The 893,129-nt window shown below is 64.0% G+C and carries 830 protein-coding genes, 2 tRNA genes, 2 other RNA genes and 3 pseudogenes (2 of these 837 only partly in view); 413 read left to right on the top strand and 424 right to left on the bottom strand.

Going from position 1 to position 893,129, the window contains the following annotated elements; all coding sequences use genetic code 11:
* From ACIGJE_RS25255 to ACIGJE_RS25185, 15 genes are all read left to right on the top strand, one after another.
* On the top strand, nt 1–1,411 hold the 3' portion of the coding sequence (locus ACIGJE_RS25255) for an FUSC family protein (protein WP_415086583.1). The gene continues 647 nt to the left of window position 1, outside the view; only the last 1,411 of its 2,058 coding nucleotides appear in the window; its start codon lies off the left edge, out of view; the stop codon is at nt 1,409–1,411.
* Between the two features lie 77 nt (nt 1,412–1,488).
* The gene (locus tag ACIGJE_RS25250) at nt 1,489–2,184 is read left to right on the top strand and encodes an acid phosphatase (RefSeq protein WP_311932993.1); all 696 of its coding nucleotides are present in this window, start codon (nt 1,489–1,491) and stop codon (nt 2,182–2,184) included.
* Between the two features lie 59 nt (nt 2,185–2,243).
* The gene (locus ACIGJE_RS25245; RefSeq protein ID WP_415086586.1) at nt 2,244–3,182 is read left to right on the top strand and encodes a site-specific tyrosine recombinase XerD; all 939 of its coding nucleotides are present in this window, start codon (nt 2,244–2,246) and stop codon (nt 3,180–3,182) included.
* 842 nt (nt 3,183–4,024) lie between these two features.
* Nucleotides 4,025–4,606: a dTDP-4-dehydrorhamnose 3,5-epimerase gene (rfbC, locus tag ACIGJE_RS25240; protein WP_311933048.1), complete on the top strand. Its 582-nt coding sequence runs from the start codon at nt 4,025–4,027 to the stop codon at nt 4,604–4,606.
* Nucleotides 4,606–5,658, top strand: coding sequence for a dTDP-glucose 4,6-dehydratase (gene rfbB, locus ACIGJE_RS25235; protein WP_311933049.1), 1,053 nt, complete (start codon nt 4,606–4,608; stop codon nt 5,656–5,658). Before rfbC ends, rfbB begins: the two co-directional genes overlap by 1 nt.
* Before the next feature lie 34 nt (nt 5,659–5,692).
* Entirely contained in the window at nt 5,693–6,628 is a 936-nt protein-coding gene (gene rfbD, locus ACIGJE_RS25230; protein WP_415086591.1) for a dTDP-4-dehydrorhamnose reductase, read from the top strand.
* A 53-nt stretch (nt 6,629–6,681) separates the two neighbouring features.
* Complete coding sequence (rfbA, locus tag ACIGJE_RS25225) at nt 6,682–7,563, top strand: glucose-1-phosphate thymidylyltransferase RfbA (protein WP_311932997.1); 882 nt, start codon at nt 6,682–6,684, stop codon at nt 7,561–7,563.
* A 43-nt stretch (nt 7,564–7,606) separates the two neighbouring features.
* Entirely contained in the window at nt 7,607–8,641 is a 1,035-nt protein-coding gene (locus ACIGJE_RS25220; protein WP_311933000.1) for a hypothetical protein, read from the top strand.
* Nucleotides 8,642–8,816: 175 nt separating this feature from the next.
* Nucleotides 8,817–10,637 (top strand): Hint domain-containing protein, encoded by a 1,821-nt coding sequence (locus ACIGJE_RS25215; protein ID WP_483678959.1) that lies wholly within the window; start codon nt 8,817–8,819, stop codon nt 10,635–10,637.
* A gap of 102 nt (nt 10,638–10,739) precedes the next feature.
* The gene (locus ACIGJE_RS25210) at nt 10,740–11,276 is read left to right on the top strand and encodes a helix-turn-helix domain-containing protein (protein WP_483678958.1); all 537 of its coding nucleotides are present in this window, start codon (nt 10,740–10,742) and stop codon (nt 11,274–11,276) included.
* 371 nt (nt 11,277–11,647) lie between these two features.
* Nucleotides 11,648–12,148, top strand: coding sequence for a hypothetical protein (locus ACIGJE_RS25205; protein WP_415085504.1), 501 nt, complete (start codon nt 11,648–11,650; stop codon nt 12,146–12,148).
* A 547-nt stretch (nt 12,149–12,695) separates the two neighbouring features.
* Nucleotides 12,696–16,571, top strand: coding sequence for a glycosyltransferase (locus tag ACIGJE_RS25200; protein WP_415085506.1), 3,876 nt, complete (start codon nt 12,696–12,698; stop codon nt 16,569–16,571).
* A 140-nt stretch (nt 16,572–16,711) separates the two neighbouring features.
* Nucleotides 16,712–19,687 (top strand): glycosyltransferase, encoded by a 2,976-nt coding sequence (locus ACIGJE_RS25195; protein WP_415085591.1) that lies wholly within the window; start codon nt 16,712–16,714, stop codon nt 19,685–19,687.
* A 106-nt stretch (nt 19,688–19,793) separates the two neighbouring features.
* Nucleotides 19,794–20,447 (top strand): ABC transporter ATP-binding protein, encoded by a 654-nt coding sequence (locus ACIGJE_RS25190; protein WP_415085508.1) that lies wholly within the window; start codon nt 19,794–19,796, stop codon nt 20,445–20,447.
* Nucleotides 20,448–20,454: 7 nt separating this feature from the next.
* Nucleotides 20,455–21,711, top strand: coding sequence for a KpsE/RkpR family capsule polysaccharide export protein (locus ACIGJE_RS25185; RefSeq protein WP_311933012.1), 1,257 nt, complete (start codon nt 20,455–20,457; stop codon nt 21,709–21,711).
* Between the two features lie 20 nt (nt 21,712–21,731).
* Here ACIGJE_RS25185 and ACIGJE_RS25180 read toward each other — a convergent pair whose 3' ends face one another.
* The 5 genes from ACIGJE_RS25180 to ACIGJE_RS25160 form a co-directional block, all read right to left on the bottom strand.
* Nucleotides 21,732–25,346, bottom strand: a complete 3,615-nt coding sequence (locus ACIGJE_RS25180; protein WP_415085510.1) for a glycosyltransferase — start codon at nt 25,344–25,346, stop codon at nt 21,732–21,734.
* A gap of 52 nt (nt 25,347–25,398) precedes the next feature.
* Nucleotides 25,399–26,709 (bottom strand): KpsE/RkpR family capsule polysaccharide export protein, encoded by a 1,311-nt coding sequence (locus ACIGJE_RS25175; RefSeq protein ID WP_415085512.1) that lies wholly within the window; start codon nt 26,707–26,709, stop codon nt 25,399–25,401.
* A gap of 90 nt (nt 26,710–26,799) precedes the next feature.
* Entirely contained in the window at nt 26,800–27,540 is a 741-nt protein-coding gene (locus ACIGJE_RS25170; RefSeq protein ID WP_311933018.1) for a class I SAM-dependent methyltransferase, read from the bottom strand.
* Nucleotides 27,541–27,811: 271 nt separating this feature from the next.
* A complete protein-coding gene (locus ACIGJE_RS25165) occupies nt 27,812–29,716 on the bottom strand; it encodes a glycosyltransferase family 2 protein (protein WP_415085515.1) in 1,905 nt (634 codons plus the stop codon).
* Nucleotides 29,717–29,759: 43 nt separating this feature from the next.
* Complete coding sequence (locus tag ACIGJE_RS25160) at nt 29,760–31,997, bottom strand: glycosyltransferase family 2 protein (RefSeq protein WP_415085517.1); 2,238 nt, start codon at nt 31,995–31,997, stop codon at nt 29,760–29,762.
* A 415-nt stretch (nt 31,998–32,412) separates the two neighbouring features.
* Here ACIGJE_RS25160 and ACIGJE_RS25155 point away from each other — a divergent pair, with 415 nt between their 5' ends.
* From ACIGJE_RS25155 to ACIGJE_RS25135, 5 genes are all read left to right on the top strand, one after another.
* Entirely contained in the window at nt 32,413–33,882 is a 1,470-nt protein-coding gene (locus ACIGJE_RS25155; protein ID WP_311933024.1) for an ABC transporter substrate-binding protein, read from the top strand.
* Between the two features lie 243 nt (nt 33,883–34,125).
* Entirely contained in the window at nt 34,126–35,262 is a 1,137-nt protein-coding gene (locus ACIGJE_RS25150; protein ID WP_367625363.1) for a carbohydrate ABC transporter permease, read from the top strand.
* Complete coding sequence (locus tag ACIGJE_RS25145) at nt 35,259–36,311, top strand: carbohydrate ABC transporter permease (protein WP_483678957.1); 1,053 nt, start codon at nt 35,259–35,261, stop codon at nt 36,309–36,311. The genes ACIGJE_RS25150 and ACIGJE_RS25145 overlap by 4 nt, the downstream gene beginning before the upstream one ends.
* A gap of 2 nt (nt 36,312–36,313) precedes the next feature.
* Complete coding sequence (locus ACIGJE_RS25140; RefSeq protein ID WP_394314920.1) at nt 36,314–37,363, top strand: ABC transporter ATP-binding protein; 1,050 nt, start codon at nt 36,314–36,316, stop codon at nt 37,361–37,363.
* A 222-nt stretch (nt 37,364–37,585) separates the two neighbouring features.
* A complete protein-coding gene (locus ACIGJE_RS25135; RefSeq protein WP_068293269.1) occupies nt 37,586–37,996 on the top strand; it encodes a carboxymuconolactone decarboxylase family protein in 411 nt (136 codons plus the stop codon).
* A gap of 156 nt (nt 37,997–38,152) precedes the next feature.
* Here the strand turns inward: ACIGJE_RS25135 and ACIGJE_RS25130 are convergent, their stop codons facing one another.
* On the bottom strand, nt 38,153–38,392 hold the full coding sequence (locus tag ACIGJE_RS25130) for a BrnA antitoxin family protein (RefSeq protein ID WP_367625366.1): 240 nt from the start codon (nt 38,390–38,392) through the stop codon (nt 38,153–38,155).
* A gap of 203 nt (nt 38,393–38,595) precedes the next feature.
* On the opposite strand from ACIGJE_RS25130, the gene ACIGJE_RS25125 reads away from it, so the two are divergent.
* Complete coding sequence (locus ACIGJE_RS25125) at nt 38,596–39,594, top strand: Gfo/Idh/MocA family protein (protein WP_311933033.1); 999 nt, start codon at nt 38,596–38,598, stop codon at nt 39,592–39,594.
* An 87-nt stretch (nt 39,595–39,681) separates the two neighbouring features.
* On the opposite strand, the gene ACIGJE_RS25120 is transcribed toward ACIGJE_RS25125, so the two are convergent.
* Together ACIGJE_RS25120 and gabT are read right to left on the bottom strand one after the other, a co-directional pair.
* The gene (locus tag ACIGJE_RS25120) at nt 39,682–39,966 is read right to left on the bottom strand and encodes a hypothetical protein (RefSeq protein ID WP_415085530.1); all 285 of its coding nucleotides are present in this window, start codon (nt 39,964–39,966) and stop codon (nt 39,682–39,684) included.
* A 10-nt stretch (nt 39,967–39,976) separates the two neighbouring features.
* Nucleotides 39,977–41,296 carry a 4-aminobutyrate--2-oxoglutarate transaminase gene (gene gabT, locus ACIGJE_RS25115; protein ID WP_311933036.1) on the bottom strand — a complete coding sequence of 440 codons (1,320 nt, stop codon included), beginning with the start codon at nt 41,294–41,296 and terminating at the stop codon, nt 39,977–39,979.
* A 322-nt stretch (nt 41,297–41,618) separates the two neighbouring features.
* Here gabT and ACIGJE_RS25110 point away from each other — a divergent pair, with 322 nt between their 5' ends.
* Both ACIGJE_RS25110 and ACIGJE_RS25105 read left to right on the top strand, forming a co-directional pair.
* Nucleotides 41,619–42,635 carry a LysR substrate-binding domain-containing protein gene (locus ACIGJE_RS25110; RefSeq protein ID WP_483678956.1) on the top strand — a complete coding sequence of 339 codons (1,017 nt, stop codon included), beginning with the start codon at nt 41,619–41,621 and terminating at the stop codon, nt 42,633–42,635.
* A gap of 146 nt (nt 42,636–42,781) precedes the next feature.
* A complete protein-coding gene (locus ACIGJE_RS25105; protein ID WP_376717606.1) occupies nt 42,782–43,870 on the top strand; it encodes a cell wall hydrolase in 1,089 nt (362 codons plus the stop codon).
* Between the two features lie 116 nt (nt 43,871–43,986).
* On the opposite strand, the gene ACIGJE_RS25100 is transcribed toward ACIGJE_RS25105, so the two are convergent.
* Entirely contained in the window at nt 43,987–44,802 is an 816-nt protein-coding gene (locus ACIGJE_RS25100; protein ID WP_311933039.1) for a phosphate/phosphite/phosphonate ABC transporter substrate-binding protein, read from the bottom strand.
* 123 nt (nt 44,803–44,925) lie between these two features.
* Nucleotides 44,926–45,564 carry a nitrile hydratase subunit alpha gene (nthA, locus tag ACIGJE_RS25095; RefSeq protein WP_367625372.1) on the bottom strand — a complete coding sequence of 213 codons (639 nt, stop codon included), beginning with the start codon at nt 45,562–45,564 and terminating at the stop codon, nt 44,926–44,928.
* Nucleotides 45,565–45,786: 222 nt separating this feature from the next.
* Between nthA and ACIGJE_RS25090 the strand changes: the two genes are divergently transcribed.
* The 3 genes from ACIGJE_RS25090 to ACIGJE_RS25080 all read left to right on the top strand — a co-directional run bounded on the left by ACIGJE_RS25090 (nt 45,787) and on the right by ACIGJE_RS25080 (nt 46,808).
* The gene (locus tag ACIGJE_RS25090) at nt 45,787–46,077 is read left to right on the top strand and encodes a YggT family protein (protein ID WP_068293246.1); all 291 of its coding nucleotides are present in this window, start codon (nt 45,787–45,789) and stop codon (nt 46,075–46,077) included.
* A gap of 56 nt (nt 46,078–46,133) precedes the next feature.
* Nucleotides 46,134–46,403, top strand: coding sequence for a DUF167 family protein (locus ACIGJE_RS25085; RefSeq protein WP_415085593.1), 270 nt, complete (start codon nt 46,134–46,136; stop codon nt 46,401–46,403).
* A gap of 72 nt (nt 46,404–46,475) precedes the next feature.
* A complete protein-coding gene (locus tag ACIGJE_RS25080) occupies nt 46,476–46,808 on the top strand; it encodes a hypothetical protein (protein ID WP_415085535.1) in 333 nt (110 codons plus the stop codon).
* A gap of 34 nt (nt 46,809–46,842) precedes the next feature.
* Here the strand turns inward: ACIGJE_RS25080 and tesB are convergent, their stop codons facing one another.
* Nucleotides 46,843–47,715: an acyl-CoA thioesterase II gene (gene tesB, locus ACIGJE_RS25075; protein WP_415085537.1), complete on the bottom strand. Its 873-nt coding sequence runs from the start codon at nt 47,713–47,715 to the stop codon at nt 46,843–46,845.
* Nucleotides 47,716–47,880: 165 nt separating this feature from the next.
* Here tesB and ACIGJE_RS25070 point away from each other — a divergent pair, with 165 nt between their 5' ends.
* From ACIGJE_RS25070 to ACIGJE_RS25060, 3 genes are all read left to right on the top strand, one after another.
* Nucleotides 47,881–49,095: a ubiquinone biosynthesis hydroxylase gene (locus tag ACIGJE_RS25070; RefSeq protein ID WP_415085539.1), complete on the top strand. Its 1,215-nt coding sequence runs from the start codon at nt 47,881–47,883 to the stop codon at nt 49,093–49,095.
* Nucleotides 49,096–49,201: 106 nt separating this feature from the next.
* A complete protein-coding gene (locus ACIGJE_RS25065; protein WP_311944407.1) occupies nt 49,202–49,813 on the top strand; it encodes an SDR family NAD(P)-dependent oxidoreductase in 612 nt (203 codons plus the stop codon).
* A gap of 310 nt (nt 49,814–50,123) precedes the next feature.
* The gene (locus ACIGJE_RS25060) at nt 50,124–50,456 is read left to right on the top strand and encodes a hypothetical protein (protein ID WP_367625377.1); all 333 of its coding nucleotides are present in this window, start codon (nt 50,124–50,126) and stop codon (nt 50,454–50,456) included.
* Between the two features lie 120 nt (nt 50,457–50,576).
* Here the strand turns inward: ACIGJE_RS25060 and ACIGJE_RS25055 are convergent, their stop codons facing one another.
* Complete coding sequence (locus tag ACIGJE_RS25055; protein WP_149252110.1) at nt 50,577–51,443, bottom strand: LysR substrate-binding domain-containing protein; 867 nt, start codon at nt 51,441–51,443, stop codon at nt 50,577–50,579.
* Between the two features lie 210 nt (nt 51,444–51,653).
* Here ACIGJE_RS25055 and ACIGJE_RS25050 point away from each other — a divergent pair, with 210 nt between their 5' ends.
* Nucleotides 51,654–52,571 (top strand): DMT family transporter, encoded by a 918-nt coding sequence (locus ACIGJE_RS25050; protein WP_483678955.1) that lies wholly within the window; start codon nt 51,654–51,656, stop codon nt 52,569–52,571.
* Between the two features lie 156 nt (nt 52,572–52,727).
* Complete coding sequence (locus ACIGJE_RS25045) at nt 52,728–54,050, top strand: alpha/beta fold hydrolase (RefSeq protein WP_483678954.1); 1,323 nt, start codon at nt 52,728–52,730, stop codon at nt 54,048–54,050.
* Between the two features lie 234 nt (nt 54,051–54,284).
* On the opposite strand, the gene ACIGJE_RS25040 is transcribed toward ACIGJE_RS25045, so the two are convergent.
* Nucleotides 54,285–55,835 carry a bifunctional metallophosphatase/5'-nucleotidase gene (locus tag ACIGJE_RS25040; protein WP_483678953.1) on the bottom strand — a complete coding sequence of 517 codons (1,551 nt, stop codon included), beginning with the start codon at nt 55,833–55,835 and terminating at the stop codon, nt 54,285–54,287.
* Between the two features lie 601 nt (nt 55,836–56,436).
* Between ACIGJE_RS25040 and ACIGJE_RS25035 the strand changes: the two genes are divergently transcribed.
* Together ACIGJE_RS25035 and ACIGJE_RS25030 are read left to right on the top strand one after the other, a co-directional pair.
* Nucleotides 56,437–58,074: an adenylosuccinate synthetase gene (locus ACIGJE_RS25035; protein WP_415085546.1), complete on the top strand. Its 1,638-nt coding sequence runs from the start codon at nt 56,437–56,439 to the stop codon at nt 58,072–58,074.
* Nucleotides 58,071–58,772: a DUF7002 family protein gene (locus ACIGJE_RS25030; RefSeq protein ID WP_415085548.1), complete on the top strand. Its 702-nt coding sequence runs from the start codon at nt 58,071–58,073 to the stop codon at nt 58,770–58,772. The genes ACIGJE_RS25035 and ACIGJE_RS25030 overlap by 4 nt, the downstream gene beginning before the upstream one ends.
* A 5-nt stretch (nt 58,773–58,777) precedes the next feature.
* Here the strand turns inward: ACIGJE_RS25030 and ACIGJE_RS25025 are convergent, their stop codons facing one another.
* The 7 genes from ACIGJE_RS25025 to ACIGJE_RS24995 form a co-directional block, all read right to left on the bottom strand.
* The gene (locus ACIGJE_RS25025) at nt 58,778–60,199 is read right to left on the bottom strand and encodes a hypothetical protein (RefSeq protein ID WP_415085550.1); all 1,422 of its coding nucleotides are present in this window, start codon (nt 60,197–60,199) and stop codon (nt 58,778–58,780) included.
* Between the two features lie 10 nt (nt 60,200–60,209).
* Nucleotides 60,210–60,818, bottom strand: coding sequence for a hypothetical protein (locus ACIGJE_RS25020; protein WP_415085552.1), 609 nt, complete (start codon nt 60,816–60,818; stop codon nt 60,210–60,212).
* A gap of 337 nt (nt 60,819–61,155) precedes the next feature.
* Nucleotides 61,156–61,965 (bottom strand): MBL fold metallo-hydrolase, encoded by an 810-nt coding sequence (locus ACIGJE_RS25015; RefSeq protein ID WP_415085554.1) that lies wholly within the window; start codon nt 61,963–61,965, stop codon nt 61,156–61,158.
* 117 nt (nt 61,966–62,082) lie between these two features.
* Nucleotides 62,083–63,432, bottom strand: coding sequence for a virulence factor family protein (locus tag ACIGJE_RS25010; RefSeq protein ID WP_483678952.1), 1,350 nt, complete (start codon nt 63,430–63,432; stop codon nt 62,083–62,085).
* Entirely contained in the window at nt 63,432–66,101 is a 2,670-nt protein-coding gene (mprF, locus tag ACIGJE_RS25005) for a bifunctional lysylphosphatidylglycerol flippase/synthetase MprF (protein ID WP_483678951.1), read from the bottom strand. Before mprF ends, ACIGJE_RS25010 begins: the two co-directional genes overlap by 1 nt.
* A gap of 200 nt (nt 66,102–66,301) precedes the next feature.
* The gene (locus ACIGJE_RS25000; protein WP_483678950.1) at nt 66,302–67,213 is read right to left on the bottom strand and encodes a sugar kinase; all 912 of its coding nucleotides are present in this window, start codon (nt 67,211–67,213) and stop codon (nt 66,302–66,304) included.
* A gap of 282 nt (nt 67,214–67,495) precedes the next feature.
* Nucleotides 67,496–68,698, bottom strand: coding sequence for a pyridoxal phosphate-dependent aminotransferase (locus ACIGJE_RS24995; protein ID WP_415085562.1), 1,203 nt, complete (start codon nt 68,696–68,698; stop codon nt 67,496–67,498).
* A gap of 291 nt (nt 68,699–68,989) precedes the next feature.
* On the opposite strand from ACIGJE_RS24995, the gene ACIGJE_RS24990 reads away from it, so the two are divergent.
* The 4 genes from ACIGJE_RS24990 to ACIGJE_RS24975 all read left to right on the top strand — a co-directional run bounded on the left by ACIGJE_RS24990 (nt 68,990) and on the right by ACIGJE_RS24975 (nt 73,720).
* Nucleotides 68,990–70,099: an acyltransferase family protein gene (locus ACIGJE_RS24990; protein ID WP_415085564.1), complete on the top strand. Its 1,110-nt coding sequence runs from the start codon at nt 68,990–68,992 to the stop codon at nt 70,097–70,099.
* A 317-nt stretch (nt 70,100–70,416) separates the two neighbouring features.
* Nucleotides 70,417–72,219, top strand: coding sequence for an IlvD/Edd family dehydratase (locus ACIGJE_RS24985; protein ID WP_415085566.1), 1,803 nt, complete (start codon nt 70,417–70,419; stop codon nt 72,217–72,219).
* 99 nt (nt 72,220–72,318) lie between these two features.
* Nucleotides 72,319–73,020 carry a DUF2865 domain-containing protein gene (locus tag ACIGJE_RS24980; RefSeq protein ID WP_311944431.1) on the top strand — a complete coding sequence of 234 codons (702 nt, stop codon included), beginning with the start codon at nt 72,319–72,321 and terminating at the stop codon, nt 73,018–73,020.
* Nucleotides 73,021–73,057: 37 nt separating this feature from the next.
* Nucleotides 73,058–73,720 (top strand): GNAT family N-acetyltransferase, encoded by a 663-nt coding sequence (locus tag ACIGJE_RS24975; RefSeq protein WP_415085568.1) that lies wholly within the window; start codon nt 73,058–73,060, stop codon nt 73,718–73,720.
* A gap of 11 nt (nt 73,721–73,731) precedes the next feature.
* Here the strand turns inward: ACIGJE_RS24975 and ACIGJE_RS24970 are convergent, their stop codons facing one another.
* On the bottom strand, nt 73,732–74,181 hold the full coding sequence (locus ACIGJE_RS24970) for a group II truncated hemoglobin (RefSeq protein WP_415085570.1): 450 nt from the start codon (nt 74,179–74,181) through the stop codon (nt 73,732–73,734).
* A 214-nt stretch (nt 74,182–74,395) separates the two neighbouring features.
* Nucleotides 74,396–75,061 carry an O-methyltransferase gene (locus tag ACIGJE_RS24965; protein ID WP_415085572.1) on the bottom strand — a complete coding sequence of 222 codons (666 nt, stop codon included), beginning with the start codon at nt 75,059–75,061 and terminating at the stop codon, nt 74,396–74,398.
* Nucleotides 75,062–75,154: 93 nt separating this feature from the next.
* On the opposite strand from ACIGJE_RS24965, the gene ACIGJE_RS24960 reads away from it, so the two are divergent.
* Entirely contained in the window at nt 75,155–75,787 is a 633-nt protein-coding gene (locus ACIGJE_RS24960; RefSeq protein WP_415085574.1) for a TetR/AcrR family transcriptional regulator, read from the top strand.
* On the opposite strand, the gene ACIGJE_RS24955 is transcribed toward ACIGJE_RS24960, so the two are convergent.
* Both ACIGJE_RS24955 and soxR read right to left on the bottom strand, forming a co-directional pair.
* Nucleotides 75,760–76,206 carry a DoxX family protein gene (locus ACIGJE_RS24955; protein WP_415085576.1) on the bottom strand — a complete coding sequence of 149 codons (447 nt, stop codon included), beginning with the start codon at nt 76,204–76,206 and terminating at the stop codon, nt 75,760–75,762. The two genes, ACIGJE_RS24960 and ACIGJE_RS24955, sit on opposite strands and share 28 nt — an antisense overlap.
* Nucleotides 76,207–76,461: 255 nt before the next feature.
* Nucleotides 76,462–76,917 carry a redox-sensitive transcriptional activator SoxR gene (soxR, locus tag ACIGJE_RS24950; RefSeq protein WP_311944439.1) on the bottom strand — a complete coding sequence of 152 codons (456 nt, stop codon included), beginning with the start codon at nt 76,915–76,917 and terminating at the stop codon, nt 76,462–76,464.
* 204 nt (nt 76,918–77,121) lie between these two features.
* On the opposite strand from soxR, the gene ACIGJE_RS24945 reads away from it, so the two are divergent.
* On the top strand, nt 77,122–77,580 hold the full coding sequence (locus ACIGJE_RS24945) for a GNAT family N-acetyltransferase (RefSeq protein WP_415085578.1): 459 nt from the start codon (nt 77,122–77,124) through the stop codon (nt 77,578–77,580).
* Between the two features lie 7 nt (nt 77,581–77,587).
* Here ACIGJE_RS24945 and msrA read toward each other — a convergent pair whose 3' ends face one another.
* Together msrA and ACIGJE_RS24935 are read right to left on the bottom strand one after the other, a co-directional pair.
* Nucleotides 77,588–78,286 (bottom strand): peptide-methionine (S)-S-oxide reductase MsrA, encoded by a 699-nt coding sequence (gene msrA, locus ACIGJE_RS24940; protein ID WP_415085595.1) that lies wholly within the window; start codon nt 78,284–78,286, stop codon nt 77,588–77,590.
* A gap of 111 nt (nt 78,287–78,397) precedes the next feature.
* On the bottom strand, nt 78,398–78,811 hold the full coding sequence (locus ACIGJE_RS24935; protein WP_311944442.1) for a MarR family winged helix-turn-helix transcriptional regulator: 414 nt from the start codon (nt 78,809–78,811) through the stop codon (nt 78,398–78,400).
* A gap of 120 nt (nt 78,812–78,931) precedes the next feature.
* Between ACIGJE_RS24935 and ACIGJE_RS24930 the strand changes: the two genes are divergently transcribed.
* On the top strand, nt 78,932–80,767 hold the full coding sequence (locus ACIGJE_RS24930; RefSeq protein ID WP_483678949.1) for a chloride channel protein: 1,836 nt from the start codon (nt 78,932–78,934) through the stop codon (nt 80,765–80,767).
* A gap of 188 nt (nt 80,768–80,955) precedes the next feature.
* On the opposite strand, the gene ACIGJE_RS24925 is transcribed toward ACIGJE_RS24930, so the two are convergent.
* The 4 genes from ACIGJE_RS24925 to ACIGJE_RS24910 form a co-directional block, all read right to left on the bottom strand.
* Nucleotides 80,956–82,326, bottom strand: a complete 1,371-nt coding sequence (locus tag ACIGJE_RS24925; RefSeq protein ID WP_311944444.1) for a glutamine synthetase family protein — start codon at nt 82,324–82,326, stop codon at nt 80,956–80,958.
* Between the two features lie 59 nt (nt 82,327–82,385).
* Nucleotides 82,386–83,249, bottom strand: coding sequence for an FkbM family methyltransferase (locus tag ACIGJE_RS24920; protein WP_311944445.1), 864 nt, complete (start codon nt 83,247–83,249; stop codon nt 82,386–82,388).
* Between the two features lie 42 nt (nt 83,250–83,291).
* Nucleotides 83,292–84,071, bottom strand: coding sequence for a hypothetical protein (locus tag ACIGJE_RS24915; protein WP_311944447.1), 780 nt, complete (start codon nt 84,069–84,071; stop codon nt 83,292–83,294).
* A 144-nt stretch (nt 84,072–84,215) separates the two neighbouring features.
* Nucleotides 84,216–84,986 (bottom strand): hypothetical protein, encoded by a 771-nt coding sequence (locus tag ACIGJE_RS24910; protein ID WP_483678948.1) that lies wholly within the window; start codon nt 84,984–84,986, stop codon nt 84,216–84,218.
* Between the two features lie 239 nt (nt 84,987–85,225).
* Between ACIGJE_RS24910 and ACIGJE_RS24905 the strand changes: the two genes are divergently transcribed.
* Nucleotides 85,226–85,912, top strand: coding sequence for a hypothetical protein (locus tag ACIGJE_RS24905; RefSeq protein ID WP_367625478.1), 687 nt, complete (start codon nt 85,226–85,228; stop codon nt 85,910–85,912).
* An 878-nt stretch (nt 85,913–86,790) separates the two neighbouring features.
* Nucleotides 86,791–96,360, top strand: a complete 9,570-nt coding sequence (locus ACIGJE_RS24900) for a hypothetical protein (RefSeq protein WP_483678947.1) — start codon at nt 86,791–86,793, stop codon at nt 96,358–96,360.
* A 73-nt stretch (nt 96,361–96,433) separates the two neighbouring features.
* Here ACIGJE_RS24900 and ACIGJE_RS24895 read toward each other — a convergent pair whose 3' ends face one another.
* The gene (locus tag ACIGJE_RS24895) at nt 96,434–96,955 is read right to left on the bottom strand and encodes a MarR family winged helix-turn-helix transcriptional regulator (protein ID WP_415084584.1); all 522 of its coding nucleotides are present in this window, start codon (nt 96,953–96,955) and stop codon (nt 96,434–96,436) included.
* 80 nt (nt 96,956–97,035) lie between these two features.
* Between ACIGJE_RS24895 and ACIGJE_RS24890 the strand changes: the two genes are divergently transcribed.
* The 7 genes from ACIGJE_RS24890 to ACIGJE_RS24860 all read left to right on the top strand — a co-directional run bounded on the left by ACIGJE_RS24890 (nt 97,036) and on the right by ACIGJE_RS24860 (nt 104,627).
* Nucleotides 97,036–97,767, top strand: coding sequence for a DUF899 domain-containing protein (locus tag ACIGJE_RS24890; RefSeq protein ID WP_415084586.1), 732 nt, complete (start codon nt 97,036–97,038; stop codon nt 97,765–97,767).
* A 123-nt stretch (nt 97,768–97,890) separates the two neighbouring features.
* Nucleotides 97,891–98,661: a VOC family protein gene (locus tag ACIGJE_RS24885; protein WP_367625400.1), complete on the top strand. Its 771-nt coding sequence runs from the start codon at nt 97,891–97,893 to the stop codon at nt 98,659–98,661.
* A gap of 280 nt (nt 98,662–98,941) precedes the next feature.
* On the top strand, nt 98,942–99,946 hold the full coding sequence (gene denD, locus ACIGJE_RS24880; RefSeq protein WP_367625401.1) for a D-erythronate dehydrogenase: 1,005 nt from the start codon (nt 98,942–98,944) through the stop codon (nt 99,944–99,946).
* 247 nt (nt 99,947–100,193) lie between these two features.
* Nucleotides 100,194–101,165, top strand: a complete 972-nt coding sequence (locus tag ACIGJE_RS24875; RefSeq protein ID WP_311944458.1) for a 2-hydroxyacid dehydrogenase — start codon at nt 100,194–100,196, stop codon at nt 101,163–101,165.
* 621 nt (nt 101,166–101,786) lie between these two features.
* Nucleotides 101,787–103,181: a porin gene (locus ACIGJE_RS24870; protein ID WP_415084589.1), complete on the top strand. Its 1,395-nt coding sequence runs from the start codon at nt 101,787–101,789 to the stop codon at nt 103,179–103,181.
* Between the two features lie 321 nt (nt 103,182–103,502).
* Entirely contained in the window at nt 103,503–103,805 is a 303-nt protein-coding gene (locus ACIGJE_RS24865; protein ID WP_311940138.1) for a helix-turn-helix domain-containing protein, read from the top strand.
* 93 nt (nt 103,806–103,898) lie between these two features.
* Nucleotides 103,899–104,627 carry a GntR family transcriptional regulator gene (locus ACIGJE_RS24860; protein WP_311940136.1) on the top strand — a complete coding sequence of 243 codons (729 nt, stop codon included), beginning with the start codon at nt 103,899–103,901 and terminating at the stop codon, nt 104,625–104,627.
* Nucleotides 104,628–104,635: 8 nt separating this feature from the next.
* Here the strand turns inward: ACIGJE_RS24860 and tkt (ACIGJE_RS24855) are convergent, their stop codons facing one another.
* The 7 genes from tkt (ACIGJE_RS24855) to ACIGJE_RS24825 form a co-directional block, all read right to left on the bottom strand.
* Nucleotides 104,636–106,660 (bottom strand): transketolase, encoded by a 2,025-nt coding sequence (gene tkt, locus ACIGJE_RS24855; RefSeq protein ID WP_311940135.1) that lies wholly within the window; start codon nt 106,658–106,660, stop codon nt 104,636–104,638.
* A 277-nt stretch (nt 106,661–106,937) separates the two neighbouring features.
* Nucleotides 106,938–107,834 carry an NAD-dependent epimerase/dehydratase family protein gene (locus ACIGJE_RS24850; protein ID WP_415084592.1) on the bottom strand — a complete coding sequence of 299 codons (897 nt, stop codon included), beginning with the start codon at nt 107,832–107,834 and terminating at the stop codon, nt 106,938–106,940.
* A 145-nt stretch (nt 107,835–107,979) separates the two neighbouring features.
* A complete protein-coding gene (locus tag ACIGJE_RS24845; protein ID WP_311940131.1) occupies nt 107,980–108,213 on the bottom strand; it encodes a DUF2160 family membrane protein in 234 nt (77 codons plus the stop codon).
* Nucleotides 108,214–108,217: 4 nt separating this feature from the next.
* Entirely contained in the window at nt 108,218–109,054 is an 837-nt protein-coding gene (locus ACIGJE_RS24840) for a carbohydrate ABC transporter permease (protein ID WP_068295726.1), read from the bottom strand.
* Nucleotides 109,054–109,935, bottom strand: a complete 882-nt coding sequence (locus tag ACIGJE_RS24835) for a carbohydrate ABC transporter permease (RefSeq protein ID WP_311940129.1) — start codon at nt 109,933–109,935, stop codon at nt 109,054–109,056. The genes ACIGJE_RS24840 and ACIGJE_RS24835 overlap by 1 nt, the downstream gene beginning before the upstream one ends.
* Nucleotides 109,936–110,220: 285 nt before the next feature.
* On the bottom strand, nt 110,221–111,654 hold the full coding sequence (locus tag ACIGJE_RS24830) for an ABC transporter substrate-binding protein (RefSeq protein WP_068295730.1): 1,434 nt from the start codon (nt 111,652–111,654) through the stop codon (nt 110,221–110,223).
* 258 nt (nt 111,655–111,912) lie between these two features.
* Complete coding sequence (locus tag ACIGJE_RS24825; RefSeq protein WP_483678946.1) at nt 111,913–112,848, bottom strand: pirin family protein; 936 nt, start codon at nt 112,846–112,848, stop codon at nt 111,913–111,915.
* Nucleotides 112,849–113,067: 219 nt separating this feature from the next.
* Between ACIGJE_RS24825 and ACIGJE_RS24820 the strand changes: the two genes are divergently transcribed.
* From ACIGJE_RS24820 to ACIGJE_RS24810, 3 genes are all read left to right on the top strand, one after another.
* A complete protein-coding gene (locus ACIGJE_RS24820) occupies nt 113,068–114,627 on the top strand; it encodes a VOC family protein (protein WP_483678945.1) in 1,560 nt (519 codons plus the stop codon).
* The gene (locus tag ACIGJE_RS24815) at nt 114,620–114,949 is read left to right on the top strand and encodes a GNAT family N-acetyltransferase (protein WP_394312944.1); all 330 of its coding nucleotides are present in this window, start codon (nt 114,620–114,622) and stop codon (nt 114,947–114,949) included. The genes ACIGJE_RS24820 and ACIGJE_RS24815 overlap by 8 nt, the downstream gene beginning before the upstream one ends.
* Before the next feature lie 126 nt (nt 114,950–115,075).
* Nucleotides 115,076–116,098, top strand: coding sequence for a hypothetical protein (locus ACIGJE_RS24810; protein WP_483678944.1), 1,023 nt, complete (start codon nt 115,076–115,078; stop codon nt 116,096–116,098).
* Nucleotides 116,099–116,119: 21 nt separating this feature from the next.
* On the opposite strand, the gene ACIGJE_RS24805 is transcribed toward ACIGJE_RS24810, so the two are convergent.
* Entirely contained in the window at nt 116,120–116,491 is a 372-nt protein-coding gene (locus ACIGJE_RS24805) for a cupin domain-containing protein (RefSeq protein ID WP_483678943.1), read from the bottom strand.
* Nucleotides 116,492–116,665: 174 nt separating this feature from the next.
* Nucleotides 116,666–117,610 (bottom strand): ring-cleaving dioxygenase, encoded by a 945-nt coding sequence (locus ACIGJE_RS24800; RefSeq protein WP_311940116.1) that lies wholly within the window; start codon nt 117,608–117,610, stop codon nt 116,666–116,668.
* Between the two features lie 168 nt (nt 117,611–117,778).
* Here ACIGJE_RS24800 and ACIGJE_RS24795 point away from each other — a divergent pair, with 168 nt between their 5' ends.
* From ACIGJE_RS24795 to ACIGJE_RS24775, 5 genes are all read left to right on the top strand, one after another.
* Entirely contained in the window at nt 117,779–118,699 is a 921-nt protein-coding gene (locus ACIGJE_RS24795; RefSeq protein WP_483678942.1) for a LysR family transcriptional regulator, read from the top strand.
* 28 nt (nt 118,700–118,727) lie between these two features.
* Nucleotides 118,728–119,195: a GNAT family N-acetyltransferase gene (locus tag ACIGJE_RS24790; protein WP_311940113.1), complete on the top strand. Its 468-nt coding sequence runs from the start codon at nt 118,728–118,730 to the stop codon at nt 119,193–119,195.
* Between the two features lie 81 nt (nt 119,196–119,276).
* Nucleotides 119,277–120,359 (top strand): helix-turn-helix transcriptional regulator, encoded by a 1,083-nt coding sequence (locus ACIGJE_RS24785; protein ID WP_311940111.1) that lies wholly within the window; start codon nt 119,277–119,279, stop codon nt 120,357–120,359.
* A 468-nt stretch (nt 120,360–120,827) separates the two neighbouring features.
* Nucleotides 120,828–121,613 carry a winged helix-turn-helix domain-containing protein gene (locus tag ACIGJE_RS24780; RefSeq protein ID WP_415084603.1) on the top strand — a complete coding sequence of 262 codons (786 nt, stop codon included), beginning with the start codon at nt 120,828–120,830 and terminating at the stop codon, nt 121,611–121,613.
* 227 nt (nt 121,614–121,840) lie between these two features.
* Nucleotides 121,841–124,852, top strand: coding sequence for an ABC transporter transmembrane domain-containing protein (locus ACIGJE_RS24775; protein WP_483678941.1), 3,012 nt, complete (start codon nt 121,841–121,843; stop codon nt 124,850–124,852).
* A 303-nt stretch (nt 124,853–125,155) separates the two neighbouring features.
* On the opposite strand, the gene ACIGJE_RS24770 is transcribed toward ACIGJE_RS24775, so the two are convergent.
* The 9 genes from ACIGJE_RS24770 to ACIGJE_RS24730 all read right to left on the bottom strand — a co-directional run bounded on the left by ACIGJE_RS24770 (nt 125,156) and on the right by ACIGJE_RS24730 (nt 137,500).
* Nucleotides 125,156–127,552 carry an aldehyde dehydrogenase family protein gene (locus ACIGJE_RS24770; protein WP_415084607.1) on the bottom strand — a complete coding sequence of 799 codons (2,397 nt, stop codon included), beginning with the start codon at nt 127,550–127,552 and terminating at the stop codon, nt 125,156–125,158.
* A gap of 188 nt (nt 127,553–127,740) precedes the next feature.
* A complete protein-coding gene (gene deoC / locus ACIGJE_RS24765) occupies nt 127,741–128,817 on the bottom strand; it encodes a deoxyribose-phosphate aldolase (protein ID WP_415084609.1) in 1,077 nt (358 codons plus the stop codon).
* Nucleotides 128,810–129,808 carry a sugar-binding transcriptional regulator gene (locus ACIGJE_RS24760; protein ID WP_367625414.1) on the bottom strand — a complete coding sequence of 333 codons (999 nt, stop codon included), beginning with the start codon at nt 129,806–129,808 and terminating at the stop codon, nt 128,810–128,812. Before ACIGJE_RS24760 ends, deoC begins: the two co-directional genes overlap by 8 nt.
* Complete coding sequence (locus tag ACIGJE_RS24755) at nt 129,808–131,325, bottom strand: FGGY-family carbohydrate kinase (RefSeq protein WP_415084611.1); 1,518 nt, start codon at nt 131,323–131,325, stop codon at nt 129,808–129,810. The genes ACIGJE_RS24760 and ACIGJE_RS24755 overlap by 1 nt, the downstream gene beginning before the upstream one ends.
* 157 nt (nt 131,326–131,482) lie before the next feature.
* Nucleotides 131,483–132,499: a galactitol-1-phosphate 5-dehydrogenase gene (locus ACIGJE_RS24750; protein ID WP_415084613.1), complete on the bottom strand. Its 1,017-nt coding sequence runs from the start codon at nt 132,497–132,499 to the stop codon at nt 131,483–131,485.
* A gap of 56 nt (nt 132,500–132,555) precedes the next feature.
* Nucleotides 132,556–133,704 (bottom strand): glycerol dehydrogenase, encoded by a 1,149-nt coding sequence (locus ACIGJE_RS24745; protein WP_415084615.1) that lies wholly within the window; start codon nt 133,702–133,704, stop codon nt 132,556–132,558.
* Between the two features lie 140 nt (nt 133,705–133,844).
* The gene (locus tag ACIGJE_RS24740; RefSeq protein ID WP_311940095.1) at nt 133,845–134,834 is read right to left on the bottom strand and encodes an ABC transporter permease; all 990 of its coding nucleotides are present in this window, start codon (nt 134,832–134,834) and stop codon (nt 133,845–133,847) included.
* Between the two features lie 4 nt (nt 134,835–134,838).
* Nucleotides 134,839–136,356 carry a sugar ABC transporter ATP-binding protein gene (locus tag ACIGJE_RS24735; protein WP_311940093.1) on the bottom strand — a complete coding sequence of 506 codons (1,518 nt, stop codon included), beginning with the start codon at nt 136,354–136,356 and terminating at the stop codon, nt 134,839–134,841.
* 175 nt (nt 136,357–136,531) lie between these two features.
* On the bottom strand, nt 136,532–137,500 hold the full coding sequence (locus ACIGJE_RS24730) for a substrate-binding domain-containing protein (RefSeq protein WP_209432877.1): 969 nt from the start codon (nt 137,498–137,500) through the stop codon (nt 136,532–136,534).
* 272 nt (nt 137,501–137,772) lie between these two features.
* Between ACIGJE_RS24730 and ACIGJE_RS24725 the strand changes: the two genes are divergently transcribed.
* Entirely contained in the window at nt 137,773–138,393 is a 621-nt protein-coding gene (locus tag ACIGJE_RS24725) for a glucose-6-phosphate isomerase (protein ID WP_311940157.1), read from the top strand.
* A 207-nt stretch (nt 138,394–138,600) separates the two neighbouring features.
* Here ACIGJE_RS24725 and ACIGJE_RS24720 read toward each other — a convergent pair whose 3' ends face one another.
* From ACIGJE_RS24720 to ACIGJE_RS24685, 8 genes are all read right to left on the bottom strand, one after another.
* Nucleotides 138,601–139,086: a MarR family winged helix-turn-helix transcriptional regulator gene (locus ACIGJE_RS24720; protein WP_311940089.1), complete on the bottom strand. Its 486-nt coding sequence runs from the start codon at nt 139,084–139,086 to the stop codon at nt 138,601–138,603.
* Between the two features lie 125 nt (nt 139,087–139,211).
* Nucleotides 139,212–139,793, bottom strand: a complete 582-nt coding sequence (locus tag ACIGJE_RS24715; protein WP_415084619.1) for an NAD(P)H-dependent oxidoreductase — start codon at nt 139,791–139,793, stop codon at nt 139,212–139,214.
* Entirely contained in the window at nt 139,793–140,101 is a 309-nt protein-coding gene (locus tag ACIGJE_RS24710; RefSeq protein WP_311940085.1) for a cupin domain-containing protein, read from the bottom strand. The genes ACIGJE_RS24715 and ACIGJE_RS24710 overlap by 1 nt, the downstream gene beginning before the upstream one ends.
* 2 nt (nt 140,102–140,103) lie before the next feature.
* Entirely contained in the window at nt 140,104–141,513 is a 1,410-nt protein-coding gene (locus tag ACIGJE_RS24705) for an FAD-binding oxidoreductase (RefSeq protein ID WP_415084621.1), read from the bottom strand.
* A 60-nt stretch (nt 141,514–141,573) separates the two neighbouring features.
* On the bottom strand, nt 141,574–142,911 hold the full coding sequence (locus ACIGJE_RS24700; RefSeq protein WP_415084623.1) for a cytosine deaminase: 1,338 nt from the start codon (nt 142,909–142,911) through the stop codon (nt 141,574–141,576).
* 2 nt (nt 142,912–142,913) lie between these two features.
* Entirely contained in the window at nt 142,914–143,753 is an 840-nt protein-coding gene (locus tag ACIGJE_RS24695; protein WP_394312970.1) for an ABC transporter permease, read from the bottom strand.
* A 35-nt stretch (nt 143,754–143,788) separates the two neighbouring features.
* The gene (locus ACIGJE_RS24690) at nt 143,789–144,583 is read right to left on the bottom strand and encodes an ABC transporter ATP-binding protein (protein WP_415084626.1); all 795 of its coding nucleotides are present in this window, start codon (nt 144,581–144,583) and stop codon (nt 143,789–143,791) included.
* 124 nt (nt 144,584–144,707) lie between these two features.
* Nucleotides 144,708–145,724, bottom strand: a complete 1,017-nt coding sequence (locus tag ACIGJE_RS24685) for an ABC transporter substrate-binding protein (RefSeq protein WP_311940074.1) — start codon at nt 145,722–145,724, stop codon at nt 144,708–144,710.
* A 147-nt stretch (nt 145,725–145,871) separates the two neighbouring features.
* On the opposite strand from ACIGJE_RS24685, the gene ACIGJE_RS24680 reads away from it, so the two are divergent.
* From ACIGJE_RS24680 to ACIGJE_RS24640, 9 genes are all read left to right on the top strand, one after another.
* Nucleotides 145,872–146,258, top strand: a complete 387-nt coding sequence (locus ACIGJE_RS24680) for a RidA family protein (protein ID WP_415084628.1) — start codon at nt 145,872–145,874, stop codon at nt 146,256–146,258.
* Nucleotides 146,259–146,480: 222 nt separating this feature from the next.
* Nucleotides 146,481–147,338, top strand: coding sequence for a LysR substrate-binding domain-containing protein (locus ACIGJE_RS24675; protein ID WP_311940155.1), 858 nt, complete (start codon nt 146,481–146,483; stop codon nt 147,336–147,338).
* A gap of 415 nt (nt 147,339–147,753) precedes the next feature.
* Complete coding sequence (locus ACIGJE_RS24670) at nt 147,754–148,788, top strand: ABC transporter substrate-binding protein (RefSeq protein ID WP_394313160.1); 1,035 nt, start codon at nt 147,754–147,756, stop codon at nt 148,786–148,788.
* Nucleotides 148,789–149,085: 297 nt separating this feature from the next.
* On the top strand, nt 149,086–149,976 hold the full coding sequence (locus tag ACIGJE_RS24665) for an ABC transporter permease (RefSeq protein ID WP_415084630.1): 891 nt from the start codon (nt 149,086–149,088) through the stop codon (nt 149,974–149,976).
* Nucleotides 149,973–150,809: an ABC transporter permease gene (locus tag ACIGJE_RS24660; RefSeq protein ID WP_415084632.1), complete on the top strand. Its 837-nt coding sequence runs from the start codon at nt 149,973–149,975 to the stop codon at nt 150,807–150,809. Before ACIGJE_RS24665 ends, ACIGJE_RS24660 begins: the two co-directional genes overlap by 4 nt.
* A gap of 12 nt (nt 150,810–150,821) precedes the next feature.
* Nucleotides 150,822–151,913: an ABC transporter ATP-binding protein gene (locus ACIGJE_RS24655; protein WP_149252044.1), complete on the top strand. Its 1,092-nt coding sequence runs from the start codon at nt 150,822–150,824 to the stop codon at nt 151,911–151,913.
* 48 nt (nt 151,914–151,961) lie between these two features.
* Nucleotides 151,962–152,753, top strand: a complete 792-nt coding sequence (locus tag ACIGJE_RS24650) for a transporter substrate-binding domain-containing protein (protein ID WP_149252043.1) — start codon at nt 151,962–151,964, stop codon at nt 152,751–152,753.
* Between the two features lie 198 nt (nt 152,754–152,951).
* Nucleotides 152,952–153,620, top strand: a complete 669-nt coding sequence (locus ACIGJE_RS24645) for an amino acid ABC transporter permease (RefSeq protein WP_311940064.1) — start codon at nt 152,952–152,954, stop codon at nt 153,618–153,620.
* Nucleotides 153,617–154,258, top strand: a complete 642-nt coding sequence (locus ACIGJE_RS24640) for an amino acid ABC transporter permease (RefSeq protein WP_311940062.1) — start codon at nt 153,617–153,619, stop codon at nt 154,256–154,258. Before ACIGJE_RS24645 ends, ACIGJE_RS24640 begins: the two co-directional genes overlap by 4 nt.
* A gap of 27 nt (nt 154,259–154,285) precedes the next feature.
* Here the strand turns inward: ACIGJE_RS24640 and ACIGJE_RS24635 are convergent, their stop codons facing one another.
* Both ACIGJE_RS24635 and ACIGJE_RS24630 read right to left on the bottom strand, forming a co-directional pair.
* Nucleotides 154,286–155,059, bottom strand: a complete 774-nt coding sequence (locus ACIGJE_RS24635) for a siderophore-interacting protein (RefSeq protein WP_367625426.1) — start codon at nt 155,057–155,059, stop codon at nt 154,286–154,288.
* A 24-nt stretch (nt 155,060–155,083) separates the two neighbouring features.
* The gene (locus tag ACIGJE_RS24630) at nt 155,084–156,523 is read right to left on the bottom strand and encodes an MFS transporter (RefSeq protein ID WP_311940059.1); all 1,440 of its coding nucleotides are present in this window, start codon (nt 156,521–156,523) and stop codon (nt 155,084–155,086) included.
* Nucleotides 156,524–156,676: 153 nt separating this feature from the next.
* Between ACIGJE_RS24630 and ACIGJE_RS24625 the strand changes: the two genes are divergently transcribed.
* A complete protein-coding gene (locus ACIGJE_RS24625) occupies nt 156,677–157,588 on the top strand; it encodes a LysR family transcriptional regulator (RefSeq protein ID WP_367625427.1) in 912 nt (303 codons plus the stop codon).
* A 60-nt stretch (nt 157,589–157,648) separates the two neighbouring features.
* Here ACIGJE_RS24625 and ACIGJE_RS24620 read toward each other — a convergent pair whose 3' ends face one another.
* From ACIGJE_RS24620 to ACIGJE_RS24610, 3 genes are all read right to left on the bottom strand, one after another.
* Nucleotides 157,649–157,912 carry a hypothetical protein gene (locus ACIGJE_RS24620; protein ID WP_311940055.1) on the bottom strand — a complete coding sequence of 88 codons (264 nt, stop codon included), beginning with the start codon at nt 157,910–157,912 and terminating at the stop codon, nt 157,649–157,651.
* A gap of 1 nt (nt 157,913) precedes the next feature.
* Nucleotides 157,914–158,924, bottom strand: a complete 1,011-nt coding sequence (locus ACIGJE_RS24615; RefSeq protein WP_376717723.1) for a WD40 repeat domain-containing protein — start codon at nt 158,922–158,924, stop codon at nt 157,914–157,916.
* Nucleotides 158,925–159,112: 188 nt separating this feature from the next.
* Nucleotides 159,113–160,174 carry a CobW family GTP-binding protein gene (locus tag ACIGJE_RS24610; RefSeq protein ID WP_311940052.1) on the bottom strand — a complete coding sequence of 354 codons (1,062 nt, stop codon included), beginning with the start codon at nt 160,172–160,174 and terminating at the stop codon, nt 159,113–159,115.
* Nucleotides 160,175–160,533: 359 nt separating this feature from the next.
* Between ACIGJE_RS24610 and ACIGJE_RS24605 the strand changes: the two genes are divergently transcribed.
* Nucleotides 160,534–161,943 (top strand): hypothetical protein, encoded by a 1,410-nt coding sequence (locus tag ACIGJE_RS24605; RefSeq protein ID WP_483678935.1) that lies wholly within the window; start codon nt 160,534–160,536, stop codon nt 161,941–161,943.
* 170 nt (nt 161,944–162,113) lie between these two features.
* Here the strand turns inward: ACIGJE_RS24605 and ACIGJE_RS24600 are convergent, their stop codons facing one another.
* The 8 genes from ACIGJE_RS24600 to ACIGJE_RS24565 all read right to left on the bottom strand — a co-directional run bounded on the left by ACIGJE_RS24600 (nt 162,114) and on the right by ACIGJE_RS24565 (nt 169,208).
* Nucleotides 162,114–162,983: a tetratricopeptide repeat protein gene (locus ACIGJE_RS24600; protein WP_311940048.1), complete on the bottom strand. Its 870-nt coding sequence runs from the start codon at nt 162,981–162,983 to the stop codon at nt 162,114–162,116.
* Nucleotides 162,984–163,435: 452 nt separating this feature from the next.
* On the bottom strand, nt 163,436–163,669 hold the full coding sequence (gene rpsU, locus ACIGJE_RS24595; protein WP_068285423.1) for a 30S ribosomal protein S21: 234 nt from the start codon (nt 163,667–163,669) through the stop codon (nt 163,436–163,438).
* A 150-nt stretch (nt 163,670–163,819) separates the two neighbouring features.
* The gene (locus tag ACIGJE_RS24590) at nt 163,820–164,902 is read right to left on the bottom strand and encodes a 5-(carboxyamino)imidazole ribonucleotide synthase (protein WP_415084651.1); all 1,083 of its coding nucleotides are present in this window, start codon (nt 164,900–164,902) and stop codon (nt 163,820–163,822) included.
* Nucleotides 164,899–165,423 (bottom strand): 5-(carboxyamino)imidazole ribonucleotide mutase, encoded by a 525-nt coding sequence (gene purE, locus ACIGJE_RS24585; protein ID WP_311940044.1) that lies wholly within the window; start codon nt 165,421–165,423, stop codon nt 164,899–164,901. The genes ACIGJE_RS24590 and purE overlap by 4 nt, the downstream gene beginning before the upstream one ends.
* Nucleotides 165,424–165,508: 85 nt before the next feature.
* Nucleotides 165,509–166,693: an AAA family ATPase gene (locus tag ACIGJE_RS24580; RefSeq protein WP_394312992.1), complete on the bottom strand. Its 1,185-nt coding sequence runs from the start codon at nt 166,691–166,693 to the stop codon at nt 165,509–165,511.
* Nucleotides 166,694–166,832: 139 nt separating this feature from the next.
* Nucleotides 166,833–167,324, bottom strand: coding sequence for a hypothetical protein (locus ACIGJE_RS24575; protein ID WP_394312993.1), 492 nt, complete (start codon nt 167,322–167,324; stop codon nt 166,833–166,835).
* Nucleotides 167,321–167,536: a GrpB family protein gene (locus tag ACIGJE_RS24570; protein WP_415084654.1), complete on the bottom strand. Its 216-nt coding sequence runs from the start codon at nt 167,534–167,536 to the stop codon at nt 167,321–167,323. The genes ACIGJE_RS24575 and ACIGJE_RS24570 overlap by 4 nt, the downstream gene beginning before the upstream one ends.
* 76 nt (nt 167,537–167,612) lie before the next feature.
* Complete coding sequence (locus ACIGJE_RS24565) at nt 167,613–169,208, bottom strand: OpgD/OpgG family glucan biosynthesis protein (protein ID WP_415084656.1); 1,596 nt, start codon at nt 169,206–169,208, stop codon at nt 167,613–167,615.
* A 166-nt stretch (nt 169,209–169,374) separates the two neighbouring features.
* Here ACIGJE_RS24565 and ACIGJE_RS24560 point away from each other — a divergent pair, with 166 nt between their 5' ends.
* The gene (locus ACIGJE_RS24560; RefSeq protein ID WP_311940040.1) at nt 169,375–169,950 is read left to right on the top strand and encodes a DNA-3-methyladenine glycosylase; all 576 of its coding nucleotides are present in this window, start codon (nt 169,375–169,377) and stop codon (nt 169,948–169,950) included.
* An 84-nt stretch (nt 169,951–170,034) separates the two neighbouring features.
* Here ACIGJE_RS24560 and ACIGJE_RS24555 read toward each other — a convergent pair whose 3' ends face one another.
* Nucleotides 170,035–170,703 (bottom strand): FecR family protein, encoded by a 669-nt coding sequence (locus ACIGJE_RS24555; protein ID WP_415084658.1) that lies wholly within the window; start codon nt 170,701–170,703, stop codon nt 170,035–170,037.
* 624 nt (nt 170,704–171,327) lie between these two features.
* Here ACIGJE_RS24555 and ACIGJE_RS24550 point away from each other — a divergent pair.
* Nucleotides 171,328–171,627 carry a hypothetical protein gene (locus tag ACIGJE_RS24550; protein WP_068285434.1) on the top strand — a complete coding sequence of 100 codons (300 nt, stop codon included), beginning with the start codon at nt 171,328–171,330 and terminating at the stop codon, nt 171,625–171,627.
* A 161-nt stretch (nt 171,628–171,788) separates the two neighbouring features.
* On the opposite strand, the gene ACIGJE_RS24545 is transcribed toward ACIGJE_RS24550, so the two are convergent.
* Nucleotides 171,789–171,864, bottom strand: a tRNA-Glu gene (locus ACIGJE_RS24545).
* 221 nt (nt 171,865–172,085) lie between these two features.
* Between ACIGJE_RS24545 and ACIGJE_RS24540 the strand changes: the two genes are divergently transcribed.
* Nucleotides 172,086–173,132, top strand: coding sequence for an RluA family pseudouridine synthase (locus ACIGJE_RS24540; protein WP_311940036.1), 1,047 nt, complete (start codon nt 172,086–172,088; stop codon nt 173,130–173,132).
* Nucleotides 173,133–173,139: 7 nt separating this feature from the next.
* Here the strand turns inward: ACIGJE_RS24540 and ACIGJE_RS24535 are convergent, their stop codons facing one another.
* On the bottom strand, nt 173,140–173,538 hold the full coding sequence (locus ACIGJE_RS24535; protein WP_311940034.1) for a hypothetical protein: 399 nt from the start codon (nt 173,536–173,538) through the stop codon (nt 173,140–173,142).
* The gene (locus tag ACIGJE_RS24530) at nt 173,535–173,900 is read right to left on the bottom strand and encodes an ElaB/YgaM/YqjD family protein (protein WP_311940032.1); all 366 of its coding nucleotides are present in this window, start codon (nt 173,898–173,900) and stop codon (nt 173,535–173,537) included. Before ACIGJE_RS24530 ends, ACIGJE_RS24535 begins: the two co-directional genes overlap by 4 nt.
* A gap of 536 nt (nt 173,901–174,436) precedes the next feature.
* Here ACIGJE_RS24530 and rpoH point away from each other — a divergent pair.
* Both rpoH and rnk read left to right on the top strand, forming a co-directional pair.
* On the top strand, nt 174,437–175,324 hold the full coding sequence (gene rpoH / locus ACIGJE_RS24525; protein WP_311940031.1) for an RNA polymerase sigma factor RpoH: 888 nt from the start codon (nt 174,437–174,439) through the stop codon (nt 175,322–175,324).
* A gap of 506 nt (nt 175,325–175,830) precedes the next feature.
* The gene (gene rnk, locus ACIGJE_RS24520) at nt 175,831–176,232 is read left to right on the top strand and encodes a nucleoside diphosphate kinase regulator (protein ID WP_367625431.1); all 402 of its coding nucleotides are present in this window, start codon (nt 175,831–175,833) and stop codon (nt 176,230–176,232) included.
* Between the two features lie 16 nt (nt 176,233–176,248).
* Here rnk and ACIGJE_RS24515 read toward each other — a convergent pair whose 3' ends face one another.
* Complete coding sequence (locus tag ACIGJE_RS24515; protein WP_311940027.1) at nt 176,249–177,559, bottom strand: hypothetical protein; 1,311 nt, start codon at nt 177,557–177,559, stop codon at nt 176,249–176,251.
* A gap of 306 nt (nt 177,560–177,865) precedes the next feature.
* Nucleotides 177,866–179,155: an adenylosuccinate synthase gene (locus tag ACIGJE_RS24510; protein ID WP_068285624.1), complete on the bottom strand. Its 1,290-nt coding sequence runs from the start codon at nt 179,153–179,155 to the stop codon at nt 177,866–177,868.
* Between the two features lie 451 nt (nt 179,156–179,606).
* Here ACIGJE_RS24510 and ACIGJE_RS24505 point away from each other — a divergent pair, with 451 nt between their 5' ends.
* The 4 genes from ACIGJE_RS24505 (at nt 179,607) to ACIGJE_RS24490 (ending at nt 183,503) form a co-directional block, all read left to right on the top strand.
* Nucleotides 179,607–180,650: an ABC transporter substrate-binding protein gene (locus ACIGJE_RS24505; protein WP_311940152.1), complete on the top strand. Its 1,044-nt coding sequence runs from the start codon at nt 179,607–179,609 to the stop codon at nt 180,648–180,650.
* 71 nt (nt 180,651–180,721) lie between these two features.
* Nucleotides 180,722–181,621, top strand: coding sequence for an ABC transporter permease (locus ACIGJE_RS24500; protein ID WP_376717722.1), 900 nt, complete (start codon nt 180,722–180,724; stop codon nt 181,619–181,621).
* The gene (locus tag ACIGJE_RS24495) at nt 181,618–182,403 is read left to right on the top strand and encodes an ABC transporter permease (RefSeq protein WP_311940024.1); all 786 of its coding nucleotides are present in this window, start codon (nt 181,618–181,620) and stop codon (nt 182,401–182,403) included. Before ACIGJE_RS24500 ends, ACIGJE_RS24495 begins: the two co-directional genes overlap by 4 nt.
* Before the next feature lie 20 nt (nt 182,404–182,423).
* Complete coding sequence (locus tag ACIGJE_RS24490; RefSeq protein WP_311940023.1) at nt 182,424–183,503, top strand: ABC transporter ATP-binding protein; 1,080 nt, start codon at nt 182,424–182,426, stop codon at nt 183,501–183,503.
* Nucleotides 183,504–183,647: 144 nt separating this feature from the next.
* On the opposite strand, the gene ACIGJE_RS24485 is transcribed toward ACIGJE_RS24490, so the two are convergent.
* The 3 genes from ACIGJE_RS24485 to ACIGJE_RS24475 form a co-directional block, all read right to left on the bottom strand.
* Nucleotides 183,648–184,472 carry a creatininase family protein gene (locus tag ACIGJE_RS24485; protein ID WP_415084664.1) on the bottom strand — a complete coding sequence of 275 codons (825 nt, stop codon included), beginning with the start codon at nt 184,470–184,472 and terminating at the stop codon, nt 183,648–183,650.
* Nucleotides 184,473–184,553: 81 nt separating this feature from the next.
* Nucleotides 184,554–185,729 carry a DUF6600 domain-containing protein gene (locus tag ACIGJE_RS24480; RefSeq protein WP_415084666.1) on the bottom strand — a complete coding sequence of 392 codons (1,176 nt, stop codon included), beginning with the start codon at nt 185,727–185,729 and terminating at the stop codon, nt 184,554–184,556.
* Between the two features lie 172 nt (nt 185,730–185,901).
* Complete coding sequence (locus ACIGJE_RS24475) at nt 185,902–186,081, bottom strand: YdcH family protein (RefSeq protein ID WP_068285636.1); 180 nt, start codon at nt 186,079–186,081, stop codon at nt 185,902–185,904.
* Nucleotides 186,082–186,448: 367 nt separating this feature from the next.
* On the opposite strand from ACIGJE_RS24475, the gene ACIGJE_RS24470 reads away from it, so the two are divergent.
* Entirely contained in the window at nt 186,449–186,673 is a 225-nt protein-coding gene (locus ACIGJE_RS24470) for a YdcH family protein (RefSeq protein WP_068285637.1), read from the top strand.
* Between the two features lie 79 nt (nt 186,674–186,752).
* On the opposite strand, the gene gcvA is transcribed toward ACIGJE_RS24470, so the two are convergent.
* A complete protein-coding gene (gene gcvA, locus ACIGJE_RS24465) occupies nt 186,753–187,673 on the bottom strand; it encodes a transcriptional regulator GcvA (RefSeq protein WP_311940016.1) in 921 nt (306 codons plus the stop codon).
* Nucleotides 187,674–187,803: 130 nt separating this feature from the next.
* Here gcvA and ACIGJE_RS24460 point away from each other — a divergent pair, with 130 nt between their 5' ends.
* Nucleotides 187,804–188,094 carry a hypothetical protein gene (locus ACIGJE_RS24460; protein ID WP_415084669.1) on the top strand — a complete coding sequence of 97 codons (291 nt, stop codon included), beginning with the start codon at nt 187,804–187,806 and terminating at the stop codon, nt 188,092–188,094.
* Between the two features lie 220 nt (nt 188,095–188,314).
* Here the strand turns inward: ACIGJE_RS24460 and ACIGJE_RS24455 are convergent, their stop codons facing one another.
* A complete protein-coding gene (locus ACIGJE_RS24455; protein WP_322434799.1) occupies nt 188,315–189,034 on the bottom strand; it encodes a DUF1013 domain-containing protein in 720 nt (239 codons plus the stop codon).
* 198 nt (nt 189,035–189,232) lie between these two features.
* On the opposite strand from ACIGJE_RS24455, the gene ACIGJE_RS24450 reads away from it, so the two are divergent.
* On the top strand, nt 189,233–190,162 hold the full coding sequence (locus ACIGJE_RS24450; RefSeq protein ID WP_415084671.1) for a DUF1444 family protein: 930 nt from the start codon (nt 189,233–189,235) through the stop codon (nt 190,160–190,162).
* Nucleotides 190,163–190,181: 19 nt separating this feature from the next.
* Nucleotides 190,182–190,373: a DUF1192 domain-containing protein gene (locus ACIGJE_RS24445; RefSeq protein ID WP_394313013.1), complete on the top strand. Its 192-nt coding sequence runs from the start codon at nt 190,182–190,184 to the stop codon at nt 190,371–190,373.
* Here the strand turns inward: ACIGJE_RS24445 and ACIGJE_RS24440 are convergent.
* Nucleotides 190,363–190,992, bottom strand: coding sequence for a TetR/AcrR family transcriptional regulator (locus ACIGJE_RS24440; protein ID WP_415084673.1), 630 nt, complete (start codon nt 190,990–190,992; stop codon nt 190,363–190,365). The two genes, ACIGJE_RS24445 and ACIGJE_RS24440, sit on opposite strands and share 11 nt — an antisense overlap.
* A gap of 132 nt (nt 190,993–191,124) precedes the next feature.
* Here ACIGJE_RS24440 and ACIGJE_RS24435 point away from each other — a divergent pair, with 132 nt between their 5' ends.
* Nucleotides 191,125–192,333, top strand: a complete 1,209-nt coding sequence (locus ACIGJE_RS24435; protein ID WP_415084675.1) for an MFS transporter — start codon at nt 191,125–191,127, stop codon at nt 192,331–192,333.
* A gap of 303 nt (nt 192,334–192,636) precedes the next feature.
* Here ACIGJE_RS24435 and rpmE read toward each other — a convergent pair whose 3' ends face one another.
* On the bottom strand, nt 192,637–192,864 hold the full coding sequence (rpmE, locus tag ACIGJE_RS24430) for a 50S ribosomal protein L31 (RefSeq protein ID WP_068285651.1): 228 nt from the start codon (nt 192,862–192,864) through the stop codon (nt 192,637–192,639).
* Nucleotides 192,865–193,011: 147 nt separating this feature from the next.
* A complete protein-coding gene (gene mgtE, locus ACIGJE_RS24425) occupies nt 193,012–194,385 on the bottom strand; it encodes a magnesium transporter (protein ID WP_311940002.1) in 1,374 nt (457 codons plus the stop codon).
* Between the two features lie 333 nt (nt 194,386–194,718).
* Between mgtE and ACIGJE_RS24420 the strand changes: the two genes are divergently transcribed.
* Nucleotides 194,719–196,521 carry an ABC transporter transmembrane domain-containing protein gene (locus ACIGJE_RS24420; protein WP_311940000.1) on the top strand — a complete coding sequence of 601 codons (1,803 nt, stop codon included), beginning with the start codon at nt 194,719–194,721 and terminating at the stop codon, nt 196,519–196,521.
* A gap of 10 nt (nt 196,522–196,531) precedes the next feature.
* Here ACIGJE_RS24420 and ACIGJE_RS24415 read toward each other — a convergent pair whose 3' ends face one another.
* The 6 genes from ACIGJE_RS24415 to ybgF all read right to left on the bottom strand — a co-directional run bounded on the left by ACIGJE_RS24415 (nt 196,532) and on the right by ybgF (nt 202,707).
* Nucleotides 196,532–196,996, bottom strand: coding sequence for a DUF6644 family protein (locus ACIGJE_RS24415; protein WP_415084678.1), 465 nt, complete (start codon nt 196,994–196,996; stop codon nt 196,532–196,534).
* Nucleotides 196,997–197,011: 15 nt separating this feature from the next.
* Complete coding sequence (locus ACIGJE_RS24410) at nt 197,012–197,407, bottom strand: DUF6152 family protein (protein WP_311939997.1); 396 nt, start codon at nt 197,405–197,407, stop codon at nt 197,012–197,014.
* A 127-nt stretch (nt 197,408–197,534) separates the two neighbouring features.
* The gene (locus ACIGJE_RS24405) at nt 197,535–197,951 is read right to left on the bottom strand and encodes a hypothetical protein (RefSeq protein ID WP_367625440.1); all 417 of its coding nucleotides are present in this window, start codon (nt 197,949–197,951) and stop codon (nt 197,535–197,537) included.
* Nucleotides 197,952–198,252: 301 nt separating this feature from the next.
* The gene (gene ftsH, locus ACIGJE_RS24400) at nt 198,253–200,181 is read right to left on the bottom strand and encodes an ATP-dependent zinc metalloprotease FtsH (RefSeq protein ID WP_311939993.1); all 1,929 of its coding nucleotides are present in this window, start codon (nt 200,179–200,181) and stop codon (nt 198,253–198,255) included.
* Nucleotides 200,182–200,425: 244 nt separating this feature from the next.
* Nucleotides 200,426–201,481: a tRNA lysidine(34) synthetase TilS gene (tilS, locus tag ACIGJE_RS24395; protein WP_415086437.1), complete on the bottom strand. Its 1,056-nt coding sequence runs from the start codon at nt 201,479–201,481 to the stop codon at nt 200,426–200,428.
* A gap of 65 nt (nt 201,482–201,546) precedes the next feature.
* Nucleotides 201,547–202,707 carry a tol-pal system protein YbgF gene (ybgF, locus tag ACIGJE_RS24390; protein WP_367625442.1) on the bottom strand — a complete coding sequence of 387 codons (1,161 nt, stop codon included), beginning with the start codon at nt 202,705–202,707 and terminating at the stop codon, nt 201,547–201,549.
* Between the two features lie 188 nt (nt 202,708–202,895).
* Here ybgF and ybgC point away from each other — a divergent pair, with 188 nt between their 5' ends.
* The 5 genes from ybgC to tolB all read left to right on the top strand — a co-directional run bounded on the left by ybgC (nt 202,896) and on the right by tolB (nt 208,014).
* Nucleotides 202,896–203,339, top strand: a complete 444-nt coding sequence (ybgC, locus tag ACIGJE_RS24385; RefSeq protein ID WP_376717721.1) for a tol-pal system-associated acyl-CoA thioesterase — start codon at nt 202,896–202,898, stop codon at nt 203,337–203,339.
* Nucleotides 203,340–203,918: 579 nt separating this feature from the next.
* Nucleotides 203,919–204,638 (top strand): protein TolQ, encoded by a 720-nt coding sequence (gene tolQ, locus ACIGJE_RS24380; protein WP_068285660.1) that lies wholly within the window; start codon nt 203,919–203,921, stop codon nt 204,636–204,638.
* A 40-nt stretch (nt 204,639–204,678) separates the two neighbouring features.
* Complete coding sequence (locus ACIGJE_RS24375) at nt 204,679–205,134, top strand: ExbD/TolR family protein (protein WP_311939984.1); 456 nt, start codon at nt 204,679–204,681, stop codon at nt 205,132–205,134.
* Between the two features lie 140 nt (nt 205,135–205,274).
* The gene (tolA, locus tag ACIGJE_RS24370) at nt 205,275–206,642 is read left to right on the top strand and encodes a cell envelope integrity protein TolA (RefSeq protein WP_415086441.1); all 1,368 of its coding nucleotides are present in this window, start codon (nt 205,275–205,277) and stop codon (nt 206,640–206,642) included.
* Between the two features lie 43 nt (nt 206,643–206,685).
* Nucleotides 206,686–208,014, top strand: a complete 1,329-nt coding sequence (tolB, locus tag ACIGJE_RS24365) for a Tol-Pal system beta propeller repeat protein TolB (RefSeq protein WP_415086491.1) — start codon at nt 206,686–206,688, stop codon at nt 208,012–208,014.
* A gap of 139 nt (nt 208,015–208,153) precedes the next feature.
* Here tolB and ACIGJE_RS24360 read toward each other — a convergent pair whose 3' ends face one another.
* The 6 genes from ACIGJE_RS24360 to ACIGJE_RS24335 all read right to left on the bottom strand — a co-directional run bounded on the left by ACIGJE_RS24360 (nt 208,154) and on the right by ACIGJE_RS24335 (nt 214,791).
* Nucleotides 208,154–209,170, bottom strand: a complete 1,017-nt coding sequence (locus ACIGJE_RS24360; RefSeq protein ID WP_311939978.1) for a bile acid:sodium symporter family protein — start codon at nt 209,168–209,170, stop codon at nt 208,154–208,156.
* Nucleotides 209,171–209,405: 235 nt separating this feature from the next.
* On the bottom strand, nt 209,406–210,563 hold the full coding sequence (locus tag ACIGJE_RS24355; protein ID WP_415086443.1) for a sulfate/molybdate ABC transporter ATP-binding protein: 1,158 nt from the start codon (nt 210,561–210,563) through the stop codon (nt 209,406–209,408).
* The gene (cysW, locus tag ACIGJE_RS24350) at nt 210,529–211,434 is read right to left on the bottom strand and encodes a sulfate ABC transporter permease subunit CysW (RefSeq protein ID WP_311939976.1); all 906 of its coding nucleotides are present in this window, start codon (nt 211,432–211,434) and stop codon (nt 210,529–210,531) included. The genes ACIGJE_RS24355 and cysW overlap by 35 nt, the downstream gene beginning before the upstream one ends.
* Complete coding sequence (cysT, locus tag ACIGJE_RS24345; RefSeq protein WP_394313031.1) at nt 211,427–212,281, bottom strand: sulfate ABC transporter permease subunit CysT; 855 nt, start codon at nt 212,279–212,281, stop codon at nt 211,427–211,429. The genes cysW and cysT overlap by 8 nt, the downstream gene beginning before the upstream one ends.
* A gap of 202 nt (nt 212,282–212,483) precedes the next feature.
* Entirely contained in the window at nt 212,484–213,524 is a 1,041-nt protein-coding gene (locus tag ACIGJE_RS24340) for a sulfate ABC transporter substrate-binding protein (RefSeq protein WP_415086446.1), read from the bottom strand.
* Nucleotides 213,525–213,741: 217 nt separating this feature from the next.
* Nucleotides 213,742–214,791, bottom strand: a complete 1,050-nt coding sequence (locus ACIGJE_RS24335; RefSeq protein WP_437178688.1) for a sulfate ABC transporter substrate-binding protein — start codon at nt 214,789–214,791, stop codon at nt 213,742–213,744.
* 361 nt (nt 214,792–215,152) lie between these two features.
* Here ACIGJE_RS24335 and pal point away from each other — a divergent pair, with 361 nt between their 5' ends.
* Nucleotides 215,153–215,683 (top strand): peptidoglycan-associated lipoprotein Pal, encoded by a 531-nt coding sequence (gene pal / locus ACIGJE_RS24330; RefSeq protein ID WP_068285675.1) that lies wholly within the window; start codon nt 215,153–215,155, stop codon nt 215,681–215,683.
* Between the two features lie 170 nt (nt 215,684–215,853).
* Here the strand turns inward: pal and ruvB are convergent, their stop codons facing one another.
* The 10 genes from ruvB to ACIGJE_RS24280 form a co-directional block, all read right to left on the bottom strand.
* A complete protein-coding gene (gene ruvB / locus ACIGJE_RS24325; protein WP_311939972.1) occupies nt 215,854–216,927 on the bottom strand; it encodes a Holliday junction branch migration DNA helicase RuvB in 1,074 nt (357 codons plus the stop codon).
* Nucleotides 216,924–217,541 carry a Holliday junction branch migration protein RuvA gene (gene ruvA, locus ACIGJE_RS24320; RefSeq protein WP_311939970.1) on the bottom strand — a complete coding sequence of 206 codons (618 nt, stop codon included), beginning with the start codon at nt 217,539–217,541 and terminating at the stop codon, nt 216,924–216,926. The genes ruvB and ruvA overlap by 4 nt, the downstream gene beginning before the upstream one ends.
* Nucleotides 217,542–217,624: 83 nt before the next feature.
* A complete protein-coding gene (locus ACIGJE_RS24315) occupies nt 217,625–218,437 on the bottom strand; it encodes an isocitrate lyase/PEP mutase family protein (RefSeq protein WP_311939969.1) in 813 nt (270 codons plus the stop codon).
* Between the two features lie 99 nt (nt 218,438–218,536).
* Entirely contained in the window at nt 218,537–219,046 is a 510-nt protein-coding gene (gene ruvC, locus ACIGJE_RS24310; protein WP_311939967.1) for a crossover junction endodeoxyribonuclease RuvC, read from the bottom strand.
* A 107-nt stretch (nt 219,047–219,153) separates the two neighbouring features.
* Nucleotides 219,154–219,900 carry a YebC/PmpR family DNA-binding transcriptional regulator gene (locus tag ACIGJE_RS24305; RefSeq protein ID WP_367625446.1) on the bottom strand — a complete coding sequence of 249 codons (747 nt, stop codon included), beginning with the start codon at nt 219,898–219,900 and terminating at the stop codon, nt 219,154–219,156.
* A gap of 140 nt (nt 219,901–220,040) precedes the next feature.
* Entirely contained in the window at nt 220,041–220,859 is an 819-nt protein-coding gene (locus tag ACIGJE_RS24300) for a TIGR00282 family metallophosphoesterase (RefSeq protein WP_483678919.1), read from the bottom strand.
* Nucleotide 220,860: 1 nt separating this feature from the next.
* Nucleotides 220,861–221,439, bottom strand: coding sequence for a 5-formyltetrahydrofolate cyclo-ligase (locus ACIGJE_RS24295; RefSeq protein WP_311939962.1), 579 nt, complete (start codon nt 221,437–221,439; stop codon nt 220,861–220,863).
* Nucleotides 221,440–221,476: 37 nt separating this feature from the next.
* A non-coding RNA gene (gene ssrS, locus ACIGJE_RS24290) (6S RNA) lies at nt 221,477–221,634 on the bottom strand.
* A 198-nt stretch (nt 221,635–221,832) separates the two neighbouring features.
* Nucleotides 221,833–222,198 (bottom strand): cell division protein ZapA, encoded by a 366-nt coding sequence (locus tag ACIGJE_RS24285; protein WP_068285691.1) that lies wholly within the window; start codon nt 222,196–222,198, stop codon nt 221,833–221,835.
* A 1-nt stretch (nt 222,199) separates the two neighbouring features.
* The gene (locus ACIGJE_RS24280) at nt 222,200–222,451 is read right to left on the bottom strand and encodes a DUF4164 family protein (protein WP_376717717.1); all 252 of its coding nucleotides are present in this window, start codon (nt 222,449–222,451) and stop codon (nt 222,200–222,202) included.
* A 294-nt stretch (nt 222,452–222,745) separates the two neighbouring features.
* Here ACIGJE_RS24280 and tkt (ACIGJE_RS24275) point away from each other — a divergent pair, with 294 nt between their 5' ends.
* The 4 genes from tkt (ACIGJE_RS24275) to ACIGJE_RS24260 all read left to right on the top strand — a co-directional run bounded on the left by tkt (ACIGJE_RS24275) (nt 222,746) and on the right by ACIGJE_RS24260 (nt 228,876).
* Complete coding sequence (gene tkt, locus ACIGJE_RS24275) at nt 222,746–224,734, top strand: transketolase (protein WP_483678916.1); 1,989 nt, start codon at nt 222,746–222,748, stop codon at nt 224,732–224,734.
* A gap of 137 nt (nt 224,735–224,871) precedes the next feature.
* Nucleotides 224,872–225,882 carry a type I glyceraldehyde-3-phosphate dehydrogenase gene (gene gap / locus ACIGJE_RS24270; RefSeq protein ID WP_311939954.1) on the top strand — a complete coding sequence of 337 codons (1,011 nt, stop codon included), beginning with the start codon at nt 224,872–224,874 and terminating at the stop codon, nt 225,880–225,882.
* Nucleotides 225,883–226,042: 160 nt separating this feature from the next.
* A complete protein-coding gene (locus ACIGJE_RS24265; protein WP_483678914.1) occupies nt 226,043–228,160 on the top strand; it encodes a PA5441 family protein in 2,118 nt (705 codons plus the stop codon).
* 2 nt (nt 228,161–228,162) lie between these two features.
* Nucleotides 228,163–228,876: a DUF3142 domain-containing protein gene (locus tag ACIGJE_RS24260; RefSeq protein WP_483678913.1), complete on the top strand. Its 714-nt coding sequence runs from the start codon at nt 228,163–228,165 to the stop codon at nt 228,874–228,876.
* Nucleotides 228,877–228,903: 27 nt separating this feature from the next.
* Here ACIGJE_RS24260 and ACIGJE_RS24255 read toward each other — a convergent pair whose 3' ends face one another.
* Nucleotides 228,904–229,644: a TetR/AcrR family transcriptional regulator gene (locus ACIGJE_RS24255; protein WP_483678912.1), complete on the bottom strand. Its 741-nt coding sequence runs from the start codon at nt 229,642–229,644 to the stop codon at nt 228,904–228,906.
* A 108-nt stretch (nt 229,645–229,752) separates the two neighbouring features.
* Between ACIGJE_RS24255 and ACIGJE_RS24250 the strand changes: the two genes are divergently transcribed.
* Nucleotides 229,753–230,112 (top strand): SPW repeat protein, encoded by a 360-nt coding sequence (locus ACIGJE_RS24250; RefSeq protein WP_415086455.1) that lies wholly within the window; start codon nt 229,753–229,755, stop codon nt 230,110–230,112.
* Nucleotides 230,113–230,160: 48 nt separating this feature from the next.
* Nucleotides 230,161–230,340 carry a DUF4177 domain-containing protein gene (locus ACIGJE_RS24245; protein WP_311939945.1) on the top strand — a complete coding sequence of 60 codons (180 nt, stop codon included), beginning with the start codon at nt 230,161–230,163 and terminating at the stop codon, nt 230,338–230,340.
* A gap of 96 nt (nt 230,341–230,436) precedes the next feature.
* Here ACIGJE_RS24245 and ACIGJE_RS24240 read toward each other — a convergent pair whose 3' ends face one another.
* A complete protein-coding gene (locus tag ACIGJE_RS24240; protein ID WP_311939943.1) occupies nt 230,437–231,312 on the bottom strand; it encodes an NmrA/HSCARG family protein in 876 nt (291 codons plus the stop codon).
* A 97-nt stretch (nt 231,313–231,409) separates the two neighbouring features.
* On the opposite strand from ACIGJE_RS24240, the gene ACIGJE_RS24235 reads away from it, so the two are divergent.
* From ACIGJE_RS24235 to ACIGJE_RS24180, 12 genes are all read left to right on the top strand, one after another.
* Nucleotides 231,410–232,306 carry a LysR family transcriptional regulator gene (locus tag ACIGJE_RS24235; protein ID WP_483678910.1) on the top strand — a complete coding sequence of 299 codons (897 nt, stop codon included), beginning with the start codon at nt 231,410–231,412 and terminating at the stop codon, nt 232,304–232,306.
* Between the two features lie 226 nt (nt 232,307–232,532).
* Nucleotides 232,533–233,723, top strand: coding sequence for a phosphoglycerate kinase (locus ACIGJE_RS24230; RefSeq protein WP_311939939.1), 1,191 nt, complete (start codon nt 232,533–232,535; stop codon nt 233,721–233,723).
* Between the two features lie 50 nt (nt 233,724–233,773).
* The gene (fba, locus tag ACIGJE_RS24225; protein WP_415086462.1) at nt 233,774–234,838 is read left to right on the top strand and encodes a class II fructose-bisphosphate aldolase; all 1,065 of its coding nucleotides are present in this window, start codon (nt 233,774–233,776) and stop codon (nt 234,836–234,838) included.
* A 129-nt stretch (nt 234,839–234,967) separates the two neighbouring features.
* Nucleotides 234,968–235,618 carry a thiamine phosphate synthase gene (locus ACIGJE_RS24220; RefSeq protein ID WP_367625455.1) on the top strand — a complete coding sequence of 217 codons (651 nt, stop codon included), beginning with the start codon at nt 234,968–234,970 and terminating at the stop codon, nt 235,616–235,618.
* The gene (locus tag ACIGJE_RS24215; protein WP_367625456.1) at nt 235,615–236,712 is read left to right on the top strand and encodes a tetratricopeptide repeat protein; all 1,098 of its coding nucleotides are present in this window, start codon (nt 235,615–235,617) and stop codon (nt 236,710–236,712) included. Before ACIGJE_RS24220 ends, ACIGJE_RS24215 begins: the two co-directional genes overlap by 4 nt.
* Before the next feature lie 55 nt (nt 236,713–236,767).
* Entirely contained in the window at nt 236,768–236,935 is a 168-nt protein-coding gene (locus ACIGJE_RS24210; RefSeq protein ID WP_483678908.1) for a pyridoxamine 5'-phosphate oxidase family protein, read from the top strand.
* Nucleotides 236,936–236,974: 39 nt separating this feature from the next.
* Nucleotides 236,975–237,313, top strand: a complete 339-nt coding sequence (locus ACIGJE_RS24205) for a pyridoxamine 5'-phosphate oxidase family protein (protein WP_483678906.1) — start codon at nt 236,975–236,977, stop codon at nt 237,311–237,313.
* A 138-nt stretch (nt 237,314–237,451) separates the two neighbouring features.
* Nucleotides 237,452–238,240 (top strand): inositol monophosphatase family protein, encoded by a 789-nt coding sequence (locus ACIGJE_RS24200; protein WP_311940142.1) that lies wholly within the window; start codon nt 237,452–237,454, stop codon nt 238,238–238,240.
* A 124-nt stretch (nt 238,241–238,364) separates the two neighbouring features.
* Nucleotides 238,365–238,441, top strand: a tRNA-Met gene (locus ACIGJE_RS24195).
* Nucleotides 238,442–238,648: 207 nt separating this feature from the next.
* On the top strand, nt 238,649–239,224 hold the full coding sequence (locus tag ACIGJE_RS24190; protein WP_483678905.1) for a hypothetical protein: 576 nt from the start codon (nt 238,649–238,651) through the stop codon (nt 239,222–239,224).
* A 362-nt stretch (nt 239,225–239,586) separates the two neighbouring features.
* Nucleotides 239,587–239,907 carry a hypothetical protein gene (locus ACIGJE_RS24185; protein ID WP_483678903.1) on the top strand — a complete coding sequence of 107 codons (321 nt, stop codon included), beginning with the start codon at nt 239,587–239,589 and terminating at the stop codon, nt 239,905–239,907.
* A gap of 4 nt (nt 239,908–239,911) precedes the next feature.
* Nucleotides 239,912–240,169, top strand: coding sequence for a helix-turn-helix transcriptional regulator (locus tag ACIGJE_RS24180; RefSeq protein WP_483678901.1), 258 nt, complete (start codon nt 239,912–239,914; stop codon nt 240,167–240,169).
* An 86-nt stretch (nt 240,170–240,255) separates the two neighbouring features.
* Here the strand turns inward: ACIGJE_RS24180 and ACIGJE_RS24175 are convergent, their stop codons facing one another.
* The 3 genes from ACIGJE_RS24175 to ACIGJE_RS24165 form a co-directional block, all read right to left on the bottom strand.
* The gene (locus ACIGJE_RS24175; protein WP_483678900.1) at nt 240,256–240,504 is read right to left on the bottom strand and encodes a helix-turn-helix transcriptional regulator; all 249 of its coding nucleotides are present in this window, start codon (nt 240,502–240,504) and stop codon (nt 240,256–240,258) included.
* A gap of 192 nt (nt 240,505–240,696) precedes the next feature.
* Entirely contained in the window at nt 240,697–241,032 is a 336-nt protein-coding gene (locus ACIGJE_RS24170) for a hypothetical protein (RefSeq protein WP_483678898.1), read from the bottom strand.
* 77 nt (nt 241,033–241,109) lie between these two features.
* Complete coding sequence (locus ACIGJE_RS24165; RefSeq protein WP_483678897.1) at nt 241,110–241,382, bottom strand: sunset domain-containing protein; 273 nt, start codon at nt 241,380–241,382, stop codon at nt 241,110–241,112.
* Between the two features lie 299 nt (nt 241,383–241,681).
* Here ACIGJE_RS24165 and ACIGJE_RS24160 point away from each other — a divergent pair, with 299 nt between their 5' ends.
* Nucleotides 241,682–242,224 carry a hypothetical protein gene (locus ACIGJE_RS24160; RefSeq protein ID WP_483678895.1) on the top strand — a complete coding sequence of 181 codons (543 nt, stop codon included), beginning with the start codon at nt 241,682–241,684 and terminating at the stop codon, nt 242,222–242,224.
* On the opposite strand, the gene ACIGJE_RS24155 is transcribed toward ACIGJE_RS24160, so the two are convergent.
* From ACIGJE_RS24155 to ACIGJE_RS24140, 4 genes are all read right to left on the bottom strand, one after another.
* Nucleotides 242,172–242,546, bottom strand: a complete 375-nt coding sequence (locus tag ACIGJE_RS24155; protein ID WP_483678893.1) for a DUF3102 domain-containing protein — start codon at nt 242,544–242,546, stop codon at nt 242,172–242,174. The genes ACIGJE_RS24160 and ACIGJE_RS24155 overlap by 53 nt on opposite strands.
* Before the next feature lie 25 nt (nt 242,547–242,571).
* Complete coding sequence (locus ACIGJE_RS24150; protein ID WP_483678891.1) at nt 242,572–243,045, bottom strand: hypothetical protein; 474 nt, start codon at nt 243,043–243,045, stop codon at nt 242,572–242,574.
* Nucleotides 243,046–243,049: 4 nt separating this feature from the next.
* Entirely contained in the window at nt 243,050–244,210 is a 1,161-nt protein-coding gene (locus tag ACIGJE_RS24145; RefSeq protein ID WP_483678890.1) for a hypothetical protein, read from the bottom strand.
* A gap of 200 nt (nt 244,211–244,410) precedes the next feature.
* Nucleotides 244,411–244,683, bottom strand: coding sequence for a hypothetical protein (locus ACIGJE_RS24140; RefSeq protein WP_483678888.1), 273 nt, complete (start codon nt 244,681–244,683; stop codon nt 244,411–244,413).
* 369 nt (nt 244,684–245,052) lie between these two features.
* Here ACIGJE_RS24140 and ACIGJE_RS24135 point away from each other — a divergent pair, with 369 nt between their 5' ends.
* Nucleotides 245,053–245,280, top strand: a complete 228-nt coding sequence (locus ACIGJE_RS24135; RefSeq protein ID WP_483678887.1) for a hypothetical protein — start codon at nt 245,053–245,055, stop codon at nt 245,278–245,280.
* A 457-nt stretch (nt 245,281–245,737) separates the two neighbouring features.
* Here ACIGJE_RS24135 and ACIGJE_RS24130 read toward each other — a convergent pair whose 3' ends face one another.
* From ACIGJE_RS24130 to ACIGJE_RS24080, 11 genes are all read right to left on the bottom strand, one after another.
* Nucleotides 245,738–246,205, bottom strand: a complete 468-nt coding sequence (locus ACIGJE_RS24130; protein WP_483678885.1) for a hypothetical protein — start codon at nt 246,203–246,205, stop codon at nt 245,738–245,740.
* A 65-nt stretch (nt 246,206–246,270) separates the two neighbouring features.
* Nucleotides 246,271–248,319: a prohead protease/major capsid protein fusion protein gene (locus ACIGJE_RS24125; protein ID WP_483678884.1), complete on the bottom strand. Its 2,049-nt coding sequence runs from the start codon at nt 248,317–248,319 to the stop codon at nt 246,271–246,273.
* Nucleotides 248,320–248,347: 28 nt separating this feature from the next.
* Nucleotides 248,348–250,306: a phage tail tape measure protein gene (locus ACIGJE_RS24120; RefSeq protein ID WP_483678882.1), complete on the bottom strand. Its 1,959-nt coding sequence runs from the start codon at nt 250,304–250,306 to the stop codon at nt 248,348–248,350.
* A 7-nt stretch (nt 250,307–250,313) separates the two neighbouring features.
* On the bottom strand, nt 250,314–250,781 hold the full coding sequence (locus ACIGJE_RS24115; RefSeq protein ID WP_483678880.1) for a hypothetical protein: 468 nt from the start codon (nt 250,779–250,781) through the stop codon (nt 250,314–250,316).
* 351 nt (nt 250,782–251,132) lie between these two features.
* Complete coding sequence (locus ACIGJE_RS24110) at nt 251,133–251,606, bottom strand: hypothetical protein (RefSeq protein ID WP_483678879.1); 474 nt, start codon at nt 251,604–251,606, stop codon at nt 251,133–251,135.
* 148 nt (nt 251,607–251,754) lie between these two features.
* Nucleotides 251,755–252,021 (bottom strand): hypothetical protein, encoded by a 267-nt coding sequence (locus ACIGJE_RS24105; protein WP_483678877.1) that lies wholly within the window; start codon nt 252,019–252,021, stop codon nt 251,755–251,757.
* A 53-nt stretch (nt 252,022–252,074) separates the two neighbouring features.
* Nucleotides 252,075–252,329: a type IV toxin-antitoxin system AbiEi family antitoxin domain-containing protein gene (locus tag ACIGJE_RS24100; RefSeq protein ID WP_483678876.1), complete on the bottom strand. Its 255-nt coding sequence runs from the start codon at nt 252,327–252,329 to the stop codon at nt 252,075–252,077.
* A gap of 52 nt (nt 252,330–252,381) precedes the next feature.
* Nucleotides 252,382–253,260, bottom strand: coding sequence for a hypothetical protein (locus ACIGJE_RS24095; RefSeq protein WP_483678874.1), 879 nt, complete (start codon nt 253,258–253,260; stop codon nt 252,382–252,384).
* 80 nt (nt 253,261–253,340) lie between these two features.
* A complete protein-coding gene (locus tag ACIGJE_RS24090) occupies nt 253,341–253,721 on the bottom strand; it encodes a DUF6074 family protein (RefSeq protein ID WP_483678873.1) in 381 nt (126 codons plus the stop codon).
* A gap of 228 nt (nt 253,722–253,949) precedes the next feature.
* Nucleotides 253,950–254,261 (bottom strand): hypothetical protein, encoded by a 312-nt coding sequence (locus ACIGJE_RS24085; protein ID WP_483678871.1) that lies wholly within the window; start codon nt 254,259–254,261, stop codon nt 253,950–253,952.
* Nucleotides 254,262–254,263: 2 nt separating this feature from the next.
* Entirely contained in the window at nt 254,264–254,491 is a 228-nt protein-coding gene (locus tag ACIGJE_RS24080) for a DNA-binding protein (RefSeq protein WP_483678869.1), read from the bottom strand.
* Between the two features lie 128 nt (nt 254,492–254,619).
* Between ACIGJE_RS24080 and ACIGJE_RS24075 the strand changes: the two genes are divergently transcribed.
* Nucleotides 254,620–255,261, top strand: a complete 642-nt coding sequence (locus ACIGJE_RS24075; RefSeq protein WP_483678868.1) for a hypothetical protein — start codon at nt 254,620–254,622, stop codon at nt 255,259–255,261.
* Nucleotides 255,262–255,272: 11 nt separating this feature from the next.
* Nucleotides 255,273–256,514, top strand: a complete 1,242-nt coding sequence (locus tag ACIGJE_RS24070; protein WP_483678866.1) for a tyrosine-type recombinase/integrase — start codon at nt 255,273–255,275, stop codon at nt 256,512–256,514.
* Between the two features lie 340 nt (nt 256,515–256,854).
* Here ACIGJE_RS24070 and ACIGJE_RS24065 read toward each other — a convergent pair whose 3' ends face one another.
* On the bottom strand, nt 256,855–257,460 hold the full coding sequence (locus tag ACIGJE_RS24065) for a hypothetical protein (protein WP_415086465.1): 606 nt from the start codon (nt 257,458–257,460) through the stop codon (nt 256,855–256,857).
* Between the two features lie 437 nt (nt 257,461–257,897).
* Nucleotides 257,898–258,452, bottom strand: coding sequence for a class I SAM-dependent methyltransferase (locus ACIGJE_RS24060; RefSeq protein WP_483678864.1), 555 nt, complete (start codon nt 258,450–258,452; stop codon nt 257,898–257,900).
* Between the two features lie 549 nt (nt 258,453–259,001).
* Here ACIGJE_RS24060 and ACIGJE_RS24055 point away from each other — a divergent pair.
* The 3 genes from ACIGJE_RS24055 (at nt 259,002) to ACIGJE_RS24045 (ending at nt 261,147) form a co-directional block, all read left to right on the top strand.
* Nucleotides 259,002–259,754 (top strand): hypothetical protein, encoded by a 753-nt coding sequence (locus tag ACIGJE_RS24055; protein ID WP_415086469.1) that lies wholly within the window; start codon nt 259,002–259,004, stop codon nt 259,752–259,754.
* 145 nt (nt 259,755–259,899) lie between these two features.
* Nucleotides 259,900–260,244 carry a hypothetical protein gene (locus ACIGJE_RS24050; RefSeq protein ID WP_415086471.1) on the top strand — a complete coding sequence of 115 codons (345 nt, stop codon included), beginning with the start codon at nt 259,900–259,902 and terminating at the stop codon, nt 260,242–260,244.
* 210 nt (nt 260,245–260,454) lie between these two features.
* Nucleotides 260,455–261,147, top strand: a complete 693-nt coding sequence (locus tag ACIGJE_RS24045) for an alpha/beta hydrolase (protein ID WP_415086473.1) — start codon at nt 260,455–260,457, stop codon at nt 261,145–261,147.
* Between the two features lie 80 nt (nt 261,148–261,227).
* Here ACIGJE_RS24045 and ACIGJE_RS24040 read toward each other — a convergent pair whose 3' ends face one another.
* Entirely contained in the window at nt 261,228–261,668 is a 441-nt protein-coding gene (locus ACIGJE_RS24040; RefSeq protein ID WP_311945157.1) for a baeRF12 domain-containing protein, read from the bottom strand.
* 432 nt (nt 261,669–262,100) lie between these two features.
* On the opposite strand from ACIGJE_RS24040, the gene ACIGJE_RS24035 reads away from it, so the two are divergent.
* Complete coding sequence (locus tag ACIGJE_RS24035; protein WP_311945159.1) at nt 262,101–262,322, top strand: hypothetical protein; 222 nt, start codon at nt 262,101–262,103, stop codon at nt 262,320–262,322.
* 97 nt (nt 262,323–262,419) lie between these two features.
* On the opposite strand, the gene ACIGJE_RS24030 is transcribed toward ACIGJE_RS24035, so the two are convergent.
* Complete coding sequence (locus tag ACIGJE_RS24030) at nt 262,420–263,049, bottom strand: TetR/AcrR family transcriptional regulator (RefSeq protein WP_311945160.1); 630 nt, start codon at nt 263,047–263,049, stop codon at nt 262,420–262,422.
* 137 nt (nt 263,050–263,186) lie between these two features.
* On the opposite strand from ACIGJE_RS24030, the gene ACIGJE_RS24025 reads away from it, so the two are divergent.
* The 3 genes from ACIGJE_RS24025 (at nt 263,187) to ACIGJE_RS24015 (ending at nt 265,701) form a co-directional block, all read left to right on the top strand.
* Nucleotides 263,187–264,710 (top strand): MFS transporter, encoded by a 1,524-nt coding sequence (locus ACIGJE_RS24025; RefSeq protein ID WP_311945162.1) that lies wholly within the window; start codon nt 263,187–263,189, stop codon nt 264,708–264,710.
* A 46-nt stretch (nt 264,711–264,756) separates the two neighbouring features.
* Nucleotides 264,757–265,080 carry a hypothetical protein gene (locus ACIGJE_RS24020; protein ID WP_483678860.1) on the top strand — a complete coding sequence of 108 codons (324 nt, stop codon included), beginning with the start codon at nt 264,757–264,759 and terminating at the stop codon, nt 265,078–265,080.
* A 180-nt stretch (nt 265,081–265,260) separates the two neighbouring features.
* Nucleotides 265,261–265,701 (top strand): Ros/MucR family transcriptional regulator, encoded by a 441-nt coding sequence (locus tag ACIGJE_RS24015; protein ID WP_376717803.1) that lies wholly within the window; start codon nt 265,261–265,263, stop codon nt 265,699–265,701.
* A 282-nt stretch (nt 265,702–265,983) separates the two neighbouring features.
* On the opposite strand, the gene ACIGJE_RS24010 is transcribed toward ACIGJE_RS24015, so the two are convergent.
* A complete protein-coding gene (locus ACIGJE_RS24010) occupies nt 265,984–267,483 on the bottom strand; it encodes a pyridoxal-phosphate dependent enzyme (protein WP_311945165.1) in 1,500 nt (499 codons plus the stop codon).
* 12 nt (nt 267,484–267,495) lie between these two features.
* The gene (locus ACIGJE_RS24005) at nt 267,496–268,608 is read right to left on the bottom strand and encodes a DMT family transporter (RefSeq protein WP_483678858.1); all 1,113 of its coding nucleotides are present in this window, start codon (nt 268,606–268,608) and stop codon (nt 267,496–267,498) included.
* A gap of 134 nt (nt 268,609–268,742) precedes the next feature.
* On the opposite strand from ACIGJE_RS24005, the gene ACIGJE_RS24000 reads away from it, so the two are divergent.
* From ACIGJE_RS24000 to ACIGJE_RS23990, 3 genes are all read left to right on the top strand, one after another.
* On the top strand, nt 268,743–270,521 hold the full coding sequence (locus tag ACIGJE_RS24000) for a winged helix-turn-helix domain-containing protein (RefSeq protein ID WP_311945168.1): 1,779 nt from the start codon (nt 268,743–268,745) through the stop codon (nt 270,519–270,521).
* 161 nt (nt 270,522–270,682) lie between these two features.
* Complete coding sequence (locus ACIGJE_RS23995; RefSeq protein WP_483678856.1) at nt 270,683–270,982, top strand: nickel-binding protein; 300 nt, start codon at nt 270,683–270,685, stop codon at nt 270,980–270,982.
* A gap of 76 nt (nt 270,983–271,058) precedes the next feature.
* Nucleotides 271,059–271,553, top strand: a complete 495-nt coding sequence (locus ACIGJE_RS23990; RefSeq protein ID WP_483678855.1) for a hypothetical protein — start codon at nt 271,059–271,061, stop codon at nt 271,551–271,553.
* Nucleotides 271,554–271,694: 141 nt separating this feature from the next.
* Here the strand turns inward: ACIGJE_RS23990 and ACIGJE_RS23985 are convergent, their stop codons facing one another.
* The 7 genes from ACIGJE_RS23985 to ACIGJE_RS23955 form a co-directional block, all read right to left on the bottom strand.
* Nucleotides 271,695–272,693 (bottom strand): NAD(P)H-quinone oxidoreductase, encoded by a 999-nt coding sequence (locus ACIGJE_RS23985; protein WP_483678853.1) that lies wholly within the window; start codon nt 272,691–272,693, stop codon nt 271,695–271,697.
* 178 nt (nt 272,694–272,871) lie between these two features.
* Nucleotides 272,872–273,606 carry a GntR family transcriptional regulator gene (locus ACIGJE_RS23980; RefSeq protein ID WP_311945174.1) on the bottom strand — a complete coding sequence of 245 codons (735 nt, stop codon included), beginning with the start codon at nt 273,604–273,606 and terminating at the stop codon, nt 272,872–272,874.
* 430 nt (nt 273,607–274,036) lie between these two features.
* Nucleotides 274,037–274,954 carry a succinate--CoA ligase subunit alpha gene (gene sucD / locus ACIGJE_RS23975; RefSeq protein ID WP_483678851.1) on the bottom strand — a complete coding sequence of 306 codons (918 nt, stop codon included), beginning with the start codon at nt 274,952–274,954 and terminating at the stop codon, nt 274,037–274,039.
* A complete protein-coding gene (gene sucC / locus ACIGJE_RS23970; RefSeq protein ID WP_483678849.1) occupies nt 274,954–276,153 on the bottom strand; it encodes an ADP-forming succinate--CoA ligase subunit beta in 1,200 nt (399 codons plus the stop codon). Before sucC ends, sucD (ACIGJE_RS23975) begins: the two co-directional genes overlap by 1 nt.
* A gap of 172 nt (nt 276,154–276,325) precedes the next feature.
* Complete coding sequence (locus ACIGJE_RS23965; RefSeq protein ID WP_483678847.1) at nt 276,326–278,476, bottom strand: acetate--CoA ligase family protein; 2,151 nt, start codon at nt 278,474–278,476, stop codon at nt 276,326–276,328.
* A 590-nt stretch (nt 278,477–279,066) separates the two neighbouring features.
* Nucleotides 279,067–280,374 (bottom strand): oxalate/formate MFS antiporter, encoded by a 1,308-nt coding sequence (gene oxlT, locus ACIGJE_RS23960; protein WP_311945259.1) that lies wholly within the window; start codon nt 280,372–280,374, stop codon nt 279,067–279,069.
* A 650-nt stretch (nt 280,375–281,024) separates the two neighbouring features.
* Nucleotides 281,025–281,162, bottom strand: a complete 138-nt coding sequence (locus tag ACIGJE_RS23955) for a hypothetical protein (RefSeq protein ID WP_311945258.1) — start codon at nt 281,160–281,162, stop codon at nt 281,025–281,027.
* A 645-nt stretch (nt 281,163–281,807) separates the two neighbouring features.
* Here ACIGJE_RS23955 and ACIGJE_RS23950 point away from each other — a divergent pair.
* From ACIGJE_RS23950 to sucD (ACIGJE_RS23935), 4 genes are all read left to right on the top strand, one after another.
* The gene (locus ACIGJE_RS23950; protein ID WP_367627070.1) at nt 281,808–283,565 is read left to right on the top strand and encodes a thiamine pyrophosphate-binding protein; all 1,758 of its coding nucleotides are present in this window, start codon (nt 281,808–281,810) and stop codon (nt 283,563–283,565) included.
* A gap of 89 nt (nt 283,566–283,654) precedes the next feature.
* Entirely contained in the window at nt 283,655–284,929 is a 1,275-nt protein-coding gene (frc, locus tag ACIGJE_RS23945) for a formyl-CoA transferase (RefSeq protein WP_311945256.1), read from the top strand.
* A 234-nt stretch (nt 284,930–285,163) separates the two neighbouring features.
* Nucleotides 285,164–286,327, top strand: coding sequence for a succinate--CoA ligase subunit beta (locus ACIGJE_RS23940; RefSeq protein WP_415087340.1), 1,164 nt, complete (start codon nt 285,164–285,166; stop codon nt 286,325–286,327).
* Nucleotides 286,328–286,402: 75 nt separating this feature from the next.
* Entirely contained in the window at nt 286,403–287,293 is an 891-nt protein-coding gene (gene sucD, locus ACIGJE_RS23935) for a succinate--CoA ligase subunit alpha (protein WP_415087341.1), read from the top strand.
* 149 nt (nt 287,294–287,442) lie between these two features.
* On the opposite strand, the gene ACIGJE_RS23930 is transcribed toward sucD (ACIGJE_RS23935), so the two are convergent.
* The 8 genes from ACIGJE_RS23930 to gcl form a co-directional block, all read right to left on the bottom strand.
* Nucleotides 287,443–288,216, bottom strand: a complete 774-nt coding sequence (locus ACIGJE_RS23930; protein WP_311945252.1) for a fumarylacetoacetate hydrolase family protein — start codon at nt 288,214–288,216, stop codon at nt 287,443–287,445.
* A 50-nt stretch (nt 288,217–288,266) separates the two neighbouring features.
* Nucleotides 288,267–289,670 carry an NAD(P)(+) transhydrogenase (Re/Si-specific) subunit beta gene (locus ACIGJE_RS23925; protein WP_483678843.1) on the bottom strand — a complete coding sequence of 468 codons (1,404 nt, stop codon included), beginning with the start codon at nt 289,668–289,670 and terminating at the stop codon, nt 288,267–288,269.
* Nucleotides 289,671–289,680: 10 nt separating this feature from the next.
* Nucleotides 289,681–290,181: a proton-translocating transhydrogenase family protein gene (locus tag ACIGJE_RS23920; RefSeq protein WP_068299804.1), complete on the bottom strand. Its 501-nt coding sequence runs from the start codon at nt 290,179–290,181 to the stop codon at nt 289,681–289,683.
* A gap of 135 nt (nt 290,182–290,316) precedes the next feature.
* Nucleotides 290,317–291,459 (bottom strand): Re/Si-specific NAD(P)(+) transhydrogenase subunit alpha, encoded by a 1,143-nt coding sequence (locus tag ACIGJE_RS23915; RefSeq protein ID WP_483678841.1) that lies wholly within the window; start codon nt 291,457–291,459, stop codon nt 290,317–290,319.
* Between the two features lie 35 nt (nt 291,460–291,494).
* On the bottom strand, nt 291,495–292,523 hold the full coding sequence (locus ACIGJE_RS23910; protein WP_483678839.1) for a 2-dehydropantoate 2-reductase: 1,029 nt from the start codon (nt 292,521–292,523) through the stop codon (nt 291,495–291,497).
* 42 nt (nt 292,524–292,565) lie between these two features.
* Nucleotides 292,566–293,456 carry a 2-hydroxy-3-oxopropionate reductase gene (glxR, locus tag ACIGJE_RS23905; protein ID WP_483678838.1) on the bottom strand — a complete coding sequence of 297 codons (891 nt, stop codon included), beginning with the start codon at nt 293,454–293,456 and terminating at the stop codon, nt 292,566–292,568.
* 203 nt (nt 293,457–293,659) lie between these two features.
* A complete protein-coding gene (gene hyi / locus ACIGJE_RS23900; RefSeq protein ID WP_483678836.1) occupies nt 293,660–294,445 on the bottom strand; it encodes a hydroxypyruvate isomerase in 786 nt (261 codons plus the stop codon).
* A 98-nt stretch (nt 294,446–294,543) separates the two neighbouring features.
* The gene (gcl, locus tag ACIGJE_RS23895) at nt 294,544–296,313 is read right to left on the bottom strand and encodes a glyoxylate carboligase (protein WP_483678835.1); all 1,770 of its coding nucleotides are present in this window, start codon (nt 296,311–296,313) and stop codon (nt 294,544–294,546) included.
* Between the two features lie 264 nt (nt 296,314–296,577).
* Here gcl and ACIGJE_RS23890 point away from each other — a divergent pair, with 264 nt between their 5' ends.
* Both ACIGJE_RS23890 and glmU read left to right on the top strand, forming a co-directional pair.
* Nucleotides 296,578–297,000, top strand: coding sequence for a lysozyme inhibitor LprI family protein (locus tag ACIGJE_RS23890; RefSeq protein ID WP_483678833.1), 423 nt, complete (start codon nt 296,578–296,580; stop codon nt 296,998–297,000).
* Between the two features lie 286 nt (nt 297,001–297,286).
* A complete protein-coding gene (glmU, locus tag ACIGJE_RS23885; protein WP_483678831.1) occupies nt 297,287–298,642 on the top strand; it encodes a bifunctional UDP-N-acetylglucosamine diphosphorylase/glucosamine-1-phosphate N-acetyltransferase GlmU in 1,356 nt (451 codons plus the stop codon).
* Nucleotides 298,643–298,794: 152 nt separating this feature from the next.
* Here glmU and ACIGJE_RS23880 read toward each other — a convergent pair whose 3' ends face one another.
* The 13 genes from ACIGJE_RS23880 to ACIGJE_RS23820 form a co-directional block, all read right to left on the bottom strand.
* Entirely contained in the window at nt 298,795–299,970 is a 1,176-nt protein-coding gene (locus ACIGJE_RS23880) for an endo alpha-1,4 polygalactosaminidase (RefSeq protein ID WP_311944579.1), read from the bottom strand.
* Between the two features lie 89 nt (nt 299,971–300,059).
* Nucleotides 300,060–301,052, bottom strand: coding sequence for a tetratricopeptide repeat protein (locus ACIGJE_RS23875; protein WP_367626727.1), 993 nt, complete (start codon nt 301,050–301,052; stop codon nt 300,060–300,062).
* Between the two features lie 156 nt (nt 301,053–301,208).
* Nucleotides 301,209–302,210, bottom strand: coding sequence for an NAD-dependent epimerase/dehydratase family protein (locus ACIGJE_RS23870; protein WP_311944581.1), 1,002 nt, complete (start codon nt 302,208–302,210; stop codon nt 301,209–301,211).
* A gap of 147 nt (nt 302,211–302,357) precedes the next feature.
* Nucleotides 302,358–303,197 carry a hypothetical protein gene (locus tag ACIGJE_RS23865; protein ID WP_311944582.1) on the bottom strand — a complete coding sequence of 280 codons (840 nt, stop codon included), beginning with the start codon at nt 303,195–303,197 and terminating at the stop codon, nt 302,358–302,360.
* Between the two features lie 80 nt (nt 303,198–303,277).
* Nucleotides 303,278–304,456 carry a KpsE/RkpR family capsule polysaccharide export protein gene (locus tag ACIGJE_RS23860; RefSeq protein WP_483678828.1) on the bottom strand — a complete coding sequence of 393 codons (1,179 nt, stop codon included), beginning with the start codon at nt 304,454–304,456 and terminating at the stop codon, nt 303,278–303,280.
* Complete coding sequence (locus tag ACIGJE_RS23855; protein WP_068299119.1) at nt 304,434–305,138, bottom strand: P-loop NTPase family protein; 705 nt, start codon at nt 305,136–305,138, stop codon at nt 304,434–304,436. The genes ACIGJE_RS23860 and ACIGJE_RS23855 overlap by 23 nt, the downstream gene beginning before the upstream one ends.
* Before the next feature lie 5 nt (nt 305,139–305,143).
* On the bottom strand, nt 305,144–306,400 hold the full coding sequence (locus tag ACIGJE_RS23850) for an ABC transporter permease (RefSeq protein ID WP_367626728.1): 1,257 nt from the start codon (nt 306,398–306,400) through the stop codon (nt 305,144–305,146).
* A gap of 206 nt (nt 306,401–306,606) precedes the next feature.
* The gene (locus ACIGJE_RS23845) at nt 306,607–307,890 is read right to left on the bottom strand and encodes a nucleotide sugar dehydrogenase (protein ID WP_311944586.1); all 1,284 of its coding nucleotides are present in this window, start codon (nt 307,888–307,890) and stop codon (nt 306,607–306,609) included.
* Nucleotides 307,891–308,127: 237 nt separating this feature from the next.
* On the bottom strand, nt 308,128–309,996 hold the full coding sequence (locus ACIGJE_RS23840; protein ID WP_367626729.1) for a tetratricopeptide repeat protein: 1,869 nt from the start codon (nt 309,994–309,996) through the stop codon (nt 308,128–308,130).
* A gap of 27 nt (nt 309,997–310,023) precedes the next feature.
* Entirely contained in the window at nt 310,024–312,123 is a 2,100-nt protein-coding gene (locus ACIGJE_RS23835) for a glycosyltransferase (protein WP_367626730.1), read from the bottom strand.
* On the bottom strand, nt 312,120–314,315 hold the full coding sequence (locus ACIGJE_RS23830; RefSeq protein ID WP_483678825.1) for a glycosyltransferase: 2,196 nt from the start codon (nt 314,313–314,315) through the stop codon (nt 312,120–312,122). The genes ACIGJE_RS23835 and ACIGJE_RS23830 overlap by 4 nt, the downstream gene beginning before the upstream one ends.
* 121 nt (nt 314,316–314,436) lie before the next feature.
* On the bottom strand, nt 314,437–315,822 hold the full coding sequence (locus ACIGJE_RS23825; RefSeq protein ID WP_311944590.1) for a tetratricopeptide repeat protein: 1,386 nt from the start codon (nt 315,820–315,822) through the stop codon (nt 314,437–314,439).
* Nucleotides 315,823–316,141: 319 nt separating this feature from the next.
* Nucleotides 316,142–318,193, bottom strand: a complete 2,052-nt coding sequence (locus ACIGJE_RS23820; protein ID WP_483678823.1) for a glycosyltransferase — start codon at nt 318,191–318,193, stop codon at nt 316,142–316,144.
* 1,136 nt (nt 318,194–319,329) lie between these two features.
* On the opposite strand from ACIGJE_RS23820, the gene glmS reads away from it, so the two are divergent.
* Nucleotides 319,330–321,153, top strand: coding sequence for a glutamine--fructose-6-phosphate transaminase (isomerizing) (glmS, locus tag ACIGJE_RS23815; RefSeq protein ID WP_311944593.1), 1,824 nt, complete (start codon nt 319,330–319,332; stop codon nt 321,151–321,153).
* Between the two features lie 264 nt (nt 321,154–321,417).
* On the top strand, nt 321,418–322,761 hold the full coding sequence (gene glmM / locus ACIGJE_RS23810) for a phosphoglucosamine mutase (RefSeq protein WP_440728118.1): 1,344 nt from the start codon (nt 321,418–321,420) through the stop codon (nt 322,759–322,761).
* A 133-nt stretch (nt 322,762–322,894) separates the two neighbouring features.
* Here the strand turns inward: glmM and ACIGJE_RS23805 are convergent, their stop codons facing one another.
* The 14 genes from ACIGJE_RS23805 to ACIGJE_RS23740 all read right to left on the bottom strand — a co-directional run bounded on the left by ACIGJE_RS23805 (nt 322,895) and on the right by ACIGJE_RS23740 (nt 337,833).
* On the bottom strand, nt 322,895–323,341 hold the full coding sequence (locus ACIGJE_RS23805) for an NUDIX hydrolase (protein WP_311944595.1): 447 nt from the start codon (nt 323,339–323,341) through the stop codon (nt 322,895–322,897).
* A gap of 14 nt (nt 323,342–323,355) precedes the next feature.
* Nucleotides 323,356–324,465, bottom strand: a complete 1,110-nt coding sequence (locus ACIGJE_RS23800; RefSeq protein ID WP_367626735.1) for an aminotransferase class I/II-fold pyridoxal phosphate-dependent enzyme — start codon at nt 324,463–324,465, stop codon at nt 323,356–323,358.
* 15 nt (nt 324,466–324,480) lie between these two features.
* Entirely contained in the window at nt 324,481–325,746 is a 1,266-nt protein-coding gene (locus ACIGJE_RS23795; RefSeq protein ID WP_415080485.1) for a cysteine desulfurase-like protein, read from the bottom strand.
* Nucleotides 325,747–325,765: 19 nt separating this feature from the next.
* Nucleotides 325,766–326,575: an inositol monophosphatase family protein gene (locus ACIGJE_RS23790; RefSeq protein WP_415080486.1), complete on the bottom strand. Its 810-nt coding sequence runs from the start codon at nt 326,573–326,575 to the stop codon at nt 325,766–325,768.
* Nucleotides 326,562–327,293 carry an ABC transporter permease gene (locus ACIGJE_RS23785; RefSeq protein ID WP_415080487.1) on the bottom strand — a complete coding sequence of 244 codons (732 nt, stop codon included), beginning with the start codon at nt 327,291–327,293 and terminating at the stop codon, nt 326,562–326,564. Before ACIGJE_RS23785 ends, ACIGJE_RS23790 begins: the two co-directional genes overlap by 14 nt.
* Complete coding sequence (locus tag ACIGJE_RS23780; protein ID WP_415080488.1) at nt 327,290–327,988, bottom strand: ABC transporter permease; 699 nt, start codon at nt 327,986–327,988, stop codon at nt 327,290–327,292. Before ACIGJE_RS23780 ends, ACIGJE_RS23785 begins: the two co-directional genes overlap by 4 nt.
* A gap of 216 nt (nt 327,989–328,204) precedes the next feature.
* Entirely contained in the window at nt 328,205–329,002 is a 798-nt protein-coding gene (locus ACIGJE_RS23775) for an ABC transporter substrate-binding protein (protein ID WP_311944605.1), read from the bottom strand.
* Nucleotides 329,003–329,042: 40 nt separating this feature from the next.
* A complete protein-coding gene (locus ACIGJE_RS23770; RefSeq protein WP_367626739.1) occupies nt 329,043–329,813 on the bottom strand; it encodes an ABC transporter ATP-binding protein in 771 nt (256 codons plus the stop codon).
* Between the two features lie 217 nt (nt 329,814–330,030).
* Nucleotides 330,031–331,506, bottom strand: coding sequence for a MocR-like pyridoxine biosynthesis transcription factor PdxR (gene pdxR, locus ACIGJE_RS23765; protein ID WP_415080489.1), 1,476 nt, complete (start codon nt 331,504–331,506; stop codon nt 330,031–330,033).
* Nucleotides 331,507–331,660: 154 nt separating this feature from the next.
* Nucleotides 331,661–332,377 (bottom strand): SDR family oxidoreductase, encoded by a 717-nt coding sequence (locus ACIGJE_RS23760; RefSeq protein WP_415080490.1) that lies wholly within the window; start codon nt 332,375–332,377, stop codon nt 331,661–331,663.
* A 211-nt stretch (nt 332,378–332,588) separates the two neighbouring features.
* Nucleotides 332,589–334,007, bottom strand: coding sequence for a GH1 family beta-glucosidase (locus tag ACIGJE_RS23755; RefSeq protein ID WP_415080491.1), 1,419 nt, complete (start codon nt 334,005–334,007; stop codon nt 332,589–332,591).
* Nucleotides 333,988–335,643 (bottom strand): amino acid ABC transporter permease, encoded by a 1,656-nt coding sequence (locus ACIGJE_RS23750; protein WP_415080492.1) that lies wholly within the window; start codon nt 335,641–335,643, stop codon nt 333,988–333,990. The genes ACIGJE_RS23755 and ACIGJE_RS23750 overlap by 20 nt, the downstream gene beginning before the upstream one ends.
* A gap of 333 nt (nt 335,644–335,976) precedes the next feature.
* Nucleotides 335,977–336,729, bottom strand: coding sequence for a transporter substrate-binding domain-containing protein (locus ACIGJE_RS23745; RefSeq protein WP_367626744.1), 753 nt, complete (start codon nt 336,727–336,729; stop codon nt 335,977–335,979).
* Between the two features lie 36 nt (nt 336,730–336,765).
* Nucleotides 336,766–337,833 carry a LacI family DNA-binding transcriptional regulator gene (locus ACIGJE_RS23740; protein ID WP_483678818.1) on the bottom strand — a complete coding sequence of 356 codons (1,068 nt, stop codon included), beginning with the start codon at nt 337,831–337,833 and terminating at the stop codon, nt 336,766–336,768.
* A 218-nt stretch (nt 337,834–338,051) separates the two neighbouring features.
* Here ACIGJE_RS23740 and fghA point away from each other — a divergent pair, with 218 nt between their 5' ends.
* Nucleotides 338,052–338,888 carry an S-formylglutathione hydrolase gene (gene fghA, locus ACIGJE_RS23735; RefSeq protein ID WP_415080723.1) on the top strand — a complete coding sequence of 279 codons (837 nt, stop codon included), beginning with the start codon at nt 338,052–338,054 and terminating at the stop codon, nt 338,886–338,888.
* A gap of 65 nt (nt 338,889–338,953) precedes the next feature.
* Here fghA and ACIGJE_RS23730 read toward each other — a convergent pair whose 3' ends face one another.
* The 5 genes from ACIGJE_RS23730 to ACIGJE_RS23710 all read right to left on the bottom strand — a co-directional run bounded on the left by ACIGJE_RS23730 (nt 338,954) and on the right by ACIGJE_RS23710 (nt 343,765).
* Nucleotides 338,954–340,201 carry a cyanate transporter gene (locus ACIGJE_RS23730; protein WP_311944620.1) on the bottom strand — a complete coding sequence of 416 codons (1,248 nt, stop codon included), beginning with the start codon at nt 340,199–340,201 and terminating at the stop codon, nt 338,954–338,956.
* 17 nt (nt 340,202–340,218) lie between these two features.
* Complete coding sequence (locus ACIGJE_RS23725) at nt 340,219–340,899, bottom strand: ankyrin repeat domain-containing protein (protein ID WP_415080493.1); 681 nt, start codon at nt 340,897–340,899, stop codon at nt 340,219–340,221.
* 157 nt (nt 340,900–341,056) lie between these two features.
* A complete protein-coding gene (locus tag ACIGJE_RS23720; RefSeq protein WP_415080725.1) occupies nt 341,057–342,034 on the bottom strand; it encodes an ABC transporter substrate-binding protein in 978 nt (325 codons plus the stop codon).
* Between the two features lie 95 nt (nt 342,035–342,129).
* Nucleotides 342,130–342,996, bottom strand: a complete 867-nt coding sequence (locus tag ACIGJE_RS23715; RefSeq protein WP_415080494.1) for an ABC transporter permease — start codon at nt 342,994–342,996, stop codon at nt 342,130–342,132.
* Nucleotides 342,997–343,012: 16 nt separating this feature from the next.
* Nucleotides 343,013–343,765: an ABC transporter ATP-binding protein gene (locus tag ACIGJE_RS23710; RefSeq protein ID WP_311944627.1), complete on the bottom strand. Its 753-nt coding sequence runs from the start codon at nt 343,763–343,765 to the stop codon at nt 343,013–343,015.
* A gap of 192 nt (nt 343,766–343,957) precedes the next feature.
* Between ACIGJE_RS23710 and ACIGJE_RS23705 the strand changes: the two genes are divergently transcribed.
* Nucleotides 343,958–344,623: a response regulator gene (locus ACIGJE_RS23705; RefSeq protein WP_367626748.1), complete on the top strand. Its 666-nt coding sequence runs from the start codon at nt 343,958–343,960 to the stop codon at nt 344,621–344,623.
* Entirely contained in the window at nt 344,610–345,983 is a 1,374-nt protein-coding gene (locus ACIGJE_RS23700; RefSeq protein ID WP_311944629.1) for a sensor histidine kinase, read from the top strand. The genes ACIGJE_RS23705 and ACIGJE_RS23700 overlap by 14 nt, the downstream gene beginning before the upstream one ends.
* A gap of 18 nt (nt 345,984–346,001) precedes the next feature.
* On the opposite strand, the gene ACIGJE_RS23695 is transcribed toward ACIGJE_RS23700, so the two are convergent.
* Nucleotides 346,002–346,832, bottom strand: coding sequence for a helix-turn-helix transcriptional regulator (locus tag ACIGJE_RS23695; RefSeq protein ID WP_367626749.1), 831 nt, complete (start codon nt 346,830–346,832; stop codon nt 346,002–346,004).
* 161 nt (nt 346,833–346,993) lie between these two features.
* Here ACIGJE_RS23695 and ACIGJE_RS23690 point away from each other — a divergent pair, with 161 nt between their 5' ends.
* The 4 genes from ACIGJE_RS23690 to ACIGJE_RS23675 all read left to right on the top strand — a co-directional run bounded on the left by ACIGJE_RS23690 (nt 346,994) and on the right by ACIGJE_RS23675 (nt 351,642).
* A complete protein-coding gene (locus ACIGJE_RS23690) occupies nt 346,994–348,499 on the top strand; it encodes an amino acid permease (protein ID WP_311944632.1) in 1,506 nt (501 codons plus the stop codon).
* An 82-nt stretch (nt 348,500–348,581) separates the two neighbouring features.
* A complete protein-coding gene (locus ACIGJE_RS23685; RefSeq protein WP_415080495.1) occupies nt 348,582–349,349 on the top strand; it encodes an SDR family NAD(P)-dependent oxidoreductase in 768 nt (255 codons plus the stop codon).
* Between the two features lie 60 nt (nt 349,350–349,409).
* Nucleotides 349,410–349,937, top strand: a complete 528-nt coding sequence (locus ACIGJE_RS23680) for a nucleoside deaminase (protein ID WP_415080496.1) — start codon at nt 349,410–349,412, stop codon at nt 349,935–349,937.
* A gap of 274 nt (nt 349,938–350,211) precedes the next feature.
* Nucleotides 350,212–351,642 (top strand): sensor domain-containing diguanylate cyclase, encoded by a 1,431-nt coding sequence (locus ACIGJE_RS23675; RefSeq protein WP_394315270.1) that lies wholly within the window; start codon nt 350,212–350,214, stop codon nt 351,640–351,642.
* Nucleotides 351,643–351,660: 18 nt separating this feature from the next.
* Here the strand turns inward: ACIGJE_RS23675 and ACIGJE_RS23670 are convergent, their stop codons facing one another.
* Nucleotides 351,661–352,356, bottom strand: coding sequence for a GntR family transcriptional regulator (locus ACIGJE_RS23670; protein WP_311944637.1), 696 nt, complete (start codon nt 352,354–352,356; stop codon nt 351,661–351,663).
* Between the two features lie 114 nt (nt 352,357–352,470).
* Here ACIGJE_RS23670 and ACIGJE_RS23665 point away from each other — a divergent pair, with 114 nt between their 5' ends.
* From ACIGJE_RS23665 to ACIGJE_RS23655, 3 genes are all read left to right on the top strand, one after another.
* A complete protein-coding gene (locus tag ACIGJE_RS23665; RefSeq protein ID WP_311944683.1) occupies nt 352,471–353,838 on the top strand; it encodes a glutamine synthetase family protein in 1,368 nt (455 codons plus the stop codon).
* A gap of 91 nt (nt 353,839–353,929) precedes the next feature.
* Nucleotides 353,930–355,249: an NAD(P)/FAD-dependent oxidoreductase gene (locus tag ACIGJE_RS23660; protein WP_483678814.1), complete on the top strand. Its 1,320-nt coding sequence runs from the start codon at nt 353,930–353,932 to the stop codon at nt 355,247–355,249.
* 278 nt (nt 355,250–355,527) lie between these two features.
* A complete protein-coding gene (locus ACIGJE_RS23655) occupies nt 355,528–356,952 on the top strand; it encodes an aldehyde dehydrogenase family protein (RefSeq protein WP_367626756.1) in 1,425 nt (474 codons plus the stop codon).
* An 89-nt stretch (nt 356,953–357,041) separates the two neighbouring features.
* Here ACIGJE_RS23655 and ACIGJE_RS23650 read toward each other — a convergent pair whose 3' ends face one another.
* Nucleotides 357,042–358,541 carry a CoA-acylating methylmalonate-semialdehyde dehydrogenase gene (locus tag ACIGJE_RS23650; RefSeq protein ID WP_483678811.1) on the bottom strand — a complete coding sequence of 500 codons (1,500 nt, stop codon included), beginning with the start codon at nt 358,539–358,541 and terminating at the stop codon, nt 357,042–357,044.
* A gap of 224 nt (nt 358,542–358,765) precedes the next feature.
* On the opposite strand from ACIGJE_RS23650, the gene ACIGJE_RS23645 reads away from it, so the two are divergent.
* Complete coding sequence (locus ACIGJE_RS23645; RefSeq protein WP_311944643.1) at nt 358,766–359,653, top strand: LysR family transcriptional regulator; 888 nt, start codon at nt 358,766–358,768, stop codon at nt 359,651–359,653.
* A gap of 91 nt (nt 359,654–359,744) precedes the next feature.
* Here ACIGJE_RS23645 and ACIGJE_RS23640 read toward each other — a convergent pair whose 3' ends face one another.
* Nucleotides 359,745–360,983 (bottom strand): MFS transporter, encoded by a 1,239-nt coding sequence (locus tag ACIGJE_RS23640; RefSeq protein ID WP_483678810.1) that lies wholly within the window; start codon nt 360,981–360,983, stop codon nt 359,745–359,747.
* A gap of 244 nt (nt 360,984–361,227) precedes the next feature.
* On the opposite strand from ACIGJE_RS23640, the gene ACIGJE_RS23635 reads away from it, so the two are divergent.
* The 4 genes from ACIGJE_RS23635 to ACIGJE_RS23620 all read left to right on the top strand — a co-directional run bounded on the left by ACIGJE_RS23635 (nt 361,228) and on the right by ACIGJE_RS23620 (nt 367,464).
* The gene (locus ACIGJE_RS23635) at nt 361,228–362,439 is read left to right on the top strand and encodes an alpha-hydroxy acid oxidase (protein WP_483678808.1); all 1,212 of its coding nucleotides are present in this window, start codon (nt 361,228–361,230) and stop codon (nt 362,437–362,439) included.
* A 140-nt stretch (nt 362,440–362,579) separates the two neighbouring features.
* Nucleotides 362,580–364,919 (top strand): heavy metal translocating P-type ATPase, encoded by a 2,340-nt coding sequence (locus ACIGJE_RS23630; protein WP_483678806.1) that lies wholly within the window; start codon nt 362,580–362,582, stop codon nt 364,917–364,919.
* A 15-nt stretch (nt 364,920–364,934) separates the two neighbouring features.
* Nucleotides 364,935–366,446 (top strand): multicopper oxidase family protein, encoded by a 1,512-nt coding sequence (locus ACIGJE_RS23625; RefSeq protein WP_483678804.1) that lies wholly within the window; start codon nt 364,935–364,937, stop codon nt 366,444–366,446.
* Between the two features lie 289 nt (nt 366,447–366,735).
* Complete coding sequence (locus tag ACIGJE_RS23620; RefSeq protein WP_394311665.1) at nt 366,736–367,464, top strand: FecR family protein; 729 nt, start codon at nt 366,736–366,738, stop codon at nt 367,462–367,464.
* Nucleotides 367,465–367,579: 115 nt separating this feature from the next.
* Here the strand turns inward: ACIGJE_RS23620 and ACIGJE_RS23615 are convergent, their stop codons facing one another.
* From ACIGJE_RS23615 to ACIGJE_RS23605, 3 genes are all read right to left on the bottom strand, one after another.
* Entirely contained in the window at nt 367,580–368,452 is an 873-nt protein-coding gene (locus ACIGJE_RS23615; RefSeq protein WP_311944652.1) for an NAD(P)-dependent oxidoreductase, read from the bottom strand.
* A 170-nt stretch (nt 368,453–368,622) separates the two neighbouring features.
* Entirely contained in the window at nt 368,623–369,207 is a 585-nt protein-coding gene (locus ACIGJE_RS23610) for a histidine phosphatase family protein (RefSeq protein WP_483678802.1), read from the bottom strand.
* A 91-nt stretch (nt 369,208–369,298) separates the two neighbouring features.
* Nucleotides 369,299–370,339: an aldo/keto reductase gene (locus ACIGJE_RS23605; protein ID WP_483678800.1), complete on the bottom strand. Its 1,041-nt coding sequence runs from the start codon at nt 370,337–370,339 to the stop codon at nt 369,299–369,301.
* A gap of 187 nt (nt 370,340–370,526) precedes the next feature.
* Here ACIGJE_RS23605 and ACIGJE_RS23600 point away from each other — a divergent pair, with 187 nt between their 5' ends.
* The 3 genes from ACIGJE_RS23600 (at nt 370,527) to ACIGJE_RS23590 (ending at nt 374,224) form a co-directional block, all read left to right on the top strand.
* Entirely contained in the window at nt 370,527–371,450 is a 924-nt protein-coding gene (locus ACIGJE_RS23600; RefSeq protein WP_311944655.1) for a LysR family transcriptional regulator, read from the top strand.
* A 193-nt stretch (nt 371,451–371,643) separates the two neighbouring features.
* Nucleotides 371,644–372,453 (top strand): SDR family NAD(P)-dependent oxidoreductase, encoded by an 810-nt coding sequence (locus tag ACIGJE_RS23595; protein WP_483678798.1) that lies wholly within the window; start codon nt 371,644–371,646, stop codon nt 372,451–372,453.
* Between the two features lie 103 nt (nt 372,454–372,556).
* Nucleotides 372,557–374,224 carry an OFA family MFS transporter gene (locus ACIGJE_RS23590; protein WP_483678797.1) on the top strand — a complete coding sequence of 556 codons (1,668 nt, stop codon included), beginning with the start codon at nt 372,557–372,559 and terminating at the stop codon, nt 374,222–374,224.
* Nucleotides 374,225–374,434: 210 nt separating this feature from the next.
* Here ACIGJE_RS23590 and ACIGJE_RS23585 read toward each other — a convergent pair whose 3' ends face one another.
* The gene (locus ACIGJE_RS23585; protein ID WP_415080508.1) at nt 374,435–375,310 is read right to left on the bottom strand and encodes an aldo/keto reductase family oxidoreductase; all 876 of its coding nucleotides are present in this window, start codon (nt 375,308–375,310) and stop codon (nt 374,435–374,437) included.
* 92 nt (nt 375,311–375,402) lie between these two features.
* On the opposite strand from ACIGJE_RS23585, the gene ACIGJE_RS23580 reads away from it, so the two are divergent.
* Nucleotides 375,403–376,341, top strand: coding sequence for a LysR family transcriptional regulator (locus ACIGJE_RS23580; RefSeq protein ID WP_415080509.1), 939 nt, complete (start codon nt 375,403–375,405; stop codon nt 376,339–376,341).
* A 19-nt stretch (nt 376,342–376,360) separates the two neighbouring features.
* Here the strand turns inward: ACIGJE_RS23580 and ACIGJE_RS23575 are convergent, their stop codons facing one another.
* Entirely contained in the window at nt 376,361–376,882 is a 522-nt protein-coding gene (locus ACIGJE_RS23575) for a TetR/AcrR family transcriptional regulator (protein ID WP_311944660.1), read from the bottom strand.
* Between the two features lie 293 nt (nt 376,883–377,175).
* On the opposite strand from ACIGJE_RS23575, the gene ACIGJE_RS23570 reads away from it, so the two are divergent.
* From ACIGJE_RS23570 to ACIGJE_RS23560, 3 genes are read left to right on the top strand one after another with little or no spacing between them, the layout of a single operon-like run.
* Nucleotides 377,176–378,300 (top strand): efflux RND transporter periplasmic adaptor subunit, encoded by a 1,125-nt coding sequence (locus tag ACIGJE_RS23570; protein WP_415080511.1) that lies wholly within the window; start codon nt 377,176–377,178, stop codon nt 378,298–378,300.
* A complete protein-coding gene (locus ACIGJE_RS23565; protein ID WP_415080512.1) occupies nt 378,297–379,400 on the top strand; it encodes an efflux RND transporter periplasmic adaptor subunit in 1,104 nt (367 codons plus the stop codon). Before ACIGJE_RS23570 ends, ACIGJE_RS23565 begins: the two co-directional genes overlap by 4 nt.
* The gene (locus ACIGJE_RS23560; RefSeq protein ID WP_415080513.1) at nt 379,397–382,450 is read left to right on the top strand and encodes an efflux RND transporter permease subunit; all 3,054 of its coding nucleotides are present in this window, start codon (nt 379,397–379,399) and stop codon (nt 382,448–382,450) included. Before ACIGJE_RS23565 ends, ACIGJE_RS23560 begins: the two co-directional genes overlap by 4 nt.
* Here the strand turns inward: ACIGJE_RS23560 and ACIGJE_RS23555 are convergent.
* A complete protein-coding gene (locus ACIGJE_RS23555; protein ID WP_394311684.1) occupies nt 382,419–382,973 on the bottom strand; it encodes a GNAT family N-acetyltransferase in 555 nt (184 codons plus the stop codon). The genes ACIGJE_RS23560 and ACIGJE_RS23555 overlap by 32 nt on opposite strands.
* 385 nt (nt 382,974–383,358) lie before the next feature.
* A complete protein-coding gene (locus ACIGJE_RS23550) occupies nt 383,359–383,796 on the bottom strand; it encodes an Lrp/AsnC family transcriptional regulator (RefSeq protein WP_068294636.1) in 438 nt (145 codons plus the stop codon).
* A 125-nt stretch (nt 383,797–383,921) separates the two neighbouring features.
* On the opposite strand from ACIGJE_RS23550, the gene rocF reads away from it, so the two are divergent.
* Together rocF and ACIGJE_RS23540 are read left to right on the top strand one after the other, a co-directional pair.
* A complete protein-coding gene (gene rocF / locus ACIGJE_RS23545; RefSeq protein WP_311944667.1) occupies nt 383,922–384,857 on the top strand; it encodes an arginase in 936 nt (311 codons plus the stop codon).
* Between the two features lie 120 nt (nt 384,858–384,977).
* A complete protein-coding gene (locus ACIGJE_RS23540) occupies nt 384,978–385,391 on the top strand; it encodes an ACT domain-containing protein (RefSeq protein WP_367626308.1) in 414 nt (137 codons plus the stop codon).
* 28 nt (nt 385,392–385,419) lie between these two features.
* Here the strand turns inward: ACIGJE_RS23540 and ACIGJE_RS23535 are convergent, their stop codons facing one another.
* The 4 genes from ACIGJE_RS23535 to ACIGJE_RS23520 all read right to left on the bottom strand — a co-directional run bounded on the left by ACIGJE_RS23535 (nt 385,420) and on the right by ACIGJE_RS23520 (nt 387,056).
* Nucleotides 385,420–385,632 (bottom strand): hypothetical protein, encoded by a 213-nt coding sequence (locus tag ACIGJE_RS23535; RefSeq protein ID WP_311944669.1) that lies wholly within the window; start codon nt 385,630–385,632, stop codon nt 385,420–385,422.
* A gap of 51 nt (nt 385,633–385,683) precedes the next feature.
* Nucleotides 385,684–386,115 carry an SRPBCC family protein gene (locus ACIGJE_RS23530; protein WP_394311690.1) on the bottom strand — a complete coding sequence of 144 codons (432 nt, stop codon included), beginning with the start codon at nt 386,113–386,115 and terminating at the stop codon, nt 385,684–385,686.
* Nucleotides 386,112–386,438, bottom strand: a complete 327-nt coding sequence (locus tag ACIGJE_RS23525) for an ArsR/SmtB family transcription factor (RefSeq protein WP_367626306.1) — start codon at nt 386,436–386,438, stop codon at nt 386,112–386,114. The genes ACIGJE_RS23530 and ACIGJE_RS23525 overlap by 4 nt, the downstream gene beginning before the upstream one ends.
* 252 nt (nt 386,439–386,690) lie before the next feature.
* Entirely contained in the window at nt 386,691–387,056 is a 366-nt protein-coding gene (locus ACIGJE_RS23520; RefSeq protein WP_415080514.1) for a Rap1a/Tai family immunity protein, read from the bottom strand.
* Between the two features lie 315 nt (nt 387,057–387,371).
* Between ACIGJE_RS23520 and ACIGJE_RS23515 the strand changes: the two genes are divergently transcribed.
* From ACIGJE_RS23515 to ACIGJE_RS23505, 3 genes are all read left to right on the top strand, one after another.
* Nucleotides 387,372–388,688 carry a S41 family peptidase gene (locus tag ACIGJE_RS23515; protein ID WP_415080515.1) on the top strand — a complete coding sequence of 439 codons (1,317 nt, stop codon included), beginning with the start codon at nt 387,372–387,374 and terminating at the stop codon, nt 388,686–388,688.
* Between the two features lie 121 nt (nt 388,689–388,809).
* The gene (msrB, locus tag ACIGJE_RS23510) at nt 388,810–389,286 is read left to right on the top strand and encodes a peptide-methionine (R)-S-oxide reductase MsrB (protein ID WP_415080516.1); all 477 of its coding nucleotides are present in this window, start codon (nt 388,810–388,812) and stop codon (nt 389,284–389,286) included.
* A gap of 104 nt (nt 389,287–389,390) precedes the next feature.
* Nucleotides 389,391–389,900 (top strand): hypothetical protein, encoded by a 510-nt coding sequence (locus tag ACIGJE_RS23505; protein WP_311944676.1) that lies wholly within the window; start codon nt 389,391–389,393, stop codon nt 389,898–389,900.
* On the opposite strand, the gene ACIGJE_RS23500 is transcribed toward ACIGJE_RS23505, so the two are convergent.
* Nucleotides 389,872–390,339 carry a winged helix-turn-helix transcriptional regulator gene (locus ACIGJE_RS23500; RefSeq protein ID WP_311944677.1) on the bottom strand — a complete coding sequence of 156 codons (468 nt, stop codon included), beginning with the start codon at nt 390,337–390,339 and terminating at the stop codon, nt 389,872–389,874. The two genes, ACIGJE_RS23505 and ACIGJE_RS23500, sit on opposite strands and share 29 nt — an antisense overlap.
* Before the next feature lie 121 nt (nt 390,340–390,460).
* On the opposite strand from ACIGJE_RS23500, the gene ACIGJE_RS23495 reads away from it, so the two are divergent.
* From ACIGJE_RS23495 to rnhA, 14 genes are all read left to right on the top strand, one after another.
* On the top strand, nt 390,461–391,504 hold the full coding sequence (locus tag ACIGJE_RS23495; protein WP_415080517.1) for an LLM class flavin-dependent oxidoreductase: 1,044 nt from the start codon (nt 390,461–390,463) through the stop codon (nt 391,502–391,504).
* A 100-nt stretch (nt 391,505–391,604) separates the two neighbouring features.
* Entirely contained in the window at nt 391,605–393,176 is a 1,572-nt protein-coding gene (locus ACIGJE_RS23490; RefSeq protein ID WP_394311700.1) for an FGGY-family carbohydrate kinase, read from the top strand.
* Nucleotides 393,177–393,316: 140 nt separating this feature from the next.
* Nucleotides 393,317–394,336, top strand: coding sequence for a substrate-binding domain-containing protein (locus tag ACIGJE_RS23485; RefSeq protein WP_415080518.1), 1,020 nt, complete (start codon nt 393,317–393,319; stop codon nt 394,334–394,336).
* A 177-nt stretch (nt 394,337–394,513) separates the two neighbouring features.
* Nucleotides 394,514–395,500 (top strand): ABC transporter permease, encoded by a 987-nt coding sequence (locus ACIGJE_RS23480; RefSeq protein ID WP_068291578.1) that lies wholly within the window; start codon nt 394,514–394,516, stop codon nt 395,498–395,500.
* The gene (locus tag ACIGJE_RS23475) at nt 395,500–396,297 is read left to right on the top strand and encodes an ATP-binding cassette domain-containing protein (RefSeq protein ID WP_311944682.1); all 798 of its coding nucleotides are present in this window, start codon (nt 395,500–395,502) and stop codon (nt 396,295–396,297) included. The genes ACIGJE_RS23480 and ACIGJE_RS23475 overlap by 1 nt, the downstream gene beginning before the upstream one ends.
* Before the next feature lie 585 nt (nt 396,298–396,882).
* Nucleotides 396,883–397,203 (top strand): hypothetical protein, encoded by a 321-nt coding sequence (locus ACIGJE_RS23470; protein ID WP_311941435.1) that lies wholly within the window; start codon nt 396,883–396,885, stop codon nt 397,201–397,203.
* Between the two features lie 85 nt (nt 397,204–397,288).
* Nucleotides 397,289–399,040: an ABC transporter permease gene (locus ACIGJE_RS23465; protein WP_415080519.1), complete on the top strand. Its 1,752-nt coding sequence runs from the start codon at nt 397,289–397,291 to the stop codon at nt 399,038–399,040.
* Nucleotides 399,041–399,058: 18 nt separating this feature from the next.
* A complete protein-coding gene (locus ACIGJE_RS23460) occupies nt 399,059–400,393 on the top strand; it encodes an ABC transporter ATP-binding protein (RefSeq protein WP_415080520.1) in 1,335 nt (444 codons plus the stop codon).
* Between the two features lie 99 nt (nt 400,394–400,492).
* Nucleotides 400,493–400,762 (top strand): hypothetical protein, encoded by a 270-nt coding sequence (locus tag ACIGJE_RS23455; protein ID WP_311941430.1) that lies wholly within the window; start codon nt 400,493–400,495, stop codon nt 400,760–400,762.
* Nucleotides 400,763–400,837: 75 nt separating this feature from the next.
* Nucleotides 400,838–401,908 carry a sensor histidine kinase gene (locus ACIGJE_RS23450; protein WP_311941427.1) on the top strand — a complete coding sequence of 357 codons (1,071 nt, stop codon included), beginning with the start codon at nt 400,838–400,840 and terminating at the stop codon, nt 401,906–401,908.
* A gap of 4 nt (nt 401,909–401,912) precedes the next feature.
* Nucleotides 401,913–402,548, top strand: coding sequence for a response regulator transcription factor (locus ACIGJE_RS23445; RefSeq protein ID WP_415080521.1), 636 nt, complete (start codon nt 401,913–401,915; stop codon nt 402,546–402,548).
* Between the two features lie 62 nt (nt 402,549–402,610).
* Complete coding sequence (gene ispH, locus ACIGJE_RS23440) at nt 402,611–403,600, top strand: 4-hydroxy-3-methylbut-2-enyl diphosphate reductase (RefSeq protein WP_367626325.1); 990 nt, start codon at nt 402,611–402,613, stop codon at nt 403,598–403,600.
* Entirely contained in the window at nt 403,600–404,565 is a 966-nt protein-coding gene (locus ACIGJE_RS23435; protein WP_367626294.1) for a homoserine kinase, read from the top strand. Before ispH ends, ACIGJE_RS23435 begins: the two co-directional genes overlap by 1 nt.
* Nucleotides 404,562–405,047 carry a ribonuclease HI gene (rnhA, locus tag ACIGJE_RS23430; RefSeq protein WP_311941419.1) on the top strand — a complete coding sequence of 162 codons (486 nt, stop codon included), beginning with the start codon at nt 404,562–404,564 and terminating at the stop codon, nt 405,045–405,047. Before ACIGJE_RS23435 ends, rnhA begins: the two co-directional genes overlap by 4 nt.
* Before the next feature lie 56 nt (nt 405,048–405,103).
* Here rnhA and ACIGJE_RS23425 read toward each other — a convergent pair whose 3' ends face one another.
* The 3 genes from ACIGJE_RS23425 to ACIGJE_RS23415 form a co-directional block, all read right to left on the bottom strand.
* The gene (locus tag ACIGJE_RS23425; RefSeq protein ID WP_415080522.1) at nt 405,104–405,652 is read right to left on the bottom strand and encodes a YcxB family protein; all 549 of its coding nucleotides are present in this window, start codon (nt 405,650–405,652) and stop codon (nt 405,104–405,106) included.
* 194 nt (nt 405,653–405,846) lie between these two features.
* Complete coding sequence (locus tag ACIGJE_RS23420) at nt 405,847–406,329, bottom strand: peroxiredoxin (RefSeq protein ID WP_311941411.1); 483 nt, start codon at nt 406,327–406,329, stop codon at nt 405,847–405,849.
* Between the two features lie 96 nt (nt 406,330–406,425).
* Nucleotides 406,426–407,265, bottom strand: coding sequence for a protein-disulfide reductase DsbD domain-containing protein (locus ACIGJE_RS23415; protein WP_415080523.1), 840 nt, complete (start codon nt 407,263–407,265; stop codon nt 406,426–406,428).
* A 172-nt stretch (nt 407,266–407,437) separates the two neighbouring features.
* Between ACIGJE_RS23415 and ACIGJE_RS23410 the strand changes: the two genes are divergently transcribed.
* Complete coding sequence (locus ACIGJE_RS23410; protein ID WP_105862609.1) at nt 407,438–408,049, top strand: YqgE/AlgH family protein; 612 nt, start codon at nt 407,438–407,440, stop codon at nt 408,047–408,049.
* An 84-nt stretch (nt 408,050–408,133) separates the two neighbouring features.
* On the opposite strand, the gene ACIGJE_RS23405 is transcribed toward ACIGJE_RS23410, so the two are convergent.
* On the bottom strand, nt 408,134–408,754 hold the full coding sequence (locus tag ACIGJE_RS23405) for a transposase (protein WP_367626290.1): 621 nt from the start codon (nt 408,752–408,754) through the stop codon (nt 408,134–408,136).
* Nucleotides 408,755–408,821: 67 nt separating this feature from the next.
* Nucleotides 408,822–411,704 carry an EAL domain-containing protein gene (locus tag ACIGJE_RS23400; RefSeq protein WP_415080727.1) on the bottom strand — a complete coding sequence of 961 codons (2,883 nt, stop codon included), beginning with the start codon at nt 411,702–411,704 and terminating at the stop codon, nt 408,822–408,824.
* Between the two features lie 391 nt (nt 411,705–412,095).
* Between ACIGJE_RS23400 and galU the strand changes: the two genes are divergently transcribed.
* Nucleotides 412,096–412,971: a UTP--glucose-1-phosphate uridylyltransferase GalU gene (galU, locus tag ACIGJE_RS23395; RefSeq protein WP_367626289.1), complete on the top strand. Its 876-nt coding sequence runs from the start codon at nt 412,096–412,098 to the stop codon at nt 412,969–412,971.
* An 88-nt stretch (nt 412,972–413,059) separates the two neighbouring features.
* Here galU and ACIGJE_RS23390 read toward each other — a convergent pair whose 3' ends face one another.
* From ACIGJE_RS23390 to coxB, 12 genes are all read right to left on the bottom strand, one after another.
* A complete protein-coding gene (locus ACIGJE_RS23390; RefSeq protein ID WP_415080524.1) occupies nt 413,060–413,452 on the bottom strand; it encodes a cupin domain-containing protein in 393 nt (130 codons plus the stop codon).
* An 88-nt stretch (nt 413,453–413,540) separates the two neighbouring features.
* Nucleotides 413,541–414,128 (bottom strand): GNAT family N-acetyltransferase, encoded by a 588-nt coding sequence (locus ACIGJE_RS23385; protein ID WP_311941391.1) that lies wholly within the window; start codon nt 414,126–414,128, stop codon nt 413,541–413,543.
* An 8-nt stretch (nt 414,129–414,136) separates the two neighbouring features.
* Nucleotides 414,137–415,396: a M16 family metallopeptidase gene (locus ACIGJE_RS23380; protein ID WP_483678785.1), complete on the bottom strand. Its 1,260-nt coding sequence runs from the start codon at nt 415,394–415,396 to the stop codon at nt 414,137–414,139.
* Entirely contained in the window at nt 415,393–416,805 is a 1,413-nt protein-coding gene (gene thrC, locus ACIGJE_RS23375) for a threonine synthase (protein ID WP_483678784.1), read from the bottom strand. The genes ACIGJE_RS23380 and thrC overlap by 4 nt, the downstream gene beginning before the upstream one ends.
* A 251-nt stretch (nt 416,806–417,056) precedes the next feature.
* Nucleotides 417,057–417,812 (bottom strand): SURF1 family protein, encoded by a 756-nt coding sequence (locus ACIGJE_RS23370; RefSeq protein ID WP_483678782.1) that lies wholly within the window; start codon nt 417,810–417,812, stop codon nt 417,057–417,059.
* Complete coding sequence (locus ACIGJE_RS23365) at nt 417,809–418,186, bottom strand: DUF983 domain-containing protein (RefSeq protein WP_367626285.1); 378 nt, start codon at nt 418,184–418,186, stop codon at nt 417,809–417,811. The genes ACIGJE_RS23370 and ACIGJE_RS23365 overlap by 4 nt, the downstream gene beginning before the upstream one ends.
* A 64-nt stretch (nt 418,187–418,250) precedes the next feature.
* Complete coding sequence (locus ACIGJE_RS23360) at nt 418,251–419,087, bottom strand: cytochrome c oxidase subunit 3 (RefSeq protein ID WP_311945272.1); 837 nt, start codon at nt 419,085–419,087, stop codon at nt 418,251–418,253.
* Nucleotides 419,088–419,118: 31 nt separating this feature from the next.
* Entirely contained in the window at nt 419,119–419,739 is a 621-nt protein-coding gene (locus ACIGJE_RS23355) for a cytochrome c oxidase assembly protein (RefSeq protein WP_483678780.1), read from the bottom strand.
* 1 nt (nt 419,740) lies between these two features.
* Nucleotides 419,741–419,986, bottom strand: a complete 246-nt coding sequence (locus tag ACIGJE_RS23350) for a hypothetical protein (RefSeq protein WP_068291626.1) — start codon at nt 419,984–419,986, stop codon at nt 419,741–419,743.
* Nucleotides 419,983–420,906: a heme o synthase gene (gene cyoE / locus ACIGJE_RS23345; RefSeq protein ID WP_371260366.1), complete on the bottom strand. Its 924-nt coding sequence runs from the start codon at nt 420,904–420,906 to the stop codon at nt 419,983–419,985. The genes ACIGJE_RS23350 and cyoE overlap by 4 nt, the downstream gene beginning before the upstream one ends.
* A 200-nt stretch (nt 420,907–421,106) precedes the next feature.
* Nucleotides 421,107–422,753, bottom strand: a complete 1,647-nt coding sequence (ctaD, locus tag ACIGJE_RS23340; protein ID WP_483678779.1) for a cytochrome c oxidase subunit I — start codon at nt 422,751–422,753, stop codon at nt 421,107–421,109.
* Between the two features lie 33 nt (nt 422,754–422,786).
* Complete coding sequence (gene coxB, locus ACIGJE_RS23335) at nt 422,787–423,653, bottom strand: cytochrome c oxidase subunit II (RefSeq protein WP_415080532.1); 867 nt, start codon at nt 423,651–423,653, stop codon at nt 422,787–422,789.
* A 366-nt stretch (nt 423,654–424,019) separates the two neighbouring features.
* Here coxB and ACIGJE_RS23330 point away from each other — a divergent pair, with 366 nt between their 5' ends.
* A complete protein-coding gene (locus tag ACIGJE_RS23330; RefSeq protein WP_311943311.1) occupies nt 424,020–424,562 on the top strand; it encodes an invasion associated locus B family protein in 543 nt (180 codons plus the stop codon).
* A gap of 86 nt (nt 424,563–424,648) precedes the next feature.
* Here the strand turns inward: ACIGJE_RS23330 and ACIGJE_RS23325 are convergent, their stop codons facing one another.
* Nucleotides 424,649–426,289 (bottom strand): acyl-CoA dehydrogenase family protein, encoded by a 1,641-nt coding sequence (locus ACIGJE_RS23325; RefSeq protein WP_483678777.1) that lies wholly within the window; start codon nt 426,287–426,289, stop codon nt 424,649–424,651.
* A gap of 201 nt (nt 426,290–426,490) precedes the next feature.
* Between ACIGJE_RS23325 and ACIGJE_RS23320 the strand changes: the two genes are divergently transcribed.
* Both ACIGJE_RS23320 and ACIGJE_RS23315 read left to right on the top strand, forming a co-directional pair.
* Nucleotides 426,491–427,894 carry an MATE family efflux transporter gene (locus ACIGJE_RS23320; RefSeq protein ID WP_415080533.1) on the top strand — a complete coding sequence of 468 codons (1,404 nt, stop codon included), beginning with the start codon at nt 426,491–426,493 and terminating at the stop codon, nt 427,892–427,894.
* 131 nt (nt 427,895–428,025) lie between these two features.
* Nucleotides 428,026–428,712, top strand: coding sequence for a DUF937 domain-containing protein (locus tag ACIGJE_RS23315; protein ID WP_483678775.1), 687 nt, complete (start codon nt 428,026–428,028; stop codon nt 428,710–428,712).
* A 105-nt stretch (nt 428,713–428,817) separates the two neighbouring features.
* Here the strand turns inward: ACIGJE_RS23315 and ACIGJE_RS23310 are convergent, their stop codons facing one another.
* On the bottom strand, nt 428,818–429,126 hold the full coding sequence (locus tag ACIGJE_RS23310; protein WP_311943303.1) for a DUF1127 domain-containing protein: 309 nt from the start codon (nt 429,124–429,126) through the stop codon (nt 428,818–428,820).
* Between the two features lie 204 nt (nt 429,127–429,330).
* Here ACIGJE_RS23310 and ACIGJE_RS23305 point away from each other — a divergent pair, with 204 nt between their 5' ends.
* A complete protein-coding gene (locus tag ACIGJE_RS23305) occupies nt 429,331–430,209 on the top strand; it encodes a LysR substrate-binding domain-containing protein (RefSeq protein ID WP_311943301.1) in 879 nt (292 codons plus the stop codon).
* A gap of 67 nt (nt 430,210–430,276) precedes the next feature.
* Here ACIGJE_RS23305 and ACIGJE_RS23300 read toward each other — a convergent pair whose 3' ends face one another.
* From ACIGJE_RS23300 to ACIGJE_RS23265, 8 genes are all read right to left on the bottom strand, one after another.
* Nucleotides 430,277–431,134: a slipin family protein gene (locus tag ACIGJE_RS23300; protein WP_311943299.1), complete on the bottom strand. Its 858-nt coding sequence runs from the start codon at nt 431,132–431,134 to the stop codon at nt 430,277–430,279.
* Between the two features lie 220 nt (nt 431,135–431,354).
* Nucleotides 431,355–431,780, bottom strand: coding sequence for a hypothetical protein (locus tag ACIGJE_RS23295; protein WP_483678773.1), 426 nt, complete (start codon nt 431,778–431,780; stop codon nt 431,355–431,357).
* 16 nt (nt 431,781–431,796) lie between these two features.
* Nucleotides 431,797–433,344, bottom strand: a complete 1,548-nt coding sequence (locus tag ACIGJE_RS23290) for a c-type cytochrome (RefSeq protein ID WP_483678772.1) — start codon at nt 433,342–433,344, stop codon at nt 431,797–431,799.
* Between the two features lie 44 nt (nt 433,345–433,388).
* Entirely contained in the window at nt 433,389–434,825 is a 1,437-nt protein-coding gene (locus ACIGJE_RS23285; RefSeq protein ID WP_483678771.1) for an NADH:flavin oxidoreductase, read from the bottom strand.
* Nucleotides 434,822–435,721 carry a hypothetical protein gene (locus ACIGJE_RS23280; RefSeq protein WP_483678769.1) on the bottom strand — a complete coding sequence of 300 codons (900 nt, stop codon included), beginning with the start codon at nt 435,719–435,721 and terminating at the stop codon, nt 434,822–434,824. Before ACIGJE_RS23280 ends, ACIGJE_RS23285 begins: the two co-directional genes overlap by 4 nt.
* A gap of 1 nt (nt 435,722) precedes the next feature.
* Complete coding sequence (locus ACIGJE_RS23275) at nt 435,723–437,555, bottom strand: peroxidase family protein (RefSeq protein WP_483678767.1); 1,833 nt, start codon at nt 437,553–437,555, stop codon at nt 435,723–435,725.
* A gap of 263 nt (nt 437,556–437,818) precedes the next feature.
* Nucleotides 437,819–439,036 carry an ROK family transcriptional regulator gene (locus tag ACIGJE_RS23270; RefSeq protein ID WP_367626276.1) on the bottom strand — a complete coding sequence of 406 codons (1,218 nt, stop codon included), beginning with the start codon at nt 439,034–439,036 and terminating at the stop codon, nt 437,819–437,821.
* A gap of 235 nt (nt 439,037–439,271) precedes the next feature.
* Complete coding sequence (locus tag ACIGJE_RS23265; RefSeq protein ID WP_367626275.1) at nt 439,272–440,195, bottom strand: DMT family transporter; 924 nt, start codon at nt 440,193–440,195, stop codon at nt 439,272–439,274.
* A 278-nt stretch (nt 440,196–440,473) separates the two neighbouring features.
* Between ACIGJE_RS23265 and ACIGJE_RS23260 the strand changes: the two genes are divergently transcribed.
* Nucleotides 440,474–442,294, top strand: a complete 1,821-nt coding sequence (locus tag ACIGJE_RS23260; protein WP_415080543.1) for an aromatic amino acid ammonia-lyase — start codon at nt 440,474–440,476, stop codon at nt 442,292–442,294.
* 222 nt (nt 442,295–442,516) lie between these two features.
* Here the strand turns inward: ACIGJE_RS23260 and ACIGJE_RS23255 are convergent, their stop codons facing one another.
* Both ACIGJE_RS23255 and ACIGJE_RS23250 read right to left on the bottom strand, forming a co-directional pair.
* Nucleotides 442,517–443,887: a glutamate--cysteine ligase gene (locus ACIGJE_RS23255; RefSeq protein WP_415080544.1), complete on the bottom strand. Its 1,371-nt coding sequence runs from the start codon at nt 443,885–443,887 to the stop codon at nt 442,517–442,519.
* A gap of 146 nt (nt 443,888–444,033) precedes the next feature.
* Nucleotides 444,034–444,771, bottom strand: coding sequence for a 16S rRNA (uracil(1498)-N(3))-methyltransferase (locus ACIGJE_RS23250; RefSeq protein ID WP_311943278.1), 738 nt, complete (start codon nt 444,769–444,771; stop codon nt 444,034–444,036).
* A gap of 222 nt (nt 444,772–444,993) precedes the next feature.
* Between ACIGJE_RS23250 and ACIGJE_RS23245 the strand changes: the two genes are divergently transcribed.
* Both ACIGJE_RS23245 and ubiA read left to right on the top strand, forming a co-directional pair.
* A complete protein-coding gene (locus ACIGJE_RS23245) occupies nt 444,994–445,461 on the top strand; it encodes a hypothetical protein (protein ID WP_311943275.1) in 468 nt (155 codons plus the stop codon).
* 15 nt (nt 445,462–445,476) lie between these two features.
* Nucleotides 445,477–446,439 carry a 4-hydroxybenzoate octaprenyltransferase gene (ubiA, locus tag ACIGJE_RS23240; RefSeq protein ID WP_415080545.1) on the top strand — a complete coding sequence of 321 codons (963 nt, stop codon included), beginning with the start codon at nt 445,477–445,479 and terminating at the stop codon, nt 446,437–446,439.
* Between the two features lie 8 nt (nt 446,440–446,447).
* On the opposite strand, the gene ACIGJE_RS23235 is transcribed toward ubiA, so the two are convergent.
* On the bottom strand, nt 446,448–447,347 hold the full coding sequence (locus ACIGJE_RS23235) for a LysR family transcriptional regulator (RefSeq protein WP_483678764.1): 900 nt from the start codon (nt 447,345–447,347) through the stop codon (nt 446,448–446,450).
* A gap of 103 nt (nt 447,348–447,450) precedes the next feature.
* Here ACIGJE_RS23235 and ACIGJE_RS23230 point away from each other — a divergent pair, with 103 nt between their 5' ends.
* On the top strand, nt 447,451–448,440 hold the full coding sequence (locus ACIGJE_RS23230) for a zinc-dependent alcohol dehydrogenase family protein (protein ID WP_311943270.1): 990 nt from the start codon (nt 447,451–447,453) through the stop codon (nt 448,438–448,440).
* 67 nt (nt 448,441–448,507) lie between these two features.
* Here ACIGJE_RS23230 and ACIGJE_RS23225 read toward each other — a convergent pair whose 3' ends face one another.
* Nucleotides 448,508–448,879, bottom strand: a complete 372-nt coding sequence (locus ACIGJE_RS23225) for a bleomycin resistance protein (RefSeq protein WP_311943268.1) — start codon at nt 448,877–448,879, stop codon at nt 448,508–448,510.
* A complete protein-coding gene (locus ACIGJE_RS23220) occupies nt 448,876–449,703 on the bottom strand; it encodes a ChuX/HutX family heme-like substrate-binding protein (RefSeq protein WP_311943266.1) in 828 nt (275 codons plus the stop codon). Before ACIGJE_RS23220 ends, ACIGJE_RS23225 begins: the two co-directional genes overlap by 4 nt.
* Before the next feature lie 315 nt (nt 449,704–450,018).
* Here ACIGJE_RS23220 and ACIGJE_RS23215 point away from each other — a divergent pair, with 315 nt between their 5' ends.
* The 9 genes from ACIGJE_RS23215 to hmuQ all read left to right on the top strand — a co-directional run bounded on the left by ACIGJE_RS23215 (nt 450,019) and on the right by hmuQ (nt 457,883).
* Nucleotides 450,019–452,148: a TonB-dependent hemoglobin/transferrin/lactoferrin family receptor gene (locus ACIGJE_RS23215; RefSeq protein ID WP_311943264.1), complete on the top strand. Its 2,130-nt coding sequence runs from the start codon at nt 450,019–450,021 to the stop codon at nt 452,146–452,148.
* Nucleotides 452,149–452,158: 10 nt separating this feature from the next.
* Nucleotides 452,159–453,043, top strand: coding sequence for a heme/hemin ABC transporter substrate-binding protein (locus ACIGJE_RS23210; RefSeq protein WP_311943262.1), 885 nt, complete (start codon nt 452,159–452,161; stop codon nt 453,041–453,043).
* A 73-nt stretch (nt 453,044–453,116) separates the two neighbouring features.
* Entirely contained in the window at nt 453,117–454,103 is a 987-nt protein-coding gene (locus ACIGJE_RS23205) for a FecCD family ABC transporter permease (protein ID WP_311943261.1), read from the top strand.
* Nucleotides 454,100–454,930, top strand: a complete 831-nt coding sequence (locus ACIGJE_RS23200; RefSeq protein ID WP_311943259.1) for an ATP-binding cassette domain-containing protein — start codon at nt 454,100–454,102, stop codon at nt 454,928–454,930. Before ACIGJE_RS23205 ends, ACIGJE_RS23200 begins: the two co-directional genes overlap by 4 nt.
* Nucleotides 454,927–455,358 (top strand): hypothetical protein, encoded by a 432-nt coding sequence (locus ACIGJE_RS23195; RefSeq protein ID WP_415080549.1) that lies wholly within the window; start codon nt 454,927–454,929, stop codon nt 455,356–455,358. The genes ACIGJE_RS23200 and ACIGJE_RS23195 overlap by 4 nt, the downstream gene beginning before the upstream one ends.
* A gap of 67 nt (nt 455,359–455,425) precedes the next feature.
* Nucleotides 455,426–456,094, top strand: a complete 669-nt coding sequence (locus tag ACIGJE_RS23190) for a MotA/TolQ/ExbB proton channel family protein (protein ID WP_394311761.1) — start codon at nt 455,426–455,428, stop codon at nt 456,092–456,094.
* Nucleotides 456,091–456,552: an ExbD/TolR family protein gene (locus tag ACIGJE_RS23185; RefSeq protein ID WP_367626265.1), complete on the top strand. Its 462-nt coding sequence runs from the start codon at nt 456,091–456,093 to the stop codon at nt 456,550–456,552. Before ACIGJE_RS23190 ends, ACIGJE_RS23185 begins: the two co-directional genes overlap by 4 nt.
* Nucleotides 456,549–457,529, top strand: coding sequence for an energy transducer TonB family protein (locus tag ACIGJE_RS23180; protein ID WP_415080550.1), 981 nt, complete (start codon nt 456,549–456,551; stop codon nt 457,527–457,529). The genes ACIGJE_RS23185 and ACIGJE_RS23180 overlap by 4 nt, the downstream gene beginning before the upstream one ends.
* An 18-nt stretch (nt 457,530–457,547) precedes the next feature.
* A complete protein-coding gene (gene hmuQ, locus ACIGJE_RS23175) occupies nt 457,548–457,883 on the top strand; it encodes a heme-degrading protein HmuQ (protein ID WP_149251786.1) in 336 nt (111 codons plus the stop codon).
* A gap of 264 nt (nt 457,884–458,147) precedes the next feature.
* On the opposite strand, the gene ACIGJE_RS23170 is transcribed toward hmuQ, so the two are convergent.
* Entirely contained in the window at nt 458,148–458,990 is an 843-nt protein-coding gene (locus tag ACIGJE_RS23170) for a helix-turn-helix domain-containing protein (protein WP_394311767.1), read from the bottom strand.
* Nucleotides 458,987–459,352, bottom strand: a complete 366-nt coding sequence (locus ACIGJE_RS23165; protein ID WP_415080551.1) for a nuclear transport factor 2 family protein — start codon at nt 459,350–459,352, stop codon at nt 458,987–458,989. The genes ACIGJE_RS23170 and ACIGJE_RS23165 overlap by 4 nt, the downstream gene beginning before the upstream one ends.
* Nucleotides 459,353–459,690: 338 nt before the next feature.
* On the opposite strand from ACIGJE_RS23165, the gene ACIGJE_RS23160 reads away from it, so the two are divergent.
* The 6 genes from ACIGJE_RS23160 (at nt 459,691) to lpxK (ending at nt 464,489) form a co-directional block, all read left to right on the top strand.
* Entirely contained in the window at nt 459,691–460,209 is a 519-nt protein-coding gene (locus ACIGJE_RS23160) for a GNAT family N-acetyltransferase (RefSeq protein WP_311943243.1), read from the top strand.
* A gap of 77 nt (nt 460,210–460,286) precedes the next feature.
* A complete protein-coding gene (locus ACIGJE_RS23155) occupies nt 460,287–461,105 on the top strand; it encodes a 3'(2'),5'-bisphosphate nucleotidase CysQ (RefSeq protein WP_415080552.1) in 819 nt (272 codons plus the stop codon).
* Between the two features lie 118 nt (nt 461,106–461,223).
* A complete protein-coding gene (locus tag ACIGJE_RS23150) occupies nt 461,224–461,466 on the top strand; it encodes a DUF4170 domain-containing protein (protein ID WP_367626259.1) in 243 nt (80 codons plus the stop codon).
* 28 nt (nt 461,467–461,494) lie between these two features.
* Nucleotides 461,495–462,199 carry a lysophospholipid acyltransferase family protein gene (locus ACIGJE_RS23145; RefSeq protein WP_311943238.1) on the top strand — a complete coding sequence of 235 codons (705 nt, stop codon included), beginning with the start codon at nt 461,495–461,497 and terminating at the stop codon, nt 462,197–462,199.
* Entirely contained in the window at nt 462,196–463,476 is a 1,281-nt protein-coding gene (locus ACIGJE_RS23140; protein WP_415080553.1) for a 3-deoxy-D-manno-octulosonic acid transferase, read from the top strand. The genes ACIGJE_RS23145 and ACIGJE_RS23140 overlap by 4 nt, the downstream gene beginning before the upstream one ends.
* Nucleotides 463,473–464,489 carry a tetraacyldisaccharide 4'-kinase gene (gene lpxK, locus ACIGJE_RS23135; protein ID WP_367626257.1) on the top strand — a complete coding sequence of 339 codons (1,017 nt, stop codon included), beginning with the start codon at nt 463,473–463,475 and terminating at the stop codon, nt 464,487–464,489. Before ACIGJE_RS23140 ends, lpxK begins: the two co-directional genes overlap by 4 nt.
* A 93-nt stretch (nt 464,490–464,582) precedes the next feature.
* Here the strand turns inward: lpxK and ACIGJE_RS23130 are convergent, their stop codons facing one another.
* Together ACIGJE_RS23130 and xseA are read right to left on the bottom strand one after the other, a co-directional pair.
* On the bottom strand, nt 464,583–464,804 hold the full coding sequence (locus tag ACIGJE_RS23130) for a DUF2093 domain-containing protein (protein WP_105862435.1): 222 nt from the start codon (nt 464,802–464,804) through the stop codon (nt 464,583–464,585).
* Nucleotides 464,805–464,858: 54 nt separating this feature from the next.
* Nucleotides 464,859–466,436 (bottom strand): exodeoxyribonuclease VII large subunit, encoded by a 1,578-nt coding sequence (gene xseA / locus ACIGJE_RS23125; protein ID WP_311943234.1) that lies wholly within the window; start codon nt 466,434–466,436, stop codon nt 464,859–464,861.
* A gap of 196 nt (nt 466,437–466,632) precedes the next feature.
* On the opposite strand from xseA, the gene ACIGJE_RS23120 reads away from it, so the two are divergent.
* A complete protein-coding gene (locus ACIGJE_RS23120) occupies nt 466,633–467,652 on the top strand; it encodes a zinc-dependent alcohol dehydrogenase family protein (RefSeq protein WP_483678757.1) in 1,020 nt (339 codons plus the stop codon).
* 134 nt (nt 467,653–467,786) lie between these two features.
* On the top strand, nt 467,787–468,950 hold the full coding sequence (locus ACIGJE_RS23115) for a winged helix-turn-helix domain-containing protein (protein WP_415080555.1): 1,164 nt from the start codon (nt 467,787–467,789) through the stop codon (nt 468,948–468,950).
* A 270-nt stretch (nt 468,951–469,220) separates the two neighbouring features.
* Here ACIGJE_RS23115 and ACIGJE_RS23110 read toward each other — a convergent pair whose 3' ends face one another.
* A complete protein-coding gene (locus tag ACIGJE_RS23110) occupies nt 469,221–471,215 on the bottom strand; it encodes a M1 family metallopeptidase (RefSeq protein WP_415080556.1) in 1,995 nt (664 codons plus the stop codon).
* 264 nt (nt 471,216–471,479) lie between these two features.
* Between ACIGJE_RS23110 and ACIGJE_RS23105 the strand changes: the two genes are divergently transcribed.
* Both ACIGJE_RS23105 and ACIGJE_RS23100 read left to right on the top strand, forming a co-directional pair.
* A complete protein-coding gene (locus ACIGJE_RS23105; protein WP_415080557.1) occupies nt 471,480–472,505 on the top strand; it encodes a GlxA family transcriptional regulator in 1,026 nt (341 codons plus the stop codon).
* A gap of 27 nt (nt 472,506–472,532) precedes the next feature.
* The gene (locus ACIGJE_RS23100; protein WP_415080558.1) at nt 472,533–473,219 is read left to right on the top strand and encodes an REP-associated tyrosine transposase; all 687 of its coding nucleotides are present in this window, start codon (nt 472,533–472,535) and stop codon (nt 473,217–473,219) included.
* 114 nt (nt 473,220–473,333) lie between these two features.
* Here the strand turns inward: ACIGJE_RS23100 and ACIGJE_RS23095 are convergent, their stop codons facing one another.
* Nucleotides 473,334–473,810, bottom strand: a complete 477-nt coding sequence (locus ACIGJE_RS23095) for an Lrp/AsnC family transcriptional regulator (RefSeq protein ID WP_311943222.1) — start codon at nt 473,808–473,810, stop codon at nt 473,334–473,336.
* A gap of 164 nt (nt 473,811–473,974) precedes the next feature.
* On the opposite strand from ACIGJE_RS23095, the gene putA reads away from it, so the two are divergent.
* Nucleotides 473,975–477,685: a trifunctional transcriptional regulator/proline dehydrogenase/L-glutamate gamma-semialdehyde dehydrogenase gene (gene putA, locus ACIGJE_RS23090; protein WP_483678756.1), complete on the top strand. Its 3,711-nt coding sequence runs from the start codon at nt 473,975–473,977 to the stop codon at nt 477,683–477,685.
* 251 nt (nt 477,686–477,936) lie between these two features.
* Nucleotides 477,937–478,743 (top strand): hypothetical protein, encoded by an 807-nt coding sequence (locus ACIGJE_RS23085; RefSeq protein WP_311943218.1) that lies wholly within the window; start codon nt 477,937–477,939, stop codon nt 478,741–478,743.
* Nucleotides 478,744–478,908: 165 nt separating this feature from the next.
* Here ACIGJE_RS23085 and zwf read toward each other — a convergent pair whose 3' ends face one another.
* Complete coding sequence (gene zwf, locus ACIGJE_RS23080) at nt 478,909–480,285, bottom strand: glucose-6-phosphate dehydrogenase (RefSeq protein ID WP_311943216.1); 1,377 nt, start codon at nt 480,283–480,285, stop codon at nt 478,909–478,911.
* A gap of 143 nt (nt 480,286–480,428) precedes the next feature.
* On the bottom strand, nt 480,429–481,028 hold the full coding sequence (locus ACIGJE_RS23075; protein WP_311943214.1) for a GNAT family N-acetyltransferase: 600 nt from the start codon (nt 481,026–481,028) through the stop codon (nt 480,429–480,431).
* A 221-nt stretch (nt 481,029–481,249) separates the two neighbouring features.
* On the opposite strand from ACIGJE_RS23075, the gene ACIGJE_RS23070 reads away from it, so the two are divergent.
* The 4 genes from ACIGJE_RS23070 to ACIGJE_RS23055 all read left to right on the top strand — a co-directional run bounded on the left by ACIGJE_RS23070 (nt 481,250) and on the right by ACIGJE_RS23055 (nt 485,785).
* Nucleotides 481,250–482,596 (top strand): extracellular solute-binding protein, encoded by a 1,347-nt coding sequence (locus tag ACIGJE_RS23070; protein ID WP_394311794.1) that lies wholly within the window; start codon nt 481,250–481,252, stop codon nt 482,594–482,596.
* A 222-nt stretch (nt 482,597–482,818) separates the two neighbouring features.
* Nucleotides 482,819–483,697 carry a carbohydrate ABC transporter permease gene (locus ACIGJE_RS23065; RefSeq protein WP_311943209.1) on the top strand — a complete coding sequence of 293 codons (879 nt, stop codon included), beginning with the start codon at nt 482,819–482,821 and terminating at the stop codon, nt 483,695–483,697.
* Nucleotides 483,697–484,530: a carbohydrate ABC transporter permease gene (locus ACIGJE_RS23060; protein ID WP_367627052.1), complete on the top strand. Its 834-nt coding sequence runs from the start codon at nt 483,697–483,699 to the stop codon at nt 484,528–484,530. Before ACIGJE_RS23065 ends, ACIGJE_RS23060 begins: the two co-directional genes overlap by 1 nt.
* A 103-nt stretch (nt 484,531–484,633) precedes the next feature.
* Nucleotides 484,634–485,785, top strand: coding sequence for a Gfo/Idh/MocA family protein (locus tag ACIGJE_RS23055; protein WP_367627053.1), 1,152 nt, complete (start codon nt 484,634–484,636; stop codon nt 485,783–485,785).
* 4 nt (nt 485,786–485,789) lie between these two features.
* Here ACIGJE_RS23055 and ACIGJE_RS23050 read toward each other — a convergent pair whose 3' ends face one another.
* From ACIGJE_RS23050 to ACIGJE_RS23040, 3 genes are read right to left on the bottom strand one after another with little or no spacing between them, the layout of a single operon-like run.
* Entirely contained in the window at nt 485,790–486,488 is a 699-nt protein-coding gene (locus tag ACIGJE_RS23050; protein WP_483678755.1) for a TPM domain-containing protein, read from the bottom strand.
* Between the two features lies 1 nt (nt 486,489).
* A complete protein-coding gene (locus ACIGJE_RS23045) occupies nt 486,490–487,371 on the bottom strand; it encodes a TPM domain-containing protein (RefSeq protein WP_415080561.1) in 882 nt (293 codons plus the stop codon).
* A 13-nt stretch (nt 487,372–487,384) separates the two neighbouring features.
* Nucleotides 487,385–487,987, bottom strand: a complete 603-nt coding sequence (locus ACIGJE_RS23040; protein ID WP_209431827.1) for a LemA family protein — start codon at nt 487,985–487,987, stop codon at nt 487,385–487,387.
* Between the two features lie 186 nt (nt 487,988–488,173).
* Here ACIGJE_RS23040 and ACIGJE_RS23035 point away from each other — a divergent pair, with 186 nt between their 5' ends.
* Nucleotides 488,174–489,334, top strand: a complete 1,161-nt coding sequence (locus ACIGJE_RS23035; protein WP_415080562.1) for a S8 family peptidase — start codon at nt 488,174–488,176, stop codon at nt 489,332–489,334.
* A gap of 100 nt (nt 489,335–489,434) precedes the next feature.
* On the opposite strand, the gene ppdK is transcribed toward ACIGJE_RS23035, so the two are convergent.
* Nucleotides 489,435–492,101 carry a pyruvate, phosphate dikinase gene (gene ppdK, locus ACIGJE_RS23030; protein WP_415080563.1) on the bottom strand — a complete coding sequence of 889 codons (2,667 nt, stop codon included), beginning with the start codon at nt 492,099–492,101 and terminating at the stop codon, nt 489,435–489,437.
* A gap of 371 nt (nt 492,102–492,472) precedes the next feature.
* On the opposite strand from ppdK, the gene acuI reads away from it, so the two are divergent.
* From acuI to ACIGJE_RS23015, 3 genes are all read left to right on the top strand, one after another.
* A complete protein-coding gene (gene acuI / locus ACIGJE_RS23025; protein ID WP_367627058.1) occupies nt 492,473–493,459 on the top strand; it encodes an acrylyl-CoA reductase (NADPH) in 987 nt (328 codons plus the stop codon).
* Nucleotides 493,460–493,675: 216 nt separating this feature from the next.
* Nucleotides 493,676–494,575, top strand: a complete 900-nt coding sequence (locus tag ACIGJE_RS23020; protein WP_483678754.1) for an EamA family transporter — start codon at nt 493,676–493,678, stop codon at nt 494,573–494,575.
* A gap of 190 nt (nt 494,576–494,765) precedes the next feature.
* Nucleotides 494,766–495,950, top strand: a complete 1,185-nt coding sequence (locus tag ACIGJE_RS23015) for an MFS transporter (protein WP_483678753.1) — start codon at nt 494,766–494,768, stop codon at nt 495,948–495,950.
* Nucleotides 495,951–495,990: 40 nt separating this feature from the next.
* Here ACIGJE_RS23015 and ACIGJE_RS23010 read toward each other — a convergent pair whose 3' ends face one another.
* The 3 genes from ACIGJE_RS23010 to ACIGJE_RS23000 all read right to left on the bottom strand — a co-directional run bounded on the left by ACIGJE_RS23010 (nt 495,991) and on the right by ACIGJE_RS23000 (nt 500,378).
* Nucleotides 495,991–496,908, bottom strand: coding sequence for a LysR family transcriptional regulator (locus tag ACIGJE_RS23010; protein ID WP_367627061.1), 918 nt, complete (start codon nt 496,906–496,908; stop codon nt 495,991–495,993).
* Between the two features lie 366 nt (nt 496,909–497,274).
* The gene (gene glyS / locus ACIGJE_RS23005; protein ID WP_483678752.1) at nt 497,275–499,380 is read right to left on the bottom strand and encodes a glycine--tRNA ligase subunit beta; all 2,106 of its coding nucleotides are present in this window, start codon (nt 499,378–499,380) and stop codon (nt 497,275–497,277) included.
* A gap of 74 nt (nt 499,381–499,454) precedes the next feature.
* Nucleotides 499,455–500,378 carry a glycine--tRNA ligase subunit alpha gene (locus ACIGJE_RS23000; RefSeq protein WP_311943182.1) on the bottom strand — a complete coding sequence of 308 codons (924 nt, stop codon included), beginning with the start codon at nt 500,376–500,378 and terminating at the stop codon, nt 499,455–499,457.
* Nucleotides 500,379–500,702: 324 nt separating this feature from the next.
* On the opposite strand from ACIGJE_RS23000, the gene ACIGJE_RS22995 reads away from it, so the two are divergent.
* Entirely contained in the window at nt 500,703–501,110 is a 408-nt protein-coding gene (locus ACIGJE_RS22995; protein WP_311943179.1) for a hypothetical protein, read from the top strand.
* A gap of 101 nt (nt 501,111–501,211) precedes the next feature.
* Here ACIGJE_RS22995 and ACIGJE_RS22990 read toward each other — a convergent pair whose 3' ends face one another.
* Together ACIGJE_RS22990 and ACIGJE_RS22985 are read right to left on the bottom strand one after the other, a co-directional pair.
* Nucleotides 501,212–501,385: a hypothetical protein gene (locus ACIGJE_RS22990; RefSeq protein WP_156771628.1), complete on the bottom strand. Its 174-nt coding sequence runs from the start codon at nt 501,383–501,385 to the stop codon at nt 501,212–501,214.
* Between the two features lie 30 nt (nt 501,386–501,415).
* Nucleotides 501,416–502,153: a S49 family peptidase gene (locus ACIGJE_RS22985; protein ID WP_367627063.1), complete on the bottom strand. Its 738-nt coding sequence runs from the start codon at nt 502,151–502,153 to the stop codon at nt 501,416–501,418.
* 466 nt (nt 502,154–502,619) lie between these two features.
* Here ACIGJE_RS22985 and ACIGJE_RS22980 point away from each other — a divergent pair, with 466 nt between their 5' ends.
* Nucleotides 502,620–502,934, top strand: coding sequence for a hypothetical protein (locus tag ACIGJE_RS22980; RefSeq protein ID WP_311943175.1), 315 nt, complete (start codon nt 502,620–502,622; stop codon nt 502,932–502,934).
* A gap of 78 nt (nt 502,935–503,012) precedes the next feature.
* Here ACIGJE_RS22980 and ACIGJE_RS22975 read toward each other — a convergent pair whose 3' ends face one another.
* The 7 genes from ACIGJE_RS22975 to ACIGJE_RS22945 form a co-directional block, all read right to left on the bottom strand.
* Nucleotides 503,013–503,957, bottom strand: a complete 945-nt coding sequence (locus ACIGJE_RS22975) for an amino acid ABC transporter substrate-binding protein (protein WP_311943173.1) — start codon at nt 503,955–503,957, stop codon at nt 503,013–503,015.
* Nucleotides 503,958–504,160: 203 nt separating this feature from the next.
* The gene (locus ACIGJE_RS22970) at nt 504,161–505,447 is read right to left on the bottom strand and encodes a dicarboxylate/amino acid:cation symporter (protein ID WP_376717754.1); all 1,287 of its coding nucleotides are present in this window, start codon (nt 505,445–505,447) and stop codon (nt 504,161–504,163) included.
* A gap of 523 nt (nt 505,448–505,970) precedes the next feature.
* A complete protein-coding gene (locus tag ACIGJE_RS22965) occupies nt 505,971–506,732 on the bottom strand; it encodes an SDR family NAD(P)-dependent oxidoreductase (protein ID WP_483680297.1) in 762 nt (253 codons plus the stop codon).
* Nucleotides 506,733–506,767: 35 nt separating this feature from the next.
* The gene (locus ACIGJE_RS22960; protein WP_311943168.1) at nt 506,768–507,571 is read right to left on the bottom strand and encodes an ABC transporter permease; all 804 of its coding nucleotides are present in this window, start codon (nt 507,569–507,571) and stop codon (nt 506,768–506,770) included.
* On the bottom strand, nt 507,571–508,434 hold the full coding sequence (locus ACIGJE_RS22955) for an ABC transporter permease (RefSeq protein ID WP_394311820.1): 864 nt from the start codon (nt 508,432–508,434) through the stop codon (nt 507,571–507,573). Before ACIGJE_RS22955 ends, ACIGJE_RS22960 begins: the two co-directional genes overlap by 1 nt.
* A gap of 229 nt (nt 508,435–508,663) precedes the next feature.
* The gene (locus tag ACIGJE_RS22950) at nt 508,664–509,827 is read right to left on the bottom strand and encodes an ABC transporter substrate-binding protein (protein ID WP_311943164.1); all 1,164 of its coding nucleotides are present in this window, start codon (nt 509,825–509,827) and stop codon (nt 508,664–508,666) included.
* Nucleotides 509,828–509,875: 48 nt separating this feature from the next.
* Nucleotides 509,876–510,964 carry an ABC transporter ATP-binding protein gene (locus ACIGJE_RS22945; RefSeq protein ID WP_311943162.1) on the bottom strand — a complete coding sequence of 363 codons (1,089 nt, stop codon included), beginning with the start codon at nt 510,962–510,964 and terminating at the stop codon, nt 509,876–509,878.
* A gap of 217 nt (nt 510,965–511,181) precedes the next feature.
* Here ACIGJE_RS22945 and ACIGJE_RS22940 point away from each other — a divergent pair, with 217 nt between their 5' ends.
* A complete protein-coding gene (locus ACIGJE_RS22940) occupies nt 511,182–511,940 on the top strand; it encodes a helix-turn-helix transcriptional regulator (RefSeq protein ID WP_367627065.1) in 759 nt (252 codons plus the stop codon).
* Between the two features lie 120 nt (nt 511,941–512,060).
* On the opposite strand, the gene ACIGJE_RS22935 is transcribed toward ACIGJE_RS22940, so the two are convergent.
* Both ACIGJE_RS22935 and ACIGJE_RS22930 read right to left on the bottom strand, forming a co-directional pair.
* Entirely contained in the window at nt 512,061–512,837 is a 777-nt protein-coding gene (locus ACIGJE_RS22935) for a tRNA1(Val) (adenine(37)-N6)-methyltransferase (protein ID WP_483678751.1), read from the bottom strand.
* Nucleotides 512,834–513,058: a putative signal transducing protein gene (locus tag ACIGJE_RS22930; RefSeq protein ID WP_311943155.1), complete on the bottom strand. Its 225-nt coding sequence runs from the start codon at nt 513,056–513,058 to the stop codon at nt 512,834–512,836. The genes ACIGJE_RS22935 and ACIGJE_RS22930 overlap by 4 nt, the downstream gene beginning before the upstream one ends.
* A 114-nt stretch (nt 513,059–513,172) precedes the next feature.
* Between ACIGJE_RS22930 and ACIGJE_RS22925 the strand changes: the two genes are divergently transcribed.
* Both ACIGJE_RS22925 and ACIGJE_RS22920 read left to right on the top strand, forming a co-directional pair.
* A complete protein-coding gene (locus tag ACIGJE_RS22925; RefSeq protein WP_311943153.1) occupies nt 513,173–514,189 on the top strand; it encodes a polyprenyl synthetase family protein in 1,017 nt (338 codons plus the stop codon).
* A gap of 83 nt (nt 514,190–514,272) precedes the next feature.
* On the top strand, nt 514,273–514,851 hold the full coding sequence (locus tag ACIGJE_RS22920; protein ID WP_311943150.1) for a DUF1993 family protein: 579 nt from the start codon (nt 514,273–514,275) through the stop codon (nt 514,849–514,851).
* 40 nt (nt 514,852–514,891) lie between these two features.
* Here ACIGJE_RS22920 and ACIGJE_RS22915 read toward each other — a convergent pair whose 3' ends face one another.
* Nucleotides 514,892–515,374, bottom strand: coding sequence for a MarR family winged helix-turn-helix transcriptional regulator (locus ACIGJE_RS22915; protein ID WP_367626634.1), 483 nt, complete (start codon nt 515,372–515,374; stop codon nt 514,892–514,894).
* A 107-nt stretch (nt 515,375–515,481) separates the two neighbouring features.
* Between ACIGJE_RS22915 and ACIGJE_RS22910 the strand changes: the two genes are divergently transcribed.
* Nucleotides 515,482–515,895, top strand: coding sequence for a VOC family protein (locus ACIGJE_RS22910; RefSeq protein WP_367626633.1), 414 nt, complete (start codon nt 515,482–515,484; stop codon nt 515,893–515,895).
* A 73-nt stretch (nt 515,896–515,968) separates the two neighbouring features.
* On the opposite strand, the gene ACIGJE_RS22905 is transcribed toward ACIGJE_RS22910, so the two are convergent.
* A complete protein-coding gene (locus ACIGJE_RS22905; protein WP_483678749.1) occupies nt 515,969–517,420 on the bottom strand; it encodes an MFS transporter in 1,452 nt (483 codons plus the stop codon).
* Between the two features lie 140 nt (nt 517,421–517,560).
* On the opposite strand from ACIGJE_RS22905, the gene ACIGJE_RS22900 reads away from it, so the two are divergent.
* The gene (locus ACIGJE_RS22900; RefSeq protein ID WP_311943142.1) at nt 517,561–518,463 is read left to right on the top strand and encodes a LysR family transcriptional regulator; all 903 of its coding nucleotides are present in this window, start codon (nt 517,561–517,563) and stop codon (nt 518,461–518,463) included.
* 47 nt (nt 518,464–518,510) lie between these two features.
* Here ACIGJE_RS22900 and ACIGJE_RS22895 read toward each other — a convergent pair whose 3' ends face one another.
* The 6 genes from ACIGJE_RS22895 to hisD all read right to left on the bottom strand — a co-directional run bounded on the left by ACIGJE_RS22895 (nt 518,511) and on the right by hisD (nt 525,231).
* A complete protein-coding gene (locus tag ACIGJE_RS22895) occupies nt 518,511–518,957 on the bottom strand; it encodes an NUDIX hydrolase (RefSeq protein WP_311943140.1) in 447 nt (148 codons plus the stop codon).
* Nucleotides 518,958–519,422: 465 nt separating this feature from the next.
* A complete protein-coding gene (locus tag ACIGJE_RS22890) occupies nt 519,423–520,250 on the bottom strand; it encodes an ABC transporter permease (protein WP_483678747.1) in 828 nt (275 codons plus the stop codon).
* The gene (locus ACIGJE_RS22885) at nt 520,247–521,422 is read right to left on the bottom strand and encodes an ABC transporter permease (RefSeq protein ID WP_415080571.1); all 1,176 of its coding nucleotides are present in this window, start codon (nt 521,420–521,422) and stop codon (nt 520,247–520,249) included. Before ACIGJE_RS22885 ends, ACIGJE_RS22890 begins: the two co-directional genes overlap by 4 nt.
* Nucleotides 521,419–522,483, bottom strand: coding sequence for an ABC transporter ATP-binding protein (locus ACIGJE_RS22880; protein ID WP_311943134.1), 1,065 nt, complete (start codon nt 522,481–522,483; stop codon nt 521,419–521,421). Before ACIGJE_RS22880 ends, ACIGJE_RS22885 begins: the two co-directional genes overlap by 4 nt.
* 228 nt (nt 522,484–522,711) lie before the next feature.
* The gene (locus ACIGJE_RS22875; RefSeq protein ID WP_149251732.1) at nt 522,712–523,761 is read right to left on the bottom strand and encodes an ABC transporter substrate-binding protein; all 1,050 of its coding nucleotides are present in this window, start codon (nt 523,759–523,761) and stop codon (nt 522,712–522,714) included.
* A gap of 168 nt (nt 523,762–523,929) precedes the next feature.
* Entirely contained in the window at nt 523,930–525,231 is a 1,302-nt protein-coding gene (gene hisD / locus ACIGJE_RS22870) for a histidinol dehydrogenase (RefSeq protein ID WP_367626629.1), read from the bottom strand.
* 125 nt (nt 525,232–525,356) lie between these two features.
* Here hisD and ACIGJE_RS22865 point away from each other — a divergent pair, with 125 nt between their 5' ends.
* The 5 genes from ACIGJE_RS22865 to ACIGJE_RS22845 all read left to right on the top strand — a co-directional run bounded on the left by ACIGJE_RS22865 (nt 525,357) and on the right by ACIGJE_RS22845 (nt 531,805).
* Nucleotides 525,357–525,902: a cupin domain-containing protein gene (locus tag ACIGJE_RS22865; RefSeq protein ID WP_311943128.1), complete on the top strand. Its 546-nt coding sequence runs from the start codon at nt 525,357–525,359 to the stop codon at nt 525,900–525,902.
* 358 nt (nt 525,903–526,260) lie between these two features.
* Nucleotides 526,261–527,328, top strand: coding sequence for a phosphotransferase (locus ACIGJE_RS22860; protein ID WP_483678744.1), 1,068 nt, complete (start codon nt 526,261–526,263; stop codon nt 527,326–527,328).
* Nucleotides 527,325–528,623 carry an aspartate aminotransferase family protein gene (locus ACIGJE_RS22855; RefSeq protein ID WP_415080575.1) on the top strand — a complete coding sequence of 433 codons (1,299 nt, stop codon included), beginning with the start codon at nt 527,325–527,327 and terminating at the stop codon, nt 528,621–528,623. The genes ACIGJE_RS22860 and ACIGJE_RS22855 overlap by 4 nt, the downstream gene beginning before the upstream one ends.
* A gap of 481 nt (nt 528,624–529,104) precedes the next feature.
* Nucleotides 529,105–529,842 carry an RNA polymerase sigma factor gene (locus ACIGJE_RS22850; RefSeq protein ID WP_483678742.1) on the top strand — a complete coding sequence of 246 codons (738 nt, stop codon included), beginning with the start codon at nt 529,105–529,107 and terminating at the stop codon, nt 529,840–529,842.
* Nucleotides 529,832–531,805, top strand: a complete 1,974-nt coding sequence (locus tag ACIGJE_RS22845) for a vWA domain-containing protein (protein WP_483678740.1) — start codon at nt 529,832–529,834, stop codon at nt 531,803–531,805. The genes ACIGJE_RS22850 and ACIGJE_RS22845 overlap by 11 nt, the downstream gene beginning before the upstream one ends.
* A gap of 233 nt (nt 531,806–532,038) precedes the next feature.
* On the opposite strand, the gene ACIGJE_RS22840 is transcribed toward ACIGJE_RS22845, so the two are convergent.
* From ACIGJE_RS22840 to ACIGJE_RS22790, 11 genes are all read right to left on the bottom strand, one after another.
* A complete protein-coding gene (locus ACIGJE_RS22840) occupies nt 532,039–532,539 on the bottom strand; it encodes a F0F1 ATP synthase subunit B family protein (RefSeq protein ID WP_367626637.1) in 501 nt (166 codons plus the stop codon).
* A gap of 31 nt (nt 532,540–532,570) precedes the next feature.
* Nucleotides 532,571–533,116, bottom strand: coding sequence for a F0F1 ATP synthase subunit B (locus ACIGJE_RS22835; RefSeq protein WP_068291852.1), 546 nt, complete (start codon nt 533,114–533,116; stop codon nt 532,571–532,573).
* A 159-nt stretch (nt 533,117–533,275) separates the two neighbouring features.
* Complete coding sequence (locus ACIGJE_RS22830) at nt 533,276–533,503, bottom strand: F0F1 ATP synthase subunit C (protein WP_068291855.1); 228 nt, start codon at nt 533,501–533,503, stop codon at nt 533,276–533,278.
* Nucleotides 533,504–533,546: 43 nt separating this feature from the next.
* Nucleotides 533,547–534,281: a F0F1 ATP synthase subunit A gene (locus ACIGJE_RS22825; RefSeq protein WP_376717746.1), complete on the bottom strand. Its 735-nt coding sequence runs from the start codon at nt 534,279–534,281 to the stop codon at nt 533,547–533,549.
* 43 nt (nt 534,282–534,324) lie between these two features.
* On the bottom strand, nt 534,325–534,693 hold the full coding sequence (locus tag ACIGJE_RS22820; RefSeq protein ID WP_311942103.1) for an AtpZ/AtpI family protein: 369 nt from the start codon (nt 534,691–534,693) through the stop codon (nt 534,325–534,327).
* Between the two features lie 292 nt (nt 534,694–534,985).
* Nucleotides 534,986–535,582, bottom strand: a complete 597-nt coding sequence (locus ACIGJE_RS22815; RefSeq protein WP_311942106.1) for an ATP-dependent Clp protease proteolytic subunit — start codon at nt 535,580–535,582, stop codon at nt 534,986–534,988.
* Between the two features lie 10 nt (nt 535,583–535,592).
* Nucleotides 535,593–536,018, bottom strand: coding sequence for an SRPBCC family protein (locus tag ACIGJE_RS22810; protein WP_483678739.1), 426 nt, complete (start codon nt 536,016–536,018; stop codon nt 535,593–535,595).
* Nucleotides 536,015–536,329 carry an ArsR/SmtB family transcription factor gene (locus tag ACIGJE_RS22805; protein ID WP_483678738.1) on the bottom strand — a complete coding sequence of 105 codons (315 nt, stop codon included), beginning with the start codon at nt 536,327–536,329 and terminating at the stop codon, nt 536,015–536,017. The genes ACIGJE_RS22810 and ACIGJE_RS22805 overlap by 4 nt, the downstream gene beginning before the upstream one ends.
* A gap of 158 nt (nt 536,330–536,487) precedes the next feature.
* Nucleotides 536,488–539,946, bottom strand: a complete 3,459-nt coding sequence (locus ACIGJE_RS22800; RefSeq protein ID WP_415080579.1) for a chromosome segregation SMC family protein — start codon at nt 539,944–539,946, stop codon at nt 536,488–536,490.
* Between the two features lie 36 nt (nt 539,947–539,982).
* Nucleotides 539,983–540,645 (bottom strand): DsbA family protein, encoded by a 663-nt coding sequence (locus tag ACIGJE_RS22795; RefSeq protein WP_311942118.1) that lies wholly within the window; start codon nt 540,643–540,645, stop codon nt 539,983–539,985.
* Nucleotides 540,646–540,741: 96 nt separating this feature from the next.
* Complete coding sequence (locus tag ACIGJE_RS22790; protein WP_415080580.1) at nt 540,742–541,281, bottom strand: DUF721 domain-containing protein; 540 nt, start codon at nt 541,279–541,281, stop codon at nt 540,742–540,744.
* Nucleotides 541,282–541,350: 69 nt separating this feature from the next.
* On the opposite strand from ACIGJE_RS22790, the gene mutY reads away from it, so the two are divergent.
* On the top strand, nt 541,351–542,430 hold the full coding sequence (gene mutY / locus ACIGJE_RS22785; RefSeq protein WP_367626621.1) for an A/G-specific adenine glycosylase: 1,080 nt from the start codon (nt 541,351–541,353) through the stop codon (nt 542,428–542,430).
* 51 nt (nt 542,431–542,481) lie between these two features.
* Here mutY and ACIGJE_RS22780 read toward each other — a convergent pair whose 3' ends face one another.
* Both ACIGJE_RS22780 and ACIGJE_RS22775 read right to left on the bottom strand, forming a co-directional pair.
* Complete coding sequence (locus ACIGJE_RS22780; protein WP_367626620.1) at nt 542,482–543,159, bottom strand: aspartate/glutamate racemase family protein; 678 nt, start codon at nt 543,157–543,159, stop codon at nt 542,482–542,484.
* A 2-nt stretch (nt 543,160–543,161) separates the two neighbouring features.
* The gene (locus ACIGJE_RS22775) at nt 543,162–544,616 is read right to left on the bottom strand and encodes an MFS transporter (protein WP_415080581.1); all 1,455 of its coding nucleotides are present in this window, start codon (nt 544,614–544,616) and stop codon (nt 543,162–543,164) included.
* Between the two features lie 198 nt (nt 544,617–544,814).
* On the opposite strand from ACIGJE_RS22775, the gene ACIGJE_RS22770 reads away from it, so the two are divergent.
* The 3 genes from ACIGJE_RS22770 (at nt 544,815) to ACIGJE_RS22760 (ending at nt 547,803) form a co-directional block, all read left to right on the top strand.
* The gene (locus ACIGJE_RS22770) at nt 544,815–545,657 is read left to right on the top strand and encodes a MurR/RpiR family transcriptional regulator (RefSeq protein WP_367626636.1); all 843 of its coding nucleotides are present in this window, start codon (nt 544,815–544,817) and stop codon (nt 545,655–545,657) included.
* A gap of 305 nt (nt 545,658–545,962) precedes the next feature.
* A complete protein-coding gene (locus ACIGJE_RS22765) occupies nt 545,963–546,424 on the top strand; it encodes a DUF4126 family protein (RefSeq protein WP_149251715.1) in 462 nt (153 codons plus the stop codon).
* Nucleotides 546,421–547,803: an FAD-containing oxidoreductase gene (locus ACIGJE_RS22760; protein WP_415080582.1), complete on the top strand. Its 1,383-nt coding sequence runs from the start codon at nt 546,421–546,423 to the stop codon at nt 547,801–547,803. Before ACIGJE_RS22765 ends, ACIGJE_RS22760 begins: the two co-directional genes overlap by 4 nt.
* A 191-nt stretch (nt 547,804–547,994) precedes the next feature.
* On the opposite strand, the gene ACIGJE_RS22755 is transcribed toward ACIGJE_RS22760, so the two are convergent.
* A complete protein-coding gene (locus ACIGJE_RS22755) occupies nt 547,995–548,882 on the bottom strand; it encodes a MurR/RpiR family transcriptional regulator (RefSeq protein ID WP_311942427.1) in 888 nt (295 codons plus the stop codon).
* A gap of 312 nt (nt 548,883–549,194) precedes the next feature.
* On the opposite strand from ACIGJE_RS22755, the gene ACIGJE_RS22750 reads away from it, so the two are divergent.
* From ACIGJE_RS22750 to ACIGJE_RS22730, 5 genes are all read left to right on the top strand, one after another.
* Entirely contained in the window at nt 549,195–550,013 is an 819-nt protein-coding gene (locus tag ACIGJE_RS22750; RefSeq protein ID WP_415080583.1) for an ABC transporter ATP-binding protein, read from the top strand.
* Between the two features lie 10 nt (nt 550,014–550,023).
* On the top strand, nt 550,024–550,866 hold the full coding sequence (locus ACIGJE_RS22745) for an ABC transporter permease (RefSeq protein WP_246683813.1): 843 nt from the start codon (nt 550,024–550,026) through the stop codon (nt 550,864–550,866).
* A gap of 120 nt (nt 550,867–550,986) precedes the next feature.
* Nucleotides 550,987–552,129 (top strand): ABC transporter substrate-binding protein, encoded by a 1,143-nt coding sequence (locus tag ACIGJE_RS22740; protein ID WP_415080733.1) that lies wholly within the window; start codon nt 550,987–550,989, stop codon nt 552,127–552,129.
* Between the two features lie 245 nt (nt 552,130–552,374).
* Nucleotides 552,375–553,460, top strand: coding sequence for a Gfo/Idh/MocA family protein (locus ACIGJE_RS22735; protein ID WP_367626614.1), 1,086 nt, complete (start codon nt 552,375–552,377; stop codon nt 553,458–553,460).
* Between the two features lie 65 nt (nt 553,461–553,525).
* Entirely contained in the window at nt 553,526–554,956 is a 1,431-nt protein-coding gene (locus tag ACIGJE_RS22730) for an amidase (RefSeq protein ID WP_367626613.1), read from the top strand.
* A gap of 146 nt (nt 554,957–555,102) precedes the next feature.
* Here the strand turns inward: ACIGJE_RS22730 and ACIGJE_RS22725 are convergent, their stop codons facing one another.
* Nucleotides 555,103–556,236 carry a site-specific DNA-methyltransferase gene (locus ACIGJE_RS22725; RefSeq protein WP_311942435.1) on the bottom strand — a complete coding sequence of 378 codons (1,134 nt, stop codon included), beginning with the start codon at nt 556,234–556,236 and terminating at the stop codon, nt 555,103–555,105.
* Nucleotides 556,237–556,543: 307 nt separating this feature from the next.
* Between ACIGJE_RS22725 and ACIGJE_RS22720 the strand changes: the two genes are divergently transcribed.
* The 5 genes from ACIGJE_RS22720 (at nt 556,544) to ACIGJE_RS22700 (ending at nt 561,891) form a co-directional block, all read left to right on the top strand.
* Nucleotides 556,544–557,524 (top strand): ABC transporter substrate-binding protein, encoded by a 981-nt coding sequence (locus tag ACIGJE_RS22720; protein WP_367626612.1) that lies wholly within the window; start codon nt 556,544–556,546, stop codon nt 557,522–557,524.
* A 353-nt stretch (nt 557,525–557,877) separates the two neighbouring features.
* Nucleotides 557,878–559,449, top strand: a complete 1,572-nt coding sequence (locus tag ACIGJE_RS22715) for a sugar ABC transporter ATP-binding protein (protein WP_415080604.1) — start codon at nt 557,878–557,880, stop codon at nt 559,447–559,449.
* Nucleotides 559,442–560,398: an ABC transporter permease gene (locus tag ACIGJE_RS22710; protein ID WP_483678737.1), complete on the top strand. Its 957-nt coding sequence runs from the start codon at nt 559,442–559,444 to the stop codon at nt 560,396–560,398. The genes ACIGJE_RS22715 and ACIGJE_RS22710 overlap by 8 nt, the downstream gene beginning before the upstream one ends.
* Nucleotides 560,398–561,435 carry an ABC transporter permease gene (locus tag ACIGJE_RS22705; RefSeq protein WP_483678736.1) on the top strand — a complete coding sequence of 346 codons (1,038 nt, stop codon included), beginning with the start codon at nt 560,398–560,400 and terminating at the stop codon, nt 561,433–561,435. The genes ACIGJE_RS22710 and ACIGJE_RS22705 overlap by 1 nt, the downstream gene beginning before the upstream one ends.
* 9 nt (nt 561,436–561,444) lie before the next feature.
* Nucleotides 561,445–561,891, top strand: a complete 447-nt coding sequence (locus ACIGJE_RS22700) for an RbsD/FucU family protein (protein ID WP_322433768.1) — start codon at nt 561,445–561,447, stop codon at nt 561,889–561,891.
* 210 nt (nt 561,892–562,101) lie between these two features.
* On the opposite strand, the gene ACIGJE_RS22695 is transcribed toward ACIGJE_RS22700, so the two are convergent.
* The gene (locus tag ACIGJE_RS22695) at nt 562,102–562,674 is read right to left on the bottom strand and encodes a ribonuclease HII (RefSeq protein ID WP_311942167.1); all 573 of its coding nucleotides are present in this window, start codon (nt 562,672–562,674) and stop codon (nt 562,102–562,104) included.
* Nucleotides 562,675–562,860: 186 nt separating this feature from the next.
* Between ACIGJE_RS22695 and ACIGJE_RS22690 the strand changes: the two genes are divergently transcribed.
* Nucleotides 562,861–563,313 carry a hypothetical protein gene (locus tag ACIGJE_RS22690; protein WP_311942170.1) on the top strand — a complete coding sequence of 151 codons (453 nt, stop codon included), beginning with the start codon at nt 562,861–562,863 and terminating at the stop codon, nt 563,311–563,313.
* Between the two features lie 58 nt (nt 563,314–563,371).
* Here the strand turns inward: ACIGJE_RS22690 and ACIGJE_RS22685 are convergent, their stop codons facing one another.
* The gene (locus tag ACIGJE_RS22685) at nt 563,372–564,496 is read right to left on the bottom strand and encodes a PA0069 family radical SAM protein (RefSeq protein WP_415080608.1); all 1,125 of its coding nucleotides are present in this window, start codon (nt 564,494–564,496) and stop codon (nt 563,372–563,374) included.
* Nucleotides 564,497–564,679: 183 nt separating this feature from the next.
* Here ACIGJE_RS22685 and ACIGJE_RS22680 point away from each other — a divergent pair, with 183 nt between their 5' ends.
* Complete coding sequence (locus ACIGJE_RS22680) at nt 564,680–565,195, top strand: glycosyltransferase family 2 protein (RefSeq protein WP_415080609.1); 516 nt, start codon at nt 564,680–564,682, stop codon at nt 565,193–565,195.
* Nucleotides 565,196–565,293: 98 nt separating this feature from the next.
* On the opposite strand, the gene ACIGJE_RS22675 is transcribed toward ACIGJE_RS22680, so the two are convergent.
* From ACIGJE_RS22675 to uxaC, 7 genes are all read right to left on the bottom strand, one after another.
* Entirely contained in the window at nt 565,294–566,373 is a 1,080-nt protein-coding gene (locus tag ACIGJE_RS22675) for an ABC transporter ATP-binding protein (RefSeq protein ID WP_415080610.1), read from the bottom strand.
* A 181-nt stretch (nt 566,374–566,554) separates the two neighbouring features.
* The gene (locus ACIGJE_RS22670) at nt 566,555–567,622 is read right to left on the bottom strand and encodes a Gfo/Idh/MocA family protein (protein ID WP_415080612.1); all 1,068 of its coding nucleotides are present in this window, start codon (nt 567,620–567,622) and stop codon (nt 566,555–566,557) included.
* Entirely contained in the window at nt 567,622–568,632 is a 1,011-nt protein-coding gene (locus tag ACIGJE_RS22665) for a Gfo/Idh/MocA family protein (RefSeq protein WP_415080614.1), read from the bottom strand. Before ACIGJE_RS22665 ends, ACIGJE_RS22670 begins: the two co-directional genes overlap by 1 nt.
* A 120-nt stretch (nt 568,633–568,752) precedes the next feature.
* Entirely contained in the window at nt 568,753–569,622 is an 870-nt protein-coding gene (locus tag ACIGJE_RS22660) for a carbohydrate ABC transporter permease (RefSeq protein WP_415080616.1), read from the bottom strand.
* A complete protein-coding gene (locus ACIGJE_RS22655; RefSeq protein ID WP_415080618.1) occupies nt 569,612–570,559 on the bottom strand; it encodes a carbohydrate ABC transporter permease in 948 nt (315 codons plus the stop codon). Before ACIGJE_RS22655 ends, ACIGJE_RS22660 begins: the two co-directional genes overlap by 11 nt.
* 5 nt (nt 570,560–570,564) lie before the next feature.
* The gene (locus tag ACIGJE_RS22650; protein ID WP_415080620.1) at nt 570,565–571,848 is read right to left on the bottom strand and encodes an ABC transporter substrate-binding protein; all 1,284 of its coding nucleotides are present in this window, start codon (nt 571,846–571,848) and stop codon (nt 570,565–570,567) included.
* Nucleotides 571,849–571,976: 128 nt separating this feature from the next.
* On the bottom strand, nt 571,977–573,377 hold the full coding sequence (uxaC, locus tag ACIGJE_RS22645) for a glucuronate isomerase (RefSeq protein ID WP_415080622.1): 1,401 nt from the start codon (nt 573,375–573,377) through the stop codon (nt 571,977–571,979).
* 119 nt (nt 573,378–573,496) lie between these two features.
* Between uxaC and ACIGJE_RS22640 the strand changes: the two genes are divergently transcribed.
* Both ACIGJE_RS22640 and ACIGJE_RS22635 read left to right on the top strand, forming a co-directional pair.
* The gene (locus tag ACIGJE_RS22640) at nt 573,497–574,237 is read left to right on the top strand and encodes a GntR family transcriptional regulator (protein ID WP_311942198.1); all 741 of its coding nucleotides are present in this window, start codon (nt 573,497–573,499) and stop codon (nt 574,235–574,237) included.
* Between the two features lie 70 nt (nt 574,238–574,307).
* Nucleotides 574,308–575,564: a Gfo/Idh/MocA family protein gene (locus ACIGJE_RS22635; RefSeq protein ID WP_376717749.1), complete on the top strand. Its 1,257-nt coding sequence runs from the start codon at nt 574,308–574,310 to the stop codon at nt 575,562–575,564.
* Between the two features lie 289 nt (nt 575,565–575,853).
* On the opposite strand, the gene ypfJ is transcribed toward ACIGJE_RS22635, so the two are convergent.
* Both ypfJ and ACIGJE_RS22625 read right to left on the bottom strand, forming a co-directional pair.
* The gene (ypfJ, locus tag ACIGJE_RS22630; RefSeq protein WP_367626599.1) at nt 575,854–576,756 is read right to left on the bottom strand and encodes a KPN_02809 family neutral zinc metallopeptidase; all 903 of its coding nucleotides are present in this window, start codon (nt 576,754–576,756) and stop codon (nt 575,854–575,856) included.
* A 237-nt stretch (nt 576,757–576,993) separates the two neighbouring features.
* Nucleotides 576,994–577,830: a uracil-DNA glycosylase gene (locus tag ACIGJE_RS22625; RefSeq protein WP_415080625.1), complete on the bottom strand. Its 837-nt coding sequence runs from the start codon at nt 577,828–577,830 to the stop codon at nt 576,994–576,996.
* 146 nt (nt 577,831–577,976) lie between these two features.
* Between ACIGJE_RS22625 and ACIGJE_RS22620 the strand changes: the two genes are divergently transcribed.
* From ACIGJE_RS22620 to ACIGJE_RS22610, 3 genes are all read left to right on the top strand, one after another.
* Nucleotides 577,977–579,377: a cell wall hydrolase gene (locus tag ACIGJE_RS22620; RefSeq protein ID WP_311942210.1), complete on the top strand. Its 1,401-nt coding sequence runs from the start codon at nt 577,977–577,979 to the stop codon at nt 579,375–579,377.
* Nucleotides 579,378–579,692: 315 nt separating this feature from the next.
* Nucleotides 579,693–582,473, top strand: coding sequence for a DUF2339 domain-containing protein (locus tag ACIGJE_RS22615; RefSeq protein ID WP_415080627.1), 2,781 nt, complete (start codon nt 579,693–579,695; stop codon nt 582,471–582,473).
* Between the two features lie 6 nt (nt 582,474–582,479).
* Complete coding sequence (locus tag ACIGJE_RS22610) at nt 582,480–583,016, top strand: hypothetical protein (RefSeq protein WP_483678735.1); 537 nt, start codon at nt 582,480–582,482, stop codon at nt 583,014–583,016.
* A 193-nt stretch (nt 583,017–583,209) separates the two neighbouring features.
* Here the strand turns inward: ACIGJE_RS22610 and ACIGJE_RS22605 are convergent, their stop codons facing one another.
* The 4 genes from ACIGJE_RS22605 to ACIGJE_RS22590 all read right to left on the bottom strand — a co-directional run bounded on the left by ACIGJE_RS22605 (nt 583,210) and on the right by ACIGJE_RS22590 (nt 586,519).
* Nucleotides 583,210–583,719, bottom strand: a complete 510-nt coding sequence (locus ACIGJE_RS22605; RefSeq protein ID WP_311942438.1) for a tyrosine phosphatase family protein — start codon at nt 583,717–583,719, stop codon at nt 583,210–583,212.
* 5 nt (nt 583,720–583,724) lie between these two features.
* Nucleotides 583,725–584,333: an HD domain-containing protein gene (locus tag ACIGJE_RS22600; protein WP_415080630.1), complete on the bottom strand. Its 609-nt coding sequence runs from the start codon at nt 584,331–584,333 to the stop codon at nt 583,725–583,727.
* A 2-nt stretch (nt 584,334–584,335) separates the two neighbouring features.
* Nucleotides 584,336–584,953 carry a DNA-3-methyladenine glycosylase I gene (locus ACIGJE_RS22595; RefSeq protein WP_415080632.1) on the bottom strand — a complete coding sequence of 206 codons (618 nt, stop codon included), beginning with the start codon at nt 584,951–584,953 and terminating at the stop codon, nt 584,336–584,338.
* A gap of 195 nt (nt 584,954–585,148) precedes the next feature.
* Nucleotides 585,149–586,519 (bottom strand): IS1182 family transposase, encoded by a 1,371-nt coding sequence (locus tag ACIGJE_RS22590; protein WP_311943922.1) that lies wholly within the window; start codon nt 586,517–586,519, stop codon nt 585,149–585,151.
* 158 nt (nt 586,520–586,677) lie between these two features.
* Between ACIGJE_RS22590 and ACIGJE_RS22585 the strand changes: the two genes are divergently transcribed.
* A complete protein-coding gene (locus ACIGJE_RS22585) occupies nt 586,678–587,688 on the top strand; it encodes an LLM class flavin-dependent oxidoreductase (RefSeq protein WP_415080634.1) in 1,011 nt (336 codons plus the stop codon).
* Here ACIGJE_RS22585 and ACIGJE_RS22580 read toward each other — a convergent pair.
* Nucleotides 587,670–588,260 (bottom strand): hypothetical protein, encoded by a 591-nt coding sequence (locus ACIGJE_RS22580; protein ID WP_367626595.1) that lies wholly within the window; start codon nt 588,258–588,260, stop codon nt 587,670–587,672. The two genes, ACIGJE_RS22585 and ACIGJE_RS22580, sit on opposite strands and share 19 nt — an antisense overlap.
* Before the next feature lie 274 nt (nt 588,261–588,534).
* On the opposite strand from ACIGJE_RS22580, the gene sigJ reads away from it, so the two are divergent.
* The gene (sigJ, locus tag ACIGJE_RS22575) at nt 588,535–589,443 is read left to right on the top strand and encodes an RNA polymerase sigma factor SigJ (RefSeq protein ID WP_415080636.1); all 909 of its coding nucleotides are present in this window, start codon (nt 588,535–588,537) and stop codon (nt 589,441–589,443) included.
* A complete protein-coding gene (locus ACIGJE_RS22570) occupies nt 589,440–590,033 on the top strand; it encodes a flavodoxin family protein (protein WP_311942233.1) in 594 nt (197 codons plus the stop codon). Before sigJ ends, ACIGJE_RS22570 begins: the two co-directional genes overlap by 4 nt.
* Before the next feature lie 14 nt (nt 590,034–590,047).
* Here ACIGJE_RS22570 and ygfZ read toward each other — a convergent pair whose 3' ends face one another.
* Complete coding sequence (gene ygfZ, locus ACIGJE_RS22565; RefSeq protein ID WP_311942236.1) at nt 590,048–590,890, bottom strand: CAF17-like 4Fe-4S cluster assembly/insertion protein YgfZ; 843 nt, start codon at nt 590,888–590,890, stop codon at nt 590,048–590,050.
* A 139-nt stretch (nt 590,891–591,029) separates the two neighbouring features.
* On the opposite strand from ygfZ, the gene ACIGJE_RS22560 reads away from it, so the two are divergent.
* Nucleotides 591,030–592,355 (top strand): dihydroorotase, encoded by a 1,326-nt coding sequence (locus ACIGJE_RS22560; RefSeq protein WP_415080639.1) that lies wholly within the window; start codon nt 591,030–591,032, stop codon nt 592,353–592,355.
* A gap of 122 nt (nt 592,356–592,477) precedes the next feature.
* Here the strand turns inward: ACIGJE_RS22560 and ACIGJE_RS22555 are convergent, their stop codons facing one another.
* Nucleotides 592,478–593,848 carry an IS1182 family transposase gene (locus ACIGJE_RS22555; RefSeq protein WP_311943922.1) on the bottom strand — a complete coding sequence of 457 codons (1,371 nt, stop codon included), beginning with the start codon at nt 593,846–593,848 and terminating at the stop codon, nt 592,478–592,480.
* 155 nt (nt 593,849–594,003) lie between these two features.
* Nucleotides 594,004–595,542 carry a rhomboid family intramembrane serine protease gene (locus tag ACIGJE_RS22550; RefSeq protein WP_415080643.1) on the bottom strand — a complete coding sequence of 513 codons (1,539 nt, stop codon included), beginning with the start codon at nt 595,540–595,542 and terminating at the stop codon, nt 594,004–594,006.
* Nucleotides 595,543–595,797: 255 nt separating this feature from the next.
* On the opposite strand from ACIGJE_RS22550, the gene ACIGJE_RS22545 reads away from it, so the two are divergent.
* The 9 genes from ACIGJE_RS22545 (at nt 595,798) to ACIGJE_RS22505 (ending at nt 604,940) form a co-directional block, all read left to right on the top strand.
* Nucleotides 595,798–596,046, top strand: coding sequence for an exodeoxyribonuclease VII small subunit (locus ACIGJE_RS22545; RefSeq protein WP_068284665.1), 249 nt, complete (start codon nt 595,798–595,800; stop codon nt 596,044–596,046).
* A gap of 135 nt (nt 596,047–596,181) precedes the next feature.
* Nucleotides 596,182–598,101, top strand: coding sequence for a 1-deoxy-D-xylulose-5-phosphate synthase (gene dxs / locus ACIGJE_RS22540; protein ID WP_415080645.1), 1,920 nt, complete (start codon nt 596,182–596,184; stop codon nt 598,099–598,101).
* A complete protein-coding gene (locus ACIGJE_RS22535; RefSeq protein ID WP_367623408.1) occupies nt 598,101–598,850 on the top strand; it encodes a TlyA family RNA methyltransferase in 750 nt (249 codons plus the stop codon). Before dxs ends, ACIGJE_RS22535 begins: the two co-directional genes overlap by 1 nt.
* 73 nt (nt 598,851–598,923) lie before the next feature.
* Complete coding sequence (locus tag ACIGJE_RS22530; RefSeq protein ID WP_415080648.1) at nt 598,924–600,150, top strand: class I SAM-dependent RNA methyltransferase; 1,227 nt, start codon at nt 598,924–598,926, stop codon at nt 600,148–600,150.
* 108 nt (nt 600,151–600,258) lie between these two features.
* A complete protein-coding gene (locus tag ACIGJE_RS22525) occupies nt 600,259–600,777 on the top strand; it encodes a gluconokinase (protein WP_311942255.1) in 519 nt (172 codons plus the stop codon).
* 217 nt (nt 600,778–600,994) lie between these two features.
* A complete protein-coding gene (locus ACIGJE_RS22520) occupies nt 600,995–602,413 on the top strand; it encodes an FAD-binding oxidoreductase (protein ID WP_311942257.1) in 1,419 nt (472 codons plus the stop codon).
* Nucleotide 602,414: 1 nt separating this feature from the next.
* Entirely contained in the window at nt 602,415–603,020 is a 606-nt protein-coding gene (locus ACIGJE_RS22515; protein ID WP_415080650.1) for an NAD(P)H-dependent oxidoreductase, read from the top strand.
* Nucleotides 603,021–603,034: 14 nt separating this feature from the next.
* Nucleotides 603,035–603,760 (top strand): 3-keto-5-aminohexanoate cleavage protein, encoded by a 726-nt coding sequence (locus ACIGJE_RS22510; RefSeq protein ID WP_415080652.1) that lies wholly within the window; start codon nt 603,035–603,037, stop codon nt 603,758–603,760.
* Nucleotides 603,761–603,884: 124 nt separating this feature from the next.
* A complete protein-coding gene (locus ACIGJE_RS22505) occupies nt 603,885–604,940 on the top strand; it encodes a D-alanyl-D-alanine carboxypeptidase family protein (protein WP_415080654.1) in 1,056 nt (351 codons plus the stop codon).
* Between the two features lie 11 nt (nt 604,941–604,951).
* Here ACIGJE_RS22505 and ACIGJE_RS22500 read toward each other — a convergent pair whose 3' ends face one another.
* Both ACIGJE_RS22500 and ACIGJE_RS22495 read right to left on the bottom strand, forming a co-directional pair.
* Nucleotides 604,952–605,281 (bottom strand): hypothetical protein, encoded by a 330-nt coding sequence (locus ACIGJE_RS22500; RefSeq protein WP_415080656.1) that lies wholly within the window; start codon nt 605,279–605,281, stop codon nt 604,952–604,954.
* 109 nt (nt 605,282–605,390) lie between these two features.
* Entirely contained in the window at nt 605,391–606,020 is a 630-nt protein-coding gene (locus ACIGJE_RS22495; protein WP_415080658.1) for an SOS response-associated peptidase, read from the bottom strand.
* Here ACIGJE_RS22495 and ACIGJE_RS22490 point away from each other — a divergent pair.
* The 5 genes from ACIGJE_RS22490 (at nt 606,019) to ACIGJE_RS22470 (ending at nt 608,610) form a co-directional block, all read left to right on the top strand.
* Nucleotides 606,019–606,504, top strand: coding sequence for an NUDIX hydrolase (locus tag ACIGJE_RS22490; RefSeq protein ID WP_415080660.1), 486 nt, complete (start codon nt 606,019–606,021; stop codon nt 606,502–606,504). The two genes, ACIGJE_RS22495 and ACIGJE_RS22490, sit on opposite strands and share 2 nt — an antisense overlap.
* Entirely contained in the window at nt 606,501–606,926 is a 426-nt protein-coding gene (locus ACIGJE_RS22485) for a TIGR02301 family protein (protein ID WP_311942275.1), read from the top strand. Before ACIGJE_RS22490 ends, ACIGJE_RS22485 begins: the two co-directional genes overlap by 4 nt.
* An 86-nt stretch (nt 606,927–607,012) precedes the next feature.
* Nucleotides 607,013–607,273 (top strand): hypothetical protein, encoded by a 261-nt coding sequence (locus ACIGJE_RS22480; protein WP_068284643.1) that lies wholly within the window; start codon nt 607,013–607,015, stop codon nt 607,271–607,273.
* A gap of 109 nt (nt 607,274–607,382) precedes the next feature.
* On the top strand, nt 607,383–608,021 hold the full coding sequence (locus ACIGJE_RS22475) for a hypothetical protein (protein WP_311942279.1): 639 nt from the start codon (nt 607,383–607,385) through the stop codon (nt 608,019–608,021).
* Nucleotides 608,022–608,163: 142 nt separating this feature from the next.
* Entirely contained in the window at nt 608,164–608,610 is a 447-nt protein-coding gene (locus tag ACIGJE_RS22470) for a hypothetical protein (RefSeq protein ID WP_415080663.1), read from the top strand.
* Between the two features lie 50 nt (nt 608,611–608,660).
* Here ACIGJE_RS22470 and ACIGJE_RS22465 read toward each other — a convergent pair whose 3' ends face one another.
* From ACIGJE_RS22465 to ACIGJE_RS22455, 3 genes are all read right to left on the bottom strand, one after another.
* Complete coding sequence (locus ACIGJE_RS22465; protein ID WP_149251667.1) at nt 608,661–609,596, bottom strand: histone deacetylase family protein; 936 nt, start codon at nt 609,594–609,596, stop codon at nt 608,661–608,663.
* Nucleotides 609,597–609,717: 121 nt separating this feature from the next.
* Nucleotides 609,718–610,581 carry an SDR family oxidoreductase gene (locus ACIGJE_RS22460; protein WP_415080666.1) on the bottom strand — a complete coding sequence of 288 codons (864 nt, stop codon included), beginning with the start codon at nt 610,579–610,581 and terminating at the stop codon, nt 609,718–609,720.
* Nucleotides 610,582–610,593: 12 nt separating this feature from the next.
* A complete protein-coding gene (locus tag ACIGJE_RS22455) occupies nt 610,594–612,360 on the bottom strand; it encodes an acyl-CoA dehydrogenase family protein (RefSeq protein WP_415080668.1) in 1,767 nt (588 codons plus the stop codon).
* Between the two features lie 107 nt (nt 612,361–612,467).
* Here ACIGJE_RS22455 and ACIGJE_RS22450 point away from each other — a divergent pair, with 107 nt between their 5' ends.
* Together ACIGJE_RS22450 and ACIGJE_RS22445 are read left to right on the top strand one after the other, a co-directional pair.
* Nucleotides 612,468–613,439, top strand: a complete 972-nt coding sequence (locus ACIGJE_RS22450) for an L-threonylcarbamoyladenylate synthase (protein WP_367623396.1) — start codon at nt 612,468–612,470, stop codon at nt 613,437–613,439.
* A 458-nt stretch (nt 613,440–613,897) separates the two neighbouring features.
* Nucleotides 613,898–615,088 carry a sulfotransferase domain-containing protein gene (locus tag ACIGJE_RS22445; RefSeq protein WP_311942297.1) on the top strand — a complete coding sequence of 397 codons (1,191 nt, stop codon included), beginning with the start codon at nt 613,898–613,900 and terminating at the stop codon, nt 615,086–615,088.
* 63 nt (nt 615,089–615,151) lie between these two features.
* On the opposite strand, the gene ald is transcribed toward ACIGJE_RS22445, so the two are convergent.
* Nucleotides 615,152–616,270, bottom strand: a complete 1,119-nt coding sequence (ald, locus tag ACIGJE_RS22440; protein WP_483678734.1) for an alanine dehydrogenase — start codon at nt 616,268–616,270, stop codon at nt 615,152–615,154.
* Nucleotides 616,271–616,430: 160 nt separating this feature from the next.
* Here ald and ACIGJE_RS22435 point away from each other — a divergent pair, with 160 nt between their 5' ends.
* Nucleotides 616,431–616,904: an Lrp/AsnC family transcriptional regulator gene (locus tag ACIGJE_RS22435; RefSeq protein ID WP_068284623.1), complete on the top strand. Its 474-nt coding sequence runs from the start codon at nt 616,431–616,433 to the stop codon at nt 616,902–616,904.
* A 15-nt stretch (nt 616,905–616,919) separates the two neighbouring features.
* Here ACIGJE_RS22435 and ribB read toward each other — a convergent pair whose 3' ends face one another.
* The 6 genes from ribB to ACIGJE_RS22405 form a co-directional block, all read right to left on the bottom strand.
* Nucleotides 616,920–618,215, bottom strand: a complete 1,296-nt coding sequence (ribB, locus tag ACIGJE_RS22430) for a 3,4-dihydroxy-2-butanone-4-phosphate synthase (RefSeq protein WP_483678733.1) — start codon at nt 618,213–618,215, stop codon at nt 616,920–616,922.
* A gap of 80 nt (nt 618,216–618,295) precedes the next feature.
* Nucleotides 618,296–618,646, bottom strand: a complete 351-nt coding sequence (locus ACIGJE_RS22425) for an anti-sigma factor family protein (RefSeq protein ID WP_311942303.1) — start codon at nt 618,644–618,646, stop codon at nt 618,296–618,298.
* Complete coding sequence (locus tag ACIGJE_RS22420; RefSeq protein WP_311942305.1) at nt 618,643–619,089, bottom strand: sigma factor-like helix-turn-helix DNA-binding protein; 447 nt, start codon at nt 619,087–619,089, stop codon at nt 618,643–618,645. Before ACIGJE_RS22420 ends, ACIGJE_RS22425 begins: the two co-directional genes overlap by 4 nt.
* 145 nt (nt 619,090–619,234) lie before the next feature.
* Nucleotides 619,235–620,215: a nickel/cobalt transporter gene (locus ACIGJE_RS22415; protein ID WP_367623394.1), complete on the bottom strand. Its 981-nt coding sequence runs from the start codon at nt 620,213–620,215 to the stop codon at nt 619,235–619,237.
* The gene (locus ACIGJE_RS22410) at nt 620,212–620,859 is read right to left on the bottom strand and encodes a DUF1007 family protein (RefSeq protein WP_311942309.1); all 648 of its coding nucleotides are present in this window, start codon (nt 620,857–620,859) and stop codon (nt 620,212–620,214) included. Before ACIGJE_RS22410 ends, ACIGJE_RS22415 begins: the two co-directional genes overlap by 4 nt.
* A 318-nt stretch (nt 620,860–621,177) precedes the next feature.
* Nucleotides 621,178–622,191 carry a zinc-binding alcohol dehydrogenase family protein gene (locus ACIGJE_RS22405; protein ID WP_415080678.1) on the bottom strand — a complete coding sequence of 338 codons (1,014 nt, stop codon included), beginning with the start codon at nt 622,189–622,191 and terminating at the stop codon, nt 621,178–621,180.
* A 103-nt stretch (nt 622,192–622,294) separates the two neighbouring features.
* Between ACIGJE_RS22405 and ACIGJE_RS22400 the strand changes: the two genes are divergently transcribed.
* On the top strand, nt 622,295–622,669 hold the full coding sequence (locus ACIGJE_RS22400) for a winged helix-turn-helix transcriptional regulator (protein ID WP_311942313.1): 375 nt from the start codon (nt 622,295–622,297) through the stop codon (nt 622,667–622,669).
* Between the two features lie 24 nt (nt 622,670–622,693).
* On the opposite strand, the gene ACIGJE_RS22395 is transcribed toward ACIGJE_RS22400, so the two are convergent.
* Both ACIGJE_RS22395 and ACIGJE_RS22390 read right to left on the bottom strand, forming a co-directional pair.
* Entirely contained in the window at nt 622,694–623,398 is a 705-nt protein-coding gene (locus ACIGJE_RS22395; protein ID WP_415080680.1) for a DUF1045 domain-containing protein, read from the bottom strand.
* A 128-nt stretch (nt 623,399–623,526) separates the two neighbouring features.
* The gene (locus ACIGJE_RS22390) at nt 623,527–625,113 is read right to left on the bottom strand and encodes a gamma-glutamyltransferase family protein (protein WP_483678732.1); all 1,587 of its coding nucleotides are present in this window, start codon (nt 625,111–625,113) and stop codon (nt 623,527–623,529) included.
* Between the two features lie 217 nt (nt 625,114–625,330).
* On the opposite strand from ACIGJE_RS22390, the gene ACIGJE_RS22385 reads away from it, so the two are divergent.
* Both ACIGJE_RS22385 and ACIGJE_RS22380 read left to right on the top strand, forming a co-directional pair.
* Nucleotides 625,331–625,588 carry a hypothetical protein gene (locus tag ACIGJE_RS22385; protein WP_483678730.1) on the top strand — a complete coding sequence of 86 codons (258 nt, stop codon included), beginning with the start codon at nt 625,331–625,333 and terminating at the stop codon, nt 625,586–625,588.
* Nucleotides 625,589–625,622: 34 nt separating this feature from the next.
* Nucleotides 625,623–626,567 carry an alpha/beta hydrolase fold domain-containing protein gene (locus ACIGJE_RS22380; protein ID WP_415080685.1) on the top strand — a complete coding sequence of 315 codons (945 nt, stop codon included), beginning with the start codon at nt 625,623–625,625 and terminating at the stop codon, nt 626,565–626,567.
* Nucleotides 626,568–626,578: 11 nt separating this feature from the next.
* Here ACIGJE_RS22380 and ACIGJE_RS22375 read toward each other — a convergent pair whose 3' ends face one another.
* Together ACIGJE_RS22375 and ACIGJE_RS22370 are read right to left on the bottom strand one after the other, a co-directional pair.
* Nucleotides 626,579–627,925, bottom strand: coding sequence for an MATE family efflux transporter (locus ACIGJE_RS22375; protein ID WP_311942325.1), 1,347 nt, complete (start codon nt 627,923–627,925; stop codon nt 626,579–626,581).
* Nucleotides 627,926–627,999: 74 nt separating this feature from the next.
* Entirely contained in the window at nt 628,000–628,425 is a 426-nt protein-coding gene (locus ACIGJE_RS22370; RefSeq protein WP_311942327.1) for a DUF1330 domain-containing protein, read from the bottom strand.
* Between the two features lie 203 nt (nt 628,426–628,628).
* Here ACIGJE_RS22370 and ACIGJE_RS22365 point away from each other — a divergent pair, with 203 nt between their 5' ends.
* Nucleotides 628,629–628,964: a GIY-YIG nuclease family protein gene (locus ACIGJE_RS22365; protein ID WP_311942329.1), complete on the top strand. Its 336-nt coding sequence runs from the start codon at nt 628,629–628,631 to the stop codon at nt 628,962–628,964.
* Nucleotides 628,965–629,158: 194 nt separating this feature from the next.
* Nucleotides 629,159–629,428, top strand: a complete 270-nt coding sequence (locus ACIGJE_RS22360) for a hypothetical protein (protein ID WP_311942332.1) — start codon at nt 629,159–629,161, stop codon at nt 629,426–629,428.
* A gap of 154 nt (nt 629,429–629,582) precedes the next feature.
* Here the strand turns inward: ACIGJE_RS22360 and ACIGJE_RS22355 are convergent, their stop codons facing one another.
* Nucleotides 629,583–631,283, bottom strand: a complete 1,701-nt coding sequence (locus tag ACIGJE_RS22355; protein WP_415080690.1) for a vWA domain-containing protein — start codon at nt 631,281–631,283, stop codon at nt 629,583–629,585.
* 366 nt (nt 631,284–631,649) lie between these two features.
* Here ACIGJE_RS22355 and ACIGJE_RS22350 point away from each other — a divergent pair, with 366 nt between their 5' ends.
* The 4 genes from ACIGJE_RS22350 (at nt 631,650) to ACIGJE_RS22335 (ending at nt 634,983) form a co-directional block, all read left to right on the top strand.
* A complete protein-coding gene (locus tag ACIGJE_RS22350) occupies nt 631,650–631,952 on the top strand; it encodes a hypothetical protein (protein WP_311942338.1) in 303 nt (100 codons plus the stop codon).
* Nucleotides 631,953–632,550: 598 nt separating this feature from the next.
* A complete protein-coding gene (locus ACIGJE_RS22345; RefSeq protein ID WP_311942341.1) occupies nt 632,551–633,138 on the top strand; it encodes a L,D-transpeptidase in 588 nt (195 codons plus the stop codon).
* Between the two features lie 226 nt (nt 633,139–633,364).
* The gene (gene hchA / locus ACIGJE_RS22340) at nt 633,365–634,240 is read left to right on the top strand and encodes a glyoxalase III HchA (protein ID WP_415080693.1); all 876 of its coding nucleotides are present in this window, start codon (nt 633,365–633,367) and stop codon (nt 634,238–634,240) included.
* Nucleotides 634,241–634,278: 38 nt separating this feature from the next.
* A complete protein-coding gene (locus ACIGJE_RS22335) occupies nt 634,279–634,983 on the top strand; it encodes a PA1136 family autoinducer-binding transcriptional regulator (RefSeq protein WP_415080695.1) in 705 nt (234 codons plus the stop codon).
* Nucleotides 634,984–635,099: 116 nt separating this feature from the next.
* On the opposite strand, the gene ACIGJE_RS22330 is transcribed toward ACIGJE_RS22335, so the two are convergent.
* The 3 genes from ACIGJE_RS22330 to ACIGJE_RS22320 all read right to left on the bottom strand — a co-directional run bounded on the left by ACIGJE_RS22330 (nt 635,100) and on the right by ACIGJE_RS22320 (nt 636,528).
* Complete coding sequence (locus ACIGJE_RS22330) at nt 635,100–635,288, bottom strand: hypothetical protein (RefSeq protein WP_149251642.1); 189 nt, start codon at nt 635,286–635,288, stop codon at nt 635,100–635,102.
* A gap of 316 nt (nt 635,289–635,604) precedes the next feature.
* Nucleotides 635,605–635,823 carry a hypothetical protein gene (locus ACIGJE_RS22325; RefSeq protein ID WP_068284582.1) on the bottom strand — a complete coding sequence of 73 codons (219 nt, stop codon included), beginning with the start codon at nt 635,821–635,823 and terminating at the stop codon, nt 635,605–635,607.
* 204 nt (nt 635,824–636,027) lie between these two features.
* Nucleotides 636,028–636,528, bottom strand: a complete 501-nt coding sequence (locus ACIGJE_RS22320) for an RT0821/Lpp0805 family surface protein (protein WP_311942356.1) — start codon at nt 636,526–636,528, stop codon at nt 636,028–636,030.
* 21 nt (nt 636,529–636,549) lie between these two features.
* Between ACIGJE_RS22320 and pdxH the strand changes: the two genes are divergently transcribed.
* From pdxH to ACIGJE_RS22300, 4 genes are all read left to right on the top strand, one after another.
* Nucleotides 636,550–637,194 carry a pyridoxamine 5'-phosphate oxidase gene (pdxH, locus tag ACIGJE_RS22315; protein ID WP_415080738.1) on the top strand — a complete coding sequence of 215 codons (645 nt, stop codon included), beginning with the start codon at nt 636,550–636,552 and terminating at the stop codon, nt 637,192–637,194.
* Nucleotides 637,195–637,323: 129 nt separating this feature from the next.
* Complete coding sequence (locus tag ACIGJE_RS22310; RefSeq protein ID WP_394311955.1) at nt 637,324–638,076, top strand: SDR family NAD(P)-dependent oxidoreductase; 753 nt, start codon at nt 637,324–637,326, stop codon at nt 638,074–638,076.
* Between the two features lie 148 nt (nt 638,077–638,224).
* Nucleotides 638,225–639,043, top strand: a complete 819-nt coding sequence (gene fabI / locus ACIGJE_RS22305) for an enoyl-ACP reductase FabI (RefSeq protein WP_068284574.1) — start codon at nt 638,225–638,227, stop codon at nt 639,041–639,043.
* Nucleotides 639,044–639,278: 235 nt separating this feature from the next.
* Nucleotides 639,279–639,860, top strand: a complete 582-nt coding sequence (locus ACIGJE_RS22300; RefSeq protein WP_311942366.1) for a histidine phosphatase family protein — start codon at nt 639,279–639,281, stop codon at nt 639,858–639,860.
* A gap of 123 nt (nt 639,861–639,983) precedes the next feature.
* On the opposite strand, the gene ACIGJE_RS22295 is transcribed toward ACIGJE_RS22300, so the two are convergent.
* Nucleotides 639,984–640,403 carry a hypothetical protein gene (locus ACIGJE_RS22295; protein ID WP_311942369.1) on the bottom strand — a complete coding sequence of 140 codons (420 nt, stop codon included), beginning with the start codon at nt 640,401–640,403 and terminating at the stop codon, nt 639,984–639,986.
* Between the two features lie 169 nt (nt 640,404–640,572).
* On the opposite strand from ACIGJE_RS22295, the gene aroC reads away from it, so the two are divergent.
* Nucleotides 640,573–641,688 (top strand): chorismate synthase, encoded by a 1,116-nt coding sequence (gene aroC / locus ACIGJE_RS22290; RefSeq protein ID WP_415080699.1) that lies wholly within the window; start codon nt 640,573–640,575, stop codon nt 641,686–641,688.
* Between the two features lie 32 nt (nt 641,689–641,720).
* Here aroC and ACIGJE_RS22285 read toward each other — a convergent pair whose 3' ends face one another.
* Complete coding sequence (locus ACIGJE_RS22285) at nt 641,721–642,650, bottom strand: DnaJ C-terminal domain-containing protein (RefSeq protein ID WP_415080701.1); 930 nt, start codon at nt 642,648–642,650, stop codon at nt 641,721–641,723.
* A gap of 283 nt (nt 642,651–642,933) precedes the next feature.
* On the opposite strand from ACIGJE_RS22285, the gene ACIGJE_RS22280 reads away from it, so the two are divergent.
* Both ACIGJE_RS22280 and ACIGJE_RS22275 read left to right on the top strand, forming a co-directional pair.
* Complete coding sequence (locus ACIGJE_RS22280) at nt 642,934–643,647, top strand: HAD family hydrolase (RefSeq protein ID WP_311942379.1); 714 nt, start codon at nt 642,934–642,936, stop codon at nt 643,645–643,647.
* On the top strand, nt 643,647–644,531 hold the full coding sequence (locus tag ACIGJE_RS22275; protein WP_311942382.1) for a DUF1499 domain-containing protein: 885 nt from the start codon (nt 643,647–643,649) through the stop codon (nt 644,529–644,531). Before ACIGJE_RS22280 ends, ACIGJE_RS22275 begins: the two co-directional genes overlap by 1 nt.
* On the opposite strand, the gene ACIGJE_RS22270 is transcribed toward ACIGJE_RS22275, so the two are convergent.
* On the bottom strand, nt 644,516–645,424 hold the full coding sequence (locus ACIGJE_RS22270) for an MBL fold metallo-hydrolase (protein WP_415080704.1): 909 nt from the start codon (nt 645,422–645,424) through the stop codon (nt 644,516–644,518). The two genes, ACIGJE_RS22275 and ACIGJE_RS22270, sit on opposite strands and share 16 nt — an antisense overlap.
* A gap of 162 nt (nt 645,425–645,586) precedes the next feature.
* Here ACIGJE_RS22270 and ACIGJE_RS22265 point away from each other — a divergent pair, with 162 nt between their 5' ends.
* The 3 genes from ACIGJE_RS22265 (at nt 645,587) to ACIGJE_RS22255 (ending at nt 646,991) form a co-directional block, all read left to right on the top strand.
* Nucleotides 645,587–645,799, top strand: a complete 213-nt coding sequence (locus ACIGJE_RS22265) for a cold-shock protein (protein ID WP_068284736.1) — start codon at nt 645,587–645,589, stop codon at nt 645,797–645,799.
* Between the two features lie 90 nt (nt 645,800–645,889).
* Nucleotides 645,890–646,492 (top strand): glutathione S-transferase family protein, encoded by a 603-nt coding sequence (locus ACIGJE_RS22260; protein ID WP_311942446.1) that lies wholly within the window; start codon nt 645,890–645,892, stop codon nt 646,490–646,492.
* 4 nt (nt 646,493–646,496) lie between these two features.
* Complete coding sequence (locus ACIGJE_RS22255) at nt 646,497–646,991, top strand: GNAT family N-acetyltransferase (RefSeq protein WP_415080706.1); 495 nt, start codon at nt 646,497–646,499, stop codon at nt 646,989–646,991.
* Between the two features lie 139 nt (nt 646,992–647,130).
* Here ACIGJE_RS22255 and ACIGJE_RS22250 read toward each other — a convergent pair whose 3' ends face one another.
* A complete protein-coding gene (locus tag ACIGJE_RS22250) occupies nt 647,131–647,826 on the bottom strand; it encodes a helix-turn-helix transcriptional regulator (RefSeq protein ID WP_311942392.1) in 696 nt (231 codons plus the stop codon).
* A gap of 113 nt (nt 647,827–647,939) precedes the next feature.
* On the opposite strand from ACIGJE_RS22250, the gene ACIGJE_RS22245 reads away from it, so the two are divergent.
* A complete protein-coding gene (locus tag ACIGJE_RS22245) occupies nt 647,940–648,836 on the top strand; it encodes a DMT family transporter (RefSeq protein ID WP_311942395.1) in 897 nt (298 codons plus the stop codon).
* Nucleotides 648,837–648,902: 66 nt separating this feature from the next.
* Here the strand turns inward: ACIGJE_RS22245 and ACIGJE_RS22240 are convergent, their stop codons facing one another.
* Complete coding sequence (locus ACIGJE_RS22240) at nt 648,903–649,538, bottom strand: outer membrane protein (protein WP_311942398.1); 636 nt, start codon at nt 649,536–649,538, stop codon at nt 648,903–648,905.
* Nucleotides 649,539–649,815: 277 nt separating this feature from the next.
* Nucleotides 649,816–650,283 carry a hypothetical protein gene (locus ACIGJE_RS22235; RefSeq protein WP_311942401.1) on the bottom strand — a complete coding sequence of 156 codons (468 nt, stop codon included), beginning with the start codon at nt 650,281–650,283 and terminating at the stop codon, nt 649,816–649,818.
* A 255-nt stretch (nt 650,284–650,538) separates the two neighbouring features.
* Between ACIGJE_RS22235 and ACIGJE_RS22230 the strand changes: the two genes are divergently transcribed.
* The 7 genes from ACIGJE_RS22230 to ACIGJE_RS22200 all read left to right on the top strand — a co-directional run bounded on the left by ACIGJE_RS22230 (nt 650,539) and on the right by ACIGJE_RS22200 (nt 656,482).
* Entirely contained in the window at nt 650,539–651,288 is a 750-nt protein-coding gene (locus ACIGJE_RS22230; RefSeq protein ID WP_311942403.1) for an SDR family oxidoreductase, read from the top strand.
* Nucleotides 651,289–651,390: 102 nt separating this feature from the next.
* Nucleotides 651,391–653,358 carry an excinuclease ABC subunit UvrC gene (gene uvrC / locus ACIGJE_RS22225; protein WP_483678723.1) on the top strand — a complete coding sequence of 656 codons (1,968 nt, stop codon included), beginning with the start codon at nt 651,391–651,393 and terminating at the stop codon, nt 653,356–653,358.
* Nucleotides 653,359–653,399: 41 nt separating this feature from the next.
* On the top strand, nt 653,400–654,002 hold the full coding sequence (gene pgsA, locus ACIGJE_RS22220) for a CDP-diacylglycerol--glycerol-3-phosphate 3-phosphatidyltransferase (protein ID WP_068284733.1): 603 nt from the start codon (nt 653,400–653,402) through the stop codon (nt 654,000–654,002).
* Nucleotides 654,003–654,021: 19 nt separating this feature from the next.
* The gene (gene moaD, locus ACIGJE_RS22215) at nt 654,022–654,273 is read left to right on the top strand and encodes a molybdopterin converting factor subunit 1 (RefSeq protein WP_311942409.1); all 252 of its coding nucleotides are present in this window, start codon (nt 654,022–654,024) and stop codon (nt 654,271–654,273) included.
* 19 nt (nt 654,274–654,292) lie between these two features.
* Complete coding sequence (locus ACIGJE_RS22210) at nt 654,293–654,754, top strand: molybdenum cofactor biosynthesis protein MoaE (RefSeq protein ID WP_415080713.1); 462 nt, start codon at nt 654,293–654,295, stop codon at nt 654,752–654,754.
* 89 nt (nt 654,755–654,843) lie between these two features.
* A complete protein-coding gene (locus ACIGJE_RS22205; RefSeq protein WP_415080715.1) occupies nt 654,844–655,992 on the top strand; it encodes a hypothetical protein in 1,149 nt (382 codons plus the stop codon).
* 202 nt (nt 655,993–656,194) lie between these two features.
* Nucleotides 656,195–656,482 carry a hypothetical protein gene (locus tag ACIGJE_RS22200; RefSeq protein ID WP_415080717.1) on the top strand — a complete coding sequence of 96 codons (288 nt, stop codon included), beginning with the start codon at nt 656,195–656,197 and terminating at the stop codon, nt 656,480–656,482.
* Between the two features lie 114 nt (nt 656,483–656,596).
* On the opposite strand, the gene ACIGJE_RS22195 is transcribed toward ACIGJE_RS22200, so the two are convergent.
* Both ACIGJE_RS22195 and ilvA read right to left on the bottom strand, forming a co-directional pair.
* Complete coding sequence (locus ACIGJE_RS22195) at nt 656,597–656,776, bottom strand: hypothetical protein (protein WP_415080719.1); 180 nt, start codon at nt 656,774–656,776, stop codon at nt 656,597–656,599.
* 241 nt (nt 656,777–657,017) lie between these two features.
* A complete protein-coding gene (gene ilvA, locus ACIGJE_RS22190; protein ID WP_415080721.1) occupies nt 657,018–658,532 on the bottom strand; it encodes a threonine ammonia-lyase, biosynthetic in 1,515 nt (504 codons plus the stop codon).
* Between the two features lie 157 nt (nt 658,533–658,689).
* On the opposite strand from ilvA, the gene ACIGJE_RS22185 reads away from it, so the two are divergent.
* Entirely contained in the window at nt 658,690–660,180 is a 1,491-nt protein-coding gene (locus ACIGJE_RS22185) for a caspase family protein (RefSeq protein WP_483678720.1), read from the top strand.
* A gap of 31 nt (nt 660,181–660,211) precedes the next feature.
* Here ACIGJE_RS22185 and ACIGJE_RS22180 read toward each other — a convergent pair whose 3' ends face one another.
* The 3 genes from ACIGJE_RS22180 to ACIGJE_RS22170 all read right to left on the bottom strand — a co-directional run bounded on the left by ACIGJE_RS22180 (nt 660,212) and on the right by ACIGJE_RS22170 (nt 663,517).
* Nucleotides 660,212–661,618 carry an MATE family efflux transporter gene (locus ACIGJE_RS22180; RefSeq protein ID WP_415087345.1) on the bottom strand — a complete coding sequence of 469 codons (1,407 nt, stop codon included), beginning with the start codon at nt 661,616–661,618 and terminating at the stop codon, nt 660,212–660,214.
* Nucleotides 661,619–661,730: 112 nt separating this feature from the next.
* Nucleotides 661,731–662,984 carry an MFS transporter gene (locus ACIGJE_RS22175; RefSeq protein ID WP_311941452.1) on the bottom strand — a complete coding sequence of 418 codons (1,254 nt, stop codon included), beginning with the start codon at nt 662,982–662,984 and terminating at the stop codon, nt 661,731–661,733.
* Between the two features lie 362 nt (nt 662,985–663,346).
* Nucleotides 663,347–663,517, bottom strand: coding sequence for a hypothetical protein (locus ACIGJE_RS22170; RefSeq protein ID WP_311941455.1), 171 nt, complete (start codon nt 663,515–663,517; stop codon nt 663,347–663,349).
* 416 nt (nt 663,518–663,933) lie between these two features.
* Here ACIGJE_RS22170 and ACIGJE_RS22165 point away from each other — a divergent pair, with 416 nt between their 5' ends.
* Together ACIGJE_RS22165 and ACIGJE_RS22160 are read left to right on the top strand one after the other, a co-directional pair.
* Complete coding sequence (locus ACIGJE_RS22165; protein ID WP_311941459.1) at nt 663,934–664,953, top strand: ribonuclease T2 family protein; 1,020 nt, start codon at nt 663,934–663,936, stop codon at nt 664,951–664,953.
* 9 nt (nt 664,954–664,962) lie between these two features.
* A complete protein-coding gene (locus ACIGJE_RS22160; RefSeq protein ID WP_311941463.1) occupies nt 664,963–665,619 on the top strand; it encodes a DUF2161 domain-containing phosphodiesterase in 657 nt (218 codons plus the stop codon).
* A 20-nt stretch (nt 665,620–665,639) separates the two neighbouring features.
* Here ACIGJE_RS22160 and ACIGJE_RS22155 read toward each other — a convergent pair whose 3' ends face one another.
* Nucleotides 665,640–666,797, bottom strand: a complete 1,158-nt coding sequence (locus tag ACIGJE_RS22155) for a diphosphate--fructose-6-phosphate 1-phosphotransferase (protein WP_415087344.1) — start codon at nt 666,795–666,797, stop codon at nt 665,640–665,642.
* A 651-nt stretch (nt 666,798–667,448) separates the two neighbouring features.
* Between ACIGJE_RS22155 and ugpB the strand changes: the two genes are divergently transcribed.
* The 8 genes from ugpB (at nt 667,449) to ACIGJE_RS22115 (ending at nt 674,517) form a co-directional block, all read left to right on the top strand.
* The gene (gene ugpB, locus ACIGJE_RS22150; RefSeq protein WP_311941468.1) at nt 667,449–668,759 is read left to right on the top strand and encodes a sn-glycerol-3-phosphate ABC transporter substrate-binding protein UgpB; all 1,311 of its coding nucleotides are present in this window, start codon (nt 667,449–667,451) and stop codon (nt 668,757–668,759) included.
* 206 nt (nt 668,760–668,965) lie between these two features.
* On the top strand, nt 668,966–669,847 hold the full coding sequence (ugpA, locus tag ACIGJE_RS22145) for a sn-glycerol-3-phosphate ABC transporter permease UgpA (RefSeq protein ID WP_068291323.1): 882 nt from the start codon (nt 668,966–668,968) through the stop codon (nt 669,845–669,847).
* A 36-nt stretch (nt 669,848–669,883) separates the two neighbouring features.
* On the top strand, nt 669,884–670,732 hold the full coding sequence (gene ugpE / locus ACIGJE_RS22140) for a sn-glycerol-3-phosphate ABC transporter permease UgpE (protein ID WP_311941476.1): 849 nt from the start codon (nt 669,884–669,886) through the stop codon (nt 670,730–670,732).
* A gap of 7 nt (nt 670,733–670,739) precedes the next feature.
* Nucleotides 670,740–671,795, top strand: coding sequence for a sn-glycerol-3-phosphate ABC transporter ATP-binding protein UgpC (ugpC, locus tag ACIGJE_RS22135; RefSeq protein WP_367623366.1), 1,056 nt, complete (start codon nt 670,740–670,742; stop codon nt 671,793–671,795).
* A 79-nt stretch (nt 671,796–671,874) separates the two neighbouring features.
* On the top strand, nt 671,875–672,285 hold the full coding sequence (locus ACIGJE_RS22130) for a hypothetical protein (protein WP_311941483.1): 411 nt from the start codon (nt 671,875–671,877) through the stop codon (nt 672,283–672,285).
* Nucleotides 672,286–672,414: 129 nt separating this feature from the next.
* Nucleotides 672,415–672,828: a VOC family protein gene (locus ACIGJE_RS22125; protein ID WP_311941486.1), complete on the top strand. Its 414-nt coding sequence runs from the start codon at nt 672,415–672,417 to the stop codon at nt 672,826–672,828.
* A 48-nt stretch (nt 672,829–672,876) separates the two neighbouring features.
* Nucleotides 672,877–673,491: a pyridoxamine 5'-phosphate oxidase family protein gene (locus tag ACIGJE_RS22120; RefSeq protein ID WP_311941489.1), complete on the top strand. Its 615-nt coding sequence runs from the start codon at nt 672,877–672,879 to the stop codon at nt 673,489–673,491.
* Nucleotides 673,492–673,566: 75 nt separating this feature from the next.
* Nucleotides 673,567–674,517: a DUF6454 family protein gene (locus ACIGJE_RS22115; RefSeq protein ID WP_483678716.1), complete on the top strand. Its 951-nt coding sequence runs from the start codon at nt 673,567–673,569 to the stop codon at nt 674,515–674,517.
* 39 nt (nt 674,518–674,556) lie between these two features.
* Here ACIGJE_RS22115 and ACIGJE_RS22110 read toward each other — a convergent pair whose 3' ends face one another.
* Together ACIGJE_RS22110 and ACIGJE_RS22105 are read right to left on the bottom strand one after the other, a co-directional pair.
* Nucleotides 674,557–674,976, bottom strand: a complete 420-nt coding sequence (locus ACIGJE_RS22110; protein ID WP_483678715.1) for a hypothetical protein — start codon at nt 674,974–674,976, stop codon at nt 674,557–674,559.
* Nucleotides 674,977–675,151: 175 nt separating this feature from the next.
* A complete protein-coding gene (locus tag ACIGJE_RS22105; RefSeq protein WP_483678713.1) occupies nt 675,152–675,652 on the bottom strand; it encodes a hypothetical protein in 501 nt (166 codons plus the stop codon).
* Between the two features lie 296 nt (nt 675,653–675,948).
* Here ACIGJE_RS22105 and ACIGJE_RS22100 point away from each other — a divergent pair, with 296 nt between their 5' ends.
* Complete coding sequence (locus ACIGJE_RS22100) at nt 675,949–677,121, top strand: PcfJ domain-containing protein (RefSeq protein ID WP_483678712.1); 1,173 nt, start codon at nt 675,949–675,951, stop codon at nt 677,119–677,121.
* Nucleotides 677,122–677,171: 50 nt separating this feature from the next.
* Here ACIGJE_RS22100 and ACIGJE_RS22095 read toward each other — a convergent pair whose 3' ends face one another.
* Nucleotides 677,172–677,639, bottom strand: coding sequence for a hypothetical protein (locus ACIGJE_RS22095; protein ID WP_415083936.1), 468 nt, complete (start codon nt 677,637–677,639; stop codon nt 677,172–677,174).
* A 198-nt stretch (nt 677,640–677,837) separates the two neighbouring features.
* Between ACIGJE_RS22095 and agp the strand changes: the two genes are divergently transcribed.
* Both agp and ACIGJE_RS22085 read left to right on the top strand, forming a co-directional pair.
* The gene (gene agp, locus ACIGJE_RS22090) at nt 677,838–679,073 is read left to right on the top strand and encodes a bifunctional glucose-1-phosphatase/inositol phosphatase (protein ID WP_483678711.1); all 1,236 of its coding nucleotides are present in this window, start codon (nt 677,838–677,840) and stop codon (nt 679,071–679,073) included.
* A 7-nt stretch (nt 679,074–679,080) separates the two neighbouring features.
* The gene (locus tag ACIGJE_RS22085) at nt 679,081–679,515 is read left to right on the top strand and encodes a class I SAM-dependent methyltransferase (protein ID WP_483678710.1); all 435 of its coding nucleotides are present in this window, start codon (nt 679,081–679,083) and stop codon (nt 679,513–679,515) included.
* On the opposite strand, the gene ACIGJE_RS22080 is transcribed toward ACIGJE_RS22085, so the two are convergent.
* Complete coding sequence (locus tag ACIGJE_RS22080; protein ID WP_483678709.1) at nt 679,512–680,156, bottom strand: TetR/AcrR family transcriptional regulator; 645 nt, start codon at nt 680,154–680,156, stop codon at nt 679,512–679,514. The genes ACIGJE_RS22085 and ACIGJE_RS22080 overlap by 4 nt on opposite strands.
* A 95-nt stretch (nt 680,157–680,251) precedes the next feature.
* Here ACIGJE_RS22080 and ACIGJE_RS22075 point away from each other — a divergent pair, with 95 nt between their 5' ends.
* Both ACIGJE_RS22075 and ACIGJE_RS22070 read left to right on the top strand, forming a co-directional pair.
* Nucleotides 680,252–681,643: a cytochrome P450 gene (locus tag ACIGJE_RS22075; RefSeq protein ID WP_483680294.1), complete on the top strand. Its 1,392-nt coding sequence runs from the start codon at nt 680,252–680,254 to the stop codon at nt 681,641–681,643.
* A gap of 180 nt (nt 681,644–681,823) precedes the next feature.
* On the top strand, nt 681,824–682,639 hold the full coding sequence (locus tag ACIGJE_RS22070) for a hypothetical protein (RefSeq protein WP_483678708.1): 816 nt from the start codon (nt 681,824–681,826) through the stop codon (nt 682,637–682,639).
* A 23-nt stretch (nt 682,640–682,662) separates the two neighbouring features.
* On the opposite strand, the gene ACIGJE_RS22065 is transcribed toward ACIGJE_RS22070, so the two are convergent.
* Nucleotides 682,663–683,949: an aminotransferase class V-fold PLP-dependent enzyme gene (locus ACIGJE_RS22065; RefSeq protein WP_483678707.1), complete on the bottom strand. Its 1,287-nt coding sequence runs from the start codon at nt 683,947–683,949 to the stop codon at nt 682,663–682,665.
* A gap of 421 nt (nt 683,950–684,370) precedes the next feature.
* Between ACIGJE_RS22065 and ACIGJE_RS22060 the strand changes: the two genes are divergently transcribed.
* The 10 genes and pseudogenes from ACIGJE_RS22060 (at nt 684,371) to ACIGJE_RS22015 (ending at nt 696,239) form a co-directional block, all read left to right on the top strand.
* Nucleotides 684,371–685,177: a phosphoribosyltransferase-like protein gene (locus ACIGJE_RS22060; RefSeq protein WP_483678706.1), complete on the top strand. Its 807-nt coding sequence runs from the start codon at nt 684,371–684,373 to the stop codon at nt 685,175–685,177.
* A complete protein-coding gene (locus tag ACIGJE_RS22055; protein WP_483678705.1) occupies nt 685,150–685,503 on the top strand; it encodes a hypothetical protein in 354 nt (117 codons plus the stop codon). Before ACIGJE_RS22060 ends, ACIGJE_RS22055 begins: the two co-directional genes overlap by 28 nt.
* A gap of 181 nt (nt 685,504–685,684) precedes the next feature.
* Nucleotides 685,685–686,713 (top strand): reverse transcriptase family protein, encoded by a 1,029-nt coding sequence (locus tag ACIGJE_RS22050; protein WP_483678704.1) that lies wholly within the window; start codon nt 685,685–685,687, stop codon nt 686,711–686,713.
* 228 nt (nt 686,714–686,941) lie between these two features.
* Complete coding sequence (locus ACIGJE_RS22045; protein WP_483678702.1) at nt 686,942–688,987, top strand: caspase family protein; 2,046 nt, start codon at nt 686,942–686,944, stop codon at nt 688,985–688,987.
* A 697-nt stretch (nt 688,988–689,684) separates the two neighbouring features.
* Nucleotides 689,685–692,003 carry an FdhF/YdeP family oxidoreductase gene (locus ACIGJE_RS22040; protein ID WP_415083922.1) on the top strand — a complete coding sequence of 773 codons (2,319 nt, stop codon included), beginning with the start codon at nt 689,685–689,687 and terminating at the stop codon, nt 692,001–692,003.
* The gene (locus ACIGJE_RS22035; RefSeq protein WP_068291360.1) at nt 692,000–692,290 is read left to right on the top strand and encodes a hypothetical protein; all 291 of its coding nucleotides are present in this window, start codon (nt 692,000–692,002) and stop codon (nt 692,288–692,290) included. Before ACIGJE_RS22040 ends, ACIGJE_RS22035 begins: the two co-directional genes overlap by 4 nt.
* A 79-nt stretch (nt 692,291–692,369) precedes the next feature.
* Nucleotides 692,370–693,593 carry a multidrug effflux MFS transporter gene (locus ACIGJE_RS22030; RefSeq protein WP_415083921.1) on the top strand — a complete coding sequence of 408 codons (1,224 nt, stop codon included), beginning with the start codon at nt 692,370–692,372 and terminating at the stop codon, nt 693,591–693,593.
* Nucleotides 693,594–694,337: 744 nt separating this feature from the next.
* Nucleotides 694,338–695,396: a methyltransferase gene (locus ACIGJE_RS22025; RefSeq protein WP_311945243.1), complete on the top strand. Its 1,059-nt coding sequence runs from the start codon at nt 694,338–694,340 to the stop codon at nt 695,394–695,396.
* Between the two features lie 183 nt (nt 695,397–695,579).
* Nucleotides 695,580–695,843 (top strand): annotated as a pseudogene (locus tag ACIGJE_RS22020) (general stress protein); the annotation flags it as partial.
* Nucleotides 695,844–696,050: 207 nt separating this feature from the next.
* Nucleotides 696,051–696,239, top strand: a complete 189-nt coding sequence (locus ACIGJE_RS22015; RefSeq protein ID WP_068291536.1) for a DUF2171 domain-containing protein — start codon at nt 696,051–696,053, stop codon at nt 696,237–696,239.
* 183 nt (nt 696,240–696,422) lie between these two features.
* Here the strand turns inward: ACIGJE_RS22015 and ACIGJE_RS22010 are convergent, their stop codons facing one another.
* On the bottom strand, nt 696,423–696,836 hold the full coding sequence (locus ACIGJE_RS22010) for a VOC family protein (RefSeq protein ID WP_415083918.1): 414 nt from the start codon (nt 696,834–696,836) through the stop codon (nt 696,423–696,425).
* 238 nt (nt 696,837–697,074) lie between these two features.
* Here ACIGJE_RS22010 and ACIGJE_RS22005 point away from each other — a divergent pair, with 238 nt between their 5' ends.
* Entirely contained in the window at nt 697,075–697,779 is a 705-nt protein-coding gene (locus ACIGJE_RS22005) for a DUF6882 domain-containing protein (RefSeq protein WP_415083916.1), read from the top strand.
* Nucleotides 697,780–697,832: 53 nt separating this feature from the next.
* On the opposite strand, the gene ACIGJE_RS22000 is transcribed toward ACIGJE_RS22005, so the two are convergent.
* Nucleotides 697,833–699,824 (bottom strand): peptidoglycan-binding domain-containing protein, encoded by a 1,992-nt coding sequence (locus ACIGJE_RS22000; protein ID WP_483678701.1) that lies wholly within the window; start codon nt 699,822–699,824, stop codon nt 697,833–697,835.
* A gap of 453 nt (nt 699,825–700,277) precedes the next feature.
* Here ACIGJE_RS22000 and ACIGJE_RS21995 point away from each other — a divergent pair, with 453 nt between their 5' ends.
* Together ACIGJE_RS21995 and ACIGJE_RS21990 are read left to right on the top strand one after the other, a co-directional pair.
* Complete coding sequence (locus ACIGJE_RS21995) at nt 700,278–700,769, top strand: hypothetical protein (protein ID WP_483678700.1); 492 nt, start codon at nt 700,278–700,280, stop codon at nt 700,767–700,769.
* 198 nt (nt 700,770–700,967) lie between these two features.
* Nucleotides 700,968–701,720 (top strand): hypothetical protein, encoded by a 753-nt coding sequence (locus ACIGJE_RS21990; protein ID WP_415083909.1) that lies wholly within the window; start codon nt 700,968–700,970, stop codon nt 701,718–701,720.
* 185 nt (nt 701,721–701,905) lie between these two features.
* On the opposite strand, the gene ACIGJE_RS21985 is transcribed toward ACIGJE_RS21990, so the two are convergent.
* Complete coding sequence (locus tag ACIGJE_RS21985; RefSeq protein WP_483678699.1) at nt 701,906–702,436, bottom strand: DUF3455 domain-containing protein; 531 nt, start codon at nt 702,434–702,436, stop codon at nt 701,906–701,908.
* A gap of 275 nt (nt 702,437–702,711) precedes the next feature.
* Here ACIGJE_RS21985 and ACIGJE_RS21980 point away from each other — a divergent pair, with 275 nt between their 5' ends.
* The 4 genes from ACIGJE_RS21980 (at nt 702,712) to ACIGJE_RS21965 (ending at nt 705,399) form a co-directional block, all read left to right on the top strand.
* A complete protein-coding gene (locus ACIGJE_RS21980) occupies nt 702,712–703,842 on the top strand; it encodes a hypothetical protein (protein ID WP_483678698.1) in 1,131 nt (376 codons plus the stop codon).
* Between the two features lie 297 nt (nt 703,843–704,139).
* Entirely contained in the window at nt 704,140–704,400 is a 261-nt protein-coding gene (locus ACIGJE_RS21975) for an excalibur calcium-binding domain-containing protein (RefSeq protein ID WP_483678696.1), read from the top strand.
* A 239-nt stretch (nt 704,401–704,639) separates the two neighbouring features.
* The gene (locus tag ACIGJE_RS21970; protein WP_483678694.1) at nt 704,640–705,059 is read left to right on the top strand and encodes a hypothetical protein; all 420 of its coding nucleotides are present in this window, start codon (nt 704,640–704,642) and stop codon (nt 705,057–705,059) included.
* Between the two features lie 43 nt (nt 705,060–705,102).
* Complete coding sequence (locus ACIGJE_RS21965) at nt 705,103–705,399, top strand: hypothetical protein (protein WP_483678692.1); 297 nt, start codon at nt 705,103–705,105, stop codon at nt 705,397–705,399.
* On the opposite strand, the gene ACIGJE_RS21960 is transcribed toward ACIGJE_RS21965, so the two are convergent.
* Nucleotides 705,344–706,287 (bottom strand): IS630 family transposase gene (locus tag ACIGJE_RS21960; RefSeq protein ID WP_483680231.1). Its coding sequence is split into 2 segments (ribosomal slippage): nt 705,344–705,954 and nt 705,954–706,287, totalling 945 coding nucleotides; the frame shifts between segments, so codons are not numbered across the junction. The genes ACIGJE_RS21965 and ACIGJE_RS21960 overlap by 56 nt on opposite strands.
* A 126-nt stretch (nt 706,288–706,413) precedes the next feature.
* Between ACIGJE_RS21960 and ACIGJE_RS21955 the strand changes: the two genes are divergently transcribed.
* A complete protein-coding gene (locus tag ACIGJE_RS21955; RefSeq protein ID WP_483678690.1) occupies nt 706,414–707,184 on the top strand; it encodes a hypothetical protein in 771 nt (256 codons plus the stop codon).
* A 59-nt stretch (nt 707,185–707,243) separates the two neighbouring features.
* Here the strand turns inward: ACIGJE_RS21955 and ACIGJE_RS21950 are convergent, their stop codons facing one another.
* Both ACIGJE_RS21950 and uvrB read right to left on the bottom strand, forming a co-directional pair.
* Nucleotides 707,244–707,600 carry a DUF7677 family protein gene (locus ACIGJE_RS21950; RefSeq protein ID WP_483678689.1) on the bottom strand — a complete coding sequence of 119 codons (357 nt, stop codon included), beginning with the start codon at nt 707,598–707,600 and terminating at the stop codon, nt 707,244–707,246.
* Entirely contained in the window at nt 707,597–710,299 is a 2,703-nt protein-coding gene (gene uvrB, locus ACIGJE_RS21945; protein WP_483678687.1) for an excinuclease ABC subunit UvrB, read from the bottom strand. The genes ACIGJE_RS21950 and uvrB overlap by 4 nt, the downstream gene beginning before the upstream one ends.
* 155 nt (nt 710,300–710,454) lie before the next feature.
* Between uvrB and ACIGJE_RS21940 the strand changes: the two genes are divergently transcribed.
* Entirely contained in the window at nt 710,455–710,829 is a 375-nt protein-coding gene (locus ACIGJE_RS21940; RefSeq protein WP_483678685.1) for a lysozyme inhibitor LprI family protein, read from the top strand.
* Between the two features lie 171 nt (nt 710,830–711,000).
* Here the strand turns inward: ACIGJE_RS21940 and ACIGJE_RS21935 are convergent, their stop codons facing one another.
* Nucleotides 711,001–711,711 carry a GNAT family N-acetyltransferase gene (locus tag ACIGJE_RS21935; RefSeq protein ID WP_483678683.1) on the bottom strand — a complete coding sequence of 237 codons (711 nt, stop codon included), beginning with the start codon at nt 711,709–711,711 and terminating at the stop codon, nt 711,001–711,003.
* Between the two features lie 175 nt (nt 711,712–711,886).
* Here ACIGJE_RS21935 and ACIGJE_RS21930 point away from each other — a divergent pair, with 175 nt between their 5' ends.
* On the top strand, nt 711,887–712,741 hold the full coding sequence (locus ACIGJE_RS21930; protein ID WP_483678681.1) for a PA3715 family protein: 855 nt from the start codon (nt 711,887–711,889) through the stop codon (nt 712,739–712,741).
* Nucleotides 712,738–713,436 (top strand): lysozyme inhibitor LprI family protein, encoded by a 699-nt coding sequence (locus ACIGJE_RS21925; protein WP_311944400.1) that lies wholly within the window; start codon nt 712,738–712,740, stop codon nt 713,434–713,436. Before ACIGJE_RS21930 ends, ACIGJE_RS21925 begins: the two co-directional genes overlap by 4 nt.
* A 15-nt stretch (nt 713,437–713,451) precedes the next feature.
* Here the strand turns inward: ACIGJE_RS21925 and queC are convergent, their stop codons facing one another.
* The 5 genes from queC to ACIGJE_RS21900 form a co-directional block, all read right to left on the bottom strand.
* On the bottom strand, nt 713,452–714,156 hold the full coding sequence (queC, locus tag ACIGJE_RS21920; RefSeq protein ID WP_483678678.1) for a 7-cyano-7-deazaguanine synthase QueC: 705 nt from the start codon (nt 714,154–714,156) through the stop codon (nt 713,452–713,454).
* 132 nt (nt 714,157–714,288) lie between these two features.
* On the bottom strand, nt 714,289–715,224 hold the full coding sequence (trhO, locus tag ACIGJE_RS21915; RefSeq protein ID WP_311944398.1) for an oxygen-dependent tRNA uridine(34) hydroxylase TrhO: 936 nt from the start codon (nt 715,222–715,224) through the stop codon (nt 714,289–714,291).
* 184 nt (nt 715,225–715,408) lie between these two features.
* Nucleotides 715,409–717,466, bottom strand: coding sequence for an elongation factor G (locus ACIGJE_RS21910; protein WP_483678676.1), 2,058 nt, complete (start codon nt 717,464–717,466; stop codon nt 715,409–715,411).
* A 143-nt stretch (nt 717,467–717,609) separates the two neighbouring features.
* On the bottom strand, nt 717,610–718,353 hold the full coding sequence (locus ACIGJE_RS21905) for an NAD-dependent epimerase/dehydratase family protein (RefSeq protein ID WP_483678674.1): 744 nt from the start codon (nt 718,351–718,353) through the stop codon (nt 717,610–717,612).
* Nucleotides 718,354–718,514: 161 nt separating this feature from the next.
* On the bottom strand, nt 718,515–718,679 hold the full coding sequence (locus ACIGJE_RS21900; RefSeq protein WP_311944394.1) for a hypothetical protein: 165 nt from the start codon (nt 718,677–718,679) through the stop codon (nt 718,515–718,517).
* A gap of 436 nt (nt 718,680–719,115) precedes the next feature.
* Between ACIGJE_RS21900 and ACIGJE_RS21895 the strand changes: the two genes are divergently transcribed.
* The gene (locus ACIGJE_RS21895) at nt 719,116–720,318 is read left to right on the top strand and encodes a pyridoxal phosphate-dependent aminotransferase (RefSeq protein ID WP_311944393.1); all 1,203 of its coding nucleotides are present in this window, start codon (nt 719,116–719,118) and stop codon (nt 720,316–720,318) included.
* Between the two features lie 88 nt (nt 720,319–720,406).
* Here ACIGJE_RS21895 and ACIGJE_RS21890 read toward each other — a convergent pair whose 3' ends face one another.
* The 3 genes and pseudogenes from ACIGJE_RS21890 to ACIGJE_RS21880 all read right to left on the bottom strand — a co-directional run.
* Nucleotides 720,407–721,168 (bottom strand): SDR family oxidoreductase, encoded by a 762-nt coding sequence (locus ACIGJE_RS21890; protein ID WP_415083878.1) that lies wholly within the window; start codon nt 721,166–721,168, stop codon nt 720,407–720,409.
* A 174-nt stretch (nt 721,169–721,342) separates the two neighbouring features.
* Nucleotides 721,343–721,699, bottom strand: a complete 357-nt coding sequence (locus ACIGJE_RS21885; RefSeq protein WP_311944391.1) for a hypothetical protein — start codon at nt 721,697–721,699, stop codon at nt 721,343–721,345.
* A gap of 53 nt (nt 721,700–721,752) precedes the next feature.
* Nucleotides 721,753–723,312 (bottom strand): annotated as a pseudogene (locus tag ACIGJE_RS21880) (FAD-dependent monooxygenase); the annotation flags it as partial.
* A 78-nt stretch (nt 723,313–723,390) separates the two neighbouring features.
* Here ACIGJE_RS21880 and ACIGJE_RS21875 point away from each other — a divergent pair.
* A complete protein-coding gene (locus tag ACIGJE_RS21875; protein WP_367623339.1) occupies nt 723,391–723,849 on the top strand; it encodes a MarR family winged helix-turn-helix transcriptional regulator in 459 nt (152 codons plus the stop codon).
* Nucleotides 723,850–723,946: 97 nt separating this feature from the next.
* Here the strand turns inward: ACIGJE_RS21875 and ACIGJE_RS21870 are convergent, their stop codons facing one another.
* Entirely contained in the window at nt 723,947–724,318 is a 372-nt protein-coding gene (locus tag ACIGJE_RS21870) for a septal ring lytic transglycosylase RlpA family protein (RefSeq protein WP_082979910.1), read from the bottom strand.
* Between the two features lie 211 nt (nt 724,319–724,529).
* On the opposite strand from ACIGJE_RS21870, the gene ACIGJE_RS21865 reads away from it, so the two are divergent.
* From ACIGJE_RS21865 to ACIGJE_RS21850, 4 genes are all read left to right on the top strand, one after another.
* A complete protein-coding gene (locus ACIGJE_RS21865) occupies nt 724,530–725,474 on the top strand; it encodes a mitochondrial fission ELM1 family protein (protein WP_415083875.1) in 945 nt (314 codons plus the stop codon).
* Between the two features lie 13 nt (nt 725,475–725,487).
* Nucleotides 725,488–726,450 carry a thioredoxin-disulfide reductase gene (gene trxB, locus ACIGJE_RS21860; RefSeq protein ID WP_311944387.1) on the top strand — a complete coding sequence of 321 codons (963 nt, stop codon included), beginning with the start codon at nt 725,488–725,490 and terminating at the stop codon, nt 726,448–726,450.
* A gap of 176 nt (nt 726,451–726,626) precedes the next feature.
* Nucleotides 726,627–727,517 carry a LysR family transcriptional regulator gene (locus ACIGJE_RS21855; protein ID WP_068291406.1) on the top strand — a complete coding sequence of 297 codons (891 nt, stop codon included), beginning with the start codon at nt 726,627–726,629 and terminating at the stop codon, nt 727,515–727,517.
* A 1,022-nt stretch (nt 727,518–728,539) separates the two neighbouring features.
* Nucleotides 728,540–728,932 (top strand): GFA family protein, encoded by a 393-nt coding sequence (locus ACIGJE_RS21850; RefSeq protein WP_367623338.1) that lies wholly within the window; start codon nt 728,540–728,542, stop codon nt 728,930–728,932.
* Nucleotides 728,933–728,962: 30 nt separating this feature from the next.
* On the opposite strand, the gene ACIGJE_RS21845 is transcribed toward ACIGJE_RS21850, so the two are convergent.
* Nucleotides 728,963–730,471, bottom strand: a complete 1,509-nt coding sequence (locus ACIGJE_RS21845; RefSeq protein ID WP_415083872.1) for a winged helix-turn-helix domain-containing tetratricopeptide repeat protein — start codon at nt 730,469–730,471, stop codon at nt 728,963–728,965.
* A 138-nt stretch (nt 730,472–730,609) separates the two neighbouring features.
* On the opposite strand from ACIGJE_RS21845, the gene ACIGJE_RS21840 reads away from it, so the two are divergent.
* Both ACIGJE_RS21840 and ACIGJE_RS21835 read left to right on the top strand, forming a co-directional pair.
* Nucleotides 730,610–730,855 (top strand): DUF1127 domain-containing protein, encoded by a 246-nt coding sequence (locus tag ACIGJE_RS21840; RefSeq protein ID WP_415083870.1) that lies wholly within the window; start codon nt 730,610–730,612, stop codon nt 730,853–730,855.
* Between the two features lie 92 nt (nt 730,856–730,947).
* Nucleotides 730,948–731,598 carry a TIGR02466 family protein gene (locus tag ACIGJE_RS21835; RefSeq protein WP_311944383.1) on the top strand — a complete coding sequence of 217 codons (651 nt, stop codon included), beginning with the start codon at nt 730,948–730,950 and terminating at the stop codon, nt 731,596–731,598.
* A 12-nt stretch (nt 731,599–731,610) separates the two neighbouring features.
* On the opposite strand, the gene ACIGJE_RS21830 is transcribed toward ACIGJE_RS21835, so the two are convergent.
* Both ACIGJE_RS21830 and ACIGJE_RS21825 read right to left on the bottom strand, forming a co-directional pair.
* Nucleotides 731,611–732,363 carry an SDR family NAD(P)-dependent oxidoreductase gene (locus tag ACIGJE_RS21830; protein WP_311944382.1) on the bottom strand — a complete coding sequence of 251 codons (753 nt, stop codon included), beginning with the start codon at nt 732,361–732,363 and terminating at the stop codon, nt 731,611–731,613.
* A gap of 102 nt (nt 732,364–732,465) precedes the next feature.
* Nucleotides 732,466–733,113, bottom strand: coding sequence for a YiiX/YebB-like N1pC/P60 family cysteine hydrolase (locus ACIGJE_RS21825; protein ID WP_415083867.1), 648 nt, complete (start codon nt 733,111–733,113; stop codon nt 732,466–732,468).
* A gap of 212 nt (nt 733,114–733,325) precedes the next feature.
* Here ACIGJE_RS21825 and ACIGJE_RS21820 point away from each other — a divergent pair, with 212 nt between their 5' ends.
* Nucleotides 733,326–734,387 (top strand): calcium:cation antiporter, encoded by a 1,062-nt coding sequence (locus ACIGJE_RS21820; RefSeq protein WP_415083865.1) that lies wholly within the window; start codon nt 733,326–733,328, stop codon nt 734,385–734,387.
* A gap of 137 nt (nt 734,388–734,524) precedes the next feature.
* On the opposite strand, the gene ACIGJE_RS21815 is transcribed toward ACIGJE_RS21820, so the two are convergent.
* On the bottom strand, nt 734,525–736,099 hold the full coding sequence (locus tag ACIGJE_RS21815) for an ABC transporter substrate-binding protein (RefSeq protein ID WP_311944379.1): 1,575 nt from the start codon (nt 736,097–736,099) through the stop codon (nt 734,525–734,527).
* 429 nt (nt 736,100–736,528) lie between these two features.
* On the opposite strand from ACIGJE_RS21815, the gene ACIGJE_RS21810 reads away from it, so the two are divergent.
* Together ACIGJE_RS21810 and ACIGJE_RS21805 are read left to right on the top strand one after the other, a co-directional pair.
* Entirely contained in the window at nt 736,529–737,080 is a 552-nt protein-coding gene (locus ACIGJE_RS21810; RefSeq protein ID WP_311944378.1) for an AAA family ATPase, read from the top strand.
* 141 nt (nt 737,081–737,221) lie between these two features.
* On the top strand, nt 737,222–738,469 hold the full coding sequence (locus tag ACIGJE_RS21805) for an MFS transporter (protein ID WP_311944377.1): 1,248 nt from the start codon (nt 737,222–737,224) through the stop codon (nt 738,467–738,469).
* A gap of 33 nt (nt 738,470–738,502) precedes the next feature.
* Here the strand turns inward: ACIGJE_RS21805 and ACIGJE_RS21800 are convergent, their stop codons facing one another.
* Together ACIGJE_RS21800 and dapA are read right to left on the bottom strand one after the other, a co-directional pair.
* Entirely contained in the window at nt 738,503–738,919 is a 417-nt protein-coding gene (locus ACIGJE_RS21800) for a hypothetical protein (RefSeq protein ID WP_311944376.1), read from the bottom strand.
* Nucleotides 738,920–739,171: 252 nt separating this feature from the next.
* Nucleotides 739,172–740,095 (bottom strand): 4-hydroxy-tetrahydrodipicolinate synthase, encoded by a 924-nt coding sequence (gene dapA, locus ACIGJE_RS21795; RefSeq protein ID WP_415083862.1) that lies wholly within the window; start codon nt 740,093–740,095, stop codon nt 739,172–739,174.
* 317 nt (nt 740,096–740,412) lie between these two features.
* On the opposite strand from dapA, the gene ACIGJE_RS21790 reads away from it, so the two are divergent.
* Together ACIGJE_RS21790 and ACIGJE_RS21785 are read left to right on the top strand one after the other, a co-directional pair.
* Entirely contained in the window at nt 740,413–741,327 is a 915-nt protein-coding gene (locus tag ACIGJE_RS21790; protein ID WP_415083948.1) for a metallophosphoesterase, read from the top strand.
* Nucleotides 741,328–741,512: 185 nt separating this feature from the next.
* Nucleotides 741,513–742,364 carry an EamA family transporter gene (locus ACIGJE_RS21785; protein ID WP_415083860.1) on the top strand — a complete coding sequence of 284 codons (852 nt, stop codon included), beginning with the start codon at nt 741,513–741,515 and terminating at the stop codon, nt 742,362–742,364.
* A 14-nt stretch (nt 742,365–742,378) separates the two neighbouring features.
* Here ACIGJE_RS21785 and ACIGJE_RS21780 read toward each other — a convergent pair whose 3' ends face one another.
* The 4 genes from ACIGJE_RS21780 to ACIGJE_RS21765 all read right to left on the bottom strand — a co-directional run bounded on the left by ACIGJE_RS21780 (nt 742,379) and on the right by ACIGJE_RS21765 (nt 746,902).
* Nucleotides 742,379–742,867: a DUF2059 domain-containing protein gene (locus ACIGJE_RS21780; protein ID WP_311944372.1), complete on the bottom strand. Its 489-nt coding sequence runs from the start codon at nt 742,865–742,867 to the stop codon at nt 742,379–742,381.
* Nucleotides 742,868–742,995: 128 nt separating this feature from the next.
* Entirely contained in the window at nt 742,996–743,916 is a 921-nt protein-coding gene (locus ACIGJE_RS21775) for a substrate-binding domain-containing protein (RefSeq protein ID WP_311944405.1), read from the bottom strand.
* A 47-nt stretch (nt 743,917–743,963) separates the two neighbouring features.
* Nucleotides 743,964–745,256: an ABC transporter permease gene (locus ACIGJE_RS21770; protein WP_415083857.1), complete on the bottom strand. Its 1,293-nt coding sequence runs from the start codon at nt 745,254–745,256 to the stop codon at nt 743,964–743,966.
* Entirely contained in the window at nt 745,253–746,902 is a 1,650-nt protein-coding gene (locus tag ACIGJE_RS21765; protein ID WP_415083855.1) for a sugar ABC transporter ATP-binding protein, read from the bottom strand. Before ACIGJE_RS21765 ends, ACIGJE_RS21770 begins: the two co-directional genes overlap by 4 nt.
* 224 nt (nt 746,903–747,126) lie before the next feature.
* Here ACIGJE_RS21765 and ACIGJE_RS21760 point away from each other — a divergent pair, with 224 nt between their 5' ends.
* Nucleotides 747,127–748,038: a GntR family transcriptional regulator gene (locus ACIGJE_RS21760; protein WP_415083853.1), complete on the top strand. Its 912-nt coding sequence runs from the start codon at nt 747,127–747,129 to the stop codon at nt 748,036–748,038.
* 244 nt (nt 748,039–748,282) lie between these two features.
* Here the strand turns inward: ACIGJE_RS21760 and tuf are convergent, their stop codons facing one another.
* Nucleotides 748,283–749,488 carry an elongation factor Tu gene (tuf, locus tag ACIGJE_RS21755; RefSeq protein WP_415083851.1) on the bottom strand — a complete coding sequence of 402 codons (1,206 nt, stop codon included), beginning with the start codon at nt 749,486–749,488 and terminating at the stop codon, nt 748,283–748,285.
* Nucleotides 749,489–749,868: 380 nt separating this feature from the next.
* Between tuf and ACIGJE_RS21750 the strand changes: the two genes are divergently transcribed.
* Both ACIGJE_RS21750 and ACIGJE_RS21745 read left to right on the top strand, forming a co-directional pair.
* Entirely contained in the window at nt 749,869–750,117 is a 249-nt protein-coding gene (locus ACIGJE_RS21750; RefSeq protein ID WP_415083848.1) for a type II toxin-antitoxin system VapB family antitoxin, read from the top strand.
* A pseudogene (locus ACIGJE_RS21745) lies at nt 750,114–750,425 on the top strand (PIN domain-containing protein). The gene ACIGJE_RS21750 and the pseudogene ACIGJE_RS21745 overlap by 4 nt, the downstream one beginning before the upstream one ends.
* Nucleotides 750,426–750,552: 127 nt before the next feature.
* Here ACIGJE_RS21745 and ACIGJE_RS21740 read toward each other — a convergent pair.
* Entirely contained in the window at nt 750,553–752,373 is a 1,821-nt protein-coding gene (locus ACIGJE_RS21740; protein WP_367623323.1) for a DEAD/DEAH box helicase, read from the bottom strand.
* 325 nt (nt 752,374–752,698) lie between these two features.
* On the opposite strand from ACIGJE_RS21740, the gene ACIGJE_RS21735 reads away from it, so the two are divergent.
* A complete protein-coding gene (locus tag ACIGJE_RS21735; RefSeq protein ID WP_367623322.1) occupies nt 752,699–753,508 on the top strand; it encodes a hypothetical protein in 810 nt (269 codons plus the stop codon).
* A gap of 111 nt (nt 753,509–753,619) precedes the next feature.
* Entirely contained in the window at nt 753,620–754,216 is a 597-nt protein-coding gene (locus tag ACIGJE_RS21730) for a TetR/AcrR family transcriptional regulator (RefSeq protein WP_415083844.1), read from the top strand.
* Nucleotides 754,217–754,224: 8 nt separating this feature from the next.
* Here ACIGJE_RS21730 and ACIGJE_RS21725 read toward each other — a convergent pair whose 3' ends face one another.
* Nucleotides 754,225–754,860 carry a LysE family translocator gene (locus tag ACIGJE_RS21725; protein WP_415083842.1) on the bottom strand — a complete coding sequence of 212 codons (636 nt, stop codon included), beginning with the start codon at nt 754,858–754,860 and terminating at the stop codon, nt 754,225–754,227.
* Between the two features lie 119 nt (nt 754,861–754,979).
* Between ACIGJE_RS21725 and ACIGJE_RS21720 the strand changes: the two genes are divergently transcribed.
* The 3 genes from ACIGJE_RS21720 to alkB all read left to right on the top strand — a co-directional run bounded on the left by ACIGJE_RS21720 (nt 754,980) and on the right by alkB (nt 757,284).
* Complete coding sequence (locus ACIGJE_RS21720; RefSeq protein WP_311944356.1) at nt 754,980–755,678, top strand: helix-turn-helix transcriptional regulator; 699 nt, start codon at nt 754,980–754,982, stop codon at nt 755,676–755,678.
* An 87-nt stretch (nt 755,679–755,765) separates the two neighbouring features.
* Nucleotides 755,766–756,560, top strand: a complete 795-nt coding sequence (locus ACIGJE_RS21715) for a DUF72 domain-containing protein (RefSeq protein WP_311944355.1) — start codon at nt 755,766–755,768, stop codon at nt 756,558–756,560.
* Between the two features lie 85 nt (nt 756,561–756,645).
* Entirely contained in the window at nt 756,646–757,284 is a 639-nt protein-coding gene (gene alkB / locus ACIGJE_RS21710) for a DNA oxidative demethylase AlkB (RefSeq protein WP_311944353.1), read from the top strand.
* A 24-nt stretch (nt 757,285–757,308) separates the two neighbouring features.
* Here the strand turns inward: alkB and ACIGJE_RS21705 are convergent, their stop codons facing one another.
* On the bottom strand, nt 757,309–758,235 hold the full coding sequence (locus tag ACIGJE_RS21705) for a LysR family transcriptional regulator (RefSeq protein ID WP_415083838.1): 927 nt from the start codon (nt 758,233–758,235) through the stop codon (nt 757,309–757,311).
* A 105-nt stretch (nt 758,236–758,340) separates the two neighbouring features.
* On the opposite strand from ACIGJE_RS21705, the gene ACIGJE_RS21700 reads away from it, so the two are divergent.
* A complete protein-coding gene (locus ACIGJE_RS21700) occupies nt 758,341–759,081 on the top strand; it encodes an SDR family oxidoreductase (protein ID WP_483678664.1) in 741 nt (246 codons plus the stop codon).
* A 68-nt stretch (nt 759,082–759,149) separates the two neighbouring features.
* Here ACIGJE_RS21700 and ACIGJE_RS21695 read toward each other — a convergent pair whose 3' ends face one another.
* The 3 genes from ACIGJE_RS21695 to ACIGJE_RS21685 all read right to left on the bottom strand — a co-directional run bounded on the left by ACIGJE_RS21695 (nt 759,150) and on the right by ACIGJE_RS21685 (nt 761,928).
* Entirely contained in the window at nt 759,150–760,406 is a 1,257-nt protein-coding gene (locus tag ACIGJE_RS21695) for an RNA polymerase sigma factor (protein ID WP_311944348.1), read from the bottom strand.
* Complete coding sequence (locus ACIGJE_RS21690; protein WP_367623316.1) at nt 760,403–760,792, bottom strand: YciI family protein; 390 nt, start codon at nt 760,790–760,792, stop codon at nt 760,403–760,405. Before ACIGJE_RS21690 ends, ACIGJE_RS21695 begins: the two co-directional genes overlap by 4 nt.
* A 149-nt stretch (nt 760,793–760,941) precedes the next feature.
* Nucleotides 760,942–761,928 carry a LysR family transcriptional regulator gene (locus tag ACIGJE_RS21685; protein ID WP_367623315.1) on the bottom strand — a complete coding sequence of 329 codons (987 nt, stop codon included), beginning with the start codon at nt 761,926–761,928 and terminating at the stop codon, nt 760,942–760,944.
* A gap of 191 nt (nt 761,929–762,119) precedes the next feature.
* On the opposite strand from ACIGJE_RS21685, the gene ACIGJE_RS21680 reads away from it, so the two are divergent.
* Entirely contained in the window at nt 762,120–762,707 is a 588-nt protein-coding gene (locus ACIGJE_RS21680; protein ID WP_367623314.1) for a L,D-transpeptidase, read from the top strand.
* 139 nt (nt 762,708–762,846) lie between these two features.
* Here ACIGJE_RS21680 and ACIGJE_RS21675 read toward each other — a convergent pair whose 3' ends face one another.
* Together ACIGJE_RS21675 and ACIGJE_RS21670 are read right to left on the bottom strand one after the other, a co-directional pair.
* Nucleotides 762,847–763,503 carry a TetR/AcrR family transcriptional regulator gene (locus tag ACIGJE_RS21675; protein ID WP_415083829.1) on the bottom strand — a complete coding sequence of 219 codons (657 nt, stop codon included), beginning with the start codon at nt 763,501–763,503 and terminating at the stop codon, nt 762,847–762,849.
* Nucleotides 763,504–763,587: 84 nt separating this feature from the next.
* Nucleotides 763,588–764,100, bottom strand: a complete 513-nt coding sequence (locus ACIGJE_RS21670; RefSeq protein ID WP_415083827.1) for a DUF1176 domain-containing protein — start codon at nt 764,098–764,100, stop codon at nt 763,588–763,590.
* Nucleotides 764,101–764,508: 408 nt separating this feature from the next.
* Between ACIGJE_RS21670 and ACIGJE_RS21665 the strand changes: the two genes are divergently transcribed.
* A complete protein-coding gene (locus ACIGJE_RS21665; protein ID WP_311942010.1) occupies nt 764,509–764,859 on the top strand; it encodes a hypothetical protein in 351 nt (116 codons plus the stop codon).
* An 83-nt stretch (nt 764,860–764,942) separates the two neighbouring features.
* On the opposite strand, the gene ACIGJE_RS21660 is transcribed toward ACIGJE_RS21665, so the two are convergent.
* Genes ACIGJE_RS21660 through ACIGJE_RS21640 form a run of 5 tightly spaced genes read right to left on the bottom strand, consistent with a single transcriptional unit; the run spans nt 764,943 to nt 770,022 of the window.
* Nucleotides 764,943–766,055 (bottom strand): ABC transporter ATP-binding protein, encoded by a 1,113-nt coding sequence (locus ACIGJE_RS21660; protein WP_483678660.1) that lies wholly within the window; start codon nt 766,053–766,055, stop codon nt 764,943–764,945.
* A 42-nt stretch (nt 766,056–766,097) separates the two neighbouring features.
* The gene (locus tag ACIGJE_RS21655) at nt 766,098–766,922 is read right to left on the bottom strand and encodes a sugar phosphate isomerase/epimerase family protein (RefSeq protein ID WP_311942006.1); all 825 of its coding nucleotides are present in this window, start codon (nt 766,920–766,922) and stop codon (nt 766,098–766,100) included.
* A 4-nt stretch (nt 766,923–766,926) separates the two neighbouring features.
* The gene (locus ACIGJE_RS21650; protein ID WP_415083823.1) at nt 766,927–767,760 is read right to left on the bottom strand and encodes a carbohydrate ABC transporter permease; all 834 of its coding nucleotides are present in this window, start codon (nt 767,758–767,760) and stop codon (nt 766,927–766,929) included.
* Entirely contained in the window at nt 767,757–768,680 is a 924-nt protein-coding gene (locus ACIGJE_RS21645; protein ID WP_415083821.1) for a carbohydrate ABC transporter permease, read from the bottom strand. The genes ACIGJE_RS21650 and ACIGJE_RS21645 overlap by 4 nt, the downstream gene beginning before the upstream one ends.
* Before the next feature lie 4 nt (nt 768,681–768,684).
* A complete protein-coding gene (locus ACIGJE_RS21640) occupies nt 768,685–770,022 on the bottom strand; it encodes an ABC transporter substrate-binding protein (protein WP_415083819.1) in 1,338 nt (445 codons plus the stop codon).
* 194 nt (nt 770,023–770,216) lie between these two features.
* On the opposite strand from ACIGJE_RS21640, the gene ACIGJE_RS21635 reads away from it, so the two are divergent.
* Nucleotides 770,217–771,356, top strand: a complete 1,140-nt coding sequence (locus tag ACIGJE_RS21635; RefSeq protein WP_483678658.1) for a Gfo/Idh/MocA family protein — start codon at nt 770,217–770,219, stop codon at nt 771,354–771,356.
* Between the two features lie 15 nt (nt 771,357–771,371).
* On the opposite strand, the gene ACIGJE_RS21630 is transcribed toward ACIGJE_RS21635, so the two are convergent.
* On the bottom strand, nt 771,372–772,121 hold the full coding sequence (locus ACIGJE_RS21630) for an SDR family oxidoreductase (protein ID WP_367623305.1): 750 nt from the start codon (nt 772,119–772,121) through the stop codon (nt 771,372–771,374).
* Nucleotides 772,122–772,232: 111 nt separating this feature from the next.
* Here ACIGJE_RS21630 and ACIGJE_RS21625 point away from each other — a divergent pair, with 111 nt between their 5' ends.
* Both ACIGJE_RS21625 and ACIGJE_RS21620 read left to right on the top strand, forming a co-directional pair.
* Nucleotides 772,233–773,153: a LysR family transcriptional regulator gene (locus ACIGJE_RS21625; protein WP_415083814.1), complete on the top strand. Its 921-nt coding sequence runs from the start codon at nt 772,233–772,235 to the stop codon at nt 773,151–773,153.
* Between the two features lie 34 nt (nt 773,154–773,187).
* On the top strand, nt 773,188–774,096 hold the full coding sequence (locus tag ACIGJE_RS21620; protein ID WP_311941989.1) for an aldo/keto reductase: 909 nt from the start codon (nt 773,188–773,190) through the stop codon (nt 774,094–774,096).
* A gap of 86 nt (nt 774,097–774,182) precedes the next feature.
* Here the strand turns inward: ACIGJE_RS21620 and ACIGJE_RS21615 are convergent, their stop codons facing one another.
* Nucleotides 774,183–774,527 (bottom strand): hypothetical protein, encoded by a 345-nt coding sequence (locus ACIGJE_RS21615; protein ID WP_311942033.1) that lies wholly within the window; start codon nt 774,525–774,527, stop codon nt 774,183–774,185.
* Here ACIGJE_RS21615 and ACIGJE_RS21610 point away from each other — a divergent pair.
* From ACIGJE_RS21610 to ACIGJE_RS21590, 5 genes are all read left to right on the top strand, one after another.
* Entirely contained in the window at nt 774,414–778,328 is a 3,915-nt protein-coding gene (locus ACIGJE_RS21610; protein WP_415083812.1) for a PAS domain-containing protein, read from the top strand. The two genes, ACIGJE_RS21615 and ACIGJE_RS21610, sit on opposite strands and share 114 nt — an antisense overlap.
* Before the next feature lie 372 nt (nt 778,329–778,700).
* Nucleotides 778,701–779,951, top strand: coding sequence for a sarcosine oxidase subunit beta family protein (locus ACIGJE_RS21605; protein WP_311941985.1), 1,251 nt, complete (start codon nt 778,701–778,703; stop codon nt 779,949–779,951).
* A gap of 11 nt (nt 779,952–779,962) precedes the next feature.
* On the top strand, nt 779,963–780,241 hold the full coding sequence (locus ACIGJE_RS21600) for a sarcosine oxidase subunit delta (RefSeq protein ID WP_311941983.1): 279 nt from the start codon (nt 779,963–779,965) through the stop codon (nt 780,239–780,241).
* Entirely contained in the window at nt 780,238–783,219 is a 2,982-nt protein-coding gene (locus ACIGJE_RS21595; protein ID WP_415083809.1) for a sarcosine oxidase subunit alpha family protein, read from the top strand. Before ACIGJE_RS21600 ends, ACIGJE_RS21595 begins: the two co-directional genes overlap by 4 nt.
* On the top strand, nt 783,212–783,811 hold the full coding sequence (locus ACIGJE_RS21590; protein WP_415083807.1) for a sarcosine oxidase subunit gamma: 600 nt from the start codon (nt 783,212–783,214) through the stop codon (nt 783,809–783,811). Before ACIGJE_RS21595 ends, ACIGJE_RS21590 begins: the two co-directional genes overlap by 8 nt.
* 149 nt (nt 783,812–783,960) lie before the next feature.
* On the opposite strand, the gene ACIGJE_RS21585 is transcribed toward ACIGJE_RS21590, so the two are convergent.
* The 3 genes from ACIGJE_RS21585 to ACIGJE_RS21575 form a co-directional block, all read right to left on the bottom strand.
* On the bottom strand, nt 783,961–785,556 hold the full coding sequence (locus ACIGJE_RS21585) for a peptide ABC transporter substrate-binding protein (RefSeq protein ID WP_415083805.1): 1,596 nt from the start codon (nt 785,554–785,556) through the stop codon (nt 783,961–783,963).
* A gap of 144 nt (nt 785,557–785,700) precedes the next feature.
* Entirely contained in the window at nt 785,701–786,525 is an 825-nt protein-coding gene (locus ACIGJE_RS21580; RefSeq protein ID WP_415083804.1) for a DMT family transporter, read from the bottom strand.
* 56 nt (nt 786,526–786,581) lie between these two features.
* Nucleotides 786,582–787,487: an SDR family oxidoreductase gene (locus tag ACIGJE_RS21575; RefSeq protein ID WP_311941964.1), complete on the bottom strand. Its 906-nt coding sequence runs from the start codon at nt 787,485–787,487 to the stop codon at nt 786,582–786,584.
* A 91-nt stretch (nt 787,488–787,578) separates the two neighbouring features.
* Here ACIGJE_RS21575 and ACIGJE_RS21570 point away from each other — a divergent pair, with 91 nt between their 5' ends.
* Nucleotides 787,579–788,154 carry a TetR/AcrR family transcriptional regulator gene (locus tag ACIGJE_RS21570; RefSeq protein WP_367623297.1) on the top strand — a complete coding sequence of 192 codons (576 nt, stop codon included), beginning with the start codon at nt 787,579–787,581 and terminating at the stop codon, nt 788,152–788,154.
* 34 nt (nt 788,155–788,188) lie between these two features.
* Here the strand turns inward: ACIGJE_RS21570 and ACIGJE_RS21565 are convergent, their stop codons facing one another.
* The 3 genes from ACIGJE_RS21565 to ACIGJE_RS21555 form a co-directional block, all read right to left on the bottom strand.
* A complete protein-coding gene (locus ACIGJE_RS21565) occupies nt 788,189–788,524 on the bottom strand; it encodes an ArsR/SmtB family transcription factor (protein ID WP_311942030.1) in 336 nt (111 codons plus the stop codon).
* 787 nt (nt 788,525–789,311) lie between these two features.
* A complete protein-coding gene (locus ACIGJE_RS21560) occupies nt 789,312–790,511 on the bottom strand; it encodes a multidrug effflux MFS transporter (RefSeq protein WP_415083801.1) in 1,200 nt (399 codons plus the stop codon).
* 659 nt (nt 790,512–791,170) lie between these two features.
* Nucleotides 791,171–792,316, bottom strand: a complete 1,146-nt coding sequence (locus ACIGJE_RS21555; RefSeq protein ID WP_367623295.1) for a DegT/DnrJ/EryC1/StrS family aminotransferase — start codon at nt 792,314–792,316, stop codon at nt 791,171–791,173.
* 162 nt (nt 792,317–792,478) lie between these two features.
* Here ACIGJE_RS21555 and ACIGJE_RS21550 point away from each other — a divergent pair, with 162 nt between their 5' ends.
* Nucleotides 792,479–793,351 carry a glycosyltransferase family 2 protein gene (locus ACIGJE_RS21550; protein ID WP_415083799.1) on the top strand — a complete coding sequence of 291 codons (873 nt, stop codon included), beginning with the start codon at nt 792,479–792,481 and terminating at the stop codon, nt 793,349–793,351.
* Between the two features lie 27 nt (nt 793,352–793,378).
* On the opposite strand, the gene ACIGJE_RS21545 is transcribed toward ACIGJE_RS21550, so the two are convergent.
* The 8 genes from ACIGJE_RS21545 to ACIGJE_RS21510 form a co-directional block, all read right to left on the bottom strand.
* Complete coding sequence (locus ACIGJE_RS21545) at nt 793,379–793,882, bottom strand: GNAT family N-acetyltransferase (RefSeq protein WP_311941949.1); 504 nt, start codon at nt 793,880–793,882, stop codon at nt 793,379–793,381.
* Nucleotides 793,883–793,939: 57 nt separating this feature from the next.
* Nucleotides 793,940–794,659 carry a WbqC family protein gene (locus ACIGJE_RS21540; RefSeq protein WP_367623294.1) on the bottom strand — a complete coding sequence of 240 codons (720 nt, stop codon included), beginning with the start codon at nt 794,657–794,659 and terminating at the stop codon, nt 793,940–793,942.
* Nucleotides 794,660–794,806: 147 nt separating this feature from the next.
* Complete coding sequence (locus tag ACIGJE_RS21535) at nt 794,807–795,496, bottom strand: CatB-related O-acetyltransferase (RefSeq protein ID WP_415083796.1); 690 nt, start codon at nt 795,494–795,496, stop codon at nt 794,807–794,809.
* A gap of 231 nt (nt 795,497–795,727) precedes the next feature.
* Entirely contained in the window at nt 795,728–796,555 is an 828-nt protein-coding gene (locus ACIGJE_RS21530) for a transporter substrate-binding domain-containing protein (protein WP_311941942.1), read from the bottom strand.
* A gap of 28 nt (nt 796,556–796,583) precedes the next feature.
* On the bottom strand, nt 796,584–797,234 hold the full coding sequence (locus tag ACIGJE_RS21525) for an amino acid ABC transporter permease (RefSeq protein WP_311941939.1): 651 nt from the start codon (nt 797,232–797,234) through the stop codon (nt 796,584–796,586).
* An 8-nt stretch (nt 797,235–797,242) separates the two neighbouring features.
* Entirely contained in the window at nt 797,243–797,914 is a 672-nt protein-coding gene (locus ACIGJE_RS21520; protein ID WP_311941937.1) for an amino acid ABC transporter permease, read from the bottom strand.
* Nucleotides 797,915–798,211: 297 nt separating this feature from the next.
* Nucleotides 798,212–798,850 (bottom strand): hypothetical protein, encoded by a 639-nt coding sequence (locus ACIGJE_RS21515; protein ID WP_311941935.1) that lies wholly within the window; start codon nt 798,848–798,850, stop codon nt 798,212–798,214.
* Nucleotides 798,851–798,949: 99 nt separating this feature from the next.
* Complete coding sequence (locus ACIGJE_RS21510) at nt 798,950–800,026, bottom strand: substrate-binding domain-containing protein (RefSeq protein ID WP_311941933.1); 1,077 nt, start codon at nt 800,024–800,026, stop codon at nt 798,950–798,952.
* Nucleotides 800,027–800,266: 240 nt separating this feature from the next.
* On the opposite strand from ACIGJE_RS21510, the gene ACIGJE_RS21505 reads away from it, so the two are divergent.
* Both ACIGJE_RS21505 and ACIGJE_RS21500 read left to right on the top strand, forming a co-directional pair.
* Nucleotides 800,267–801,721: an aldehyde dehydrogenase family protein gene (locus ACIGJE_RS21505; RefSeq protein WP_367623290.1), complete on the top strand. Its 1,455-nt coding sequence runs from the start codon at nt 800,267–800,269 to the stop codon at nt 801,719–801,721.
* A gap of 90 nt (nt 801,722–801,811) precedes the next feature.
* Complete coding sequence (locus ACIGJE_RS21500) at nt 801,812–802,777, top strand: methionyl-tRNA formyltransferase (protein WP_311941929.1); 966 nt, start codon at nt 801,812–801,814, stop codon at nt 802,775–802,777.
* 64 nt (nt 802,778–802,841) lie between these two features.
* On the opposite strand, the gene hppD is transcribed toward ACIGJE_RS21500, so the two are convergent.
* Nucleotides 802,842–803,945: a 4-hydroxyphenylpyruvate dioxygenase gene (hppD, locus tag ACIGJE_RS21495; protein ID WP_415083792.1), complete on the bottom strand. Its 1,104-nt coding sequence runs from the start codon at nt 803,943–803,945 to the stop codon at nt 802,842–802,844.
* Between the two features lie 144 nt (nt 803,946–804,089).
* Between hppD and ACIGJE_RS21490 the strand changes: the two genes are divergently transcribed.
* Nucleotides 804,090–804,572: an Lrp/AsnC family transcriptional regulator gene (locus ACIGJE_RS21490; RefSeq protein WP_415083945.1), complete on the top strand. Its 483-nt coding sequence runs from the start codon at nt 804,090–804,092 to the stop codon at nt 804,570–804,572.
* Nucleotides 804,573–804,587: 15 nt separating this feature from the next.
* Here the strand turns inward: ACIGJE_RS21490 and ACIGJE_RS21485 are convergent, their stop codons facing one another.
* Together ACIGJE_RS21485 and ACIGJE_RS21480 are read right to left on the bottom strand one after the other, a co-directional pair.
* Complete coding sequence (locus tag ACIGJE_RS21485; RefSeq protein ID WP_483678652.1) at nt 804,588–805,445, bottom strand: LysR family transcriptional regulator; 858 nt, start codon at nt 805,443–805,445, stop codon at nt 804,588–804,590.
* Entirely contained in the window at nt 805,442–805,597 is a 156-nt protein-coding gene (locus ACIGJE_RS21480) for a hypothetical protein (protein ID WP_415087140.1), read from the bottom strand. Before ACIGJE_RS21480 ends, ACIGJE_RS21485 begins: the two co-directional genes overlap by 4 nt.
* Here ACIGJE_RS21480 and ACIGJE_RS21475 point away from each other — a divergent pair.
* Complete coding sequence (locus ACIGJE_RS21475) at nt 805,596–807,170, top strand: MFS transporter (protein ID WP_415087138.1); 1,575 nt, start codon at nt 805,596–805,598, stop codon at nt 807,168–807,170. The two genes, ACIGJE_RS21480 and ACIGJE_RS21475, sit on opposite strands and share 2 nt — an antisense overlap.
* 114 nt (nt 807,171–807,284) lie before the next feature.
* Nucleotides 807,285–807,893 carry an HAD family hydrolase gene (locus tag ACIGJE_RS21470; protein ID WP_415087136.1) on the top strand — a complete coding sequence of 203 codons (609 nt, stop codon included), beginning with the start codon at nt 807,285–807,287 and terminating at the stop codon, nt 807,891–807,893.
* Here the strand turns inward: ACIGJE_RS21470 and ACIGJE_RS21465 are convergent.
* The 3 genes from ACIGJE_RS21465 to ACIGJE_RS21455 are packed head-to-tail and all read right to left on the bottom strand — an operon-like array spanning nt 807,890 to nt 809,278.
* Nucleotides 807,890–808,156: a hypothetical protein gene (locus tag ACIGJE_RS21465; protein WP_311941907.1), complete on the bottom strand. Its 267-nt coding sequence runs from the start codon at nt 808,154–808,156 to the stop codon at nt 807,890–807,892. The two genes, ACIGJE_RS21470 and ACIGJE_RS21465, sit on opposite strands and share 4 nt — an antisense overlap.
* A gap of 28 nt (nt 808,157–808,184) precedes the next feature.
* Complete coding sequence (locus ACIGJE_RS21460) at nt 808,185–808,718, bottom strand: chromate transporter (RefSeq protein ID WP_311941904.1); 534 nt, start codon at nt 808,716–808,718, stop codon at nt 808,185–808,187.
* Nucleotides 808,715–809,278 (bottom strand): chromate transporter, encoded by a 564-nt coding sequence (locus tag ACIGJE_RS21455; RefSeq protein ID WP_415087133.1) that lies wholly within the window; start codon nt 809,276–809,278, stop codon nt 808,715–808,717. The genes ACIGJE_RS21460 and ACIGJE_RS21455 overlap by 4 nt, the downstream gene beginning before the upstream one ends.
* Nucleotides 809,279–809,378: 100 nt before the next feature.
* On the opposite strand from ACIGJE_RS21455, the gene ACIGJE_RS21450 reads away from it, so the two are divergent.
* Nucleotides 809,379–810,281, top strand: a complete 903-nt coding sequence (locus tag ACIGJE_RS21450) for a LysR family transcriptional regulator (protein WP_415087131.1) — start codon at nt 809,379–809,381, stop codon at nt 810,279–810,281.
* Nucleotides 810,282–810,558: 277 nt separating this feature from the next.
* On the opposite strand, the gene ACIGJE_RS21445 is transcribed toward ACIGJE_RS21450, so the two are convergent.
* From ACIGJE_RS21445 to ACIGJE_RS21430, 4 genes are all read right to left on the bottom strand, one after another.
* Nucleotides 810,559–811,317 carry an SDR family oxidoreductase gene (locus ACIGJE_RS21445; RefSeq protein WP_415087129.1) on the bottom strand — a complete coding sequence of 253 codons (759 nt, stop codon included), beginning with the start codon at nt 811,315–811,317 and terminating at the stop codon, nt 810,559–810,561.
* A gap of 121 nt (nt 811,318–811,438) precedes the next feature.
* Nucleotides 811,439–812,725, bottom strand: a complete 1,287-nt coding sequence (locus ACIGJE_RS21440) for a sugar ABC transporter permease (protein WP_415087127.1) — start codon at nt 812,723–812,725, stop codon at nt 811,439–811,441.
* Nucleotides 812,722–813,555 carry an ATP-binding cassette domain-containing protein gene (locus ACIGJE_RS21435; protein ID WP_415087125.1) on the bottom strand — a complete coding sequence of 278 codons (834 nt, stop codon included), beginning with the start codon at nt 813,553–813,555 and terminating at the stop codon, nt 812,722–812,724. The genes ACIGJE_RS21440 and ACIGJE_RS21435 overlap by 4 nt, the downstream gene beginning before the upstream one ends.
* 189 nt (nt 813,556–813,744) lie before the next feature.
* A complete protein-coding gene (locus ACIGJE_RS21430; RefSeq protein WP_311941888.1) occupies nt 813,745–814,815 on the bottom strand; it encodes an ABC transporter substrate-binding protein in 1,071 nt (356 codons plus the stop codon).
* 669 nt (nt 814,816–815,484) lie between these two features.
* Here ACIGJE_RS21430 and ACIGJE_RS21425 point away from each other — a divergent pair.
* A complete protein-coding gene (locus ACIGJE_RS21425) occupies nt 815,485–816,882 on the top strand; it encodes a glycerophosphodiester phosphodiesterase family protein (protein WP_415087123.1) in 1,398 nt (465 codons plus the stop codon).
* 294 nt (nt 816,883–817,176) lie between these two features.
* Here ACIGJE_RS21425 and ACIGJE_RS21420 read toward each other — a convergent pair whose 3' ends face one another.
* Complete coding sequence (locus tag ACIGJE_RS21420; protein WP_367623277.1) at nt 817,177–817,704, bottom strand: DUF1697 domain-containing protein; 528 nt, start codon at nt 817,702–817,704, stop codon at nt 817,177–817,179.
* A 143-nt stretch (nt 817,705–817,847) separates the two neighbouring features.
* Entirely contained in the window at nt 817,848–818,330 is a 483-nt protein-coding gene (locus ACIGJE_RS21415) for a MarR family winged helix-turn-helix transcriptional regulator (RefSeq protein WP_483678649.1), read from the bottom strand.
* A 44-nt stretch (nt 818,331–818,374) separates the two neighbouring features.
* Between ACIGJE_RS21415 and ACIGJE_RS21410 the strand changes: the two genes are divergently transcribed.
* The gene (locus ACIGJE_RS21410) at nt 818,375–819,889 is read left to right on the top strand and encodes an FAD-dependent oxidoreductase (RefSeq protein ID WP_483680291.1); all 1,515 of its coding nucleotides are present in this window, start codon (nt 818,375–818,377) and stop codon (nt 819,887–819,889) included.
* A gap of 56 nt (nt 819,890–819,945) precedes the next feature.
* On the opposite strand, the gene ACIGJE_RS21405 is transcribed toward ACIGJE_RS21410, so the two are convergent.
* On the bottom strand, nt 819,946–821,925 hold the full coding sequence (locus tag ACIGJE_RS21405) for an ABC transporter substrate-binding protein (protein WP_483678648.1): 1,980 nt from the start codon (nt 821,923–821,925) through the stop codon (nt 819,946–819,948).
* 438 nt (nt 821,926–822,363) lie between these two features.
* On the opposite strand from ACIGJE_RS21405, the gene ACIGJE_RS21400 reads away from it, so the two are divergent.
* From ACIGJE_RS21400 to ACIGJE_RS21390, 3 genes are all read left to right on the top strand, one after another.
* Nucleotides 822,364–824,148 (top strand): MFS transporter, encoded by a 1,785-nt coding sequence (locus ACIGJE_RS21400; protein WP_311941873.1) that lies wholly within the window; start codon nt 822,364–822,366, stop codon nt 824,146–824,148.
* A 129-nt stretch (nt 824,149–824,277) separates the two neighbouring features.
* On the top strand, nt 824,278–829,074 hold the full coding sequence (locus tag ACIGJE_RS21395; protein ID WP_483678647.1) for a DUF3320 domain-containing protein: 4,797 nt from the start codon (nt 824,278–824,280) through the stop codon (nt 829,072–829,074).
* Between the two features lie 474 nt (nt 829,075–829,548).
* Nucleotides 829,549–829,683: a hypothetical protein gene (locus ACIGJE_RS21390; protein WP_311941867.1), complete on the top strand. Its 135-nt coding sequence runs from the start codon at nt 829,549–829,551 to the stop codon at nt 829,681–829,683.
* A gap of 45 nt (nt 829,684–829,728) precedes the next feature.
* Here ACIGJE_RS21390 and ACIGJE_RS21385 read toward each other — a convergent pair whose 3' ends face one another.
* From ACIGJE_RS21385 to ACIGJE_RS21370, 4 genes are all read right to left on the bottom strand, one after another.
* Complete coding sequence (locus tag ACIGJE_RS21385; protein ID WP_415087115.1) at nt 829,729–831,303, bottom strand: RimK family protein; 1,575 nt, start codon at nt 831,301–831,303, stop codon at nt 829,729–829,731.
* A gap of 122 nt (nt 831,304–831,425) precedes the next feature.
* The gene (locus ACIGJE_RS21380) at nt 831,426–831,908 is read right to left on the bottom strand and encodes a GNAT family N-acetyltransferase (RefSeq protein WP_415087113.1); all 483 of its coding nucleotides are present in this window, start codon (nt 831,906–831,908) and stop codon (nt 831,426–831,428) included.
* A 242-nt stretch (nt 831,909–832,150) separates the two neighbouring features.
* A complete protein-coding gene (locus ACIGJE_RS21375) occupies nt 832,151–832,558 on the bottom strand; it encodes a rhodanese-like domain-containing protein (RefSeq protein WP_415087111.1) in 408 nt (135 codons plus the stop codon).
* Between the two features lie 121 nt (nt 832,559–832,679).
* Nucleotides 832,680–833,720 carry a LacI family DNA-binding transcriptional regulator gene (locus ACIGJE_RS21370; RefSeq protein WP_311941857.1) on the bottom strand — a complete coding sequence of 347 codons (1,041 nt, stop codon included), beginning with the start codon at nt 833,718–833,720 and terminating at the stop codon, nt 832,680–832,682.
* Between the two features lie 264 nt (nt 833,721–833,984).
* On the opposite strand from ACIGJE_RS21370, the gene ACIGJE_RS21365 reads away from it, so the two are divergent.
* The 7 genes from ACIGJE_RS21365 to ACIGJE_RS21335 all read left to right on the top strand — a co-directional run bounded on the left by ACIGJE_RS21365 (nt 833,985) and on the right by ACIGJE_RS21335 (nt 841,518).
* Complete coding sequence (locus ACIGJE_RS21365; RefSeq protein ID WP_394309421.1) at nt 833,985–834,923, top strand: substrate-binding domain-containing protein; 939 nt, start codon at nt 833,985–833,987, stop codon at nt 834,921–834,923.
* Nucleotides 834,924–835,067: 144 nt separating this feature from the next.
* A complete protein-coding gene (locus ACIGJE_RS21360; RefSeq protein WP_483678646.1) occupies nt 835,068–836,588 on the top strand; it encodes a sugar ABC transporter ATP-binding protein in 1,521 nt (506 codons plus the stop codon).
* Complete coding sequence (locus tag ACIGJE_RS21355; RefSeq protein ID WP_367623268.1) at nt 836,581–837,606, top strand: ABC transporter permease; 1,026 nt, start codon at nt 836,581–836,583, stop codon at nt 837,604–837,606. The genes ACIGJE_RS21360 and ACIGJE_RS21355 overlap by 8 nt, the downstream gene beginning before the upstream one ends.
* Nucleotides 837,603–838,634: an ABC transporter permease gene (locus tag ACIGJE_RS21350; RefSeq protein WP_311941845.1), complete on the top strand. Its 1,032-nt coding sequence runs from the start codon at nt 837,603–837,605 to the stop codon at nt 838,632–838,634. The genes ACIGJE_RS21355 and ACIGJE_RS21350 overlap by 4 nt, the downstream gene beginning before the upstream one ends.
* Before the next feature lie 10 nt (nt 838,635–838,644).
* A complete protein-coding gene (locus tag ACIGJE_RS21345; protein WP_311941842.1) occupies nt 838,645–839,493 on the top strand; it encodes a sugar phosphate isomerase/epimerase family protein in 849 nt (282 codons plus the stop codon).
* 381 nt (nt 839,494–839,874) lie between these two features.
* Nucleotides 839,875–840,282 (top strand): hypothetical protein, encoded by a 408-nt coding sequence (locus ACIGJE_RS21340; RefSeq protein WP_415081428.1) that lies wholly within the window; start codon nt 839,875–839,877, stop codon nt 840,280–840,282.
* Nucleotides 840,283–840,657: 375 nt separating this feature from the next.
* Nucleotides 840,658–841,518: a hypothetical protein gene (locus tag ACIGJE_RS21335; protein ID WP_415081430.1), complete on the top strand. Its 861-nt coding sequence runs from the start codon at nt 840,658–840,660 to the stop codon at nt 841,516–841,518.
* Between the two features lie 46 nt (nt 841,519–841,564).
* Here ACIGJE_RS21335 and ACIGJE_RS21330 read toward each other — a convergent pair whose 3' ends face one another.
* From ACIGJE_RS21330 to ACIGJE_RS21315, 4 genes are all read right to left on the bottom strand, one after another.
* Nucleotides 841,565–843,016, bottom strand: coding sequence for a sensor histidine kinase (locus ACIGJE_RS21330; RefSeq protein ID WP_367623264.1), 1,452 nt, complete (start codon nt 843,014–843,016; stop codon nt 841,565–841,567).
* Complete coding sequence (locus ACIGJE_RS21325; protein WP_311941833.1) at nt 843,013–843,687, bottom strand: response regulator transcription factor; 675 nt, start codon at nt 843,685–843,687, stop codon at nt 843,013–843,015. Before ACIGJE_RS21325 ends, ACIGJE_RS21330 begins: the two co-directional genes overlap by 4 nt.
* A gap of 51 nt (nt 843,688–843,738) precedes the next feature.
* Nucleotides 843,739–844,113 (bottom strand): hypothetical protein, encoded by a 375-nt coding sequence (locus ACIGJE_RS21320; RefSeq protein ID WP_311941830.1) that lies wholly within the window; start codon nt 844,111–844,113, stop codon nt 843,739–843,741.
* 113 nt (nt 844,114–844,226) lie between these two features.
* A complete protein-coding gene (locus tag ACIGJE_RS21315) occupies nt 844,227–844,853 on the bottom strand; it encodes an outer membrane protein (RefSeq protein ID WP_415081433.1) in 627 nt (208 codons plus the stop codon).
* 924 nt (nt 844,854–845,777) lie between these two features.
* On the opposite strand from ACIGJE_RS21315, the gene xylB reads away from it, so the two are divergent.
* Both xylB and ACIGJE_RS21305 read left to right on the top strand, forming a co-directional pair.
* Nucleotides 845,778–847,235 carry a xylulokinase gene (gene xylB, locus ACIGJE_RS21310; protein WP_415081435.1) on the top strand — a complete coding sequence of 486 codons (1,458 nt, stop codon included), beginning with the start codon at nt 845,778–845,780 and terminating at the stop codon, nt 847,233–847,235.
* Nucleotides 847,236–847,351: 116 nt separating this feature from the next.
* Complete coding sequence (locus ACIGJE_RS21305; protein ID WP_311941821.1) at nt 847,352–848,566, top strand: hypothetical protein; 1,215 nt, start codon at nt 847,352–847,354, stop codon at nt 848,564–848,566.
* Nucleotides 848,567–848,656: 90 nt separating this feature from the next.
* On the opposite strand, the gene efeO (ACIGJE_RS21300) is transcribed toward ACIGJE_RS21305, so the two are convergent.
* From efeO (ACIGJE_RS21300) to ACIGJE_RS21280, 5 genes are all read right to left on the bottom strand, one after another.
* Nucleotides 848,657–849,487: an iron uptake system protein EfeO gene (efeO, locus tag ACIGJE_RS21300; RefSeq protein ID WP_311941818.1), complete on the bottom strand. Its 831-nt coding sequence runs from the start codon at nt 849,485–849,487 to the stop codon at nt 848,657–848,659.
* Nucleotides 849,488–849,526: 39 nt separating this feature from the next.
* Nucleotides 849,527–850,819 (bottom strand): iron uptake transporter deferrochelatase/peroxidase subunit, encoded by a 1,293-nt coding sequence (gene efeB, locus ACIGJE_RS21295; protein WP_311941815.1) that lies wholly within the window; start codon nt 850,817–850,819, stop codon nt 849,527–849,529.
* A 13-nt stretch (nt 850,820–850,832) separates the two neighbouring features.
* Nucleotides 850,833–852,002 carry an iron uptake system protein EfeO gene (gene efeO, locus ACIGJE_RS21290; RefSeq protein ID WP_415081440.1) on the bottom strand — a complete coding sequence of 390 codons (1,170 nt, stop codon included), beginning with the start codon at nt 852,000–852,002 and terminating at the stop codon, nt 850,833–850,835.
* On the bottom strand, nt 851,999–852,838 hold the full coding sequence (efeU, locus tag ACIGJE_RS21285) for an iron uptake transporter permease EfeU (protein ID WP_311941808.1): 840 nt from the start codon (nt 852,836–852,838) through the stop codon (nt 851,999–852,001). The genes efeO (ACIGJE_RS21290) and efeU overlap by 4 nt, the downstream gene beginning before the upstream one ends.
* 471 nt (nt 852,839–853,309) lie before the next feature.
* Nucleotides 853,310–853,819 carry a hypothetical protein gene (locus ACIGJE_RS21280; protein ID WP_415081442.1) on the bottom strand — a complete coding sequence of 170 codons (510 nt, stop codon included), beginning with the start codon at nt 853,817–853,819 and terminating at the stop codon, nt 853,310–853,312.
* A 236-nt stretch (nt 853,820–854,055) separates the two neighbouring features.
* On the opposite strand from ACIGJE_RS21280, the gene ACIGJE_RS21275 reads away from it, so the two are divergent.
* Nucleotides 854,056–855,015, top strand: a complete 960-nt coding sequence (locus tag ACIGJE_RS21275; RefSeq protein ID WP_483678645.1) for a hypothetical protein — start codon at nt 854,056–854,058, stop codon at nt 855,013–855,015.
* 43 nt (nt 855,016–855,058) lie between these two features.
* Here the strand turns inward: ACIGJE_RS21275 and ACIGJE_RS21270 are convergent, their stop codons facing one another.
* Complete coding sequence (locus ACIGJE_RS21270; RefSeq protein WP_483678644.1) at nt 855,059–855,838, bottom strand: SDR family oxidoreductase; 780 nt, start codon at nt 855,836–855,838, stop codon at nt 855,059–855,061.
* A 125-nt stretch (nt 855,839–855,963) separates the two neighbouring features.
* On the bottom strand, nt 855,964–856,260 hold the full coding sequence (locus ACIGJE_RS21265; protein WP_367623255.1) for a hypothetical protein: 297 nt from the start codon (nt 856,258–856,260) through the stop codon (nt 855,964–855,966).
* A 619-nt stretch (nt 856,261–856,879) separates the two neighbouring features.
* Between ACIGJE_RS21265 and ACIGJE_RS21260 the strand changes: the two genes are divergently transcribed.
* The 6 genes from ACIGJE_RS21260 (at nt 856,880) to ACIGJE_RS21235 (ending at nt 863,216) form a co-directional block, all read left to right on the top strand.
* A complete protein-coding gene (locus ACIGJE_RS21260; RefSeq protein WP_311941794.1) occupies nt 856,880–857,332 on the top strand; it encodes an NUDIX hydrolase in 453 nt (150 codons plus the stop codon).
* Between the two features lie 153 nt (nt 857,333–857,485).
* Nucleotides 857,486–858,517: a transporter gene (locus ACIGJE_RS21255; RefSeq protein WP_483678643.1), complete on the top strand. Its 1,032-nt coding sequence runs from the start codon at nt 857,486–857,488 to the stop codon at nt 858,515–858,517.
* A 74-nt stretch (nt 858,518–858,591) separates the two neighbouring features.
* Nucleotides 858,592–859,356, top strand: coding sequence for a site-2 protease family protein (locus ACIGJE_RS21250; protein WP_311941788.1), 765 nt, complete (start codon nt 858,592–858,594; stop codon nt 859,354–859,356).
* Between the two features lie 113 nt (nt 859,357–859,469).
* Complete coding sequence (gene ettA, locus ACIGJE_RS21245; protein WP_311941785.1) at nt 859,470–861,125, top strand: energy-dependent translational throttle protein EttA; 1,656 nt, start codon at nt 859,470–859,472, stop codon at nt 861,123–861,125.
* Between the two features lie 279 nt (nt 861,126–861,404).
* The gene (locus ACIGJE_RS21240) at nt 861,405–862,388 is read left to right on the top strand and encodes a cytochrome b N-terminal domain-containing protein (RefSeq protein WP_415081450.1); all 984 of its coding nucleotides are present in this window, start codon (nt 861,405–861,407) and stop codon (nt 862,386–862,388) included.
* 147 nt (nt 862,389–862,535) lie between these two features.
* Nucleotides 862,536–863,216, top strand: a complete 681-nt coding sequence (locus tag ACIGJE_RS21235; protein WP_415081452.1) for a hypothetical protein — start codon at nt 862,536–862,538, stop codon at nt 863,214–863,216.
* 49 nt (nt 863,217–863,265) lie between these two features.
* Here the strand turns inward: ACIGJE_RS21235 and ACIGJE_RS21230 are convergent, their stop codons facing one another.
* Nucleotides 863,266–864,603, bottom strand: a complete 1,338-nt coding sequence (locus ACIGJE_RS21230; RefSeq protein ID WP_415081454.1) for an Hsp70 family protein — start codon at nt 864,601–864,603, stop codon at nt 863,266–863,268.
* Nucleotides 864,604–864,981: 378 nt separating this feature from the next.
* On the opposite strand from ACIGJE_RS21230, the gene ACIGJE_RS21225 reads away from it, so the two are divergent.
* The 6 genes from ACIGJE_RS21225 (at nt 864,982) to ACIGJE_RS21200 (ending at nt 869,890) form a co-directional block, all read left to right on the top strand.
* Nucleotides 864,982–865,707 (top strand): SDR family oxidoreductase, encoded by a 726-nt coding sequence (locus tag ACIGJE_RS21225; protein ID WP_149251462.1) that lies wholly within the window; start codon nt 864,982–864,984, stop codon nt 865,705–865,707.
* A gap of 169 nt (nt 865,708–865,876) precedes the next feature.
* A complete protein-coding gene (gene tam / locus ACIGJE_RS21220; RefSeq protein WP_483678642.1) occupies nt 865,877–866,647 on the top strand; it encodes a trans-aconitate 2-methyltransferase in 771 nt (256 codons plus the stop codon).
* Nucleotides 866,648–866,753: 106 nt separating this feature from the next.
* A complete protein-coding gene (locus ACIGJE_RS21215; RefSeq protein WP_311941772.1) occupies nt 866,754–867,392 on the top strand; it encodes an SGNH/GDSL hydrolase family protein in 639 nt (212 codons plus the stop codon).
* A gap of 250 nt (nt 867,393–867,642) precedes the next feature.
* Nucleotides 867,643–868,725, top strand: a complete 1,083-nt coding sequence (locus ACIGJE_RS21210; protein ID WP_415081457.1) for a 3-deoxy-7-phosphoheptulonate synthase — start codon at nt 867,643–867,645, stop codon at nt 868,723–868,725.
* Nucleotides 868,726–868,820: 95 nt separating this feature from the next.
* The gene (locus tag ACIGJE_RS21205) at nt 868,821–869,195 is read left to right on the top strand and encodes a hypothetical protein (RefSeq protein ID WP_415081459.1); all 375 of its coding nucleotides are present in this window, start codon (nt 868,821–868,823) and stop codon (nt 869,193–869,195) included.
* 83 nt (nt 869,196–869,278) lie between these two features.
* Nucleotides 869,279–869,890: an MOSC domain-containing protein gene (locus tag ACIGJE_RS21200; RefSeq protein WP_415081461.1), complete on the top strand. Its 612-nt coding sequence runs from the start codon at nt 869,279–869,281 to the stop codon at nt 869,888–869,890.
* Nucleotides 869,891–869,924: 34 nt separating this feature from the next.
* Here the strand turns inward: ACIGJE_RS21200 and ACIGJE_RS21195 are convergent, their stop codons facing one another.
* A complete protein-coding gene (locus tag ACIGJE_RS21195; RefSeq protein ID WP_415081463.1) occupies nt 869,925–870,482 on the bottom strand; it encodes a dihydrofolate reductase family protein in 558 nt (185 codons plus the stop codon).
* Nucleotides 870,483–870,683: 201 nt separating this feature from the next.
* On the opposite strand from ACIGJE_RS21195, the gene ACIGJE_RS21190 reads away from it, so the two are divergent.
* Both ACIGJE_RS21190 and metF read left to right on the top strand, forming a co-directional pair.
* A complete protein-coding gene (locus ACIGJE_RS21190; protein WP_415081465.1) occupies nt 870,684–871,682 on the top strand; it encodes an ArsR/SmtB family transcription factor in 999 nt (332 codons plus the stop codon).
* Complete coding sequence (gene metF / locus ACIGJE_RS21185) at nt 871,682–872,575, top strand: methylenetetrahydrofolate reductase [NAD(P)H] (protein ID WP_311941752.1); 894 nt, start codon at nt 871,682–871,684, stop codon at nt 872,573–872,575. Before ACIGJE_RS21190 ends, metF begins: the two co-directional genes overlap by 1 nt.
* Before the next feature lie 115 nt (nt 872,576–872,690).
* Here the strand turns inward: metF and ACIGJE_RS21180 are convergent, their stop codons facing one another.
* From ACIGJE_RS21180 to ACIGJE_RS21170, 3 genes are all read right to left on the bottom strand, one after another.
* On the bottom strand, nt 872,691–873,497 hold the full coding sequence (locus ACIGJE_RS21180) for an AAC(3) family N-acetyltransferase (RefSeq protein WP_415081468.1): 807 nt from the start codon (nt 873,495–873,497) through the stop codon (nt 872,691–872,693).
* 26 nt (nt 873,498–873,523) lie between these two features.
* The gene (locus ACIGJE_RS21175) at nt 873,524–874,057 is read right to left on the bottom strand and encodes a GNAT family N-acetyltransferase (RefSeq protein WP_415081470.1); all 534 of its coding nucleotides are present in this window, start codon (nt 874,055–874,057) and stop codon (nt 873,524–873,526) included.
* A 229-nt stretch (nt 874,058–874,286) separates the two neighbouring features.
* A complete protein-coding gene (locus ACIGJE_RS21170) occupies nt 874,287–874,994 on the bottom strand; it encodes a B3/B4 domain-containing protein (RefSeq protein WP_483678641.1) in 708 nt (235 codons plus the stop codon).
* A gap of 203 nt (nt 874,995–875,197) precedes the next feature.
* Here ACIGJE_RS21170 and ACIGJE_RS21165 point away from each other — a divergent pair, with 203 nt between their 5' ends.
* The 7 genes from ACIGJE_RS21165 to ACIGJE_RS21135 all read left to right on the top strand — a co-directional run bounded on the left by ACIGJE_RS21165 (nt 875,198) and on the right by ACIGJE_RS21135 (nt 881,081).
* Nucleotides 875,198–876,226 carry a CorA family divalent cation transporter gene (locus tag ACIGJE_RS21165; protein ID WP_311941741.1) on the top strand — a complete coding sequence of 343 codons (1,029 nt, stop codon included), beginning with the start codon at nt 875,198–875,200 and terminating at the stop codon, nt 876,224–876,226.
* Nucleotides 876,227–876,287: 61 nt separating this feature from the next.
* Nucleotides 876,288–877,043: an N-acetylmuramoyl-L-alanine amidase gene (locus tag ACIGJE_RS21160; RefSeq protein ID WP_483678640.1), complete on the top strand. Its 756-nt coding sequence runs from the start codon at nt 876,288–876,290 to the stop codon at nt 877,041–877,043.
* 156 nt (nt 877,044–877,199) lie between these two features.
* Nucleotides 877,200–877,602, top strand: an RNA gene (rnpB, locus tag ACIGJE_RS21155) — RNase P RNA component class A.
* A gap of 211 nt (nt 877,603–877,813) precedes the next feature.
* Nucleotides 877,814–878,065 (top strand): GlsB/YeaQ/YmgE family stress response membrane protein, encoded by a 252-nt coding sequence (locus ACIGJE_RS21150; RefSeq protein WP_311941735.1) that lies wholly within the window; start codon nt 877,814–877,816, stop codon nt 878,063–878,065.
* A 171-nt stretch (nt 878,066–878,236) separates the two neighbouring features.
* Nucleotides 878,237–878,419: a CsbD family protein gene (locus tag ACIGJE_RS21145; RefSeq protein WP_068282065.1), complete on the top strand. Its 183-nt coding sequence runs from the start codon at nt 878,237–878,239 to the stop codon at nt 878,417–878,419.
* Nucleotides 878,420–878,573: 154 nt separating this feature from the next.
* A complete protein-coding gene (locus ACIGJE_RS21140; protein ID WP_483678639.1) occupies nt 878,574–880,103 on the top strand; it encodes a PAS domain S-box protein in 1,530 nt (509 codons plus the stop codon).
* 147 nt (nt 880,104–880,250) lie between these two features.
* Nucleotides 880,251–881,081, top strand: a complete 831-nt coding sequence (locus ACIGJE_RS21135) for a transglutaminase-like domain-containing protein (RefSeq protein WP_311941725.1) — start codon at nt 880,251–880,253, stop codon at nt 881,079–881,081.
* Nucleotides 881,082–881,121: 40 nt separating this feature from the next.
* On the opposite strand, the gene ACIGJE_RS21130 is transcribed toward ACIGJE_RS21135, so the two are convergent.
* On the bottom strand, nt 881,122–882,156 hold the full coding sequence (locus tag ACIGJE_RS21130) for a DUF4424 family protein (RefSeq protein ID WP_367623239.1): 1,035 nt from the start codon (nt 882,154–882,156) through the stop codon (nt 881,122–881,124).
* Nucleotides 882,157–882,407: 251 nt separating this feature from the next.
* On the opposite strand from ACIGJE_RS21130, the gene rsmH reads away from it, so the two are divergent.
* The 6 genes from rsmH to murD all read left to right on the top strand — a co-directional run bounded on the left by rsmH (nt 882,408) and on the right by murD (nt 889,972).
* Complete coding sequence (gene rsmH / locus ACIGJE_RS21125) at nt 882,408–883,445, top strand: 16S rRNA (cytosine(1402)-N(4))-methyltransferase RsmH (RefSeq protein ID WP_483678638.1); 1,038 nt, start codon at nt 882,408–882,410, stop codon at nt 883,443–883,445.
* Nucleotides 883,442–883,798 carry a cell division protein FtsL gene (gene ftsL, locus ACIGJE_RS21120; RefSeq protein WP_483678637.1) on the top strand — a complete coding sequence of 119 codons (357 nt, stop codon included), beginning with the start codon at nt 883,442–883,444 and terminating at the stop codon, nt 883,796–883,798. Before rsmH ends, ftsL begins: the two co-directional genes overlap by 4 nt.
* 11 nt (nt 883,799–883,809) lie before the next feature.
* The gene (locus tag ACIGJE_RS21115; RefSeq protein WP_367623237.1) at nt 883,810–885,615 is read left to right on the top strand and encodes a peptidoglycan D,D-transpeptidase FtsI family protein; all 1,806 of its coding nucleotides are present in this window, start codon (nt 883,810–883,812) and stop codon (nt 885,613–885,615) included.
* Between the two features lie 151 nt (nt 885,616–885,766).
* Complete coding sequence (locus ACIGJE_RS21110) at nt 885,767–887,218, top strand: UDP-N-acetylmuramoyl-L-alanyl-D-glutamate--2,6-diaminopimelate ligase (protein WP_415081487.1); 1,452 nt, start codon at nt 885,767–885,769, stop codon at nt 887,216–887,218.
* A 211-nt stretch (nt 887,219–887,429) separates the two neighbouring features.
* The gene (gene mraY / locus ACIGJE_RS21105) at nt 887,430–888,551 is read left to right on the top strand and encodes a phospho-N-acetylmuramoyl-pentapeptide-transferase (protein ID WP_311941710.1); all 1,122 of its coding nucleotides are present in this window, start codon (nt 887,430–887,432) and stop codon (nt 888,549–888,551) included.
* Nucleotides 888,552–888,565: 14 nt separating this feature from the next.
* Nucleotides 888,566–889,972, top strand: a complete 1,407-nt coding sequence (gene murD, locus ACIGJE_RS21100; protein WP_483678636.1) for a UDP-N-acetylmuramoyl-L-alanine--D-glutamate ligase — start codon at nt 888,566–888,568, stop codon at nt 889,970–889,972.
* 11 nt (nt 889,973–889,983) lie between these two features.
* On the opposite strand, the gene ACIGJE_RS21095 is transcribed toward murD, so the two are convergent.
* Entirely contained in the window at nt 889,984–890,868 is an 885-nt protein-coding gene (locus ACIGJE_RS21095; RefSeq protein ID WP_483678635.1) for a LysR family transcriptional regulator, read from the bottom strand.
* Between the two features lie 113 nt (nt 890,869–890,981).
* On the opposite strand from ACIGJE_RS21095, the gene ACIGJE_RS21090 reads away from it, so the two are divergent.
* Complete coding sequence (locus ACIGJE_RS21090; protein WP_311942024.1) at nt 890,982–891,167, top strand: 4-oxalocrotonate tautomerase; 186 nt, start codon at nt 890,982–890,984, stop codon at nt 891,165–891,167.
* A gap of 82 nt (nt 891,168–891,249) precedes the next feature.
* Here ACIGJE_RS21090 and ACIGJE_RS21085 read toward each other — a convergent pair whose 3' ends face one another.
* The gene (locus tag ACIGJE_RS21085) at nt 891,250–892,218 is read right to left on the bottom strand and encodes an alpha/beta fold hydrolase (protein ID WP_415081494.1); all 969 of its coding nucleotides are present in this window, start codon (nt 892,216–892,218) and stop codon (nt 891,250–891,252) included.
* A 78-nt stretch (nt 892,219–892,296) separates the two neighbouring features.
* Between ACIGJE_RS21085 and ACIGJE_RS21080 the strand changes: the two genes are divergently transcribed.
* Both ACIGJE_RS21080 and ACIGJE_RS21075 read left to right on the top strand, forming a co-directional pair.
* Nucleotides 892,297–892,914: a TetR/AcrR family transcriptional regulator gene (locus ACIGJE_RS21080; protein ID WP_415081778.1), complete on the top strand. Its 618-nt coding sequence runs from the start codon at nt 892,297–892,299 to the stop codon at nt 892,912–892,914.
* Between the two features lie 178 nt (nt 892,915–893,092).
* Nucleotides 893,093–893,129, top strand: the 5' portion of a protein-coding gene (locus tag ACIGJE_RS21075) for an FtsW/RodA/SpoVE family cell cycle protein (protein ID WP_311941699.1). The gene runs 1,133 nt beyond the window's last position; only the first 37 of its 1,170 coding nucleotides appear in the window; its start codon is at nt 893,093–893,095; the stop codon falls past the right edge of the window.

Here is an 893,129-nt window from a genome sequence, read left to right as displayed (position 1 = left end):
GATCGTCGATATCGAGGCGCTGGCAGGCATGCGCGCCTATGCCCGCCTGGAAGCGCCCAGCCTGGTCACGCATGGGCGCATGGCACGGCACACGATCGGCCACATGCTCTCGGCCATCTCGGCCGTGCACACGCTGCTTGCCCATGCCAGCGCGCCCGATTCGAGCTGGCGCCCGCTGCTCAACCGCATCAGGACCATGCTGGACGGCATCGCCCAGGGCGACTGGCTCACCCAGGATGTCCGCCCCTGGCTGAGGCAGATCGAGGAATTCTGCCGTGAGTCCGAGGCGATGCGTGGCGCACCGCTGCAGCCGCACGAGGACCGCGCCGCGGCGGCGGCTCGCATCACTTTGCTGATCGAGTTCCTTACCGCCATCCGCCAGGTGCTGGAGGGACTGGCCGCCCTGCGGCTGCGGGCGCCCGACCCACCCGGCCAATGGAAGCTGCCGGCCCTCACCATCGATCGCGACTATGAGGTGGCGGCCGTCAACGCCATCAGGGCGGCGATCGCCACCACCATCGTCACCGCCTATTGGATCGCCACGCGCTGGGCCGACCTCGCCGGCGCGGCGGTGATGGTGGCGGTGATGTCGAGCCTGTTCGCCACCATGCCCAATCCGCTGCGGTCGGCCTGGGACTTCCTCAAGGGCACGGCCTATTCGGTGCCGTTCGCCTTCCTGGTCGGCCAGCTCATGCTGCCCCACCTGCCGGGGCTCCCCTGGCTGCTGGCGCTGATCGGGCTGGTGCTGCTGCCGGCGGCGCTGGGCATGGCCAATCCGCGCTTCACGCCGATCGCCACGGCCTTCGCCATCAACTTCCTGCTCTTTCTCAACCCGCGCCAGCCCATGGTGGCCGAGCCCTGGTTGTTCATGAATGCGGCGATCGCGGTGCTTGGCGGTGGGTTGCTCAGCCTTGCCGTGTTCGCCGTGGTGCTGCCCCGCCGGCCGCAAAGCGTGGTCGAGCGCGTGGTCGAGGCTTTCCGGGCCGATCTTACCCGGCTTTGCCTGCATGAGCGCCTGCCCAAGCCTTCGGCTTTCGAGAGCCTTGCCTATGATCGCATCAACCAGCTGATGGCACCGCTGGAGCGCGTGGGCAGCAAGGGCCAATATGTGCTGGACGGGAGCCTGGCCGCGGTGACCATGGGGCTGGAGATCCTGCGCCTGCGCCGCTTCCTGCGCGAAGGCCTGATCGAGCCCGACCATGCCGCCGCCGTCTCGGAGATGCTGGTGCGTGTCGCCGGTCTCCTCGCCATCCGCATTCCGCATGCCAAGCTGTTGCGCGACATGATCGTATCCCTGAGGGGATTGGCGGCCGAGATCGTCAAGGAAACCAGTCCCAACGCGCATCTGCAGGCGGCTGCTTCGCTCAGGGTGATCGCCTTGGCCCTGGAGGATCATCCGCTTTATTTCTGAGCTGCGGCCCGGCAACGTCACGGCGTTGTCATCGACCACTGCCAATCGGACGGCGCCCCCACCCACAGGAGCGCCCCATGCGCACGATTCTCGCCGCTGCCGCCTTGCTGGCTCTTGCTGCCTTCGCCCCCGCGAAGGCCGAGGATGCCAAGCCCTTCACCGATGCGAAGATCATCGATCTCGTCACCATCCTGCCGCCGCCGCCGGCCAAGGACTCCGACAAGACCAAGGCCGAACTAGCCGAGATCCTCACCCTTCAGGTCGAGCGTACGCCGGAGATGGTCGCCCATGCCAAGGCCGACGACGAGGAGACGGTCTGGCGCTTCGCCGGCGAGCTGTTCGGTCCCAAATTCGACAAGGACAAGCTACCCAAATTCTCGGCTTTCTTCGACCGTGTGGTCGAGACGGAGGCGGCTGTCGTCGATCCTGCCAAGAAGATCCTCAACCGGCCGCGCCCGCATATGGTGAGCGATATCGTCAAGCCGGTGGTGAAGCTGTCGAACTCGGGCGCCTATCCCTCCGGCCATACCACGCTGGGCACCTTGATGGGGATCGTCCTCGCCGACATGGTGCCGGAGAAGCGCGCCGAGATCATGGCGCGGGCCTGGGACTATGGCCATAGCCGTCTGGTCGCCGGCATCCACTATCCTTCCGACATCGAGATGGGCCGCATCTCCGGTTCGGTGATCGCCGCAACCATCTTGCGCCAGGATGATTTCAAGGCAGAGTTCGCTCCGGCCAAGACGGAGCTGCGCGCGGCGCTCGGCTATTGAGCGGGTGCCATACGGCGCGGTTTTCCGGCTGTTAACCTCGGTGGGCTTAGGCTGGTGCCATGTCCAAGCCCGCCAGCGACGCTCGCCTGATCAATGCCTTTCTCGACATGGTGTCCGCCGAGCGCGGTGGCGCCGACAACACGCTGCAGGCCTATCGCCGCGATCTCACCGACTATAGTGATTTTCTGAAGGGGCGGGGCGCCGCGATCGCCACGGCGGGCGCCGATGAGGCGCGGGCGCATCTCGCCGCCCTCAGTGATCTCGGCTTCAAGGCGACCACGCTGGCGCGCCATCTGTCGGCGATCCGGCAGTTGCACAAATTCCTCTATGCCGAAGGCTTCCGTACCGATGACCCGACCGGTGTGCTCGACGGGCCGAAGCGTGGGCGTGCCCTTCCCAAGGTACTGGATGTGGCCGAGGTCGATCGCATGCTGGCGGCGGCGGCCGAGGGGATCGAGGATGCTGCCCGTCCATTGTCGGAGCGTCTGAGGGCGGCGCGGATGAGCGCCTTGCTCGAGACGCTTTATGCCTCGGGGCTGCGTGTCTCGGAACTCGTCAGTCTCAAGCGCACCGCGGCGCGGCCCGGGCTCGCCATGCTGAATGTGGTCGGCAAAGGCGCCAAGGAAAGGTTGGTGCCGCTCACCGAAGCGGCCCAGCGAGCCATGCAGGCCTATCTCGGCCTGCTCGCGCAGGCGGGCAGGGAAGGAACTTCGCCCTGGCTGTTCCCGTCCTTCGGCGAGAGCGGCCATCTCACGCGCCAGCATTTCGCGCGGGAACTGAAGATGCTGGCGGCGAGCGTCGGTATTCGTGCCGACCGCATCAGCCCGCACGTGCTGCGTCATGCCTTTGCCAGTCATCTCCTGCAGAACGGCGCGGATCTGCGTTCCGTGCAGATGATGCTCGGCCATGCCGACATCGCGACGACGCAGATCTACACGCATGTGCTGGACGAGCGCGTGAAGTCGATGGTGCGCGATCTGCATCCCCTTGCGGATTGAGACTGCGGCCGGGGGCATTGCGCGTCACCATGGCACCGCCATCCGCGCGGCCGGCCTTGCTGCCTGGTTTCCCGCCCTGCCCCTGATCTTTCGAGCCAGGCGGTAGTATCGGGGCAGCCCACTCGTCGTATGCCGTTGTTTCGCATGCCATTGTTCTTGCGTCTGTGTCCGGAAAGTACTCGGGGGCTGCCAGCCGGAATGCACAACCGATACTACTTCAATTGTTTTGAGCGGGTGGTGGCGCATCTGATTGCGATCAGGTAAACCTTTCAAGTGAAATGAGCGCACCCAAAACACCCGGATAAATCAATAAACTTAAGCAAATGGTGAAATTTTATTATGAAATTTCGAGCATAGTGACAAATTTAAATTATATGATCTGTTGTCATAGAAGAGCTAATTCGATTGATGTTGTCATATCCGCTTAAATATTATTATAATTTAGATTAAATTTATTTTCAGACTTCATCCGATATTTTGAAATGAACCCCTATTTGGAGTATTATTCCCTGGCGTAAATGAACTTACTTGTACGACTTATGTAGTGAAGCGAGTGAGTTGTCCGCAAACTTTCGGGATTTTTGCGGTGTAATTGTATTTTATGTCTGTATATTTTGTATTTGAAAGCAGTATTTTACCTCCCAAAAACTTCTATTTTATGTGTTATATACTAAAATTTAATGACAGTTTTACTTGATTTGAATTCTTGTCGTTTGATTCATGACGTAGATTAATGTAAATCGATTTTTATACTATATTGTTCATTTTGGCTTAAAATATAGACTTGACATGAATGTCTTGCATCAAATACATCATTTAAAGTTCTGGTGAGTGCTAGTATGATGATTGTCGAGCGCCTGGCCATCCCTGAAGTCGTGCGAGTTCGCCCTCGACGTTTTGGTGATGCCCGCGGCTACTTCTCGGAAGTGTTCAGTGCGCGCGGGTTTTGCCAGCAGGTTGCCGAAGTAGAATTCGTTCAGGACAACGAGGCCTTGTCCGGCGCCGCGGGTACGCTGCGAGGCTTGCATTTTCAGCGTTCGCCGATGGCGCAGGGCAAGCTGATTCGTGTCATCCGCGGTGCGATACTCGACGTGGCGGTCGATATCCGCCAGGGCTCGCCGACCTTCGGCAGATATGTCTCGGCCCGCCTGGACGGGGTCGATGGCGACCAGCTGTGGGTGCCTGTCGGCTTCGCCCATGGCTATTGCACGTTGGAGCCGGACACGCTGGTTGCCTACAAGGTCACCAATTACTACAGCCCCGACGACGATGGCGGCATTCTGTGGAATGATCCTGCGATCGGCATCGAATGGCCCGTGCTGCCACAGGGCCCCGTGCTTTCGGCCAAGGACCAGGGGTTGCCGCTCCTGAAAGACTTGCCGGCTCAATTTCATTACAACTCCGAACAGGAAGGTGTCGCATGATGCGTGTTCTGGTGACAGGCGGTGCAGGCTTCATCGGTTCGGCCGTGGTGCGCCTGCTGGTGGGGGAGGGGGACGTCGAGGTGCTCAACTTCGACAAGCTCACCTATGCGGGCAATCCTCATTCTCTGCGCTCGATAGCTGGCTCACGAAATTATCGCTTCATGCGCGGCGACATCACCGACAGGCTGAAGCTGGATGCCGTCATGGCATCTTTTCGCCCGAACGCGGTGATGCATCTGGCCGCCGAAAGCCATGTCGACCGCTCGATCGCCGGAGCCGATGACTTCATCCAGACCAATATCGTGGGGACCTACACCCTGCTGGAAGCGTCGCGCGCCTATTGGCGTACGCTTTCGGGCCGGGAGCGTGACGCGTTCCGTTTCCTGCATGTCTCCACGGACGAGGTCTATGGTTCGCTCGGCAGCGACGGCCTCTTCACCGAGACCACGCGCTATGATCCGAGCTCGCCTTATTCGGCCAGCAAGGCGGCGTCCGACCATCTTGCCCGAGCCTGGATGCGCACCTATGGCCTGCCGGTGCTGATCTCCAACTGCTCGAACAATTACGGCCCGTATCATTTTCCAGAAAAGCTCATCCCGCTCGTCATCCTCAACGCATTGGAGGGACGCACATTGCCGGTCTATGGCGATGGCAGCAATGTGCGTGACTGGCTTTTCGTCGAGGACCACGCCCGTGCCCTGTGGACGATCGTGCGGACGGGCCGGCCGGGAGAGACCTATAATGTCGGTGGGCGCAGCGAGCGCAGCAATCTGAGCGTGGTCGAGACCATTTGCGACGTCCTGGACGGGCTCGTCGCCGGTTCGCGTCCGCGGCGGGATTTGATCGCCTTCGTGCCGGACCGCCCCGGCCATGACCAGCGCTATGCCATCGATGCCGGCAAACTCGAGGCGGATCTGGGCTGGCGCGCCCTCGAGACCTTCGAATCCGGCATCCGGCATACGGTGCAGTGGTATCTCGACAATGATTGGTGGTGGCGCCCGATCCGCTCGGGGGTCTATGCCGGCGAACGGCTGGGGCTCGTCAGCGCCTGAGCCTGCCGGCAGTCCGGATCCAGGAGGTTTCGTGATGCGTATTGTGGTGACGGGCAGGGAAGGGCAGCTGGCTCGCTCTCTGCAGGCCGTTGGCGCATCCTCTGGCGTGGATATCGTCTGTCTCGGCCGGCCCGGGCTCGATCTGGCCGCGCCGGCGAGCATTCCTGAGGCGCTCCTCGCATCCGGGGCGGATGCGGTCATCAATGCCGCCGCCTATACGGCGGTCGACCGGGCCGAGAGCGAACCGGAGAAGGCCCATGCGGTCAACGCCGTCGGCGCAGGGCTCGTCGCGGAGGCCGCGCAACGGCTCGGCGTGCCGATCGTGCATGTCTCGACCGACTATGTCTTCGACGGCGCCGCAGGCCATCCCTATCGCGAGGAGGATCGGGTCTGTCCACTCGGCGCCTATGGTGCATCCAAGCATGAAGGCGAGCTGCGCGTCGCCGCCGCCAATCCGCGCCACGTGATCTGCCGCACCTCGTGGGTCTACTCGCCCCATGGCCAGAATTTCGTGAAGACCATGCTGCGGCTCGCCGGCGAGCGCGACGAGGTCGGCGTCGTCTCCGACCAGTTCGGCTGCCCGACCTATGCCCTCGATCTTGCCGAGACGCTGTTGCGGATCGCCCGGAAGGTCGTCGAGGAGAAGGCGGCGGCCTCACCCTTGTTCGGCGTGTTTCATGTCGCCGGTAGCGGTGAGGCGAGCTGGGCCGATCTCGCCGAGGCGGTGTTTGCGGCATCGGCATCGTCGGGTGGCCCCTCGGCCCGCGTCAGGCACATCGAGACCAAGGACTATCCCACGCCGGCCCGCCGCCCTGCCGATTCAAGGCTGGACACGGCCAGGCTGCAGCAGCGTTACGGCATCGCCTTGCCAGATTGGCACGCCTCGGTCGGCGACTGCGTATCGCGCCTGCAGGCGGGGCGTGCCGGCGCAGGCTCACCCTCTCCCGTTTCTCCTCTTGCTTCGTCCTAACGGCCTTCGCAATCGGCCGCCCGTGGTGTTTTTGATCAAGGAAGTTATTGAGAATGCGCGGTATCATACTGGCCGGCGGCAGTGGCACCCGGCTCTATCCGATGACCAGCATCACCTCCAAGCAGTTGCTGCCGATCTACGACAAGCCGATGATCTATTACCCGCTCAGCACCTTCATGCAGGCGGGTATTCGCGAAATCCTGCTGATTTCCACCCCGCATGACCTGCCGCTGTTCCGCAAGATGCTCGGCGATGGTTCGCAATGGGGCCTGAAGCTGAGCTATGCCGAGCAGCCGCGCCCGGACGGCCTGGCCCAGGCCTTCGTGATCGGGGCCGACTTCGTGGCGGGCGAGCCTTCGGCGCTCATCCTGGGCGACAATCTGTTTTATGGGGCCGGCCTGCCCGGCCTGATGCGCTCTGCCGTCTCCCGCCGCGAGGGGGCCACCGTGTTCGCCTATCACGTCACCGATCCCGAGCGCTATGGCGTGGTCGGCTTCGACGAAAAGGCGGTGGCGACCTCGATCGAGGAGAAGCCCAGGCAGCCCAAATCCAACTGGGCGGTGACGGGGCTGTATTTCTACGATGCCGAGGTGGTCGACATCGCCCGGACCATCAAGCCCTCGGCGCGCGGCGAGTATGAGATCACCGACGTCAACCGCATCTATATGGAGCGAGGCAGCCTGCATGTGGAGCGCATGCGGCGGGGCTATGCCTGGCTCGACACCGGCACGCCCGACAGCCTGCTGCAGGCCGCCGAGTTCGTGCGCGTGCTCGAGCACCGGCAGGGCGTGCGCCTGGCCTGCCCGGAGGAGATCGCCTTTTCCAGCGGCTGGATCGATGCCGATCAACTGCGCCACCTCGCCAAGAAGGTCGAGAACAGCAGCTACGGCAAATATCTCCTGCGGGTGCTGGAGGAAGAGTCGCTCCTGTGGTGAGGCCCGTGCGGCCGAAAAACCAGCTTGGAAATCGGGCGAGGACATGCTGTTCAACATCGAATCGGACGAGGGCGGCGAGATCACCGGCTATGTCGTCCCGGACGATTTCGAGAAGACGCCGATCCTGCATGTCCTCGTCGACGGCCAGGTGGCGGCCCGCATCCGCTGCAGCGAGCCGCGCCCGGCCCTGGTCACGGCGGGGCGCCACCTCAACGGCCTGTGCGGCTTCCTGCTCAACGATGCCAATGTGCCCGGCCTCGGCGCCATGCGCTATGTCGAAGTGGTGGACGAGGAAAGCGGCATCCTGATCTATCGCCGCAATCTGGACGCTCCCGGCCTGCCCAACCGTCTGTTCCGGCTGGAGACCCATCTGTTTCCGCTCTGGGGGCTCGATGCGGCGCTCAAGCAGCATTTCAACTATTTCCACCGCGGCATCGAGCGGCTGGGAAGCGAGACGGCGACCCAGATCTTCCATTTGTTGAACACCACCTCGCTCTATGTCAGCGGGCGGCTCACGCTCAGGCAATATGACGCGCTGATTCATGAGCGCTTCACCTGGGTGACCCTGCTGCACGATCCCTATTACGAACTGGCCGAGCGGCTGATGGCCCTCAAGCTGGTACCCAAATATGGCGATGCCCTGCTGGGCCAGCGCGATCTCTCCGTTTTCAAGCCCGCCATCGATTTCGTCGCCGACCTCGAGACGGACGAGGAGGGATTGGTGAAGGCCTTCGCCGAGATGCCGGGTCCGGTGATTTCAATCCTGTCCAACCCGCTTGCGCGCCAGCTTGCTGCCGAGGGCTTCGACGCGCTGTTGCCGCGCGGCGCCGTGGCGACGGCACTCGCCAATCTTGCCAGCGCCGGGGTTGTCGGCATTCGCGAACGGCCGCATGTCTTCGCCGAGGACCTCGAACAGATCATGCGCATGCCGCAGGGCGCCGTGCAGATCGCGCCCCTGCTGCCGCCGGTCCAGGCCCTGGCGGAACGGCTGCGCAGGCTGCCCGAGACCGAGGTGCTGCTCGAGGCCGATCTCGACATCTACGGCCAAGTCAAGGCGGCGGTCGCAGGCGGCGGCTGACAGGGTCGAAGAAATGCGGTTTGCGCATCGCCTGTCGACATGTTGGCAGTCGCGAGTTTATGTTTGCGCAAAACAAACTTTTCGTGCTATTTCAAAAGGCGTACACGATACCTAATCGGAAGTACGGGTGGCCGTGGGGGACAGGCCGGAATTCCGACGGATGCAGGAGGAATGAATGCCTATTTTCGGACCCAACGCTGGCGGCGTCAGCTATGACATCAGCAATCCGGATATTCTTGGACAAAGCGACGTTACTATCTCGGGCGGCGCACTCAACGGTACCGTCTTAAATAACGTACCTGGCGGTAACATCATCACGACCACTGGCGGTTCCGCGGGCGCTCTCGTAAGCCTTGGAAGTGTTTATGTTGTCGCGCCCGGTGTAGCCAACAGTAACGTTAATATCCTGGCCGCGGTTGGCCCGCAGACAATTTATGTTGGTGGTACTACCACGATCAATAGTACGCTTGCTCTTCTTAGCGGTACTCAAATCAATGTTACCGGTGGCTCTGCCAGTCTTGCTGATGGAATCTTGGCAAATGCCCTGAGCAGTTCAACGGTGAATTTGACGGATGGTGGCTCGTTCACCAATGGGAATAATCTTGCCAACGTGTTGACCGGTACGACCATCAACTATGGCGTCGGTGGCGGTACCTTTACTGTCAATGGCGGCGGAACGCTGATCGATCTCTCAAATACGACGATCAACGGCTTTGCGACCAACAATGGTCTGAACCATCTGGAGTTCCAGAATACTTCGGCTGCGGCAGCTACCTATCAGATTTCGAATACGGGTAGCGGACAGAGCATTGTGGTTCGTGATGCCAACGGCAACATCATCGCGCAAGCCAATATCGCAGGCCAGACGCTCAACACCGGCACGTACACCCCTGGCGATCCAGGCCCACTGACCATCAGTGGTGACGGCACGAGCCTGACTATCACCGACTTGGCCGTTGTCTGCTTCCTCGCTGGCACGCTCATCCGTACGGCCACAGGCGAAGTCGCAGTCGAGAAGATCAAGGTCGGCTATGAGATCTATGTGTCCGTCGACGGCAAGGATGAACTGCGTCCCGTGACGTGGATTGGATCGGGGCATGTGATGAGCAATCCCTCGCGTCCCATGGATATGGGCGGCTACCCCGTCCGCATCCTCAAGGATGCGATCGCCGAAGGCGTGCCCTATCAGGATCTGCTGGTCACGGCCGAGCACAGTTTCTTTTTCGAAGGCAAGCTGGTGCCGATCCGCATGCTGGTCAACGGCCGGAGCATCTTCTATGACCGCTCCTTCCAGACCTACACCTATTACCATGTCGAACTGGCCCAGCATGGCATCATCCATGCCAACGGCATGCTCTCCGAGAGCTATCTCGACACGGGCAACCGCAAGAACTTCGTTGCCCAGCACGGCGTGGTGCCGTTCCCCGGCAAGGCCAAGGACTGGTCAGTCGATGCCGCGGCGCCGCTCTGCGTCGAGCGTGCCTTCGTGGAGCCGATCTTCCGCGCCATCGAGGCCCGGGCGGCCCTGCGCAACGATCCGGTGCAGTCGCAGCCGGTCGAACTGACCCGCGAAGCCGATCTGCACCTGGTCACCGAGAGCGGCCGGGTCATCCGCCAGGCCCGGGAAGCCGATGGCATGGCCCTGTTCATGATCCCCTCGAATGTGCGGTCGGTGCGCATCGTCTCGCGCGCCAGCCGTCCGGCCGATACGATCGGGCCCTATGTCGATGACCGCCGTTTCCTCGGCGTGCTCGTCGGCGCTGTCACGCTGCAGGACGGCAATGTCCGCCGCGAGATCGACACCCATCTGACCACCCGCACTCTGCGCGGCTGGTCGGTGCCGGAAGGGGCTCGCCGCTGGACGGATGGCGATGCCGTGCTGCCGCTCGGCGAGCGCGCGCCCAACGCGATCGCCATGCTGGGCCTGCAGATCGTGGCTGCCGGTCCCTATGTGGTCGAGGCTGACGCCGCCGTGGATGCCGCGCTGAACGGCTGACAATATCGACGACAAGAATCAGCCAGCCCTTGAACAGGGCTGGCTGACATGCTTTTCAGGGGCATGCGCTACGCCACGATCCTGCAGCCTGGCCAGATTTGGATGTCTTCCGGTCGCGAGGATTCCCAGCGAATCGTCGTCGATGTCTTCAAGGGCAAGGTGCTCTATCGCCTGGCGTCGCAATCGGCCGATGATGCGCCGCAGGAGGCCTCCCGCAGTGCGTTCCGGCGCTGGATTGCCGAGAACGGCGCTGAATTGACCGATCAGGATGCCGAGGCGGGACAGAAGGTTTCACCCAGCGCCGAACTTGGAAAACGGATCCGGGCATTGCGGCAGGCCGCCGGCATGACCCAGCAGCAGCTTGCCGATGCGGTCGAGGTTTCGCGTGCGGCGGTCGCCTTCTGGGAAACCGGGCGAGAGGGCAGCGTCAACAAGCATCTGACGGCTTTGTGCCAGGCGTTGGGTGTCGGGGAAGACACTTTGCTGAACGGGCTCGCCGAAGAGCGTATCGAGATCACCCTGTCGCCCGACGAGGCCGATCTCATCGCACTCTATCGCATGCTCAGCCCGAGCCGGAAACTGAGCGCGCAGAAATGGCTGGAACGCCAGACGAATCAGCGCGAATCCGATGATGGATGAGGCGCCCGCGCCTGGGTGAGATGCAAGCTCCTCGTCTCGTTCCCGGTGCAGGACTCCTCGTTTTTTTCAACGGTTTCCCAGCCGAAAACCTGCCGGCCTCGGCGGAGAATGCTGCAGCCTTGCCATGACGACCGGTCAGAGCGTCCCCGGGCATCGCATTGCCATTCCAGAAATGGGCTGGATTAGCCAAAAGTAGAATTATATAAAATCAAAATAGGTATTAACGCCGCCGCGTCGCCGCCTGCGAGCGACGGGTTGGCTCCTAACCTCGGAAGGGATTGCCTGGTGTCGGTCAGTTTTGCGAAGCCGTTGCATTCGCACCGGCCCTCAGGCCTGTCTCCTGTCCCTTCCGGGCCATGAAGGGTAGGGACATGTTGGATTCCTTGCCTCCGGCCGAAACGGCGGATCCCAGGATGGTGGGGGATCCTGCCCTGCGCCTCTGGTTCGATCAACGCGAATGTCGGCCGGTCTCGATCGAAGGCGCCATTCATACCTTTGTCGTGCCGCCGGACTTCAGGCAGGCGCGCCTCGTCTCGCGATCCGGCCAGGTCGAAGCTGTGGAGGACGATGACCGTGTGCTCGGCGTGGCTGTCGGGCGCATCTGCCTGCGCGGCGAGCATGGCCTTCGCGAGGTCGCGCTCGACCATCCCAGGCTGGAACACGGATTTTATGCCTGCGAACGCGAGGGGCAGGTCATGTGGCGCTGGTCGAACGGGGACGCCCGGTTGCCCGCCGACCTGCTGGATTATGACGGCTCCGCCCCGGTCCTGATCGAGATCCACCTTCACACAAAACTGTCGGCCTACCGGGTCGATCCGAGCGAGGGCGGCAGTGCAGCCGATGGTTCGGCCGGCCGAAACGCGGTGGCGTAGCGGGAGCGTTCGTGGCTGGCAAAAGTTTTCGAAAGACAAGGTGGAATCGCCGCAATGATGCATTCATTGCTGTATTCATGACGGACGGTGTTTCTCCTCTGCAGTTTTTATCGCGCGATCCGGCTCGTGAAATTGCGTGATATTTGCTGCCGAACCGATAAAGATCACCAGCCGGAAGAGGACAACGGGCAAGAGCTGAATCGCCTGCAGTCTTTTTCCGCCCCTGCGATTTCCCGTGGCACTATATCCACAAACCACATGTCGTGCTGGACCAAGATGTAATTGTCATGGCGACGGCGATCGTCAACAGATAGTAATGTGTTCGACGTATCGATGTAGGTCTTGATCAGGAGCTTGAAGCCCAAGGATGATTGTTTTGCCATTTGGCTAAGCCTCCCCGTTTGATGGGGTGTCTCTACCGCCCGAGACGCGGATGCAGGACCGGTACTGACCGGCCGCCGCGATCGGAACCAAAAGCGTGTTTGAATACCGGTGTAGTATGGGCAAGAGCTCTCGTTTCTGGACAAAATTGGCACCGATCAAGAAGATGCCTTCTTTCGCGTCGTCGGGGTATCAGGCCAATCCGGACCTCAATCTACCGAGTGATTTCGACTGGCAGGTCTACGTCAGCGCCCACACCGATCTGCAATCCTTCTCGCAGGCCAGGGCCGAAAAGCACTATGCCAGCCATGGGGCGGCGGAAGGTCGTCTCTATAGCGAGAAGGGTATCGGCCACTACATTGCCGAGCTCGAGGCCGAGCATGGCAAATTGCCGGAGCTGTTCGACTGGAAGGAATATATCGAGCGCTATTCCGACCTCTCCTCCCTCGGTTCGTCCTATGCGGCCGCCAGGCACTTCCTGCTGCATGGCCGCAAGGAAGGGCGCGTTCCCTACCAGTTCGATGCCGATCTCTACCGTGCCCTCTATTTCAAGGGCATCCAGATACCGAACGACGCCCTGCTGGAGCATTATCAATCCATCGGCAAACCGGCCGGCGCGGTCGCGACGCTGGACCAGCTCGCGCAGAGCGAGGGGCTGCAGGACGGGTATTGGCTGCGCTTCCTCAATCTTGAGGAGTTCAACCTTCTCAACTCGCGCTGGGTCGGGGAGGCCGCCAACAAGCAGGAGGCCCTGCAGGCGATGATCCGCGAAGGATTCGAGCGCCTGGCGCCGATCTCCTTCGTGCACGCCTTCGATCCGGTCTATTTTGCCGATGCCAATCCGGCGCAGGCCGGCAAGACGTCGGCCGAACTCTATCAATATTGGCTGTTTACTGGTCTGAAAGCCAAGGTGCCCGGCAATGCCGCCGAACATCTCAAGCTGCACGGCCTTGCCTTGCTCGAATATCCGGCCGGGTTCGACTGGCGGGCCTATGGCAGCCGGCCTGGCGTAACGCCCAAGCATCGCTGGGACCTGCTCTATCATCTCACCGTCAACGACGCGATCCCGGCGCATGAGATTCCGCTCGGCCCGAGCGGCGGCCAGGACTTCCTGCTGGCCCTGGCAGGCGCCTTGAAGGCGCGCAATCCCGACCGTGCGGCCAGCCTCTATGCCTTCCTCGACCGCAAGGGCCCGCTTGGGCCGGTGGAACGGGAGCGCTGGGCCGATTGCCTGGCCGCGCGGGAAAAGTGGGAGGAGGCGCTACCCCTCTATCGCCAGGCCATCGACGCCGGCTCGATCCAGGTCCAGACCGCCGTCAAGGCGATCGAGGCTGCCTTGAAGCTGCGCGAGCCCGAGCAGGCCGTGGAGGTGCTTCTCCAGACCCGGACGGCTTCCGGCGGCGACATCCGTTGGCGCGAGGCGCTGCGCCAGACCATCGATGCCGCGTTCCGGGAAGCCTGGATGGCGGCCGAGGAACTCTATGCCAAGGAGCGCCGCCAGGAAGCGGACGATGTCATGACCAAGGTGGTCGCCGACATCGCAAGCTGGTGGAACACCTTCGATCCGCCCGGCCCGCCGCTGCCGGCAACGCCCGATCAGCGCGTGGTGATGCTGGCCAATGTCGATTTGCGGCAATGCACGCAATATCGCGTGACCCAGAAGATCGAGATCGCCAAGGTGGCCGGCCTCAAGCTGGAAGTCTACACCCAGGCGGAGGTGGATGACTTCATCACGGCCATGCCGGGGGCCAGCGCCGCCATCTTCTATCGCCTGCCGGCCCTGCCGTCGAACATCCGGGCGATCTCGATCTGCCGGGCGCTCGGCATCCCCAGCTATTACGACATCGATGACCTGATCTTCGACGGCACCCATTATCCCGAGCCGATCGAGACCTATGGCGCCTCGGTCAGCAAGAGCTTCTATCATTCGCTGCAGATGGGGGTGCCCCTGTTCCGGGCGGCGCTTGCGATGTGCGACTATGGCATCGCCTCCACGACCCTGCTCGCCGGCTACATGGAAAAGCTGGTGCGCACCGGCCGCTGCTTCGTCCTGCCCAACGGCATCGACAGCCATGACGCCGACCATTTCCAGCAGCGCATTCCGCGCGTGCGGCGCAACGATGACGTCGTGCTGTTCTACGGCTCGGGCACCAAGGCGCATAACAGCGACTTCCTCGATCTCGTCGGCGGGCCGTTGCTGAACCTGATGGAGCGCCACCCGAATGTGCGCCTGATGGTGGTGGGCTATCTGTCGCTTGACGAGCGTTTCGATGCGGTGCGCGAGCGTATCACCCAGCTCGAATGGACCAAGGACGTGCAGTCCTATTGGTCCTTGCTGGCCGAAGCCGACGTCAACATGGCCGTGCTCGTGCCGGCGCCGACCACCAACGGCAAGAGCGAGATCAAGTGGCTGGAGGCCGCCGCCTTCAACGTGCCTTCGGTGGTCAGCGCCACCCATCGCTATGAGGAAGTGCTCGAAGACGGTGTCGACGCCTTTCTCGCGCGTACGCCCGAGGAGTGGGAAACCGCGCTCGAGACCCTGATCCGCTCGCCCGAGCGCCGTCAGGCCATGGCCGAGGCGGCGCGCGCCAAGGCCGTGAGCTTCCACAGCCTCGAGCGCAATGCCGAACGGTTCAAGGAGCTGCTGGCACCCGCCTTCAATCGCAGCGACACCCGGCTGCAGCTTTCCCGGCGCAAGAAGCGCATCCTGTTCTTCAACATCTTCTTTCCACCGCAGACCATCGGTGGCTCGACCCGCGTCATCAGGGACAATATCGACAGCTTCATCGGCTCGAACTTTGCCACCGAATGTGATTTTGCGGTGATGACGTCGGACAATGACAACCGCAAGCCCTACCAGCTGCGGGTCGAGAACTATAAGGGCATCCCGGTCTTCCGGGCCAATTCCCCGATCGAGGACATCCAGGAGTGGCGGCCCTTCAACGAGCGCTATGGCCAGCTCTTCGCCCGCGTGCTGGAATTCTGGCGGCCCGATCTGGTGCATATCCATTCCCCACAGCGGGGGAGTGCCTCGCTGATGACCGCCTGCATCCGGGCAGGCGTGCCCTATATCAACACCGTCCATGACGGCTGGTGGGTCTCCGATTACAACTTCCTGACCGATATCACCGGCGCGCCGGTCGAGCCGGAGGAGGCGCTGCCCTCCAGGCCTCCCTTCGGCAAATCGATCGGGCGTTCGCTCGAACGCCGCCGTCGCCTGCGCATCCTGCTCGAACGCTCCGCCGCCATCCTGGGGGTCTCGGATGCGTTCACCCAGATCATGCATCGCGCCGGCTACCCCGCAGCGCGTTCGGTGCCCAATGGCGTGCCGGCGATGGAACGCATCAGGAAGACCCGCTCCCCCAATGGCAAGGTACGCCTGGTCCAGGTCAGTGGCGAAACCCACCACAAGGGCTTCCACCTCGTGCAGGCCGCCTTCAAGCAGGGGCGCTTTGCCAATCTCGAACTGACGATCGTCGATCATCAGCGCTTTGGCGGGCCGGTCCTGGAAACGCGTTGGGGCGAGACGCTGGTCCGCTTCGTCGGCAAGACCAAGCAGGAAGACATGCACACGCTCTACGCGCAGCAGGACGTCCTGCTGGTGCCCTCGGTCTGGCCCGAGAGCTTCGGCCTGGTCTCGCGCGAAGCCACGTCCGCCGGCCTGTGGGTGATCGCCTCCGACCGCGGGGCGATCGGAGAAGGCATCGAGCATGACGTCAATGGCTGGGTGCTCGACGTCGCCACGATCGAACCTTTGTTGAGTACGCTCGAAGAGATCAACGCTTCCCCCGAGCGCTATCTCGCTTCGCCGCCGGCCCTGGCCGTCAAGCCCCGCACCGCCGCGGACCAGGCGCGCGACCTGATCGCGATCTACCGCGACATTCTCAAGCGCGCGCCCGAACAGCAGCCCTGGCCCTATTTCATGACCGGCGACTTCGTGGAAGACGAGGATGCAAGCCCGGAGGATCGCGACTGGCTGAAGGGCAAGCGCAAGACCTTCTTTGCCGATTTCGGCAGCACCAAGGGAAGTGGCACCAGATGAAGCTTGATCTTTGCGCCCGATGACGTCGCTCGAAGCCACAAAGACAAGCAGAAACAAAGAGTTGTAGAAGAAGCTCGTTTTTCCGAGAGGCGTTGCTCAGGCGCTGCCGGATATTGGGGGAGTGGAAGGCGTTGGAAGGGGTGGTTCTGGACACGCTCACGGGTTCGGCTGGCGGAGGCGGGCCGTTATGGGGTCGGTTCGACCCGGACTGGTATCGGCGAACCTATCCCATTGCCGCCGAAGAGGCGGATCCCCTGGAGTTCTATCTCACCCAGGGCATGAAGCTCGGGCACTCGCCCAATCGTTATTTCGACGAGGCTTTCTACGTTTCCGAGCATGAGCAGGTGGCCCAGGCGATCGCCGAGGGGCGGATCACCTGCGGTTTCGAGCATTATTGCCAGAGCGGGCGCAACGAGCGCTCCGCACACTGGCTGTTCGAACCGGGGTTCTATCGCCAGCTCTACGCGGATTTGACCGATGCCGCCCTGATCAAGGGGGGCTTTGCCAATCTCTACGACCACTATCTGAAAAGGGGTGCCCAGGAAGGGCGGCAGGCCCATCTGCTGTTCTCGCCGCAAATCTATCGCCGGCACATGGCCGACATTGTCGGCCAGCCGGTCCCGACCGCCACGGGCGCGTTTCAGCATTATTTGGCCTGGATCGACGAGGGCAGGGGGGATGTCCCCACCTCGCCCTATTTCGATGCCGCCTGGTATTGTCTGCACTATCCCGAGGTCGAGCAGGCCGTTGCGGAGCAGCAGTTCAAAGGCGCTCTGCATCACTATCTGTCGAACCCGGATCCATCGTCTTTCGATCCGCTCGAATATTTCCGCGAGCGTTTCTATATCGAACGCTATAGCGACATCGAGAAGGTCATCGGCCGGGGCAAGTGGTTCCGCAATGCCTATCTGCATTTCCTGCGCTATGGCCAACATGAGCTGCGCAACCCGACCAACTATATCAATCTGCAATATTACTGGGCCCGCCGCTCCAGCGTGGTGGTCAATGCAGAACTGGCCAAGGTGGCCGATCCCTTCGCCCATCTCCTCACCGTCGGTCTCCTGAAGGGGCTGCCCTTCGCGCCGACCGGCGCCCCGATCGACGTGCCGGAGAAGCAGGCCCGCGCCCTGTTTCTCAGCCATGCCGAGAACATGGCTCCCCAGCATGCGCGCCGGCCGATCGACTTCACCGTCGAAGGCCGCGCCGATGTCTGCGTCATCGTGGTGGTGCACAACCACCTGGCCATGACCTTGATGACCCTGGCGTCACTACGGGACAACTACGCCGGCGGGATCCAGCTCATCCTGGTCGACTCGGGTTCGACGGACGAGGTCAAGCAGATCCAGCGCTATGTCAGGGGCATGGTCCATCTGCGCTTCGAGACCAATATCGGCTTCATTCATGCCTGCAACAGCGCGCTTCTGCATGCGAATGCCCCCGCCATCCTGTTCCTGAACAATGATGTGAGGCTTTCCACCGGGGCGATCGCCGCCGCCATGGCGCGGCTGGAGGCCGATCCGCAGATCGGCGTGGTCGGCGCGAAGGTGATCCGCACCAATGAAAAGCTGCAGGAGGCCGGCTGCATCATCTGGCGGGACGGCAAGACCAACGGCTATATGCGGGACTGGGCGCCGCTCAGCCCGGAAGCGAATTTCGTCCGCGACGTCGATTTCGTCTCCGGGGTCTTCCTGATGGCGCGCGCCGATCTGATTGCACAGATCGGCGGCTTCGATCCGCAATTCGCCCCGGCCTACTACGAAGACGCCGACCTCTGCCTGCAGGTGTGGAAGGAAGGCTACCGCGTCGTCTACGATCCCAATGTGGTGGTCTACCATTACGAATATGGCAGCTCGCGTGACTCGGGCGCCGCTTTCGGGCTGATGCACAAGAACCAGAAGGCTTTCCATGCCAAACATTTGCAGGCATTGAAGCATCGTTTTCCGAACACGCCGGAAGCCCTGCTGGAGGCGCGTTTTGCCGGCAAGACCCAGCCGAAGATCCTCTATGTCGAGGACTATATTCCGCTGCGCGGCCTGGGAGCCGGTGCGGTCCGGAGCAACGACCTCATCCGCGTGATGGCGGGGATGGGCTATCAGGTGACGGTCTTTCCGGTCCACGGGACTGCAGCGCCGATTGCCGAAATCTATGCGGATTTTCCTGATAACGTCGAGATCATTCACGATCTCAATCATCATGACTTCAATAAATTCATTAATGATCGAAAGAATTATTTTGATTGTATCTGGATTTGCCGCGCTCACAATCTGAATTTTCTTTATAGATACCTTGAAGATCTCAATCTCAACCCGAACAAGACGAGCGTCGTCCTTGATACGGAAGCGGTCTTCTCGCTGCGGGAGGAGCTGCAGGCGAAGCGTGAAAACAGGCCCTTCGATCTCGGCGAGGCCATGGCGCGGGAATTCGAGCACGGCCATTTCTGCCAGGAGATCGTCACCGTCAGTCCGTCTGAAGCCGCCGTGCTGCACAAATTCGGCTTCCCCCATGCCAGGGTGGTGGGGACCTACCGGCCCGTCACCCCGACCCCTCGCAGCTTCCAGGATCGGGCCGGCCTCCTCTTCGTCGGCAGCCTCTATGCCGAGAACACGCCCAACTACGATTCATTGAACTGGTTCATCGAGGAAATCCTGCCGCTCGTCGAGGCGGAGCTCGGCTGGGAAACCCGGCTCAACCTGGTCGGGCATGTCGCCCCCGGCCTGGCCCTCGACCGTTTCCTGTCGCATAGCCGGGTCACCTGGCACGGGCCCGTGGCCGATCTCGCTCCGATCTACGATAGCTGTCGCATTGCCATCGCGCCGACGCGCTTTGCTGCCGGGACGCCCTACAAGGTCTATGAAGCGGCCTCGTTCGGTGTGCCCGCCGTGATCACCGACCTGCTTCTCGGGCAGCTTGGCTGGAGCAACGAGCGGGAAGTGCTGTCCGTATCAGTCGATGACACGGAGGGGTTCGCCGCTGCGATCGTCCGGCTCTACCGTTCCGAAGAGTTGTGGCATCGTCTCCGGCAAGGCTGCTGCGACAGGCTCCAATCAGAGCACAACGAGGACAGGTATAGGGAAGCCCTGTCGCAGGTCCTGCCTGCCCTCCATCGGTCGCAGTGATGCCGATGCCCGGCCATTTGAATAGTGAATTGGGCGTGAAGCTGATATGGTGTCACCGTCCGCGAGGGACGGGGCGTCAATCCTGGATGGCAGTTCTTCGGTCGACATGATTCAACTCAGCAATGTGACGAAGTACTACAAGGTCGAGAAACATCGAAAGATGATCCTCGACCGTGTCTCGATGATCTTCGATACATCCTATGCCTACGGCCTCATGGGCGTGAACGGGGCGGGGAAATCCACTCTGCTGCGGCTGATTGCGGGGACGGAGATGCCCAATGGCGGCAAGATCCGCCGCTCCGTCCGCATATCCTGGCCGATCGGATTTGGAGGCGGCTTTCATCCCGCCATGTCGGGCCGCGAGAACGTGCATTTCGTCGCCAGGGCCTATGGCGCCGACATTGCCAGGGCAGCCCGCTTCGTGGAGGATTTCTCCGAACTCGGCGACTATCTCGACGTGCCCATCAAGACCTATTCTTCCGGCATGGCGGCCCGACTTGCCTTCGCCCTGTCGATGGCGATCGAGTTCGACGTCTATCTCATCGACGAGATCATCGCCGTCGGCGATGCCAAGTTCCAGCTGCGCTGCCGCCAGGCCTTCGACGAGCGGCGCAAGAATGCCGGCCTCATCGTAGTCTCTCATTCGATGGGGACGATCTCGACCTTTTGCGACCGAGGCGGCGTCCTGGCGGATGGCCGGCTGACCATGTACCCGAACGTGCCCGACGCCATTGCCATGTACAACCGTTTGAACCGCTGACGGATCGATGAACGATATCCAGACTGAAATCGACGATCGGCAAAGCAGGTCGATCGAACGCGTGCGGTCCGTCTCGAAGGCGCTGTCCGATGCCTCGCGTCGTGCCCGTTTCTCCAGCCGGTCGAAACAGGCCTTCTATGGGGCACAGGGCCTGCGCCGGCGGGCGCGCGAGCGCATTATCCGCCTGGTTCTGCTCGTTCTCGTCGTGGTTCTGCCCAATATCGCGTCGATAGCCTATTTCGGCTTCATCGCTTCCGACCAGTATGAATCGATCGCCAAATTCACGGTCTCCAGCGGTGCCCTGCCCAAGATGGACGATCTCGGCTCGGCTACCGGCCTGCCGCCGATCGCGATCGTGCAGGATACGATGATCGTGGTGTCCTATGCCGAAAGCCAGGCCCTGGTGGCCAAGCTGCAGGACTCCATCGATCTGCGTAAATATTACAGCTCGGACAAGATCGACCGTTTCTCCCGCTTCAATGCGGCGTTGCCGATCGAGAAATTCACGAATTATTGGACACGGCGCTCCTCGGCTGCGGTGTCCATGCCGTCCGGTATCGTCACGCTCCGCGTGCGGGCGTTCAGCGCCGCGGATGCGAAGACGATCGCGACCGCAGTGATCCAGCAATGCGAGGCAATGATCAACCAGCTCAACGAGCGCATGTTCAAGGACACCGTCTCGGCGTCGGAACGGGATCTGCAGCTGGCCGGGGAGGCTCTCAAGACCACGCGCGTCGCCTATGAGAAGGCCCGTAACGCGGAAGGGATCTTCGACATCAAGGAAGAGAGCAAGAATCTGGGCACGCTCCTGACCCAGCTCGAGGGCCAGTTGCTGACGATGCAGTCGGAATATGCGACCCGCTCGGCCTATGTTGCCGCCGATGCGCCCCAGATGCGCTTGGCGGCCCAGCGGATCGCCTCGCTCAAGGAGCAGGTGAAGGGCGTGCAGAACCGCATCACCACGATGCAGCAGCAGGGCGACAAGGGCGCCCTGTCCCAGAAGCTCAGCCTCTTCGCCAATCTCGATCTCGAGCAGAAGATCGCGGAAAAACGCTATGCCCAGGCCTCGATCAGCCTGAACATGGCGCGCATCTACAGCGAACGTAAAATGCTCTATCTGCATACCGTGGAAATGCCGGCCGAGGCCGAGGAACCGCGTTATCCGCGCCGCTGGCTCAGTATCGGCGTGGTCCTGCTGGGCTCGATCCTGGCTTGGTTCATCTGTATCGGCCTGGTCGGGGTCATTCGTCGCCGGCTGGCTTGAGACGTGCCATTGCGCTGCGTTCAGCGCAGCGCAATGGCACGATAGAGATCCGCCAGTTCGCGGCCCTGGTCTGCAGCCCTGCGCAGGAGGCCTTGTGCTGGAGGGGATCCGGCCCGCCATGCCTCGGGATTGGCGTTCATCGCCCCCAGGATCTCGGTGAGCGCCGCATCGCTGGAGACATCGATGACCACGCCTTGCTCGGGCAGGCGGATGCATTCGCCGATCGCTCCCCTGTCGGAGGCCACCACGCGCAGGCCCAGCGAGGCCGCTTCGCGGGCGACCAGGCCGAAGCTCTCCGGCCAGACCGAAGGCGCCAGCACCGTGTCGAGCTCGGCATAGAGCGCCGCCACCTTTGACGGAGGGCAGGGGCCGCGCAGGAGAACCGGCGTGGCGCCCCAACAGGTGGGCAGGCGTTCATCCGGTGCGAGGGTGTGATCGATCATGGTCAGGGCCAGGCGCTCGAAACGGCCTTTGCGGAGAGCGGCCTCGACAAGGGTCGCGCCTTTCTGGATCGAGCGGCCACCCAGATGCCCAAGGGCGAGACGGCCGTCCGTTCTGCGGCGGCGCGGATGGAGCTCCAGCGCGGGCACGCCATTTTCCAGCGCCTCCGCTGTGACGATGCCGGCATCGCGATGGAGGGCGGCAAAGGACTGCGACACGGCGAGCACTGCCGCGGCCTTACCCAGGAGCGCGGCCAGTGCCTGGCGACGCGCGACCGACTGCGGCAGGCTGACCCCCTCGACGGCGCAGGTGTCGAACGGGTTCTCACCCGGCAGCCGCAGGATACCATCGCGATCGATGAAGAACTGGGAATCGCTGAGCCACCAGCCGTCATGGAGCGTGATGAGATAGGGGATCCCGGCCTGCTCCGCGGCTTCGACGATGGAAGCGCTGAGGCGCTGGATGCAATGGAAATGCACGATGTCCGGCTGGACGAGATCGAGCACTCGACGGAATTGCCTGCCGTGGTTCGGGTTGAAGGGCTGCCAGTCCCGCAGAGGGGCCGGTGGGACGGAAACCCGGAAGACCGGACGGCCTCTGTAGCTGTCACAGCTCAGGCTCTCATAGGGCAGGCGTCCCTCGTCGCTGGCGAAGATACTGACCTCGATATCCGGGCAATGATCGATGAGGTGATCGACATTGTCCTCCACCACGCGGGTAGCGCCGCCATGGCTTTGCGGTGCGAAGAAGACATTGCAGACCAGTACCTTGAGAGGCGATGATGACGACGGGGAGGTGCTTTCGCGTCCTGCGGGGGCGAAGGTCTCGGCCAGAATGGCGGCGCCCCTGTCGAGGGCGTAGCGCTGCCGGGCTTTCTCGCGGGCCCGGTTCCCGATGTCCAGCCGTAGTTCGGGGGAGTCGATCAGAGCCTTCAGGCAATCGCGCCATTCCTGCCCGTTTTCGGCCAGAAAGCCGTCGACGCCGTGCGACAGCACCTCGCGATAGGTGGCGGTGGCACTGACCACGGATGGCATGGCGCAGGCGGCGGCCTCCAGCCATTTGATTTCGCTCTTGCAGTCGGCGCTCCCTCCAGGCGAAAGCACGGCGAGATTGATGTCGCAGGCCTGCAGCACACTCCAATATTCGTCGATATCCTCGACGAAGCCGACCCGGGTGATCCGGTCGGCATGAACAGCGAATTCCGGCCCGAGCCGCAGATGACCGGCGACGACCAGGCGCAACTGCGGATAGTCGCGCAGGAGGTCGAGAAGAATGGGAGCAAGCTCCCGGGTGAAATCGAGATTATGCGCCTTGGTGCCTGATCCGTAGAACAAGGTCACCGGCTTGTCGGACGGCTGCAATTGGCGCCTGCGGGCGAGGAAGGCGTCGTTGCGCGCGTCGAGCCCGTTGGGCAGCACCAGCGACCTACCCAGGCGAACCAGCGGCTGCATGTGCCGGGCGAGCGCGGAGGTGGAGGCGATCGCCGTGTCGCACAGCCTCATGGCGAAGCGATGGAGCGGTACCCCGAGCTGGAGCTGAAGGTGCTCGTGCGGCGTGATCTGTCCCTCATAGGTCGACAGGTCCGGTGGGAAATAGCGGCCGTCGAACAGGAGATCATCGATTTCGTAATAGGTCGGCAAGCCGAGGGCGCGGGCATGCAGAATGGCTCGTTGCACGGCAGGCGTTGCGGTCACCCGATAGAACAGTGCGGCCTTGGCGCCGGCAAGAGCGGCAATGAACGCCTCGGCCTGTGTCTCGTCAAAGGCCTCGGCCTGCAAGCCGGCCTGTTCGAACTGGCGCAGTTTCTGCTCCACCCGATAGTGCCGGCATTGGCGCAGCTGCTGGTTGGCCAGAATGATGACGGTGCCCCCGGCTGGGAGCGGCAGTGCGGGCGGCAGGCGGTCGAGCGCGACGAGTGCCGCCTCAATGCCGGCGAGGGCGGCCTCGATCACGCTGTCGGCTTCCTTGCGCCTCCCGAGGGCGTAGAGCTCGAGCGCGCCGGCCTTGGCATGATCGAACCAGGCCTGAAGGGTGCGATGGACGCAGGCGAGGAAGTCGGCACGCTCGTTCCAGCGTTCCTGTTGTTCGCGCAGGACGTGCAGGGCCTGCTCGAAGGCGTTTTCGCCGATCAACAAGGCGATCGCTGCCTGCACGGCATCCCAGGGATGGTCGTCTCGCGCGATTGCCAGGCGGAAATCGGACAGGGCTTCGCCGGCGGATCGAGCCTGTCGGGCCTTGCCGCGCCGACAGAGCAGCGAGCCGTCGAACCCGGCCGCATCGCGTGCCTCGGCCTGGTCATAGGCTCGGGCCGCCAGGGCGAGACGGCCACGCCTGAGCTGAAAGTCTCCGATTGCCGCCAGGAGATCGAAACCGGCGATGTCGCCGACGTCTCCATTTGTCTCGAAGCCTCGTTCGAACAGGTGCGCCAAGGCCCCGGCACGATTGGCTATCCCGGCGCTTTCAGCCGGCGGCAGCCCCGCCCGATAGGCCTGCCAGGCGAAATCCGCGGGATAGCAGCGCCCCCCGAGATAGGGCTCCAGGAATGCGGTTTCGTTGGGCGCGCGGCCGGCCGAAACGCCTTCGGTGAGCCAGGTCCGGTAGAGCTCAGCCGCATCGGTTGCCTCGGCCCGGCCGTAGGTCTGGCGATAGAACTGCGGGTCGAAGCCGTGCTTGAAGCTGATCGGAGCGAGGCGCTCGATGCCACTCTCCACGAAGATGCGCAGCGCCTCGGCGCGCGACAGGGCGCTCGAGGGCAGCCAATCCAGGGCCATCGCCGTGAATTCGGGCGTGCGGAACAGAGCTGGCCAGGCGCCGGGAACGGCGTTCGTTCCGCCGGTCGGCATGTCGAGGAGGAAGGGGCGGCCTTCCTGCCTGCCATGCTCGAGAAAATGGCGGATGAACTGGTGGTCGTGCACGTAAGCGAGGGCAAGGTCCTCATTGAGGAGGCGATAGGCCGTGACGTCGAAGGCGGGTGGTAGCGGACCAAAGCGCCGCTCCCACTCCGCGATTGCCTCGCCGAGATTGCGTGGACGCCCTTCGCGTCGGCCATGCTCGACATAATGGGCCCACAGGCGCTCGGCACTGGGCAGGCCCTGCAGATCGGGATGATGGGCGGCGTAGAAGACAGGGTCGAAATCGGCTGCGATCGCCGGGCGTTCACGAAACGATTTCAGCAGGGACCTGAGCCGTTTCACCGACCGTGGCCTCCCACCCGCATGGCCGAACCGGAGTGCTGGTCGCCGCTGCTCACAGCCGATGGTCTTCCACGGACGCATAGGTGAGGGCGCCGATCGCCCAGATGATCAGCAGGGACAGGAAGAACATCAGGGGATAGACGAGGCGGTAGGGATATTTGGCGAATTCGGGCAGGCTTGGCGGCACGAACATGCTTAGATAGACGGCCTGTCTCTGTGCCCTGATCTCGGCGCGATCCAGCGCCGCCTGTGCCCGGGCGTATTTGCGTTCGTTGAGCAGGCGGTCGACGTCGAGCTCTTCATATTTGGCAAGCGAGGTGGCCAGGGTCTGGGAGTCGCTGCCGGTCAATTGTCCGCGCAACGCCGCGATCTGCTCATCCAGGGAGGCGATGCGATTGCGCAGGACGCGCAGGCTGGGGGCGTCGGGCTGAAGCTCGGCCGCCATCACCGCCTCGTCATTCTTCAGCTTCAGCCGTTCCGTCATCAGGGGCATCAGCAAGGTCGCGATCTGGGTACCCTGTTGGCTCGGATCGATCAGCGCGTCCTTGTTGCGAAAGTCCTGCAGCGCTTTGAGGCTGTCCTGCAACTGCTTGAAGACCTGGCGCGTTTCGGCCTCTGCGGCCTGGGTCGCGTCCCGCCGCGCCCGCTCCGACATGCGATTGATCAGCTTCTCGCTTTCGGCCAGCACGGCCTGGTTCAGCCGCAGGGCATCCTCGGCGCGAAAGGCGGTGACATCCACCGTGACGATGTTGGAGACGGGGTCGACATAGGCATCCACCTTGCGCTGCCAATAGTCGGTGAGTTCGTCGATCGAAGCTTTATTGGACAGGCGGGCGATGCGGTCCACTTCCGGACGCTGGAAGATCTCGCGGATGTTCAGTTGCGCGCCGATGTCATCGATGATGGCACGGCTGCGGATGTAGTTGGCAACGATATGCGCGTTCTGGGCGGTTGCTACGGGTATCATCGAGCTGCTCGTCGGGGTGGCCGCGGTTTCCGATTCGCCGCCCTTGTCCGACATTTCCGGCTCCATGGCCCGCACGGTAAAACGGGCTTCGGACTGGAACTGATCCGATGCGATGACGAAGAAATAGACGAACGCGGCGATGCTCGGGATGAGCACCAGCAGGACGAAACTCCACAGATAAGGCCTGGACTGGCGCGAACCGAGGTCGGGAACGGCTTCGGGCGAACGGGTATCGTCGACGACGGTGACGTCTGTGCTCCGCCCGCGGAACACCTTGGTGGCATTGGCGAACTGGCGCAAGGCGAGCCCGGTCCGCCTGGGCCGTTCCTCCGGGCCGGGGGGCGGCAGGAGCTCCTTGGCTTCGCCGTCCTTTTGCTGCTTCAGATCCGTTCTCATATCCAGATTGCGCTCATCCGCACCGTTATTCCTGTCCGATCGAGCCTGCCGCGGGCGCCGGCCTGCTCGAGGATCTCGGGATCGACCGTTCTATTTCCGCGCATAGATCGACATCGCCGGCCCGTAGCGATGGTCGGGATCCTCATCCTCCAAGGTGATGTGGGCAAAGCCGACCGCCCGCAGGGCGGCCAGCAAATCGTCGCGGTTGAGCCAGCGATGCCGATCCATGGGACCGCCGCAGAATTCGGCATGTTTGGCGGCACCGCGATAGGTTCGCGGATAGGTTCGCACGGCGATGCCGTGAAAATCCTGGACCTGCGGCTGGCGGGCGAAGACGGCTCGTCTCGGATCCGATGGCGGCATGAGTTCATCGTCCACGAAATGGGTCCAGAAATAGACCGCGTCGGTTCGCCTGGCGATCAGTTCGATCAGATGCAGCGGATCGTCGGCATGGTAGAGCACGCCGGACGCAACGATGAGATCGTAGGTTTTCTCGGTGTTCTCCAGCCATTTGACGAAATCGCCGAGCCAGATGCGCGACCGCGACAGGCCGAAGATCTCCTTGGTGATCAAACAGCGCAGAAAAGCCGACTGATTGGCCTCGACGGCATCGACCATGGCGCCGGCGCGTTCGAGCATGACGGTATGGCCGGCCTCCAGCGGTCCCAACTCCAGGACGACCTTGCCCTCGAGCGGGCCGTGCTGATTCATCATCCAGGCGATCCGCGGGTCCAGATAGGTCGCCAGCGGCCCGGCGCTAATACCCAGTTCCGGCGGAAAGCCACTGTTCCAACCCGGGATGACATCGACGGCGTTCTGATGGCTGGGCATCGAAACTACATAGCGATCAAATACTTTTAGCGATTTCTGCTCGGATAGGAATGCGGGAACCGATTGGCGCCGCAGCTTGCCAAGCCATCTCGATAGCATTTACTTTTCCAGTCGGCAGTGTTTCTCGATATGCCACTATGATGGCCCAGCCCCCATCTCTTCATAGCGCAATTCAGCATGGATGAGACCTTAAAATCGCTGCGCCGCAATATGTAGCCCGAAATTTATGTCCAAATAATCTACCTCGAGACAAAATCTCAAAAAACTGCACTCAACCGAGGGCCGCCCTATACCACTCCAGCGAGAGCGCGGGATGGAAGTAGGGGTCGTTCCTAAGTAGGTGGAGCCATTTCGAACGGAAATATCCTATCTCTTTTCTGTACAGCACCTCGGACGGCATCTTGTTGCTGCGCGAGGCGGACTCGTGATGGTGCAGTACCACGCACGGATCCAGCAAGGTTCGCCAGCCGCGCTCGTTGAGGCGCAGGCACAGATCGATGTCGTTCAGGTCGATCGGAAGATTGTGCTGGTCGAAGCCGCCGATGTCGCGAAACTTCTCGCGCGAGACCGCCAGGCAGGCGGCCGTGACCGCCGACAATTCATGCGGCAGGGAGAGCCGTCCGAAGAAGCCGGTATCGGTGCGTGGCAGGCGTCGCTCGAAATGGGCAGCCCGCCCGCCCATGCCGAGCACCACGCCGCCATGTTGCAGCGTATCGTCCTTGTAGAGAAGTTTCGCGCCGACGGCCCCGATGTCCGGTTGCCGGGCCCAGCCCGTCAGCCGGGACAGCCAATCGTCGGACAGGATCTCGGTGTCGTTGTTCAGGAAGACCAGCGTGTCACCGCGGGCCCGCCCTGCTGCCTCGTTGCAGATGGCTGCGAAATTGAAGGATCCGGGGCTGCGCAGGATGGAAAAGCGAGGGTCCTTCGTCACGTTCTCCAGATAGGCCAGGGTGTCCGGATCCCTGCTGCCATTGTCGATGATGACGACCTCGAAACGGTCCTGCGGGGTGCGGTCGAGCAGACTGCCGATGCAGGCCGACAACAGGTCGGCCCGATCCCGGGTCGGAATGATGATCGTCGACATCGGCGACTGCCCCCCGGCGAGCATGACGGCCGGGCTGAGCGGAGGAAGAGGAACGGCCGGGCTGGCATGCGGGGTGGCGAGCAGAATGCGGCGAACATGCACGGCCCGGACGAGGGCGTCGACGGGCGGACGAAACAGCAGGTCCTCGACCGTGGCGCCGGAGGGCATGACCTGACGCAGCCAATTGGCACGAGCGAACCAGGCCCGCCCGAGCAGCGCCGCATGGCGGGCGAGGACGGGGCTCCAGTCCGGCTTGAAGCGGGGCGTGCCGTCACATTCCTCGTCGCCATAATAAAGGGCTGCCGGGTCTTCGACGGCTCGCTGGGCAACGGCGGCCAGGGCGAAAGCGGTCAGCCGGTCGTCTGCCCGCAGGCCGATCACCAGATCATCCTCCGCGATCCCGTTCAGGAGGGGAGCAAGGGAGGTTTGGGGGGAAGCCCATGACAGGGCGATGCCCTTGAGTGGTTGGGAGGCGAGGAAGTCGTGCCACGCCGCCGCATGCTTCGATGGATCCCCGATGATGACGAGATGGAAACCTATGCCGAGGGCAGCCGGCGATGGCATGTCGAGGCCTGTCCACTCGATGGCGCGGCTGCGCTCGAGGCGCCAGGCCTCGTACATGGTGAGGGGCGTCGCCCCCAGCGCACGCCTGAGCCGGGTTTGCTCCACCTGCCGATTGCCGCGCATGCCGGCCCACAGCGCGCTCATGACCGCCTTGGGGTGGCGCCGTGCGCCTCTGGCCAACCGCCGGAACGGGCCGACGCGGCCAAGGCTCACCAGCCGGAACGCGAACGGGCCGGCCCAATCGACCGGCGACAGGTGCAGCTCGGTTGCATCGGACGGCAGGAAGCCGATCCAGCTTCCGCGGCCGAAGGACGGAGCGGGCAGCATCACTTCCTCCTCGCCGCCTGGGCGGACGATGCGCAGGATCGGCCGGGTCAGGGGGTCGAGCAGGCTGGCCTCGAAGACGAGGCGGACCCAACGCCCGGCCCATAGCCGCGCCGGCGCTTCGATCCTGAGCCAGGGCAGGCCACTTTGCGAGATGGTCCGGCCGTCCCGCAGGACGACATCGACGAGCGGCGTAAGCTTCATGCCGGCGGCCGTGCCTTGCGGGATTGGCGCCCGGTGATGACGGTCATGCTTGGTCGGCCTTGAACAGGAGGGACATGTCGGTTTCGCCGGAACCAGTCGGGATTGTCGTCCAGGAGCGCGGCGATGGCAGGCTTGGCGGCAGAATTTCTCGGGGGGTGGCCAAATGCCTGGAATACCAGGGGCTGTAAGCTGGATCCTCGAAGGCATCCGTATGATATTTTTGGCGCAAGGCCTCCTTTTCGCGTTGGAAGCGTTCCTTGTTCGCCTTGGTCTCGTCACTGCCCCGTGAGGCGGATTCATGATGGGTGAGGGTGGCGAAGGGCGTCCACACGGTCCGCAGGCCGGCGGCGGCTGCACGCAGGCAATAATCGACATCGTTATAGGCGATGGCAAAAGCCGTCTCGTCGAACTCGCCGACCCGGGCGTAGCATTGGCGCGAGATCAGCATGCAGGCGCCGGTGACGGCACTGAGCGTCTGGCGTACCTTGAGACGGTTCATCGGTCCCGACGAGTCCTGCGCTGCGTTGGCGTACCAATGGCCGGCCAGACCGCCGAGCCCGACGATGACGCCCGCATGCTGCAGCCTGCCGGTGGGATAGAGCAGGCGGGCACCGACGATGCCGGTTTGCGGATAGTCGAGGCAGCTCACCATTTCCTTGAGCCAGCCGGCGGCGGCGATCTCGATGTCGTTGTTGAGCAGCAGGATCGCCTGCCCCTTTGCTTCCCGCATGCCCCGGTTGACCTGGCGCGAGAAGTTGAAGGGCTCGGTTGTCATCACTGTCCGGAAGTTATCGTGCTGGCCACGCATGGTCTCGTAGAGCGACAGCGTCTGTGCGTTCGTGCTGCCATTGTCGACGACGATGATCTCGAAATCGGCATAGTCGGTGCGTTCATAGAGGTCGGCCAGCAGGCGGCCGATCAAAGCGGGACTGTCGCGATTGGGAATGACGATACTGACGGAGGGCCACCGGTGGCGATCGGGTACAAGTTCGACACGGTGAAGATCGGGTACCAGTGCCGGACCAACCGGCGCGGCGATGCCGTCGCTGGCATAATGCGCGGCCAGGGCCCGGCGGGCGTGGCCGACCGCCGTGGCCAGGTTGGCGTTGGAAAAGGACGTCCGGTGCCGCCGCCACAGATAAGCGGGGTAGGGCAGGTGGACGATGGTCTCGGCCGGCAGTCCCGAGAGATAGCGCAGCAGGAGTTCATAATCCTGCGAACCGTCGAAGCCGGCGCTCAGGCCGCCCAGCGCCTGCAGACGCTGGCGCCGATAGAGCGAGAGGTGATTGATGTAGTTGACCCCGGACAGCAGCACGGGGTCATAGGCGGGCTTGAAGAAATAGCCCGTCGGTTTCAGCTTGGCGTCGGTGATGGTTTCATCGGTATAGATGAACTGTGCGTCGGGATGGCGGCGGATGGTCTCGTTGAGATAGTCGAGGGCCAGCGGCGCGAGGGCGTCGTCATGGTCGATGAGGCCGACCCATTCCCCCTGCGCCGCGGCGAGGCCAAGATTGGTGGTGTCGGCAATGCCCTGATTGCGCGGATTGCGCAGGATGCGGATCCGGGGCTGTCCCTCCAGGCGTTCGAGCCAGGCGAGGGTAGCCCTGTTGCTGGATGCATCGTCACACAGGAGCAGTTCCCAGTTGCCGGCGCGCTGGCCGCGCAGCGAGTTCAGGAGGGTATCGAGAAAGGCGGTCGGCGTATCGCGAAGCGGAACCACGAAGGACAGCAGCGGTGCCGGCGGTCTTTCCTCGGATGGCTCCATCTGCCGAAGGCCGGCCTCGGCCAGATGCAGGACGGCCCGAAAATGCTCCTCCGGCGGGAGCTGGCGCGGAGGTGGCGGCGCTTTGGCCAATTCGTCGAGCTCGAGCAGATGCAAGTGGTCGGCGGCGGTGCCGAGCTGCCGGCGGAGCGAGGCCAGGGAGCGGGCCGTGCGGATGTTCAGGGTGAAGCTGCCCTGCTCCCCGTTCGCCCCCGGATAGTCCTCGCAGGGGTCGAAGCGCACGCGACGGAAGCCTTTGATGCCGCTGGTCCGGAAGGCATAGACGCCGTGACGCGCCGCCGGCAGCGGCAGTACCTGTTCGGGCCGAAAACCATAGCCGGTATCGATGTAAAGGTGCGGTTCGAGCTCTGGGCCGTTCGAAATGACTTCGATGGCGACATATCTGGCGGGCCAGGGGCCGAGCTTGAAGACGAAGTGAGGATCGACCTCGCATACGCTCCATTGCGACGCTCCGACGCGAACCAGCCCCTTATGGCCTTTCATCAAGGGCGCAAACACGATGCCGCTTCCTCACATGGCCAGTCATTCATCACGAACCGGGGAGACATGTCGTCGTTGGTCTTTAGGCTCTTGCGGTCATCCGCGACTAAACCGGGAGATTACAGTAGAGGAAATAACGCGAGAATATTGAAAGATAAACTGTACTGTCCCTTGCGGCAAGGAGCCGGAGAGGTGAACTTGACGGGCAGGTAAACAATGCTTTCATCGACGGTATAGCGTTCAAGAACTCATCGCCGATCCTATAGCTGATTCTGGAATAAAAGCGATCTTCCAGTCAATGATCCGACATTTGACGTTTTCTCAGCGCCGGTGCCATAATCGGCTCGCGATGTCCGGCTGCAGGGATGTACTGGCGTGAATGCAGCGCCTGACATCGGCATAAAAACACAAAAACGACATTTGGGAGGGATGAATGGCTTCGAAAGGCGGAGTTGTTGGCGCCGCGTTGATGGCTGCGGCGCTCGCGGGAGCGGCGCTGCCGGCCAAGGCGGGCGAATTCGATGGCGTCACCGTCAACATCATGACGCAGACGGGCGCCATCCAGGAGCCGCTGCAGCGGCGCGCGCCGGAATTCGAGAAGCTGACGGGCGCCAAGATCAACGTGATCGCGGTGCCCTTCTCCGATCTCTACCAGAAGGTGCTGACCGATTGGGCGAGCGGCACCAATTCCGTGGATGCGGCCGTGTTCGCGCCGCAATGGATGGTGGACTATGTCGCCGGTGGCTATCTCGAGGACATCGGCGGCCGGGTCGCTAAGGACAAGGCAATTGCCTGGGACGATATCGCCCCTTTCTTCCGCGACTTTTCGTCGAGCTATGGCGGCAAGACTTATCTGGTGCCGTTCGATGGCGATTTTCACATGCTCTATTACCGCACCGATATCTTCGACAAGGCAGGGCTGAAACCGCCGACGACCTGGGACGAATATCTGGAAGCGGCCAAGAAGCTGAACGGCATGGAGGTCGACGGCCAGAAGGTCTATGGCTCCTGCATCGCCAAGAAGCGCAACGCCCAGAGCTATTGGTTCGTCACCGACGTGGTCGGCTCGATGACCCAGTCGAAGGGCACGTCACAGGGCACCTTCTTCAACACCAAGGACATGACGCCGCTCGTCGATAACGAGGCTTTCCGCAAGGCGCTGACCTTCCTCAAGGAATCCGGCAAGTATGGCCCGCCGGACGAATTGAACATGGACGTGTCGGACACCCGCCCGCTGTTCACTTCCGGCAAATGCGCCCTCAATCTCGACTGGGGCGATGTCGGCGTGCTCGCCATCGATCCCGCGACCTCCAAGGTGATCGACAAGACGGGCGCCACCATCATGCCGGGGGCCAAGCAGGTGCTGAACTGGGACACCGGCAAGCTCGAAGCCTGCTCCAAGGAGACCTGCCCGAATGCCATCGACGGCGTGAACCATGCGCCCTATGCCGCCTTCGGCGGCTGGAGCGGCGGCATCAACGTCAAGGCCAAGGACAAGGTCAAGGATGCGGCCTATGCCTTCTTCTCCTATATGAGCGCGCCGGCCCAGTCGAATGTCGACGTCACCATCGGCAAGACCGGCTTCAACGCCTATCGCACCTCCCAGCTCAGCTACAACGACGGCTGGAAGAAAGCCGGCATGAGCGAGAAGGCGGCGGCCTCCTATCTCGGTGCCATCAAGGACAGCCTCAACAGCCCGAACATGATCCTGGACCTGCGCATCCCGCAGAACCAGAAATATCAGCAGGTGGTGCTGGATGAGGCGATCGCCCGCTTCCTGGCCGGCGAGATCGACGAGGAAGCCACCGTCAAGGCGGTCGCCGATGGCTGGAAGGACCTCAACGACCAGATCGGCACCGAGGACCAGCTGAAGTTCTACAAGAACACGCTGGGCGCGAAATAGGGGGCTACCTTCCTCCTGGAGGGGGAGGGGCGAACGAAGTCCGGGGTGGGGTGAAGAGACGCTTCGTTCTGGCAAGACGAGCGAGGCTGCAGAACGCCCTTCGCCGCGAAAAAGTCACCCCACCCCGACGCTGCGCGTCGACCCCAGGCCATTCAAGAGGAATGGCCGATCCCTCCAGGGGAGGGTAAAGAGCGGCGCCATCTCAAAACCGGTTGAATCTCAAAACGACGCGTTGAGAAAAATATGGCCGTCAACCTCTCCATCCCCGATGAAACCGACCGGCGGGAGCGTCTCTCTCAATGGGTCGATCGCCATTCCGGCCGCATCATGGTGCTGCCGGCGGTGCTCATCCTCCTGGCTTTCGCCATTTTTCCGCTGGTCGCCTCGGCCTATCTGTCGCTGTCGCGCTTCAAGCTCGCCGGCGGCAGCTTCACGCTCACCTTCATCGGCTTCTACAATTATCTGCGCCTGTTCCTCGGGGCCCAGCAATATCACTTCCTCGGTACGCTCAAGGTCTTCGGCCTTCTGGAATGGCTGCTCTTTGCTGCGGCTCTCGCTTTGCTCGCGCTGTGGCTGGTGCGTTTTGCCCGCGACGGCTTCACGCTCTTCGGTTTCCTCGGGCGGCTGATCACCGCCGGCCTGGTCGCCGGCATCGTCTATGTCGTGCTCGCCACCACGGTGGCCGGCGGCATTCCCGGCACGCTCCTGAACACGCTGCTCTATGTCGTGGTGGGGGTCTCAGTCCAGTTCCTGATCGGTCTCGGCCTGGCGCTGCTCTGCGCTCAGCCGATCCGGGCCCGCAGCTGGTTCCGCGTGATCTTCTTCATTCCGGTGATGGTGACGCCGGTGGGCGTCGCCTACATCTTCCGCATGCTGGCCGACATGCAGAAGGGACCCTTCGCCCCGCTCAGCCAGCTCTTCGGTGTCAGCCAATGGTCCTGGGCCACGGAAGCCTGGTCGGCGCGGCTGATGGTGCTGGTCGGCGATACCTGGCAGTGGACGCCCTTCATGTTCATCGTGCTCCTGGCGGCGATCGAGAACCAGCCGCGCGACCAGCTCGAGGCGGCCCATCTCGATGGCGCCGGCCCCTGGCAGATCTTCAAGGACATCACCTGGCCGGCAATCGCGCCGGTGGCGGCCACGGTGGTGCTGATCCGCCTGATCGAAGCCTTCAAGATCATCGACATGCCGAACGTGCTCACCGCCGGTGGCCCGGGCCTGGCGACGGAATCGCTGACCCTGCATTCCTTCATCGCCTGGCGGACCCAGGATTTCGGCGGCTCGGCGGCGGTCGGCTACCTGCTCCTGTTCGTGTCGACGATCACCTGCGTCTCCTTCTTCAATTTCGTGGTGCGACCCAGCCGGAGGTATCAGGGATGAGTGCAACTCCTGATGATCGTCCCTTGCTGCGCCGCCTGTTCGAGCGCCGCAGCCTGGAGGAACTGGCCCCGATCCCGAAGGTCTTGACCTATGCCGCGCTCGTGGGCTGGACCTTCGTGGTGCTCTTCCCGCTCTATTGGGTGCTGGTCACCTCGCTCAAGGTGCAGATCCAGGTCGATGCCGGCCCCTATTACCTGCCCTTCGTCGACTTCCAGCCGACGCTGGATGCCTGGAACTTCATGCTGTTCCAGAACAACACGCTCTGGCCCTATGTGAACTCGATCATCGTGGCGCTGGTGAGTACCGTCCTGGCCCTGATCATCGGCTCGCTCGCCGCCTATGCCCTGGTGCGCATCCGCTTCCAGGTCAAGCTCGCGGCGATCATCGCCTTCATCGTCCTGGCCGCCGGCGTCATCGTCGCCGTCTCCGTGTTTGCCGTGCCCTGGCCGGCAGCGGTGGTGGCGGCCCTGGTGCTGTTCTTCATGATCCTCGGCACCATCGGCCGGCGCTTCAAGGCGGCGCTCGGCAACAACGACATCGAGTTCTGGATGATCTCCAACCGCATCATGCCGCCGATCGTGGCCGTGCTGCCGATCTATGTGATGTTCCAGAACCTCAAGCTGCTCGACACCCAGATCGCGCTGATCTCGACCTATACCGCCGTCAACCTGCCGATCGTGGTCTGGCTGACGCGCGATTTCTTCGCCGGCATTCCGCTGGACCTGGAAGAGAGCGCCGAGATCGACGGCGCTTCCAAGCTGCGCGTGTTCTTCACCATCGCTTTGCCGCTGGTGCGCTCGGGACTGGCTGCCACCTTCATGCTGGTGCTGATCCTGGCCTGGAACGAATATCTCCTGGCCCTGTTCCTCTCCAATGCCAATGCGCAGACCATGCCGGTGCTGGTCTCCGCCCAGAACACCACGCGCGGCCCGCAATGGTGGTACATGTCGGTGCTGATCGTCATCATGATCGTGCCCGTCATCGTGATTGCCGCATTCCTGCAAAAGCATATTGCGCGAGGCCTGATGGTCGGCGCCGTCAAGGGTTGAAGATGCAAGTCACGCTCAACAACGTCCACAAATCCTTCGGCGCCGTCGACGTGGTCAAGGGGCTCGACCTCGAAGTCAGGGATGGCGAGTTCCTGGTGCTGCTGGGCGCCTCCGGTTCCGGCAAGACCACGGCCCTGCGCATGATTGCGGGGCTGGAGACGGTGACCTCCGGCTCGGTGCGGATCGGCGAGCGCGACGTCACCCATGTCCTGCCGAAATATCGCGACATCGCGATGGTGTTCCAGTCCTATGCGCTCTATCCGCACAAGACGGTGTTCGCCAACATCGCCTATCCCCTGACGGTGCGCAAACGCCCCAAGGCCGAGATCGAGGCGGCGGTGAAGGACGTGGCCCGCCAGGTCCAGCTCGATCATCTGCTCGACCGCCTGCCGCGGCAGCTCTCCGGTGGCCAGCGCCAGCGCGTGGCGCTCGCAAGGGCCATCATCCGCCGCCCCGCCGCCTTCCTGATGGACGAGCCCCTGTCCAATCTCGATGCCAAGCTGCGCGGCCATATGCGCGCCGAACTCAAGCACATGCAGCACGAGCTCGGCATCACCACCATCTATGTCACCCATGACCAGGTGGAGGCGATGACGCTGGCCCATCGCGTGGCCCTGCTCGACAAGGGCGTGCTGCAGCAACTGGATACGCCGGCCAACATCTACAACCGGCCCGCCAACCTCTTCGTCGCCGGCTTCATCGGCTCGCCGCCGATGAACTTCCTGGAGGGAGAGCTGAAGGAAGGGCGCTTTTCCTCCGAGGCCGGCGGCTTCGGCACCACCAACACCAGTTCGACGTCACGGGCGGTTGCCGGCATCCGGCCCGAGGATTGCCGGGTGACCGAGCCGGATCTCGGCAAGTTCGCCGGCGAGGTCTTCGCCATCGAGCTGATCGGCGATCATTCGCTGGTCACCTGCCGCTGCGGGGCGGCCAGCGTGACGGTGAAGGTCGACAAGGAGTTCCAGCGCGAGATCGGCGAAAAGGTCGGCATCGGCTTCGACGACAGGGCCCTCCACCTCTTCGATGGCGAGAGCGGGGAGAGGCTGGGGTAGGTCGTGGATGGTTGGAGTGGTTGGAGCGCGCGAGTGTAACTATCTGATATCGCGATTGAAACGCTACCTTTTGTCATGCCCGGTCTTGACCCGGGCATCCAGGTGCCGAGGGCTCACTGTGCTGAAAAGAGACTGGGTTGCCGGGTCAAGCCCGGCAATGACAAATGTCGCGCTAGGGTTTGTATAGTTACGCTACGCGCGCAATCTGCACAGGAGTACAAGATGGCCACCGTAAGACTTCTCAGCGACGACGAGGTCGCTGCCAACCCGGCCGCGAAGGCGGTGTTCGACGACATCAGGGCGACGCGCAAATCCGATTTCGTCAATAATTTCTGGCGCGGCCTCGCCAATGATCCGGTGCTGCTGAAACGCACCTGGGAAGAGGTCAAGGCGGTGATGGTGGGCGAGGGCGCGCTCGATCCCCTCACGCGCGAGCTGATCTATATCGCGGTCTCCACCGCCAATTCCTGCCAATATTGCGTACATTCCCATACGGCGGCCGCGCGGGCCAAGGGGATGGATGACGCGCAATATGGCGAACTGCTCGCCATCATCGGCCTGGCCGGCAAGACCAATCATCTGGTCACGGCCATGCAGATTCCGGCCGATCCCGAGTTTCTGGTGACGGGCTGAGATCGCGTTTTCAGCCGTCGTTCTCAGCATTCAGCTCGTCCGGCCGAAGACCGGGCTAAAGCGTTTTGCGATTTGACCGAGTCACCGGGAATCGCAAAGACGCGTCGAACCAAAGAGTTAGAGTAAAAAAGCGTTTTCGTGAAAACGCGTTTTGCTCTAGTGATCCACGCCGGAAGCCTCCCGCAGGATCGCATTGATGCGGTCCTGCCACCCGGGTCCATCAGCCTGGAAGTGCTCCAGCACGTCGCGGTCGATCCGCAGCGAAACCAGTTCCTTGGCATTGGGCAGAGCCGGTCGTGGCGCGGCCGCCGCCGGTGCCTTGGGTGCTGCGGGCTTGAAGACGGCCTCGGCATTCTTCCAAGGATCGCCCGGGCGGCGTGTTCGGTTGTTGCTCATGGCTAAAACTATTTCTTGGGCTGAAACTATTTCTGTTGCCGAAGGATCGGATCTGTCTATCTGCCGCCAATTCGCAGGTCGAGTCCATAGCTGGCACCGATGGGGCGGCGCCACCTGCAACGGCAGGTCTTTCCTCCCGTCCCTGGCCATGCCAAGAATGAGTCGAATCCATATGTCGGACTTATTCTCGGGAGCGAATCGCGATGGCCAAGACGCGCTGGGGCATCCTTTCAACGGCAAAGATCGGCACGGGCAAGGTCATTCCAGGCATCCAGCGGGCGAAGGGCGCGGAAGCGGTCGCCATCGCTTCGCGCGACCTGGCCCGTGCCGAGGCCGTCGCCAAGGAGCTCGGTATTCCCAAGGCCTATGGGTCCTATGAAGCCCTGCTGGCCGACCCCGATATCGATGCCATCTACAATCCGCTGCCCAACCACCTCCATGTGCCTCTCACCCTGCAGGCCGTGGCGGCGGGCAAGCATGTGCTGTGCGAGAAGCCGATCGGCCTGACGGCCCAGGATGCGGCGCAGCTCCTGGTGCTGCCGCGCGACCGGCTGGTGATGGAAGCCTTCATGGTGCGCTTCCATCCGCAATGGCTGCGGGCGAGGGAGGCCGCGCGCTCGGGCGAACTCGGCGAGGTCAGGGCCGTGCAGGCCTTCTTCTCCTATTACAATGTCGATCCCGCCAATGTCCGCAACCAGCTCGACATCGGCGGCGGCGGCATCCTCGATATCGGCTGCTATCCCATTGTCGCCGGCCGCTTCATCTTCGAGGCCGAGCCAAGGCGGGTGGTCGCCCTGGTCGATCGCGATCCGGCGACGGGCGTCGACCGCCTCGCCTCGGCCATCCTCGATTTCGGCGAGGGGCGCCGCACCGAGTTCACGGTGTCGACGCAGCTCACCCCGCTGCAGCGGGTCGACATCGTCGGCACCAGGAAGCGCTTCGAGATCACCATTCCCTTCAACGCACCGCAGGCCGAGGCCGTGACCGTCTATACCGACGACGGCTCCAGGCTCGGCGACGCCTCGGCGGTGGCCGAGACCATCGCCCCGGTCGACCAATATGCCGAGGAGGTCGATGCCTTCTCTGCCGCCATCCGCGGCGAGATCACGCTGCCCTATGGTCCGGCCGACGCCGTGCAGAACATGAAGATCATCGATGCGCTGTTCCGCTCGGAAAAGAGCGGCGCGTGGGAGGCGGTGTGAGGATATTGGGGGGCTGGTCTTCAGACCAGCCTGCAGGCGCCAAGCCGGTGCGGTATAAGGCGGGTCTGAAGACCCGCCCCCCGAATGTCACCATCGTCTTTGCGAAGAGGGAATCTGCCTGAGATTGCAGATCTGCGTGCGCGTGCGGATCGGGCGGCCCTGATAGCGCGAGCCGGGCCGGTACCAGCGGCAGCCATACCAGGGCGGGCGCCGCGTCGTCGTCTCGATATGCACCGATCCGTAGCGGCGGTTGGAGAAATCATGGCCGCCGATGAAGACGTTCCTGCCGAAGCGGACTTCGGCAAGAGCAGTCCCGCCGGCGCTGAGGAGCGCCAGCAGGATGGTGACGGCGAGGAGCCGGAAACGGCCCATCGCGACAGGCTTACTTGGTGCCGAGCAAAGCGGCTTCGAGGATGTCGAGGCCTTCCTTGAGCACCTTGGGCTGGATGGTGAGCGGGGCGAGCAGGCGCACCGTTTCGCCATAGACGCCGCAGGTGAGGATCATCAGGCCGCGCTCGAGGCATTCGGCGGCGAGAGCCTTGGCCGCCGCGGGATCGGGCTCGTTGCCGCCATGGCTGGTGACGAGCTCGAAAGCCGTCATGCCGCCCAGGCCTCTGATATCGCCGATCGGGCGCCCGGTCTTCTTGCGCTTGATCGCCTTGAGGCGCTTGAGGATGAGCTCGCCCTGCTTGGCCGACTTGTCGAGCAGGTCCTCGGCCTCGAAGGCCTCGAACACGCCGAGCGCGGCGGCGCAGGCCACCGGGTTGCCGGCATAGGTGCCGCCGAGACCGCCGGGCTCCGGTGCATCCATGATATCGGCCTTGCCGACGATGCCGGCCAACGGGAAGCCGCCGGCCAGGCTCTTGGCAGTGGTGATCAGGTCGGGCTCGACGCCGGAATGCTCCATCGCGAACCACTTGCCGGTACGGCCGAAGCCGGTCTGGATCTCGTCGGCGACCAGGAGGATGCCGTGCTCGTCGCACAGGGCGCGCAGGCGCTTGAGGAATTCCGGCGAGGCGATGTAGAAGCCGCCTTCACCCTGCACCGGCTCGATCACGATGGCGGCGACGTTCTTGGGATCGACATCCGTCTTGAACAGCCACTTCAGCGATTCGAAGGTGTCCTCGACCGAAATGCCCTTGTGCTCGATCGGATAGGGCACGCGCCAGACGCCGCCGGGGAAGGGGCCGAACTTGGTCTTGTAGGGCACGACCTTGCCGGTCATCGCCATCGCCAGCAAAGTGCGGCCATGGAAGGCGCCGTTGAACACCACGACGTCGGAGCGGCCGGTATGGGCGCGCGCGATCTTGATGGCGTTCTCGACGGCCTCGGCGCCGGTGGTGACCAGCATCACCTTCTTGGGGCCGGAGATCGGTGCGATCTCGATGAGCTTTTCTGCGACCTGCACGGCCGGCTCATAGGGCGTCACCATCAGGCAGGTATGGGTGTAGCGCTCGAGCTGCTCCTGCACCCGCTTCATCACGGTCGGGTGGCGGTGGCCGGTGTTGAGCACGGCGATGCCGCCGCCGAAATCGATGAAGCGGCGGCCTTCCACATCCCAGATCTCGGAGTTCTTGGCCTTGGCGGCGAAGACCGGCTGGCCCGCGCTCATGCCGCGCGTGAAGACGCTGGCGCGCCTTTCCAGAAGGTCCTCCGTCTGGGTGCGGTTGGCGCCATGCGCCTTGGTGGCGGGTGCATTCATGGATCGAACTCCGATTGCTTGATCAATGCGCTGTGGGCGCATGCTATGGCGCTGTGCGACCGGCTCGTCAATCTCCGTGCGGGACCATCGACGGGCTGTTGTCCGATCGGTTCGGAGCCTTTCCGTGACGACGCTCTTGGATTGCGGCTGATCAGGCGCTTGGGGCGAATCCTGCCACGTCTTGCCGCAAGGCGGCAGGTGCTTTATGCCTGCCGCGGTGGTGCGGATTTGTAACCACTGAAACCTTGAGGCACCAGTCACCCGGCGCATGGCCGCAGTCGGGGCTGCGGGGCAGGATCGGGCATGGAAAGGGCGTGGCGCGGTGACGGGTCCAGGCAACAGGCCTTCGAGCGAAGCTGCATCCGGCACCAAGGAGGAGGATGCCGGCGATGGCGCCGGGTCGGCTTTCGGCGGCCGGCTGCCGCCTTTATCCATGCTCCGGGCCTTCGAGGCGGTCGGGCGCTTTTCATCCATGCGCAAGGCCGGCGAAGCGCTCGGTGTCAGCCATACCGTGGTGTCCCGGCATGTGCGCCACCTGGAAGCCTGGTTCGATCTTCAGCTTGTCACCTCCGGGGCGCGTGGCGTCAGGCTGACCAAGGCCGGTGCCCGGCTGTTCGAAGTGACGACTGCGGCTTTCGGTCAACTCGCCGAAGTCACCATGGAGCTGCGGCCGGCCCAGCGCCTGCGCGGCCAGTTGCGGCTGTGGTGTGCGCCGGGCCTGGCGGCCCGCTGGCTCACGCCGCGGCTCGATGCCCTGCAGGCCGTGCTGCGGGATACGATCATCGTGGTACGCGCGACTTCGGACCAGCCCGATTTCGCCCGGCATGAAGCGGATGCCGCCATCATCTTCGCCGAGGAGGCGCCGGCATCGCCTGTGACGGCTGCGCTGCTCCAGCGCGTGCGCATCTTTCCCGTCGCCAGCCCGGCCTGGCTGGCGACGCAGGCGCCGATTGCGAGCCTCGCCGATCTTGCCGGCCAGAAGCTCATTCATGAAGACAATGCCAGCCAATGGCATCGCTTCTTCCGTCTCGCTGGCTACCGGGCCGCCACGCTGAAGGGGCCGTGGCTGTGGTCGGCCTCGTCGACCCATGACGCCGCCCTGGCGGGCCAGGGTGTGGCGCTGTCGACCAGCCTGCAGGCGGATGGGGACATCGCAGCGGGACGGCTGGTCGAACTCCTCGACACCGACGTCTCGCTGGGCGGCTATTGGCTGATCGCGCCCGAAGCACGCTGGCGCCATCGCACCATATCGACCCTGCTCAAATGGCTGCGCCAGGAAATCGGCGAGCGGGCCCCAGTGCTTGAGCCCGTTAACCAAAGGGCGCTTCCGACCCCCTAAAAGTGTTGCAAATCGGGCACGGCTGGCAAGATTCGGGTAACCATCCCGTTAAAAAGACACCCGTATGGAGAAGTTTTGCAGGCTCGTTGCAATTCCGCCACAAAAATGATTACCGGTCGTTAACTTTCTCAACGCACAACGAGCGCATGAAGACACGAACCCTCACATCTGCCCTGCGTTTCCTCGCGATTGCGGCGGTCACCTCGGCTCTTGGCGGCTGCGCCCTCTTTTCGACCTCGCGTGTGGCCAGCACCACGAATGAGCGTGAGTGTCTGGCACGTGCCATGTATTTCGAATCCAACCGATCCAGCGATGACGGCATGCTCGCCGTCGGCACGGTGGTGATGAACCGCGTCGAGTCCGGCAAATATCCGCGCTCGATCTGCGGCACGGTTGGCCAGCGTGTGCAGTTCGCCCCGGGCGTGCTGACCAAGAAGATGAACGATTCCGGCCGCGAGCGCGCCTTCCGCATCGCCGATGCGGTGATCAGTGGCAAGCGCTATCCCGGCATGTCGAAGAACGTGCATTTCTTCCATACGGCCGGCTACACCTATCCCTATAACAACATGCATTATGTGGCCGTTGCCGGCGGCAATGCCTTCTACGAGAAGCGCCGCCGCGGTGGCGATGCGCCTTCCGCTCCGCCGGTGATGGTGGCCCAGGCCGAGATGCCGCCGCTGCCGACGACGGTGGCCGCCGCCGAGCCGATGCCCTCGCCGCAGCCGCGCAGATATTCGCGGCCTGCCACCCGGCCTCTGCCGACCGTGGCCTATCAGGATGCCGCTCCGCAGGCCGATCCGGTCATCGACATCCTGCCTCCGACCCGTCCCCGTTTGAGCCCGGCCAAGCGCCGTGCCGTGCCTGACGTGCAGGTTGCCCAGAATGATCCGGATGCCGGCATGGTGCCGGAGGCATTGCCGCCGGTGCGTCCGCGCGGTTCCGTCGGCAAGGTGCATCTGGGCGCAGCCCAGCAGGATGGTTCCCACATCGCTTTGCCGCCGGCCCGTGGCAACGCGCAGCCGCAGTTCAACTTCCAGCAGGGACCGTCCGGTGTCGAGGCATCGGCGCCTGTGGCCAAGCCGCGGCGGCCCATGGTCGCCCAGTCGCGCACCGTACCCACGGTCCGTATCCAGCCCGAGACCGTACAGGCGGATATGGGCGGCATGCCTGAGCCGGCACCCCAGCCCAGGACCAACAAGAGGCGTTCGAGCCTGGAGCCGGAACCACTGTACTGATCGGCTTGCATCAGAGATGACGCCCTTCCGGATTTGAGGGAGGGCATTCGAAGGGCGGATGAGGGGGTCTCTCCGCCCTTTTTCTTTGCCTGGATTCGGGTGAAGGGGGCCAGCGCTCAGGCGATGGTGGTGTAGCCCTGTTCGCGGGCTTCGCGGTCCCAGGCCAGCGTCCTGTCGAAATCGGCCTGCTCCACCGGCGCGAAGCCGTTGAGCCGAAGCGCTGCGCCGAGTGGGGCGAACCAGGGCTGGTGATGGGCGGCGGCGAAGGCGGCCTTGAGCCGCACGATCGTCTCTGCGGGCAGGCCGGGAGCCGCCACGAAGGAGGGGATCGGCGCCAGGCCGGTCGAGCCGATCACGCGGATGCCCTCGGTGAGGTCGGGGCGATAGGCGCGGATCAGTTCATGCCAATAGCCGTCCAGCGGGCCGACATCGATCTCGCCGGCCAGCACCTTGTCGAGAATGCCGCGCGCGGTGACGAGATTGCCGACGACCTCCCGGTAGAGTGCCGGGCGATCGGGGGAGCGATGCGGCAGCAGGTGATGGCGCAATGCGTTGAAGCCGGAGTGGGAATGCTCGACGGTCCAGCCGATGCGATGGCCGAACGTATCCTCGAGGCGCTGGAAGGGACTGTCGGCCTTCACGATCAGGTCGGAGCGGTAAAGCGGCTTGCCGCCCGCCCATGCGGCGGCCGGAATGGGCGCCGCGATCGGGATCACCTCCGAGAGCTGGAAGGCGATCGGATAGCCGCACATGAAGACGCAGCCGAGATCGTCACGCTCCCACAGCACTTCCAGGGGCTGCGGGGCGGGATAGGGCTCGTAGTCGAAGTCCACGCCGGCGCTCGCCATGACATGGCCGAGCAGGACCTTCCAATGCTCCTCGACTTCCGGCGTGACGGAATACATGCGGGCATTGGCGATGAAGCGGGTCATGGGCTTTGAGATCTTTCGAAAACGGATGGATTGTCATCCCCGGCGAGGCCCCTTCCCCTCGCGCTCTCTCGCTATGCTGGCGAGTGGCTCGGTCGGGGATGACAAGGTGCGTGTTGACGGCTCTCACAGCCCGCCCGGCTGGATGGCGAGGCCGGTGCCGATCATGGCATCGCGGGTGACGAGCTGCGCCAGCGCCATTTCGCTCCAGCCCTTGGTGCCGTCGGGCCGCTGGGGCAGCACAAGATAGCGCAACTCCGCGGTCGAGTCCCAGACCTGGATTTCGGTATCGGGCGGCAGGGTGACGCCGAACTCGGCGAGCACCCCGCGCGGATCGATCACGGCGCGCGAGCGATAGGGCGCGGATTTGTACCAGACCGGCGGCAGGCCGAGCACGGACCAGGGATAGCAGGAGCACAGGGTGCAGACGATGAGGTTGTGAACGCCCGGCTTGTTCTCGACCACCTTCATATGTTCGCCCTGCCGGCCCGAATAGCCGAGCGAGGCGATCGCCGCGGTGGCGTCCTCCAGCAGCCAGGCTCGGAATTCCTCGTCCCGCCAGGCATGGGCGACGACATGGGCGCCGTTGCGGGGGCCGACCTTGTTCTCATAGGTATCGATGAAGACGTCGAGGGCCGCCGGGTCGACATAGCCCTTCTCGACCAGCACGGTTTCGAGCTTCTTCACCCGCTCGGCCATGGGGGAGGGCGGCGCGCCATGATGATGGTCGTCGTCATGGTCGTGGTCGTGATCATGCGTGCTCATGGCGAATGTGTCGCAGAGATCGCGGTGAGAGGCAATGGCGCGATGTCCGCGGTCCCAGCCGGTTGCGCTCCCGACGCGAACCCGGTCAGGCTTGCGGGGGTGACGCCGCGGCTGGGCCGTGGACGTCTCGTCCGCCTCTTCTGGATCCCCCACACTTGCGGTGCACCGTCCCGGTCGCTAGATCAGGGCAGGTGTGAATGGCCCGGAAGGCTTGGAGACCCGATGCGCGCGATCCTCGACATCATCCTCATCCTGCTGCAGCTCTATATCTATATCGTGCTGGCTTCCGTGGTGTTTTCATACCTGGTGGCATTCAACGTGGTCAGCCGGCGCAATCCCACGGTGGCGGCGATCGGCGATGCCCTCTATCGCCTGACGGAACCGGTGTTCGCGCCGATCCGGCGCCGCCTGCCCGATTTCGGCAGCATCGACTTCTCGCCCTTCGTGGCGATCTTGATCGCGATCTTCATCGAACGGATCATCGCCTACTACATCTATCCCTACGTGCCTTGAGCGCTTCAGATCCTGGCGCCCCCTGGCGAATCACGCCGGACGGGCTGCTCGTCGCGATGCGCCTGACGCCGCGCGGCGGCAGGGATGCGCTCGGCAGCGTGGAGACCCTGGCGGATGGCCGTGCCGTGCTGACGGCGAAGGTACGCGCCGTGCCTGCCGACGGCGAGGCCAACCAGGCCCTGGTGAAGCTGGTGGCCAAGGCCCTGGGGGTATCCGCGAGCCGTGTATCGATCAGGCAGGGGGCGACCAGCCGGATCAAGATGGTGCTGGTGGAAGGCGAGGGTGCCGCACTGGAACGATCCATTCTCGCCGCGATGGGCCGGTAGCCGCGGAACAAACGACCTCACCTTGCGTTAATCAGGGCAATTTTGCTGGAGCAAGAGTGGGGAACTGGCCATATGGCGATGATTTTGCGTTCACTTCTGGCCGCAGGCGGGATGATGCTGGCGCTCGACGCCCGGGCGGCCGAGGCCCCCGAAGTCGCGGCCTGCAAGGCAAGCGGCCTGCTGGCGCTCCAGCAGAAATCGCCTGACGTCGCCGATCTCGTCATCGACCAGGAGAGCATTGCGGTCTCGGCGGCGGATACCAAGGTCGGAGACGTACCGGTCAAGACCGTCGTGCTCGGCGAGGCCTATATCAAGCGGGCCAAGGAGACGGGCCGGCCCGACCGCTTCGTCTGTCTGATCGGCGAGAAGGGCAAGGTGCTCCTGACCTTCTTCACGGCGAAATAGCGACACGCGCCCAAGCGCTTCCCGGCGCGACGCCTCAGACCGGCGGCTTGTCCCAGCGCTTGCGGATCAGGCCTTCCTGGGCCACCGAAGCGATCAGGCGGCCCTCCTGCCAGATCTCGCCGCGGGCAAAGCCGCGGGCTCCGCCGGTGAAGGGGCTCTCCTGGGCGTAGAGCAGCCACTCGTCCATCTTGAACGGGGCATGGAACCACATGGCATGATCGATCGACGCCGGCTGCACGTCGGGATCGAACACGCTCTTGCCATGAGCGACGAGCGTGGTGTCGAGCAGGGTCATGTCGGTGGTATAGGCCAGCACGGCCTCGTGCAGGGCCCGGTCGTCGGGCAGCCTGCGGGCAGCGCGGATCCAGATATATTGCCGGGGTTCGCGGGGCGTGCGGGCGGTGTAGCGCTTCATGTCCACCGGCCTGAGCTCGATCGGGCGCTCGCGCTCCCAATAGTCGCGGACGACCTTGGGCAGATGGCCGAGGAACTGGTCCTTGAGCTCGGCGAGCGAGGGCAATTGGTCCGGGGTGGGCACGTCGGGCATGGTGGCCTGGTGGTGCCAGCCCTCCTCGGGGCGATGGTAGGAACAGGAAAGCGAGAAGATCGGCTGGCCATGCTGGATGGCGATGGCGCGGCGGGTGGTGAAGCTCTTGCCGTCGCGCAGCCGGTCGACCTGGTAGATGATCGGCACGGCTGGATCGCCAGGCCTCAGGAAATAGCCATGCAGCGAATGGACATGGCGGTCGGGCTCGACGGTACGGGTTGCCGCCACCAGGGCCTGGCTGATCACCAGGCCGCCAAAAACGCGCTGCCAGCCGCCCTGCGGGCTCGTGCCGCGGTAAAGATTGTGTTCGAGCTGTTCGAGATCGAGTATCGAGATGAGATTCGCAAAGGGATCGGACATGAGGCTTTCCTTGATGGAAGGCAGAGCAGCGATCCTTCCTAGAGCAAAGCGTGTTTTGGTAGAAACGCCCTTTGCTCTAGCTCTTTGGTTGGATGCGTCTTTGCGATTCGAGGTGATTCCGTCAAATCGCAAAACGCTTTGGAAAGTCAAGCGCGGGGTTCGGACATGGCCAGCAAAGCCGATCTTGTCATCGCCGGAGGCGGGTTTGCCGGCCTCGGTCTCGCCTTGGCGCTGAAGACCGAACTCGGTGCGGGCTTTTCGGTCGTCATCGTCGATCCCATGCTCGGCAAGGGCCCCTCGCGCGATCCGCGTTCCTCCTCGATTGCCACGGGTGCCCGGCGCTTCCTGGAAAAGCTCGGCGTCTGGGAGGCGGTGGCCGATGAGGCCCAGCCGATCCTCGACATGGTGATCACCGATTCCAAGCTCGACGATCCGATCCGGCCGAGCTTCCTGTCCTTCGCCGGCGATGTCGAGCCGGGCGAGCCCTTCGGCCATATGGTGGAGAACCGGCTGCTGCTCGATGCCCTGGTGGCGCGGGCCGGGGCCCTTGGCATCGAATTGCGCGGGCAGGGGGCTTCCGTCAGCCGCTACAAGCTGACCGAGGACGGCATCACCGCCGAACTGCCCTCGGGCGACGACATCGCCACGCAATTGCTGGCGGCGGCCGATGGCGGGCGCTCGCGCCTGCGCGAGCAGGCCGGCATCGCCATGCATGGCTGGGACTATGGCCAGTCCGGCATCGTCACCACGGTCGAGCATGAGCTCGACCATGAAGGGCGGGCGGAGGAGCATTTCCTGCCGGCCGGTCCCTTCGCCATCCTGCCACTGACGGGCCGGCGCTCCTCCCTGGTCTGGACCGAGAGGACCGAGGAGGCGACCCGCATCCTCGGCCTCGACGATGCCGGCTTCCATGCCGAGCTGGAGCGCCGCTTCGGCCTCAAGCTCGGCGAGCTCAAGGTGATCGGGCCACGCGCCGCCTTCCCGCTGTCGATGCGCATCGCCCGCAGTTTCATCGCTGACCGGCTGGCGCTGGTCGGCGATGCCGCCCACATCATCCATCCCATCGCCGGACAGGGCCTCAATATGGGCATCCGCGATGCGGCCGCTCTGGCCGAATGCGTGGTGGATGCGGCGGCGCTCGGGCTGGATATCGGCAGCCCGGACGTGCTGGAGCGCTATCAGCGCTGGCGGCGCTTCGACACCGTCTCGATGGGCCTCGCCACCGATGGCCTCAACCGCCTGTTCTCCAACGACCACGACGCCATCCGCCTGGTGCGCGATGTCGGCCTCGGCCTGGTCGAGCGCTTTCCGGCGGCCAAGCGGCTGTTCATCCGGGAAGCCACCGGCCTGACCGGCACGGTGCCGCGCCTGATGCGGTGAGGGATGGAGCGCGGACATCTTGTCCGCCCTTGCAAGAGCGGACAAGATGTCCGCGCTCCACACGCCACTCTGACACTGTCGCGCTTCGAGCGTGAATGAGGCCCGCATGGATCTGGAATTCGCCGGCAAGGTCATCGCGCTGACGGGTGCTTCGCGGGGTGTCGGGCGGGCCATCGCCGAGCGCCTGGCGGCGGAGGGCGCGGCGGTGGCGATCGCGGCGCGGTCGGCGCAGGAACTGGCCGAGGCCCATGCCGTGATCGAAGGCCATGGCGGGCGCTGCCTGGCCTATGCCTGCGACCTTTCCGTGCCGGGCGAGGCGGCCGCCTTCATCGCTGCCGTGATCGAGATCTTCGGGCGCCTCGACGGTCTGGTCTGCAACGCGACCATGGCGGCGGGGCAAGAGCGCGAGGGGCAGGAACGGGAGGCCTGGCAGGCGGGGCTGGCGCTCAATCTCGGCCATGCGGTCGAGGCCCTCCAGGCGGCGTTGCCGGTGCTGGCCGCACCGGGCAGTATCGTTCTCGTGGCGCCGAAATCGGGGGATGACTGGCCGGGGGCGGCATGCCGCGGAGGGCTGGAAGCCATCATTCACCATTTCAGCGGCAAGGCGGCCGGCCGTATCAATCTGATCGGCAGGGACAGCGCAGCCCTCGCCGATAGTGTCGCTTTTCTGCTGTCTGCCCGCGCCGTTGCGATCGACGGCGCCGTGCTGGGGATTTGAGGCGGCAAGGGCTCTGCCACAGCGGGTCCATTATGACCGCCCGACCGGCAGGCCGATGGCGTCGCCGGGACGCACGAAAACGTAGCGAAACGAAGAATTGGAGCCAGGTGTGTTCCCGCCTAAACACATCTTTGCTTCAGTGCATCAGGATGCCTTGACAATGATTCTGGGGCAGGAGTAACCGTAGCGGGAATGAACGGGGGCAGAAAACTTCGATTCATTGTCATGTCGAACTTAATCTGAATGCCTATTCGATAATGACAGATCGGATTTGATATTAAAATCGCCTATCAATGCTGCGGTAAAAGAAATGAAAAATATAAATACGAAGATTTATGCTTTTGGATCAGTTGTGTTGATAGGCCTGACGCTCTCTACATCGGCTTTTGCAGATGGGACGGTGACGGTGGTCAATCGTAATTCGGGCCGTTCCATTCAGGAAGTCTTCTTTGCCAATGCTGGCGAAAGTGATCCCTGGCAGCCTGCCGACCTGGCGTCTCCCGTCGCGCCGCAGAGCTCGAAGGTGCTGAACATGAGCGGGTCCAACTGCTTCTTCGACATCAAGGTCCGGTTCAGCGACGGCTATGAGGCCACCTTCACGAATGTGAATGTCTGCCGCGACGATCGCGTCCTGGCAGACTGACGCTTATGCAGAATTTCCCCGCGAAACCCACGGATGGGTCTCGCGGGGAAATTCTGCAAGTGTTTGATATCTTGCAAATTCCTCTTGATCGAGCCCGTGGCTCGATCAAGAGGGGCCTGCCTAGGCCGCCAGCGCCTCCTGCTGCAGCACGGTTTCGCGCAGGAAGGTGGCGAAGCGCTTGGTGGCGACGCTGGCATTGGCGGGCACGACCAGGGCGATGTCGAGATGCGGCAGCTCCGGAAAGCCTTCCTCCTCGCCCAGGCGGCGCCATTCCTTGGGAATGGAGGAAATGCCGAGAATGGTGATGGCCATGCCGGCATTCACGGCCGAATGGATGCCGGGCATGTGGCTGGACGTGTAGGCGATGCGCCAGGGCTTGCCCATGGCGTCGAGGGCGGCGAGCGCGTCCGGCCGGCAGCGGCAGCCTTCGGGAAACATCGCGAGCGGCAGGGGATCGATCAGTTCGGGCCGGTGGTCGCGTGCCGCGCACCAGGCGCGCGGCTCGCGGCGCAGCACTTCGCCGAGCGGGCGGGCGGGATCCTGGGTGATGATGGCCAGATCCACCTCGCCGCGCTCCAGCATGGGCTCGAGGCGGAAGGAGAGGTCGCAGCGCATTTCCAACTGCACGCGCGGGAAGCGGCGGGAGAAGGCGCCGATCAGCGGCGACACCATCATGTCGACGAAGTCGTCGGGCACGGCCAGGCGCACCCGGCCGGCGGCCTCGTCGCCGCCGATGGCGGCGAGCGCCTCGTCCTCCAGGCTGAGGATGCGGCGGGCATAGCCGATCAGGATCTCGCCGGCGAAGGTCGGCGTGACGCCCTTGCGCGAGCGTTCCAGCAGGCGCTTGCCGATGCGCGCTTCCATGCGCGAGACGATGACGCTGACGGCCGCCTGCGTCTTGCCGAGGGCATCGCCCGCCGCGGTGAAGCCGCCACGGTCGATGATGGTGACCAGCGTTTCCAGGCTGTCCGTATCGAAATGCCGCATCGGGATAGATCCATAAGGAAATGAAATCCTGCCATAAGATACATTCGTTTTCGCTTATGTGAAGCGCGGCTTATCCTGGCAGCAAGTGACGATCCGGAAACAATTGAAACACCGCCTTTGTCATGTCCGGCAATGACAAAGGTCGAGCCAATTCGATCCGTTCATCCGTCGACAAGTCCCAGTACACGAGTACCAGCTCCCGAGCCTGCCATGAGCGACATCGTTTCCACCCCGCGTCCGGCCAGCCTGCCCGCCCTCGATTCCGTCGGCCTGGGCGCCATGATCGCGTCCGTCCTGGCGATCGCCTGGTCGCCCATCCTGATCCGCTTCGCCGATGTCGCGCCGGCGGCCGCCGCCTTCTGGCGGCTGGTGTTCTCGCTGCCGGTGCTGTTCGTCTGGGCCGAGGCCGAGAGGCGGCGGGCCGGGCGCGGCAGCATGGCATCCCTGGTGACGCGGCCGGGCCTGCTGGCGGCCAGCCTTGCCGGCGCGGCCTTTGCCGCCGATCTCGCCTTCTACCATGCCGCTCTGCCGCTGACTTCGGTGGCCAATGCCAGCTTCATCTCGAACCTGGCGCCGGTGGCCTCGGTGGTCGCCGGCTTCGTGCTGCTGCGCGACCGCATCCGCCCGGCGGTGCTGGGGGCTCTCGCCATCGCCCTGGTCGGCGTCGCCATCACCAGCGGCGCCCATCGCACCGGCCTCACCATGGGCAGGGGCGATCTGCTGGCCCTCGGCGCGGCGCTCGCCTATGCCTTCTATCTCGTCGCCCTCAGGGTGGCGCGCAACACCCGCCTCGCCGCCGATGCCTCGCTGGTTTCCACCGTGGTCGCGTCCATCGGCCTCATCGCCATCGTGCTGGTCGAGGGCGGCCCCTTCCTGCCGCAGTCGCCGCAGGGCTGGGCCGTGGTGATCGGCCTCGGCCTGATCTGCCAGGTGCTCGGCCAGGGGCTGAGCGCGGTCGGCATCGGCCGGCTGCCCGCCGGCGTGGTGGCGATCATCCTGCTCTCGCATCCGGTGCTGTCGGCGATCATCGCCTATTTCGTCTTCGGCGAAGCCCTGAGCCTCGACCAGCTCGTCGGCGGCGTGCTGATCCTGGCCGCCGTGATGATGACGCGCATCAACATGAAGTGATGGGCCTACGCCCAATCGCGGACTCGACAGCACATCGAGCCGGGCATACCTTACCTTAGGTCGCGTCGACGCTCATGGATTGCAATCCGGTCCATGAGCGACGGTGCGGCCTGAGGCATGCGAAGCGGTGGGCCGTTGCATGCTGTTAGGTGATGCATGCGTTTGTTCCTAGCCCTGTCCGCCCTGATGATCCTCGCGCAACTGCCGGCCGCCGCGCAGGCCGCCGCCCCGCAGGACGTCGAGGACCCCATCTTCGACGATGTCAAACTCTACCGGCCCGCCGACAAGCCGGCCAATGTCATCGTGCTGCTGTCCGACGCCGACGGCTTCGGCCGCGACGAGGACACCCTCGCCAGCGAATTCCGCCAGCGCGGCGACCTGGTGATCGGCCTCAACTGGCCGACGGCGCGGCGCACCGCCGGCGGCCGCCGCCGCATGACCTGCCCCGAGCTCGCCGGCCATATCGAGGACACCACGTTGCGCATCGAGCGCGAGCAGGCAATCGCGCCCTATGTCACGCCCGTGCTGGCCGGGGCTGGCCTCGGCCGCGATGCCGCGCGCTCCCTGGCCCTGCAGGCCGACAGCCATCGCATCGCCGGGGTGATCGCGGTTCATACCACCACGATGAGGCCCGACACGGTCTCGGCCTGTGCCATCGACAAGGCGGCGCTGGCCAGCGCCGACGTCTCGGCCGCGACCACCGCCAGTTTCATGGCCCTGCGGGAAATCGAGGATGGCGACGAGAGCGCCGCCGAGGAGGCGGCCGAGGCCCTCGGCAAGGATGCCGGCCCGCATGGCCCGGGGGATCTCTCCGACCTGCCGCTCTATGTCTCCGAACCCGCCGAGCCGGCCCATCGGCTCGCGGTGGTGCTGACGGGGGATGGCGGCATGGGCCAGCTCAACGTCGACCTCGCTACCGCGCTGACCCGGCGCGGGGTCGGCGTGGTCACCATCGATTCCAGGCGCTATTTCTGGGCCAAGCGCGATCCGGGCGAGGTCGCCACCGATCTCAAGCGCATCATCAAGCATTACCGCGCCGCCTGGCCGGTCGATCGGGTGGCGCTGGTCGGCTATTCCTTCGGGGGCGACGCGCTGCCGCTGGTCTATAACCGCCTGCCCAAGCGCATCAAGAGCATCGTCGCGGTGGTCTCCCTGCTCTCGATTGCGCCGGCGACCGACATGCGGGTCGAGCTGAGCGACGACGACTATCCCAACGAGATCGCGCTCCTGCCCGAGGCGGCGCGCATCGATGCGCCCAATGTCCAGTGCATCTACGGCCAGGAGGACCGCATGGCCGCCTTGGCCTGCCCGGCCCTGGCCAAGGCTCGCCCGGATTTCGCCATCCTGCGCGAGGCCGGCGGCCACGGCTTCAGCGGCGATGCCGAAAGGCTGGCCGACCTCATCGTCGCGCCCCTGCTCTCCGCCGATCCGGTGCCGCGCCAGGCGAGGGCCGGCATCGGCGCCAATCACGGGCATTGAGAGTGGGGTGTAGCGCGCGGATGTCTTCGTCCACGGGCGCTGATCAAGGGATGGAAGGCTCGACACCCGCCACCCCTTCGCCCCGTAAACGGGGAGAAGGTAAGGATGAGGGGCTGCGCGACCTCATAAATTGCACGCTCGGCGGAGCCCCTCACCTCTATCCTCTCCCCGTAAACGGGGCGAGGGGGCTCATATGTCGAGCTTTATCTCCAAATGCCTCATCTCGCCCCCACCTCAGCCCTCCATCTTGATCCGCCCGCCGACGCCGGTGGTGAGGGTGCCCTTCTCGCGCAGATAGACCATCACCTCATTGGCGAGCAGCTTGCCGTCGGTCGCCCCGATCAGCACGCGCCCACGGCCGATGGCGTCATAGCCGTCGCCGCCGGCCAGCATGAAATTGTTGGAGGCGACCTTGTAGCGCCGCGCCAGATCGAGCGTCTCGCCATTGACGCTGACCGAGGCGATGCGTGCCCCCACCGGCGCCTTGGCGTCCACCACGATGGCCAGGCCCGAGACCTGCGGGAAGCGGCCGGCATAGTTCTCCAGCTGCGAGACGCCGTTTTCGAGCGCGGCCTTGATATCGGCGCCCTTGAGCTCGACCAGCACGCTGGTGTTGCCGAAGGGGAGTTCGGAGAGGATGTCGCGCCGGGTCAGCTTCGCGCCGGCCGGATAGAGCTTGTTGGCGCGGATGCCGCCGCCATTGATGATGGCGCAATCGGCGCCGGTGCGGGCGCGGATGGCATCGGCGATGAGATCGCCCATGGCGGTTTCCTGGGAGCGCACGCTGGCGGTGCGGCTGTCGAGCTCGACCGCGGTGGTGGCGATCGTCACGTCGAGTTCGCGCGACAGCTCGGCCTCCAATTTGTCGACCGCGGCCTGCACCTCAGGATCCGCCTCGACCGACAGGCTGTCATGCACGCGAAAGCTCGGCAGCCAGGCGATCTTGCGGCTCAGACCTTTTGAACCTTGGCCTTCGCCGCTCGCCGTCGCCACGAAATCGATGGCGGTGACGAAATTGCCCTCCTCGTTGGATTCCACCATCACCGTGCGGCCGTCATAGCTGATGGCGAGATCATGGTCGTGGCCCGTCAGCAGCACGTCGACCAGCCGCGAGCGCACGATCTCATTGTCCATGGCGCGATCGGTATGGGCGACGCAGACGATGAATTCGGCGCCTTGCTTGCGCAGGATCTCCACCTCGCGCTTCAGCGTCTCCAGCTCCGGTGCGAAGACGAGGTCGCCGCTCTGCGACATCTGCGGCGTCGCCGCCAGGGCCAGACTGGTGACGCCGACCTTGATGCCGCCGAGCTCGTGGATCGAATTGTCCTTCATGCCGGGGACCGGGCTGCCATCGGCCCGGCGCATATTGGCGGCGTAGAAGGGAAAGTTCGCTTCCCCCATGCGCTTGAAATAGACCTCGGTGCCGAAGTCGAACTCGTGATTGCCGGGCACGAAGATGTCGGGCCGGATCATGTTGGTGAGGGCGACGATGTGCTCGCCCTGGTCGAAGCCCGACATCAGCGAGGGCGAGAAGCAATCCCCCGCATGGCAGAACAGCATGGGCACGCCGCGGGCGCGCTCGGCCTTGACCACGGCCGCGAGCTTGGCAAAGCCGCCGCGGCCCTTGGTGTCGCCGGCCTTGTAGATGTCGTTGACGAGCAGCAGCGAGAAGGTGGTGCCGGCAGGCGCGGCTTCGGCGGTCTCGGCCGCGCCCGACAGCATGGTGACGGAAAAGCCGGCGGCAAGGCCGAGGCCCAGCGTCTGGCGGCGATTGAGACGAGGCATGGCGGGCATCCCGAAAGGCGGTGGAGGAGGGAAAGTTCCACAGGGATGTGACGGGGGCAAGTCGGGGGGGAGGAGTGGGAGATTCGGGACGGTCGGCTATCGAGTGAAGTCAAGGGGAACTGACATTCATTTTTGGGATGCGGACCTCACCGAGATGGTGATTTTGCGAACCTTATCGGAATGTCCGTTTTGCGCTCCATTTCGGTTGTATGGCCCAATTTTGCGATTGCTCAGGAGCAAACATTGACCAGTTGAGAACCGGGAGGACGTCTTCGTTGACGGGGCGCAATAAGTTCTAACCGAAAGAGGGCTTCGCCCCGCTGGAGCGCTGAGCCGGGTTAAGTTCGACGCGAGCCTCAGCAACCGCGCGAAGATGCCCTGTTAGGCTAGCTGTTTCGGACGTGTTCCGGCATGCAATTGATCAAAAAATCGCTTTCGCGGTGTAGATGGTGTCTTTGTCGAATAATTTTAGAATCATGAGCCGATCTACTTTACAATAGACTTGATTGAGAAGTATTAGAAGATAAGAAAGCGAACATATAGGCTGATCCGATCGAGTGGATCAGGTTCTCGCTTTGAAAGAAGGCGGAGGGGGGCTCTCATGCGTGTTCTTATAGCTTTGTCCGGCCCAGTCGGCGTCGGAAAATCGAGCTTCTGCGAAGTCTTGAAGGCTCGGTTTGACGCTGATCGGTTTTCGACACGCGAATTACTTTTGACTATCGGTGCGAAAAGAGAGCGAGAAGATCTTCAAGCGACTGGAGAGCGCCTTGATCGGGAAACGGATGGAAAGTGGGTGTCTGACGCGCTCGCGAGGAAGTTGTCAGAAAATAGTCCCCAAGTCATTATCGTCGACGCGATCCGTATCAAAAAACAGATTGATCACATCCGCCGCCATTTTGGCGATCGGGTTCGCGTTTGGCACGTCTTCATCGACGCTGACGACGAGGTTCTCCGCGCACGCTACCACAATCGTCACAGCCAAATCGGAGAGTTCACCGACTACGACCAACTCCAGAACAGTGAAACGGAGCGTGCCATTCGATCGCTGAAAGCGGTCGCGGACCGCGTCGTTGACGCCTCCCGCTGCGAACCCGATTCTGTCGTCGCTCAGGCGGTCGCTGGCCTGGGTCTTTATCCCCTCGAGCTCGATCGTCTCGTCGACGTTGTCGTGGGTGGCCAATATGGCAGCGAAGGCAAGGGGCACGTCTGCAGTTATCTCGCCTCCGGGTATGACATGCTCGTCCGCGTCGGCGGCCCGAACGCCGGACATTGGGCAGCTCTCCCGGAGAAGATCAAATACATTCAGCTCCCCTCCGGAACCGCCGCCAACGCGAAAGCTGACATCGTCATCGGCGCCGGAGCGACGCTTTACCTGCCGCAACTTCTGAAAGAAATCGGGGAGCGCGGGCTGACCGCCGTGCGACTGTCGATCGACCCCCAGGCAATGATCATTGAAGATGCCGACCGGACTTACGAATCTACCCATGGTGACGCCATTGGCTCAACCAAGCAGGGTGTCGGCGCCGCGACTGCCCGAAAGATTCTAGGACGGTTCCACCCCAGTCCAATCGACATTCCAGTGAGATTGGCCCGAGACGTCGCAGAACTAAAAAACTTCGTGCGGCCCGCCATCCCGTTATTCGAGGCGGCGTTCGCGAGGGGCAAGAAGGTCTTTCTGGAAGGCACGCAAGGCACTGACCTGAGCTTGCACCATGGGGTCTGTCCGAGCGAGGACGGCCCGATCGCTAAAGGGGCTTGGCCGCACGTGACGTCGCGTGACACCACCGCCTCGGGGTGTCTCGCTGACGCGGGCATCGCCCCGGGGAGGGTCCGGAAGGTGATCATGGTGACGCGGACCTATCCGATCCGGGTCGGCGGCACGTCCGGGCCGATCGCGCGCGAAATAACCTACAAGGCGATTTCGGATCGCAGCGGTGTGCCGGCGGAGGAGATCGCAGGCACCGAGAAGGGCTCAATATCGAGAAACCCGCGTCGTATCGCCGAGTTCGACTGGGAGCAGGTACGTCGCGCGTCCTCCCTCAATGGCGCAACCGACATCGCTTTGTCGTTCTCGGACTACATCAGCATTGAGAACCGAAAGGCGCGGCAATACGCTGACTTGACCGAGGAGACGCGTCACTTCATCGAGGGAGTCGAGCGCGTAACGAACGCGCCAGTCTCGCTGATTTCGACCAGGTTCGAGCCTCGGGGGATCATCGACCGAAGGAATTGGTTATGACCGTCGACGAACTCCTCGCGACGTATCCTCGTCTTTGGCACATGGCGATGGATGGGAGTTGGCCGTCGATCGAGAGGCACGGCCTTCTCAGCACCAGCGCTCTGCTCGATCTCTACGGCTACGTAGGCAAGAAACGCCATGCGATTGAGGCGGAACACCGCCCGGTCTCGATCCCGATCGAGACCGACGGATTGCCAGGCGCGATCGTGCGGGACCAGAAGCCAATGTCGGACAGTGCGCTTAAAAAGTGCCTGCTCGACGGGCTGACACCCGAGGACTGGTACCGCTTGCTGAACAAGAAGTGCTTCTTCTGGCTGTCGCGCAAACGCCTGCAGCGGCTGCTTGGGGCAAGGGCGTATCGCGCAGATCCACAGGTCGTGCTGACCGTGGACACAGCGAGCCTTTTCAAAGCCAACGAGAAGAACGTCCTGCTCTGTCCCTACAACAGCGGCTCCACGATCATGAATCCCGTGAAGCGCGGAAATGACACGTTCCAGACGACCGCCGACTATGACTTCGCGACTTGGAGAAAGGCTCGCGGCAAGGAACAAGCCGTCGTCGAGCTAGTCATCACTGGCGGCGTACCAGACATTCGGAATCATGTGCTCGCCGTTCACCGCGTACATGAGGAGAAAGCCACGCCGCTTTGGCGCAAGCCTGGCTCGTCCGAGGATGAGGGACCTTACGTGAAGACCTGACCCGGTCAGCTAACGACGATGCGGGCCGGTCTTCCAGCCTTGCGGACGACATCGGCGATATGGCTCGTCAAGCCGACATTGCCGACGAGCGCTAGGCCGGCACCGGGGTGTAGCGTGCGCAATGCGGCCCGCAGCTTCTCAAGACCGTCTCGAGCGTCGAAGCGAACCCAGTCTTCGGCATCGCCCGGAACCAGCACCTTGGACGTGCTGCGAGTGGCGCCGAGGTGCAACTGGACTATCCACACCCGATCACCGTCGTGAACCCATTCGAAACGAACCGGACCGAGTGCGTCCTCAAGCCTACGATTGGTGGCTTTGACTGAGTCCACGATCAGCGCCGGCAGAAGCTCCGGCGCTTTCACGCCCAGCATGAACAAGTCGCCTTCTCCCTCGCGTCCCTCAACCGCCAGCGATCCGTCGCCGGTGACGATCGCCGCACCAGAATAGCGCGCTGGAACGGCGGCTTGGCAAAGAACCGACCGGATGGCGTCTCCGGTCTTGTCTTCCTCGGCAAGCAGAGTGAACGGGTCAATCCAACCCTTGACTGTCGTATAGAGGCCGGGCTCTGGCTCGCGCGGGCAGGTTCGCGTCCACACTTCGCGGCTCGCGGTCGCAAGGCCGAAGCTGAACGGAGCAACGCGACGTCCGATAACAGTGGTTCGAGGCGTTGGAAGTCCCACTAGATGGGCCATCAACAGGCCGTAGGCCTTGTCGCCGAGATGCCGGCTGAAATTGTTCGGCCAGATCAGCGCAGGTTGGTGCTGCTCCAGGCCGATCTCTTCATGCTCCCAAAGCAGTGTATGCGTGTGCCGCCATCCGCGCGGACGCGGATGTACACTGAACTCGATGCGTACGCCGCGAGTTTCGCCGAGCTCTGGCCTGAAGCCATAAACAGTCTCAAGCATCGATAGGCCAAGATGCAGCGGCAGGGACGCGACGCCGTCTTTCTCCACGCAGCGCGGCGTGTCGTCGGGCGAAAATTCGATAACGCCGCCCTGTGCGACACCAGACACGCCGCCATCTTTTACATCAACGGTCTCATTAGCGATGACGAATAAGCCGTCACCGGACAGCCGATCGAGAACGCTGACCGCATCGTCGACGTTGGTTATGCCGTAGACAAATTCGCGGCTGCGTGGATCGTCGGGACTGAAGCTCCTGAGATTTATCGATGCCTCGGGGCTGCGCATCAGCAGCGTCTCTAGGGCGAGGCGCTCAGACAAGAACGGATCGTTGGGCGTGTGGCCCGCGACTCGGCTGAACTCCTGACGCGTCCCGGTGCCGTCTGGCGAGAAACTGATGAACTGCGCAACGTTTCCCGTCTCGGCTAGTCGGTCGAGGGAACGGTCCTTACGGATCTTGGGCGCGTAGTTCGGCTTCATCACAGGCGCAATCTCGGCGAATTCGCGGTTGGCAAAGAGTCTCAAGTGCGACGCGCTATGCAACGCGGGAGCGCCTCGTCGCGGTCGCATGTAAGGTGAGATCGCGATACCGCGCCAGGAACGCTTCCTTAGCCTCAGTCGGCGTCAGGCATTTGACCGTAATTGGCGCGGGCTCAATTCCATCAGAAAACGCCCACAGCGATGTCTCGCGTGGCATAATTTGTACCTGTTCGGCGGCCAGCACGCGCAAATCGGCAGCCTTTACTTCTTTCGGCATCGGCTGCTGTACACCGAAACGGCCAAAGATCGCCTTCTCGACGCGGGCTTCGATCTGCTTGAAGTCAGGCAAAAGCTGCTTCAGAGGACGCGTGATGTCGCCGATGAAAGCCTCTGCCGCGTCATGCATTAGCGCCGCGTAGGCATAATCGTGCGCGACCTCGCTCACCAGCAGGCTGTGCTCCGCGACGGAGTAGAAAGTGGAGCACTGACCAGCATATCGGCATGTGTTGGAAAGGCCAGCTGCGATATCTTCTATTCTGAAGTCACTGCTCTCTGGATCGAGGAAATCGAACCATGTGCCACTTTGCAGCATTATTCTCGGGCCAACGGCAACGCTAACGGCTATCATCTCATCATCCTCGGCCAACAAGCGGTACTTGAACATCGAACGATCGCTACAGCGCAAGCCGCAAAATTAGGTTGTCCACGCTCCTCACATGGCGTCGGAGAAATCGCGATGCCGACGCCGCAGCTTACAATGCTCGCTATCGGTGCTCGTGTCGATTGCCCGAGAACCTGACGTGCTGTGTCTGTGGTCGCGCCGTTCCCCAGTTGCCGCTGAAATGCTACGGTAGTAAGTCTGCTGGAACGACGGTAACAGTAGATTTAATCTTCTTTAGATTTTCCGTCCTCGATTAAATGCGCTGTCACCCTAAGTTGTATCTGCGTAATTCTCGCTACAAGATCTGCTCGGCCTATTCTTTAATCGCCGCTTGCCGATACTACAAAGGCTCGAAACGAAAGCCCTTGCCCGTGCGTGAGAGACGGCCGACACCGGGCGAGTCGAGATGGGCCCCTGCGATGCAATAACCATTGTCGGCTGCCAGGGCCATGAGGCGCATGCGGCTTGCGCGCGCCTGTTCCTGGTCGGCGTCGAACTCCCAGGTCAACTCCGGCCTGTCGAATTGCAGCGATGGTACGTGGATCGTGTCGCCCCAGATCAGGATGGTCTCGCCCTCGCTGGTGACGCGAAAACAAGTATGGCCGGCCTCGTGGCCCGGAGCGGCCAGGGCCTCGATATCAGCCCCCAGGAATTGCCCCGGCTCGAAGGGTTCCGCTCTCTCGTGGAACCCCTGGAGTCTGGCTTCGTCCCGGAACAGCCCGAGTTCTGCCCGCGGCACCAGCAGGCGGGAGAGGTTCGGGAAGGCATCCTCGCCATTGGGCAGAATAAGCCCGTGAATATGATCGAGATGCGTGTGGGTAAAGGCGACGGTCCGGATCCGCTCGACGGCAATGCCCGCCTCGCGCAAGGCCTGAGGCAGAAAGCCCATGCTCGGGTGCCAGGCGTTCGATGATCCACTGTCGATCAGCGTAACCGCCTCGCCGTCATCGATGGCGAAGGCGTTGACCGATAGCCTCAATCCGCCCTCGACGAGATGAAGCTGCGGTGGCAGGTCGGGGCCGAAGGGGCGGTCGCCCGGCTGGCGCAACCGGGTGACAGGCATGTCGACATAGCCGTCCCGGAGGGAAATCAACGCCAGGCGACCGAATTCATAGGCGGCATGATGCTCGCCGGCGGCAACGCGCTTCATCGATGTCTCCTATGATGCCGCCCTCTCGCGTGGCGTCGGGAATTGAGCCGCGAGACGAGCGATGGCCATCCAGTCGTGCCAGGGAGCCCGGAGATGGGCCCTGGCCGATGCTTGGCGCTACTTCTTCAACCTCTCCAAAATCGCCCGCGCCACAGGCTCGTAATTCCCGTCGAAATGATGCCCGCCCGGCCGTTCGATCAGCGTGGCCTTGCTCATTTCGGGGAAGACGCAGGCGGTGCCGTTCTCGACCACTTCCTCCTTGCCGTAGAAGCACATGGTCTTCTCGAAGGGCAGGCTGGGCAGATAGGGCTTGAGGTCGACGTCCGAGGAGGAGGCGACGCCGAGCCAGCCGGAGACGGAGATCTCGAAATCGGCGGTCGGCTCCAGGCCCAGCATGGCGAGAAGGTTGATCTTCTTCTGCATGGGCGGCGGCAGTTTCTGCCAGACGAAGGGGATCACGTCGGCGCCCAGCGAATAGCCGATCACGGCGACGCGCTTGGCGCCCCACAGCTTGGTGTAGTAGCCGATGATGCGGGTGAGGTCGCCGGCGATGACATCAGGCTCCTTGGTGCTCCAGAAATAGCGCAGCGAGTCGACGCCCACCACGGCGACGCCTTCCTTCTGCAGGATCTCGCCGATGGTCTTGTCGATGTCGCGCCAGCCGCCGTCGCCGGAGATGAAGATGGCGAGGCCCGTCGGCGGGCCGGAGGCCGGCAGCTCCACCAAAGGCAGGTCGCCGAGTTCCTGGTTGGGCGGCGCGCCCATCTCGACGGCGGCCTTCACCGCGGCATCGACGAGGGCGTCCGGCCCGCCATCGGCGACGACGGACTGGGCATCCTTGGTGCCGGCGACGAAGGCCTGGGTGGTCGCGTCGGGGGCGGCGGCGCCGACATAGGTCCAGCGCCCGGGCACCTTGGCGAGCGGCTTGTACTGCCATTTGCCGTCGGCCGCCTTGGAGACGGGGGCGCCCTCGCACATGCGCAGCTTGGAGGCCATCTCGTCGGAAAAACCGGTCGAGACGGCGCCGGCGGCGGTGTTTTCCGGGGCCTGGGCGAGATTGATATAGGCGAAGGTGCCGCCCAGCGTGCCGAGGCCCATCACCACCGGCCAGCGCCAGGTCTGCATGCCCAGTTGGCGCTGCGCCTCGCGGGCCGAATCCTCGATGTCGCCGAAGGCGTAGTGGCAATCCTCCTCGTCGCCCTTGGCGAGGCCGTCGATGAAGGCCTGGCTGTCGATCAGCATCACGGCGGCGCCCTGGCCGACCAGCTTGTCGGCGACGGCCCGGTAGGCCGGCGTGAGCCCGTCCTTGTCGGAGAGCAAGGCGACGAATTTGGTGGGCTCTTCCTCGGGGGCGAGCACGGTGACGGTGCCGAGGATCTCCTCCTGCACCTTCACTTCGCGCGGGGCCGCCAGGGCCGATGCCGTCGAGGCCAGCAGGGCGAAACAGAACAGGGCGATGCGGCGCATCAACTGGCCTCCTCGGGCAAAGCGCGTCTCGGGCTCGAAGCGATCAAGCCGGTAACATCCATGAGAATCTGCGGTAGGGCCAGGCCCCCCGGAAAGGCAAGATATTTCGGCCGCCAATCCGGCTTGAACTTGTCCTTGTAGGCCCTGAGGCCCTCGAAATTGTAGAAGCGGTCGCCGCGCTTGTAGACGAAGGAGCCGACGCGGCTCCACAGCGAGGCGAGGCGGTGGCGCGGCAGGCCGGAGAGCGGCGCCATGCCGAGATTGAACCAGGCGAAGCCCTCGCTTTTGGCCTGGGCCAAGAGGCCGATGAACAGCAGGTCCATCATGCCGGCCGGGCCCTGCGGCAGATAGCGCATCAGGTCGACCGTGTATTCCTGCTTGTCGGCGCCGCGCCAGATATTGGCGAAGGCGACGATGCGGCCGTCCTGGCGGATCACGGCCTGGTCGTAGCGGCGGATATAGTCCGGCGACCAGAAGCCGAGCGAAAAGCCCTTCTCCTTGTTGCCCTTCTCCTCGAGCCAGGCATCGGAGACGGCCTGCAGCTCGGGCAGGATGGCCTCGACCTCGGCCGCGGGCACGATCTCGAAGGAGGCGCCGGAGCGCTCGGCCTTGGCGCGGGCCTGGCGCAGGCGCCGGCCCTCGCTGCCTTCGAGCGTGAACTTGTTCAGGTCGACCCAGGCTTCCTCGCCGAGCTTGGCGAGCGAAAAGCCGGCGTCGAGATAAGCGGGCAGGTGGCCGGTGGTGACCTGGTAGAACACCGGCGTGCCGCCATTGCGGTCCACCAGCTCCTTGAAGCGCCAAACCATGGCGTCGACCTCGTCCTCGGGCGCCACCGGGTCGCCCATGGCGATCCAGCTGCGCCCCTGCACGCCATACATGGTGAAGCCCTTGCCGCTGGCCGAGAGCAGGAAGCGCTTGTCGCCGAGCAGGGCGAGATGCGCGTCCGAGCGGGTGGAATCGCTGATCAGCGGCACCAGCGTTTCCAGTTCCTCGGGCGTTGCCGGATCGAAGGCGGCGCGGCTCGGATGCATCAGGATATAGGCGGCGATGCCGATGGCGACCACGGCCATGGCCAATGTCGCCCGCAGGAAGCGCGGAGCATCGGCGTTATAGGCGAAATCCCACCATAATTTGTGCTGGTAGTCGACATTGGCATAGGCGAAGAAGCCGAGCCAGATCGTGGCGCCGATGGCGACGACGCAGGCCAGGATCCACTCGAAGGAGGGCCTGACCGAAAACAGGTCGGCCTGGCGGTAGAACTCGTCCTTGTAGAGCACGAGCAGGCCGGCGACGATCGAGCAGATGATGGCCTCTTCGATGTCGAGGCCCTTGAACAGCGCGAAGACGGCGCCGGCGACCAGCAGCAGCACGGCGATGCGCTGGGCATTGGCCATGCGCCGGACCAGGCCGTAGGAGATCACCAGCAGGACCAGGCCCGAAATGCTGCCGGCCAGCTGCGAGACCTCGACGAAGGGCAGGGGGATCACGCCGCGCAGGATGGCGATGCGGTAATGTTCCTCGGGCGTGGCGCTGGAGAACAACAGGATGACGCCGCCGATGAACACCGCGATGCTGGCGGCTCGCGGGATGATCGGCCGGGCGATCTCGTGGATGGTGCGGGCGATCCGGCCCACCGATTGCCGGCGCTGGCGGATCTCGTAGCCGCCGAACATCAGGCAGGCGATGGCGAAGGGAATGACGTAGTAGACCAGGCGGAACAGGATCAGCGAGACCAGCATGTCCGCCGCCGGGATCTGCGGCTGGGCCAGGATCAGGGTGGTCTCGAACACGCCGACGCCACCCGGTACATGGCTGATGACGCCGAGCACCGTGGCGACGGCGAACACCGCCAGGAAGCTCATGAAGCCGGCATCGGGGCCCGCCGGCATGATCAGCCAGAGCGCGCCGGCGGCGGCCACCGTGTCGAGCAGGCCGACCAGGATGGCCCCGAGCGTCGCCCCCGGGCCGGGCAGGGGCATGGCATGCTCGCCGACCCTGATCGTGCGCGGGCGCAGGGCCGAGACGATCACCCAGATCGCGACCCCGCCGAGCACGGCAAGGCCGATGGCGAGGTTGAGGCCGGGGGCGAGCCCGTCCAGCGGAGCCAGCACGGAGGGCTGGAACAACAGGCAGATCGCCGCGACCGTGGCGATGCCGAGCCAGAAGGTGAGGGTGGTCAGCGCGCCGACGGCCAGGATCAGGCTCGGCTTCACGCCGTGCGACTGGTAGATGCGCCAGCGCACGGCGCCGCCGGTGAGCACGCCGAAGCCGAGCGTATAGGTGAAGGCGTGGCTGATGAAGGAGGTGAAGGCGATGATCGGCAGCGGCACCTGCCGAGCGCCGACATGGCGCAAGGCGAGCAGGTCGTAGCCGATCAGGGCGCTGTAGGAGAGGGCGGTGGCGAGGAAGGCGAGCGCCACCTGGCCCCAGGCGATGCGCGACAGCGCATTGTTCACCTCGGACCAGGTGATGCCGGAAAAGATCTGGTAGAGCGCGGCGGCGGCGATGGTGAAGATGGCGAGACCGACCAGGAGGCCGGCCTTGCTCCAGTCGATGCGCCGGAGCAGCCCGGTTTTCGGGCGCTCGGCCGTCGGGATGGCGGCCGCCGGGACCTTGGGACCGTCGTCGCGCGCCACGGCGCGGTCGAGCGAGCCCACCACTTCAGCCATGCCCTGTTCCCGTTTCAATGCGACTATCCCAGCTGCTGAATCGTTTCTATACGATCAGAGCCTCCTGTCAGCAGTAGAACGGGTTCGAAGTGGCCACCGTACCCGGTATCCACTCCTGAATTGTTCAGTCCAGGATCAGGAGACGGGCCGTTCATGCTGACAGAACATGGCATTCCAACGGCAGCCGCGTGAATTGTGAGTCACAATCCGGCCATCGCCTCGGAAGGGATGATGGCGCCACGATGGGTGATTACCCGCGCGGCAAGGCGGTGACCCTGCAGGGCGGCTTCCACATTGCTGCGATCGCGCCGGCGGGCGGCAAGGTAGCCGGCATTGAAGCTGTCGCCGGCTGCGGTGGTGTCGACGGGCGAGACGGCCTCGGGCACCGGCACATGGCCGTCGACGCCGTCCCGGCGCAGGAAGGCGCCGTTGGTGCCGTCCTTCACCGCGATCTCGCCGATGCCGTGGCCGGCCAGGCGGGCGATGGTGTCCTGCGGCGTGGCATCGCCCCACAGGGCCTGCTCGTCGTCGAAGGTCGGCATGATGATGTCGACCAGCGGCAGGAAGCGGCCGAAGACCTGGCGGGCGCGGGCGGGATCGCCGCCCCAGCCGCGCGGGCGGTAATTGCCGTCGAAGGCGATCGCGGCGCCGCCGGCCTTGGCGCGGGCCAGCACCTGCGCGAAGCGCTCCAGGCCCGCCGGCGCATAGAGCGACAGCGTGATGCCCGAGAAATAGACGATTCCCGCGCTCTCGATGCGGGCGATCAGCGCCTCGGCCTCGGGAAGCTCGAACAGGCTGCGCGCCGGCGCGCTGTCGCGCCAATAATAGAAGCGCCGCTCGCCCTTGGCATCGGTCTCGATGACATAGAGGCCGGGCACCCGGCCGGCCAGGCGCGGCACGCCGGCCATGCCGACCTTCTCGCCTGCGGCAAGGTCGGCGATCGCCTGGGAATAGGGATCGTCCCCCAGTGCCGTGGCATAGGCGACGTCGAGCCCGAGGCGGGCCGCATAGACGGCGGTATTGAAGGTGTCGCCGCCATAGCCCAGCGACATGCCGTCCCCGCGGCGCGACAATTCCACCATGCATTCGCCGATGGAGACGAGATCGGTCATGTCGTTGTTCCTTGCGAATTCAGATCGAAGTGGAAGCGTGGGGCACTATGCTGGCGTGTTAATGGCGCGACGCTGGCCGCTCCTTCGCCCCGTTCTTACGGGGAGAAGGTGAGGATGAGGGGCGGCGCGAGGGGACTGGGTGAGTATTGAGGTGCCCCTCACCCCTCGCACTTGCAAAACAAGTGCGGACCTCTCCCCGCTCGCGGGGCGAGGGGGACATCGGCGTTGCGCCTCGGCTTGCTTCGTCCCACCTTGTCCAACGCGGATCACGACGTCCATCTCCTACGCCTGCGTTCCCGGATTGGCGCTGAGGAATTCGCCCATGCGCACCAGTGCCCGCCGGATGTTCTCGGCGGAATTGGCGTAGGACAGGCGGATATAGCCCTCGCCATGCACGCCGAAATCCGGCCCGCCGATGGTGGCGACGCCGGCCTTTTCCAGGAGGGCGGAGGCAAGCGGCTTGGCCTTCCAGCCGGTCGCCCGGATGTTGGGGAAGGCATAGAAGGCGCCCTTCGGCACCACGGAACTGACGCCGGGCAATTGGTTGAGGCCGTCGACCACGATCTTCCGGCGCCGGTCGAACTCGGCGACCATGGCGTGCACCGCGTCCTGCGGGCCGGTGAGCGCGGCAAGCCCGGCCCATTGCGCGCTGGCATTGACGCAGGAATAGGAATTCACCGCCAGCTTGCGGGCGGCATCGCCCCAGGCTTTCGGCCAGAGCGAGAAGCCCATGCGCCAGCCGGTCATGGCATAGGTCTTGGACCAGCCGTCGAGCAGGATCAGGCGGTCGCGGATGGAGGGATAGGACAGCAGCGAGACATGCTGGAGCCCGTCATAGCTCATCTGGCTGTAGATCTCGTCGGAGAGGATGGCGACATGCGGATGGGCTTCCAGCCCCTGCACCAGCGCGTCGATCTCGGCCTTGGGCGTGACGCCGCCCGTGGGGTTGGCCGGCGAGTTGAGGATGAGAAGGCGGGTCTTCGGCGTGATCAGCGCCAGCGTCTCGGACGCCGAGAAGGCAAAGCCGTTCTCCTCGCGGATCGGCACCGGTACCGGCGTGGCGCCGGTGAACTCGATCATCGAGCGGTAGATCGGAAAGCCGGGATCGGGATAGAGGATCTCCGCGCCGGGCTCCCCGAACATCAGGATGGCCATGAACATGGTGACCTTGCCGCCCGGCACCACGATGACCTCGTCGGGCGAGACGGCAACGCCGGTGCGGCGCTGGACGTCGTCGGCCACCGCCTCGCGCAGCGGCAGGATGCCGGTAGCCGGCGTATAGCCGTGATGGCCGTCGCGCAGCGCCTTGATGGCGGCTTCGACGATATGGTCGGGCGTGGGGAAATCGGGCTGGCCGATGCCCAGATTGATGATGTCGCGCCCCTCCCGCGCCAGATCCGTCGCCCTTGCGAGCACGGCGAAGGCATTCTCCTCGCCGATGCGCGAGAAGGCCGGAACGAGACGAGGCGCGCTGGGGGAAGTCATCGGGATGGCATGTCCTGGCGGTGCAAGGGCTGTGGCGGGAATCGCGAGCAAGGCAAGATTTAATGCGGGCGCATCCTCCTGTCTTTGCAAATCGCAGTAGGGCGCGTGTCAAGGAGGATTTCGACTTCATCCGAAAGCCGGAGAGGCGGGCAGGCCAGGCATGATTGCCTCCTTCCGAAGTCTAGTCGGCGTAGGCAGACGCTACCATGTGGCTGAATTGACGAAACAGGCGCGATCTGGCTCAGGTTGATCTTGAACAAGATCGACGACTGAAGGTTACTGGCGATGGCCGTGACGAAGCCTCAAGCGCTTTGCTCTGGGGAGCAGGAGGCTGGCCGCTCGCCGCAGCATTTGGCATCCCTGGACGGCTTGCGTGGCTTTGCCGCCCTGTCCGTGCTGATCTTCCATCTCGGCCACTGGTTCGGCATCCCGGGCCTGGCTTCCAATGCCAGCCTTGCGGTGGACCTGTTCTTCTGCCTGAGCGGTTTCGTGCTGAGCCTGGCCTATTGCAAGCGCCGGCAGTCCCTGTCGTTTTCCGGCTTCATGCGCGCCAGGCTGATCCGACTTATGCCGCTGATCGTGCTGGGGCTGGTGGTCAGCGCGCTCTATGTCGGGCTGCGTTCCGGGCACCTGGAGGGCGAGGTGCCCTTTGCCGCTCTGACGCTGGCTCTGCTGCTCGGCCTGGTCAACCTGCCCTATCTCGATGCGCCCGACGCCATCGGCGGGCCCCAGGTCTTCCCGCTGAACGGCCCGCAATATTCGCTGTTCCTGGAACTGGTGGTCAATGCGTTCTGGTGGGCGACCCGGCGGGTGAGCCAGCTCCCGCTCGCGATCGCGCTCTTCCTCGGCTGCCTGGCGATCCTGCCCTTCACCGGCCTGGGCGGAGATACCACGGACACGCTCTGGCGCGGATTTCCGCGGGTGGGAGCTTCCTTCTTCGCCGGCGTCGCCGTTTTCCATCTGCTCGACCGCCTGCCGGGCTGGCTGGGCGGCCCGCGCCTGTTCTGGACGCTGGCGGCGGGGATGGCGGTGCTGTTCTATCTGCCCTTCGAGGTGCCGCTCTGGATGCAGCTCGTCTGGATCGCGGTGCTGGCGCCCTGGCTGATCCTGGCCGGCGCGCGCACGGCCCTGCAGGGACGGATTGCCACCTGGTCCTCCCTCAGCGGCGACCTGTCCTATCCGGTCTATTGCCTGCACTATCCGCTGTTCTGCTGGATCAACGGCCTCTATCGCCTGCGTTTCGGGGAGCAGAACGCCGGCATCGAAGGGCCGGCCGTGATCGTCATCGTCTGCGTGGCGAGTTTCGTCCTGCTCAAGCTCTATGACGAACCGCTGCGGCGGGCCCTGGCGGAGGGCGTGCGCCGCTGGACCTACCGGCCGGCATCGTCCGCCGGCGCGTGAGCCCCGCCAACGACCATCCTTCACGACGATCCTTGGCGCATTTTCCCGAAAAGCCGCTGGACTTTTCGATTGAGAAAATGCGTAAAAACAAAAGCTTATCGAGGATGGCTGCGCATCTTTGCGATTCGCGACGATGCCGCCGGATCGCAAAGCGCCTCGTCCTCCGATCTCGCCCTGAAACGCCGCCCAAGGCATCGTCCTGCTATTCGTCGCTTAGGCGTTGCGAATAGTCTGACAAAAGTGTTAAGTCGTCTGGTTGCAGGAAGACTGCCACCTGCCGACGACGCAGGCGGGGCACGAAGACAGGGAGGCTTGCCATGGCTGACACCAAGAACAAGACGAAAAGATTGCGGTCGCAGGCCTGGTACGACAACCCGGACAATCCGGGCATGACCGCGCTCTATATCGAACGTCAGCTCAATTTCGGCCTGACCCGCAAGGAATTGCAGTCGGGCAAGCCGATCATCGGCATCGCCCAGACCGGCTCGGATCTTTCCCCCTGCAACCGACACCATCTCGTGCTGGCCCAGCGCGTGCGCGAAGGCATCCGCGAGGCGGGCGGCATCGCCTTCGAATTTCCGGTGCATCCGATCCAGGAGACCGGCAAGCGCCCCGGCGCGGCGCTCGACCGCAACCTCGCCTATCTCGGCCTGGTCGAACTGCTCTATGGCTATCCGATCGACGGCGTGGTGCTGACCATTGGCTGCGACAAGACCACGCCTGCCTGCCTGATGGCGGCGGCCACCGTGAACATCCCGGCCATTGCCCTGTCGGTCGGCCCGATGCTCAACGGCTGGTGGCATGGCGAGCGCACCGGTTCGGGCACGGTCGTCTGGAAGGCGCGCGAGATGCTCGCCACCGGCGAGATCGACTACGAGAACTTCATGGAGATGGTGGCTTCGTCGGCCCCCTCGACCGGCTATTGCAACACCATGGGCACCGCCACCACCATGAACTCGCTGGCCGAGGCGCTCGGCATGCAGCTGCCCGGTTCGGCCGCCATCCCCGCGCCCTATCGCGAACGCCAGCAGATTTCCTACGAGACCGGCAAGCGCATCGTCGACATGGTGCATGAGGACCTCAAGCCCTCCGACATCATGACGCGCGAGGCCTTCGAAAACGTCATCGTGGTCAATTCGGCCATTGGCGGTTCCACCAATGCGCCGATCCACATCAACGCCATCGCCCGCCATATCGGGGTCGAGCTCGACATCCGCGACTGGCAGACCATCGGCCACAAGGTGCCGCTGCTGGTGAACCTGCAGCCGGCCGGCAAATATCTCGGCGAGGACTACCAGCATGCCGGTGGCGTGCCGGCGGTGGTCAACGAACTGATGAAGCACAAGCTCATCCACGAGAATGCGCTCACCGTGAACGGCAAGTCGATCGGCGAGAACTGCAAGGACGCCAAGATCGAGCTGCCCGACGTGATCCGCAGTTTCGACACCGCTTTGGTGCAGGATGCCGGCTTCATCGTGCTCTCGGGCAATCTGTTCGATTCGGCGATCATGAAGACCAGCGTGATCTCGAAGGAGTTCCACGATCGCTATCTCGCCGATCCCAAGAACCCCGGCGCCTTCGAGGGCCGCGCCATCGTGTTCGAGGGGCCGGAGGATTATCACCACCGCATCGAGGATCCCTCGCTCGGCATCGACGAGCATTGCATGCTGTTCATCCGCGGCACCGGGCCGATCGGCTACCCCGGTGCGGCCGAGGTGGTGAACATGCAGCCCCCGGCGGCCCTGATCAAGCGCGGCATCACTTCGCTGCCCTGCATCGGCGACGGGCGCCAGTCGGGCACCTCGGGCTCGCCTTCCATCCTCAACGCCTCGCCGGAAGCGGCAGCGGGCGGCGGCCTCGCGATCCTGCAGACGGGCGACAAGGTGCGCATCGACCTCAACAAGGGCGAGGCCAACATCCTGATCTCCGACGAGGAACTGGCCAAGCGCCGGGCCGATCTCGCCGCGGCGGGCGGCTTCCACTATGCGCCGAGCCAGACGCCCTGGCAGGAAATCCAGCGCGCCATGGTGGATCAGCTCGGCGACGGTATGGTGCTCAAGCCCGCGGTCAAGTATCAGAAGGTCGCCCAGACCTATGGGGTCCCGCGCGACAATCACTAGTCGGTGACAAGATGTCACCGACATGATTTTGACGGGATGCTTGCATAGAAGGCGGGGCCGGCCAATGCCGGCCCTTCACGTTCTGCCGGGACCCGCGCCATGACTTTGAAACGCTTTGCTTTTCCTCTCGCCGCCGGATTGCTCCTGACGGTCGCCGTGGGTGGCAGCGCTCAGGCGGGCCTGTTCGACTTCCTGTTCAGGCCGCGCCAGGAATCGCGACCGGCGCCGGCACCCGTGCCGCAACAGCAGCCGCAGCAGCAGCGTTCGCGCCCGGCTCCGGCCCCGGTGGTGAGCACGCCCAAGGCGCGCGGCTACTGCGTGCGCACCTGTGACGGCTATTATTTCGCCACCGGCTTCATCCGCTCCCAGCGCGACGAGGACATGCAGACCTCGATGTGCGAAGCCTCCTGCTCCGGCGGCCAGATGGTGCTGTACAAAGCCAGCGGCTCCAACGATGGCAGCAATGGCAACACCAAGCCGGCGATCGAGTCGGCCGTCGACAAGGCCGGCGCCCTCTACACCGCCCTGCCCACCGCCTATGCCTTCCGCGACAGCGAGAATCCGGCCTGCACCTGCCAGTCCAATGCACGCGGCCTGCCGCAGATCCCGATCTCGGTCGATCCCACCTTGCGCAATGGCGACATCGTGGTGATGCCGGATGGCCTGAAGGTGTTCCGCGGTGCCGGCAATGTGCCGCATCCCGATACGGATTTCACCTCCGTCGCCTCCTCCAAGGCCCTGTCCGGCGTGGTGCGCCAGCAGGTGCTTTCGCTTGAACAACGCATCGCCACGCCGCAATAATGTGATCATCTGATCGCATCTGCGCGAAGGACATTCGATGGATCTCTCGACCTGGAACGGCGTACCGCGGCCGGAGCGCGTCGTGCTCGATGGACGCTATGCCCGCCTGGAGCCGCTCGATCCGGCACGCCATGGCGCCGATCTCCTGCATTCGGCCCAGGAGCCCGGGGCCGATGGGCGTTTCCGCTATCTGTTCGAGGGCGTGCCGGGGAGTGCCGCCGACTTCTCGGCCTGGCTCGACAAGGCGTCCTCGACCGCCGATCCGATGTTCTTCGCGGTGATCGACAAGGCGAGCGGCAAGGCCGAAGGCCGCCAGGCCCTGATGCGGATCGACCCCGTGCATGGCGTCATCGAGATCGGCAGCATTCTCTGGGGCCCGGCGATCGCCCGCACCAGGGTGGCGACGGAGGCGCTCTATCTCTTTGCCCGCTACGCTTTCGAGACGCTCGGCTATCGGCGTTTCGAATGGAAGTGCCACAATCTCAACGAGCCGTCCAAGCGGGCTGCGACCCGGTTCGGCTTTACCTTCGAGGGTGTCTTCCGCCAGCACATGGTGGCCAAGGGCCAGAACCGCGACACCGCCTGGTTCTCGATCATCGACGGCGAATGGCCGCGCCTGAAGGCGGGCTATGAAGCTTGGCTCGACCCCGCCAATTTCGAGGCGGACGGCCGGCAGAAGAGCAAGCTGAGCTTCGATTGAAAAGGCTCGCTCTAGGACGGGTTTGAACCCGCTCGATCGGCAGTTCCGTCGCTGCGATTGCGCAGCGGATTGACGTCGTGCACCAGGCGGGCGGCGGTGGTCAGCGCCTTCATGGCCCTGTTCTTGACCTCAGGCGGCAAACCGGCCTGGTCGAAGGCCTTGTCCATGCTGCGGATCCAGATGTCGCGGGTCTCCGCGGTAATCGGCACATGGGCATGGATGGCGCGGACGTCCGAATGTCCGTGGAATTCGACATAGAGGCGCGGCCCGCCGAAGAAGCCCATCAGGAAGCGGGTCTGCTCGACCCGGGAATGGACGACGCCATGGCCGTCGAGATGCAGCACATGGAGGGCCGCCGCCGCCGGATCCTGCTCGACGATGTCGTAGAACAAATCGACAAGGCGAGAGATACCGTCTTCGCCGCCCAATTGCTGGTAAACGGAGGGAAGCTGCTGTTGCATCGTTTCGACCTGTCGAGCGCTGCACCGGTTGTATCGGTATCGTGCTTGCAATTTGCCGGCTCGGCAATCTGCCATCACGTCGCGGCTGGCCGGACCGGGCGGGGCGGTGGGCGGCCCGATGTGCTGCCGCTTGCGACAGGAAGCGCTGGAGGGGCCAGAGGTTCGCCCCCAGCCCCTTGGGGCATTCCGATGCCTTGCCGTATAGCCCGCGAGCTTAGCCGATCCGCATCGAGAGCTCGACGTCCTCGCCGAAGGGGGTCGACAGATAGCCCCGGGCCGGCGAACGCACGCGGGCGAGATAGTCGGGGCTGTAGTCGGCATTGTCGGCGACGATGAGGGCGCCGGGCTTGAGCCGGCTCTCCACCAGATCGAGGATCTCAGGATAGAGGGCCTTGGCGCCGTCGAGCAGGACGAGATCGATCGACTCGGGCAGGTCGGTGCCCAGCGTGCGCAGTGCATCTCCCTCTCGGATCTCGACGAGATCGAGCACGCCGCCGGCGGCGAGGTTCTGCCGAGCCCGTTCCAGCTTGGAGGGCTCGAACTCGCTGGTGATCAGGTGCCCGCCGCCATTGTCCCGCAGCGCTGCCGCCAGATGCAGGGTCGAGATGCCGAACGAGGTTCCGAATTCGATGATCGTGCGGGCCCGGCAGCTTCGGGCCAGCATATAGAGCAGCAGGCCGGTTTCGCGCGAGACGGCGAGCGGCAGGTCCTTCAGCCGGCCATAGAGGTCGAGATATTCGGTCTTGCTGCGCATCAGGCGCTCCCGTTCCGGGCGGGAGAGTTCGGCCACGGCGGGGATCGTTGTCGGCGAGGCGGCATCGGCTTCTTCGAACAAGCGGTCCAGCAGGAGCGCAAGCGGGGCGCTGGTCAGGGTGGACATGGTAGGCTCCGGTTTGGGAAAAACGCATTCTTGCGCCGGACTAGAAATACGACTAATTCGTCGCATTCACTATTCGCATTGGCGCCTATCCCGATGACCGATCGTCGAAACTCTTGCGTTTCCTCACGAAAACAGCCTCGGCAGACCCGCTCGACCGAGCTGGTCGCCGCGATATTGGAGGCTGCCATTCAGGTTTTGCGCCAGGAAGGCGCGCAGCGCTTCACCACTGCGCGGGTGGCTGAGAAGGCCGGCGTCAGCGTTGGCTCGCTCTATCAATATTTTCCCAACAAGGCGGCGATCCTGTTTCGGCTCCAGAGTGACGAATGGCGGCAGACGAGCGAGCTGCTGCGCGCCATCCTGCAGGATGGCGCCAAGCCGCCGCTCGAAAGGCTGCGTATTGTCGTCCATGCCTTCATCCGCTCCGAATGCGACGAGGCTGCGGTGCGGGTGGCGCTCGACGATGCGGCGCCGCTCTATCGCGACGCACCCGAAGCGGAGGCAGCCAGGGCGGCGGGGGACGGCGTCGTCGAGGCCTTCATGCGGGAGGCGCTGCCCAAGGCTGCTGAGACGACACGAACCCTGGCCGGCGACCTCATCACGGCGACATTGAGTGCAGCGGGCAAGCAGTTTTCGGAAAGCCCTCGAACGCCATCCGAGATCGAAGCCTACTCAGATGCCATGGCCGACATGTTGTGCGTCTATCTCGAACGCCTCGGCGCGGCCTGAGCCGAAGCCGGAACGGTTGACGGCGTCCGGCGCGCGAGGATGGCGGCCAGAGCCAGGCCACCGATGAGGGAGAGATGTTCGAGCGCCACCGTGAGGTCGCGCAAGGCCTCTTCGCCCGTCTTGGTCCAGAAGGGATGGACCAGCGGGATGGTGAGCAAGGTGAAGACGGCGAGGGCGCCTGCCGCCAGCCAGGCACCGCGGTTGAGGATGATCGCCGCCGAGGCGCCGAGCTGCAGGACGAGGGTGGCAGCATTGACCAGCCAGCCCGGCCTGAGGCCGAAGCTCTCCATGATGGCCGCATTGGCGCTGAAGTCGATCAGCTTGGCGAGCCCGCTGGACCAGAACACGAAGGTCAGCAGGATGCGGGCAAATACCAGGAAGGCGGTCGAGCCGAGGATTGCGGCAATGACATGCGACATGGCTCAGGCTTTCCCGCGGGCGAGGCAGATCCTGCCCGATGCGATGCTGGGGGCATGAAGCCTGTTGCAACCGCTAGGCAGTTCGCAGCGGCCCGGCGGCTGGGTCTTGTCATCGATGGTGTCGTGCACTGTCGGCTCTCCTGATGCGACCGCGGTCGCTTGCCGACAGGATTTATAGAACCTCAATCATGGTTGAGATCAAGAGGCGTTGCGCGGCTAGAATCGGGAGCGGCGTTTCGTCGCTCCCGATCGGCTTTATCGCTTGGATGTCAAGCATCTGGGCCCGGATCCTTGCCTGGAGAGTTCGTCGTCGGGATTGCGCAGCGGGCATTCCTCCAACGACAGGCAGCCGCAGCCGATGCAACTGGCGATCTGGTCGCGCAACTGGGTGAGGCCAATGATCCTCTCCTCGAGCATGCCTTTCCAGGCATCGGTGAAACGCTGCCAGTCACGTGCATTGGGGACATGGTCGTGCGGCAGATCCGCCAGCGCCTCGCGAATCACCGCCAGCGGGATACCGGCGCGCTGGGCAATGCGGATGATGGCGATGCGGCGCAGCACGGCGCGATGATAGCGCCGCTGATTGCCGGCGCTGCGCCAACCCTCGATCAGGCCCTTGGTCTCGTAGAAATGGATGGTAGAGACGGCGATGCCGCTACGTTTGGCAACATCGCCCACGCCGAGGGGCTGCTTGACGGTGACTTCTGCCATGATTCAAGAACCTCAATTATAGTTGAGGGTGTAGCGAGATCCGTTGGCGTGCGATAGAGCCTCTCCCTGGCGTGCGGCGCTTCCCGAGGCGGACGTCGCGACATGAAGGCACATTGCTGAGATGTTCGCGTTCCAGGGAGGTTTGCCGATCGGAGCCGATCAAGCCGATGTTCCCGAATCATCGTCTCATGCCACGAGTCCTGTATGTCTCTCCGCCGCGCCACCAGAACCGAGATCCCTGCTGTCACCACCCTGCAGCAGGCAGCCTATGCTCCCCTGAAGCAGCGCATCGGCATGGCCCTGCCGCCGCATGATGCCGATTTCGCGGCCCTGTTCGAGACGATGGAGATCTGGGTGTCCGGTCCGTCCGAGGCGCTGGAGACGGCCCTTGTCATCGAGCCGAAATCCGATCACCTGCTGATCTGGAGCCTGGCCGTGGCGCCCGCGCTCAAGGGCCGGCGCCTCGGCTCGGTCCTGCTGGACTTCGCCGAGGACCGGGCGCGACACGACGGGCATGGCCTGGTGCGGCTCTATACCAATGAGCGTTTCACGGAGAACGTCGCCTGGTACCAGCGGCACGGCTATGCGATCGAGCGGATCGAGGAACGCCCCGATCGCCGCATCGTGCATTTCAGCCGCAACGTCACGGTTCCTGCTTCGTAGTTCGGCCTCAGCGGCCGGCCACCAGGACTGGATCACTGCGATAGACAGTCGGGAAGAGCTGCTGCAGCGCGGCTACCTTGGGCAGGTCGTTGATAGCGATATAGGGCTGGGTCGGATGGCGGGTCAGGTAATCCTGATGATAGGCCTCTGCGGAAAAGAAGCCCCGCAACGGCGCGATGCGCGTCGCGATCGGGCGGGCGAAGGTTTTGGCGCCGTCGAGCTGGCTGACATAGGCGGCGGCGATCCGGGCCTGCTCCGCGCTGGTGGTGAAGATCTGCGAGCGATATTGCGTGCCGCTGTCGGGGCCCTGGCGGTTGAGCTGGGTGGGATCATGCGCCACCGAGAAATAGATCTGCAGGATCCGCCCGTAGGAGATGAGGCGCGGGTCGAAGCGGATGCGCACCGCCTCGGCATGGCCGGTGGATCCGGTCGAGACGGTTTCATATCTGGCGGTGTCGGCCGTGCCGCCGGCATAGCCCGAAACCGCCGAGGTGACGCCCTTCACGTGCTGGAACACACCCTGCACGCCCCAGAAACAGCCGCCTGCCAGCACCGCCGTCTCCGACGCCGCGCCCGGGCGGCTATCGAGGGTGGGGGGCGCTACCAGGCGCGGCGCTTCCTCGGCGCTCGAGGCTGAAAACCACAGGCCGGTGCCGAGGCTGGCCGCCAGGCCCGCCGCCATGAACAGAATGCCGCGCCGTTTCATCATCGTCCTCCATCCGTCGGATTGCCTGTGATTATACGAGCGGATGGGGAGGCTTCGTTACGCCTCACGCCGATTTGAGGCCGGCCCCGGGGGCCAATGCCGGCGACGTGATCAGCCCCGGAAAGCCTGCAGGAGCTCGGAAAGCGCCGGCCCGATGGCCGCCAGTTCCTTCAGGTGGGTTTCCGACAGGGTCTGCAGCTTCTGCCTGCCGGCTTCGCTCAGCCGCACCAGCACACGCCGGCCATCCGCCGGATCGGCCATGCGTTCGACCAGGCCGAGCTTGCTGAGCCGGTCGACCAGCTCGACCACGCTGTGGTGGCGCAGGATCAGGATCTCGGCCAGCTCGCCGATCGAAAGGGCGCCGTCCTGCGACAGGCCCGCGATGGCGAGCAGGACCTGATGCTGCTGGGCCGTCAGTCCCGCCGCGCCGGCCGCCGCTTCGCTGAAGACCAGGAATTTGCGCAAGGCATGCCGGAATCGCGCCAGGGCGGCGTAATCAGGATCTTGCTGCCGCTTGGGGTCCATGGTTCTGCGATTCTCCTGTCTGCTGCCATCTCTACGAAAATCCATTGACTTGCGCAAAATATATCGTATTGCGATACAAAATTCAGCCGGGGCTAGCCCCGACAGATGGATATCAGCGACATGACGACTTCGACTCTGGGCACGCCCGGGCAGGATGCCGAGGCGGGAACCCGCGAATTGCCGGCGCGCCTGGGCGATTTCACCACCGATCGGCGGGTGATCCTGCTGATGGCGATCGCCGTTTTCGTCGGCACGGCCGGCGTGGGGGCGGCCTTCGTGCTGCTACGCCTGATCACCCTGTGCACCAACATCGCCTATTACGGCCGGTTCTCGCTCGAGAACCTGTCGATCTCCGGTACGCCGCTCGGCTGGACCGCCGTGTTCGTACCCGTGATCGGCTGCCTGATCATCGGCCTGATGGCCCGCTTCGGTTCGGAGAAGATCCGCGGCCATGGCATTCCCGAGGCGATGGAGGCGATCCTGATCGGCAAGAGCCGGATCAATCCCAAGGTGGCCGTGCTGAAGCCGCTCTCCTCGGCGATCTCGATCGGCTCGGGCGGCCCCTTCGGCGCCGAAGGCCCGATCATCATGACCGGCGGTGCCATCGGCTCGCTCGTCGCGCAAATGATCCATCTCAGCGCCAATGAGCGCAAGGCCCTGCTGGTCGCCGGTGCTGCCGCGGGCATGACGGCCGTCTTCGGCACCCCGATCGCCGCCGTGCTGCTGGCGATCGAGCTCCTGCTGTTCGAATGGAAGCCGCGCAGCTTCCTGCCGGTGGTGGTCGCGGCGTCGGTGGCGGCGGCCGAGCGCGGCCTGCTGCTCGATCCCACGCCTCTGTTCGGCTTCACCGGGCACATGGCGCTGACCTTCCCGGGTTTCCTCGGCTGGGTGTTGATGGGCATCGTCGCCGGGCTGGGCTCCGGGATCCTCACGGCCATGGTCTATGCCAGCGAGGATTTCTTCCACCGCCTGCCGCTGCATTGGATGTGGTGGCCTCTGTTCGGGGGCTTGGCGATCGGCATCGGCGGCCTGTTCGATCCGAGCGCGCTCGGGGTGGGCTACGACAATATCCGCCACCTCCTCTCAGGCGAGATGGCCGTGAAGGCGGTGATCCTGCTCCTGGTGGTCAAATCCCTGATCTGGTCGATTTCGCTCGGCTCGGGCACCTCCGGTGGCGTGTTGGCGCCGCTGATGATGCTGGGCGGCGCGCTCGGCACCCTGGCGGGCCTCGTCCTGCCGCAGGCCGATCCCGGCTTCTGGGCCCTGCTCGGCATGGCGGCGATGATGGGCGGCACCATGCGTGCGCCCCTGACGGCGACGCTCTTTGCCGTGGAGCTCACCGGCAATCTCGGCGTGCTCCTGCCGCTACTGACCGCCTGCGGCATGGCCTATGCCACCACCGTGCTGACCATGAAGCGTTCCATCCTGACCGAAAAGATCGCTCGTCGAGGCCATCACATCTCGGGCGAATACCACACCGATCCCTTCGATCTTGCCCGGGTGGCCGATCTGATGGTGCGCGAGGTCGATACGCTGCCGGCGGCGATGACCGTGGCGCGGGCCGTCGCCTTCTTCACCAGCGGGGAGCCCTGCCATAAGAGCTATCCGGTCGTCGATGCCGAGCGGCGCGTGGTCGGCATGGTCTCGCGCGCCCATATCCTCGACTGGTCGGTGCATGCCTCGGAGGATGACGACATCCAATCCCTGTCGCTGCAGGAGATATTGGAGGGACAGGATCTCGAGATCGGCTATGCCGACGAACTGGCCGGCGCGCTCGCCGATCGCATGGCCATCGCCGATATCGGCCGCGTGCCGGTACTCGATCGCCAGAGCGGCCGCCTGGTCGGCCTGATCGCCCGCAAGGACCTGCTGCAGGTCAGGGCGCACAGGCGCGCCGAGGAGCACGATCGCGGCGTGATGATAAGGCTGCGGGCCCGGGGCGCGCGGGGAATCTGAGCTCGGAAAAGACCTTCAGGGTTTGGCTCGAAGATCCGGGCAGTCCGATGAAATCGGCATCTTGTCATCCCCGGCGGGATCGAAGATCCCGGGAAGGGGATCCAGGGCCAATGGTCTCGACATTGGCCCTGGATCCCCTTCCCGCCGCCTATGGCGGCGCCGGGAATGACAGGCGCTTCCAGAACTTTTCAGAAGAACAGGTCATATTCTCGCGGGCTTAGCACCGAGAGGAAATCCTCGTGCTGGCCATGGACCAGGTGGGCGTAGGTCTCCAGATAGCGCTTGGAGAAATAGTCCTTCAGCAGCCTTGCCCGCGCCAGCCGGCGGGCCGCCTCGAAGACATCGCCTGGCAGGCCGGGATCGCGCGTGAAGCCGGCATGCTTGCCGACCACGGGCGCATCCGGCTCCAGCTTTCGCGTGATGCCGTAATGCGCGGCGGCGAGGATGGCGGCCAGCACCAGATAGGGATTGGCGTCGGCTCCGGCGACGCGATGCTCGATGCGCCGCCCCGCGCCCTTGTCGGTGGGGATGCGCAGGGCGACGGTGCGGTTGTCCTCGCCCCATTTGCGGTTGACCGGCGCGAACAGCCCGCCGAAGCGGCGGAAGGAATTGTGGTTGGGTGCGAAGAAGGCGAGCGATTCCGGCATCAGGCGCTGCATGCCGGCGATAGCGTGACGGATCAGCTGCTCGCCGGTTGCCGGATCGGCGAAGAGATTGCGGCCGTCGGCATCGCACAGGCTGACATGCACGTGCAGGCCCGACCCGGCCTCGTCCTCATAGGGCTTGGCCATGAAGGTGGCGTCCCAGCCCTCGGCACGGGCGGTGCCGCGGATCAGGCGCTTGAGCAGCACGGCGTGATCGCCGGCGAGCACGGCGTCGGGCGTATGATGCAGGTTGGTCTCGAACTGGCCGACGCCCATCTCGGCGATGATGCTGCCCATCGGCACATTCTGTGAGCGCGCCGCGTCGTCGGCCCGGGCCGACCACAGCGCCACTTCCTCCAGCGTCAGCACAGAGAGATTGGTGGGCGGGCCGAGCGGGCGGCCGGTGCGCTTGAGGATCGGCGGGCGGATGCGGCCATCGGCCTCGCGCGTCCCGTCGGTGAGGAAGAATTCGTATTCGCAGGCGACGGTGGGATGGAGCCCGTCGGCGGCGAGGCGGGCCAGGATGGTCTTGAGCAAATGGCGCGGATCCGTCCACAGCGGTTCGCCCGATACCGCATAGGTGATGTCGAGCATGACCTGCGCCGTCGGCACGGCCGCCCAAGGCATCGGCTTCAGGGTGCCCGGGATCGGCACGCCCTTGGCATCGGGATCGCCATCGTCCCAGCCGATGCCGCCGGAGCCGTAACCGTCATGCCGGGCATCGAGCACATAGGGAGCGGCGGAAAAGCCCATGCCGGAGCGATAGAGGCTGTCGATCTCCTCGATCGGCAAGCGCTTGCCGAAGCCATAGCCGGTCAAATCGGGGGTAAAGGCTTCGATGAAACGGGTATCGGGATGGGCGGCAAGATAGGCGGCGACTTCGGGGTGACGGGAAGCGCTGGTGTCGGCGGACATGGGGAGGGGTCTCGATGGGGCTCCACAGAACGCGCCTGCCGCTGCGTCGTCAAGTCCCCTCAGCTTGCGGTCGACGGCCGCGCCGTCTCCAGCAGGGCGGTGTACCTGGCCAGCGTATCCGGCGGCAGGGCGCCGCGCCGCTGCAGCAGATCGATGCAGCGTCCGCACAGCTCGATGCTGCCATACAGATATTGGGCGATGAGGCACAGATGCTTGAGCTGCTCGTCGCTCATGGCGTCGGGGTCGACGAAGTCCCGGACATAGACGATGTCGGCTTCCAGGAGCTGGTTTGTGGCCGGCGTCCAGCTCTCCGGCCTGGCATAGGGCGCCATCGGGCTGAACTTCACCGCCTTGAAGCAATGCGGCACGAAGCCTTGCGCGCGCAGCTCGATGTCGATCTCTCCGAAACCCGGCTGGTTCTCGTAGAGCGCGACGAAGGAGATCTCGGTCTGGATGGCCACGGCCGAGCGCAGTTTCTCGCGGGCATTCCGAAACACGGCGAGCTCGGCGCCCTGTACGTCGATCTTGAGCATGTCGATCTCCGGAAGCACCGTCAGGTCGTCGAGGCGGGTGGTGCGTACCGGGATGCGACCGATCACCTGTGCATTGGGCTTGAAATAGGAAAACACCTCCAGCGCGTCCTGGCGCGGGGTGAGCAGGCTGCTCCAGCCCGAATAGGCGCAGAGATTGAGATAGGCCTCGCCGCCATCGCCGATGGCGTGGGGCAGATAGCTCTCGTTCGGCCCCTTGGCCGCCTCGAGCCTCGCCAGCGCCTCGGCCTGCGGCTCGAAGCCGGTAAGCCGGGCGAGGCCCGCCGCCAGCATGGATTTATAGGGCGGGTCGCCGTCGATGGGATTGGCGCCGATGTCGACGATATGGGTGCGGCGCGCCGGGCCGAGGAGCTCGACCAGGGGTGTCGTCATGGCCTGCTCCGACATTCGCCTCCCCGCCGCTTCGAGCCGGCCCTACCAGTGCCCTTGCTGCTTCAGGCTGGTCTCGACATCGCCGACATAATTGTACTGGCCCAGATGCTGCAGTTTGGACTGGGAATCGATCCAGACCTTGCCGCCGATGTCGCGCCAGCGCCGGCAGAAGGCATAGTCTTCCGACAGATAGCGCCCGGAATCGGGATCGACCATGCAGTCAAAGAACAGCCAGTGCAGCGGCTTGAGCGGGTTGTTCGGCGGTCCGTCCGGCGTGTAGTTGAGATGGGGATAGGCCTGCATCAGCTTGGGGAAGACATGGCGCTTGATCACCATGAAGCCGGTGGGCGCCTCCGAGACCTCGATGAAGCCTTCATCATCGACATGCTGGCCGATCGGCGTCTTGCCGTGGTCGACGGGATTGAAGGCATAACGGGCGAAGCGGATTTCCATCTCGTCCTTGGTCAGGCCGGCCGGCAGGGGCTCGGGCCAGGCCAGCGACTTGATCGGATAGACCCCGCCGGCCACGTCGCGATCGGCGAGCAGCAGGCGGATGACCTGCTGGGTGGTGAAGGAAATGTCGGAGTCGATCCAGAACAGATGCGTATAGGATTCGTCCTGCATGAACTTCAGCACGACCATGTTGCGTCCGCGCGTGATCAGGCTTTCCGAATGCATGTGCAGCACGGTTTTCAGGCCGAGCTGCGTGGCATCGCAGGCCAGCGAATACATGCTGACCACATAATTCATGCTGACGGCAGAGATATAGCAGGGCGTTGCGAACAACACCTTCATCGACTGGAGGGCTGAAATATCGAGCATGACCTGCTTTTCGATTGAGGCCTGGCGGGGCGCCGGACGGGGGATCGCCACGCCGGCGATTAGAGCAGGTTGGAAAGGCGAATCAAGCCATTCCCTTCCGTCATGCACAGCCGGCCCGCTGGACGTCTTCTTGCGTTCCCGGGTTCATTTCGGCGGCTGGGCCGTCGGCAGGATTTCCGAGCTCGGCGGCATGGCCGGGGCGGCATGCGGCACGATAGAATCGGGGATCGGCGAGGGCGCCGAGGGCGGCGGCGATGCCGGTCCGAGCACGGGTGATGCCGGGGCCTGAACGACCGGCCCCGGACCGAAGCTGGAATCGACGGAGACGGCGATGCAGGTCTTGTTCACGCCCGGCAGCAGGAAGATGCGCTTGCCGTCGCGGTCGATCATGATCTGGGTGTTGAGGATCGGGATCGGGCTGGCACCGGAAGAGCGCATATAGGCCTGCGCCGTGGCGCAATCGCTGGCGAGCGGGAAGACCTGTACGGTTACCCCGTCGCAGCTGCCCGACGGCGTCGGCGTGGCGATGATGGCAGCCAAGCCGTTGGCCGGCGTCACCTCCGGGCGATCGATGACGGCGACGCTCTGGAAGACGTGCTGCGTCGGAGCCTGGCGGTTCCAGCCCGACTGGACGTCATATCTGGCATTGAGGGCACCGCGTGACATCTGGTCGACGAGGCTCGCGCATTGGGTCAGGCCGAGCTGGTTGACCTGCCGGACGGGCAGGGGTGGTTCCGGCAATATCACCGGAGCCCGGGGAGCGGGAGCAGGCTTGGCCGGCTGCCTTGCCAGCGGTTTGCTCTTGCGGGCGGGCTTTGCGGCCGGCTGATCCTGCGCCAGGGCTGCAATCGGTGAAATCGTCCCCAAACCGCCAGCGGTAAGGGTGAGGAGAAGGCAAACGGCACGAATGTCCATTCTTTATTCCGTAACGTTGTCGCACCGAAATACGCGGCGGTGGTGTTATGATGCTTATCGATCTGTCGAGATCGCATGTATCGAGTCTACACAGGCGAGGATAGATTGGAACTTGCAAGGTGACAGACGGGTATAAATCTGTGAAACCTCGGGCATCGCGCCAAACCCAACGAGGCCTGGATCCTATGAAACGTCGCCCATCGCAGAGCAGACCCTGGCGGAGACGCCTCACTCCCGTGATGCGCCGAGCGGGGCTGCTCGCCGTCGCGATTGCGGCGAGCCTGGCACTGCCCGCCATGGCGCAGCAGCAACAGCCTGTGCCCGTTCCGGCTGCGCCGGCTCCCGCCAATGCGGCACCGGCGGGGCCGCAGGCGATGAACCTCGATCCCAAGACCGTCCTGATCCTGGTGCGCTCCACCCTGATCGCGCTCGACCAGGCCAACAAGACCGGCAACTACTCGGTGCTGCGCGATCTCGGCTCGCCGGATTTCCAGCGGGAAAACAGTGATGCCAGGCTGGCCGAAGTTTTCGCCAGCCAGCGCAAGGCCGATCTGGATCTCGCGGCGGCGCTGGTGCTCGAACCGACGATCACCCTCCCGCCCCAGGTCGAGAAAAACGGATTGCTCCACCTTGCGGGCTTCTTTCCGGTGAATGCCGATACGAAACTGACATTCGAGCTTCTTTTCCAAGGTGTCGATAAGCGCCTGTTGCTTTATGGGCTGAGTGTCAACATTGCCCAGGCCGGCGTTGTGCCCGGTGCCAGCGGACCGAATGCCGCTCAAGGTCCGATACCGACGCCCGCGACACCGGCGGTTGCGCCGGATGCCAAGCCTGAAGGCAAGCCCAAGCCTGAAGGCAAGCCCAAACCAAAACCCAAGCCAAAACCCAAGCCCAAGCCGGAACCCGAACCGGCTCCGGTCCAATAGATTTTGCAGTGAGGGCGGCCTTCGGGCCGCCCTTTTCTTTCAGGGGCTAGACAGGGGCAAGCGTCCCTGATGACTGCATCGGGTGGACGGTCTTTCTGGGCGCTTGCTTAGTCCACCCACTGAGGCGAAGAGCTGGCCTGGCGGGCGGCGGGGCTGATTTTTCTCGCTTTGTTGCATGTGCGCAACAGCGCCGGGAACGGCGATGCCCGGCCGATAGGCTTAATTCCTTCGTGTTAGGGCGCGCGCCTCCTGTCGCTGGTGGCAAAGTCGTCTATTCGCAAAAGCACTCCCGGCCAACTTGGTAATTCAGAATTGATTTCACGTATATTGAGATACGAAATTATGTATCTTCAATGATTTGAGACGATTAAATTTTGTACCTGATATAGAAATCACCTTTGAAATATGAATTAAATAGAGTCGATAATCAATTCATCGATTTATCATATTTTAAATATGAACCCTGGGATTCATTTTATTTTATGAATAATTTTTCAATCTTTTTTCAAATTTTTGACTCCAATTTTCGATAATACTCCTTTTGAGCTATAAATATTTTCCAGATTTCAAATTAATTCGATTGAGATCGATAGTTTATTTTAAATTAGAGGTAAAAATGTACTTTTAATGGAATCTCATACAGTATTTACACCCTTACGGAATCATGAGTATTAAACGGATATGCGGAGGATTCTGTTTATCTGACGCTACGGCTGCCGGTCCTTCGTCAAGGGATATGGAGAGTCGGGGGACCAAGTATTCGGAATACGAATCGCTACCCGGTAATCGGGAATCCCTAGGTCAACTGCTAACAAAGCTGTCCTCGGACGAGACGGCTTTGCCTGTGAGACGCGGCGTTTCAGATAGACCGGGGCCCCATGCCGAACCACGACAGCATTCATCTCGCCAAGCATGCCCATCGCAGCTTGCGTCGACGCATCCATGCCGTACTGCGCATGGCGCATCGCGTGATGGGTATGAGGGGCAAGCGCCTGGGCATCGGTGCGCTCGCCAGCGGGGGGCGGGTGAGTTGTGTGCTCGGAGGTACCGCGATGGCGGCGATCCTGCTGAGCCTGTGGAGCGGGGGAGCGGCCCTTGCCAACACGATCAACACCTCGCCGTCCTGCGTGACGGGTAGCAACAGCGTTGTGGGGCGGACAAACCCGGGGGGCACCACAAATCAGGCTACCGATGGAACGGGTACCTATTCGACCGTGGCGGGTTGCGAATCGAGTGCGTCGGGTGTGACGGCAGGCTCGGTCTACGGATCCTTCGCCAAGGCAACCGGCGAAGGCGGATCAGCCTTTGGCGTGATGAGTCTTGGGGGCAAATGGGGCACGGGGATCGGCTTGGAGGCCCAGGCGACCGCGACGGCAGCCACTGCCGTCGGTTTCGGCACCCGGGCGACCGGAAACAATTCCGTGGCTATTGGTGGCGCCGGCGGCAATGGCACGAATGCCTTGAGCGTGGCCAACTCGACAACGGCATCCGGCCAGAGCTCGATTGCCATCGGTGCGAATGACGTACGTGGTGCCCAGGCTGCCGGTGCCAATTCGATTGCCTTTGGCGGACAATCGACGGTTACTGCCGCTTCGACGTCCGGCATTGCCATCGGCCGTGGCGCCAATGTCGCCGCCAGCTATGGCATGGCGCAGGGCGATGGCGCGCTGGCAAACGGCTTGAACGCGATCGCAATAGGCACCTCCTCCTCGGCGTCCGGCGGAGCCGGTTCATCGGGATCCACTGCAATCGCCATCGGCACCGGATCCAATGCTGTGGCGGGTTCTGCGGGCAGCGCCATAGCCTTTGGCGGCGGAGCGTTTGCCAAGAGCAACACCAATGCCGGTGACACGTTGGCCTTCGGCGCCAGTGCCCAGTCGACGGGGCAGGATTCCGTCGCGATCGGTGCGCAGTCGATCGCCAACAATGTCGATGCCATCGCGATCGGCGGGCAAGGATCCCTCGGTGGGACGACGACTTCGTCGGGGGTCGGCGCAGTGTCGATCGGCCTGGGTGCCCAGGCTACTGCCAATGCCGCCTATGCCATGGGCTATGGTGTCAGGGCGACCGGCGAGAATGCCATCGCGGTGGGCCGCTCCTCCAATGCACTGGCCCAGAACGCCATGGCTTATGGCGTGTCGTCGAACGCCAGCGGTGTCGACGCCGTTGCGATGGGCAGCAATTCGCTGGCGACGTCCACCAATGCGATCGCCTTTGGTGTTTCTTCCAAGGCGAACGGAACCAATGCCGTCGCCTTCGGTGGGGGAAGCGTGGCCAACGCCGCCAATGCCATCGCATTCGGACAATCGGCGAATGCTGCGCAGGCCAATGCAATTGCCTTTGGTATTAGCGCGACCGCCAATGGCGACAGCGCGATTGCCTTCGGTCTTGCCGCCAATGCCAATGCCGCCAACGCGACTGCGATCGGCACCAATTCCAAGGCGGCCGGCGCCAATGGCGTGGCCGTCGGTCTGAACTCGATTTCCGGTGCAACGGGCCAGAACGTCGCCATCGGCGTGGGCGCCAATGCCAACGCCGCGACCGCGGCTGGAGGGGCCGTCGCCATCGGCCTGGGTCAGAAGGCCATCGGTGATGGCGCGGTGGCGATCGGCGACCCGAATGTGGCCAACGGCACGGGTGCCGTGGCGCTCGGCGCCAACAATACCGCCGCCGGCAACACGACCGGCACCACGGCGGCCAATGGCGCGGTCGCGCTGGGCAATGCCAATTTCGCGGTCGGGCAGGGTTCCGTTTCGCTCGGCAATCAATCCAATGCCGCGGCTGCCGGTGCTCTTGCTTTCGGTGACAAGGCCACGGGCGCAGCCGCCAATGCCGTTGCTCTCGGCTCTGGCTCGAATGCAGGCAATGCCAACGACGTCGCTCTGGGTGCCGGGTCGACCACAGCCGCCGTGGTCAACACGCCGAGTGGTACGATCAACGGCACGAGCTACAATTATGCCGGCAATGCCGCCAATTCCACGGTGAGCGTCGGCTCCTCCGGCAATGAACGGACCATTACCAATGTCGCGGCCGGCCGGATCAGCGGCACCTCCACCGATGCGGTGAACGGCTCGCAGCTCTTTGCCACCAACCAGGCGGTGAATGCGATCGGCACGTCGGTGACGACGATCGGCAACAACGTCAACAATCTCGGCAATTCGGCGGCCTCGACCCTCGGCGGCGGCACGACCTATAATCCGGCCACCGGCGCGCTGTCCGGTTTCAGCCAGACTATCAATCCGGTCAGCAACACCGGCGCGGTCGGTGCGGCAGCCGCGCAGACGACGGTCGCAGGCGCGCTGAACCAGTTGAACACCAACACCTCCAACCTGGCCAATATCGCGGTCAAGTATGATGCTCCCGGTGGCAGCAAGATCACGCTCGGGGCGACCGGCGGCGCGGGAGCGCCGGCCGGTGGCGTGACGATCACCAACCTGGCCAATGGCGCGGTGACCGCGGCCTCCACCGACGTCGTCAACGGTTCGCAGCTCTTTGCCGTTCAGCAGACGGCCAACAAGGGCTGGAATGCCAATACGGCAGCGGTCGCCGGCAGCACCGGTACGGTTTCGGGCAGCGCGCTCACCAATATCGCGCCGGGCGGCACCGTGACCTACCAGGCCGGCAACAACATCGCGATCACGCAGACCGGCAACGCCATCGCCATCGCCACCTCGATGACGCCGACCTTCACCAGCGTCACGGCCGGCAATTCTAAGCTCGACACCACCGGCCTCACCATCACGGGTGGGCCGAGCGTGACGACGGCCGGCATCAACGCGGCCAGCAAGGCGATCACCAATGTGGCCGCCGGCACCAATGCCACCGACGCGGTCAATCTGAGCCAGCTCAACACGGTCGCCACGTCGGTGACGAACCTGGGCAATAACGTCAACAATCTGGGCAATTCGGCCGCCTCGACCATCGGCGGCGGCACGACCTTCAACACCGCCACTGGCACGCTGTCGGGCTTCAGCCAGGGCATCAAGGCCGTCGATGCCAAGGGCAATGCGGCGGCCGCCACCACGAACTACACGACGGTCGCCGGTGCGCTGACGCAGCTCGACACCAACACCACCAATCTCGCCAATGCCGCGGTGAAGTATGACGACCCGGCGGTGAAGAACAAGATCACGCTGGGCAATGCCGGCACGCCGGTGACGATCACCAATGTCGCCAATGGTGCGTTGACCACGACCTCGACCGATGCGGTCAATGGCTCGCAACTCCTCGCCGTGCAGCAGACCGCGAACAAGGGCTGGAACCTCTCCACCAACAAGGGGGCGACCACCAGCAACATCGCGCCCGGCGGCACGGTCGATCTCAACAATTCCGATGGCAATGTCGTCATCACCCAATCGGGCCCGAACGCCACCTTCAACCTGGCGAGCAATCTCGCCATCGCCAGCAGTGTCACCGTCGGCAACTCCAAGCTCGACGCCACGGGCCTCACCATCACAGGCGGGCCGAGCGTGACGACGGCCGGCATCAATGCCGCCAGCAAGGCGATCACCAGTGTCGCGGCCGGCACCAATGCCACCGACGCTGTCAATCTGAGCCAGCTGAACACGGTCGCCACATCGGTGACGAACCTCGGCAACAACGTCAACAATCTCGGCAATTCGACGGCCAGCAATCTCGGTGGCGGCTCGACCTATAATCCGGCGACGGGCACGGTGAGCGCACCGAGCTACAATATCGGCGGCACCACCTACAACAATGTCGGCAACGCCTTCAATGCGGTGAACACCTCCGTGACGGCGTTGCAAACCGATGCGCTGCAGTGGAACAAGACGCTCGGTGCGTATGATGCCAGCCATGGCAGCGGTTCGCCGCAGAAGATCACCAATGTCGCCAATGGCGCGGTGACTTCGACCTCCACCGATGCCGTCACCGGCCAGCAGCTCTTCGACGTGCAGCAGACCGCCAGCAAGGGCTGGAACGCCAATACGGGCACGGTTGCCGGCAGCACCGGCACGGCTTCGGGCAGTGCCTCGACCAAGATTGCGCCCGGCGATACCGTGACCTACCAGGCCGGCAACAACATCGCGATCACGCAGACCGGCAACACCATCGCCATCGCCACCTCGATGACGCCGACCTTCACCAGCGTCACGGCCGGCAATTCCAAGCTCGACACCACCGGCCTCACCATCACCGGCGGTCCCAGCGTCACCACGGCCGGCATCAACGCCGCCAGCAAGGCGATCACCAATGTCGCCGCCGGCACCAACGCCACCGACGCAGTCAATCTCAGCCAGCTCAACACCGTGTCGACCTCGGTGACCAATCTCGGCAACAACGTCAACAATCTGGGCAATTCGACCGCCTCGACCATCGGCGGCGGCACGACCTTCAACACCGCCACTGGCACGCTGTCCGGCTTCAGCCAGGGCATCAAGGCCGTCGATGCCAAGGGCAATGCGGCGGCCGCCACCACGAACTACACGACGGTCGCCGGTGCGCTGACGCAGCTCGACACCAACACCACCAATCTCGCCAATGCCGCGGTGAAGTATGACGACCCCGCGGTGAAGGACAGGATCACGCTCGGCAATGCCGGCACGCCGGTGGCCATCGGCAATGTCGCCAATGGTGTGGCGGCCACTGACGCGGTCAATGTCAGCCAGCTCGACGCGGTCAGCCAGACCGCGAACAAGGGCTGGAACCTCTCCACCAACAAGGGCGCAAGCACCAGCAACATTGCGCCGGGCGGTACGGTCGATCTCAGCAATACGGACGGCAATGTCGTGATCGGCCAGTCCGGGCCGAACGCGACCTTCGACCTCGCCTCCAACGTGAAGATCGCCAACAGCCTGTCCGTCGGCGCGGTGACGATCGATACGACCAGCGTAGTGGTGGGCGCGTCCAAGCTCGACGCGACCGGCCTGACGATCACAGGCGGGCCGAGCGTGACGACTGCCGGTGTCGATGCCGGGGGCAAGAAGATCACCAACGTCGCCAATGGCGACGTGACGGCGACCTCGACCGATGCGGTCAACGGTTCGCAGCTCTTCGCCGTGGTCGGCAATGCCACCGCCAATGCGGTGCAGTATGACGACGCCACCAAGACCAAGATCACCCTTGGTGGTGCCGGCGCGACGCAGCCGACCCAGATCACCAATCTCGCCAATGGCGCGGTTGCGGCAGGTTCGACCGACGCGGTCAACGGCTCCCAGCTCTATGACGTGCAGCAGACCGCCAACATGGGCTGGAACCTGACCGCCAACGGCGCCAACTCCTCCAATGTTGCTCCCGGCAGCACGGTCGATCTCAACAACACCGACGGCAATCTCGCCATCACCAAGACCGGCAACGCCGTCACTTTCAACCTGTCCAAGGATGTCACGGTCGACAGCGTCACGTCCGGCAATTCCAAGCTCGACACCAGCGGTCTCACCATCGCGGGCGGCCCGAGCGTGACGACGGCCGGCATCGATGCCGGCAACAAGGCGATCACCAATGTGGCCGCCGGCACCAATGCCACCGACGCGGTCAATCTGAGTCAGCTCAACAGCGTCTCCACCTCGGTGACGAATCTCGGCAACAACGTCAACAATCTCGGCAATTCGACCGCTTCGACCATCGGGGGCGGCACGACCTACGATCCCAACACCGGCACGCTGTCAGGCTTCAGCCAGAATGTCACCGCGGTCGACGGCAAGGGTAATGCGGCCGGTGCGCCGACCCAATACACCACGGTGTCCAATGCGCTGACTCAGCTCGACACCAATACGACCAATCTCGCCAATGCCGCGGTGAAATACGACGATCCGGCGATCAAGGACAAGATCACGCTGGGCGGCATCGGGGCATCGGACCTCACCCTGATCACCAATCTTGCCAAGGGCAATATCAGCGCCACCTCGAGCGATGCGGTCAACGGCTCGCAGCTCTACGCGGCCTCGAACTCGATCGCCGACAATTTTGGGGGCGGCTCGGTCGTGAACCCGGACGGCACGGTGAGTGCACCGAACTACAATATCGGCGGCAACACCTATAACGATGTCGGAAGTGCGCTGAATGCCGTGAGTTCGACGGCGAGCGCGGGCTGGAACCTGTCGACCGGCGGCGATACCGCGGGCAAGAGCAATGTCGGTCCCGGCGGCACGGTGGATCTGAGCAACACCGACGGCAACATCGTCGTCGCCCATAACGGCTCGAACGCCACCTTCGACCTCGCCAAGAGCATCACACTCGACAGCGTCACGGCGGGCGGCAACACGCTCGACGCCACCGGCTTGACCGTGGGCAACACCACGGTGACCACCGACGGTCTCACCATCACCGGTGGGCCCAGCGTGACCACCGCAGGCATCGACGCAGGCAACAAGAAGGTCACTAATCTCGCCGACGGCAGTGATCCCAATGATGCGGTCAATTTCAGCCAGCTCAACACCGTCGCGACGTCGGTGACCAATCTCGGCAATAACGTCAACAATCTCGGCTCGACGACGGCCTCGACGCTGGGCGGTGGGGCAAGCTATGATCCTGCTACCGGCAAGATCGCTAATTTCAGCCAGAACGTCACGGCTGTTGACGGCAAGGGCAATGTCGGTGCCAGCACGGCCTATACGACGGTGGCCGGGGCGCTGACGCAGCTCGACACCAACACCACCAACCTCGCCAATGTGGCAGTGAAGTATGACGATCCTGCCACCAAGGACAAGATCACCCTGGGCAATGCCGGCACGCCGGTGACCATCGGCAATGTCGCCAACGGTGTGGCGGCCAATGATGCGGTGAATGTCAGCCAGCTCCAGGCCGTGGGCAACAATGCCAATGCCGGCTGGAACCTGTCGACCGGCGGCGATACCGCGGGCAAGAGCAATGTCGGTCCCGGCGGCACGGTGGATCTGAGCAACACCGACGGCAATATCGTCATCGCCCATAACGGCCCGAACGCCACCTTCGACCTCGCCAAGAGCATCACGCTGGACAGCATCACGGCGGGCGGCAACACGCTCGACGCCACCGGCCTGACGGTGGGAGGCACCACGGTGACGACGAACGGCCTGACCATCACGGGCGGGCCGAGCGTCACCACCGCAGGCATCGATGCCGGCAGCAAGGCGATCACCAATGTCGCAGCCGGCACCAACGCCACCGACGCGGTGAATGTCGGCCAGTTGCAGACGGTGAGCAATGCCGCCGGCAATCTCGGCAATTCGACGGCGTCGACCCTGGGGGGCGGCACGACCTATGACCCGGCGACCGGCACGCTGTCGGGCTTCAGCCAGACCGTCACGGCGATCGATGGCAAGGGCAATGTCGGCACGACCACGGGCTACACCACGGTAGCCGGCGCGCTGACGCAGCTCGACACCAACACCACCAACCTCGCCAATGCTGCGGTGAAGTACGATGATCCCGCGGTGAAGGACAAGATCACGCTCGGCAATGCCGGCACCCCGGTGACGATGACCAACCTTGCCAACGGTGCGGTGACGGCAGTCTCGAGCGATGCGGTAAATGGCTCGCAGCTCTACGCCGTGCAGCAGACGGCCAACAAGGGCTGGAACCTCTCGACCAACAACGGGTCGACGACCGCCAATGTGGCGCCCGGCGGCACGGTGGATCTCAACAACACCGACGGCAACATCGTCATCAGCCAGTCCGGCTCGAACGCCACCTTCAACCTCGCCAGCGCCATCACGGTTGCCACTCTCACCGCCAACAGCGTGACGACCGGCAATGCGACGCTCGACACCAACGGCCTCACCATCACCGGCGGGCCGAGCGTGACCACCAACGGCATCGATGCCGGCGGCAAGAAGATCACCAATATCGCCAAGGGTGACGTGTCCTCGACCTCCACCGATGCCGTCAACGGCTCGCAGTTGTTCAGCCTGGGCAATTCGGTGGCAAGCGGCCTTGGCGGCGGCTCGAGCTTCGATCCCAGCAGCGGCACGGTGATCACCAGCCTCAACTATGGTGGCAGCACCTTCACCTCGGTGCAGAGCGTGCTCGACAAGATCGGCGGCTCCATCAATGGCGGTGGCATCAAATATTTCCACGCCAATTCGACGGAGGCGGACAGCGTCGCCAGTGGGGATGGTGCTGTAGCGATTGGTCCGAAGTCCGTGGCGAGCGGCGCCAAGTCGATCGCCGCGGGCAACGATGCCAACGCGGGAGGTGCTTCATCCGTCGCGGTCGGCAATGGTGCCGAGGCCAGCGGCAATGACTCGATTGCGACAGGCACCCAGGCCAAGGCTAGCGGCGAGGGGGCGATCGCCACCGGTAAGAATGCCGAGGCGAGCGGTACCGGTTCCACCGCCATGGGCTCCGGCAGCAAGGCCACGGCTGATGGCGCCACGGCGGTCGGCGCCAATTCGAGCGCGACGACGGCCAACTCGACCGCGATCGGCAATGGCGCCCAGGCCTCGGCCAATGAAGGCGATGTCGCGCTCGGTGCTGGTTCGGTGACCTCGACGGTGATCAACACCACGGGCACGACGATCAACGGCACGCCCTACACCTTTGCCGGCACCAATGCGACCAGCACGGTGAGCGTCGGCTCGGCGGGCAATGAGCGCACGGTCACCAATGTCGCGGCTGGCCAGATCTCGGCGACCTCGACGGATGCGGTCAATGGCTCGCAGCTCTACGCCACCAACCAGGCGATCGAGGCTGCCAACCAGCAGGTCACGCAGCTTGGCAATAACGTCAACAACCTCGGCACCTCGACGGCCACGACCATTGGTGGTGGCGCGACATACAACTCGACCACAGGCAAGATCGAGAACTTCAGCCAGGGCGTGACCAAGATCGACAAGAATGGTGATGTCGATGCGAATGGTCCCACGCAATACAGCAGCGTGTCGGATGCGATGACGCAGCTCGATCAGAACACGACCAATCTTGCCAATACGGCGGTGAAGTATGACGATCCCAGCAAGACCAGCGTCACCTTGGGCAACGCCGGCACACCAGTGACCATCAACAATGTTGCCAATGGCGAAGTCTCAGGCGCTTCAAAACAGGCCGTCAATGGATCGCAGCTTTATGGCACGGCCAGTTCAGTGGCGGCCGCTCTAGGCGGCAACACTACCGTTGATGCCAATGGTCAACTCACGGGCACTAAGTATCAACTGAGCACAGGCACATACAATGATGTGGGAAGTGCGCTGACCGCCCTCGACAAGCGCTTCGACGGCATCGGCGGCAGCATCGCCAATCTGCAGAGCCAGGTGTCCAACAACCTCAAGGAAGCCCGGCAGGGCATCTCCCAGGCCATGGCGGCCTCGGCTTTGCGCTACGACGACAGGCCGGGCAAGGTCTCGGCCGCGGCAGGCATGGCGGTCTATCACCGCCAGGTCGGCCTCGCCGCCGGCCTGGGCTGGACCTCGGAGGACGCCAAGTGGCGCGCCAATATCGCCGGCACCTATTCGGCGGGCGGCCGCAAGCCGGACTTCGGCGTGATGGGCGGCCTGTCCTACACCTTCAATTGACGGGGACGGCGTCGCGCCCTGTCGACACGAGGCCCCGGGAAACCGGGGCCTTTGCCTATGCGGGGGCAGCGGTTTAGCAGAGAGCGGCGAGATCCTGCCTGAGGCGGATGGCCTGGCCGCCCGCCAGCGCCGTATCCAGCAGGGCATGGCTCTCCTGCCAGATCGGCACGGCCCGCGCCAGCAGCGACCGCCCCGCCGCGGTAAGCGCGAGCAGGCGGGACCGCCGGTCCGCCGGATCGCGCAATATCTGAACGAGGCCGCGGGCCTCGAGCCGCTTGAGGGCGGCGGTGAGGGTGGTGCGATCCATGGCCAGCAGTGCCGCCACCGGCCCCATTGGCGGCGGGGCAGGGCGGTTGAGCGCCATTAGCAACGAGAACTGGCTGTTTGTCAGCCCGACCGGACGCAGGGCGTCGTCGAAGCGGCGAGCCAGTGCCCGCGCCGCGCGCTGGACGTGCAGGCACAGGCAAGTATCGCGCACGAGCAGGGTCGTCGCGAAGGGAACGAGGGTTTCCTGCGTGCCCTCCGCGTCCGGGGGATCTGCCTCATCGAGGCCCGGCTGGGATGAAAAGCGCCGATGATCGGTGTGTTTTGACATGCACTAATAATGTTGATATCAACCTATTTAGTCAAGCGATCCAGAATCCGCTATCCAGGAACTGCTGCAGGGAGGTCGACATGCCAGCCCATCAGGTCGTGTCTCGGGAAGAATGGCTGACGGCGCGCAAGGCGCTGCTGATCAAGGAGAAGGAGGCGACGCGGGCACGCGACCGGCTGAATGCCGAGCGCATGGCGCTGCCTTGGGTCAAGGTCGACAAGGCCTATCTTTTCGACACGCCCCAGGGGCGGCGTACGCTCGCCGAGTTGTTCGAGGGCCGCAGCCAGCTGATCGTCTACCATTTCATGCTGGGCCCCGACTGGGATGCCGGCTGCACCGGCTGCTCCTTCCTGGCGGATCATCTCGACGGCGCCGTGGCCCATCTCAACCACCACGACGTTACGCTCACCGCCGTCTCGCGGGCGCCGCTTGCCAAGATCGAGGCCTATAAAGAGCGCATGGGCTGGCACTTTCCCTGGGCGTCGGCCTTCGGCAGTGATTTCAATTTCGACTATCACGTCTCCTTCAGCCGGGAGGACCTGGCGGGCGAGGAGATCGTCTATAATTTCACCAGCCAGCCGAGCGCCCAAGGCCATGACGAATTGCCCGGGCTGAGTGCCTTCTACAAGGACGAGCAGGGCGAGGTGTTTCACAGCTATTCGAGCTATGCCCGCGGTCCGGAGGAACTGATCGGCACTTTGATGATCCTCGACCGCGCACCCAAGGGGCGGAACGAGGCTTCGACCATGGATTTCGTGCGGCGGCATGACGAATACGAGGACAAGCCCGCTGCACATGGCTGCTGCAGCTGACACCCGTTTCGATGGCTATCGCCAAGGGGCTGTGATCGGGCCGCCATGGTCTCGGCCTATCGTCCCCTGCCAAGAAATCTGATCCGCAATCTGATCCGAAACCGACATCAAAGGGAGCCCGTCATGTCCGTCACGCATGGAAGCTTTGTCTGGTACGAACTGATGACCACGGATGTGAAGGCGGCGGCGGCCTTCTATAGCGCCGTGCTGGGCTGGGATGCGGCCGATTCCGGTATGCCGGGCCTCACCTACACGCTGTTTTCCAACAAGGGCGCGCTCGTGGCCGGCCTCATGGACATTCCGCCCGATGCTGCCGCCCGCAACGTGCCGCCGAACTGGACCGGCTTCGTGGCCGCTGACGACGTCGATGTCTCCGCGGCCGAGGTGGTGAAGCTCGGAGGCCAGGTTCATCGTGCGCCGGATGACATTCCCGGCGTCGGCCGCTTTGCCATTGCCGCCGATCCCTATGGAGCCGTGTTCGGCCTGTTCAAGGGGCAGGGGGAACCGCCGGAAATGCCGGGCCTGGGCACGCCGGGCCATATCGCCTGGCGGGAACTGCATGCCGGCGACGGGCCCGGCGCCTTCGAGTTCTATTCCAGGCTGTTCGGCTGGGAGAAGCACCAGGGCCTCGATATGGGGCCGATGGGGGTCTATCAGCTCTATGGCCAGAACGGCACCGATTATGGGGGCATGATGACCCGCACCAAGGACATGTGCGGGCCGATGTGGGTCTACTACATCCAGGTCGACAATATCGACGAGACGGCCAAGCGCGTCACAGACAATGGCGGCAAGATCCTGATGGAGCCGATGGAAGTGCCCGGTGAGATGTGGGTGATCCAATGCCGTGATCCGCAAGGGGCCCTGACGGCGATGGTCGGGCCGCGTTCCTGATCGTGTCCGCTAACGCGAATGATGGCGAGGCCCCGGAAGCGATGACGGGGCCTTTGTCATGCGCCACCATGTCCTTGTTTAATTTGTAAGACAAGAATTGGCCCAATTTGTAAGACAAGAACTTGCCTCACCTCGGCAAAGGCCTTATCGCTAGGCTGAGAAACGGCGGATTCGAGCCGTCTTCGGGCCCAGAACGGGCATCATGAGACAAAAGATGCGGTGCGATGCGCGAGGCTTCGGCTGGGTGTTTTCGGTCGCGGGGAAATGACGAGGCGAGGCGATGAAAGTCCTGATCCTGGGTGCGGCCGGCATGGTGGGCCGCAAATTGCTGGAGAGCATGAGCCGCGACGGCAAGCTTGGCGGCAAGTCCGTCAGCGAAGCATTGCTCAGCGACGTCGTGCTGCCCCAGGTTCCCGCCGGTCTGCCGTTCGCCTGCAGCGCCAGCCAGGACGATCTGCCGGTGCCCGGCACGGTCGAGCGTCTGATCGGCACTCGTCCCGATGTGATCGTCCATCTCGCCGCCATCGTCTCGGGTGAGGCGGAGGCCGATTTCGACAAGGGTTATCGCATCAACCTGGAAGGCACCCAGCGCCTGTTCGAAGCGATCCGCCAGGCCCATGGCGATGCCCGGCCGGGCGAGGGCTATTATCCGCGCGTGATCTTCTCCTCCTCCATTGCCGTGTTCGGCGCGCCCTTCCCGGAGCGTATCGGCGACGAGTTTTTCAACACGCCCCTGACCTCCTATGGCACGCAGAAGGCGATCGGCGAGCTGCTGCTGGCCGATTACAGCCGCCGTGGCTTCTTCGACGGCATCGGCATCCGCCTGCCGACCATCGCGGTGCGCCCCGGCAAGCCCAACAAGGCAGCCTCGGGCTTCTTCTCGGGCATTTTGCGCGAGCCGCTGAATGGGCAGGAAGCCATCCTGCCGGTCTCGGACGATGTGCGCCATTGGTTTGCCAGCCCTCGCTCGGCGGTCGGCTTCCTCCACCATTCAGCGGCGATCGACACGGCCCGCCTGGGCGCGCGCCGCAATCTTTCCATGCCCGGCCTCTCCGCAACGGTGGCCGAGGAGATCGAGGCCTTGCGCCGGGCCGCCGGTGACAAGGCCGTGGCGCTGATCAAGCATCAGCCCGATCCCGTGATCGAGAAGATCGTGGCGGGTTGGCCGCGCGACTTCGACACGGCGCGTGCCCTCGAACTCGGCTTCGTCGCCGATCGCGACATGGACGCCATCGTGCAGGCCCATATCGAGGACGAGCTTGGCGGCAAGCTGCCGGCCCTCTGAGCAGGCGCTTTCCTGGAGCGTCGTACCGAAAAGTGAATGCCGATTTTCGGTAAAAACGATGCAGCAACAATAGTCCATGGCGTGGGATCTGACTTCGAAAATCAGATCCCACGCCATGGATCTGCCTGCCTGCCGGAGCTTCTCGTTCCAATGCATTTTGCGATTTGGTGATTTCGCCAGACCGCAAAACGCTTTAGGTCTTGGCGCTATCCTTCGATCCATTCCATTCCCTGAGAGTTCCCTCGGCATGTCCGCACCCGATCTTCTGATGCCCAAGCCCATGCTTGCCCAAACGGTCGAGGCCTTGGATCAGGCCTTTACCGTGCACAAGCTCTGGCTGGCGGATGATCCCGATGCGGTGCTGGCGAGGATCGCCGACCGGGTGCGCTTCCTCGCAGCTGGCGGCCATGCCCATGTCGACGAAGCGCTGATCGCTGCTTTACCCAAGCTCGAAATCATCGCCAATTTCGGCGTCGGCTATGATTCCGTCGATGCCGCCGCGGCGGCACGGCATGGCGTCGTCGTCACCAACACGCCCGAAGTCCTCAACGAGGACGTCGCCGATCTCGCCATGGCCTTGCTGCTGGCGACCATCCGCGAAGTACCGCAGGCCGACCGCTTCCTGCGGCAGGGCAAATGGCTGAGCGAAAACTATCCATTGACGCCGGCGACGCTGCGCGGGCGCACGCTCGGTATCGTCGGCCTGGGGCGGATCGGCAAAGCCATCGCCCGCCGCGCCGAGGCCTTTGGCCTGAAGATCGCCTATTACGGGCGCCGGCGCCAGGCGGATGTCGCCTATGCCTACCACTCCAGCGTGAAGGCGCTGGCGGAGGCGGTGGATACGCTGATGATCATCGTCCCCGGCGGGGCGGAGACGCGCCATCTAGTCGATGCCGAGGTGCTCAAGGCGCTCGGCCCCGACGGCGTGCTGATCAATGTCGCCCGCGGTTCTGTCGTCGACGAGGGCGCCCTGATCGAGGCGCTACGCAATCGCACCATTCTCGCGGCGGGGCTCGACGTCTTCGCCGACGAACCGCAGGTGCCCGAAGCGCTGGTGGCGCTCGACAATGCGGTGCTGCTGCCGCATGTCGGCTCGGCCACCATTCACACCCGCCGGGCCATGGGCCAGCTGGTGGTCGACAATCTCGTCTCCTGGCGCGATGGCAAGGGGCCGCTGACGCCGGTGTCCGAGACGCCCTGGCCCCGAGAGAAGGCCTGACGGCCGTCAGCTTCAGCCATAGACAAGACAAGCAAGCACCGCTGGACCATCGGTCCGGCGGTGCTTGCTTGTGTCTGATGCGGAGAGATTTCTCGTCTCGTTGCATGGCATGCCACCTGCAAGCAAAACGGGATATCGGATAGGAACTTTTCCGAACTCATTCCGGCATCGATGTGCGGGGGCGGTGGATCGGTAAGTCTTATATTACCACATGGAAACTGATTGGCCTGCAATGACGGGCTTGTGGTGTCTTTTGCTAAGAGATAGAGGTTTCGTGTATTAATTTTATGTGTTCCAATTATAAAACACCGAAATAAACTTATATTTTGTTGGTATATTAATTAGATATACCCTTAAGGGTAGTCGATTCTTTGGTGTAAGCTACGATGCTCTGGATGTGTCTTTTGAGTGACACATATTCGCCAAAATGTTTTCTGTCGGTGCCAAGGTAGAAAAACTCTATTGTGGCGCTTTCTAGAATATCGCACCTTCATTGCGACGATTCACGTGGCGGCCAAGTGCTTTCCAAGCATGCGCCAAGTTCGGTCGGCTGTTGCGAGTGGGGTGTCATGACAAGAAGTCCCCTCGTGCAAGTAAAATAATGTCCCGGAGGGGGTTTTGATGACGATTAAATCCGCACTTCTCGGCGCTGCTGCAGGCATCGCCGCCATCGGCGCCGCCCAGGCTGCCGACCTGCCCATGACCAAGGGCGAGGCCGTCGAATATGTGAAGGTCTGCTCGGCCTTCGGTCCCGGCTTCTTCTACATCCCCGGCAGCGATACCTGTCTGAAGATCGGCGGCGAGATCCGCGCCGATTATCGCGCGTTCGGCGGCGACCGGGTGGGCATCAATACGGCTCCGACATCCATCAACAATGTCTTGACCAATGTTGGGCAGAACCGGAATGATGATCGCTCGGCCTTCAACACGCAGGCCCGTATCTGGTTCGACGCCCGCACCGAGACCGATTGGGGCGTGCTGCGCTCCTACTTCCAGATCAATGCCGACTCTCATCCGATTTCGGCTCAAGGTCGTGGCGGCACCTACAACGGCAACACCTTCACGATCGACAAGGCCTTCATCCAGTTCGGTGGCCTGACCGCTGGTTACGCCCATTCGTTCTTCGGCTTCTACGACAACGAGTATGGCGATACGATCTGGGCACCCTACTACGCAGAAACCAGCACGGTTAACCTCATCGCCTACACCGCTCAGTTCGGCGGTGGCTTCAGCGCCACGCTGTCGATCGAAGATGGCCGCGACCACCGTGTCAACGACGTTGGCTTGGATAGCACGGTCCTCGGCTTCGGTAACAGCGTGGACATCAATCTGCAGGGCGGGCAACAGCTTCCGGACGTCGTTGGTCAGTTGCGCTATGATGCAAGTTGGGGATCCTTGGCCGTCCAAGGAGCTCTCCACCAGCTGCGCTCGCCCGAGACTGTTGACGTGACGGCGACGTTGGGTGGCAACACTGGCACTCTTTCCATCCCGACGACTCACGACAACAAGTACGGCTTTGCCATTGGCGGTACCGCCCTCATTAAAATACCGGTCATCGACGGCGGCCATTTTATCGTTGAAGGTCAGTATGCCGATGGCGCTACCGAGTATCTCGGTGTCAAGAACAGCCTGGGCACGCTCATCGGCTTGTCGGACCTCTTCCCCTCGTCGATCGGGCCCGGAGGTATCTCGGGCTATGACACGACCAAGGGCTGGTCGATCGTGGCCGAACTCGGTGGCAATATCACGCCGCAGCTCAACGCCAATCTGGTGGGCAGCTACATCGACGTGAAGGCGGACGGCATTCTGCGCAACGTTGTTCCGGGTATCGATATCTCGCTCAAGGAATACTCCATCGCGGGCAATCTGACCTATACGATCGTCAAGGGCCTCTCAGTGGCGGGCGAAGTCTCCTATACCCACACCAAGCAGGAAGTTGGCATCGGGCCGCTCGGGTCTTTGGATGGCTCCGCTAACTCCTGGCAGGGTGGTGTTCGCCTGAAGCGCACCTTCTGATCCGAACGAAACGATCTGAGAGCGGGGCCTGGCGTGAGCCGGGCCCCGCTTGGCCTATTGTGCTTGCGGTCTTGAAGTTGTGCTGTGCGTTTTGGCAACGTCCTCAAGAAATTGTGATGTTACGAATTTGATCTGTAACGCTGAATGCATTCCGGTATGGTAACGTATATTGGAGTGCCTTACGTATAGCAGTTGAAGTCCAGTGCATTTTGCGGAGTCTTCCCGGTTCTGGAGAAGTCGCGATGAAATATTTGAGAATGTTTGCTGAAAGAGTTCCAGGCAATGTAGCGCGATCTCACCAGGCGTGAAGTGAGTGAAGAAATGCAGGAAAGAGCGAGCCGTCCCTTCCAGAAGAACTCCACATCGCTCCAGATCGATTGGAAGCGATTTGGCGACGATTTGCGGAATGCGCGCGCCGCGCGCGGGCTGACCTATCGACAGTTCGGCGCACTTACGGGTGTGACCTTCAGTACGCTGGCGCGGCTCGAATCCTCCTACCTGCCCTGCAATGCCGAAACCTTCATGACGCTGGCGGTGGAAATGGGGCGTGATCCCCTGGCCTATGCGATCCGCGGCAATGCCAGCGCGAGCGGTGTGCTCGCCCAGGAGACGGATGCTGCGTGATTGAGGTGCTGCGAAAGCAGGACCAAGCATGCGCTGTTGCTGGAGCGGTAAAGCTGGTAGGGTCGCGCATCCTTCTCGCCGATTTGCCGCTTCATGCTCGATCGTTCCACGCCGGTTCCCCTTTATTTTCAACTCGCTGAAACCCTGAGGGCCGGAATTTCGCAAGGCCTCTACGCCGCGGGTGAGAGACTTCCTTCCGAACATGAGCTGTGTGCCCGTTACGACATCTCGCGTAGCGTCGTGCGCCAGGCCCTGCAGTCGCTGGCGCTGCAGGGATTGATCGAGACCGAGCGCGGCCGTGGTGCCTTCGTGCGCGAACGCAGGGTGCCGATCAATCTAAGCCAGCGCCTCGACCCGCTGCGGGAGGATCTGGCGCGGGCCGGCTTCAAGCTGAGCACGAAGATCCTGGCGCAGCGCCTGATCGAGGCCCCTGCGGCCATCGCCGAGCGCATAGGTGATGCCAGGGCCGTGCTGATCGAGCGCCTGCGCTATGCCGATGGCGAGGTGCTGCTTCTGGTGCGCAACTATCTGCCCTATGGCCGTGTGCCGGGATTGCTGACCTATCCCGGCCTCGACCAGGTCTCGCTCTACGAATGCCTCGAGCGGGATTTCGGCGTCATCGTCTCCAGCGGGCAGCGCACCGTGGAGATCGGCACGGCCGATGCCGAGATAGCCGGTCATCTCGGTCTCGATCCGGGGTCGCATGTGCTCTTCAACCGCGAACTGACCTATGACCAGGAAGGCAGGCCGGTGGAATATTACGAATCCTGGCACCATCCCGATCGCACGCGCCTGACCATCGAACTGCATCGGGCGCGCTGACGTCCTTCTCAGGTGCCGACCGCCAGCAGCGCCCTGGCCCTTGCCGCCACCGCCTCGGCCGTGAGGCCGAAATGCTGGTAGAGCAGCGGGCCGGGCGCGCTTTCCCCGAAGGCGTCGATGCCAACAACCGCGCCAGGGCCGCGCAGGAACTGATACCAGTAGATCGACGAGGCCGCTTCGACGAACAGGCTCGGCAGGCCCGGCGGCAGGACGGCGTCGCGATAGGCCGCCGACTGCTCTGCAAAGATGTTCGCGTTGGGGATCGATACCACCCGGGCATGGATCCCCTCGGCCGCGAGATGCGTCGCCGTTTCGGTGACGAGGCCGAGCTCGGAGCCGGTACCAGCAAGGACGAGATCGGGGCGCTGCGTTGGCTCCGAGAGGACATAGCCGCCGCGCCGGATCGCCTGCCGGTGTTCCCCGCTGTGCGTGATGGCTGAGCCGTCCTGGCGGGCGGCGACGATGACGCTGGGACCCTCGCGGCCCACCGCGTCTTCCCAGGCGAGCAGCGCTTCGAGCTCGCTGCCGGGGCGCCAGAGCGACAGGCCGGGAATGGCGCGCAGGGCAAGGAGCTGTTCGGCCGGCTGGTGAGTCGGGCCGTCCTCGCCGACCCCGATGGAATCATGCGTATAGAGAAAGATCGCCTTCAGCTTCATCAGGGCTGCAAGGCGCACGGCGTTGCGGGCGTAGTCGCTGAAGACGAGATAGGTCGAGCCGAAGGGGATCAGGCCGCCATGGGCTGCCATGCCGTTCATCACGGCGGACATGCCAAATTCTCGGACGCCGTAATGGATGAAATTGCCGGCGAAATCCCCCGGCAGGATCGACCTGGAAGCGGCGGTCCAGGCCAGGGTGGACTGGCTGAGGTCAGCCGAGCCACCGATCAGTTCCGGCAGCAGCGCGGTGAAGCGGGCGAGAACCTTGCTGGAAGCCTTGCGCAGAGGCTGGCGGGCTGGCGGTTCCGCCAGCAGGGCATCGGCATAGGCTGCCACGACGGAAGCAAAAGCGACTGGTGCTTCGCCGGCCATGCGGCGCTGCAGCTCCGCGGCAAGATCCGGATGGGTCGCCCGGTAGCGGGCGAACAGGGCCTCCCAGGCTGCCTGCCTGTCCGCTCCGCGCTTGCGCGCATCCCAGCCGGCGCGGATGGGAGAGGGCACTTCATGCGGCGGATAGCGCCAGCCCAGCGCTTCGCGGGTTGCCGTGGCCTCGGCAGCGCCCAATGGGGCGCCATGAACTTCTTCCTTGCCCTGCTTGGTGGGCGCGCCGAAGCCGATAATGGTGCGACAGCAGATCAGGCTCGGCCTGTCATGCACGCCACGCGCTTCCTCGATCGCGGCCTCGACGGCGCCGGGGTCATGGCCGTCGACATCAGAGACCACGTGCCAGCCCAGCGCCCGGAAACGCGCCGGCGTGTCGTCGGCGAACCAGGCCCTGACTTCGCCGTCGATGGAGATGCCGTTGTCGTCATAGAAGGCGATCAGCCGGCCGAGACCGAGTGCGCCGGCGAGCGAAGCGGCCTCCTGCGCCACGCCTTCCATCAGGCAGCCATCGCCGACAAAGACGTAGGTGTGATGGTCGATGACGGGAAAATCGTCGCGGTTGAATTCGGCCGCGAGCTTGCGCTCGGCGAGCGCCATGCCGACGGCATTGGCGAAGCCCTGGCCGAGCGGCCCGGTGGTCGTCTCCACGCCGGGCGTGATGCCGTATTCGGGATGGCCCGGCGTCCTGGATCCAGGCTTGCGATGGGCCTTGAGCTCCTCGAGGGAGAGGTCGTAGCCCGACAGATGCAGCAGGGAATAGATCAGCATCGCGCCATGGCCGTTCGACTGCACGAAACGGTCGCGGTCGATCCAGCTCGGGTCGGCCGGATTGTGCTTGAGGAAGCGATTCCATAGCACCTCGGCGATATCGGCCATGCCCATGGCGGTGCCGGGGTGACCGGTCCCGGCCGCCTCGATGGTATCGACGGTCAGGAAGCGGATGGCGTTGGCGAGGTCGCGCTGGGAGGGGGCAGGTCGTTCGTCGAAGCTCATGGCGTTTCCTGTGCGGTCGGCTGGTCCATTCAGGGCGAGCTGGTTTCGCTTCTTGTAATCCTGTCCGTACAAGTAGGCTGGACAATCGATGCTGTCAAACACGACCGCTCATGCGGGCCGGATGGCCTGCAGCGGTCACAGCGGCGGATGACCGCTTCTGCTGAGCCATCCTTACCCGAGGGACGACAGTCGTAATTCAACTGCTGGCAAAGACGCTGGAAAATCGCCTGGACAACAGAACTTCGACTGTAACCCTATCCATGGTCCATAACAGCCTCTAGCCTTTCACGTAACGCCGCCAGGGATGCTCTTCGCGGAAACCCAGCAGCTCGCGGGCCTTCTTGTTGGACAGCAGCGTCTCGTATTCGCCGAGCGCGCCCTTGACCGGTACCTCGGGGTAGAAGCGGCGGAGCAGTTCGGCTGTCGGCAGATTGGACGAGGTCTCGTCGTTGACGGCATTGAAAACCTGGAAGCCGAGGCCCTCCTTCTCGATGGCGAGCCGGGTGATCTGGCCGAGGTCGCGCGCATCGATGTAGCTCCAGGCGATGCGCTTGCGAAAACCGGGATCGGCGAACCATTTGGGAAAGTTCTCGGTGTAGTCCTCGGGAATGATGACGTTGCCGATGCGCAGCGCGTAGATGTCGATGCCCTCGCGCAGGGCAAAGGCCCGGGCCGTCTTCTCGTTGACGACCTTGGAGAGGGCATAGCTGTCCATCGGGTCGACGTCATAGTTCTCGTCGAGCGGGAAATAGGCGGGATTGCGGTGCTCATGGGCGAAGACGACGCCATAGGTCGTCTCGCTCGAGGCAATCACGACCTTGCGGATGCCGAGCTTGGTCGCCGCTTCGATGACGTTGTAGGTGCCGAGCGCATTGACGCGGAACACCTCGTTGTCAGGCACGATCATGATGCGTGGAATGGCGGCGAAATGGACGACGGCGTCGACCTTCTGCGGACGCAGCGAGGCGTCGAACTCGTGCGTGCCCATATAGCTCGACAGCGCATTGAAGACCTGGCCGGCATCGGTGATGTCGGCAATCAGCGTGCGAACGCGCGGATCGTCCAGCGGCTTGGTGTCGATGTTGAGCACCTCATAGCCGTGATCGAGGAGATCCTTCACGACATGGCGGCCGGCCTTGCCGCTGCCGCCGGTGAACATGATGCGCTTGGCCATTGTCCGCTCCCTCATCTTGTCATCGTATTTTGTATGACAATAGTGGGAGGAAGCCGAAGCGCAAGAGCAAGATTCTACCTTAGATTTGCGCCTCGGCAGGGGGGAATTATCCTGACGGTCGGGCCAAGCATGGCCGCCATCGGCATCACCCCTTCTTGATGATCACATAGCCGAGCACCAGCGAGATCGCGGTGGCGACATAGATCGAGAGCGACTGCTCGACGAAGCGCATCCAGAACAGATGGATGGCGATCAAGAGGACCACGGCGATGAAGCCGCGGTCGAAGCCGTTGGTGTGGATCGGCAGGAAGCCGGTCTTTTCGACGGGAGGCTTTTCGAGCTCTTCGTCCTGCTTGTCGAGATTGGCGAACTGGTTCATGGCCTCATCCCTTCACGGCGCCGAAGGTCAGGCCGGCGACGATATGGCGCTGAACCACGCCGAGGATCACCAGGGCGGGGATCAGCGTCAGCATGGCGGTGGCGGCAAGCTGGCCCCAATTGGTGCCGGTGACGGAGACATATTCTGCAAGCAGCGTGGTGATGGTGCGGGCCTCCACGCTGGTGAGGGTGGCGGCCAGGAGATATTCGTTCCAGGCGAAGATCCAGGTGAGGATCATGGTGACGGCGAGGCCCGGCCGGGCGAGCGGATAGATCACCTTGGCGAGAAGCTGGAAGGTCGAGGCGCCGTCGATGGTGGCGGCCTCGTCGAGTTCCTGCGGGATGGAATCGAGCACCGGCCGCAGCGTCCACACGGCGAAGGGCAGGTTGAACACGCAATAGAGCAGGACGAGGCCGATGCGCGTATCGAACAGTTTCCAGTCGCCGACGACGAAGACCTGCGTGTAGAGCAGGAACAAAGGCAGCAGGAACACCGCCGGCGGGGCCATGCGGTTGGTGATGGTCCAGAAGAAGACGTTCTCCTTGCCGACCAGCTTGTAGCGCGTCAGCGCATAGGTGGCGAGGAAGCCGAGCAGGGTCACAAGAAAGGCATTGGAGGTGGCGACGATGACCGAATTCAACATGTATTTCTGCAGGTTCGGGTCGGTCAGGGCGTTGGCGTAGTTGTCCGGGAAGAAGGAAGTCAACAGGAAGCTCGGCCGGCCGAAGAGCTCGACGCGGCTCTTGGCCGAGACCACGAACAGCCAGTAGATCGGCGCCAGCGTGATCAGGCTGAGCACGATCCAGAGCAACAGGCTGACGAAGACATTGGGCTTGCGCATCACTCGGGCCTCCTGAGGTCGCGGCGGGCCACCAGGGCCGAATAGAGCAGCCAGCACATCACGATGGTGAGGTAGAGGACCAGCACGGACATGGCGCCGCCATAGCCGTAGTCCTTCTTGGGAAACACCACGCGGAAGATATAGAGGCCGACGAAGCGGGTGGCATCGCCAGGGCCCCCGGAGGTCAGCATGAAGATCTCGTCGAAGGTGCGCAACGCATCCATCAGGCGGATGAACACGGTGGCGAGAATGGCCGGCTTCAGCATCGGCAAAGTGATGTGCCAGAAGATCTGGAAGCGGCTGGCGCCGTCGATCTGCGCCTGCTCGAAGGGATCCTTGGGCAGGGACGACAGGGCGGCGAGCAGGGTCAGCGTCACCAGCGGCGTCCAGTGCCAGATATCCATGATCACCACGGCGGTGAAGGCCTGGTCGGAGAAGCGGCTGATGTTGAGGTCGTAGCCGAACCAGCTTCGAAGATAGCTCGGCAACGGGCCGAGGCCGGGCGTCAGCAGCAGACGCCAGATCGCGCCCACGGCGATCGGCGCGATCACCAGCGGCAAAGTATGGATGGTACGGAAGAAGCCCTTGCCCGGGAAGTCGCGCATGAAGAGTTGGGCGAGGAAATAGCCGAGCACGATCTCGCTGACCACGGCGAAGAAGCCGAATTTCAACGTGCCCCAGATCGACTTGAGGAAGTCGGTATCGAAGACCAAGGCCCGGAAATTGTCGAGCCCGTTGAAATGCATGGTCGGATCGGCAGCGAAGCTGTTCCACTGCGTGAAGGAGACCACCATCACGTAGATGAACGGCACGACACCGAACAGAGCGAGGATGAACAGGGTGGGTGCCAGCAGCAGCCAGCCGGTTGTCGACGATCGCATGAGGGTTCCTTCACCCGCGAGGCAAGAGGGATGCCGATCTCGAAAGCTACGGCACCTCGAGCAAGTGAGCGTTCAGGCGTGAACGCTCACTTGCTCCAACTCTTTGATCCAACGTGTCTTTGCGATTTGAAGTGTCTCGTTCAAATGGCGGCCCGCTTTGGATCGATGCGGCCTTTGTCATTGCCGGGCTTGGCCCGGCAATCCAGTCCCCACCTGGCCAGTACTCACCTGGCGAAGGCACCCGGATGCCCGGGTCAAGCCCGGGCATGACAAAGGCCGACGTTCTTACTTGCGATAGCCCAGCTTCTTGAGTTCGGCTTCCGTCGTGGCCGCCATCTGGTCGAGGGCGTCGGAGGCGGAAAGGTCGCCCGTGATCGCCTTGTAGAAGATCGAGGCGGTCGCTTCACGCACCTGGGCGTGGAAGGGGTAGGGCGGGGCACCGGCAAAGAGTTTGCCGTCCTTCTTCATCAGCGAATAGTAGCCGTTCGTCTTCTCGTCCTGCGCCTTCACCTTGGGATCGTCATAGGTCGCGGTGTGGGTGATGCGCGAACCGGCGACGGCCCAATCGGCCTGGACGCTCTCCTGGGCGATATATTGCAGGAAGAGCAGGGCCGCTTCCTTGTTCTTGGAGGCATAGGAGATGCCGAAGGCACCGCCGTCATAATAGCCGATATAGCCCTTGCCGGCTTCCGCGGCCTCGATCACGCCGGGGGAGGTCGGCGGCAAGGCCACGCCGACCTTGCCCACCACCTTGGACTTGGAGGCATCGGTGGCGATCCAGGCGGCGTTCTCGCCATAGACCAGGCCCTGGGCCGCGCGGCCGGCTGCGAAGGTGGCGGCGACTTCGTCCCAGGTGCTGGCGGTGGATTCGGGCGGCGCGTCCGGCAGCAGGCTCAGCCAGTATTCCAGGGCCTTCTTGGCCTCGGGGCTGTTCATCGAGCCGCCATTGGCGACGGTGGCGGCATAGTTCTTGGAAGCGTCGATGCCCCAATTATAGACGCCGAAGGTCGGCGCGACGCTTTCGAAGAATTCGTACCAGGAGGCGGGGTGGCCGGTATTGGCCTGCACCGTCGAGCCCCACAATTCCTCGCCCTTGTCCTTGCCCCATTCGGTGAAGAAGTCGGCGATGGCCTTGTAGTCCTCATGGGTCTTGGCGGGCGCGAGATCCTTGCCGGTCTTCTTCTTGTAGGCTTCCTTCACCGCCGGATCATCGAACAGGTCCTTGCGATAGAGGTAGATCTTGATGAAGGCCTCCATCGGCACGCCGTAGAGGTCGCCCTTGTCGTCCTTGAAGTAGTTGGCGAAGCTGGTGAACTTCGCGGGATCGTAGTCGGGCGCCTTCAGCGCCGGCTTGTCGGCGAGGGTCTTGGTGATGTCGACCAGGAAGTTGCGGGCCAGATAGCTGTAGATGATGTCCTGCTCGATATAGACGAAGTCATAGACGCCGGTCTTGGCCTCCATGTCCTTGATCGCCTTGTCGTACATCTGGTCCCAGGAGGTGGCTTCGAACTCCACCTTGATGCCGGTGGCCTTGGTGAAGGCTGGGCCCAGCACGTTCTTCACATAGTTGGAGGGCGGCGTGCTTTCCGAAATACCGTGGATGGTGACGCCCTGGAGGTCCTTGGAGGCGTCGGACCAGAAATCGGCATAGGCGGAGGTGGTGGCGAGCAGGACGCTGACCGTCAGTGCGGCGAGGCCGGCTCCTATCTTCCTGTACATCTGATTTCTCCCTGGAAATGGCTTGTTTCTTATTGCCCGCGTGGCGACGGGATTGGCGCCGGAGCCACATCATAGGGGCGCCCTTCATTTTGTTGCGCATTTCCACAAACTGAGTCAATGGGCAAGGTCACGCGCAAGGTGAAGTTGTATGAAGAATCTTGCGCAAAGTCATCCCGAAAATGTGACGAACCTTCTCCATTGTGTGAAGAAGGTTCGTCGCACACTGCCTATCCGGGAGAATGAATGCCGTTGCCGGTCTCAATCGGGCAGAGGAATATGCTCGGCGCGATCGTCCGGTGGCAGATCGAACAGGCCCTGGCCCCAGTTCTGGGCCTGCCATTGCGCCTTGGCTTCCTCGATGCGTTCCTTCGAGGAGGCGACGAAGTTCCACCAGATATAACGAGGTCCGCCAAGGGTGGCGCCGCCCAGGATCATCAGGCGGGCGCCCCGGTCGCCGGCCGCAACCGTGATGGCGTCGCCGGGGCGGAAGACCATCATCTGCCCGGCCTCGAAATCCTGGCCGGCAATGGAGACGGAGCCTTGCGTGATGTAGAGGCCGCGATCCTCATGATTATCCGGCATGGGCAGTCTTGCGCCGGGAGAGAGGACGACGTCGCCGTAGAAGGTCTCCGAGAACATCGTCGCCGGCGCCTTCTCGCCATAGGCATTGCCGAGGATAAGCTTCACGCTGACGCCGTCACTTTCGATCACCGGCAGGGCCTCCTTGCCGTGATGCTCGAACATCGGCGCCATGTCCTCGTGGGTTTCCGGCAGGGCGACCCAGGTCTGGATGCCGAACAGGCTGTTGGGACCGCGGCGGGCTTGCGCCGAGGTCCGTTCCGAATGGGTGACCCCGCGCCCGGCCACCATCCAGTTCAGGGCGCCGGGGTGGATGACCTGGTCGGTGCCCAGGCTGTCGCGATGGTGGAAATCGCCGCGATAGAGATAGGTGACGGTACCCAGGCCGATATGGGGATGCGGGCGGACGTCGACGCCCTGGCCGGTCAGGAATTCGGCAGGCCCCGCCTGGTCGAAGAAGATGAAGGGGCCGACCATCTGGCGCTTGGGGGCGGGCAGGGCGCGGCGAACTTCGAAGCCGCCGAGATCGCGCGAACGCGGAACGATCAAGGTTTCGATCGCGTCGATGCCGATCGCGTCGGGGCAGCCGGGTGTCAGGGCGGGGTTCCAGCTCATTCGATCCTCCAGTCCACTTGGTGCTTCGGACGTTGTCGGCCGCAAGATCTCAAACTTTGCTCAGGCGGCCCATGGCTCAGCATAGGTCGGGAACTGGTCGCTCAAAACCCTTTTGCCGTTCGACAATCGAGAACGCCGATTTCGATGTCAGTGACTTGGACGAACGCAGACGATCATGCGAGTTTGGAAAACATCGACAGGAGAGAGACGGGTAGCAATATGACGGCAATGGCCGCGAGCGGGATCCACCACGTCACCTTGATGACGCGCAACGTGCAGGCGAATGTCGATTTCTATGTCGGCTTCCTCGGCCTGCGCCTGGTCAAGCGTACGGGCGGCTACGAAGATGCCCAGCAACTCCATCTCTTCTATGGCGATCGTCTCGGCTCGCCCGGCTCCATCGTCACCTTCCTCGTCTGGGAGGACGGTGCCCCCGGCCGTGTCGGCAATGGCCAGGTTTCCGAGATCGCCTTTGCGGTGCCGTCGGCCAGCATCGGCGACTGGATGACGCGGGCCCTCAGCCATGGCGTGCCGATGACGGGGCCGTCGCAGGAATTCGGCGAATCCGTACTGCGGCTCAAGGATCCCGACGGCGTCATCGTCAAGCTGGTCGGTGCCGACCTGCCATCAGCCGCGTCCTGGGGCAACGAAGCGACCGCGCCGCGGCGCTTGCGTGCGGTGACCCTGCTGACGGACCAGCCGGAGGAAACGGCGGCCTTCATCGCGCGTTTCGGCTACCGGCCCGGGCCGCGCGAGGGCAGTGTCCAGCGCCTGCTGTCGGATACGGATGCCGTCGATGTCCGCGATGCCTCGGGCTATGTGCCGGGTGTTCCCGGTACCGGCACGGCCGATCATGTCGCCTTTCGCGCGGTGGATGTGGCTGAGGTGCGCAAGCACGAGGCTGCGCTGTCGCGTCTCAATTCGTCGCCAACCAATTTCCATGATCGCAACTACTTCACCTCGCTCTATGTACGGGAGCCAGGCGGCACCTTGATCGAAGTGGCGACGGATGGTCCGGGTTTTGCCATCGACGAGGCAGCCGACCGTCTCGGCGAGCGCCTGTTCGTACCGCCCGGCGATGCCGGGCGGGCGGAGGAGCTGAAGGCCATGCTGCCGCAGTTCTCCCTGCCCGGAGAGCCGCGCCTGCCGCACCGGGATCTGCCGTTCGTGCATCGGTTCCATACGCCGGACCAGCCCGACGGCAGCACATTGGTCCTGTTGCACGGAACCGGCGGGAACGAGGCCGATCTGATGCCGCTCGCCCGACAGATCGCGCCCCATGCGACCTTGCTGGGCGTGCGTGGGCGTAGCCATGAGGAAGGCGTGCTGCGCTGGTTCCGGCGCATGGGAATGACGAAGTTCGATCAGGCCGACATCGCCTTCGAGGCGAAGGCCTTCGCGGCTTTCATCGAGGGGGCCGTGGCAGGCTATGGCCTCGACGCCGGCCGCCTGACCTTTCTGGGCTATTCCAACGGCGCCAATTTCATCGCCGCCGTAATGGGGCTGCATCCCGGCATCATCACGCGCGCCATTCTGCTGCGGGCGATGCCGGTGCTCGAGGCCTTGCCGCAGGCCGATCTTGCCGGGACATCGGCCCTGATGTTGACCGGGGCACGGGACCCCTTCGCGCAGGAAGCGCCCCGGCTTGAGGCCTGGCTGCGGGACCAGGGCGCCGACGTCACCGCCCGCAGCATCGACGCCGGCCATGAATTGTCATCCGCCGACCGGTCGGCGGCACGTCAATGGTTCGAAATCACTGAGGGAGGCCGCAATGGCTGACATCGACATTCGTCGCGACGAACTGGCCGAACCGCGTGGGCGTTATGTCGCGCGCATCGACGGTGTGGAAGGGGAGGCCGAGATCGTCTTCACCAGGCACGGAGCCGGCTTGATCAGTGCCGATCATACCGGTGCCCCCGAGACGATGCGCGGCACCGGCGCTGCCGCCGCTCTGGTGGCCTATATGGTGGAGGACGCGCGCCGTAACGGCTTCCGCATCCTGCCGCTTTGCCCCTATGTGCGGGCGCAATACCGCAAGCACCCTGACTGGGCCGACGTGATGACGCTGGCGCCGGGCGAGGATCCGCCGGCGACGGCGTAGCTCTACGGCTTTTCTCCTTGGCGAAAGATCTAAACGGAACGGCTCAAGCCGGGATGATCGGATCTGGCCTCATTGCCTCCCGAGTGCAGTTGCGGCACCCTGCGAGGGTCGAACCTCGAGGTCGTCATGCAGTCTCCCGAGACAATCGCCACGCACGCCTATTTCGGACAGGTCACGGCGGATGGGTGGGATCTCATCTTCCATCCGCCTGATAATCGCTCCGACGTCGTCTATCGGGCGGGGTATGTGTGCCATCCGACGCGTGAGCACTACGAGGCGCTCCTGCCACGCCTGCCGGCCTTCGAAGCCTTCTGCCGCAATCTGGAAGAGAATGACCGGCGCGTTCGCCAACATTTTCGCTCCTGGCCACTCACGGCAGGAGCGTTCGAACTCGTCTGTGCCATGATGGGCGGTGACGACGAGTTGCTTCCATCCTCACTCACGCCTTATCCCTATGATCAGCGGCCCTTCGCCCTGCAATATCGCGCGCTTGACCAAGCAGCCTGGGAGTTTGCCGGCGTTACCTGGTGGCCGCCGGTTTTCGCCGCTCTTTTCGATGCCACCGGAAATTTCTCGGGGATCGAGTACCAGGTCGAACAGGCGATGCGCGACCTGCCGGATTCAATCGCACCGTCTCGATGGGAGGCGGGATATCGCCATCCCTATTTCGGGCGACGCAAGCTGTCGGATTTTTCGCGACTGACAACGTCGACCGTTGCGGGGCGCAAGATTCCGTTCGATCTCTTCATGACCAAGAAAACCATGGCTGCCTTCGAGCCGGAGCATCTGGATCCGTTCGTATCCTTGGTCGAGAAATTGGATGGGCTGGATGCCGGCGTACGGTCGGGCTTTCCCGAGGCAATGCGCATGGAATGGCTGGAGGAGCGTTTCACCTATGGTACCCCGACCCTGCGCCGGGCTCTCGATCAGATCTTTCCCGATGCAACGGATCCGAGTGCCGTCTCGCCGCAGGCCTTTGCCGCGGCTCTCGTTCTCAAGCGTGGATGTTTTTCACTTTCGCCCGAGAAAAGCGGCGGCGCGGCACTGACCCTCGACTATGCGATCCTGCCGGCCCGCAACGACAATGAATTGTTCGCAGCCAAGTTTTCGCTCGATGGCGAGTTGCTTGACCTCGTGATCGAGAGTTGAGGAAGAGCGCCCGGTGCCGCCTCAGGCCCAGACGTCGTTCCGGGCCGTACGCTCGCCACCTTCATGGCCGGTGTTGAGGGTGCCGCGCGGTTCGATCAGCAGGAGATGGACCTCGCTTTCCGCATAGGGCTTGTGCTCCAGGCCCTTGGGCACCACGGCCATCTCGCCGGGATCGATGACGACCGCACCATGGCGGAAATCGATGCGCAGGCGGCCGCTGAGGACGATGAAGGTCTCATCCGTTTCAGGATGGTCGTGCCAGATGAAATCCCCCTCGATGCGCACCAGCTTGAACTGATAGTCGTTCATCTCGGCGATGACGCGGGGCTGCCAGAGATCGCCGATCTTTGAGATCTTCTCTGCGAAGTTGATCGCTTTGGGCGTGGTTTCCATGGTGCCTTGCTCCGTTCTCGAATGATGCGACTTATGGAGCCTGCCGCGGTTGCGATCTTGAACGATTGTGCGCTTTCGCCGCGGTGCGGTTTCAAGGCTTGCCTCCAACAAAAACAGCGCCGGGGGATACCCGGCGCTGGCCTTGCGTTGGTTGGACGATGTTTGTGGCCGATACTACAGGGGCTGCAGACCGGCTTCGATGGCGGCGCGGCGGCCTTCGAGGAAAGGCGGCAGCGACAGGCGCTCGCCCAGGCTCTCCAGCGGCTCGTCGACGGCGAAACCGGGGCCATCGGTGGCGATCTCGAAGAGATTGCCGCCGGGCTCGCGGAAGTAGAGCGAGCGGAAGTAGTAGCGTTCCACTTCGCCCGAGCTCGGAATGCCGAACTGGCCGAGCCGTTCGGTCCAGGCATGGATTCCCGCGACGTCCGGGGTGCGGAAGGCGACGTGATGCACGGCGCCGGCGCCCTGGCGGGCAGTGCCGAGCCCCGGCTGCACGGCGACATGCAACTCGGCAGCGGCACCGCCTTCGCCCATGCGGTAGACATGCACTCGGCCCTCGCCGTCGGGCGAAGCATAGTCGCGCTCCTCCTTCATGTTGAGCACGCGGGTGAGGACGGCATCCGTGGGCTCCTTCTTCGGCACCGAGATGGTGATCGGGCCAAGGCCCCTGATCTGGTGTTCAGTCGGTACGGGGCTGCGGCTCCAGGGGTGCAGGGCGCCGTTGCCGCCATCGTCCACCAGCCGGAAACGCTGGCCCTCCGGATCCTCGAATTCAAGGCTGGCGCGACCGTCGATCAGGCCGACGTCGCCGGCGGTTACGCCCAGATCCTTCAGGCGGGCCGCCCAATAATTCAGGCTATCCTCGCCGGAGACGCGCAGGCCCGTGCGGCTGATCGAATGGGTGCCGCGGCGTTCGGGTGCCACCGGCCAGTCGAAGAAGGTGAGGTCGCTGCCGGGCGTGGCCTCGCCGTCGGCATAGAAGAGATGATAGGCGCTGGTGTCGTCCTGGTTGACGGTTTTCTTGACCAGCCTCAGGCCAAGCGTGTCGGTGTAGAAGCGCTTGTTGCCGGGTGCGTTCGCGGTGATCGCGGTGAGATGATGAATGCCGGTGAGCTGCATGGCAGTCTCCTTCGTGTTGCGTTGCCCGGAATATCGGCGCGAACGGTCGGGCCGGGTAGCGCGATCCTTGCACACGCCGCGTTCGAAGATTTCGAACGGCAAGGCTTGGAATGAGAGCGCTCACGGGGTAGGCAGAGTACCTGGGGTGCACCGACCGAGACGCTCGCCATGAAATGGACCATCGACGAGATCAAGACCTTCCTGGATGTGATGGAGACCGGCACCGTGTCCGGCGCGGCGGCGCGGGCGAACCTGTCGAAATCGGTGGTCAGCAAGCGCATCGCCGATCTCGAGCTGGCCCTGGGCGCGCCGTTGTTCCAGCGCCATGCCGGGCGCATCCTGCCCAACGAGACGGCGGGCGAACTGGCGGTACGGCTAAGGCCGGCCCTCGCTGAGATGACCAACGCCGTCGAGAGCGTGGCCTGGGGCATGGCGGGCCTGCGCGGTTCGCTCGCCATCTCGGCGCCGATGAGCTTCGGCATCCGCCATCTCAGCCCCTTGCTGGCTGCCTTCGCCCTGCGGCACCCCGATCTGGAACTGGTGGTCGACTATGAGGATCGCTTCGTCGATTTGGTGCGCGGCGGCTTCGACCTTGCCGTGCGCATCGGCCAGATGTCGGATTCCGGCCTGATCGCCCGCAAACTCTGCGACGATCCGCGCGTCGTCTGTGCCAGCCCCGACTATCTGGAGCGCCGGGGGGCGCCGAAGGATCTCGCCGACCTGCCCAATCATGCCGCTATCGGCTATCGCAACCTGCAGGCGACGCAGGTCTGGCAATTGGCCGATGGCTCGGGCGGTGTCGTCGGCGTGCCGATGCGCGGCCGCATTGCCGCCAACAATGGCGAGGTGATGCGCGACATGGCGATTGCCGGCCTTGGGCTGGCCCTGCTGCCGATGTTCATTGCCCATGAGGCCCTGGCCGATGGTCGCCTCGTCGCCCTGCTGCCCGGCAACCCGCCGCAGCCTTTGCCGATCGCCGCGGTCTGGCCGCCGGTCAAGCCGATGCCGCGCAAGCTGCGGGCCATCGTCGACCACCTGGTCGAGGGCTTCGGTGAGGTGCCCGACTGGCTGCGCGAGCCCGCGCGATGATACCGGTTCTCTGCCCGCGGATGTGCCGATGCCGATAGAACGATATGACGGCCCGCGCGACGCCCTGCTGGCGCTGTTCGCCCTCGCCGATGATTCACCGGTTCAGATCGCCTCCTATATCGGGCTGGGCGATGTGCTGGTGGCCCGCCGGGAAGGCATCATCATCGGCCACGCCCAGATCGTCGCCACCGATGAGCCAGACGTGCTCGAGCTCAAGAGCCTGGCGGTGCTGGCCGAGCACCGCGGCACGGGGATCGGGTGCGAACTGGTCGAAGCGGCCATCGCGTTTGCCCGGGATCAGAGCGCTCTGTCGCTGGTCGTCTCGACGGCGACGGCCGATATCGGCAATCTGCGCTTCTACCAGCGCCGGGGCTTTCGCATGACCCGAATCGTGCCAGATGCCTTCCGGCCGGAAACGGGTTACCCCGACGGCATCATGATCGATGGTATAGTCCTACGTGATCAGGTGTTTTTCGAGTTGAAACTTGCGGATTGAGGGAGAGAAATCGATATTTTCTTGGTGAATTGACGGCGTGATCTGGAATAATGCAGGCGTTGCTTTCGAGAGGAAGCCGTCATGGATCAGCAACTGGTCGATCGGATCTACGAATGTGCCTTCGTGCCGGAACAATGGCCGGACACGCTGGACACGCTTTCGCGCATGACGGCGGGGGCAGGCGGCAGCCTCTATGTCTTCGGCAAGGACGCCACCATGCTCACGGCCTCGCCCGACGCCCGGGAGAGGGCCAAGGCCGCTCTGGCCGGCGGCTTCGCCCAGCGCGGCCATGGGCTGAGCCGGGTGTTGGCATCCTCGCGGGCCGGTTTCATCACCGAGCGGGACATCATGACCGAGATCGAGCTCGAGCAGGAGCCGCTCTATCGTGATTTCTGGCGCCCCTCGGGCATCGGCTCGATGATCGTGACCACGGTGGAGCTGCCAACCCGGGAAATGCTGCTGCTCCTGTTCACGCGCTGGCTCGCCCAGGGGCCGGCCGAACGGGCCCTGGTCGATCGTTTCGACATATTGCGCCCTCATCTGGCCCGCAGCGCCCTGATGACCGCACGCCTGCAGCTCGAGCGGGCCCGCGCCGCCAGCCAGACCCTGGCCGCTCTCGGCCTGCCGGCGCTGGTGCTCGACCGGATGGGCAAGGTGCTGGCCGCCAACAGCCTGATCGAGGATCTCGGCGCTTTCGTGCATTGGCGCGCCTTCGACGGCGTCTCCTTCGTCGATCGGGCGGCCGACAAGCTCCTGCGTGACGCCATCGTCACCATCGACCAGCCGCATGGCGCGAGCGTGCGGTCCTTCCCGGTGCGGGGGGAGCCCGAGGCGATGGTCGCCCATATCGTGCCGATCCGCCTGAGCGCGCGCGACATTTTCGTGAGCAGCGCGGCGGCCCTGATCCTGACGCCGGTGACCGCGCCGCAGGCACCGCCGGTTGAGCTGGTGCAGTCCCTTTTCGACCTTACGCCGGCGGAGGCCCGGGTCGCGCGCAGCCTCGCGACAGGCGACAGCGTGGAGCACATCGCCCAGCATAGCGGCGTGACGCCGAATACGGTGCGCACCCAGGTGCGCGGCGTCCTGGAGAAGACCGGTTGCAGCCGCCAGGCCGAGGTGGTCGCCCTGCTGGCCGGACTGGCGCCACTGCCTCGCATGGCGTGATCCCGGCGGGGTTGATAGGTGCTTCCTCACCTCATCTTTCCGGTTGCGTTGCCCCTCACCCTAACCCTCTCCCCGTAAGGACGGGGCGAGGGGACTTCAGCCTTGTATTTCAGGCCGAAAGTGTCTCATCTCGCCCAGCGGTTGGGCGAGATGAAATCTCCGACGATCATTCGTGACGTTTGCGCCTCCCTCGCCCCGCTTCTTGCGGGGAGATGGTTAGGGTGAGGGGAAGCGCTCCCGTGTGCAGTCATGTTGATAGACACTTTGCTTTCGATGAGCACCGTGACGCAAGAAATCCGGCTGCGCCTCATCTGTTTTGATGATGTTTCCCTGGCAGGAATGGCGAAACTGGAGCTGCGGCTGAGACAGCCGGAGGCTTCCTGCAAATCCTCCTGCACTTTTTCGGCGGCACCACAGACGGAGCGGGGACAAACCTCGCCCAACCCCCACTGCCGAGAGAGTAGAGACATGGATCAGGAGCTGACTTACAGGCTCGGCGAATCCGTTCTGGATCTCAGCCGAGGTACATTGCGCAAGGCCGGCGCGCGCGTGCCGGTGCGCTCCAAAACCTTCAAATTGCTGAGTTATCTTGCTCGCAATGCCGGAAGGGTCGTCCGCAAGGACGAATTGTTCGCCGCGGTCTGGCCGCATGCCGTGGTTACCGAAGGGGCCCTGCTGCGCTGCATTCGCGATGCGCGCCAGAGCGTCGGAGACGAGCAGCACCGTATCATCCACACCGTGCCGGGGCGGGGCTACATCTACATGCCGCCCGAAGGCTTCGCTGATGCGCCGGAGGCACCGGAGCAGGGCACCGATGACATCGATCTCGATGCCGGCGCGGCGGAGCCCAAGGTCGCGGTGATGCCGTTCAGCCTGCGTGGCGTGGATGGTGGGATGAAGCCTGCCTTCGAGACCATCGTGCAGGAAATCAGGGGCGCGATCGCCAATTCGCGCGTGATCGTGGTGCAGCCGCCGGCACGGCGCAAACCGTCACCCAAGACGGTCGCCGGTGTCGACTATCTGGTCGAGGGCCAGGTCGTGGCCGGCGAGCCGCATCTCAATGTCGTCGTGACCTTGTCCGATGCCCGATCGGGCCGCCGCCTGCTGACGCAGTCCTTCTTCCTCAAGGCCGAAAGCGTCGTGGCCTTCCACCAGAACGTCGCCAGGCAGGTCGTCAGTGCGCTCGTCTTCAATATCGAGACGGCCTCCTGGCACGGTACGACGCAGGGCACGACATCGCTGCACATGTGGTGAAGGCCAAGAAAAAAAGGCCTTTCTCGTGCGCCGATATAGGCAAGGGAGCGGTTTTCGCCTGCCGGTGGCTTGCTATTGTGGGTTGCAGTCACACATGAGGATGTGGGGATCTCGCAACGGGCGGGAGGCGGCTTTTGTCCAGCAATGGCGATCCGGACAGATCCGGGCTGTTTTCGTTCGTCTGGCGGTACAGCAGGCGACATCAGCTTTTATTACTGGCTGCGACCGTGGCTTCCTTTCCGGTGCTCTATCTGTCGCTGGAATTGCCGAAATATATCCTGAACGGCGCGCTTCAGGGGCATGTCACGCCGCTCAACCACCTGGGCCTGCATCTCGACCAGACCACGCTTCTCATGGTGCTCTGCCTGGCCTTTCTGGTCTGCACTTTGGCCAATGGCGTCATCAAGATGCAGCTCGGCATCTACCGGGGTGTCATCGGCGAGAGGCTGATCCGGCGGCTGCGCTACAAGCTGATCGCCCAGGTGCTGCGCTTTCCCCTGCAACGCTTCGACACCGTCTCGCAGGGCGAGGTCGTCTCGATGGTCACCGCCGAGGCCGAGCCCTTGAGCGGCGTGATGGGCGATGCCTTCGCCCAGCCGGTGTTCCAGGCAGGCCAGATCTTGACCATCGTCGCCTTCCTCTTTCTCCAGAATGTCTGGCTCGGCGTTGCCGGCATCGGCCTCATTCCGGTGCAGGCCTATCTGATCCCGCGCATGCAGCGCTATGTGAACAGGCTGCATCATCAGCGCGTCAGCCGGGTACGAGCCCTGTCGGAACGCATCGGGGAAAGCGTCGCCGGTGTCGCCGATCTCCGGCAGAATGGCGGTTTGCGCTATCGCCTCGCCGAGTTCAGCCGGCAGCTGGGCGAGCTCTATACGATCCGGCTGCGCATTTTCGAGCGCAAATTCCTGATCAAATTCGTCAACAACTCGATCACGCAGCTCACCCCCTTCCTGTTCTTCCTGATCGGCGGCTATCTGGTCATCCATGGCCAGCTCAGCGTCGGCGCCCTGATCGCGGCGCTTGCCGCCTCCCGCGACATCGCCGATCCCTGGCGCGAATTGCTGACCTATTGGAACCAGGCCCAGGAAGCATCCTCGCGTTATGACGCCCTCCTGGAGCAATTCGAAGTGCCGGCGGTTCCGGCCCCGGCGGTGGCCGATGCCGATGTGCCGCGCCTGAACGGCACCATTCATCTGCGCGACGTCACCGTGCCGGGCCTTGGCGGCGTGCCTCTGCTCGATCAGGTCGATCTCACCATTCCCGGCGGGGCGCTCGTCGCCATTCAGAGTGCGGACATGCTGGTGCGCCGGGCCTTGTGCGACCTCTTCTCGGGCGCCTCGGCGCCGAGCACCGGGCAGGTGACCATATCCGGCCTCGATCTCGTCGGCGTCAGCCCGACCGTTCTGGCGGCGCGTATCGGCGTCGCCACCAGCACGCCCTACCTTTTCCGCGGCACCATCGCCCAGAACACCAGGATGCCCCTCTATTTGGAACCCGTGCCGTCGGGTGAACCGTCGGGCGAGGAGGCCAAGGCTGTGGCCGAAGCCGTGGAGACCGCCAACAGCCCCGATCGGCTCGACATTGCCTGGAACGATGGCGGGCTCGTCGGTTTCAAGGACGAAAGCGAGGTCGACGCCTGGTGGCTCGCTGTCATCGAGGTGATCGGTCGCTCGGAAATGCTGCTCGATCGCGCTCTCGACGGCTATCTGGTTCCGGGCCAGCATGACGATCTCGCCGGCCGCGTCCTCGCCCTCAGGGAACGGGTGGCGCGACGCCTGGAGACTGATGGATTGGCCGGGCAGATCGACCGGTTCGATCCCGGCGCCATCAATCCAGGCCTGACCATCGGCGAGAACCTGCTCTATGCCGTCCACCATCACGGTGAGACCGAATCGAGCCATCCGGGTGAACGCCTCCTGGCCGAGATCGCCGGGCTCGACATTGCCGAACAGCTCCTGGCCTTCTCGATCGACCTTGCCTCGACGCTGGTCAGGGCCTTTGGCGAAGTCGGGCCTCGCCATCCGCTGCTGCGCCGCTTCACCACAATCGGCCCCGAGCTGTTCGAGCGCTTGCGGTCGGTCGCCTCCAAGGAGCAGGCCCACGACGTCGCCGGCATGAGCGCCGCCGAGCGTGCCACGCTGCTGTCATTGCTCTTCAACATCGCGCCGAGTGATCTCGGCACCGATTTTCCCGCCGAACTTGCGGCCGCCATCGTGGCCGCACGTGCCCGCCATGGTGCGCGCCTGAGGGAGCTGGCAGGCGGAACTTTTTCGCCGATCCAGGCCGATGCCTATAATTATGACCTGACCGTACTGGAAAACTTGGTGTTCGGCCTGTCGGTGGCGCCGTCGGAGGCGACCCGCCGGCAGATCCACCACGTGCTGATGGAAGTGGTGGAGGCGCAGGGCCTCGCCGGCGCCCTGCGCCTGCTGGTGGGAGAGGTGCGTACCGCGATCGCCGGCACCAACCTCTCGCCGGCGGTGCGCGAGCGCATCGGCCTCGGCCGGGCCCTGATCCGCCGGCCCGATCTCGTCCTGCTCGATCATGCCATGGCGAGCGCTTCGGAGGCGGACCGTCGTGCCATCTGGCTCAGGCTGCGTGCCCTGCTGCCTGACAGCACCATCATCGTACTGGAGCCCCAGATCACCCAGAGCGAAGACTTCGACCTGGTTGTCACCATCCGCGACGGTCGTTTGATCAACGGGGCCAGCCGCCCGCCGGCGCCGGCCTATCACGCCTCGATCTCGGGCGACCTGCAGGCCAAGGTCGAGGTGCTCTCGGCGGTGGAGAGCTTCCGCGGCCTCAAGCGAAGCCAGATCGAGCTGCTCGCCTATGCCTCGCGCTGGATGTCGACGAAAGCCGGCGACTATGTCTTCCGCACCGGCGAGGTGCCCGATGGCGCCTATGTCGTCGCCTCCGGCAGCGCCGAACTGCGCTGGCTCAATTCGCTGGGCGAGGAGGAATTGATCGATACCATCCTGCCCGGGCGGCTGATCGGTGATCTTGCCGTCATCCTCGGCCAGACGCGCATGGTGTCGATGATCGCGACGGCCGACCTGACCGGCCTGCGCATCGGCACGCGCGAATTCCTCGACATCGTCGAAAGCGACATCACCGTCGCCCTGCATTTGCTGCGCACCGTCGGGCATCACCTGGTCGAGGTCGGCGAGGAGGTGATCACCAAGGGCGCCTACAAGCCCAAGCAGCCGGGCGAGGTCGCCACCGGTCGGCCATAAGAGTGCTCGGGCGTTCTCCGGAAAAGCCAATGGGGAATGGATCACTCCCTGTCGCCGAGGTCGCGCAGCCCCTCACCTCTATCCTCTCCCCGTGAGAACGGGGCGAGGGGACCTTGACGGTACATTTTATACTGAAAACGTCTCATCTCGCTCAACCCCCGGGCGAGATGAACGGCCCGAGGATGAATCGCGACGCCTGCGCCCCCTCGCCCCGTTCTTACGGGGAGAGGATAGAGGTGAGGGGCTGCGCGACTTTGATGGGACGTGCCATTACAAGCGGGGTTGCTTGTAATGGTGCCGACCCTATTCGCCGTAGGGCACCCAGATGTTCTTCACCTGGGTGGCATGGCGCAGATAGTCGGCGCCCTGGGCCTGCGCATCCTTCAGCCAGTCGATGGCCCGGCCCTGGTTGGTCCAGGTCGCCTTGAGGTTGCCGGCGGAGGCCTTCTCGGCGGCCGCGGCGCCGCTTCTGGAGCCGTGATACCAGAGGGCGTCGACGTCGTCGTGCTCGGCCAGGGTCTTGGCGAGTTCGTCGCGCGCGCCGGTGACGATGTTGACGACGCCGGCCGGCACGTCCGAGGTTTCCAGGATCTGGTAGAAGTCGGTCGCCGCCAGCGGGAAGGCCGGCGAGGGTACCGCGACGACGCGGTTGCCCATGGCGATCGCCGGCAGCACCAGCGAGACGAAGCCGAGCAGCGGCGCCTCGTCCGGGCAGAGGATGCCGACCACGCCGAAGGGCTCGTTCATCGCCAGCGTCACGTTGCGCGAGCGGGTGGCATGCACGCGGCCGTCATATTTGTCGGCCTGGGCGGCGTAGTAGAAGATGCGCCGGATCGCCTTCTCGACTTCCGCCTTGGCTGCCTTGGCGCTGTGGCCATAGCTCACCAGGCGCTGCTCGAACTCGGCCGCACGGGCCGACAGGTTCTCGGCGATGTAATAGAGCACCTGGGCACGGTTATGCGCCGTGGCGGCGCCCCAGCCGCCTGCCTTGGTCGCTGCTTCGACCGCGTTGCGGATGTCCTTGCGATTACCCAGGCCCGCCTGGCCGAGCGTGGCGCCGGCCGTGCTTTTGACCGTGTAGCTGTAGCCGGAATCCGGGCGGGCCTGCTTGCCGCCGACGAACAATTTGGCGGTGCGGTCGATGCTGGGCAGGCCGGTGCTGGCAGGCGCGTCGGCCGGCGTGACGCCAAGCGTAGCGGCCTTGTTGTCCTCGGCCGCCGGCAGGGATTTCTCCCAGTCGGGCTTGAGATATTCGTAGAGGCCTTCGCGGCCGCCCTCGCGGCCGAAGCCGCTCTCGCGATAGCCGCCGAAGCCGGCGGCGGCGTCGAACAGATTGGTGGAGTTGACCCAGACCACGCCGGCCTTCATGCGGGCGGCGGTGTCGAGGGCGCGGTTGATGTTCTCCGACCAGATCGAGGCGGCGAGGCCATAGCGGGTGTGGTTGGCGAGCTGGATCGCCTCGTCGGGCGTGCGGAAGGTCATCGCTACGGCGACCGGGCCGAAGATCTCGACCTCCGAGACCGTGGAGGAGGGCTCCACATCGACGAAGATCGAGGGCGGGAAGAAGCTGCCCTTGGCCGGCAGGGCGCAATCGGCCTGCCAAAGGGTGCCGCCCTCCTGCTCTCCCTTCCTGACGAGGTCCTGGATGCGCTGGAGTTGCACCGGCGCGACGATGGCGCCCATGTCGACGGATTTGTCGAGGGGATCGCCGACGCGCAGCGTCTCCATGCGGCGGCGCAGCTTGCCGAGGAAACGCTCGGCGATGCCTTCCTGGATCAGCAGGCGCGAGCCGGCGCAGCAGACCTGGCCCTGGTTGAACCAGATGGCATCGACCACGCCTTCCACGGCGCCGTCGAGATCGGCATCCTCATAGACGATGAAGGGCGACTTGCCGCCGAGCTCGAGCGAAAGCTTCTTGCCGGAGCCCGCCGTGGCCTGGCGGATCAGGCGACCGACTTCGGTGGAGCCGGTGAAGGCGATCTTGTCGACGTCGGGATGGGCGACGAGGGCTGCACCCGTGGCGCCGTCGCCGGTGACGATGTTGACCACGCCATCCGGCAGGCCGGCTTCGCGGCAGATCTCGGCGAAGGCCAGCGCCGTCAGCGGGGTGAACTCGGCGGGCTTGAGCACCACCGTGTTGCCGGCCGCGAGCGCCGGCGCGATCTTCCAGGCCAGCATCAGCAGCGGGAAGTTCCAGGGAATGATCTGCCCGCAGACGCCGACCGGGCCGTAGCCGGCGAATTCGGTCTCGACCAGCTCGGCCCAGCCGGCATGGTGGTAGAAATGCCGGGCGACCAGGGGAATGTCGATGTCGCGGCTCTCGCGGATCGGCTTGCCGTTGTCCAGCGTCTCCAGCACCGAGAGGAAGCGCTCGCGCTTCTGGATGTGGCGGGCGATGGCATAGAGATAGCGGGCGCGCTCGTGGCCCGGCAGGGCGGACCAGGCGGGAAACGCCTTGCGTGCAGCCTTGACGGCGGCATCGACGTCCTCGGCCGTGCCGGCGGCGACCTTGGCGAGCAGCGTATCGCGGGCGGGATTGACGACCTCGAAGGTGTCCTTGCCCTTGGAGGCGACGAAGGCTCCGCCGATGAAGTGCTTGAAGCCCTTCTCATGGCTCGCCAGCCAGGCCGTGACGTGATTGTCGGCTTCGGGCGCAGGACCATAGTCCATGGTTTGCAGAATTTCCTTTACGGTGGGCATCGGTGTGTTCCTCCAGCCGGCGAGGGCTGTATCACCCTCCCCTGGAGGGGGAGGGTCGACGCGAAGCGTCGGGGTGGGGTGAAACTGGTACGACACTGATCATTTGGTGCCGGCAGGCGAGGGGTAAGGAAGTCACCCCACCCCGGCCCTGCGGACCGACCCTCCCCCTCCAGGGGAGGGTGAAAAAATCAGGCCAAAGCGTGGTGGGTCAGCGCCGAATAGCGCCCGGTCACGAAGTGTTCGAGCTGGCGCTCGATGTCGGCGAGCATCGAAGAGGCTCCGATGCGGAAGAGATTGGGTTCCAGCCAGGGGCGGCCGAGCTCTTCCTTCATCAGGGCCAGCCAGGCGAGGGCGTCCTTGGCGGTCCTCAGGCCGCCCGCCGGCTTGAAGCCGACCGCCTCGCCGGTGAACTCGCCATAATCGCGCAGGGCGCGGAGCATGGTGAGGCTGACGGGCAGGGTGGCGTTGACGTCCTCCTTGCCGGTGGAGGTCTTGATGAAATCGGAGCCCGCCATCATGGCGACCATCGAGGCCTTGTAGACGTTGCGCAGCGTCTTGAGGTCGCCGGTGGCGAGAATGGCCTTGAGATGGGCTTCGCCGCAGGCCTCGCGCATGGCGCGGATCTCGTCATAGAGGGCGTTCCAGTCCTGCGTCAGTACCTGGGCGCGGTTGATGACGATGTCGATCTCTCCGGCACCCTGGTCGACGGCATAGCGGATCTCGGCGAGGCGCTGGGGCAGCGGGGTGAGGCCGGCGGGAAAGCCGGTCGCCACCGAGGCGACGGGAATGCCGGAGCCGGCGAGCGCCTTGACGGCGGGGCCGACCATGGTGGGGTAGACGCAGACGGCGCCCACCGTGGGCGGGGTGTCGGCGAGGCCGAGAGCGGCCACGATGTCCTCGCGGATGGGGCGGCGCGCCTTCAGCGCGAGGCGATGCACGCGTCCGGGCGTATCGTCGCCAGCCAGTGTGGTGAGGTCGATGCACTGTACCGCCTTCACCAGCCAGGCAGCCTGATATTCCTTCTTCACCGTGCGGCGCCCGCCGAGGGTCGCGGCCCGGCGTTCGGTGGCGCTGAGATTGACCTCGATCGCGTCGAACCATTCCGGCTTGAGGGCGGTGCCGGGATTGCGGGCATGGGCGCCCTGGCCTGACACGGTGAGGGCGGAGCTGACAGGCACCACGCTGAGGGCAGGGACTGTTTGACCCGAGGAGACCTGGGCGGGCTTTTTGGAGGCAGCCGGCGTGCCTTTTTCGGTCTTATCCATGGTGGCTTTCATCCAGGAGGAAGCGTGCCGTCTCTTCGTCGGTGACGAGCACATTGACATAGCCGGCCCGGAGGCAGGCAAGGGTTACAGGCTGTTTGGACTTGCCGGCAGCGACGCCGATCGAGAATTTGCGTTCCCGGCAATAACGCAGGTCCAGACCGATGGTTCGGGCATCGATGTCCGCATCGACGATATTGCCATGAGCGTCGATATAGCGGCTGAGAATGTCGCCGACGGCACCCTTGGCCTTCAGAGCGGCGGTCTCCGCCTCGGTGACGAAGCCCGATTGCACCAGGACGGAATCGGGGCTGATCGTGCCCATGCCGAAGCAGATCACCGGGGCCTGGCGGGCAAGCTCCAAGACGCTGGCGATGGTGGGGTCCTGCTCCAGGGCGATGCGGGTGGCGGCATGGCCGAGAATGGCCGGCACCGGCAGCAAGGTCGCCGTGCCATTGGCCGAACGGGCGAAGAGCTCGGCCGTGTTGTTGGTACGCACGGAGGGCGAACGGATATTCATGGCACCGTTGAGCAGCACGACTTCCACGCCTTCGTTCCAGAAGGGCGGCAGGCGATGGGCCACCGCGCTCATGGTGCGGCCCCAGGACACGCCGATCAGCGGCACCTTGCCGAGGCCGGCGAGCATGCGTGCGGCGGCCTGCGCCACGGCATCGAGCAGGAGCCCCTCGTCCTCCTCGCCATTGTTGGGGACGACGACGGCCTCCTTCAGGTTCCAGCGGCGCTGGAGCCTCGACTCGATATCGGGCGAGCGCGGCGCCCGCGGCACGATCTCGATGCGCACGATGCCGGCCTCGCGTGCCTCGGTCAGCAGGCGGCTGGCCTGCCAGCGCGTGAGGTTGAGCTCCTTGGCAAGGTCGCCCATGGTCATGTCGAGCTCGTAATAGCGCTTGGCGACCTGGATCATCAGGAGTTCGCGCTGCTCGCCGGACATCGTCCTGAACTGGACGTCTTGGTCGAGATTGCCGACACTCATCAACGCGGTCCCTCAAGCTGTCTTGATGCCAGCCTGCGCGAGAGTGGCGCAAGAAGCTCGGTGGCTTCAAGATAATCCTGCAGCAATTCACCATAGCGGGCATGGGCAGCGAGGTCGGGCTCGACCAGCGTGACCGGCTGGGCCACCGCGTCCGCCGCGGCAAAGAGGTCGTCGAACAGGCCGGCGCCGGTGGCGGCTGAGGCGGCGGTGCCGACGAGGGTGAGATTGGTCTGGCCGAGGAGTTCGACGGGCATGCCCATGGCATCGACGGTGGCCCGCAACCACAGCGGATTCTTGGCATAGCCGCCCGAAGAGACGATGCGGTTGCAGGGAATGCCGAGGTCCTGGATACGGCGGAACACGTTGGCCGAACCCAGCGCCACCGCTTCGACGGCGGAGCGATAGAGATCCGCGCGAGTATGGCTGAGGGCGAGGCCGAGCACCGCGCCGCGCAGCAGGGGATCGCGATAAGGCGTGCGATTGCCCATGAAATAATCGAGCGTCAGCAGGCCGGTGCCGCCGACCGGCAGGGCGCTCGCTTCCTGTACCAGAGCAGCGCGCTCCTGCTGGTCGAGCCCGAACATGTCGCGCGCATACCAGGACATCACCGAACCGGCCGAAACCTGGCCGGCTTCCACCAGCCAGTAGTCATCGACCAGGGCATGGGGATAGGGACCCCAGAAGCCGGTGACCGGGGCCTCGGCCGCGAGCTGGAAGAGATGGACGATCGAGGTGCCCCCGATCAGCAGATGCTCGCCCGGTTTCAGGGTGCCGGCGCCCGCGATGCCGGTATGGGCGTCGATGCCGCCCTGGGCGAGGATGGGCCGGTTGACGAGGCCGAGATGCTCGGCCGCGGCGGCACTGACGGGGGCGATCGGCGCGCCCACCGCCTTGATATCGTTTGGCAGTTTCGTGGCGAGATCGGCAATGCCGAACTCGGCATAGAGCTCGTCGGGGAAGCGGCGGCTGACGGAATCGTAGTTCCACTTGCAGGTCGCGTTCATGCGCGAGCCGACCCACAGCCCCGTCAGCTTGAAATTGATGTAGTCGAGGCACTCGCAGACGATCTCGGCCTCGGCATAGACGTCTGGCTCGTGCCGCGCGAGCCACATCGCCTTGGGCACCAGCCATTCGGCCGCATCGCTGCCGCCGGCATAGGCCAGCACGGGGTGCTTCGAGCGGGTCGTCCGGGCCGCTTCCTCGGCGGCCCGGCAATCCATCCACAGGAGGGAGGGGCGGAGCGGCGTGCCGTCCCGCTTGCAGGCCACCACGGTCGAAGCGGTGGTCGCGGCGCAAACGCCGTCGATGACGGGCGAGCCGAGGTCGCGCATCAGGCCGCGGCTGGCCTGGCCGAGTGCCTCCCACCAGTCGGTCGGCGATTGTTCCGCCCAGCCCGGATGGGGGTGGCGGGTGGGGTACTGGACCTCCCGCTCACCGAGCATCGTGCGGCTGTCGAGGTCGAACACGCCGACCCTGATGCCGCCGGTGCCGAAATCCAAGCCGAGAAGACGTGGCATGAGGTTCTCCAAGATAGAGCGCAACTCCCTTCTCCCCTTGCGGGAGAAGGTGGCGCGTAGCGCCGGATGAGGGGTGGAAGAGGATGCCTTGCAAGGTAGCGCATCTCCCCTCATCCCCCTGCCGGGACCTTCCGCCGCAAGGGAGAAGGGACCCAGTCTACGGCCTGAACATCACCTTGGAGAAGAACTCGTTCTTGCGCTTGAAGCTCTCGAACATGCCGGGTAGTTCCTCGAGCGTGAGCTCATGGGTGATCATGAACTCCCATTTGAGCTTGCCGGTGGCGAGGGCGTCGAGGGACACGGTCCATTGCTTGCCAGGGAAGGGGGCGCCGAAGGAGTTCCAGGCCCCGTGCAGCGACACTTCCTGGCGCAGGAAGTGCTGGAAGGTCTGGTTCTCCAGCGCGACCTCGCCGACGGGAATGCCGATGAACACGACATGGCCGCCTGGGCCGGCCAGCTTGGCGGCAAAGTTGATCGAGGAGGGATGGCCGGCAGCCTCGACGATGAGGTCGCAATTCAACCCTGATGGCAACGGATCGGTGATCAACTGGGTGTGGGTCGCACCGGCCTCGCGCGCCTGTTCGAGCTTCTGCTCGGAGACGTCGACGGCGACGACTTCCGTGCAGCCCATCAGCTTCATCCACTGTATCGCGAACAGCCCGATCGGGCCGCAGCCGATGACGCCGCCGCGCTGGCCAACGGTGGGCGGGGCCTTCCAGACGGCGTGGAGGGCGATCGAAGCCGGGTCGGTCATGGCGATGGCGCGGGGATCGGCGTCGGCTGGGGCCTTGAGCAGATTGCCCACCGGCACCGAGACGAATTCGGTATAGGCGCCGTCGCGACGGCTGCCGAAATAGTCATAGTTGCGGCAGCGCGAGAAATTGCCGGTCGCGCACTGATCGCAGACCCGGCAGGGGATGAGCGGGGCGACGCCGACGAGCTCCCCCTTCTCGAAACCGCTTACGCCGGCGCCGATCTCCGTGATGTGGCCGGAGAATTCATGGCCGCAGATGATCGGCATGCGATGGGCGCCCTTGGTCAGCATGCGGGGAAGGTCCGAGCCGCATACGCCCACCGCGGCAACCCGCAGCAGCACCTCACCCGTTGCGGCAACTGGCTTCGGAACATCCTCGAGGCGAATGTCGCCCGGCGAATACATGACGGCTGCGCGCATGGTCAAAGTCCTTGAATAGGGGAGGAGGTGTGTCGGAAAAGGGGAAGCAGGGGCCGTCAGACGGCCTGCCGCTCCGCGCCGAAGAGCGAGGAGGTGAAGGCGTCCAGGGCGATGATGGCATCGCGGACGATCTCCACCGACAGGGGCACGGCGACCCGCCAGGTGATCGACCCTTCCTTCAGGGCCGCCTTGGCGACGCGCTCGATGTCGGCGGCGGTGGCCTTGCCGAGCCTGAGGTCGGCTAGGGTGGCGGGCAGGCCCAGCGATTTGCAGAAGCGGGCGGTTTCCTCGATCTCGGCGAGCGGGCGCCCCTCCAGCATCAGGAGGCAGAGCACGCCGAAGGCGACCTTCTCGCCGTGGAAGAAGCCATGGCTTTCCTCGAGAGCGGTCAGGCCGTCATGGATGCCGTGGGCGGCGGAAACCGCGCAATTCTCGAAGCCCAGGCCGCTGAGCAGCGTATTGGCCTCGATGATGTTCTCGACGGCCGGCGTCAGCGCGCCCTTCTCGACCGCGAGCTTGGCCGCCAGCGCATCGCGCATCAGCACTTCGTGGCAGGCCTTGGCGATGGCGATGCCCGCGAGCGGGGCGGGATAGCCGCCAGCGATGAAATTGTCGGAACGCGATTCCAGGTTGGAGCGAGCCTCGAACCAGGTGGAGAGCGCATCGCCGATGCCGGCGACCAGGAAGCGCGCGGGCGCCTTGGCGATCAGGGCGCTGTCAACCACCACCACGTCCGGGTTGCGCGGCAGCATGAAGGATTCCTTGAACACGCCCTGCGGGGTGTAAGTCACCGCGATGGCGCTGGTCGGCGCGTCCGTGGATGCGATGGTCGGCACGATGGCGATGCGGGCCTGGTTGGCGATCGCGGCCAGCTTGGCGGTGTCGGCCGTCTTGCCGCCGCCGATGCCGACGACGACATCCGCCTTGGCCTCGGCGACCAGGGCCGTCACCCGGTCGATCTCCTCGCGGCAGCATTCGCCGTTGAACTTCTCCATGGTCAGGCCGAGGCCGCTGCCCTCCAGCGAGGCAAGGATCGAGGGGCCGAGTTTCTCGAACACGAAGCCATCGACGAGCAGGAAGGCCTTGCTGCCGAGCGGACGAAGATGATCGGCGAGGCGGTCGATCTCGCCGGCGCGCTGAATGTATTTGAGCGGACCACCGAAGGCCCGGCCCTGTGCGCTGTGCCATCCCTGAGTTGCGGCCATTTGAAGGAATTCCCTGTGTCGCACCGCCTGGCGGCGGTGAATGACCGATATTCACATTTGTGAAATATGATCATATATGTGAAAAACTAGACAAAAAGAGACGCGCTGTCAACGGAGTCGGCAGCGCGTCGGGTCGTGTTCTATCGTTTCAAGGTGCCGGTGGCGTATTGCAGCAGCATCGCCACCACGATGATCAGGCCGGTATAGAGCTGCTGGCTGTAGCCCGGCACCCCGGCGAGGTTCATGATGTTGGCGATGATGCCCATCACCAGCGTGCCCAGCAGCGTGTTGACCACGTCGCCGCGGCCACCCATCAGGCTGGCGCCGCCGATCACCACCGCAGCGATGACGTTGAGTTCCATGCCGACGCCGACCTGCGCCGAGCCGATGGTCGTGCGGCTGGCGGAAATCACGCCGGCGAGCCCGGCCAGCGCCCCGGAGATCACATAGACGGAGAGAACGTAGCGCGGCACCGCGATGCCGGAGAGCCGCACGGCCTCCTCGTTGGAGCCGATGGCGGTGATGATGCGGCCGAAGCGCGTGAAGGAGAGCACGATGCCGCCGACGATGAACACCGCGAACATCAGGATGACGGGCTGGGGTATGCCGAGCCAGTAGCCGGCGCCGAAATCGGCCAGGGCCTGGCCGCCGTCACCGATCGAGATCGGCCGCCCTTCCGAGATCATGAAGGAGAGCGAGCGGGCGATCGCCATCATGGCCAGCGACATCACGAAGGAGGGCAGGCGCATATAGGCGACGAAGAAGCCGACGGCGAGGCCACAGGCGGCCCCGCACAGGATCACCAAGGCGATGCTGACGCCGACGCCATAGCCGAGCTTGGCGATGAAATAGGCTGTGAGCACGCAGCCCAGCGCCAGCACCGAGCCGACGGAAAGGTCGATGCCGCGGGTGAGGATGACGAAAAGCATGCCCACCGACATGATGCCCGCGCCGGAAGCGACCTGCCGGAGCACGTTCAGGATGTTGTTCTTGGTCAGGAAGCTGTCGGTCCACACGGAGGCGACGATGACCAGGACCAGGAAGATGCCGAGGGTCGCGAAACGCTGCACCAGGGCGCCGAGATCATAGCCGCGCTTGCCGTCGCCGCGGTTCTCGCTGAGAGCTGTCATTGTCCTATACCGTTCCAGCTTGAATTGGTTTGCCGGGCTGCCCACCCTCGCTCATGGCCAGGGAAAGCAGGTTTTCCTCGCTGTAGCCGTCCGGCCTGAGTTCGCCGCGGATCTCGCCCTCGCGCATCACCAGCACGCGGTCGCACAGGCCGAAGAGTTCCTGGTGCTCGGAGGAGATCACCAGCACGGCCTTGCCGGCCTCCGCCAGGCGATTGACCAGCGTGTAGATCTCGGTCTTGGCGCCGACGTCGACGCCGCGGGTCGGCTCGTCGAGGATGATGAGATCGCCATCGGCATGGAACCACTTGGCCAGCACTACCTTCTGCTGGTTGCCGCCCGACAGGCTCGAGACGGGCGCGTCGACGCTGGCGGCCTTGAGGCGCAAGCTCTGGCCAAGCTCACTGACGGTACGCCGTTCCAGGCCCCGGCGCAGGAAGCCGAGTGCAGTAGTGATCGACGACATCCGCGCCATGGTGGCGTTCACCCGGATGGGTTTGTCGAGGATGACGCCCTGATGCTTGCGGTCCTCAGGGACCAGCCCGACGCCGGCCGCGACGGCATCGCGGGGCGAGCGGAAATGCACCGGCTTGCCCTTGAGCTTGATGGCGCCGCTATCGGGTTTGTCGGCCCCGAAGATCAGGCGGGCAACCTCGGTGCGTCCGGAGCCGACCAGGCCGCCGAGGCCGACGATTTCACCGGCACGCACCGCCAGGCTGACATTGCGGACCTTGCGGCCGGCATGCAGGGCGGAGACGCTGATCACTTCCTCGCCGATCTTGCGCTCCCCACGCTCGGGGAAGAGGGCGGAGAGCGGCCGGCCGACCATCATGCGGATGATGTCGTCGATGCTCACGTCCTTGGCAGCGACGGTGCCGACGAGCTGGCCATCCTTCATCACCGTCATGCGGTCGGAAATCCGCATCACCTCTTCGAGGCGATGGGAGATGTAGACGACGCCGACACCATGGGCGCGCAGGTCGGCGATGACCTTGTGCAGGCGTGCGGCGTCTCGGTCCGACAGCACGGCGGTCGGCTCGTCGAAAATGATGATCTTGACCTCGCGCGACAGCGCCTTGGCGATCTCGACCACCTGTTGATGGGCGACGGCGAGATTGCCGACGCGCTCGCCCGGATCGATGTCGAAACCCAGCCGCTTGATCAGTTCGCCGGCGCGTTTCCTCAGCCCAGGCCCGGCGAAGACGCCGGGTAGTTCGCCCAGGAAGATGTTCTCCGCCACCGACAGATCGGGCGCCAGCGCCAGTTCCTGGTGGATCACGGCGATGCCGAGGGCCTTGGCCATGCGCGGATCGCGGAAATCGACATGGCGGCCGGCGATCTTCACCTCGCCGCTGCTGGGCTGGAGCTCGCCGCCCAGCACGCGCATCAGCGTCGACTTGCCGGCCCCGTTTTCGCCGAGCAAGGCATGGACTTCGCCGCTCTGGACGTCGAAGTCGACGCCCTTGAGGGCGTGCACGCCGCCGAAGGATTTGGTGATGGCGGTGAGCCTGGCGAGTTCGGACATCAAGACCTCGCTGGTTTGGATATCGCAGGGCGACTATTGCCTTCTCCCCTTGCGGGAGAAGGTGGCGCGAAGCGCCGGATGAGGGGAGACGCACGACCTTGCCGTGTCTGCGTTTCACCCCTCTGCCGGGACCTTCTCCCGCAAGGGGAGAAGGCGCATGACTCGAAGCGGCCGCTTAGAACACCGCGTCCTTCTTGTAGAACTTGTCGACGTTCTCCTGGGTGATCACCGCGGGCGTGGTGAGCTGGAGCTTGGGCGTGTCGGCGCCGAGCTCGCCCTTGAGGGCCTTCAGGCCGATATCGACAGCGGTACGGGCTACCAGATCGGGGTCGTTGAGGCCGGTCGCGCCATATTTGCCTTCCTTGATGAGGGCGAGCGCTTCCTTCTGGCCATCGGCGGCAGCGAGCACCAGCACGTCGTTCTTGCCGGCGGCCTGCAGCGCCTTCATGCCGCCCAGCGCCATCGAGTCGTTCTCGGCCAGCAGCACGGTGACGTCGGGATGGGCCTGCAGCAGGTCCTCGGCGGCCTTGAGGCCGTCTTCGGTCGCCCAGTTGCCCCAGCCCTGGCCGAGCACTTCGAAGCTGGCCTTGCCGTCATTGACGAGCTGGCCTTCGACCAGGCCGCGGAAGACGCCGAGGCGACGGTCACGGCCGACTTCATTGCCCTGCGAGCCTGAGAGCAGGATGATCTTGACAGGCTTGCCCTGCATCTTCTTGGCCAGCCACTGGCCGACCAGGAAGCCGTTCTGGTCGTTGGAGGAGCGCACCTGGGTGACGATGTTGGCCTTGGTGTTGATGGAGGAATCCATCACCACCACCTTCACGCCGGCCGCGCTGGCGGCATTGGCGGCGCCGACGAGGCCTTCGGGATCGCGCGGGTTGAGAATCAGGAGGTTGACGCCCTTGGCGACCATGTCCTCGACGTCGGAAATCTGCTTGCCCATGTCGTTCTGGCCGTCGGAGGTGGTAACCTCGCAACCCGCCTTCTTGCCCTGGTCGATGGCGGCGGCCTGCTGGGCAGCGAAATAGGGGGCGCTCAGCGTGTACATCGCCACGCCGATCTTGCAGTCGGCGGCGCTCGCCATGCCCATCGTGCCGGCCAGCAATGCTGCGGCCAGGCTGCCGCCCAAAAGGGTCTTCTTCATTGGCTCTCTCCTCCACGTCGTCTGTCAGGGCATTTTTTCGGGCCCAGTTCTGTAGCATAAGTACATTTTTTGATAGGGGTCAAGCGAGTGAAATTTTAAAAAATTGAAACAAAATCACATTCGTGAAATATTGCAACGCAATATTGCATAAATTAGCTTGAAATAGGTTAAAATAATGCATCTGGGGTTGTCGGGGTGCTGATAAAAATGTAGTGATGCTACAAAATGGCGAACTTCCTAGATTGCCGCAGTCGAAAGAAAGGTTGGTTGATATGTCCATGCGCGAGCCGGGCCTGTGCGTCGTCGATATCGAGAAGGGGGAATTGCGGGGGGCGACCAACCGCTACACCAAGACGATGGCCGACCTTGCCGGTCTCTATGAAGACGAGGCGGCCTACCAGGCGGTCCTGGCCGAACTCGGCGACAAGGTCGTCTATGAGGTGACGGATTACAAACCCTCGGCGGATGCCGGGGACATGATCATCGGGGTCACCCGCATGATTCCCGGCAAGGTGGGGCGGGAATATTTCCTCACGCGCGGCCACATCCACGCCAATCCCAATCGTCCGGAAATGTATTACGGCGAGAGCGGGCATGGCATCATGCTGCTGGAATCGCCGGCCGGAGAGATCCGCACCGTCGAGATCGGGCCGCGCAGCCTATGCTATGTGCCGCCCTACTGGATCCACCGCTCGGTCAATGTCGGCACCACCGATCTCGTCATGACCTTCGCCTATCCCGCCGATTCAGGGCAGGACTACGACATCATCGCCAAGGCTGGCGGCATGCGCAGCCGTATCGTCGACGACGGCAAGGGCGGCTGGGCGGCCGTCGACAATGACGGTTACCAGTTCCGACCGAAGGATTTGGTCGAAGCCATCATGGCGAGATGAATGAGGCTTCCCTTCTCCCCTTGCGGGTGTCGTCAACTCCCTTGAGTTGACTAGAGGTCCCGGCAGGGGGATGAGGGGTCTCGCGACTTATCTAGGTCATGTTGGCGGCAGGTCGCCAAGAACGGTGAGGTTGCAAAACCCCTCATCCGCCCCTTCGGGGCACCTTCTCCCGCAAGGGGAGAAGGGAAGGTGGGCTGCTTCCCACCTTCACGCCTCGTCGGCGTCGCCCTCGTCGTCGTCATCGGCGTCCATCTCGCCGCCGAGTGCATGCTTGAAGCCCTTTTCGACCCGCTTGAGCAGCTTGCGCAGGCGCTTGCGGTCCTTGTTGTCGAGATGGCTGGTGGCTTCCGCCTCGATGTCGAGCGCCAGGGCTGCGATGGCGGCGGCCTTTTCCTTGCCGTCCGCGCTCAGGCCCACGCGCACGACACGGCCATCGCCGTCCGTCGCCTTGCGCTCGATCAGGCCGGCGGCCGACAGGCGTGCGATCGTCTTGGAGGCCGTAGGCGGCCTGACGCGCAGGATGTCTGCCAATTCGCTCATCGAGAGGGCTTCCCGCCCGGCAAGGGCTTCGAGCACCTGTTCCTGGCCCGGAAACAGGCCGAGCCCTTCGAGGAGCTTGGCGGTGCGGGCCCGGTGCAGCCGGGCCACGTGGATCAACTGATAACCAAGTGTCTTGGAGGCCGGATGTCGCATGGCAATGATCCGCCGGCTGATGATTTGCTGTAGCCGGCTTCAGATACAGTTTCTGGCAGAAAATGTCGAGGATTTCGTGGGCTTTTACCTGGAATCAGGTAAAAATTTCCTATCCGGCGCAGCTTTTAGATCCTGGCGAGCGTCCGCTTCACCTTGGCCAGGAAGGCAGCACGCGACCGGTCCGTCGACAGGTTCATCGAATAATGGGCGAGATAGCGAAAGCGCGCGAAGGGCTTGACCACGCCCCGCAGCATGCGCGTGATCACGCGTCGCGGCGGGTCACTCATCAGCAAGGCTTTCAGGTGCGAGCCGCCATAGGTGGTGACGGCCACCACCTTGGTGATGTTGTGTAAATTGCCCTGAACCTTGCCGTCGACCAGGGTGAAGGATACGCCGGGCAGGAAGACCCGGTCGAAGAAACCCTTGAGGATGGCGGGAAAGCCATAATTCCAGATCGGCGTGACGATCACCAGCACCTGCGCCCGCTGCAGGCGTTCGACGTAAGCCGCCACGCCGTCACGGTTTCGCGCCAGGTCGTGATAGGCGCGCCGTTCGGCGGCCGTCAGCACGGGCTGGAAGCCCTCGGCATAGAGGTCGCAATCGTCGACCTCGTGGCCGGCCTTGCGCAAGGACTCCACGACGCAGGCATGCAGTGCCGCGCCGAAGGATTCCTCGCAAGGGTGGGAGAAGAGGACGAGGACCCGCATCAGCCCTTCATCTCGACCTCGACGAAGGCCATGTGGGACTGGCCGCCATTGAAGACATTGTGCTCGACGCCGGCCGGGCGCGAATAGGAGATGCCGGCTGCGAGCGGCACCAGCTTCTCGCCCTGCGCGTCGACGATGCGCAGCGTGCCGTCGACCAGCGGCACCACGGCATAGGGATATTCATGCCGATGCCAGCCGGTTTCCTGGCCGGGCTGGAAATCGTAGCGAGTGATGCGCACCCGATCGTCGTCGACCTGCAGCGTTCCTGTCGCCAGATTGGTGTTGTCGCTGTTGTGTGCTCCACACATCGTCAGGCCTCCATTTGCATGCCCCGGAACAGATAGGTCCGGTTCTTGGTGTAATCATAATCGGGATCGTCCCAGGCGATCATCTTGCCGGGATTGAGCAAGCCCTTGGGATCGGCTTCGCGCTTGAAGGCGAGCTGCACCTCGTCGGTCTGCTTCATGCCGCCTTCCTCCAGCGTATAGCGGTGCGGATTGAACACCGGCGCGCCCATGTCCTCATGGATGCGGATGATCTCGTCGAGACGCTCCTCGGTGGTGAACTTGACGAGCGGCAGCCCGAAACAGGTGATCTTGCCGTCGAAGCGCACGAATTCGAGATGGGCCACCACTTCGTCGCCGAAGACAGCGTGGATCCTGGAGACGAGGTCGAGCTGGTTGGGGAAGGGATAGAGCGTCTGCAGATAGGTGATGGTAGGGTCGATCTTGAGGGCACGCAGCGTGGTGTGGTTCCAGCCGAGCTCGTAGATGTCAGGCAGGCCCTTGCGGTCGGCCTCGCTCATATCAGATGTCGAGAACAGCAGTTCGGCGCCCTTGCGCCGACGGGTGATGGTGAGGAAGGCGTCGTAGTTCTGCGGGGCGATCATGGCGCAGACGATGTGCTTGTCGCGCGGGATCCAGCGCCGGTGCCGGTTGAAATAGTCGTGGGCAGCCGGTGCGGCCACCACGGCAAGCTGTTTCTTGAGGATGCCGTCGGCCTCACCCGTCTCATTGGCGAAGGCGGCTGCCTCGGCGAGCGTATCGAAGCCGACGATGACGTCGATCCATTTGAAGGCGGTGGTCAGCGGCATCTCGACTTCGGTGATGATGCCATTGGTGCCGTAGGCATGGCTGACCTTGTGCAGGTCCTCGCCGGTGAGATCGAGGATGCGCGGGCTTTCTTCCATCGTCACTACCTTGAGGCGGGTGACGTTGCCCCAGTCACGCAGCCCGCCCCAGGTGATCGAGCCGACGCCGCCCGAGCCGCCGGCGACGAAGCCGCCAATGGTGGCGGTCTTGGCGGTGGAAGGATGCAGGCGTAGTTCCTGGCCGGAATGGACCTGCGTCTTCTTGTCGATCTCGGCCATCACCGCGCCGGCTTCGGCGACCAGCACGCCGGGCTCGATCGAGATGATCTTGTCCATGAAGGACAGATCGAGCACGGCCCCGCGCGAAAGCGGCATGGCCTGGCCGTAATTGCCGGTACCGGTGCCGCGGGGGGTGACGGGAATGTCGAGCTTGTAGCAGGCGGCGAGCGCGGCGACGACGTCGGCGGCCGATTTGGCGAAGATGATGCAATCGCCGGTGATGTGGTCGAGCTCGCGCTTGAGCACCGGCGAATACCAGAAGAAGTCGCGGCTCTTCTGCCGCACCAAAGTCGGGTGATCCTCGATGCGGATGTCGGGCAGGCGGGCCTTGAGGGCGGCGATGTCGGTCATGCGATCGAACCTGGCGGAGATTTTCGGGGGGCGGGTCTTCAGACCCGCCGATTCGAGCGATCAGGGGTGGTGGGAAGCAGGCGGGTCTGAAGACCCGCCCCCCAGCACCGCGTCCAGCTCTTCATAGTCCGGCAAAGTGGTGTCGATGGCCCGGCCATCGCGCACCACGATGCGGTCGGCCTGCGGGCGGGACAGCAGTTCCGTCCAGGTCCTGGCCTTGAACAGCACGAAATCGGCCGGTCCCCCGACGCGCAGCCGGCCGGCATCGATGCCCATCACCGAGGCCGGCGTCGCCGTGATGGCCTTGGGCCAGTCGCCGAAGGGATGGTCGAGATGGGCCACGCGCGTCGCCTCGCGGAAGACCTCGAGGGCATCGAGATCGCCATAGGCATAGAAGGGGTCGCGGGTGTTGTCGGAGGAGACTGCGACATCAACCCCCGCAGCCTTCAATTCGTGCAGCAGCGTCACGCCGCGCGAGCGCGGGGTGCGGCCGGGAACACGATCCTGCAGATAGAGATTGCACATCGGCAGCGACACCACGGCGATGCCGGCTTCGGCCACCTTGTCGATGGTGGCCTTGATCTCGTCCTCCTCCTGCCGGGCGAGGGAACAGCAATGGCCGACCGTGACCTGGCCGGCGAAGCGATGGCGCAGGGCCGCTTCGGCGACGTGGCGCAGGGAACGGGCGGTGGGGTCCTGGGTCTCGTCGACGTGGAAATCGAGGTCGAAGCCATTATCGGCGGCGAGACGGAACAGCGTGTCCAGGCCCTGGTCAAGCTCCGGCACCATATAGGTGACGCCGCCCAGGATGCCGTCATGTGCGCGCAGGGCTGCGATGATGTCCGACATATGCGCACGATCGGCCACGTGCTCGATGGAGAACAGCGCCACCGCCTGCAATTCGATGCTGCCAGCCCATTTCTCCCGCATCTCGGCAAAAACAGGCCAGGAAATGCCGATCTGCTTGCCGATCGAATCGAGATGGGTGCGGATGGCGGATGTGCCATGCGCATAGGCGCAGCGCAGCGAGAAATCCATGCGGGCGGCGACGTCGGCGGCCGACCAATTGGCTTCGCGATCCAGGGTGACGTTGTCGAGCGCGCCGAAGAAGGTGCCGTCGGGATTGCGGCGACGCGGCCAGATATGGCCCTTGTCGAGATGGGTGTGCAGTTCCACGAAGCTCGGGAACACCATGCCGGTCGAGAGCGCGTCGGTGGGGCCCGTCACGGCCTCGATCGCCTCGATGCGGCCGTCGGCGACGGTCAGGCAGACGCGCGCCAGGCCGTCTTGGTCGATGCCGGCAAGCTGCTGCGGCACCAGGCAGGCCGGCACGCTGGCCTCGACCGCCCAGCGGCCGGCGGGTGGGATCTTGGCGGCTGATTGAACGGATTTGGGCACGATCAGTTTTCCCGCTTCAGCGCGCTCTCATGCCATTTGTGCAGCAGGAGATGCGACAGATAGGACAGGGCGAGGAAGATGACGATGCCGCTCAGCGACAGCAGCACCAGCGCGGCATAGGCACGCGGATAGGCAAAATAGCGCGGCGCGAGATAGATGATATAGCCAAGCCCGCCGCGGGCGCCGCCCGCGCCGGTGGCAAGCTCCGACACCACGGCGCCGATCAGCGACAGGCCGCCGGCAATGCGTACGCCGCCGAGGAAATAGGGCAGGGCGCCGCGCAGCCGCAGCAGCCATAGCTTCTGCCAGGACGAAGCGCGGTAGAGCTCGAACAGATTGAGCAGATTATGGTCGGTCGAGCGCAGGCCGATCAGCGTGTTGGCGAGCACCGGGAAGAAGGCGACGAGCCACACGCAGATCAAGAGCACGGTGGCCTGCGAGAAGATCACCAGCAAGAGTGGCGCCAGGGCCAGGACCGGCGTGACCTGCAGGATGATGGCATAGGGATAGAGCGTATATTCGACCAGCCGCGACAGCGAGAACAGGATGGCCAGGCACACCCCGCCCACCACCGCGAGTACGAAGCCTTTCAGCGTTACTTCCAGGGTGAAGAGCCAGGCCGGCCCCAGTGTTTCCCATTCGCGGAAAAAGGCCGCCCAGATCTCGCTGGGAGCGGGCACCACCTTCATCGGCGTGAGACCGGCCGCCACGCAATATTCCCAGGCCCCCAGCACCACCACCAGAAAGGCGAGCGGCAGCAGCCATTTCAGCAGGGCTGGCGGGCCCCGGCGGGATGCTGCGGAAGGGGCGGCGGCATCGCCCGCTGAACTGATCGCGCTCATCCTGTTCCTGCCCTCCTGATCCAAATCTCTCGCGATCAATGCCCGTCGACGGTCCCGGCGGCCTTGCCGATGGCCGAGGTCAGCGCGGCGGAGGCCTGGCGGCAATAGTCGACATAGATGGGCGTGGTGCGGAAGGCCGCGCCGCGCGGGCGTTCGGCATCGATGGTGAGTTCGGCGAAGGCCCGTCCCGGCCGGGCCGCCATCACCACGATGCGGTCGGAAATATAGACGCTTTCGAACACCGAATGGGTGACGAACACCACCGTCCAGCCGAGTTCGCCTTGCAGGCGCATCAGGTCGTCGTTGAGTTTCTGGCGTGTGATCTCGTCCAGCGCAGCGAAGGGTTCGTCCATGAGGAGGAGCCTGGGGCGGGTCACCATGGCGCGGGCGATCGAGACGCGCATGCGCATGCCGCCGGAGAGTTCGCGCGGATAGGCATCGGCGAAGGCGGCCAAGCCGACGCTTTCGAGGGCCTGCATGACCGGATCCCGGACGGCCTTTCGCGATACGCCCTTGAGGCGCGCGGGCAGCCAGACATTGTCGAAGACGCTGGCCCAGGGCATCAGCGTCGGTTCCTGGAAGACGAAACCGACGTCGCGGGAATGGTCCGCTCCGCCATCCGCCCAGACCACGCTGCCGCTCGAGGCCTCGCCCAGCCCGGCGATGATGCGTAGCGCCGTCGACTTGCCGCAGCCCGAAGGTCCCAGCAGAGAGAGGATCTCACCCTGGCGAATGTCGAGGTCGAGATGCTGGAGCGCGGTCGTGCCCGAGGAGAAGGTCTTGCCCACGTCGCGCAGCGAGACGACGGTCGGGCGGGCCGGAGGGTTCAAGATGGACCTCCGGTACGTTGGCTTGGCCTGTCGCCTCGGCGAGATGGCCCTTTATTGCCGGGGCAGCGCCACCCCGACCGGGAGGCGTGGCGGAACTCTGCCGGTAACACTCGACCCAACATCGTCACTTCTTGATCAGGTCGGAGCCGACATTCTTGTTCACGAATTTCAGCGTGTAGGCCTTCTTGTAGTCGAAATCGGGCTTGTAGAGGCCGACGGCGACCATCTTGTCGAAGAAGGACTTCATATGCTCGTCGGTCATGGCGCCGATGCCGCTTTTCTCGGCGTCACCCGACATGACGATGCCATAGGCCTTGATCTGCTTGACGGCGAAGGCGAGGTTCTCGTCGGTCATGTCGGGATTGTCCTTCTGGATCGCCGCATTGCCGAGCTTGTTGTCGCCGTAGAGATAGGTGGCCCAGCCGATCGCCGAGGCATCGACGAATTTCTGCACCACGTCAGGCTTGGCATCGATGATGTCCTGACGGGTGACGATCAGGGTCGAATAGGTGTTCCAGCCCTGGTCCGCGATCAGGAAGACATTGGGCTTGAAGCCGCCGCCCTTTTCCACCTGGAGGGGCTCGGACGCCACATAGCCTTGCTGGACCGAACCCTTGTCGGCGATGAAGGGGCCGGGATTGAAGTCATAGGGCTTGACGGCCTCGTCGGTGAAGCCGAAGGCCGCCTTCATCCAGGCATAGCCGGTGGCCTGGAAATCGGGGCCGATGAAAATGGTCTTGGCCTTCTTCAAATCCTCCCAGCTGTCGAGGCCGACGCCGGGATGCGTCATCAGGATCTGCGGGTCCTTCTGGAAGGTCGCGGCCACCGCGACGAGGGGAACCCCCTCCTTGGCGGCTGAAAAGACCTCGACCAGATTGCCGCCCATATAGAAGTCGTTCTTGCCGGCGACCAGGGCAGTGGCGTTGTTGGCGGTCGGTCCCCCCTGCACGATCTCGACGTCGAGGCCGAACTTCTTGTAGGTGCCGTCGGCCACGGCCTGATAGTAGCCGCCATGCTCGCCCTGGGCCAGCCAGTTGGTGCCGAAGCGTACCTTCACCAGTTCCTCGGCACAGGCGGCGTTCAGGTTGGCAAAAAACACGGCCGTCGCTGCAAGCACGGCGGTCTTGAGCATGCTGTTCATTCCTGTCGCCTCTGTTCGGTTTCGTCTTGGGAGTTACTGGTATCGGATTGCCGCAACGCCGGTGCCCGATTGTTAGCGCCAATTCACGCTTGCACAAGTCGTGATCACGATTAATTTTGCGCCGGCCAGATTTTCGAAGGACCCGCCATGCTTCGCGCCGTCACACCGTCCTCGCTGCGGGCTCCCTTCGCCCGCTACAGCCACGCCATGGAGGTGCCGGCCGGCGCCCGCATGCTATTTTGTTCCGGTCAGCTCGGCATCGGCCCGGACGAGTCGATTCCGGAGGGGGCAGAAGCACAGGCCAGGCTGATCTTCAAGACGATCGAGACGATCCTGACCGAGGCCGGTATGGCGCTCGCCGATATCGTCAGGATCAATGCCTATGTCACCGGCCGCGAGCACATGGCAGGTTATATGAAGGCCCGTGATGCGGTGGTGGCCGATCCGCCGCCCGCCTCCACCCTGATGATCGTCTCGGGCTTCACGCGGGAAGAGTTCAAGGTCGAGGTGGAGGTGGTGGCGGCAAAGGCGTGAGAGCCGAGGGAGGCAGCCGGTCGCCATAGGCCCTTGTGATTTTCGATCGGTATGGAACAATGCCCACAAGCGTCCTGGGCCTTGAAAGGGCCGGCCGGCACAGGCGGGGACGCCAGACCAGGGGATCGAGAGCATGGACCACCCTATCCGGCGCCCCGCGGCGCACGTGCCGCCGTCATGCGTCCCGCCCATCCGGCTTGCCGGCTCTTCGCCGCACTCCGCATGCTGAACCTCGATCCCTACCTGCTTCGCGCCTTTCTCTCCGTCGCCGAAGTGGGGACGGTGAACGGCGCGGCGCTGTCGCTGCATCGCACGCAGGCCGCGGTCAGCATGCAGATCCGCAAGCTCGAAGCCCTGGTTGGATCGGACCTGTTCGAGCGCAGCCCCAAGGGGCTGACGCTGACCGCGGACGGGCTCCTCCTGGTGCCCTATGCCCGCGAGATCCTCACCTTGACCGACGAGGTCGGCAAGCGCCTGAACGGCCGGCAGATCGAGGGGCGCATCCGCCTCGGCGTGGTCGAGGATTTCGCCGCCACCCGGCTGATCGAGATTCTCCGCGATTTCCGTGACAAGAATGCCCGGGTCGACATCGACATCCTGGTCGAATCCAATGCGCGGCTGGCCGCCATGCTGGAGAATGACGAACTCGACATCGCGGTCTGCGATACCAGCCGCTGCAGCCGCAAGCCGGCGCATGTGTGGAACGAATATCTGCACTGGGTCGGGCGCTCCGACATCGAGTTCACGCCGGACACGCCGCTGCCCGTGATCATGTTCGTGGAAAGCTGTCCCTGGCGCGGACCGGCCATGGCGACGCTGGCCATGCGCAACCGCAACTGGCGCATCGTCTGCGAGGCCTCGACTTTGGTGGCGATGGCGACGGCGGTGCGCGTGGGCATCGGCATCGGTCCGATGATTGCGGCAACCATTCCCGAGGGCTGCCGTGCCCTCGACAAGACCATCGACATGCCGGGCTCGGCCCGGGTCGATATCGGTCTCTATGTCCGCAGCGGCGCGCGCGAGGAATCGCGTTTCCTGGCCGATTTCGTGCTGCGCCAGGTCGAGCTCGGCCACGCCTGAGCTGTTTTCAATAGGCGACCCGAGCTCGATAAGATCGCCACGAGAAGTCGAGCTTGCACACGCCTGATATCGATCTGGGCGAATGTTTTGTCATCCCCGGCCGAGCGAAGCGAGGGGAAGGGGCTAAGGTATTGAAACCGTTGGCCGCTGGATCCCCTTCCCGAGGTCTGTGGCCTCGCCGGGGACGACAAACAGACACTCGGTATCGTCGGTATGAGACAATCCGCATGTCCGGGGGCATTCAGCAACGCTTATACCCTCACGCGAATTATCCGGCTACCGCAGGCGGCCTTTTTCGGGCCCCCTTGGCCTCGCCTGAACCTGTCCATAACAGTCGATCCACGACGAGGACATGGTGATCGCTACCGAGGGGAACATCATGGTCGAACTGTCGCGCAGGAACCTGCTCGCTCTCATGGGCTCGCTGAGCCTGCCCGTCTTGCTGGGGCAGGCCGCACCGGCCCGGGCCGCCGGCACCAAGCTGACCGCCGTCGAATGGGGCGGCGACGTCGTCAAGGCGATGAAGGAAATCGCCGCCCAGCAAAGCGCAGCCGAGATCGACTGGGTGCTGCACCAGGGCGGCGCCGCCGCCATCCTGCCCAAGATCAAGGCGATCTGGCCACGCACCGATTTCGACTATGTCGCCGGCTGGGAAGGTTCCTTCAACTCGATGATCAAGGAAGACTGGCTGGAGACCGTCAACCCGGCCGACATTCCCAATCTCGCCGACATCCCCGCCAAGATGATCATCAAGAACGACAAGGGTGGCATCATGGCGGTGCCGCGCGCCGTCGGCGGCATGTATTTCGGCTATCGCACCGACACCGTGCCGATGCCGGTCACCAAGATCGACGACCTGTTCGATCCCAAGCTGAAGGGCGCCATCTGCTGGCCGGGCCCGACCCAGAGCATGATGCTGCAGATCGTGGCGCTGGCCCTGCATGGCGGCGGCGACGAGAAGAACATGGAACCGGGCTGGAAGCTGATGGCGGACCTGGCCAAGTCCGGCAATATCGGCCGCATCGCGGTGACCGATGTCGACTTCACCAATTCCTTCACCGCGGGCGAAACCTCGGTCGGCTTCTTCGCCGAACCGAGCTGGGCGGCGGTCGCCAAGAACTTCCCGGTGACCCGCCTGACCAAGCAGAAGGGCATGGCGACCTTCCTCTATCAGAGCGGCTTTGCCGTGCTGAAGAACCGGCCCAACCTCAAGGCGACGCTGGACTTCATCAATTTCGCCATCAGCCCGGCTATGAACACGCTCTACGCCAAGGTTGCGGGCGAAGCGCCGCTCAACGCCAAGGCCGAAAAGCCCGACAATCTCAAGCACCTGATCTTCACCCCGGCCGAAATGGACGAGTTCGTCCATGTGCCCGACTACAATGTGGTGCTCTCCAACCAGGACGCCTGGGCCAAGCGCTGGGAAGCCGACATCGCCCCGCTGCTGTGAAGTAACTTCGAGTGGGCGCATCGGAATCGATCTCCGGCCTAGTAGGCAACAGCCTTGCGGGTCGCGCGAGATGACGGACTTAACGAAAGAGTGCGACGCGTGTGCCCCCCTCGCCCCGTCCTTACGGGGAGAGGATAGAGGTGAGGGGCTTCGCAAAGCGCTTAATCACTAAGGTCACGCTGCCCCTCATCCCTACCTTCTCCCCGTAACGACGGGGCGAAGGGGTGGCTGGCGTCGCGACCATGAAGCCAGCCCTGACCTCCGGATTGCCCGCTCCGTCTGCAGGAGGATTTCGCCTTGTCGGCCCCAGCCCTTTTGACGGCCAGCCCCACGACGTCATCGCCCAATCGTGGCGCGATACTGCTGCTCGTGCCGGCGCTCGCAGTCTTTGCCCTGATCTTCGTCGCACCGCTGATCGACCTCGCTTTGGAGAGCTTCCGTCAATTCGTGCCGGGACGCATCGGTTCGGCGGCGGATTCGCCCTTCGTACTCGACAATTATCGCGAGCTGGCCAGCCCGTCCTTCGCGGGTGTGCTGGTGGAGACCTTCCGCATCAGCGTCGCTGCCTCGCTCGTCGGCCTCATCATCGCCTTCCCGATCGCCTATGGCATCGTGCGCCGCTTCTCGCCGCGCGGGCGGGTTGCCTGCATCGGCCTGATGATCACGCTGGTGCTGCTCTCCATGCTGGTGCGTACCTATGCGCTGGAGCTGACCTTCGGCTCGGTCGGCATTATCAGGCCTCTTCTGACCCTGCTCGGCATCGCGCCCACCAGCCGCTGGTATATCGAGACCCTGGTCGGGGCAGGGCTGTTGCATGCGGTGATCCCGATCAGCGTGCTGACCTTGATGGGCACGGTGCAGAATCTCGACCCGCGCCTGATCGATGCCGCCCAGTCCCTGGGGGCGCCGGCCTGGCGCGCCCATCTCGACATCACCCTGCGGCGCAGCCTGCCGGCGCTGGTGTCGTCCTTCCTGGTCTCGCTGACCTTCTCGATCAGCGCCTTCGTCATTCCGATGGTGCTCGGCAAGGGGCGGGTGCTGTTCATCTCCAACGTGATCTACAACCGCTTTAGCGACGTCTCCAACTATCCCAGCGGCGCCGCCGTCTCGATCACCATGCTGATCCTGACCCTGATCGTCGTCTATCTGGTCTCGCTCGTGCAGCATGGCCGGAGGAAAAGCGCATGACCGCCGACGGCAATGCCAAAGTGTGGGGCGATCGCCTCGCCATTACCGGCACCAACATGGTGATCGGGCTCGGCCTGGTCTTCCTGATCGTGCCGCTGTTGGTGGCGGGGCTGCTCGCCTTCGACGCCCGCGACTATCTCGGGCCACTGCCGCCGCCAGGCCTGTCGCTGCACTGGTTCGAAAAGCTGTTCTCGCAGGATTATGTCGTTGATGGCCTGACCACCAGCCTCGAGATCGCCGTGCTGGCGACCGTCATCAACGTGGTGATCGGCACCGCGGCCGCCGTGGGGCTCGATCGCGGCGAGTTCCGCGGCAAGGGCGTGATCATGGGGGCCTTCCTGTCGCCGCTGATCGTGCCGGCTGTGGTGACGGGTTTCGCCCTGCTGCTGTTCCTCTCCAAGATCGGCGTGGTCAGCGGCTTTCCGCGCCTGCTGGCCGGGCACATCATCATCACGCTGCCCTATGCCCTGCGCGCCACTTTGGCGAGCCTGGTCGGCCGCGACAAGCGCCTGACCGAGGCTGCCCTGATCCTGGGGGCCACGGAGAAGCAGGCCTTCTGGAGCGTCACCCTGCCCTTGATCCGCACCGGCATCGTCACCGGCGCCGTCTTTACTTTCGCGATCTCGATGGATGACGTCGCCGTCAGCCTCTTCCTTACCGATCCCACCACCTACACGCTGCCGGTGGCGCTGGTGAGCAATATGCGGGCCTCCTTCGACCTCACCATCGCGGCCGCCGCCGTGCTGCTGGTCGGCATCACCGCCATCCTCATCATCATCCTCGAACGCCTCGTCGGTTTCGACCGGCTGATCGGGCAGGGCATGTTCAGGTAACAGGAGCCAGACATGGCGAACTCCGTGGAATTCATCAATGCCGTCAAGCATTTCGGCGATGTGACGGCGGTCGACGGCGTTTCCTTCTCGATCGCCGGTGGCGAGACCGTCGCCCTGCTCGGCCCGAGCGGCTGCGGCAAGACCACCATCCTGCGCATCATCGCCGGTTTCGAACGACCCGATTCCGGCGTGGTGCGCATCGCCGGCGAGGACGTCACCCGGCTCCGGCCCTATCAGCGCAATGTCGGCCTCCTGTTCCAGCATTATGCGCTGTTCCCGCACATGACCATCGCCGAGAACGTCGCCTATGGGCTGCGCTACCGGGGCTGCCCGCGCAACGAGATCGACGACCGCGTCGCCCAGATGCTGGAGCTGGTGCGCCTGCCGGATTTCGGCCATCGCAAGCCCCATCAGCTTTCAGGCGGCCAGCAGCAGCGCGTCGCCCTGGCCCGCGCCCTGGCCACGCGCCCCGGCCTGGTCCTGCTCGACGAGCCGCTCTCTGCACTCGATGCCAAATTGCGCCAGGAATTGCGGGCCGAGCTCAAGCAGGTGCTCGCCGCCGTCGACGCCACCACCATCGTGGTCACCCATGACCAGGAGGAGGCGATGAGCCTGGGCGAACGGGTCTTCGTGATGAAAAGCGGCACGATCGTGCAGGCCGGCCCGCCCAACGAGGTCTATGGCCAGCCGCGCTCACGCTTCGTGGCCGAATTCATGGGCCGGGCCAACTGGTTCCGCGGCCGCCTGGAAGCCCATGGCAACGGGCTTGCCGCCTTTGTCGGCGCCAATGGCATGAAGCTGGTGGTCTCCACCTTCGACGATGCCACCGGGCGCGGGGAGGTGGATCTGTGCGTGCGGCCCGAAAGCATTGATCTGATGCCGTTGCAGGCCGCAGCCACTTCCGGTGAGCGCAACCGCATTCCCGGCCAGGTGCTGGAGGTGACGCCGCTCGGTGCCATGCGGCAGATCCTCGTCGAACTACAGGGCGGCGGGCAGGTGCTTGCCGTCCAGCCCAACCGCAGCGGCGAGGCGCACGGCCCCGGGCAGCCTGTGATCGTCGGCCTGCCGGCGGAGGGCTGCGTGGTCGTGCCGGTCGCCGCCTGAGCCTTTGCCTGCCGTTACCATCAACCATCCAGAGAAAGGAACGACATCATGATCCTTCGCAACATCCTGCGCGCGGCTGCCCTGACGGCCGCCTTGTTCGCGGGCAGCCTCGCCGCCAAGGCCGATGCGCTCGACGACATCACCAAGGCCGGCGTGATCAATGTCGGCGTCTTCGCCGACTTCCCGCCCTTCTCTTCGGTCAACCCGGACATGAGCCTGAAGGGCTATGACATCGACGTCGCGCAGATCCTCGCCGACGGACTGAAGGTCAAGCTCAACCTGGTCAGCGTGACCGGCCAGAATCGCATTCCCTTCCTGACCGAAAAGCGCGTCGACCTCCTGATGAGCGTCGGCTACAGCGCCGAGCGCGAGAAGGTGGTCGACTATGTCTCGGCCTACGCGCCCTATTATATCGCCGTGATCGGCCCGCAGGCCCTCAAGGTCAGCGGCAAGGAAGACCTGGCCGACAAGTCCATCGCCGTCAATCGCGGCACGCTGGAGGACACCTCGCTGACGGCAGTGGTTCCTGCATCGGCCGATGTCCGCCGCTTCGACAATTATAACTCGGTGATCCAGGCCTTCCTCTCCGGCCAGGCCCAGGTGATGGTGGTGGGCAACGATGTCGGCTCGCAGGTGCTGGCCAAGCGGGTGGACCTCAAGCCCGAGCAGAAGTTCCAGCTTCTGTCCTCGCCCGACCATATCGCCATCAACAAGAACGAACCGCGCCTCAAGCAGGCCCTCAATGATGCCGTCGCCAAGCTGCTGGCGGATGGCAAGCTCAACGAGATCTCGGTGAAGTGGTTGCAGAAGCCGCTCGACCCCAAGGATCTCAAGGACTGATGCCAAGGCAGATGTTCGATCTGTCATCACCGGCGGGCCAAAGGCCCGGAAAGGGGATCCAAGGGCCAACGCCGTCGCGATTGCCCCTGGATTCCCTTCCCCCCGCCTTCGGCGGTGCCGGGAATGACGAAGACATCGGTGGATCGGTCAAATGCACAGCCGTCGGTGCGGCGCGGCTTTGAGGGGAAGGGCCTTGTAATGGGCAGTAGTCTCGACTTCGGCTGGCTCGGCGAGGCCTTCGCCGCAATCGCAAGGGGGGCGGGGATCACGATCCTGATGATCCTGGTCTCGGCCCTGCTCGGCATCATCCTCAGCGTTCTCGGGGCGGCCGCCCGGCGCAGCCGCCAGGCGCCGTTGCGCTATGCGGTGACTGCCTATGTGGAGCTGATCCGCAACACGCCCTTCATCGTGCAGATGTTCTTCATCTTCTTCGGGCTGCCGACAGTGGGCATCCTGCTCAATCCCCTGGTGGTCGCCATCCTGGCTGTCACTATCAACCTCACGGCCTATGGCATCGAGATCGTCGGGGCGGGGCTCGATGCCGTTTCGCGAGGGCAGAAGGAGGCAGGGCTTGCGCTCGGCCTGCGCCCCCGCCAGGTCTTCGTCAAGATCGTGCTGCCTCAGGCCCTCAAGGTGATCTTTCCCGCGCTCAGCAGCCAGATCGTCATCATGATGCTGGAATCGGCCGCCGTCTCGCAGATCGCCGTGAAGGAGCTGACCTATGAGGCCGACCTCATCCAGGCCCGCACCTTCCTGCCGTTCGAGACCTATCTGGTGGTGGCCCTGATCTATCTGGTGCTGAGCATCGCCCTGCGGCGCCTGCTGCAGTTCGGCGGCCGTCGCTACCTGTTCGGAGGCCTGGCATGATCGAGTTCACCTTCTGGGACATTGCCCGCAACCTGATGCTGGCCGCCCGCTGGACCGTGCTTCTCTCGATCGTCGCCTTCATCGGCGGCGGCCTGGTCGGCCTCGCCATTCTGATCGCGCGCATCGACCGTCGCAAATGGCTGAGCCGACCGGCCGAATGGTATATCGGGCTGTTCCAGGGCACGCCGCTCCTGCTCCAGCTCTTCCTGGTCTTCTTCGGCCTGCCGCGCATCGGCCTGCGCATCGATCCCTGGCTGACGGCGGTGCTCGGCCTCACCCTGTGCGCCAGCGCCTTCCTGGCCGAGATCTGGCGTGGCGGCGTCGAAGCCCTGCCGCGCGGCCAGTGGGAGGCGAGCGCGAGCCTCGGCCTGCACTATTGGCGGCAGTTGCGCCTGATTGTCTTGCCGCAAGTGCTCTCGATGACGCGCGCTCCGACCGTCGGCTTCCTGGTGCAGCTGGTGAAGAGCACGGCGCTGACCTCGATCATCGGCTTCGAGGAATTGCTGCGCACGGCCAACGCCATCAACAACGCCACCTTCCAGCCCTTCACCGTCTATGGCTTCGTGGCGCTGATCTTCTTCGTGATCTGCTTCCCGCTGACGCGCTATGTCGATGCACTGGAAAAGCGCAGGGCATAGAGTGGCGACACAAGCCGCCGTGCCGGCTCACTGGTCGCCGTCGCGATCCCGGAAATCGGTCTCGCCCTTCTTCCAGTAACCGGATGCGGTGATGCGGCGGCGATCGAGGCCGAGATCGAGCTGGAAGTGACGGCGCAGCGTGCGCACGGTGCCGGCTTCGGCAGCGAGCCATACCTGGCTCGCCTGCGGGGGCAGCACCGCCGCCATCATGGCATCCTGCAGAGCCGTGCCGACGCCGGCCGGCAAGCCGTGGCGAGGCAGCCAGGTGAGATGAAGCTGCGCCTGCGTATGCAGGATCTGGATATCGGCGGGATCGGGGATTTCGACGAAAGCCTCCACCGTGAGACCCGCCGGCAACGCCTCGATGATGGCACCGATGGCCGGCAGGGCGGTCTCGTCGCCGCCGATCAGGAGATGGCGCAACTCGGGCTCGAGCCGGAAGCCGCTGCGAGGCCCGGCGATCTGGATGACGTCGCCGGGTTTTGCCTGTGCGGCCCAGAGCGAGCAGGGGCCATCGCCATGCAGGACGAAGTCGATATCCATCTCACCCTCGGCCTGGCGGAAGGCGCGGATGGTATAGGCGCGGCCGCTCGGCCGTTCCAAACCGGGCGTCGGTACGAAGACCTTCACCCATTGGGCGGGCTTGTTTGCCAGAAAATGCACCAGGGCCGTGCTCGCGAGGGTGATGCGCTGCATATGCGGGGTCAGTTGCCTGGTGGTGCGGACTTCGGCGACGTGCAGGCGGCGCTCGGGCGAAACCGGACGCGCTTCGGTCCGTTCATCGATGTCATGGGGTGTCATGGCTGTTGTCCTGTGGGAGGAAGGTCAGGCGCGGCGACGGCGGAGCGTGGCGAGCGCCAGGAGGAGGGCCAGGACGCCCATGGCGCCGCCCCATTCGAAAACGATGCGCATGCCGTGGGCGATGGCCTCGGGCGCAGCGGTGGCGCTGTCGCCGCCGACCGCCAGGGCGAAGACGGCCCCCATCAGCGAGGCGCCGGTGACCAGGCCGAGATTGCGCGAGAGCGCCAGCAGCCCGGAGACGAGGCCGCGCTGTTCGGGGCGGGCATCGGCCATCACCGCCGTGTTGTTCGGCGTCTGGAAGAAGGCGAGGCCGATGCTGATCAGCAGGATGGCGGCGATATAGACCGGCAAGCCGTTGCTCACCGTGAGCTGGGCCATGCCGAAGGTGCCGACGGTGAACAGGCCGATGCCGGCCACCATGGTTTTTCGAGCGCCGAAACGGTCGGCGACGTAACCGGCGGGAACGCCCATCAGCGCCGCGGCTATCGGGCCGACGGTCATCGCCATGCCGACGCTGCGCGTATCCAGGCCGGCGACCTTGGCGAGGAAGAAGGGGCCGAGCACCAGTGTCGCCATCATCACGGCATAGATCAGCACGCTCATCGCCATGCTGGCCGACAGCAGCAGATTGCGGAACATCGCAAGACGCAGCAGCGGCGTGGCCGTTTTGACCTGGGCGGCAAGGAAGAGCACCAGGCCGGCAAGCGCGGCGACGATCAACTGCAGGACCAGCGGGTCGGCAAAGCCGCGCGAACCGGACAGGGTCATGGCCAGGCAATAGGCGGCGAGCGTGGCGGCGAACAGCGCCGTGCCGAGCCAGTCGAAGCGGGTGGCGGGCATCGGGTGCCTCGGCGCATCGACGGCCGTGGGCAGATAGCGGCTGATCAGCACGAAAGCCAGCAGGCCGAAGGGCAGGTTGAGCCAGAACATCGCCGGCCAGCCGAAGGCGGCCAGCGCCAGCGAGCCGAGCGAGGGGCCGAGCGCGATGCCGAACGAGACCATGGTGGAGAGCACGCCCATGGCAAAGCCGGTGCGTCCCCGCGGGAAGACCTCGCCGACAAAGGCGAAGGACAGGGCCATGATGACGGCGCCGCCGAGCCCTTGCACGGCTCGCCCTGCGATGAGCACGGGCAGGCTGGGCGCCAGGGCGCAGGCGACCGAGGCCGCCATGAAGATGACGAGACCGGCCAGATAGAGCCGCTTCTTGCCGAGCTGGTCGCCGAAGCGGCCGACGCCGACGATCAGGGCGGTGACGACGAGCAGATAGCTCACCACCACCCATTGCACCGCCCCGAAGGAGGTGCCGAACGCCGTCACCATATGCGGCAGGCCGACATTGACGATGCCGGTGCCGAGCTGGGAGAGCAGGATGGCGAGGGACAGGCCGGTGAGCACAAGGCCGCTGCGAAGAGGCCGGTGGGGTACTGCCCGGGCGGCGGGATGGGAATGAAGGGCTTGATTCATGATGGACCGCGCATTCGAGGCTCCGAGGGGAGCGGTGAGCCCGGGCGAGGCCGGGCTGATGTCGATCCGTTTGTAGGTGCCTTCAAATGATGCATACAGTGCAATGATGGAAATGTATGATTGCATCATATGCATTTATGGATATCGATTCCGATGAACCGTCCTGCCTCTGTCACGCCGTCGTCCCTGGTGGACATGAACCTTCTGGTCGCCCTCGATGCCCTGCTCTCGGAGGGCAGCGTGGCCGGTGCGGCGCAGCGCATGAATCTCAGTGCCCCTGCCATGAGCCGCCAGCTCACCCGCATCCGCCATTTGCTGCGTGACCCCGTGCTGGTGCGGGCCGGGCGCAGCCTCGTGCCGACCCCGCGTGCCGAGGCATTGCGCGAGCGCCTGCGGCGCCTGGTGCTCGATGCGGAGGCGGTGATCCGCGGCGAGGGGGAGATCGATCCGGCGATGTTGGAGCGCAGTTTCTGCCTGCGCACCAATGACGGCTTCGTCGCTGCCTTCGGCGCGGCGATCGCCACGACCCTGGCGCGCGAGGCGCCGAAGGTCAGGGTGCGCTTTGCACCGCAGGGCAAGGAGGATGTTGCACCGCTGCGCGAAGGCAGCGTCGATCTGGACATCGGCGTCATCGGCGCCATGGGGCCGGAGGTTCGGCTCCAGGCCCTGCTGCATGATCGCTTCGTCGGGGTGATCAGGCAGGGCCATCCGCTGGCTGGCGGGCCGGTGACACCTGAGGCTTTCGCGCGCTTTCCCCACGTCTCCGTCTCGCGGCGCGGGCGCTTCGAGGGGCCGGTGGATACGGGGCTTGCCGTTCTGGGTTTCACGCGTACCGTTTCGGTCGCCGTCGCCAATTTTGCCGATGCGCTGACGCTGGTGCGCTCGAGCGATCACATCGCCTGCGTCGCCGCACGCCTGACCGAGCCGCTGCGCGACGGCATGGTCACTTTCGACCTGCCGGTGAAGACCGACGCCGTCGCCATCTCCATGGCCTGGCACCCACGCTTCGATGCCGACCCGGCCCATCGCTGGTTGAGGTCGCGCGTCAGGGCCTGCGTCCGCTGATCCAGAGGCATGCGGCCTGGCTTGCGATTCCAGGGAACGCCATGCCGAGCGATGCCCACCCTATCCGGCCAGCGCCTGTTCGACCTGGACTCGCTCGACCTCGACAAGCGGCGCCAGCACCTTGTAGGCCTTGGTCTTGACGCCCGGCTGCATCACCAGGATCACCGTCTCGGTTCCCGGGCAGGCGGCGTCCCCGCACTGGATTTCGCTAACGGAGATAGTGGTGTCCTCGCCGAGATCCAGGATCTCCCGCACCATCTGCTTGATGGCGGCGGCCTTGTCGCGGTCGGCCTGGCTGGGTTTGCGGAACAGGCCGAACACCACCTCAGGCGGCTCCGGGCAGAGTAAGGATGCCGGCGGCGCCATCCTCGGCGCCGAGGGCGAGCTGGGCGCCGGTCTTGTCCCAGGCAAGTGCCGTGATGCCTGATCCGGGCATGGCGCGGCGCACCAGGATTTCGGAGGCGTCCGTCAGGCGGCAGAGCAGCACGCAGCCGTCCTCATAGCCGAGCGCCAGCACCAGCGCCTTGGGGTGGAAGGCGACCCGAGTCACCTTGGCATGGCGGATGCCGCATTCGCGCGGCGCCTTGCCCATCGGGCCGTCCTTGCTCTGGAAGGGCCAGACGATGCCGGCATCGGCGCCCGAGGTCGCCAGCCAGTTGCCGTCATGCGACCAGGAGAAGGAGCGCGTCTTGGAGGGATAGCCCGACATGCGCATGTGCTTCTTCTCGGCGACCGTCCAGCCATGCAGGGTGTTTTCCTGCATGGAGGTGACGATGAAGCGGTTGTCGGGCGAAATCGTGATGTCGAGGTGGCTGCCCTTCCATTCGTAGAATTCAGGCGCTGCGCTCGAATTGGGGAACCAGGCCGAGACGCCGTTGTAATGGGCGATGGCGAGGCGGTAGCCCTTGGGCATGAAGGCCAGGCCCCGCACGCTGGACGGTGCCGTCCACTGCTTCACATTGCCCTTTTCGTCGCGGGCATAGACGGCTTTGCCCGCCGACCAGGCCGTGGCGCCGCCTGCGGATACCGCCACCGCATCGATCCATTTGTTGCCGGCTTGCCCGACCTGGCTGATCTCGCCATTGGCAGAGAGCGCCATGATGCGCCCGTCGTCGCCGCCGGCCACCAGCATATTGGCATTGGCGGTGACGGCGAGCAGGCCGGCATCGCCGAACAGGGCATCGCGCTTCTCTTCACCGATCTCCGCCCTGAGCACGGTGCCGTCGGCCAAGGCGAAGACGGGCGTGCGGCTCAGCCAATGGCAGGCCAGCACATGGCTGCCGGCCTCGATCGGGGTGACACTTTCGGACAGCGAGGGGAAGGAGGTGGTATTCAAGGCGGGGCTCATGGACAAGAGGCGGGGATGTTGTGGGGTTGCGCGGCGATTCACCCCTCATCCCCCTGCCGGGACCTTCTCCCGCGAGGGGAGAAGGAGTTTGATTCGGCTCGACACATCCCATTGAAATCCCTTCTCCCCTTGCGGGAGAAGGTGGCGGAAGCCGGATGAGGGGTGCAATCTCCTCCCTACGCCGCGCAGGCTTTGAAACCCTTCTCGAGTTCGTCGCGGTTGAGGTTGTGCCCGATGAAGACCAGGCGCGACTCGCGCTTTTCGTCCGGCTTCCAGTCGCGCTGGAGGTCGCCGTCCACGATCATGTGGACACCCTGCAGCACGAAGCGGCGCGGTTCGTCCTTGAAGGCGAGGATGCCCTTCCAGCGCAGCAGGCTCGGGCCTTCGCTCTGGGCGATGCGGTCGATCCAGGGCATGAACTTGGCCGGGTCGACATCGCCGTCGATCTTCAGCGACAGGGATTGCATGGTCTCGTCGTGATAGTGCTTCAGGCCGTGATCATGGTGATGATGGTGGTCATGGCCGTGATGATGATCATGGTCGTGGTCATGGTCATGCTCGTCGACCTCGAGGAAGGCGGGCTCCAGGTCGAGGATGCGGTCGAGGTCGAAGGCGTTGCGGCCGAGCACGTCCGCGATCGCCACGTTGGAGCGCGTCGCCTTGTGCAGCTTGGCATAGGGATTGAGGGCGCGGATGCGCATCTCGACCTCATGCAGCTCCGGCGCCGTGACGAGATCGGTCTTGTTCAGGACGATGACGTCGGCGAAGGCGATCTGGTTCTTGGCCTCGGGCGCGTCCTTGAGGCGATCCTTCAGCCATTTGGCGTCGGCCACGGTGACCACGGCGTCGAGGCGGGTCTTCTCGGCGACGTCCTGGTCGACGAAGAAGGTCTGGGCCACCGGTGCCGGATCGGCCAGGCCCGTGGTCTCCACCAGGATGGCGTCGAACTTGCCCTTGCGCTTCAGGAGGCCGTCGATGATGCGGATGAGGTCGCCGCGCACCGTGCAGCACACGCAGCCATTGTTCATCTCGAAGACTTCTTCGTCGGCGTCGACGATGAGGTCGTTGTCGATGCCGATTTCGCCGAATTCGTTGACGATGACGGCGAAACGCTGGCCGTGCGGCTCGGTCAGGATGCGGTTGAGCAGGGTGGTCTTGCCGGCGCCGAGATAGCCGGTGAGAACGGTAACGGGAATCTTGTCGGACGTCTTATCCTGCGAGGCAATCGTATCGGCCATGGCAATCTCCGGAGCGCAGGCGCGCTCTTCAGCAAAGAACAGGCGCGCGGCAAGGGGCGCTGCTACCCCGCCGCATTCGCTCAGCCTTATATTGGATCGATGCCGTCGGATGTAAGCCCCAAAGTGCGATTCTTCCCGCCGCTTCGAAGATGGAGCGTGGGTTGCCGTTCCCTGGTTTTGGGAAGCGCCTACACCCTATAGGCTCTGGGAACGGCGCAGCACACATGGCTATACTGCATTGCTCGACGGACTGCGGGTGTCGTGCAGGATCTGGGCCATGATGCATCCTTCGATTCAGCCAAAATGAACCGATGAGAATAGCGACCATCCACGATATCTTTCGTTCCAGCGTGCTCGGCATGCCGGAGGCCGATCCCGTCATCGGCCACTGGTTCTACAATCGGTTTCTCCAGATTTTGAGGCCGCTTCGAATCGAGGTCGAGCGTGTCTCAATCCTGGCGAATGGCGAGCCTTCCCTGCTCGAGGACCTCGTGGCCCGGCATGGGTGGTCGCGGGACAAGAAGGGCTGGGCGCATGTCTTTTCCCACCCGGATGTCGCCGGCCTGATCATGCCGACACTCGAGCGGCTCCGGACATTCGACCTGGTGCTGGGATTCGAGATGCCTCCCAATTTGATCCGCGCTCTCCATGCCAACGGACAAAGACTGGTTGATATCTCGGTCGATCCCATCCGCTTCTGCGAGGATTTGTTTCTGCGCATGCGCAGCAACGACCCCCTGCTTCAGGCGCGGCTGGCCGAACAATCCGCGCCATCCGCACAGATCGCTGCCGGCGCGGCAGAGCTCAAAGCCCGAATGCAGCCGTTGCCTGCCCAGCCAGAGGCCATCGTGTTCGCAGGACAGGTTCCCGATGACAGCAGCCTGATTGCCGGGAGCCGCATTCAAAGCGCAGCGCCTTTTGCCGATCGATTGAACGAGATTGCCGCCGGACGCCACATTCTGCTGAAGCCGCATCCCTACGCGCCCGGCAATCCCGACCTTGCCATGCTGCATCGCGCTTTGCCCATTAGCCGCTTCACGCGCGACAACATCTACGCCTTGATGGCGGCTCCCTGGCTTGGGGCCATCGTCACCCTTTCATCGAGCGTGGCGACGGAAGCCGCGTATTTCGACAAGCCTGCCATCCGGCTGATCAAGCCCGATGTGGAGTTTGTCGAGCCCGACGTGATCGGCCCGTTCCAGCGCATCGACGGCAGGGCTGCGAGCGCGCCTTTCTGGGGGGACCTGCTCGATCAAGCCGTTCAGATGCCGAGCCGAGCATCCCCGCTTCCCCCGCTGCGTCATCTGTTCGGGGCAAACTGGGGGCTGCCGCGGCCGATGACGGCCATTGCCCCCTTGCCGCTTTCGCGAGGCGAAACGACGACGAATATCCAGCCCTATTGCGTATTCGGCTGGAGCGGAACGGAACCGGATGGCGTCTGGAGCGACGGAGCCTTGGCGGTTCTTCAGCTGCCCGCCTGTATTGACGCGCTGGCATCGACACTGGTTCTGACGCTGAATGCGTTCGCGCCGGATGCGGCCCACCGACAGGAACTGACGATTTCATCACCGTCCGTTGGCTTCATCGAGAAAATCATATTGGCAACCGCAGAAATACGCGAATTGCGGATTCCGCTTCCGCCGGCACCGGCCGGTTCGATGCTGGAAATTTCGATCGGCATGGACACCGCGATCAGCCCGAAGGAACTCGGCATCGGTCCGGACGAACGCCGCCTCGGCATCAAGCTGCGTCGAATGGCGATTGCCTGAGACCTGCCGTCACACGGCCATCGGCCAGCAATGGGGGCTTCGAAAACTGCGTGGCGAAGCTGCACAGCCGATCGGTCCTTGCGATCGGATCGACGGCAAAGTGACACCTTCCCCGAGGCTGGGGAAGGTCGTAGCACCTCTTTCGGCGTGGTCTAAGCCTGCGGCCGTCGTCAGGCGCCGCCGCCGAGGCGGCTGAGGCCGCTCTTGGCCGCGGCATTGCTCGAATCGATCGCCAGCGCGCGCTGGAAGCTCTCGCGTGCCTTCTGGGTGTCGTTCAAGCCGGCCTGGGCATAGCCGCGGCCGGCCCAGGAGGCGGCATTGCGGTTGTTGATCTGCAGGGCCTGGTCGAAGTCGGACAGCGCCTCCTTGTATTTCTGCAGCTGCAGATAGGAGCTGCCGCGCGAATAATAGGGGGCTTCGGCGCGCGGATCGTTGGAGATCGCCGAGGTGAAGTCGTCGATCGCCACTTCATGATTGCCGCCGGCCTGGCGGATCAGGCCGCGATTGTAATAGGCCTCGGCCGTTTCGGGCTTGATCTTGATGGCCTTGTCATAGTCGGCCATGGCTTGCTGCGTCTGGCCCTGCAGGCGGTAGATATTGCCGCGGCCGACATAGGCAGGCGCATAGTTGGGATCGTTGGTGATCACCTGGCTGTAATCGGCCATCGCCTGGGCGGTCTGGCCGGTCTTGCGGTAGACCAGAGCGCGGTTGGCCAGGGCCTGCACGAAATTCGGGTCGATCTGCAGCGCGCGGTTGAAGTCGGAAATGGCCGGTCCGTACTGGTTGGAACGGGCATAGGCCGAGCCGCGCATGTTCCAGGCTTCCGGATCGTTGGGATTCTTTTCGATCACCGAGGAAAGCGAACCGATGTCGGCGGATGCCACCTGACGGCTGCTGGCATCGCCATCATCGCCACCGCCGCCGGTGGAGGCGCAGCCGACCAGGCCGAGGCCCGCAACGCCCAGCATCAGGAGCGCGGCAATGCGGGAGATGGAGGTTCTGGCTGGGGGCTCTGCCGTGGTTGTCGTGGAAAGTGTCATCTTGTCGGTCCGGGTCCATCGAGACGAATTTACAAGGGGGCCGTAAATCTGGCCAAGGTCCAACTGCTGCCCAATCCTACCGGTCCTATCCCGGCGCCCGCAATGCCGGTGTTCGGCATTGCGGCGATGCGCATCAGCGGACAGGACGGAAACTGAGCCATGGTGGTCCGGACAGATTGGAAAAAGCGATACGGGGTGCAATCTGCCGGATTAACCTTGCCGGAAAGTAAAGCCTCTCCGCCCATCTGCCCGTTGACGATGAGCCGCGCCCGCGAGAGCAAAGTGCGTTCAAGCGAAAACGCTCCTTTGCGCGAGTTCGTCGTTCGAATGCGCCTGTGCGATTCCTGCTGATTCCACCGGGTGGCGAAACGCCATGGGCAACACAAACGCAAACGCCCGGCCAAATTGCCCGGGCGTTCGTCCCAACCAGTCAATGGCTCGGAGAATCAGACTTACTTCTTCACAACGCGCGGCGTTGCGGGAATCAGGCCTTCGCGCTGCAGCTTCTTGCGGGCCAGCTTGCGGGCGCGGCGAACGGCCTCGGCAGCCTCGCGGGCGCGCTTCTCGGACGGCTTCTCGTAATGGCCGCGCAGCTTCATTTCACGGAAGATGCCTTCACGCTGCATCTTCTTCTTGAGCGCCTTCAGCGCCTGATCAACATTGTTATCGCGAACGAGAACCTGCACGCGTGCTGTCCTATTATCCTGGTGTGAATCGCTGCGGCGGCTTGGCAACAGAGAGACCCGGTGCCAAGGCACCGCCGAATTTGGAAGCGGCGTCATAACAGAAGGGATCGCCGCTGTCCATATTGATTAGCATGGATTGGTGAGATCCAATTAGCGGGACCTTGGGCTGATCCGGGTGACATGGCCCATTTTCCGGCCGGCACGCGCTTCACGCTTGCCGTAGAGATGCACCGAGGCGTTCGGTTCGGCGGCCAGACCCTGCCAGGAATGCACGCTGTCGCCGATCAGATTGGTCATCACGGCATCGGAATGGCGTTCGGTTGAACCGAGCGGCCAGCCACAGACGGCGCGCACGTGATTCTCGAACTGGCTGACCAGGCAGGCGTCCTGCGTCCAGTGCCCGGAATTGTGCACGCGCGGGGCGATTTCGTTGACCAGGACCTGGCGGTCCGAGGTGACGAACATTTCGACGGCGAGCACGCCGACATAATCGAGGGCTGCGATGATCCGGGCTGCGATGTCGCGGGCCTCGACCTCGACCAGGGCTGAAAAGTGCGAAGGCACGATCGACTGGTCGAGAATGTGGTCGTGATGCAGATTTTCGGTGAGGTCGTAAGTGCGCACGGCCCCGTCGTCGGCCCGGACGGCGATCACCGAGACTTCCGTCTCGAAGGGGACGAAGGCCTCCAGGATGGCGGGCTGGCCGCCCATGCGCGCCAGTGCTTCGGAGAGGTCGTTGCCGGGGCGGATGATGGTCTGACCCTTGCCGTCATAGCCGAAGCGCCGGGTCTTGAGCACGCTGGGCCGGCCCAGGGCCGCAACGGCGGAAGCAAGGTCGGCATGGCTGTCGACGGCCCGGAATTCGGCGGTGCCGATACCGAGCGAACGCACGAAGCTCTTTTCCGTTAGGCGGTCCGCCGTGGTTTCCAGCGCCCGCACGGCGGGCAGGACCGGCCGGGCTGCGGAGAGGATGGCGGCCGCGGCGGCAGGGATGTTCTCGAACTCGTAGGTGATGGCGTCGACGCTTTCAGCGAATGCCGCCAACGCCGCCTCGTCCTCATAGGCCGCGCAGGTGAAGCGCTCGGCGACCTGGAAGGCAGGGCTGGTATCGTCAGGGCAATAGATGTGGCAGCGTATGCCGAGCTGGCTGGCCGCCAGGGCCAGCATGCGGCCGAGCTGACCGCCACCGAGAATGCCGAGCATGCCGCCCGGGCCGACACGTACCGCATTCATGCCTTCACCGTGTCGTCGGAAACGGGGTGATCGGCGACCGCGGCCGTCTGGGCGGCGCGCCAGCGCTCGAGCCGCGTCGCCAGGGCTTCGTCGCCGAGGGCGAGCACGGCGGCTGCAAGCAGGGCGGCGTTGACGGCACCAGCCCGTCCGATCGCCAGGGTGCCCACCGGTATGCCGGCGGGCATCTGCACGATGGAATGCAGGCTGTCGACGCCGGACAATGCCTTGGATTCGACAGGGACGCCGAAGACGGGCAGGGGGGTCAGGGCCGCGGCCATGCCGGGCAGATGGGCCGCTCCGCCGGCGCCGGCGATGACCAGCTTGAAGCCTTTCCCCTTGGCCGATTTGGCGAAGTCGTAGAGGCGGTCCGGCGTGCGGTGCGCCGAGACGATGCGAGCTTCATAACCGATGCCGAGCGTGTCCAGAGTCTGCGCCGCGTGACGCATCGTGGCCCAATCGGACTGACTTCCCATGATGATGGCGACAGGTACGGCCTGCCCCGCCGCGGTGCTGGATGGCATCGGGACTCCCTTCGGCAAAAGGGGTGTCTAGAGCAAGATGCCGGATTTGGGAAGGTGGCCCGTTGCCTCCCCGTTGCCTCCTGGCCTATGCCGCCGCGCCGTCGGGCATCACGCGGCGCATGAAGGCGTCGAAGAGCGGCACGGTGAAAGCGGTATCGCCATGGGCGGGGCTGTAGAGCATGCCCTTGCCGATCAGGCTGTTGCGCGTGGGGGCGACGCTCGACACCTTGACCCCCATGGTGTCGGCGATGTCGCCGGAACGGTGCGGTCCCGGTCCGAGGGTCGCCATCGCCCGCAGATAGCGCTTCTCCGCAGGGGTCAGCCGATCGAAACGCACCCGGAAGAAGCTCGCATCGAGGTCCGCCAGGGCCGTGCGCGTTGCGACTTCGATGTCCTCGAGGGTGATGGGCGTGGCATCGGCGACATCCCAGCCATGCTTGCCCCATTCCTGAAGGAAATAGGGATAGCCCTGGGTCTGGGTGAGGATCAGTTCGAGAGCCTCGTCGTCAATGGCTTCCTCTTCACGCTCGATCGGCATGCGAATGGCATCGCGTGCGGCATCCATGTCCAGCGGCCCGACAGGAACGAACTCGAACAGGCGCTCGGCATAGGATTTGGCGCGGCCCATCTGCCCGAGCAATTGAGGCAGCCCCGCGGCGACCATCGTCACCGGAAGCTGCTTCTGGCTGGCACGATGCAAGGCGCCGATGAGCGCCGCCAATTGCTCCTCGGGCACATATTGCAGTTCGTCGACGACGAGGATCACCGCCGATTGCCGCTCCCGGGCCGCTTCGCCCACGGCCAGGACAAGGTCGGTGAGGTCGGTTTCCAGATCGCCGCTGTCGGCCAGGCCCGGTTCGGCCTCGAAATCGAGCGCGACTTCGAGATCGTCATATCGAACCTTCAGCTTGGCAAAGCCGGCAAGCGCCCGCAACGCGCGCTTGACCCCCGACGAGGCCTGTTTCATGCGATCGAGCCGAAGCAGGGCGGCCCGCAGCGCCGGGACCAGGATGCCGGGCAGCGAACGGTTCTCCGGCGCCTCGATCGCCACCACGGCCATGCCTTCGGCTTCCGCCCTGTTGGCGATTGCCGTCAGCAGCACGGTTTTTCCCACCCCGCGCAAACCATAGAGAATGCTGGGGCGCGCCGCACGGCCGGCACGGATCCGATCGAGGGCGATGGCGTTGTTTTCAAGCAGCGCCTTGCGCCCCGCGAGTTCGGGCGGCGGCGTTCCGGCACCGGGTGCAAAGGGGTTGCGTCGCGGATCCATAGGGATCTTATGGTAAGTTATCGTTTTTTTGTAAATAGCCTAATCTTGCTTGATTAGGCTTAGCGGGACTGCGTCCTGACGGGGTGTGCCGATGGAGGACTGCGTGAATTTCGCGGTTGGTGGCCCACCACCGCCGATATCAGGCCCGGTGTGGTGGTGCGCCCTCGATCGGTTCATAGAGCGACGCCGGCAAGCCGAAGAACCGAGGGCCGTGAAGCGTGCTTCCACCCAGTGAGCCGCCTTGGTCGAGAGCGTTGCCTATGGTGGCGAGAAGCCCGCTCCTGTCCGCGATGTTTTTCATTACATGCCGTGGTCCGTTGTGAAAGACATGTTGGGCAATCTCGATGGCGACGGCAAAAATGGGCTCGCGGTTGAAGGGGAACGGTTGCCAGCCTCCCTGATCGTCCTGGGCGTAGAAGCAGGTCGGAAGCGACACACCCGAGGCGGCGGGTATATGGGAAATGAGCACCAGGCCGAACGCCTCAGGGATGACGTCTGCAAGCCGGTGCATGGTCAGATCATCGTTTACGAGATGGCGGATACGCTCCTCGACGCCGTCATCGGGATAGTGCTCCTGTGCCCCGAGAAGGTCGACGGTAGCATAAATCGTATCGAGGGAAACGGGCGTCATGCTGTCCCGGGGCCTATTGTATCGATAACCTGGAATATCACGACATCGATGTCGATGATCGGTTTTGCGGCCAGACCGGGAACCGAAGTGCTGCCAATGTGCCGGATTTCACGCGCAATTGGCCCGAGAGCCATCGCGATTTCGTCTCTAATCCGCGCAAAAACCTCGGGCCAGGTCGGATCATACGGTACGATAATGACGGGGCCGACCATTTCTACAACCAATGGTCGCCCGGGGGCGCAATGCAGCCCCGGATCGCCAGAGTGTGATGTCCAGTACGTCCCGCCGCTAGGCGAAGGGGTGGTACTGATAGAGCCAGGTCTCGCTCAGCACCTTGTCACCGAGCTTGAGATAGCAGCGCAGTTCCACCGGCTCCGGTCCGGTGGCGTGCAGGTCGAACTGGGCGCGCCAATGGCCGTTGATGCCGTCGGGCACCGCCTCGGTGAAGATATAGGACAGTTCGCCGCGCGAGGCCGTGATGATCGGCTCGGGCTTGACGCCATAGGGCAGGTCCTTGAGCGGGTCGCCGAGGAATTCGATCACGAATTTGCGCAGCCCCACCGGGCGCTGCGTGCCGGGATGGCCGCCATTGCCCAGCCTCGTCGCCACCACGCGGGCGAGATTGGTGGGGAAGGGCTCGTCCGCGGCCCAATGCAGGCGGTATTTCAGCGTGAATTGCTGGCCTGCCTTGACCGGATCCTTCGGCACCCACATCGCCACGACATTGTCGTGGATCTCGTCATTGGTGGGGATCTCGATGAGCTGGACGGTGCCTTCGCCGAACGGAGCCAGCGGTTCCACCCACAGCGAAGGGCGCAGATCATATTTGACGCCGTCGAGATAGTGATCGAACAGGCGGTCGCGCTGCAGTAGCCCGAAGCCGCGCGGGTTGGTGTCGGTGAAGGTCGAGGTGGTGGTGGCCGGCACGTTGTTGAGCGGACGCCAGATATGCTCGCCGCCGCCCGTCCACATGGCCAGGCCGTCGGAATCGTGCACTTCGGGACGCCAGTCGATCGCGGTCTGCTTGGCCGTCTCGGAGAACCAGTACATCGAGGTCAGCGGCGTCAGGCCGAAGCGGCTGATGTCGTTGCGGGTGAAGACCTGTGCCTCGATGTCCATCAGCACGGCCTTGGAGCGCGTCATCAGGAAGGAGAAGGCACCGGCGACGGAGGGGCCGTCCAAGAGGGCATAGACCTTGACCTGGTCAGTGGAACCCGGGACCGCTTCCAGCCAGAACTCCTTGAAATCGGGGAATTCTTCCTGATGAGGCGGGTTGGGGTCGGCGGCATTGACAGCAAGGCCGCGGGCCGACAGGCCATATTGGTAGAGTTCGCCGATGGCGCGGAAATAGGAGGCGCCCAGGAAGGCGACCCAGTCGTTCTTCTTCCAGTCGACGGAGCCGGCGCGAGGCTCCTGGAAGCGGAAGCCGGCAAAGCCGACGCCGTCGGGCATGGCCTGGGCAGGGCTGTCCGGCGGCATGTCGAAGGAGGCCTTGCGGTAGATGATCTCGCTGGCGTTCTTGCCTTCGACCACATTGATGGTGACCTTCTTCTGGAAGAAGGTGCCGAGATGGAAGAAGGTGACCGGGAAGGGCGCCGGACCGTTGGCCCACAAGGCGTCTTCGGTCTTGAACTTGATCTTGCCGAGTTCCTCATAGGTCAGCTTGGAGGTGATGTCCGGTGCCGGCTTCTCTGTCGGAACATAGGCCTCCATCGCCAGCTTCTTGGCGCGCTCGACCAGACCCTCGAAGGAGAAAGGCGCAGGCGGACCGAAGGTCAGCACGCCCTCGTCGGCGAATGCTGCGGTGGGAAGGCCCAGTGCCATCAGGGTCGAGAGACTTACGGCTCCCTGGAGGAAAAGCCGCCGGTCGAAAGCGTCGTTCATCAAAAAGTTCCTAACTTCTACTGCGTCCGCAAGCTAAACAGGGATTATCGCCTGTCAATGCCGTGGCGCTTCAAACCACGTCGATTTCGTGACAATAGATTAATTTGACTGATGATTTTGCGCAAAAAAGCGCAAAAGAGCCCAATAATCTTTCAAAATCTGAGAAATGCCCGATTCCGCCCTGGTCTATGCTCCCGCCGCGTTCTACAGGCGCGACGTTCTCGCCGTCGCCGAAGATCTGATCGGCATGACTCTTCTGGTCGACGGTGTCGGTGGCGTCATCGTCGAGACCGAAGCCTATGATCGCGACGATCCGGCCTCCCACACTTTTCGCGGGCCGACGCCGCGCAACGCTGTGATGTTCGGCCCGCCGGGCCACATCTACATCTATCTGTCCTACGGCATGCATTGGTGCGCCAATATCGTCTCCGGAGAGCCCGGCCGCGCCAGCGCGGTACTGCTGCGAGCGCTGGAGCCGACGGTGGGCCTGGATCGCATGGCGCAGAGGCGAGGGCTCGACAAGCCGACCCTGTTGTGTTCCGGACCCGGGCGGCTTTGCCAGGCCTTGGGGTTGACCGGCAGCCAGAACGGGCTGGCGTTGACGCAGCCTCCCCTCGAACTGCTGCGCCGATCCCATGAGCCGCCCATCGTTTCCGGGCCACGCATCGGCATCAGCAAGGCGGTCGAGCGGCCCTGGCGTTTCGGCTGGAGCGGCTCGAAATTCCTCAGCAAGAAGTTCTGACATTCCGGCGCCCAAACGGAAACGGGCCCCGCAGGGGCCCGTCAAACGCGCATTGCAATGGCCTGGCTGCTTGGCTCGACGCCCTTACTTGCCGCCGAAGGTGTCGCAGATCTTGGAATTGGGCGTACCCGTGCAATGCTCGGTGGGCGAACCCGCGGCAGGCACGATGCGGATGATGCGGTCTTCGCCGACCAGCGCGGTCTCACCCGGCTTGACCAGCTTGCAGTAGCGGATGGGGCGGCGCGGTGGGCAGATGAAGGTCTTGCCCTCATAGAGCGTGATGGCGCTGGTAGGGGTGCGCGAATCGACCTGGAATTTGGTGCCGCGTACGCCGATCGAGGCTTGGGGAGCGTGGATCTTGTAGGCGCTCTTGGCCGAATCGCCGGTGGCGAAGCGGAAGGCGCCCTTGGCGAATTGCAGCACGACCGACTTGGCCTTGCCATTGCCGGCATAGACGAAGCTATCGAGCGTGACCGACGACTTCGAGCCGAGCATCAGATGGGTGTTGTCGAGAAAGCGCAATTCGATCACGCCGCTCGGTCCGGTGACGATCTTCTCGCCCTGATGCACGCTGGAGCCGATTTCCAGGCGCCCGGACATCGAACCGTGCACGGCCGGCGTCAGGCCGACGACGTCGCCGATGACTTCGGGTCCCTGTTTCGCCGGGGCGGTCTGAGCGGTGGCCGTCTGCGCGGAGAAGGCAGCAAGCAGGGTGAGCAGCACCGGTGCCAGGCGGAGGAAACGTAATGTCATGACAAATATCGAACCGTTACTCGAAGGTGGGATCAACGCGGTATCCAATTGAAACGATCATAGCGCTGCGGCAGCTGAAAAGTGAAGGCTTATTAAGCATGTTCCGAGCTCATCCCTTGGAAATCGGGCGGCCTGTTGCGTTTTTGCATCGCGATCTAGCGCAATCTATCGCGTTGCGATCAGATGGTGACAGGTGTTCTGATAGCAGTAGCTACGGAAACGCTCGGATTAGAATTGTCATGATTAGGCGATTTAGGGAGGGGGTTTTCTAGAATTCCATTGGGTCATTCATCCTTTTTGGGTATTTCTTACGCAGAGGTATTTGAGGCGCAGTGCCTCCTTGCGTCGTCTGATCCCGCCCTAATCACGCATGGGTTGCTGAATGAGGTCTCGCCGTCGTCGATGGTACTTTGTTTGGCCGGAAATTATTGCTGACCCGGCTGGAGAGACGTGCCGGACATCCCTAAGGCAGCGGCATTGTTCGTACAGGGCTGGCGGCGTCCGGGGCGCGGTCGTCCCAACATTTGCCGAAATTGCAACGCATAGCTGCTCAGCCTTTGTTGCACTGCAACATTGCGCGAATCCTGCTATGGTGCCGTCAAGTGAAAGAGAAGGCATAGATCCGTGAGCGAGACCTGGAACACGAAATTCGGCAGCAGGCGCGTCAAGCAGGCCCTTCCGACCATCGAGGAAGCCTTGTTCGCCGCCGAGTGCCTCAATGACGACTTCGACCAGCAGGTCGAGATTGCCGCATCGCTGCTCGGTGTCGGTGTCGAGGAAGTGCGTGCGGTCGCCAAGCGGTCGGTGAAGCCGGTCGAGCGCCGTCTCAGCCTGCCGATCGCCAAATCCCCCCGTGCGGCTGTCGCGCCGCGCGCCGTGGTGGTCGAATATCGTACGCCCAAGCGCCTGGTCGGCATGCGCTGAGGCGCTGGCTGCTTCCCATCCCTGACGAAAATCTACCGGGCGCCGTGGGAAACCGCGGCGCTTTTCATTTGCGCATGCAATGAGCAACCCCAAGGCGCCAGAAGGCGCAGCAAACCGGTGGATGCAATGGAAATACTTGCTCAGGCGCCTGAAAAAGCGAATGGCGCTCCCAAGGGGACTCGAACCCCTGTTTTCGCCGTGAGAGGGCGACGTCCTAGGCCACTAGACGATGGGAGCAGCGGCAAGGAGTGCGCCTATAGCGGCAAAAAAGGCCGGCGGCAAGCGGCAATCTGTGCGATCGGCGCATTTGTGGTTTGAATTCCTGGCATTGCTGGTTTTCCGCGCCGGGCACGGCATGCGATCCAACGGAATTGCGAGAATTGCAAAGGCGCGTCGAAACAAAGAGTTAGAGAAAAATCACGTTTCCACTCAGCCCCATTTTGCTCTAGTACCCGCCCATGAACAGCATCGACAGCAGTGCCGAAGAGACGTTTTTCGAGGTCACCGAAGCCGGCGAGCGCATCGACCGCTTCCTGGCTCGCCAATGCCAGGCGGCCGATAGCAGGCCCGACCTGCAGCCCTTGTCGCGTACGCGCATCAAGGCCCTGATCGAGGCCGGCCATGCCAGTATCGACGGCCGGGCGGTGCTCGATGCCGGCCAGATCCTCAAGCCAGGGCAACGGGTGGCGCTTCGGGTGCCGGAACCTGAGCCTGCCGAACCGCAGGGCGAAGACATTCCCCTTGCCATCGTCTATGAGGATGACGATCTCCTTGTCATCGACAAGCCGGTCGGTCTGGTGGTGCATCCGGCCGCCGGCCATGAGAGCGGCACGCTGGTGAATGCGCTCATCGCCCATTGCGGTGATTCGCTCTCGGGCGTGGGCGGCGTGAAGCGGCCTGGCATCGTGCATCGCCTCGACAAGGACACGTCGGGCCTGCTGGTGGTCGCCAAGAACGACAGGGCGCATCAGGGCCTGGCGGCCCAGTTCGCCGATCACGGCCGCACGGGACCGCTGGAGCGGGCCTATCTCGCCTTCGTGTGGGGTGCGACGCGCCCGCACGGCACGATCGAGACCGGCATCGACCGCTCGACCCGCAATCGCGAGAAGATGGCCGTGGTGGCGCTCGGCCGCGGGCGGGAAGCCATCACCCATTATTCGCTGGTCGAGGCTTTGGGCAGCCAGCTTTCGGGCAGCCACGGCGGCCAGCCGCTGGTCAGCCTGGTGGAGTGCCGGCTGGAGACCGGCAGGACCCACCAGATCCGCGTGCATATGGCCCATCTCGGCCATCCGCTGCTCGGCGATGCGGTTTATGGCAGCGGCTTCAAGACCAAGGCCGCCCTGCTGCCGGAGGCCCCCCGCGCAGTGCTCGCCGGCCTCGGCCGCCAAGCGCTGCACGCCCGGCTGCTCGGTTTCGAGCATCCGGTCAACGGCAGGCATCTGGTGTTCGAAAGCCCACTACCGGCCGATCTTGCGGCCTTGGCCGAGGCCCTGCGCAACGGCTAAGAGCTATTCAGCGTTTGCGGCCGAGCCAGAAGCCACCGGCCAGGGCTGCGAGCGCCAGGGCGCCGCTGACCGTCTTCTTGTCTGGCAGGCTCTCCTGCACGACGCCAGCCGCCGTCACCATGGTCGCAGCCAGGAGCCGGCGGCGCTTGGCTTTCTTCTCGGCGGCCTGGGCCACCACCAAGGCAAGGACGGCGAGCACCGCAAATCCGCCGCCGAGCGCTGCGTCGGCCCAATAGGGACCATAGGTTTCAGCCAGGAAGCGGTGCAGGCTGATCAGCCCGATGATCGCCATCGCGACAAGGCAGCAGCCGGCGACGAGGCGCCAGAGGATGACGGTCCCGTACTGACGCAGGACGGCGCTCAACTCCTCCTTGGCGAGGGCGCCCAGGGCAAGAAGACGGGTCACGAACGCCCCTTGCTCCACAAGCCGAGGATCAGGCCAATGCCGGCGGCGAGCGCTACCGATTGCAGCGGCTTGCGGGTGATGTAGTCGAGTGTCGCCTTCTGCAGGTCGGATGCCTGTTCCTGGGCGGCACCGCGAAGTTCGCTGGCCTTGGCCCCTGCCTCGTTCACCTTGTCGTCGAAGACCTGCCTGGCATGCCTGGCTTCTTTGGACAGGAATTTCGACCAGGAGCTCTTCTCCGCATCGACATAGGCGCTGAGCTGTTCGGTCAGGCGGGCAACTTCGGCCCTCAAAGCATCGAGGTCCTTGCCGAGGCTTTCGGAAAGATCGGCCTTGGCCTGAGCGGTGCGCTTGTCGCCGTCCATACTGGTGTCTCCTGTCTGGTCAACAGTGAAGGGCCGCGCCGGTTTCCGATCGCGGGTTGCGATGGCGGAAGGCATTCCTGGAAGAGTTAAGCCGGCTGGCCGCAGGTGCAAGGTAAACAAAACGTTACGGTAAACGCGGCGGGGCGGGCGGCGGTTCCCTCCGCCCGGAAATCGATTAACATCCCTTAATTTGACAATGTTACCGAGCTGTCACATTAATGCATGGCCGCCCGCAAAAGATTGCAACGCGAAATCGCCGCAATCGGGCGCATGATAGTTCGGGTGATCGGGATTGGTCCGTGCCTCAGCGGCCTGGGTGACGAATGTCCCATGGCAGGCGAGATGTCCTCGGTGGAAGCAGGTCAATAGATTTGCCGGGGTGGCACATGCGGGGCCGCTAGATATCGCGCTTTGGAAGGTCCGCCAGGGTCTTCACAAAGGCCGGTGTCGTCCCCATATCACGTAGGCGCCGTCTGCTCTGAAGGAGGGATGGCGATTTGAACCGCCCTCGATGGGGGTTCAGAGGAGAGGAACATATGGCTTCTGCCGCGCTTCCCGTCTTGGCCACCGAGAGTGGCCTGTCGCGTTATCTCGATGAAATTCGCCGCTTCCCGATGCTCCAGCCGGAGCAGGAATACATGCTTGCCAAGCGTTGGCGCGAGCATGGCGATCGTGAAGCCGCACATCAATTGGTGACCTCGCATCTGCGGCTCGTGGCCAAGATCGCCATGGGCTATCGTGGCTATGGCTTGCCGCTGGGCGAAGTGGTCTCGGAAGGCAATATTGGCCTGATGCAGGCCGTCAAGCGCTTCGAGCCGGAGAAAGGCTTTCGGCTCGCCACCTATGCGATGTGGTGGATCCGGGCCTCGATCCAGGAATATATCCTGCGCTCCTGGTCGCTGGTGAAGATGGGCACTACCGCCAACCAGAAGAAGCTCTTCTTCAACCTGCGCAAGGCCAAGAGCCAGATTTCGGCGCTGGATGAAGGGGATCTGCGTCCCGACCAGGTCAAGTCGATTGCCAAATCGCTCGGCGTGCAGGAGCAGGAAGTGGTGGAGATGAACCGCCGTCTCGGCGGCGACGCTTCGCTCAATGCTCCCGTGCGCGAGGAAGGCGACGGCGAATGGCAGGATTGGCTGGTGGATGATACGGCCAACCAGGAGACCCGTCTGGCCGAGACGGAGCAGAGCGAGAACCGCTCCACTGCTCTGCGCCAGGCCTTGAACGTGCTGAACGATCGTGAGCGCCGCATCTTCGAGGCGCGCCGTCTGGTCGACGATCCCATCACGCTGGAGGAACTCTCCGACGAGTTCGGGGTCTCGCGCGAGCGTGTGCGCCAGATCGAGGTGAGAGCCTTCGAAAAGGTGCAGGCGGCTGTGCGCTCCGGCGTCGCCCGCCTCGAAGCGGCGCACGCACCGGCCTGATCCGCTTGTGATAGCCGAATGGGGAGCCGCCTTCGGGCGGCTTTTCCTTGAGCAGAGTGCGGTGCGAGCAATTCGCGTTTAGGCCCGACTTCCTTGTCCTGGCCTATTTTCGGGATCAGGAAGCCCGGTCGCCGCATCAGAAAATGCCTCCGGCCTCGGCATTTCCGGCCGGTGAAGAGACATCGTTCGAGCCGGCTTGACAGGATCGGCATCGACCAACATGGTGGAACCATGAGCACCGTGGTCAAAATCACCCTTCGTCTCTTCCCGATCGCGGAAGCGTAGCCCCGGGCTCGGCCATTTGCGCCCCGAGCTGCGGGGCACGCCGCTCCTCATAGGGTGCGGCCTATCATCCGGCGCATGCTCAATCCGTCAAATCACACACCATAGCCGCCAGGTTCTCGCCACGCGCGAGGGCCTGTGCATCCCTTCTTGTCGTCATGCCCGGTGGCTAGCCGCGGGCAGGCGGGCGCGCTGCGTCGCGCCCGATTTTGAGGTATCCAGTCATGAATCAACCCCTGAAGAACCAGGCCAAGCCCAATATCATCGTGAACGAGGTCGATTTCGAGCGCCTGACCCAGCTCGCGACCTCTGCCCTCGATCGATTCCCGGAGGTGGCCGAGGCGTTGCTCGGCGAACTCGACCGGGCGGAGATCGTTCCCGCGCTGCAGGTTGGCAACAACGTGGTGCAGATCGGCTCCGTCGTCACCTTCGAGACGGAAGGCGGTGCCCTGCGCGAGGTGAAGCTGGTCTATCCGGGTGAGGCCGATATTGCCGAGGGCAAGGTCTCGATCCTCACGCCGATCGGCACGGCCTTGCTCGGCCTGTCGCCGGGGCAGTCGATCACCTGGAAGGCCCGTGACGGTCGCGAGCACGAATTGCGCGTCACGGTCGTGAAGGCGTCCTGAAAGGGGCGCTTGAGACCTATTGCGCCGCCGCAGCGTCGGCGTTCCAGGCGGCCATGGCGTCGTTGAAGGCCTTCTCGCCCGTCGGTCCCTTCTCGAAGGTGAACACGGCGTTGCGGCCATTGGCGAAGGTGAATACCAGATCGAACCACTGATTGGCCTGCAACATCTTGGCGTTGCGGCCCTTCTCGTCGGGCGGGTCGAGCAGGCCCATCAGGAAGACGCCGGTCGTGACCTTCATCAAGGCACCGTCGAGCTGCAAGCCCGGGACCTGAGGGTCGGACTTGACGTTGACGCTCTTGACGTCGCCGACGGCGCCGCTCGGGTAGTCGGCCGGCACGCTCATCTGGATGTTCAGGAGGTAGTTCGCCGGCAGCGAGCGATCGGAATTATGCCTGAGGGTGAGCAGCACCTTCATCTTCCGGTCGGGAACATTGATCTCGCCGACGACGACGGTATCGAGCGGGCCATTGGTGCCGCTGGCCTGCGATTCAGTGCGCCAGTTCACGGTACCTTCGAAGAGGCGGCCCTTCATCGGGGCGCTCGGATCTTCCTCCATCAGGCGCGCACGCTGTCCCTCCGGCGCCTCGGATTGGGTCGAGGGCAGCAGTGGTGCCGGAGCAGACGGAGCCTGCGGAGCCGGCGCAGCAGGTTCCGGGGGCGCTGGCGAGGGAGCCGGGGGCGGGGGATTGCCGGTAGCCACCTCGGTCTGGGGCGTGCCCGGCGTGCCGCCGAGGCGGTCATTCAGCTTGCCGGGTTCGGGCGCCGGCTTGGGCGCCGTCTGCGGTGCGGTTGCCTGTTGAGGCACCAGGACGGGGCTGTCGTCGCTACCGCGCAAATAGAGTGCGGTGGCGGCGCCTCCGCCAATGATGACGGCCGCCGTCGCGGCCATGATGGCATACCGCCTGAGATTGCCGTTGGATCTGGTGCGGCGAGGTGCCTGGGGCCGTCGCTTCTCGGCCCTGCGCTCGGCAAAAGCCGGAAGGCCGTTGGATCGTGGCGAGGCAGAGGTCGATGCCTCGTCATCGGTCGCGTCACCATTGGCTGGCTCGTCGTCGGACTGAGACTGCGGGGCGGCCGGGCGCTCGGAGACCACCGGTTCAGGTGTGAATTCGGCCTCGTCATAATGGTGCTCGACGCGTCGGATCGCCTCTTCGAGCAGGTTGCGTTCCCTGGCAATCTGTCCTTCGGTCAGCGCGGGATCAGCGGCATTAAGCTGGCGGAGAAGGGCGGAGCGGGCTTTCTCATAGAGCGCCTGGCGGGTTTCCTGCGTATTGGGGGAAAGACCCTGCACGGCTCGCTGAATGGGAGGAAAATAGTCCGTCGACACGCGTTCTGGCTCGATCTCTTCACAGAAGCATTTTCTGGAAAAGTCGATGGACTTTTCAATCAAGAAAATGCGTCAAAACAAGACGTTAGAGCAAAATACGATTCGGAGGAATCGCACTTGCTCCGGGCCCATGGTCCGCTGCAGACAGGCCTGCCCGCCAAGATGTGGCAGAAGCCACGCCCGATCCTGCCCCGAAGGACAAGATCGCCGCCGGACAAGCACGGCGCCACGCGGATCGCAACCCGCGCAGTGCCATCGCAGCAGATCACGCACTAATGCCCGAATCTGACGGGATTAGGTCTGCTCTTAGACTTGAAAGGGATTTTGCACAAGGATCGTGTCGTCACGGTCGGGGCTGGTGGAGAGCACGGCCACCGGCGCTCCGATCAGTTCCTCGATGCGGCGGACATATTTGATCGCCTGCGCCGGCAGGTCCGCCCAGGAGCGCGCCTTGGCCGTGGTTTCCTGCCAGCCCTCGATCTCTTCATAGATGGGTTTCACGCGGGCCTGGGCAGCCTGGCTGGCCGGCAGATAGTCGATTTCACGACCATCGAGCTCGTAGCGCACGCACACTTTGATGGTTTCGAAGCCATCGAGGATGTCGAGCTTGGTGAGGGCGATGCCGGTGATGCCGGAGGTGCGGATGGTCTGGCGCACCAGGGCGGCGTCGAACCAGCCGCAACGGCGGGCCCGGCCGGTGACCGTGCCGAATTCGCGGCCGCGCTCGCCGATCAAGCGGCCGGTCTCGTCGGTGAGCTCGGTCGGGAAGGGGCCTTCGCCCACGCGCGTGGTATAGGCCTTGGTGATGCCGAGCACATAGTCGAGCGCACCCGGCCCGAGGCCTGAGCCGACGGCAGCCTGCCCCGCGACCGTGTTGGAGGAGGTCACATAAGGATAGGTGCCGTGGTCGATGTCGAGCAAGGCGCCCTGGGCGCCCTCGAACAGGATACGGCTGCCGGCCTTGCGCTCCTTGTCGAGCAGGGCGCCGACATCGTCCATGAAGGGCAGAACCTGCGGCGCGACGTCCGCCAGTTCCTGATAGAGCGCTTCCGGATCGATTTCGCTCTGGCCGGTGCCGCGGCGCAGGGCGTTGTGGTGGTTGAGCAGGCGGGCGATCTTCGGGCGCAGGGCGCCGAGATCAGCCAGGTCCATCAGGCGGATGGCGCGCCGGCCCACCTTGTCTTCATAGGCGGGGCCGATGCCACGCCCGGTCGTGCCGATCTTGGTGCCGTCGGTCGCCGACTCGCGCAGGCGGTCGAGGTCCTGGTGCAGGGAGAGGATGAGCGGGGTGTTCTCGGCGATGCGCAAGGCTTCGGGCGTCACGGACACGCCCTGCTCCTTCAGCTTCTTCACCTCGGCGATGAAGGCGCGCGGGTCGAGCACGACGCCATTGCCGATCACCGAGAGCTTGCCGCGCACGATGCCCGAGGGCAGCAGCGACAGCTTATAGACATTGTCGCCGATGACGAGAGTGTGGCCGGCATTGTGCCCGCCCTGGAAGCGTACGACGACGTCGGCCTGTTCCGACAGCCAGTCGACGATCTTACCCTTGCCTTCGTCGCCCCATTGCGACCCGACCACGACGACATTGGCCATGGTGATCTCCCTTCTCTCTCTGGCCCTCGGCCCCGAAATTCCCGAGAGCAAAACGCGTTCAGATGGAAACGCCGTTTTGCCTCCGTTCGTTCGCTTCGACGCGCTTTGCGATTCTCGGCGGATCCACCAAAATCGCGAAACGCTTTCGTGCGGAATTCCAAAACCCGGACACGCAAAAGCCCGGCTCATCCGATGGCCGGGCTTTTTCACTTCCTAACGGATCGGACGGGCGTCGTAAACCCGTAAAAATAGCTGCAAACAGTGAATTTGCGGGCTGTCATATATGACAGCCGCTATTGACACAAAAGTGTCAACCGTCATTGATACCAGCGCCGCTGTAAAAACCCTTACGGAGAAAATGGGCCTTGCGGCACCATCAAGGAGTTGGACAATGAGCAGGAAAACGTGGCTGGGTATCGCATCGGTATCCGTGCTGGCTGTGGCGGCTTCGATGGGCAGCGCGTTTGCCCAGAGCCAGGAGCTGATCGACGCCGCCAAGAAGGAAGGCCAGCTCACCACGATCGCGTTGCCGCATGACTGGTGTGGCTATGGCGCCATCATCGAAGGCTTCAAGGCCAAGTATGGCCTCAAGGTCAACGAGCTCAATCCGGACGCCGGTTCGGGCGACGAGGTCGAGGCCATCAAGGCCAACAAGGGCAATACCGGCCCGCAGGCTCCCGACGTGATCGACGTCGGTCTTTCCTTCGGCCCGACCTCCAAGAAGGACGGCCTGATCCAACCTTACAAGGTGGCGACCTGGGATACGATTCCGGACAATGCCAAGGATGCCGACGGCCATTGGTATGGTGACTATTACGGCGTGCTCGCCTTCGAGGTGAACAAGGACATCGTCAAGAATTCGCCGAAGGATTGGTCCGACCTGTTGAGCTCCGACTACGCCAATGCCGTGGCGCTGGCCGGCGACCCCCGCACCGCCAACCAGGCGATCCAGGGCGTCTATGCCGCCGGTTTGTCGGCCGCCAAGGGCGATGCCAGCAAGGCTGCGGCCGAAGGCCTGAAATTTTTCGCCGAGCTGAACAAGAAGGGCAATTTCGTGCCCACCATCGGCAAGGCCGCCTCGCTGGCCCAGGGTGCGACCCCCATCGTCCTGCGCTGGGACTACAATGCGCTCACCGATCGCGACACGCTCAAGGGCAATCCGGACGTCGACGTGGTGATTCCGGCCAGCGGCGTGGTTGCCGGCGTCTATGTCCAGGCCATCAGTGCCTATGCACCCCATCCCAATGCCGCCAAGCTGTGGATGGAGTACCTTTACTCCGACGAAGGCCAGATCGGCTATCTGAAGGGCTATTGCCACCCGATCCGCTTCAACGACCTCGTCGCCAAGAAGAAGATTCCGGCCGACTTGCTGGCCAAGCTCCCGCCGGCCGAAGCCTATGCCAAGGCCGTGTTCCCGACGCTTGATGAGCAGAGTGCCGCCAAGGCCGAGATCACCAAGGATTGGGACAGCGTGGTCGGCGCCGCCGTCAAGTAAGATCGTTTGTCATCTCCTGCGCGTCCTGCCCGGTTTCTCCAGGCGGGACGCGTGCTATTGTGGTCGCCGCGATGAATACCACCGCAAACACTGCCCCAGCTGCAGCTCCAGGCTCGGTCAGAGCCAGTGGAGGGCTGGCCGTGCTGGGCATGGCGCCCTTCGTCCTCTTCGCCCTGCTCTTCCTGGTGGTTCCGACGGCCTTGCTGCTGGTTGGGGCTTTCTTCGACCGGGAAGGGCATTTCACCTTCGGCAACATCACCGAACTCTTCACCAATCCGGCGATCGTTTCCTCCTTCTGGCTCAGTATCAAGATCAGCTTCGCCTCAGCCCTCGGCGGTGCCTTCATCGGTTTCTTCGTGGCCTATGCGGTCATTCTCGGCGGCCTGCCGGAATGGATGCGCGGCGCCGTGATGACATTTTCGGGCGTTGCCTCGAACTTTGCCGGCGTGCCGCTGGCCTTCGCCTTCCTGGCGACGCTGGGGCGGGTGGGGCTCGTCACCGTGCTGCTGCGGGACTGGCTCGGGTTCAACCTCTACTCGACCGGATTCAACATCCTCAGCTTCACCGGTCTGACCCTGGTCTATCTCTATTTCCAGATTCCCCTGATGGTGCTGGTGATCGCGCCGGCCCTGGACGGGCTGAAGCGCGAATGGCGCGAGGCCAATGCCGTGCTGGGCGGCAGCAATTTCCACTATTGGCGGCATATTGCCTTGCCGATCCTGCTGCCGAGCATCTTGGGCGCGACGCTGCTCCTGTTCGCCAATGCTTTCGGCGCGGTGGCGACCGCCTATGCGCTGACCGGCTCCAGCCTGCCGATTATTCCCATCCAGCTCTTCGCCCAGATCCGCGGCGACGTGCTCAGCAATCCCAATCTGGGCTACGCCATCGCCTTCGGCATGGTGGTGATCACCAGCATTTCCAGCGGCGCCTATATCTGGCTGCGCAGCTATAGCGAGCGGTGGGTGCGATGAAAAAGTCCTCCGTATTATCCTGGCTGATCATCCTCCTGGCGATCAGCTATTTCATCATCCCGCTGCTCTCCACCTTCGAGTTCTCGCTGCGCATGCTGCGCGGGCAGTACAGCTTCGAAGCCTATCGCGTGGTGTTCGCCCAGGCGGAGTTCCAGCATGCCTTCATCCGCTCGATCCTGCTGGCGCTCGCTACCATCGTGCTGAGTATCGTGCTGGTGGTGCCGGCAGCCTATCTGGTGCGCCTGCGCCTGCCGAGCTGGCGCTCGCCGGTCGAGTTCGTCACGCTGCTGCCACTGGTGATTCCGGCGATCATCATCGTCTTCGGCTATATCCGCATGTTCAACTCCTCGTCCTGGCTGCCGCTGACCGACAGCGAGTGGACCACGGACCTCCTGCTGACCTTCGGCTATGTCGTGCTGGCGCTGCCCTACATGTATCGTTCTGTCGATGCGGGTCTGCGCGCCATCGACGTCAAGACACTGACCGAGGCGGCCCAGAGCCTGGGGGCGAGCAGCTTCACCATCCTCTGGCAGGTCATCCTGCCGAACATCCGCTCGGGCGTGCTCAGCGGATCCTTCATCGCCTTCGCCATCGTCATAGGCGAATTCACCTTTGCCAGCCTGCTCAACCGGCCGGTCTTCGGTACCTATCTGCAATTGATCGGCGCGAACCGGGCCTATGAGCCGTCGGCGCTCGCCATCGTTGCCTTCATCATCACCTGGGCCTGCATGGGCCTGCTGCAGCTCGTCGGCCGCTCGCGCGGCGCGCGGGCGGCGCGTTGAACCAGCACTGGGAGGCCAGCATGTCCTTTCTCGAGATCACCGGGCTGCAGAAGAGCTTCGGCGCCAACCAGGTGGTGAAACGCTTCGATCTGTCGGTCCAGAAGGGTGAATTCATCACCCTGCTCGGCCCGTCCGGCTGCGGCAAGACCACGGTGCTGCGCATGGTCGCGGGCTTCGAAACACCGTCCGCCGGCTCGATCCGCATGGACGGCAAGGAGATTTCGGGGCTGGCGCCTAACCAGCGCAATGTCGGTATGGTGTTCCAGGCCTACGCCCTGTTCCCCAACATGACGGTGGCCGAGAATATCGGCTTCGGGCTGAAGATCGCCAAGAAGCCGCAACCGGAGATCGATGCCCGCGTCAAGCAGATGCTGGAGATGATCAAGCTGCCGCAGATCGCCGATCGCTATCCCTTCCAGCTCTCCGGCGGCCAGCAGCAGCGCGTGGCGCTGGCGCGGGCGATTGCGGTGCGTCCGAAGATCCTGCTGCTGGACGAGCCGCTCTCGGCCCTCGACGCCAAGATCCGCGTGTCCCTGCGCGACGAGATTCGCGTGCTGCAGCAGGAACTCGGCATCACCACGCTCTTCGTCACCCACGACCAGGAAGAGGCGCTGTCGATGTCCGACCGCATCGTGGTGATGAGCGCCGGGCAGATGGAACAGGTCGGCACCCCCTTCGAGATCTACAACTTCCCCAAGACCCGCTTCGTCTCCTCCTTTGTCGGTACGCTCAACTTCCTCACCGGCGCGGTCGTCGATGCCGCTGCCGGGCGTTTCTCCGTCGACGGGCAGGAAGTGATCACCAGCCGCGGCCTGCAGGGCGCCAGCAATGGTGAGACGCGCACGCTGGCCCTGCGCCCGGAAGCGGTGGTGCTGGGCAGCGGTGGCGAGGGGCGCAACAGCCTCACCGGCCGCATTGAGCTCGTCAGCTTCCTCGGTTCGATCGTACGCATCCGCGTGCGCTTCAACGAGAATGTGGTTTCGCTCGATACCTTCAACAATCCGGGCGCCCCGCCGCCGCAGATGGGCGAGGACGTTACGGTATCCTTCGGCCGCGGCGACCTGCAATTGCTGGAAGAGGCCGAGAAGGTCGCGGCTTGAGAATAGAGCTCCCTTCTCCCCTTGTGGGAGAAGGTCCCGGCAGGGGGATGAGCGATCTTGGGACCCTTCCTGATCACCTTCCGGGGAGCCGCCAATAAAGAGAGGTTTCATCAACCCCTCATCCGGCGCTTGGCATCACCGCGCTCAGTCTTTCAGCGGCCCGTTCCTCAGCCGCGAGAGATCGAAGTCGCGGATATCCCTGAGCAGGTCGACCAAAGCCTGTGCGCCGAACTCTGCCGAGAGCTGGCCATTTTCGGGCGTCGCCTTGCTGGCGTCGCCCGCCGCCCCCTCGGGGCGAATGTCCTGGGCCATCCAGCCGAAGCCGCCGGGGCGGCCGGTGCGCAGATATTTGAAGATCTCTTCCATCTCATAGGTAACAGGGCGGAAGTCCTTGGCCTTGTCCATGCGCACGAGGTCGGGGCGGAAGGCGAGCATCAGCGCCGTCTCGATCTCGCCGGCATGGATGCCCAGGCGGGTTTCGTCGTCCGAGAAGGCGCCCTTGGGGTAGCCGAACATGTGCCAGGACGTGAAGGCGACCAGCATGCCGTGGCGTACGCGCAATTCGCGGGCGACGATGTCCATCGCCGACATGTTGCCGCCATGGGAATTGACGATCAAAAGCTTGCGGATGCCGGCCCGATGCACGCTCTCGCCGATCTCGGTCCAGGCCCGGATCACGGTTTCGGCCGAGAGGCTGAGGGTGCCCGGGAATTCCAGGTGCTCGTTGGACTTGCCGATGGTCTGGATCGGCAGGAAGGTCGCCGGAATGTCGGCCGGGATCAGCGGGATGGCACGGTCGAGATAACCCCGCATGATCATCGAGTCGACCCCGACCGGCAGATGCGGGCCATGCTGTTCCACGGCGGCGATCGGCAATACTGCGATCCAGTTGGCGGTATCGCCGGTGCGGAAATCCTCCGTCGTCATCTCGAACCAATGGCGGCGGGGCAGGGAAGCGGTGGTGGTCATGATCGAATCCAGGGCGGGAACTGCCTGAACCATAGCGCTGCGAGGCGCCATTTCAACGCCCCGCTTGCTGCGATCATCGAATCACCACCCGGATGACGGAGCGCTGTCGGGGGTGGGCCGCGGGCGCCAGCGATAGCGCTGACCGGAATTGGGCTTGGTCGGGTTGTTGGAGGGGGTGATCACCGGACCGGGCCTCGGATAGCGGGGCGGCCTCTGGACCACCGGCCCCTCGTTCCAGACGGGTGGGCGGCGCCGGCGCGGCGGGATGTAGATCGGCGGTTCGTCGCCATAATACGGCCCGGGCTCGTCATAGACCCGCCGTCGGCTACGGGGGGCGTCCGGGATCATGGTCTGGCGTACTTCCCGCCGCCTGCTGGAGCGGGGTGGCGGCGGGCTCCAGGATTTCATGCGGGGCGCGGCGGGGGCGGGCACGGCGATGGGCGTGGCCATCGGCGCCGCCGGGGGTGGGGGAGGTGCGCAGGCAGCGAGACTATCGCCGACGCTGAGCGAGGCGGCGGAGGCGGCGGTGTTCAGCCAGAGCAGCCATTCGCCCAGGAATTCACTCGACCAGGACGCCACCGGGCCGGTGTCGTAATCGACGATGAGGGTCGGCGGCGGCAGCACGAACACGGCGATGCCCCGTACGATCTTGAAACGCGTCACCGGGGTCGAGCCGGCGAAAGTGCCGGCTGGCGCGGCGGAAGGCCCGTCGTCGCAGCGATTGCCGAGCTTGACCGTCTCGATGAAGGTCCATTGCCTGTCGACGTTGAAATTGGCGAGGCTGATCTCCTGCTGGTCGCTTGCAGGTGGTGTCGGCGCCCAGCCGGTCCAGTCACCACCGCTGCGCCAGATCACCCAGGCGGGGCTCCACTGCGTGCCGGGCACCCAGACCCAGCCATTGCTGCCGTCCGAGGCCCAGCGTCCATAGTGATGGACAATCTTGCCCCAGACGGAGGGATCGTCATACGTCCAGCCGTAAGTGCGGTCATAGACCCAGCGGCAGGCTGGATAGGGATGCCAGCCGGCGGGGACCACCGAGGGTTTCCAGACTTCGCCGTAGCGTTCGGAATAGATGTATTGGCCGTAGCCCGACAACACGGCCTTGAATTCGTCGAGGCTGGGCGCCTGCGCCTGGATGGCGGCGACGGGCGCAGCCCGGGCCGGGTCGGTCAGAGCGCCGGGAGCGGGCAGGACGGCGCACGCCAGCAGGAAAGAAGAAACGAGGCCAAGCCCCCAATGCCGACTCGTGCTGGCCATAGCAAACCCCTCCATGGGTTATTGCTTCGATCGCAGCCGATCCTGAACCTGTCTGGGGGAGACGTCCGTATCAATTGGCACGTGGATCAACTGAGATCCGGCCACAAAATGAAACCGCCGGTACCGGATGATGCTCCGGTCCGGCGGTCAACATACACCAGCGGTGACTGGTTCAGTGCAGCCTCTCGGCGCTCTTCAATCTTGCAATTTCGTCTTTGAGAAGGAGTTTCTTACGCTTCAGCTCTGCGATTTTGAGGTCATCCGAGGAGGGATGAGCCAGTGCGATGGTGAGTTCTGTTTCAAGAGCGTGATGTTTGCGCTCCAGTTCGACCAAATGCGACTGCACAGGCATTAACGGCTCCTTGTGTCACAGTTCCGACATTCAACGTTCTCACGAAAAGGCGCGCATGTCGAAGGAAAATCGCGGATTCCGACGTTGAATCGATTGTGCAAAGCAACAATAAATTTAGTCAGAACAATAGCTTACCGCACGGTAATGCAGTGTGGCCGGGCCAAAAAGAATGCTGGATCAAAGGCCTAGGAAGGGCTTGTGAAAGTTGTCCGGCAAGCTTCGCCAAACGGGTGTAAATAGATGGCGATATCTTGCCGCAGCGCTTGCGGGCGAGGAATCGGCTCGGCATAGTTCGGCACCGTGCCCGGATGGGCATGGAGCGGCAGAATGGTCGAAATACCGAAGCTGCCATTCGGAATGGAAGGGTATGGGCTTGTCAAATCCGCTCACCGAGGAGGAGGAAGCCGCGATGGTTGCGGAGCTGGGGCAGCTTCGCCAGGAACACCGCGATCTCGATGCCGCGATTGCCGCTCTGGAACAGGTGGGAACGCCCGACCGTCTGCAGCTTCAGCGCCTGAAGAAGCGCAAGCTCCATCTCAAGGACCGCATGTCCCTGCTCGAGGACCTGCTGACGCCGGACATCATCGCCTGACGCTTGATCGCCTGACGCTTGTGATCGTCGGGCATGGCCTCGGCGTGGCTTCGACGGGGATGGAAGGCGATCCGGACGATCAAACCGCCTTGCCGCTGGCGATTTCGGCGAGCACCCAGTCCCGGAACGCCTTGATCATCGGCTTGTCCGCCTTGGCCCTCGGCGCCACCAGGTGATAGGCGAATTCCGGCGCGATCTTCAAAGACAGATCGAAGGGGCGTACCAGCCGGCCCGCAGCCAGGTCGTCGCCCACAAGGCTGGTATTGCCGAGCGCTACGCCCTGGCCGTCCACGGCCGCCTGCAGGGTCATGATCGACTGGCTGAAATGCAGGCCGCGCGTGGGATCGGGCTTGTCCGCCTTGGCGGCCATCAGCCACATGCGCCAGTCCGGCCACATCGAATCCTGACTGTGCCAGTCGAGATGGATCAGGGTGAAATATTGCAGATCGTCGGGTTCCCGCAGGGGCACGGGCCCGTGCAGAAGCTGGGGGCTGCAGATCGGAAAGACGTCCTCGACGAACAGGCGATCCGAGCGCAGGCCGGCATAGGCGCCGCGGCCGAAGCGGATGGCGACGTCGATTTCCTGGCGGCTGAAATCGGCGAGCGTATCGGAAATGTCGATGCGCATGTCGATATCGGGAAATTGCTGGCGGAAGCGTGGCAGGCGCGGCACCAGCCATTTGGCGGCGAAGGATGAACCGGAAGAAACGGTGAAACTCATGCGCTGGGTGGTGTTGGCGGCCCGGCGCAGCGCTTCGTCGATGGTACGCAGGGCGCCGCTGGTCGATTCGAGCAGCTCTTCGCCGGCATGGGTGAGCTTCATGCTGCGGCTGGTGCGGAAGAACAGCCGGGTGCCGAGGCGGTCTTCGAAAGCGCGGATCTGGCTGCTGACCGCAGCGGGGGTCACATCGAGCTCGATCGCGGCCTTGGCGAAGCTCAGATGGCGAGCGGCGACGGCAAAGGTCCACAGCGCTCCCAGACCGGCTCCCGATTTGCTCATGCTCACCCTATGATCATCAAGCTTTTGTTGATGGTGAAGAAAGGTCATCCCCGTTGATAACCTAGCATAAACCATTGAAAATAGGAAACATATCGCAAGAGCGCATTTACTTTTTGTTGAGGGTACGAGTATGTCGAGCGTCGAATTCCACGAAGATGAATGGGGCCGGCACTGGAGCTATGCCCCGGCCCTGCACGGGACGCAGGTGCGCCTGCATTATTCGATCGTCGCCGCTGTGGTGGGCGCCACCAACGCCGCCGTCGAGGCGGCCTCCACCGGCCTGGCGCAGTTCAGGAGGCAGGATCAGGCAGCCGCGAAGGCGGGGCGCCAGCGCGACCTCTATGGCGACGACGACGTACCGCCTGTCGGCTATGTCCGTTACGAGGGCGTGCGGGACGAATTCGGGCGTCCGCTTCCATAAGCGTAGAGACCGGTAATTCGGTGGGATATGAGGGCGTGATCGTCGATCGCGCCCTTTTCCTGTTGCTGGTACTGCCGGGATTCGACGCAGCAGGGGCCGGCGAAGAGGCGCTGCGCCGGGGATCGTGGGCACCGTCGATGGCTTACGCAAGCAAAAGGGCCTTTCCGCCCCGGCGGAAAAGCCCTTTTCGATGACGGAGTTGGACTGGCCGGCGAGGGCGTCAGTCTTCCTTCTGCTTGATGCCCTTGAGCTTGGCGAACACGTTGGCGACGTCGAGTTCGTCCTCGTCTTCCGTCTGGCGCGGCTTGTTGCCGAGTGAAGCGAAGGGGTCGTCCTGCCTCTGGCTCCGGTCGGCTGCCGGCCCCGTGGTGATCTCGGCAGGCAGCAGCGTGGCGCTCTCGGCCTCGGGCGGCCGGTCCTTGGAGGCCCGGGCGACTTCGAAGTCGAGGTCGATCTGGGTGCACAGGCCCAGCATGACCGGATCGGCCGGGGTCAACTGCGCGGTGTTCCAATGGGTGCGGTCGCGGATGGCTGCGATCGTCGTCTTGGTGGTGCCGACCAGACGCATGATCTGGGCGTCCTTGAGCTCGGGATGGTTCTTGACCAGCCAGAGAATGGCGTTGGGACGGTCCTGGCGCCGCGAGACCGGCGTATAGCGCGGGCCCTTCTTGACCTTGGCGACGGCGATCTTGACCTTCGGTTCGGCCAGTCGGAGGCGATGATGGGAATCGCGCTCGCCGCGGGCGATCTCCTCACGGGTGAGCTGGTTGGAGATCACGGGATCCTGGCCCTTGATGCCGGCCGCGACTTCACCGTCGGCAATGCCCTTGACCTCCAACGGATGCAGTTTGCAGAACTCGGCGATCTGGTCGAAGGTGAGGGCGGTGTTCTCAACCAGCCAGACAGCAGTGGCCTTCGGCATCAGCGGGGCGGTCGACATTTGCATCTCCTCGGAAAGCATGGGCTCGCTGCCGCCTCGCTCCAGCCTCCTGGAACGAAGCCCGACGCGAGCTGATTGTCGGGATTCAACACTTCATATAGTCGTCGTCGGCTCGAAAGGAAAGCCTGTTACGCCGCTTTCTCGCCAGGATTGTCGAGAAGGAACCGTCCTGGCTAAGGTGATCGCCTCGAGGGGCTAATGCGCGAGGGCGTGATGACGAGGCGGAGCCAGGGCGGAATCGGGCGTCGTCGGGTGCTGCAAGCAATATTCGGGCTGGCCGCTGCCGGCGTCACAGCCGTGGCGGCGCGCGCCGACGAAAGCTTTCGCGAAGAGGTGGTCGCCCTGCTGCGCCGACGGCGGCCTGCTTTGGCATTCACGCTGCCCGGCGATGATCCCGAGGGTATTCATGTCAAGGTCGGCGGGAATACGCTCCAGGTCTATCTCGGCAATCTGGAGCGTCAGCTCGGCAAAGCGAGGGGGATGGACCGGAAAGGGCAGATCCTCGACTTTTTCGACCGTATCGTGGCAGTCAGGCCCGCCGATGACGAAGAGCGCGCGCGCTGGCAGGAGGCGCGAACCAAACTGCGCCTGCAGGTCGTGCCGATCGAATATCGCCGGCAGACCAAGGAACTGGTCTCACGCGACCTGGCGGCCAGGGTGGTGATCGCCTATGCGCTCGATCAGGGTGGGCGCTATGCGCTCGTCACCACGGATGACCTGAAGACATGGGGCGTGGCTGCCGATGCGATCCATGAAGCAGCTCTGGCCGGGCTGGAGGCCGCCTCCGGCAAGCTGGCGATCGAGGCAGAGAGATCGGCGAAAGGTCGGGGCGCCTACGCCACCATCCTGACCAATGATGGTTATGATGCCGCCCGCTTGCTGTTGCCCTCGGTCCGGCAGAGACTGCTGCAGGCGTTGGGCAGTGACCTGGCCATCGCCGGCATTCCCAATCGGGACTTTCTGGTGGCCTGGACGCCCGATTTTTCAGCGCGGGCCGGTTTTGCCGCAAAAGTGAGCGAAGATTCCAAGTCGCGCTCACATCCGCTCACCGATGAGCTTTTCGTAATCGAGGCGAATGGGTTTAGAGTGGCCACCGCGGCCGAGCTCGTCGAGCAGCGCCGCATATGATGGGAGGTGAGGAGACGAGATGGCGATTTTCGATGAAGAGCCGCGAAAGGTGACGGTGGGACATCAGATCGGGCAGGACCTCTCGACCCTGTCGCTGCATGAACTCGACGAACGCATCGCGGCCCTGAAGCAGGAGATCGCGCGCCTGGAGGAAGCCAAGGCCAGCAAGGCAGCCTCGCTTTCGGCGGCGAGCGCCTTTTTCAAGAGTTGAGCCTTGCAGGAGAGCTCCGCCGGTCAGCGGGATGACGCAGTAGGCCGTTCAGTAACGCATGAAAGGCCTTCACCGCCTGCTTTGACGCTGCCTTGGGATCGGCGGCATTGGCGATCCATTGCGAGGCATGCCAGGTGGCGCCATTGACCAGCCGGGCCGCAGCCTCCGGGTCGACATCGGCCAGAACCCCGTTCCGCTTCAGCGCGATCAATGTCGCACGCATCGTGGCGATGCAGCCATCCTGGCTCGGCCATTGCGAGGGATCGCCGAGGACGGCCGGACCGTCGCGAAACAGGATGCGCTGGATCTCCGGCTCCAAAGCCATCTCGATATAGGCCGAGCATTCGGCGATGAAGCCCTGCCAGGGATCTTCGGTCTGGGCTGAAATTGCGGAGAGGCGCTTGGACATTTCGGCGTCGAGTTCCGTGATAACCGCTGCGAACAGGCCCTTCTTGTCGCCGAAATGATGATAGAGCGCGCCGCGCGTCAGGCTGGCCGCCGCGGTGAAATCGTCCATCGACGCTTGCGCATAACCGACAGTGCCGAAGGCCGCGCGCGCTACGGCGACCAGTTTGGCGCGCGTCTCGGCGATCATCTGGGTTCGCGGCCTACGGGCCATGGCATCTCCTTCGCAGCCAATCATCTCCTTCACATACGTTGTGTATATTATTTGACATACGAGGCGTATGCAACTATGTCGAATACATACGTTGCGTATGTCAATGCATCCTCTTCCGCTTTGGAGTGACCGATGTCCAATCCTTACAGCCAGATTTTTCGAGCGCGGGGGGCAAAGGCCTTCGCGGCTGCCGGATTCCTGGCGCGACTGCCGCTCGCGATGGTGACCATGGGTATCGTCGCCATGATCTCTCAGACACACGGTGAATATTGGCTGGCCGGCGCCGTATCGGCCACCTTCGCCCTCGGCAATGCCTTCATGTCCCCGCAGATCTCCCGCATGGTGGACCGCTACGGCCAGAGCCGAGTCCTCGTTCCCGCCACCAGCCTATCGGTTGCCGCTTTTTCGGTTCTGCTGCTGGCCGCCCATTTCCACTGGCCGGCCTGGATCCTGTTCGTCGCGGCGCTGTTCGCCACCACCATGCCCAGCATGCCGGCCATGGTCAGGGCCCGCTGGTCGGAGCTCTATCGCGACACGCCGCAACTGCACACGGCCTTCGCCTTCGAATCGGTGGCCGACGAGGTTGTCTACATGGCTGGATCGATCCTTTCGGTCGGCCTGAGCGTGGCCTGGTTCCCTGAGGCCGGTCCCTTGGTCTCGACCGTGTTTCTTGCCGTCGGCACGGCGCTTTTCGTGGTGCAGAAATCCACCGAGCCGCCGGTCCGCTTCTCCGAAAGCGGCGGCTCCTCGGCCATCCGCCTGCCGTCGGTGCAGATCCTGACCTTCGTCCTGATTGCCATCGGCACCATCTTTGGAACGGCCGAGGTCACGGTGATCGCCTTTACCAGGGAATTGGGGCAGGCGACGGCGGCCAGCTTCGTGCTCGCCGGCTATGCCGCAGGCTCGCTCATCGTCGGGCTGGTATTCGGGGCACTGAAGCTCGGCATGCCGCTCGAGCGTCAGTTCGTGATCGCCATCGCGGTGGCCGCGGCCACCACCGTGCCGCTGCTGTTCGTTTCGAATGTCGCGATGCTGGCGCTGTTGCTGTTCTTGTCCGGCGTGTCGATCTCACCGACGCTGATCACCGCCATGGGCCTGATCGAGCGGCATGTCCCGGCAGCCAGGCTGACGGAAGGGATCACCTGGGCGATGACCGGCATCGGCATCGGCATGGCGGTCGGCTCTTTCGCCTCGGGCTGGGTCATCGACCGCTTCGGTGCCGCCGACGGCTTCTGGATCTCGCTTGCGGCCGGCATCGTTGCGTTGACGGCTGCGCTGCTGGGCTCGTGCCGGCTGACGCCGGTATCGAAGGAGGACAGGCTCTGCGCGGCCGCCGCCTGATCGGGACCGGGCGTTAACCGAATATCAAGACTTCTGCGATAGCCTCGCTGCCATTCCAGCTTGCTGGATGTTCGAGTGGCTCCTGTTCACTCTGTTTGACGCCTCCCTGTTTCGACTTGGACAAGCCGCGATATCTTATCGCGGCTTCTTTTTGTGTGTGTGGGCGGATCTTCGGATCCGCCTGGAGACACGAGGCTCGATGAGAGAGCAGGGCGGGTCTGAAAACCCGCCTCCATAACCAAGACAGCCCAAAACAAAAGCGGGCCCGAAGGCCCGCTTGCGTCGATATCCGAATGTTCGTGCTCAGCGCTTGAAGCTGATGCCAGCGAAGCGCTGGTTGAACTTCGACACGCGGCCGGCGCGGTCGAGAAGCTGCTGCGAACCGCCGGTCCAGGCCGGATGGGTCTTGGGGTCGATGTCGAGCTGAAGGGTGTCGCCTTCCTTGCCCCAGGTCGAATGGGTGTAGAACTCGGTGCCGTCGACGAAGACAACCTTGATCTTGTGGTAGTCGGGATGAATGTCGGCCTTCATGGGGTCAAATCCTGCTCTGTGCCGGAGCGCTACCCCGGTCGGACAAGTCAAATTCGAATGAGTGGGCGGCTCGATAGCGCAATTTCGGTCCGGATACAAGCACTGGCCCCGCATTTCTCACATGCGGAAATCACCTTTCTGCACCGTCTACAGCAACGTTCCTCTCAGAATGACCAGGGCAACGGTGAAGTAGATGACGAGCCCGGTCACGTCGACCAGGGTCGCGACCAGCGGTGCGGAGGCGCTGGCGGGGTCGAAGCCGACCTTCTTGAGGATGAAGGGCAGCATGGAGCCGGTCAGCGAGCCGAAGGTGACGATCGCGGTGAGGGCGCAGCCGATGGTCAGGGCCAGCAGGGCCCAATGCGGCCCGTAATCGTAGAAGCCGGCCTTCTGCCAGACCACGATGCGCACGATGCCGATCAGGCCAAGGATGGCGCCGAGCACGACGCCGGTGGGCAGCTCGCGCAGGGCCACCCGCCACCAGTCCTTCAGCTTCACCTCGCTCAGCGCCAGGGCGCGGATGAGCAGGGAGGTTGCCTGCGAGCCGGAATTGCCGCCCGAAGACATGATGAGCGGGATGAACAGGGTGAGCACCACCGCCTTCTCGAGTTCGCCCTCGAAAAATTGCATGGCGCTCGCCGTGAGCATCTCGCCGAGCAGCAGCACGGACAGCCAGCCGGCACGCTTCTTGATCATCGACCAGAAGCCGATCTGGTCGTAAGGGTCGTCAAGCGCCTCCATGCCGCCGAACTTCTGGGCGTCCTCGGTGCCTTCGGCCACGATGGCGTCGATGATGTCGTCGAAGGTGCAGATGCCGATGACATGCATGCTGTCGTCGACAACCGGCACGGCCAGGAGGTCGTATTTGGCGATCAGCCTTGCCACTTCCTCGCGGTCGGCCGTGGGGGCGACGGTGATCGGCTTGTCGAAACGGGCGGCCGTCAGCACCGAGGATTTGGGATCGGCCGTGATCAGCCGGCGCAGCGCCACGGCCTTCAGGAGCTGGCGGGTCTTGGGATCGAGGACATAGACCGAATAGATCGTCTCGCGCGTGCGCTCGACCCGGCGGATGTGATCCAGCGTCTGCTCCACCGTCCAGGACGAGGGCACGGACACGAATTCGGTGGTCATCAGTGCGCCGGCGGTGTCCTCGGGGTAGGACAGCAGCCTGTCGAGCGAGGCGCGGGTCTCGGGATCGAGCCGGTTGAGCAGATCGGTGCGCGGCGGATCGTTCATGTAGCGGAAGACATCCGCCACACGGTCCGAGGACATGCCGGCCATCAGCTTGAGGGCCCGTTCGGCAGGAAGGGCCTCGATCAACGCCGCCGGATCGTCCAGGCCCGGCTGGTCGAGCACTTCGATCGCCCGCTCGTCGGGCAGGTGTACGAGGACATAAGCCTGTTCCTCGATCTCCTGCTCATTGAGCAGTTCGACGATGTCGGCTACGTGCTCGAGGCCAAGGCACACCTCGAGGATGTCGCGGTCGGCGACGTCAACGGTCTTTTCAGCCAGGTCTTCCATGGCTCTTCCTTCCTCTCGGCCGTTGCCGGCCGGAAGGACGAGCCCGCGAGCGGTCAGTCCTTACAGGCCGTCAACGGCGCGAACATTCGACTGCTACTGTCGCTTGGCATGATCTCGTTGATCTCGTGGGGCCCGGCCAGGACGATTCCTTTGGAATAAATCCAAAGGCCGGAACAATCGCGACTTGCGCCTCTCAGCCGTCGCAGTCAAGCGCTTTTTTGCACTGCGCGATAATATGGAGAGCGCGGCAAACTGAAGCGGTTTGGGCCGGTGCGATTGCAGCCGCGCCCACAGCGGGGCATTGTCCCGCGCGCTCGAAAGGAAGAATAGTACGTGGCCACGGAAACTGACCCGAAAACCCGAGAAAATACCGCGGAATCCTCCAGGAATAGCCGGACCTTGCGCCCGCTGATGGCGTTGGCACCCTATGCCCTGGCCTATCGCGGCCGCATCGTGCTGGCTTTCCTGGCTTTGACGGTGGCGGCGGCGGCTACGCTGGTGGTGCCGGTCGCCATGCGCCGCATGATCGATTTCGGCTTCTCGGTGGGACATGCCGCCGCCATCGATTCCTACTTCCTGGCCATGACAGGCGTGGTGCTGATTCTCGCCTTGGCCAGCGCGGCCCGTTACTATCTGGTGATGACCCTCGGCGAGCGCGTGGTCGCAGACGTCCGTACCGCCGTCTTTGCCCATCTCACCCAGCTTTCGCCCCTGTTCTTCGACACGGTCAAGACTGGCGAAGTGCTCTCGCGCCTCACGGCGGACACCACGCAGATCAAGGCGGCTTTCGGCTCCTCCGCTTCCGTTGCCCTGCGTAACCTCTTCCTGTTTGCCGGCGCCGTGGTGATGATGGTGTGGACCAGCCCCAAGCTTTCGGCGCTGGTGCTGATCGCCATTCCGCTGATCGTGCTGCCGCTGGTCGCCTTCGGCCGGTCCGTGCGCACGCGCTCGCGCAAGGCGCAGGACACGCTGGCCAACGCCTCCGCCTATGCCAGCGAGATCATCGGCGCGATGCGCGTGGTGCAGGCCTTCACGGCCGAACGGCTGGCCATCGGGCGTTTCTCGGGTGAAGTGGAAAATGCCTACCAGGCTGCCGCGACCTCGACCCGCTCGCGCGCGATGCTGACGGCGATCGCACTGTTCCTGGTGTTCGCCTCGGTGGTCGGCGTGCTCTGGCTCGGCGCCCATGACGTGGTCGCCGGCACGATGACAGCCGGCACCTTGTCGCAATTCGTGCTTTATGCGGTATTCGGCGCCGGCGCCCTTTCGGAGCTCGGCCAGGTCTGGGCGGAGATCGTACAGGCAGCCGGCGCCGCAGAGCGCCTGGGCGAGCTTCTCGGCGAAAGGCCGGCGATCTCGGCGCCCGCCCGGCCGCTTGCCCTCCCCGAGCCGGCGCGCGGCGCCGTCGCCTTCGAAGGCGTGACCTTCGCCTATCCCGCCCAGCCCGACAAGCCGGTGCTGCACGATGTCGATCTTGCCGTGAAGGCGGGCGAGACGGTTGCCATCGTCGGACCGTCCGGTGCGGGCAAGAGCACGCTGTTCCAGCTCCTGCTGCGCTACTACGATCCCCAGTTCGGGCGCGTGAGGCTGGACGGGGTGGCGCTGCCGCAGGCCGATCCCAAGCGCGTGCGCCAGCGCATAGCCGTGGTGGCGCAGGACCCGGTGGTCTTCGCGGCGACCGCCCGCGACAATATCCGCTTCGGCCGCCCCGATGCCAGCGATGCCGAGGTGGAGGAGGCGGCCCGCCTGGCCGCCGCCGACGGCTTCATCCGCGCCATGCCGCAGGGCTATGACACCCCGATCGGCGAACGCGGCGTGACGCTGTCGGGCGGCCAGCGCCAACGCATCGCCATCGCTCGCGCCATCCTCAAGGATGCCCCCGTGCTGCTGCTCGACGAGGCGACCTCCGCACTCGATTCCGAAAGCGAGAAGGCGGTCCAGGCAGCCCTCGATGGCTTGATGACCGAGCGTACCACGCTGGTGATCGCCCATCGTCTGGCCACGGTGCAGGCCGCCGATCGCATCATCGTGCTCGATGACGGTCGCATCGTCGAAGAGGGCACGCACGAAGCCCTGGTGGCGCGCGGTGGCCTGTATGCGCGGCTGGCGCAGCTGCAATTCAGGGATGCAGCCTGAGCGAGGTCGGCTACAGGAAACCGATCCAGCGCCCGGCCACCAGCACCGAGAGCCAGAGCAAGGCTGAGACTAAGGCCGATACCCGCACGCTTGCAGCCAACGGCCCGCCGGCGAGCGCAGCGCGGAAGGCCGGGCGACGGTGCTGGAGGCCGACATTGATCAGGGCCAGCATGAGCAGAACGAGCTTGGCCTGAAAGGCGGCATTATCGGCATAATGCCCTGGGCGCACGCTGAACAGCCACAGGCCGCAGGCAAGGGTGAGCCCGAGGCCAATGGCGGCCACGCGTGTCAGGAACGGCCCGATGAACGCGATCGGCACCGCGGGCCATAATCCGGCAAGCCGCAGATCGAGTGGCAGGATGGCGCCGAGCAGCAGGCCGATACCGAGAATATGCCCGGCATTGACGAAGATATAGGCCGTGGGTGTCTGGCGCAGCAGCACCGCGCCTGGCCAGGCAGCGAGAACTTCCAGCATGGCGGGCCGCCGGGTTCAGCGTGTCTGGATCCGATCGGGATACATGTCGTAATTCTTGCCGGCGATGGTAACGCGCACGGCCTTCATCCAGGCCTTGCTGCGATCCTTGGCGCGGTTGCCCAGCACAGTGACCGTGTCGCCCGGCCTGGCGGTGTCGCCGCTAAAGCCGGAGCGTTGCGTCTGGCCGGGATTGGCGAGGTCGACCCGCCAAAGCACGCCGTCCTCGGCGGTGACGTCCAGCGAAGGATGGGGCGGAGCCATCGAAACCGCCTTGATGGTGCCCTTCAATTCCATCTGTTCGCCTTCGGCCCATGACCAGCCGTGATGGGCAAAGGCCTTGGGCGCAAAGGTGATGACGGCTCCCGCTCCGACGAGACGGAGAAAAGCGCGCCGTTCGACCGCAATCGTCATCGATGCCCCCTCGTGCCGGCTTCGGTTGACGGAGAGTGGCCGGCGAATGAGGCGGAAATCATGCGCGGATCATCAAAACCCTGTGTCCAGCCTCGCGGTCCGGCAAACGGGCCCGGTGCCACGCATGCTAACGGCCCGCAGCGTTCACGACGCGGCAGATATGGGAGCGCAGGGCGTCCTGGGTGGCGATCTGGCCGGCCTGCACATGGAATTGCAGATCGATGCGGGTGCCGCCGCCGGCCTTGCGGGCGGTGACGCGGATGGTCTGGAGACGGCCGTTGTTGGCGCTGTCCTGGTCGGCGATCAGTACGCCGGCCCGCTTGTCGACACTGACGACATCGATGCCTTCGGCGGACAAGGCGCGGCCGACATTGTCGAGGGCCTTGGCGGGAGCGACCTTGGGAAAGACGGCCCAGGTCGAGTAGGTCAGGCCGGTGAGCAGGGGAACGCCGGAAGTCTTGAGGTTCTGCGCGCAGCTCTGCGCCGCGGCGGGCGATGCGGCGAAGAGGGCAAGCGCGGCGGCGCCGGCGAGATATTTCAGCATGGGACGGTCTCTGTCTGCCGCCTGGGCGGCTGGGCTGGAGGAGGTCGCCGCTAGGCCTGCAGAGGCACTGCGACATTGCTGCATAGTTCACCGCCCTGAAGCTGAACAGTGGCAATTCGAGGCGAGGAGAGGCGTTGTTTCGCCGGTGACACCATTGGAAAGGATTTGCCGGCTGCCTCTGCGATTTGCGCCAGCGTGGCATCCATCAGGATGCTGCGGGCCGGTCCCTGCTGGAGGCACCCACAACATGAAAAGGCCGGTCTCGCGACCGGCCTCCATCAATATTGGATATCTTTGGCCCTCAGGCCGAAGGAGCAGGCTCCATGCCGCCTTCCGGCTGCGGTGGCGGGCGGCGCGGCTTGCCGGCAGAGATGGCCGAGCCGCGCGTCGTCTGGGGCTCCTCCAGCGGATCGCGGGATGGCGGCTTGCCGTCGAGCAGGTCGCGGATCTCGTCGCCGGTCAGCGTCTCATATTCGAGCAGCGCCTGGGCCAGGGCTTCGAGGTCGTCCCGCTTTTCGGTGAGGATGTGCTTGGCGTCGTCCCAGCCCTGGTTGATCAGGCGGCGCACTTCGGCGTCGATCTTCTGGGACGTCGCTTCGGACACGCTCTGCGTGCGGCCCATGGACATGCCGAGGAAAACCTCGTCCTGGTTCTCGCCATACATCACGGTGCCGAGCTCGTCCGAATAGCCGTAGCGGGTGACCATGGCCTTTGCCATGCGGGTGGCCTGCTCGATGTCGCCCGCGGCGCCGGAGGTGATGTTCTCCTTGCCGAAGATCATCTCCTCGGCCACGCGGCCACCCATGGCGACGGCGAGCTGGGAGGTGAACTCGATATATTTCATCGAGTAGCGATCGCCCTCGGGCAGGAACTTCACCATGCCGAGCGCGCGGCCACGCGGGATGATCGTGGCCTTGTGCACCGGGATGCCCTTGGGCACGTTGAGGCCGACGATGGCATGGCCCGCCTCATGATAGGCGGTGAGGCGCTTTTCCTCTTCCGACATCGCCATGGTCTTGCGCTCGGCACCCATCAGGATCTTGTCCTTGGCGTCCTCGAACTCGAGATGGGTGACCATGCGCTTGTTGCGGCGCGCGGCGAGCAGGGCCGCCTCGTTGACCAGGTTCATCAGGTCCGCGCCGGAGAAGCCGGGCGTGCCGCGGGCGATGATCTTGAGGTCGACGTCGGGAGCGAGCGGCACCTTGCGCACATGCACGCGCAGGATCTTTTCGCGGCCCGACAGATCGGGATTGGAGACCACGATCTGGCGGTCGAAGCGGCCGGGACGCAGCAAGGCAGGATCGAGCACGTCGGGGCGGTTGGTCGCCGCGATGATGATGATGCCTTCGTTGGTCTCGAAGCCGTCCATCTCGACCAGCAGCTGATTCAGCGTCTGCTCGCGCTCGTCATTGCCGCCGCCGAGGCCCGCGCCACGGTGGCGGCCGACGGCGTCGATTTCGTCGATGAAGATGATGCAGGGCGCATTCTTCTTGGCCTGCTCGAACATGTCGCGCACGCGGCTGGCGCCGACGCCCACGAACATCTCGACGAAATCGGAGCCGGAAATGGTGAAGAAAGGCACATTGGCTTCGCCGGCGACAGCACGCGCCGTCAGCGTCTTGCCGGTGCCGGGAGGCCCGACCAGCAGCACGCCGCGCGGAATGCGGCCGCCCAGGCGCTGGAACTTCTGGGGATCGCGCAGGAACTCGACGATTTCCTGCAGGTCCTCCTTGGCCTCGTCGATGCCGGCGACGTCATCGAAGGTGACGCGGCCATGGGCCTCGGTCAGCAGCTTGGCCTTGGACTTGCCGAAGCCCATGGCCTTGCCGCCGGCGCCCTGCATCTGGCGGGACAGGAAGATCCACACGCCGATCAGCGCCAGGATCGGCAGGGCCTGCAGCAACAGCTGTAGGAGCCATGGCGTCTCGGCGGGCGGGGCAGCGCTGACCTGTACGTTGAGGTCGTTCAGCGTCTTGGCCAGATTCGGATCATTGGGCAATTGGGTGGTGAAGCCCGTGCCACCATTGACGTAGGTGCCCTTGAGCTCGCTGCCCTGGATGGTGACATCCTTGATTTTGCCTTCCTTGGCGGACTTCACCAATTCCGAATAGGAGATCGAGCCGTCGGCGGCGGCGCTCTGGCTGCCCGTCTGCCGGAACAGGGTGAAGAGTGCCAGCAGCAGCAGCACGACAATCACCCAAAGCGCAAAATTTCGGAAGTTCGCGTTCATCTCTCGCCTTTCGCGGCGGACGGCCTGCCTTCTGCAGGAGACGCCACAGCATATCGCGGCTAAAATAGGCACAGGCGAGCCAAATGCCAAGGCAAGCCCGTGGGATAGATAGCCCTGCGCTCCCTTACAGAAGTGCCGAGGGCTTGTCACGGTGAAGATTCGAGTGGCGCATGCGCCGCTAATTTCTTGAAATAGGCCATTATTTTGCCGCTTCTAGGGCAGGGCTGGCGGAAAATGACAATTTCTACATCTTGGTTTTCGTGATGCCGCGTCGGCGTTCAGGCTCGCGGGTGACTTGGAGATTGCCGGACTTGTCCAGCCGCAGCAGGGTGCCGCCGAGGCTGCGCTGCCAGTGGGCTCCCTGGCCGTCGCCCAGGTCGAGAGGTTGGTCGAGAACCTGGTCGAGCGCCGCCGCCAGTGCCTCCAGGCGTTCGAGGCGCAGGCCATAGGCCGATCCCGCGTTTCTGTCCCGCATCTCGAGCACCGCCCGCTCCAGGATGCGCAGCCTGATATCGGCGGGGCAGGCCGCAAGGCCGCGGCCGTCGAGCCGCAGGCAGTCTTGCTCCCGACGGACCAGAACCTCGAAACGCTCGGCCGCGATGGCTTCCAGCGCGTCGCTGCTGCGTGCGGCCCGGCGGGCGAGCAGGCCCAGGCGCTCCGGATCGAGGCCGAGCGGGGCAAGCTGGGCCAGAAGGGCGCGCAGGCGTACGCGCTCGAATCGGGCATTGCGATTGGACGGGTCCTCGAGCCAGGCCATGCCGGCGGCCTGCAGGGTCGCCACCAGCCGGGCTCTGGTCGTGCCGAGCAGGGGGCGGATGAGGCTGAGACCAGCCAGAGGCATGACGGGGCGCATCGCGGCCAGGCCGTCGACGGCAGAGCCGTGCATCAGGCGCATCAGCACGGTTTCGGCCTGGTCGTCGAGCGTATGGGCCGTGGCGATCGCATCCGCTCCGATTTCGGTCGCGGCTTCTGCCAGCAGGGCATAGCGGGCGTTGCGGGCTGCTTCCTGCAGGCGTGCGGCCGGCTTGTCGCCCTCCCAGCGCTTGATGATGCAGGGCAGGCCGAGTTCCGTGGCCCTCATGGCAACGATACGGCATTCCCCGGCGCTTTCGGGACGCAGGGCGTGATCGATGCTTGCGACGGTGAGGCAAGTTTGCGGGTTTTGCTCGCGCCAGCGTGCGGCCAGCAACATCAGGGCGGTGGAATCGGCGCCCCCCGAGACCGCGAGGATGACATGCGTACGATTGCCGAAATCGGCAAGGAGGGTGCGAAGCTCTCCCAGGGCAATGGGTGCGGACAAGGCACGGCTCCCGGATGCATGACCGGCATCCGCCATGGCGGTGTCCCGGGCGCCGAAGGCCGGGATCACCCGACCTTGCAGGCGTTCTTCTTGATCTCGCGATCGGCACCGCTGAGAATGGTCGGGCCGGCCTTGGGATATTTGCTGCCGACGGCCTGAAGCGCGGCGCAGGCCGCATCCTTCTCGCCCATGGCCGCCAATGTGATGCCGAGCTTGAGCATGCTTGCCGGCGCGCGCCTGGAATTGGCGTAGGTCTTGGTGACCTTCAGGAACTGCTCGGCTGCATCGGTATATTGCTTGCGCTGATAGAGGCTCTCGCCGATCCAATGCACGGCGTCGGGCACGCGCTTGTCCTTGGGGTGGCTGGCGATGAAGTTGCGAAAGGCAGCCTCGGCCTGGTCGTAGCGCTGGGTCTCGATCAAGCGATAGTCGGCGGCGTATTCGGCCTCCGGAGTTGCCGGGGCTGCGGGTGCCGGCTCGGCGCCGGCATTGGGTTCATTGCTCGCCATCGGCCGCGACGTGTCGACGGCAATGCCCGGCAGGCCGGGGGAGACGGTGGAGTTGCGCGGGCGCGGCGTCGAGGGCGGCGGAGCCTGGTCGGGAACGTCGCCGGTGGAGTCCTGCATGGCGACATCGTTGCCGCCGCCGGCGGGAAGGCTGCCCAGGGAGTTGGGCTGCGTGGCGGGAGGGGCGTTCTGACCGCTCTTCTGGCGCGAAGGCGTGCTGGGGGCCGGCTTCGGAGCGGACGCCTTGCCACCACCGCCTTCAAGGGCCTGCAGGCGATATTCGGTATCTTCCTGCTGGCGCTTCATGTCATCCTGGAGGCGGCGCACCTGCGACTGCAGATCCTCGACGGTGCCGAGCAGCCGGCGGTTCTCACCCTCCAGCCGCTGTACGCGTACGAGGAGATCGCCCATGGTGGATTCCTGGGCCACGACATAGCCGCCTTGCGACGGGCTGGGTGCCGCAGCCGTGGCCGCCGGGGGGGGCTCGGCGGTCGAGCCGGTGACGTTGCCGTCATACTCGGTTTGGGCAGGATACGCGGCCTGGGCAGGCGGCTGCGGATAGGGCTGGTCGGGCGTGTAGCCATTATCCTGCGCGGACTGGTCCTGCCCGACGCTGCCGGGCGGCATCAGTCCTTCGTCATAGGACGCTGCGCGCACCGGGCCCGAGGGCAGGGCCAGGGTCACGGCCAGCAAAAGCGCGGCGGAAGCGGGGCGGAGCATAGGGCGGCTCATTCGGTTGCAATCAATCCAAGGCGTTCTGCGATCTGGCGGAATCGCCGTAAATCGCAAGGATGGGTCGAAACTCGGCATTCGAGCAAGGCGCGTTCTCACCACAACGCATCATGCTCCGGTCACGTCGATACCACACAGGTCAAGTCAGGCGAAACTTTGAACAAACGGCTTTCCCCATGATAGAAAAGGCGCAAACCCCGCCAAATTTCGGTGGCGTGCTTAACGATATCTGCCACAGGCTGCCTCTTCGGGTCTATTACGAGGACACCGATTTCTCCGGTATCGTCTACCACGCCAATTATCTGCGCTTCTTCGAACGCGGGCGGACCGAGTTCATCCGCGCGCTCGGCGTCGACCAACTCGCCCTTCACCGCGAGGAGGGAATCGCCTTCGCCGTACGTTCGATCCAGGTTGAATTCCTGCGTCCTGCCTTGATGGACGACATCATCGAGGTGGAGACCAAGGCTGGCGAGGTGCGCGGGCCTTCGCTGCACCTCGAACAGTCGATCCGGCGGGGCGAGGAAGTCCTGACCACTGCCAAGGTGCTGGTGGTATGTATCCGTAACGGCAGGCCCCAGCGTCTGCCGGAGAGTCTGCGCACTGTGCTGTCCAAAGCATGATGGCTCGAGGCGTGAACGCTTTTTGGCTCGAACCTTTTGTTTCGACACTTCTTCGCGGTTTGGGTCGTTGTCCTCAAATCGCGGAACGCATCAGTCGGAATCAGTAATCGGCCAGCGTTGAAGTCGCTGCCATCAATGTTGCAGCGCATCGTAAATAAGAATTCGCGAATCGAAGCCGGCCGTAACCCGACATTAACGGTACCGATGATCAATAGGCCTGGAATCCGCCGTTTATCGCGGTTGGGAAGGGGTGCCGCACTGCGGTCACATTCAAACGTCAAAAGGAGCCCGTGACGCCTGGAGTTGTTGCTCTGCACAATCAGGCGCGTGGATTTCCCGAGTAACGTTTGGTGTGTGCCGGGGCGGCGCCCTAGAGCAAAACGCCTTCGGCAGGCTTGATCTTGGCTTGAAGCTCAGGATCGGGATCGAACTCGCCGAGTATTGTTGCGAATAGGCCGATCTTGCGCGGATCTGCCTGGCTACGAATGTGCCGATCCTCCGCGGACCGGATAGACTGAGAAGACGCCGATCCTCGGGATCGGCTTTGGCCCGCCGGCCTCAGGACGAGGAATTGAAGGAATGGAAGCGACCGCCGATATGGCCCAGACGGCCCTGGCTCCGGTAACCGATGTGAGCCTGCTCGGATTGATCATGAATGCCGGTCTGGTCGTCCAGATCGTCATGCTGGGCCTGATGGCAGCCTCGGTTTGGTGCTGGGCCATCATCATCGACAAGGCCATCCTGTTTTCCCGGTCGCGCGCCGCCATGAACCGCTTCGAGCAGGTGTTCTGGTCGGGCCAGAGCCTGGAAGAGCTCTATCGCTCGCTGTCGCAGCGCCAGAACTACGGCATGGCCGGCCTGTTCGTCTCGGCCATGCGCGAATGGAAGCGCTCGCTCGAATCGCCCGGCCGTTCCTTCCTCGGCCTGCAGGCGCGCATCGAGAAGGTGATGGATGTCACCGTTCAGCGCGAGGTGGAGCGTCTTGAATCCAAGCTCCTGGTGCTCGCCACCGTCGGCTCCTCCAGCCCGTTCATTGGCCTGTTCGGCACGGTCGTCGGCATCATGACCGCCTTCCAGTCGATCGCGGCCACCAAGAACACCTCGCTGGCAGCGGTGGCGCCCGGCATTTCCGAGGCGCTTTTCGCCACGGCGATGGGCCTGGTCGCCGCCATTCCCGCGGTGATCGCCTACAACAAGTTCAACGCGGAAGTCGCCAAGCAGCAGGCTCGCCTGGAAGGCTTCGCCGACGAATTCTCCGCCATCCTGTCGCGCCAGATCGACGAGCGCCTGGCCGCCTAAGCGGTCACCTCGTTCGGTCCTTCATCTCAAGGAAAGCATCATGGGTGGAAGTGTTGCGACAGGATCCGGCGGCTCGGGCGGCGGGACGCGCCGCCGGCGCCGTCACAAGGCGCCGATCGCCGATATCAACATGACGCCGTTCATCGACGTCATGCTGGTGCTGCTCATCATCTTCATGGTCGCCGCGCCGCTGCTGACCCAGGGCGTCGATATCGATCTGCCGCAGACCCAGGCGAAGGCCATCTCGGTGGACAAGCGCCCGATCACCGTCTCCATCAAGGCGGACGGCCAGTCCTATCTGAATGACAGCGACAAGCCGGAGCCTGATCTGCTCGGTCGCCTCAAGGCGATGACGGAGAACGGGGCTGGGGCGGATGAGCGTATCTTCGTCAAGGGCGACGGCAAGGCGAGCTGGGATCAGATCGCCAAGGTGATGAGCGACATCACCGGCGCCGGATTCAAGAAGGCCGCGCTGGTGACCCAGCCGCAGAGCTAGGAACGGGGCATTCACATTCCCCTGTCTCGACCGATGACCGCATGGGTAGGCGGATGACACAGAGACAGGGATGGCTTGGCGACGTCGAAGGGGCGAACGAAGACGTCGGGGTTGGGGTTTGAAAGGCCGGTTTGAGTACGATGCGTGATTATGGACTTCCCGTTTCGGCGGCGGTGCATGTAATTTTGCTGGGAGCGTTGCTGTTCGCGTTTCCGGCCGCCAAGCCGCTCGACTCGGCCCCGGCCGTCCCGGTGGACATGGTCACGCCGGAACAATACGACCAGATCATGAAGGGCGATCCGACACCGTCGGCCAGTGGTGGCGGCGGGCAGGAAGCGCCGCAGCAGGCGCAGGCTACGCCGACTCCGCCGACGCGCGACGTGCCGGATGCCGAAGTCGCCGACAATTCCGACGACGCCCCGCCGCCCTTGCCGACGCCAAAGCCCGATCCGAAACCGGACACGCAGGCCCTCGCCAAGCTGGCGCAGGCTGCTGCCGCTGCCGAGGCAGCCGCCAAGGCGCAGGAACAGGCCAAGGCCGAAGCTGCGGCCAAGGCTGCACAGGCCAAGGCGGACGCTGCCGCGAAGGCGGCCCAAGCCAAGGCTGCCGCCGATGCCGCCGCCAAGGCGCAGGCGCAGGCCCGCGCCGAGCTTGCCGCCAAGGCCGAGGCTGCGGCCAAGGAAGCGGCGGAAGCCGAGCGCCAGCAGAAGCTCGCCGAGGCTGCGGAAGCCGCCAAGAAGGCGGAAGCCGACAAGCAGCGCAAGGTTGCCGAGGCGGAGGCCGCCAAGAAGGCGGAAGCCGAGAAGCAGCGCAAGATCGCGGAGGCGGAGGCCGCCAAGAAGGCTGAGGCCGAGAAGCAGCGCAAGATCGCTGAAGCCGAGGCCGCCAAGAAAGCCGAAGCCGAGAAGCAGAAGCAACTGGCCGATGCCAAGACCAAGGCTGACGCCGAGCGACAGGCCGCCATCGACAAGGCGATTGCCGACAAGAAGGCGCAGGAAGCCAAGCAGGCCGCAGCCGCGAAGAATGCTAAGCAGCTCGATGGCATCGACGGCATCCTGGCCAAGCGTAAGGCCAAGGAAGGTCAGCAGGTTGCCAGCAACGGCCCTGCCACGACGCCGAGCAAGCCGTCTGGCCGTGCTGGCAATACCCGCGACAATATCGGCCAGACCGCGTCAACCGGCAGGCCGGAGGCCAATGCGCCCAGGCTCAGCCTGAGCGAGCAGGCTGCAATGGGGCGGATGGTCGAGAAGCAGGTAACACGTTGCATGCCGCCGAACTTCGGCGTGAATGCAGGCTCGGCCTTTGCCAAGGTCAAGCTGTCGATGAACTCCGACGGTACCCTTGCTGCTGCCCCGACCTTGGTGAATTCCAGCGATGCTGCGACCGGCAATGCCCTGATCCGGGCGATCAAGCGCTGCATCACCGCCGACAACCCCCTGCCGTTCAATCCGCAGACCTACGCGGCATGGAAAGAATTCAACTACACCCATGAACCCGGCGGCTTCTGATCTTCCGGGCAACATGGCCGAACGTGACGAGAGACACATGCGAATGAATCTGAATCGACGCGGATTTATGCAGGCTGGCGCTGGGGCGATTTCTGCGCTCGCAGGCCTCGCGGCCATGCCGGCCTGGGCGCAGTCGGCTGCTCCCATCCTGGAACTCAGGGGCCGAGGTCAGGGCGGTATCCAGCCCGTCTCGGTTGCCGTCATGGGCATCAGCGGCAGTGGGCGCGATCTTTCCGGCATCATCAGCAACGATCTCAGCCGCTCCGGCCTGTTCCAGCCGATCGATTCCAAGGCCTTCGTCGAACAGGTCGGCCCCAATGCCACGCCGAATTTCGGCAGCTGGCAGACTCTCAACGCACAGGTGGTCGTCGCAGGCCAGGTGGTGCCCGCAGGCGGCGGCCTCGGCATCCAGGTTCGGGTCTGGGATGTCGCGCAGGGTAGGCAGATTGCCGGCCAGCAGTTCTCCGCACCGGCCAACAGCTGGCGGAGACTGGGCCATGTCGCTGCCGATGCCGTGTTCAAGGCGGTAACAGGCGAACCCGGTCCCTTCGACACGCGCATTGCCTTCATCTCCGAATCCGGGTCCAAGGACAAGCGGGTGAAGCGCCTCGCTGTGATGGACCAGGACGGTGCCAACACCGTCTATCTCAGCCGCGGCACCGATCTGGTGTTGACGCCCCGCTTCTCGCCGACCACGCAGGAACTGACCTATCTTTCCTTCGCTGATGCCGATCCGCGCGTCTTCCTGACCAATGTCCAGACCGGCCAGCGCCAGGTTGTCGGCAACTTCCCCGGCATGACCTTCTCGCCGCGCTTTTCGCCGGACGGGCGCAAGGTCATCATGAGCCTGGAGAAAAACGGTTCCTCGACCATCCAGCTGCTGAACCTGCAGACGAAACAGGCGACGCAGCTCACCAATGGCAGCGCGATCGATACCTCGCCTTCCTATTCGCCGGATGGCGGCCGTATCGTGTTCGAGTCCGATCGCGGCGGCACCCAGCAGATCTACATCATGGGTGCCGACGGCTCAAACCAGCAGCGCATCACCTCCGGCGAGGGCGGTGCCCGCTACTCCACGCCGGTCTGGTCGCCCCGCTCCGACCTGATCGCCTTCACCCGCCAGAAGGGGGGGCAGTTCGGCATCGGCATCATGAATCCCGACGGTTCGGGCGAGCGCATGATCACCGAGGGTTTCCACAATGAAGGCCCGACCTGGGCGCCGAACGGCCTCTATCTGATGTGGTTCCGCGATCTCGGCCAGGGGCCGCAGCTCTGGCAGGCCTCGATCTTCGGCACGCCTGAGCAGCGGGTGCCGACGCAGGGCTTTGCCTCTGACCCGGCTTGGTCCGCCTCCTTGTCCAAGCAGGCCTGACGCCGGGGGCGAGCTCCGGGGGGGCGTGGGTCATCCGGCCCGTGCCTGGAAACGCAGCGTTTGGGTTATAGGAAGAACGGGCAGGATGCTCGAGCATGCGAATGTTCCCCTCTCCGGTTTCAATGCCGGGGAGGGGTTTTTATTTGGCCCGGGATGACGCTTCCTGAGCACCGGGCTCGATTTCGGGCCAATCCTCGGTGGGGTCTTCCTCTTTGCTCGCGGCGAGGGCCTTGAGGCGGCGGGCATAGCGCTGGGCTAGGATGGCGCAGGTCATCAGCTGGATCTGGTGGAACAGCATCAGCGGCAGCACGATGGCCCCGATGTTCTGGCCGGCGAAGATCACGGTGGCCATCGGCACGCCAGTGGCCAGGCTCTTCTTGGAGCCGCAGAACACGATGGTGATCTCGTCCTCCTTGGAGAAACCGAGACGGCGGCTGCCATAGGTGGTGATCAACAGCACCAAAGCGAGCAGGGCGGCATCGACGAACACCATGGTGAGTAGGGCCGTGGCCGAGAATTGCCGCCACAGCCCGCCCGTGACGGCCTCGGAAAAGGCCAGATATACCACCATCAGGATCGAGCCGCGGTCGACGAAGCTCAGCACGAAGCGGTGCCGGCGCACGAAGCCGCCGATCCAGGGCTGCAGCACCTGGCCGAGCACGAAGGGCAGCAGGAGCTGGGTGACGATGGTGATCAGCACCGAGCCCGAAAAGCCCACGCCGCGCGAGGCGAAGAGCAGGCCGGCCAGCAGCGGCGTGATGAAGATGCCGAGAATGTTGGAGCCCGATGCCGCGCAGACGGCAGCGGGAACATTGCCGCCCGCTATCGAGGTGAAGGCGATCGAGGACTGCACCGTCGAGGGCAGGATGGCGAGAAAGAGGATGCCGCTGGCGAGCGTCGGCGTCAGCGCCGAGACCAGGCCATAATCGAGCGCGAGCGCCAGCACCGGAAACAGGGCATAGGTTGCGAGCAGGATGGTCAGGTGCAGGCGCCAGTGCGACAGGCCCGCAATCACCGTGTCGCGCGAAAGCCTGGCGCCGTGCAGGAAAAAGAGCAGCGCGATCGCACCATTGGCCAGGGCCGCGAATATTTCGGCTGGCCGTCCTGCAATGGGCAGGAAGCTCGCCAACGCCACGACGCCCAGAAGCATCAGCATGAAATTGTCGGGGCGGAAGCGCGAAAGCAAGTTGATGACCACCTGACCGGGAAAGACGGCGTTGCCTCATGGGCTGGCGCCGGAACCGCTGCCTTGGAACGCCGCCCAGCGTTAACCCATCCTTGCGAGGGGCGGAAGCCTCACTCGCAGCTGCGCGTGCCGGTGCAGACCTGCTATGCACGCGCCGTAGGGCCGAGGGTACTGGAGATGCAGCCGCTCCACGGCATCGGTAGGCTCAGGCGCGCTGGAAGGCGCTCGGCCGGACCACCACCGGCTCCGTGGCCGCGCCGCGGAAATAGCGGGCCTCGCCATTGGCGGCGAAAACGGCGGCGTTGAGCAGTTTGAGGCCGACCGGCTTGTTGTTCTCGCTGCTGCGCAGGCTCGGCGTGTCGACCTCCACCACCGTGCCCTGGGTACCGAGGGCGACCTCGAGGCGGCGGGTGGCGCCGACGCGGCGCTGCGCCACGATCAGCCCATTGAGAGCCGATGCGCCCGGGTCGACCGGCGTGACGTCGTGCGGGCGCACGAACAGGCTGGCCGGCCCGTCCGGCAGGCCGTCGGCATTGAAGGGCAGGGCCGTGCCGTCGAGCAGGATCCGTCCCTGCGAGATCGCCACCGGCACACGGCTGGACTCGCCGATGAAGCCGAAGATGAAGGGCGTGGCCGGATGGTCGTAGATCTCGTCGGGCACGCCGAGCTGGTCGATGCGGCCCTTGTCGAGCACGGCAATGCGGTCCGACAGTTCCAGCGCTTCGTCCTGATCATGGGTGACGAAGATGGTGGTGTGGCCGGTCTTGTCGTGGATGGTGCGCAGCCAGCTGCGCAGATCCTTACGCACTTTGGCGTCGAGGGCGCCGAAAGGCTCGTCCAGCAGCAGCACCTTGGGTTCGACAGCCAAGGCACGGGCGAGGGCGACGCGCTGGCGCTGGCCGCCGGAGAGCTGGGAGGGGAAACGCTGGCCGAAGGCGCCGAGCTGCACGAGATCGAGCAATTCGTTGACGCGCCTGACGATCTCCGCCTCGGCCGGCCGCTTGGCCCGGGGGCGCACGCGCAGGCCATAGGCGACATTGTCGGCCACGCTCATATGGCGGAACAGCGCGTAATGCTGGAACACGAAACCGACCCGGCGTTCCTGCACGGTGAGGCCGGCGGTATCGTCGGCGCCGAAGAAGACGGTGCCCGTGGTCGGGCGCTCCAACCCGGCGATGATGCGCAGCAGTGTGGTCTTGCCCGACCCTGAGGGGCCGAGCAGGCCGAGGAGCTCGCCGGATTTGATCTCGAGGTCGATGCCGTGCAGGGCCGGCGAGACGCCGTAGCTCTTGGTCAGGCCGGTTACGCGGATGTCCATGGGACGGTCCTCAGTGTTTGGCGCCATGCGCCAACTCGTCGCCATAACGCCATTCGAGGATGGTCTTGGCGACGAGAGTGACGAGCGCGAGCATTGCGAGCAGGGAAGCGACGGCGAAGGCGGCGATCGCGGCCGAGCCTCCGCCTTCATAGAGAATCTGGATATGCAGCGGCATGGTGTTGGTGCCGCCGATGACGTGGCCGGACACCACCGAGACCGCGCCGAACTCGCCCATCGCCCTGGCATTGCACAGAAGCACGCCATAGAGCAGGCCCCAGCGGATATTGGGGATGGTTACCGTCCAGAACATTTTCAGCGGCGAGGCGCCGAGGGTCAGCGCGGCTTCCTCGTCGGCCTTGCCCTGGGCCTGCATCAGCGGGATGAGTTCGCGCGCCACGAAGGGAAAGGTGACGAAGATGGTGGCGAGCACGATGCCGGGCAGAGCGAAGATGATCTGGATGCGATGCGCGGAGAGCCAGGGACCGAGCAGGCCTTGCGCGCCGAACAGCAGCACGAAGACCAGGCCCGCCACCACCGGGGAGACGGAGAAGGGCAGGTCGATCAAGGTGATGAGCAGGCTTTTGCCCTTGAAGTCGAACTTGGCTACGGCCCAGGCCGCGATCACCCCGAAGACGATGTTGAGCGGCACGGCGATCAGGGCGACGATAACGGTCATCCACACGGCGGTGCGGGTGTCCGGATCCTCGAAGGATTCAAAATAGGCCGCGGCCCCGCTGCGGAAGGCCTGGTAGAACACCTCGATCAGCGGCATCACCAGAAAGGCTGCGAGGAAGACCAGGGCGATGCCGATCAGCACGCGGCGGACCCAGGATGTCTCGGTGGTGACGGCATGTTCACGGCTGACGGGCGGTTCGCGATAAAGCTCGATCGCCAGTTCGGAGGTCGAATTAGGCATCGCCCATCCTCCTGCGGCTCCAGGCCTGGATCAGGTTGATCGCCAGCAGCATGGCGAAGGAGATCGCCAGCATGATGATGGCGATGGCGGCGGCATCGGCATATTTGTTCTGCTCGAGCTTCTGGAAGATCAGGCTGGGCACGATCTCCGAAACATAGGGAATGTTGCCGGCGATGAAGATCACCGAACCGTATTCGCCGACGGCGCGGGCGAAAGCGAGGGCAAAGCCGGTCAGCACGGCGGGCAGCAGCGGGGGCAGCAGCACGCGCGTCACGGTCTGGAAACGGGTGGCGCCGAGCGTGGCGGAAGCTTCCTCGATCTCCTTGTCGATCTCGGCCAGCACCGGCTGCAATGTGCGCACCACGAAGGGCAGGCCGATGAAGACCAAGGCAACGAAGATGCCCTTGGTGGTGAAGGCGACCTTGATGCCGGCAAGAGCGAAGAACTGGCCGATCCAGCCATTGGATGCGTAGAGGCTCGACAAAGCGAGGCCCGCCACGGCCGTCGGCAGGGCAAAGGGCAGGTCCACCGCAGCGTCGACCAGGCGCTTACCCGGGAAGTCATAGCGCACGAGCACCCAGGCGACGATGACACCGAAGACGACATTGACCAGGGCGGCGATGAGGGAAATGCCGAAGGTGACCTTGAGGGCCGCGGCAACCTGTCCCTCGGCCGCAATGGCCAGGATGCCGGAAGGGCCGAGTACGGCCGCCTTCTGCAGCAGCGCGGCTAGGGGGATCAGCACGATCAGGCTGAGATAGAAGATCGTGTAGCCGAGCGTCAGCCCGAAGCCCGGCAGGGCGTTCGGCTTGACGAAGGGAGCTCGCAAGGTGGCGGCAAGAGCCATGGGCGGTTCCTGGTGGGGCGACTTCCTTCTCCCCTTGTGGGAGAAGGTGCCCCGGAGGGGCGGATGAGGGGTGAAACGATGCGCTATCTCGTCGCGCGGCCGCAAGACGTACCGGGCAGGTCGCAAGACCCCTCGTCCGGCGCTGCGCGCCACCTAAGGCACTTCCATAGGAAATGCCAGATCCCGCAAGGGGAGAAGGTTTTCACCCCTTCGGCTTGTAGATCTGGTCGAAGATGCCACCGTCAGCGAAATGCTTGGCCTGGACCTTGGCCCAGCCGCCGAATTGCGGATCGGAGATGGTGAACAGCTTCAGCTTGGCGAAACGGGCGAGATCGGCCGGATCGGCGGCGGCTTCGTCGCTGGCACGATAGCCGTTATGGGCGATGATCTTCTGGGCGGCCGGGGTGTAGAGGAAGTCGAGATAGGCCTCGGCCTGCTTCCTGGTGCCCTTGGCGTCGACATTGGCGTCGACGATGCTGACCGGCGGCTCGGCCAGGATCGAGATCGAGGGAACCACGACTTCGAGCTTGTCCTCACCGAATTCCTTCAGCGTCAGGAAGGCCTCGTTCTCCCAGGCGATCATCACGTCACCCACCTCGCGCTGCGCGAAGGTGATGGTAGCGCCGCGGGCGGCACTGTCGAGTACCGGCACATTGCGATAGAGGGCCGCCACGAATTCGCGCGTCTTGTCCTCGTCGCCGCCCGTCTTGTCCCAGGCATAGCCCCAGGCGGCCAGATAGTTCCAGCGCGTGCCGCCGCCGGTCTTGGGATTGCCGGTGATCACGGCAATGTCGGGGCGCACGAGGTCACCCCAATCCTTGATGCCCTTGGGATTGCCCTTGCGCACCACGAAGACGATGGTGGAGGCGTAGGGCGTGGAATTGCGCGGCAGACGGGACTGCCAGTTCTCCGGGATCTTCTTGGTCGCCTTGGCGATGGAGTCGATGTCGTTGGACAGGGCCAGCGTCACCACATCGGCGTCGAGCCCGTCGATGACGGCGCGGGCCTGCTTGCCGGAACCGGCATGGGACTGCTTGATGGTGAGGTCCTCGCCTGTCTTGGCCTTCCAATCCGCCGCGAACGCCTTGTTGATCTCCTTGTAGAGTTCGCGCGTGGCATCATAGGAGACGTTGAGGAGCTCGGCGGCGTGAGCGCGCGAAGGCGCGCCGAAGGTCATCCACAGCACGAAGCCGAGGGCCAGCAGCACGGCAAGGGTGTCGCGAAGGCGGGTGAGGCTGGTCATGCCGTTCATTTCACAACCTGGAAGTGGGAAAGGAGAATTTACAACTTCTTCATATATCCACTAAATCAATCGACATTGTCAATGTGTTAAATGTGATAAAATCCACAAGAATAATGTGTTATATGATTTCCTGGGGGGTCTCCAAACCCGCCTGGAACCGGCGCACCTACAAAAAAGGCGGGTCTGAAGACCCGCCCCGAAAAATTGCTGCGCTGCCTCATTGCGGCTTGTAGATCTGGTCGAAGACCCCGCCATCTCCGAAATGCTTGGGCTGGGCGGTCTTCCAGCCCCCGAAGCGGGCGTCGTCGATCGTCACCAGCTTGAGCTTGGGAAAGCGGGCGAGGTCGGCCGGATCGGCGGCCTTCTCATCGATCGGCCGATAGAAATTGTGGGCGATGATCTTCTGGGCGGCCGGGGTGTAGAGGAAGTTGAGATAGGCCTCGGCCTGCTTGCGGGTGCCCTTGGCGTCGACATTGGCATCGACGATGGCGACCGGCGGCTCGGCCAGGATGGAGGAGGAGGGCGAGACGATCTCGTATTTGTCGGCGCCGAACTCCTGCAGCGTCAGGAAGGCTTCGTTTTCCCAGGCGATCAGCACGTCGCCGGTGTCGCGCTGGGCGAAGGTGACGGTGGAACCGCGGGCGCCCGAGTCGAGCACCGGAACGTTGCGATAGAGGGCGGCCACGAAATCGCGGGCCTTGGCCTCGTCGCCGCCATTCTTGTCGAAGGCATAGCTCCAGGCCGCCAGATAGTTCCAGCGCGCGCCGCCGCTGGTTTTGGGATTGGGCGTGATCACGGCGATGCCGGGCTTGACCAGATCGTCCCAATCCTTGACGCCCTTGGGATTGCCCTTGCGCACCACGAAGACGATGGTGGAGGTGTAGGGTGAGGAATTGTGCGGCAGACGCGACTGCCAATTGTCGGGAAGCTTCTTGGTCGCCGTGGCGATGGCATCGATGTCGCCGGATAGAGCGAGGGTGACCACATCGGCCTCGAGGCCGTCGATGACCGAGCGCGCCTGCTTGCCGGAGCCGCCATGTGATTGCTTGATGGTGAGATCTTCGCCAGCCTTGGCCTTCCAGTCGGCGATGAAGGCCGTGTTGACCTCCTTGTAGAGCTCGCGCGTCGGGTCGTAGGAGACATTCAGCAATTCGGCAGCGCGAGCCCCGGCGAGCGCGCCGAAAATCAGCCAGAGCACGAGGCCGAGAACCAGGAGGACGCCGAGCGTATCCCTCAGGCGCGCCAGGCGAAGCGTTTTGATCGTCATGGGTTCGGTTTCCAGTCGAGAGAAGCTTGGCCAAATCTCCACTAAATCAATCAACCTTGTCAATCTATAAAATGCATAGAGTAATGGTGTTATAAATCAATTCACACGCTGGGGATGTGTGACATGAATGCGACAGTGGTCGAGAATGACGGTGCGCCTCGCTTGAGCCCAGCCGGGGCCACCATTGTGCCGGAATTGATCAGCACTTGGTTAACCATAGTGGCAGTTTGGCTCTTGCAGTGAGGCGCGACGGCTGCGCGACCGCCAAGAAATCGTCGCGAGCCGTGTTTCCAGAACGTTCGATTAACCAGCTTTCGCTATGGCTGATTTACCAATTCTGACGACCGGAGGAGTAACCGGAATGATGACGTCCCTGCGCGCGGTCCCTGCACTGCGCTTCGCCGCTGCACTGACCTGCGTGCTCGCACTGGCGGCCTGTAAGAGTAAGTCGGGTGCCGGCGACGGTCTCGGTGGCCCCGGCGGTGCCGGTGGCGGCGGCTATGGAGCGGGCGGTGCTGCATCGCCCGGCAGCCAGCAGGACTTCGTCGTGAATGTCGGCGATCGCGTGCTCTTCCTGGTCGACCAGTCCGACATCACCCCCGAGGGCCAGCAGACGCTGAACAAGCAGGCTCAGTGGCTGAAGGCCTATCCGCGCTACTCCGTGACCATCGAAGGCCATGCCGACGAGCGCGGCACGCGTGACTACAACTTCGCCCTCGGCCAGCGCCGTGCCCAGTCGGTGCGCGACTATCTGATGGCGCAGGGCATTTCCGGTGGCCGCATGCGCACCATCTCCTACGGCAAGGAGCGCCCGGTCGCGACCTGCAATGACATCTCCTGCTGGTCGCAGAACCGCCGCGCCGTCACCGTGTTGAACGGCGGTAATTCCTGAGTTGCAGGCGGGTCTTCGGACCCGCCTGATCCTGCGTGTATTTGAGGCGGACAGAATGTCCGCGGTCCCAGCCGATGCGTTGACCACACGAACCTTGCGAGGTTTGCAACGGCAACGTCAAGGCTGGGACCGCGGACATTCTGTCCGCCTCTTGCTTTTCAAAAGTTGCGTCAATCCTCGTCGCCGAACAGCGGCATTTGCGGTGGTGTAGAACTCGGTACCGCCAGGCCCAGATGGCGATAGGCATGCGGCGTCATCACCCGGCCGCGCGGGGTACGCTGCAGGAAGCCCTGCTGGATCAGATAGGGCTCGATGATGTCCTCGATGGCGTCGCGCGGTTCGGATAGCGCGGCGGCGATCGTCTCGATGCCCACCGGGCCACCGCCGAAGCTCAGCGCCACCAGGTTGAGATAGCGATTGTCCATGGCATCGAGCCCGGCCTGGTCGACTTCCAACGCGCTCAAGGCCTTGTCGGCGATGGCTCTGGTGATGGTTTCGGCGCCGAGCACCGAAGCGAAGTCGCGCACGCGGCGCAGCAGGCGGCCGGCGATGCGAGGGGTGCCGCGAGCCCTGCGGGCGATCTCGTTGGCGCCGTCCTCGGCGATCGGCGTGCCCATCACCCGGCCGCCGCGCTTCACGATCAGCTCGAGCTCCTCCACCGTGTAGAACTGCAGGCGGATCGGAATACCGAAGCGGTCGCGCAGCGGTGTGGTCAACAGGCCGGCCCGGGTGGTGGCGCCCACCAAAGTGAACTTGGCGAGATCGATGCGCACCGATCGCGCTGCCGGTCCCTCGCCGATGATGAGGTCGAGCTGGAAATCCTCCATGGCTGGGTAGAGGATTTCCTCCACGGCCGGATTGAGGCGATGGATCTCGTCGATGAACAGGACGTCTCGCTCTTCCAGATTGGTAAGCAAAGCGGCAAGATCGCCGGCCTTGGCGATCACCGGCCCGGAGGTGGCGCGGAAATTGACGCCGAGTTCGCGCGAGACGATCTGGGCCAAGGTGGTCTTGCCGAGACCTGGCGGCCCGACGAACAGCACATGGTCGAGGGCGTCGCCGCGCTTGCGAGCGGCCTCGATGAAGATGGACAGGTTCTCGCGTGCCTTGGCCTGGCCGACGAACTCGCCGAGGTCCTGCGGGCGCAGTTTGGAGTCGGTCGCATCCTCGTCACGCGAATCGCCGCTCAAGAGGCGGGCGGATTTGGGCGCCTCGCCGCCGGCGTTCTTGCGCGTGGGCTTCATCGCGACAATTCCTTCAGGCCGAGGCGGATGAGCTTGGCCGTCTCGGCGCCTTCACCCGCTTCCCGCAAGGCGGCGGCGACGGCGGCCGAGGCCTGGGTCTGGGCGTAACCGAGATTGACCAGGGCCGATACCGCATCGCTGACCGGGCCGGCAGCGCGCTGCTCGCCGAGATCGGCCTGCAGGCCGATGACGTCGGCGGGGACGTGGCCGAAGCTCGGCACCTTGTCCTTGAGCTCGGTGACGATGCGCTGGGCGACCTTCGGACCGACGCCCGGCGAGCGCGCCACCGCCCCCTTGTCGCCGAGGGCGATGGCGGAGGCGAGATCGGCGGGCTTGAGCGTGGACAGAATGGCGAGCGCCACCTTGGTGCCGATGCCCTGCACGGTCTGCAGCAGGCGGAACCAGTCGCGCTCGTTGTCGCTGGAGAAACCGAACAGGCGGATCTGGTCCTCGCGCACATGGGTTTCGATGGCGAGCATGGTCGCCTCGCCCGGGGAAGGCAGGGTGCCGAGCGTGCGGCTGGAACAATAGACGATGTAGCCCACGCCCTGCACGTCGAGGATCACCCAGTCCTCGCCATAGCTGTCAACGATGCCGCGCAATTTGCCGATCATGAAGGTCCTCTCACGGCAGTTCTAGCGCTTTGCCGTGATTCGCGGCATGGGGCGATCCTGGTCGCCAGCGGCCCCAGGGTTTCTCACTTGCCGAACAGGGCGCTGAGTTCGGCATAGGTCATGGCGTCCTTGGCAAAGCCGAAGGTGCCCTGGTCGCGCAGTTCGAGGGCAGCCCGCTTCAGGGCGCCGAAAGCCGCCCGGGTGAAGGAGCCGCCGACACTGACGCGGCGCACGCCGAGCCTGGCGAGATCGGCAACGGTGAAATCCTGACCGCCCACGGTGAACAGGACGTTGAGCGGCCTGTCGATCGAGCTAAGCACGCTGGAAATCTGGTCGAGCCGAGTCAGGGCCGGTGCGTAGAGCACCTCCGCCCCTGCTTCCTGGAAGGCCTGCAGACGACGGATGGTGTCGTCGAGGTCGGCGATGCCGTGCAGGAAGTTCTCGGCGCGGGCGGTGAGCACGAAACCCCCGGCGCGTGCCGTCTCTGCCGCTGCACGCACCCGGTCGACGGCGTGGCCGAATTCATAGATCGGCTGGTCGGGCCGACCTGTGGCATCCTCGATCGAGCCGCCGGCAAGCCCCACCTCGATGCCGGCAAGGATGGTGAGCCGGCAGTCCTCGGGAGCGTCGCCGAAACCGTTTTCGAGATCGGCGCTTACCGGCAGGCTGGTCGCCTCCACGATGGCTCGCGCATTGGCGAGGGTTTCCTCGCGCGACATCTGGCCGTCCTTGCGACCCACCGTGAAGGCCAGGCCGGCACTGGTGGTGGCGATCGCCGAAAAGCCGAGGGAATCCAGCAATTTCGCCGATCCGGCATCCCAGGCATTGGGAATGAGGAAGAGTTCGGGACGCTGATGCAGTTCGGAGAAGACGGCGGCGCGGCTGGCCTGGGTCATGGCGAATCCTCGGATAAATTCACGATTTGTTCTAAGGATGGAGGCCGCGGGAGGCAAGCGCAATTTCCCGGGACCGCCAGCCGTCGGCCGGCCTGGAACCTATTTCAGGAGCGCTGCCAGATTGTGGCTGGTGCGATGATGGGCATGGGTGATGGCGACGGCGAGGGCGTCGGCCGCGTCGTCCGATTTCGGATCCGCCTTGGGCAGCAGCACCTTGATCATCAGGCGGATCTGCTTCTTGTCGGCATGGCCGGAGCCCACCACGGTCTTCTTGACCAGGTTCGGTGCATATTCGTTGACGGCGAGGCCGGCCTGGGCCGGTACCAGCATGGCGATGCCGCGGGCCTGGCCGAGCTTGAGGGTCGCCGTGGCATCCTTGTTGACGAAGGTTTTCTCCACCGCCGCCTCGTCTGGCTCGAAACGCGTCACTACCTCGGTGAGGCCCGTATGCAGCTCGAGCAGGCGGTGGGCGAGCTCCTCATTGTCGTCGGAAAACACCGTGCCACAGGCAATGAAGGACAGCCGGTTGGCCAGCACCTCGATCACGCCCCAGCCGGTGCGGCGCAGGCCTGGGTCGACGCCGAGGATGCGGATGGGGGTCTGTGACATGATCGGAGCGCGGACATCCTGTCCGCTCTTTCTTCGAAAAAAGGTCGGGCTTCCAAGAGCGGACATCGCGACATGCGAGCATGTCGCTGAGATGTCCGCGTTCCGATTTACTCCGCCAGTTTCGCCATCAGCGCGTCGGAGAGCTCGAAATTGGCGTAGACATGCTGGACGTCGTCATGATCGTCGAGATTGTCGACCAGGCGCATCAGCTTCTCCCCGGTCTCGTCGTCGACGGCGATGGTGTTCTGCGGACGCCAGACCAGCCCGGATTTGCGGGCTTCGCCGAGCTGGTTTTCCAGAGCCTTGGTGACCTCGGCAAGGTTCTCGGCGGCGCAGATGAATTCATGGCCGTCCTCCGAGGAGGCGCAATCGTCGGCGCCGGCTTCCAGTGCCGCTTCCAGCATGGCATCGGGCGAACCCTTGTCGGCGTCATATTCGATCACGCCGACGCGGTCGAACATGAAGGACACCGCGCCCGTCTCGGCCAGGTTGCCGCCGGCCTTGGTGAAATAGGAGCGCACGTCGGAGGCCGTGCGGTTGCGGTTGTCGGTGAGGGCTTCCACGATCAGCGCCACGCCGCCGGGCCCATAGCCCTCATAGCGGATCTCGTCATAGTTCTCGCCATCGGCGCCGGCTGCCTTCTTGATGGCGCGATCGATATTGTCCTTGGGCATGTTTTCGGCGCGGGCGGCCAGCACGGCGGCGCGCAGGCGCGCATTCATGTTCGGGTCGGGCAGGCCGAGCTTGGCCGACACCGTGATTTCACGGGCGAGCTTGGAGAAGAGCTTCGAGCGCTTGGCATCCTGCTTGCCCTTGCGGTGCATGATGTTGGCGAACTGGGAATGACCGGCCATATGTCTTGCCTTGATGTCGTCTTGGGGACTCGGTGAAGTACGAGCCGAATGAAACGCCGGTCCGAAGATCGGCAATTGTGGCGCGGCTTATAGAATTGGTGGCGAGAAAAATCCATCCCGCCGCGTCGTTTGCCGTGGATTCACCAAAACGCCGGCTCGGCCTGCGACAATTTTCCACCGATTCTCACCGGGGCGATCTTCACCGCCAGGCCCGTACGGTCGTCAGTCTCCACCGCCAGGCCCGACAGGGTCGCCTCGCCGGTCGCCGGCTCGAAGCGCAGGCCCGGCGTCTTCTGGATGAAGCGGCGCAACGGCTCCTCCTTGTCCATGCCGAGCACGCTGTCATAGTCGCCGCACATGCCGGCATCCGACATATAGGCGGTGCCGTGGCTGAGGATCTGATGATCGGCCGTCGGCACATGGGTATGGGTGCCGATCACCAGGCTGGCCCGCCCATCGGCGAAATGGCCGAGCGCCTGCTTCTCGCTGGTGGCTTCAGCATGCACGTCGACCACCACCGCATCGGCGCCAAGGCCGAGCGGGCAGGCGGCGAGCTCGCGCTCGAGGGCTGCGAAGGGGTCATCGAGTGCATCCATATAGACGCGGCCCATCACCTGGATGACGAGCAGGCGGGTGCCGTTCTTCAGATCCACCAGGGTCGCGCCGCGCCCCGGCGTGCCCTTGGGATAATTGGCCGGGCGGATCAGCCTTGGGGCTCGCTCGATGAAAACGAGGGCCTCGCGCTGGTCGAAGGAATGGTTGCCGAGCGTGACCACATCGGCACCGGCGGCGACGACCTCGTCGAAGATCGCCTCGGTCAGGCCGAAGCCGCCGGCGGCGTTCTCGCCATTGATGATGACCGCATCGAGCTTCCAGGCTTCGCGCAGGCCCGGCAGGCGTTCGATCACGGCATTGCGACCGGTGCGGCCGACGATGTCCCCCAAGAACAACAGACGCATATCAACGCCCCGTCACTGTGATGATTTCGTTTTCGGTGGCGATGGCGTCGAGCGGCACGTCATGGTGCTCGGACGGCAGGAATGCGACTTCCTGGCAGGCAAAGGCATAGCCGAGGGTGAAGACGGGGTGCATTGCCCGCAATTGGGGAATGGTGCGGTCGTAGAATCCCGCGCCATAGCCGATGCGGTAGCCGCGGCGATCGAAAGCGACCGGGGGCACCAGCAGCACCTGCGGATGGACTTCCTCCGCCTCGGGCGCAGGCTCGGGGATGTTGTGGCGACCGACCACCAGGGGGTCGCCCGGCGCCCAGGAGCGGAAAGTGAGGGGGTGGCCATAGCGAGGCGTAGTCGGCAAAGCGAGCCTACGGCCCGTATGGTGCAGGCGTTCGGCAATCTCGTCCGGATGGATCTCGTCGCGAAAAGCCTGGTAGAGGCCGACGATGCCGCTGGTGTATTTCAGGCGGCTGAAGGCGTGATGGGCGGCTCTGGCCGTCGCTGCCTGGCGCTGATGACCGCGGATCTCTGAGCGCGCCGCCATTGCCTTGTGGCGCAACTGGGTCTTGTGATCGGTGGAGGCCATTACACGCTTGGCAAAGACAAATTTGGAATGAGGAGGGAGCGGGCCACCTCGGCCGTTGGACGGTTCGATCCCGGGCGCCTACTGATGTAGGTGGGCGCCGTAATGTCCAAGCCCTCGAGCGAGAACAGTGACAGCTCCCTTGGGAGTCGTATGGCCCCGGGGATACAGTTGTCCTGACGAACCAGGCAGCACCGCACCGAGATAATAAGGGCGAGACGGTGCGAGCGCCAGAGGTCGATGAAAATATTCAGGCGTTTTCCCGGAGCGCGGACTTCCCAGGATCGCACGCATCTCAGCGACGTGCTTGCATGTCGCGATTGTCTGCCGTTTCTGCAAGCACAGTGTTTCCAAGAGCAAGCAGGGATGCCTGCGATCCCAGAAAATACGGAAGCGCTAGACGCCGGTCTTGGACAAGGAATCGATCAGCTTCTCGACTCGGCTGGCGGCGTCCGTCAGGGCCTGCGTCACGCGCATCTGGGTCTGCTGCTCGCGCTGCAGCGCATTGTCGCGGGTCTGGCGCAATTCATCGAGATCATGCTGCAGGGAAGCCGCCCGCCGCTGCATTTCCGACAATTCGTCTGCGACCATGATGCCGGCCATCACGGCAAGGCGCATGTCGCCGATCTCGCCGAAAGAGGAACGCAGGGCATCGATCTTGGCGTCGAGCTGACGACCGAGGCCGAGGAGATGTTCTTCCTGGCCCTCGTCGCACGCCATGCGATAGGCGCGGCCCGCAATGGTAACGGATACATGCGCCATGCTAGCTGTCCTGCGGCTCAAGCACGTAACGGATGGAATCCATCGCCTGGTCGAGGCGTCGCGATACATCGCGATTGGCGGTTTCCATAGCAGCGAACCGTGCATAGCTCGCGTCGAGTTCCAGAGCTAGACGGTTGCGATCCTCCGAGAGTGCCTGCACTTCGATGCGATGTCCGCCGATGGTGCGATCGAGTTCCGCGCGATGTTCGGCGGCCTCCTCGAGCTGGGCCAGGGCCGTATTCAATCGTTGCAAGGCTGCATCCACAGACAAGGGCCTACTCACTCTTTCCCTATGGCGGCATTCCATCGAATCATGACGGGACCGCTCCGCGTTTTTGCTTAAATATCAAAGTATCGCGGTTTCGCACCACGGCCAAGCGAAAGCCGCCGGCCTTCCCCTGATGATACCTCCTGCTTTCGATCACCCCACCATCGGTTGCGTGAATTTCAGGCACAAGCCCGGGGATCATTGACAGTCGGGGATGAGGTGCTAAGAACCCACCGCTCTTTTTGCCAAATTCCGGCGAATTTCATCAGGAAACACTCCATGGCACTCACCGAAATGCAGAACCGCCTGGCCAACGCCATCCGTGGCTTGGCGATTGATGGGGTTGAGGCCGCCAAGTCCGGCCATCCCGGCATGCCCATGGGCATGGCCGATGTCGCCACCGTCCTGTTCACGCGTTTCCTGAAGTTCGATGCCGCCAATCCCCATTGGGCCGATCGCGATCGCTTCATTCTGTCGGCCGGCCACGGCTCGATGCTGCTCTATTCGCTGCTCTATCTGACCGGCGTGCCGGGCATGACGGTCGAGGAGCTCAAGCATTTCCGCCAGCTTGGCCACAAGACCCCCGGCCATCCGGAGAACTTCCACACCGTCGGCGTCGAGACCACCACCGGCCCGCTCGGCCAGGGCATCTCCACCGCCGTCGGCTTTGCCTTCGCCGAGAAGATGCTGGCTGCCCAGTTCGGCAAGAAGGTGGTCGACCATTTCACCTATGTGATCGCTTCCGACGGCGACCTGATGGAAGGCGTCAGCCAGGAGGCGATCGCGCTCGCCGGCCACTACAAGCTCAACAAGATGATCGTCCTGTGGGATCACAACGGCATCTCCATCGACGGCCCGCTGACGCTTTCGGACTCGGTCGACCAGATCAAGCGCTTCCAGTCCGCCGGCTGGCGCGCCGTGAACGTCGACGGCCATGACCAAGATGCCATCGCTGCCGCCATCGAGGCCGCCCAGAAGTCGAACAAGCCGACGCTGATCGCCTGCAAGACCACCATCGGCTTCGGTTCGCCCCACCGCGCCGGCACCTCCAAGGCCCATGGCGAGCCGCTCGGGCCGGAAGAAGCCAAGCTCTCCAAGGAGAATCTCGGCATTACCGGTGCACCCTTCGAGGTGCCCGCCGACGTGCTCAAGGCCTGGCGCGAGGCCGGCTCGCGTGGCGCCAGCGCCCGTCAGGCCTGGGAAGAGCGTTTCGCGACCCTCTCCGAGCGCAAGCAGGCCGAGTTCACGCGCCGCATGGATCACGTGCGCCCCGCCAAGCTCGGCAAGGCCATCCTCGCCCACAAGAAGGCGCTCGCCGCCAATCCCACCGCGATGGCCACCCGCAAGTCGTCCGAAGCGGCTCTCAACGTCATCGTCGAGGTCATGCCGGAACTGGTGCTCGGCTCGGCCGACCTGACGCCCTCCAACAACACCAAGGCCAAGGGCCTGGTCGAGATCACCCCGAAGGATTTCAAGGGACGCTATATCCATTGGGGCATTCGCGAGCATGGCATGGCCGCCGCGATGAACGGCATCTATCTGCATGGCGGCTTCGTGCCCGCCGGCGGCACCTTCTTCGTCTTCACCGACTATGCCCGCCCGGCCATTCGCCTGGCGGCTTTGATGGGCACCTGCCCGGTCTATGTCATGACCCATGACTCGATCGGTCTCGGCGAGGACGGCCCGACCCACCAGCCGGTCGAGCATCTGGCCGCCTGCCGCGCGATCCCGAACATGCGCGTCTTCCGTCCCTGCGACGCGATCGAGACCGCCGAGTGCTGGCAGCTCGCGCTGGAGCGCACCAACGGCCCGACCATCCTGGCGCTGACTCGCCAGAATCTGCCTCTGCTGCGCGAAGCCACCACGGCCAATCTGTGCGCTCAGGGCGCCTATGAGCTGGCGGGCACCGGCGGCGGCAAGGCCGCGGTGACGCTGTTCGCTTCGGGCTCCGAGGTCGAGATCGCCATGAATGCCCGCTCCATCCTGAACCAGCGCGGCGTGCCGACCCGTGTGGTCTCGGTGCCTTCGCTGGAACTGCTCCTGGCACAGCCGGAAGAGGTCAAGGCCAAGATCATCGGCGATGCACCGGTGAAGGTCGCCGTGGAAGCGGCCGTCCGCTTCGGCTGGGATGCCGTGATCGGTCCCGATGGCGGCTTTGTCGGCATGACCGGTTTCGGCGCCTCCGGCCCCATCAAGGACCTCTACAACCATTTTGGCATCACGGCGGAAGCCGTGGCCGAAACCGCCCTGCGCCGCCACAACGGCTGAGCATGAGCTGTAAACGGGCGGGGCGCATATGAGTGCGCTCCGCTCTAACTCTTTGTTTTGACGCGTTTTCCTAATCGAGAAGTCGATCGGCTTTTCCGGAAAATGCTCTAGCTGAAGGCAGAGAAAGGAAATATCGGATGACAGTTCGTGTCGCCATCAACGGCTTCGGCCGCATCGGCCGCAACATCCTGCGCGCCATCGTCGAAGGCAAGCGCAAGGATATCGAAGTCGTCGCCATCAACGACCTCGGGCCGGTGGAGACCAACGCCCATCTGCTGCGCTACGATTCGATCCATGGCACTTTCCCCGCCGAGGTGAAGGTCGAGGGCGATTCCATCGTCGTGCAGGGCAAGAAGATCAAGGTCACTGCGATCAAGGATCCGGCCCAGCTTCCCCACAAGGAGCTGAACATCGACATCGCGATGGAATGCACCGGCATCTTCACGTCCCGCGACAAGGCGGCCGCCCATCTCAAGGCCGGCGCCAAGCGCGTGATCGTCTCCGCGCCCTGCGACGGTGCCGACCTCACCGTGGTCTATGGCGTCAACCACCAGGACCTGACCAAGGACCATCTGGTCATCTCCAACGCTTCCTGCACCACCAACTGCCTGACGCCGGTGGCCAAGGTGCTGCACGATGCCTTCGGCATCGAGCGCGGCTTCATGACCACGATCCACTCCTACACCAATGACCAGCCCTCGCTGGACCAGATGCACAAGGATCTCTACCGCGCCCGCGCTGCGGCGCTGTCGATGATCCCGACCTCGACCGGCGCCGCCAAGGCCGTCGGCCTGGTGATGCCCGAGCTCAAGGGCCGTCTCGACGGCACCTCGGTCCGCGTGCCTACGCCCAACGTCTCGGTGGTCGACCTCAAGATCAACACCAAGAAGAAGACCAGCGTCGAGAAGGTCAACGAGGCCATCATCAAGGCTGCCAAGCGCGGCCCGCTGAAGGGCGTGCTGACCTATACCGACGAGCCGCTGGTGAGCCGCGACTTCAACCACAACCCGGCGTCCTCGATCTTCGCGCTCGACCAGACCAAGGTCATCGACGAGAAGTTCGTGCGCATCCTGACCTGGTACGACAACGAGTGGGGCTTCTCGAACCGCATGTCCGACACGGCGGTGCATTTCGCCAGCCTGATCTGAGTTCGTTTTCAATGAAATGAGCAAGGTGCCGCGGGTAACTGCGGCACCTTTTCTTTTGAGTAGCTTCCTGACCGGAAGTACTGCCGGCCGAAATCGGTTGCTTGTCCCCGGGCAGGCGGCTGTGATTGACTGGTGCTGCAGCGAAGGGGAGTGAAGCCACATGGCTCGGCGAGGCGTCTGGTTGTTCGTTCTGCTCTTCGTCGTTTTGAGCCCGATGGCGGCTCGAGCCAGTTCCGATAGCGACTGCAAACCGGGCTGGAGAGTGGCGGGTACCGAATCCAACAGCTGCAGCAATCTGGCCGTCCTGCAGCCCGGTAATGACACGCGCGCCAATCTGCTGCTCCTGCTCGCCGATCTGGAGGACAAGCAGCCTGCCCCGGTTCGGCCGGATCAGGAGGGTGCGGAAAAGACGCTCATAGAACCGAGCGATTGGGCGACCTTCCGCGGCACGCTCTATCCCTCGGCTGCAATCGGCGGCAATGGGCCCTACGCTGCGGGCGAGGGCTCGCGCTGCCGCAGCAATGATGCAGGCGCCGCCGATTTCGTGGCGACGCTCAAGGCGGAGCAGGGCGTGACGGCGGGCGAAAGGGACGAGTTGATCGCCGCCCGGCAGGGCCTCAGGCCCGATTGCACGGGAGCCGGCGCTGGCCAGGAGGCCGTTTCCGCGGCCGCCGCGCATGCGCGCTCGCCCCTGGCCAAGGACTTTGCCGCCTACCTGTCGGGAGCGGCGGCCTTCTATGCCGGCGATTTCGACACCGCTGCCCGGCATTTTGCAGCCCTGGGCGGTTCTGCCCAACCTTGGCTGAAGGAGAGCGGACGCTATCTTCTGGGCCGCGTCGAGGTGAACAGGCTGCAGGCTGGTGCCTTCGACGAGTATGGCAATCTGAGGGAGGTTGCGCAGCGCGACATCGGCAAGGCGACCGAGGCGGAAACGGCCCTGCAGGGCTATCTGACAGCCTATCCGAACGGGCGCTATGCCGCCTCTGCCCGCGGTCTGCTGCGCCGGGTCTATTGGATGAGCGGCGCCAACGCCAAGCTGCTCGCCGACTATGAGCGCCTGTTGGGCCAGAAGGCGAGCGAACGGGGCGTTTCCGCTGCCGACCTTGCCGAGGAACTGGATACCAAGCTGCTGCCCCTGCTTGGGACCGAACAGGTGCGCTCGCCTTTGCTGCTGGCGACCCTGGACCTGGTTCGCATGCGCAAGGGCGGCGCCCTCAGCGGCGAAGCGTGCTGCAGCAAGGCCCTGACCTTGGATGAGCTGAACGGGCAACGTGAATTCTTCGCAGGCAAGACGGAGCTGTTCGATTTTCTGCTCGCGTCCTATCAGTTGCATGTCGCCCGCCAGCCGCGCGCCGTGCTGGGCCTCATCGCCGATCGGGCGCAGCAGAAAAACTATGACAACTTGGAATTCAGCCGGCAGGTGTTGCGTGGGGTCGCGTTGGATTCTGTGAAGGACCGCAATGCCCGCGGCTTTTGGCTCGATCTCGTCGGTGGGGCGAACCCAACCAGCCAGCGTGTCGTCATCGAGCTTGCCCTGGCCCTGCATGACGAGCGGGCGGGCAAGCCCGAACGGCTCTTCGAGCCGGCCTCGCCGGTGCGCAACGAGACCATTCGACAAACCTTGCTGCGCTACAGCGCCGGTCCCCAATTGCTGCGCGGCCAGGCAAAGGATACCGCCGCCTCGCCGGCCGAGCGGGCGACCGCCCTTTATACGCTGCTCTATCGCGATCTCACCCGCGGCGCCTACAAGGCCTTTCCAGGGGATTTGGCGCTGGTGCCCACCGATGCCAAGCCTGAGGCGGATCCCGGTGACGCCGAAGGCGACGGCGCGCCATCCTCGGATGTGTTCATCAAACCGCAAACGGCGTCGGATTTCCCTTGCCCCGATCTCAAGAGCAGCATTGCAACGCTGTCCGCCACTCCACGCCACATCGGGGCACGCTTGTGTCTGGGGGAGTTCATCCGTCTCAACGGCCTCGATCAGGCTTTCTTGGACACGCTGCCGGCGAAGGATGAACTCGGTGGCAATGGGGTACTTTTCCCGGGCCGGAAATTCTCGCGGCTCGAAGTGTATCGCTCCGTTGTAGGCGCGGCGGGTGCGACCGCCGATCAAAAGGCCTATGCTCTCTATCGTGCCATCTGGTGCTTCGCGCCGACGAGCAAGAATGGCTGCGACGACAGTGTCGTGCCCGTTGCCCAGCGAAAGGCCTGGTTCCAGAAGCTGAAACGCGATTATGCGCAATCACGTTGGGCGCAGTCTCTCGAATATTACTGGTAGACATGCTGCGCTCGGCGTGTGCCCTCGTCATTGCCCTGGCGGCTGGCGGTGTCGCGGCCGCGGAAGCTCCCGTCGATGCCGCCCGCCATTACAGTTTCTGGTTGTGGGCGGGCGTGAGGACGCAGCCCGAACTCGCACGGGCCCGCGAGCTCTATCTCCTTGCGTCGGAGGTCGGTGCCCGGGAACCGGTTCGCCTCCTTTCGCGGCGAAGCGCCGTTCCCCACCTTCCCGATACGCCGTTGTGGCTGGTGGTGCGTGTCGAGACCCTGGCATGGCCGCCGCAGATCTACGGCCAGGTTCTCGCCCAGCTCGGGCGCTGGCGTGCGGCAGGCAACCGCGTCATCGGCCTGCAGATCGATTTCGACGCCCGGACGCGCCATCTGGAGAGCTACGCTTCCTTCCTCGCGGGCCTGCGCCGCCAATTGCCGGCGGAGTACAGGCTCGGCATTACCGGCCTGATGGATTGGAGCAGCAATGGCGATCCCAAGGGGCTGGAAGCGCTCGGCGGCGTCGTCGACGAAGTGATCATCCAGACCTATCAGGGACGCCGCACGATCCCCGGCTATGCCGCCTATCTTTCGCGTTTGGGCCGGCTGCGGATGCCCTTCCGCATCGGCCTCGTGCAGGCCGGCGACTGGCAGGAGCCGCCTGGCCTCACCGCCAATCCCTGGTTTCGCGGCTATGTCGTGTTCCTGCAGAATCCGGCGCGGCCTTGATCTTGGGATCATGCGGTTGCCGCTCGTTCAATGAGATGTCGCGCCGCCGGCGGAGCGGCACTCATCGGCAGATCTCCCGAGATGTTCGGAGCGCGCTGCGCGTGACTCCTGGTGCTGGTCCCGCCGATATCCGGCCAGGAAGAGCCGGACGCCGCTTTCGATCACGCGGTCGATCTCGGCATCGCTGACGGGCTGGGCGGCGAGCACTTCGCGCAGGTGCAGATTGCCGTGGACCAGGCTCAGGAATTGCTGCGCGGCGAGATCGGGATCGGAGACGGCCAGGCAGCCTTCCGCGCTGCGGGCCGCGATATAGGCGGACAATCTTTCGAGCAGCACCCGTGCGCCGTGCTCGTAGATGATGCGGCCGAGATGGGGAAAGCGTGCCGACACGCAGATCAGCGAGCGATAGATCTCCGTGGCCCGGTTCGAGCCGAACAGTCCGACATAGTTGCGCGCCACCTGCAGCAAGACGGTTTCCATGTCGGTCGATCCGATCGTTCTGCACCAGATCTCGACCGCAGCGGCGGCCATCTCCTGCACGACGAGCGATGCGAACAGCTCTTCCTTGCTGGCAAACAGGCCGCAAGCCTTGGCCTCGGCAATGCCGGCACTTGCGGCGATGTCCTCCATGCTGACGGCATCGTAGGGCCTGGTGAAGAACTTCCTCCGGGCGGCACGCAGCAAGTGCCGGGCGCAGACGATCGCATCGTCACTGCCCTTCATTGTCATGAGAGGGGAGGATAGGTCGGAGTTGGGATCTGCAGTCACGGTCGGCTCCCTTCACAGCCTCGCGAGCGATAGCTTCGCATTGGAAATTTATATCGTATTACGATATAAATGTCATGCACAAGCACGTTTGCGACAACCGTGGAGACCATGATGATTTCGACTCTTTTTTCCGGAAAGCGGGTACAGGATTGGCTGCTGCTCCTGCTGGCACTCGGTCTGTTCAGTACGCCCTGGCTCGCCGGGTTCAGGGCGATGGAGGTGCCGACTTGGCACGCCTGGGTGATGGCTTTCCTGCTTGCCTATCTGGCCTTGGCGGCTTTGAGCGAGGCCAGGCAATGGGAGGAATGGGTGACGCTGGGACTGGGCCTCTGGCTCATCGTGGCGCCATGGGTGCTGCGCTTTTCCTCCGACACAGCGGCCGAACGCGCCCATTGGCTGGTGGGCGGGCTGGTGATCGTGATTTCCCTGGCGGCTGAGTGGCGTTTTCGCCATGCCCGGACGAGTTGAAGCCGAACGCACTGCTCGCCTGCCTTGCCGACAAAGGAGGCTTTTGTGATGGAGTATCGTCTCGAAAAGATCCACGTCGCCGACCGGGCCGATCGCTCCGCCTATATCGTGCAGCGGCTGAACGAATATGCGGCCGAGGGCTGGCGGGTCGTCAGCATCGATCTGAGGATCCACCCGTCTTTCGCAGTGGAGGATCTGCCGGTGCTGCTCGAGCGCAAAAGGGTCTGACGGCGGCGGACCGGTGCGCCTGCCGTTTCGAGCCGACGGCGCCCCGTCATCCCGGCGCCGTCATGTGCATCACCGCCGCTGGCAGTGGCTCCGGGTTCACTGCGGGTCGAGGATGCGCCAGTCGAAGCTGCCGGCCCAATCGGCGAAGCTGTGCCAGTTCACCTCGGGAAAATCCCTGCGCAGGGCAGCGATGTCGACGTCGTAGCCGATCCGATCGAACCACTCGAACATGATGGCGGCATCCTCGCTCTGCTGGCGGATCGCGGCGGTCGGCACTTCCTGGTAACGGATCGGACGGCCGGTTGCCTGCGAGAGAATTCGCACTTGTTCCTCACCGGAAAGTTCGTCTCCTGCATAGTCGAAGCGTTTGCCGAAGACCCTTTCGCGACGCTCGACCAGAGCGGCGTTGAACGCACCGATATCGGCCAGCGCCACCTGCTGCAAGGCGCGCTTGGCCGGGACAGCGAGGGCGTGCACGCCTTGGCGCAGGCCGCCGATCGACCAGGAGGCCACGATGTTTTCCATGAAAAAGACTGGGGCGCTGATCGTATAGGGCACACCCAGCCCCGCAATATGCCGTTCGACCTGATATTTGCTGTCGAAATGCGGAATGCCGGTGGCCTTGTCGGCGTCGGCGACCGACGAGTAGATCAGATGCCCGATGCCGGCCGCCTTGGCCGCATCGGCGGCGGCGATGCCCTGGCGGGTTTCTCCGTCTGTGCCATCAGCCAGCATGGTTCCCATCAGGAACATGGTGTCGACGTTGCTGGCTGCCTTGACGATCGAGGCCGTGTCGTCGAGATCGCCAGGCACGATCTGTGCACCCGCCGCCGCCAGGGCCTGCGCGCCGGCACTGTCGGGCCTGCGGCTCAATGCCTTGACGTTGTGTCCCCTGGAAAGCAGGGCGCGGGTAACGGCACCTCCCTGCTGACCCGTGGCGCCGGTCACCAATATAGTCCGCTTCGTGGTCATTGCATCGCTCCATTGCTTGTGATGAAGCCAATTTAGCGCTGCCGCATCGAACCATAATGGGCTATTATCGGAAAACATCGTCCCAAATTTGGATATAATGCTCGATCTCAACGATATTCTGGTCTTTGCCCGGGTGGTCGAGGCCGGCAGTTTCACCGGGGCTGCCCGGCTGCTCCGCGCGCCCAAGACGACAGTGAGCCGCCGGATCGCCGCACTCGAACAGGCCGTCGGTGCGCGCTTGCTGCAGCGCACGACGCGGAGCCTCGCCATGACGGAGGCCGGGCGTCTCTATTACGAACGCAGCAGCGAGGCGCTGAGGCTGATCGACGAGGCAAACCTGCGCCTTGCCGAAGCAAGAACGGAACCTTCGGGGACGATCCGCATCTCCGCCCCTGCCGGATTTGCCGATCATCTGCTCAACAGTGCCGTGTTCGACTTCCTGGCCGCCCATCCCAAGACCAAGGCTGAATTGATCCTGACCGACGACCGGCTCAACCTGATCGAGCATGGCATCGATCTGGCCTTCCGGACCGGGATCCTGCCGGATTCCACTTTGATCGCGCGCAAGCTTGGCACCACGCATCGAATTTTGTGCGCCAGCCCGGACTATCTCACGCGATTCGGAACGCCGCAGGTGCCAGCGGATCTCGCCCGGCATGCCTGCGTGATCGTCGGCCCCTCGGTGGAGGGGGCGTCATGGCTGCTTGAGGGGCCGGAGAGCCAGGAAACAGTGGCAGTTTCAGGCCGCTTTGCCGTCAACGACATGCATTCGGCGCTATCGGCGACCATTGCCGGCTATGGCATCGCCCAACTGCCCCACCAGCTCGCAAGACCGGCCCTGCAGGATGGGCGGCTGCAGCGTATTCTCGAAGATCATACCATGTCAGCCGGTGGTCTCTATGTCGTCTATCCCAGCAGCCGGCATCTGTCGCCTCTGATCAAGGCTTTCATCGAGCTGGCGGTGCGAAAGCTCGACACGCAATTGTTCCGATGAGTGCCGACGCCGAAAGGATCGATATGTCCGTGCCGAGCTATCTCTCGATGCAATTTAGATCCTTCGGCCGTCTTGAACGCTTTATCGATCCGCCGGCTTGCTCTATTGCTCGCCGGTGATTTTGCGAGGCAGGCGGGGTGTGCTAGGGCGTGTGGTGAGTATGGCTTGGTGCCAATCCATGCTGACGCCTCGGGCACTTTGCCGAAAACAGATGGACAGGACAGGCATGAGCGCTTTTCGCACCCTCGACGACGTGAATGTGGAAAACAAGCGCGTTCTGGTCCGCGTCGACCTGAACGTCCCGATGGAGAACGGTGTCGTCGGCGATGCCACCCGCATCGAGCGCATCATCCCCACCGTCCTCGAACTCGCTCGTGCCAAGGCCAAGGTCATTCTGCTCGCCCATTTCGGCCGGCCCAAGGGCGTGGACCCCAAGGAAAGCCTGAAGCCCGTCGCCGCCAAGCTCGCCGAGATCGCCAAGCGGCCGGTCGCCTTTGCCGAGGACTGCATCGGCGAAGCCGCGGCCAAGGCGGTGGCGGCGATGCAGCCGGGCGACATCCTCTGCCTGGAGAACACCCGCTTCCATCCGGGCGAGGAAAAGAACGATCCGGACTTCGTCAAGGCGCTGGCCGCCAATGGCGATATCTGGGTGAACGATGCCTTCTCGGCTGCGCATCGCGCCCATGCCTCCACCGAAGGCCTCGGGCACGTCCTGCCCGCCTATGCCGGCCGCACCATGCAGGCCGAGATCGAGGCGCTGTCCCGCGCCCTCGAACAGCCCAAGCGCCCGGTCGTCGCGGTGGTCGGCGGCGCCAAGGTCTCGACCAAGCTCGAGCTCCTCGGCAATCTCGTCGCCAAGGTCGATGCCCTGATCATCGGCGGCGGCATGGCCAACACCTTCCTGCATGCCCAGGGCGTCGGCGTCGGCAAATCGCTGGCCGAGCGTGACCTTGCCGATACCGCCCGCTCCATCCTCGCCAAGGCGGAGAAGGCCAATTGCGCCATCATCCTGCCCGTCGACGCCGTGGTGGCCTATCATTTCGCCGCCGATGCGCCGAACCATGCCTATGGCCTCGATTCGATCCCGCTCGACGGCATGATCCTCGATGCCGGCCCGCAATCGGTGGAGCGCATCAAGGGCGCCATCGACGAGGCGGAGACGCTGGTGTGGAACGGCCCGCTGGGGGCTTTCGAGCTGCACCCCTTCGACCACGGCACGGTGGCGGCGGCCAAGCATGTCGCTGCGCGCACCAAGGCCGGCAAGCTGCTGTCGGTTGCCGGCGGCGGCGACACGGTGGCGGCGCTCAACCATGCCGGGGTCGCCGACCAGTTCTCCTATGTCTCGACCGCGGGCGGCGCTTTCCTGGAATGGCTGGAAGGCAAGCCGTTGCCGGGTGTGGAGATCCTGCGCGCCTGAACGGCGCCGTACGGCTCGCCGTCCACGCCGATCGTCTCGGAGATCTCGCAATGGCACGCATCACCCTTCGCCAGCTGCTCGACCATGCCGCCGAGCAAGGCTATGGCGTCCCTGCCTTCAACATCAACAATATGGAGCAGGTGATCGCCATCATGGAGGCCGCCAAGGCCACCGGCTCGCCGGTGATCATGCAGGCCTCCCGCGGGGCGCGCCAATATGCCAACGACGTCATGCTGACCAAGATGATGGATGCGGCGGTCGAGATCTATCCCGACATCCCGGTCTGCGTGCATCAGGACCATGGCAACAACGAAGCCACCTGCCTGACTGCCATCCAGGCCGGCTTCACCTCGGTGATGATGGACGGCTCGCTCAAGGAGGACGGCAAGACGCCGGCCGACTATGCCTATAATGCCGGCATCACCCGCCGTGTCGTCGACATGGCCCATTGGGTCGGCGCCTCGGTGGAGGGCGAGCTCGGCGTGCTCGGCAGCCTGGAAAGCGGCATGAGCGAGGCCGAGGACGGCCATGGTGCCGAAGGCGAGCTCTCGCATGACCTGCTGCTCACCGATCCCGACGAGGCGGTGAGGTTCGTCAAGGACACCAAGGTCGATGCGCTCGCCATCGCCATGGGCACCTCGCATGGCGCCTACAAGTTCTCGCGCAAGCCCGATGGCGCCATCCTGGCGATGAATGTCATCAAGGAGATCAACCAGCGCATGCCCGAGATGCACCTGGTCATGCATGGCTCCTCCTCGGTGCCGCAGGAACTCCAGGACATCATCAACAAATATGGCGGCGAGATGCCGCAGACCTGGGGCGTGCCGGTGGAGGAAATCCAGCTCGGCATCAAGCATGGCGTGCGCAAGGTGAATATCGATACCGATTGCCGCATGGCGATCACCGGCCAGATCCGCCGCATCTTTGCCGAAAATCCGGGCGAATTTGATCCGCGCAAATATCTCAAGCCAGCCCAGGATGCGATGATCAAGCTGTGCAAGCAGCGCTATGAGGAATTCGGCACGGCCGGCCAGGCTGCCAAGATCAAGGTCATTCCGCTTCACGAGATGGCCAAGGACTACAAGGCCGGCAAGTTCGAGCCGAAATTCGCTTGAGCGGCGCCGGAAAACCGTTTCGCGTTCCCCAGTCGATGCGAAGCGATGGCGAAACCTTACAGCATCGGCGCCGATTCCGGGATCGGCCCCGATGCCGTAGTGAGAAGAAGGACACCCGGGATTCCTGCCATGGCTGAAGTTCCACCCCGCCCCCCCGTCCAGATCTATCTGGTCACCCCTGCCATCGACGATGTCGCTGCCTTCCTGCCGGCCCTGCGGGCCGCGCTGTCGGCCGGCGACATTGCCTGCGTGCTGTTCACGCCGGTGGCCGGCGACGACAGCAGCGCCAAGAAGCTGATCAAGGAGATCGCGCCGGTGGTGCAAGGCGCCGGCGCGGCGCTGCTCGTCAGCGGCTGGAGCGCCGTGGTGGCACGAGCGGGTGCCGACGGCGTGCATCTCAATGACGGCCGCAAGGGCCTCGCCGATGCACTCGACAGCTTCAAGCCGGAGCGCATCGTCGGGTCAGGCGGCATCCGGACGCGCGATGAGGCCATGACCGTCGCCGAAAGCGGGGTCGACTATGTCATGTTCGGTGAGCCGGCGCGCGACGGGCGCCTGCCGCCGCTTGAGGGGGTGGTTGAGCGCACCGCCTGGTGGTCCGAGCTTTTCGAGGTGCCCTGCGTCGCCTTTGCGCCGGATCTGGCGGCCGTGCCGCTGCTCGCCGACGCCGGTGCCGATTTCGTGGCGCTCGGTAATGCCGTCTGGAATCACGAGCAGGGGCCTGCCGAAGCGGTTGCGCTGGCGGACCGGCTGCTGAAGCAGAGAGGGAGTCTCGCATGAAGCGCATCGCTGTTGCAGCCGCGCTGGCGCTGCCCGTCCTTCTTGCCTCGCTGCCGGGCCGGGCGGAGCCATCGGCTCCGGCCGATGCCGCGCAATCCGCCGGCGCCGATGGCGGCGAGGCTGTCAAGCCGGCGCAGACGGGCACGCCGGCACAGCCTGCGCCTGACGCTGCCAAGCCGGCGGAGGGTACGCCTGGCGAAGCCGCCGCTCCGGCCGATTCGGCCAAGCCTGCGGAGGCTGCGGCTCCCGCCGCACCGGCAGGTCCGCCACCGGATCTGGCTTATGGCGCCTTCCAGCGCGGCTACTATCTCAAGGCGCTGGAGGAGGCCACCAAGCGCGTGGTATCCGACAAGGATCCTGCGGCGATGACCTTGATCGCGCAGCTCTATGCCAATGGCCTGGGTGTGCCGCCCGATCCGGCAAAGGCGGCGCAGTGGTATTCCGAGGCGGCCGAGCGTGGTGACCGCAATGCCATGTTCGCCTATGGCATGACCAAGCTCCTGGGCAAGACCGTACCCAAGGACGAGCCGGGCGGCATGTTGCTGCTCAACCGCGCCGCCGAGCTGGGCGTGCCGGAGGCGGCCTATAATCTCGGCATCATCGCCCTGCGCACGACGAATGGCCCGCCCGATTATGCCACCGCCTATAAGCGTTTCAGCCAGGCGGCGCTCGCCAACAATGGCGATGCCCTCTACTCGCTCGGCGTACTCACCAAGGAAGGCAAGGGCGTCACGCTCGACAAGAAGAAAGCGGCCGACTACTTCCTCGCCTCGGCCAATACGAACAATGTCGACGGCATGGTGGAATATGCCATCGCCCTCTTCAACGGCGAGGGCGTGCCGCGCGACCAGGAAATGGCGGCCGATTGGTTCGAGCGCGCCGCGCTGCGCGGTTCGCCGATCGCCCGCAACCGCCTGGCGCGCATGTATGCGGCCGGCATGGGCCTGGCGCCCAATCCGGTTCTGGCCTGCATGTGGCATCTGCTCGCCAAGGCGGCCGGGCTCGAGGACAAGCAGCTCGACGAATATGTCGCACGGCAGACGCCGGAGGTACGGGCGGCGGCCATTCAGGGGGCCCGCTTCTACGGCATGTGATGCCAACCGGTATTTTCCGCGGGGTGGCCAGGGGATCGACAAGGGGAGGCCGACGGTGCTGGATGCAGCGGCGAGGGCAGTGATCGAGCGCCATTCGCTCGGCTATGTGGCGAGCGTCAATTCCGACGGCACGCCCAATCTGTCGCCCAAGGGCATGATGCCAAGCGTTTTGCGATTTGAGGCCTCACCTCGAATCGCAAAGACGCGTCGAGCCAAAGAGTGAGAGCAAAAGGGCGTTTCTACTAAAACGCGCTTTGCTCTGGTGCTGGACGACCACCATGTCGTTTTCGGAGAGGCACGCTCCCCCGGCACCCTGCGCAACATCCGCGAGTGCCCGGTGGTGGAGATCAATTTCGTCGATGTGCTCGCCCGCAAGGGCGTGCGCATCCGTGGCCGCTGCGAGATCATCTCGCGCGAGAGCGAGGCTTTTGCGGCCCTGCGCCCCGCTTTCGATCGCTGGGGCCCGCTGGCCGAGCGTATCCGCCATTTCGTGCGGGTGCGCGTCGAGGCCGTGAAGCCGATCTCCTCGCCCGCCTATGACATCGGCACCGAGGAAGAGGCGCTGCGTAGCCATTGGAAAGCTTACTATCAGGCCTTGTGAGCGTCGCAGGCCGCGGCGATTCGAATTTTCACACCGGTCGCATTTTCCCGTTCATATCGGCGGCATTTTCCATTAGACAGGCCGCTTCCCATTCCCGCGCCCCGATCTCCGGGGCGACCGTTATTTGAAAGTTCCATGATGCTGCGTTCACCTTTGATGAATGTGATGGTTGCTGCCGTGCTCAAGGCCGGCAAGGGTCTCAAGCGCGATTTCGGCGAGCTGGAGAACCTGCAGGTCTCGGCCAAGGGGCCGGGCGATTTCGTCTCCATCGCCGACAAGAAGGCCGAGCGCACGCTGCATCAGGAACTGGAGCGGGCCCGCCCGGGCTATGGCTTCGTGATGGAGGAGGCGGGCGTCGTCGAAGGCGCGGACAAGACCCATCGCTGGCATATCGATCCGCTCGACGGCACCACCAATTTCCTGCATGGCGTGCCCTTCTTCGCGGTTTCGGTGGCGCTGGAGCGCGAGGGCCTGCTGGTGGCCGGCGTCGTCTACAATCCCGCCACCGAGGACCTGTTCGTGGCTGAGCGCGGCAAGGGCGCCTTTCACAACGAACGTCGCATCCGCGTCTCCGGCCGCCGCCTGATGGAGGATTCCATGGTGGGCATGAGCCTGGCGCGCCTCGGCCGCGGCCAGCACCAGACCAATCTTGCCGATCTCGGCGCCGTGATGGGCAAGGTCGCCGGCGTGCGCAATTTCGGCGCTTCTGCCCTGGACCTGGCCTATGTCGCTTCCGGCCGCCTCGACGGCCTTGCCTCGCGCTGGCTCTCCTCCTGGGACCTGGCGGCCGGCATCGTGCTGGTGCGTGAAGCCGGCGGCTTCGTCAGCGACATCCGTGGCGGCGACACCATGCTGGACACCGGTGACATCGTGGCCGGCAACGAGGCCATCCACAAGGGGCTGCTCGGCCTCTTCGCCAAGGCCTGACAGGGCGGCCGCAGGGGCGAAACCGTAGCAAAAACGGGGAGGGGAGAAGATTTCCTCTCCCACCCGCTTGACAGTTTCGGCCCAGCCTTGCATAAGCCGCCCGTCCGGCAGCGCCGGGCCTCGTGGCGGGGTAGCTCAGCTGGTTAGAGCAGCGGAATCATAATCCGCGTGTCGGGGGTTCAAGTCCCTCTCCCGCTACCAAAATTTTCCTAATGATATCAGCGACCTAGCGTCATGCGAGGTCGCTTTTTCTTTTTCGGGCATGTTGCACGCGGTTTCCGCAAATTTCATCGTGTTTCCAATGGGTTCTCAGGGCTGCTCGCAAATCCTTGCGACATGAACTGCAACACGAAATGCATGGCGAATTCGTCGTCTGTTCCGGCAGTCGGCATTCTCCGAGGGGGGGAGATGGAATTTACCGAAGGGCCCGCAATGGGCTTCAACACCATCCCAATTGAGGGTGGGCACAGTTACTCTCTAACAACGCTACTGGGGGTATTTCTTAGAACCCTGCAGGCCGAATTTGGACCGCGCAACAAGGATTACACCCCCTTAGGGATCGAGTTTGGTCGTAGTGGTCCAGAGATTTGGTATCCTGGCAATTGTGGGAATGTTTCCATTATGCTCGGCGATGAGACCCGTGCGGATCCGAATTGGGCGGCCTTTCAACTCGCTCATGAAAGCGTGCACCTTCTTTCACCAAGCGGAAGTGCTCAAGCCAATGTTGCCGAAGAGGGCCTAGCAACATGGTTCGCCGACAAGATGTCGCACGACATGGGTTTGATCTATCTCACCACCATGCCGTCCTATTTGCAGGCAAAGCAAAAGATTGAAGAGCTTTTTGCCATCGATCGCGATGCAATTCGGAAGGTCAGGTTGACGGAACCCCATTTCTTCAAATGGACCGCCGGCCTACTGACGTCCGTTGTGCCAGATATCCCCAGAGAGTTAGCTGAAGACCTGTGTCAAAGGTTTATCCGTTAGCACTTCAAGGACCTCTTGCCGTCGATATGCCAGGTGCGTAACGAATTTTTCACGCCACGGCGGTAGGGTAGCTGACTAAATTTTCTGTGGAGTGAGCTTGACAGCCTTGGGCAACTGGTGCTTGCTCGTCGTGCATGATCGTTGATCATGTGGGGCGTCGAAACCCCTGAACACCCAAGGCGCGTAAGCGCCGGCTATATTGCTACGGCGCTATTTTTTTGCCTTTCGCTATGGCGGGAGGGCGGAGAATACAACACCCCTTTGGGGGAATAATCCCGCCTGTTCCCTTGGGTTCCAGGTTTCGAACCTCCCGCCGCCCGGCCGGGCATACCGGCTCGGGCTTCAAGCTACGGAGAGGCGAAATGGTGCATATACGAGAAATTCTTCAAGCCGGCGACGTCGTTCTGATGACGGCGACGGTGGTCACTGCTGAACGCGGACGCATGACCGTCAAGACGCGCGCAGGCGACCAGGCGAAGGTCTGCATCGAGGAGATCGAGGATGTGGTCGAGAGGGCGCTCGCGCCCGGCGATCGTGTCTTCTATGAGAAAGATCCGTCGAAACGGCCCGCTACGGTACTGGGGATGGATCGCCATTGGGCTTGGATACGCTGGGATGAGACTGAATACATGGTCTATCCGAGCACCTATTTGGTCCGGCTGTCGGCCAAGTCAGGGAAGTGACATAATGAAAGAGCGCCGCGACATCCTTCCGATCTCGCTCCCTCCAAGGGGGCTCAATCGTGAGGAAGCGGCGCGCTACATTGGCGTGTCGCCTTCCCTGTTCGACCAAATGGTCGCCGACGGTCGAATGCCAGGTCCAAAGCAAGTCAATGCGCGAAGGGTCTGGGATCGGCTGAAGCTAGATCTAGCCTTTGACGCTCTGCCGGACGGAGATGCCGAACAGCAGGATCCACAGCTGCAAGGCTGGGATGACTTCGAATAGGCTGCCGCTTCAGATCACTCTATGCGAAGTCGCCCCAGCCGTCCGTCCCGTCGGCACGGTTACGCAATGGCAGCGGGGCGATCGCCTCATTCATAAGCATCCCACGGGTTGGGTGCTTCCGCCGGCTCATCGCTATCGATGGCATCGAAAGCCAAATCGAGGGCGTGCCGATCCCAGACGGTTCTGGACAACAGCCTTTTCGGCTTCGGCATGGCCCCATCCTTCACTAGAGTGTCGAACGTTGTGGGCGAAACTCCGACGTACCGCGCCGCCTGCTCGCGGTTGAGACCGCGAGGCGGCAGAGAAATCGGCAGAACTTCTCTACGATCGGCCATTGTGCACCGGCTGCAAAGGGATCCCCGGCGAGAGTATGGCCGGATTGGCGAGGATCCAAGCCTTGAGCAGGGCGCTTCCGTCGGATGCCCTTCCCGTGCCCTACCGTGGCCGCTGGCGGGCTTCAGGCCCGCCGCGCTGTCACAAGGCGGGCGCATCGCCATAAACGGCCCGTGCAGGCTTGTACCCGGCAGTTATCGCGCTTGGCGCTTGGCACGCATATCCAGCACAATGATCACCAGATCCCTCCATCGAAAACTCTTCAACTGGTTCATGTTCGATGAGTATTCGGCCATGCCCGCCTTCTCTTTGAAGACGACCTCTTGATGATAGCATCGGACCATGGCTTCAGCTGCCACCCAGCCCGGCTTCTGGTTCACATAAGCCATAGCCACTGCTTCCTTGCGAGTGCACTCCTTCCAGCTTGCATAGGCCGCTGCGGTCGCAGGATCATTAGCATTTGGATATTCGACGCGCCCAGACACGACGATCGCAGCGGCAACCGTCAGACATAATCTTGAACGATGCATGATGGCTCCCCAGCCAAATATTCACACGACGGATATCGGCGGACCTCTATCGTGGCGTCAATGCTGATCTGCGTGCGCTACCGCTTCGACCTTCGCCAGCCAGCGGCACGGGCTTCGGCCTCGCTGCAAAACCAACGTTCCCCGTGTCGGGCGCTGATGGCCGTTCTGGCGTAATATTTCTGGCCTGGCATGTGATAGATGCGCTCGCCGCTGGTCGAGACATTGCCCTTGATGTTGCAGGATGACGGGTCGGCTGCTGCCGAGGCGGAGGCTGCCTCGCCAGCTGTTTCGGGCGGCAGCACGGCGCCACCGGTCGCCCCGAGCGCCGTCACCGCAAGCGCAGCGATCACGAGGGGTGCCTTACGGCCAGTTCGTCGCCAGCTGCGCAAAGGGTTCCGGTACATCGTCGTTTCCTCAGACCATGCCCGGCTTCATCAACATCTGGCGTGATCGCGCCGTGAAATTCGCAGACCGTCTTACTCGGCCGGTAAGGCCTCGGATTTCAAGATCACCGCGCTGTCTAACCAAAAAAGTCCTGACTGTTCTGGCGGTGCGAGCGAAGCCACGATCATGGACATTGTAGGGCGATCAGTATTGTGCACCATCAACCTCGGCGCATACTATCGTTCCTAAAGGCGGGAATGGCAGAATGAACCAAGCGCAGGGTGCCGATAAACAGGGCACTGGATGGCTACCGACACGGCGTGAAGCGTTCGTCGGGACAATCTTCTTTTTAAGTGGGATTGTCGGCAATCTGGCATCAGAATGGGTCAAGGCACACTGGGAAACCGACAATGACTTGATGAAGGCTGAAGTTCTCGAAGTACGTGCTAAGGTCGTAGCTACGATTGACGGTGATCGGCGGCCAAGGACCGCACAAGATTGTGAGGCCGCTATCGAAACGCTCCAGCAGTATAGAAGCCTTTATCATTCCGAGCAGGCTATCGCCCTTTTGGACGACGGGATAGAGAAGCTGAGGTTTGCGAAGCTCGGCTTCGATAGCATCGAAATAGATAAGCGCTTCAATGAAGCGGCTACCAAATTCCTGGAGCGCACGGGACCGGATGACAAAGGTGCCGAAGACCTAATGAAAGCCTTAGCACAATCCAATGAACGCGCAGGCTACTCCGCTGCTTTCGCTAGAGACGCAATCGACGGGGCGATTGCGATAGGCAAGACCCCACTTCGATAGACATTGGAAGCTCGGTGTGCAGATCCCGCACCGTCGCGGCGGTGACGACCTCGCCTGCGGCGATGAGGCGCTCAACTTCTTCGCGGACCTCGTCGGGCGTCTTGGGGGCCGCGAGTTCGTAGAGCGCTTTCGGAGCCAAACTTGCAACGGTTGCAACTTTTCCCGCGAACCGGTCAGCAACATTCATCATGTTGTACGCGGTGCGTTGGCTCATATCGAACTCAGCCTCGATCCACGGCAGGAACATGCCGTGGGGCAAGCGTTCCTTCTGGCGCTTCAGTGCGAGGCCAACCTCGATGATGCTTTCGGCGGCCGATCGCATGTGCAATTTCGCGGGTGCGCAGATCTTAGGAGAGGGCGCTAAGCAGGGCTTGGCGCTTGACTGTAAGAAGAATAGCGTTTGTTCCAAATCGTTTGGTGTTTTCAGGTGTAAGCCCGGAGCTAAGGTCGTCTCTAAGATTTACAAGGACCTGTTGATATTCTTCGGCAATCTTCTTTTGATCGTCTTTTAATATTGGCGAGAGCTTATTTAGCGACGAGATTTGTGTTTCAATATTCTCATTTAATTTTTTATATTGATCTCGGTCTAAACTTTCAAAGCTGTTCCCTGACACAAACAGCGAATTCAACCTATTTTCAAAATCTGCAGAGCTCGTAACTAGGTCGCGCGATCTTTCCGCAATCAAAGCGCCATACGAAGATGCGTTTGATATATAGTAATTAATTATAGTGGTTGCGGCGAGCATAAATATGCCACCTACTATAAGGTGCCATATGCGTACCTTGTCATCAATCAGAATATCTTGAAGTTTCCTGAGCATTTACCTACTTCTCGCGGCGCTTTACCTTGGAAGTAATCGGTGTCTGCACTTGTCCAAGCTGTTTGGCCTTGACAGCCACACGGCAGAGCTTTTCAAGCTTGTCAAGCGCCATAGTTTGGGCGACTAGCTTTGATGCCTCGGCAACTGGGATGTCGCATTTATCCAACTCTCCTCCCGCCGCCGAGTTCACAAACTCCAAGTTTGATGCCTGCAATTCGGCTGCAGGGTACTGCATGACGGCAAAAAGCATCGCGGCCAATATGGGCGTCATCCGCAGACATTTCAAGAGATTTGTGCCGGGAGAGTTAATGCTGATTTTTTGATCGGCTGTATAATCATCGTCAGCAAGGTCTAACAGCCACTCTTCGAGTGACTTCGACAATACGTCCTCCAATCTATCCGTTTCAAATCCCCTGCTAACTTCAGCCGCAAAGTTAGCGATAATCTTTAAATACATATCCGGTATTGTAGAAAAACGCTCAGATTTAACATCAAACAGAGAAGTAGAATTGTTTACTTTGAAATAATTTTCGTATGCGGCCGCAAAAAACAGGTCCTCGTACTGTTTTCCGAGAAGCGAAAATGCGTTGGGTGATACCAAATGACGAACGACTTCTTCAGGGAGAGTGTGGTTAGCGACGCTGCCCAGCCATTTTATGCGGCGCGCGGGAATTCGTTCGCGCTGATCATTGCGGGTATATTGCTCATAGGTAGTGAACACGATATCTTCAGGGCCGTCCTGAAGCTCGCCGACAATGGTTTGTCCCCACGCTTGGCCCTTTGTGGTAACAATTACCAAATCGCCTTTTTGGGCCCTGGAATACAATCCCAAGGCCACTCCCTTGGAGTTCAGGCGCTTTCCTGTCCAACTATATCCAGAATAATCATTTGGATCCAAAGAAGGATAATTTTCCTCCGCCTTTCTATCGATATAATAATTTCTAACTTTGTCAGACAGAGCTAGCCATTTTTTTAAACTAGTATCGTCCGATAGGTCAAATTTATCAATTAATAATCCAGGAAAATCACCAAAGATGACGCCTTGATTGTTAAAATGATCAAAAAATTTGTAGCGGTTGCCTGGGAATGCCACCCATACACGGGTGTCCGGTTGAATAAATTTGGTGTTGAAATCAAACTCGATGGTTTGCTTCCGATCTGGCATCTGATCTCTCCGGAACTTCCTCAAACTCGCATGAAGATCCTGTAGTCGAGTTAGAGAATTGGTCAACGGTCAGAATTGACGATATTTGCGATATCCAAGGAACAATCATAACGAGCGACGTTGTTCGGCATGCTAGCAGCAAAAAGCCCGACCCTCGATGGGCCGGGCAAGGTCGTCGCGATAGGTGGCTCTGAGGGCCGTCAGACTATGTCCTTCAGCTTCACGGGCCGATGCTGAATTGGCTCCATCGTGACCCGCACCTTCATAGTTTTGGGTTCAGGAATGGGCACGGTGTGCACCCTGATCGTGGGCGGTCGAGCACTAGGTGGATCCGCCACGATCTCACTGGCTTCGCCAACATCAAGCCCGTTGGCCGCCGGGGGTGTGGCACACTTGGTTACGGCGTGGGAAGCTTTGCGCACGGCAGCATGGTGACGACGACCGGCCTTCGCCGGGAAGGTAATGATATTCATGGGGTGACCCTTCGAAAGACCTGCACGTTGCAGGGGAAGAAGCCACGCCTTGCCGAGCCATGCCGGCACCCGAAGGTGCGATCCGCGCAGATATCGGTGATCCCGCGAACGATCGGAAGATAGGGCCAGCCCAGCCCAAGTGCAAGAGCAGGTAGTCGGGGGATCGACAGCCCGTCGGGCGTAAACGCCGGCATGCAGCTTGTGCGGGAAGATCTGGCCCGGCCCTGGAAGGCCGGGGCCGCAGCGCGCGAGGAACGCAGGCTGTGGTGGTGTGATCCAAGCTGACGCTCAAGCTTCTAGCGACGATCATCTTCTTGCTGGGATCGAACGACGTCACGTCTCGCTTTCAGATTGGATCTAAGCCACGGCATGAGCTTGTCCAAGAACAACGTCGCCGTGCTCATTACCGAGATAAACCAAGCAGGCAGGAATACTCCGCAAGACCAGCTGAACGGGAAATGGACCGGCGAGAGTGGGCAGGTAGCCACAGTTTGGCCGGTCGACATGGCCAAGGTCCAGCCCGCTATTGCAGCGGCAGCAAGAACCAGGGTTCCTTTGCTCAACCCCAAACCCAAAGCCATGACGCCCAATCCCTGAGCCGCAGCGCTTTCATTCTCCAATCAATCGTCCTGACACCTTCGATTGTCAAATCGCGAGGGTGTCTGGAGGTCGCGCTACCAGGCCGACGGCGGTCGCAATCGGGTGGCCTCGATGCTGCTGCGGGACGGGATCCAGGACGGCTGATCGGGATCCCTCAACGACTAGGCCTTCAACCTAGCCGTGTGATTTCGCAGTCCAGTACGATTGCTGCGCCGGCTAGTAGGGCGCACAAAAGGGCTGCACCAGGCGCGCCAGCGAACAGCACCAGCAGTGTCACTGCCCCGCCTAAGAGCGCTACAATCTTGAGATCGTTCATCGCAATACCTTGCATTTGTGGTGGTTCGTACCCGCCTCACGGTACACGATGCTTGTGATAAGCAAAACGCGCCCTAAAGGGCGCGCTGCGAAGAGTGTGGGGCCAGCCGTGGCCGGCCCGATCAGGCCGGGGCGCGGGCTACTGCAAGAACCGGGCGGAAGCCCGGCCATCGAGATCGCGGAGAAGGCGGGCGAGAGTGTCGTCGTAATCGAACAGCGCTTTCTCGAAGGCGCCGCGCTTGTAGGACGGATCCACGCCATCCATGTGGCCGATGCAGGCGGCGAACAGGTTGTAGAGGCGGAAGAACCGATTGCCGGCCTTGGCGGCGGCATCGATGCTCTCTTTCGACGGTGCGGCTTGGGCTGCTTCGATCGCCTCATTCGACAACCTATTGAGATCGGCAAGGGCCTCGGCGGCAGCCCGCCACTCGTCGCCGAATTCGCCATCTTGGGCTGCGAAAGCGAGGCCGAGATGCAACCGACATTCGTCAACATCCCACCCGTCAGGCCCGCCCTGGGGAAGATAACCGGACTGGATCAGTGAGATTGCAATGTTGGCGTCGAGGCCAAGGGTGGTCAGGAGTTTGGTCCAGCCGATATTCGGCATCGTTTGCCTCCGTGGCTGTGAAGAGAAACGGGCGCCCGCGAAGGCGCCCGTCGTCGGGTGATCGGTCAGAGGGCCGTCGCGGGGTTCTTGAGGAGGCCTCGCCAATCGATCGTTTTTGCACCGACGTCCATGCGGACTTTGACCTCGACACCATCGATGTCGAAGCCGGTGCGGGTCTCGGTGTAGACGCCGCGATTGCCTTCCAGATAGGCGAGCTCGACAGTGTCGATCGCGCCGGGGGCGGCGGCCAAGTACCACGCGAACCTGGATCCGGCGACCGCCTGACCATTTGCTGGATTGACGAAACCATTGTCGAGCCTGGGCTCGGAGATCGCGGTCAACAGTTTCATGTAGCCGGGCACCGCATTGGCGATCTGGGCCGGCGTGATCTGGGTCAGCAGCTGGGCCGCCTTCGTCTCGGCCGCTACTGAGGTGATCAAGAAGCCAGGGGTGATGTTGAGGCTGGTCACCCCGTCGAGGCCCTTTTGGAGGCGCATCAGTTCCCGGCCGGCGGCGATGCTATCGATGCTGATCCCAGCGGCAGCAGTGAGATTGCCATGCTTGGCGTGGAAGAGCGGGTTGCCATCGCCCATCGTCGGGTTCGACAGGATCTGTGCCCAGACCAGGTCGCTTTCAAGGTTGGCAGCCTGGATGCCGAAAGCCATCGGCAGGCGGGTGAAGGCATTGAGGTCGTCGTTGATGAGCACCTGGCGAGTGATCGCCACGACCTTGCCGAAGGTCGAGACCTGATATTTCTCGACGGCCTCGCCCATCGAACCGCGCTTGAATTCGCCGTGTTCGTTGACCTTCTCCAGCTGTGGGGCCTCGCCCAGCTGATTACGGCTGACCTCCTTGAAGTCTGGAACAGTGGTCTCGCGGACGATCGGGCGGAAAGTCTGCGGGGCCGCTTCATAGGCGTCGCGCAGGGTCTTGTTCGCCACATTGGCCAGGATATTCGGGAAGTCGGACGTCGACATCATGCCACCCGACCGGGTAGCCGCTCCAAGGGCGCGCTGGGCGATCTCCAGACGGCCGAGGCCATCGGTGCGGACACCCTCGGCTTCAAGGCAGGCGCGGCCAATTTCCATCAGGGTCTGGCCCCGGAAGGACCGGGCATCGTCCGTCAGCTGATACTTGCCAGCGTCGTAGCGGTGAAGCAAGGCGGTGGCGATGGCCTCGCCGCGCTTTTCAGCATTCGCCGGACCGTAGACGCCATTGCGGGCAAGGCCGGTGCGCGGGGCGAGACCGGTGTATGGATCGAGCCCGATGGAACTGTTGATGCCATTCGGGAACTGCCTCTGTTGATCCTCGTATCGCTTGTTGATCAGATCTTCCCGGAAGACCCTAACCGGGGATCCTGCCGCGATATGATGGTCGCCGAGTTCGCGCTCGTTGAAACGGGTGGCAAGTGCAAGGATCTCCGAAACGCGCTTGCGTTCGGCTCGAACGGAGACCTCGTTGGTTTCATCGGTCTCGTCGATATCGGTGGTGTCTCGAATTTCAGACATGGAGTGCCCTCCTTTCGGGCGGGTCGCGTTGGTGTTCGTTCCAGATGCTCGCGACATCAGGCATGGGAACGTTTCATCGTCATCTGCTGATCTGACTTGGGCGCCGGGATCGGCAGGGATGGGCACGGCCGAGATTTCCATCGGCTCCCAGTCCACCACTCGCCACAGCGCGGCGTCCTGGCCTTCTGTCTTTTCGACACGGTGGATCCGGTAGCCGACTGAGATGTTACGGATCACTCCGGATCGGATCTTGCCTACGACGTCCGCGTCGGCGACAGCGTCGGATAATTTGATCGTGGCATAGCCCTTGCCGGCCCGGATCGTGGCGGATCCTGGCACGACGGAACCGATCACGTCGGACAGGTCGTAAGATCCGTGGGTGTTCAGGAACGGTGCCCCGGCGTTGAGCCGATCCAGCCGCACCGCACTGGCGCTGACGATCAATTCTTCGTCGTACGGGCCATCATCCCAGTCCCGGCGCCGAACCTTGGCGCCCGTGGTCCAGATCACATCGATGGTGTTGTCGACCTCGCTATACGATGCCGCCCGGACTTCGGCCGATCGGCGCATCGCTGGCAATTCAACGGTTGTGGTGTGTGCGTTCATTTTCGCTCCTGTCGAGCCCGGTTCGGGCTCAGTGGACCCCTTCGTCGGAATAGCTGCCGCCACCGCTGCTGCCGGATGGCATTCGGACCGATGAATTGTTGATCCGATCGATCATCGAGATGATCCGCTGAAGATCGGAGATGACCCCGGGCATTCCGCCCGGGTTCACGTTGACCGTCGCGGAGATCCCGTTGGTCTCGGTGATTTTGGCGTGCAGGTCGTCGACCTGTTTCGTGGCCGCTGAGACCTGGGAAGCGTCTACCTGGGGTGCCACCGGCGGCGGTGGCGTGCCGCCGATTTCGGTCGGCCGAGCGACGGGCAAGGGTACGGCCTGGCGAGCCCGACTTTCTGGGGTTGGGGTCGGTGAGAAGGGTCGGGCTGGGGCTTTGAAGTCAGGGTGCTCGGACTGGAATGTCTGCGCCTCTCGATCGGCGATCTGCGCATCGAGATCTTTTAGCCGGGCCTGCCATTTGGCGTTTTCGGCAGCGATGAAGGCATTCGCTGTCTCCATCCGCTTTTTGTATCCGGCATAGTCGACGCGCTGGGCGTCGCTGGCGGGGCCGCCGCCATCGTCAATGTCGGCCATCGCCTCTCGCGAAAAGCGGGCTTCCTCAACGGCGGCGTTGTATTCGGTCGTGTTCGGCCGGCCCAACTTGCGTTCGTCGATCAGCGCTTTCGTTTTGGCCTTGAAGGGCTCACCCTTGCCGGCCAGCCAGCCCTTTTTCGTGGGGTCATTGGCGGCCTGCTCATTCATTTCATGGAAGCCGTCCATGAAGCCGAGAGGCCCCTTCTCCATGTGCTTGGAGAGGGTTTCGATGGCTGTGGCCGCTTTATCGAGTTCCGTCGTCAGTTCCGTCAGGAAGGTCGTGACGCCTCCCTTGTGCATGGCATTTCCCATCGCGTTTGCGGTGGCACCGACTGCATTCTCAAGCTTGGTCAACCCGGACATCGCATCGGCCTGGACCTTTGCTAGGTCCTTTTGGACGGTACCGGCGACGTTGCCCAGCTGCCCCTGCAATTCGCGAAGCATTTGGCGCTGCGAGATCAGTGCCCGCATGCCTTGGGCCATTTGCATGTCGTTAAACAGCTGCGGGATTTTCGATAGATCGCCCTTCAGCGCTTGCTCTGACAGGTCCAGAAAGACTTCTAGAACGTCCTTGCCCTGCTTTTTCGCCTTGGCGAGCCCGGCTTCGAGATTGACGCCCATCTTTCCGAATTTTTTGACGGTCGCGTCGGACTGCATCTTCTGGAAAACATTCTGCAGGGCCGTCGCGGCTTCCTCGGCGGTTCCCGTCTGGGTCCTGATCACCTGCAACATCGCGGCGACGCGCTTGGTGCCATCCAGCCCTTTCAGGCCCACCGCATTGGCGCCGGCCGCCAAGGACGGCAGGTACCGCGCCATATCCTTGAGTTCGAACTTGCCGGCTTTACCGGCCGCCGCAAGGATGTCGAAGGCTTGCTGCATTTCGCCAGCATTGACCTTCAGGTTCGATCCCAGTGCGTCGGCAGAGCTGGCCATGTCAGCGACATCTGCCCCCGAAGCCTGCGCCGTTGCCGAAACCGATGGCAGGAAGGCCAGGGCATCCTTCATATTGCGCCCAGCTGCAGTGAGGCTGTCGAGGCCGCGCACCGTTTCGGCCGTCTCAAGGCCGTACTGATTGGCAATATCGCGGACCTGCTTCTTCGCCTGTGCCACTTCCTGGGCGCTGGCATCGGCAGTGATGCCGATCCGCGTCATCTGGCGATCGAACTGGGCAAAATCCCTGTAGGATTTGGCCGCGAAGGCAGCGGCCCCAGCGGCGCCGCCGAAGGCCAGCATGCTGCGCGCGGTTTCGGAAGCTCGTGCATTCATTCGCCCGAAAAAGTCAGAGCTTCTTGCCGTGCCGGCCCGGCGCTTCAGCCGCTCAAGGGCAGCCCCTGCTTTCGCAGCTGGGGCGCTGATGTGATCTTTGAGGCGGGCGACGAGCTCGGAAGTCAGTGTAGGCATGGCGACCTCAGTTCAAAAATCGGACGGCAGAGCGGTCGTCCAGCACTTGGCCGACGGCGGCGAGGCCGGCGGAAAAGGCGTCGATGTTGAGGGCGTGGACGGCGGGGCCCATCTGGGGCGGAAGGCGGTCAGCCAGGGTGGCGATGCAGAATGACCATGCGCTGAAGTAGGCGGCGCCGGCGTCAGCTGCGGATCGGGCTGTCTCCGGCGTCAGTTCTGCGAGGGCCTTAGCCAAGGCGGCCGAGGCTTCGCGGGCCAAGCGCTCGAAGTCGTCGAGGAATTGCAGCCATGCGGGGGTGGAGCCGAAGCGGTCGGCGGTGGCGGCCAAGGCCAAGCGCTGCTGGCAGTCGGCCAGGTCCCAGCCCCGTCGGCCCCGGGCGGGCAAGATCCCATCTGCGACCAACCGATCGAAATCGGCCGGGGTGAGGCCGAGGGAGGCGGCAAGTTCCGTACGGGTCACGCGCTTCGTGGACATCGGTTCTCAATTGAGTGGGTGCGTCGGCGGCCCGACATGGGCGGAGGCTCCCCACCGCCGACGCTCGCAACGACCAGTTGCAAGTGCAAAATATGATATATCGCTAGATGTGACAATACATATTGTAATGATGGAAAATGTATTAAAAAGTAAAAAATGGAAACGCGCGGAAACACATGGAAATATTTAGCTGACATGTGAAATTTTTACATGTCTATTCTGCGAAGACGGCGGCCCGGCAATTCACGAAACTCTTGGTCGATTTGTCCCGCCTGCTTCAGGGGTGTAGAATAACGGCCGAAATGCAATCGGCCCCCGGAGGGGCCGATTGTCATCTAATGAAGGTCAAGCTCAGGCAGTCGGGAGATCCGCTTCGGCGGTTGGCCACTCCGGTGCAATCTTGGCGAGTTTCTCTGCAACGTCTTTCCGGACATCATCGATCACGGCTTCAATCCTGCGCCGTTCACGAGGGTCCCGCGATAACCGGGCAGGCAGTCCAATGAGAGCATCCAAGCAGTGCCCCGTCAGCGTATCCACAACGGCAAGATGTTCGGACATGTCGATCAGCTCACCGTCGAGCTTGGCAGCTTGAAGTTCATGCACGCGAGCCCTGGCAGCGATTGCACGCGCCCTGGCTTCCGCCAATGGACCGGGATCGCGGGCTTCTTGCGCTTGAGCGAGTGCAGCCTGGATCAGCGGTGCTATGGGGAACTTGTTGCGGCCGGCGGCAGCTATTCCGCGTTCGGCGGCGATCTGTCGGACCCGACGGCCGGTGATGTTCAGCAGGGCGCCAATCTCATCGGCTGGGGCAGTTTCGGGGATCACGTGAGGCCTCCGTGGTGAAGTGGAAACGCGAAAACGAAAATCAGGAACAGTCCCAAATCGAGGGGGCGGCGTGCCCGCACCAGGGGGGAGGGGTCGGAAAGAACCTACCCGGGGTGGGCGGAGCGGCGGGGGCCGATGCCCCGCCGCTTCACGCTGCCCGTCGACGTCGTGGCCGGGCGACCGGCTGGCGGTCAAGGCAGCCAAGGCTATGCATCGTCTGGCGAACGACTTGGGCAATGACCACGGGGTCACGGTGCTCGCCAGAGTAGACCTCGGTCCAGATCTGAGCAGACCAGGCAGAAGTCACCCAGACCCCGTCGTCATTAAGCACATCAAGCGCCCGCTTGTAGAGATCGTACGCATCGTCGCGGTTGAGAGGCGCATGGGCGGCGCGATTGGTTGGGGCGGTGATCATCTGCACCACTCGCATTATGGACGTTGTCTCTTTCTACATCAATTCGCGGTGGATTACACCTTACACGTCGCTGCTATGTACAATCCTTGGGCGACGCGCTCGATCTCACCCCGGCGCGCCAGCCGTGACAACTGACGGCGCAGGGCGACGTAGTCGAGCCCGGTCGCGGCCAGGATCTCTAGCGGAGACAGCGGCCGGCCGGCGGTGCGCAGCGCGACCATGATCGCGGTGTTGGTAGCACCACGGCCGGTCGGTGGTGCTGGCAAGCTGCTGGCCAGGACGTCGTTTAATCGGAGGCGTTTTGTCATGTTCGTTCCAATGGCGCAGATGGGGTGGGGCGCGCCCGGGGGCGCCCCACCTTCAGGCAACCCGCCTTGCTCTCAGCAATGCCGCAGCGTAGTCGAAAGTGAGGATCGCAAGGTCATCGGCTTCGAGTACCCGGATGCCACAAGGCAACAACGTGTCGAGTTCATCCGCGACGGCGCCTGTAATCTCGGTGCTCAATTGTGCCCGCGTCGGATCGGCTTGACGCCGACCGCCGCTGCGACCGGTTCGATGTTTTGATATGGGTGGTGGCACAGTTTCATGCCCTCCGTGTCTTACTACGTAAGACGCTGCGCACGAATTTGTGTCAGCGCATGAATTTGTGTCAGGCTGGACGCTGATTTTGCCTGACCGCTGGTCCCGATAATATTTGCTCCTGCTGATGCCCATAGCGAGCCAAGGCTGAGTTCGGGACAACGACAACGCATGCGGCTGCGCGCCGTTCTTCAGTCTCCGCTCCGCCTCTCGGATCCGCTGCTTCTCTTTGCGCAGTCCTTTGCGCTTCGTCTTGCCGAAGTCGATTGCGCCGATCGTCGTCAGCTTCAGCGTGAGACGTAACGCGCTATCTATGCCGAGTAACTCGGCGACCTGGTCGGCGGTGAAGGTGGCCTTGGTGTCATGGAGCTTCCGAATGATCGCACGGGCTTCGTCCGGTTCCATTCGGGGGAGCCACGTCGACGCCCACCTGACAGCATCGTCTTCCGGCATATAGGTGGCGACAGCCGCAAGGTACCGGTCACCATCGTCGGTATCGCAAGGACCGCCGAAACGGTGGGCGATGATATGTTGCACCTCGGCTCGGCGAAGTGCCCCTTTACCACCGCGCCGGCCCCGTGATTTCTTGATCTCGTATCCGAGAATGGATTGGCCGCTTTTGACGACCCGGGCCCCATCCGGTGGATCCAGCTTCGCCAAGGATGTGCGATCCGCAGCTTGCCTTTCCCCTAGGAGAAAGGCCGAAGATGGTTCAGCGCTGATCTTCTTGACCCGCGCTCTCATGCGGCACCGCCAGGGCCAGCCGGCCTCTGCGGGGGCCTTCCCGTTTCCCGGCCCCCACGCTGGGCGCTTTCGGTAGCCATCGCCTCGTCGACGCGGTCATTAAACCGGCGCAACTCATCGAGCAGATCGCTATCCGTCGCGCCTTGGCGCCGGAGTTCGTCGGCGATCTTGAGGTTCGCCCGCCAAATTGCTGCATCACCGTCGCCGTGGGGCCACATCGCCTCATGCGCGATCTTGGCGATCAAGCGGCGATTGAGGTGCCTGGGGAAGATCACCACCCCTGCCGCCCGTTCGGGGCGGCAGCGGGCGAGATGATGCTTCAGCGCCTCCATAAAGTCATCATGTGTCATCTTGCGATCTCCCCACAGACGCTGCATCGCAACCGCCGTCCCGCCCAAACCGACGGCACCACCACCGTGCCGGAGTGCCCGCAGCGGCATTCGATCCGACGAGTGACATGGTTCATGGCTACTGCCAGGGCCGCGCGCTGGTCGGCCTTGCTGATCCGCTGACGGGGCGGCGCAAGGCCCCCTGGCAGGCCGTCAATGGTGATATCGTCGACGCCCTGGCGCGCAGCCCGGGAGCGGGACGTGGCGCGGCTCCAGTTAAGCTGTCTGGCCATCGACTGCCCCGTAGCGCTTGTGCGCGGCTGCGAGCGCACTGAAGGTCACGGCTAGCACGGAAAGGATGTGGCCCAGTGTATCCTCCGCGTTGTCGCCCCAGACCGCGTCGTGGTTGGCAGTCATGGCGAAGAAGACATCGGCATCAAACTCGTTGAGCAGCAGTGGCAATCCACTGGCGTGCGCCCAAAATTTGCGTGCGGCCTGCTCGGCGTCGGTCAAGAGTTCATCGGGCTGTTGCCATTTGGGCAGGTGCCCATACCGTGCCCGCAGGGTCTCGATCTTCATCTTGCCCATCGTCAGCCCTCCGCCTCGTTGACAAGCCCCTTGCGAAAAAAATCCAGCAGTTCCTGGCGGCTCGCGGCGTAGCGACCGCCGATCCGCTTCACCGGGATCGCTTTGTTGTAGATCAGCGTGAATGTCTGGCGCGCTGTGGCACCGATGACGTCGCCGATCGCCGCTGCTCCCCACACGATATCCGGCTGATCTCCGTCGCCGGTCTTCCCGATATCGACATCGGTTTGCATCGCGCTAACTCCTCTTGCAACGATAATTAGAAATTTACCGTAACTAGCTGTAGACTTTTGCAGCGAAAGAGTGCAACGGTTATTTTCCTATAGGCGTTACATGCGAGAATTAGAGGTACAAGCGAACCATGCAGTTGTCATTGGACTGGAAGCGGCCGGCTGACGGGGTCGAAGTCGTGTCCGCTTCCGAAGCTTTTCCCGGATACGATGTGAGGGGAGACGCAATTCGAGGTAAGACCGAACGCCTTATGCCCGTGCCGATCCGTGCAAGAGACCTCAGCGATCCGGTTTCTATTCGCCTGATCAACGCGCATTCTGAGAAGACTATGGCCGACTTCGTGGCGCGGTTCGGTGTCCTTGAAGTGCTTGGCTACAACCACGATCAGCGCGGCGAACTCGTGTCGGCGCTGTCGGATATGCGCGATGACCTTACCGCTGGTATGGAGCTACTCGACGTCGTCGACGACGCTGCCTGGATAGCCTGGGCGCAAGAGCACCTGCACACTGCATCGTGCTTTCCGTCTCTGGAATGGAATGAAAGCGATCGTCGGCAACGCTTGGTTTTCAAGCCAGGCAGTCTTGCTGCACTCATGAAATGCGAAGTCGCGATGGCCATGGAAGCCGGGGCGGCGATGCAGCGCTGCGAGCGCTGTGGCAGTGCCTTTCTGACGGGCCCGACGACGGGACGTCGATCATCATCTGCTTATTGTTCCAACCGTTGCCGCGTTGCAGCACTGCGCGCTCGCAACGCTGGCAAGGGCACATCCTAAGGGAGGGCGGAATGGCTATTCGAAAGCGTAGATGGACGAACGCCAAGGGGGCCGAGAAAGAGGCGTGGGTCGTCGACTACTTTGACACGAAGGGAGCACGGCGCCTCAAGACTTTCGGCAAGAAGAAGGATGCCGATCAATTCGCGGCCACTGCGAAGATCGAGGTCCGCGACGGTGTCCACGTCGCTGATCGCGACAGCGCCACTGTCGCCAAGGCCGGCAAGTTCTGGATCGCGGCCGGCGAAGCGGCCGGGTTGGAGCGCTCGACGATTGATCAGCGCAAACAGCACCTCAAGTTCCACATCGAACCGCTGATCGGCACTGTTCTCCTGACCAAGCTGAACGTGCCGGCGGTTCGTGATTTCGAGGACAAGTTGCGCGCCGACGGCCGGTCGCCCGCGATGATCCGCAAGGTGCTTGGGTCTCTCGGCTCAATTTTGGCCGATGCGACCGAGCGCGGTCTTGCCGTCCGCAACCCTGTCCGTGATATGCGCGGCGCGCGACGGAAGGGCAGGGACCGCCAGGCCGACGGTCGCGTCAGAGGCAAGTTGAAGGTGGGCGTCGACATCCCGTTGCCCGATGAAATCCGCAGGCTTGTCGCTAAGCTGGATGGCCGCTGGCGTCCTCTAATCCTGACTGCCATTTTCACCGGCCTGCGATCTTCTGAGCTTCGCGGCCTTCGCTGGATTGATGTCGATCTGTCCACGATGGAGATCAGCGTCGTGCAGCGGGTCGATAGGTTCGATGATGTGGGCCGGCCGAAGTCTGAGGCTGGGGAACGCAAGGTTCCAATCCCGCCACTGGTGTCCAACGCCCTACGGGAATGGAAACTGGTCTGCCCCAGGCGAGACACCGGCCGGCGCAACGCTGCGGACGATCCCATCAAGGAACTGCATTACGTGTTCCCCAACGGATCCGGCAAGCCGGAAAGCCATGCCAACATCATCAATCGCGGGCTGACACCGCCGCAGGTGGTGGCCGGCGTCACAGCTGATACAGGGCAGATCGATGAGAAGGGAAAGGCGATCCTGCGGGCAAAATATACCGGCCTCCATGCCTTGCGACACTTTTATGCCTCTTGGTGCATCAATAGGACGGAGGATGGCGGGCTAGGATTGCCGCCGAAGGTTGTTCAGGAGAGGCTCGGGCACTCGACAATCGCCATGACACTCGATACCTACGGACACCTGTTTCCGAGGGGGGATGACGGTTCAGCGATGGCCGCCGCCGAAGCCTTACTGATGGGTCGGTGACCTGCTGACTGCAACATGATTGCTGCATAGGGCCAAAAAGACCAACAATTTCAATAGCAGGCTACGGCATCATAATCCGCGTGTCGGGGGTTCAAGTCCCTCTCCCGCTACCATCTCTCTCATAGAAAAGACAATCGAACCGCGGCGAGATTTTCGTGCGCGGCACTTGCGAGAAGCCGAAACGCTTCTTGCGCCAACCGTTGGTTGAACAGCTTGCCTAGTGCCGAACCTCGACGACCTGACTGGCCGCAGTCTCTACGGATTGGAGCGCGGCCGGGCACGATCGCAGATAGACAAAAATGTCATAGGACGCGGTCTTGGCGGTGCTGGAAAGTCGTTTCTATCGCTTTTCATTGATCATCGCCGAGGTGAAGGCACCACAGAAGATGAGCTGGTCCTTTTCCAGCGCAGATCGAAGCGACTCCTTGAACGGCGTCGTCACATAGGTCCCGATCACAACGTCTCCTACCTGGGTGAAGCAACGGCGATCCATCAGACGCATCTGGTCTGGCGGTCCCTTCTCGCCAGCCTGCCGCATTTCCACCTTGGTGCAGGCCATCTCAATATTGTCGGCCTTGAGCGTGTGCGTTTGAACCGAGCCTGTCCAGTAGCTATCTCCCAGTGCCTTGGTACCCTCCTTGAGTCCCGCCGCCGTGGCATCCAGGAGCACGGCCTGCGAGGCCCGGGTGACGCCATGGGCATCCTCGCCGCTTACGGGCAGGATGAAGACCGTGGCTCGTCCCGCCTTGCCTCCGTAAAAGGCAATGACTTGCCCGTCCGTCGCTGTTTTATGGATCTTGACCTGAGTCATGCCCGCAATGCTTTTGGGAAGTATGCGCTCAAAATCGGAAAGATCTTTAGCGTTCACGGGGGGCGCAAGAACGGCAAGCGCGCCCAGCAAGGCAAGTTTGAGCGGATGAAGCGGTGCCGTTCCAGCCTGTCGCATTCCTTGCATTCCTCCTGGTTCTCAAACTGTCAGCTGCGGTAGTAGGGCCCTTTGGCAGGCTATACGTTTATCGTCGGTGCGGGCAATGGCGCATGCCTCGCCGGGCCACAAACGCATGAGGTGCTGCAGAACGGATATTGGGCAAAGCCGGATGACGTTATTGGGAGCAACTGTCCGTTCAACGAAGACGGAACTGCCGGGCCTTCGCATCTGGAAGCACTAGTACTAAAGAGGCGATTGCTCCTGAACCGGGTCACAGGATAGCCTCGGTGCGCTTCCCGCCTGACGAGGATGGAGGCCGGAGGCCCGGATGACAGCCTCAGCAACCGTCCGCCCGGGCCTCCCTCTTTCATCAACTATCAATCGGTGACCTGTTCCGCCTACGGGACCGACCTCCTGCAACGGGAGGCTTGTATGACAGGAAGGCACATCCAGCGCTACAGCTTGCGCACGGCGACCTGGCTGCCGACCGCCAATTCCAATTGGCAGCGCTCACGGCCGAGCAAGGCGTGAACGGGCGCGACCACGCCATCTTTCCACCATCCGCTCAATGTGTAGTCGTCGAAAGCCATGATGCCGCCGGGCTTCAATTTCGGCCAGAACGCATCAATATCGGCGGTAACGGCATCCTTGTTATGATCGCCGTCGACATAGACATAGTCGAGCGTCGCATCCCCAACCTTATTGGCCCAGTTGGTGGAGAAGTCTCGAACGATCTCGACAAGTCCGGCTTGTGCCTGTTCGCGAAATCGTTCGACGACTCGAGGATAGCGCCCTTCGACTTCCTCGCGCGTAAAAGCCGGCCCGCCATAAAGGGTTGTCGTGTGCGCAGCATCGTCGAAATGCATCCATGGGTCGACCAGATATAGTTTCCTGGGTTGTGTGATCTGCAGCAATTGGGCGGAGAAGTCGCCCATGAGAACACCTATTTCGACACCAATGCCTCCCTTTGGCAGCACTTGCAGCAACATTCCTCTGGGGTCCGGAAACATATGGCTTCTCTCTTGCATTGCTTTGCCTGGGCCCATGCTATCCACGAGCGTAAAGACATTGTCCAGACTATTCGAAGCATTCCTATTGCTCCACGTGCCAAGATGATCCGGCGTGAGCAGAGGGGGAATTCGTATACGCTGCGCCCGCAAGATCAATGCGTCACTGGATCTATGCCGGGTGGGCGAAGCTGGGCCTTTGCTTCGTACTTCGGGAGACAGTTGGTTGGACGCGTCGAACAGCCTCCGGGCGGAACCAGTTGAAATAGCGCGCCGTAACCGGAGCGGCGGTTTGCGGCCCGAACTGCTCCGGCCGGAACAGTGGCGGCGGCGGGCCGGGTGCTATTAGATGCCCGTTATCGACGCCTGTCTGGCAGGAGTACATCGATGCTGGGTGCGATGAGGCGGGGCAGGTTTCTGGCGGCTGGCCCGTGGGAACGAGCAACAGGCAACAGCAATGTGCCATCCCTTCGCGTCGGTCCTGCCGGGACACTCTGCCTGGGAATAGGGCTGGGCCTATTCCTGGCGGCGTCTGCCCATGCCGGAAAGCCCGTGCGCTGGCAGCCTCTGGAGCTGTTCGGACGCAAGATAGCCTTGATCGAGACCGACGATGACGGCCGCCAGCTCGAGGTCGAGGGCAAGATCGTCGCCGAGAACGGGGTGATCGCCCTCGAGAAGATCGGTGTCATCGGTGGGATGGGCTATGCGATCGGCTATGCCGGCAGCGGCGGCAATGCCTGCGCCCCCGCCCGGTTCATCATTGCTTTCCCGCCGGGCAAGCCGGCCCGTTTCGATGGCCCCATCGGGGAGTGCCAAAACGTGGAATTCACGAGTTCCGGTGTCGGCTTCGTCTTCGAGGAGACCACGTCCTATGGCAACGGCACCCGATGGGTATGGCTGCCGGAGACGGGTTTTTCCGCCCCGCAGACAACGGCTACCGCGCCCGATCCGATGATCTGGCAAAACGCGCTCGACCTGAAGGCGCAGCATCCCAGCCAGATCTTCAGCTATGGCACGATCGCCAGCCGGCTGGTCGAGATGCTCGGGCCGGACGAGGCGACATTCAAGCGCCTGCTGAACGGTTTGGGCAGCGTCGACGTCGAGGGCGATGCGGTGATCGGCTCGTCCTGCCTGAAGATCCGCTGCCCGGACGAGACGGCATTCTACATCGTCGACGTCTCGAAGAAGCAGGCTTTTCTGGCCTGGAAGGAGAGCAACAAGCCCATCGCCGTCCGGCCGGACGTGAAGGCCTGGCCGCCGGCCTTCAGGCGCAGGCTTGCCGAATGGGCGCGCCCGTTCAAATAGGGACCTCCCGGCCGAGGCGGGAAGCGAGCCGGCGAAGCGGGCCTCGTCCGCAACAGCTTGTTTGGGCGTGTTTTTCCAACCTGAAAAGTCTGCCGGCTTTCGGCAAAAGATGCGACATTGCAATCCGGAATGTCGGGAGCACGCGATGAAGAGCGGCAGCTGGCTTTCGGCGAGCCGATTGCTCATGGGGGTAGCGCTCTGGTCCTGCAGCGGCCCGGCGCAGGCGCAGAGCTATGATGCCTGGCTCGCCTGGCCCGACGACTATCGGCGGGGTTTCGCGCTGGCCATCGTGATGGAGCAGCTCTCGACCTGCCTCGGTGACGGCTGCAGTATCACGCGCCACCGCCGGCAGTGCCTTGCCGGCATGACCGACAGGGCGGCAGTGGAGCTGCTCGGCCGCTATGTGGATCGCCATCCCCAGGCCAGATCGCGCCCGGTCAATGCGACGATGGGCCAGGCACTCTACGAGTTGTGCGGCCCAGCCCCGTGATGGGCGCCGATGGGGCAGTCTCGAAACCACGATCGCAGCGGGAGACACGGGCGGGTCATTCCGCCCGCAGGGGTGCTCAGGATGAGGGGGCCGCCGTCCAGGCGCGTGGCGGGCCCGCGCTCCTCCTTTGCGTCGTTTCATGCAGAGCCGAAACAAAAGCGCGATAGGATGGTGCCTGCGCATGCGCGCTCAACACGGGTGAGGAATACGATGGCTAAGGATACGACGATTGTGCTGGTCCATGGCTTCTGGGGCGGGGCGGCTCACTGGGCCAAGGTGATCACGGAACTCACGCGCCTGGGGTATGACAAGGTCCGTGCCGTGGAATTGCCGCTCACCGGCTTGGCGGATGATGCCGAGCGTACCCGCCAGATGGTCAAGCAGCAGGAAGGCAGGGTGGTGCTGGTCGGCCATTCCTATGGGGGTGCGGTGATCACCGAGGTCGGCGGCCTGCCGAACGTGGCGGGCCTGGTCTACATCGCCGCCTTCGCACCCGACGCCGGCGAGAGCCCCGGTGCAATCAGCCAACAGCTCCCGCCCGAGGCGTTTCCGAACATCGCGCCGGACAGCGATGGCTATCTCTGGATCAAATATGACAAGTTCGGCGAAAGTTTCTGCCAGGATCTGAGCGCCGAGGAAGCCCGGATCATGGCTGTCACCCAGAAGGCGCCGCTGGCCTCCACCTTCGGCGACAACGTCACTGCACCGGCCTGGAAGGTGAAGCCGGTCTGGTACCAGATTTCCAGCCACGACCGCATGATCGCCCCCGACAACCAGAAGCGCATGTCCGGGCGCATGAATCCGCGCAAGGTCATCACGCTCGAGGCCAGCCATGCTTCGCTCGCTTCCAGGCCGGCTGAGGTCAGCCAGCTGATCGACGAAGCCGCGAGCGCGGTCGGATAGGACATTTGCAAGGCCCGGGCCACAATGCCGATCCGATCCCGGATCGGCATTGTGGCCGGCCGAAGCGGATGATGGTGTGACTATTCCCGCAGCATCCTCGCGATATCCTCGATCGGATGCGAGGTCAGCTGTTTGGGGATTTCACGGCTGACGCGTTCCAGGACTTCCTGGTGGAAGGCCTGGCGCAGGTCGCCGAGCACCTTTGGCGGGGCGATCACGACCAGCCTGTCGAATTGGCCGGCATGAGCGCGTCGATAGAGTATTTCGGCGAGCCCGGCCGCAAAGCGTTCTTCACCCAGCCGATGCCAGTCTGTTTCCTTGATGGCGCTGGTACGGCCATTGCTGCCTGTGCCGGTACGCCCGGGCTGGTCTGTGCCCTGCTCCCGTGTGGCAGGGTTGTCTTCCTGCAGGACCTGGTCCACGGCGAGACTGGCCTTGTTGCCATGGCCGATCTGGCGCAGAAAAAGCGCCTTCCTGCCATCACCGACCAGCACGAGGGTGTTCTTGTCGTCTAGGATCATGGTTGCAATACCTCTTTGCAAGCAAATGCATCCAGGCGCTCAAATGTTCCTATATTAGGCGCGGGATGCCAGGTTTGTTGCTCCGCGGCAGGGTGCGTCGATTGACGAAGCTCCCATCCTGCGATGTCGTCGCGATTCCTGCGGGGTGGAGATCGATCACAGGAAATAAGCGATATCGCAGCGTAAGGGTGCACGGTCGCTTTCGCGGATCCAAATGGCATGCATTCCCGTAGAATTGCTTCCTCCAATAACGCCTTGATTCCGCGCATTTTACGATCGTTGTCTCCTATTTTGAACCAAAATGTACCGTCATTTCTTGAGCCGAAACGCCAGGAATTCATAAGACTGCTGTGCTATTTCGCACAGAGCGGAGCACCGGTCCGCTGTCATTGAGAGGCATCGGAAGCCTGTCGTGACAGAGGGAGTGCTGCCATGCCTCGCGACGAAACGCTGTTGGACTTCACCGAGGAAAACCATCGCCTGCGCCGCGTCTCAAGGGGCGATGCCGGCCGGCAATTCCATTTCTCCGTCTGCATCGTCGCCGTTCTGGCGATCGCGATCCTGGTGACCATGATTGCAGAATCCGCCACCTTGAGGAAAAGGCCGATGTCGGGGCCGGGCCGCTCTGTATCGCTTGGCCAGCCGCTGCGCTAGGTGTGCGGCCCCAGAGTGCGGTGGTGCATTGTCGATGCCTGTTTCGTCAGGAAGAGGATGCCCGGTGCCTTCGGATGCTGCTGCCCTCCCGGCCGGATCAGGTCGCGAGCATGCGCAAAAACAGGCCGGACAGCAGGTGGCATAGCGGTTCGGGCGCATGCTCTCCCGCTGCGATGGCATCGTCGACGACACCGTGCATGCCGTCGAACAGGATGAGCGCCACGGCGCGGCTTTGCGGAACGGCCCAGACTCCCGCGGCCCGCCCCTCGTCGAGCAGCGTGGCGAGCTGGGCGATGACGGCGTCCTTCTCGCGCGACTGCCGTTGGCTATGGGGGAAATCGTGGAAGACCACGTCGTGGAGCTGGAAATTCGCCAGATAGGTCGCAACGGCGCCGCTGATCCAGGCTGAAAGCCGCGCGGCATGGTCGTCGCGAGGGCAGGCGTCGATGGCCGCAGCAACCCGGGACAGGAAATCCTGCGAGAAGCGTTCGCGCAGGGCGCGGATGACATCCGTCTTGGTATCGAAATAATGGTAGAAGGTGCCCTTGGCCACACCCGCGCGTGCCACGATATGGTCGACCGTGGTGGCCTCGATGCCACGGGCAATGAAGAGCTCTGCTGCTGCGGACATCAGGTCGTCGACCCGCACCTCGGCCGGCTGGATACGCCGTTGGCGCGGTCGCTCGCCTCGCAGCGGCACACCGGTGCCTCCCATCTTTCCGGCCATGCCCAGCCTCTTCCATCCGAGTCCGAATGAATGACTTTCTGTCATGTTTAGAACGATTTTGGAATAGCTTATAACAATTGACCGACCGTCGGTCGATATGTATCGATGCTGAAAGTCTCTCCTGTCCAGTGACGGTCATGTCCCCCTTGCGCAGAAAAACCGCTGTCGCCGCGATCTATCTCGGCACTTTCATGGCGACCTTGGCGATCAGTATCGTCACGGTCGCGCTCCCGGCCATCCAGAAGGGGCTCGACGCCGAACTTTCCGATCTGCAATGGGTGGTTGGCTCCTACGCCCTGTGCCTTTCAGCCTTCATGCTCTCGGCCGGTCCCCTTGGAGACCGCTATGGGCGCAAGCGCGCCTGGCTTACGGGTATCGGCCTGTTCACTCTGGGATCGGCGATCTGTGCCGCAGCGCCGTCCCTCACCGTGCTGGTGGCAGGCAGTGCCCTTCAGGGCGTCGCGGGTGCTCTGGTCATCCCGGGCGCGTTATCGATCCTCACGCAGGCCTATCCTGATCCCGCCGAGCGTGCGCACATCATCGGTGGCTGGTCATCCTTCAGTGCCGTTTCGCTAATTCTCGGCCCGATGCTGGGTGGGCTATTGGTCGACAATGTCGGTTGGCCCAGCATCTTCCTGGTGAATCTGCCGCTCGGCGTGCTCGCCTTCGGCCTCGGGCTGGTCGGCATCGCCGAAAGTGCCGATCCCGGTCAGGCCGCACTTGACCCGCCGGGCCAGTTTCTCAGCATTCTGTTCCTGGGTACGCTGACCTATGCGCTGATCGCTGCGGGGCAGGCAGGCTGGACCGCGCCCACGACACTCGGGGCACTGGCGATCGCCGCACTGGCCCTGCCGGCCTTCATCGTGATCGAGGGCAAAGCGAGTCGTCCTGTGCTGCCGATCGATCTCTTCCGTAACATCCCTTTTGCCTCGCTCAATTTCGCTTCCTTCGCTCTCGGCGTGTCCGGCTATAGCAGTCTGTTCTTCTTCTCGCTCTTCCTGCAGCAGGCGCAGGGATGGCCGGCCATGCAGGCCGGCTGGCGCATGGCACCGGTCTTTGCCGCCATGGCGGTAACGGCGGTGCTGTTCGGCCGGCTCTCCGCCCGCTATGGCCTGCAGCGTCTGATGCTGCTCGGCTATACGTTGCTCGGCGGCGCCATGCTGATGATGTCACGGTTCGAGCCGGATACGTCGTATGTCGCCATCGCGCCGCTTTTCACGCTGCTTGGAATCGGCATGGGGCTGGCGGTGCCGGCAACCAGCGCAGCCGTCATGGCCTCTGCTCCGCGAACACGCTCTGGCGCCGCATCCGCAACCATGAACGCTCTGCGGCAGGGGGGCATGACCATCGGCATCGCCTTGCTCGGCACCATGATGGCGGGACGCGCGGTGGCGACGATGGCACAGGCCCTGGCCGAAACCGGGCAGACATCGTCGCTTGCACTGGCCAGCGTCGCCGTACGGCGGCATCAGGTGCCAGCTGGCCTGGCCATGGCTGCAGACGACTTCCGGCACCTGCTCGCCCATGCTTTCGCGGATGGGTTCCGCCTCGCCATCGTCCTTGCCGGTCTGGTCGGGCTGGTAGCGGCCCTGGTGTTGATACTCGCCTTGCATATCCGCGCGCAGCGCCCAGGACCACATCCCGCCCTCGACGATGCCTGACCTCTTCAAAGGAAGGAGCCTGCCGATGCGATTCTGTCGCGGGGCCATGCCGAATGCCTTCATCGGCAGGCGGCGTCCGTGCACCGACCGGCGCGATTGGGCTGAACACGCAATTGTGATCACACCTGGTTGCGGGCCGGCGAGGCTTTCATCCATCGGCATGCGAGTGCCTCAAGCCCTGCCGGCAGGGATGGGAACCAAGGGGCGGTCGAAAGCGAACGCTGCCCGCACCGATGGCCGTTTCTTCAAAAAACAAGCCCCTCACGAGCTGATTCATGCAACCCAGGGCGCCGATGCCGGTTGGGAGAAGAAGCGCGGTGATCGCGCGGGTTATCCTGCGTCAGGTCACCAAATCATGTCTGACGAATGAGGAGGGATGGTATTTGGACAAATATTCCCGGCTTAGGTGTCAGGCTGCCTCAATATGTCGCGGTCGTCGGCAGTCGGTCCAGGCAGAGGTTCCTAACTATAACGAAATGTAATGTGCTTTTTTGCCCCAACGTGGCAAAATGCTGCTTTCATCAAACGTAACTCGGGGATCATTCCGGATATGCAGGAAGCTGACAATAATTTAATCGATGTTACGGTGGATATCGTCGCAGCTTACGTCGCTAACAATTCTATTCCGACGGACGGATTGCCATCTTTCATATCAATGGTTCACGACAGCCTGTCCAAGCTTCGCGAACAGCCGGTAGTCGAGGAAGCGACACCGTTGCGTCCAGCCGTACCAGTACGCAAGTCCGTGACGCCCGATTTCATCGTCTGCCTGGAAGATGGCCAGAAATTCAAATCGCTGAGGCGGCATCTGCGCAGCAAATACAATATGTCGCCGGAGGAATACCGTAGCAAATGGGGCCTCGCGGAGGACTATCCCATGGTTGCACCGAATTATGCTGCGGAACGCTCGCGCCTCGCCAAGGCTGCAGGCCTCGGGTCGTTGCGCTGGGGCCGCAACAACCCGCCGGCCAAGACCGCCAAGGCTGGGTGAGGGCACTTTTCGTCGCATCTCACGCAAAAGGCCTGAGGGATTCCATGCGGGTCCCTCAGGCCTTTTTGCGTTTGGCCGAAGAAGTGCGGACAGATCCAGAACCGCCATGGCGCTGCGGCTGCCTCGTGCCGCAGCGGCAAATCTCACCTTCGGCCTTCGCGACCAGGCCGGAGATCGTGGGGGTGGACCTTCGTGCATCACCGCCGATTCCGATCACCTCCGGCCTTGAGGAGTTCGAAGAAGGTCACCCTGGGCCGGCGTCAGGAATACATGCGCTGAACATCATGCGGCGGGCCGAGCGGCGAGCCATTTTGGCAGGTAACTCCGCGCCGTCAGCGTGATGTCGCCTGCCGGCGTGACTCCGGCTTTGGCGAGGAGCGATACCAGTTTGCCGGCATCGTGAAGTTGAAGGAGATCGACCGAACCGCCAACGTGAATGCCGCCGATGAAGATCTGCGGGATCGTGGCTGCGCCGGTCATCGGGCGCAGCACTTTGCGGATGTCTCCGCCCAGACCGCCAGCCTGCATCGCCACCGAATCAAGATCGACGGAACGGAAGGGGACGCCCATGTCCTTCAGGAACCTGCGCACGGCCCAGCAGAACTCGCACCATTCCAGCGCGAACATCACCACGGGTTGGCCGGGATCCTTGATCGCCTGGTCGACGAAGCTGTGCGCATGATCGGGGGCCGTATCGATCGCCGCCGCGGAAACCGCAGCAGGTTGTGCTGCCGGGACGCCGAAGCGGCATAGTGGCGTTGAGTTCGAGATTTTTCTCTCGGCCGCGTCCATCTCCTGCTCGATCGTCTCGAACAGCGGTGTCGAGAGGTAGCGCTCGCCGGTGTCGGGCACCATGAACAGGATCCGGCTGCCTGGCCGCGCCGTCTTCGCGACTTCGAGCGCTGCCGCCAATGTCGCACCGCCCGTGACACCGCAGAAAATGCCCTCCTGCCGTGCGAGTTCCCGGGCCAGACGCAAGGCCTGCGAGCCGCCCACGGGCTGGATGCCGTCGATCAGGTTCGAGTCGACGGCATCTGCGGTCAGTTTGGGAATGAAGTCCGGGTTCCATCCCTGCATGGGATGCGGGCGGAACAGGGGATGGCTTGCGGCCGGGGTGGCGTCGCTCTTGTATTGCTGGTCGATGCCGCTCGCCAGCATCGGGGCGTTTTCAGGTTCTGCCACGATGATCCGCGTGTTCGGGCTCTCGGCGCGCAGGACCCGCGCCACCCCCTTCAGCGTGCCGCCGGTGCCCGCTCCGGTGACGAAATAGTCGGGGCCGCTCCCTCCAAAATCTCGCAATATCTCGCGCGCGGTGGTGTCGCTGTGAACATCGGCGTTTGCCTCGTTCTCGAACTGGCGGGTCCAGAACCATCCATGCGCCGCCGCAAGCTCGCGGGCCTTCTCGACCATTCCGGTTCCTTTCTCGGATGCAGGGGTCAGCACGACTTGTGCACCGAGGAACCGCATCAACTTCCGGCGTTCGACCGAGAAGCTCTCGGCCATCACGATGACCAGCGGGTAGCCCTTGCGGGCGCAGACCATCGCCAGGCCTATGCCGGTATTGCCGCTCGTTGCCTCGATGACGGTCTGGCCCGGCTGCAGCCTGCCGTCGCGCTCGGCAGCTTCGATGACGCCGAGAGCCAGCCGGTCCTTGACGGAGCCAAGCGGGTTGAATGCTTCGAGTTTGGCGTAAAGTTCGATGCCTTTCGGCTCGAGGCGGGCCAAGCGTATCACGGGGGTATTGCCGATGGTTTCGAGAATGGAGCTGTAGATGTCGGGCATGATCATTTCCTTTCAGGGGCGTTGGGACCAGTGCGAGTCAGTGGCGATGCCGAGTGCTTGAACCGGGTGACGCCTGCCGGAGGCCCGTCCGTCGGAAAGCAAGGCTGGTGCTTTCCCGACAACGGGGGGCGGTCGTGGCCTGCTGCCGGTTTTTCGTGCTGCGACGATTGCACCAACGGTCAGCAGCGCTGCACCGGCTGCCTCGGCCATGCTCGGACTCTCATGCAGGGCGACTGCCGCTATGATCACCGAAAACAACGGCACGATCGCCGCGAAGACGGAGGCGCGCGTTGCGCCAAGCCGCCGGATGGCCTGGCCGTAGCAGTAGAGCGCGGCAATGGCCGACAGCAGAGACTGGTAGATAGTCTGCAGCAGCAGGTCTCGAGGGGCGGCCGTGAACAGATGTCCTGGACCGGATATGATCAGCCAGACCGGTGTGTAGAGCAGCAGCGATGCGACGCAAATGATCGCCGTCGCGGTCAGAGGCTGTAATCCCGTACGTCTGAGCGAAACGGTGTAGGCCGCCCACATGAGAGCCCCGACGACGAAGAAGCCGAGGCCGGAGCCGCCATGACCGGCATTCCATGTACCGGCGATCACGCAGCCTGCTCCCGCCACGATGCAGGCAATGCCGGCAATCAGCACCCGTGTGACCGGCTCGCGCAAGAACAGCACGGACAGGATCAATGTGAACGCCGGCAGGAGGCCGACGGTGATTGCGCCGCCAAGACCGGCCGATGTCAGTCTGACGCCGGTGGCTGCGACGAGCGCATAGGGCGCGCCGGCACCGATGGCCATGAACACTAGCTGCAGAGGCGCTACCAGCCTGATGGTCGGCCATTCACGCCAGATGAGGGGCAGGAACAGAAGACCCGAAATGCCAAATCGCAGGGCGGCAAGGTCGGCGGCAGCAAGATCGCTGACCACGCCGAGGCGTGTCACGGTCCACCAACCGCTCCAGATCACTGCCGCGCCGAGCCCCGAGAGATAGCCGCCCGCACTGGTCGCCAGGGCGGGCCGACGAAGAAACTGGAAAAGTGCAGCTGCCGGCGATGCCAACGCTCTTGCGCGCAGAACCAGGCTGGCGCTCGGCATCGACAGCCTGCTTTGGTGAAGTTCGGGCATGTTGCTTTTCATCCGCAGTCTGGTTTCGTAATGTGACTGCGAAATTGCGATTAACGCCGAAGTTAGTCCTTATCGGCGGCTGATCGTTTGCTGATCATTCCGAGTTTTGCGCGCTTCTACTGAGACTGGCCTCGATGCTGCACCGTTTCGGATTCTTTGAACTCGATGAGGACGCGCGCGCTCTCAGGTTGCGGGGAGCTGCGCAAAAGCTGCAGCCGCGCGTCTTCGATCTTCTGGTCTATCTCGTCCGAAATGCCGGCCGCGTCGTCCCGAAAGACGAATTGATGGATGCCTTGTGGCCAAATCTCCATGTCACCGAAGCATCCCTCCAGCGCGCCGTCAGCCTGGCCCGCGCGGCCCTGTCTGCCGGAGGGCTCGAGAATGCGATCCGCAGCTATGTCCGGCATGGCTATCGTTTTGCGATCGACGAGGCGAGCGTTGGTGCCGCTGTTCCGGAATTCGACGTGCAGGAGTCCGATCGTGCCCAGGCCCTGGCGCTTGCCAAGGCCAAGGACTGGCACGGCGCCGCGATGGTCTTCGAGAGGCTCGATGCCGGTGGACAGCTCTGTGCGGCAGACATCGATGTGTGGGCACTGGCGGTGGAATGCCAAGGCCGCCCTGCCGCGGCGATCCCGGTGCTGACCCGCGCGCTTGCCGCCTATGTCGTCGAGGGGCGGCCCAACATGGCCGCACGGGCCGCGGTAACAATCGCCAAACTCGAGTTGGAGCGCTCCGCCCCGGCCGCCGCCTCCGGCTGGATGGGGCGGGCTGAAGCCCTTCTGGGGGACATGGAAGACCCGCGGACCACGGCCTACCTTTTATGGATGAAGGCCCGGCAGGTGATCTTCCAGGGCCGTGCCGCAGAGGCGCTCGAACTGTCATTGCAATCGCACAGCGCTGCCAATGCCTGCGCCGACCCGGGCCTGATTGCGCTCACGCTGGTCTATATGGGCTTCTACAACATCTCGCTTGGCCGCATCGAACAAGGGGTGAACCAGCAGAACCATGCCGCGGCCATTGCCTTGTCGAGCAATGTGGATCCGGTTTTCGGAAGCCTTGTCTACTGCAACATCCTGTGGAGTTGTCGTACGTTCCCCGACTGGTCGCGCGCCCGGCAATGGAGCGAAGGCTTCGACAGCTGGAGCGAGGCGAGTTACGCCACCATACCGGGAAGTTGCGATCTGCATCGCGCCGAGATCCTCGGGGCGCAACGCGACTTGATCGGTGCGCTTGCGGCGATCGACCAGGCTCTGCCGAAGCTCTCGGAGGAGGAGGCCTGGTCGATAGGCGACGGCTACCGCGTCCGCGGTGACATTCGAGCGATGATTGGTGATCTGGACGACGCTCGGAAGGACTACGCCGCCGCCTATGCCGCGGGTTGGGATGCCGAGCCCGGAAACGCGGTCCTGCTGGCGGAAACGGGCCAGGTGGGTGTGGCCCTCGCGGCGCTCGACCGGGTGCTCGATGGTGCGAGCTGGTACCATATCCAGCGGCGTGGAATCCTTCTGGCGCACAAGATGCGCATCGCGGCATTGGGCGGCCTTCGCGAGATCGTTTCCGGGGCATTGGCCGAACTGGAAGGACAATCCGACCGCTGGACGCAGCCGGCCGTGCATGCACTCATCAACGAGGCGCACTATCTGCTTGCGAGCGACAATGAAGCGATCCGGTTTCTGGTGCTCGCCCGCCAGCTGTGGACCAGCGCCGGAATTGAGTACCACGCGGCCCGTGTCCGGCTAGAACTCGCCCGCATCCTGATTGCAGCGGGGGACATCGCTGCGGCACGGACCGAGATGGACGCGGCAGAACGTACCGCCGTCCGCATTGGCTCCCGCCGGCTTCGGATGCTGGCAGCCGAGCTGCAACCGAAATTGATTTCCGCTCCACCGCCCCACCGGGCCGCACAAGCATAGTCTGACCGTTGCCGGCCTTGGTGAATGATCATTGCGAGATCAGCCGCCGGTAAGGACGGCCAGGCCACCTCGCCCTTAGGTTCCACTTCGTCACGCATGGTGCGTGGCTGCAACACGGCATGGCTCGAGTAATGCCCGGCCATTCGAAGGGAACGACGACAATGCAGCTTTATGTCATTCGCCGGCCAAGCGCCTGGGCCTCGCTCGCCGAGCTGGAAAAGGCCGGCGCCAAATCAGCTCAGATCGGAAACGAACAGATGTCGGATCGGGTTCGCTGGATCCGTAGCTATGTGGTGAACGAACCGGACGGTCGCATCGGCACCTTTTGCATCTATGAGGCCAAGGACGGGGCTGCCATTCGCGAGCATGCGCGCCATGTCGGCATGCCGGGCGAGGAATTCTATCCGGTGGCGACCACGGTCGTCGTGCGTCCGGATCCCGTGCCGGCCGAAGCCGTCTGAAATATCGGCACCGTGCGGTCCACATGGCCGCCGGTGCACGAAGTCCTGCCCAGAGCTCATTCAATCGGAGAGTAAAATGAAACGTGGCTGTTGGGCTCTCGCCCTTGTGTCCCTTCTTGGCGCCGGCTCGGCATCGGCGCATTCAGGCGGCGAGGCGCCCTTGCTCGATCATGTCCGAAAAGCGAACGATCGGTTCAAGCATGTTTCGGCAGCGGTCGCTGAAGGTTATGCACCCATTCCCTGCGCCAGCGGCCAGCAAGGCGGCGCAATGGGCATTCACTACGTCAATGGCGCTTTCCTCAAGGATGGCGTCATCGACATCGCAAAGCCCGAAGCGGTGATGTATGAGCCAACTTCCGACGGCAAGCTCGTCCTGGTTGCCGTGGAATACATAGCCTTCAAGGGGCCGGCTGCGTTGGAGGGCCATCTTTTCAACTTCAACGGTGCGCCCAACCGCTATGGTTTGGATCCATTCTACGAGCTGCATGTCTGGGCCTGGAAACGAAATCCGGCCGGCCACTTCGCCGACAACAATCCGAACGTATCGTGCAACGCCGCGAAACCCGAATAGGTAAGCAAGGCGCTGTCCTGGACGCTCGACGTGATAACGTTCGACGCCGTGCATCCGGGAACAGGAGCGGATTTTGAACGATCGCATCCGCCCCGATTTCGGCATCGGGGCCGGCATGGTTCGCTGATGGGCCGATGCGGCTTAAACGGTGAGCACGATCTTGCCGCTGTGGCTGCTGCTTTCCATCAACGCATGTGCCTTGGCCGCCTCCGCCAGCGGGAAGACGGCATGGATCAGCGGGCGGCAGCGCCCCTGCGCCAGCAAGGGCCAGGCGTTCTTCTCCACGTCCGCTGCGATGGCCGCCTTGGCCGTCACCGATTGGGCCCTCAGGGTGGAACCCATATGGCTCAGGCGCTTGGTCATCAGCCGCACGAAGTCGATCTCGACCTTCGAGCCCTGCAGGAAGGCGATGTTGACGATGCGCCCTTCCAGCGCCGCCACCTCGTAATTCTTGGCGATATAGCTGCCGCCCACCATGTCGAGGATGACATCTGGGCCGCGCTTGTCGGTGGCCTGCTTGACGGCCGCGCTCCAATCTTCGGCCTTGTAGTCGATGGCGACATCGGCACCGAGCTTGCGGCAGATCTCGCATTTCTCCGGTGAGCCCGCAGTGACGATGACGGTGGCGCCCAAGGCCTTGGCCAGCATGATCGCCGTGGTGCCGATGCCGGAGGAACCACCGTGAATGAGGAGGGTTTCGCCGCTCTGCAGGCGGCCACGCTGGAACACATTGTGCCAGACGGTGAAGAAGGTTTCGGGGATGGCCGCAGCCTGGACCATGTCGAGGCCGGCGGGAATAGGCAGGGCGTGGCCGGCATCGGTCACGGCAAAGGGCGCATAGCCGCCGCCGGGTGTGAGGGCGGTCACCTTGTCGCCGACCTTCCAGCGGGTGACCTTCGGCCCGATGGCAACGACCTCGCCGGCAACTTCCAATCCCGGCAGGTCGGAGGCATCCTTGGGTGGCGGATAGGCGCCGGCGCGCTGCAGTACGTCCGGGCGATTGACGCCGGCGGCCGCAACGCGGATCAGAATCTCGTTGTCGCCGGGGCGCGGCACCGGACGCTCTTCCGGCACCAGCACTTCGGGGCCGCCGGGCCGGTTGATGGCGATGGCGGTCATGGTCGCGGGCAGGTCGGGCATGGCGGCTTCCAATCGTATCAGGGCAGGGGAGCGATCAATGCTGTTTGCCCTGATCGCTTGTCGCGAAGCAAAGCTCGTTTCCGCAAAAAAAAACGCCCTTTTGCTTCAACGCTTTGTTTCGACGCTTCCTTGCGATTCATGGTCGTCCAACCCAATCGCAAGGCAGTTTGGCGATGAATCAGTCGAAGATGCCGTCGCTGTGCTTGGCGACATAGTCCGCAAGGCCCAGCGTGTGGTCGCGAGCATAGGCTTCGGCCTTGGCGACGTCGCGCTTTTCGAGCGCCTCGATGATGTTGAGGTGATCGACGATCGACTTGCTGGCGCGATCGTCGCGGCCGATGGTGATCTGGCGGATGCCGCGCACATGCAACACCAGATTCTCGGTCATCTCAGCCAGGATCTGCGAGCCGGAAAGCTCGATCATGGTCTGGTGAAAGCGGATATTGGCGGTCGAGTATTCGTGCGGATAGTCGGCCGGCTTGTGGGCGTCGTTGAACTCCTGGAAGATCGTGCGCAGCCGCGCGATTTCCCGGTCGCTGGCGCGCTGGCAGATCAGGCGCACCGCCATGCTTTCCAGGGCCGCCCAGGCCTGGATCATCTCGATCACCTCGCGCTTGGTCTTCTTCAGCACGATGATGCCGCGCCGGGGCAGGGATTTGACGAAGCCCTGCTGCTCGAGCATGGCGATGGCCTCGCGAACCGGCGTGCGGCTGACGCCAAGACGCTCGGAAAGCTGGCGCTCGTCGATCCAGGTCGGCTCTGGCGAAGAGTAGATGTCCATATTGGCGATGGCATGCTTGAGCGCGGTATAGACCTTGGTCTTGTAGGTCTGTTCCGGAGAGAAACGTTCCAGCACCAGTTCGGGAGTGGATTCGTCGGCAATCGGCCAACGCGCTTGAATTTTTGGAGCCACGAACTCTTCCTCTCTCAAATCGCCCAAAGCGTACTTGTGATTTGGCGGCATCGCCAAGAATCGCAAAGACGCGTCGGAATCAGCAGCCGGAGCAAAGCGCGTTTCGTTCAAACGCGCTTTGCTCCGGCCGGACCAGATAGCGCCATGCTCTTCATAACGCATATACGCTATCCGGTCTTGCATTAGGTATACCTAAAACGGTTTACGGGTCGCCCTTGAACCGATGACGGCTGGATCAGCCGGTTCGGAAGAACGATTCCCTTCGTCGTGGCTTCTTCGTTGCAGCCTGTCGTCGTTCCACCATCGTTTTGGCGGCGGGCTTGCACCGCTGCGCGCCCGCCGCCGGAAGGAAAGGCCCATACCGCCCGGGAGAAGGCGGTATGGTGAATGTCGGGGGACCGGCATTCATGAGTGTTTCGGAAGCGTCGGCTCAGCCCGTGGCTGCCTGCCGGCGCCGGGGCGACCAGTCGCCCAGCAGTTCCGTCAGCGTGGTGCCGAGGCGCGCCGGGGAGGGTGATACCCTGACGCCGGCGGCTTCGAGCGCGGCGATCTTGGAGCCGGCATCGCCCTTGCCGCCGGAGATGATGGCGCCGGCATGGCCCATGCGCCGTCCGGGGGGAGCGGTGCGCCCGGCCACGAAGCCCACCGTCGGCTTGGCCCGCCCGCGCCTGGCTTCGTCCGCCAGGAACTGCGCCGCATCCTCCTCGGCCGAGCCGCCGATCTCCCCGATCATCACGATCGAATGGGTGTCGGGATCGGCCAGGAACATCTCCAGCACGTCGATGAACTCGGTGCCCTTGACCGGGTCGCCGCCAATGCCCACCGCCGTGGTCTGCCCCAGCCCCTCATGGGTGGTCTGGAACACCGCCTCATAGGTCAGCGTGCCCGAGCGCGACACGATGCCCACCGAGCCCTTCTTGAAGATGTTGCCCGGCATGATGCCGATCTTGCATTCGTCCGCCGTCATCACCCCCGGGCAGTTCGGCCCGATCAGGCGCGACTTCGAGCCCGACAGCGCCCGCTTCACCTTGATCATGTCGGTGACCGGAATGCCCTCGGTGATGCACACGATCAGCGGGATTTCCGCGTCGATCGCCTCGCAGATCGCATCCGCCGCCCCCGGCGGCGGCACATAGATCACCGAGGCATCGGCCTTGGTGACATGGCGTGCCTCGGCCACGGTGTCGAACACCGGCAGGCCCAGATGCTGCGAGCCGCCCTTGCCCGGCGAGGTGCCCCCCACCAGCTGCGTGCCGTATTTGAGCGCCTGCTCGGAATGGAAGGTGCCGTTCTTGCCGGTGAAGCCCTGGCAGATGACGCGCGTTTGCTTGTTGATCAGGATCGACATTACTTGGCTTCCCGCACGGCTTTGACAATCTTCTGGGCGGCATCGTCGAGGTCGTCGGCCGCGATCACGTTCAGGCCGGAATCGCGGATGATCTGCTTGCCGAGTTCGACATTGGTGCCCTCCAGGCGCACCACCAGCGGGATGGTCAGCCCCACTTCCTGCACCGCAGCGATCACGCCCTCGGCGATCACGTCGCAGCGCATGATGCCCCCGAAGATGTTGACCAGGATGCCCTTCACCTGCGGATCGGCCGTGATGATCTTGAAGGCCGCCGTCACCTTCTCCTTGCTGGCGCCGCCGCCGACATCCAGGAAGTTGGCCGGCTCCTCGCCATAGAGCTTGATGATGTCGAGCGTAGCCATGGCCAGGCCCGCCCCGTTCACCATGCAGCCGATCGAGCCGTCGAGCGCGATGTAGTTGAGATCGTAGCGCGAGGCCTCGATCTCCTTGGGGTCTTCCTCGCTCTCGTCGCGCAGCGCCACGATGTCGGGATGGCGGTAGAGGGCATTGGAATCAAAGCCCATCTTGGCGTCCAGGCATTTGAGCTGGCCGTCCTTGGTGACGATCAGGGGATTGATCTCCAGGAGCGCCATGTCCTTGGCCACGAAGGCGGTGTAGAGCCTGGTGGTCAGGCTCACCGCCTGCTTGGCCAGGTCGCCCGAGAGCCCGAGCGCCTTGGCCACCGCCAGGCCGTGATGGGCCATCACCCCGGTGGCCGGATCGACCGAGAAGGTCACGATCTTCTCCGGCGTCTCATGGGCCACCTTCTCGATGTCCATGCCGCCCTCGGTGGAGACCACGAAGGCGACCCGGCTGGTCTCGCGGTCGACCAGCACCGAGAGGTAGAACTCCTTCTCGATGTCGGAGCCGTCCTCGACATAGAGGCGGTTGACCTGCTTGCCGGCCGGCCCGGTCTGCACCGTCACCAGCGTGTTGCCCAGCATCTCCTGCGCATGGGCGCGCACGTCCTCGATCGACTTGGCAAGCCGCACCCCGCCCTTGGCGTCGGCAGGCAGTTCCTTGAACTTGCCCTTGCCGCGCCCGCCCGCATGGATCTGCGACTTCACCACGTAAAGCGGACCGGGGAGCTCTTTCGCCCCCTTCACCGCTTCCTCGACGGTTCGCGCCGCGGCGCCGGGGGAAATCGGCAGGCCGAAACTCTGCAGCACGGCCTTGGCCTGATATTCATGGATGTTCATTCTTCTTGGACCTCGTCGCTGTCATGGGATGGTGCCACCCGGTCATGGAGCATGCTTCCGCCGTCCCCGCGATCCAGGTGAGGGAGCGCAGGCAGGACGGGCTGTTCGATTGAAGGAGAGGAGGGGAACGATGCCGGCTTGGTGTGGCCGGCGTCGTCAGCTAGGCCTGCCCTCAGAGCAACCCGGCGCCGCGGGCCCATTTATATTTGGCGCCCAGCACTTCCACCGGCAGTTCGGTGGAATAGGCATAGGCCGGTACACCATGGGCGTAGAGATATTCGGAGGCTTCCTCGACCTGCACGTCGCCAGCGAGGGAGGCGACGATCGGCTTTTCGATGCCTCTCGCCTTCATCTCTTCCTTGGCCTCGATCACCAGCTTGGCGAAGGTCATTGGCGGCGTGATGATGGTGTGCCAATAGCCCAGGATGATCGAGTGGATGCGGTCGTCCTCCAGGCCCAGCTTGATGGTGTTCTTGTAGGTCGAGGGCGGTTCGCCGCCTGTGATGTCGACCGGATTGCCGGCCGCGCCGAAGGGCGGGATGAACTTGCGGAAGGCCGCATCGAGATCATCCGGCATCGACATCAGCGACAGGCCGTTGTCGACGCAGGCATCCGACAACAAGACGCCCGAGCCGCCGGCCCCTGTGATGATCACCACGTTCTCGCCCTTGGGCGTCGGCATGATCGGCACGCCGCGAGCGAATTCCAGCAATTGCCGCAGCGAACGGGCGCGGATGACGCCGACCTGCTTGAAGACGTCTTCATAGATACGGTCGTTGCCGGCGAGCGCGCCGGTGTGCGAGCTTGCCGCCTTGGCGCCTGCCGAGGTGCGGCCGGCCTTCAGCACGATCACCGGCTTCTTCTTGGAGACGCGGCGGGCGACCTCGGCGAAGGCGCGGCCGTCCTTGAGGTCCTCGCAATGCTGGGCGATGATCTTGGTGTTGTCGTCCTGCTCGAAGAAAGTGAGCAGGTCGTCCTCGTCGATATCGGACTTGTTGCCGAGGCCGACAATCGCCGAGACGCCCATCTTGGCCGAGCGCGAGAAGCCGATGATGGCCATGCCGATGCCGCCCGACTGGGAGGAAAGGGCGGCCGAGCCCTTGACGTCATAGGCGGTGCAGAAGGTCGCGCAGAGATTGGACGGGGTGTAGTAGAAGCCGTAGATGTTCGGCCCCATCAGGCGGATATTGTATTTGCGCCCGATCTCCTGGATCTCGCGCTGGCCTTCCTCATTGCCGGTTTCGGCAAAGCCCGAGGGAATGAGCACGGCACCCGGAATGCCCTTCTCGCCGCATTCGACCAGGGCGCCGGCCACGAATTTGGCAGGAATGGCGAAGACGGCGGTATCGATGGCGCCGGGCACATCCTTGACGCTCTTATAGGCCTTGTAGCCGAGGATCTCGTCGGCCTTGGGGTGGATCGGGTAGATCTGACCCTTGTAGCCGCCATTGATCAGGTTCTTCATCACCGAATTGCCGATCTTGCCATCCTCGGAGGAGGCGCCGATCACGGCAACGGCTTCCGGACGCATGATGCGGTTCATCGCGGTGACGATGGCATCCTGCGAGGGCCTGAAACGGGCCGGCTTGGCCTCGAAGTCCACCACGATGCGCACGTCCGCGGCGGTGGCGCCGTCCTTGGTGGCGAAGACGGGGTTGAGATCGAGTTCGGTGATCTCCGGGAAATCGGTGACGAGCTGGGAGACCCTTGCCAGCGTGTCGGCGAGGGCATCGCGGTTGACCGGGTCACCGCCGCGCACGCCCTTGAGCATCTCGGCGGCCTGGATGCCGTCGAGCATGGAGAGGGCTTCGTCGCGGTTGATCGGCGCCAGGCGGAAGGTGATATCCTTCAAGACTTCGACCAGCACGCCGCCGAGGCCGAAGGCGACGAGCTTGCCGAAGCTGTCGTCGGTCACGGCGCCGATGATGACTTCCTGCCCGCCTTTCAGCATTTGCTGGACCTGGATGCCTTCGATGCGGGCATCGGCCTTGTAGGCCTTGGCATTGGCGAGGATCTTGTCGTGGGCGGCTTCGGCCTCGGCGGCGGAAGCCACGCCGACGATCACGCCGCCGGCTTCGGTCTTGTGCAGGATGTCGGGGGAGACGATCTTCATCACCACCGGAAAGCCCATGTCGCCGGCAAGCTTGGCAGCCTCGGCGCTGGAGCGTGCCAGGCCCTCCTTCGGCACGGGAATGCCATAGGCGTCGCAGACGAGCTTGCCCTCGGGGGCGGTGAGGCTGGTGCGGCCCGATGCCTTGACGGCATCGAGAATGGCCCGGACATCGGCCTGGATGGATTGCGCGGGTCTTGCCTGGATGTTCATGGTGTTTTCTCCCTGGTCGTTGCCGGATCGAAGCTTCGTCCTGTCGGTGGGAATCTAACTTCTGGTATCTGGTATGCCAGATTTGAATTTGTCAAGCGCGACTTTCGCTATCGACCGGGGTAGAACGCGTCGAAGCGAAAACCGCGCCTCTTTTCTATTTCTGTGTCGATGTGGCTTTGCGTTTCCCGGCGATTTCGCCTGACCGCAAAACGCTTTAGCTATAAAGAACCAGATTTTGGTTCATTTTCGCGTGTCGCGTGGAGCCAAAGGCTCGAGCTTTGGCTGTATCCTATAGCGCTTTGCGATTTCATGGAGTTACTAGGAATCACAAAGACGCATCCAAACAAAGAGTTAGAGGAAATAAGCGTTCACACTTGAACGCGTTTTGCTCTAGAAGATATTGTTCTTATTCAATGGATTAGGCGGTTTCTGGCCCCGGCTATGTCTGCACTGCCGGGACCTGGCATAGGATGCGGCGATACTGAATGAGATATCGCCGCGGGATCCTATGGTGATCTTCCTGGCCGGTGCCTGTCAGGGCACCGGCTTTTGCGATGTGACGTGGCGGGCTGATGCTCGCCACGCGAGAGCTATGCCGCGGCCGTGTTGGCCGGCTGCTGTAACTCGTGCTTGCGCACCACGCCCGCACGCCAGGGTTTGAGGACGCCGATGGCGAGGATGGCTGCCAGGATATTGGCGCCCGCCGCGATGATGAACACCACGTCCCAGGTTCCGGTCTGCTGCTGCAGTACGTTGGCGAAGGGAACGAGCAGGGCCGCCGTTCCCTTGGCCGTGTAGAGGAGGCCGGCATTGGTCGCGGCATATTTGGAGCCGAACGTGTCCGTGCAGGTCGAGGGGAAGAGGGAATAGATCTCACCCCAAGCGAAGAATACGAAGCCCGAGAGCAGCACGAACCAGACCGGATCATGGCCGAACAGATGCAGCATGTAGATGCCGACACCTTCCATCGCGAAGGCGATGAACATGGTGTTCTCGCGGCCGATCTTGTCCGACACCCAGCCGAAGAAGGGGCGGGTGAGGCCGTTGAGGATACGGTCGAGGGTGGCGGCGAACGTCACGGCCGTCATGGTCAGGCCAAACAGAGAGACCGGGACGCCGTCGAGCTTGAGATCGGCGCCGATCGGCTTGAGGTTGGCGGTTACCATCAGGCCGCCGGCGCCGACGATCACGAACATGAAGTACATCAGCCAGAAGATCGGCTGGCGCAGCACTTCGGTCGGCGCGAAGTTGCGGCGGGTCTGCACGATGTTCTTGTTCAGCACGGGAGCCGGCACCTGGCCGCTGCGGGGCGTGTGCATGAACAGCGCGAAGATGATGACGATGATGCCCTGGCCGAGACCGAACCAGAAGAAGGCAGCCTGGAACCCGTCATTGGCGATCATGGCCTGGATGGGCGCAACCGTCAGGGCCGAGCCGGCACCGAAACCGGCCGCCGTGATGCCGGCCGCAAGGCCGCGTTTGTCCGGGAACCATTTCAGCGCGTTGCCCACGCAGGTGCCGTAGACGGCGCCGGCGCCGATGCCGGCAATGATCTGTCCCAGATAGAATAGAGTGAGCGAGGTGGCGTAGGAATTGATCACCCAACCGACGGCGCAGAGCGCACCACCGAAGACTACCACCAGTTTTGGCCCGTATTTATCGACGAACCACCCTTCGATCGGCACGAGCCAGGTCTCGAACAGGACGAACAGGGTGAAAGCCCATTGAATGGCTGCCCGGTCCCAGCCGAACGTCTTCTGGATATCGGGAACGAAGAATGTCCAGCCATATTGGAGATTGGCGATCATCACCATACAGACGACGCCGATTGCAAGCTGTGTCCAGCGGAAGGCATCAGATACCCTCGGCAGGTTTTCCTCTCCTTGCGACCCTACCATTGCAGTCCCCCTTGGTTTTTGTTGGAGGTTGGACGGAGCCCAGGCTCCATTAAGCAGGTTATGTCGCCATATTGGTATCTTGCATGCCAGTTGGCAAGCGCCGTTTTTCGGCAAGGCACGCCAAATTGCCCCGGAAGAGGCGTCTTCCAGGGGGCTTGGGAGCGAATCGAGAGAAAGGGCAATCGGTAGCAAGTTACGGAAAGAATTGAGATCTTCGCTCGGTGCGCCTTGGTTGCCGGCACAGTTGCGAATAGATCAAAAAAAGTTGCATAGAAGCAGCCGTAACTCTGCTTAATGTCGTATCTATGCTAGAAATAGTCGCTTATCAGACATAATATTCTGGCATGCCAGAGCGGAATTCGTCTCCCCAACGGCTACCAGCTGCCACGCCTAGCGGGGCAAGCCCTGTGACCGGACCTGGTCTCCCAAATGCGCCCCTACGCCCCCTTGCCTGCTTTGAGCGGTGGCGAGTGCTACACCGGCCTGACAGGCTGTGCCTCGCCCGGAGTGGCTCGGCTCGCCGCAATAAAAGGGCAGCCAGAATCACCGGAGCCGGCCTGGCAATCGCCCCAGTCGAATCGATCCGGCCGAAGCCATTCCCAGGCTGCCGCCCCGGATCTCGGATGAAGGGGCGGCGGCGATCCAGGCCTTCAGAGGCCGAAGGGTTCGCGGGAACCGGCGCGGATATCGGCCTGGGCCATCTTCATCAGGAAGCCCGAGAAAGCCGCCCAGAGACGGTTCGACAGCGGACGGGCAGCAGGGCTGCGGGACAGGGCGGAAGTGGTCATGGTCGTTCTCCACATTGGGTGTTCGAGGAAAGATCCTGTGTTGCCGTGAATCTGGCATGCCAGATCCCAGAAGAGAAGGGCCTATGTTGCAATGCAGTCATGCGCTCTTTGCATTGCGAAGTAAACTGCCTCAGCTCATCTGCAATCCGCTTGTTCCCCCGCCTGATGGGCGGTGTGGGCTAAACCAAGTTTAGGGATACCCCTATACTAAACACGAAAATGCAAGGTTTACTTTGCAGGCTTTACTGCATCGCGGCATGAAATTACGGGCGCCACAAACCTGCGAATTCGTCGATGCAGACGGTCCTTCGAGCCGGCAGAGTCCGGTTTCCTGCGGCCGCAATTTTACTCGCTTTCCCCGACGAATTGAATAGCAAGTATTTGAAATAAAAGAGAATTCATCTCCCCTTCCGGTGAAGGAAGAGGCCGGTTCCAAGCCTGTTAGAGGGTGAAAAATGCGGATTGACACTCTGGTATCTGGCATGCCAATGTACCAGCTGTACGGCATGCCATGGCGTCATTCCGCCAAGTAGAAGGCGATTTCGGCATAGTTGATTGCACCCCTCTTCATCGGAGGCGGTTTCATCGAAGCCGATGACCCTCAGCGGCATATCGTTGCGAAGAACAACGGGAGGAATTGCCCCAATGGCAACGGTTACAGCACTGCAAAAGCCCGTGACCACGACGGCCGAAGACACGCTCAAGCAAAAAGCCCGCGACGGCAGCGTTGTCTCCGGCGGACATCTCGTCGCCAAGGCGCTCAAGGCTGAGGGTGTCGACACGATCTTCACCCTGTGCGGGGGGCATATCATCGACATCTATGATGGCTGTCTCGACGAAGGTATCCGCATCGTCGACGTCCGTCACGAGCAGGTCGCCGCCCATGCCGCCGACGGCTATGCGCGCCAGACCGGCAAGCTCGGCTGCGTGGTCACCACGGCCGGCCCCGGCTGCACCAATGCGATGACCGGCATCGCCACGGCCTTCCGCTCAGAAAGTCCCGTTCTGCATATTGGCGGGCAGGGCGCGCTGACCCAGCACAAGATGGGCTCGCTGCAGGATCTGCCGCATGTCGACATGATGAAGCCGATCACCAAGTTCGCGGCGACGGTCTCCTCTACCGAGCGCGTGGCCGACATGATCTCGATGGCGGCACGCGAATGCTTCGCCGGTGCCTATGGCCCGTCCTATCTCGAGATCCCGCGCGACGTGCTCGACCGGGAAGTCACCCTCGACCGTGCGGTCCTGCCGGAATCCGGCAAATATCGCGCTTCGACCAAGTCGATCGGCGATCCCGCCGACATCGAGAAGCTTGCCGATATCCTGGTCGCCGCCGAGCGCCCCGCCATCCTCTATGGCCAACAGGTCTGGACCGGCCGTGGGCAGGAAGAGGCCATCGCATTGCTGCGTGGGCTCGACATTCCCGGCTATTTCAACGGCGCCAGCCGCGGCCTGCTGCCTCCCGGCGACCCCCATCATTTCGATCGCACCCGCTCGCTCGCCTTCGCCAAGGCCGATGTGCTCGTCATCGTCGGCACGCCCTTCGACTTCCGCATGGGCTATGGCAAACGCATCAGCAAGGACCTCAAGCTGATCCAGATCGACATGGATTACCGCACCGTCGGCAAGAACCGCGACATCGATCTCGGCCTGGTCGGCGATCCCGGTGCGATCCTCGGCGCCGTGCTGCAGGCGGCCTCCGGCCGCATGGACAAGGGCAAGCGCCAGCTGCGCCAGCAATGGATGAAGATGCTCCAGGACGCCGAAGTGGCCGCGACCGAAAAGCTGATGCCGCTCTTCCTGTCCAACCAGACGCCGATCCATCCCTATCGCGTCGCCTATGAACTCAACGAGTTCCTCGGCGAGGACACCATCTATATCGGCGATGGCGGCGACGTAGTGACGATCTCGGCCCAGGCCGTGCGTCCGCGTGGACCGGGCCAGTGGATGGATCCGGGCGCGCTCGGTTCGCTCGGTGTCGGCACCGGTTTTGCCCTGGCGGCCAAGCTCGCCAATCCCAACAAGGAAGTGCTGTGCTATTACGGCGACGGTTCCTTCGGCATGACCGGTTTCGACATGGAAACCGCCGATCGCTTCGGGGCGCCCTATCTGGCCGTCATCGGCAACAACTCCTCGATGAACCAGATCCGCTACGGCCAGGTCGCCAAATATGGCGAGGAGCGCGGCAATGTCGGCAACAAGCTCGGCGATGTGGCCTTCTCGAAATTTGCCCAGATGCTCGGCAATCACGGCGAGGAAGTCCGCGATCCCAACGAGATCCAGCCGGCCCTGCGGCGGGCCCGCGAGGCCATGGCCAGGACGGGGCGTTCGGCCCTGGTGAATATCTGGGTCGATCCGGACGAGTACGCGCCCGGCACCAAGAACCAGACTATGTACAAGTGAGATGGCGGGATGGCCGGCCGCGTGGGAAACGCGCCAGCCGGCCATCCCGGCCCCTCGCCATAACAGATGACATTTCCGAGGAGGGAACGATGGGACAGGCACTCGAAGGCGTGCGCATCCTCGACTTCACGCATGTTCAATCCGGTCCGACCTGCACGCAATTGCTGGCCTGGTTCGGTGCCGACGTGATCAAGGTGGAAAAGCCGGGCGTCGGCGACATCACCCGGACCCAGCTGCGCGACATCCCCAATGTCGACAGCCTCTATTTCACCATGCTCAACCATAACAAGCGTTCCATCACGCTCGACACCAAGAACAAGGCCGGCAAGGCGGTGCTCGAGGAGCTCGTCAGGAGCTGCGACGTGCTGGTGGAGAATTTCGCTCCCGGCGTGCTCGATCGCATGGGCTTTTCCTGGGCCCGCATCCAGGAACTCAATCCGCGCATGATCGTGGCCTCGATCAAGGGCTTCGGCCCCGGTCCCTACCAGGACTGCAAGGTCTATGAGAACGTTGCCCAATGCGCCGGCGGCGCGGCCTCGACCACCGGCTTCGACGACGGTCCTCCGCTGGTGACGGGCGCGCAGATCGGCGACTCCGGTACCGGCCTTCATTTGGCGCTCGGCATCGTCACCGCGCTCTATCAGCGCACCCATTCGGGGCGCGGCCAGCGCGTGGACGCCGCCATGCAGGATGGCGTGCTCAATCTGTGCCGGGTGAAGCTGCGCGACCAGCAGCGCATCGAGCGCGGGCCCATGAAGGAGTATCCGCAATATCCCAATGGCAAATTCGGCGATGCCGTGCCGCGTGCCGGCAATGCCTCGGGCGGGGGGCAGCCCGGCTGGATCCTCAAATGCAAGGGTTGGGAGAGCGATCCCAACGCCTATATCTACTTCATCACCCAGGCGCCGGTCTGGGGCGCGATCTGCAAGGTGATCGGCAAGGAAGAGTGGATCACCGACCCCGACTATGCCACGCCTGAAGCGCGCCTGCCGCGGCTTCGCTCCATCTTCGACACCATCGAGAAATGGACGGAGACCAAGGACAAGTTCGAGGCGATGGACATCCTCAACAAGTTCGACATCCCCTGCGGGCCGATCCTGTCGATGCGCGAGATCGCCAACGAGCCTTCGCTCAGGGTGACGGGGACCGTCGTCGAGGTCGACCATCCCGAGCGTGGGCCTTATCTGTCGGTTGGCAATCCGATCAAGCTCTCAGACAGCCCTACCGTGGTGGAGCGCTCGCCGCTTCTGGGCGAGCACACGCAGGAAGTGCTGCGCGACGTCCTCGGCTTCGACCAGGGCCGGATCGATGAGATTGCGGGAAGCGGCGCCCTTGGCGCTCCCGTGGCGATGGCGGCCGAGTGAGGTTTCATCATTGAGATGATGGGGGCGGGTGCCGTTGTGGTGCCCGCCCCTTTTTATATGGAGCGCGGACATCGCGACATGCCCGTATGTCGCGATGTCCGCTTTTGCCATCCGTTAGGCCCAGCGTTCCCAAGAGCGGACAAGATGTCCGCGCTCCTAGGCTTCCTCTTTGACAGCTTCCGAAATCTGGTATACGTTATGCCAGATAAGAGCGATATCCAGGTGCGGGAGGGAATGATGAAACTGCACGAGTTCCAGTCCAAGCAGATCCTGGCACCCTATGGTGTCGAGGCGCCGCAGGGCGCCGTCGCCATCACCGCCGACGAAGCGGGGCAGGTGGCGCGTCGCCTCGGTGGCTCTCGCTTCGCCGTGAAGGCGCAAATCCACGCCGGCGGGCGCGGGCGGGCCGGGGGCGTCCCTATCGTTTCCTCCCCCGATGCAGCCGAGGAGGCAGCCCGGGCGCTGCTGGGCCGGCGCCTCGTCACCGAGCAAAGCGGTGCGCATGGCCGCGTGGTCGAACGCGTGCTGGTGGAGGCGGCCGTCGATCACATAAGCAGCTTCTATCTGTCGCTCAGCGTGCATGCCGCCAGCGGCACCCTGGTCCTGGCTGCCAGTGGGGCCGGCGGCGATGATATCGAGGACCGCGTCCTTGCCGGAGAAGGTGGTCTCGAGCGCCTCTCCCTGGGGGACGGCAGCCAGGCGAGACGCGAGGACCTGCAGGCCCTGGCGGCGCACCTCGGCCTGACCGGGCAGCCGGCCGAAGCCTTCAGGGCTCTTGCCGATGGCTTGCGCCGCGCTTTCCTGGAACTCGATGCCAGCCTGATCGAGATCAACCCGCTGGTTCTGACCGCCGACAACAGGCTGCTGGCGCTCGACGTCAAGATGATCATCGACGACCACGCCCTGTTCCGCCAGGCCTCCCTGGCGGAGCTGCGCGAAGAGGATGGGGACGAATACGAAGTCAAGGCCCGCCAGCGCCAGCTCAATTATGTCCGCATGGATGGCAGCGTCGGCATTGCCGCCAATGGCGCCGGGCTCGGCCTTGCCACCGTCGACCTCGTCCATGCCGCCGGTGGCGCGCCGGCCAATTTCATGGATATCCGCACCACGGCGACCAGCCTCGACATCGCGCATGGCTTCGGCCTGCTGCTCGACAATCCCCAGGTCCGCGCGCTGCTCATCAATGTGCATGGCGGCGGCATGCAGTCCTGCGACACGGTTGCCGAGGGGCTCGGAATCGCCATGCGACGGGCCGGACGCACCCTGCCGGTGGTGACCAGGCTCGCCGGCAACAACGCCGACTATGCCCGCTCGCGTTTCGCCAATTTCGGCTGCCGCATCATAGAATGCCCGGACATGTGGACGGCCGCCGCGAAGGCCGTTGCTGCCGCACGCTGACGGCGATTTTGCTGCAGTTTTAGACTAATTAATCCAAAAATGCGTTAGCGCCGTCGGCGCTCAAGGGAGGGCGGAATGGCTATCCTCATCGACAGTGAAACCCGCGTCGTCTGCCAGGGCATGACCGGCTGGGCCGGAACCCATCATACCGCCGCGATGATCGAATATGGCACCAAGGTCGTGGCGGGTGTCACGCCCGCCAAGGGTGGGCGGTTCCATCTCGGGGCGCCGGTGTTCGATAGCGTCGCTGCGGCTGCCAAGGAGACCGGCGCCAATGCCAGCATGGTCTTCGTGCCGCCGGCCCAGGCCAGCGCCGCCATCATCGAGGCCATCGAGGCCGAGATTGCGCTGGTCGTCGCCATCACCGAACGGGTGCCGGTGCTCGACATGATCAGGGTGCGCCATGCCCTGGCCGGCTCGAAGACCCGGCTGATCGGCCCCAATTCGCAGGGGATCCTGTCCCCGGGCCTGTGCAAGATGGGCGTGATGGCAACCGGCAGCGAGCGCCCGGGCAGCGTCGGCATCGTCTCGCGCTCGGCCTCGCTGACCAGCGAGGTGATCGCCCAGGTTTCCGCCGCGGGTCTCGGGCAGTCGACCACCGTCGGGGTGGGCGGCGACCCCGTGCATGGGCTGTCGATGCGCGATTGCCTCGAATTGTTCCTCGCCGATGCCAAGACCGAAGGCATCGTGCTGATCGGCGAGATCGGCGGCGAGGAAGAACAGGAAGCGGCCGATTACATCGCCTCTGTCAGGCCGGCCATGCCGATCGTCGGCCTGGTCGTCGGGCTGCATGCCCCGGCCGAGCGGCGCATGGGCCATGCCGGGGCCCTCGCCATGCATGGCCGCGATCGCGCCGACGCCAAGATCGCCGCCTTCGAGAAGGCCGGGATTACCGTGGCATCGAGCCCGCATCTGGTCGGCGATACGATCGGCCGGGCGCTCTCTGCGAGGGCGAAGGCGGCTTGAAAGCAAATCTTTCGGGAAGGAATGATGGCCGGTCTTCAGACCGGCCACTTTTTTGACAAGGAGCGATAGTTCCGTTTCGGTCTGACGACCGGCATATCGCGCCGGCACGTCCTTCGCAGAACAAGCATCCTGCCAGCGCCCGGGCCTCCTCACTGCACGAAGCGGTTCTCCAGGCAGCCGATGCCCTCGATGCTGACGCGGACATCGTTCTCCGCTTCCTTCATGGCACCGACGCCGAGCGAGGTGCCGCAGCAGATCAAATCGCCCGGGAGCAGGGTCATATCCCCCGAGATCAGGCTGACCAGCCTCGCCGGCGGGAAGATCATGTCGGCAACGGGATAGTTCTGACGCTCGTCGCCATTGAGCAGCGTCTTGACCACCAGGGTGGCGGGATCGATGTCGGTGGCGATCACCGGGCCGAACGGCCCGAAGCCGTCGAAGCTCTTGGCGCGCACCCATTGGGCGAAGGTCGAGTCTCGCGTGATGATGTCGCCGGCGGTGATGTCGTTGACGCAGGTATAGCCGAAGATGGCGTCCGCGGCCTCCGCCTCGGAGGCATTGCTGCAGGGCTTGCCGATGACGATGCCAAGCTCGCCCTCATAGACCACCCGGCCGTCATAGGAGGGGGGCCTTGCCACGGTCGCACCCGGCGCGGTGACGCTGGTGGGCGCCTTGAGCAGATAGAGCGGTTCCGGCGGCACGGCGACGTTCAGCTTGGCAGCGAGCTGATGGAAATTGTTCCAGAGCGCGATGATCTTGCTCGGCACTGTCGGCGCCAGCAGCCTGGCCTGTGCCAAGGGCAGTGTGCGGCCAGTGGCGGCGGCGATGCCGAACATGTCGCCGCGATGGACGTGGATGGCGTCGCCTTCGAGCGTGCCGAACTGGGCCTGCCCGTCTTCCTCGAAACGGATCCATTGCGACATGGCGGTTTTGCCTTTCCTGAAAAGTTGGGAACGAGATGTTTGTCCGCCCGTCAGAACCCCTTGATGATTTCCTCGACCATTTTCTTGGCATCGCCGAAGAGCATCATGGTGTTGTCCTTGAAGAAGAGCTCGTTTTCGACGCCGGCATAGCCCGAACCCATGCCGCGCTTGATGAAGAGGACGGTCTTGGCCTTCTCGACATCGAGGATGGGCATGCCGAAGATGGGCGAGGCCGGGTCGGTCTTGGCGGCGGGGTTGGTGACGTCGTTGGCGCCGATGACGAAGGCGACGTCGGCCTGGGCGAACTCGGCATTGATGTCCTCGAGCTCGAACACCTCGTCATAGGGCACGTTGGCCTCGGCCAGGAGCACGTTCATGTGCCCGGGCATGCGGCCGGCGACGGGGTGGATGGCATAGGAGACGTCGACGCCCTCTTCCTTGAGCTGGTCGGCCATCTCGCGCAGGGCATGCTGGGCCTGCGCCACCGCCATGCCGTAGCCGGGCACGATGATGACCTTGCCGGCATTCTTCATGATGAAGGCGGCATCGTCGGCCGAGCCCTGCTTGACCGGACGCGTCTCCGGGCCCTTGCCGCCGCCGCCGGCCGCCGCCGCATCCCCGCCGAACCCGCCCAGGATCACCGAGATGAAGGAGCGGTTCATGCCCTTGCACATGATGTAGGACAGGATGGCACCGGACGAGCCCACCAGCGCCCCGGTGATGATCAAGGCAAGGTTGCCCAGGGTGAAGCCGATGCCGGCCGCTGCCCAGCCCGAATAGGAGTTGAGCATCGAGACCACCACCGGCATGTCGGCCCCGCCGATCGGGATGATGATCAGCCCGCCCAGCACCAGCGAGGCGATGACGATCAGCCAGAACAGGGTGTGGCTGGCCGAGAGCACGAAGGCGATGATCAGGGCGACCAAGAGCGCGGCCAGGGCCGCATTGATGACATGGCGGCTCGGCAGCAGGATCGGTGCACCCGACATGTTGCCGTTGAGCTTGGCGAAGGCGATCACCGAGCCGGTGAAGGTGATGGCGCCGATGGCCACGCCCAGCGACATCTCCACCAGCGACTGCGCTTCGATCTCCCCGCCATGGGCGATGCCGAAGGCGGCGGGGGCATAGAGGGCGCCGGCGGCCACGAACACCGCGGCCAGGCCCACGCCCGAATGGAAGGCGGCCACCAATTGCGGCATCGCCGTCATCGCCACGCGCCTGGCCACCACGGCGCCGAGCCCGCCGCCGACGGCCAGGCCTGCGACCACCAGCAGCCAGCCCGACACGCCCGAGGGCGGGGACACTGCCAGCGTGGTCAGCACGGCAAGGCCCATGCCGATCATGCCGAAGCGGTTGCCCTGGCGCGAGGAGGTCGGCGAGGACAGCCCGCGCAGCGCCAGGATGAACAGCACGCCGGCGACGAGATAGAGGAACTGGGTGAGATTCACGGACATGGACGCTTCCTCACTGGCCGGCGCCGGCGGCCGAAGAGGCCCCGGTCTTCTTGGTCTTGTCGGCGGTCTTGTCCTTGGGCTTGTACATGGCCAGCATGCGCTCGGTGACCAGGAAGCCGCCGAAGATGTTGATGGAGGCCAGCACCAAAGCCAGGAAGCCGAAGCCGCGGGCCCACCAGGGACCGCTCTCGTCCCCGGCCAAGGCGACGCCGACCGAGAGCAGGGCGCCCACCACGATCACCGAGGAGATGGCGTTGGTCACCGACATCAGCGGGGTGTGCAGGGCCGGGGTGACCGACCACACCACGTAATAGCCCACGAAGATGGCGAGCACGAAGATGGCGAAGCGGAAGACGAAGGGATCGATCGCCCCGCCGGTGGCGGCATGGGCCACGCCTCCCAGCGTGGCGGCGAGCTGGTCGGCATAGTCCTGGGCGTGTCTGGCGGCCTCGCCGGCAGCCTGCGCCGCGGCCTGGGCCTTGTCGAGAAGCTCTTGGGGCGTGTCGGCCATGTCGGTCTCCCTCGATGGGATGGATCTGATTGGGGGCGGACCTTCAGATCCGCCTCTTGATGAGATGCAGTCCGTTCCAGGCGGGGCCCTGCTCCATCTCTCGATGGAGCTGAAGACCCGCCCGCCAAAGATCCGTCAGGCCGGCTGGGGCTGGAAGGAAGGATGCACCACCGCCCCGTCCTTGGTGAGGAGGGTGGCCTTGACCAGTTCGTCCTCCCAATTGGGCGCCAGCGTCTTTTCCTTCTTGTCGACCAGCGTCTCGACGAAGGCGAAGAGGTTGCGGGCATAGAGCGAGGAGGCGGAGGCGGCCAGGCGGCCGGGTACGTTGAGATGGCCGATGATCTTGACCCCGCCCGGCGTGACCACGACCTCGCCGGGGCGGGCGCCCTCGACATTGCCGCCGCGCTCGACGGCCAGGTCCACCAGCACGGAGCCGGGCTTGAGGCTGTCCACCATCGCGGCCGAGACCAGGCGCGGGGCGGGCCGGCCGGGGATCAGGGCGGTGGTGATGACGATGTCCTGCTTCTTGATGTGCTCGGCCACCAGGGCGGCCTGCTTGGCCTGGTACTCCGTCGACATCGGCTTGGCATAGCCGGCCGCGGTCTCGGCCTGCTTGAACTCCTCGTCCTCGACGGCGACGAATTTGGCGCCGAGCGAGGCGACCTGCTCCTTGGCGGCCGGGCGCACGTCGGTGGCGGTGACCACCGCGCCCAGGCGCCGTGCCGTGGCGATGGCCTGCAGGCCGGCGACACCGGCGCCCATCACGAAGACCTTGGCGGCGGGCACGGTGCCGGCGGCCGTCATCATCATCGGAAAAGCCCGGCCGAACTCGGCACTGGCGTCGATCACCGCGCGGTAACCGGCAAGGTTGGCCTGGGAGGACAACACGTCCATCACCTGCGCCCGGGTGATGCGCGGCATCAGTTCCATGGCGAAGGCCGACACGTTCGCCTGCGCCAAAGCGGCCAGCGCCTCGTGCTGGCCATAGGGATCCATGATGGCGAGGACCAGGGCGCCCCTGGGATAGGCGCCGAGCTCGTCCGCCCGCGGGCGGCGCACCTTCAGCACAATGGCGGCCCCTTCCAGCGCTTCGGCATTGGAAGCCACCACGCTCGCTCCGGCCGCCGCATAGTCCTCGTCCGTGATCCCGGAGGCCAGCCCCGCACCGCTCGCGACCCGAACCGCCGCGCCAAGCGCAAGCAGCTTCCTGACCGTGTCGGGCGTCGCGCCAACGCGAGGTTCGCCGGGCTCCGTTTCCGAGGGAATACCGATCTTCATGATGATGTCCGCTCCGACAGATCAGCTTTCATGAGTCAGGCCTGGCCGACGGCGCGCAGCGGAGCCGGCGCCGCCTCTTGCGGGAAAGTGGGGTAGAGCCCCTTCACCCGCGCCATCTGCTGGACCAGGGCGAGCACGGCATCGATATGCGGCGTCTCGATCTCGGCGATGCGCCCCATTTCCTGCACCGAGGTGAGCAGGGCGTCGATCTCCAGTGCCCGCCCCTTGTCGAGGTCCTGCAGCATCGAGGTGCGATGGGCGCCGACGCCCGCAGCCCCATCGATGCGCCGGTCGACCCCGACCCGGAAGCGGGCCCCGAACTTGAGGCCGATCTGCTCGGCCTCCACCATCATGGCGCGCGCCAGCGCCCGCGTGCCCGGCTCGGTCGCGATCACGTCGAGCGTGGCATGGGTGAGGGCGGAGATCGGGTTGAAGCACAGATTGCCCCAGAGCTTCAGCCAGATGTCGTCGCGAATATCCTCGTAGAGGCGGGGCTTCAGGCCGCCGGCCGTCATCGCTTCGGCGAGCCTGGCGACGCGCAGGCTCTCCGTGCGGTTGGGCTCGCCGAGGCCGAACTGGTTGCCGTAGATGTGCCTGACCACGCCGGGCTCGATGATCTCGGTGGCCGGATAGACCGTGCAGCCGATTATGCGCTCGGGGCCGATGGCCTGCCACTGCCGGTTGCCCGGATCGACGCTGGCGAGGCGGGTGTCGCCATGAGGCGCGGGCAGGCCGTAGAAATACCACCAGGGCACGCCGTTCTGGGCGGTGACCACGGCGGTGTCGCGGCCGAGCAGCGGCTTGAATGCCTCCGCCGATTCCCAGGCCTGGTGCGCCTTGAGGGCGACGATCACATAATCCTGCGGTCCCAGATCGGCTGGGTTCTGCGTTGCCGTGAGCGAGGCCGTCAGTTCCTGCCCGTCGACGAGCAGCTTGAGGCCGCGGGCCTGCATGGCCTTGAGATGGTCCCCGCGTGCGATGACCGAGACTTCGGCGCCCGCCTGCTGCAGCATCACCGCCATGTAGCCGCCGATCGCGCCGGCGCCATAGATGCAGATCTTCATGATGTCGCTCCCCTTCTGCCGCCCGCCTTGCGGGTCTTCGTTTCAGCTGGTGGTCGTGGTGACGGCGTGGTTGGCCATCAGTTCGAGGGCCCGCACCATGGCGGAATGATCCCAGTCCTTGCCGCCATGGGAGGCGCAGGTGTTGAAGAGTTCCTGCGCCGTCGCCGTATTGGGCAAGGCGATGCCCAGGGTGCGTGCGCCGTCCAGCGCCAGGTTGAGGTCCTTCTGGTGCAGGGCGATGCGGAAGCCCGGATCGAAGGTGCGCTTGACCATGCGGTCGCCATGCACCTCCAGGATGCGGGAGGCGGCAAAGCCGCCCATCAGCGCTTGGCGCACCTTGGTCGGGTCGGCCCCCGCCTTGGAGGCGAACAGCAGGGCCTCGCCGACCGCCTCGATGGTGAGGGCGACGATGATCTGGTTGGCGACCTTGGTGGTCTGGCCATCGCCATTGCCGCCGACCAAAGTGATGTTCTTGCCCATTGTCTCGAACAGCGGCCTGGCGCGCTCGAAAGCGGCCTCGGGGCCGCCGACCATGATGGTGAGGGAAGCGGCCTTGGCGCCGACCTCGCCGCCCGAGACGGGCGCATCGAGATAGTCGCAGCCGAGCTCGTTGATGCGCCTGGCGAAGCCCTTGGTGGCGATCGGCGAGATCGAGCTCATGTCGATGACGAGCTTGCCGGCGGAAAGGCCCTCGGCGACGCCGTTCTTGCCAAACAGCACCGTCTCCACGTCCGGGGTATCCGGCACCATGGTGATGATGATGTCGGCCTTGCGGGCGACATCGGCGGCGCTCGCCTCGGCCTTGCCGCCGGCGGCGGTGAGCTCGGCCGGAACCGGGCCGAGTGTGGTCAGGTAGACGGTGTGGCCGGCCGCGATCAGGTGTCCCGCCATCGGGGAACCCATGATGCCCAGTCCGACAAAGCCGATATTCATGGTGAGAGTCCTATATGGTTAAGGTCGAAACGCTGGGGCCTTCCCTTCTCCCCTTGCGGGAGAAGGTGGCGCGAAGCGCCGGATGAGGGGTGGAGGCACTTCGTTCTGGCAAGTTGGAGAGACCCCTCATCCCCCTGCCGGGACCCCTAGCGGTTCCGCAGGAACTGCGGAGTCCCGCAAGGGGAGAAGGGAGTTCATTCAACTCAGCGAGCGGCACCCGCCGCCTTCAGCCAGCCCAGGCCCGCTTCGGTCTCGCCCTTGGGCTTGTATTCGCAGCCGATCCAGCCGGCATAGCCGAGCTGGTCGAGCCACTGGTAGAGGAAGGGATAGTTGATCTCGCCGGTGCCCGGCTCGTTGCGGCCGGGATTGTCGGCCAGCTGCACATGCCAGATCTGCGGCAGGTATTTCTCGATGGTGCGGGCCAGGTCCCCTTCCATGATCTGCATGTGGTAGATGTCGTATTGCAGGCCGATATTGTCCGAGCCCGTCTCGGCGATGATCTCGGCGGCCTGGCTTGTGTTGGTCAGGAAGAAGCCGGGAATGTCGCGGGTGTTGATCGCCTCGATCACCAGGCGGATGCCGGCCTTCTTGAGCTCCCCGGCGGCATAGCCGATGTTCTCGACGAAGGTGGCCCTTGCCTCGACCGCGTCGACGGAAGCGGGCGCGATGCCGGCCAGGCAGTTGACCAGCTTGCAGTCGAGCGCCTTGGCATAGCTGATCGCCTGGGCGACGCCCTCGCGGAACTCGGCCTTGCGGTCGGGCAGCACGGCGATGCCGCGCTCCCCGCCCGCCCAGTCGCCGGCCGGCAGATTGTGCAGGACCTGGGTGAGCTTGTGCTCCTTCAGCGCCGCGGCGAGGTCGGCCGCCGCGAAGGGATAGGGGAACAGATATTCCACGCCCGAAAAGCCATTGCGGGCGGCTGCCGCGAAGCGCTCCATGAACGGCACTTCGTTGAACAGCATGGTGAGGTTGGCGGCAAATCGGGGCATGGCTGGCTTCCCGGTTCAGGCGAATTGAGGACGAGGCTGTCCGATCGAGGAACGGTTTCCTCGGCAGGGACGTGGGCGTGGGATGAAGCGATAGCCGGCTATTCGGCCGCGACGGCTTCCGACCGGATGGGCAGGTCGAGGATGTCCTCGAACTCGGTGACTGCGTCGATCTCCGGACCCATGGCGATGTTTGTGACACGCTCGAGGATGAACTCGACCACGACGGGCACCTGATGCTCGCGCATCCATTCGCGGGCCTTCTCGAAGGCCTGGCTGAACTCGTTGGGACTGCGGACCCGGATCGCCTTGCAGCCGAGCCCTTCGGCGACGGCGACGTGGTCGACGCCATAGCTTTCGAGGTCCGGCGCATTGATGTTCTCGAAGGAGAGCTGGACCTGGAAATCCATGTCGAAGCCGCGCTGGGCCTGGCGGATCAGGCCGAGATAGGCGTTGTTCACCACGACATGGATATAGGGCAGCTTGAACTGGGCGCCGACGGCCAGTTCCTCGATCAGGAACTGGAAGTCATAGTCGCCGGACAGGGCCACGATCTCCCTGTCGGGATCGGCGGCACGTACGCCGAGCGCGGCGGGAATGGTCCAGCCGAGCGGGCCGGCCTGGCCGCAATTGATCCAGTGGCGCGGGTGGTGCACGCGCAGGAACTGGGCGCCGGCGATCTGCGACAGGCCGATGGTCGAGACGTAGCAGACATCCCGGCCGAAGGCGGTGTTCATCTCCTCATAGACGCGCTGGGGCTTCAGCGGCACATTGTCGAAATGGCTGCGTCGATGCAGGCTGCTCTTGCGCCCGCGGCATTCGTCGGCCCAGGCCGAGCGGTCCTTGAGCCTGCCCTGCGCCTGTAGGTCACGGGCCACGTCAAGGAAGAGATCGAGGGCAGCGCCTGCATCGGAGACGATGCCGAGATCCGGGTTGAAGACCCGGCCGATCTGGGTCGGCTCGATGTCGACATGCACGAATTTGCGGCCCTTGGTGTAGACCTCCACCGAACCGGTGTGGCGGTTGGCCCAGCGATTGCCGATGCCGAAGACGAAATCGGAGGCGAGCAGCGTGGCATTGCCGTAGCGATGGCTGGTCTGCAGGCCGACCATGCCGGCCATCAGAGGATGGTCGTCGGGAATGGTGCCCCAGCCCATCAGGGTCGGGATGACAGGCACGCCGGTCAGCTCGGCGAAGGCGACGAGCTTGTCGGCGGCATCGGCATTGATGATGCCGCCGCCTGCCACGATCAGCGGGCGCTCGGCTGTCTGCAGGAGCGCGATGGCCTTCTCGGCCTGGAGCCGCGTCGCCGCCGGCTTGTAGACGGGGAGCGGCGCATAGCTCTCGTCGTCGAACTCGATCTCGCCCAATTGCACGTCGAGGGGCAGGTCGATCAGCACAGGGCCGGGGCGGCCCGAGCGCATCAGGTGGAAGGCCTGCTGGAACACGCGCGGCACCAGAGCCGGCTCACGCACGGTGACGGCCCATTTGGTGACGGGCTTGGCGATGGCCTCGATGTCGACGGCCTGGAAATCCTCCTTGTAGAGGCGGGCGCGCGGCGCCTGGCCGGTGATGCACAGGATCGGAATGGAATCGGCCGCCGCCGAATAGAGGCCGGTGATCATGTCGGTGCCAGCCGGGCCGGAGGTGCCGATGCAGACGCCGATATTGCCGGCCCTGGCCCGGGTGTAGCCCTCGGCCATATGTGAGGCACCTTCGACATGGCGGGCAAGGTAATGGTTGATCGAGCCGCGTGCCTTCATGGCCGAATAGAGCGGGTTGATCGCAGCGCCCGGCACGCCGAAGGCGCACACCACGCCCTCGCGTTCCAGCACCCTGACGGCGGCGTCGATTGCTCGCATTCTGGTCATGGAGGTTCCGCCCTGTTTCTGATTTTTCTGGTATACAAGATGCCAGCATTTGGAGGCGTGTCAACTGCTTTATGCAACCTGGCCTTTGCGCCGGCCGCGGCGGATTGGCGCAAATTGCTCCCGAATCCGCCAGTTCGGCGAAGCGAAAAGACCCTTTCTGTTGATGAACGGCGCTACCGTCGTACCGGTCCGATGCCTCCAGCCGTAATCTATGAGAAGCTGGCGTATCTTCACGATCACCCTGCCATTTCAAGGAGAACGGCCATGCGGCTACCCGACCTGATGCGAACCACTGTGGTAGGACTTGCGCTCCTCTCCACGGCAGGGTCGGCCCTCGCGGCCGCGAACTGCGCCAATGCCAGTGACGAGGCTGCCTTGAATCAATGTGCCAGCACATCGCTGAAGGCGTCCGATGGTGAGCTCAACACCCTCTACAGGCAGATCCAGAAACGCCTGAACGGTGATGCGGATAAAACGAAATTGCTGGTCGCGGCGCAAAGAGCCTGGGTCACCTTTCGCGACGCCGAATGCAATTTTTCAAGTGCCGGTGTCACCGGTGGCACCCTCTATCCGTTGGCGGTGACGCAGTGCCGCGATGGCCTGACCAAGGATCGCATCAAGACTTTCAAGACCTATCTCAACTGCGAGGAGGGCGATCTGAGCTGCTCGGTTCCGGCCGCGAATTAATCATCCGCCGTACCTTCGCCCGACTGCATTTCTGACACGATCCTCGTCGATAGGCTTTCTGCCGTCGCTCTCCCTGAGCAGGCCTGCGTTGATCGCCGATGGCTGGAACTTTATAAAGCCCCAGGATTCGATCGAAGAATCACACAAACGTCATGATGAAAGGACAGGAGTGTTCCCGTCAATGACGTAATCCTGCCGCTCTGACACTGAAACTGTCGTTCGTTCAACTGATACCGAACATCTCGCAGAGCGCGGGCAACTTATCGCAACATATACGGATCATGATATGTCTCGACCGACCCTAGCCGTCATCCTCGCCGCAGGTGAAGGCACCCGCATGAAATCGTCACTGCCGAAGGTGCTTCATGCCATCGCCGGCCGTTCCATGCTGGCCCATGTCCTGGCGAGCGTGAAGCAGGCCGGCATCACCGACGCGGCCGTCGTCGTCGGCCCCGGCCGGGAGGATGTCGCCAAGGTCGCCCAGAAGGAACTGCCCGGCTGCGCCGTGTTTACCCAGGTCGAGCGCAAGGGCACGGGTCACGCCGTGCTGGCGGCGAAGGAGGCCCTGGCTGATGGCAAGGACATCATCGTGCTCTATGCCGACACGCCGCTGGTGCGTCCGCAGTCGATCGAGACGCTCAAGGCAGCCTTGGCGGATGGCGCCAGCGTCGCCGTTCTCGGTTTCCATGCGGCCGATCCTACCGGCTATGGCAGGCTGATCGTCGAAGGCGATGCGCTCACCGCCATCGTCGAGGAAAAGGATGCCACGCCTGAGCAGAAGGCTGTCGGCTTTTGCAATGGCGGCCTGATGGCCCTCAGCGGCGAGCATGGCCTTGCCCTGCTCGAAGCCATCGGCAACGCCAATGCCAAGGGCGAATATTATCTCACCGACGCAGCGGAGATCGCGCATCGGCGAGGGCTCCGGGCTGTCGCCCGCCCGATCGCCGAGGAGGAGGTGCAGGGCGTGAACGATCGCCTGCAACTGGCCGCGGCGGAGGCCGTGATGCAATCGCGTCTGCGCGCGCATGCCATGCGCGAAGGCGTGACCATGACTGCGCCCGAAACCGTGTTCCTCTCCCATGACACCCGCATCGGCAATGACGTGGTGATCGAACCCAATTGCTGGTTCGGCCCGGGCGTGACTATCGAGAGCGGCGCGGTGATCCATGCCTTCTCCCATCTGGAAGGTGCGCATGTCGGCAGTGGCGCTTCGGTCGGCCCCTTTGCCCGGCTGCGGCCGGGCGCCGACCTTGCCGAAGAGGTCAAGATCGGCAATTTCGTCGAGGTCAAGGCGGCAAGCGTGGAGAGGGGCGCCAAGATCAGCCATCTCAGCTATATCGGCGATGCCAGGGTGGGGGCCGAGGCCAATATCGGTGCGGGCACCATCACCTGTAATTATGACGGCTATCTCAAGCATCGCACCGATATCGGTGCGGGCGTGTTCGTCGGCTCCAACTCGGCCCTGGTGGCACCCGTGACGATCGGGGATAACGCCAATATCGGCGCCGGCTCGGTGATCACCCGGGATGTGCCCGCCGATGCCCTGGCGGTGGCCCGTGGCCGACAGGTCGGGATCGATGGCTGGGCCAAGACCTATCGGGCCAAGAAGAAGGCGGAAAAGGCGGCCAAGGCCAAGGGCTGAAGAAAAAGCTCCGAGGAGCGCGGGCGAGCCGTCCGGGCTCCCCGGGAGATAATGGTCCGTTTGATCCTGTCTGCAGAAAATCAATGAAAATAGCCGGCTGAAAGCCGGCTATTTTCATGTCGAACGTCCCGTATCGGCCGGCGCTGCTGCGATCAACCTTCCGCCCGGAGCAGCACCACGCCGGATCGCGGCTTGAGTTCGATCGGACCGTTGACCGCTTGGCCGGACAGATCGCGCCAGCTGCCGGCGGGCGGCTGGATCGTGGCCGATTCCCGGTCCGAGAAGTTCACGGCAGCATAGCCGCGCTGGTAGTTGCGCCAGGCGGTTGTGCCCTGAAGCTGGGAAGCGCCGGTGGGAGGCCCGACAGGCGGATCGAGATTGGGATATTCGACCCAGCGCCCGGTGTCCTTCTGCGGCAGTACGGCGAGATAGCTGCGATTGTTGCGGTTCACCAGGAAGCTGGCGACGATCCAGGACAACTCGGCGTTGTCGGGGGGAGCGGAGCCGTTCGTGCAAGTGTAGTTGATCGAGACATAGGCCCGATCCTTGCGCTGCTGGATCAACTCACGCTTGAGACGCCAGGCGTCGTCGGTGATGCGGCGCCGGCAGCTGTCGCTGAAGCCGCCTTCATCGACCCAGATATCGGCGAGATTGATCAGGGCCTTGGTCTCGTCGGGTTGCTTGGGGTCGATCTTGGCATTCAGTGCGATCAGGCCGCCGCGTTGATGGATTTCCTTGGCGAGCCAGCCGATATAATCGAGCTTCTGGGCGGTATGAGCCGGATCCCGCGACTGCCCGCTGAAAAGCTGCACCCATTTGCCGTCGCGCCAGACACCGCAGCGCTTGTCAGTGTTGGGCAGGGCGACATTGTCGAAGGCAATGGAATGATAACCCTTGGCCAAGGCCGGCTCGATATAGGTCTTCAAGAGATATTGGCGCACCTCGGGATTGCTGGTGTCCAGCGGCGCATAGGCACCCCAGGAATAGGTGTAGCCGAAGGAGGGCGTCTGCTGATCACACTGATAGGTGATCCAGCTGGGATGATTGGCCTTGTACCATTCCGCCGTATGGGCGCGGTTGAGATCGCGCTGGTTGGGGTAGTAGAAGCTGTCGATCACCTTGTTCGAGCGCAGGGGTGTCTTGGAGCCCCAGACGAAGCCGACATTGGGCAGGTTGGCAGGCGACTTCATGCGACCGTTGAAGATCTGGGCGCGCGGGATGCGGTCCACGGTCTCCGGATGCGCCACGCTTTGTTGCCCCAGGGCTGCGGTCCCAACCAGGAGGGAGGCGGTGACGGCAATGCCGAAACTCACATGTTTTTGCAGCATGGCTCTTCCGTTGATCTATATGCGCATGCGCGGCCTCTCGACCTCGCCCGCAGGGTGAAACAGCCTCCAGCGGAGCCGGAGGCCGTCGTTTATTCCCGGCCCGGCAGGAGATGTCCGAGGAGGACCAGCGCAGTCGGATCCTCGTGGCGCAACGCGAGGGCATCGAAGCAGGCGCCGATGGCGTTCTCGATGTCCTGGCTGGCCCGGCAGGCACGTGCAAGCTGGACATAGTCGTCGGCGGTGGCAGCGCCCTGCGCGGAGACCGCCTGCAGCAGCGTCTTGGCCTGTGCATAGTGACGGTTGGCAATCAGGGCACGTGCATGCAGGCTGCGGGCGGCGCCGTCCTCCGGATAATCCGCGAGCAGGGCGGCGGTGTGCTCCTGGCTGTCCGGCTCCTTGGCGACCAGCACCTTGCGGGCTTCGGCGAGCCGGCGCGCCTTGATGCGTTCGGCAAGATCGCCCGCTGCCTGTTCGAGGCCGAGCCGGCCGCCGGCCTGCAGCCATTCATGGGCTTCCTGCCAGCGCTGGTCGCGGAAGGCCTGCCTGGCGCGATTGCCGACATCGCGGGCAAGGGTGGCCGAAGCATCGGCGAGGGCCGTTGCATCGGTAACCAGTTTGGCATTGTGGGCAAATGCTCCGGCTTCGCCTGCCGAGGCCAGCAGCCTCAGGAAATCGATGCGAAGGGCGGCATTGTCCGGAGCAAGGGCGAGCGCCATTTCGAAGGCTGCCATCCGCTCCGGTGCCGGGTTCTGCTTTCGCAGTGCCTGCTGGCGGAGCAGGGTGACGATGCGCGGCAGCACTTCGGAATCGCAGGATTCGATCCTGGCGGGTGCCACCGCCGAGACGCGCGCCGCCGCCTGTACCTCGCCATGGCGCAGCAGGGCGCGAATGCCGGCAACGGCCTCGTTGACCGAAGAAGGCAGGAGATCGGTGAGGGCCGCGATGGTGCCCTCGATATCGCCCAGGCTCAAAGTGCTGCGCGCCAGGGTACGCAGGGCAATATTGTCGTCGGGCGTGATCGCCAGGGCGGTCCGTGCTTCCTCGGCAGCTTCGGCGAAGCGTTCAAGCTTGAAGAGTGCCACGCTTGCGCGCGTATGCGACTCCGCTGGAGAGGCTAGGGTCATCTTGACAACTCGGCGTTTGCCCCAGTCGGGGGAGGTGGATCTGGCTTTCGGCCCGTCGCGAAATTCCTTCGCGGCGAGCCGGGCCGGGGGGTGTCTTGCAAGTCCGAGCTCAACTCAGACCCGGTAGTAGGAGCGGTACCATTCGACAAAGTTCTTGACGCCGACATCGATCGTCGTCGTCGGCTTGTAGTCGATGAGCTGCTCCAAGAGATCCGCGGCAGCGAAGGTCGCGGGAACATCGCCCTTCTGCATGTCGAGGAAGTTCCGCTTCACCGGCATGCCCAGGCATTTTTCGACGGCATCGACATAGTCGAGCAGGCCGACCGGCTGGCCGCCGCCGATATTGACGACGCGATAGGGCCCGGCCGGCGACAGGGAATCGATGTCGCTGACCGGCTGGCCCTCCACGGGCGGCACCTTGGTGAGGCGCGCGATAGATTCGACCAGATCTTCGACATAGGTGAAGTCGCGCTGCATCTTGCCATGGCCGTAGACGTCGATCGGCTCGCCAGCCAGCGTCGCCTTGACGAATTTGAACAGGGCCATGTCGGGCCGGCCCCAGGGGCCGTAGACCGTGAAGAAGCGGAAGGCCGTGGTCGGGATCTTCCACAGATGCGCATAGGAATGCGCCATGTCCTCGGTGGCCTTCTTGGTCGCCGCGTAGAGCGTGAGCGGATGATCGGTGCGCTCGCGCTCGTTGAAGGGCATGTCCTTGTTGGCGCCGTAGACCGAACTCGTCGAGGCGAACAGGAAATGGCCGACGGAATGAGCCCGGGCCAACTCCATCACGTTGAAGGTGCCGACCAGGTTGGCATCGACATAGGCGCGCGGATTTTCCAGGCTGTAGCGCACGCCCGCCTGGGCGGCGAGATGGATGATGACATCGGGCTTCTCGTCGGCGACGACCTGCTCGAGCGCACCGAAATCCTCCAGCATCAGGATGTGTTCGCGGAACGCATTGGTCTTGCCGAGCATGGCGTGCCGGGCCTGCTTCAGCGTGACGTCGTAATACGGCGTCATGCCGTCCACGCCTGCCACGAAGTGGCCGTCGGCCAACAGGCGGCGGGCGAGATGGAAGCCGATGAAGCCAGCCGTGCCGGTAATCAGAAAGCGCATAAAGGGTCAGTCCTTTCATAGCGTTTTGCGATTTGGCGGTATCGCCAAGAATCGCAAAGACGCGTCACGATGAAGAGCTGGAGCAGAGCGGCGGTTGCACCAAAACGCGCTTTGCTCCGAGGTGGATAAAACCGACGCGGCGGGCCGTCAGGCCGCCAGGTCGGGAATGACGGAAGCGTTCGGCTTGATCACGCGGTTGAGCAGATACCAGCCATACATTTGTTCGAAGCCCGGGTCGTAGTGATCGAGATCGGCGCCCTGGCGTTCGAGGGCACGCGTGCGGCCGACGGCCTCGATCACGCCGCGCGGCTCGAAGACTGGAATGCCGAGTTCCGCCCCGATCTTCTTCACCCGGGCGATGAAGGTTTCACGGCTCTGCAGCACCCGCCCGTCCTGCAGCGGCAGGCCGACATGAGATACCGCAGCCATCGGCTTGCCCCACAGCTGCTTGAGCTCGATCAGGCCCTGGCGCAAGGCATCCTCGTCGGCAAGTTCGCAGCGGGCGTTGCGCAGGATCCGGGCGTCGGCCTCCCCGAAACCCGCCTCGGCGAACTGTTCTGAGGCGATGACCTTCTTGGCGGTTTCGGCCGAGATGCAGCGTTTTTGCAGCATCTCCTTCCACCACAATTTGCCTCCTTCGCCCAGCGGGCTGAGCAAATGGCGGTGGAGATAGTTGAGCTGGAGATAGATGCCGTCGCAGATCAACTCCTTCTCGGAAGCGACCTCGACAAGGAGGAAATCGGCCTTGGCCTGTTCCTTCTGGGCATTGGCGGAAAGCCTGGGCACGCGCTCCGTCGAGAAGACATAGGGCGCCATACCGTCGGGGATCTGGCATTCGCCGCGCATCCAGCGCAGACGCTGCACGGCCTCGCCGACCGAGTGCAGATAGGCGCGTGAACCGCCGTCATAGTGGCTGCAGCGCCCGGTGGCGGCGATCTCTTCCATCGGCCTGTGCAGACGGCAGGAACCCAGAACGAATACCTTCATCGCGCGTCACTCCTTGCATGAATGGGATAGCGGGAGAATTGGAGAGTTGAACAGCCGGAGCCAAGCTTCATCGCCAAACCTCACCGGCCCGAGATCGCGTTGCGGATCAGGCCGCCGGTCACCGAAGCGAGAAAGGCCAGGGCCAGCCCCACCAGCAGGGCGGAGCCGAGAGCGGTCAGCTTCTGGGGATAGGTAGGCGTGTAATCGGCCTTGGGCTGGGCGATCGGCGAGACATAGCGCTGCTGGCGCAGGATCGCCACGCGCGCCTGGTCCAAAGACTGGCGTGCGGAAGCCAGGTTGGTGTCGGCGAAGTCCTGCGCGATCTTCAGGCTTTCATAGCTGGAAAGCTGCTTGGCCACCGTTTCGCTGCCGCCACCCAGCCGCTGGCGGGTATCATCGATTTCCTTGCGGAGAGTGACGATCCGGGTCTCCACGCTCTTGCGCCGCGGATTGTCGCCCTGCGTCGCCTTGATCTGGCCGAGATCAGTCTGGGCAGCCGCCAGCTGGGCTTCGAGCTGTCCGATCAGATTGGTCAGCACGGTCAGGTCACCCGTCGGATCGACATTGGCATTCCGGTTACGCCAGTTCGCCACTTCGAGGCGAGCCGCCGCCGAACGCTGTTCGCTGCGGCTGACTTCCTCCTGCGCGACCTTGAGGGCGTCGTCGAGGGCGCGCTGGTTCATCTTGTTGGCGAAGGTGTCGGACAGGTCGATCAACGCATTGGAGATCTTGACGGAGTCCTCCGGGGTGAAGGCCTCGACCTGCAGGACGACGATCTGCTCGATCATGTTGTAGCGCACCGTGACCAGCGACTTATAGGCCCGATACAGCTCGTCCGGCGACGGATTGTCCGGCAGGCTCACCAGCGGATCGGCCGGATGCTCGGTGAGCATCTTGGTGAGGTCGATCTTCTTGGCGAGCCCGTCCATCGCTTCGCGCGACTGCAGGAAGTCGCGCACGGCGTAGCCATCGACGAAGCCGCTGACACCCATGCCGGACGAGCCGGACGAGAGCAGGCCACCGACGCCGACCGGCTGCTGGACATCGCCGCCTCGGATCGCGAACCGCGACTCCGCCGTATAGAGCGGCGTGGCGACAACGAAGACATAGAATGCCGTCAGCGCCAGTGGCAGTAAAGCAAGCATCAGTCCGATCAAGGAAAAACGCCGCCGCCGGCGCCTTACCTTGTGCTGGTAGCGCAGAAACGCCGCACTCTCTTCCGGAGCGATCTCGCCTTTAAGCGAATTGATCGTCGACAAGGGGCTCGGGTTGACCTCGTCCAGTGTCGTTGATGTCGGGACGGAGAGGGAATTTGCGGAGGACTTCGTCAAGTTGGCTCTCTATTTCGATCAGACCCTGATTGAGGATGAGGGCGGTGTCACAGAACTCATCGACTTCGGATTTGCGGACGGTCGACAGGAGAAGCGTGCGACCGTCAATACGCTGCTCGAAAAGGGCTCTCCACAGCAAGGTGAAGCGATCTTTCCGATAGGGGAACGTGCCGTCGACGACGTAGATGTCAAATGTCGGCAGGAGCGGTAAAATATACCCTAATTCCTGCCGCGCTGTGGCCGGCCAATGCTCTACGAACTCGTCGAGATATTCCGGCAGAGTCAACATCGACTCGACGAGGTATATACAGAATCTATAGTCAAGATGATACAAACGGGAGATTAAGGCTACAATTTGTCTCCCGCTCAATTTACCGCGAACAAAGCCTGCTCGTCCGATAGGCCAGGAACAACTGCCTCCTCGAACGACACGGCCGCTGGTTGGAGGGCGCAGGCCGGCGAACAGGTCGATGGCGGGTTTGCGCGCGATTGGATCCGGCGAGACGACGGCATAGCGCCTGACGGGCAGCGTCATGGTGATGTCGAGCGCTATCGGGTAGGGCGTTCCCCCCACCATGGGCGTGTCCACGACATGTTCGAGCGCGATCATGGTCCTCACACGGGTTGAATGCGAGGCCGTGCGTGCTTTTCGGCCAGAAGGCCGACGCCCAACACAGCGATCAGACACAGAAAGAAATAGGTCGGGTTGGCGTCCGAGGAAGCGTAGCCCGGGAAATAGGCGGCACGCAGAAGCTGCATGCCATGGGCGGTCGGGGACCACAGCACGTAGGCGCGATATTCCTCGGGCAGCTGCTCGGTCACGAAGAACACCGATGAGAACAGCTGCAGGCCGCGTTCGAGCACCGAAGCCAGGCGCAGGAAGAACGGCCAGTGCACGGCGATGCTGCCGAAGATGAGACCGATCGCCAGGCCATACGACCACATCGCAACGACGTAGCTGACCACCTTCGGCACGTCGGCGGGAAGGGTGATCATGTTGACCATCCTTCCGCAGGTCAGCAGGATCATGAAGACCACGGCGTAGATGATCAGATATTGGATCGCAAAGGCGAGCGCCTGATGGATCGGCCGGACAGGAGGCAGATTAATGAAGACGCGGTTATGCGCGACTGCCGTGCTGACACGGAAGATCACCTGGCGACACATGATCCAAGTCGTGCTTCCGAGCAGGGCGAAGGTCGGCACGTCCATGTTCATGATGAACTGCGTCTGAAGAATGAAATAGATCAGCGAGATCAGCGTCAGCAACACGGCCGGCTGAATCAGCATCCAGAGAATGCCGAAGCGACTTTCGGAGGCGATGAGCTGGAACTGGACGATGAGAATGGCGCGCACCACGCCGATCGCGCCGGCAACCCGGGTGCCGCGACCGTTCTTCCCGCGGGCAGGATCGGCCAGGAACAGCCCGTTGCTGAGATGGGCGATCAGCTCCAGGTCCTGTCGGCTGGCACGACTGAGATAGTCTTCCTGCACCCCGCCATCGACAAGCCGTGCCTCCCTGGCTGCGGCGTTGCGCTTGCGGGAGCGTCTGAGATCGCGCGCTTCGGCCAGCTTGTTGGCGGCCTCTCGCAGATCCGGCGGCGCATAGTTGTCGGCGAAGACGTCGATGTCGGCACGGATGTCGTTTTCGAGGATCCGGATCGTCGTTCTCAATAGACGATGATGATAGTCGAGATCCTCTGCATCGGTCTCGCTCTCATCTTCGTCGAAGATCTGCTTTTGGGTCTTTTCAGCATGATTGTAGACGGCTCGCCGCGTCTTGACATTGTTGTCAGGCAGATCGCGCAGCGCGTGGCGCAGCAGGATGAGATATCCGTCCCAATCTTGTTGGAGGACTTCAGCTGACGTCATCGGCCATGATCCTTCTGTCTGCCATGGGCCGGTGACGGCTGGGGAAGTAACGGGCTGCGTGCTGCCCGGCAACGCAATGGGCGTAAGGCCTCATCCTCACGCCGGGTCGACGCAAGGGGATGCCAGAGCCCATGCCTGCCCCGCGGAAGCGGGACAGGCATTGCGCCGAAGCGCCTATGATGCGTTGAGCGTTCAAGAGTGCGAGGTCACAGCCGCCAGACCGTGACACCCTCCGGCGCGGTCGCGCGATCGAGTACGCCCTTGACGTCCATGACCACGCCCGTGCCGTTGCGCAGGCGCGACTTGATCAGCGGCCAACCCTTGGCGGCATATTCCTTGTGGGGAACGGCCAGGATGATGGCGTCTGCCGGTTCGACCTCGTCCAGTTCGGAAAGCTCGACACCATATTCGTGCAGCGCTTCCTCATTGGAGGCCCAGGGATCGTGCACTGCGGTCTGGATGCCGAAACGGTTGAGCTCCTTGAGGATGCTCGCCGCCTTGGAGTTGCGCAGATCCGGCACGTCTTCCTTGAAGGTCAGGCCGAGCTGCAGCACGTTCTCGACCTTGCGGCCCTCCTGCAGCAGCAGGCGCACGCATTCGCGGGCGATGCGCTCGCCGACGGAGTCGTTGATGCGCCGGCCCGACAGGATGACCTGGGGATGGTAGCCCGCCTTCTCCGACCGGTAGGTCAGGTAATAGGGGTCGACGCCGATGCAATGGCCGCCGACCAGGCCCGGCTTGAAGGGCAGGAAGTTCCACTTGGTGGAGGCCGCTTCGAGTACGTCGCTGGTATCGACGTCGAGGAGCTGGAAGATGTGCGACAGCTCGTTCATGAAGGCGATGTTGATGTCGCGCTGGGCATTCTCGATCACCTTGGCGGCCTCGGCCACCTTGATGGTGGGAGCGACATGCACACCGGCGGTGATGACCGACCCATAGACGTCGGCGACGATACCGCGGGTCTCCTCGTCCTGGCCGGACACCACCTTCTTGATCTTGGTGAAGGTGTGTTCCTTGTCGCCCGGATTGATGCGCTCGGGGGAGTAGCCGACGGTGAAGTCGACGCCGCTGGTGAGACCCGAGGCCTTTTCCAGCACAGGCACGCATTCTTCCTCGGTCGCGCCGGGATAGACGGTGGATTCATAGACGACGATGTCGCCGCGCTTGAGAGCGCCGCCGACGGTGCGCGAGGCGGCGCGCAGGGCGCCGAGATCGGGCTGGTTGGCGCTGTCGACAGGGGTCGGCACGGTGACGATGAAGAAATCGGCTTTGTTGAGATCGGCCGGATTGAAGGAGAAGATCGGCGGCGTTGCCTTCAGCTCTTCGCTGGAGATTTCGCGGGTGCGATCCTCGCCGGACTGTAGTTCCTTGACGCGGGTCTGATCGATGTCGAAGCCGATCGTGTCATAGCCATGCTTGGCAAAGGCTACCGCGACCGGCAGGCCGACATAACCCAGCCCGATGACTGCGATCTTGCGTTTCTGACTCAAGACATAACTCCTTGCGGTTTGTCATTGCGACGCCCTGGGGGCTGTTGCGTGGGTCGATCGCCTGGAACGGCAGATCGTCCGTAGGTCACCGTCCTCCTGCGGGAGGCGGACAGGTTTCGAAAAAGGGATGGAGTTCCTTCGTGGATGGAGATCTCGTCGTCCCATTCCTCTTGCGCTCACAAGCAGGCCTGCGAGGTTCGATGGGGGATGACTGGTTATGTGTGAGGGGCGGAGCCATCAGCGGATCCCCCGCCAGATGCCGCCGCTGAGCCGGAGGTTTTCGGGGCCGCGCAGGATCTGCCGTTCGACTTCCCGGAAGAAGGCGTCCTGATAGGCTTGGGCGAAAGCGGGGAATTCCTGGCCCTCCTGCTTGGCGGGCATGGCCTCGACGTGGAATTTCACGCGGCGGTCCTGCCAATAGGGGATGGTGATGAAGCTCGGAACGCCAAGGCGGTAGCACAGCCCGGCGGCGAACGGAGAATAGGTTACCCGCCGCCCCTCCCAGCCGACGCGTGGGGCCGCGGGGCTCATCGCGCCGTCGATGGCGATGATGACCGCATTGCCGTGGCGCAGGGAAGTCATCACCTCGCGCGTCACCTCCAGTTCCGAATGCTCGCTGGTGGAGATCAGGGAGCCGACATGCGGGAAGGAGGCGATCTTGGGGGCGGATGCGAGCCATTTCATTGGAATGCCGGCCATGTGCAGCGCCAGGGGCCCGGCATACATCGGTCCCATGTGCGGGCTGATCAGCAGAGCACCCTTGCCCTTGTCCAAGCCGTTGCGGAGGCCGGCTACGGCGGCATCGATACCGTCGAGCATTTCAGCCACTTCGCCCACCCGCTCGGGAGCGCATTCGAGCCAGTCGAGGAGCAAGAGGTCGGCCAGGCAACCCCAGCGCACCCGGTCGTCCCAAGCGTTGCGGTCCGCAGGCTCGCTGCCGGCAAGCCGGCTGGCGAGCGACCAGGCGAAGTCGAGCCTGCCTTTGGGGATGGGCGCACTGGCCAGGTTCTGGTCGAGGCGGGCGAGCGCATCGGTGAAGGAACCCTGGAGATAGGCGCGTTTGCGGACGACCAGATCGGCATAGTGTCCCTGGGCTTCATCCTCCAGACCCGCCTGCAGCAGCGTCGAGATGGTGTAGCGCTGCAAGGCCGGCGAATGGGGGTCTTCCTGTGCCAGCTTGCGCAGCAGCGTGGCCGCCTCGTCATAGTGGCGTGCCAGCCGCAGCGCGCGTGCCAGCAGCATCTTGAGATTGCGCAGATCCGGCGCCAGCGCGCTCGCCTGCCTGAGGACGTCGACAGCCTCTTCATTCTGGCGCAGCCTGAGCAGGGTCTCGCCGAGGGTGCGCAGGAGAAGCACGTCCTTGGCGGCCTTGTCGCGTGCCTGGCGCAGGTGCTCGAGGATCTCCGCGTCTTCCCCGCCGAGTGACAGCATCGCATTGGCGACGACGAGGTGCAGCCTGGGCGACTCCCCGCCCTGTTCCAGCGCCTTGCGGCCGATGGCCAGCGCCTCTTCGTGGCGCCCCGCCAGTTGCAGGACCTGGGCGACTTCGAGGGCGAGGTCGGCGGTAAGGTCGGGCTGGTCCTGCAAGCGCTCGACGATGACGAGACTTGTATCGAGATCACCCGCTCGCGCTAGAGCGATCAGGCAGAGCTGAGCCAGCCGTGCATGGTCCGGGCTGCGGTCGGCATAGCGGCGTGCGAAGTCGCGGGCGGCGTCGAAATCGGTCGCCTGGACCAGGGCCTGCAGCCGCACCGCCGCGATGGCGAGATTGTCGGGGTCGAGTTCTCCGGCCCGTTCGATATGCGCCTGGCCTGCGTCGCGGCGGCCGGCACGCATCATCACGCTGCCAAGCGTGAGGAGGTCGTCGCTGGAAGAGGGATTGGCCTCGACCAGGCGTTCCAGGAAGAGGCGGGCGGTGTCGAGTTCACCGGCGCGCATGGCGGGGGCGACGACCAGGCGGCGGACCTGGTTGCGGTTGCGCGGAATGGCGGCCACGGGCGGCGTCAGCAAGGCGAGAGCGTCCTGCATCCGGCCGTCACCGGCCAAAGCGAGGACATCGTCGATCGCCTGCCTGGCATCCGCAGCCTTGGTATCTTGTTCGGTCATTCGCTTCATGCGTTGTCGCCTCGCGGATTAGCGGTCGAGATAGGCATCGACGGTCAGTTCCAGCATGCGGCGCATGGAAAAGCGTTCGCGGGACCATTTCGCCACATTGGCGGCGAGTTCCGCGCGGTCCTGATGGTCGCGGCGCCAGGCCAGCACTTCGCCGGCGATGGCATCCGGTTGCAGATTGTCGATCGAAGGCAACACGGTGCCGCTCACTCTCGGCATCAGCGTTTCGGCCGCGCCACCTGCCGGCGTGGTCACGACCGGAACCCCGCTGAACTGCGCTTCGATCAGCACGTTGGGCAGGCCTTCATGGCGCGACAACAGCAGGAAGACGTCCATATGCGACAGCCAATGGCCGACGCGGGGGGAGCGGCCGGTGAACAGCACGCGATCGGCGATGCCCAATTCCTCGGCATAGGCGGTCGCTTTGCCGAGCAGGGGGCCGTCACCCACCAGGATGAAGCGGGCATCGGGCACGCGGGCGGCGAGGCTCGCGGCGGTCTCCAGCCAGAGCAGCGGGCGCTTGTTGTCGTCAAATCGCATGACCGAGCCGACGGTGAAGCCGGCCTTGACCTCGAAGCTCTCAAGCTTTTGGGTCAGGGCCAGGGTCTTCTCGTCGGTTGCCGTGCTCAGGGGATCGAGCCCGTTGGGAATGATGCGCACCGAGCCGCGCGGCAGTTTGAGCCAGGCTTCGTAGCGCTCGCCGGCGGCCTGGGAATTCGCCACGATGGCAACGCCCCGTGCCGAGAGCAGCGAGCGATAGACCGCCTCATATTCAGGCTTGTTGCGTTCGAAGCGATCTTCCGGCGGCAGCGTGCGCACGCCGAGCAGGATGCGCGGCACGCCGGCCAGCAGGGCGGCGAGGCCGGTGGCGAGGACCGAGCCGTCCTGCCAGATATGCACGATGTCGGGGCGGATATAGTTCAGTGCGTCGGTAAGGCGGACCACGCCCGTCCGCATCTGCGTCGGAAGGTGGTCGAGGAAGCCGATCAGCTCCTTGACGCGGGAATAGCGCGGGCGTCCGCCATATTCGGCAAACAGCGAATATTCATGGATCTGCAGGCCCGCTTCCACGAATTGCGGCACGAAGAAATCGGCACCGGCACGCGAATGCAGCGAGCTGCAGACCACATGGATGGGGCCCATGATGTCGGTATCGGCGATCGGGCTGGCCGAGTGGATCGCCCGGTTCAGGCCGAGCGCCGTGTTGGTGAACTGGCGTTCGGCCCCGCCCGATCCCAGGCTGCCATTGATCAGCACCACCGGCCCGACGAAGCGGCGCGGCTCGAAGTCCGCGGTCGCCGCCCGCTGGGCGATGGCCATCTCGAACACGCGCTCGATCACCAGATTGGGCAAATGGTCGTCGCTGTCGGCGTGATCGGGCACGAGTTCGCTGAGGCTGCGCAGGTCCTGTTCGATCCGCGCCTGCGTCTGGGCGATGTGCTTGGTCTCGCCGAACTTGTCGCGTGCGAACTCGATGATCTCGCGGGCCCGCATCGGCTGTCCCAGCGAGACGTAGAGGCGTCCGAGCGCGACCAGCACGGATTCGGGTGTGTTGTCCATTTCGACGAGCTGGCCGAAGGCGGCCTCGGCGCCGTCGAAATCCTTCAATTCGATCAGGCCGCGGCCATAGATCAGCAGCTGCGAGGGATCTTCCGGCTCTTCGGGGAAGCGCTCGCTGTGAAGTGTCCTACCGGCATCGACCCCGTCGATGCGGATGGTCCAGCGCAGCACGCGGAAGAAGGCTTCGCGCGAGGTCGGGAAGCGCTCGTCTATGCCGCGCCAGACCAGGAGGGCACGCGGGTCCTGCACGCGTTCGAGCGCCCGGGCGACCAGGGCCTGGAAGCGCTCCTCGCGCGGATGCTTGATCACATAGGGAAGCAGCTTGTCGAGGGCCTCGGTGAGTTCGGGCAGCCGGCGCATCGCGTTGGAGATGTCGCGGGCCCGGTTGACTTCGGCCGTGGTCACGCGCTGCACGCCATTGCCCGCGCGCAGGCCGTTGGCCACTGCGGCCGAGACGATGTCGCGTGCCGAGATCTCGTGGGCTACCGGTGCCGACGTGGCGCCGCTTGCGCCGGCGTCATCCACCGGCTGCACGGCAGGCTGGGTGCGGAAGGCCATCATGACGAGGAAACCGCCCGGGCCTTGCGGAGTCGTTCGACCAGCGCGTTTGCCGATGACAAGGCACGCCACTCCTCAGCCCGGCTCGCGCTCTTCTCCTGCTGCGCATGGCGCAGCGAAGCGTCACCGGCGAGCCGGCGCAGCGTTTCGGCCAGGCCGTCCTCGCCGTCCTCGATCCAGACCGCGGCATTGCCCAGGATGGCGCGCGCCACCGGGCCGTCGGACGCCACGATGGTCTTGCCATGCATGAGGGCATCGACGAGGTCGAACCGGGTCCGTTCGCTCCGGGCCACACCCGCCAGGGCGGGCGTGACGAAGATGTCGATCGCCTTATAGGCCTCGGCGATGGAGCCGACCTTGGGACGGCCGGGGAAGAGCACGCGCTCGCCATGGCCCATATGACTCAGGCGCTCATGCAGCTTGAGGAAGCGCGAACCCACGCCGAAAACCGCCAGCCCGGCGTCGATCCCATGGCCCACGAGCTTGTCGAAGGCGTCGGCGATGCCGTCCAAGTCGAGGTCGTCATAGGGATCGCCGACATAGCCAAGGACCAGCCGGTCCTTGAGGGCCGGGTCGCTGCGCCAGGCGGGAGTCTTCTCGTCGTGCTTGAAGGCGGGTGCATTCTCGCCCAGCAACAGGAGCTTTTCGGCCGGCACGCCCCGGGCCGAGAGGGCCTCCGTGGCGCCGGGCCAGCGGGCCAGCATCAGGCTCGCCTCCGCCACCAGGACGTCGTCCGCCTGTCGAAAGAGCGCTTCGCGGTCGTTGGCGGGCGCGGCATCCGCCGTCGATGCCAGGCGCTGGCAGTCGAGAACGAGATCGGCGCCCGTCATGCGGGTGGCGATGGCGGCGGGATAAGCCGCCTCCAGCTCACCGGATACCATGATGACGTCGGCTTCCAGTGTCCTGGCGATCCGTCCGAGCGCCACGCCGGCCTCGCGGGCATATTGATCGATGATGGCCGGAGCGGCCTCTATCGGGGCCATGCGATGATAGGCGATGCCATCCACCATATCGGGGCCGGATTTGCGCGAGGCGTCAGTGTTGCGGACGGGATAGCCGGGCTGGGTCACCACCCGCACCGAACAGCCAAGGCTCGTCAGATCCTGGGCCAGGGCATGCGTGCGCATGCTGGTGGCGGACCAGTGATAGGGCAGGGATTGCGGCACATAGAGCAGGATGTTGAGACGCGTGCCCTGTGCCTTGCGCGATACGGGCTTGGGTAGGCGAATGCCCTGGCCCTTGAACCGTTCGAGCGCCATCAGCTCTTCATAGCGGCGCGTTTCCGTCGCATTGAGGGCAGCGCCGGCGCGCAGGGCTTCCTGGAGAATGGCACTGGCCTCGTCGATCGAGCCGGTATCCATGAGCGTGAAGGCCAGGAGCTTGATCCGTCCCTCGTTCGGGTCGGCCTCGGCGGCGGCCTTGGCGAGCGCGACGGCCGCGGCCGGATCGGCGGTTCTGGCCTGCTTGGCCAGGTCGAGCAGCACGCGCGACAGCACGCTGCCACGCGGGCGCTGGTCGTGGATCCAGCGCTCGGCTGCGGCCAGGCCGTCCTTCTGCGCCTTGGCGAGGGCGATCTCGGACAGCTGCAGATATTCGGGGGCTGCACCGGTCGGCACCAGATCGGCCGGCAGCGAGAGGGAATGACGGTAGTCGCGATACCATTCGGCGATGCGGGCCGGCAGGCGCATGCCATCGCGCCAGCTCGAAAAGCCGGTCATCATCACCTGGCCGAGCCGGTATGTATGGCCTTCGCGCAGCTTGGCGATGCGCTGCTCGGCGTGTTTCCAGACGCTGCGCGTGTCGAGCACGGCCAGTTCAGCGCTACGCTTGGCCTCGCGATAGACGTCGAGGTCGCGTTCCAGCTGCTGCAGCCGGGTGGTGAGGGCGACATTGTCCTCGGCCAGGGAACGCTCGGCCAGTTCGGCTTCGAGTTCCCTGATGCGCCGTGTCGCAGCCGCCTCGCGGTCGAGCGCGGCCTGGAGCTCGGTGTCGGAAGAAGAAGCCTGCAACGTTGAAACGGCTGCAAGCTTGGCTTTATGGCGAGCGGGAGAACCGGAACCGTGCAGGGCGCTGCCCATGGCAATTGCCGCCCCTTCGAGCTGGCTGTCGTCGAAGGAGGTCGTCCTGGAACTTACATGTTCTGCCGGCACATCGCCGTTACGATGCAGCTTCGGCGCTTCGGTCACTCTGCTCACCTTGATCTCCGGCTCCTCAGAACAAGGCGCGTTCAGGGAGAACGCGCCTTTGCTCCAACTTTTCGTTCGGATGCGTCTTGCGAGGGCCGGCGCGAACGCCGGATCGCAGGAGGCTCTGGGCTCAGCTCGCCAGCTTGAGGTTCAGCAAGCCTTCCAGGTTCTTGCTGGCGCTGTTGTCCGGGGCGAGCTCGCGACTGCGGGTCACGGCCGCCGAGGCCGTGGCGAGATCGCCGGCCCGGTGGCTCGCGCGCGCCAGATGCAGCCAATGGGTGGCCGAGTCCGGCTTGAGCTCGAGCACGCGCTGGTAGTAGTTGGCCGAGTCGGCGAAGGCGTGCGTCTGGTAGAGATGATGCGCCACCGCCGTCAGGGCCGGCACGTTCTCCGGATCGATCTGGAGCAGGAGATAGGCGACCTCGGCAGCCTCCGCCGGGCGCTTCTCGCGGCGATGGGCGCTCAGCTCCTTGGAAAGGATCGCCGCGACCTTGCGGCGCAGCAGCTGCAGTTCGTCGTCGTCCTGGCCGACCTTGGCCAGCAGGGCCAGATGGAGCGCTGCCTGGCGGGCCTCGCCGCCGCGCAGGGCGAGCTTGGCGGCGCGACGGACGCGCTGGATCAGGCGGCCGACATAGTCGACCTCGGGCGCGGCCAGGCCGGCCTGATAGAGGGTCACCAGGCCCGTATATTCGAGCTCGGCTTGTCCGGCGGCACGGGCGAGGCGCTTGGCGGCAACCTGATCGGTGGGATCGATGTCGAGCAGACGCGACCACAATTCAAGGGCGCGTTCCGGGGTACCGGTCCGTTCGGCTGCAGTCGCCAGACGCTTGGTCGCCGTGGGATGGCGTGGATCTACCTTGAGGACCTGTTCCCAAGCGGCTGCAAAGCCGGCGGGATCCTGTTCGAGATCGGTCTGCTTGGCCTGGTCCACCACGTCGTTGCGCAGGGCGATGATACGCTTGCGCAGGACCGGATCGGCGGGAGCCACCGCGTTGCCGAGGCGAAGCACGCGACGATAGCCGTCCTGGTCACCCGCCCGGTCGAGCTCGGCGGCGGCCTTGGCGAGATTGCTGCCGACACGTGCGGTGATGTCGTCGAAACCCTCGATCGTGCCGGCATCGGCATGACGAATGGCGATCAGGACCTTGGCAGCGTCCTCGACTTGCTGGCTGCTCAGGAGCTTCTTGGCTGCCAGGAACGCGGTCGAGGGATGCACTTCGGCAGCGGCGATTGCCGATTGTGCGACCTTGTCGAGCTGGCCGGCATTGATGGCCGCTCTCAGACGCATCTTCAGCGCATTGGCATGACTGGGCGAAATCGCCAGCAATTTGTCGGCCTCGGCGATCACCGCGTCCCAGTTCGAAGCCTGCCAGGCATCGCGCATGGTTTCGAGATGGTTGCGCAATTCCGGCGCCGAAGGCGAGATGCGCCGCTTCGACTGGGTCCAGCTTGCAGGGCCGGGAATGACGCTATGGCCGAAGGAGGCTTTCGAGAAGGCGTCGTTCGCAATGTCCATCTTCTATCTCACTCGTCATATTGCCTGGGTAGGCACTCGGCGATCACCACATGTGATCAATTGATCTGATCGTAAGGAAGCGACCAGAAACGTTCGGTACGAATCTGTGTGTATTTTTGGGCCAGGAGGCCAGTTAAGCACCTGAATTTGACGGCATAGTGGCAATAATTAAACAAAAATTAATTAAATTATATTTCTAATAGTTCGCAAATTAGGATATTATATTTGAAAATATACATTTAATTTCGATTTTAAGTTTTGTTTTCGCCAACTGACGCTGGCGATTTGCTTGCTGCCGGGTTGTCATCGACGACGGGACTCAGCGGGCACGGGCTCTCTTGTATTTCCGCGGTTGCTCGGCCGGAGGATCTGCCGCCGGCGGACTTGCCAACAAATCCACGGTTCGCTGCACCATCAGGGTGGTGGAGAAACGCTCGGAAGCAATTTGCCGGATGCGGTCCGCAAGGCTCGGATCCGAATGCCGCCAGTCGACGACGTGCCCGACCTTGGCGCACAAGGCGTCGAGATCGACGGCCTCGACCGTGTCGGTGGCCAGCCCCGTCACACCCGGCGTGAAGGTTTCGCAGGCGCCGCCTGCCGGGGTGGTCACCACCGGAATGCCAGCGAGCTGGGCTTCGATCAGCACGTTGGGCAGGCCCTCGAAACGCGACAGCAGCACGAAGGCATCCATCTTCGCCAGCCAATAGCCGACGCTGGCCGAACGGCCCACGAACAGGATCCGGTCGGCGATGCCGAGTTCGGCTGCACGCTGGCGTACGCGGGGCAGCAGAGGGCCGCTGCCGACCAGAACGAAGCGGGCATTCGGACGGGCCTCATGATAGGCGTGGACGAAATCGATCCAGAGTTCGGGGCGTTTGTCGACATCGATGCGGAAGACGCCGCCAATCGTCTCGGTGGCATCCGCGGTGCGGCGCTGGAATTTCTGCCAGCGCTCCTCGTCGGTCTCGTTCGGCTCGGGCGGCAGGTGCTCGACCCCGTTGTGAACGATGGTGAAACGCTCCTGCGGCAGGTCGAGCCACTCGCAATAGGCCTTGGCGGCCGCATGGCTGTTGCTCATGAACTCGACGCCGGGAATCCGAGCCAGGGCCCGATACATCGGCTCATATTCACCCCGGAACAGATGGGGCCGCAAAACCGGCGGCAGGCCGCGTACATTGAGGACGATGCGGGGGACGCCGGCCACGAGTGCCGCCAGGGCAGCGAACAGGACGGCGCCGTCCTGCCAGATATAGGCGACCTCGGTTTCGTGCCGCCGAAAATGCTCGACCAGGCGTTGCGTGCCGAAGGCCGCATGGACCGGCACCAGGGACAGCAAATGCCGGAGATCGCTCTCCTCGGGCACGAGTTCCGCCGGGCGGGCCGGCGTCATGTTGTCGATCTGATAGGCCTCGACCTGCTCGCAGGCGATCATGGGCAGAAAGAAGTCGTGATTGTTCTCGCGGCTAAGCGATTTGACCACGACCTGAATCGGACCGCGGATCTGCCGGCCGGAGATGCTGCCGTTTTCGCGCCGGGTGCGTTCCAGCCGGGCTGCGGTTCGGGCAAGCTGGCGTTCCGCTCCGCCGGTGCCGAGGCTGCCTGTGATAAGCGAGACGGAGCCGAGCCGGCCTGGCGCCACCGAACGCACGGATCGGTTGCGGAAGATGTCGATGGCCGCCCTCAGCACCACGATGCGGGCGGGGATGCCGCAGGTCTGCCAGTCCGGTACGTGCCGGCCGAGCACCTCCATACCCTTGCGCAACTCCTCGGCCATGACCGAGGCGTTCTTGGGGGCTTGCCCGGTCGCCAGCAGCCGGTCCAGGATCAACAGGGCTTCGGTTAATTCTCCCCATTCGCGCAACCGCTTGGCATAGACGAGCGGCGCGTTCTTGGAGTCCGGGAAATCGGCCAGGGTTGAGACGAACAGCGCCTTGGCTTTGGCGATTTCACGCAGTTCGACGAAAAGCTCGGCCTTGCCGAGGCGACGATCGACGTCCGAGGGCACGCCGGGGTAATGACGCTCGAGGATCTCGAGCCCCTCGGCAATGCGCTGATGCCGCGACAGCCAGCGCAGGCGATATTGCAGGGCCCGGTAATTGTCGGGGAATTTTTCGTGGACGCCGGTCCACAGCTCCAGCATGCCCTCGCGGACACGGGTCATCTCGGCGACGAGAGCGTGGGAGAGATTGACGTCCAACTCCCCCGGAAAGCGGGAGAGCAGATATTTCAGGCGCGGCAGCGCAACCTGGGCGGTTTCGACATTGTCGGCACGCTTGACCAGATCGGCGCATTCGGCGCGCACGGCTTGCGAATAGACGTCGGAAGCGGAAAACCAAGCGTGGCCATTTTCATGGACCGCGAGTAAAGGCACCTCGGCGGTCTCCGACGATGGAAATCTGTTAGGTTTCAAGAGTGCCTGTCCCGTGGTTGCCCATGTATAGATTCCATACTCAATCATTAATTCCATAAAGATCAGATAATCTTTACAAAAGAATGACGCAAGTAAGGCAACTATTTGGTTTTCAACTGATGATTATCTAGGCGACTACAGAAAGAAATTTGGACTGTTTCTGTGAACAATTCCAATTTCGCTCGTTTTCCCCTCGGGCGGCATCATGTCCGTTTTGGACGGTTGGTGGTTGCGGCGCGTGGCGATGGATCGCCCCGCATGACCGCGCCGAATGGCCGCTCGGTACAGGCTCTGCGGATATTGCAATGCAGCAATGTCCGCGCAGCCGGATAGAGCGTCGGGGCTCTGGCTGTTGGATGGGCAGCGTGAGCGAGGGGTACTGCTGCGCCCAGAAACGTCGATAGCGCACAGGCCACTTTCGCCATCCGTCCTCCGATTCAACCAATGCCCCATACGGCACGATTCATCAGTACCTATGGCATTGCCAACCTCAGCGAGTCGGCTTTTTAGACTCATCGAAAATGGATTGCAAGCTTATAATGTTCTCCCCTTGGTGAAGCCAGCTTTGAATGGTTGCAAATAGGCTGATCAAACCCCATTTTGTTCATCTATATGAACGATATGGGTATAACAGAAGAAATATGCTGTATTTACACTGACCATATTCTGACCATATTGTGTATGTTGAGTTTGATTGGCTGACTGTTGATGAATCTTTTATGACCGGGGTGTGATCAGTTGCGAGGCAGGGAAGTATGAGGCGGCTCGATTTCGGGCTGCCGTTCCACGTGTTTTGGCGCTGTGTCCGGACCGGTTGCCGTAGGGTGGGCAATCCAACACCAGCCTGTTGCGGCAAGGGATTTTGGCGGCTGGCCATCAACTTCATGACAACAAATCGGCAGGGGGTGGCGGGCACTTCGTGAGGTGCCGGAAGCTTGCTCGGATGTCTGGCAAAACCCGCCCTGCGGCCTTGGCCCGAGGCGGGTTGCGGCCGTCTGTCGTTACAAAACGTAAGGCATTTTGAATATGCCTTCTATCCAGAGTTCCTTAATCGAAAACACGATTGTTTTGATTCGGATCAAGATAAGGTAGAGCACATGTGTGGTATTGTTTGTGTTCTTGGCAACGAATCAGTGGCCATGCCGCTGGTGGATGCGTTGCGAAGACTGGAATATCGGGGGTATGATTCCGCCGGTATTGCGACCCTGGAAGGTGGCGCCATTGTCCGCCGGCGCGCCGAGGGCAAGCTGGTCAATCTCGAGGCCAAGCTCGGCCAGGCGCCGCTCAAGGGCACCAGCGGTATCGGCCATACGCGTTGGGCGACACACGGCAAGCCGACGGAGGACAATGCCCATCCTCATGCGACCGAGCGAGTGGCTGTCGTTCATAACGGCATCATCGAGAATTTCCGCGAGTTACGGGATGAATTGAGCGCAGATGGCGCCGATTTCCAGTCGGAAACCGATTCCGAGGTCATCGCGCATTTCGTCACGCGCGAGCTCGAGAAGGGCCAGTCGCCGATCGAGGCCGTGCAGGCCTGCCTCAAGCGCATTCGTGGTGCCTTCTCGCTCGGCTTCCTGTTTGCCGGGGAGGATGATCTCATCATCGGTGCCCGGCTGGGGCCGCCGCTGGCAGTCGGCTATGGCAACGGCGCGATGTTCCTGGGATCGGATGCTATCGCCCTCGGTCCACTGACGAATACTTTCGCTTATCTTGAGGATGGCGATAGTGTCGTGATTACTCGCTCCACCGCAACGATCTACGACGCCGGGTTCAATCAGGTCGAACGCCCCATCCAGAAGGCGGAGATTTCGGCGGCCATCGTCGAGAAGGGCAATTATCGCCATTTCATGGCCAAGGAGATCCACGAGCAGCCCGAGGTGATTTCCCATACCTTGGCTTCCCTGGTCGACATGACCAGCGAAACCGTTCGTTTGCCGGACCTGCCTTTCGATTGGAAGAACCTCAGTCGCCTGACCATCTCGGCCTGCGGTACGGCGTCCTTCGCCGGGCAGGTGGCGAAATACTGGTTCGAGCGCTATGCCCGCCTGCCGGTCGAGGTCGATATCGCCTCGGAATTTCGCTATCGCGAAGCGCCGCTCGAAAAGGGTGGATTGTCGCTCTTCGTCTCCCAATCGGGCGAAACCGCCGATACCATGGCGGCCTTGCGCTACTGCCAGGAGAATGGCCAGCATACGCTTGCCGTCGTCAATGTGCCGACCTCCACGATGTCGCGCGAGGCGGACGCCATGGTGCGCACGCTTGCCGGTCCCGAGATCGGCGTCGCCTCCACCAAGGCCTTCACCTGCCAGCTGGCCGTGCTCGCCTGCCTGGCGATCGGTGCGGGCAAGGCTCGCGGGACGCTGACGCCCGAGGCGGAAAAGGAACTGGTGCAGGCCCTGATCGAGGCACCGCGCCTGATGGCGGAGGCGCTCCGCCTCGATCATGAGATCGAGGCCTGCGCGCGCGATCTCTCCAAGGCCAAGGACGTGCTCTATCTCGGCCGCGGCACCAGTTTCCCGCTCGCTCTGGAAGGTGCGCTGAAACTCAAGGAAATCAGCTACATCCACGCCGAGGGTTATGCCGCGGGCGAACTCAAGCACGGCCCGATCGCGCTCATCGACGAGAGCATGCCGGTGGTGGTGATTGCTCCCTTCGATGCGATCTTCGAGAAGACCGTCTCGAACATGCAGGAGGTCGCCGCGCGCGGCGGGCGTATCATCCTGATCACAGACGAAGAAGGGGCCAAGGCCGCTTCGCTTCCGGGCGCCAAGACCATCGTGATGCCGGTAATGCCGTCGGTGGTTTCGCCACTGGTCTATTCCGTGCCGATCCAGCTTCTGGCCTATCATGCAGCAGTGCTGATCGGCGCGGATGTCGACCAGCCGCGCAACCTCGCCAAGAGTGTGACGGTGGAGTAGGCGCCGGACCGGCAAAGCGTTCGGCGATTTGACGGGAGACCTTGAATCGCGAGGACGCGTCGAAACGGAGAGACGGAGCAAAACGGCGCCCTGCGATGAAGACGTTTTGCTCGTGAGACCGCGGCATCGGGCCGGAATGACGCTGTAAAAAGGCAGTTCGACCGGCCCGATGCATCTGCAGGTAAGATCAGTAACGCGGAAACAATAACTGAGGCGCTGCAGGAATGATGCTGCAGCCATGCCTCGAAACCTCAGGGTTATCACATGAGCCGCAAATATTTCGGCACGGACGGCATCCGTGGCCTGGCCAATAGTGTCATTACGCCGGAACTGGCGATGAAGGTCGGCATGGCGGCCGGCCTCGCCTTCCAGCGCGGCGACCACCGCCATCGCGTGGTGATCGGCAAGGATACCCGCCTGTCGGGCTACATGATCGAGAATGCGCTGGTGGCGGGCTTTACCGCCGTCGGCGTCGACGTGATGCTGCTGGGCCCGATGCCCACCCCGGCTGTCGCCATGCTCACCAATTCGCTGCGCTGCGATATCGGCGTGATGATTTCGGCCTCGCACAATCCCTATGAAGATAACGGCATCAAGCTGTTCGGTCCCGACGGCTTCAAGCTCTCCGACGAGACCGAGCGTGCCATCGAGGCGCTGATCGACACCAACCTGTCCTCGCGGCTGGCCGGCTCGCGCGATCTCGGCCGGGCCCGCCGCATCGACGACGTGCATGCCCGCTATATCGAATTCGCCAAGCGCACCTTGCCGCGCGGTTTGCGCCTCGACGGCCTCCGGGTGGTGGTCGACTGCGCCAATGGCGCCGCCTACAAGGTCGCCCCGGAAGCCTTGTGGGAACTCGGCGCCGACGTGATTACCATTGGTGTCGAGCCTGACGGTTTCAACATCAACCGGGATGTCGGCTCGACCGCGCCGAGGGCTCTCGCCCAGAAAGTGCGGGATCTGCGCGGCGATATCGGCATCGCCCTCGACGGTGACGCCGATCGCGTCCTCATGGTCGACGAGAAGGGGCATGTCATCGACGGCGACCAGCTGATGGCGGTGGTGGCCTCGGACTGGAAGGACGAGGGCAAGCTCACCCAGCCCGGCATCGTCGCCACGGTGATGTCCAATCTCGGCCTGGAGCGCTATCTCGGCGGGCTCGGCCTGCAGCTCGAGCGCACGGCGGTCGGCGACCGCTACGTGCTCGAACGCATGCGGGCGCAGGGCTACAATGTCGGCGGCGAGCAGTCGGGCCACATCATCCTGTCCGATTTCGCCACCACCGGCGACGGCCTGGTCGCCGCCTTGCAGGTGCTGGCGGTGCTCAAGAAGGCCGATCGCCCGGTCAGCGAGGTCTGCCACCGCTTCGACCCGCTGCCGCAGATCCTCAAGAACGTGCGGATTCGTCGTCGCAAGGTGCTTGATGATCCCAAGGTCGCTGCCGTGATCGAGGGCGCGCGCAAGCAGCTCGGCGATGGCGGCCGCCTGGTCATCCGTCCCTCCGGTACCGAACCGGTCATTCGCGTCATGGCCGAGGCCGACGACCGTGCGAATGTCGAGACTGCCGTGGACGAGGTGATCGACGCCATCACCAAGGCCGCCGCCTGATTCTTTCGGGGGGCGGATCGGAAGATTCGCCCCCACGATTGCAATCAGGTCGCAGGGAGTGGCCATTAGACCTTGCGTCAACGCAAAGCTGGTTTGCTCGGCTGCGCAGGCACAGGGATGCTGGCTCGACCGTTCAGCGCGCGAATTTGCGTATGAGCGCGACCAGTTGGGGCTCGTCGATCAGCAGGGCGGCGTCCTCCGGTGAGAGCCATTTGCGCAAACGCTGGGTCTCCTCCGGCCAGCTTTCGAGTTCGTTTTCGACCTTCAGCGGATAGACGTCGACCTCCACCATGCCGAAATGGCTCTTGAAGCGCTTCCAATAGCGATATTGGCCGATCGGCTTGCGCTTGATCTTGCCGAGGATGCCGGCTTCCTCCAGAGCTTCGCGCTCGGCCCATTTCCAGGTCTTGGGGCCCTCGGCCCAGCCTTTGGGAATGATGAAGCGGCGGGTCTGACGCGAGGTGAGCACCAGCACCTCGATGCCGCCGCCCTTGCGCCGGCGAAAAGGCAGGGCGGCGACCTGCCGAAGCGGGGTGCCGCTTGTCAGCGCCTTTTGATTCTTGCCCCTCGGCTTCGCCATCGCCGCCCCCCCGCTCAGGCGCCGTGTTTGCGGATGGCGGCCGAGATCTGCGCCAGGCCCTGCTTCAGCTCGTCCTCGAGCGGATAGGCAAAGCCGATGCGCAGATGGTTGCGTGGCATTTCGAACCAGTGCCCGGGACCGACATAGGTGCCGAAGCTCTCCAGCAGATCCTTGTAGAAGGCGTCGAAGTCGAAGCCAGCCTGATGGCGGAAGCGAGGAAAGCAGACCACGCCGCCCTTGGGCCCCACCCATTGGAGCTTGGGGTCGCCCGCGATCCAGTCGCGCATGATGGCGAGGCGGTCGGCGATCAATCCGGCCTGTTCCTCGAGAAAAGGGCCGCGTTGTTCGAGCACGCTGCCGGCGATCCATTCGTCCACCACGCTGCCGCAGATGCCGATCTGTTCCTTGGCGGCGAGGAAGCGCTCCTGCAGCTCGGCGTCGCGCGTGATGATCCAGCCGACGCGGATGCCCGGCACGCCATAGGCCTTGGAGAGCGAGGAGACGCTGATGGCGGCCGGGCTCAGCGAGGCCGCCACCGGCAGGATCCCGCCATGGCTGAGGTCGCGATAGGTTTCGTCGACCAGCAGCTTGCAGCCGGCCTGCTCGACCAGGGCGATCAGCCCTTCGAGTTCGGCCCGGCCGAGCATGGTGCCGGTCGGATTATGCGGACAGGTCACGCTGACATAGCGGGTTTGCGGCTTGATCGCCTCGGCGACCTTGGCAAGGTCGAGCGCAAAGCCCTGGTCGAAATCGAGATCGACATAGGTGATCGCGCAGCCGATCGCACGGGGCGTCTCGATATTGGTGGCGTAATTGGGCCTGACCACGACGAGATGGTCGCTCGGCGACAGCAATGTCGTGGCGATGATGAACAGGGCGCCGGCCGCGCCCGCGGTGACGAGTACATCGTCGGGCGAGAGGCGTTCGGCCTGCGAGGCGATCAGGCGGCGCAGGCGCTCCTCACCGCGATGTTCGCCGTAGAACAGCGTGAGATCGGGAATATCGAGGCCGAAATCGGAGAGTTTCCTGTCGCGGACCGAGCTCTCTGAGAGGTTGTAGCGGATACGGTCATAGCCATACTCCTCCGGCGCCTCCTTCTCGATCACCATGCGGGCATATTTCATCGCTGTTTCTCCCGCTCAGGATTTCGCTGCGAAGCGGGTGAGTGCCTCGAGGGTGGCATCGACCTCGGCCATGCTGGTGTAGTGCGACAGGCCGAGACGAGCGACGCCGCCGCTCTCGCGCAGGCCGAGGGCACCCGACGCCTCATGCGCATAGAAATCGCCGGCCCAGCCGAAGATGTTCTGGGCAGCAAGGTGCTCCATGGTCGCCTGCGGTGTCCGGCTTTCCAGGCGGAAGCTGAAGGTCGGCACGCGCGCATCGAGCCGGTTGCGGCTGGCAATGCCGAAGAGCCTGAGCCCGGCGATGTCGGCGATGCCGGCCAGGAAGCGGTCCATCAGCCCGGCTTCATAGGCCGTGGCGGCCTGCAGCCCGGCCACGATGCGGCTGCGGAGCGGCTGGCTAGCCTCCACGCCGCCGAAAGCCTCGCCGAGCCAGGCCATATGCTCGATAGCGGCCTGCGTGCCGGCGAGTGCCTCGAAGGACGGCGTGCCCGGCGCAAGACGCCAGGGCATGTCGGTCGAGGCAGGACGGACCTTGAGGGGGACCAACCTGTCGCGCAGGTCGGCCCGGACATAGAGCACGCCGGCATGGGGGCCGAAGAACTTGTAGGCCGAGCAGGCGAGGAGGTCGCAGCCGATCGCCTTGACGTCGACCGGAATATGCGGGGTCGACTGCACCGCATCCACCATTGTCACCGCGCCCACCGCCTTGCCGGCGGCGACGATGCGGGCGACGTCATTGATGGTGCCGAACATGTTGCTGGCATGGTTGCAGGCCACCAGCCGGGTGCGTGGCCCGATCAGCCGGTCGAGCGCCTCATAGCGATATTCGTAGGTCTCCGGATCGAAATCGAGCCAGCGTACGGTGACGCCGCGTTCCTCGGCGGCGATCAGCCAGGGGCCGACATTGCCGTCATGGTCCATGCGAGTGAGGACGATCTCGTCGCCTTCCTGCCAGTCGCGCGCGATCATGCGCGAGAAATGGAAGAGCAGCGAGGTGCTGTTCAGCCCGTATACGATCTCGTCAGCCGCCGCGCCGAGCAGGGCTGCGGCTGCCTGATAGGCTCCGGCGAGGATATGATCGCTATCCTGCGAGGTGCGGAAGGGACCGCCTTCGTTGGCGCAGCTGTCGACCAGCACGCGCGTCATCGCCTCGACGACGCGACGCGGTACCTGCGAGCCACCGGGCGCGTCGAGATAGATGCGTGGCTTGCCGTCGTCGCGGAGTGAAAGCGCCGGGAAGGTCGCCCGAACGGCGTGGATATCCCAGGGACTTGTGGTCACGGTCAAATCCTTCCTGGCGTCAGCGGCTGGCGCGCAAAGCGGGAGCCCGCGTGGACAGGCAGGCGAGCACCTGCTCGTGCAAGGCCGGCGTGGCGCTGGCCGCAATGGCCTGGCGGCCGGAGCGGATGGTCAGTTCCTCACCCTGCCAGGTGCTGATGACGCCGCCGGCATTGCGGATGATCGGGACCAGCGCGCAATAGTCGAAGGCATCGAGCCCGCCATCGGTGCTGATGTCGAGCGCGCCATCGGCGACGCGGCCATAGGCATGGCAGCCGCCGCCATAGACGCACCAGCGTGTCTGGCTGCGCAGATCCTGGAACGCAGCCTGTTCGGCCGCGTCGAAGGGCTCGGGATTGCCATTGGCCAGGATCGCGTTTGCCAGTTCGGTGCAGGCGCGCGTGCGGATTGGCTTGCCGTTCAGCGTGCTGGGAATGCCGTCGGCGCCGATCCAACGTTCACGGGTGACGGGATTGTCGATCACGCCGAGCACCGGCACGCCGCGAAAAGCGAGGGCGACCAGGGTGCCGAAGGTCGGGATGCCGGTGATGAAGGCCTTGGTGCCGTCGATGGGGTCGATCACCCAGACCCATTCGGCATCGAGATCGGCCGGTTCGAATTCCTCGCCGAGAATGCCGTGTTGAGGGTATTGCTGCGCGATCCGGGCGCGCAGCGCGGTTTCGACCCGCCGATCGATCTCGGTGACGGGGCTGGCATCGTCCTTGGTAAGAAAATCGCGCTGATTGGCGAGGGCCTCGCGGATGATGGCGCCGCTGGCGTCGGCGAGGGTGCCGGCGAAGGTGGTGAAGGCTTCGAGATCAGGTCGCTGCATGGGAGCTTTCGGCAAGGTTGGGATGTGTCTGGACGAGGGGACGTCTATGCCGGCTCAGCCGATGCTCCAGGGCACGCAGGGCCGAGGTGAGGACATAGGTGATGACGAGGTAAATCAGCGCGGCGGTGATAAAGAGCTCATAGGGAGCGAAGGTGCGTGCCACGATGGTGTTGGCGACGCCGGTGAGCTCCATCACGGTGATGGTGCTGGCGAGCGAGGTCGACTTCAGCATGCTGACGACCTCGTTGCCATAGGCCGGCAAGGCCAGGCGGAAGGCATGGGGCAGGATGATGCTGCGATAGGCCAGCGCCGTCGACATACCGCAGGCCCGGGCTGCCTCGATCTCGCCCGCCGGCACGGCCTGGATGGCGCCGCGCAGGATATAGGCGGTATAGGCTGCGGTGTTCAGGCTGAAGGTGAGGATGGCGCAGACCGAGGCCTGGCGCAGATAGGGCCAAAGGGCGCTGTCGCGCACCACATCGAACTGGGCGAGGCCGTAATAGACCAGGAAGATCTGGACCAACAGCGGCGTGCCCCGGAAGAAATAGATGTAGCAATGCAGGATCAGGCGCACCACGCCATTGCCGTTGATGCGCAGGATTGCCACCGGAATGGCAATGAGCATGCCGCAGGCGAGCGAAGCGGCCAGGAGCTGCAACGTGATCGCCGTGCCTTTGAGCAAAGCGGGCAGGCTTTCGAGCATGAGGTCGAAGTTCATTGCGCGAGCTTCCTTTCGCCGCGCGCGGCCCAGCGCTCGAGGGCGTCCACCGCCGAGGTGTTGACGATCGTCAGGATGAGATAGGCGAAGGCGGCGATGACGTAGAAACGGAAGGGGTCCCCGGCCACCGAGGTCGCCATGGAGCTGACGCGCATGATCTCCTCCAGGCCAACGATCGAGATAAGCGAGGTGTCCTTGATCAGGGAGATCCAGTTGTTGCCGAGGCCCGGCAGGGCGTAGCGCCACATCAGGGGCAGGCGGATATGGATGAAGCTGGTCAGGGACGGCATGCCGAAGGCCTGGGCTGCCTCGACCTCGCCCTTGGGGATGGCGAGGAAGGCGCCGCGCAGCACCTCGGAGGCATAGCCGCCGAAGACCAGGCTGAGCGCGAAGACACCGGCCGGCAGCGCCGGGATCTCGACATAGGCGGCGTCGGGACGGATGGCCTTCATCAAGGCCGTCAGCGCAACGGTGCCGCCGAAATAGACGATCAGGATGATCAGGAGTTCGGGCGTGCCGCGCACGACCACGGCAAAGCCCCGGCCGAGGCCGCGCAGGAAGGCGTTGGAGGATAGTTGTGCCAGCGCCCCCAGCATGGCCCAGACGAAGCCGAGCAGCAGCGAGAGCACGGCGACCTCGATGGTCACCAGCAAGCCGAAGGCGATCTGCGTCCCCCAGCCCAAGAAGAAATCCATGGCCAACACGCTCCGACGGCGGGGTTGGAAGAGAAGCCAGCGCAGCTGACGGCGAGGCGTTTGCTTGTGGCTCGTGTCCCGTCATCCCCGGCGCCACCGGAGGTGGCGGGAAGGGGATCCAGGGGTCGTTGGTCGAGCCCTTCAGCCCCTGGATCCCCTTTCCCATGGCCTACGGCCATGCCGGGGATGACGGAACATATGCCTGCCAGCGCAGCCTTACTGGGTCGCCGCCGGCAGCACGCTGAACGACCAGTATTTGTCGTTGATGGCCTTGAAGGCCCCGTCGGCGAACATTGCCTTCAGGGCGCCGTCGACCTCGTCGCGCAGCTTGGCATCGTCCTTCCTCAGGCCGATGCCGACGCCGGGCCCGAAGAACTCCACGTCGTTGATCTCGGGGCCGACGAAGGCGTAGTCCTTGCCGCGCGGCTTATCGAGGAAGTCCTGGGCGAGCTTGATCGGCCCGGCAAACACCAGGTCGACGCGCTTGGAGGTGAGATCCAGCAACATGTTGTCGACGGTGTCGTAGAGCACGATGTCCGCGTCGGGGAACTTGTCGCGCATGTATTTCTCATAGGTCGAGGAGCGCTGGATGGCGATCGCCTTGCCCTTGATCCCATCCGGGTTGGCCTTGCCGTCCGCCGTCAGCGGGGCGAGGCTGGAGCCTTTGGCTGCGATGAAGCGGGCGGTGGAGGAGCGGTAGGGCAGGCTGAACTCGATGCTCTTCTTGCGCTCGGCGGTGATCGACATGCTGGCGGCCAGCAGGTCGAACTTGCCCGCCATCAGGGCTGGGATCAGCGAATCGAAGGGCTGGCACACGAAGCTGATGTCGGCGCCGATGCGCTTGCCGACTTCGCGGGCGACATCGACGTCGAAGCCCTGCAGGGTGCCGCTGGCATCCTTGAAGTTGAAGGGCGGGTAGGTGCATTCGCTGCCGACCCGAAGTTCCCGGGCCTGGGCCATGGTCGCCAGGCAGGCGAGGGCGCCGGCGGCCATGAGCATGGTGATCTTCTTCATGGAATTCCCCTCCATTGTTCTCGAAGTTCTGGATGTCTCGTCAGAGCACGCGCTGCAGAAATGCGCGGCAGCGCTCGGATTTCGGCGCACCGAACACCTCGGCCGGCGGGCCGCGCTCCTCGATCACGCCCTTGTGCAGGAAGACGACTTCGGCCGAGATCTCGCGGGCGAAGGCCATTTCATGGGTGACCACGATCATGGTACGGCCTTCCTCGGCCAAGGTGCGCATGACGCCGAGCACCTCGCCGACCAGTTCGGGATCGAGGGCCGAGGTCGGCTCGTCGAACAGCATCAGCCGCGGTTCCATGGCGAGGGCGCGCGCAATGGCGACGCGCTGCTGCTGGCCGCCGGAGATATGGGCCGGATAATGCGAGCGCTTCTCCCACAGGCCGACCTTGGCGAGATAGGCCTCGCCCCGCTCCAGAGCCTCGCGTTTGGACAGGCCGAGCACCTTGATCGGCGCGATGGTGACGTTCTCCAGCACCGTGAGCTGGCTCCAGAGATTGAAGTTCTGGAACACCATGCCCATGCGGCTGCGCAGGCGGTTGATCTGCCTGGCATTCAGCTTGGTGCGGTCGCCGCGCCGGTCGAGCGTGATCTCCTCGCCCTCCACGGCGATGGAGCCGGCGCTCGGGATTTCCAGGAGGTTCATGCAGCGCAGGAAGGTGCTCTTGCCCGAGCCGGAGGCACCGATCATCGAGATGACGTCATGCGTGCGGGCAGTGAGATCGACGCCGCTCAGCACCTCCAGCGTGCCGAAACTCTTGCGAATACCCGTCGCGCTGAGCACGACTTGTTCTTGATTCCCCATGGAATTTCCCGTGCTCCAGAACAGAACGCGTTCAAGTGCGAACGCTTGTTTGCTCTGGCTCTTTGGTTGGACGCGTCTTTGCGATTCTTGGTGACGCCTTCAAATCGCAAAACGCTATAGCGCGGTGGTGTTCGCACGAGAGTGGGCGACTTGCCGGCCGTGCCCAAGAGCCAATTTCCGGTGGCGATGCAGTCCAATTCCGCCGCGGGGCGCAGGCTCAGCCGAGCTCTTCGATGGTGCGGGCCAGGATTTCGGCATAGCGGCGAATGCGCTTGACCGGATTGTTGCCGAAGCCGAGCACGAAGCCATGCCGCTTCAGCGTGCTGCGGCAATAGCGCGAGAGGGGCGGGCAATCCATTTCGTGATCGAGCAGTCGCTTCGAGACGGCGCGATCGTCAAAGGGCCGGGGCGACCGGATGGTGAGATGGAGCCCCGCCTTGACGTCCGGAACGAGGAAGTCGCCGCCGAGATAGCTGCGCAGGCCGTCCGCGAGCGTCCCCGCTCTTTCGCGATAGATCGCCCGCATGCGCCGCAGATGCGAGGCCAGATGGCCCGAACGCATGAATTCGGCGACGAGAGCCTGATCCGGCAACGGCGCATAGAAGGAGAAGATGCGCTGGGCCAGCTTGAAGGCCTCGATCAGCTCCTGAGGGGCAACCAGATAGGCAAGCCTCAGGCCGGGTGCCAGCACCCGGTTGAAGGAGCTGGTATAGACCACGCGGCCGGAATTGCCGGCATGGAGCGGCGGGACGGGTGCGCCCGACCAGCGGATCTCGCTGTTGAAGTCATCCTCCAGGACCCAACCGTCTTCGGCCGCCGCCCAGTCGAGCAGGGCCTGGCGGCGAGCGGCGGACATGGTGCAGCCGAAGGGGAATTGTTCGACAGCCGAGACGATGGCAAGGCGTGCCGGTGACGCGGCATGGTCATGGGCTGCGATGTCGAAACCGTCGTCGTCGACGGGAACGGGCTCGACCCGCAGGCCGCAGGCCGTGAGGGTCGCCAGTTGGGTGACATGGCCGGGATCCTCCAGCAGCACGCGATCGCCCTGGTTCAGCAGCACGTGGGCGGTCATGGCGGCTGCCTGCACCGTGCTGGAGAAGATGATGACCTGCTCGGGGCGGCAGACGATGCCGCGTGTCTCCTCCAGATAGGCGGCGATCTGACGGCTAAGCGGCAGGGTGGCCCGGGCATAATCGTAGCCGGTGTGGGAGGCGGCATGGGCACGCCAGTGCTGCCCGGCAAGGCGGGCGAAAACCTCGTAGGGAAATTCGTTGAGAGCGGGAATGCCCGGGCTGAGGCCGAACCGCTCGATGCGCTCGGGCGGCACGTCGAGGGCGAGCAGGGCCTCGGCATGGATGGAGGGACGAGCAGGCCGCTCGTCGCCCCCCGGCATCGCGACGGGCGGACGTGGCAGGTGATCCTCCGGAAAGACCTGCTCCACGAAAGTGCCCGCGCCGAGCCGCTTCTGCAGATAGCCTTCCGTCGCCAGCTTCTCATAGGCGAGCACTACTGTGTTGCGGGAGATGGCGAGTTCATCCGACAGCATGCGGCTCGGCGGCAGCCGCGCGCCGCGCGGGATCCGTCCATCGGCGATCAGGCCGCGCAATTGGGCGAAGAGCTGCTGATAGAGGGGGATGGCGGAGCCACGCTCTAAGGCGATCAGGTTCCAGGCAGGATAGTTAAAGACTTCCATCGGCATCCCAGCGAGATGATCGTCCGGCCAGGTTGCATTGTTTCATAAAGGTGGCGGTGGACTGCCGTCGATATCAGGCCGTTCTGCTCCGCTATGCAAGTGATTACACACGTCCCGGCGACGTGGTTCATCCGATGAAAGACGGCTCGCCGTCCTACCAGGCGATGCTTTTTCCATCGAAAGCGCGGAAACTGCCGCTGTCGGCCAAGGCGGCCCGAGCGATCAGGTCGTGCAGGGCCGCAGCGCTGTTCGACACCGGGACTTCGGCCCCTGTGCCGCCCATATCGGTCCGCACCCAGCCGGGATGGAGCGCCAGCGCGGTGATCCGGTCGCTCCTGAGGTCGAGCGCGAGCTTGGCGGTTGCCATGTTGAGCGCCGCCTTGGAGCAGCGATAGGCATAGTCCCCATCGTCGTCGCCGATCATGCCTTCGGCGATCGAACCGGCGCGGCTCGAAATATTGGCGATGATCTTGCCGTGCCCGATGCGCAGATTGGGCAGCAGTGCCTGCGCGACAAGCAGGGGTGCGAGGGCATTGACGCGCATCACCTCGAGGAAGTCATCGGGATCGAGCGTGGCAAGGCCGCCGGTATCGCCGCGGATGGCGGCATTGTTGATCACCACGTCGAGCGGTATGCCGGCAAGGCCGGTAGCGAGTTCGGCGATCGAGGCCGGGCAGGCGACATCGACACGGCGCCATTCGAGCCTGTCTTCATTGGGGGGCAGCGTGTCGGCGCGGATGCAGGCGATCACCCGCCAGCCCGCCCCGGCATAGTGCCGAGCCAGGGCCAGGCCCAGGCCTCGCGAGGCGCCGGTGATCAGTAGCGTGCCGGGTGTCGATGCTCGTTCTGGTGTGTCGTTTGCGTTTCGCATCGAGCGATTTCAGGAAAGAGCGCGACCAGCCTTCTCCCCTTGCGGGAGAAGGTGGCCGAGCGTAGCGAGGTCGGATGAGGGGTGTCGGCGATTGCCCGGCAGATATTGTGCATCACCCCTCATCCGTCCCTTCGGGCCACCTTCTCCCGCAAGGGGAGAAGGCTGGTCGCGCCTCATTCGGCGAAGTCGAGACGCACGAATCCGACCATTCTTAAGCACGGGCAGTATTCCACACCGGCTTCGCAGCGCTTCGTGCCTCATTGGCGATCTGCGCGTAGACCTCACCCGAATATTTGATCCGCCGCTCCTGGGTTGCGAGATCGACATGGGTGATGCCGAAGGGGGTGGTGTAGCCATAGGCCCATTCGAAATTGTCCATCAGCGTCCAGGCGAAATAGCCCTCGACCGGCACGCCATCGGCGGCGGCCTTGGCCACCTGTTCGAGGTGGTCGACGTAGTAGAGCGCCCGCTGGTCGTCCCAGACGCGGCCGTCGGCGGTCACGGTCTCGGGTGCCGTCGCCACGCCGTTCTCGGAAATCAGGATGCGCCTGGGCTGGTAGTTGGCGTGGACGTAATGGAGGACGTCGTAGATGCAGCGCGGCCAGATCTCGTAGTCGACGGCGGAATAGACGCCCTCGGGCCGCACGCGCCTGTAGTTGAGCGGCGCGAGCTCGCCGCCCTCCGCGATCACCGAGCGGCGGTAAATGTTGACGCCGAGATAGTCGACCGGGGCGGCGATGATGGCATTGTCGCCGGGGCGGATGTCCGGCAGAAGCGGGCCGTAGAGCGCCAGCATGTCCTCGGGGTAGATGCCCTTGAACACGGCGTCGAGGAACCAGCGATTCTGGGCGCCGTCGAAACGCCGGGCGGCCGCGACATCGCGCGGGTCGGGGCTGGCCGGCTCGACCACGTTGAGGTCGAAGACGATGCCGACGGAGGCGTCGGGCACTTCGGCACGCACCGCCGGCACGGCAAGGCCATGGCCGAGCAAAGCGTGATGGCTGGCGGTCACGCCGCCCTTGGTGCCGTCATGAAGGCCCGGCGCGTCCTCGCCGGTGGCGTGGCCCGACCAGCAGAAGGTCCAGGGCTCGTTCAGCGTGGTCCATTGCTTGACGCGGTCGCCGAAGGCGCGGGCGATCATCGAGGCGTAGGTGGCGAAATGCTCGGCGGTCTCGCGGTTGTACCAGCCGCCGCGATCCTGCAGCATTTGCGGCAGGTCCCAGTGATAGAGGGTGAGGTAGGGCTCGATCCCGGCTTCCAGCAGACCGTCGATCAGCCGGTCGTAAAAGGCGATCCCCTTGGCGTTCGGCGTGCCCGTGCCCTCGGGCAGGACGCGCGTCCAGGCGATGGAGAAGCGATAGGCGTCGAGGCCAAGCCGCTTCATCACCGCGATGTCCTCGCGCCACAGATGATAGTGGTCGCAGGCGACCTCGCCGCTGCTGGCGTCGGTGATCACGCCGGGCTTGCGGCAGAAACGGTCCCAGATGCTCTCACTCTTGCCGTCGAGGTCGTGGGCGCCCTCGATCTGGTAGGCGGCCGTGGCGGCGCCGAAGACGAAGCCCTTGGGGAAGACGAGGCCGCGGGCACGGGCTTCGAGAGCCTTGCGGCTCTCAGCGATGCTTGATGTCATATTTTCTCTCGATGGTGTTGACCAGGCTCGCCGCGGCGAGGGTCAGGACGATGTAGAAGATGGCGGCGGAGTTGTAGGGCGCGAAGGGCAGGAAGCTCGCCGACTGGAACTCGCGCATGCGCTGGGTGATGTCGCGGATCGACAGGATGGAGAGCAGCGAGGTGTCCTTGAGGATGGCGATCAGCTCGTTGCCGAGCGGGGGAATGATGATGCGGAAGGCCTGCGGCAGCACCACCAGCCGCGCCGTCTTCCAGCGCGACAGGCCGATGCTGCGGGCCGCCTCGATCTGGCCCATCGGGATGGCGTTGATGCCGGAGCGGAAGATTTCCGCCAGATAGGCCGAATAGGCGAAGGCCATGGCGACGATGCCGCGCAGCAGATTGGGCGGGTCGAGCGCGCCCTGGGTGGCATCCTTGAGCGCGCCGCTGAGCGGCAGGCCGATATAGAGCACGATCACCAGCATCGGGATGCCGCGGATGGTGTCGACGATGAACTCCGAGCCGATGGCGAGCGGGTGGCGGAAATTGAGATGGCCGCCGAAGGTGAGCAGGCCGAGGATGATGGCGAGTACCGCGAAGGTGATGCCGGCCGAACGGTCACGGTCGTTCAGGAGCTCGGTCTGCCAGAGCACCGGCAGGCCGGCGGGTAAAGCTGCGGCCGGGATGAGCGCTGCCGACACGTCCTGTTTCCTGGCGATGGCGGCCAGGGCCTCGGGGGCGCCGGCGAAGCTGCGCACCGGCACCGGGGCGTTCGGCCCGCCGGGGAAGTCACCCTCGCGCACCGAGGCGATCAGGCTGGACGGCGTATTGCCGACGACCGCCACCTTGCCTTCGAGTGTGCCGGCCAGGACATAGCTGTCGCGCGGCTGCATCAGGAACCAACCCGCGGCCACGGCAAGCGCCAGAGTGAGGGCGACGAAGATCAGGCTGGCCCGCTCGCTGTAGCGCAATTGCAGCAGGCCGACCCAGACGAGGCCGAGCAGGGCGGCGAGGAGATAGGCGGCGACGGCGGCACGGATGGTGGTGGCGACGCCGGCCGCGAAGGCGACATGGGCGAAGAAGAACAGGCCGACGGCGCCGACGCCGTTGACGAGGCCGAGGATCCAGCGCCCGGCGCGCCGCAATGGTGTTTCGCGCTCCTCGCTCGGCCGCCCGCCCGCGAGGAACAGGCCGAGGCCGAGCAGCGTCAGGCCGAGATAGGCCGGCAGGAGCCAGGCTTCGACATGGCCCAGCATCAAATCGGCGTCCGGGGTAAGCTGCCGGGGCGTCACGCCCTTCACCACCAGGGCCGAGGTGAAGGGATCGACGGCGTTGGCCAGGACCGAGGCGAGATAGGGATGGCTGAAGCCGCCCACTGCGATCGCCAGCGCGGCCGTGAGATTGAGGCCAGCGGCGGTGAGGGCGAGCCGCGGCCGGTAGGCATGGGCCCGTGAGAAGAACAGCACGGCAAGGCCCATGGTGAAGGCGATGGCCAGGGCTGCGAAGCCCGGCACGAAGGCGGACGAACCGTTCTCGACGCCGAGGATCGCCCGCAACGAGCGCTGATAGTCGCGCGAGGTCGAGAACAGATAGATGATGAAGGGCAGGGCCGTCAGAATGATCAGATTGCTGGGGCGTATGCGTCTGAGAGTATCCATTCGGTCCTCACCCACCGGGGCGATCGTGGTTTCGATGATTCTTTGGGAGCGCGGACGAGGGTGCCTATGGGCGTTGGGAACAGGATTGGGCGAGATGACAGGCCCATCGTGGAAGCGTGACGCTTGTGCCCCCTCGCCCCGTTCTTACGGGGAGAGGATAGAGGTGAGGGGCTGCGCAAGTGTTTGTGAGGTCACACTGCCCCTCATCCTTACCTTCTCCCCGTAAGAACGGGCGAAGGGACGGCCGATGTCGCGCCCTTTTTCCTTATCCCAGTGCAACCGGTAGAAGGTCCGCGCTCCCAAGAGAACCCTATCGTCAGAGCGGTAGCGTCCCTACTTGGCGCCCCAATATTTGGCGATCAGCTTGTCGAGCGTGCCGTCGGCCTTGATCTGGCTGAGCCCCTCGTTGAAGGCCGCGACATTGTCGTCGCCCTTGCGGAAGACGAGGCCGAGCGGGTCGGATTCCAGGCCCTTGATGCCGACGACGAGATCGCCGGCGAATTCGCGGTCATAGGCCGGCGCGTTGGCGCCGTTGATGACGACGCCGTCGACATCCTTGTTCTTGAGGGCGATGACCGAGGCGCTGAAGCTGTCATAGGCCACGACATTGTCCTTGCCGACGATCTTCTCGGCGACCTGGGCATCGGTGGTGTTGGCCTGGGCCGAGAGCTTCTTGGCCTTGCCCTTGAAGCCGTCGAGCGAGATGTCCTGGTCGGCCACGCGCACCAGGATCGCCTGGCTGTTGACGATATAGGGATCGGAGAAATCCATCGCCTTCTTGCGTTCGTCGGTGATCGACACGCCCGAGGCGACCAGGTCGAAGCTGCCCTGGTCGAGGGCGGCGAAGATGCCGTCCCAGCCGGTGGTCACGAATTCGGCCTTGCAGTTGATCTTGGCGCAGATCGCATTGACCACGTCGACATCGAAGCCGACGATCTGGTTGGTGGCGGGATCGACGCTCTCCATCGGCGGCGAGGTGGTGTCGGAGCCGACCTTCAGGAGCTTGCCGCCGAGGTCGGCCGCCTGCGCCCCGCCGGCGAAGGCCGACAACAGCAGGGCAGCCGCGATCGCGTTCAGTTTTTTCATGGTTTCCTCCTCCATTGGTTTTGTTGGTTTTGTGGGTCAGCTCCCGCGGCCGCCGCGATCGTCCGGCTGGCGGACCACCAGCTCGGGCCTGAAAGTCTGCTTCAAGGCGAGAGGTGCGGCGCCGGCCATGCGCTCCAGCAGATATTGGCCGAGCAGCCGTCCGCAGATCTCGATGGGCTGGTAGAAGGTGGTCACGGGCGGCGTGAAATAGGCGCTGACATTGATGTCGTCATAGGCGATGACGTCGATGTCGGTGCCGACCCGGCGCCCGAGCCCGGCCAGGCCCGAGAGCACGCCGAGCGTGGTCGATTCGTTGACACAGACGAAGGCGGTCGGCGGGTCGGCGCGCCCGAGCAATTCGATCGCAGCCTTGCGGCCGAACGCCGTCGAAAGATCGCCCTCGACGATCAGATCCGCGGAAGCAGGCAGGCTCGCCTCGGCGAAGGCACGTGTGAAGCCGTCGATCCTGTCCATGGCGTAGGACAGGCAGGCTTGAGGATTGACCAGGGCGATGCGCCGGTGTCCACCGGCGATCAGCCTCGCCGTGGCGGCGTGAGAGGCCCATTCATTGTCGATGTCGACATAGGCATAGTCGAGCGTCTTCCGGCAGCGCCCGAGCGAGACGAAGGGAAAGTCACGGGCGACCAGGAGGTCGATGCGCGGGTCGTCGGCGAGAATCCCCGAGAAGATCAGGCCATCGGCGAGGCCCTGCTCGACGATGCGGCGGGCGACCTCGCAGCCATCGGCGGCATCGCGGATGACATGGACGGAGAGGCTGTAATCACTGCCTTCGAGGGCCTGGCTGATGCCGCTGAGGATCTGGGTATATTCGACGCCGTCCCACTCATAGTCGGGGGCGGCCGTCACCGGCATCAGTACGGCGGCCTGATAGGTCTTGCCGGTGCGCAGCGCCATGCCACGCGTATTGGCCTGGTAGCCGATCTCTTGCGCAGCCCTGAAAATGGCATCGCGCGTCTCGGGCGCGACCACGGCATGGCCGCGCAGCGCCTTCGAGATGGTGGCGATCGAATAGCCCGTCCTGTCAGCCAGCGTCTTGATGGTGGGCGGCGCGGGGCGCGGCGGTTGCGATGATTTTTCGGCCATCCTCCCCTCCAGATTTGACGATTGTTAGATTTTGATATCAGCCAATAAAAACGTTTTCAATAAAATAAAAACGTTTTTATTTAAAGGTGTACACGCTGTGAGTGATCCACGCGGATGGCGCCGCGGCATTTAGCGCGGGGACTGCAACCGGTTCGAAACTCGACGGGCAAGGGACGAGGTGGCTATGGTCGGCTCGATTCTGAATGAAGGGCCTGTCGATGAAGACCATCTCCACCTCGCGATCCCATGGCGGGATCCAGGGCGTCTATTCCCATGCCCCGTCGAGCTGCGATTGCGAAATGACCTTCGCGGTCTTCGTGCCGCCCCAGGCCGCCGAGCGCGCCTGCCCGGTGCTCTGGTATCTGTCGGGCCTGACCTGCACGCATCAGAACGTGATGGACAAGGGCGAATATCGCCGCCTTGCCGCCGAGCTGGGCCTGATCGTGGTCTGCCCCGACACCAGCCCGCGCGGCGAAGGCGTGCCGGACGAGAAGGACAATTGGCAGTTCGGCTCCGGCGCCGGCTTCTATCTCGACGCCACGCAGGAGCCCTTTGCTCGCAATTACCGGATGTATTCCTATCTGACGCAGGAACTGCCGGCCCTGATCGGCGAGCATTTCCCGGCCGACATGGCGCGCCAGTCGATCTTCGGCCATTCGATGGGCGGCCATGGCGCGCTCACCATCGCGCTGAAGCATCCGCAGCGCTACAAGAGCTGCTCGGCCTTCGCACCGATCGTGCAGCCGAGCACGGCGGGCTGGTCCAGGCCGGCGCTGGAGAAGTATCTCGGCGCCGATGAAGCGACCTGGCGTCCCTATGACGCCACCGCGCTGATCGCCGACGGCCACCGTTTCGAGGCCTTCCTGGTCGACCAGGGCACGGCGGACGGCTTCCTCAAGGAAGGGCTGCGGCCCTGGCTCCTGGAAGAGGCCTGCAGCAAGGCCGGCATCGCGCTGACCCTGCGCATGCAGGAGGGTTACGACCACTCCTACAATTTCATCTCCACCTTCATGGACGATCATCTCGCCTGGCATGCCGAGCGGCTCGGCAAGTGAGGGACGGGGTGTAGCCAGCGCCATAGAACAGGCGCTTCCGTCATTCCTTTCGCAGTCGGGTGGCTTCAGCCGCCCGTCGACCGCAATGGATGGTCGGTGCCGATCCCAGGCCTATCATCCGCTCCCATGGCGGCAGCGTAGCCTGCCGGATCGAAACGCGTGGCGATGAGGGCGGCGATCGCCACCCAGGTGAGATGCATCAGCCACCCCTCGACGAAGCTGCCGCTCCAGCTGTGCAGAAAAGCCATAGCCAGGGGAGCGAGGCCGGCGATGAGGAAGCCTCCGCCCTGCATCAGGGCGGCGAGGGCGCCAGCTTCCTCGGGGCGCGGCAGATGGTCGAGTGCCGTCACCAGCGAAAGGGAGAAGCAACCGCCGAGCCCTGCGCCCCCCAGCGCGATCCAGAGCAAGGGCATGGTGCCGGGCAGGAAGGCAAGACCGCAGAAGCCTGCTGCCTGCATGGCGAGGGTGAGATAGAGCCAGGGACGCCGGTCGCGGCTGCGCGAGGCCAGGATCGGCAGAACCAGGGCGGCGACGGCCTGCGCCACGGCCATGATGGCGACCAGGCTACCGCTTTGCGCTATGCCCCAGCCGCGCCCCTGCATATAGGGGGCGAGCCAGGCAACCATGGAGGAATAGCCGCCATTGACCAGGCCGAAACAGGCCATCAACTGCCAGCTGCGCGGACGATGAAGCAGGCGCGACACCAGGGCCTTGTCGGGTCGGGCCGTCCTGCCATCCGCCAACACGCGCCAGGCCAAGAGCAGCGCTGCCGCCGTCGGCAACGCCAGCCACGCCAAGGCAAATCGCCAATCCTGTCCGCCATGGGCGAGGACCGGTGTCAGCTGGGCGCCCACGGCGCCGCCGCCCATGATCATCGCCGAATAGAGACCGGTGACGGCGGCCACCTTGTGCGGGAAGCCCTGCTTGATGATGCCCGGAAAGGCTGCCTGGATGAAGGCGACGCCCGCGCCGCACAGGGCCGCTGTCAGAATCAGGGAGAACCCGCCGGCAGACCAGAGCCTTAGCAGCGATCCCAGGAGGAGAAGGCAGAGCGCCCACAGCATGCCCCGTCTGGTGCCGATCCTGGCCTGCAGCCCGGGCACCAGGAAGGCGCCAAGACCCATCAGCAGCATGGGCAGCAGCGTGAGCATGGCGATGCCGCCATAGCCCAGGCCCGTATCGGCCTCGATGCGTGCGATCAGGGGACCCGGCCCGGTCAGGAAGGGACGCAGGTTGAGCCCGATCAGCACCACCAGGGACAGCAGGACCAAGGGCGAAGACGGGGCGGAGGATTGGGGGGGCGTTCGGGGCATGATCAATCAGGGGGCGATCAGCGCGCGCCGGCGGCTTCGAGCAACGAGGTGATCTCGCGATAGCGCCGCTGCCGGGCATGCTGCAACGGCGTGACGCCGTCCTTGTCGGCGAGATTGACGTTGGCTCCCGCGGCGATGAGAAGCCTCACGATCTCGACATGGCGCGGCCCGCCATCGCTGAGAATGATGGCTTCCAGCAGGGCGGTCCAGCCGAGCCTGTTGACGTGATCGACGTTCACGCCGGCCTCGATCAAAGCCCGTACCGTGTCGACATGCCCCCGTTCGGAGGCCGGGATCAGGGCGGTGCCGCCATAGCGATTGGTGCTCTTGAGATCGGCTCCATGGGACAGCGTCAGCCGCAGAATGTCGAGATATCCGCGTGCGCCGGCCAGCAGATAGGGGCTGTCCTCAATGGCGTCCTTGGCGTTGACGTCGGCACCGGCTTCGATGAGGTGGCGGGCGACCGCGACGTGATTGCCCTGGACCGCTGCCAGCAGGGCCGTGCGGCGGTTGCCGTCCCGCTCCTCCAGTGAAACGCCAGGAGCCAGGGCCTTGACCGCGGGCAGGTCACCACGTTCGGCCGCAGCGATGAGGGCGGATGGCGCGGCTTTTGCCGGGACGCCTTGCGATGCGATGGACATGAGAATGGTTCCCGCCACGATGATCAGGACATTGCGTTTGGACAAGGGTCTGCGCATAGCCGGCCTCCTACCGGGGCCATGCGTATCTCCCCGTCTGGTCATTTGGAAATTAAATGTCCCCATGGCGGCTATTTGAAATGCAAATGACAGACCTGGCATCAACCAGGCCTGTCATTTGTCGCCCGTACGAGTCACAAAGGCCGGCGGCTGGTCTTCAACTGCCGGAACGGCCGGCGAGCTGCGGCACGAACATGTCGCTCCACTGGGCGGGCTTGACCTTGATGGTACCGGCCCGGTGCATGAAGTCGGCGAACTGCATCACGCCCTGGGGCGTGGTGGAGAAGCGCGCATCCGGGTCCTCGAGCATCTGCTGGACCTCGGACACGTCGACCTTCACCTTCGAGCTCCGGGTGAAGATCTCCGCCGCCAGCTTCTTGTCCTTGGCGATCAACTGGTTGGCATCATCCATGGCATCGATGAAGGCCTGGGTCATCTTGGGATTGGCATCGACGAACTTCTTCGGCGCGAAGGTGACGTCGAGCGTGATGTTGCCCAGATAATCGACCGAGCTGAGCACACGGTGGATGCCCGGCGCCTTGGCCTCGATATATTGGAAGGGCGGCGAGGTGAAATGAGCCCGGATCTCCGTCTTGCCGCCGATCAGGGCGGTGACTGCCTCCGGATGTGGCAGGCTGACGGTGGCCGGATCGAGCTTGGCGTAGTTCTCCGGGCCGAACTCCTTGGCGGCGATCATCTGCAGAACCACGGCGGAGAGCGAGGTCTTGATGCCGGGCAGGGCGATCTTGTCCGCCGAGGTGAAGTCTTCCAGCTTCTTGATCTCCGGCTTGTTGGTGTTGAGCCAGAGCGAGGTCGAGCTCATGCCGGAGACGCCGACCACCTCGACATTCGGGATGCCCTTGGCTTTCGCCCACAAGGTGACGAAACCGGGCGCGCCGGTGCCGGCGAAGTCGAGCGTGCCTGCCATCATGGCGTCGTTGATGACATTGCCGCCGTCCAGCATCAGCCAGGTGACCTTGACGTCGCCGAGGCCGGCGGCCTTGGCGCGCTTTTCGAGCAATTGCTGGTCCTGCATCACGATCAGCGGCAGGTAGAGGATGCCGAAACCCTTGGAGATGCGGACCTCGCTCACCTCGGCTTGCGCACTGCCCGATGCCAGAGCCGGCGCGAGCATTGCAATGGCCAGGGCTGTCCTGAGCCAGCGTTTGAATGTCATGAAGAATCCTCCCTGATGGATGAGCCGTTCCGGCTTTGTCGGTTGGTGGTGGTTCAGTGCTGCATGCCCCAGCGCCGGATCGTCCTACGCTCGATGGCGGCGAAGATGACGTTCTCGACGAACAGGCCGATCAGGATCACGGTGAACAGGCCGGCGAAGACATTGGCCGTTTCGAGCTGGTTGCGGTTTTCGTAGATGAACCAGCCCAGTCCGCCGGAGCCGGAGGAGACGCCGAAGACGAGCTCGGCGGCAATCAGGGTGCGCCAGGCAAAGGCCCAGCCGACCTTGAGGCCGGTCAGGATGGCGGGGAAGGCGGCCGGGATCAGGATGAGACGCACCAGCCTCAGATTGCGCAGGCCATAATTGAGGCCGACCATGCGCAGCGTGTTGGAGACGGCGCGAAAGCCGGCATGGGTGTTGAGCGCGATGGCCCATAACACGGAGTGGACGAGCACGAAGATGATGCTGCCCGTGCCCAGGCCGAACCAGATCAGGGCCAGCGGCAGCAGCGCGATCGCGGGCAGCGGGTTGAACATGGAAGTCAGCGTTTCCAGAAGATCCGCCCCGATGCGCGAACCGATCGCCAGGGTGGTCAGCAGGGCGGCAAGTCCGATGCCGATGGCATAGCCGATGAGGAGCGTCTGCAGCGATACCAGCATGCGCTCGGGAATGATGCCGTTGGCGATATTGGCGAGGAAGGCCTGCGCCGTCTCGCCAAAGGTCGGAAACAGCAGGGGGTTGCCGAGCCAGCGCCCATAGGCTTCCCATGCTAGGGCCAGCACGGCGAGGATCAGGCCCTTGCGCACGAAGCCGAGCCGATAGAGCCGTTCGGCGATGCCGAGGGATTTGGCGACGACGGGAGCACTGCCCGAATGGACTTCCCGGATGATGTCGGGACGGAAGCTGAGAAGATCGGTCATGTCTGGGATCCCCGGCTCAATGCGCGGCAAAGAGCATGTCGTTGATGCGGGTTTCGAGCGCGGCCTGCGTGCCGGTACCCATCTCTTCGGGCGGCACGCTGTTGAGCTCGGCCTTGACCTCCCCGGGATGAGGCGAAAGCAGCAGGATGCGCGTGCCGATACGGATGGCTTCCTCGATGGAGTGGGTCACGAAAAGCACGGTGAAGCGGGTGTCGTCCCATAGCCGCAGCAATTCGTCCTGCATCTTGCGGCGCGTCAGGGCATCGAGGGCAGCAAAGGGCTCGTCCATCAGCAGCACGTCGGGCTCCATCGCCATGCCGCGGGCGATCGCCACGCGCTGCTTCATGCCGCCGGACAGCATATGCGGATAGGAATCGATGAACTTCGTCAGCCCGACCTTGTCGATATAGGAACGGGCGCGCTCGGCGGCCTCGGCAACCGGCACCCGCCGGCTCGACGTCAGGGCGAAGACGACGTTTTCGCGCACGGTCTTCCAGGGCAGGAGCTGGTCGAATTCCTGGAACACCATCATCCTGTCGGGACCGGGTTCGGTGACGTCGGTCCCTTTCAGGCTGATGCTGCCTTCGACGGGCGTCAGATAACCGCCGATCGCCTTGAGGATGGTGGATTTGCCGCAGCCTGACGGGCCCAGGAGCACGAAGCGGTCGGAGGGATAGACATCGAAGGAAACACGCCTGGTGGCGGTGACGAGGGCGTCCGGTGTCTTGTATTGCAGCGTCACGTCCTTCACCGACAAAAGTGGTGTCATGGCGCTGGGGCTCGGCGAAGCGGGCAAACTTTCCTCCCTTGGATGGCTTTCTTGCGCACTATTGGCGCTTGCGATAGGCCTAGCACTCGAAGCTGACTTGGAACTGACTCCAGGAAGACTTGGAACTGACTCCAGGAACCTGAATCTTGGAACCTGAATCTTGGGACCTGCCTCTGTCGCTGCGGAGCCGCCTTGCGCGTTTTGGTCGTCGAAGACACTGCCGATATTGCCGAGGCCGTGGTGGCGCGGCTGGAGGCGATGGGGCACGCCGTCGATTGGGAAGACAATGGCCGCACGGCCTCCGAGCTCTTGGAGGTCCAGGCCTATGACCTGGTGGTGCTCGACCTCAGCCTGCCGGGCGAGGACGGGCTCGAGCTCCTGAGGAAATTGCGGGCGCGGCGGGCCAAGATGCCGGTGCTGGTGATCACGGCCCGCTCGGCTGTCGATGCCCGGGTCGATACCCTGGATCTGGGTGCCGACGACTATCTGACCAAGCCCTTCGATTTTCGCGAGTTCGAGGCCAGGGCCCGCGCCTTGTTGCGCCGGAGCGCCGGCCTGCCCGACAATATGCTGCGCGTGGGCTCTCTCGCGATCGACCGGGCCGGGCGGGTCGCCAGCGTCGACGACAGGCCGCTCAACCTCACCCGGCGCGAATTGACGGTGCTTGAAATCCTGGCGATCCGGCCCGAGCGGATCGTGCCAAAGGAAGAACTCGTCGAACAGCTCTTCAATTTCGACCAGGATCCGAGCCCCAACGCGGTGGAGCAGTTCGTCGCCCGCCTGAGGCGCAAGCTGACGGGATCTCCGGTCGAGATCCAGACCCTGCGGGGATTGGGCTACCGGCTTGCAACGCGGTGATCTCCGCCTGTCGCTGCGCATCCGCATCATCGCCGTGCTTTCGGCGGTGTTGTCGGCGGGAGCCGTCGTGCTGGGGTTGGCCGCCTGGCAATATGCCTCGATCGCGGCCCAGCAGGCCTATGACCGGCTGCTGAGCGGGGCCACCATCCAGGTGGCCGAGAACGTCTATGTGCAGGGCGGGGTCGTGGCGCTCGATCCGCCGGTGGCGGCCTTTTCGACGCTCTCGGCCTATGACCTGGTCTACTACAAGGTCGTCGACCCGCGCGGCGTGATCGTGGCGGGTTACGAGGACCTGGCGTCGTCTGCCACCCCGGCTGCGATGCGCAGCGGCATCGTGCTGGAGGAGGGGCATTACCAGAACCAGTCGGTACGGATCGCCACCATCGCGCGCCGGATCGACGACAAGGACGCCGGACAGTGGGCCACGATCATCGTCGCACAGACTGTCAATGCCCGTACCGCTCTGGCACGTGACCTTACCCTGAAGGCGCTTGCCGTGATCGCAGCGATGAGCGTGCTGGCATTGCTGGCGGTAGGGTTCGCCGTTCGCTTCGGCCTGAAGCCGCTGGCTTTGATCGAACAGGAGATCGTGGAGAGGCGGCCCGACGATTTGCGTCCGATCCGGGCCGGGCGTCCCGCCGAGATCCGCAACCTCGTCCAGGCCATCGATGATTTCATGCGCCGGTTGTCCGAACGGATGGCGCTGATGCAGCGTTTCATCGCCGACGCGGCGCATCAGATCCGCACACCCCTGGCGGCGCTCGATGCTCAGGTCGAGCTGCTTTCGGGACCGCAGGATGCGAAGCGGCGGGCCGAACATTTGTCGCGCGTTCGAGAACGGACAACCGAGCTGGCCCGCCTGACCCGGCAGCTTCTCGACCACGCCATGGTCGTCCATCGCGCGGATGCGGCGCAGACCTCGCCGATCGATCTCAACGAACTCGCCAAGGCGACGCTTGCGAAATCCGTGCCCCTCTCACTGGCACGCGAGGTCGATATCGCCTTCGAACACGCTGTTCCGCCACCTGTCATCGAGGGCGATGCCATCAGCCTGCGCGAGGCGCTGGCCAATCTGATCGACAACGCCCTGGTCCATGGTGCGAGCAGTCGCCTCACCGTGGTGGTCGGCCAGGTGGGCGACCGGGCCTGGATCGAGGTGCGGGACGATGGCGAAGGCTTCCCTCAGGAAGAAGGGGGGAGCCTCGTCGCCCCCTTCCAGAAGGGTGAGCGATCCGCGGGGTCAGGGCTCGGTCTGGCGATTGCCGACGAGGTCGCACGCGCCCATGGCGGTGCCCTGGAATTCGCCGAGGAGGACGGGCTCACGGTGGTGCGCCTGTGCCTCTCGGTGTCGCGCAAATGACCGCAGGGCGGAGGCGGCCTATTTGTCCGCCAGCAGGTGGCGGATGAACTGGTTGAACAGCTCCGTTTGGCTGGAAATGCCGAGCTTGGCATAGATGTTCTTGCGGTGGATCTTGACCGTGCCCTCGGTAATGTCGAGCAGGCTGCCGATCGAGAGGCTGGAATGGCCGCGCAGCACCAGGCTGACGATGGTCTGCTCGCGCGGCGTCAGCAGCGCCGGCGCGAAGCTGAGAAAGGCCTGTTCGATGGCATGCTCGCGCGGAGCGGGTGCGGCTCCCGGGTCCCTTCCCTCTGCGAGGGCCTGCCACTGGCGACCCATGAGTGCGAGCACCATCGGCGCTGCCCGGGCGAGATCCGCCATTTCAGCGGTTGCGAACGGGGATGAACCGTTCTGGCGCAACAGCGAATAGGCGAGATAGAGATCCGGCCTGAGGGCGTGCAGGAAGACGATCTCCTCGGTGAGGGAGCCGCTTTCCATCGAGATGCAGGGGTGGACGTCCGGCGAATTGAAGTATTCGCCTTCGAAGAAATCATCCGGGGCGAGATCGTGCAGGCGATAGAGGCCTGACGGCGTGGTGTGCACGCAGGCGGTGTAGACGGCGTCGAGGAGATAGGTGCCGGCGAGATAATTGGCCATGATCTGCGAAGAAGACACCGCCTTCAGGCCGTCATGCAGCAGTGTCGGCCTGTCTTCGAGCGGATAGGCGAAGATGCAGCTCAGGTCGAAGGGAGCAATCTGCCCCAGGGCTGCGTCGAGGGCAGCTGCAAATTGCGGAGAACCCAGCAGGGCGACCAGGTCCGGCGTCGCATGATGCCAGCTGTCTGCGGCCGATCGTTCGCGGCTGTTCATGGCCGTCCCTTCATCCTCCGTTTCCTGCTTGCCTGTATGCCCGCTCCCGTCAGCGGCAGCCTCTATCTCTTTAGGGATATTTATCGCAACGCTGCTTTTCGGATCATCGGGATGTCGCAAAGAGGAGAATTTTACAAGCTCCTCGGCAAGAGGGGACTTCCATGACGATCGAGACGACCAGCCGCCCGACCGGCGGCGTAACCTATCAGAGTGTCGACGAGGCCTATTTCGAGCAACGCCAGCTCAAGCGCCATGCCGGACTGTTCACCCTGTGGATGATGGGCGTCGGCGCCGTCGTCGCCGGCGAATATTCGGGCTGGAACATCGGCCTTTCGCAAGGCGGCTTCGGCGGCATGCTGCTCGGCGCGCTGATCATCGGCTTCATGTATGTCTGCCTGTGCTCGTCGATCAGCGAGATGAGCGCGGCCCTGCCGCATACGGGCGGCGCCTATTCCTTCGCGCGCACCGCGCTCGGGCCCTGGGGCGGCTTCACCACGGGCCTGGCCGAGAACATCGAATTCGTGCTGGCCCCTGGCGCCAACATGTTCTTCATGGCCTCCTATCTCGCCGCCATTTTCGGCACGCCCGACAGCTGGCTGCCGCTGTGGTGGGTCGCCGGCTATATGGTGATGCTCGGCCTGTCCGTGCGTGGCCTGGAACTGTCGATGCGGGTGGTGGTCTGGATCACCGTCGCGGCCGTGCTGGTCCTGTTGTTCTTCTTCGTTGTGGCCCTTCCTCATGTGGATTTCGTCCGGCATGCGCTCAACATCGGCACGGACGGCAAGCTCGTGGCCGACGGCGCGGGCCCCTGGCTGCCCTTCGGCCTCACGGGCGTCATGCTGTCGCTGCCCTTCGGCGTCTACATGTTCCTGGCCGTCGAGCAATTGCCGCTCACCGCCGAGGAAGCCAAGAACCCCACGCGCGACATGCCGCGCGCCCTGATCCTGTCGATCCTGACGCTGATCGCGCTCGCCCTCGGCGTGCTGTTCTTCAGCGCCTCCATTCCGCCGGGCGCCCATGCCATGGGTTCGTCGGGTGAGCCGCTGCTCGATGGCTTCCGTACCATCTTCGGCGATGGCTGGGCCAAGCTGCTGGCGGGCGTGGCGGTGCTGGGGCTTGCCGCAAGCTTCTTCGCCGGCAGCTTCGCCTCGGGCCGCAACATCTATTCGCTGTCGCGCGCCGGCTATCTGCCGACCGTGCTGTCGGTGACCAATCCGCGCACCAAGACGCCGAACATCGCGTTGGCGACCGGCGCGGGCTTTGCCCTCATCGTGCTGCTGGCGATCTGGTTCCTGGGTGGCAAGGACAATGTTGCCTTCATGGCCGGCTTCCTGGTCAGCATGATCGTGTTCGCGGGTATGGTGTCCTACATCCTGCAGAGCATCGCCTTCCTGCGCCTGCGCCGGCTCTATCCCGATATCGCCAGGCCGTTCCGCAGCCCCTTCGGTGCCTTCGGGGCCTATGCCACCATCGGCATCTGCATCCTCACGCTCGGCTACCAGTTCTTCGATCCGCTCTATCGCTGGGCGGCGATCGCGGCGGCGGCCTGGTATCTGATCGGCCTCGGCTATTTCGGCTTCTACCGCCGCCATCGCCTGGTGCTGTCGCCGGAGGAGGAGTTCGCGGTGTCCGGCGGCACGCGCGGCCGCCCGCTCGGCGAGCATTGAGGCGCCGGCCGGAGCGAACGGATATCGGCCGGGTGTTCCGGTCGATTATGGATCGAATAGTCTAAATTTAAGCGAGGACATCATGGCCGCAAGGCTAGCAGGCAAGACCGCCATCATTTCGGGCGGGGCGACAGGCATGGGCGGGGCGGCTTCGAAGCTGTTCGCGGCCGAGGGGGCCAAGGTCGCCATCATCGACCGCAATGCCGCCGCGGCAGAGGAGACGGCGGCCGCAATCCGCGCGGCCGGAGGCGAGGCGGCGGCCTTCGTCGCCGACGTCTCGGAGGAGGCCGAAGTCGAGACGGCGGTCAGGGCGGTGCAGGAGTGCTTCGGTCCCGTCACCACCTTGTTCAATCATGCTGGCACCATCCTGATCAAACCCTTCCTCGAGATCTCGCTCACCGAGTGGGACTGGCTGCATGCGGTCAATGTCCGCTCGATGTTCCTGATGACCCGGGCGGTGCTGCCTCAGATGATCGCCCATGGCGGCGGTTCGATCGTCTGTACCTCCTCGATCTCTGCGGTGGCGGCGACGCCGATGGAAGTGCTCTACGACACCACCAAGGGCGCCTGCCACATGTTCGCCCGGGCCATCGCCGTGGAGTTCCGGGACCGCAACATCCGCTGCAATGCCGTCTGTCCGGGCTTCATCCGCACGCCGCATGGCCTGCGCGAGGTCGCCGAGCTGCAGGCACATGGCGTCGACGTCTCCGATGCCGCCATCGCGGCCCAGCAGGGGCGGATCGGCGAGCCCGAGGATGTCGCGCGGGCGGCGCTCTATCTCGCCAGCGACGAGTCGAGCTTCGTCAACGGCGCCCATCTGTTCGTGGACAACGGCTTCACCGCGATCTGAGCCTCTGCCTTCCGCTTTCCTCCGGCCGGCGAAGCACGATATCGTGGTGCCGGCCGGATCATGATGGGGGAGGGCGAGGTGAGCGCCAGCGACGAGACGCAAGCGGACGGCCTGTCCGCCCTGGACCTTGCGTTCCTGCGGCAGTCGATCGCCCTGTCCGACGAGTCCAGGCGGCGCGGCCGCCATCCCTTCGCCGCGCTGGTGGTCGACGGGAACGGCAATGTCGTCGCCTCGGCCGGCAACAATTCGATGCCGCCCGAGGGCGATCCGACCCAGCACGCCGAACTGGTGGCAGCCGCGGCGGCGGCCAAGGCGAGGACGCCGGAGGAACTCGCCGCCTCGACGCTCTACACCAGCGCCGAACCCTGCTGCATGTGCGCGGGCGCCGTCTATTGGACGGGCATCGGGCGGGTGGTCTATGCCCTCTCGGAACATCGCCTGCTCGAACTCACCGGCGCCCATCCCGAAAACCCCACCTTCTCGCTGCCCTGCCGCGAGGTTTTTGCGCGGGGACAGCGTCGGATCGACGTGGTCGGCCCCGCGCTGGAAGACGAGGCGGCCGTGCCTCACCTGGGTTTCTGGAGGTGAGGAGCGGGGGGCTTCGAGACATATGTCTGGCGTTGCTTTCCTACGACGATCATTGCCGCGCTCTGACGCCCATCTCGGCGAAATGCGCATAGCAGGGGGAGCAGCAGTCTTGCCTTGCTGCGCCATCCGGTATCTTGCAAGCTTCGAAGATCCAGCCGGTTGTGCAAGGCCTTGATTCGAAACGCGTCCGAAACCTCGAGGCGGTGAGAGCGAGTGCCTGACCGCGGGTGGCATGGCAGGATTTCTATCGAGCGTGTCAACAAAGAGCAGGGCGATGGTTCCAGACGATAGCGACAATATTTTCGATCTGGCACCCATGTCGCTCTGGCTGGAAGACTACACCACTCTGCGTGAGCAATTCGAGGCATGGCGCGCAGAGGGGGTGACGGATCTGCGAGCCTTTCTTTTGGCAGATCCCGCCAGGCTTGCGCATTGTTCGAGCCTCATTCATGTGCTCAAGGTCAACCGCAAGACCCTCTCGCTGTATGAAGCCGACAGTGTCGACCATCTCGTGGCCAATCTTGGCAGGGTGCTGCGTGACGACATGCTCGAGGCGCACATCGATGAGTTGAAGCAGCTTTGGGACGGCGCCACGGAGTTCCGCAGCAACACGGTCAACTATACGTTGGGCGGCAAGCGTCTCGACATTCAGCTGCGCGGCATCATCCTGCCAGGACATGAGCAGGTGTGGGACCGTGTGCTCCTGGCCATCGAGGACGTGACCGCCCTCGAGGATGCCCGCCGCCAGACGGCGAAACAGCAGCAATATGCTTCAGCCCTCTTCGAGCACTCGCCGGTTTCGCTCTGGGTCGAAGACTTCAGCCGCATCAAGCAGTTGATGGACGACCTGCGGGCGCGCGGCATCGTCGATTTTCGGGTTTTCACGGATGTTCACCCCGAATTCGTGCGCCAATGCATGAGCGAAATCCGGGTTCTCGACATCAACAAGGAGACACTGGCCCTCTTCCTTGCCGCCGACAAGCCGACACTCCTGCAAAACCTGCCGCGCGTGTTCCAATCCGATATGGAAGCCCATTTCCGCGAACAATTGATTGATTTGTGGAATGGCGTTTTCTTTCAGCGCCGGGAGGTGCTCAATCACGCACTCGACGGCACCGAACGCTATCTTCTCCTGCAATTGTCCCTTCTTCCGGGACATGAAGAGGACTGGTCGCAGGTGCAGGTCGCGCTGACCGACATTACGGCGCGCAAGAAGGCGGAAGCCTATCTCGAATATCTCGGCAAGCACGATGTCCTGACGAAATTGTTCAATCGCGCCTTCTATGTCGACGAGCTGAACCGGCTGGAGCGCAACAATTTTTCGCCCGTGTCGATCATCGCCATCGATCTCGATCGGCTCAAATCCGTGAACGACCAGTGGGGTCATGCGACCGGTGACGCCTTGTTGCGGCGCGTCGGCGAGATCTTGAACGAGGCCGTCAAAAAACCGGGGCACGCCGCTCGCATCGGCGGCGACGAGTTTGCCGTCGTCCTTCCCTATGTCGACGAGCGCGGTGCGACGGCCATGATGGAAAACATCGAGCGCCTCGTCGAGATCAACAATCAATATTATTCACAGATGGCCCTGAGCGTCTCGATGGGTGCTGCCACCAGCCAGGACGGAGAAAAGCTCGAATCCGTCGCCAGGCGAGCCGATCTCCTGATGTATGAGAACAAGCACCGGCATCATTCCGATCCAAGCTAGTGCATCGCCGGGCGTCCTTCAGGTCGCGGCCACGTCCAGCAGCGACGCGACGGCTGGGGCATCGAAGCCGCCGATGCCCTCGCCGATATCGGCGCCGACCGACTTGACCAGCGCCGCCGGGTCGCGTTGTCGCAAGGCCTGGATGATCTCCTGGTGGCGGTCGACCACGTAGAGTTCGGCGACATGTTCCATGGCGACGCCCTGGACCGGGCCGAGCTGCAGCCAGACGCTTTCGATCATCGGCAATACGATGCGATCGGGGCTGATGCTGTAGATGGTGCGGTGAAACTGCTGGTTGGCAAGCAGGGCACCGACCTTGTCCTGCCTGGCGATGGCCTGGTCGATGGCAAGATCCATCTCGACCAGCTGGTCGATCTGGCGCTCGGTAATATGCGCGACGGCCCGCCGCGCCGCATGCTGTTCCAGCACGACGCGCAGCGAGATCAACTCCTCGAAGAGCTCCGGCGTGACGGCCGGAACCTGGATCCGGCGATTTTCGAGCAGTTTGAGAGCGCCGATCGAGGTGAGCTGCCTGAGCGCCTCGCGCACGGGCGTGGAGCTGCTTTCGAGCGCGGCGGCGAGGCCGCGTATGGTCAGCGAGGTTCCGGGCCGGAAAGCTCCCACCATGATGGCCTGCCTGAGGCGCAGGAAGACATAATCATGCGTCGTCGTACCATCGGCCCGGGCCAATGGCGGCAGTACCAACTTCTTCAATAATCTCGCCTCCCTGCGAACCTCACATATTTGCTTATCGCGAAGCCGGGCTTGATTCCAGTCGGATATGATGTCACATACTTAATAATGTGATCACAAAATGGAGCGCGCATGATGACGGCCGACAGCATCGATCGGGACACCCTGGCAGCTTTGCTGAAGGAAGACAGCCCGATCGAGAGCATCCAGGCCGTGGTCTGCGACCTCAACGGCATCATGCGCGGCAAGCGCGTACCGGTCAGCCAGGCCGAGAAGGTGCTGGGCGGCGGCATCCGCATGCCCTTGTCGATCGTCGGCGTCGACGTCTGGGGCGAGGACATCATCGACAGCGAGCATGTGTTCGCCTCGGGCGACATGGACGGCATCTGCGGGGCGACCGGACGCGGCATCCTGCCGGTGGCCTGGACCTCGCGGCCGAGCGCTCTGGTGCCGCTCTGGCTCTTCCTGGAGAGCGGCGAGCCCTTCCTCGCCGATCCGCGCCAGGCGCTCGCCGCCGTGGTGCGCGAATACCAGAAGCTCGGCCTGCGGCCGGTGGTGGCGACGGAGATGGAGTTCTATCTGATCGACCCGGAGCCCGACAGCGCCGTGCCGCCGATCTCGCCCTACACCGGCAAGCGGCTCGATTCGGACGCCATTCTCTCCATCGACGAACTCAACGATTTCGGCGAGTTCATCTCCGACGTCTATGCCGAATGCGAGCGCCAGAACGTGGCGGCGGATGCGGCGATCGCCGAGAACGGCATCGGCCAGTTCGAGATCAACCTCCTGCACAGCGACGATCCCCTCAAGGCGGCCGATGACGCCGTCTTCTTCAAGCGCATCGTCAAGGGTGTCGCGCGCAAGCACGGCCTTGCGGCCACCTTCATGGCCAAGCCTTACGGCACGCGCTCGGGCAATGGCATGCATGTGCATTTCAGCCTGCTCGATGCCGAAGGTCGCAACGTCTTCAACGACGGCAGCAAGGAAGGTTCGCCGATCCTGCGTCATGCCGTGGCCGGTTTGCTGCGCGGCATGGCCGAGACCACGCTGTTGTTCGCGCCGCATTTCAACTCCTATCGCCGCCTCAGGCCCGACACCCACGCTCCGACCACGATCGCCTGGGGCTATGAGAACCGCACCGCAGCCGTCCGTATTCCCGGCGGCAGCCCGGCTGCACGCCGTATCGAGCATCGGGTCGCCGGGGCGGATGCCAACCCCTATCTGGTGGTCGCGGCCATACTCGGCGCGGCCCTGATCGGCATCCGCAAGCAATGGACGCCGCCCGAGCCCATCATGGGGCGCGCCCATCTGCCGAGCGCATCGGCCAAGATCCCGTCCGAATGGGGACAGGCGGTCGATGCCTTCGAGGCCGGCGAGATCGCCGCCGAGATTTTCGACCCCGTGCTGCGCTCGATGCTGATCGCCTGCAAACGCCAGGAGATCGCCGGTTTCGCCGAACAGGTCACCGACTACGAATTCGCCGCCTATCTCGAAATCGTCTGAGCTGTCTTTCAATCCATCGCCTTCCGGCCGTGGCGCCGACCAGACCTCCGGTTTGGTGCGCGCGACGGCCGGTCCATGAGGTATGTCCGCCATGTCCACCGTCGAGTTCGCCACCGCCCATCCGCCATCATCCAGCGCCGGCCACGCGGCGACCTACTATGCCGCCACCGCCAAGGGCGCCTTCGAACGTCCCGTCCTCAACGAACATTTGACAGCCGATATCTGCGTGATCGGCGCCGGCTTCACCGGCATTTCCGCGGCACTGGAACTGGCCGAGCGCGGCTATAGCGTGGTCGTGCTAGAGGCCATGCGCATCGGCTTCGGCGCCTCCGGGCGCAATGGCGGCCAGATCGTCAACGGCTACAGCCGCGACCTCGATGTGATCGAGAAGCGCTATGGCGCCAAGGCGGCCAAGGCGCTCGGCGCCATGGCCGGGGAGGGTGCCGACATCATACGCGGCCGCATCGCCCAATATGGCATCGATTGTGACCTGGTGCCCGGCGGTTTCTTCGCTGCCTTCACCGACAAGCAGCTGCGCGAGCTCGACGAGCAGCAGCGCATCTGGGAGCGCCATGGCCATGGCGGCCTGGAGCGCATCGACAAGGCGGGCCTGTCCAAGATCGTCGCCTCGGAGCGCTATGTCGGCGGGCTGGTCGATCACAAGGGCGGCCATATCCATCCGCTCAGCCTGGTGCTGGGGGAGGCCGCGGCCGTGGAAAAGCATGGCGGGCGGATCTTCGAGCGCTCGCCGGTGCTCTCGGTCGAGCAGGGAGCCAAACCGGTGGTGCGCACCCAGCACGGGGCGGTGACCTGCACCTATCTCCTTGTCTGCGGCAATGCCTATATCGGCGATCTTCTGCCCGAGATCGGCGGCAAGATGATGCCGGTGTCCAGCCAGGTCATTGCCACCGAGCCGCTGGACGAGGCGGTAATCCGCGACCTGCTGCCGGCCAATTATTGCGTCGAGGACATGAACTATATCCTCGATTATTATCGCCGTACCGCCGACAACCGCCTGCTTTTCGGCGGCGGCATCGTCTATGGCGGCGGCGATCCCGCCAGCATCGAGGCCAAGATCCGGCCAAGCCTGGCCAGGACCTTCCCGCAGCTTGCCAATATCCGCTTCGACTATGCCTGGAGCGGCAATTTCGCCTTGACCTTGACGCGCATCCCGCATGTCGGGCGGCTGTCGCCCTCGATCTATTTCTCGCATGGCGACAGCGGCCACGGCGTCACCACCACCCACCTGCTCGGCAAGATCCTGGGCGAAGCGGTGGCCGGCCAGGCCGAACGTTTCGATGTCTGGAGCAGCCTGCCTTATTATCCCTTCCCGGGCGGCAAGACCTTCCGGGTGCCGCTGACCGTGCTTGGCGCCTGGTGGTACGGCCTGCGCGACAAGTTCGGCCTGTGACGGCAGACTCGGAAAGATGTTTCTTGTCATGCCCGGGCTTGTTCCGGGCATCCAGAGATCGTCTTTCTCGGCGAGTATCTCCTGGATTGCCGGGTCGAAGCCCGGCAATGACAAAGGACGGAATAGCTCGAATTCTGGTCACATGCTTTGGGACCTCAACCCGCTACCATCGCACCTGCGACATGATGGCTGTTCCAGTGGATCGGCGCGTTGGGGCAGTGTAAGTCCGACATATTCACGAGGGGCGGGAGACCGTCTCCGCAATCAGGGAGTGAGCGATGCTCGACAAGCGCAAGTTCTTCATCGACGGCAAGTGGGTGGATCCTGTCGTTCCCAACGATCTGCAGGTGCTGGATCCGGCCACCGAGCAGCCGGTCGCCGTGATTTCCATGGGCACGCCCGCCGATGTCGACAAGGCCGTCGCCGCCGCCAAGAAGGCCTTCGCCACCTATTCGCGCACCAGCGTCGAGGAGCGCCTGGCGCTGCTGGAAAAGCTGCTCGACGTCTACAAGCGCCGCTATGAGGAGATGGCCCAGACCATCACGCTCGAACTCGGTGCGCCGATCTCGATGAGCCGGGCCCAGCAGGCCGATGTCGGCGTCGGCCATCTGCAGGGCTTCATCGATGCGCTGCGTCATCTCAAGGCCCGCGATACCCTACCCAATGGCGATGTGGTGCTGCGCGAGCCGATCGGTGTCTGCGGCCTGATCACCCCCTGGAACTGGCCGATCAACCAGATCGCGCTCAAGGTGGTGCCGGCGCTCGCCACCGGCAGCACCTGCGTGCTCAAGCCGAGCGAGTTCACCCCCCTCAACGCGCTGCTCTATGCCGAAATGGTCGAGGAAGCCGGCTTCCCCGCCGGTGTGTTCAACCTGGTGAACGGTGACGGTCCCTCGGTCGGTGCTGCCCTCTCCAAGCACAAGGACATCGACATGATGTCCTTCACGGGTTCGACCCGCGCCGGCATCGCCGTCAGCAAGGATGCGGCCGAGACCGTCAAGCGCGTCACGCTGGAGCTCGGCGGCAAGTCGCCCAACATCATCTTCGAGGATGCGGACCTCGAGGATCGCGTCGCCGGCAGCGTGCTGGAATGCTTCAACAATTCCGGCCAGTCCTGCGACGCACCGACCCGCATGCTGGTGCAGCGTTCGGTCTATGACAAGGTCGTCGACATCGCAGAGCGTACCGGCAGGACGCAGGCCGTCGGCGATCCCAAGCAGGAAGGCGAGCATATCGGCCCGCTGGTCAGCGATATCCAGTTCGGCCGCGTGCAGGCTTTGATCGAGGCCGGCGTCGCCGAAGGCGCGCGCGTGCTGATCGGCGGTCCCGGCAAGCCGGAAGGCTATGAGAAGGGCTATTTCACCAAGCCCACCATCTTCGCCGATGTCGATCCCAACATGCGCATCGCCCGCGAGGAGATCTTCGGCCCGGTGCTGTCGATCATTCCCTTCGACACCGAGGAGCAGGCGATCGAGCTCGCCAACGACACCAATTACGGTCTTGCCGCCTATCTGCAGACCGGCGACGACAAGCGGGCCGAGCGGGTCGCGGCCAGGCTGCGCGCCGGCATGGTGCACATCAATGGCGGGCCTCATCGCTATGGCAGCCCGTTCGGCGGCTACAAGCAGTCCGGCAATGGCCGCGAGGGCGGCATCTTCGGCCTGGAGGATTTCCTCGAGGTGAAGACCGTGCATCGGCCCTGATGGGATTGTCAGAGGCGGGCTTCGGCCCGTAGCGCAACAAAACGCCGCCGGGATCGTTCTCCGGCGGCGTTCTTCGTTCGATGCGTCGATTACTTCATCGTCGGCATCACGAAGTCGGCCCCGGCGCGGATGCCGGTGGGCCAGCGGCTCGTGATGGTCTTGAGCTTGGTGTAGAAGCGCACGCCCTCGGGGCCGTGCATGTGGTGGTCGCCGAACAGCGAGGCCTTCCAGCCGCCGAAGGAATGGAATGCCATCGGCACCGGGATCGGCACGTTGATGCCAACCATGCCGACCTGGATCTGGTGGGCGAATTCGCGGGCGGCGTCGCCGTCGCGGGTGAAGATTGCGGTGCCGTTGCCGAACTCATGCTCGTTGATCATGCGGGCAGCGGTGGCATAGTCGGGCGCGCGCGCCACCGCGAGCACCGGGCCGAAGATCTCTTCCTTGTAGATCGTCATGTCGGTGGTGACATGGTCGAAGATCGTGCCGCCGAGATAATAGCCGTTCTCGTAGCCCTGCATGGTGAAGCCGCGCCCGTCCACCACCAGCCTGGCTCCTTCGGCGACGCCGGTGTCGATATAGCCGCGCACCTTGTCGAGATGCTGCTTGGTGACCAGCGGGCCCATCTCGGCTTCCGGATCGGTGCCGGGGCCGATCTTGAGGGCGCGCACCCGGGGTTCCAGCTTGGCGAGCAGCGCCTCGGCTGTGGCTTCGCCGATCGGCACGGCAACCGAGATCGCCATGCAGCGCTCGCCGGCCGAGCCATAGGCCGCGCCCATCAGGGCGTCGACGGCCTGGTCGATGTCGGCGTCGGGCATCACGATCATGTGGTTCTTGGCGCCGCCCAGCGCCTGGCAGCGCTTGCCGTTGTGCGAGGCGGTCTCGTAGATGTAGCGGGCGATCGGCGTGGAGCCGACGAAGCTGACGGCCGAAATATCGGGATCGGTGAGGATGGCGTCGACGGCCTCCTTGTCGCCATGGACCACGTTGAAGACGCCGTCCGGCAGGCCGGCTTCCTTGAGCCACTGCGCGAGCAGCAGCGAAGCGGAGGGATCGCGCTCGGAGGGCTTGAGGATGAAGCAGTTGCCGCAGGCCAGCGCCACCGGGAACATCCACATCGGCACCATGGCCGGGAAGTTGAATGGCGTGATGCCGGCGACCACGCCGAGTGGCTGGCGCAGGGAATGGCTATCGACGCGGGTGCCGACATTCTCCGTCACCTCGCCCTTGAGGAGCTGGGGCGCCGAGGTGGCGAATTCCACCACTTCCATGCCGCGCTGGATCTCGCCCTTGGCATCCGACAGCACCTTGCCATGCTCGGCCGTGATTACGGCGGCGAGTTCGTCGGTACGCTCCTCCAGGATGTGCAGGAACTTGTTGAGGATACGGGCGCGGCGCAGCGGCGTGGTGGCGGCCCAGCCGGGGGCGGCGGCCTTGGCGGCGGCAGAGGCCTCGCGCACTTCGGCGACGGAGGCGAGGGCGACCTCGGCCGCGGCTTCGCCGGTGGCGGGATTGTAGACCGCCGCCTTGCGGCCGCTGCGGCCGGCAACCAGCTTGCCGCCGATGAAATGGGAGATCTCGCGCGTCATCCTCTTCCTCCTGTCCTTCGCCTGCCGGTGGGCGGCGTTCGGCGAGATCTATGCAGTTGATCCGTTCGCACAGCAATGAGAGGGATTGCACTTCCGATGTGCAAAAATTAAAGTCATCAATAGACGATCTTCCCCGGGTGCACGGGCATCTTGCCCGTTCTTGGAAACGTGGCGGATGTCGGTCAGGCAGAACGGGCAAGATGCCCGTGCACCCGGAGTTCGCCATGAACTGGGACCACATCCGCATCTTTCTGGCGGTGGCGCGCAGCGGGCAATTGCTCGGCGCGGCGCGCCAGCTCGGGCTCAACCATGCCACCGTCGGCCGCCAGCTCACGGCGCTGGAGGAGACCTTCGGCGCCAGGCTCGTCGAACGCCAGACCCAGGGCTGCACGCTGACGGCGGCCGGCGAGGCCCTGCTCGTCGCGGCGGAGAAGGCCGAATCCGAATTCCTGCGCGTCGGCGCCCTGGTATCCGGCACCACGGCGGAGATCAGCGGCACGGTGCGTGTCGGCGCGCCGGACGGGCTCGGCAACTACTTCCTGTCGCACGAACTGGGCGCCCTGGCGGCCCGACACCCGGAACTGGTGGTGCAGCTGGTGCCGCTGCCGCGCACCTTCTCGCTGTCACGGCGCGAGGCCGACATCGTGGTGACGCTGGACCGCCCCGTGCAGGGGCGGCTGATGGTCAAGAAGCTGACCGACTATACGCTCAGCGTCTATGCCTCCCGGGGCTATCTCGAAGCGGCGCCCCCCATCGCCAGCGAGGAGGACCTTGCCGGCCATCTCTTCGTCACCCATGTCGACGACCTCGTCTACAGCCGGGCGCTGGATTATGCCGAGACGCTGGGCCGGCTGATGCGCCGGCGCTTCGAGTGCGGCAGCGTGGTCGCCCAGATGGAAGCTGTCAGGGCCGGCCACGGTATCGGCATCCTGCACGACTATGCGGCCCGGCAATATCCCGAGCTGATGCGCCTGCTACCGGGCAGGCGCTTCACCCGCAGCTATTGGCTGGTCTCCCATCCGGATACCCACAACACCCGCCGCGTCGCCGCTGTCGCCGACCACATCACCCTGCGGGTCCGAGCCGAACGGGCCCATTTCGCCCGGGATTGAGAAGATTTCCTGGGACCACCGGCATCTTGATTGCCCCACGCTCGCTGGATCGGAAGAGGCCGGCAGGATGCCGGTGGTCCCAGGGAAGCTTTCACGCTCGCACTGGAGTCGCCACGACTTGCGGCGTGTCGTTGATCGGGAAATGCAGCGCTGCCGCCATCAGGCTGGCAAGGGCGGTCGCCCACCACACCAGTGTGTAGGAGCCGGTGAGATCGAAAGTCAGGCCACCCAGCCAGGCGCCGAGAAACGAGCCGATCTGGTGGCTGAGAAAGCAGATGCCGAACAGGGTGCCGAGATGGCGCACGCCGAAGACCTTGGCGACGAGACCGCTGGTGAGGGGAACCGTGCCGAGCCAGGTCAGGCCCATCACGGCCGCGAACAAGGTGACTGATATGTCCGATTTCGGTGCCAGGAAGAAGGCAGCGATGGCGACGCCGCGGATCAGATAGAGCCAGCCCAGCACATGCTGCTGCCGATAGCGCCCGCCGAGCCAGCCGCAGGCCCAGCTTCCCGCCATGTTGAACAGGCCGATCAAGGCGAGAGCCTTCGCACCGGTTCCCGACGGCATGTGGCAGAGCGAAAGATAGCCCGGCAAATGGGTGGCGATGAAGGCGAGCTGGAAGCCGCAGGTGAAGAAGCCGAGGGTGAGAAGGCAATAGCCGCGATGGCCGAGAGCCTGTTCCAGCGCGACTTTCAGCGGCAGGGCCGCCTCTTCCTTCTCGGCCGCGGCCAGCCTTGGTCGGCCATCCAGAAACAGGCCGAAAGGCGCCGCGGCCAGCATGACCAGCGCCAAGACGATGAGGGCGGTGGACAGGCCCGAATATTCCGAGACGATCTGGGCCAGGGGAACCATCGCGACCTGTCCGAACGAGCCGCCGGCGCTGGCAATGCCCATGGCCAGGCTGCGTTTTTCGGGCATGGTCTCGCGGCCGACCGCAGTCAGCACGACACCGAAGGCCGTGCAGCTGATGCCGATGCCGACCAGCACGCCGAGACCGAGGACGAGCATGATCCCCGACGGCGCCATGGCGGCAATGCCGAGGCCGAGAGCGAAGGCAGCGGCGCCGAATGCCACCACGGGCGCTGCGCCATAGCGATCGGCCGCAGCCCCCGCAAAGGGTTGTGCTGCTCCCCAGACCAGATTGTGGATGGCGATGGCGAAAGCGATCAGGGTGACGGGAAGTCCCCGGTCAAGCGAGAAGGGCTCGACGAAAAGGCCGAAGGTCTGCCGGATGCCCATGGCCGCGCTCAGGATGACGGCGGCGGACAGAATGAGCAGGGTCTGGCGATTGAATGCGGGCCTGGCTTTGATCGGATCGGACAGCGCCATTTCCATCTCCTCGGGAGAGAGGCGATCGCATTCCTGACGCCGCCGCTTCATCCCGCTTCTTGGGGAATTCGATAGATGGCGGGGACGATTCACCCGAATGGCCGGCCTGTACACTCACTGTACGGTATACTTGACGCATCGGGCGATATGTCCTGCGGCCTTGATTGACGAAGCGGTCCTGCTTGCGCCAAGGGATAAGGGGCAACGACGCGCAAACCGGGTGGGCTGGAGAAGAGCAGGAAGAGTGCCGGACAATTCGCATTCCCGGACGGTGGTCACCGCCCGCCGCATCGAGGCGAACGTACCGCGGTCGTTGCGGCCTTTCCTGGCGCTTGCGGATTTCGAGCCGGCGGCCCGCCGTCATCTGCCGCGCCAGATCTATGGCTATTATGCCGGTGCTGCCGAGACGAATGCCGCGCATGCCGGCAACAGCCGGGCGCTGGCCGCCCTCGGGCTGGTGCCGCGCGTGCTCGTCGATACCAGGGCGCGTTCGACGCGCCATTCCCTGTTCGGCCAAGCCTATGCCCTGCCGGTCGGCATCGCCCCCATGGGGCTGTCGGGCCTCGCCACTTTCGAAGGAGACCTGGCGCTCGCCAGGGCCGCCGCAGCCGAGGATGCCCTGATGGTGGCCAGTGCCACTTCGCTGATCCCCTTGGAGAGGCTGGCCGAGGAGGGTGGGGCGCGCTGGTTCCAGACCTATCTGCCGGGCGAACCCGAACGCATCAGCCGCATGGTGGCACGCGTAGCGGCCGCAGGCTTTGAGACGCTGGTGCTCACCGCCGACGTGCCGGTGGCGGCCAATCGCGAGAACAATGCCCGTACCGGTTTCTCGACGCCCTTGAAACCGAGCCTGCGATTGTTCTGGGACGGCATCACCCATCCGTCCTGGTCGCTGGGGACCTTTGCCCGCACCCTGGCCGGCGGCATGCCGCGCTTCGAGAACATGGATGCCTTTCGCGGCCCGACCCTGCTGTCCCGCAATGCGGTGCGGGATATCGGCGCCCGTGACGGGCTCGACTGGAGCCATCTCGATTTCATCCGGCAGTCATGGCGCGGCAAGCTAGTAGTGAAGGGCATTCTCGCGCCCGAGGACGTCGCGACTGCGCGCGCGAGAGGCGTCGACGGCGTCTGGATCTCCAATCATGGCGGGCGCCAGCTCGATACGGCGGTCGCTCCGATGACGGTCCTGCGCGAGGCCGTTTCGGAGGCTGGCGAGATGGCGGTGCTGATCGATGGCGGCTTCCGCCGGGGCACGGATGTCCTCAAGGCGCTGGCGCTCGGGGCCGACTTCGTCTTCGTCGGGCGTCCTTTCCTGTTTGCCGCCGCCGTGGCCGGGGAAAGCGGAATCCGTCACGCTTTCGGCCTCCTGCAGGCGGAAATCGCCCGCAACATGGCCATGCTGGGCGTGAGCGGCCTCGACGAATTGCAACCGGTGCATGTGCGGGCGGTAGGCTGATCGCGGCGCATCACCGAAGCCGCAACAAATCGTCAGCTTTCCGAAAACTCTCTTGACCTTCCCATGATGTCAAGCCTTACGCCCTGTCCCGGAAGGCTGGGAGACCAGCGCGAATCGATTGAGAGGCATGGGACGGGCTGATGAACGACCATCACCATCATCACGGCCACCACCACGATCATGCCGGGGCACATTCCGGCGTGAAGGACCCGGTCTGCGGCATGGATGTCGATCCGGCGACCGCCAAGCATTCCATTCAGCATGAAGGGCACCCCTATTATTTCTGCTCGGCCGGCTGCAAGTCGAAATTCGAGGCGGAGCCGGGACGGTATCTCGGCGGGCGCAAGCCCGCGGTGTCCGCGCCTGAGGGCACGATCTACACCTGCCCGATGCATCCCGAGATCCGGCAGGAAGGACCGGGGTCCTGCCCGATCTGCGGCATGGCGCTCGAGCCGCTGCAGGTCACGGCCGAAGCCGGCCCCAATCCCGAGCTCGCCGAGATGACGCGCCGTTTCTGGGTCAGCCTGGTGCTGACCCTACCGGTCTTCATCCTGGAGATGGGGGCTCATCTCGTCCCGGCGCTGCATCATCTGGTGCCGCCGGCCCGATCAGCCTGGATCCAGCTCGTCCTGGCCAGCATCGTGGTGCTGTGGGGCGGCTGGCCTTTCTTCGTCCGCGGCTGGCAGTCCGTGCTGCGCCGCAGCCTCAACATGTTCACCCTGATCGCCATGGGCACCGGCATCGCCTGGGTCTACAGCCTGGTGGCGGTGCTCGCACCCGGCCTGTTCCCCGACGCCTTCCGTGGTGATGACGGCAGCGTGGCCGTCTATTTCGAGGCGGCCGCGGTGATCACCGTGTTGGTGCTGCTCGGCCAGGTGCTCGAACTCAGGGCCCGCGAACATACGTCGGGGGCGATCAGGGCCTTGCTCAACTTGGCTCCGAAGACGGCGACACGCATAGGGGAAGATGGTTCGGAGGAGGAGATCACGCTCGACAAGGTGGCGGTCGGCGACAGCCTGCGCATCCGTCCCGGCGAGAAGGTGCCGGTGGACGGCAGCGTGCTGGAGGGGCGCTCCTCACTCGACGAGGCGCTGGTGACCGGCGAATCCATGCCGGTGGCCAAGGCCGTCGGCGACAGCGTCATCGGCGGTACGCTCAACCAGACCGGCGCTTTGGTGATCCGCGCCGACAAGGTCGAGGGCGACACCATGCTGGCCCAGATCGTCCAGATGGTCTCGCAGGCGCAGCGCTCGCGGGCACCGATCCAGCGCCTGGCCGACCAGGTAGCCGGCTGGTTCGTGCCCCTGGTCATCCTGATCGCGGCGGTGGCCTTCATCGCCTGGGCGATCTTCGGGCCGGAGCCTCGCTTGGCCTATGGCCTTGTCGCCGCGGTCACCGTGCTGATCATCGCTTGCCCCTGTGCTCTCGGCCTGGCGACGCCGATGTCGATCATGGTCGGCGTCGGCAAGGGCGCGGGCCTCGGCGTGCTGGTCCGCAATGCCGAAGCGCTGGAGCGGCTGGAGAAGGTCGACACCCTGGTGGTCGACAAGACCGGCACGCTCACCGAAGGGCACCCGACCCTCACCGCCATCTGGCCCGCCGAAGGCTTTGGCGAGGACGACTTGCTGCGGCTGGCGGCCAGCGTGGAGCGGGCTTCCGAACATCCGCTGGCCCGGGCCGTGGTCGCGGCGGCGGAGGCGAAGGGCCTCGCCTTGTCTGCGGTTGTGGATTTCGACTCCCCCACGGGCAAGGGTGCGCGGGGGACCGTCGAGGGTCAGCTGGTTCTCCTCGGCAATGCGGCCTTCATGGCGCAGGAGGGCGTCGCGGTCGCCCTGGCTGCGGAAGCCGACCGGCTGCGCCAGGACGGGGCGACGGTGATCTTCGCCGCTGTCGACGGTCGCCTGGCCGGCCTGCTCGCCATTGCCGATCCGGTCAAGGAAACCACGCCGGCCGCCCTGGCGGCTTTGCGTGAAGAGGGCATCCATGTCGTGATGGTCACAGGGGACAACCGCGTTACCGCCGAGGCCATCGCCCGCCGGCTCGGCATCGATGCCGTCGAGGCCGAGGTCCTGCCCGAACGCAAGAGCGCGCTGGTCGAGGCCTTCAAGCGCGAGGGCAAGGTGGTGGCCATGGCCGGCGACGGCGTCAACGATGCGCCGGCCCTGGCGGCGGCCGATGTCGGCATCGCCATGGGCGCGGGCACGGATGTGGCGATCGAGAGCGCCGGGGTCACCCTGGTCAAGGGCGATCTCCTAGGCATCGTGCGGGCAAGGCGGTTATCGCAGGCCACCATGGCCAATATCCGCCAGAACCTCTTCCTCGCCTTCGTCTACAACGCCGCCGGTGTGCCCGTCGCGGCCGGGGTGCTCTACCCCGTCTTCGGCATCCTGCTGTCGCCCATCATCGCCGCGGCCGCCATGGCGCTCTCCTCCGTCAGCGTCATTGCCAATGCGTTGCGCCTGCGCACGCGCCAGCTTTGAGCAAGGATTATCGGTATGAACAGACGTGAATTTCTGCTCTCCGGCGTCGCCGCCCTGGTGATTTCAAGCCCTGCCGCGGCGCAAATGCAGGATCATTCCAAGCATGGCATGGATATGCCGGGCATGTCGCCAGGGGATGGCAAGACGGCGGTTCCCGCGGCCTTGCCTGTGTTGCCTGAAGGCGCCCCACTGCGCGACCTGCCCCGTCTCGCCAATCGGGCCAGCGGGCCTGGGCGTTTCGAGGCCGATCTCACGGCCAAGCCCGCCATCGCCCGCTTTGCCGAAGGGATCGAGACGCCCGTCCTCGCCTATGACGGCGAGACGCCCGGCCTCCTGATCGAAGTGACCGAGGGCGACAAGATCGCCATCCGCTTCGCCAACCATATTCCGGGCGAAGAGACCACCATCCACTGGCACGGCATGCCGGTGCCGGCGGAGCAGGACGGCAATCCCATGGACCCGGTGGCCTCAGGCGCCGATCGGCTCTACGCCTTCGAGCTGCCGGAAGGCAGCGCCGGCAGCTACTGGTACCATCCCCATCCCCATGGCCGCACGGCCGAGCAGGTCTATCTCGGTCTCGCCGGGGCCTTTATCGTCAAGCCGCGCCAGGATCCCATCCCGGCCGCCTATGGCGATACGCCGCTGTTCTTTACCGATCTGAGGCTGGCAGCCGATGGCTCGATCCCCGCCAACACCATGGCGGACCTGATGAACGGGCGGGTGGGCGACCATGTCCTGGTCAACGGCCAGAAGAAGCCCGTCTTGACACTGCCTGCCGGCAGCCGGCGCCGCTTTCGCCTGTTCAACGCCAGCAATGGGCGCTTCCTGCGCCTGACCTTCGGCACGGCGCCGGTCACCCTGATCGGCAGTGACGGCGGCCTTCTCGAAGCGCCGGTGCCCGGGCTTCGGGTCATCGATCTCGCGCCCGCCGAACGGGCAGAGGTCGTCGTCGCCTTCGACGAGCCGGGGCAAGTAGTGCTGCGGACGGAGGATGTCGATCATGGCTGGATGGGGCCGGGACGTCCCGACACCGCTGCCGATCTGATGACCATCGAAGTTACGCAGGAACGGGCCGGGCCGGTCCCGCCTCTGCCCGCCAGGCTGCGCAGCATCGCCGATCTCGGCCCGCCCGTCGCTACGCGCCGCCTCGAATTCACCGAAACCATGTCGATGGGGGAGGGGGGCATGAAGATGGGCTTTCTTATCAACGGCGCCTCCTTCGACATGAACCGGGTCGATGTCGTCGCCAAGGCGGGGCAGACCGAATTGTGGGAGATCGCCAATCTGGCGGACATGGATCACCCCTTCCATCTTCACGGTACGCAGTTCCAGCCGGTGGAGACCGAGCGGGACGGCCGGGTGAGCAAGGCGCCCTATCGCGCCTGGAAGGATACGATCAATGTGGCGCACGGCGAAACCGTGCGCCTGCTGGTGCGGCAGGAACAGCCGGGCCTGCGCATGTATCATTGCCATATCCTGGAGCATGAGCAGCTGGGAATGATGGGCGTTGTCGAGGTGCGGGCCTGATCCTATCGCCCGCCTTGGCTGCAAAAGCCTAAGTCTTCTGCATGAGTTCGGGGGGCTTGTAGACGAAAGGGTTTCAGCTAGGATGAATGACTGGCCGCGGGTAAGGAACTCGAGGAACTTACTTTGCGGCCGGTACCGGAAGAAGCGTACACATCAAGAATAGAGCGGTATCATCGTCTGGGGACGTTCGTTGAAACGGACTGTCCCGGCAGGGAGGAGGCCGCCGGCTTGGCGGTGTCGGGTCCGGTTTTCCCCTGATCCACCACCCCCTCGTCTGGAAAGCCTCATCATGCCGATCCACCGCCGTTCACTCCTGGCTGGCCTGTTGCTTGCCGGAATACGGCCGGAGAGAGTCCTGGCTCGGGCAGCCGTGGAGGCGGGCTCGATCCTGGGCGCCAGCGGCGAAAGCACCGCGCAGGCCCGTGGCCGCACCCGTCTGCTCGCGGTCGGCGATCCCGTCTATCTCAACGATCTCCTGGCGACCGGCGAGAGCGCGCGGTTGTCGGCGCAGCTTGGCGAGGCCACCCGCTTGCTGCTGGGCGCCCGCACAAGGGTACGCATCGATAAGTTCCTGATCGACCGGGGCGGCAAGCTGGTGCTCGAGCGCGGCGCCATTCTGTTCGACCGCCCGCACGATCGCCCGTCGGGGGAACTCGGCGTTACGACGCCGTTTGGCCTGATCGCCGCTCGCGGCACCCGGTTCTTCGCCGGGCCGAGCTGGGGCAAGTTCGGCGTCTATGTCGAGGATGGCATCGTCGACGTCGCTACCAGAGGAGGAACGGTGCGGCTCACCCCTGGTTTCGGCACCGAGCTTACCAGCATGCAGGTCCCGCCGGCCAGGCCCGCGGCCTGGAGCCGCCTGCGCATCGGCGAAGCCTGGGCCGCCGTGGTCGGGTCGCGCCACACTTTTGGTGGTGGTGACATCTCGCCTTCGGGTGGTGGGGACATGCCGTCGCCGGGCGGTGCCGGTAAGCCGTCGGATCACACATCGGGCGGCAGTCACCCCGCGCCGAAATAGTTCCGCCGCTTCACTGAAGCGGAACAGACCGGCGCGAGTGGTCGCGTGTTGGAGACGATCTGCTGGGCGACCGGCATCGATCATGGTAGCGCGGCGATGGGGCTTTCCGCCTTGTTCAGTGCGCGGTCCGAGCCTCGATGGCCCGGATGACCGCCGCCATGTCGGACGTACCGAGGCCGAGATCCTGTGTCTCGCCATAGAGGGTATGGCAGATGTCGAGCAGGGGCGAGGCAAGCCCAGCGCGGCGGGCGGCGTCGGCGACCAGGCGGTTGTTCTTCAACACATCGGCGATCGAGGCCTGCACCGCAAAATCACCCTCGACCAGTTTTTGCAGTTTGATGCGGGAGACCGGGCTCGCCATCGGGCCGGCATCGAGAATGGCCCGGAATTGCTGCATGTCGAGACCATGCTGCCCGGCAAAATGGGCGGCCTCGGCAAGGCCCGTCACCATGGTGATCAGGAACAGGTTGACGGCGAGTTTCATCGTCAAGGCGCCGGGAACGCTTCCGCAGTCGAAAGCCTGATGGCACATCGCAGCGATCAGGGGGCGGATCTCGGCAAGCGCGCCCGCATCACCTGCCAGCATGGCCACGAGCTGTCCGGCTTCGGCCGGCTTGCGGGAGCCGGAAACCGCAGCTTCGACATAGTGGCCGCCGGCGGCGCGGATGTCCTGGTCGAGCCGGCGCGAATCTTCCGGCGAGATCGTGCCCATCTGCACGATGATATGGTCGGCGACCCGGTTTTCGAAATCCATCGAGCCGCGGCCGAGCACCGCATCGATCGCGGCCGAGTTCGCCAGCATCAGGATCACGATGTGCGCCGTGGCGAAGACCTCGCCGGGGCTGACGGCCACCGCGGCACCGGCAGCTTGCAAGCTGGCGTATTTGTCCGGGGAGCGGTTCCAGACCACCAGCGGCGTTCCCGCCTTTACGAGATTGAGCGCCATGGGTTCCCCCATGACGCCGAGACCGATGAAGCCGACAGGCATGATGACGCGTTTCTCGTCCTGAAATCTTCGGGGAAAGGATCCTATCCAGCGGTCCCGCGCCAATCTTGAACGATTGTGCGGGCTCGCAGCACGGGGCCACCCTGGTGCTCTGGGGCAGCGTGGCGGATGGATGAGCGTTGCTGCCTTCCCAGTGCCGGGGGGAAGCTGATTCAGGGCTCGATCCGCTTCCAACCTTGCAGCAGCCGTCGTGTCGCCACCTCGAAGCTGAAATAGTTGCCGCCGCCCGCCGCCTGGTCGTGGCGGCGGTCGATCGGGGCGGACAGGAGGCGGCAGAGCAGGAGCGTGCCGACCCCGCCATGGGCGACGATGGCGATGTCGCCATGGCTGCGATCGGCCGCCAGGATGGCGTCGACGGCGGCGGCGATGCGGTTCTGGGCGTCGATGGCGCGCTCCCAGCCGCGAATGCTGAGCTCCGGATTGGCGAAGAAGGCGTCGGCGGTGGCCTCGAATTCGGGTGACGGCGGGAATCCGGTCGCCGAGCGGTCATTCTCATGCAGGGCCGGCACCACCTGTACGGGCAGACCGAGATGACCGGCCAGGATCTCGCCGCCGTCACGCGCCTTGCGTTCGTCGCTGGAGTGGACGGCGGTAATGCGAGCGACGAAACCATGCCGGTTGAAGGCCTCGTGCCGAGCCCGGCCCCTGGCCGAGAGCCGCCATTGCAGCACTGGAATGGCCGGGTCGATCTCGACGTCCGCATGGGTGATGAAATGGGCGATCCTGGTGGCGGCCAAGCGTGGGTCTCCGGCGGTCGCGGCAACGAATCCTCGCGGTTCATCCTGTCCGAAGGGAAGGGCGATTGCCATCCCCTTCGGGCTGATCGCCTCAGGCGCGGCCCTGGGGCTCGGGCAGCCGCATCGCCGCCTGGCGCTCGATCATCCAACCGGGATATTCGCGGGGCAGGGCACTGACGGCATCGAGACGGGCGAGTTCGTCGGCGCTCAGCACCACATCGGTGGCGGCCAGGTTGTCGTCGAGCTGCTCGATGGACTTGGCGCCGATGATCACCGACATCACGAAGGGCCGATGCAGCACGAAGGCCAGCGCGATGCGGGCAACGGACACGTTGTGGGCCTGCGCGATCTCGCGCATCACATCGATGCAGGCGAAGGCTCGGTCCTTGTCGACGGGCGGAAAATCGAAATTGGTCCGGCGCGCACCGTCCGGGCCTTTGCCGTCGCGATCGATCTTGCCCGAGAGCAGGCCGCCGGCGAGCGGGCTCCACACCATCAGGCCGAGCTTTTCAGCCTCCAGCAGCGGCACGATCTCGCGTTCGAGGTCACGCCCGGCGACGGTGTAGTAGGCCTGCAGGGTGGAAGGCCGCGTCCAGCCATGCCGGTCGGCGAGGCCGAGGGCCTTCATGATCGTCCAGGCAGACCAATTGGAGAGGCCGACATAGCGTATGTGCCCCTGCCTTACGAGATCGTCGAGGGCGCGCATGGTCTCCTCGATCGGCGTGAAGCGGTCGAGGCCATGGATCTGGTAGAGATCGATATAGTCGGTGCCGAGCCGTTTCAGGCTGGCCTTGACCGCATCCATGATATGGCCGCGCGAGGCACCCCTGTCGTTCGGCCCCGGGCCGACCGTGCCGAGCGCCTTGGTGGCGAGCACGATATCGGAGCGTTTGCGGTCGGAATTGACGATGGCGCGGCCGGTGATCTCCTCCGACAGGCCACCCGAATAGACATCGGCTGTGTCGATGAAATTGATGCCGGCATCGAGGGCGCGGGCGACGATGCCGTCGGCCAGGCTCTGGTCGAGCGTGCCGATCGTGTTCCAGAACTCGTTGCCGCCACCGAAGGTCATGGTGCCCAGGCAAAGCTCGGATACGAAGAGGCCGCTGCTGCCAAGTGTCTTGTAGCGCATGAGATGAAATCCATGAATTAAGGGGATGGAAGCTGCCGCTCTGGCGGCAGGCAAGGGGCGGGAGCCCGGCTCCCGGCCACGCTTCGAAGATAGACCCCTACCGGCGAGGCCATAAGCCGGCGCCGGCTCCACACGCTGTATAGCTGTGCTATACAGTCGAACCGTATTCCCTTCCAGCGACGCAGAGATGGCACGTAGCGACCCCTTCGACGGCTTGTCCGAATTCCTCGCCATCGTGCGCCGGGGTAGTTTCCGCGCGGCAGCCATCGAACTCGGCGTTACTGCCGGGGCGGTGAGCCAGGCGCTGCAGGGGCTGGAGCGCCGGCTCGGCCTGCCGCTCCTGCACCGCACCACGCGCAGCCTTGCCCTGACCGAGGAAGGCGAGCGCCTCCTGGCCCAGCTCGGGCCTGCAGCCGAGACCATCCTGGGCGCGCTGGACGATCTCGTGCAGTCGCGGGCCAAGCCTTCGGGCACGCTGCGCCTGCTGGTGCATCGCATGGCGCTGGTGCATGTCCTCGAACCGGTGCTGCCGCTGTTTCAGCAGCGTTGGCCGGAGGTGCATGTCGACGTGACAGTGGATTCCACCCATGCCGAGCTGGTCGAGGGTGGCTTCGATGCCGGCATTCGTGTTGGCGAGTTCATCGACAAGGACATGATCGCCGTGCGGGTGACGCCGCCCTTTCGCTGGATGGTGATGGCCTCCCCGGCCTATCTCGCCCGGCATGGCCGGCCGCAAGCGCCCGAAGACATCGCCCGGCACCAATGCCTGCGTTACCGGCGGCCGGATGTCGGCGATATCTATCGCTGGGAGTTCGAGCGGGACGGCCAGGCGCTCAGTATCGAGCCGCCCGGCGCCATCGTTGCCAATGATCCCTGGCTGCTGCGGACCCTGGCCGTACAAGGCATGGGGCTGCTCTATGGCTCGACCCTGCAAACGGCCGGTGAGCTCGCCCAGGGGCTGTTGGAAACGGTGCTGGAGGAATTTTCGCCGGCCGGCGACAGCCTTTTCGTCTATTTTCCCCGCACCAGCCGGAGCCAGCCCAAGCTGCGCGCCTTCGTAGAAGCCTGCGCCGAGCATCTGCGTCAATCCGGTGTTTCCGGCCTTCCGTAGCATCGGGTTTGGTGCCACAGATGAATGGTCGGACTTTTGAGTCGGCGTTGCATCGCCGCTTTGGGGAACGCGGCAATCCAAGAACGAGCAGGCTCGAACAAGAGGAACCTGCAAGATTTCAAATACTTGCAGGATTTCTCATTATTGCCCGTCCGCGGAGAACATTGAGAAATCCTGCTTAGGGGAAACGACCATGGGCGAACAGGGACATCCGGCGGAACAGGACGGCGCGGTCAGCCTGACCGATTTTTACGGGCTGGAAGGCAAGGTCGCGGCCGTGACCGGCGGTGGCAGCGGCATCGGGCTGGCGGCGGCGCAGGCCCTGGCCGCGGCCGGGGCCGAGGTGGTCATTCTCGATCGGGCGCCGGTGGGCGAGGACGTGCTGGCAAGCGTCAGGGGCGCACACCGCGCAGAAGCGCTCGTCATGGACGTGACCGATGAGGCCGAGGTGACGGCGCGTTTCACTGAGATCGCCGCCCGCCACGGCCATATCGACATCCTTGTCAACAATGCCGGCCTCGCCATCCGCGATGCGGCCGTGGATCTCAGCCTGGAAGCGTGGGACAAGGTGGTGGCCGTCAACATGACCGGCGTCTTCCTGTGTGCGCGCACGGCGGCCCGCCACATGATCGCGGCCGGGCAGGGCGGAGCGATCATCAACACCGCCTCGATCATGGCGCTGTCGGGCGGCGGCGTCTATCCGAACATCTCCTACCAGACCACCAAGGGCGCCATCGTCAATCTCACCCGCGCCCTGGCGGTGGAATGGGCGCCGCATCGCATCCGTGTGAATGCGGTTGCTCCCACCTATGTTCGTACGCCCTTCATCGCGCCCCTGCTGGCCCAGCCCGAACTGATGCAGCGCATCGAGGCGATGACGCCGTTGCGCCGCATCGCCGAGCCGCATGAGGTCTCCCCGGCCATTCTCTTCCTCGCCGGTCCGGGTGCCGCCATGGTGACCGGCCATACGCTTCCGGTGGATGGCGGCTATCTGGCTCAGTAAAGCCGAGGCTCAGACGTTGCGTGATCCTCAGTTTCGTGGAAGTTTGCGCGCGAAGGCGGCGCTTTATCCGCGAAATTAAGAAGAAAATATTGAGGAAACACCAATGAATAGTAGCGCTTCTGCCGAAGCTGGGGATCTGGCGCCTGGTTTGTTGGATCGTGAACGCATCGTGGCACAGCCGGGCTTCAATCGTTGGCTCGTACCCCCTGCGGCACTGGCCATCCATTTGTGCATCGGCATGGCCTATGGCTTCAGCGTCTTCTGGCTGCCTCTAGGACAGGCACTCGGCATCAGCAAGCCGGTGGCCTGCGCGGTCGATCCCGGCTTCTGGGGAGCGCTCGCTGGTCTCGGGCGGGCCCTGTTCACCACGAACTGCGACTGGCGTGTCTCCGACCTCACCTTGACCTATACGCTCTTCTTCGTGCTGCTCGGCTCGGCCGCCGCCATCTGGGGCGGCTGGCTGGAGCGGGCCGGGCCGCGTAAGGCCGGTGTCGTGGCCGCCCTGTGCTGGTGCGGCGGACTGCTCATCTCGGCGGTCGGCGTCTATATCCACCAGCTCTGGCTGATCTGGCTGGGCTCGGGCGTGATCGGCGGCATCGGCCTGGGCCTCGGCTACATCTCTCCCGTCTCCACGCTGGTCAAATGGTTCCCGGACCGGCGCGGCATGGCCACCGGCATGGCGATCATGGGCTTCGGTGGCGGTGCGATGATCGGCTCCCCCCTGGCCGATATCCTGATGAATCATTTCAAGAGCGCGGACAGCGTCGGGGTCTGGCAGACCTTCGTGACATTGGCCGTGATCTATTTCGTGTTCATGATGGCGGGCGCCTTCGGCTATCGCGTGCCGCCGGCCGGCTGGCGCCCGGAAGGGTGGACGCCGCCCGAGAGCACCAAGGCGATGATCACCTCGGGCCATGTCCATCTGTCCAATGCCCACAAGACCCCGCAATTCTGGCTGATCTGGGCGGCGCTCTGCCTCAACGTCTCGGCTGGCATCGGCGTGCTCGGCATGGCCTCACCGATGCTGCAGGAGATCTTTGCCGGCTCGCTGATCGGCAAGCCGGAGATCGCCTTCGGAGCGCTCGATGCGGGGCAGGCCAAATTGGTCGCCACCATCGCCGCGAGCTTCGTCGGCCTGCTCTCTCTGTTCAACATCTTCGGGCGTTTCTTCTGGGCCTCGCTGTCCGACAAGCTCGGCCGCAAGCTTACCTATGCCACCTTCTTCGGCCTCGGCATCGTGCTCTATGCCTCGGCACCCTGGGCTGCCCATGCCGGGCTGCTGGCGGTGTTCGTCGCCTTTTTCTGCGTGATCGTCTCGATGTATGGCGGCGGCTTTGCCACGGTTCCGGCCTATCTCGCGGACATGTTCGGCACCCAGTTCGTCGGTGCCATCCATGGCCGGCTGCTGACGGCGTGGTCGACGGCGGGGATCGTCGGGCCGGTGGTGATCAACTACATCCGTGACGCCCAGATCGCCGCCGGCGTGCCCCGAGCCCAGGTCTATGACCGCACCATGTATGTGCTCGCCGGCATGCTCGCCGTCGGCTTCGTCATCAATCTCATGATCAAGCCGGTGGCCTCCCGCTGGTTCATGAGCGATGCCGAGGTCGCAGCCCTGCAAAAGCGCGGCGGGACGCAGGAGGGGAAATCCTCAGGCATCGGGCGGGGCGGATTGAACGGCCCGGCTGCCTTGGCCTGGCTGGCCGTCGGCATCCCCATTCTCTGGGGTGTGTGGATCACCTTCTCCAATGCGTTGAAGCTGTTCCACTAGAGCGAAATCCCCCCGTATCGAGAAAGAACGGGACGGAGAACCCAATGCAGTTCACTTAAGCGTTTCGAGGGGCTCGACCTTTGTCATTGCCGGGCTTGACCCGGCAATCCAGCTCCCCGACGGTTCGTCCGTGCGGCTTCTGGGTAGCCGGATCAAGGCCCGGCTATGACGAGACGGGGAACCGGTCTTCCGGTTGATTGCTTGCCCTCCTTAGGAACGGCTTGCCACAACGCGATCGAGAGCGGCGACCTCGTCTGCCGGCAGGTCGAGCTCTGCCGCTGCGAGGTTGGCGTGCAGATGCGCGACGGAAGACGTGCCTGGAATCAGCAGAATGTTGGGCCCGCGGCGATAGAGCCAGGCGAGCGCGACCTGCATGGGCGAGGCACCGAGGCGCCGGGCAACCTCCGACAGGGTCGAGGATTGCAGCGGCGTAAATCCGCCGAGCGGGAAATAGGGCACATAGGCGGTACCCTGGCGGGCGAGATCGTCGATCAGGGCGTCATCGGCCCGGTGGGCGAGATTATAGTGGTTCTGCACGCAGACGATCGGGCAGATGCGGCGTCCTTCGGCGATCTGCGTCGCGGTGACGTTGCTCAATCCGACATGCCGGATGAGGCCCTGCTCCCGAAGCTCGGCGAGAACGGTCAGCGGCGCTTCGATCGAACCCTCGGCCGGCCCGTGAACGTCGAACATGACGCGAAGATTGACGACGTCGAGGACATCAAGCCCGAGATTGCGCAGATTGTCGTGCACCGCCTGGGTGAGGGCCTCCTGCGAAAAGGCGGGAAGCCATGACGCGTCCTCGCCACGCCGGGCGCCCACCTTGGTGACGATGACGAGATCGTCGGCGTAGGGGTGCAAGGCCTCGCGGATCAGCCGGTTGGTGATGTGCGGGCCGTAGAAGTCGCTGGTATCGATATGGTTCACGCCGGATGCGACGGCTTCGCGTAGCACAGCCAGGGCCGCGTCCTGATCCTTGGGTGGACCGAACACGCCGGGACCGGCAAGCTGCATGGCGCCATAGCCGAGGCGCTTCACGGCACGGTCGCCGAGGTTGAAATTGGCGGACTGGTTGGTTGAGGTCATGGTCGATCTCCTGTTCGTCCGGTGTAGCTAGGGCCTGTCAATTGGCGCGACAATCGGCCATAATCCGGACAGGTTGTTCGGAGTTACGAACAGTGAAAGTCGATCTCAACGATCTCCATGCTTTCATGGCCGTCGCCCGGGCTGGGGGCTTCCGTGACGGCGCTCGTGCGAGCGGAGCCAGCCCGTCGGGCCTGAGCGAGGCGGTGAGCCGGCTGGAGACGAGGCTCGGCGTCAGGCTGCTGAACCGTACGACGCGCAGCGTCGCCGCCACCGAGGCGGGCGAGCGCCTGTTTGAGCGGCTTGGCCCGGTCATGAGCGAGATGGAGGCGGCGCTGGATGTCGTCAACGGTTTTCGCGACAGACCGGCGGGGACCCTCAGGCTCAATGTGCCCGTCAGCGCCGCCCGGCTGGTGCTGCCGGCGATCGTGCCCGGTTTCCTTGCCGCCTTTCCCGATATCCGGCTGGAGGTGATTGCCGAGGACAGCTTCGTCGATGTGCTGGCGGCGGGCTGCGATGCCGGCATCCGCTACGACGAGCGGCTGGAACAGGACATGATAGCCGTGCCCATCGGGCCGCGCATGCAGCGCTTTGCTGCTGGAGCGGCGCCCGCCTATCTCGATCGGCGGGGGCGGCCAGAGCACCCGCGCGATCTGCTTCACCATGCCTGCCTGCATGGCCGTTTCTCATCCGGGGCAATGCCGGCCTGGGAGTTCGAGCGCGACGGCGAGATCGTGACCGTCGACGCCACCGGGCCGCTCCTGGTGAGCGTCGGTACGGCGACGGATCTGGCGGTTGAGGCGGCAATTGCCGGCACGGGTATCATTTTTCTGTTCGAGGATTGGCTGCGCCCGTATTTTCAGAGCGGGGCTCTCGAACCTGTCCTTGAACCCTGGTGGCAACGCTTCTCCGGCCCTTTTCTATATTATCCCGGGCGACGTCTCGTTCCCGCACCGCTGCGGGCATTCATCGATTTCATCAAGACGTCCGGGCCACGCTCCCTGGCGGGCGCCGAGGACAGGCCTCTCCGGTGAGGGGAGTTGAGCAACGGCATCAGGCCCTCGCGGCAAAGGCGTCCAGTTTATCGAGCAGGGCGGCCAGTTCCTCGGCGCTCGGCTGGAAGGACTTCATGCCCATGCTGATGAGAATGCCATAGGAGGCGAACAGCACCAGGGTCGAGTCGATGCTGCCGGCCTTGTCATCCTTGCCCGCTCGCTCGACCAATGTGCTGAACATGGTGGCCAGCACGCCGGCCGCTTCCGGGATTTCGGCAGCAGTCACCAAGAACGCCGGCGACACACCGCCTTCCTCCAGGGCGACGCGACGGGCGAGCTGAGCCAGGGCCGAGGCGAAATTCACGGTCGCATCAGCGGTCTCGTCGATTTCCATCATCAGCGTTTCCATGTCCTGGCGCATGGCGGCGACGATCAAGGCGGTCTTGGTCGGGAAATGATGCAGCACGCCGCCCTTGCTGACGCCGGCCTCTGCCGCCACCAGATCGATGGTGAGGTTGTGAACGCCGATGCGTTCGATCACCGCGATGGTGGCGGTCAGGATTTGCCCGATGGTTTCCATGCTGCGCCGCTGCAACTTTCGCGCGCGCAGGGTCTGGGGTGGGGGAGCAGACTGGGGCATAATTCCTGAAAGGGTCTCCGTTCAATAAAAACCGTCTGGACGGTTTTGTTTTTAGTTGATATGGGAACGCTCGACAAGTGAAATGATCGTTCCCGACCGGGTGTCCCGGGAGGGGACCATGGCCTCTGGACGCCGCGGAGCGGGTGAGGACGATGCTACAATTGCAGGATCTCAGGCCTTCCCGTCGAAGCGGCTTCCTCGAACGACATTCGCATGAATCAGCGAGGACGACGATGATCTCAAACCTCGGCAATCCCGCATGGCCGCGCCGCGCCGTAAGGTTGCAGCGCGCCGTCCTGCTCGGAAGCCTGATTGCGATGACCTTGCCCGCCGCCGCCTGGAGCGGAGGGGCGCCGGCCCGCGTTGGCGTGGTGACCGCGCGGGTTGCCGATTACCGGCCGAGCGTCAGCCTGACCGGCGACGTGGAGGCCCAGGTGCAGAGCGACATATCGTTCCGCGTGAGCGGGCGCATCGTCGAAAGGCTGGTGGATGTCGGTGATCACGTCACGCCGGACCAGGTGCTGGCACGCGTCGACGGACAGGAGCAGCGCATCGCCCTCGACACCGCCAACGCCGCGCTCGCTTCAGCCCAGGCGCAGCTCCAGCAGAGCCAGGCTGCGTATCAGCGCCAGAAGACACTGATCACCTCGAATGCCACCTCGCAAAGCAGTCTCGACGCCGCGCAGGAGAATCTCAGCGTCGCCCAGGCTTCCGTGGCGGCCGCGACGGCACAGGTCGAGCAGGCCAAGGAACAGCTCGGCTATGCGGATCTGCGCGCCGGTGTCGCCGGCACGGTGACGACACGCAATGCCGAGGCGGGGCAGGTCGTCCAGGCCGGCCAGACCGTGGTCAGCATCGCTCAGGACGGACCGCGCGACGCGGTCTTCGACGTCTACGAGGCCCTGATCGACAAGCCGCCGGGTTCACCGGAGATCGGTATCACGCTGGTGGCGGATCCCAGCGTGAAGACGACCGGCCATGTGCGGGAGATCTCGCCCATCGTCGATGCCCGCAAGGGCACGATCCGGGTGAAGATCGGCCTCAAGGAAACGCCACCGGCCATGTCGCTCGGCACGGCCGTGCGCGGCGAGGCCAGCCTTGCTGCCCAGAAGCGTTTCGTGCTGCCGTCCTCGGCTCTGTTCGAGTGGCAGGGCAAACCGGCTGTCTGGACCGTCGCTGCCGACACCCATGCGGTCGAACCGCGGGTTGTCACGCTCGATCGTTACACCACGCAGGACATCGTGCTGTCGGCCGGACTCGAAGATGGCGAGAGCGTCGTCGTGCGCGGCGGTCAATTGCTGCGGCCCGGCCAGGTCGTCGAAGTCGTCGTCGAAACCGTCGAGGAGCAGGCGCGATGAGCTTTTCCCGTCTCATGCCGATGACCTCGGCGGCCCTAGTGGCCCTGGCCGGGGGTGCCCTGGTACTGGCTGGCGACGCCTTGGCGCAGGACCGCATCGCCCGGCCGGTGCTGACCTTCACGGTGCGCAGCATCGACACGGCCAGCTTCGGCCCCTTCGTCGGCAGCGTCGACGCCCGCTACCAGACCGATCTCGGCTTCCAGGTCGGCGGGCGTATCATCGCCCGCGAAGTGAATGTCGGCGACAGGGTCAAACAGGGTGACAGGCTGGCGGCCGTCGATGCCACGCTGCTGCGCCTCGCCGTGCAGTCGGCCGAGGCCGATCTCGCCAATGCCAAGGCCCAGCTCGCCAATGCCGTGCTGACCGAAAACCGCAGCCGCGCCTTGGTGGTCACCGAGACGGCTTCGCGCGCGCAGGTCGATACGGCCGTGGCCGCGCGGGAGACGGCGGACGCCAAGGTCTCCCAGGCCGAGGCCTCGCTGCGGCAGGCCCGCAACGTGCTCAGCTATGCCGAGCTCGTCGCTCCCTATGACGGCGTGATCACCGCCGTGAATTCCGACGTCGGCAAGGTGGTGTCGGCCGGTGACATCATCGTCACCCTGGCTCGGCCCGACGTGCGCGAGGCCGTGGTCGACGTGCCAGATTATCTGGCCGACGAACTCAAGGCCTATCCCCGCTTCGACGTCGTTCTGGCCGGCGAGCCCAGCATCCGCACCACGGCCACGCTGCGCCAGCTCGCGCCTGCCTCCGATGCGGTGACGCGCACGCGCCGGGCTCGCCTGGCCCTGCAGGATCCACCCAATGGCTTCCGGCTCGGCTCGACCATTTCCGTGTCCGCCACGCGAAAGGTCGCGCCCCATGTCGCCGTTCCCGTCTCGGCCTTGGCCGGACCGAGCGACAAGCCGTCCGTCTGGGTGGTGGATGCGGCCAAGGCCGTGGTCGTGGCCCGGCCGGTGACCCTGGTCTCCACCAAGGCCGGCTATGCCGTGGTTGATGGCCTCAAGGACGGGGACATCGTGGTGGAAGCCGGGGTTGGCAGCCTGCAACCCGGCCAGGCCGTCGATCTCCAGCGCAGCCAGACTCTCGAGGAACAGAAATGAGCGGCTTCAACCTGTCGGACTGGGCGCTCAAGCACCGCTCCTTCATCTGGTATCTGATGATCGCCTCGGTGATCGCCGGCGCTCTCTCCTATGTGAGGCTCGGCCGCGAGGAGGATCCGTCCTTCGACATCAAGACCATGGTCGTCCAGGTGAACTGGCCGGGCGCCACGCTCGACGAGACCCTCAACCAGGTCACCGACCGGGTCGAGAAGGAGCTCCAGCAGATCGGCGCGCTCGACTATACGCGCAGCTATACGCGGCCGGGCACGGCCACCATCATGGTCAACCTCAAGGACACCACCAACGGCCGGGCCCTGAGCGATGCCTTCTACCAGGTGCGCAAGCATGTGAACGACATCTGGTACACCCTGCCGAGCGGTGTGCAGGGGCCCTTCTTCAATGACGAGTTCGGCGACGTCTACGGCAATGTCTATGCCTTCACGGCCGACGGCATCGATTTCCGCCAGCTGCGCGACTATGTCGAGGAAGTACGCAATCGTGCGCTCGCCGTACCCAATGCCGGCAAGACCCAGATCCTCGGCGCCCAGGACGAGGTGATCTATCTCGATTTCGACACGGCGCGCCTTGCCAGCCTCGGGCTCGACCGCCAGGCGGTGATCGCCTCGCTGCAGGCGCAGAACTCCGTCTCGGCCGCCGGCGTGATCCAGGCCGGGCGAGATCGCGTCAGCGTGCGGGTCGATGGCGGCTTCAAGTCGGAACAGGACCTCAGGGCAATCAATCTGCGCGTCAATGACCGCTTCTTCCGGCTGAGCGATGTCGCCACCATCACGCGCGGCTATGTCGATCCGCCGACTTCGCTCTTCCGTTTCGACGGCAAGCCCGCCATCGGCCTGGCGGTCGCCATGGCGCCGAACGGCAACGTTCTCCAGTTTGGCGAGGACCTGAAGGAGGCCATGACCGAAGTCACCGGCACCCTGCCGATCGGCGTCGGCGTGCATCTGGTCTCCGACCAGCCGGCGGTGGTCGAGGAGGCGATTTCCGGCTTCACCCGCGCCCTGATGGAGGCGGTGATCATCGTGATGGCGGTGAGCTTCGTCAGCCTCGGCCTGCGTGCCGGGCTGGTGGTGGCGATCTCCATCCCGCTTGTGCTGGCCATCGTCTTCCTGGTGATGGAATATACCGGCATCTCCCTGCAGCGCATCTCGCTGGGCGCGCTGATCATCGCCCTCGGCCTGCTGGTCGACGACGCGATGATCACGGTGGAGATGATGATCAGCCGGCTGGAGGCGGGCGACAGCCTGGGCAGGGCAGCGACCTTCGCCTACACCTCGACGGCCTTTCCGATGCTGACGGGCACGCTGGTGACGGTGGCCGGCTTCATCCCGATCGGCCTCAATTCGAGTTCGGCGGGCCAATATACTTTCACCCTGTTCGTGGTGATCGCCGTCGCCCTGCTGGTATCCTGGATCGTCGCGGTGCTGTTCGCGCCCCTGCTGGGCGTGACCGTGCTGCCTGCGACCATGAAGAAGCATGACGAAAAGCCGAGCCGGCTGGCTTCCGCCTTCAAGAGCACGCTGCTCGCCGCCATGCGCTGGCGCTGGGCGACCATTGCCGTCTGCCTTGGCCTGCTCGCTGCCTCCGTGGTGGCCATGGGCCATGTCCAGCAGCAATTCTTCCCTTCGTCCGATCGGCCGGAACTGCTGGTCGACATGACGCTGCCGCAGAACAGCGCCATCGGTGAGACCAAGGTGCAGATGGACCGTTTCGAGCAGGCGTTCGTCGGGGATGACGACGTGGTGCGCTGGAGCTCCTATATCGGGCAGGGCGCCGTGCGCTTCTACTTGCCGCTCGACCAGCAGCTCTCCAACCCCTTCTTCGGCCAGGCCGTGGTGGTCACCAAGAATATCGAGGCCCGCAACCGCGTGCAGAAGAAGCTGGAGGCGCTGGCCCGCGACAAGTTCGTCGGCATCGACGTGCTCGTCCATCCGCTCGAGCTGGGTCCGCCGGTCGGCCGCCCCGTGCAGTATCGCGTCAGCGGCGCCGATCTCCAGAAGGTGCGCGAGCAGGCGATCAAGCTTGCCGGCATCATCGCTGCCGACCCCAATCTGGGCACGATCACCTTCGACTGGAACGAGCCGGCGCGCGTGCTCAAGGTCGAGGTCGACCAGAACAAGGCGCGCCTGCTCGGCGTCACCTCGCAGGATATCGCCTCCATCCTCGATGGCACGCTGGCGGGAACCGCCTTCACCCAGGTGCGTGACAACATCTATCTGGTCAACGTGGTCGGCCGTGCCACTGCGGATCAGCGCAACTCCGTGGAGACGCTGGAGAACCTGCAGATCCCGCTCTCGGGCGGGACAGTGGTGCCGCTGCGCGCGGTGGCGAATATCGGCTACGGCATGGAGCAGCCGATCGTCTGGCGCCGCTCGCGCCTGCCCACCATCACGGTGCAGGCCGCGCTGGTCGGCAATGTCCAGCCGGCGACGGTGGTCGACAGGCTGGCGCCGAAGGTGGCCGAATTCAAGGCCGGGCTGCCCGACCACTACAAGCTCGAAGTGGGTGGGGCGGTGGAGGAATCCGCCAAGGGCCAGGGGCCGATCATCGCCATCGTGCCGATCATGCTCCTGACCATGGTGACCATCCTGATGGTACAGCTCCAGAGCTTCCAGAAGCTGTTCCTGGTGATCAGCGTGGCGCCGCTCGGCCTGATCGGCGTGGTGCTCGGCCTCCTGCCCTTCAATCAGCCCATGGGCTTCGTCGCCATCCTCGGCATTCTCTCGCTGATCGGCATCATCATCCGCAACTCCGTGATCCTGGTGAAGCAGATCGAGGATCATGAGGAGGCGGGCATGGATCGCTGGACCGCCGTGGTGGACGCGACCGTCCACCGCATGCGTCCGATCATGCTGACGGCGGCCGCCGCCAGCCTCGGCATGATCCCGATCGCCCGCGAGGTGTTCTGGGGCCCGATGGCCTATGCCATGATCGGCGGCATCCTGGTGGCAACCGTACTGACGCTGCTGTTCCTGCCGGCCCTCTATGTGGCCTGGTACCGGATCAAGGAGCCGACGACACCGGCTGCCGCCTGACGAGCGCCTCCAGATCGTCCCAGGCATAGACGAGGTTGTGCGAGCGCCAGAGCGGGCCCGGATCGGTGTAGGATCCGGCCGGCCTGCCGCCTTGCGCCTCGTAGAAGGCAATCGCGGGTCCATTGCCGGCGACGACGCCGATGGCAGCGCTCCGGCGGCCCTGTTCGACCAGCCGCGCCGCCATCGTTTCGAGCAGGGCCCGTCCGATACCCCGGCGCTTATGCTGTGGATCGACATAGAGATGCTTGATCTCGCTGCGTCCGTCGAAGATCGCCTGCGAGGGCGTGCCGGCCGCGGCAAAGCCGACCAGCCCGGCCCCGCTTTCGGCCAGCAGCACGATCTGGTCGGCGGCAGGGGAGGACAGCCGCTTGTGCCAGCTTGCGAAGCGATGCTCCTCGTCCAGTGCGACGAAGGCCTTGGAAGGCGCCAGCGCATGATAGGTGTGGCGCCAGACCGCGACATGCAGGTCGGCCACCGCCTTGGCGTCGTCGAGACGGGCAGATCGGATGTTGACTGCGCTCATTCCATCGCTCCCAAAGCTGGCAGTTACCCGTTCCGGAAACACTCTTGGGGCATGAAACGCGGCTCAAGCGCCGACGTTCCAAGACCATACGCTGCAAACGCTTAGGCCAGCATCATTGCTGGCCGGTCCCGCCATGTAGATGGCCGGCGTGGATGAGCCGAGACCCTGATGATGGCAGGACCCGCGCTCCCTACTGAAACACGCATGGGGTCCCGATGGAAGGGTGCTGCTGGGCGCCGCATCCGTCCGGATGACGAGGATGCGGGAGCAGGAAACGGCGGCTCCTAGAGCAAAACGCGTTCAGGCGTGAACGCTTGTTTGCTCTAACTCCTTGTTCCGACGCGTCTTTGCGATTCTGGATGATTCCACCAAATCGCAAAACGCTTTAGAGTCTCGCCTGCGTGCTGCGCGGCGTGGCGAGCAGCAGGTGGGTTTCGGAAGCAGTAACGCCCTGGATCAGGCGGATGCGGCGCAGGACAGCGTCGAGATCGCTGAGATTAAGGGTGGCGAACTCCACCACGATGTCCCAGCGGCCATTGGTGGTGTGCACTGCGCTGACCTCGGGAAAGCCGCCGAGGACGTCGATGACCCGGTCCGCGGCCCGTCCTTCCACCTCGATCATCACGATGCCGCGCACCGGCATGGCGATCGCGTCGGCCTTGAGGATCACGGTGTAGCCGATGATGTCGCCCTGGGCTTCCATGCGCTCGATGCGTGCCCGCACCGTGGCGCGCGACAGGCCTAGCTCGCCGGCGAGATCGGAAATGCTGCGCCGGCCATTGTGGCGCAGCAGGGTGAGGAGCTGGCGGTCGATGTCATCCATGCGTTTGCCGAACTGATCATAAGTTTATAGCAATTCGATAAGGGATATTGAGCTCTTTGCCAAATTGCATCGTTCATACCGCCAAGCCTGGGCGATAGACTGCCGCCGGATTTCAAGAGGCTCGCATGACTTCGAAACATTGTATCTTGCTGGGTGTGCCGCTGCAGGAAGGCACGGGACGGCTTGGCTGCGATATGGGCCCCGGCGGCTTCCGGGCCGCAGGCCTGGCTGGCGCCTTGCAGGAACTCGGCCACAGCGTCGAGGATCGCGGCAACCTTGCTCCCGCACCCCAGCGCCCGCTCGGTCACCCCAACCAGGCCATAAAGCATCTGCCTGAAGTGGTGGCCTGGACCGAAGCCCTCGCCGAGGCTTCCTATCGTCTCGGTGCCGAGGGCATGCCGATCATCCTCGGCGGCGATCATGGCCTGGCTGCCGGCACGCTCAGTGGTTTCAGCCGGCGAGCCGCCGAAACGGGCCGGCCCTTCTTCGTGCTCTGGCTCGATGCCCATCCCGATTTTCACACGCTGGACTCGACGGTAAGTGGCAATCTGCATGGCTGCCCGGTGGCCTATGCCACCGGCCGGCCCGGCTTCGAGGGCTATTTCCCGCCGCTGGCCGCGCCAGTGAATCCCGAGAACATCTGCATGATCGGCATTCGCAGCGTCGATCCGGCCGAGCGCACGGCCCTGACCGCCGCAGGCGTCACCGTGCATGACATGCGCGCCATCGACGAGCATGGCGTCGGCCCGCTGCTGCAGGCCTTTCTCAAGCGCGTGGCGGAGGCGAACGGCGTGCTGCATGTCAGCCTCGACGTCGACTTCCTCGATCCCGGCATTGCGCCGGGCGTCGGCACCACGGTGCCGGGCGGTGCGACCTTCCGCGAGGCGCATCTGATCATGGAGATGCTGCATGACAGCGGCCTCGCCACCAGCCTCGATCTCGTCGAGCTCAACCCCTTCCTCGACGAGCGCGGCCGCACGGCCCTGCTCATGGTCGATCTCGTTGCCAGCCTGATGGGGCGGCGGGTGATGGATCGGCCGACGCGCGCGGGCACGGCCTAAACGGCCTAAACGGCCTAACCTGTCATTGCATCTGGGAAGCCAGACCTGCAATCGTGGCGTTGGGAAGAGGGATCTGCCGCCGCCATGTCAGCGCAGCGGCGGATGATCGGAGGAGGCGGCATGCCACAGAGCGTTCGTGACACCAGGGCCATGATTGCGGGCATGACGCCGCGCCTCAAGGAAGGGGCCTTCGTCTTCTGCACCACAACCTCGCCGGCCGTGATCGAGGCTGCTGCCGGGCAGGCGCTGTCCTTCTTCCGGGAAGAGGAAGGCGTCACCTTGATCCTGCCGGTGGAGGTTGCCGCCACCTTCGGCTTCGATACCGCCCTGGCGATGAAGCGCATCAAGTTGGAGGTCTTCTCCGCGCTAGACGGCGTCGGGCTGACGGCCGCCGTGGCGTCCGCCCTGGCGGCGGTTGGGATTCCCTGCAACATGGTCGCGGCCTTTCACCACGACCACGCCTTCGTTCCCGCCGGGATGGCCGAGCGCGCCGTCGCCGTCCTCGAGGCCGCACAGCGGCAGGCTGCAAGCTGAGGCGCCAGCTTATGCGCCGCCCAGGCGTTCAGTCCCGAACGCGCCTTGCTCTGTTGGCATAGGGCAGCACGAACATATAGAGGCCGCTGAACAGCAGCAGGAAGAGCGGCAGCAGGGGCGCATAGACCACCAAGGCCGGTGGTTCACCCAGTGCCATGGCAACGAAATTGGCAATCACGGTCACCGTGAAGGCGATGGACAGCCAGCGATGGGTCTGCCGGATCAGGGCGTTGAAGTTCAATGCAGCCTCCCTTGTGAGTATCGAGTCGTTATGCCGCAGTGGGGCCGGAGCTTAATTCAGCTCCGCCACGACCTTTTCCAGATTGGCGAGGAATTGCTGCCATCCGGCCTTGGCGCCGCCATAGGCCTGCCGCTGGGTCGGCCGGAAGCCTGCCTGCTCCATGCGCAGATGCGTGCCGGTGCTGCTGGGCGTGAGCGTGAAGGTCACCACGCTCTTCAGATCGTAGGCGGGATCCTCATGGCTGAAATTCCAGCTATAGGACAAGGTCCGGTGCGGCTCGACGGTGAGGACCTCGCAGTCGAGCACGCCGCCCCATTCGCCGCGCAGATTGAAGCGGTGGCCGACCACCGGATCGAAATCGTTCTTCATCAGCCACTCCTCGATCAGATGAGGCTGGGTGAGGGCGCGCCAGAGCTTTTCGGGCGGATGCCGAATCTCGCGTTCGACGACGACGGTACGGGTTTCGCTCTCGCTGTTGGTCATTGGTCCATCCTGTTCAGCAAATCTTCGAGATCGTCGAACCGGGCTTCCCAGAATTGCGTCATCTGGCTTGCCCAGTCGATCAGAGGGCCGAGGGCGCCGAGTTGTGCGCAATAATGGGTCTGCCGGCCCTCATGGCGGTCGCGGACCAGCCCGGCCTGTTTCAGCATGGCCAGATGCTTCGAGACAGCCGGCTGCGAGACCCGGGCATGGGTCGTGAGAGCCCCGACCGTCTGCTCTCCCTTGCGGCACAGGCGCTCGAAGATCGCTCGCCGGGTCGGATCGGCAAGCGTTCTGAACAGCAGGTCGGGGGAGAGGGGTGTCAAAATCAATAACTCCTAAGTTATGGGTTTGATCCATAGCTCAGTAGTTATGAATTTGTCAACTCTGCAGCAAAGGGCGCAACCGTCGTCAGTCCGCGACATGGCTCTAACGGGGTCACACAGGACATTATCCGGAAAAGCGGATCGGCTTTTCGCGAAGAAGATGCGGTCAAAACGGCGGGGAAGCGGGGAGTGCAGATTGCCGCTGCCGCCGGAGATGTCGCCCGGCGGTGCGCTATCCCGGCGCCGCAAGCGTCAGGAGCAGGGCCACTTCTCCTGCAGGGCCGTGGTGGCGAGGACCACGAAGGGCTCCTTGAGCCGGTCTGGATGGGCGTCGAGGAAGGCAGAGACGACGGTTGCCGTCTGCGCGACCGAGACGTCGACCGGCTTGCAGATACGGCTGTTCGACGTCAGCAGGCGGCCCATCGAGGCAAGATCCTCGATCTCGATCGCGCAACCCAGGGAAGGAAGTACGAGTTCACTCGGTGTCGGCCCGGTATTGGCCGCCAGGCTGCGGCAGGCGGCGCGATAATAGTCGCCGCTGTTCGGCAGGGTTTCGGCCGTTACGGGTATGCAAAAGCCGGTCAAGCAAAGGGCTGAAAGCAGGAATTTTCTCACCATGGGGAAATCCTCGATGTGCCAGCTTGTCCTGGCAAACTGGCATTTGCGGGGCGGCATGGTCAATCCGAACCCACCACGCGGTATGGTCTGGCCCGGCGCGTACCGTGGCAACTGCCGGCGCTGGGACACTCTTCACGGTGCGAAGATCGCAGAGATCATTCGCGAATTCCATAGTAAAACAATACAAAAGGAATTCCTCCGATCGTATAGACTTGTGTTCTCCGACCACGCACGCAAGTGCGCTTGTCCGCTGGGGAAGCCATGTTCATTTCAAGCACCAAACGATTTCTCGCCTTTTTGGTCGTGGCGACGCCTATGTTTGCGCCGATGGCGAGCCATGCCGGCGATATCGAGCTGCAGCCGCAGCAGTTGCGGGAAGATCTTGCCTTCCTGAAGGAGCGTTGGGCACCGCTCGACAAGAGTTTCAGCGACGAGCAGCGGCAGGCCTTCAACCGCCGGATCGAGGAAATCGCGGCCGCGGCTGACAAGCTCACGCCGGAAGATTTTGCCCTGGACGTCATGGGAGCTGTCGCACTTGCCGGCAATGGGCACACTAACGCCAATGTCGCTGCCTATCTCGGCGCTGACCTGCCAGTCCGCGCCTGGTGGTTCGCCGACGGGCTGTTCGTCGTCAAGACCCATCCGGCCTATGCCCATCTGCTCGGTGCCCGCATCGACAGGATCGGTGCGCTGCCGGCGGAGCAAGCCTTGCAGCAGGTCGAGCCTTACCTGGCCGGCGTGCGCCAGCGCAGGCGCTTCCTTGCTCCAGGCTACCTGGTCAATCCACGGATCCTGAAGAAGATCGGTGCGGCGGATAGCGCCTCCGCCATCCCCTTCACGGTGCGGTTGGCGGATGGCAGCACGCAAACGCCGCGCCTCGAACCCGTCGCGGCGGATCCGGGTGACGAGCGCAGATCCGGACTGAATCGGGGCTATTCCGTCCTGATCCCGGATCCGAGGGATCTGCCGGAGCGCTGGCCGCATATTCTCGATGGCAAGGGCGATCCTTCGCCGCTCTACAGCAAGCGTGGCGACGTCAAGGCCTTCATGATGACGCCTTCAAACAACACGCTCTATATCCGCAACGATACCGTCGCGAGCATCGACGATACGCCGCTCGTCCAGAAGCTCTCCGCCATCGTCAGGGACGAGATCCTCGCGCACAAACCCAAGCATGTCATCGTCGACCTGCGCCTGAACAATGGCGGCGATTTCTTCAATACGATCCTGTTCGCCCAGGCCCTGCCACGTCTCCTGCCCGAGGATGGGCATATATTCGTGCTGGTGAGCCGGGCGACCTTTTCCGCCGGCATCGTCACCGCTGCCATGATCAAGGGGGCCGGAGGCGACAAGGTGGTGTTCATCGGCGAGCCCATGGGCGATGCAGGCCAGTTCTGGGCTGAGGGCCGGAAGATGACGCTGCCCCATTCGAAGATCGCGGTGCGGTACAGCGACCAGTTCGAGGATTACGAGAAGGGGTGCACGGATACGCGCAATTGCTATTGGGCGACGGTGGCGTTCGGTCCGCGCGGCATCTCGCTGGCGCCCGACATTGCCGTCGACGTCACTTTTGCCGACTATGCCGCCGGGCGCGATCCCGTGCTCGCCAAGGCGCTCGAGCTCGCACGATGAGCCCTGGCGGTTTTCGGGCGATTGGCCGCGTCGGAGCGAGAAGCGGATCGGTAACAAGGCGGGCTCGGTTGTCGTAGGATGGAGGAGAGGCCAAGCCACCATCCTGCGAGGAGACCTGCCCATGCCGACACGCCGCGATTTCCTGGGCCTGGTCCTGCTGGGAGGTGCGAGCTTCGCCTTCGCGCAAGCGGCCGCGGCGGGGCCTGCTCGCCTCACGCTCAGCGAGGCGGAATGGCGCCGGCGTCTGACGCCAGCCCGGTTTGCCATTCTGCGGGGAGCCGGCACCGAACCGGCCTTCACCAGTTCTTTGCTGCATGAGCAGCGGGCGGGGCGCTTCACCTGCGCGGGCTGTGGCACGGCCCTGTTCTCCTCCCGGACCAAATATGACAGCGGCACAGGCTGGCCGAGCTTCTGGGCGCCGATCGGCCGGTCGGTGCGCACCAGCCGGGATGCCAGCCTCGGCATGATCAGGACGGCGGTTGCCTGCGCCCGTTGCGAGGGGCATCTCGGCCATGTCTTCGACGATGGCCCCAAGCCGACGGGGCAGCGCTACTGCATCAATGGATTGGCCCTGGCCTTCACGCCAGGCACGGCATGATAAAGGCCGTTTGAAGCACAGCCGTAATTTGTTCGTGAATTGTTCTTGTTTCCGGCGAGCGGCTGGGTATGATCAGGCATTCCTTCCTTCGGAGAGATTGCGCAATGCCCATCTTCAGCCGCGCTGGCCTGGCCCTGATCGCATTGATGGCCCTGCAAACCGGCCCTGTCCTGGCCGAGACGACGGCCTGCAAGCCGTTCAAATGGCCGCTGACGCGCGAGCAGGGCTGGTTCCAGGCTTCGCCGCCGACTTTGGCTTCGGGCGGGACACTGGCCAAGGTCGACGGGGCCGCCGACCTGCAGCTCAGCCCGGTGGCGGACCTCAAATTTCCCGTCACGACCGGGCGCAAGCCGGCGACAGGCACCTTTGGGGCGCTGCTGGCCCTGCCGCCGATCGAAAAGGCCGGCCTCTATCAGGTCACGCTCTCGGATGAGGGCTGGATCGATGTCGTCCAGGCCGGTGCAACGGTGAAATATTCGGCGGCGACCGGCCAGAAGGCCTGCGCCGGTTTGCGCAAAAGCGTGCGCTTCAACCTGGCGCCGGGGCCGGTTTCGCTACAGATCAGCGGCGTGAAGGCGCAGTCCATCAAGCTCGCCGTGGCGCCGGCCGAATAGAAGCCGACGCCTGCTGCCCATCCCGTATGGTCGCCCGCTGGACCGGACAGGTCCGGTCGAATGCCGACCGTGCCTCGAGGATGGCGGCGCGGTTGGCGAAGGCCCATTGGCCGAGGGCGTTCACCGGCATGCGCAGCGAATGGCCAAGTTCGGTGAGCTCATAGTCGACGCGCGGCGGAATGCTGGGCGTCACGCTGCGGCTGATGAGGCCGTCGCGTTCCAGCCCTCGCAGCGTGAGCGTCAGCATGCGCTGCGAGATGCCGTCGATCCGGCGCTTGATCTCGCTGAAACGCAAAGGCCCCTGGCTCAGTGCCATCACGATCAGGATGCTCCATTTGTCACCGATACGGGACAGGATCTCGGTGACCGGCCGGCAGCTCTCGGTCAGGTTGTCCTTGTCCTCGTTCAGGCCGGTTACACCCATGTCACCTACGGCCATGAATGTGCCTCCTTGTGCCTCACATGCCTGTACCATATTTAGCCTCAGTTACGTTTTGTAACCAGAAAATTTCAACCTGGAAAACTCCGGGGCGCTTCGTTCCCGGTGAGGCGCGACACCTATGGAACTCGGCCTGTACACCTTCGCGGAAACCACCGCGGATCCCGCCACCGGCACCGTCATCAGTGCTCAGGAGCGCATTGCCAATCTGATGGAGGAGGTCGAGCTTGCCGACCAGATCGGCCTCGACGTCTTCGGCATCGGCGAGCATCACCGTCCCGACTTCGCCGCTTCCACCCCTGCGGTACTGCTGGCGGCGGCGGCCATGCGCACCAAGCGCATCCGCCTTACCAGCGCCGTCACCGTGCTGAGTTCGGACGATCCGGTGCGCGTGTTCCAGGAATTCTCGACCGTGGATCTGTTGTCGGGCGGGCGGGCCGAGATCCTGGCGGGGCGGGGCTCCTTCATCGAGTCCTTCCCGCTGTTCGGCTACGACCTCAAGGATTACGACAGCCTGTTCGCCGAGAAGCTGGACCTGCTCTTGAAGATCCGCGAGCAGACCACGCTGAGCTGGCAGGGCGAGCATCGTGCGTCGCTCGATCGCCAGAGCATCTATCCGCGTCCGGTTCAGCAGCCTCTGCCGGTCTGGGTCGGCGTTGGCGGCAATCCCCAATCGGTGATCCGCGCCGGCACGCTCGGTCTGCCGATGGCGCTTGCCATCATCGGCGGGGAGCCGGCGCGCTTCAAGCCGCTGGTCGATCTCTATCGCGAGGCGGCGCGCCGGGCCGGGCATGATCCGGCCAGGCTTCCGGTCAGCATCAATTCGCATGGCTATATCGGCGAGGACGGCGACAGAGCGGCGGATGAGATCTTCCCCTATTATGTCGATGTCATGGGCCGCATCGGCCGCGAACGCGGCTGGCTGCCGCTGAGCCGGGCGCAGTTCGAAGCCTCACGCGCCCCGCAAGGGTCCGATTTCGTCGGCGATCCCAGTGCCGTGATCGACAAGATCCTGGCCGAGCATGAATTGTTCCGGCACCAGCGCTTCCTGATCAAGTTCTCCATGGGCAGTATTCCCCATGCCAAGATGATGAAATCGATCGAGCTCTTCGGCACCGTGGTTGCCCCGGCTGTCCGGAAGGCGCTGGCTCCCGTGCCGGCATGAGGCGGTATAAAGCAACACTTTTGCCTGAAAATAGACAAAAGTGTTGCTTTGCTGGCAATGGCGCCTAAGCTGAGCCTGCACAAGTGGGAAAGGCGCAGCCATGACACGTCGCTATCTGATCGGCCTCGACTATGGCACGGAATCGGCGCGTGGCGTGCTCGTCGATGTCGAGAGCGGCAAGCAGGTCGCCAGCCACGCGGTGCCCTATCGCCATGGCGTGATGACCCGCCTGCCCGAGGGACCGGCCTTGCCGCCGCTCTGGGCGCTCCAGAACGCCGACGATTATATCGAGGCGGCTCAGGCCATCCTGTCGGCCCTCGGCCGGGACAGGCAAGTTGAAGGCATCGGCCTCGGCTTCACCGCCAGTTCGCCGCTGCCGGCCACGGCGGAGGGCGTGCCGCTCTCGCGCCTCCACCCGCAGGAGCCGCACGCCTATGTGAAATTGTGGAAGCATGGCGCCGCCCAGGCGCAGGCCGAGGCCATTAATGCGCGGGGCGGGGCCTTCCTCGATAATTTCGGCGGCAAGCTCTCGGCCGAGTGGCTGTTGGCCAAGGCGGCGCAACTGGCGCAGGAGGCACCGCGACTGTGGCAGGAGACGGGGCGTTTCATCGAGGCGGGTGACTGGCTCGTCTGGCAATTGACCGGGCGTGAGACACGCAGCCTCGGCTTTGCCGCCTACAAGGCGCAATATGCCGATGGGGCGGGCTATCCCGATGGCATCGTCGAGGGTCTGGCCGACCGCCTGAGGCCGCCCCGGCGCGCCGGCAGCTCGGCGGGGGGCCTGTCGGCCGCCTGGCGTGAGCGTACCGGCATTCGCGGGCAGGCGGCCGTTGCCGTGGCGGTGATCGATTCCCATGTCGTGCTACCGGCCGTCGGCGGCGTCAGTGATGGCTGCCTCGTCGGGGCTCTCGGCACCTCCGCCGTCTATCTGATGCTCGGCCGCGAATTCCGGCCCTTGCCCCAGGGCATCGAGGGCGTGGCGTTCGATGGCTCGATGCGTGACCTATGGTGCTATGAATCGGGCCAGGCCGGCTTTGGCGATACGCTCGCCTGGTTCGTCAAGACCTTCCCGCGCGCTGCGGATGCGGCTGAAAATTTCAGGCTCTACAATGAAGAGGCGGCTGGTCTTGCACCGGGCGCCAACCATCTCCTGGCACTCGACTGGTGGAGCGGCAACCGCGTGCCTCTGGCCGATTCCGGCCTGAGCGGCCTGCTCCTCGGCTTGACCACGGGCACGACGGCGGCCGGCATCTACAGGGCTCTGCTGGAGTCGCTCGCCTATGGTGCGCGCAGCATCCAGGATCTCTTCATCGCCGGAGGCTTTCCCATCGACCGCCTGATCCTGTCGAGCGGCCTTGCCCGTAACAATCCCCTGCTGGTGCAGATCATGGCCGATGTCTTCGCGCGCGCGGTCGAGGTGCCCGAAATCGACAATCCCACCGCGGTGGGTGCCGCCATCCATGGCGCCATCGCGGCCGGGGTCGTCGCCGATTATCCCGATGGCGGCGCGAGGTTCGGCGCCCGGGCGTTCAGGACCTATCGGCCGGACGCCCGGGCCGCATCCACCTATGCCGATCTCTATCGCAGCTACGCCGCCCTGGCAGGTGATGCTTCGCTGCGAACGGCCATGCATGCGCTCAACCGGATCGGTAATATCCAACAGCTCCCTTAGCGGCGCCGCCGTTATGCCTGAAAACAGGCAAAATATATTTGCAATCATTCAGCGATGATGCATTAATCCGCTTCCTGCGATGGAAAGGCCATCGTCGAGAAGAGAGCGCCAAGCTCCATTCAAAAATCTGGGAGGATTTCATGTCAGCGCTCCGCCTGAGCCGCATCTTCACGTCCACTGCCCTCGCCACCACGGCCGCCCTCGGCTTTGCCGTGTTTTCGTCCCTCGCCGTGGCCGACAAGGCCCAGGCGGCAGGCGAAGTGATCGTCGGCCTGGTCACCAAGACCGAGGTCAATCCCTATTTCGTCAAGCTGCGCCAGGCCGCCGAGGCCGAAGCCAAGAAGAAGGGCCTCAAGCTGATCGCCCGCTTCGGCAAGTTCGACGGCGACAATGAAGGCCAGGTCGCGGCGATCGAGGACCTGATCTCTGCCGGCGCCAAGGGCATCCTGGTGACGCCCAACAATTCGACCGGCATGCTCGGCATCATCAAGAAGGCACGCGACTCCGGCATCCTGGTGATCGCGCTCGACACGGCGACCGATCCGGCCGATGCGGTCGACGCTACCTACGCCACCGACAATTTCGAGGCCGGCGTCAAGCAGGGCACCTATGCCAAGAAGGCCATGGGCGACAAGAAGCCGGTGCTCGCCATGCTCGACGGCACGCCGGGCGGCACGGTCGATACCTTCCGCCACAACGGCTACCTGCAGGGCTTCGGCATCAAGGAGGGCGACTCGGTCATCGCCGGCTCCGCCATCACCAATGGCGCGCAGGACAAGGGCCAGACCGGCATGGAGAACCTCCTGTCGAAGAATGGCGACATCAATGTCGTCTACACCATCAACGAGCCGGCCGCGGCCGGCGGCTATGCGGCACTGAAATCCTTCGGCAAGGCCAAGGCGGTGATGCTGACCTCGATCGACGGCAGCTGCCAGGGCGTGAAGGACGTCAAGTCCGGCAAGGTCGCCGCCACCGTGATGCAGTTCCCTTACAAGATGGCAGTCGCCGGCGTCGATGCGGTCGCCGAATATGCCAAGACCGGCAAGAAGCCGACCGGCTTCATCAACACCGGCTCGGAGCTGATCACCGACAAGCCGATGGCGGGTCTCGACTCCAAGGACACCGCCTGGGGCCTCAAGAATTGCTGGGGCGGCGAATAAGCCCAACCCTACCCAAAACGTGATCGGAAAATCGCAGGAAGCTCGACTTTTTGTCATCACCGGGCTTGTCCCGGTGATCCGGAGAGCCACAATCTCGCTGGGTTGCGGTATCTGGATGCCCGGGACTAGCCCGGGCATGACAAAGGCCGAGCTTTTCTCGATATCGTCGAGGATCGTATGAGCACGACCACGGTTCCCGCACCTGAAGAGAAGCGCAGCCTGCTGGCGCGCATCTTCGCGGTGCCTTCGGCAGGGCCCTTCCTGGTATTGGCGCTGTTCTGCGTCATCTTTGCCAGCATCAACGAGCGTTTCCTTGCCCTGCAGAACATCTCGCTGATCCTGCAGCAGACCGTGGTGGTCGGCACGCTGGCGATCGGCCAGACCCTGATCATCCTGACCGCGGGCATCGACCTCGCCGTCGGGGCGATCTGCGTGCTCGGCACCATCATCGCCGGCAAGATGGCGGCACTCGGCTATGATCCCGTGCTGTCCATGGGCGTGGCGATCGTGCTCTGCACCCTGTCGGGCACCGTGGCCGGCGGCCTGATCAGCGGGCTGAAGCTGCCGCCCTTCATCGTCACGCTCGGCACGCTCGGCATCATCACGGCTGCCCTGCGCCTGATCTCCGCCGGCGGTGCCTTTCCGGTCGATGACGAATTCCTGAGCTGGACCGGCAATGGCGAACTCATCGGCGGCTTCGTGGTCACCTATGGCGTCCTCGCCATGCTGCTGCTCTATGCCTTGGTCTGGTATCTGCTGAACCAGACCAAATGGGGCCGTCACGTCTATGCCATCGGCAACAATCCCGAGGCGGCGCGGCTGGTCGGCATTCCCGTCAGGCGGCATCTGCTTTCGGTCTACGTGCTCGCCGGCCTGCTCTATGGCATCGCCGCCTGGCTGGCGCTCGGCCGCATTCCCAATGCCGATCCCAATTCGCTGCAGACGGCCAATCTCGACTCGATCACCGCCGTGGTGATCGGCGGTACCTCGCTGTTCGGCGGCCGCGGTGGCCTCGTCGGCACGCTGATCGGCGCGCTGATCGTGGGCGTGCTGCGCAACGGTCTGACGCTCGCCGGCATCGATCCGCTCTGGCAGGACTTGATCACGGGCATATTGGTGATCGTGGCGGTGGCCTTCGACCAGCTTTCGCGCGGGAGGCGCTGATGACCGCATCCGCTTCTTCCGAGGTCATCCTCGAGGCCCGCAACGTCATCAAGCGCTATGGCCATGTCACGGCGTTGGACGGGGTGGATTTCGAGCTGCGCAAAGGTGAGATTCTCGCTGTCGTTGGCGACAACGGCGCTGGCAAGAGCTCCCTGATCAAGGCACTGACCGGAGCCCTCAAGCCGGACAGCGGCGAAATCCTGCTCGATGGCCAGCCCGTGCATTTCAAGGGGCCGCTCGATGCCCGCCATCGCGGCATAGAGACCGTCTACCAGGATCTGGCGGTGGCACCCGCCCTCGACATTTCCTCGAACCTCTTCCTGGGGCGTGAATTGCGCATGCCCGGCGTGTTCGGGACAGTGTTTCGGCGCCTCGACAAGGCACGCATGCGCGAGGAAGCGCGCAAGGCCATGGCGGAACTGAAATTCCGGCTGCCGTCGATCCACAACGCGGTGGAGGCTCTCTCGGGCGGCCAGCGCCAGGGCGTGGCGGTGGCGAGAGCCGCCTTGTTCGCCAAGAAGCTGGCGATCATGGACGAGCCGACGGCGGCGCTCGGCGTGCGCGAGACCGGCCAGGTGCTGGAACTGATCCGCACCATCCGTGACCGTGGCCTGCCCGTCGTGCTGATCAGCCACAACATGCCCAATGTGTTCGAACTCGCCGACCGTATCCACATCATGCGACTGGGCCGCCGGGCCGCCGTGGTAAGTCCCAAGACCCATTCGATGGCCGACGTGGTGGCCATCATGACCGGCGCGGCCAAGGTCGAGGATTTCGAAAAGCGCGGTCAGGGGTGATGCCATCAAAGAGGTGCTTCCGGATCGTACGTCGTGGTCGGAACTTGTCGCCTGTCTTGGCCTGAGACGGGGCGGAGCGAGGAACGATTTGTCTTCTCCACTGCGCGGTTATCCGCTGCACACATCTCAGTATTGCCAGTACAAGGCGCCGGCATCCGTTCCCAACTTCGGGGACGGATGCCGGCGCCTTTTCTTACCAACGTGGCATGTGTGCCGGCGTGGATGAGACTATTGGATAAGCTGCCTGTCGAGCGTTGCCGCCCCGCCCAGTCAGCGCCGACGTCCCCATACCAAGGTATGGTCTTCACACACCAAGGCACGGTTGACCCCGCTTTGGGGCAATGACAGAAGGGCTCTGTATCCGCGGTGCCCGACACCTTGGATAACACCCGAACAATCAGCTGTGGAAGCACATGGACAACGATCGCAGTAGCCGTCCGGCTTCGGCTCCCAGCCGTCGCCGGAGGGGTGCGCCATCGATCTGGAACGCCGGCGGTCTCGCGCGCCGGGCTATGACCGGCCGGCCTTAAGTCCGCGCCGTCTTGCCTCGCGGGTCTGGCCAAAGGCGGCCCGACGAGGTGAAACATGAACAACGTCATTCCGTTCCGCGGCCGTGTCACGGCCGTCACGCCGCCTGTTCGCGGCGTCGTCATCCTTGCCTTCCGGGCCAAGGCCCGTACAACCGCGCCCGACGCATCGCTCACGCCATCGGATGCCTCTTTCCGGTCTGATCGGATGGAACGACAACCCGGCACGATCCGCGGTTGTCTCCGGGCAGCCTGGCACCTGAACCCGGACACGGGTCGGCTCGAATGCCGCTGGCGCCTGTCCGACGCCGGTGAAGAGACGGACGCTTTCTACCCCCCTTGTTCGAAATGCGCCGGAACGGCCGTCGGCTCGCGCTGAGTGTCTCTCGGTGCGGGCCCTGCAAGAGCTCGCCTTTTTCCCAGCATCCTGCCTTTTCCGACCTTGCCCTCCCACGAGGTTCGCCATGGTTTTCCTGCCCCATGACCGTTCCGGTCAGCGCTCCGTCGCGGCTTTCGCCCGCGGGCGCCTCCTGCCCAATCTCTACGATCTGATTGCCTGCGGGCTAGTGATCGCGCTCATTGCCCTGGTGCTGCATGGCGCTGTTGCGATGCGGACACCGCTCGACGCCCTCTCAGGGGCCCCGGTCTCGCTCGATCCGGCCCGCCTGCCGGAATATGCGCTTCGCACCACGCTGCGCATGTTTGCCGCCATCATCGCCTCGCTGGTCTTTACCTTCGTGGTGGCCACGCTCGCGGCCAAGAGCCGGCGGGCCGAGCTGATCATCATCCCGGCCCTCGACATCCTGCAGTCGGTTCCGGTGCTCGGCTTCCTGACCTTCACCGTCACCTTCTTCATGGGCCTGTTTCCCGGCAGCCAGCTCGGAGCGGAATGCGCCTCGATCTTCGCGATCTTCACCAGCCAGGCCTGGAACATGGCCTTTTCCTTCTACCAGTCCCTGCGCACGGTGCCTGGAGACCTGGACGAGGTCAGCCGCGGCTTCAGGCTGTCCGGCTGGCAGCGCTTCTGGCGCCTGGAGGCGCCGTTCGCGGCGCCGGGTCTGATCTGGAACACCATGATGTCCATGTCCGGCGGCTGGTTCTTCGTGGTCGCCTCCGAGGCGATCACGGTGGGCAATACCACCGTGCAGCTTCCCGGCATCGGCTCCTTCCTGGCGCTCGCCATCGACCAGAAGAACTTCGTCGCGGTCGGCTGGGCCGTGGCGGCGATGGGCATCCTGATCGTGCTCTACGATCAGCTCCTGTTCCGGCCGGTGGTCGCCTGGGCCGACAAGTTCCGCGTCGAGCAGACGGCCAGCCAGCAAAGGCCGCGCTCCTGGGTCTACGACCTCATCCGCCATACCAGGCTGATGAAGCGGCTGATCGCGCCGCTGGCCTGGATCTGGCAGCGCCTGATGCTGGTGCGCATCGGACGATCGGGCAAGGCATCCTTTCGGCCCGGACGGGCGACCTCGCCTTTGATCGATCGCCTCTGGCTTGGCCTGGTGCTCGCTGTCACGGCCTGGGGGATCTTCTTGGCGATCGCCTATATGCGCCAGAGCCTGTCCTGGAGCGACGCGTTCGAAGCGCTGGGCGGCGGCCTCGCGACGCTATTGCGCGTCATCGTCCTCATCGCGGTGGCAAGCCTGATCTGGGTGCCGATCGGCGTGCTGATCGGCCTGCGCCCGGCCCTGGCCGAGCGGGTTCAGCCCCTGGCCCAGTTTCTGGCCGCCTTCCCGGCGAACGTGCTGTTTCCCTTTGCCGTCATCGCCATCGTCGCGACGGGGGCAAGTCCCGACATCTGGCTGTCGCCCCTGATGGTGCTGGGGACGCAGTGGTACATCCTGTTCAACGTCATTGCCGGTGCCGGCGCCTTTCCCACCGATCTCAGGGAAGCGGCCTCGATCTACCAGATCCGGTCCTGGACCTGGTGGCGCCGGGTGATCCTGCCGGGGATCTTTCCCTATTACGTGACCGGCGCCCTCACGGCCTCGGGCGGCTCCTGGAACGCCAGCATCGTCGCCGAACTCGTGAGCTGGGGAAATACCAGGCTCGAGGCCCACGGCCTCGGCTCCTACATCGCCAGGGCGACGGAGGCGGGAGACTTTCCGCGCGTCGTGCTCGGCATCGCCGTGATGTCGCTCTTCGTCACCTTGTTCAACCGCCTGCTGTGGCGCCCGCTCTATGTGTTCGCGGAACGCCGCCTGCGCCTCGACTGATCGCCTGGAGATCTCGCCATGAACGCTCCCGTCACCATGAATGCCCCCGTCACCATCAAGGATGCCCCGCTGGTGTCCGTCCTCGGCGTGCGCCAGACCTATGACAAGGGTGGGTCGAGCCCGCTGGTCGTGCTCGACAGGGTCGATCTCACGCTGCGGGCCGGCGAAATCGTCGGCCTGCTCGGCCGCTCCGGCTCCGGCAAGTCGACTCTGCTCCGCGCGATCGCCGGCCTGATCCGGCCCAGCGAAGGCAGTGTCTCCTTCCAGGGCGAGCCCGTCAGCGGCACCCGCGGCGGCATTTCGCTGGTGTTCCAGAGCTTTGCCCTGTTTCCCTGGCTCACCGTGCAGCAGAATGTCGAGCTCGGGCTCGAGGCGCAGGGTGTCCTGCCGGCAGAACGCCGCAAGCGGGCCCTGGCCGCGATCGACCTCATCGGGCTCGACGGCTATGAGAACGCCTATCCCAAGGAACTGTCGGGCGGCATGCGCCAGCGCGTCGGCCTGGCCCGCGCTCTGGTGGTGCATCCCAAGCTCCTCTTGATGGATGAACCCTTCTCGGCCCTCGACGTGCTCACCGCCGAGACCCTGCGCACGGACCTGCTCGATCTGTGGTGCGAAGGCCGCATGCCGATCGAGGCGATCCTGATGGTCACCCACAATATCGAGGAGGCGGTGCTGATGTGCGACCGCATCCTGATCTTCGGCTCCAATCCGGGCCGGGTGATCGGAGAAGTCCGCGTCGACCTGCCACAGCCGCGCAACCGGCTCGATCCGGCCTTCCGGGCCCTGGTGGAGGACATCTACGCCCGCATGACCGCACGTCCTGGTTCGGCTCCGGCGCGGGACGGCCTCTTCCCCGGCACGGGCATCGCCATGGTGCTGCCCAAGGTTTCCTCCAACGAACTCGCCGGCCTGATCGAGGCGGTGGCGGCGGCTCCCTATCACGGCAAGGCCGACCTGCCGCCCTTGGCTGCCGGCCTGCATCTCGAGATCGACGAACTCTTCCCGGTAGCCGAGACCCTGCAGCTGCTGCGTTTTGCCGAGCTGGAGGGCGGCGACATCCGCCTTACCGCGGCGGGGAAGCGCTTCGCCGAAAGCGAGGTGGACGAGCGCAAACGCCAGTTTGCACAGCAATTGGCGACCTATGTGCCGCTGGCGGCCCATATTCGCCGCATCCTCGACGAAAGGCCGAGCCATCAGGCGCCGGCCCGCCGCTTTCGCGACGAGCTCGAGGACCACATGTCGGAGGACTATGCGGCCGGTACCGTGCGGTCCGTGATCAGCCTCGCCCGCTACGCCGAATATTTCGCCTATGACGAGGCGGCGGATCTCTTCACGCTGGAGAACCCGAGCTGAACGCCTCGAGCGCTTGGTGATCGTCGATATCGTGGTCGTGCTCCCGCCACCGGCGCCGGCGGGAGCCTTGCCATCCTTCATGGCGAAGGCAGGTGAAACATGCTCCGGGACAATCAAGAACTCGCGCGGACCATCATCGCGCTGCAGAAGGCGGGCGGCCGGGTCGAAAACAGGGCATCGTTGCTCGCCATCGGCCTCGTCCTGTCGGGCGCCGACGGCCTGTCCTGGCTCACGCGCCGCCTTTTCCTTCGCAGGCAATTGCTGCCGCCGGAGACGCAAGGCTTGCTTCGCATGGCCGCAGGCCTCAACAAGGTGGGCGTGGTGCTGTTGCGCCGACATCTGCGGCGGTATTCCCGCCATCGCGCCTGAGGGACGCGCTCGCAGGCTTGGCGTGGATGGCGGCAAGGATGTGGGACAGCCCTTCCATGACGGGGAACGCAGTTGGTGAAACGCGAACGCCTGGGATCGACCATCGACATGCCGCTGCTGTGGCTCGCCATGGCCGGGCTGGCCTTGCTCATTTTCGTGGCGGACACCGTCACCGATCTGGAAATCGCCGTTGCCGTGCTGCATGTCGTCGTGGTGCTGATCTCGGTGTGGACGGGGCGGCCGCGGACCGTGCTGATCGTCGGATTGGCCTGCAGCCTCCTGACCGTGCTCAGCTTCTTCATGACGGTGAGGGGCGATACCGAGGCGGGTATCGCCAACAGCTCCCTCAGCCTGGTGGCTATCGGCGCGACCACCTATCTTGCCATCCGGATCGAGCTTGCCGATCTCGCCGTGCGCCGTGCCGAGGCCGACCTTGCCCGTATCTCGCGCATCACCATGCTGGGCGAGCTCACCGCCTCCATTGCTCATGAGGTCAGTCAGCCCCTGGCCGCCATCGGTGCCAGCAGCAATGCCGCGCTGCGCTGGCTTTCCGCCTCGCCCCCCAATCAGGACGAGGCTCGGCATGCCCTCAATCGGATCGTGGAAGCCGCCGAACGGGCTGGCGAGGTGGTGGAGCGGGTGCGCCGCCTGGTACGCCGCGCCCCGCCCTCGCGCGAACCCGTCGACATGGTCGAAGTGATCGACGAGACATTGGCCCTGATGCGGGGCAAGCTGCGTGCGAATGCCATCCTGCTGCGGACCGAATTGCTGCATGGCCTGCTGCCGGTGATGGGCGATCGGGTTCAATTGCAGCAGGTCCTGCTCAACCTCGTCGCCAATGCCGTCGAGGCGGCGGTGGAAACGAAACAGGGAAACCGGGAGATAACGGTCAACACCTCAGCCGACGACAGGGAGGTCACCATTGCCGTCACCGATACCGGCCCTGGCCTGTCGCCACAGGCGATAGAGCATGTCTTCGATCCCTTTTTTACCACCAAGGAGGACGGTATGGGCATTGGATTGGCCATCAGCCGTTCCATCGTCGAGGCGCATGGCGGGAGTATAGAGGCCCGGGCCGCTATGCCGCACGGCAGCATTTTTCGCTTCACGCTGCCGCTGGCGCGAGAGCGCGGACGCAAGGATTAGACCCATGTCGGAAGAAATCGCGACCGTCTATGTGGTGGATGACGATCCCATGGTCAGGGATGGGCTGGACAGCTTGCTGAGATCGGTCGGCTATCGCGTCCGCTGCTTCGCCTCGCCCCGCGAGTTCATGCAGTGTCGGCGCTCGGAGGGAGCGTCCTGCCTGGTGCTCGACGTGCGCATGCCGGGACAGAGCGGGCTCGACTTCCAGACCGAACTGGCCGGCGCAGGAGATGCCATTCCGATCGTCTTCCTCACCGGTCATGGCGACGTGCCGATGTCGGTGCGGGCCATCAAGGCCGGAGCCATGGAATTCCTGCTCAAACCCTTCCGCGAGCAGGATCTTCTCGATGCCGTGGCGGCGTGCCTGGAAAAAAGCCGCGCGGAGAGTGTCGAGACGGCCCTGGGGGAGGATCTGCGCAACCGCTACGCCGCCCTGTCACCGCGCCAGCAGGAGGTGATGGCGCTGGTGGTGCAGGGGCTTCTCAACAAACAGACGGCCGCCGAACTGGAACTGAGCGAGATCACCGTGAAGATCCATCGCGGCCAGGTCATGCGCAAGATGCAGGCCAATACGCTGGCCGATCTCATCCGCATGGCGGACCGCCTCGGGCTGCCCGCCAAGCCGGCAGGGCGGGGATAGCGACGGCGATGTCGCCAAAGCGCTTGACGGGCCTTGCGGCTCAGCCCCATATCCGGGCCGAGATGATTGCTGAAAAACCCGCCCTCACCATTCTGCTCTGCTCGCCCCGCGGTTTCTGCGCCGGGGTGGTGCGGGCGATCGACGCCGTCGAGCAGGCCTTGAAGATCTATGGCCCGCCGGTCTATGTGCGCCATGAGATCGTGCACAACAAATATGTGGTCGAGAATCTCAAGTCGAAGGGCGCGATCTTCGTCGAGGAGCTCGACGAGGTGCCCGAGACGCGTGCGCCGGTGATCTTTTCGGCCCATGGCGTCGCCAAATCGGTGCCGTCAGCCGCCGCAAGCCGCAATCTGTTTGCCATCGACGCCACCTGCCCGCTGGTGACCAAGGTGCATCGCGAGGCCGAGATCCACCACAAGCGCGGGCGCGAGATCGTGCTGGTCGGGCATCGGGGTCATCCCGAGGTCATCGGCACGATGGGGCAGCTGCCGGACGGCGCCGTCAGCCTGATCGAGACGGTTGCCGATGTCGCGGCTTTCACGCCGTCCAATCCGGATGCGCTTGCCTATGTGACGCAAACCACGTTGTCGGTCGACGATACGCGCGACATCGTTGAGGCGCTGAAGGTCCGTTTCCCCTCGATCGTCGGGCCCCACAAGGAAGACATCTGCTACGCCACCACCAATCGCCAGGAAGCGGTCAAGGCGGTGGCGCCGCGGGTGGAGGCCTTCATCGTGGTCGGTGCGCCGAACTCCTCCAATTCGCAGCGCCTGCGCGAAGTGGCCGAGCGCTCGGGCTGCCTCATCTCGGAACTGGTGCAGCGCGCCTCCGATATCGACTGGAACCGGTTCGGTGCATTGAAGTCCCTGGGTGTCGCCGCCGGCGCCTCTGCACCGGAAATCCTGGTCGAGGAAATCCTCGACGCCTTTGCGGAGCGCTATGCCATCACCGTGGAGACGGTCTCGACCGCCGATGAAAGCGTGTTCTTCCCGCTGCCGAAGGATCTGAGGGAGAACGACATGCGCAAAATTGCAGAAGATGTTGCCCGCTGATGGCTGTTTACACCGAAGTCAATGACGAGGATCTCGCCTGTTTCGTCGCCGAATACGATATCGGTGGGGTACTGGCCTGCAAGGGCATCGCCGAGGGCGTCGAGAACACCAATTACATCCTGCGCACCGAAAAGGGCGCCTATATCCTCACCCTCTATGAAAAGCGGGTGAGGCGGGATGACCTGCCCTTCTTCATGGCCCTGATGGAGCATCTTTCCGCAAGCGGCGTGACCTGCCCGACCCCGATCCGGCGGCGGAACGGCAAGGTGCTGGGGGAACTCGCCGGGCGGCCTGCCGCGCTGATCAGCTTCCTGGAAGGCGTCTGGATCAAGAAACCGAATGTCGAGCATTGCGGTGCCGTCGGCCGCGCGCTCGCCGCCATGCACAATGCCACGCTGGGCTTTCCGATGGAGCGGCCCAACGCCTTGTCTCTCGCCGGCTGGGAGACGCTCTACAGTCAGGCGGATGGCCGGGCCGACAGCGTGCAGGCCGGGCTCGATGCCGCCATCGCCGAGGAACTCGCCTTTCATCGCGCCCATTGGCCGCAAGGCTTGCCGACGGGCGTCATCCACGCCGACCTCTTCCCCGACAATGTCTTCTTCCTGAACGGGCGGCTTTCGGGCCTGATCGACTTCTATTTCGCCTGCACCGACATTCTCGCCTATGACGTCGCGATCTGCCTGAATGCCTGGTGCTTCGAGCCCGACCACGCCTACAACGCCACCAAGGGCAGGGCGCTCCTGGCCGGCTATCGCGCCGTCAGGCCGCTCTCGGACGCCGAGATGGCAGCCATGCCGGTGCTGGCCCGGGGCTCGGCGCTGCGCTTCATGCTGACGCGCCTGGTCGACTGGCTCAACGTGCCGCCCGGCGCCCTGGTGAAGCCGAAGGATCCGCTGGAATATTGGAAGAAGCTGCGCTTCCACCAGCGCGTCGCCAGCCCGGCCGAATACGGGTTCGACCTATGACGGTCCAAGGGACGGCAAAGCGGGTGACGCTCTATACCGATGGCGCCTGCTCGGGCAATCCCGGCCCCGGCGGTTGGGGTGCCATCCTGATGTTCGGCGAGCATCGCAAGACCTTGTGCGGCGGTGCTCTGGAGACCACCAACAACCGCATGGAACTGCAGGCGGCGATCGAGGGGCTGGAAGCTTTGACGCGCGGCTGTGCTGTCGACCTGCATACGGACAGCCAATATGTCAAGAACGGCATCACCGGCTGGATCCATGGCTGGAAGCGCAATGGCTGGCGCACCGCCGACAAGAAGCCGGTGAAGAACGAGGACCTTTGGCGCCGCCTCGACGCGGCGCTGGAGCGCCATGACGTCGAGTTCCATTGGGTGAAGGGCCATGCCGGCCACCCGCTCAACGAGGAGGCCGACCGGCTGGCGCGCGAGGGCATGGCGCCCTATCAGCAGGAAAAGCGGGACAGGGCGGCGGCGCTGTCGTGAGATGCTGGGGACTACGTGCGCGCTCAAGACGCAAGGGTGTACCCGTTTTCCAAGCTCTATGGTCGCAGCCCTTGCCGATTTCCTAGGACATTAACAAGGCACTGACGAAAATCATTCAGTTGAGTTTCATTGGAAAATATTCTTTTTGGAATCACGGTTCTCATATTAGGTGACATGAAGAATACCGTCACTTTCTTGTTATCCATCCATCCGATGTAATCACTCCAGTATGTGATCCATGATCCACGATCGGAAGTTGTTTTAATACCGTCTTCGGACCATGACATCGAACAGGTAGATTTTAAATCCTTTCTATATTTGTATTCTTTATCTACAGCAATTGGTATAAATATTAGGTAGTTTAAAATTGGCCACAAAAAAGCGATTAACGCTAATGTAACGCATAGAACTTGACTGGATGTTAGTCCAAATGACCATTTGACATCGGGAAGTTGGGTGGCAAAAAGGGCGGTGAGCCAAATCGCTAATATTAAGTTAGACTTAAACCAAAATCTTCTAAGGTGATATCTATAAATCAACCTCGCGAAAGATTTAAACTCATCTTTGGTGACGTCTAATTCAACAGATCTCTGGATATCGCTCATTGATAACCCATGCCATATGGAGCGAATCTAACACTCCTCAGAATGTATGGTAGCAGAGCGTTGATCTGATTCACCTCTCTGGAATTTGTTGCCAAACTCCCGGGATAGCCCGTTTGGACGCCGACCGTTCTTGCTCATGGCATGATCAAGCCAGGTCGTATGAAAGGGGCTGGTCCGAAGACCAGCCCTCCTAATCAGAGCGCCTTGAGCAGCGTGTCGGCGCCGGAAATGTCGAGCTTGCCGCCATCGTCGAGGTTGAGGACCTTCACGACGCCATCTTCCACCAGCATGGCATAGCGCTGCGAGCGCACGCCCAGGCCCGCGGCGACGCGATCGAGCTCCATGCCGATCGCCTTGGCGAAATCGCCGCTGCCATCGGCGAGGAATTCGATCTTGCCCAGGCCGCCCGTGGCCTTGGCCCAGGCCTGCATGACGAAGGCGTCGTTGACGGCCGTCACGGCCACCGTGTCCACGCCCTTGGCCTTGAAGGCATCGTAATGTTCCAGATAGCCCGGCAGATGGTTGCGGTGGCAGGTGGGGGTGAAGGCGCCGGGAACGGCGAACAGCACCACCTTCTTGCCGCCGAAGACGTCGGCCGTGCTCTTGGGTTCGGGCATGTCCTGCGTCACCGCGCGGAACGTCACATCGGGGAGTTTGTCGCCGGGCTTGATCGTCACTGATATCTCCATTGGTGACGCCATGGCGAACGCTGCCCTGTCACCCCTTGCGCCTGCGCGCGATCGGGATGGCCGGTCAGTAGCCATGACGAGAGTCTACGGCAACCGATATAGGCTTTCGACGCCGGCCTCGCCAGTCGAGAGCGTGAAGCGCAGTTCGTTTCCGGCGAGGGTCGCGCCTTTGGGCAGTCCCTCGAGCGGCAGCACGAAGCTCTGGGGATTGGCCTTGTCCGCCTTGTCGGCCGGCTCCGGCATCGGCAGGTACCACTTCATCGGCCCTTCGACGAACAGGGCGGAGGCGGAGGGGGTGCTGACATCGATGGTCAGGCGAGCCGGATTGGTCGCGGTGTCCAGGCGGATCTGCTTGATGGCGAGGGGAGCCGTGGCGCCGATCTCTTGCGATACCGGTACTTTCTTCAGGGCCTGTGCGATCTCGGCGCTGCCTTCCCCTCCCGTCACCGCGCCCGGGGAGAGGACGACGTCGGCGCTGCCCTTGGCCGGGACGCAGATCGTCTTGCAGGCGGCATAGTCGAGGCCGAGTGCCAGCTTGACGGGCTTGGACGGATCGATCGCGCTGATCTTGAGGGGCAGCACGACCTGATCGTGATAGACGGCCGACGATGCGCCCTCCTGGTCGTAGCGGCTCGGCGCCGGCCAGAGCACCGTCACTTCGCGCAGATTCTCCGACTTGGACCAGTCGAAAGTCGGAGGAATGCCGGCATCGCCCGGATTGCGCCAATAGGTCTTCCAGCCCGGCGCGAGCTGGATCTCCAGGCCTGCCAGGCCTTCCGGATGTGCCTGGCCGGCAAGCAGCTGGATGACGGCGTGCGGGTCCGCCTGATTTGGATCGGACTGGCTGGGGGAGCCGGCCAGGGCCGGCAGGGCACACAAGGCGAGGCACCCGGCGAGTATGGCAAGGACAGGACGGCTGGACATTCGGATAGCTTGCGGCTCCAAACAAGGGTCTCGGCAGACGGATAACTGCGAATGGTCAATAGCGCCATGCACGAAGGCGTGACACTCTTGTGAAGCCTACCGTCGGCGCTTCGCCAAGGTTGGCCAAATTTATGCCTTAACAAAGCCGATACGATGCGGCACGATCATGTCCATGACAGGGTACATTCCATTTGGCAGCGATTCATCCGGCGGTTTCCTGGACGGCAAGATGCTCGTGGCTACGCCGTCCATGCAGGATGAGCGCTTCGCGCGCACGGTGATCTATATCTGTGCGCATTCGTCCGACGGTGCCATGGGCATCGTAGTCAACCAGCCGGCCAAGAATATCCGCTTTCCCGACCTCCTCAAGCAGCTCGGCGTCATTGACGGCGTCTCGGACATGCGTCAACCGAGGGGCGCGCCGATCCGCATCGTCAATGGCGGCCCGGTCGAATCCGGCAGGGGATTCGTGCTCCATACCAACGATGTCTTCATCGACAATTCGACCATGCCGATCGAAGACAATATCTGCCTGACCGCGACGCTCGACATTCTGCGCAGCATCGCCATCGGCGAGGGGCCGGAACAGGCCTTGTTGGCGCTGGGCTATGCCGGCTGGGGCGCCGGGCAGCTCGAGCGCGAGATCCAGGCCAATGGCTGGCTGCATTGCGATGCCGATCCGGGGCTGCTGTTCGACGACCAGGTCGACACCAAATATACGCGGGCGCTGCGCAAGCTTGGCATCGAGCCCGGCCTGTTCTCGCGGGATGCGGGGCACGCGTAGGCGAGGAGCGCGGACATCCTGTCCGCTCTTGATCCTCAATCGGTTCCACTAAATCTGTGATTGCCGAACGTCTTTGGTCGTGCCTCACAACTCGACTTCATTACTTCCCCTTATGCACGCTGCACTCGAATGAGGCCAGTCCTCGGCCCGGGCACACAAACCGGCGCTTACCGCATTGGTCTCGATGTAGTAAAGCGCGCGTTGAAAGTGGCCCTCATCTCTGATCCGACGATCAAAATATTCAGGAAACCACAGCATTCCCTGCCGTCCTAAGGCGCGATTGATCTGAAGTGCCGTAAAAGATTTCCACGAGTGAATGATGGCCGATAGCGCATGCGGTACAAGCGGTGTGGCGAGTACATGAACGTGGTTGGGCATGATGCTCCAGGCGTGGAGACGATATCGTACCCCATCGAAATGAAGCAGAGCTGCTTGCACGATCGAGCCGGCATCGGGCTGCGCGAGCAAAGCTTCCCCATGGCCCTTGTCAAGCGCTTCCTCATAGCGCCGGCGCTGCTCGGTTGAATCGAGTTCGGGGTCGGACTCCTTCAGATCCCGCGCCCAACGGCTCAGCAGCTCGCTAGGCAGGGAATCCGCGAGACGGAAGGTGATGCTTTGTGGATGCTCGCCAGCTTCCCAATGCGGGAGATATCCTCGGGAATGCCACTCCACTTGTGGCCGCAGCGGGTGTTTCTTCTCCACCATGGCGGTTCCCTCGAAACGTCCTGCAAGGGGCAGGTTTCAAGAGCGGACAGGATGTCCGCGCTCCAGGTCACGCCCGCAGCCGCACCGGGCCGGCGATCAGCCTGCGGGCTTCCTCCGCCGTGACGGGATCGCCGAAGGCCTCGCCCTGGGCGAACTGGCAGCCGAGCTCACCGAGTTCGGCGGCATCGCTATCGGCCTCGGCACCGTCGGCGATGATCTCCATGCCGAGGTCGCCCGCCATGGCGATGATCGAGCGCAGGATCACCGGCCGGCCGCGCTCGCCTTCCTTGACGAAGCTCGGATCGATCTTGAGCATGTCGAAGGGGAAGCGTTGGAGGTAGGACAGGCTGGAATAGCCGGTGCCGAAGCCGTCCATGGCCAGGCCGACGCCGAGATCGCTGAGCTGGGCCAGGATCTGCGCGGCATATTCGGGATTTTCCATCACCAGGCTCTCGGAGACCTCGAGCTTGAGCGAACCGCGCTCGATGCCGGCCCGCGCCATCACCGCCTTGATGTCCTGGACGAGGTCCTGGCGCAGCAATTGCCGGCTGGAGATGTTGACCATGCCGAACAAGGGCGGCTCGACCTCGACGAGGCGCTGCCAGATCGACAGCTGGCGGGCGGTGCGGTCGAGCACGAACAGGCCGACATCGACGATCAGCCCCGTCTCCTCGGCCATGGCGTTGAATTCGCCCGGCGGCAGGCGGCCGAGCTTGGGATGCTCCCAGCGCACGATCGCCTCGAAGCCGGCAATGGTGCGATCCTGCAGGCGTACCACCGGCTGGAACAGCACCTTGAGCTCGTCGCGTTCGATCGCCCTTCTGAGGTCGGCCTCCAGGGAGGAGCGGTCCGGCCGCTCGACCCGCATGGCCGACCGGAAGATCTCGATGCGATCGCCGCCGATCTTCTTGGCGTTGTACATGGCGATCTCGGCGTCCTTGATCAGTTCGTCCGCCTTGACCGGGGCCTGGGGATCGTACATCGCCACGCCGACCGAGGCGGTGAGGAAGATCTCGCGGTCGGCCACGGCGATGGGGGCGCGCAGCGAGCGACGGATCGACTCGGCGAAGGCCGAGATCCGTTCCGGATCGGGTTCCGACAGCAGAAGCACGCCGAACTGATCGCCGAAGATGCGACAGACGCTGTCGCGGGGCTTCATCAGGCGCGAGAGGCGGCGCGACACCGTCAGCAGGATCGAATCGCCGACGGAATGGCCGACGGCGTCGTTGACCTGCTTGTAGCGGTCGAGATCGAGGATCAGTACCGTCGGCTTGGTGGTGCCGTCCTGCTTGGCCTGGACCAACGCCGCTTCCAGCCGATCGGTGAACAGCTCCCGGTTGGGCAGGCCGGTCAGATTGTCCCTGACGGCATCGTGCAGCAGGCGCTCCTCGGCCGTCTTCTGTTCGGTGACATCGGAGACGGTGCCGACGCAGCGTACCACTTCGCCGTCCGAGCCCACCACGGGCCGGGCCTTGAGGTTGAGCCACATATAATGGCCGTCGGCGGCCCGGATGCGGAAATCCAGGCTGACGCGGCCGCGGCGCTGGTCGATCACCGCGTCGAGAGCAGTACGGAAGCGGTCGCGGTCGAAGATATGGACGAGCTCGAGCCATTCGGCGGCAGGCCCGTCGAGGGCGCCGGGGGCAACGCCGAGCAACTGGTCGGCCTCGGGGCTGACATAGATGCGATCGGCCGGCACGTCCCAGTCCCAGACCACGTCGCCGGAGCCGGTGAGGGCGAGGGCCTTGCGTTCGGTATCGGTCATCAGGCCGGGTGCGAAGGCACTGCCGGCAAAGGCGTGTTGCATCACCGTGAAGCCGATCAGCATCACCACCAGCACCAGGCCGCCGGTGAGGGCCGGCTGCACCAGGTCGTTGGTGAGATGGCCCATGATGGTCAATCCCGCCGCCGCCACCCAGCCGAGCAGCAACGTCCAGGTGGGTATCAGCATCACGGCCCGGTCATAGCCGTAGAAGGCCAGCAGCAGGATGATCAAGAGGCCGACGACGGCCAGAGTGGCGATGGAAATGCGGGCGACGCCGGCGGCGACGGGGGCGTTGATCACCGCAAGGCCGACGAGGGCGGCAAGGGCGGTGAGCCAGAGCGCCGAGACCACGGAATAGCGCACATGCCAGCGGTTGAGATTGAGATAGGCGAACAGGAAGACCAGGAGCGTCGCCGAGAACACCGCTTCCGCGCCCGCGCGCCACACCCTGTCTCCATCCGGGGGAATGGCGAGGAATTTGTGCAGGAAGCCGAAATCGATGGCGAGATAGGCCAGCACCGCCCAGGCCAGCGCCGCGGCGGCTGGAAACATCGCCGTGCCCTTCACCACGAAGGCGATGGTGAGAAACAAAGCGAGCAGGCCGGCAATGCCGAGCACGATACCCTTGTAGAGGGTGAGCGAGTTGACCTTGTCCTTGTAGGCGTCGGGATCCCACAGGAAGAGCTGGGGCAGCTTGGAGGTGCGCAATTCGGCCACGAAGGTCACGCGCGAGCCCGGATCGAGCGTCACCCGGAAGACATCGGCGTCGTCATCCTCCTGCCGCTCGGGCTGGAAGCCCTGGCTGGGCGTGATTTCCGCGATGCGGGAGGCACCGAGATCCGGCCAGACCAGGCCGGAACCGACCAGGCGGAAATGCGGTGCCACCACGATGCGGTCGATCTGCTCGTCGGTGGTGTTGGCGAGGGCGAACACGATCCAGTGCGGATTGGTTCCCGGCTGCTTCGAACGCACTTCGATGCGGCGCACGATGCCGTCGGCGCCCGGGGCGGTCTGGATCTGGATGCGGTCGCCCTGGCTGGAATAGCTTTCGACAGCGGGCAGGAGATCGATGGCGTCGACCTCGCCGTTGACGTCCACCGGCTCCAGGGCATGCGCAACGCCGCCGACCATTGCCATGACGAGCATCATGACCATGGAGGCTGCGACGACGCGAATGAACTGCAACATACGATCTCCAGCCAGGCTTCCCGGCGCCCCCTTGCGACGGTCCTGGTTCATCTCACTTCGAAGGGCCTGCCCACCTGCCACTCAATTGTGTCGAGAAGCAGTAGCCAGCAATGCGAAATTGGGCAAGCTGCCCCGGTCGGATTCCTGTTGGCGGAATAGAGATTGAGTGCCCGCAGCTCCGTCCAGCGTCATCATCGTGCAAGCCGAGCCGGTGTAGGCCGGGTGTTACCGGCGATTTCGCCGTGACCTCATTTTTGACGTTCAAAGCTGGCAAGGCTGAGATTGCTGCAGGGCCAGACTCTGAGTAGGCTTGCATAAACCGTTCCTTCATCCGAGGGGGCAATAAGAACAACCAACCTTCCCCAAGGGCACCGATCAAAGGATTCCTATGACGCGCATTCGCAAAGCTGTATTTCCCGTCGCCGGCCTCGGCACGCGCTTTCTGCCTGCCACGAAGTCGGTGCCCAAGGAGATGCTCACCGTGGTGGACAAGCCTGTCATCCAGCACGTGGTGGACGAAGCCCGCGAAGCCGGCATCGAGCACTTCATCTTCGTGACCGGCCGCAACAAGGGCGTGATCGAGGATCATTTCGATATCGCTTATGAACTCGACGCCACGCTCAAGGAGCGCGGCAAGATGGAAGCCTATGAGGAATTGCAGCGTTCGCTGCCGGCAGCGGGCCAGACCAGCTTCACGCGCCAGCAGGCCCCGCTCGGCCTCGGCCATGCCGTCTGGTGCGCGCGGGAGATCGTCGGGCGCGAGCCTTTCGCCCTGCTGCTGCCCGACATGCTGCATCACGGCAAGGGCAAGGGGTGCCTTGCGGAGATGGTCGATGCCTATGACAAGGTCGGCGGCAACCACATCGCCGTGTTCGAGGCGCCGGAAGACCAGACCCATCAATATGGCATCGTCGGCAAGGGCGAAAGCGTCGGCGGCAATGCCTTCGAGATCACCCAGATGGTCGAAAAGCCCAAGAAGGGCACGGCGCCCTCCAATCTGGCGGTCTCCGGCCGCTACATCCTGCAGCCGGAGATCTTCGATCTCCTGGAAAAGCAGGAACGCGGCGCGGGCGGCGAGATCCAGCTCACCGATTCCATGCTCAAGCTCGCCCAGGGGCAGAAATTCTACGGCTCGGTGTTCAAGGGCCGCATCTACGACACCGGCATGAAGATCGGCTTCCTGACCGCCAATGTCGCCTATGCGCTGGAACGCGAGGGCCTCGGTGACGAACTGAGGGCCGAGTTGAAGGCCCTGCTGGGCTGACAAGGTTCTGGATGAAATGGCCCGGGAAACCGGGCCATTTTTCTGGGCGCGGACATGGCAATGCGCCTTCGGGCCGCGACGTTCGGGCTCAACCGGGAAACTCGTAGACCACGTCGGAAAAGCGTCCGGTCGGGAAGACATAGAAGAGCCGGAGCTCGGCGTCGCCTTCGTTGCGCAGCGCGTGCCAGGCATTGCCGGGAATGAAGATAGCCGCTCCCTTGCCGACGGGGCTTTCCGCGCCATCGACCGTGAGCACGCCGCTGCCTTCCAGGATGAGATAGAGCTCTGCTTCGGCATGGCGGTGCGGCGGATTGGTGCCGCCGGGCGGCAGGACGGCGATTCCAGCACTGAGGCTGTCGGTCGGCGTGATATCCGCGCTGATCAAGGTGTGCCAGGCCACGCTCCCCTTGGTGGGATCCTCCCAGGCTTCCCGTGGCCGCTCCTCTGCCCGGGTGATGACAAGTTGAGTTTCCCCAATCATGGTGCCCTCCGCGCGGTGATGCTGTGAATTTACGTTCCTGCCCTCCGGGAGCGCCTGGTGAAGCCAACGCTTCTCACCCTGGAAAGCCTCAACGGATCTCGTCGCTGGAGAGAATGGCGTAGAGCAGATGGTCGCGCCAGGCGCCGGCGATGCACAGATAGGAGCGGGCATAGCCCTCTCGGATGAAGCCGACACGCTCCAGGAGCCGGATCGAAGGGCCGTTCTCCGGCAGGCAGGCGGCTTCCACCCGGCGCAGGCGCAGCGTGCCGAAGGCATAGGGCAGCAAAGCCCGCACGGCGTCGCTCATCAGGCCCTGGCCGGCATGAGCCTGACCCATCCAATAGCCGAGCGAACCGGTCTGCGCCACGCCGCGGCGGATCTGGCCGAGCGTGAGGCCGCCGACCAGCGCGCCGTTATCGGAGCGGAAGACGAAGAAGGGATAGGCGGCGTCGGCCCTCGCATCCTGGCCATAGCGCTTGATCCGGGCCCGAAAGGCCGGGCGTGTCAGATCATTGGGTGGCCAGGTCGGCTCCCAGGGGCGCAGGAATTCCCGGCTTGCGCCACGCAGGGCAGCCCAGGCCTCGAAATCGCGCATTTCCGGGGCGCGCAGCTCGACCTTCTCGCCACGGACCGGCGGTACGACGTCGGCGAAGGAGAAGGGGCGCAGGAAGGACATTCACCGCCTCATGCCGCCAGATGGGTGCGGATCTTGTCGAGACGGGGCAGTTTTTTGACCGGTCCGAGGGCGGCCAGGGTCGGCGGCGACGCCAGCACGGCCGCGCCGGCCTGGCGCACGTCCTCGGCGGTGACCGCATCGATCTTGGCAATCAATTCGGCCGGCGGTAGGGGGCGGCCCCAGATCAGCATGTGGCGCGCCATCTGCTCGGCACGCATGGCCGAGGATTCGAGCGCCATCAGAAGGCCCGCCTTCATCTGCGCCTTGGCGCGGGCGATTTCGGCCTCTGTGGGGGACGAGGCGGCGGCAGCCACGGTATCCAGGATCACCGGGACGAGATCGTGCAGCTCGTCGGCGCCGGCGCCGGCGGATATGCCGAAAATGCCGGTATCGGCATAGCCCCACTGAAAGGCATAGACTGAATAGCATAGGCCGCGTTTTTCGCGCACCTCCTGGAACAGGCGCGAGGACATGCCGCCGCCGACCAGATTGGTGAAGATGCCGAGAGCCGGGCTGAGGGCATCCTTGTAGGAACGGCCGGCAAAGCCGATCAGCACATTGGCCTGCTCGTGATCGGTCTCCATCACGTCTTCGCCGCCACGATAGACGGCCGAAGCCGGTTCGGGGCCGCTGCCCCCTGGCAGATGGGCGAAAAGGCGGCCTGCCTCCTCGACGACGCGATCATGCTCGACTGCGCCGGCGGCAGCGACCACCATGCGTCCGGCCCGGTAATGGGTGTCGAGATAGCTCTGGATCGCCTTGCGGTCGAACGACATCACCGTCTCGGGCGTGCCGAGAATGGGGCGGCCGAGGGGCTGATGCGGAAAGGCGGCCTGGTTGAACATGTCGAAGACCAGATCGTCCGGCGTGTCCTCGACGGCGCTGATCTCCTGCAGGATGACATTCTTCTCCCGCGTCAGTTCATCGGTATCGAAGACGGACTGGGTGAGGATGTCGGCCAGGATGTCGAAGCCCAGGCCGACATCTTCCTTCAGCACGCGGGCATAATAGGCCGTCTGCTCGCCCGATGTCGCGGCATTGAGTTCACCGCCGGCGCTTTCGATCTCCTCGGCGATGCGCTTGGCGTCACGGGTCCGCGTGCCCTTGAACGCCATATGCTCGAGCAGATGGGCAAGGCCGTGCTCCTTCTCGCCCTCCGAACGGGCGCCGGCGCCGGCAAAGACACCGAGCGAAGCGGTTTCCAGATGGCTCATCGCGTCGGTGACGACGGTCAGCCCGGAAGGGAGGCGGGTAACCTCGACGCTCATGCCGCAGCACCCTGGGCCGCGCGGGAATGCTTGCGGACGAAGGCCTCCAAGACCCCGAGGTCATTGGGAAGGACGGTAAAACGCTCGGGCCGCTCATAGAGATCGGCGAGGGCATCCGGCAGCTTGGGTTCGATGCCGGAGGCATCCTTGACCGCAGCGGGGAACTTGGCGGGATGAGCCGTGCCGAGCACGACCATCGGCACGCGGCGATCGGGTTCGGCCTTCCACGCCGCCATCACGCCGACGGCCGTGTGGGGGTCCAGGAGATAGCCGGCATTGCGCCAGATCATGCCGATCGTCTTGGCGACTTCCTTCTCGTCGGCGCGCTCGGCGTCGAACTCCGACCGAATGGCCTCATAGGCGCCCTCGTCGATCTCGAAGGCACCGGATTGGGCGAGATTGCCCATCAGGCGGCGGATCTGACCGGCATCGCGGCGATAGGCGTCGAAGAGCAGGCGTTCGAAATTGGAGGAGACCTGGATGTCCATCGAGGGAGAAGACGTCTCCTTCACGCCGCGCGCCTCATAGACGCCGGTCGCGATGGTGCGCGCCAGGATGTCATTGACATTGGTGGCGATCAGGAGCCGCTCGATCGGCAGGCCCATGCGCTTGGCGACATAGCCGGCGAAAATGTCGCCGAAATTGCCCGTGGGCACCGAGAACGACACTTTGCGATGCGGCGCGCCCAGGGCCACCGCGGCGGTGAAGTAATAAACGATCTGGGCGACGATACGAGCCCAGTTGATGGAGTTGACGCCCGACAGGCCGATCTCGTCGCGGAATTCGAGATGGTTGAACATCGCCTTCAGCTGCGCCTGGCAATCGTCGAAATTGCCCTCCAGCGCCACGGCATGCACGTTGGGGGCGTCCACCGTGGTCATTTGCCGGCGCTGCACCTCGGAGACGCGGCCATGGGGATAGAGGATGACGATATCGACCTGTTCGAGGCCACGGAAGGCCTCGATGGCGGCACTGCCGGTATCGCCCGAGGTGGCGCCGACGATGGTGGCGCGCTTGTTGCGCGCCTTCAGGGCATGATCCATCAGCCGGGCGAGCAACTGCATCGCCACGTCCTTGAAGGCGAGGGTGGGGCCGTGGAACAGCTCCTGCACGAACAGATTGTCGCCGATCTGCACCAGCGGCGCGACGGCCGGATGGCCGAAGCCGGCATAGGCCTCCTGGATCATGTGGCGCAGGGCCGCCGGCTCGATCTCGTCGCCGACGAAGGGCGCGATCACCGCCTCGGCCACCTGCCAATAGGATTTACCCGCAAACGAGGCGATCTGGGCGTGGGACAGAACCGGCCAATGCTGCGGCACATAGAGGCCGCCGTCGCGGGCAAGGCCGGCGAGGAGGGCATCGCAAAAGCCGAGGACGGGAGCTTCGCCCCGCGTGGAGACATAGTGCACGGTTCTATCCTTTCGGTGCCGGAAGCGCCGCCAATGCCGGCCGCGCCGTCCCGGAACACAGTCTTCATCCTGTAATCCGCCCGGGCCCGACGGGCAAGGCGCGTATCGCCGCCTCCCATGCAGTTTCCCGTTGATCGGACCACAGGCCCGATCAACGGGAAACTGCAAGATATCAAATATTTGCAGAATTTCCCGGCGAGACCCGTTCGCGGCCCTCGCCGGGAAATTCTGCTTGCCCAGCGGCGCCGTCCTTATCCCGCCGGTTTGCGCCTCAGGCGCAGGACGAAGGCGATGTAGACCCCAACCAGACCGAGGGCGAGACCGAACCAGGTCAGCGCATATTGCAGGTGGTTGTTGGGGAAGGTGAGAATGGTTTCTCCGCCCTCGGGCAGGCCGCCGGGGGCGCTGGCATCGGCATCGATGAAGAACGGTGCGACCCGCGTCAGCCCCTCGGCCTTGGCAATGCCGGCAATGTCGCGCGTGAACCAGTTGCCGGTGGCAGGATCGTCTGCCGGCGTGAAGAGATTGCGGTCTTCCGTCCAGCGGGCGAGGCCGGTGATGGTGACGGGACCGGCGATCTGCCCGGCCTGGCGGCTGGCGGGATCCTTGGCGTTCTCGGGCACGAAGCCGCGATTGACCAGGATGGTGGAACCGTCGGGACGGATGAGCGGTGTCAGCACCCAGTAGCCCACGCCGCGAAACTGCCCTTTGGCATCGGGCAGGTTGGTGAAGGAGCGGATCTCCTTGGCATGGTCGAAGGTTCCCGAGACCTGCCAATGCCGGTATTCGAGGCCATCCCGCGTCAGGCGCGGCCAATCGGCTTCGGGGGGCGGAGCAACGGGAGCCGCGGTGGTGCGGTCGGCAATCTCCTTGAGCAGGCCGAGCTTCCATTGCAGACGTTCGAGCTGCCAGATACCGAGCCCGACCAGGAAGGCGCCCATCACCAGCATCGAGATCGTCAGCGCCACCAGCGAGCGCGGACGCGAGGAGACTACGGCCGTCGTCATTCTTCCAGCCGGCCTTCGGCCGCCCTGTTGGTATATTGCAGGGCGACCAGCACGCCCTTCATCCAGCGCAGCAGGCCGAGGCAGACGGCGAGGGAGAGCGGCAGCCACAGGACGATGTGGACCCAGACCGGAGGCGAGAAGGTGAATTCGACATAGACTGCCGCACCCAGCAGGATGAAGCCGGCGACCAGGATGACCAGCACGGCCGGCCCGTCGCCCGAATCGGCAAAGCTGTAGTCCAGGTCGCAGGCGCTGCATTTCGGCTTGAGGCTGATGAAGCCATCGAAGAGCTTGCCCTGGCCGCAACGCGGGCATCTGCCGCGCGAGCCGGTCTGGAAGGGCGAAAGCGGCGCATAATGGTGATCTTGCGGCATCTCGGGCCTCAAAAAGGAAACGGCCGGGTGATCCCGGCCGCCTCGTTGATCGTATGAAGGCGGCTCAGCCGTGCACGCCGCCGGGACCGTAACCCCAGATGTAGATGCAGGCGAACAGGAACAGCCAGACCACGTCGACGAAGTGCCAGTACCAGGCGGCGAATTCGAAGCCGAGGTGATGGCGCTGGGTGAACTGGCCCAGATTGGCGCGCAGCAGGCAGACCGCCAGGAAGATGGTGCCGACGATCACATGGAAGCCGTGGAAGCCCGTCGCCATGAAGAAGGTCGAGCCATAGATGTGGCCCGAGAAGGAGAACGGCGCGTGGGCATACTCGTAGGCCTGGCACAGCGTGAAGATCAGGCCAAGGACGACCGTGAGGATCAGGCCGTTCTTCAGGCCCTTCTGGTCGCCCTCGAGCAGGGCGTGATGGGCCCAGGTCACCGTGGTGCCGGAGGTGAGCAGGATCAGCGTGTTCAGGAGCGGCAAATGCCAGGGATCGAGGGTCTCGATGCCCTTGGGCGGCCAGACGCCTCCCGTCAGGGTGGTACGAGCGACCTCGGCGGCATCGCCCGGGAAGAGGGCGACGTCGAAATAGGCCCAGAACCAGGCGACGAAGAACATCACTTCCGACGCGATGAACAGCATCATGCCGTAGCGGTGATGCAGCTGCACCACCGGGGTGTGATCGCCCTCGGAAGCTTCCTTGATGACGTCCCACCACCACATCAGCATGGTGTAGAGCACGCCGATCAGGCCGACGCCGAACACCAGCGGGCCGTAGGAATATTTGTGCATCCAGGTGATCAGGCCGATGGCCAGGATGAAAGCCGCCATCGAGCCGACGAACGGCCACGGGCTCGGATTGACGAGGTGGTAATCATGGTTCTTGGTCTGAGCCATGGCTTTCTCCAGATGCCGGTCGCCCGGGAACTTATAACTGCGGTTTGCTCGACGTGTCGGTTTTCGGTTCGGCCGCCGCGAGCGGAGTCACGGGAGGCTTGGCCGGATAGTAGGTATAGGAAAGCGTGATCGTGTGCACGCCGGCAAGATAGTCGACCTTGTCGATCGCGGGATCGACGAAGAAGACCACCGGCAATTCCTGGCTCTCGCCCGGCCCCAGCTTCTGGTTGGTGAAGCAGAAGCACTGGATTTTCGAGAAATACGCACCGGTTTCCTGCGGCGTCACATTGTAGGCGGCCGCGGCATAGGTGGTTTCCTGGGAGAGGTTGGTGATCTTGTAATAGACCGTCTTCACCTCGCCGGCCTTGACCGTCACCGAGCGCTGCTCGGGCTCGAACTTCCAGGGCAGGGCCGGGTTGATGTTCGAATCGAAGCGCACCTCGAAGCTGCGGTCGAGGACTTGGCCCGGGGCGGCCTCGGCAACGCGCGTGGTTCCCGCGAAACCGGTGACCTGGCAGAACAGCGTATAGAGCGGCACGGCGGCATAGGCCGCACCGACCATCGATGCCACGAACGCGATGCAGGACACCGCGATCACGCCATTGCCGACCGTGGGGCGCGAAGAGGAGGGCTTGTCGGGCGTTCCAGCCATTCTAGAACCCCTTGTCGAGCACGCCGGGGCCCTTGACGAAGCTCACGGCATAGACGAGCAGCACGAAGGCGATGAGGGCGGCGGCGATCGCGATGGAACGCCAGTGCAGCTTACGCGCCTGGTCGGCTGGCAGCCTGGCGACCCAGCTGTCCTTGGGCGGGCGCTGATAGGCGAGGGGACGGAACAGGATGATCAGCAGCAGGATGATCAGGGCCGGTCCGATGAACCAAAGATGATGCGCCATCATGCCAGGACCCTCATCACCAGCGCCTCGCCGAGCAGGCAGGCGAACAACACGAACAGATAGAGGATCGAGTAGCCGAACATGCGCTTGGCCGGTCCCATGTCGCCGGGCTTGCGCCAGATGTCGATGGCAAGCCAGAGCATGCCGAGCCCACCCAGGCCCGCAACCACGCCATAGCTCCAATGCGCATAGCCGAGCAGCCAGGGCAGCATGCCGATCGGAGCCAGCAGCACGGTGTAGATCAGGATCTGGCGGCGGGTCTCGTGGTCTCCCGCCACCACGGGCAGCATCGGCACGCCGGCCTTTTCGTAGTCGCCCGACTTGAACAGCGCCAGCGCCCAGAAATGGGGCGGCGTCCACATGAAGATCAGGGCGAAGAGCACGAGGCTTTCCACGGTTACCGTGCCGGTCACCGCCGCATAGGCGACGACCGGGGGCAGGGCGCCCGCCGCACCGCCGATCACGATGTTCTGCACCGTCCAGCGCTTCAGCCACATCGTGTAAACAACGACATAGAAGAAGATGGTGAAGGCGAGCAGGCCCGCGGCGAGGAAGTTGGTGAAGACGCCCAGCGCCAGCACCGATAGGCCGGACAGGATGATGCCGAAGGCGAGCGCCTCGCCCGGGCTGACCCGGCCGGCCGGAACCGGACGGTTGCGCGTACGCGACATCACGGCATCGATGTCGGCGTCGTACCACATGTTGAGGGCGCCCGAGGCGCCGGCGCCGACCGCGATGGCGATCAGGGCGGCGAGGCCGATGACCGGATGGATCGGGCCGGGCGCCACGACCATGCCGGTGAGGGCGGTGAACACCACGAGCGACATCACGCGCGGCTTGAGCAAAGCCAGGAAATCGCCAACCGACGCGATGCTGATCACGGGAACAGCATCGTCAGCCTCGCCTTGGATGGGCATGCCGATATCGGTCAAAGAACGTTCCTTTTCGTCGAGCCGGCCAGACAGGAGATGCTTGGTCTGAGAGCATTTGGCCGGAGGCCCTTGCGGGCCGGTTTTCTTCTCGAGCCTTCGGGGAAAGGCTCGAGAAGAAAACCTGTTTGCTGGAGGCGGGAGGGCGGCCGTCGAAACGGCCACCCTCCCGAAAGCTCATGCGTTCGAGGGGCTCAGCGGATGCGGGGCAGTGTCTCGAACTGGTGGAAGGGCGGCGGCGAGGACAGCGTCCATTCCAGGGTGGTGGCGCCTTCGCCCCAGGGATTGGCGGCCGCCTGCTCCTTGCGGACGAAGACCGCATAGAAGTTGATGGCCAGGAACCAGATCACGCCGCCGAAGAAGATGAAGGCACCGAGCGAGGAGACCAGGTTCCAGCCTGCGAAGGCCGGGTTGTAGTCGACGAGGTGGCGGGGCATGCCGGCGAGGCCGAGGAAGTGCTGCGGCATGAACAGCATGTTGGCGCCGACGAAGGCGATCCAGAAATGCACCTGGCCCATCCAGTCGGGGATGACGTAGCCGAACATTTTCGGGAACCAGTAGTACCAGCCCGCGAAGATGGAGAAAACCGCGCCCAGCGACAGCACGTAGTGGAAATGCGCCACCACGTAATAGGTGTTGTGCAGCGAGCGGTCGACACCGGCATTGGCCAGCATCACGCCGGTGACGCCGCCGACGGTGAACAGGAAGATGAAGCCCGTCGCCCACACCATGGGCGCCTTGAAGTCGATGGAGCCGCCCCACATCGTGGCGATCCAGGAGAAGATCTTCACGCCGGTCGGCACCGCGATCACCATGGTGGCGAACACGAAATAGGCCTGGGTGTCGACGTCGAGGCCGACGGTGTACATGTGGTGGGCCCACACGACGAAGCCGACGACGCCGATGGCGACCATGGCATAGGCCATGCCGAGATAGCCGAAGATGGGCTTGCGCGAGAAGGTCGAGATGATGTGGCTGACGATGCCGAAGCCCGGCAGGATCATGATGTAGACTTCGGGGTGACCGAAGAACCAGAACAGATGCATCCACAGGATCGGGTCGCCGCCATTGGCCGGATCGAAGAAGGCGGTGCCGAAGTTACGATCCGTCAGCAGCATGGTGATGGCGCCGGCGAGGACGGGCAGCGACAGCAGCAGCAGGAAGGCGGTAACCAGCACGCCCCAGGCGAACAGCGGCATCTTGTGCAGCGTCATGCCGGGTGCGCGCATGTTGAAGATGGTGGTGATGAAGTTGATGGCGCCCAGAATCGAGGAAGCGCCGGCCAGATGCAGCGACAGGATGGCGAAATCCATCGCCGGTCCGGGCGTGCCCTTGAGCGAGGACATCGGCGGATAGGCCGTCCAGCCCGTGCCGACACCGAGGTCGTCGGCGCCGGGGCCGCCGGGCACGAACATCGAGATGATCAGAAGGCCGAAGGCCGGGATCAGCAGCCAGAACGAGATGTTGTTCATGCGCGGGAAGGCCATGTCCGGCGCGCCGATCATCAGCGGCACGAACCAGTTGCCGAAGCCGCCGATCATCGCGGGCATGACCATGAAGAAGATCATGATCAGGCCGTGCGCGGTCACGAACGCATTGAACGTGTAGGGGTTGGTGAAGAATTGCTGGCCCGGGAACATCAGTTCCGCGCGCATCGCCACCGACAGCAGGCCGCCGATGATACCCGCGACGAGCGCGAAGATCAGGTAGAGCGTGCCGATGTCCTTGTGGTTGGTCGAATAGACATAACGGCGCCAGCCGGTCGGATGATCATGCGCGTCATGGGCATGCGGATCTTGGGCATGATCCCCATGCGCCGATGCGTTGTGGGCAGTGGCCATCACATTCAATCCTTTAGTCGAGCCGTCAGGCCATTACTTTACTACGACGGAGGTCGCGGCTGCGACCTTGTCCAGGGCGGCGCCGTTCATTGCAGTCTTCTTGCTGGCCACCCACTTCTGGAACTCTTCCTCGCTCACCACGCGGAAGGCGATCGGCATGAAGGCATGGTCGCGGCCGCACAGGCGCGAGCACTGGCCGTAATACATGCCTTCGCGGGTGGCCTTGAACCAGGTCTGGTTCAGGCGGCCGGGAATGGCGTCGATCTTGATGCCGAAGGAGTTCACCGAGAAGGAGTGAATCACGTCGTTGGAGGTGACCTGCACCACCACCGTCTTGTTCACGGGCACGACGACCTCGTTGTCGACCTTGAGCAGGCGCAGCGGATCGCTCATGGGCAGGTCGCGCACCATGGTGGAGGAGAAGGAAATGTCGCCATTGTCGGGATATTCGTAATCCCAGTACCACTGGCTGCCGGTCGCCTTGATGGTCAGGTCGGCCTTCGGAATCACTTCCTCCATGTAGAGGAGCTTGAACGAGGGCAGGGCGATGCACACCAGCACCAGAATCGGCAGCACCGTCCATGCCACTTCCAGGATGGTGTTGTGCGTGACCTTGGAGGGGACCGGATTGGCCTTCTTGTTGAAGCGGACGATCACGTAGAGCAGCAGGACCATCACGAAGAGGGTGATCGGTACGATGAACCACATCACATAGGTATGGAACCAGTTGATATATTCCATGACCGGCGTGGCGGGTTCCTGCAGGCCCATCTGCCAGGGCTGCGGCTCGCCGAGGCCGCCCTTGGCGGCCTCTTCGGCACCGGCCGTGCCGATCATGAGGCCCCACAGCAGCGATGACAGTGCCACCCCGCCCATTTTCTTCCTAGCCTGGAAAGCCATCCGCCTTCTCTCCAATTCCCCGCCGACACGACGCAGCCGATACGGCACGTGGTACGCCTCTTGGCTCGTTACCGGTCGGGAGCGCCAATCGCGCAAAACTCTCTGGCGCGCAGATTTCACGGATTGGAACTCATGTAAAGCACACGGTCACTCAAAAACCACAATCCACAGCGCATCGCAATGGTTCGACGTCCACGGTTTGTGCGGCAATTGGGCGCGAAAGCGCCATGATGTGCCGTCAACCTGGGTGGAACACCGTTGCGGCGCCGTGCTTGACAGTCAGGGCCTGTCTGCTACCCGTCGCGACTGAAATCCAAACCGGGCCTGCGGGCCCTGATTCGGCGAGGATGTAACTTGTTGGCACACATGCTGAAACATGCTCTTGCGACCACGCTGCGGCGGGTAGCCGGCCTTTCCTTCGCGGGCCTGCTGGCCGGTGCCGTGCTTGGCGGTCCTGCCGCGGCGCAGCAGACCGATCAGCTCGGCGTGCTGCGCTCGACCCACGACAATTGGCAGGTGCGCTGCGATACCCCGCCGGGAGCCCAGCAGGAACAATGCGCGCTGGTACAGGCCGTCACCGCATCCGATCGCCCCAATGTGGCCCTCTCGGTGCTGGTGCTGCGCACCGCGGACCAGAAGAGCCGTCTGCTGCGGGTGATCGCGCCGCTCGGCGTGCTCCTGCCGTCCGGCCTTGGCCTCAAGATCGACGGCAAGGATGTCGGCCGCGCCGCCTTCGTGCGCTGCCTGCCGACGGGGTGCCTGGCCGACGTGGTGCTCGACGATTCCCAGATCGGTATGCTGCGTACCGGTAAGGAAGCCACCTTCATCATCTTCCAGACACCGGAAGAGGGCATCGGCATTCCGCTGACCCTGAAGGGCTTTGGCGAAGGTTTCGACAAGCTGAAATGAGGCATTGGAGGGTCGATCTCCGAAGCGACCTTTCGTGGATCTCGACGGTGCCGGGTCGATCCGGAGATTGACCCTCCAAGGGTGCCTTATACTGTCGCCCGATCCAGAATCGGCCGCAGGTTCAGGCCGGCAGGGAGGGCGCCGTAGCAGCCACGCATGCCGCCAGCGAGGCGGCCGGCGATGAAGGCCTCGGCCATCGGTGCAGGGCCGTGGCGGAGCAGAAGCGAGGCTTCCAGCGCCAAAGCGAGATCTTCCACCAGACGGCGGGCCAGGCCTTCCTGCAAGCCGCCAGCACGCATGGATTTCTGGATGGCTGCGACGAAGGCATCGTAGCGCGGATCCGAACCCCGTGCTGCCTCCAATTCGCTGCGCAATGCCTCGACGGTCGCGGGCTCCTTGGCGAGCGCCCGCAGCACGTCGAGCGCGTTGACATTGCCGGAGCCCTCCCAGATCGCGTTGACAGGCGCCTCGCGATAGAAACGGGCGAGCGGTCCCTCCTCGACGAAGCCGTTGCCGCCGAGACATTCCAGTGCCTCGTAGCTGAGATTGGGCAGGCGCTTGGTCACCCAGAATTTGGCGATGGCCGCCCCGATCCGCGCAAAGGCAGCTTCCTCAGGCGTATCGGCATCGAAGGCCCGGGCGACTCGCATGACCAGCATGGTGGCCGCTTCCGCCTCGACCACCAGGTCGGCGAGGACGGGCTGCATCAGGGGCTGCTCGATCAGGAGCTTGCCGAAAGCCCGGCGATGGGTGGCGTGGTGTACGGCCTGTACCGCGCATTGGCGCATCATGCCGGCACAGACCAGGGCCGCGTCGAGCCGGGTCTGGTTGACCATGGCCATGATGGTGGCGACGCCGCGTCCTTCCTCGCCGACGCGCCAGGCCAGGGCACCGGCATAATCGATCTCGGCCGAAGCGTTGGAGCGATTGCCGAGCTTGTCCTTGAGGCGCTGGATGAAGATGGGATTGCGGGTGCCGTCCGGCCGCCAGCGCGGCACGAAAAAGCAACTGAGCCCACCGGGCGCCTGCGCCAGGGTGAGGAAGCCATCCGACATCGGGGCCGAACAGAACCATTTGTGCCCGGTGAGTTCGTAAAAGTCTTCACCGAGGGGGGCTGCGCGGGTGGTGTTGGCCCGGACATCGGAGCCACCCTGCTTTTCCGTCATCGCCATGCCGATGGTCGCCGCTCCCTTGTCGGCTACCGGCCGGGCCGAGCCGTCATAGGCATTGGCTCGGACGAGTGGGCCCCATTGTGCAAAGAGAGTCGGCGCCTGGCGCAATACGGCCAGGCTGGCGCCGGTCATGGTGATCGGGCAGCACACGCCGGGTTCGATCTGGGTCAGCATATATTCCAGGACGGCATGGGCGACGAAGCCGCCGGAACGCCCCGAGGCCGGCAGGGAATGGATGCCGGCCTCCAGGCCGCGTGCCATCAGGGCATGATAGGCGGGGTGGAACTCGACATGATCGATGCGCTGGCCGAAGCGGTCGAAACTATGCAGTTCGGGCGTGTGGCGGCCGGCGGCCTCGCCGAGCGCGATCGCTTCGGCGCTGCCGATCGAGGCCCCGAAGGCGCTCGCGGCGTCCCGTGCCCAGCTGGCGCCTTCGCGCTCCAGGGCAGCCTGCAGCCCGGGGTCGCTGTCGAACAGGTTGTAGTCCAGCAAAGGCGGGACCTGGTTGGTCACCTGATGGGTCGGCAGGTCGGCGATCGGCTCTTGCGCAATCATGGCGTGGCTTCCTGACTGCGGGCCAAACTATCGCGTGGGAGCACCTCTGGCGAGGGGGGAAGGGAGGGCAGGGGTTTTCCGCCGCAGGATATCGGCCTATATCGATGCCCTTCGCCCACCATGGGCAACGGGGCGTGCGGATCGTCCGGCCTTCTTCCGAATGCCGCAACGAGGTTCGCATTCCCAGGAATTGGACTGAAAATGCGCCATCCCCAAGCCGACGACGATGCCGCGCCCGCCGAGGTGTCGGTGCAGCCGGCCGCCCTGTCGCCGACGGCGAAATTCGTGACCGGCTCGATCATGCGCCATGTCGTGGTGATGACCACGACGGGTTCGATCGGGCTGATGTCCGTCTTCGCCGTCGACCTCATCAACCTGTGGTACATCGCCCATCTCGGCGACACCGCGGCGACGGCCGCGGTTGGCTACGGCGCGGCGGTGCTCTTCCTGGCGACCTCGATCTGCATCGGCGTGATGATCTCGGCGGGTGCTCTGTGCTCACGCGCATTGGGGGCCCGCAATCGCGAGCTGGCGCGACGCTACGGGGCTTCCATCCTGGTGTGGATGATCCTGATCAACGCGCTGGTGGCGGCAGTTGCCTTTCCGCTGATTCCCTGGCTGCTTACGCAGTTGGGCGCGACCGGCCGCACGCTGGAGCTGGCGACCATCTTCCTGCAGATCAGTGTGCCGAGCGGCGTGCTCATGGGCAGCGGCATGGCGCTTTCCGGCGTGCTTCGTGCCGTCGGGGATGCCAGGCGCTCGATGTATGTCACGCTGTCGGGGGCGATCGCCGCTGCGATCCTCGATCCGATCTTCATCCTGTGGTTCGGCCTCGGTGTCGAGGGGGCGGCGATCGTCATCGTGATCTCGCGGCTGGTTACCGTTGGAGTTGGCTGGTATGGCGCTTCCCGCGTGCATGATCTGGTGGGCCGGCTGTCGCTGCGCGAGGCACTCGCCGATACCGGGCCGATCATGGCGATCGCGGGGCCGGCCATGCTCGCCAATCTCGCGACCCCCGTGGCCAATGGCTACATGACGGCGGTGCTGGCCCCCTTCGGCGACGGCGCCGTGGCGGGCAATGCCGTGATGGGGCGCCTGATCGCCTTCTGCTTCGGGGGCATCTTCTCGCTCTCAGGCGTCGTAGGACCGATTCTCGGGCAGAACTACGGTGCCGGTCGACTCGACCGCGTGCGCCGTGCCCTGACCGATGCCTTCACCTTCACCACGATCTATGCGCTGGTCGTGTGGGCGGTGCTGGCGGCCGCGCACCAGCTGGTGATCCGCCTGTTCAACATCGTCGATCCGCAGGCTGCCCAGCTCATCACCTTTTTCTGCCTGTTCGCGGCGGGATCGTGGGTCTTCCACGGGCTGCTCTTCGTTGCCAACGCTTCCTTCAACAATCTCGGCTTTCCGATTGCCGCGACCCTGTCAAATTGGGGCAAGGCCACGCTCGGTACCATTCCCTTTGCCATGGTTGGCGCAAAATATTGGGGAGCGGAGGGGGCATTGGCCGGACAGGGGCTTGGCGCCGTGATCTTCGGCGTGTTTGGTATATGGTGGGCTTACCGCTCGCTGCGGTGGCTTAAGGTCCCTGGACAGACCTAGAGCAAAGCGCGTTTGGACCGAAACGCTCATTTGCTCTAACTCTTTGGTTCGACGCGTCTTTGCGATTCTGGGCGTAACCGCCAAATCGCAAAACGCTTTAGGGCCGCGGCGGCGGTGGCATGGGAAGCGGCATGAACACACTTTTCGATCTATTGAACGCCGCGCAGAACGGGCAGGCGATCGACAATCTGGCCCGCCATTTCGAGCTCAGCCAGAAGCAGGCTTTGGCGGCGGCCGAGGCGCTGATGCCGGCCTTTTCGCTCGGCCTGAAGCGAGAGGTGGAGAAGGCGAAGACGGCTTCCGAACCGCCGGATTTCTTCGGCTTGTCGGGAGTGCCGCAGGTCGACAGCTTCCAGGATGCGGCCCTGGCCTTCACACAGCAGGCGACCCAGCAGGGCCAGCGCGTGATGGCAGCCCTGTTCGGTACGTCCGAGATGACGAAGGCTCTGTCCCAGCTCGCCGCATTGCAGAGCGGCGTCGCCGCCCCGGTGATCGCCGCGATGCTGCCGTCGGTGGCGTCCATCCTGGTCAGCGGCCTGGCGCGGGCAGGGGCGCCGGCGCCCAGCAATCCGTGGGGCGACATGGTCGAAGCCATGATGCGGGCTTTCCAGCCATCTCAGCCCAAGCCGGCTCCCTGGTTCGACAACAGCGCATTGGCAGCGTTATGGGCGCCGTTCCTGATGCCGAGCCCGGCCCCGGTTCCCAGAAATGACGCGGCGGCGGTAATGGATCAGATGCTCGAAGCGGGAAGCCGGATCCAGAAAGCGCAGGCTGATGCGATGCAGTCGCTCCTGGAGAGCTGGTTCGGCAAGAAGTAGCCCACGAAAAAGCCCGCTTCAGGCGAAGCGGGCTGAGGTGCGGAAGTCACGCTTCCGGGGCGTTCTGCCGCAGGGGAAGCGGCCAGAAGTCGTGCCGGTCGGGCATCAGGCGTGCAGACCAACGAAATTGTCATGCTTGGCGGCCTTGGCCGAGCAGCGCCAGTCCATTTGCGCCGCGACGAGCTGGGCCGACGGATCGCGCCAGAGCGGCTGCGACAGGGCGCCTTCGACGTCGGTCGGCGTCAGGCCGAGATCGCGCAGCATCGCTGCATCCGCAGCGGCCAACTGGTTGATTTCCCGGCGGTTGTGAAGCGCGACGGCGAGACTGGCGATCTTGCCGAATACAGCGCGCACCATCTCGGTGAGGGTCGAGACGAGAGAGGAAGACTGGCTGTTGACGACGACGCTGTTCATCGGATTCTCCATCGGGCGGCCGGTGATGCAGCGCTCCCGGATGGAACGCTCCACTCATCACCAATACTGAACGGTAACACTATGAAACATCGGCATTGATCAATCCAACGAATGTTTCTAATGTTCAGCATAAGCGATTGTTATCGTGCTCCTTGATGGCGCGTGGAGGCACGCACCTCAGGCAATAGCGAGGCGAGGGTAGCCATGGCAGTGCTGTTGGATATCGATCAGCTCAGGACCTTCATTGCCATCGCCGAAACGGGCAGCTTCACCCGCGCCGCGGACATCGTCTTCAAGACCCAATCCGCCGTCTCCATGCAGATGAAGAGGCTGGAGGAGCGCATCGGCAAACCGATCTTCGAGCGGGACGGTCGCGCCTCCAGGCTGACGGAAGACGGGGACAAGCTGCTCGACTATGCCAGGCGCATCGTCAAGCTCAACATGGACGCGGTCTGCGCCTTCTCCCAGAACGAGCTGACCGGGCGCGTGCGCATCGGCATTCCCGACGATTACGCCGACCGCTACCTGCCCGAGATCATGGCGCGCTTCTCGCAGGCCAACCCCAGGGTCGAGGTGACCATCGTCTGCGAACCGACGCCCATGCTGATCGAACGTATCAACACCAATGATCTCGACCTCGCCATCATCACCCATGTCGAGCACAAGGGAGCAGCCGAATTCGTGCGGCACGAGCGCCTGCTCTGGGTGACCTCGAGCCGGCATCAGGTCCATACCGAGACACCGCTGCCGCTTGCGCTCGGCCGTCCGAGCTGCGGCTGGCGGCAGGCGGCGCAGGAGAAGCTCGAAACCATCAATCGCAGCTATCGCGTACTTTATTCGAGCTGGAATTCGACCGCGGTCGGCGCCATGGTCCTTGCCGGCCTGGCGGTCTCGGTGCTGCCCGAGAGCGCGTTGAAGCCGGGCATGCGTGTCCTCGGTCCCACCGACGGCTTCCCGCCGCTGCCCTCCTGCAAGATCGGGCTGGTGCGCAATTGGCGCGAGCAGACTTCGCTGACCGATGCGCTCGCCAGCCTGATCATCCAGAGCCTCGACAATCTGGCGCAGAACGAAGCGGCGGAATAAAGCTGCCGGTTTGGATGAGGCGAGGAGCCGTCGATCCGACAGCCGCTTTCCCAGATCCCCGGTGTGCTCAAGCCGCGCTTTTCAGCGGGCTCGGCGAGCCCTGGTTCGCCAGGACCAGGGCCGAGGCGGGATTGAGGCTGTCCACCATCGTGGTTGGGATCAGGATGGTGGCGCCCCGCTCCTTGGTCGTTTCGTAGATGATGTTCATGGCCCTGAGCTGCAAGGCGGCCGGATGGCTGGCATAGGTCTCGGCCGCCTCCACGAATTTGCTGGCGACTTCGGCTTCCGCCGAGCCGAGGATGACGCGTGCCTCTCTTTCCCGCTCGGCCTGGGCCTGGCGTGACATCGCATCCTGCAGGGCCACGGGGATGGCGACGTCGCGGATCTCCACCGACATCACGGTGATTCCCCATTCGGCGGTCTTGCCGCCGATGACATCGCGCAGGCGCTCGTCGGCCGCCTTGCGATCGGACAACAGGGAGGACAGCATCGAGGCGCCGATCATTTCGCGTAGCGAGGTCTGGGCGACGCGGTCGATCGCCTCTCGGTAATGGGTGATCGCCAGCGCCGCTTTCTCGGCATCATGCACATGCCAGAAGATGATGGCATCGACATTGACGGGCACGGTGTCGCGGGTCAGGGCCTGCTCGGCGTTGAAGGCGGTGGTCTGGATGCGTTCGTCGATCACGGCGACGACATTGTCGATGACCGGAATGATCGCGAACAGGCCGGGTCCGTAGACGCCCTGCAGATTGCCGGCGCGCAGCACCACGAATTTCTGCCAGGTATTGGCCATCTTGAGCGAGGCCGCAACGATGAGGGCGAGCAGGAACAGGACACCGGCAAGCCAGTACTGACCGAGATAGGCCGAGCCTGCGCCGGCGAGGGCGAGAATGCTCGTGGCGAACAGGGTGATGGGGTTCATGGCGATACTCCCGGAGCGGGCGTGGAGGCGTCATCGCCTCCTGGCGCCAGTTCCTGGTTCCGCCGCATCCTGCGGGTCCTGGTGATCCCGTCGGGAGCAAAGCACTACGGCGGAGCAATCCCGAGCATGGCGGGCCGGGGCCGCAGTCCCAACCTGCATATGGCCATCGCCGCCGCGCAGTTAAAGAGGAGTGCCGGCAGCGCCCGGAACCCGGCTGGGATCAGGGATGCGTCATCAACTGGTTGGTGAGCAGGCGCCGGTAGAGCAAAGCGAGCACCACGGCGAAAAAGCCGTCGAACAGGGCGAACCACAGGAAGCCGCCGCCGCAGAAGAGCCAGATCAAGGCCATCCACAGGCGGCCGCCGATGCCGATCACATTGGGCATCCGAGCAATCAAGGGCTGGTGCCAGCCGGGGATATAGAGCACGGTGACGAGCAGGAGCGTGGCGCCCCAGCCACGCTCCCAACCCACCGGAATGGCGTCCGGCAGGCCGGCCATCTGCGAAACCCAGCCGGGGCAGAAAATGCAGGCGAGCCCGATCAGCACATGCACGGCCATGTTGAAGCCGAGCACGAGCCGGTAGCTGCGCAGGGCCCTGGCGGCCTGCGCCATGGTCCATCCGAGGGTGAGGGTCTGATCGGTCATGGCGGGGTTCTCCCGGTCAGAAGGTGAGCAGATAGGCAAGCAGATCCGATTTGGCGGGTGCCGGCAGATCGGTGCCGTAGAGATGGCCATCCTTGCCGTTGCCGGTCTGGGTGGTGTCGAAGCAAAAGCCGGTTGCCGGCGGCGGGCTCTTGGGATCGCAGGGCGGCGAGAGGAAGCCGCCATTGACGCCATCGATCACGTCGCTGCCGCGCAGATAGGCTGCTGGCCGCTGGGCAGGCGGGGCGAGCAGATCCTTCAGCGTGGGAACGGCACCATTGTGCAGATAGGGGCCGCGCAGCCACAGGCCATCGAGCGGGAGATTGGCGTAGCCGTCGGTCTTTTCGAAGGATCTGAAGGCATAGGGTGTACCGGCGAACAGTTCCGTGAGCTGCCTTTGCCGGAAGGCCGGCGTGTAGCTGTCGAGGCGCGCTCTGTCGGTGCCGAGCCGCGCGATGGGATCGACCTTGCCGATCGCGTCGCCCTGGAACTGATAGCCCGCCGGATCCTGCTCGCCATGGCAGGAGCTGCAGGCGCTCCTGTAGACGGTGCGGCCCCGCTCGACGGCTCCGGCATCGGGCCGGTTGGGAGAGGCCGGCGGCTTGAGCGTGAGCAGCCAGTCGGCAACGCGCTTGATGGCGGCATGATCGACCGTCTCGGGGGTGACGCCGGCACCGAGCGCAGCCGAAAGATTGCGTTCGGCCAGCGAGGTGTTGTTGCCGTCCCAATGCAGATGCATGCCCTCGCGCGGTCCCTGCTCGAAAACGGCAGGGAAGTCGGCGGCGCCGATGACCTCGGCCGGCGTCAGTGTCGAGGCGGGAATCTTCATCTGCACCGCCTTGTAGGGATTGAAGGTGTCGACCCGGCCCGGACCCCAGTCGGGCTGGCGCGAGAGCAGCGATTCGAGCCGGGCATGCCGCGCGATCAGGCCTTCGCGCAGGGGAGGCAGCACGAGATAGCGCCAGGCGACTTTCTCGACCACGCCGAAGCGATGGCCGGCGGCTTCGGCCGCGGGAATCAGCGTGTCCGGCGCCATACGCTCGTCGGCGGCCGTCGACAGGACGAAGCGTACGAAACGTTCGAACTGCAGATTGTTGGAGGGCATTGCCGGTACGGTGGTGCGGGGCCCGTTCGCGCTCAGGCGATAGGTGCCGGTGTGGCAGACGGCACAGTTGAGCCAGACCATGTCGACGCCGCGCACCGTCCGGCGCGAGACCCCGATGGGCAGGTCGCGCTGTCGCCCCAGGTTGTCCTTTTCATAGAGGAAGCCGAAGGCGCTGTAGTCGTCGCGTTGTTCGAAGGCATCCGGGAACAGCCTGGGCAGGGCCTGCCAGACCCGGTAGGGAATGCCGCTTTCCGTCTCCGAGCCGATCGAGCCATATTTGAAATGCTCGATCACGTCGCCATAGCGCGGTGTGTCGTTGCGCGTGAAGAGGATGGCCGCCGTCAGGGCGAGATAGACAGCCGCCACCAGGGCGGCGATGAGCACGAGCCGCACCGGCCGCCATCTATGGCGGCGTTGCGCCAGTTGGCGCTCGACTTCGGTGACGAAATAGGGTTCCGGCATCGTGCTTTTCCTTGAATGTGGTCGAGCGGCAGCCTCCGATCGGCTCATGAAACGGGGTGAGGGGGTGTGCGTTTTCGTGTGGCTCTGGGGGGATTGGCCACCGCGGGAGCAGGGCTCGAACCGGATGGATCCGCGCCGGGAATGACCAGGTCGGGCTTCGTTGCATAGATCGAGTAGAGGGCGGCCAGCATGGCGTCGCGGTCGGGAAAGCGCTGTTCCTCGTAGCAACCCAACGGGTTCTTGGCCGCGTTGACCAGGCATTTGTTGCAATAGGTGCAGGGATTGGCCGGGCGATCGTGCCCAGCCTGCCATTGCCGGGGCAGATCGTTGTTGGCGATGAGGGAGCGGGCAATCGCTACGCCGTCGCACTGGCCCGAGGCGAGCGCCTGACGGACCACCGAGGCCGTCTGGAAACCGCCGGTGACCAGCACCGGGATGGTGAGGGCCTGCTTGAACTGGCGGGCTTCCTCCAGGCTGATGCCCTCGATGCCATGGCCCTTCTTCATGCGGAACCAGAGCCAGCGGAAGATCGGCCGCAGGGCCGGGTAGCGGAACAGCAGAAAATTGCGCAGGCCGTAGAGACCGGAGGCGATCATGGCGTCGTAGACCACGGCCAGGGTCTCCAGCGAAAGGTCGCCCGGCGGATTGAGGGGATGGGGGAAGAGCGAGCCGGTGGAGACGTGAATGGCGTCGACCCCTGCTGCCTGGCAGTAGCGCGCCACCTCGATGGTCTCGTCGATGGTGTTGCCCTTCTTTTCCCAGGGAATGACGTTGTTGCGATCGACCGCGGAGAGCTTGACCTGCAGATGGAAGTCCCGGCCGACATGGCAGCGGATCGAGCGGATGACCTCCAGGAGGAAGCGCGCCCGGTTGGGCAGGGAGCCGCCATAATGGTCGGTGCGGTCATTGATGCCGGAGGAGAGGAACTGGGTGAAGAGATAACCGTTGGCTGCGTGCAGTTCGACGCCGTCGCAGCCCGCCTCGCGGGCTCGCCAAGCCGCCCGTCCGAATTTCTCGACCAGGATGCCGATCTCGCCCGGCGTCATCGCCTGGGTCGGAAAGCCGTGCAGGGTCTCGCGCGCATTGGTGGGGCTGGCCACCGGGCGATGCTGGTTGGTGACGCCAGGCACGTCCATCTGCCGGCCCGAATGGCTGAGCTGCATGATGAAGCGGCAGTCATGGGCGTGGACCGCCTCGGCAATCCGAGCCCACAGCGGAATGAAGGCATCGCGATGGTTGGTGGCGTAATTGGCCGCGATCCGCCCCTCGATCGCCACCGGCACGAAGGAGGTGATGATGGCGCCGACACCGCCCTGAGCGAACTTGCTCTCCCAGTTGAGGCGGGTCTGGGTAGGCGAGCCGTCTTCATTGTCCCAGCGTCCGGAAATACTGGAGCGTAAGATGCGGTTCTTGACCGTGAGATTGCGGAAACGGAGCGGCGTGAAGATTGGATCCTCGCCGATTGACTCGGATGGTCTCATGGCTCGTCGTCCTGCATGCGGGCTGCCGTCCAGATCCCGGCGAGCAGCCGGAACACGAAGCCGGAGGCCGGGCAGGCGCTCCAGGAGGCGGATTGGAAGGCGGTGGCGGGATCGAGCGTACGCCCGGCGGCATGGGCGAGCTTGAACCTCACCAGGGCGCCGGGTTCCAGCGAGCCACCGGGGATATCGGCCACGCCCTTGGCCTGGCGCAACACCGAGTCGGGTGCGGCGAGCGAGGCGATCGCCGCCGCCCTGCCGTCGAGGGCGAAGCGGCGGCCAGGATCGTCGTGATGGCCGCGCAGCCGGTCGAGGCTCGCCACCAGATTGTGCACGGCGATGCCGACGGCATGGATGGCAACCGGATCGCGCCCGACAGCGCCGGCCAGGATGTTCCTGTCGGCCTGCAGGGTGCCGAACAGCGCCTGCTGCAGCCAGAGCAAGGGATTGGCGGTGCGGGCGGCGGCATCGAAGCGCACGGCCGCGTCCCACAGGCGTTGGGCTTCCGCTTCCTGCGGCGTGAATGCCGGGTCGAATTGGCGGGCGATCACGGCCTGCAGCGCCGGCCCGATCTGTTCGCGCGGGCCGGTGCCCCTGACATAGGCGACCAGCGGGTGCTTGCCGGACAGTTCGGGCAGGGCCGCGTCGTGCAATCGGGCAGCGAGGGCGGCCTGGGCCGCGCGGCGCTCTCCGTCATGGCGCGCCCGCATGGTCGGAAACGGGATGCCGTCGATGGCAAATATCCGTGCCAGCCGGCCGGCCAGCATCCGGTTGAACAAGGGGCCGGCCTTGCCGAAGGCGCGGTCGAGACGGGGATCGCGGTCGATCGCAGCGATGGTGGCGGCGTCCTCGACTTCGAGGAGATCGATCAGCAAGGGGATGCGGATGCGCCGGGCCATCTCACCTGCTCGCCTTGGTCCAGGGGAAGAAGACATTGCGGGTGACGGCGAAAGCCGGCGCGAGTTCGGGGAGATGGCGCTCCAGCACGCTACGCAGCGAATTGTCCTGGACCCAGCGGAAACCGGCCGGCGTATAGATCTCCGGGCGAAAATCCTCGGTGAAGAAGCGATCGCTCTTGAAGCGACGCGAGGCCATCAGGATGAAGATGCGAAAAACGGTGTCGGAAAAGCCGAATCCCGGTGGGGAGCCGTTCGAGGCGTTGCTTTCCGCCAAGGTACCGACCAGGAGATCGACCTGCTCGACCGAGCCGTAGACATCGCTGAGTTCCTGGCGCCAGCGAGGGTCGTTGGTGAGTTCCTCGAAGCTGCGCGGTGCCGGCGCGCCGATCAGGCGGCGGAATTCGCAATAGCGCGGCACGCCTCGTTCACGGTCGCGCAAGATGTCGACGGCCGCCAGGTCGATGAACAGATGATCGTCCACACGCTTGTCGAGCCGGCGGAGCGCATTGGGGTAGTTATGGAGCACCAGCGCGCCGGGATGGGCGGTGGCGAGGGAATAGAGCACATTGAGGAAGCCGGCCTTTTGGTAGACGGTGCGCGTCTTGTCGGCGAAGACATCGGCGAGCCCGCATTCGAACAGGGCGTCGTCGTCTTCGTGCCGGCGAAAGGAAAAATCGTCCGGCAGCAGCGAATGCAGTCGGTAGGAGGCGGCGAACTCCTCGGTCATGGCATAGGGCACGCCGCCATGGTCCTTGGGCGAACCCGGAATGCCCGAGAGGATCTCACCGTCACCGATGCGGCCATGGCTGTTCTTGAAGGTCTCGCCGAGCAGCCCGAAATAATTGCCGCGCATGGCGAAACGGCCCGCTGGCGAATTCATCAGCGCCGGCGTCCATTCGACGGTATGGATCTTGGCGAGCAAAGCCGCGTTGACCAGCCGTGCTTTCTGGAACAGCCATTCGCCGGTCTCTCCGGGATGGTCGATGCGCAGACGGTCGACGATGGCGTTGTGCTCGCGTGCGAACAGGGTGTGCAGGGCGGAAAGGCCGACCCACCAATTGCCGTTGACCCCTGCAAGCTCCAATCCCTGCTGTTTGGCCTTGGTATCGACAGGCAGGTGACCCTCTTCGTCGAGATGGATCTTGCCGTCGGGGCGAACGGCATTCGTTGCCGAGTCGGTGCGGATCTGAAGCTGGCGCTCGAGGCAGGAGCCATAGATCTGCGAGGCGTCCCACCAATGGCTTTCGACATTGGTGTAGGTGGGCGGCCGTCCCGGCTGGTCGGCCGATGGGACATCCGACCTGGTGCGCCTTACTTTCATCGAAGGCGTTGGCCAGCCATCGCCCTCCGGTACGGGAAAATGATGGGGATTTTCCTGGAGATTGGGCCCATGGCTCAGCCAGTCATGCACCATGAACTGGATCCAGGCCGCCGCCAGCACATTCAGATGCGGGACCGGCGCAAAAGCCTCCCGCGCAAGCAATCTGGAGCTGACCAGGCGTGGATTGGGCTCATACAGGGTTGGTGCCACCTCGCCATAGGTCTTGTCCAGCGGGACGTTGCGGCCAAAACGCGTACCGGCCCGCCCCATCCAGGGCTGGGCGAGATCGTTGTAGCTGCCGTCGGGCGTGCGGAAATGCTGGATGTCGAAACCGTTGGCGAGGGCGGGTTGCGCCGGTGCGGTTTCCGTATCGAACAGGTTGTTCCGCCGCAGGATGCCACGAAGCCCGAGAAGGATGGCATCGCTCAAAGGGAAGGGCCAGAGATACCATATCTTCAGGCGGCTGGTCACACGTGCCAGCAATATCAGCGTGTTATCGACGATTGCGCTCATCGCTGCCTCCCCTGCGGCCGCAATGATGAGTAGGAAGCGTTGGCTTGTCGACTTCGAAATCCCGATCGACAGAATCGGAATCACGGTATTGTCACGGTATTTGATGCAATGAATTCTTCAGAATCGAGAGTATGGTGGGTTATTATACCTCGAAGGCGAACGCCTTCGGGAAAGCGCATTTGTTTTGTCTGATTTTTTGTGAATTTACATTGACGTTGAGGTAGGGGGCTATCGCTTGCGCTGTTCGAGAGGCCGTCGCGGTTTCAGGCGGCGCGCGGGCGCTGATGCCGAAGGATTGTGCGCTCGATCGTTTCGGGGCGCGTCTGCATTTCGATGACGAGCAGGGCCGCTCCGAGCAGCAGTCCGGTGCGCAGATCGGACTGGGCCGACGCGATGGAGAGGTTGCGCGTGGCCAGTGGCAGCGAGCGCTGATAGACCAGCTCGCGGATGCCCGACATCAAATCCTCACCGGCCAGGGCGAGCGTACCGCCGATCACGATCACGCTGGGATTGAGCACGCTGACGACGTCCGAGGTCACTTCGCCGAGCACCCGGCCGGCTTCGCGTACCAGCCGCACGGCTTCCGGCTCGCCTGCCTGGGTCAGCGCGATGATGTCGCGGGCGGCCGAGGCCTCGATGCCATGGCCCCTCAGATCGCGCGCGATGGCCCAGCCGGCGGCCCGTGCCTCGACACAGCCGAGCTTGCCGCAGCGGCAGAGCGGGGCGGGAGCGTGGGTGAGCTGAATATGACCGATATCGCCGGCCGCACCCTGGGCGCCGCGATAGAGCCGGCCGTCGGTGATGATGCCGCTGCCAATGCCGGTTCCTGCCTTGATGTAGAGGAACTGGCCGACATCGGGCCAGAAACGGCGATATTCGGCCAGGGTCATCAGGTTGACGTCGTTCTCCACCACGACCGGCGCGTCGAAATGCCGGTGCATCCAGCCCCGGATGTCGAAATCGTCCCAGCCCGTCATGACGGAAGGACCCACCACGCGGCCGCCCTCATGGTCGACCGGCGCCGGCAGGCCGAGACCGATCCCGAGAACCTCGTCGCTGTCGCGTCCGATCTGCGCCAGCAGTACCTGGAATTGCTCGACGATCCAGCCCAGGACCGGTACCGGGCCGCGGCGAATGTCGACGCTTCCCACCGCTTCGGCCAGGATGCGCGGTTCGAGATCGGTGACGGCCAGGCGCACATGACTCTCGCCGATATCGGCGCACAGCGTCACACCGAAGGCGGTGTTCAGCCGGATGAGGCGCGCCGGCCGCCCGCCGCTCGGCATTGCATCCGGTGCCTCCTCGATCAGCCCGGCGGCGAACAGGGCGGCGAGGCGTTCGGTCACGGTGGAGCGCGACAGGCCCGAGGCCTCGATCAGGGCGGACCGCGAACGCGCTTTTCCGGCGGCGATAAGCCAGAGGATTGCGCCGGCTCCGGCCGCCGAGCCCGCTTCCTGCCCCGACCTGATACTGTCTTTCACCGCCACTCCTCGCTGCCGGCCCTGTTTCCTGCGGCCGGCAAGCTTATGACTAGAATCAGTCATAAGCCAGAGCTGGAGCGCCAAGCTGAAAAGGAAGGCGTGGGATTTGGAGTGTCAGCCTCCTGCTGACATATCTGTCGACGGATACGGTGGTTTCTGGATGTCAGCCCCGCTCCATCAAGCGATGGAGCTGTGAAGCTGGCGCTCCAATCTCCGTTCAAGTCAAAGCGCCTGGTCAGCGGCGACCGGTCAGCATCAGGAGATTGCCGGCCAGCACGACCGCCAGGCCTGTTATGGCGAGCGCGCTCCAGACATAGCCCTCGAAGATCGTCGAAATGGCCAGGGCGACCACCGGGAACAGCACGGTGGAATAGCCGGCCCGGCTGGCGCCGATGCGCGACAGCAGGGTGAGGTAGGCCGCAAAGGCCAGGACCGAAGAGAGCAGGGCCGACCAGAGCAGCGCGCCGAGATAGGGCAGGTTGGGCTCGATGATGAAGGCCTGCCCGCGCGCGAGGCTGAAGGCGAACAGGAAAAGCGAGCCGTAGACCATGCCCCAGGTGGTGGCGGAGGTAAGGGAAATGGCGCGGTTCTTCAGGCTGAGAGTCAGCATGTTGCCGAAGCAGAAGCTGAGGGTGCCGACCACGCACAGGATGAGGCCGGTAAGGGCGGCGCTCGAAAGATGGTCGCCGGCAAGCTGCGGCACGAACATCAGGCCGACTCCGGCAAAACCCATCAAGGCGGCGGCAACCGAGCGCAGGCTGGGTTTCTGGCCGAAAATCAGGGCACTCAGCACGATGTTGAACACCGAAGCCAATGAAAAGACCACGGCGAGCAGGCCGGAGGGCGTCGACAGGCCGCCATAGTAGAAGCACAGGAAATTGGTGGAAAAGAGCAGCAGGCCGAGCCCGGCGAAGCTGAGATGGTCCTTCCAGGCAAAGGATAGCGGAGCGCCCGACAGCACGACCCAGCCCAGCATCATCACCGCGGCGAGCAGGAAGCGCCACAGCAGCGACACTTCCGGCGCGACCACGCCGAGCTGCATGTGCAGCGCGATCCAGGACGTGCCCCAAACGAAAACGACCCCGGCATAGAGGCCGAGATCGGTAGCTCCGAGAGGCGCTGCCTCGCTCGGTCCTGCCTTCAAAGTCGTGCTGGTCATGCCTTGGATTATCGGGGGATTTGCCGGGCTGGTCCAATCAAGCTCGCGAATGGAAATCATCGCGCCGGTTGATGGTTGCGCGGGATGGATGCTTCAATCCGTCCGTGATCATCGCGCTCCGAACAAGCCCCCTCCCCGGCGATGGGAGCTGCGCGGCATGGATTCTTCGTTTCGCTCGATTGACAAAACTCAGTAAGAATTTTTTACTTATATGAATATTTTTTTCTAATAGGTGAAGTATCGAATAGGATTTCCGTTAACTGATAGGAGAAATGTGTATGTCGAGGCGTGATACGTATCCAATCCGCATATTTCTGACTGTCGTGGCCGTTACTTTCCTGTTTTCTTCGGCGCCACCAGCGAGAGCGTTTGAAGACACCGGCAAATACCAGCCGATCAGCGAAACCGAGGCCGAAAGGACGATCACGCTGACGGGGCGCGACCTCACCTACCAGCAGGTTGTCGAGATCGCCCGCAACGGCGCCAGGGTCGAGCTCAGCCCCGAAGCGCGACAGCGCTCGGCCGATGCCTATGGCCTTCTGCTGCAGGGCGCCGCCGAGAACGTCACGATCTATTGGTTCAATCGCGGCGCCGGGGATCAGCGGGAGACGGTGATCTTCTCCGGTGATCCGACCACCCCGGAGAACACCAAGCTTTTGAAGGACCAGCAACTCGCGCGGTTCAAGGACGGTGTCAGGGACGGTTATGGGCCGGAGATCCGGGAAGAGGCCCTGGTGCGTGCCATCATGGCCATTCGCGCCAATACGATGTCATACGAGGCCGCCAGTCCGCCCCTGACGCAGATCCTCGTCGACATGCTGAACAAGCGCGTCACGCCCGTCGTGCAGTCGCGCGGCACGCTCGGCGAGGGCGATCTGAACACCCTGGGCAATATCGGCGCCGCGATGGTCGGGGAGGGGGATGCCTATTACCGCGGCGTCCGGATGCCCGCCTCCCAGGCTCTCGCCCAGGCCGGCATCAAGCCCCTCGAACCTTTTGCCGCGGATGAAGCAGCATTGATCAGCACGAATGCCTATGCGCAGGCACAGGCGGTTCTGCTGCTTGAGGACTCCCGCAGGCTGCTGGAATGGACCGATCTCGTCTATGCGATGGACCTGCTTGGCATGAATTCCAGCGTCACGCCGATTTCCGCTCCGGTCCAGTCGATGCGCCCTTATGGCTGGCTCACCTGGAACGCCGCCCGCATCATGGACATGATCAAGGGCAGCTATCTGTTCGACGAGGACGCCGCCCGTATCATCCAGGATCCGGAGAGCATGCGGGCCTCGAGCCAGCGGCAGGGCTCGGCCTGGCAGGCCTGGGCGGATCTCAGGGATTCCGTCAGCCTTTCCATCAATTCATCGGATCACAACCCGGCGACCATACCGGGGCTCACCCCGGAAAGTTCCTGGGAACTGAGCACGCCGCAATTCATGAAGTACCACGTCAAGGGCGGCAAACTCAGCGGCGGCAAGTCGGGCTACATCTTCTCCAACGCGAACTGGGATCCCTACCCGCTCGCCAATCAGGTCGAAGCGTTCACCCTCGCCCTGACGAATATGGGCGTGGTGATCGCCCAGCGGATCGAACGGTTCAAGAACCCGTTCTTCACCGTGGTCAAGCCGGCCGATGTCCTGAACGCCGAAACGCGGAAGAACGCGCCGACATTCGGTGGTTACCTGCCGACCGACCTGTGGCAGGAGCTTGCCGAGATGGGCACGCCCGTCACGCCGGCCGGCCAGGCCATCGTCTCGACGGTCGAAGACCTCCAGGCGCAGACCAGGATCAAGACCGAACGTGCCCGCAAGGCCGTCGACCTCTCTTTCGAACTGCTCGCGCATGACCTGCTGACCGCGAGTTACTGGATGGAGATCCGCAAGATCCAGAATCCATCCCGCAATTTCGGCAAGGCACCTTCCGAAGCGCTCGCGGCGCTGCGTCAGGTCGTGCCGTGGCAGCAATCCGCACAGGATCGTCCGAAACGCCCGATCGGCATGGTGGTCTATGATTTCATGCAGGCCAACCCGGCATCGAAATTCTATGCCGGCGGACCGAAGCCACCGCAAGGCCGGCCATTGCCGAAGGCGGGGCCGCAATAGCCGACAGGCGACGGGTGCCGCTCCGCGGCGGCACTCGCTGTATCAGATCGCGAACAGCCTGACCTGTCATTCCCTTCCCACCGCCTTTGGCGGTGCCGGGAATGACGGCACTTCCGTTTGCATAGAGGTCAAATTGCGTGACCTGGTGGCAATTCGCGGCGCTGCGAATCACGGTCCTGGCGGAGTGCGGCGTTTTGCCCGAACGTGCTTTGCCCGGCTGGTTCAGTAAGCTTTCTCGTCGAAGATCGGATCGATCTTTCCGCCCCATTCGCCGTGATAGCGGGCCAGCATTTCGTCGGCGGCGGTCACGCCGCTTTCGACGACGTCGTCAAGGCCGTCGAGGAAGTGCTCTTCGTTGCGGCCTTCCCAATCCTCGATGTTGCGGGCCTTGAGGCCCTGGCGCGCAATGGCGAGGGCGCGCAGGGCGATGTCGCGCACGCTTTCATTGCGGAACGGCGTTTTCAGGGCCTGCCGGCTGACGCTGTCGCGCAGGGCCTGGCGCTCGGCCTCGCTCCAGTCCTTGACCAGGTCCCAGGCCGCGTCGAGCGTGTCGTTGTTGTAGAGCAGGCCGACCCAGAAGGCCGAGAGTGCGGCAAGCTTGCCGGTTGGCCCGGCATCGGCGCCGCGCATTTCCAGATAGCGCTTCAGCCGCACTTCCGGGAACAGCGTGCCGAGATGGTTGGCCCAGTCCGACATGGTGGCGCGGACGCCCGGCAGTTGTGGCAGGGTGCCGGCCAGGAGGTCGCGGAACGAGGCGCCGGCCACGTCATGATAGACGTCGCCGCGCTTGACGAAATAAAGCGGCACGTCGAGGGCATAGTCGACATAGCGCTCGAAGCCCATGCCGTCCTCGAAGGCGAAGGGCAGCATGCCGGTGCGGTCGAGATCGGTGTGGCGCCACACTTCCGAGCGCAGCGACAGGAAGCCGTTGGGCCTGCCCTGCAGGAAGGGTGAATTGGCAAAGATGGCGGTGGCGATCGGCTGCAAGGCGAGCGAGACGCGCAGCTTCTTGACCATGTCGGCTTCTGAGGAGAAGTCGAGATTCACCTGCACCGTCGAGGTCCGGTACATCATGTCGAGACCCATCACGCCGACCTTGGGCATGTAGTTCGTCATGATCTCGTAGCGGCGCTTGGGCATGCGCGGTGTCTCTTCCCGCGTCCATACCGGCGACATGCCGAGGCCCAGGAAGCGGATGCCGAGCGGGCCGCCGATCTCGCGCACCTGGGCGAGATGGGCGTGGATTTCCGAACAGGTCTGATGGATCGAGTTCAGGGGCGCGCCGGAGAGTTCGAACTGGCCGCCGGGTTCCAGTGAAATGGCACCGCCGCCGGTGATGTCGAGCATGCCGATGATATGCTCGCCTTCCATGATCGGTTCCCAGCCGAGCATGGCCTGCAGGCCCTCGAGCAGCGCACGGATACCGTTGGGGCCTTCATAGGGAACTGGCTGGTGCGTGCCGGCCCGGAAGGGAAACTTCTCGTGTTCCGTACCGATGCGGAACTGGGACGGAGGTTTAACGCCCTTTTCGATCCAGGCGACGAGTTCGTCGCGCGAGCCAATGGGAGTTGAATCGATTACGTCGCGGGCCATGCGGGCAGAACCTTACAAAACGGCCCGGACCATAGACAGTGCCATCCGGGAAAACAATCAGGCGCCGACACAAGATCGCGTCAAAAGTGTGAGGGGAAAAGGAGAAGGCAAGTCCCGCCCCCTCCTGCCGCGGCCGGTGCCATGTCTCAGCGCCAGTCTCCACGAGCGGCCTGCACCAGAGCAAGGGCCGCCACCGCCGCCGTGTCGGCGCGCAGGATGCGGGGGCCGAGCGAGAGGCGGGTATGGGACGATATCCGGCCGATCGCACTGCGCTCGATATCGTCGAAGCCGCCTTCCGGGCCGATCAGCACGGCCAGCGGCCCCCTGGGAACGCTGGCGAGCGCCTCGAGCGGGCTGGCGATCGCGGCGCTCTCGTCGCAGAAGATCAGGTGCACGCCGGGATCCCAGACCTCGGCAAGGCGCATGAGGTTCTGTTCAGGCCTGATCTCGGGCACGGAAATCACGCCGCATTGCTCGGCCGCCTCGATGGCGTTCGCCCGCATGCGCTCGAGATTGACCCGGGAGACCTGGGTGCGACGCGTGATCACCGGCTCGATGGTGCCGACGCCCATCTCCACCGCCTTCTGCACCATGTAGTCGAGCCTTGCATGCTTGAGCGGCGCGAACAGCCAGCGCAGCGTCGGCATCGGGGTCTGGGGCCGGGTCTGTTCCTCGACTTCCAGGCCGATGCGCTTGCCTTCATGGGCGACCGCGGCAGCGAATTCGCCGTCCGCGCCGTTGAAGACCAGGATGCGGGCGCCCGCCTTCAGGCGCAGGACATTGCCCAGATAGTTCTGCTGCGTCTTGTCGAGCGCGACGGGCTGTCCTTCGCCGAGCGGCGCATCGACGAAAAGCCGGACGGAAAGAAAATCATAGGCGGCCATGTACCGGGTCTTTTTTCTCTAGAGCAAAGCGCGTCCGCGCATGAACGCTCGTTTGCTGCAATTCTTTGTTTCGAAGCGTCTTTGCGGTTACTGCCATCACGTTCGAATTACAAAACACACCACAAAAACAGGGGGCGGACGTGCCATCAAGCTGCCCCGAACTTGCGAGATCAATAGTTCCTCTGTATCGAGAGTGTCACCACCAATCTTGCGGATGTCCTCATGTTGCGTCTCGTTTCGATTTCCCTCGTCGCCGGCACCTTGCTGGCTGCAGCGCCCGTCGCAGCGCAGGAGTCGGCGCCGATCGGCAATCAGTTCTGCAACAAGGACCTGCAGCCGATGATCGATCGCCGGACGAAGATCGCGACCGCTTTGCAGGCGATCAACAAGCGCGGCCGGCCCAAGACCTTCGAGCAGGCCAAGAAGACATTCAACGAGTTCTGCGGCAGCCTCTCCTCCTATATCGAGAATGACAAGAAGATGTTGGACTACATGCAGTCCAACAAGGAATTCTGCTCGATCACGGACGAGAACATCAAGCAGATCACGGCCGACCTGACCCAGACTCAGAAGACCAAGGCCAAGATCTGCTCCCATCCGCCGCGCCAGCAGGCCGCTCCGCAGCCCGGTCGTGGCGGCGGGGGGGGGCCCGCTGCGCCCAAGCCGCCCGTCAATCTGCGCCTGCAGTAAGGGGAGAGCGCCGGCATGGGGCCGCTTCCCGCCGAGGCTGGTCCAACCGGGCTGGCGAACAAGGTGGCCGACGCCCCTACCGGCAATTGGGTCGACCGCTATGCGCCGGCTGCCTGGCGGCCTTTTCTGCGCCTGTCGCGCGCCGATCGTCCGATTGGCGGCTGGCTCCTGATGTGGCCCTGCTGGTGGTCGGCGGCACTTGCAGCCCTCCACCACGGCACCGTTGCCCAGACGCTCTGGCATCTTGCCCTGTTCCTGATCGGCGCTTTCATCATGCGCGGTGCCGGCTGCACGCTCAACGACCTCGTGGATCGCGACATCGATGACAAGGTCGAGCGTACGCGCTCGCGGCCGATCCCGTCCGGGCAGGTCACCGCCCTTGCTGCCGCGGCCTGGCTGGCAGCCCAGGCCCTGGCCGGCCTTGGCATCTTGCTGCAGTTCAACCTTTTCGCCGTGCTGCTGGGCATTTCCTCACTGGCGGTGGTGGCTGTCTATCCCTTCATGAAGCGGATCACCTCCTGGCCGCAGGCCGTTCTCGGTCTTGCCTTTTCCTGGGGTGCGCTGATGGGCTGGGCGGGCGCTGCGGCAGGGCTGGCTCTGCCGGCGCTGTTGCTGTTCGCCGGATCGGTGCTGTGGGTGATCGCCTATGACACCATCTATGCCTGCCAGGACAAGGAGGACGATGCGATCGTCGGCGTACGCTCGACGGCGCTGCTGTTCGGCGACAAGGCCCGCGGTGCGGTCGGTGTCTTCTACGCCGGCGCCGTGGTGCTGATCGGGCTGGCCCTGGCAGCCAACGGCGCCGGCCTGCTGTCCTATCTCGGCCTCATCGGTTTTGCGTTTCATCTCGCCCAGCAGGTCGTGCGCTTCGATCATCGCGACGGTACGCTGTGCCTGAACCTGTTTCGCTCCAACCGCGATGCCGGTGCCATCCTGTTTGCCGGCCTGATGGCGGATTGCCTCTGGAACTGGCTCTGAAGCGGCCGTCAAGCCATCATCGCCGGCAGGGCCGCAGCCAGGGCATCGACCGTCACGCGCACCTTCCGCGGCAGATGCGGCGTTTCCAGCCATAGCGCATAGGCATCGTAGAGATAGTCCGGCTGATCCGGCAGGAGCTTGATCAGTATCCCGGCCTCGAGGCGCTCGCGGACCAGCCAGGAGGGCAGCCAGGCCAACCCCATGCCGGCCGCCGCCGTGTCGGCGATGGCGGCGAGATCGTCCAGCCGCAACCAGCCGTTCGGCATGAATTCCCGCGGCTGTCCCTGCGCCGCCGGGAAAAGCCAGGGGCGGATCCGGCCTGAGCGGCGATAGATGACGCAGGCATGACCGGCGAGGTCCTCGACCTGTAGGGGCGTGCCATGATCGGTGAGGTAGGAGGGGGCGGCACACAGGATCATGCGCTGGCGCGCGACACGGCGCGCGATGATGCCGGCCCTGTCGTCGAGCATGCCGGTGCGGATCGCCAGATCGCAACCGTTCTCGGCAAGGTCGATGATGGGATCGCCCAGCGACAGATCGAATTCGAGGGCAGGATGCCGTTGCGCGAGTTCCAGCAGGACCGGCATGACGCAGTGGCGGCCGAACAGGGCTGGCATGGCCACCCGCAATCTGCCCCGTGGTTCGGACAACTGGTCCGCCGCGAGCGCGTCCGCGGCCTCGGCCTCCGCGAGCACGATGCGGCAACGCTCGTAATAGGCCCGGCCGAAATCGGTCAGACTATGGCGGCGGGTGGTCCGGTTGAGCAGGCGGACGCCGAGGCGCTCTTCCAGGAAGCGGACATGCTTGCCCGCCATCGGCCCCGACAGATCGAGGGCGGCCGCCGCCGCGGCGAAGGAGCCGAGATCGACGGCCCTGACGAAGACGGCCATGCTTTCGAGGCGATCCATTATTCAAAACCAATGGTTTCTTCTGCTCTGCCAGAACCATCATTTATCGCGGAAACTCGCTGACGCATAGCTTATTCAGTTCAATTGATTAGGAGTTGCGTCGATGTCTCGCGTCATTCGCTTCCATCGGCATGGCGGCCCGGAGGTCCTGCTCATCGAGGAGGCAGAGCTTCCTTTGCCGGGTCGGGGCGAGATCCGTATCCAGGTCAAGGCACTGGGGCTCAACCGGGCGGAAGCCTTGCTGCGCAAGGGCAGCTATATCGAGACGCCGGGCCTGCCGTCGGGACTTGGCCTGGAGGCAGCGGGCGTGGTCGAAAGCATGGGTGCCGGTGTCGACGGTTTCTCGCTCGGCGATGCCGTCAGCATCATACCGCCGCAATCGATGGTACGCTGGCCGGCCTATGGCGAGTTGGCAACCTTTCCTGCCGACCTCCTCGTCAAGCATCCGTCGTCACTCGGCTGGATCGATGCCGCAGCGCTCTGGATGCCATATCTCACCGCTTATGGGGCCTTGATCGACATTGCCGGGCTCCGGCCGGGGGAGTTCGTGGCGATCACGGCCGCCTCGAGCAGCGTGGGGCTGGCGGCGATCCAGATCGCCAACCATGTCGGCGCCCGGCCGATTGCGATCACGCGGACTTCCGCCAAACGGCAAGCCTTGCTGGCTCAGGGGGCCGGCGCCGTCCTTGCGGCCGAGGAGGAAGATCTCGAAGCGCGCCTGAAGGCGATCGCCGGGCCGCAAGGGGTGAGGGTGGTGTTCGATGCGATCGGCGGCCCGCTCTTCGTACCGCTCACGGTCGCCATGGCGCGCGGTGGCATGCTGATCGAATATGGCGGCCTGAGCAGCGAGCCGACGCCTTTTCCGCTGTTCACGGTGTTGAGCAAGAGCCTGACGCTGCGTGGCTATCTCGTCCACGAGATCACGGGCGATCCCGCGCGCCTGAAAGCTGCCAAGGGCTTCATCCTCGATGGGGTGCAGAAAGGTGCGCTTCGCCCCGTGATCGCCAGGACCTTCGCCTTCGACGAGATCGTCGAGGCTCATCGCTTCCTGGAGAGCAACCTGCAGCTCGGCAAGGTCGTGGTGACATTGTGAGCGATCTGCCCCGGTTCCGGTCGGAACGTGGTTCTGTCCGGAACCGGGATGCTGATTTCCGAAGTGTTCAGTGCTCCTGCAGCTGTTCGGCGAAGCGGATCAGATTGCCGTGGCAATCCGTGATCGAGAATTCGCGCGTCCCCCAGGGCTTGGCCTCGAGATGACCCTTGCGGTGCACGATGTTGAGCGCGTTGAAATGCTCGTAGAGTGTCGCGATGCCGGTGACTTCCAGCCAGCAGCTGGTCGCCTGCGGCACCCGGCGGTTGCCTGTCAGCCAGAAGCTGAGGCGCACGCCGTCTCGATGCAGGAGCAGGAAGGAAATGTCGCTGTGCAGCACCTCGAAGCCGAGCTTCTGGTAGAACTGCGTGGTCTCCTCGAAGCTGAGCGAGGCAAGGGTGGGGATGGCGCCGGTGAGGCGTGCGGTCACGGCCTGGTTCATGAGGTCGCCACCTTTTCCAGGATGCCGCGCCAGGCTGCCTGTTGAACGGCAGTGGCACCATCGTCGGCGTGCAGCCGTGCGGCCTCGCCGCCCGAGGCAAGGTGCAGCACCAGGCTCGGCCTGTCGCCGGGCTCGACGCTGCCGCCCGACAAGGGCTTCTCGTTGAGGTGCCAGTCGAAGCCGGGGTCGAGCACGTTCAGCCAGGGTCCCATCCTGACGATCCTCACCAGCGGCCCGCCATGGCTCTGCCTGACGCCGTGATTGGCGACTTCCAGCCTGACCGGAATGGCTTCGGCGGCTACGGCCTCCAGCACGGCCTGCAGGTCGACGGGCTTACCGGCCGGGGCGGCATCGGCTGCTGCCGCGGCAGGCCGGGAGAAGGAGATGGGCTGCACGTCTTCAGGCCAAGCAAGGTCGGCCAGGAGCCGCTCGAAGGCGGCATGATCAGCCCTGTCACGGGCGTAGATCTTCCAGAGCGCGCCGCCTGCCGCATCGAACAACTGGATGCTGCGCAACGGCCCCTTGGGGTTGGCATCCTCTACATAGAAGGCATGCGCAACCGTTGATGGTATTAAGGTAAGAGAAAATCCTGCGCCGGTGAAACGAATCTCGCCATCGGATTCGACGCCAGCAGGAAAGGTCACATCCTTTTCGTGCACGGCCGACTCGTTGCGGATGAGTGACATGACGGTACCCAGGTGCGGCAAGGCAGCGCAGAGCGCGTCGATCCGGACGGCCAGGCGTTTCACACCTTCGTCGATCCGGGTCTCCAGCAGGGCGGCTTCCGAAACCCCCAATTGCGCCGCGGCATCGCGAATGCGCAATCCGGACTGACTTTCCCGGAGAGACTGCCACCGTTGTTTTAACTCGCTCATTTCCCTTCTTTCCTTCGGTTCTGATCGGCGCAAAATAGAAAAATTCAAAACTGGACGTCAGAAGGAATTATGCAGTTTAGAATAAAGAAAAACTGCGCAAATTATGCTAATAAAATCAAGCATTAATTCCTTGACACGTCCTGTTTGCTGCCGCAAATCGCTCAAAATTGTATGAAACGGCGTCTGCTTCTACAAGATAAATTATCTGCAGCGCAGTTTTGAATAATTATACGTTGCGGAGCCGAGATGGTCAGGTCGAATTACATGCGCAGTCGCAGCCTTGCGACAGTAGCTGCTCTTGCCTTGCTGGCGGGAAGCGTGACGCTGGCGCGCGCCCAGCAGGCTCCTGCCGGCCAGGCTGCCGCGGCCGACGAGCCGGTGGTGCTCGATACCGTAACGGTAACGGCGACCAAGACTTCGGAGAAGCTGATCGACACGCTGGGTGGTGTCAGCCAGATCACCCAGGCAGAGATCGACCGGGCCCAGCCCGCTTCGGTTTCGGATCTGTTGAAGACGGTGCCGGGCGTCGCCACGCAGGTGAGTTCGAACGACCCGATGCAGTCGATCAACATTCGCGGCCTGCAGGATTTTGGCCGCGTCAACGTGCTGGTCGACGGTGCGCGGCAGGACTACCAAATCTCCGGCCATGGCGCGAATGGCAGCTTCTATCTCGAGCCGGAGTTCATCGACAATATCGACATCGTGCGCGGGCCGATCTCCAATCTCTACGGCTCGGGCGCTATCGGCGGCGTGGCCTCCTTCACCACCCGCGGCATCGATTCCATCCTGACTCCGGACCAGAACTGGGGCGTGGAGCAGAAGGTCGGCGTGTCCTCCAATGGTCTTGGCGCCTTCACCTCGACCTCGGCAGGCATGCGCTTCGGCACGGTCGCCGACATCTATGGCCAGTTCATCTATCGCGGCGCCGGCGACTATCGCGACGGCGCCGGCGATCGCGTTCGTGACAGCAACAGAGACAATTTTGGTGGCTTGCTGAAGTTCAATTATCACCCTGGTGATGGGCAGACGATCAGCTTGAGTGCCCTAAGTCAGAAGTTTGATTTTACAAACAATGGTACAAGTAGAGAAGGATCACGCTTTCGGAACGACGTGAATACGTCGACTCTCACGGCAGGGTATAAATTCGAAAGCCCGGACAATCCCTGGATTAATTTCAACGCGAAAGTCTATTACTCGGAAACCGAGAACGAGCAGACTTTGATACGCCCGGACGAAACCTATGCGGGCCTTGGTGCGAAGCCGGGTGATAAAATCAACGACCGCATCGGAACTGTTGGTTTCGACATATACAATACCTCGCGCTTTTCGACAGGCGTGATTGATCATACCCTGACCTATGGCGGAGATGCTGCATTCGACAAGGTCAAGGTTCACGATCAGGCGGGCGGCTATGTCTCAGCATTCACGCCGTCTGGCGACAGGCGACTGCTCGGCGCTTATATTCAAGATGAAATGCGTTATAGCGACTGGCTGCGTGTGCAGGCTGGCTTACGTTACGACGACTACAAGTTGGAAGGCGGGAGATACAATTCGAGTGGCTCGCATTGGTCACCGAAACTTACTATCGGTGTAACACCGATCAAGGGCATCGAGCTCTATGGTACTTATGCGGAAGGTTATCGCGCACCATCTCTTTCGGAGACGTTGATTTCCGGAGTGCACCCGTTCCCAGCCTTCTTTATTTTGCCAAACCCCAATCTGCGGCCGGAAGTCGGGCGGAATATCGAGGCGGGTGCCAATATAAAGTATGACAATGTCTTTCGCGGGGGTGACAATTTCCGAGCCAAGATCACGGGCTTCGTGAACAATGTCGACAACTACATCGATACCGCAAATGTCGGAAATGCCTATTTCGTTCCCGGTGTTCCTGGCGCTCCTCCTGGAATTTGCTCGACTGTCCCTCCATTCGGACCCCCATATTTTTGTTTCCCAATTCGGTCGCTGCAATATGTGAACATCGCTAAGGCGCGCCTGATGGGTGTCGAACTGGAGGCGGCATATGATTGGGGCGGCGGCTTCGTCTCGATTGCGGGCTCGCATACCAATGGCAAGAACACGTCCACCGACCTGCCGCTCAACACCGTGGCGCCCAACAAGGTCAGCGGCACCGTGGGCCTGCGCTTTCTGGATGACCGCCTGACGATCGGTTCACGCGTCACCCTGGTCGGAGCGACGTCCCGCAAGGTGGACGAGCCCAGCGGGGGCTATGGCCTGGTCGACGTCTTCGCCAGCTACAGATACAGCGACAATGTCAGCGCCAGCCTGGCGGTCGATAACATCTTCGACCGCCGCTACAAGGCGTTCCTCAATTCCGATTACTCCACCGGCCTGGCGGCGAAGTTCGCGCTCACCGTCAAGCTCGCAGGCAAGTGAGGGGGCGGTGATGGGAAATTCCGAACTCAATCGTCGTGGTATCCTAGGTGGAGCCCTGGCCGGTGCGTTCGCCTTGCTGGCCCTGCCGTCCGTCGCGCGCGCCGAAGGCATCCAGCGCGTGGTCTGTGCCGGCGCGGATGTCACCGAGATCGTGGCCAGGCTGGCCGGCGTCTCGGTCATCCAGGGCGTCGATTCCACATCCAAGGCCCCGGCCGAGGTGACCAAGCTGCCATCCATCGGCTATCTCAGGCAGATCTCGGTGGAAGGCATCCTCTCCCTCAAGCCGGACCTCCTGATCGCCAATCGCGATCTGGGACCGCCGACGGCGGTGGAGCAGTTGCGCAGCACGGGACTGCGCATCGAGATCGTCTCCTTCCCCCTGAACGGGGAGGGCATGGCGGCCAAGATCAAGCATGTCGGCGCCTTGCTCGGCCGCGAGAAGGATGCCGAGGCGCTGGCTGCGACGGTAAGTGCCACCATGGTTGATGTCGCCAAGCGCCTTGACGGCATCACCAGCCATCCCAAGATCGGCTTCATCCGCTCCATCGACGGCGGCACGCCGATGGCGGGCGGCAAGATGGGGCTGGTCGATGCCACTTACGCCCTGGCCGGCGGCGCCAATGCCTTCGGCGATTTCCCCTTGTTCAAGCCAGTGTCGCGCGAGGTGCTCGCTGCCACGCCGCCGGATTTCGTCCTGGCCGACAGCGCGGTCGTTGCCAATACGGGCGGGGCGACGGCCTTTCTCGATCAATTGGGACTGACCTCGGCCTTTGCCGGCAAGCCCGACCGGCTGGTCGAGACCGACCTTTCCACGCTGTTCAGTTTCGGACCGTCGGCGGCCACGCAGATCCAGTCGCTGGCGCGGCGCCTGCATCCGGATCGGTTCTCGGGGTAGGATGATGAGTCTGGTGCAAGTCACACCGCGAAGCCTTGCCCAAGGCCTCTCGCCGCACCGGCGGGAGGCTTTGGTGCAGGCTGGCCTCGCGCTGCTGCTGGCGGCGGTCCTGGCCATGGGCCTCAGCTTCGGCGGCGTGCGCATTCCGGTCTCGACCTGGTTCTCGACGGCGACGGGTAGCTGGGATCTCTATTCGGGTATCCTGGTCAACATTCGCCTGCCGCGCGTGCTGCTGGGCATGCTGGTCGGAGCCGGCCTTGCCATGTCCGGGGCCGGTATGCAGGCCCTGTTCCGCAACCCCCTGGCCGATCCCGGGCTGACGGGGGCGGCGTCCGGCGGCATCCTCGCCGTGGTCGCCGGCATCGTCTTGCTGGAGCATGTCGGTGGCACCGGCGGCCTCGGCAGCTATGCGCTGCCCGCCGCGGCAGCGGCGGCCTGTGGCCTGTCCACGGTGATCACCTATCGCATCGCGCGCGATCGCGACGGCCATGTCAGCATCGCCAATCTCCTGCTGGCGGGCATCGGCATCAACGCTTTGGCCATGGCCCTGATCGGCCTGTTCATCACCATCGCCGACGACGCCCAGCTCCGCTCGATCCAGTTCTGGATGATGGGTTCGCTTTCGGGTGCCAACTGGATCGCCGTGCTGGCGGCGGGCGTGGCGCTCGCAATTGCGGCCGTGCTGCTCGCACAACAGGCGCGTGGGCTCGACGCCTTCACGCTCGGCGAAAGCGAGGCCTTTCTTTCGGGCGTCGACACCGTCCATCTCAAGCGCATGGTGATCGCGGCGACAGCCCTGGCGATCGGCGCGGCCGTCGCCTTTACCGGCCTGATCGGTTTCGTCGGCCTGATCGCACCCCATTGCGTGCGCCTGCTGGGCGGGCAACGCTACCGCTTCGTACTGCCGGCCTCGGCCCTGCTGGGAGCTGCACTGGTGGTGGCGGCCGATACGGTGGCCCGGGTCGCGATCACGCCGGCTGAGCTGCCGATCGGTCTCGTCACCAGCCTGATCGGCGGGCCGGTCTTCATCGCCATTCTGAAGAAGGCCCAGCGCGCATGAGCCTTCAATTCGGCAATCTTCAAGTCCGCGATCTCCAAGTCCGCGATCTCAAGGTCGAGCGCAATGGCCGCCCGGTGCTGCACGACATCTCGTTCGCAGCGGTATCAGGCCGCGTTCTCATCGTGATGGGGCCGAACGGTGCCGGCAAGACGACCTTGCTCGCCGCGATCGGCGGAGCCATCAAACCGGCCAGCGGCGGGGTCGACTTCGGCGGGGTCCCGCTCACGGGCCTGCGCCCGGCTGCGATGGCGGCTCAACGTGCCTATATGGCGCAGCATTTCGATTGTCCCTTTGCCTACAGCGTCGAGGACATCGTGGCCCTGGGCCGGCTTTGCCATGCCGGTACGCCGCGCGCCGCGCGGGACAAGGCAGCGATTGCGGCAGCGCTTGCCAGCGCCGATCTCGCAGCCCTGGCCCGCCGACCCGTTACCATGCTCTCGGGCGGCGAACGCCAGCGCGTGGCCTTCGCCAAGGCCGCGGCGCAGATCTTCGACCGCAGCCAGGCAGGCGAGCCGCATCTCGTCATCCTGGACGAGCCGGTGTCCAGCCTCGATCCCGAACACCAGCACCGCCTGCTCGGCCAGGCCCGGCAACTGGCCAAGCAGGGCGCGACCGTGGTGGTCACCCTGCACGACCTGACGCTGGCCTCGATCTATGGTGACGATGCGCTGGTGCTCGATCGCGGCCGCATTGCGGCGCAGGGCGCCATGGCTGAAACCCTTACCCCTTCCCTCATCGAGCGTGTCTTCAAGGTGCGTGTGGGTACCGCCATCCAGGATGGCGGCCCCAGCATCATGCACGCCGTTCCACAGGACCAAGCCGCATGACGAAATTGTCCCGCTTCGCTGCCGTACTGGCACCCGCGACGATGCTTTTCCTGGCACCCCTGCCGGCCCTGGCTGCCGATGTGTCGATCGACCTCAACAAGCTCGAGACCCAGAACGGTAATTGCCGGCTGACCATGGTGCTGGTGAACGGACGCGCGGAAGCGGCGCAGAGCCTGCGTGCCGATCTGGTGATGTTTGGAGCGGACGGCGTGGTCGCCAAGCGGCTGGCCGTCGATCTCGCCCCGATCCCGGCCAACAAGACCATCGTCAAGGCTTTCGACGTCGCCGGGCTCGCCTGCGAGGGCATCGGCAGCATCCTGCTCAACGACGTGCCGAGCTGCCAGTTCACCAATGGCAAGGCAGGGGCTCCTTCCTGCCTCGAGGCGGTCAGTGTCAGTTCGAAGGCCGGACCTAAATTTTTCAAGTGAGGCCGAATTCTTCAATTGAGGCTTGGTTCAAACAGGCGTCGAAACAAAGAGTGAGAGCGAGAGTGCCATGACCGAAACCGCCACGCATTTTTCCTTCGTGAATATGCTGCTCAACGCCGATCCGGTGGTGAAGGCCGTCATGCTGATCCTTGTGATCTCCTCGGTCTTGTCCTGGGGCCTGAGCTTCGAGACGGTGAGGCGGCAGGCGAAGCTGCGTCGGCTGCTGAAAGCCGCAACGGCCAAGGGCCTCGGCGCGGCGCCGGCCGTAGGGCAGGCCTTGCATGCGCAGGGCGAGCAATCGGCCGGGCTTGCCGTGCCCGGCGAAACCGGCGGCGAATATCGAGCCCGGATCGAGCGAGCCATGCGCGAGGCGGCCGGCGGGCTGGTCGGCGCCAGCGATGCCGGTCTGTCGATCCTCGCCACCATTGCCGCCGTGACGCCCTTCATCGGGCTGTTCGGCACGGTGTGGGGCGTGATGAACTCCTTCTCCGCCATTGCCGGCGCCAACGACACCTCGCTGGCCACCGTTGCTCCGGGCATTGCCGAAGCGCTGTTCACCACGGCGCTCGGCCTGGTTGCGGCCATTCCCGCTCTGATCGCCTATAATCGATTGTCGCAAGGCATGGCCGGCCTCGGCCGCTTGTTCGAGCAGGTCCTGCGCCGCGAAGCGGAAACCATGGCGGCCCGCCGCGGAACGTCCGCCAAGGCCATTGGCTTCAGGGAGGCGGCAGAATGAGCTTCTCCCTCCACGAGCCCGAAGGCGGCGAAGCGTCTGGCTATGGGTCTTGGGCGCCCAAGGCCGTTTCAGACATCAATGTGACGCCCTTCGTCGACGTGATGCTGGTGCTGCTCATCGTCTTCATGGTGACGGCGCCCATGCTGGCGGCCGGCGTCAAGGTCGATCTGCCCAAGGCGAGCGGCGTGGCGGCGATGTCGCCCACCAAGGAGCCGCTGGTGGTTTCCATCAAGGCGGATGGCTCGCTCTATATCGGGCAGGACGCCCGCAGCGGCGAGGCTTTCGATGCCGATATCCGTGCCCGTCTCGCCGCCGATCCCAAGGTGATGGCGCATATCCGCGCCGACGCCAGCGTGCCCTATGAGAAGGTGCTGGATCTGATGGCCGATCTCAGCCGCAACGGCGTGAGCCAACTTGCCTTCATCGGCAAGGCCGACAAGGCGGCTGCCCAGCCATGACGTCGGCCGACATCTTCAGGGATTGGCGGGTCGGCATGATCGCGGGAGCGGCGCTCCTGCATCTGACGGCGTTCGCCGGTGCCTGGGTGATGGTGCCGCATGACGGCGTGGAAACGCGCTTGAATCGCCCGATCGAGGCATCGCTGATGCCAGCGCCTTCGAATGATGCCGTAAACGAGGTAAGTTCGCCGCTGTCGCAGGAGGTCGTCTCGCCGGTAGCCGAGAGCGAGGCGCTGACCGAGGATACCGTCACCGAGATATCGCCCGATGCGGTCGCCGCCGAGCCCGCGGCGCCTCACGAGCAAAGCGCGGAATCCCCGCCCGTACAGGTGGCCGAAGAGGCTCTCCCGACGCCTGTCGAGCCGGACAGGATGGCAGCGCTGGTGCCTGACGTCGTCACCACAACGTCGACGCAGCCCAGCGCGACCGTTGCAACCGTTCCCGACACTGTGCGGAGCGAGACGGTGACGGAGCCGAAAAAGCCGATGATCGAGAAGCCCATTCCGGAAAAGCCCAAGAAAAAGGTTGAGAAGCCTAAAGAGCAACCCTTGAAGACGAAGGCGGTCGAAACGCCGGTCAAGGATAAGCCGGAGGTCAAGCGATTGGCCAAGCTCGATACGACCACGCAGACTCGCCATGCGCAGAAAGGCGGAGAGGGGGCGATGTCGGACATCGGTGTCGCCGACAGTGCCCGAACCAATGGTGCTGCGGTGAAAAAATACAATGCCATTCTTGTCGCGGCCGTGAATAGTCGCGTGAGGGCCATGGGCGGAATCGCGTGCCAAGGTGGCAGGCGTGCCAATGTTGGCTTCAATGTCTCCGCATCGGGTAGCGTTGGCAGCGTACGTCTCAGCAGCCCGTCGGGGGACTCTGCACTGGACAGAGCCGCGCTGGCGGCCGTCCGCGGAATATCGCCGCCGCCTCCACCGGGAGGCGCCGTTTCGCGCATCGTCCCCGTTCAATGTCCAAGATCCTAACAACGAAAGGAACCACCCATGTTCATCGCCATGAACCGCTTCCAGGTGAAGAAGGAATCCACCGCGGATTTCGAGACCGTCTGGCGCGATCGTGAAGTGCATATCGACAAGCTGCCCGGCTTCGTCTCCTTCCACCTGCTGCGCGGGCCGGAGCGGGAGGACCATGTCCTGTATTCCTCGCATGTGGTCTGGCGGTCCAAGGCCGATTTCGAGGCCTGGACTCAGTCGGAGGCTTTCCGCCTGTCGCATCGTAATGCCGGCAAGGGCCCGGCGCTGACGCTCGGCCACCCCGTCTTCGAAGGTTTCGAGGTCTTGCAGACTTTGGATGCGCCGACTGAGAGCAAGGCGGCCTGATCATCACGCATTTCCCCCCGCTACGAGGGGAATGACGGGCGGGTTTCGGCCTCGTCCTCCCGGGAGAAGGCGACCTCCAGCTTCCGGGGAGACCAGGGCAGGAACCCGCCCGTTTTCTATGCACTGCCTTGTGAGAGATGCTCGTCTGGCATCGCAGGCATCTCAGTGACATGCTTGCATGTCGCGATTGCCTGCTCTTCTTCTCAAACGGTCGAAGTGCTCTAAAGGCAGGCAGGGATGTGATCCCAGAAGTAGCGATTCCTCTCACAGCACCGTCCGCTTGAGGATCTCCGCCGTCTCGGCGTTGGCGGGGTAGAAACATTCCAGCGCCAGCTCCGACAGGGTGATGTCGACGGGCGTGCCGAACACGGTGGTGGTGGAGAAGAAGCACATCAGGCCCTGCGGTGTCCTGAGCTCGAAGGGCACGACGATGCCGCCGAGATCGGCGCGGGGCTTGCTGCGCGAAGCCGGAACCGGATAGGCGGAAAGTTCCTCGAGGAGACGAGCGAGGATCTCGTCGCCGCTGACGGCGATCTGCTGGCGCAGGCGCTCGAGCAGATGATCGCGCCATTCGGGCAGATTGGCGGTGTGGGGCGCGAGACCGCCGGGATGCAGGCCGAGGCGCAGCACATTGACCGGCGGCTCCAGCAGGCTCTTGTCGGCAACTCCGACCAACAAGGGTGCGATCGCCTTGTTGGCGGCGACCAGCGTCCAATGGCGGTCGACCGCAAGGGCGGGGTAGGGCTCATGCCCGCCGATCACCAGGTCGATCGCCTCGCGGGCCGGGGCGAGGGCCGGATCATCCAGCCCGCGCTCTTGATAGACCGGTGCGTAACCGGCCGCGAGCAGCAGGGCATTGCGCTCGCGCAGCGGCACTTCCAGCCTCTCGGCCAGATGCAGCACCATCTCGCGGCTTGGCTTGGAACGGCCGCTTTCCATGAAGCTGAGATGGCGCTGGGAGATTTCCGCCTCCAGCGCGAAATCGAGCTGGCTCATGCGGCGATGCTGGCGCCAGGCGCGCAGATGGTCGCCGACTCCCCGGGGGGCCCTCGCCTGCGGCGAGCCGCCCGGTCGGCGGGCGACCTGGATGCTGCCACGGGCGCTCATGCCGCTGCCGGGACCTGGTCGAGGAAGCCATTCACTTCGCGCAGCCGCCCCTGGTCGAGCCGGGCGAAGTCGGTGCCTTTGATCGGCCCATCGGCGCCTTCCGGACCGAGCTGCCAGGAGAAGCGGATCTGATCGCCATGGCCGTCCGCCTCGCCGATCAGGGAGAAGAGAAAATCGGGGAAGCGCTGCTGCACGGCTGCGATCAGGCCATCGATCTCGTCATGGCCCTGGCCGCGCATCAGCGGGTCGACATAGAGGGCGTCATGCGTCCAGGAGGCATCCAGCAGGGCGCGCCGGCGCCCAGGATCGGTCTCGTTCCAGGTGGCGATATAGATACGGGCAATGGTGGCGGGATCGGTCATCGACATGTTCCTATTGGCAGGCCTGATTGCTTCAGGCCCGCTCAGCATGGCCGGGAGAAGGGGGCGTCTCAATTACGCGCCAGGTAATCAAGGCGGTCTTTCTGGACGAATCTTTCCGAAGGCACATTATCGTCGTTGTCGACATGTCCTGGCCTTCCGGTCGCGCCTGTTTACAAGGTTGCAGGAAACACGGAGTGTCAGCCTCTGGCTGACATCTTGTTTCCTTTCTTCAAGATGTCAGCCAGAGGCTGACACTCCAAATCCGCTTTCATGAAAACCGCAAGCGGCGACAGGGATGTTTCGGTCGGCAGGCCGCAATTTCGTGAGCGGAGAACACTGTGTCCCTCGATCCACCGCCCGCCGGCCTTGTCAGCGAACGTCTTCTGCTCAGGTCCTTCACACCCGATGACGCCGACGAGATCTTTGCCTGCATCACGCCGAGCCTGACGCGTTTCATGGCATGGGAGCCTTTGCCGTCACGCGAGGCCTTTGCCTCGATCTGGCGCAATTGGGAGACCTTGGCCGAGGTGGGCAGCGATCACATTTTCGTCGTCCGCCGGCGGGATGGACTGTTTCTCGGCCTGGCAGGGCTGCATCGGGCCGCGAGCAAGACGCCGGAACTCGGTATCTGGATCCGGGAAGACGAACATGGGCGCGGCTATGGCCGTGAGGCTGTCGCTGCGATTGCCGACTGGGCGTCCGAGGACCCGGCCGTGCGATATTTCGAATATCCCGTCGCAGAGGCGAATCTGGCAAGCCGCCGGATTGCCGAGGGCCTGGGTGGAATCCCGGCGGCCGAGCGGCGTGACAGGAAATATACCGCCGTGATTTATCACGTGCCGCGGCGACGCCGCTGACACGCCTTGCGTGGCCAACCGCTCAGAACCCATGGTTCTCGCTTGCACGTACTGGCCGGCTCGCCTAAATCCGAGCCATGATCGAGAAGGATGGGGCAGGGCGTATGGCCCGGGGGTTGAGTGCGGGCGAGGCGTTGCCTCTGCTGATCGAGGCTGTGAGGGAAGCGGGCGAGATCGGGCTCGGCTTTGCGCGCGAAGGGGCCCGTGTCTTCGACAAGGCCGACAAGTCGCCGGTCACCGAGGCCGATCTTGCCATCGATGCTCATCTGGCCAAGCGGCTGCGCCACGTCTCCAGCGCGGTCGGCTGGCTGTCGGAGGAAGCCGTCGACACCGCCGAGCGGCTGGACAAGCAGCAGGTCTGGGTGGTCGACCCCATCGACGGCACGCGCGGCTTCATCGCCGGCAACGGCGAATGGGTGATCTCGGCCGCGCTGGTCGAGGCCGGGCGTCCGCTGGCGGGCGTGCTCTTGCGTCCCAGCAATGGCGATCTCTATACGGGCGGTCGCGGCCTGGGCGCCTTCAAGAACGGCGTTGCGCTCAATGCCAGCCAAGGGGCTCTCGCTGCCATCCGCACGCTGGCGGGCCCCAAGCCGATGTTCGATCTGGCCCAACGCGCCTTGCCGCGGGTCGAGCGGGCCTCGTCGATGTCGTCCTTGGCCCTGCGCATCGCCATGGTGGCGGAGGGTAGCGTCGACGGCGCTTTCGCTTCGGGATCCTCGCATGATTGGGACATTGCCGCAGCCGATATCATTCTCAGCGAGGCCGGCGGGCTTCTCACTACCGTGGCCGGCAGGGACATCGTCTATAACCGCCCCGACCCCGTGCACCGGCCGCTCGTGATGGCTGGGCGGGAGCGTCAGGGCGCCCTGGTTGCCCTGTTCGAGGGCATGAACTGAGTTTTAGAGCAAAATGACTTTTCCCTGAATTGTCATTTTGATCTAACTATTTGTTTTAACGCGTTTTCTTGATCTAAGAGTCTGTCAGATTTTCCGGAAAACGCTATAGGAGCATGGGATGAGCGAACCTCAGAAACAATTGCTGCATCTGGTCTTCGGCGGCGAGCTGAGCTCGATCGAAGGCGTGGAGTTCAAGGACCTTCAGGGCCTCGACATCGTCGGCATCTACCCGAATTATGCCAGCGCCCAGGCGGCCTGGAAGGCCAAGGCCCAGGCGAGCGTCGACAATGCCCAGATGCGCTATTTCATCGTGCATCTGCATCGCCTGCTCGATCCGACGACCGACACGACCAAGCGCTGATAACCATGGTCGATGATAGGCCCCTGGAATGATCAAGAATATCGGCCGATCCCGCTTCGTGCAGAAGGCCATCGGCGAGGGCCTCGCCGCATGGCTGAAGCTCGTGCACGGCACCAGCCGCTTTGCCGACAGTCCGGCCGATCTCTACGGGCCCATTCGCGACCAATATCCCTATATCGTGGCGATGTGGCACGGGCAGCATTTCCTGGTGCCCTTCATGCGCCGCGAGGGGCATGAGTTCCGCATCCTGATCTCGCGCCATGGCGACGGCGAGATCAACGCGGTTGCGGTGACGCGTCTGGGGCTCGGCCTGGTGCGCGGCTCGGGTGGCAGGCCCCAGCGCCAGCACCACAAGGGCGGTCCCGCGGCCCTGCGCGAGCTGGTGGCCACCCTGAAGGACGGCCAGTCGGTGGGCGTGACGGCGGACGTGCCGCGCACCGGCGGCGTGGCCGGGCTCGGCATCGTCACGCTTGCGCGCCTGTCGGGACGGCCGATCGTGCCGGTCGCCGTGGCGACCTCGAACATGATCCAGCTCTCGACCTGGGACAAGGCCGTGATCAACATGCCGTTTTCGCGCGGCGCCTTCGTGGTCGGTGATCTCGTGCATGTGCCCGAGGATGCCGACAAGGCGCTGATGGAGGCGAAGCGCCTGGAGGTCGAGAACGCCCTCGATGCGGCGCATCGCACCGCCTATGCCATGGTCGGGCGAACCTTCGTGAAGGCAGGTACGTGAGCACAGCGCTTCCCCTCAGCCTCAGGGCCTACCGGCTGGCGACGAGCTGCTTTCGTCCGTTCGCCGGCCTGTTGCTGGACAAGCGCCAGCGCCGCGGCAAGGAAGATGCTTCGCGCCGGTCCGAACGCCTTGGCATTGCCGGCCGGCCTCGGCCCGAGGGGCGGCTGGCCTGGCTGCATGGTGCCAGTGTCGGGGAAGCCATTACCCTGTTGCCGCTGGCTGCGCGCCTGGCGGCGGAAGGCTATCGTATCCTGATGACGACCGGCACCGTCACCTCGGCGGCCCTGATGGCGGAGCGCCTGCCGCCCGGGGCGATCCATCAGTTCGTGCCGCTCGATATTCCCGCCTATGTCAGGCGTTTCCTCGAGCACTGGCGGCCTGATCTCGTCTGTTTCCTGGAATCGGAACTCTGGCCGGGGATGATCGCCGAGATCAAGGCGGCGGGCATTCCCCTGGCGCTGGTCAATGGGCGGATGTCGCCGCGTTCCTTCGCGCGCTGGTGCCGCGTGCCGCGCACCAGCGCCGCGCTGCTCGGGCGCTTCGACCTCATTGCCGCACAGAGCGAGGATGACGGACGGCGCTTTGCCTCGCTCGGGGCACCGCGCGTCGTGGTCACCGGCAATCTCAAATTCGACGCACCGCTGCCGCCCGCCGATCCCGGCGTGCTCGAAGGTTTGCGGCAGGCGGTGGCGGGTCGCCCGCTCTGGCTCGCGGCGGTGACGCATGAGGGGGAGGAGGCTCTGGCGGGTGAGGTGCATGCCGCACAGAAGGACCGTTTTCCCGGCCTGTTGACGCTGATCGTGCCGCGGCATCCCGAACGTGGCGAGGCGATCGCCGCAGCCTTGCGGGAAAAGGGATTGAACGTCGCCCTGCGCTCGCGGGGCACTGCCCTGGAAGTGCGGCACGATGTCTATGTCGCAGACACGGTTGGGGAAATGGGCGTGTTCTATCGCCTAGCCCGCATCGTCTTCATGGGCAAGTCGCTGCTCGGCAAGGGCGGGCAGAATCCGATCGAACCGGTCAAGCTCGGCGCAGCCGTGCTGCATGGGCCCCATGTCCAGAACTTCGTCGAGGCTTATGGCGCGCTCGATGGCATGGGGGGGGCCGTGGTCGTGCACGGCTCGGCTGAGCTGTCCGGTGCCGTTGCGCGGCTGCTGGCCGAGCCGGCTGAGGTCGAGCGCGTCGCAGCCGGCGGCGCCAAGGCAATCGCGACGCTGACCGGGGCGCTGGAGCGGACGCTCATTGCCCTGCTACCGCTCGGGGCGGGGCGGCCATGAGCATGCGCATGAGCCTGAAGGCGCCGGCCTTCTGGTACCGACCGCGGGGCTGGCTGGCCCGCCTGCTCATGCCGCTGTCCCGTTTCTATGGCGGAAAGGTCGCGGCGCGCATGCGCCAGCCAGGCAGCCGGGCCGGCGTTCCCGTGGTCTGCATCGGCAATTTCACGCTTGGCGGCGCCGGCAAGACGCCGCTGGCGCTGGCGGTTGCCGATATCCTGATCGCGGCGGGCCAGCGCCCGGCCTTCCTCACCCGTGGCTATGGCGGCAGCGAGAAGGGGCCGCTGGTGGTCAAGCCCGACGCTGCCGCCGACAAGGTTGGCGACGAGGCTCTGCTGCTGGCGCGCAAGGCGCTGACGGTGAAGTCGATCGACCGGCCGGCCGGTGCGGCGCTGGCCATCGAGCAGGGGGCCAGCATCATCATCATGGATGATGGCTTCCAGAACCCCTCTCTCACCAAGGATTGCTCGATCATCGCCGTCGATGGCGAGACGGGCATCGGCAACGGCCTGGCCTTTCCGGCCGGCCCCTTGCGGGCCGATATCCATGACCAGATCGGCTTTGCTTCGGCGGTGGTGGTGATCGGGCCCGGCGATGCGGGAACGGCCGTCTATGATTTCGCCCGCGGCTCGAGTGTCGCCGTCTTCCGGGCCCGCATCGGCCTCGATCCGCAAGCCCCGTCTCTGCGCGGCAAGCGGGTGCTGGCCTTTGCCGGCATCGGTCGTCCCGAGAAGTTCTTCAAGACCCTGGCCGATATGGGGGCCATCATCGCCGCGACGGAGGTCTTCGCCGACCACCATGCCTTCAGTGAGGAGGAGGCGGCCAGGATCGCGGCGCGGGCACAGGCCGCGAAGCTCGTTCCGGTGACGACGACCAAGGATATGACCCGCCTCACAGGAGGCCCTGCGCGCATCGGCCTCGCCTCGATCAGCCAGACCGTGCCGATCCAGCTTTCCTTCGACGACGAGGAAGCAATGCACGATTTCCTGGTGAAGCGCTTCCGCCTGGCGGGGTGAGGACGCCTTGGAGCGCGGACATCCTGTCCGCTCTTGCTTGACTGCAAGCGCGCTGTTTCCAAGAGCGGACGAGACGTCCGCGCACCCGGATTCTCAGATCTCGCCGAGCCCTTTCAGCCGCTCCAGCACGGCCTCGCGGCTGGCATAGGCTTCCTGGCGGTCGACGTTCCAATAGCGCAACTCATCGATCGGGATATGCGTGCCGGTCACGGCGCAGCGCACGTAATTGCCCGGCTTGAGGATGCGGAAATCGGAATCGAGGTACTGGACCTGTGCTTCGCCGGGCAAAGTCATGCGGCTTTCGTGACGGTTCATGGAGGCGCTGGCCTATGTGTTGCTGATCTTGTCGAAACTATAACAGAGCCAATTCTAATCGTCGAACAGGCTCGGTTGCGGACCGGCCTGTCCGCTCTTCGGCTTGGCTTTCGCCACGCCTGGGGCCGGCGGGGGCGCACCCTTGCCCACGATGAAATGGCCATCGGCGAATTGCAGGTCGAGGCTCGCTGCGGCCTGGGCTGCCGCGACATTGCGTATGGGGCTGCCTTGCTCGTCGCGCACCAGGGCAAAGCCGCGCTGCAGCACGCCCTGGTAGGAATAGGCTTCCAAGAGCACGGCGAAGCGGTCGAGCCTTTCGCGCTGGGCCGATGTGCGCGCGGCCGCGGCCTGCAGCAGGCGGCCGGCGAGGCTCGACAGGCGCTCGCGCCCGGCCTCGCTGCGGCGGGACAGCAAGAGCGGGGTGAGCTGGCCGGCTCGGCCGGCAAAGGCCTCGCGCTTGCGGGCGAGGGCGATGCGCGCCGAAGCCTCCAGGCGTTCGGCGATGGCGTGGAAGCGGTCGCGGCTGCGGTCGAGCCGGTTGGCGGGGCTCTGCGTCAGCAGCCGGCGGGTGAGGGCATCGTAGCGCTGGTGGTGGCGGCGGGTGTTGAGCGTGAGCGCGTGCACCAGGCGGCCGGCGGCAAGGTCGAGTTTCTGGCGCGGAGTCGCGAGCAGGGCCTCGCCACTGGGCAGGGCCCGGCCGAGATTGCGCAGGTCCTGGCGCCGGCGCTCGATCATGCGTAGCGCATGGCCGGTGAGGCGGGCGCCGAGATCGTGCAGATTGGCGAAGAGGTCGGCCCTGACCGGGACGGCCATTTCGGCGGCACCGGTCGGCGTCGGGGCCCGGCGGTCGGCGACATGGTCGATCAGCGTCCAGTCGGTCTCATGGCCGACCGCCGAGATCAGCGGGATCGAGCACGCCGCGGCGGCGCGCACCACGACTTCCTCGTTGAACGACCACAGATCCTCCAGGCTGCCGCCGCCGCGCGCCACGATCAGCACGTCCGGGCGCGGGATCGGGCCGCCGGCCGGCAGGGCATCGAAGCCGGCGATGGCATTGGCGATCTCGGCGGCGGATGTCTCGCCCTGCACCCGCACCGGCCAGACGATGACCCGGCGCGGAAAGCGGTCGGTGATGCGATGCAGGATGTCGCGGATCACGGCGCCGGTCGGCGAGGTGACCACGCCGATTACCCGCGGCAGGAAGGGCAGGGGACGCTTGCGGCCCTCGTCGAACAGGCCTTCGGCCGCGAGCTTGCGGCGGCGCTCCTCCAGGAGCGCCATCAGCGCACCGAGGCCGGCCGGTTCGAGCCGGTCGATGATGATCTGGTAGGAGGACTTGCCGGGGAAGGTGGTCAGCCGGCCATGGGCGATCACCTCCATGCCCTCCTCGGGGCGCTGGCGCAGCCGGGCGAGATTGCCCTTCCAGATCACCGCATCGATCTTGGCGCCTTCGTCCTTGAGGGCGAAATAGGCGTGTCCCGACGCCACCGGGCCGCGATAGCCCGAGATCTCGCCCCGCACGCGCACATAGCCGAAGGCATCCTCCACGGTGCGCTTGAGGGCGCCGGAGAGCTCGGAGACGGACCATTCAGGGGCGTTGGAGGGCTGAGAATCAGGAGAATTGTCGGGCATGGCGGCCATCTTACATGGAGCGCGGACATCTTGTCCGCTCTTCGCTCTGAACGCTGGCGGTTCAAGAGCGGACATCGCGACATAAGCATGTCGCTGGGATGTCCGCGCTCCAAGGAAATGCCGGCGGGTACTATCCCGCGGCCCCGAATCCGGCCTAGAATTGTATGAACAATCAAAACAACAGGCGGAGGCAACGATGAAGGCAGTGCGGCTCGATGCGGTGGGAGAGCTTTTTCTGAAGGAGGTGGAAAGGCCGAAGCCCGGGCCGGGCGACCTGCTGGTGCGGGTCGAGGCCTCCGGCATTTGCGGCACGGACCGCCATCTGCTCAAGGGCGAGTTTCCCTCCAAGCCGCCGGTGACCCTGGGGCATGAATTCTGCGGCATCATCGAGGAAGTCGGCCCCGGCGTGCAGGGTTTTCGCACCGGCATGCGGGTGACCGGCGATCCCAACATCGTGTGCGGGCGCTGCGTGCACTGCCAGAACGGGCGGATCAATCTGTGCCGCAATCTCACCGCCATCGGCATTCACCGCGACGGCGGCCTGGCCGACTATGTTATCGTGCCGCAGCAGCAGGCTTATGAACTGCCGCTGTCCCTGAAGGCCAGCCATGGCGCCTTCTGCGAGCCGATTGCCTGCTGCCTGCACGGCATCGACATTGCCGATATCCAGCCGGGCTCCTCGGTGATCGTGCTCGGCGGCGGCATGATCGGGCTGATCACGGTGCAACTGGCCAGGCTCGCCGGCGCGTCACGCGTGGTGCTGTCCACGCGCCAGGCGGTGAAGCGCGAGCTGGCCGAGCGCGTGGGCGCCACCGCCAGCATCGATCCCACCCGGGGCGATTTCATCGCCAACGTGACCGGCCCCGACGGCCTGCTACCCGGCGGAGCCGACGTGGTGATCGAATGCGCCGGCGTGGCCGAAACGGTGGAGCAATCCTTCCGGCTCGCCCGTCCCGGCGGCACCGTGGTGATCCTCGGCGTGATGGCGCAGGGCGAGAAGGTGGCGGTCGAGCCCTTCGACATCCTGTTCCGCGAGCTGAAGGTGTTCGGCTCCTTCATCAACCCCTTCACCCATCGGCGGGCGGCCGAGCTGGTGGCCAGCGGAGCCCTCAAGCTCGACGAGCTGATCTCGCGCGAGGTCAGGCTGGAGGAGGTGCCCGCCATCATTGCCAGGCCGGCCGGGCCGGGCGAGGTCAAGATCCTCTTCGTGCCCTGACAAGCCGCCGGACCGTAAACGTTTCGTGAACAAAATACTGGCGCGGGGCTGGCGACTCGGCCGGGAAGACCTATCTTGCAGGGCATGAAGGCTGGGAGCGTGCTCCCAGCCGCCCCGTATCCTGGCGAGATTGCATGCCCCGTAAACTGCCTTCCATCGACAAGACGCAGGCCCGGCGCATCTGGCTGAGGGCCCAGCGCCTCGACAGCCTGGCTCCCTTCGGCGACGGGCCGCAGGCGACTCCTGCGGCGACCGCGCATCTGGGCTATGTGCAGATCGACACCATCAACGTGATCGAGCGCAGCCACCATCACATCTTGTGGACGCGCATTCCCGACTATCGCCGCGACCATCTCGTCCAGGCGCAAAGCGCCGACAAGTCGGTGTTCGAATATTGGACGCATGCGCTGTCCTATATTCCCACCCAGGACCTGCGCTACTTCCTGCCCGACATGAAGGCCTATCTCGACCGGCCCAATGGCTGGTTCGAGAGCGTGTCGAAGGCCGATCTGCGCAAGGTCCTCAGCCTGATCCGCAAGGGTGGGGCTCTCTCCATTCGCGACATCGACGACGACGTGCTGGTGGAGAAGACCCATCCCTGGGCCAGCCGCAAGCCTTCGAAGAAGGCGCTGCAGCTGGCCTTCTATACCGGCGTGCTGACCATCAGCGCCCGCGTGGGCATGCTCAAGACCTATGAGCTGATGGAGCGCCATTTCGGCTGGGCTGAGCAGCGGGACCTCAAGCCCAAGCCGGCCACCGAGCGCCAGCGGCTCGACTACATCATCGACCGGGCGCTGCGCGCGCAGGGGCTGATCAGCCTCGATTCCATCTGCCATCTCGATGCCGGCCGCAAGGGTGCGGTGCGCGAGCGCCTCGAAAGCCGGGTGCGGCGCAAAGACCTGGTGGCCGTGGAGGTCGAGGGGGCCGGCAAGACCGAGCATTGGGCCAGCCCCGAAACGCTCGACGCCGTCGCCGCGGCGCCGCCGGCCGAGCTCGTGCATATCCTCTCGCCCTTCGACCCCCTGGTGATCCAGCGCAAGCGGTTGAAACTCTTCTTCGACTATGATCACCGCTTCGAGGCCTATGTGCCGAAGGAAAAACGGGTTTTCGGCTATTTCGCTCTGCCGGTGCTGGTGGGCGAAGAGGTGGTAGCGGCCATCGATCTCAAGACGGACCGCGCCGCCGGCAAGGTGCTGATCCAGCAATGGAACTGGGTGGGCGAGGGCGATGCCGCCGCCCACAAGCCCGCGATCGAGGAAGCGCTGGGACGGTTCGAGGCCTTCCAGCTGGCGGAGTGATGCCGGCACGTTATCGATGCTGATGGGCAGCATCCACTGTTGCCTAAAAGACATGTCATCCCGGGCGGGGTCGAAGACCCCGGGAAGGGGATCCAGGAGTTACAGGACGAAACTCATAGCCCCTGGATCCCCTTCCCACGGCCTTCGGCCGCGCCGGGGATGACGGGAGCACTTGTTTTCCAATTCTGGTCAGATCAACGAGTACTCGGACCGGATGCTCGTTCGTTCTGGTTTGCCGTGCCCTTTCACGGGCACGGCGTTACTGGTCGGCTATTTTGCGTCGGCGCGCAGCTTGTCGTTGCCGCGGTTCCCGTCGGGGATCTTGTGGTCGGGATCGAGGGTGGCCTGCACCACCTTCTTGCCGGGCTCCACGATGACGGTGGTCGAGGCTTGCCTGATCCAGCTTTCGGCGGGCAGACGATAGTCGCGATGGCTGCCGTCGGCGAAGTCGACCCGCAAGGTCACCGGCATGACCAGCTTGTCGTGGCTGCCGACGGTGATGGCCGTGCCCTTGGGCGCCTTGTCCTTGTTGTCCTTGTCCTTGTCGTCGGTCGCCGGCCCGATCTTGTCGATGGCGAGGTCGAGCGTCCAATTGTGGTCGTACCAGCCGCGCCACCACCAGGAGAGGTCCTCGCCGGTGCTGCTTTCCATCGCCCGGAAGAAATCGTCCGGCTTGGGATGCTTGAAGGCCCAGGCCGCGGTGAACTGGCGGAAGGCCGCGTCGAAGCGCTCCGGCCCGAGGATCTGCTCGCGCAGCAGCACGAGGCCGAGCGCGGATTTGAAATAGGTCACCGGGTGGCGGTATTTCTCGATCACGGTGTCGGCCCGCGAGAGGATCGGCGGCGCGTCGCGGTCCTTCAATACCTCGATGATCTCGTCGACGGGATTGCCACCGCCCGGCGCATATTCGACATCGCGTTTGGGCGCATATTCGCCATGGTTGAAATCGTCCGACTCATAGACGTCGATGAAGGTGTTGAAGCCTTCGTCCATCCAGGCGTCGCGCCGCTCGTCGAAACCGACGACCATCGGAAACCAGGTGTGGCCGATCTCATGGGCGGTAACCCAGAACAGGTCCTTGGTCTTGTCGCCAATGCCGTCGAAAAGCAGGCCGGGATATTCCATGCCGGCGAGATCGTCGGGGCCGGCGATATTGACAGCGACCGGCCAGGGATAGGGATACCAGCGGGCCGAAAAGCGTTCGACCGCGTCCTTGAGATATTCGGTCGAACGGCCCCAGCGCTCGCTGCCCTGGCTTTCAGCCGGGTAGAAGGACATGGCGAGCGCCGACTTGCCGCCCGGTAGGTTGATGCGCGCCGCGTCCCAGGCAAAGGCGACCGAGGCTGCGAAAACCACGTCGCGGCTGTTCTGCATGCGATAGTGCCAGGTCAGCGTGCCGTCCTTCTTCGGGCGTGACTTGGGATCATCGATTTCCGGGACGCTGCGGATGGTCACGGTCTTGTCGCTGGCGCGGGCCTTCTTGAGCCGACTTTGCTGCTCGGATGTCAGCACCTCCTGCGGGTTTGCCAATTCACCCGAGCCCGCCACCAGCATGGTGCTCGGTGCCGTTACCCAATAGTCGAAATTGCCATAGTCGAGATAAAACTCCTGGGCTAGGTAGGGCAGCGTGTCCCAGCCGCGGATGTCGTCATAGACGGCCATGCGCGGATACCATTGCGCGATCTCGTAGACGGGCCCGGCCTTGGCCTTGCCCCAGCCCATGCGCCCGCCCCATTCGCCGGGAATGGCGAAGTGATAGCGGATGTGGAGCTTGACCTGCCCGCCCTTGGCGGCCAGCGGCATCGGCAGGGCGATGCGCAGGCGTGTGTCGCTGACGGTATAGGAAACGGGTGCTGCCTTGCCGCCGCCGATCGCGACGCTGTCGAGCACGAAGCCGTCCGTGGTGCCCTCGCGCGCCTTGCCGTTGGCGTAACCGCTGCGGCTGTCGGTCTTGTAGATGTTCTGGTCGAGTTGCAGCCAGAGCTCGGTCAGCCGGTCGGGGCTGTTGTTGGTATAGGTGATGACCTCATCGCCGCTGATGGCAGGCTGATCAGGCTGGAGCGTGGCATGGATCTGATAATCGGCCTTGTTCTGCCAATATTGAGGACCGGGCAGGCCATTGGCCGAGCGATAGGCGTTGACGGCCTGCGCCGGCGGGCGCGGCGCAAAGGTTTCCCGGGGCTGATACTGTGCCAGGGCCGGCGTCGCAGCCAGACAAAGGAATGCAATCGGAAAAAGATGCGCGGGCCGCCGCCTATGATGCAAGAATCGTTGGTATATTTCTGCCGTATTCATGGAAATACCTGCTGTCGATGGACTGTCCCCTCCATCCCAATCGGATATCCCCGCTCACTTCTTAGAGCATGAACGCTGTCCTCGCCATGATTTGTACGACCGATGCAACAAATTGATGCCGGCGGCGGGACGACTGCCCGGTCCCGACATCTTGCCGGGTGTCGTCGACATGAATAGGATGGGTGCGTCGATCGGATGTTACATGTGCGACGTCCCGGCACAGGGAGGCGCGGCGTGAGCGAAGCGGGGACAAGGAAGCCGGCTCGGTCCGAAAAGCAGGCGCCGCGGCTGTCCGTCGGCTTCATCCTGGCGCGTCACTTCACCCTGAACGCCTTTGCCAATTTCGTCGACGTGCTGCGCCTGGCGGCAGATGAAGGCGACCGCAGCCGGCCGATCCGCTTCGAATGGAGCGTGCTGTCCGACACCATGAGCCCGATCGCCTCCAGCAGCGGCGTGGTGGTCGCGCCCAGCGAGAGGCTGGGGGACCCCGGCAAGTTCGACTATATCGTGGTGGTGGGCGGGTTGATCGACGAGGTCCCGAAACTCAGCCCCGCCTATTCGCGCTATCTCCAGCGGGCGGCGGCGGCCAGGGTGCCGCTCGTCGGCGTGTGCACCGGCGCCTTCATCCTGCACCATGCCGGGCTGATGGAGGGCTATCGCTGCTGCGTGAGCTGGTTCCACCACACCGATTTCCTGGAGCAGTTCGACGGTCTCCAGCCGGTGTCCGACCAGATCTTCATCGTCGATCGCGACCGCCTCACCTGTCCGGGCGGCGCCAGCGCGGCCCATCTGGCGGCCTTCCTGGTCGAGCGGCATTTGGGCAAGGCCGCCGCGACCAAGAGCCTGCACATCATGATGATCAACGGGGCGGAGGTCGGCGAGGCGCCGCAGCCGAGCCCGACGCTCGATTTCAACACCTCCGATCCCTTCGTCAGGAAGGCGCTGCTGCTGGTGCAGCAAAGCCTGGATGCGCCGCTCTCCGTCGGCCAGATCGCCCGGCATCTGGGCATCACCAAGCGCCGGCTCGAGCGCCATTTCGAGAGCGCGCTCGCCACCTCGCCGCGCGCGGCCTTCATGGAGATGCGGCTGTCGCTCGCCCGGCATATGGTCGAGACCTCCAACAAATCCTTCGCCAAGATCGCCATGGAGTGCGGCTTCTCGGATTCCGCCCATTTCAGCCGGCGGTTCCGTCAGCGCTTCACGACAACGCCGAGCGAATTCCGCAAGGAATGGCAAATTAATTCGGGGACAGTTTACTAATTTAACGCGACCGATCATGATCGGCGCATGGCCCGTATCGCCCGTCTGGTCGTTCCCGGTTTTGCCCATCATGTCACGCAGCGGGGCAATCGCCGCGAGCGGGTGTTCTTCTGCGACGAGGATTACCGGGCCTATCTCGATCTCCTGAAGATCTATGCCCCGAAATCGGGCACGCGGCTGATCGCCTGGTGCCTGATGCCCAATCACGTTCATCTGCTCGCCATTCCCACCGAACCGGACGGGCTCAGGGCCATGCTGGGCGAGACGCATCGGCGTTACACCGCGCGCATCAACACGCGCCAGCAATGGACCGGGCATCTGTGGCAGGGACGCTTCGGTTCCGTGGTCATGGACGAGACGCACCTGGCCCATGCGGTCCGCTATGTCTGCCTCAACCCCGTCCGCGCGCGCCTGGTCGAGCGGGCGCAGGACTGGCCCTGGTCGAGCGCGCGGGTCCATCTCGACGGCCGCGACGACGGGCTGACCGATCTCGGCCCCGTGCGCGAACGTTTCCCCGATATCGCCGGCCTCCTGCAGGCCGGGGAGGACGAGAGGGCGGCGAACGCCCTGCGTCTGGCGGAGACGTCGGGCCGGCCGCTCGGCGGCGGCGCCTGGATCGAACAGCTGGAGGCCGTGACCGGCCGTGTCCTCAGGCCGCAGAAGCGGGGCAGGAAGAGCAAGCTGGACGAAGGGGACCGGTCGACATCGCGGTGAAATGAACGGAAAATCGGAGACAGTTTACTAATGACGTAGCTTCGCTTGATCCGTACGTGGACTCATCGTTGAAATTAGTAAACTGTCCCTGAATTAATTTAATTTGCTCCTCGCTCACGGCACCAGGTCAGTGTCCTTGACCGATTCCATCACCACGAAGGTCGAGGTGTTGGCGACATGGGGCAGGCTCGAGATGCGTTCGCCGAGCACCTGGCGATAGCGGCGGATATTGGCGGTGCGCACCTTGAGGAGATAGTCGTAGGAGCTTGCGATCATATGGCATTCCTCGACTTCCGGGATCTTGAACACCGCCGCGTTGAAGGCCTTCAGCGCGGCCTCGCGCGTGTCCGAAAGCTTCACTTCCGTATAGGCGATATGGTCGAGGCCCATCTTGCTGGAGTCGAGAATGGCGCGGAAGCCGCGGATGTAACCCTCGTCGACAAGGCGCTTCAGCCGCTGATGGCACGGTGTCTTGGAAAGCCCAATCTTTTCAGACAGTTCGGTGATGGAGATGCGGCCGTTTTCGACCAGCGCATCGATGATCTTGCGGTCGTAACCATCCAGATTTCCTGTTTCTGTCGTTTTTGCCATCCAAAAGTCCTGGATATCGATGAATCAAAAGTGATATTGTCTACAAAGGCGCATAATCTTGGCAAAAATGCAAGAATGGGGCGTGCTATGTGATCGCCACGACGCGAGGTATCATCGCCGATCCGGCCCAATGGCACCTGACGTTTCCCCAGAGCGAGACAGCCATGACGACATCTGCCGCACTCAGCCAAGGTTCCTTGCAAAATCCCCAGCCTGCCCCCAGGCCCTTCGCCGATTTTGCGCCGCCGATCCGGCCGCAGACGCCGCTGCGCCAGGCCATCACGGCGGCCTATCGCCGTTCCGAGGAGGAATGCGTGGCGGCGCTCCTGGAGCAGGCCAGCCTGCCGGCGGGTGTCAAGGAGGCGATCAGCGCCACCGGCCGCAAGCTGATCGAGGCGCTGCGTTCCAAGCGCCGGGGCGGCGGTGTTGAGGCGCTGGTGCATGAATATTCGCTCTCCAGCCAGGAAGGCGTGGCGCTGATGTGCCTCGCCGAGGCCTTGCTGCGCATTCCCGACATGGCGACGCGAGACGCCCTGATCCGCGACAAGATCGCCGATGGCGATTGGCGCTCCCATGTCGGCGGCGGGCGCTCGCTCTTCGTCAACGCCGCGACCTGGGGCCTGGTGGTTACAGGCAAACTCTCGAACACCGTCAATGACCGCGGCCTGTCGGCGGCGCTGACCCGGCTGATCGCCCGTTGCGGCGAGCCGGTGATCCGCCGCGGCGTCGACATGGCGATGCGCATGATGGGCGAGCAGTTCGTCACCGGCGAGACCATCGCGGAAGCGCTGAAACGCGCCCGGCCGCTGGAGGAGAGGGGCTTTCGCTATTCCTACGACATGCTGGGCGAGGCGGCGACCACCGCTGCCGATGCGACGCGCTACTACAAGGACTATGAGACCGCCATCCACGCCATCGGCCGCGCTTCGGCAGGCCGCGGCATCTATGACGGGCCCGGCATCTCCATCAAGCTCTCGGCGCTGCATCCGCGCTATGTGCGCGCCCAGGCCGAGCGGGTGATGGCGGAATTGCTGCCCAAGGTGAAGGCGCTGGCCGCCATCGCTAAGCAATACGACATCGGCCTCAACATCGACGCCGAGGAGGCCGACCGGCTCGAACTCTCGCTCGACCTCCTGGAGAGCCTGTGCGAGGACCCCGATCTCAAGGGCTGGGACGGCATCGGCTTCGTGGTCCAGGCCTATGGCAAGCGTTGCCCGTTCGTGCTCGATTTCATCATCGACCTGGCGCGCCGCACCGGGCACCGCATCATGGTGCGCCTGGTCAAGGGCGCCTATTGGGATGCCGAGATCAAGCGGGCGCAGGTCGACGGCCTGCCCGACTTTCCGGTCTTCACCCGCAAGGTGCACACCGACGTTTCCTATATCGCCTGCGCGCGCAAGCTGCTGGAGGCCACCGACGCCGTCTTCCCGCAATTTGCCACGCACAATGCCCAGTCGCTCGCCACCATCTATCAACTCGCCGGCGCCGACTTCAAAACTGGCCAATACGAGTTCCAATGCCTGCACGGCATGGGCGAGCCGCTCTATGACGAGGTGGTCGGGGCGCACAAGCTGCGCCGGCCGGCCCGCATTTATGCCCCCGTCGGCACGCATGAGACGCTGCTTGCCTATCTCGTGCGCCGTCTCCTGGAAAACGGGGCGAATTCCTCTTTCGTCAATCGCATCGGCGACCCCAATGTTTCGGTCGACGAACTGATCGCCGATCCGGCCGAGGTGATCAGCGCGATGGCGGTGGTCGGGGCGCGCCACGACCAGATTTCCCTGCCCGCCCAGCTCTATGACGAGCGTGCCAATTCCGCCGGGCTCGACCTTTCCAACGAGACGACGCTTGCCGAGATCGGCGCAATCCTCAAGGAGAGCGCCGGCCGGGCCTGGACGTCCGTGCCGCAGCTTGCTGGCGCTCGCAGTGCCGGAGAAAGCCGGCCCGTGCTCAATCCCGGCGACCATGAGGATGTCGTCGGTGAGGTGACCGAGGCCACCGAGGCCGATGTCGCCACGGCGATGGCGAACGCGCAAAAGGCGATGCAGGGCTGGTCCCGCTGGACACCGGGCGAGCGCGCGACCGCATTGGAGCGCGCCGCCGACATCATGCAGAGCGAGATGCCGGTGCTGCTCGGCCTGATCATGCGCGAGGCGGGCAAGTCGATGCCGAACGCCATCGCCGAGGTGCGCGAGGCCATCGACTTCCTGCGCTATTACGCCGACCAGGCCCGCCTTACGCTGGGCGTCGCCCACAAGCCGCTCGGGCCGGTCGTCTGTATCAGCCCGTGGAATTTCCCGCTGGCGATCTTCTCCGGCCAGGTTGCCGCCGCTTTGGTGGCGGGCAATGCCGTGCTCGCCAAGCCGGCGGAGGAAACGCCATTGATCGCCGCCCAGGCCGTGCGCATCCTGCACGAGGCCGGTGTCCCGGCCGATGCCCTGCAGCTCCTGCCGGGCGACGGCCGGGTCGGCGCGGCACTCGTCGCCGCGCCGGAGACCTCTGGCGTGATGTTCACCGGCTCGACCGAGGTGGCGCGCCTGATCCAGGCCCAGCTCGCCACGCGCCTCGGCTCCCATGGCAAGCCGATCCCGCTGATCGCCGAGACCGGCGGCCAGAACGCCATGATCGTCGATTCATCGGCCCTGGCCGAGCAGGTGGTCGCGGATGTGATCGCCTCTGCCTTCGATAGCGCCGGGCAGCGCTGTTCGGCCCTGCGCGTGCTCTGCCTGCAGGAGGATGTCGCCGACCGCACCCTCACCATGCTCAAGGGCGCGCTGAAGGAGCTCAGCATCGGTTCAACCGACAGCCTGAAGGTCGATATCGGCCCCGTCATCACCGCCGAGGCCAAGGCCACCATCGAGGGCCATGTCGAGGCCATGCGCGGCCGCGGCCGCAAGGTGGAGCAGGTGGCGCTGGGCGAAGCGACGCAGGCCGGTACCTTCGTGGCGCCCACCATCATCGAGATCAACGAGCTGGCCGATCTCACGCGCGAGGTCTTCGGGCCGGTACTGCATGTGGTGCGCTACAAGCGCGACGATCTGGAACGCCTGATCGATGCGATCAACGCGACCGGCTATGGCCTGACCTTCGGCCTGCACACCCGCCTCGACGAGACCATCGCCCATGTCACCAGCCTGGTGAAAACAGGCAATGTCTACATCAACCGCAACACCATCGGCGCGGTCGTCGGCGTGCAGCCCTTCGGCGGGCGCGGCCTGTCGGGCACCGGTCCCAAGGCGGGCGGGCCCCTCTATCTCGGGCGCCTGGTCGACACCCCGCCAATCCCCCCGCGGCACAGCTCGGTCCATACCGATCCGGTGCTGACCGACTTCGCCAAATGGCTGGGACAGCGCGGCATGAACAATCTGGCCCAGGATGCGCGCGAAATCGGCGGCGACTCCGCCCTCGGCCTGGAGATCGAGCTGACCGGCCCGGTCGGCGAGCGCAACCTCTACGCCCTGCATCCGCGCGGCCAGATCCTGCTGGTGCCGCAGACCGAGATCGGCCTGCACCGGCAGCTCACGGCGGCGCTCGCGACCGGCAACAGCGTGGTGATCGATATGGCTTCCGGGCTGCAACCCGTGCTCAAGACCCTGCCGGCCAGCGTGGCGGTGCGGGTGAGCTGGAGCAAGGACTGGAGGAAGTCGGGCCCGTTCGCCGGTGCCCTGGTCGAGGGAAACCCGGATGAGATCCAGGAGGCGAGCAAGGCCATCGCCGCCTTGCCGGGGCCGCTCGTCCTGGTGCAAGCGGCCTCCTCGCAGGAACTCGCGGCGAAGGCGGACGCCTATTGCCTCAACTGGCTCCTGGAGGAAGTTTCCACCTCGATCAACACCACGGCCGCCGGCGGCAATGCCAGCCTGATGACGATTGGGTAGGGGACAGGCAGATGCTCGCCTTACCGTGCCCGAACGAACATCGCCTTGTTCCCCCGGAAACCTCTATCCCCAGCCGAGCTTGAAACTTCGCTCCATGGCGATTGTCTTGTCGCCGCGCGCCGATATCTTGGCGCCTGCGCCGATCCCATGAATCGGCAGCAGTGGAGACGACAATGACGGATGGACGGCGGGCTGTGGCGAATACCGGGAAAGGCCGGACTTTCCTCGCGGCATCTTTGGCGAGCGCGTTGATGCTGGGCGCCCCGGCGGCCATGGCTGCGGCGATGGGCATGGGGGACGAGCCGCCCTCCACCAGCAGCGAGGTCAAGGGCGTGGCATTCCGCCTTCTGACCACCCTGCCGCGTGCCCCCCGGGCGGTGGAAGGAGCAGACGAGTGCAGCCAGCTGGTTGTCAAGCCTGCCTCTGAAGCCGGCCGTGTCGTGGCGGAGCGCGGCTGGGCCGTGACGGGCGAGGCCAAGCTGGGGACCTCCCTGCGCGCCGTCAGCTTCGCCGGTGGGTTCGAGCCGGGCACCAGCGGTACCTGCCTGGTCAATGACGGCAATGTCGGTGTCTTCGACGGCGGCAAGCTGGTTGCCCTGCTCTATGCCGAAAAAGGCTCCAAGCAGTCGCTGGGCCGCGTCCAGGCTCTCGAAGGGGGCGGGGTGCGTGTCATCGACGGCGATTATCTCGCCACACCGATCGGCGATATCCGCTCGATCGACGACTACAAGTTCGAGTTCAACCCGGTGGCGGCCAGTGACGGCGTCTGCGGCGGCCGTGCCAAGGTGCCCAACATCAACAACATGCCGATCGACAAGGCGCGCGCCGCGCTGAAGGCGAATGGCTGGGAGCCGGTGCCTTCAAGCGAGCAGGATCGCACCGACAGCCGCGTCGCCGAACTCGTCAAGCTCGGCGTGATCGAGGCGGAGGCCTGCTCGGGCACCGGCCTCGGCTATTGCAGCTACAATTATCGCGGCGAGGCGGGCACCCTGTCGGTCACCACGGCGGGTGACAACGACTACCCCTCGGTGTCGGACTATGACGTGAAGTGCAATTGAGGCTTCGGCCGGCGCAAGCAGATTTGAACTCACGCGACCATTGTCATTGCCGGGCTTGACCCGGCAATCCAGCTCTTTTCTCGCCATTGCGCAGGGCACTGCGGTGGATGCCCGGGTCAAGCCCGGGCATGACAAAGCTCAGCGCCGCCCTTCATGGACGGGTCCTCACACCGTCGGGTCGACCCAGCCGAAGGGCGGTTCGAAGCCGGCCATGGTCGACGGGCCCCAGGTACCGGGTTGGTAGGGGGTAACGGGCACGACATTGCCGATGACGGGATCGAAGATGCGCCAGGCGATTTCGGCGGCATCCTGCCGGGTGAACAGGGCGTTGTCGCCCTCCATGGCGTCGCCGATCAGTCGCTCATAGGGGGCGAGGTCACCGGTGCCGTCATCGACGGCGACGAGTTCGACCGGCTCGCCCACCAGGTTCTCGCCGGGCGCCTTGATACGCGAGCCGAGTCCGATGGTGATCTGCGGATTGATGCGGAAGCGAAGCTCGTTGGAGGGCCCTTGCAACCGTTCGGCGAACACGTCGTGCGGCGGCTTCCTGAAGCGGACCACCACCTCGGTGCAGCGCACCGGCAGGTTCTTGCCGGCGCGGATATAGAAGGGCACGTCGGCCCAGCGCCAGCTGTCGACGAACATCCTCACCGCCGCGAAGGTCTCCACGGTGGAATTCGGTGCCACGCCGGGCTCGTCGTGATAGCCGACGAACTGGCCGCGCACCACGTCCTGCGGCGTCAGCGTGCGGATCGCCTTGAAGATCTTGACCTTCTCCTCGATCAGATCGTCCTCGAGCCGGCCGGCCGGCGGCTCCATGGCGAGCAGGATCAGCACGTTGACGAGATGGTTCTGGATCACGTCTCTGATGGTACCGACCTCGTCATAGAACTTGCCGCGGCCCTGCACGCCGAAGTTCTCGGCCATGGTGATCTGGATGCTCTCGACGAAATTGCGGTTCCAGACCGGCTCGAGGAAGGCGTTGGCGAAGCGGAAATAGAGCAGGTTCTGGATGGCTTCCTTGCCGACATAGTGGTCGATGCGGAAGATGGCGCTCTCGTCGAAGAAGCGATGCAGGACGGCGTTGAGTTCCTTGGCGGAAGCCTCGTCATGCCCGAAGGGCTTTTCCACCATCAGCCTGGCATTGGCGGCACAGCCCGATTGCTGCAGGCCTTCAGCCACCGTTTCGAACAGGCTCGGCGGGATCGCCAGATAGTGCAGGGGGCGGCTGGCCTGGCCTAGGGCCGCCTTCAGCTTGGCGAAAGTCTCGGGGCTGCGGTAATCGCCGCTGACATAGCCGAGAAGATCGGAAAACCTGGCGAATACGCTCTCGTCGAAGGCATCGCCATAGGCCTTCACCGTGCTCTCGCGGGCCCGGGCGCGCAGCTTCTCCACGTCCCAGGGATCGAAGGCGACGCCGATCACCGGGACGGAGAGGGCGTTGCGTCGGACCATGGCATACAGGGCAGGAAAGATCTGCTTGAAGGCGAGATCACCCGTGGCGCCGAAGAGAACGAAAGCGTCGGAATGCGGTGCCGGCATGATGTCTTCCCGAATTGAACTGCCACCCAGCGAAACTACCAGTTGGTAAAACGGAAGAGGCCTGATGGGAAGTCGGAAAGACGTTACGTCAGCGCAGCAGGCGACGGACACCGGCAGGATGGACCTTTTGTCCGCCAGCGCCCCTATAGCCGCATGCCCATATAGATGCTTGCCGGTCGTGCGATCTCCCGAAAACCCAGTTTCTCGTAGAAGCCGATCACCTTGGCGTTGCCGGCGCTGACGCCGAGATGCAGGCCCGGCACGCCTTTGGCTCTGAGAGCCGCGAGTTCGGTCTCGACCAGGCGGCGGCCCCAGCCGCTGCTTTGGAACGGCGGCAGCAGATTGATGTGGAGATGGGCCGGATAGTCGGCGATCATGGCAGGATCCTTCCGCTCGGGGCGGCGGATCAGCGACAGGGCTCGTTCGTCACTGGCCTTGCTGGGCGTCAGGTCAGCAACCTCGAGGCGCACCTGCGGCCACCATTCGCTGTCCAGTCGGTCGGCGAAGGCGGTGGTGTCTGGCGCGGCCACGACATAGCCCACGGCTCTGCTACCGGCGTCGAGGACGAAGGCGAAATCGGGTGCCAGGGCCTGGTAGGGTACGGCCCAAATGAAGCCCGGCAGGCGCGGCTCGGAATAGAGATGGCCGGCATCGGAGCCGTTGTCGGCCGTGCGCAGGCAGATTTCAAAAAGGGCGGGGCGGTCGGCCTCGGTGGCGGGGCGGATGACGGCGGTGTCGGCCAAGGAGGAACTCCGTGCGGAACCGGCGGGGAGGGGAGGTATGGGAAGAGGCTCCTGGCCGGCCATTCAGCCACTATCGTCTTACCAATACGCAATTGCAACTTGCCAACGGCCTGCTTCCCCGTGATGGTAGCGCCAACCAAGAATGGGGCGCGGCCGTTCGTACATCCAATTCGGACAGGCGACCAGCGTCCAGCATAGCGCAACGCAGAGGGGGACCACCGATGTTGCGGACTGGGACGTCTTCTTTGAGAACCAATGCTCTATTGCGCCGGCTTCTGCCGCCGCTGGCAGTTGCCGCCCTGTGGTGGGGAGGCACCATTCAGGGCGCCGGTGCGCAGACTCTGACGGTCTGGGACGACAATGCGCTGCCTTCCCAGGCCAAGGTCATCACCGATATCAACGCCAAGTTCGAGGCGGCGCATCCGGGTGTGAAGATCGCCCGCACGGCGCGAACCTTCGATGATCTCGCCATGACCCTGAAACTGACGCTCTCCACGGGCGAGGGGCCCGCGGTGACCAAGGCCAATCAAGGCGCCCAGGAGATGGGCGCCATGGTCAAGCAGAAGCTGCTGCTGCCTATCGATGACTACATCAAGAAATATGGCTGGGACAAGAAACAGTCGGACAGCGTGCTGGCGCGCGACCGCTGGTCCGAGAAGGGTGAGTTCGGCACCGGCCCGACCTATGGCATTTCGGCCCTCGGCGAGTTGGTGGGCCTCTATTACAACGCCAAGGTGCTGAAGGAGGCCGGTATCGACAAGCCACCGGCCACGCTGGACGAACTGGCCAAGGACGTCGAGACCTTGAAGGCCAAAGGGGCCGTGCCCTTCACCATCGGCCTGACCAAGGGCCACATGTCGCTCCATATGTACGCTGCCTTGTCGCAGGCCATGATCGGCGCTGCCGATCGCAAGGGGCTCGATGACCTCGTCTATGGCCGGGGCGGCAGCTGGAATACGCCGAGCTATATCGCCGCTGCCAAGCAGATCCAGGATTGGGCCAATGGCGGCGCCTTCAACGATGGCTATCAGGGCATTGCCGATGACGATGCCGTGCAGCTCTTCGTGGGCGGGCAGGGCGCCTTCCAGGTCACCGGGACCTGGCGTTTGGGCGACATGCAGGCCAATCCCGACATCCATTTCATGGCGCTGCCGCCCGCGGCCGGCGTGAAGGACCCGCTGGTGGTCGGCGGGGTGGAGCTTGCCTGGGCCATCACGGCGCTCGCCAAGGACAAGGCGACGCAGGATCTTGCCGGCGACTATATCAACTATCTCCTGTCCGACGATGCCGCGGCGGCCTGGGCGGCGGCGGGCTACCTGCCTGTCGCGGCGCTGGAGAAACCCGACAAGGTGCAGATCCCGGCCCTGCTCGGCGAGACCATCAAGGTGTGGAACACGGTCAACGCCGCCAATGCCCTCGGCCATTATCCGGATTGGGCCAGCCCTACCATGCTGAAGACGCTCTCCGATGGCCTGACTCGGGTGATTGCCAAGGAGGATACACCCGAAGTGTTCGTCGCTGCGGTCGACAAGGACTATCAGGGCTATATTGCGAGCCTGAAGAAATAGGGAACGGAAGGCATCTTCACGCATTGGCCTTGCCGGATGAGGCGCGGCAAACCTTCTCCCCTTGCGGGAGAAGGTGGCCTCGCGAAGCGAGGTCGGATGAGGGGTGCAAAAGCGTACTTTCCAAAGGTTGCGTATCTCTCCTCATCCGCCCCTTCGGGGCACCTTCTCCCGCAAGGGGAGAAGGCTTCTCGTCCATCTTAGGATCGGATCCGAGACAGCCTCATGCTCGATGCCTCCAAATACCGCAATCTTCTCTATGTGTTGCCGTCGCTCCTGATCTATGGCGCTTTCGTTCTGGTGCCGATCCTCAGCTCCATCGTCCTTGGTTTTACGGCCTGGGACGGTATCAGCGCGCCACGTTTCGTCGGCTTGGAAAACTATATTGCGCTGTTTTCCGACCCGGTGTTCACCATCGCGCTCAAGAACAATCTCCTGCTGCTGGTCTTCTACGTGGCCTTGCCTTTGCTGCTGGGCCTGGTGATGGCGGCCATCGTCACTTCGATCCGAAGCAGTGAGCAACTCGTTCTCCGCACGCTCTATTTCATGCCTTATGTGATGCCCACGGCCGTACTCGGCATTATCTGGCGCTGGCTCTACAATCCCGCCTTCGGACCGCTCAACCAGGTCCTGAAGGCGATCGGCCTCAAATCGCTTGCTCTGCCCTGGCTCGGCAGCTTCACCTTTGCCCTGCCGGCCGTCGGCTTCGTCGCCACCTGGTATTATGCAGGGTTCTGCATGGCCATCTTCATGGCGGGCCTCGCGCGTATCGAGCCCTCGCTCTACGATGCCGCCAAGGTCGACGGCGCCACGCCGATCCAGTCCTTCCGCCACATCAGCGTGCCTTCGCTGCTGCCGGAAATGCGCATCGTGCTGCTCCTGACCGTGATCGCCTCGATCAAGAGCTTCGATCTCGTCTTCACCATGACGCGTGGCGGCCCCGCCAATGCAACCCTGGTGCCCAACCTCTACATGTATCAGCTCGGTTTCGATCTCGGGCGCTACGGCTATGCCTCGGCGGTGGCGGTGATCGGGGCGATTCTGATCTTTGTGGTGAATGCCGTCATCCATCGCTTCATGCCAGAGCGGGGAGGGGATCGCTGATGGCCGCCTCACCACGCCGCGCCGCCTCCATGCTGCCGCTACGGGCCTTGCTCTGGCTGTTTGCCCTGCTGACGGTCTCGCCTTTTGCGCTGCTGCTGCTGACTTCGCTCAAAAGCCAGAAGGACCTTCTGGCCGGCGCTTTCGTCCTGCCCCAGCAGCCGCATTTCGAGAATTTCGTGCGGGCCTGGGTAGACGGGCATTTCGGCACCTATTTCCTCAATTCCGTGCTGGTGGTGGTGCCCGTGGTCGCCATTGCCGTCATGCTCGGCATTCTCTCGGGCTTTGCCTTCGCCTTCCTCACATTGCCGCTCAAGCGCACGCTCTTCGTGATGCTGACGATCGGCATGATGGTGCCGACCGAGGCCTTCATCATTCCCTTGTTCTACGAGTTCCACTGGCTCGGCTTGCTCAATACCTATTGGGCGCTGATCCTGCCGCAGATCGGCATGTCGATCCCTTTCGCGACCCTGTTCATGGCGAGCACCATGCGGCAATTGCCGACCGAGCTCGTCGACGCCGCGGTGATCGACGGCGCGACGCGATTGCAGGTGCTGCGCCATGTCATCCTGCCCTTGATGAAGCCGGCGATGTCGACGCTCGCACTTTTCCTGTTCATCTGGACCTGGAACGAATTCCTGATCCCGTTGATCCTGGTCAACAACGATGCCGTGCGCACGCTGCCGATCGGCATGCTGTTCTTCCAGGGCAAATATATCGTCGACATCCCGACCCTGACGGCGGGCGCGGTGATCATCGTGGCGCCGATCATCGTGGTCTATCTGATCTTCCAGCGAAATTTCATCCAGGGCCTCACGGCCGGAGCGGTCAAGTGAGGTGCCTCCAGGCTGTGGGGGAACGTCCGTTGCCACCAAGGATGTGTTCAATCGTCCGCGGAAGCCCTGTAGGAATTGTCTGAACAGTCATGGAGCGGAAACGATGAAGGTCGGCATTATCGGGCTCGGTTATCGCATGGGCTATCTCGCCCGCATCTTCAGCCTGATGGTGCCGGGCTTCACCGTGGTCGGCTATGTCGACCCGGCGCCGGCGGGCCTCGGCTACATGAAGGAGCATGGCATCGAGGCGGGACGCGTCCATGACAGCCCCGAGGCCTTGCTCACCGCCGAAAAACTCGACCTCCTGATGGTCGGCTCGCCCAATGCAATGCATCTCGGCCATATCCAGGCGGGACTCGAGCATGGCGTGAAAGTCTTTGCCGAAAAGCCGGTGGTGACCTCGCAGGAGGACACCTTCAAGCTGCTTGAACTCCTGCGCATCCATGGCACCGACAGCGTGATGGTCGGCCTGGTGCTGCGCTATGCCTCGCTCTACCGCGATCTCACCCGCATGCGGGACGAGGGGATCCTGGGCGACATCGTCTCGATCGAGGCGTCCGAGCATCTGGCACCCTATCACGGCGCCTTCTTCATGCGCGACTGGCGGCGCTACCAGCATTATTCTGGCGGCTTCATGCTGGAAAAATGCTGCCACGACATCGATCTCTACCAGGGCCTGGTCGGCTCGCGTCCGGTCCGGGTGGCGAGCTTCGGCGGCCGCCGCACCTTCCTGCCAGGCAATGCCCCCACGGCCGTCGGCATCAACGACATGGAGGTCTATCACCGCAAGCCGAGCGGCTGGCTGAGCACGGACAAGGTGTTCGATTCCGATGCCGACATCATCGATTTCCAGGTGGCGATCGTTGAGTTCGAGAACGGCGTTGCCCTCAATTTCCACACCAATATCAACGTGCCCGACCAGTTCCGGCGTTTCTGCGTGATCGGCTCCAAGGGCATGGCGGAAGGCGATTTCGTGCGCAACTACTTCCGGGTGCACGATGCGCGCACCTCGCAGAAACTGATCGACAAGAGCTATGAGGTGACCGAGCTTTCCGCTCATTACGGCGCCGACGAGCAGATGGCCGCCGATATCGGCAAGCATCTGATCGACGGCGCGCCGCTGCCGGTCTCGGTGGTGGACGCGCTCGCGGCGGGCCTGACCGCCATCAAGATGGACGAGGCTCGCGCCAGCCGCGCCGTGCTCGACCTCACCGACAGCTGGCGCCGCTTCGATGAGGCGCTGACGGGCGCGTAGCGCCCTATAGCTCCACCACGCGGTTCGGCAACTGGTTCCGCGGTTGGCTCTCGGGCGGAAAATGCTGCGCCAGCAGGTTTCCGCATTGGCCGATGGCGGTGACCAGGCCCTCGGCGAGACGCCCGGCCGCAGCAGCCTCGGTCAGGCCGGCGATGGTGTCGTCCCAGACCTGCTGCTCGACCTTGGCGTCGATACCATCATCGGCGATGAGCACGGCCTGCCGCTCGGCCATGGCGATGAACAGCAGAAGGCCGGTGCGATCGGCTGTCTGCTGCAGGCCCTGGGCCAGGAACTGGCTGCGGGCTGCAAGCATCACCTTGTGCCGGCGCATGGGCGGCGGTGCGAACCAGAGCCGCACACGCTGTGGCCAACTCAGGGCCGTCACCACCGCAAAAGCGGCGATCTGGATCAGGCTGACAGTGAGCAATCCCCTTCTGAGGGAGGACGCCATGTCGGCCTGGCTGAAATTGCCGCTGCTCCAGTCCGCGCCGAACAGTGAGACGTGCAGCAGCCCGGGCGCCAGCAGGCCGATCAGCACCGGCGTGAGCAACACCGCGACCGCGCCCAAGGTCACCGGAATCCAGCGATAGCTCGCCACGGCATGGCTGACGACGCAGTAGATCTCGCCCGACGTTTTCGCTTCCGCCGCGCTTATGGCCGCTGCGATGTGCCGATGATCGTCCTGCGTCAGCACCCGGGTCATCTCACCAGCTCCCACTCGAACCGCCGCCGCCGAAGGAACCGCCTCCGCCGGAAAAGCCGCCGCCGGACGATCCTCCCCCACCGCCCCAACTCGAGCCACCACCCCAGCCCGACGAGGTCGGGATGAAGACGGGACCGGAGCCGCGCCGCCTGGCGCCCGGTCCTCGCGGGCCGCCGCGCGAGGAATCGATCCAGCCCGAGGCGATCACGAAGATGAAGAACAGGATGAAGAGAATCACGAAGACGGTCTGCGGGTCGAAACCCTCGTCGCTGCGGGCGCCATCCCTGGCGCGCTGCTTCCATTCGCTCTCATTGTTGAGCAGCACGTCCTCGATGGCGGCGACACCGGCCTTGATGCCGGCTGGCATGTCCCCAGCCTTGAATTTGGGCAGGATCGCCTGCTGGATCACCACGCTGGAGAGTGCGTCGGTCAGGGTGCCTTCCAGCCCGTAGCCGACTTCGATGCGTACCTTGCGCTCGTTGGGGGCGACGATCAGCAGCACGCCATTGCTGAGCTTGCCTTGGCCGATGCCCCAATGACGGCCGAGCTGATAACCGTAATCGGCGATCTCCAGGCCTTCCAGGCTCTTAAGGGTGACGACGACGAGCTGGTCGCTCGATTTGTCCTCCAGAGCCTTCAGGGACTGGTCGAGGCTGGTGCGTTCGCCGGCCGGAATGATGCCTGCCTGGTCGACCACGCGATCCGTCAGTGCGGGAAAGTCGATCGCGAAGGCGGAGGAGAGGAAGAAAAGCAGCAAGGCGAGCGCAGCAAACAGCGATGTGCCGATCTTCTCGGCTCCACCGAGAGATGGAGCGAGACCGGCTTGTCCTGCAACGCATGTCGGTCTGACGACCGGCACAACGAAGAACGCGCGATCGCTCATGCCGATCCCGGCCTCAGTTGAAGTTGACCTTCGGGGCCGCCTGGTTTTCCGGCGCCGCGCTGAAGGTCTCCATCGGCTTGGTGCCGCTATAGAAGATCGCCTTGTAGATGCTTTGGGGGAAAGTGCGCAGGTCTGTGTTGAAGACCCGGACCGCCTCGATATAGTCCTTGCGCGCCACGGCAATGCGGTTCTCGGTGCCTTCGAGCTGCGACTGCAGCGACAGGAAGTTCTGGTTCGACTTCAGGTCCGGATAGGCTTCGCGCAAGGCGATCAGACGGCCGAGGGCGCCGGACAGGCCCTGCTGGGCTTCCTGGAACTGCTTGAATTTCTCGGGATCGGTGATGGTGCTGGCGTCGATCTTCACGCTGGTTGCCTTGGCGCGGGCTTCGACCACCTCGGTCAGGACCTTTTCTTCCTGCTTGGCATAGCCCTTCACGGTTTCCACCAGGTTGGGCACCAGGTCGGCGCGGCGCTGATACTGGTTCTGCACCTCGCTCCAGGCAGCCTTGGCCTTCTCCTCGTCGGTCGGAATGGTGTTGATGCCGCCGCTGACCACCAGGCCGACGACCACCACGATAACGGCAAGGATCGCAAGAATTCGTGCCAATCCCGACATGCAAGGCCCCCTTTGTCGCGCCGGCGATGAGCCGGCCATCATGTCCTTATATCCACGCGGCCGGCGGGGGCAAAGCATCCCGAAGAACAGCCCACAGCCCCGTATGTCGTTGTCACGGCGCGATAACGCCCGCCATTGCATGACAACAGGCGGAACGTTCGGCACGACGGCAGGCAGGGGGAGGTCATGAGATCCTATGTCATTCTGCGTCGACCCAAGGCGGCTCCGCCCGGTCGGATGGGGCTGGAGAGGCTCGAGCCCAAGCCGCCGGAAATCACGGTCGAGAACCTGCCGGACCATGCCCTGCGCGAGCTGGAGGCCGATCCCGACACCTCCTATGCCGAGAACATGCCGACGGCGCTGATAGAACCCCTCGACAGCCCTGCGCCGGCGGCGGCCGAGGCTGGCGCAAGCTGGGGGATTGCGGCCGTCGGCGCCGATACCAGCCCGTTTAGCGGCGCCGGGGTCACGGTTGCCGTGCTCGATACCGGCATCGAGGCGGCCCACCCGGCCTTTGCCGGCGTGGCGCTGGTCGAGAAGGATTTCACCGGCATCGGCAATGGCGACGTCAAGGGCCATGGCACCCATTGCGCCGGCACCATTTTCGGCCGCGACGTCGGCGGCCGGCGTATCGGCATCGCGCGCGGTGTCGGCAAGGCCCTGATCGGCAAGGTGCTCCGCGATGACGGCAAGGGTGATTCCGGCATGATCTTCGAAGCCCTGCAATGGGCGTTGACGGAGAAGGCCGACATCGTCTCGATGTCGCTCGGCTTCGATTTCCCGGGGCTGGTGAAGCGCCTGATTTCGGAGGGCTGGGACATCGAGCCGGCCACCTCGATGGCATTGGTGGGCTATCGCAGCAATCTGCGCATGCTCGACACTATCATGGCGATGCTCAAGGCCCATGGCGCCCTCGGCACCTCGCCGCTGGTGGTGGCGGCGGCGGGCAATGAGAGCAAGCGGGCCGCGGCGATACCTTATCGCATCGCCGCATCCCTGCCGGCTGCGGCCGATGGCGTGATTGCGGTGGCCGCGATCGGGCGGGACGCCGACACCTACAAGGTGGCGGCCTTTTCCAACATGCTGGCCGCGGTGGCGGCGCCCGGGGTCGACATCACCTCGGCCTGGCCAGGTGGCGGCCTTCACACCATCAGCGGCACCAGCATGGCCTGCCCGCATGTCTCGGGCGTGGCTGCCTTGTGGTGGCAGGCGCTCGAGCAGAAGGGCATCAGCGGCAGCGCCGCCAGCGTCGGCGCCCGCATTCTCGCCAGCGCCCGCAGGACCGTGTTCGCCGCTGATGTCCCCGAGGTCGATATTGGCCAGGGCATGGTTACGGCACCGGAATGAGATGTTCGGAAGTCGATTGTGATAGTCGGGCTTGACCCGGCTATCACAAAGGTCGTGCGAACTCGAAGACGCCTAAGTGAACCGCATTCGAGGTCAAGGCCTACTTTTTAGCCTCGAGTGCGGCCTGTGCGGCGGCCAGCCTGGCGATCGGCACGCGGAAGGGCGAGCAGGAGACGTAGTCGAGCCCGCTGCGCTCGCAAAAAGCGATCGAGGCCGGGTCACCGCCATGCTCGCCGCAAATGCCGAGCTTGAGATTGGCCCGCTGCTTGCGGCCACGCTCGACGCCGATCTCCACCAGCGCGCCGACGCCTTCCTGGTCGATCGAGACGAAGGGGTCGGTAGCGAAGATGCCCTTCTGCACATAGGTACCGAGGAAGGAGGCCGCGTCGTCGCGCGAGATGCCGATGGTGGTCTGGGTGAGGTCGTTGGTGCCGAAGGAGAAGAATTCGGCGCTTTCGGCGATCTCGCCGGCGCGAATGGCGGCGCGCGGCAGCTCGATCATCGTGCCGACCTGATAGACCAGCTTGACGCCCTTCTCCTTTTCCACCGCCTGCGCCATGGCATCGATGCGGGCCTTGACGAGGTCGAGTTCGGCCCGGGTCGCCACCAGCGGCACCATGATCTCGGGTGTCACCGGCTGGCCGGTGGAAGCGGCGGCCTCGACGGCCGCCTCGAAGATGGCGCGCGCCTGCATCTCGGCGATCTCCGGGAAGGCGATCGCCAGGCGGCAGCCGCGGAAGCCGAGCATCGGGTTGAACTCGTGCAATTCCTGGGCGCGGGCCCTGAGCTTGGCGGCCGAGGCTCCCATCGCGGTCGCGACTTCGGCGATTTCCTCCTCCGAATGGGGCAGGAACTCGTGCAGCGGCGGGTCGAGCAGGCGGATGGTGACCGGCAGGCCCGACATGATCTCGAAGAGCTGGCGGAAATCCTCGCGCTGCATCGGCAGGAGCTTGGCAAGAGCCGCGCGCCGGCCCTTCTCGTCGTCGGACAGGATCATCTCGCGCATGGCGACGATGCGGCCCTCGTCGAAGAACATGTGTTCGGTACGGCACAGGCCGATGCCTTCGGCCCCGAAACTGCGGGCCTGGCGGGCATCGGCCGGGGTCTCGGCATTGGTGCGCACCTTCATGCGCCGGACACCGTCGGCCCAGGTCATCAGCTCGGCGAACTCGCCGGAGAGCTCAGGCTGCACCATGGCGATCTTGCCGGCCAGCACCTGTCCGGTCGAGCCGTCGATGGTGATGACGTCGCCCTTCTTGTAAGTCTTGCCGCCGGCCAGCAGCGTGCCGGCGGCGGTGTCGACGCGGATGCTGCCCGCGCCGGAGACGCAGGGCTTGCCCCAGCCGCGCGCCACCACGGCGGCGTGCGAGGTCATGCCGCCGAGGCGGGTGAGGATGCCCGAGGCGGCCAGCATGCCCTTGATGTCCTCCGGGCTGGTTTCCTGGCGCACCAGGATGACGGTCTTGCCGGCTGCCTTGCCGGCTTCGGCCTCCTCGGAGGTGAAGACGATCTCGCCCGAAGCGGCGCCGGGGGAGGCCGGCAGGCCGCGGGCGATCTCGACGCGCTCGGCCTTGGGATCGATGGTGGGGTGGAGGAGCTGGTCGAGGGCGCCGGGATCGATGCGGCCGACCGCTTCTTCCTCGCTGATCAGGCCTTCCTTGGCCATCTCGACCGCGATGCGCAGCGAGGCCTTGGCCGTGCGCTTGCCCGAGCGCGTCTGCAGCATCCACAGCTTGTTGTCCTCGACCGTGAACTCGATGTCCTGCATGTCGCGGTAGTGCTTCTCCAGCACCTTGGTGATGCCGACGAATTCGGCGAAGGCTGATGGCATCGCCTCTTCCATTGAGGGCTTCGTCGAGGCGCCGGCCTGGGCCGCCGCCTTGGAGATCGGCTGCGGCGTGCGGATGCCGGCCACCACGTCCTCGCCCTGGGCGTTGATCAGGAACTCGCCATAGAGCGCGTGCTCGCCGGTGGAGGGGTTGCGGGTGAAGGCGACGCCGGTGGCGGAGGTATCGCCGCGATTGCCGAACACCATGGCCTGCACATTGACGGCCGTGCCCCATTCGGCGGGAATGGCGTGCAGCGAGCGATAGGTGATGGCGCGGGCGTTCATCCAGGAGGCGAACACGGCGCCGATCGCGCCCCAGAGCTGCTCCTGCGGATCCTCCGGGAAGGGCTTGCCGAGCTCTTCGAGTACCAGGGCCTTGTACTGGCCGACCAGCGTCTTCCAGTCGGCCGCCTGGAGGTCGGTGTCGAGCACATAGCCCTTGCGTTCCTTGTAGGTGTCGAGGATCTCCTCGAAATGGCCGTGGTCGACGCCGAGCACCACATCGGAGAACATGGTGATGAAGCGCCGGTAGGAGTCCCAGGCGAAGCGCTCATTGTTGGAGGCGGTAGCTACCGCAGCGACCGTGGTGTCGTTGAGGCCGAGATTGAGCACGGTATCCATCATGCCCGGCATCGAGGCGCGCGCACCCGAGCGCACCGAGACCAGCAGCGGGTTCCTGGCATCGCCGAAAGCCTTGCCGGTGATGCGGCCGATCTCGGCCAGGGCCGCTTCGACTTGGGTCCGCAGCTCCGGTGGGTAGCTGCGGTCATTGGCGTAGTAATAGGTGCAGACTTCGGTGGTGACGGTGAAGCCGGGCGGCACCGGCAAGCCCAGATTCGACATCTCTGCCAGGTTGGCGCCCTTGCCGCCCAGCAGGTTCTTCATGCCCTGTTCGCCTTCGGCCTTGCCGTCGCCGAACCCATACACCCACTTCGTCATTGCACTTCCTCAGTGATTTCGGATTGGCCGATTGTGCCGGCACGTATTTGGCGCAGAGCCTTTCCACAGCCGGCCGATAAATTCAATTCTTCAAACGTCTAAATCGATAGGTTGGGCGGATAACAAAATGTGTCAGAGTGTAATAATTGCGCCTGATCCCGCTTTTGTCTGAAGAACTGGCATGTTTGGGGCGCAATATGTCGGATTAATCCGGTCGAACGCTCGATGATGGCTTTGCCTGTCGCTTGTTTGCCGGACGAGCGCGGCGGTTCGCCGGACATGCGGCCATTTTTCCGCTTGCCATAACCGGCCCGGGCCTTGAAAACGCCAGGATACGATCTGGACACCAGACAGCAATTGCAGGAGCGTGCATGTCGACTTTCAAGGCTCTCGTCGTCACCAAGCCGGATACCGGCTATGCCTGCAACTTCGCCGAATTCGACGAGCGCGATCTGATGGACGGCGATGTCACGGTCCGCGTCACCCACTCGACCGTCAACTACAAGGACGGTCTTGCCGTCACCGGCAAGGGGCCGGTGGTGCGGCGTTTTCCGATGATCCCGGGGGTCGACTTCGCCGGCGAGGTGATCGCCTCCTCCTCGAAGGACTGGGATCCCGGCGACCATGTCATCCTCAATGGCTGGGGCGTGGGCGAGACCCATCTCGGCGGCTATGCCGAGCGAGCCCGCGTCAAGGGCGAATGGCTGGTTAGGGTGCCCTATGGCATGACCCATGCGCAGGCGATGGCGATCGGCACGGCCGGTTATACCGCCATGCTCAGCCTGATGGCGCTCGAGGCCCATGCCATCACCCCCTCGCGCGGACCGGTGCTGGTGACCGGGGCGGCCGGCGGCGTCGGCTCGACCGCGGTCGCCTTGCTCGCCCGGGCGGGCTACACGGTGATCGCCTCCACGGGACGCCCGGAGGAGGCCGATTATCTCAAGAATCTCGGCGCCTCCGAGGTGATCGACCGCGCAGAGCTGACCGGGCCGGTGCGCCCTCTCGGCAAGGAACGCTTTGCCGGTGCCGTCGACACGGTCGGCTCGCTCACCCTGGCCAATGTGATCTCGCAGATCAAATATGGCGGCGCCGTCGCCGCCTGCGGCCTGGCCGGCGGGGCCGACCTGCCCTCCAGCGTGATGCCCTTCATCCTGCGGGGGGTCTCGCTGCTCGGCATCGATTCGGTGCAATGCCCCCAGGTGGTCCGCCAGGAAGCCTGGCGGCGTCTGGCCAACGAACTCGACCGCGACAAGCTCGACGCCATGACCACTTCGATCCCCTTCGACGAAGTCCGCGAGACCGCCGCCAACATCCTGGAAGGCAAGGTCAGGGGGCGCGTCGTGGTGGAGATCGGCTGAGGCGCGGCAAGGACCGTTTGCGCGACCTTTGTCATTGCCGGGCTTGACCCGGCAATCCAACCGCGACTGCCGAGCCCCTGGATGCCCGGGTCAAGCCCGGGCATGACAAAGGTTGCGTTTTGCCCCCAAGCACTCTCCGCAATGGGCAAGCCAATCAGACGCGTCATTTACGAGGCACCAGCCTCGACGCTCATTCTCCCTCATGCCAAGGCCGCCATGCGCAAGGATCTCTTTGTGGGCATCGTGCTCGTCCTCATCGGGGCCTCCTGCTATGGCCTGCAGTCGACCTGCGTGAAGCTCGCCTATGGCCAGGGCTATTCGCCGGGCGAGGTTATCGGCACGCAATTCGTCATCGGCGCCGTCGTCCTCGGGCTGATCAAGCTGGCCAGCCGGATGCGGCCGGCCAGGCCCGGCAGCCTGCCGGTGCGCTGGCCCGACCGGCTCAAATTGATCGCCGGCGGTGCCAGCATCGGCTTCACCGGCTCCTTCTATTATCTGTCGGTGGCCTATACCTCGGTCTCGGCGGCGATCGTGCTGCTGATGCAGAGCGTGTGGATGGGCGTGGCGCTCGATGCGGTGCTGAGCCGGTCCTGGCCGTCGCCGACCAAGCTGGTCTCGTCCCTGCTGGTGCTGCTCGGCACCGTATTGGCGACCAATCTCCTCGGCGATGCCGCCCATTTGAGCGTGCTCGGCGTCAGTTTCGGCCTGCTCGCTGCCGTGAGTTACACCGCGGTGATCTGGTGCTCCAACCACGTGGCCGTGCATGTCGACGTGATCAGCCGAAGCTTCCTGATGGTGTTCGGCGGTGCGGTCGTCGCCGTGCTGATTGCCCTGCCGCAGCTGACGGTGCGCTTCGATCCGAGCATCATCTGGGGCTGGGGCCTCGTCATCGCCCTGTTCGGCACGGTGCTGCCGCCCTTCCTGTTCAACAAGGGCATTCCGGCCACCGGGGTGGGCCTGGCGGCGATGCTGTCCTCGGTGGAACTGCCGGTGGCGGTCGTCATGGCCGGGCTGATACTGCACGAGGCCTTCCTGCCCTCGCAATGGGCCGGCGTCGGCATCATCCTCGGCGCGATCGGACTAGCCAATGTCGGCGCAGGGCGGGCCGCGGCGTAGGACGAAACCGGTGTGCGAGTCTTCGGACCGGCAATCCTGGCAACGCGGCGTTCCGTCCTGAGGCAGGCGCCGGTCTGGAGGCCGGCACGCACGGCAATTCCAAATCCGCGATTTTCGTGCTATCCAGCCGCTTCGGAGGGATAACCGAAGCGCTGCCTCGAAACCCGATCTCACATATCGGGAAGACCAGATGGATCGGCGCGTCCTGCTCCTCGCACTTGCCACTTTCGTCACCGGCACCGCCGAGAACATCGTCATCGGCATTCTGCCCGACATTGCCGGCAGCCTCGATGTTTCTCTCGGCCTGGCCGGCCAGCTTACCACGGCCTTTTCAATCACTTTTGCGCTGGCGGCGCCTGCCGCACTGCTGCTGACCGCGCGTTTCCAGCACAAGGCAGCCTTCCTCGCTGCCCTGGCCGCCTTCGCTCTTTGCAATCTCCTTGCAGCCGCCGGCCCCGGCTACGGCGCGCTGTTTGCCGCCCGTGTCGGCATGGCGGCGGCGAGTGCCACCATCGCGCTGCTGGCGACCATGCTGGCCACCGAACTCGTCGACGAGAGCATGAAGGGCCGGGCGATCGGCGTGATCTTCATGGGGGTGAGCGGCTCGCTGGTGCTCGGCGTGCCGATCGGCATGCTGGTCTGCTCGCTTGCGGGCTGGCGCAGCGTGTTCCTGGTGCTTGCCGCCCTGGCCGTCATCGTCCTGGTGGTCTGCCGCTCGAAGCTGCCCGATGTCGGTGCCCGCCGGCAGGGGCCGCCCGACTACCTTGCCCATTTGCGGTCTCGTCCGCTGATCTGTGCCCAGCTCGTCTCGATCCTGATGATATCAGGCCATTTCGTGCTGTTTGCCTATCTCGCCCCCTATCTAGGTGCCGTTCTCGGCATTGTCGGCATGGGTACCGTGCTGGCCTTCATCGCCTTCGGCATTGCCGGCGTCTCGGGCGGCTATCTCGGCGGTCTCGCCGCCGACAAGCTCACGCCGCGCCGGGCGATCATGCTGGTGCCGATGGGCTACCTCACGGCCCTGATGTTGATTCCGCTGGTGACGGGCACGAGCCTGTCCTTCTTCCCGGTGATGATGGCTTGGGCCTGCCTGAGCTGGATGATTTCGCCGGCAGTGCAGAGCTTCCTGATCGCGATGGGGCCTGACACCGCGGAGGCTGGGGTGAGTCTCAATCTTTCCGCCATGCATGTCGGTGTCGGCCTCGGCACGGCGCTCGGCGGCGTCGCGGTGGAGCGGGTGCCGATCGCCTATCTGCCGGGCATCGGTGCGGCCCTGGCCGCCATGGCCCTGATCGCGGCAGCGCTGGCCCATCGTGGCACTGCAAGGCCAGCGGAGATGGCCGCGCAGAGGGAAGCAGGCGATCGCCTTGCTTGAAGGGTAGAGCGGCGATCGAGCCTGGGGAGACGGAGCGCGCTCAGACCTCTGCCGTTCCCTCCAGCACGGGCCTGAGCTTCGTCAGTGCTTCCCAGCCATGGTCCATGAAGGCGCGAACCTTGGCGGAGTGCTTGAGATCGGGATGGGTCAGCAACCACAGGCCGGCGCCGACGCCCGGCAGCGGCTCGGAAAGGCGCGGCAGCGGCAGGGCGTCGCCGATATAGCAGGGCAGCAAGCCGACCCCGAACCCTGACCGCAGGGCCTCGGCGACGCCGAGAATGGTGTTGAGGCGCATCACGATGCGCTCGTTCGGCACTTCACGTTCCACCCAGCGTGCCGGCGGAATGTTGGAAAGACCTTCGCCGGTGGCGATCCAGCGCTCGGCGAAGAGGTCGGCGAGCTCGGCACCCTTCAGCCGCTCCGGGCCGTAAATGGCCCAGGCAATGGTGCAGACCCGCCGCCCCACCAGCGTGTCCGGCGGCGCCGAGGTGGCACGGATCGCCACGTCCGCATCCCGCTTGGACAAGTTCAGCGGCAGGTTGGAGACGACGACGTCGAGGCGGATGTCGGGAAAGCTGGTCAGGAAACTGGTGAAGACCGGCATGGTCAGGTGCGCCATGATGCTGTCATTGGTGGTGACGCGCAATTCCCCGGACGGCTTGACATCCCGGCCCGCCACACGGCGCTCGAAGCCGCTGATGTCGTCGGCCATGCGGCCGGCGAGGGCCACCATCTCCTCCCCCGCCGCGGTGAGGGCGTAACCGCTGCGCCCCCGTTCGAACAAGCGGGCGCCGAGCAATTCCTCGACGGCATTGATGCGGCGGAAGACAGTGGAATGGTTGACGCCAAGGGCCGTCGCCGCGCCCACCAGGGATTTGGTCTCCGCCACGGCGCGGACATAGCGGTAGTCATCCCAATTGGGGGAGGGACGCTGTAGGGTAGAGTCAGAAACGGTCATGCAGGCGTCCCCGGCGACAAGAAACGCAGATCCGGTGAAAGCTTTCTAGTGTTAGCACCGGCGAGCAATGGTGCAAGATCGTCTTGTGGAGACGAGCTCGGCCTGTGTTTTCATAGCAAGCATATCCGTCATTGCGAGCGCAGCGAAACAATCCAGCCTTCGCAAGATCGCTGGCCTATAGCCCCTGGATTGCTTCGCTGTGCTCGCGATGACGGGTCGATGAGGCTCGTTGGGGCCGAGTAGGAGAGCAAAGTGCGTCTAGGTGAAAACGCGTGTTTGCTCTCCCTCGTTGGTTCCAAGCCAATCCTGCGGATTGGCTGGAGCGTCTTTGCGATTCTCGGCGATTCCGCCAGATCGCAAAACGCTTCAGCCCTCGATGCGCGAGAAATCGGCGACGCTACGGGTTGCCGTGCGGATCTCTTCCAGCAGCTTCAGGCGGTTGAGGCGCAGGGCTGCATCGTCGGCGTTGACGAGGATCTTGTCGAAGAAAGCGTCGACGGGCCGGCGCAGCTGCGAAAGGGCCGTCATGGCGCCTTCATAGTCCTCGGCGGCAATGGCAGCCGATGCTGCCTGCCGGGCCGCCTGCAAGGCGGCCTGCAGCGCCTTTTCCTCCGGCTCGGTGAGGCGAGAGGCATCCGCGCCGCCGGCATAGGCACCGGCGCCGTCCTTCTTCTCCTCGATGCGCAGGATATTGGCGGCGCGCTTGGCTCCCGCCAGCAGGGCCTTGCCGTCCTCGCTGCCGAGGAAGCGGCCGAGTGCCTCGACCCGCCGGACGATGAGCAGGAGATCGTCCTGCCCGCCGAGACCGAAGACCGCGTCGACGAGATCGTGGCGCGCGCCCTGTTCACGCAACTGCACCTTCAGGCGGTCGGCGAAGAAGGCCAGGAGATCGTCGGCGATGTCGTTGCTCTTGGCGAAGGGAGCCTTGGCGACGGTCGTGAGGAGGGGCAGGCGCAGCCTGTTGTCGAGCACCAGGCGGATGACACCGAGGGCGGCCCGGCGCAGGGCATAGGGGTCCTTGCTGCCGGTCGGCTTCTCGTCGATGGTCCAGAAGCCGATCAGCGTGTCGAGCTTGTCGGCGAGCGCCACGGCGACCGCGACCGGATCGCTCGGCGCGCCGTCACCGGCGCTCTTGGGACGGTAATGATCCTCGAGCGCGGCGGCGATGGCGGCGTCCTCGCCCTGGGCGGTGGCGTAATAGCGGCCCATCAGCCCCTGCAGTTCGGGAAACTCGCCGACCATTTCGGTGGCAAGATCCGCCTTGGCGAGCCTGGCCGCTCGCTCGGCCTTGGCGGGGTCGGCACCCACGACAGGCGCGAGCGCCTTGGCCAAAGCGGCGATGCGCTCGATGCGCTGGCCCTGCGTGCCGAGCTTCTCGTGGAACACCACATTCGAGGCGATGATCTTGGCGAGGCGCTGGTCGAGCGGCTTGCCTTCAGCTTCATAACCGGGCAGGGGCTTCTGGTCGGTTTCCCAGAAGAACTTGGCGTCGGAGAGGCGCGCGCGGATGACGCGCTCATTGCCGGCGACGATGGCCGCTCCGCCGTCGACAGCCTCGATATTGGCGATCAGGATGAAACGGTTGGCGAGGCGCCCCGTCTTGGGATCGCGCACCACGAAGCATTTCTGGTTGGCGCGGATGGTGGCCTGGATCGCTTCGTCCGGTACCGAGAGGAAGCTCTCCTCGAACGAACCCATCAGCACCACCGGCCATTCCACCAGGCCGGCGGCCTCATGCAGCACCGCGTCGTCCTCGACCAGTTCCAGCCCCTGGGCGAAAGCGAGGTTGCGGGCATCGGTAAGGATGATGTCGCGCCGGCGGGCCGGATCGAGCACCACCTTGGCGGCCTCCAGCTTGGCGACATAATCTTCGAAGCGCCTGACCTGGATGGTCCCCGGCGCCATGAAGCGATGGCCCTTGGTGGTATCGCCGACGGCGACGCCCTCGATCTCGAAGCGTACTACTTCCGGGTCCTCGGTCTCTGGGCCGAAGGTGCAGAGGATCGAATGCAGCGGACGCACCCAGCGCAGGCTGCCCGAACCCCAGCGCATGGATTTGGGCCAGGGGAAGCTGCGCACCACTTCCGGCACGATCTCGGCGATGAGGTCGGGTAGGGCCCGTCCGGCCTTTTCCACCACCGCCACGTAGAACTCGCCCTTCTTGGGATCGCTCTCGATGCGGGCCTGGTCGAGCGAGGCGAGGCCGGCGGCCTTTAGGAAGCCCTGGATAGCGCCGTCGGGGGCGCCGACACGAGGGCCCTTGCGCTCTTCGCGCGTATCGGGCTGGCGGGCCGGCAGGCCATGCACGGTCAGGGCCAGGCGGCGCGGCGTGGCATAGGCCGAGGCGCCCTCATAGACGACGCCGCGCTCGACGAGCGCATCCGTCGCCATTTTCTTGAGGTCCTCGGCCGCCTTGGCCTGCATGCGGGCGGGGATTTCCTCGGAGAAGAGTTCGAGCAGGAGGTCGGGCATGGGATTGGTTTCGAAAGCTGGTGACCTGGAAGGCCGGAAAGGGAAGGGATGGGGAGCGCGGAGAGGGTCTACGATCAGGCCCCGCCGGCTTCGGTCTTGACCCATGCCTCGCCGCAGGCCTTGGCGAGGTCGCGTACGCGCAGGATGTAGCTCTGGCGCTCGGTCACCGAGATAGCGCCGCGTGCGTCGAGCAGGTTGAAACGATGGCTCGCCTTGATGCACTGGTCATAGGCGGGCAAAGCGAGCTGATGCCGATTGCCCTTGTCGCCGGCGGCAAGCAGGGCCTTGCACTCCTTTTCGGCATCGATGAAGTGCTGCTTGAGCATCTCGATGTCGGCATGCTCGAAATTATGGCGCGAATATTCCTGCTCGGCCTGCAGGAAGACATCGCCATAGGTGACCTTCTCGGCGCCGTCGCGGCCGTTATAGTTGAGATCATAGACGTTCTCGACGCCCTGGACATACATGGCCAGGCGCTCGAGGCCATAGGTCAGCTCCCCGGAGACAGGATTGCATTCCTGCCCGGCGACCTGCTGGAAATAGGTGAACTGCGACACTTCCATGCCGTCGCACCAGCACTCCCAGCCCAGGCCCCAGGCCCCGAGCGTGGGGCTCTCCCAGTCGTCCTCGACGAAGCGAACGTCATGGACCAGGGGATCGAGCCCGATGGCGGCCAGCGAGCCGAGATACAGGTCCTGCAGCTCCGGCGGCGAAGGCTTCAGGATGACCTGGAACTGGTAATAATGCTGCAGGCGGTTGGGGTTCTCGCCATAACGCCCATCCTTGGGGCGGCGCGAAGGCTGCACATAGGCCGCTTTCCAGGCCTTGGGGCCGAGCGAGCGCAGGGTGGTGGCGGGGTGGAAGGTACCGGCGCCCACTTCCATGTCGTAGGGCTGCAGCACGACACAGCCGTGATCGGCCCAATAGCGCTGAAGGGTCAGGATCAGGCCCTGGAAGGAGCGTTCAGGGCGCATATGGGCGGGGGTAGCGTCGGCCATGACGGTTCTCGAACTAGAGCATTTTCTCCAGAAAGCCGGCCGGCTTCTCAACTGAGAAGATGCGTCAAAACAAAAGAGACCGAGAAAATTGCGGTTCAGGGAAATCGCACTTTTCTTCAGCTGAGCCGTGCCGGAGAAACTGTTTCCGCCGGTACAGACCAGGGCCCGACCCTTAGAGCAAGATCGACACTGGGGAAACCTGTTTGTGCGGCGCGCGGCCTTGTGCCTGTCCGCACAGATGCCGGGAAGCACTCATGAGACAAGGGACGCAACGGGACACCACAACCGATCCCGTCCAAACCAAAGCTCAGGAGAGTAAGTATTATGTCCAGGCAATCCCTTCTTCGTACAGGACTTATCGCGGCCTTGATCTTCGGCTCGGTAGCCGGCTCGATCTCCACGTCCTTCGCCGCTACGACCGGCCCGGGTGCCGGCGGCAATGGCGGTGGCCGAGGCGCCAGCTCGGGTGCGTCCGGCGGCGGCGGTGGCGGTAATGGCGGCGGGACCTCGCCGGAGGCCCGTGTGATCATCACGAACCCGCCGCCCTGCCGCACCCATGCCTGCAATCCGCCGCGGCCCCGCCCGGCCGTGGCTCCCGTCAAGGTCAAGTTCGTCGATCAGCAGCGCTGCACCAATGTCTGGCGCCAGGTGGTGCTGGACGACGGCTCCATCATGGAGGACCGCAGCGTGCCGATGCGCAAGCATTGCCGGATCATTCGCAACTTCGATTGATCCAAGCCCCGCCAAAAAAGCAGAAGCAGGTTCGCGAGAACCTGCTTCTTTGCATTTGGCGGATCTGCATGAGGACCCGCAACCGGAACGGCCGCGCCGCTTTATTCGGGGCGATAGACGCCGCTACGCGGGTCGCGGCGCAGGTTGATGGCTTCCTGTCGCACGGGCTGGGGTTTGTAGAGTTCGTTGTTCACTCGCTCCCATTCGCGCTTGACCAGGCGCGCGAGAACCACGGTCCCGACAAGGCTGGCGACGGCTAGAACGACAGGATGCATGGCAGGTCCTCTTCATTCATCATTCCGTAACTATAAACCGAAACGGGCACGAATTGCACGCCCTTCGAGTGCGGCAAGAATGCCTTCGGTTAATTGCTCGCTTTCAGCAGCCGAGAAATGGGCGCCAAGGCCGAAGCGCCGGGCAAGCAGGCCACGCGGTTCCGACACGGTCTTGAAGCGTACCTTCTCGCCATAGCGCGCGCGCATGGTGGACCTCACATCGCCCATGGCATCGGCAAGGCCGAGCTCGATGGCCCGCGGCGCGAGCCAGAACTCGCCCGAGAACAGCAGCTCCTCCTCGCCCTTGAGCTTGCCGGCGCGGCGTTCCCGGACCAGGGCGATGAACATGTCATGGATGTCATGTTGCAGCGCCGCCAGCCTTTCGACATCCTCGGGCTTTTCGGGCCGGAAGGGATCCAGCATCGTCTTGGAGCGCCCGGCCGTGTGAACGCGGCGCTCGACCCCGATCTTCTCGATCAGCTTGTCGAAGCCGAAGGAGGCGGAGACCACACCGATGGAGCCCAGGATCGAGGCGGGGTCGGCAACGATCTCGTCGGCGGCGCAGGCGATCATGTAGCCCCCGGAGGCCGCGACGTCCTCGACGAAGGCAAAGACCGGCAGCTTTTTCTCGGCGGCGAGGGCGCGGATACGGCGCATGATCAGATGCGATTGCGCCGGCGAGCCACCGGGTGAATTGATCACCAGCGCGACCGCCTTGGCGCCTTTCACGGCGAAGGCACTGTCGATGAGCTTGTCGAGCTTGGTCATGTTCAGGCTGCTCGAGAACCGCGAGCCGGTACCGATGGTGCCGGAAAGCGGAAGGACGGCAACCACGGGCGCCGGGTGACGCCATTTCTCGGGCAGTAATTGTCGGATCCGGCCGATACTTCGCTTCAATGGATTGGTCGATCGCGGGATATCAGGTGTCGTCAACGCAGCTTCGCCTCTTCCTGTGCAGCAGGGGCGGCAGTCCTCACGAGAAGGTGATGAACGCCTTTGCCGCATATAGGCATGAAATCCCGGCGGTACGATAGGTTGCCGCGCCGGCTGAATGCAGGATGAACGGGTCGATCAAGTCGCATTCAGCCAATGCCGGGATAGTGGAAGCGGGAAGGGACGAACGATAATCGCCGCTCCCCCCGGAACCTTCACGGTTTCGGCAGTTAGTATCATAGTAAGCCGGCCCGTCGGGGTCGGGTCGAGCTTTCGCCGATTTGAATCGCAGGAGGAACGAATGTTTCGCAAACTCGCTCTGGCAGCCGCTCTGGCTTTCGGCATGGGGGGCGCTGCAATGACCGCGCAGTCGGCCCAGGCTGCGGTGATCCATCCCGCAGCCAATGCTGGCGTGATCCAGGCCATTGAACAGTCGGCCCCGTCACCGGATGCCGCGCAGAAGGTCTATCACCGCGGCCGCCCGCATTATTATCGCCCGCACTATTACCGCCCGCATTGGCGTCCGCGTCCGGCACGTTACTGCCGCTGGCAGCGTGTACGCGTCCACACCTATTACGGCTGGCGCTGGGTGAACCGTCGCGTCTGCTGGCGCTGATGAAAATCGTCTCCGCTGCCTGACGATCGACACCCCCGAACTTGGTTCGGGGGTGTTTTTCATCGGGGCCTCGGTCGATCAGAACGCATCGATGCCGAGCGCCCGCCAGGCTTCGGTCAATTGCAGGGAGATCGGCAGATTGAGATTCTCCCCGGTCGGCGTCGGCTGGAGGAACCATCTGCGATAGGTCCTCACCAGCCTGCCCTGCTCGGCCATGGTCGCAAAGGCGCGTTTGACGGCCTCGGCCATCAGGGGATCGTCCTTGCGGAACATGATGCCATAGGCGTCATAGGTGATGAAATCGCCGACCACGGCCAAGGTCTTCTGGGCATGGTTGCGCGCGATGAAACCATAGAGCAGCACGTCGTCTGTGGCGAAGGCATCGGCCTTTCCGGCCGCCAGCATGTCGTAGGACTGCTGATGATCGGGCGCCGAAGCGATGGTCATGCCAAGATGATATTTGTCGTTGAGCTGCCTCAGCGCCGCTTCGTTTGTGGTGCCCGCCGTCACCACCAGGGTCTTGCCCTGCAGATCCTTGTAGGAGCGGATGCCCGAGCCGCGCTTGACCAGCAGCTTGGTGCCCGCGACATAGGTGACGGGCGAGAAGGAAACCTGCTTCTCGCGCTCGCGATTGGCCGTGGTCGAACCGCATTCGAGGTCGACCTCGCCCGAGGTCACCGCCGCGATGCGGGTGTCCGAGGTGACGAGCCTGTAGTCGATGCGAACCGGCTTGTCATGCAGCTCGCGCGAGATCTCGTCGACCACGCCCTTGCAAAACTCGATGGCGTAGCCTTGCGGTTCGGCCTGTTCCGGCCGTTTGAAGGAGAAAGGGAAGGAGGCGTCGCGATAGCCGATGATGATGGCGCCGGTCTGGTTCGCCTTCAGCAACGTGCCGGATAGCTCCAGCGGAAAGTAATCCTGCTTCGGTGCGGCCGTCAGGTCCTGCCCGATCATGTCCTCGGCCTTGGCGGGGACATTTGCCGCCAGAATGACGATGGCCGCTAGCGCCAAGAGTTTATGCAAGACTCTCTCCTGAAAAATCCGGACAGCGGGTGGATTGGCACCGCCACGCTGCAGCAAAATGGCTTTTCCGTGAGGTGCCATTTCCCCTAACTCTTTGTTTTGGCGCATTTTCCTGGTCGAAAAGCCTGTCGACTCTTCTCAAAAATGCTCTCGGATGCTCGACGACGGCAGGCGGCGGCACGAGCCGTGCCGCCGCCATTGGCTCAGGCGGGTGCCGCTGCGGGCGCCACTTCCGGCGCGTTGATGTCGTCCTTTTCCGGACCGAGGCCGCCCTCGAACTTGGCGACTGCCGACGCCGCCAGCGAGTTGCCGATCACATTGGTGGCGCTGCGGCCCATGTCGAGGAACTGGTCGATGCCGATGATCAGATAGAGCCCCGCATCCGGGATGTTGAACTGGTGCAGCGTCGCCAGGATCACCACCAGCGATGCCTTGGGCACGCCGGCCACGCCCTTGGACGTCAGCATCAGCGTGCCGGCGATGGCAAGCTGGGTGCCGAGCGAGAGTTCCATGCCATAGGCCTGGGCGACGAACAGGGTCGCGAAGGTCGTATAGGCCATGGTGCCGTCGAGGTTGAAGGAATAGCCGAGTGGCAGCACGAAGCTGGCGATGCGCTTGGGGACGCCGAACCGCTCGAGCTGGTCGAGGATCTTGGGATAGGCGGCTTCCGAACTCGCCGTCGAGAAGGCGAGCAGGAAGGGCTCGCGCATGCGCCTGATCAGATTGCCCATGCGGGCACCGAGCAGGAAATAGCCGATGGCGATCAGGAACCCCCACAGGATGAGCAGCGTCAGGTAGAAGCCGCCGAGGAACTTGACGAAGTTCAAGAGCACGCTTGGGCCGGACGTGGTGATGACGGAGGCCACGGCCGCGCAGACGGCCAACGGCGCCAGCGTCATCACATAACCAGTGATGGTCAGCATCATGTGGGCGACGTCATCGGCAAGGTGGACGAGAGGCTTGCCGCGCTCGCCCAGGGCCATGATGGCAACGCCCGCAAACAGCGAGAACACAACGATCTGCAGGATCTCGCCTTCGGCCATCGCCTTGAAGATCGAGGTCGGAACCAGATGTTCGATGAAATTCTTGAAGCTGAAGGAGGCGGTCGCGATATTGGCGGTATTGCCGCTCTGGTCGGCGATCACGATGCCGTGGCCGGGCTGGATGAGATTGGCCATCACCAGGCCGAGCAGCAGCGACACGATCGACGCCGAGATGAACCAGCCCATGGTCTTGGCGCCAACCCGTCCCAAGGTGGCTGCGTCGCCCATGTGGCCGATGCCGACGATCAGGGTCGAAAGCACCAGCGGGCCAATGATCATCTTGATCAGCTTCAGGAAGATCGTGCTGACGAGGGACATGTAGTCGGCGATCGTGGCCGCGGTTTTCTTGTCGGGGAAGGAGTAGAAACAGGCGATACCGATTGCGATGCCCAGCACGAGACCGACCATCACGTAGATGAAGTTCCTATTCAAGTTGACCCCCCTCATTTGACCTAACGGTTGCATCTGGCGGGATGCAGACAAGCGAGATTCCCCTGGGCAAATCATCAGACAAACGACGCTGGAGAGACGCGTATGCCAAAAGTTTGCAACAGATTTGTCATGTTATTGACATAGTTGCACTCCAGCCGGCGGCCCGAGTCAAGCCTTTTCAAAGCGCTTTTGCAGATGTCGACCGACACATTTCCTGCCGAATATTGACAGGGTGTTTTGCTCGAAAAACAGGAGCGTTCATTTTGGTCAACGCGAGGCAGCACCATACCGTCCGCGTGGAAAGGCGCGCGGGAGGCGAGCAGAGCCGATTTGCATATCAGGAATCCTAAAGGCCACCCCGTCATTGCTTCGCTTCATTCGCAATGACGGAACGAGTAAATCAGACGTCATCCGCGTTGGCCCAAGCTTGCGGCGACGGCCCATGCCAAGTCTTTGACACTTCCTACGATGTCTTTGACACGTCCTACGATCGCGGGAAGGCCATGCTTCGGCACGTCGGCATCCCCGAGGCTTGGTATCAGCCGATACTCTCGCCGCCGTCGACGACCAGAGCCTGGCCGGTCATGAAGGCGGAACGATCCGAGACCAGGAAGAGAATGGCCTCGGCGATCTCTTCCGCCGTGGCCCATCGGCCCATCGGGATCTTTTCGCGAACATAGGCCTCGATGGCGGCACGGCCGCCCATCTGGGCAATGAAGGGCTCGTTGAAGGGGGTGTCGACCCAGCCGGGGCACAGGGCGTTCACCCGGACCTTGTGCCGGGCATAGTCGAGCGCCATCTGGCGCGTCATGGCCACCACGGCATGCTTGGAGGTGGCATAGGCGATCATTTCCCGGTCGTAGAACACGCCGGAATTGGAGGCCGTGTTGAGGATGACGCCGCCGCCCGCCGCGATCATCGCCGGCATGGCCAGGCGGGCTGCCAGGAAATGGGCACGCACGTTGATGCGCCAGGAGGCATCGAGCCCGTCGAGGCCGACTTCGGTGAGCGGCCCACCGACCTGGATGCCGGCATGATTGTGCAGGATGTCGATGCGGCCGTGACGGTCGAGTGTGCCGCCGATGAGGCGCTCGACGGCCGCGTCATCCGCCACGTCGGTGGTGACAGCATCGGCACGGCCGCCTCGTGCGCGGATCATGCTGGCGGTCGCCTCGCCGGCGTCCTTGTCCCGATCGGCAACAATGAGGATGGCGCCCTCGCGCGCCATGGTAAGGGCGCCGGCCTGGCCGATGCCGGAGCCGGAGCCGGTGACGATGGCGATGCGGTTTTCGAGGATCATGGTCATTCACTCAGGAATTGGTGGCGCGAGGGCCGTTATCGGCGCTTGCGCAGCAGGAACTGGGCCAGCAGCACCATCAGCACCGAGGCGACCAGCACGAGCGTGGCGATGGCGTTGATCTCGGGGGTTACGCCGCGGCGGATCGAAGCGAACACATAGATCGGCAGGGTGGTCTGGGGGCCCGCCACGAAGAAGGCCACGATGAAGTCGTCGAAGGAGAAGGTGAAGGACAGCAGGAATCCCGCCAGGATGGCCGGGAAGATCTGCGGCAGCACGATGGAGCGGAAGGTGGTGAAGGGCGTGGCGTAGAGATCGCTCGAAGCCTCCACCAGGTCCCGGCTCAGGCTGCCGAGCCGGGCCCGCACGATCATGGTGACCAGCGCCATTGCGAACAGGCCATGGGCGGCGATGATCGAACCATAGCCGAGGCCGAGCCGGGGCGGGGTCTCGCCCGGCCAGATCGCCGCAAGCAGCGGGTTGGCGAAGGCAAAGACCTGCACCAGCGCCACCAGCGTGGCGATGCCGATGACCACGCCGGGCACCACGATGGCCGCGCCGAAAAGGGCGTCGAAGACGAGGCGGGTCCGTGCTCCCACGCGCGACAGGCCAAGGGCGGCGGCAGTGCCGAACACCGCGGCCAGCAGGGCGCTGCTGGAGGCGACGATCAGGCTGTTGCGCAGGGCTTCGGTGAGGAAGGGGTTGGCGAGCGCGGTGCCGTACCATTTGGTCGAAAAACCGACGATCTCGCTGGCATTGCGGCCGGCGTTGAAGGAGAACAGCACCAAAAGCCCGATGGGCAGATAGAGGAAGGCGAAGACGGCGGTGACGAAGGCTCTCATCAGATCAGGTCCACCTGCCGGGCGCCCGAGACGCGTGCGGTGATACGGTTGGCGATCATGAGCACCACGACCGAGGCGACCACCAGTGTCACGGCGATGGCCGAGCCGAACGGCCAGTTGCGCGATTGCAGGAAGAGGTCGACCAAGGCGTTGCCGATGAAGAACACCTTGCCGCCGCCGAGCAAGGTCGGGATCAGATATTCGCCGAGCAGCAGGATCATCACCAGGCTGAAGCCGGTCATCACCCCGGGCAGGGACAGCGGCAGCGTGACGCCGAAAAAGGTCGAAAAGGGTGTGGCGCCGAGGTCGGCCGAGGCTTCGAGCAGACGGCGATCGAGCCGTTCGAGGCTGACATAGATCGGCAGGATCATCAGCGGCAGGTAGCCATAGACGATGCCGATCAGGACCGAGCCCGGCGTATTGAGCAGCCTGACATCGGGAATGCCGACGAGGTCGAGCAGGGCCGGGATGCCGCGCGAGCCCAGGATGTACATCCAGGCATAGGAGCGCATCAAAAGGCTGGTCCAGAACGGGATGACCACCAGTGCCAGCAGGATCAGCCGCCAGCGCGGCGGTGCCTTGACGGCCAGATAGTAAGCGACGGGATAGGCCACCAGCAGGCAGGCGAAGGCGCCGGCGGGCGCCAGGATCGCGGTGTTCCAGAAGGCGGTGGAGCGTGCGCCGAGATTGGCATATTGCGCGAAGGAGAGTGCGGCCTGGTAGCCGCCTTCCGGCGCCCTTTCGCCGACGCTGAAGACGAGCACGGCGATGAAGGGCAGTACCAGGAAGACCACGAGCCAGGCACTCGCCGGTGCGAGCAGCAGGGTCGTCACGAGTGTGCGGCGGGCGCGTGAGGAGACCACTGGATCGTTTCCGAGGGAAGGATGGAACTGCACTGGCGGAATAGGTTCTCAGCGTGAGGGATGCAGTCATTCCCGGCCGAGCCGCTCGCGAGCGAAGCGAGAGAGGGTGAGAGGAAGGGAATCCAGGGGCAAACACGGCGCCCCTGGCCCCTGGATTCCCTTCCCGCCACCTGCGGTGGCGCCGGGAATGACGGAGCGACCTTACCTCCAGCCATCCTGAGGCGGCCGGTCAGGCCGATTTGAAGCGGGCCATCAGCTCGGCACGTCCCGGATCGGTCAGTGTCGCCGCCGCCCCGAATTCCAGCGGCTTCAGCAGTTCGGCGGCCGGATAGAGAATGGGATTGGAGAGGAAGTCCTTGGGAAGCAGGGCGTTGACGCGCGAATCCGTGCAGGGCGCGCCATTGGCGATGTGCTCCTTCACGGCATTTTCAGGCGTCATCAGATAGTTGAGCAGGGCATAGCCGGCCGGCTTGTTGGGGGCGTCCTTGGGAATGGCGTAGAAATCGGTCCAGATCTCGCCGCCCTCCTTGCCGAGGATGTATTTGATGTGGGGCAGGTCGCGGTTGAGCTGGGCCCCGTCATTGGTCCAGCACATCGTCATCCAGGCATCGTTGGCGCGCATGGGCGGCTGGTAGTCGGAGGACACCGCATAGAGATGCGGCTTGGCCTTGATCAGCAGTTCCTCGGCCTTGGCAAGCTCGTCCTGCTTGAGCGAGTTGAAGGAATAGCCGAAATATTTCAGGGCATTGCCGATGGTGGTGAGCTGGTAGTCATGCACCATGGTGCGGTTGGAACCCTCGGCCATGGCGGTGTCCCAGAAATCCTTCCAGCTTGCCAGCGGCTTGGTGAGCTTCTGGGTATTCACCGCAAAGCCTGTGGTGCCCCAATTCTTCGGCACGGCATAGACCGTGCCGTCGACGGTGCCTTCGGCCGTGAAGCGGGCATCCTCGGTCGAGGCGCTGTAGGCCGGCAGCTTGGCAAGGTCGATGGCGTCGATGAGGCTGAGCTTCTTGTAGGTGGAAATGGTGTAGTTGGTCGGCACGAACAGGCTCCAGCCGGTGGCGCCGGCCTGGAGCTTGGCCAGCATCTCCTCGTTGGAGCCGAAGACATTGACCTCGACGGCGACGCCCGTCGCCTTGGTGAAATTCACGAAGGTCTGCGGGTCGTGATAATTGGGCCAGGTGGCGATCGACATCTTGTCGCCGAGTTCGCCGGCCGCGTAGGCGGGGGCGGGCAGCAGGCCGTTCTCGCGGCCGAGCACGGCCATCGCCAAGCCGAGGCCGGTGGCGCCGAGGAAATGGCGACGGCTGATCGAGCCTTTGCGATAGCGCAGGAGTTGGTCGACAAAGCCCTGGGCCGAGATTGGCAGGTCGTCGCGATAGGATTTCGACATGGCTCATTTCCCTCTGGTAGCGTCGCTTTTTGCGGCTTTTCAGGTCGTTCAGGCGGCGAAGGCGAGTGGAGCACCCGGTGCGAAACCGACCGAGACGCTATCGCCCGGCCCCTTGAGGCCGGGACCGTGTGCCAGGTGGTCGGCCGCGACCAGGATGGTTCCGACATCCCGGATCTCGATGGCGTATTCGGCGGTCGAACCGAGAAAGATGCGGTTGTGCACGGTACCCTGCAGCCTCGGTCCGTCACCGGTCTCCAGCCGCATAGCTTCGGGGCGGATGCTCACGCGGGCCGCCTGGCCGGGTCGTAGTGGCATGTGGGTCCGGGCCTGAAGCGTAGTGCCGTCGGCCAGCACGATGCTGGCCGCCTTGCCCTCTGCTGCGGTGACCTTGCCGTCGAGGAAATTGGACTTTCCGACGAAATCGGCGACGAAGAGATCGGCCGGATCGTCATAGATCTGGCTGGGAGCCCCGGTCTGGACGACACGGCCCTTGTTCATCACGCAGACGAGGTCGCTCATCGACAGCGCCTCTTCCTGGTCGTGGGTGACCAGCACGAAGGTGATGCCGAGGGACCGCTGCAAATTCTGCAGTTCGAGCTGCATCTCGGTGCGCAGCTTCTTGTCGAGCGCGGCGAGTGGCTCGTCGAGCAGCAGCACGGCAGGCTTGTTGACCAGGGCACGCGCCAGGGCGACGCGCTGCTGCTGGCCGCCGGAGAGCTCGTGAATGCGCCGGCGGCCATAGCCGGAGAGACGCACCATGGCGAGCGCCTCGTCGACGCGCCGGGCGATCTCCGAACCGGCCAGGCGCGGGCGGGCCTGGCGCAGGCCATAGGCGATGTTGTCGCCGACGCTCAGATGCGGAAACAGGGCATATTGCTGGAAGACCATGTTGACCGGGCGGCGAAAAGGCGGCGTTCCGGCCATGTCCTGGCCGCGGATCAACACCTGCCCGCTGCTCGGCTGCTCGAAGCCGCCGATCATACGCAGGCAGGTGGTCTTGCCGCAGCCCGAGGGGCCTAGCAACGCGACAAAGGCACCGTTGGGGATGGCAAGGTCGATGCCATGAACCGCGATGACCTCACCGTAGCGCTTGGCGACGGCGCGAAATTCGATATCGGGCGAGGTCGTGTCGTTCATCCGCGCTTGTCCCCTCGATCGGTGCCGAGCCGTTTCGTTCTGGCCGGTTCGTTCTTGCTTTTCGGCCCTCGGCGAAGAGAAAGCTAGCAGAGCCGATTTCCTCTCGTATATACCTATCCGGGGGTATATGCTGCATGTTTGTTCATCACAGGGGGTAGAAATCGGCAGCTCCAGGCATAATTTGGCGGCATCCACGGCGCTGGCGGAGGCGATAAAAGTGGCGGGCCACGCTGGGCCGGGCGAGTTCGAGCGTGCCCTGCTGGCCTGGCTCGGCCTGCATGCGCGCTTCGATCACAGCGTGGTGTTCGCCTATCGCGGTTCGGCGCGGCCGCCGATGCTGTACGAGACCTTCTCGCCTGCCGAGAGCCATGTCTTCGTCGCCCTCTACCAGGATGGCGCCTATCTGCTCGATCCCTTCCACCGGGCTGCGATCGGGGGATGCGAGGGCTTCCGTCGCATGCGCGAGCTGGCGCCCGACCGTTTCTACACCAGCGAGTATTTCCGCTCCTATTACAGCCAGACCGGGCTGGCGGAGGAGGTCGGCTTCTTCGTGCAGCTTCCCGAACAGACCTCGGTGGTCTGGTCCCTGATGCGCCTGGCCGCCTCCGGCCCGTTCGGCACGGCGGAGGTGCGCGGCCTGCGCGACCTGGCCCCGATCGTCCTCGCGCTCTGTGCCCAGCATTGGCGCGACCTGCCGGAGTTCGGCGAGGCCGGCAGCCGGGTGACGACCTTGCCGCTGCCGGGCAGCGATCTCGACCGGGCTCGGCTCTGGGCCAGCCAGTCGCTGACGGCGCGGGAGGGAGAAATCGTCAATCTGGTGCTGCAGGGGCATTCGTCGGATTCGATCAGCCGCCTGCTTCATATCTCGACGGGCACGGTGAAGGTGCATCGCCGCAACATCCGCCACAAGCTCGGCATCCATTCCCAGGCCGGCCTGTTCGCCCGTTTCCTCTCGCTTCTGAACGAGACCGGCTAAAGCGTTTTGCGATTTGGTGGAATCACCAGGAATCGCAAAGACGCCTTAGCCAATCCTCTGGATTGGCTTGGGAACAAGGAGTTAGAGCAAACAAGCGTTCACGCTTGAACGCACTTTGCTCTAGGCTTGCCAGTCGATCGAGGCTTCGCCGCGATGCAGGGCGTCCGCCTCGGCGGTGAAGCCGCCGTCCTCATCATGCAGGATCAGCGGCGGCAGCAGGAGGAAGGGCGCACGCGAGCCCTTGATTGCACGAATGAGCAGGCGGGCGGCCGGCAGGCCGACGCGCGGCTGCACGGGCTTGACCCGGATGTCGCCGAAGCGGCGGTCGAGGCTTGCCAGAAGCCGGGGCAGGGCGTCGGCCCGGTGGATGAGGGTGAGGCTGCCCTTGGCGCGCAGGAGGGCGAGGGCGCAGAGGATCCAGGCCTCCTCGTCGGCCTGGCCGTGCACATGCGCGCCGGCGCGATAGGCGTCGGGCGCGGGGCGAATCGTGCCGGGAAGGTGGAAGGGCGGATTCATGATGACGTGATCGGCCGTGCCGGGCAGCAGGGGGGCGTCCTGCGACGGCCTTTGCGTGACGTCGGCCTCGAGCGTGGCTACCCGCTCAGCAAGGCCGTTGCGTGCTGCATTCTCGGCCGCCAGCGCTGCAATGGCCGGATCGATCTCGACCAGGACGAGGCGGGATTGCGGACAACGGACGGCAAGACCGAGGCCAGCGGCGCCGATCCCCGCGCCGAGGTCGTAGACGGTTTCTCCTGCAGAGGGCGAGAGGCAGGCCGAAAGCAGGGCCGCGTCGGTTCCGACACGATGACCGCTGGCGGGTTGGGCGATTTCGAGCCGGCCGCCCAGAAAGGCCGAGAGCGTGGTCCCGGCCGCGGTCCCAGTCGTAGGCTTGGTCACGGCGTGCGCAACTCCTTGCCGAGGCCTGCTTCGGTCAGCCGCTGACGGGCCAGCACGCTCTGGTCGGTGTCGACCAGGATGCGGCGCTGGATCATGCCGAGCGAGCCTTCCAGTACGCTCATATGGGTGTCGAGCACCAGGTGGACGACGCCCGCCTCGGTCAGCAAGGCCTCGATATAGGAGATCAGCACGGGATCATTGGTACGAACGATTTCTTCCATGCCGCAATCGTTGCGATTATCGCAACAATTGCAACGAGCTTGTTGGCGCGACAACAGCAAGCTTGTATGGGGAGCCGCGCATTTCTATGGTGCCGGCAAAACGGAGTGCATGTATTGGGCGTCGTTGTCGCATTCGAGGACAAATCCGGGTCGCAAGGCTCGCTTCAGCCGATCGTCGACCTGACCAAGGCGGATATGGCGCGGGTCAACACCACCATCCTGTCGCGGACGGGATCGGAGGTGACGATGATTCCGGAAGTCGCCAACCATCTGATCTCCTCCGGAGGCAAACGTCTGCGCCCGATTTTGACCCTGGCAACCGCGCAACTCGCCCGCTATCAGGGCGATGGCCATGTGAAGCTCGCGGCCTCGGTGGAGTTCATGCATACGGCCACGCTCTTGCATGACGACGTCGTCGACGAAAGCGACATGCGGCGTGGCAAGCCTGCCGCCCGCATGCTGTGGGGCAATGAGGCGAGCGTTCTGGTCGGCGATTTCCTGCTCGGCCAGGCTTTCAAGATGATGGTGGAGGTCGGCTCGCTCAAGGCGCTCGACATCCTGTCCACGGCCGCGACCGTCATCGCCGAGGGCGAAGTGGCCCAGCTTGCCGCCGCCAAGAACACGGCGACCACCGAGGACGAATATCTGGCGGTGATTCGCGGCAAGACGGCGGAACTCTTTGCGGCCGCCTGCGAAGTCGGCCCGGTTCTGGCCGAGCGCCCCAAGGACGAGCAGGCCGCCTGCCGCTCCTTCGGCATGAATCTCGGCATCGCCTTCCAGCTCGTCGACGATGCGTTGGATTATGGTGGTTCGGACGCCAAGCTCGGCAAGAATGTCGGCGATGACTTCCGCGAGGGCAAGATCACCCTGCCGGTGGTGCTGGCCTTCCGGCGCGGCAACGAAGCGGAGCGCGATTTCTGGCGCCGGACGTTGGAGCGCGGCGAGATCGCGGAGGCCGACCTCGAGCATGCCATCGGCCTGATGCGCCGCCACAAGACGCTGGAAGACACCATCGAGCGCGCCCGTCACTACGGCGCCATGGCCAAGGACGCCCTGGCGCTGTTCGCCGACAGCCCGATGAAATCAGCCCTGGTCGATGTGGTGGAGTTCTGTATCGGCCGCGCTCACTGAGCCCGGTCGGCCTCTTTCCGGCCGGATGCGGAACTCTCCACGCGTAATGCGGACGGTTCGAGGCCGTCCAGGGAAGCAAGCCCATGGCTGATCTCTTCGACGTTTCCGTACCGGTTTTCCTGCGCTATCTCACCAATCTCGACGCGATCCTCGACAAGACGGCCGAGCATCTGCAGCTCCAGGGCACGGAGCAGGCGGAGGTCCTCAACCTCGCTTTGCAGCCGAACATGTTCCCCTTGAAGTGGCAGGTTCGCATCGCGCTCGGCTTCTCCATCCGGGCCATTAATCCGGTGCTGCAGCAGCCGATCATGCTCGATGACGGCCCGATCGAATCGATCGAAGATATCCGCCTCCTGCTGGGAAACACCATTGCCCGGCTCAGGAACGTCTCACGGCGCGATTTTGCCGGCGGGGAAGCGAGGCTGGTGCGGGAAAAGGCCGGCCAGGCCGTGTTCGAGGCCAAGGCCGTGGACTTCGTCACCCAATATGCCCTGCCGAACTTCTTCTTTCATCTCGGCATGGCCTATTCGCTGCTGCGCCTCGCCGGCTGCCCGATCGGCAAGGGCGATTTCGACGGCTTTCATCAATATGAAGCAGGCGTCAACCTGGTGCGGGAGGTGCAGCCGGAGCCCAGACCGCTGATCCAGCGGCTGCCTGGTTGAAGCGTAGGTGCTTGGCTTCGAAGGGAGCGCGAGCCCTTCGTCAAAGTGCGGTGATCAGCTTTCTGAGCAGGCTATCGAGGGTTTCCTGCTCGGCCTGCGTCAGCACCGACAGCAGCCGCTGCTCATTGGCAACATGGCGCGCAATGGTCTCATCGATCACGATCTTGCCGGCCTCGGTAAGGGCGATCAGCTTGCCGCGACGGTCATTAGGATCGGGACGCCTCTCGACCAGGCCGGCGCGCTCCAGCCGGTCGAGGCGATTGGTCATGCCGCCCGAGGAGATCATCGCCGCCTCGTAGAGTCGCGTCGGCGACAGCATGTAGGGCTCGCCCGAACGCCTCAGCGTGGCCAGCACGTCGAACTCGCCCGGCTGCAGGCCTGCGGTGGCGAAGAGCGGGTTCATGTGGTCGCGCAGCACCCGTTCGGAGGCATCGGACAGGCGGCCGAATACCGCCATCGGTAAGGAGGGAAGGTCGGGTCGCTCGCGAGCCCATTGTTCGACGGCTGTGTCGGCGCGGTCCATCGGCAGGTTCTCTTGGCACAAAGTATCTTGACATTAAGATACTTTGTGCTTACTAACATCACAGCGAGACAATAAATCAACTCGCCCATTCGGTGAAGGAGGAAGTGATGGCCAAGATGATTTTCTTGAATCTGCCGGTGCGCGATCTTGCCGCCGCGACCGCATTCTATGTCGCCCTGGGCGGCGAGGTGAACCCGCAATTTTCCGACGAGCAGACCAAATCGGTGATGCTCTCCGACGCGATCGTCGTGATGCTGCTCACTCACGAACGCTATGGACAGTTCACCCAGCGCCCGATCGGCGATGCGCGCCAGTGGAGCCAGGCGCTGATCGCCCTCAATGTCGATACGCGCGATGCGGTGGACGCGACGCTGGCCCGCACCACGCAAGCGGGCGGAAAGGCCGACCCCAACCCGGCGCAGGATCACGGCTTCATGGTCAGCCGCAGTGTCGAGGATCCCGACGGCAATGTCTGGGAAATCGTGTGGATGGATCCTGCCGCGATGGCGCCGCAGGGCTGAGGCGCGAATTCATCACTCTCCCCCTCCAGGGGAGGGGGAAACTTGCGCTTGGGCTTCACCTGCATCCAGCAATTTAGGGTGCGTCCTGGGGATGTGCGGCGCGGCCCGCCAGGATGCGCGTTCCCGCAGCCAGGATGATCGCCACCACGATCAGGAGCGCGGCGGTGCCGAATGTTGCCTGCATGCCGAAGGCGACGGCCTCCGGCGGGGCCTTGGCGATATCACCCGTTCCCGCGGCGAAACGGAAGATGGCGCCCATGGCCGAAGCCCCCGTTATCAGGCCCAGATTGCGCGACAAATTGACGAGGCCTGATGTCACGCCTCGCCGGTCCGCTGGGATACTGGCCATGGCGGCGGTGTTGTTGGCGGCCTGGAAAAGCTGGTAGCCCGGCGTCAGGATGACGATGCCGGCAATATAGCCCGCGACGCCGAATGCCGGGCCCATTGTAGACAGGACGATGGCTCCGACCGCCATCTCGGTCAGGCCGATGAGGATCAGGCGAGGCGCACCCAGGCGGTCGACGATGCGTCCGGCAAAGACCCCGCTCAGGATGGAAAGGACGGGGCCGATCGCCATCACCGCGCCGATTTCAGCCTCGTCGAGAGCGAAGACGCCGGACAGGTAGAATGGCCCGACGACGAAGGTCGTCATCATTACCGTGGCGACCAGGGCGCTCGTCGCCAAATTGGCGCTCAGCCCCTCGCTGCGGAAGGCGGCCAATTGGATCAGGGGTGAGCTGATACGTGCCTCGACCAGCAGGAAAAGGGCGCCGCCGATGACGGTTGCCAGCAGTAGGCTCGCACCGGTCCAGGCGGGAGCGCTGCGCCCCGTGGTCATGGCCAGGGCGTAGGCAGCGAGCGTTGCGGCGAGCAGGAATGTGCCGAGGCTGTCGAATCTGTTGCGGGCATCCCGGGATTTGCCGCCATCCTCGCGCAGGAAGCGACGAGCAAGATAGAGGGCCAGGAGGCCCAAAGGGATATTGAGAAGGAAGATGCTCCGCCAGCCGAAGGCGGAAATCATGAGGCCTCCGAGCGATGGCCCCAGGGCGGTGCCGACGGCCGACATCGTGCCGAGCAGCCCCATGGCACTGCCGGTCCTTTCCCTCGGAACGGCTTCGCCGATAATAGCCATGCCGAGAGCCGCCATGATGGCGGCGGCGAGGCCCTGTGCAGCGCGCGCCGCGACCAGCAGCCCGAAGGTCGGCGCTACCGCGCAGCAAGCCGAAGCCAATGTAAACAGCAAGAGACCCGACAGCAGCAGCCTTCGCCGCCCGACGATGTCTCCCAATCGCCCGACGCTGACGACCAGGGTGGTCATCGCCAGCAGATAGGCCAGCACGATCCACTGCACCTGCTCGAATGAGGCCGAGAAGGCCGCGGCCAAAGTCGGCAAGGCGACATTGGCGATGCTGGTGCCCAGGGAGGACAGCAGGATGCAGAGGCTGAGGCAGGCGAGGGCCCCGTGGAACGGAGGCGTGGGTTTTTCATGCACCCGTCCATCATCTCTCGTCGCTGATTTCGGCATGGATTGCGTCTTCCGTCGGTTCGAAGGGGGAACCGCTGAAAGATAGGCCTGTGCCTGATATGGCGGAATGCGCATCATTTGCACTTCATTGGTGCATCGAACGCCATGCCATAATTACCCTTGGATGCTATGATCGGTCCATGACGCTGCCCGATTTCAATCTTCTCATCACGCTCGACGTCCTGCTGACGGAAGGCAGTGTCGCTCGAGCGGCCCGTCGTCTCAGGCTCAGCCCCTCGGCGATGAGCCGAGCCCTGGCCCGATTGCGGGACACGACCGGCGATCCGCTGCTCGTTCGCGCCGGCCGCGGCCTCGTACCGACACCGCGGGCTTTGGAACTGCGCGAAAACGTCGGCCAACTCGTCCAGGCGGTCGAAAGCGTCCTTCGTCCGGTGGAAGCGCTCGACCTGAAAAAGCTCACGAGAACCTTCACACTGCGCAACAGGGAGGGTTTCGTCGAGAATTTCGGACCCGATCTCATCGCTTATGCCCGCGAACAGGCGCCGGGGGTCACGCTGCGTTTCGTGCCGAAAGCCGACAAGGACAGCACGCCCCTGCGCGACGGCAGTGTGGATCTGGAGACGGGCGTCATCGGCGACTCGATGGGGCCGGAAGTGCGCGCGCAGGCCCTGTTTCGCGATCGTTTCGTCGGTGTCGTCAGGATGGGCCATCCTCTGAGCGAGGCTCCGATCACGCCGGCCCGCTATGCACAGGCAAGCCATGTCCTGATCTCACGCCGAGCCCTCTATAGGGGGCCGGCCGATGGCAGGCTCGAAGCCCTCGGTCTCGAGCCGAACATCGCGACGATCGTCAGCAGCTTTTCCGAAGCGCTGGCCCTGGCCCGCTCGACCGACCTGGTCGCCACCGTGCCCGAACGTTCGACCGGCCGCCTGCGTGCCGGCCTGTTCTGCTTCCCACTGCCGTTTCCCCTGGCGGAGATCACGATCTCCCTGCTCTGGCACCCGCGGCTCGATGCCGATCCGGCCCATCGCTGGTTGAGGGACTGCGTCCGGAAGGTCTGCACCGAGCAACTGGCCGGCTAGGTAGGCGCGTTTCTTCCGGGATCGCAGGCATCCCAGTGAACGGTGTTTTATGGCGCCATCGCCGGCTTCAGGCCGGACAGCAGCTTGGCGAGGCCGGGGTCGTCCACGATGATGGAAGCATCGCCGAGGCCCATCCATTGCACACGGCGCTGGGTCTGTTCCTTCCAGGCCGGCAACATGCCGGTGACGCGCAAGGGATAGACATTCACCTTGATCAGTTCGAAGCGATCGGTCAGGCGCTTCCAATAGACAAAGGAGCCGAGCGCCTTCTTGCGTGGCTTGCCGGTTACACCGGCCTCCTGCTCGGCCTCGATGCGGGCGGCGACATGATCCTTGCGGCCCTTGATCGGCCAGCCCTTCGGCACGGTCCAGCGATGGGTGGTACGGGTGGTCACCAGGCAGACCTCGATGCGGCCATCCTTTTCGCGCAGCGGCAAGGCCGCAACCTGGCGGCGCGTCGGATTGGGCAGGATGTCGATGGCGATACTCGGCATGGTACTCTCACGCTCTTGATTGGAGCAAAGGCTCCTACGCGACTGACTTGCTGATATCCTCGCTCAAATACCGCTATGCCGGCGTGACATGGCGCACGTGGTGGGCGAGTCTGCAGACTCGCCTTTTTCAAGGTGTTTGACGCGGTCGAGTCAGGTCTGATCGTCGAGGTCGCGCTGCCCCTCACCTTACCTCTCCCCGTAAGGACGGGGCGAGGGGGCTTTGACGTCGAATCATATTCGGGAAATCTTTCATCTCGCACGACGGTTGGGCGAGATGAATGCTCCGAGAACCAGTCACAACGCTTGCGCCTCCTCGCACCGTCCTTACGGGGAGAGGTAAGGTGAGGGGCGGCGCCATCCAGCGTATTTATGGACTATTTTACAAACCTTTCCCGGTTCGTTCCAAACACCTTGAAAGGGGTGGTCATCAGACCCGCCCCCCGCGGATTGGATCGCAGCCTGGCATCACTCCTCGGCCGGCAGCACCTGCTTGCGCTTGCCGAGCAGAGCCAGGATCGCGGCGCCCTTCACGGCAAGGGCCAGGACCAGCGTGATCACGATGATCAGGAAGGCGGCCGCCGCGATGGCCGGGCTGATGTTCTCCCTGAGCGAGGAGAACATCTGCCGTGCCAGCGTAGTCTGGTTGGGGCCGGCGACGAAGAGGGTGATCACCACCTCGTCGAGCGAGGTGGCGAAGGCGAAGGCCGCACCGGTGAGGATGCCGGGCAAGGCGAGCGGGAAGGTCACGGCCCGGAACACCGTGCCGGGTGAAGCGCCGAGGCTCGCCGCCGCCCGTTCCAGAGCCGGATCGATGCTGGCGAGCGAGCCGGAGACGTTGACCAGCACGAAGGGCACGCACAAGACGGCATGGGCGATGATCACGCCGGCATAGGAGGAGGCGAGGCCGAGCCTTGCATAGAGAATCTGCATGCCGACGCCGAGCACTACCGCCGGCACCACCATGGGCAGCAGGAAGATCGAGCGCAGCACGCCGGAGAACGGCACTAAATTGCGCCTCAGGCCGAGGGCGGCGAGCGTGCCGACCACGGTGGACAGCACCGTCGCGCCGGTGCCCACGATCATCGAGTTGACGATCGAGCGCTGCCAGGCGTCGCTGGTGGCGAGCGTGTCGAACCAGCGCGTCGAGGGCCCCGTCATCGGATAGGTCAGGAAGACACTGTCGGTGAAGGCCAGAGGCAGGATCGCCGCGAGCGGGACGACCAGGAACGCCACGACCAGTGCGCCGAAGGCGAGGCGCAAGGCGTTGAAGGAGCTCTTGCCCAATCCCGTCATGTCTGCACCATCGGCGTGCGCGAGAGCCGTCCATAGACCAGATAGAGCACCGTTGTCGGCACCAGCAGGAAGATGCCGAGCGCCCCGGCCATGCCCCAATTGGCGGTGCCGGTGGCATAGAAGGCGATCACCGAGGAGATCATCTGTTCGTTCGGGCCGCCGACCAAGGCCGGGGTGATGTAGTAGCCGAGCGCCACCATGAAGACGAGGAGCGAGCCCGAGAGCACCCCCGGCATGGCCAGCGGCAGCAGGACGTGCCGCATGGCCCGCAGTGGCGGGGCGCCGAGCGAGGCGGCGGCCGGCATCAGGTTGCGCGGGATGGCGACGAGGCTGGCATAGATCGGCAGCACCATGAAGGGCAGCAGCACATGCGTCATGGCGATGAGGATGCCGGTGCGGTTGTAGATCAGCGGCAGCGAGGCATCGATCAGGCCGAGGGCCTTCAGCGTCTGGTTGATCAGGCCGTTCTCCTGCAGGAGGATCATCCAGGCGGCGGTACGCACCAGGAGCGAGGTCCACAGCGGCAGCAGCACCGCAAGCAGCAGGAGATTGCGCTTCCAGCCGGAGACGCTGGCGGCCAGCATGGCGAAGGGCAGGCCGATGGCGACGCAGAGCAGCGTGACCTGCAGGGCGATCATGAAGGTCCGCAGCATGATCATGCGGTTCACGGCCATATCCGGCGGCACATTGGCGATACTGCCGTCATCGGCCCGCTTGAGATCGACGGCGGCCAGCAGGTTGGCGTCCGTATAGGCCGGCATCGAGCGCCTCAGCGCCAGCCAGAAGGCGGGCTGGTTCCAGCGGGGATCGATGGTGGCGAGGGCAGGCGGGCTGTTCTCGGGCGCGTTGCGGATGGCGGTCGCGGTCTTGGGCAGCAGCGTGCGGAAGCCTGCCTGCTGGCTGTTGAGGGCGCGCACGGCATCGCCGAACTGCTCCTGGGGGATGACCGTCCTCAGATCCTTGGCGAGCGCGGCCTGGACCTCGGGCGGCGGCAGGCCTTCGCCCTGCCAGCCGGCGATCGCCTCGGCCGTCTGAGGGAAGGCGTGCCGCACGGTGCCACCCTGCACGGAGGTGACGATCATCATGCCGAGCGGCCAGAGGAAGAAGATGCCGAGGAAGGCAATGAGGGGCAGCACCAGGAGAGCGGCCTTGAGCCGCGGGGCCGCCGTCATGGCAGGACCAGCGTGCAGTCGTCGGGCGCGAAACCGACATGGGCATCGGAGCCGATGGGGCGGCTCGCCTCGCGCCGGTCGGCCTTGGCCACCAGGCGTCGCTCGCCGCTCTTGAGATGCAGGCGGACGTGATCGCCGTGATAGACGTCGTCCTCGACGCGAACAGGCAGCGTATTGGCCAGGGCCGGCGCGTCGCTCAGATGCAGCCTTTCGGGCCGCACGGAGACCAGCACCGGTGCACTCGGCTTGGGAGAAAGCTCGGTGCGGCAGGAGACAGTCGGCCCCAGGGCCAACTCGACGGTGGCGAGGCCGTCCGAGCAGGACTTCAGGGTGCCGTCGAGCAGGTTGGTCTCGCCGATGAACTCGGCGACAAAGCGTGTGCGCGGGCGGTCATAGAGGCCGGACGGGGTATCGAGCTGCTCGATCTTGCCGAGATTGAGCACGGCGACCCGGTCCGACATGGTCAGGGCCTCGCCCTGGTCATGGGTGACGAAGATCACGGTGAGGCCGAGCTTGCGGTGGAGCTCGCGGATCTCGAGCTGCATGTGCTCGCGCAACTGCTTGTCGAGCGCGCTGAGCGGCTCGTCCATCAGCACCACCTTGGGCTCGTAGACGAGGGCGCGCGAGAGGGCGATGCGCTGCTGCTGGCCGCCCGAAAGCTGGGAAGGCCTGCGATCCTTGAGATGGCCGAGCCGGACGAGATCGAGCGCCTTGGTGACCCTGGCGTCGCGCTCGGCCCGGCCGATGCCGCGCATCTTGAGCGGGAAGGCGACGTTCTCGGCGATGGTCATGTGCGGAAACAGGGCGTAATTCTGGAAGACCACACCCATGTTGCGCTTGTAGGAGGGCAGGGTCTCCACGCGGGTGCCGTCGACGAGCAGGGCGCCGCTGCTGGGTGCCTCGAAGCCGGCCAGCATCATCAGGAGAGTGGTTTTGCCGGACCCGGAGGGGCCGAGCAGGCTGACGAATTCACCCTGGCCGACATGGAAGTCGAGATTGTCGACGACCTTCATCGTGCCGAAGGATTTGCTGACACCGTCGAAGTGAATGAACGAGTCCATCGGATCCGAAAAGCTCCTTCCAGGTGCGGGCCTTGGGACGTTGGAATGAGCGATGCCCGGGCGGACATCGAGACACAACCCAGCCGGCATTAACGCAGCCTTGTCATGCCCGGGCTCGACCCGGGCATCCAGTGCCTCGCCTCAACCTTGAAAGCGATCCTGGATTGCCGGGTCAAGCCCGGCAATGACAAAGGTCTGTATTTGGGGCGGGAGAATGCCGTCGGACGGCTATTGCCCCAGCCAGGCGTTGAAGCGCTTGGTCAGGTCCTCGATGTTGTCGTTCCAGAATTCGGTGTCGATGGAGACCGAATCCGTCATGTTGGCCGGCGAGGTCGGCAGGTCGACGGCAAGGTCGGCAGGCACCGCGGCGGCGGCAGCCTTGCTCGGCAGGCCGTAGGCGATGTCCTGCGGCAGCTTGGACTGGTTCTCCGGCAGGCTGGCGAAGGCGATGAAATCCATCGCCGCATCCTTGTTCGGGCTGCCCTTGAGGATGACCCAGCTGTCGACGGCATAGATCGAGCCCGGCCACACGCCCTTGAAATGCGTGCCTTCGGTCTTGTTGATGCCGGTGATGCGGCCATTATAGGCCGAGGTCATCACCACCTGGCCCGACTTCAGGAGCTGGAGCGGCTGGGCCCCCGATTCCCACCAGACCATGTCGCCCTTGATCTCGCCGAGCTTCTTGAAGGCGCGGTCGACACCTTCGGGCGTGCGCAGCACGGTGTAGACGTCCTTGGGGGCGACACCATCGGCCATCAGCGCGAATTCGAGGGCATATTTCGGGCCGCGGCGTAGCGCGCGCTTGCCCGGGAACTTCTTGGTGTCCCAGAAATCGGCCCAGGATTTCGGCGCTTCCTTCAGCTTGTCGCTGTCATAGGCGAGCTGGGTCGACCAGACGATGGCGCCCACGCCGCAATCGCTGACGGCGCTGTCGATGAACTTGTCCTTGCCGCCCAGTTTGTTCCAGTCGAGCGGCTCGTAGATGCCGTCTGCACAGCCGATCGCCAGTTCCTCGGCCTCGACCTGCACGGCGTCCCAATTGGGCGTGCCGGCCTTGACCTTGGCCTGCAGCACGCCGATGCCGCCGTCCCAGGCCTCATCGAGCACCGGCTTGCCGGTCTTCTCGGAGAAGGGCTTGAAATAGATCTTGCGCTGGGCGTCCTGGTAGTTCCCGCCCCAGGATACCACGGTCAGGTCGCGCGCCGAGGCGCTGGCGACGCCGGCAAGGGCGGTACCCAAGGCAATGCCGGAGGCAAGAAGGAGGTGTCTGAAGCGCATAGCGGTCTTCCCCACTGGTTCGGTCTCTGGTTTGCGTCGCGGTGTCTCTTTCCTTTGGGAAAGGACCCGTCTCTTCCGTTGCACGCGGCTCGCCGCCGCATGGGATTGTCGCATCGGAACCTGCGAGGCCGCCAATGGCAATGGCGGCGCCCGCGTCCGGTGAAAAAATTAGACGCCGATCTCCGCAAGCAGCTGCTTGGGAGAAAGGCGCAGGGCTGCCGCCCGGCGATGGCCTTCCAGCCCCTCGCTGGCGCTCTGCCGGATGGCCGGCGGGGCGACGGCGGCGATGCCGCGATCGTCCAGCCACTGATGGGTACAGGTCTTGAGGTAGGATCCGACCCACAGGCCTCCTGTGTAGCGCCCCGCGCCCATGGTGGGCAAGGTGTGGTTGGTGCCGCAGCACTTGTCCGAATAGACCACGCTGGCCGAGACGCCGATGAACAGCGAACCGTAATTGCGCAGCCTGGCCGCGGTGGCGTGGGCATCGCGCGTATGGACCTGCAGGTGCTCGGCGGCGATGAAGTCCGAATAGGCCAGCATGGCCGCCTCGTCCTCGCACACGACGATCTCGCCATAGTCGCGCCAGGCCGGGCCGGCGACATTGGCGGTGGGCAGATTGGCGAGTTGGCGCTCGACCTCGGCCAGGGTCGCTTCGGCCAGAGCCCTGTCCGTGGTGATCAGGCCGACGCGGGTGCGCACGTCGTGCTCGGCCTGGGCCAGCAGGTCGACGGCGATGGTGACCGCGTCCCCCGTGTCGTCGGCCACCACGAAGATCTCGCTGGGGCCGGCGAGCTGGTCGATGCCAACCAGGCCGAAGACCTGGCGCTTGGCCTCGTTGACGAAGGCATTGCCGGGCCCGAAGATCTTGTCGACGGCCGGGATACTTTCGGTGCCATAGGCCATGGCGGCGATGGCCTGGGCACCGCCGACCCGGAAGATGCGGTCGGCGCCGGAGAGGTGGCAGCCGGCGATCATGGCCTGGTGGGCGCCCGGCGGCAGGCAGGCGATCACCTCGTCGCAGCCGGCGACCTTGGCGGGCACGATGGTCATCACCGGCGCCGACAGCAGCGGATAGCGCCCGCCCGGCACATAAGCGCCGACGCGGGCAATCGGGATGATGCGGTGGCCGAGATGCAGGCCGGGCAGGGCCTCGATCTCCAGGGGCAGCAGCGTGGCGCGCTGGGCTTCAGCAAAAGCGCGCACCCGCTCGATCGCGAATTCGGTATCGGCGCGGGTCTGCGGATCGAGGGCGTCCACGGCGGCCTGGCGCTCGGCGGCGCTCACCTCGAAGTGCTCGACATCAATTTTGTCGAATTCGCGTGAATAGTCGCGCAGCGCCGCATCGCCGCGCTTGCGCACCTCGTCGATGACCTGCTTCACGGTGGCTTCCACGGGGCCATTGTCGGTCAGGGCGCTGCGTCCCGGTGCCTTGATGGAGGTGATGCGGGCTTGGATGGCGGGGTCGAGCATTGCTGGCCTTTTCGATCGAATGAGATGCCGAAAGACTTGCCGCCGCAAGCGCCCGGTGCAATTGCCCCGGACGGGTCTGTTTAATATATTCACCATGTGAATGGTACGAAGCCAGGAGAGCAACGATGAAGATCGGAGACAAGCTGCGCGAATTGCGCCACCGGCGCAAGCTCAGCGTCAGGGAGGTCGCCCTGCGCTCGGGCGTGTCGCATTCCTCGGTCTCGCTGATCGAGCGGGACCTGATCAGTCCTTCGCTCGACACGCTGCGCGCGGTGCTCGACGCGCTCGGCACCACGCTGCCGGGCTTCTTCATCGACCTCAAATCCGCGCTGCCGCAGAGCCCCTTCTACCGGGCTGGTGACCTGACCGAGATCGGGCAGCCGGATGCGATCTCCCATCGCGTCATCGGCCTCGATTATCCCAACAAGTCCATGCTGCTGCTGCACGAGACCTACGCGCCCGGTGCCGATTCAGGCGAAGCCTATGCCCATTCGGCGCAGGAAGGCGGCATGGTGCTGAGCGGCGCCATCGAGATCACCGTCGACGGCAAGGTCGAGGTGCTCCACCCCGGTGACGGCTACTACTTCGACAGCCGCCTGCCGCACCGTTTCCGCAACATCGCGGACGGACGCAGCGAGATCGTCAGCGCGATCACGCCGCCGACCTATTAGGGCCCACCCTTTTCAAGATGTTTCGGGCAGGCCGGGAAGGGTTGATGGAGTAGTGCATAAATACGTAGGACAATGCTGCCCCTCACCTTACCTCTCCCCGTAAGAACGGGGCGAAGGGGCTTTGACGTCGAGTTATAGGCAGGAAGCTTTTCATCTCGCGCGACGGTTGGGCGAGATGAAAACTCGAGAATCAAGCGCAACGCTTGTGCCTCCTCGCCCCGTTCTTACGGGGAGAGGTAAGGTGAGGGGCAGCGCGACGTCGACGACAGGTGCTTTGGTCGATTTACCGACCATTGCGCTGGCTCTCCCGCCACCCAGGGGTTGCGTTGCCGCCTGAGGGATGGGAGAGGGAGGGGCCATGGCGCTTCAGCAGACATCGACCGTTCTCTCCACGCCGGCTCCGCCTGTTTTCAAGGCGCGTGCCGAGGCCATCATCCGTGATCATTACGGCCTCGACGTCGAGGCCTTCCCGCTGATCGGGGAGCGCGACAGCAATTTCCGCCTTCATGCGGGCGACGGGAGCGAATTTCTCCTCAAGATCGTCAATCCGGCCGAAGACGTGTCGGTGACCGATTTCCAGACGGAGGCTCTGCTGCACATCGCGCGAGGCGGCGCCGACCTGCCGGTACCGCGGGTGGTGCGCACGCAAGCGGGCGAAGCCTATTTCTGGCTGCGCGAACCGGACCAGCAGCCGCGCCTGGTGCGCGTGCTGACCTATCTACCCGGCACGCCGCTGGCCAAGCTCGAACGCGGCCCCACGCTTCGCCGCAATCTCGGTGCGGGCCTGGCCCGGCTCGATCGTGCCCTCGATGGCTTCGAGCATGCCGGCAGTCCGACCGATCTGTTGTGGGACCTCACCCACGCCCCCAGCCTGCGGCCGCTGGTCGTGCATATCGAGGATGAGGATCGCCGTGGCCTCGTCATCGCCGTGCTGGATCGGCTGGAGACCCATACATTGCCCCTGACCGCTGGGCTCCGCACCCAGGTGATCCACAACGACTTCAACCCTTCCAATATCCTGGTCGGGCCGGGGAGTGACGGTGCGTTGGACCAACTCGCCGGCATCATCGATTTCGGCGACATGGTGCGGGCCCCGCTGATCAACGAGGTGGGCGTGTCGGCCTCCTATCACATCGGAGAGGGCGCAGGGTTCCTGGAGCCGGTCAAGGAGTTCGTCGCCGGCTACAACCGCGTCCTGCCCCTCGCGGACGAGGAGATCACCTGCCTGTTCGACCTCATCCAGGGACGCATGACGTTGACGGCCATCATTACGGCGTGGCGCTGCACGCTAGAGCCCGAGAACCGCGACTACATCCTGCGCAATGCCGGCCGGGCCTGGGCGGGATTGGCGGCTGCGCGCTCGCTCTCGCCAGCCCAGGCGGCGGACGAATTCCACCTTTATTTGAGCAAGGATCGCCTCCCATGACGATGGTCAATGCCTTCGATCCCAGCAACACGGCCGGCTTCGCCGCCGAGGAGGCAGCCCTGATCGAGCGTCGGCGGCGCGTGCTCGGCCCGGCCTATCGGCTGTTCTATGCCCATCCGGTGCATGTGGTCAGGGGCGAGGGGGTCTGGCTCTACGGGCCAGATGACACCGCCTATCTCGACGCCTACAACAATGTCGCCAGCGTCGGCCATTGCCACCCGCATGTGGTGGCGGCGCTGGCGCGCCAGGCCGGGGTGCTCAACACCCATACGCGCTACGTCACCGACGGCATCCTCGATTATGCCGAGCGGCTGGTCGCGACCATGCCGGCCGAGATCGCCAACATCATGTTCACCTGCACCGGCAGCGAGGCCAACGACCTGGCCCTGCGCGTCGCCAAGGCCGTGACCGGCGGCACGGGCGTCATCGTCACCGAGAACGCCTATCATGGCGTGACCGACGTGCTCGCCCACATGTCGCCCTCGCTGGGCGCGGGGGCCCCGATCGCCGAGACGGTGCGGGTGGTGCCCGCACCCACCTCCGCCGACACGAGCGGCGAAGCCTTTGCGCAAGGCGTGAAGGCGGCGATCGCCGACATGGGGGCGAACGGCATCCGCCCTTCGGCGCTGCTGGTCGACACCATCTTCTCCAGCGATGGCGTTTTCGCCGACCCGCCGGGCTTCCTGCGCCCGGCGGTGGAGGCCATCCGTGCCGCCGGCGGCCTGTTCATCGCCGACGAGGTCCAGCCCGGCTTCGGCCGCACCGGCGCCGGCATGTGGGGCTTTGCCCGGCATGGCCTGGTTCCCGATCTCGTCACCATGGGCAAGCCGATGGGCGATGGCCATCCGATGGCCGCCATGGCCGCGAGGCCCGAGCATCTGGAGGCTTTTGGGCGCGAGGTGCGCTATTTCAACACCTTCGGCGGCAATCCGGTCTCCTGCGCTGTGGGCATGGCCGTGCTCGACGTCATCGAGGACGAAGGCTTGATCGCCAATGCTCGCGATGTCGGTGCGGCGCTCAAGGGTGGCCTGGAGGATCTCGGCAGGCACGATGGCCGTATCGGCGAGGTGCGTGGTGCCGGCCTGTTCATCGGCGCCGACATCGTCGATGCCAAGGGCGCTCCCGATGCCGCCGCGGCCGCCGCCATCGTCAATGGCCTGCGCGAGCGCCAGGTGCTGATCTCGGCCACCGGCCGGCAGGGGCACAGCCTGAAGATCCGCCCGCCCATGGTGTTCTCGCATGAGAATGCGGCCCTGCTGATCGAGCGATTGAAGGCGACGCTGGCGGACCTGTAGGGACCCAGCAAGATATGGCCCCTTCTCCCCTTGCGGGTGTCGTCAACTCTCTTGAGTTGACTAGAGTCCCGGCAGGGGGATGAGGGGAGAGACACCTCCCTGCATAGTATTCTGCAACATCCCTCATCCGGCTGCCGCCACCTTCTCCCGCAAGGGGAGAAGGGGCTTGTTTCTGCCAGTGTGGCGTACGGGCCAGGGTCTATGGAAGGCCCGGCCTTGACATCGAAGCCGCGAGAGAAGCCCCTGTTGCCCAGAGCTACCCGTGCGTTCGCGCACGGTCCCTTCCCGGCGCCCCTGGTCCAATACCCTGTCGCGAGCCGGCGGGGTGGGAGGCCGTAGAAAAATCTTTTCTCAACCCGCCAAGGAAATCGCCTCGTCCTGCGTCTGATGGAACGGTCAACAACTGGCCGGGAGATTGGAATGCGATCATATCATCTTGACGGGGCCGGCTCGTCCGGTGCCGGCGGCGAGGGAGAGTGCCATGACGGCCCTGGCAGCAAGCTTTGATGCAAGGAACCTTGGCCTCTCGCCGCCAAGGCCGCAGGCGTGGCCGCCGCGGCTGGCCTGGCTCTGGCTGCCGACATTGGCATCGGAGCCACCCGAAAGCCTGGGTGCGGTGCGTACGAGCGAGGGCACGGCGGATGGCGCCGATGACGGCGACGCCGGTCTGGTCGCCCGGGCCTGCAGGGGCGACAGCCGTGCCTTCGAGAAACTGATCCGGCGCCACCACGCCATGATCCATCGGGTGGCCTGGCGCCAGACGGGCTTCAGCGAGGAAGCCGAGGACATCGTGCAGACCGTGCTGATGCAATTGGTGGAAAAGCTGGCGAGCTATCGCGGCCAGGCGCGCTTCACCACCTGGCTGATCGGCATCACCATCAATGCCTGCCACGATCATCGCCGGCGCAAATCGAGCTTCGGACGCATGAGGCAAGCGCTGTCGAGCTTCGTGTCCGTTGGCGGAGCGGCGAGCGATGACGGCGATCTCGTCCGGCAAAGCTGGCTGAAAAGCACGCTGGCCGGCCTGTCACCGGAACTGCGTGCCACTGTGGTGCTGGTGGCGGGGGAAGGGCTCAGCCATCGCGAAGCCGCCGCCGAGCTCGGCATATCCGAAAATACCGTGTCCTGGCGCATGCACCAAGTGCGCAAGCAGCTTGCTGAAGCAGCCGGACACGAAGCGGCGGCCACGGGCCGCAAGGAGATCCGCGATGAGCGTTGATCACGAAGATCGCAAGATCGAACTGCCCGATGCCATCGCCTCCGAGACGGCGCGCGAGAAGGCGATATCGCAGGCCATGGTGGCCTTCGAGGCCAGCCGGCCCAGGCAGGGCGCCGCGCCAAAGTGGTGGCAGGGCCTCGGCCTGGCGTGGGTTGGCGCACGCCCCAGCTTGCGCATGGCGTTGGTGACGGGAGCGGCTCTGCTCGTGATGGTGCCGATCGGCACGTATATGCTGAAGCGGCAGGAGGCACTGCTGCGTCAGGGCGGCACCGACATCGAGGCAATCACCCAGGTCCAGGTCGAAAGACTGCGTAGGCCGGACGACAACCAGAACGTGGCTCAGCAGGCACCGGCAACACCGACTGAATCGGCGCAGGACAAGACTGTGCTGGCCAGGCCCGTGGCGGCGCCGCCGCCCAGTCCCAGCGCTGCGCGCGACACACGGATGATGCCGGGGATGATCGGTGGCTATTCGGCAGAAAACCGCTATGAGGCTTCCGACACTTTCGGCCCCAGGGCCTCGCAGGAAATCGGCCGCGACAAATTCTCCAACGCGCCGCAGAACGCCTTCAAGGCTGTGTCTCAGGATCCGGTCTCGACCTTCTCGCTGGACGTCGACACCGCGTCCTATTCCTATGTACGGGCTGCGCTCAACCAGAACCTGCTGCCCCGGCCCGAAGCGGTGCGCGTCGAGGAGATGATCAATTATTTCCCCTATGACTATGCCGCCCCTGCCAGTGCCGAGGAGCCGTTCTCGACGGCCGCCACGATGATGCCCAATCCCTGGCAGCCAGGGCACAAGCTCCTGCGCATCGGCATCAAGGGCTACAGCCTCCAGGCCCAAGAACGGCCGGCTGCCAATCTTGTCTTCCTGATCGATACCTCCGGCTCGATGAACGAAGCGAGCAAGCTGCCTTTGCTGGTCAAGTCGCTCGGCATGCTGGTCGATACGCTGCGGCCGGAGGACAAGGTCTCGATCGTCACCTATGCCGGTTCGGCCGGCGTGGTGCTGCCGCCGACCAAGGCGTCCGACAAGGCCTCCATCCTCGCTGCCCTCGACAGGCTGCAGGCCGGCGGCTCGACGGCCGGCGGGGAGGGGATTCGCCTCGCTTATCAGCAGGCCGAGGCGAATTTCGACCCCAAGGCGGTCAACCGCGTGCTGCTCGCCACCGATGGCGATTTCAATGTCGGCATCACCGATCCCGGCGAACTGCGCGGCTTCGTCGAGCGCGAGCGCGGCAAGGGTATCTTCCTGTCCGTGCTCGGCTTCGGCATGGGCAATCTCAACGACCAGATGATGCAGGAACTGGCGCAGAACGGGAACGGCGTCGCCGCCTATATCGACACGCTGAACGAGGCCCGCAAGGTGCTGGTCGAGGAGGCGACGTCGAGCCTGTTTCCCATCGCCAAGGATGTGAAGATCCAGGTCGAGTTCAATCCGACGGCGGTGAGCGATTATCGCCTGATCGGCTACGAGACCCGCATGCTCAAGACCGAGGAGTTCAACAACGACAAGGTCGATGCCGGCGATGTCGGCTCGGGGGCGGGCGTGACGGCGATCTACGATGTCGTGCCGGCCGGTGCGACGCGCCCGGTCGACGGCAGCCGTTATCAGGCAGCCCAGCCGGTCCTGCCGTCGGACAAGGCCGACGAATATGCCTTCGTGAAGATCCGCTACAAGCTGCCGAAATCCGAGACGAGCCGGTTGATCACCACCCCGGTGACGCATGCCGGAGAAGCCGTCACGCTGGCGCAGGCATCCAGCGATGCGCGCTTTGCCGTGGCCGTGGCGGGTTTCGGCGAATGGCTGCGTGGCGGCAAATATGCCGGCACGCTCAAGCCCGACGACATCATCGCGCTCGCAGCCGGTGCCAAGGGCGACGACCCCTATGGCTATCGCGCCGAGTTCGTCAATCTGGTGCGGGCGGCCAAGACGGCGAAGGGCTTGCCGCAGCAGCCGTAATGTGGTCACCGCCCATCAAGATAAAATACCTTCTCCCCTTGCGGGAGAAGGTGGCGGCAGCCGGATGAGGGGTGGACGCGCCATACTCGGTATGCGCAGCAAAACCCCTCATCCCCCTACCGGGACCTTCTCCCGCAAGGGGAGAAGGGATCCGATTTTGCGCGCTTTCCGCAAAAGAAAAAGCCGCCCGGCCTTTCGGCGGGCGGCTTTTCAAGATGTTGTGCCAGTCCTGCTCAGTTGAGCTTGGCGCGCACTTCGTTGAGGGCAGCCGACATCAGATTGCCGGCGCTGGCAGCGGGCTGGTCGGCAAGGATCGTGGTGGCAGCCTTGACGGCGGCATCCGCGGCGGCAGCCTTGACCTCGGCAACGGCCGACGACTCGGCTTGCGCGATCTTCTGATCGGCCAGCTTGGTGCGGCGGGCGACGAAGTCTTCGATCTTGGCGATCTGCTCGGCCTTGAAACGCTCGGCCTCGGCCTTGGCAGCTTCGATCATCGCAGCAGCTTCGGCTTCCGCTTCCTTCTGCTTCTTCTGATAGTCGGCCAGCAGCTTCTGGGCTTCCTCGCGCAGGGAGCGGGCCTGCTCGAGTTCGGCACGCACGGCGTTGCCGCGGGCGTCGAGGCCCTTGCCGATCTGCCCGAAGGCACCGAGCTTCCAGGCGATGGCCAGGAAGATCAGCGTGGCGATGAGGATGTAGAACTCCGGCCCGGCAGGGTTGAAGAGTTCGTGGATCATCTCGGCGAAATATTCGATCACGCCCGCCTCCTTACTTGGCCATGGCGGCGTCGACGGCGGACTGAACCGTCTGCGGCTCGGGCGCCTTGCCGAGCAGTTGCTCGACGATGGCGTTGGTGGCGTCGACGGCGATGCCGTTGACGTTGCCGAGCGCAGCCTGCTTGGTCGCCAGGATCTTGGCCTCCGCTGCCGCCAGCTTGGCCGAGAGATCGGCTTCGAGCGACTTGCGGGTGGTATCCGTTTCGGCGGTCACGGCAGCACGTGTTTCGGCTGCAATGCTCTGCGCCTTGGCGCGGGCCTTGATCAGCGCGGTCTGATAAGAGGCCACGGCCTCGTCACTGTCCGCCTTGGCCTTCTGCGCAGCCGCAAGGTCCGCCGCGATCTTAGCCGACCGCTCGGAGAGGATGCCGGCGATGCGCGGCAGCGCGATCTTCGACATCAGGATGTAGAGAAGCCCGAAAGCGATGACCAGCCACACGAGCTGTGAGGCAAAGGACGAGCTGTCGAAGGGCGGGAATGCGCCCTTGGCCCCATGTGCATCGCCGGGAACCTCGGTTCCTGCGTGACTTTCAGCCATGAAACACCTTCAACGGATGTGCACTCACGTCTTTGCAGGCCAAGCTACAAACAGATGGAGCCACAAACAGGGGATTGCTGCATTCCAGCCAATCAAACGATGAACGGCCTCGCGATTTCTGATCGCGAAAGCCGTCCCGTTCGGCGTGGCTGGCGCGGATCAGACTGCGAAGAGGAGCAGCAGAGCGACGAGCAGCGAGAAGATGCCGAGAGCTTCGGTCAGAGCGAAGCCGAGGAGCAGCGTGCCGCGCTGGCCGTCGGCAGCCGACGGGTTGCGCAGGGCGCCCGAGAGGAACTGGCCGAACAGGTTGCCGAGGCCGATACCAGCGCCGGCCATGCCGATGCAAGCGAGACCAGCGCCGATATACTTAGCTGCGACGGGATCCATGGAGAACTCCTGTTGGTGTAGGTTTTGTTGGATTTAGACGGGATCAATGGCCGGGGTGAAGGGCGTCATTGAGGTAGATGCAGGTCAGCGTGGCGAAGACATAGGCTTGCAGCACGGCAACCAGCACTTCGAGCGCCACCAGGGCGATCACGAGAAGCAGGGGCAGGGGCGATAGGATCGCCGTCGCCACGCCGGCACTGGCGAGCATGACGATGAAACCGGCGAAGATCTTGAGCGCGATATGGCCGGCCAGCATGTTGGCGAAGAGACGGACGGAGAGGCTGATCGGGCGCGAGACGAAGGAGATGATCTCGATCGCCACCAACAGCGGCAGCAGCACGGCCGGTACGCCGGAGGGCACGAACAGCTTCAGGAAATGGGCGCCGTTCTTGTAGAAACCGTAGAGGATCACCGTTGATATCACCAGAGCCGCCAGCGCAAAGGTGACGATGATGTGGCTGGTGACGGTGAAGAAGCCGGGAATCAGGCCGAGCACGTTGCAGAACAGCACGAACATGAACAGCGAGAACACCAACGGCATGAAGCGCATGCCCTCGTTCCCGGCTGAGGAACGCACGGTGCCGGCCACGAATTCGTAGAAGGTCTCGGCGAGGGACTGCCAACGGCCCGGCACGGTGGCGCGGGAAGAAGTCGTCGCGATCATCACCAGCGCGATGAGGATCACCGCCAGGAACATGAAGAGAGCCGAATTGGTGAACGCGATGCTGCCGATATGGAAGAGCGGCTTGATCTCGAACTGCGTAATCGGACTATGCATCGCCAGCGAGGCCCTGTCTTCTAGTGTGGCGCGAAGCGCCGGTTCATTCCTGTTTGTCGGGCGTTTTGCCCAACATATTCGAGGCGCGCAACAAGTTCCGGACACCTGCCGCAAAGCCCAGCATCAAAAAGATGATGAGCCCCCACGGCGAAGTACCGGCAAACCGGTCCACGACCCATCCAAGCAGACCACCGGCGACGATGCCACCGACGAACTCGGACGAGAGGCGCATGGCCTTGCCGATCGCAGAAGGATCGCCCTCCTGCTTGCGCACCTTGGCCGCTTCGGCTGCTTCCCCGGCCTTGATGGAACCGAGGCGCTCGTCGAGACGGCGCAAGCGTTCGTTTAATTCACGATCGCGGGATTCGTCTTTGCCGGATTTGCCGGCCTGGTCCGCTTCGTCGCTCGCCATTGCGGCAACATGCTCCCTGGCCGGCCAAAACAGAGCCGGACGCCCCCCTTGAAAACGGCGGGACCATACCCACGCCCCCTTGCGGTGTCAAGGCGAGGCGAAATTATGCCAAGTCTTTGAGAACAAATAAAAAATGGGGAGAATGGCATCGGCTGCCGGCTTTTCTTCACGGGACAAGCCATGGTTGCGACGTCACATTTGGCCATGTCGGCCTGCGCAAGCCCGCCTTGAAGCCGCCGCGACGCCGCCACAGATGGGCGGCGGGGCGGAAATCGGCACGAGAATCAGACCCTCATGCCACCTCCAGGCGTTCCGGCGCAACGTGATCCACGAGGCCCCAGGCCTGGGCTTCGTCCGCCGACATGAAATTGTCGCGGTCCATGGCCGCCTCGACCTCCGCGACGGTGCGGCCGCAATGCTGGGCATACAGGCCGTTGAGGCGGGCTCTCGACTTGATGATGTTGTTGGCGTGGATGAGCATGTCGCTGGCCTGGCCCTGATAGCCGCCGGAGGGCTGGTGCACCATGATCGAGGCGTTGGGCAGGGCGAAGCGGCGGCCGGCCGTGCCGGCCATCAGGATGAAGGAGCCGAGGGAGAAGGCCGATCCCATGCACAATGTCGAGACCGGGCTCTTGATGAACTGCATGGTGTCATAGATGGCAAAGCCTGAAGTCACCGATCCGCCCGGGGAATTGATGTAGAGCGAGATCTCCTTCCTGGAGTTTTCCGCCTCCAGGAACAGGAGCTGGGCGCAGACCAGGGCGGAGACGCCGTCATCGACGGGGCCGTTGATGAAGATGATGCGCTCGCGCAAGAGGCGGGAGAAGATGTCGAAGGCGCGTTCGCCGCGGGTGGACTGCTCCACCACCATGGGGACGAGAGAATTCATCACGGGTTCCTCAAGCCGCCTTTAACAGCATGGTCGGCTGGTTGAGATTGGCGGCGACGGGCCGCAGGACGAAGCTGCCCTGGGTAATGCGCAGCAGCGTGGAACCCTCACCATGCGGCGCGAGCTCGAAGGTGACGACGCTGTCGAGGATGCGCTCCTGCATCTTTTCGCTCCAGGCATAGCGCAGCATTTGCTGGGCCTCGGCGGCGAGCAGACGGCAATCGACCAGTTCCGGCTCGCTGGAATCCCGCCGTGGCGAATGGGCGGCATCGGTGCCGTTCTCGGCCGGCCTCAGCCAGGCGGCGACATAGTCGGGAATGGTGAGAGCACGCCAGACCTTGGCAGGCGGGGCTTCCAGCACGCTCTCGAAGTGGAGGTCGTCCGGCGCCGCCTTGTCTTCCATACTCTTGGTCGTCGCGTTGCGCAGGATCGTCATTGGTCCATCTCCTTCAGCACGGCCTTGAGTCTGTCGATGCGCCCGGGCCAGAAGCTGGCATAGCGGTCGACCCATTCGGCCAGAGGGGCGAGGGCCTGGGAGGCAGCACGGTAATGCACCATGCGCCCCTCGCGCCGCTCGGCCACCAGGCCAGCCTCGCGCAGCACGGCCAGGTGCTGCGAGATTGCCGGCTGGGAAATATCGAAGCCGGCCTTGATCTGTGAAACACTCATCTCGCCGTCGGCGAGCCGCTCGAACACGGCACGGCGGGTGGGATCGGCGAGGGCGCGGAAGAGGTTCGTCTGCATCATGCAAAACACATAAGCATTTACTTATGGATTCGGCAAGGGAAGATCGTGGTGCAGATCACCAGACGCCGGATCATCATGTTATTTTCTGGAATTGCCTGCTCTTGGAAACGCGATGCCGTGGGCCGAGAAGCAGGCGGGGATGCCTGCGATCCCAGGGACTACACTGCTTCCAAAAACTTCTCGGCTTCGCTCAGATTGACCGAAACGAGCTGGCTGACGCCGCGCTCGGCCATGGTGACGCCGAACAGGCGATTCTGGCGCGACATGGTGATCGGGTTGTGAGTGATGGTGACGAAACGCGTCTCGGTCTCGCGAATCATCGCATCGAGGAGATCGCAGAAGCGCTCCACATTGGCGTCATCGAGCGGCGCGTCGACTTCGTCGAGCACGCAGATCGGCGCCGGATTGGTGAGGAACACCGCAAAGATCAGTGCCATCGCCGTGAGGGCCTGCTCGCCGCCCGAGAGCAGGGACAGGGTCTGCGGCTTCTTGCCCGGCGGGCGGGCCAGCATTTCCAGGCCGGCTTCCAACGGATCGTCCGACTCGGTGAGCTGCAGTTCCGCCGTGCCGCCGCCGAACAGGGTCTGGAACAGGCGCTGGAAGTGACCGTTGACCACGTCGAAGGCGGCGAGCAGCCTCTCGCGCCCTTCGCGGTTGAGGCCGGCGATCGCCTGGCGCAGGCGCTTGATCGCCTCGACCAGATCGTCCCGCTCGCTGACGAGGCCGTCGAGCTGGGTCTGCACGTCCTTCTGCTCGTCCTCGGCCCTGAGATTGACCGCGCCGAGGCGCTCACGCTCGCGCTTGGCATCCTCCAAAGTGCGCTCGACCGCACGCCGGTCGGGAATGGGTGCGTCGGCTGCGAGATTGGCGAGCTTCAGGAGGCCCGTCGGAGCAACGTTCAGCGCTTCCTCGATCTCGGCCACGATCTGGGACCGGCGCGCGCGCAGGGCGTCCAGCTTCTCCTCCGAGCGCACCTGCTCCTCGCGGGCCTGGCTCAAGGCAACCAGCGCTTCGCGGCCCTGGCGATCGGTCTGGGCCAGGCGGGTCTCGGCCTCGGCCAGGCGATCGGCGGCAATCTTGCGTGCCTCTTCCGCGGCTTCGGTCTCCGCGATCAGGCCCCGCCGCCGTGCCGCGAAGACGACCGGTGCGTCGTCAAACTCCGCCCGTTCGATTTCCAGCTCCGTCAGGCGGCTGGTCAGCGTCTCGATCTGGGCCGCGCCATTCTCCTGGCGGTCTTTCCAAGACTGGCTTTCCTGGCCGATAGCGGCAAGGCGCCTTGCGCGCAATTCGTCCTCGCGCGCCAGCGTTTGGGCCTGGGCGCGTGTCTCGGCGACCTCGGCACGGCCTTCCGCCACGGCCTGGCGCAATTCCTGCAAGCGGGCATTGAGGGCGCTGCCGTCGGGCAGCGCCGACAAAGTCCGTCTTGTCTGCTCGCAGGCCTCGCGCGCTTCGGCAAGGTCGCTGCCGAGGCGGCTGCCGGCCTCGTCCAGAGCCGAGAGCCGGCTGGCGAGTTGAGCAGCCTGACGCTCGGCCGCGACGGCGCGCTCACGCAGCTGGTCGGCTTCGTGGCTGAGATTGCGCCATGCGTCGCGCGTGGTGCGCTCGCGCTCGGCGGCCTGCCGCGAGGCGGCCTGCGCCATCTCGGCTTCGCGGCGGCGGGGCGCGACGGCATCCCGGGCCTCCTGGGCCTGCTCTTCCAGTTCGGCCAGACGGTTGCGCTCGGCCAGGCGTCGGGCGGCGGGAGAGGGGGCTTCCGCCGCGGCCACGAAGCCATCCCAGCGCCATAGATCGCCCTCGCGGCTCACCAGCCTCTGCCCTGGGGCGAGCAGGGCCTTGAGGCGGGGACCGTCGGCCCTGTCGACGATGCCGATCTGGGCCAGGCGGCGCGCCAGGCCGTCGGGGCCCTGGACGAAGCTCGCCAGCGCCTCGGTACCGGCGGGCAAGGGCGGATCGCCGTCGGCGACGGCGGCACCCGACCAATGGGCCGGTGCGTCGAGATCGGTGGGGGCGTCGATATCCTCGCCGAGTGCGGCGCCGAGCGCGATCTCATAGCCCTTGGCAACCTGGAGGGCGTCGGCGATCGGGGGGTATTTCGCGCCGGCCGGCGTCAGCACCAGCTTGGCCAGGGTCCGTGCCTCGGTTTCCAGGCGGTTGGCCGTGCGTTCGGCTTCCTGGAGAGGCCCGCGTGTTGCGGCTTCGGCGTCCCGCGCCTCGGTATGGGCAGCCTCGGCTTCCATGGCGGCCTGCTCGGCCTGGCTGCGCCGCTCCTGCAGCTCGGCCAGCTGTTGCTGGAGCTGCCCGGCGATGGCGGCGGCATTGGAGCCGGTGCGAAGGGCTTCGCCCTCACGCTGGATCTCGGCGAGCTGGCGTTCCAGACGGACCATACGCTCCCTGGCCTCGCGCTCGCTGCGTTCGGCCTGGACGCGCGAGGCCTGGAGTTCGGCCAGGGCGCTCTGGGCCTCGCCCATCGCCCTTTCCTCGCCGGCCAAGGCGGCTTCGGCGTCCCGCAACAGGCCGGCGGCCTCGGAGGCCCGTTCCTTGCTGCCATCCTGCTCGGCCCTCAGGGCGGACTCCTCGGCCGTCAGACGCTGCAGCATGGTGCCGGCATCCGATATCATCGACTTCTCGCGCGTGATGTCGGCGCCGGCCTGGCGGATACGGTGGTCGAGCTCGATGCGCCGCTCGCCGGCCCGCCGCTCCTCCTGGTCCAGCTGCTCGCGCGCCAGCACCAGGCGATGCAGGGCGGTGCCGGCAGCATGTTCGGCCTCACGCAAAGGCGGCATCTCATGGGCGGCGATGGCGGCGAGGCGGGCGGTCTCGGCCTGTGCGCGCGTGCGCTCGGCCACGGTGCGGGTATCGAGGTCGAGGCGTTTCTCAGCCTCGATCACCAGCCGCCCCGCTTCCTCGAAGGCGATGTGGAAGATGAGGGCTTCGGCCTGCCGGATCTCGTTGGAGAGGCCGCGATAGCGAAAAGCCTGGCGGGACTGGCGCTTGAGGCTGTCGAGCTGGGTTTCGATCTGGGTCAGCACGTCCTCGAGCCGTTCCAGATTGCTTTCTGCCGCCTTCAATCGCAGCTCCGCCTCATGGCGGCGCGTATGCAGGCCGGAGATGCCGGCCGCCTCCTCGAGGATGCGGCGGCGCGATTGCGGCTTGGCGGCGATGAGTTCGGCAATCTGTCCCTGGCGCACCATGGCGGGCGAGCGCGCGCCGGTGGAGGCGTCGGCGAAGATGAGCTGCACGTCTCGGGCGCGCACTTCGCGGCCGTTGATGCGGTAATTGGAGCCGCGATCACGCTCGATGCGGCGGGAGATTTCCAGGATATCGGCGTCGTTGAAGGCAGCCGGGGCGGTGCGGTCCTTGTTCTCGACCGTCAGCATCACCTCGGCCATGTTGCGGGGCGGCCGGTTCCCCGAGCCGCCGAAGATGACATCGTCCATCTCGGCGGCACGCAGGTTCTTGTGGCTGCTCTCGCCCATCACCCAGCGCAGGGCTTCGACCAGGTTCGACTTGCCGCAGCCGTTCGGCCCGACCACGCCGGTCAAACCGGGTTCGATCAGGAAATCCGTCGGTTCGACGAAGGACTTGAAGCCGAGAAGCCTGAGCTTGGTTAGTTTCATCCATCACCCCGCAGTCCGGCGGGGCCGGGACTGCTTTCAGGATTTGAGGAACGGATCGACGACCTGGGAGAACTCGTCGATCGTGATCTCGCCGCCCTTCCTGATACCGTTGATGAAGAAGGTCGGCGTGCCATCGATACCGAAAGCCGAAGAACCACGCTCCTTCACGGCATTTACGCCAGCATAGAGCGTCTGGTCTTTCAAGCAGGCCTGGAACTGTTCCTGTGTAAAACCGGACTGCTTGGCGATGCCGAACAGGGCCGGAAGCACCTGCTTGGCGTCGTTGACGAACGCCCAGCTCTCCTGCTGCGAGAACAGCACGTCGAGCATGGTGTAATATTTCTCAGGCGGTGCGTCCTTGGCAATGCAGCGTGCCAGCATGAAGGCGGCCGTGGCACGCGGATCGAGCGGGAATTCGCGCATCGTCCACAGCACCTTGCCGGTATCGATGTATTTTTGCTTGATGGCCGGGAACACGTCCTTGGCAAAGCGCGCGCAATGGGGGCAGGTCATCGAGGCATATTCATAGACCTTGACCGGCGCATCCGGCTTGCCGAGCGCGATATCGGGGATGGGGCCGGGCACGGCCAGTTCGAGCAGGCTGACCTTGTCGTCGGCCGCGAGGGCGGGCAGGGCCGCAAGCGCCGGACTCGCCGCAAGGGCTGCGATCAGGGTACGGCGGGAAAGCATCGGGCTCATCGGCGACTCATGTCCTTTGTCATTGCGCGCGTCGGCGCACTCTATGTGTGCGGTACTTGAGCCTTGCAATTATGGCAACAGGCAGACCGACCACCTTCACGTAGGTGTGACCGGCTTGACTGTAGCCGGCTTGGTGCGGCGGGGCGAACCGCGAACCTGCCGCCCCAGCCGTTCCAGCGCCTCGCGCAGGCCAGGGTTCTCGATGCCGCTGAGATCGTCGGCCAATTGGCGCGAGGCCTCGGGGGGCAGGTCGGGAATCCCGGGCCTCTGCCTCGGTGCCGGATGGTCCACCGGCCCCTGCTTGAGGCGCAGCTTGCCGACGCAGCGCCAGCCGAAGACGGCATTGATGCGCTCGACGATCTGGCCGGCCGACATCTCGACCTCCAGCGCGAAGGCGCTCTCGACCCGCAGGATCAGGGTCGCGGCAGCAGGCGCCGCATCGGAGGCTTCGCCCTTGGGGCGAGGCGGCCACTGCATCTTCACAGGCAAGGAATGGGCCGAAAGGCGGGCGCCGACAATATCCGGCCAGTGCCCGATGATATCGGCCGTGGCGAAGCCGCGTGCCTTGAGGGCGTCGGCCAGGGCCGGGCCGACGAGATCGGCGAAGGGGCGAGCCGACCTTCGCTTGATGGACACCCGCTGTTGAGATGCCTGTTGTGAAGAGTTGGGCTTGTTGATCATGGCCGATCTGTGGAATGAGGGGCCATGCTTAATAGTGTCGCTCCCGAGGTCAAGTCCCCAGAAGGCCTGCACGCAGATGCCCTGCTCGCCTGGTATGACAGGCATCGCAGGAGGCTGCCCTGGCGGGCGCTGCCCGGCGAGAAGCCGGATCCCTACCGCGTCTGGCTCTCCGAGATTATGCTGCAGCAGACCACGGTGAAGACCGTCGGCCCCTATTTCCAGGCTTTTCTGACACGCTGGCCCACGGTCGACGCCATGGCCGAGAGCGATGAGGAGGATATCCTCAAGGCCTGGGCCGGGCTCGGCTATTATTCGCGAGCCCGCAACCTGCATGCCTGCGCCCGTTTCGTCAGTGCGAGGCTGGACGGTCGTTTTCCCGACACGGTCGAGGGCCTGAGGCAGCTGCCGGGGATCGGGGCCTATACGGCGGCGGCCGTGGCCGCGATCGCCTTCGACCGGCGCGCGGCCGTGGTCGACGGCAATGTTGAGCGGGTGGTGACCCGGCTCGAAGCGCTGGAGACGCCCCTGCCGCAGGCCAAGCCTCGGATCGCCGAAATCGTCGACGGCATGACGCCGGCCGACAGGCCCGGCGATTTCGCGCAAGGCATGATGGATCTCGGGGCGACGATCTGCACCCCGAAACGCCCGGCTTGCGGCCTGTGCCCCTATCTGCCCTTCTGCCGGGCACGCCGGGAAGGCACGCAGGAGACATTTCCGCGCAAGGCCCCCAAGGCCAGGCGTCCGTTGCGCAGGGGCGCGGCGTTCTGGATCGTCAGGCCGGACGGCTGGGTGTTGGTGCGCAAGCGCCCCGACAAGGGTCTGCTCGGCGGCATGACGGAGATTCCCTCCAGCGTGTGGAGCGAAGACTTCGATTCAGGCACTGCCGTCAACTACGCGCCGCTGAAGGCGAAATGGCGCAAGCTCCCGGGCGAGGTGAGCCATGGCTTCACTCATTTCGAGCTCGCCGTCAGCGTCTATGCCGCCGATGCCCTGCTGAGCACCAAGGCGCCCGCCGATTGCCGCTGGGTTCGCCTCGATGAGCTCGACGGCGAAGCCCTGCCCACCGTGATGCGCAAGATCGTGGCACTGGCGCGGGGGAGTTAAATACGCGCGAGCGGGATACCGTTCGCGCGTCTTCCTTGCTACGGGCGTTGGTCAATTCCGGTGCCCGTTACCGTTCTCGATCGCGGCGATCATCAGATCCACCGCCGAGCCGATGGGCGCGATGATGGGGATGTCGAATTGCGTGCGCAGATATTCTGCTGCCTCGCCCAGCGGCCCGCCGCCGATGATCACAGCTTCCGCGCCGTCCTCGATGCACTGCCTCACCGCGGCTGCCAGCTCGCAGCGCAGGCGTTCCGCATCATCGGCAAGCTTGACCGGATCGCCCGGCGTGCAGCGTATGCCCGTATAGAGGTGTTGAAGCCCCAGGCTTGCGGCACGCGCCGCTATGGCTTCGGCCAGATCCGGTGTGACGGTGGCGACGCCGAATTTGCGTCCGCCCTGCGAGGCGTCGATCATGGATGCCTCGCAGATGCCCATGACCGGCACCTGCAGGTTTTCCTTGAGGTGGACGACGCCGGGGTCGCCATAGGCACTGACGATGATGCCGATGCAGCCCGCATCCTGCGCCCGGCCGATCTCGATGACCTGGCTTGCCGAGGCGGTAAGCTGGGTTTCGTTGACGATCATCGAGGGGCTGCGGGTTGCCGTGGCGGCTTCCAGCCGAAGCCGCCCATCCGCTTTGCGGCGGGCAATGGCCAGCATCATCCCCGTGGTCGCTTCCGAGCTGTTGGGATTGATCAATAGGACATGAGGGGACGATGCTTGCATTGTCAGGCCTGTTCTCTGGCGATTTTGGTAAAATCGACGGTCGGGGTTTCGGATTCGGCCGGTTGGGTCAGGTCTTCCATGGAACGGCCATAGGTCTCGGGCCCGAGCTGAATGCAGAAGGCGAAGACCGCATACATCGAGGCAGCGAGGCCGAAGACCCCGAGCATGCCGAGATTGTCGAAGAGGAAGCCCGCCAGGGTCGGCACGACCGAGCCTGCGGCCGAGCCGCTCGCCAGGATCAGCGCCACGCCGAAGCCGCGAATGCGGGTTGGATAGAGTTCGGGCGCATAGATCCAGATCGAGGTGTTGAGCAGCAGCACGAAGAACTGGAAGAGCGCGCCGAAGAACAGCACCAGATAGAGACTGTTCCCCAGACAGACGATGGCCAGGGCTGCCGCGCAGGCACAGACGGAGCCGATGCTCAAGACCCTCTTACGCGGGAAGTAATAACCGAACATCGAAGCGGTGATCGCCCCCAGCACGCTGCCGCTCTGGATGATCATGCTGAAGAGCAGGCTGCCGGAGAGCGTGTGGCCCATCGACATGAAGATCATCGGCATGAGGGTGAGCACGGAAAGCTGTGCCCCGTAGCTCATCAGGATCGCGATCGCCACGGGAATGGTGCGTCCGAGATAGGGTGCCTGGAACAGCTCCCGCCAGCTGCTTTTCGCAGGCTGGTCGCTGCCGTCTTCGGGTTTCGACAGATAGGCCTTGATCCGCAATTCCTTCGGGCGCAGCGAGCCTGAGGCCAGGATGGAGAGCACCTTGTTGGCTTCGTCGATCTTGCCCTGCGAGGCCAGGAAACGCGGTGTTTCCGGCACGTAGCGGCGGAAGAACACGACGAGGAAGGCCGGGATCGCCAGCACACCGAAAAGCCAGCGCCAGGCGTCGTCCCGCGCGAACAGGGTGAAGACCACGAGCCCGAAGGCGGGGGCGAGGAAGTTCCCGAAGCCGCCGGCGCCGACATTGACCAGGCCTGCCGCGGTGCCGCGGAATTTCGGCGAGCAGAACTCGGCAAGCATGGTGACGGCCGTGGAGATCTCGCCGCCGACTCCGAAACCGACGATGGCGCGCGCGATGCAGAGCACGCCGAAGCTCGGTGCAAGCGCGCAAAGCGCAGACCCGAGCGTGAACAACAGCAGATTGATGGTCAGCATGACGCGGCGGCCGTAGCGATCGCCGAGGATGCCGGAGAGGAGGCGACCCGCAGCCGCACTCGCGAAGGTAATGGTGTTCAGGAAACCGATGTCGGCGCCGGTGAGGCCCCATTGCGCCTTCAGCATCGGCGCGATCAGCCCGATGGTGTTCTGCTCGAAGGCGTCGAACAGACATCCGATCAGGATGAGTGCGAGAATCTGCTTGTGGGCCGTGGTGACGCCGATCGTCCCCAACGCCTGTTCCATCTGCTTTTGTACCGGCGACGATGCGCCGGATGGGATCATCTGTTCCCCTGCCATGGCGATTTAATCCTCTGGATGACGTTTTGAAATTATTTTTTCATAGTTAAACTCAAAGAAAATATTTTTGCAATTGGTATTTTTGTTTCTTGTTCAGGGCGCCGATTTGTAAGGATTTTGGGCGATGTGATTGTACAAGCGGTCAAAATCTCTTACTGCTCAGAGCGCCCTGAAAATGAGATTTCAGCTGTCTTGGCCATGCAGTCTACCGAGAGATCATTCCTGACCCGCGTGCGGGACGTCCTCGACGAGCTTCCGCCGGCCGAACGGCGGCTTGGGGAATTCGTATGTGATTTTCCCGGTGAACTGGCGAGCTACTCGGCATCGGAACTGGCGACCTTGGCCCATGTCTCCAATGCCACCGTGACGCGGTTCGTGCGCCGCCTGGGCTATGAGACCTACGAGGAATCGCGTCGCCACGTCCGCCAGGAGAGGCAGACCGGATCGCGGCTGTTTCTTTCCAGTGCGGCTGATGCTGTTGCCGGCCAGTCGCTTTCCAGCCATGTCGGCCAGGCCATCGCCAATCTGGAGCAGACCTTTCTGTCGATCCGCGAAGCCCAGATCGATGCGGTGGTGGATGCCATGCTCGGCGCGCGCAGGACCTGGGTCGTGGGTTTTCGCTCCAGCCAGCCCTTTGCCGCCTATCTGCAATGGCAGATGCTGCAGGTCATCGACAATATCGTCGCCATCCCCGGCCCGGGCCATACACTCGGCGAATATCTGGCGAGCATTGCAGCGGACGACGTGGTGGTGGTTTTCGCCTTGCGCCGCCGCATTGCCAAGCTGGACGATATCCTGGCCGCCATCGAGAGGAGGGGCGCCAAACTGCTCTACATCACCGATGAGGGCGCGCCTCTGCGCTCCTCGGCACAATGGCATTTTCATTGCCAGACCCTGGCGCCCGGCCCCTTGTTCAACCACACGTCGGTGATGGCGCTGTGCCATCTCATCACCACCCGCGCCATCGAGAAAGCCGGTGCCGCCGGGCGCAGGCGCCTGCGCGACATCGAAACCTTCGGGGATGCGCTCGAGGAACTCTAGCTGTGTCAGGAGGACCGGTGCCCAGAGCAGTGCAGTTGCCTTGGGAAAGACGCTCCGATTTGTCACAGCCGGGCTTGACCCGGCTATCCGGAAGCCATGTGCGCAAGCGGCCAAGACGCCGGATTACCGGGTCAAGCCCGGCAATGACAAAGCTCGCGCCAACTCAAAGATCCGTAGGTCAATTGCAGGGGTTCTAGGGGCGATATTGGAACCTGTTGCCGAGAAGGTCTCCTCTCCCGCGAATGGCTATTGCCTTTATACCATCCTACCTCCAGCATGAGGGCTCATCGGCACAGGGGGGCTGCATGTCGTTGCTCGGCGCGTTTCTGATCGGCGTGGTCGCGGGGCTGCGCACCTTCACCGCTCCTGCCGCCGTGAGCTGGGCGGCCTATCTGGGCTGGCTGCCGCTGGACGGCACGCCGCTGGCCTTCCTCGGCCATCCCGTCACAGCCTATGTCTTCACGGCGTTGGCCCTGCTGGAGTTCGTCGGCGACCAATTGCCCTCGACGCCCAGCCGCACGGTGCCGATGCAGTTCGGCGCCCGCCTCGTCAGCGGTGCCTTCAGCGGGGCTGCGATCGGATTGGCCGGCGGTTCCTGGCTGGTCGGGCTCGTCGCCGGCGTGGTCGGTGCCATCGTCGGCACGCTGGGCGGCCATGAGTTCCGCCGGCGCCTAGCACTTGCCTTTGGGCGCGACCTGCCGGCCGCCCTTGTCGAGGACGCCGTGGCGGTCCTCGGGGCGCTTCTGATCGTCAGGGCGCTGGTATGAGCACCGCGTTCGACGCCATCATCATCGGGGCCGGCCAGGCCGGACCGTCCCTGGCTGGCCGCTTCAGTTCGGCGGGGCAGCGTGTCGCCGTGGTCGAGCGCAAGCATGTCGGTGGAACCTGCGTCAATACCGGCTGCATGCCGACGAAGACCCTGGTGGCCAGCGCCTATGCCGCCCATCTCGCGCGCCGCGCCGACGATTATGGCGTGGTGCTGGGCGGCGGCGTCGGCATCGACATGAAGAAGGTCTGGGCCCGCAAGCAGGCGGTGACCATGAACGCGCGCACCGGGCTGGAGGACTGGCTCGGCGGCATGCCGGGCTGCAGGCTGATCCGGGGCCATGCCCGCTTCACCGGCCCTCATGAGATCGAGGTCGATGGCGAGCGGCTGAACGCGCCGAAAATCTTCCTTAATGTCGGCGGGCGGGCTCTGGTGCCCGACATGCCGGGGCTCGATGGCATCGATTATCTCACCAACACCTCGATCGTGGAGCTCGATACGCTGCCCGACCATCTCATCGTGATCGGCGGGAGCTATATCGCGCTCGAATTCGCGCAGATGTATCGCCGCTTCGGCTCTGAGGTCACGGTGATCGAGCGAGGACCACGCCTGACTTCGCGGGAGGACCCCGATATTTCCGATGCCATCCGCGACATCCTGGCCAAGGAAGGCATCGATATCCGCCTCGGGGCGACACAACTCGCCTTTGCTTGCGATGGCGGCGGGGTTGCCGTCACCGTGGCGGGGGAGGGGCAAAGTCCCATGCGGATATCGGGCTCGCATGTGCTTGTCGCCGTCGGCCGGGTTCCCAATACCGACGATCTCGGCCTGGACAAGGCCGGCGTGCACACCGATGAGCGCGGCTATGTCATCGTCGATGATGAGCTGCGCAGCAACGTCGAGGGCATCTGGGCGCTCGGCGATTGCAACGGCAAGGGCGCCTTCACCCATACCTCCTACAATGACTACGAGATCGTCGCCGCCAATCTGTTCGATGCCGATCCGCGCCGGGTCAGCGACCGCATCACCGCCTATGCCCTCTATATCGATCCGCCGCTCGGACGCATCGGGCAGACCGAGGAGGAGGTGCGCCGGTCCGGACGGAAGGCCCTGATCGGCAAGCGGCCGATGACGCGGGTCGGCCGGGCGGTCGAGAAGGGCGAGACGCAGGGCTTCATGAAGGTGATCGTCGATGCCGACAGCTATGCCATTCTCGGAGCGGCCATCCTCGGTGTCGGCGGTGACGAGGTCGTCCACGGCCTGCTCGACGGCATGTATGCCAAGGCGCCCTACACCACCATCCAGCGCGCCGTGCATATCCATCCGACCGTTTCGGAGCTCGTGCCGACCATGATCGGCGAGATGCAGCCGCTGGTGTAAGAGGGGAGCGTCATCCCGGACGCATCCACACAAGCTTTTGCTTGTGTGTGGCAGCACGTAGTGATGCGGTGCAGTCAGACCAAACCAAAGGTTTGGTCCGGGGACCGCTATGTGAAGCTGGTTCTGCATACGGTCCCGTGTCTGCGTCCCAGCATTTCATGCTGCGCCGCGCACGGGATGACCAAGCTCACCTAATCCCCCAGAGGTTCCATCTCCTTGCCGGCACGGCGGATCTGCACATTATATTTGATACGGCGCAGCGTCTCGCGGGCCGAGCCGCCGAGCTTGTAGCCGGTCGCTGTCGCCATCAGGTCGATCAGCGTCAGGAAGGCAAAGCGCAGGGCCGTGGGCTTGAGCGTGTCGGGGAATTCGGGCACGGCCACGGTCAGCCTCACGTCGCAGGCGCGGGCGAGATCGGTGTCGGGCGCGGTGACACAGATGGCGGTGGCCCGGTACTGGCGGGCGATCTCCACCGCCTCGACGACTTCGCGCGTGCGCCCGGTCGCCGAGATCGCGATCACCACGTCCCTCGGCTTCAGGGTCGAGGCCGTCATGCGCATGACATAGGGGTCGCAATGGGCCGATACCGCGACGCCATAGCGAAACAGGCGATATTGGGTTTCCTGCGCCAAGGCGGAGGCGCTGCCGCCCAGGCCGAAGACGGCGATCTGGCGGGCACCGGCGATCAGGTCGGCCGCCTTCTGCAGTTCAGCGGGATCGAGCTGGCGCTCGGTTTCCTGGATGGCACGATGGGCCTCACCGAATACGGCATTCCAGTACGGCAGTTCCGGGGCCTGGTAGCCGGCATTGGTGCCCGGCTTGCCGAGATAGAGCCCGCCAACCACTAGGCTCTGCGCCAGGCGCAGCTTGAAGTCCCTGACGCCCTCGCAGCCGATGGCGCGGCAGAAGCGAGTGACGGTGGGTTCGCTCACTCCGGCTCGCCTGGCAAGCTCGCCATTGGAGGCGGCGACGGCGGCCTCGACATCTTCGAGCACCACATCTGCGACGCGCCGCTCGGCCGGGCGGAGCTCGCGATAACCGTCCTTCACCAGGGAAATGATGTCCGGGATATGGGTCATGCGCTCGGAAGCGGCGCTGCCCGGCTCACTCGCCTTGCCGTGCCGGGACGCTCGCTTCCTGTCCTGGCTCATCAGGCGTTTCTCCCTGGGATTAAAGTGTGCACCGTCGCGGGACAGCGTGATCCATGTAGGAAAGTAACACAACCTTCATGTTGCAATAACACAAGATAATTCCGATAGATAGAAGGTATTTCGGTGCGCTGGTCCTGCAATGGTCCTACCATATGCTTGACACTAAAGTAGGATAGTTACACAGTGCCGACTGCGATGAGATGGCCCTTGAGGGCCACGGCGCATTCTCCGAGGGATGGAATGAAAACGGGGCTGGCATCACACCCGAAGCTTGCCGTGCGGGAGGCGAGCAAGGTCTATCACACCGCTTCGGGCAATCTCGTTGCGCTGGACCGCTGCAGCATCGACATTCAGGCCAACCAGATCGTCTCCATCGTCGGTCCCTCGGGCTGCGGCAAGACCACCTTGCTGTGGTCGATGTCGGGTCTTCACCGCCTCTCCAGCGGCGAGATCAGGCTGGACGGGAAAGCGATCACCGGCCCGCATCCCGATATCGGCCTCGTCTTCCAGGACGCCAACCTGCTGCCCTGGCGCAACCTCGACGCCAATATCGCCTTTCCCTTCGAGATCAAGGGCACCCGTCCCGACCGGGCCTGGATCGAGCATCTCCTGCAACGCGTCGGCCTTGCCGGCTTCGGAGGCAAGTTTCCGCGCGAGCTTTCCGGCGGCATGCAGCAACGGGCCTCCATCGTGCGTGCTCTAGCGCTCAAGCCTTCGGTCTTGCTGATGGACGAGCCCTTTGGTGCCCTCGACAGCTTCACGCGGGAGGAGATGAACAGGCTGGTGGAAGAGATCTGGCTGGATAGGCCGACAACCATCGTCTTCATCACCCACAGCATCGAGGAGGCCATCTTCCTCTCGGACCGGGTGATCGTGATGAGCGCCAGGCCCGGGCGGGTGGCAAGGGAATATCAGGTGCCCTTCGCGCGCCCGCGCTCCCTGGAGATCATGGCCACCAAGGAGGTCTTCGACCTGCAGAACGCCATCAAGCTGGACATCGTCGGCGGCCGCGCCAGCCAGACGCAGGCGCCGCTGCGCAGCGCCGTGGCCGCAAGCTGAGGATATCGCCGTGAGTGACGCCGTTCCCCAATTTTCCAAGGCGAAGTCCGGCGATGGCCGGGATGTCAGCCTCACCAATCTGTCGGCCTTTTCCTCCGGCCCCGGCATCAAGTCCGGCTTCGAGATTGCCGCGATCATCGCGGTCGCGGTGATCCTGATCGGCGGCGCGGAGGTGGCGCTCCGGCTGTTCAAGGTGCCGCTCTATATCATGCCGCCGCCGAGCGCGATCGCCACGGCGCTGTTTACCGAGTTTCCGCTGATCCTGCCGCATCTGGGCTATACGCTGGTGGAATTGGGTGGCGGCTTTGCCATCGGTGCCTGCATCGGCCTGATCCTTGCCGCTTTGATCACCCAATTTCCTTTCGCCGAGAAGATCATCGCGCCCTATATCCTGCTGCTGGTCACCACGCCGATGCTGGCCTTGGTGCCGCTGCTCATTCTGCGCTTCGGCTTCGGCTATACGCCGAGGATCATCGCGGTGGCGCTTGCCGCCGGCCCGATGGTGATGATCAACGCGGCGACCGGCTTCCGGCGGGTCGACAATGCCAAGATCGCGCTTGCCCGTTCCTATGGCGCCTCGACGCTGCAGATCTTCTGGAAGATCCGCGCACCGATGGCCCTGCCGATGATCCTGGTCGGCCTGATGATCGGCGCCATCTTCGGCCTGCTGACGGCTGTTGGCGCCGAGATGGTCGGTGGCGGCTTCGGGCTCGGCAACCGTCTGACCACCTATTCCTCCATGATCCAGATGCCGCAATTCTTCGCGGTGGTGCTGGTGCTCTCCATCCTCGGCATCCTGATCTACGTGCTGTTCTTCCTGATCGGCAAGAAATGGGCGAGTTGGGAAGCCTGAGCAGGAAAGCGGGCGATGGCAAAGCGTTAGAACGAACAAACCACACACCATTCGAACTGCCGGAAACAGGCGGGATGCAACCGGAGGAAAGCCGTGACGAAGAACGAGATCGTATCGACAATGCCGGGCATCAACCGGCGCTATTTCCTGCAGGTGGGTGCCGGCGGCCTGGTGACGGCGACGGCCCTCGGCGCCTCCGGCCTGCTGGCGCCGGCCCGTGCCGCAGCCTATGAGAAGTTCACCTGGATCTCGCCGCGCGGCACGCTGGAAGTGCTCGACGACTATCCCTATTGGGCGGCGAAGAAGGCCGGCTATTTCGGCGATCTTGCCACCGACATGCAGCCTGGCCCCTCCGACGGTACGGCGACGGTGAAATTCGTCGATGTCGGCCAGGCCGACATGGGGTTCCCGTCTCCGGGCGTATTCTCCTTCGCCATCCAGAACGGCATGAAGCTGAAATCCGTGTTCCATATGGGTGCGCGCGACACCTTCAGCTTTGCCTTCCGCAAGGGCGAGGGCACCAAGGATCTCAAGACGCTGGAAGGCAAGACCATCCTGCTCGGCTCGGCCGCCTGGCAGGCGATCACCGATCCGCTGCTCGCAGCCCAGGGCGTCGACGTCAAGAAGGTGAAATATGTCGAGGCTGGCTGGCCGACCTGGGGCACGGCACTGGCCGGCGGGCAGGGCGATGCCGCCCTGTCCTGGGAAGGGCTCAGGGCGGAATGGATCGCCAAGGGGCTCAGCTTCGACTACTGGCTCGGCGTCCAGCATTCGAAATTCCCGGCCAATACCTTCGTGGTGCGCAGCGCCGATCTCGAAGATCCCGACCGCAAGGCCTTCCTGGAGAAATATCTGCGCGGCTGGGCCATGGGCCTGGAATTCGGCTACCAGAACCCGCGCGCGGCGGTGGAGGCGGTGTTCGAGCAGTTCCCGACGCTCGCCAGCAATCTCGGCCCGGAACTCGGCACCACCTCGATCCTGCAGCAGGTCAACGTCTTCCGCGGCGACATGGACAAGCGCGGCGGCTGGGGCTGGCACGACATGGCGAGCTGGCAGGGTTTCTTCGACCAGATCCACAAGATCGGCCAGATCACCGCACCGGTGAAGGCGGAGGACGTGCTCACCAACGACCTGATCAAGCCGGCCAATGATTTCGACAAGGCCAAGGTCAAGGCCGACGCCGATGGCGCCAAGCTTTCGGACGGCTTTGCCAAGGTCGACGTCGAGAAGATCAAGGCGAACCTGTTCAACGGGGCGCTGTAGGGGGAATGTGGTTCACATAGGGAGGTAACGCTGCGATTTGTCATAGCCGGGCTTGACCCGGCTATCCAGGATCCCGCGAAGGGGCTGGATTGCCGGGTCAAGCCCGGCAATGACAAAGGTGGCGCAAGCTCCAGGACGCTCAAGTGAACTGCATCGGTCCTTTAGGGGTCGCTTTGCAAAGCTTTGAAATCCGGCGCGGATCCCGGTCTGCGTCGGACCATGTGATTGGCATTGGGGGAGGGCGCATGTCCGACAAGGTCAGGATTCTCGTGGTGGGGCTCGGCAATATGGGGGCCTCCCATGCCAGCGCCTATCATCGCAATGATGGCTTCGAGATCGTCGGCATCATGAGCCGTTCGATCAAGTCGAAGCCCGTGCCGGCCGAACTCGAAGACTATCCGCTGTTCGAGGATTACGAGACCGCGCTGAGGGAGACCCGGCCCGATGCGGTCTCCATCAATTCGTGGCCGAACACCCATGCCGACTACGCGCTGAAGGCGATCGAGGCCGGCTGCCATGTCTTCATGGAAAAGCCGATCGCCACGACGATCGAGGATGCGGAGAAGGTGGTCGCCGCCGCCCGCGCCAAGAACCGCAAGCTGGTGCTCGGCTATATCCTGCGCGTGCATCCGTCCTGGGTGAAGTTCATCGAAATGGGCCGGACCTTGGGCAAGCCCTTGGTGATGCGCCTCAATCTCAACCAGCAGAGCAGCGGTCCGGCCTGGCACTGGCACAAGAACCTGATCGATTCCCTGATCCCGATCGTCGATTGCGGCGTGCATTATGTCGATGTGATGTGCCAGCTCACCGGCGCCAGGCCGCTGCGCGTGCACGGCATCGGTGCCAAGCTCTGGCAGGAGGCGGCCCAGCAGAATTACGGCCACCTGCACGTCACCTTCGATGATGGCTCGGTCGGCTGGTATGAGGCCGGCTGGGGCCCGATGATGAGCGAGATCGCCTATTTCGTGAAGGATGTGATCGGGCCGGAAGGGGCGGTCTCCATCGTCGCCGGGCAGACCGAGAGCGCCAAGCAGGGTGAGGAACTTTCCGATTCCGCCGACATCGATCGCCACACCAAGACCGATGCCATCAAGATCCACTACGCCAAGGTCGACGCCGACAAGAACTTCGCCAAGCCGGACGAGATCTTCAGCATGGAGGACGAGCCGGGTCACCAGGAATTGTGCGACCGCGAGCAAGCTTATTTCCTCAAGGCCATCCGCGAGGATCTCGATCTCACCGAATCCATGGCGGCGGCGGTGAACAGCCTGCGCATCGTGCTGGCTGCCGAGCAGAGCATCCGGGAAAAGCGGGCGATCGAGCTGAGCTGACCGGCCCGGCGCGCGCGATTAGTGCGCGCCGTCCCTTCGATTTTCATCACCAAGGATTGATTGTCATGACGTCATTGCTGGAGACCTATGTCGAATCCGATGCGCTCGGCCTGGCCGCGCTCGTGCACAGAGGCGAGGTGTCGCCTGTCGAAGTGGCGGAAACCGCCATCACCGTGATCGAGCAGGTCAATCCGAAGCTCAACGCCGTCATCCACCGGCTCTACGACATCGGACGGGCAATGGCCGCCAAGGTCGACCGCAAGGCGGCTTTTGCCGGCGTTCCCTTCCTCGCCAAGGAACTCGCCAGTTCCTGGGAGGGCGCACCGCTCACCAATTCGTCGCGCTACCTGAAGGATCTGGTGGCCGAGAGCGATTCGGTATCGGTGCAGCGCATCAAGGCGGCCGGCCTGGTGCTGCTCGGCAAGTCGAATGCGCCCGAGAATGGCTGGTCGATCTCGACCGAGCCCAAGCTCTACGGCGCCACCATCAATCCCTGGAAGGAAGGCATCACCGCCGGCGGGTCGAGCGGCGGTACGGCGGCGGCCGTGGCCTCGCGCATGGTGCCGATCGGCGAGGCGAGCGATGGCGCCGGCTCCATCCGCGTTCCCGCCTCCTGCTGCGGTATCGTCGGCCTGAAGCCCTCGCGCGGCCGGGTAACCCTCGCTCCGGCGGGAGACTTCTGGTACGGCGGCGCCTATTTCCTCTGCCATTCGCGCAGCGTGCGCGATACGGCCGCCTATCTCGATGCCGTTGCCGGCGCCCTGCCGGGCGATCCCTATACGCCGCCGAGGCCGGCGCAGAGCTGGCTGGAACTGTCGAAGCGCGCGCCTGCGCGGTTGCGCATCGGCTACACCGTCACGCCGGCCAATGGCACGCCGATCGATCCCCAGGTGAAGGCGGCGGTGCTGGCGACGGCGAAGGTGCTGGAAGGTCTCGGCCATGTCGTCGAGGAACACGACATGGCCTTGGACGGCAATGACGCCTGGAAGACCTATACCCATATGTCTCCGGTCGAGACGGCCGCGATGTTCGACGGACTGGCCGGCGTGATCGGGCGTCCCGTCACCCGGGACGATGTCGAGCCGGTGACCTGGGCGGTGATCGAGCGCGGCCGGTCGATCAGCGGCGTGGAACATGCCCGCGATGTCTGGAAGCTGCGCGAACTCAGCCGCGCCATCGCCGAGGACCTTGCGCCCTACGACATCTTCATCACGCCGACCCTGACGCAATTGCCGCGTCCGATGGGTTATTACGACATGTCGATGACCGATCTCGACCAGTACAATGCCAGATGGACGGATGCGGTCTTCGCCTTCCCGTTCAATCTTTCCGGCCTGCCCGCGATCTCGCTGCCGCTGGGCTCGACGCCGGACAGCATTCCGATCGGTGTGCAACTGGTCGGGCGTTATGGCGACGAAGCGAGCGTGCTGGCGGTGTCGACGCAGCTGGAGCAGGCCATGCCCTGGAAAGACAGGCGCCCGGCTATCAGTGCGTGAGGTGATAGATGCCTTCTCCCCTTGTGGGAGAAGGTCCCGGCAGGGGGATGAGGGGTGTTGGCGCATAGGTCGGTGAGGCAGAGTTGCTCCCCTCATCCGTCATTGCATTCGTAATGCCACCTTCTCCCGCAAGGGGAGAAGGAAGCTCACCCGGCTGCCGCTAGTTCCTTGCGCAGAATGGCGCGCAGCTCGTCGATCAGCACCGGCTTGCCGCCGTCGTCATAATGCCAATAGGTCCAGCCATTGCAGGCGGGCAGGCCCTGGGCGAGGGCGCCGATCTTGTGGATCGATCCGACGATGTCGCCGAGCATGATCGAGCCGTCGACCCGCACGCGAGCCTGATGGCGGCCATTGGCATCGGTCAGGATGGCGCCGGGCTGCAGGAGCTGGCGTTCGATCACGTTGGCGAAGGGAATGCGCGGTTCGGAGCGTTTCTCGGCCGGTGCCAGCATGGCGGCATCGTCGACAGGCGCGGCGAGGGCGATGCGTTCGCGGGCATGGGCGATATAGGCCTGGTCGCGTTCGATGCCGACGAAGTGGCGGCCGAGCTTCTTGGCGACGGCGCCGGTGGTGCCCGAGCCGAAGAAGGGGTCGAGCACGACGTCGCCCGGCTTGGAGGCGGCGAGCAGGATGCGCCCCAGCAACGCCTCCGGCTTCTGGGTCGGATGGGCCTTGCGCCCCTCGTCGTCCTTGAGCCGTTCGGAGCCGGTGCACAGCGGAATCAGCCAGTCGGAGCGCATCTGCACATCCTCGTTGCCGGCCTTCAGCGCCTCGTAATTGAAGGTGTAGCGTGAGCGCTGGTCGCGCGAGGCCCAGATCAGGGTCTCATGCGCATTGGTGAAGCGCTTGCCGCGGAAATTCGGCATCGGGTTGGATTTGCGCCAGACGATGTCGTTGAGGATCCAGAAATCGAGATCCTGCAGGCTGGCGCCGACCCGGAAGATGTTGTGGTAGGAGCCGATCACCCACAGCGTGGCATCCGGCTTCATCACGCGCTTGACGGCGGCGAGCCAGGCCCTGGTGAAGTCGTCATACTCGCGCAGGGAGGCGAACTTGTCCCAGTCGTCATCGACGGCATCGACCATGGAATTGTCGGGCCGCTGAAGATCGCCGCCCAACTGAAGGTTATAGGGCGGATCGGCAAAGACGAGATCCACGCTTGCGGCTGGCAGGCGCTGCAACGCGGCAATACAATCGCCTTCGATGATGGTATCGAGCGGTAGAACCGCGCCCGCCACAAGCGACGAACGCGATTCTACACGCTTCAACCCAGGGCTCATCCGAAGCGCTTGGGCGGCTCCGGTACGCGAGATACTCATGGGGTACTCATACGCAACGCTTACTGACAACACGTTGGATCCTGGGCTGGTTTGGTAAATTCCGCGTTGCCGCCGCGATAAAAATTTCGTGCCGGAACGGGACGCTTGTGTCGTGGCCGAGCTTGCTTGTGATTGTCCGGGTTCTGCTCAAATTGATGACTTGACGCGGTTCAAATTGTCCGACCATTCTAGCCGCCGACCCTGGCACGGAAACTGCGCTGCCATCGGTCCGGGCCCGTCGGAACAAGGGCCCAAACGGGAGAGAAAAATGATCACGCGTCGTTCCTTGCTGCAGATCGCGGCCGGCAGTGCTGCGTTCACCGGCCTCGGGCTGGTGCCGGCCTATGCCGACCTGCCCAAGCTGAAGAAGAAGGATACTTACAAAGTCGGCTTTGCGCAGACGGAGAGCAACAATCCCTGGCGCCTTGCCCAGACCGCCAGCATGAAGGACGAGGCCCAGAAGCGGGGCTGGCAGCTCGTCTACACCGATGCCGCCGGCTCGGCCGCCAAGCAGGTTGCCGACGTACGCTCGATGATCGCCCAGAAGGTCGACGTCATCCTGCTGTCGCCGCGCGAGGAAAAGCCGCTGGTGCCGGCGGTGATGGAAGCCAAGAAGGCGGGCATCCCGCTCTTCCTCATCGATCGCGGCGTCGATGTGAATCTCGCCAAGGGCGGCAAGGATTATGTCGCCTTCATCGGCTCGGACTTCATCAAGGAAGGCGAGATGGCTGGCGAATATCTGGCCAAGGCCGTCAATGGCAAGGCCAAGATCATCGAATTGCAGGGCACGGTCGGCTCTTCTCCGGCCAATGACCGCAAGACGGGCTTCGAGAAGGCGATCAAGGCCTATCCCGACATAAAGATCATCGCCTCCCAGTCGGGTGACTTCGCTCGCGACAAGGGGCGCCAGGTCTTCGAGACGCTCTACCAGGCCCATCCCGACGCCACCGCCCTCTATTCGCATAATGACGAGATGACCATGGGCGCCATCGCCGCCATGGAGGCTGCCGGCAAGGTGCCGGGCAAGGACCTGATCCTCGCCTCGATCGACGGTACACGCGATGCGGCCCAGGCCGTTTCGGATGGCAAGATCCTCGTCCTGATCGAATGCAATCCGAAATTCGGTCCGGCCGCCTTCGATGCCATCGTCAAATATGCCGCCGGTGAAGCCGTAGCGCCGCGTCTCGTCAATACCGACCGGCTGTTCAACAAGGACAACATCGCTGCTTATCTGCCGGAATCCTATTGATCCGGTTGTTGTAAGGCACTGACCCCTGTCGCTGCCGGGCTTGGCTCCTTGCGGCTCGTCCACTTGGAGTTGGCGCGACCTTTGTCATTGCCGGGCCTGACCCGGCAATCCAGTCCCTGTTGCCCGATCGGCTGCGTGGCTTCTGGATAGCCGGGTCAAGCCCGGCTATGACAAAAGGGAGCGTTTCCTCCTTGAGTGGGCCGCATTGGGTCTCGATCGGCAATCCAGCTCTTCTTTTACGATGGAGAGCCTGGATGTCCGGATCGAGCCCGGACATGACAAAGATTGAGCCTATGCTCGATTGTTTACAATGATAGAGGCGGGTTTTGCCGCCATTATGAGCCGGAGACCGAATGGCAGCATCGTCTGCGCTTCTTTCCATGGAAGCCATCACCAAGAGCTTTGGCGGTGTCAAAGTCCTGCATGGCGCGACCCTCGAGATTGCTCCTGCCGAGGTCATGGCCTTGGTCGGCCAGAACGGGGCCGGCAAGTCGACCATGATCAAGATCCTCAACGGTGCTCATTCGCATGATGGCGGCACGATCACCTTTGGAGGGGCGCCCTGGCAGGCGAGCTCTCCGCAGCAGGCCCAGCGCCTGGGGGTGAGCACCATCTTCCAGGAACTCAACCTGATCGGCTATCGCTCGGTTGCCGAGAACATCTATCTCGGTCGCGAGCCCAAGCGTGCGGGCCTGTTTATCGACTGGAAGGCGATGAATGCCGGCGCGCGGGAACTGCTGGCCCGTTTTGACGTCAATATCGACGTTACCCAACCCTTGGGGGGATTCCCCACCGCCATCCAGCAGATGGTGGCGATCGCTCGCGCGGTATCCTTCAAGGCCCGCCTGGTGATCATGGACGAGCCGACCTCCTCCCTCGACGAGGCCGAAGTGGCGGTGCTGCTGCGCACCATCCGGCAATTGAAGAGCGATGGGGTCTCGGTGCTGTTCGTCACGCACAAGCTCGACGAGCTCTATGCGGTCTGCGACCGGGTGACCATCATGCGGGATGGGCGCACGGTCGCCGTTTCGGCCATGCAGGAGATGCCCAAGCTCACTCTGGTCACCACCATGCTTGGCAGAGCCCTGGCCGAGGTAATGGCCGGCCCCACCGCCGCTGAGCGCGACGAAGCGCCGTCACGCCGGGAGGAATTGCTCGGCGTGCGTTCGCTTGCGGTCGGTCGGCGGGTGAGCGACGCCACGCTTTCGATCGACAAGGGCGAGATTGTCGGACTGGCCGGCCTGCTCGGTTCGGGGCGGACCGAGACCGCTCGCGCCATCTTTGCCGCCGATCGCCGGGCCAAGGGAGAGATCGCCTTCGGCGGCGCCAGGACGGATTTCCGTTCGCCCGCCGAGGCCATCAAGGCCGGCATGGGTTTCTGCTCGGAGGATCGCAAGGTCGAGGGCATCATTCCCGACATGTCGGTTGCCGACAATCTCACTCTTGCGCTGATGCCTGCCCTCTCTCGCTCCGGCCGCTTCGACCTGGCCGAGCAGAGGCGGATCGTCGAGCGCTTCATCAAGGAAATCGGCATCAAATGCTCGAGCCCGGATCAGAAGATCCGCGAATTGTCCGGCGGCAACCAGCAAAAGGTCCTGCTCGCTCGCTGGCTGTGCATGAATCCCAAACTTCTCATTCTGGATGAACCCACCCGCGGCATCGATGTCGGTGCCAAGGCGGAAATTCTCAACCTGATCCGGCGCTTTTCCGCCGAGGGCCTCGGCGTGCTGGTGATTTCGTCCGAACTTGAGGAAATCATCGAGGCAGCGACCCGCGTCTTCGTGCTGCGCGACGGCTTGAGCGTGGCGGAACTGCGTCCGCCCGATATCAGCGAGGACAGCATCATGGCCGCCATGGCCCACGGCGCCAGCCCTGTCGCCGAAGAGACTGGAACGCCAGCCCACGGAAAACCCGGCCATGCGTGACGTTCCTGCGTTCCTGCAGCGCTACGGTGTCTTCATCGCGCTGCTGCTTCTGATCGGCTTCAATTTCGCCGTCACCCCCAATTTTGCCACCACCCAGACCTTGCTGCTCAACCTCACCCAGGTCTGCACCATCGTGATCGTCGGCATCGGCATGACGCTGGTGATCGCGACCGGCGGCATCGACCTGTCGGTCGGCTCGCTGATGGCGATCGCCGGTGCGCTGTCGCCGATGATCTTCATCGGCAAGCTCGTGGATTTTCCCAGCCTCTATGTCGCGATCGCCTTCGGTATCGTCATTCCGGTGCTGGTGGCCGGCCTGTTCGGCCTGTTCAATGGCTGGCTGATCACGCGCTACAACATCCAGCCGATCATCGCGACGCTGATCCTGTTCATCGCGGGCAGGGGGCTTGCCCAGGTCTCCACCAATGGTGACCTGCAGGTCTTCAAGGTCCCTGAATTCCAGGCGATCGCGCTCGGCAAGGTCCTGGGATTGCCGTTCCAGGTCTGGATCATGGCTGTTCTGGTGATCGCGGCCGCCTATGTGCTCAAGGGCACCGTCTTCGGCCGCCAGGTCCTGGCGGTCGGCGGCAATGAATCGGCGGCCCGGCTCGCCGGCGTGCCGGCGGCTCGGGTCAAGGTGCTGGTCTATTTCATCTGCGGGCTGTGCGCCGGCATCGCCGGCCTCATCGAGATCGCCATGAATTCGGCGGCCGATGCCAATCTGATCGGCATGGGCAAGGAACTCGATGCCATCGCCGCGGTGGCGGTGGGCGGCACCCTGCTTTCGGGCGGCCGGGCCACCATCGTCGGCACCCTGTTCGGAGCCCTGATCATCCAGCTGGTGCGCTATACCTTGCTTGCCAACGGCGTGCCGGATGCGGCGGCCCTCATTGCCAAGGCGGTGCTGATCGTGCTCGCCGTCTGGCTCCAGCGGCAGGGAACGGCGTGATGAAGAAATTCCAGTTCACGCCGGTGATCGGCGTCCTGCTCGCCCTCGTGCTGCTCGCGGCCTTCGGCGCCTGGCGCTATGACGGCTTCCTCGGCACCTACAACATCCAGACCGTGCTGCGCTACAACTCTATGTTCATGCTGGTGGCCCTCGGCATGTGCTTCGTGATCATGACCGGCGGCATCGACCTGTCGGTCGGCACCACCGCGGCGCTGGCGAGCGTGGTCTCCGCCTATCTCAGCTCCTATGGTCTCCTCGCCGGTGCGGCCGGCGGGCTTGCGGCGGGTGCGATCGTCGGCCTCATCAACGCTCTGATCATCACCCGTTTGAAGATACTGCCTTTCATCGCCACGCTGGCGACCATGCTGGCGGCGCAAGGAACAGCCTTGCTGCTGGCCAACAACCAGTCGGTTTCGGCTTCCTACGATACCGCCTTCACCGTGCTCGGGCAGGGCGATCTGCTCAGTTTCATGAGGCCCGAATGGGTGGATGCCGAAAATGCCGGCATTGCGGCCAACATTCTCGGCTTCATCCTGAGTTTCCCGACGCCCGCCTGGATCGCCTTGGCGGCCTATATCGTAGGGGCGGTGACCCTGAACTCCACCTCCTTCGGCCGACACGTGCTGGCGGTCGGCGGCGGCACGGAAGCCTCCCGTCTGATGGGTTTGCCGGTCAACCGCACCATCTTCGCTGTTTATGTGATCTCCGGCGTGACGGCCGGCATGGCTGGCGTGATCCTGGCCTCGCAATTCGGGGCGGGGCAGCCGATCGAAGGCATTGGCTGGGAGCTGATCGCCATTGCCTCGGTGGTGGTGGGCGGCACGCTGCTGACGGGCGGCAAGGGCTCCATTGGCGGCACGCTGGCCGGCGCCTTGCTGCTCGGCCTGATCTACACCATCCTCAATTTCGAGAACGGCATGGGCTGGATCTCGCTCTCGGCCTATTGGCAGTCGGTGGTGCGCGGCGCCTTCCTGCTGGTCGTCGTCATCCTGCAGGCCAAACTCATGCAGACCAAGCCTGCGCAGATCGCAAAATAGGAAAGTATCATGCTCAAGAACATCGATCCGTTGCTGAATGCCGATGTGCTCTATGCCCTCAGGGCGATGGGGCACGGCGATACGCTGGTGATCTGCGACACCAATTTCCCGGCCGACTCGGTTGCCCGCGAGACGGTGCTGGGCGATCTCCTGCGCATCGACGGCGTGACGGCGGCCCGTGCGGTCGAGGCCGTGCTGTCGGTCGTGCCGCTGGATACGTTCGTCGACGACTCGGCCCGCCGCATGGAGATCGTCGGCTCGCCCGACGAGATCCCGCCGGTGCAGCAGGAGGTGCAGGCGGCCATTGACAAGGCGGAAGGCAAGTCCTGGCCGATGACATCGATCGAGCGCATGGAATTCTACGAACACGCCAAGAAGGCCTATTGCGTAATCGCCACCGGCGAGCGCCGCTTCTATGGCTGCTTCATCTTCCGCAAGGGCGTGATTGCGCCGTAGGAGGTGTTGCACCCCTCATCCCCCTGCCGGGACCTCTAGTCAACTCAAGGGAGTTGACGGCACCCGCAAGGGGAGAAGGAGCCTTTGTGGGACAGGCCGCGCGATGTTGAAGCGGCCGGATGTGGCAAAAGCGAGCCCGATGAAATCCCTTCTCCCCTTGCGGGAGAAGGTGGCGGCAGCCGGATGAGGGGGACGCGCTGTCCCTCCTCTTCAAACCCGATAAGCCTTGAGCCTGCCAAACGTCAGGCGGTGGTGCGGACAGGGGCCGTGCGTGTCGATGGCGGCGGTATGTTCGGCGGTGCCGTAGCCCATATGACGCTCGAAGCCATAGAGCGGGTAGGTGGCCGCGAGCTTGATCATCAGGCGGTCGCGGGTGACCTTGGCGATGATCGAGGCGGCGGAGATGGCCGGTACCAAGGCGTCGCCGTCGACGATGGCGCGGGCTGGAAGCTGCAGGCCGTGCGGCACGTCCTTGCCGTCGATTTCCACCGACGAGGGGCGCAGGGACAGGCCCCTGACCGCCCGCCGCATGGCGTCGAGCGTGGCACCGCGGATGTTGAGCCGGTCGATCAAAGCCGGGCTCGAGAAGGCAACCGACACCGAAAGCGCCGACGCCATGATCTCCTGATAGAGCTCCTCGCGCCGTGCTGCGGTGATGACCTTGGAATCGGCCAGGCCGACGGGCACTCTGTCAGGATCAAGGATGACCGCGGCTGCCGAAACCGGGCCGGCCAGCGGTCCCCGGCCAGCCTCGTCGACGCCAGCGAGAAGAAGTTTTGTCATGAACTGGCGTTAGAAGATTCCCGCCGACAGGTCCAGCGCGGAGGATGGGTCGAAGCTGTACCGATACAATTCGTGACTTGCTTTGTATCTCTGCCGTGTCAAGTTGAGCCGCAATATTTCACGGCATGTTGCCGACAACGGTAGCTGGCGTCTGGGCAGATAGCGTTTGTTGCAGGGCGAGGTGGAATGCAAAAGAACGTGACCGATATCGAGGCAGTTGCGCCTTCTCAGGACCATCAACCCAAGAGCGAAGTGGCATCAACTCCGGCTCCGGCCAAGGCCGGCCTTGCCTCCGACAATGTTTTCGATCGTCTGGTGCATGACGAGGAGGATGTCGTTGGCCTCCTCGCGTTCTCCCTTTCCATGCAGAACAAGCGTGACTGGCTGGTGGCGTTCAAGAAGGAAGTCGGTCGTGACCCGACACCCCAGGAGCTCGCCGCCTATGACATCGGCGAGCGGATCGATCGTCGCCTGGCGACCTATCGAAAGCTCGCCGAGCACGCCTTGGCCGGCAATTCCTTCTGGGCCTCGGCCACCCTGACACCGGTGAGCGAATTGCCCGGCCCCACCGTGAGCGAGCCTTCTTCTGCCCCGGCCAAGCCGCAACGCTCGTCCTGGTTCGGCAACAGCAAGGGATGATTGCCGCCCGCTGTCGAGATGGCGGGCAACGCGACCGATGGACGAAAGAGTGGCCTGATCAGAACAGCGCCAATTGTTCGCCCATCCGCACCGGGCGGGTGAACAGGTCGGTGCGCAGTTTCAGCCGCCTGGCGTTGATGCCGAGCCGCGCGGCTGCCAGTTCGAAGCGCCGGCCGATCATCCAGGCATAGGGCCCGGTGCCGGACATGCGCAGGCCCCAGCGTGAATCATAGTCCTTGCCGTCGCGGCTCGAGCGCATCAGCGAGAAGACATGGTTCATGGCATCGGGGCGATGCTCGTTGAGCCAATCGCGCATCAGGCCCGAAATTTCCAGCGGCAGGCGCAGCATGACGTAACCCGCCTCGCGGGCACCAGCCGCACGGGCCGCCTCGAGGATGCGCTCGATCTCGGCATCGTTGATCTTGGGGATGATCGGCGCCACCATCACCGTCACGGGAATGCCGGCATCGGCCAATTGGCGCATGGCCTTCAGCCGCAGGGACGGCGTGGCCGCGCGCGGTTCGAGCGAGCGGGACAGCTTGGCGTCGAGGGTGGTTACCGACAAGGCGACCTTGACGAGGCCACGCCGGGCAAGACGCGCGAGAATGTCGATGTCGCGCGTGATCAGGCCCGATTTGGTGACGATGCCGACCGGATGGCTGGTTCTATCGAGAACCTCCAGGATGGAACGAGTGATGCCGCGCTGGCGCTCGATCGGCTGATAGGGATCGGTATTGGTGCCCATCGCGATGGTGCGCGGCTGGTAGTTCTTCGCCGCCAACTCCTTTTCCAAGAGGGACGCGGCATTCGGCTTGGCGAACAGCTTGGTCTCGAAGTCGAGCCCCGGCGAGAGGCCCATATGCGCGTGCGTCGGCCGGGCGAAGCAATAGACGCAACCATGTTCGCAACCGCGATAGGGGTTGATCGAACGGTCGAAGGAAATGTCCGGCGAGTCGTTGAAGGTGATGATCTTGCGGGCCTGCTCCTCCTGGATTTCGGTGCGCAGGGTCGGCAATTCCTCGATCGAGTTCCAGCCGTCATCCTCGATGAAGCGCGACAGCCCCTCGAAGCGCCCGCTGGCATTGGAGCCGGCGCCGCGTCCCCGCCGCCGCTCGATGTCGACAACGGTCGTGCCCACCGGCACCGCATCGGTGAGAGAGACCTTGCTTATCGGCACGCCCATGGCCGCCTCCGCGAATCAAATTTCTCTGTTCTCATTAGAACAAAAAGAGAACATTCGGGCAAGCGAAACCAAAATGCCAATCATTTGAGCAGGATCGTGCCTTCGCGCCCCTCACGTCGGGCGGTGGTGCATGATATGCGGACCTTTGAAAAAAGTGACCGTTCCAGTCGGACCAGACTTGCCATGATCAGTGTTGTCATCGCCGCAAACGGCCAGGAAGTCGCGCTGGCGGAAACGCTGGCTGCTCTTGTCCCGGCGGCGGCGGATGGCTTTGTGCGCGAGGTGGTGGTGGTAGCGGAATCCGGGCCGTCGCAGGGCACGCGGCTGGTCGCCGACGCGGTCGGTTGTGTCATCGTCGAGGGCGATGCCAGGACCGGGCTGGAGGCTGCCCGCAGCGACTGGGTGCTGGTGATGGCGCCGGGCGTCCGGCTGGAAAGCGATTGGTTCCGCGAAGCCGGCGTGATGATGCAGCGATTGCAAAGAGCGAACGACCGGCCGGTTGCGATGCTGTTTCGTGGCGCTGTCGACGATTATGGCTGGCGCGCAAGGCTCAGCGAAATCGTGCTCAAGCTGTCGCGTAGCCGCAGACGGAAGCAGGCCATGCTGGCGCCGCGCAAGGCGCTGCTGGCGGGCGGGCGCTTGGGGACTCATGCCTTGCGCGCGCGTGCTTTTACGGGTGGAGTGGGGACGGTGCGGTGAGGCAGGCGCTCCTGGGACCGCCGGCTTCCAGCCGGCTCTTGGAACCGTCGCACGTGCGGAAAGGAAGAGCCGGCCGGAAGCCGGCGGTCCCAGGGAACCTATCGCTGCAGCGAAGCTCCCCCGCTGTCGAAGACATGGCAGAGGGCGGGGTCGGCGCGTAGCGGCACGGTTTCGCCATGGCGGACCCGCAACTGGCCGGGGGCCGAAATGGTCAGGTTCTCGCCGCCCGTGGTGGTCGCATAGAGCACCGTCTCGCCACCGAGATGCTCGACCAGATGGACCTTGACCTCGCCGAGCGGCTCGCCGGCCTCGCCGCCGACCAGGATATGCTCGGGGCGAACGCCGAAAGTGACGGGCGCCGCTGCCGCCGCGCCTGGCAGCGGCGCGCCGAGGCGAACCGATTGCCCGGCGACTTCGATCGCATCGCCGGTCCCAGTCAGGCGGCCGGCCAGGAAGTTCATCTTGGGCGAGCCGATGAAGCCGGCCACGAACTGGTTGGCCGGTGCGTTGTAGAGGTCGAGCGGTGCACCGACCTGCATCACCACGCCGTCGCGCAGCACCACGATCTTGTCGGCCATGGTCATCGCCTCGACCTGGTCGTGGGTCACGTAGATCATGGTGTTGCCGAGGTCCTGGTGCAGCTTGGCGATCTCCACGCGCATCTGCACGCGCAGTTCCGCGTCGAGATTGGAGAGCGGCTCGTCGAACAGGAAGATGCGCGGTTCGCGCACGATGGCCCGCCCGATGGCGACGCGCTGGCGCTGCCCGCCGGACAGGGCCTTGGGGCGGCGCTGCAGATAATCCTCGATCTTGAGGATCCTGGCGGCATGGCGCACCCGCGTCTCGATCTCGGCCCGCTTGCAGCCGGCGGTTTCCAGGCCGAAGGCGAGGTTCTTGTACACCGTCATGTGGGGGTAGAGAGCATAGGACTGGAACACCATGGCGATGCCCCGGCGCGAGGCCGGCACATTGTTCATGCGCTCGCCGTCGATGAGGAGGTCGCCGCCCGAGATCGGCTCGAGCCCGGCGATCATGCGCAGGAGGGTGGACTTGCCGCAACCGGACGGGCCGACGAACACCGTGAACTCGCCCGGTTCGATGACGAGGTCGACGCCATGAATCACGTCCAGCGAACCATAGCGCTTCACCACCTTGTCGAGCCTGATGCTGGTCGCCATGCCGTCCTCCCTACAAGCCATTCGCACTTGATTGAACCCAAGGGACTGTCATCCCCGGCGGGGTCGTAGACCCCGGGAAGGGGATCCAGGGACTATTAGGTGTGTCCAACGGCCCCTGGATCCCCTTCCCACGGCCGTTGGCCGTGCCGGGGATGACACGTCCTCATTTGCGGGCGGTTCTCTAAGGCCGCCAACCGCGATATTTGGGGTGATCCGGCCCGATCGGCAGCTTGACGTCGCTGCCGGTCTGGGCCGAGTGATAGAAGGCAGTCGCCAGTTCCAGCGCCCGGCGCGCATCATCGACCGTGACCGGCACCGGTCCGCGGCTATGCAGCGCCTCATGGAAAGCGTCCATCTGCCCGAGGAAGCGGCGGCCGACCGGGGGCAGGTCGGCGACGAGATCCTTGATATCGGCGGCTACGGCCTCGTTCGCCGGCAGGATGGTCCAGGGTTCGTCGCCTGGCGAATAGGCCTCGCCGCCGCTTTCGAAGGTGACGTTTTCGAAACATAGGCGCAGCCGCGAAATCTCGTTCTGCGAGCCCAAAGTGGCGCTGGCGGCCACCAGCGCGCCATTTTCCATTTCCCAGGACGAGGAAACGCAATCTTCCACCTCGATGGCATTGACCCGCGTGGTCGCGCGGGCAAACAACCGGCGCACCGGGCCCATCAGATAGGTCATCATGTCATGCTGGTGGATGGCATGGGTCATCAGCACGCCGCCGAGCTCGGTGTCCCACTTGCCGCGCCAATAGACGGCATAATAGTCGGGCGTGCGCCTCCAATGGGTTTCGACGGTGCCGAGATAGGGCTTGCCGGCCAGTCCCGACTCGATGATGCGCCTGGCCTTCTGTACCCCCTCGCCGAAGCGGTACTGGAAGATCGGCATCAGGATCTGGCCGCTCTGGGCCTGGGCATTGGCCAGGAGGTCAGCCTCGTGCAGCGAGCCCACCAGCGGCTTTTCGCAGACGACATGCTTGCCCGCCGCGAGGGCCCGGCTGACCAGATCGAAATGGGTGGCTGGCGGCGTGGCGATGTCGATCACGTCGATATCGTCGCGCTTGAGAAGTTCGTCGAAATGCAGCGTGCGGCTCTCGGCGGAGAATTCGTCGGCCACTGCATCGAGGCGCTCCTGGTTGCGATCGCAGACGGCGGCGAGACGCCAGCGCTCGGGGCGTGGCTCATAGGCCTCGGCGATATGCGAGCGGCCGATGTTCAGCCCGACCACGGCGACGGATTTGATCTCGCCCATCACGCGGCCTCCTCGGCTCGTTGCTGGGCCTTGAGGGCGAGTTCCATCGCTTTGAAGCAACGGGCCTGCGGCATGGCTGTCTCGGTGCGTTCGAAGACATCGGCGATGAACTGCCGGCCGAAGGGAAGTTCGACCGCCGAACAATCGATATGCTGCATGCCCTTCCGGTCAGTCAGGAAGAGATGGTCTCCACCGGGACGGCCGGCGACGTCGACATATTTGCGCAGCTCGATGGTGCCTTGCGTGCCGGTGATGAAGAGTCGTCCATCGCCCCATACCGGCAGGCCGTCAGGCGTGAACCAATCGACGCGGATATAGCCGGTGACGCCCTCAGGCGTGCGCAGGTGGACATCGCCGACATCTTGCAGGCCGGGCTTGTCGGCATTGGCGCGATTGCCGACGGAGGCCGAGAGAATGTCGGCGTCCTCCGCACCGGTGAAGAACAGGAATTGCTCGAACTGGTGGGCGCCGATATCGACGAGGATGCCGCCATAGCGTTCGCGCTCGAAGAACCAGCCCGGCCGCTGCGGCTTGCGCAGGCGATGCGGGCCGAGCCCGGCCATGGTCACGATGTCGCCGATGGCGCCCGAGGCCACCAGTTCGCCGGCCTTCACGGTGGCGGGCACCTCGAAATGTTCCGAATAGAGGATGGAGAGGATGCGCCTGGTCTCGGCCTGAACCAGGCGCACGCTTTCGAGCTGGTCGATGCTCGTCATGCCCGGCTTGTCGAGCAGCACGTCCTTGCCGTGGCGCATGGCTTTGATTGCCACATCGGCGCGGTCGCCTGGAATGGCGGCGCTGACGATGACGTCGATCGCAGGATCCTCATAGAGCTTCGCCGCCTCGGCGACGCGCAGTATCTCGGGATAGGTCGCGGCAAAAGCGGCCGCGAGATTGTCCTCGGCTGCGTGAAAGCCGGTACAAACTGCGCCGGCGCGCCTGAGCGCCGCGATCTGGCCGTGGATATGGTCGTGATTGATGCCGATGATGGCAAATTTCAAAGGTCTCATATCAATTATCCGCTCGGGCGTTTTACTTGCAGATTAAATCACCAGAATCGCAAAATGCGCCTGTTCCCAGTGTGTTAAGTCGAACGAAGGTTTTGGCTTGAACGCATTTTGCTCCCGATGTCAGCGTTTCATGCCGGTGGTGGCGATGCCCTCGATCAGAAGGCGCTGGAAGAACAGGAAGACCAGGAAGATCGGGATCAGGGAGAGCACCGACATGGCGAAGAGGGCGCCCCAGTCGGAGGTGCCGCTGGCATCGACCAGGGACCTGAGGCCGAGCTGCACGGTGTAGGTGTGGATGTCACCCAGATAGATCAGCGGCCCGAAGAAGTCCTCCCAGGTCCAGATGAAGGAGAAGATGGCGGCGGTGGCGAGCACGGGGACGGAAAGCGGCAGCACGATCTTCCAATAGATGCGCCAGGCGCTGCAGCCATCCATCATCGCGGCTTCGTCGAGCTCGCGCGGCAGGCCGCGGAAGAACTGCACCATCAGGAAGATGAAGAAGGCGTCGACGGCCAGGAATTTGGGCACCACCAGCGGCAGCCAGGTGTTGACCCAGCCCATGCTCAGGAACAGCACATATTGGGGAATAAGGGTGACGTGGTAGGGCAGCATCAGCGTGCCCAGCATCAGGGCGAACCAGAAATTCCGGCCGGAGAACTGCAGCCGCGCGAAGGCATAGGCCGTCAGCGAGGCTGCCATGACGTTGCCGATGGTCGCCAACACGGAAATCGCCAGCGAGTTGAGGAAGAACGTACCGAAGCTCACCTGCAGGCCGAACCAGCCGGTCTGATAGGCCCGGATCGAGACCTGGGAAGGGATCAGCGAGGTCTGGCCGCCGAAAATGTCGTCGGCCGGCCGCACCGAGCCCGCCAGCATCCAGAGCAGGGGATAGAGCATCACGAAGGAGGTGCCGATCAGGGCGGCGTGGATCAGGGCGGAACGCAGGATCGAGCGCTCCGGTGCGTGCACGGCGGCGGCATCAGTCGTCATAATGCACCCAATAGCGCGCGGTGAGGAAGGAGAAGGCGGTGAAGAAGGCGATGATCAGCACCAGGATCCAGGCCAGCGCCGAGGCATAGCCCATGCGGAAATAGCCGAAGGCTTCCTGGTAGAGATAGAGCGTGTAGAACAGGGTCGAGTTGATCGGGCCCCCATTGCCTTCGGAGATGATGAAGGCGGGCGTGAAGGCCTTGAAGGCCTCGATGGTCTGGATGACGAAATTGAAGAACACCACCGGGGTGAGCAGCGGCAAGGTGATCTTGAAGAACTGCCGGGCCTTGGAGGCGCCGTCCAGGCTTGCGGCCTCGTACATGTCCTGCGGAATTTGGCGCAGGCCCGCCAGGAAGATGATCATGGGCGAGCCGAACTGCCAGACCGAGAGCGCCACCAGCGTGTAGAGCGAATAGCGTGGATTGGAGATCCAGCTCGGCCCATCGATGCCGACGAGCGCAAGCAGCGAATTGACGAGGCCGTCGGCGGCGAAGAGCTGGCGCCAGAGCACCGCGATCGCCACGGAGGCGCCGAGCAGCGAGGGTAGGTAGAAGATGGCGCGATAGAACGGCAATCCGCGAATGCCGCGATTGAAGGCCATGGCCAGGGCCAAGGCGAAGATCAGCTTGAGCGGCACCGACAGGAGGACGTAGGTGAAGGTCACCTTCATCGCCGCCGCGAATTTCGGATCGGCGGTGGCGATGCGCACATAATTGGCGGTGCCGGCAAATTGAGGGCTTTGCAGCAGGTCGTAATTGGTGAAGGACAGATAGAGCGAGGCTAAGGCCGGCCCCAGCGTCAGGCCGAGAAAGCCGAGCAGCCAAGGGGCGAGGAACAAATAGCCGGCGGCGTTGCGGCGCAGGGCCTGCCGCAACCGGCTTTCGGAGATCTCGCTCGGACGGGCTAGAGTGGTCGAGGCCAGGGTCGTCGGGGCCATGGCGGTCAGCCCCGCTTCAGGATTGACTCGGCTTCCGTGACGAATTGTTCGCCCCCTTGCTCGGCTGTCGTGCCGAAGGCGACCTCCTGGCTGATGCGCAGCAGCACGAAGGAGATCTCGCCGGCGCCCTTGGGCGGGGCGGGGGGAAGGGGGCCGACATAGGGGTCGAGCTTGCCGACATAATCGACCATCTGCCTGCTGACCTCGTCGAGCGAGGCGGCCGCGAGGTCGCGCATGGCGGGCGAGGCAGGCACGCCCCGTTCCACGCCGAGGATCTTGACGCCGGCCGGATCATGTACTGTGAAGTTGGCCAGCTTGACGGCAAGCTCCGGCGCCTTGGTATCCGAGGAGACCGACCACATCTGCGAGGGCTTGAGATAGTGGCCGGGCTTGCCGCCGGTCGTGACGGGATAGGCCGTGATCGAGAGCTTGGCCTTGCTGAGCTGCTGGGCGCCGATGAACTGGTTGGAATGCAGGAAACTGGCAGCGGCATAGCCGAGGGCCAGCGGCGAAGTCTCCAGCGTCAGCTTGTCGAGAGCCTGGATGTCGGCGGTGACACAACCGCCGGAATCCCGCAGGGCGCCCCACAGCTTGAACCAGTCGGCCGCGTCCTTGGCATCGAAGGCAAGCGCGCCCTTGTCGTCATAGAGAGCCTTGCCCCGCTGCCGCAACCAGAGCTCGAAGGCCGGCTCGAGGCCGCTGGCATCGACGGAAGCGTAGAACTTCTTGCGCTTGTTGGCCTTGCCGAAGGCCTCGCATTTGCTGGCGAATTCTTCCCAGCTCGTCCCGAATTTCGGCGGCTCCACGCCCGTCTGCTGCCAGGCGGCCCCGTCAAGGGCCATGGCGGAAGAATTGACGCCGAGATTGATGCCGTAAAGCTTGCCGTCGACGCTGCAGGATCCCAGATTGGTCTTGCCGAAATCGGTGATGTCGAGAAGATTGCCCAGATATTGATCGAGCGGCACGATCGCGCCGCGGCGGGCATATTCGAACATATAGCGGTAATCCATCTGCACCAGGTCCGGCGCATTGCGTCCGGCGACCCGCGTGGCGAGACGGGGCCAGTAGTCGCTCCATCCGGTGAATTCGGTCTTGGTGTCGATACCGGCATTGGCGGCCCGGAAGGCGTCCACCGCCTTGTTGGTGCGATCGGCCCGCTCCTGCGAGCCCCACCAGAATACCCTCAGTTGCTTGTCCTGGGCCCGGACCGGGCTGCCCAGCATGATGGAGGCGGCAAATCCGCATCCGGCTCCCAGCATGGCACGACGACTGACGAGATGGGCACTCATGGCTTCCCCCTTTTCCGGTCCGTTTGGGTGGTCGAAGGCCGGTTTTTCTGCGTTCCTGTCTTTGTACTCGTGCGTTTCGATATCGATATGACGTTACGTGACATTACGCGCCGCCACGGCATGCAATGTCAGAGTTTGTAGGCGCGCTTGGCGAGGTTATAGGCAAGGTCCACGGCGATCTCGGCGGCCTCGTCCTCCTCCAGGCGATGATCGGCGACCAGCCGGGCGAGGAAGGCACAGTCGACGCGGCGAGCCATGTCGTGGCGAGCCGGGATCGACAGATAGGCCCTGGTATCGTCGTTGAAGCCGACCGTGTTGTAGAAGCCTGCCGTCTCGGTCGCGAGTTCACGGAACCGGCGCATGCCCTCCGGGCTGTCGAGGAACCACCAGGGCGGCCCGAGCCGAAGCACCGGATAATGGCCGGCGAGGGGCGCGAGTTCCCGACTGAAGGCCGTTTCGTCCAGGGTGAAGAGCACGATGGTGAGACCGGGCTCGTTGCCGACGGCGTCCAGGAGAGGCTTCAGCGCCTCGACATAGCTGGTTTGCCTCGGAATATCGGCACCGACATCGGGACCGAAACGGGTGAACAGCGCCGGATTGTGGTTGCGGTGGGAGCCCGGGTGGATCTGCATGGTGAGCCCGTCCGTGAGGCTCATCCGTGCCATTTCGGTGAGCATCTGCGCCCGGAACAACTCGGCATCGGCGGCCGAGGCTGGGCCGGCAAGCAGACGAGCGAACAGTGCCATAGCATCGGCCCTGTCGAGATCGGCCGTGCGGGCGCTGGGATGGCCGTGATCGGTCGAGGTCGCCCCCAGCGACTTGAAGAAGGCGCGGCGTTCGCGATGCGCCATCAGATAGCCGTCCCATGTGGCTGGCTGTCCGGTGAGATCGAGGAGATGGCGAACCTGGCTGCGGAAATCGGCGCGGTCGGCGTCGACGACGGCATCGGGGCGATAGGCCGGCAGGACACGTCCCTTCCAGCCGGAGGCACGAATGGCCTGATGGGCCTTCAAGGCGTCGGTGGCGCTGTCCGTGGTAGAGATCGCCTCGATATTGAAGCGGTCATAGAGCGCGCGCGGGCGGAATTCCGGCCGTTGCAGCGCGGTCGCGATCTCATCGTAAAGGCGGTCGGCATTGCCGGGTGCCAGGCGCTCGGTGATGCCGAAGCCGCTCTCCAGCGAATGCTCGAACCACAAGCGGCTCGGCGTGCCCCGGAACAGGTACCAATGGTCGGCGAACAGCCGCCAGATCTTGCGGCCATCGGCTTCGACATCAGTCCCATCGCGGCTGGGAATGCCGAGCGCTTCCAGCCGCACGCCCTGCGAATAGAGCATGCGGGTGATGTAGTGGTCCGGCTTGACGAATAGCGTGGCAGGGTCGGGGAAGGCCGCATCCTCGGCATACCAATTGGGGTCGGTATGACCATGCGGGGAGAGGATCGGCAGGCCTGCCACCTGCCCATAGAGGCGGCGCGCAATGGCCCTGGCGTCCGGTTCGATCGGCAAAAGCCTGTCTGGATGAAGTGCCATGCGGGGCTCGGCCCTGTTCTGGTTGGCGTCTCCTCTTGACGTTGGCTTTAACACTAAGATACTAGTGTGTCAAAATCTGATCATCGCGATGCCGCGAGAGGTCGCATCAGGCCGGGGCCATGGAGAGCCAGGACACGAGCCATTCGCTGGAAATCCTGACGGCGCGAGGCAAGGCGGCGCAGTCCGGCGTTCGCCCGAGGCGGCCGCGCGTTACCACGGCGACCCTGATCTATGATGATCTGCGCGAGGCGATCCTCGGCATGCGCCTGGTGCCCGGCACGCCTTTGCAGGAAAAGGCGCTGACCCAGCGTTTCGGCGTGAGCAAGACGCCGGTGCGCGAGGCCCTGATCCGCCTGGCAGAGGACGGCCTGGTCGATATCTTCCCGCAATCGGGAACCTTCGTCTCGCGGGTGCCGGTGGCCGCTATTCCGGAGGCGGTGGTGATCCGCCAGTCCCTGGAGGACACGGCGGTGCGGCGCCTGATCGAGATCGCCACGCAAGCCGATATCGCCACGATCGACGCCATCCTGGCGCGTCAGCGCCTGCTGGCCGATCTCAGCGACAAAGATGCCTTTCACGAGGCGGACGAAGCCTTTCATCAGGCCATTGCCCAGATCGCCGGCTATCCCAGCATTCCGCGCCTGCTGCGCCAGATCAAGGTCCAGATGGACCGGGCACGGCGGCTGACCCTGCCGGTGGCGGGCCGGATGCATCAGGTCATCGCCGAGCACAGCTTCATCCGCGATGCCATCGCCCGCCGCGACGTCGAGGTGGCCAGCAGGGCCATGAAGGCCCATCTGAGCGCCGTGGTTCCCGATATCGACAGGCTGCGTTTGCAATATCCCGATTATTTCGTCTGAGCGCTCCGGAGAAGGATCCCGTTCCCGGGCGCCGTCAACAGCCAGAACCGCATGAGGAAACGCTATGACGATGCAAGCGACGAGACATGAGGAAGGGGCCGAGCGGCATCGGGTGGCCCTGGTCGGCACCGGCCATCGCGGCGCGGGTATGTGGGGCAAGGAATTGCTGCAAGGCTGGCGCGACCGGGCCGAGTTCGTGGCGATCTGCGACGTCAACGAGATGCGGGCCACGGCCGCGCGCACCGCGATCGGCACCAATGCACCCGTCTACACCGACGTCGACGAGATGCTGGCGAGCGTGAAGCCGGAGATCGTCATCGTCTGCAGCCGTGACGACACCCATGACGAGATCATCGTCAAGGCGCTCGAGGCGGGCTGCCGGGTGATCACCGAAAAGCCGATGACCACCACGCCGGAAAAGTGCCGCCGCATCCTCGAAGCCGAGGCACGCACCGGCCGCCCCGTCGACGTGACCTTCAACTATCGTTTCGCGCCCACGGCCGCCCGCATCAAGCAATTGCTGCGCGAGGAGACCATCGGCACCGTCACCTCGGTCGATTTCCACTGGTATCTCGACACCCAGCATGGCGCCGACTATTTCCGCCGCTGGCACGCCAAGGAGGCTCATTCGGGCAGCCTGTTCGTGCACAAGGCCACCCATCATTTCGATCTGCTCAACTGGTATCTGGACTCGGTGCCGCGCGAGGTCTCCGCCTTCGGCACCCAGCGCAATTACGGTCGCAACGGGCCGTTCCGCGGCGAGCGTTGCCAGACCTGCGTCCATGCCCAGGATTGCGACTTCTATTTCGACATGAGCGGGGATCCCTGGCTGACCATGCTCTACGAGGATCCGTCGGCCGAGGACGGCTATGTGCGCGACGGCTGCGTCTATCGCGAGGACATCGACATCGCCGATACCATGACGGCGATGCTGCGCTTCGAGAACGAGGTGATCGTGTCCTATTCCCTCAACACCTTCATGCCGATCGAGGGCTATCACCTGGCCTTCAACGGCACCAGGGGGCGCATCGAGGTTCGCCAATATGAGCGCCAGGCCTTCGCGACGCCCGACCATGACGAGATCGTGCTGATGCGCAATTTCGGCGATGTCGAGCGTATCAGGGTGCCGCATGCCGGTGGCGGGCATTTCGGGGGCGACGACCGCCTGCGCGACATGCTGCTGCGCCCGGGCATGGCCGATCCGCTCGGCCAGCGCGCCGGCGCGCTGGCCGGTGCGATGTCGATGCTGTGCGGGGCGGCGGCGCTGGCCAGCATGAAGTCGGGACGCCCGGTCAGGCTGGCTGAGCTCGGAGGCCTGCCAGCCTGAACGGGAGGACGGGTCCTCGTTTTCTGACCTGAATCTTTGCATACCGCCTGAAATCGAATGAGTTTACGGGGGCGGTGCTGCCCCTCACCGTACCTCTCCCCGTAAGAACGGGGCGAGGAGGCGCAAGTGTTGCGATTGATCTTCGGAGCTCTCATCTCGCCCCACCGTTGGGCGAGATGAGAGGTTTTCGGCATAAACTCGACGTCAAAGTCCCCTCGCCCCGTTCTTACGGGGAGAGGTACGGTGAGGGGCTGCGCGACCTCAATAACAAGGGAGTGAAGTATTCCCCTCAGATGGCGCCGGAGGTGTCGCAGGAGCGGATCTGGCCGCTCTTCAGGCCGGTAACGAACCAGCGCTGGCGCTGGGCAGCCGTGCCATGGGTGAAGCTGTCGGGCACGACATAGCCCTGCATCTTCTTCTGCAGCATGTCGTCGCCGATGGCCTGGGCCGTCTGCAGCGCGCCTTCGATGTCGCCCTGTTCGATGAACTTGAAATCCTGCTGGGTACGGTTGGCCCAGACGCCGGCCAGGCAATCGGCCTGCAGTTCCTGGCGCACCGAAGCGCCGCCGGCCCCGGCCCCGCCTTCGCGCAGGAGGCCGAGTTCGTCCTGCACGTGGTGGCCGACTTCATGCGCGATCACATAGGCCTGCGCGAAGGCGCAGGCGCCCTGGCCGGCCGGGCAGGCGTTGAAGCGGTTGCGCATCTCGTCGAAGAATTCCGTGTCGAGATAGACCTTCTTGTCATTCGGGCAATAGAACGGGCCCATGGCCGATTGCGCCGTGCCGCAGGCCGAACGCGTTACGCCGCTGAACAGCACCAGCTGGGTCGGCTGGTAGCTCTTGCCCCGGACCTGTTCCTGGAACAGCTTGGTCCAGGTATCTTCGGTCGAGCCCAGAATCTTGCGCACGAAGGTTCCCGAAGCGTCGTTGGCGCCGCCTGCCTGGCTGGAGGGGCGTGGCTGCTGCTGTTCCTGGACCTGCGGCTCGCCTCCGCCGCTGAGGCCCTGCAGGGCATTGAAGGCCGCTTCGGGGCCGACGAGGAAATAGAGCGCGGCCACGATCACCAGGCCGCCCAGGCCGATGCCGCCCCGTCCACCCGGGAAGCCTCCGCCGCCGCCACCGCCGCCGAAACCACCGCCTTCGCCGCGACGATCGTCGACATTGTCGGATGCGCGCATATCGTCGAGTTTCATCGCCCTGTCTCCTGCTCCCCGGATGCCGGCCTTTCACCGATGTCGGGCCGGCACGGTGATTTGTGCTGTGCAAGCCATACCCAATAAATATGTCTTCGCAAAGCCTGTTACAGGGGTTCTAGGTGGTGCTTACGTAAGGAAATATAGTTTTCCCAAAATGTGCCCTCTTGTTTGGTACAAGCAGCGGTAAACGACAGCACTCTCCCGGCGAAAAAAGGAGCCAAAGGGGCGTTTGCCTCAGGGCGCATCCTGCTCCAGGGCGGTGCGGATGGCGCGGAAGTCGCGCCAGGCCAGGCGCTTCTGCACCGGCTGGCGCAGCAGATAGGCCGGATGCAGCGTGGCGATCGCCCGGATGCGCTGGCCGCCGAGATCATAGTCGAGCCAGCGCCCGCGCAGTTTCAGGATACCGTCGGTGACGCCGAGCAACGCCTGGGCGCTGCGGGCACCGAGGCAGACCAGGACCTTGGGGGCGACCAGCTCGATCTGCCTTTCGATGAAGGGACGGCAGATCGTGGTTTCCTGCGGGGTGGGATCGCGATTGCCGGGCGGACGCCAGGGCACGACATTGGCGATATAGGCCTTGGTGCGGTCGAGCCCTATGGCAGTCAGCATGCGGTCGAGCAACTGGCCGGAGCGGCCGACGAAGGGTTTGCCCTGGATGTCCTCGTCTCGTCCGGGTGCTTCGCCCACGAACATCACCTTGGCGTCGGGAGCACCGTCGGCAAAGACGAGACGGTTGGCCGTGGCCTTGAGGGCGCAGCCGTCGAAGCGCTCGAGCAGGTCCCGCAATTCGTCCAGCGTGCGGGCACTGCGCGCCTGTTCGCGGGCCGCCAGTTCCACCGCGTCCGGAGAGGTGGTGAGCAGGGTCGGTGCCGGGGAGGCCATGCGGGGCTGCGCCGTGGCAGCAGGAGGCCTGCGCGCCGGATCGGGATTGGGCGCGGAACGCATGGGGGAGGAGGCGGGGGTAGCCTGGGCGCTCTCGGCAAAGCGATCGAGCGGCTCGTCCCCGATCGCCACGTCCACGCCCATATCGGCATACCATTGCAGCAACGCGACGATCTGTTCGGGAGGCATGGACGCGGACATCATGGCGAAAGGATAGAGCAAAGCTTCCAGAGTTGGAACAGGCTGGCAGCCTCTGTTAACTCCCCATCAAGGTTAATGCATCATCAATGGGCTCATCGGCGACGCCGTGTTGGTTGAACCTGTGAGTCTCGTCCATGCTGCTGCGCCGGCCCGTCATCATCGCCCTTCTGCTCTGCGCCGGAGCCACCAGCACGATGATGTATCGCCGCTCGACAGCCGTGCAGGCGAGCCCGGCCGTTGCCGCCAGCATGCATGGCGCCTTGCAGGGCGGCGTGGGTGTGCTCGGCGCCCGGCGTGCCTCGGTGATGCGAGCCGGCCTGTTCGCGATGCCGCAGCTCAGCCTTGCCGATATCGGCTCGGCGCCGCAGGCGGCCTTCGGAGACGGCTTCACGCTGCGCGCCATGCCGGCCAGCCTGACACTGACGCCGAGCCGAAGCGATTTCATGCCGCTTCCCGACGATGTCGGTCCACCCAGCGCGCCGATCCGTGACGCCACCAAGAAGGGCATGACGATCTGGCCCGAGGTGATCCGGACCGCCAAGGGCGACCGCCGGCCGGACCGGGGTGCCGGAGAGAACGTCGCCTATATGGTATCGGGCGATCCGCATGTGCTGATGCCCAAGACAGGTGCAAGGCCGATGGGGCGTCTGTCGCGCAAGCTCCAGCCGCCCGAGACCGCCGAGGGCCTGCAGCAATTCCAGCCGTCCCGGCTCAGCGCCATCGTGGTCACCAAGCTTGCCGAACGGCTCTCGATCGCCGACGCCGAGCTCGGCGGGCACGACGGCGCCGTCCCTCTCGATCATTCGCTGGCGCCGGCCGGCGGCATGTCGCCGGCGGCGAGCCGTCCCGATCTTGCCAGTTTGACCAGCAGCACCACCCGTGCCGACGAAGCGCTGCCTGTCGAGCTCGCCATGGCCGAGCCGGGTGCCCTCCAGCCGGTGGTGGCCCAATCTTCCATGACCTTGGCGAACGTACAGCCGGTGATGACGCCCGACGATGCCCAGACCCTGCCTGAGATCGGCAGCGACGAAGGCTTGACCGATGCGCAGAAGAAATCGCGCATCGCCGGCCTGCCAGGGCTGGACGACGGCAAGGCCCGCCCGCTCGACCTGCCGCCGGCCGCGTTCACCAAGGCACAGATGTGTCTGGCGACGGCGATCTATTTCGAGGCACGCGGCGAGAGCCGCGAGGGGCAGGTGGCCGTGGCCCAGGTCATCATCAACCGCCTGCGCTCACCCTTCTATCCCAAGAATGTCTGCGACGTGGTCTATCAGGGCGCCAGCAACAAGCGCTATGGCGGCTGCCAGTTCTCCTTCGCCTGCGATCTCGTCGCCGACAAGGTGACCGAGAAGGAGCCCTGGGAACAGGCCCTGGTCCTTGCCGAGCGGGTGATGAACGCCAAGGACTGGATCCCCGAAGTCGGCAACGCCACGCATTATCACGCCAACTATGTCCGTCCGCGCTGGGTGCGCGACATGCGGGAGAAGGACAAGATCGGCAAGCATATCTTCTATCGCGTCAAATGGTGGGCGTGACCGGCAACTCTCCTGGAGAGGACGTCCACAGGTCCTGTATCCGGCGGGATACCCGAGAGCCGAATTCTCGCGTATGGCTGGCATCGAAGTTGCGTTTGTTGATGGCATGTTTATCGCATCGTCGATGCGAGCGTCGTGAAGCAAACCCAAGATCATCGATGCGGCAATTGTTGCTGCTGCATTGGCGCGCTACGCTTGCAGTGACGGCAAAGACCTTGTCCGTGATCAAGCAACCTCGATTGCCGGGCCGATCGTCGGCGATCACATCCTGACTCCGCGCGGAGCCCGCGCTGTAATGACCTGCCACGGGTGAGCATGTCCGAAGAAAGTGCCTTCCTCCTCATCGGCCTCCTGGTGCTCGCCTTTCCGGTGCTGGCGATCGTTGCCTTTGTGATGACGCTTGGCCTCAGGCGCAGGGTGCAGGAACTGGAGGAAAGGGTTCGCCAGCTGGCGGGCCAGCGCCCGGTGCCGGGCGACGCCGTCAGGGCCGCTACGCCGGCCTCTCCGGCGCCGACCGAGGGGAAAAGGGCCGCTGAACCCGTACGGGAAGCGGCTGCGTCGGTTCCCGCTGTCGCGCCTGTCGACAAACCGTCGACTGTCGAACTGGCGCCGGCTCGGCCGGAGCCGGCGGCTTCCGCACAGACTGCAGGCCGCGCGGCGCCGGACAGGCCCAAGGTCAGCCTCGAGGAGAAGCTCGGCACGCGCTGGGCCGTCTGGGTCGGAGGGCTGGCGCTTGCGCTCGGCGGTGCCTTCCTGGTGCGGTATGCCATCGAGGAGGAGCTTCTCGGTCCCGGTGCGCGCATCCTGGCCGGTCTTGCCTTCTCCCTGGCGCTGATCGCTGGCGGCGAATATCTGAGGCGCCGGCCCGTGGCGCCCGCCGCGAAACAGGCGGCCTACATTCCCGGCGTGGTTACGGCCGCGGGCACGGTCGCCCTGTTCGCAACCGTCTATGCCGCCTATGCGCTCTATGACTTCCTCAGCCCGGCGCAGGCCTTCGTCCTGCTCGGCCTGGTCGGCATCGCCACCATGTATGCGGCGGCGCTGCATGGTCCCTGGCTCGCCGGCCTCGGCCTTGTCGGCGCCTATGGCGCGCCCCTGCTGGTGTCCTCGAACCAGCCCAATCCCTGGGCTCTCGCCCTCTATGTCGTGGTGGTGACGGCAGCCGCCTTCATGCTGGCCCGTATTCGGCTCTGGCGCTGGCTCGCCATCGCCGCTGGTATCGCTGCCTTCTGCTATGGCTTCGTCCTGGGAAGCATCATGGGCGAGGACACCGGCGCCATGGTGTTCTACATCCTCGCTTTGTCCGCCTTGGTCGGCGCGGTGCTGATCTACGAGCCCCATCACGGCAAGACCTATCAGCGTTTCGATCCCATTGGCCTCGGCGCGGTCGCGGGCCTTGCGGTCCTGGCCGTCTCCTTTGCCGGCGCGGATGTGTTCGGGCATGCCTCGCTTGCCACCTTGCTGATCGTGATGGCACTGGCGCTGGCGGCTGCGCTCGCTTTCGACGCGCTGGCCCCGGCGGCCGTAATCGCAGGCCTGGCAGGGCTTGCCTGCCTGTGGATCTGGCCGATCGGTGGGCAGATTGCCGCCGAACCATTGGTGGTGGTGCCAGGCCACCTCTATCTGCCCTTCCTGATGCCGGACGCGCTCCAGGCCTATCTTGAGATCGCGATCATTCCGGCTGCCGTGCTGTTGCTGGCCACCACGATCAGCCTGATGCGCCATCCAAGGCCGCAACGGCCGGCATTGGCGCTGGCACTGGCGGGGACGGCAACCCCGATCTTCGCCCTGGCGATCGCCTATCTGCGCATCGAGAGTCTTCGTGCCAGCCTGCCCTTCGGGGCCGTGGCGGCCGGGCTTGCGCTGCTGTTTGCCGCGACGACCGAGCGTTTCCTGAGGCTCGAGGGGCAGGCGGCGCAGGATGAGGCATCGGGGGCGGGTTCCTCCCTCCATGCCGTCGCGAGCGCTTCGGCAGTGGCGCTGACGCTCACCTTCCTGATCACCGATTCCCCGCTCACCCTGGCTTTCGGCCTGTCGGCGCTCGGTGCGGCCTGGGTCTCGACCCTGCGGCCGCTGCCGGCCCTGCGCTGGTGCGCGGCCGGATTCGTCCTGCTGGTGCTGGCGCGCATGGGTGGAGCCTGGACCCTGGCCGGTGCCAGCCTCGAACGCTTCCCGGATTGGCCGGATATCGTGCTGCGTTATGCCGTACCGGCCGCGGCGTTCTACTATGGCGGCATTCTCCTGCGCCGGCGCAAGGCGGACATTCCCGCCGCCATCCTCGATCTCGGCGCTATCCTGCTCGCCTGCGTGGCGGTGGTCTTTGCCATCCGCCTCGGCCTGCGCGGCGCCGAGGAAGCCGCCCATCCCGGCATGTCCCTCGCCGAGGCCGGGCTCTACACGGCGCTCGCCTTTGCCGCATCGATGGCGCTGGTCTATCGCTCCGGGGCGACCACCAGCGTGGTGTATCGAGCGGCGGCACCGATCAGCGTCATCATCGCGCTTTGCCTGACGGTCTCGGGGCCATTGATCACCGCCAATCCTGCCGTCAGTGGCGAGATGATTGGCGGCGGCGTCCTCTTCAACACCTTGCTGCCCGGCTATGCCCTGCCGGCGCTGCTGGCGGGAGCGGCGGCGCTGTTCTGGCACTGGTATGGCCGCGCCGTCGGCCAGGGTGAAAACAAGAATTTGGGCATGGAGAATGCGCCCTTCGCCCTGCTATGCGGGGTCTGTGCCTTCGTACTGGGCTTTGTCTATGTCACGCTCGAGGTGCGCAAGATCTTCGCCGATGGCGTGCCCGATTTCGACACGATCTCTTCGGCCGAGAATTGGGGGTACACCATCGCCTGGCTGCTCTACGGCCTGATGCTGCTCGCCCTCGGCATCTGGGCGAAGGCGCGCGCAATCCGTCTGGGTTCGGCCATCGTGATCATGCTCGCGGTTGCCAAGGCCTTCCTGTTCGACATGTCGGAGCTGGAAGGGATCTGGCGTGCCTTGTCCTTCATGGGGCTCGGCGTCGCCCTGATCGGCATCGGCCTCGTCTATCAGCGCCTGTTGTTCGGACCCAAACTCGGATCCGGGCAGGAACCGCGGCAGTAGCAGTGGATGGCTGGTATCGAACCATGTCCCGACAATGTCTTGCAGCGTCTCAAGCCGGGAATCGTCTTGTTGAACTTTGCCGCAAGCCAGTTCGCCCGACAGCACCAAAACCATGGCAGGCTGGCCGACGACATCTGGCTGGACCGGACGCAAGGCAATCCGCCACCCGAGGAGGTTGCTCGGTTCGAGGCCGCATATGAGGCAAGACGCGCGGCCTGGACGGCGGATCCCGCCTTCCTTTCGGCCATCGGGCGGCTGCAGGGTGTTGGCGTGGACTGGGCGTTCAGCCATGAAAGCGATGTCAGCGGCGAGTTCTCCCTGCTGCGCCTGTACATCGCCGCCGACGATCTCGGCGCTCTGGAAGCGCTGGCCGCCGAGAATGCCGGCTATGTCACGCCCGAGGCGAAAGCCTCGGCCGCCGAACGCTTCCGCATCTTCATGCTGCGCAACTATCATCCCGACTGGCGGCGCAACCGCCAGCTCTATGCCGATGTGGGTGGCTCGCCCTATGCGGCTCCTGCTACCTGGTCGCGCGAAACCTGAAAGCAGAGGCCTTCCGTCCCGCAGGCCGCGCATTCGGTGTCATCGGCCCGTCATCGGCCTGCGCCATGGTCGCGGCCATCGAGCTGTCCGTTCCTCGACGGCAATGCGATGTTTGACCTTCCCCTGGCCTGGCCCCCGCGCCGGGCCTCTTTTTTGGGTGGGCTGCCGAGCGGTGCTTTCCTGTCGATACGCCCTACAACTGCAAGGCGAAAGGCACGCCTTCGAAGCAATCCTCGCCACGGCCGATGGCGTCGATCGCAGCCAGCATGCGGCCATTGCGGCCGAGCCGCATATCCGCCAGCGCCACGATGCGGCGGTTCGGGGTGGCGGTGGGCGACAGCCGGCGGATGGTCTGCGCCAGCTCATGCTCGTCGAGTGACGGGTTGAGGGCGCAGGCGACCGTGAAGGCCGCTGCCGTCGAACGGCTGACCCCGGCATAGCAATGCACCACCAGCGGCGTCGCCTGGTCCCAGGCCCGGGCAAAGGCGAGAAGCTGGGAGAGGTGGTCCTCGCCAGGCAGGATCTGCCCCTCTTCCGCGAGCTCGACGATATCGTTCATGCTCAGGAAAAGGTGGCGGTCCTCCTCGATCGTGACGGGGCGGATCACCTTGGTGCCGGCATTGATCAGGGTCAGGATCTGGCGGGCGCCCGTGGCGGCAACGGTGGCTTCGAGGCGGGAGAGCGAACAGACATTGATTTGCATGGCGGTCACCGGAAGATCTGAGCAAAACGCTCGAGGAAGGCTTGCTGGGCCTCGGCCGCCGGCAGGGGCACCAGCCGCGTCTGGTCCATCGGCCGGGGCAGGGGGCGCGGATCGCCGAAGATACGGCAGGATTCCTCGATGCCGAAGCCGGCAAGCTGGGTCGCCTCGAGGAAGGCGGCCACGGTGTCGGCCTTCTTGGTCAGCGCCTTGATTGCCGGCGGGGGAGCGGTCGGCAGGCCGAAGCGCAGATGGATGGCCCCGAGCAGGCGGGCCTCCACGCTCTTGTAGCTCTCGCCGATCACCGCCTTGAACGGCGAGATCATGTCGCCGATCACATATTCGGGCGCGTCGTGCAGCAGCACCATCAGCCTGACCGCATCGGACTGGGCAGGCTCCATCGCATCGAGCACGTCGAGCACGAGCACGCTGTGCTGGGCCACCGAGAAGATGGCGTCGCCGCTGGTCTGGCCGTTCCAGCGCGCGACCCGGGCCAGGCCATGGGCGATATCCTCGATCTCGATGTCGAGCGGGGAGGGATCGAGCAAATCGAGCCGCCGGCCCGACAGCATGCGTTGCCAGGCCCGATGGGGAGTCGCTTTCTTCACGCGTGCCATGGTCAGCCCGGATGTCCCGCCTTGCCGAGCTCGGCGCATTCGGCATAGCGGAAGCAGTCGACGAGATGGTCGTTGACCATGCCGACCGCCTGCATGAAGGCATAGACGATGGTGGGGCCGACGAATTTGAAACCGCGTGCCTTGAGGTCCTTGGAGATCTTCTGAGACAGCGGCGTCTCAGCCTGGACATCGGCCGTGGTGCGCAGGGTGTTCTGCAGGGGGCGGCCGTCGAGGAAGTCCCATAGATAGTGCGAGAAGCCCTGGCGTTCCTCGATTTCCAGCCAGAGGCGGGCGCCGATGATGGTGCCTTCCACCTTGGCGCGATTGCGCACGATGCCGGGATCGGCCATCAGGGCTTCGACCTTTTCCGGCCCGTAAAGCGCGATCTTGGCCGGCTCGAAATCGTCGAACACCTCGCGGAAGCGCGCGCGTTTGCGTAGGATGGTGATCCAGGACAGCCCCGCCTGGAAGCCGTCGAGGATGAGCTTTTCATAGAGGGCGCGGCCGTCATATTCCGGCACGCCCCATTCCTCGTCGTGATAGGCGACATAGAAGGGATCGAGCCCGGGCCAGGGGCAGCGCTGTTTGCCGTCCGCATGAAGAATGACTGTGCGTTCCATGCCGCCTTCTTGCCATGGCGAAAGCCGACTCGGGAAGAGGGAAGAACATTTCGTGATCGGGTTGGGGCCGGAAAAGCCTTCTCCCGCAAGGGGAGAAGGCCCAGACCGCTGACAAACCCCGCCATTTTTGGCGGGGTTATTTTATGTGCCTGCTGCAAAGGTTTGAGTTATCGACTTTTTTGAGAAAGAGCCCTTTCAGGCTGGTGCTGACCTGTAAGCGGGAGCCAGCAGAGTGGCGATGCGCTTGATGTTCTGGGCGACAGCGGCCAGGAGGCATTGGCAGGCCACGCGTGTGAGACTTCGGAAGCGGGCATAGCGGTGGCCGTGCAACTGTTTGGCATCGGCGAAGGAACGCTCCACCGTCTCCTTTCGTCGTTTGTAGATCAGCTTGCCATAGGGCGTGAGGCGGTTTGCATCGGTGCGCTCGCGCGCTTCGTGCCAGACGTGCCGGGTGATGACGCGTCGGTTGTCGGCGGAGCGGGTGCATGAAGCCAGCAACGGGCAGGTGCGGCAGATGGCCGGATCGGAAGCGTACTGGCGATAGCCGTCGCGGTCTGTGGTGGCATAGGCCAGCAACTGCCCCTGCGGGCAACGATAGCCGTCCCGTTCCTCCTCATAGATGAACTGGCTCTTGCGCATCATGCCAGGCTTGGGCGGGTTGGGGGTACGATAGCCGGTCACACCCAGGATGGCTCGATCCTCCAATCCCTTGGCGATGCCAGCACTGGCATAGCCCGCATCCAGCCCTACCGCCTTCACCGGCAAGGCAAAGCGCTCGCGCTGGCGGTCGAGCCGGCCCAGATAGACGATGCTGTCATGCACATTGCCGGGTGAGGCAAAGGTATCGGTGATGATGCCGACCTTGCCGTCCACCGTGCGGTGATCGAGATAGAAGAAGCCTTTGGGCTTGCCATCGCGCACCATGTAGCCGCTGTCCGGATCCACCCGCGAGACCTTGGTCTGCTTCACCTCGGGCTCACGTTCGCGCACCGGCAGGGGGGCCTGGCCATGCGCCGCCCGCTCCGCCTCGACAGCCGCGTCCAGGGCTTGCCAGTAATCGGCTCGTGACTTGGCAACCTGGGCTAGGTCGAACTTCTTGGCGTTGGCATTCGCCTTCAGATGGGTGGAGTCCGTGTACAGCACCTTGCCATCCACAAGCCCATGTCCGATCGCCTGCTCCACGATGGCATCGAAGATGGCCTGAGCCACATCCGTGTCGTTGTAGCGCCGGCGCCGGTTCTGCGACAACGTCGAGGCGTCGAACACCGGCGCCATCAGCTTGAGCCCCAGAAACCAGCGATAGGCCACGTTCACTTCGATCTCGCGCACCAACTGGCGCTCCGAGCGGATGCCGAACAGGTAGCCGATGAACAACGCCTTGAACATCAAGGTCGGGTCCAGCGGAGGACGGCCATTGTCCGCACAGTAAAGCCCCGACACGCGATCATGGATGAAGGAAAAGTCGATCACCGCGTCGATCTTGCGCAGCAGATGATCCTTGGGAACAAGCGCATCGAGCGTAACCATCTCGATCGCCGTCTGCTCGGGGCCGGGTTTCTTCAACATGACCCACTGAATCAAAAACTGCTGACTAACGCTACTGGTTTGTCAGCAGTCTGAGCCTTCTCCCGCAAGGGGAGAAGGCCCTCCGAGCCTTTCCTTGCCAGGGCGGCAATGCCACCTATATTAGTTCGATCGCCATCGAATTTTGTCGTGCCCTTTTCATGATCCCGATTTCAGTCCTCGATCTTTCGCCCATCGCCATCGGCAGCAATGCCGGGCAGGCCCTCCACAATTCGCTGGACCTTGCCCGCCATGTCGAGCGGCTCGGCTATAACAGGCTGTGGCTGGCCGAACATCACAACATGCCGGGCATTGCCAGTGCCGCCACGGCGGTGGCGCTCGCCCATGTCGCCTCCGGCACTTCCACCATCCGCCTGGGAGCCGGCGGCATCATGCTGCCCAACCATGCGCCCTTGATGGTGGCCGAGGCCTTCGGCACGCTGGCGGCCCTGCATCCTGGCCGTATCGATCTCGGGGTGGGCAGGGCTCCTGGTACCGACCAGATCACCGCCCAGGCGCTGCGCCGCAATCTCAACGCCGAGATCGACGCCTTTCCGCGCGATGTCATCGAGCTGATGAACTATTTCAAGCCGGCGAGCCCGGATCAGCGCGTGCAAGCCGTTCCAGGCGCGGGGTTGGCGGTGCCGGTCTGGATCCTCGGCTCCAGCCTGTTCGGGGCGCAGCTTGCCGCCATGCTCGGCCTGCCTTTCGCCTTCGCCTCGCACTTCGCGGCGGCCGATCTCGAAGGGGCGATCGCCATCTATCGCGGACGTTTCGAACCTTCCGAATATCTCGACAAACCCCATGTCATGCTGGGCATGAACGTGGTCGCCGCCGACACCGACGAGGAGGCCCACTTCCTGCAGAGCTCGCGGCTGCAGGCCTTCGTCAGCCTGCGCACCGGGCGGCCGGGCCTGATCCAGCCGCCGGTGGAGAATTACGAGGAGACCCTCGATGCTATCGGCCGTGCGACACTGCAGCACATGAACCATGCCTCGGTGGTGGGTTCGGCGGCGACCGTCAAGGCGGGTATCGAGGCATTCGTCGAGCGTACCGGCGCCGACGAGATCATTGCCACCAACATGATCTTCGACCATGAGAAGACCAAGCGTTCCTATGAGATCCTCGCCGGTGAGCTGATTGCCGCGCCGGCTCAGGTGAGCGTGTCATAGAGGCCGAGCGCCCAGACGATTTCGCCGAGCAGCGCCAGGATGGCGAAGACGAGCTGAAAACGCTGGTTGGATATCAAGATCGCGGCGGCGCAGCCGGTGATGTACAGGGCGAAACGTACCCAATATTCGGGGCCGAGGGCCGCAGTATAGTCTCTTCCCTTGATGAAAGTGTCGATGATGTCGAGGAAGAAGGTGCCGATCAGAATGCCGAAAAACCATTTTCGGCGGGACATGAAATAGTCCTCGAATCCCTTGTACTCATACATGGTGTCCGGAAAGAGCATCGTGCACATGAAGAAGAACACGCTCGCATAGAAGGCGACGAAGCCATAGAGCGGGAAGCTCCACTGCACGTTGACCAGATGGAATTCCCACCACCAGAACGAGATGATCTGCATCAGCATGAAGAAAGTCCATACCAGATGGACGCCGTAGATCTTGTGCTGGCGCGGATGCTGGACGAAGCGGGCAAGGCCGGTGAGCAGTCGGCCCATGCTGAGGCCGACGATGATGCTGATCACCGTGCGGACATGGCTGAGAACGGTGGGGTCGAAGGCGTGGGGCTGGTTCACGGAGGCATCCTCGCGCTTGAGGGCGGCAGCATGCCATTGCAACCACGACGCCCGGCACACTCACGAAGAGTCCCGCGCTCGGGCGGGTATGAAACTACTTTCCCAGCATTGCCCGGAATCACCACGGGAGCAAGACAGGCAGGGCAGGGGGTTGGGGAAGACCGCTTGGCGGCGTGTAAATACGGTGCCGACCGAGATTTAGTTTGGGCCGGAGTCACATTCTTGGGTCGCCATCTCGTCTTGAGGGCAGGACCATCAAACGGGAGAGGACGGCGTGCTCGACCTGCCCATTCAGGACACCAACCTGTTCAACGCATTCCGGCCTCGTCTCAAGAGCCTGGCCTACAAGATGCTCGGCTCGATCGCGGATGCCGAGGATGTCCTTCAGGATGCGTTCATTCGCTGGCTGCAGGCTGATCGCAGCCTCGTACGGGAGCCTGAAGCCTATCTCAGGCAGGTGGTGACCCGCCTGTGCCTGGACGAGCTGAAATCGGCGCGAGCACGGCGGGAGGCCTATGTCGGCTCCTGGCTGCCGGAGCCCCTGCTGCAGGAGGAGCCTTCCGAGGACATCACCCTGCCGCTTCTGCTGGTGCTGGAACGTTTGTCGCCGTGCGAGCGAGCCGCCTTCCTGCTGCATGACGTCTTCGGGGTCGCCTTCGACGAGATTGCGCTGACGATCGGCCGGGATGCCGCCGCCTGCCGGCAGATGGCGCGGCGGGCCCGCCTTCGCATCCGGTCGGAAAGACCTCGGTTTCTTCCGCAGGGGGCAAGAGGGCAGGAAATTGCTGCCGCTTTCTTCACCGCCTCGCGCACCGGCGACATAGACGGGCTTCGGGCTCTGCTCGCTCGGGATGTGACGGTCCAGGCGGATGGTGGCGGCAAGGTTGCCGCTCCTCCGCGCCCGATCGTCGGCATCGATGCCGCATTGAAGCTGATGGCTGCTTTGGCGAGGCTGTTCTCCGCCCAGATGTCGCAACTCCTGCGCTATGCCAGCGTCAATGGCTTGCCGGGGTTCGTGACCATCGAACGGGGATGCGAGCTCCAGACCACGGCCCTGGATGTCCGGAGAGATCGGATTGCTGCGATCTATGTCTGTCGCAATCCGGAAAAACTCGGCCACCTCGTGATCGACCGCACCGTCGCGAACCAGATCCGGCCTGCATCGAAAGGGACCTGCCAGTGACAAAAGCCACCATTGCCATCGTCTATCACAGCGGCTACGGCCATACCGCCCGGCAGGCACATGCGGTCGAGCAGGGGGCGACACAATTGCCCGACGTCGCCACGCTGCTGCTGACGGCGCAGGAAGCGCCGGAACATTGGCACAGGCTGGCATTGGCCGAGGCGATCATCTTCGGGGCGCCCACCTATGTCGGCGGGCCATCCGCCGTGTTCAAGGCCTTTCAGGAAGCCAGTTCGAATGCGGTGATGTCGAAAGGCCTCGGCTGGAACAACAAGATCGCGGCGGGCTTCACCAATTCGGGCTCACGGTCGGGCGACAAGCTCGCAACCTTGATGCAGATGGCCCTGTTTGCCGCCCAGCACGGCATGCATTGGGTCAATCTGGCCCTGCCGCCGGGCAATTGCTCCTCGGTGGGTAGGGAAACCGACCTCAATCGCTTCGGCTTCTTCCTCGGCGCTGCCGCCCAGTCCAACACCGATGAGGGGCCGGAGGTGGCACCACCCGAAGCGGATCTCGCCACAGCCCGATATCTCGGCCGGCGCGTTGCCGAGACGACCCTGCAATTCGTGCGGGGGCGCAATCCCGGTTGAGGCGGGTGCCAGGGTCAGGCCGTTGCCTTGTGCGCGCTGCTCGATGCGACCCACCAGGATGGCTTGTCGATCGTCAGGCCAAGACCTTCAGCCATCAGGCTTGCGCCGGCAGCCAGCCCTTCCTCCACCCTGTCGAGCCGGAGCAGGGCCAGTCCCCTCTTGCCAACCGAGGAGCCGAGCGTGCCCGCCGGCCGGTCGCCGATACGGATTTCCGTGCCGGCGGCCGGCAGGGTGGCGCTGGCTGTCACAGGCACGATGCGAGTGCGCGCAGTGCCGCGATGCTGCATGCGGCTGACGACTTCCTGGCCGACGAAGCAGCCCTTCTTGAAGTCGACGCCGGCGAGCATGTCCATCAGCACTTCGTGCGGGAAGGCCTCGCCGAGGCGAAAATCCTTGCCGCCTTCGGGAATGCCGAACTCGATGCGGCGGTCGTGATAGGCCGTGGTTGCATCGTCTGCCGTGGCTGCGACAGGTGCGAGAATGCGAAGCCCGAGTTCGGGCCGCCTGGGATCCGGGAAGATCAGAGCACCCTCGATGTCGACATTTTCGGGGGGCAAGGCAGCGTAGACTCCCCAAGCCGGCAAGGCCTCGACCGTCACCTTGGCGCGCAGCCGATAGAAATTGAGCCTCTTGGCGAAATCGGGGGCCAGGGCGGCGTCCGCATCGAGGTAGAGCCCGTCCTCGCCGATCGTGGCCAGGAAATCGAACAGGATCTTGCCCTGCGGCGTCAGCAAGGCACCCCATCGTCCCTGGCCGGGCTCGAGATGGGCGATATCGCAGGTGACGAGATTGGCGAACCAGGATCGCGCATCCTCGCCGCTGAGGCGGAGTATGGCGCGGTCGAGCAGATGGATCATGGCAAGGCAATCCCGTTTCAGCCCCTCCTATATGGCAATCCCTGTGCGCGGCGTGAAGAGGCGGCGGATTGGCGGTTGAAAGCTGGCGCTGCCTGGGGGAAAAGCGCAGGGTTTCAGCTTCGTCATCGAGGAGAGCGCCATGCCCCAGACCTTCGACCGCATCTTCCGCAATGGCGAGATCGTCAACCAGGATGGCCGGCATCATGGCGATGTTGGGGTCAGGGACGGGCGTATCGCGGCGCTGGGGGATTTGTCGCGGGCCAGTGCCGGCGAGGTGATCGACTGCACCGGCCTCACCATCCTGCCCGGCGTGATCGACAGCCAGGTCCATTTCCGCGAGCCGGGGCCGACGCATAAGGAAGATCTTGAATCGGGCTCGCGCGCGGCGGTCATGGGCGGCGTCACCGCTGTATTCGAAATGCCGAACACCGATCCCTTGACCGTGACGCCGGAGGCTTTGGCCGACAAGGTCAGGCGCGGCACGCACCGCATGCATTGTGATTTCGCCTTCTGGGTCGGCGGCACCCGTGAGAATGCCGCTGACGTCGCGGAGCTGGAGCGTCTGCCGGGCGCGGCCGGCATCAAGGTGTTCATGGGCTCTTCCACCGGCTCGCTGCTGGTGGAGGACGATGAGGGCGTGCGCGAGATCCTCAAGCGCACACGCCGGCGCGCTGCCTTCCATTCGGAGGACGAATATCGCCTGCGCGAGCGGCGCGACCTGCGCGTCAAGGGAGATGCCTCCTCCCACCCGGTCTGGCGCGACGTCGAGGCCGCGCTCAACTGCACGCGGCGGCTCGTCGCCATCGCCGAGGAGACGGGCGCGCCCATCCATGTCCTGCATATCTCGACGGCGGACGAGATTCCCTTCCTCGGCGCGCACAAGCGGCTGGTGACCTGCGAAGCCACGCCGCATCATCTCACTCTGGCTGGGCCCGAGGCCTATGAGAAGCTGGGCACGCTGGTGCAGATGAACCCGCCGGTGCGTGACGTCGGTCACCGCGACGGCATCTGGCAGGGCATCCACCAGGGCATCGTCGATGTCCTCGGTTCGGACCACGCGCCCCATACGCTGGAGGAGAAGGCCAAGCCCTATCCCGATTCGCCCTCCGGCATGACCGGTGTGCAGACGCTGGTGCCCGTCATGCTCAACCATGTGAACCGCGGGCGACTATCGCTGGAGCGTTTCGTCGACCTGACCAGCCATGGTCCCTGCCGGATCTTCGGCATGGCCGGCAAGGGCCGCATTGCCGTCGGCTATGACGCAGACCTCACCATCGTCGACCTCAAGCGCAAGGAAACCATCCGCAACGAGTGGATCGCTTCCAAATGCGGCTGGACGCCCTATGACGGCGTCGAGGTCACCGGCTGGCCGGTCGGTACCATCCTGCGCGGCGCGAGGGTGATGTGGGAGGGCTCGCTGGACGAACATTCGCGTGGCGAGGCCGCACGCTTCTGGACGGCGTGAGGCTGGGAGCGCGGACTTCCAGTCCGCTCAGACCGCTGACAAACCCCGCCATTTTTGGCGGGGTTATTTTATGTGCCTGCTGCAAAGGTTTGAGTTATCGACTTTTTTGAGAAAGAGCCCTTTCAGGCTGGTGCTGACCTGTAAGCGGGAGCCAGCAGAGTGGCGATGCGCTTGATGTTCTGGGCGACAGCGGCCAGGAGGCATTGGCAGGCCACGCGTGTGAGACTTCGGAAGCGGGCATAGCGGTGGCCGTGCAACTGTTTGGCATCGGCGAAGGAACGCTCCACCGTCTCCTTTCGTCGTTTGTAGATCAGCTTGCCATAGGGCGTGAGGCGGTTTGCATCGGTGCGCTCGCGCGCTTCGTGCCAGACGTGCCGGGTGATGACGCGTCGGTTGTCGGCGGAGCGGGTGCATGAAGCCAGCAACGGGCAGGTGCGGCAGATGGCCGGATCGGAAGCGTACTGGCGATAGCCGTCGCGGTCTGTGGTGGCATAGGCCAGCAACTGCCCCTGCGGGCAACGATAGCCGTCCCGTTCCTCCTCATAGATGAACTGGCTCTTGCGCATCATGCCAGGCTTGGGCGGGTTGGGGGTACGATAGCCGGTCACACCCAGGATGGCTCGATCCTCCAATCCCTTGGCGATGCCAGCACTGGCATAGCCCGCATCCAGCCCTACCGCCTTCACCGGCAAGGCAAAGCGCTCGCGCTGGCGGTCGAGCCGGCCCAGATAGACGATGCTGTCATGCACATTGCCGGGTGAGGCAAAGGTATCGGTGATGATGCCGACCTTGCCGTCCACCGTGCGGTGATCGAGATAGAAGAAGCCTTTGGGCTTGCCATCGCGCACCATGTAGCCGCTGTCCGGATCCACCCGCGAGACCTTGGTCTGCTTCACCTCGGGCTCACGTTCGCGCACCGGCAGGGGGGCCTGGCCATGCGCCGCCCGCTCCGCCTCGACAGCCGCGTCCAGGGCTTGCCAGTAATCGGCTCGTGACTTGGCAACCTGGGCTAGGTCGAACTTCTTGGCGTTGGCATTCGCCTTCAGATGGGTGGAGTCCGTGTACAGCACCTTGCCATCCACAAGCCCATGTCCGATCGCCTGCTCCACGATGGCATCGAAGATGGCCTGAGCCACATCCGTGTCGTTGTAGCGCCGGCGCCGGTTCTGCGACAACGTCGAGGCGTCGAACACCGGCGCCATCAGCTTGAGCCCCAGAAACCAGCGATAGGCCACGTTCACTTCGATCTCGCGCACCAACTGGCGCTCCGAGCGGATGCCGAACAGGTAGCCGATGAACAACGCCTTGAACATCAAGGTCGGGTCCAGCGGAGGACGGCCATTGTCCGCACAGTAAAGCCCCGACACGCGATCATGGATGAAGGAAAAGTCGATCACCGCGTCGATCTTGCGCAGCAGATGATCCTTGGGAACAAGCGCATCGAGCGTAACCATCTCGATCGCCGTCTGCTCGGGGCCGGGTTTCTTCAACATGACCCACTGAATCAAAAACTGCTGACTAACGCTACTGGTTTGTCAGCAGTCTGCGCGGACTTCCAGTCCGCTCTTTCTCTCATCCAGGCGCAACAGTTCCAGGAGTGGACATCGCGACATGCTCCTGCATGTCGCTGTGATGTCCGCGCTCCATTCTACCGCCTGCTGGCGTGCGCCGTGCCAAATATCCAGGCCAGGGCAATGCCGGCGATGAAACCGATGCCGTGCGCGGTGAAACTGATCTGAGGCAGTGAAAGGTCGATCGCCGCCTGGATCAGCAGCACGATGACGATCAGGCTGAGATTGTGCCGGTCGGCGATATGGCGGGTCGCCAGGAAATCGGACAGGCGTCGCAGGGCAATGGCTCCGATCAGGGCGAAGATGGCGCCGGAAGCCCCGACCAGGACATCCGGCTGGGTGAAGCCCGCCTCGGTGAGGGCGAGCACCCCGGCCATGGAGACCAGGCCGCCGATCAGATAGATCAGGCCCATGCGCAGGCTTCCGACCGTGGCTTCGACCATGCGCCCGAGCAGGAAGAGCCCGATCATGTTGCTGATCAGGTGTTCGGGGCCGGCATGCAGGAACATGGCGCTGAGCAGGCGCCACCATTCATGATCCCGGACCACCGCGTCGGGCCATAACCCTCCGAGCCGGAACAGGTTTTCGGCATCGGTGGTGTCGCCATTCCACAGCTCGATGCCGAAGGCGGCGCAATTGGCCAGGATCAGCAGATAGGTCACGGGGGCGGCGCGCCAGCCCGTGCGGCGCAGGGGGGCGTTGCGCCGGATATGCGCCTCCAAATCGTCGAGGAAGGCGGTTGCCTGTGGCGAGAGCTGGCCTTCGGCTAGGCTCGCCGGCTTGTCCAGGCGAGCGACGATCGCCTCATGCTGGGCGGGCGTCAGGGAAGCGGCAGCAAAGCCGCGCAGTAGGGGCTCGGCGAGTTCGCCCCGTGCCGCCGCCTGGAGGGCGGTCGCCTGCCAGAATGCCTTCACGGAGACCGGCATGGCGTGAAACGAGGCGAGCATCGAATCCGTGGCCTGGACGCGCCCGCAGAAGGCGAGGAGCATCAGGGTCGACAATTGCCCGGCGCCCAGCAGGCCGCGATAACGCATGGCTGTCGCCACCATGGCTTCCAGCTGGCCGGTCTCCCCGAGGGCCCGGATCGGGAAGGCGACCGCATCTGCGCCTGCCGGCATGGGGTTGCGGGCAAGATAGTCGACGATGCCCTGCCAGTTCTGGCGTTGCCGCAGCAATTGCAGGTCGAGGATCACTTCCTGATCCGGCTTGCCGGTCTGGCGCAGCGCTTCGAGGGCATCGATACGTTCTTCGCGCGTCGATTCGGAAAGAGCCTTGAACAGACTGGCCGTGAAGCGGACTTGGCTGGTGGGCTGGACGAAGCTGGCCAGGCGGGCGAGCAGGGCGGCACGTTCGTTGCGGCCGGCCAGCAATTCGCGATTGGCCCGGTTCAGCAGCGGCCCCGGCGCAATGATCGCCAGCAAGGCGAGAGCCGCCAGGAAACCGTAATAATCGGGCAGAAACCTGTATCCCGCGACAGCGATGGCGATCACGACCGCGTGCCCCGCCAGGTAGATCGCGATGCCCGGAAAGCGGTAGGCTCGGGTGACGAACACCTGGGCGATGGCCACGGCTGACAGGGAACCGGCGGAGAGCGCGAGGAAGGTCTGCAAATCCATGCGCCGCTTTTGCCGGAAGCGGCGCTGAGCCGCAACCTGTCACTCTCCCCCGCCTTATGCACGGTTGGGTCATGCGGCTTGCATGGCTTTTTCTTTCAATGCAGCGAGGTTCGGGGCTATAGAGGGGAAAATCGAGAGCGTTTTGCGATTTGGCGGAATCGCCAAGAATCGCAAAGACGCGTCGAACCAAAGAGTTAGAGCAAACAAGCGTTTCCCTCTAAACGCCCTTTGCTCTAGAGATCCGACAGGTTGATAATGGCCGACAAGCCGTCCGATATCGCAACGCTCAGCTTCGAAAAGGCGCTTGCCGAGCTCGAGCAAATCGTGCGCAGCCTCGAAGGCGGCAATGTGCCGCTGGAGGAATCGATCACGCTGTTCGGGCGTGGCGAGCAGCTCAAGGCTCATTGCGACAAGCTTTTGAAGGTTGCAGAGGCCAAGGTCGACAAGATCCGGCTCGATGCCGAGGGCAAGCCCGCCGGGCTCGAGCCTCTACCTGAAGCCTGACAGGCGACGGCCTGCAAGGCGCCCAGCACTCCACCAGAACGGCCGTCATCGCAAAGGCGCGTCGGAACAAAGAGTTAGAGCAAAATGATGTTTCCACTTATGCGTGCTTTGCTCTAGTCTCCCCGGGTGAACAATTTGGCAAACACTTCCGCAACCCCGCTGCTCGACACCATCCATCTGCCGGCCGATCTGCGCCGCCTGCCCGAGGACAAGCTCCAGCAGGTGGCGGACGAGCTGCGCCGGGAGACCATTGACGCCGTTTCGGTGACGGGCGGGCATCTCGGTGCCGGGCTCGGCGTGGTCGAGCTGACGGTCGCCATCCATGCCGTGTTCGATACGCCGCGCGATCGCCTGATCTGGGATGTCGGCCACCAGGCCTATCCGCACAAGATCCTCACCGGGCGGCGCGATCGCATCCGTACCCTGCGCCAGGCGGACGGCCTCAGCGGCTTCACCAAGCGTAGCGAGAGCGAATACGATCCCTTCGGCGCCGCGCATTCCTCGACCTCGATCTCGGCGGGCCTGGGTATGGCTGCGGCGCGCGATCTCGATGGCCGCAACAACAACGTGATCTGCGTGATCGGCGACGGCTCGATGTCGGCCGGCATGGCCTATGAGGCGATGAACAATGCCGGGGCGCTGGGCTCGCGCCTCGTCGTCATCCTCAACGACAACGACATGTCGATCGCCCCGCCCGTGGGGGCGATGTCGGCCTATCTGGCCCGGCTGGTTTCCGGCGGCACCTACAAGAATTTGCGCGATTTCGGCAAGATGCTGGCCAGGAAGCTGCCGAAATTCTTCTACGACAAGGCCAAGCGCACCGAGGAATATGCCCGCGGCTTCTGGACCGGCGGCACGCTGTTCGAGGAACTCGGCTTCTACTATATCGGGCCGATCGACGGGCATAATCTTGACCACCTCCTGCCGGTGCTCAAGAATGTGCGCGACCAGGCCGATGGGCCCGTGCTGATCCATGTCGTCACCCAGAAAGGCAAGGGCTATGGCCCGGCCGAGAATGCGCCCGACAAATATCATGGCGTGGTGAAGTTCGACGTCATCACCGGGGCGCAGGTGAAGGCCAAGGCCAATGCGCCCTCCTATACTCGCGTCTTTGCCGAAAGCCTGATCAAGGAAGCCCACAAGGACGACAAGGTCGTGGCGATCACCGCCGCCATGCCGTCCGGCACCGGGCTCGACTTGTTCGAGCAGGCCTTCCCGCAACGGCTTTACGATGTCGGCATCGCCGAGCAGCACGCCGTCACCTTCGCGGCGGGCCTTGCCAGCGAGGGCTACAAGCCGTTCTGTGCGATCTATTCCACCTTCCTGCAGCGCGGCTACGACCAGGTCGTCCACGACGTTGCCATCCAGAACCTGCCCGTGCGCTTCCCGATCGATCGTGCCGGTCTCGTTGGGGCCGACGGCGCCACCCACGCCGGTTCCTTCGATGTCGCCTTTCTTGGCTGCCTGCCCAACATGGTGGTGATGGCGGCCGCCGACGAAGCCGAGTTGGTGCATATGGTCGCAACCGCGGCCGCCTATGACGGCGGCCCTATCGCCTTCCGCTACCCGCGCGGCGAGGGGGTTGGCGTCGAGATGCCTGAAGTCGGCATGCCCCTGCCGATCGGCAAGGGGCGCGTCCTGCGCGAGGGCAGCAATATTGCCCTGCTTTCCTTCGGCACGCGCCTGGCCGAGTGCCTCAAGGCTGCAGAAGATCTGGCGGCGCTCGGCCTGTCGGCGACCGTTGCGGATGCCCGGTTTGCCAAGCCGCTCGACGAGGAGTTGGTCCTCAGGCTCGCTCGCGAGCACGAGGTGCTGCTGACCATCGAGGAAGGCTCCGTGGGGGGCTTCGGCAGCTTCGTGGCCCAGTGCCTGGCCGAGGCAGGCGTTTTCGACAGCGGCCTGAAATTCCGCTCCCTGGTGCTGCCCGACATCTTCCTCGACCAGAACAAGCCGGAGGCGATGTATGCGCAGGCCGGGCTCGATGCCGCCGGCATCGTCACCAAGGTCCTGTCGGTGCTCGGGCGCGATGTCGTAACCGGCGCCAAGCGCGCCTGATGCGCAAGCGCGCGGACGTGCTGTTGGTCGAGCGCGGTCATTTCGACAGCCGCGCTAAGGCACAGGCCGCGATCTCCGCCGGCCTCGTGACGGCCGATGGCAAGCCGGTGCGCAAGGCGTCGGAGAGCCTGGCAGCAGAGGCTGTGATCGAAGCGCAGGCGGCCTTTCCCTTCGTGTCGCGCGGCGGGCTCAAGCTCGAACATGCCCTCGATATGTTTTCGGTGCCCGTAGAGGGGCGCGTCGCGCTCGACATCGGCGCCTCCACCGGCGGCTTCAGTGACGTGCTGCTGCGGCGGGGGGCGGCACGGGTTTATGCCGTCGATGTCGGTCATGATCAGCTTCACGCCAGCCTGCGCGGGAATGACAGGTTGATCTCGCTGGAAGGGCAGGATGCACGCAAGCTCGATCGCGGCCTGGTGCCCGACCCCGTCGACCTCGTCGTCGCCGACGTCAGCTTCATCTCACTGGCGCTGGTTCTGCCGGCGGCGCTCGCATTGGCCGCGCCGGGTGCGGATCTCGCCGTTCTGGTCAAGCCGCAGTTCGAAGCGGGTCGCGAGCGGGTGGGCAAGGGCGGCGTGGTGAAGGACGAGGCCGTGCACGCCGAGGTCTGCGATCGTATCGCCGGCACCGTCTCGTCACTTGGCTGGAAGGTGCGCGGGGTCGTGCCGTCTCCCATCGAAGGCGGGGATGGCAACAAGGAGTTTCTGCTGTCTGCCCATAGGGTTAGTGTAGCCGGGCTCATAGATTGAATCAGAGGACTTGCGCGCCTGGATTGAGATTTTGATTCATCTCTTTCAGGCATCGCTTGATGAAGTTGAGATCGTGAATCAGCACGTTGAGACATCGCTGGAACTCAAGATCGAAAGGCTGGGGCATCGCGGTGACGGCATCGCGCCGGGCCCGGTCTTCGTGCCCTATGCCTTGCCGGGCGAGACGGTCCTGGCCGAGGTGGCCGGAGAGCGGGGGCGGCTGGTCGCCCTGCAGGAACCGAGCCCGGATCGCATCGAACCCTTCTGCCCCCATTTCACGCATTGCGGCGGCTGTGCCGTCCAGCATTTGTCGGTGCCGGCGTACCAGGCCTGGAAGCGGGACCTGGTGGTCGATGCACTGAAGCAGGCCGGCATCGAAGCGCCGGTCGAGCCGCTTGTCGATGCCCATGGCCGCGGCCGGCGCCGGGCAACCCTGCATGCCCGCAAGGGCAAGGTCGGCTTTGCCGAGGCCCGCTCGCATGCCATCGTCGAACTCGACGCCTGCCCGATCCTGGTGCCGGAATTGAACCGCGGCCTGGAGGCGGCGCGGGCGCTCGAAAAGCAATTGCGCGGTCTCGGCAAGCCGCTTGACCTGGTGCTGACAGCCACGATCACCGGCCTCGACTGCGACATTCGCGGCGCCGGTCGCGTCGACGACAAGATGCGGTTGAGGCTCAGCGACCTTGCCCGGCAGTTCGACCTGGCCCGGCTTTCCAACCATGGCGACGTGGTGATCGAACGCCGGGCGCCGGTAGTGCGGTTCGGGACGGTGGAGGTTTCGCCGCCGCCGGGCGCCTTCCTGCAGGCGACGGCCGAGGCAGATGCCGCCCTTACGGCCCTGGTGCGCGGGGGCCTTGCCGGTGCCAAGCGCATTGCCGATCTCTTCTCCGGCTGCGGCACCTTCGCCTTGGCGCTGGCGGACGCCATGCATGTGCAGGCTTTCGATTCGGACAAGCCGGCAATATCGGCGCTCGACCGGGCCGCTCGGCGAGCCCAGGGACTGAAGCCTGTCGGCGCCACCGTGCGCGATCTCTTTCACCGTCCCTTGCTGGCCGAGGAACTCAAGCCCTTCGATGCCGTGGTGTTCGATCCACCGCGCGCCGGCGCGGAGGCGCAGGCCAAACGCCTTGCCGCTGCCAAGCTACGCCGTATCGTCGGTGTCTCCTGCAACCCGACGACCTTTGCCCGCGATGCTGCACTGTTGATTGCCGGGGGCTACCGGCTCGTCAGGGTGACGCCGGTCGATCAGTTCCGCCACTCCGGCCATGTCGAACTGGTCGGCGTGTTCGAGCGAAGATAGCGTTTTGCAATTGGATGGAATCGTCAGGAGCCGCAAAATGCTCCTGGCACCCGCGAGTTGATCTAGAGAATGATCTCAACCAGACCGCATTCTGCTCCAGGAAATGTCATGACTTCAGAGCCGCCTCTTCCCACTGCCCTCATCGTCATGGGTGTTTCCGGTGCTGGAAAGAGCAGCATCGGCGAGCGGCTCGGGCTCCGGCTTGGCTGGACGTTCCGCGATGGTGATTCCTTCCACCCGCCGGCCAATGTCGCCAAGATGCATGCCGGCATCCCGTTGACGGACGAGGATCGCTGGCCCTGGCTTGCGGCCATCGCCGCCTGGATCGCCGAACTGAGAGGGGCGGGGCAACACGGCGTCGTCGCCTGCTCGGCACTCAAGCGCGGCTATCGCGATGCCCTGCGGAATGGGCATGTGGATGTCCGCTTCGTCTTTCTCGAAGGTAGCGCCGAAGTGATCGCGGCCCGATTGGCCAAGCGCAAGGACCATTTCATGCCGCCGAGTCTGCTCGCCAGCCAGTTCGCCACGCTGGAACCCCCGGGAGCCGACGAGGCGCCGATCCGTGTTTCGATCGAGGCGGAACCCGACGCGATCGTCGCCAATGCGCTCCGCCAGCTTGCCCGTTAAAGCGTTTTGCGATTTCTTGGAAGCACCAAGAATCGCAAAGACGCGTTGAAACAAAGAGTTAGAGCAAAGCAGCGGTTATGCATAAACGCGCTTTGCTCTAGGATAAGGCAGGTTCAAGTATGACCGCGCCTTGCTCCGACTCCTTCATTTTGGCGCGTCTTTGCGATTCCGGTTGCGTTCGGCAATCGCAAAACGCCGTAGCCAGGATACCCATTCCATGTCCGCCCTGCTTTCTCCTGAACTTCTTGCCCGCTTCGCTGCTCTGGTCGGCGAGCGCTACGCCATTGCCGATGCGGATGCCCAGCAGCCTTTCCTGAAGGAATGGCGCGACCGCTATCACGGCAAGACGCCGTTGGTGCTGCTGCCAGGGACGGTGGACGAGGTTGCGGCGATCCTCAAGCTGGCCGACGAGACTGATACCCCGATCGTGCCGCAGGGCGGCAATACCGGCCTGGTCGGCGGCCAGGTTCCGCATGCGGAAGGCAATGAGCTGCTGATCTCGCTCAAGCGGCTGGACAAGGTTCGTGCCGTCGACCCCGACAGCAATACCATCGATGTCGAGGCCGGCGTGACGCTGCAGCGCGTGCAGGAGGCGGCGGAGGCGGCCGGGCGTTTCTTCCCGCTCACTTTGCCCTCGGAGGGGAGCTGCACCATCGGCGGCAATATCGGCACCAATGCCGGCGGCACCGGCGTGATCGCCTATGGCAATACGCGCGATCTGGTGATGGGCCTGGAGGTCGTGCTGCCGGGCGGGCGGATCTGGCACGGCATGCGCCATCTGCGCAAGGACAACACTGGCTACGATCTGAAGAACCTCTTCATCGGCGCCGAAGGCACGCTCGGCATCGTCACCGCGGCGGTGCTGAAACTGTTTCCCAGGCCTCGCTCCGTCGGCACGGCCTTCATCGGCGTCGACAATCCGGCGGCGGCGCTGGCGCTCTTGAACGTTGCCCGGGAAAACGGCGGCGGCACCGTGACGGCTTTCGAATTGATGCCGCGCATCGGCATCGATTTCGTCATCCGCCATGTTGCCGATGCGCGCGACCCCATCGAGGGCAGCTATCCCTGGTATGTGCTGCTGGAGGTGTCAACCTCCGCGGAAGGCGGCGTGAACGAGGCGCTGGAGGCGATGCTGATGACGGCTTATGAGCGCGGTTATGCCCGCGACGCCGTGATCGCGGCCTCGCTCGACCAAGCCGCCGATTTCTGGCGCCTGCGCGAATTGCTGTCGGAAAGCCAGCGCTTCGAGGGCGGCTCGATCAAGCACGACGTCTCGGTGCCGATCCGCCTGGTTCCGGCCTTCCTCGACAAGGCCATCGCGGCCGTGGAGGCCTTCATTCCGGGTGCTCGTCCCTTGCCCTTCGGCCATCTCGGCGACGGCAATATCCACTTCAACATTTCCCAGCCGGTGGGCGGCGACAAGCAGGCTTTCCTGGATAAGTGGGAAAAGACCAACGAGATCGTCCACGCCATCGTCGCCGAGTTTCATGGTTCCATCTCGGCCGAGCACGGCATCGGCCAAGCCAAGCGCAAGCTGCTGCCCGGGGTCAAGGACCCGGTAGAGCTCGAGATGATGCGCGCCATCAAGGCGACGCTCGATCCCAAGGGCATCATGAATCCCGGCAAGGTGCTCTGACATGCGGGCGATGGTCGTCATCGGCCATCCCGCGCCGGCGAGCTTCAACCATGCCTTGGCCGAGGCGGTGCGACGGACCTGGCTGGAGGCTGGCTGCGACGTTGCCTATCACGACCTGACCGCCGAGGGCTTCGATCCGCTGCTGACCGCCGACGAGGCTCGCGGCCGCCCGAGCGAGGATGCCCTGGTGCGGGCCCATATCGCCGAGCTGCAGTCCTGCGATCTCATGGCGGTCATCCATCCCAATTGCTGGGGCGCGCCGCCCGCGATCATGAAGGGCTGGATCGATCGGGTCTTCGCGCCGGGCGCCGCCTACGGTTTTGCCAAGGGGGACGATCGGGGCGACGTGCCGCAGGGGCTCCTGCGGGCGCGCGCCGCGCTGGTGCTCAACACCGGCAATACGCCTCTGGAGCGCGAGCAGGCCGATTTCGGCGATCCGCTCGATCGCATGTGGCGGGAGGGCATTTTGCGCTATTGTGGCGTCCACCATGTACGGCGTGCGCTCTATGGCGTGGTCACCACCAGCACCGCGGCCGAGCGGGCCGGCTGGCTCACGGATGCGAAGGCCTTGGCGCTGCAGGTGCGGGATCTCGCCGCGGAGACGTGATCAGGGAGAGGACGATGCTGCAAGCTTGCCTGAACGGCAGCAGGAGCCGCGATTTCCACCCGGCACTGCCCTGCACGCCGGCCGAATTGGCGCGCGATGCCAAGGCGGCCGTCGCTGCCGGTGCCGAGGAACTGCATGTCCATCCCCGCGGGCGGAATGGCGAGCAGAGCCTGGAGCCGGCCGATATCGCCGCGGCCTTGCAGGCTATCCGCATGAGCGTGCCGGACGTGCCTGTCGGCATCTCGACCCTATGGACCATCCCGCCGATCGGTCGGGCGCGCCAGGCGCCAATCCGCGAATGGCAGGTTCTGCCGGATTATGTTTCGGTCAATCTCGGCGAGGAGGACGCGCCGGAGATCATGGCGCTGATGATCCAGCGCCGCATCGGCATCGAAGCGGGCCTGGCCACGGTCGCCGACGCCTTGCGCCTGGTGGCGCTGCCTTCCGCGGAGCGCTGCCTGCGCGTGCTCGTGGAGATCGAGGAACAGGAAGCGGCGGCAGGATTGCATGTCGCCCACGAGATCCTCGCTGTCCTCAGCCACGCCAATCTCGGCCTGCCGGTCCAGCTGCACGGCAGCGACCTGACCCAATGGCCGATGCATGACGAAGCCGTCCGCCGGGGTCTCGACCGCCGCATCGGCCTCGAGGATGGCGCTGATCTGCCCGATGGGAACAGGGCCGCCGACAATGCCGAACTGCTGCGCACCGCGGTGGTGCTCGCGGCGCGGGCGGGTGGCTGACCGCCGGGCGGTTCGTTCCAGCGCCGATCGGCCGTTGTGCATGTCGCAAAAAGGTCGGAAGCGAACGTCATAGAAACGCTTGATTGATTGGGCTGCTTCGGCGGCCGAAAGGGATACGGATAGAATGTTTTGGAAGAGTCTTGGATGCCTGGCGCTGGTTTTGGCGCTTCACGGCCCTGCGCGCGCGTCAGATGCGACGCCCATTCTCGTCGTCGATGTCGCGAATGATCAGGTGCTCCATGCCGAGGAGGCAGGGCGTCCCTGGTTTCCAGCCTCGACAACAAAGTTGATGACGGCCTTCGTCACCTTCGAGGCCATTCGCGCCGGGCGTGTGTCGCTGGAGACGCCGGTGGTGCTTTCCAAACATGCTGCGAGCCAGAAGTTCCTCGACTCGGGGCTGCATGTCGGCAGCACCATGACCATGGAGGACGCTCTTTTCGCCATGATTTCGGGCTCCACCAACGATGTCGCCATGGCCATCGCCGAAACGGTTGCCGGCTCGGAGGAGGCCTTCGTCAAGTCGATGAATGACGCCGCCAGGCGATTGGGAATGACAGGAAGCCGATTTGTGAACCCGAACGGATTGTTCGACCGCCGGCAGAAGTCGACGGCGCGCGACATGGCGCTGCTGGGCATCGCCATTGACAGGCAGTTCCCGCAATATCGTCGCTTCTTCGAGACATCGGCTGTCGTCATCGACGGAAAGACCGTGGAATCGCACAACGAGTTGCTGACCCGTTTTGACGGCGCCAGAGGCCTGAAGACGGGCTATCTCTGCGCGTCGGGCAACAATGTGGTCGCTCTCGCCGAAAGAGGCGGGAGGCAGGTCATGGTGGTCGTGATGGGCGCGACGACCGAGCGCGAACGCAACGAACGGGCGGCGATGTATCTGACCCAGGCGTTTACCGGCGAGCTTTCGCCCGACAACACCACGCTCTCCGCCCTTGCCAACGACACCAAGCGCAGCCCCCCGGACATGCGGGCAAAGCAATGCGGCGAGCAAACGCGGGACTATGAGCGAATGCGCGATGCAGCTTATCCCATGGGGCTGCCTGGGCAGACCAGCTATCTCGCGCAGGCCGAGGCCGCCAAGAAGGTACGCCAGATCACGACTTGGCTGACCCCCAGCCCCGCCAAGCCCGAAAAGACCTCGACCTCCGCCAAGCCGAAGCGCGGATGATGCGGCGAGGTTCAGTCCTCGCCGCCATCGGCAGGCCGCGTCACGCAGCCGCGCTGGCGGTGCACGCCGCTGCCGCTTGCGTCGGGAGCCTCGATGCTGGCGCCGACGCTGCGTGAGCAATAGGTCGACCCTCGCTCATCGGCGCTGTAGGTCGCGCTGCCAACCCCAACGCCTGCACTGCAGCTGGCGAGGGCTGCTGCGGCTGTAAGCGCGAGGGTTGCGGATAGAGCAAAGCGTGATTTTCTCGAATCGCTCTTTTTCTCTAACTTATTGTTTTGACGCGTTTTCTTAATCGAAAAGTCTATCAACTTTTCTGGAAAACGCTTTAGGGTCTTCATCATCGTCTTTCCTTCGGGAATCGAATCTCGTCGAACAGGAAAACGTCCTCTCTCACAAGATTTCGCTAAGAATTTGAACACGCGCCATATTCGGCTTCGGCATGGCGAGGGGTCAAAGACCGTGCCTCAGATCCGGTGCATCCGGCGCCAGTTCGAGCCTATCGGCGGCCGGCGGCCGCAGCAGGGCGGCTGCTTCTCCAGGCTTGGTCAGCGGATCGAGCCAGAAGGCCATGGCGTCGGCCTCGATCAGCACCGGGCTGCGGTCGCCGAGCGCCGCCAGCGTGCCGCTGGCATCGGTGGTGAGAAGGCCGACCGTGTCGATCTCGCTGCCGTCATGGCCCGACCAGGTCTCCCAGATGGCGGCCAGGGCCATGAGGCCGCCGCCGGGCCGGCGCAGCAAATAGGGCAGTTTCGTGCGCCCCTGCTTTTGCCATTGGTAGAAACCGTCCGCCGGTATCAGGCACCGCCGCCGCGCAAAGGCGTTGCGGAAGGAAGGCTTCTCCTGCACCGTCTCCGAGCGGATGTTGATCAGCAGCGGATAGCCGGCCGTGTCCTTGATGAAGGCCGGGATGAAGCCCCATCGCATGAGAGTGAAGTGCCGGGCCGAGAAGTCGGCATGCACGACGGCAACAGGCTGGCTCGGTGCGATATTGGTACGCGGCGGGAAATCCGGCTCCTCGACATAGCCGAACCAGTCCCGCACCTCTCGTGGCGAATGGGTGAGCGCAAAACGGCCGGTCATGACCTCGAAAGGGGTTGCGGGGCAGGGCGCCGCCGCCAATAGTGGCGCCATGACGGAAGCGCCGCGATCCTATCCCGCCAGACCGATTCTTGCAGCCAGCATCGCTCTCTTCCGCGACGGCAGGGTGTTGCTGGGCGAGCGGGCGCGAGCACCGGGACAGGGTTTGTTCTCGCTGCCGGGTGGTGTGGTGGAACTGGGTGAAAACCTGGAAGCGGCGGTAAGGCGGGAAGTCCATGAGGAGACCGGGCTGGAGATCGAGATCGCCGGCTTCGTCCGCCATCACGAGGTGATCGCCCGTGATGAAGCGGGGATCGTGCAACGTCATTTCGTGGTCGCGGTCTTCGTGGGGCGTTCGGAGCAGGGGGAGCCGCGGCTCAGCGAGGAAACCTTGAGCTTTCGCTGGGCCGATGCCGTCACCCTCGACGGCCTGCCGCTGACCGACGGACTGGCTGATATCGTTGCCGCTGCCAGGAGGATGCTGTGAGCGGCCGCCAGGTCCTGCCAGCCGCCTTGCTGGCATTCGGAACGATCGTGGCAGCGGCCTACGCTCAGACGCCGCCGCCCAAGCCGGTGCAGCCACCGCCGGCGCCAACGGCTCCGCAGATCGCCCCCTATGAGCCGCAATTGCTGCGGCTCGCCGAACTGATGGGAGCCTTGCACTACCTGCGCGGCCTGTGCGGCTTTGCGGATGCGCCGGCCTGGCGGGACAAGATGAACGCGCTGGCCGAGGCACAGGGCTTCGACGAGGCCGCCAAGGCACGCTTCGCCGGTGCCTTCAATCGCGGCTATCGCAGTTTCAGCGAGAGCTATCGCAGCTGCAACGAAGCTGCCGGGACGGTGATCCGTCTCTATCTCGATGAGAGCGGCAGCATCATCAAGGCACTGGAAGCGCGTTACGGCCGTTAACGATTAATTTGGAAGTGTCTATTCCTGGGACACCAGCATGCTATGGTCCGGTTCGCCCGCAGCCATCGCTGCGGCAGGATTTTGTCATGTATGATCGCGTTACCCATCTGAAACAGCAATTCGCCGCAGACGATGCCCGGCGGGCAGCGCTCGACTATCTGCTGCAGGCCTGGGAAGAGGCCATTCTTGATGGCATCGACGGCGATTGCGTGGCCAATGCGGCTCTTTTTGCGGCCTTCAAGGAATTGGTCGCGACCTATGGCGAGGAACCCGTCGCCCGCTTTGCCGAGCGCCTGCCCGAGCGGGTGCGCAATGGCGAGTTCACGGTCAAGGGAACCCATCAATAGAATGTGACGGACGGCAGGCGTCCGGGAAGGCTCGCATTCGGACGCGGCTGTGGCTAGGCTGGCGCCGAGCGAATACCGTGATTCGCCTGATCCCGGATTGATGCCGCCCATGCGCCTGATAACCCTTGCCGCTCTCGCAGCCACCCTGCTCGGCGCCGTGCCGTCGCAGGCGGCCAACGATACGACCAAGAATGCGCCGGGCTCGTCACCGCCCGTCAGCACTCAGACCCCCACGGTGACGGTCACCACGCCCGCAAATGACGACAGCGCAGCCTCCCAGGCCACGCCCCAGGTCTTCTATGGTGACGCCGACCTGCCGGCACCGGTGAGGGAACTGCGGCAGAAACTGCTGACGGCGATCAAGACGGGCGAACTTGAATCACTGCGCCCGATCTTTGCCGCCAATGGCGGCAATCCGGATCTGCCCGGTGGCGAGAGCGACGATCCGATCGCGACGCTGAAGCTTCTGGCCGGCGATCCGAAGGGCCGGGAGATCCTCGCCATCATGGACGACGTGCTCGAGGCGGGCTATGTCCATGTCGATGTCGGCACGCCGCAGGAGGCCTATGTCTGGCCCTATTTCGCGCGCTATCCCCTCAACAAGCTGACCGGCCCGCAGATGGTCGAGCTGTTTCGCCTGATCACGGCCGGCGATTTCCAGGACATGCAGGACAAGGGCGTCTATTCCTTCTACCGCCTCGGCATCAGCCCGCAGGGCAAGTGGCAGTTCTTCGAGGACGGGGATTGATATCCCCCACAACATCATGTTGCCGCCGGTAAGAAGAACGCGGATCGCAGCTTTTGCGACTGCAATCGCGGCGATGGCTGTGTGGGCACCGACGGCCCTTGCTGGTGCCGGCAATAGCTGCCACGGCAGGATACCAGACGAAGTGACGTTTCGCGTCAAACGCGACCCGGTCGATAAAGCCTACCCTTTCAGCCCTTATGTCCATCTGCAAAATCCGGACAAGAGCATTGCCGGCATGGAGGATGCGGAGCAGATCGTTCTGCCTTGCCGGAATATCATCGTGATCGCCGACTATCCGTTGCGCTCGGCATTCAGCTTTCCCTTAAAGTCGGCCGATGATGCAGGCTTTACGCGTGCCGAACTCGCAAGGCAGATCGGCGCCATCTACCGGCATATCTATGCCGAGGAAGAAAAGACGACGCGTCAACCGATCATTCCGCCGGATCAGCGCCAGGGACTGGCCAATCGCAACGGCACAGACGGTACTTACGGCATTTGGGGACACGATCTCGGCGATCTCGATCTCAGCGCGGTGACACCGGAGCTGCGCGATGGCGTCGTCTATGTTCGGCTGGAAATCGATTCGTAATCCCGTGTCGGTGGTAGGCCGCAGCGATTTCGTCAGATCGCCTACAAGGCTCAAGCCTGCATCAAGGTGGCGACATGCACGGCGCTGGAGCGGGCGAGGGCGGTCAGATCATAGCCGCCTTCGAGCACGGAGACGATGCGCCCGCCTGCGGTCCTGGCTGCGAGATCGATCAGCACCGAGGTCGCCCAGGCATAATCCTCCTCGACGAAATTGAGCCCGCCAAGCGGATCGCGCTCATGGGCATCGAAACCGGCTGAAATCAGGATGAGATCCGGCGCGAAGTCCTGCAGGCGCGGCAGGATTACGTTCTGCATGGCCTCGCGGAATTCGCTGCCGCCCTGGCCGGGCCTGAGCGGGGCATTGACGATGGTGCCGGCCTCGCCGGTTTCGCTGGGCGCGCCCGTGCCCGGATAGAGCGGCATCTGGTGGGTGGAGGCATAAAGCACGCTGGGGTCGTTCCAGAAGATCGCCTGGGTGCCGTTGCCGTGATGCACGTCGAAATCCACGATCGCCACTCGCTCGGCGTCATGCGCCTTCTGGGCGTGGCGGGCGGCGATGGCGACATTGTTGAAGAGACAAAAGCCCATTGCCCGTTGCGGCTCGGCATGATGGCCGGGCGGGCGCGAGGCGCTGAAGGCGTTCTTGGCCTTGCCGGTCATGACATGGTCGACCGCCAGCGTCGCACCGCCGGCGCCGCGCAGCGCTGCCTCGAAGCTGCCCGACGACATCGAGGTGTCGCCGTCGAGCTGCGCCAAGCCCTCATCGTCATGCGGGCTCAGGCGCTGCAAGGTTTCGACATAGGCGCGCGGATGGCAGGCCTCGATCATGTCGATCGAGGCCTCCGGCGCCTGGACGCGCTCCAGCCCGTCAAACAGGGGAGTAGCCAGCACGGCTTCCACCGCCAGGATGCGGTCGACCCGCTCGGGATGCCCTCGCGGCGTCTCGTGGCGGGCATAGGCCGGGTGCGTGACCAACAGCGTCGTCATGCCGGATATCTCCCTGCGACCTATGGCGTCTTGCGATGTGCCGACATCGGCAAGAACCACAAGGACGCGTCGAAATGAAGGACTAGAGCAAACAGGCGTTTCCGTCTAAACGCGCTTTGCTCTAGTGCATGGCCTCCCCGATTACCACGCCGGGGGGCGGTACGGAATCGTCGGGCACGAAGAAGTCGGGCGCCAGGGTTTCGCCCGGGACCGCGCGATAGGCTTCGAAATCGGTGACGCCCTCGCCATGGAGAAAAGTGTCGTCGATCAGGAAGTTGCCGGTGAAGCTGACCGGCTTGTGGAAGATGCGATAGGCGGCGTCAGCCAGGATGTCTGGCTTGCGCGAGCGGCGCATCAGGGCGTCGCCGCCGAGGATGTTCTTGATCGCGGCAGTGGCGATGGTGGTGCGGGGCCACAAGGCGTTGACGCCGATACGCCCGCGCGTCTCGCCGGCAAGGCCGAGCACCACCAGGCTCATGCCGTATTTGGCGATGGAATAGGCGGTATGGGGCGCGAACCACTTCTCCTTCATGTCGAGAGGCGGTGACAGCATCAGGATATGCGGCTGCTCGGCCTTTTCGATATAGGGCAGGGCGGTCTTCGAGACCAGGAAGGTGCCCCGCGCGTTGATCTGGTTCATCAGATCGTAGCGCTTCATGTCGGTATCGGCGGCCTTGGTCATCTGGATGGCCGAGGCGTTGTTGACCACGATGTCGATGCCGCCGAACTGCGCCGCCGTCTTGGCGAAGGCGTCCTTGACACTGTCCTCGTCACGCACGTCCACCACCAGCGGCAGGGCCTTGCCGCCCGCCTTTTCGATCTCTTCGGCGGCCGTATAGATGGTGCCTTCGAGCTTGGGGTGGGGGGTTTCGGTCTTGGCCGCAATGGCGATGTTGGCGCCATCCCTGGCTGCCTTCAAGGCGATGGCGAGCCCGATGCCACGCGAGGCGCCAGTGATGAACAGGGTTTTGTTGGCAAGCGACATTCAGGAGTCCTGTCAGAGAACGGTTTCGAGTCCGGCGGCAACGTAGCCGCTAACCGCGCTTTCTGCGAGCCCCTCGGCCTGCGGCGAAATCTGCGTGGCATAGAAATGTGCGGTGTCGATGCGCAGGCGGTTGGCGGGCTCGTGGGGATCGATGGCGGCGGCGGCCAGCGCTTCCTTCACCATCACGGCGCCGCCGGCGGCGATGGCGAAGACGCGCAGATAGGGCGTGGCGCCGGCCAGGACGTCTTCGGGCTGCTCGCGGGGCGCCAGCATATAGGCCGTGGCGCGCTCCAGGGCATCGACGGAGCGCCCTAACGAGGGCGCGAGCGCGGCGAAGCGCTCGCTGGCCGCGACGGCCGCGACGGTTTCCCGTAGTTCGGCGATGAACGCCCTGACAACGTCCCCGCCTTCGAGCGGTAGCTTGCGGGTGACGAGGTCGATCGCCTGGATGCCGTTGGTGCCCTCATAGATCGCGGCGATGCGGGCATCGCGGAAATGCTGGGCGGCGCCGGTTTCCTCAATATAACCCATGCCGCCATGGATCTGGACGCCGAGCGAGGCGACTTCGTTGCCGATATCGGTGGAGAAAGCCTTGGCCACAGGGGTGAGCAGGGCCGCGCGGTTGGCAGCTTGTCTACGCCTGTCGACATCGGTCTCGTGATGGGAGCGATCGATTGCCGCGGCAAGCAGGTAGGAGATGCCGCGGGCTGCCACGGTCTTCGCCCGCATCTCCAGCAGCATGCGCCTTATATCGGGATGTTCGATGATCGGGCTCATGCCGCCATTCTGCCAGAGCGGGCTCTTGCCCTGGCGGCGCTCGCGCGCATAGGCGAGCGCCTGCTGATAGGCCCGCTCGGCAATGGCGACCCCCTGCAGACCGACGGCGAGGCGGGCATTGTTCATCATGGTGAACATGCAGGCCAGGCCCTTATGCTCCTCGCCGACCAGATAGCCGATGGCGCCGCCCTCGTCGCCGAACACCATCATGCAGGTCGGTGAGCCATGGATGCCGAGCTTGTGCTCGAGGCCGGAGCAGAAGGCATCGTTGCGCCGGCCCGGATTGCCCTCGGCATCGGGCAGATATTTCGGCACCAGGAACAGCGAGATGCCGCGCGTGCCCGCCGGCGCGTCGGGAAGGCGGGCAAGTACCAGATGCACGATGTTGGGCGTCAGGTCGTGGTCGCCATAGGTGATGAAGATCTTCTGCCCGAAGATGCGGTAGCTGCCGTCGTCCCGCCGTTCGGCTCGGCTGCGCAAGGCGGCGAGGTCGGAGCCGGCCTGCGGCTCGGTCAGGTTCATCGTGCCCGTCCACTCGCCGCTGACCAGCTTGGCGAGATAGGTCTCGCGCAGATCCGGCGTGGCATGGGCGACGAGCGCCTCGACCGCGCCCATGGTGAGCACAGGCCCGATGCCGAAGGCCATCGAGGCCGAGTTCCACATTTCCAGGCAGGCGGCATTGAGCAGCAGGGGCAGGCCCTGGCCCCCGAATTCGACCGGCCCCGCCAGGCCGTTCCAGCCGCCGCCGCTCCAGTCGGCATAGGCCTCGCGCCAACCGGGAGCGGTCACCACGCCCTGCTGCTCGAGCCGGGCGCCGACCCGGTCGCCCTCGCGATTGAGCGGAGCAATGCGATCGGTCGCGAAATGGCCGGCTTCCTCCAGGATGGTGTCGACGAGATCCGGCGTTGCCTCGGGGAACAGCCCCTCGCTCTGCAGCGCATCGACATCAGCGACGTGACGAAGCGAGAAGGCAATGTCGGCGACAGGCGCTTGATAGGTCATTGTTGGTTCTTGAACTCCATTGCGCGCCTTCGACCTTGACGGAATGCGTGGCTACGGGCAATGGCGCATCACGCATCGATCAACAAAAGAGCGGACGGCGAGCCCGGATGACACATCGAAACACTCTGCATCTCGGGGCGGACCCATCTTCCCTGGCGACGGCGGGACGCATCCTGGTGGAGGGGGGGCTGGTCTCCTTTCCCACCGAAACGGTCTATGGCCTGGGCGCCGATGCCACCAATGGCCGGGCGGTCGCAGGCATCTACGAGGCCAAGGGCCGTCCGCGCTTCAATCCGTTGATCGCCCATCTCGCTTCTTTCGAGCTCGCCCGTGGCCAGGGCGTCTTCTCGCCGGCGGCCGAGCGCCTGGCGCTGGCGTTCTGGCCGGGACCATTGACTCTGGTGGTGCCGAAGGCGCCGAGCTGCACGGTCAGCGAGATCGCGACCGCTGGGCTCGACAGCGTCGCTTTGCGCGTGCCCGACCACCCCGTGGCCCATGCCGTGCTCGAGGCGGTCGGCCGCCCCGTCGCCGCACCCTCGGCCAATCGCTCCGGCCATGTCAGCGCCACCACGGCCGCCCATGTCGCGGCCGATCTCGATGGCCGCATCGATGCCATCGTGGATGGCGGCGCCACCCAGGTCGGTGTCGAATCGACCATCCTGTCGTGCCTCGGCGATCGCGTGGCGATGCTGCGTCCCGGCGGCCTGTCGCGGGACATGATCGAGGACGTGCTCGGCTTTGCGCTCGCCGAGGGGCCGGAGGGCGCCGGCGACGAGCCGGTGGCGCCTGGCATGCTGGCGTCCCACTATGCGCCTCGGGCCCATGTCAGGCTCGATGCCGAGGAAGCCGGACCGGACGAGGCTTGGCTCGGCTTTGGCCCGGGTGGGGATGGGCGGGCTCGCATCGCTGCCAATCTCAGTCCTAGCGGCGATCTGACCGAGGCCGCCGCCAATCTGTTCGGCATGCTGCGCCTGCTCGACCGGGCCGACATTCATGCCATAGCCGTCGCTCCCATTCCCGGCGACGGACTGGGAGAAGCCATACGCGACAGGCTCGCTCGCGCTGCCGCCGAACGATAGGGCAACTGGCCGGCGACTCGCCCGGCTGAACGGGTGGTGCTGACGTCACCGGGATGAAGGTGTCGTGACACCGTGTCATGTCGCCGATTAAGTGGCTCCGTCCTTCGCGGTCTTGCTTCCTGGTCGCCGCAGGTGAAGGGTGCAGTCCTCGAGGAATAAATTTTTGTTGATCGGATAAGTGCGGGTTAGGCAGTTGGTGTCAGGCGCCGACAGCGAATTCAGCATATCCCCACATCTTGGTTCGACCTTCGTGGCTTTTGGCCCGACGTGATCCATCCGAGTTCATTTTTGTAATGATTCCAGAATGATAGATATTGCGGTTTTGTCGGGGGCGGTCAGTAAGACGCGTAACCGTTGAATGGTTTGCCAAGCCTGGAACTTTGGACGAGAGCCGGCGTTCTCTTATCGCCCGTCTGCCGAATGCTGGCCTCAGTGGAAAAACAGAGACTAACCGTAGGTTGAACCAGCCGGGAAAGTATGTTTCCTGTGGTATGACGCTGGGTAGTTGCTGGGGGGCGCTGAGTAGCAAAGACAATTACCCGATCATGGAGATCAATTGTTCGAGCGAAGGAGACGCGATGTCGCACCATGTTCTTGTGGCCTGCATGCCGAAATCGGCTTCGACATTCATAAGCAGTGCCATAGCAAACGCGGTGAACCTTAATTCAATCAATTTGATTCCAAGTTACGGACGCCGCGAGCAGGAACTTTGTGAAATCTGCCTGGCCCAAAACGCCAAGCTCGACTATGTCGCGCAGCACCATATCAAGCATAGCACCTGGACCGAGGAGCTGTGCAGCGACTACGATGTCTCCATCATCGTCCTGATCCGCAGCCTTTTCGATGTCGTAGTCAGCATCCGGGACCATGTGCATCGCGAGAGCCCGGTCAATCCCTTCTTCTATCTCGACAAGCAGCATTTGAGCCGGGACCGAGCCGAGCTCGAGCACATGATCGCCATGCTGGCGATGCCCTGGTATATCAATTTCTACATGGGGTGGCGCAGCTCGAAGGCCGCGCGGATCTTCATGTATGAGGATTTCATTGCCGATCCGGACAAGGCGATAGGCGAGATGCTGACGTTTGCCGGTATCCCGGCAACTACGGCGCAAATTGCCGCCGGCCTGGAGGCTGCGAAATCCAAGGGCAGCCGCATCAATGTCGGCAAGGCCGGTCGCGGCATGGACCTCAAGCCGGAGACGGTCATGATGATCATGGACATGATGGCGGCCTATCCTGAAATTCAGGATGACCCCTATGTCCAGATGATGAAGACACAGGCTGCGCGTATCCTTGCCGCGGGGACCGACCAGGTTGCCGCGCCGTCGCCGCTTCCGGCTGCCGCCGGGGCGACACTCCGTCCTTCCTTTGCGATGCGGGCGAGGCGCTATTTCAGGCGCAAGATGAGGCTGCTGGGCAAAAGACGAAACCCGCTCATAGCGGCGGGATTGCTGGCCATCGCCGGTCTTTATTACGCTTTCCTGTACAATCTGATTCCGAATTCGCTGATGGGCGGGCGCATCGATGATCTCATCGTGCCGGCCGCCTGTGTTTTCGTCGCTGCCAAGCTCTTGACGAGGACCAAGGTCAGGCCGGTTCCGGTGCCATTCAGGGCAACCGATGCTGCAGCCTCGGTGTCATCGCACTGATCTTGGCCCGGGAAGGTCGCGCCCGGGGGGCATCCCTGCCGATGCCCCCGGTCGCCGTCACGGTCAGGCCTGCAGAAGGCTTTCTGCGCTGACATAAGCCAGATTATGCGCTTCCGCGACCGGGTGGCAGGTGATCTTGCCATCCACGACGTTGAGGCCGTTGCGCAGATGCGCGTCGTCGCGCAGCGCCTGCTTCCAGCCCTTGTCCGCCAACGCCACTGCGAAGGGCAGGGTGACGTTGTTGAGCGCGAAGGTCGAGGTGCGCGCCACCGCGCCCGGCATATTGGCGACGCAGTAATGCACTACGCCATCCACCACATAGGTCGGGTTTGAATGGGTGGTTGCCTTCGAGGTCTCGATGCAGCCACCCTGGTCGATCGCCACGTCGACGATCACTGCGCCAGGCTTCATGCTGCGCACCATGTCGCGGCTGACGAGCTTGGGAGCCGCCGCGCCGGGAACCAGTACCGTGCCGATCAGGAGGTCCGCCCGCTTCACCAGTTCCTCGATGGCCGAGCGGGTCGAGAACACGGTGGAGATCGACGTGCCGAACTGGGCGGCAAGCCGCTTGAGAGCCTCGGCCGAGCGGTCGACCACGGTGACTTTCGCCCCCATGCCGACGGCAATCGTCGCCGCATGCGTGCCCGAGACGCCGCCGCCGAGAATGACGACCTCGGCTGCCGGAACGCCGGGAACACCGCCCAGCAGGATGCCGCGCCCGCCCTGAGCTTTCTCCAGGCTGTGGGCGCCGACCTGCGGCGCCAGGCGACCGGCGACTTCCGACATCGGCGTCAGCAGGGGCAGGGCGCCGGTGGCCGAGGTCACGGTCTCATAGGCAATGCAGACGGCGCCGGAGGCGACGAGGTCATGCGTCTGTTCGGCATCGGGAGCCAGGTGGAGATAGGTGAACAGGATCTGGTCCTGGCGCAGCTTCCGGCGCTCGACCGCCAGCGGTTCCTTCACCTTGACGATCATCTCCGCCTTGGCGAAGAGGATGTCGGGGTTGTCGACGATCTCGGCACCCGCGCCGATATAATCGGCATCCGAGAGGCCGGCGCCGACGCCGGCATTGGTTTCCACCCAGACCTTGTGGCCGTGATGCACCAGTTCCGCAACGGAAGATGGGATCAGGCCGACGCGAAATTCATTGTCCTTGATTTCCTTGGGGACGCCGATCAGCATTGTTTTCGCCTTGTATGGTGATGAAGCCAGCCCTTGTCGTCGGGCTTTAGGCTAGAAAGGCATGTTGGCGCGGAAATCGCGCAATTTCTCGCGGAAAAGTCTGGTGTTCAGGGCGTTCTGTCGCATAGTATGCGACAAATTGATCAAATGATCGCTGTTTATGCCAAGATCCGAGATCTCGCTCGATATCCGCGACCGTGCCATTCTCAGGCTGTTGCAAGCCGATGGGCGCCTGACCAATGTCGACTTGGCAGAGAAGGTCAATTTGTCGCCCTCCGCCTGCTTGAGAAGGGTCAAGCTTCTTGAAGAGCGCGGACTGATCTCGCGCTATGTCATGCTGCTCGATGAGAAGGAAGCTGGCCTGCCGGGGGTGGCCTTCGTGCTCGTCACGCTGGACCAGCAGGGACGCGGTGCGCTCGATGCCTTCGAGGCGGCGATCCAGCGCCATCCCGAAGTGACGGAATGCTGCCTCTTGGCCGGTGCCGCCGACTATATGGTGCGGGTCGCCTATGCCGATGCCGCTGATTTCGAGCGCATCCACACCGAGATCCTGACCCAGCTTCCCGGTGTGGTCCGCGTGCAATCGACACTGGCTTTGCGCAGCGTCAAGAAGACGACTGCGCTGCCGGTGTGAAGAGAGGGGCGGTCTTCAGACCGTCTCCGTGCCCTTGATCTCGATGCCGAAGCCCGAGAGGCCGATATAGGTGCGCGGCTTGGTCGAGAGCAGCTTGATCGACGAGACATCGAGGTCGCGCAGGATCTGGGCGCCGAGCCCGACCTCGCGCCACTGCTCGTTGCGCGCGGCTTCCGAGCCGTGGTCCGAGCCGTGCGTCACCATGGGGACGCCCGCAGTACCGTCGCGCAGATAGACGATCACGCCCCGGCCTGCTTCCTTGAACTTGGTGAGGGAGCTGCCGAGCGTCTTGGCGCCGCCGAACACATCCGTCACCACGTCGGCGCGGTGCAGGCGGGTCGGTACGTTCTCGCCGTCACCGATCTTGCCATAGACGAAAGCGAGTTGCTGCACCTCGTCATAGGGCGTGGTGTAGGCGTAGGCGGTGAGCGGTCCGATCTCGCTTTCCACGGTGAAGGTCGCCACCCGCTCGACCAGCTTTTCGCGGGCCTGGCGGAAGGCGATGAGATCGGCGATCGAGACCACATGCAGGCCATGGGTTTCGGCGAAGGCCGCGACTTCGGGGCCACGCTTGACGGTGCCGTCATCATTGGCGAGTTCGCAGATCGCGGCGACCTGGGGCAGGCCGGCGAGCTTGCACAGGTCGGTGGCTGCTTCGGTGTGGCCGGAGCGCATCAGCACGCCGCCTTCCTTGGAGATCAGCGGGAAGATGTGGCCGGGGCGCACGAAATCCGTGGCGCCCATATTGGGATTGGCGAGCGCCCGCACCGTGTTGGCGCGCTGTTCGGCCGAGATGCCGGTGGTCAGGCCGTGCTTGACGTCGACAGTGACGGTGAAGGCCGTGCCGAGCGGGGCATCGTTCTGCGACACCATGGGATCGAGGCGCAGGCGCTTGGCCTCTTCCAGCGTCAAGGGGGCGCAGACGATGCCGCAGCAATGGCGGATGATGAAGGCCATCTTCTCGGTGGTGAGATGACTCGCGGCGATGATCAGGTCGCCTTCGTTCTCGCGGTCGTCGTCGTCGACCACCACCACGATCTCGCCACGGGCAAAGGCCTCGATGGCGGCCTGAATCTTCTGATGGGACACGACAGTCTCCTTGAGGGTGTCTCGAACCGGGGCAAGGCCCAGAAAATCATTGGGAGTGACGCTGCCACCGGTTGCTTCGGCAATGCGCGCGGCGGTCTCGCGGGAAATCCACGCCGTCTCGTCATTGCACAGGGCGGTGATGCTCGCAGGCGACAGCGCCACCGTCTTGGCGAAGGCACTGCGGGGGGTGGCGGTCTGTTTGAGCCAGGCGTCGAGTTTCATGGTGCCAAGGTAGGCACGAAGAATTTTAATTTCAACCGAAATGTGGAATGAATTTCAGTATTACTGAAAAATCAATATTATCAGATCCCGATCAAGGCCCGCAAGGTCGGCGTGGCGAGGTCGAGAGCCAGGCCGACGGCGACTCCGGCTGCGAAAATGCCGACATAGGTCCAAAGCGTGCTGTCACGATGCCAGGCAACCGGCTTGTCGTGACGCAGTTTCAGCATCATCGAAAGGGGCAGGGGCTCCCGCACGATGGGGGCGAGGGCGGCATGCAAGGCTTCGCTCTGGCGCTGCCAGGTGGCGGCACGCTCGCTGCCCTGGGGATCGGTTTCCAGCGCTTCGCGCGTTTCGCGCTCGACCCGCGCGGAGAGCCGGCCATCGACCAGGGCGTTGAAGATCCGGTCGGGAATGCGGGTCGGTTCGGTCATTTCACGATCCGCAGCACGGCATGGCGCTGGCCGTCCACCTGGCGCGAAAAGGCCTCGCGAGCCCGGGTGAGGCGGGCGATGAAGGCTTCTTCGCGCACCGCCAGCACGGCCGCCGCCGTCTCATAATCCAGGCCTTCGATGATGATCAGCGCCAGGACCTCGCGATCGGTCAGGGGCAGGCGGTCGAAGGCGCGCAGGATGTCGGGATGGCTGGAGCAGCCAGCCTTCATCGGCGGCCGCTGTGCCTTGAGCTGGTTTTCCCGGTCGTCGAGGTCGCGGCGGCGGGCGATCAGCGCCGTGAGCAGGCGGGGATAGTCGAGACGCTTGCCTTCATGCGCGGACAGGATCTCCAGGACCAGCGCATCCGCCCCATCGGAATCATGGCTGAGCGCCCGGGCAAAGCGCCTCAGGCGCTGGACGACGGCTTCTATCTGCTGGCCCATCGGTCGATCCTCCGGCCGCCCCCCGGCTGGCCGCTTCTCCCTGCGGATTGAGCCGGAAATTCGCGCTGGGCGCGCCTCTCGGCACGCCTTGCCGCATCATACTGCGCAGCTTTTTGGGGGCCAAGCATTTTGGCGATGACGGAGCCTATGCAGAGGGTAAATTTATCACGCCGGCCAGCAGGATGAGCCCGAGCGCAAAGACCATGAAGGCAAGGCCCATTTCGAGCGTGCGCACCGTGACGGCGGCGGCAAAGCTCTGCGGGGCGGCAAGGCGCACGGCCAGGCTCTTGGCCATCACCGCGACGGTGGCGATGACGGCGATGGTGAGGGCGGTACCCAGGCCCATGGCGAAGGTCGCGATGATGCCCGAGCCGTAGATTCCCTGCCGCCAGGCGAACACCAGCACGATGATGGCACCCGTGCAGGGCCTGAGGCCGGCGGCCAGGATGGCTCGCATATTGTTGCGCTTGGCGGTGTCGCTGTCGGTCGGCAAGGCGAGATGCCCGCAATTGGCGTCATGGACGTGGATGCTGGCGCCGGGCAGGCCGAAACGAGCGGCGATCAGTCCCCAGAGCGCGCGACCCTTGCGCCAGAACAGCCAGGCGCCGACCGCCATCACCATGAAGTTGGAGAGACGCTCCAGCATCAGGGTGGAGGCATCCATGGTCTGGGCGGTAACGTTGAGGATGGCGGCCAGCACCGACACCATGGCGATGGCGGACAGCGCTTGCACCAGGGCGAAGGCGCCGGACAGCGCGATGCCACGCTTCACCGCCTCGTCATTGGCGAACAGATAGGAGGAAATCACCGCCTTGCCATGGCCGGGGCCGGCCGCGTGGAAGACGCCATAGCCGAAACTGAGGGTGATCAGCGCCAGGCTGGCCGTGCCGTTCTGCTTGGATTCCTTCAAGGCATCGACGAGCAATTGGTAGTAGCGCGCCGTCTCGGTGAGGATCCAGGCCAGGAAGGGACTGGCGGGACCGGTGATCGATTGTTCGGGCCGGCTGATACCAAAGGGCGTGCTTTTCTGGGCCAGCGCTTCGCCGGCCATCAGCATAAGCAGGACCAGGACGGCTGGTGCCGCCTGCGCGACCCGCTTGGCAAAACGGCCTGTCCCCGCAATCACGGGCAGTTCACCTGGATGTTGTTGGCGAATTTGGCACCGAAATCCTTGTTCTGGTCCAGTGCGCTGAAATAGGCCTCGTCGAGCTGCAGGGCGGCGGCCTTCTGGTCCTCGCTCGGCGGCTTGGGCCTGATGACGTTGAGTGCGCAACCCTGTGGGGAACCGTCGAGTTTGGCAGGGGTCTCGTCATCAAGGGTGAACGCGACATAATAGGTCGGGTCGTAGATCTGGATTGCCAAGGCCTTCTGCCCCTGTGTCTGCGGGGAGGACAGGGGCAGGAAGAAATGCAGGGTCAGGACGCCGTTGGTAAAGTCGAGATAAGGATCGACCGGATCCTTGAACAAAAGCTCCTTGCCGCCGAGCTTGGCAAAGGTGAAGTAGCCGAAATCCTTGAGGTTCTCGACATTGGTCTGGGCCAGAGGAGCGAGAGCCTCGCGGGTGTAGCCACCATTCGCGCTCTGCTGCAGCCCCTGCGTGGCATAAGAAGAAAAGGCCTCGTCGAAGGTCCAGTGCTGCTTGACGCCGGTTACTCGCCCCTTGTCGTCGTAGACGATCTCGCTGGCCGAATTGACGAAGACATGCGGATGGGCCGCAGCCCGTCCAATGAGACAACCGAGCAGCACGGTGGCGAGAAGAAGCGAACGCATGAACGATCCGGTTTGCAGAGGGCGGGAGCTGTAGCGATTCACCACTCGGAGGGTTGTAACCCGCCGAGTGGGGCGGAAGCATGGCGCTCCCTAGAGCAAAGCGCGTTCAGGCGTGAATGCTTTTTTGCTCTGACTCTTTGGTTCGACGCGTCTTTGCGATGCTTGGTGATTCAACCAAATCGCAAAACGCCACAGCCTTTGGTCCGGGAGCGCGCTGTTTGATAACAGCTTCCGGCTTCGGAACCTGTCAACGCGGCCGGGTTGTCCCGAACTCTTCACGGGCGCGGGAACTCAGCGCCCGCGCGCCGCTCGCATTTCTCAGAAGCCCTCCAGCACGATCTTGCCCTTGGCGCGCCCGCTTTCGATCAGGGCGTGGGCCTGCTTCAAATTTTCGGCATTGATCGGACGCAGCACCTGGCTGAGCGTGGTGCGGATCCTGCCTCCGTCGATCAGTGCGGCGACCTCGTTCAGCAGTTTGCCCTGCTCGTCCATGTCCGGCGTCTGGAAGATCGGGCGGGTGAACATCAGTTCCCAATGGATCGAGGCCGCCTTGCGCTTGAAGCCCATGATGTTCAAGGCTTCGGGATCGTCGATGAGCCCGAACCGGCCCTGCGGGGCGATCAGTTCGACGATCTCGTCGAGGTGGCGGTGGGTCTCGGTGGTGGAAAAGACAAAGGCGGGTGCTCCGATTCCGAGCGCCGCAATCTGTTCGGCGATCGGCTTGCTGTGGTCGACGACGTGATGGGCGCCCAACTCGCGTACCCAGTCCTGTGTCTCCGGGCGCGAGGCAGTGGCGATGACCGTCACATCGGTCAGCGCGCGGACGAGCTGGATGGCAATCGACCCGACCCCGCCGGCGCCGCCGACGATCACGATGGCATTGGCCGCTCCGGGCACGGGGCGGCGAATGTCGAGCCGGTCGAACAGCATCTCCCAGGCCGTGATCGCCGTCAGAGGCAGGGCCGCAGCCTCTGCATTCGACAGGCTTTTGGGTTTGTGGCCCACGATGCGCTCGTCGACCAGATGAAACTGGCTGTTGGCGCCGGGCCGGGTGATCGAGCCGGCATAGAACACTTCGTCGCCGGGCTTGAAGGCGGTAACCGCCTCGCCGATTTCGGCCACCCTGCCGACCGCGTCCCAACCCAGCACCTTCCACTCACCGGCTTCAGGCGAGGCCCTGCGGCGCACCTTGGTATCGACCGGGTTGACGGAGATTGCCGCGACCTCGACCAGAATGTCGTGGCCGGTTGCCTTGGGCCGGGGCAGCTCGAAGTCCTCGAGCGCCGTGGTGCTGTCGATGGCGCCGGCTGTCCTGTATCCGATTGCTTTCATGGCTCGTTCCTCGTCGCTGATTGCTATGGGCGGAACTTGTGCTTATGATTGCTTATCGTCAATATGCACAAAAAACGCCTATAGTATCACAAAGGATACTGTCATGGCCAAAGCGCGCCATTCGCGGTTCGATTGCACGCCGGGCTGTTCGGTCGAGGCAGCCATCGGCCTGATCGACGGCAAGTGGAAGTCGATCATCCTGTTCCATCTGCTCGCCGGCACGCTGCGCTTCAGCGAGATCCGCCGCCACATCGCCAATGTCACGCCGCGCATGCTGACCAACCAGTTGCGTGAACTGGAGGAGGACGCGCTGATCGAGCGCAAGGTCTATGCGCAGGTACCGCCCAAAGTGGAATACAGCCTCTCCCCCCTCGGCCGCAGCATGGAGCCGGTCCTGCTGGCGCTGAAGGCCTGGGGGGATGCCCATATCGGCTTGTACGGCAAGCCGCATGCCGCCGAAAAGGCAGACGCGGCCTGATCCATCCCAGGAAAGCCGCCGCCGTCAGCCCTGGAGCGTGGCGACGTCGATCACCTGGAAACGCCCGCCATCCTCTTGGCGAAACAGGCCGAGGCGGTCGATGCGCAAATGCGGAGCGACCTCGAGCTCCTGGGCTCGGGCGTCCAGGTGTTCGCCGATGGCCGCGGCATTCTCGATGGCGCCCGACAGCGTCATGTGAAAGCGGAATTCTTCGAGCACATGGGGGTAGCCATGGGCATGGAGATAGCCACGCTGGCGCTCGCTCAGGCGGTCCGGGTTGCGGCGCGCGATTTCGGAGGGCGTGAGCGGCGCACGCAGCCTGTCGAAATGCCTGACGATGCTGCTCTCGAGGACGGCCAGCTCGGCCGGCGGCTCGGCGGGCACCATGGCGAGAAAGGCGCGGCCGTCGCGCGAGGACGGAATCGGCAGAATGGCCCAGGCGCCGAGATCGACCGGCCGATGGGTCTTGGCGAAGGCAACGAAGTCCGATGCAAGAGCCGTTTCGTCCACGCCCTCGGCCGCGCGGAAGGGAGCCTTCAAGGTGGCATGGAAGCCATAGAGCCGGGGATCGGCGGTCATCTCATGCCAGGCGGACGCCGAGGCAAGGGCAGGGTGCCATTGCGGCACGTCCCGGCCGGTAAAGGCATCGTAGCCCAGGACTTCGCTGCCGAAGCGCCAGAGCGCCGAATCTGCAGCGGGCACATAATAGATCGCGTAGCGTGTCGCCATTCTCGAACATCCATAAACCTGCTCTGCAGCATCGAACTTGATCCCGAAGGTGAGATCGATGCCATAATTTGTTGTTTCCAAAGTCCCTTTTATTAAAGGGCCGATATCCCCCCCCTCGGCTCGATGGGCTAGAGCCCGAGGGCCCCGCCATCGGCGCGCGGGTCGTGCACCGCCTCGATGCGTCCGTCCCTGATGTGACGGACGAGCGCGCCAGCATGGCCGAAGCTGTCTGCATAGGGCTGGCCGATGTCGATGGGATGACCAGCGCGGTCGAGCGCGTTGAGGAGGCTTTCGTCGAATCTGTCTTCCAGCTGGAGCACGGATTTCCTGGTCTTCCCGTCGCGAGCGAGGACGAAACGCGGGGCATCGACGGCAGTCGCAAGGTCCTCGCCGAGGCGATAGCGTGAGAACAATTGCGCCAGGATCTGCGGCTGGGCATCGCCGCCCATGGTTCCGAAAGGCATCACCCGTCCGTCGGCAAACAGGGCCATGGCCGGGGCAAGCGTATGGAAGGGCAGGCGCCCCGGGGCCAAGGCGCGCGGCGAGCGGGCGTCGAGCGAAAAGGCAAGGCCACGATTCTGCATCAGCAGGCCGGTCTTCGGCAGGACCAGGCCCGAACCGTAGTCCCAATAGATCGATTGGATGTAGCTGACGGCAAGGCCTTCCTTGTCGATCGCGCCCATCCAGACGGTGTCGCCCTTCGCACCCTGCGGGGAGGAGGGAGCGGCGCGCGCCATCGAGATCGCCGCGGCTTCGCGCTCCAGGAAGGCCGGGATGAGGAAGGCGCCCGGATCTGCGCTCATCGAGGCAGGATCGGCAATCTCGCGATCGGCGATGGCCGAGGCCCGTTTGGCCGCCTCGATCAGGCCATGGAGGTGTTCGAAGCCGCCTGCTCGCTTGAGGCCGAGGCGTTCGGCGAGGCCGAGGATGATCAGGGTGGACAGGCCCTGCGTCGGCGGCGGCAAACTAGAGAGTGTGACCCCCGGCAGGGCGAGGCTCAGCGGCTCGCGCAGCCGTGCTTCATAGCGTCGGAAATCCTCCCGCGTGACGAGGGCACCGGCGCGGTCGAGATCGGCGGCGATCTCGCGGGCCGCGTCGCCACGATAGAAATCGTCGAGCCCGGCATGGGCGAGTTGCTCCAGCAGACCCGCGAGAGCCGGCTGCAGGAGGCGGTCGCCGGCCTTGAGGGCTTCGCCTGATGGCATGAAATGGGCTGCGAAGCCTGGCACGGCCTTGAGTTCATCGATCTCTGCCGCTTCGACGCGGGCCTGCGAGGCCGAGACGGTAATGCCGTCGCGGGCATGGCGGATGGCGTCTTCCAGCAATAGGGCCACAGGTAGCCGTCCCCCGAAAGCCCTGGCCATCTCGGCGGCGATCTGCCAGCCGGCGATTGCGCCGGGAACCGTGAGGCTGGAGAGGACGCCGCGAGACGGCACTTCGTCATAGCCGAGATCGCGCAGGGCCGAGATGGTGGCCCGGCTGCCGGCGGGGCCGCAAGCCTGGATCGCCCGGACGCGGCGGCTCTTGTCGGCCACCAGCCAGAAACCGTCACCACCCATGCCGTTCATATGCGGATAGGTGACGGCGATGGTGGCCGCCATGGCGATCATCGCCTCGATGGCATTGCCGCCCTGGATCAGGATGCGCTGGCCGGTTTCGCTGGCCGGATGATGGGGCGTGGCGACGGCAGCGTGACCGAAAACGGGGGGTTCCATGGGCAGGGGACTTTCCAAGCGAAGGCTTACATGGACGATTTGTCATCTCATGCACCCCGAGATCCGTCGGGAATCCAAAGGCGCCTGAAAACAATGCGTTAGCGCAGGAGTGCCAATTCGCTCCAGCGTGCTTCGTTCCAGAAGGGGCGTAGCAAAGCGCGGCGCGATGGTATAGAGGCATGGGACGACATTCACGGAAGCCGCCAGGGAGCCGCCTTTGCCCAGCTCTGACAAATCCATCAATTGGACCAGCCTGATCACCATTTGCTCGGTTGCCGTTCTGATCGGCACCGAGTTGCTCGGTGCGGCCTGGGCTTCCGGCTGGGCGCTGGCGGGATTTTTCCAGCTCGGCCCCACGGTCGAGATCATCCTGCAAGGCGTGTTCGGCCTGATAGCCCTCTATGCCATTTTCGTCTTCCTGAGGCAGGCCAGCCGGGTCGAGCCGATTTTCAAGCGTGAAGGCGCCAGCTCCTAAGGCGCAAGGCCCTGAACCGCTATCCGGCGGCGGGATGGCGAAAGCCGTCGAAGGCAGCCTCGCCGCGCGCTCGCTGCATGGCCTGTTTCGCCTGCTGAGGGTGAAGGATTGGGCGAGGCCGCCGGTTCTGAAGGCCTTGATCCGCCTGAGCCGCCATACCGGTCCTGCACTGCCTCCCGCCCGTTTGCGCAATCTCTGCGAGATCCGGCAGGACATGGCGCATGGTGACCGCGTATTCCACCTCGGTCCACGGGATGGCGGGCAGGCGCCCTTCCATCTGCTCTACTTGCATGGCGGCGCCTATTCGTTTGCGATCAGCTTCCTGCATTGGCGTTTTCTCGAAGATCTGATCCGCCGTACCGGCTGCAGTGTCACGGTGCCTTTCTATCCTCTGGCTCCGGAAAACGATCCTCGCGACGTGCTGGCGAGCGTGCTGGCGCATTACACGGATCTGTGTGCCCGCATCGCCCCGGAGCGCATGGCGGTGATGGGCGATTCGGCTGGAGGCGGGTTGGCCCTCGCGCTGGCCCAGGCCCTGGTCTCGGCCGGTCGGCCCCAGCCGGGCCAGATCGTCCTGCTCTCGCCCTGGCTCGACCTCACCATGGAGGATCCCGCGACGCTGGCTCATAGGCCACATGACCCGGTGATCACGCCCGAGGCAGCCCGTGTGGCGGCGCGCCTTTATGCCGGTGACCTGCCGCTGGACGATCCCGGTATCAGTCCGCTTTATGGCGAGATGCGGGGGCTCGCGCCAGTCGCCGTCATGACCGGCACGGCCGATCTCCTCAATCCCGAGGCCCACAGGCTGGTGCAGCGTCTGGAGGCGGCGGGACAGCCCATCGACCTCCTCGAGCAGGCTGGCATGGTGCATGCCTGGATGCTGCTGCCGCTGCCGGAGGCCGTACGCGCGCGGGGGCAGATCGGCGATCTGCTCAATGCGCGCTTCCGGCCGGAGGGCAAGGTGACCCATCCGGCCTGATTTCCGGCCGCTCAGGTCAAGAGCCGCGCCGGTCTCTTCGACCAGACGAGGCGGTAGTAACAGGCCTGAAACAGCAGATTCGCGGCGAACCCGGCCGCATAGCCGATCCAGATACCGGACAGGCCGAGCTTTGCATCGAGCAGGCAGGCCAGCGGTACCTCGACCAGGGCGATGGCGGCCATGAACAGCACCATCGGCACCAGGACCGTACCATCTGCCCGCATGACCCCGCTTAGCACCGCCGACCAGCCGGCGAGCACCACACTCCACAGCACGATGCGCAGCAGACCTGCGGCGGCAAGAGCCGTGGCGGAATCGGTGATGAACAGGCCGATAGCCACCGGGGCAAGCAGATAGGCGCCTACCACGAAGGCGCCCGTGGTAACCAGGTTCAGACGCAGTCCCGTTGCCAGGATAGGCCCGACGGCGCCTGGCTTGCCCGCGCCGATGCTGTGGGAAGCCAGGACCGTCGCCGTGATGCCCAGCGACATCACCGGAAACTGCACCCAGCTCATGATCTGATTGATCGCGCCGTAGCTGGCCGTTGCGCCGATGCCGTGCCGATTCACCAGGCCAAGCAGCACCAGTTCCGCCACTGCCAGGCTCATCATCTGGCCGGCGGTCGGCAAGCCGATGCGCAGGATGGCCGGAACGAACGAAACATCGAAGGCAGGTGACAGCGATGGCGCCAGTGGATGTCGGCGGCGGCGCCAGTGCCAGGCAAGCCAGAGCAGCGACAACGCATAGGCGCCGATGGTGGAGACGGCGGCGCTCGCGATGCCGAGACGAGGCAGTCCCGCCCAGCCCTCGATCAAGGCTGGCGTGGCGACAAGAGACAGTGCGGTTGCGAGGAGGAGCACGAAGAGCGGCGAGACGGTATCGCCGACGCCTCTGCTCATCGAGGTGACGAGCCAGAGCAGGAAGATCATGGGGCAACCCACTGTGATCAGGCGCGCATAGTCGATGGCCGCCGGCAGGATCGTCATGGGCGTGCCGAGGGCCTGCAGCAGGCCGGGAACGGCGAAGTGGCCGAACAGGGCGATCGGCAGGCTGAGGGCGAGCATCATCACGATGGCGGTGGCGGCGATACGGCGAACGCGCGGGCGATCGCCTGCCCCCCAGGCCTGGCCGATCAGCACGGCGGCGCCGCTGCTCAGGCCGATCACCAGCGAGAGCGCCAGGAACAGGATCGGAAAGAAGGCCGATACCGCGGCAATGGCCGGCAGGCCGAGCAACTGGCCGATCCAGATGCCGTCGAGCGTGCCGGAGGCGGCCTGGAGGACATTGGTCAGCATCATGGGCAGGAGGATGCCGAGATAGAGGCGCCATAGGGGGCGGGAGGTGGGAGACGATGACATGGCGGATACCGGGCAAGCGCATGCAATCCGGGCGGCGGACCGCCAGGTGCATGCGGGAAATCGACGGGTGAAAATCAGGCAGGAATCGGTAGTTCCGTCAGCGGCAACAGGCGTGAATCGACCAGCGCGGCGGTGCGGTGCCCGAGCCCGGCGAGATAGTCCCGGTCTTCGGCAAAGGCGAGGAAGCTCTGCACCGAGGCCTGCCGGATCAGCATGACCAGGTCCCAGCGTTCGGTTTCGGGGCCGATCAGGAACGCACCACCGTTCCCGAGAAACTGAACTTCGCCGCCACTTCGGGACAGGAAGGGCAGGGTGTGGACGATATATCGCCGGAAGGCTTCCTCGCCGGTGATCGGCGCGGCGGGGGCGAGATCCGGCGAGGCCGAATAGTCGGCAACCTCACGAAAACGCAGGAGATTGAGCATGGTGATGGGGCCGGAAAGGCCCCGCGTCACGAAGGCTCGTCCGGCCTCCTGCGTAGGAGAGAGAAAGGGCGGCATGATTTTTCCTCGGCATCCTGCGGAGTCCAGCCTGGGCAGGCACTTGTCTGCCGCCGAACGGGTGGACTGTGAATGGCGGCCATTATACCCGGGTAAAATTATGCAGTCAATATACCCGGGTAATATTGCCTCACATGCCGATCTGGTTTATGGCTGCCTTCCAACGTGCAACGCCAACCCGGTTCGGCCGAAGGAGGCCGCCCATGAAACGCGAAGATCGCAAGGCGGCCGTCGACGCCTATAGGAAGCGCAAGGTCGCGGGCGGCATCTATGCCGTTCGCTGTGCGGAGACGGGGGAATGCTGGGTTGGCCGGGCGCCGGACCTCTCCAAGATCCGCAACCGGCTCTGGTTCACCCTGGGCCAGGGTGTCAGCCTGAATCAGGCCTTGCAGGCCGCCTGGAACCGACACGGAGAACAGGCCTTCACCCTCGAGATCGTCGAAGAACTCGAGGATGAAGAGGTCGCCTTCATACGCGACCGGGCCCTGAAGGAACGGCTCGATCACTGGATCGTGGTGCTGACGGCAAAGCCGATCTGATGCCGTCATTGTCCGGTGATGGAGGCGTCTTCGTCGGTACGCCGTGCTCGAGCGCTTGGCGATGCTGAAGGCAGTCGGTCCGGATCCGGTCGGGCACCCAACCCATTCTTGTAATGGTCATGAACGACGTGGCGCTTCTCATTTGACGCCGGAACAGCGCATGATGCAGATCGCGATTACCGGGGGCCTTTCGCATGTCCGATCTTCCAAGCGACGATCAGCTTCGCATCACGCTTGCGCGAACGCTCGGCCTCGTCTTCGAGGATTGGAGCATGCCCGATCCGACACGCATGGAACTGGATGTCGAGCAGGCGATTCGACAGGCGGTCCGGCGAGCCTGGCCGGACTTGACCGTCACCGCGGTGGTGGCCGGACTTCGGCACGAAGGCGAAGTCGATAGCATCGATCTCCTGATGGCCGACACCCGCAGCGGCATCAAGAGACGATATCTGGTGTTTCCCTGACATGCGTCGCGTTCGGGGCAGGGCGCTTGCAGGCTCCAACAGTGCCGATGCCTGTTGAGGCACCCTTGCATCTGCTATCGAATTCATTCGCAAGTCGCTGCCGATGGCCGCACCTCGTCCCGTAAAGGGGCGAGGACGGGCACCGAAATCGGGATCATTGCGGCAGGGCCAGCTTCACCTCATTGCGTATGCCGGCCTTGATGTCGACGTCCTGGACGACGCTGACATCGCCCTTCCAGGCGCTGATCTTGTATTTGCCGGCAGGCAGGACGTAGTTCGCCGGCAGGGTGTAGAGCCGGGTAATTTCTTTCGCCTCGCCATAGATATCGGTTTCGGGACTGGTGATGCGCACCGAGTCCGCACCCGGCGCGTCGAGGGCGGCAAGGCCTGCATCGAGGGGGAAGGAAGCCGTGACCGTCTCGCCCGCCTTGATCTCCAGGGGGAAGACGCGATCCACCCCGTCGATCTGGACATGAACGCGATAGGTACCGGCAGCAATGTCGAAAACGGGTTCGCCGTCATAGGCATCGGCCAGGAACGACTCACCATCGACCGGCGTGGCGCCGGCGAGGATCTCCACATGGGGATCTTTCGCGACGGGGCCTCCGGAAACGAAGACAATCTTGCCCTTGAGCTTGCCCACGCCGGCGATGACCTCGACGGGGACCGTTTCGGCCGGTGCGACCTCGACGTCACGGGATTGAATGGACGTGCCGAGCTTGAGGGTGACGCTGTATTCGCCCGCCGGCAGGATGACGGACGTCTCGGCATCATAGGCGGTGAACAGGTCGTCGGTGCTGCCCTTGGCCTTGACGGTCCAGGTCGCGTTTTCCAGGGCCGTTTCAGTCGCGGTCCGCTTGGCGCGCAGCCCAAGGCGGCCGGCATTCAACGCCATGTCGACGCGGTTCATCTCGCCGGCCTTGATGGTGATGGGAGCCTTCACGCTGGCCTGTCCCGCCGTGAGCGTCAGAATGTAGTCACCTGGGGCGACCTGCTCGTGGATGTTGGCGTTGTAGCTCGTCATCACCGTTTCAGGCGCCACGCCTTCCGGCGCCGGGCGGGCGAGTTCCCACTGCACATTGTCGGTGAGCGGGTCGTCGCCGGCCGCCAGTCTCGCATAGCCGGTCAGGTTCCAGTCAGGCTTGGGTTCCGCCTTCGGCTCGGCCTTGGGTTGCGGAGCCGGCGCAGGCGGCGGCGGATTGCCTTGCGCCGTGTGAACGGCCTGTTGGATGGCCTTGGTGAGTTCGCCGGCATCCTCTGCCTGCAGGGCGATGCCGCCGGTCGCCTCCGCCATGCAGCGTAGTTCCCGGTTGGCCTCGGGATCCTTGATGTCGAAACCGACAGTGTCGACGACGAGGTCGATATCGGCCTTCTTCAAGGCAGCGGCGACCTCGCAGGGGTCGGCATTGCAGGTCTCGACGCCGTCGGAGACGAGAATGATGGTCGACCGGCCCTCCTGCCCCTTCATCGCTTCGGCGGCGGCTCGCACGGCGTCGGTCATCGGCGTACGGCCCTTGGGCGACAGGCCCCCGACCATGGCCATGAAGGCCTGCTCGTCGACGGGGCCGACCGGTTTGAGCGTCTCGATGTCCTTGCAGTCGCCCTTGCGGCGGTGGCCATAGACCATCAGGCCGAGCTGATCCTCCGAAGGCCAGCCTTTCAGGATGGTGCCGACGGTTTGGCGGGCCGCTTCGATCTTGGTGATGGCGCCTACCTTGCCCCACATCGAACCCGAGGCATCGAGCACCAGCATGACGCGAGCTCCTTCTTCTGCCCTCGCGCTCGCCGCCATCGGCGACAGGGCGCCCGCCAGGCCGAGGAAGCCCAGAAGGAGGAAGCAAAAGCCTTTCTGCATGGAAAACTCCAATGGATCTGCCGATCGGAAGCCCGTCCGGCCATGCTCGCCGGTTGCCGGTTCGAACACAAGCGAAGGTTGCGTGCCCTGGCAGGGCGCAGAATGTGTCGCCGTCGTCCGTTACCTCTGTGCGCTTTCGCATAGGGGGGACGCGAGGTGATGGTGTTCATTCGGCATTGACGGCGCCACCTCCCGCGCACCGCTTGAATGCCCTTCTCCCGCTTTTTGGACAGGCGGCATGCTGATACCGCCCCGCAGCGATGTGCGAAAACGCACAGCGCGAAGGGGCCGTTTCCAATTAACCATTGCTGTATCAGCTGGGCCGGAAATCAGCACGAGCCCACGCAAAATCGTCGGGGACTATCGATGTTGACCTCAAACGCACGCCTGGACTGGAACGACGACATCGACATGTCGGCGCCAGACATCACCGAGCTGCATCGCGCTTATATGCTGTCGATCCGGCAGCACCAGCGTCTACTGGGCGAGCTTTGCGCGACGCTGTCCAGTCTCGGTGTCGCCATCGACAATTCTCCTCTCGACTCGCAGATGCGGGATGCCCTTTCCGCCGGTGTCGGCCGTCATGTCGACCTGGCCCGCGGGATCATCGCTGGAATCGACAGCGCATTGAGCTTCTCGGCGCCGACGCGTCCGTCGACCGCTCATTGACGAATAGTCGCTGCAGCGGCAGCCGGCTGTGCCGAAAGGCACAGGGGTGCAGCGGCCGGGAAACCGGGTTGCCGTGGACGTAACTCTACTCTCCATAGCAGTACCTTGAGCGGGCAGGCCTTGCAGGAGGTTTGTCCGCTCCTTTCAGCTTGGATTTCCCGTAGAGAGCGAACCTTACGCTTGGTTGCTTCAGGAAGCCGGCGCAGCTCTTCCAAGGAAGAGGCACGATGCGTGTCCTCACCTCGCCTGCGTTACAGTAAGGCAGGGGCGGCTTCGTCGGGGTAGAGCACGTTCTTTTTCGATCTCTCTCCTGCCCAAACTGTTTGTTTCTGCGTATCTTTGTCATTTCCTGGGGTTCCGCTAGGTTGCAAAACGCTCCAGGGGCGGGTTTCCGAGTGGGTCACGGGGGCGGCGTATGATATCGGCAACACTTCTTGTTTTTTAATCAAACCGCATTGACACCCACTGGCTGTTTCATTTTTGTACTGCTGATGTGTTGATGTTTCCGGCTCTCGTCTGCCTAGTACCGCCGGACTTAACCGAACAGTAACCATAATGATGTCGGTACTAGCTACGCGCTGACGTATTCGGGGGTACTATGAAACTGGTCCATTTCGCCGTGCTCGCGGCCATGTCGCTGAGTCTGGGCGCCTGCCAATATACCAAGACGGCCGATCCCGTGCTCTCGGAGCGGGACGCTCAGTTCATGGCGATGATTCCCACCGGCGATGTGGACAAGATGTTTGCCCGCTACATGGTCGACAATCCCACCGGCGAGCCGCCGGGCGTGGTGGTGGTCGAGACCAAGCAGCATCTGCTCTATTATACGCTGCCCGACGGCAAGGCGATGCGCTATGGCGTGGCCCTCGGCAGCGAGGCTTTCGGCTGGACGGGCGAGGCCGTCATCGACCACAAGGCGGAATGGCCGACCTGGAATCCGCCGGCCGAGATGATTGCGCGCTGGCCGCATGTCAAGCGCACCGAGGGTGGCTGGACCAATCCTCTCGGCGCCCGCGCGCTCTACCTCTTCCAGGGCGGCAAGGATACGCTCTATCGCATCCATGGCACCAACGAACCCGAGAAGATCGGCCGCAGCGTATCGTCCGGCTGCATCCGCATGCGCAACATCGACGTGATCGATCTTTATAACCGCGTTCCCGCCGGCACGAAGGTGATCGTGCGCTGAGATTTGCGGTTTCGGGCATCCCGGCGCGTCCGGGCTGGCCTGCCCGGCATTCGTTCGACATGAAGCCCCGGATCTTTCCGGGGCTTTTTGTTTGCCCGGCCGGCGCTGCATGGTTGCCGAATGAGGGGCGGTCTTTCTGGCCAGGTTGAGGGAAATCCCTCATCCGAGGCGCGTGGCATGGAGACTATCCTCGGTGGACGGTTCATATCAGCCCGGAGAGACCAACATGACCGACCGCTCGGAAGACAGACGTCCTACCCCCGATCGTGCCGAGGAGAATGCCTTCTTTCCTTCGCCCTATTCACTGAGCCAGTTCACGTCCGCCAAATCCGGCCTGGGGGATGCACACTACCCCGACGCCTATCGCGGAGGGCGCTGGAAAATCCTGATGATCGCGGCGGACGAGCGCTATCTCCTCATGCGCAACGGCACGATGTTCTCGACCGGCAACCACCCCGTCGAGATGCTGCTGCCGATGTACCACATGGACCAGGCCGGTTTCGAAATCGAGATCGCCACCCTGTCGGGAAACCCGGTCAAGCTGGAGCTCTGGGCCTTTCCGAAGGAGGACGATGCAGTCCAGGGCATCTATCGCAAATATCTCGACAGGCTGAAGCAGCCACTGAAGCTGTCCGACGTCATCGAGGGCCGGCTCGGCAATGCCTCGGATTATATCGGCGTCTTCATCCCCGGGGGACATGGCGCCTTGATCGGCCTGCCGCAAAGCCGCGACGTCAAGGCGGTGCTCGAATGGGCCCTGCGCAAGGACAAGCACATCATCTCGCTCTGTCATGGCCCTGCGGCCTTGCTGGCCGCCTCGATCGGCGAAGCCAAGGCAGACTCCCCCTTCAAGGGCTACAAGATTTGCGTGTTCCCCGATTCGATCGACGCGAAGACGCCCGATATCGGCTACATGCCCGGACCCATGCCTTGGTTCATCGGCGAGAAGCTGCGGGAAGCCGGTGTGGAAATCCTGAATGACGACATCACCGGCCGAACGCACCAGGATCGCAAGCTCATTACCGGCGACAGTCCTTTCGCATCGAACAATCTTGGCAAGGCAGCAGCCCGCGCTCTGATCACGGAGGCAGCCGCGCTATAGTCGCCCGGATGACGGCGCATGAAGATACGGATCAAGACATGGATCAGCTCCACGGCACGGTCTTCGCCATCGAGAGAAGCGACGACCTTGCATCGATCCAGCGCCGCGTCCGTGCTGCCGCTTTGCCGTTCGGATTTGATCGTTTCGTGCTGTTTTCTGCAGCCCCGGTGCGCGACGACCTGATCGAGAAGATCTATTGGGCGGAGGGGGATTGGTTTGGCGACGGGACTGTCGTGGATGCGAAGACCTATGTCCGCCGCTGCCCGGTGACGCGCCATATCCTGTCCACGGACGAAGCCTTTTTCTGGACCAAGACGGTTTCGGGCCGCGGCGAGAAATATCGCGTGGTCCGCACGCCTAGGGGGGCAGGGGTGCATGGGCTGCAGATTCCCGTCTTCGGCCCCGCCGGTCTCGAGGGCGCCGTGACCTATGGCGGTGAGCGGATCGACAGCTCTGCGCGGGCTCGCATCGCCCTGACGATCATCGGCGTCACGGCTTTCCGCTCGGCGCGGCGCCTCATCGAAGGTGGTGGCGACGACACGGCCGCCAACCTTACGCCGCGGGAGCGCGAAGTCCTGCGCTGGACGGCAGCGGGCCGGCGACAGGCGGACATTGCTGCGACACTCGGCTTGTCGGAGCGGACGGTTGAAAATCATCTGCGCCGGGCACGCCTGCGCCTGGGAGCAGCGACGACTGCGCAGGCGGTCCGAACGGCGATTCGACAAGGCGAAATCGAGGACTAAGCGAGTCGTTTCGGAAAACGCGCTTTGCTTCCGCATGTCTTACCGGACGTCACCGAGGCTTGCCCCAGGACGCGCGAACCGTCGCCGGATATACCGACCTGCAATATTGCCAAGTCTTACGACTGGGCCATCTGCTGAAGGCGAGTATAGGCCGCCTCCGCGCTCATCTGGCGCTGGTCCTTTTCCTTGCGCGCCGCGCCCACGGCGGCGGCCAGAGCCGGGATGGCGATCTTGCCATAACGATCCTCGAGCTTTTCCCGCTTCTCTTGCGCGGGCTGCTGGAGACGCGATCCCTCGATGTCCATAATCTGGTCCTCAACCAAGATACACGACAAGTACGTGCACGGATTTACGCAGTTACGACAACAACTTATCCCATAATTGACAGCGAAGGCGTGGGAATTATGACGGAACGGCGACATGATTAGCCCAATTGCGACATTGACGTTATTTTGCTGCAGCATGTTGCAAGAACGTCACAAGTAAATGAGCCGCATGGCCATAAAGAAAGCCGCGCTTTGCGGCGCGGCTGCGATGCATTCATAAGTTCAATGTTACCGATATGCCGCGCGCATGTCGTTGCAGCCGCGTCGCATATCGATAAATGCAGGATGCTTCCGCTCAGGCGGCGAGATCGTCGTCTTCGTCGCGCAGGCAGGCCGGCATTTCATGCTTGGGCTTTTCGGGTTTGGCCACGACCCGGGCCACCTGCGCCGCGGCAGCGGCGACGGCCGAAATACCGATGGCGCGATAGAGATGCTGCAACTGCTCGCGCGGGGACCCTTGCTGGGGCGCGAGCCCTTCGCCCGGTCGGGCGGCGGAAAGAGGGGAGGTCGTCATAATTAACTCCATACGCAACGACACGCTCTACTTGCATTCACCCTGGAGGTGCTTTGAAGCGAGGTGAGGGCCGGACTGTGAATATTTGGCGGCGAAGCTATCATGGTTAACGTGAAGGCTCCGTGATACTTCGCACGGCATGGTGGGCAGTATAGACCCCGCCACCTGAATGTTCGATTAACCGGGCCTCCGGCACCGGCAAATTCATGCCCTCGGCAGGGCCCAGGGCTGGACGCTGACGATCGACCAGGCCGTACCGCTCTTGCGGCAGCCCTTGCCCTGGTACCATTGCGCCGGGTTCGATCCCCGGACCAACCCCCCGGTCTGGTCCGACTGCGCCGCCACAAAGCTGCGGCAGGTGAGCTTGTTCTCGACATAGGTCTCGGCCACCGGGGTCACCGAACCATGGGCGCCGGTCGTCATATTCGACCATTGGATCGACGCGCCCGGATTCTGGGGGTCCATGGCAGCCTGCAGCGCAGCTTTGGCTTGCTGCCAGTCGGCATCGGTCATGCTGGCATTGAGGCGGATGTCCTGGGCGGGAATCGAGCCGGTCGTGGTCTGATCTTCGGCCGAACCGAAGATCGGGCCGAGAGGCGTCGAAATGGCGCAGCCTGTCAAAATGACACTGGCGATCAGCGCTGACAGTGGGCCGCGGACGCGGTACGCGTTATAAGCGCCCTTGAAGACGAACAGGCTGAACACAGTGGAGCCACCCCAATGACCATGACGTTAGGTAATCTTGGCACGGGCGAGTTAACGCCGGGTGACTCGGCTGGCTTCCTCGGCGCGTCCGAACCGTTTTTGCTGTTTGCGCAATGGCTCGCGGAGGCGGAGAAATCCGAGCCCAACGACCCCAACGCCATGGCGCTCGCCACGGTAGATCCCGATGGCTTGCCGGACGTTCGCATGGTGTTGCTCAAGGGCCTCGATGACAAGGGATTCGTATTCTTCACCAACACCCAGAGCACCAAGGGCCAGGAACTGGCCGGCACGCCCAAGGCCGCCCTGCTGTTTCACTGGAAGAGCCTGCGCCGGCAGGTGAGGGTGCGCGGGCCGGTGGAGCGTGTCACGGATGCGGAGGCCGACGCCTATTTTGCCACGCGCCCGCGCGGGAGCCGAATCGGCGCCTGGGCCTCGCAGCAGTCGCGGCCGCTCGAGGGGCGTTTCGCCCTCGAAAAGGCGGTGGCGACCTACACGGCCAAATTCGCCATCGGCGAGATCCCACGTCCTCCGCACTGGACCGGTTTTCGCATCCTGCCGGTGCAGATCGAGTTCTGGCACGACAGGCCGTTCCGGCTGCATGACCGCCTGGTTTTCCGGCGTGCCGAAAGCCAGGGCGGCTGGAGCCGCGAACAGCTTTATCCCTGAGGACAGCGGCGCTGCAATTCGGGATGCCATTCGCGGCGATCCGCCGCCCTATTTCATTTGGGCGTCGTGATATCTATGTCTTCTGGCATGGCTCTTGGGAGCCGCCCCCCTTTTCGATCGGTTACATCAATGACAAGCAGTTCCTCCCAGCATCCGCAGCGCGCGATGATCCTCACCGGCGCCTCCCGGGGGATCGGGCATGCCACCGTCAAGCGCTTTTCAGCGGCAGGCTGGCGGGTCATCACCTGCTCCCGCCATGCTTTTCCGGAGGAATGCCCGTGGGAGGCGGGCCCCGAGGATCACATCCAGGTCGACCTGGCCGATCCGGCCAATACCGAGGAAGCGATCCAGGAGATCAAGCGCCGTCTCGACGGCAGCGGCCTGCATGCACTGGTCAACAATGCGGCGATTTCGCCGAAGGGCAAGGGTGGCTCGCGCCTGAGCAGCATCGAGACCGGGCTTTCGGATTGGCAATGGGTATTCCAGGTCAATTTCTTCGCACCGATCATGCTGGCGCGCGGGCTGATCCAGGAGCTCGAGCAGGTCAAGGGCTCGGTGGTGAACGTCACCTCGATAGCGGGCGCGCGCGTTCACCCCTTTGCCGGGGCCGCCTATTCGACCTCCAAGGCTGCCTTGGCCGCCCTGACCCGCGAAATGGCCTCGGACTTCGCGCCGCGGGGCATCCGGGTCAATGCGATCGCGCCCGGTGAGATCGATACCTCGATCCTGTCGCCCGGCACCGAAAAGATCGTCGCGCAGATCCCGATGCGCCGCCTCGGCACGCCGGACGAGGTGGCCAAGACCATCTACTTCCTGTGCACGGACCAGAGTTCCTATGTGAACGGGGCCGAGATCGCCATCAATGGCGGCCAGCACGTCTGACGGCGGTGTTCCGGGGGCGGGAAGGTTGCCCACAATGCTCCCGGCATGACAGGGATGGTCTATTCCTCAACAAATAGGTCTATCGCCCCTTCCCCCCTGCGCAGCCTTCCGTTATTCATGCCGTTCCTTTCGAATAGGCAGTTGCGGAATGACAGCAAGTGGATTGATGGCCGGCAAGCGCGGCCTCATCATGGGTGTGGCGAATAATCGATCGATCGCCTGGGGTATCGCCAAGGCGTGCAGGCAGCATGGCGCCGAGCTCGCCTTCACCTATCAGGGGGACGCCCTCAAGAAGCGCGTTGAGCCCCTGGCTGCCGAACTTGATGCCCTGGTCGTCGGCCATTGCGACGTCACCGACGGCGCCAGCATCGATGCGGTGTTCGCCGAAGTTGCCGCCAAATGGGGCAAGCTCGACTTCATCGTCCATGCGATCGCCTTTTCGGACAAGGATCAGCTCGACGGCCGTTATCTCGAGACGACCGAAGAGAATTTCACCAAGACGATGCTGATCTCCTGCTATTCGCTCACCTCGGTCGCCCAGCGCGCCGAGAAGCTGATGACGGATGGCGGCTCGATCCTGACGCTGACCTATTACGGCGCCGAGAAGTGGATGCCGCACTACAACGTCATGGGTGTGGCCAAGGCCGCGCTCGAGGCGAGCGTGCGCTACCTCGCCGCCGATCTCGGCGAGAAGGCGATTCGCGTGAACGCCATCTCAGCCGGCCCGATCAAGACCCTTGCCGCTTCCGGCATCGGCGATTTCCGCTACATCCTGAAGTGGAACGAATACAACGCGCCGCTGCGCCGCACCGTCACTATCGAGGAAGTGGGCGAAGCGGGGGCCTATCTGCTCTCCGACATGTCGCGCGGCGTTACCGGCGAAGTGCACCATGTCGACGCCGGCTACCACGTGGTCGGCATGAAGAATCCGACCTCGCCCGACATCACGCTTGCCGGCAAGGACTGAGCGGCAAGGGCAGGCTTTGGAGCACCGATCCAGCGATTCTGCGGGAGCGGGCAGCACGAAAACGAGACGGGCGTTCGCCGGTTGGCGTCATGCCCGTCCAAGAAGGATCTGCAAGATATCAAACACTTGCAGAGCGTCTGGGTGTCAACCGTAAGTGGGCGACCTTGAGAAGCTCTGCTTGGGGAGGCAGGACGGCCTCCCGTCAGGTTCATGCGTCCAAAGCAGGAGTAAGCCCGTGGCGCCAACACTTTACTTCATGCGCCACGGCGAGACCGACTGGAACGCTGAAGCGCGCCTGCAAGGCCAGCAGGACATTCCCCTCAACGAAGCCGGACGCAAGCAGGCTGCCGAGGCTGGCCACAGGCTTGCCGAGATTCTGCCTGAGCCGGACGGCTTGCCCTGGCTGGTCAGCCCGCTGGGACGCACGCGCGAGACGGCGGAACTGGCGCGCAAGGCGATCGGCCTGCCGCCGCAGCGCTACACGACCGATGATCGCCTCAAGGAGCTGACCTTCGGCGATTGGGAAGGCCGAACCTGGGCCGAATTGCGGTCGGTGGACCGCAACATGGTGAAGGCGCGTACGGCCGACAAATGGGCCTATGTCCCGCCGCGCGGCGAAAGCTACGCCATGCTGCACGACCGCATCGCGCTCTGGCTCAAGACGGTGACGCAGGATCAGGTGGTTGTCAGCCATGGTGGCGTTGCCCGCGTGCTGATGGTGCTGCTGGCCGGCAAAGCCAGCGCTCAGGCGGCCGAAGAACCGATCTGGCAGGGCAAGCTGCTGGTCTTCCGCAACAAATCGGCCGAATGGGCTTAAGGCATTTTCGCGGCTGACCAGAACCGCCGAAGCAGATAAGCGTTTCGGCGGTTCTGGGCATCAGGCCCGGCGAGGCCTGCCGGCCTCGTCGAGCAGGGTCGCTTGCAGCGGCAGTGGATCGGGTCAGGTAACCGGGCCACCCTTGCGCTTGCAGCTTGCGCGGAACTTTTTACGGGGCGCGCCCTTCAGTCCCTGCTTGTCGGCGGCATCGGAGCAGGCCTTGGAAATGGCCGCCTTTTTGCTGGCATCGACCGTCGGCTTCTTGGCCATCGGGGTCGTCGGCGTGGCACTCGGCGCCATCTGTTCGGTCGGTGCAGCCGTCGCCGGTGGCGTGGCTTCAGGCGTGGTCTGTGCGGATGCTGCGCCGACACCCAAGGAAAGCGCCAGTGCAATTGCCGGAAGCAGGCCAAGATGGCGGACGTTCATGGTATTTCCTCCAGTATATTCGATTTCGGGTAGCGATTTCGATATCCAGCCCGACTCAGGCATGGAACCATGACATGGCCGAATTTTGACCTTCGTTTGAGAATTCAGCGGCGGCATCTGATCGAATCCTATTTCGATCCTGGATTATGCCTTGCTTATTCTGATCAGCTGCCCTGGCAATGAAGGAGTTTGTCGGACACCTTCGACCCTACAGGGACACGGTCGAAATTGAGTTTTGGCGCGAATGCTGTAGAAGGCGGCCATCATCCGTTCCCTGCGAGTTCCCATGTCCTTCAACAGCTTCGGCCATCTCTTCCGCGTTACCACCTATGGCGAGAGTCACGGCGTGGCGCTGGGCTGCGTGATCGATGGCTGTCCGCCGCGCCTGCCGATCAGCGAGGCAATGATCCAGGGCTTCCTCGACCGCCGCAAGCCGGGCCAGAGCCGCTTCACAACCCAGCGTCGCGAACCCGATGCCGTACGCATCCTTTCCGGCGTGATGGCGGACGAAGCGGGTGGGCAATTGCTGACCACGGGGACGCCGATCCATTTGATGATCGAGAATGTCGATCAGCGTTCGAAGGATTACGGGGAGATCAAGGACAAGTATCGCCCCGGCCACGCCGACTATGCCTATGACGTCAAATACGGCATTCGCGACTATCGCGGCGGCGGGCGATCCTCGGCACGCGAGACCGCAGCCCGCGTGGCGGCCGGAGCGGTGGCCCGGCAGGTCCTGCCCGGCGTGACCGTTCGCGGAGCACTCGTGCAGATGGGGCCGCACAAGATTGACCGCAGCCGCTGGGATTGGGAGGCGGTGGACACCAATCCCTTCTTCTGTCCGGATCCGGTCGCGGCTGTCTTCTTCGAGGAGTATCTCGACGGCATACGAAAGGCGGGTTCGTCGATCGGCGCGGTGATTGAGGTGGTGGCCGAAGGGGTGCAGCCCGGCCTCGGCGCTCCGATCTACGGCAAGCTCGATTCGGATCTGGCGGCGGCGATGATGAGCATCAATGCGGTCAAGGGCGTGGAGATCGGGGATGGCTTTGCCGCTGCCGAACTCGGGGGCGAGGCGAACGCCGACGAGATGCGCATGGGCAATGACGGCAGGCCGCTGTTCCTCTCCAACCATGCCGGCGGCATTCTCGGCGGCATCTCCACCGGCCAGCCCGTGGTGGTGCGCTTCGCCGTGAAGCCGACCTCTTCCATCCTGCAGGAGCGACGCACGGTGGATCGTTATGGCCACGACACCGATATCGTTACCAAGGGACGCCATGACCCCTGTGTCGGCATCCGGGCGGTGCCGGTGGGCGAGGCGATGATGGCCTGCGTGCTGGCGGACCATCTTCTGCGCCATCGCGGCCAGGTCGGCACGCCGGTTGCCTGGCCCTTCGAGAAATAACGGCGGGCGGGTTTGAAGACCCGCTCCCCAATTCAGCGCCCGATATCGTAGCCCTTGTCGCGCAGCTTCACGAGGGCCGCCTCGAGTTCGGGATCCATCGTGCCGGGCATGATGATCCTGGGCTGGACGATGAGATCGCCCGGACCGTCCTTGGCCTGCACGCCCTTGCCCTTGAGGCGGAAGGAGCGCAGCCCCGTGGTGCCGGCAGGCAAAGTGAGATCGACCGAGCCGTCCAGCGTCGGCACGCGTACCTTGGCGCCGAGAGCGGCCTCGTAGAGGGTCACGTTGACGTCGACGCGAACATTCCTGCCTTCGGCACGAAACGTCTCGTGCGGTGCCACGGCCACCGTAATCAGCGCATCGCCTGGCTCGCCGCCGAACGGGCTGGGCTCGCCCTGGCCCCTCAGGCGAATGGTCTTGCCTGGAGCGATGCCGGCCGGAATGGAGGCATCCACCATGCGGCCCGGCCCGAGCTCGACCCGTGTCTTGCCGCCCAACGCCCAGACCGTGAAGGGAATCTGGCCGGTGACCTGGATATCCTCGCCGCGGGGCGCCGAGCCGCGCGAACCGCCGCCGCGCTGGGCGCGTCCGCCGAACATCTCGCTGAGGATGTCGTCGAAACCGCCCGCAAAACCGCCGCCACCACTGCCGCCCCGACCACCGCCGAAATTGAACTCGAAGCCACCGGTGTCGCGCCCGAAGCCGCCGGGACCACCCGCAGCCTCGAAGCCCTGGAAGCGGGGCTTGCCCTCGGCGTCGATCTCGCCACGATCGAACTGGGCCCGCTTCTTTTCGTCGCCGACGATTTCATAGGCGCTGTTGACCTCGGCGAACTTCGCCGCGGCCTTGGCATCCTTGTTCTGATCGGGGTGGTACTGCTTGGCGAGTTTCCGGAAGGCCTTCTTGATCTCAGCCAAGCTTGCCGTCTTGGAAACGCCAAGGACGCTATAGGGGTCACGCATGTTTCAAAATCTCTCCCGCCGGCCCCCTGATGGGCAGCCCGCCACCGTGGCACAAGGCCCACGTGCGCCCAAGACATGGGATTTAATACGGGATTCCGCAATATGCTTGCACTGCGAAATCTCCGAAAAGGCGGTGAGTTCCAGCAATGACGGCTCAGGGGTCGTTTTTGACGCTTGATGGACGATCTCTTGTTCCAGCCTCCTGTTTTCGCGCGAATTCGGTATGCCGCGCTTGCCAAATTCCTTATGGAGGGCGGGAAAGGGCTGTAGACTGGGATTCGCCATGCCGATACGCGCCATACTCTTCGACAAGGACGGAACCCTGGTCGACTTCCATCTCACCTGGAGCGCTGCGGCCTATGCCGCCATGCAGCGCCTGAGCGGTGGCGACCCCGAGAAGATGGCTCGGCTGGTCGAGATCAACGATTACGACCTGACGAGCCACCGCATCCTGCCGCATTCGGTGCTGGTGGCCGAATCTTCGGCCGATTATGGGGTCGCCTGGGCTGAAGTGCTCGGGGAGGTCGCCGATACCGCCTTCTTCGAACAGATGGACCGCATCTTCATCGAGGAGGGCCTGAAACATGTCACGCCCATCGGTGATCCGCCCTGGCTCCTGTCCACCCTGAAGAGCCGAGGCTATCTGCTGGGCATCTGCACCAACGATTCCGAGGCGGGTGCCCGTGCGCACTGCGAGAAGCTCGGCCTGATGCCCTGGCTCGACGCCGTGCTCGGCTATGATTCGGGCCATGGCCGCAAGCCGGAGCCGGGTCCGGTGCTCGGCTTTGCCCAGGCGTTCGGGGTGAAGCCTCAGGAAATCGCCCTGGTCGGCGACTCCACCCATGACCTTCATGCCGTCAAGGCGGCCGGCGGCACGGCTATCGCCGTGCTCAGCGGTTTTGCCAAGCGGGAAGAACTCGCGCCGCATGCCGATCACGTCATCGACAGCGTGATGGACCTGCCCGATCTCCTGCAGTCGCTGGCGGGCGCGCCCTGATGCTGCGACGCCCGGCGCCTCCGCCGACCGGCTGGGCCCGTACCGCGCAGAGCTTGGCGGTCTTCGCCTTCGAGGTGGTGCTGATCTCCCTGGTGCTGCTGCGCTTCCATCTCGCCCCGCTCAAGGCCGGTTTTGCCGCCCTGTGCGCGGGACTGCTGGCAGCCTGCGCCGCCTTGCTCTGCGCCGTGGTCGCCTTCCAGGTGATCTGGCGCAAGGGCGAGCGAGGTTTCGGCAGAGCCTTCAGTGCCTTCCTGCTTGCCATCCTGGTGCTCGGGCCCGCAGCGATCGCCACCAGCCTTGCCCTCAGCGTGCCCGGAATCGTCGATGTCAGCACCGATCCCGAGGATCCTCCGCCCCTGGCCCATGCTACCCGCACACGCACGGCGGACGCCAATTCCACCGCCTATGCGGCGGGGCTGGCGGCGTATCAGCGCGAGGCCTTGCCGCAGGTCCAGTCGATTCTCCTCGACGTGCCGCCGGACGATATCCGCAAGATCGCGCTTCGCCTGATGCGGGAGAGGCGCTGGCAGGTCGTGGGTGATCTGCGCTTCGGCGAGATGGCCGCGCGTATCCGCCTGCCGGACAGCATCCGCGAGGATGGCGATCCCGTGGACGCCGACGCGATGGGAGGCCCGACCGCGGGTTCGGCCTCCACGCAGAGGCGCTTTGGCGATCGTATCGAGGCGGTCGCCTCATCCACCATTCTGGGTACTGTCGACGACATTGCGCTGCGCATCCGGAGCGAGGGCGGCAAGACGCGCATCGACATGCGCTCGGCTGCTCGCTACGGCTCCTATGATTTCGGAGCCAACGCCAAGCATGTGCAGAGTTTCATGGCCGAGTTGCGCGATCGGGCGCTGACGCCGGATCAGGCGAGCCAGTAGCGGCCCGCCATGGAAGGGGCCCCCTCGGTGGCGACCTTGCCGCGCTGGACCAGGTCTTCGAGATGGGCGAAGAGGTTGAGGGCCGCCGCTCCCTGCAACCCGGCCGGCAGCCCCGCATAGACCCTGGCGGTCAAGGGCGTGATCGGCGCAGGGCCTTCGCCGAGGGCCTGCAGGATCGAAGCCTCGCGCATGCGGCGATGCTGGATCATCGCTCGCACGAAGCGCTGGGGCTGTTCGACCGGGCCGCCATGGCCAGGGAAATAGCGTGCCTCCGGCCTGCCGAGAAGTTTCTCCAGCGAGGCCATGTAGTCTCCCATCGAGCCGTCGGGTGGGGCGACGATGCTGGTGGACCAGGCCATGACATGGTCGCCCGACAACAGCACCTTGTCCGCTTCCAGCGAAAAGGCGAGATGGTTGGCGCAGTGGCCGGGCGTCGCCAGTGCCGTCAACGGCCAGTCCGGCGGACCGAAACGATCGCCTTCGGCCAGGACAATGTCGGGCTGGAAGGCGAGGTCGCCGGCGGCATCGAGCAGATTGATCTCGCCGTCATGCAGGGGGCGGGCGCTGCGATGCGGGCCGGCGCCGTAGGTGGGCGCGCCGGTGGCCGATACCAGCGCCGACACGCCCGGCGAGTGGTCGCGGTGGGTGTGAGTGACGGCAATCGCCACCACTTCCTCGTCGTGCACGGCTGCCAGCAGGGCAGCGGCGTGACCAGGATCGTCCGGTCCGGGGTCGATGATCGCGACCTTGCCGCGTCCGACGATATAGGAACAGGTACCGGTAAAGGTGAAGGCACCGCCATTGGGAGCCAGGATGCGGCGGACACCCGGCGACAATTCCTCGAGGATGCCCGGCGGCGGCGCCTCGCGGTTGTAAGGTATGTCTTCGCCCATAGGAATTTCCAGTATCGGTAAAATTTGTCCGGTGCGGCAAGGGCCTATCGGTCCGGCCGCCGATATCGCCTCTTGCGTACAAACGTCCTTTGGATGAAACTCATTGCGTACTGGTGTGGAATGGATCTGGTCATCCGGCCAGATCGGGACTGGGAGCGTAAGATGGCGCAGAGCGGCACCGTCAAGTTCTTCAACACCCAAAAAGGCTATGGCTTCATAACGCCTGACGATGGTGGACGCGACATCTTTGTTCACATCACCGCAGTCGAAAGTTCCGGTCTGGGTACATTGTCTGAAGGCCAGAAGATCTCCTTCGATGTCGAGCCCGACAAGAAGGGCAAGGGACCGAAGGCCGTCAATCTGGTGAAAGCCTGATCGGTATTTCCGCGCTTGCGGCTGAAATGCGGTAATGGATGGATGAGCGCTTGCAGGCGCTCATGATTCCAGCAGCTGGATTTCGGCTTCATCATGCAATTGCGCTCCTCGCCTCCTTCGCCCTTCGGTCGGAAGGTCAAGATCGCCGCCCACTATCTCGGCCTGTTCGATCGCATCACCGTGGTCCCGGCGGATACCAATGATCCGCAGGATAGCCTGCGCGAGCAGAACCCGCTCGGCAAGATCCCGGTGTTGATCCTGGATGACGGGACCATCCTCTACGACAGCCGGGTCATTCTCGACTATCTCGACCACCTCGCAGGAGGCGGGCGGATCATGCCGCAGGGCCCGGAACGCTATGAGGTGCTGACCCGTCAGGCCCTGGCGGACGGCATCATGGATGCCTCCCTGCTCCAGGTCTATGAAGCGAGGATACGTCCCGAGGACCAGCGCAGTGCCAAATGGCTCGATATCCAGGCCGGCAAGGTCGCGCGCGGCCTGGCTCAATTCGAGGCACGGGCAGGGGCCTTCGACCCGGCACTGGACGCGGGAAGCATCGCACTGGCCTGCGCGCTCGGCTATCTCGATTTGCGCTTTGCCGGAACCTGGCGGCAGCATCATCCCAAGCTGCAAGCCTGGTTGGCCGCCTTCGAGGCGGAAATCCCGGCTTTCGGCCTGACGCGTCCGCAGTGAGGCGATGGGCCTGAATGGTGGCCCCTATCGCTTCCGCCCGGCAGCCGTGGGCGACCTGCCCTTGCTGGCGGCCTGGCTGCGCGAGCCCGAAGTGGCCTGCTGGTGGCAGGATGCGGACAAGCAGCTGGAATTGCTCAGGGAGGACCTCGCCGATCCGCGCATGGTAATGCGGATCGTCAGCTTCGAAGCGCGACCCTTTGCCTATGTCCAGGACTATGAAGTCCACGCTTGGGAACAGCCGCATCTGGCCGCTTTTCCGGTCGGCACACGCGGCATCGATACGTTCATCGGGGATCCCGCCATGCTCGGTCGTGGCCACGGCCCGGCCTATCTGCGCCTGTTGGCACAGCATTTGCGGGCAGAGGGGGCGCCGATGGTCGTCGTCGATCCCGACCCTGCCAATCGGCGAGCACAGGCGGCCTATGCCAAAGCGGGCTTTCAGGCGCGAGACCTGGTGGCAACCGAGGATGGCCCGGCTAGGTTGATGGTGTTCGTCTGAAAGCCTGATCGGATGCCAAAGCGTTTTGCGATTTGGTGGAATCACCAAGAATCGCAAAGAAGCTCTGGCCAATCCTCAGGATTGGCTTGGGTACAAGGAGTTAGAGCAAATAAGCGTTCACGCTCGAACGCGCCTTGCTCTAGCGCTGTGGCGCCTCTTCACGCTGGCGTGCTTCCCAGGCAGTGCGCAAAACCGCGCTTTCGCCCTCGAAACGCTCCTCCATGACCTCGCAATGGCGAATGCGGTCGGCCCTGAAGCTGCGGAAATCCCGGCGCAGCTCGCACCAGGCTACGACATGCATCACCTCGACATAGTAGACCATGGCGATCGGGCGGACGATCCGCCGGCTTTCCCGTCCCTCGACGTCGGCATAGTGCAGCAGCAATTTGCGTTCGTCGCGAATGGCCAGGCGAATGGCGGCAAGGTCGATGCTGATCGGCTCGGGATGGATCCATTGCGGCACGAAGAGGCTGGTCTTGTCGATCGGCTCGCGGTTGGCAACCGGCAGGACGGTGGCGATCTTGGCGCGGATCGAGCCTGCTGCCGCTTTGAGCGCACGGTCGTCGGTGCGCTCCAGCAGTCCGAGCGCGACCACGAGGGCCTCGACTTCCTCGATCGACAGCATCAGCGGCGGCAGGTCGTAGCCGGAGCGCATGACATAGCCGATGCCGGCTTCGCCATAGATGGGCACCGACAGGGCCTGGAGCGAGGCGATGTCGCGATAGATGGTACGTTTGGCGACTTCGAGCTGCGCCGCGATCGCCTCGGCGGTTACCGGCTTCTTGGCGACGCGCAGCAACTGGATGATCTCGAACAGGCGTGTGGTGCGGCGCATGGGCAACAAGCCATTGATTGCGGTCTGTGCAGAGACTGCTGACAGATTCTTGGCAGCAGGGTTCTGCTTCAATCGGCATCTGTCAATCGGCATCAGCCGTATCGGAGATTGCCATGTCCATCGAAGGGAGCATGCCGGCCGCATTCACCCCGCGCCATCTCGGTGTGGCGCTGGTGACGGCCTCCGCCATCCTGTGGAGTTCGGCCGGCTATTTCACCCGAGCGGTACCCCTCGACATTGCCGCCCTGCTGTTCTGGCGTGGCCTGTTCGGTGCAGCCACCAGCCTCGCCTTCATCCTGGCGCTGGAAGGCCGCAACACCTGGCGCAGCTTCAGGGCGATGGGATGGGTCGGCCTGGGCTTCTGCCTGCTGTCCAGCCTGGGCATGGCCTGTTTCGTGGCATCGCTGCGACTCACCAGCGTCGCCCATGTCTCGATCATCTACGCGACGGTGCCCTTCGTGGCGGCGGGCCTGGCCTGGCTGGTGATGCGCGAACGGGCTTCAGCGGCGGTGCTGGTCGCCAGCCTGTTCGCGGTCGTAGGTGTGGCGCTGACCGTGGCCGGCGGCGGCGGGCAGGGGAGCCTGATCGGCGATGCCCTCGCACTGGCAATGACGGTGCTGGTGGCCGCCTTCGTGGTGATGCGGCGGCGCTTTCCCGATGTGCCACTGGTGCCGGCTGCCTGCCTGTCGGCGCTGGTGCCGGCCCTCATCAGCGCGCCTCTGATGTCGAGCTGGCCGGCGAATGCTGATGAAGTTGTCTTGCTGGTGGCATTCGGCGTGAGCAATATGGGCCTGGCTCTGGTCTGCTTTACCATCGGCGCGAAGTTCATTCCGGCAGCCCAGACGGCGCTGATCGGCGCCTTGGAGACGCCCCTTGCGCCCCTGTGGGTCTGGCTTGCTTTCGGAGAAGCGCCGGGAACGGCGGCCCTGGCCGGCGGCGGTGTGGTTCTCCTTGCCGTGGTGGGCAGCATGATCTGGGAAGGCCGGATATCGACCATCAAGGCCGGCTGACGATCATCGAACGAAAAAGGCCCGGCGTTGTGCCGGGCCTTTTCGGAGCGCTGTCTTCTGAACGGATCAGAAGTGATAGTTCACGCCCAGCTTGATGTCGCTGCCGCCATAGCCGGCCTTGACGATACCGCTGCGGATGTCGAAGTCATCCTTGCCGTAGCTGGTATAGTTGTATTCAGCCCGGACCGACACTTCCGGGGTCACGCGATATTCGGCACCGAAGCCGGCGGTCCAGCCGACCTGCCACTGCGAATCCTTGGCGCCGAAGCGGTTGATCTCGACATCGCCGAAGGCAAGGCCCGCCTTGATATAGGGCAGGAAGTCACCCATGGCGTAGCCGATGCGGGGCGTGATCGAGCCGTTGAAGCCGTAGGTGCCCTTGTGGCCGTCATATTTGTCGGTGATGTCGGCGTAGTTCAGCGAGCCTTCGAGGCCGATCACGATCGGATCGTACTGCATGTTGTAGCCGGCCTGGACACCGCCGGTGAAGCCGCTGGCCTCGTTCAGGCGGACGCCGCGATCGGCATCGAAGTCACCGGAAAAGCCGTAGCCGAGATTGATACCGGCATAGAAGCCCGTCCAGGTCACATTGGAGGCCGGTGCCTGATAGGCCGGAGCGGGCTCCTGATAGGGCGGAATGTCGGCCGCGAAGGCGGACCCGGTGATCAGCGTCAATGCTGTGGCGAGAAGAAGCTTTTTCATCGTGAACTCCTGGAACTCATACACGCGATGACGCCGGTATCCCCAACCCATCGAACAATCATGCGACCGTGTTACGTGAAGACTATTAAGAGAAAGTTGCCTGATGGGTTTATTAAGTAGATTTAACAAGGCGACATTATGGCAATAACTTAAATTATATTTGAAATGATTTGTTAACTATAATGTATGTTCTAAAGATTGCCTTAGGGTAATTCAAAATTTATTATAGTTAATGAGAATTTAATTTCATGAATTCTGGTGTTGTCGGAATGATTTTTCATTCCCATCCGGCGGCATAGGGCGCGGGCGCATTGGCAAAATCGGAATGAACCGTGCCCAAATCATAGTTGAACGCCGTCGCGCGGGCCGACCAGCGATTATTCTGGGCGCCGCCGCAGGCCAGATCATCACCCCGGCCGGAGGTGAGGCCGGGCAGAAGACAGAGGCCTGCCGGGCGTGCAGTGCGCATGGGCGAGCGATTCTTGCCACTCTCTCCCGAGGGATTGGCCGGGATGGAGCCGACGATGTCGACATCGTCATAGCCAGCCGTCGGGCGGGCCGGCTTGGCAGCGGCCTGCGGAGCGACGCCCGCCAGCACCGGCGCCTTGGTTACGGCAATGAAGCGACCGGTCCACACCAGCGACAGGGCGGAGGGCGCCCCAGGCACAGCCTCGCCGGCCTGCGCTGCTCCAATGAGGGGCTGCCAGGCCAGGATCGCGCAAGTGAGGAAAGTGACCTTCAGCATCGTGTCCCAGTGTTGCCTGTTCCAGTGCCAAAGCGTCTTGCGATTGAAGGGAGCTACCACGAATCACAAAGACGCGTCGAACCAAAGAGCTGGAGCAAAAAACGTTCAGCCATGGGCGTGCCTTGCTCCAGTGCTGGCATGGGCCAGTCCGTCACTTGAACACTGTCCAGTGGTTGATCGACGTTAACGCTGGGCAGCAATCTGCCTGCATCGTAAACGCAGTATGAAGACAAGCCTGCGGAAGGAATGGAGAAAATGGTGGAAAAGGCTCGTGCGCAACGCGCTTTGGTGACCGGCGCCGCCAAGCGTATCGGTCGGAGCATCGCGCTTGGGCTGGCCCAGGCCGGATATGATGTCGCGCTCCATTGCAATCGTTCGCGCGCGGAAGCGGAGGATGCGGCGGCGCAAATTGCGGCCATGGGACGCAGGACCTGTATCGTCGTGGGTGATCTGGCCGCGGGTGACAAGGTAAGTGCAATCGTCGAGGAGGCGCGCGCCGGCATCGGCGTCCTCGATCTGCTGGTGAATTCGGCCTCGATGTTCGAGCCCGACGGCATCGGCAGTCTCCAGGCGCAGATCTGGAACCGGCAATTCGCCGTCAACGCCCAGGCCCCGATCTTTCTCGCCCAGGCCTTTGCGGCCCAGGTCGACCCGCTTGCCTACGACCCCTCCATCGTCAATCTGATCGACCAGCGCGTGCTGCATCCCCGGCCGGACTATGTGTCCTATTATCTCAGCAAATCCGTGCTGCATGTCGCCACGCAGACCCTGGCCCAGGCCCTGGCGCCGCATATCCGAGTCAACGGCATCGGACCCGGCCCAACCCTGCAGGCCGCCTCGCAGACACCCGAGGAATTCGCGGCCGAGGCGGCCGGCACGCCGCTCGGCCATGGCAGTGCCGTGGAGGATATCGTGGAGGCCGTGCTCTATCTGGCCCGTGCGCGTAGCGTCAGCGGCCAGATGATCGCCGTCGATGGCGGCCAGCATCTGGCCTGGACTGAGTAAATCCGGGCGGAACAGCCCGCGGCAGGCCGAGGATGGTAGCAATTTCACCGGTGTTTTGCGTGCCCTCTCGCCAGCGCGCTTCCCGCGTCCTATTTATCAGCCATGATCGACTCGCCTGCTCCCGCCGAAACCGAGGAAGCCTCCTCCTCCGTCGACCTTGCCTTCGACGAGAAAGCCGTGCCGTCTTCGCTGCGGGCGGGAACCGCGGTCATCCATGCCTTCTGGAAGACGTTGCCCAATGCGCCGGGGGTCTATCGCATGATCGATGCGGAAGGCACGGTGCTCTATGTCGGCAAGGCGCATTCGCTCAAGAAGCGGGTGGCGAGCTATGCCCGTGGCATTGCGCCGACGGCGCGTATCGCCCGCATGATCGCCGAGACGGCGGCGATGGAGTTCGTCACCACCCAGACGGAAACCGAAGCCCTGCTGCTTGAGATCAACCTAATCAAGAGCCTGAAGCCGCGTTTCAACGTGCTGCTGCGCGACGACAAGTCCTTTCCCTATATCCTGCTGACGGGTGACCATCCTGCACCCCAACTGACCAAGCATCGCGGCGCGCGCACGCGCAAGGGTGATTATTTCGGCCCCTTCGCCAGCGTCCTGGCCGTCAACCGCACGATGAATGCCCTGGAGCGTGCCTTTCTCATCCGATCCTGTACGGATTCGGTGTTCTCCACCCGCACGCGCCCCTGTTTGCTGCACCAGATCAAGCGCTGCTCGGCTCCCTGTACCGGCGAGATCTCCATCGAGGATTATGCCGGCCTGGTCAGCGAGGCGCGCGCCTTCCTGACCGGCAAGTCCAAGGCCATCAAGGAAGCGATGGCGCATGAAATGGAGCAAGCCGCCGAGACCCTGGAGTTCGAGCGCGCCGCCCGTTATCGCGACAGGCTCGCGGCACTTTCGGCCATCCAGTCGACGCAGGGCATCAATCCGCGTTCGATCGAGGAAGCGGACGTCTTTGCCGTGCACGAGCAGGCCGGCCAGTTCTGCATCGAGGTCTTCTTCTTCCGCACCGGCCAGAACTGGGGCAACCGGGCCTATTTTCCCAAGGCCGACCGTACGCTCAGCGAGGCCGAAGTGCTCGATGCCTTTCTCGGCCAGTTCTACGACGACAAGCCGGCGCCCAAGCTCGTGCTGCTTTCGCATGAGGTCGAGGGCGGGGAGATCCTGCGTGAGGCGCTGTCGCTGCGGGCCGGCCATCGTATCGAGATCGCGACGCCGAAGCGGGGAGAGAAGCGCGATCTCGTCGAACATGCCCTCACCAATGCCCGCGAGGCCCTCGGGCGGCGCCTGGCCGAATCCTCCTCGCAGCTCAAACTGCTGGAAGGTGTCGCCGAGGCCTTCAGCCTCGAGGAGGCGCCGCGCCGCATCGAGGTCTATGACAACTCCCACATCATGGGCACCAACGCCGTTGGCGGCATGATCGTGGCTGGACGCGAAGGCTTCGCCAAGACGCATTATCGCAAGTTCAACATCAAATCGACGGAGATCACGCCGGGCGACGATTACGGCATGATGCGCGAAGTGCTGGAACGACGCTTTTCCCGCCTGATCAAGGAGACACCCAAGGACGAGCCGGGCGAGGCGGCGGAGCCGGACGATGTCGTGATGCCGACCTGGCCCGACCTCGTGCTCATCGACGGCGGTGCCGGCCAGTTGCAGGTGGCTCGCGAGGTTTTCGCCGACCTCGGTGTCGAGGATGTCGCGCTGGTCGGCGTCGCCAAGGGTGTCGATCGCGATGCCGGCCGGGAGACCTTCATCGTCGAGGGCAAGCCCCCCTTCAAGCTCGCCCCGCGCGATCCCGTGCTCTATTTCGTGCAGCGCCTGCGTGACGAAGCCCACCGCTTCGCCATCGGTGCCCATCGCCAGAAGCGCTCCAAATCGCTGAAGGAAGGAGGGCTCCAGGAAATCGGCGGCATCGGCCCGCAGCGCAAACGTGCGCTGCTGCGGCATTTCGGCACTCTCAAGGCGATCGAACGGGCTTCGATGGCCGATCTCGAAGGCTGTCCGGGCATCGATCAGGCGACCGCCCGCAAGGTCTACGACTTCTTCCACGACAAGGCATCTTAAACCCGGTTGACGGCGCGGCCCGCGCCATGTTCCTTCAAGCCATGACATCACCTGCGCCCACCAAGCGGACCTCACCGCTCTCCCTGCCGAACATCCTCACCTATGGCCGGATCGCGGCGGTGCCGGTGGTCGTGGCCTGCCTGTTCTGGCCGGAGGTCATCTGGGTACGCTGGGTCGCCTTCGGGGCGTTCGCGCTGGCGGCGGTGACGGACTATTTCGATGGCTATCTTGCCAGGGCCTGGGGGCAGCAATCTTCGCTCGGACGCATGCTCGATCCGATCGCCGACAAGCTCTTGGTATCGTCCTGCCTGCTCATGCTGGCGGCGACGGGAACCATTACCACCGACAATTTGTCCGTGTGGGCGGCGATCGTCATCCTGTGCCGCGAGATCCTGGTTTCCGGCTTGAGGGAGTTCCTGGCCGAATTGCGGGTTTCCGTGCCGGTAACGCGGCTGGCCAAATGGAAGACCACCGTCCAGCTCCTGGCGATCGGTTTCCTGCTGGCGGGGCCCGCCGGCGATGCCGTCCTGCCGGGCTGTACCATCATCGGCCTGGTGCTGCTGTGGGTTTCGGCTGTGGTGACGCTCTATACGGGGTATGATTACTTCCGCAGCGGCGTGCAGCATCTCCTCGAAGATGCGTAATAAGGCTGGAGGACGCGCGATGAAGCTGATCTATTTCGCCTGGCTGCGCGAGCGCATCGGCGTGCCGGAAGAGGAAGTCGACCTGCCGGCCGAGGTCAGGACGGTCGAGGATCTGATGCAGTTCCTGTCCGAGCGCAGCGAAGCCCATGCCCACGCCTTCGAGAACCGCAAGATCGTGCGGGCGGCGATCGATCGGCGCCATGTCAAGCCGGCCGCACCGATTGCCGGTGCGGGTGAGGTTGCCTTCTTCCCGCCCATGACGGGCGGCTGAGCCGGCGGGAGCTGATACGGTGAGCGTTCGTCTGCAGCGCGAGGATTTCGACGTTTCGGCCGAGGTTGCCGCCTTGTCCCGCGGGCGGACCGATATCGGTGCCGTGGTCAATTTCATCGGCATCTGCCGGGCGGGGCCGGACGACGACCGTATCAGCGCCATGACGCTCGATCATTATCCCGAGATGGCCCAGGCCGAGCTCGAGCGGATCGAGGCGGAAGCGCGCGAGCGCTGGCCCCTGCAGGGCGTTGCCATCATCCATCGCCATGGCAGGCTGGTGCCGGGCGACAATATCGTGCTGGTGGTGACGGCCTCGATGCATCGCCAGGCTGCCTTCGAGGCTGCTTCCTTCCTGATGGACTATCTCAAGACCCGCGCCCCCTTCTGGAAGAAGGAAGAGCGTGCCTCCGGCACCGGCTGGGTCGCCGCCAAGGACGAGGACGACGCAGCCGTGGCGCGCTGGGCAACGAAGAAGCCTTGATGCGGTTCCCCTGATGCGTTCCCTTGGCGACAGACTTGGCCGCTTCCGGCGTGCCATTGCCGCCGTTGCGATGGACAGGAGAGATTTTCATGCCGGATGGATTGAGAAAGCTCGCGGGCGCCGCAGCGGTGGCGACCTTGCTATGCGGCGTCGCAGGAGCGGCCTCGGCCGATTCGGAACTGCGGCGTGCCCTGTCCCACGTTCCTGCCAAGGTCGCGATGGATCGCAACGGCATTGCCGCCAGCTTTGTCGGTCTGTCGGAATTACGCAAGCTCTATGCAGGGGATCCCGCCGCGATGCGGCTGCGGGTAAATTTGGGCGGCAGCGACACGGCAAAGGCATTCTTTTACAGCGACGAAGCGTCCTGGAAAGATAGTACCGGCTTGAAGCACGACGACATTGCCAGCTTTACTGAATATGGCACACCGCCACGGGCCGTCGTCATCTGGCGCTTCACGGAGCCCGCCATATCCGCTCCTTTCGTGGAGGGGCTCGCCAAGCGCGGCTTCAGCCAGGTCAACGGCATATGGCGCAATGGTGAGCCGATGAAGCTCGATTTCACCAAACGCAGCGTCACCAATCCTTTTTTCGGTCCTCTGGGGCGGGCATCGATGTTGGCGCCCTTCGCCAGTGGCGTGGCGCAATCGCCCGACCCCGGGGCTGCTGCCGAGGCAGGCGCCGTTTCAGTTAAGACCAGCCTCGCCGGTCTGGCGCCGGTTGAGGCCGCCCTCGATGCCATCGAGAAGGTGGCCGCCCAAGGCTCGGTCCTGCAGGCGATCGTGCTCACCCCGGCGATCTGGATGCAGGGGGACGATGTGCTGGACATGATGGCGACCTCACCCACGGTCGACAAGAAAGCGCTGGCGGACAAGATGGCTGAGCGGGCGAAGAGGCCGCCCACGCCCGTGTCCCTCGGTGTGGTGATCGCCGATGTCGAGACGAAGGAGCCGGCAGGCAGTGGCGTGGTGATCGCGCTGCCCTATGGCGATTGCGACACCGCCAGGGAGGGGGCGAGGATCTTTGCCGACAAGTGGAAGAATGCCGCCGGCCGGGATGGCCAGACCGGCGCCCAGCGGACCGGTCGGGAACCCGCGGTGACGGTGCATCAGGGAAAGGAGGCCTGTGTGGCCTTGCTCTCGCTGATGGGAGCGCCCGATGCCGAACGCGGCAATTCCGTTCTACGCTATATCACCGGCGCGATCTGGCAGCGCGATTTCAAGGCACTTCAGGGCGGATAGACTCGCAGGAAACAATGCAGCGAGCTCTCCACCGAGACGGCGAAGCGCTGCAGAAGCGAAATACACAGATTTTACTTTGTGTAAGGCCTCCTGAAGCGTTGCTCGATTCGCGGATTAATTGAAACGAAACCAGAATCTGTACAAATTGTCGCAGGCGGTCATCTTTCCAGCAACCAGCCGCCACTGAAAGTGGAAGTCGACAATGGAACAGATTCTTATCAACCTGGTAGCGGGCGCGCTCGGCGGCGCCGGCTCCGGCAAGGCTCTGCCGCAATTCGACATGGGCAATATCGGCAACATCATCGCCGGCCTGGTCGGCGGCGGCGTGCTCGGCCAGATCATCACCGCCGTTTGGCCGTCCGTGGCGGCCTCCATGCAGTCGGGGAATTTCGACATCGGCTCGATCGTCACCAACGTCATCGGTGGCGGTGCCGGTGGCGCGATCCTTCAGGTCATCGTCGGCGTGATCAAGAATTCGATGAGCAAATAGTCGCTGCGACCGGGCGGTACGACAGCTGCGTCATCGTGAGCATGATGAAGCGGTCTGGTTTCCCACGGCGGGGGACCGGACTGCTTCACGTCATCCGTGATGATCGATGCGTTCTCAGCGGGCCAGCGCCGAGGCGATATGGCTGGCATCCGCGTTCAGTGCGCTGCCGAGCAGCCAGACACCGATAATCAGGGCGAGACCGGCAAGCAGACCGGTGACGACATCGATCGTCACTCCAGCTATGTCGCCTTCTTCAAATCCGTCCTTCGCTGTAAACAATCCCGCCAAACGCATCGTACTGACTCCAACTCACCTTTCATTGTAACGCGGCGCAGTTAACGCCTCGTCTCTACTTGTAAGACTTATTGCGACTTTTCGGTGTTTATGTAGTGTCGAAATGCACGCCGTGGGCATGTTATTCGGCATTGCTGCTATGGGCGTGGAGCATAGCGGCGGCAGGCTCCGCCAGGAGCCTTAACCATTTGTTATTGCTTAATTTTTCGTGAAGGGTGGTGCGTGCCTGGCAGCAGGCCGTTCAGCCGCGCAGGAAGAGGCGATAGGCGTCGTTGGCGCTCTCGTCCTCATAGGGGTAGCCGAGCTCTCCCAAACGTTCGAAAAGGCGCGGCCGATCAGCCTCGGGAACCTGGATTCCAACCAACACGCGGCCATAATCGGCGCCGTGATTGCGGTAGTGGAACAGGGTGATGTTCCAGTCGAAGCCGACACCGTCGAGAAAGCGGAGCAGGGCGCCGGGACGTTCGGGAAACTCGAAGCGCAGCACCAATTCGTCCGTGAGACCGGGCGCCCGTCCTCCCACCATGTAGCGCACATGCAGCTTGGCGGTCTCGTCGGCGCTGATGTCGACGACGCCATAGCCGAGCCGCTCGAGCTGACCGACGATCTCGCTCTTCTGGCGCTTGGCATCGGCCAGCTTCAGGCCGACGAAGACATGGGCCTGGCTGCCGCCGGCATAGCGATAGTTGAACTCGGTGACGATGCGGTTGCCCAGCACGTCGATGAAGCGGCGATAGCTGCCCGTCTCCTCTGGGATGGTGACGGCGAGCAGGATCTCGCGAGCCTCGCCCACCTCGGCGCGTTCGGCGACATGCCGCAGGCGGTCGAAATTGAGGTTGGCGCCGCTGTTGACGGCGATCAGCGCGCCGCTTCTCTCAGGATTTGCCTGGGCATAGGCCTTCAGGCCTGCCAACGACAGGGCGCCGGCCGGTTCGGACAGCACCCGCATGTCCTCGAAAATGTCCTTGATTGCGGCGCACATGGCGTCGGTGTCGGCGACCAGGACGTCGTCCAGCAGTTCCCGGCAGATCCGGAAGGTCTCTTCACCTGCCTGGCGTACCGCGACACCGTCGGCGAACAGGCCGACACGATCAAGCACCACCCGCTCGTCGGCCTCGATGGCCGCCTTCATCGAGGCGGCGTCGACGGGCTCGACACCGATCACCTTCGTCTCCGGACGCAGGAACTTGACGTAGGAGGCGATGCCGGCGGCCAGGCCGCCGCCGCCGATCGGCACGAAAACCGCCTCGATCGGGTCGGGATGCTGGTGCAGGATCTCGACGCCCACGGTGCCCTGGCCGGCGATGACGTCACCATCGTCATAGGGATGCACGAAGGTGAGGCCGTGCTCGCGTTCGAGTTCCCTGGCATGGGCGTAGGCTTCGTCGAAGACGTCGCCCTTGAGCACGACCTTGCCGCCCCAATAGCGCACGGCGTCGACCTTGATGCGCGGGGTGGTGATCGGCATGACGATGGTGGCGGCGATGCCGAGTTTCGTTGCCGAAAGGGCGACGCCCTGGGCGTGGTTGCCGGCCGAAGCGCAGATCACGCCGGCGGCCTTGGCCTCCTGCGACAGGCGTGCGATGCGGTTATAGGCGCCACGGATCTTGAAGGAGAAGATCGGCTGGAGATCCTCGCGCTTGAGCAGGATTTCCGCATTCAGGCGCTGGCTGAGCCGCACCATCGGGTCCAGGGGCGTTCTCTGGGCCACGTCATAGACACGGGCATCGAGGATTCGGCGGACATATTCGATCACAACGCACCTGACTGTCGAAAGAGGGGAGCTGTTGAGCGCTCCCATGTAGAAAAGCCTGTCTGCTTCCATCTTTGAGGCGTTCGCATGGCGCTGTCACGTTTGATTTGCGCGCGCTGGCGGAGATAATGTCGCGCCCTTGCCCTCCTGAGACCTCATCATGGCCTGCCTGATCCGTCTGTTCTTCCTTGCCGCTGTCGTTCTGGCAGGCGCGTTGCCGGCCGGCGCAGCCCAGAAGGCGGCTCTGGTGATCGGCAACAGCGCCTATCGCTCGGTGACGCCTTTGGTGAACCCGGCCAATGACGCCAACGACATGGCGGCGGCGCTGGGGCGGATCGGCTATGCGGTGACCCTGGTCAAGGACGGCGACCTGGCGGCGATGAATGACGGGCTGAGGGCGTTCCTGCGCGATGCCGACCATGCCGACAGCGTGGTGGTGTTCTATTCGGGCCATGGCGTGCAGGTGAAGGGGCGCAACTACCTGGTGCCTGTCTCGGCCAAGATCTCGGACGAGCTCGATCTGGACACCCAGACCCTGTCGTTGGACAAGCTGCTGGAACTGGTCGACAGCGCGGCGCCGAAGGTGAAGATCGTGATCCTGGATTCGTGCCGGGACAATCCCCTGACGCGCCAGCTGACGCGGGGGGCGGGGACGCGCGGGCTGGCCCGCATCGATCTCGACGCCTCCTCGGCCAAGGGCACGCTGATCGCCTTCTCTACGGCGCCGGGTTCAGTGGCGCAGGATGGCAGCGGGCGCAACTCGCCCTTCACCACGGCGCTGCTCGCCCATATGGAGACGCCTGGCCTCGACATCCGCCAGATGTTCGGCCAGGTCAGGGCCGATGTCGACCAGTCGACCCAGGGCGGCCAGACCCCCTGGGTGAACGAGGCCATCATCGGTTCCTTCGCCATGGCCGGAAAGGCGGAGAATGTGCAGCCGGTCAAAGCAGTCGGCGCCACCAGCACGACGCCGGTCAATCCGCCGGCACAGACCGGGGCCGATCTCGCACCCGTCGCGACGACGGAGGGCGACAACCAGGCGAACTCCCCGCTGCAGCAGAGTGCAGCCCTCGACTTTGCAGCACCAGACAGGACCGTGCCAGCGTCCGTGTCGCCGAGCTTTCCCTGCAATGGCCGCCTGAACCCCACCGAAAACGCCATCTGCCAGGATGGCGACCTCGCCACCCTCGATCAGACGCTGTCATCCGCCTATGGCGTGATCAACGCCGCCCTGCCGAAGGACTTGCAGGCCAAGCTGAAGGCGAACCAGACGGCCTGGCGTGCCCAACGCGACGAGTGCGGCGCGGATGCCGCCTGCATCGGTGTGAGCTACCGGCAGCGTCTCGCCTTCCTGAAGAGCCTGGTCGACAAGGCGGCCGGCACGCCCTCCACGTCGCCCAGCTTCCCCTGCGGCGGACGCCTCAATCCGAGCGAGCGCGCCATCTGCCAGAGCGATACGCTGGCGCGGCTCGACCTTGCTCTCGACAGCGTGTTCAAGGCCCGGTTCAGGAATCTGGCGAAAGCCGACCAGGTCGCCCTGTCGGCCAGCCAGACGGCCTGGCGCACCAATCGCGACCGCTGTGGGACAACCGCCAGCTGCATCGAAGCCGCCTATCGGCAGAGACTGAGCTACTTCCAGTCCCTGCAATAGGCCGCTTTGGCCGCACCGGAATGGCGGCGGATCACGTCGCCGGCTTGAGGCGATCCCGCCGCAGCCAGCGCAGCGTCATCAGCACGGCGACGGCGGTCAGCCCGCTTACCAAGCCGGCCCAGATCCCGGCGCCGCCCCAGCCGAAATGGAAGCCGAGCAGGATGCCGAGCGGCAGCCCCGCCACCCAATAGCCGATGGCGGCGAACAGCATCGGGATCACCGTGTCGTGCAGGCCGCGCAACATGCCGGCAGCCACGACCTGGGCCCCGTCGGTGATCTGGAACAGGCCGGCAAAGATCAGGAACAGGCTGGCCCTGGCCACCACATCGGCGTTGACCGGGTCGGCAAGATCAATGAACCGGCCGATCAGCAGATGAGGCGCGATCAGCATGAAGGCCGCTGCCGCGCACATGAAGCCGACACCGAGGACATAGGCCGTCCAGCCGGAGCGGCTGATGGCATGCCGGTCGCCGGCGCCATAGGCGAGGCCGACCCTCACGGTCGCCGCCTGACCGAGGCCGAGCGGCACCATGAAGCTGATCGAGGCGATCTGGATGGCGATGCCATGTGCTGCGAGGTCCGTCTCGCCGATGCGTCCCATCAGGAAGGCTGCGGCGTTGAAGACGGTGACCTCGAAGGCGAGCGTCACGGCGATGGGCACACCCAGCCGGAAGATCTGCCAGAGCCGTTCCCAATCGGGGCGCCACAGGTTCTGGAACAGTTGATAGTGTCGGAACGGTCGGCTGAAGGCCAGGAAAGCGGCAAGCAGCAGGAAGAAGATCCAGGTCGCGATCGTGGTCGCGATGCCCGGGCCCGACACGCCGAGGGCGGGCAGGCCGAGATGGCCGAAGGTGAGGCCCCAGGCCAGCACGGCGTTGATGATAATGCCGGCAAGCGCGCTCCACATGGCCGCGCGGGGCTGTCCCATAGCGGCCGCTGCCGAACGCAGGGCGATGTAGCCGACAAAGGCCGGCAGCGACCAGGCAAGACCGCCGAGATATTGCGAGGCATGCCTGGCGATCTCGGGATTCTGCCCGAGTTGCAGCATGATCCATTCGCCGTTCATCAGGCAGGCGAGGCCCGGGATCGAGACGATCAGCGATGTCCACAATCCCTGCTGCACGGTCCGGCGGATATCGCGGCCGCTGCCGTCACCGGCACCCAAGGCGCTGGCCACCATCGGTGCCACCGCCGTCACCACGCCCAATCCGATGATAGCAAAGAAAAAGAACAGGTTGTTGGCCAGGGTCACGGCGGCGATCGCCTGCGACCCCAATTCACCGACGAGGATGAGATTGGTGGTGGTCAGCGCCAGCTCGACCAGATTGGTCAGAATGAGAGGCCAGGCCAGGATGAGGGTTTCGAGTGCTTCCCGGCTCCAGCTCTGGTGACCACCGAGGCTCGCTTGCGAGCCTGCAGGCGGAAATACCGTAGCCATTTGGTCGTTTCCATTGCTTATTTGAAATTGGAGCGGGGGCCGCGCCCTGATTGGTGCGCAGCCCCCGTTCGGCCTCAGAAATGTCGGGATGGAAAGGCGAGTGGCCGCCTTTCTATTTGAACACTTCCTTCACCGCTTCGACGGGCTGCGGCTTTGGGCGTTCGATATTGGGCAGGAAAATCGTCAGCAGCCCGATCATCGGCAGGAAGGAGCAGACCTTGTAGACGAATTCGATACTGGTCTTGTCGGCGAGAACGCCGAGCGCCGCGGCACCGACGCCGCCCATGCCGAAGGCGAGACCGAAGAACAATCCGGCTATCATGCCGGTCTTGCCAGGCACCAGCTCCTGCGCGAACACCACGATGGCGGAAAAGGCGGAGGACAGGATGAAGCCGATGATCACCGCCAGCACCGGTGTCCAGGTCAGGTTGGCATAGGGCAGGGCCAGGCTGAAAGGCAACACGCCCAGGATCGAGACCCAGATCACATATTTGCGCCCGATACGGTCACCGATTGGCCCGCCGAGCAGCGTGCCGGCCGCTGCAGCGAACAGGAAGATGAAGAGCTGCATCTGCACGGCTTCGGGCGGCAGGCCGAAACGATCTTCGAGATAGAGCGTGTAGTAGCTCGACAGCGATGCCATGTAGAAGAATTTGGAGAAGACCAGTGCCAGCAGCACCGCCAGCGAGGCGATGACGCGGCTGCGCGACAACGAGGCCACGGCCGACACGGTTCTGGTCTTGATACCGGCCGTGTGGCGCCGATAGGCGGCATACCAATTGCCGACATTCCACAGGATGAACATGGCGAGCAGGGCGATCACCGAGAAGATGGCGATCGAATGCTGGCCATAGGGCAGCACGATGAAGGCGGCCAGCAGTGGCCCGATCGAGGTGCCGAGATTGCCGCCGACTTGAAAGACCGACTGTGCCAGGCCGGTCTTGCCGCCGGAAGCCATGCGCGCGACGCGTGACGATTCGGGATGGAAGACCGAGGAGCCGGTGCCGACCAGCATGGCGGCGATCAGAACTGTGGCGTAATTTTGGGCATAGGCGAGCAGCACCAGGCCGATAAGGCTGAGGCCCATGCCGACGGTGAGCGAATAGGGCAGGGGGCGGCGGTCGGTATAGAGGCCGACGAAAGGCTGCAGCAGCGATGCCGTCAGCTGGAAGGCCAGCGTGATCAGGCCGATCTGGGTGTAGCTGAGGGCGTAATTGTCACGCAGCATCGGATAGATCGAGGGGATCAACGACTGGATGGTGTCGTTGAGGCAATGCGAGACGCTGATCGCCATCAGGATCGAATAGGCCGTGCGCTCGGGGCTGAATGCACCTGAGGAGGGCAGGGTGGCTGCTTTGGCGTCCATACGTCACTGCTAGACCCGCGGCGGCACGCGGGGTGCGAACGCGGACTATCCCTTTGTTGCGGCACGAAAAATCGGCATCTTGGCGCACGCCAAGGCCGATCGGGCCTGGTTCCGCTGGGCTATGCGGGTGATGGGAAGAGATGCGGGAGCCGCCCGCTAAACCGTTTTAGCCGAATGTCGCCAATCGGGGAATATCGAGACGCGTCGTCATCAATAAATCTTCGTGATGATATTCATCACGCTGACGCGATGAAAAGCAGGTCGGGACGGCAAGGGTCGGAAAACAAAATCGCGATCCGGGCTGGCCAGGATCGCGATCGGACTATCGGGCGGGCATGGCAGGCCCGAAGCTGGAGAGGAGCTCAGATCGGCTCGTTCTCGGCGCTGGCGACGCGGTCGATATGGCCGCGATACATGCCCAGATCCAGCATGTCGCGATAGCTCAGTTCGCGGCGCACGGTCGCGAGGCGACGGCGGTTGCGATAGGCTACGAGGCGGGCGGAGAGGGCGTTGATGAGAGCGACGGTCGTCACGGGAGTGGTTCCAGAAAAAGCGCTACGTTTACTGCGCTGCATATATAGGCAAATCGCGGCAAAATTTGTGCAGAATCGCACGCGCAAAGTCGTATGCCCGGCATGCTATTTTTGCATGGTTTAGAGGAAGTTACCGGCGGATGTGCCGGGGCGGGATGCCCAAAGCTCGGATGGCTTGCCGGTACGGAGGTCGGCCAGCTTATGCTGCAATGCAACATGGCCAGGTAGGTTTCTGTTCAGCCCTGTGCTTTATTCCTTCCTCGATGAGAAGGATCGGGATCGACATGGCCCGGCGCAAAAGCGTTTGTGGGTTGAATGAAACGCCTCGAACCGCAAACACGCGTCGAACCAACGAGTTCGGGCAAGGCCGCGTTTTCGCCAAAACGTGCCTTGCTCAGGTGGACCGGGAGAATTGCATGCGCAAGAGCTGGCTGGCGGCCTTGGCCGTTTCGACTTTGGTTCCTTTCATGTCGGCCAGGGCCGAAGAGTCGATGAAGGGAATCTTCACGGCGCGGGAGGCCTGCCCGGCTCTCCAGTCGATCCGCAAGCAGACCAATCCCGGCGATGTCAAATTGACGCCCGGGCAGGATTATCGGCTGCTTGCCGGCAACAAGCCCGATCCGACCTTCTATCGCGTCCAGGTCGAAGATGCCCAGCCGGCGCAGCGCTGGGTGCCCGTCTCCTGCGGTGAGGTCAAGGCGGGCGATAATGGCACCCCCGCCACGCCGGGTGCGGGCAAGCCTGGCCCGGCCAGATCTGATGCGGCAATTTCGGCGGGTGGGGCTTCCTATGTCTTCGCCATCAGCTGGCAGGCCGCCTTTTGCGAGGGGCTGCCCGACAAGACAGAGTGCCGTACGCAAACCGCCGATCGCTATGACGCCAGCCATTTCACGCTGCACGGGCTCTGGCCGCAGCCGCGCGGCAATGCCTATTGCGGCGTGGCGCGGCGCGATATCGAGGCTGACAAGGCCCATCGCTGGGAGGACCTGCCCGAGCCCCAGCTCGAGCCGGCGACCCGTACGGCCCTGGAGAAAGCCATGCCGGGCACCGCCTCCTTCCTCGATCGACACGAATGGATCGAGCATGGCACCTGCTTCTTCGAGAAATCGGCCGATGCCTATTTCCGCCGCTCGGTGGCTCTGATCGGCGAGATCAACGCCTCGCCCGTCCAGAAGTTGTTCGCCGACAATGTCGGCAAGGAAATCGACACCAGCCAGATTCGCAGCGCCTTCGACCAGGGTTTCGGTGCGGGGGCCGGCGAGCGGGTGCGCTTTGCCTGCAAGCGTGACGGCAGCCGCAGCATCATCGTGGAAATGACAATCGGCTTGCGCGGCGAGGTCAAGGACGGTGCCAAGCTGGCCGACCTGATCGCCGGCGCCTCGCCGACGGATCAGGGCTGCAAGGCCGGTATCGTCGATCCGGTCGGACTGCAGTGAGGGCCGGCCTTGGAGACGGAACTCTATCTACCGGTCAAGGCCTTCCTGGAGTCGCTTGATTTTGCGGTGAAAGGCGAGATCGGCGGCTGTGATGTCCTGGCCCTGCGCGAAGGCGAGCCGCCGGTGGCGGTGATCTGCGAGCTCAAGCAGAGCTTCAACCTGGAACTGGTGCTGCAAGGCGTCGACAGGGCCGGAGCCTGCGACGAGATCTGGCTTGCGGCCCGTCTCTCCCTACGCGGCAAGGGGCGCGAGAGCGATGCGCGTTTCCGCAATCTCTGCCGCCGTCTCGGCTTTGGATTGCTGGGGGTGTCCGATAGCGGGGAGGTGCAGATCATCGTCACGCCTGAGGCGCCGTTCCCGCGCCGCGATCCCAAGCGCCGTTCCCGCCTGTTGAGAGAGCACCGCAAGCGCCAGGGCGATCCTGTCGTCGGCGGCTCGACCCGTGCGCCGCAGATGACGGCCTATCGCCAGCAGGCGCTGGCCTGTGCCGCCGCACTGGTGGTGGCACCGCAACGCCGGCGGGACCTCGCCAAGACCGTGCCCGACGCCCCGAAGATCCTGCAGGGCAATGTCTACGGCTGGTTCGAGCGGGTCGAGAAAGGCATCTACGGCCTGACATCCGCAGGCCGTGAAGCCCTGGAGCGTTGGCCGCAGACTTGCCCATGACGAAATGAGGGGCGGGCCCCTTACACGAAGGGCGTGAAAATGTCGGGGCGTGGCGGCAGCAGGCGGCGGAAATAGGCCCGGCCTTCTTCCGAGACGGCGTTGGCGCCTGTGAAGAAGCTGTCGGGCATGTGACGGGTGCGCCCGGCGACCTGGTCGAGGGCGACAATGCGCGGCGAGGTATGCTTGCCGTCATGGTGCAGCACCACCGAGCCCGAGCCGGTAAAGGCGCTCTGGGCCGCGAAGGCACCGGCCTCGAAGGCTTCCTTGGCATCGGTCTCGTCGATGATGCCGATATAGCCCCGCGGCAGATAGCCCAGCGTGTCGACACGGGCGCGCGCTTTGGGGAAGCGCTGCTTCAAGGCCTTCTGGATCTCGATGCCGAGATCGCCGCCGGTGAGCTGCACATTGCCATGGGCGTCACGCTCGACCGTGCCGGCGGCGAGTGCCTCGGCGAGGGGACGGCCAGCCTCGTCCTGGACGCCTTCCGACATCGAGACGATGCAGCGGCCGATACGGGTGTAGACCATGTTGACGTCATCGAGGAACTGCTCGACCGAGAAGGGCTTTTCGGGCGTGTAGATCAGATGGGGGGCGTCCTCCGGGCCCTGCTGCCAGCCGGCAGCCGCGGCGCTGAGGAAGCCTGCATGCCGGCCCATGACGATGGCGACATAAATGCCCGGCATCGCCCGGAAATCGAGATCCATGCTGACGAAGGCATTGGCGACGAAAGCGGCCGCCGAGATGAAGCCCGGTACGTGGTCGTTCTCCATCAGGTCGTTGTCGATCGTCTTGGGGGCGTGCACGAAGCTGCAGGAACCGGTCGACTGCTGGCGCAGGAGATCGAGCGTGCCGGCCGTGTCATTGCCGCCGATATAGATGAAGCCGCGGGCATCGAGCTTTTCCAGCGCCTGCAGGATGGTCTGGCAATAGGCCGGATCGGGCTTGTCCCGCGTCGAGCCGAGGCCCGAATTCGGGGTGCGGGCCAGGCGCTCGAGATCGCTTTCCGAAAGCGCGGTGAGGTCGACGAGATCGCCGCGCGTCAGCCCCCGGACGCCGTGGCGGGCGCCGAGGATGCGCAGTGACGGGTCGTGCCGGCGGGCGGCAACGATGGCGCCGCAGAGTGTCTGATTGATCACGGCGGTCGGGCCGCCTCCTTGAGCGATGACAATCGACGACATGGAGCCTCCCTGGCAATCTGGTTTCCAGTTGCTTAGCCTCGAAAGCGCCGGTCGGCAACGAGCGACTTGGGTGAGGGAGCGTGAAGTACAGCCGCCATTGCAAACGAAGGCGGCGATGCTTCATTCGGGGGCAAGGCGATCAGGACGTCGGCCTTCCCATCGGCATGCCGACATGCCTTACGCGATGGCGGCGGCATGCCGGCTTTTGTGTTTCGACTCTCTTTCGGCTTGCCATGGGGCGCTCCGACCGGCCGCGCAGATGCCTGGATGTCGCCGATATGCCAATGGGTTGGCGGCGTTGCGCACGGCATCGAAACCGCGAATGGATTTTGCGGTGGGAAGCGCTCCATCCGCTGTCAGTTCGATGGGATTCAGGCCTTGACAATACAGCCCCGCAATGGAATGAATTTTCTATAATTAAAAAAAATGATCTATTAATCTCGCCCTCGGGATTGAAAGAAATCAATGGTGGTTTCGCTACGTCGGAATTGGGGCAATGCACCGAAGCGAACGCAGGGAGAAGCCGAGGGTAAACCCTGCAACCATATTACCTGTCATATTTGCTTCATTTCTTCGTCATTGAGGCGCAACCAGTGAAGTCTTAAACGACGCCGTCCTTTTAAGAAGCGGCGCATCCTGAGGGAGTATGTGATGAAGTTGAGCGTTCTGGCTTCGGCCGTGGTTCTTCTGGCCAGTGTATCCACCGGGGCCGTCGCGGCCACCGACATCCAGTGGTGGCATGCGATGACGGGGGCCAACAACGACCGCATCGTCAAGCTGGCCAATGATTTCAATGCCAGCCAGAGCGACTATCGGATCGTTCCCGCCTACAAGGGTTCCTATCCCGATACGATGAATGCCGGCATTGCCGCGTTCCGGGCCGGCAATGCGCCCGATATCCTGCAGGTCTTCGAAGTCGGTACCGCCACCATGATGGCGGCCAAGGGCGCGATCAAGCCCGTCTACCAGCTGATGAAGGATGCGGGCGAGCCCTTCGACCAAAAGTCCTACCTGCCTGCCGTCACCGGTTATTATTCCAATGCCAAGGGCGAGATGCTGTCCTTTCCCTTCAACTCCTCGACCATGGTGATGTGGGTCAACGAGGATGCGCTGAAGAAGGCCAATCTGACGGCGGCACCCAAGACCTGGCCGGAGGCTTTCGAGGCGGCCAAGAAGCTGAAGGCAGCCGGTTACGCCACCTGCGGCATTTCCACGGCCTGGACCACCTGGGCCAATATCGAGGAGCTGTCGGCCTGGCACAACGTGCCGCTGTCGACCAAGGCCAACGGCTTGGATGGCTTCGATACCGAATTGAAGTTCAACAATCCGGTGGTGGTGAAGCATCTGGAAAACCTGGTCGAGGCCCAGAAGGACAAGACCTTCGACTATTCCGGCCGCACCAATCAGGGCGAGGGGCGCTTCACCTCGGGCGAATGCCCGCTGTTCCTGACCTCCTCGGCCTTCCTGGGCAACGTCAAGGCCAACGCCAAGTTCAAATATTCGGTGGCGCCGATGCCCTATTATCCCGATGTGCAGGGCGCGCCGCAGAACTCGATCATCGGCGGCGCTTCGCTGTGGGTGATGGGCGGCAAGTCGGACGAATCCTATAAGGGCATCGCCAAGTTCCTGACCTATCTGTCGAAGCCCGACGTGCAGGCCTGGTGGGCCCAGGAGACCGGCTATCTGCCGATCACCCCGGCTGCCTACGAGCTCTCCAAGAAACAGGGCTTCTATGCCAAGGATCCCAACAGCGAAGTCGCCGTGCTGGAGCTGACCAACAAGGCACCGACGGAAAATTCCCGCGGGCTGCGTCTGGGCAACCTCGCCCAGATCCGCGATGTCTGGGCCGAGGAGATCGAGCAGGCCCTGGCCGGCAAGAAAACCGCGCAGGCCGCGATGGACGATGCCGTCCGCCGGGGCGATGCGATCCTGAAGACCTTCGCCCGCACCGCGGGGCGATAACAGGCCCGTAAGCCTTAGCGAAAAGACGCTGACCTTCGTCATGCCCGGGCTTGGCCCGGGCACCCTGTCCAGCACCGTCACTGTCTGGGCTGGGTGCTGGATTGCCGGGTCAAGCCCGGCAATGACAAAGGTCGAGAGCGTTAAAGCATCGCGCCGAAAGGGGTTGCCGGTTTTCGGCAATAGCGATGCGGCCATTAGGATCGACCATGGAAAAACGCTCCGTCTTCTCCGGCAAGACCCTGCCTTGGCTGCTGCTGGCGCCGCAATTGGCGATCACGCTGATCTTCTTCTATTGGCCGGTGCTGCAGGCGATCCGGCAATCCTTCTTCATCGAGGATAGTTTCGGCACCACCTCCGAATTCGTCGGGTTCGAGAATTACCAGCTCCTGTTCCAGCAACCGGAATATTACAAGGCCGTCGGCGTCACCCTGGTATTCGCCGGCCTGGTCTCGGTGCTGTCGCTCGGGCTGGCCTTGATCCTGGCCGTGCAGGCGGACAAGAAGATCAAGGGCGCCTCCTTCTATCGCACCATGCTGGTATGGCCCTATGCGGTGGCGCCGGCGGTGGCTGGCGTGCTCTGGCTCTTCATGTTCCAGCCCTCGCTCGGCCTGGTGGCGCGTGGCCTCAAGCAGCTGGGCCTGCCCTGGGATCCCCTGCTCAACGGCAATCACGCCATGATCCTGGTGGTGCTGGCGGCAACCTGGAAGCAGATCTCCTACAACTTCCTGTTCTTCCTGGCGGGGCTGCAATCGATTCCCAAATCGCTGATCGAGGCGGCGGCCATCGACGGCGCCCGGCCGGCGCGGCGCTTCTGGACCATCATCCTGCCGATGCTGTCGCCCACGACCTTCTTCCTACTCGTCATCAACATCGTCTACGTCTTCTTCGACACGTTCGGCATCATCGATGCGGTGACGCATGGCGGTCCGGCCGGGGAGACCATCACCATGGTGTTCAAGGTCTATAATGACGGCCAGAGCGGCGGCGATCTTGGCGGCTCGGCGGCGCAGTCGGTGATCCTGCTGATCATGGTGATCGCCATGACCACCCTGCAGTTCCGTTTCATCGAGAAGAAAGTGACTTATTGATGATCTGTTTCTCGTTGCTATCGAGAGGAACGGCTCATGGTTGAGAACCGCCGTTTCGGTAACCTTCTGCCCCACGCCATTCTGATCCTGGGCGTACTGGTCCTGGCCTTCCCGGTGTGGCTGGCCTTCGTGGCCTCTACCCATGATGCCACCACCATCATCAACGGTCAGATCGGCGTGCTGCCCGGCCCCGACCTGATCAAGAACTACACCCAGACCCTGTTTCACGGCACGGAGGGGGCTACGCGCGAACCGGTGCTCACCATGCTGACCACCAGCCTGATCATGGCGGTGGCGATCGCGGTGGGTAAGATCGTGATCTCGCTGATCTCGGCCTTCGCCATCGTCTATTTCCGTTTCCGCTTCCGCATGTTCGCCTTCTGGCTGATCTTCATCACCCTGATGCTGCCGGTGGAAGTGCGCATCTATCCCACCTACAAGATCGTTTCCGACCTGCATCTGCTCGATACCTATGCCGGCCTGACCCTGCCCTTGATCGCTTCGGCGACGGCGACCTTGCTGTTCCGCCAGTTCTTCATGACCATTCCGGACGAATTGCTGGAGGCCTCCAAGATCGATGGGGCCGGTCCCTTGAAATTCTTCAAGGACACCGTGCTGCCGCTCTCCATCACCTCGATCGCGGCGATGTTCGTGATCCAGTTCATCTATGGCTGGAACCAGTATTTGTGGCCCTTGCTGATCACCACCCAGGATTCGATGCAGACCATCGTCATCGGCATCCGCAAGATGATCACCACCCAGGACGCCCTGACCGAATGGCAGATCGCCATGGCGACCGCGATCCTCGCCATGCTGCCGCCGGTGGTGGTCGTCGTCGTCATGCAGAAGCTCTTCGTCAAGGGCCTGGTCGAGACCGAGAAGTGAGTAACCGATGGCTCAAGTCGTTCTGAACAACGTCAAGAAGATCTACGACAACGGCTACGAGGCGGTGAAGGGCGTGAGCTTCACCGTGCCGGATGGCGGCTTTTGCGTGCTGGTCGGGCCCTCCGGCTGCGGCAAGTCGACCTTGCTGCGCATGGTGGCCGGGCTGGAGCGCATCTCCTCGGGCGATGTCCACATCGGCGAGCGCCGCGTCAACGAGATCGAGCCGATGGACCGGGATATCGCCATGGTGTTCCAGAATTACGCGCTCTATCCGCATATGTCGGTTTACGACAACATGGCCTATGGCCTGCGCAACCGCAAAACCGCCGAGGGCGAGATCGGCCAGCGGGTGAAGGAAGCGGCCCGCATCCTCGAGCTCAGCGACGACATGCTCAAGCGCAAGCCGCGCCAGCTCTCCGGCGGCCAGCGCCAGCGCGTGGCGATGGGCCGGGCCATCGTGCGTCAGCCGGCCGCCTTCCTGTTCGACGAGCCGCTCTCCAATCTCGACGCCAAGCTGCGCGTGCAGATGCGCGGCGAGATCAAGCAATTGCAGCAGCGCCTGGGCACCACTTCGATCTATGTCACCCACGACCAGCTCGAGGCGATGACCCTGGCCGACGTGCTGGTGGTGCTGAATGGCGGTGAAATCGAGCAGATCGGTGCTCCACTCGAGATCTACCGCAAGCCCGCCTCCACCTTCGTGGCGGCGTTCATCGGCTCGCCCGCCATGAACATCCTGAAAGCGCGGGGGGAGGGCAATACGCTCATTCTCGGGCAGACGCGCCTGACCCTGCCGGGAAAAGTTCCGGGCGAGGTCCTGGTCGGCCTGCGCGCCGAGGACCTGCAGCCGGTCTCAGCCCCGACACCGGGCAGCCTGGCCGTGAAGCTACGCTATGTCGAGGAGCTCGGCGCGCATCGCCTTGTCCATGGCGATATCGACGGGCAGCCAATCGTCGTCGCGCTTGGCATGGAACATGCCGTCGCCGACGACATGCAGTTTGCTGTCGACACGAACATGATTCATCTTTTTGATAATGAAACTCGATTGAGAATCTCGGATTGAATCGCGTATTGATTGAAAGGTAGTCGATGCAGTGTTGGCATCGATTGTCGTGTAATCTTTCGATCATAAAGTTTTTCAGATGAAGAAAGTAAATAAGCTGATATTGGCGATCGCTGCAGGCGTCGCTATAGCACCTTCTTTCGCCTATGCAGGACCTAAGCAAGTAACCGTGCCTCGAGGCAAGCCCTATCCCGTATTGGCCATTGGCATATACGGTGCTGGTACATGCGAAGTTTATCCCGTCAGAGATATCCGTATCGCATCGGGGCCGGCTCATGGTGCCGCGCAACTCATAACCGTGGCGACCAAGCTAGGCCAGAACACAGGCGTGTGTGCGGGCACCGCCACGAAGGCACCGGTCATCGTCTACAGATCCGCGGCCAACTATACTGGCGTCGACCATATCACTGTGACCTGGATGGCCCCCTCACATACTGACAATGTGCGATTTGTACCCAACGAAATGGAGATCGAGATCACGGTCAAATGATGATGCCCTGATCCGACACGACCATGAGGTTGACAGATCATGGGCCCTCTTGGTTGTCTGACCGTCGAGCCGACGATGCGAATGAGGAATGGAGGCGCTGACCCTCCTCGGCTGACGCAGGAGAGTCGCATGCCCAAGCTCGACCGCATTCTCGAAACCGCCATCTATGTCGACGATCTCGATCGCGCTGCGCATTTCTACGAGACGGTGCTGCAACTTCCTTCCTTGCTGAAGATGGAGCGGCTCTACGCCTATGATGTGGGCGGTGCCAGCGTCCTGCTCGTCTTCAAGAAGGGCGCCTCCGATCATGACATGACATCGCCGGTCGGCACCATTCCGGGCCATGACGCGGCGGGGCGCATCCATGTCGCCTTTGCCATTGGTGCCGCTGAGCTGGCGGAGTGGGAGGCGCGGCTGGTGGCGCATGAGGTCGTGGTGGAAGGGCGTACCCATTGGCCGGCGGGCGGAGACAGCATCTATTTCCGCGATCCCGACGGCCATATGCTGGAACTTGCCACGCCAGGCCTGTGGCGGACCTATTGATGCAGAGGGCCGTGGCGTGTGCCGGGCCCGAAAGGACGGAAGTTTCCGATGTCGTTGATCACCACCATCGCCGAACTCGAGACACTCTATAGTGAGCCGGTGCAGCCTGCCGCCCGCATCAAGGTGCTCGACCACGTGTCCGATCAGTATCACGGCTTCATCCAGGCCTCGCCTTTCATGATACTTGCCTCGGTGGGGCGATCTGGCGTCGATTGTTCGCCGCGTGGCGACCCGGCCGGCTTCGTGCGTGTCGCCGATCGCAAGACCCTGATCATTCCCGACAGGCGCGGCAACAACCGGCTGGATTCGCTGCGAAACATCGTCGAGGACCCGCGCGTCCATCTTCTCTTCATGATTCCCGGCATCGGCGAGACGCTGCGCGTAGTCGGCCGTGCCGTGATCTCGACCGATGCGGAACTGTGCGCGAGCTTCACCATGCAGGGCAAGGCGCCCCGCACCGTTATCATCGTCACGGTGGAAGAGGTCTACACTCAGTGCCAGAAGGCGCTGGTGCGCTCCAAGCTCTGGGATCCCTCGACCCAGATTTCGCGGACGGAATTGCCCACCATGGGCCAGATCCTGAGCACGATTACCAAGGGCGATTTCGATGGCGAAGCCTATGACAAGGCCTATCCGGAACGCCTGCGCCAGACGATCTATTGAAACCATCGGCCTGTCTGAACGGTCATATCGCCGTTAGAAGCATGTCGTAAGGCACCGCCCGTGGAGGATGATGTGATGGTCAGAATCAGGATTGCCGTTCTGCTTGCCGCTCTCGCGATGCTGCCGGGTACGGTCGGCACGGCGAGGGCCGAGGAAGCCTCGGTCGCCGACCGCGTGACCACGCTCACGCGCGGGACCGCCTGGAAGCAGGTTGCGGCCATTCCCATCGCCTTCCCGACCTTCCATCCGCAGGGCATGGTCAAGATCGGCGATGATTTCTTCGTGTCCTCGGTGAACATCCTCAAGCCGACCACCAAATATCCGGCGCCGCGCGAGGGCTACGATCGCGATACCGGCGAGGGCGAAGGCCATCTCTTCCGCATTTCCAAGGACGGCAAGCTGCTGGCTGACCTCAAGCTGGGTGAGGGCAGCATCTACCACCCCGGCGGCATCGACTTCGACGGCACGTTCATCTGGGTGCCGGTGGCCGAATATCGGCCGAACAGCCGGTCGATCATCTACAAGGTCGACCCGGCCACCATGAAGGCGGTGGAGGTGTTCCGCTTCAAGGACCATGTCGGCGGCATCGTCCACGACACCGAGCGTAATTCGCTGCATGGTGTGAGCTGGGGATCGCGCCGCTTCTATGCTTTGCCACTCGGGGCGGACGGCAAGATCAGCAATGCCGATGCAGCGCCGGAGGCGCTGCGTGTGATGAACCCGGCGCAGTATATCGACTATCAGGACTGCCACTATGCCGGCGGTTCGCGCATGCTCTGTTCCGGCCTGAATGCCTACAAGGTGACGCCGGACGCCGCGCCTTTCCGCCTGGGCGGCCTCGAACTGGTCGATCTCGAGGACAACAGGCCGGTCTGGCAGGTCCCCGTCGAGCTCTGGGCGCCTTCCGGCCTGCCGATGACCCAGAATCCGGCGTTCATCGAAGCCAGGGCCGGCGGGTTGCGGGCCTATTTCATGCCCGATGACGACAAGTCGACCCTGTTCGTCTACGAGGCGCAGACGCCTTGATGTCGAAGAGACCTTTGCGGTTGGCGAAGGCCCCGGCGTTCAGCCTCCGGCCGCGGAGTGGATGATCCGGCAGACATCGGAGCGGAAATCAGGGCCCGGTATCTGGCCCGGGTTCAGGATCATGGTGTAGTCGACGCGCGTGGCGTTGCCGCGCTTGCGGGCGACCATCTTGACTTCCTGGACGCGCCCGTTCCGCGCCCCGTCGTTGAGAGCCGTCAGAAGGCCGAGACGGCGGTTCACCTTGATACCGACCCAGTAGCTGTTGAGATGGGCGGTTCGCGTCAGATTGTCGATCGCCTTGGCAGGGCTCAAGCCAGGAAAGACATCCCATGTCGAAATCGCCGGGGCCAGCCCTCCCGAAATGGTGAAGTTGGAGGAACAGGTCTGGGCGTTGGCGGCGGTTGCGCCGAACACAAGCAAGGCCGCGATACCGTATTTGATCATGGGATCCCGCTGCATGGTGAGACAATTCCGGCAAGGATCCTCTCGATAGCATGGTGACGTTAGGTTATCCATGCCGTCGATTGTACCGGGACCTCGGCTGCGAAGTTTGCCGACAGTACTTTGTCGGTCGACCGAAAAACCGTCAGGATTGTTCGCGCAGTGCCTTCGAGCCAAGGGTGCCTCGGTCTCCCTACAGACCCGCCGTGCTCATGATGACATAGGTCTCGCCGCCCTTGCGATCGTGGCGGACCACATAGGCCTGGCCCCGCATCGTGATCTGGATCGGGCCTTCGCTCTCCAGGCTGGCGGCCGGCACGCCCGCGGCTGCACCGACCACGCTGCGGAATTGTTCGGCCACGGCCGGGCCGGCACTTTTCTCGGCCGTGACGGCGCATTCCTTCTTGCCGCGCACCTGCAGGGAGTAGCTGCCATCCGGCGCCATGCCGACCAGACTGGCTCCGAGATCCATCTGCGGCTTGATGCCGTGCTTCTTTGCCGCTGCCATCGCCTTGTCGAAGGCGGGTGCGGTAGCAAGGCAGGCGTCGCGAAACAGCATCACGGCCTTGTCGGTGACGTCGCCGGCCCTGGCCGGCGGCAAGACGGACGGGCCTGCTGTAAAGCCCAGCACCAGGCTTGCTGCGAACATGGCGGCACCGCGCCGCGCGCGAGGCTCGAAACGGGAAGGGGTCATCGGGGGCTCCTTGCCTGGGCCTTGGGCCCGCCGTGTATAGGCGCCAGCGTCTGGTTTGGGAAGCGAGCCGGAGCAATCGACGGTGGCCTTTGATGCAGAAATGCCACAGAGCGACCGGAAATGTCGCGCTTTCGACGCCGACTCTTGCGCCGGAAGCATGTCTGGATTAGAGAGCGCGCCCCGCAACCGTTCGACCCGAGGGAGAACAGCCATGAGATCGCAACAGGGAACGTCACGTTTCGTGCCGGCGCCTGCATTGCGTCCGGCTGTCCATAGTTCCATCAGGTTGAACGACCATGGCACGTTCCATGATTCAGCGCCGGCAGGACGCCGAGCGCGAACGTATCGAGGCCTATGAGGCCACGCTGCGCGCCTGCGCGCGGTGGGCGCAGTCTTCTTCTCCCCTGAGTGATGCCATCGCGGCGGTACGGGTCGGCTTGTCCAGCTTCGTGCTGCGTGATCCCGGTGAATGGCGTCCGCAGCTGAAGACGCGCGATCCCGCCCGCCTGAAGGTCGCGGCGGCGCGCTATCTCTTCGCCCGCTATCCGGTGCCCGCTCCGCTCGAGGAGATCTGGTCCGCTCCCGCGGGCCTGGAGGCGTCCGAGGCGAGGGAACGCAAGCGTTGGTATCTCGTGGCCGCCCAGGGCGGCTCACTCTACAAGGAGTGCGCGAGGGACTTGCTCTCCCGCAAGGAGGTGCATGCCTTTCTCAATCCGCCTGTGGCGCTCTCCTTCGAGGCGGCGCTCTGGCAGGCGATCGCCCGTTCCTACACCGACGATCTCGGTGTGGCGCTGCGCATCGCCCGTTCGAAGATCGCGGCAACCCCGCGCACGCCGAAGGCCCACGCCTTCTGGCGCGAGGTGGCGCGTTTCTTCTGCCTGCATCCGCTACCGCTGGAGGCGATCGACGATCTCTGCGATTTCCTCTCGGCCCGCTTCCGGGCGGATCGTCGCTACAGCCTGAAGGGGCGCACGCCGGCTTCACTGCAGCGGCAGATGCGGGATTGGCACCGCGAGCTGGCCCAGCTGGACCAGATCCGGCGAATGGCACAGCGCCATGCCGGCGCGCAGGCAAGGCGACCGGCCACCGATGGCAAGCCCTCGGATGGCGGGCGCTGGCCGGGCGCGGCCCTGGCCGATTGGTCATGGCAGCCTTCGGCCAAGGAGGCGCGGCATCGCCGCGAGGAAATCCTGGTGGTGCAGCTCAAGACCGGTGCCGATCTCATCGCCGAGAGCCGCGCCATGCATCATTGCGTCTCGGGCTATGCCTATAAGTGCCTCACCGGCAATGCCTCGATCTGGTCGCTGCGCCGCCGGGCAGCCGGAGCGGTGGAGCGCCTGCTGACGATCGAACTCGACCGTCAGCATGTCGCCGTCCAGATCCGAGGCCTTGCCAACCGGCTCGCCAGGCCGGAGGAGGAGGCGATGCTGAAGCGTTGGGCGAAGGCGCGCGGAGTGATCCTGCGCTGAACGGCACCACCTGACGGCGAACCGGCAGGTGGTGCCGCCTGCCCATCCGATCATGGCGAGGGTACCAGGCCGGAAGGCGACATCAAATCCCAGCCATCCTGCTCGCGACGCAGCCAGACCTTGATCCGTGTGCCCTCGGCCGGCAGGTCGCGGATGGTGCCGCCCGGGCCGGCCCAGCCCGGTGGGCGCCCATGGGCGCGCCAGCCATGCGCCGCGATGGTCTTGCCGGCAAGCCCGCGCGACCCCTTCTCGACCGTGCCGACCTCGATCGCCAGGGTGAAGACCTCGTCGACGAACGCGCCTCGTTCGAAGAAGGAAATGTCATCGCGCCTCTTCACCCATTCCGGCACCTTCCTGGTGGTGGTGACGGCCACCAGGCGGCCGGTGAGAATGAGATCCGCCTCGGCGGTGAGGGTGGCCGGGGACATGTCGGGGACCGCGGCGAGCGCCGGGAGGCCGACTGCGGCCATCGCTCCCGTCAGCAGCAGGGCCATTGCGGTTCTGCGGGTGGTGATCATGGTCGAAACATTCCGAGGACTGATGTCGTCACGCCATCCTATCGTGCGCGCAGGCAATCCCTATCCCCGTTGTTACAGGGTTCCGTACGGCGTGTCGTTCCACCAGCATCGCAGCGATGTGCGATCAGCGCACAACCGGGGGCGACAACATCCTCCGCCTGTGCCACTGATTGGGGCAGGCAAGGGGGAGGAATCGCTATGATCGCACGATATGCCGTATTGCTGGCCGCGGCAGCCTGCGCCTTTCCGGCGACGCAGGCGTCGGCTGGATCTGTGCCAGAAGGCTACAAGCTCGAGCAGGTGCTGATGCTCAGCAGGCACAATCTGCGCGCCCCGCTGGCCAATAGCGGCAGTGCGCTCGCCAAGGTCACCGAGAAGAAATGGCCGGAATGGGAGGTGCCGGGCGGCAATCTCACGGTCAAGGGCGGCATTCTCGAAACCTATATGGGCCGCTCGATCGGCGGCTGGCTGGCGGAGAACGGCCTGGTCCCCAAGGATGCCTGCCCGGCATCCGGCAGCGTGCACATCTATGCCAACAGCCTGCAGCGCACGGTGGCGACGGCGCAGTTCTTCGTCGCCGGCGCCTTTGCCGGCTGCGATGTCGCCGTGCACCACCAGGACAAGATGGGCTCGATGGATCCCACCTTTAATCCCGCCATCCACGACAACCAGGACGGCTTCAGGGAGCAGGCAGTCGCGGCGATGGCCGAGAAGGCCAGAGCCACGCCGCTGGCATCGGGCTATCGGCTGCTCGACGGCATTCTCGGTTTCAAGGCCTCGCAAAGCTGCACGCAGGACAAGCTGTGCGATCTGACCAAGGGCGAGGACAGCTTCACCGCCAAGGCCGGCGAGGAGCCGGGCACCAAGGGGCCGCTCAAGCTCGGCAATGCCGTGGTCGACGCCTTCACCCTGCAATATTACGAGGGCTTTCCACCCGGTGACGTCGCCTGGGGCAAGATCCGCAACGAAGGGCAGTGGCGTTCGCTCGCCGCCATCAAGAACGGCTACCAGGAAGCCCTGTTCACCTCGCCCGCCGTGGCCCGTGACGTTGCCGGGCCGATGCTGGCCTATATCGCCGGTGCCTTGGTGAAGCCGGAGGCCGGCAAGGCCGTGCCGGTGACGATGCTGTTCGGCCATGATTCCAATGTCGCTTCCGTCCTCGCCGCCCTCGAGGCCGAGCCCTATGCGCTGCCGGGGCAGGACGAGAAGACGCCCATCGGCGGCGTCATCCAGTTCCAGCGCTGGCGCGACACCAAGGGCAATCGCGACCTGTTCCGGCTCGACTATGTCTATCAGACCAAGGAGCAATTGCGCCAAGGCACCAAGCTCACGCCGAAGAACCCGCCGCGCCGGGTGACGCTGAAGCTCAAGGGCTGTCCCGCCGACAAGGATGGCTTCTGTGCCTGGAGCGATTTCGCCAAGACGATGCCCTAGCTCGGCAATGACAGGCGAGTTGTCCGATCGGCTGCGCGCCATCCTCGAGGCCCTGCCGCTGCGCCCGGGCCTGCGGGTGCTGGAGATCGGGTGTGGCCCGGGCGCGTTGGCGCGGGCGATGGCGGCGCGTATCGGCGGGGGCCATGTCCTGGCAATCGACCGTTCGGCCCGTGCGATCGCCCAGGCGGTCGTGGGCTCCAAGGCCGAGATCGCAGCGGGACGGCTGAGCTTCCGGCAGGCCGCCGCCGAGGCCTTCCTGCTGGAACGGGGCGAGATGCCCTATGACCTGGCCGTGGCCATTCGCGTCGGTGCGCTCGACGGGCGGCACCCGGCGGCCGGCGAGAAGGTGCGGTTGCGCCTCGCGGCCGCACTGACGCCACAGGGCCGGCTTTTCATCGATGGTGGCGATCCGCTGCGAGAAGTTCGGCTCGATTCTGCCTAGATCAGAGCCTGGAGGGAGGCAGCGAGATAGGGGCGCAGCAGGCTGCGGACCTGGCCGAGGCCCCAGGCCAGATGGTCCGGTGTGAGGGCGTCGATACCCTCGTGAAGGTCGAGATAAAGAGCCCAATAGGTCGCTACGATCCATAGATTGGCGAGCAATGGTTGGAACTGCTCGTCGGGCACGATCAGCAGGTCCCGTTCGCGCAGGCGCTGGGCCAGCGCCTCGACCGCCTCGCGCAGATGCGCGCTCAGACCCCGCACGCGCAGACGCAGATCCGGGGAGAGCGCCAGCAGGCCGATCATGTCGCGCAGCAGGAAGCGATAGTCCCAGATCAGGGCAAACCAGCGCTCCAGCAACCCGAAGGACGCCGCCGGATCGGCCACGTCCGCGGTTCCTTCCGCCAGCAACGCCATGGCATCGGCCTCGAAACGGTCGAGCACGGCCGCGACCAGCGCTTCCTTGGTGCGGAAATGGTAATAGAGATTGCCTTCGTTGATGCCGGCGGCGGCGGCGATCTGCGCCGTGGTGACGCGATCGGGCCCGTTCTCGTTGAACAGGCCGAGCGCGAACGTGACGATGCGCCCGCGCGTTTCGCCGCCCTTGCTGGTTGCTGCCGTACTTCGCTTCGTCCCGGTCGCCATGCGTCTCCGTCCAGATTTAAGGTGTTCACCTTAATGCTGCCCAACTCTAAGGTCATTACCTTAAGTCGATTGCTGGTGTGGGTACAATCCAAGCGATGGAGGCCGGCGTGAACATTGCAGTCGATCCCGTGATTTCCGAAGCGAGCGAAGGCGTCGCCGTCAGTCGCAGTTCCCTGCTGGCGGTGTTCTCGGCCATGATCACCAATCCGCTCAAGGTCATTCCGCCTGAGGCCTTCAGGGAGCCGCTGGTGGTCACGCGCAGCGGCGGCAAGCTGAGGATCTTCCTCACCGATCCCGTGTTGATCCACGAGGCGCTGACCACCAACAGCGCTGCTCTCGGCAAGGGCGAGGACACAAGGCGCGGTCTTGGCCCGGCGCTCGGGGAGGGGCTGCTCACGGCCGATGGCGAGCACTGGAAATGGCAGCGCCAGTCGGTGGCGCAGGGCTTTCGCCACGAGAAACTGCTCGCCTTCCTGCCCACCATGATCGCTGCCGCAGAGCGCACCTGCGCTCGTTGGCTCGAAACGCCTCCCGGTGCTGAACTCGATATCGGCCACGAGATGATGCACACCACCTTCGACATCATCGTCGAGACCATGATGTCCGGGCAGGGGGCCATCGATGCCGAGGCGGTGGAGCGCAGCGTCACGCGCTACCTTGAAGGGTCGGGCTGGACCTTCGCCATGGGCCTGCTCAAGGCGCCGGAATGGCTGCCTTATCCCGGGCGCAGCGGCATCACGCGATCGGCCGGCTATCTGCGCACCACGCTGTCGCGCGTCGTGGCCGACCGCCGCAAGTCGTCCGAGCAACGCCAGGATCTGCTCGGCCTGCTGCTGTCGGCCGCCGATCCGGAAAGCGGGCGCCGCATGAGCGACGAGCAGGTGGTCGACAACCTCCTGACCTTCGTCATGGCCGGCCATGAAACCACGGCGCTCGGCCTCGCCTGGACCTTCCATCTGCTCGCTGCCCATCCCGACGTTGAGGCGCGCGTCCTGGCGGAAATCGAGGCCGTCACCGGGGAGGCCGGCGCTGTCCTGCCGGAACATGTCGCCAGCCTGGCCTATACGCGCCAGGTGTTCCAGGAGGCGATGCGGCTCTACCCACCGGCGGCGATCATTCCGCGCGTGGCGTTGGTCGACTTCAAGCTCGGCCAGCATGTCATTCCAGCCGGCGCTGCGATCTATGTGCCCATTTATGCGGTTCACCGCCATGCCAGTCTGTGGGAGGAGCCGGGGCGCTTCGATCCCGATCGCTTCGCGCCGGAGCGGGCGAAAGGGCGCCATCGCTATGCCTATATGCCGTTCGGCGCCGGTCCGCGCACCTGCATCGGCAGTGCCTTTGCCATGCTGGAAGCGATCGCCATCCTGGCCGTGCTCCTGAAGGGCTTCTCGCTGCGTTCCGTCGATATGTCCGAACCCAAGCCGAAGTTGCGCATCACACTGCGGCCGGATCGCAAATTGCGGATGAAGGGTGTGCAGCGGCGATAACGCGGTAACGAAAGCGTTTCTGGGCCGCGCGCGGTGATGATCGCGGCTTGCCGAAGTCATGTCGGTGTAACCAGCGAAACTCGACTGTAATTTCTCAAGAAGAAAGCCGGCTTGATCTGATGACACGCTCGCTGCCCGGCGATAAGACGAGCCTATCGTCAATCCGGATCAAGCGGCCCCATGAGTGTGCTCGACGCATTTCCCACCCGCCCCCTGCGGGCGAACCGTATCGGCATCAGCCGCCTCACGGGGTGTTTCGTCGTCCTGGTCGGCTTCGCCTTCGCCGGCGGCATGGCCTGGTGGCAGGCCGAGGATCTGTGGCGCGATTACAAGATCAGCCGCAGTTACGAGATCGCCGACGATGCGCGGATTTCGAATGGCGAGTGCAAGACCCGCAAGCTCATCTTCACCGATTGCTCGGCCACCATTCTCGCTGCCGACGGCGCCAGCAGCAGGGTCGAGATGATGTTCGTGGACATGCAGACCGGAGGCTATGAAACGGGGGTGGTGCGTTCACGCGAGGATCCGCGGCTGCTCACCCTGGAACTGGGCGTCGAGAAGATCAGCGATCGCATCCTCACCTTTCTCGCATTTGTCGGTGGCTTTGCCGTCCTGGGCATCGCAGGCCTTGCGATGCTGTTCAAGGCATCGAGGCTCAGGCGGGCCGTGGCAAAACCGGTTGTCATGAGGCCTGTCGTCGCCAAGGTCCTGACGCAGGCTCGGACCTGGCTGAACCACACGATCAAGTATGAATATTCGCTCGACGGCAAGACCCGCAAGGCGACCAGTGTCTTGAAGAAGAAGGAGACGCCGTTCTTCCTCGACACCGAGGAGCGCCAGGTGCTGGCAGTTGTGCCCCAGACGACCTCGACGCCGATCCTGCTCGATGCCGGGCTCGAAATGCTCGATCTTACCGACGAGGAACGTGCCGCCGTCCATGCTGCGGTCTCGCCGGTCCAGGATGACATCCGGCTCGACCGCAGCATGCGCTGGTGAGGGCCGGACCGGAGCGTTTTGCTTCAGGCCGCGGCCACGGCCGTCAGGGCGACGACGAGGCGGTCGAGTTCGGCCTCGGTGGTGTAGACGGCCGGGGAGACACGGATGCACTGGCCGGCGGCGACACCGGCGCGGCGCACGGTGAGCACCTTGAACTCGTCCCTGAGCCGGGTGACGATGGCGGTATTGTCGTCCTTGCTCACCTTGCCCTTGATCCGGAACGAGGTGATGCCGGCGTGCAGGGCCGGATCGTTCGGCGTCAGGATCTCAATGGCGCCGATGCCGGCGACGCGCTCGACCCAGTAATTGCGCAGATGGCTGACCCGGGCGTGCTTGGCCGCGACGCCGATCGCCTGGTGCAAATCGAGCGCCGCCGGGATGGTGAGCGCGGCGGCGAAATTGAGCGTGCCGGTGTGGATGCGCGAGCGGATGTCCTCGGCCGGCCAGTCCTTGTCGCCCATATGGGTGTCGATGTCGGCAAGGCGGCCCTTGCGGATATAGAGAAAGCCGAGGCCGACAGGCGCACCGATCCATTTATGCAGGTTGAAGCCGGCGAAATCGACGCCGAGATCGGTCATGTCGAGCGGCAACTGGCCCCAGCTATGGGCGGCATCGAGGATGACGTCGACACCCTTGGCGCGCGCCATCGCCGTGATCTCGCGCACCGGCATCACCAGCCCGGTGCGATGCGACAGATGGGTGAGGAGCAGGAGCCTGGCCTTGGGCGTTTCCTCCAGGACCTTGCGATAGGTCTCCAGCACGGCCTCGCGCGTGGCCGGCTCGGGGATGGCGAAGGTCTTGACCGTGACGGCGCGGCGGCTCTCGAGCATGCCCATGGCATATTGCATGGAATCATAGTCGAGGTCGGCATAGAGCACGGTGTCGCCGGGCTGAAGCTTGTTGTAGCCGGCGATCAAAGTCTGCAGTGCCTCGGTCGCGCCGCGGGTGAGGGCGATCTCCTCGGGCGAGACGCCGAGCGCGCCGGCGACGCGGTCGCGCACGGCGGCGAAGTCGGCATCGAAGGACTTGCGGGCATAGACCGTGTTCTGGCGGTTCACGCGCTGGATGTTCTCGACATAGGTCTCCAGCACCGGCCGGGCCATGATGCCCCAATAGCCGTTCTCGAGATTGGCGGTGGAGCGGTCGACGTCATAGAGGTCGCGGACACCGGACCAGAAGCCGGCATCGGTGGCGGGCTTGCTCGGGTCAGGTGCCGGCAGGGGGACGCTTTCGGCCGCCTGCGCCGGCCGCGTCGCAGCCATAACGGTGGTAAGCAGCCCGCTGATCAGGAAATTGCGACGCTGGATCATGGTAGCCCCCGAATGTTGCATGTCGAACTGCCGGCGTGGATAGGGCCGGGGTATGACGGGGGAATGAAGAAGGGGGCGGACTTTCCGTACCTCCATATTATCTTACCCCAAATACGTCATAATCACTCGATGCAAACGCCAAAGAGGGGGCAGTCTAGTTGTGTCTATATATAATTCATGATTTGAGTCTAAGTTCGAAGATAGACGTTATAAAGTATTTAATAATTATACAATAAAGCAGAGGATTACGCTGAATGGTTGATAGAATAATTCAGATAAATATTTACAATACAGATAAATACAAATTCATATCTGTATGATTGCGGGTTTCCGGTTGAGATGCTTGGCTCTCGAGAAAAAAGGGGTTATGCATTTATGACAATGGATTCAGATGCATTGTGAAATCCGGTGGAATTGTAGTATGCGGGCCGAAGACATAGATCGACTCAACTCACTGGTTGAGAGAAAATCATGGAAAGCATTTGATGGAATCTATCAGAGAGACAAGACAACAGTCGAATCTTTGAATGTAATGTTAAGAGAGTTGAGTAATATTGAGCGAGATTTTGTATTTGATATTTTAGAGGATTATTTAATAATAAGAGAGTATAGTTTTTATATTAGAGATCTATTTAAAATAATAATACAAAATGTGAATAATAAAAATATTATCTTCTCCCCAATTAAAGATGAAAGAGCAAGTAGGCCGAAAAGCGGAGATGCCTTTCTATATGAAATACATACATTGACGGGCTTACTGCATGGAAAAAATATAGAAATAGTTGACACGCCATGGAATCCGAAATGCCAGAGCGCAGATGTATACCATATTATCGTGGATGATTTTATTGGGTCCGGAAATCAATTTCGTACCATGATTGGTAATTTGCAGAGAGATGGTGTTGATGCGAATATAAAAGCAGTATGTGCTATTGTTGTTCAAGATGAAGCTCGAAGGTATTTAGAGGGTAGTGGCTATACAGTTTTGTCATGTATAGATCGGGCAAAAGCAATAGGTGACCCGGAGGGGCGCTTTAAGGACAACATAGATAGTGCGTATGCGTTGTACGATAGAATTGAAGCGCGAACTGCATGTTCTAAATCGTATCGGAGAGGCTACAGTGAAGTGGAGGCGAGCGTAACAATGAAATCAACTCCTAATAATACACTCCCAATATTCTGGTATGAAGGACAGAAAAAATGGCCGGCACCTTTTCCTCGTCCATAAAATTGGACGAATTAAGAAAGGTTATTTTGAAGTCAATATATTACAATCAAAATATCCCAAATCTAATAATACTTAATAATAGCATGGATGTTGTTTCTTCTGAGATTAATTTTTTACAAATCGGAGGATTTATAAAAAAAGCATTTCATCGCTTCGAGCTTACGATAGCTGGTAAGAGTTTGATGGTGGAATTAAATGGGGGGGTGCTGCCTGAAATGATTGACCTCCAGAAGGGTGATCTGCTACCCAGTATCGGTGAGCGTGAGTTCATTGTTGGGGGCTCTTTGGCGGAATCTATTTTCCGCGAGGCTAGACTTGGCGAGTGATTGAAAGATCTCGCGCCGGAGTGGCGAGTCGCCACTCAATGATCGGACCTGTAACGAGCCATTATCGTTGCCACCTTCTCGCGGAGCTGCGATGCCGGCAACGATACGGCGGACGAGGTCCTTGTTCGGAAATCCTTTGGATTTCCAATGATTATATATGTAGCCTTGAGAGCCTCCTGCTATGAACTCAGCGCACGTATTAATTAAATATTCAGATACAGCCGTTCCTGAGCATGTTGCATTTGTTCGGCAGTATATAGAGAAATTTAATCAATCTGGTCTCGATCCGGTCTTGTCGATGGAGCATTTCTCTCTGCTCGTTGGCTTAAAGTCGGATAGAGTATTTGCGATGTGTAATGGTACTGGTTTTTTCTATCGTTCGTTTGAAATTCCGAAGAAGAGTGGTGGGAAGAGAAAAATAAGTGCTCCTTTGCCATCTTTGCTTATGGCGCAGCGTTGGATTTTATCTCACATTTTGGAGAAGGTGGAAATTCATCCGGCGGCAAAGGCTTATATTAAAGGTAGTTCTATTAAAAATAACGCTAGACTTCATAGAAAGCAAAATATTTTGCTGAAATTGGATGTAAAAAATTTCTTTGATTCAATTTCTGAATTTAGAATATATGAAATATTTCATTCATTGGGTTATATTGGATCGGTTTCGACCTTTTTGACCAAGCTTTGCTGTCTAAATGGATGTTTACCACAAGGGGCTGCGACGAGCGGGTATTTAAGTAACATTTTATTAAAGAGCGTTGATGATGGTATTTTTAAATATTGTAGAGATAGGGGGCTAAGATACTCAAGGTATGCAGATGATATTTCGATATCAGGAGAGGAATTTGATGTTTCTTCTCTCAAAAGATTGATTGCTGGCTATTTGGGAGAGGTTGGCCTAAAAGTCAATCGTGGTAAAACCAGTGTTCGTAGAAGGCATGTTCGGCAGGAAGTTACTGGTATTGTTGTGAATGAAAGAATGTCTCCTGGTAGATTGTATCTCAGGAAGTTACGACAAGAACTTTACTATATACAGAAATTTGGCGTTTATGCTCACTCTAGAGCTATTGGCGATGCTAGTCCTATTTACACGATTCAAAGACTGATAGGGCAGGTTGCCTTTGCTACTTATATCGTTGGCTCTTTAGGAGAATTAAAAAATTTTAAGAAAGAGCTTATTTCTCTAAGAAATAAAAATTTTACTCATATATGAAATTTATTTTACATATTTATAGTGAGCGAAGTACGTCTAGCTCGGACGGGGACTTTGTTTGTTATTCTTCATCCTTTGCTTTTCGGCGACCTGGCGAGCGGTGTAGGTGGTTGAATAGCGATAGAGCCGTTGAACGTATCCATGGACATCGGGGCCCACTTGTTCCATCGGAGATAGGCGCGCCGCCCTTTGGCGGCCATGGAGTCTCCAGAACGGTCCGATTGCCCGATGAAACGCTGTCTTGCCCTGTTGCTCTTCCTTGCCGTGGCCTTCGTGCCGGAGGTCGCCCTTGCCGGCCGGCGCGTGGCGTTGCTGATCGGCAATAGCGACTATGCCAAGGTGCCGCGCCTCGCCAATCCGGGCCGCGATGTCGGGTTGCTGAAGGAGACGCTCCAGAAGGCGGGCTTCGATGCGGTCGACACGATTGTCGACGCCGACCGCGCCGGCATGATCGCGGCGCTGCGCCGCTTCCAGGCGAGCGCATCGGGTGCCGATATCGCCGTGATCTATTTCTCGGGGCACGGCATCGAGATCGGCGGCGAGAACTATCTGGTGCCGACCGATGCGCATCTGTCCAGCGACCGCGACGTGCAGGACGAGACCCTGGCTCTGTCGCGCGTGGTCGAGTCGACCGACGGGGCCGGCCAGCTCAAGCTGGTGATCCTCGATGCCTGCCGCAACAATCCTTTCCTCGCCAAGATGGCCCGCACGCGCGGTACGCGCTCCGTCGGCAAGGGCCTGGCACGGGTGGAGCCGGACGGGGACAATGTGCTCGTCGCCTATGCCGCCCGCGAGGGCAGCGTAGCGCTGGATGGCAACGGCATCAACAGCCCCTATGCACAGGCTCTGGCCCGCTATCTCACCCAGCCCGGCCTCGACATCCGCCTCGCCCTCGGCAAGGTGCGCGACGACGTGCTCAGCGCCACCGATCGCCAGCAGACACCCTTCTTCAACGGATCGCTGGGCGGCGACGTCATTACCCTGGCACCGGCAGGCGGCGGGCAGGTGGCCATGGTGCCGCCGGCCGAACCGCCGCCGCCCGTCGAGCCGCCGCCGCGCAAGCAGACCAAGTTCACGCCGCTGGCGGTGCCGCCTTCGCTCTTCCAGAATGGTGGGGCCGGCACGATGCCGCGCATGACCGATCCGCGTGTCTGGCAGGTGGTCAAGGATGTCGACATGCCGGATGTGATCGAGGAATTCCGCGACCGCTATCGCGATTCCCGGGATGCCGGCGCGGCGGAAGAACGGCTCAAGCAACTCCTGGGTGTCAGCGAGCTCGATCCGCTGCCGCCGCCGGCCGGCGAGCGCATCCCGGCGCCCGAAACCGAATGCGATCGGATCGGAGCGGCACCGCTCGATCCCGACACCGTGATGCGCCGGAGCCGTGCGGCCTCGCCCAAGGAGATCGTTGCGGCCTGCGAGGCGGCGCTCAAGCAATATCCGCGCGAGCGGCGCTTCATGCATCAGCTCGGCGACGCGCTCGCCGATGCGGGCCAGAACGACAAGGCCCTGGGCATGAACCTGCGCGCCGGCATCGCCGGCAGCCAGGGCGGCTGGATCAGCTCCGGCCGCCTGTTCAAGGCGAGAGCCGGAGGAGCCAGCAATCCGGATGGCAACAGCTCCATCTCCCTCACCATGGCCTGGCAGCAGCCGCTCGGCTCCTTCTTCTTCAAGCGCGGCTTCGTCGAGCCCTTCGAGCGCCTGCGCGGCAAGGCCGGCGTCACGCGCGAACTGAGCAAGGCGGCCGCGGCCGGCGACCAGGCGGCCAATGTCTGGATCGGCTACATGTATCTCTTCGGCTTCAACGTACCGAAGGACTATGCCAAGGGCATGGCGGCGCTCGACAAGGCTCGCCTGCCGCGCCCGGAAGACACCGGCATCCATCTTGCCTTGATGCTGAAGACCGGCTACGGCGTCCGGCAGGACGTCAAGGATGCCTTGGAGGAGTTCGGCAAGGCGCAGAAGGCTGACAACAGCTACGCCACCTATCAGCTCGCCCTGATGTATCTCGATGGCCTCGGCGTGCCGCAGAACTATGCCGCAGCCGCCCGCATGATGGGCGATGCGGCCGTCGGCGGCGATCCGCGTAGCGTCGACGACATCCTGGCCAATTTCGGCAAATGGCCCAGGGAATACCGGGTCGTGCTGCAGCAGGAACTGCTCAAGCGCAACCTCATCGAAGGCAAGGCCGATGGCGAGCTCTCGCCTGGCATGACGGAAGAGCTGCGCAAGCTCGCTCCGATGCCGACGGCACCGGTGGCGGCTACGCCTTAAGCGTATCCCTTCCAAGGTCTTGGCAGGCCATCGAACCGGAATTGCACTCCCTCGTTGTTGAGGTTGCGGAGCCCCTCACCTTACCTCTCCCCGTAAGAACGGGGCGAGGGGACTTTCATGTCGAGTTTTATGTCGAAAACCCTTCATCTCGCCCAACGGTCGGGCGAGATGAGAGTTTCGAGGATCAATCGCAACGTTGCGCCTCCTCGCTCCGTTCTTACGGGGAGAGGTAAGGTGAGGGGCAGCACCACCGCCTACAAATTCATTCACTTTCAAGCACCTTGCGAAGGCCTCGAAAGGGGGGGGCGCTCCAAGTAGCGCATCCCCTTGCAGGTTTTCGGGCAAACGGTTTGACCTCACTCCCAGAAATAATCCGCGTTGTAGCTCGATATGACCCCGGCGCTGATGCGCCATGCAATACATGCAGATCTGCTTTTGGAGTGAGAGTTGATGCCTTTGAAATAGGCAGGAAGCTCGCTTTCGTGTCGCTGATGCGTCTATAGCGACATGTTATTGCGCAGTATGACTGGAAATGGACCGCGTACCCAGTTTGTAATTCATATAAATATGAACATGGATGCATATAAATACTGAATGAAGGCAATATCCTATCGCACGATAGAATATTTCGATTTGATAAAGCTGGCCGTCGTCCATATGTCGCAGGGGCAGTTTTTCAGATCGTCGCGAGCCCTTCATGACCGAGACCACGAAGACCGAAGCCAGCAAGACCGGGCTTCGCAAGGCGGCCGCCGGTGGCTGGGGAGCGCTCAAGAGCTGTGGCCGGCATCTGCTGGCGAGCGGCTCGCCTTTGACGGGCGCCCGCACCATGCTGAAGGCGAACCAGCCCGATGGCTTCGACTGCCCGGGTTGCGCCTGGGGCGACCCGGAGCATGGCTCCTCCTTCGAATTCTGCGAGAACGGTGTCAAGGCTGTGGCCTGGGAGGCGACCGACAAGCGCACCACGCCGGTGTTCTTTCGCGAGCACACGCTCGCCAAACTGGGGGGCTGGAGCGACTACGAACTGGAAGCCCAGGGCCGGCTGACCCATCCGATGCGCTATGACCGGGCCAGCGACCGCTACGAGGCGATCGGCTGGGACGAGGCCTTCCGCGAGATCGGCGCCCATCTCAACGCGTTGGCCGATCCCAACCAGGCCGAGTTCTATACGTCGGGCCGAGCCAGCAACGAGGCGGCCTTCCTCTACCAGCTCTTCGTGCGGCTCTACGGCACCAACAATTTCCCGGATTGCTCGAACATGTGCCACGAGGCCAGCGGCGTTGCCCTGCGCCAGGCCATCGGCGTCGGCAAGGGTACGGTGCTGCTCGAGGATTTCGAGGAGGCGGACGCCATCTTCGTCGTCGGCCAGAACCCCGGCACCAACCATCCCCGCATGCTCGGCGACCTCAGGCGTGCAGCGATGCGCGGTGCCCGCGTGGTAGTGTTCAACCCGGTGCGCGAGCGCGGTCTCGAACGTTTTGCCGATCCGCAGGACAAGCTCGAAATGCTGCGCGGCGGCTCCAAGCCCGTCGCCAGCGACTATTTTCAGCCACGCCTGGGCGGCGACATGGCTGCCTTCCGCGGCATGGCCAAGACGGTCTTCGCCCGCGACGACGCCGAGCGCGCCGCCGGCCGGCCGACCCTGCTGGACGAAACCTTCCTGGCCGAGCACACCCACGGCCTCGCCGCCTACCGCGCTGCCGTCGAGGCCACGAGCTGGGAGGCGATCGAGGACCAGTCGGGCCTGACACAGGTGGAGATCGAGACGGCCGCCGACATCTATCTGTCGGCCGAGAAGGTGATCTGCACCTGGGCTATGGGCGTGACGCAGCATCTCCATTCGGTGGCCACCATCCGCGAGATCGCCAATCTCCTGCTGCTGCGCGGCCATGTCGGTCGTCCCGGCGCCGGGCTGTGCCCGGTGCGCGGGCACTCCAACGTGCAGGGGGACCGCACCGTCGGCATCAACGAAAAGCCGCCGGCGGCCTTTCTCGACGCGCTGGCCCGCGAGTTCGACTTCGAGCCGCCGCGTGCCGACGGCCACAACGTGCTCGCTGCCATCGGCGCCATGCTCGACGGCAGCGCCAAGGCCTTCATCGGGCTCGGCGGCAATTTCGCCCGCGCCACGCCGGACTCACCCCTGGTGGAAAAGGCGCTCCGGGCCTGCGACCTCACCGTCCACATCGCCACCAAGCTCAACCATTCGCATCTGATGCCCGGGCGTGCTGCCTATCTGCTGCCTTGCCTCGGCCGTACCGAGGTTGACCGCAACAGCGCCGGCAAGATCCAGATCGTCACGGTCGAGGATTCGATGAGCATGGTGCATGGCTCGGGCGGCATCAATCCGCCGGCTTCCAAGGAGCTGCGCTCGGAAGTCGCGATCATTGCCGGCATCGCCGCCGCGACCGTCGGCTCGGACAAGGTCGACTGGGCGGCGCTTGCCGACAATCACGATTTGATCCGCGACAGCATCGCCCGCACCATTCCCGGCTTCGAGGACTATAATGTGCGGGTGCGCAAGCCGCGCGGCTTCCATCTGCGCAATGCTGCCGCCGAGCGCGAATGGAACACGCCGACCGGCCTCGCCAATTTCGCGGCCGTGCCGCTGCCGGAGGCGACCGCCTTCCAGCAGGCCCGCGGACGCAAGGACGTCTTCGTGCTGCAGACTTTTCGCTCGCACGACCAGTACAACACCACGATCTACGGCCATGACGACCGCTATCGCGGTATCAAGGGTGAGCGCCGGGTGATCTTCATCCATCCCGACGACATCGCCGCCATCGGCGCCATGCCCGGCGAGCATATCGATCTCGTCGGCGAGCATGACGACGGCATCACCCGCATCGCCGAGAATTTCCGGCTGGTTTCCTATGACATCCCGCGCGGCTGCATTGCGGGCTATTATCCCGAGGCGAATGTGCTGGTGCCGTTGTCGAGCGCCGGCGAGGAAAGCGACACGCCGACCTCCAAATCGGTGCTGGTTTCTCTCCGGCGCCGGCTGGCGGTGGCCGCATGAGCGAGGAAGAAGAAGATCTGTTGGCGACGATCGAGGCGATACGGCGGCTCGACCCGCGCCTTTCGCCGCTCGACGGCGTCATACTCGCCGCCGTGACCCTGGATATCGCCGATGATACCCGCAGCTTCGCCAGGCTGTTCGAGGTGGAGCATGCCCTGGTGATCCGTGCCGCCCATGAGCTCACCGAGGAGGGGCGCTGGCTCGACGTGGTCGAACGCCAGGCGCGCACGCAGCGCACCAAGGTGGCGATCAGCGAGGCAGGCAGGGCACGGCTGGCCGGGCTGTAGGGGCGCCGGCGAATCGCGGCCAAACCCTATCGGCACCCCCTGGAATCATCCTATGAAAGCGCCTCATAGGAATCCCATCATGACCGATACGACAAGCCACTCGCCCGTGGTGGGCAAGCTCGGGCGCACGGAATTCATCGTGCTGGTGGCCAGCCTCGTTGCCGTCAATGCCTTCGCGATCGACATCATGCTGCCGGGCTTGCAGCAGATCGGCGCCAGTCTCGGCGAGCCCGATCCCAACCGGCGGCAATTGGTGATCCCGGCCTATCTGCTCGGTTTCGGCCTGCTGCAGTTGGTGTTCGGGCCGCTGTCCGATCGCTTCGGCCGGCGCGGACCGCTGCTGGTCGGGCTCGGCATCTATTGCCTGGCGGCCTTGTGCGCCTTCTTTACCACGGACTTCAATGCCCTGGTGGCCCTGCGTCTGGTCCAGGGCGGTGGCGCAGCCGCTTCCGCCGTGATCGCCACCGCCCTGGTGCGCGATGTCTTCGCCGGCAACCAGATGGCCAGGATCATGTCGCTGGTGTTCACCGTGCTGATGCTCTCGCCCATCCTTGCGCCCTCGCTCGGCCAGGGCCTGATGACGGTGATGGACTGGCGCGGCCTGTTCGGCTTCATGGCGGGCTGGGGGGCGATCGTGATCGGCTGGGTCTGGTGGCGCCTGCCCGAGACGCTGCAGCCCGAGCACAAGCGTCCTCTCAGCCTCAAGGCCGTGATCGAGGGCTTCGGCATCGTCTTCGCTAACCGGGTCTCGCTCGCCTATATCATCGGCATGGCGGCGCTGTTCGGGGCGCTGATGGGCTTCCTCAATTCCTCCCAGCAGATCTATCGCGACGTCTTCGGCGTCGAGACGATGTTTCCGCTGTTCTTCGCCGGCGGCGCCGCCTGCTCGGCGCTGGGCGGCATGGTCAATGCGCAGCTGGTCAACCGCTATGGCATGCGGCTCCTGTCCTGGCTGGCGCTCGGTGTGTTCGGCGCGGCAGCCTTGGCCATCCTGGTCGCTGCCTTGCTGCAGGCGCTGCCGCTCTGGCTGTTTTTCGGGCTCAGCGCGGCGCAGTTCCTGGTGTTCAGCATGATCCTGTCGAATTTCGGCGCCCTGGCCATGGAACCGCTCGGCGAAGTGGCGGGAACCGCCGCCTCGACCCAGGGCTTCCTGCAGATGGTGCCCGGCGCCGCCATCGGCATCCTGATCGGCCAGGTGTTCGACGGTACCGTGATCCCGCTCGCCATCGGCTATGTCGCCATGGTCGCCCTGACGGCAGTCTGCGTAACGCTGATGGCGGGGAGGGGACGCGTCACGGGCTGACCTGGTGACGTCGGCCGCGTCAACGCTGCCGCCGAAAGCAAGGCGAGGCTCTTCGCAGGTTGAGGAAAGGTCAGTGTTGCCGGTTACTATTGCCGTATTCTTCCTGGCAGGAACCAGCCACTTTTTGCGCGATGCTCTGCGATAACGCTACGGCAATAAAAAAGGGAGGTCCGAAAACCTCCCTCAGATTTCAGTTTTATCCGGTCATCAAGGTCGAAAGTCGCGCTGGTCTCTGCCTGGGGCGGCAATGACGCTGACGATTGACATCCCCAACTTCCATTCTTCCCTGTAATAGGGCTGTTGGTGGGGAAGATTATACCCACTTTTTGCAATGTCAACTGGGTCAAGGGAGTACATCCAAGTAGTATTGCAGGAAATAACATTTCATAAGGACGTCTCAATAATGTTTGTTCGTATGCTAACGTTTGCTCGGGAGCATTTTTTGGCTGGAGGCAGGATCAGTCCTGGCCTATTCGTCGCCAGAGCTTCGAGCTCACTTTGAAGCAGGATGGTCTCGCGGATAGGCAAGGCTTTTCGCCGCGATTGCCGTAGAGAATCCCGAGATAATGCAAGGCTTTGGCTAGGTCGAAACGCGGCTCGCGGCGCTTGCCCGCCCATGAACCGGGGGAAGGGGTTTGCTTCGGAGCGGTAGGATTCAACCCTGTAATTGCGTGCGAGGCATCAGCGGTCATGCTATTTTAGGTTGCAGATATGGTCCATCACAAGCCACCCGGGAGAGGTGCCATGGACGACAAGACTCGCGCGGCCTCAGCCCAGCCCATGCCTTCGGCAATCCAGGAACCTCCCCCGCATGTCAAGCTGATCCAGATCGCAACCGGCAGCTGGGTCGCGCGCATGGTCTGGGCGGCGGCCAAGCTGGGCCTGGCTGATCAGCTCACCGCCGGTCCGCGCGGCGCCGAGGAACTGGCCGGCCCGCTCGGCCTGCATGCGCCCTCGCTGCACCGTTTCATGCGCTGCCTGGCGAGCCTGGGTATCCTCGGCGAGCGCCCCGGCCGACGCTTCGCCCTGACGGAGATGGGCGAGGCGCTCAGGACCGGCGCGCCGGGCGCGGCGCGGGCCACAGTGCTGACCTTCGGCAGTTCCTGGTTCTGCGGCCCCCTCGACGAGATCATTTATTCGCTGCAGACCGGCAAGACCGCCTTCGAGAAGGTGCACGGCATGCCGGTCTTCGACTATCTCGGCCAGCACCCCGAGGAAGCTTCCCTGTTCAGCGAGACCATGGTCGGCGTGCATGGCCAGGAGCCGGAGGCCGTCGCTGCGGCCTATGACTTCTCGCCTTTCCGCAGCATTGTTGATGTAGGCGGAGCCACCGGCAATCTGCTCGCCGCGATCCTGGCCCGGCATCCGGAACCACGCGGTGTCCTGTTCGACCGGCCCTATGTGGTGGCCGAGGCGCCGGACCTGCTCGAGGCGCGCGGCGTGCGGGAGCGGGTGACGATCGAGCCCGGCGATTTCTTCCAGACGGTTCCGGCCGGGGGCGATGCCTATGTGCTGTCCCATGTCATCCATGACTGGAGCGAGGCGCAGTGCCTGGCCATCCTCGCCCATGTCCGCAAGGCGATGCAGCCCGATGGGCGGCTCCTGCTGGTCGAGATGGTGCTGCCGGCCGGCGATGCGCCCCATCCCGGCAAGCTGCTCGACATGGTGATGCTGACGCTGCCCGGCGGCCAGGAGCGCACGGAAGAGGAATACCGCCAGCTTCTCGCCAAGGCCGGTTTCCGCCTGACGCAGGTGGTGCCGACCGAGTCCGCCGTCAGCGTGGTGGAGGCGGTGCGGGAATAGGGGCTGGCGGGCACGCCCAGAACGCGCTCCTGCGCGCCAAATCAGCCATTTGGAGCGGGGGTTCAGGCTGTTCGCCCGGTCTTTTCCGGCATCGATTTGCGTTTTCGATGGAACGCAGAGGCCGTTCGGGGATTGTCATGGTGGAATGTCCTCTCACCCAAGACCCGTGGCCTCCACGGTCGGATGCAAAGGAAGACTGCCATGACCGAGATCATCACCGGCTTCTACGACAATCGATCCGATGCCCAAGCCGCCCTCGAGCAATTGCTGTCAGCCGGGTTTGCCCGCGACCAGATCACGCTCAATGCGAAGGACGAGAATTCCGACTATGTGCGCGGCGAAGACACCGCCTCCTATGATCACCAGCGCGACGAGGGTGGCTTCTGGGCGATGCTCAAGCACTTCTTCTTTCCCGATGAGCGGCGTTACCTCTACAGCGAGGGCCTGAGCCGCGGCGGCACGTTGCTCACCGTCGAGGCCGAAAGCCACCAGATCGAAACCGCCCGGATGATCATGGAGGAATATGGCTCGATCGACCTGCCGGCGCGGGCCGAGAGCTGGCGCAAGAGCGGCTGGCCGGGCTACGCCGCCGTGGCCCCGGACGGCGCGCTGCTTGCTCCCGAACATGCCGCCGGGGGCGACATCCGCGAGAACATGGAGGTCATCACCTCCGATGGCGTCAATATCGGCACGGTCGACGATCTCGGCGACGACCAGATCCGGCTCGCCAAGAATACCTCGCCCGATGGCGTGCATCATTTCGTGCCGCTGGACTGGGTCGACCATGTCGACGAACAGGTGCATCTCAAGCGCAAGGCGCCGGAGGTACAGGCCGTCTGGTAGGATCGTTCGGCACCGGCTGCGTGATGACGGGCGCCCGAGAGGGTGCCTGTTGTTTGTGAACGGTGCCAGTTATGGAAAACGCTTTAGAGCAAAGCGCGTCCAGGCGCGAACGCGCTTTGCTCTAACTCTTTGGTTCGACGCGTCTTTGCGATTTGAAGTGATTCATTCAAATCACAAAACGCTTTAGCGCGCGAACACGCCGTCGAAATCCTTGAAGCCCTTGATTTCGATCGGGTTGCCGCTCGGGTCGCGGAAGAACATGGTGCGTTGCTCGCCGGGCTCGCCCTCGAAGCGGATCACCGGCGGGATCTCGAAGGCGATGCCGGCCTTTTCCAGCCGGGCAGCCAGCGCCAGCCAGACGTCGAGCGGCAGGATCACGCCGAGATGCGGCATCGGCACCAGGTGGTCGCCGACCTTGCCGGTGCGGCTGGTGGCGAAGGGCGTGCCCAGATGCAGCGAGATTTGGTGGCCGAAGAAGTCGAAATCGACCCAGCTCTGCGTGCTGCGCCCCTCCTCGCACCCCAGCACCTCGCCATAGAAGCGGCGGGCCTGGTCGAGATCGGTGACGTGATAGGCAAGGTGGAACAGCGAGCGCATGGCAGTCTCCGCATTGACCGGGCCAGGGTAGCTGAAAAGCGGGCGGCGATTCAACGCCGGAGGCCCGATGCAGCGAATGTCAGACGCGCGCTGATGGGCGCCATGTTCCCTTGGCCCAAGTTCCCTTGGCCCATGTTCCCTCGGACATTGTGCCGTCGTGTCCCGGGTGCACAAATGCGGCGGCGCGATCATGCCGCTCGGCCGTCGGGCATCCACGCAGCAATCGGGGAAGGCAGCCATGGCCCCCAGCTTGAACGACCTGTTCTTCGCGGAGGCCGGCTCGGCCTTCGCCCGGCAATTGGCGCTCGGCGATCTGATCGGCGACCGCCCCTGGAACGTCGACATCGGGCGCGGCGAGATCACCTTCGGCAGCGATCTTGCCTTCCCGATCCAGGTCCTCGGCACCTGCTCGGAACAGGACAGCAGCTGGCTGTGGGCTTGGGCCAACCATCAGAGCGGCCTGCCGGCCGCCGTCCTCGTGGCGAGCTTGCGCATCAAGGACATCGGCAGCCAGCGCGGCATCGGCGAATTCGTCGAGCCGAAATTCACGCTCGACCGCATCGCCGACCACATGCTCGCCATGCTCTGCGGCGCTCTTCTGGACAGGGGCTGCTACTACCGCGCACCCTATCAGGGCGGCGCCGTCTTCCTCCTGCTCGACAAGCTTCCCGCCGCGATCCGAGCACCGGTGGCGCCTGAGCGGGTGAACACGGTGCTGATGCAGGTGGTCAGCAATTTCGAGGTCGATCACCGCAGCATGGCCGAGAGTTTCCTGCACCAGCAGGGCTTCGTGGTGAAGGCGGAGCCCGCGCTGCTCTCGGCGAGCCGGGACACGGATGGCGCGGAGATCAGGCTTGCCTTCGATACGCAGCGACGCATCGCCAAGGTCGAGGGCGTCATCAAGCCTCGCACAGCGAAGAAGCCCTGGTGGAAGCCGTGGTGAGGGGCGGCGCTTGCAAGAACGCATGAGCCGAACGTCGCCGGCGCTCCGCCCCTTCAGCCCAGCATCTTATCGCCCGGCATGATGGCGGACAGGAATTTGTAGCCGCGGTTCACGCCATAGCGCGGATCGGCCTTGATCAGCGTCATGAACTGGCGGTGGCCGTTCTTGGTGCGGCCGACGAGGCAGCCGGCGCTGGTGCGGCCGAGATCGTCCTGCGGCGCGTCATAGCCCCAATGCTGGTTGATGGCGAACAGGCCGGTATCGAGCCGGTCGCCGGTGCGCTGGAAGTCCTTGTTGAGGTCCCGGAAGACGCTGAGGGGCTCGGCCTGGACGAGGGCCTCATGGGCCGACGGCGAGCCGGCATGGTGGGTGCCGACCACCCAGGCCTTGTACTGGTTGAAGGCGATCCTGGCCGCCCCCTTGGGGTTCATCGGATGGATGGTCCAGAAATCGCCCGGCTCGGTGGTGCCTTCCCAGAGCGAGTCCCCGAAATTCGGGCGGCCGCTCCGGTCGATGGCGAAGACGATCCTCAGGTCGTTGAAGACATTGTGCCTGTCGTCGTTGAGCGTGCCGTCCGGGTTCACCCCTTCGAGATAGGCGATGTTCTTGCAGTCGGGATGGCGGCAGATGAAGTATTTCTGCGCCTTCATATAGGCGATGACCTTGTCGAACCAGGTTCCGGTCGCGGTGATCTCGGGCAGGAGCGCCGTCGGTTCGAGCAGCCGCCGGGCGATGGCGCCGGTGAAGCCGCCGCCGAGCGAGATGCCGTTGAGGTCGCAGAATTCGCTGAGGGCCCAGAGCGAGACCGGGCCGAACTTGCCGTCGGCGGGCGGATCGAGGAAGCCCAGCTCCGACAGCCGCCACTGGATCGCCTTGACCAGGCCGGTTTTGCCGCCGAGCTCGGCCACCGGGATGGCGGCGCCGTCGAATTGCGACAGGGCGGTCGTGCCGCCGCCCGCCGCTGCGGCGGCGCTGCCGTTCTTGCGGAACTTGGCGGGCACGATATGGCTGTCGACATAGTCGTTCAGCCAGGCCCGATAGGCCCGCGTGGTGTCGCCGCCGGCGGCATCGACATAGGTCTGCGCCTTGCTGCGCCCGATCTGGGTCACCAGGTCGCTGAAGGTGTAGGACCGCGTCTGCTTGAGGAAGGCCTGCGCGCCGCCGAGCCCTTCATGGTGGGCGATATAGATGAAGCGGGCCTTCTCGTCGTCGCCGATCTGGTCGTCGACCAGCCCCTCGGCGATCAGGGCGCTCAGGTTGAACAGGCCGTATTCGGCCGCCGAGACGATCGCGAGCTCGGGATCGAAACGCAGGTCGAGCACGGCCTGCCTGCGCGCGGCCATGATGTCGTTGCCGGCGTCGATGAATCCCTTGGCCTTGCAGACCTGGTTCAGCAGCGTCTTCTTGTTGGTGGCGTGCGAGGTCCAGGTGCTGTCGAGGAACTGCGTGAGCCCGGCTGCGCTGCTGGTGCCGGCCTTGGAGTTGGCGTTCCACTGGCCGCTCGGTAATTTGGCCGCCTCGGCATCGATGAGGGCGGCGATGGCGGCGGCATCGATGTCGGTGATGCCGTGGGCCTTCAGGAGGGGCGCGCGATAGACCTCGTTCGGCCCCAGGCTGAGCTCGTCGCCGCTATCGGAACCCGGCCCCTCGGCTTCCTGTTCGTCGGAGTCGCCGCCGCCGGCCGGCAGGTCGCCGGTGTCGATCCAGCCTTCGGCGGCGCTGCCATCCTCCAGCCGGATCCGCACCTTCTTCCAGGGCGGCAGCTGGGCGCGTTCCTCGATGATGCTGCCGGCAACAGGCCTCGGCGTGCCCAGGGGCTCGTCATAGAGCTTGAACGCGGTCGCCTGCGCGATCTTCAGCATGTCGGCGTGGAGCCAGCCGAGATAGGTCTGGATGGCCTTGTCGGTGAACGAGACCTTGGCCCAGTTCGACAGCGCCCGCAGCTGCGAAACCCGGTCGCCCGCCGCCAGGCTGACGAGCGCCGCGGACGTATCGTCGGGATCCGGAAAAAGCGATGCCTGCGAAATCACGATGCAATCAGCCATGGCAGCCCCTCCATTTGGACAGCAGATCTCAGGCGGATAGGTATGGTCGCGCGGTTTTTACTTCCGTGACCTCGCACGGCGTCGCGGCGTGAAAAGGATTCAGGAATTCACGACGGGAAAAGGGCTGCTGGCCGAAATCGATAGTCACAATAGAAGCGCAGGGATGCGGTGCAGAGCGAGGCTTTCTGCTACGAAGTCGGGTATTTCAGGCATGGATAGTTCGCCGATAAGTAACGCACCGCCGGGCGATGTTTTCAACGACTGTTTTGGTGCTCCCGAGCCGGTTTTCACGGGCCTGTCACGGTTGCGGCCTTCATGGTTGCTTGGCTTGGATTCCAGCAAGGCGGCCGGCTGTCATTGCGAGCGCATTTTACTGTTATACCGAATGGAACCGTTGGCCGGTCAAAACAGAGCACCACAAGAATTAAGTAATTTTGGACAGCAGAGGTAACGATGTTGCGGAACTTCATGGTGGCATTGGGGATGTCGGTCTTGCTGGCCGGCTGCGCGCCCTTGGTCGGCGTCAATGCCAACAGCACGACGCCGCCGAGTGCGGAAACCAGGAAGACATTCCAGGGCGGCACGACCAACATGACATTCAGCGCCCATGGCACGCAGGTCGAGTTCCTCAGCAAGGACGGCCGCACCGCCCTCTGGTATCCCGGCAACGGTATCGTGCTGCAGGGTCGCTGGCGTCTCGTCGGCGCCGATCCGACCACAGGTTTCCAGGACAACATCTGCTTCCAATACGGCGCCAACACCTATAATCCGCTGACGCTCAACTATGGCGGCAACTGGGAATGCGAGGGGATCGCCCTCTATCAGGGGCATGTCGTCGAGCGCGTGGCGGGCGATCCTTTCGGCCTGGGCAAGCGCGGTGCCGTACCCTTCGTCCTGCCACGGCAGCGCACGACCTTCGCGGAACTGCTGAAGCGACGGTCCTGACACGTCGTCACGTCTGGCTGAAATCGAGGCGGCAGTTCATCCGCCGCCATTTCCTTCTCTTACAGAGGCGCTGCGCAGAGCGAACGACGAGGTAAGCCGCACTCCATCCCGTGAAGCCGAGAATTCAGGCAAGCCGTCACCGTCGTTTCAACTGCCCCATCGAGTGGAATTCCAGGCAATGAAGACATGGAGGTGGGAATGGAATACGCCCTGTTGCTGCTCACCCTTGCCAGTGGCCTCGCCGGAGCGATCTGGGACAAGCCGCCTCGCTGGGTCAAATACGGCCTCATCTTCATCATTCTCGCGTCGTCAGGTGTCTCCGGATACAAGATCTGGACGGATGATCGGGAGAAGCAGGCAAAGCAGCTGTTCGACACGGAAGTCGACCGAAGAACGATCGCTCTGAGTATTTCCGATCTGAACGTCGTGCATCCCCAGATTCTGGGATGGCTGCAATCAAAGGGTTACACGGCTGGCACGGATTGCCGGACATGGGGAGACGGCGTCCTCTGTGACGTTCAGGAGGTGCAGGGGAGGGACAAGTGGGACCTGCCGCTGCGGCGTACCGATCTGGCGGCTTTGTATCTGTACGCCTTGAAGACGAAACCTTCGCTTTCTCCGGAGGCTTTCATGTATCTGGACGCCTTGTTCATGCGAGGCGGGCGCGCTGTTCCCTTGATGCAGCGAACGGATCTGCTCGATACGACCGCCATACTCGCAGCAAACAGCCTGTATGAGAGTTGCGGTTTCGGACCCAATGCGATGCGGGTGAGCGACAAGCTGGAATTTCTGCTGGATTACCAGCGGGATGCGGCCCTTCACACCGCCGTGCTGGCGCAGCCGGATCCTTCCCTATGGGCCTTGGACGAGGATCCTCCGAAGGTGTTTCATCGCCTGATCACCCAGTACAGGCAGAGCGTCGCGGCGCAGGACCGCCAATGCAAGAGCTGAGCCGGAGCGACGGCGGGTCGAGGTAAAGGGGCATCCCGGACAACAAGGAGCCAGCTTTGGTGGCGGGCTCTTCCCGGGATCGCAGGCGTCCTCGCCTGCTCTTTCCGACCGCCTGCCGAGGCGTTTCCAAGAGCAGGCGAGGACGCCTGCGATCCCGGGGAGGAGCGATCCTTATACGTCCGCTGTCAGTTGGCCTTGGCGAAGAACGCGTAGGTCGCGGTGTAGGGCACGCCGACTTTCGTCCCGGTGCGCACGGGCGGCGTGGCCGGGGCGACGCCGCCGTGGGTGGCGATGCGCTGCACATAGCCGACCTTGTCCAGCACGCCGGCCGCCGGATCGGCGGTGACCTTGACGAGCAGCCAGGGGATGTCGGCGCTGGCTCTTTTTGCCGGCACCGTCACCACGGCCGTATCCTTGTCGCGGACGATCTTGCTGCCATCGGCGGCCTCCCAGGAGGGGCCGGCATAATGATGGACGGCGCCTGGTTTCGCCGCCAGCTCGGCCACGGGGGTCTCGAGCACCCATTTGGGCGCCGCCCCGGCTTCCGCCGTGCTGGTATAGACCTGCAGACCCCTGGCCTTGGCGGTGAAGGCGAGCGTGTAGCCGGCCGGCGGCTGCAGCGCGGCCGGCACGGCCTCCGCCGCTTTTGCAGCCTGTGTTGCTCCGGCGAGCACCATCGCCGCGACGACGAATGCATAGGTTCTCTGCGTGGGCATTCCGATCTCCTGGCCCGATCCCGGGCTGGTGTCTGTCGCGGCCGGGGTAGCATGGCACGGGTATCATGGGCCCGGCAATATGCCGTGCGAGGCAGTCCACGCCGACAGCGCTGGAATTGAGCGCGCTGTCGGCGTAACGCCCAATTTCACCATGACCAGCAAGAACGATAGAGTGTATGAGGCAACAAAATCAGTAAACCGCCATCGTAATTCCGGCCCCTTGTTTTGACACCGCCTTGGCTTTGCCTGATGTTCGCGGAATTGGGAGGCACCGCATGCGGTGGTTGGTTGCCGGCTTGCTGATCTCGTCGAGTCTGGCCGGAGGCTGTCGGGCCCGCGATCTCCATGACGGTTTCGACAGCGGCAGCGCCGACCGGGCGTCGTGGAGCTTCGGCAAGTTCGTCGGCGGCTATCCGTCCAGGCAGGTGCAACCGCTCTTCCCCGGCAGTGGCGGAACCGCAGGCGCGATCTCGATCGTCACGACGGACGCCGATGGCGGCAATGATTGCCCGCTGGAGGAAATGCCGGCGGGCGGCTGCCAGCGGGCCGAATTGCAGGTCGCCAAGAGCGCAGCGCTGCCTTACGGCGCCGACAGCTGGTATGCGTTCAGCTTCCGCATCCGGGGGCAGGTCGCCGTCTCAGGCAGCCACCGCACGGTCATCGGCCAATGGAAGGGGCCTGGTAATGACAGCCCGTTCGTGGCGCAGCGCTACGATGACGGCATTTTCCATATCACCGTGGAAACGGCCAACGGGCGCTGCCTCGTCGCGACCGATCGCAACAACGTGGCCGAGGTGCTCCAGGCCCAGGGCCTTCTCGCTTCCCTGGACGCGTCCGACGATCGGGTGCGCGAACAGGCCGTCGCGCTGATGCGGGGCACAATCGGGCAGCAGCGGCAGGCCGAGGTTCTGACCGGCGTGTTGCCGGCCGACGCTCCCCTGCCGGCCCCGTTGCCGGGCAGGGAGCTGGAGGACCGGCGCAGCGGGGAGAACCGTGCCGCCGATTACCTGCAGGGGCTAGCCTTCCTGTCCGCCCCCGAAAATTATCTCGGCTGTCGCCTGGTCCGCATCGAGCCGGTGTCGAACCGGCCATTGCCGACGCCGAGGGATGCCTGGGTCGAGATGGTCTATCATATCAGGGGTTCGCACCACGACCCGTCCGGCAGACCCGTCGGCGCCCTGCTCGAAGTCTGGGCCGATGGCCGGAAGATCGTGCGGGTCAGCGGCGATTTCGGCACCCGGCCGCCCATCGATCCCCAGGCCGATCCCGGGACGCAATATGTCAAGCTCGGTCTCTATCGCCTCAGGCAGCCGGGGACACTCAGCGTCGATCTCGACGAATTCTCCCAGGCCTCGGATCTGGCCGGGCTGCGGCTCGAGCACATGCATCCGTTGGAGACGCCGTGACAGGTGAATAACGAGTGCGGTGACAGTGTGCTGGATGTGCGTTTCGCTCACATAGGCGTGGCGGGCAATGAGGATACTGCCACCGTGTTACACGGCGGCCAATTTTCCTTTCACGGCAATGTCACGAGCTCTGTTCTTCAAGATTGCTTGGTTCTACTTCGAGCAAGACCGCTGAATGAAGCGGAGAAGATGAGGCACGGAGTTGGTGCACCGTTGTCGTAGTTCAATTTCCTTCGATGGCGACCTCATCAAGAAGGGCGATAGTCGATGCGGTTTTTGATTGCGGTTGGAACCGTCATGGCCTTTTCAACTGTCTCTGCGGCCCAAGACCTTTCATGCAGGGATCGCTACTGCAAGGACATGACATCCTGCCAGGAAGCCGTCTGGCGCTTCGATCATTGTGGCGCATCGAAGCTCGACCGCGATAGCGATGGCCTGCCCTGCGAAAATCTTTGTAAGACCGCTGACACTGTCAGCCGCGCACGCAAGGCGAATGCCGCAGCTCGGCCCGATCCGCCGGTTGAAGAGCCCAGCACTGCAACAGATGGAGAGAATTGATATGCGGATCGGCATCGTCGTGCTGACGATCATCGCGAGCTTGGCGGCAACCGTCGTAGCCGAAGCGCGCAATACGCCCTGTTCGGGGCGTAAGGGAGGGGTAAAGGCCTGTACGGCGGGTGGTAAATTTCTCTGCAGAAATGGTACGGTTAGCCAGTCGAAGCAAACGTGCCACAAGAATTGAATGCTCGAAGCGGCAGCAGTGCTTGATGTACTGCCATCGTAATTCCGGGGGGAAAATGCGGAAAATTTCTCGTTTCGTCACGATTGGGACGCTGTTGCTTACTGCTTGCACTGTTCAACCGCGTCAAGCCAGCGTAGGGACTTCTATCCGCCAGGACTTTCGCTCGAAATGCAAAGTTCCAGACTTCGCAACCCTGATCATTAACGACCGGGCCAAAGCAAAGGCACAGGCAGCGGTGTATATGCGCTGCCTCAATGGCGAAGCCAGACAGCAGGGGCTAGAACGGGCAAAGCCCGTTTGCCTGGCTAAGGGGGTAAGGGACAGCACCGCCGAAATGAGGCAATGCCAACTTGCCGAGGCACATGCGCAGTGTCTTCGATCGATCGGCGACTATGAGGGGTATGCCGGTCAATTGGGATCCGCCAATACCGGCGGCCCCACCGCAGAGAGCACCTGCGCGCAGATCTATCATTGAAAGGCGATTGCTCGCGAATATCTCAATCAATGAAAGCCTCATCATGAAAGACTCATCCAACATCTGGCCGGCTTTCTTTAAAGCGCTTGGCGTTGAGCATCGTGAAGCAACCGAGATTACCGGTCTTAGTGGGTTGTCCCATCCGGTGCAGGCGATCGGTGTTGATGATAAAACTAAGAGAGTTGTAGTTATTTCATCTGAATACAACCCTCGAATTGCCGCCTTAATGCAAGTCGATATACAAGGGACGTTGCCGGATGCGAGGGTATTAGAGCGTATCTTGTTTAAGTTGGTTCATAGCCCGCTGCCTGGAAGTAGTTCGCGCATTCGGCTGGGCTGAAGAGGTGGATGATCGAGCCGACTGCCTCCCATAGGGCATCGATGGTCCTTTCGGCCTTTGCCCGTAGCAGCGCCTTGAGTTTGGAGAACGCATTTTCAATTGGGTTGAAGTCGGGGCTGTAGGGCGGCAGATAGAGCAGGCTCGCACCTGCCGTCTCGATCGCATTACGCACGCCGGCGGTCTTGTGGGCCGGCAGGTTGTCCATCACGACAACGTCGCCGGGCTCAAGGGTCAGGACCAGGACCTGCTCGACATAGGCAAGGAATGCGTTGCCGTTCATGGCGCCGTCATAGACGAAGGGCGCGGTCATCCCGGTCAACCGCAGGGCGCCGGTGAAAGTGGTCGTTTTCCAATGACCGTGGGGAACGCCCGCCCGGCAACGCTCACCACGGGGCGCTCTTCCACGCAAGCGCGCCATCTTCGTCGACAGCCCCGTCTCATCGATGAACACGAGCCTTGCCGGATCGAGATCGAGTTGACCGTCGAACCAAGCCTGGCGGCGTTTCAGGATGTCGGGCCGATCCTGCTCCAGTGCATGTGCGGACTTTTTTTGAACGTCCAGCCATGGCCACGAAGCCAGGCGCTCAGGGCACTGCGGCTGATCCCGACCGATTGCTCGGTCTCCAGCCGCCGCACCATCTCGTTGAGCGTGATGTCCTTACGTTCCTCGATCAGCCCGACGATGAAGGCTTCATGCACATCGAGGCTGGAGGAGCGGCTACGGCCAGGCCGTCGAGGCGCCAACTCGCCTACCTTCGCTCGTGCTATCCAGCGGATCGCACTCGAAACGCCGACACCGAACCGCGCTGCAGCCCGACGCGCCGACATGCCTTCTGCCGAGGCCTTCAGGACCCGTGACCGTAGATCTCCGCTCAGGGCTCTTCCCATCATCAACCTCTCCCACAAGGCAGATGTTGAATCAGCTCACAAGCCACCTGTCACATCACAATCGATTCATCGATCGCAGGACATGCTCTAGTAGCTCGACCAATCCCCTTTAATATTTCTCACACTTTGAAGCAGATATTTCTGAGTGCGTCAGGGCAGGTCGATATAGGGAAGCTTACCCAAACAATCGATTTGATAAAATCTCCAAAAGACAATGATGAGAAAATAAAAGAACTATACGGCCCCGCTGTTGCGACGTTTGTTGATAATGCCTCTAAAATTAAGCTTCCTCCTCTATCGTACATTATCGATGCACTCCAGCAATTGTCGATTTTGGATTGGCACGGAATTTTTATTAAGGATGGCGTTCCTCTTCAAAAGATATTTGAAGCAACAAATTTGCTAATGAATTACGATAATATGCGGGGGGATAGAGAGAATGGGATTTGTCCTCTGCCTACCTATGAATTCATGCCGGTGGATTGGGAGTTGCTGCGGAGTGGAAGTGACGTCGACGCGATTCAGCAGCGCCTAAGAGATTTTAACATCTATCAGTACTTCTTTCCGCCGGCAGATGGCGTCGCATTGAGCTTAATAGACAATCATTTGGGAACGGCGGGTGATATCAGTAAAGGATTGCAAATAGCGACGGAGCGGGGGCATATTATATCGAGGAATGATATTGTTTCAGATGCAAACAGTATACCTGAGCTAATAGAAGAGTTGAAAGCTCGTGGTTACGTTGCCGAAGCTGAATTTGAAACGCAGCTTACTATTGAAGGTCAAAATATTCGTAGCGTGCTTAAGGTGCGGCCATCGGAAAGCTTTTTCGCGAAGATAGCTAAAATTGTCTCTATGAAGGTAGATCTCAATCTTAGAGATCTTCTCATGAAGTGACGACGTTTTTTGGATTACGGAGATAGTGCACTAAATTTCTTTGCCTTCACAAGTGAAAGCTACTTCTTCACCCACTCTGGAGCATCCTTGAGAACAGGAGGCCAGTGTCCTTCACATTCATGGTCTTCTAAAGGAGGGTCAACAATATAGCTCGCATCACAGTAGCTTCTCAGCCATTGCGCGGCACGGTTCTCGCAATAGCGAGCATTAAGCGGAGCGCCGTTCTCGTCGAGTTCGAGGTTGTTGGTAAAAATCGTGTAGACCATTTCCATCGCACTCGGCTCTTGAAGGACTTCCGAATAATCGATGCCATCAAGGAGCGGATTGCCTACGCTGCCATTGGCGATCCACAGAGAGAAACGAGCGATGGCGCCTCGAAGGTCGGGGTGCATTCTACGTGCAGTCACCGCGTTCACCGCTTCCACCCCCGCCCAGGCTTCCCACCACCCTTCTTCCGTGCCTCAGCCCCCAGCGGTACCTCGCGGTCCGTGCCGGGACCCATGCTGTCCAGCCCCGGCTTGGCGGCCCGCGTCTTCGGCAGGTTCGCCGCGTCGCCATAGGCCTTCGGGCCCTTATAGGCACCGGCTTTCTGGCGCACATTGACCTGACGGGCCGAGCCGTCGTCGGCCACGGCCATTTCGGTCTCGCGCAGGCGCTTGAGTTCGTCGCGCAAGCGGGCGGCTTCCTCGAAGCGGAGGTCGGCGGCGGCGTCGCGCATGCGCTTTTCGAGGTCGGCGGTGACGGCCTCGAAATTGTGGCCGACGGTGGCGACATTGTCGGCCAGGCCCTTGTCGACGGTGACGCGGTCGCGCTCATAGACCGAATTGGTGATGTCGGCGATCGAGCGCTTGACGCTCTCCGGCGTGATGCCGTTGGCCTGGTTCCAGGCCATCTGCTTCTCGCGGCGGCGGTTGGTCTCGGCGATGGCGCGCTCCAGCGAGCCGGTCATGTTGTCGGCATAGAGCAGGACGCGGCCGTCGACGTTGCGGGCGGCGCGGCCGATGGTCTGCACCAGCGAGGTTTCCGAGCGCAGGAAGCCCTCCTTGTCGGCGTCCAGGATGGCGACCAGGGCGCATTCGGGAATGTCGAGGCCCTCGCGCAGCAGGTTGATACCAACAAGCACGTCGAAGGCGCCGAGGCGCAGGTCGCGGATGATCTCGATGCGCTCGATGGTGTCGATGTCCGAATGCATGTAGCGCACGCGCACGCCGTGGTCATGCATATATTCGGTGAGGTCCTCGGCCATGCGCTTGGTCAGCACGGTGACGAGGCTGCGATAGCCTTTTCGCGCGACCTCCTGCACCTCGCCGAGGAGATCATCGACCTGGGTGCGGGCGGGACGGATCTCGCATACTGGATCGATCAGTCCGGTTGGGCGGATCACCTGCTCGGCGAAGACGCCACCGGTGTGCTCCAGCTCCCATTTGCCGGGGGTGGCCGAGACATGCACAGTCTGCGGGCGCATGGCGTCCCATTCCTCGAAGCGCAAGGGGCGGTTGTCGAGGCAGGAGGGCAGGCGGAAGCCATATTCGGCCAGGGTCGCCTTGCGCCGGAAGTCGCCTTTGTACATGGCGCCGATCTGCGGCACGGTGACGTGGCTCTCATCGGTGAAGACGAGGGCGTTGTCGGGCAGATATTCGAACAAGGTCGGCGGCGGCTCGCCGGGCAGGCGGCCGGTGAGCCAGCGCGAATAGTTCTCGATGCCGGCGCAGGAGCCGGTGGCCTCCATCATCTCCAGGTCGAAGGTGGTGCGCTGATCGAGGCGTTGGGCCTCCAGCAGGCGGCCGCCGGTATAGAGCTGCTGCAGGCGGACCTTGAGCTCGTCCTTGATGCCCTTGATCGCCTGGTTCAGCGTGGGGCGCGGCGTCACGTAATGCGAATTGGCGTAGACCTTGACGAATTGCAGGTCCTGGATCTTCTGGCCGGTGAGCGGATCGAATTCGGCGATGCTCTCGATCTCGTCGCCGAACAGGTTGATGCGCCAGGCGCGGTCCTCATAGTGGGCCGGGAACAGCTCGATGGTGTCACCGCGCACCCGGAAGGTGCCGCGTGCGAAATCGGCATTGATGCGCTTGTATTGCAGGGCGACGAGGTCGGCGATCAGCTGCTTCTGCTCGACGCGCTCGCCCACGCTCATGCCGAAGGTCATGGCGGTGTAGGTCTCGACCGAGCCGATACCGTAGATGCAGGAGACCGAGGCGACGATGATGACGTCGTCGCGTTCGAGCAGCGCGCGCGTGGCCGAGTGGCGCATGCGGTCGATCTGCTCGTTGATCGAGGACTCCTTCTCGATATAGGTATCCGTGCGCGGCACATAGGCCTCGGGCTGGTAATAGTCGTAATAGGAGACGAAGTATTCCACCGCATTGTTGGGGAAGAACGACTTGAACTCGCCATAGAGCTGGGCCGCCAGCGTCTTGTTGGGTGCCAGGATCAAAGCGGGGCGCTGGGTGCGGGAGATCACCTGCGCCATGGTGAAGGTCTTGCCCGAGCCGGTGACCCCGAGCAGCACCTGGTCGCGCTCATGGCTCTGCAGGCCCTCGACCAGATCGGCGATGGCGGTGGGCTGGTCGCCGGCCGGCTGATATTCCGAGACCAGTTCCAGGCGGATGCCGCCCTCGCTCTTGTCGGGGCGCGAGGGGCGGTGCGGCGTCCACACCGGCTTGCCGATCAGGCGCGGATCGCCGCTCTCCAGCAGGTCGGTGAGCGCCTTGATGGTGCCGGCCGAGCCGCCGAGCTTGTCGAGCCCGTCGGGATCGGCCTCGCCGCCATCCTTGGCGCGTGCCTTCTTGTCGGGCGCCTTGCGCTTGACCGCCCGGCCTTCCATCTCGGCGCCCCCGCCGGCCGAGGGCACGCCCAATTTGGCGGCCAGCTCCGGATCGAGGCCGGTGACGGCGCCGGTGTCGAAGCCGCTCTGCGGCCCCTCGCCGAAGCCCGGCTTCTCGTCGTCGCGCAGGCTGCTCTTGGCTTCCTTGAGCAGGCCGGGATTGAGCAGGGCCTTCAGATGCTCGTCGAGCGAGGGCAGGGCCGGCCGCGATGCCTTGGATTTCGGCGTGCGGAGTTTCTTCGGAGCAGGGGTCTTGCTCGAGGAGGGGGCTTTGGGTGTATCGGACATGCCCTGATAATGGGGTGAGTCACGCGCGGGGGGAAGGGCCGTCGTCGGAAACTTGCTGACAACGTCCTGTCAGCAGGGTGGCGAAGTTCCCCGCGGCACGACAAGGCCGGTGTCCCTGTGCTAGCGACGGGGGATCATTGCCTTCGGAGTTTCGGATGATCCGTCCTGCAAGTTTTATCATGGCAGCGGCCTTGGCGGTCGCAACTCTTGCTTTGCAAGGCCCGGCCCAGGCCGCCGGCTTCGACTGCCGCAAGGCGCATACCGCCGTCGAGAAGCTGATCTGCGCCCATCCGAAACTGTCCCGCCTCGATGACGAGATGAACCGGCTCTATCAGGCCATCGAAGGCGAGACGCGCGGGGTCGAAGGCGAGACCGGCGCGGTCAGCGATCCCTTCGGCAAGGATCAGACCCGCTGGCGCGAGACGGTGCGCGACATCTGCACCGACGCCCCCTGCATCGAGCGCGCCTATGCGGCGCGCATCGCCCAGGTCAAGAAGGACTGGGCCTCGGCCCTGGGCGAGGGGCAGTAAGAAAAACGCTGTCGTCCCCGGCGAGGCCAGTAGGCCGAGGGTATCGTCACAAGCGAAGCTTGTGACGATACCCTCGGCCTCTCTCGCTACGCTCGCGAGGCGCTCGGCCGGGGATGACAGAGCATCTAGTCCGGATCACCTGTCGCCATTTGTGGCCGGGTTCTCCCCGCCTCAACGGACATGGAAGTCCGTAGCGACCAAAGGCAGGCCGAGGCGGGCGGCGACGGCGCGGGAGGCCAGGTTGTCCCAGGATGTGCTGTAGAAGGGCGCAGCCCCCAGCGCCCGCACGGCCTGTGCCCAGCCGGCGACGACCGCGGCGGCATGGCCCCGGCGGCGGTAATCGGCATGGGTTTCGACGCCGGCGCAATGCACCGCGTCGGAAATGCGCACGCTGGCGCAGATCGCCACGGCGCGATCGTCCTCGACCACGGCCAGGAAGGGCCGCCTGTGCGGCACGTCCGGCAGCCAGTCGGGAAAGAGCGGCTGCAGCAGGTCGGCATTGCCCTCATGGATGGCGACGGGTTGCCGTTGCGGCGGCGGGACGGCATCCGCCCGGTAGACCGGCCCGGCCCAGATCTGCGTCACCGGAGCCTGGTGGCCGAGCAAATCGAGATAGGCTTCCTCCCGGGCCGGGCGCTCCCTCGGCACCTCGCCCAGCGTCTCGTCGCGGCAGAGTTCGCCGAGACGGGCGACCAGGGCATCCGGCATGTCGGCGCGGCAGCGAAACAATGGCCCGGCCGGCGTGCGCATCAGATGGAAGCGGGGTGCCGGGCGGCAATCCCACTCATTGCTGTGCAGCAGGCGCCCGCGGGCGTCGGTGGCATAGAGCGTGTCGAGACGGCGGCTCAGCAAGGCCCACGGGCTGTCGGTGTCGAGAGGCATGGCCCGAACCTATCCGGGCCGCGCCGGGCAGGCAATCGCCGGCAAGCGAGGGCCTGTATCCGCCGAAACTGAGGCCCCGGGCAAACGATGCAAGAGATCGCCACAGCCCTAGATTGTCCTGGCTCCGGCTCATGCTAGATCTCGGATCGTCCCTCCGGAATGGAATCACCGCGACATGAAGCTTCAGCTTGCCCTCGGTGCCGCTGCCCTGGCCCTGATGCTGCCCGGCCAGGCACTGGCCGATTGCGACATCACCGACGCCCTGCTCAAGCAGGCCTATCCCGGCGCGCAGCAAGGCGATAACGGCTTGCTGGTCAAGGGCGGCGGCTATGATCGTGCGATCAACCCGGACGACGTGGTCTGCAAGGCCTGGCCCTACCGCCCCGAGCTGATGCTGGCGGCCGTGCCGCTGATCGAGGCCAAGCCGCCGGTCGAGGGCGAGAACAAGGGCGATGTCGAGATCATCATCGCCGATGTCGCCACCGGCAATCCCGTCGCGCGACGCCTCGAGAAGGGCATGGCGTTCTCGGACGCCATCCAGTTCGGCTCGATGAGCCTCGATACCGCCCGTTACGACGTCGGCGACGGGCTGCGCGCCTTCGGCCTGCGCACCTCGCAATCCGGCAGTTCGCGCGTCAATCCCTATGACGAACAAGCGCTCTGGATGTACACCTTCGACAAGGGACGCATCGAGCGCGTGCTGGACGGGCTGATCGTCGAGCGCAGCAATGGCGAGAACAATGGCGATTGCGAGGGTGAGTCGACCTCGGTCACGCGGACCGTCAAGCTCGGCCCCAAGGTCGAACTGGGCTATCGCGATCTCACGGTCGAGCAGACCGTTAGCCATGACACCTCCAAGAAGGTCGGCGGCGAATGCCGCTTCGACACGCGGCCCGGCAAGGCGGCGCGGTTCGAGCTGATCTATGACAATGGCCATTATCGCCCGGCTGCCGGTGTCAAGCCGCCCGGCGAGAAGGGCGATATCGAGACGGACCTGTTCTCCACCATCGAGGTCGGGGCAAAGCCGTGATCGGGCGCCGTCTCGCCGGCCTTGCCGTCGCCTGCCTCCTGCCAGCCGTCTTCGCGCCCATGATCGCCCAGGCTGCCGGCAAGCCCTCCTTCGATTGCCGCAAGGCCGCGACCGAGGTGGAGAAGGCGATCTGCGCCAGCCCGGCCCTGTCGAAGGCCGATGCCGAGATCGCAATCGCCTATGACCGCTTGCGTAAGACCCTCGATCCTCAGGCCGCCGCCGCGCTTGCCGCTGACCAGCGCTGGTTCGTGGGCGCACGGGACGATGCGGGCACCAGCAAGGAAGGTGTTGGCGCCTTTCGCACGCTGAAGGAGCGTCTTATGGAGCGGGCGCGTTTCCTGAAGGGGGTCAGGACGAAGCCGCAGAACGGCTTCGTGGGCAGTTGGCACAACAACACGGGTGGGTTCGACATCGAGGCCAAGCCGGATGGCAGCCTGATCGTCTCCGGCGATACCGTCGAACCGGTGATGGGGCGCTGGGTCTGCGAGATCAATGCCAGCGGCCGGGAGGCCGGCGGCGTCTTCGAGGCCAGGCAGGAAGGCGACGCCTCCTTCCTCAAGCTCACCCGCGAGGGCGCCAGCCTCAAGGTCGAGACCGTGTTTCCTGATGATGCGAGCGAGCACCGGGTCGAATATTGCGGCCAGAACGGCTCGATGGACGGCAGCTATTTCCAGGTACCATCAGGCAGCAAATGAGGATGGGCATTCACGTCAGGAAACGCTCTCGGCCATGAAGCGCTGGTAGCCGCTGGACCGCAGTTCGCAGGCCGGGCAGGTGCAGCAGCCATAGCCCCAATCGTGCCGATGGCTGCGATCGCCATTGTAGCAGGTGTGGGTCTGTTCGCGGACGAGGTCCACCAGCCGGTCGCCGCCGAGTTCCCGAGCCAGCGCCCAGGTCTGCGCCTTGTCGATCCACATCAGGGGCGTGTGGATGACGAAACGGCTTTCCATGCCGAGATTGAGCGCCAGCTGCATGGCCTTCATGGTGTCGTCGCGGCAGTCCGGATAGCCGGAGAAATCGGTCTCGCACACGCCGGTGACGAGATGGCGGGCGCCGCGCCGATAGGCGAGGGTGGCGGCGAAGGTCAGGAAGAGCAGATTGCGCCCGGGCACGAAGCTGTTGGGCAGGCCGTTCTCCTGCATGGCGATCTCGACGTCGCGCGTCAGGGAAGTTTCGCTGATGCGGCCGAGTATGCCGAGGTCGACCAGGTGGTCCTCGCCCAGGCGCGCGGCCCAGGCGGGGAAGGCTTCGCGAAAGGCGGCGAGAACCACGGGGCGCATCGCCAGCTCGATGCCGTGGCGCTGGCCATAATCGAAGCCGACAGTCTCCACGCTATCGAAGCGCTCGAGCGCCCAGGCCAGGCAGGTGGTGGAATCCTGGCCGGCCGAGAACAGGACCAGGGCTTTGTTAGACATGGTTTTCTCCATCCTGAACTTTGAATTGTCATCCCCGCCACTGCGGTGGCGCCGGGGATGACACGGTCTATCTTTCGCTAATGCGTTGGTCGCAAGACTGGTTGGCATAGGCCCGCGGAATAGCGGAGCTTGTCAGCCTTCCTCAACCGCCGTGGCGAGGCGCGGGCCGAGATGGGCGTGGCCGCGCCGGCGCGCGAGCGTCTCCTGGCGATGGCGTTCGCGCGAGGAGGCTTTCTGTGTCTCGGTGAGCGTTGCGGCGCAATAGGGGCAGCTCACCCCTTCCTCGTAGTCGGGCGATTGCCGGTCCGTTGCCGAGAGAGGCGACAGGCAGCCATGGCAGAGGCTGAAATCCTCTGGCCTCAGGCCGTGGCCGACCGCCACGCGCTTGTCGAAGACGAAGCAGGCGCCCTCCCACAGGCTCTCAGCGGGCGGAATCTCTTCCAGATAGCGCAGCACGCCGCCCTTGAGGTGATAGACCTCCTCGAAGCCCTCGCGCAGCATCAGGCTGGTCGCCTTCTCGCAGCGTATGCCGCCGGTGCAGAACATCGCCACCTTCTTGTGCCTGGCAGGATCGAGATTGTCCCTGACATAAGCAGGGAAGTCGCCGAAGCTCTCGGTCTTCGGATCGAGTGCACCCTTGAAGCTGCCGATGCGCACCTCGAAATCGTTGCGCGTGTCGATGACCAGCACATCCGGATTGGAAATCAGGGCGTTCCAGTCCTTGGGCTCGACATAGGTGCCGACGCGCTCCAGCGGATCGATGCTCTTGTCGCCGATGGTGACGATTTCTTCCTTCAGCCGCACCTTCATGCGCAGGAAGGGCATCTCCTCGGCGAAGGAGGTCTTGTGCTCGATGCGATCGAGGCCGGTGATCGCGCGCAGGCGCGGATGGAAGCTCGCCATCGCCTCGGGCGTACCGGCCACCGTGCCGTTGATGCCTTCATGCGCCAGCAGGATGATGCCCTTGATGCCGAGCGAGCAGGTAAGCTTGGCCAGCGGCTCGCGCAGCTCGGCGAACCCGGGCAGGCGGGCGAAATGATAGAAGGCGGCGATTTCGATGGTCGGCATCGCCGCTCTTTAGCGCCAATGGAGGCGGGGGGCAAATTCCTCATGTCATCCCGCACGCGGTGCAGCATGCAATGCTGCTCCGCAGATGCGGGACCGTTCTTCGGCACCGGCGCTTGGCTCCCTACGCGGTCCCGGATCTGCGCCGCGGCACGATGTGCCGCAGCTTGTCCGGGATGACCCCTCCCTATTGCGCCGCCTGCCGGGACGCCACGATGGTGTCGGCCTGCCGCCCCGAGAGTTCGGCCAGATGGTCGAATTTGGACCGGAACGTGCCGACGCCTGCCGTCGCCGAACGCAGCTCGATGATCAGGTCGGTGATCTCGGCTTCCGGGATCAGCGCCTGCACCACGTCCCAGCCTTCCCAACCGTCGCGGGCATCGAAGCCGAGGATCTGGCCGCGCCGAGAGGAGACGATGGCGTTGGCCTTCGCCGTGGCATCCGAGGGCACCGAGATCTCCACCGCCAGCACCGGCTCCAGCAGCACGGGATTGCATTGCGGCATCGCCTCGCTCATGCCGATGCGCGCCGCCGTCTGGAAAGCCATGTCGGAGGAATCCACCGTGTGATAGGAGCCGTCCGTCAGCGATACGCCGACATCCACCACCGGGAAGCCGAGCGGGCCGCGCTTGAGATAGTGCTTCACGCCCTCCTCGACGGAGGGAATGTAGTTGCGCGGCACCACGCCGCCGGTGATCTTGTCGATGAAGGCGAAGCCCTCGCCGCGGGGCAGGGGCATGACGTCGATCACCACGTCGCCGAACTGGCCATGGCCGCCCGATTGCTTCTTGTGGCGACCGCGCACGCCCGTCACCGGCTTGCGGATGGTCTCGCGATAGCCGATCTGCGGCTGGCTGGAGTCGACGGCGACGCCGAATTTCGAGGCGAGTTTCTCCACGGCCACGCGCAGATGCATCTCACCCTGGCCGCGCAGGATGGTGTCGCCGAGCTCGGCATTCTGCTCCATGGCGAGCGCCTGGTCCTCGTCGGTGAGGCGCTGGAGGGCGGCCGAGAGCTTGACGTCGTCCTTGCGGTCGCGCGCCCGGACGGCGAGCGACATCACCGGTTGGGGCGCCTCGATCTCGGCCGGCCGGGGCACGGCCTTGCCGACAGCCAGCATGTCGCCGGTATGGGCGGCATCGACCTTGCCGAGCGCGACGGTATCGCCGGCCTGCGCCTGCGTCGTCTTCTGGGTGGTCTGGCCCAGCAGCCGGGCACAGCCGGCGATGCGGCCGGTCTCGCCGGAAGAGGTCGTTACCGTCATGCCTTCCTGGAAGGCGCCGCTGAGCACGCGCGTCAACGAGAGCTTGCCGGCATGGGCGGTATGGAAGGTCTTCATCACATAGCCCAGGGGCTCCGATCCCGGCGTGATGCCGAGCCGTGCGGCGGTCTCATGGATGCAGGGCGCCTCATGGCGCAGCGCCTTCATCAGCCGCAGCATGCCGTTGCCGTTGGCCGCCGAACCCATCAGAACCGGCACGGCCAGGCCATCGCGCAACTCGTGGGCAAGGTCGTCGAAGACCCTGTCGCGGGGGGGCTCGACCTCTTCGAGAAGCTGCTCCATCAGGGCATCGTCATGGTCCGACAGCCGCTCCAGCATGGAATAGCGCGCATCCTTGCTTTCGTCGCGCTCGTCCGGCGGGATCTCCACCACCTGCGAGGCCGCATGTTCCTGGTAGATGAAGGCACGTTCGAGCGCGAGGTCGACATAGCCGACGGCAACGCCGTTCTTCCAGAGCGGGATCTGGCGCAGCAGCAGCGGCAGCCGGGAGGCCGGCTGCAGCAGGGGCAGGGCCTCGCGCACGCTCTGGTGCGAATTGTCGATCTTGTTGAGGAAGAGGAAGCGTGGAATTTTCTGGTCTTCGAGTTCTCGCAGGATCAGCTGCAGAGCCGGAACCTTCTTCTCATCGGCCTCGCAGACCACCACGGCGGCATCGATGGCCGGCAGCACCGGCCGCATCTCGGCCAGGAACTCGATCGAGCCGGGACAGTCGATGAAGGTATAGGTCTCGCCCATGAAATCCACGGAGGCGATATTGGCCTCCACGCTCATGGTGTGGGCGCGCGCCTCGGCGCTGGCATCGCCGATGGTGGAGCCGGCCGCCACGGTGCCCTGGCGCTGCAGGGCGCCCATGCGTGCGAGGATGGCTTCAAGAAGGGTCGTCTTGCCGCTTTGGAACGGGCCGACCAGGGCGATGCAGCGCGGCCCGCTGGATCGTCTGCCGTTTGGAGTGTTCTGCGTCATTGTCGCGTCCCTCCTGTTCTGGCCGCCGCTCTTTTGGGCGGCTGACTGGAACCGTCGCGCCGATTGGAGGCCGTGGCAAGGGAAAAGTGACAAGCGCTGGCAAGGGCGGCAAAGCCTATGCCGCCCGGCAAACCATGCTCCGCTCAGGCCGCAAGGCGGAAATCGGCCCGCCAGCCAAGCTCGTCCAAAGCCCTGGCGGTCGAGAGTTCGGCGCTTGCCTCAGCGACATTGTAGGCACCGGGCTGGCCGCGATCGATGGCGAGCAGCGCCGCCAATGCCGCGGCATCGACATGCACCGACATCGACCGTCGCGGACTGTCGCTGCCAGTACCGGGACCGTAGAGATAGCCGTAGCGTAGGACCACGCCTTCGGCCGGCGCCTGGAGCACGGCGTCCTCCAGGGCGATCACCCCCTGCACGCTGACGGCGCCCGGACCCTCGGCGCCATGGTTGAGGGGATCGGTCTCGGCATGTGGCAGCGGCCCGGGCGCGTAGACCCAGGCAATGCTCTGGGCGATGATCCGCCGGGCTCCGGCCGCGAGAGCGGCCGCCACCAGATTGGCGGTGCCTTCCCGGCGAATGCGGGCATTGCGCGGCACGAAATCGGCCATGCGGGCCGGGTCGAGGGCTGGGGGCAGATCGGTGAGCTGATGGATGACGATTTCAGGCCTGGCGGCCGTTACCGCGGCGACCAGCGCGTCACGATCGAAGACGTCGACCACGACCGGCTTGGCCCCCAGTTCTTGCAAGGCGTCGGCTTTGGCGGGCGTACGCGTGGTGCCGACGACGCGGTGGCCGGCCCGAAGAAGCAGGCGCGTGAGCGGCGCGCCGATGGCACCGGTCGCACCGGCCAGAAAGATGGTTCGAGGTGAAGTGGTTTGGGACATGGCTGGCCTCGTCTCAGAATGATCGGTTCTGAAATAGCCTCGCCATGAGGTCAGCGAAAAGTGCCAAGAATTGTATGAAGGACTGTACCAAAAAAATGCGCCGGATGGCGGGGGGACCATCCGGCGCGTTGAGCGACCCGTTCAATTCGCTTGCGGGGGGACTAGGCGAAGAACCCAATGGTCGCTGTTACTACTGTTGCGGTCGCGAGAAGTCCGACGAGCCAGAGCGCCAAGGTCAGCTGACGTTCCGCCTCGGCCGCCGAAACGCGCATGGCGCGGGTGTCGGCCTTGAACATGCGTGCGGTTGCTTGATTGACGGCCATCATGATCTCCTCGAAACACTCGACTGGAAAACCTCTAACGTCCTTCCGTCTAGACCTTCGCCCGGCGGGACGAAGTGCGAAAACGCACGCGGCACTCAACTCGGTTACTCGGTACTCCGCCTCACACCACCGGAACTCGCGTGGCCATGAAGCGCATCGGCTACGATTAAAGCATCGCTGCCGATCACGGCGGGCTTTTGCACGTTCTCGGGCGGCGGTGAGGAAGTTTCGCGGCATTGTTGTGTCGATGTCACCAAGCAATGAACTCGCGCGACCTCTCCGGCAAGTTGTGCATTGGACGTAATCTTTGCGCTTGAATGCAGGCCGGGCGGCGCCTAAGCAGAGGCGCGCCCTGCGGGGCGGGCAGGGGCCGCCCGCGCGGCGGCCGCTAGGTTCCGCTTCAACCCGCATTTCCCACGGCTTACAGGAGTTCCCAGCCATGGCTTTTCTCGCCGACGCCCTCTCGCGCATCAAGCCTTCCGCGACCATCGCGGTGAGCCAGAAAGCGCGCGAACTCAAAGCGGCGGGACGCGACATCATCGGCCTGGGTGCGGGCGAGCCCGACATGGACACGCCCGACAACATCAAGAAGGCCGCAGTCGACGCCATCATGCGCGGGGAGACGAAATATCCGCCGGTCTCCGGCATCCCCCAGCTGCGCGAAGCCATTGCCGCCAAGTTCAAGCGGGAGAACGGGCTCGACTACAAGCCTTCGCAGACCATCGTCGGCACTGGCGGCAAGCAGATCCTGTTCAACGGTCTGATGGCGACGCTCAACACGGGCGACGAGGTCGTCATCCCCACGCCCTACTGGGTGTCCTATCCGGAGATGGTGGCCCTGTGCGGCGGCACGCCGGTCTTCGCCGAAACCACGCTGGCCACCAATTTCAAGCTATCGCCCGAGGCGCTGGAAAAGGCGATCACGCCCAAGACCAAGTGGTTCATCTTCAATTCGCCGTCCAACCCGTCCGGCGCCGCCTATAGCCGTGACGAGCTGAAGGCACTCACCGACGTGCTGTTGCGCCATCCCCATGTCTGGGTGATGACCGACGACATGTATGAGCATCTCGTCTATGGCGATTTCGTCTATTACTCGCCGGCCCAGGTCGAGCCCAAGCTCTATGACCGCACCCTCACCATCAACGGTGTCTCCAAGGCCTATTCGATGACCGGCTGGCGTATCGGCTATGCTGCCGGCCCCGAGAAGCTGATCAAAGCGATGGACATGATCCAGGGCCAGCAGACTTCGGGCGCCTGCACAATCGCGCAATGGGCGGCGGTCGAAGCGCTCAATGGCACGCAGGACTTCATCCCCGAGCGCCGCAAGATCTTCGAGGGCCGCCGCGACCTGATCGTCGGCATGCTCAACCAGGCCAAGGGCATCCAGTGTCCGACGCCGGAAGGGGCCTTCTATGTCTATCCCTCCTGCGCCGGCACGATCGGCAAGACGGCGCCCAGCGGCAAGGTGATCGAGACGGACGAGGATTTCGTGTCGGAACTGCTGCAGGCCGAGGGCGTGGCGGTGGTGCATGGTTCGGCCTTCGGTCTCGGCCCGAATTTCCGCATCTCCTATGCGACCTCCACCGAGGCCCTGGAAGAGGCCGGCCGCCGTATCCAGCGCTTCTGCAACACGCTGGTCTGATCGTCTAGGATCGGGATCTCATCCGGCCCGCCCCAGATGGGGCGGGCTTTTTATTGAGGTGTGACCGGCATTTTCAGGCCTTGCGCGGTTACGTTTTCGGATCCGGATTTTCCGTATGCCCGTCGACCGCGATGATCTGGCCCGACACGAGTCTGGCCGCATCGGATGCCAGGAACACGGCCATGGCCGCGATGTCCTCGGCGCTGACGAAGGAACGCATCGAGGTTCCGCCGGCATAGCCGGCATAGATCGCATCGCGCGTCGTGCCCTTGGCCGCAGCTTCCCTGGCCATGACGGCTTCCATGCGGGGACCTTCGACGGCGCCCGGGCAGATCGAATTCGCCCGGATGCCATAGGGGCCGAGTTCCATCGCCAGCGTTTTCATCAGGCCATTGATGGCCCATTTCGAGGCGCTGTAGGGAGCCCGGTTCGGATAGCCGTAAATGCCCGCCGTCGACGAAGTCAGGATGATGGCGCCCGAGCGCTGTGTCTTCATGCTAGGTGTTGCATGCTTGGCGAACAGGAAGGCGCCCTCGAGATTGACCGCCAGGCAGTGCCGCCAAGCCGCGACCTCGATAGTCTCGATCGGAGCCGTGGGACCGGCGATGCCGGCATTGGCACACAGGGTGTCCAGCCCGCCCCAGGAAGCGCAGATCCGGGCGAACAAGGCTTCGACTGCGGCTTCGTCGCAGACATCGAGCGGCGTACGCTCCCAGGTCGGCGGACAGGAGGCCAGGGCGCCTGCATCAACGTCTGCGACCCATACATGCGCACCCGCCTTGTGAAACGCCTCGGCCATGGCCCGGCCGATGCCGCTGCCTCCCGCCGTGATCAGAACGCGCTTGTCCATGGTGATGCCCCCTGGTTCGCCCGCCATAGTTTGAGGAGGCTACGCTTGTCGACGCCTCGAGCAGGGGGCGGGAAGCGACGCAAAGCGTGCCTGTTGCGACTTTGTCCGGGTGCTAGTCGCTCGGGGCAATCGCCGTACGAAAGCCGAAGATCCTGCCCAACGGCAAAAGCCCCTTCAGCGTTGCCAGCTTCGGGCGGCGAGCCACAGGCCGAACACCAGCACGGCCACCAGGACGACATGGAATATCGTGTCGCCACCTGTCTGTGGTCCGATGCCGATGGCGATCGTGAAGGCGCCGACCAGCGTCCCGAGAAGGGCAAGGCCTTGTGCGACAAGGGCGGCATGTCGCGCTAGGGACGGACGGACAAGGCCGGTGGCGAAGCCCAGCGCCAGGATGACGGCGATGATCGCTTCCGCAGTGGCAGCTCTCGAATGGGGCTCTCCAAAAGGCAGCAGTCCCGCATGCACCAGGGAGGCACAGGCAAAAAGCGTAATTTCGGGGGCGAGCAGGCGTGCGATCGGAGCGGTCATGATACTTGGTTCGCGTTTCCGGTCATGCCCATGCCAAGGCAACGCAGGGCGGCATACAGGGTGTCTGGTTTGCTTTCATCCGGGGAAGAACGCCAGGCGACGAAGCCGTCCGGCCGTACCAGCACGGCTCCATCCGGATCGAGGCGATAGGCAGCCGGCCAGCGGTCGTCGATGTCGACGATATCGCCCTCGGCGCCGATGATCTCGCAGGCGAGCGGCAGGTCGAGCCGCCGACGAGCCTCCTCGGCTGCCTGGCGCCAGTCGGTCTTGCTTGCCAGCAGCACGAGACCTTTGCCGAAGAGATCGAGACTGGACAGGCGCTGGCCATCGCGTTCGAGCCAAAGATGCGGGGCGCGGGTGCCGGGATTCGCCGCCAGCGTGGCATGAGACTCGAAGGGCGTGCTCGACATGAGGCCGGCCGGCGGGAAGGCGCCGGCTTCGAGGCGCTGGCCGAGCACGACGTCGTAATCCGGCACGACCGGAACTGCCGGCGGCAGGCGCTTGGAGGGGTCCTTGAACCAGCTTTGCAGCCGGGCGAGGGCCTGGGCCAATGTCGCCTGCACGATGGGGCGGCGCTCGGCGTCATAGCTGTCGAGCAGACGCGGATCGGCCTCACCCTTCAGCACCATGGCCAGCTTCCAGGCGAGGTTGTGGGCGTCGTGAATGCCGGTATTGCCACCGAAGGCGCCGGTCGGCGGCATCAGATGGGCGGCGTCGCCGACGAGGAAGGCCCGGCCCTCGCGAAAGCGGTCGGCGATGGCGGCGGCGACCTCCCATGCCCTGATGTCGACCGGTTCCGCCTTGATGCCGGGGCGGCCTGCCGCACAGATCGCCAGTTCGCGGCAGCGGACTGCGTCGAAGTCCGCCGGGCGTTCGCCTTTCTGCGGAAAATATTGCAGCGCCAGCAGCCAACGACCGCCGGCGCGCGGCGTGATGGTGCCGTTGAGATCGGTGATGAAGCAGGAGGTGAAGCGTCTGCCCTGCAGGATTGGCGGCAGGTTGGTGTCGAAGATGATGCTGATCCAGTGCTGCAGGGAGCCGGGGCCGCTGCGACCGATGCCGAGCCGTTCGCGCAGGCCGCCATTGGCACCGTCGGCAGCGATCACATAGTCGGCGAGCACGACCTCTTCTTCTCCGCTGGCGAGGTTGCGGATGTGGGCGCGGGCTCCGGTAGCGCCTTCCTCGAAGACCTCGAGCTGGCGGCCAAAGCGGATCTCGGCGCCATGACGTTCTGCATGGCGGCGCAGGATTGGCTCCAGTACGTGCTGGTCGCAGGTGGCAGGCTGGGTGGGGCTGAACGGGGAGGCGTCCGGCCAGCCGAGGTCGCTCCACTGGATGTCGGGATCGGCGAGGTTCTTCGCCCGTGCAATGCCGCCGCCCTGCTGATCGCCGGTCCGCTCGGCGCGGATTTCGTCCTCCAGCCCGATGCTGCGGAAGATCTCCATGCTGCGTGGCGAGATGCCGGTGAATTTGTATTGGATCGAGGTGCCGGCGTGCCGCTCCACCACGAGGCAGCCTATGCCCCGATGGGCGAGCAGCGCGGCCGCCGTCAGGCCGGTGAGACCGCCCCCGACGATGAGCACCGAGGTTCTGGTTTGCGAGATCGTTTCCATGGCTATCGCCTCCGTTCGCTATTATTTTGATTGACTAAAATATTTTAATAGTCAAATATTTTTAGCGAACGAATTTTCGTGTCTGCCGAGGATGCCCTGATGACGCCGCCGGATCGCAGCCCCGACCCCGCTTCTGCGGCCTGGCGGCTGATGTTCGATTATCTGATGCGCTCCTCGCCGCAGCGCCTGGAGAGCCTGCAAAGCCGCGGCCTCACGCCCAATGACTCCAGGGTCCTGTTCACGCTGGATCGGGAAGAGGCGCGTCCGATCGGTACGCTGGCGCGGCAATGGGGCGCCGATCCCTCGACGGCCACCTGGCTGGTCGATCGGCTGGAGCGGGCGGGCCTCGCCGAGCGCTCCCCTGCGCCTGGTGACCGCCGGGTGAAACTGGTGCGGCTCACCGAAAAGGGGGAGGCCACCCGCAAGGAGTTGATGGAAGAATATTATCGCACGCCGCGCGAAGTCGCGGCCCTTGCTCCGGTCGATCTGGCGGAACTGGTCCGCATCTTCTCCAAATTGAACCAAGGCGTGGAATGAAAGGGCGTCGCCACCGGCTCCAAAGGCCGGCGGGCGCAAAGAAAAAGGGCAGCCCGGAGGCCGCCCCTATTCGCTCGTCTTCTCTTTATTGTCTCGCTCAGCGGGCTGCGAGCCGCTCCATCTTCACCTTGGCGGTGCCCGAAGACACCATGCCGACGGCGCGGGCGGCGCCATAGGAGAGATCGAGGACACGGCCTTTGGCGAAGGGGCCCCGGTCGGTGATGCGCACCACAACCTTCTTGCCATTGCGCAGGTTCGTCACCTGCAGCTTGGTTCCGAAGGGCAGGGAGCGATGCGCGGCAGTCAGACCACCCGGGTTGAAACGTTCGCCATTGGCAGTGCGGCGACCGCTAAATTCCTTGCCGTAGTAGGAGGCCACACCGACGGAGTCAGCATAGCTAGTTCCCGTCATCGTTAGTAGAGTAATTGCTGCGGCAAAAAATGTAGCGTTCGTCGTTTTAGACGTCATTCAGTCAAGCTCTCAATAGTTGGGGATGCGCCGGGTTATAAGGTGAATTGTGTTCTCAATATGATTGACAAAAAAGCCCCGATGAACTCAAGGACTTAGGCCTGTTGTCAGCGCTCTGAGGAGCTAATCTGGACTGGATTTCCAAACAAAAAACGCATCTGATTTGAACCCCGGTGGCGTGCTGGCGAAAGGACGTGTTAAGACCGCCGTCATGGCTCTGATTTGGACCCTCACGGATGGCAAGGCGGGCGACGCTCTGCAGTGCCTCGGCGTTGCCGAGGCGGTGCTGGCGCAGACCGGCGGCAACATCGTGGAACACAAGGTGTCGCCGCGGCGCCTCTATGCCCTTGCCATGCCCTGGGGGCCGCCCGACCCGGCCGACCTGCGCAAGCTGGCGCCACCCTGGCCCGACCTGGCGATCGCCTCGGGCCGTCGCGCCGTGAGCTACCTGTCCTGGCTGAAGCGGCGCTCGCCCGCCACGCTAACCGTATTTCTCAAGGATCCTCGCACCGGAACCAAGGCGGCGGATTTCATCTGGGTGCCGGCGCATGACCGTCTGCGCGGGGCCAATGTGCTGGCAACACTGACCTCGCCGCACCGGCAGACGCCGGCCGTGCTGGCGGCGGCGCGCGTGGACGCCCGCGCCGAACTCACCGCTTTGCCGCAGCCGCGTGTCGCCGTGTTGGCGGGCGGTCCCTCCAAGGACGTCGCCTTCACACCCGATGATGTCGAGGGCTTCGTATCGGCATTGTCGCGGCTGGCCGATAGCGGCGCAGGGCTGATGGTCACCCCGTCGCGCCGCACGCCGCCCGCGATGGCGCAGGCGATCGCGCGGGCCCTGGAGGGCAGGCCGGCATGGATCTGGGATGGGCAGGGGGCCAATCCCTATGCGCAGATGCTGGGGCTGGCGGATGCTTTCGTGGTGACCGCCGATTCAGCCAACATGCTCAGCGAGGCGGCGGCGACCGGCAAGACTGTCCATGTCTACCTGCCCAAGGGCGTGCCAGCCAAGATCATGCGCCTTGTCGACGGCCTGATTGCGCACGGGGCTGTGGTGAAGTTCGACGGGCATCTTGAAAACCACCCCTATGAACCCCTAGATTCAACCCCTTTGATTGCTCAAGAAATCCTCGCGCGCCTTCGGGCGGCATCCTGATTGGAACCTCGGCATGGCTACCCGTCACTCCAAGCTCATCATCCTCGGCTCGGGCCCGGCGGGCTATACCGCGGCAATCTATGCAGCGCGCGCCAATTTGTCGCCCCTGCTGATCTCCGGCATCCAGCCCGGCGGCCAGCTCACCATCACCACCGATGTCGAGAACTATCCCGGCTTCTCCTCGGTGATCCAGGGGCCCTGGCTGATGGAGGAAATGCGCAAGCAGGCCGAGCATATGGGCACGGGCATGGTGTCCGACCATATCGCCAAAGTCGACCTGTCGCAGCGTCCCTTCCGCCTGGAAGGGGATACCGGGGACGTCTATTTCGCCGATGCCCTGATCATTGCCACCGGTGCCCAGGCCAAATGGCTGGACATGCCGTCGGAGGAGAAGTTCCGCGGCTTCGGCGTCTCGGCTTGCGCCACCTGCGACGGCTTCTTCTTCCGCAACCGCAACGTCACCGTGGTCGGCGGCGGCAACACGGCGGTGGAAGAGGCGCTCTATCTGGCCAATATCGCCGCCAAGGTGACGGTCGTGCACCGGCGCGACCATTTCCGTGCCGAAAAGATCCTGCAGGATCGCCTGTTCAAGCATCCCAATATCGAGGTGGTCTGGAACAGCGTGCTCGACGAGATCGGCGGCAACGAGATCCCGCTGGGTGTCACCCACGTCAATCTGCGCAATGTCGAAACCGGCGTCGTGACCAAGCATGATACCGATGGCGTCTTCATTGCCATCGGGCACAAGCCCGCCTCCGAACTCTTTGCCGGACAACTCACCTTCAAGAATGGCGGTTATATTCAGACCGTTGCGGGCACGACGGCGACCAGCGTTCCGGGCGTCTATGCCGCCGGCGACGTCGCCGACGACGTCTATCGCCAGGCCGTCACCGCGGCCGGCATGGGCTGCATGGCGGCGCTTGAGGCGGAGAAATGGCTGGCGGCTGAGGAAGTCCACAGGGAAGCTGCGGAATAAATCGATTTCCGCCCTAAATTTGCCACCCGTTTCAAACTTTTAGGCAATCATCATATACTCTGCGCAAATCAGATCTTCGCGCGTCGCCGAATACGCGTTGAACTTGGCCGACGTTGAACCGAAGCAAAGCAAGGGTCGAAGCGCAGAATCTGGAGCGGGGCTGAACTGGGTGCTTCATGGATTGGGATAAGCTCAAGGTCTTTCACGCGGCTGCGGAGGCCGGCAGCTTCACGCATGCGGGCGACGTGCTCGGATTGTCGCAGTCGGCCGTCAGCCGGCAGGTCTCCGCTTTGGAAGGGGATCTGCGCACGCCGCTGTTCCATCGTCATGCGCGCGGGCTGATCCTGACCGAACAGGGCGAAATGCTGTTCCGCACCACCCAGGATGTCATGCTCAAGCTGGAAGCGGCGATGGGCGCCCTCAGCGACAGCCGGGAAAAGCCGAACGGGGAATTGCGCCTGACCACCACGGTGGGGCTCGGCACCTATTGGCTGACGCCGCGCATCGGTGAGTTTCTCGATCTTTATCCCGATATGCGACTCAAGCTCCTGCTGACCGAGCAGGAGCTCGACCTGGGCATGCGTGAAGCCGACGTCGCGCTGCGCATGCGCCAGCCCGAGCAGGGAGACCTCATCCAGCGCCGGCTGTTCACGGTGCATTTTCATGCCTATGCCGCGCCTGAATATATCAAGCGTTTCGGCCAGCCGCGCAGCATCGAGGAGATCGACCGCCATCGCATCATCAGCTTCGGTGGCACGGCGGGCAGCTTCCTTCAGGCGATCAACTGGCTGAATACGGTCGGGCGCGATCCCAAGGACCCGCGTGAGCCGGTGTTCGAGGTCAACAATCTCGGCGGCGTCAAGACGGCGGTGGAGAGGGGCGTGGGCCTCGCCGTGCTGCCCGATTATCTCGTCGGCCGTGAGTCGACCCTGGTCCAGGTGCTGCCCGATGCGGAAATGCCGCAGCTCGAGACCTATTTCGTTTATCCCGAGGAGATGAAGAATCTGGCCCGTATCCAGGTTCTCAGGGATTTCCTGGTCAGCAAGGCCCAGCGCTGGGCCTTCTAAAACCTCGTGCCAAGAAGACGATGCCGGTTTTCGGCAAAACGCTGCGGCAACAATGACTGTGGGCACCGGGCCAGATTCCGAAATCGGATCGGGTGCCGCAGATCCCGCGCGATTCATCCAGGCACCCGCAAGCTTGCATGACCTAACCAGGCATGGCCCGGACACCCAGCGTCTATCCGACGGCAGGCGCAGCTCCCAGCCAATCGGATCGGAACCGCGGCATTCCTTTCCGTGAACTGCGGTGCTTTCCGGCTGGGTTCCCCGATCGACTTGCCTATTTTTACAGCAAAGGTGTGCTGCGCGCCGTCTTGACCAAGGATTGGGCAAAAAGGGTGGCCATTTCGGCGGCAATTGCATCTATGCGCAGCACGCAGGGCCGGCATGTGAAAGAAAGCGTTGCAGGAGGGGGCCGGCAAATATACTCTCAGCCTTGTCAGACGTTCGGGCCATCATCCTCCCGGTGGCGACCTGGAGCATCTGACGTTCCCCTCTGGATGGTGACTTTTGGACTTTGTCCAAGCTACGGCCGGGTTCGTCCCGGCCGTCTTTTTTTGTCCAGAGTGCAAGGCGGTAGTTTTCTACAGCCTGCTTCATCGGCACAATGCTACATGACAACTTTGTAACAACGCTGAAAGGGAAAGTTTTTCCTTCCAGCGTTGCCGGGTTAAGTCTCGATTACGGATGCCGCGATCGCCGATCCAGGTGGGCTCGGGCTCTTCATGTCGAGGAGAGAATACCGCCGCCTGAAAACGGGACGGCATCCATATACCGCCGGACGGTCTCGGCAAGACGATGACCTGGCCAATGCGGCGGCAGCAGGATCAGGTTTTAGGCAGCATGGGCTTGAGCGGTCCGGGGCGCCCTTCGAAAGGCCAGCTGACTTTTCGACGTATGAAAATGCAACGAGACAGGGCGATCGGCAAAAAGCGCGAATCGGTCTTAGGATCGCCCTGAGGGATCGTGGCAATGACGGGCCGGTTCGTTGTAACCATTTGATCGCTTGATCGCAGGGGAGGCGCAACATGGACCGATTCACTGGCGGCTGTTTGTGTGGTGATGTCCGGCTCGTGGCATCGGGGCGCCCATACCGGGTCGGCCTGTGTCACTGTCTCGATTGCCGCAAGCATCATGGGGCGCTCTTCTATGCCTCCGCAGTGTTCCCCCAGGAGGCGGTGACGATCGAGGGCCAGACACGCGACTATGCCGGCCGGTTTTTCTGTCCCCGTTGCGGCTCGTCTGTTTTCGCACGCAGCGCTGACGAAATCGAAGTGCATCTGGGCACCCTCGATGCCCCCGATCAGTTGATGCCCACCTATGAAAGCTGGACCGTCCGCCGCGAATCGTGGTTACCGCCGTTTCCGCTCAAGAGCCACTACGAACGCGATCGTGAAGCTTCGGACCGGTCCGAAGATTAGAGAAGAGGCGATTTTCTCGAATTGTGTTTCTCACTCTGGCAGGCCGGCCTTGCGGCAGCCATCGACGAAATGCTCGAGCGTGGCGGCATCGCGGAAGGGTTCCGTCCTGGCCCAGTGGCGAATCGTGAAATGCGGGTTGCCGACAAGGAACAGTTCGACCTCCGCGCGCGCCTCGTCGAGCCGGCCCAATTGGGCCAGGCTTGCCGCCAGGAAGCGGCGTGAGCTGGTGCGGTAGGTCTCGTCCCTGCGCAGCGTTTCGATGGCGGCTTCATAATCGCCGGCCGCATATTGCGCCTGGCCCAGCGTCAGATAATACCAGCTGGGTGGAAACGGGTTCAGCCGGAATGCCTTGCGGATCTGTTCGAGACCTTCCTCGACCCGGCCGGCTAGGACCGAGATGTCCGACAGGACAGCCCAGATGTCGGCCTCATTCGGATCGAGGTCGATCGCCTTGGCGAATTGCGTGTCCGATTCGGCGAAGCTGCGATCATAGGCCAGCAGATAGGCCAGGACCCAGCGGCAGCCGGCATCGTTTGGATCGAGTGCGACCGCCTTGCGCGCCAGCTCCAGCGCGACGCTGCGGGAGGTTTCGGTCGGCCCACCCGAATGTACCCATCCCATCCAGTGGTTCATGGCAAGCCAGCGATAGGGCTCGGCATAATCCGGATCGAGCAGGGTCGCGCGCGTCAGCATCATATGAGCCTCCTGCGCGGTCTGCGGTGAATCGTCCATCAGTCGGCGTGCGCGCAGGCAAAGGTCGTAGGCCTCGAGATTCCGGGGCGGATTGCGGGGCGACGGAGTGCGCAGCCGGCCGAGCAACGCTTCCATGATCTTGCCGGTGACCTCGTCCTGGACGGCAAAGATGTCGTCCAGGCTACGGTCGAAGCGCTCCGCCCATAAATGGTCGCCACTCACGGCGTCGACCAGTTGCGCATTGATACGAACACGCCCGGCAGCACGTCTGGCGCTGCCCTCCAGCAGATAGCGTACGCCGAGATCCTGTGCGATGCCACGCACATCCATCGCCTTGCCCTTATAGGCAAAGGCCGAGTTGCGGGCGATGACGAACAAGCCCGAGATCCTCGACAGATCGGTGATCAGGTCTTCGGTCAGCCCATCGGCGAAGGATTCCTGCTCGGGATCGTTGCTGACATTCACGAAGGGCAGCACGGCTATCGACGGCTTGCCGGGCAGCGGCAACGGCTTTCGCTGCTCGCGCCCGAGCTCTTCGACGGCGCCGGTGAACCGATAGCCGATGCGCGGAACCGTGACGATCCACTCGCCGCCATCGGGGGCCGAGCCGAGGAGCTTGCGCAGTTGCGCGATCTGGACGGTGAGGTTGCCTTCCTCGACGGCCGTACCGGGCCAGGCGGCGTCCATCAGTACGGCCTTGCCCAGGATCTCGCCGGGCTTTTCGACCAGCGCCGCAAGCAGCTTCAGTCCGCGATAGCCGGCGGCAACGGGAGCGTCGTCCCGAACAAGCGTTCCCGCGCCTGAATCGAACACGAACGAACCGAAGGCAAAGCGCGATCCCTGCATGGGGCGCAATCTATAGCCCATTTGGAAGTTTTGAGAACTATTTGGAAGAGCTTAAGTACGGCGCCGTTCATATCTTGCAGAATCCAGCCTCAATCAGATCGGGGACCCTGTTGGACCTCGAACTTTATGGAGGTTGCCATGAACGATTTTCCCGCCCTTGGGTCGACCTGCCGCCATCAGGCTTGGTCGAGAGGAGATGAAACATCGCGCCGGCTCTACTGCCTGGCGATGCTGCCAAGAATGATCACGATCTGGCGCGAGCGGATCTATTTTCGCAGGGACCTTGAGGCAATGGCAAAAGCCAATCCTCACTTGATCGACGATATCGGCATGAAGAAGTGGCAGGTCGAGGCGGAGATCGCCAAGCCCTTCTGGCAGCGATAGGGGAAGGGTTTCGGCATTGCCCACGGGCCTCACCGCAGGTCGTCGGGCTTGCGAGCCTTCGCTGCCGAAGCCGAGACGAAGCGACAAGCGGCTTGACAGGCGAGGCTTGGCTCGGCCACTTCCTCGCCATGGCCGAGATCAAGACCCTTTTCGTTACCAAGCTCTACCGTGCCGAACTCGACGAGGCGCAGGCGCCGCTCGCCGAGATCGACGCGACCTGCCGCTCCCTTGCCGAGGATGACGAGGCCGGGCAGGCCTGGTGCCACAAGCATGGCTATCCCGGCTATACCTCCTACGCATCGCTGAACGACCTGCCCTGGCGCTTTCCGGCCATCAAGAAGCTGGTGAAGGTGCTCGACGGCCATGTTGCCGCCTTTGCCAAGGAGCTCGAGTTCGATCTCGGCCGTGACAAGCTCAAGCTCGACGACATCTGGGTGAATGTGCTGCCGGAAGGCGGTGTGCACACCTCGCATATCCATCCGCGCTCGGTGATATCAGGCACTTATTACGTGGCCACGCCCAAGGGCTCCAGCGCGCTCAAGCTGGAGGATCCGCGGCTCGGCCTGATGATGGCGGCGCCCCCGCGCAAGGCCAAGGCCGCCCAGGAACAACGGCCCTTCGTCTATGAGGCGCCTCAGGCCGGCACGGTGCTGCTGTGGGAGAGCTGGCTGCGCCACGAGGTGCCGATCAACCAGGCGGACGAGGAGCGAATCAGCGTCAGCTTCAACTATCGCTGGCGCTGAAGCGACAGTCGCTCAATAGGTGGCACGGCCACCCGAAGCATCGAAGACCGCGCCGGTGGCGAAGGAGCATTCCTCGCTGGCGAGCCAGGCGATCATGGCGGTGACTTCGTCAACCTTGCCGAAGCGGCCCATTGGGATCTTGGACAGCATGTAGTCGATATGGGCCTGCGCCACCTGCTTGAGGATGGGCGTGTCGATCGTGGCCGGTGCGATGACGTTGGCAGTGACGCCGCTTTTGGCGAGTTCCTTGCCGAGGGCCTTGGTGAAGCCGATCACGGCGGCCTTCGAGGCCGAGTAGGCGGAGGCGGTGGGGTTGCCTTCCTTGCCGGCGATCGAGGCCAGGTTGACGATGCGGCCATAGCCGCGCTTCTTCATCATCGCCGCGATGAAGCGGTTGGCATAGAACAACCCGTTCACATTGATCTCGAAGATGCGCTTCCATTCCTCGATCGGATAGTCGATCACCGGCGCATTGCGCCCGGCGACGCCGGCCGAGCAGATCAGGGCGTCGATCTGGCCGAGATGGCGTTCGGAGGTCTTGGCGGCGGTCTCGACGGCCTCCGGATTGGTGACGTCGACCACCAGGCCGAAGGTGCCGGGGCCGATCTGCGCCTTCGCGGCATCGATGCGCGTGGCGTCGACGTCCCAGATCATGATCCGGCCACCTTCGGCGGCGATGCGCCGGGCGCTGGCGAGGCCGATGCCGGAAGCCCCGCCGGTGATGACGGCGCTACGGCCTTTGAAACGATCGGCGAAGAGGGCCATGGCAGCGCTTTCTCCCGATGGTGACGACGGCTTTTATGACATCCTATTGCAGCGCAGCCGTCGGGCAAGCCGGAAATGCGGTGATTTCCAGCCTTGGGGGCTCTAGAGATCACCGCCGACACGGTCGACCCGGTTATCATGGGCGATGCTGACAGGTGTGACGATCCCCTGGTCCTGGATGCGGGTCCAGCAGGCTGCGGCATCACCCGCCGTGCCCTTGCAATCGGGATGGCTGGCCCAGCGCTGAGCGAACAGCGCCTTCACGGTGGGGTTTCGCACCGACAGGTCACCGAAACGGTCGATTCGTCCGAGGGAAATCCCAACGCTCCTGAAAGCCTCATAGGGCAGCTCGCTGCAGTAGATGGCGCTGGGATCGAGGCGGAAATAGAGATCGTAAGGTCGGCCGAGATAGGTCCGTGCCGCCGTGATGACGGCATCCGCCTTGGCTTGATCGAGCCCGCGTACTCGATAGATGGCGAAGCGGCGTTGCGTGCCGCGGGCCAGGAAGGTCTTGAGCGGTGTTTGCCGTACGATATCGGCTGCCTCGATCACCATTGGTCCGGCGGGCGTGAGGGAGACGATGCCCATATGCGTGTAGGTGCTGCCCGAGGCCAGGCGGATCGCCTCGCTTTGGGGGCTCTTCGATTGCTGGAAGACGAGGTCGCCCTGGCGCAGGCGCGGTAGGTTCTCCGCCTGGGCCTGGGCTGCCATCAGCGCAAGCGCGATCGTAAAAAGGATAGTTGCGCGCATGGACCCTCCGGCATTGCGAGCATGAAGGGTAGGGCAGGGGAACATTGCCTGTCGAGCCGGTGTGGCATGGAAAATCCGTGCATGGCTCCATTGCTTCCGGGCGAATGGCGACGGCTCTTCAATCTGGGGAGCCTGTTCTTCGGGGCAAGATTGACCTTCCCTTGCGTCTTCGCGCCGGGCTATGAAACCTGCACGGCTCCGCGGGAGGTTCCATGCTGTCGAAACGTGATTTCGTGACGCTCGCCATCGCAGGCGGGGCATCGGCTGCCACGGGTATTGCCAGCCGGACCGGCTCTTCCCAAATCCTCGTCTTCGTCATCGGTGCCGTGGCTCTTGCCGGGCTGGCCTCGCTGATCGGCGAGGCCACCGATCATCTCGGGCGCTATCTCAGCCCGGCCGCCACCGGCATCGTGCAATCGGCGGTCGGCAACCTGCCAGAACTCTGCGTATGTATCTTCGCGTTGCGGGCCGGCTTGATCGAGGTGGTGCAGGCGTCTCTGATCGGCTCGATCCTCGGCAACAGCCTCTTGGTGCTCGGTATCGCCTTCATCGCCGGCAGTGCCCGCCACAAGGTACTGGTCTTCGATGCGGCCGGGCCACGCATGATCGCGGCGCTGCTGCTGCTGGCGGTTTCCGCGCTGATGCTCCCGACGCTCGCTTCGGTGATGCATCTGCCTGCTGGCGCCCATGAGGACAAGCTGGCCCTGGTCTGCGCCGGCGTCCTGCTCCTGGTCTTCCTGGTTTCCGTCAGGGTCATGCTGGGCGGCAGCGAACGCACCGTGCCAGCCGAGGCGCATGGCCAGCAGGAGGGCGGCTGGCCACTCTGGCTGTCACTGGCGATCCTGGCGATCGCCGGCGTTGCCGCCTTGTTCGTATCCGACTGGTTCGTCGAAGCGCTGAACCCGGCCATCGAGACGCTCGGCATATCGCAGGCCTTTGCCGGCCTCGTCATCGTGGCGATCGTCGGCAATGCGGTGGAGAATGTCGTGGGCATCCAATTCGCCCTGCGCAACCAGGCCGAACTCGCCATCAGCGTGATCCTGAACTCCTCGCTGCAGGTAGCGCTCGCCCTGATCCCGGTGCTGGTCTTCGTCAGCTATGCCATAGGCGGGACGCCCTTCACCCTGGTGATCCCGCCGATGCTGGCCGTGGCCCTGATGCTGTCGGCCATCATCGGCGTGGTCGTCACCGCGGATGGCCGGGCCGACATGGCGGACGGTGCCGCGCTCGTCGGCCTCTACGTCATCATCGCCGCCATTTTCTGGTGGGGCTAGAGTAAAGTGCGATTTCTCTGAATCGCACTTTCTCTCTAACTCTTTGTTTTGGCGCGTTTTATTAATCGAAAAGTCTATCAACTTTTCTGAAAAACGCTCTAGGGCGCTGACCGGCGCCCTAGCTGGGGCGTTCGAACTCAGGCGAACCAGGCCTTTTCGGCGATGCGCTGGTCGCACATGTCGTAGCGCGGATGGGGCGCCGTCCCCATCACCTTCTTGGCATAGCCGTCGAGATAATCGCTGACGGCAAAGCAGATCATGCCGCCATCGTCGTGGATCATCTTCTGCGCCTCGAAATACATCTCCTTGCGCTTGGCCTCGTCTTCCTCCACCCGTGCGGCGAGGACAAGCTTGTCGAAATCAGGCCGCTTCCAATGGGTGTCGTTCCAGGCCGCATCCGAGAGATAGGTCTGCGAGAGCTGCAGGTCGATGGCGGGACGGTCGCCCCAATAGACCGCGCAGAAGGGATCCTTGAGCCAGATGTTCGACCAGTAGCCGTCGGCGGAGACGCGGGTGACGGTGAGCTCGATACCGGCCTGTTTCATCGATTCCTGGTAGAGCAGCGCCGCGTCGGTGGCGCCGCTATAGGCGCCCTCGGAGACCTTGACCTCCAGCTTGGGGCTGCCCGCCTTCTTGTAATGGAAGGCCGCCTTCTCCGGGTCGTAGAGCGTCTGTGCCAGGTCCTTGGCGAAATACTTGTTCATCGGGCTGATGGTGGTGTCGTTGCCGACGGTGGCATAGCCCTGATAGACGGTGTCGACGATCTTCTTGCGGTCGATGCCATATTTGAGCGCCCAGCGCAGATCGACATTCGAATAGGGATCGGCGTCGCACAGCGCCACGAAGGCATAGCGGTTGCCGGTGCCCTTGGTCTGCACCACGCTTACATCGGGCGAGGATGTCACCAGATCCATGGTCTTGGGGTCGAGACGGTTGATGGCGTCGACCTGGCCGGCGATCAGCGCTTGCAGGCGCGAGGAGGAATCGCCGATATATTGCAGCTCGACCGAGTCGAAATTGCCGCAGCCCGGCTTCCAGTAATTGCCGGTGTTCTTGGTCACCACACGCACACCCGGCTCGAAGGTCTCCAGCTTGTAGGCGCCGGTGCCGTCCGGCTTGGAAAAATCGGTGAAGCCGTTGGGCACGCCGAGAATGTGATAATCGGTCAGGTTGTAGGGCAGGTTCAGATTGCCGCCGTTCAGGCTGATCTGGATCTGGGTCGGGGACAGCTTCTTGATCTCGGTGATGCCCGACAGAAGGTCCTTGGCCGCCGATTTGGTGTCGCCGCGATGCAGGTTGATCGAATAGATGATGTCATCGGCATCGAGCGTCTTGCCGGAATGGAAGGTGACGCCCTTGCGGACGTTGAAGATCCATTCCTTGGCGCCGGGCTTGGCTTCCCAGCTCTCCAGGAGCTCGCCGACGGCATTGCCGTTATTGTCGATCTCGATCAGGCCGTTCCAGATCTGATAGCCGTAGTTGAGCGGGATGGAATCGGCGAAGGAGCGCGGATCGAGGGTGTCCGAAGCCGAACCGCCCTCCATGCCGATGCGCAGCGTGCCACCCTTCTTGGGTGCCTCCGCGGCCAGGGCTGGCCCTCCGAGAACGCCGGTCAGGCCATAGCCGAGGCCGAGTGCGGCGGCTCCCTTCATCAGCTCGCGGCGATCCACGATCAAGCCCTGTGCTCCCGACTTGCCGATCCTGTCTGTCATGCCTGACTGTCCCCCGTGATGTTGCGGAAGGAGCGGCCACGAGCGGCCATACCCCCTCTCGATCGCCATGGTGTTGCCTCGGACGCGGAGCAAATGACCTGCAACCGACGCTCTCTGCAGGAGAGGCGACGGTTTGTGTGATTTCGTGGGCCCTTTGACGGGCGAGAAGCTGGCTCGGCAGCGAGGGGTTTTGATTGGAGCCTTATCAGGGTAGACTTGCCCGGCGAGTCGCGAGGCAGGCCAGATTCCTGGAAGCTGCGGCCCCAAATCGGCCTCCCGGGCAAGTGCCCGGTCGATGCGACCGGCTTCAAACCAGCTACCTTCTATCCTTCCATCGTCGGCGTGATCCGGCCTGTTCGCGCGGATGCACTCCGCACGCCCGCTGTCTTTCCCAAAGCACTGTCATTTCAAACAGGAGGAGATCGAGCCTTGCCTCAGATCGATCGTTTCGTCGTCGTTACCGGTGGTCCCGGATCCGGCAAGACCACCTTGATGTCGGCCCTGGCTGCCGAGGGGGTGCGTACCATGCCGGAGGCCGGCCGGGGTATCATCCAGGACCAGATCATCATCGGCGGCGATGCCCTGCCATGGGCCGACCGCGCTGTCTTTGCGAATCTGATGCTCGCCGCCGACATGCGTTCCTATCGCGAGGCGCAGGCATTCGAAGGGCTGGTGGTTTTCGATCGCGGCATCCCCGATGTGATCGGTTACCTTCACCTCTGCGGTTTGCCGGTGCCTGAGCCGGCTCGCAGGGCAGCTGCGCTTTGTCGCTACCGGCGGCAAGTCTTCATCGCCCCGCCCTGGCCGGCGATCTATGCCGGCGATGCCGAGCGCAAGCAGAGCCTCGAGGAAGCAGAGGCGACCCATGCCGCTATGGTCGATGTCTATACCCGCCTCGACTACGAACTGGTTCCACTGCCGCTCCTGCCTGTCGCCGAACGGGCAGCCTTCGTATTGCGCGTCCTGGAGCAGGGCACATGAGACGCCCGTTCAGAAGGTCAGCCATGCTCGGATCGATCTGGCAAAGCCGGGACGGAAGCTGCTATAGCCTGACCATTGCACGCCGTCCGGTCGGCGAAACAAGCATATTCAGGACAATATTCCGGAACGAGGAAACTCCCCGTGTCAGCTTTGCCCCGTGAGGCCGATCGGCCTGGCGACGTCGATTCCGCCTATTCCTGGTTGCGTCTGGTTCTCACTCTCATCCTTGGTACGGTGGCGTGTGTCGGCAACTGGTCGGTCGTGGTCGTATTGCCGACCTTGCAGGTGGAGTTCGATACGCTGCGGGGCGGGGCCTCCCTGCCCTATACCTGCACCATGCTGGGCTTTGCGGTCGGCGGGGTGGTGATGGGCCGCCTGGCTGATCGGGCCGGCATTGTCGTGCCGATCCTGATCGGGGCTGTGCTGCTCTGCGCCGGCTATGTGCTGGCAGCCTTCACTTCCAATATCTGGCAGTTCGCTGCCCTCTCGATTGTGATCGGCCTCGGTTCGGCTGCCGGTTTCGCGCCGCTGATCTCGGATCTTTCGCACTGGTTCCGCAAGCACCGGGCGCTGGCGGTGACCTTTGCCGCGTCGGGCAGCTATCTTGCCGGCGCCGTCTGGCCGCTGGTTATCGAGCACTTCCAGTCCGATTATGGCTGGCGTGCCACCCATATCGGCATCGGCCTGTTCGCACCGGTTGCAATGGTGCCGCTCGCTTTGGCGCTGACCCGACGGCCCGCAACCACCACCTATGCGGCCGCTGAGGCCGCGACGGAGGCCGCGCGCGGAGAACTCGGTCTTTCGGCGAATGCCCTGCAGGCGATCCTGGTGGTGGCTGGCTTTGCCTGCTGCATGGCGATGTCGATGCCGCAGGTCCACATCGTCGCCTATTGCGGGGATCTCGGTTACGGCGTGGCCATCGGGACTCAGATCATCGCCCTGATGCTGGGGCTGGGCGTGGTCAGCCGCCTTGCTTCCGGCGTGGTCGCCGATCGCATCGGCGCCGGGCCGATGCTGCTGATCGGCTCGGCCATGCAGGGGGCGGCGCTACTGCTCTATCTTTTCTTCAACAGCCTTTCCTCGCTCTGGGTCATTTCGGGCCTGTTCGGTCTGTTCCAGGGTGGCATCGTGCCGATGTATGCCGTGATCATCCGCCAGTTCCTGCCGCCGCGCGAGGCGGGGGCCCGCATCAGCCTGGTACTGATGGCGACCGTGCTCGGCATGGCGTGCGGTGGGCTCGCCTCGGGCTTCATCTATGACGCCACCCAGTCCTACCGGCTCGCCTTCCTGCACGGTTTCCTGTGGAATGTGGTCAATCTCGTCCTGGTTGGCTGGTTGCTGATCTGGCCGAAATGGCGCCAGCGCAGCAGGGCGGCACTGGTGAGCTGAAGGTCGGCTTGCGGCTTGATCCCGCCGGGCCCGTCAATCGTTCACGGCGATGTCAATCAGGAGGAAGCCCGCTGGCGTCCTGGTGAAGACAAAGATCTGCTCGCCGCAACCAACGGAATAGGAGTCGTTGCCGTCGCCATCGCGATCATAAACGGGCTTTTCGCGTTGCAGGCAGGCCCGGGTCTTTGCGGTGAAATCGGGCCGGTAGATCTTGGCGCGGAACTGCGCGGCATCGGCGATGGCGCTGTCATTCTGAAATGGCAGTTTCGCCAGGCCGGCGACGGCCGCTGCGTCATTGGCCTTCAGCGCAGCCCGAAACCTGGTGATGAAGCTGCTGAATTCCTTCTGCACGGCGGCGGATGCAGCCGTGCTCTTGGGAGCCTGGGCGAAGGCCGGGATGATGGACATCAGGGCGGCTGCCAGCACGATGCACGATGCCAGTTTCATCATCCTGTCCCCCTCCATCGTCCGCAATGAAACCTACACCCGCGCCGCGACCCGTCAATCCCGCGCGCAGCCTCCTGGCTGTGGAGTGGGCTCAGTGCAATGCATGTCATTTGAGAGTTTTCGATTTCGCAGGACCCTGTCGTTGCCGGGCTTGACCCGGCAATCCAGTCCCTTCGCGCGGCTTCAGGATAGCCGGGTCAAGCCCGGCTATGGCAGATCGGGGTGTCTTCCCTTCAAGGGGGATTGCGTCGAGGGCTAAGCCGCCGACTTCATCCGGTCGATCACGCCGTCGAGGCGGACGGCGAGCGCGGCGCTCACCGGCGTCATCGGCAGCCGCAATTCGCCGCTGTCGATCAGACCGGTGCGCCAGAGCCAATACTTGATCGCAGCCGGATTGGGTTCGGCAAAGAGCAGCGGCACGAGATCGGCAAGGGAGCGCCAAGCGGCGCCGGCGGCTGGCTCGTCGCCCCGGGCAAAGGCATCGCGGATGGCGATGAAGCTCGCGGTCTGGACATGGGCGGAGGCGAGGATTGCACCGTCAGCGCCGGCCGTCAGGGCGGCGTGGTAGAAGGCATCCTCGCCGGTCAGCACGGAAAAGCCTGGAGGCCGACGCCGGATCAATTCGGCCGATTGGGCCGGATCGCCACAGCAGTCCTTCGCCCCGACGATATTGGCCCGTTCGGCGAGCTGCAGCATTGCTTCGTTGCCGATGTTTACGCCGGTGCGATAGGGAATGTTGTAGATCAGGATGGGGTGCCGGCTACTGTCCGCCAGCACGCGAAAATGGGCGATCAGCCCGGCCTGGGAGGGTCTGCTGTAATAGGGGCAGGCAATCAGATGGCCTGCGATCGTCCAGTCCGCCAGGCGGTGAAGCCGCTTGGCGAGCTTGCGCGTATTGCTGCCGGAAAGGCCGAGATAGAGCGGCAGTCGGTAGCCTTGCCGGGCAAGCTCGTCGGCGCTGACCTCGACCAGCCGCTGGGTTTCATCCTCGTCCAGGGTCAGGCTCTCGCCTGTCGTCCCGGCGAGAACGAGGCCATCCAGCCCGAGCGTGCCGTAATGGCGAATGAGACGCCGCAGCGAGGTCTCGTCGAGCGCGCCGTCGCGGAAGGGCGTGATCAGGGGCAGCCACAGGCCCTGCGGGGAAACCTGCGAACGGTTGGCAGAAGAGGGGATTTCCATGGATCATCTCCGATGTGCCGGAGACGGCAGCAAAAAAGAACCCCGTCGAACCGGCGGGGTACATTTTCGATCTTGGTTCGCTGCTTATGGCGCGCGCGACGATCACCTACCCCCGATGAGGAGGTGCTGTTTGGAGACGGCAAGAGTGATGCGCAAAATAGCCATACGCTATCCTGCCGTGGGCAACCCTTCCCTGTCAAGCCGCCATCATGGCACACTTCGGAGAGAATGGGCGGTGCGCGCTCCAGCAACGAGACGGGATCGGATGGGCAATCGCCTCTATCTCGACATGAACAAGGAAAATCAATCGTTTGACGATGAATTATGATGTGATCGGTGACATTCATGGCCATGCCGATGCGCTGCACAGGCTGCTGGCGAGGCTCGATTATCGCGAACGGGACGGCGCCTATCGGCATGCTTCGCGCAAGGTGATCTTCCTGGGGGATTTCATCGATCGCGGGCCGGAACAGGTCGAGGTTCTCAGCGTCGTCCGTGCCATGGCGAGAGCGGGCACGGCCCGGGCGATCATGGGCAACCACGAGTTCAATGCACTTGGCTGGGCAACGCCGAACGGCACCGGCGGCTTCCTGCGGCCCCACACCGAAAAGAACGAAAAGCAGCATGCCGCCTTTCTGGCGCAGATCGGGGAGAGATCGCCGGCCCACTGCGAGGCGCTGGCCTGGTTTGCCTCCCTGCCGGTGTGGCTTGATCTCGGCGGATTGCGGATGGTGCATGCGTGCTGGCATGCCGCCTCGCAAGCCTGCCTCGTAGCGACCTGCCTCGACGCAGCCGGGTGCTTTCACGAGAAGGGCCTGCGCAAGGCCTATCGCGGCGGCACGCCGGAACATCTCGCGGCCGATGTCCTGCTCAAGGGACCGGAAGTGCGACTGCCCGTCGGGCACTCTTTCCGCGACAAGGACGGTCACACCAGGCACGAGGCTCGCCTGCGCTGGTGGGATCGGGAGGCCAAGACTTTCCGGCTCGCGGCCCTGGGGCTGGACGGTCGGAGGAGCGAATTGCCGGATGATCCCGTTCCCCACGACTATCACTATCAAGAGGCCGTGCCCGTGATGTTCGGCCATTACTGGCTGTCGGGCAGGCCGCAATTGTTGTCGCCTACCGCATCCTGTCTTGATTTCAGCGTCGCCAAGGGCGGTGTGCTGACCGCCTATCGCTGGTCTGGCGAATCCATTCTCTCCAACGACAATCTGGTCTGGGTGGCGGCCTGAAAGGCGCACGCGAAACGTCGCACCCTGCGAAGCGACTTTGACATCGAACTGTCATAATGAGAAGGAGGGCACTGAAAGCGCTGGTGAAATTCGTCCCGCGTTTTTGTCTGTCCCTCTATCGTGTGCCACCCGCCAGCGGCACTGCCGCCGCCGGTGGGTGTCCGTCGTTTCGAAGTCCGCCCCCCATGGAATTGCAACTCCCCGTCTTCCTGGCCGTGCTCACTGCGGCGGCCCTGCATGCCGGGTGGAATGCGCTGGTCAAGATCAAGCTCGATCCCTTCCTGGCGATGACGCTGATTGCGGTGTCCTGCGGCATCATTGCCCTGCCGGCCCTGGCGATCACGGGGCTGCCCAACAAGGGAGCCTGGGTCTGGGTGGCACTGTCGACCGCCCTGCATCTGGCTTATTACCTGTTCCTGGCTGAGGCCTATCGGCGGGCTGACATGAGCCAGGTCTATCCGATCGCGCGGGGGGCGGCACCGCTGGCCACCACCGCGATTTCCTTGGCTTTCATCCATGATCCCATGACCTGGGGCAACGTCGCAGGCATTGCCGTGCTGGGGCTCGGGGTCCTGCTGATCTCGCTGAAGGGGCAGCGCGGTTCGCTGGTCCCGAGCCGAACAGCCGTGATCTACGCCCTGCTCACCGCCGTCACCATCTCGCTCTACACCATCGTGGACGGTATCGGTGCTCGCGCCGCGGGAAGCCCGAATTCCTATGCCGCTGCCCTGTTCGCGCTCGACGCCTACCCGATGCTGGTGATCTGCCTGTGGCGCAAGGGCTGGGCCGGCGTGCGACCAGCCTTGAAATTCCTGGTGCCGGGCTTTGCCGGCGGGGCGATGTCGCTCGCCGCCTACTGGATCGTGATCTGGGCGATGACGGTGGCGCCCATCGCCCTGGTTGCCGCCACGCGCGAGACCAGCGTGTTGTTCGGAGGCCTGATCGCCATGGTCTTCCTGAAGGAACCCCTCACGCCGGTGCGCGGCCTCTCGGCCTTGCTCATCCTGGGCGGACTGGTGCTGATGCGGCTGGGATGATCCTGCTGCTGCCTTTACGGCGTCGCCGACTTGTTGCCGGCTCTTTCCTTCAGATATTCGCCCATCACCTCGCTGCCGACCTGCTGCCCCCACCGCATCCCGACGGTCGCCATGAATTGAGCGATGACCGGCTGTTTCTCGACCATCTTCTGTCCGGTCGGCGATTTATAAAAGGCGATGAGATTGGCGAGGTCTTCCTCGCTGAATTCACGCGCATAGACTTGCGCTGCCAGGTCGACGAACTTGTCGAGATCCTTGTCCAGCCGCTCCGCGAAGCGCTTGGAAAATTCGACCGCAGTCTTCTCATCGGCGCCTTGCCGCATGAGCATGGGCTTCATCTGTGACAGAAAAGTCGGGAAGAGCTTGCGCATGTTGTCGGTCGTACGCGCCAGAACGATGATCTCCTTGGCTTGAGCCAGCCGCCCGGCGTCGTCGGCGTGAAGGCTGTTCACGCCGATAAAGGCGAATGCGAGGCCGAGACAGGCCGTACGGAGGCGCAGCATGCGAACTCTCTGGGTGTGGGACATGAGGTAGGGGCGAGATTGAGTAAAATCTCGCCCTTACCTTTCGTCAAGAGAGCTGTTTCCCAGAGCGTCGGAGGAGGGAGCCTGCCGGCCGTCTCCTTTAAAAATCACAGCAATCCGTTCGCCTTCAAAATGGCGTCGGCATTGTCCTTGGTGATGGTCTGGGTATCCAGCACCAGCTTTTTCTCGACCGTCCCGCCGCCCAGCACCTTCAGAGCCTGGCGCAGGCCCTCGGCGCCGGGTGTGGGATAGACGAAGGTTGCCGCAAGCACGCCGTCATGGACGTATTTGACACCTTCATTGGGCAGGGCGTCGACACCGACGAACAGGATGTTCTTTTCCCGGCCGGCATCCTTGGCAGCAAGATAGGCGCCATAGGCCATGGGGTCGTTGTGGCCATAGACCAGGTTGATGTCCTCGAAATTGCGTAGGGCCGTCGACATAACCTCATAGGCCTTGGCCTGTTTCCAGTCGGCCGATTGCTGGTTGAGGAGATGCTTGATGCCACTCTCCTTGTCCGCCTTCTCGTGATAGCCATTGGAGCGGTCGTGGCTCGCCTGGGTGCCGAGGCCGCCCCAGATCTCGACGACATTGCCCTTGGCCTTGCCGGCCCCGCCCAGGGTCTTGACCACGAAGTCACCGACGGCACGGCCGATCACCACATTGTCGCCGCCGATCCACTGGGTGTATTTCTCGGAATTGACGTTGCGGTCGAGCACGAAGACCGGGATCTTGGCGTCCATCGCCTTTTCGACAACCGCAGTCAGGCCGGCCGATTCCTTCGGGCTGATCAGGATGGCGTCGACTTCCTGGGTGATGAAGCTCTCGGTGTCCGACACCTGCTTTTCGGTCTTGTCCTCGGCATCGGCCATCAGCAGGTTGACGTTGGGATGCTTCTCGGCCTCCGCCTTCAGGTCCTTGTTGAACTGGACGCGCCAGGGCTCGAGCGTCGTCGCTTGCGAAAAGCCGATCGTATATTTCTTGTCGTCGGCAAGGGCGCGCGGCGTCCAGCCCAACGGGATCAGCATGGCGCCGCCGCCGGCGAGCGCGGCATGGATGAAGTTCCGGCGATTGATCATGGGGTTTCCTCCAGCTTGTTATAGGTCTTCTCATCCTGTGCCTCGGCTTGCGGGCTCGTCTTGAGCGACGCGAAGATCTGGCCAAGATTGCGTTCCTGCAGCAGCACGGTGAGGATGATGATCAGCCCCTTCATCACCAACTGGACGTTGGTGGAGATGTTGTGAAGCTGCAGGATGTTGGTGAGCAGGCCGAAGATGAGCACGCCGACCAGCGTGCCGGCGAGACTCCCGCGCCCGCCCATCAGGCTGGTGCCGCCGATCACCACGGCGGCGATGGCGTCGAGTTCGAGGCCGACGCCGGCGTCGGGCTTGCCCTGGCGGTATTGCGCCACATAGAGCACGCCGGCGATGCAGGCGAGCATGCCCGAGAAGGCATAGGTCGCGATCTTCACCGGGGTGACGGCAATGCCGGACAGGCGTGTCGCCTCCTCATTGCCGCCGATGGCATAGACATAGCGGCCGAAGGCGGTGAACTTCAGCACCACCATGAAGAGGGCGAGGGCGGCCAGGAAGAACAGGCCGGGCACGGGCAGCACGCCCCAGAGCACGGCGCGCAGGAGATCGATGTCGGTGGTGGCGTTGGTGCCGGAATAGACGGCGACCACGGCACTGTCCTGGCCGGCGACCAGGCGGGCGAGGCCGAGCATGGTGACCATCATCGCCAAGGTGACGATGAAGGGCTGCAGGCGGCCGCTGACGATGATCGCCCCATTGAGCGCGCCGACTGCGAGTCCGACGCAGGACACCGCAATCAGCACGCCGGGCATGCCGAACTGGCTGCCGGCCTGGGAGGCGAGCCAGAGCGTCAGGAGTCCCGCGACGACGATGCCCGCGACGAGAGGCAGCCAGATGGCCGAAAGCGCCGATCGCCGCCGGTCGTGACGGATCAATGTCGCCGTTGCCACGGATCTGCCCATGCCGAGCTGGCCGGAGACGAAGGAAACGATCAGGGCGACGCCGACCATTGCGACCAGGAAGGTGACAGGCAGGGCGATGCCCGCTGCCACGGTGAGACCCGGCTGGGTGAGCAGCAGCGCCGCCAGCACGGTGCCCAGGGCCAGGATCGAGCCGACGGACAGGTCGATGCCGCCGATCAGGATCACCATGGTCATGCCGACGGCGACAAGGCCGGTGATCGAGACCTGGCGCAGTACGTCGGAGAGATTGCCGGAGGTCAGGAAGATGTTCCGCCCCTTGGAGGTGACCGGCGAAAAGGCGACACCGATCGCAAAGAGGGCGGCGAGGCCCCAATACAGCTTGGTCCGCGACAGAAGTCTCAGAAAGGTCATTGACGGCTCATGGAGGAAGGCGAGGGGCGCGGAATATCGGGGGGCGGGTCTTCGGACCCGCCTGCAAGCAAGTCGCCGGCCGGAGACTGCGAACGGGAGCTTCCAGACCGCCGCGGCGAAGCGAGGGTCATGATCGCTTCCTCGCTGGCCTCCCCGCGTTCGAGGATGCCGGCCTGGCGCCCTTCCTGCATGACCAGCACGCGATCGGAGAGCAGCAGCAATTCGGGCAGTTCGGAGCTGACGACGAGGATGGCCATGCCCTGTCCGGCAAGGCGGAAGATCAGATCGTAGATTTCCTTCTTCGCGCCGATGTCGATGCCGCGCGTCGGCTCGTCGAGCAGCAGGATGCGCGGGCCGATGGCGAGCCATTTGCCGATCACCACCTTCTGCTGATTGCCGCCGGAGAGTTCGGCTACGACCTGTTCGTCCGAGCGGCAGCGCACGGAGAGGCTGGCGATCGCCTCGCGGGCAAGCCGGGTTTCCAGGCCGTCGTCGCGCAGGCCGAAGCGCCGCTGCAAGGGCTGGGAAGGCAGGGAGACATTGTCACGGATGGCCGATTGCAGGAGGAGCCCGGTCGCCTTGCGGTCTTCCGTCACCAAAGCGAGGCCGTGCCGGATGGCCTGGCGCGGGCTGTCGATCCGGGCTTCGACGCCGTCGACGACGATCCGGCCCTCACGGCGTCCCATGGTGGCCCCGAAAATCGTTTCCAGAATCTCGGTGCGGCCGGAGCCGAGCAGGCCGGCAATGCCGAGGATCTCGCCGCGATGCAGGTTGAAGGACACGTCGCGCAGCACGCGTTTCCAACCGCCGCGCGTCTGGGGAAGGCTGAGGCCGAGACCTTGCACGGCAAGGGCTTCGGCAGAGCGATCAGGCGTGTGGGGCGGCGTCGCGAGGCTGAGATCGCGGCCGACCATGCTGGCGATGATGCGCTCGGGCGTCAGCTCCGCCATGGCAGCCGTCAGCACGCGCCGCCCGTCACGCATTACCGTGACGCGATCGGCGAGCAGGGAAACTTCATCCATGCGGTGGCTGATATAGACGATGGCCACGCCCGAGGCGGCGAGCTTGCGGATGATGCCGAACAGGCGCTCGCATTCGCTCGGCGACAGGGCCGAGGTCGGCTCATCCATGATCAGGACCCGCGCCTCCAGCGAAAGCGCCTTGGCGATCTCGACCAGTTGCTGCTCGCCGACCCGCAGCGACCCGACCCGCGCTTCGGGATCGAGGGCGACGCCGAAGCCGGTGAGCAGGTTGGCGGCGGCGCGGGCAAGGGCACGGCGGTCGACGAACAGCCCGGCGATACGGGGTTCGCGGCCGAGGAAGATGTTCTCGGCCACGCTCATCTCGGGAATGAGGTTGAGCTCCTGGTGGATGATGGCGACGCCGGCAGCCTGGGCATCCCGTACCGAGGCGAAACGCAGGCCGCGGCCACGGCTGAAAAGGTTGCCGTCGAACTCGGTCAAGATGCCGCTGACGATCTTCATCAAGGTGGACTTGCCGGCACCGTTCTCGCCGACGAGCGCGTGCACCTCTCCGGCCGCGATCGAGAAGTCGACGTCGTGCAGGACGGGGACGCCTGCGAACCGTTTGGAGATGCCGCGCGCTTCCAGTGCGGCATCACTCGGTTCGAGCCGGGTGGCGAGCATTGTGCGTTTCCTCGACACTCTTGTGACCAAAGTGTCTTTTATTTATAGAGAACACTAACATGTGCTGCTGGGGGCGGCAAGGGCACAAAGCGTCGCGTTCATATTGGCCCGGTCACTTCAGCACCGCTTGATTGTGCAGCGATGAATCGCGTCTAAGCGGGCCACGCAGAGACGACCAGACGTCGAGCGAAAACGAAATGCGACTGCAATCTTGAGGAACGGCGATGCCGCGCCCGCGCAATGTCTCGATGAAGGCCACCAATCTGGCCCTCGACATCATGGCGAAGCTGCAGCCCGGCGCGCTGCTGCCGCCGGAGGCGGTGCTGGCGCGCGAAATCGGCGTGAGCCGTACGGCGATGCGTTCGGCCCTCGAAGGCCTGGAACAAGCGGGGCTGGTCCGGCGCGACGGCCGGCGCACCTTGCTGCACCGACTGCCGTTGGCCTCGGATTATTTCGGCGTGGCCGAAACCGAGAGCCGTTCGGATCTGGTGGAACGGCGCTTCCTCGAAATGGCTGTCGCCGGGGATCTGATGCCTGGACGCAATTTCTCGGAGGCTGAACTCGCACGGACTTTCGGCGCCAGTACGGTGAGCGTGCGCGAATTCTTGATCGGTTTTTCACGCTACGGCCTGGTCGAGAAGGCGCCGCGCGGAGGCTGGCGGCTCTGCGCCTTCGATGCCCCCTTCGCCCGTGAGCTTGCGGCAACGCGGCGCACTTTCGAGATCGAGGCGATCCGCCTCTTCACGCAGCGGAGCAGTGACGATCCGGTATGGCGGGAGATTGGCCGGCTGATCGAGACGCATGAGGCCATGAGCCGGGGAGGGGACGAGGTCATCCGCCAGTTTCCGCAACTCGACCGTCGCTTTCACCGCTTCCTGGTAGACCAGCTCAACAATCGCTTCGTGACAAGCTTCTACGATGTCGTCTCCTTCGTCTTTCACTACCACTATCAATGGCGCAAGGATGACGAGATCGAGCGGTATCGCACGGCGCTGGCGGAGCATCTGGGCATTCTGCGGGCCCTGAAAGCCGGGATCATCGAAGACGCGCAGATGCGGCTCGAAGAGCATCTGCAAACCTCGGTGCGTACCCTGCTGGAGTCGGCGATCGGAGCGGGCCAGGAGCGGGCCGGATGAGGCGCGACCAGCCTTCTCCCCTTGCGGGAGAAGGTGGTGCGAAGCACCGGATGAGGGGAGAAACACTGCCTTGCGGGCTTTTTGCCAACACCCCTCATCCGACCTCGTTGCACTCGGCCACCCGAGGCACTTCAAAAGGAAGTGCCAGGTCCCGCAAGGGGAGAAGGCTGGTCGCGCTCTGTCCTGAAAGTCCAAGTCCACGTTGAATGCGGAGGGCAGTTGCCCGCCCTCCGCCGTGCTGCCCTTAGTCGAGCAGCCGGTTGATCACGCCGGCCCCCACCGTGCGGTTGCCCTCGCGGATGGCGAAGCGCGTATTGGCTTCGAGCGCGATGGCTTGGTTGAGGGCGATGGTGAGTACGACGGTATCGCCGGGCATCACCATCTCGACGTCCGGCGGGAGTTCGATGCCGCCGGTGACGTTGGCCGTGCGGAAGAAGAACTGCGGCCGGTAATGGCCGAAGAAAGGCGTATGACGCCCGCCTTCCTCCTTGCTGAGGACGTGGACCTCTGCCTCGAAGCGGGCATGCGGCTCCACCGTACCGGGCTTGGCCAGGACCTGGCCGCGCCGGACTTCCTTGAGCTCGACGCCGCGCAGCAGGCAGCCGACATTCTCTCCGGCAAGACCTTTGTCCAGAATCTTCTGGAAGGTCTCGATGGAGGTGACCACCGTCTTGCGACGGGCACCGAAGCCGACGAGCTCGACCTCGTCGCCGAGCCTGACCGCGCCGCGCGCGATCAGGCCTGTGATCACCGTGCCCCGGCCAGAGATGGTGCGCACGCTCTCGATCGGCATCAGGAAGGGTCGGTCCTCGGCGCGCTCGGGCAGCTCGATCGTGCTGTCCAGCGCCTCGAAGAGCCGGAGGATCGCCTCATCCGCCAGTTCGCCCTTGACCCCGTTCAGGGCCTGCAGGGCGGAACCGCGGATGAAGGGCACCTTGTCGCCCTCGTAGTTCTGCCGTGTCAGCAGCTCGCGGATCTCGAGCTCGACAAGGTCGATCAGTTCCGGATCCTCCACCGCATCGCACTTGTTGAGGAACACCACGATGCGGGGCACCCCAATCTGCCGCGCCAGCAGGATGTGCTCGCGCGTCTGCGGCATGGGGCCGTCCAGCGCGGACACCACGAGGATGGCGCCGTCCATCTGCGCCGCGCCGGTGATCATGTTCTTCACATAATCGGCATGGCCGGGGCAGTCGACATGGGCATAGTGGCGGTTCTCGGTCGAGAACTCGACATGCCCGGAGGCGATGGTGAGGATCTTCGAGGCATCGCGAGTGCCCTGGGCGGCAGAGGCGCGGGCCACGTCCTGATACGAGACGAAAGCTCCCCAGCCTCGGTCTGCCGAGACCTTGGTGAGCACCGCGGTCAGCGTCGTCTTGCCATGGTCGACGTGGCCGATGGTGCCCACATTGCAATGGGGCTTCAACCGGGTGAACTTTTCCTTGGTCATGCTACACCTGTGGTGCTTGCCGGCCCTCGCTTGGGAGATTGCACGGCTCAGGGCACCACGAGAGCCAAAAAAGTGCCCGGAACCGCTTTTGCGTCCGGGCTGGCTCGATCTCAGGTGATTTCGGTCCGGCCTAGGGCAAAGCGCGTGCGGCCGAGGAATCGATGTTCCTCGGGATCATCAGCGATATCGACGATGATTTCCGCATGGGTCCGGTGCCTTGTGGCGGGTAACGAATTGGGATGGGGCAAATAGGGGTTTGCGGAAGGAAAAGCAAGGGGGACTTTAAGAAGAACTCGATTGACGTGCTGACTTGCCGGCAATGGCCATCTCGATGGCAATTGCTCTTTTCCTATCTTGTGTCGAGGACGAGGAGCAGTGATGTGGCCGAATCTCAACTTTCAGTTAGAAGCGCCAAGGCACGAGACCTTGCTCATCGCCTCGCCCGGCGCGAGAGGCGTTCCATTGCCGACATCGTCGAACGGGCCCTCGAGGCCTATGAAATTCGGGAAGCGGGAAGGGAGCCGGCCGCCGCCTTCTATGCGCGTCTTACTTCTCAAGCGGGAAGCGAGATTGATTTGGAAGCCGCAATCAAAGAGTCCCGGCGGCCGCATTCGGGCATCGATCTTTGATTTTTCTCGACACCGATGTCGTCTCAGAAAGCCTTCGCAAAGCGCCGGACGAGGCCGTAATGGCGCGGCTCGTCCGCTTCGACAGCGACCTTGCTTTGCCGACCGAATTTTCGGCCTGACGGAGGAGGCGGTACTCACCTATGGCGACATCATGGCCGAGGCCTTGCGCCGGGGGGGGGCGGCCGATGTCCGCCCCGGACGGCATGATTGCCGCGATTTCGCGCGTCAATGGCGGGCGACTGGCCACTCGAAATCGGGCCGATTTCGAAACGACCGGCCTCGATCTGATATCACCATGGGAGTTTTGAGCGGTCGCGCCCTATCTGTCTCGCCTTAGAGCGTTTTCCAGAAAAGTTGATAGACTTTTCGATTAATAAAACGCGTTAAAACAAAGAGTTAGAGAGAAAGTGCGATTCAACGAAATCGCACTTTGCTCTAGGCCCCACGACCGCGCCTTTTCCCGGGCTTTTCGTCCGACCAAGGCTTCTTTTCATCGGACCACGGCTTCTTCGGACCCTTGCGGTGCGGCTTAGGCTCGCGCGGCGCATCCTCGCCACCGCGGTCGCGATAGGGCTGGATGCGGATGTTTTCCTCGTCGGGCCGGCGGGCATTGGCGGCAAAGTGCTCAGCGGCTTCCTTGGCGATCTCCACCACGGTCTCATTGTCGAGGATCTTGATGTTGCCGATGTCGCGGCGCTTCACGCCGCCGCGGCGGCAGAGCATCGGCAGCAGCCATTTGGGATCGGCATTGTTGCGGCGTCCGATCGAGAGGCGGAACAGCACGGCATCGGGATCGGCCGGCACCTCCTCGCGCTCGAAGCGGCGCGGACGCTCGGAGCGCTCGGGACGGTCGTCGCGCTCGAAGCGGGAGGGGCGCTCGTCGCGGCCATAGCGGTCGTCGCGCTCGAAGCGCGAGGGCTTGCGATCGCGCCGCTCGAAGCGCTCGCCCGGGTCGCTGATCTCCTCGGGCTCGGGCAGGCGAGCGCGATAGACGCGGGCGAGCGCCGCGGCGATGTCCTCGGCACTGCGGTTTTCGAGCAGCAGCTTGGCGATGGCCAGGTCTTCCTCGCCGGGGGCTTCCGTCAGCAGCGGATCTTCCAGCATGCGCTGCTGGTCGAGCACGCGGATTTCATCGGCGGTCGGCGGCCCCATCCACTGAGCTTTCACGCCTGCCTGACTGAGCAGGATCTCCGCCTTGCGGCGGCGCGACATCGGCACCAGCAGGGCGCTGATGCCCTTGCGGCCGGCGCGGCCGGTGCGGCCAGAGCGGTGCTGCAGCTTCTCGGCGTCGGTGGGCAGGTCGGCATGGATGACCAGGCCGAGATTGGGCAGGTCTATGCCACGCGCCGCCACGTCTGTGGCGACGCAGATCTGGGCGTGGCCGTCGCGCAGGGCCTGCAGCGCCTGGTTGCGCTCATGCTGGCCGAGCTCACCCGAGAGCAGCACGGCCGAAAAGCCGCGTTCGCGCAGGGTGGCATGTAGATGGCGCACGGATTCGCGCGTATTGCAGAACACGATCGTGGTGGGGGAGGCGACGAGGCGGAGCAGGTTGACGACAGCATGCTCGGTTTCCTTGGGAGAAACGCGGATGGCGCGGTATTCGATGTCGGCATGGCCGCGCTCGGCGGTCTTCACCTCGATGCGCAACGCATCCTTCTGATAGGTGCGCGCGATGGCGACGATGCCCTTGGGCATGGTTGCCGAGAAGAGGAGGGTACGACGGTCGTCCGGGGTGGCTTTGAGGATGAACTCGAGATCCTCGCGGAAGCCCAGGTCGAGCATCTCGTCGGCCTCGTCGAGCACTACGGCACGCAGGGCTGAGAGATCGATGCCCTTGCGTTCGATGTGGTCGCGCAGGCGGCCGGGCGTGCCGACCACGATATGGGCACCGTCGGCGAGCAGGCGGCGCTCGCGGCGCGGGTCCATGCCGCCAACGCAGGAAACCACACGCCCACCAGCCTTCTGGTAGAGCCAGAGCAATTCACGCTCGACCTGTATGGCGAGCTCGCGGGTCGGCGCGATGATCAGGGCCAGGGGGGCATCGGCCTGTTCGAAGCGCTCGTCGTCGCCGAGCAGGTCGCGGGCGATAGCAAGGCCATAGGCCACCGTCTTGCCCGAGCCGGTCTGGGCTGAAACCAGCAGGTCGCGGTCGGCGGCATCATCGGCCAGCACGGCGGACTGAACCGGGGTGAGTTCTTCGAAATTGCGATCGGTCAGAGCCTGGCGCAGCGCCGGGTTCAGGGAAGGAAGTGTCACGGAATGAACCTGTCAGATGAGAAAACCGGTCATGTGAAATGCCGGGTCCGGGGGCGGCGCGCCCAAAAGACAAGTCCGCGCGCCAGCGTCCACTTCTGCAGGATTTCACTGATGCAGCAGCCCATACAGGAAAGCGCGGTCAATTGCGAGGCCGATCACGCGATGCTGCTGCGCGTTTGCAACATGGCGGCAGCGCCGTCGGGATTGGATCGTCGCCCACAACAATCCGGCTCGACCGCTCTTTGGCGCTCAAATCCACGTTGCCAAGCGGACAAGCCCTCATGCAAACATCGGGGAGGGGTGGCGGGAAAGGCAAGGCGAGCCGATGGATGGGTCTGCGACGGAGCGTGAACATTTTTCCCGCTATTACGCTCGCTATCTGGTCGCCAAACACGGCTACAGGCTGGGAGCCCTGCCACAATCGGAGGCGTTGTTGCAGCACTGCGACTATGTGCTGACCAGATCGGCCGGCAAACGCATCTCGATTGTCGGCATCGTCAATTGCGACAGTACCGAAGGCAAGACCTTCACCATGCCGGCGCAAGGTCTCGCAGGGCTCGCGCAGCAGGTCGCTGGTTCGCTGCCGGCAGCCGAAAAATTCGCAATCACGATCTACGAGATCGGCTCCCGCGCCATCGGACGAGCCGACAAGTTCCGTCTGTCGGGGCATGGGAGCCGTGGCAGGAAGTATGCCACCAAGGCGATCGCCGTCGACGTTTCGAAGCGCCGCGCCTGGCCCTTGCCTTTGTTCGGGCGTAGGTTCAGTCCGGCCGGGCAGATGGAGAAGCTGCTTCGCGCGCCGCGGTTGTCGGCCGCTGAATTGTCCAGGCCGGAACGGGCTGTCAAGTTGGGAAGGTTAATCTTCGTCTGGGTGCTGATGGCCCTGCTGCTGGCGGTTTTCATCGCTGAGCAGGTCTTCGCCGTCGGCAAGACCGGAAAACCGGCCGTGCCGACCGTCGAAACCCTTCAGATCCTGGGAGGCCTCAGCCATCGGCCGGTGATTGGAGATAAACAAAGGCGGCACCTGTTCACGGTACCGGCGCGGCATGCCGACATCACAAACATACCGCCTTCAACTGCCTGGCGCTCTTCCCAACATCTGCTGCGATCGAAAGCCGTTGGGGAGGTTGCGTGATACCTGGTGGCAGCCGGTCTTGGCCGGGCCGATCCTGTTGCAACGACTCCCATTCTTGTGCATCGCAACAATATTATTGACAAATCTGTCCGAAATAGTGTTTCTGATGCCATGGCAAGACCGAGAGAATTCGATCGTGACGAGGCGCTCAAGCGCGCCACCGCCGTGTTCTGGGCCAAGGGCTTCGAGGCGGCATCCACCGACAATCTGCTTGCGGCGATGAAGATTGGTCGCCAGAGCCTCTACGACACGTTCGGCGACAAGCGCCGCCTCTATCTGGAGGCTTTAGGGCGCTATCAGGCGGTCAATCTTGCCAATCAGCTTGCGCAACTCGACGCGGAAGCATCGCCCCTCGCCGGGATCCGCCGGATGCTGCTGGCGGTGGCGGAAGCCGATCCCTCCTTCCGAGCTCTCGGCTGCATGAATGTCGGCGCGATCGTCGAGTTCGGCCGGAACGACGAGGAAATTGCCGGCATGCTCGCCGAGAACGAGGCCGCGCTCGATGCGGCGCTGGAGGGCAGCCTGCGCAAGGCCAGGGCGGCGGCCGAGATCGGTGCGGGCATGGACATCAGGGGCGCTGCACGTTTCATCCAGGCGACATTGCGCGGCCTCAAGGTCAGCGGTAAGGCCGGTGCCGATACACAGAGCCTGCGCCAGAGCGTGGAGTTCGCTCTTGCGGCGCTGACCAAGGACGCGCGCCGAGGCTGAGGCGGCGTTCACAAGCCGGCGAGCCGATGGACGAGGCCGAAGGCGGCAACCCCGACCAGCAGGAGGCCTGCGCTACGCCCGGCCCAGATGCTGAGGGCAGGGCTCGAGGTCAGGGCGTCGCGGCCGCGCGCAGCCATCAGGGCCAGTCCGCCGTAGACGGCAAACTGTACCAGCACCGTCATCAGGCCCATCACCAAAGCCTGGGGCCAGAGCGGCCCGAAGCTCGGGTTGAGGAATTGCGGGTAGACCGCCAGTACGAATAGCCAGGCCTTCGGATTGAGCAGGCATGTCATCAGTCCCTGGCTAAAGATGCGCGCCGGCGCCACAGCGCGGCCGGTTTCGATCTCGCCGACGGTTATCGAGCTGCGCAGCAGCCGGATGCCGATCCAGATCATGTAGGCCGAGCCGACCAGGATCATGGTGGTGGCGAGGGCGGGGACCAGCCGGCTGAGGGCGGCGACGGCGACCGTGCCGAACAAGGTATGGCAGATCCCGCCCGCCATGATGCCCGAGGTCGCGGCAAGGCCCGCGCGCCGGCCGCCCGTCAAGGCATTGGCGAGCACGAAGAGCATATCCATGCCCGGCACGATGATGATGCCGGCGAGCAGGATGAGAAAGAGCCAGAGATTGTCGGTATAGGTCATGTCAGTTGCCAGCCAGGGGCGAGGCCCGTTCGGTGACGTCCTCGCCGCTTTTTCAAAGGGTTGGCTGCCTCTATAGAGAGAGGCAACTGACAGGGATGTGTCAGTTGTGAAGGGGGCTCATGCGCAAGGCGGCACGGTTGTTCGAGATCATTCAGATTCTCAGGCTAGCGCGGAAGCCGGTCACGGCTGCCGCCATCGCCGAGGCCCTGGAGGTCACGATACGTTCGATCTATCGCGACATCGCCGCGCTGCAGGCCATGCGGGTGCCGATCGAGGGAGAGCGCGGCATCGGCTATGTCCTGCGCTCGGGCTTCGACCTGCCGCCCCTGATGTTCTCGATCGAGGAGACGGAGGCGGTGATGCTCGGGCTGGCCCTGATCGAACGTGCCGGCGATCCCGAACTGACACAGGCCTCGCGGCGGGCCGGCGCGAAACTGGCGGGCGCGGTGCCCGAGCCTCTGCGCCAGCTGTTCTCCTCGCGCACGCTGCATGCCTGGGGCGAGATCGCACCGACGCCCGAGCGCATCGATCTCGGCCTGGTGCGCCGGGCCATTCGCGACGAGGAAAAGCTCGCGCTCGATTATCGCGACGAACAGGGGCAGCAGACGCGGCGGACGGTGCGCCCGCTCGCCCTGATCTATTATTCGCAGGCTTTCGTGCTGGTGGCCTGGTGCGAGCTGCGGCAGGCGATCCGTAACTTCCGCGCCGACCGCGCTTTGTCCTGCATGCCGACGGGGCAATACTTCCGCCATGAGGGCGACCGCTTGCGCGAATTGTGGATTTCGGGCTGGCAGATCAACCAGGGACAGTCAGGATAAGAAGCGCTCCCGGGCCAGAGGTTTCGGGTTGCCGGACTCGGCGTACTATGGTCGGTTGGCGACCGAGAACAAAACGGGAGAATTCGCATGACTGGCCAAATCCGCGTCGGCATCGGTGGTTGGACCTTCGAACCGTGGCGCGGCAGCTTCTATCCCGCCAGCCTGGCCCAGAAGCGGGAACTCGAATATGCCAGCCGCCAGGTGACGGCGATCGAGATCAATGGCACCTATTACGGCTCCCAGAAGCCAGAGAGTTTCGCCAAATGGCATGCGGAGACGCCGGATGACTTCATCTTCGCGATGAAGGCGAACCGTTTTGCCACCAACAAGAAAGTGCTGTCCGACGCCGGAAAGTCGATCGACATGTTCATCGGCAGCGGCATCGTCGAATTGAAGAAGAAGCTCGGGCCGATCAACTGGCAGTTCATGCCCACCAAGAAGTTCGATCCGGCCGATTTCGAAGGCTTCCTCAAGCTCCTGCCCAAGAGCCATGAAGGTCATGCGTTGCGCCATGTCGTCGAGGTCCGCCACGACAGCTTCAAGGTGCCTGAGTTCATCGAGCTGGTGCGTGCCTACGATGTCGGCATCGTCCTGACCGACAAGGCGGATTTCCCGCATATCCACGACGTCACGGCTCCCTTTGTCTACGCGCGCCTACAAGCGGCGAAGGAGGAGGAGGATCTCGGTTATTCCGCTGCTGCGCTGGACAAATGGGCGGAGCGCTCCAAGGCCTGGGCCAAAGGTGGCGAGCCTGCCGACCTCGACAAGACATCGGACAAGAAACCCTCCCAGGCGGCCAGTCGGGACGTCTTCGTCTTCATGATCAACGGCTTCAAGCCCAAGGCACCCACCGCGGCGAGGGCGCTGATCGAGCGCTTGTAAGCGCCGTCATCGCAGAACGGGGCAGGGATCGACAGCGCTGCCGTTGGGTCACACAGGCGCCCAGATTATGGGCCAGAACAGGCAGATGATGGATCTGTTCAGCTTCGACCAGCCCAGTCGCCTCGACATTGCCGAGGGCGCCGTGCTGCTCGTCGGTCGTGCCCTCGTCGGCGAGGAAGCCCTGCTTGCCGCTCTCGATACCGTGGTGGCCGGCGCTCCTTTCCGCCATATGGTTACGCCTGGCGGTTTCACCATGTCGGTGGCCATGACCAATTGCGGTCGGGCCGGCTGGGTAACCGACAGGCGTGGCTATCGCTACACGGCGGAAGACCCCGAGACGGGCCAGCCCTGGCCGGAGATGCCAGGAGCCTTTGCAGCCCTCGCGCGCGAAGCGGCGACCGAGGCGGGATTTCCCGGCTTCGAGCCGGATGCCTGCCTGATCAACCGCTATGAGCCCGGCGCCAAGATGTCGTTGCATCAGGACAAGGACGAGCGTGATTTCAGCAAGCCCATCGTCTCGGTCTCGCTCGGCCTGCCCGCCATTTTTCAGTTCGGCGGTCTGTCGCGCAGCGACAGACCGAGCAAGGTGCCGCTCCAGCATGGCGACGTGATGGTATGGGGTGGCCCTTCGCGCCTGGCCTATCACGGCATCTTGCCGTTGAAGGAGGGGCAGCATCCTCGCCTCGGTCGCAATCGCATCAATCTGACCTTCCGCAAGACCTGACGGACGACGATTGGCTTGTCCGTGTCACGCCGGGCCTGGTGATCGGGAAATCACTCCGTCATCGGCCCAGCCGGCGAAGCTCTTGGCCACCCAGTCGATGAAGACGCGAACCCGCGGCGAGAGCTGGCGGCTCTGCGGATAGAGCAGGGAGACGGGCGTTGGCGTCGGCGGATGCGCCGGCAATATTTCGATCAGTCGGCCGTCGGCGAAATAGGGCAGGAGATGGTAGCGCGGCACCTGAATGAGCCCCAGCCCGGCCAATGCGCCTCCGAACAGGGCCTCCGATCCCGTGACCGTCAGCGCGGTGGGCAGGCTGACATGGCGCAGGGCGCCGTCCACCTGAAATTCGAGCGGCATGACGCTGCCCGTCGCCGAAGAAACGAAGCCGACCATGCGGTGGCCTTCGAGGTCGCCCGGTGTTGTCGGCATGCCATGGCGCGCGAGATAGGCCGGGCTTGCGCAGGTCGCCTCGGCGAGCAAGGCGACCCGGCGGGCTACCATCGAACTGTCCTGGAGATCGCCGGCCCGGATCACGCAATCGATGCCTTCGCGCACGAGATCGACCAGGCGGTCTCCCTCGCCGATATGAAGCTGCAGGCCCGGATAGCGTTCCAGGAAATCGGTGAGGCCCGGCAGCAGGAAATGCCGGGCGAGCGTGCCATGCACGTCGATGCGCAGCAATCCGCGGGGCTTGGTGTCACCAAAGGCCGCTTCGGCGTCCTCGATGTCGGCTAGGATGGCAAGGCAGCGATGATAGTAGGCCTCGCCGTCCAGCGTCGGGCTGACGACGCGGGTGGTACGCTGGAGCAGGCGGACGCCAAGGCGCGCCTCCAAGTGGCGGATTGCTTCGGTCACGGTGGAGCGGGGCAGACCCAGATCTTGTGCCGCCTGGGTGAAGCTGCGGCGCTCGACGATGCGGGTGAAGAGCCGGATGGCGTCGAAACGGTCCATTGTTCGTAACGCCCGAATAGTCATGTCAATTCTTGCATGATTATCCGAAGTGACAGAAGGAGGATAGTGCTCTCCAGTGATCAACCTCACCTCAAGGAGAGAAAAATGACCGTGAATGGCAGCAAAGTCGCCCTCGTCACCGGCGCCTCGCGCGGCATCGGCGCCGCCATCGCCCGGCGCCTGGCGCATGACGGCTTCTCGGTCGTCGTCAACTATGCCGGCAATACCGAGCGCGCCGAGGCCCTGGTGCGGAAGATCGAGAGTGCAGGAGGGCGCGCGCTGGCCTTGCAGGCCGACGTGAGCGATCCCGCGGCCGTGGCCGCGATGTTCGAGGCGGTGCAGGCGGAATTTGGCGGCGTGGACGTCCTGGTCAACAATGCCGGCATCATCGCCCTGTCCCCGCTCGCCGAGACGGACGATGACGGTTTCGATCGGCTGGTGGCCGTCAATCTCAAGGGCAGCTTCAACACCATGCGCGAGGCGGCGCGGCGGTTGCGCGCGGGCGGGCGCGTCATCAACTTCTCGTCGAGCGTCGTTGGCCTGCGCCAGCCGAGCTACGGCATCTATGCCGCGACCAAGGCCGGCATCGAGGCCTTGACCAGCGTGCTGGCCAAGGAACTGCGTGGTCGCGCGATCACGGTCAACGCCATCGCACCGGGCCCGACGGCAACCGATCTCTTCCTCACCGGCAAATCGGCCGAATTGATCGAGCATTATACCCGCATGGCGCCACTCGAGCGGCTCGGCACGCCGGAGGACATCGCCGCTGCGGTCGCCTTCCTGGCCAGCCCGGACGGCGGCTGGATCAACGGGCAGACCCTGAGGGCCAATGGCGGACTGATCTGAGGCGGCAACTGTGGAGGCGAGGCGCCTTTGAGGGCGACTGTTTTCGCGTTCCAGTCGCTCCTATGGCGTCACCCCCGCACAGCATTGTCCTTCATCAGCCTGTCCAGATGCTGGCGGATATGGTTGGCCTCGGCCGCCGTGGAAGCGAGAGCAATGGCCTGGTCGAAGGCTTGATGCGCCTCCTTGCTCCGGCCAAGTTTCAGCAGCAGGCCGCCCTTGAGGCCGTGGAAATAGAAATAGCCGGACAGACGGGCTTCCAGGGGCTCGATCATGGCGAGCGCGGCTTCGGGGCCCTGCGTCTTCGAAACGGCCACGGCCCGATTGAGCGTGACCACGGGCGAGGGCTGGATCTCTTCCAGCAGCGCATAGAGGAAATCGATCTGGCGCCAATTGGTATCCTCGGGCGTCGCTGCCCTGGCGTGCACCGCGGCGAGGGCGGCCTGGAGCTGATAGCTGCCGGGGCTGCCATGGCGGGTGGCCTTGTCGATCAGGGCGAGGCCTTCGGCTATCATCTGGCTGTTCCACAAGCGCCGGTCCTGGTCCTCCAGGAGCACGATCTGGCGCTCCGCGTCGAAACGGGCCGGCGAACGGGCATGCTGGAGCAGCATCAGAGCGGCCAGCCCCATGATCTCGGGTTCGGTCTGGAACAGGCGCAGCAGCAGGCGGGCGAGGCGAATGGCCTCGTCGCAGAGCTGGGCTCGGCTGCCGTCGTCCTCGGCGCCCGCCGAATAGCCTTCGTTGAAGATCAGATAGATCATGGCGGCCACGGCACCGAGCCGTTCCGAACGCTCCACCGCGCCCGGTGCCTCGAAGGGCACGTCGGCGCTGGCGATACGCGCCTTGGCCCGGGTGATGCGCTGTTCCATCGCCGCTTCCCCGACCAGGAAGGCGCGGGCGATCTGCCTGACGCTGAGCCCGCAAACGATGCGCAGGGCAAGGGCGATCTGCTGGGTGCCGGGAAGATCCGGATGGCAGCAGATGAAGAGCAGGCGCAGGATGTCGTCGCGATAGTGCTGGCCGTCTAGGCGTTCGGCGAGCTCGGTTTCCGCATCGCCGAGATCGGAAATCTGGTCCTCGTCCGGCAGGGCTTCCTGCTTCTTCTCGCGGCGTTTGGCGTCGATGCCGGAATTGCGGCCGGCAAAGATCAGCCAGGCGGTGGGATCGCGCGGCGGACCGTTTTTCGGCCAGCTCTTCAGCGCGCGCAGGCAGGCTTCCTGATAGGCTTCCTCAGCGGTATCGAGGTCACGGAAATAGCGCAGAAGCGCTCCCATGGCCTGCGGGCGGGCGGAGGCGAGCGCGCTGTTGATCCAGGCCGCATCCGTCATGTTGCGTGCGCCTTCTGTCCGAGCACCCCGGGCTGGAAGATCGAAAGCGGACGGATCTCGTAGGAGCCGATGCTGGGATTGGCCTTGGCGAGATCGCGGGCGATATCGAGCGCTTCCTCGAGATTTTCGCAGTCGACCACATAGAAGCCGAGCAATTGTTCCTTGGTCTCGGCGAAGGGACCGTCGATCACCAGGGGATCGCTGCCGGTCTTGCGCAGGGTGGTGGCGGCGGTGGTCGGCAGCAGCCGCACCACCGGGCCAAGCTTGCCCGCCGCGGCGACCTTTTCATGGACCTTCTGCAGGCGAGCCATCACGGCGTCGTCCTCTTCCTTGGTCCAGGCACCGACGACGTCTTCGTAATTGTAGCAAAGGATCGTGTATCGCATTGTCTGCTTCCTCTTGAGCCAAGGACGAACGAACCAAGAGGTACCCGACATGAGGGGGCGGAACAATTCATGTTCTTTTGGCGCCTGCGGTCCGAGAGCTGCTGCGCAAACACACCGATGACAATCAAGTCGTATCTAGCAAGTCGTATCTAGATTGTCGTCTCTATGCCGCAGGGAGCCGGGATCGTATCGCCGGGATCGGGAGAGAGCCGGAATGCATCGTTTTCTGTCGAGTCGATGCCGTCGATCTTGCGCAGCGCTGCAATGGTGAAGTCGGTGAAGGCACGCACCACCGGGCGCATATAGCGAACCGAGGGGAAGGCCAGGAAGGCTTCCGTCGGACGGACGACGTACTCGGGCAGGATTCGGACCAAGCGTCCTTCGGCAAGCTCGCGATTCACCAGCAATTGCTGGACCGGCCCCGCCGCGTGCCCTTGCAGGAGCGTGGCGCTGATGACTTCGGCGTCATTGGTTCTGAGGATGGGTTGGGCGGGCAGGTCGAGTGTTTCGCCGCTGCGATGCTGCAATGCCAGAGTGTCGCGTGGAGAAAGCAGCCTGGCACTGCTGACGATGTCGATTTCCGATAGTCGCTCTGGCGTGTCGATCGGCCCGAACCGGGCGAGGAAGTTCGGTGCCGCCACCAGGATACGCCGGATCAAGCCGAGACGGCGGATGATGAGTTCCTGGCCGGCAGGACGTCCATACCTCACCGCCAGGTCGAAGTTCTCATAGACAAGGTCGATATCACGGTTCTCCAGGATGAGATCGACCGTAACGGCGGGATGGCGTTGCTGGAATGCCATGACGATTGGATGCAGGTGCCTGACGCCGATGCAGGAGGGCGCATGCAGCCGGAGCGGGCCTTCGATGGTCCCCATGTCATGCCGGACGCCTTCCAGAGCCGCGTCGATGGTGGCGAGAGCGCCTCGGCTCGCTTCATAAAGGGCCTGTCCCTGTGGTGTCGGGCGTACGATGCGTGAGGACCGTTCCAACAGCCTGGCGCCGACATGCCGTTCGAGATTGCGCAGATGTTTGGTGACGGCGGGCTGGGAGACGGCAAGATCACGCGCTGCCGCCGTTACCGAAGCACGCTCGACGGTACGGACGAAAGCGCGCAGGGCGATTGCGATGTCCATTCATGCCTCATGGTTATGATTGCCATAGCATCATAACATATGGACGTCGAAGTCGTCATCGGGCTCAATCGCCTCAGTGCCGTGTCAGTGGCGTTGCGGAAGGCGTGATGATGATAAGCAGGCGTAGTTTTGTGATTGGTTTGCCTTTCTTGGCAGCTGGATGTGCGCAGGACCGCAAACCCGAGCTCAGCATGCCGGAGGTGGCGGTCGACCCGGAACAAGCCCTGCTCTACGGAGCGATCGAGTCCGAACCCTTTGCCGTGCCTGCCGTGGATCTGCGACGCGTGAAGCCGCAATATCTGCGCCGGGAGGTTGCCTATCCGACTCAGGAGCAACCCGGCACGATCGTGGTCGATCCGGCCGAGCGTCATGCCTATCTCGTGCTGGAGGGTGGTAGAGCCCTGCGCTACGGCGTCGGTGTCGGCAAGGAGGAGGCATTCAATTTCCAAGGCCGTGCAACCATCGCCCGCAAGGCCACATGGCCACGTTGGACGCCGACGGCCAACATGATCCGGCGCCAGCCCGAGCGCTATGCCAAATATGCCGCCGGCTTGCCGGGCGGATCCGGCAATCCTCTCGGCCCGCGTGCGCTCTATCTGTACAAGGACGGGCGCGACACCCTGTACCGGCTTCACGGCACCATCGAGCCCTGGACGATCGGCACCATGGTGTCGTCGGGCTGCGTGCGCCTGCTCAATCAGGACATCATCGACCTTCATCGGCGCGTGCCGGTCGGGACAGCCGTGGTCGTGCTTCCGTCCGGTGCCTCAACGGCTTAGGACTATGGTTGCGTTTTTCATTCGAAAGGAATTTGGAGTGTCGGCCTCACAGCTCCATCAAATGATGTAGCTGTGAGGCCGACACTCCGCACATCCTGCACTTCCTAATACAAACGCAACTGTCGTGTTCGAGCTCGCCTCAAAATCCCAGGCTGAGCTGCTGGGGCTTGTCGGTCTTCTTGCCCGGCTTGTCGTCGACCAGGGGCTTGAGCATCTGAGCCAGCCGCTTGGCCAGCGCCGACGGGTCGGCCTCGGCGAGGGAGGAGCTGGCGATCACGTCGCGCATCAGGGCGACGCCGGCGATCAGGGCGAGGAACAGGGCGGCGCGTTCCGGCTGATCCTTGCCGGGCAGGCCGGCGGCAAGCGGGCGTTCGAGTTGCGCCGCGACGGTTTCGCGCAGGATTTCGGCGGCCCTGGGATGGGAGGCCGAGTGCAGCATCAGCCGGAAGGGATCGACGCCGGTGCTCTCGCCGGGAGAGCTGGCCACCATCGCCTGCGCCACCCGGTCGGCAAGGGAGGCGGCGTCGCCTTCGAACAAGCTGGCATCGGCGCAGGCGATCTTGGCCGCCTCGGCGAACATTTCTTCCTTCGAACCGAAATAGCGATTGACCAGGATGGCGGTGACGCCGGCTTCTCCCGCGATTTCGCGCAGGCCGACGCCGTCATAGCCCGCGCGCGAAAAGGCGATCAGGGCCGATTGCAGAATGGCCTCGCGCGTCGCCGCGGCATTGCGTGGGCGCTTGGCCTTGGGCGCGGGGCTCGATTGGGAGGGATGGAGTGCTTTCTTCCTGGCCATGCCCGCGCCTGCAATGATTTCGGGGCCGCAGGAGTATACGTGCGTAGAGGCAGGCGCAAGGCTCCCCCTCCTGCGATCCACCGTTCATATTGCAGGCTTGGCGGGTGGGGAGGTTTGCCCCAGCCGATCGTCCATGTAGAGCCAGGCGGCAACGGCGCCGGCCAGCGAGACATTCACCGCGAGGCTGCCGTCCGCTGCCTGCAATTGCAGGGAATGGTGTTGCCGCAGGGTCTGGGGCAGAGATGACCTTGCATCGAGGACGAGAGTAGCCTCGGCCAGCCCGCCTTCTTCTTCGGGAGCCGAGAAGGTGATCGGGTCTGCGAGGGCCCCGACGGGCTTGCCATCCGCCAGAAGGACATGAGGCCGGCCGGCAAGGGCACCGGTCGGATCGGCCACCGCGAAGCGAACCTCCGTTGGTGCCGAGATGTGGCGGCGGATGCTGACATAGCCTTTCGCATCCGGGTCGCCTGCGGCCAGGCCGGTGGCCTGGCACTGGTGGTTTGCGTCGCAGCTTACCTGCCAGTCCTTGAAGGTCTCGGCCGTGGCCGAACCGGCGAGCAAGACGGTCGTGACGAAGGCGATTGAAAGGCGGCGCATGAGAGCTTTTCCGGATGTGTTGGCACTCTCGTGATCATGCCGGTCAAGATCGGCGTCCGGGAACGGCAAGGTCCGGTCATTGTTGGCCTTTTTGAGTGCGGACCCGGCGGTGATGTACGGGTTTTTCCGTTGCAAGGCGACGACTCAAGACGGCAGAATTTCATGCGCGCCTGCCGGCCCGGAAAATGCCCATATGACGGATTTATGCAACTCTGCCCGAATTATGACTTGTTTGCTCAATTTTTACGCGATGAAATCCAGGTAAATGAATAAAATTTAAAAGATGAATCGATTTCTATACCTAGGTTATGACGCGAATGCGCGCTATAGTTTTTGCACTGCCTTGACGGAACCATATGTGCCTCGTCGCGTTCAATCGAGCGGGGCCAGAAACGATAGGGTGGAGCCATGAAAGAAAGCCGTGCCGCCGTCTTCTCGGTCGAGGAACTGGAATTCCTGCGCACGCAGGCCGATGACTATGGCTGGTATGTATGGACGGAAGAGACCCGTCCGATCATCGAAGGCCTTTGTGCCCGCCGGCTGATGGCGGCCAATGGTGATTTCAAGGTGGTGCCCAAGGATGGACAGCACCGGGCCAATCTCGAGGGACATGCGCCTCGGGCGGCGGATGCGATGCTGCGCTACTACGAATTGATCGGCGCCGGGCGCATGGCCTTCCATATGGTGCAGCACCCACGCCCCGCCATGACAGGGGCGCCGCTTACCGAATTGCGTGGCAGCCACGCTTTGCATGGCTGAGCGATAGGACAGGACGCAGGGAGAGGAAGCGGACGTTTTGTACTGTCCGCCGTGGCTTTTTGCGCCTTTGCGGTCCGGGTCTTTCAGGCGGCATTTGCGGCCAGGTGCGGCAGGGCCGTGCCGTCCGGCCCGAAGACGTGGGCTGAGTCGCGGTCGATCCGCAAATTGACCTCGCTATGGGCTCGTACCGGGTTCTTGCCGTCGGTCTGCACCACCAATGTCTGCCCATCCGCGATGGCCGTATGAAACACGGTCAGCCCGCCCAGATGCTCGACGATGCTGGTCGTGCCGGCGATGGCATCGCCTGCGTCGTCGGCTCCGTTCAGGAGCGTGATGTGTTCGGGCCGAATGCCGAAAGTGACATCGGAACCGACTTTCAGGCCACCGGCCGAGACGGGCAGAGTGACGCGTTTGCCTCCCGGCAGGGATAGGCTCAAGCCCCTCGCGTCGATTTCGACGATCCGGGCCGGCAGCGTGTTCATGCGCGGCGAGCCGATGAAGCCGGCCACGAACAGGTTGCGAGGATGGTTGTAGAGCTCGAGCGGTGCTCCGATCTGCTCGATCCGGCCGCCATTGAGCACCACGATCTTGTCCGCCATCGTCATGGCCTCGACCTGGTCGTGGGTGACGTAGATCATCGTCGCCTGGAGCTGTTCGTGCAGGCGCATCAGCTCGATGCGCATCTGCACGCGTAGGGCGGCGTCGAGATTGGAGAGCGGCTCATCGAACAGGAAGACCTTGGGATTGCGCACGATCGCGCGGCCGATGGCGACACGCTGGCGCTGGCCGCCGGAAAGTTCCTTGGGACGACGCTGGAGTAGAGGCCCGAGTTGGAGGGTTTCGGCGGCCGCCTGCACCTTGGCCGCGCGTTCGGCTTTCGGCACACCCTCGATGCGCAGCGCAAAGCCCATATTGTCGGCAATGGTCATGTGCGGATAGAGCGCATAGCTCTGGAACACCATGGCGAGACCGCGCTTGGCCGGCGCGATGTCGTTGGACAGGCGGCCGTCGATGAGCAGGTCGCCGCCGGTGATCTTTTCCAGCCCCGCGATCATGCGCAGCAGGGTCGACTTGCCGCAGCCGGAGGGGCCGACGAAGACCACGAATTCGCGGTCCTCGACCTCGAGGTCGACGCCCTTGATGACCTCGACGGCGCCATAGGATTTGCGCAATCCCTTGAGATTGACGGTGGCCATCTCGGCGTTCTCCTTTACGGGTTCGTGCTGCCGGCGCGCAGTTCAGATGCCGGCGAGGCGCAGTGTTTCGCGATTGGCCCTGACGGCGGCGGCGGGGTCTGCGGCGGCGACGTCGGATTCTTCCTCGAGCACCAGCCAACCGTTGAAGTTCGGCCCGGCGGCCACGATGTCGACCACGCTCCTGAGGTCGCAGACGCCCTGTCCCAGCATGCGCCAATGGCCCTCGGCATCGACATCCTTCAGATGCAGATAGCGGATGCGATCCTGGTAGGTGCGCAACGTGTCGAGGATATCTTGGCCCCCGCGCAGGATATGGCCGGTGTCGGGCACCCAGCCGACCAGGGCCGGGTCCAGAAGGGCCATGATGCGGTCATAGTCGGCCCGTGAGCTCAGGAGCGTGTCGTGATGCGAGCTCGGATGCACGGCGACATCGACGCCGACGATACGGCCGAGTTCGCCGGCACCATTATAGAAACGCCCGGCGACAGCGAATTTGTCGTCGAGGGGGCCGGGGCTCATGATCGTGGCGCTGCCCAGCGACAGGATGGCGCCCGGGAAATGTGCGGTGAAGCGCAAGGCGCGGTCGACCATGGCGAGGTCGGCCTCGACGGCGCCGGCTTCGGTGAAGCCGGAACTGCTGCCGCAGGCAAAGGCGACCAGCGTCAGGCCATGGTCTGCCAATGCCCTGGCAAAGTCCTGCGGGCGGTCGGCATAGGGCGGGATCATGGTGTCGGTGATCTCGATGCCGGCATAGCCTGCCGCTGCGATGGCGGCGATGAGGTCGTCGGCATTACCGGTCCAGGCCTTGCCGAGCATTTCCCAGGTGAAGGTCTGGCAGCCGGCCCTCAGCTTGGCGGTTTCATTCATGATGTCATTCCTTGACGGCGCCTTGAGTCAGGCCCTCGATGATGTGGCGCTGGAAGAACAGCACCAGGGCGATCAGCGGCACCGTCACCACCACCGAGGCGGCGGCCACGTCGCCCCAGGGCACGTAATAGAGGTTGGTGAAATTCGCGATACCGACCGGGATCGTCTGGTGCTCGATGGTCGAGGTGAAGGCGAGGGCGAACATGAATTCGTTCCAGGCCGCGATGAAGGCGAGCAGGCCGGTGGTGACGAGGCCCGGCAAGGACATCGGCAGGATGATGCGGACGAACAGGCCGATGACCCCGACGCCGTCCATGCGTGCGGCTTCGTCGATCTCGCGCGGCAGCGTGTCGAAATAACCGAACAGCACCCAGGTCACCAGCGGCAGCCCGAGCGCCAGATAGACGATGACGAGGCCGCTATAGGTGTCGAGGAAGCCGTAATTGGAGGCGGTGAGGTAGAGCGGGCCGACGATGGCGATCTGCGGGAACATCGAGACCGACAGCACCACCCCGAGGATGCCGAAGCGCCCCTTGATCTCCAGGCGAGACAGCGAGAAGGCGGCCAGTGCCCCGATGGCCAGGCAGAACAAGGTGGTGAGCCCGGCAACGATCACCGAATTCAGCACATAGAGCTGGAATTTCTTGACGAAGAAGACATTGGCATAATGTTCCAGCGTCGCTGGCGAGGGCCAGAAGCTCGGCACCGGATCGGTCAGCGCCTTGTCGAGCTGCAGCGAGGTGGAGAACTGCCACAGGAACGGGCCGGCCGACCAGACGAGAAGCAGGGCTGCGCCGGTGTAGACGATGACGAGGCGCAGGATCTCGCGGACCGTCATCCCTGCCTCCTGAGCTGCGCCACGATGAAGATGCCGAAGCCGATGGCGATCAGCGTCTCGGTGATGAACATCGCAGTGGAGAGCGCCGAGCCATAGCCGAACTGCAGGGTGGAGAAGAGCACCTTGTAGCTCAGGGTCGACAGGGTCTCGGTGGAGTCGGCCGGGCCGCCGCCGGTGAGGACATAGACGAGGTCGAAGATGCGGAAGGCATCGAGGGCCCGGAACATGCCGGCGATCAGCAAGGTCGGCAGCAGCAGGGGCAGACGCACATGCCAGAAGATACGCCAGGCCGAGGCGCCGTCCATCTTGGCGGCCTCGGTCAACGAGCGCGGCACCGTCTGTAGTCCCGCCAGCAGCAGCAAGGCCATGAAGGGCGTGGTCTTCCAGACGTCGGCGATGATGATGGTGTCGAGGGCATGGTCGACCGAGCCGTACCAGTTGATGTTGCCGTCGATCAGCCCGACGGATTTGAGGAGGTAGTTGATCAGCCCGTGCTGCCCATCGAACAGCCAGCCGAACATCTTGGAGGTGACCACGGTGGGCATGGCCCAGGGCACCAGCATGGCGGCGCGCACCAGCGAGCGGCCGACGAAGGGTTCGTAGAGCAGGAGGGCCATGGCGAGGCCGAGCACGGTTTCGAGCGCCGTCGACACCGCCGCGAACAGCACCGTATGTCCCCAGGCGTTCCAGAAGGCGTCGTCGCCCAGCAGCGTACGATAATTGGCCAGGCCGACGAAGGCGTCCTCCTGGGTGACCAGGGAGGTATTGGTCAGCGACAGCCAGACCCCGTTGACGATGGGATAGACCGAGACCGAGCCGAGCGAGATCAGCAGCGGCAGGATCAGCAGCCAGGGCGCCAGGTCCAGGGACCGCAGGCCAGCCCCGAGGGGAGGACTGGCCGCGGAGGCTTCAACGCTCATTGCGTCATCCCGCGACGATCGAATTGATCTTGGTGCTGGCGGCCTCCAACTCGGCCTTGATATTGCCGCTGACCAGCGCCTTCGACACGCCGGACTGGATGGCGAGGGTGACCTGCGCATATTTCGGGGTGACCGGGCGTGGCGTCGCGCCGGTGAACACCGATTTGAGCTGCTTCATGAAGGGCTGTTCCTTGCCGAGCTGGGCATCCTCGAACACCTCGGGGCGGGTGGGCGCGATGCCGAGCTGCAGGGCGAACTGGAGCTGGGTGGCGGGCGAGGACATCCAGGTCAGGAATTCGATGGCCGCTTCCCGGTTCTTGGTGTTGGCATTGACGCCATATTGGTAGCCGCCGAGGCAGGCTGCGCTCTTGCCGCCGGCGAAATGGGGCAGGGGCACCACGCCGACCTTGTCGACCACCGAGGACGCGGCCTTGTCCTGCGCGATGGCATAGACATAGGACCAGTTGCGCAGGAAAGGTGCGCGGCCGGCCGTGAAGGGCTGGCGCGAGGGTTCCTCGTCCCAGCTCAGCACGTCGGAGGGGCTGATCTTCGTCTTGTTGATGGTGTCGTAGAGGAATTGGACGGCTGCCACCGCCTTGTCGTCGCTGAGTGCCGACGACTTGCCGTCGGGGGCGAGGATCGAGCCTCCATTGGAGGCAATGGCTTCCACGAGATCGCAGACCAGCACTTCGGCCTGCTTGCCCTGCCAGAGATAGCCGAAATCGGCCTTGCCGGATTTCTGGATCTCCTGGGCGGCGGCCGTGAGGTCGTCCCAGGTTTCGGGTGGCTTAGCACCGATGCCCTCGAGGAGATCCTTGCGATAGAACAGCATGCCTGAATCGACATACCAGGGCAAAGCGGTGAGCTTGTTGTTGTAGGTACAGGCCGCTACCAGGCCAGGGAAGAACTGGCTCTGCACCGAGGCGTTGAAATATTCGTCGAGCGGCAAGGCCCAGCCGGCGCCTGCAAACTCGGCGATCCAGACCACGTCCTGGGTAAAGACGTCGGGCGTGCCGGTGCGGCGCGCGAGCTGCTGCACCAGCGCCGTGTGCACTTCGGTGGAGGAACTGGGCGGCGGCAGCTCGACATAGGTGACGTGGATCTTGCCCTGCGACTGGTTATAGGCATCCACCACCTGCGCCATGGTCTGCTTGCCGAAGAATTTGGCGCTGGCGAAGGTGATTTCCGTGCGGTCGGCGGCACGGGCCCGCTTGGGCAGGCCGAGTGCCAGGGCACCCGCGGCGAGGCCCGCTCCCTGCAGGAAGGTGCGCCGGCTCGGCGCCACCGATCCGGATTGCGAAGCCCCGGCAGCCGGGGTCGAGCGTGACTGAACGTCCGACATCACAAGTCCTCCCTTTGTTAGGTGAATGACCACCCTGATTTTGAGGGCATGCTTGGCCTGGGCCCGCGTACTGTCAAGGACAAATTGTCATTTTCGTTCAAAAAATTTCATTCAAACACAAAGCTTCTCGTGTTTACTTTCTAAATTAATGCAAAAATGAGCAATCAAGCTGGAATGGATGGCGGAGGAGACGCATGGGTAAACTCGGCATCGGTGTGATCGGATGCGGCAATATCTCGATGACCTATCTGCACAACGCCGCGCTTTTCCCAGGCGTCGAATTGAAGGCTTGCGCCGATATCTCAGCGGAATCCGCTAAGATCAGAGCCGAGGAATACGGCATTCGCTCTCTCGGCGTGGAAGAACTTCTTGCGGACGACGAAGTCGACCTCGTTCTCAACCTGACGATTCCGGCCGTCCATTTCGAAGTGTCGATGGCGGCCCTTGCCGCGGGCAAGCATGTCTTCACCGAAAAGCCGCTTGCCGTTACGGCTGCGGAGGGTCGGAGGCTGGTCGAAGAGGCTCGCCGGCGCAATCTGGCGATCGGTTCTGCGCCCGATACCTTTCTCGGTGCGGCAGGACGAACGGCTCGCCGTTTGATGGCGGAAGGGGCGATCGGCCACCCGACCACGGGCACCGCCTTCATGATGACCCGCGGCATGGAGCATTGGCACCCCAATCCGCAATTCTACTACCAGCCCGGCGGTGGCCCGGTCCTCGACATGGGCCCTTACTACCTGACCATGCTGGTCAATCTGCTGGGACCGGCCCGCCAGGTTGCGGCGATGGCCACGACCGGGCAGGCGGAGCGGCTGATCACGGCGCCCGGGCCGAACCAGGGCACGAGCTTCGCCGTCGGTACGCCCACCACCCTGATGGCCCTGGTCGAGTTCGCCGGCGGCGCCATCGTCAATGTCGGCATGAGCTGGGATGTCTTCCGCCATTCCAACCAGCCGATCGAGCTGCATGGCAGCGAAGGCTCGCTCAGCCTGCCCGACCCGGATACCTTCGGCGGTTCTCTCGCCCTCAGCCGTAGGGGCGAGCCCTGGCAGTCCATCGATACGGCCGGCATGACCTATGGCAGCCTGAACTGGCCCTACGCCGCACCCGATCGCGCGAACTACCGGATGATCGGCGTGGCTGATCTGGCCCGCAGCCTCAGGGAAGGGCGGCCGCCTCGGGCTTCCGGCGACCTTGCGCTGCATGTGCTCGAGATCATGGAAGGCATCCTCGAAGCGGCGCGCACCGGAAGGCCGGTCCCCATCGAAGGCGAGGGCGTCCAGCCCCAAGCCTTGTCGGAAGAAGAGGCGGCGAGCCTCGGCCGGGAAGAATAGGGCCGCCGACGCTGGTCAGAGCGTACCCATGCCGCCATCGATCATGAGTTCGCTGCCGACCGTATAAGCCGCTTCGTCGGAGGCCAGGAACACCACGGCCTTGGCGATTTCGCTGGCCTCGCCGAAGCGACCGGCGGGAACCAGGCCCTTGATGCTGTCGGCGACGTTCTTCAGATCCTGCTCGGCAAAGCCGAGCTTGCCATAGAGCGGCGTGGCGATCGGGCCGGGGCTGACGGCGTTCAGGCGAATGCCGCGCCCGATCAACTCGCCCGACAGGGTGCGGATCAGCGACTGCAGCGCAGCTTTCGACGCGGCATAGACGCTGGAATTCGGCATGCCGATATGGGCGTTGACCGAGGTGTTGAGCACGATCGAAGCCGGATTGGCCAGGATCGGCAGCAGCGCCTGGATCAGGAAATAAGGGCCCTTCACATTGATGTCGAAGACCTTGTCGAAGGCGGCCTCGCTCCAGTCCGCCAACGGCTTGAGCTGGGCGATGCCGGCATTGACGAAGAGGATGTCGAGACCGCCAAAGGCCTCGGCGATGGTCTCGGCGAGCCTTTTCTGGCCGGCGACGTCGGCTGCATCCGACTGGATGACTAGGACATTTTCGCCCAGTTCCTTGCGGGCGGCCTGCAGCGTTTGGGGATTGGTGCCGGTCACCGCGATGCGGGCGCCTTCCGCCAGGAATTGGCGGGCGGTTTCCAGGCCTATGCCGGTGGTGCCGCCGGTGATGAGCGCACGCTTGCCCGAAAGTCTGTTCATGATTGCCGTTCCTCGTTCATGGGAGACGCTTTGGATGGGGCGAATATGGCGCAATCGTCATGTTCGGAGTATCCTGCAGATATTGGTTCTATCTTCCGGGATTTCCGAACAATGAAACTGGACGGGATCGCAAGTTTCGTTGCGGTCGCCGAGGCCGGATCGATCAGCGAGGCAGCACGCAGCCTGCGCCTGTCGAAATCGGTTGTGAGCGAGCGGCTGGGTGACCTGGAGCGGAGTGTCGGTACGATATTGCTTCATCGTACCACACGGCGATTGTCGGTGACGGAAGATGGAGCCGCTTTTCTGGAACGCGCCAGGCGGATCCTCCGCGAGGTGGAAGAGGCGGCTGCGGATCTGGCCGAGCGGCGCGGCACCCTGGCCGGCCCGATGCGGATTGGTGCGCCGATCACCTTCGGGCGCCTTCATCTCGGCCCCGCCTTGTTTCCGTTCCTGGCGGCGCATCCCCAGGTCGAGCTCATCCTCGATCTTGACGATCGCCGCGTCGACGTCTCCTCCGGTGCTTATGACGGTGTCATCCGGCACGGTACCATCGCGGATACGCGGCTGATGGTCTGGCGTCTCGCGCCGAGCCAGCGTCTGCTGGTGGCGTCGGCGGAATATCTGGATCGCGAGGGGATGCCGCGTTCCATCGGCGATCTCGATAGTCACAAAGGGCTGTTCTATTCGAACCGCGGGGCTGCCGATTGGCGTTTCCTCGGGCCTGATGGCGTCGAAATCGTGCGGGCCAAGGTCGCCTTGCGTGTCAACAATGGCGATGTGATTCGTGACGCTGCGCTTGCCGGCCTCGGCATCGGGCTGCTGCCCACTTTCATCGTCGGACCCGAGATCCGCGCCGGAAAGCTGAAAGTCATCGACATCGGTGTCCGGCCCGAGCCGGAATTCATCTTCCTTGCCCATCCCGAAGGACGGCGGCCTTCCGTCAAGCTGCGGACGCTGGCTGAGCATCTGAAACGCAGTTTCGGCGATCCGCCTTATTGGGAGGAGGGGATGTCCAATACGACCTCCGCTTGATAGAAGTGACGCGTCGTCACTGCGAGATCCCGAGATGAGCGACCTGCCGGCACCCGAACCGATCCGTCCCCTCGGTCGCAGTGGCATGTCGGTCAGTTCGGTCGCCTGGGGCATGTGGCGCTTCGGCGGTGAAGACCTTGCTTCGGCCCAGAAGCTGGTGGAGACCGCGCTCGAGGCCGGCGTCACGCTGTTCGATACCGCCGACATCTACGGCCCGTCCGACCTTGGCGGCTTCGGCGTTGCCGAAAGCCAGCTCGGCCGCGTGCTCGAGGCCAGCCCTGGATTGCGCCGGCGCATGGTGCTGGCGACCAAGGGCGGTATCGTCTTCGGCACGCCCTATAATTCCTCCGCCGCTTATCTCGCCTCGGCCATCGATGCGTCGCTGAAGCGAATGCAGGTCGATCGCATCGATCTGTGGCAGATCCATCGCCCTGATATCCTCACCCATCCCGGTGAAATCGCCAGGGCCCTCGAGGAGGCGCATCGGGCCGGCAAGATCGCCGCCATCGGCGTGTCGAACTATACGGCTGCCCAGACGCAGGGCCTGGCGGCCTGCCTCAACCTGCCCATCGTCAGCCACCAGCCCGAATTCTCGGCCCTCAAGCTCGATCCGCTCCAGGATGGAATTCTGGACCAGGCGATCATGAACGACATGGCGGTGCTGGCCTGGTCGCCCTTGGCGGGCGGGCGGCTTGCCCTGCCGCAGGATGAACGGGCGCGGGCGGTAGTTGGCTTGTTCGATGCCAAGGCGGAGCAGGCGGGTGTATCCCGCACGGCGGTGGCCTTGAGCTGGCTGATGGTGCATCCGGCACGAACCATTCCGATCGTCGGTACCCAGAACCTCGACCGCATCCGGGAGATCCCGCAGGCCTATCTGCCGCGCTGGAGCCGACAGGAGTGGTATGCGGTGCTCGTGGCTTCGCGCGGAGAGCGCCTGCCCTAACGGCGCCTCGCCCCTGCTCGACGACCTCGGAAGAAGAATGACCGGCAGCCCGGTGCTTCCCGAATGTTTCTGCCGGGCGCGCTGCGTCATACACAAAACACTGCTGAAAAAGGGCACAAATTCTCGCAGCGCCATTTGGCAATGGCGCCGCTTCTCAGTACCATTCCCACACTTTGAATGCTGATGATTTCGCTCGCGCAGGTGAGATCCGCCAGATGAAGATAGACGCCGGGCTTGGCTTCGGTCGCCTTGATGCGGTCGTACTTCCGGGTGACGTGGCACTGCTTCGCCATGTCGTCGAGCAAGCCGGCGTCGCCATGGCGTTGATCGGCCATGACGGCCGGTTTTGTTATGCCAATCCTGCCTTTTGTCGCCTCACCGGTTACCAGGCCGCCGGCTATGTCGGCATGACTTTTGCCGACTTCGCTCATACGGACGATCGCACCGGTTTCTCTTGGGATGGCCGGAACGAGGACGGCGTGGAGCGCCGCTATCGCCGGCATGACGGCACAGTCTTCACCGGCTTGACCAGTCTCTCCCGGCTTGGCGCGCTGGACGAAGCCTCTCCCTTTGCCGCGATTGTGCAGATCGTGGCCGTCAGGGACCAGAAGCCGGACGAGGCCGGCCTCGCCGAGGCGGAGTGGCGCTGGCGCCAGGCCCTGGAAGGCTCAAGGCAAGTCGTGTGGGACTTCGACGTGCCCAATGAAATGGTGTGGGTGTCGTCGCACTGGCGCACCATGCTCGACCTGCCGGACGAAGAGCGCGTGCATTCGATCGGCAACTGGCTGAGCAAGATGCATCCGGACGATCGTGCCCGCATGGCGGAGGCGGCAGGACGTGTCGGGCGCGATGGCAATCGGGACTTCGACGCGACCTATCGATTGAGGCACAATGACGGTCGCTGGATCTGGGTGGTCAGCCGCGGAAGGGCGGTCGAGTACGCACCGGATGGCACGGTCAAGCGTATGATCGGGACCATTGCCGACATCACCTACCAAAAGGAAATGGAGGAACGTCTTACCGCTGTTTCGGAGCGGTTGGAGGTCGCCGTTCAAGCCGGCGGAATCGGCATCTTCCACGTCGATTATCCCTCGGGCCTCCGGCATTGGGATGCGCGAACCTACGCGCTTCACGGCGTGACGCCCGAGACGTTCGGCAACACGCTGGAAGAGTTCTTCGGCCTGCTCTCGCCCGAAGATGCCGAGAGGGTCGATCGCATTCGCCAGAGCGCGCTGCAGTCGGGTTTGCACTATCAGCTCGACTATCGTGTTCGGTGTCCAACGACCAACCGGTTGCGCCATATCCGTTCCACGGTCAGGCTGATCCGCGGCGATGATGGTGCCCTGACGCATGGAACCGGTGTCTGTTGGGATGTCACCGACGATGTGGAGCGCAATCAGAGACTGCACGACACGCTGGTCCTGCTGCAGGCCGTGATGAACGGCACGCCCGATCTGATCTATGCCAAGGATCGTGACGGCCGCTATGCTCTGGTCAATCCCGCGGTCGAGAGGCTGATGGGGCGATCGAGCGACGAGATCCTCGGCCGTTCCGATACAGACATTTTTCCGGCCGGGATGGCGCGCCGCCTGATCGAGAACGACCGTCATGTGATGCAGAGCGGGGAACCCTCCACCATGGAGGAGACAGCCATGCTCGGCGGCGTGTTGCGCACCTATTCCTCCACCAAGGCGCCGCGGCGCGACGAGCGCGGCGAGATCACTGGGCTGATCGGCATCTCCCGCGATATCACCGATGCAAAGGCGGCGGAGGAGGCTCTTCGACATAGCGAAATGCGGTGGCAATTCGCACTTTACGGCTCGGGCGATGGGGTCTGGGATCAGAATCTCGAGACGGGGGAGGTATTCTATTCGCATCAGTGGAAAGCGATGCTGGGCTACGACCAGGACGAAGTCGGGACCAGCGCCAGCGAATGGTCCGACCGTGTACATCCGGAGGACCTGCCACGATGCCGGGCGATCATTGAAGCCCATCTGCGCGGCGAGACGCCGGATTTCGCCATAGAGAACCGCCTGCTGGCCAGGGATGGCAATTGGCGCTGGATCTATGATCGCGGCAAGGTGATCGAGAGGGCGGCGGATGGGCGTGCCTTGCGCATTATCGGAACCCATACCGACATCACGGCGCGCAAGGAGGCCGAAAGCGCCATCCTGGCCCTCAACCAGCGGCTGCAACTGGCGATCGAGGCAGCTGGCGCTGGTGTCTTCGAATATGATTTCGCCTCCCAGCGCTATAATTGGGACGATCGCCTGCACCGGCTCTATGACATGCCGTCGGACAGCTATGACGGCAGCCGGCAGGCCTGGCTCGATCGCATTCACCCCGACGACGTGGCCGCAATCACGCGCGAATATGACAGGGCAATGCGTGAAGGCACGCTGTTCGACATGGAGTTCCGCCTGCGGGACCGGCATTCCGGCAAGATCCGCCACATCCATTCGCTGGCCCGGGTGATCCGTGACGAGGCCGGCACCCCGATCCGCACGGTCGGCATGGATTGGGATGTGACCGAGCACAAGGAACTGGTGGAGGCGCTGTTCGAGGAAAAGGAGAGGCTGCGCATCACCCTGCATTCGATCGGCGATGCCGTGATCTCGACCGATGCTCATGCCCGGATCACGTTCATGAATCCCGGTGCGGAAGAAATGACGGGATGGCCGGGTCCGGATGCGGTTGGCAGGCGCCTGTCCGAAGTGTTTCGCATCGTCGATGAAGCCACCGGTGAACCCCTTGCCGACCCGGTGGAAACCTGCCTGGCGCGGATGCACCCCTATTATCTCAGTGACGGTGCCGTGTTGCTGCGGCGGGACGGCGAGCGGCGCAGCGTGCGCGATTCCGCTGCGCCCGTGCGCACGGCCTCGGGTGAAATCATCGGCGCCGTGTTGGTCTTCCAGGACGTAACCAAGGCCCGCATCCTGCAGCAGGCTCTGGAACACTCGGCCAATCACGACAGCCTGACCGGACTTCCCAACCGTTCCGCCTTCGAGCGCGAGATCCGCCTGTCGCTCGAGCAGGCGCGCAAGGGCCAGCATCGGCACGTGCTGTGCTTCGTCGACCTCGATCGCTTCAAGATCGTCAATGACAGCGCCGGGCATGCCGCCGGCGATGCGCTGTTGCGCGAAGTCGCCAATCTGATGCGCCGCGTCTGCCGGACGGAAGACGTACCCGCCCGCCTGGGTGGTGATGAGTTCGCTCTTCTGCTGCGTGACTGCTCTGTCGTGGAGGGAGAGGCGATTGCGCAACGGTTTCTGCGCGGTTTGGCTCAGTTGCGCTTTGCCTGGGATGGCCGGACCTATCAGATCGGCGCCAGCGTGGGGCTGACCCGGATCGATGCGGAGGCGCCAAGGCAGGACGAGTTGATGAGCCAGGCCGATATAGCCTGCTATACCGCCAAGACCTCGGGCCGCAACCAGCTTGCCGTCTATGGCGATGGGGAGAGCAAGACCCATCGCAACCACAGTGAGATGCGGGTGGCGGCCGGCATTCGCCACGCGATCGAAGCCAACCGCTTCCGCCTCTATGTCCAGCAGATCTTCGATCTTTCCGGGCGGGAAGGCAGGCAGCGGCATTTCGAGATCCTGCTGCGCATGCTCGACGATGCCGGCAACATCGTCGAGCCGGCTGCCTTCATCCCGGCCTCCGAACATTACGACCTGATGGGCAGTATCGACCGCTGGGTCATTCATGCCACGTTCCGCCGCTATGGTCCCCGCTTGCTCGACGCCGGCGATATCTCCCTCGCCATCAATCTCTCTGCCAATTCACTGAACGATCCCTTCCTCTGGCCGCTGCTGCAGGAGGAATTCGCTCAATCGGGCTTGTCGCCCCGGCGCATCCATTTCGAGATTGCCGAGACGGCGGTGATCAACAATCTGACGGCCGCGCAGCAGTTCCTTTCCAAGGCGCGCGCTGCCGGCTGCGGCGTGATGCTCGATGATTTCGGCAAGGGGCTGTCCTCGTTCACCTATCTCAGGCAGTTCTCCGTCGATGGTCTCAAGATCGATGGCGACTTCATCCGGCAGATGGCACGGAGCGACGTCGACCGCACCATCGTCGAATCGATCAACATGGTCGGCCACCGGTTGGGAACCATTACGGTGGCCGAGCAGGTGGAGGATGAGGAGACGTTGACCCTGTTGCGTGCCATCGGTGTCGATCGTGCCCAGGGTTTCGTTCTTGCCCGCCCGCAGCCGCTGGACACCCTCTTTTGAGCCTGCATGCCGTGGCAGGCGGTCCGAAACGCCCATGCGCGCAGCAGCGGCGGCCTGACGAACCGGTTGCTTGTCGGCGACCGGCATTCGTGGTGAAACTTTTTTCCTGGCATTAAAGTAGCAAAAAATCTTGCACGCGCAGGAATAATCTTTCACTGTGGGTAACAGGCTGCTATGCGTAATAACAATACAGCCCGTATTCGCAAAGGGCAGAGGGATCCATGATTCTCGACGACAAGCGCTGATCGTGCCGGCGTGGCCTGGTCTTGGAAGTGGGCGCCTGAGCAGCATGCTCTCGAATCCACCTCTCGCTAGGCGACGAAGCGACCGGACGACCGAAGTTTTCCGCACTCTTCCCCGGCAAGAAGATCGATGCATTACTCCCTGTTCTCCCTTCTCAAGAATGCCCTGAATGGCCACCGTGGCTGGACGCCGACCTGGCGTGACGCCGAGCCGCGGCTCAACTACGACGTGATCATCATCGGTGGCGGCGGCCATGGCTTGGCCACGGCCTACTATCTCGCCAAGAATCATGGCATCACCAATGTCGCGGTGATCGAGAAGGGCTGGATCGGTGGCGGCAATGTCGGCCGCAACACCACGATCGTGCGCTCGAACTACATGCTGCAGGGCAATATTCCCTTCTATGAGCACGCCATGAAGCTGTGGGAGGGCCTGGAGCAGGACCTCAACTACAATGCCATGATGAGCCAGCGCGGCGTGCTGAACCTCTATCATTCCGATGCCCAGCGTGATGCCTTCGCCCGTCGCGGCAACGCCATGCGCCTGAACGGCGTCGATGCCGAATTGCTCGATCGCGACGGCGTCAAGGCGATGGCGCCCTTCCTGAATTTCGACAATGCCCGCTTCCCGATCCAGGGCGGCCTCCTGCAGCGGCGCGGCGGCACGGCGCGCCATGACGCGGTGGCCTGGGGCTATGCCCGCGCCGCCAGCGACCGCGGCGTCGACATCGTCCAGAATTGCGAGGTGACGGGTTTCGTCCGCGAAGGCGGGGCCATCGTCGGCGTCGAGACCACCCGCGGCACCATAAGGGCCAAGAAGATCGGCATGGCGGTGGCCGGCAATACTTCCAAGGTCGGCACCATGGCGGGATTGCGCCTGCCGATCGAGAGCCATGTGCTGCAGGCCTTCGTCACCGAGGGGCTCAAGCCGTTGATCCCGGGCGTGATCACCTTCGGCGCCGGTCATTTCTATGTCAGCCAGTCCGACAAGGGCGGCCTGGTCTTCGGCGGTGACATCGACGGCTATAATTCCTATGCCCAGCGCGGCAACATGCCGGTGGTCGAGGATGTCTGCGAAGGCGGCATGGCGGTGATGCCGATGATCGGTCGCCTGCGGTTGCTGCGCAGCTGGGGCGGCATCATGGACATGTCGATGGATGGCTCGCCCATCATCGACAAGAGCGGCATCGACGGCCTCTATCTCAATTGCGGCTGGTGCTATGGCGGCTTCAAGGCCACGCCGGCCTCGGGCTGGTGCTTTGCCCATCTCATCGCCAAGGATCAGCCGCATGAGGTGGCTGCCGCCTATCGGCTCAATCGCTTCGAGACCGGAGCGGTGATCGACGAAAAGGGCCAGGGCGCCCAACCCAATCTTCACTGAGGCACGGTTCGATGCGGATTGCCTGTCCCTATTGCGGTGCGCGCGGCGTGCACGAATTCACCTATCTCGGCGATGCCGGGCTCACGCGGCCGGATGCCTCGGCGCCCGACGCCGGCAAGAACTTCTATGAATATGCCTATTTGCGCGACAACCCCGAGGGCGCGCATGAGGAGTTCTGGTATCACGGCTCGGGCTGCCGTTCCTGGCTCAAGGTCCGGCGCAACACCAAGACCCACGTAATCGAGAAGGCGGAACTGGTGATGCCTCAAGCTTTGGGAGCCGCATCATGAGCGAGGCCGTTTCCTTTCGTCTGCCTTCCGCCGGCCTGGTCGATCGCAACAGCACCGTGCGGTTTCGTTTCGACGGCAACAGCTATGAGGGCCTGAGCGGTGACACGCTGGCCTCGGCCCTGCTCGCCAACGGTATCCGCCTGGTCGGGCGTTCGTTCAAATATCATCGCCCGCGCGGCATCTTCACGGCTGGCCCTGAGGAGCCGAACGCGCTGGTGGAACTGCGCAGCGGCGCCCGGCGCGAGCCCAACACCAAGGCCACCACCATCGAGCTCTATGATGGCCTGGAAGCGGCGAGCCAGAACCGCTGGCCTTCGCTGAAATTCGACCTGCTGTCGGTGAACCAGCTCGCCGGCCCGATCTTCGTCGGCGGCTTCTACTACAAGACCTTCATGTGGCCGGCTGCCCTGTGGGAGAAGCTCTACGAGCCGATGATCCGCCGCGCGGCGGGCCTCGGCAGCGCCAGCCAATTGCCGGACCCGGATCATTACGAGAAGGCCGCCGCCTTTTGCGACGTGCTGGTGATCGGCGCGGGTCCTGCTGGCCTGATGGCCGCCTTGGAAGCCGGCCGGGCCGGTGCCCGCGTGATCCTGTGCGACGACGATTTCCGGCTGGGCGGGCGGTTGCTGGCCGAGCGGCATGAGGTCGGTGGCAAGCCGGCTGCTGCCTTCGCCACCGATATCGAGGCAGAACTCGCTGCCATGCCCGAGGTGCGTATCATGCGCCGGACCCAGGTCTTCGGTGTCTATGACACCGGTACCTATGGCGCACTGGAGCGGGTGTCGGATCATCTCCCGGTGCCGCCCGCCCACCAGCCGCGCCAGCGCCTGTGGCACATCATGGCCAAGCGCTGCATCAATGCCATGGGCGCCATCGAACGCCCCATCGTCTTCGGCGGCAATGACCGGCCGGGCGTGATGCTCGCCTCGGCGGCGCGCAGCTATCTCAACCGCTACGGCGTGGCGCCAGGCCGCCAGGCCGTGGTGTTCACCACCAGTGACGATGGCTGGCGCACGGCGGCCGATCTCGTGGCTGCCGGCGTGACCGTGGCCGCTATTGTCGATCCGCGCTCGCAGGTCGATGCCGCGGTGTCGGGTTGGGCCGGCAAGGCCGGAACGCGCACCTTGCTCGGGGCAAGCGTGACCGATGCCAAGGGCGGCGCCCAGGGTATCAAGTCGGTCGAGGTGATCGCCGGGCGCAAGCGCGAGACGATTTCCGCCGATTTCCTGGCTGTCTCCGGCGGCTGGAACCCGCAGGTCGCACTCACCACGCACAAGGGCGCCCGGCCGCGCTGGTCGGATGAGCTTGCAGCCTTCGTGCCGGGCGACCTGCCCGAGGGCATGACGGTGGTCGGTGCCGCCAATGGCGATTTCTCCCTGGGCGCCTGCCTGCGGGCTGGCGCGCAAGCGGGCCGGGCCGCAGCCGGCGATTGCGGTTTTTCCGCCGGGCAGGCCCCGATCCCGGCCTGCGACGACGAGCCTGTCGGCCTCAAGCCGCTCTGGCATGTCGCCGAGACGAAGAGCAAGGCCTTCGTCGACCAGCAGAACGACGTCACGGCCAAGGACATCGAGATCGCCCATCGCGAAGGCTTCCGCTCGGTCGAGCATCTCAAGCGCTACACCACGCTGGGTATGGCCACAGACCAGGGCAAGACCTCGAACATACCGGGCCATGCCATGATGGCGGGCCTGCTCGGTCGTTCGATGACGGCGGTCGGCACCACGGTTTCGCGGCCGCCGCATTTCCCGGTGGCGATCGGCGCCTTGGCCGGTCCCCATCGCGACAAGCATTTCAAGGCGACGCGCCTCACCGCCGGCCATGAATGGGCGATGGCCAACGGTGCCACCATGGTGGAGGCCGGCCAGTGGCTGCGCCCGCAGTGGTTCTCGCGTCCCGGCGAGAAGGACTGGCTGGAAAGCGTTTGCCGGGAGGTCAAGACCACCCGTTCGATCGTCGGCGTGTGCGATGTCTCGACGCTGGGCAAGATCGACATCAAGGGTGCCGACGCCGGTGCCTTCCTGGACCGCGTCTACGTCAACACCTTCTCGACGGTCGCCGTCGGCAAATGCCGCTATGGCCTGATGCTGCGCGAAGACGGCTTCGTCATGGATGACGGCACGGCGGCCCGCTTTGCACCCGATCACTATGTGATCTCCACCACCACGGCCAATGCCGTGAAGGTGATGCAGCATCTCGAATTCTGCCGCCAGACACTCTGGCCCGAACTCGACGTCTCGCTCTCTTCGATCACCGAGCAGTGGTCGCAATATGCGGTGGCCGGGCCGAAGGCGCGCGAATTGCTGCAGAAGCTCTACGGCTCGAGCGCCGATCTGTCGAACGAAGCCTTCCCCTATATGGGATGTGCCACGCTGCAGCTCGGCAATGTCGGCTCGCGGCTCTACCGCCTCTCCTTCTCGGGCGAGCTTGCCTATGAGATCGCGGTACCCGCCCATTACGGCCTTGACCTCCTCAAGGCACTGATGGCGCTGGCCGAGGAGATGGGCGGCTGCGCCTATGGCACCGAGGCTCTCGGCGTCATGCGCGTCGAGAAAGGCCATGTCGCCGGCAACGAGCTCAACGGCCAGACCACGGCCCGCGATCTTGGCCTCGGCAAGATGATGTCGACCAAGAAGGACTATATCGGCCGCGTCCTGGCCCAGCGTCCTGCGCTGGTGGCGGCCGACAGGCCCGGCCTCGTCGGCGTCAAGCCGGTCAATCCGGCCGATCGCTTGCGGGCCGGTTCGCATTTCCTCAAGAAGGGGGCTGCGGCCGTCGCGGCCAATGACGAGGGTTTCGCAACCTCGGTGGTCTATTCGCCGATGCTCGAAAGCTGGATCGGCCTTGGCCTGCTCGCCAACGGTCCGTCTCGTCATGGCGAAGTGATCCGGGCCTATGATCCGGTACGCAACGGCGATATCGAGGTCGAAGTCATCTCGCCCATCTTCTTTGATCCTGAAGGGAGCCGTCTCCATGTTTGACGCAATGAGCGCGGGGCGTTTGGAGTCCCGTAGCGCCTTTGCCGGCCTGCTCAAACCGGTGGGAACGGGTGCAGGCGTCACCGTGCAGGATCGCTCGGGCCTGGAAATCGTCACCCTGGCCGCCCGTAAGGGCCAGGAAGGAGCGCTGGCGGCCCGCATGCAGGCCGCCTATGGCCTCAGGCTGCCAAACGGGCCCAAGCGGGTCGTGGCCGGCTCGCTTGCGGCGCTGGGCACCGGGCCGTCGGCCTGGCTGGTCACCCGCGAGGCAGGTGGGCCCAATTTGCTCGTCTCGGACCTGATCGAGGCGGTCGGCACGCTCGCGTCGGTGACCGACCAGACCTCCGGCTATGCCGTGCTGCGGGTTTCTGGCCCGCATGTCCGCGATATGTTCGCCAAGGGGCTGGACATCGACCTGCATCCGCGCGCCTTCGCACCGGGCGATGCCGCCGTGACCGCCTGCTCGCATATCGGCGTGACGCTGTGGCAGCTCGACGAAACGCCAACCTACGAAATCGCCCTGTTTCGCAGCATGGCCGGCAGTTTCTGGCATTGGCTGAGCGACAGCGCCGCCGAATTCGGCCTGGCTGTATAAAGGAGGCTGGTCATTGGACCAGCCCTCTTCAGGGAGTTTCGAACAAGCAGGGAAATGGTTGGCATGGGGCATTGCGACCCCTCATCCGTCCCATCTGGACTTCAGAGCTAACACTCTGAAAGCGGCGGGTCCGAAGACCGGCCCTCCGATTACTCCTTGCTGAGAAACCGCGTCAGGTGCTCGTTGGCGGCGTTGTCCTGCCAGCCCTTCACCTTGCTCGAGACCAGCCAGAGATCGGCATTGGAGAGCAGGGGAGCCACAGGCTGGTCGCGCGCCAGGAGCGCCTCGGCATCCTCCAGAATCTTCAAACGCTTGGCCGGATCGGTTTCGGCATAGGATTTGGCGACGAGCGCGTCATAGTCCGGACTGGCGAAATGGGAATAGTTGAACGCCTTGTTGGCCGTCGTCGGTAGAGCGAGGAAGTTTTCGGCGTCGGCATAGTCGGCCACCCAGGCCGCGCGCGCTACCTCGAAGGCACCGCCGTCGCGCAGGAAGGCGTAGTGGGACTTGCTGTCCGAATTGAGCAGGGAGACCTCGACGCCGAGTGCCTTCCACATATCCGCCACAGCGGTGGCGATCCGGCGATTATTGTCGTTGGTGCCGAAACGGATGGTGAGCTTCAGCGGCTTGCCGCCCTCGCCGAATCCCGCCTGCTTGAGCAGGTCCTTGGCGGCGTCCTCACGATCGAGCTGAGGCTTGTCGGCGAAGTCCGGCATGGCGGGGGTATAGCCCGGCAAGCCGGAGGGGACGAAGCTGTAGCTGCCGACGCGCGTGCCCGAGAAGATTTTCTCGGCCAGGAAGTCGCGATCGACCGCCATCGACAGGGCACGTCGAACCCTGGCATCGTCGAAGGGCGGGGTGCGGGTATCGAAGGCATAATATTCATTGGTCAGATTCGGCGAGACATGGACCTGATCGCCCACCTTCTCCTTGAGAAGTTTCAGCTGATCGGCCGCGAACTCGAAGGTCATGTCGAGCTCGCCCGCAAGAAAGCGCCGCTGGGCGGCGGCCTGGTCATCGATCGGATAGGAGATCACCTTGTCGATGCGGACATTGGCGGCATCCCAGTAACGCGGGTTCTTCACCAGCGTGACATGATCATTGGCGAGGTTCTCGGTCAGGGTATAGGCGCCGTTGGAGATCAAATTGCCAGGCTTGACGAAATCGGCCTTGAGCTTCTCGACCGAGGCCTGATGCACCGGCAGGGCGGCTTGATTGGCGAGGAGTTGCAGGAGATAGGGCGTCGGCCGTTCCAGCGTGATCTCCAACGTCCTGTCATCGAGGGCCTTGACGCCGAGCGTGTCGACACCGGCCTTGCCGCTGTTCACCGCTTCGGCATTCTTGATCGGATAGAACAGATTGGCGAAGCTGGCCGCTTCCTTGGGATCTTCGAGCCGGCGGAAACTGAAGACGAAGTCAGCGGCCGTGACCGGATCGCCATTGGACCACTTGGCATTGGGACGCAGCTTGAAGGTGTAGGCGAGACCGTCGGGGGAAATCGTCCAGCTTTCGGCCGTTCCCGCCGTGAGCTTGCCGGCAGCATCGAAAACGGTGAGCCCCTCGAACAGGTCCTTGAGGATGAATTGCTCGGCGATGATCGAGCTGTGGGTTGGATCGAGGGTCTGGGCCTCGGCGCCATTGCCTTTGTGCAGGACGGTCTCGGCCAGAGCGGGGCGGGATGCACCGGCCAAAAGGCTGGCCGCGAGGGGGAGGACGAGGGCGAATAGTCTCAGTGCGGGCTTCATGCGGACTTCCCCTTATGGGCGTCCCGGCTGGTGCCGAGATTCGTGATGGGCCGAGTAAACTGGCTCGTCCGGCCCGCGACAACCCTGGACATTTGCTGGGGGAAAGGGCTTGTCTTCACAGGCAGAGATCGTCTCGCAGGACTATCAGGCTGCCGTCCGGCGCAGCAGCAGGATGAGCCCCGCCGAGATGATGAAGGCGGCGCCGAGAAGAGTTATCGCATCCGGTACGTCGCCGAAGGCGAAATAGCCGACGATGGCGGCACCAACGAGTTCCGCATAGACGAGAGGCGCCAGGGTCGAGGCATCGGCGAGCCGGAAGGCGATGATGGAGAGCAGGTGGCAGACCGCCGAGATCAGGCCGAGACCGGCAAAGAGCAGGAGATGATCGACGGCGGGGGCAGACCAGGAAAGCACGGCCTGCGGCGTGAGGAGGGCTGCCCCAAAGAAACACTGGAAAGCCAGTGTCTTGACGGGGTCACTCTGCTGGGCCGCACGCCTGGTGGCGATCAGGTAGAAGGCAAAGCAGATGCCGGAGGCCAGAGCCAGGAGAATGCCGGGTTCGATGCCGCCGCCGGGCTGGAGAATGATGAGCGAGCCCACAAAACCCAGGGCGAGGCTGACGCCCTTGGCCGGTGTCATGCGTTCCTTGAGCACGACGATAGACAGGGCGACCGCCAGGATGGGGCCGACGAAATAGGCGCAGAGCGCCGTTGCCAGCGGGATGCGGGCGATGGCCAGGAAATACAGGGTCATCGCCGCGACCAGGAAGACGGTGCGCGCGATATGAGAAGCCAGATGCTCCGACGGGAACATCCTCCGGCCATGGAGGAGGGCCGAGAGAGGCAGGACCGCCAGGCCCGCCACCGCATAGCGCGCCCAACCGATGAAGAAGGGCGAGTAGTCCGTACTCAGATATTTGGCAATGCCGTCGACGGTCGGCACACTCACCATCGCAATGATCATGGCCAAGATGCCTCGGACAGATCCTGTGGTTTCGGCAGAGGCAGGCATGGCCATGAAGGAACCTATCTATAACCGGTCGCGTCGGCCGGCTTTCCGGCTTCTTCGATCTCCGGAATGTAGCGCCAAGCGTCGGGCTGGGAGCCGTCAAGATCGGTGAAACCGTAGATTCGCGCCAGCTGTCCACTCGAAAGAGACTGCCCGTTCCAGCGATTCCTTTCGGCATCGGCGGCAAGGGCTGCCACGGCGCGCCCGACGAAGCGAGGTGTTTCCGAAATGACGAAATGCGGCACCGTTGCCGTGGCATCCCGCCAATTCTCCTCTGCGACACCGAATGCCTCCAGCATCATTTCCGAGCGCAGCCAGCCCGGGGTGAGCGCCACCGAGGTGGCCCCGTATTTGGCGAGGTCCTTGGCATGCGCCCAGGCGAGACGGATCACCGCCGACTTGACCAGATCGTAGAAGGGCGAGAGGCGGTAGTGGCCGGCATTGTAGTCGGCCGTTCCGTCCGTCATCTCCACGAGAAGACCGCCGGGGCGCTCGATCAGCAGGGGCAGGGCGTGATGCGCGGTGATCAGATGGGTATCGATCCCCAGGCGCAGCAGGCGCAATCCCTTGTCGAGATCGTGTTCCCACACGGCCTTGTTCCACTCGAACAGTTTCTCGCCGCCCCAGACATCGTTGACCAGGATGTCGAGACGGCCTTGCTCGCTCCGTATCCGCTCCACCAGGCCGCGTACCTCATCGGGTACGAGATGGTCGACGCGGATGGCAATGCCCCGGCCGCCGGCCGCATTGACCAATTCGGCCGTCTCCTCGATGGTTTCCGGCCTGTCATACTCCGATCGATGCCCACGGGTGCTGCGCCCGGTGACGTAAACGGTTGCGCCTGCTGCTCCCAGCTCGACTGCAACACCTCGGCCCGCCCCTCGCGTGCCGCCGGCAACAAGTGCGACCTTTCCGGTGAGCATGACCACAGCTCCTGTTTTCGATTGCCGAGCGCTCTTTTCGAGCATAAGAATTGATATATAAATGATCGTTCGGTTATAAATGGATGTCAAGATGCCCCGACATAAGACCCTGCCCGACGAGACCGTGCTGGGAGTTGCCTTGCAGCTTCTGCACACTGGAGGGCCGGAGGCACTGACATTTGCGGGATTGGCGCGGGCTAGCGGCCTGGCGGCTGCAACCTTGGTGCAGCGCTTTGGCAGCAAGGCGCAGCTCAAGCAGGCGGCCTTGCTCCATGCCTGGGACCGCTTGGACGAAAAAACGTCACAGCTGGCAGCTGATATTGCGCGCACGCCCGAGGGGGCAGTCGATCTGCTGGTGGCTCTCTCCGGCGACTATGGCGCCATCGAATCCTATGCCGAAGGATTGCTGATCCTGAGGGAGGATCTGCGCGATCCCCTGCTGCGCGCACGCGGCGCGCGCTGGCGGGATGCCCTCGTCGACGTGCTCGACACCTGTTTGGCGGAGCGGGGAGGCCAGCGCCAAGGGCTTGGCCAATTGATGGCGTCGCAATGGCAGGGCTCGCTCGTTTGGTGGGGTTTCGAGCCCAATTGTCCGGTTGCGGACCATGTCGGCCGCGAACTCAGGCAATTCGTGGCAGCCGTCATGCCGAAAAGGGCGGGCACCTGAACGGCGCCCGTCCCCATCGCCCTATTTGAGGGGCTTATCGGGCTTCGACCGAGCGAAGCTGCGTCACCGGGCTGCGTTCGGGCAGCTTCACCGGCATCGGCGCATCGTCAATGGCAATGTCGTGCAGGGCCATGCGTTCGGCGACCCAGCTTTCGGCCAGGGCCAGGGCATGCGGCGTCATGCGATAGGTGCGCACGCGGCCAGCCTTCTCGGAGACGACGATACCCCCGGCTTCGAGCACGCCGAGATGCTTGAGCACCGCGGGCATGCCCATGGAAAGGGGGAGTGCGAGTTCGCTGACAGAGGCTGGTCCGCGGGCAAGACGATCGACCATGGTGCGACGGCTGGTATCGGCGAGCGCATGGAACATTCTGTCGAGAGCGAGAGGATCGAGGCGAGCTTCCACGTCAGGCTACTTTCTTAGTCGGAGGAGGAAACCGGCCAGCAATGTGCCGGCCGGCGGGGCATCAAGCCAGGGAGAACAATCTGGGAGCACCGGTCTGGCGGGTCCCGGGCCTGGAAAGGGGAGGCATCGGCACCGAATTTCGACGGATGGTTCGGCTCGGCGAACGGCAAGGCTTCACAGTCCCAATCCGGCCCGCGATCTTGCCGGTAATTCAGCTGATACGATGAGGGAGAGAGCGCCATCGTCAGGCCTCAAAATGCCAATGATCTTCCAAACCGTGCCGGGCTGCCAAAGGAGCCTATCGAATTGATATCGTTCGAAATTCCAAACTTATGTCTGTCTTGCCGATCACAAAAAGAAGCCCGCTGCGCGGGCTTGGGAGGGTATCGAGAGAACCGAGCGAAGGTGCGAACAGCACAGCATGGAGGGGATCTGTTTGGAGATCGCTGCGCCGTTCGCAAGATCAATTTAGACGGGCGGCGCTAGGAGCACACTCCGTCAAATATGACGTGTCGAATTTGACGGATTGGCGGGAAAGGCGCGAATGACGCGCAGACCTCGCTGCGAGCGAAGGCGAGGTTTTTCGCATGAAAATGCGTAGATTGGAATAGATCTAGCAGGTTTGGCGGCCGGCAGGAAGCCGATCCGCCTACCTCTTTAGTAGAGGGCCCAGCAATCGCTGTTCGACTGGAACGACATGCGCGCCGATTCGGCCGGGATCGGAAACGGTGCGAGACCGCTGTGGTTGGGCTCATTCCGCCGGGGCGGCGATCTCCTTTTCAGTCAAAGTGAGCTTGGCCAGAATCAGCGCTCCTATGGCGCAGAGGGCGATGATCGTGACCATCGGCAGGGCCGTGCCATTGAAGAAGAGGCTGGCGATCACGATCATGACGGCACCCGTCACCATTTGCAGCGTGCCACCAAGAGCCGAGGCCATGCCCGCAATGGGGCCATGATGCTCCAGCGAAAGGACCATGCTGGTCGGGATGACCAGGCCGAGGAAGGCAAAGGTGACGAAGAGCATCGCGATCAGCACGGGCAGGCTGTCGACACCGCTTGCGACCAGCGCGAAAAGGGCGATGGCCGCGATGGCATAGGCGAAGACGGCGCCGAGGATCACCCGGCCCATGCCGAAACGTTGGCCGAGATGGGCGCTGAACTGGGAGGCGCCGATGAAGCCGATGGCGTTCACGGAAAAGGCCAGGCTGTAGAGCATCGGGGTCAGGCCGAAATGATCGACATAGATGAAGGAGGAACTGGCCAGGAAGGTGAAGAAGCTCGACATGCCCAGCGCGCCGATGAAGGTCACTCCCAGGAAATGGCGGTCACGCAGCAACAGCCCGTAATTCGACAGAACGGTGGGCAGGTCGCCGGCAATGCGTTCGGCCGGCGGCCGGGTCTCCGGCAGCACGAAAGCCGTCAGCAGCAGGCTCAGCACGGCGGCGATGGTGACGGCTACGAAGACCGCGCGCCATCCGAAGGGAATGATGAGGGCGCTGCCTGTGAGAGGGGCGAGGATGGGGGAGACGCTGAACACCAGCATCACTAGGGACATCAATCGGGTTGCCTCGACGCCGGTATGCAGATCACGGATGATGGCGCGCGGGATCACCATCACAGCCGCCGCTCCGATGCCCTGGATGAGGCGCAGGCCGATCAGCCAATCGATGGTTGGGGCCGACGCGCAGCCGATCGAAGCCAATGTGAACACCGCCAGACCGAAATAGAGCGGCAATTTGCGGCCGACAATGTCAGAGACCGGTCCGTAGATGATCTGGGTCAAGCCAAACCCCAGGAAGAAGGCCATCAGGGTCATCTGGGCGGCGGCGGTGCTGGTCTGGAGATGCTCCGCCATCGAGGGGAGGGCGGGTATATACATATCGATGGCAAAGGGCCCGATGGCGGCGAGCAGGCCGAGCACCAGAGCGTTGCGAGCAAAGCTGTGCGGCATGGAAAATCCTGTGACGACCGGCGAGTTGGAGGGGCTTTCGGCCGCAGCCGATGGCAGCTGGCGCAGCATGGCCCTGGAGAACTGCTTCCTGGCACGTGGTTATCGCGAGCCCACTCGTCAAGCAAGGGCCTGGAATACGCACTCGATCTGCCTGCCCGCTAGGCATCCCGGCCGTGACGCTGGGCTTGTCGGCCATTGATGGAAAGGAAGGTGGTACTTGGGTAAGGAAGGTCTCGAGCCGGAAAAGTCAGCAATGGCGGCCGCCGACGAAAACGGGGGAAGAAGCAATGCTTCTTCCCCCGTTCACCGATTTCTCGAAACGCCAAGCTTTCACAAGCGAAATCTGCACTTGGTTGTTATGTGAAGCAACACTTGGCAGAAATGGCGCCCACAACCTCAATGGCGTCTTTGTTAACAAGATGGAATGCTACAATCAATTTCAGGCCTGTCCAGTATGAAATTGAATCAATCCGTCCGTTGCGGAACTTATATCGATTTACCTTTTCAGATGAGAAAAAGAACCGAATTGAGTAGTCCGCAACGGCTATAGGTTGTTTGGCGTTTCGCCCCGCGGAAGGGCGATTCGGAAGAGTGGTGGCGAGGAGACCTTGCCGCATGAACCAGTTATCCCGACAGCGATACCGTCGGTCTCCGGAACATCAGGTCTTGTCTGCGAGAATCTCCCGCAAGGCGCCTGCGACGATATCTGCTTTGTCTTCGGTCATATTGTAGCCGGACGGCAGATTGATGCCGTGCCTGGCGATCGCCTGTCCCTTGTCATGCGGCGTGACCAGGCGCTTGGCTGCCGGACGATCGGCAAAAGCCTGCATGCTCGACAGCGGCGAGAAGAAAGGACGGGTATCGATGTTGCGCTTGTCGAATTCGGCCATCAGGCTGAACTTGTCGAGACCGAGGGCCGGATCGAGGACCACCGTCACCATCCAGAAGGAGTTCTCGCTTCCCTCGGGTTCGGCATTGAGGGTGATGCCGTTGAGCCCGCCGAGCCGTTGCCGGTACCAATCGAAAATGGCGCGCTTATGGGCGATCAGCGTGTCGATGCGCTCCATCTGTGCGACGCCGAGAGCCGCCGTCACCCCATTCATGCGATATTTGAAGGCGATTTCCTGGTTGATGAACCGGCGATGGTCGCCCGGCGCCCGGCCATGATCCCGCAGGCAGAGCACGCGCTGGTGGAGATCGTCGTCATCGGTCACCAGCATGCCGCCCTCGCCGGTGGCGACGGTCTTCGAGCCATGGAAACTGAAGGCGGCTGCCCGGCCGAAGCTGCCCGCGCGCCGACCGCGATAGCGAGAGCCGAGGGCCTCGGCCGAATCTTCGATGAGATGGACGCCGTGCCTGTCGGCAATGTCCTGCAAGGCCTGCCAGTCGCACATCGAACCATAGAGGTCCACGCCCAGGATCGCCTTGGTCTTGGGACCGATGGCGGCCTCCACAGCGTGCGGATCGATGCACCAGGTGTCGGGCAGTATGTCGACGAGCACGGGTTCGGCACCGACATAGGTGACCGGTGCCACCGAGGCGATCCAGGTCACGTCGGGCACGATCACCTCGTCGCCCGGGCCGATGCCGAGCGCGGCCAGGATGAGATGCAGTGCTGCCGTGGCATGCGGCACGCTGACGGCATGCTTCACGCCGACATAATCGGCCATCATCCGCTCGAAGCGGGCATTATAGGCATAGTGATTGGCATACCACGCCGTGCGGGCAGCCTCCGCGGCGAGTTCGGCCTCTCTCTCGGTGATGGAGGGACCTGCGACGGGAATGCGTTCGGGGGCAATGATCACGGTGACTCGGCTCTACTTGATTGGCAGCCGATACATACCGCGCTCACCTGCGCGGCGCCAGACCGATCAAAATGGCCGGCGCAGCGCAGAATTGCCGGTTGCGGCTGTTGCTGCAAAGGAATAGGACATGCTCCGGTTGATGGCCGATAGGAGCCCGTGAGCATGTCAGGACCCTGCGTAACTATAGGGATTCCTATCTATAATGCAGAAGACATGATCGCGGAATGTCTGGAGTGTTTACTGAACCAGACATACAGAAATATTCGCATCGTCATATCGGACAATGCTTCAACGGATGGCACTCAAGCCATCGTCGAGCGCTATGCCGCAGTCGACAATCGGATTACATATCTGCGGCGGCCCGAGAATGTCGGACCGGTCAGGAACTTCCGTGGCCTGGTGGATGCGGCGCAGACACCGCTCTTCCTGTGGCGGGCGCATGACGACCTGTCCTCCGCCGACTATGTCGAGCGATTGGTCGCCGCTTTTGATCGAACGCCGAATGCCTTGCTGGCCGTTCCTACCGTGATGACGTATCGAAGCGACAGGCCTGTCACTATTGCGCGGCCCCGTGAACTGCAGGGGTCGCAACTGCGACAGATTGCGGATCTTCTCTACAATTCTCCTGCAAGCTGGTTCTACGGCCTGTGGCGAACCGATGCCTTGCGTGGAATACTGGATTACGTCAATCGGGCCTATCCCGACCCCTGGGGATCCGATCATCTGGTGATGTACCCGGTTTTCATACGCAGGGCCGTTGCGATGGCACCTGAGGTTCAGTTTTCCCAGCGCATCGTCTGGAAAGAAGCCAACCGTTCGATGAGGATCGTGCCGGCCATGCATCTTGTCCGGTTGCGGCGAGCCTATTGGAAAGCCTGCCTCCACGATATCGATGAAGCCGGGTTTAGCGGGGTCGAGAAGCTTGCCCTGAAGGGGATTACTTTTTTCTATGTCGGTAAACGGGTTGCCCGCATTGGCAAGATCACCCGCGTCGCTTTCAGGCAGGTTCTCGCGCTGTTTAGGCGTAAAAACTGAAGTAAATATTATTATTTATACTAAAATTTATATTCGCTTTTCCATCAGTACGACGTCGTAAATGTCGTCGTTCGTACGAAAGTGGTTCAGCATCGTCCCAACAATTCTAAAATTCATGGACTTGTAGAGGGAGAGCGCGGCGAAATTGTCCGCTCTGACTTCCAGGAGTATTTTTTCCAGGCGATGTTTTTCTTTCGCCGTTGCCACGAGGTTCTCCATTGCAACACGTCCCAAACCCTTGCCTTGCGCGCTCGGCGCTATAACGATGCCGATAAAGCCATGCCGATTGCGATGGTGAATATTGGTGATCTGGGCAAAGCCGATTGGTTCATCCGTCGTGCTATCGGCAATGACCATGAAACTGCCATTGGGGTCGGTCTTCCGGCGCTCCAGCCATCCGGCGACTGCGTCATCATCTGTTGATGTCACCACATTGAGCAGCAGGGCCTGCAGGGCGGAATCCCTCCGAAGCGAAGCGAGAAAATCAAAATCGCTATTCTCCGGAGATCTCAAGCTCACTCGCTTCAACATCGCATTCCTGTTTGCTTGATGGCAGCAGTCGATAGAGGAAGTCTGCCGGTTAACGCGTCATGGCGTTTGCTTTGCCAGAAATTCGCGCCAGTGAACGGTTCGGGGTTTCAGGAATTGATTGGCATCACGGCCGGTGCGGCCGATCAGGTCAAGGATGGAAACATAGGGTGTAAAGGCGCCGCCATCTTGCGGCCATGGCGTCAGGCTGTAGTCCATATATTCGACGCTCACACCGTTCGCTTCGAACGCTTCGTGGTCCATATATCGCGCGGCGCCGTGTCCGGTGAGATATCGCGTCCCGCCCACGCCGAGGACGATGTCCAGCACGCGCTTCCACGAAGAACCGACTATATTCAGCTCACTGCTGTGGGTTATTTTTCGCGACGTCCCAATTCCAATATAGTCGGCAGACAGTTCTATGCTTCGGATCAGGGTGTCGCACAGCTTGTCTTGCTCATACGCCCTGTCGAGAATGTCGATCGCGTCCTGTGCATGGGAGGCGGTGGCGAGCGATTGCTTGAGGAGCAATTGGTGGGTTGCCCGCCAATCCCCGGCCGTGGCATCCAGATCCATGATGGGCTTGTAGGTGCCCCCGCCGGCAAGCGGAATGGTCATCCACTTGGTTTGATCGCCGACCTTCACCTGCACGCGGTTTGTAAAACTTCCTTTCGAGAACTGAGCATCATCCAAATAAACATAAATGTCCGCCAAGGCGAGTTGCTCGAAAAAGCCGGGCCAGGGGAACAGCATGGGTTGAGTGATTACTACAGTTGTCATGCTCGATTTCAGAGTTGTGAGCTACGTGATCTATTTCGCTAAAACGTTAAGGTAACATTTTGATTATGCAATGGCCTAGCAAGCGACAAGGTCACACCACTGTTTCAGTGGGCTGGCATTTCCTCTTCCGGCCGTCCAGCGACATACTCAAAGCTGCGCCACGAACGCGACCGGATCCCGCAGCAGCGACGCCCTGGCTCTAATCGTCTCGTCCGGCCAAGTCCACCAGGCACTGGTCAGCAATTTTTCGATGGTGTCGTCATCGAAGCGATAGCGGATCAGCTTGGCGGGCACGCCGCCCATGATGGCGTAGGGCGGCACGTCCTTGGTGACAACAGCGCCGCCGGCGATCACCGCACCATGCCCGATGGTGATGCCGGTCATCAGGGTTACCCCCATACCGATCCAGACATCGTGTCCGATCACGATCGGGTCGTTCTTGGGATAATGGCGGTCGATCGTTTCGTCGACGATCCCCCAGCCTTCGAGATAGGTGGCGGGACTGGTCGAGACGAGATCGAGAGGATGGTTGCCGCCGGAGACCTTGATCTCGGTGGCGATCGAGCAAAAAGCACCGATTTCGCCAATCTTGGATTGCTTGGTGCACAGCGGGCGATATCCGTAGCTGTACTTGCCGACGCGGATACCGAAGCGCTGCTCGACCAGCGCCCGCATGAAATCGTCGCGCGGACCATAATGCGAGCGCGACCATTTGGAGACTTTGCGCAAGGCGAAGCGAGGCAGCCCGATTTGCAGCAAGCGCCGATGCAGGGCGGAACGAATGACGATGTCGTCAGGCGCATAGGTCAGGGTTGTCGCTTTGGAGGAGATTACCACGGCTGGCTTTCGTTTTTCGCTATCTTCTCTCGGCCGGGTCAGGCCTCCTCATGCGGCGATCGAGGAGGGATCGCCGAGACTTCCGTTGCCTATACCAACTCTGCCCGTTTCCTCAACGGCTTCTTCAGGCAGTCCGCCAGGCGATCCTGGCCTGAAGAACTGTGATGCGGTCCTTGCCGGTGCATTGCCGGCCGGAGAGGAACAGCCACACCGGCCGGTGAAGCGGGGTCATCAGAATTTCGGCATGGGCGGCAAGGGGGCCAGGGGAGAGCCGAACCATTTCTGGTTGATCTGGCTGAGCTGCCCGTCGGCAACAATCTCGCCGATGAAGCCGTTGCACCATTCCTGCAAAGCGGTATCGGCCTTGCGGAAGGCCATGCCGTTGGCCTGTTCCTTCATCTTGAACTTGGCCTCAATGCCGAGGCTGGCATAGTCCTTGGTGAGCTGGGCGAGCACCGTATTGGAGGCACCGATCGACTGGACCTGGCCCGAGATCAAGGCCTGGGTGGTGGTGGCATCGTCGTCGAAGCGCATGATCTGGGTGCCTGATGGCGCGATCTGCGAGACGGTGATGTCCTGTGTCGAGGCACGCGCCACACCCACGGTCACACCGACGAGATCCTCCGGCTTGGTCACCTTCAAGTCCTTAGGACCCATGATATAGGTGGTCAGCGTGCTGTAGGGATTGGAGAACAGCACCTGCTTCATGCGTTCGGGCGTGATGCCGAAAGTGGCGATGAGCAGGTCGACCTTGTTGGTGAGCAGATAAGGGATGCGGTTGGGGCCGGTCACCGGCACCAGCTCGAGTGAAACGCCGAGCTTCTTGGCCATCAGGGCGGCGACGTCGGCATCATAGCCAGCCGGCTTCTGCTCGGCATCGGTGCCGCCGAAGGGCGGGTAGTCGGTGAGGACGCCGACGATCAGCTTGCCGCGCGCCTTGATTTCATCGGGGGTCGCGGCCGCTGCCGGTCCGGCAGCGAGGGGCAGCGCCAAGGCGGCTATGCCGGCGGCGAGGCACAGCCCAAGCCCACGGCGTGAAATCGGATCTGTCAAAGCCATGATCGTTTCCTCTCCTTGATTGAAAATTTCAGCGCCTTGCCACCGTCAACCGCCGCTCCATGGCGCGGCTCCAGAGCGACAGCGGCCAGCACACCAGGAAATAGGCGAGCGCCACCACGCCGAAGATGGTGAAGGGCCTGAAGGCGGCATTGTTGATGATCTGGGCCGCGCGGGTGATCTCGACGAAGCCGATGATCGAGGCGAGCGAGGTGCCCTTGATGAGCTGCACCAGGAAGCCGATGGTCGGCGGAATGGCGATGCGTACCGCCTGGGGGATGACCACCTTGAACATGCGCGGCACATAGGTGAGGGCGAGGGCCCGGGCCGCCTCGCTCTGGCCCGGCGGCACCACCTCGATGGCGCCGCGCCAGATCTCGCCGAGAAAGGCGCTGGCATTGAGGGAAAGGCCGATCGCCGCCGCCGTCCAGGGATTGACGTCGATGCCGAAGATGCCGGGCACGAAGAAGGCGAGGAAAAGCTGCATCAGCAGCGGCGTGCCCTGGAACAGCTTGATGTAGCCCATAGCCAGCCAGCGCAGCGGCCGGATCTCGGCCGTGCGCGCCAGCGCAACCAGGAGGCCGCCTATGCCGCCGCCGATGAAGGCGACCGCCGAAAGCAGCAGTGTCCAGCGCAAGGCCAGCAGGATGTAGAGGATGTCGGCTTCGCTCAATACACGCATGCTGCCCCCTATCGCCGGCTCGGCTGGCGCAGGAAGGCGCGCTCGATGCCGGCGAACAAGCACCAGAACACGATCGACAGGCCCAGATAGATCGCGGTTGCCACGAAATAGACTTCGAAGCTGCGGAAGGTTCGCGATTGGATGTCGCCGGCCGCTGCCGTCAGCTCGCTGGCGGCGATGGCCGAGCAGACGCTGGAATTGAGCATGAGCAGGATGAACTGGCTGGTCAGCGAGGGATAGATCGCCTGGATCGCCGGCTTGAGGATGACGAGGCGGAAGATCTGCAGTGGCTTGAGGCCGAGCGACTTGCCGGCCTCGATCTGGCCCTTGGAGATGCTCTCGATACCGGCCCGGATGATCTCGATGCCATAGGCGCCGACATTGACCACCAGTGCCAGCAGGGCCGCACTGTTCGAGGACAGGCGCAGGCCGAGGGAGGGCAGGCCGAAAAAGATCACGAAGACCTGGATGAGGAAGGGGGTGTTGCGGATCAGTTCGATGTAGGCGTCGATGACATAACGCAGTGGAGGTGGTCCGGAGGTCTTGGCGAGTGCCCCAATGATCGCCACCACCATGCCGATGGCCATGGCCAGCCCCGAAAGTATCAGCGTGTGCAGGGCGCCGGCCGCAAGCTCCGGCCAATAGGCGAAGACGTCGGCGAACTCGAATTCGTAACTCATGCCGTCCGCTCTTGCGGCAATCCGGCACCGGCTCGGACGGAACAGCCCACGCAGCGTCTCCCCTTGACGTTCCCGTTAAGCGCCCGATCTTCGTGGGCCTCGATCGACGGGGTTAGCTTTGCATGGATGGCCGGCAGGGTGAAGCACCAGCCGGGCAGATATCCAAGGATAGTTGGGACAACCTGCAAAGGAGTTTTCAGGGCAAAGCGCGTTCAGGCGTGAACGCTCATTTGCTCTAACTCTTTGGTTCGACGCGTCTTTGTGACTTGAAGTGATTCATTCAAATCACAAAACGCTTTAGCGGGCCTTGCCGGGCAGGATCAGGCCAGGAGAGACGGCTCCGAGCACGACCGGCTTGTCCTGGCCGCAGCGGAAAGAGCGGGCCTGTTCGTCGGCGATCTTGCGCGCCAGCCTATTCGCGTCGCCATTGGCACGAGCATCGACATAGCCGACATGGCAGGTGCCGTCCTTGCCCAGCCGGGTGACGACCAGGACGCGGCCGGAGGCGGGCGAGGAACCCTTGGCCTCTGCCTTGTGGTCTGCTTCCGTCATCACCTGCCATTGCAGGATGGTGGCGAAGGGCTGCCGCTGGCCTGCGGCAAGACGCCATTCCACCGTGCCGTGATCGGCGCTGTTGAAGGCCGCGAAGGTTTCGTTGGCGGCAATGTCGTTGGCGCCGGCCTTGCCGAAGCTGACAAACATGCGCTGGTCGCCGGCAGAAAGCCGCATGGGGAGGCCACGATAGCCCGGGCAGCGCCAGCTCCCGTAATCCTCCTCGTCGCCTCCCGGCTGGTGAGGACACTTGGCGGTATCGAAGCTCGTATAGGCGCTGGTGAAGGGCTCGGCCGCCAGAACGCCGGAGGACAGCAGCAAGAGGACGGCCAGCCCCAGCAGGAAGCTGGCGAAAATGGTTTCGGCGATGTCGTTGCGTGTCATGGCGCTCCCCTGTCTTTGCGGTTTCGCTGTTGCCCTTCTAGGGAGATGGCGGCGAAGGCACTGTGCAGGATGACACGCAGGCGTTTCGGGCAAAGGGCGTCATTCCGATTTGCGGAAGACCTCCCGGATGGTCTTGATCGCACCGGCTTCCTTCACGCGATAGCCCGGCAATTGCGAGATGGCGGTATGGAATTCCTGGCCGCGCATGACCGCCAGTACGCGCTGCATGGCTGGAAGGTCGAGGATCTGCTTGTGGCAGACGAAGACATAGTCTTCGGTGAGGAGGCGCACGAAATCCAGGCCGAACTGCCGGGCGGCCGCCTCGACCCCGAAGGCGACGTCGGCGAGGCCGCTGGCGACATAGGCGGCGACGGCGGCGTGGGTGAATTCGGAATGCTCATAGCCATTGATGCGGCTGCCATCGATGCCATGCTGGGCCAGAAGCTGTTCGAAGACGAGCCTCGTGCCGGAGTCCGGGTCCCGGTTGACGAAACGGATCGCGGGATCGAGCAGTCTTTCCAGCCCATCGATGCCACGCGGATTGCCGCGCTGTACGATCAGGCCGACTTCGCGCGTGACGAAGGAGATCACGCGATGCAGATTGGAGTTGAGCCAGCCCTTGCTGGCGGCGATGGCGCGCTTGCGCAATTCGCCCTGCGGCAGATGCATGCCGGCAAGGTCGCAGCCGTCATGGACCAGCGAAACCAGTGAGCTCTGGTTGCTGACATAACGAAAATCGATATCGATGTCCGGCTCGCGGCTGAGGAGCTTGCGCAGCTTGGGCACGGCGAAGCCGTGGCTGGCGTGGATGCGCAGGACCAAAGGCCCGTGCGGCAGCATCTGGTTGATCTCGGTTTCGAGTTCCTGAGAGAGATTCTGCAGCAGCGGTCCCAGCCGGGCTTCCAGCCTTTGTCCCGCCCAGACCAGCTTCTCCCCGAAGGGCGTGAGGCTGGTGCCGCTGCCCTGCCGGCGCACGACGATGGGGGTGCTGAAGAACTCCGACCATTTCTCGATCAGGTTCCAGGCATGGCGATAGGAAACGTTCGCTTTGTCTGCGGCGGCGGTGATCTTTCCGGTGGCGCGGATCTCGGCGAGGAAGTCGAGCATGATCTGGAGCGATTGTGCGTCTTCCTGCCTGTGAAAACGCCAAACAGGCTCGATCTCGATCCGGATCATGCCGCTCCTCCCGCTCCAAGTCTCGAGGCTAGTGTCCTCATATATGAAATAGAAAACATATTATATTGATTGCAACATAGGATCATACGTTCATAACTCCGCTCTCTCTTATAAGCAGAAGATTTCATATTCCCATGATTTTATTGGGTAACTAGCATCATTTCTATCTTGCACCCGACGATCCTCGTCGTCGTTTAAAGCGCTAGATATGAACTATAATACATATATGGGAGCTCTGACGTGCTTAAACGGGTATATGGCGACATTCATGACCTTCTGATCGATGGCCGGCGCATCGCAGCGGCTTCCGGTCGCAGTTTCGAGACCTTGAATCCAGCGACCGGTGAGGTCGTTGCCCGGGTGGCGGAGGCGGATGCCGGCGATGTCGACGCCGCCGTGCGCTCGGCCCGTGCGGCGTTCGAAGGCAGCTGGTCGCGCATGAAGGCCAGCGAAAGAGGCGCCTTGCTGCTGAAGTTGGCCGATCTCATCCGCCGCGACGAAGACGAACTGGTACGGCTGGAGAGCCTCGATTCCGGCAAGACGGTTTCCGCCATCCGCCGCCAGGATCTGCCCGCCGTCCTCGACACGCTCACCTATTATGCCGGCATGGCCGACAAGATTAACGGCCAGGTCATACCGGCCCGGACCGACGCCTTGACCTATACGATGCGCGAACCGCTGGGCGTGGTCGGTGCCATCATCCCCTGGAACTTCCCGCTGATGATCGGCATGTGGAAGATCGCGCCGGCTCTGGCCTGCGGTTGCACCGTGGTACTCAAGCCGGCCGAACTGACGCCGCTCACCGCCCTGAAGATCGGCGAGCTGGCGCTAGAGGCAGGGTTCCCTGCAGGCGTGCTCAATGTCGTGCCGGGTTTCGGCAAGATCGCCGGCCAGGCGCTCGTCGACCACATGGATGTCGACAAGATCACCTTCACCGGCTCGCCGGTGGTCGGGCGCCAGATCCTGCAGGGGGCGATCGGCAATCTCAAGCGCGTGACGCTCGAACTGGGCGGCAAGTCGGCCAACATCGTCTTCCCGGATGCCGATTTCGATGCCGCCGCCAAGGCGGCGGGGGCCGGCATCTTCTTCAACACCGGGCAGGTCTGCTCGGCCGGCTCGCGCATCCTGGTGCATGAGAGCGTCTATGATGAGATGGTCGAGCGATTGGCGGCCCGCGCCCGCTCGATCCGTGTCGGCGATCCCTTGGAGGCTTCGACGGGCATGGGCCCGCTGGTCTCCGAGGTACAGATGAAGCGGGTGTTGAACTATATCGACATCGGCCGCAAGGAAGGGGCCTCGGTCGTCGCCGGCGGTACCAGGCATGGCAAGACCGGCTATTTCGTCGAACCGACGGTGTTTGCCGGCGTCCGGCACGAGATGCGCATCTCCCAGGAAGAGATCTTCGGGCCCGTCGCGGCCGTGATTCCCTTCAAGGATGAGGAAGAGGCGATCCGCCTGGCCAATGGCACGGTCTACGGCCTGGCGGCGGGTGTGTGGACAGGCGATATCGGCCGGGCCCATCGCTTCACCCGGCGACTGAAGGCCGGCACGGTCTGGGTCAACACCTACGGCCCGACCGACATCCGCCTGCCCTGGGGCGGGGCCCGCGATTCAGGCTTCGGCCGCGAGCATGGCGATGCCGCCATCGACAATTTCACCGAGCCCAAGGCGGTGTGGATTAACACCGGCGCCTGACGAGACGCCGGCCTTCCCAACGACATGGAACGTTTTCCAACCCCGCGCGAGCGGGGATGGACCTTCTTTGCCTGAATTCATGGAGAAATCATGCGTATCGCAATCATTGGCCAGCAAGCGTTCGGCAAGAGCGTGCTGGAAGCCTTTCTGGCCCGCGGCGACGAGGTGGCGGCCGTCTTCTGTGCTCCCGAAAAGCCCGGCGCGCGGCCCGATCCTCTCCGCCTCGCGGCCGAGGAACGGGGACTCAAGCTGTTCCAACTGCCCAATCTCAAGAGCCCGGCGGCCGAAGGCGCCTTGCGCGCTCTCGATGTCGATCTCGCCGTCATGGCCTATGTGCTGCAATTTGCACCGCAGTCCTTCGTCAACATCCCCAGGCACGGCACGATCCAGTACCATCCGTCCCTGCTGCCGCTCTATCGCGGCCCGAGTTCGATCAACTGGCCGATCATCAAGGGGGACAGGCAGACGGGCCTCACCATCTTCCGGCCGACGGACGGTCTCGACGAGGGGCCGGTGATCCTGCAGAAGACCGTCGCGATCGGCCCGAACGACACACTCGGCAGCATCTATTTCGATCATCTGTTCCCGCTCGGCGTCGAGGCCATGCTCGAGGCCGCGGATCTGGTGGTGGCCGGACATCACTCCGAGCATGTCCAGGACGAGGACCTCGCCTCCTATGAAGGCTGGTGCCGCGAGGCCGAGGCCAGGATCAACTGGAATGCGCATGCCGAGGCCATCCACAATCTGATCCGAGGCTGCGATCCGGCTCCTGGCGCCTGGACGATGGTGCAGGGCAGGAAGGTCCGCCTGTTCGGCAGCGTCCTGCGGCCGGTGCGTCGCTTCGGCGATGTCGCTGGAAAGCCGGGAGAAATCGCTGCCATCGGCGAGCAGGGCGTCGTAATCGCGGTGCAGGGCGGGGTGATCGAGATTGCCACCGTCCGCAACGATGCCGGGCAGAAGCAATCGGCGGCCAGCTTTGCAAAATCGCACGGCCTTGCGGTTGGCGATCGCTTCGAATCCGAGGCCGAGGCAGGCCTCGCCGCCGTTGCGGGCTGACAGTGTAGACAACAATGCCGACGCCGCGATGGCGTCGGCTTCTTCTTCATGTTTCTGAAGGTGGCTACTCGGCAGCCAGGGCGCCGCGCCGGATCTGGTCCTCTTCGATCGACTCGAACAAGGCGCGGAAATTGCCCTCGCCGAATCCCTCGTCGCCCTTGCGCTGGATGAATTCGAAGAAGATCGGGCCGATCACCGTCTTGGAGAAGATCTGCAGCAGGATCTTGGTCATGCCACCATCGCGCACGCCTTCGCCGTCGATCAGGATGCCGTGCTTTTTCATGCGCTCGATCGGCTCGTCATGGCCATTCACCCGGGCATGGGAGCGCTCGTAATAGGTGTCGGGCGGGCCCGGCATGAATTTCAAGCCGTTAGCAGCCAATTTGTCGACCGAGTCGTAGATTCCTTCGGTGCCGACGGCGATGTGCTGGATGCCTTCGCCATGATATTTCTTGAGGAATTCCTCGATCTGGCTGGTGTCGTCCTTGGACTCGTTGAGCGGGATGCGGATCTTGCCGCAGGGCGAAGTGATGGCCCGGCTGACCAGGCCGGTGATGCGGCCGTCGATGTTGAAGAAGTGGATCTGCTTGAAGCCGAAAAGCTCGCGGTAGAAGGCCCACCATTTGTCCATGTTGCCGCGATAGACGTTGTGGGTAAGGTGGTCGAGATAGTAGAAGCCGACACCGGCCGGCTTTGGATCAGGCTCGCCCAGCCAGTCGAATTCCCGGGTGTAGGCAGAGCCCTTTTCGCCATAGGCGTCGATGAAATAGAGCAGGGAACCGCCGATGCCGACGATGGCCGGCACGTCCAGTGTTTTGTCATCGCCTTCATAGGGCGTGGCGCCTCTGGCCACCGCATACTCGAAGGCATGCTTGGCGTCGACCACGCGCCAGGCCATGGAAGGGGCGCAGGGGCCATGGGTTTCGACGAAGCGCATGGCGTGGCTGCCGGGCTCGGCATTGACGATGTAGTTGATGTCGCCCTGGCGCCAGACCGTGATGTCCTTGGTCCTGTGGGTGGCGACAGGCACGTAGCCCATGCTGGTGAACAGCGCCTGCAGCTTGGCGGGCTCGGGATGGGCGAATTCGACGAATTCGAACCCGTCCGTTCCGGCGGGATTGTCGGGAGTGATGGCCGCCGGCGGCGCATCATGCGGGAAAGGCCCCATAATTTCCTCCTGGTTGTGAAGGGGCGATGACGCGCCTTCACTTTGAGAGGAATTGTGCCACCCTGCGCATGCAATGTGCTTGCATCTTTCGCGTGTTCGGCAAAAACTATGCACGAAGCGTGCATGAAATCCCGGATTGATGCAATGATCGATCTCGACGCCTACGATCTGCGAATCCTGCGGGAGCTGCAGCGTGACGGCCGCCTGACCAATATCGAGCTGTCGGAGAAGATCGCGCTATCGGCTTCGCAATGCTCGCGCCGGCGCTCCCGCCTGGAGGCGATGGGAGTGATCTGCGGCTACCAGGCCAGCCTCGATCCGCACAAGGTCGGGCTCGACCTCCTGGTGGTGATCTCCGTGACGCTCGCCACCCATAACCGCGACAATGCCCGTAAATTCGCCCAGCTTGTCAACGACCTGCCTGAAGTGCTCGAGGCCTATGCCCTGACCGGCGAGATGGACTACCACCTCAAGGTAGCGACACGCGGGCTTGCCGGCCTGTCGCGCTTCGTCAACGAAGTCTTACTGCCGCATGATTCCGTGCAGCACGTGAAGACCTCGATCGTCCTGGACACGCTGAAGCGCTTCGAAGGGCTGCCGCTCTCGAGCCTGCAGGAAGAAGAATGATGCTTGCTCCGTGCCTCAAGTCGTCCGGTGTTCCCGGAAGGCCGTGGTGAGGATGCGCAAGGCATCCCGCGCCCGCGGCGACAGGGCGTTGCAATGCAGGATGATTTGCGAGGGCGGCAAGGGAGGCAGGCCGAGCTTGGCGCTGACCTCGACCACGCCGGGCGGGGCGACGCGGTGGGCGAGGGCCGCAACCGCGACGCCGGCCGAAACGGCAAGGTTGAGGGCCGAGCCGCCGCCGCCGACGAAGGTCTCGCTCCAGGCCAGACCCGCCCGTTCGAGAGCTTCCGTGGAGCGCAGGCGATCGGGGCAGGTTTCACACATGCTCAACATGGCGAGCGGCAAGGGATCTTCACGCCGCCATTCGAAGCCGGGTGAGGCGTACCAGCCATAATGGGTCGCCGACAGCGGCGTACCCGGCCTGCGATCGTCCTCATTGTGCACGATGACGGCGTCGAGCCCGCCTTCGTCGAGGGCGGCCATCAGCATGGTGGTGGTGTCGATCTTCACCTTCAAGGTGAGCGTCGGATCGTGGGCGTTGAGCTGCGCCAGCAGGGCAGGCAGTTCGGGGCCGGCGACATGATCGACGAAGCCGAGCGAGAGCCGGCAGGGCGCCGAGGCGAACTCGGCGATCGCCCGCTCGTGGGCGGCGATGAAATCGCGTGCGGCGGGCAGGAAGGCAGCGCCGCGCGGCGACAGGCGTACCCGTCGTGGCGTGCGTTCGATCAGCCTCGCACCGAGCTTTTCTTCCAGCCGCCGCAACTTGACGCTGATCGTCGCCTGTGTGCTGGCCAGGGCCTCGGCGGCCCGGGTGAAACTCTGCAGGTCGGCCACCATCACGAAGGCCTTGACCGCATCGACATCCAGCGTCGTCATTGCATCAATACCATTTTGTCATTTCTGAAATAGATGATGATCGTCTTTTTATATGATCGGCCTTCTTCTATGTGAGGACAACCTTCTTTTTCAAGAGCCGGGGAGGAGTGCGCGGCCATCGCCGCCGGCCCCGGACCAGGTTGTTCGATCATGACTTTTCAGACAGGGCGCAATGCTGTCGCATTGGCGGGCGTATGTCTCGCTTCTCTCTTGTTCGGGCTGGAGATTTCCAGCGTGCCGGTGATCCTGCCGACCCTCGAAACCGCGCTCAAGGCCGATTTCAAGGATCTGCAGTGGATCATGAACGCCTATACCATTGCATGCACCACGGTCTTGATGGCGACCGGCACCCTGGCCGATCGTTTTGGCCGCAAACGGGTGATGATCACCACCACCATTGCCTTCGCCTTGGCCTCGCTGATCTGCGGCCTCGCCCAGGATTCGCTGGTGCTGATCATTGCCCGCTTCCTGCAGGGCCTGGCCGGTGGCGCCATGTTGCTGTGCACGGTGGCGGTGCTCTCGCACCAGTTCCAGGAGGGCGCCGAGCGCGGCCGGGCCTTCACGGCCTGGGGCATCGTCTCGGGTGTCGGCCTTGGCTTCGGCCCGCTGATCGGTGGTCTGATCGTCTCGCTTTCAAACTGGCAGTGGGTTTTCCTCATCCATGTCCCGCTAGCCGGTGTGGCTCTGCTCCTCATCGCGGTCGGCGTCCGGGAATCGCGTGATCCTCAGGCCAAGCGCATCGATCTGGCCGGTATCGTCACGCTGTCCCTGGCGGTATTCGGTTTCTCCTATCTGATCACCCAGGGAGCCGACCTGGGTCCGGCCATGCGCTGGGGCGTCGCCGCAGTGGCGATCGTCGCTTTCGTTGCCTTTCTGGCGGCCGAAAAGGTCAGCCCGCATCCGATGTTCGACTTCTCGGTGTTTCGCATCCGCCAGTTCTCAGGCGCGATCATGGGCTGCATCGGCATGAATTTCAGCTATTGGCCCTTCATCATCTATCTGCCGATCTATGTCTCGAGCGGTCTTGGTTATGACGCGACGCAGGCGGGCCTGCTGCTCCTGGCCTATACCTTGCCCTTCATGGTCGGCCCGCCGCTCGGCGAGGCCCTGCGGCGGCGCTACCAGGCCCGGATCGCCATTCCGCTCGGCCTGTTGACCATCGGCCTCGGCTTCCTCGCCATGAAGATCGGCGCCGGCATCGAGGGCGCGAATTGGCTGACCCTGCTGCCGGGCCTTCTGATCGCCGGCCTAGGCATCGGCATCACCTCGACGCCCACCACCAACACCACCACCGCCTCGGTATCGCCGGACAGGGCCGGCATGGCCTCCGGCATCGATATCAGTGCCCGCCTGATCACCCTGGCCATCAATATCGCGGTGATGGGTCTCGTCCTGGTCGAAGGCATCCGGGCCTCGCTGCAGGCGAGCCTTGGGGCGGCGCTGGGACCCGAGGAATTGCGGACGCTGGCGGAGAAGGTCGCCGCCGGCAATCTCGCTAGCCTGACCCAGGACGTGCCCAAACTCGCCGGGGCGGATCCTTCCGGCTCTCTCGTTCACGCCGCGCTGGTCGACGGCTTTGGGCTGGTGATGCTCTATGGGGGTATCGGCGTGATCGTGCTAGCCATTCTCAGCTTCCTGATTTTCGGATCGAGACAGGCACAGTCGGTGGGCAAGGCTGAGCGGGAGGTCGCGTCTTCACCAGCCGTTGCCCTCAAAGGGGAATGAAGCAATCGACTGTATACTTTGAGCGAAGATGATTGGGCGGCGCCGTTGAACCTATCGGCGCCGCAATGCCCTTCTAGCCCTTGCAGCGGATCCGGGTCGAAAGCAGGAGGCATCATGTCGTCTTCACCGTTCCAGGCGCTCGTCTTCGATCTCGGCGGCGTCGTGGTCGCCCATGACAATGCCGTGTTGTTTACGCGCCTGGCCTCGCGCTGCCGGCCCGATTGGCGGCCCGAGGATGTCGCCGCGCTGTTCCGGCAATCGCGCTGGGGCACGGGCACGCCGATCCGCCTGTTTCATGCACAGCTGGCGGAGACGGCCGGTTATGACGCATCATGGGACGTGTTCATCGAGGATTGGAGCTGCCATCTCGACGTCGATGCCTCGATGCTCGCTGTTCTGCAGCGCTTGGCCGGGCGCAACCGCGTGATGATCTTCTCGAACACCAACCAGGAACATTGGGATTTCGTCCGGAAGGCATCGGGTGGTGTCCTGGCGGGGTTAGAGCCCTATCTCAGCCATGAGATCGGGCATGAGAAACCCTCGCTGCGTTCCTTCCAGGTGGTGGCCGAGAAGGCCGGCATCGATCCGGTCCGCTCGATCTTCTTCGACGATTTGTCCGCCAATGTGGATGCTGCCCGGCAGGCCGGTTTCCAGGCCGAGGTCTTTCTGGGCGAGCCCTGGCTGCTGTCTTTCCTGGAGGCTCGTGGCGTGGCGCTGGGCTAGGCCCCGAGGCCGGTTACGGATCGGACGTCATCCGCCTGCCGCAGGAAATCCCGACCCGTCTCGGTCAGGCCCACCATCGCCTCGCCGTCGATCCGGTTGCGGGAAACGAAGCCGCGCTCATTGGCTTCTTCCCAAACCGGCAGGCGCGGGCATGATGTCCGCCACGCTTCCATGACCTCGGCATAGGGGCGGTCGCCGCACGACAGCCAGGCCAGGAGATCGCGCAGCAGGGCGTCGAGCGGATCGGACGTCGATCTCGTCATGGCCAAAAGCCTCCTCCCGGTCCTCGCCTCAGAACTGGGTGAGCCCGCTCAATCCGATCGCGGCGCCACCCGCCAGCACCAGCAACGGATGGATGCGGGTCGTCGCGGTGAGAAAGGCCGAGACGGCGATGATACCCGCCAGCAGCCAGGTTTCGGCGGAGGCTTCGGCGATCACGGCGGCGCTCGCCGTGACCAGCCCGACCGTCATCGGCAGCAGGCCCGCCTGTACCTTCTGTCGCCAGGGCCGATCGCGGAAGCGGTCCCAGAGCCGGAGGGCGACGCCGGTGATCAGGGAGGAGGGGCCGAACTTGGCGAGCGAGGTCACCAGAACGCCCGGCAATCCCGCGACGTGCCAACCGACGAGCGGCACGATCATCATGTTCGGGCCGGGAGCGGCCTGTGCCAGGGCAAACATCGCACTGAATTGCTGCGCCGACATCCAGTGCTGGATATCGACCACCTGCCGGTGCATTTCGGGCAGGATGGTATTGCCGCCGCCGAAGGCGAGCAGAGAAAGCTCGGTGAAGATCAAGGCGAGGGTCAGCAGGGGGGATGCCATCATGCCTTCCTCCAGGCCAGGAAAATGCCGAGAGGTGCCAGGACCAGCATGGTCGCCAGCAAAGGCAGGCGCAGCACGGCGATCGCCAGGAAACAGGCACAGGCGATCACGATCCCGGCGGGATCGCGCCGCAGCGGACAGGCGACCTTGATCGCCATCGAGATGAGAAGCCCCGCCGCGGCTGCCGAAAGCCCGGCAAAGAGGTGGTGGACATGCGGGTCGGCATGGAAGCGATCATAGAGCACGCCAAGCCCGATGACGATCGCGGTCGGAGCGGCGATCAGGCCGAGAAGGGCCGCGCAGGCACCGGCCACGCCGCGGAAGCGCAAGCCGATGGCCACCGACATGTTGATGATGTTGCCGCCCGGCAGGAACTGGCACAGGCCGAGGAGATCGGCGAATTCCTGGGCACTCAGCCAGCCGCGCTCTTCCACGATCATGCGGCGCGCCAGCGGCAGCACGCCGCCAAAGCCGATCAGGCCCAAAGTGAGGAAGCCGCCGAACAGGTCGGCGATGTCGGGGGATCTCCTCTCCACTGGGAGGGATGGGGTTGCAGCATCCATATGTCGAGCCTTGCCTGGGAAATTTGCGCGAAAGCTAGGCTTCCCGACCCATCATGTCCAATATATGATAGAGGTAATATCCATATCCAAAGAATATGACATGATCGAACTACGTCATCTGCGCTATGCCGTCACCGTCGCCGATGAGGGCCATGTGACACGGGCGGCCGAGCGGCTCGGCATCCAGCAGCCACCGCTCAGCCAGCAGATCCGCGTGCTGGAGCGCGCCGTCGGCGCGCCCCTGTTCCAGCGCTTGCCCCGCGGTGTCCGATTGACCGAGCCGGGACGGGTGCTGGTGGAGCGGGCCCGCCTCGTCCTGCAGGATGTCGATGCGGCGCTGGAGGCAACCAAGAGGGCGGCGCGCGGCGAACAGGGCAGGCTTGCGGTCGGCTATACGACCTCGGCAGCCTTCCATCCGCTGGTCTCCGCCGTCATGCGCGGGCTACGCGAGGCCGCACCCGGCATTGCTCTATCGCTGGAAGAAGGCAGCACCGGCGATCTCATCGAATTGCTGCGCGCCGATCGCCTGGATGCGGCCTTTGTCCGCGCCCCGGCTGCCAGGCCCGACGGGCTCATCGTGGAGCCTCTCCATGTCGAGGAGATGCTGGTCGCCCTGCCGGACCATCATCCGCTTGCCGCCGCGTCCCTGCGCCGGCAACGCCTGTCGCTGGGCGCTCTTGCGAACGAGACCTTCGTGCTCAACCGTCGCCCCTCCGGCCCGGGCCTCTATGACGACATCATCGCGGCCTGCCGTGCCGCAGGGTTCAGCCCGATGGTGGGGCAGGAAACGCCGAGGATGGTTTCGACGCTGAGCCTGGTCTCGGCCGGCCTCGGCATTTCGATCGTGCCGGCTTCCATGGCGAAGCTGGAGACGAACGGCATCGTCTATCGACGCCTCGACGGCACGACGGGGCTGACGGCGCCGCTCTACCTCGCGCGCCGCGCGGACGAGCCGAGCCCCAGCCTGTCGAAGTTCCTCGATATGGTGCGCCGGCAGGCTTGATCGTTATCAGGGGAGTATCGGGCCTGGGCGAGACACATGCTCTGCTCGAGAGTGGTGCTGCCCCTCACCTTACCTCTCCCCGTAAGAACGGGGCGAGGAGGCACAAGCGTTGCGATTAGTTTTTGGAGTTTTCATCTCGCCCGACCGTCGGGCGAGATAACAGGCTTTCGGAATGAAACTCGACGTCGAAGCCCCCTCGCCCCGTTCTTACGGGGAGAGGGTAAGGGTGAGGGGCTACGCTACGGTTCAGGAAGCAGCGCCCATTCCCGGCGATCATTCATAGATCGTTGGCCTGGGGCAGGATCACCAGGTCGCGGATGGTGACGTTGCGGGGGCGGCTGAGCATGAACATCACCGCAGCGGCCACTTCCGTCGGCTGCATGAGATCGCCCGCCGCCAAGGCCGCGTCGAGCTTGGCCTTGGGCCAGTCGCTGATCAGGGCGGTGACCACGGGGCCGGGCTGTACGGCGCCGACGCGGATGCCGTGCTTGGCAACCTGGCGCCGGACCGTATGGACGAAGGCTTGCACCGCATGCTTGGAAGCGGTGTAAACAGGCTCCCACACCACCGGGATCATGCCCGCCACCGAAGAGGTGACGATGATGTCGCCGGTCTTGCGCTCAACCATATGCGGCAGCACTTCGCGCACCGTGCGGAAGGCGGCGTTGATGTTGAGATTGAGCATGCGGTCCCAGGCATCGGGATCGCCCTCGACGACCTCGCCGCCGATATAGGAACCGGCATTGGCGTGGAAGATGTCGAGCTGGCCGGCCTTGTCGAGAATCTCGGGCATCATGCGCGATACGCTGGCTGGATCGAGCAGGTTGGTGACCACCGGAATGGCGTTCGGTCCGAGTTCCGCGCAGATCGTTCTGAGGGCATCCTCGGCGCGATCGACGAAGACGACGCGGGCGCCGGCCGCCAGCAGGGCCTTGGCGCATTCCAGGCCGATGCCTGAAGCGGCGCCGGTGATGGCCGCGACCTTGCCGGTGAAGTTCTGGCCCGAAACGTTCTGGCTATTGAGGCCCTGTTCCATGATTGGCATCTCCTGCATCGGTTTCCGCGAGGGCGGAAGCCTCCCGCTACAATTTTGAGTATCTTGGGAAAACGAGCCGGCAAGCTCTTGATCGACAACGACTTACCGGCTCGGGACAAGGTCAGGCGCGGCCGTGGGAAACGCGGGACCTGCGGGCCAGGGAGTCGACGATCACGGCGATGGCGAGCACGGCGCCGGTGATCATGTAGCGCAGCGACGAGGACAGATCGAGCAGCGTCAGCCCGCTCGAAATCGCCTGGATCACGATGATGCCGAGCAGGGCCGAATAGGCGCTGCCGCGACCGCCGAACAAGCTGGTGCCGCCGATGACCGCCGAGGCGATGGCATTGAGGTTCACCTCGCCGGTGCCGGCCTGCTGGCTGGCGGACGCCAGGCGTGCCGCGGCCAGGATGCCGCCGGTCGCCGCCAGGCCGGCGCAGGTCACGAAGGCGGAGGCATAGATGAAGCGCACATTGATGCCGGCGCGCCGTGCTGCCTCGCGATTGCCGCCGACGGCGTTCATCGAGCGGCCCCATTTGGTGCGGGTCAGCGCGTAGTTCATCACCACGACCAGGACGACGAACAGGGTGAACATCCACGGCACGCCGCGGTCCTGGTTGAGATAGAACACCACCAGTTCGAGCGCGATGGTGATCGCGGCGGCGCGCAGCAGGATGAAGGCGAAGGGACGGGCGGAGAGCCCGGCCTCGCGGCGGCGCGATGCGGTGCGGAAATCGGCATAGAAGATCACCACGCCCGCGATGGCGGCCAGCGCATAGGCGAGCGCGTGGGGCATCGTCATGGTCTGGCCGAAATTCACCACCTCCGAGCCGTAGGGCAGGTTGATGGAGCCGGTCGAGCCGAGCAGATAGAGCTGCAGGCCGAGCACGGCCAGCAGGCCCGCCAGGGTGGCGACGAAGCTCGGCATGCCGAAACGGTTGAACAGGAAGGCGTAGACGGCGCCGATGGCCATGCCCGCCAGGATCGCGGCGGGAATGGCCAGCACCACCGGCCAGTTCAGATTGACCCAGAGCACGCCGAGCAGGGCCGAGGACAGGCCGCTCACCGAGCCGACGGAGAGGTCGATCTCGCCCAGCATCAGGATGCAGACGATACCGAGGGCGATCACGCCGACCGTCGAGCAGTCGAACAGCAGATTGACCAGATTGTTGGCCGAGAGGAAGACCGGGCTCAGGCTCTGGAACACGATGCAGATCAGGATGAGGCCGACGATCACCGGCAGGAAGCCGAGATCGCCTGACCTTATGCGCTCCAGGAAGGCGCTGATGGCGCCGCCGATGCTGTCGTCATGTTTCACCCGCACATCGGCGCGGTCGAGCGGTGTCTTGGAGGCGCCCGACTTGGAGGCGCCCGAATCTGAGCGACCTTGCTCGATATTGCTGGTCATGGCTGGCTCTCCTGGCTCTGGTCGGCCTGTGCCTGGCGTCGCGTCGCGCGGCGGGACACCGAGTTTTCGGCGGCTCCGGTAATGGCGCTGATGAGGTCCTGATGGGAATCATGGGGGTAGAACACCCCATTGTTGCGTCCGAGCCGGAGCACCACGATGCGGTCGGCCACGGCACGCACGTCGTCCATGTTGTGGCTGATCATCACCACGCCGAGGCCCCGGTCGCGTACGCGCTCGATGAGATCGAGTACCTCGGCTGTCTGGGCGACGCCGAGGGCCGCCGTCGGCTCGTCGAGCAGGATGATCTTGGGGTCGAGCAGCAGCGAACGGGCGATGGCGACGGTCTGGCGCTGGCCGCCCGACAGGGAGGCGATGGGTTCGCGCACGCTGGGAATGCGGGCCGACAATTCGTTGAGCAGCTTCCAGGCCTTGATCTCCATCGAGACCTCATCGAGCCGGTAGGGCTCGAGTTCGCGGCCGAGAAAGATGTTGGCGACCGAGTCGAGGTTCTCGCACAGAGCAAGATCCTGGAACACGGTGGCGATGCCGAGATTGAGGGCGTCGCTCGGCGTTGCGAGCGTTACCGGCTTGCCGTGGAAGGTGATGGTGCCGGAGCTGGGCTGGTGGACGCCGGCCAGCACCTTGACCAGGGTCGACTTGCCGGCACCGTTGTCGCCGACCAGCGCCACGACCTCGCCAGCATGCACGTCGAGCTCGATATCGGTCAGGGCGGATACGGCACCGAAATGCTTGGAGACGTCGCGCAGGCTCAAGATGAGCTCGCCCGTGGGCGCATTGGCCGATGTGGAACCGGAAGAAAGGTCAGTCATACCGGAGTCCTTTCATAGATGGATCGGGAATGCCTGGCTGCAGGAAGGGTGTGGCAATGCCTCAAGCCCGAGGCCGGCTGTCATGGTGTGGTGCCGCGCGGCATCGTATGAAGTCTACAGTCGACAACAAGTCCGTGGCAGCCGTGATCCCCAGGCCGCGCGAAGGCGGCCGGGGGACCCGTCATCGGCTTACTGGGTGATGCCGAGCTTCTTGCAGCCTTCGGCATAGCGGCCGCCGCAGAGCTGGTCGGCCGTGGCGATCTTCTTGTCGATGATCTCCGCCTTCAGGTTCTTGGAGGTCACGATGGCCGGCACGAACAGCTTGGAGGGGGTGTCGAACAGGGTGGCTTCGGCCTTGGGCGTCTTGCCGGCGAGGAGCTCGACGGCGACGTCGGCGGCGGCTGCGGCGACGATCTCGCTCGGCTTGGAGATCGTGTTGTACTGGTCGCCGGCGATGATCAGCTGCAGGGCGGCGAGGGTGGCGTCATTGCCGGTGACGGGCGGCACGGGGTCGACGCCGGCGGCCTTGAAGGCCGCGATCGCGCCGCCGCCGGTGCCGTCATTGGCGGCGACCACGCCGACGATCTTCTTGCTGAAGCGCGAGATCTGGCCGCTGGCCCATTGCTGGGCGTTGGACGGCAGCCAGTTGGGCGTGTCGAACTCGGCCAGGGTCTTGTAGCCGCTGTCCTTGAGGCCCTCATGGATGCCGTCCCGGATCAGCCGGGCGGCCGCGTCGGTCGGCGAGCCGTTGATCTGCAGCACGCCCGTGTCCTCGGTCGGTGCCTTGGTCGCCTTCAGATGCTCGACCAGGGACTCGGCAATGGCCTTGCCGATCGCCTTGTTGTCGAAGGAGACGTAGAAATCGGCCTTGGCGTCGGGAATGGGACGGTCATAGGCGATGACCTTGATGCCCTGGCCTTGCGCCTGCTTGACCATGGAAGCCGCCGCGGCCGAGTCGACCGGATCGAGCACGATAACCTTGGCGCCCTGGGTGATGACCGAGTTGAATTGCTGCTGCTGCTTGGAGATCGAGGCATCGGCGTTCTGGTAGAGCACCTTGCAGCTCTCGCACAGCTTCTTCATCTGGGCGACGAAGCCGGGATGATCATGCTCTTCATAGCGGGTCGAACCCTGGTCGGGCATGAGGAACGCCACGGTTGCGTCCTTGACCGCCGCATCCTGGGCCAGTGCCGATGCGCTGCCAAGCAGGGACAAGGCCAGGACGGCCGCGCCGGTGGACTTCAAGGATGTGAGTTTCATTCGGGCTTTCTCCCTTGGATATTATGATTGTGCGAATGATCGATGGTGACGTTGCGCGGCCGGGATCGGTCTTGCATCCGCCGCGTTCCGGGATGGAGCTTGGCGGTACAACGCATTGGCTGGCCGCAAGGTGCCAAGGCGCTGCTATTTTTTGATCGGCCCGTCAGGCACTTCGTGTCGCTGGGGCGCTGCCAATGGGAAGAAGCCGGCTGGCGTGGCGTGCCGGCTCGCTTTCCATGGAGGAAAGTAACGCTTCGGGCCGCACTGAAATGGATCGGCGATGATGCTCGCAGCGCCTCTGCCGGGCTGCGTTCGGACCCCTGGGCATGACCGTCTCCCCCAAAACGCGGCCGGCCTTGCGTGGTGTTCTTGGCCTGGCCGTTTGCTCTCGAGCCGTCGGCTCTCCAGTGACAGGAAGCTAACCCGTTGGGGAAACTACGTGCCACCACGTTTCACGGGGTGTGGTGATACTTTTTTGATCGCCTGAACGCGGGGTCGGCTGACCGCCTGGCCGGCTCCTCTGCCTGGCTCAAAACACGTGCTTCGAGAAGGAAGCGTAGCCGGAGGCGAGGATCTGTCCCCAGGTCATGCCATTGTCAGAAAACTGGGACAAGAAGACCGGGGGTGGGCATTCACAGATCAAGCGAGCGAAGGGTTGGAGATCCGGTCATGAGATATGGTTGCGCGCGATGGAATCTACGCGTCGGTGTGGCTTTGCTTGGTGCTGCCGCCCTGGGGCTTGCAGCCCCGTCGGCGGTTCTTGCCCAATCCGATGCCGCACCGGCCGGCGCCAGGCCCTTCCACACCCTCGACGGCAAGCCGCCGCTGGTGATCGGGCATCGTGGCGTGCCGGGTCTGGTGCCTGAGGAGACGGAGGCTTCGTATGATCTCGCCGCCGCCCTCGGAACGGATGCGCTCGAAGAGGATCTGCACCTGACCAAGGATTGCGTGCTGGTGGCACGCCACAATCCCTGGCTGAGCGACAACACCAACGTCGCCGAGGTGGCCAAGACCAATGCCGACGTCGCAGCGCGCAAGCGCACGGTACCCGGCGTCATGGTCAAGGTGAAATGGGCCCAGACGCCGACCAGCGGGCCTGCCGAATATCTCACCGACCTGACCGATCCGGCCAATCCCAAATCGGTGCTGAAGTCCCTGGTCGTCGATGGCGAAGACCATACCAATGACTGGTCGGTCACCGATTTCACCATGGCCGAGCTGAAGAACTGGATCGCCGGCACCACCTATGACGCGGCCAATGAGCGGCCGAAGGTATTCAACGGCAAGTTCCCGGTGCTCAGCTTCCAGGAGATCATCGATATCGCCAGGGCCAAGAGCAAGGAGACCGGGCGTCCGATCGCCATCTACCCGGAAACCAAGAACCCGACCTGGAACAATGCCCAGGCCATCGCCAATGGCTGCGGTGCGCCGGGCAGCCGTCCGCTCGAGGATACCCTGATCAAGATCATCAAGGACAATGGCCTCAACACCAAGGAGGCTCCCATCCTGGTGCAGAGCTTCGAGCCGAGCAGCCTGAAATATATGCGCGAACACGGTCTGCAGACACGACAGGTCCAGCTCATCGATGCGGATGGTGTCGACCTGAAGACCGGCAAGGTGCTCTATGACGACATCACCAATTCACGCCCCTTCGATTGGACGGTTTCGGGCGATGCGCGCTGGTTCGACGCGATGCTGAGCCCCGAGGGCCTGGCGGAGATCAAGATCTATGCCGATGGCATCGGGCCCTGGAAGCCCCAGATCGTCTCGCTCAAGATCTCGCCCTGGAAGGACAGCAATGCCGATGGCACGCCCTATAAGGGCTCCACGCCCGAGGCCTCGACCCAGGAAGCGACCAGCCTCGTCACCGATGCGCACAAGGCCGGCCTGTTCGTGCATGTCTTCACCTTCCGGAACGAGAAGAAATACCTGGCTGCCGATTATCATGGCGATCCGAGCCTGGAATATCTGAAGTTCTTCCGGCTGGGCATCGATGGCGTTTTCACCGATTTCACGCATACGGGGGTCGCGGCCCGCGCTGCCTATCTGCGCGAACTCGGTTGGTAGGAGGCCGCCCTCGCATCCGCATGAAGGCGGCAATGTTGGTGTAATAACAGCCGAGCAAAACCGCGGAGCGCGGGCAGGACGGTATCGCGCTCTGGGCCTGCGACATGCGGATCTATTGTCTCTGCCTTTGGCTGCTCGCTCCCCTCGCGATGCTGTCGGTCTTCCGGCACAAGCCAGCGATCGCCATTGCCAATCCCGGATAGGACCTCTCGTTGCTCGACGTCATGGCGACTGGGACGCTCGCGCCGGCGGTTGGGCGGGTGGAAATGGTTTGGGCGGTCCCCCTTGGTGGCGTCAGGCCACCAATTTCAAGACCGTGTTCCAGTTGCGGCCGGTCACCAGCGTGCCGAGATGGCGCTCGATCAGCTTGGTGGTGAGCTTGGAACGGCCTATGCCATCCGGGTAATGGGCGTAGAGACAGCGCTCGCCGGCGGCGACGCTCTCGCGTTCCCGGATTGCCACGCGCAGGGAAGCGACGGCAGATGGGTCGATGTCATGCTTGCTGGGGAGTGCCAACAGGTGGGCAGGGTCGTCCGCGGCTTCCCTCGGATAGGGATTGGCATCGATCATGGCCTGCCATTGTGGCGTGGTACGGATGACGAAGGTGGTCGACACGCCGAACTTCTCGAATACGGCTTGTTCCCAGCGCTGCTCAAGATCGGGCAGGGCCGCCTCGCGGGCCTCGAAGGTCAGGTTGCCGCTCTGGAGCAGGGTCGTGACCCCGGAGAAGCCGAGGTCTTCGCCGAGGGCGCGCAGTTCGGCCATCTTGATCGTCGAGCTTCCGCCGACATTGATGGCACGCAGCAAGGCGATGTAGCGCATGATCGGGTCCTTGTTCGGGGGACGTGCGACGTCGAGCCTGTAAGCCAGCGTCGAGGCAATTGGGCGGGATATCGGCTATTCCAGCACGGACTTGGCATGCATGGTCAAGGCAATTCGGGGGACGCGGCGGCCGTCCACGTCGATCATTCAGGGGAAGTTGCGTTGATGTCGTCCGCGAATCTGCGCATGAGCCGCACGAGGTCCCGAACATCGCCCGGCTCCCATCCGGCAAAGATCGCGCGGCCCATCTTCTCGCGGGCAGCGTCGACCAGATCGGTCATGGCCTTGCCCTTGGGCGTAATGGTCGCCTCGCGAATACGTCTATCGGCAACGCTGCCCTGACGATCCACCAAGCCGAGGCTCTCGAGTTTTGCCACTTGCCGGCTGACCGTCGTGTAGTCCCGCCCCACGCGGTCGGCCAATTCCACCACGCCGATGGGGCCGAGCCGCTCTACCATGACCAGCAACGGAAACAGAGCGCGATCGAGAGAGATGCCGGCTGCCCGCACCATCGCCTCGTCACGCTGGGGGCGGTTCATCACGCTGACGATGTCGATCAGCGCGCCGTGAAGCTCGCGCAGCAAGGTGCTAATATGTGTATTTTGCATATTATTAATTGACGGCATGTCCAGTCTCCTATTATGTGCATATTACACATATGGAGATGAGCATGACAGAGAAATTTGCAGTTGACGTTCTCATTTGCGGGGCGGGGGCGGCCGGGTTGACGCTGGCGATCGATCTCGCGCGGCGCGGCGTGTCCTTCCGACTGATCGAGAAAATGGACAAGCCGTTCCACGGATCGCGCGGCAAGGGCATTCAGCCGAGAACGCTGGAGATCTTCGAGGACCTCGGAGTTCTGGACCGGATGGCGGCCGCCGGTGGGCCCTATCCGCGGCAGCGCCACTATCATGATGACGGCAGTCACAGCGATTCTGAACTCATGGAGCAGCAAGCCCCGATACCAGCCGAACCGTATCGCACCCCGTTGATGCTGCCGCAGTTCTTGACCGAGGCCATCCTGCGCGAACGTCTTGCAGAATTGGGACATCACCCTGAGTTTGGGTCAGAATTGGTGGGCTTCGACCAGAACGAGACCGGCGTAGCAGTACGGATCGTCGGCAGGACGGGCGAAGAGAACATTCGCGTGCGCTGGCTCGTCGGTGCCGATGGCGGCCGCAGTTTCGTGCGCCAGGCGCTCGACCTCGGCTTCCCGGGCAGGACGCTCGGCGTTCGCGCCATCGTCGCCGACGTTTCCCTGACTGGTTTGAACCGGGATGTCTGGCATCGTTTTGGGGACAAGGACATGCAGCGGCAGATCTCGCTTTGCCCGCTCGCGGGAACAGACCTTTTCCAGATACAGGGGCCGGTTCCGCTTGAAGGCGACGTCGACCTCTCCGTCGAGGGGCTGAATGCCATGGTGGCGCAACGCACCGGCCGGGACGACATCCAGGTGACATCCGTCTCCTGGGCTTCCGCTTTCGGCATGAATGCCCGGCTTGCCGATCGATATCGCGTTGGTCGCGTATTCCTGGTCGGAGATGCGGCGCATACGCATCCGCCGACCGGGGGACAGGGTCTCAATACCAGCGTGCAGGATGCCTATAATCTCGGTTGGAAACTGGCAGCTGTTCTGGCCGGTGCCCGAGGCCAACTGCTCGACACCTATGAGGAGGAGCGCCGCCCCATAGCCGCAGCCATGCTCGGCCTTTCCACAAGTCTGCTGGAAGATCTCAAACGCGGCGAGATACGGCGTGGCCGCGAGACGCAGCAGCTCGATATCGGCTATCCCAAGTCGTCGCTGACGATCGAGCGGCTAGCACGAGATGGTGACGTGCTTGCGGGGGATCGGGCTCCGGACGCGCCGGTCCAGGGTGCGGCAGGACAATCCATGCGTCTGTTCGACCTGTTCAAGGGCACCCATTGGACGCTGTTGGCCTACGAGGCCAACCGGGCCGCCTTGCCGCCCCGCCGCGGGCTGCATATCCGCCATATCGGCGAACGGGGCGACATCATCGACCATGCTGGCCATGTCCGCGACATCTATGTTCTCGGTCCGGGCGATTGGGTGCTCGTCCGGCCCGATGGCTATATTGCCACCATCCTTGCTTCCGCCGAAATGTCAGTGCTGCAACGCTATCTCGAGGAGGTAGGCCTCGGCCAGCCGGAACAGGCGCATCCGTGACCCGCTGCGGTGGAATGGCGAGCTGGCCGCATAGCTTCGCCGCCCCGGCCAAGGCCTTATTGCGGTGCGACGAAGAAGAAATCCGCCGGTGGCAGCGAGCCGTAGACATAGGGTTCCTGGCGGTTGCCGGTGACGTCGAGCACATCCTGGCGTACGAAGCGGAAGATCTTGTTGATCTCCACGCCCGGCTCGACAAGGCGCCTGGCGAGCGAAAGGGCGAACGGGCTGTTGGCCTGATCGCCATCGGCGGCCGTGGTGCCCTCTTTGGCGGAATAAACCACCAGCGTGGCGCCGGCCGGCTCCACGCGCGATAGGCCGCGATCGATCGAACGGCTCGCCACGCTCCGCTTCATCTGCGCGATGAAGGGATTGTTGCGGCAGGCGTCGAGCACCACGAGCTTGAGCTTGCGCGCGCCGTCGAGCGTGCTCATCACCCGCTCCAGCGGAACGGCTTCATCGGGAACATCGCGGTCGGATTCGAGCACGGCGTCCAGCGGGATCAGATAGTTCTTGTTATCCACCTCGATGCCGTGGCCAGCATAGTAGATTACGGCCCAGTCCGATTGGTCGGCCTTGCGCGCAAAGGCTTTCAGTGCGGCGATCATGCCGGCGCGATCGAGGTCGTGCGCAATCGTGACGTCGTCCACCCCGGTTTGGCGCAGCGCCTGCCCGATGAGATCGGCGTCGCGCAGCGTATTCGGCAACTGGGATACCGAACGATAGGCGGAGTTGCCGATGACCAAGGCGACGCGGCGAGGCGCCGGGCCGGTTGTATCGATCACGGGCGCTGACTTGGTGACAGGGACGGTCTTGGCAATCGGAGCCGTGTCGACGGCGAAAGCCGGCTTCGACGTATCCTGGGCCGTTTCGATCGTACCGCCGGCATTGTCTGGCGAAGCGTCAGCCGTCACCATCATCGAGGCCTGCGGTTCGGCCGGCTGATAGGTGATGGTGCCGTCGGCGCCTTTTTGCCAGCGATAGACGATCAGATCGGGCGTGGTGCGGTCGCCCTTGGCGTCGAAGGCGATGTCGCCGAGAACGGTGCGGAACGGCTTGCCGGCATGCATCGCTTCCGCCAGGCGTCTTGGATCCAGCGTTTGGGCCCGTGCAGCGGCCTGCTGGAAAACCTGGATCGCGGCATAGGCGTAGAGGCCATAGCCTTCCGCCAGAGAGGGTTCCACGCGGATGATGTCGGCGGCCGCAGGGTTCTGGCCATGCGGGGGAGGAAAGGTCATCAGCGTGCCGATCACGGCATCGCCGCCAAGGGCAGGAAAGTCGCTGCCGATCAGGCCGTCGCCGGAAAACAGCACGGTCTTGAGGCCCCGTTGGCGCAACTGCCTGAGAATGAGGGCCGCCTCGGTATAGAGGCCGCCCCAGAGCAGAAGGTCGGCCCGCGCCTTGCCCAGCCGGTCGACGATGGCGGAATAATCCTTCTCGCCGACATCGACACCAGCCTCCAGCACCGGCTTGAATCCCGCCTGCGCGAAGGCATCACGGGCACTAGCCGCCAGACCCTGGCCATAGGGGGTCTTGTCATGCAGGATAGCCACCCTCTTGCCCTTGAAATTCCTGGCGGCATAGTCCGCCCAGACGCCGCCCTGGCGATCGTCGCGGCCAGTGACGCGGAAGACGTTCCACAGGCCGCGCTCGGTTACCCTCGGATTGGTGGCGGAGGGCGAGATCATGATCATGCCGCGCTCGGCATAGATCTCGGAGGCCGGAATGGTGACGCCCGAGTTGAAATGCCCCACCACCAGCTTGATGCCCTGGTCCGCAAGCTTGTTGGCAGCCGCCACGCCCTGTCGTGGATCGGAAACGTCGTCGGCCACGACGATCTCCACCTGCTGGCCGGCGATGCCGCCCTTGGCATTGATGGCTGCCGCAGCCGCCTCGGCACCTTTTCGCATCTGCTCGCCGAAGACGGCGTTCGGACCCGTCATCGGGCCTGCCACGCCGAGCTTGATCTGCGCCCCGGCGGGCGTTCCGGTTGAAAGGCCGATTGCCAGGAGCAGGCAGGTCAACCAGGCCATCCGCATGGCGGGTTCCTCTCGATGTCCGGAAAAATATCAACCATAGGTTGAGGTGAATCATAAGGCATCGCAGCCGGCTGCGACAGTCATGCCGGTAACAAGCAACCGGTTGGCGGGGTCGGTGCAGCAAGGAAAGCGGGGAGCATGATGTCCGGTTTGCGCCGGCGAACGCCTTAACGTCGCTAAGTATAACTCGAATCACGATTTGACGCTGCCAAGTATCTATGAAACCGTCCGAATTTGGGCCCGTGGTTTTTCCGGACAGAGTCGCCGGCGCGTGCCGAAGCTTGATTGAACAGCGCGACGATCGTCTGGGGGATTCTTCGCCTCAGACATCGTCCACCGGCGTCAAAGCCGACAACGGACCGGTCAACGGCCGATGAGGAAACACGACATCCGGCACGGGTGCGGTGGGCTGTGCCCGGCCGGCGGGGGAGAGCATCGATGTCAGTCAGTACGGCAAGTGTAGACCCTTCGGCGCCGATGAGCAGGGAAGACAAGAAGGTTATCTTCGCCTCTTCTCTGGGCACGGCTTTCGAATGGTACGATTTCTTCATTTATGGTTCATTGGCGACCTATATCGCCGCCCATTTCTTTTCTTCGCTGAGCGAGACCGCAAGTTTCCTTGCCACGCTGCTGGCCTGGGCCGCAGGCTTCATCGTCCGGCCTTTCGGGGCTCTCGTCTTCGGTCGCGTGGGCGATCTGGTCGGACGCAAATACACCTTCCTCGTCACCATCACGCTGATGGGCGCCTCGACCTTCCTGGTCGGCCTGCTGCCCAGCTATGCCTGGTGCCAGCAAAATCTTGGCGTCGGCGCCATTGCGCCCACGATCCTGATCGCGCTGCGCATCGTGCAGGGCCTGGCTCTCGGCGGCGAATATGGCGGGGCCGCGACCTATGTCGCCGAGCATGCACCGGCCGGCAAGCGCGGCCTTTACACGGGCTGGATCCAGGCGACGGCAACCGGCGGTCTCTTGCTCTCGCTGATCATCATCCTGCTGATCCGGCAATATATGAGCGATGCCGCCTTCAGCGACTGGGGCTGGCGTATCCCCTTCTGGATCTCGATCATTCTCTTGCTGATCTCGGTCTGGATCCGCATGCAGCTCGCCGAAAGCCCATCCTTCGTCAAGATGAAGGAGGAGGGGGCAACCTCCAAGGCGCCGCTGAGTGAGGCCTTCCTGAAGTGGTCCAACCTCAAGATCGGCCTGATCGCGCTGTTCGGCATGGTCGCCGGCGAGGCCGTCGTCTGGTATTCGGGGCAGTTCTACGCCTTGCTCTATCTGACCAAGACCCTGCGCGTGGATCTCACCACCGCCTCGCTATTGCTGGGCGTCGCCTTGGCGATCAGCCTGCCGCTCTACGTGTTCTTCGGCTGGCTGTCCGACAAGATCGGCCGCAAATGGATCATGCTGCTCGGCTTCCTGCTGGCGGCGGTGTTCTACCAGCCGATCTTCAAGGCCATCACCCACTACGCCAATCCGGCGCTCGAGACCGCACTCGCCAAATCGGCCGTCAGCGTCATCGCCGACCCGGCCGATTGCTCGGTTCAGTTCGACCCGATCGGCACCGCCAAGTTCACCTCCTCCTGCGACGTGGCCAAGAATTTCCTGGCCTCGAGCTCGGTGTCCTACACCAATGAGGCGGCTGCACCGGGGACGCCGGCTTCGGTGAAGATCGGCGAAACCGTGATCCCGTCCTATGTCGCGACAGGCCTCGACGCTGCCGCTGCCAAGGCCAAGAAAGCCGAGTTCACGACGGCCCTCTACAAGGCCTTGAAGGATCATCAATATCCGGTGTCGGAAAAGCAGGCGCCGGTGAAAGACGCCAGCGGTGCCGTCGTCAAGAATCCGGATGGCACCGACAAGACCGCCACCACCTATGCGATGGCGCCGGCCGATCAGTCCGCGATCAACAAGCCCATGCTGGTGGTGATGTTGATCGTGCTGATCGTCCTCGTCACGCTGGTCTATGGCCCGATGGCCGCCGCCCTGGTGGAGCTCTATCCCACCCGCATCCGCTATACCGGCATGTCCTTGCCCTATCATATCGGCAATGGCTGGTTCGGCGGCCTGGTACCCTTCGTGATCTTCGCGATGGTGGCGGCCAGCGGCGATCTCTATTACGGCTTGTGGTATCCGATCGTGGTTGCGGCGCTGACCTTCGTGATCGGCTTGCTGTTCGTGCCGGAAACCAAGGATCGCGATCTCGACAATATTCCGTCCTGATTGCCAGGCAGACGAGTTGGAAATCGGCGCGGCACTCCGGTGTCGCGCCGTTTTCGTTTTGGTGAAGTCTTTCGCGCCAACCCGCGGTGTCACGCTGGAAATCGCGGTCCTCACCAGGATAGACTTGTCATGGAGGGGTTCGAATCGATGTCCGACAATCCGGTGCGCAGGCGCCTGCTGGAACAGCGGCAGGCCTTGCTCGATCTTGGCCTGCGCAATCGGCTGATCAACCTGCCGATGCGTACCAAGGGCGTGCGCACCATCGAGCTCATCGAGGCCAAAGCCCCCGAAACCTATGACTTGCTGGCGGCCGGCCGGGCATTGACCTTCCTGCCCGGACGCGAGCCGGACGAGGCCGCGCAGGGCGAGCTCGCGATCGAAGGCACGCAGGCTTCGCCGGTGGCGCCGGCGGACGCCATGCCGAGCAGCGAGGCCGCGGCGCCGGCTCCCCACCGGTTGCAGACCCGTCTGGCTGCCGAAGCCCTGCAGAAGCGTCTGTTCGACATCTGGTACGATGCCCGCACCATCGAGGAAGAGCAGGGCGTCAACATCCTCTACCTCGCCTTCGGCCTGCTGCGCTGGTACGAGGACGATAAATCCGACATTGCCCGCCATGCCCCGCTCGTGCTCCTGCCGGTGCGCCTCGAGCGTTCCAGCGCCGCCGAGCGCTTCAGCCTGCGTTCGCGGGGCGAGCCGGCTTCGCCCAATTTGTCGATCCAGGCCAAGTTGCGCGGCGATTTCGGCATGGTGATCGAAGATTTCCCGGATGAGGACGAGGTCGACATCGCCGCCTATGTCGCCGAGATCGCCAGGACCATCTCCGGCAAGGCGCGTTGGCAGGTCTTGCCGGACGCGATGGTGCTCGGCTTCTTCTCCTTCGCCAAATTCCTGATGTATCGCGACCTCGATCCGGACAATTGGCCTGAAAGCAATGCCATCCATGAGCATGGGCCGGTGACCGCGCTGCTGGGAGAAGGCTTCGAGGCCTTCGAGCCTATCGTCCCTGACGGCCAGCCGATCGATCCCGTGATACCGCCGCCGGCGCTCAACCACGTGCTGGATGCCGATTCATCGCAGGCCGTCGCCATCGAGGAGGTGCTGCGCGGTCGCCATCTGGTGATCAAGGGCCCTCCGGGCACCGGCAAGAGCCAGACCATCGCCAATATCATTGCCGGGGCGGCCCTGCAGGGCCGCAAGGTGCTGTTCGCAGCGGAGAAGATGGCGGCGCTCGACGTGGTGCATCGGCGCCTGCGCCAGGTCGGGCTCGGGCCGATGACGCTCGAATTGCACTCGACCAAGGCCAATAAGCGTCTGCTCCTGGAGGAGCTGCGGCGAACGCGCGAACTTGCACTGAAGACGCCGGTCCAGGATCCCGGCGTCACGGGGCGCCTTGCCGAGACCCAGGCCGATCTCAACCGGCATGCGGCGATGCTGCATGAGCCGATGGAGCCGAGCGGCATCACGCCCTATCGGCTGCTGGGCCGGCTCGTCGCCCTGCGCGATGCGGGCGGGCTCGCCGGCTTCGCGGTCGAGCGGGCCAGCCAGTGGACGCAGGAGCAGGCCCGGGCCAATCGGGAGCTGATGGCGGAACTCGCCGAACGCCTCGGCACCGTCGGTGATCCCGCCGCCAATATCTGGCGCGGCGTTCGGCGCGATGCCATCGATCCCGCCGAACTCGAACGTCTCGCCGGCCTGATGCGCAGCGTCGAGGCGGATCTGGAAGCGGTAGAAGAGGCGGCAGTCGGCATCATCCGGGATTTCGGGCTCCAAGTGGTGACGATCCGCGATCTCGATGTCGTCTGGCGCACCACCTGTGCGGCCTCCTCGCTGCCCGCCCAGGCCGACCGGCGCCTTCTCGCCCAGCCGGTATGGCGCGAGGACGTCGGCGCCCTCGGTGACCTTGTCGCTCTCGGCAAGGCCTATCGCAAGGTCGTCGAGGCAATGGCGCAGCTCTATCGGGCGGAAGCCTGGACGGCGGATCTGCGGCCGGTCCGTCAAGCCTTCGCCGTGCACGGCGCCTCCTTCCTGCGCTTCTTCTCCGGGCGCTATCGCGGCGCCAAGGCCGAATTCAAGGCCCTGCTCGCCACCGAGATGCCCGGTGATCTCGTCAAGCGGCTCCAGCTTCTCGACGACATGATCTCCGCACAGGAGCTTCGCCGCCATTTCGAGGGCCAGAAGGACATGGGCGCCCGCGCATTCGGTACGCTTTGGGCTGGTGATAAATCCGACTGGGATCGACTGCAGGCCATCACCGATTGGTGGCGGGATCATCGACATCCCGCGCTCGCCCCGGATTTCCTGGATCGGCTGGCCGCCCGGCCTGGCGGCCGCGAGTTCGGCGCCATGGGCGCGGTGATCGTGCAAAGCGTGCCGCGCTTGTTCCACGATCTGAAGGCGCTCAGCGAGTTCCTCGACTACGACCTGGAGGGCGGGCATGGCATTGCCGATTGCGTGGACCTGGAGGTCGCGGCTCTCGTGCGGCAACTGCGCCTCTGGCTGGCCAATCTCGAAAGCATCACCCGCTGGATTGCGTTCACCCATCGCTGCCATGTGGCTCGAGAAGCCGGGCTCGGTGCCCTCGTCGACGGCCTGCTCGATGGCCGCATCCCCGGCGATCATCTGGTAGTGACCTTCGAGCGTGCCTATTACGAAGCCTTGCGCGAGGACCTCTTTGCCCGGCACGCCGATCTCAAGCGTTTCGACGGCGAATTGCAGAATCGCGCGGTGGAGCAGTTCCGCATGCTCGACAGGGCCCGTATCGCGCTGGCGCGCGAGAGCGTGGCCCTCAAGCATTTGCGCGAACGCCCGGCTTCAGCCGGCGGCATTGGCCCGCTTGGCGTGCTCAATGGCGAGTTTGCCAAGAAGCGCAACCATCTGCCGATCCGGCAATTGCTCGACCGGGCTGGCCCGGCCATCCAGCAATTGAAGCCGGTGATGATGATGAGCCCGCTCTCCATCAGCCAGTTTCTCAAACCCGGGGCGCTCAGCTTCGATCTGCTGGTCATCGACGAAGCCTCCCAGGTCGAGCCGGTCGACGCCCTCGGCGCGCTGGCGCGGGCATCTCAATTCGTCGTGGTGGGCGATGAGCGCCAACTGCCGCCGACGCGCTTCTTCGCCAAGCTGACCGGCGAGGTGCCGGAGGAGGACGACGACGAGGAGACCTTCAAGGCGAGCGACGCCGAAAGCGTGCTCGATCTCTGCCTCGCCAAGGGCATGTCCTACCGCCAGCTCAACTGGCACTATCGCTCCCGTCACCAGTCGCTGATCACCGTGTCGAACCGAGAATTCTACGACAACCGGCTCATGGTGGTGCCGAGCCCGCATGCCGGAGGCCGCTCTCCCAACGGCGGCGCTGGAGGCGCGGAGGCGATGGGCCTGATCTTCCGCTATCTCCCCAAAGCCGTCTATGATCGCGGCAACAGCCGCACCAATGCCGAGGAAGCCCGGGTCGTGGCGCAAGCGATCATGGCGCATGCCCGCCATCGCGCCTCCCTCTCGCTCGGGGTAGCCACCTTCTCGGTGGCGCAGCGTCAGGCCATCCTCAAGGAACTCGAGCTGCTGCGGCGAGAGAGTCCCGCCACCGAGGTCTTCTTCAATCGGGAGGGGAACGAGCCGTTTTTCGTCAAGAACCTGGAGAATATCCAGGGCGACGAGCGTGACGTCGTCTTCATTTCGGTGGGCTATGGCCGCAGTGCCGAAGGCTATCTGGCCATGAGTTTCGGCCCGCTCAATCTCGATGGCGGCGAAAGAAGGCTCAACGTGCTGATCTCGCGGGCGAAATATCGCTGCGAGGTGTTCTCCTCCATTCGCGGGGAGGATATCGATCTCACGCGCGCCAATGCGCGCGGCGTCGCAGCGCTGAAGCTGTTTCTCAGCTTTGCCGAAACGGGCCGGCTCGGCACGCCCGTCGAGACCGGCAGGACGCCCGATTCCCTTTTCGAGGAACAGGTCGCCGGCCAGTTGCGGGCGCGCGGGTACCAGATCACACACCAGATCGGCAGCGCCGGCTTCTTCGTCGACCTCGCGGTGGTGGATCCCGATCGGCCGCAGCGCTTCCTGCTCGGCATCGAATGCGATGGTGCCCAGTATCATGCCTCGCGCTCGGCCCGCGACCGCGACCGGCTGCGCCAGCATGTGCTGGAAGGGCAAGGCTGGGTGATCCACCGTATCTGGTCGACCGATTGGTATCTGCGCCCCCACGAGGAACTCACCAAGGTCGAGGCCGCGATCGAACGGGCGAAGGCCACCTGGCGCAGACGGGACGAGGAACTGGCCGTGTCGGCCGAGCCGGAAAGCGCGAAGGAGGAAGAGCCGTTACCTCTACCGCCGCCGCTGTCGATCGACGAGCCGCTGGCCACGCTCGGGGAGGAGCCTGCCCCGTCTTCGCCTGCGCGTCCCTATGTCGAGGCACGCCTTGGCATCACGGGCACGGCGGAACTGCATGAGGTACCGACGGCAGGCATGGCGGCCTATGTCGTGGGCGTGGTCGAGGTCGAAGGACCGGTGCATGAACAGGAGATCGTAGCGCGCATCCGCGATTCCTTCGGTTTGGCGCGAGCCGGCAACCGGGTGCGCGAAGCAGTGCAGGACGGCATCGACGTCGCCCGCGTTACCGGCAGGATCGTCGGCGGGCCCTTTTACAAGCTGCCGGAAGCGCCGGTGGTTCTGCGCGATCGCTCCATGGTGGAAAGCGCCGGCCTGCGACGTCCCGATATGCTGCCCAATGAAGAGGTCGAAGCTGCCTTTCTCGCCGTGATTGCCGCCAATTACGGGGCGCCCCGCGATGCACTGATCGTGGCGGCTGCCCGCCTGTTCGGCTTTGCGGCGACCAGTTCCGTGCTGAAGGAGCGGCTCGACGATGTGCTGACGGTGATGCTGTTCAAGGGGCAGCTGAAGCTGCAGAACGACCTGATCGTCAGCGGTTGAGAAGGTCTCTTCGGAGGAGCACGGTCATTGGGCCGGAGACCGTGAAGGCGTTTTTCCGAGGGCTTCTCCGACCTGTGCGGGCGGAGACCAAGCCTGGAGAACGGAAGGCTCCATCGCGGCGAAATCGTGATGCTGTTAATCTCTTTTTTTCCATATTTTCAAAGTGATGTGCAGGTCTTTGAAACTCGGCTCATCAGGAAACACTTTAACACGATCCCGCCATCGATCAGACACGTCCTGGAAAGGTTTGCCGGGCATGATCCAGCCTTCGTTACAAAGGGTCGTGTCATGTTCTACGCGTTGCTGTTCGCTTTGGCCTCGGCCTGCTGCCTCTATTATGTCAGCTACGACATCTGAAGGGGCTCGACGCATCGCTGTGGCATCGTTCCCTGCGCTCGCAACGAAACTTTACATGTCAGACCGAGGGCGGAAGCATCCAGGCCTGATACTGCATTCTCCATCAGGAGAATTGCCGTGTCGTTTCGAGCCAATGCCGTTTCGGTCTTTCTGCAGGGAGCATTGACGAGCCTTGCCGCGCTCTTGGCGGTGAGCGCGATGCTTGCCGTGCTCATCATCGCCCTTCATGAAGGGGTGACGCATCTCCTGTAGCGATCGGGCGCGCGCGAACCGCAAACGCGCCCGATGCGTGCAGCCTCAGGAGCCGGTATCGCGCAGATCATGCACCAGCCGAGGCCGGTGAATGGCCCCGGAGGGGAGTGCCGGTGCCGGCGGGCGATGGCGGGCATCGACCAGGGCTTGGAAGTGGGAGAGCAGTCTGCGGTAGAGGCCTTCGCCGGCAGCGGCATCCTCCAGGCCGAGATCGATATTGGGATTGTCGTTGATCTCGATGACCACCACACCGGACTTGGTCTGCTTGAGATCTACGCCATAGAGGCCGTTGCCGATCAGCCCTGCCGCCCGCACTGCCGGTTCGATCACCTCGCGCGGCACTTCCTCGACCGGCACGGCCTGGGTGCGGCCTTCGGTATAGGCGCCGGCTTCGCCATGCTGGATGATCTGCCAGTGCCCCGAGGACATGAAATATTTGGCTGCAAAGATTACCTCGCCTGCGAGGATGCCGATGCGCCAGTCGAAGGGCGTGTAGACGTAATCCTGTACCAGGATGAGGCCGGACTGCTTGAGCATGGTCGCGGCAATCTCCTGAAACTGCTGCCAATTCTCGGCCTTCTTCACGCTGAGGCTGAAAGCGCCGTCAGGCACCTTCAGCACCGCGGGATAGGTCAGCTGGGTCTCGAAGCCTGACAGCGTGCGCCGGGTGAGGAAGAGGGTGCGGGGTGTTGCGATACCGTTGCCGGCGAGGAGTTCCGACAGGAAGGCCTTGTTGGTGCAGCGCAGGATCGAACCGGGATCGTCGATCACCGGCATGCCCTCGCTGGCGGCCTTGCGGGCGAAACGGAAGGTATGGTGCGCGATCGCCGTGGTTTCGCGGATGAACAGGGCGTCGAACTGGCTGAGGCGCGGATAGTCCTTCTTCTCGATCAGTTCGACGGCAATATCCATGTCCTGGCCGATGCGCATCATGGCTTGCAGGGTCTTCAGCTTGGAAGGCGGCAGGGGATCCTTGGGGTCATGCAGGATTGCCAGGTCCATGCGCGGGCTACTGGTCGAGGGCGCGTGGCGCCAGGGGCGCCGGCAGAAGCGGGTGAGGCCATCGAGAAACAGGCCATCGCGGGCAGGGTCGATATCGCGCAGGTCGAGCGGATGCAGGGCGGCGACCTTCCAGCCGGCGCCGTCTTCGAGGCGTACGAGGTCGATCGCCAGCAGCGGGCAGCGGAACAGTTCGAAGCTGCGGCCGGCAAACTCCGCCAGCCCGCGATCCTCGACACCGCGATCCTCGGCATTGCGCTCCTCGACCTGGCCGAAAAACACCTGGATGCGCATCGCTTCCACCGCTTTGGGTACGGAGGCGAGCGGGCCGAGGCAGCGCTCCAGGCCGGCGAGCTTCTGGGCCTGCACTGCCTTGACCTGCAGGTCGGTGATTGCCTCCATGCTCGGCGTCACCCGCTCACCGCGCGCTTCGGCGAGCAGGGACACATAGTAGCCGATGCTGAGATAAGCATAGCTGCGGCACAGATTGATGATACGGCGGGGCCGCTGCAGCAGGCCTGGTCCTTCGGCGATGAAGTCCTGCGCGGTGATCACCCGGACACCGGGTACGGACCAGCGAAAATCACTGGATTTTTCGACGATGATCAGTTGAGCGGGCATTGGCTGCTTTCATGTAGGGAAGAAAGGCGATCGGCATCACGATCGCCCACCGCGTCTTTCCGCAGGCGATTTGGAGGGAGCTAAAGATGTGTTAAAATAGGTGGTTACGTGTGTTTGCGTATCTATTGCAGCGCGCTCTGCCTGAGGCAGTCGCGGTCGACCAGACGCTGGAAGCGAATGGCCTCTGTCCCGTCCTCGTAATAGTTCGCCACACGCCTGAAGGGCTGAAAGCCGAGGCGGCTGAACAGGGCCTGGGCAGCGAGGTTGTCGCTGCGTGTTTCCAGGCGCAGCAGATGGGCACCGGTCCCGGCGCTGCTGGCCATGGCTTGTTGGAGCAGCGCCTGGGCGATGCCCTGCCGACGGGCACGTGGCGCCACGGCAAGGGAATAGAGCCGCGCGACGGCCGTGCGGCGATTGGTGAGGACGACGCTGCACCCCGTGAGGCCGGCGTCATCGTCGCTGACGATGACGAGGGCGGAAGGGCTGGTCAGCAGATGGCGCCAATCGCGGCGGCTGAGGCGATCGCCGGCGAAGGCTGCGTTTTCGAGATCGACCAGGGCGGGAAGATCCGCCGAACTCGCCTCGCGCAGATAGGGTACGGTCATGTGCGACAGACAGATTGATAGCGACAATGACCGTGAGGGTAGGGCGTCGGCGCTGCCCCAACAAATCAGGATTGCATAAGGAAACGGTTGCGCGTCCGATTCCGGGAAGCCCTCCATCATGCTGGAGACAAACGTTTTTTTGCCGTTCACTGTCTCGGCTTGATGGGGTCAGGCCCCGGTCAATTCTGCCTGTTCGGGTTGAAACGAGCGGCGATGGAAAGGGAGAATGGACGAGGCCTGCCTCACTTGTTGCCGCCGGGCTCGGGGAACTCGATGGGCCCGCCCGCCTTCTCCCAGGACGAAAAACCGTCCTTGAGGTGAGCCGCCGCGAAGCCCATGTCCTGGAGCGTCGCCACGGTAAGGGCCGAACGCCACCCGGAGGCACAATGGAAGACGAACTTCTTGTCCTCCCCGAAGATGTCCTTGAAATAAGGGCTTTCCGGGTCGACCCAGAATTCCACCATGCCGCGGGGAGCATGGAAGCTGCCGGGAATATAGCCCGAACGCTGCCTCTCCCGGGGATCGCGGATGTCGACGATGACCACATGGGGGTCGCCGACCATGGCGATCGCATCCCTGGTCTCGATTTCCTCGATGCGTGCGCGAGCGGCCGCGACCATCTGAGCCGACGAGAGCTTGAGTTTCTTCATCCTGGCGTTCCGTCCCCGTCTATATCCATTCTGCGTCCTGGCGTCCCCAGTTCAGGCCCGGGAAGCGCTCCGTTCAAGACGGTAGATTGCCGCGAGGCCGGCAGCGCGATCAGCGCTTTCCTCAGCGCCAATTGCTCTCCCGTTCCGAACTCGGTGCGAATTCGGGAGGCACCACCACCATCGGATTCTCGCCCGGAACGTAGTTGTCCACCAGCGCATAACCCTCGGCAATGATGGCTTCGACATTCTGGCGGGTCATCGTCACGTCGAACGGCAGATGCGCTGCAAAGGGATCCCAGTCGGAACATACCGTGCTGACCTCGCGCATCGCCTGGCGCGGCACCTGCAGGGAAAACTGCACCAGTCCCTCAAAAGCCGTGATGGAGTTGATGAACAGACCGTCCGGCATGCGGCCGAGCGCCTGGAAGCGGGCTGCGAGCGCCTCCCGCGCCGATGAGGGGCGGTAGCCGCAGCAGGAAACCTCCGACGTCGTCTCCTGGCCACTGGCCGCCACGGCGTCGCGAAAGCCCTCGATGCGGCGGTCGGTGGCATGCTCGCCGGCGATGCCGCCGAGAAACAGCAGGTCGCGCGGCGCCGTCCGGCGTTTGCGCAGCTTGGCGATCAGCTTTTCGGTGAGGGTGCGTGCACCACCGTAATTGTCGGTGACGACCGAAGGCGCGTCACTGCCGGGCAGGTCGAGATTGACACAGGGAATGCCGGCGGCGCGGCAGAGCGCATTGAGGGGCTGCGTGTTGCGCACGCCGGCGATGAAGAGAAACTCGACCTGTTGGGAGAGAAGGGTGGTGGTAACGCTCGCCTCGATCGCTTCGTCCCGCTGCGTGCTCACCACGATCGGGCAGAGGCCGCGCTGGCGTGTATCCGTTTCGAAAGCCTCGGCCAGGCCGGCGAAGAAGCGGTTGCGGTAATGGGGGATGATCATGCCGGCCAGGCCGGAGCGCGACAGGCGCAGGCCTCGGGCCTTCATATTGACGGCATAACCCAGGTCCTGGGCGGCCTTCAGCACGCGCTTGGCCGTGTCCTCCTTGATACGGTAGCGCGTCCAGCTGCCATTGAGCACCAGGCTGACCGTTGAAGGAGAGGCCTTGGTTGCAGCGGCGATATCATAGATGGTGGACCTGCGTCCGCTGGGTGAGCGCGCCATCGTCCCCTCATTTGTCCTGCGGATCGAATTGGAGACTCGATCATCAAGCCAATGCTAAATCCTTTTAGCTACCTTGACAACAAATGCTGAATGGATTTAGCTCATGGGGCGTCGGCGATACTGCCACTATGCCGGCAACCAGAACAAATAGGGAGGAACCGTTCAATGGCTTCGAATTCTGATTTCACGCACAAGGCGAGACTCGATCGCCGCAGTTTTCTTGCCGCCTCGGCGCTGGGTGCCGCTTCGCTGGTGCTGCCGGGCATGGTCGGTGCCGCTCGGGCCTCCAAGGACAAGCCCGTCATCGGCGTGGTGGTGAAGATCGGTGGCATTCCCTGGTTCAACGCCATGGAAGCCGGGATCAAGAAGAAGTCGGCCGAGCTCGGGGTCGAGGCTTTCATGGTCGGACCCACCAGCGCCGACCCGGCCCTGCAGGTGCGCGCCATCGAGGATCTGATCGCCAAGGGCGTGGACGTGATCGGCGTGGTACCCAACGACGCCGAAGTGCTCGAGCCGGTGCTGGAGCGGGCCCGCAAGGCCGGCATCAAGGTGGTCACGCATGAATCGCCCAAGCAGAAGCAGGCCGATTGGGATTTCGAGCTGGCCTCGGTGAAGGGCTTCGGCGATGCCTATGGCAAGCAGCTGGTCGAGGCGCTCGGCGGCAAGGGCGAATATGCCGTGTTCGTCGGCTCGCTCACCGTGCCGCTGCACAATGCCTGGGCCGATGCGGCCATCGCCTATATCAAGCAGAACGCACCGGAGATGAAGCTGGTCGGCGACCGCTACGGCGTCGCCGAGGACGTCGATGCCTCACGCTCGACGGCTCTCGACCTCATCCGTGCCCATCCCGGCCTCAAGGGCTTCCTGGCCTTCGGCAGCCAGGGACCGATCGGCGCCGCCCGCGCCGTGGCCGAGAAGGGCAAGAAGGGGCAGATCAAGGTGCTCGGCCCGTTCTCTCCCGGGCAGGGCCGCAAACTCGTCAAGGACGGCACGCTGACCGGCGGTTTCATGTGGAACCCGATGCTGGCCGGCGAGGTCTTCGTCACCCTGGGCACCATGGTGGCCAAGGGGCAGGAGATCAAGGACGGCACCACGATCGAAGGACTGGGCGTCGTGCATCCCGACGGGCACAATCTCATCGTCGACCAGCTCGTATCCCTCAACAAGGATACCATCGACGAACTCGCCAAGATGGGCCTGTAGGCCCCGCGAGAAGAGGCGGGAGCCGGCGAGGTTCCCGCCCTGGCGAACCGACCGGGCGTTGCCGGCGCGCTCCATTATTTGGGGGTGCCGGCTCGGCGCGCCGGCGTTTCGCTTCAATCCTTCCCTCCTGGCCGGGAGACCGTCATGGCCGCCACAGCCGCAATCACCGATACGCCTGCGACGCCGCTGCTTTTCCTGCGCAACATCTCCAAGCGCTTCGGGGGCGTGCGTGCGCTCGAAAACGTCTCCTTCGAGGTGCTCCCCGGAGAGGTCTTGTGTCTTGCCGGCGAGAATGGCTGCGGCAAGAGCACGCTGATCAAGCTGATCAGCGGCGTCTATCGCCCCGAACCGGGCGGCGAGATGCTGTTCGATGGGCGCACCATAGACGGCCTCAGTCCGGCGCGCGCCCGGGCTCTGGGCATCCAGGTCATCTGGCAGGACCTGGCACTCTTTCCCGAAATGGCGGTGGCCGAGAACATTGCCTTCGAACGCAATCTCGGCGGCGCCCCGCGCCTGGTCAACTATGCGGCCATGAAGGCGGATGCGCGGCGCATCCTGGACCGGCTGGGTGTCGAACTCGATCTCGATGCGCCCGTGCGCACGCTTTCGATCGCCCAACGCCAGATCGTGGCGATCGCTCGTGCCCTGGTGGCCGACGCCCGGCTGGTCTTCATGGATGAGCCCACCGCCTCACTCAGCCAGGCGGAAACCGATGCGCTGCTGGTGATCGTGCGGCGCCTGTCGGCCGACGGTATCGCCGTGGTCTTCGTCAGCCATCGCCTGGCCGAGGTGCTCGATGTCTGCACCCGCGTCACCGTGCTGCGCGACGGCCATTATGTCGGCACCTATCCGACAGCCGGCATGACGCAGACCCGCCTGACCGAGCTGATGACCGGCAAGACCTTCGACCAGGCCGTGCAGGCGCGCGATCATTCCGCTTCGCCTGTGGTCTTGCAGGTGGAGAAACTGACGCGGCCGGGCGATTATGAGGATATCAGCCTCACGGTCCGGCGCGGGGAGGTCCTGGGCCTGACGGGGCGATTGGGGGCGGGGCGCACCGAACTCGCCCTGTCGCTCTTCGGCCTGACCCGGCCGAGTTCAGGCAGCATTCGTCTCGAGGGCAAGGCCTTGTCGCTTGCCTCCAACCGGGCCGCCATCGACGCCGGCATCGCCTATGTCTCGGAAGATCGCCTGCAGCTTGGCCTGGTCCAGCCGCAGTCGATCGGCGACAACACGGCCGTCACCGTGCTGGACAGGCTGCTCGATCTCTTCCGGCTGATTTCGCCGGCCCGGCGCAAATCGCTGGTCGATGACTGGGTCAAGGCCCTCGCCATCAAGGTCTCCAATCCCGACAATGCGGTGTCGACCCTGTCCGGGGGCAACCAGCAGCGCGTGGTGCTGGCGAAATGGCTGGCCACCAAACCGAAGCTGCTGATCCTGGATTCGCCCACGGTTGGCGTCGATGTCGGTGCCCGCGCCGGCATTTTCGCCATCATCCACCGGCTGGCGCAGGAAGGCATGGCCATCCTGCTGATTTCCGACGAGATCACCGAAGTCTATTTCAACGCGGATCGCATCCTGCACATGCGCGATGGTCGCATCATCGACGAATACATTCCGGGCGAAGTGTCCATCGACAAGATCGAGGAGGATGTGCATGCCTGACAAACGCAACTGGCCGATCGGCGCCACCGAGCGCTGGCTCATCCTGGTGATCCTGGCCCTCGTCGCGGGCCTTGCCCTCACCACCGACACCTTCTTCACCCTGTCGAACCTGTTCGACCTGATGAACACCTCGGCGGTGAACGTGATCTTCGCCGCCGGCCTCCTGGTGGTTCTGATCGCCGGCGGCATCGATATTTCCTTCGCCGTCGGTGCCTCGGTGGTGCAGTACCTCACAGCGCTGACGGTGATGCATCTGGGTGGCGGCAACTGGGCCGTCGGCCTGGTGGTCGCCGGCGGCTTCGGCTTCCTGCTCGGCGCCTTCAACGCCGCGCTGATCTATCATTTCCGCATCGTCTCGATCGTGGTGACGATCGCGACCTTCAACCTCTTCTTCGGCACGCTGATGTTCCTCACCGGCGGCGTCTCGCTTTACGACCTGCCGGACTGGCTGACGGACCGCATCGTGCTGTTCAGCGTTGCGACGGGCGACGGCTCGGCCGAATTGACGCTGCCCGTCGCCGTCATGGCGCTCTGCGTGTTCGCCACCTGGCTGTTGCTGCGCAGGACCACGCCGGGCCGCCAGCTCTACGCCATGGGTGACAATCCCGAGGCGGCGCGGCGGGTGGGCATCAATATCGGCGCCATGCATTATCTCGCCTTCGGCTGGCTCGGCCTGATGGCCGGTATTGCCGGGCTGATGCAGGCCCATTATGCGCAGGAAGTGGTGCCCAACGCGCTCTATGGCCGCGAGCTCGACGTTCTCGCCGCCGTGGTGCTCGGCGGCGCCCGCCTCGGCGGGGGCAGGGGCACGCTGCTCGGAGCCATTCTCGGCATCTTCCTGGTCGCCATCACCGAGAACGGCCTGAACCTGCTGGGCATCACGCCCTATGCCTTCAAGATGATCATCGGCGCCATCATCCTGATCGCCATCACTTTGTCGAGCGACGGTGTCGCGCGGCTGATCGGATCCATGAAAGCCGGGTCCCGGCGCGCGCCCACAGCCCGGAGGGCGGCATGACGACACCGACATCGACCTCCAATCAGGCCGGCAAGTCCGGTTTCGCGAACCTGCTGAGCAGTGACATTGCCGGCCTGATCGGCTTCCTCGTCCTGGTGGTGGCGGCGCTGAGTTTCAGCACCGATCGCTTCTTCACGGCCACGACGTTCTCATCCATCGCCTTCCAGCTGCCCGAACTTGGGCTGCTGACCCTGGCGATGCTGATGCCGATCATTTCGGGCGGCTTCAATCTGGCGGCGACCTTCACGGCCAATATCGCCGGCCTTGCCATGGCCTGGGTGCTGCAATCCTATGGCGGGGTGGATGCCGGCGTCGGCGCCTTCGTCCTCGGGGTGGCCGCGGCATTGATTACCGGCGCGGCGGCGGGCTGGCTGATGGGCATCATCATCGCCTATACCGGCGCCCATCCCATCCTCGTCTCGCTCTCGATGATGATCTTCCTGCGTGGGCTCGGGGAATTCCTCACCCATGGCGGCGATATATCGGGCTTTCCCGATTTCGTGCGCGAGATCGGCCACGGCACGCTGATCGGCATTCCCGTGCCGCTCTGGATCCTCGCCGCGGCGGCCCTGCTCTGGCATGTGGTGATGACGCGGGCCCGGCTCGGTTTCGCCACCCGCATGATCGGCTCCAACATCGAGGCGACGCGCTATTCCGGCATCGATACCCGCCGGTCGGTAACGCTGATCTACACGCTGTCCGGCTTAATGTGCGGCATTGCCGGCGTGGTGATGCTCGCCCGCTTCAACTCGGTGCGTGTCGGCCATGGCGAGGCCTATCTCCTGATTACCGTGCTTGCCTGCTTCCTCGGCCGCGTCGATCCCTTCGGCGGGTTCGGGCGGGTGATCCCGGTGGTGATCGCCCTCATCATCCTGCAGGTCATCGCCTCCGGCCTGAACCTGCTCGGCGCCAACCAGCATCTGGCCACGGCGATGTGGGGCGCCTTCCTGCTGGCGGTCATGATCCTGCGCTGGGTCTGGGCCCGCGAGTTCCTCCAGTCTCTCTTCACCCAAAAGCCAACACATTGAGGATATTGCCATGAAGGGCTTCGGCATTCACACCAGCCTGTGGTCGCATAGCTGGACCCGCGAGGCGGCGGAGCTGTCGATCGCGGAGGCAGCCAAATACGGGCTGGCCTTCGTCGAGATCGCCCTGCTGGAGCCGGCCAAGGCCGATACCGGCCACACCCGGGCTCTCCTGGAAAAGCACGGCGTCGATGCGGTCTGCTCGCTCGGCCTGCCCAACGACTCCCGCCCCACCAACAATCCGGACAAGGCGCTGGAATTCCTCACCCTGGCGCTGGACAAGACTGCCGAGATCGGTGCCAAGGCTCTGTCCGGCGTCGTCTATGGTTCGATCGGCGAGCGCACCGGCAACCCGCCGACCGAGGCCGAATATGACGCGGTCGTCAAGGTGATGGACAAGGCGGCCGCCCATGCCCGTACGCTCGGCCTGGAACTCGGGCTGGAGGCGGTCAACCGCTACGAGAACCACATGATGAACACCACCGAGCAGGTGGTCCGCGTCATCGAACGCATCGGCGCGCCCAACGTCTTCCTCCATCTCGATACCTACCACATGAACATCGAGGAGAAGGGCCAGGCCAACGGTATCCTCAAGGCCGGAGAGCATCTCAAATATATCCACCTGTCCGAGAGCGACCGCGGTGTCCCCGGCACTGGCACGATCGCCTGGGATGAGGTGTTCGCGGGTCTGGCCGGCATCGGCTTCAAGGGTGGCATGGCCATGGAGAGTTTCATCCATATGCCGCCGCAGCTCGCTTCCGCCCTGTCGGTCTGGCGCCCCGTCGCCAACAGCCGCGAGGAGATCCTGGCGGAGGGCCTGCCCTTCCTGCGCAACAAGGCCAAGCAATACGGCCTGATCTGAACCCGTCTGCCGGTTCGGCCAACAAAAATCCTCCGGCCTCCATGGGTCGGAGGATTTTTGTTTGTCCGGCATGAGGGGGCATGCCCTACCGGCGGAAGCCATGTCGACCGGTTGGCAGCCGGACGGAGGGGACGCAATGTCCGTGCAATATGGGCGAGCGATAGGGGAAACATCGAAGGTTTCAGGGTGATTCGCGCCCTATGCCGGAAGGTGTCATCGTGGAAGACAGGCCATGTGTCCCTATCCCATCGCCGATGCAGCTTTGCTCGGCCTTTGTAGATCGTCTCAATATCTCGCACACGACGATTGTCTGGACGGCCGCCGGCCCAACTCGCAGGCAAGGACCCCTCCCGGTCACGCTTGATCGGAGGCGGCTGCGCGATGTTGGATCCGATCAAGCCGAGTTTCGATCGCATGCCTCGCCCCAATGGTCTGGCGGCGGCCATGGCGACAGCCGGGGTGGACGCCGCCTCGCTTGCACGCCGTGCCGGAGTGAATGCGGGCGATATCGATGCCTGGGTCCACGGGCAACGCGACCTGCGACCGGCCATGGCCACGCGGCTTTCCGCCCATCTCCATACGACGGCGGCCGATCTGCTGATCGGTCTCGGCTGTGGCGAGCCGCTGCGGCAAACGGGCTTGCTGCCATGCGACGAGACCATCGCCGGAGCCGCCGGACCAGTCTGGCTGGAGCGTCTCGCCGGCCGGGACAACCTGGCCGAGACCGTATTGATGCTCTCTGCGGCCATTCTCATGGGGATCGTCGGCTGTCTGGCAGTGCTGGACTAATGGCCTCCTCAGATGTCGAAGGTGACATAGATGAGGCCCAGCAATGCCAGCATGACGAAGAGCATGGCTGCGATGGTCAAGGTCCCGCACCTTCCCGTGTGAAGGATGGCACTATAGCGGAAGGGTGTTTCCCGAGTTTTTCCGCTTTGTGAAGCGCTGCGTCGCTCCCGCGTCGCGCCGGTTTCGGCATTGGGCCAGCGGCATAGGCCTATGCCGTCATATCGTTCTGGCCGAAACCTCTCTTCATTTTTCGGCGCGTTGCTTGGGGTTTGCGGTTCTCCAGGGAACTGTGGCCCGGTATGCCCGAACCTATATCTCGGCGGGATCGGCGCGGCGGCAAGGCCTCTCGCGCAAGCGATTGTGCACGGAGGTTCCATGTGGAAGTTCACTGAGCTCGCGGATTGGTGGAGCCAGCAGCAGAAGGAATCCGAAGCGATCCTGGACAAGTGGGTCGAGGATTCAAACTACAGCCAAGGCGCGATGATCGTGGGGGCCGGTACCAAGGCCCTGATGACGTTCGGTGCCGGTTTCGTTGACGTCTTGCGGCTTGGGGATGGGCTCGCCAAGGGCACGGCGGCCGGCGCCGGGCAGGATGGGCTGCGGCTCCTCGCGATCCTGCCGGTAGGCAAGGCGGCCCAGATGGTCCGCTCCGTCAAGGGCGCGATCATGGCCAAGCTCATCGTCGACATCAATCCGAATGCCGGCATCTGCGCCTGGGTTGCTTCGGCCAAGGCCCTCACGCAGATCGGCGCCAAGGTCGACGGCAAGCTCTTCGTCACCGTGGACGACCTTGCCAAGGCGGCCGGCCTCGACATCGGTGCGCTCGGCGGCCTTTCCATGCAGGGGATGGAGAGGATGCTGACTCGGCTCGGTGCGCGTTGCGGCGCCATCCGTGTCATCAAGGCGGAGCAGGACGTCGCGCGTATGGTCGGACACGATGGCAGCGTGGTGATGGTCATTGTGGAATTCGAACGCTCCGGCTCGATGAGCTACCATGCCTTTTATGCCTATCGAACGCCGATCGGGCAGTTGCGCTACATGGACAGGACGGTGCAGGCGGCCAGTACCAAGATCTACCAGAGTATCGACGAGATCGCGAAGATCTATAGCACGGAAGCGATGAGGCCCATCCAGGCCATGAAGATCGAGAACATGTTCGTGAAGACCGTGGCGCATGAGCTACCGCGCCTGGTCCTGCCGGTACTCGGCGTCGTTGCCAGCGAAGACGGGCGCTGATCGCTCTGCGATTGGCCAGGCCCCGGTATGCCGAACGGGTATTGCCTCAGGCCGCCGCGCGGAGCGGCGGAAGCTCGATCCGCACGTGAGCTCCTTTCCAGGAGCCGTTGACGATCGCGATGCTGCCGCCATGCAGCTGCGCGATCTGGCGGGCGAGATTCAGCCCGAGTCCGGCGCCGCGCGAAAGCGGATGCAGGCGATAAAAGGGTTCGAACACGTTCCTATGCTCCTCGGCCGGGATGCCGGGCCCTTCATCGCGCACCTCCAGGCCACCGGCTGCGTCGACCGCCACCGTGATGGTGCCATGGCCGCCGCCATGCTCGATGGCATTGCGGATGATGTTGGCGAGAGCCTGCTCGATCTGCAGCACATTGGCTTCGACCTCGACCTTGCCGTGCGGCGGTTCGAAGGCCAGGTCGTAGCCGGCCTCGATCGCGAGCGGCGCAAAGTCGGCGGCGACGCGGCCGGCGAGTTCGGCAAGGTCGACCGCCTGCCGGTGGTTGGCGGGGCGATCGAGCAATTGATGGTCGAGCAGTTGCTGGGCCAGATGCGAGAGGCGCTCGATGTCCTGCCTCAGCCGCAGGCTCTGCGGTTCTTCCTTCAACAATTCCGCCCGCGTGCGCAGAATGGCGATCGGTGTGCGCAGCTCGTGGGCGGCATCGGTCAGGAAGCGGTTGTGACGGTCGAAGCCTTGGGCGAGGCGGGCCAATGCCTGGTTGAACGCATGCACCAGCGGCACGATCTCCTGGGGCACGTTCTCGACCGGCAATTGCATGGCGCGCGTGCTGACATCGATGCGCGCGGCCTCGTTGGCGGTGCCGACCAGGCCGGCCAGGGAGCGGCGCACCACGGCGGGCGTCGTCACCAATGTGGTCACGCCCATGACGACGATGATCGGCACCAGGAAGATGGCAAGGCCCACGACGATGCCCGGGAGGACCCGGGCCCAATTGGCACTGCCGTCGGGATTGCGGGCCATGTCGACGGTGGCGGTCACGTTGATGATGAAGCCGTCCGCTTCGGCCCGCGAATGCAGGGTGGAGGTGACGATCTGGACCGGGCCGGCCTTGGTGTCCACTTTCTGCACATAGGCTTCCGGGCGCATTTCCCGGCCCTCTTCCTTGCCGGCGAAGCCGATATTGGCGTGATCGACCGCCCGCAGCAGGTCGCCGAGATCGCGATCATAGTCAGCCGGAACCGAGCCGATGCGCAGGCTCTGTCCCGACTGGTCGCGGATGATGTACCAGACATAGGGATATTCGGTACGGAAGTCGGCCAGTTCCTTGGTGTCGCTGACGATGAGCTTGCCGTCCTTGTCGCGGTCGATGGCACTGGTGATCGCGGCAACCGCCGCCTCGTTGTCGACCATGAGCTGGGGATTGGCGACCGAGAGCGCGGTGATGAACAGCACGATGAAGAAGACGAGCATCGCCGCCTGCAGCAGGATCAGCCGCCGCACCAGGATCCATTGCAGGGAGCGCGCTCGCGCCTGCTTCATGAGGCGGCCCGCAGGAGATAGCCGAGATTGCGGATGGCGCGGATCTCGATGCCGGCGGCGAGGTCGTCCAGCTTGCGGCGCAGGCGGGAAATATGCGCATCGAGCGCGTTGGAGCCGATCTCGTCGTCGAGGGCGTAGACAGCTTCCTCCAGCGCGCTGCGCATGATGGTGCGTCCCGGTCGGCGGATCAGCGTTTCCAGGACGAGGCGCTCACGCCGTGGCAGGTCGAGCGTCTGGTCGTCGATCAGCGCCTCACGATGGCGGAAGTCATAGGTGAGGCGGCCGACGACGGCCTGGTCGGCCCGCAACGTATAGGGGCGGCGGTGCAGGGCGCGCAGGCGAGCGACCAGTTCCTCGGTGGCGAAGGGCTTGCCCATATAATCGTCGGCACCGGCGTCGAGCCCGGAGACCCGGTCCTGCAGGCCGCTCATGGCGGTGAGGGCGATGACCGGCGCCTCGACATGCAGGGCGCGCAGGCGCGGGATCAAGGTCAGGCCTTCGCCGTCGGGCAGGCGACGATCGAGCACGATGGCGTCATAGGACCCGATGCGGGCCATTGCCTCGCCATCGGCCAGGTTCGAGGCATGGTCGACCACGACGTCCTGGCGTTCCAGGGCCGTCTTGAGCACGGACGCCATTTCCGGTTCGTCCTCGATCAGCAGGATGCGCATGGGACCCTTCGTCCGTCTTCAGTTCGCGCCGGTCTCGACAACGAGCCCGGATCACTCGCATTCCAGGCTTGGCTTGCGGAAATTCGTGATGAGCCAGCGCTCGCCTGCGGCGCGGGCGTAGAAGGTATAGAAGCATTCCTGTCGCTCGACATAGCCGGGCGTTTCCGTGGTTTCGACGTCGGTGCCTCGCCGGGTCCGGCGGACTTCGCTCCTGGCGCTGCCGGGCACCACATTGGTGGAAACCTTGCGCCACTGGTAGGCGCGCTGGCCAGGGCCGAGATCGAGTATGCTGGTCGGCGGCCCATAGTCCAGCATCACCGTTTCAACCGGGCCACCGACATAGTTCTTCATGACGGCGGAAGCGCAACCCGCCAATAGGAGAAGGCCTGCGGCGAGCGCGACTGCGAAAGCGCGATGAAAAGACATTGATGATTCCAGACTGTATTTGGCTCTAGAAGCTGAAGATTGCGCCGACATTACGAGGGGCCGACCGGATCCGGCCTGGCGCCGGATCCGGTCGGGGACCCCAACAGCGATCCCTAGAATCGGTAGTTGAGGCCCGCTTTCAAAGCGTGGCTGCCGATGTCTTCCTTGGCATGGCCGAAGGACGAACGCGTCTTCAGGCCGGGGGTACGGACATAATTGTATTCGAGCTTGAAGGAGACCCTGTCGGAGAAGGCCTGTTCGACGCCGGCGCCCATCAGATAGCCGGTCTTCCAGCCGTCCCTGACGCGGGCGCCGCCGGTGCCCTCGAATTTGGTGAAGGCGAAGCCGGCCGTGCCGTAGAGCAAGGTGCGATCGAGGGCGATGCCGGCCCGGCCCTTCAGCGCGGCCCGCCATTTTTCCCTGATCTTGCCGCCTCGCGCCCGCCGCTCGGCGCCACCGAGATTGGACCCCTCGACTTCGGCGCCGATGACCGCCGGGCCAAGGCGCATGTCGTAACCCGTCTGGAGGCCCAATTGGAGGCTGTTGCCCTTGGCGAAGGGGTTGGCCGATTTGGCCGACGCTGCGCCGGCATGCACGCCGACATAGGAGCCGCTGAAGGACGGGGGCGGCGCGTAGCGGGGGGAAGTGTCGTAATAGTCCTCGGCCCAGGCAGGGCCGCAGCCGGTCACGGCGAGGGCCAACAGGCCTGCTGCGAGGGGGATGAGCAATTGCGTACGCACGTGTCTACTCCACTGCACGCGCCGACTGCTGCGCGGCAATTGCCACGGCGAGCCGGTGCGCGGATTGTCAGGTCCGGAGCCGTGTCTCCGCTAAGGGAGCGGCCCCTTCGGGCTGTCTTTCGCTGGTGGTGACGGTTTGCCGAGATCACAACGCCCTGCGACGCACCGGCATCGGTAAGAATCACAGGGACGTACCGCAGCCAGGCGTTGCAGCGCTCGGCGTCAGAGGAGGAAACGACCAATGGTGGTTCGCCTCATCTCACCTGTCTCGATTCGAGCACCTGAAAGACATGGGCCATCATGCAGGCGAACATTACGTCCACATTGCGCTAGTAAATCTTTTGAATTATTTTAGGATCTGTAGGTGTATTCAATTATTATTCACGAATATTTCATAAAATCATTATTCCGGCTTGTATCCGTCAGAAGGTCGTTCGCCCTGTCGTACGAATTGTGGGAGCGGACCCGTGCGCTTGGTGCAATTCCCATCGGCTCGGTGCACGGTTCATGCGCGAGCCGTCTTTCCGCCCGCCGATGCGCGGCCGTCAGGTTGTGTCCAAGCCCGCACGCCTCAGCCAGTCCCATGTCGAGTGCGAGGACGGGCCATTGAATCAGAGGCAAGCGCCGATGTTGTCAGAGGAGGATATCGGCATCGTGTTCACCCCACCGTACGACAAAAAAAGCATCAGGGGCTGTAGAGCGTAGGTGCCCTGGCCAGGACGGCGAATGGCGTCGCCGTCTACAGCCCCTGATGGAAGTCGGGGTCCACGAGCCCCTTGCATAGGTCAGGCGCAGTGACACGGCCGTGAAACTCGCGGTTCGACGCCCCGCGCCCGTATCCGCGCGCAGTTTCCGCAGGAGGGGGCTTGCCCCGGCTTTCCAGCCTGGCGCATGATCGATTCGAATAATTCTTCGGAGGAATACGTGTTTCTAGGGCTTGATATCGGCACGTCTTCGGTCAAGGCGCTGCTCGCAGATGGCGAACAGCGCGTCGTTGCCAGCCACGACGTCGCGCTCACGGTGCAGCGGCCCCATCCCGGTTTTTCCGAACAGGCGCCACAGGCCTGGGTCGAGGCGGTGATATCGGCCGTCGATGCCCTGAAGGCGACCCACCCCAAGGAGATCGCCGCCGTCGAGGGCATCGGCCTGTCGGGCCAGATGCATGGTGCCGTGCTGCTCGGGGCCGACCATCAGCCGCTCCGGCCTGCGATCTTGTGGAATGACGGCCGATCCCATGCCGAATGTGCGGAACTGGAGGCCAGATGGCCTGATCTGCGTGCGGTGACCGGCAACAAGGCAATGCCGGGTTTCACGGCTCCCAAATTACTGTGGGTCGCCCGCCACGAACCGGCGATTTTTGCCGCGACGCGCCTCGTCCTGTTGCCCAAGGCCTATGTGCGCCTGGCCCTGACCGGCGAGGCGATCGAGGAAATGTCGGATGCGGCGGGCTCGCTCTGGCTGGATGTCGGCCGGCGGGACTGGTCGGATGCGGCGCTTGCCGCCACCGGCCTGTCGCGCGAGGCCATGCCGCGCCTAGTCGAGGGCTCCGAGCCTGCCGGTCGCCTTCGGGCCGATCTCGTGGCGCGTTGGGGCATGGCCAAGGCCCCCTTGTTTGCCGGCGGTGCCGGAGACAATGCTGCCGGCGCGGTGGGCCTTGGCGCCATCAGGCCGGGCTCGGCCTTTCTTTCGCTCGGCACTTCGGGCGTGCTGTGGGCGACCACCGATCGCTTCCTGCCCAATCCCGCCCATGCCGTGCACGCCTTCTGCCATGCCGTGCCGAAGACCTGGCACCAGATGGGCGTGATTCTCTCGGCTGCCTCCAGTCTCGCCTGGATCGCCGGCGTGCTGCAGACCAAGGAGAGCGCCTTGCTGGCGCCGCTCGGCGACAAACCCGTGGCGCCGTCGCCGGTGCAGTTCCTGCCCTATCTTTCCGGCGAGCGGACGCCGCATGACGACACCGTCATCCGCGGCGCCTTTACCGGCCTCGCCCATGAGAACGGACGCGAAGCGATGGTGCAGGCCGTGCTGGAAGGCGTTGCCTTCGCCTTCGCCGATTGTCGCGATGCCCTGGCGGCAGCGGGAACCGACATTGCCGGCGCCGACGTGATCGGTGGCGGTTCGCGCTCGCGCTTCTGGCTCGAAATCCTCGCCAATGTGCTGGGATTTCCGGTTTACCGCCTGGCCGATGGCGAGACCGGCGGGGCTTTCGGCGCGGCGCGCCTGGCGCGTCTGGCCGTCTTTGGCGAGGATCCGCTGGCGGTCTGCACCCCGCCGCACCGCGTCGAGACGATCGAGCCCGACCCCGTGCTGGCCCCGGCCTATGTCGAGGCCCTGGCCCGTTGGCGCGGGCTCTATCCGGCGCTGCGATCGGCGACTGCCTGAAAGGCTATATCGCAGAGGTATTTTGCGCCGGGGCGAGCGCAATTTTGCCGTCTTGTACCGTAAGTTGGTCTGGAACAGGCGCCCAATTCCGCGGCGCCGTAGGGATGGCAATTCCGTTGACACGCACTTTGCTGCTCGCGTCCGTTCTGATGAGCCTTTGCCTTGCTCCTGCTGCGGCGCAGGACGCATCGCCTTCACCACCGCCGCCGCCGGCATTGCCACCCCAGCCGTCTTCTCCGCCACCGGCCAAGGCCCTGCCGAGTGCAGCCGCCTTCAAGCTCGCCGAGAGCATCGTCTTCTTCTACGTGCGCAAAGATCCTGCGGCGGTGCCCGACATGCTCGCTGCCATGAGGAACTCGCAAACGATCGCCGGCACCGGTCTCTCGCGTGCGACACTGGCCGGCTTTTTCTCCATGCTGTTCCTGCAGAACCGCGCCCGCGTGGGCGGCTGGATCGGGGCCGGCGCCGACTATCCGGCCGACAGCAAGTCGGTCCTCATCTTCGCGTTGTGGCAGTCGGGCAATGCCGATCTGATTGCTTCGCTTTTCCACGAGGAGCCCGGCTTTCTCAGGGACAAGCCCGGCAATCTCTACACGCTGGCGCCAAGCCGGCCGGTGGAGATGGATCTCAAATGGGGGGCCTTCTTTGCAACCGGCAATCCGGGTTTCCTCGCAACCTTGGTCGACGCGCTCGATCCGGGCAGGGCGTTGACCGGCAGCAACGAGCTCGACAAGTCGATCCGCATCAATGCTGCGCAAGGCCTCGCCTATAATCTGCGCCAGCATGAGGTGTTGGAACGCTATCTGCGGCGGCGGGCCGTAGAAGCTTCGGGCCCTTACAAGCAGGCGCTCGACGCCCTGTTGGCGAGTAGAAGCCAGATCTTCAAGCCTGCCCCCGACCGCGACGGTGATTTTTCAGGCAGCATCGCCATGCTCAAGCTGCCCGACAAGTCAGGAGCGAATGGTGACGTCCCTGAGGCGGCGGTTCTGACCGGGACGATGCCCCAGGCACGCCGCGGCGATACCATCGGCGTGACCGTGCTGTTTTCCGGCATGGCCCTGCAGGAGGATCTTTCTGCGAATGTGAGCTACGACATCAAGGTGACCGGGCCCGACGGCTCAGTCGATCCCCGTTCGGCGCAGCAGGACGTGACGGCGCTCAAGGAAAAGGTTGGCGGCCGCTTCAACCTGGTCGACAGCCGCTCGACCCTGTCCGTTCATTTCGAGCCGAACGACAAGCCTGGCCCCTATCGCATCGACGTCCTGCTCAAGGATAATGTCGGCGATCGCAAGGTCACATTGACCCGCTCGATCGAACTGATCGACAGATAGAGAGGCTGTCATGGTTCACAACAGCCTCTAGCCGCGAGCGATGGGCGGGCCCGAAGGCCCGCCGCCCGACAGAGCATTCCGCTCTGGATTTCAGTTCAAGCCGAGCGTGCCGCGCAGCTTGGAAAGATCTTCCGCCAGCGTGGTGATCGGACCCTGCAGGGCCGTACGGTCCTCAGGTGTCAGCTTGTCATAGGTCTCGTAGCCGTCCTTGGTCTTGTACTTGGCCAGGATCTTCTCGACCGTCTCGAAATTCGTGCCGATCTTCTTGGACAGGTCCTTGTCGGCCTTGACCGTCAGCGGATGCAGGAGATCGACGATCTTGCGGGCGCCGTCGATATTGGCCTTGAAGTCCCACAGATCGGTGTGGCTGTAGCGATCTTCCTCGCCGGTGATCTTGGTTGCGCCGACTTCCTCGATCAGCGCAGCGGCACCGCCCACCATTTTCTCGGGCGGAATGGTGAGGCCGGCGATGCGCTTCTGCAGTTCGGCGACATCGGTGTTCAGCTTGTCGGCGAAGCTGGAGAGACCCTCGGTGCTCTTCTTTTCGAACAGGCCATATTCAAGGCGATGGAAGCCGGTGAAGGCATCGTCGGCCTCTTTCTTCTCATGATCGTCGGCGCGCGAATCGATGCTGCCGTCGAGATCGGAGAAGAGCTCGGCGACCGGCTCGATCATCTCGTAGTGGAAGCGGGTGGGGGCGTAGAGGGCCTGGGCCTTCTTGAGATCGCCGGCCTTGACCGCAGCCGTGAACTTGGCGGTGTCTTCCACCAGTTTCTTGACGCCCTTGCTGATATAGACCTTGTAGTCGGCCACGGGCTGGACCAGGTCCAGCGGGGAGACGGCCGGCGCATTGGCGCTGGCGGTCGTGGCAAGACCGATAATCGCGGCGCCCAGCAGCATGCGCCATTTGAGATGTGTCATGGGGTTCTCTCTCTCTTCAGTTCAAGGTTGAAGGATCGTTCACGCGGTCTCTGCCAGCAGGGACTGGCCGAGAAAGGCTGTCTTGTCGGGAATGCCGGGCAGGATGAAGAAGTAGCCGCCGCCGACTGGCTTGATGTATTCCTCCAGCGGTTCGCCGTTCAGGCGTTGCTGGACCGTGGCAAAGCCGGCATCCAGATCGGACTGGAAGCAGATGAAGAGCAGTCCCATGTCGAGCTGGCCCGACTTGGTGATGCCGTTGGAATAGTTGAAGGGACGGCGCAGGATCAGATTCCTGCGCGAGTCCGCCGTACGCGGATTGGCAAGGCGGATATGGGCGTCCAAAGGCGTACGCTTGCCTTCCGGATCGTCGTGATAGCTCGGGATGTCGGCTTCGACCTTCATGCCGAGCGGTGCGCCGTTCGGCTTGTGCCGGCCCATGATGGCTTCCTGCTCGCCAAGCGGCGTGCGGTCCCAGCGCTCCACGAAATTGCGGATGATGCGCACCACGCCGTAGCTGCCGCCGGTCGCCCAGGCAGGCTCCGTGGCGCCATGCTGGACCCAGACCAGGCGGTTCATCTCGGCCTCGTCCTTGTGGTCGGGATTGGCCGTGCCGTCCTTGAAGCCGAGCAGGTTGCGCGGTGCCGATTGGGTTTCGCCTGTCGCGCGCGGCGGCGGCACGAAGCCTTCCTGCTTCCAGCGCACCATCAGCAGATCCGGCGTGTTCTTCACGATGTCGCGCAGAGCATGCAGGTTGCTGTCGGTGGTGTTGGAGCAGATCTGGATCATCAGATCGCCGTGGCAGAGTTCGGCCGACAGCGCGTCGTTGGGAAATTGCGGCATCTTGATCAGCTGCCGCGGCTTCTTGTCGGCGAGCCCGAAGCGTTGGTCGAACAGCGAGGCGCCCACGCCCACGGTGATGGTGAGATTGTCCGGGGAGACCACGGGCCCCATCAGCCCGGAATCGGGGGGCGGGAACTTCGGATCGATCACCGGCGGCGTGCCGCCCTGGGTGAGGAAAGCGATGCGATCGGTGAGGACACGGAACAGGCGTTCGAGATCGCTGCGTTTGGTGGCGAGGATGTTGAAGGCGACCACCAACCCCATCGGCGGGCGATCGGTGGTGACGCCGGCTTGGTGGGCCCCGAGATAGGTCACACGGTCGCTGAGATGGCCGGTGGAACCGGCTTCCTCCGCAGCTGCCTGCTGACTTGGCAGGGTAGCCAGCAGCGCGCCGCCGCCGGCGGCGCCGAGGCCCAGCAGCATGGAGCGTCGGCCCGGAGAACGCGGGGCGTCCGTGTCAGGTTGGGGCGGGCAGGGGGTCTTGTCGGTCATTGTTCCTTCCCCTTCAGTCGAGGCCTAGCGTGCCGCGTAGCGTCGACAGGCTTTCGGCCAGCGTCGTTACCGGCTTTTGCAGGGCCACACGATCGTCCTGGCTCAAGGTGTCATAGGATTTGAAGCCGCCGTCGGGCGTGCGGTATTTGGCAAGGATGGCATTCACGGCGGCGAAATTGTCGTCGATGCTCTTCTGGCGCGCCGCATCTGCCTTGGTGGTCAGAGGGGCGAGCAGTTCGACGATCTTGCGGGCCCCGTCGATATTGGCCTGGAAGTCCCACAGATCCGTGCGGCTGTAGCGGTCTTCCTCGCCGGAGATCTTGTTGGAGGCGACTTCCTCGATCAGCACGGCCGCGCCGCCGACCATCTTGGAAGGCGGTACGACCAGGGTCGAGATCCGGTTCTGCAGCTCGGTGACATCGGCCTGCAATTTGTCGGCGAAAGGCGCGAGCCCCTCGGTGCTGCCCTGCTTGAACAGGCCGTATTCCAGACGATGGAAGCCGGTAAAGGCCGGATCGGCCTCCAGCTTCTCGAAGACATCGGCGCGGGCGTCGATCGACTTGTCGAGATCGGAAAACAGTTCGGCAACGGGCTCGATGCGCTCATAGGACTGGCGGGTCGGCGCATAGAGTTCACGGGCCTTGGCGAGGTCGCCGGCCTTGATCGCGTCGGTGAAGGCCTTGGTCGCTTCGGTGAGGTCGTCGACCTCCAGGGTGACATAGACCTTGTACTCGGCCAGCGGCCCGATCAACTGCGTCAGGCTCGGCTTGACCTCCTTGGGGGCATTGGCGAGCGCGGTGACCTTGAGCTTGCCCCTGGGATTGGTGAGCAGGCCGCAGGCGATCTCGTAGTCGCCCGGCTCGAGCTTGGCGGTCAGCTTCTGGGTGAAGCCGGGAGCGATGTTTTCGCGCTCCTCCACCACCATCACGCCTTGCAGGATCTCCCATTCCATCGCCCGGTTGCTCTTGTTGGTGATGGCGAAGGTGGTGCGCCCTTCGGGAACCGTCAGTTCGTTCGGCTCGCAGGCCGTCGCCGTGACGGCGATGGCGACGGTATCGCCGGCCTTGGCCGTCTCGGATCCCGGCGGCTTGGCGACCAGGAAATAGGTGCCGACGCCCACCGCCACGATGAGGGCGAGCATGCCGGCCCCGACAGCCGGATAATTGATGCGCGGGGCTGTCACGATCGTGCGGCCTTCGATTTGGATGGGGACGGAGAGGTTGGCGCCATCAGGAAGAGGAACAGCGCCGGGATGAGATAGAGGAGATAGGCGATCACCTCGCCATGGGTGGGCGTGTCGTGATAGCCGAACAGGCCGCCGAGCACGGTGCCGAGCGTGCTGTCGCCGGGCAGGACGCCGGAGATGTCGAAGGCGATGCCCTGCAGATGGTTCCACAGGCCGGCTTCGTGCAGCGAGCGCACCGCCGTCGCCACCAGGCCGGCCGCCACGAAGATGATCAGGATGCTGGTCCAGCGGAAGAACAGGCGCAGATTGAGGCGGGCGCCGCCGTAATAGAGCGCGATACCGAAGACGGCCGCGCAGACGAGGCCGAGCGCAGCACCGAGCGGCGCGCCATAGCCGACATTCTGTTCGAAGGTCGCCAGCAGGAAGAAGGCCGATTCCAGCCCTTCGCGCGCGACCGCCAGGAAGACCATGCCGACCAGCGCAAGGCCTTGATGGTCCGATGAAGCCAGGGCGGCATCGACGGAATGCTGCAGTTCGGCCTTGATGCTGCGCGAGGCCCGCACCATCCAGAACACCATGGCGGTCAACAGGCAGACCGCGATCAGGCCGACCACGGCCTCGAACAGTTCCTGGGTGCGCTGGGGAAATTCGGCGCTGGCGACATGCAGCGCGACGAACACGGAAAAAGAAAGGCCAACGGCCAGGATGATGCCGCACCACACGGCCGGCATCCAGGCGCTTCGCCCGGTGACACGCAGATAGCTCGCAACAATGCCGACGATCAGCGCTGCCTCGATGCCCTCCCTGAGCATGATGAGAAATGGTACGAGCATTGTGTCGTTCCTGCGCGCCCCCACAGCCGATGCAAGATTAACAATCGGCAAGCTATTACACGCGTTCAATTCTGCTGAACAAGGGGCTATGACGCAGAAAACCGTTATGGATCAAAGATAAGAGTGATTCTAAATTATAGTTCATAGCAATTCTAAATTGTGCAATTCCCGATCTATTTTTAGAGTTATTCCAAAGCGGGTAAATAATCCTGTCTTCTCCGAGAGCTGCGCTCGGGCTAACTGCGCTGGCGAGCGTGTGCGGGAAGATTCGACCCGCCCACGATCCCGCTCATGCGGAAGGCCATGCGGTCTTGAATGGACCGTCCGAATGCCGGTGCGTTTGCGATTTGATGGCCTCTGCAAGAATCGCAAATGCGCACCGACTACGACGAGCGAGGGCGAAAAGGCATTCGGCCGGGAGCGCCTTGCTCCGGGATCGGTGAGAAGCCCCTTGTCCGGATGCCCGAAAGATTACCCGCGCCTTTGCGAGACGGCAGCCCGGAATACGGTGGCGACGCGGGCCGCAAAGCTGCGGGCGGCGGTGACCACGACCCAGATCGGGGTGCCTTCCAGCCAGTCGAGCAACATCCGGCGGATCCAGTCGATCAGGCCCATGAGCCAGGCGAACCAGCTTATGGTCATCAGCTTGGGCTTGCCGGCGGCATAGATGCGCTCGATCAGCAGGAAGCTCGCGAGATAGGCGATGGCCAGGATGAGGAGGCCACGAACCAGCCGGCCCTGGCCCAGGAGCAGCAGGCCGTAGATCTTCAAGGGTTCGGCTACGGCAAGAGGTACGGCGAGGAGAACGAGGATGACGAAACGCGGCAGCGCTGCGACGGCGCGCTCCCCGATTTCGACGAGGCGCAGGGCGGCGAAGCGGCGGATCAGCGGTCCGTAGATCGGGCGGGCCAGTTCGTCGATGATCACCAGGATCGCAAGGAGGACCTGCAGCGGCAGGAGGACGAGGCGCTTGAGCGTCATGGCAGTACAGGATCCTCGAACGGACGGCGGGCCAGGGAAAGCCGCATCCGGTGAATGTGAGAAGCTGCCGCGCGGTTGGCAACGCCCATTCCACGATATTCCCACGCGATGTTTACGCTTTCGACCGTCAATTGGGGAGTGGCGATGCTGCCTTGGTGGCATTTCTCCCACTTTTGCCTTATTGCGCGGGGTGTAATGAGCGAGCCCGGCAGGGGGCGTTCGGTTCAGGAGAGACGATGGAAGCGCGCGAACGTATCGGCCTGGCGGCTCTTGGCACGATCGGGCTGGTGTTGGCTGTCGGCGGTTTTGTGCTGCACAGCCCAGCCCCGCATTCCGCCGTGGCGGAAGCGGCGATGGCGGGCGCGGAGACGACGAACCCGCAGCCGGTACCCGCAGTAAAGGCGGGCCAGGCTCCTGCACCGATCCCCGCGGCACAACCCACCCCCTATGCCGACTGCCTGCGCAAGGGGATCGGGATGAAGCTCGGCAGGGCGAGCCTGCGTGTTTCCGGTCCGCCAGCCTTGACGCTGGTGACGGGAGAGAAAGCTGACGAGGAGATCAATTTCTCGACCAAGGCCGGATTGGAGAAAGCCTGTTCGCAGCCCGAGGTGACGGCCAAGGCGTTGGTGCTCACGCTGGAGGCGATGGACAAGCCCTTCGGCGCGGCAGCGAACTGGCGGGCAGAATTCTGCAAGGAGGGCGAGGATACCGCTACGCTCTTCCTGTGTCGCGGCGAGGAACGGCCGAGCGGGGCGCTGCGCTCGTTGGCCACCATTGCGCTCTATGAACCCGCTTCCTTCCAGGGCGACAGCATGTTCCAGACGCAGGCCCCGGACCTCGACAATTTCAAGGCTTGGAAGGATCGGCTGACCAAGGCGGGGACGCCGCCTCCCGCCCAGCCGGACGGCGGCTATGACGTCTATCCAGGCGGGATCTGGCTCGAACGCGATGCCAAATCCGCTGCGCCCTTCCTGGTTTCCTGTGACGTGGACGGCCTGCCGGTCACGGGCGAGCATTATTGCGTCGGCACGCTCGGCCTTGAAGGGGGCCTGCGGGCGCGGCTGGAGTTTCGGACGGTGACGCCGCAGATCGGCCGCGAGGCTGCGGCAGCGGCGGCCCACTTCAAAGTCCTGCTGGCGGCTTGGCAGGCCGCAGCGTCGCAGTCTGCACCAGTCTCTTCCCAGTCCGGAAAATAGCTCTTGCCGCAGCGCTGTCGGGGCGATGATACCGTAGGATTCCTCAGACACAGGCCGTGAGGCCGCCGTCGACATAGAGGTCGACATAGAGGATGTGGCCGTTGACGAAATTGGAGGCATTGCCGGCGAGGAAGATGGCGGCTCCGGCCAACTCCTCGACCTTGCCCCAACGTCCCGCCGGCGTACGCGCCTCGACCCAGGCGGAGAAGGCAGCGTCCTGCATCAGCGCCGTGTTGAGCTCGGTTTCGATATAGCCCGGACCGATGCCGTTGACTTGGATATTGTAGCGAGCGAGTTCTGCGCACAGGGCCTTGGTCATCGTGCGCACGGCGCCCTTGGCAGCGACATAGGGCACGATGTTGGCGCGGCCAAGTTCGCTCATCACCGAGCAGATGTTGATTATCTTGCCGGAACGCCGTGCGATCATGCCGCGCGCCGCGGACTGTGCGACCAGGAAGACACCCTCGACATTGGTGGATTGCACGTCGCGGAAGGCGTCGAGCGGAAAGTCCACGAAAGGGGCCCGGCGCTGGATGCCGGCATTGTTGACCAGGATGTCGAGGCGGCCATGGCGGGCTTCGATGGCCGAGATCGTCGTTTCCACGCCGGCGGGGTCGGTGACGTCGAAGGCGGCCGTCTCCACGGTCAGGCCTTCTTCGGTGAGTTGGCGGGCGGCGGCATCGAGCCTGGCCTGGTTGCGGCCGTTGAGAACGACGGTCGCACCGGCGCCGGCCAGTCCGCGGGCAATGGCCAAGCCGATTCCCTGGCTGGAGCCGGTGACGAGGCCGATCCGCCCCGTCAGGTCGAAAATATCAGTGAGCATGGCGAACCTCCCGCCATCAAGCTATCGCTTGGGCCGGCAGGCAGCCAGGCGTTTTCATCTGACCAATAAAAAAGGCTCCGAGGCGGGCCTCGGAGCCACATCGAGCCGGTCTAGCCGGAGGAGGCTTACTTCTTGACGGCCGCGATCAGCTCGTCATAGGCCTTGCAGAGCTCGTCGGTCGGCTTGCCGCCGGCGGACTGGGCAGCCTGGGCCTTGGTGAGCAGCTCCTGCGCCTTCTGAGCCCAAGTCTGTGCGTTCGCCTGAGCCTTGGCCGGATCCTTCATGGCGTTGGTCATGGCTTCCGTCAGGTCCTTGCCCTTCTGGGTAATAGCCTCGACCGTGCAGCTCGAACTGCCACCGCCACAGGAGGCGAGGGCGAGAGCGAGAGAGCCGAAAGCGGCGGCAAGCAACATTTTTCTCATGGGGCTTCCTTTCCTCACCGTGGAAGGTCGGTTTTGGATCGCCCAAAACTTCGTGGTGCTGCGGCACAGGTGAGAATGCGCCGGCGGCGAACCCCTAGCCGGCCATCATCATGCACGACGTGCGTTTGTGCACATCTCGCCCGAATCGAAAGCCGCCCAGTCCACTCGCCATAAGCGAAGCGATGAGGAGTTTCAACACAATGCTGCCGCATTCGACCCTGTACTGTTCGGTAATATGATGGTTATTCACAATGAAACAGCAAAATTGCACCGACATGACGCACATGTCTCCAGGGAGAGCAGATCGGCTATTCGTTCGCCTCCCGTAGTTTCTATTGCAATGCAACAAGACGGCATCGTTGCAGGAGAAAGGGATTGCATACGACAAAAAAATAACAACATAAGGGTCTATGTGGTGTCTTGTCAGACCAGAACGACCAGCTGTCAGAGGACGCCTGGAAACTTGCCCGCAAGTTCGTTGCCTATTGAGGAAACGCGCTTGTTCGAAAGTGGTAGAACAAAGTTGGTGTGCAAAGGCACGCGAATGCTAAGGAATATTTGATATATTTGCGGTATGAGTAGAGCTGCCGAGTGCAGTGTTGGAGTTTCCTCACGTTACATGGCCAGAGTCGACAAATATCCTCTCAAGTCACCCGTTGCAGCCACGGAGCTTCGCCAGGTCGGTGCGTTGCCCTTGCGGATCCAGCGCGGGAAGATCGAGGTTTGCCTGGTGACCACACGGGAAACGCGGCGCTGGACCATCCCCAAGGGATGGCCGATGAAGGGCCATAAGGACTGCCGCGCTGCCGCCATCGAGGCTGAAGAGGAAGCAGGGCTGCTTGGCAAGATCGGCAAGGAACCGGTTGGCGAATATCTCTACTGGAAGCGCCGCGATCTGCATTTCGATCTCGTCCGCGTCTTCGTCTATCGTCTCGACGTCACCGGCCATCTGCCGGTCTGGCGCGAGATGAACGAGCGTGAAGTGCGCTGGTTCGCCCCGGGGGACGCCGCTCTTCTGGTCGAGGAGCCTGGCCTGTCCGCCCTGCTGGAGCAGGTCGCCAGCCCTGCATGACAGTCGCTACGCGACTGTCATCTCTCTGTCACATGGTTGATCTAGCCCCGTCATTCCAGGCGGCTATCCCAGGGGCGGGGCGTTGCCTGAACTTGAAGCTATGCGGCGTTCGGGCCTCGGGTGGGGAGGCGTGGACCGCTTGGCGGAGGCGCCATGGACAGTATTCAGCAGCAACAACTGCCGGGCGTCAATTTCGTGCCGGCGGCCATCGCCGGCCTGATTTGGGCCTACCGCTTTCGCGAGGGCTACGAGCCCGAAGCGATCGATCCGCGCGACGTGCCGGCAGCGCTGGCGGCGGAGGATGGCTGGCTCTGGCTGCATTTCAGCCTGACCGATCGGCTCGCCCGGGATTGGCTGTCTTCCTTCGAAGATGTTCCCGAACAGGTGCGGGCCCTGTTCCTGGCCAAGGACGAGCCGCTTGGCCTGCACACGATCGACCACGTCATCTTCGGCGTCATCGCCGATTTTCACAGCGAGCTCGGCGGGGAGAGCGACCATCTTGGCCGCCTGCGCTTTGCGCTGAACGAGAGGCTGGTGATTTCGGGGCGTCGGCATCCGCTGCGTTCGGTCGAGGAGATCCATCGTGCCGTGCAGAAGGGGCTCAACCTGCCCGCCGCGGGCCGTCTGATCGAGACGATCATCGATCGCTTCTGTGATTCGGTCGCTCGTCGCGTCGCCGGCATGACCGACGAGCTCGATACCGCCGAAGACCGCGTCGTCGAGGACATGGCCGCCACAGAGCGGGTCCGGCTGATCGAAGTCCGCCGCATGACGGTCCGGGTCCACCGCCAGCTCTCTTCGCTCGGCCATGTGCTGCGCGATTGGGAGGAACGTTCGGACGAGGCCGACAAGCCGGCTTTGCCGATTGCGGCCGAACGCCTGGCCGACCGGCTGGAATCGCTCGACCACGACATCCTCACCCTGCAGGAACGGGCCAAGCTCTTGCAGGATGAGGTCGGGGCGCGGCTGGCCGAAGAGACCAACCGCTCGCTGCGCGCCCTCTCGATCCTGACGGCCCTGCTGCTGCCCGGTAGCCTCGTTGCCGGCATTTTCGGCATGAACACCAAGGATCTGCCCTTCCTCGAGACGGAAGGAGGGTTCTGGTTCGCCATCCTGATCGGCGCGGCAGCGACGGCGTTGTTCTACTGGATCCTCCGGCGCGTCGGGGCGGGGCTGCGCATCTGAGCGCCATGCCTGCCCTTGCGAAACGAGGCGCAACTTCCCACAATAGGGCAACCTTTTTTGAGAATGAGTTCCCCTTGTCCAGAGTTGCGGCGATGCCCTGGCGCCTGAGCGCCAATTTCCTCCCGATCCTCGCCGTCTTCCTGGTGACGGCCGTCAGCCTGGCGACGGGCTGGTTCGATTCAGGCATTGCCGTGTTCGCTTTCGTGGTCTCGGGCTGGCTGATCTCGCTATGCCTGCACGAAGGGGCGCATGCGCTCGCCGCCTATTGGGGTGGGGATCGGTCCGTGGTGGAGAAGGGCTATCTGAGCCTCAATCCGCTTGCCTATGCCGACCCGTTGACCAGCTTCGGCTTCCCTTTGCTCTTCCTCATCCTGGGCGGCATCGGCCTGCCGGGCGGGGCCGTCTATATCAACCGGGCCGTGCTCAAGAACCGGCACTGGGATGCCTTCGTGGCCCTGGCCGGGCCGATGGCCAATCTCGTCTGCCTGATCGCTTTGGGGCTGCCCTTCCTCATCGGCCTGCCGGAGACGATGGGCTCGCCCCAGCTTTGGGCCGGCGTGGCATTCCTCGCTGCCCTGCAGGCCTCGGCCGTGGTGCTCAACCTCCTGCCGGTCCCCGGCTTCGACGGCTTTGCGATCATCCGGCCCTATCTGCCCTATGAGATGCAGGCCCAGGCCAATGCCATCGCGCCCCTCGCGATGATGGGCTTCCTGTTCCTGTTGTTCACCACCCAGGTCAGCGGGGCGATCTGGAACGCGGTCTACAGGCTCGCCGCCTTGTTCGACATCTATCCGAACTATGTGGCGCTGGGCTATTATCTGTTCCGCTTCTGGCGGTAGCCCCATTCGCGGGCAGGGCTGCGCGCTAATTACGGCTGCGCCCTTGCCCCGCTGCCCCCGCTCGGCTACACACCGCCCCAATCCCCTTTCCACGAAAGCTCGAGCAGGCAGCAATGGCCGCGTATCAATTCGTCTACCACATGCAGGGTCTGAACAAGACCTATCCGGGCGGCAAGAAGGTCCTCGACAATATCCATCTGTCCTTCTACCCGGACGCTAAGATCGGCGTGCTCGGCGTGAACGGCTCGGGTAAGTCGACCTTGCTGCGCATCATGGCCGGCATCGACAAGGACTTCACCGGCGATGGCTGGGTGGCCGAAGGCGCCCGCGTCGGCTATCTGCCGCAGGAGCCGCAGCTCGATCCCAACAAGAGCGTGCGCGAGAACGTCATGGACGGCGTCGCCGCCAAGAAGGCGATCCTCGACCGCTACAACGAACTCGCCATGAACTATTCGGACGAGACGGCGGACGAGATGACCCGCTTGCAGGACGAGATCGACGCCAAGAATCTCTGGGATCTCGACAGCCAGATCGACCAGGCCATGGACGCGCTGCGCTGCCCGCCCGACGATGCCGATGTTTCAACGCTTTCGGGCGGTGAGCGCCGCCGCGTGGCGTTGTGCCGCCTGCTGCTCGAACAGCCGGAACTCCTGCTGCTGGACGAACCGACCAACCATCTCGACGCCGAGACGGTGGCCTGGCTCGAAGGTCATCTGCGCACCTATCCGGGTGCGATCCTGATCGTCACCCATGACCGCTATTTCCTCGACAACGTCACGGGCTGGATCCTCGAGCTCGATCGCGGCCGCGGCATTCCCTATGAGGGCAACTACTCCACCTGGCTGGTGCAGAAGCAGAAGCGCCTCGCCCAGGAAAAGAGCGAGGAAGCGAGCCGCCAGAAGCAGCTGGCCGCCGAACAGGAGTGGATCGCCGCGAGCCCGAAGGCGCGCCAGGCCAAGTCCAAGGCCCGCATCAACGCCTATGAGGACCTGCTCGCCAAGGCCAACGAGAAGGGCCCGACCACGGCCCAGATCATGATCCAGACCGGTCCGCGCCTCGGCGGCAAGGTCATCGAGGTCGAGGGTGTCTCCAAGGCCTTCGGCGATCGCCTGCTGATCGACGATCTCTCCTTCTCGCTGCCCCCCGGCGGCATCGTCGGCGTGATCGGCCCGAACGGCGCCGGCAAGACCACTTTGTTCCGCATGCTGCTCGGCCTGGAAAAGCCCGATGCCGGCACCATCACCTTCGGCGATACGGTGCAGCCGGGCTATGTCGACCAGTCGCGCGATGCGCTCGACCCCAACAAGACGGTGTGGGAAGAGATCTCCGGCGGCAACGAGATCCTCTATCTCGGCAAGCGCGAAGTGAATTCGCGTGGCTACACCTCGGCCTTCAACTTCAAGGGCGGCGACCAGCAGAAGAAGGTCGGCGTGCTCTCGGGCGGTGAGCGCAACCGCGTGCAACTCGCCAAGATGCTGAAGGAAGGTTCCAACGTCCTCTTTCTCGACGAACCGACCAACGACCTCGACGTGGAAACGCTGCGGGCCCTGGAAGAGGCGCTGGAGAACTATGCCGGCTGCGCCGTGATCATCTCGCATGATCGCTTCTTCCTCGACCGCCTCGCCACCCATATCCTCGCCTTCGAGGGTGACAGCCACGTCGAGTGGTTCGAGGGCAATTTCGAGGCCTATGAGGAAGACAAGAAGCGCCGCCTCGGCATCGATTCCACCATTCCCAAGCGCATCCAGTACAAGAAGTTCTCGCGCTAAGGGTTAAAAACGTGCAGGCCGATCTCTCGATCTGCCTCTGCGCATGATGCTGCGAGTCATTTGGGGGCGGGTCTTCTGACCCGCCTCTTGCCGTTTTGGGAGGCACGCAATCTAGCGCTGCCCGAGATCTCTTGGCTGAATCCTGGCCGTCGATCGCGAAAGCAGCATCTGGACTGCCGGGACGACGTCAGGCAATGACGGAAGGTTGTGTTTTCGCGGTCTGCCGATCAAGCTCGGCAGGAGGCCATCCTTGACCCCGAGGCGAGCATGGAGACGCCGATGGCATTGTCCCGTTCACCGGCAATCGTCGCGCGAGCCGTCGGGCTGTTGCTCTTCCTGGCCATAGGAAGCCAGAGCCTTGTGGCGATACTGCGCGGTTTTCCGGTAGGGCAGGGTGGCCTGTTCCTTTGTTTCTACATTCATGTCTGGGTGTCGATCTATGACGGCATCTTCGACAGGAAGCGTCGCATCGTCTGGTTCCTCATGAGCTTCGCCTGGATCGGCGCTCTGGCTGCCGATGTCCTCTCCTACGTCCTGCCCTGGGGCCAAATGGCGGGGTGGAGCGCGACGGTTCTTGCCAATCTGGTATCGCAACTGCCGGTGAGCCCCGAATGGCGGGCGGCGCTGCTCGATACGCTTGTCGCTTTCTTCGCCTCCGATATTGGATTGGGGCTTCGTGTGTCGATCATCTTGCTTCCGGTCTTGCTGCTGATGCTTGACGGTGCGCTGATGCATAATCGCGACGAAATGGGGCAATGGCGCCGGCGTAAGGAGGGGCGTGCGGGCCGCCTTGCAATCGCGACACTTGCCTTGGCACTGGGAGCCGCCTCTGCGCTTGTAATTGAAATGGTGACGGCGCCTGCGAGGAATGCGGCCTCGCCGGACGCGTACGCCATCCTGCCACCTTGGAATTTCCTGCCCTTCTACGCCATCCTGCGCAGTTCGCCCGATAAGCTTGCCGGATTGCTCGCCATGGTGGCGGCGATGGCAGTGATCCTGCCCGTGCCCTGGCTCGTCTCGGCCGGCAATCGCCTGCGCCCCTTGCGGCACTGGTTCCAACTGGCCTGTGCGTTGCTGATCACCTGCTGGCTTGGCCTTGGTTGGCTCGGTGGCCAGCCGCCTGAAGAGCCCATCATCTGGATGAGCCGGGGACTGGCCGCTTGTTATTTTGCCTTCTTCCTCGTTGTCTTGCCTTTCTTCGCGATTTGGGCGCGCCGGCAGACGAAAACCCAGGCACATGCGACCGCAGCCGCTTTCGACTAAGCGGATTGAGATTGCATGCCATCGCTATCGAATCGTCTGGCGCCGACCTACTTTCGGAGCTCCCATCGTGGAATGACAGTCGTGGGAAATGCAGCGTTGCCATCCAGACGTCGATCCGATCTGAACCGGTTCGGATTCTATCTGGGCATGCTTGTGATGCTGATCGGGCTGGGCAGTTGCGGCAATCAAGTCATTACCGACAAGCCTCTCTATGCGAAGGCCGGCGATGCCAATTCCGTGCGGCTGCGCGATGGTATCTGGATTGGCGGCGACAATTGCAGACAGCTGCATAACGGAACCCTTTCGGGCCGTGACTGCCAAGGGGTCTTCCGCATCGCCGGAAGGCGCCTGGATTTCATCGTCGAAGAACCCGGGAGCAGGCACCCCAATCCCTCTTTTCGGTATCAGATTGCCGATGGTGGTATTTTGGTCGCTCAAGCAAGATTACTGGTGGAGCCTGGAGAGGCTGCGCGTTCTCGCGAAATGGCGGATCTGAGGCGCAACCCCAAATATCTCTATGTTGGTCTGCGTCCACTTTCCAAGGACGAGCGCGGTCAAATCACGGCGGTGAAGGCCTGGATCCTTCAATGCGGCGTTCCCGGACCTATCGAACGCCGCTACTCAGACTCTGTCATCCGCAGGCCTGTCGCCGGGACATTATTGCCTGGGGTGACGATGGTCGGCGACAACTGCACCGTCGACGGGGCAACGACGCTGTTTGCATTGGCCCGCGCTGGCGAGAATTGGGAAGGGGCCATGATGGTAAAATGGCATTTTCCCCGTCTGGAGCAATTCGTGAAAGCGCAGCAAGGCCGGGGTAAACCATAGAGCTGCTCACGCAGTGTCTTCGTGCCGGTCTGAAGACCGGCACACCGGGTCACGCCGCCTTCCTGACCTCCCAGCGCTCCTTCTGCTTGTCCTGCCCGATCAAGGCGAGGCCATAGGCGATCGACTCGAACTGGTCGGTGGAGACCAGGCGCTCTTCGCCGAACCGCTCGGCGAAGAGCTTGCGGATGGCCGGCACGAAGGAGGTGCCGCCGGTGAGGAAGACGCGCTCGATCTCCTCGGCCCGGGTGTTGGCCCGGCTGAGGCCCTCGTCGAGGCTCGCCTCGATGCGGGCGACGTCTCCGGCGATCCAGCGCTCGAAATCGCGGCGCTTCAGCGGAGCCGTAATCTCGATGTCGCCGCCGGCGAAACGGAACTCGGTCTCGTCCTGGCTTGATAGCGCGATCTTGGCTTTCGATACCGCGCTGTAGAGTGAGAAACCCATGTCGAACTCGATGATCTCGATGAATTTTTCGAGCTTTTCCGGTTCCACCGCGACCTTGGCTAGGTCTTGCAAGCCCTTGAGATCGCCATTGGTCTTCATCATGGCGAGCTGGTGCCAGCGCGCCAAATTGGCATAATAGTGATTGGGGATCGACAGTTCCTTGTCGAAGGAGCGGAAGCGCCCGCCCTTGCCCAAGCGCGGCGAGACGATGCGGTCGACGATCGAATAGTCGAAGGCGTCGCCGGCAATGCCGATGCCGGAATGGGCGAGGGGCTCGGCCTTCAACTGGCCGGCGACCTGCTCGAAACGCATGATCGAAAAGTCGCTGGTGCCGCCGCCGAAATCGGCGACCAGCACGGTCGCGTCGCGCTTGAGCTGACGGGCATAGAAGAAGGCCGCGCCCACCGGCTCATAGACGTAGGTGGGGCTGCTGACGCCGAGGCGCTCGAAGGCGGTCTGATAGCGCTGCATGGCCAGGTCGTCATCGGGCTGGCGGCCGGCAAAGGTCACGGGACGGCCGATGACGAGGTTGGCCGCCGACAGATCGAGCCGGCCGTCCGCATGCTTGACCAGCGTGTTGAGGAAGGTCGCCAGCAGGTCCTCGAAACGGAAGCGCTCGCGGAAGATGCGGGTCTCCTGGAAGGTGGCGCTGGCGGCAAAGCTCTTGAAGGACTGGATGAAGCGGAAGGCGGTGGTCGCTTCGACGAATTGCTCGATGGCCCAGGGGCCGCCCTCGACGCGAATCGTGGACTTGCCCGGGCGGCGCTCGTCCCAGAAGCACAGGGCGGTGACGAAATGGTTCAGGCTCTGGCCGCCATGCTCGAAGTTCAGCGCCTCGGTGCGGCCGTCGGCATGGGCAAAAGCGACCACCGTATTGCTGGTACCGAAGTCGATGCCGATAGAGACAGGGGCGCTCTGTCCCGTTGCTGGGGATTGGGGCGGCATGAGGCCTCCTAGGGCGTTTTGCGATCCGTCGGGGCCGACAAGAATCGCAAGGACGCGTCGAAGCTGAGGGCAGAGCAGGTAAAGCGTCCAGGATTGAACGCGCTTTGCTCCGGCGATGGGGAAGAGGGCCGCGGGAAATAGCCCATGAGGCGCGCCAAAGCCAGAGCAAAGTGCGTTCAAGTGTGAACGTCCCTTTGCTCTAGCTCCTTGTTCCCAAGCCAATCCGAAAGATTGGCTCAAGCGTCTTTGCGATTCGAAGTGACTCCGTTGAATCGCAAAACGCTATCGTGCCGATCCAAAATTTCCTGACTTTGATTTGTCAGACTTGTCAGCAGCCTCCCGCCCGCTACCATGCCGCCAAACATGCGGGAGGACGCGATGGAATTTGCCGGCGAGCGTATCGTGGTAACGGGAGCAACCAAGGGCATCGGGCGGGCCACCGCCAAGCTGCTGGCGGCGCGGGGCGCTGAGATCATTGCCATCGGGCGCAACCAGGCCGAGCTCGAAAGCCTGTCCGCCGAGACCGGGGCGGAGATCCATGCCGTCGACCTCGCCGATCCCGAGGCCGTCCGCGCCGTGGCCCGTTCGATCCAGCCCGTCGACCGGCTGGTCAACAATGCCGGCACCACCACGCTCGAGCCTTTCCTCGAAACCAGCGTCGAGGCCTTCCAGGAATTGATGTCGGTGAACGTGGTCGCGGCCATGATCTTCGGCCAGGAATGCGCGCGTAGCATGATCGCCCGGGGCAAGAAGGGGGCGATCGTCAACGTATCCAGCATTTCCTCTTCGATCGGCTTTGCCGATCACGCGGCCTATTGCGCCAGCAAGGGTGCGCTCGACTCGCTGACGACGGTGATGGCGAACGAACTCGGGCGCCAGGGCATCCGCGTCAATGCGATCTGCCCGACGGTGATCCTCACGCCCATGGCGGTGAAGGCCTGGAGCGATCCCGCCAAGGCCGCGCCCATGCTGCAGCGCATCCCGCTGGGACGCTTCTTCGAGCCGGAGGAAGTGGCCGAGACCATCGCCTTTCTGCTCAGCGACAAGGCCTCGATGGTGAACGGCGTCGCCATGCCGGTGGATGGTGGCTTCCTGATCACCTGATGCGGCCGGCCTCGTTCCGTCTGCCGGTGCTGTGGCATCGTGCCGAACAAGCGTGCCTGTTCTCAGCATTCGCGGTGCGACAATGAGACCTGCAGCATCGGGTCCAGTTCCGCTGGCGGATACGGCGCGTTAGACGCTTCGTCGGGGCGAATGTTCAAGGATATTTTTCATGGCCGATTGGAATCCCTCGCTTTATCTGCGCTTCGAGGACGAGCGCACGCGACCGGCGCGCGACCTGCTCGATCGCGTCCCCCTGGCGGCGGCTGCTCTTGCCGTCGATTTGGGGTGCGGCCCCGGCAACTCCACCGAGCTCCTGGCCAAGCGCTGGCCCGCGGCCGAGGTGATCGGCATCGACACCTCCGAAACCATGCTGTCGGAGGCCCGCAAACGCCTGCCTGCGGCGCGCTTCGAGCAGGGGGACGTGACCAGCTGGCAGGCCGAAAAGCCGCCGGAACTGATCTTCGCCAATGCGGTGATGCAATGGGTTCCCGGACATGCGGCGCTGTTGCCGCGCCTGCTCGCCCAGACCGCGCCGGGCGGCGTGCTGGCCGTGCAGATGCCCGACAATCTGGCAGAGCTGTCCCATCGCCTGATGCGCGAGACGGCCGCGGACGGCCCCTGGGCGGCCAGACTCGGCGATGCCTCGCGCATCCGCGAGCGCATCCAGCCGGCTGAGGACTACTACAACCTGTTCGCCGGACAAGCGTCCTCGATCGATATCTGGCGAACCACCTATTATCACGTGCTTGATAATGCGCCGGCCATTGTGTCCTGGTTGCGGGCGACCGGTCTGCGCGCCTTTCTCGATCCGCTCGATCCCGAACAGCAGCCGGCCTTTCTGGAAAACTATACGGCGCGCATCGCGAAGGCCTATCCGCCGCGGACCGACGGCAAGGTGGTACTGGCCTTTCCGCGGCTCTTCATCGTGGTGCAGCGCTAGATCCTGGGATAGCAGGCGTCTCGCCTGCAATTCCCTTCACACCAAGCGCGGTAATTCCAAGAGCAGGCGAGACGCTTGCGATCCCAGAAGAAAGTTTGTCGTTCCCATGAAGAATGTTCTTTGTTTCGGCGATTCCAACACGTTCGGTACGCCGCCTCTGGCCAGCCTGGACGAGGCCCGCCGCTATGACGGCAAGACGCGGTGGCCGGGAGTGATGCGCAAGATCCTCGGCCACGCCTGGCATGTGATCGAGGAAGGCCTGCCGGGGCGCACCACCATCCGCGACGACCTCATTGAGGGCATCCACAAGAACGGCCGGCGCTATCTCGCCGCCTGCCTGGAGAGCCACCGCCCGCTTGACGTCATCGTGCTGATGCTGGGCACCAACGACCTCAAGGCTCGCTTCGGCGCGCCGCCGGAAGACATCGCCGCCGGGGTCGACATCCTCGCCGGCATCATCGCCGCGACGCCCAATCTCGACCGGCCACCGGCCAGGCTCCTGATCGCCTGCCCGCCGCCCATCCGCGTAGTCGGCTGCCTCGGATCGCTCTTCGCCGGCGGCGTGGAAAAATCGCAGGCTCTGCCGCCCCTCTACGAAGCGGTCGCGCGCAGGCACGGTGCCGAATTTCTCGACGTTGGCAAGCTGATCGAGGTGAGCCCGATCGACGGCATCCATTATGAAGCCGACGCGCATCTCGCCCTCGGGCAGGTGTTTGCCGAACGGGTGCAGGCGCTGGGAAGCTGATTGCTTGCCGGCAAATTCGCACGTGACAAAACCTTTCGCCGTCGCTATATGCCTGCCATGACCTTTGCATCCGCCCCCACCTTTTACTGGTATTTTGGCTTTCGCAGGCCTCAGGCGGAGGTAGGGGTGCGCTCGATCTGAACTTAGCAACAGATCAAACCCAGACAACCGCCAGCCCGACTGGCGGTTTTTTTATGCCGCCGGCCGGGACCCACCAGAACCCCAACGAACCGAGACTGGAACCCAGGCCATGTTGAGCACCACCGACGATCTTCGTATCCGTGAAATCAAGGCGTTGACCACGCCGGCTGACGTGATGGGCGAGCATCCCCGCACGCTGGAAGCCACCCGCACCGTCACGCAATCGCGGCAGGCCGTGCACGATATCCTGCGCGGCAGCGACGATCGTCTCGCCGTGGTGGTCGGCCCTTGTTCGATCCACGACCCGGTGGCCGCCCTCGACTATGCCGATTGCCTGATGAAGCTGCGCCAGCGCCTGGGTTCCTCGCTGGAAATCATCATGCGGGTCTATTTCGAGAAGCCGCGCACTACGGTGGGGTGGAAAGGCCTGATCAACGACCCCGATCTCGACGGTTCGTTCCAGATCGACAAGGGGTTGCGCATCGCCCGCAAGGTGCTGCTCGACATCAACAATCTCGGTCTGCCGGCGGCCTGCGAATTCCTCGACATGACCACGCCGCAATATATCGCCGACCTCGTCGCCTGGGGCGCCATCGGCGCGCGGACCACCGAAAGCCAGATCCATCGCGAACTGGCATCGGGCCTCAGCTGCCCCGTCGGGTTCAAGAACGGCACGGACGGCAATGTGCGCATCGCGGTCGACGCGGTGAAATCGGCCTCGCAACCCCATCACTTCATGGCGGTGACCAAGGATGGCCGTTCGGCCATCGCCTCGACGTCAGGCAATGAGGACTGCCATATCATCCTGCGCGGCGGCAAGAGCACCAATTACGATGCGGCGAGCGTCGAGGCGGCCTGCAGCGAAGTCGCCAAGTCCGGCCTGTCGCCGGTGGTGATGATCGATGCCAGCCATGCCAACAGTTCGAAGAAGCCGGAGAACCAGCCGCTGGTGCTGGCTGATATCGGCACGCAGCTTGCGGCAGGCGACAATCGCATCATCGGCGTGATGATCGAGAGCAACCTCGTTGCCGGCCGCCAGGACCAGGTGCCCGGCAAGCCGCTGACCTATGGCCAGAGCATCACCGATGGCTGCATCGACTGGGACACCACCGTCTTCGCCCTCGAACGCCTGGCACTGGCGGTCGAGCAGCGCCGCATCGCCAACCGCGACGCGGTGAAGGTCGGGGCGTGATCGGGGGGCGGGTCTTCGGACCCGCCTTCCACTGTCGCCGATTTGACGCGGCCCGCCCTGAGCCGGCATGGTCGCGCCGGAACGGAGGCGAGGACGTGAGCGATACACAGATCATCAAGAAGGTCGTTTTTGCCGTCTGGTGGCGGATCGGCATTCCCGTGGCCCTGTTCGTCTTCGCCGTAGGCTGGGCGCTGAATTTCCTGTTCTATGTCGCGCCGATGTTGCAGGTCACCGGTTCGATTTCCCATTATGGCGCCATGCTGATCGCCGGGCTGCTGGGTGGCGACGTCTCGGCCTTTCTGGGTGACGGCGGCCTCATTGGCAATGTGGTGATCGGATTCTTCCGCGCCATTCTCGATAATCTGCCGATGCTGGTCGTTCTGGTGCTGCTGACACGCTGGCAGATCCGGCTGCACATGCCCCGCATCCTGCGCGATTGTGGGTTGGTGAGCGCAGGCGAGGAGAGTTGAGGCCAGCCATCGAGCGGCATCTTTGCGTCGCTGCCGATTCGATGGCAGACCGAGATTCCCATGCTGCCAGGCGAGGTGAGACCATGCCGGATCCTTTGATCAACACCACCTCCGACATCGCCGTCAGGCCCGTGCTCAAGCGTGCGGGGCGGGTGGCCATGGTCGCTGCAGCCGGCGGAGATGCGATCGGGGCGGAAAGGCTTGCCGAGCTCGTGCTCACGCATGAGGGCATACCGGGCGATCGGCATGCCGGCTTCCTCAGGCCTGCCGATGTGCGTGTGCCCTGGTTCGAGCGTAATGCGCCGATTCACAACGAGCGCCAGGTTTCCATCGTCTCGATGGAGGAACTTGCGGTGATCGCCGGCAATCTTGGCGTCGAGCGCGTGGAGCCGGAATGGCTCGGCGCCAATCTCGCTGTGGGCGGCGTGCCGGATTTCTCCTTCTTGCCGCGCGGTTCCAGGCTGTTCTTTCCCTCGGGCGCCGTGCTTGCGGTGATGGGCCAGAACGATCCCTGCCGCATCGCCGGCGCTGAAGTCGAACGGCACCTCATCGGGCAGGAGGGGCTGGCCCTGCGCTTTGCCGCCGCGGCCAAGCGCTTGCGCGGTGTGGTCGCCACTGTCGACCGTCCCGGTTCGATCCGGAGCGGGGAGACGTTCAAGCTGCGGGTTCCCGAGCAATGGATCTGGCAGGGCTGAGCCGGCCTCCCCGGAGGGGATGCCGTTTCGCCTTTCAGCTGGCGGGCGCATAGCGCAGCAAGGTTACGCTCTGGGGCAGGCTTTCATTGCCGAGCGGCTTCAGTCCGAGCGACAGGCCTTGCTGAAAATAGGGCTTGCCGCCGCCCAGGACGATAGGGTGCATATAGAGCCGGTATTCATCGATGAGGCCCGATCGCGCCAGTTCGGCGGCGAGGGTCGGACCGGCAACGCTGATCTGGCCATCGCTGTCCGACTTGAGCGAGCGTACCACCGCCATGGCGTCCGAACTTACCAGCCTTGCATTCGGCCCGACCTCCCGCAATGTCGTCGAGAAGACGAGCTTTGGCGTCTCGCGCCAGGCGTGGGCAAAATCGATCTCGACCTCGTCAGCGTCCTGCTCGCGCTCGGGACTGTCCCAATAGCGCATCACCTCATACATGCGCCGCCCATAGAGGGCGACCGAAGTCTGCCTCATGAGCTGGTTGAAATGCCGGTGCAACTCCGCCTGGGGGATCGGCAGGCCAAATTCCTGCTGCGGCCCCGCGACATAGCCATCCAGAGACATCAGCATGGCATAGAAAATCGTGGCCATCGGTACCTCCCTCACGCTTCTCCCTACCATGCCCAAACCAATTGCATTATGCAATCAGTTTCGAAGAAGCGGAGGTGAATTAGCCAGTCTACCGGCACAAAAGTCGGCTGTTCACATTATGACGTCGCTTGTAAAACAAATTCCTTGCGCATTTTAGGAAATGACATAAACATATCTTTATGTGAGAGGCGGTTGCGCGGAATGACGAATTTGGCTCCTTTCGAGACGGTGTTGGGCACGCTCAAGGCGGCAGGCGAGCCGACGCGCCTGCGTCTGCTGGCCATTCTGGCGGAGGGCGAACTCAACGTCACCGACCTCACCGAGATCCTCGGCCAGTCACAGCCGCGTATTTCGCGTCACCTCAAGCTCCTGGTCGAGGCCGGGCTGGTGGAGCGCATCCGCGAGGGCGCCTGGGCATTCTTCCGCCTGGCCGAAGGGACGATGAAAGCCGAGATTTTCGGTGAGATTCTCGCGGGCCTCGACCGCAGCGACCGTATTCTCGCCCGCGACCGCTCTCGCCTCGTCGAGGTGAGGCGCACGCGGGCGGCGGTGGCTGCCGATTATTTCCGCGCCCATGCCGGCGACTGGGATCGCATCCGCGCCCTGCATGCGCCCGACGAGGCGGTCGAGGCGGCGCTGCGCGACGTGGTCGGCAGCCAGCCCATCCAGGCCTTCCTCGACATCGGCACGGGCACCGGGCGTATGCTCGAACTGTTCGCCCCCCTGGCGACCCGGGCCGTCGGCATCGACGCCAGCGCCGAAATGCTGGTGATCGCCAGGGCCAATCTGGAACGCAACGGCATCCGCAATGCGGTGGTGCGGCAGGGTGATCTCTTCGCGCTGTCGGTCGAACCGGGCGCCTATGATCTCATCATCGTGCATCAGGTCCTGCATTATCTCGACGACGGTGCCAAGGCCCTGCGCGAGATCGGGCGGGCCCTGCGCCCGGGTGGCCGGCTGGTCATCGTCGATTTCGCTCCGCACGAACTCGAATTCCTGCGCGAGGATTTTGCGCATCGTCGTCTGGGATTTGCCCGCGAGACCATCGAGCACTGGCTGGAGGCCGCGCATCTGCGGCCGGATGGCTGGCGCCTGGTGGATGCCGGGGAGGGGCCGTCGAGCCTCACCGTATCGATCTGGACCGGGCGTGATCCGCGCCGGGTTTCCGACACTATCACTCTTGGTCAGGAGGTCGCGTGATGGCTGGTCACGCCTTGCCCTCACACGGCGGTATCCGGGTTTCCTTTGAGTTCTTCCCGCCGAAGAACGCGGAGATGGAGGCCTCCCTGTGGGAGGCGATCGAGCGTCTGGCGCCGCTCGATCCCCTGTTCGCCTCGGTCACCTATGGTGCCGGCGGCACCACCCGCGAGCGCACGCATGGCACGGTGGCGCGCATGGTGCAGGAAACAGATATCCGCCCAGCGGCGCATCTGACCTGCGTCGGGGCCACGCGCGAGGCCATCGACGAGGTGATCCGCGGCTATGCCGAAGCGGGTGTGCGCCACATCGTGGCGCTGCGCGGCGATCCGCCGGCCGGCGTCGGTGCCCGCTACGAACCTCATCCGGGCGGCTATGCCAGTTCGGCTGACCTCGTCGCGGGCATCAAGGCACTGGGCGATTTCGAGGTCTCCGTCTCGGCCTATCCCGAGAAGCACCCCGAAAGCCCGTCGCTCGCCTTCGACATCGATATCCTGAAAGCCAAGGTCGATGCCGGCGCCACGCGCGCCATCACCCAGTTCTTCTTCGACAACGAGCATTATCTGCGCTTTGTCGATCGGGTCCGCGAGGCGGGCATCGATATTCCGATCGTGCCGGGCATCGTGCCGGTGCAGAATTTCAACCAGGTCCGCAACTTTGCCGAGCGCTGCGGGACCGAGGTGCCGCAACGCCTCGCCGATCGTTTCGAGGGCCTGGACAATGATGTTGCCACTCGTAAACTCGTGGCCGCCGCCGTCGCCGCCGAACAGGTCTTCGATCTCGTCGACCGCGGCGTCAGCGATTTTCACTTCTACACCATGAACAAGGCCGACCTGGTCTATGCCATCTGCCATCTGCTCGGCCTCAGGCCGAAGGTGGAGAAGGCGGCGGCTTAGCGGGAGCGCGGACTCCCAGTCCGCACCGGCAAACTAAGCGCCAGCCCAAAAGTGCGGACATCGCGACATGTCTGCATGTCGTTGCGATGTCCGCGCTCCAGGAAGGCTCGGTGCTTCATTCCATGCCACGCCAGCGCGCGACCGTGGCATCGACCGCCTCGCGGACAGGCAGGAGATAGGACCGGGCCGATCCCACGATGCCGCTTTGGGCGATGCCGGTCTCGACGAGATGCCGTCCAGCATCCTCCAGAAGATCCACACGCAGGACCGGTGTCTCGTAGGGCACCCAGCGGCGTTCGCCATCGACCATCAAGGGAGCGCCCTCCTGGATCAGGGCCTGATGCGGCCAGGTTCGGCGTTCGGCCAGATGCAGGACGGTGCAGCTCTCGAAGGTGACCCCGAGCAGGAGCACTCGGGCTTGCAGATCATACAATCTTGCCAGCGGCGAGTTCTCGCCGAAGGGGTCTTCGAGAGGCTGATCGCGAAGGATCGCGCTGGCCTGCGTCCCCCAGGCTGCCAGCGAGCTGGCGGGATGGCTGCTGCGCGACACCCCTGGCCAGGTCCGGAACAATTCGGCGATCCTGCCCATGCCCCGCGTCGGCGTCCGCTTGGGGTCGAAGGCCGGCATCGATTGGCGCACGGGTTCATGCCAGGCTTGCGGGATGGGCGGTGCGCCCCAGTGGACGGGATCGGTGAGATCCGCCGACATCGCCGGCATGACGAGCGTGCCTGCAGGCGTGATGACGTCGCAAAGCGCCTGGATCATCGCCGTTTCGGCGCCGTTGACCCAGCCGAGCGCCTTGAGGGAACTGTGCACGAGCAAGGTTTCGCCGGGCCTGACCCCCAGTGTCCGCAGGTCGGCGGCAAGGCTTTCCCGCGTTCTCGGCGTCGCGCTTTGCCGGATGATGCTTGCCTCGGTCATGATGTCCTCGGGGACAGGGCGCGGCGTCAACCCCGCAACCGTGCCATCAAATGGGCATCCGCGAACGCCCCGGCCCGGAATGCGTAATTGCGCAGGAACCCCTCCTGCTCGAAACCGAACCGTTCGTAAAGGCGTATGGCCCGCAGATTGTCGGCAAAGACTGTCAGTTCGAGACGTTCGATCCTCAGCCATTGATCGGCCGCGTCGATGATCTCCCGCAGCAGCGCGGTACCGATACCCTTGCCGCGATGGTCGTCGTGGACACCCATGCCAAGACCTGCGGCATGGGCTCGCCGGCCGCCATAGCGCTCCAGGCCGGCATTTCCCACGACGGTGCTGTCGAGCACGGCGACGAGGTTGAGGGCCTCGGGGCCGAGACCCTCCAGCCATCGTCGGGCCAGTTCCGGCTTCTGATAGGGCAGGCGGAGTGTGCCGTCCCGGTAGCCGGGAAGATTGGCGAGCGCGGTGATCGCGTCGACATCCTCCAGACGCGTGGCACGTATCGACAACCCCGGCGGTGCGGGCCGGGAATCTGAGGGATGGGACAGGGTCGAAGACATGGTCGCTCTCCTTTTTGCGGGGAGAGCCGGGCTGCCATGGACCCTGCTCGCCTCGCAGGGTTCATGGGTCGATCGTATCGCGCTTACAGCAATACCCTTCCCGTGCCCCTAGGCAGGTGCGTGGCGGGATGCATGCAGGTGATGCGCTTTGCGTTCATGCGTCGACACTAGGTCATTGGTTCGAGATCGGCAAGATCACGAGAACACCCTGCGAAAAGGCATTCGTCGCTCAACCCGGCGTAACCGTGGGATTGCTCCTGTCGGCATAGGCGATCGAGACCTTTGCGCCGCAATCGGTAGTGAGCCAGCCGGCGAGATGATTGGCGGCCTCCTCCAATTCGCCCCAGCCATTGGCCTGAACCGTCACCAGCGCCCGCCGGGTTTGCGGCGTGATGGCCGAGCGCATGTCCTGGCGCCAGTTCCAGCGGCGGCACAGCACATGCCTCGTATCGGCGAGCACCACCTCGCCATCCTTGGGCGGGTCGTTGGGATCCTCGCCGGCTTCGGCCCCCATGTCGAGAAAGCTGTCGCCGGGGCGCGAGAAGCGGAAGGCGACCGGTGGCGCGATCCTGTCGAGATCGTCGGCGCCGATGCAAAAGCCATGCTGCAGCGAGATCGTGTTGTAGATGTCGACGAAATTGTTGATGGCGGGCAGGCGATCGCCGGCCAGCACGCGCTTGATCAGCCGCTCGACCGAGGAGCGATAGCTGGTCTTCTTGATGCCGAAACCCTTATAGGCGCTGCGCCAGGCGGCGACGCCCGGAATGGCAGAAAGCTCCAGCCCCTCATGCTGGCTGCGGCAGGCGGCCTCGGAGGCCAGGATGGCCGTATCGAGAGGGCCCGTACGCCCCGTGGTGATCACCAGATCTTCGGCCACGAGGACGGCGACGCGGAAGTCGGGAAAACGTTCGGTCAGTTCGGCAATGGTCAACTGCATGGGTATATCGCTTGCGGGAAGAAGAGGGGGAGGCCGGCTCGAGCAGCACGGGCGTCAGAAAGGAATCATCATGCTTTTGATTGATCTTGCCACCAGTTCGCGAATGGATAAGGTGAATCCGGCCGGCTGGGCAAGCTTTTGTGCGGGTTGGGCTTTTCGGTTTCGTCGGGAGGCCCTGCGCGCTCGGATTGTGGTGAGGCCGCATGGAAACGGTCAACGCGCCGATGGCAAGCTATGGTATCGAACCGGGGCTGCGCTTTGCGCTCCTGCTCGATGGGAAGGGCGGCTGCTGCCAACTCGACATGGCTCAGTCGAGGGCCTGGAAACCGGGAGACGGTGTGCTCTGGCTGCACCTGGAGCGTGATCATCCTGCGGCGGCCGACTGGGTGCACACCCGAGGCGATTTCGATCCCGTGGTCGCCGACGCCCTCCTGGAAGAGGAAACGCGTCCGCGTGTGGAACCGGTCGATGACGGTCTGCTCATCATCCTGCGCGGCGTCTGCGCGACTTCGCCCGAGGAGGGGGAAGAGAAGCCTGCCGATATCGACCTGGTACCTCTGCATCTATGGGTCGACGGCGATCGCGTGATTTCCCTGCGTGACAAGGGTCACTATGTCACCGCGCTGCGCGACATCCGCAAAGCCCTGCACAAGGGCAAGGGGCCCAGCCATTCCGGCGATCTCCTCGCCATGATCGGGGACAAGCTGGTGCGCGACCTCGAGCCGGTGCTGGATGCCATGGACGAGGAGGTCGACGAACTCGACGACTTGATCTTCCACGGCGATGCCGGCGAGGTGCGCGAGCGCCTGAAGCTGCTCAGGCGGCGAGCCGTGCAACTGCGCCGCTATCTCGCGCCCCAGCGCGATGCGCTCAATCGGATGGAGCATGACGACGCGCCGTGGTTGAATGAGCGCGACAAGCTGCGCTTGCGCGAGGTGATCGACAAGCTGATGCGCTTCATCGAATATCTCGATGCGATCCGGGACCGGACCGGCATCCTGCATGACGACCTTTCCACCGTGATCGGCGAGCGCATCGCCCACAATTCCAATCGCCTTGCCGCCCTTGCCGCGCTGCTGCTGCCGCCCAGCGTGGTGGCCGGCCTGTTCGGCATGAATGTCGGCGGCATTCCCGGCGTCGACAAGGGCTGGGCCTTTGCGACCATTGTGGGCTTCGTCACCGTCACTTCGATCGTCACGCTATGGGTTCTCAAGCGCATCAACTGGCTGTAAGGGGTTTTGCTGCCGACACAGCGGATCGGCCGTTCCATCCGCCGCATCGAAAAGACCGCCCTTGCAACTCGATTCATCCCTCGCCAGCCATGCCGTCGCCTCGCCCAATCACGGCGAGCGCCTCGATCCCGTGTCGCCAGCTCTCTTGATCCTGCATTATACCGGCATGCCCGATGGCGCGTTGGCGCTGGCCCGGCTGTCCGATCCGGCTTCGCAGGTTTCCTGCCACTATCTGGTCGATGAGGACGGGCGGATCGTCCAGATGGTGCCGGAGACCCGCCGGGCCTGGCATGCCGGCCAGGCGAGCTGGGAGGGGATGGTCGACATCAATTCCCGCTCCATCGGCATCGAGATCGTCAATCCCGGCCATGAATGGGGCTATCGGGATTTTCCCGCCGTGCAGATGACGGCGGTCAAGGCCCTATGCCGCGATATTGTCAGCCGCCACGCTATTCGGCCTTATCACGTGCTCGGGCATTCGGATATCGCACCCCTGCGCAAGACCGATCCCGGCGAGCGCTTCGACTGGGCAGGTCTGGCCGGGGAAGGGGTCGGCCTTCACGTGGAGCCTGCCGCCATCCAGGGAGGGCGCTTTTTCTCCGCCGGCGAGGCCGGGCAACCCATCGAGGCGCTGCAGGCCATGTTCTCGCTCTATGGCTACGGCATCGAGGTGAACGGGGTCTACGACGCGCTCACCGAGGCTGTGGTGACGGCCTTCCAGCGCCATTTCCGCCAGGCCAGGGTCGACGGCGTCTGCGACGCTTCCACCATCGAAACCCTGCGCAGCCTCATCCTGGCGAAGCAGGCGCTGATGTGACTTTTCGCACAGCGTGCCGGTCCGGCCGGCGCTAATGTCATTGGCGAATGGTTCTCCTATTTCCTCCCAAAGACACAACTTCCGGCGTCCATCCTATCGGTGGGCGCCGGTTTTTCTTTGTTGACGCCGTTGACGCTTGGCGTCACACAGGCGCGGCTAGCTGGCCGGGCGGCCGCTGTTGCCAGGTCTCGACCTGGGAATGGAGGAAAGTCCGGGCTCCACGGAAATAGGGTGCCGGTTAATGGCCGGCGGGGGCGACCTCAGGGAAAGCGCCACAGAAAGCAAACCGCCTCGGCAGGCTCGCTTGCCGAGGTAAGGGTGAAAGGGTGCGGTAAGAGCGCACCGCGCGGCCGGTAACGGCAGCGGCATGGCAAGCCCCACCCGGAGCAAGACCGAATAGGGACGGCCGCGGCGGTCTTCGGACGCGCCGGAGCGCATTTCCGCGCTGCTGTCCGGGTTGGTTGCGTTGAGGTCACCGGTGACGGTGGCCCCAGATGAATGGTCGCCACGTCCGCGCAAGCGGGCCATACAGAACCCGGCTTACAGGCCAGCTAGCCTTGCCTTTCCTGCAGATGAAGCGATCCGGCCTTGAGCCCGGCCGTTCTTGTTTTTGTCACCGAACGCCGCCACATTGCAGCCGGGTGACTTCCCCAGCGGGTATGATTCCGATTCAGGGAGGCGCTGCAGTCAGTTGAAATCGCGCGGAATTCGGGAACGGGCCGCCTGTGGCGGTCCGGCGAGTTTCTGCGGACTTCGAACCGGGTAACATCATGGGTATCGTCTGGACCATCCTTATCGGCTTCATCGTTGGCCTGATCGCGCGTTTCCTCTCGCCGGGCCAGCACAATCCCAGCGGCTTCATCCTCACCACGGTGCTGGGCGTGGTCGGCGCCGCACTGGCGACCTGGCTCGGACAGCAGATCGGCTGGTACACGATCGGCGAAAAAGCGGGCTTCCTCGGCGCGGTCGTCGGGGCGATCATCGTGCTGCTGGTCTGGCGGGCCTTTGCCCGTAGCGCCTGAGCTTCCAAAGCCTTCACGCCGGCCCTATCGATCATTCGCCTTATCGCTCCTGATGCAGATGGATCAGGCCGCTTGATGCCATGGGGTCTTTCGCGATTGCGTGCGACATGCGGCAATCGGGAAGGTAGCCGGACGCAGGCGCGCCGGCCGTGGCAATTCAGGAGGACGGACATGGATAAGGATCGCGTCGAAGGGGCCGCAAAGCAGGTCAAGGGCACCATCAAGGAAGCTGTCGGCAAGGTGACGGGCGATACCAAGACCCAGGCCGAGGGCAAGGCTGAAAAGCTGGCGGGCAAGGTCCAGAATGCGGTTGGCGGCGCCAAGGATGCGGCGCGCGATGCGCTGAAGAAATGAGGAGAGCGGGGAGCGCGGCAACGCGCTCCCCTGCAGCAGTCATTCGGGCGCCTGGCAGCAGGCGCCGTTCCTTTCGCCCCATACCGTTCCGGACTATGGTTCCGTCTGCAAGAAAAGACGTGCCGCGGCTCTCGCCGGCAAGTGGGAACAGGTCATGGCGAACGAGGTTCCGGATGTGAGCATCCTGCGGCGACAGGTGGACCGGCGGCAGCTCCAGGAGATCATTGCAGGGCTGGCCGAAGGCATCTTGCTGATCGATCCTTCCGGGGGGATCGTCTGGGCCAATGAGAGGGCACTCGACCTGCACGATGCGGAAGAACTGGCCGCATTGGGCAGGACGCCGGCTGAATATCGGCAGACCTATCTGCTGAAATATCGCAACAACCATACGCTGGCTCCCGAACAATATCCGCTGGACCGCCTCCTGGCGGGAGAGGTGTTCGAGGATGTGGTCGTCGAAGTCGTCAAGGCGGCGCCGCCCAAAGGGAAAGAGGGATGGCGCAGCATCCATCAGCTCAGGGGACTGGCTCTTGCCGATTCCGCCGGCGATCCTGAATCCTATGTGCTGGTCATCCAGGATCTGACCGAGCGTTTTACAGCGGAGGAGCGCTTCGAGCGTACTTTTGCGGCTAACCCTGCGCCGGCGATCATCTGCCGGCTGGCCGATCTGCGTTATGTGAAGGTCAATCACGGTTTCCTGGAAATGACCGGCTACAAGCGCGAGGAGGTCCTCGGCCGCTCCACCTATGAAATCGACGTGCTGGAGAATGCCGCCGGTCGGGACAGTGCCATCGCCGCTCTGCGCGAGGGGCGCACGATTCCGCAGACCGAGGCTAGCCTGCGCATGGCCGACGGTGATCCGAAGCTGGTCATCGTTGCCGGGCAGCCCATCGAGGTAGGCGAGGAGCCTTGCATGCTCTTCACCTTCATGGACATGGAGCCGCGCAGGCGGGCAGAACTGGCCCTGCGGCAGAGCGAGGAGCGCTTCGCCCGGGCCTTTCGCATGACCCCCGTGCCGACCATCGTGATGGCCCGCAAGGATTTCCGTGTGCTGGACGTCAACGAGGCCTTTGCCGTGGTGCTGGGCTATGCGCCTGATGAGGTGATCGACAAGCCCATCGCCCTGGTGCCGATCTGGTCTTCGAGCGCATCGCGGCGGCAGCTCGAACGGGACATCGAAAGCGATGGAACCCTGCGCAACAGGGAATTCGAGCTGCGCAGCCGGCACGGCGAAAGCCTGGATTGCCTGGTCTCGGCCGAGACCGTCGGCATCCAGGGCCAGGATTGCGTGCTGATCGTCCTGCAGGACATTACCGATCGCAAGCGATCGGAAGTCGAGCTGATGTCCGCGATCGAGGCTGTGATGCAGGATACCTCATGGTTCAGCCGCACCGTGATCGAGAAACTGGCCAATCTGCGCGACGGAGGAGCGTCGAACGGAGCTTCCACGGAACTCGCCGACCTGACTCCGAGGGAGTTGGAAGTGCTCGGCCTGCTTTGCCAGGGGCTGAGTGATGCTCAGATCGTCAAGGCCCTGAAGCTCACCCGCAATACGGTGCGCAACCACGTTGCGCGCATCTATGGCAAGGCTGGCGTGCACAGCCGGGCTGCCGCGGTGGTGTGGGCGCGCGAGCGCGGATTTACCGGGGCTTCGCAAAGGGCTGCACCGCGCCGCTCGAGCTGAAGTGACCTGATGCATCCATACTAGCAACGCTGATATAGCGGCTTCTATTGCTGTCGGTTCCCTGGCGCTAGCCTGCAATCCTCGGCGTGCCGCCACCTCTCCAGCGGGACGAGGATGCAGGCCGGCGCCGCTCATGGGAAAGCCAAGATGCATATCCGCTACGGTTTCGATATCGAGATGCAGTTCTCGCAACCGACCACGCTGATCACCGTCCTCGATGTTCATCCATCGCGGCGCGGCGATATCGTCCGCGAGCAGGACCTCTCTGCCTTGTCGAACCATCCGACCCAGGCCCATATCGACAGTTTCGGCAATCTCAGTCGGCGCATCCATGTCGAGGATGGTTTCCTGCATCTGCATTGCGATGGCATCATCCGCGACAGTGGCGAGCCCGACAAAGCGGTGCAGAGAGCGAGAATCCTGCCCATCATGGCCCTGCCGAAGGAAGCGCTGATCTATCTGCAGGGCAGCCGCTATTGCGAAACCGATCTCCTGGCCGATTTCGCCTGGAAGCATTTTGGAGAGATAACCGATGGCTGGCAGCGGGTTCAGGCCGTCACGGATTTCGTCCATTCGCATCTGAGCTTCGGCTACGAGCATGCCAGCGCGACGCGCTCGGCCCTGCAGGCCTTGGAGCAGAAGGTCGGCGTATGCCGCGACTTCGCCCATCTGGCGGTTGCGCTGTGCCGCTGCCTCAACATTCCGGCGCGCTACTGCAATGGCTATCTCGGCGACATCGGCGTGCCTGCCGATCCCGCCGCCATGGATTTCAGCGCCTGGTTCCAGGCCTATCTCGGCGGGGAATGGTACAGCTTCGACCCACGCCACAACCAGCGCCGGATCGGCCGGATCCTGATCGGTTGTGGCCGCGATGCCGCTGACGTCCCGATGATCAGTTCCTTCGGCCGCCACAGCCTGAGCAAATTCGAGGTTGTGACCGAGCTGGCCGCGGAAGAGCAGGAAGCCGCGAGTGCATAGCGGCAGCGCTCTCGGCTGAAAAGCGTGATCCGCAAGGAGTTTATGGTGCGACGTTCTTGTCGAGAATCAGGATGTCGATATTGCGGTCCGGCGCGTAATTGTTGCGCTTGAGCTCGTAGCGGGTGCTGCTGACCTTCTTGGCGCCGTCTGCACAGAAGGAGACCAGATTGTCGGGAAAGGCCTTGTCGATGACCAGGCCGAATCGGCCGGCAGGGCCGGACCAGCGGCCGCCACCGATAAAGGCATAGCCGAAATAGGTCTGGCGGGTCTTGGGTGCCTGTGCGGTCTCACCCGGCTGCGGCTTGGCTGCGGTGAGGCGCTTGGTCAAGGCATCGGCTGCGCGCAGGAAGCCCTCATTGACGCAGTATTTCTTCTGATATTGCGTCAGGGACTCGCCTGTCAGGTTGGCGCGGTCGAAATAGAGGCCGGCTGCCGAGCCCACGCTCGGCGTGTAGCTGTATTGCAGGATGATCTCCTTGCCGGCCGCCAGAACCTGCTGGCGGACGATCCTCGACCGCAGGGTCCAGAGCGGGACCCAGTTTTCGCCCGCCTGCTCGATGTAGCCCGGCGTGCTCAGCTTGGCTCGGTCTTCGCTGCTCAGGCGCTTGAGGGCCTCGGCCGTCGTCGTGCCGGCGGGTAGCAGCGGTATGTTCATGCCCTTGAGCAGATCGGTGATTTCGCTCTCCTTGCCGCCGTCGGCCGTGAAGAAGGCATGCTGTTCCACATTCGTCTCGACCGATTTGCCGGCGGCCCTGGCCTGGACATTCAGGAAATTCGGTGATGCCGGATTGGGAATGGCCAGATCGAGATCGGTTTCGCCGGTCACCTCGGGCAAGGGGAAGGCGACGGTCAGCGTCAGGTCCTGGCTGGCCTTGTTGAGAAAGCGATAGGCAGCCCGGACCTGCCTGGTCGAGAGGAAGATGTCCTCCGCCTTCAATTCGAGCTGGTCCGCCGGCTCGACGATCAGCCCGCCGGCATCGAGATTGGCAAGGCTCTCCTCGGCCGAGACACCCGTCATGGGTAGCGTGAGGGTCAGGGCTGCAGCGCAATAGAGCGCTTTGGCGGGTCGGGGCATCGGCTGCGAATCTCCACACCGTCGAAACGGTTCGGCGGCGATAGTGCCCGCCTTTGCGGCAGTGCGAAAGAGGCAGGGAGAGAAGGCAGCAGCTCAACTGCTTGGCGAGGATGATGACGTAACGGAATTTTCAAGGGACGAGCCGGGCTCCACGAACCCTTCATTAACCTTTCATGGGCGTTAATGGGATTGGAGAAATCTGCCCGATTTGCGGGCCGGTTCCGCCTGTAATTCCTGCCTTTGAGAGTTCGATGCCCGCTTCCTCCGCAACCGCCAACGATGCCGCCCGGCATGTGCCGGTGATGCTCGCCGAGGTGCTGAAGGCGCTCGAGCCCAGGGCAAACGAGCGCTTCATCGACGGCACCTTCGGAGCAGGGGGTTATACGCGCGCCATCCTGGCGGCCGCGCCCGACGTGCAGGTGCTCGCCATCGATCGCGACCGCAATGCCATCACCGACGGCATGGCGCTGGTGTCCGAAATGCAGGGACGCCTGACTTTGGTCGAGGACCGTTTCTCCCATCTCGACAAGCTCGCTCCCATGCTGGGCGAGGGCGGCGTCGACGGGGTGGTACTGGACATCGGGGTGTCCTCGATGCAGCTCGACGAAGCCGACCGCGGCTTTTCCTTTCGCAGGGACGGGCCGCTCGACATGCGCATGTCGCGCGAGGGCTCGCATGCCGGGCCGAGTGCCGCCGATCTCGTGGCGGAATTGCCGGAGGAGGCGCTGGCCCGCATCTTCCAGGTGCTGGGCGAAGAGCGCCGAGCCCACGCACTGGCTCGCGCCATCGTCACCGATCGGCAGAAAGAGCCCTTCCTCACCACCATGCAGCTGGCGGATCTGTGTGGCCGGGTGATCCGTTCCAAGCCCGGCGACATTCATCCCGCAACCCGTGCCTTCCAGGCCCTGCGCATTGCCGTCAATGGCGAGCTCGACGAGCTCGGCCAGGCTTTGCTGGCCGCCGAGAGGGCACTCAAGCCCGGTGGGCGCCTGGTGGTGGTGACCTTCCATTCGCTCGAGGACCGCATCGTAAAGACCTTCTTCGCCGACCGTACCCGCAGCCAGGCCGGCGGTTCGCGCCATCAGCCGGTGGCGGCGGTGCCACCCCCGACCTTCGTTCAGACCCATCGGGGGGCGCTGGCGGCGAGCGAGGCGGAAGCCGAGCTCAATCCCCGCGCCCGTTCCGCCAAGCTGCGCTTCGCTGTCCGCAGCGAGGCTCCCGCTCGTGACACCGGCACCAGTTTCCTCGGATTGCCTGAGGTAAGTCTTCAATCCGGGAGAGGCCGTTGACCCGTATTCTCAATCTCATCCTGGTCGGCCTGCTGGTGGCTTCGGCCATCGGCGTCTATTCGATCAAGTATGAATCGACCCTGCAGGCCGAGAAGGTGGCGAAACTCCGCCGCTCCATCGAGGCCGAACGCCGGGCCATTGAATCGCTCAAGGCCGAATGGGCCTATATGAGCCAGCCCGATCGTATCGGCGCATTGGCCAAGCGCCATCTCGACCTCGTGCCGATGAAGGTCGTCCAGTCCGTCGATGTCGCCGATCTGCCCGAAAAAGCGCGTGAAGGCGACCTGATTGCCGAAAAACTCGAAGGACTCGGCCTGGCCGGGGTGCCGCAAGTCACAGGATCGACCCCATGAGTGAGGGGAACATGAGCGACGGGACCATCGTGGATAATCCGGCAAGCACGCCGGTGCCGGAAACCGGCGCGAACCCTGATGCCACCAGCCCCGCCAAGGCGCCGCCTAGGCGCCTGTCCAAGCTCGAGAAGAGCGCTGGGCGCATCGTGCTGATCGTGGTGGGGTTCGTCTGCATCTACATGGCGATCATGGCGCGGCTTACCCAGTTCGGCACCGCTCCCGACCAGCAATATGATGCACGCCGCTCGGCGGCCGACCAGTTGGCGGCGGCTCGCCCCGATATCCTCGACCGCAACGGACGGATCCTGGCGACTGACGTGCAGGTGCCCTCGCTCTATGCCGAGCCGAAGAAGATCATCGACGTCGACGAGGCGACCGAGCTGCTCACCGCCCAGATGCCGGAGCTCGATGCTCGCGACCTCAGGGCCAAGCTCGCCTCCGGCAAGGGCTTCATCTGGCTCAAGCGCGAGATCACGCCCGAGCAGCGCAACCGTATCTACGCCCTTGGCCTTCCCGGCATCGGCTTCATCAACGAGAACAAGCGCATCTACCCCAACGGGCCGACGGTGAGCCACGTATTGGGCGCCGTCAACATCGACAACCAGGGCATTGCGGGCCTGGAGAAATATATCGACAACAAGCGCGGCCTCTCCGAACTGCAGGCGCTCGGCTATGCCTCGACCTCCGATGCGATGAAGCCGGTGCAGACCTCGATCGATCTGCGCGCCCAGGCGGTGATGCGCGACGAGCTCATCGCCGGCATGGAGCATTTCAAGGCCAAGGCCGCGGGCGGCGTCATCATGGACGTGACCACCGGCGAGATGATCTCGCTAGTGTCGTTGCCTGATTTCGATCCCAACAATCCCGCCGATGCCCTCGATCCCAACCGGATCAACCGCATCAATGTCGGCACCTATGAAATGGGCTCGACCTTCAAGGCGCTGACGCTGGCCATGGCGATCGAATCGGGCCGCTTCACCACCAATTCCATGCTGGATGCCCGGGCCGGCAGCGTCACCATCGGGCGCTGGACCATTCGCGACTACCATCCGCAGCGCCGCATGCTGAGTCTGCCGGAAGTGTTCACCTATTCGTCCAATATCGGCGTCATCCGCATGGCGCTGGGCCTCGGCGTGCCCGCCCATCAGGCCTTCCTGCGCCAGATGGGCCAGCTCGACCGCCTGGTGACGGAGCTGCCCGAAAACGCCGCGCCGATTCTGCCGCGGCGCTGGGGTACGCTGAACTCGGCCACCATCGCCTTCGGCCAGGGCATCACCGTTGCGCCCCTGCAGGCAATCATGGCGGTCGGCGCGATGATGAATGGCGGCCATCTGATGAAGCCGACCTTCATCAAGCGCAACCAGGACGAAGCCCTGGCCTTGTCCAAGACGGTGCTCAAGCCGCATACTTCGGACGTGATGCGCTACATCATGCGCCTCAACGCCACCAATGGCTCGGCCAAGAAGGTCGACATCTTCGGCTACCAGGTCGGCGGCAAGACCGGTACGGCCGAAAAGCTGATCGGCGGGCGCTACAACAAGAACCTGAACTTCACCACCTTCATGGCGGTGTTTCCCTTCGACAAGCCGAAATATCTGATCACCGTGCTCTACGACGAGCCCAAGGGCCTGCCCGAGACCTATGGCTACTCCACGGCCGCCTGGAACGCCGGCGTCACCACCGGCAAGATCCTGGAGCGTGTCGGTCCGCTGCTCGGCGTCAAACCCCGCTTCATGGAGGTTCCCAATCCGGTCCCGCCGCTCTACGCGCCCAAGGACCAGCTCAACCAGAGCATGGCGTGGCTGGCGGCTCGATAGGCCATTCGATGGGCGGGTCACAAGATCCGCCCATTGCAGTTCGGTCGATGCATGGCCGGGATGCATCGATCGGCCATTGAAACTGCATTGCCAATCCTCATAGGCACTCTAATAAAGCCGCCGATCCCGAATCGCCGAAAACAGGACGTTCATGACCAAGCGCCTCGCCGACATCGTTTCCGAAGGCTCCCTTGCCGCCGATGCCCGCGCGCTCGAGGTCACGGGGGTCACAGCCGATTCCCGCGCGGTGAAGCCCGGCTTCGTCTTCGTCGCCATTCCCGGCACCAAGAGCGACGGCGCCGCCTACGTCCCGCAGGCCATCGCCGCCGGTGCGGTGGCGATCGTCTCCGAAGCCCCGCTCGACGTGCCTGCGCCTGTCGCACTGATCAGGGTCGACAATGCCCGCAAGGCTCTGAGCGAGATCGCGGCAGCCTTCTATGATCGCCAGCCGGCAACCATCATTGCCGTCACCGGTACCAGCGGCAAGACGTCGGTCGCTGCCTTCGTGCGACAGATCTGGGCCAGGCTCGGTCATCAATCGGCGTCGATCGGTACCGTCGGCGTCGTGGCGCCCTGGGGCGAGACCTATGGTTCCCTCACCACGCCGGATCCGGTCGAGCTGCACCGTCTGATCGACGAACTCGCGGGCAGGGGTATCACCCATCTCGCCATGGAGGCCTCCTCGCACGGCCTCGATCAGTTCCGGCTCGATGGCGTGCGCCTTGCTGCCGGCGGTTTCACCAATCTGTCGCGCGATCATCTCGATTATCACGCGAGTTTCGAAGCCTATCTCGAGGCAAAGCTGCGCCTGTTCCGCGACCTTCTGCCCGCCGGCGCAGGGGCCGTCGTGGCAGCCGATCATGCCGAGGCCGGCGCCGTGCTGGCTGCCGCAGGCCAGAAGGGCCTGCGTATCCTCAGCGTCGGTGAGACGGGCGAGGGCATCCGCCTGAAATCGGTCGGGATCGAGGGCTTCATCCAGCATCTCGAACTCGACTATCAGGGCCGGGCCTATCGGGTCAGGCTGCCGCTCGCCGGACGCTTCCAGGTGGAGAACGCCCTGGTCGCCGCGGGCCTCTGCCTCTCGACCGGCGGCGAGCCGGATGCGGTGTTCGCTGCCCTCGAGCACCTCGAGGGCGCCAAGGGCCGCCTCGATCTCGTCGGTACCGTCGAGGGAGCTCCGGTGCTCGTCGACTACGCCCACAAGCCCGATGCGCTCGAGAAAGCGCTGGAGGCCTTGCGCCCCTTCGCGCAGGGCAGGCTGGTGGTGATCTTCGGCTGCGGCGGCGATCGCGATGCCGGCAAGCGTCCGATCATGGGCGAGATCGCCACAAGGCTGGCTGACAAGGTCATCGTCACCGACGACAATCCCCGCAGCGAGGATCCAGCCACGATCCGCGCGGCCATCATGGCGGCGGCACCCGGTGCGATCGAGATCGGCGACCGGCGCCAGGCGATCGAGACGGCCGTCGCGGAGCTGGCGCAGGGCGACGTACTGCTGATCGCCGGCAAGGGGCACGAGCCGGGCCAGATCGTCGGCAAGACTGTATTGCCTTTCTCCGATCACGACGTCGCCCGCGAGGCGATCGCGGCGAGGGCCGGATGATGGACGATTTGGTGCGACATGGCATCCTGGGATCGCAGGCGTCCTCGCCTGCTTTCCTCACCTGCCAGCCGCGACGCTTCCAAGAGCAGGCGAGGATGCCTGCGATCCCAGGGCGAGGCGATCGCCATACGGGCTGGTATCAGCGACGCAAATCCCGGGACAAATTACGGCTAGAATTACCGACGAAACGCCTGAGGTTGAAAGGATTTCCATGTTCTATCTGCTGAGTCGCTTCAGCGAACATTTCGAGCTCCTCAACCTGTTTCGCTACATCACCTTCCGGACCGGTGGGGCGATCTTCACGGCGCTGTTGTTCGTGTTCTTCTTCGGGCCGTGGACCATCTCCTGGCTCAGGGTGAAGCAGGGCAAGGGCCAGCCGATCCGCGACGACGGCCCGCAGTCGCATCTGTCCAAGCGGGGCACGCCGACCATGGGCGGGCTGATGATCCTGTCTGGGCTGGGCGTGTCGACCCTGCTGTGGGGGAACCTCGCCAATGTCTATGTCTGGGCCGTGCTCCTGGTGACGCTCGGCTTCGGAGCCATCGGCTTTTACGACGACTATCTCAAGGTGACCAAGCAGAGCCATAAGGGCTTTTCCGGGCGGGCGCGGCTCGGTCTGGAATTCCTGATCGCCGGCGTTGCCGTGATCCTGATGGCACAGGCAGGTGGGGCGCGCTTCCTCGGCTTCCTCTGGGGCAGCGGAGCGCCGATCTCGCAGGCGACATCGCTTGCCTTTCCCTTCTTCAAGGAACTCCTGATCAACCTCTCCTATTTCTTCGTGGTTTTCGGTGCCTTCATCATCGTGGGTTTCGGCAATGCCGTGAACCTGACGGACGGCCTGGACGGTCTTGCCATCGTGCCGGTGATGGTGGCGGCCGGAACCTTCGGTGTCATCGCCTATCTCGTCGGCAACGCCAATTTCGCCAATTACCTGCAGCTCCATTTCGTACCCGGCACCGGTGAACTCGCGGTGATCTGCGGCGCCATGATCGGGGCGGGGCTCGGCTTCCTCTGGTTCAATGCGCCGCCGGCGCAGATCTTCATGGGCGATACCGGCTCGCTCGCTCTAGGCGGCATGCTGGGTTCGATTGCCGTGGCGACCAAGCATGAGATCGTGCTGCTCGTCGTCGGCGGCCTGTTCGTGGCTGAGACCCTGTCGGTGATCATCCAGGTGCTGTCGTTCCGCTATACCGGCAAGCGCGTGTTCAAGATGGCGCCGATCCACCACCATTTCGAGCAGCTCGGCTGGAAGGAACCGCAGGTGGTGATCCGCTTCTGGATCATCGCGGTGGTGCTGGCCCTGCTCGGGCTTGCCACGCTCAAGCTCAGATAGGACGAAAGATCGTCATGATCCCGATCACTTCCTTCGGCGACCGTGCTGTCGCCGTCTTCGGCCTCGGCGGGTCGGGCCTGGTGACGGCCGAGGCTCTCGCCGCCGGGGGCGCCAGGCCGATCGTCTGGGACGATGGCGAGGCCGGCCGCAAGGCCGCCGCCGACAAGGGGCTTGACGTCCGTGACCTCAATGAGGTCGACTGGTCCTCCGTCGCCGCGCTGGTCCTGTCGCCCGGCGTGCCGCTCACCCATCCCGAGCCGCATTGGTCGGTCAAGCTTGCCGCTGCGCATGGGGTGGAAGTGATCGGCGATATCGAGCTCTTCGTGCGCGAGCGCCGGGTGAGGGCGCCGGGCGCGCCCTTCATCGCCATCACCGGCACCAACGGCAAATCCACCACCACGGCGCTGATCGCGCATCTGTTCGCGGCCGCCGGCCGCGACGTGCAGCTCGGCGGCAATATCGGCACGGCGATCCTGTCGCTGGAGCCGCCGTCGCCCGACAAGGTGCAAGGGATCGAAAGAGTTTATGTCGTCGAGTGCTCCTCCTACCAGATCGACCTGGCGCCGAGCATCGATCCCTCCGTCGCCATCCTGCTCAATGTCACCGAGGATCATCTCGACCGCCACGGCACGCTGGAACATTATGCGGCCGTGAAGGCGCGCCTGGTCGAAGGCGCGGCCACGCCGGTCGTCGGCGTCGACGATGTCTGGTGCGCTGCCATCGCCGACGAGATCGAAGCCAAGGGTCGCCGGCCCGTCCGCATCTCGGTCGAGAGACAATTGAGCGATGGTGTCTATGCCATTGGCGACAGGTTGTTTTCCGCGCAAGCGGGGAGGGCGGTCGAGGTGGCGAGCCTGGCCGGTATCGGCTCCCTGCGTGGCGCGCACAATGCCCAGAATGCCTGCGCGGCGCTGGCGGCAGCGCACGCAGGTGGGTTGACACTGGATCAGATCCAGGCCGGCATGCGTAGCTTCCCGGGCCTAGCCCATCGCATGGAGCAGGTGGGTCGGCTCGGCCCCGTGCTGTTCGTCAACGATTCCAAGGCCACCAATGCCGATGCCGCGGCCAAGGCCCTGTCGTCCTTCCCGACCCTGTACTGGATCGCCGGCGGCAAGCCCAAGACCGGCGGCATCGAGTCCCTGGCCGAGTATTTTCCCAAGATCCGCAAGGCCTATCTGATCGGCGAGGCAACGGACGAATTCGCGGCGACGCTGGAAGGGCACGTACCCTATGTGCGGGCCGAGACGATCGAAAAGGCGGTGCCGCTGGCCTCTGCTGATGCGGCAGCGTCCGGCCTCGACGAGGCCGTGGTCCTGCTTTCCCCGGCCTGCGCTTCCTTCGACCAGTTCCGCAATTTCGAGGAACGGGGCAAGGCCTTCTCCCGGGCCGTGCTGTCCTTGCCGGGTATCGGCAAGGCCTGACGGCCTTTCGGTCAGCCGAAGCGGGCCAGCAGGAAGTCGATGGCGCTACGCAGCATGGCCGTCGGCCGACGATCCGGCGCGTAGACCAGATGCATCGGCGTGGGGCGATAGGACCAGAGCGGCAGCACGGGCTCGAGCCGGCCGGCCTCGATGTCGTTGATCAGCAGCAGTTCCGGCTGAAGCACGACGCCCGCCCCATGCAGCGCCGCCACGTGCAGCGCCGAACCCTGGTTGGTGGTGAAGCGGCCGCCGATATTCACCGTGCAGGTCTCCCCATCCGGGCCGACAAGGTGCCAGATGCCCTGCGTGCGCCAATAGGCATGGCCAAGGCAATCATGATCGCCGAGTTCGCGGGGATGCTGCGGCCGCCCGCGTCGATCCAGGTAGCAAGGCGCGGCGGCCAGGATGCGACGATAGGGCTTCAGCGGGCGGGCGACCAGGTTTTCGTCCGTGAGGTCGCCGATGTGAATGCCGAGTTCGCAGCCCTCGCCGATCAGGTCCACGGTGCGGTTGTCGAGCACGAGATCGACGGTGACGTCGAGATGGCGCTGCAGATAGTCGACCAGGGCTGGCACCAGGCTTTCGCTTCCGAAGCTCACCGGCGCGACCATTCGCAACCGTCCGCGCGGATTGGCCTGCAATTCGGAGGCGCTCGCTTCGGCCAGGGCCACCTCCGCCAGGGCCGTCTTGCAGCGTTCGTAATAGAGCCTGCCGACTTCCGTGAGCTGGTGGCGGCGGGTGGTGCGATGAAGCAGTCGGGCACCCAGGCGCTGTTCGATCTGGCGGACATGCTTGGCGACCATGGTCGCCGATACCCGGCTGGTCTCTGCTGCGGCGGCGAAGCTGCCTTCCTCCACCACCCTGACGAACATGGCCATGCCGGCGAGCTTGTCCATGATTGCAATCCATGCGGTTCTGAATGAAAGGCCTAAGCGGCTATTTATCAGCAAATCGGTTTGGAGAACATTGCGGCAGGTCGACTAACGGACCTTTTCATGAGGAAGTGACCATGCCTGTGCTGCGAGTGGAAATGCACCCCGGACGGACGCTCGAACAAAAGCGCGATTTCGTGCAGGCGGCGACGAAGGCCGTCGTCGAAACCCTGGTTTGCCCGCCGGAATCCGTCGAGATCATCATCATCGAAGTTCCGAAGGACGCCTGGGCCGTTGCCGGGAAGCTGAAATCAGACGGTTGAGCGTGCCTTTCCACGGCGGGACGACAGTCTTGCTGTGGCATATGCGGGAGCCGGGCAGGATCGCGCCGGCTCCACGCGGGCATCAGCCTCTTGTCGATGCAGTTGTGAAAGCAGCGAGTTCCCGTCCGAACCGCGCGGGCTCTTCGTAGAAGGGGCTGTGGCCGCTGTCGGCATAGACCGAGAGCCGGCTATCGGCATGAAGGGCCTTGATGCGCTCGGACATGGCCAGGCGCACCAGCCGGTCGTGGACGCCGTGCGTCAGCAGGACCGGGCCGGGATAGGCCTGGAACACCGGCTCGAGATCGGGCGTGGCCGTCTTGACGAACCCCTCGTTCACGGCGCGTTCGGTCATGCCGTTGACCACTAGCATACGCTGCAGTTCGATATCGGTGAGCGGTTTGTGAAAACAGGCCGCGAGAAAATCGGCCGTCGCAGCGGTTCGTTCGCCCAGGTCGTGTGAGACCGCCGTCTTGGCGAAGCTCACGGCGAGCGGGGTCAGAAGGTCGGGCGACAGCTTGGTGACCGCATCGACCAGGTTGATCCCGGCGATGCGCGAGCCGCCATATTTGCGCAGATAAGTGCCGGCGACATGGCCGCCCAGTGACCAGCCCACCAGGATGGGACGGCGCAGCTTCGCGGCCGCGATCACCGCAGCCACGTCGTCCGCCCAGCGATCCGGGTCGGAATAGGCGTCGGGCGAGGCAGGCTTGTCGGAATCGCCATGGCCGCGGAGGTCGAACCTCACCAGTCGGAAGCCGGTCAGGGCCGCATCGACAAACTGCTTGTCCCAGCTCAGCCGGCTCTGGCGCAGGCCGTGGATGAACAGGATCTCAGGGGCCGCCGGGTCGCCCTGTGCCTCGCCGGCCAGCAGCGTGCCATCGGCCGAACGGGTGAAGAAGCTTTCACGCCCTGAGCCTGGTTTACCTCCATTCGCAACATCGGAGTGTTTCTTACCGATTGCGCCCGCCGCGGAACCTGCAAGTCCCGATTCGACGGCGAGGGCGGTGAGGGCGGCGGCGGCACCCAGGAAAAGGCGTCTTGAAGGATCCATTGCGATCTCCGATGTTGTTTATCGATCACTATTCAACTTGCTTGACGATGCCTGTCAAGATGTTGTTTAGTGTTCGATATGGAACACGGTTCGAAATCGCGTGGCGGACGACCCTGGAGCTTCGATCGGGAACAGGCGGTCGAGACGGCCATGCGGCTGTTCTGGCGCCACGGCTATGAGGGCGTCTCGGTCGGCGATCTCACCAAGGCGATCGGGATCGCGCCCCCCAGCCTTTACGCCGCCTTCGGCAGCAAGGCCGGGCTCTACCAGGAAGCGCTGGCCCGCTACGAGGGTAGCATCGGCCTGCTCGATTTCGCCGCTGTCACGCAGGCGGACGATCGGCCAAAGGCGGTGCGCCTGCTGCTGGAAGCGGCGATCGAGGCCGTCACCCATCCCGATCGCGAGCGTGGCTGCATGATCTCGAGCGGGATGGTTACCTGCCATCCCGACCATGCCGCGCTCGCCCGTGACCTTGCTGCGCGACGCGAGGATATCCGCATGAGGATCGTGCAGGCGCTGCAGCCTTTTGGCGACAACGAGACGATCCCCGGGCTGGCTCGCCATTTAGCGGCCGTGATGCAGGGGATCTCGATCCAGGCCCGGGACGGCAGCAGCCGTGCCGAGTTGCAGGAGATCGTCGAGGACGTGGTGGCGGGACTCGACCGCCGGCAATCCAGGAGCCAAGCATCACGATAGAACAGGGCGAGGCGGCAGCCGATGCCGACCGTTGCGAACGGAAGGCGAGCCGGTTCAATCGGCATTTCCAGGCGCATTGCCGGCAAAAACGCGACGAGGCCTTCGCATTTAACCGTTCCTAAACCCTGTCGGGAGCACTGCTAGGGCGATCCTCCCTCAGCTGACGGACTCCCTGTTCATGGCCTCGCGTACCGAACGTTCAGCCTTCAATGCCT

The sequence above is a fragment of the Labrys sp. E2SS-1L genome (genome assembly GCF_057073705.1).
This window is presented reverse-complemented; position numbering and strand designations above follow the sequence as displayed.

What these genes read in the sequence shown, in the direction of transcription:
- ACIGJE_RS21210 (WP_415081457.1), top strand. Translation starts at nt 867,643, where the DNA reads ATGTTGAGCACCACCGACGATCTTCGTATCCGTGAAATCAAGGCGTTG.
- ACIGJE_RS24845 (WP_311940131.1), bottom strand. Translation starts at nt 108,213, where the DNA reads ATGAACCAGTTCGCCAATCTCGACAAGCAGGACGAAGAGCTCGAAAAG.
- ACIGJE_RS21270 (WP_483678644.1), bottom strand. Translation starts at nt 855,838, where the DNA reads ATGCTCACTGATATTTTCGACCTGACGGGGCGGATCGGCCTCGTCACC.
- ribB (WP_483678733.1), bottom strand. Translation starts at nt 618,215, where the DNA reads ATGAAACTCGACGCCTGGCTCAAACAGACCGCCACCCCCCGCAGTGCC.
- ACIGJE_RS24930 (WP_483678949.1), top strand. Translation starts at nt 78,932, where the DNA reads ATGACGACTTCGACTCTGGGCACGCCCGGGCAGGATGCCGAGGCGGGA.
- sucD (WP_415087341.1), top strand. Translation starts at nt 286,403, where the DNA reads ATGGCTATCCTCATCGACAGTGAAACCCGCGTCGTCTGCCAGGGCATG.
- ACIGJE_RS24510 (WP_068285624.1), bottom strand. Translation starts at nt 179,155, where the DNA reads ATGGCCAATGTCGTCGTGGTCGGGTCGCAATGGGGCGACGAAGGCAAG.
- ACIGJE_RS21560 (WP_415083801.1), bottom strand. Translation starts at nt 790,511, where the DNA reads ATGCCGCACAGCTTTGCTCGCAACGCTCTGGTGCTCGGCCTGCTCGCC.
- ACIGJE_RS21895 (WP_311944393.1), top strand. Translation starts at nt 719,116, where the DNA reads ATGGCTTTTCTCGCCGACGCCCTCTCGCGCATCAAGCCTTCCGCGACC.
- ACIGJE_RS22380 (WP_415080685.1), top strand. Translation starts at nt 625,623, where the DNA reads ATGGCGAAAGCCGTCGAAGGCAGCCTCGCCGCGCGCTCGCTGCATGGC.
- ACIGJE_RS23665 (WP_311944683.1), top strand. Translation starts at nt 352,471, where the DNA reads ATGACGGCCGACAGCATCGATCGGGACACCCTGGCAGCTTTGCTGAAG.
- ACIGJE_RS25250 (WP_311932993.1), top strand. Translation starts at nt 1,489, where the DNA reads ATGCGCACGATTCTCGCCGCTGCCGCCTTGCTGGCTCTTGCTGCCTTC.
- ACIGJE_RS24810 (WP_483678944.1), top strand. Translation starts at nt 115,076, where the DNA reads ATGCAGTCTCCCGAGACAATCGCCACGCACGCCTATTTCGGACAGGTC.
- ACIGJE_RS21660 (WP_483678660.1), bottom strand. Translation starts at nt 766,055, where the DNA reads ATGGCCACCGTCAATCTCAAGGGATTGCGCAAATCCTATGGCGCCGTC.
- ACIGJE_RS23045 (WP_415080561.1), bottom strand. Translation starts at nt 487,371, where the DNA reads ATGAGCGATCGCGCGTTCTTCGTTGTGCCGGTCGTCAGACCGACATGC.
- ACIGJE_RS24020 (WP_483678860.1), top strand. Translation starts at nt 264,757, where the DNA reads ATGCCGAATGCCTTCATCGGCAGGCGGCGTCCGTGCACCGACCGGCGC.
- ACIGJE_RS24155 (WP_483678893.1), bottom strand. Translation starts at nt 242,546, where the DNA reads ATGCGATCGGCCGCCGAAAGCATCATCGAGGTTGGCCTCGCACTGAAG.
- ACIGJE_RS22770 (WP_367626636.1), top strand. Translation starts at nt 544,815, where the DNA reads ATGCAGTCTACCGAGAGATCATTCCTGACCCGCGTGCGGGACGTCCTC.
- ACIGJE_RS21690 (WP_367623316.1), bottom strand. Translation starts at nt 760,792, where the DNA reads ATGCGATACACGATCCTTTGCTACAATTACGAAGACGTCGTCGGTGCC.
- ACIGJE_RS23965 (WP_483678847.1), bottom strand. Translation starts at nt 278,476, where the DNA reads ATGAACATCCAGGCAAGACCCGCGCAATCCATCCAGGCCGATGTCCGG.
- ACIGJE_RS23385 (WP_311941391.1), bottom strand. Translation starts at nt 414,128, where the DNA reads ATGTCCTTCCTGCGCCCCTTCTCCTTCGCCGACGTCGTACCGCCGGTC.
- ACIGJE_RS23805 (WP_311944595.1), bottom strand. Translation starts at nt 323,341, where the DNA reads ATGGCGAAGCCGAGGGGCAAGAATCAAAAGGCGCTGACAAGCGGCACC.
- ACIGJE_RS24085 (WP_483678871.1), bottom strand. Translation starts at nt 254,261, where the DNA reads ATGGGCAAGATGAAGATCGAGACCCTGCGGGCACGGTATGGGCACCTG.
- ACIGJE_RS22455 (WP_415080668.1), bottom strand. Translation starts at nt 612,360, where the DNA reads ATGACCTATCAAGCGCCTGTCGCCGACATTGCCTTCTCGCTTCGTCAC.
- ACIGJE_RS21475 (WP_415087138.1), top strand. Translation starts at nt 805,596, where the DNA reads ATGACTTTTCAGACAGGGCGCAATGCTGTCGCATTGGCGGGCGTATGT.
- ACIGJE_RS21970 (WP_483678694.1), top strand. Translation starts at nt 704,640, where the DNA reads ATGCGGAAAATTTCTCGTTTCGTCACGATTGGGACGCTGTTGCTTACT.
- ACIGJE_RS24125 (WP_483678884.1), bottom strand. Translation starts at nt 248,319, where the DNA reads ATGAACGCACACACCACAACCGTTGAATTGCCAGCGATGCGCCGATCG.
- ACIGJE_RS22205 (WP_415080715.1), top strand. Translation starts at nt 654,844, where the DNA reads ATGCCGGATGGATTGAGAAAGCTCGCGGGCGCCGCAGCGGTGGCGACC.
- rpoH (WP_311940031.1), top strand. Translation starts at nt 174,437, where the DNA reads ATGGCTTCTGCCGCGCTTCCCGTCTTGGCCACCGAGAGTGGCCTGTCG.
- ubiA (WP_415080545.1), top strand. Translation starts at nt 445,477, where the DNA reads ATGGGGCCGCTTCCCGCCGAGGCTGGTCCAACCGGGCTGGCGAACAAG.
- gcvA (WP_311940016.1), bottom strand. Translation starts at nt 187,673, where the DNA reads ATGAGCAAATCGGGAGCCGGTCTGGGAGCGCTGTGGACCTTTGCCGTC.
- ACIGJE_RS23750 (WP_415080492.1), bottom strand. Translation starts at nt 335,643, where the DNA reads ATGGATACTCTCAGACGCATACGCCCCAGCAATCTGATCATTCTGACG.
- ruvB (WP_311939972.1), bottom strand. Translation starts at nt 216,927, where the DNA reads ATGAAGCCCACGCGCAAGAACGCCGGCGGCGAGGCGCCCAAATCCGCC.
- ACIGJE_RS23255 (WP_415080544.1), bottom strand. Translation starts at nt 443,887, where the DNA reads ATGGCCCGCGACGTAATCGATTCAACTCCCATTGGCTCGCGCGACGAA.
- ACIGJE_RS22480 (WP_068284643.1), top strand. Translation starts at nt 607,013, where the DNA reads ATGTATGATCGCGTTACCCATCTGAAACAGCAATTCGCCGCAGACGAT.
- ACIGJE_RS23630 (WP_483678806.1), top strand. Translation starts at nt 362,580, where the DNA reads ATGAACGACCATCACCATCATCACGGCCACCACCACGATCATGCCGGG.
- ACIGJE_RS21670 (WP_415083827.1), bottom strand. Translation starts at nt 764,100, where the DNA reads ATGCGCCGCCTTTCAATCGCCTTCGTCACGACCGTCTTGCTCGCCGGT.
- ACIGJE_RS23465 (WP_415080519.1), top strand. Translation starts at nt 397,289, where the DNA reads ATGGTTTTCCTGCCCCATGACCGTTCCGGTCAGCGCTCCGTCGCGGCT.
- ACIGJE_RS21090 (WP_311942024.1), top strand. Translation starts at nt 890,982, where the DNA reads ATGCCTGTGCTGCGAGTGGAAATGCACCCCGGACGGACGCTCGAACAA.
- ACIGJE_RS25120 (WP_415085530.1), bottom strand. Translation starts at nt 39,966, where the DNA reads ATGGGCCGTTTCCGGCTCCTCGCCGTCACCATCCTGCTGGCGCTCCTC.
- ACIGJE_RS22865 (WP_311943128.1), top strand. Translation starts at nt 525,357, where the DNA reads ATGAAGATCGGAGACAAGCTGCGCGAATTGCGCCACCGGCGCAAGCTC.
- ACIGJE_RS23355 (WP_483678780.1), bottom strand. Translation starts at nt 419,739, where the DNA reads ATGGCTGGAACGCCCGACAAGCCCTCCTCTTCGCGCCCCACGGTCGGC.
- ACIGJE_RS22750 (WP_415080583.1), top strand. Translation starts at nt 549,195, where the DNA reads ATGAAAACGGGGCTGGCATCACACCCGAAGCTTGCCGTGCGGGAGGCG.
- ACIGJE_RS23260 (WP_415080543.1), top strand. Translation starts at nt 440,474, where the DNA reads ATGTCGAGGCGTGATACGTATCCAATCCGCATATTTCTGACTGTCGTG.
- ACIGJE_RS22855 (WP_415080575.1), top strand. Translation starts at nt 527,325, where the DNA reads ATGACGATGGTCAATGCCTTCGATCCCAGCAACACGGCCGGCTTCGCC.
- ACIGJE_RS25185 (WP_311933012.1), top strand. Translation starts at nt 20,455, where the DNA reads ATGAACGATATCCAGACTGAAATCGACGATCGGCAAAGCAGGTCGATC.
- ACIGJE_RS21550 (WP_415083799.1), top strand. Translation starts at nt 792,479, where the DNA reads ATGTCAGGACCCTGCGTAACTATAGGGATTCCTATCTATAATGCAGAA.
- alkB (WP_311944353.1), top strand. Translation starts at nt 756,646, where the DNA reads ATGATGGATCTGTTCAGCTTCGACCAGCCCAGTCGCCTCGACATTGCC.
- ACIGJE_RS21490 (WP_415083945.1), top strand. Translation starts at nt 804,090, where the DNA reads ATGATCGATCTCGACGCCTACGATCTGCGAATCCTGCGGGAGCTGCAG.
- ACIGJE_RS23480 (WP_068291578.1), top strand. Translation starts at nt 394,514, where the DNA reads ATGAGCACGACCACGGTTCCCGCACCTGAAGAGAAGCGCAGCCTGCTG.
- ACIGJE_RS22270 (WP_415080704.1), bottom strand. Translation starts at nt 645,424, where the DNA reads ATGGGCGAAGACATACCTTACAACCGCGAGGCGCCGCCGCCGGGCATC.
- ACIGJE_RS24355 (WP_415086443.1), bottom strand. Translation starts at nt 210,563, where the DNA reads ATGGCGACGAGTTGGCGCATGGCGCCAAACACTGAGGACCGTCCCATG.
- ACIGJE_RS22695 (WP_311942167.1), bottom strand. Translation starts at nt 562,674, where the DNA reads ATGACAAAACTTCTTCTCGCTGGCGTCGACGAGGCTGGCCGGGGACCG.
- ACIGJE_RS22560 (WP_415080639.1), top strand. Translation starts at nt 591,030, where the DNA reads ATGCCCCAGACCTTCGACCGCATCTTCCGCAATGGCGAGATCGTCAAC.
- ACIGJE_RS21465 (WP_311941907.1), bottom strand. Translation starts at nt 808,156, where the DNA reads ATGACGAGATCGACGTCCGATCCGCTCGACGCCCTGCTGCGCGATCTC.
- tkt (WP_483678916.1), top strand. Translation starts at nt 222,746, where the DNA reads ATGGCACTCACCGAAATGCAGAACCGCCTGGCCAACGCCATCCGTGGC.
- rocF (WP_311944667.1), top strand. Translation starts at nt 383,922, where the DNA reads ATGACTTCGAAACATTGTATCTTGCTGGGTGTGCCGCTGCAGGAAGGC.
- ACIGJE_RS23615 (WP_311944652.1), bottom strand. Translation starts at nt 368,452, where the DNA reads ATGCCTGTCGGCTTCATCGGTCTCGGCGTCATGGGGGAACCCATGGCG.
- ACIGJE_RS24080 (WP_483678869.1), bottom strand. Translation starts at nt 254,491, where the DNA reads ATGCAAACCGATGTCGATATCGGGAAGACCGGCGACGGAGATCAGCCG.
- ACIGJE_RS24200 (WP_311940142.1), top strand. Translation starts at nt 237,452, where the DNA reads ATGCTGCGTTCACCTTTGATGAATGTGATGGTTGCTGCCGTGCTCAAG.
- ACIGJE_RS24530 (WP_311940032.1), bottom strand. Translation starts at nt 173,900, where the DNA reads ATGGACGGCGACAAGCGCACCGCTCAGGCCAAGGCCGATCTTTCCGAA.
- murD (WP_483678636.1), top strand. Translation starts at nt 888,566, where the DNA reads ATGATCCCGATCACTTCCTTCGGCGACCGTGCTGTCGCCGTCTTCGGC.
- ACIGJE_RS24805 (WP_483678943.1), bottom strand. Translation starts at nt 116,491, where the DNA reads ATGGAAACCACGCCCAAAGCGATCAACTTCGCAGAGAAGATCTCAAAG.
- ACIGJE_RS22195 (WP_415080719.1), bottom strand. Translation starts at nt 656,776, where the DNA reads ATGCGTTTGGCGGGATTGTTTACAGCGAAGGACGGATTTGAAGAAGGC.
- ACIGJE_RS23645 (WP_311944643.1), top strand. Translation starts at nt 358,766, where the DNA reads ATGAACTGGGACCACATCCGCATCTTTCTGGCGGTGGCGCGCAGCGGG.
- ACIGJE_RS22660 (WP_415080616.1), bottom strand. Translation starts at nt 569,622, where the DNA reads ATGACGACTGATGCCGCCGCCGTGCACGCACCGGAGCGCTCGATCCTG.
- ACIGJE_RS22280 (WP_311942379.1), top strand. Translation starts at nt 642,934, where the DNA reads ATGCCGATACGCGCCATACTCTTCGACAAGGACGGAACCCTGGTCGAC.
- ACIGJE_RS23890 (WP_483678833.1), top strand. Translation starts at nt 296,578, where the DNA reads ATGCGGCTACCCGACCTGATGCGAACCACTGTGGTAGGACTTGCGCTC.
- ACIGJE_RS22980 (WP_311943175.1), top strand. Translation starts at nt 502,620, where the DNA reads ATGTTTCGCAAACTCGCTCTGGCAGCCGCTCTGGCTTTCGGCATGGGG.
- ACIGJE_RS22965 (WP_483680297.1), bottom strand. Translation starts at nt 506,732, where the DNA reads ATGATCCTCGAAAACCGCATCGCCATCGTCACCGGCTCCGGCTCCGGC.
- xseA (WP_311943234.1), bottom strand. Translation starts at nt 466,436, where the DNA reads ATGCCCGACAATTCTCCTGATTCTCAGCCCTCCAACGCCCCTGAATGG.
- ACIGJE_RS21145 (WP_068282065.1), top strand. Translation starts at nt 878,237, where the DNA reads ATGGATAAGGATCGCGTCGAAGGGGCCGCAAAGCAGGTCAAGGGCACC.
- ACIGJE_RS23835 (WP_367626730.1), bottom strand. Translation starts at nt 312,123, where the DNA reads ATGATGGCCTTCCGCACCCAGCCTGCCGTGCAGCCGGTGGATGACGCC.
- metF (WP_311941752.1), top strand. Translation starts at nt 871,682, where the DNA reads ATGGCTGGTCACGCCTTGCCCTCACACGGCGGTATCCGGGTTTCCTTT.
- ACIGJE_RS23055 (WP_367627053.1), top strand. Translation starts at nt 484,634, where the DNA reads ATGAAGGTCGGCATTATCGGGCTCGGTTATCGCATGGGCTATCTCGCC.
- ACIGJE_RS22235 (WP_311942401.1), bottom strand. Translation starts at nt 650,283, where the DNA reads ATGCTGAAGGTCACTTTCCTCACTTGCGCGATCCTGGCCTGGCAGCCC.
- ACIGJE_RS23685 (WP_415080495.1), top strand. Translation starts at nt 348,582, where the DNA reads ATGGCCGCAAGGCTAGCAGGCAAGACCGCCATCATTTCGGGCGGGGCG.
- ACIGJE_RS22505 (WP_415080654.1), top strand. Translation starts at nt 603,885, where the DNA reads ATGTTTTGGAAGAGTCTTGGATGCCTGGCGCTGGTTTTGGCGCTTCAC.
- ACIGJE_RS21130 (WP_367623239.1), bottom strand. Translation starts at nt 882,156, where the DNA reads ATGCCCCGACCCGCCAAAGCGCTCTATTGCGCTGCAGCCCTGACCCTC.
- ACIGJE_RS23600 (WP_311944655.1), top strand. Translation starts at nt 370,527, where the DNA reads ATGGCACGTAGCGACCCCTTCGACGGCTTGTCCGAATTCCTCGCCATC.
- efeO (WP_311941818.1), bottom strand. Translation starts at nt 849,487, where the DNA reads ATGACACATCTCAAATGGCGCATGCTGCTGGGCGCCGCGATTATCGGT.
- ACIGJE_RS24480 (WP_415084666.1), bottom strand. Translation starts at nt 185,729, where the DNA reads ATGGCCAGCACGAGTCGGCATTGGGGGCTTGGCCTCGTTTCTTCTTTC.
- ACIGJE_RS24455 (WP_322434799.1), bottom strand. Translation starts at nt 189,034, where the DNA reads ATGTCGACCGCCCCGCTGATGCCGAAGGCCACTGCTGTCTGGCTGGTT.
- ACIGJE_RS24265 (WP_483678914.1), top strand. Translation starts at nt 226,043, where the DNA reads ATGGCTCGGCGAGGCGTCTGGTTGTTCGTTCTGCTCTTCGTCGTTTTG.
- gap (WP_311939954.1), top strand. Translation starts at nt 224,872, where the DNA reads ATGACAGTTCGTGTCGCCATCAACGGCTTCGGCCGCATCGGCCGCAAC.
- ugpC (WP_367623366.1), top strand. Translation starts at nt 670,740, where the DNA reads ATGGCTCAAGTCGTTCTGAACAACGTCAAGAAGATCTACGACAACGGC.
- ACIGJE_RS24795 (WP_483678942.1), top strand. Translation starts at nt 117,779, where the DNA reads ATGAAATGGACCATCGACGAGATCAAGACCTTCCTGGATGTGATGGAG.
- ACIGJE_RS21625 (WP_415083814.1), top strand. Translation starts at nt 772,233, where the DNA reads ATGAAACTGGACGGGATCGCAAGTTTCGTTGCGGTCGCCGAGGCCGGA.
- ACIGJE_RS23500 (WP_311944677.1), bottom strand. Translation starts at nt 390,339, where the DNA reads ATGGCCGTAGGTGACATGGGTGTAACCGGCCTGAACGAGGACAAGGAC.
- ugpA (WP_068291323.1), top strand. Translation starts at nt 668,966, where the DNA reads ATGGAAAAACGCTCCGTCTTCTCCGGCAAGACCCTGCCTTGGCTGCTG.
- cysW (WP_311939976.1), bottom strand. Translation starts at nt 211,434, where the DNA reads ATGCCTAATTCGACCTCCGAACTGGCGATCGAGCTTTATCGCGAACCG.
- ACIGJE_RS22475 (WP_311942279.1), top strand. Translation starts at nt 607,383, where the DNA reads ATGCGCCTGATAACCCTTGCCGCTCTCGCAGCCACCCTGCTCGGCGCC.
- ACIGJE_RS24015 (WP_376717803.1), top strand. Translation starts at nt 265,261, where the DNA reads ATGCAGGAAGCTGACAATAATTTAATCGATGTTACGGTGGATATCGTC.
- ACIGJE_RS23655 (WP_367626756.1), top strand. Translation starts at nt 355,528, where the DNA reads ATGCTCGACAAGCGCAAGTTCTTCATCGACGGCAAGTGGGTGGATCCT.
- ACIGJE_RS21350 (WP_311941845.1), top strand. Translation starts at nt 837,603, where the DNA reads ATGACGACACCGACATCGACCTCCAATCAGGCCGGCAAGTCCGGTTTC.
- cysT (WP_394313031.1), bottom strand. Translation starts at nt 212,281, where the DNA reads ATGGCTCTTGCCGCCACCTTGCGAGCTCCCTTCGTCAAGCCGAACGCC.
- ACIGJE_RS25100 (WP_311933039.1), bottom strand. Translation starts at nt 44,802, where the DNA reads ATGACCCGCTTCATCGCCAATGCCCGCATGTATTCCGTCACGCCGGAA.
- ACIGJE_RS23555 (WP_394311684.1), bottom strand. Translation starts at nt 382,973, where the DNA reads ATGAGCGCAGTCAACATCCGATCTGCCCGTCTCGACGACGCCAAGGCG.
- ACIGJE_RS23840 (WP_367626729.1), bottom strand. Translation starts at nt 309,996, where the DNA reads ATGACCGAACAAGATACCAAGGCTGCGGATGCCAGGCAGGCGATCGAC.
- ACIGJE_RS23150 (WP_367626259.1), top strand. Translation starts at nt 461,224, where the DNA reads ATGAGCGAACCTCAGAAACAATTGCTGCATCTGGTCTTCGGCGGCGAG.
- ACIGJE_RS22700 (WP_322433768.1), top strand. Translation starts at nt 561,445, where the DNA reads ATGCTCAAGAACATCGATCCGTTGCTGAATGCCGATGTGCTCTATGCC.
- ACIGJE_RS22860 (WP_483678744.1), top strand. Translation starts at nt 526,261, where the DNA reads ATGGCGCTTCAGCAGACATCGACCGTTCTCTCCACGCCGGCTCCGCCT.
- ACIGJE_RS21260 (WP_311941794.1), top strand. Translation starts at nt 856,880, where the DNA reads ATGGCCAGAGTCGACAAATATCCTCTCAAGTCACCCGTTGCAGCCACG.
- ACIGJE_RS23035 (WP_415080562.1), top strand. Translation starts at nt 488,174, where the DNA reads ATGAGATCCTATGTCATTCTGCGTCGACCCAAGGCGGCTCCGCCCGGT.
- ACIGJE_RS24140 (WP_483678888.1), bottom strand. Translation starts at nt 244,683, where the DNA reads ATGAATATCATTACCTTCCCGGCGAAGGCCGGTCGTCGTCACCATGCT.
- ACIGJE_RS24120 (WP_483678882.1), bottom strand. Translation starts at nt 250,306, where the DNA reads ATGCCTACACTGACTTCCGAGCTCGTCGCCCGCCTCAAAGATCACATC.
- ACIGJE_RS22845 (WP_483678740.1), top strand. Translation starts at nt 529,832, where the DNA reads ATGAGCGTTGATCACGAAGATCGCAAGATCGAACTGCCCGATGCCATC.
- ACIGJE_RS23315 (WP_483678775.1), top strand. Translation starts at nt 428,026, where the DNA reads ATGAACACACTTTTCGATCTATTGAACGCCGCGCAGAACGGGCAGGCG.
- ACIGJE_RS23650 (WP_483678811.1), bottom strand. Translation starts at nt 358,541, where the DNA reads ATGACGCGCGAGATCTCCCATTTCATCGGCGGCAAGCTGGTTGCCGGC.
- ACIGJE_RS21645 (WP_415083821.1), bottom strand. Translation starts at nt 768,680, where the DNA reads ATGAGCGTTGAAGCCTCCGCGGCCAGTCCTCCCCTCGGGGCTGGCCTG.
- ACIGJE_RS22015 (WP_068291536.1), top strand. Translation starts at nt 696,051, where the DNA reads ATGGAGGTCATCACCTCCGATGGCGTCAATATCGGCACGGTCGACGAT.
- ACIGJE_RS25140 (WP_394314920.1), top strand. Translation starts at nt 36,314, where the DNA reads ATGCAAGTCACGCTCAACAACGTCCACAAATCCTTCGGCGCCGTCGAC.
- ACIGJE_RS21590 (WP_415083807.1), top strand. Translation starts at nt 783,212, where the DNA reads ATGTTTGACGCAATGAGCGCGGGGCGTTTGGAGTCCCGTAGCGCCTTT.
- ACIGJE_RS23995 (WP_483678856.1), top strand. Translation starts at nt 270,683, where the DNA reads ATGCAGCTTTATGTCATTCGCCGGCCAAGCGCCTGGGCCTCGCTCGCC.
- ACIGJE_RS24890 (WP_415084586.1), top strand. Translation starts at nt 97,036, where the DNA reads ATGCCAGCCCATCAGGTCGTGTCTCGGGAAGAATGGCTGACGGCGCGC.
- agp (WP_483678711.1), top strand. Translation starts at nt 677,838, where the DNA reads ATGATCGCACGATATGCCGTATTGCTGGCCGCGGCAGCCTGCGCCTTT.
- ACIGJE_RS23505 (WP_311944676.1), top strand. Translation starts at nt 389,391, where the DNA reads ATGCCCATCTTCAGCCGCGCTGGCCTGGCCCTGATCGCATTGATGGCC.
- ACIGJE_RS21630 (WP_367623305.1), bottom strand. Translation starts at nt 772,121, where the DNA reads ATGAACAGACTTTCGGGCAAGCGTGCGCTCATCACCGGCGGCACCACC.
- ACIGJE_RS22885 (WP_415080571.1), bottom strand. Translation starts at nt 521,422, where the DNA reads ATGACGGCGGCCCCGCGGCTCAAGGCCGCTCTCCTGGTGCTGCCCCTC.
- ACIGJE_RS22910 (WP_367626633.1), top strand. Translation starts at nt 515,482, where the DNA reads ATGGCCAAGATGATTTTCTTGAATCTGCCGGTGCGCGATCTTGCCGCC.
- ACIGJE_RS22650 (WP_415080620.1), bottom strand. Translation starts at nt 571,848, where the DNA reads ATGAGTGCCCATCTCGTCAGTCGTCGTGCCATGCTGGGAGCCGGATGC.
- ACIGJE_RS21135 (WP_311941725.1), top strand. Translation starts at nt 880,251, where the DNA reads ATGCATATCCGCTACGGTTTCGATATCGAGATGCAGTTCTCGCAACCG.
- ACIGJE_RS24815 (WP_394312944.1), top strand. Translation starts at nt 114,620, where the DNA reads ATGGCTGACATCGACATTCGTCGCGACGAACTGGCCGAACCGCGTGGG.
- ACIGJE_RS22085 (WP_483678710.1), top strand. Translation starts at nt 679,081, where the DNA reads ATGACAGGCGAGTTGTCCGATCGGCTGCGCGCCATCCTCGAGGCCCTG.
- ACIGJE_RS21405 (WP_483678648.1), bottom strand. Translation starts at nt 821,925, where the DNA reads ATGCGGATGGCCTGGTTGACCTGCCTGCTCCTGGCAATCGGCCTTTCA.
- ACIGJE_RS25080 (WP_415085535.1), top strand. Translation starts at nt 46,476, where the DNA reads ATGGCGATGATTTTGCGTTCACTTCTGGCCGCAGGCGGGATGATGCTG.
- ACIGJE_RS21545 (WP_311941949.1), bottom strand. Translation starts at nt 793,882, where the DNA reads ATGTTGAAGCGAGTGAGCTTGAGATCTCCGGAGAATAGCGATTTTGAT.
- ACIGJE_RS21485 (WP_483678652.1), bottom strand. Translation starts at nt 805,445, where the DNA reads ATGACGACGCTGGATGTCGATGCGGTCAAGGCCTTCGTGATGGTGGCC.
- ACIGJE_RS21200 (WP_415081461.1), top strand. Translation starts at nt 869,279, where the DNA reads ATGCCGGATCCTTTGATCAACACCACCTCCGACATCGCCGTCAGGCCC.
- ald (WP_483678734.1), bottom strand. Translation starts at nt 616,270, where the DNA reads ATGCTGATCGGCGTCCCCAAGGAAATCAAGGACAATGAATTTCGCGTC.
- ACIGJE_RS22805 (WP_483678738.1), bottom strand. Translation starts at nt 536,329, where the DNA reads ATGATGCAGACGAACCTCTTCCGCGCCCTCGCCGATCCCACCCGCCGT.
- ACIGJE_RS24060 (WP_483678864.1), bottom strand. Translation starts at nt 258,452, where the DNA reads ATGTTTCCGGACCCCAGAGGAATGTTGCTGCAAGTGCTGCCAAAGGGA.
- ACIGJE_RS24245 (WP_311939945.1), top strand. Translation starts at nt 230,161, where the DNA reads ATGGAGTATCGTCTCGAAAAGATCCACGTCGCCGACCGGGCCGATCGC.
- ACIGJE_RS24645 (WP_311940064.1), top strand. Translation starts at nt 152,952, where the DNA reads ATGGGCAGTAGTCTCGACTTCGGCTGGCTCGGCGAGGCCTTCGCCGCA.
- ACIGJE_RS25135 (WP_068293269.1), top strand. Translation starts at nt 37,586, where the DNA reads ATGGCCACCGTAAGACTTCTCAGCGACGACGAGGTCGCTGCCAACCCG.
- ACIGJE_RS24850 (WP_415084592.1), bottom strand. Translation starts at nt 107,834, where the DNA reads ATGGCCAAGCGCATCATGTTCACCGGCGGCAGCGGCAAGGCCGGCCGC.
- ACIGJE_RS25035 (WP_415085546.1), top strand. Translation starts at nt 56,437, where the DNA reads ATGCGTGTTCTTATAGCTTTGTCCGGCCCAGTCGGCGTCGGAAAATCG.
- ACIGJE_RS21940 (WP_483678685.1), top strand. Translation starts at nt 710,455, where the DNA reads ATGATCCGTCCTGCAAGTTTTATCATGGCAGCGGCCTTGGCGGTCGCA.
- mutY (WP_367626621.1), top strand. Translation starts at nt 541,351, where the DNA reads ATGCTTAATAGTGTCGCTCCCGAGGTCAAGTCCCCAGAAGGCCTGCAC.
- ACIGJE_RS21150 (WP_311941735.1), top strand. Translation starts at nt 877,814, where the DNA reads ATGGGTATCGTCTGGACCATCCTTATCGGCTTCATCGTTGGCCTGATC.
- glxR (WP_483678838.1), bottom strand. Translation starts at nt 293,456, where the DNA reads ATGAATATCGGCTTTGTCGGACTGGGCATCATGGGTTCCCCGATGGCG.
- ACIGJE_RS23285 (WP_483678771.1), bottom strand. Translation starts at nt 434,825, where the DNA reads ATGAGACCATCCGAGTCAATCGGCGAGGATCCAATCTTCACGCCGCTC.
- ACIGJE_RS23785 (WP_415080487.1), bottom strand. Translation starts at nt 327,293, where the DNA reads ATGAACTTCGACCTCATGCTCGAAAGCCTGCCCGCTTTGCTCAAAGGC.
- ACIGJE_RS23565 (WP_415080512.1), top strand. Translation starts at nt 378,297, where the DNA reads ATGAGCTTTTCCCGTCTCATGCCGATGACCTCGGCGGCCCTAGTGGCC.
- ACIGJE_RS21320 (WP_311941830.1), bottom strand. Translation starts at nt 844,113, where the DNA reads ATGTCTTTTCATCGCGCTTTCGCAGTCGCGCTCGCCGCAGGCCTTCTC.
- ACIGJE_RS22045 (WP_483678702.1), top strand. Translation starts at nt 686,942, where the DNA reads ATGAAACGCTGTCTTGCCCTGTTGCTCTTCCTTGCCGTGGCCTTCGTG.
- ACIGJE_RS21455 (WP_415087133.1), bottom strand. Translation starts at nt 809,278, where the DNA reads ATGGATGCTGCAACCCCATCCCTCCCAGTGGAGAGGAGATCCCCCGAC.
- ACIGJE_RS23485 (WP_415080518.1), top strand. Translation starts at nt 393,317, where the DNA reads ATGTCAGCGCTCCGCCTGAGCCGCATCTTCACGTCCACTGCCCTCGCC.
- ACIGJE_RS25150 (WP_367625363.1), top strand. Translation starts at nt 34,126, where the DNA reads ATGGCCGTCAACCTCTCCATCCCCGATGAAACCGACCGGCGGGAGCGT.
- ACIGJE_RS23915 (WP_483678841.1), bottom strand. Translation starts at nt 291,459, where the DNA reads ATGAAGATCGGTATTCCCTCGGAAACGGAGCCCGGCGAACCTCGCGTT.
- ACIGJE_RS21225 (WP_149251462.1), top strand. Translation starts at nt 864,982, where the DNA reads ATGGAATTTGCCGGCGAGCGTATCGTGGTAACGGGAGCAACCAAGGGC.
- ACIGJE_RS23305 (WP_311943301.1), top strand. Translation starts at nt 429,331, where the DNA reads ATGGCAGTGCTGTTGGATATCGATCAGCTCAGGACCTTCATTGCCATC.
- ACIGJE_RS22355 (WP_415080690.1), bottom strand. Translation starts at nt 631,283, where the DNA reads ATGCAGAAAGGCTTTTGCTTCCTCCTTCTGGGCTTCCTCGGCCTGGCG.
- ACIGJE_RS23825 (WP_311944590.1), bottom strand. Translation starts at nt 315,822, where the DNA reads ATGGACATTGCGAACGACGCCTTCTCGAAAGCCTCCTTCGGCCATAGC.
- ACIGJE_RS24130 (WP_483678885.1), bottom strand. Translation starts at nt 246,205, where the DNA reads ATGCCGAATATCGGCTGGACCAAACTCCTGACCACCCTTGGCCTCGAC.
- ACIGJE_RS24635 (WP_367625426.1), bottom strand. Translation starts at nt 155,059, where the DNA reads ATGACACCCCATGACATCGATGAACGGACCGAAGCGCGTCCGGTTTCG.
- ACIGJE_RS22010 (WP_415083918.1), bottom strand. Translation starts at nt 696,836, where the DNA reads ATGCGCTCGCTGTTCCACCTTGCCTATCACGTCACCGATCTCGACCAG.
- ACIGJE_RS24070 (WP_483678866.1), top strand. Translation starts at nt 255,273, where the DNA reads ATGGCTATTCGAAAGCGTAGATGGACGAACGCCAAGGGGGCCGAGAAA.
- ACIGJE_RS21975 (WP_483678696.1), top strand. Translation starts at nt 704,140, where the DNA reads ATGGCCTTTTCAACTGTCTCTGCGGCCCAAGACCTTTCATGCAGGGAT.
- ACIGJE_RS22825 (WP_376717746.1), bottom strand. Translation starts at nt 534,281, where the DNA reads ATGCATAGTCCGATTACGCAGTTCGAGATCAAGCCGCTCTTCCATATC.
- ctaD (WP_483678779.1), bottom strand. Translation starts at nt 422,753, where the DNA reads ATGGCCACTGCCCACAACGCATCGGCGCATGGGGATCATGCCCAAGAT.
- ACIGJE_RS23250 (WP_311943278.1), bottom strand. Translation starts at nt 444,771, where the DNA reads ATGGCCGCCTATGATTTTCTTTCCGTCCGGCTTTTCGTCGATGCGCCG.
- ACIGJE_RS22850 (WP_483678742.1), top strand. Translation starts at nt 529,105, where the DNA reads ATGACGGCCCTGGCAGCAAGCTTTGATGCAAGGAACCTTGGCCTCTCG.
- hchA (WP_415080693.1), top strand. Translation starts at nt 633,365, where the DNA reads ATGACCGACCGCTCGGAAGACAGACGTCCTACCCCCGATCGTGCCGAG.
- ACIGJE_RS21385 (WP_415087115.1), bottom strand. Translation starts at nt 831,303, where the DNA reads ATGCCCGCTCAACTGATCATCGTCGAAAAATCCAGTGATTTTCGCTGG.
- ACIGJE_RS22125 (WP_311941486.1), top strand. Translation starts at nt 672,415, where the DNA reads ATGCCCAAGCTCGACCGCATTCTCGAAACCGCCATCTATGTCGACGAT.
- ACIGJE_RS24410 (WP_311939997.1), bottom strand. Translation starts at nt 197,407, where the DNA reads ATGACGATTGCGGTCGAACGGCGCGCTTTTCTCCGTCTCGTCGGAGCG.
- ACIGJE_RS23930 (WP_311945252.1), bottom strand. Translation starts at nt 288,216, where the DNA reads ATGTCGCAATGGATCCGTTTCGAGGAAGACGGGCAGGCCCAGTTCGGC.
- ACIGJE_RS23320 (WP_415080533.1), top strand. Translation starts at nt 426,491, where the DNA reads ATGCGCCATCCCCAAGCCGACGACGATGCCGCGCCCGCCGAGGTGTCG.
- ACIGJE_RS22675 (WP_415080610.1), bottom strand. Translation starts at nt 566,373, where the DNA reads ATGGCGACCAGCATCAGGCTCGACAAGGTGGTGAAGCGCTATGGTTCG.
- ACIGJE_RS23290 (WP_483678772.1), bottom strand. Translation starts at nt 433,344, where the DNA reads ATGCCGGAACCCTATTTCGTCACCGAAGTCGAGCGCCAACTGGCGCAA.
- ACIGJE_RS24600 (WP_311940048.1), bottom strand. Translation starts at nt 162,983, where the DNA reads ATGACACTTTCCACGACAACCACGGCAGAGCCCCCAGCCAGAACCTCC.
- ACIGJE_RS23710 (WP_311944627.1), bottom strand. Translation starts at nt 343,765, where the DNA reads ATGACACCACTTTTGTCGGTGAAGGACGTGACGCTGCAATACAAGACA.
- ACIGJE_RS24945 (WP_415085578.1), top strand. Translation starts at nt 77,122, where the DNA reads ATGTCTCTCCGCCGCGCCACCAGAACCGAGATCCCTGCTGTCACCACC.
- ACIGJE_RS24495 (WP_311940024.1), top strand. Translation starts at nt 181,618, where the DNA reads ATGAAAAAGTCCTCCGTATTATCCTGGCTGATCATCCTCCTGGCGATC.
- ACIGJE_RS24185 (WP_483678903.1), top strand. Translation starts at nt 239,587, where the DNA reads ATGGTGCATATACGAGAAATTCTTCAAGCCGGCGACGTCGTTCTGATG.
- ACIGJE_RS22960 (WP_311943168.1), bottom strand. Translation starts at nt 507,571, where the DNA reads ATGAGAGCCTTCGTCACCGCCGTCTTCGCCTTCCTCTATCTGCCCATC.
- ACIGJE_RS21380 (WP_415087113.1), bottom strand. Translation starts at nt 831,908, where the DNA reads ATGACCGTACCCTATCTGCGCGAGGCGAGTTCGGCGGATCTTCCCGCC.
- ACIGJE_RS21840 (WP_415083870.1), top strand. Translation starts at nt 730,610, where the DNA reads ATGAACGATTTTCCCGCCCTTGGGTCGACCTGCCGCCATCAGGCTTGG.
- ACIGJE_RS21775 (WP_311944405.1), bottom strand. Translation starts at nt 743,916, where the DNA reads ATGCTGATCCCGTTGGGCTGGACGCCGCGCGCCCTTGCCGACGACAAG.
- ACIGJE_RS22070 (WP_483678708.1), top strand. Translation starts at nt 681,824, where the DNA reads ATGAGTGTGCTCGACGCATTTCCCACCCGCCCCCTGCGGGCGAACCGT.
- ACIGJE_RS21725 (WP_415083842.1), bottom strand. Translation starts at nt 754,860, where the DNA reads ATGACCTATACCGACAATCTCTGGCTCTTTCTCATCCTGCTCGCCGGC.
- ACIGJE_RS24920 (WP_311944445.1), bottom strand. Translation starts at nt 83,249, where the DNA reads ATGACGACACCCCTGGTCGAGCTCCTCGGCCCGGCGCGCCGCACCCAT.
- ACIGJE_RS23445 (WP_415080521.1), top strand. Translation starts at nt 401,913, where the DNA reads ATGTCGGAAGAAATCGCGACCGTCTATGTGGTGGATGACGATCCCATG.
- ACIGJE_RS23590 (WP_483678797.1), top strand. Translation starts at nt 372,557, where the DNA reads ATGAATAGTAGCGCTTCTGCCGAAGCTGGGGATCTGGCGCCTGGTTTG.
- ACIGJE_RS23155 (WP_415080552.1), top strand. Translation starts at nt 460,287, where the DNA reads ATGATCGAGAAGGATGGGGCAGGGCGTATGGCCCGGGGGTTGAGTGCG.
- ACIGJE_RS24800 (WP_311940116.1), bottom strand. Translation starts at nt 117,610, where the DNA reads ATGCAGCTCACCGGCATTCATCATCTCACCGCGATCACCGCGAACGCA.
- ACIGJE_RS24005 (WP_483678858.1), bottom strand. Translation starts at nt 268,608, where the DNA reads ATGCCCGAACTTCACCAAAGCAGGCTGTCGATGCCGAGCGCCAGCCTG.
- ACIGJE_RS21195 (WP_415081463.1), bottom strand. Translation starts at nt 870,482, where the DNA reads ATGGCCACGATTTTCTATGCCATGCTGATGTCTCTGGATGGCTATGTC.
- ACIGJE_RS22655 (WP_415080618.1), bottom strand. Translation starts at nt 570,559, where the DNA reads ATGGCCCCGACGACCCTGGCCTCGACCACTCTAGCCCGTCCGAGCGAG.
- ACIGJE_RS21375 (WP_415087111.1), bottom strand. Translation starts at nt 832,558, where the DNA reads ATGAAGAAACTCAAGCTCTCGTCGGCTCAGATGGTCGCGGCCGCTCGC.
- ACIGJE_RS24910 (WP_483678948.1), bottom strand. Translation starts at nt 84,986, where the DNA reads ATGGACATTCGTGCCGTTTGCCTTCTCCTCACCCTTACCGCTGGCGGT.
- ACIGJE_RS24485 (WP_415084664.1), bottom strand. Translation starts at nt 184,472, where the DNA reads ATGACCACCACCGCTTCCCTGCCCCGCCGCCATTGGTTCGAGATGACG.
- ACIGJE_RS24780 (WP_415084603.1), top strand. Translation starts at nt 120,828, where the DNA reads ATGGATCAGGAGCTGACTTACAGGCTCGGCGAATCCGTTCTGGATCTC.
- ACIGJE_RS23065 (WP_311943209.1), top strand. Translation starts at nt 482,819, where the DNA reads ATGCTCGATGCCTCCAAATACCGCAATCTTCTCTATGTGTTGCCGTCG.
- ACIGJE_RS24760 (WP_367625414.1), bottom strand. Translation starts at nt 129,808, where the DNA reads ATGAGTGTCGGCAATCTCGACCAAGACGTCCAGTTCAGGACGATGTCC.
- ACIGJE_RS22515 (WP_415080650.1), top strand. Translation starts at nt 602,415, where the DNA reads ATGCGGGCGATGGTCGTCATCGGCCATCCCGCGCCGGCGAGCTTCAAC.
- ACIGJE_RS24490 (WP_311940023.1), top strand. Translation starts at nt 182,424, where the DNA reads ATGTCCTTTCTCGAGATCACCGGGCTGCAGAAGAGCTTCGGCGCCAAC.
- ACIGJE_RS24030 (WP_311945160.1), bottom strand. Translation starts at nt 263,049, where the DNA reads ATGGCCGGAAAGATGGGAGGCACCGGTGTGCCGCTGCGAGGCGAGCGA.
- ACIGJE_RS22105 (WP_483678713.1), bottom strand. Translation starts at nt 675,652, where the DNA reads ATGACCCCTTCCCGTTTCGAGCCTCGCGCGCGGCGCGGTGCCGCCATG.
- ACIGJE_RS21265 (WP_367623255.1), bottom strand. Translation starts at nt 856,260, where the DNA reads ATGAGAAAAATGTTGCTTGCCGCCGCTTTCGGCTCTCTCGCTCTCGCC.
- ACIGJE_RS21815 (WP_311944379.1), bottom strand. Translation starts at nt 736,099, where the DNA reads ATGACAGACAGGATCGGCAAGTCGGGAGCACAGGGCTTGATCGTGGAT.
- ACIGJE_RS23955 (WP_311945258.1), bottom strand. Translation starts at nt 281,162, where the DNA reads ATGACCACTTCCGCCCTGTCCCGCAGCCCTGCTGCCCGTCCGCTGTCG.
- sucD (WP_483678851.1), bottom strand. Translation starts at nt 274,954, where the DNA reads ATGTCGATCCTGATCAACAAGCAAACGCGCGTCATCTGCCAGGGCTTC.
- ACIGJE_RS22035 (WP_068291360.1), top strand. Translation starts at nt 692,000, where the DNA reads ATGAGCGAGGAAGAAGAAGATCTGTTGGCGACGATCGAGGCGATACGG.
- ACIGJE_RS23850 (WP_367626728.1), bottom strand. Translation starts at nt 306,400, where the DNA reads ATGACGTCAGCTGAAGTCCTCCAACAAGATTGGGACGGATATCTCATC.
- ACIGJE_RS25245 (WP_415086586.1), top strand. Translation starts at nt 2,244, where the DNA reads ATGTCCAAGCCCGCCAGCGACGCTCGCCTGATCAATGCCTTTCTCGAC.
- mprF (WP_483678951.1), bottom strand. Translation starts at nt 66,101, where the DNA reads ATGGCTGAAGTGGTGGGCTCGCTCGACCGCGCCGTGGCGCGCGACGAC.
- purE (WP_311940044.1), bottom strand. Translation starts at nt 165,423, where the DNA reads ATGCCATCCAGCACCGCGGCGGGGCAGGCCGTACCTGTCGCCATCATC.
- ACIGJE_RS24870 (WP_415084589.1), top strand. Translation starts at nt 101,787, where the DNA reads ATGACGATTAAATCCGCACTTCTCGGCGCTGCTGCAGGCATCGCCGCC.
- ACIGJE_RS24340 (WP_415086446.1), bottom strand. Translation starts at nt 213,524, where the DNA reads ATGACCAGCCTCACCCGCCTTCGCGACACCCTTGCCGTGCTGCTGGCC.
- ACIGJE_RS21340 (WP_415081428.1), top strand. Translation starts at nt 839,875, where the DNA reads ATGTTGGATCCGATCAAGCCGAGTTTCGATCGCATGCCTCGCCCCAAT.
- ACIGJE_RS22345 (WP_311942341.1), top strand. Translation starts at nt 632,551, where the DNA reads ATGAAACTGGTCCATTTCGCCGTGCTCGCGGCCATGTCGCTGAGTCTG.
- ugpE (WP_311941476.1), top strand. Translation starts at nt 669,884, where the DNA reads ATGGTTGAGAACCGCCGTTTCGGTAACCTTCTGCCCCACGCCATTCTG.
- sucC (WP_483678849.1), bottom strand. Translation starts at nt 276,153, where the DNA reads ATGAACATCCATGAATATCAGGCCAAGGCCGTGCTGCAGAGTTTCGGC.
- ACIGJE_RS24335 (WP_437178688.1), bottom strand. Translation starts at nt 214,791, where the DNA reads ATGACGATCAAAACGCTTCGCCTGGCGCGCCTGAGGGATACGCTCGGC.
- ACIGJE_RS22595 (WP_415080632.1), bottom strand. Translation starts at nt 584,953, where the DNA reads ATGGAACGCACAGTCATTCTTCATGCGGACGGCAAACAGCGCTGCCCC.
- ACIGJE_RS21785 (WP_415083860.1), top strand. Translation starts at nt 741,513, where the DNA reads ATGGAATTGCAACTCCCCGTCTTCCTGGCCGTGCTCACTGCGGCGGCC.
- ACIGJE_RS22610 (WP_483678735.1), top strand. Translation starts at nt 582,480, where the DNA reads ATGGCTGGTATCGAACCATGTCCCGACAATGTCTTGCAGCGTCTCAAG.
- ACIGJE_RS22055 (WP_483678705.1), top strand. Translation starts at nt 685,150, where the DNA reads ATGGCCGGCACCTTTTCCTCGTCCATAAAATTGGACGAATTAAGAAAG.
- ACIGJE_RS24610 (WP_311940052.1), bottom strand. Translation starts at nt 160,174, where the DNA reads ATGGCCGATACGATTGCCTCGCAGGATAAGACGTCCGACAAGATTCCC.
- ACIGJE_RS22400 (WP_311942313.1), top strand. Translation starts at nt 622,295, where the DNA reads ATGGCCAAAGCGCGCCATTCGCGGTTCGATTGCACGCCGGGCTGTTCG.
- ACIGJE_RS24995 (WP_415085562.1), bottom strand. Translation starts at nt 68,698, where the DNA reads ATGACTTCCCCCAGCGCGCCTCGTCTCGTTCCGGCCTTCTCGCGCATC.
- ACIGJE_RS21510 (WP_311941933.1), bottom strand. Translation starts at nt 800,026, where the DNA reads ATGATCCGGATCGAGATCGAGCCTGTTTGGCGTTTTCACAGGCAGGAA.
- ACIGJE_RS23515 (WP_415080515.1), top strand. Translation starts at nt 387,372, where the DNA reads ATGTTTGCGCCGATGGCGAGCCATGCCGGCGATATCGAGCTGCAGCCG.
- ACIGJE_RS22425 (WP_311942303.1), bottom strand. Translation starts at nt 618,646, where the DNA reads ATGACCGAACCGACCCGCATTCCCGACCGGATCTTCAACGCCCTGGTC.
- ACIGJE_RS23185 (WP_367626265.1), top strand. Translation starts at nt 456,091, where the DNA reads ATGAGCTTCTCCCTCCACGAGCCCGAAGGCGGCGAAGCGTCTGGCTAT.
- ACIGJE_RS21570 (WP_367623297.1), top strand. Translation starts at nt 787,579, where the DNA reads ATGCCCCGACATAAGACCCTGCCCGACGAGACCGTGCTGGGAGTTGCC.
- ACIGJE_RS23245 (WP_311943275.1), top strand. Translation starts at nt 444,994, where the DNA reads ATGTTGCGTCTCGTTTCGATTTCCCTCGTCGCCGGCACCTTGCTGGCT.
- ACIGJE_RS24075 (WP_483678868.1), top strand. Translation starts at nt 254,620, where the DNA reads ATGCAGTTGTCATTGGACTGGAAGCGGCCGGCTGACGGGGTCGAAGTC.
- ACIGJE_RS22800 (WP_415080579.1), bottom strand. Translation starts at nt 539,946, where the DNA reads ATGAAACTAACCAAGCTCAGGCTTCTCGGCTTCAAGTCCTTCGTCGAA.
- ACIGJE_RS21180 (WP_415081468.1), bottom strand. Translation starts at nt 873,497, where the DNA reads ATGACCGAGGCAAGCATCATCCGGCAAAGCGCGACGCCGAGAACGCGG.
- ACIGJE_RS21620 (WP_311941989.1), top strand. Translation starts at nt 773,188, where the DNA reads ATGAGCGACCTGCCGGCACCCGAACCGATCCGTCCCCTCGGTCGCAGT.
- ybgF (WP_367625442.1), bottom strand. Translation starts at nt 202,707, where the DNA reads ATGCTCCGCCCCGCTTCCGCCGCGCTTTTGCTGGCCGTGACCCTGGCC.
- ACIGJE_RS21500 (WP_311941929.1), top strand. Translation starts at nt 801,812, where the DNA reads ATGCGTATCGCAATCATTGGCCAGCAAGCGTTCGGCAAGAGCGTGCTG.
- ACIGJE_RS23370 (WP_483678782.1), bottom strand. Translation starts at nt 417,812, where the DNA reads ATGACGACGGCCGTAGTCTCCTCGCGTCCGCGCTCGCTGGTGGCGCTG.
- ACIGJE_RS23790 (WP_415080486.1), bottom strand. Translation starts at nt 326,575, where the DNA reads ATGCAGCGACCTGATCTCGAAGCCTTCACCACCTTCGCCGGCACCCTC.
- ACIGJE_RS23755 (WP_415080491.1), bottom strand. Translation starts at nt 334,007, where the DNA reads ATGACATCAAGCATCGCTGAGAGCCGCAAGGCTCTCGAAGCCCGTGCC.
- ACIGJE_RS22005 (WP_415083916.1), top strand. Translation starts at nt 697,075, where the DNA reads ATGGCCCCCAGCTTGAACGACCTGTTCTTCGCGGAGGCCGGCTCGGCC.
- ACIGJE_RS21855 (WP_068291406.1), top strand. Translation starts at nt 726,627, where the DNA reads ATGGATTGGGATAAGCTCAAGGTCTTTCACGCGGCTGCGGAGGCCGGC.
- ACIGJE_RS22755 (WP_311942427.1), bottom strand. Translation starts at nt 548,882, where the DNA reads ATGACCCATATCCCGGACATCATTTCCCTGGTGAAGGACGGTTATCGC.
- ACIGJE_RS22895 (WP_311943140.1), bottom strand. Translation starts at nt 518,957, where the DNA reads ATGCCGAGTATCGCCATCGACATCCTGCCCAATCCGACGCGCCGCCAG.
- ACIGJE_RS22795 (WP_311942118.1), bottom strand. Translation starts at nt 540,645, where the DNA reads ATGAGCCCGATGCTTTCCCGCCGTACCCTGATCGCAGCCCTTGCGGCG.
- ACIGJE_RS21440 (WP_415087127.1), bottom strand. Translation starts at nt 812,725, where the DNA reads ATGACCAGCAATATCGAGCAAGGTCGCTCAGATTCGGGCGCCTCCAAG.
- ACIGJE_RS21325 (WP_311941833.1), bottom strand. Translation starts at nt 843,687, where the DNA reads ATGCGCATCCTGCTGATCGAGGACGAACCGGAAATGGCGTCCGTGCTC.
- ACIGJE_RS22665 (WP_415080614.1), bottom strand. Translation starts at nt 568,632, where the DNA reads ATGAGACCTTTGAAATTTGCCATCATCGGCATCAATCACGACCATATC.
- rfbD (WP_415086591.1), top strand. Translation starts at nt 5,693, where the DNA reads ATGCGTATTGTGGTGACGGGCAGGGAAGGGCAGCTGGCTCGCTCTCTG.
- uvrC (WP_483678723.1), top strand. Translation starts at nt 651,391, where the DNA reads ATGATCGACTCGCCTGCTCCCGCCGAAACCGAGGAAGCCTCCTCCTCC.
- ACIGJE_RS24175 (WP_483678900.1), bottom strand. Translation starts at nt 240,504, where the DNA reads ATGGCCGATCGTAGAGAAGTTCTGCCGATTTCTCTGCCGCCTCGCGGT.
- ACIGJE_RS21345 (WP_311941842.1), top strand. Translation starts at nt 838,645, where the DNA reads ATGAAGGGCTTCGGCATTCACACCAGCCTGTGGTCGCATAGCTGGACC.
- ACIGJE_RS24735 (WP_311940093.1), bottom strand. Translation starts at nt 136,356, where the DNA reads ATGTCCGAACTCGCCAGGCTCACCGCCATCACCAAATCCTTCGGCGGC.
- ACIGJE_RS21850 (WP_367623338.1), top strand. Translation starts at nt 728,540, where the DNA reads ATGGACCGATTCACTGGCGGCTGTTTGTGTGGTGATGTCCGGCTCGTG.
- ACIGJE_RS22065 (WP_483678707.1), bottom strand. Translation starts at nt 683,949, where the DNA reads ATGATCCAGCGTCGCAATTTCCTGATCAGCGGGCTGCTTACCACCGTT.
- ACIGJE_RS22410 (WP_311942309.1), bottom strand. Translation starts at nt 620,859, where the DNA reads ATGCGTTCGCTTCTTCTCGCCACCGTGCTGCTCGGTTGTCTCATTGGA.
- ACIGJE_RS22555 (WP_311943922.1), bottom strand. Translation starts at nt 593,848, where the DNA reads ATGTTGAAGAAACCCGGCCCCGAGCAGACGGCGATCGAGATGGTTACG.
- ACIGJE_RS23760 (WP_415080490.1), bottom strand. Translation starts at nt 332,377, where the DNA reads ATGCGAAACGCAAACGACACACCAGAACGAGCATCGACACCCGGCACG.
- ACIGJE_RS24860 (WP_311940136.1), top strand. Translation starts at nt 103,899, where the DNA reads ATGCTCGATCGTTCCACGCCGGTTCCCCTTTATTTTCAACTCGCTGAA.
- hyi (WP_483678836.1), bottom strand. Translation starts at nt 294,445, where the DNA reads ATGCCCCGATTTGCCGCCAACCTCACCATGCTGTTCAACGAAGTGCCG.
- rfbC (WP_311933048.1), top strand. Translation starts at nt 4,025, where the DNA reads ATGATTGTCGAGCGCCTGGCCATCCCTGAAGTCGTGCGAGTTCGCCCT.
- moaD (WP_311942409.1), top strand. Translation starts at nt 654,022, where the DNA reads ATGAAGCTGATCTATTTCGCCTGGCTGCGCGAGCGCATCGGCGTGCCG.
- ACIGJE_RS22335 (WP_415080695.1), top strand. Translation starts at nt 634,279, where the DNA reads ATGGATCAGCTCCACGGCACGGTCTTCGCCATCGAGAGAAGCGACGAC.
- ACIGJE_RS21575 (WP_311941964.1), bottom strand. Translation starts at nt 787,487, where the DNA reads ATGCTCACCGGAAAGGTCGCACTTGTTGCCGGCGGCACGCGAGGGGCG.
- ACIGJE_RS24715 (WP_415084619.1), bottom strand. Translation starts at nt 139,793, where the DNA reads ATGCGGGTCCTCGTCCTCTTCTCCCACCCTTGCGAGGAATCCTTCGGC.
- gabT (WP_311933036.1), bottom strand. Translation starts at nt 41,296, where the DNA reads ATGAATGCACCCGCCACCAAGGCGCATGGCGCCAACCGCACCCAGACG.
- ACIGJE_RS22390 (WP_483678732.1), bottom strand. Translation starts at nt 625,113, where the DNA reads ATGGAACCCCCCGTTTTCGGTCACGCTGCCGTCGCCACGCCCCATCAT.
- ACIGJE_RS21935 (WP_483678683.1), bottom strand. Translation starts at nt 711,711, where the DNA reads ATGCCTCTCGACACCGACAGCCCGTGGGCCTTGCTGAGCCGCCGTCTC.
- ACIGJE_RS21610 (WP_415083812.1), top strand. Translation starts at nt 774,414, where the DNA reads ATGGCGTTGATCGGCCATGACGGCCGGTTTTGTTATGCCAATCCTGCC.
- ACIGJE_RS23195 (WP_415080549.1), top strand. Translation starts at nt 454,927, where the DNA reads ATGACGAAATTGTCCCGCTTCGCTGCCGTACTGGCACCCGCGACGATG.
- ACIGJE_RS23475 (WP_311944682.1), top strand. Translation starts at nt 395,500, where the DNA reads ATGACCGCATCCGCTTCTTCCGAGGTCATCCTCGAGGCCCGCAACGTC.
- acuI (WP_367627058.1), top strand. Translation starts at nt 492,473, where the DNA reads ATGTCGACTTTCAAGGCTCTCGTCGTCACCAAGCCGGATACCGGCTAT.
- aroC (WP_415080699.1), top strand. Translation starts at nt 640,573, where the DNA reads ATGTCCTTCAACAGCTTCGGCCATCTCTTCCGCGTTACCACCTATGGC.
- ACIGJE_RS23985 (WP_483678853.1), bottom strand. Translation starts at nt 272,693, where the DNA reads ATGCCCGACCTGCCCGCGACCATGACCGCCATCGCCATCAACCGGCCC.
- ACIGJE_RS22230 (WP_311942403.1), top strand. Translation starts at nt 650,539, where the DNA reads ATGGTGGAAAAGGCTCGTGCGCAACGCGCTTTGGTGACCGGCGCCGCC.
- ACIGJE_RS22905 (WP_483678749.1), bottom strand. Translation starts at nt 517,420, where the DNA reads ATGCCGAAATCAGCGACGAGAGATGATGGACGGGTGCATGAAAAACCC.
- ACIGJE_RS22690 (WP_311942170.1), top strand. Translation starts at nt 562,861, where the DNA reads ATGCAAAAGAACGTGACCGATATCGAGGCAGTTGCGCCTTCTCAGGAC.
- ACIGJE_RS21520 (WP_311941937.1), bottom strand. Translation starts at nt 797,914, where the DNA reads ATGAGTTACGAATTCGAGTTCGCCGACGTCTTCGCCTATTGGCCGGAG.
- ACIGJE_RS25055 (WP_149252110.1), bottom strand. Translation starts at nt 51,443, where the DNA reads ATGCGGCATTTCGATACGGACAGCCTGGAAACGCTGGTCACCATCATC.
- ACIGJE_RS25040 (WP_483678953.1), bottom strand. Translation starts at nt 55,835, where the DNA reads ATGCCTCGTCTCAATCGCCGCCAGACGCTGGGCCTCGGCCTTGCCGCC.
- ACIGJE_RS22535 (WP_367623408.1), top strand. Translation starts at nt 598,101, where the DNA reads ATGCGCAAGCGCGCGGACGTGCTGTTGGTCGAGCGCGGTCATTTCGAC.
- ACIGJE_RS22720 (WP_367626612.1), top strand. Translation starts at nt 556,544, where the DNA reads ATGATCACGCGTCGTTCCTTGCTGCAGATCGCGGCCGGCAGTGCTGCG.
- ACIGJE_RS23530 (WP_394311690.1), bottom strand. Translation starts at nt 386,115, where the DNA reads ATGACCAACAGCGAGAGCGAAACCCGTACCGTCGTCGTCGAACGCGAG.
- ACIGJE_RS22245 (WP_311942395.1), top strand. Translation starts at nt 647,940, where the DNA reads ATGTCCATCGAAGGGAGCATGCCGGCCGCATTCACCCCGCGCCATCTC.
- ACIGJE_RS22815 (WP_311942106.1), bottom strand. Translation starts at nt 535,582, where the DNA reads ATGAATTCTCTCGTCCCCATGGTGGTGGAGCAGTCCACCCGCGGCGAA.
- ACIGJE_RS25090 (WP_068293246.1), top strand. Translation starts at nt 45,787, where the DNA reads ATGCGCGCGATCCTCGACATCATCCTCATCCTGCTGCAGCTCTATATC.
- ACIGJE_RS24835 (WP_311940129.1), bottom strand. Translation starts at nt 109,935, where the DNA reads ATGCGATCGTCGACAACCGGCTGGCTGCTGCTGGCACCCACCCTGTTC.
- ACIGJE_RS22465 (WP_149251667.1), bottom strand. Translation starts at nt 609,596, where the DNA reads ATGACGACGCTGTTGGTCACGCACCCGGCCTATGCCCGCCACGAGACG.
- rfbB (WP_311933049.1), top strand. Translation starts at nt 4,606, where the DNA reads ATGCGTGTTCTGGTGACAGGCGGTGCAGGCTTCATCGGTTCGGCCGTG.
- efeU (WP_311941808.1), bottom strand. Translation starts at nt 852,838, where the DNA reads ATGCTCGTACCATTTCTCATCATGCTCAGGGAGGGCATCGAGGCAGCG.
- ACIGJE_RS22375 (WP_311942325.1), bottom strand. Translation starts at nt 627,925, where the DNA reads ATGTCATCGTCTCCCACCTCCCGCCCCCTATGGCGCCTCTATCTCGGC.
- ACIGJE_RS23770 (WP_367626739.1), bottom strand. Translation starts at nt 329,813, where the DNA reads ATGGGGAATCAAGAACAAGTCGTGCTCAGCGCGACGGGTATTCGCAAG.
- ACIGJE_RS21410 (WP_483680291.1), top strand. Translation starts at nt 818,375, where the DNA reads ATGACAGAGAAATTTGCAGTTGACGTTCTCATTTGCGGGGCGGGGGCG.
- ACIGJE_RS23490 (WP_394311700.1), top strand. Translation starts at nt 391,605, where the DNA reads ATGACACGTCGCTATCTGATCGGCCTCGACTATGGCACGGAATCGGCG.
- ACIGJE_RS25130 (WP_367625366.1), bottom strand. Translation starts at nt 38,392, where the DNA reads ATGAGCAACAACCGAACACGCCGCCCGGGCGATCCTTGGAAGAATGCC.
- ACIGJE_RS22545 (WP_068284665.1), top strand. Translation starts at nt 595,798, where the DNA reads ATGGCCGACAAGCCGTCCGATATCGCAACGCTCAGCTTCGAAAAGGCG.
- ACIGJE_RS24740 (WP_311940095.1), bottom strand. Translation starts at nt 134,834, where the DNA reads ATGACAGCTCTCAGCGAGAACCGCGGCGACGGCAAGCGCGGCTATGAT.
- ACIGJE_RS23020 (WP_483678754.1), top strand. Translation starts at nt 493,676, where the DNA reads ATGCGCAAGGATCTCTTTGTGGGCATCGTGCTCGTCCTCATCGGGGCC.
- ACIGJE_RS23725 (WP_415080493.1), bottom strand. Translation starts at nt 340,899, where the DNA reads ATGCGCAGACCCTTGTCCAAACGCAATGTCCTGATCATCGTGGCGGGA.
- ACIGJE_RS21460 (WP_311941904.1), bottom strand. Translation starts at nt 808,718, where the DNA reads ATGATGGCATCCCCCCTGCTGACCCTCGCCTTGATCTTCACCGAGCTT.
- rnhA (WP_311941419.1), top strand. Translation starts at nt 404,562, where the DNA reads ATGACGGTCCAAGGGACGGCAAAGCGGGTGACGCTCTATACCGATGGC.
- denD (WP_367625401.1), top strand. Translation starts at nt 98,942, where the DNA reads ATGAAAGTCCTGATCCTGGGTGCGGCCGGCATGGTGGGCCGCAAATTG.
- ACIGJE_RS22600 (WP_415080630.1), bottom strand. Translation starts at nt 584,333, where the DNA reads ATGGCACGCGTGAAGAAAGCGACTCCCCATCGGGCCTGGCAACGCATG.
- tuf (WP_415083851.1), bottom strand. Translation starts at nt 749,488, where the DNA reads ATGACCAAGGAAAAGTTCACCCGGTTGAAGCCCCATTGCAATGTGGGC.
- ACIGJE_RS23870 (WP_311944581.1), bottom strand. Translation starts at nt 302,210, where the DNA reads ATGCGCTTTCTGATTACCGGCACGGCTGGCTTCATCGGCTTCCATCTC.
- ACIGJE_RS21615 (WP_311942033.1), bottom strand. Translation starts at nt 774,527, where the DNA reads ATGAGCGAAGTCGGCAAAAGTCATGCCGACATAGCCGGCGGCCTGGTA.
- ACIGJE_RS22780 (WP_367626620.1), bottom strand. Translation starts at nt 543,159, where the DNA reads ATGCAAGCATCGTCCCCTCATGTCCTATTGATCAATCCCAACAGCTCG.
- ACIGJE_RS23575 (WP_311944660.1), bottom strand. Translation starts at nt 376,882, where the DNA reads ATGGAAACCATCGGGCAAATCCTGACCGCCACCATCGCGGTGATCGAA.
- ACIGJE_RS24970 (WP_415085570.1), bottom strand. Translation starts at nt 74,181, where the DNA reads ATGCAACAGCAGCTTCCCTCCGTTTACCAGCAATTGGGCGGCGAAGAC.
- ACIGJE_RS21565 (WP_311942030.1), bottom strand. Translation starts at nt 788,524, where the DNA reads ATGTTCCATGCGCTCGCCGATACCAGCCGTCGCACCATGGTCGATCGT.
- ACIGJE_RS22500 (WP_415080656.1), bottom strand. Translation starts at nt 605,281, where the DNA reads ATGATGAAGACCCTAAAGCGTTTTCCAGAAAAGTTGATAGACTTTTCG.
- ACIGJE_RS23190 (WP_394311761.1), top strand. Translation starts at nt 455,426, where the DNA reads ATGACCGAAACCGCCACGCATTTTTCCTTCGTGAATATGCTGCTCAAC.
- ACIGJE_RS21095 (WP_483678635.1), bottom strand. Translation starts at nt 890,868, where the DNA reads ATGGACAAGCTCGCCGGCATGGCCATGTTCGTCAGGGTGGTGGAGGAA.
- ACIGJE_RS24670 (WP_394313160.1), top strand. Translation starts at nt 147,754, where the DNA reads ATGGGCTCGCTGAGCCTGCCCGTCTTGCTGGGGCAGGCCGCACCGGCC.
- ACIGJE_RS23115 (WP_415080555.1), top strand. Translation starts at nt 467,787, where the DNA reads ATGCCCCGTAAACTGCCTTCCATCGACAAGACGCAGGCCCGGCGCATC.
- ACIGJE_RS24215 (WP_367625456.1), top strand. Translation starts at nt 235,615, where the DNA reads ATGAAGCGCATCGCTGTTGCAGCCGCGCTGGCGCTGCCCGTCCTTCTT.
- ACIGJE_RS22175 (WP_311941452.1), bottom strand. Translation starts at nt 662,984, where the DNA reads ATGGACGCCAAAGCAGCCACCCTGCCCTCCTCAGGTGCATTCAGCCCC.
- ACIGJE_RS23605 (WP_483678800.1), bottom strand. Translation starts at nt 370,339, where the DNA reads ATGCGCTACAAGACACTTGGCAGCAGCGGCCTCTTCGTATCCGAGCTT.
- ACIGJE_RS25065 (WP_311944407.1), top strand. Translation starts at nt 49,202, where the DNA reads ATGGATCTGGAATTCGCCGGCAAGGTCATCGCGCTGACGGGTGCTTCG.
- ACIGJE_RS22820 (WP_311942103.1), bottom strand. Translation starts at nt 534,693, where the DNA reads ATGGCGAGCGACGAAGCGGACCAGGCCGGCAAATCCGGCAAAGACGAA.
- ACIGJE_RS25170 (WP_311933018.1), bottom strand. Translation starts at nt 27,540, where the DNA reads ATGCCCAGCCATCAGAACGCCGTCGATGTCATCCCGGGTTGGAACAGT.
- ACIGJE_RS23095 (WP_311943222.1), bottom strand. Translation starts at nt 473,810, where the DNA reads ATGGCAAAAACGACAGAAACAGGAAATCTGGATGGTTACGACCGCAAG.
- ACIGJE_RS25125 (WP_311933033.1), top strand. Translation starts at nt 38,596, where the DNA reads ATGGCCAAGACGCGCTGGGGCATCCTTTCAACGGCAAAGATCGGCACG.
- ettA (WP_311941785.1), top strand. Translation starts at nt 859,470, where the DNA reads ATGGCCGCGTATCAATTCGTCTACCACATGCAGGGTCTGAACAAGACC.
- ACIGJE_RS23000 (WP_311943182.1), bottom strand. Translation starts at nt 500,378, where the DNA reads ATGGCCGACGCTACCCCCGCCCATATGCGCCCTGAACGCTCCTTCCAG.
- ruvC (WP_311939967.1), bottom strand. Translation starts at nt 219,046, where the DNA reads ATGTCACAGACCCCCATCCGCATCCTCGGCGTCGACCCAGGCCTGCGC.
- ACIGJE_RS21985 (WP_483678699.1), bottom strand. Translation starts at nt 702,436, where the DNA reads ATGCCCACGCAGAGAACCTATGCATTCGTCGTCGCGGCGATGGTGCTC.
- ACIGJE_RS22310 (WP_394311955.1), top strand. Translation starts at nt 637,324, where the DNA reads ATGACAAGCAGTTCCTCCCAGCATCCGCAGCGCGCGATGATCCTCACC.
- ACIGJE_RS22900 (WP_311943142.1), top strand. Translation starts at nt 517,561, where the DNA reads ATGACGCTGCCCGATTTCAATCTTCTCATCACGCTCGACGTCCTGCTG.
- ACIGJE_RS22810 (WP_483678739.1), bottom strand. Translation starts at nt 536,018, where the DNA reads ATGACGATCCTGCGCAACGCGACGACCAAGAGTATGGAAGACAAGGCG.
- glyS (WP_483678752.1), bottom strand. Translation starts at nt 499,380, where the DNA reads ATGCCCGACCTCCTGCTCGAACTCTTCTCCGAGGAAATCCCCGCCCGC.
- ACIGJE_RS21830 (WP_311944382.1), bottom strand. Translation starts at nt 732,363, where the DNA reads ATGGCCCTCTTCGCCGATCGTTTCAAAGGCCGTAGCGCCGTCATCACC.
- ACIGJE_RS21280 (WP_415081442.1), bottom strand. Translation starts at nt 853,819, where the DNA reads ATGACGCTCAAGCGCCTCGTCCTCCTGCCGCTGCAGGTCCTCCTTGCG.
- ACIGJE_RS23640 (WP_483678810.1), bottom strand. Translation starts at nt 360,983, where the DNA reads ATGGCGCTGTCCGATCCGATCAAAGCCAGGCCCGCATTCAATCGCCAG.
- ftsH (WP_311939993.1), bottom strand. Translation starts at nt 200,181, where the DNA reads ATGAACGCGAACTTCCGAAATTTTGCGCTTTGGGTGATTGTCGTGCTG.
- ACIGJE_RS23495 (WP_415080517.1), top strand. Translation starts at nt 390,461, where the DNA reads ATGGAACTCGGCCTGTACACCTTCGCGGAAACCACCGCGGATCCCGCC.
- ACIGJE_RS24580 (WP_394312992.1), bottom strand. Translation starts at nt 166,693, where the DNA reads ATGGATCCGCGACGCAACCCCTTTGCACCCGGTGCCGGAACGCCGCCG.
- ACIGJE_RS21905 (WP_483678674.1), bottom strand. Translation starts at nt 718,353, where the DNA reads ATGTCCCAAACCACTTCACCTCGAACCATCTTTCTGGCCGGTGCGACC.
- ACIGJE_RS21760 (WP_415083853.1), top strand. Translation starts at nt 747,127, where the DNA reads ATGCCGCGCCCGCGCAATGTCTCGATGAAGGCCACCAATCTGGCCCTC.
- glmM (WP_440728118.1), top strand. Translation starts at nt 321,418, where the DNA reads ATGAGCCGCAAATATTTCGGCACGGACGGCATCCGTGGCCTGGCCAAT.
- ACIGJE_RS23060 (WP_367627052.1), top strand. Translation starts at nt 483,697, where the DNA reads ATGGCCGCCTCACCACGCCGCGCCGCCTCCATGCTGCCGCTACGGGCC.
- ACIGJE_RS22075 (WP_483680294.1), top strand. Translation starts at nt 680,252, where the DNA reads ATGGAGGCCGGCGTGAACATTGCAGTCGATCCCGTGATTTCCGAAGCG.
- ACIGJE_RS22350 (WP_311942338.1), top strand. Translation starts at nt 631,650, where the DNA reads ATGTTGACCTCAAACGCACGCCTGGACTGGAACGACGACATCGACATG.
- ACIGJE_RS21735 (WP_367623322.1), top strand. Translation starts at nt 752,699, where the DNA reads ATGGATGGGTCTGCGACGGAGCGTGAACATTTTTCCCGCTATTACGCT.
- ACIGJE_RS21995 (WP_483678700.1), top strand. Translation starts at nt 700,278, where the DNA reads ATGTTGCGGAACTTCATGGTGGCATTGGGGATGTCGGTCTTGCTGGCC.
- ACIGJE_RS24555 (WP_415084658.1), bottom strand. Translation starts at nt 170,703, where the DNA reads ATGACATTACGTTTCCTCCGCCTGGCACCGGTGCTGCTCACCCTGCTT.
- ACIGJE_RS24300 (WP_483678919.1), bottom strand. Translation starts at nt 220,859, where the DNA reads ATGCGTCTGTTGTTCTTGGGGGACATCGTCGGCCGCACCGGTCGCAAT.
- ACIGJE_RS24785 (WP_311940111.1), top strand. Translation starts at nt 119,277, where the DNA reads ATGGATCAGCAACTGGTCGATCGGATCTACGAATGTGCCTTCGTGCCG.
- ACIGJE_RS23730 (WP_311944620.1), bottom strand. Translation starts at nt 340,201, where the DNA reads ATGCCCCGAACGCCCCCCCAATCCTCCGCCCCGTCTTCGCCCTTGGTC.
- ACIGJE_RS21240 (WP_415081450.1), top strand. Translation starts at nt 861,405, where the DNA reads ATGGCATTGTCCCGTTCACCGGCAATCGTCGCGCGAGCCGTCGGGCTG.
- ACIGJE_RS24305 (WP_367625446.1), bottom strand. Translation starts at nt 219,900, where the DNA reads ATGGCCGGTCATTCCCAGTTCGCCAACATCATGCACCGCAAGGGCAAG.
- ACIGJE_RS25175 (WP_415085512.1), bottom strand. Translation starts at nt 26,709, where the DNA reads ATGAGAACGGATCTGAAGCAGCAAAAGGACGGCGAAGCCAAGGAGCTC.
- ACIGJE_RS21420 (WP_367623277.1), bottom strand. Translation starts at nt 817,704, where the DNA reads ATGCGCTACATCGCCTTGCTGCGTGCCATCAATGTCGGCGGAAGCTCG.
- ACIGJE_RS25050 (WP_483678955.1), top strand. Translation starts at nt 51,654, where the DNA reads ATGAGCGACATCGTTTCCACCCCGCGTCCGGCCAGCCTGCCCGCCCTC.
- ACIGJE_RS24605 (WP_483678935.1), top strand. Translation starts at nt 160,534, where the DNA reads ATGCCGGAGGCCGATCCCGTCATCGGCCACTGGTTCTACAATCGGTTT.
- ACIGJE_RS22620 (WP_311942210.1), top strand. Translation starts at nt 577,977, where the DNA reads ATGCTGCTGCGCCGGCCCGTCATCATCGCCCTTCTGCTCTGCGCCGGA.
- ACIGJE_RS22840 (WP_367626637.1), bottom strand. Translation starts at nt 532,539, where the DNA reads ATGATCCACGAACTCTTCAACCCTGCCGGGCCGGAGTTCTACATCCTC.
- tolA (WP_415086441.1), top strand. Translation starts at nt 205,275, where the DNA reads ATGCGTGATTATGGACTTCCCGTTTCGGCGGCGGTGCATGTAATTTTG.
- ACIGJE_RS21430 (WP_311941888.1), bottom strand. Translation starts at nt 814,815, where the DNA reads ATGAAACTCACATCCTTGAAGTCCACCGGCGCGGCCGTCCTGGCCTTG.
- ACIGJE_RS24755 (WP_415084611.1), bottom strand. Translation starts at nt 131,325, where the DNA reads ATGCCACGTCTTCTCGGCTTGGATTTCGGCACCGGCGGCATCAGGGTC.
- ACIGJE_RS24650 (WP_149252043.1), top strand. Translation starts at nt 151,962, where the DNA reads ATGATCCTTCGCAACATCCTGCGCGCGGCTGCCCTGACGGCCGCCTTG.
- ACIGJE_RS24000 (WP_311945168.1), top strand. Translation starts at nt 268,743, where the DNA reads ATGCTGCACCGTTTCGGATTCTTTGAACTCGATGAGGACGCGCGCGCT.
- ACIGJE_RS24840 (WP_068295726.1), bottom strand. Translation starts at nt 109,054, where the DNA reads ATGCGCAAGCCCAATGTCTTCGTCAGCCTGTTGCTCTGGATCGTGCTC.
- ACIGJE_RS22760 (WP_415080582.1), top strand. Translation starts at nt 546,421, where the DNA reads ATGAGCACCGCGTTCGACGCCATCATCATCGGGGCCGGCCAGGCCGGA.
- ACIGJE_RS24160 (WP_483678895.1), top strand. Translation starts at nt 241,682, where the DNA reads ATGAACCAAGCGCAGGGTGCCGATAAACAGGGCACTGGATGGCTACCG.
- ACIGJE_RS23145 (WP_311943238.1), top strand. Translation starts at nt 461,495, where the DNA reads ATGATCAAGAATATCGGCCGATCCCGCTTCGTGCAGAAGGCCATCGGC.
- ACIGJE_RS22670 (WP_415080612.1), bottom strand. Translation starts at nt 567,622, where the DNA reads ATGGGCGAGATCAAATCCGTCGCCGTGGTCGGGCTGAACATCGGCCGC.
- ACIGJE_RS21715 (WP_311944355.1), top strand. Translation starts at nt 755,766, where the DNA reads ATGACTGGCCAAATCCGCGTCGGCATCGGTGGTTGGACCTTCGAACCG.
- ACIGJE_RS24050 (WP_415086471.1), top strand. Translation starts at nt 259,900, where the DNA reads ATGAAGAGCGGCAGCTGGCTTTCGGCGAGCCGATTGCTCATGGGGGTA.
- ACIGJE_RS23425 (WP_415080522.1), bottom strand. Translation starts at nt 405,652, where the DNA reads ATGAGCGATATCCAGAGATCTGTTGAATTAGACGTCACCAAAGATGAG.
- ACIGJE_RS23295 (WP_483678773.1), bottom strand. Translation starts at nt 431,780, where the DNA reads ATGACCGATCAGACCCTCACCCTCGGATGGACCATGGCGCAGGCCGCC.
- ACIGJE_RS22240 (WP_311942398.1), bottom strand. Translation starts at nt 649,538, where the DNA reads ATGAAAAAGCTTCTTCTCGCCACAGCATTGACGCTGATCACCGGGTCC.
- ACIGJE_RS23990 (WP_483678855.1), top strand. Translation starts at nt 271,059, where the DNA reads ATGAAACGTGGCTGTTGGGCTCTCGCCCTTGTGTCCCTTCTTGGCGCC.
- ACIGJE_RS24750 (WP_415084613.1), bottom strand. Translation starts at nt 132,499, where the DNA reads ATGCGCGCAGCCGTCATGTATTCGCCGGGCGACATTCGCCTCGAGGAT.
- hppD (WP_415083792.1), bottom strand. Translation starts at nt 803,945, where the DNA reads ATGGGGCCTTTCCCGCATGATGCGCCGCCGGCGGCCATCACTCCCGAC.
- ACIGJE_RS21640 (WP_415083819.1), bottom strand. Translation starts at nt 770,022, where the DNA reads ATGTCGGACGTTCAGTCACGCTCGACCCCGGCTGCCGGGGCTTCGCAA.
- ACIGJE_RS23010 (WP_367627061.1), bottom strand. Translation starts at nt 496,908, where the DNA reads ATGACCGTTTCTGACTCTACCCTACAGCGTCCCTCCCCCAATTGGGAT.
- ACIGJE_RS22365 (WP_311942329.1), top strand. Translation starts at nt 628,629, where the DNA reads ATGAAACGCGAAGATCGCAAGGCGGCCGTCGACGCCTATAGGAAGCGC.
- ACIGJE_RS23775 (WP_311944605.1), bottom strand. Translation starts at nt 329,002, where the DNA reads ATGAAGAAGATCACCATGCTCATGGCCGCCGGCGCCCTCGCCTGCCTG.
- ACIGJE_RS22165 (WP_311941459.1), top strand. Translation starts at nt 663,934, where the DNA reads ATGCGCAAGAGCTGGCTGGCGGCCTTGGCCGTTTCGACTTTGGTTCCT.
- ACIGJE_RS22520 (WP_311942257.1), top strand. Translation starts at nt 600,995, where the DNA reads ATGTCCGCCCTGCTTTCTCCTGAACTTCTTGCCCGCTTCGCTGCTCTG.
- ACIGJE_RS24475 (WP_068285636.1), bottom strand. Translation starts at nt 186,081, where the DNA reads ATGCCTGTGCAGTCGCATTTGGTCGAACTGGAGCGCAAACATCACGCT.
- ACIGJE_RS22200 (WP_415080717.1), top strand. Translation starts at nt 656,195, where the DNA reads ATGGAACAGATTCTTATCAACCTGGTAGCGGGCGCGCTCGGCGGCGCC.
- ACIGJE_RS23595 (WP_483678798.1), top strand. Translation starts at nt 371,644, where the DNA reads ATGGGCGAACAGGGACATCCGGCGGAACAGGACGGCGCGGTCAGCCTG.
- ACIGJE_RS24450 (WP_415084671.1), top strand. Translation starts at nt 189,233, where the DNA reads ATGCGCGAGGGCGTGATGACGAGGCGGAGCCAGGGCGGAATCGGGCGT.
- mgtE (WP_311940002.1), bottom strand. Translation starts at nt 194,385, where the DNA reads ATGGAAGACCTGGCTGAAAAGACCGTTGACGTCGCCGACCGCGACATC.
- ACIGJE_RS24895 (WP_415084584.1), bottom strand. Translation starts at nt 96,955, where the DNA reads ATGTCAAAACACACCGATCATCGGCGCTTTTCATCCCAGCCGGGCCTC.
- ACIGJE_RS25205 (WP_415085504.1), top strand. Translation starts at nt 11,648, where the DNA reads ATGTTGGATTCCTTGCCTCCGGCCGAAACGGCGGATCCCAGGATGGTG.
- ACIGJE_RS24240 (WP_311939943.1), bottom strand. Translation starts at nt 231,312, where the DNA reads ATGACCACGAAGCGGACTATATTGGTGACCGGCGCCACGGGTCAGCAG.
- ACIGJE_RS23570 (WP_415080511.1), top strand. Translation starts at nt 377,176, where the DNA reads ATGATCTCAAACCTCGGCAATCCCGCATGGCCGCGCCGCGCCGTAAGG.
- ACIGJE_RS24770 (WP_415084607.1), bottom strand. Translation starts at nt 127,552, where the DNA reads ATGCCCACCGTAAAGGAAATTCTGCAAACCATGGACTATGGTCCTGCG.
- ACIGJE_RS21235 (WP_415081452.1), top strand. Translation starts at nt 862,536, where the DNA reads ATGCTTGTGATGCTGATCGGGCTGGGCAGTTGCGGCAATCAAGTCATT.
- ACIGJE_RS23540 (WP_367626308.1), top strand. Translation starts at nt 384,978, where the DNA reads ATGCCACAGAGCGTTCGTGACACCAGGGCCATGATTGCGGGCATGACG.
- ACIGJE_RS22370 (WP_311942327.1), bottom strand. Translation starts at nt 628,425, where the DNA reads ATGCCGCCCTTTCTCTCTCCTACGCAGGAGGCCGGACGAGCCTTCGTG.
- ACIGJE_RS21365 (WP_394309421.1), top strand. Translation starts at nt 833,985, where the DNA reads ATGGTCGGTGCCGCTCGGGCCTCCAAGGACAAGCCCGTCATCGGCGTG.
- ACIGJE_RS22875 (WP_149251732.1), bottom strand. Translation starts at nt 523,761, where the DNA reads ATGCGCTTCAGACACCTCCTTCTTGCCTCCGGCATTGCCTTGGGTACC.
- rfbA (WP_311932997.1), top strand. Translation starts at nt 6,682, where the DNA reads ATGCGCGGTATCATACTGGCCGGCGGCAGTGGCACCCGGCTCTATCCG.
- ACIGJE_RS21845 (WP_415083872.1), bottom strand. Translation starts at nt 730,471, where the DNA reads ATGCAGGGATCGCGCTTTGCCTTCGGTTCGTTCGTGTTCGATTCAGGC.
- ACIGJE_RS22710 (WP_483678737.1), top strand. Translation starts at nt 559,442, where the DNA reads ATGCGTGACGTTCCTGCGTTCCTGCAGCGCTACGGTGTCTTCATCGCG.
- ACIGJE_RS21395 (WP_483678647.1), top strand. Translation starts at nt 824,278, where the DNA reads ATGGAGGGGTTCGAATCGATGTCCGACAATCCGGTGCGCAGGCGCCTG.
- ACIGJE_RS21190 (WP_415081465.1), top strand. Translation starts at nt 870,684, where the DNA reads ATGACGAATTTGGCTCCTTTCGAGACGGTGTTGGGCACGCTCAAGGCG.
- ACIGJE_RS22095 (WP_415083936.1), bottom strand. Translation starts at nt 677,639, where the DNA reads ATGATCACCACCCGCAGAACCGCAATGGCCCTGCTGCTGACGGGAGCG.
- ACIGJE_RS24010 (WP_311945165.1), bottom strand. Translation starts at nt 267,483, where the DNA reads ATGCCCGACATCTACAGCTCCATTCTCGAAACCATCGGCAATACCCCC.
- ugpB (WP_311941468.1), top strand. Translation starts at nt 667,449, where the DNA reads ATGAAGTTGAGCGTTCTGGCTTCGGCCGTGGTTCTTCTGGCCAGTGTA.
- ACIGJE_RS23165 (WP_415080551.1), bottom strand. Translation starts at nt 459,352, where the DNA reads ATGACCGATCCCGCCACCATTGCCCGTATCTATATCGCCACCTGGAAC.
- efeB (WP_311941815.1), bottom strand. Translation starts at nt 850,819, where the DNA reads ATGACCGACAAGACCCCCTGCCCGCCCCAACCTGACACGGACGCCCCG.
- ACIGJE_RS23170 (WP_394311767.1), bottom strand. Translation starts at nt 458,990, where the DNA reads ATGAGCGCCCGTGGCAGCATCCAGGTCGCCCGCCGACCGGGCGGCTCG.
- ACIGJE_RS23235 (WP_483678764.1), bottom strand. Translation starts at nt 447,347, where the DNA reads ATGGATCGCCTCGAAAGCATGGCCGTCTTCGTCAGGGCCGTCGATCTC.
- ACIGJE_RS21515 (WP_311941935.1), bottom strand. Translation starts at nt 798,850, where the DNA reads ATGACACGCAACGACATCGCCGAAACCATTTTCGCCAGCTTCCTGCTG.
- ACIGJE_RS21665 (WP_311942010.1), top strand. Translation starts at nt 764,509, where the DNA reads ATGAAAGAAAGCCGTGCCGCCGTCTTCTCGGTCGAGGAACTGGAATTC.
- ACIGJE_RS22635 (WP_376717749.1), top strand. Translation starts at nt 574,308, where the DNA reads ATGCAAGCGACGAGACATGAGGAAGGGGCCGAGCGGCATCGGGTGGCC.
- ACIGJE_RS21890 (WP_415083878.1), bottom strand. Translation starts at nt 721,168, where the DNA reads ATGGACAAGCGCGTTCTGATCACGGCGGGAGGCAGCGGCATCGGCCGG.
- ACIGJE_RS22735 (WP_367626614.1), top strand. Translation starts at nt 552,375, where the DNA reads ATGTCCGACAAGGTCAGGATTCTCGTGGTGGGGCTCGGCAATATGGGG.
- ACIGJE_RS23745 (WP_367626744.1), bottom strand. Translation starts at nt 336,729, where the DNA reads ATGAAAAAACTGAACGCGATCGCGGCTGCCCTGCTGTTGTCGGCCTTC.
- ACIGJE_RS21680 (WP_367623314.1), top strand. Translation starts at nt 762,120, where the DNA reads ATGCCGGAGGTGGCGGTCGACCCGGAACAAGCCCTGCTCTACGGAGCG.
- ACIGJE_RS24180 (WP_483678901.1), top strand. Translation starts at nt 239,912, where the DNA reads ATGAAAGAGCGCCGCGACATCCTTCCGATCTCGCTCCCTCCAAGGGGG.
- ACIGJE_RS22685 (WP_415080608.1), bottom strand. Translation starts at nt 564,496, where the DNA reads ATGGGCGTGCCGATAAGCAAGGTCTCTCTCACCGATGCGGTGCCGGTG.
- ACIGJE_RS22945 (WP_311943162.1), bottom strand. Translation starts at nt 510,964, where the DNA reads ATGAACGACACGACCTCGCCCGATATCGAATTTCGCGCCGTCGCCAAG.
- ACIGJE_RS21450 (WP_415087131.1), top strand. Translation starts at nt 809,379, where the DNA reads ATGATCGAACTACGTCATCTGCGCTATGCCGTCACCGTCGCCGATGAG.
- ACIGJE_RS25215 (WP_483678959.1), top strand. Translation starts at nt 8,817, where the DNA reads ATGCCTATTTTCGGACCCAACGCTGGCGGCGTCAGCTATGACATCAGC.
- ACIGJE_RS21870 (WP_082979910.1), bottom strand. Translation starts at nt 724,318, where the DNA reads ATGACGTCTAAAACGACGAACGCTACATTTTTTGCCGCAGCAATTACT.
- ACIGJE_RS24725 (WP_311940157.1), top strand. Translation starts at nt 137,773, where the DNA reads ATGTCCATGCGCGAGCCGGGCCTGTGCGTCGTCGATATCGAGAAGGGG.
- ACIGJE_RS23675 (WP_394315270.1), top strand. Translation starts at nt 350,212, where the DNA reads ATGGTTCCAGACGATAGCGACAATATTTTCGATCTGGCACCCATGTCG.
- ACIGJE_RS22990 (WP_156771628.1), bottom strand. Translation starts at nt 501,385, where the DNA reads ATGCATCCTGTCGTTCTAGCCGTCGCCAGCCTTGTCGGGACCGTGGTT.
- ACIGJE_RS23130 (WP_105862435.1), bottom strand. Translation starts at nt 464,804, where the DNA reads ATGAACCGTCACGAAAGCCGCATGACTTTGCCCGGCGAAGCACAGGTC.
- ACIGJE_RS24965 (WP_415085572.1), bottom strand. Translation starts at nt 75,061, where the DNA reads ATGTCCACCCTGACCAGCGCCCCGCTTGCGCTCCTGCTGGACCGCTTG.
- dapA (WP_415083862.1), bottom strand. Translation starts at nt 740,095, where the DNA reads ATGGAAATCCCCTCTTCTGCCAACCGTTCGCAGGTTTCCCCGCAGGGC.
- ACIGJE_RS22490 (WP_415080660.1), top strand. Translation starts at nt 606,019, where the DNA reads ATGACCTCGAAAGGGGTTGCGGGGCAGGGCGCCGCCGCCAATAGTGGC.
- ACIGJE_RS24590 (WP_415084651.1), bottom strand. Translation starts at nt 164,902, where the DNA reads ATGAATGCGGTACGTGTCGGCCCGGGCGGCATGCTCGGCATTCTCGGT.
- tesB (WP_415085537.1), bottom strand. Translation starts at nt 47,715, where the DNA reads ATGTCCGATCCCTTTGCGAATCTCATCTCGATACTCGATCTCGAACAG.
- glmS (WP_311944593.1), top strand. Translation starts at nt 319,330, where the DNA reads ATGTGTGGTATTGTTTGTGTTCTTGGCAACGAATCAGTGGCCATGCCG.
- ACIGJE_RS21800 (WP_311944376.1), bottom strand. Translation starts at nt 738,919, where the DNA reads ATGATGAAACTGGCATCGTGCATCGTGCTGGCAGCCGCCCTGATGTCC.
- ACIGJE_RS25010 (WP_483678952.1), bottom strand. Translation starts at nt 63,432, where the DNA reads ATGCGCCGCATCGCCCTGTTCTGTTTCGCCCTGCTGGCCTCGACGGCA.
- tam (WP_483678642.1), top strand. Translation starts at nt 865,877, where the DNA reads ATGGCCGATTGGAATCCCTCGCTTTATCTGCGCTTCGAGGACGAGCGC.
- ACIGJE_RS22255 (WP_415080706.1), top strand. Translation starts at nt 646,497, where the DNA reads ATGGGCCTGAATGGTGGCCCCTATCGCTTCCGCCCGGCAGCCGTGGGC.
- msrB (WP_415080516.1), top strand. Translation starts at nt 388,810, where the DNA reads ATGCCGACACGCCGCGATTTCCTGGGCCTGGTCCTGCTGGGAGGTGCG.
- ACIGJE_RS23625 (WP_483678804.1), top strand. Translation starts at nt 364,935, where the DNA reads ATGAACAGACGTGAATTTCTGCTCTCCGGCGTCGCCGCCCTGGTGATT.
- ACIGJE_RS24250 (WP_415086455.1), top strand. Translation starts at nt 229,753, where the DNA reads ATGATGATTTCGACTCTTTTTTCCGGAAAGCGGGTACAGGATTGGCTG.
- ACIGJE_RS25060 (WP_367625377.1), top strand. Translation starts at nt 50,124, where the DNA reads ATGAAAAATATAAATACGAAGATTTATGCTTTTGGATCAGTTGTGTTG.
- ACIGJE_RS21165 (WP_311941741.1), top strand. Translation starts at nt 875,198, where the DNA reads ATGGAAACGGTCAACGCGCCGATGGCAAGCTATGGTATCGAACCGGGG.
- ACIGJE_RS23230 (WP_311943270.1), top strand. Translation starts at nt 447,451, where the DNA reads ATGTCTCGCGTCATTCGCTTCCATCGGCATGGCGGCCCGGAGGTCCTG.
- ACIGJE_RS21530 (WP_311941942.1), bottom strand. Translation starts at nt 796,555, where the DNA reads ATGGCTTTGACAGATCCGATTTCACGCCGTGGGCTTGGGCTGTGCCTC.
- ACIGJE_RS21730 (WP_415083844.1), top strand. Translation starts at nt 753,620, where the DNA reads ATGGCAAGACCGAGAGAATTCGATCGTGACGAGGCGCTCAAGCGCGCC.
- ACIGJE_RS23520 (WP_415080514.1), bottom strand. Translation starts at nt 387,056, where the DNA reads ATGGTGAGAAAATTCCTGCTTTCAGCCCTTTGCTTGACCGGCTTTTGC.
- ACIGJE_RS21230 (WP_415081454.1), bottom strand. Translation starts at nt 864,603, where the DNA reads ATGCCGCCCCAATCCCCAGCAACGGGACAGAGCGCCCCTGTCTCTATC.
- ACIGJE_RS21585 (WP_415083805.1), bottom strand. Translation starts at nt 785,556, where the DNA reads ATGAAGCCCGCACTGAGACTATTCGCCCTCGTCCTCCCCCTCGCGGCC.
- ACIGJE_RS25220 (WP_311933000.1), top strand. Translation starts at nt 7,607, where the DNA reads ATGCTGTTCAACATCGAATCGGACGAGGGCGGCGAGATCACCGGCTAT.
- ACIGJE_RS25045 (WP_483678954.1), top strand. Translation starts at nt 52,728, where the DNA reads ATGCGTTTGTTCCTAGCCCTGTCCGCCCTGATGATCCTCGCGCAACTG.
- ACIGJE_RS25015 (WP_415085554.1), bottom strand. Translation starts at nt 61,965, where the DNA reads ATGAAGCGCGTTGCCGCCGGCGAGCATCATGCCGCCTATGAATTCGGT.
- ACIGJE_RS24315 (WP_311939969.1), bottom strand. Translation starts at nt 218,437, where the DNA reads ATGACCCAGGCCAGCCGCGCCGCCGTCTTCTCCGAACTGCATCAGCGT.
- ACIGJE_RS22915 (WP_367626634.1), bottom strand. Translation starts at nt 515,374, where the DNA reads ATGGACCGCGCCGACACAGCCGTCGAACAATGGGCTCGCGAGCGACCC.
- ACIGJE_RS23865 (WP_311944582.1), bottom strand. Translation starts at nt 303,197, where the DNA reads ATGAAGGTATTCGTTCTGGGTTCCTGCCGTCTGCACAGGCCGATGGAA.
- ACIGJE_RS23360 (WP_311945272.1), bottom strand. Translation starts at nt 419,087, where the DNA reads ATGGCTCAGACCAAGAACCATGATTACCACCTCGTCAATCCGAGCCCG.
- ACIGJE_RS24440 (WP_415084673.1), bottom strand. Translation starts at nt 190,992, where the DNA reads ATGGCCCGTAGGCCGCGAACCCAGATGATCGCCGAGACGCGCGCCAAA.
- ACIGJE_RS25190 (WP_415085508.1), top strand. Translation starts at nt 19,794, where the DNA reads ATGATTCAACTCAGCAATGTGACGAAGTACTACAAGGTCGAGAAACAT.
- ACIGJE_RS24710 (WP_311940085.1), bottom strand. Translation starts at nt 140,101, where the DNA reads ATGTGTGGAGCACACAACAGCGACAACACCAATCTGGCGACAGGAACG.
- ACIGJE_RS23460 (WP_415080520.1), top strand. Translation starts at nt 399,059, where the DNA reads ATGAACGCTCCCGTCACCATGAATGCCCCCGTCACCATCAAGGATGCC.
- ACIGJE_RS21540 (WP_367623294.1), bottom strand. Translation starts at nt 794,659, where the DNA reads ATGACAACTGTAGTAATCACTCAACCCATGCTGTTCCCCTGGCCCGGC.
- ACIGJE_RS24730 (WP_209432877.1), bottom strand. Translation starts at nt 137,500, where the DNA reads ATGAAGAAGACCCTTTTGGGCGGCAGCCTGGCCGCAGCATTGCTGGCC.
- ACIGJE_RS24295 (WP_311939962.1), bottom strand. Translation starts at nt 221,439, where the DNA reads ATGGCCTCCACCGATCACAAGACCCAGTTGCGCCACAAGGCAATGGCG.
- ACIGJE_RS24980 (WP_311944431.1), top strand. Translation starts at nt 72,319, where the DNA reads ATGACTTTGAAACGCTTTGCTTTTCCTCTCGCCGCCGGATTGCTCCTG.
- ACIGJE_RS23940 (WP_415087340.1), top strand. Translation starts at nt 285,164, where the DNA reads ATGATGAAACTGCACGAGTTCCAGTCCAAGCAGATCCTGGCACCCTAT.
- ACIGJE_RS24285 (WP_068285691.1), bottom strand. Translation starts at nt 222,198, where the DNA reads ATGGCGCATGTATCCGTTACCATTGCGGGCCGCGCCTATCGCATGGCG.
- galU (WP_367626289.1), top strand. Translation starts at nt 412,096, where the DNA reads ATGACGCGCATTCGCAAAGCTGTATTTCCCGTCGCCGGCCTCGGCACG.
- ACIGJE_RS23390 (WP_415080524.1), bottom strand. Translation starts at nt 413,452, where the DNA reads ATGATTGGGGAAACTCAACTTGTCATCACCCGGGCAGAGGAGCGGCCA.
- ruvA (WP_311939970.1), bottom strand. Translation starts at nt 217,541, where the DNA reads ATGATCGGCAAATTGCGCGGCATCGTTGACAGCTATGGCGAGGACTGG.
- ACIGJE_RS25000 (WP_483678950.1), bottom strand. Translation starts at nt 67,213, where the DNA reads ATGACCGATCTCGTCTCCATCGGCGAATGCATGGTGGAATTGTCGCGC.
- soxR (WP_311944439.1), bottom strand. Translation starts at nt 76,917, where the DNA reads ATGGCAGAAGTCACCGTCAAGCAGCCCCTCGGCGTGGGCGATGTTGCC.
- ACIGJE_RS23780 (WP_415080488.1), bottom strand. Translation starts at nt 327,988, where the DNA reads ATGGATTTCTTCTTGGGCTGGGGGACGCAGATCGCCTTCGGCTTGCTG.
- ACIGJE_RS21990 (WP_415083909.1), top strand. Translation starts at nt 700,968, where the DNA reads ATGGAATACGCCCTGTTGCTGCTCACCCTTGCCAGTGGCCTCGCCGGA.
- ACIGJE_RS21695 (WP_311944348.1), bottom strand. Translation starts at nt 760,406, where the DNA reads ATGACGGATGCGGCCTGGATCAACAGCGCGCTCGCCTCCGCCCGCCCG.
- ACIGJE_RS23695 (WP_367626749.1), bottom strand. Translation starts at nt 346,832, where the DNA reads ATGAACAGCCGCGAACGATCGGCCGCAGACAGCTGGCATCATGCGACG.
- tolQ (WP_068285660.1), top strand. Translation starts at nt 203,919, where the DNA reads ATGGAAGCGACCGCCGATATGGCCCAGACGGCCCTGGCTCCGGTAACC.
- ybgC (WP_376717721.1), top strand. Translation starts at nt 202,896, where the DNA reads ATGATAGAAAAGGCGCAAACCCCGCCAAATTTCGGTGGCGTGCTTAAC.
- ACIGJE_RS22890 (WP_483678747.1), bottom strand. Translation starts at nt 520,250, where the DNA reads ATGACGGGATTGGGCAAGAGCTCCTTCAACGCCTTGCGCCTCGCCTTC.
- ACIGJE_RS23215 (WP_311943264.1), top strand. Translation starts at nt 450,019, where the DNA reads ATGCGCAGTCGCAGCCTTGCGACAGTAGCTGCTCTTGCCTTGCTGGCG.
- mraY (WP_311941710.1), top strand. Translation starts at nt 887,430, where the DNA reads ATGTTCTATCTGCTGAGTCGCTTCAGCGAACATTTCGAGCTCCTCAAC.
- ACIGJE_RS21780 (WP_311944372.1), bottom strand. Translation starts at nt 742,867, where the DNA reads ATGCTGCGCCTCCGTACGGCCTGTCTCGGCCTCGCATTCGCCTTTATC.
- ACIGJE_RS22185 (WP_483678720.1), top strand. Translation starts at nt 658,690, where the DNA reads ATGGCCTGCCTGATCCGTCTGTTCTTCCTTGCCGCTGTCGTTCTGGCA.
- ACIGJE_RS23740 (WP_483678818.1), bottom strand. Translation starts at nt 337,833, where the DNA reads ATGGCCGAAAAATCATCGCAACCGCCGCGCCCCGCGCCGCCCACCATC.
- ACIGJE_RS24975 (WP_415085568.1), top strand. Translation starts at nt 73,058, where the DNA reads ATGGATCTCTCGACCTGGAACGGCGTACCGCGGCCGGAGCGCGTCGTG.
- ACIGJE_RS22680 (WP_415080609.1), top strand. Translation starts at nt 564,680, where the DNA reads ATGATCAGTGTTGTCATCGCCGCAAACGGCCAGGAAGTCGCGCTGGCG.
- ACIGJE_RS21170 (WP_483678641.1), bottom strand. Translation starts at nt 874,994, where the DNA reads ATGCAGTTGACCATTGCCGAACTGACCGAACGTTTTCCCGACTTCCGC.
- rpmE (WP_068285651.1), bottom strand. Translation starts at nt 192,864, where the DNA reads ATGAAGGCCGACATTCATCCCGACTACCACAAGATCAAGGTTGTCTTC.
- ACIGJE_RS21900 (WP_311944394.1), bottom strand. Translation starts at nt 718,679, where the DNA reads ATGATGGCCGTCAATCAAGCAACCGCACGCATGTTCAAGGCCGACACC.
- ACIGJE_RS21635 (WP_483678658.1), top strand. Translation starts at nt 770,217, where the DNA reads ATGGGTAAACTCGGCATCGGTGTGATCGGATGCGGCAATATCTCGATG.
- ACIGJE_RS22395 (WP_415080680.1), bottom strand. Translation starts at nt 623,398, where the DNA reads ATGGCGACACGCTACGCGATCTATTATGTGCCCGCTGCAGATTCGGCG.
- ACIGJE_RS23660 (WP_483678814.1), top strand. Translation starts at nt 353,930, where the DNA reads ATGTCCACCGTCGAGTTCGCCACCGCCCATCCGCCATCATCCAGCGCC.
- ACIGJE_RS24260 (WP_483678913.1), top strand. Translation starts at nt 228,163, where the DNA reads ATGCTGCGCTCGGCGTGTGCCCTCGTCATTGCCCTGGCGGCTGGCGGT.
- rnk (WP_367625431.1), top strand. Translation starts at nt 175,831, where the DNA reads ATGAATCAACCCCTGAAGAACCAGGCCAAGCCCAATATCATCGTGAAC.
- gcl (WP_483678835.1), bottom strand. Translation starts at nt 296,313, where the DNA reads ATGACCAGAATGCGAGCAATCGACGCCGCCGTCAGGGTGCTGGAACGC.
- ACIGJE_RS24090 (WP_483678873.1), bottom strand. Translation starts at nt 253,721, where the DNA reads ATGCAGCGTCTGTGGGGAGATCGCAAGATGACACATGATGACTTTATG.
- ACIGJE_RS22950 (WP_311943164.1), bottom strand. Translation starts at nt 509,827, where the DNA reads ATGTCGAAATCCTATCGCGACGACCTGCCAATCTCGGCCCAGGGCTTT.
- ACIGJE_RS22640 (WP_311942198.1), top strand. Translation starts at nt 573,497, where the DNA reads ATGGAGAGCCAGGACACGAGCCATTCGCTGGAAATCCTGACGGCGCGA.
- ACIGJE_RS24640 (WP_311940062.1), top strand. Translation starts at nt 153,617, where the DNA reads ATGATCGAGTTCACCTTCTGGGACATTGCCCGCAACCTGATGCTGGCC.
- ACIGJE_RS22615 (WP_415080627.1), top strand. Translation starts at nt 579,693, where the DNA reads ATGTCCGAAGAAAGTGCCTTCCTCCTCATCGGCCTCCTGGTGCTCGCC.
- uvrB (WP_483678687.1), bottom strand. Translation starts at nt 710,299, where the DNA reads ATGTCCGATACACCCAAAGCCCCCTCCTCGAGCAAGACCCCTGCTCCG.
- ACIGJE_RS24170 (WP_483678898.1), bottom strand. Translation starts at nt 241,032, where the DNA reads ATGCATCGTTCAAGATTATGTCTGACGGTTGCCGCTGCGATCGTCGTG.
- ACIGJE_RS22450 (WP_367623396.1), top strand. Translation starts at nt 612,468, where the DNA reads ATGACACATCGAAACACTCTGCATCTCGGGGCGGACCCATCTTCCCTG.
- ACIGJE_RS22930 (WP_311943155.1), bottom strand. Translation starts at nt 513,058, where the DNA reads ATGGAAGAAATCGTTCGTACCAATGATCCCGTGCTGATCTCCTATATC.
- ACIGJE_RS21215 (WP_311941772.1), top strand. Translation starts at nt 866,754, where the DNA reads ATGAAGAATGTTCTTTGTTTCGGCGATTCCAACACGTTCGGTACGCCG.
- oxlT (WP_311945259.1), bottom strand. Translation starts at nt 280,374, where the DNA reads ATGGTAGGGTCGCAAGGAGAGGAAAACCTGCCGAGGGTATCTGATGCC.
- ACIGJE_RS24985 (WP_415085566.1), top strand. Translation starts at nt 70,417, where the DNA reads ATGGCTGACACCAAGAACAAGACGAAAAGATTGCGGTCGCAGGCCTGG.
- ACIGJE_RS23880 (WP_311944579.1), bottom strand. Translation starts at nt 299,970, where the DNA reads ATGCTGCAAAAACATGTGAGTTTCGGCATTGCCGTCACCGCCTCCCTC.
- uxaC (WP_415080622.1), bottom strand. Translation starts at nt 573,377, where the DNA reads ATGGCACTTCATCCAGACAGGCTTTTGCCGATCGAACCGGACGCCAGG.
- ACIGJE_RS22115 (WP_483678716.1), top strand. Translation starts at nt 673,567, where the DNA reads ATGGTCAGAATCAGGATTGCCGTTCTGCTTGCCGCTCTCGCGATGCTG.
- fabI (WP_068284574.1), top strand. Translation starts at nt 638,225, where the DNA reads ATGACAGCAAGTGGATTGATGGCCGGCAAGCGCGGCCTCATCATGGGT.
- ACIGJE_RS24500 (WP_376717722.1), top strand. Translation starts at nt 180,722, where the DNA reads ATGAATACCACCGCAAACACTGCCCCAGCTGCAGCTCCAGGCTCGGTC.
- ACIGJE_RS24025 (WP_311945162.1), top strand. Translation starts at nt 263,187, where the DNA reads ATGTCCCCCTTGCGCAGAAAAACCGCTGTCGCCGCGATCTATCTCGGC.
- ACIGJE_RS23225 (WP_311943268.1), bottom strand. Translation starts at nt 448,879, where the DNA reads ATGAACCAGGCCGTGACCGCACGCCTCACCGGCGCCATCCCCACCCTT.
- ACIGJE_RS23920 (WP_068299804.1), bottom strand. Translation starts at nt 290,181, where the DNA reads ATGGCCGACACGCCCCAAGAGCTTCTCGACAAGGCCCAGGCCGCGGCG.
- ACIGJE_RS22050 (WP_483678704.1), top strand. Translation starts at nt 685,685, where the DNA reads ATGAACTCAGCGCACGTATTAATTAAATATTCAGATACAGCCGTTCCT.
- ACIGJE_RS22130 (WP_311941483.1), top strand. Translation starts at nt 671,875, where the DNA reads ATGAAGAAAGTAAATAAGCTGATATTGGCGATCGCTGCAGGCGTCGCT.
- ACIGJE_RS21650 (WP_415083823.1), bottom strand. Translation starts at nt 767,760, where the DNA reads ATGACGGTCCGCGAGATCCTGCGCCTCGTCATCGTCTACACCGGCGCA.
- ACIGJE_RS22625 (WP_415080625.1), bottom strand. Translation starts at nt 577,830, where the DNA reads ATGCCTCCCGAACAGATCGTCGCGTTGCTGCAATGGTATGCCGATATG.
- ACIGJE_RS23715 (WP_415080494.1), bottom strand. Translation starts at nt 342,996, where the DNA reads ATGACCGATCTTCTCAGCTTCCGTCCCGACATCATCCGGGAAGTCCAT.
- pdxH (WP_415080738.1), top strand. Translation starts at nt 636,550, where the DNA reads ATGACGTTAGGTAATCTTGGCACGGGCGAGTTAACGCCGGGTGACTCG.
- ygfZ (WP_311942236.1), bottom strand. Translation starts at nt 590,890, where the DNA reads ATGATCCATCTGCTCGACCGCGCCATACTCCGCCTCAGCGGCGAGGAT.
- ACIGJE_RS22715 (WP_415080604.1), top strand. Translation starts at nt 557,878, where the DNA reads ATGGCAGCATCGTCTGCGCTTCTTTCCATGGAAGCCATCACCAAGAGC.
- ACIGJE_RS21965 (WP_483678692.1), top strand. Translation starts at nt 705,103, where the DNA reads ATGAAAGACTCATCCAACATCTGGCCGGCTTTCTTTAAAGCGCTTGGC.
- pgsA (WP_068284733.1), top strand. Translation starts at nt 653,400, where the DNA reads ATGACATCACCTGCGCCCACCAAGCGGACCTCACCGCTCTCCCTGCCG.
- ACIGJE_RS24745 (WP_415084615.1), bottom strand. Translation starts at nt 133,704, where the DNA reads ATGGCCGCAACTCAGGGATGGCACAGCGCACAGGGCCGGGCCTTCGGT.
- ACIGJE_RS22835 (WP_068291852.1), bottom strand. Translation starts at nt 533,116, where the DNA reads ATGGCTGAAAGTCACGCAGGAACCGAGGTTCCCGGCGATGCACATGGG.
- ACIGJE_RS21930 (WP_483678681.1), top strand. Translation starts at nt 711,887, where the DNA reads ATGAAGCTTCAGCTTGCCCTCGGTGCCGCTGCCCTGGCCCTGATGCTG.
- tkt (WP_311940135.1), bottom strand. Translation starts at nt 106,660, where the DNA reads ATGAGCTTCGACGAACGACCTGCCCCCTCCCAGCGCGACCTCGCCAAC.
- ACIGJE_RS22510 (WP_415080652.1), top strand. Translation starts at nt 603,035, where the DNA reads ATGCTGCAAGCTTGCCTGAACGGCAGCAGGAGCCGCGATTTCCACCCG.
- ACIGJE_RS24685 (WP_311940074.1), bottom strand. Translation starts at nt 145,724, where the DNA reads ATGAACAGCATGCTCAAGACCGCCGTGCTTGCAGCGACGGCCGTGTTT.
- ACIGJE_RS21370 (WP_311941857.1), bottom strand. Translation starts at nt 833,720, where the DNA reads ATGGCGCGCTCACCCAGCGGACGCAGGTCCACCATCTATGATATCGCC.
- ACIGJE_RS23380 (WP_483678785.1), bottom strand. Translation starts at nt 415,396, where the DNA reads ATGAGCGTCGAGGTTACCCGCCTCCCTTCCGGGCTGACCGTCGTCACC.
- ACIGJE_RS24415 (WP_415084678.1), bottom strand. Translation starts at nt 196,996, where the DNA reads ATGCTGGAAGTTCTCGCTGCCTGGCCAGGCGCGGTGCTGCTGCGCCAG.
- ACIGJE_RS21255 (WP_483678643.1), top strand. Translation starts at nt 857,486, where the DNA reads ATGGACAGTATTCAGCAGCAACAACTGCCGGGCGTCAATTTCGTGCCG.
- ACIGJE_RS24570 (WP_415084654.1), bottom strand. Translation starts at nt 167,536, where the DNA reads ATGGTCGGCCCCGTCATTATCGTACCGTATGATCCGACCTGGCCCGAG.
- ACIGJE_RS23085 (WP_311943218.1), top strand. Translation starts at nt 477,937, where the DNA reads ATGCTGGGCGCCCCGGCGGCCATGGCTGCGGCGATGGGCATGGGGGAC.
- ypfJ (WP_367626599.1), bottom strand. Translation starts at nt 576,756, where the DNA reads ATGAAACTCGACGATATGCGCGCATCCGACAATGTCGACGATCGTCGC.
- ACIGJE_RS23210 (WP_311943262.1), top strand. Translation starts at nt 452,159, where the DNA reads ATGGGAAATTCCGAACTCAATCGTCGTGGTATCCTAGGTGGAGCCCTG.
- deoC (WP_415084609.1), bottom strand. Translation starts at nt 128,817, where the DNA reads ATGGATAAGACCGAAAAAGGCACGCCGGCTGCCTCCAAAAAGCCCGCC.
- putA (WP_483678756.1), top strand. Translation starts at nt 473,975, where the DNA reads ATGACGACATCTGCCGCACTCAGCCAAGGTTCCTTGCAAAATCCCCAG.
- ACIGJE_RS21790 (WP_415083948.1), top strand. Translation starts at nt 740,413, where the DNA reads ATGAATTATGATGTGATCGGTGACATTCATGGCCATGCCGATGCGCTG.
- ACIGJE_RS24045 (WP_415086473.1), top strand. Translation starts at nt 260,455, where the DNA reads ATGGCTAAGGATACGACGATTGTGCTGGTCCATGGCTTCTGGGGCGGG.
- ACIGJE_RS22285 (WP_415080701.1), bottom strand. Translation starts at nt 642,650, where the DNA reads ATGCGTGACCCCTATAGCGTCCTTGGCGTTTCCAAGACGGCAAGCTTG.
- ACIGJE_RS24705 (WP_415084621.1), bottom strand. Translation starts at nt 141,513, where the DNA reads ATGACCGACATCGCCGCCCTCAAGGCCCGCCTGCCCGACATCCGCATC.
- ACIGJE_RS25210 (WP_483678958.1), top strand. Translation starts at nt 10,740, where the DNA reads ATGTCTTCCGGTCGCGAGGATTCCCAGCGAATCGTCGTCGATGTCTTC.
- ACIGJE_RS24885 (WP_367625400.1), top strand. Translation starts at nt 97,891, where the DNA reads ATGTCCGTCACGCATGGAAGCTTTGTCTGGTACGAACTGATGACCACG.
- ACIGJE_RS24660 (WP_415084632.1), top strand. Translation starts at nt 149,973, where the DNA reads ATGACCGCCGACGGCAATGCCAAAGTGTGGGGCGATCGCCTCGCCATT.
- pal (WP_068285675.1), top strand. Translation starts at nt 215,153, where the DNA reads ATGATGACGTCCCTGCGCGCGGTCCCTGCACTGCGCTTCGCCGCTGCA.
- ACIGJE_RS24955 (WP_415085576.1), bottom strand. Translation starts at nt 76,206, where the DNA reads ATGTCGCATGTCATTGCCGCAATCCTCGGCTCGACCGCCTTCCTGGTA.
- ACIGJE_RS23310 (WP_311943303.1), bottom strand. Translation starts at nt 429,126, where the DNA reads ATGAACAGCGTCGTCGTCAACAGCCAGTCTTCCTCTCTCGTCTCGACC.
- ACIGJE_RS23410 (WP_105862609.1), top strand. Translation starts at nt 407,438, where the DNA reads ATGACAGGGTACATTCCATTTGGCAGCGATTCATCCGGCGGTTTCCTG.
- ACIGJE_RS25085 (WP_415085593.1), top strand. Translation starts at nt 46,134, where the DNA reads ATGCGCCTGACGCCGCGCGGCGGCAGGGATGCGCTCGGCAGCGTGGAG.
- nthA (WP_367625372.1), bottom strand. Translation starts at nt 45,564, where the DNA reads ATGAGCACGCATGATCACGACCACGACCATGACGACGACCATCATCAT.
- ACIGJE_RS22775 (WP_415080581.1), bottom strand. Translation starts at nt 544,616, where the DNA reads ATGGCAGGGGAACAGATGATCCCATCCGGCGCATCGTCGCCGGTACAA.
- queC (WP_483678678.1), bottom strand. Translation starts at nt 714,156, where the DNA reads ATGTCTAACAAAGCCCTGGTCCTGTTCTCGGCCGGCCAGGATTCCACC.
- ACIGJE_RS24675 (WP_311940155.1), top strand. Translation starts at nt 146,481, where the DNA reads ATGCTGAACCTCGATCCCTACCTGCTTCGCGCCTTTCTCTCCGTCGCC.
- ACIGJE_RS21720 (WP_311944356.1), top strand. Translation starts at nt 754,980, where the DNA reads ATGCGCAAGGCGGCACGGTTGTTCGAGATCATTCAGATTCTCAGGCTA.
- ACIGJE_RS23200 (WP_311943259.1), top strand. Translation starts at nt 454,100, where the DNA reads ATGAGCCTTCAATTCGGCAATCTTCAAGTCCGCGATCTCCAAGTCCGC.
- ACIGJE_RS24230 (WP_311939939.1), top strand. Translation starts at nt 232,533, where the DNA reads ATGAGCGCTTTTCGCACCCTCGACGACGTGAATGTGGAAAACAAGCGC.
- ACIGJE_RS23470 (WP_311941435.1), top strand. Translation starts at nt 396,883, where the DNA reads ATGAACAACGTCATTCCGTTCCGCGGCCGTGTCACGGCCGTCACGCCG.
- ACIGJE_RS22100 (WP_483678712.1), top strand. Translation starts at nt 675,949, where the DNA reads ATGGCACGTTCCATGATTCAGCGCCGGCAGGACGCCGAGCGCGAACGT.
- ACIGJE_RS21605 (WP_311941985.1), top strand. Translation starts at nt 778,701, where the DNA reads ATGCATTACTCCCTGTTCTCCCTTCTCAAGAATGCCCTGAATGGCCAC.
- ACIGJE_RS25155 (WP_311933024.1), top strand. Translation starts at nt 32,413, where the DNA reads ATGGCTTCGAAAGGCGGAGTTGTTGGCGCCGCGTTGATGGCTGCGGCG.
- ACIGJE_RS24460 (WP_415084669.1), top strand. Translation starts at nt 187,804, where the DNA reads ATGTCGAGCGTCGAATTCCACGAAGATGAATGGGGCCGGCACTGGAGC.
- ACIGJE_RS23070 (WP_394311794.1), top strand. Translation starts at nt 481,250, where the DNA reads ATGTTGCGGACTGGGACGTCTTCTTTGAGAACCAATGCTCTATTGCGC.
- ACIGJE_RS21700 (WP_483678664.1), top strand. Translation starts at nt 758,341, where the DNA reads ATGACCGTGAATGGCAGCAAAGTCGCCCTCGTCACCGGCGCCTCGCGC.
- ACIGJE_RS24470 (WP_068285637.1), top strand. Translation starts at nt 186,449, where the DNA reads ATGGGCTTGTCAAATCCGCTCACCGAGGAGGAGGAAGCCGCGATGGTT.
- ACIGJE_RS22405 (WP_415080678.1), bottom strand. Translation starts at nt 622,191, where the DNA reads ATGAAAGCAATCGGATACAGGACAGCCGGCGCCATCGACAGCACCACG.
- glmU (WP_483678831.1), top strand. Translation starts at nt 297,287, where the DNA reads ATGTCTCGACCGACCCTAGCCGTCATCCTCGCCGCAGGTGAAGGCACC.
- ACIGJE_RS23265 (WP_367626275.1), bottom strand. Translation starts at nt 440,195, where the DNA reads ATGACCAGCACGACTTTGAAGGCAGGACCGAGCGAGGCAGCGCCTCTC.
- ACIGJE_RS21115 (WP_367623237.1), top strand. Translation starts at nt 883,810, where the DNA reads ATGAGCGACGGGACCATCGTGGATAATCCGGCAAGCACGCCGGTGCCG.
- ACIGJE_RS21600 (WP_311941983.1), top strand. Translation starts at nt 779,963, where the DNA reads ATGCGGATTGCCTGTCCCTATTGCGGTGCGCGCGGCGTGCACGAATTC.
- ACIGJE_RS24115 (WP_483678880.1), bottom strand. Translation starts at nt 250,781, where the DNA reads ATGTCCACGAAGCGCGTGACCCGTACGGAACTTGCCGCCTCCCTCGGC.
- ACIGJE_RS22110 (WP_483678715.1), bottom strand. Translation starts at nt 674,976, where the DNA reads ATGCAGCGGGATCCCATGATCAAATACGGTATCGCGGCCTTGCTTGTG.
- ACIGJE_RS22705 (WP_483678736.1), top strand. Translation starts at nt 560,398, where the DNA reads ATGAAGAAATTCCAGTTCACGCCGGTGATCGGCGTCCTGCTCGCCCTC.
- ACIGJE_RS24790 (WP_311940113.1), top strand. Translation starts at nt 118,728, where the DNA reads ATGCCGATAGAACGATATGACGGCCCGCGCGACGCCCTGCTGGCGCTG.
- trhO (WP_311944398.1), bottom strand. Translation starts at nt 715,224, where the DNA reads ATGCCGACCATCGAAATCGCCGCCTTCTATCATTTCGCCCGCCTGCCC.
- ACIGJE_RS22495 (WP_415080658.1), bottom strand. Translation starts at nt 606,020, where the DNA reads ATGACCGGCCGTTTTGCGCTCACCCATTCGCCACGAGAGGTGCGGGAC.
- ACIGJE_RS23855 (WP_068299119.1), bottom strand. Translation starts at nt 305,138, where the DNA reads ATGATCGCGCTCGAACATGTCGTGGACACGCCCATGGTGGGGGGAACG.
- ACIGJE_RS21685 (WP_367623315.1), bottom strand. Translation starts at nt 761,928, where the DNA reads ATGGACATCGCAATCGCCCTGCGCGCTTTCGTCCGTACCGTCGAGCGT.
- ACIGJE_RS21435 (WP_415087125.1), bottom strand. Translation starts at nt 813,555, where the DNA reads ATGACTGACCTTTCTTCCGGTTCCACATCGGCCAATGCGCCCACGGGC.
- ACIGJE_RS22725 (WP_311942435.1), bottom strand. Translation starts at nt 556,236, where the DNA reads ATGAGCCCTGGGTTGAAGCGTGTAGAATCGCGTTCGTCGCTTGTGGCG.
- ACIGJE_RS22460 (WP_415080666.1), bottom strand. Translation starts at nt 610,581, where the DNA reads ATGTCGCTTGCCAACAAAACCCTGTTCATCACTGGCGCCTCGCGTGGC.
- ACIGJE_RS24560 (WP_311940040.1), top strand. Translation starts at nt 169,375, where the DNA reads ATGCCCGATTCCGCCCTGGTCTATGCTCCCGCCGCGTTCTACAGGCGC.
- ACIGJE_RS24150 (WP_483678891.1), bottom strand. Translation starts at nt 243,045, where the DNA reads ATGCTCAGGAAACTTCAAGATATTCTGATTGATGACAAGGTACGCATA.
- pdxR (WP_415080489.1), bottom strand. Translation starts at nt 331,506, where the DNA reads ATGGAAGTCTTTAACTATCCTGCCTGGAACCTGATCGCCTTAGAGCGT.
- ACIGJE_RS21765 (WP_415083855.1), bottom strand. Translation starts at nt 746,902, where the DNA reads ATGCTCGCCACCCGGCTCGAACCGAGTGATGCCGCACTGGAAGCGCGC.
- ACIGJE_RS23120 (WP_483678757.1), top strand. Translation starts at nt 466,633, where the DNA reads ATGAAGGCAGTGCGGCTCGATGCGGTGGGAGAGCTTTTTCTGAAGGAG.
- ACIGJE_RS24935 (WP_311944442.1), bottom strand. Translation starts at nt 78,811, where the DNA reads ATGGACCCCAAGCGGCAGCAAGATCCTGATTACGCCGCCCTGGCGCGA.
- ACIGJE_RS22060 (WP_483678706.1), top strand. Translation starts at nt 684,371, where the DNA reads ATGCGGGCCGAAGACATAGATCGACTCAACTCACTGGTTGAGAGAAAA.
- ACIGJE_RS21910 (WP_483678676.1), bottom strand. Translation starts at nt 717,466, where the DNA reads ATGACGCAGAACACTCCAAACGGCAGACGATCCAGCGGGCCGCGCTGC.
- ACIGJE_RS21705 (WP_415083838.1), bottom strand. Translation starts at nt 758,235, where the DNA reads ATGGACCGTTTCGACGCCATCCGGCTCTTCACCCGCATCGTCGAGCGC.
- ACIGJE_RS23040 (WP_209431827.1), bottom strand. Translation starts at nt 487,987, where the DNA reads ATGTCGGGATTGGCACGAATTCTTGCGATCCTTGCCGTTATCGTGGTG.
- ispH (WP_367626325.1), top strand. Translation starts at nt 402,611, where the DNA reads ATGATTGCTGAAAAACCCGCCCTCACCATTCTGCTCTGCTCGCCCCGC.
- ACIGJE_RS23280 (WP_483678769.1), bottom strand. Translation starts at nt 435,721, where the DNA reads ATGGCCCGGCGCATCCGCATCCCCTTGCTGATCGATCTCCTCGAAGTC.
- ACIGJE_RS23680 (WP_415080496.1), top strand. Translation starts at nt 349,410, where the DNA reads ATGATGGGGGAGGGCGAGGTGAGCGCCAGCGACGAGACGCAAGCGGAC.
- ACIGJE_RS21525 (WP_311941939.1), bottom strand. Translation starts at nt 797,234, where the DNA reads ATGCGTGTATTGAGCGAAGCCGACATCCTCTACATCCTGCTGGCCTTG.
- zwf (WP_311943216.1), bottom strand. Translation starts at nt 480,285, where the DNA reads ATGCCGGCACCGCATTCCGACGCTTTCGTTCTCTTCGGCGCCACGGGT.
- ACIGJE_RS22295 (WP_311942369.1), bottom strand. Translation starts at nt 640,403, where the DNA reads ATGCCGCCGCTGAATTCTCAAACGAAGGTCAAAATTCGGCCATGTCAT.
- ACIGJE_RS24875 (WP_311944458.1), top strand. Translation starts at nt 100,194, where the DNA reads ATGTCCGCACCCGATCTTCTGATGCCCAAGCCCATGCTTGCCCAAACG.
- ACIGJE_RS22155 (WP_415087344.1), bottom strand. Translation starts at nt 666,797, where the DNA reads ATGTCGTCGATTGTCATCGCTCAAGGAGGCGGCCCGACCGCCGTGATC.
- ACIGJE_RS24145 (WP_483678890.1), bottom strand. Translation starts at nt 244,210, where the DNA reads ATGCCAGATCGGAAGCAAACCATCGAGTTTGATTTCAACACCAAATTT.
- ACIGJE_RS21480 (WP_415087140.1), bottom strand. Translation starts at nt 805,597, where the DNA reads ATGATCGAACAACCTGGTCCGGGGCCGGCGGCGATGGCCGCGCACTCC.
- ppdK (WP_415080563.1), bottom strand. Translation starts at nt 492,101, where the DNA reads ATGACGAAGTGGGTGTATGGGTTCGGCGACGGCAAGGCCGAAGGCGAA.
- ACIGJE_RS23690 (WP_311944632.1), top strand. Translation starts at nt 346,994, where the DNA reads ATGACGATCGAGACGACCAGCCGCCCGACCGGCGGCGTAACCTATCAG.
- ACIGJE_RS22730 (WP_367626613.1), top strand. Translation starts at nt 553,526, where the DNA reads ATGACGTCATTGCTGGAGACCTATGTCGAATCCGATGCGCTCGGCCTG.
- ACIGJE_RS23455 (WP_311941430.1), top strand. Translation starts at nt 400,493, where the DNA reads ATGCTCCGGGACAATCAAGAACTCGCGCGGACCATCATCGCGCTGCAG.
- ACIGJE_RS22920 (WP_311943150.1), top strand. Translation starts at nt 514,273, where the DNA reads ATGGCTGATCTCTTCGACGTTTCCGTACCGGTTTTCCTGCGCTATCTC.
- ACIGJE_RS23585 (WP_415080508.1), bottom strand. Translation starts at nt 375,310, where the DNA reads ATGACCTCAACCAACCAGTCCGCCAATTTCAACCTCGGCGACCGTGCC.
- ACIGJE_RS24220 (WP_367625455.1), top strand. Translation starts at nt 234,968, where the DNA reads ATGGCTGAAGTTCCACCCCGCCCCCCCGTCCAGATCTATCTGGTCACC.
- ACIGJE_RS24655 (WP_149252044.1), top strand. Translation starts at nt 150,822, where the DNA reads ATGGCGAACTCCGTGGAATTCATCAATGCCGTCAAGCATTTCGGCGAT.
- ACIGJE_RS22550 (WP_415080643.1), bottom strand. Translation starts at nt 595,542, where the DNA reads ATGGATTTGCAGACCTTCCTCGCGCTCTCCGCCGGTTCCCTGTCAGCC.
- ACIGJE_RS21470 (WP_415087136.1), top strand. Translation starts at nt 807,285, where the DNA reads ATGTCGTCTTCACCGTTCCAGGCGCTCGTCTTCGATCTCGGCGGCGTC.
- ACIGJE_RS23330 (WP_311943311.1), top strand. Translation starts at nt 424,020, where the DNA reads ATGCTGAAACATGCTCTTGCGACCACGCTGCGGCGGGTAGCCGGCCTT.
- ACIGJE_RS21355 (WP_367623268.1), top strand. Translation starts at nt 836,581, where the DNA reads ATGCCTGACAAACGCAACTGGCCGATCGGCGCCACCGAGCGCTGGCTC.
- ACIGJE_RS21425 (WP_415087123.1), top strand. Translation starts at nt 815,485, where the DNA reads ATGAGATATGGTTGCGCGCGATGGAATCTACGCGTCGGTGTGGCTTTG.
- ACIGJE_RS21820 (WP_415083865.1), top strand. Translation starts at nt 733,326, where the DNA reads ATGCTGTCGAAACGTGATTTCGTGACGCTCGCCATCGCAGGCGGGGCA.
- ACIGJE_RS23415 (WP_415080523.1), bottom strand. Translation starts at nt 407,265, where the DNA reads ATGTCCAGCCGTCCTGTCCTTGCCATACTCGCCGGGTGCCTCGCCTTG.
- hmuQ (WP_149251786.1), top strand. Translation starts at nt 457,548, where the DNA reads ATGTTCATCGCCATGAACCGCTTCCAGGTGAAGAAGGAATCCACCGCG.
- ACIGJE_RS22000 (WP_483678701.1), bottom strand. Translation starts at nt 699,824, where the DNA reads ATGGCTGATTGCATCGTGATTTCGCAGGCATCGCTTTTTCCGGATCCC.
- ACIGJE_RS23720 (WP_415080725.1), bottom strand. Translation starts at nt 342,034, where the DNA reads ATGCTCGCGCCGGCTCTGGCATCGGGCAGTGCGCAAGCCGAGGTGAGC.
- ACIGJE_RS22740 (WP_415080733.1), top strand. Translation starts at nt 550,987, where the DNA reads ATGCCGGGCATCAACCGGCGCTATTTCCTGCAGGTGGGTGCCGGCGGC.
- ACIGJE_RS22275 (WP_311942382.1), top strand. Translation starts at nt 643,647, where the DNA reads ATGCTGCGACGCCCGGCGCCTCCGCCGACCGGCTGGGCCCGTACCGCG.
- ACIGJE_RS25200 (WP_415085506.1), top strand. Translation starts at nt 12,696, where the DNA reads ATGCCTTCTTTCGCGTCGTCGGGGTATCAGGCCAATCCGGACCTCAAT.
- ACIGJE_RS21770 (WP_415083857.1), bottom strand. Translation starts at nt 745,256, where the DNA reads ATGACCTTTCTGAGACTTCTGTCGCGGACCAAGCTGTATTGGGGCCTC.
- ACIGJE_RS24190 (WP_483678905.1), top strand. Translation starts at nt 238,649, where the DNA reads ATGGAATTTACCGAAGGGCCCGCAATGGGCTTCAACACCATCCCAATT.
- ACIGJE_RS24905 (WP_367625478.1), top strand. Translation starts at nt 85,226, where the DNA reads ATGCGCCGAGCGGGGCTGCTCGCCGTCGCGATTGCGGCGAGCCTGGCA.
- ACIGJE_RS22180 (WP_415087345.1), bottom strand. Translation starts at nt 661,618, where the DNA reads ATGGCTACGGTATTTCCGCCTGCAGGCTCGCAAGCGAGCCTCGGTGGT.
- ACIGJE_RS22030 (WP_415083921.1), top strand. Translation starts at nt 692,370, where the DNA reads ATGACCGATACGACAAGCCACTCGCCCGTGGTGGGCAAGCTCGGGCGC.
- ACIGJE_RS23015 (WP_483678753.1), top strand. Translation starts at nt 494,766, where the DNA reads ATGGATCGGCGCGTCCTGCTCCTCGCACTTGCCACTTTCGTCACCGGC.
- ACIGJE_RS24035 (WP_311945159.1), top strand. Translation starts at nt 262,101, where the DNA reads ATGCCTCGCGACGAAACGCTGTTGGACTTCACCGAGGAAAACCATCGC.
- ACIGJE_RS24105 (WP_483678877.1), bottom strand. Translation starts at nt 252,021, where the DNA reads ATGATCACCGCCCCAACCAATCGCGCCGCCCATGCGCCTCTCAACCGC.
- ACIGJE_RS21335 (WP_415081430.1), top strand. Translation starts at nt 840,658, where the DNA reads ATGTGGAAGTTCACTGAGCTCGCGGATTGGTGGAGCCAGCAGCAGAAG.
- ACIGJE_RS24720 (WP_311940089.1), bottom strand. Translation starts at nt 139,086, where the DNA reads ATGCGACATCCGGCCTCCAAGACACTTGGTTATCAGTTGATCCACGTG.
- ACIGJE_RS24235 (WP_483678910.1), top strand. Translation starts at nt 231,410, where the DNA reads ATGCTCGATCTCAACGATATTCTGGTCTTTGCCCGGGTGGTCGAGGCC.
- ACIGJE_RS24405 (WP_367625440.1), bottom strand. Translation starts at nt 197,951, where the DNA reads ATGCTGAAATATCTCGCCGGCGCCGCCGCGCTTGCCCTCTTCGCCGCA.
- ACIGJE_RS22590 (WP_311943922.1), bottom strand. Translation starts at nt 586,519, where the DNA reads ATGTTGAAGAAACCCGGCCCCGAGCAGACGGCGATCGAGATGGTTACG.
- ACIGJE_RS23620 (WP_394311665.1), top strand. Translation starts at nt 366,736, where the DNA reads ATGCCGATCCACCGCCGTTCACTCCTGGCTGGCCTGTTGCTTGCCGGA.
- ACIGJE_RS24915 (WP_311944447.1), bottom strand. Translation starts at nt 84,071, where the DNA reads ATGCTCGATATTTCAGCCCTCCAGTCGATGAAGGTGTTGTTCGCAACG.
- ACIGJE_RS24820 (WP_483678945.1), top strand. Translation starts at nt 113,068, where the DNA reads ATGACGGCAATGGCCGCGAGCGGGATCCACCACGTCACCTTGATGACG.
- ACIGJE_RS25165 (WP_415085515.1), bottom strand. Translation starts at nt 29,716, where the DNA reads ATGAAGCTTACGCCGCTCGTCGATGTCGTCCTGCGGGACGGCCGGACC.
- ACIGJE_RS24040 (WP_311945157.1), bottom strand. Translation starts at nt 261,668, where the DNA reads ATGATCCTAGACGACAAGAACACCCTCGTGCTGGTCGGTGATGGCAGG.
- ACIGJE_RS22830 (WP_068291855.1), bottom strand. Translation starts at nt 533,503, where the DNA reads ATGGATCCCGTCGCAGCTAAGTATATCGGCGCTGGTCTCGCTTGCATC.
- ACIGJE_RS25070 (WP_415085539.1), top strand. Translation starts at nt 47,881, where the DNA reads ATGGCCAGCAAAGCCGATCTTGTCATCGCCGGAGGCGGGTTTGCCGGC.
- ACIGJE_RS21445 (WP_415087129.1), bottom strand. Translation starts at nt 811,317, where the DNA reads ATGGAACAGGGCCTCAATAGCCAGAACGTTTCGGGCCAGAACTTCACC.
- ACIGJE_RS22080 (WP_483678709.1), bottom strand. Translation starts at nt 680,156, where the DNA reads ATGGCGACCGGGACGAAGCGAAGTACGGCAGCAACCAGCAAGGGCGGC.
- ACIGJE_RS24100 (WP_483678876.1), bottom strand. Translation starts at nt 252,329, where the DNA reads ATGACAAAACGCCTCCGATTAAACGACGTCCTGGCCAGCAGCTTGCCA.
- ACIGJE_RS21175 (WP_415081470.1), bottom strand. Translation starts at nt 874,057, where the DNA reads ATGTCTTCGACCCTGTCCCATCCCTCAGATTCCCGGCCCGCACCGCCG.
- ACIGJE_RS24505 (WP_311940152.1), top strand. Translation starts at nt 179,607, where the DNA reads ATGGGCAGCGCGTTTGCCCAGAGCCAGGAGCTGATCGACGCCGCCAAG.
- ACIGJE_RS24695 (WP_394312970.1), bottom strand. Translation starts at nt 143,753, where the DNA reads ATGAGCGCGATCAGTTCAGCGGGCGATGCCGCCGCCCCTTCCGCAGCA.
- lpxK (WP_367626257.1), top strand. Translation starts at nt 463,473, where the DNA reads ATGAGCATGCGCATGAGCCTGAAGGCGCCGGCCTTCTGGTACCGACCG.
- ACIGJE_RS21085 (WP_415081494.1), bottom strand. Translation starts at nt 892,218, where the DNA reads ATGGATCCTTCAAGACGCCTTTTCCTGGGTGCCGCCGCCGCCCTCACC.
- ACIGJE_RS23365 (WP_367626285.1), bottom strand. Translation starts at nt 418,186, where the DNA reads ATGCCGCAAGATCACCATTATGCGCCGCTTTCGCCCTTCCAGACCGGC.
- ACIGJE_RS24435 (WP_415084675.1), top strand. Translation starts at nt 191,125, where the DNA reads ATGTCCAATCCTTACAGCCAGATTTTTCGAGCGCGGGGGGCAAAGGCC.
- ACIGJE_RS23100 (WP_415080558.1), top strand. Translation starts at nt 472,533, where the DNA reads ATGGCCCGTATCGCCCGTCTGGTCGTTCCCGGTTTTGCCCATCATGTC.
- fba (WP_415086462.1), top strand. Translation starts at nt 233,774, where the DNA reads ATGGCACGCATCACCCTTCGCCAGCTGCTCGACCATGCCGCCGAGCAA.
- ACIGJE_RS22325 (WP_068284582.1), bottom strand. Translation starts at nt 635,823, where the DNA reads ATGACGACCTCCCCTCTTTCCGCCGCCCGACCGGGCGAAGGGCTCGCG.
- ACIGJE_RS22360 (WP_311942332.1), top strand. Translation starts at nt 629,159, where the DNA reads ATGTCCGATCTTCCAAGCGACGATCAGCTTCGCATCACGCTTGCGCGA.
- ACIGJE_RS22040 (WP_415083922.1), top strand. Translation starts at nt 689,685, where the DNA reads ATGACCGAGACCACGAAGACCGAAGCCAGCAAGACCGGGCTTCGCAAG.
- ACIGJE_RS24680 (WP_415084628.1), top strand. Translation starts at nt 145,872, where the DNA reads ATGCTTCGCGCCGTCACACCGTCCTCGCTGCGGGCTCCCTTCGCCCGC.
- ACIGJE_RS24065 (WP_415086465.1), bottom strand. Translation starts at nt 257,460, where the DNA reads ATGCGACAGGCTGGAACGGCACCGCTTCATCCGCTCAAACTTGCCTTG.
- ACIGJE_RS21980 (WP_483678698.1), top strand. Translation starts at nt 702,712, where the DNA reads ATGCGGTGGTTGGTTGCCGGCTTGCTGATCTCGTCGAGTCTGGCCGGA.
- ACIGJE_RS24900 (WP_483678947.1), top strand. Translation starts at nt 86,791, where the DNA reads ATGCCGAACCACGACAGCATTCATCTCGCCAAGCATGCCCATCGCAGC.
- ACIGJE_RS22995 (WP_311943179.1), top strand. Translation starts at nt 500,703, where the DNA reads ATGTCCAGGCAATCCCTTCTTCGTACAGGACTTATCGCGGCCTTGATC.
- rsmH (WP_483678638.1), top strand. Translation starts at nt 882,408, where the DNA reads ATGCCCGCTTCCTCCGCAACCGCCAACGATGCCGCCCGGCATGTGCCG.
- ACIGJE_RS25030 (WP_415085548.1), top strand. Translation starts at nt 58,071, where the DNA reads ATGACCGTCGACGAACTCCTCGCGACGTATCCTCGTCTTTGGCACATG.
- ACIGJE_RS24135 (WP_483678887.1), top strand. Translation starts at nt 245,053, where the DNA reads ATGAGCTTGTCCAAGAACAACGTCGCCGTGCTCATTACCGAGATAAAC.
- coxB (WP_415080532.1), bottom strand. Translation starts at nt 423,653, where the DNA reads ATGGCTTTCCAGGCTAGGAAGAAAATGGGCGGGGTGGCACTGTCATCG.
- ACIGJE_RS22330 (WP_149251642.1), bottom strand. Translation starts at nt 635,288, where the DNA reads ATGGACATCGAGGGATCGCGTCTCCAGCAGCCCGCGCAAGAGAAGCGG.
- ACIGJE_RS24630 (WP_311940059.1), bottom strand. Translation starts at nt 156,523, where the DNA reads ATGAATCAAGCCCTTCATTCCCATCCCGCCGCCCGGGCAGTACCCCAC.
- ACIGJE_RS24830 (WP_068295730.1), bottom strand. Translation starts at nt 111,654, where the DNA reads ATGTACAGGAAGATAGGAGCCGGCCTCGCCGCACTGACGGTCAGCGTC.
- ACIGJE_RS23275 (WP_483678767.1), bottom strand. Translation starts at nt 437,555, where the DNA reads ATGAGCGCAATCGTCGATAACACGCTGATATTGCTGGCACGTGTGACC.
- ACIGJE_RS24375 (WP_311939984.1), top strand. Translation starts at nt 204,679, where the DNA reads ATGGGTGGAAGTGTTGCGACAGGATCCGGCGGCTCGGGCGGCGGGACG.
- ACIGJE_RS22985 (WP_367627063.1), bottom strand. Translation starts at nt 502,153, where the DNA reads ATGACCAAGCTCGACAAGCTCATCGACAGTGCCTTCGCCGTGAAAGGC.
- ACIGJE_RS22605 (WP_311942438.1), bottom strand. Translation starts at nt 583,719, where the DNA reads ATGCAAATCAATGTCTGTTCGCTCTCCCGCCTCGAAGCCACCGTTGCC.
- ACIGJE_RS21415 (WP_483678649.1), bottom strand. Translation starts at nt 818,330, where the DNA reads ATGCCGTCAATTAATAATATGCAAAATACACATATTAGCACCTTGCTG.
- ACIGJE_RS24625 (WP_367625427.1), top strand. Translation starts at nt 156,677, where the DNA reads ATGAACCGTCCTGCCTCTGTCACGCCGTCGTCCCTGGTGGACATGAAC.
- ACIGJE_RS21400 (WP_311941873.1), top strand. Translation starts at nt 822,364, where the DNA reads ATGTCAGTCAGTACGGCAAGTGTAGACCCTTCGGCGCCGATGAGCAGG.
- ACIGJE_RS22265 (WP_068284736.1), top strand. Translation starts at nt 645,587, where the DNA reads ATGGCGCAGAGCGGCACCGTCAAGTTCTTCAACACCCAAAAAGGCTAT.
- fghA (WP_415080723.1), top strand. Translation starts at nt 338,052, where the DNA reads ATGAAGACCATCTCCACCTCGCGATCCCATGGCGGGATCCAGGGCGTC.
- ACIGJE_RS22120 (WP_311941489.1), top strand. Translation starts at nt 672,877, where the DNA reads ATGTCGTTGATCACCACCATCGCCGAACTCGAGACACTCTATAGTGAG.
- ACIGJE_RS24575 (WP_394312993.1), bottom strand. Translation starts at nt 167,324, where the DNA reads ATGACGCCCGTTTCCCTCGATACGATTTATGCTACCGTCGACCTTCTC.
- ACIGJE_RS22585 (WP_415080634.1), top strand. Translation starts at nt 586,678, where the DNA reads ATGATCCCGATTTCAGTCCTCGATCTTTCGCCCATCGCCATCGGCAGC.
- ACIGJE_RS22435 (WP_068284623.1), top strand. Translation starts at nt 616,431, where the DNA reads ATGCCAAGATCCGAGATCTCGCTCGATATCCGCGACCGTGCCATTCTC.
- ACIGJE_RS21825 (WP_415083867.1), bottom strand. Translation starts at nt 733,113, where the DNA reads ATGCGCGCAACTATCCTTTTTACGATCGCGCTTGCGCTGATGGCAGCC.
- ACIGJE_RS23180 (WP_415080550.1), top strand. Translation starts at nt 456,549, where the DNA reads ATGACGTCGGCCGACATCTTCAGGGATTGGCGGGTCGGCATGATCGCG.
- ACIGJE_RS21865 (WP_415083875.1), top strand. Translation starts at nt 724,530, where the DNA reads ATGGCTCTGATTTGGACCCTCACGGATGGCAAGGCGGGCGACGCTCTG.
- ACIGJE_RS21330 (WP_367623264.1), bottom strand. Translation starts at nt 843,016, where the DNA reads ATGAAGCAGGCGCGAGCGCGCTCCCTGCAATGGATCCTGGTGCGGCGG.
- ACIGJE_RS21360 (WP_483678646.1), top strand. Translation starts at nt 835,068, where the DNA reads ATGGCCGCCACAGCCGCAATCACCGATACGCCTGCGACGCCGCTGCTT.
- ACIGJE_RS23405 (WP_367626290.1), bottom strand. Translation starts at nt 408,754, where the DNA reads ATGGTGGAGAAGAAACACCCGCTGCGGCCACAAGTGGAGTGGCATTCC.
- trxB (WP_311944387.1), top strand. Translation starts at nt 725,488, where the DNA reads ATGGCTACCCGTCACTCCAAGCTCATCATCCTCGGCTCGGGCCCGGCG.
- ACIGJE_RS21110 (WP_415081487.1), top strand. Translation starts at nt 885,767, where the DNA reads ATGACCAAGCGCCTCGCCGACATCGTTTCCGAAGGCTCCCTTGCCGCC.
- ACIGJE_RS25145 (WP_483678957.1), top strand. Translation starts at nt 35,259, where the DNA reads ATGAGTGCAACTCCTGATGATCGTCCCTTGCTGCGCCGCCTGTTCGAG.
- hisD (WP_367626629.1), bottom strand. Translation starts at nt 525,231, where the DNA reads ATGCTCGACCCCGCCATCCAAGCCCGCATCACCTCCATCAAGGCACCG.
- ACIGJE_RS22025 (WP_311945243.1), top strand. Translation starts at nt 694,338, where the DNA reads ATGGACGACAAGACTCGCGCGGCCTCAGCCCAGCCCATGCCTTCGGCA.
- ACIGJE_RS23800 (WP_367626735.1), bottom strand. Translation starts at nt 324,465, where the DNA reads ATGAAATATGCCCGCATGGTGATCGAGAAGGAGGCGCCGGAGGAGTAT.
- ACIGJE_RS24360 (WP_311939978.1), bottom strand. Translation starts at nt 209,170, where the DNA reads ATGCTGATGCTTCTGGGCGTCGTGGCGTTGGCGAGCTTCCTGCCCATT.
- ACIGJE_RS23050 (WP_483678755.1), bottom strand. Translation starts at nt 486,488, where the DNA reads ATGACCCGGGTGCTGACGCAGGACGATCATCGGCACATCGCAGCGGCC.
- ACIGJE_RS21655 (WP_311942006.1), bottom strand. Translation starts at nt 766,922, where the DNA reads ATGAATGAAACCGCCAAGCTGAGGGCCGGCTGCCAGACCTTCACCTGG.
- ACIGJE_RS23325 (WP_483678777.1), bottom strand. Translation starts at nt 426,289, where the DNA reads ATGATTGCGCAAGAGCCGATCGCCGACCTGCCGACCCATCAGGTGACC.
- ACIGJE_RS23435 (WP_367626294.1), top strand. Translation starts at nt 403,600, where the DNA reads ATGGCTGTTTACACCGAAGTCAATGACGAGGATCTCGCCTGTTTCGTC.
- frc (WP_311945256.1), top strand. Translation starts at nt 283,655, where the DNA reads ATGGGACAGGCACTCGAAGGCGTGCGCATCCTCGACTTCACGCATGTT.
- ACIGJE_RS21080 (WP_415081778.1), top strand. Translation starts at nt 892,297, where the DNA reads ATGGAACACGGTTCGAAATCGCGTGGCGGACGACCCTGGAGCTTCGAT.
- ACIGJE_RS23950 (WP_367627070.1), top strand. Translation starts at nt 281,808, where the DNA reads ATGGCAACGGTTACAGCACTGCAAAAGCCCGTGACCACGACGGCCGAA.
- ACIGJE_RS24825 (WP_483678946.1), bottom strand. Translation starts at nt 112,848, where the DNA reads ATGAGCTGGAACCCCGCCCTGACACCCGGCTGCCCCGACGCGATCGGC.
- ACIGJE_RS22765 (WP_149251715.1), top strand. Translation starts at nt 545,963, where the DNA reads ATGTCGTTGCTCGGCGCGTTTCTGATCGGCGTGGTCGCGGGGCTGCGC.
- ACIGJE_RS22880 (WP_311943134.1), bottom strand. Translation starts at nt 522,483, where the DNA reads ATGGACTCGTTCATTCACTTCGACGGTGTCAGCAAATCCTTCGGCACG.
- ACIGJE_RS24925 (WP_311944444.1), bottom strand. Translation starts at nt 82,326, where the DNA reads ATGTCCGCCGACACCAGCGCTTCCCGTCACCCCGAAGTCGCCGCCTAT.
- ACIGJE_RS22420 (WP_311942305.1), bottom strand. Translation starts at nt 619,089, where the DNA reads ATGGGCCAGCAGATAGAAGCCGTCGTCCAGCGCCTGAGGCGCTTTGCC.
- tolB (WP_415086491.1), top strand. Translation starts at nt 206,686, where the DNA reads ATGAATCTGAATCGACGCGGATTTATGCAGGCTGGCGCTGGGGCGATT.
- ACIGJE_RS22970 (WP_376717754.1), bottom strand. Translation starts at nt 505,447, where the DNA reads ATGAGGGGGGTCAACTTGAATAGGAACTTCATCTACGTGATGGTCGGT.
- ACIGJE_RS21140 (WP_483678639.1), top strand. Translation starts at nt 878,574, where the DNA reads ATGGCGAACGAGGTTCCGGATGTGAGCATCCTGCGGCGACAGGTGGAC.
- ACIGJE_RS25105 (WP_376717606.1), top strand. Translation starts at nt 42,782, where the DNA reads ATGAAGACACGAACCCTCACATCTGCCCTGCGTTTCCTCGCGATTGCG.
- ACIGJE_RS23550 (WP_068294636.1), bottom strand. Translation starts at nt 383,796, where the DNA reads ATGGATGACATCGACCGCCAGCTCCTCACCCTGCTGCGCCACAATGGC.
- ACIGJE_RS22250 (WP_311942392.1), bottom strand. Translation starts at nt 647,826, where the DNA reads ATGCGCCGCACCACACGCCTGTTCGAGATCATCCAGTTGCTGCGCGTC.
- msrA (WP_415085595.1), bottom strand. Translation starts at nt 78,286, where the DNA reads ATGAAACGGCGCGGCATTCTGTTCATGGCGGCGGGCCTGGCGGCCAGC.
- ACIGJE_RS23350 (WP_068291626.1), bottom strand. Translation starts at nt 419,986, where the DNA reads ATGATGGCGCATCATCTTTGGTTCATCGGACCGGCCCTGATCATCCTG.
- ACIGJE_RS24540 (WP_311940036.1), top strand. Translation starts at nt 172,086, where the DNA reads ATGAACAGCATCGACAGCAGTGCCGAAGAGACGTTTTTCGAGGTCACC.
- ACIGJE_RS25020 (WP_415085552.1), bottom strand. Translation starts at nt 60,818, where the DNA reads ATGTTCAAGTACCGCTTGTTGGCCGAGGATGATGAGATGATAGCCGTT.
- ACIGJE_RS21595 (WP_415083809.1), top strand. Translation starts at nt 780,238, where the DNA reads ATGAGCGAGGCCGTTTCCTTTCGTCTGCCTTCCGCCGGCCTGGTCGAT.
- ACIGJE_RS21275 (WP_483678645.1), top strand. Translation starts at nt 854,056, where the DNA reads ATGGAAGCGCGCGAACGTATCGGCCTGGCGGCTCTTGGCACGATCGGG.
- ACIGJE_RS22525 (WP_311942255.1), top strand. Translation starts at nt 600,259, where the DNA reads ATGACTTCAGAGCCGCCTCTTCCCACTGCCCTCATCGTCATGGGTGTT.
- ACIGJE_RS23560 (WP_415080513.1), top strand. Translation starts at nt 379,397, where the DNA reads ATGAGCGGCTTCAACCTGTCGGACTGGGCGCTCAAGCACCGCTCCTTC.
- ACIGJE_RS23910 (WP_483678839.1), bottom strand. Translation starts at nt 292,523, where the DNA reads ATGAAGATCTGCATCTATGGCGCCGGCGCGATCGGCGGCTACATGGCG.
- ACIGJE_RS24865 (WP_311940138.1), top strand. Translation starts at nt 103,503, where the DNA reads ATGCAGGAAAGAGCGAGCCGTCCCTTCCAGAAGAACTCCACATCGCTC.
- ACIGJE_RS24565 (WP_415084656.1), bottom strand. Translation starts at nt 169,208, where the DNA reads ATGAACGACGCTTTCGACCGGCGGCTTTTCCTCCAGGGAGCCGTAAGT.
- ACIGJE_RS21885 (WP_311944391.1), bottom strand. Translation starts at nt 721,699, where the DNA reads ATGACCGCTCCGATCGCACGCCTGCTCGCCCCCGAAATTACGCTTTTT.
- ACIGJE_RS23925 (WP_483678843.1), bottom strand. Translation starts at nt 289,670, where the DNA reads ATGTCCGTGAATCTCACCCAGTTCCTCTATCTCGTCGCCGGCGTGCTG.
- ACIGJE_RS23300 (WP_311943299.1), bottom strand. Translation starts at nt 431,134, where the DNA reads ATGAACCCCATCACCCTGTTCGCCACGAGCATTCTCGCCCTCGCCGGC.
- ACIGJE_RS24960 (WP_415085574.1), top strand. Translation starts at nt 75,155, where the DNA reads ATGACCGATCGTCGAAACTCTTGCGTTTCCTCACGAAAACAGCCTCGG.
- ACIGJE_RS24445 (WP_394313013.1), top strand. Translation starts at nt 190,182, where the DNA reads ATGGCGATTTTCGATGAAGAGCCGCGAAAGGTGACGGTGGGACATCAG.
- ACIGJE_RS21675 (WP_415083829.1), bottom strand. Translation starts at nt 763,503, where the DNA reads ATGGCCAGGAAGAAAGCACTCCATCCCTCCCAATCGAGCCCCGCGCCC.